The organism is Streptomyces sp. NBC_00212 (assembly GCF_045206365.1).
GTDB lineage: Bacteria > Actinomycetota > Actinomycetes > Streptomycetales > Streptomycetaceae > Streptomyces.
Window position 1 is genome coordinate 5679040 of sequence record NZ_CP108115.1, and the last position, 922746, is coordinate 6601785.

Sequence of the window (922746 nt, forward strand, 5' to 3'; positions counted from 1 at the left end):
ACTCCAGGCCGTAGCTCAGCGTCCAGGAGCCCGGCGTGTCGGACGCGTAGATCTGCGGTCCGAAGTAGTCGTTCCAGGCGTAGAAGAACTGGAAGAGCGCTACGGCGGCGATGCCGGGGCGCGCCATCGGAAGGACCACCTTGATGAGGGTGCGCAGCTCCCCGCACCCGTCGACCTTCGCGGCGTCCAGGTACTCGTTGGGGATGGTCATCAGGAACTGGCGCAACAGGAAGATGGTGAACGCGTCGCCGAAGGCCAGCGGGATGATCAGCGGCCACAGCGTGCCGGACAGGTCCAGCTGCTTCGCCCAGAACAGGTACATCGGAATGATGATCACCTGTGGCGGCAGCATCATCATCGAGATGACCAGCATCAGCGACAGATTGCGGCCGCGGAAGCGGAACTTGGCGAGCGCGTATGCCACCGGTACGGACGACACCACGCTGAGCACGGTGCCGAGTCCGGCGTAGAGCAGCGTGTTCTTCCACCAGGTCAGAAAGCCCGGGGTGTCGAACACCTTGCGGTAGTTGGACCACGCCCAGTGGTGCGGGATCAGGTCCCGGGTGAGCGTCTGCTGACTGTCCATCAGCGAGGTCAGCAGCAGGAAGACGAAGGGCAGCACGAAGAACAGCGCGGCCGCGACGCCGAGCGAGTGCACGGCGATCCACTGGAGCAGCGCCTTGCGGCGGGCCACCTTGGCCGCCGGGGTGGCGGCTTTGGCCTCGGTTGCGTCGAGGGCGTACGTCATGTCACTCACCTGCCTGGATGAGTCCGCCGCGGCGCTTCATGAGGAGCGCCGTGAAGACCATGGAGAGGGCGAACAGGACGAGGGCGACCACGCAGGCGGAGCCGTAGTCGAAGCGCTGGAAGCCCAGGTTGTAGACGAGCTGAGGCAGCGTCAGCGTCGACTTGTCGGGGTAGCCGGGCTCGAACTGCTGGCCCGAGTTGCCCATGTGCCCGGAGGCGACCTTGCCCGCCACCAGCGGCTGGGTGTAGCTCTGCATCGCCTGGATGACGCCGGTGACCACGGCGAACATCACGATGGGCGAGATGTTCGGCAGGGTGACGTAGCGGAACTGCTGCCAGGCCGAGGCTCCGTCCAGCTCGGCGGCCTCGTACTGCTCCTTCGGCACGTCGAGCAGCGCGGCCATGAAGATCACCATGAGGTCGCCGACGCCCCACACCGCGAGCAGGGTGAGCGCGGGCTTGGACCAGGACGGGTCGGTGAACCAGTCCGGGGCGGGGATGCCCAGGTCGCCGAGGAGCGAATTGACCGGCCCGGTACCGGGGTTGAGCAGGAAGACGAAGCCGAGCGTGGCCGCGACCGGCGGGGCGAGGTAGGGCAGGTAGAACAGGGTGCGGAAGACGCCCACCCCCGTCTTGATCTTGGTGATGAGCATGCCCACGCCGAGCCCGAACACGACCCGGCAGGCGACCATCACGACCACCAGCCACAGGGTGTTGCGCAGCGCCGGCCAGAACAGCGGGTAGTCGTTGAGGACGTACGACCAGTTCTGGAGGCCGTCGAAGGTGGCCGCGCCGAATCCGTCGTAGTGGGTGAAGGAGAAGTAGACCGTGGAGATCAGCGGGTAGGCGAAGAAGACGCTGAAGCCGATCAGCCAGGGCGACAGGAACGCCAGGGTCCGCAGCATCGAGCGGCGGTGCTTGGAGCGCAGTGTGTACGTCGTGCTCATGGCGGGGCTACTTCGCCTGCGCGATCGCGGCGTCGATCTCCTGGGCGGTCTTGGCGAGCCCCGCCTTGATGTCGCCCTGCTTGCCGCTCTCGACGTCGTAGCCGAGGTTCTGCAGCGACACCAGGTACTGGCCGCCGTTGACGGAGGCCGGGGTGGTGGTGGAGTTCGGGTTCTGCGCGATGTCCAGGAAGGTCTTGAAGCGCGGGTCGGCCTGGAGCTTGGGTGACTTGAGGGCGTCGAAGGTGGACGGCACGTTGTGGATGGCGTTGGCGAAGTTGACCACCGCGTCGGTGTTGGTGGTCATGAACTTGACCAGTTCCCAGGCCGCGTTCTGCTTCTTCGAGGTCGCCGCGATGCCCGCGATGGTGCCGGTCAGATAGCCCTTGCCCCACGTGCCGACCTGGTCGTCGGGTACGGGCAGCGGGGCGACGCCGATCTCGAACTTGGGCTTGCTGTCCATCGCCATGCCGAGCCGCCACTCGCCGTCCATCGACATCGCGAGCCGGCCGGTGTTGAACGGGTTCGTGTCGCCGTACTCGTCACCGAACGACGAGCGGTACTTCTCCAGCTTGGTGAAGCCGCCCAGGTCGTCGACGAGCTGCTTCTGGAAGGCGAGGCCCTTCTCGAAGGCCGGGTCCTTGGCGATGTTCGACTTGCCGCTCGTGTCGAAGTACGTCGGCGACCACTGCGCGAGGTAGTGCTCGGTCGTCGTCTCGTAGGCGTGGTAGTTCGGCATGAAGCCGAGCTGCTCGTACGAGTCGCCCTTGGTCTTGGTCAGCGTCTTGGCGTCCGCCGCGAACTGGGACCACGTCTTGGGCGGGTCCGTGATCCCGGCCGCCTTGAAGGCGTCCTTGTTGTAGTAGAGCGCGTACGAATCGCCGAGTAGCGGCAGGGCGCACCGCTTGCCCTGGAACTGGGTGTACTCGTTCATGGTCTTGGGGAACGTCTTCGCCGGATCGATGCCGTCCTTCTTCAGGAACGGGGCGAGGTCGACGAAGGCGTTGGACGAGCAGAACTTGCCGACGTTGTTCGTGGTGAACGACGACACCACGTCGGGGGCGCTGGAGCCGCCCGCGCGCAGCCCCTGGTTGATCTTGTCGTCGTTGATGTCGCCGACGACCTTGACGTGGATGTTGGGGTGCGCCTTCTGGAAGGCGTCCACATTGGCCTGGATGGCCTTGACCTCGTTGGGGGCGTTCCAGCCGTGCCAGAAGGTGATCGTCGTGTCCTTGGACGCGTCGTCGCTCGCGCTGGTGCTGCTCTGGCCCGTGCAGGCGGAGGCGAGCAGGGCTATGGACGCGGTCGCGGCCAGGGCGGCGGCCGACTTCCGGCGGATTCTGGGCATGGCGGTGTCTCCCGGAGAGGGGGCGGAGGGGTGAGGGGGAAGGGCGGTTCAGCGTGTGGTGTCGAAGACCTCGTCGCGCGTGGTGGCGAGGGCGGCCTCCAACGCGCCGCGCAGTACGGGGAGTCGGTCCACCTCGCCGATGACGAGGCGGGGCCGGGAGGCGGCCAGCTCGCCGAGTTCGGTCTGGACGAGCTCGCGCAGCGGCTCGCCCCCGGCGGCGATCAGGGCGCCGGACAGGACGACGAGCTCCGGGTCGAGCACGGCGACCAGGGAGGCGAGGCCGGTCGCGAGCCCGGTGGCGAACGCGTTCAGAAGCTCTTTCTCGGGGCCTTGCCCGGCCGCGGCGCCCCGCGTGATCAGGGCGGCGGCCACTTCGTTGGGCGTCCCGGTGGGGATGCCGTCGACGCCGAGCTCCCGGGCGAGCCGGGGCAGCGCCTGCCCGCCGGCCAGCTCCTGGAAGCCGCCCGAGTTCGCCTTGGTGACATGCCGTACGAGGGGAGCGCCCGGCACCGGCAGGAAGCCGACCTCGCCCGCGCCGCCGGTGAACCCGCGGTGCAGCCGCCCGCCGATGACGAGCGCGGCACCGAGCCCGCCCTCGTTCCACAGCAGGACGAAGTCGTCGTGGCCGCGGGCCGCGCCCAGGCGCTGCTCGGCGATGGCGGCGAGGTTGACGTCGTTCTCGTACTCGACGGGCATCGGCAGGGCGGCGGCCAGCTCGTCGAGCAGCGTGGGGGAGTGCCAGCCCGGCAGGTGGGAGGCGTAGCGCAGCCGCCCGGTGCCGGGGTCGAAGGCGCCCGGGGTGCCGATGACGACCCGGTGCACATCGGCCCGCGCGAGCCCGGCGGCCTTGACCGCCCCGTCCAGGGCGTCGGTCACCTGCCGCACCACGGACTCGGCGCGCCGCCCGGGGGTCGCGACCTCGAACTCCCCGACGACATGGCCCGCCACGTCGGCGACGGCGGCGCGGATGCGCTCGGGCGTGACGTCAAGTCCCGCTACGTAGGCGGCAGTTGCGTTGACGGCGTACAACTGGGCGTTGGGTCCGGGCCGCCCGGCCGTGGTGCCGGTGGCGACGACCAGACCCGCCGCCTCAAGCCGCGCGAGCAACTGCGAGGCGGTCGGCTTGGAGAGCCCGGTGAGCTTGCCGATCCGGGTCCGCGAGAGCGGCCCGTGCTCCAGGAGCAGATCGAGAGCGGCCCGATCGTTCATGGCGCGGAGTACGCGCGGAGTCCCTGGGGTAGTGCTACCAGCCACGACAGATCCCCCTGCCCCCTCTGCCCTTCGGGCGCTTGCTTCTCCACGCCACTGTTAGGAAAGTTTCCTATTCGATGAGGGGAAACGTAGGGCGCGGGTCGGCGGCACGTCAATGGGCGGGGGCGTGGCGGCTACCAAAGCGTTACCTGCGCGACGCCCGAGGGGCACCCCGCGGAACGGTTTCCTGCGGGGCGCCCCTCGGGGTTCGCGCGTTTACTTCGCCAGATTCGGGTTCGGGATCGGGTTGGTGGCCAGCGACTGCGGGGAGGTCGGGTTGGCCAGGGCGGACGGGGCGGCAACGGCTGCCGACGGGTCCGTGGCTGCCGCTTCCTCCGTCAGGGGGAGGCCGCCCACGATGCGGATGCCCGCCGCGTCCAGGGCCACCTTGATCCGCCAGCGCAGTTCCCGCTCCACGCTCAGCGCCTTGCCCGGCATGGTCTTCGCCGAGACGCGGACCACCATGGAGTCGATCAGTACCTCGTCGAGGCCCAGGATCTCCACCGGACCCCACAGGCGCTCGTTCCACGGCTCGTCCTTCGCCATGGACTCGGTCGCCTCGTTGATCACCGTACGCAGCCGCTCCAGGTCCTCGGACGCACGGACGCGGACGTCCACCCCGGCCGTCGCCCAGCCCTGGGACAGGTTGCCGATGCGCTTGATCTCGCCGTTGCGGACGTACCAGATCTCGCCGTCCGCGCCCCGCAGCTTCGTCACGCGCAGGCCGACCTCGATCACCTCGCCCGAGGCGACGCCCGCGTCGATGGAGTCGCCGACGCCGTACTGGTCCTCCAGGATCATGAACACGCCGGACAGGAAGTCCGTGACCAGGTTGCGGGCGCCGAAGCCGATCGCCACGCCCGCCACACCCGCCGAGGCGAGCAGCGGGGCCAGGTCGATGTTCAGGACGCCGAGCACCATCAGGGCGGCCGTGCCCATGATCAGGAACGATGCCACCGAGCGCAGCACCGAGCCGATGGCCTCCGAGCGCTGGCGGCGCCGCTCCGCGTTCACGAGCAGTCCGCCGAGTGCGGTGCCCTCCACCGCCTGGGCGCTGCGGTTCATCCGCTCTATGAGCTTGGTCAGGGCCCGCCGGACCAGGACTCTCAGGACCGAGGCGATGACGATGATCAGGAGGATGCGGAATCCGACGTACAGCCACGTCGACCAGTTCTGCTCCACCCAGCCCGCGGCCTCGGTGGCCGACTTCTGGGCGTCTTGGAGCGTCGCGGGTGTGGGCGGCGGCGATCCGTCGGCCAGGACGGCGGACCAGTTCACGGCAGGAACCTCCAGCGTTGCGGTGCCGGCCGAAGCGGCGGCAGACCCACCACACTAACGGGGCAAGAGCTGTGCTCCGTTGACGTGTTCGAGGGAGAGGGGCGCCGCGCCTGGGAAAGTAGGGGGTGTGGTCGAAAACACTTCGGGCCCGTTACCTGGACGTGGTGGCGCTTCGACCAGCCATGAGGAGAGACTGGAGAGCAGATCGTCCCGGCGCGAGCCACGCGCCGCCGGCGTAATAGGAGGCACCCGTGCCGCATGTCCTGGTCCTCAATGCGTCGTACGAGCCCCTCGGCGTCGTACCGCTCCGTCGCGCGCTCGTCCTCGTCCTCGAAAACAAGGCCGTCAGCCTTGAGGAGTCCGGCGCCTTCATGCATAGCGCGACCCGTGCCGTCGCGGCGCCCAGCGTCGTGCGGCTCAAGAGATTCGTACGGGTCCCCTACCGGGGGCCCGTTCCGCTGACCCGCCGTGCCCTGTTCGCCCGGGACGGCGGCCGCTGCATGTACTGCGGTGGCGTCGCAACCAGCGTCGACCACGTCATCCCGCGCAGCCGCGGCGGCCAGCACGCCTGGGAGAACGTGGTCGCCGCCTGCCGGCGCTGCAACCACGTCAAGGCGGACCGCCACCTCATGGAGCTCGGCTGGCGCCTTCGCCACCAGCCCGCCCCGCCCACCGGCCTCGCCTGGCGGATCATCGGCACGGGGCACCGCGACCCGCGCTGGCTGCCCTACCTCCAACCCTTCGGCGCGGACGACGCCCTGGCCCGGATCGACGGCATCTCCGCCTGACGCGATCCGGGCCCTGTCGTCCACCCGGCTATGAACCGTCCCTGACGGCGTACGCCTCGACCGACCACAGCGCATAGCCGGACTCCGACGCCCGCCGCATCCCCTGGACCCGGATGAAGCGGGCGTCCTTCGCGTCCAGGTGGACGACCTCACGCCCGCCCTTCCCCTCGCCTACGGCCGCTGCCGTACGCCAGCTACGCCCGTCCGACGACACCTGCACCTCGTACCGCGCGGCACCGGCGCCCTGCCACTGGAGCACCACCAGGCCGACCCGGGCGGGCCCGGCGAGCTCGGCCTGCCACCAGGCGGCGTCGTCGGGGAGCGAGGCCCAGCGGGTCGCCGGGTCGCCGTCGGCCGCCGCGCGGGCCGGGAAGGACGGGTCCGCGTCGCCGGAAGAGGTCGCCTTGGCGCCCGCGATCAGGTCGGGGCCGCCGGTACGCGGATAGGCCCGCACGGTCAGCGTGGTCTGACGGCCCGCGAAGGACAGCGGCACCTCGTACGCGCCCGCGGGCGTGCCCTTCGCGACGCTCACCTCGACCGGCACGTCGGCGCTCGTGCCGCGGGCCACCGTCGTGTCCCGGGGGAGCCGCACCGTGATGCCCCGCGGGGGCTTCGCGGTCAGCGCGCCGCTCACGTCATCGGGCCCCATCGCCGCCACCGAGGCCGTGACGCGCCGCGCGGCTCCGCCGATCTCGGCGTCCGTCGAGGCCGGGTCCAGGGCCAGGTGGGCCCGCGGCTGGTCCGCGTACCAGGGCACCAGGCGATCCACCCCCGACGAGCCGCCGGACACCCGCACCGCATCGGCCCGCACGCCGTTCGCCGCGATCTGGGTCCACCCGGACGCGTCGAGCGGGCCCAGGGTGCGCCACTCGTCGCCCGGGATGTGCGCCTGGACCTCGCCGGTGGTGCCCGGCTTCGCCAGCACGGTCAGCGCCTGGACCGGGCGGCCGCCGCCGAGCCCGACCGTGTAGGCGTCCGGCGCCTCGGTGACGTTGGCCGCCGGATGGTCCGCGCCCGTCCAGGCGTCGGCCTCCCGCACCGCCCGGTCCAGGAACGCGCCCAGGACGCCCTCGCCGACGGTGACCGGGGCCCGAGCGGCCGCCTCGCGCACCGGAGCCAGGGCCAGCGAGGCCCGCCAGGCCGCCTCGCCGTCCCCGGCCGACTGGGCCTGGAGCAGATCGACGGCGAGCTCACCGGCCTGCCCGTAACGCGCCAACTGGTCGAGCCAGGGCCCCAGTTCACCGCCCACCGCCGAGTCCGCGAGGCGCTGCGGGGCCTGCCGCATCACCGTGAACGCGGCGCGCAGCTCCTTGGCCGCCCGGTCGCGCGCCACCGCGTCCGGGCCCGTGCGCGCGGTCCAGAACGCGTCCATGAGCGGGCGCAGGTACGCCGACTCGGGGCCGCCGAGCACGGAGGAGGCGTCGTTGCCGGCGAGCGCCGTCAGCGCCTCGCGGACCGACGGATCGCCGCCCGCCAGGTCGTCGACGGCGGCCCGCCAGGACTCCTGCGGCTGGTAGCCCTGCGGGTTCCACGCGAAGTCGGCGGCCGTGAACAGCGGGATGCGGGACGCGGCGGGCTGCTCCATCGCGTTGGCGAGCAGCGCCGCCGAGCCCGTCGCGACACCCGGCTCGCGGCCGGTGTAGGGGCCGAGGAAGATCCGGCCCGGCGCGTAGTCGTTGACCGGGTAGTTGTCCATCGTGACGAGCCGATGGCCCAACGCAGTGCGGGCGCCCGCGAGTTGGGAGCCGCTGATGGTGCGCGGCACGACCCCGACCCCGGTCCAGGCGACCTGCACCCCCGGAGCGAGCGCGGCCGACAGGGCACCGCGGTACTTGGTGGCGCCGTCCTGGTAGTACTCCGTCGGCATCAGCGACAGCGGCTGCGAACCCGGGTGGGCCGAAGCGAGATGGGCGGCGACCGCGTTGGCCACCCGGGAATGCGCCCTGGCCGCGGCCTCGGGCCCCGAGCCGAACGTTTCCGCGTCCGCGCCGCAGTGCCACTCGCTGTACGAGACGTCCTGGAACTGCAACTGGAACGCCCGCACCCCGAGCGCCCACATCGCGTCGAACTTGCGGTTCAGCCTGGCGACATCGGCGTCCGAGGACAGGCACAGCTCCTGGCCGGGCGCCACCGCCCAGGCCAGCGTCACGTGGTTGCGGGCCGCCCGGTCCGCGAGCGCCCGGAAGGCGTCCCGCTGCTCGGCGGGGTACGGGTCGCGCCACTGGGCCTGGCGGTACGGGTCGTCGCCCGGCGCGTACAGGTAACGGTTCTGCTTGGTGCGGCCCATGAAGTCCAGCTGGTCCAGGCGCTGTTCGAGGGTCCAGGACTGGCCGTAGAAGCCCTCGGTGGTGCCGCGCACGGCCGTGCCCGGCCAGTCGCGCACCGCGAGGCCCGGGATCCGCCCGTCGCCGTGCCTGTCCTTGCCGAGCAACTGGCGCAGCGTCTGCGCGGCGTGGAAGAGGCCGTCGTCGCCCACCCCGTCCAGCGCCACCGTGTCCCGCCCGGCGACCCGGCCGACCCCGATCCGGTAGCCGCCGGCCGGCAGATCGCCCCGCGCGGGCACCCGCAGCGCCCGCAGCGCGTCATCGGCGCCGGGCCCGCCGATCCTGAACACCGGCCCGCTGCCCGGCAGTTGGCGGTGCAGGGTGCGCACCCCGGCCGCCTTCAGGAGATCCGCCACGGCCTGCACGGCGTACGGATCGGCGCCGGGGTCCGCGAGCAGCACCGCCTCGCCGCCGAAAGCGACCGGCGACCCGGCGGGCGTCAGGGACTGTGGCCGAGGCCACACCTCGGGCAGCGGGCCCGCGTCCAGGGCCGGATCGGAGGCGGTGAGGGAGGGGCCGGAGGGGGCGGCGAGGGCGCCGGGTGCGGCGCCGATCAGGCCGCCGATCACGGCGATCGCAAGCGCTGTCGCCCTCTTCCCGCGACCGAGCTGCACGGGCCACTCCTCACCTGACACGGCGTGAGTCACGAGCCCACCACCCGTCTGCCGAGGGTGTCAATGCGAGTGGCCGATCTGTCTGATATGCCTGGTGCGATGCGTGCGGTACGAGCTTGTGAGCGGCGGTACGTCTGGCGGGCCGCCCGCTGGGTAGGGCACCTCTGTCCCTGCCGTCCACCGAACCTGGAGGCCCCCGTGGTCGCCCCCGCCCCCGAGCAGCCGCTGACCAGCGAGCCCCCGATGGCCGACGCCGAGCCCCTGATCAGCGAACCCCCCATGGCCGAGACGGCCCCCCTGACCAGCGAGCCCACGCCGGTGGCCGCCGCCGCCGCGGGGTTCTGAGGCCATGGCCCTGGCCCGGCTCGCCGCCCGGCACGGCGTGGCCACGTCGTACTCCCCGTCGGCGGGCGTCACCGTCGAGGTGCCGGACGCCACGGTGGTCGCCGTCCTCGCCGCACTCGGCGTGGACGCGTCGACCCCGGCCGCGCTGCGCCGGGCCCTGGCCGCCGCCGAAGCCGCCGAGGCGGAGCGTCTGCTGCCCCCGACGCTGGTGCGCTGGGGCGACGGGCCGGTCCCGGGCCTCTGCGACGAGCTGACGGTCATCGGCACGCCGGCCGATCAACTCCCGCTGGGTGTACACCAGTTGGAGGTCCGCCACCGAGACGGGCGCACGGCGACCGCGACGCTGATCGTCGCGCCGCACGGCGTGCCGCAGCCCCCGTCCCGGACCCACGGCTTCCTCGTCCAGCTCTACTCGCTGCTCTCCACCCGCTCCTGGGGCATGGGAGACCTCGGCGACCTCGCGGAGCTCGCGAGCTGGTCGGGCCGCACGCTCGGCTCCGGGTTCGTGCAGGTCAACCCGCTGCACGCGGCCGTACCCGGCGCCCCGACCGACCCGTCCCCCTACCGCCCCTCCTCGCGCCGCTTCCCCGATCCCGTACACCTGCGCATCGAGGACATCCCCGAGTACGCGTACGCCACCGAGCGGGCCGGACTCGACGGGCTGACCGTGCGCGCTGCCGCCCTGCGTCAACGGGTCCTGGTCAAGGGGGAGTTGATCGACCGGGACGCCGTGTGGGAGCTCAAGCGCGAGGCCCTGGACATCCTGCACCGGGTGCCGCTCGCGCCCGGCCGCCGGGCCGCCTACTGCGACTTCCTCGCCGGGCAGGGCCAGGCCCTGGAGGACCACGCCACCTGGTGCGCGCTCGCCGAGCGGTACGGGCCGCACTGGCGGCGCTGGCCCGAGGGGCTGCGCGACCCGAGATCCGGCGCGACCGCCCGCGCCCGCCGCGAGCTCATCGACCGCGTCGACTTCCACACCTGGCTCGCCTGGCTCACCGACACCCAGCTCGCCGCGGCCCAGCGCGCCGCCCGCGAGGCGGGCATGCCGGTCGGCCTCGTCCACGACCTCGCGGTCGGCGCGCACCCCGAGGGCGCCGACGCCTGGGCCCAGCAGGACGCGTACGCGCCCGGCATGTCGATCGGTGCGCCCCCGGACGCCTTCAACGCGCGCGGCCAGGACTGGGGCCTGCCGCCCTGGCGCCCCGACGTCCTCGCCGCCGGCGGCTACGCCCCGTACCGCGGACTGCTCCAGGGCCTCCTGCGCCACGCGGGCGCCCTGCGCATCGACCACGTGATGGGTCTGTTCCGCCTCTGGTGGGTGCCGGAGGGGCACCCGCCGACCGACGGCACGTACGTCCACTACGACGCGGAGGCGATGCTCGCCGTCCTCGCCCTGGAGGCGCACCGCGCGGGCGCGGTCGTCATAGGGGAGGACCTGGGCACGGTCGAACCGGGCGTGCGCGAGGCCCTGGCCGAGCGGGGTGTGCTTGGCACGTCGGTCCTCTGGTTCGAGCGCGACTGGACGGGTACGGGGCGTCCCCTGCCCCCCGAATCCTGGCGGTCGGGCTGCGTGGCCACCGCCACCACCCACGACCTGCCGTCCACGGCGGCCCGCCTCACCGGCGAACACGTCCAGCTCCGCCACCGCCTCGGCCTCCTCGCGACCCCGCTCGCCCAGGAGCAGCACGCGGCCCGCGCGGAGGTGGCCGAGTGGCTCGGCTACCTGGAACGCCTGGGCCTCCTCCCCGACGCCCCCGGCGACGAGGAGGCGGAGATCCGCGCGATCTACGGCTTCCTGCTGCGCACCCCGGCCCGGATGGTGGGCGTGTGGCTGCCGGACGCGGTGGGCGACCGCAGACCGCAGAACCTGCCGGGCACGTGGGACGAGTACCCCAACTGGCGCCTGCCGGTGGCGGGGCCGGACGGGCAGCCGCTGACGCTGGAGGCGATCGTGGGCTCGCCTCGGCTGCACGCGCTGATGCGGGTGTTCAGCGCTGTCGGTCCCCGTACGGCACCCCCGGGCGCGCGGCCCTCTTAGGCGTTCGCTACGTTTGCACCGTGGACAAGAAGAACGCCCTGCGCGCCGGCGCCGTAGCAGCCGGAACGACGCTGATGATGCTGCTCATGTCGTCCCCCGCGCTCGCGCTCACGCGCGACGACGGTGACGACCCGGGGCCCGGCCTGAGCGTGATCGACACGATCGGTCTGTTCGTGGTCGCGCCCATCGCGCTGTTCGCGATTATCGCCGGACTGGTCATGGTCCTCGACAAGTCCCGGAAGGCGCCGAAGAAGGCGTAGCCGGGTTGTCGGCCTGATCTTCCCGCCCGGCTCGCTCCGCCCCCTTTGAGGGCCGGGCGAGCCGGGCGGGTGTTTGCCGTCCGCCCGCCCCCTGCGGATGGCCCCGCGCCTCAGTGCGCCGCCAGCAACTTCCGCAGCAGCGCGGACAGTTGAGCCGCCTCCTCCGCATCCAGCGCGGAAGTGAGAAGCTCGGTCTGGGCGGCCAGCCCGGCCGTCACCGACTCCTCCACCAGGGCCAGCCCCTTCTCCGTGAGGGTCACCCGCAGACCCCTGCGATCCGTCGGATCGGGGCTGCGACGCAACAGCCCCGCCTTCTCCAGCTTGTCGAGCCGCCCCGTCATCCCCCCCGTCGTCAGCATCAGCGTCGCCGAAAGCTGCCGCGGCGACAGCGTGTACGGCTCGCCCGAGCGGCGCAGCGTGGCGATGACGTCGAACTCCCCGCGCCCGATGCCGAACTTCGCGTACTCCTTGTCCATCCGCTCGCCCATCGCGCGCGCGATCCGGTAGATCCGGCCGTACACCGCCATCGGGACCGTTTCGAGGTCCGGGCGGACCGCCGCCCACTGGTCGGTGATCGCGTCCACCGCGTCCGAGGGGGCGTCGGGCAGCGGCTCGGCGGGCGTCGGGGGAGCCGGGTGAGTCGTCTTCGCGGCAGTCATGAGACCCAGTATCCGAGGCCATTGAGTCGGACGCAAGAAAGTTGCTTGACGGAAAGTAGCTTACGAGTAAGCTACTTTCCATCGAGCTATCAGGCCGAACCATCCATCACCGCGAACCCCGAGCACCCCGGAGTCCCCATGCGTGCGTTCCGCAGCCGTACCCGCATCCCCCGCATAGCCGGGGAACGCCGGATGCTCGTCGCCATGGCCGTCGACGCGACCGGCTCCGGGATGTACGTGCCGTTCAGCCTGGTGTTCTTCCACCACGTCACCGGGCTCCCGTTCGCCACCGTCGGACTCGTGCTCACCGTCGTGGGGCTGCTCGGGCTGGGCGCGCTGCCGCTCGCCGGGGCCGCCGTCGACCGGTACGGGGCGAGACGCGTGCAGCTCCTGCTGTACGGAGTGCGGGGCACGGGCTTCCTCCTGTACCCCTTCGCCCACTCCCTCCCCGCGTTCGCCGCCGTCGCGCTCGCCACCGCCTTCGGTGACCGGGCCTTCCCCGCCGTACAGCAGTCGCTGCTCGGCGAGGTCGCCCAGGGCGCCGACCGGGACCGGCTCCAGGCCTCCTCGCGCGCCCTGCGCAACGGCGGACTCGGCGCCGGCTCGCTGCTCGCCTCGCTCGTCGTCGGGTTCGCCGGGGACGCCGGGTTCACCGCGGCGGCCTGGCTCAACGCGGCCAGCTTCGCGCTCGCGGCCCTGCTCATGCGGGGCGTACGGGCCGAGCGACGGGCACCCGTCGAGGGCGCGGCCCGGCCGTCCGCCGGCTACCGGCAGGTCTTCGCCGACCGGCCCTTCCTCGGGCTCACCGCCGCCAACTTCCTCAACGCGCTGGGGTATTCGGCCCTCTCCGTCCTCTTCCCGCTCTACATCACCACCTGGCTGCACGGGCCCCAGGCCATCACCGGCACCGCGTTCACGCTCAACACGGTGATGTGCGCGGCGGGCGGGGTCGTGGTCGCGGCGCGGGTCCGTTCCCGCGGCGCCCGGCGCACCCGCTCCTCGGCCCTCGGCTCGCTCCTCTTCGCCGCCGCGTTCGCCGCGCAGATCGTGCTCGGTACGTTCCGGCCCGGCTCGGGGGTCGTGCTCGGCGGGGCGCTGCTGCTCATCGTCGCGCTGTACACGATGGGCGAGCTCGTCCACAGCCCGTCCGCCGGGGCGCTGTCGGTGGCGGCCGCGCCGGAGGCGCTTCGGGGACGGTACTTGGCGGCGTACCAGCTGTCCTGGTCGCTCTCCGCGGCGCTCGCGCCGTCGCTCTTCACCGCGCTGATGTCGGTCGACGGGCGGCTGCCGTGGGCCGTGCTGGTCGGTACGTCGCTGGTGGCGGCGGGGGTGGTGGTGCGGCTTGAGCGGGTGCTGCCGGGCGGGGCGGTACGGGTCGCTCTCGCCGGGCGGGTTGCGTGCCCCACCCCGCCCCTTCCCCAAACCCTCCGGGGGTGAATGGGCTCCTGGGGCTCCGCCCCAGACCCCGTTCGCGCCTTAAGGGCGCTCGTCCTCAAACGCCGGACGGGCTGAAATGCCCGGTGCGGGCCCGCAGTCGACAGCGATCCGCACCTGCACGGACAGCACGTCCCACGAACCAGAACCGACAGGGAAGTCAGAAGTCACATGAACCAGAACCGGCTCGTCACCGTGGGCCTCACCGCCCTCGCCTCCGTCTCCTGGGGCTCCACCTACTTCGTCACCACTCAATTCCTGCCCGCGGACCGCCCGTTGTTCACCGGCATGATGCGGGCCCTGCCCGCCGGGCTCGCGCTCATAGCGCTCACCAGACGGCTGCCCAGAGGTGACTGGTGGTGGAAGGCGGTCGTGCTCGGGGCGCTCAACATCGGGGCGTTCTTCCCGCTGCTCTTCCTCTCCGCGTACCGGCTGCCCGGCGGCATGGCGGCCGTGGTCGGGTCGGTCGGGCCGCTGTGGGTCGCGGGGCTCGCCGCCCTGTTCCTCGGCGAGAAGCCCACCCTGCGGAGCCTGCTCACCGGCATCGCCGCAGCCCTCGGGGTCAGCCTCGTGGTCCTCAAGGCGGCCGGTGCCTTCGACGCGATCGGGGTGATCGCCGCGCTCGGCTCCTCGGCGTCGATGTCCGCCGGGACCGTGTTCACCAAGCGCTGGGGGCGGCCGGAGGGCGTCGGACCGCTGGTTCTGACCGGGTGGCAGCTCGCCGCGGGCGGGCTCCTCATCGCGCCGGTCGCCTTCTTCGTCGAGGGCGCCCCGCCCGCGCTCGACGGGCGCAACCTCGCCGGATACGTCTACCTCGCCCTGGTGAACACCGCCGTCGCGTACTGGCTCTGGTTCCGCGGCATCGGCCGCATGACCGCGACCTCCGTCACCTTCCTCGGCCCGCTCTCCCCGCTCACCGCCGCCGTCATCGGCTGGGCGGCACTCGGCCAGGCCCTCGCCCCCGTGCAGCTCCTCGGGATGGCCATCGCCTTCGGTGCCACCCTGGCCGGCCAGGCCGCCCCCAAGAAGCCCGCCGAGGCAGCGGACACGTCCGCTCGATCTTTCAGCTCTGCTGAAGATAAATCACTGAAACTTTCGATGGACGTGACAAGTCGCTCGGTGCGACGGTAAGGGCACATCAAGCGCCACACCAGGCGCCGGCAAACCCCACGCACCGAAACGGAGTCATCGTGACCGTCCTGGACCGAGTCCGCAGCACGCCGCGCGCCACCGCGGCCACGAGGGGGGGCGGGGCCTCCGGGCTCGGGCTCGTCTTCGCGGCCGTGGCGACGGTCGTCTGGTCCGGGAGCTTCGTCGCCTCCCGGGCCCTGCACGACTCGGTGCCACCCATCCAGGCCGCGTTCTGGCGCTGGCTGATCGCGATCGTGGCGGTCGCCCCCTTCGCCGTCCGGGAGGCCTGGCGCCAACGGGACCTGATCCGGCGCCACTTGGGATACCTGACGGTCGCCTCGCTGCTCGGCATCACCGTGTACAACACCCTCGTCAACCAGGCCGGAACCTCCACCTCGGCCGGCAACATGGGCATGATCATGGCTGCCTCGCCGGTCCTGATGGCCGTCCACGAGCGCCTCACCGGCGGCCGGCTCGGTGCCCGGCGCACCATCGGGCTGCTCGTCGCCGTGGCCGGAGTGCTGCTCCTGGTCAGCAAGGGCTCGCTCGATCTCGACCTCGCGCCCGGCGACCTGTGGATGGTCGCGGCCGCCCTCAGCTTCGCCTCGTACAGCGTGCTCCTCAAGCGCCGCCCGGCCGAACTCGGTCCGCTCGCCTTCCTGTTCACCACCTTCGTGCTCGGCGCGCTCATGCTGGCCCCGGTGTACGGGGCCAGCCTCGCGGTCCAGGGCGGCTTCGCCGCGACGCCCGGCACGGTCGGCCCGCTCCTCTACGTCGGCGTGCTCTCCTCCGCCGTCGCCTTCTTCGCCTGGAACAAGGCGATCGCGCTGATCGGCGCCGCCCGCGCCGGAGTCGTCTACTACCTCCAGCCGGTCTGCGTGGCCCTGCTCTCCTACCCGCTGCTCGGCGAGGCGATGGGCCCGGCGCAGCTGGTCTGCATGGCGCTCATCCTCGGCGGGGTCGTCCTCGGATCCCGCAGGTGAACCGCCCGGGGGAGGCGCCGGTATGTTGCGTCCCATGAGCGAGTGGGACATCAAGAAGCTGCACATCCTGCGGACCCTGCGCGAGCAGGGCACCGTGACCGCGACCGCCGAGGTGCTCATGATGACGCCCTCGGCGGTCTCGCAGCAGCTGTCCAACCTCGCCAAACAGCTTGGTGTGACGCTGCTCGAAGCGCACGGCCGCCGGGTCCGCCTCAGCGACGCCGCCCATCTCGTGCTGCGCCACGCCGAGGCCGTATTCGCCCAACTGGAGCGCGCGGACGCCGAGTTGACGGGCTACCTCCAGGGTGAGGCGGGCGAGGTGCGGATCGGGGCGTTCTCGACCGCCGTGCCCGCCCTCGTCGTACCGGCCGTGCAGCAGCTGCGCCGCAGCCATCCGGCCCTTGAGGTACGGGTGCGGGAGGCCGAGGCGGCCGAGGCGTACGAGCTGCTCTCGGCCGGGACCGTGGACCTCGCCCTCTCCCTCGCCGCCCATGCGCCGAGCGCCCGCGACCCGAAGTTCGCGCTGCTTCCGCTGCTCACCGACCCCCTCGACGTGGCGCTGCCCGCCGGGCACCCGCTCGCCGCCGAACCGGGCCTCAGGCTCGCCGACCTGGCACACGAGCCGTGGATCTTCGGCGGCAGCGGCCCCTGGTCGGAGATCACCACGGCGGCCTGCGAGGCGGCCGGATTCGTCCCCGAGCAGGCGCACAGCGCGGCCGGCTGGACCGCGATCCTGGCCATGGTGGAGGCCGGGATGGGCGTCGCCCTGGTGCCCCGGATGGCCGCGGCCGACCGGCGCGCGGGCGTCGTCATGCGGATACTCAGCGCGGACCAGCCTCGGCGTCACGTCGTGGCCGCCGTGCGGCGCGGCGCGGAGGAGGGCCCCGCCCTGGCCCGGGTGCTGGCCGCGCTGCGGGACGTCGCGAACGCACGCCCCGCCGGTTAAGCGGTTTTCGCGGGCGCGTCCAGGCGGGCGAGCTCGGCGTCGGTCAGGCGCAGGCCGCCCGCCGCCACGTTGTCGACGAGGTGGGCCGGGTCGCCGGTGCCGGGGATGGCCAGGACGTGAGGGCCGCGGTGCAGCGTCCACGCGAGCCGGACCCGCGCCGCGCTCACCCCGCGCTCGCGCGCGACGGCCAGCACCGCCTCGCTCTCCGCGCCACCCGCGCCCGTCTCGCGCCCGGCCCCCGCGATCGCGTAGAACGGCACGAACGCGATCCCCCGCTCGCCGCACAGCCGGAGCATCTCCTCCTGCGCCGCGGGCGCGCCGATGCCGTACGGGTTCTGCACGCACACGACGGGTGCGATCGCCAGCGCCTCGTCGAGGTGCGCGGGGCCCACGTTGGACAGGCCCAGGTGGCGGATGAGCCCCGCCTCGCGCAGCTCGGCCAGCGCGCCGAAGCGCTCGGCGATCGAATCGGTGCCGGTGATGCGCAGGTTCACCACGTCCAGGTGGTCGCGGCCGAGCTGGCGCAGGTTCTCCTCGACCTGCCCGCGCAGCGCCTCGGGCGTCCTGGCGTGCTCGCCCCACTCGCCCGACGGGACCCGGGTGGGCCCGACCTTGGTGGTGACGACGAGATCGTCCGCGTACGGGGCGAGGGCCCGGCCGATCAGCTCGTTCGCGGAACGCAGCGGCGAGAAGTAGAACGCGGCGGTGTCGATGTGATTGACGCCGAGCTCAACTGCCTTGCGCAGTACGGCGATTGACCGTTCCCGGTCGCTCGATGCGGCATCGGCGCGCAGGGCCGCGCCCTGCTGCGGCAGGCGCATCGCGCCGAAGCCGATCCGGTTGACGGTCAGGTCGCCGAGCCGCCAGGTGCCCGCGGCGGCCGCGGTGATGATTTCTGAGGTCGTGGTCATGGCGGGAGTCTGGCAGGGGCGGGGCGGCCCGCCGGAAGCTGGCAACAAGCTGCCAGGACCGTCCAGTCCGTTCAGTATCACTGAACAGACTGTGCGAAAACTTTCGATGGACGTGGAGGGTGGGGGCGGGCGAGAGTCGGGTCATGACTTCCGCCACCGAGAACATCGCCGACCACGCCTCCACCGAGGACCCGCACGCCAACGACGCCGCCCCCTATGGAGGTGGCGACCCGTACGCCGACTACCGCTCCGGTGACTTCGCGTTCACCGAGCTCGTCGACCTCGCGGACCGCCGGCTCGGCGCCGGAGTCATCGCCGCCAACGACGAGTTCTTCGCCGAGCGCGAGAACCTGCTCGTCCGCGAGCGGGCCGTGTTCGACCCGGAGCACTTCGGGCACAAGGGCAAGATCATGGACGGCTGGGAGACCCGCCGCCGTCGCGGCGCGGACGCCGACCACGTCTTCCCCGCGCCCGAGGATCACGACTGGGCGCTCGTACGGCTCGGCGCGCCCGGCGTGATCAAGGGGATCGTCGTCGACACGGCGCACTTCCGCGGCAACTACCCGCAGCGAATCTCCGTACAGGCCACGGCGGTCGAGGGCTCGCCCAGCCCCGAGCAACTGCTCGCCGACGACGTGAAGTGGGACGAGATCGTCCCGCCGACGCCGGTGCGCGGCCACGCCGAGAACGGTTTTGACATCACTACGGGCCGCCGTTACACCCACGTCCGGCTCTGCCAGCACCCCGACGGCGGCGTGGCCCGCCTGCGCGTGTACGGCGAGGTCGTCCCCGACCCGGAGTGGCTCGACACGCTGGGCACGATCGACCTCGTGGCGGTCGCCAACGGCGGTTCGTACGAGGACGCGTCGGACAAGTTCTACTCCTCGCCGACGCAGATCATCCTGCCGGGGACGTCGCAGAAGATGGACGACGGCTGGGAGAACCGGCGTCGCCGCGTCCGCGACACCAACGACTGGGTGCGCTTCCGGCTGGTCGCACAGGGGGCGATCAGGGCGGTCGAGATCGACACGGCGTACCTGAAGGGGAACTCGGCGGGGTGGGTCGCGCTGAGCGGGCGCAACGGCGAGACGGGGGAGTGGTTCGAGATCATCCCGCGTACGCGGCTTGAGCCCGACACGCTGCACCGGTTCCGCCTTCCGGCGCAGGCGGTGGCGACGCACGTCCGCCTCGACGCGTTCCCGGACGGCGGGGTGGCCCGGATGCGGCTGCACGGTGTGCTGACGGCGGCGGGAGCGGCCGAACTCCGCAGCCGCTACGCGGAGTTGACCGCCTGACCTCCGGTCCCTCCATCTCTACCTACCTCCTCTTCCGCCCGGCGGACGGCTGCGCATGCGACGCCCGTTCGCCGGGCGGGTCTCATTTCCCCCACCCCGCCCCTTCCCGAAAGCCTCCGGCGGCGAGAGGCGGGTTCTTGGGGCCGGTCCGTCGCGTGGGCGCGGCCAGCCACGCATGGTCTGCGGTCGAAGGCGGCTTTAGGGGCGCGGGGAACTGCGCGAGCAACCACCCACGGCCTGCAGGTACACCCCCACCCCAGCCCCTCCGGCGTTTGAGGAGCGGGGTGCAGGGGCGTAGCCCCGCCGGGGGTCTGGGGGCGGAGCCCCCACGGGGAAGTGCCACTCCTGTTACGGCCTCCCCCGGAGGGTTTCGGGAAGCGGCGGGGTGGGGGGCAGCCCCGCAGGGAACCGCCCCCCTCACCCCGCCCCCCGCTACGCGGCTTCCGCGTCGGCCACTCGGGCCCGCAGCGCCCGCTCCACGCCCGAGCGGGACTCCGAGATCAGGCGGCGCAGGGACGCGTTCGGGGCGGCCGAGGACAGCCAGGCGTCCGTCGCGTCCAGGGTTTCCTGGGAGACCAGGAGGGACGGGTACAGGCCCACCGCGATCTGCTGGGCGATCTCGTGCGAGCGGGACTCCCATACGGACTTCACCGCGGAGAAGAACTTCGCCGAGTACGGGGCCAGCAGTTCGCGCTGGTCCGTCTGGACGAAGCCGCCGATCACCGCTTCCTGGACGGCGTTCGGGAGCGTGTCGCCCTCCACCACCGACGCCCACGCCTCGGCCTTCGCCTCCGGCGTCGGGCGCGCGGCCCGGGCGGTCGCCGCGTGGCGCTCGCCCGCGGCCGTCTTGTCGCGGTCCAGCTCCGCCGCGATCTCCGGCTCGTCGAAGACGCCCGTCGCCGCGAGCCGCTCCACGAACGCCCAGCGCAGCTCGGTGTCCACGGCGAGGCCCTCGATGGTCTCCGCACCCGTCAACAGGCCCTGGAGCAGGTCGAGTTGCTGCGGCGTGCGGGCCGTCGCCGCGAAGGCGCGGGCCCACGCCAGCTGGTGGTCGCTGCCCGGCTCGGCGGTGCGCAGGTGCGCCAGCGTCGCGTCCGTCCACTGGGTCAGGCCCGCGTCGCGCCACTCGGGTGCCGCGTACAGGTCGATGGCCAGCTTCACCTGGCGGTGCAGGGACTGCACCACACCGATGTCGGACTCCTTGGCGATGCCCGACAGGACCAGCGCCAGGTAGTCGCGCGTCGCGAGCTCGCCGTCGCGGGTCATGTCCCAGGCCGAGGCCCAGCACAGGGCGCGCGGCAGGGACTCGGCGAAGTCGCCCAGGTGCTCGGTGACGACCCGCAGCGACTCCTCGTCGAGGCGGACCTTCGCGTACGACAGGTCGTCGTCGTTCAGGAGGACGACCGCCGGGCGGGACGTACCCGCGGGCAGCTCGACCTCGGTGCGGGCGGCGGCCTCGATGTCCAGCTCGAACCGGTTCGTACGGACCAGCTTGCCCGCCCCGTCCAGGTCGTAGAAGCCGATCGCGATGCGGTGCGGGCGCAGCGTCGGCTCGCCCTTCGCGCCGGCCGGCAGCGCGGGAGCCTCCTGCAGGACCGTGAACGACGTGATGGCGCCGGATGCGTCCGTCGTGATCTCGGGGCGCAGCACGTTGATGCCCGCCGTCTCCAGCCACGCCTTCGACCAGGTCTTCAGGTCGCGCCCGCTCGTCTTCTCCAGCGCGCCGAGCAGGTCGGACAGGCGGGTGTTGCCGAACGCGTGCGCCTTGAAGTACGCCTGCACGCCCTGGAAGAACTCGTCCATGCCGACGTACGCCACGAGCTGCTTCAGGACCGAGGCGCCCTTGGCGTACGTGATGCCGTCGAAGTTGACCAGGACGTCGTCCAGGTCGCGGATGTCCGCCATGATCGGGTGCGTCGAGGGAAGCTGGTCCTGGCGGTAGGCCCAGGTCTTCATCGAGTTGGCGAACGTGGTCCAGGAGTGCGGCCACTTGGAGCCGGGCGCGTACGCCTGGCAGGCGATCGAGGTGTAGGTGGCGAACGACTCGTTCAGCCACAGGTCGTTCCACCACTCCATCGTCACCAGGTCGCCGAACCACATGTGGGCGAGCTCGTGCAGGATGGTCTCGGCCCGCACCTCGTACGCGGCGTCCGTCACCTTCGAGCGGAACACGTACTGGTCGCGGATGGTGACCGCGCCCGCGTTCTCCATCGCGCCCGCGTTGAACTCCGGCACGAAGAGCTGGTCGTACTTGGCGAACGGGTAGGCGTAGTCGAACTTCTCCTGGAACCAGTCGAAGCCCTGCCGGGTCACCGCGAAGATCTCGTCCGCGTCGAGGAACTCGGCGAGCGAGGGGCGGCAGTAGATGCCCAGCGGCACCGACTGCCCGGCCGGGCCCTCGTACGAGGAGTGCACCGAGTGGTACGGGCCCACGATCAGCGCGGTGATGTACGAGGAAATGCGCGGGGTGGGCTCGAAGGCCCACACGTTCCCATCGGGTCCCTTGGGCTCCGGCGTCGGTGAGTTGGAGATCACCGTCCAGCCCGTCGGCGCCTTCACGGTGAACCGGAAGGTCGCCTTCAGGTCCGGCTGCTCGAACGAGGCGAACACGCGGCGTGCGTCCGGAACCTCGAACTGTGTGTACAGATAGGCCTGTTGGTCCACCGGGTCCACGAAGCGGTGCAGGCCCTCGCCGGTGTTGGTGTACGCGCAGTCCGCGACCACCCTCAGCTCGTTCGGGCCCGCTTCGAGCCCGGCCAGCGCGATCCGGCTGTCCTGGAACACGGCGGCCGCGTCCAGCGCGGTCCCGTTCAGGACGACCTCGTGCACGGTCGGCGCGACCAGGTCGATGAAGGTCTCCGCCCCGGCCTCGGCGGAGTCGAAGCGCACGGTGGTCGCGGACCGGTAGGTGCCGCCCTCCTGCGCGCCGCTCAGGTCGAGCTCGATCTCGTACGAGTCAACGGTGAGCAGGGCCGCCCGCCGCTGCGCCTCTTCACGGGTCAGATTCGTGCCAGGCACCCGGTCATCTCCTTCAGATGCTTCAGTTCCATCAGATCGTGACGTTCCGGCCATCCTTGCACGCAGGGTCCGCACAGCGCGATGTCCGTTTTCCGCCGGTGAACAGGGCCTCGCGCGACCACGCTGGTGCCATGACGATCTACACCGCACGTCCCATCGAGCCCGCCGTCCTCAAGCAGCTCCGCGACACGGACGACGCCGGGCGCCCTTGCGTTCCCTACGTCGACGAGGAGGGCGGCGATCCCCTGCGGTGCTGCCTGCGCCCCATCGCGCCCGGCGAGAAGGTCGCCCTGGTCTCCTACGCCCCGCTGCGGCGCTGGGCCGCGGACACGTCGGCGGCGCCGGGGGCGTATGACGAGCAGGGTCCCGTCTTCATCCACGCCGAGGAGTGCGACGGGCCGGCGGGTGCCGACCTGTACCCCTTCACACGGCCGGGAGCGATCCGGGTCCTGCGGCGCTACAGCGGCGACGGGCACATTCTCGGCGGGCGGCTCCTCGAATTCCCCGAGGACGCGGCCGCCGCCTTCGACACCGCCCTCGACGAGGCCTTCTCCGACCCGGAGGTCGCCCTGGTGCACGTCCGTGCCGTCGAATACGGCTGCTTCCAGTTCGAGGTGCGCCGCTAAGAGCGTTTGCTTGCTGTTCGGCTGCGGACCGTGGGCGCGACCAGCCCCCACCGGTCCGCAGCCGAAAGCAACGCGCCGGCAGGGTGCTCAGCCCTTGAGCTCGGCCGCCACCAGCTCGGCGATCTGGACCGCGTTCAGCGCAGCGCCCTTGCGGAGGTTGTCGTTCGAGAGGAACAGCGCGAGGCCGTTCTCGACGGTCTCGTCGTTGCGGATGCGGCCCACGTACGACGCGTCCTTGCCCGCCGCCTGGAGAGGGGTCGGGATCTCGGAGAGCTCGACGCCCGGGGCGTCCTTGAGGAGCTCGTACGCGCGCTCCACGCTGAGCGGGCGCTCGAAGCGGGCGTTCACCTGGAGCGAGTGGCCCGAGAAGACCGGCACGCGGACGCAGGTGCCGGAGACCTTGAGCCCGGGGATGTCCAGGATCTTGCGGGACTCGTTGCGGAGCTTCTGCTCCTCGTCGGTCTCGAAGGAGCCGTCATCGACGATGCTGCCCGCGAGGGGGAGCACGTTGAAGGCGATGGGGCGCTTGTAGACGCCGGGCTCGGGGAACTCGACCGCGTCGCCGTCGAAGGTCAGCTGGTCGGCCGCCTCGGCGACCTTGCAGGCCTGGGTGTGCAGCTCGGCCACGCCCGCGAGGCCAGAGCCGGAGACGGCCTGGTAGGTGGTGGCGACCATCGCGGTGAGCCCGGCCTCGTCGTGCAGGGGGCGCAGGACCGGCATCGCGGCCATCGTCGTGCAGTTCGGGTTGGCGATGATGCCCTTGGGGCGGTTCGTGATCGCGTCCGGGTTGACCTCGGAGACCACGAGCGGGACGTCGGGGTCGCCGCGCCAGGCGGAGGAGTTGTCGATCACGACGGCGCCCTGGGAGGCGACCTTCTCGGCCAGCGCGCGCGAGGTGGCGCCGCCCGCCGAGAACAGCACGATGTCCAGGCCCGTGTAGTCGGCGGTGGACGCGTCCTCGACCGTCACGCCGTCCAGGACGGTGCCAGCGGAGCGCGCTGAGGCGAACAGGCGCAGCTCGTCAGCCGGGAAGGCCCGCTCGACGAGGATCTTGCGCATGACCGATCCGACCTGCCCGGTGGCTCCGACGATTCCGACCCTCACGGTGACTCCCTTGCTGCTCACGTGCTTCACGTGCTCCTGTACGGCTCCGGCCCATCCATGATGCGTCGGATCCCGGCGGACTTGTCCAATCCATTGTCCGGGGTGTGGGACGCCTGCCCACTTGTGACAAGTCCATGGCATCCGTGTTGCATCCGCCCCGAAATGCCCCGCGGAGCCGTTTTTGCTGGCTACGGTCCTGGCAAGCCGGTCGATCATCGGCGACACCGCACCGTATTCCGGAGGATTTCCCGTGCCCGTATCCCGCCGCACCCGGGCCATAGCCGCCCTCGCCGCCGCCCCGGTGATCCTGTCCCTGGCGACGCCCGCCGTCGCCCGCGGGGGACACGACCAGCACCTCGCGAAGAAGCTGGTCAAGGAGGCGTCGGGGGAGAGCGCCTACCGCCATCTGGAGGCCTTCCAGAAGATCGCCGACGCCAACGGCGGCAACCGGGCGGCCGGCACCCCCGGCTACGACGCCTCGGCCGCCTATGTGTACGGGCAGCTGGAGCAGGCCGGGTACGACGTCTCGTACCAGGACTTCACCTTCTACGAGTCGAAGACGCTGCGGCAGAAGCTGACGGTGGGCGGGCGTCAACTGGCCTCCGCCGCCTACCTGTTCAGCAAGTCGACCCCGGCCGGCGGGCTCACCGCCGAGGTGAAGGCGGCCCGCGTCGACGACACCCCGGGCTGCTCGCTCGACGACTACGCCTCCGGCACCTTCACCGGGAAGATCGCGCTGGTGAAGCGCGGCAGCTGCACCTTCCAGGAGAAGGAGGCCGTCGCCGCCAAGGCGGGCGCGGCCGGCGTCATCGTCTACAACCACTCCGGGACCGACGCCGTGCACGGCACGGTCGGGGAGCCACAGAACGCGCACATCCCGGCCGCCGGGATCTCCCTCGCCGACGGCGAGGCGCTCGCCGGGCAGCTCGCCAAGGGCCCGGTCGAGGTCACCCTGGACGTGGCCACCGAGGCCGTCGCCAAGAAGACCCGCAACGTGATCGCCGAGACCCGCACCGGCAACCCGGACAGCGTGGTCGCGCTCGGCAGCCACCTCGACTCGGTCCCCGAGGGCCCCGGCATCAACGACAACGGCTCCGGCTCGGCGGGCCTGCTCGAAGTGGCCCTCAAGCTCGCCAAGGAGACCAAGCAGACCCGCAAGCACCCCAAGCAGCTCCCCAACAAGGTGCGGTTCGCCTGGTGGTCCGGCGAGGAGCTCGGCCTGCTCGGCTCGGAGCACTACGTCAAGAACCTCACCGAGCAGCAGCAGAAGCAGATCAAGCTCTATCTGAACTTCGACATGATCGCCTCGCCCAACGCCGCCCAGCTCGTCTACGACGGCGACGACTCCGACAAGAAGGGCGCGGGCCCGGGCCCCGCGGGATCGGCGCAGATCGAGGGCCTGATCAACAACTACCTCGACAAGCGGCACGTCCAGCACGAGGGCTACGACTTCGACGGCCGCTCCGACTACGGCCCCTTCATCGAGGTCGGCATCCCGGCCGGCGGCACCTACACCGGCGCCGAGGAGATCAAGACGCCCGAGCAGGCCAAGAAGTGGGGCGGCACGGCGGGCCAGGCTTTCGACCCCAACTACCACGCCAAGGGCGACACGTTGAAGAACATCGACAAGAAGTACTTCGACCTCAACATCGACGTCATCGCGCAGGCCGTCGGCACCTACGCCGTCGATCTCAGCTCGCTCAAGGGCTGAGCGCACACAGCACGAAGCGGGGCGGGGTGCTCTTTCCGAGCGCCCCGCCCCGCCGTGTGCGTACCAGCCGTTACTGCGTGACCTTCCCGATGATCACGCTGCCGGTGCCCGCCGCGGTGCCGCGCTCGTTCACCAGCTGGACCGTCCCGAAGAACTGGCGTCCCTCGGGAGCCGCGCCCGCCGCGACGACGTCCGCCGTCACCTGCGCCGAAGCGCCGCCCGCGAGCTTGACGGTCTTGCTCTCGTCGACCTTGACGGTGCCGAGCGAGGGAGCGAAGTACACGTCCTTGTAGGTGTACGTCGTCGAACCGGCCGGGACCGCGTAGCCCGCGACCTGGATCGTGTACGTGCCCGCGGCCGGCTTGACCAGGCTGACCGACTCGTCCGCGCTGCTCGTCGTCGACTGGGCGACCGTCCTGCCGTTCTGGTCCAGGACGTACAGGTCGAGGTCGGCGCCCGCGTCCGAGGTGCCGCCGATCGACACGTCCAGGTGCTCGACGCCCGCGCCGATGGTGACCGTGCTGGTCTGCGTCTCACCGGTCTTGATGGTGGGGGTCGCGACCTTCGCCGAGCCGAGCGAGCCGCCCTTCAGCTTGCCGTCGAGGGCGGCGAAGCCGTTGGTGACCTTCCACTGCACGGGGGCCGGGGTGCCGACCTTCGCCTCCGGCACCGACTGGGTGGCCGGGTCGAAGCTCACGCCGAGCACCGAGACGTCCAGCTTGTAGGAGTTGTCCAGGTACGGCGACGTACGGCGTGCCTCGACCTCGATCTCCCACACGCCGGGCTGCGGGTTCGCGTACGAACGCAGGTCCGGGCGGCAGGTGTTGGCCGGGTTGTCGTAGTTCGGGTAGCAGTTCGGCGTCGCCGTCGTGTCCAGGGCCACGCCGTAGGGGTGGATCGAGATGAAGCGGGTCTGGCTGCCCGAACGCAGCGCGCCCATGCGAACTTCCAGGTTCTTCGCGCCCGCCGGGACGTTCAGGAAGTACGACTTGGTGGAGTTGCGCTGCACCGTGGACGACGCCGAGAAGGTGTAGCCGGGGCCGGCGACCGGGGTCGCGACGATGACCGTGGCCATGACCTGCTGGTCGACGCCGACCGTCTTCGGGTCGTCGACCTGGAGGATCGCGCTGTGGACGCCGCCCGACTTCGGCTGCGCCTGCACCTTGACGGTGACGGGCTTGCCGAGCGGCAGGCTCACCTCGTCGTCGCCGAGCACCTTGAACGTGCCGTCGTCGTTCTTGAGCGACACCTTGTGCTTGACGTTCTTGTCGGGGCCCGTGGTGCGGGTGACCGTGACGTCGTACGTCTTCTTCTGCCCGGCCTTCAGGCCGCTCTCGCGGTCGTAGATGCCGGTGCCGACGTTCGGGGTCTTCAGGGCGAAGGCGAGCGCACTGGAGACCGGCGCGGTGACCGTGTACTCGTGGGCCGGGGCGTGCTTCTTCGCGGTCTGCTTGATCGCGTCCCAGGCGCCCACGATGTTGATGAGCCCGGCACCCTCGGAGTAGGCCTGAACTCCCTTGATGTGCTTGGCCGTTGAGGTCAGCGCGGTGCGCAGGTCGGCCGGCGGCAGGTCGATGCCCTGCTGCTTGGCGGCCGAGATCAGGAGCGCCGAGGCGCCGGCGGCCTGCGGGGAGGCCATCGAGGTGCCCTGGAGCATCGAGTAGCCGGCCGGCAGGGTGTAGCCCGACTCCTTGACCGGGCTGCCGGGCAGCCAGGTCTGGGTGGAGTTGATGGCCGCGCCCGGGGCGGTCAGCGTCGGCGTGAAGCCGCCGTCCTCACGCGGGCCGCGCGAGGAGAACGGCATCATCTGGTAGTCCGTGGAAACGCCGGAGCCGTAGTTGGCGGCCCAGGTCTCCTTGGAGATGCTCGCGCCGACGGATATGACGTGGTCGGCGAGGCCGGGGTCGCCGATGGTGTTGACGCCCGGGCCGTCGTTGCCGGCCGAGATGACCAGCTGGACGCCGTAGCTGTCGATGAGACGCTTGTAGAGCTCGGCGCGCGCGTTGTTGCCGTCGTTCAGCGCCGGCAGGCCGCCGATCGACATGTTCACGATGTCGACGTGACGGTTGGTGACGAGGTCGATCATGCCCTCGGTCAGCGCGATGTTGGTGCAGCCGCCGTCCCAGTTGCAGGCCCGTGAGGAGACGATCTTCGCGCCCGGCGCGGCACCGCTCATCTTGCCGCCGAACAGGCCGTTCGCGGAGGTGATGCCCGCGACGTGGGTGCCGTGCTCGGACTCGATGACGCCGATGTTGACGTAGTCCGAGGTGTGCCCGGCCGCGTCGTAGACGACGTTCTTGCGGATCTCGACGGTGAACGGGACGCGCTCGGCGACATCGGTCGCCGGGTTGTCCGTGCCGAAGTAGCCGACCTGGTAGCCGTCCTTGTACGGCTTCATCGGAGCGTCGTCCGAGAAGTCGTTGTTGTTGTTCAGGTCCACGCGGACCGTGCCGGCGACCGGGTCGTAGAGCACGCCCCAGCTGTCGGTGGTGTCGCCGTCCCGGTTCAGGTCGCCCTTCGCGTCGCCGCCCGCGGTGGCCTTCTCGGCGAAGGTGGAGAAGTCGTAGGACCCTGCCGGTGCCTTCCAGGTCTTGCCACCCGCCGTGAACGTGGGCCCGGAGACGGCGGTGTTGGCGCGCAGCCAGGTGCCGTCGTTGTCCTGCACCGGGTCGGTCGCGGTGACCCAGTCGACGATCTTGCGCTCGCCGGTGGTGGTCTTCTGGAGCGCAGGGTGGCCGAGGTCGACGCCCGAGTCCAGGATGCCGATGGTGACCCCGCGGCCGTCCGCCTCGGGGTGCTGCTTCACGAAGTCGACCGCACCCGTCTCGAAGTTCGGGTTGTACGGGTTCTTCACGGGCGTGTCCTTGCCCGGCGCCGGATAACTGCCCGAAGTACGCAGCTGCTTCGCGGACTTGGTGGTGTCCGCGGAGGGCGTCGGGTCGTCCAGCTGGATGTCCTGCTTGAGGTCGATGCCGTGCACCGAGGGCAGTTTCGCGGCCGCCTTCAGGGCCGCCTCGGCCCGCGCCGTCGGCAGCGTCGCGCGGACGTAGCCCAGCTTGTCGTCCAGCTTGCCCACGGTCGCTCCCGCGACCGCGTGCAACTGCTGGGTGACGGCGGAGGTGGCGCCCGGGGCGGTCGCCACCATCACGGTGACGCTCTTCTCGCCCTTGGCCTGCGCATCGGCGAGCCGCTGCTCGTCGGCCTTGCCGAGCTTGTCCTCGGCGGTCTTGGCCGGAGCGGTCTTGACCGGCGGCGCGGTCCACGGGTCGTCGCCGCCCGTCGCGGCGAAGGCGGGTGCGGCGCCCGCCGCGACGAGCGCGGCCACCAGGCCGGCCGCCGCCGCGATACGGGCGGTGCGTCTCGCCCCGGGTATGGAGCGCGGGGATTCAGTGGTCATTCAGCATCCCTATGAGGTGGGTAAGGGCCCGGCCGCAGAAAACGGTTCGACTTTCGGTGCCGGATGACCGCTGAGCATTGCGTATATGACTGTTGTTTGTGGAGAGTTGACCGTTACGTGATGTGAACATGGCGCTTTCCCGCCAAGGTCCGGGATCCGCCAGGTCGACCCGGCTCGGTCGTCGCGCCGGAGAGCGGCACCCCCGCGCACGCCGACCCGTAACCTCACCGGATGAACACGGAGTTGCGGGTGGCGGCCTACGCCGTATGCGTACGGGAAACCAGTGGTGTCCAGGAGGTCCTGCTCGCCCGCTGGGTGGCCGGGGACGGCACCAAGCGGTGGACGCTGCCGGGCGGCGGCATGGACCACGGCGAGGACCCCCTCGACACCGTGGTGCGCGAGCTCGACGAGGAGACCGGGTACGCCGTCGAACCGGTCCGGCTGCTCGGCATCGACTCGATCAACCGGCGCTACCCCCGAAAACTCGGCCGGTTCGCCGACTTCCAGGGCCTGCGCATCGTGTACGAGGCCCGCATCACCGGCGGCGAGCTGCGCCACGAGACCAACGGCTCCACAGACCTGGCCGCCTGGCACCCACTGGCCGAGGTGGCCGCGCTCGACCGGGTCGAACTCGTCGACGTGGGCCTGGAGTTGTGGCGCACCCGGCCGCCCACGGGCAAGGCCTCCCTGCCCGCGGGCTGAGAGCCTGTGTCACCCATTCCGAACGCGGGCGACGGGCCGTTCCCCTCCGAAGGCCCGCCGCCCGCGACCGGAGTCAGCGGGGGAGCACCACCACATAGGCGGCGGGCTCCCGGTCGGTGGACGCCATCAGCGCGGTCCGCACCACGGTCGCCTGCTGTTCGAGGGACTCGCGGAGCTTCCTCGGCGTGATGTGCACGACGGTGATCCCGAGCCGTTCGAGCGCCTCGCGCTTGCGCGTGTACTCCGACCACAGGGCATCGTCGTCCTGACGAGGGGCCCGGGTGTCCAGCTCCACCGCCACCGCCTGCTCGGGCCAGTACGCGTCCAGGCCGCCCAGGTGCGGGCCGCCCGGCAGGCGCAGGTCCACGTTCCACACCGGGTCGGGCAGGCCGAACCCGCGCACCATCGCGTACAGCCGCTCCTCGGCGATCGCGCGCCCCTCGGCGAGCAGCGCGTCCACCGCGTCCACGACATGGGCCCGGGTCAGCAGCCGGGCCTGGGTCAACTCCCGTACGATCGCGGCCGGTTCGGTGTGGCCGCGGCGCACCGCCTCGGTGAGCAGGCGGCGTACGGCCTGGGCGTCACCGACGACCGCGACCGCGTCCGCGAGGGCCCGCGGCACCGGCGCCACCGGCACCCCCGTGATCATCTCCGCGTACGGCATCGCGTGCGCCCGCACCAGCTGGACGCAGCCCGTCGAGCGCAGCCGCCGGGTGCGCGGCACCAGGATGTCGATCCGGTCGAGCGAGAGCAGCGGGGGAGCGGAGGAGAACCCGTGCAGCGCGAGCGCCGCGAGCCCCGTGACGATCGCCTGCGGCGCCTCGGCGGGAGCCTGGCCCTGCGCAGGGATGGCCTTGGCGCGCCCGGCGGCCGGCCACCCCGCGTACATCAGCGCGGCGTGCAGCCGCTCCTCGCTGGTGGCGGGGCCCGGGTGCAGCACGTACACGCCCGGAAGGAGCTGCTGCCACGGCCCGCCGGGCTGGCACTGGGCGGCGGTCCGCGCGGCCGAAACCCCGTGCGCGCGCAGCTGGTTGGCGGACAGGACGCGCCGCTGCACGTCGGTGAGGTGGCTCAGGGGGCGGGGGGAGAGCGGGGTGTTGTGGTTCATGCTGCGGGGTTTTCCGCAGCCGAACCGCCCACTAACCGCTGTTACATGCCCGTCGACAAATCCGGACAACCCCGTCCTAAAGTACGGGCGTTCGAGTGCCGATCAGGGGGCCCGTCCGCGGGCCCCCCGAACGGGCGTCAGCGCGCGGACGCTGCCGCGTCGCAGGTCTGGCCGCGCAGGGTGCGGGCCAGGTCGTCGCGGGCTTCGAGGACCAGGCGGCGCAGGGCCGGAGCCGCGTCCTCGTGCGCGGTGAGCCACTCGTCCGTGGCCGACAGCGTCGCCTCGTCGTCCTGGAGGCCGGGGAACAGACCCTTGACGATGTCCATGCCGATCTGGATCGAACGCTCGGCCCACACCCGCTCGATCGCCTCGAAGTACTTCGGGGCGTACGGGGCGGTCAGCGCGCGCTGCGAGGGCTGGTTGAAGCCCGAAATCGTGGCCTCCGCCAGCGCGTTGGACAGCGCGTCCGACTCCACGACCTGTGCCCAGGCCTGCGCCTTGACGGCCTCGGAGGGGCGCGCGGCCAGGCAGCGCACGTGGTGGCGCTTGCCGGACGCGGTGTCGTCGCGGGCCAGTTCCGCGTCGATCGCCGACTCGTCCACGACGCCGTGCGCGGCCAGCGGTTCGAGCAGCGCCCAGCGCAGCTCCTGGTCCACGTCGAGGCCGTCGATCTTCGCCGAGCCCGCGAGCAGCCCCTCAAGGAGCTGGAAGTCGGCGCCGGTGGCGGCCGTCGCGGCGAAGAAGCGGGCCCAGGTCAGCTGGTGCTGGCTGCCCGGCTCGGCGAGCCGCAGCTCGTGCAGGGCGCCCTCGGCGAGCAGCCGGCCGCCCTCCTCGCGCCAGCCCGGCGTCGCGTAGTGGACGACCGCCGACCGGGCCTGGGAGTGCAGCATCTGGAGCACGCCGATGTCCGACTCGCGGCCCGCGTGCGCGAGGACGAGGGCGACGAAGTCACGGGCGGGCATGAGCGCGTCCCGCGTCAGGTTCCACAGCGCGGACCAGCACAGGGCGCGCGCGAGGGGGTCGCTGATGTCGCCGAGGTGGGTGCGCAGGGTGGCGAGCGAGCCCTCGTCGAAGCGGATCTTGCAGTAGGTCAGGTCGTCGTCGTTGACCAGGATCAGGTCGGGCCGCTCGGCCCCGGCGAGCTCGGCGACGACCGTGCGCGGACCCTCGACGTCGACCTCGGCGCGGGCGTAGCGCACCAGGGCGCCCGCCTCGCTGCGGTACAGGCCCACGGCGACCCGGTGCGGGCGCAGCTCCGGGTGCGAGGCGGCGGCCTCCTGGACGATGGCCAGCTCGGTGAGGCGGTCGCCCGCGTCGTAAGTGGCCACCGGCGTAAGGGAGTTGACGCCCGCCGTCTGGAGCCAGGAGCGCGACCAGGTCGCCATGTCGCGCCCGGAGACCTCTTCGAGGACCGAGAGCAGGTCGCCCAGGCGGGTGTTGCCGTAGGCGTGCCGCTTGAAGTAGCGCCGGGCCCCTTCGAGGAAGTCGTCCCGGCCGACGTACGCGACCAGCTGCTTGAGCACGGACGCGCCCTTGGCGTACGTGATCCCGTCGAAGTTGAGCTTGGCGTCCTCCAGGTCACGGATGTCGGCCGTGACCGGATGCGTGGACGGCAGTTGGTCGGCCCGGTAGGCCCACGCCTTGCGGTTGTTGGCGAAGGTGACCCAGCTGTTGGTGAAGCGCGTCGCCTCGGCCTGCGAGAACGAGCCCATGAAGTCGGCGAAGGACTCCTTGAGCCACAGGTCGTCCCACCAGACCATGGTGACCAGGTCGCCGAACCACATGTGCGCCATCTCGTGCAGGATGACGTTGGCCCGGCGCTCGTAGGCGGCCTGCGTCACCTTGCCGCGGTAGATGTACTCCTCGCGGAAGGTCACCAGGCCCGGGTTCTCCATCGCGCCCAGGTTGTACTCCGGCACGAACGCCTGGTCGTACTTCCCGAACGGGTACGGGAAGTCGAAGTTCTCGTGGAAGAAGTCCAGGCCCTGCTTGGTGACCAGGAAGACGTCATCGGCGTCGAAGTGCCTGGCGAGCCCCTTGCGGCACATCGCGCCGAGCGGGATCTCCAGCTTGTGGCCGTCGTCGAAGGTGCGCGTGTAGGAGTCGGTCACGTAGTGGTACGGGCCCGCCACCACGCACGTGATGTACGTCGAGATCGGCTCGGTAGCGGCGAACCGCCACACCTTGTCCGCCTCTTGCCCGCCCGCGCCGTTCGACCACACCGTCCAGCCCTCGGGGGCCTGTGCCTCGAAGACGAAGCGGGCCTTGAGGTCGGGCTGCTCGAAGTTGGCGAAGACGCGGCGCGAGTCGGCCGGCTCGTACTGCGTGTAGAGATAGACCTCGCCGTCCTCCGGGTCGACGAAGCGGTGCATGCCCTCGCCGGTCCTGCTGTACGCGCACTGGGCGTCGACCACCAGGACGTTGTCCTCGGCGAGGGAGTCGAGGGCGATCCGGTTGCCGTCGAAGACCTGGGCGGGGTCGAGCGCGTGGCCGTTCAGCGTCACCGACGTCACCGACGGGGCGATCAGATCGGCGAACGTCGAGGCGCCGGGGCGCGCCGAGCGGAAGCGGATCGTGGTCAGGGACCGGAACGTGCGGGGCCCGTCCGGGGCGTCCCCGACCGCGGACCGCAGGTCGAGAGAGACTTCGTAGCCCTCGACGGACAGCAGCTCGGCCCGCTCGCGGGCCTCGTCGCGGGACAGATTCTCACCGGGCACGGGCACTCCTTCGTGTCTCGTTCGAACGGCCTCGATCCTCCCATGCCGCCCCGGCGGCGGCCGAGCGGGAATGAGATCGGCCGAATCGGACGGTGGGCGGAATGCTTTCGGCTGATGCCGGTGTTCGACCGTAGAGATGCTTGCCTGACTGACCTGCTTGCCTGACTGACCTTGCCCGATGTTGCCCGAGGAGAGACATGTCCGAGTCCGCCAAGACCCCCGTCGACTTCTGGTTCGACCCCCTCTGCCCCTGGGCCTGGATGACCTCGCGCTGGATGGTGGAGGTCGAGAAGGTCCGCGACGTCGAGGTCCGCTGGCACGTGATGAGCCTCGCGGTGCTGAACGAGGACCGCCTGGACGAGCTGCCCGAGGAGTACGCCGCGAACATGCGGCCCGGCGGCAAGTCCTGGGGCCCGGTGCGCGTCGTGACAGCGGCACAGCAGCTGCACGGTGACGAGGTCGTCGGCAAGCTGTACACCGCGCTCGGCACCCGCATCCACAACGAGGGCCTCGGCGTGACCCCCGAGTCCATCGCCGCCGCGCTGAAGGACGTGGGCCTGCCCGCCGACCTCATCGACTACGTCGACCAGGACACCTACGACGTCCAGCTCCGCGCCTCCCACAAGGAGGGCATCGAGAAGGTCGGCCAGGACGTCGGCACCCCCGTCATCGCGGTGCCGGGCGCCGACGGCGAGCAGATCGCCTTCTTCGGCCCGGTCGTCACCCCCGCCCCGCAGGGCGAGGCCGCGGCCAAGCTGTGGGACGGCACCCTGCTGGTCGCCGCCACCCCCGGCTTCTACGAGATCAAGCGCAGCCGCACCGTGGGCCCCGACTTCAGCAACCTCTGACCGGCGCCGGGCGCCCGTGCCCGTCCGCACGGGCGCCCACCGCTCACTCCGCGTGCAGCGCCGCTATCCGCGGCAGCCTGCGGGCCATCTCCGCGGCGTCGTCGAAGTCGAAGTCCCAGCCTGGGTCGAGATCCGGGTAGTCGATGGTGAAGCAGTCGCCGGGCAGCTCCTCGCCGGTCGCCTTGAGATGGGCGTCCCAGGCGATCGCGAGGACCGGCTCGCACTCCAGCTCCTCCCAGGTGACGGCCGCCTCCCGCACCGCGGCGAGCCCGGCCAGGCTGTCGGGATCGGCCACCGCGGCCTCGTACGCCTCGCGGCCCTGCGCTATGAGCCAGCCCCTGAAATAGTCGAACCCGTCGTCCGAGCAGCCGCCGTTGACCGTGTACGCGGCCGCCCACAGCGGGGCGGTGTACGAGCGGGCCATCAGGTCCCACAGGACCTGCTGGGCCGCGCGGATCCCACCGGCCGGCCGCTCCGCGAGCAGCGCCGAGGCCCGCGCGGCGACCGCCTCCGCGTCACCGCCGTGCGGCACTTGCGCGCGGGCGTCGTCGATCAACTGCCAGAGCTCTGCTGTGTCCATACGTCGAGCATGGCACCCACCACTGACAACGCCCCGGCCGCTCGGGGCAGTTGCCGGTACGCACGCGACCGGCCCCCGCGAGTCACGTCCTCGCGGGGGCCGGCCGTTTATTCCGCCTGCAAGTGAAGGTTGAGAAGACGATCACGAGCAGGACGTCAGGTGTCGTAAGGGCGTGCCTTACGGGGCCAGGATCAGGTTGTTGCCGGCCTGCTTGGCGGCGAGGTAACGCTTCGCCACGTCCTGCCAGTTGACGACCCGCCACATGGCCTCGATGAAGTCGACCTTCTGGTTCTTGTACTGGAGGTAGAAGGCGTGCTCCCAGGCGTCGAAGACCAGGATCGGGGTCGAGCCCTGGCCGACGTTGCCCTGGTGGTCGTAGATCTGCTCGACCACGAGGCGGCCGCTGATCGGCTCGTAGGCGAGGACGCCCCAGCCCGAACCCTGCGTCGTCGCCGAGGCCTTGGTCAGCTGGGCCTTGAACTTGGCGAAGGAGCCGAAGGACTCGGCGATGGCGTCGGCCAGCTCGCCGGTGCCGTCCTTCTCCAGCGGCTCGCCGCCGCCGTCGCCCGTCATGTTGTGCCAGTAGATCGAGTGCAGGATGTGGCCGGAGAGGTGGAACGCGAGGTTCTTCTCCAGGCCGTTGATCGAGCCCCAGGCGTCCTTGTCGCGGGCCTCCGCGAGCTGCTCCAGGGTGTCGTTCGCGCCCTTCACGTACGCCGCGTGGTGCTTGTCGTGGTGCAGCTCGATGATCTCCGGGCTGATGACGGGTTCGAGCGCCGCGTAGTCGTACGGAAGTTCAGGAAGCGTGTAAATGGCCATGTCCGAGCCCTCCGACTGCTCACTGCAAATGCTTATTGCAATTGATGTGCAAGTGCACGCTATCAGCAGCAATGCGGCTGTGCAGCTAAGGGTGACCTCAGCAAAAAGTCCTGCGTCCCGAGGCCTAGGGCCAAGGGACGCAGGACAGTTGAGAGGGGAGCGGGGCCGTTCGGTCAGGCGTCGATCGGGGTCTGGGTCGACGTGCGCTGACGGACGTAGCCGATGATCGCGAGGACCAGGGTGAGGCCGCCCGTGTAGTAGAGCTGCACCCGCGTGCCGTCCTCGCGGGCCATCAGCACGAAGATCACGGCCATGCCGAACAGCGCGATCCAGGTGAGCCACGGGTAGAGCCACATCTTCACGACGAGCTTCTCCGGCGACTCCCGCTCGATGCGGCGGCGCAGCAGCAACTGCGAGGCGGCGATGAAGAACCAGACGACCAGGATGATCGCGCCGATGGTGTTCAGGAGCCACTGGAAGATGTCGTCCGGACGCCAGTAGCTGAGCAGCACGCACACGAAGCCGAAGGCCGAGGAGACGAGCACCGCGACCCGCGGCACCCCGCCGGAGATCTTCCCGAGCACCTTGGGGCCCTGGCCGCGCGAGACGAGCGAGCCGGCCATGCGGGAGGCGCCGTAGATGTTCGCGTTCATCGCCGAGAGCAGGGCGACCAGGATCACGACGTTCATGATGTGGCTCGCGGCCGGGATGCCGAGGTAGTCCAGGGTCGCCACGTAGGGGCCCTTGGTGGCGATGTCCTTCGCGGTCCAGGGAAGGAGCGTCACGACGACCGCCATCGAGCCGATGTAGAAGATCGCGATCCGCCACATCGCGGTGCGCACGGCCTTCGCGACGCCCTGGACGGGGTGTTCGGACTCGGCCGCGGCGATGGTGACCGTCTCCAGGCCGCCGTACGCGAAGACGGAGGCGAGCAGTCCGACGATGAGGCCCTCGCTGCCGTTGGGCATGAAGCCGCCCTGGCCCGTGAGGTTGGTCAGGCCCGGGGCGCTCGTGTCCGGCAGTACGCCGATGATCGCGAGGACGCCGATGACCAGGAACAGGACGATCGCGCCGATCTTCAGCGCGGCGAACCAGAACTCGAACTCGCCGAAGTTCTTCACGGCCGCCAGGTTGGTGCCGCAGAACAGCAGCATGAACACGGCGACGAGCGCCCACTCCGGGACGCCCGGCAGCCAGCCGTGCACGATGCCCGCGGCGCCGATGCCCTCCAGGCCGACGGCCACGCAGAGCAGGAACCAGAAGGCCCAGCCCGCGGTGAACCCGGCCCACGGCCCGATCGCCCGCTCGGCGTGCACCGAGAACGAGCCGGACGCGGGATTGGCGGCCGACATCTCGCCCAGCATGCGCATGACGAGCATGACGAGCGCGCCCGATATCGCATAGGCGAGGATGATCGAGGGTCCGGCCGCGGCGATCGCGGTGCCGGATCCGACGAAGAGCCCGGCGCCGATGACGCCGCCGAGGGCGATCATCGAAAGATGGCGCTGCTTGAGACCATGGGTGAGCGGTGAGTCGGTCTGCGGCCGGCTGTCGTTCGGCGCGGGCGCGGTTGTCCGAGACATGGGCATGCCCTGTTCAGTAGCTGATCCACCGGGTCGGCGGCACGGAGCCCACAGTCTTAGGGCGGCCCCGCTCAGAGGGAACACCCGACCGCTATGCGGACACCCGACTCACACAGTGTGAAGGGCCGGGTGCGTTTTGTTTACGTAAACTTCACACGCGGCGCGTGCGCAACTCCCGTACCCCTGCCACCAGAAGCACCACCGTCGTCGCTCCGGCCGACCACAGCACCTGGGGCCGGGCCGAGTCGTCGAACAGCATCAGGACCAGCACCGCGGCCATCGCGGCGAGCGCGGCCCACGTGAGATAGGGGAACGCCCACATCTTCAGCGACAGGGTCTCGGGCGCCTCGCGCTCGATCCGGCGGCGCAGCCGCAGCTGCGAGAGGGCGATCAGCGCCCACACGAACAGGAGCACCGCGCCGACCGCGTTGAGCATGTAGAGGAACACCGAGTCCGGCCACTTGAGGTTCAGCAGGACGGAGACGAACCCGAAGGCCACCGACGCGAGCACGGCTCGGCGCGGCACCCCGCCGCCGGACACCTTCAGCAGGCCCTTCGGTGCCTCGCTCCGCTCGGCGAGCGAGAAGATCATGCGCGAGGACCCGTACAGATTGGCGTTCAGGGCGGAGAGCAGCGCCACGAACACCACGATGTTCATGATCTGGCCGGCCGCCGGGATGCCGATCGAGTCGAGGACCGCGACGTACGGGCCCTGGCCCGGCTTCATCGACGTCCACGGAAGGAGCGTCACGATGACCAGCATCGAGCCCACGTAGAAGAAGAGGATCCGCCACACCGCGCTGCGCACCGCGCGCCCGACCGCGCGGGCCGGGTCGTCGGACTCGGCGGCGGCGATCGTGACGACCTCAAGACCGCCGAACGCGAAGATCACGGCGAGCACCCCGGAGACCACCCCGCTCCACCCGGCGGGCAGGAAGCCGCCCTGGCCGGTCAGGTTGGACAGGCCCACCGCTGAAGTGTCCGGCAGCACGCCGAAGATCGCGAGCAGCCCGAGCGCCAGGAACGTGACGATCGCGAAGATCTTCAGGGCGGCGAACCAGAACTCGAACTCGCCGAAGTTCTTGACCGCGGCCAGGTTGGCGCCGGTGAACACCACCATGAAGACCAGCACCCAGGCCCACTGCGGCACCCCGGGCGCCCACCCGTTCGCGATCTTCGCGGCGCCGGTCGCCTCCACGGCGAGGACCACGACGAGCAGGAACCAGTAGAGCCAGCCGACGCTGAACCCGGCCCAGCGCCCGAGCGCCCGCTCAGCGTGCACCGAGAACGAGCCCGACGCGGGCATCGCCGACGACATCTCGCCGAGCATCCGCATCACCAGCATCGCGATCGCGCCCGCGATCAGATACGAGACGACGATGCCCGGGCCCGCCACCGCGATCCCGGCGCCCGACCCCACGAAGAGGCCCGCGCCGATCACCCCGCCGAGGCCGAGCATGGTCAGATGGCGCTGCTTCAGCCCGTGTGAGAGGGGCTCCGCGGGCAAGGAGTCGTGCATGGCCCTCGAACTTTCGGTTTATGGGGAACCTACAGTCTCGCGGAGTCCCGGCCTCCGGCGCAAAAGGGATACTCGACACCATCACCGCAGTGACGAGGGTCACGCCGGGCCACGCATGAATCCCGCCGTTTGTACGGACCCCACCAAGGCTTCAACGCCCGCTTTGTGGGCGGCTGCTGGTGATCCAGCGAGATTCAGTGGGCTAACGTCACCGTGTCCCCAGCACGTCCCGCTGCCCCAACACCTGCCGGAGTTCCGATGAGCACTGCGTCCGCCGCCGCCCCCCGCACCGGATCGGTACTCGCCGACCTGCTGCCTTCCTCCCGCACGAAGGACATCGCGCTCGTCGTCGGCGGCGCGGCGCTGACCGGACTCGCCGCCCAGATCGCCGTGCCGATCCCCGGCTCGCCCGTGCCGGTCACCGGCCAGACCTTCGCGGCGCTGCTCGTCGGCGCGGGCCTCGGCGCGGGCCGCGGCTTCCTCTCGCTCGCCCTGTACGCGCTGGTCGGCATGGCCGGGATGCCGTGGTTCGCGGACGGCACCTCGGGCGCGGGCGGCGCCTCCTTCGGCTACGTCCTCGGCATGCTGCTCGCCTCCACCGTCGTCGGCGCCCTGGCCCGCCGCGGCGCCGACCGCTCCGTGCCGCGCACGGCGGGCACGATGGTGCTCGGTTCGGCGATCATCTACGCGGTGGGCGTCCCCTACCTCGCCGCCTCGACCGGCATGTCCCTGACCGCGGCGGTCGCCGCCGGCCTCACCCCGTTCCTCCTGGGCGACGCCCTGAAGGCGGCCCTGGCCATGGGCCTGCTCCCGGCCGCCTGGAAGCTGGTCGGCCGCAGGGGCTGACCTCCGCACCACTGACCACGCGAAAGGGCCCGGCATCTGCCGGGCCCTTTGTGCTGCGGGTGGTTCCAGTGCGGTCGTCAGTGCCTAGTCATCCACCGCCGCCCCCGGGTCGTCCACCACAGGCCCGTGCCCCCGGCGATCAGGAACAGTGCGCCCGCCGCGGCCAGCGGCAGTACTCCGTCGTTGACGCCCGTCTTGGGGAGCTGGGGCGGTACGGAGGGCGAAGAGGGTGAGGACGGGGTCGGGGCCGTCGGGGTCGGCGTCGGCGAGGCCGTGCCCGACGGCGGGGCGGCGGGGACGTTGTCCGTGCCGAGCAGCAGCGGGGTGTCCGGCGCGTTCGGCGTCGGCCTGGTCGTGCCGAACGGCACCGGGCCCTGCTGCCACAGCACCTTGTCGCTGCTCCCCGCCATCACCGGCAGACAGACCTTGCCGGTCTTCGACAGGTCGTACGTCGCCGAGACGGTGTACGTCTTCGACCGGCCGGGCGTCAGGTCCGAAATCGCGCAGCCGAACCCGCTGTTGGTGCCTGCCGGCAGCTTGTTCTTCGCGACCGGCGCACAGCCCTTGACGCCGGTGATCTTCATGCCGTCCAGGCCGAGCACGGTCAGGGTGACCGGCCCGGTGGCCTTGCTGCCGTGGTTGGCGACCGTCGCCGTGAACGTGGTCCGGTGCGTCGAGTTGTTCACCTTGATCGTCGATGGCAGCTCGGTGGAGATCTTCAGGTCCGGCGGGGCGCTCGGCCCGGGTGTGCCGCCCTGGCTGCTGCCCGGTGTCGGATCGGCCGCGAACGCCGCCCCCGCTCCGAACGGCAAAATCAGCAGGGCGGCGAATACAGAGGCAAAAAGAGATCCTTTGTTTTTTCGAACGTGCATTTCCCATCCCCCTCACCCGCGGTGGGTGCATCTGTGCACAGAAGGGTCCCACAAGATTTCCAGGAATTATGCTGTGATGGTGTCACCGTCGTGAATCAGACCTGGTCACATGAGGTGCTGAGGGGGTGCGTGGTCATGCCGGGAACGCGGGGGCTATTGATCGCCGGGCGCTACCGCCTGGGCGAAACAATTGGCCAGGGGGGAATGGGGCGGGTGTGGCGGGCGGCGGACGAGATACTCGACCGGCAGGTCGCCGTAAAGGAAATGCGCATCAATGAACTCGATGCAGAGGACAGCCGAATTCGCCGCGAGCGCACCTTGCGCGAGGCTCGGGCCACCGCCCGGATCGACCACCCCAATGTGGTGCGGGTCTACGACGTGGTGGCCGAGGAGAGCGACCGGCTCTGGATCGTGATGGAGCTCGTCGAGTCCCGCTCGCTTGAGAAACTCCTGCTTGAGGACGGGCCCGTCGCCCCGCGCGAAGCCGCCCGCATCGGCGTCGGCCTCGCCGCGGCCCTCGTCGAGGTGCACGCGGTGGGCGTCCTGCACCGCGACATCAAACCCGGCAACGTCCTGCTCGGCCCCGGCGGCCGCGTCGTCCTCACCGACTTCGGCATCGCCGCCATCCAGGACGCGGCCGCCCTCACGGTGGTCGGCATGCTGGTCGGCTCGCCGGACTACATGGCGCCCGAGCGGGTTTCGGGCAAGCCGCAGGGCCCCGCGTCCGACGTGTGGTCGCTCGGCGCCACTCTGTGCGCTGCGGTCGCCGGCTGCTCCCCGTTCGCCCGCCCCTCCACCCTCGCCACCCTGCACGCCGTGCTCTACGAGGAGCCCGAACTCCCGGACACGGCAGGCCCGTTGGCCCCGCTCCTCGCGCAGCTCCTGGTCAAGGACCCCGAGCTGCGGCCGGGCCTGGACGAGATCGCCGCCCGCCTGATGCCGATCGCCGCGCCCCCCACCGTCCTCGCCGCGGGACCGGCGCCCGCGCCGCATCCCCCCACCCTCCAGGTGTTCGGCGACCCGCCGCCCTGGCCCGGCAGCCAGTCCGTACGGGAGGAACCGCCGCCCCCGCCAAGGGAGTTGCCCCCGGCTCCTCAGCCCGTACCGGAGGAGCCGAAGCCGCCGCCCCGGCGCCCGTGGGCACGTAGGCGGATCCTGCTCACGGCCGTCGTCGTGGTGGCGGCCGCCGTGGCCGCCGTCCTGATCTCCACGACCGCCAGCCAGCACGGCGGGAGCGGCGCAGCCGGCGGCTCCAGCAGTGCCGCGCCGCCCACCGTGGACGGCACCTCGCGCCCGCCCTCCGCGACCCCGCCGCCCGGCTCGATCGACGAGACCGGCTTCGCCTGGATCCCGCCCAAGGGCTGGACCCGTACCGCCAAGAGCCCGTCCAACATCCACTACCACGCGCCGGGCGGAAAACAGGAGATCGCCGCCTCGTACGCACTCGTACGCGGCGGCGATCTCATGACCCAGTGGCAGGAGGCCGAGGCGGGATCGCACGACGTGCCCGGCTACCAGAAGATCCGGCTCGACCGGACGACCTTCCACGACCAGCCCGCCATCATCTGGGACTACGACTTCACCCAGAACGGCATCCCGTGGAAGGCCCGCCAGATCGGCTTCAACGAGGGCGGCAAGTCCTACCAGATCAACACCTGGTACGAGGCCGACACGGAGTCCGCCGCCCTCGGCACCTATGACGCGGTGACGTCCTCGTTCACCCCGCTGTAGGCGGTGGCGCGGCCCGCGAGGACCTTCTCCTTGACCACCGCGATCACGATCACGATCGCCGCGACGAGCAGCGACAGGAGCACCTGCTCGCGCCCGGACTTGTCGAACAGCATGTAGACGAGGACGAAGGAGATCATCCCGATCGTCAGCCAGGTGAGATAGGGGAAGCCCCACATCTTCACGGTCAGCTTCTCCGGCTGCTCGCGCAGGATGATCCCGCGCATCCGCAGCTGCGTGAAGCAGATGACCAGCCACACGAACAGGGCGACCGCGCCCGAGGAGTTCAGGAGGAACGCGAAGACGGTGTCCGGCCACTTGTAGTTGAAGAAGACCGCGACGAAGCCGAAGACGACCGAGGACAGGATCGCGACCTGCGGGACGCCCCGCTTGTTCGTCCGGGCGAAGGACTTCGGCGCGTCGCCGCGCTCACCGAGCGAGAACGCCATCCGGGAGGCCGTGTACAGGCCGGAGTTGAGGCAGGACAGCACCGCCGTCAGGACGATCACGTTCATGATCTGGTCGGCGTGCGGGATGCCGATCGTCTTCAGGGCGGCGACGTACGAGCCGTCCGCGACGATCGAGGGGTCGCTCCACTTCAGGAGGGTGAGCACGATGAAGATCGAACCGAGGTAGAAGACCGCGATCCGCCAGATCACGCTGTTGGTGGCCTTGGTCACGGCGCGCCGCGGGTCCTCGGACTCGCCGGCGGCCAGGGTGACGATCTCGGAGCCCATGAAGGAGAAGACGACCATCAGCACACCGGTGAGGATCGCGCCGTAGCCCTTGGGGAAGAACCCGCCCGCGTCCGTGAGGTGCGCGAAGCCCGCGCCCGGGTTGTGGGAGCCGGGCAGCACGCCGAACACCGCGAGCAGACCGATGATCACGAAGCCGCCGATCGCGACGACCTTGATCCCGGCGAACCAGAACTCGAACTCGCCGTACGAGGACACCGAGGCCAGGTTGGTGGCGGTCAGGACCACCATCACGATGAGCGCCCAGCCCCACTGCGGAACCCCCGGCACCCACTCGTGCAGGATCTTCGCGCCGGCCGTTCCCTCGACCGCGAGCACCACGACCCAGAAGAACCAGTAGAGCCAGCCGATCGAGAACCCGGCCCAGCGGCCGAGCGCACGGTCCGCGTACGCCGAGAACGAGCCCGACGACGGGCGGGCCGCGGCCATCTCGCCCAGCATCCGCATGACGAAGACGACCATCACGCCGACGAGCGCGTACGAGAGCAGAATGGCGGGGCCCGCCGCGGCGATGCCGGAGCCGGAACCCACGAACAGGCCGGCGCCGATCACGCCACCGATGGCGATCATGGACAGATGGCGGTTCTTGAGACCGGCCTTGAGGCCGCTGTCGGGCACCTGCGAATCACCGGGTATACCGGGCAGGCTGTCTTCCTTCGCAAGGGACGGCTGCGAGGTCATGGACGCTTCCTTACCTTTTCGGAGCACTCGGGTTACGAGCCCGTGCATTCAAGCCTGGTCGGCTTCGGGACGGAAGACCTGAATCCGGATCGTTGTACTAGGACGAAAGTCCCAGGAGCCCGGGTCGAAAGGCTCCACCCCGCTCAGCCCTGCCCAGCCCCGCGCATGCCACACTCGGGGCATGCGCGTGTACCTCGGCTCCGACCATGCCGGCTTCGAACTCAAGAACCACCTCGTCGAGTGGCTCACGGCCCACGGCCACGAGCCCGTGGACTGCGGTCCGCACATCTACGACGCCCAGGACGACTACCCGCCGTTCTGTCTGCGCGCCGCCGAGAAGACGGCCGCGGACCCGGACTCGCTCGGCATCGTGATCGGCGGCTCCGGCAACGGCGAGCAGATCGCCGCGAACAAGGTCAAGGGCGTCCGCGCCGCACTGGCCTGGAGCGAGCAGACCGCCGCCCTCGGGCGTGAGCACAACGACGCCAACGTGATCTCCATCGGCGGCCGGATGCACACCGAGGCGGAGGCGACCAAGTTCGTCGAGATCTTCCTCGCCACCCCGTACTCGGGTGAGGCCCGTCACACCCGCCGCATCGAGATGCTCACCGAGTACGAGACCAGCGGCAAGCTCCCCGAGATCCCGGCCCACCACCCGCAGCAGGGCTGAGCGTCACTCATGCCTGAAGGGCACACGATCCACCGGCTGGCCGCCGACCACGACCTCATGTTCGGCGGCCGGCCGCTGCGCGTCTCCAGCCCCCAGGGCAAGTTCTCGGACGGCGCGGCCCTGGTCGACGGCCAGGTCCTGGAAGGCGCCGAGGCCCACGGCAAGCACCTGTTCCTCGGCTTCGGCCCCTCGGGCTGGGTCCACGTCCACCTGGGCCTGTTCGGAAAGTACGGCTTCGGCGACGCCCCGGCCCCGCCGGCCACCGACACCGTACGGCTGCGCCTCCTCAACGACACCGCGTACGCGGACCTGCGCGGACCGACGACGTGCGCGCTGATCACCGACGGCGAGAAGCAAGCGATACACGACCGGCTCGGGCCCGACCCGCTGCGGGCCGCCGACACCGGCGAGAAGGCCTGGCAGCGGATCTCGAAGAGCCGCACCACGATCGCCGCCCTGCTCATGGACCAGAAGGTCATCGCGGGCGTGGGCAACGTGTACCGCGCCGAGGTCCTCTTCCGGCACGGCATCGACCCCTACCGGCTCGGCAAGGACCTGACCCGCGCCGAGTGGGACGCCGTCTGGGCCGACCTGGTGGGGCTGATGCGCGAAGGCGTCCGGCTCAACCGGATCGACACCGTCCGTCCCGAGCACACCCCCGAGGCGATGGGCCGCCCGCCGCGCGTGGACGACCACGGCGGCGAGGTGTACGTCTACCGCCGCGCCCACCAGCCCTGCCACATCTGTGGCGGCGAGATCCGCACCGCCGATCTCGCCGCCCGCAATCTGTTCTGGTGCCCCGGCTGTCAGAAGCCGTGAGGCAGCCACGGCGCGAGCTCGCTGCCGAACGCCGTCGAGGCCTCCGTCAGCGCGCCGGGGCGCAGCTCGCGCACCCGGCCCGCGCCCGCCAGTGAGGCGAGCGTGACCCCGCCGAGGTAGGCGGCGCCCAACTCCCTTACGGACAGGGCCAGTTCGGCCGGGTCCTCGGTGCGCACGCACGACGCGCCCTTCGCATCACCGGTCAGCCGCCAGGTACCTGCGTTCCACGGACAGAACGCGTCCTCGACCTCCAGGACCACGTCGACGGGCGCCGCGTACGTACGCGCCTCAAGGGCCGCGCCCACCTCGACGAGGCGTACGTGCAGCGAGTCCCGAAGCCGGATCCCGCAGCGCCGCACATCGGACACCAGATGCTGGAAGGGGTCGTCGATCGGGCGGCTCTTCACCTTCAGCGTGGTGGTCAGGTCGATGCCGAACAGATAGCGCCACAGCGCCGCGGACACCGCCGGGTCCACGGCCTCCAGATCGTGCACCGTCACCGTGCCGTCCACGCCCGTCGGTCCCGACTTCGAGGCGACCCGGTAGCGGGCGTATCCGACGAGCTCCCCGTCGCGCTCGGCCAGCACGCACTGCAACGCCGAGGCGCCGTCCCGGTAGGCCTCCGGGTCGCACGTGGTGAACCGGTCCCAGCCGGGCTGCCTGGCCAGCATGCCGGGGCGCCCCGGCACGAGGCGCGCGTACAGCGCCTCGCACGCGGCCAGCGAATCCTTCACCTTCACGTACCGCAGCCGCACCTCGTCGGTGCCGGGCGGCACGTCGAGCCGGACCCGGGCCGTGTCGATCTCCGCGGACAGCGCCATCGTGGCGATGCCGTACCCGAACCGCCCGTAGATGGCCGGCTCGGACGCTGTCAGGACGGCCAGCGCCTCGCCGCGCTCCCGCAGGTCGTCGAGCTGGCGCCGCATCATCGACGTGAGGATGCCGCGACGGCGGTGGGTGCCCATGACGCCGACCCCGGTCACGCCCGCGGCCGGCACCACGGCGCCGCCCGGCACGCTCAGGCGGAACGGGAAGGTGCTGGTGCCGGCCACGCACTGCGAGCCGTCCCACACGGCGATCGTCCGCGCGGGATCGATCAGCTCGCGCCACAGCTCGACTTCCTCGGGGGCATCCTGATTCCCCCCGAAGGCCACCACCAGGGCCCCGTACCACGCGTCCCACTCGGCCGGGTCCAGAACCCGCAACTCCATCGTCATGGGCCATGACTAGCAGGCAGGACGCGGCTGGAGCGAACGGATTTCCGGCACGGCCCGCCCCGGGGGGCCACCGGGCCGCGGGCTGTGCCCCGGCGGGCCGTACGAGGCCCCGGGGGAACGGACTTTCCTCACACCCCCGCCGGGGGCACCCGCGCGGGGCGCGAGCGGCCCAGGCGCCGTGTCCGGCGGGCCGTACGCCTCCCTGGCTAACCGGTTTTCCACCGGACCGCCCCCTCCGGGCGCCGGGGGCCACCTGCACGGGGAGCCACCGGCTGGATAGGGTCCTCGGCAATGGCACGTGCGATGAGAGCGGACTCGTTCACCGCCCGGTGGCGCAAGGCGCTGCACCGGGTCCGCAACGCGGTGCGCAGATCCGGCGTCGACTACTTCCGCGGCGACGGCTCCGACTGGATCGCCCTGGCCGGCCTGCTCCTCACCGTCCCGGCCATCACCTGGGCCACCCTCGTCGCCCCCGTCTGGTGCGCCCCCTCCGCCCTGGTCCTGCCGATCGTGGCGGGCGGGCTCCTGCTGCGGCCCGCCAACCTCCTCGGCCTGTACGCGGCCGCCGCGACCGCGCTGATCGTGGAGTCGGTACGGCTCGGCCCCTACACGGCGGGGCCGTCGCGGGTCACCCCCGGCACGGTGCTCGTGGTGGCCGCCTGCGGGCTCTTCGGGCTGCTCATCGCGCAGTTCCGGGCCCGCGTCGGGGTGCCGTGGCGGCGCGGCGGCACCATGCTCTTCGACCTGCGCGAACGCATCCGGGTCCAGAGCGCGCTGCCCCGCCTGCCCAAGGGCTGGCACCGCGAGATGGCGCTGCGTCCGGCGGGCGGCCAGTCGTTCTCCGGCGACTTCGTCGTCGCGGCCCGCACCGGCGGCGGCCGCACCCTGGAGATCGTCCTCACCGACGTCTCCGGCAAGGGCATGGACGCGGGCTCCCGCGCCCTGCTGCTGTCCGGCGCGTTCGGCGGCCTCCTCGGCTCGCTGCCCCCGCACGCCTTCCTGCCCGCGGCCAACGGCTACCTGCTGCGGCAGGACTGGGACGAGGGCTTCGCCACCGCCATCCACCTGGTCCTGGACCTCGACTCCGGCGACTACGAACTCCTCTCGGCGGGCCACCCCCCGGCCCTCCAGCTCCACGCGGGCTCGGGCCGCTGGCACGAACAGGCCGCTGAAGGCCCCCTGCTCGGCGTGTACGACGGCGCCGAGTTCCACCCCGCGAAGGGCTCGCTGGCCCCCGGCGACGTCCTGATGCTCTTCACGGACGGCCTCGTCGAGACCTCGGAACGCGACATCGGCGAAGGCATGGACCGCCTGACGGGCGAGGCCGACCGCTACGTGTCGACGGGCTTCGACGGGGCGGCCTGGCACCTGATCGAGGCGGTGGCGAAGGATGTCAACGACGACAGGGCCTTGCTGCTGATCAGGCGCGAGGCATGATCGCCGGTCGTCCCCCCGCCCCGTGGTGGGGTCAGCCCCACCCTTGATCCACCGGCGACCGCCATGGTTCGTATCCGCCCCGATCCGTAGGTTCGAAGGGTCGGCGTGAGCGCGCCGGGCGGAACGAGCGGAAGGCAGGGGCCATGGCACTGCGACGGGCCAAGAACACACGGCGGACGACCGCGGACGCGGCGCCCGCCCACGACTGGGCCGTCGAACTGCGCGGGGTCCGGCGGCAGTACGGCCGCGGTGCCTCCGCCGTGCACGCCCTGCGCGGCATCGACCTCACCCTGCCCCGGGGCAGCTTCACCGCGGTGATGGGACCGTCCGGCTCCGGCAAGTCGACGTTCCTGCAGTGCGCGGCGGGCCTCGACCGGCCCACCGACGGCTCGGTCCGGCTGGGCGGCACCGAGATCACCGGCATGAGCGAGAACAAGCTCACCGAACTGCGCCGCTCCCGCCTCGGCTTCGTCTTCCAGGCCTTCAACCTGCTGCCCTCGCTCACGGTCGAGCAGAACGTCGTGCTGCCGATGCGGCTCGCCGGGGACCGCCCCGACCGGCGCCGCGCGGCCGAACTCCTGGCCCAGGTGGGCCTCGCAGGCAAGGGCGACCGGCGTCCCGGCGAGCTCTCCGGCGGCCAGCAGCAGCGCGTGGCGATAGCCCGCGCGCTGGTCACAAGCCCCGACGTGATCTTCGCGGACGAGCCGACCGGTGCCCTGGACACCACCACCGCGGCCGAGGTCCTCGCCCTCCTGCGCAACGCGGTGGACTCCCTGCACGCGACGGTGGTGATGGTCACCCACGACCCGGCGGCCGCCGCCTACGCCGACCAGGTCCTGTTCCTGGCCGACGGCTCGATCGTGGACGCCCTCGCGAGCGCGACCCGGGCCCAGATCGCGGAGAGGATGACAACCCTGACGGCGAGGCGCCCGTTCGCGGGGGTGGCAGCCTGAGCGCTCCGCGGGAACGGAGCGCTTCATCCTCGGCCCGGTGAGGGCCGCCCGCGCAGTTCCCCGCGCCCCTCGCGGGCCGCGTACACCGCCGCCCACACAGCCAAGCCCGCCTTGGCCCGGCCCCACCCCGCCAGCCGGCCACCAGCGAACTGGCACCACCCGCTGGTCCTCACCTTCCCAACCGAGCCGAACGGGCAGGTGGGTGACGCCCTCCGGCCAAAGGCCGGGCCCCATTGACCGGCCGGCGGCAGCCGACGCACCCGAACCACCCACTGGTCCCTAGCCCTCTAGAGCGGGCAGAACGGGCGGGCGGGTGGGAAACGCCTTCCGGCCGAAGGCCGGGCCCACCCACCGGCCGGCGGCAGCCGACGCACCCGAACCACTCCCTGGTCCTCAGCCCTCTCAAGCGAGCAGAACGGGCGGGCGGGTGGGAAACCTCACCGACCGAAGGCCGGGCTCACCCACCGGCCCGCAGCCGCCAACGCACCCGCACCACCCACAGGTCCCTCACCCTTCCGAGGGAGCAGAACGGGCGGGCGGGTGGGAGAACCCGGCACCACACCCCCCAGCACTCCGCAGGAGCCCCGCATGCACCGCCCCAACCGCCTGGCCCGCGCAGCACTCCGGTTCAAACCGTCCGCCTTCGCCGGCACCTTCGTCGCCCTCCTCATGGCCGCGATGATCGTCTCCGCGTGCGGCCTCCTGCTCGCGACCGGAATCACCGCCTCCGTCCCGGCCCAGCGCTACGCCGCCGCCCCCGTCGTGGCCGCCGCCGACCAGAGCTTCCACTACACCACCGGCTCCGGCGAGGACCGCGACACCCAGTCCGTCGCCTACCCGGACCGGGCCCGCCTGGACAACTCCCTGGTGGCGAAGGCCGCTTCGGCCCCCGGCGCGGCCGAAGCCGTCGCCGACCTCGCCCTCCCCGTACGTACGGTGGGTACGGACAACAACACCCCCGCCACCGCCCACAACTGGGCCTCCACCGCCTTCACCGGCACGAAGCCGGCCACCGGCACAGCCCCCCGCCCCGGCGAGGCGGTCACCACGGCCGGCGCCGTGGGGGAGCGGATCACCCTCGACACCCCCGGCGGCAAGCGGGAGTTCAGGATCTCCGGCACCGCGGGCGCCCCCGGCACCAACCAGGTCTGGCTCAACGACGCCGACGCCCGCGCCCTGTCCGGCCACCCCGGCAAGATCGACGCGATCGCCGTACTCCCCAAGCCCGGCACCCCCACCGCCACCCTCGCCGCGCAGGTCGAGCAGGCCCTCGGCGGCCAGGCCCAGGTGCTTACCGGCGACGACCGGGCCACCGTCGAGGACAGCGGCCTCGCCAAGGCGAAGGAGATGCTCACCGGGCTCGGCGGCTCCTTCGGCGGCGTCGCCGCGATGGTCGCCGTGTTCACCGCCGCCGGCACCGTCGCCCTCTCCGTCGGCCAGCGCCGCCGCGAGTACGCCCTGCTGCGCGCGATCGGCGCCACCCCGCGCCAGATCCGCCGCACCATCGCCACCGAAGCGCTCCTGGTCGCCCCGCTCGCCGGAGTGCTCGGCTGCCTGCCCGGCGTCGCGCTCGCCACCTGGTGGTTCGGCCAGCTCCGCGACAAGGGCGCGATCCCGGACACCGTCGACCTCGCCATCACCCCGCTCCCGCTGCTCATCGCCGTCGCCGCCACCGTGCTGACCGCCCTGTGCGCCGGAGCCGCCGCCGCCCGCCGGCCCTCGAAGATCAAGCCCGGCCAGGCCCTCGCCGAGTCCGCCGCCGAACGCCTGCGCCCCGGCTGGATCCGTACGCCGCTCGGCGTCGCCTCCCTCGTCGGCGGCTGCGTGTTCGCCGGGGTCGCGGCCTCGGAGACCGGCGAGAACGCCGCCAACGCCGCCCTCGGCGTCGTCATGCTCTTCATGCTCGCCGTCGGCCTGCTCGGCCCGCTGCTCGCCCGCGCCTGCGCCGCCGTCCTCGGCGTCCCGCTGCGCGCCGCGGGCGCCCCCGGCGCGCTGGCCGCCGCCAACTCCCGTACGAACGCACGCAGGTTGGCCTCCGCGATCACCCCCATCGTCCTCGCGATGGCCTTCTCGTCCGTCCTGGTCTTCATGCACACCAGCGAGGAGAAGGCGACCGAGGACCAGCAGCGCGCGGGCATCACCGCGAACCAGGTGGTCACCGCCCCCGCGGGCCTGCCCTCCGACGCGGTCGCCCGAGCCGCCGCCACCCCCGGCGTCGACACCGCCGTCGGCCTCACCCGCACCGCCGTCCTGATCCCGAACGCCGGCGCCGGCTCCACCCCGCGCGACGCCTCCGCGCAGGGCGTCACCGGCACCGGCACCGACCTCGCCAAGGTCCAGGACCTGGGCATACGCACCGGATCGCTGGCCTCCCTCGCCCCCGGCACCGCCGCGATCGACGCCTCCCTGGCCGACACCGCGGGCGTACGCACCGGAGACCGCCTCCCGCTGCTGCTCCCCGACGGCACCAAGGCCGCCCCGAAGATCGTCGCCACGTACGACCGAGGCCTCGGCCTGGCCCAACTCACCTTCCCCCAAGCCGACTTGAGGACCCACCTGACCTCACCGACCCCCACCACCCTGCTCACCAGGGCCACCCCCGCCGCGGCCACCCCCCTCGCCGCCCTCGGCCACGTCACCGACGCCGCCGGGTACGCCACCGCGCAGAGCACAGATCGCGAGGTCAACGCCTGGGCCAACGCCGTCATGGCCGCGGTCCTCGGCGGATTCGCGGCCGTCGCCGCCGTCAACACCCTGGTGATGACGGTCTTCGACCGCCGCCGCGAACTCGGCACCCTGCGCCTGATCGGCACCACCCGCCGCCAGGTCCTCAAGATGATCCGCTGGGAGGCCCTCCTGGTTGTCGCGGCGGGCGTCGTCATCGGCAGCGCGATCGCCCTGGCCACCCTCGTCCCGATGATGAACGGCCTGACCGGCCGCGCCCCCTACGTACCGCCGCTCCTGTACGCCTCGTTCGCGGGCGGCATCCTGGTCCTCGGCCTCGCGGCAACGGCCCTCCCGGCGCGGGCGGCGCTGAAGTGACCCGCACCCGGGCCCGTACAGTCGAAGCCATGCCGATGATGACCCTCAGTGAGGTCGAGACCGTCGCCCGAGCCGCCCACGAGGGCCAGACCGACAAGGCGGGCCGCCCCTACGCCGAACACCTGGCCGCCGTCGCCGAGGGCGTACGGGCCCGGGGCGGCACCGAGGACCAGATCAAGGCGGCCTGGCTGCACGACGCGATCGAAGACGACGCGCTGTCGATTCAGTGGCTGGAATCCGCCCAACTCCCGCGATCCGTCAAGGAGTTGGTGCTCGCCATGACCAAACGCCCGGGCGAGGCACTGGAGTCCTACACGCGGCGCGTCCTGGCCACCGAGGGCGCGCTCCTGATCAAGGAGTCCGACCTCGCACACAACGCCGACCCGGCGCGCCTCGCGGTCCTGGACGAGCCGACCCGCACGCGCCTGACGGCCAAGTACACCGAGGTACGCCGCCTGCTCGGCCTCTCGTAACCCCTTGAGCCCGGCTCGCGGTTGGCCGGATCCTTACCTTGGCGATCCGTCACCCGGGAACAACCACAGGGGTGTTGGTGGCACGATAGTCATTGTGGGGGTGTGCGCGGCATGTCCCCGGGCCGGCAAGGCGGACCGACCAAGGGTGTGTGATCAGTTGTGGCCATTTCACTGTCAGTGGTGCTGCTGTTGGCGGTCGTCCTCGTGGTGCTCATCCGCGGCGGCTCCATCAAGGCCGGGCCGGCCATCGTCGCGATACTTTTCGGCTTCTTCCTGGCCTCGACGGGCATGGCCCCCTCGATCCAGCGATTCCTGAACTCGATAGCGGACACGATCAACCAGATCAAGTTCTGACCACGCCGAAGGGCCCGGCAGCTCGGCTGCCGGGCCCTTCGGGATCACAAGAGCGGGCGACGGGAATCGAACCCGCGTAGCTAGTTTGGAAGACTAGGGCTCTACCATTGAGCTACGCCCGCAAGCACCGCGCCGCAGGTCATCGCGACCGCGGCACGTAGAGCATCGTAGCGGGTCACACCCCGGCCGTGCACACCGCGTTCTCCCGGCGCCCGCTCGCGAAACGATTCTGGCCACGCCCGCGCATTCCCGGTGACCCGTGCCCGCGCGATCCCGCCAGGCCGCGCCCCCCCCGAACGATCCGCACCGCACCGGCTGAACAAAGCGGCCGACGCGGTCCCCGCGGCCATGTACCCTACGTGTCGCACCGACGGGGTGTGGCGCAGCTTGGTAGCGCGTCCGCTTTGGGAGCGGAAGGCCGTGGGTTCAAATCCCGCCACCCCGACCAGCGTCACCGACGTCCGATCTCCGCGTACAAGATCACATTGTGGGTGGCATCCCGCTTGCGGTTACTATGCAAGCTGCGTGCCCGTGTGTCTGATGAATGATGTACCGGGCCCCATCCGCCAGGGACCGTCGGTCTTAGGCAGAACCCCCAAAGAAGTCAGCCACAAGGAGACCGAACCGTGAAGAGCGCCGTGGAGACCCTGAACCCGACTCGGGTTCGGCTCACTGTCGAGGTGCCCTTCGAGGAGCTCAAGGACAGCCTCGACGCGGCGTACAAGAAGATCAACCAGCAGGTCACGGTCAAGGGCTTCCGCAAGGGCAAGATCCCGGCCCGAGTGATCGACCAGCGGTTCGGTCGTGGCGCCGTGCTCGAAGAGGCCGTCAATGACGCCCTTCCGAAGTTCTACACCGAGGCGATCAACGAGGCGGAGCTGAACCCGCTGGGTCAGCCCGAGGTCGACATCACCGAGCTGAAGGACGGCGAGACGCTGAACTTCACCGCCGAGGTCGACATCCGCCCGACCATCGAGATCCCGGACTACTCCGGCATCGAGGTCACCGTTGACGCCGTCGAGGTCAGCGACGAGGACGTCGAGAAGTCCGTGGAGCAGCTCCGCGAGCGCTTCGCCTCGACCTCCCCCGTCGAGCGTGCCGCCGAGGACGGCGACGTCCTGACGATCGACCTGCAGGCCAAGGTCGACGGCGAGGTCCTGGAGGACGGCGTCGCCGAGGGTGTCTCGTACACCATCGGTTCCGGCGAGCTCCTCGAAGGCATCGACGACGCCGTCAAGGGCCTGGAGGCCGGTGGCGAGGCCACCTTCACCTCCGAGCTGAAGGGCGGCTCGGCCGAGGGCAAGGAGGCCGAGGTCACCGTCAAGGTCACCCAGGTCGCCGCCCGTGAACTGCCCGCCCTGGACGACGACTTCGCGCAGCTCGCGTCGGAGTTCGACACCCTGGACGAGCTCAAGGCCGACAGCCGCAAGCGCCTTGAGAACATGAAGCAGTACGACCAGGCCACCCAGGCCCAGGAGCGCGTCCTGGACGAGCTCCTGAAGCTGGCCGAGGTCCCGATCCCCGAGAAGCTCCTCGCGGACGAGATCCAGACCCGCAAGCACAACCTTGAGCACCACCAGCTCGGCCAGATGGGCATCGACCTCGCCAAGTACCTGGAGATCCAGGGCAAGACCGAGGAAGAGTTCACCGCCGAGACCGAGGAGCAGGCGGTCAAGGGCATCAAGACGCAGTTCATCCTGGACGAGCTCGTCAACAAGGAGAAGCTGAACGTCAACCAGGAGGAGCTCACCGAGCACCTCATGCGGCGTGCCGCCTCCTCCGGCATGAGCCCGGACCAGTTCGCCCAGGCCGTCGTCGAGGGTGGCCAGGTGCCGATGCTCGTCGGCGAGGTCGCCCGCGGCAAGGCGCTGGCCGTGGTCGTCGAGGCCGCCAAGGTCACCGACACCAACGGTGAGGTCGTCGACCTGGAGGACGACGAGGACGAGGTCGCCGAGGCCGTCGTCGCCGCCGCCGAGGGCGAGCCGGCCGAGGTCGTCGCCGAGGAGAAGACCGAGGCCTGAGCCTCGGCCTGACCCGTCGAGAAGGGCCCGTGCGCAGCCGCGTACGGGCCCTTCTTCGTACGTAATTCCGGTTCAACCACCTTGCGCTCCGAGCGAACAGTTCGGGAACCGGGATGGCGTTGTCCCACCTGCGCGTTAGGGTCCATGAATACGAGGGTGGTGGAGTCTGGCGAGCCGGAGCCCGCGCCCCCGGAACGAAGACGCTGAGACGGCCGAAGCCGTCAGAGACGAGCAGGTGGATACGTGACGAATCTGATGCCTTACGCCGCCGGTGAGCCGTCCCTCGGTGGTGGCCTCGGCGACCAGGTCTACAGCCGACTGCTCAACGACCGCATCATCTTCCTCGGCCAGCAGGTCGACGACGAGATCGCCAACAAGATCACCGCCCAGATGCTCCTCCTGGCCGCTGCCGACCAGGACAAGGACATCTACCTCTACATCAACAGCCCCGGTGGCTCGGTGACGGCCGGCATGGCGGTCTACGACACCATGCAGTACATCCAGAACGACGTCGTCACCATCGGCATGGGCATGGCCGCCTCGATGGGCCAGTTCCTGCTGACCGGCGGCACCGCGGGCAAGCGCTTCGCGCTCCCCAACACCGACATCCTGATGCACCAGGGCTCCGCCGGCATCGGTGGCACCGCCTCCGACATCAAGATCCAGGCCGAGTACCTGATCCGTACGAAGAGGCGCATGGCGGAGATCACTGCCGCGCACTCCGGCCAGTCCGTCGAGACGATCATCCGCGACGGCGACCGCGACCGCTGGTACACGGCGGAGGAGGCCAAGGAGTACGGCCTCATCGACGAGATCATCTCCGCTGCCTCGGGCGTTCCGGGCGGCGGCGGCACCGGGGCCTGAGCCCCGCCCGCACCGCCTCGACCCGCCCACTGAACGCCACCAGGATGGTGAACACCCCAATGAGCAACTTCTCCGGCCTCTCGGCCAACGCGAGCGGCCTCTACACCGGCCCCCAGGTCGACAACCGCTACATCGTGCCGCGCTTCGTCGAGCGCACCTCGCAGGGCGTGCGCGAGTACGACCCGTACGCGAAGCTCTTCGAGGAGCGCGTGATCTTCCTCGGCGTGCAGATCGACGACGCGTCCGCCAACGACGTCATGGCGCAGCTCCTGTGCCTGGAGTCGATGGACCCGGACCGCGACATCTCGATCTACATCAACAGCCCGGGCGGTTCCTTCACCGCCCTCACGGCGATCTACGACACCATGCAGTTCGTGAAGCCCGACATCCAGACGGTCTGCATGGGCCAGGCGGCCTCCGCCGCCGCCGTCCTGCTCGCCGCCGGCACGCCGGGCAAGCGCATGGCGCTGCCGAACGCCCGCGTCCTGATCCACCAGCCCTCGGGCGGCACCGGCCGTGAGCAGCTCTCCGACCTGGAGATCGCGGCCAACGAAATCCTCCGGATGCGTTCGCAGCTGGAGGAGATGCTGGCCAAGCACTCGACGACGCCGATCGAGAAGATCCGCGACGACATCGAGCGCGACAAGATCCTCACGGCCGAGGACGCGCTGGCCTACGGCCTGGTCGACCAGATCGTTTCGACCCGCAAGACGACGACCTCCGCGGCGGCCTGAGCTGCTTCGGCGACCTTGGCGCGGTCCACGTCAAAGTGAACCGCGCCAAGGGGGGCCCGAACGAGGGGCTCGGCAAGGTACCGTCGGTAGGGGGTCTGGGGGTGTCCCCCCGGAAAACGCAGTAGGCACCAGGAGGCGGCGCACATGGCGTCTCCCAGGCGAAGGGGAAGCACCTCGTGGCACGCATCGGTGACGGCGGCGACCTGCTCAAGTGCTCGTTCTGCGGAAAGAGCCAGAAGCAGGTGAAGAAGCTCATCGCAGGCCCCGGGGTGTACATCTGCGACGAGTGCATCGACCTCTGCAACGAGATCATCGAGGAGGAGCTCGCCGAGTCCTCCGAGGTGCGGTGGGAGGAACTCCCCAAGCCGCGCGAGATCTACGAGTTCCTTGAGGGCTACGTCGTCGGGCAGGAGCCCGCCAAGAAGGCCCTCTCGGTGGCGGTCTACAACCACTACAAGCGCGTCCAGGCCGGCGAGAACGGCGGCGCGCAGGGCCGCGACGACGCGATCGAGCTCGCCAAGTCCAACATCCTGCTGCTCGGCCCGACGGGCTCCGGCAAGACGCTCCTGGCCCAGACCCTCGCCCGGATGCTCAACGTGCCGTTCGCGATCGCGGACGCGACCGCCCTCACGGAGGCCGGCTACGTCGGCGAGGACGTCGAGAACATCCTCCTCAAGCTGATCCAGGCCGCTGACTACGACGTCAAGAAGGCCGAGACCGGCATCATCTACATCGACGAGATCGACAAGGTCGCCCGCAAGAGCGAGAACCCGTCGATCACCCGCGATGTGAGCGGCGAGGGCGTCCAGCAGGCCCTGCTGAAGATCCTGGAAGGCACCACCGCCTCCGTCCCGCCCCAGGGCGGCCGCAAGCACCCCCACCAGGAATTCATCCAGATCGACACGACGAACGTCCTGTTCATCGTGGGCGGCGCCTTCGCGGGCCTGGAGAAGATCATCGAGTCCCGGGCCGGCGCCAAGGGCATCGGCTTCGGCGCGACGATCCGCTCCAAGCGCGAGATCGAGGCCAGCGACCAGTTCCAGGAGGTCATGCCGGAGGACCTGGTGAAGTTCGGGATGATCCCCGAGTTCATCGGCCGCCTGCCCGTCCTGACCTCGGTCCACAACCTGGACCGCGAAGCCCTCCTCCAGATCCTGGTCGAGCCGCGCAACGCGCTGGTCAAGCAGTACCAGCGCCTCTTCGAACTCGACGGCGTGGAGCTGGACTTCGACCGCCCGGCCCTGGAGGCCATCGCCGACCAGGCCATCCTGCGCGGCACCGGCGCGCGCGGCCTGCGCGCCATCATGGAGGAGGTCCTCCAGTCGGTGATGTACGAGGTCCCGTCCCGCAAGGACGTTGCCCGAGTCGTCATCACCGCGGACGTGGTCCGCAACAACGTCAACCCGACGCTGGTCCCGCGCGAGCCGCGGATCGTGAAGAACGACGGGCGACACGAGAAGAGCGCGTAGCGCTGCGCTTGCCTATGCACGGCCAAGGGGCGCCCGGTCAACTTCCTTGACCGGGCGCCCCTTTGCTGTGTTCAGAGGGTGACTAGGCCTTCTGGCGGGCCGTGTTGTAGAGCGAGGCCGTCAGCTTGGCGACCTCGTCCTGGCTCGGGCCGCCACCGAGGGCAGCCTTGGCCATGTCCACCTCGTCCACGACGCCGTACGTGCTGTAGTCGGCCCAGACGCAGATCGGGATCAGGAACTCCTTGGGCCCCTTCGCTGCCGCCGCGTCACTGCCGGAGCTGGTGAGCTTCATGTTCTGGCACTTCATCAGCGCACCCGAGAACCCGGCCGGCTTGACCGCCTTGGCCTCGCCGACGAGCTCGGCCTTGACGCTCGGGTCCTTGCTGACGTTGTCCTTGGTGTTCTGGAACGACGCGTTGATCACCTTGGCGGGGTCGGTGATGTCGCCCCAGAAACCCTGGAAGGTGAGCGCCTTGCCGGCCAGCGGGTTCGCGCTGTCGCCAGACTGGTACTGCGCGCCGATCTGCTGTGGGTTCTTGACGCCGAGGGCCTCGGCCTTCGACTTCTGCTCGGCGGTCATCGGCGACGTCTTGTCGCCCGCAGCGGTCTTCTTGAAGTCCTCGACCGTGGCGGGCGGGGCGATCTTGTAGCCCTTCGTGCTCGCCGACACATCGCTGTTGCTCGCGCCGCCCTTCGTCAGGAACCACACGCCGCCGCCGATGACCGCGACCGCTACGACGACCGCCGTGATGATGACGCCCGTCTTCTTCTTCGGCGGGGCCGGGGGCGCGGGCTGCATCGGGGCGCCGTAGGGAGGCTGCTGGCCGTACTGCGGCTGCTGCTGCGGGTACCCGTAGGGCTGCTGCGGAGGCTGCTGCCCGTACGGTCCCGGCTGCTGCTGCGGCACGCCCTGCGGGGCCTGCTGCGGGTAGCCGTAACCGGGCTGCGGCTGACCGGGCTGCCCGTACGGCTGCTGCGGAGGCTGTTGGCCGTACGGACCGGGCTGCTGGGGCTGGCCACCGTACGGGCCCGGCTGGTTGTAGCTCATTGCTGGGTTCCCCCTAGGAATGCTTATCCGATCCGAACATCCTGACTGAAAGGGGGGTGGTCCGCAGTACCCGGGGTCGGTTGATGTCTAGCTGTTGACGACTTGTTCCTGTTCCTGCATGTACTCGTCGATCCAGCCGGAGGGATCGGCTCCAACGGAGGCCACGAAGTACGAAGGGGCCCAGACCTGCGACACACCGCTCTGCCGCAGGGTGCGTTCAGAGGCGGTTCTGAGCTTCCTGGCCAGGTCGGAGGCGGAGAGGCCAGCTGGATAGCGGACCATGGCACGAATGTGGTCAGGCGCTCCTGCGAAGCCCTCGACCTCAGCACCGGCCGCCCGTGCAGCCTCCCTCAGGGAGCGCTCCGCCAGGCGCAGCATCTCGGCGGTCAGCAGTGCCCGACGGTGCAGGGTGACGAAAGCGATGTGCGCCGCCAGGTCGTGGAACGCGGTGCCCGAACGGGGTCGTGTGGCCTCGATGCGCCGCTGTGGGCGCTGCCGCGGCCTCTTCGCGGGATGTTTCGCCCGCCAGGCGTCAAGCTCGGAGGGGAGCCAGGTCGGTGTCCGCCCGATGCGTTCGGGTTCGGGGAAGCCGTTCTGCGGCCGTGAGTTGAGTACGTAGACGGCCTGGACCGAAATGCCCAGGTGATCGGCGGCCTGCGCAGGGGTGAGCCGTGCTACTGACATGGTTCTCACCATATGACAGACAAGCTGAGATTATCTATGTAACGTGATTTGCGTCCGTTGATGGCTGAGCGGGAGGTGGGGCTGTGGGGCGCAGATCTGTCAGTCCGGCGGATGCTGGGCGCAAGTACCGTCTGTACCCGACTTCGGCACAGGCCGAGCGCCTGCAGCGCTGGGGCCACACCTGTCGTGCCGTGTGGAACCTCGCCCTTGAGCAGAGGATCTATGCGTATCGACAGCGGGGCCGGTGTCTGCGGGCCGATGAGCAATGCCGGTACCTGACCCAGGCGCGGCGGGACCTCGACTGGATCGGGGAACTGCCCTCTCAGACGCCGCAGCAGATCCTTCGGCATCTCGACCGGGCCTACGGCAATTTCTGGAATGTGAATCATCCCGCCAGATTCCCCCGGTTCAAGAACCGATCCGCGCGGCTCTCCATCCCCTTTCCCGGCCAGGCGGTTCGCGTAAGGCAGGCCAACCGGAAGTGGGCTTTCGTGCGGATTCCGAAGCTCGGCGAGGTCAAGTTCCGCCTGTCCCGCGCCCTCGGAGGCGAAGTCCAGAACGCGACGGTTCGCGCGGATGCCTCCGGGCGCTGGTACATCAGCTTCGCCGTATGCACGCGCAATCCGCCAGCCCCCGCCAACGAACTGCCGCCGGTCGGTGTCGACTTCGGGGTCAAACAGTCTGCCTATCTCTCCGACGAATCCCTGCCGCGACTAATGTCGCCGTCTCTCACCAACGGGGAGCGACGGCGGCTGGAGGGTCTGGAGCGGCGGAAGGCGCGTCAGGTGCGTCATGCGCGCAGACATCGAGGCGGCAGGTACGGCACCCGTCTGCGACGGACCCTGCGGGAGATCGCCAGTATCAAGGCCCGGCAGGCCCGTCGGCGGCTGGACTTCACGCACAAGCTCACCACCGACCTGGCCAAGAAGCACGGCCTGGTCGCGATCGAGGATTTGCGGGTGAAGTCCACGACGAAGAGCGCCAAGGGGGGTGCCGGGACCCCCGGATGCCGGGTCTCGTCGAAGGCGGGACTCAATCGCGGCATCCTCGACAACCTCCCGGGGGAGCGGAGACGTCAGCTCGCCTACAAGTGCCCGATGTACGGGGCGGCGCTGGTCGCCGTGGGGGCCGCCGGCACCTCGCAGACGTGCCCGGTCTGCCACCACCGCGACCCGGCGTCCCGGAACAGCCGGGATACCTTCCGCTGCACCAACTGCGGACACGTGGACGACGCCGACCACAATGCTGCCGCTGTGACGCTCCATCGCGCCCTCCGCACACCGGCGGGCGCAGTCTTTGCCGCAGGGCACTGCGGTGAACAGCACGCACCGGACGGCCGCACCCGGCCGCTCATGCCCGGGGCCAGAGTCGGGCGTACGCGTGAACCCCTCGCGTTTCCGTTCGTCGGGAGCGAGGAATCCTCGCAGGCCACTGCGGGGAGGATGCCAACAAACATTCCCGTTTCATCACAGGCTGCCGCCGCCTCTAAACTGACCCCGTGACCGAGAATCCTCAGCAGCAGAATCCAGCGCCCACCACCGAACTGCCGACCCAGTACGCGCCGGCCGAGGTAGAGGGGAAGCTGTACGAGCGCTGGGTAGAGCGCGGTTACTTCACCGCTGATGCCGGGTCCGAGAAGGACCCGTACACCATCGTCATTCCGCCGCCGAACGTCACGGGCGCGCTGCACCTCGGGCACGCCTTCCAGGTCACGCTCATGGACGCCCTCACCCGCCGCAAGCGGATGCAGGGGTACGAGACGCTGTGGCTGCCCGGCATGGACCACGCGGGCATCGCCACCCAGAACAAGGTCGAGCAGCAGCTCGCCGAGGAGGGCAAGTCCCGGCAGGACCTCGGGCGGGAGGCGTTCACCGAGCGGGTCTGGCAGTGGAAGGGCGAGTACGGCGGCCGCATCCTGGGGCAGCTCAAGCGCCTGGGCGCCGGGCTCGACTGGTCGCGTGAGCGGTTCACCATGGACGAGGGGCTTTCCAAGGCCGTCCAGACCATCTTCAAGAACCTGTACGACGACGAGCTGATCTACCGGGCCGAGCGCATCATCAACTGGTGCCCGCGCTGTCTGACCGCCATCTCGGACATCGAGGTGGAGTACCAGGACGACCCGGGCGAGCTCGTCTCGCTCAAGTACGGCGAAGGGGACGACACCCTCGTCGTCGCCACCACCCGCGCCGAGACGATGCTGGGTGACACCGCGATCGCCGTCCACCCGGACGACGAGCGCTACCAGCACCTCATCGGCAGGCTCATCAAGCTGCCGCTCACCAACCGCTCCATCCCGGTCGTCGCGGACACTCACGTCGACCCCGAGTTCGGCACCGGCTGCGTCAAGGTGACCCCGGCGCACGACCCGAACGACTTCGCCATCGGGCAGCGGCACAACCTCGACTCCATCACCGTCATGGACGAGCGCGGCATCATCACGGTCCCGGGTCCCTTCCAGGGGCTCGACCGCTACGAGGCCCGTTCGGCGATCGTCGGCGCGCTCAAGGAGCAGGGCCGCATCGTCGCCGAGAAGCGCCCGTACATGCACTCCGTCGGGCACTGCTCGCGCTGCAAGACGACCGTCGAGCCGCGCCTGTCGATGCAGTGGTGGGTCAAGGTCGGCCCGCTCGCGCAGGCCGCCGGTGACGCGGTCCGCGACGGCCGGGTCAAGATCCACCCCGAGGACATGTCGAAGCGGTACTTCGACTGGGTCGACAACATGCACGACTGGTGCATCTCGCGCCAGCTGTGGTGGGGCCACCGCATCCCGATCTGGTACGGCCCGGAGGGTCAGGTCGTGTGCGTCGGGCCCGACGAGGAGCCGCCCAGCGGTGAGGGCTGGCGTCAGGACCCCGACGTCCTGGACACGTGGTTCTCGTCCGGCCTGTGGCCGTTCTCCACGCTGGGCTGGCCGGAGAAGACCCCGGACCTGGAGAAGTTCTACTCGACCGACGTCCTGCTCACCGGCCACGACATCATCTTCTTCTGGGTCGCCCGGATGATGATGTTCGGCCTGTACGCGATGGACGGCGAAGTCCCGTTCAAGACAGTCGCGTTGACCGGTCTCGTCCGCGACGAGTTCGGCAAGAAGATGTCGAAGTCCAACCCGAACGCGGTCGACCCGATCGACTGGATGGACGCGTACGGCTCGGACGCCGTCCGGTTCACCCTCGCCAAGGGCGCCAACCCCGGCGCGGACGTGCCGATCGGCGAGGACTGGGTCCAGGCGTCCCGCAACTTCGCCAACAAGATCTGGAACGCGACCCGGTTCGCGCTCATGAACGGCGCCACGGTCGAGGGTGAACTCCCGCCCGTGGAGCAGCTGTCGGCGACCGACCGCTGGATCCTGTCGCGCCTGAACAAGACCGTGGCCGAGGTCGACGCGTACTACGAGGACTACCAGTTCGCGAAGCTCAGCGAGTCGCTCTACCACTTCGCGTGGGACGAGGTCTTCGACTGGTACGTCGAGCTGTCGAAGACGACGTTCTTCGCGGGCGGCGAGCAGGCCAAGGTCTCCGGCCGGGTCCTGGGTGAGGTCCTCGACGTGATGCTGCGGGTGCTGCACCCGATCGTCCCGTTCGTCACCGACACCCTGTGGACGACGCTGACCGGGGGCGAGTCCCTCGTGGTCGCCGACTGGCCGAAGGACAGTGGTTTCCGCGACGAGGCCGCCGAGCGCGAGATCGAGCTCGTCCAGCAGGTCGTCACCGAGGTCCGCCGGTTCCGTTCCGACCAGGGTCTCCAGCCCGGCCAGAAGGTTCCGGCCGAGCTCACCCTGACCGGCACCGCGCTGGCCCCGCACGAGGCGGCCATCCGTCAGCTGCTTCGTCTCCAGCCGGCCGGCGAGGGCTTCCACGCCACCGCCTCGCTGCCGGTCGCCGGCGCCACGGTCGCCCTCGACCTGTCGGGCACCATCGACGTCGAGGCCGAGCGCAAGCGCCTGACCAAGGACCTCGGGGCGGCCGAGAAGGAGAAGGCGGACGCGAACAAGAAGCTCGGCAACGAGGCCTTCCTCGCGAAGGCCCCGGACAACGTGGTCGACAAGATCCGTGGGCGGCTCGCCAAGGCCGAGGCCGACATCGAGCGCATCACCAACCAGATCGCCGCCCTGCCCAAGGGCTGATCCGGACGAACACACGGATAGCAGGAAGGCCCCCGGGATTCGATCCCGGGGGCCTTCCCCATGCGTACGGAAGAACAGGCGGTCAGAACAGCCGGTCGCCGAACTCCGCCCACACCAGCGCCGCCACCACCGCGTACATCGCGAGCGGCACCAGCCAGTGCGGGGTCACCCGGCGGACGAAGGAGCGGGGGCCGGCCACGTGCCGGGTCACGTACCAGAACAGCGGGATCATCACCGCCCACACCAGCAGGCACCACGGGCAAAGCGCCCCGATGACGTACAGGCACTGGCTGATCAGCCACACCGTGAAGGCGAAGCCCGCCGCGACGCCGGCCCAGATGCCGAGCCACAGCCGACGGGAGAACTCCGCGCCCCCGAGCAGGGCCAGGCCAAGCGCCGCGAGGGCCGCGAACGCGCCGACACCGAGCAGCATGTTGGGGAAGCCGAGCAGGTTGCCCTGCCAGGTGTCCATCACGTCGCCGCAGCTCAGGACCGCGTTGATGTTGCAGCCGGGGGAGAAGGCCGGGTTCTCCAGGGTGTGGATGCGGTCGGCGGTCAGGACGGCCGATGCGAGGGTGCCGAGCAGCCCGCCGATCAGCAGGAGCAGGGCGGTGCCGCGCGCCGGACGGCGGGAGGAGAGGGCAGGCATGGGAACAACGCTAGGGATCCACATGGCCACCGGGGCAGGGCCGAACGGCCAGGAGCCGCGTGCGACATATCACTAAATTTGGGCCGTTCGGCTTAGGCGTTCGGGTCCAAAGACCTTGGATGATGGAGGGCATGCACACGCCGCCCTCCCGCTCCGCGCCCCAGCGCGCGCTGGCGGCGGCGCGTGCCGCGAGCGCGCGCTGGGTGGGCGAGGAGCGCGCTCTGGACGTGCTGATCGCGCTGAGCTGCTTCGGCCTGATGATCCTGGACGTGCCGGGCCTGGCCAAGGCCGACAACTCCCTCAACAGCTACACCGCGCCGCCCGTCCTCGCCCTCGGCGCGGCCACCCTGCTCTTCCGCCGCCGCTGGCCGTGGCTGCCGTATCTGGTCTCGCTGCTCTATCTGGGCTGGCTGCACCAGCTGAACCTGGTGCAGTTTGCGCTGTACTCGCTCGGCCGCTTCCGGGGCCGGCGCGCGGGCATCCTCGCCACGTGCGGGTACATCGCGGTGGCGTACGCCCTGTTCAACCTGCCGGGCTGGCCCGACACCCGGGGCGAGACGCTGAGTTCGTTCCTGGCGATCGTGGTGCCGGTGGGGGTGCTCGCCTCGGGCGTCGGCATCTCGGCCTACCGCCACGACCTCGTACGCGAGCTGGAGACCCAGCGGGCCGAGCACGCGGCCGTGCAGGCCGTGCAGGTCGAGCGGGTCTCGGTGGCCCGGGACGTGCACGACATGGTGGGCCGGGAGCTGACGATGCTCGCGGTGCGCTCCGAGGTGCTCGCGATGCGGGCCAGGAACGAGCCGCACCACAAGGACTTCGAGGAGCTCGCCGACACCGCGCGCCGGGCCCACCTCATGCTGAACGAGATCATCGTGCGGCGTGCCGACGAGCGTACGGCCACGCCCGGCATCGACGGCCTGCACGCGCTCGCCGAGGAGAGCCGCGGGGCGGGCACTCCGGTCGGCCTGGACATCGAGCCGGCCGCCCACCGGGTGTCCCCGCTGCGCCAGGCGGCGGTCTACCGGGTGGTCCAGGAGTGCCTGACCAACTCGGTCAAGCACGCCCAGGGCGAGCCGGTCGCGGTGACGATCCGGCTCGCCGAGGGGGACCTGGTCGTGACGGTGCAGAACCCGCTGCCCCGCTCGGTGCCGGTGAAGGCCCCGGTCTCCACGGGGACCGGGACCTTCTCGATGCGGGAGCGGGTGGAGAGCATGGGCGGCTCGCTCGCCACGACCCGTACGGACACCACGTACGAGGTGCGGGCGACGCTTCCGGCCGGGGCGGTCGGCTGATCGGGCGGCCGGCCCGCCCTGGGGGCCGTCCTACGCGCTGGCCAGCAGTTTCTGCAGCTGGTCGAAGTCCTCCACGCACTTGCCCGAGCCGAGCGCCACACAGTCCAGCGGGTTGTCCGCCACGAACACCGGGATGCCGGTGGCCGATGCGAGGCGCAGGTCCAGGCCCGGCAGCAGCGCGCCGCCGCCGGTCAGCACGATGCCGTGCTCCATCACGTCGCCGGACAGCTCCGGCGGGCACTCCTCCAGGGTCACCCGCACCGCCGCGATGATCGACTCGATCGGCTCGTCGAGCGCGGCGCGCACCTCGCGCGCGGTGAGCTGGAGCGTCTTGGGCAGGCCGCCCACCTTCTCGCGGCCCCGGATCGTGAAGGTCCGCTCCTCCAGGTCGTCGTCACCCGGCACCGGCCAGGCCGACCCGATCGCGCACTTGACGTCCTCGGCGGTGCGCTCGCCTATGAGCAGCGCGTGCTCCTTGCGTACGTAGTCGGTGATCGCGGTGTCCAGGCGGTCGCCGCCCACCCGCAGGGACTGCGCGGTCACGATGCCACCGAGCGAGATCACGGCGACCTCCGTGGTGCCGCCGCCGATGTCCACCACCATCGAGCCGCGCGGCTCGGCCACCGGGAGCCCGGCCCCGATCGCCGCCGCCATCGGCTCCTCGATGAGGTGCACGGCCTTCGCGCCGGACCGCTGCGCGGCGTGCACGATCGCGCGCCGCTCCACCGGGGTCACCCCGCTCGGCACGCACACCACCATGCGGGTGCGCGGGCGGCGTCCGGGCACCGCCTTCTTCACGAAGTGGCGGATCATTTCCTCCGCAGCCTCGTAGTCGCTGATCACGCCGTCCCGCAGCGGACGGATCGCGGTGATCGAACCGGGCGTGCGGCCGATGGTCTCCTTGGCCTCCGTGCCGACGGCCAGTGCCGTGCGGCCGCCCTCCTTCATCGCCACTACGGACGGCTCGTTGAGCACGATGCCCTGCCCCCTGGCGTACAGCAGGGTGTTGGCGGTCCCGAGGTCGATCCCTATGTCCATGATCGCCAAGTTTGCCCGGGGAGTCTGTGGGACCCGGGGGCCGAACGTCCCGAAAGGGGCGGGTCCAAGGTCCTGTCGGTGCCCCTCCGTAGACTGGTCCCGTGACCGAGCAGCCCGACCGCAGTGAAGCCGATGACTTCGACGGAATCGTCGAAGCCGAAACCCATCGAGACCCCGACCTGGCGGTGATCGAGGCCGGCAGCCGCACCCTGCGCACCCACGGCGGCGTGCCCCAGGGCGACGCGGCCCCCGGCCGCCCCGCCGACCCCGAGGTGGACGCGGCGCTGCGCGCGGTCGAGACCGAGCTCGCGGGCCGCTGGGGCGAGACCAAGCTGGAGCCGTCCGTACGCCGCATCGCCGCCCTGATGGACGTCCTCGGCGAGCCGCAGCGCGCCTACCCGACGATCCACATCACCGGCACCAACGGCAAGACCTCCACCGCCCGCATGATCGAGGCCCTGCTCGGCGCCTTCGAGCTGCGCACCGGCCGCTACACCTCGCCGCACGTCCAGTCGATCACCGAGCGGATCAGCCTGGACGGCCTGCCGATCCCCGCCGAGCGCTTCATCGAGACGTACGAGGACATCAAGCCGTACGTCGAGATGGTGGACGCCAAGGAGGAGTTCCGGCTCTCCTTCTTCGAGGTCCTCACCGGCATGGCGTACGCGGCCTTCGCGGACGCCCCGGTGGACGTGGCCGTCGTCGAGGTCGGCATGGGCGGCAGCTGGGACGCGACGAACGTCATCGACGCCGGCGTCGCCGTCGTCACCCCCATCGACCTCGACCACACCGACCGGCTCGGCAACACGCCCGCCGAGATCGCCGTCGAGAAGTCCGGGATCATCAAGCAGGGCGCGACCGTGATCCTCGCCCAGCAGCCGGTCGACGCGGCGCAGGTCATGCTGAAGAAGGCCGTCGAGACGGATGCCACCGTGGCCCGCGAGGGCATGGAGTTCGGCATCGTCGGCCGCGAAGTCGCCGTCGGCGGCCAGCTCCTGACGCTGCGCGGCCTGGGCGGCGAGTACGAGGAGGTCTTCCTCCCGCTGTACGGAGCCCACCAGGCGCACAACGCGGCGGTGGCGCTCGCCGCGGTCGAGGCGTTCTTCGGCGTCGGCTCGCAGCAGGCGGGCCCGCTCGACATCGACACCGTCCGCAAGGCGTTCGCCTCCGTCGTCTCGCCGGGCCGCCTGGAGGTCGTGCGCCGCTCGCCGACCGTCGTCCTGGACGCCGCGCACAACCCGGCCGGCGCCCGCGCCACGGCGGACGGCCTGACCGAGGCGTTCGGCTTCTCGCGTCTGATCGGCGTGGTCGCGGCCAGCGCCGACAAGGACGTGAAGGGCCTGCTCGAAGCGTTCGAGCCGGTCTTCGCCGAGGTCGTCGTCACCGCCAACACCTCCAGTCGCTCCATGGACGTGGACGAGCTGGCGGCGCTCGCCGTCGAGGTGTTCGGCGACGAGCGGGTCGTGGTCGAGCCCCGCCTGGACGACGCCATCGAGGCCGCCATCACCCTGGCCGAGGAGGAGGACGAGTACGCGGGCGCGGGCGTCCTCGTCACCGGCTCCGTGTTCACGGTCGGCGACGCCCGGCTGCTGCTGAAGAGGGGCTGAGCCGATGCGTACGCTCTGCGCGTCCACCCTGATCGGTGAATTCTTCGTCATCGCCTTCGCGGGCCTGGTCGCCATGAAGGACCCGGACCTCGCCACCACCACCGTGTGGACGGTGTGCGGCATCGGCATGCTGCTCTCGGTGCTGCTGTGCGGGATGCTCGGCCGGCGCGGCGGGGTCGAGCTCGGCTGGGCGCTCCAGATCGCGCTGATCGCGAGCGGTTTCGCCGTCCCGCTGATGTTCTTCATGGGCGCCCTCTTCGCGGCCCTGTGGTGGGCCTCGGTCCACTACGGCCGCAAGATCGACGAGGCGAAGGCCAGATTCGCCGCCCAGGCGGAGGCCCAGCCGCAGGCGTAAGGGGCGGTGAAGGGACCGGGTGACAGCAGCTCAGCTACACCCGGTAATCTCGGCGGACCGCACACGTTTGCCAAGGAGCCGCACACCATGACGCAGCGCACCCTCGTCCTCCTCAAGCCGGACGCCGTCCGCCGCTCGCTGGTCGGCGAGATCATCGGCCGCATCGAGCGCAAGGCCGGCTGGCAGATCACCGCGCTGGAGCTGCGCACCCTGGATCAGGACACCCTTGAGCAGCACTACGGCGAGCACAAGGGCAAGCCTTTCTACGAGCCGCTCGTGGAGTTCATGTCCTCGGGTCCGGTCGTCGCCCTGGTGGTCGAGGGTGAGCGCGTCATCGAGGGCGTGCGCCAGTTGGCGGGTCCCACCGACCCGATCGCGGCGGCCCCCGGCTCGATCCGTGGCGACTTCGGGACCATCGTCCGGGAGAACCTCATCCACGCCTCGGACTCCGAGGAGTCCGCGGAGCGAGAACTGAAGATCTTCTTCCCGGGCCGCGGCTGAGCATTTCCTGACGCAATGTCAGCCATATAGCGCTCATGACCTGGGGCGACCGAAGGAATTTCGGTCGCCCCCTGGCATATGCGGGCCCACTTCGGGAACGCATCGCCCCGACAAGACGTCACCAATACTGAGGTGGACCAACGCGCCGTGTCCGTGCAGGCCGGACTACGATGGGGCCTCGCGCTCAACGCACCCACCTCGCCGACCTGAGAAGCCGTCAACGCTCGATTAGGGAAGGCCGGACGCATCCTCATGGGGAGCAACAAAATGTCGTTCATCGGCCGTGACATGGCTGTCGACCTCGGGACCGCCAACACGCTGGTGTACGTCAGGGGCCGCGGAATCGTCCTGAACGAGCCGTCCGTCGTCGCCATCAACACCAACACCGGCGGCATCCTCGCGGTCGGCGCCGAGGCCAAGAAGATGATCGGGCGTACGCCGGGCAACATCGTTGCCGTGCGGCCGCTGAAGGACGGCGTGATCGCCGACTTCGAGATCACCGAGCGGATGCTCCGCTACTTCATCCTGAAGATCCACAAGCGCCGGTACCTGGCCCGCCCGCGCGTCGTGGTCTGCGTGCCCTCGGGCATCACGGGAGTCGAGCGCCGCGCCGTCATCGAGGCCTCCACCCAGGCCGGTGCCCGCCAGGTGCACATCATCGAGGAGCCCATGGCCGCGGCCATCGGCTCGGGCCTGCCCGTCCACGAGGCGACCGGCAACATGGTCGTCGACATCGGAGGCGGCACCACCGAGGTCGCCGTGATCTCGCTCGGCGGCATCGTCACCGCGCAGTCCATCCGGGTCGCGGGCGACGAGCTCGACAACGCGATCATCCAGCACATCAAGAAGGAGTACTCCCTCCTGCTCGGCGAGCGGACCGCGGAACAGATCAAGATCACCATCGGTTCGGCGTACGACCTCGACAAGGACGAGCACACCGAGATCCGCGGCCGCGACCTCGTCTCCGGCCTGCCGAAGACCGTCGTGATCTCCGCCGCCGAGGTGCGCAAGGCGATCGAGGAGCCCGTCAACGCGATCGTCGACGCCGTGAAGACGACCCTCGACAAGTGCCCGCCGGAGCTGTCCGGCGACATCATGGACCGCGGCATCGTCCTCACCGGCGGCGGCGCCCTGCTGCGCGGCCTGGACGAGCGGCTGCGCCGCGAGACGGGCATGCCGATCCACATCGCCGAAGACCCGCTCGACTCGGTCGCCCTGGGCTCCGGCAAGTGCGTCGAGGAGTTCGAGGCGCTCCAGCAGGTGCTCGACGCCCAGCCCCGCAGATAGCCCTCGGGGCCTGCTGTCCGCCGTACGGGTCACTGCCAACTCGTACGGCGGATCGTTGATATACAGATCGAAGAGATCTTGTAGATCACCCACATTCCTACGAGGAAGGCACGGCCGCCGCACGTGAGGGACACACGAGAGAGCCGGCTGCTCCTGGTGCTGCTGATCGCCGTAGCGTTCGCGCTGATCACGGTCGATATCAGAGGCGGGGCGAATTCACCGGTGGACGGCGCCCGGCAGGCCGCCGCCGCAGTCTTCGGACCGGTGGAGAACGGGGTCGCGGCCGCCGTGGACCCGGTCGGCAACGCGATCGGCGCGGTACGCGACTCGGGCAAGCGCCACGACAAGATTTCCACCCTGCAGGCCGAGAACGAGGCGCTCAAGCAGAAACTCGGCAGCGACGCCCGCAACCGCAGCCGACTGAACCAGCTCGACGCGATGCTGAAGACCGCCGGCGAGGGCCAGTACGGCATCAAGGCCGCCCAGGTCGTCGCCATAGGAGCGGCCCAGGGCTTCTCCTGGACGGTCACCATCGACGCCGGGTCCAACGACGGCATCAAGCGCGACATGACGGTGCTCAACGGCGACGGCCTGGTCGGCCGGGTCACCACCGTCGGCCCCTCCACCGCGACCGTGCTGCTCGCCAACGACCCCGACTTCACCGTCGGCACCCGGATGGAGAGCAGCGACGAGCTGGGCTTCGCCACCGGCCACGGCGACCGGCCGCTGTCGGTGCAGCTGCTCAACGGCAAGGCCAAGGTCAACCCCGGCGACCGCCTGGTGACCTTCGGCTCGCAGGCCGACAAGCCGTTCGTGCCGGGCGTCCCGGTCGGCGAGGTCGTCAAGGTCGACCCCTCGGGCGGCGACCTCACGCGCACCATCTACGTACGCCCCTTCGTCGGCTTCACCAAGCTCGACATCGTCGGCGTCGTCGTCCAGGCCCCGCGCACCGACCCGCGCGACGAGGTGCTGCCCGCCAAGCCCAAGCCGACGCCGACCCCGACGGTCACCGTCACGGCCACCCCGTCCCCGACCCCCAACGGCCAGGGCAACACCAACATCGCCGACCAGAACGCGAACCCCGACGGCAACCCGGACCCGAACGGGAACCCGAACCCGCCGGCGGGCAACGCCAACCCCCCGGCCGCGAACGCCAATCCGAATCCGAATCCGCCCAATCCCAATGCGAACGGTGATCCCAACGGCAACGCCAACGCCGACGGCGACCAGTAGGAGCTGATCCAGATGCGTGTCAACAGGGTCATCCTCTCCGCCGCCCTGATCGTCGTCGCCCTCGTCATCCAGGTGAGCGTCCTCGCCCGCCTCCAACTCCCGGGCGCCGTACCGGACCTGGTGCTCCTGACCGTCCTCGGTCTGGCCCTGGTCTACGGCCACCTCGGCGGCGCCTTCGTCGGATTCGGCGCCGGGCTGCTCGCCGACCTCGCGCCGCCCGCCGACCACGCGGCCGGGCGCTACGCCCTCGTGCTGTGCGTGATCGGCTACCTCGCGGGCCTGGCCAAGCCCGACCACGGGCGGCTGCGCACGGCGGCCGGGCCGATGCTGGTGGTGGTCGGCGCCGCCATCGGCTCGACGCTGCTCTACGCGCTGGTCGGCGCGCTCGTCGGGGACACCGCGGCCCGCCATGTCGGCCTGCCCAGCCTGCTGTTCACGGCCGCCGTGTACGACCTGCTGCTCGCGCCCTTCGTCGTGCCGCTGATCATGGCGATCGCCCGGCGCGCGGAGAACGACCCGCTCGCCGAGACCACCGGCAACGGCAGTCCCAGGAGCGACATCACCTCCGGCTGGCTCTCCGGAGGCACCGGTCTGCGCATCGGCGGCCAGCGCGGCGGCCTGCGGGTCAAGGTGGCGAAGAACAGAGCGGCCCGCGCAGGCCGCATCAAGGGCGTCAAGCGACTGTGAACCAGGGGGTCGTCACGGCATGAGCAACATCCCTGAGACCGGCCGCACCCCCCGGGTGCAGATCCGGCTCATCATCATCCAGGTCCTGGTCTTCTCGCTCCTGCTGACGCTGGGCGGACGCCTGTGGTACCTGCAGATCCGCAACGGCCAGGAGTACGAGGACGAGGCCAAGAACAACCACGTCCAGCAGGTCGTCCAGCCCGCCGTGCGCGGCTCGATCCTCGATGCCCGCGGCGTCCCGCTCGCCGACAACGAGACCCGCCTCGTGGTCTCCGCCTCGCGCACCGACCTCTCGAAGATGCCCGACCGGGGCAAGGCCGTCCTGACCCGGCTCGCCGCCGTGCTCGGCATGAAGCCGCAGGACGTCATGGACAAGGTCAGGCTCTGCGACGCCAAGACCCCCAAGCCCTGCTGGAACGGCTCGCCCTACCAGCCGATCCCGGTCACCGACAAGGCCACCACCCAGCAGGCCCTCCAGATCCGTGAACGCTCCGAGGACTTCCCCGGCATCACCGCCGACCCCACCGCCGTACGCCGCTACCCCGCGCCCGGCAAGTCCAACACCGCCCAGGTCCTCGGCTACCTCTCGCCCGTCACCGACGACGAGATCACCAAGGCGAAGGACACCGACTCGCCCTACCTGCGCTCCGACCAGGTCGGCCGCTCCGGCCTTGAGCGCACCTACGACAAGCAGCTGCGCGGCAAGGCCGGCATCACCCGGTACGAGGTGGACAACCTCGGGCGGGTCATCGGGCAGGCGCAGAGCGACAAGGCGCAGCCCGGTGCCAACGTCGTCACGTCGATAGACGCACGCGTGCAGGCGGTCGCCGAGTTCGAGCTGAACAACGCGATGGTCGAGGCCCGCAAGCAGTTCGACAAGATCACCAACGAGAACTACAAGGCCGACTCCGGCGCCGTCGTCGTCATGGAGGCCAAGACCGGCCGGATCGTCGCCATGGCCTCGGCGCCGACGTACGACCCGAACGTCTGGGTCGGCGGCATCTCCGGCAAGGACTACCAGCAGCTCACCGGCAAGGACAGCGACTACCCGCTGCTGAACCGGGCCATACAGGGTCAGGCCGCACCCGGCTCGACGTTCAAGGTGGTCTCCACGGCCGCCGCGGTCGAGGCCGGCTACAAGTGGGACGGCGGCTACCCGTGCACCAGCTCCTACTCCGTGGGCGGGCAGGTCTTCAAGAACTTCGAGGGCGAGAGCTTCGGCCCCATCTCGCTCGGCCGGGCCCTTGAGGTCTCCTGCGACACCGTCTTCTACGGGCTCGCCGACAACGAGTGGAAGAAGGACGGGGGCATCAACCCGAAGAAGGGCCAGCCCAAGGACTTCTTCTACAAGGCGGCCCACCAGTTCGGCCTCGGCAAGGCCACCGGCGTGGACCTGCCCAACGAGGTCACCGGCCGCGTCCCGGACCGCCAGTGGAAGGAGAACCTCTTCACGGCCATGAAGGACAGCTGGTGCAAGTCCGGCAAGAAGAACGGCACTTACGTCGAGAAGATCGCGTACGAGAACTGCCTCGAAGGCAACAAGATGCGCGAGGGCGACGCGATCAACTACTCCATCGGCCAGGGCGACACCCTCGTCACGCCGATCCAGGAGGCCATGATCTACGGGGCGATCGCCAACGGCGGCACCATGCACGCGCCGACCATCGGCAAGGCGATCGTCAGCGCCGACGGCAAGACGGTCCAGGAGATCAAGCCGAAGGTCAACGGAAAGCTGCCGGTCAGCCAGGCCACCCTTGAGGGCTACAACAAGGCCCTCGCCGGCGTCGTCACCAGCGGTACCGCCGCCTGGAAGTTCCAGGGCTGGCCGCAGGACAAGATCGAACTGCACGCCAAGACCGGCACCGCCGAGGTCTACGGCAAGCAGACCACGTCCTGGCTGGCCACGTACTCCAAGGACTACACGGTCGTCATGACCATCTCCCAGGCCGGTACGGGTTCCGGTGCCTCCGGTGAGGCCGTGCGCAAGATCTACGAGGCGATGTACGGCGTCGACGACGCCGGAAACCAGGACCTCAAGCGCGCCATGCTGCCGCAGCCCGTGGAGTCCCTGCCCAAGATCCAGGCCGACGGCTCCATCGACGCCCCGACCGTCACCGCGTACGACCCGAACGCCGGCAAGGTCAAGGACAAGAAGGGCCCCGACGGCCAGCCGCTGCCCAGCGGACAGCCGCAGCCCAGCAACACCCCGGCCACCGACGTCGACAACCGCAACCCACGGAGGGACTAGCGCCATGGCAGGTTTCTCCGTCCAGCGCTACGCCCCCGAGCGCAGCGCGTTCGCCAAGCTGACCGCCCGCGACTCGGTCCTTCGCAGGCTCGACTGGCCGCTGCTCCTGGCGGCCCTCGCGCTCTGCCTCATCGGCTCGCTCCTGGTGTGGTCCGCCACCCGCAACCGCACCAACATCAACCAGGGCGACCCGTACTTCTTCCTGATCCGGCACATCATGAACGCCGGCATCGGGCTCTGCCTGATGGTCGGCACCATCTGGCTCGGCCACCGCACCCTGCGCGGCGCGGTGCCCATCCTGTACGGGCTCTCGATCCTGATGCTGCTCGCGGTGCTCTCGCCGCTCGGCGCCACCGTCAACGGCGCGCACTCCTGGATCGTGCTCGGCGGCGGATTCTCCCTCCAGCCCTCCGAGTTCGCGAAGATCGCGATCATCCTGTGCATGGCGATGCTGCTCGCGGCCCGGGTCGACGCGGGCGACCAACTGCATCCCGACCACCGCACGGTGGTGAAATCCCTCGGGATCGCGATGATCCCGATCGGCTGCATCATGCTGATGCCCGACCTCGGCTCGACCATGGTCATCCTGGTGATCATCCTCGGCGTGCTCCTTGCCTCGGGAGCCTCCAACCGCTGGATCTTCGGCCTGCTCGGCGCCGGTGTCGTCGGAGCGGTCCTGGTCGCCGCGCTCGGAATACTGGACAAGTACCAGATCAACCGCTTCGCCGCGTTCGCCAACCCCAAGCTCGACCCGGCCGGCGTCGGCTACAACACCGGCCAGGCCAGGATCGCGATCGGCTCCGGCGGCCTGACCGGCACCGGGCTCTTCAAGGGCTCCCAGACCACCGGCCAGTTCGTCCCCGAACAGCAGACGGACTTCGTCTTCACCGTCGCCGGCGAGGAACTCGGCTTCGTCGGCGCGGGCCTGATCATCGTGCTGATCGGCGTCATCCTGTGGCGGGCCTGCCGCATCGCCCGCGAGACGACCGAGTTGTACGGCACCATCGTCGCGGCCGGCATCATCGCCTGGTTCGCCTTCCAGTCCTTCGAGAACATCGGCATGACGCTCGGCATCATGCCGGTGGCGGGCATCCCCCTGCCGTTCGTCTCCTACGGAGGCTCCTCCATGTTCGCGGTGTGGGTCGCCATAGGGCTGCTCCAGTCGATCCGGGTGCAGCGGCCGATAACGGCCTAGCGCACAGGGCCCGGACCGGCCCGGGAGATGGCCGGTCCGGGGCCCTGCCGCCGAGACCCGATCGCGTCTAGATTCTGGTCATGGCGGACACGAAGCGCGAGATCGAGCGGAAATTCGAGTTCACCCCGTCCGACGGGGACCGGGACCGGCTCCCCGACCTGACCCGGGTCCCCGGCGTCGCCAGCGTCGTCGACAAGGGCGTCGTCGACCTCGACGCCGTCTACTACGACACCCAGGACCTGCGCCTGGACGCCGACTCCCTCACCCTGCGCCGCAGAACGGGCGGCTCCGACGCCGGCTGGCACCTCAAGTTCCCGGTCACCGCGGGCATCCGCGACGAGATCCGCGCCCCGCTCTCCGACCGCCTCCCGCCCGTCCTTGCCGCCCTGCTGCGCTCCCGCGTCCGCGACGGTGAACTGCGGCCCGTCGTCAGGCTGCTGTCCTCCCGCGACGTACGCCACCTGCTCGCCGCCGACCACACGCTGCTCGCCGAGCTCAGCATCGACACGGTCCGCGCCGAAGGGCTGCGCGAAGGGTCCTCGGCCACCATCTGGACCGAGATCGAGGTCGAGCTCGCCGACGGCGTGGCGGACGAGAGCATCCTGGACGGTGTGGAGAAACGGCTGCGCAAGGCGGGCATCCGGCCCTCGACGAGCTCCTCCAAGGTCGCCCGGGCCCTGCGGGAGACGGCCCCGAAGCCGCGCAAGGCGGCCAAGGCCGCGAAGAACGCCGGGCCCGCCGCAGGCACCGCGGGCGCCCACGTCCTCGGCTACCTGCGCGTCCAGCGCGACGCGATCGTCGCCCTCGACCCCGCCGTCCGACGCGAACTGCCCGACTCCGTCCACCAGATGAGGGTCGCGACCCGCCGCCTGCGCAGCGCGTTCAAGTCGTACGCCAAGGTCGTCGACCGGGCCGTCACCGACCCCGTCGGCGAGGAGCTCAAATGGCTCGCCGCCGAGCTCGGCGTCGACCGGGACCAGGAAGTCCTCACCGAACGCCTGCGGACCCGCATCGCCGCGCTGCCCCGCACCCTGCTCCTCGGCCCGGTCCGCGGCCGGCTGCGCATCTGGACCGCGGCCCGCCGCACCGGCTCCCGCCGCAGGACCCTCGCCGTACTCGACGGCAAGCGCTACCTCGCCCTCCTCACCACCCTCGACACGCTGCTCGCGGCCCCGCCGCTGCTCCCCGCGGCCGAGCGGCCCGTCGCCGACGTCCTGCCCAGGGCCGTGCTCAAGGACTACGACCGGCTTGCGGGCCGCGTCCACACCGCGCTCGGCCTCGCGCCCGGCCACGAACGGGACCTCGCCATGCACGAGGCCCGCAAGGCCGCCAAACGCGCCCGGTACGCCGCCGAAGCCGCGGTCCCCGCGCTCGGCAGGGCCGCCGAGAAGTTCGCCAAGCGCATGAAGGCCGTACAGAACGTGCTCGGCGACCACCAGGACAGCGTGGTCGCCCGCGACGCCCTGCGCACGCTCGCCGCCCAGGCCCACGCGGCCGGCGAGTCCGCGTTCACCTGGGGACTCCTGTACGGCCAGGAGGAGGCGACGGCCGACCGGCGGGAGCGCGAACTGCCCGAGGTCTGGGCCCGCGCCAGCGCCCCGAAGCTCCGGGAACGCCTCACCGCCCCATGATCGTCGTGCGAGGGGGCTACCCGGCTCGCGTTACGCTAGAGAGTCGCCCCCCTGCCAGCCCACGAAGGTCGAGATGTCTGCCGAGTCCGTCTTCCCACAGCTCGAAGCGCTGCTCCCGCATGTGCAGAAGCCGATCCAGTACGTCGGCGGTGAGCTCAACTCCACCGTCAAGGCCTGGGACGAGTGTGACGTCCGCTGGGCGCTCATGTACCCGGACGCGTACGAGGTCGGGCTGCCCAACCAGGGCGTCATGATCCTCTACGAGGTACTGAACGAGCGCGAGGGCGTCCTCGCCGAGCGCACGTACAGCGTGTGGCCGGACATGGAAGAGCTCATGCGCGAGCACGAGGTCCCGCAGTTCACGGTGGACTCGCACCGCCCGCTGCGCGCCTTCGACGTGTTCGGGCTCAGCTTCTCCACCGAGCTCGGCTACACCAACATGCTCACGGCCCTGGACCTCGCGGGCATCCCGCTGGAGTCCAAGGACCGCACCATCGACGACCCGATCGTGCTCGCGGGCGGCCACGCGGCCTTCAACCCCGAGCCGATCGCGGACTTCATCGACTGCGTGGTCATCGGCGACGGCGAGCAGGCCGTCCTCGACATGACCGAGATCATCCGCGGGTGGAAGGCCGAGGGCTGCCCCGGCGGCCGCGAAGAGGTCCTCTTCCGCCTCGCGAAGACGGGCAGCGTCTACGTTCCCGGCTTCTACGACGTCGAGTACCTGCCGGACGGCCGCATCGCCCGCGTCGTACCGAACAAGTCGGGCGTGCCGTGGCGGGTGTCCAAGCACACCGTCATGGACCTCGACGAGTGGCCCTACCCCAAGCAGCCGCTGGTCCCGCTCGCCGAGACCGTCCACGAGCGCATGTCCGTGGAGATCTTCCGCGGCTGCACCCGCGGCTGCCGCTTCTGCCAGGCCGGCATGATCACGCGCCCCGTGCGGGAGCGAAGCATCACCGGCATCGGCGAAATGGTGGAGAAGGGCCTCAAGGCGACCGGCTTCGAAGAGGTGGGGCTCCTTTCCCTCTCCTCCGCGGACCACACCGAGATCGGCGACATCGCCAAGGGCCTCGCGGACCGCTACACGGACGACAAGATCGGCCTGTCCCTGCCCTCCACCCGCGTGGACGCGTTCAACGTCGACCTTGCCAACGAGCTGACCAGGAACGGCCGTCGCTCGGGTCTGACGTTCGCCCCCGAGGGCGGCTCCGAGCGCATGCGCAAGGTCATCAACAAGATGGTCTCGGAAGAGGACCTCATCCGTACCGTCGCGACCGCGTACGGCAACGGCTGGCGCCAGGTGAAGCTGTACTTCATGTGCGGCCTGCCCACCGAGACCGACGAGGACGTCCTCCAGATCGGCGACATGGCGGTCAACGTGATCGCCAAGGGCCGCGAGGTGTCGGGCCAGAACGACATCCGCTGCACCGTCTCCATCGGCGGGTTCGTACCCAAGCCCCACACCCCGTTCCAGTGGGCGCCGCAGCTGAGCGCCGAGGAGACGGACGCGCGCCTCACCAAGCTGCGCGACAAGATCCGCGGCGACAAGAAGTACGGCCGCTCCATCGGCTTCCGCTACCACGACGGCAAGCCCGGCATCGTCGAGGGCCTGCTCTCGCGCGGCGACCGCCGCGTGGGCGCCGTCATCCGCGCCGTCTACGAGGACGGCGGCCGCTTCGACGGCTGGCGCGAGCACTTCAGCTACGACCGCTGGATGGCCTGCGCCGAGAAGACACTGCCCTCCTTCGGCGTGGACGTCGACTGGTACACCACCCGCGAGCGCACCTACGAGGAGGTCCTGCCCTGGGACCACCTGGACTCCGGCCTCGACAAGGACTGGCTCTGGGAGGACTGGCAGGACTCGCTCGACGAGACCGAGGTCGAGGACTGCCGGTGGACGCCCTGCTTCGACTGCGGCGTGTGTCCCCAGATGGACACGAGCATCCAGATCGGGCCCACGGGCAAGAAGCTGCTGCCGCTCACGGTGAAGAGCTGAGCCCGCGCCCCTCAACAGCGCTGGACGCATAACCGCCTGATCACGAAGGGCCCCCGCCGCAACGGCAGGGGCCCTTCGCGCGTCCTTGATCGTATGGAGAACCGACCGGCCCCGCAGGGGCCCGAAGGGTGTCTGACCGTCGCGATCCGCATACCGGTGCGGATCGTGGTGTTCGTCCTGGTCGTCCCCGTGCGGATGGTCTGGGACCTCCTCGCGGCCGGCGCGAAGGCGTTGCGCCGGGCGGTCCTCGCACCCCTGTGGCGCGCCCTGATCGTCACCCCGTCCAGGTGGTTGTACGCCCGCGTGCTGACCCCGCTCGGGCACGCAACTGCCTGGCTGGGAAGGGCAGTTGGGGCTGGAATCGGGTGGCTCGGGCGCGGCGTGGCGTGGGTCGCGGTGACACTGGTGGCCGTTCCCACGGCGTGGGTGTACCGCACGGTGCTGACCCCGCTCGGCCGGGGCGCCGCCCGGGTCGCCGGGGCGATCGCCCTCGGACTGTGCCGGCTGCTGTGGGCGCTGTTCGTGTGGCCGCCGGTCACGCTGTGGCGCTGGGTCCTCGCGCCGCTGCTGCGCTACGGCCTCCTCGCGCCGGGGGCCTGGCTGTACCGGTACGCACTCACCCCGGCCGGCCACGCGATCGCCCTCCTCGCCGGGCTGGCGGCGGCCGCTCTCGCCGCGGTGGCGCGGGGGCTCGCCGCGCTGGCCGTCCTGTTGCTCGTGGTCCCGGCGGTGTGGGTGTACAGGACGCTGCTCACCCCGCTCGGGCACGCGGTGGTGGTCGTCGCGCGGGAGATCGGTGACGCGCTCGGGCACGCCTGGCGGGCCGCCGGGTTCGTGTCGCGGGCGGTGGGGCGGGCCCTCAAGTGGCTCGCCCGGAATCTTGTCGGGCGGCCGGCGCGCTGGGCGTACGTCGTGCTCCTGACGCCGGTCGGGCACTGGGTGCAGGACGCCGTCCTGCGGCCGGCCAAGAAGGCGGCACTCGCGGCGGGGCGCAGCGCGCGGGAGGCGCTGGCGTCGGCGCGCGAGACCGTGCGGACCGCCCGGCGCGACGCCTGGCGGGCGCTGGTCGGCGGCCCGCCCCGGGAACAGGGCGGGCACCGGGCGCGTACTCTGGGTAGTACAACTACTGCCTCCGGCGCGGTGCCCGCCCCCGAGATCTCCCTCAGCAAGACGGAGGGATGAGCCGGGTGGCGCACCGGCCGTGACCGGAGGGGCCCCCACAGGACGGTGGGCGGCGCCCACCGCGCCCGCCCCGCACCGAGGAGAAGAACCACTGGGCAAGCGACAGCCCGAAGGCCCGCCGCCCGCACCTGCGGTGCAGCGCATCCGACTGCGCTACACCAAGCGCGGCCGCCTCCGGTTCACCAGCCACCGTGACTTCCAGCGCGCCTTCGAGCGGGCCCTGCGCCGCGCCGAGGTGCCCATGGCGTACTCGGCCGGGTTCACCCCGCACCCCAAGGTGTCGTACGCGAACGCCGCACCCACCGGCGTCGGCTCCGAGGCCGAGTACCTGGAGATCGCCCTCACCGCACAGCGCGACCCCGAGAAACTGCGCGCCCTGCTCGACGAGTCGCTGCCCGCCGGGCTCGACATCATCGACGCGGTCGAGGTCCGCACCTCGGGCCTCGCCGACCGGCTCACCGCCTCCGTCTGGGAGCTGCGCCTGGAGGGCGTCACCGTGGCGGCGGCCGAGAAGGCCGTCGCGACGTTCCTGGCCGCCGAGACCGTCGAGGTCCAGCGCAAGACCAAGAACGGCATGCGCACCTTCGACACCCGGGGCGCCGTCGCCGAGCTCCTGGCGCTCGCTCCGCAGGCTGATAGGCCTCTCGACGACGCCTGTGCGATACTGCGGCTGGTAGTACGGCACCTGACACCTGCCGTACGACCCGACGACGTCCTGTCCGGTCTCCAAGCTGTGGCCGACCTGGCGCCGCCGGTCCCCGCAGCGGTGACCAGGCTGGCGCAGGGGCTCTTCGACGAGGAGTCCGGCACGGTGACCGACCCGCTCGCGCCCGACCGCGAGGCAGCCCCGGCCGCTCCACAAACAGCCGCCGGGACCGTCTCTGCGACGGCGCCGGAAGGTCCCGCCGCGTAAGGGCAGTCGTTGTAGCGCAGCCCTGGCACTCGGGAGCCACCTGGGTCGGGCCGCGCACTGACCTGAAGACTTTCGCCAGGCCGTACGTACAACGCGTACGGAACCGGCGAGCCAGATATCAGCTCCCGTGCGGCGCCCGCGCCCCGGACGGCGGCACCCGCGCACATCACGCGGGCCGTGCCGCCGGACCGGAACAGGCGCGGCGCCCGGGAGCGTGACGGGAGCTACGCCCGCATGCTTGAGCAGAACGAACCCGGCACCACCGGGGACAACACCAACGACAACAACAGCCCCAGCGACACGCTGCCGCCGCGCCGCAGGCGCCGCGCGGCGTCGCGGCCCGCGGGGCCGCCGGTGGGCGCACAGAACGCGGAGCCCGCCGGGCAGACCGCGGAGCCGGTGGCACCGGCCGCCGAGCCGGCCGCACCGGCCGCCGCCGAGGCCGACGCCGCTCCGGCGCCGCGCACCCGTCGCCGTGCCACCCGCACGGCGACCGCTCCGGCCGCCGAGGCCCCGGTCGCAGCCGAGCCCGAGGCCGTCGAGGCCGACGCTGAGGCGCCCGCGCCTCGTACCCGCCGTCGTGCGACCCGTAAGGCGACGGCTCCGGCCGGTGCGCCGCGGGCCGCCGAAGTGGTAGAGGCCGTCGAGGCCCCGGTCGCGGCCGAGCCCGAGGCCGTCGAGGCCGACGCCGCTCCGGCGCCTCGCACGCGCCGTCGTGCCACCCGCAAGGCCACGGCTCCGGTCGGTGCGCCCGCGGCCGCCGAGGAGATCGTCGAGGTCGTCGAGACCCCCGTCGCCGCCGAGCCCGAGGCCGTCGAGGAGGCCGCCGAGGCGCCCGCGCCGCAGACCCGTCGCCGTGCGACCCGTAAGGCCACCGCGCCGCAGACCACCGTCTCGGCCCCGGTCGAGGTCGTCGAAGAAGAAGAGCTCGACGAGGACGAGGAGGCGGAGGGGACCGAAGAGGTCGCCGCCGTCGAGGCCCCGGTCGTCGAGGACGAGGCGCCGCGCGGCCGTACCCGCCGCCGTGCCACCCGGCAGGCCACCGCGCCCGCCGCCGCTGCCCCGCCCGCCGTCGAGGAGCCGGTCGAGGCCGCCGCCCCGGCCGCCGAGGACGAGGCACCCCGTGGGGGGCGTACTCGCCGCCGTGCCGCCCGGCCCGCGTCCACCCCGCAGTTCACCCCGGTCGAGCCGGAGGCGCAGCCCGCGGCCCAGGCGGAGGAGCCCGCCACCGGCCGTCGCCGCCGCGCCACCCGGCCCGCCGTGGCCGTGTTCCAGGCGCCGGTCTTCACCGAGCCGATGTTCCAGACCCCGGAGACGGCCGCGGCCGCCGCTGCCGCCGCCCGCGTCGAGGAGCCCGAGGCCGAGGCCGAGGAGACCCCGGTGGTCGAGGCCGCCGAGTCCACCGCCGAGCCGCAGGGCCGCTCGCGCCGTCGCCGCCGCCGTGGCGAGCCGACCGAGCCGGTCCAGGAGAAGCCCGCCGAGGAACCCCTCGACGAGCACGTCGAGGAGGCCGCCGAGGCCGAGGCCGAAGCGGAGTCCGACGAGTCCGACGACGACCGCCCCTCGCGCCGCCGTCGCCGTGGCGGCCGTCGCCGTCGCCGCGGCGAGCCCGCCGAGGCCGAGGACGCCGCGGAGGAGCAGACGTACGAGCAGGCCGAGGGCTCCGAGCCCGAGGAAGAGGACGACGAGGACGAGGACGCGGACGGCACCCCCTCCGCCGCCGGGACCAGCAGCAGCCGTCGCCGGCGCCGCCGCCGTCGCCGCTCCGGCGACGCGGGCCCCGAGGGCGAGCCGGGCTCCGACGACCCGGAGCGCACCGTCGTCAAGGTCCGCGAGCCGCGCCCGGCCCGCGAGCGCGCCGAGTCCGCCTCCACCTCCTCCGACGAGGTCCAGTCCATCAAGGGCTCGACGCGTCTGGAGGCCAAGAAGCAGCGCCGCCGCGAGGGCCGCGAGCAGGGCCGCCGCCGCGTCCCGATCATCACCGAGGCCGAGTTCCTGGCCCGCCGCGAGGCCGTCGAGCGCGTCATGGTCGTCCGCCAGAGCGGCGAGCGCACCCAGATCGGCGTCCTCGAAGACAACGTGCTCGTCGAGCACTACGTCAACAAGGAGCAGGCCACCTCCTACGTGGGCAACGTCTACCTGGGCAAGGTCCAGAACGTGCTGCCCTCCATGGAGGCCGCGTTCGTCGACATCGGCAAGGGCCGCAACGCCGTCCTGTACGCCGGCGAGGTCAACTTCGAGTCGCTCGGCATGGGCAACGGTCCGCGCCGCATCGAGGCCGCCCTCAAGTCCGGCCAGTCGGTGCTCGTCCAGGTCACCAAGGACCCGATCGGCCACAAGGGCGCCCGCCTGACCAGCCAGGTCTCGCTGCCCGGCCGCTACCTGGTGTACGTGCCCGAGGGCTCGATGACCGGCATCAGCCGCAAGCTGCCCGACACCGAGCGCGCGCGCCTGAAGACCATCCTCAAGAAGATCGTCCCCGAGGACGCGGGCGTCATCGTGCGCACCGCCGCCGAGGGCGCCAGCGAGGACGAGCTGCGCCGCGACGTCGAGCGCCTCCAGGCGCAGTGGACCGACATCCAGAAGAAGGCCAACCAGATCTCGACGTCCTCGCCGTCGCTGCTCTACGGCGAGCCGGACATGACCGTCCGGGTCGTCCGCGACATCTTCAACGAGGACTTCTCGAAGGTCATCGTCAGCGGTGACGAGGCCTGGGAGACCATCCACGGGTACGTCGCGCACGTCGCGCCGGACCTGACCGAGCGGCTTTCGCGCTGGACCAGCGAGGTCGACGTCTTCGCGACGTACCGGATCGACGAGCAGCTGGCCAAGGCCCTGGACCGCAAGGTCTGGCTGCCGTCCGGCGGCTCGCTGGTGATCGACAAGACCGAGGCGATGATCGTCGTCGACGTCAACACCGGCAAGTTCACCGGCCAGGGCGGCAACCTCGAAGAGACCGTGACGAGGAACAACCTCGAAGCGGCCGAGGAGATCGTGCGCCAGCTGCGGCTGCGCGACCTGGGCGGCATCGTCGTCATCGACTTCATCGACATGGTCCTGGAGTCCAACCGCGACCTGGTCCTGCGCAGGCTGCTCGAATGCCTGGGCCGCGACCGCACCAAGCACCAGGTGGCCGAGGTCACCTCGCTCGGCCTGGTCCAGATGACCCGCAAGCGGGTCGGCCAGGGCCTGTTGGAGTCGTTCTCCGAGACCTGCGTCCACTGCAACGGGCGCGGCGTGATCGTGCACATGGAGCAGCCGACCACGGTCGGCGGCGGTGCGGGCAAGCGCGCGAAGAAGCGCGGCCGCGGTGGCGCCGAGCACGACCAGCACACCCACGAGCACGAGGTCCTCGACAGCGAGGCCGTCGAGGCCGTCGAGTCCGAGGCCGAGGTCGCCGCCGAGATCGCCGCTCCCGTGGCGCTCGCCGAGCCCGAGTTCGTGCCCGACGAGGAGCTGTACAGCAGCGCCGCCGAGGCGGAGGCCGCGGCCCGTGGCGGCAGGTCGCGCCGTCGCGCCACCCGCAAGGCCTCGGCTCCGGCCGGTGCGCCCCGTACGGCCGCCGTCGAGACCCCGGCCGCGGTGGCCGAGGAGCCGGAGGCCGTGCAGGCTCCGGCGGCGGTGACCGTCGCCTCGTTCATCGAGGACGACGCGCCGCGCGGCGGCCGCACCCGTCGCCGCGCCACCCGCAAGGCGACCGCCCCGGCGGGCGCGCCGACCGCGGCCGTCGCCGAGCCGGTGGTGGTCGTCACGGAGCCCGAGCCGAAGGCCGAGGAGCCCAAGGCACAGGAGCCGGTCGCCGAGCCCGTCGCCGAGCCCGCTGTCGAGGAGGCGCCCGTCGCCGCCCCGCCGCGGGCCCGCCGCCGGGCGACCCGCAAGGCCACGGCCCCGGCCGGTTCGCCCTCGGGCGCCGAGGACGCCGCGGTCGTCGTGGTCGTGGCCGCCCCGGCCGCCGAGCCGGCCGAGGAGGCCGCACCGGCCAAGAAGGCGGCCCGCAAGACGGCGAAGAAGGCCACCGCGAAGAAGGCCGCCACCAAGAAGACGGCGGCCAAGAAGACCGCGGCGAAGAAGACGACCGCCAAGAAGGCCACCGCCAAGAAGACGGCGGCGGCCGAGCAGCAGCAGACGTCGGTCTCGGCGTCGACCGACAGCTGACGGACAGCCTGCGCTCAGACGACGTACACCAAGCGGTAGTTGGCTGCTGTACGGCCCCAGGAGCCCGCCCCCGGATCACCGGGGGCGGGCTCCGTCGTACGAAGGAGAGTCCGCCCCCGCATGAGTCCCCGCATGAGTGCGATCAGCAAAGCCGTCATCCCCGCCGCCGGGCTCGGCACGCGTTTCCTGCCGGCCACCAAGGCCACCCCCAAGGAGATGCTGCCGGTGGTCGACAAACCGGCGATCCAGTACGTGGTGGAGGAGGCGGTCGCGGCGGGGCTCTCGGACGTCCTGATGGTCACCGGGCGCAACAAGCGCGCACTGGAGGACCACTTCGACCGCAACCACGAGCTGGAGTCGGCGCTGACCCGCAAGGGCGACGCGGACCGGCTCGCGAAGGTGCGGGAGTCCAGCGACCTGGCGACCGTCCACTACGTACGCCAGGGCGATCCCAAGGGCCTCGGCCACGCGGTCCTGTGCGCCGCCCCGCACGTCGGCGACGAGCCCTTCGCCGTGCTGCTCGGCGACGACCTCATAGACGCCCGGGACCCGCTCCTGCGCCGCATGGTCGAGGTCCAGGCGCGCGAGGGCGGCAGCGTGATCGCGCTCATGGAGGTCGATCCCGAACAGATCCACCTCTACGGCTGTGCGGCCGTCGAAACCACCGCCGAGAGTGACGTCGTGCGCGTCACCGGGCTCGTCGAGAAGCCCGAGGCGGCCGAGGCGCCCTCCAACCTCGCCGTCATCGGCCGCTACGTCCTGGACCCGGCCGTCTTCGACGCGCTGCGCACCACCGGGCCCGGCAGGGGCGGCGAGATCCAGCTCACCGACGCGCTCAACCGGCTCGACACCGTGCACGGCGTCGTCTTCAAGGGGCGCAGGTACGACACAGGGGACCGGGCGGACTACCTGCGGGCCATCGTCCGCCTCGCCAGTGAGCGGGCCGATCTGGGCCCGGACTTCCGGGCCTGGCTGCGTGGTTTCGTCGCCGAGGAGTGCGGGTAACGACCCTGGTTTGACCCGCCACGCCCGGCCCCGTAGCCTTGACCCTCGGCGTGTTTATATACGCGCCTGCCCCTGAGCACCTCACCTCCCGGTCCGCCGGGGGAGGCCCCCTGCATTTCTGCGGGATGGCTGGCTTCAAGGGTTCCGTATCGAGCGAGAGAGAGATCCGCGTGTACGCCATCGTGCGCAGCGGTGGTCGCCAGCACAAGGTTGCTGTCGGCGACATCGTTGAGGTTGACAAGATTTCCACTGCCAAGGTTGGCGACACGGTCGAGCTCTCGACCCTGCTCGTTGTCGACGGCGACGCTGTGACCAGCGACCCGTGGGTGCTGGCCGGCATCAAGGTCACCGCCGAGGTCGTGGACCACCACAAGGGTGTCAAGATCGACATCCTTCGGTACAAGAACAAGACCGGTTACCGCCGTCGCCAGGGCCACCGCCAGCAGTACACGGCGATCAAGGTCACCGGCATCCCCGCGGCTGCGAAGTAAGGGACTGAGGAGACATGGCACACAAGAAGGGCGCATCGTCCACCCGGAACGGTCGCGACTCCAACGCTCAGCGGCTCGGTGTGAAGCGCTTCGGCGGTCAGACCGTGCTCGCCGGTGAGATCCTGGTCCGCCAGCGCGGCACCCACTTCCACCCGGGTGCGGGCGTCGGTCGCGGTGGCGACGACACCCTGTTCGCGCTGCAGGCCGGTGCGGTGCAGTTCGGCACCCACCGTGGCCGCAAGGTCGTGAACATCGTTCCGGCTGCCTGATCACTTAGGCACTCGTAGAGCGGTTTCAGCGGAGGCGGACCTCACTTCCCCCACGGGAAGCGGGTCCGCCTTTCGCGTGTTACTAGATAGACAATCCGTACTTTCCCTCAGCCTCCGGCCGGGGGCCCTCAGGAGGCACATCCCATGACCACCTTCGTGGACCGCGTCGAGCTGCACGTCGCCGCGGGTAACGGGGGCCACGGCTGCGCCTCCGTCCACCGTGAGAAGTTCAAGCCGCTCGGCGGGCCGGACGGCGGCAACGGCGGCCGTGGCGGCGACGTCACCCTGGTCGTCGACCAGTCCGTGACGACGCTTCTCGACTACCACCACTCGCCGCACCGCAAGGCCACCAACGGCCAGCCCGGCGCCGGTGACAACCGCTCCGGCAAGGACGGCCAGGACCTGATCCTGCCCGTGCCCGACGGCACCGTCGTCCTCGACAAGCAGGGCAACGTGCTCGCCGACCTGGTCGGCGAGGGCACCACCTACATCGCGGGCCAGGGCGGCCGCGGCGGCCTCGGCAACGCGGCGCTCGCCTCCGCCCGCCGCAAGGCCCCCGGCTTCGCGCTGCTCGGCGTGCCGGGCGAGGCCGCCGACATCGTCCTGGAGCTCAAGACCGTCGCCGACGTGGCCCTGGTGGGCTACCCGAGCGCCGGAAAGTCCTCGCTGATCTCGGTCCTCTCGGCGGCCAAGCCGAAGATCGCGGACTACCCGTTCACGACCCTGGTCCCGAACCTCGGCGTGGTCACGGCCGGCTCGACCGTCTACACCATCGCGGACGTCCCCGGTCTGATCCCCGGCGCCAGCCAGGGCAAGGGCCTGGGCCTTGAGTTCCTGCGGCACGTCGAGCGCTGCTCGGTCCTCGTGCACGTCCTGGACACCGCGACCCTTGAGTCCGACCGCGACCCGGTCTCCGACCTCGACATCATCGAGGAGGAGCTCAAGCAGTACGGCGGGCTCGACGACCGGCCCCGCATCGTCGTCCTCAACAAGATCGACATCCCGGACGGCCAGGACCTCGCGGACATGATCCGCCCGGAGCTTGAAGAGCGCGGCTACCAGGTCTTCGAGGCCTCGGCCGTCGCCCGTACGGGTCTGAAGGAGCTGTCCTTCGCGCTCGCCGGGATCGTCGCCGAGGCGCGTGCCGCGAAGCCCAAGGAGGAGGCGACCCGCATCGTCATCCGCCCGAAGGCCGTCGACGACACGGGCTTCACCGTCACCTTCGACGAGGCCAACGAGGTCTACCGGGTCCGTGGCGAGAAGCCGGAGCGCTGGATCCGCCAGACCGACTTCAACAACGACGAGGCCGTCGGCTACCTCGCGGACCGCCTCAACCGCCTCGGCGTCGAGGACGCCCTGATGAAGGCCGGCGCCCGCTCCGGCGACGGCGTGGCCATCGGGCCCGAGGAGAACGCGGTCGTCTTCGACTGGGAGCCGACGATGATGGCCGGTGCGGAGATGCTGGGCCGTCGTGGCGAGGACCACCGCCTTGAGGCGCCCCGTCCCGCTGCGCAGCGGCGTCGGGACCGGGATGTCGAGCGCGACGAGGCCGAGCAGGAGTTCAAGGAGTTCGGGCCCTTCTAGGGGGCGACGCTGCGACGCTGTGGCGGGGGTGCGGGATTCGACTGCGGGCCGTCGGGGGCTGTTTGCGCAGTTCCCCGCGCCCCTAACGCCGTCTTTCGTCCTCGGACCGTGCGTGGTTGCTCGCGCAGTTCCCCGCGCCCCTGCAGGCAGCCAGCATGTCCCGGTCGCGCCCACGCGGCGGGAGCCGCGCGATGCCTCAGTCCCGCGCCCCTAAAGGGCACCTGGTCCCTGGCCAGCACCGGAGCCCCCAGCCCTCTCCCGTAGGATTCGCCGGGTGAGCCAGAGTTCTGCCACCCCCCACGGGCCTACCGGCGTCAGCGTCGTCGTCATCGCCTTCAACGACGCCGAGCTGGTCGGTGACGCCGTCCGGTCGGCGCTCGCGCAGGGCTCGGCCGTCGCCGAGGTCGTGGCCGTCGACGACTGCTCCAGCGACGGCACGGCCGCCGTCCTGGACCAGCTGGCCACCACCGAGCCCCGGCTGCGCGTGGTGCGGCGGACAGAGAACAGTGGCGGGTGCGGAACGCCCCGCAACGACGGGATCGCCGCCGCCACCGCCCCGTACGTCATGTTCCTCGACAGCGACGACGTGCTGCCGCCCGGCGCCGTCGCCGCCCTGCTGGACGCGGCCGAGGAGCACGGCACCGAGGTCACCGTGGGCCGCGCCGTACGCCGCGAGCTGCCCGGCGGCCGCGACGTGCGCTGGCAGCCCGGCCTCTACAACGAGGCGGCCGTGCACGAGTCGCCCGAGGCCGCGCCCGAGCTCCTTCACGACACGCTCTGCGTCAACAAGCTCTACCGCCGCGACTTCCTGACGAACCGACAGCTGCGGTTCCCCGACGGCAGGTTCGTGTACGAGGACTTCGTCTTCACGGCCCGCGTGTACGCCGCGGCCCCCCGCATCGCCGTCGTGCCCGAACTCGTCTACATCTGGCACGTGCGCCGCGCCGCCGCCCAGGTCTCCATTTCGCTCGCCCGCAAGGACGTCGGCAACTGGCAGGCGCGCATCGCCGCCCACACCAAGGCCGTCGAGGCGTTCCGGGCCGCCGACCGCAAGGGACTCGCGGCCGCCTGCCGCACCAAGTTCGTCGACTACGACCTGTGCCTGTACCTGCGCGAGCTGCGCGTGCGCGACGCCGGGTACCGGGCCGACTGGTGGCGGCTGACCCGCGACCACCTCGCCACCTTCGAGGCCGCCGAAGTGGCCGCGGCCGCCGCCCCGGCCCGCTGGGCCGCCAAGGTGGTGCTCGCCGCCGACGAGCCCCGCGACCTCGACCGGCTCTCCCAGCTCGCCGCCGACCCGGCCCGCCTGATCCCGCCGTACGCCACCGCCGCAGCCGGCCCGGTCTGGGCCGACGACCTGGACGTGGTGCTGGACGGCCTGGACGCGCTGCCCGCCGACCGGCTGCCCGTCGCCGTCGACGCGACGCTGCTCGCCGGCCGGCGCGGCATCCTCAAACTGCGTGTGCACGAGCTGTACGGACGGCTCGCCGCGAGTGGCGCCCCGGCCGCCGCCGACATCGAGTTCGTGCCCAGGGACGGCGGCGAGAGCGCCCTGACCGTCACCGCGCCGCTGCGGGCCGCCGAGGGCGGCTGGAGCGGGCAGGTCCCCGTATCTCTGGCCCGGCTGGCGGCGGCGGGTGGCCGCGGCACCCAGATCTGGGACCTGAGGGTCCGCCTGAACACCGGCCCCGGCCGGGGCCCGCACACCACGCTGCGGGCCAAGGCGGCCGGGCTGCGGCGCACGGCCGTCCCCGGCAGCCGGTACGGTGTTCTGCTGGTGCAGCCGTACCGGACGTCGAGCGGATCGCTCGCGGTGCGGCTCGCGCCCGGAGTGCAGGGGGCCTTCGGGGTGGTCGGCGGGAAGCTGCGCAGACTGGCCCGGACGGTTCGATCAAGGCGACGATGAGGACGTGGACGCGCATATGACTTTTCTGATCACTGGCGGCGCCGGATACATCGGTTCCCATGTCGTGCGGGCCATGACGTCGGCGGGGGAGCGCGTGGTCGTCCTCGACGACCTCTCCAGCGGTGACGCGGCCCGTCTGCCACAGGGTGTGCCTCTGGTGGTCGGCTCCGTCCTGGACCGCGAGCTCGTGGACCGCACCCTGGCCGAGCACGCCGTCACCGGGGTCGTGCACCTCGCGGGCAAGAAGCAGGTCGGCGAGTCCGTCGACATCCCGCTGCACTACTACCGGGAGAACGTGTTCGGCCTGACCGTGCTCCTGGAAGCGGTCGCCGCGGCGGGCGTGCGCACCTTCCTGTTCTCCTCCTCCGCCTCCGTGTACGGCATGCCGGACGTCGACCTCGTCACCGAGGACACCCCGTGCCTGCCGATGAGCCCGTACGGCGAGACCAAGCTCGCCGGTGAGTGGCTGGTCCGCGCGGCCGGAAAGGCGCACGGCATCGCCACCGGCTGCCTGCGCTACTTCAACGTGGCCGGCACCGCCACCCCCGAGCTCGCCGACACCGGCATCTTCAACCTCGTACCGATGGTGTTCGAGAAGCTGGAGGACGGGGACCCGCCGCGCATCTTCGGCGACGACTACGAGACCCCCGACGGCACCTGCGTGCGCGACTACATCCACGTCGAGGACCTCGCCGACGCCCACCTGGCGGCCGCCCGCAAGCTCGCCGAGTCCGCGAAGGCCGGCGAGTACGGCGACCTGACGGTCAACATCGGCCGCGGTGAAGGCGTTTCGGTGCGCGAGATGGTCGACCTGATCAACGAGATCAGCGGCCGCGGCATCGCCCCCGAGGTGCACCCGCGGCGCGCGGGCGACCCGGCGCGCGTCGTCGCCTCCGCCGACCGCATCGCCGAGGAGCTCGGCTGGAAGGCCCACCACGACGTGCGCTCGATGATCTCCTCGGCGTGGCAGGGCTGGCGCCACCACCGCGACGCCGTCTGAGACCCGGACGGGCAAGGCTTGGATACGTAAAAGGAGGGGCGCCCCGGATTTCACCCGGGGCGCCCCTCCTTCGTCGTGGCTATGTCACGGCTTGTGGATGCGGTCCACGCCGTAGAACTTCGAGGTGCACTGGGCGACCCAGTCACGCTGGTAGTTCTTGGTGAAGAACGGCTCGGCGAGCGAACCGATGTACATCGGCTTGTACGCCACGTCCGTCTCGCCCTTGGCGATCTCCGAGCGGATCTTCGCGTTCTGCTTGTCCCAGGCGATGCTGCGGTACACCGTCGAGACGGCGAGCTTCTGCACCGACGGAACCAGCGCCGCCGTCGCCGACAGGGCGAACGCGCCGACCAGGACCGTCGCCACGATCGGCACCAGGCGCGGCGAGCGGCGCTCGGCGATGCGGCGCCCGGCCCAGTGGCCGAGCAGCACGCCGTACCCGCACAGCGCGATCACCAGCGGGATCATGAAGTTCATCCAGGTGCGCGCGTACGTCCAGCCCGTCGGGCCGTAGCCGCTGCGCAGCGCGTACGCCACGAGCAGCGTGCACAGCGCCATCAGCGGCACCGGAAGTACGAAGATCACGCGCAGCATCGCGGCCGGCGGGCGCGCGGCGGCGGACTGCTCGCGGCGCGGCGCGAGCAGGGCCACGGCGAGGCCGAGGAGCAGACCGGCGGCGATGGCACCCAGGTAGATCCACTGGTGCAGGATCGTGTCCCAGATGTGGAAGTAGTCCTTGAACACGTCGCCGACGCTCATCTTCGTCGGCGGCGTCTGCGCCCGGCGCCAGCGGGCGCCCGGCGAGGTGTACAGGAAGGTGAGGCCGATCACGGCCGCCGCGCAGTACACCGCGGACCAGGTGAACGGGTACCAGCTCCTGGCGACCTTCAGGCGCGGCAGGCACACCAGCGCGGCCGTGCCGACCAGCACGCAGCTGACCACCGTGAACGGCTCGCTCAGCGTGCCGATCGCGAAGCCCACCACGGCGGTCAGGACCAGCGCGCTGTTGCGCAGCGCCTTGCGGCCGGTGCGGAACGCCCAGATGCCGAACAGGAGCGCCCACAGGGCGATGATGAACGGCATCGTGTGCGAGATCGTCGCCGGGGTCCACAGGAGCACCTGGTAGGAGCGGGTGCCCGCGAAGAACAGCAGCGTCTCCAGGACCATCGCCACGGCGACCAGCAGCAGCAGCGGGGCCCGGGTGCCGAACGCCCGCAGGATCTCGCGGCCGATCAGCACCAGGCCGATGCCCATGGTGACCACCAGGATCACCGGAAGGATCTTGACCCCGGCCAGGCCGTCCGAGTAGATGATCCCGCTCAGGAAGGCGTTGGTGACCCGCCCGTTCTGGGTGTTGTAGAAGTCGGAGGTGATGCCGAAGACGCCCATGTCCCGGGACTTCCAGGCGGCGCACCAGTCGTCGGAGGTGGGCCGCACGTACAGGCCCAGGAACGAGCCGACGGCCAGGAGTATGCCGGTGGCGGCGGTGATGGTCCCCGCGGTCCACAGCAGGGCTCTGCGCGCCCCCGACCGCTCGGGGCGGTCCGCGGCGGCGCTCCGCGCCTCAGCGGCGCTGTCGTCGGCGGCCACAGTGGTCGATGAGTTCATGATTCCAGGGGGTCTCGGGGGCGGTCAGCGCTGGAGCAGATCGAAGAGCGACTCCCAGCGCCGGACGATCTCCTCGGTCCGGTAGCGCTGGATGTTCTCGCGGGCCGCCTCGCCGAGACGGTCGCGCAGCTCCTGGTCGGCCAGGAGGCTGCTGAGGCGGCGCGCGAAGACGTGCGTGTTGCCGGGCGGTGCGAGCAGGCCGTCCTCGCCGTCCCGGATGATCTCGTGGATGCCGGGGGCGACGTCGAAGGCGACGCACGGCACGGCCGTCGCCATCGACTCCATCAGCGACAGCGGGAAGCCCTCGCCGCGCGAGGCGAGCGTGAAGACCGAGCCGTCGCGCAGCGCGCCCGCCGGGTCGTCGGTGCGGCCCATCCACTCCACCGAGCCGTCCAGGCCCAGCTCGGTGCACTGGCGGCGCAGCGCCTCCTCGTCGGAGCCGGAGCCGTAGATCCGCAGCGTCCAATCAGGGTGCACCGTAGCCACCTCGGACCAGGCGTCCAGGAGCAGGTCGGTGCCCTTCTCCTCGTGCAGCCGGCCGATGCTGACCACGTGCTTCTCGGTGCGCGGCGAGGGCACCTCGGGGAAGAACGGCAGCGGGTTGGGCATGAAGCCCACGTTGTCCAGGCGCTGCAGCGCCCACAGGTCGGCGTCCTCGCGGGTCAGCGCGAGCATCCGGTCGACGTCCTTGTAGAACCGCTTGACCCGGTTGAAGCGCGAGGACTTGCGGCAGGTCTCGTACGACTCGTGGGTCATGCCGATGACGGTCACGTTCGAGGTGTCGGCGAGCGCCACCCACTCCATCGCCCACACCTGCGTGACGATGACGATCGCGCCGGGCCGGGCCTGCCGGAACAGCCGGGTCAGCTTCGCGGCCTGCGCGTGCATGCCGGCCGCGCGGGCGGCCCGGCGGCGGTGCTCGACGACGTTCAGCTTGCCCTTGATGCCGCGCGCGCTGCCCACCGACGGCGGATGCGCGTCGTACAGCGTGGTCGTCGCGTACGGCAGGTCGTCGTCCAGCTCGTGCGGGACCGACGGCGGGGTGATGCCGATGACGTGGACCTTGTTGCCGCGCTCCACGAAAAGCCGGGCCATCTGGTGCGACCAGGTGGTCACGCCGCCCAGCTCGTTGACGGCGTTGGAGACGAGGAAGATGTCACGGCCGCCGTCCGTGGCGGTCACTTCAGTCACTTACCGCTCCCGGGAGTGAAGAACTTGGCAACGATCTGCTGGGCCGCGGTGCCCTTGTCGTACTCGCCGAACTCGGTGGCGAACCGCTCGCGGGCCCCCGCGTAGTCGGCGTCCGCCGCCTTGAGGCCGTCCACCGTCGCGAACAGCTCGCTCTCGGTGGCGACGACCGGCCCGGGCGCCTTGTCGCGCAGATCGAAATAGGTGCCACGGGTTTCGTCCGCGTACTCCTCGTAGTCGTACGCGAAGAAGATCATGGGACGGTCGAGCAGAGCATAGTCGAACATCAGGGACGAATAGTCGGTGATCAGACCGTCCGCCAGGGCGAGCAGCGGCGTGATGTCGTGGCCCTGCGAGACGTCGATGACCTTGCCGCGCACCGAGGGCGGAAGGACCACCTGGTTCAGGTAGTGCGAGCGGATCAGGAGGGTGTAGCGGTCGCCGAAGCGGTCCGCGAACTCCTCGACGTCAAAGGGCAGTTCGAACTTCTTGACCGCTCCCGACTCCGAGGCGCGGAACGTCGGCGCGTAGAGCAGCACCTTCTTGTCCGCGGCGATGCCGAGCTGCTCGGCGATCGGGCCGCGGACCCGCTCGCCGCTCCCGGCCTCCTGCTCGCGCGCCGCGACGAGCGCGTCGTTGCGCGGGTAGCCGGTGCGAAGGAGCACCTCGTCGCGCAGCCGGAAGCCGCTCGCCAGGGTGCGCACATCGTGCTCGGAGCGGATCAGGAAGTGGTCGAAGCGGTCCAGGACCTTCTGGTGAGTGGCCTGCCCTGCCCGGTTGAGCAGCTTCATCTGCGGCACGTCGAAGCCCATCCGCTTGAGCGCGCTGCCGTGCCACGTCTGGATGTAGGTGGTGCCGGGCCGCTTGGTCAGCTTCATCGGGAAGCCCTGGTTGTCGATCCAGAACTCGGCCTGCGCCAGCGCCCGCAGATACGGGTAGCTCCACCGCTTGACCAGCGTGGCGTCCTTGGGGAAGCCGGCCGGCTTGGCGCCGTCGTAGGACCACACCGCGTCGAACTGCACGCCCTGGCGGCGCATCTCGTCGTAGATCGCCTTCGGGCTGTCGCTGAACTGCTTGCCCATGTGGCTCTCGAAGACCACCAGACCCTTGCGGATCGGCAGCTTGGAGAACGCCTCGTGGTAGACGCGGATCTTGGTGTCGCCCGAGTTGAGGTCCTTCTTGGCCTTGCGGGCCTTGCGCAGGCCCTTCTTGGCCAGCGAGGCGGCCTTGCTCTGCAGGGCCTCGCCGATCAGCTCCTGGGTGCGGACGGTGGCCTGGCCCTCGGCGGTCAGCAGGTACGACAGGTTGCCCTTCGCGGAGATCTCCGGCACAAGCCGGTCGGCGACCAGGCGGGTCAGGCGCGGCCGGATGCGCAGCGGGCGCGCCGACTCCAGCTCGATGCGGCCCGCGCCCAGGCGGGTCGGCACCTTCTCGCCGTCGACGTCCAGGTTGACCCACACGTCCCAGACCACGTCGATGATGCCGAGCGGCCGCAGCTTGCGGGCCAGATCGGCCTCGGCCGTCCAGTCGAGCGTCTGGCCCGCGTGCTTCAGCGAGGCCAGCGGGAACCTGAAGGACTGCAGGCTGGTGCGCCGGGCCCGGAACTCCAGGGTGCCGCTCAGCTTGGCCCCGGGACGGATCCGGCCCAGCGGATTGACGACCGAGCCGCCGAGCCGCACCTTGCCGCGCCCGTCGTCGGCGTACGAGGTCAGCCGATTGCCGAGCGCCAGCTGGGTCAGCGGGCGGGTGTGGTAGCCGAGCCCGGTCACGTCCAGGAACTTGGCGCCGTCGGCGGTGTCCAGGTGCTCGCCGCACCAGTAGATCCGGCCGTCCCGCTCGATCAGCGGCGACGTCACCGTGTTGCGGCGGATCAGCGCGTCCACGGCGGGCAGCAGATTGTCCCAGTCGCCCTGCTGGAGCAGGTAGGAGCAGATCGCCTGGATCGGCAGGACGCTGTCGTACGCCTCGGGAGAGAGGTCCGCCAGGTACTCGCGGGACAGCGCGGCGAACTCCGCCCGGTACTCCTCGTCACGGTGCGGCAGGTCACGCAGGTGCAGGACCAGGTCGTGCTTGAGGAACTTGACGTCCTTGGCGAGCCGCAGCCCGTGCAGGTCGTTGTGCTCCAGGAGCGCCTCGATCCGGCGGTGGATCTCCAGACGGTGCTCGTAGTTGGTCATCTCGTGGCGCCGGTTGGTGACCGACTTCACGGTCGCCTTCTCGTGCACGTTCCAGAAATAGACCTGGTTGGGGATGAGGGTGATGCGGTTCGCGGCGAGGTAGGCCTCGGCGATGAACATCAGGTCCTCGTAGAACATGCCCTTGGGGAAGCGCAGGTCGTTGTCGACGAGGAACTCGCGGCGGTAGCACTTGTTCGTGGAGAGGGTGTCCCACACGAACAGGTCGGGGAGCTCGGTGATCGACTCCAGGGTGCGCGTGGTCCGGTACAGCCACGGGTACCACTCGGTGCGCTTCGTGGTGCGGGTGCCCTGCGTGAGGCGTACGCAGAGGCCGGAAACGATGTCTGCCCGCGTCTGTTCCGCGGCCTCCAGAAGGTTCCGGCAGGCGTTGTGCTCCAGCACGTCGTCGCTGTCCAGGAACATGATGTAGCGGCCCGTGGCATGGCCGATGCCCACGTTGCGGGGCTCGCCGCCGGCGCCGCTGTTCTCGGGCAACTGGAAAGCGCGGATGCGGCCCGGGTGAGAAGCCTCCAGTGCCTGGGCGAGCTCGAAGGAACCGTCGGTGCTGCAGTCGTCGACGATCAGGACCTCGACGCTGTTCAACGTCTGGTCCAAGACCGATTGGACAGCCGTCGGCAGGCGATCTGCGTCGTTGTAAACGATGACGATCACGGAGACGTCAGGCACTGGCACCTCAATCCACTTGTTCTACTCGCAGGCGCTTCAACGCTACCTGGTATTCCTACCGTGCTCTGCAGCCGCCCGGTCCCGCCCGGCCGCCCGGCAAAAGGGACATCGTCAGGCCCGCCGGGGTTTGTCACCCGAATGTGTGGCGCGAAGGCAACCGTCGCGAGCCCACACCCCTCTATAGGGAGAAGCGGTGGACAACCGAGCCGAGCGCACGAGGGAGCCAGGGTGCCGAAGATCTCGCCCCGCTCCCCCCACCCCGGTCCTGCTGACGCCGAGTGCCGGCCCGGTCACCGTCGCGCTCCCGTGACGTTCCGCTCCGCCGACGCCGAGGACATCGCCCGCACGCCCCCGGACCGCTTCGCTCGTGGGACACTCGACAGGGCGGCCGACGCCGCGCGGGCCACCGGCCCGGCCCGGGGCACGGCCGCCGGCCACTCGATCCGGGCCGCCTCCCGCCCCGGCACCACCGGCACCCTCGGCGGGCCGATCGCCGTCAGGGCGGCCGGGAGCGGCTCCCGCGTCACCTGCTCGTACCATACTCCCGGGCTGACGTCCGGACCGGTGGTGAGCGGTCCGGCACTCGCCACCCTGCTCGCTGTCGCCATCGGTGGGGCGCTCCGCACCCGCACCTGCCGCTCCTCTACTGGAAAGCACTGATGATGAAGCTGTCGGTCGTCGTCCCCTGTTACAACGAAGAAGCGGTCATCGACCAATTCGACGCCAAGACCCGCAGCGTGCTCGACACCCTCGCGATCGAGTACGAGATCTGTTACGTGGACGACGGCAGCCGCGACAAGACGCTCGTGCACCTGCGGGCGCTGGCCGACAAGTACCCGGACGCCACCCGCTACGTCTCCTTCAGCCGCAACTTCGGCAAGGAGGCCGGCATGCTGGCCGGGCTCCGCGAGGCCACCGGCGACGCCGTGGTCATCATGGACGCCGACCTCCAGCACCCGCCGGAGCTCATCGAGCGGATGCTCGACCTCCACCAGCTGGGCCACGACCAGATCATCGCCCGGCGCACCCGCGAAGGCGACAAGAAGGTCCGCTCAGCCCTGAGCCGCCTCTACTACCGCGCGGTCAACAAGTGGGTCGACGTCGAGCTCACCGACGGCGTCGGAGACTTCCGCATGCTGTCGCGGCCCGCCGTGGACGCACTGCTCTCGCTCGGCGAGTACAACCGCTTCTCCAAGGGCCTGTTCTCCTGGATCGGCTTCGACACCATCACGTTCGACTACCAGAACGCGCAGCGCGAGGCCGGCGAGACCAAGTGGAAGTTCGGCTCGCTCCTGAACTACGGCATGGACGGCCTGATCTCCTTCAACAACCGTCCGCTGCGCCTCGCGATCTGGCTCGGCGTGATCCTCGCCGGCATCGGCGCGGCCTACGCCCTGTGGATCACCGTCGCCGCCATCGCGTACGGCGTGAGCACCCCCGGTTACGTCACCCTCGTCGCGATCATCGTCGGCCTCGGCGGCGTGCAGATGGTGATGCTGGGCCTGATCGGCGAGTACATCGGCCGCATCTACTACGAGACCAAGCGCCGCCCGCACTTCCTGGTCAAGGAGTCGCACGGCTTCCCCGGCAAGCCCGAGGGCGTCGAGCGGCGCGAGCTGTACCGCAACGACCAGCAGCACAAGGTGGTCTGATGCCCAGTCAGCTCGGGCAGGTCATCCGCTTCGGCTTCGTCGGCGGCGTCAACACCTGCACCTTCTACGCCTTCTACTGGCCGCTGCTGCACCTCGCGCACCTGCCGTACTTCGTGGCGTACACCATCGCCTTCCTGCTCAGCATGGTCGGCTCGTTCTTCCTGAACACCTACTTCACCTACCGCACCAAGCCGACCTGGAAGAAGTTCCTGCTCTTCCCGCTCACCAACGTCACCAACTTCGTGGTGCAGAGCGCCGGCCTGTTCGCCCTCGTGCACTGGGTCGGGATGAACAAGACCATCGCCCCGCTGGTCGCCGCCGTGGTGGCCATCCCGTTCACCTATGTGCTGTCCCGCAAGATCCTGGTGTCCGGGCACCAGGACCCCACGGGCGAGCCCGAGGCGGCCGCACCGAAGATCCCGGTGAAGTAGCGGCGCCGCGAGAACAACGAAAGGGGGCGGACACCACACGGTGTCCGCCCCCTTGGCCATCTCCTAGACGCGGCTGCCCGCGCTCTCCTTCGCCGCAGGCGCCCACTCACCGAACCGGGCCCCCGGCCTGGTCTGGCGGGACGCGTACAACTGGCCGTCCGTGCCCAGCACCGCGAGCACGGCCCGGCCCGAGGAATCCTGCGCCGCGCCCGGTATGCCCACGAACTGCACGCCCGGGCTCTCCCAGGCCGGCTGCGCCGACTCGTCCGAGGACGGCACGACCCGGCCCCCGTCGTCCCGGACCGCCAGGACCAGCGTGCCGCCGTTCCCGCCGAGCCGGTACGCGGCGACCCGCCCGTAGCCGCCCGCCGGGGTCCGCCGCGCCACCTTCCACGCGGCCCCCGGACCGCCCGGCGAGGCGACGGCCACCTGGGCGGTGCCCGCCTGGCGGTAGACGGCCGAAGCGCCGCCCCTGCCGTCCGCGACCAGGCTCACCGCGCTGCCCGCCGGCGTCACACCCGTCGGCGGCGACAGCTTCGGCAGCTCGCCGGGCGCCGGGGACACCCAGTGCAGCACCGTCTTGGCGACCGGTGCCGCCACATGGATCCGGCCCGACGGGTCGACCAGCGCGTCGATCCCCTCCACCACCAGCGGATGCGGAGGCTGCTTGCCCGGCGGATGGTCCAGGAGCTGCCAGGGCCCCCAGTCCTTGCCGCCCCGGCCGCTGCGCATCGCGACATCACCCGCCCAGTTCCGCGCCAGGACGTGCACCGTGCCGTCCGGGGCGAGCGCGGTCGCCGGATAGCCCGTCTCCAGGGACTTGTCGGGATTCGCGTCCGGCGTGCCGAGCGAGCTCCACGCGCCGAACTTGGGCACCCCGTCGGCGCCCACACCGCTCTGCAGGACGCACACCAGCTCCTTGTGGTGCTTGTTGCCCTTGAACGGCAGGACCGTACGCGTCGCGAACAGCTGAAGCGTCCCGTCGGCGTGGCGCACGACCTCCACCTGCGGGTCGAGCGGCGAGCCCGCGCTGCCCACCACATCGAACGGCCCCACCCACGGGTCCTGGCCGGCCGCCCGCTCCACCCAGCAGCGCACCGCGCCGTTCAGCACCGCGAACGCCGCGAGCCGGCCGTCCTTCAACGGCGCCAGCCAGCGCGACGTGCCCGGGGCGCGGGTGCGGGTGCCGCGCGCCCAGCCGGCGCCGCCCGCCTTCAGGCCGTTCGGGCCCACCTTGAGATCGCCGCAGCCCGACGGATCACCGCAGTCGCGGTGATCGACCCAGCCGTACGCGTTCAGGAGCTGGGCGGTGCGCCGGGTGGTCGCCGCGTCCAGGGACGGCGGCGTGTAGTTCGTCGGATAGCCGAAATAGTTGGACACCGACGCGGCACGGCCCTTGCCCGCACCCCAGTAACGCTCCATCGCGGCCTGCATGAAACGGGCCGACGCGGTGTGGTCCTGATGGTCCAGATAGCTGAGCCCGCGCAGTATCGTCGGCGCGCTCATCATCGCCACCGTCTCGCGCGGGGCGTGCAGAGGAGTGGGATCCAGGGTCCGTATCACCGTCGGATTCACCCGCGCGATCGCCGCCGCCAGCGCGTCGGTGAGCTGGTCGCGCGTGTAGGCGCGGGGCATCCGCACCGAACTCCCCGTGCCCGGCAGCGTCGGCAACTGCTCGATCGCGCCCAGCCACAGACCCCGCATGCTCACCGGACGCGGCACGCTCACATAGCGCGCCTCGCACAGCCCCATGTAGATCAACTGGACGTGCGGAGCGGCCTGCAGATAGTGCAGCTCGGAACGGAACCCCGGCAGCAGCTCCACCGGCTCCACCGACCACGGGCTGTTGTCGTCACCCGTCGCCATCAGCGCGTGGGCGGCGCGCAGCCCGTTTATCCGAGCCCGCGCGAAACCCGGCCGGTCCGTGGGCAACGACTTGAACTGCGGGGTCTTGGGCGCCGCGTTGCGGCCGTCCGACTCGCCGCTCGTCATGCACACCGTCACCGAGAGCGCGCCGCTGCGGATCGACTGCTCCAGGTCCGGGTTCATGAAGTAGATGCCGTCGTCCGCGTGCGCGATCACGTGCAGATACGACTGCTCCGACGCGGCCGACGCGGGCTTCCCCGTCGTCGTCCCGGCGGACGAGCCCTGCGTGCCCGAACCGCCCTGCGGCGCCAGCCACTGCCATCCCCCGTAGGCAAGAGGCGCCGCCACAAGCCCGCCACCGGCGACTTGCAACAGACGTCTACGAGACGGCGACGACGGCATCCGGCACGCTCCTAGTTGCATCCATGTGAGCCGAGTCCCGCCCTGCGCCCACCGTGGAGTTTGTTCGACTGGTCATCAGAAGGGAGGGCGAAGCGGCTGCGGAGGTTTCACTTCAGACGCTAAATTTGCCCCGCCGGTATGAAACAGCAAGGTACGGACGTGTGCGCTTCAGCACCCCATCGGGCCATGACTTCCCCAGTTTTCGTACTTTGTCGAACTTAAAGGTTCTCCGTGCGGTCACGTTGAGACTGTCCGCAGATTGGAACCTCCAAGCGCCGAGCGCCCGTCCTGACATAGATTTCACCGTGTGACAGTGGCAAGGCAGCAGGTGGCACAGGCCCGCAGAATCGTAGTCAAGATCGGATCCTCCTCACTCACCACCGCCTCCGGCGGCCTCGACGCGGACCGGGTCGACGCGCTGGTCGACGTGCTCGCCAAGGCACGCAGCGGCGGCGAGAAGGAGATCGTCCTCGTCTCCTCCGGCGCCATCGCCGCCGGCCTCGCCCCACTCGGACTGCGCCGCCGCCCCAAGGACCTCGCCCGCCAACAGGCCGCCGCCAGCGTCGGCCAGGGCCTCCTCGTCGCCCGCTACACCGCCTCCTTCGCCCGCTACGGCGTACGCGTCGGACAGGTCCTGCTCACCACCGACGACACCAGCCGCCGCGCCCACTACCGCAATGCCTACCGCACCCTCGACCAACTCCTCGCCATGGGCGCGCTCCCCGTCGTCAACGAGAACGACACCGTCGCCACCGACGAGATCCGCTTCGGCGACAACGACCGCCTCGCCGCGCTCGTCGCCCACCTGGTCCGCGCCGACCTCCTCGTCCTGCTCTCCGACGTCGACGGCCTCTACGACGGCGACCCGTCGAAACCCGGCACCTCCCGCATAGACGAAGTCCGCAGCCAGGCCGACATCGCGCACGTCCAGATCGGCAGCGCCGGCAAGGCCGGCGTCGGCACCGGCGGCATGGTCACCAAGGTCGAGGCCGCCCGCATCGCCGCCGCCGCCGGCATCCCCGTCGTCCTCACCTCCGCCAGCCAGGCCGCCGACGCGCTCGCCGGACGCGCCACCGGCACCCACTTCCACCGCACCGGGCGCCGCTCCGCCGACCGCCTCCTGTGGCTCGCCCACGCCTCCACCCCGCAGGGCGCCCTCGTCCTCGACGACGGAGCCGTACGCGCCATCGTCGAAGGCCACAAATCCCTGCTGCCCGCCGGAATCGCCGCCGTCGAGGGCGAGTTCGCCGCCGGCGACCCCGTCGAACTGCGCGACCCCCAGGGCCGGGCGATCGCCCGCGGCCTCGTCAACTTCGACGCCAAGGAAATCCCCCAGCTCCTCGGCCGCTCCACCCACGACCTCGCCAAGGAACTCGGCCCCGGCTACGAGCGCGAAGTCGTACACAGGGACGATCTGGTCGTCCTGCACCCCTGAAACGGCTGAAAGTCCAGCCATAAGACAGACACCTTCAGGAAAACCGCCCCGCGCCCGGCCTCGGGCTGGTCAACTTTGAAGCGGGGGTACACGCGGACCGGCAACCCGCGCAGTACCGCACCGCATCGCACACAGCAGCACAGGAGGCCGCCGGTGAGACGAGCGCGCCCCGGGGCGGCGCCCCGAGGGACGACGGCTGAGCGGACCCTGACCAGTGTGGGGACGGGGGCCGACGTCGAACGGAGAGAGGTACCCGAACAGCCGGGGGACACCCCCAGGCTGTGGCACATCACGCTCAGCGTCTCGGGAGCCGAGACCCCGCTGAAAGAGGTCCGCCGCGGCCTCGAACAGCTCGCCCACGACCACCCGTTCCTGCTGACCAGCCGCTACGCCAACGACCACGCCGAGATCCGCTACTGGGAAGAGGCCCGCGACCTGCACGACGCGGCCGCCGTGGCCCTGCGCCTGTGGGGCGAACACCGCTCCACGGCCAAACTGCCGCCCTGGGAGATCGTCGGCCTCGAAGTCATCGACCGCGGCACCTACCACCAGCGACTCGCCGAGGGATACGGCCCGCCACCGGCCGCACCCGTAGGCGTCCACCCTTTCTGACCCCGCTCCCCGGCACCGTCTCGGGGAGTGGAATACGGTCAGAACGACCTCCCGGCGCGCATTAGTCTGCGGACATGGCTTCGCACACCACGCCCTCCCCGGCCGCTCCCTCCGACGACATCTCCCCGGTCACCCGGACCGCCCAGCGGGCCCGCGCCGCGGCCGCCGAGATCGCGCCACTTCCGCGCGCCGTCAAGGACGAGGCACTGCTCGCCATCGCGGACGCCCTGGAAGCGCGCAGCGCCGAGATCGTCGAGGCCAACGCCGTCGACGTCGCCAAGGCCCGCGAGGCCGGCACCAGCGAGACCGTCATCGACCGGCTCACCCTGAACCCCGAGCGGATCCGCGCCATCGCCTCCGACGTGCGCGACGTGGCGGCCCTGCCCGACCCCGTCGGCGAAGTCGTCCGCGGCTCCACCCTGCCCAACGGCATCGACCTGCGGCAGATCCGCGTCCCGCTCGGCGTCGTCGGCATCATCTACGAAGCCCGGCCCAACGTGACCGTGGACGCGGCCGCCCTCTGCCTCAAGTCCGGCAACGCGGTCCTGCTGCGCGGCTCGTCCTCCGCGTACGCCTCCAACACCGCGCTCGTGGGCGTCCTGCGCGACGCCGTGCAAGGCGCGGGCCTGCCCGCCGACGCCGTCCAGCTCGTACCCGGCCAAACCCGCGAATCCGTACGGGAGTTGATGCGAGCCCGGGGCCTCGTGGACGTCCTCATCCCGCGCGGCGGCGCCTCCCTGATCCGCACCGTCGTCGAGGAATCCACCGTCCCCGTCATCGAAACCGGCACCGGCAACTGCCACGTCTACGTCGACGCCCAGGCCGACCTCGACATGGCCGTCGACATCCTGATCAACTCCAAGGCGCAGCGCCCCTCGGTCTGCAACTCCGCCGAGACCCTCCTCGTCCACCAGGACATCGCGGCCGCCTTCCTGCCGCGCGCCCTGGACGCGCTCGCCGACGCCGGAGTCACCGTGCACGCCGACGAGCGGGTGCGGGCCCACGCCGGCGCCTCCAAGGCCACCGTCGTCGCGGCCACCGAGGAGGACTGGGAGACCGAGTACCTCTCGTACGACATCGCCGCCGCCGTCGTCGACTCCCTGGACGCCGCCGTCGCCCACATCCGGCGGTGGACCTCCGGCCACACCGAGGCCATCGTCACCACCTCCCAGGCCGCGGCCCGCCGCTTCACCCAGCTCGTCGACTCCACGACCGTCGCCGTCAACGCCTCCACCCGGTTCACCGACGGCGGCCAGTTCGGCTTCGGCGCGGAAATCGGCATCTCCACCCAGAAGCTGCACGCCCGCGGCCCCATGGGACTGCCCGAGCTGACCTCGACGAAGTACATCGTGACCGGCGACGGTCACATCCGGTAAGCGACCGTAACTCCCGCTCCGGGACGGTGAGTTCGGCCACTCACTGCCCAAAACGACCGCCCGGGGCTACCCTGAACGGGTGCCGGACGACGTAGGGGGCGGGCCGTTTCCGGACGGCCGGGAGCCCGACGACGACCGCGGGGGCGCGGACGATGACTTCGCCTCCGTGGTGTTCGACGAGGACTTCGTACGCGCCGCCGAGATCCACGAACCCAGTGCCGTAGAGCGACTGCTCGCCGCCGCCCAGGCCCGCGCCGAGGCGGAGGCGGCCCGCGCCCGCGCGGGCGCCGGAGCCCCCGACGACGAGCCCTACGACGACGGCTACGACCCCTACCGCCCCGGCCGCGACCCGGACGACCTCGGCGGCCCCGGCCTGTCCGGCGGCGCCGAAGCGGGCCCCTACGGCCGCCACGGCGGCGTCCTGCGCCCCTACCGGGGCCGAGCCCGCTGGCACCGCCCCATCGCCTGGCTCCTCGCCGTGATCATGGGCATAGGCATGGTCGCCCTGGCCTTCTCCGCCGTCTACCGGGGCGCCACCTCCGACCACGAGGACAAGGCCCCACCCCCCGCCACCAGCAACGTCGACAACCCGACGAACGCGGCGGAGCAGGTGATGGGCCCGGCCCCCGGCGCCGCCGCTGCCTCCTCCAACGCCGGAGGCCTGGGACGGGGCGTGGGCGCGGGACCCGGCACAGACGCCCTACCCGTCCCCGCGGTCTCCGCCTCGGCCTCGGCCGACTTCGACGCCCCGGCCGTTTCGGCTGCACCTCGGGTGCCTTAGGGGGGCGGGGGGCGGTTTCTGCGGGGCATCCGGGGGTGGGGCCCCTCCCCCCCCCCGCCCACCCTCCCCTTCCCCTGCCCACTCCCCTGAGCAGCACCAGAAGCCCCCCGCAGGAACTCGTCAGAAGTTGACGTGTACCAGCGCGTTTACCTTTCCCTCACCAGACCTACCCTGAAGGTATGGCAGGGCGTGGAGAGCCACCCGAGGGGACACCGGAGGGCCTCCCCGGCGGTGGTGACGACGAGTACCGGTCCGTCGTCTTCGACGAATCGTTCGTCCGTGCTGCCCGCCTTCAGGAGTTTTCCGCCCAGGAGCGCATGCGCGAGCACGCGCGGGCCGTACGGTCCCGTCCGAGCTGGTCCTTCAGGGCTTCCTCCAAACCCGCCGTCGCGTTGGTCCTGCTGCTCCTCATCGCGTTCAGTACCGCCATCTACATGGGCATCCGGCACCCGTACCAGCCGCCCCCGACCAGCCACCCCGAGCCGCTGCGGATGGCCGTGGTGCCGCTGGCCCCGCAGGGCCCGGTGCCGGGCGGCGATGCGGAGCAGCTCTTCGCGCACAGCCCGGCCGCCCAGTTCCGGATCGGCGGGTCCGGGATCAACCTGCCCTCGGCCACCAAGACCGCGCACTTCTCCGAGGCGCAGGTGATGAACGCCCTGTCCATCGCCAAGGACTACCTGGTCAAGTCGTCCCTGGACCCCGATGTCCTGGCCGGCGGCCCGGTCCATGAGATCCGGGTGCTGCTCGACCCCGATCTGATGGCCCAGTTCGACCAGAGCGTGGCCACCCCGGTCGACGACGGCCGGCACTCCGCCACCGGCTGGCTGGTGCGCTTCGATCCGGCCAAGGTGGTCCTGGCCGACCCGCAGATCCGGGTCCAGGGCTCGATGAGCTACTCGGAGTCCGGATCGGACGCGCTCGACGTCGCCACCGACTACGTGTTCGTGTACGCCCTGCACCCGGTCGGGAACGGCCCGCACACCACTGACGCCTCGCTGTTCACCGTCCGCCGCGAGCTGCACTTCCGGCTCGACCGCGAGGATCTGCGGTTGAACCGTACGGAGCTGCAGGCCAGCACCGTCGAGGCCGGTCCGCAGGCCTGCTCGGCCGATGTCGCGGCCCAGCTGAGGCCGCTCCTCGCGGGGGAGCGGGCGAGCGCGCAGGGCCCGGCCGGCACCGACCCGTACGCGATCGGTCCCGCCCCCGAGGCCGTTTGCGGCACCCTGGCCTCCGGCGTCCAGCCGCCCCCCGCAGCCGGCTGATCCGGCTCAGCCCTGCTCGGCCTTCCTCCTCAGCCCTCCCTGTTCAGCCCTCCCCGTTGCCGTTCTGCTCCGGCTTGCCGTCGGTCGGCTCCGCGTCCGGTGCCGCCGCTTTGTCCGAGGGGCGCGTGCCCGTGCCCGTGAACTTGTCGCGCAGCTTGCCGCCCAGGTCCGCCGTGCCGCCCGCGATGTCGCCGACCAGTTTCATCAGCGGGTCCTTGCTGCTCTTGACCGCGTCGGCGTAGGAGGCCGCGGACTCCCGGAAGGAGTCGGTCACCGAGGTGTCCTTGTCCTCGTCGCGGCGCGGGTAGTGACCGTCCATGATCCGCTGGTAGTCGCGGGTCTCCGACCACTTCTTCAGCTCGGCGGCACGCACCGTGGTGAACGGGTGCGAGCGGGGCAGCACGTTGAGGATCTTCAGCACGGAGTCGCGCAGGTCGCCCCCGGTCTCGTACTCCGCGGCCTGCTCCAGGAACGCGTCCACGTTCATCTCGTGCAGGTGGTTGCCGCCCGCTATCTTCATCAGCCCCCGCATCGAGGCGTGCAAGTCCTGGCCGACCAGCAGCCCGGCCCGGTCCGCGGACAGCTCCGACTTGCGGAACCATTCGCGCAGCGCCGTGACGATCGCCATGATCGCGACGTTGCCCAGCGGGATCCAGGCGACCTTCAGGGCGAGGTTGGTGAGGAAGAGCAGGATCGTGCGGTAGACGGAGTGGCCGGAGAGGGCGTGGCCCACCTCGTGTCCGACGACCGCGCGCATCTCCTCCTCGTCGAGCAGCTCCACCAGGCCCGTCGTCACCACGATGATCGGCTCGTCGAGACCGATGCACATCGCGTTGGGCTGCGGGTTCTGCGTGACGTACATCGGGGGGACCTTCTCCAGGTCCAGGATGTAACAGGCGTCCCGCAGCATGGCGTTGAGGTGCGCGAACTGGGCGTCGCTCACCCGCACGGAGTCCGACAGGAAGAGCAGTCTGAGGCTGCGCTCGGGCAGCAGCCCGCTCAGCGCCTTGAAGACGGTGTCGAAGCCGGTGAGCTTGCGCAGCGCGACCAGCGCCGAACGGTCCGCGGGGTGTTCGTAGGCCCGGGAGGAGATCCCGGGGAACCTGCGCCGCTGCCTGCTCGGCACGTTGTCGTTGATGTCCTCGGTCATGGGTGCCCCCTGTCGTTCGAGTCGTCGGCCCGTCCCCCTGACGACATCCACATTAGGCGGTGGGGATACCGTGGCCCGGGGGCCTGTGGATAACTTCGAGGAGACCTGCCATGCCGGACGTCGTCACTGCTCTCGCTGCCGCTTCCGGCCAGGGGCCGGGCGCGCTGCTGCGGATCCTGCTGCTCGGCTCCATGGTCGGAGCGGGCCTGCTGGCCTGGTTCCTGCTGCGCGGATACCGCTCGAACGGTGGCGACGACAACAAGAACGACTGAGTCGGCGTGAGCGTGCCCGGACCGCCCGCATACGATGTGGGCGAAGTCTCCGCCCCGACTCCCGGATAGGTCCTGCCGAAGATGAGCCTCCACAGCACCGCCGCCAACCTGGTCACGCTCGCCGAAGGCGCCGAGCACGGTGGCAACCACGAAAGCCTGCAGCCCTGGATGACGGGCGGCGGCGCGCTGTTCGCCCTGCTCCTCCTGCTCTGGATCACCACCCGCTTCAACCGCGACCGCTGAGTCGGGGCCGAAAGCCGGGCCAGTAGGCTCTGCACGCATGGGAGAGCAGGAAGTGCCTACCGGTCCGGTGAAGCGACGCATCGGCGTGATGGGCGGAACGTTTGACCCGATCCATCACGGACACCTCGTGGCCGCCAGCGAGGTGGCCTCGCAGTTCCATCTGGACGAGGTCGTCTTCGTACCGACTGGGCAGCCGTGGCAGAAGAGCCACAAGCTGGTCTCCCCGGCCGAGGACCGCTATCTGATGACGGTCATCGCCACCGCGTCCAACCCGCAGTTCTCGGTCAGCCGCATCGACATCGACCGCGGCGGGGCGACGTACACCATCGACACCCTGCGGGATCTGCGCGACCGCAACAGCGACGCGGACCTCTTCTTCATCACCGGCGCCGACGCGCTCGGTCAGATCCTCACCTGGCGGGACGCCGAGGAGCTGTTCTCGCTGGCCCACTTCATCGGCGTGACCCGGCCCGGCCACGTGCTGACGGACGACGGGCTGCCCGAGGGCGGGGTCTCCCTGGTGGAGGTGCCCGCGCTGGCGATCTCCTCGACCGATTGCCGGGCGAGAGTCGCGCAGGGCGACCCCGTCTGGTATCTGGTTCCCGACGGTGTGGTCCGCTACATCGACAAGCGCCAGCTGTATCGCGGCGAGTGAGTCCAGCTGTACCGCCTGTACGTCGGCGAGTGAGAGAAGGCCACCGGTGAACGACCGCCAGTACGACCCGTACGCACCCCAGGTGCAATTGGTCGGGTACGACGAGTACGGCCGGCCGGTGTACCAGCAGGTCCAGCCGCAGCAGCAGGCGTACGACCCCTATGCGCAGCCCCAGGAACCCCAGCAGCAACAGCAGCAGGGGTATGGCTACGACCAGGCGTACGTTCCGCAGCAGTCGACGTACGACCCGTACGCGCAGCAACAGCCGCAGCAGACCCAGCAGTTCCCCCAGCAGCAGCCCGCGCAGTTTCCGCAGCAGAACTACGGGCGCGACTACGGCACCGCGCAGCAGCCGCCCGTCCAGGCGCCTCCCGCGCAGGAGCCGGCACGGGAGGCACAGGGCGCGCCCGTGCTGCCCCAGCAGCGGCGGGACGAGCACGGCGACGGCGCCGAACGCGACTACCGCACCGAGCAGTTCTCGTTCATCGAGGAGCCCGACGAGGACTCCGAAGACGTCATCGACTGGCTGAAGTTCACCGAAAGCCGCAGCGAACGCCGCGAGGAGGCCAAGCGGCGCGGCCGCAACCGCGTCGTGGCGCTCGTCGTGGTGCTGGCTCTGGTGGCGGTGGGCGGTGTCGGCTACCTGTGGTTCACCGGCAAACTGCCCGGGCTCTCGTCGTCCTCGGACAAGAAGAACGGCGGCGCCACCACGGCCGGGCCGCAGAAGCGCGACGTGATCGTGGTGCATCTGCACAACACCAAGGCGGGCGGCACCTCCACGGCGCTCCTCGTCAACAACGTGACCACCAAACAGGGCACTACGGTGCTGCTGCCCAACTCGCTCGCCGTCTCCAATGACGACGGCAGCCGCACCACCCTGGGCAAGTCGGTGGACGCGGACGGCTCGCAGGGCACCCGGGATTCGCTCTCCACCCTCCTCGGCACCAAGATCACCGGCACCTGGCGCCTGGACACCCCGTACCTGGAAAACCTCGTCGACCTCGTCGGGAACATCGACATCACTACGGATGCGGACGTTCCCGGAGCCAAGCAGGGCGGCGACCCGCTGGTGAAGAAGGGCGACGACCAGACGCTCACCGGCCAGATGGCCGTCGCCTACGCCACCTACCGCGGCCCCGGCGAGGCCGAGACCAAGCAGCTCCAGCGGTTCGGCGCGGTGATGTACGGGGTGCTGCGCAAGATCTCCGACGACCCCAAGGCCGCCACCGTCACCGTCCAGACGCTCGCGCAGATCCTCGACCCCTCGCTGCCCGAGAGCGACCTCGGCGCCTCCCTCGCCAAGCTCGCCGAGCACGCCAAGATCGGCGCGTACAAGACGGCGGTGCTGCCCGTGCAGCCCGACGGCACGCTCAGCCAGCAGGCCAGCGACAGCGTGGTCAAGGACGTCCTGGGCGGTCAGCTCGGCGGCGGGTCCGACCAGGGCTCCGCGGTGCGGGTCGGCGTCAAGAACGCCAGCGGAAACTCCAAGGCGGCCGAGGCCGCACGGGTCGCCCTGATCAACGGCGGCTATGCGTTCGTCGACGCCGGAAGCTCCGGCACCGAGGCCACTTCGCAGGTCCTGTACGCGGACGGGGCGCAGAAGGCGAAGGCCGTCGAGGTCGCCAAGACCCTCGGGCTGCTGGACAGCGCGGTCAAACAGGGCAAGGCGGCCGCCAACGCCGACGTGTCGGTCGTCATCGGAAAGGACTACAAGGCGCCACAGTGAGGTGCCCGGAGTAATCCTTTCGGGGCTGTCGGCGGTCCGTGAGATCCTGGAAATCGATCCGATTGGATCTGACCGCCGACGAAAGCCTGCTTGTGACCGCCACGGACCGTTCCATCGAGCTCATCACCGCCGCCGCTCAGGCGGCCGCCGACCGGCTCGCGCACGACATCATCGCGTACGACGTCAGCGATGTGCTGTCGATCACCGACGCCTTCCTGCTCGCCTCCGCGCCCAACGACCGCCAGGTCAAGTCGATCGTCGACGAGATCGAGGAGCGGCTCAACAAGGAGCTCGGCGCCAAGCCGGTGCGCCGCGAGGGCGACCGCGACGCCCGCTGGATCCTGCTCGACTACGTCGACATCGTCGTGCACGTCCAGCACAGCGAGGAGCGCGTCTTCTACGCCCTGGAGCGGCTGTGGAAGGACTGCCCCGAGCTGCCGCTGCCGGACGACGCCATGAAGACGCGTGGCAAGGCCGCCGAGCACGCCGCGCTGACCGGCGCCGACGAAGCGGACGGTGAGCTGAGCTGAACGGCACCACCAAGGGCGGCCGGGGCCGCCGGATAGTCCTGTGGCGGCACGGCCAGACGGCCTGGAACCTGGAGCGCCGCTTCCAGGGCTCCACGGACATCGAGCTGACCGAGACCGGCATCGGCCAGGCACACCGGGCCGCGCGCCTGCTGGCCGCCCTGAAGCCGGACGCGATCGTCGCCTCCGACCTTCAGCGGGCCGCCGCCACCGCCGCCGAGCTGGCGGCCGTGACCGGCCTGCCGGTCGAGCACGACTCGGCCCTGCGCGAGACGTACGCGGGCGCCTGGCAGGGGCTCACGCACGAGGAGATCGTCGGCCAGTACGGCGAGCAGTACGCGGCGTGGAAGCGCGGCGAGCCGGTGCGCCGGGGCGGCGGCGAGCTGGAGACCGAGGTCGCCGACCGGGCGGCCCCGGTCGTGCTGCGCCATGCCGACAAGCTGCCCGACGGCGGCACCCTCGTCGTCGTCAGCCACGGCGGCACCATCCGCACCACCATCGGCCGGCTCCTCGGTCTGGAGGCGCACCACTGGGAGGGCCTTGGCGGCCTCACCAACTGCTGCTGGTCCGTCCTCGGCGAGGGCGCGCGCGGCTGGCGCCTGCTTGAGCACAACGCCGGAACGCTGCCCGAGCCGGTCCTCGGCGACGACGACTAACCGCTGCTCAGGGGCGGTGACGGCCGGATTTCACTTTCCGGCAGGTCACAGGCTAGAGTTCTTCTTGTTCGCAGCGCGGGACCGCCGAAGAAGCGGAAACAAGGCGAACAGCGGGGCTATAGCTCAGTTGGTAGAGCGCCTGCATGGCATGCAGGAGGTCAGGAGTTCAATTCTCCTTAGCTCCACAATCGGATCCCGTCCCCTCGTGGGGGCGGGATCTTCTTGTTGTCCACCCCCGGTGGCCGGTCTCGTACGGCGACAGCACTGCCCCCCTTGCGAGGACATGGCAGAATCGGGACGGCCGGAGGGGGACGACGGACCGAACGGGAGGGAGTGCGCGATGCCCGCGAGTCGCGAAGAATTCCCGGAACCGCCCGGCGGGCCCGAAGCCGCGTCACCCGGCGCCCGCCTGAGCTGTCCCTCCTGTGGCTCCTCCCACGTCGCGCAGATGCTCGGCGACAACGGCGGGGTGTCCTACGTGTGCACGGCCTGCGGCCACAGCTGGAGCTGAACATGGGTGCACACAGGCGGAAATGCGACTGGTGCGGCAGCGGTACGCCCATCGTCAGGGACATGGATCCGGTCAACACCGACTATCAGTACTGGTGCGAGGAATGCGCCCGGGCGCTGATCATAAAGGGCGACCCGATCGAGACGTATCGGGAACTCGAAGGGGAGCCGATCTACGGCCGCCTCCTTGAGGCGCACTGCACGCTCAAGCGGTTCTACTCCTTCGCCACGGCCTGAGCGCCGCCAGGACAAGGAAGCACGTTCCGGCCAGCGGATAGAGCGCCGAGAGCGCCACCCGGCCGCCGCTCTGGGCGAGTTCGGGCCGGCCTGTGCCGCCGCTCCTCATCCGTACGACGGCGGTGATCAGCAGGAACAGTGCGAACAGGGCGGGTGTGAGCTTCAGCGCGGCGGCGAGGCCGATGCCGGCGCCCGCCCAGCGGTGGCCCTGTTCGCGGGTGAGGTCCTAGAGCACTGCCACGGCGAGCAGCAGATTGACCTGGCCGTAGCGCAGCGTGGTCCACACCGGCTCGCACCAGGCGGCGAGCGCGGCGATCCACAGTGCGGCTCCCGGCCGCGGCCTGCCCGCGAGCCGGAGCGACAGATGGGCAAGAGCGAGCAGCAGTACCAGGTTGGCGGCGGTTGCCAGGGCCCGCGGCGCCGGGACGCCCAGCAGGGTGAGCGGGGTGAACGCCAGCGCCGCGAACGGCGGGTAGGTGGTGGGCAGCTGGGCCTCGGTCGCGCGCATCGCATAGAGGTCGGCTCCGGCCCGTACGGTCTGGCCCTCCGCCCGGTAGGCCATCAGGTCAATCATCGAGACCCCGGCGGCCCGCTGAGCAGCCCAGAACACCGCGAAGGAGACCAGACAGACGGCTGCGGTGAGCGGCACGGGACGGCGGGCGGAGGGGAAGCGGGCAGCGGTGTGCGCGAGTACCTTCACGGTCACGAAGACGGACGTTACCGCCCTTCTTCGTACAGAACGGAAACCGATTTGGTGAAGCACCGGGGGGACCGTGTAATGTTCTCGATGTCGCCGCGGGAAACCGGGCGGCGGGAAAACAAGGGGCTATAGCTCAGTTGGTAGAGCGCCTGCATGGCATGCAGGAGGTCAGGAGTTCAATTCTCCTTAGCTCCACAGTGAAGGGCCGTTCTTGAGATCTCTCAGGTTCGGTTCCCGGGATCCCGTCTGATCGAGTCGATTGGGCGGGATCTTCTGGTTTTCGGGGGCGACTTGGGCGCCGGCCGGGGCTGAGTGGCGGTTCCGGGGGCGTGTGGGTCGGCTTCCGGGGGTGGCCGATGCCCGGATGCACGTGGTGGTGTGGCTGCGGGACCGGGGACGTCTCGTGGCGGCGGTTGGTGTGGCTGTTCACTTCCGGATCATCACGGTGCCCGGGGCGGGGGCCGTGCGTCGGGCCGCGGGCCGGACTCGTCGGGATCGGTCACAGGGGCGCCGTCGTCGTAGGCGTCGATGGGCAGGTGCTCGCCGCGGGTGGTCTGGCAGAAGACGTCCAGGATGTGCAGGTTCGCGACGGTGACCATGAGGGCGACCAGCAGGGTCTGGGCGACGCGGCCGTGCGCGAGCCGGTTCTTCGGCTCGGAAATATCGATCTTGTGGCCCTTGAGGATCCCGTTGATCCCTTCGTTCTGGGCTCTAACGACCTTGAAGGTGTCCCTCCAGGAGTCGGTGAGGTAGGGCAGGTCCTGCCGGAACTTCTCGATCGTGCCCAGGTCACCGGGGCGGATGGTGATCGTCTGCTGGCGGCAGACATCGGGCAAGGGGTCGGGCGGAGCCGGAGTGATCACGGTGGGGCGGGCCGCCGGATGGGCCTGCCGCTGCCGTGGATCGGTCAGATCAACGGTCCAGGAGGGGGTGCGGCGGGCTGGGCGGCGGGGGCAGTTGACGGTGGGCGAGGTGCCGGCGGCGGGGCAGGCGAGCCGGATCGCCCCGGCCGGGTCGGGGCCCTGCTTGAGGTGGAGGAAGTACGGCTTCCGGTTGTCGACGCGGGTCTGGGTGATCTCGTCCGGCCGGCGGGCGGCGGCGTCGTCGAGGTGGTGGGTGGCGTTCGCGAGGACGAGCGGGATGAGAGGGCAGGTCAGGGTGCCGTCGATGAGGACGGCGCCGCGGTGGACGCCCTGGGCGCCGCGCTGGTCCTGCTTGTAGTCCAGAGCGAGCCGGTAGCCGAGAGCGCGGGCGGGCAGGGCGAACGTTTCGGGGCGGGCGTCGGTGTAGAGGCGGTCGACGGCCAACGTGCCGATGGGAAGCTGGAGTTCGCCCAGCGGCTTGAGCAGGGCGATCGCGTTGGCTCCGGTGCGCATGCCGGGGTAGTCGACGACCAGGCCGAGCACGATCTGCGCCACCCGTCCCGGGCGCGGGTGGGCGGCGGCTGCGAGGGCGAGATGCCCGCTGTGCCCGAACGTCGGCTCACTCGCCCCGCCGCTGTAGTGCCAGCCTGCCGTGGGATCGAGAGAGGCCAGGTTCCGGCGGGTGCTGGGCGGCTTGTGCCAGGAGGCCAGTGCGGTGGCGTCGATGCCGACATCGCCGTGCCAGTGTTTGAGCGCCCCGCAACGGCGGGCGATCTTGACCGTGGCGGTGATCAGAGCGGTGCAGACAAGATGCAGCACGGTCTTCTTGCGGACGTGTTCGGGATCGGTGTCCTCCCAGGCCGCGGCGAACACGGCGGCCTGATCGAGTCCAAGGCGGCGCCGGCGGTCGCAGCGGGCCGGGTCGAGTGCCGTGGTGACGCGGTCGAAGGCACGGTAGAGGCGTCGGGAGAACGCCCACGCGCCCTGTGTCGCGATGTGGATGCCGAGCTTTGCCTGGGCCGTGGGCGACAGGCTGAAGGCGAGGATCCGCCAGGCTTCGGCCACGGCGGCCTTCCCGGTGTAGTGGACCGCCAGCAACAGGCCGGTCAGCACGGTCCGCGGCTCCAGCCCGGCAGGTCCCGGACGTCCTGTCAGTTCGGCGTCGATCAGGTCGAGGGCGCCGGAGCGGTCCAGCAACGCGGCCAGCTGGAACACCTTGGAGTCCGGGATGCGCGCCGGGGCGTCCGTCGTGGGCCTGGGGCGGCTCATGCGCGAGGCCGGATGACCGGGCGGTGGCGCTCTCATCGGCTGCCCCGCAGCAGCCGGGCCGTCTCGCTGTCGCTGAGCGGGGGCACCAAGTGCTGATAGCGGGCGAGCGAGGCAGCCGAGGCGAGCCCGGCCGCCGCCGCGATCACACCGTGATCGATCCGGCGACGCATCAGGGAGACGATCCAACTGGCCCGCAGGCGCCGGGCGCTCAAGCCCGGCAGTGGCGCCTCGGGGCGATGCTGCCAGGCCCAGGAGGCGATCAGGTTGTCCGGCGGCGGCTCACTATGGCCGGGACGGAACAGGAAGTCGCCCCCGGCTCCTTCGGCCAGATGCGCGAGATCGTCCTCCCATTCGGCGCGGGCCACCAGCAGACGCCCGAGCACCCGCGCGTCCAGCACGCAGGCTCCCGACCGGGTGCGGCGGACGTCCGTGCCGCGCAGCCGGGCGACCTCCCCGGGAGCCAGCCCCATGCCGTCGGCCAGCGCCATCAGCGCCAACGCGTCCGCCCTTGCCCTGGGCCGCAACTGACCGGCCCAGGTGCGCAAGGAGGCGATCTCCCGCTCTTCATAGGGTGGTGCGGGCGCCGGCGGAGCCGACAGGTGCAGCCCTTCGCTCTCACCGGCGTTGTCCCAGACGAGCACTTCGCGCACCCGCCGCAGCCATGTGCGGTAGGTGCGCAGCGTGCCGGGCTTGAGGCCCGCGCAGCCGGTCAGCACGAACGCGTCGATCGTCTCGTTGGTCAGCCAGGCCGCCGGTTCGCGGACCACCCCCCGGCCCTCCGCCCAGATGGCCAGGCGGGCCACCACGTGCAGCAGGTCCTCCACCGCGTAGGGGACGCGCTCGACGGTCGCGGCCACCACCGTCTTCACCAGCGGTCCGACCTCATCCCAGGCAGCCGCCGGCTCGCGCGGGGCGTACGCGTCGATGACCGAAGACGTTGCCGGATCGAGGGCCATGGACCACGAATAGCGGCAGGACAAGCTGCCACCCAAGTCGCGTACGACCTCAACGGACAGGAGCGTGGAAGCATGGTCGGAGGAAGCGCGCGCTCCCGCGCGCCGCGGGAATGTGCCCGTGATCCGCAAGCCTGGCCCGACGCAGTCGTCGACGACGTCGCCGCAGCAGTCGTCCAGGCCATCGCCCGCCGCCTCGCCGACGCCCTGCGTGAGCGCCACCTCAGCCGCCGCCAGGCCGCTGACCTGCTGGGCGTCAACCGGCAGACGATCGGCGACGTGCTCGACGGCCGGACCTGGCCCGACGTCGCCACCATCGCCCGCCTCGAAGCGAGCCTGAACACCCCGCTGTGGCCGCCGCTTGCGCGCCGGTAACGGTGCAGGCATCGTGCGCCCAGCCTTCCCGGCTCCAGCTCACGGTCTGCAATAACCGCAGGCCAGGGCCCAGTTACGGCCCGGCGAACCCAATACGCTGCAACAGCACTATCGTCGAGGACGCGCGAGCCTCTTCGTCACGATTCAAGGTCGCTCACGCAACCTGGGCGCCGTCGGGACTGATCCTCCCGGCGGCGCCGCCTCACACGTCCTCGATCACGGCGCCGTCCACCACCGCAGTGGGCTCGGCCAGCTCGCCGACCCCGGGCGCGATCGCGAACAGCCCCACCTCGTCCTCGGTCAGCCAGCCCTGCTTGACCAACCGCTTCAGCTTCACCCGCATCCTCTCCACCGGCCGGTGATCCGTATCCCAGCCGACCGCTTCACAGACCGGCTTGGCCCGCAGCGGCCGCCCCGCCGAGGCCAAAGCGAGGACCACGTCCTCGTTCGCCTCGGCCAGCACCTTGCCGTCCGCCCGCATCACCGGCGCCGACACGACCAGCCGCTGGGCCGCGGCAGCAGCCACCGGGGCCGGGCCCCGGCTGCCCGCATCCGCCGACGGTCCCCTCCCGGCAACCTCGTCCTCGCCCTCGGCCAGAACCTCCGCCACCGCCGCTTCGGCCGTCGACCACCGCTCCAGCTGTTTCTCCTCGTCAGCGAGCTCCTTCTCCAACGCTGCGATCTGGCTACGCAGGTCCTCCACCCGCGCCCGTGACACCGACGCCCTCGCCCGCAACCTGTCCAGCACCAAAGCCATCACCCGCCCCGAGACGGAACCCGTCAACTCACCACGCCTGACACCGAGTTGGCGGACACTTCATCCCACACTGTACGAGGTGATCATGAATTGGAGCAGAAGGATCCCCCGTACCCCCACGGCACCGGGCAACGATCAAGCCCACGCCGGGCAATGATCTCCGCACCCCTTCTCTCACCGCTGATCAGCGGCACTCAAGAACAGCCCACAGTGAAGAAGGCGGGCCATCCGATTCGGATGGCCCGCCTTCTTGTTGTGCTCCCTCTCTGATCGTTACAGTGCCCCCTCTAAGGGCGCTGTAACGATCAGAAACGGTCAACTCCGGCCGCTGCCCAGGGCTTTGCGGGGGATCTGGGGGAGCGCGGCCGGGGCCTGCTCGATCCGGAGCGCGAGCGCCGGGCAGCGGCGCACGGCCCGCTGGGCGCGCCCCCGCAGATGCATCGGCACAGTGGCGTCGGCGACGAGCGGGTAGCCGTCGGGGCCGAGCCTGATCAGCTCCGGCACGATGTCCGCGCAGAGCCCGTGGCCCTCGCACAGCGTCCAGTCGACCAGCACCTTCTCACCGCTCGGCACGCCCTCCTCCTGGTAGCCGGGCGAGGGCAGCGGCAGCACGCCCACGGTCGGCCGGCCGCAGCCCCCGGCCAGCACATGGGCCGCGAGGTCGTCCGTGAACGCCGCCAGCGTCGAGGCCAGGAAGCGGGCCGAGCCGTCCGGATGCTTGCAGGCACCGCGGCCCTTCACCGCCCCCGTCACCTCGCGCAGCGCCTCCAGGGCGGCCGGGCCGCCGCCGTTCAGGACATCGGCGAGCCCTCCCGCGGCGGCCGGCAGGCCCAGCCTGCACGGGCCGCACTGGCCGGCCGTCTCGGCCGCCAGCCAATTGGCGACCCGCAGTGCCTCGCCGAGCGCGCAGGTCTCCGCGCCGATCGGCAGGATCGCACCCGCCCCCAGGGCGCCGCCGAGCGCCGAGAGCGATGCCCGCGAGACGGCCGCGTCATGGGCGGCCACCGAGTTCAGCCAGCTGCCGTGATAGCCGCCGGTCAGCACGCCCTGGGGCGCCGAGGGCGCCCCGGCCAGCTGGAGTACGTAGCGCAGCGGCACCCCGGTGGGGACCTCGACGACCATCGGGCGGGCGACCGCCCCGGACAGCGTGAGCAGCACGGTGCCGGGCTCGGTCGGCTCCCCGGTGTTGCAGAAGCGGCGCGGGCCGAGCCGCGCGGCCACCGCGAGCTGGGCGTACGTCTCCGCGTTGGACAGCAGCGTCGGGGCGCCGCCCACGCCCGATTCGGCGGCCCGCTCGCGGCGGCCCGGCGGCAGGGCGGGGCCGCCGTCCACGGCCCGGATCACCGCGGAGGCCTCGCCGGACACCATGCGCTCGGGGGTGCGGACCACGCGGGCGCGCAGGGGGGAGCTGCGCTTGTCGGCGAGGCCCCGCTCGGCGAGGGCGGCGCGCACGGAGGCCTCCGTGGAGTCGCGCGTCACGGCGACGACCAGGGTGCGGGCACCGAGCGCCTCGGCGGCCAGCAGAGCGCCGTCCAGGACGAGATGGGGGGCCCGGCACACCAGGACGGTGTCCTTGCGGCAGGCGGGCTCGCCCTCGCTCGCGTTGACGACGACGACCGGGCGTATCCCGCGCCGGATCGCGGCGGAGGCGACCGCGCGCAGCTTGCGGCCGAAGGGGAAACCCGCGCCGCCGCGGCCGTTGAGGGCGATGTCGTCGGCGAGTTGGGCCAGGCGTTCGCCGTCGACCGGCTTCAGCGGGCCGTGCACCTTGCGGTGCATCGGCAGGGCGAGGCGCTCGACGAGATCGAAGCCCGCGGTCAGATGGGGCAGGCCGACGACGCGGACCTCGGGAACATCGGGGAGGGGGGTGTTCATGGTCGTACTCCTGCTGTTGCGGGCACCGTCACGGGCGTTCTCCTGAGGCGGAGCCCGGCTGGGAGTGCCAGGGCTCGCCGGCGGCCGGCGGCTGATAGGGTGAGGACGGCGCGGGGGAGGGCAGCGGCCCGGGAGGGCGCGGCGAGGGCGCCGGCCAGCGGGCGGCCGGGGGAGCCGACGGAGCCAGGGAGACCGCGCGGTAGGCCGCCGAGATGCCCGTGCCCGCATCGCCGCGGACCTCCTGACCGGCGGCCGGACGATAGCGGGGCAGCGCCTCGTGCGGGGGCTCGTACAGGGCGTGCGCCTCCTGGAACCGCGGCGCCTCTTCGAGGGCTTCGTACGTCGGCTGCGCACCACGTAGTGGTTGCGTCGGCCGCGCCTCATAAGAGGTCTCGTGAGAAGGCTCGTAGGGCGGCGTCTCGTAAGCCTCGTAAGAGGGCGGCGCGGAGGGCCGAGGCGGGATGGCGGGCTCTGCGGGCTCGCTCTCCGGGCGCGGCCGGAAGGGGGCGAGCCGGTCGGCGATCCGGCGCTTCACCGGCCGCGGCAGCGCGCGTACGGCCAGCGCGCTCGCCACTCCCGCCAGGGACAGGCCGTACATCGCGACCACCCAGGCGGCCGGCGGGCGCCCCGCGTACAGGCCGTGCACCAGGGCGAAGCACCAGGCCGGATAGGCCAGCATGTGCACCGCGCGCCAGCGTGCCGCGATGCGGCCCGGGGTGGCGAAGGCGCTGCGCATCGCCCCCGTGACGGCCGTGAGGACCATCAGGACCCCGGCGAGTGATCCGAAGCCGATCAGGCCGGAGGCGCCGGTGATGCCGAGCCCGAACGGGACCACCGCGCCGAGCAGCCCGACATGGCCGAGCGCGATCTTGACGGTGACGTGCAGCAGGAGGAAGCCGATCGAGGCGACGGCGGTCGCCCGGTGGACGGCCTGCGCCATGAGGCGGTGACGTGGAGTGAGGAGCAGCCGGTCGGTGGCGAGCAGGCCCCAGGCGACGGAGGCGGTCAGCGAGACCAGGGACAGGACGCCGGCGGTGAAGTCCAGGGCGGCGCGCAGCCCGTCCGAAGAGAGCAGTGCCAACGGCGGTATGAGCAGGGCGACGACGCCCAGTGCGGCCGCGGAAAGCCCGCCCCTGCGGGCCGGACGGCCCCGTGCCGGATTCTGGCGCGGGCGGTGCGGGTTGAGCGGATTGCGAGGTTTCATGGTGGGGCGACTCCGAATGGTTCGGCAAAGCGGTCCCGTGGCGGCATGCTAGGTCGCCCCATACCAGCCGGTACGGGGTTTGAGCGGTTGCCCCAGAAGAGGGGGGTACGCGGAGTAACCTCGCCCTCGGCACCCCCAGGGGGTAGCCCGGGGCGCCCCCATGTGCGCTCCGTGCGGGCCTTGCGGGGCCTGCGGTACCCTGACGCCATGCGTGCCGTACGCCTTCTGCTTAGCGAGCCGCGCTGAACACTCCCGACCGATGAAGAGATCCGGTCGGACTCGGCGCGGCGCCCCCTCCTGTGCGAGGGGTTTTTTCGTTTGGCGATTCGATGGCGGATCGACGGACGAACGCTCGTACCCGCTGGCAGAGACGATCGATGGAGCTTTGAGGACATGAGCGAGACGAACACCGCTGCCGCCGCAGAGACGGCCGCGCCGCACCGCTACACGGCAGCCATGGCCGCCGACATCGAGGCACGCTGGCAGGACTTCTGGGACGCCGAGGGCACCTACGCGGCGCCGAACCCGACCGGTGACCTGGCCGGGGATCCGGCGGTCGTCGCCCGGCCCAAGAAGTTCATCATGGACATGTTCCCGTACCCCTCGGGCACGGGCCTGCACGTCGGCCACCCGCTGGGCTACATCGCCACCGACGTCTACGCCCGCCACCAGCGGATGACCGGCCACAACGTGCTGCACACGCTGGGCTTCGACGCGTTCGGCCTGCCCGCCGAGCAGCACGCGGTCGCCACCGGCACGCACCCGCGGGTCTCCACCGAGGCCGCCATGGACAACATGAAGCGGCAGCTGCGCCGGCTGGGCCTGGGCCACGACAAGCGCCGGTCGATCGCGACGATCGACCCGGAGTACTACAAGTGGACCCAGTGGATCTTCCTGCAGATCTTCAACTCCTGGTACGACGCCGACGCGCAGCAGGCCCGCCCGATCGCCGAGCTGGTCGCCGCGTTCGAGAGCGGCACCCGCGAGGTCCCCGGCGGGCGTGACTGGGCCGCGCTGAGCGCCGCCGAGCGCTCCGACGTGCTGGGCGAGTACCGCCTGGCGTACGCCTCCGACGCGCCCGTCAACTGGTGCCCCGGCCTGGGCACCGTCCTGGCCAACGAGGAAGTCACCGCCGACGGCCGTTCCGAGCGCGGCAACTTCCCCGTCTTCAAGTCCAAGCTGCGCCAGTGGAACATGCGCATCACCGCCTACGCGGACCGCCTGATCGACGACCTGGACGCGCTGGACTGGCCCGACGCCATCAAGCTGCAGCAGCGCAACTGGATCGGCCGCTCCGAGGGCGCCCGCGTCGACTTCAAGGTCGGCGACTCGGACGCCATCACCGTCTTCACGACCCGCCAGGACACCCTGTTCGGCGCCACCTACATGGTGCTGGCGCCCGAGCACGAGCTGGTCGACACCATCGTCCCGGCCGCCTGGCCCGAGGACACCCACGACGTGTGGACCGGCGGGCACGCGAGCCCGGCCGAGGCCGTCGCCAAGTACCGCGCGTTCGCCGCCTCCAAGTCGGACGTGGAGCGCCAGGCCGACGCCAAGGAGAAGACCGGCGTCTTCACCGGCGCGTTCGCCATCAATCCCGTCAGCGGCGAAAAAGTTCCCGTCTTCATCGCCGACTACGTGCTGATGGGCTACGGCACCGGCGCGATCATGGCCGTACCGGCGCACGACACCCGTGACTTCGCCTTCGCGCGCGCCTTCGAGCTGCCCATGCGCTGCGTCGTGCAGCCCTCCGACGACCGCGGCACCGACGCCTCGACGTGGGACGACGCGTTCGCCTCCTACGAGGCCAAGCTGGTCAACTCCGCCAACGACGAGATCTCGGTGGACGGCCTGGGCGTCGTCGAGGCCAAGGCGAAGATGACCGACTGGCTGACCGAACGCGGCATCGGCGAGGGCACCGTCAACTTCCGGCTGCGCGACTGGCTGTTCAGCCGCCAGCGCTACTGGGGCGAGCCCTTCCCGATCGTCTACGACGAGGACGGCGTCGCCCACCCGCTGCCCGAGTCGATGCTGCCCCTGGAGCTGCCGGAGGTCGACGACTACTCGCCGCGCACCTTCGACGCGGACGACGCCGACACCTCGCCGGAGACCCCGCTGTCCCGCAACGAGGACTGGGTCAACGTCGAGCTGGACCTGGGCGACGGCGTGAAGAAGTACCGCCGCGAGACCAACACCATGCCCAACTGGGCCGGTTCCTGCTGGTACGAGCTGCGCTACCTGGACCCGCACAACAGCGAGAAGCTGGTCGACCCGGCCATCGAGCAGTACTGGATGGGCCCGCGCGAGGGCCAGCCGACCGGAGGCGTCGACCTGTACGTCGGCGGCGCCGAGCACGCGGTGCTGCACCTGCTGTACGCGCGCTTCTGGTCCAAGGTGCTGTTCGACCTGGGCCACATCTCGTCGGCCGAGCCGTTCCACAAGCTGTACAACCAGGGCATGATCCAGGCCTACGTCTACCGGGACAGCCGCGGCTTCCCCGTCCCGGCCGCCGAGGTCGAGGAGCGCGACGGCAAGTTCTTCTTCGAGGGCGAGCTCGTCAAGCGCGAGCTGGGCAAGATGGGCAAGTCCCTGAAGAACGCGGTCACTCCGGACGAGATCTGCACCGAGTACGGCGCCGACACCCTGCGCCTGTACGAGATGGCGATGGGTCCGCTGGACGTCTCGCGGCCCTGGGACACCCGCGCGGTGGTCGGCCAGTACCGGCTGCTGCAGCGCCTGTGGCGCAACATCGTCGACGAGACGACCGGCGAGGTCACCGTCACCGTCACCGACGCCGAGCCCGACGAGGCGACGCTGCGCGCCCTGCACAAGGCGATCGACGGCGCCGGCGGCGACCTGGCGGGGCTGCGCTTCAACACCGCCATCGCCAAGATCACCGAGCTGAACAACCACCTGACGAAGGCGGGCGGCCTGCTGCCGCGGCCGGTCGCCGAGCAGCTGGTGCTGCTGATCGCCCCGCTGGCCCCGCACATCGCCGAGGAGCTGTGGCGCAAGCTGGGCCACACCGACTCCGTGGTGCACCGCGACTTCCCGGTCGCCGACCCGGCGTACGTCGTGGACGAGGCCGTGACCTGCGTCGTCCAGATCAAGGGCAAGGTCAAGGCGCGCCTGGAGGTGCCGCCGACGATCTCCGACGACGAGCTGGAGAAGCTGGCCCTGGCGGACGAGGCCGTCGTCGCGGCGCTGGCCGGCGCGGGCATCCGCAAGGTCATCGTGCGCGCGCCGAAGCTGGTGAACATCGTCCCCGCGTAAGGGCCGAAACGGTACTGGGGGCTTTCCCCTACGGGCAGGTTGGGGGTTCCGCGGGAACCCACGGCCTGCCCGTTCCGTTTACGGTGGAGGGGACGATGCCGACCGACCGAGGGGACGTTCATGGAAGCCGCGATCCTGATCCTGGCGCTGCTGTTCGTCGCCTTCGTGGTGCTCGGCGTGTACGTGACGGTCAAGGTGGTCGGCGCCGCCAAGCGCGGAGTGGAGCGTACGGTCACGCAGGCCCGCAGGGCCGTCGAGGACACCACGCTGCGGGCGAAGAGCGTGGGCCAGCCGGGCGTCGCGGGCCAGCTCGCCCAGCTGCGGCTTTCACTGCGTACGTCGATGCGGGCCACGCAGGACGCGCTGCACGCCCGCCTCGCCGAGGACGAGTCCCTCAAGGAGTCCCTCGCTCTGTTCGAGCGGCTCAGCGGGCACGGCCGCGAACTGGACGACGAGCTCAGGCGCCTGGAGCGGGAGCCGGACAAGCGCAACACAGCGGCCCGGATGCCCGAGCTCCGCGAGCGCACCGAGCGGATCACGCACTCCGCGGACTCGCTGCGCTGGGCCGCGCGGGACCGGGCCCGGCAGTTCGCCGACGACGACCTGGCCTCGCTCAGCGAGCAGATCGAGATGGAGTCGGGGGCGCTGCGGGACTGGTCGACCAAGGGGCCGATCAACGGCGAGTCCGTTTCCTGGGGCGACCTTTCGGACAACCCCGCGCCTGCGCAGAGCAAGCCGACGTCCTCGCCGACGCCCGGGCGGGGTGCGGGGACGCGGCCCGAGCCGCCGGCCCAGGCGTCTCAGGCGATAGGCGCCGCCGAGCCGCCGGTGACGTACCCCTGGCAGAAGGCGCCGCACCCCAAAACCACGAGCTGAGCCGGCGAACACCAGGTCAAGGCGCTGGAACAGGGCGCCCGGCGCTGACCCGAACTGATCATTCCACCAGGGCCGGACTGCCGTCCGGCGGTCTTGGCGGGTAACCTCCCGCTCATGTCCCGCCATGTCGCGATCGTCACCGATTCAACGGCCTATCTGCCGCCGCAGACGATGGAGCGGCACAGCATCACCGCAGTGCCGCTGACCGTCGTCCTGGGGGACCAGGCGCTGGAGGAGGGCACCGAGATCTCGGCCCGCTCGCTGGCGCTCGCCCTGCAGAAACGACGCCCCGTCACCACTTCCCGGCCCAGCCCCGAGGTATTCGCGGCCACCTACCGCAAGGTCGCCGAAGCGGGGGCGACCGGGATCGTCTCGCTGCATCTGTCGGCCGAGTTCTCCGGCACCTACGACGCCGCGGTGCTCGCCGCCAAGGACGCCCCGGTGCCGGTTCGGGTGGTCGACACCGGGATGGTCGCGATGGCGCTCGGCTTCTGCGCGCTGGCCGCGGCCCAGGTCGCGGACGCTGGCGGCACCCTGGACGAGGCGGTGGCGGCCGCCGAGAAGCGTGCCGGTGAGACCTCCGCCTTCTTCTACGTCGACACCCTGGACTATCTGCGCCGCGGCGGCCGCATCGGGGCCGCCCAGGCGCTGCTCGGCTCGGCCCTGGCGGTCAAGCCACTGCTTCAGCTCGACGGCGGCCGGATCGACATGCTGGAGAAGGTACGCACCGCCTCGAAGGCCATCGCCCGGCTGGAGGAGATCGTGGTCGACCGGGCCGGAAGCAGCCCGGTCGACATCGCGGTGCACCATCTCGCGGCACCGGAACGCGCCGCCGCACTCGCCGACCGGCTGCGGGCTCGGGTGCCGGGCCTGGTCGACCTGTACACGAGCGAGGTCGGAGCGGTGATCGGCGCGCACACGGGGCCGGGGCTGCTGGGGGCGATCGTTTCGCCGCGCTGAGGCGGGGTGGCGGCCGGCGGCTCGGGCCCGGCCGGCCGGGGAAAGCCCGCAACAGGACCGTTTCGGCGGGTCCCGGTGCGGGGCCGCGCTGAGGGGCGTTCGCGTGCTGTGGCCCGCCCCGCTGGGCGCCTGGACCCGGCCGCACTCACTCGTACGGGTGGCCGGGTTATCCACAACTCGCCTGCTGTCCACCGGAATTGGGCCTGCTCAGCGGGCTCGCGCTCGGGTGCCTAACGTCTCGTGACATGGCACTCCGATCACCACGCACCGCTACGAGCGGACCGGGCCGGGCACCCGGCTCCGACGGTCGGGCCCGCCCGGGCCGCGGCCGCCGAAGCCGCACCGCCCAGGCCGACGTCTCCGCCCTGACCGCACGCACGCGCGCGGACGCGCTGTTCCTCCCACCGCCGCCGGGTACGGCGGCCCCGCCGCACGATCCTGCTGCCCCGACCGCGCGCATCCTCGGGGAGTCGACGCTGGTGCCTCCGCCCGTACCCGAGCGGGCGGTCCGGAGGCGGGCGGCCCGGCGGGAGGGAGGTCTTGCCACATCACGCTCTCGCGTCGCATCGGCGGCTCCCGCCGCACCGGCTGTCCCGGCCGCGCGCGGCATTCCTGCAGCACCGATCGACCCTGCTGTGCTGGTCGCTCCCGCAGCGCCGATCGACCTTCCAGCACCGATTGATCCGGTTCCGTGGGTCGATCCGGCTCCGCAGGCCGGCCGCGCTGGTCCCGGTGCATGGGAGCGGGGCCGGGTGGCGGTGCGGGAACGGCTGCCGGTGTGGGCCCAGTTGAGGTTCGGTCTCGCGCCGCGCAGCCTGGCCGCGCTGTGTGTGGTCCTGGTGGTCGCGGCGGGGTTCGCCGTGCACCACTTCTGGGCCGGACGCCCGCAGTCCGTACGCGCCCCCGACCTGGTCGACGGGCCGGCGCCGACGCTGCCCGCGGCGAAGGGCGGCGGACCGGGACGTGGCGCGAGCGCCGAGGCGACGCCCCGGCCGGTGGCCAACGCGGTGCCGTCGTCGGCCGGAGTGCTCGTGGTGGACGTCGGCGGGAAGGTGCGGCGGCCGGGGATCTACCGGCTGCCCACCGGATCGCGGGTTGCCGATGCCCTGACCGCGGCGGGCGGGGTGCGCGAAGGTGCCGATCTGACCGGCCTCAACCGGGCGCGGCTCCTCGCGGACGGTGAGCAGGTGCTGGCCGGAGTGCCGGGCGGAACGGGCGCCGGTACTGGCACCGGCACCGGTGGTGGCACCGGCGGCGGATCGAGCGGGCCGGTCAGTCTCAACTCCGCTTCGGCGGAGCAGTTGGACGGGCTGCCCGGCGTCGGTCCGGTGCTCGCGCAGCACATCGTGGACTATCGCGCCCAGCACGGTGGCTTCCGCTCGGTCGATGAACTGCGAGAGGTCAATGGGATCGGCGAGCGCAGGTTCAACGATCTGCAACCCCTGGTGCGGCTGTGAACCGCCTGGAGATCCACGCCGAGTCGGGCCACCGGCTGGGGGCGGCCAACCCGCACCGGGAAGGACCGGCGGACCTCCGCCTGATCGGCCCGGCGCTGGGGGCGTGGGGCGGCGCGGCCGTGGCAGTCAACTCACCATCAGATAGGGCGAGTTGGGGTGTGGTGGTGTGTCTGGCCGTGGCCGGGATGCTGGTGGCGCCGGTCGTTTGGCGGGCTCTGCCGGGATGGATCTCGGGCGCGGGGTTACGTGGACATCGCGAGCGGGACCGCGAGGAGGGCGGCCGTCATGTCGGTGTCGAGGGGGAGCGCAATGAGGCAGTAGGGGGTGGTGGGGTCTGGAGGTATCGGGGTGCCGTCGCGGGGGTGTTGGTCTGTGCGGCGGCCGGGATCGTGGCCGGGGGGCTGCACGCCGCCGAGGTGCGGAGGGGGCCGCTGCCGGGGCTTGCGCGGGAGTTCGGGCAGGCCGCCGTAGAGTTGGTGGTCCGCACCGACCCGCGTCCGACCAGGTCCGCGGGGTGGGGCGGTGCCTCGGTCGCGGTGGACGCCGAGGTGGAGCGGGTTTTCGGGCCGGGCGGCAGAGCCGAGCGGGTCCATACACCGGTCCTTGTGATCGCACCCGCGAGCTGGCAGGGGCTGCTGCCGTCCACCCGGGTGCGGGTGACCGCGCGGCTCGCGCCCGGTGACGGGAAAATCGCCGCCCTGCTCAAGGCTCCCCATGGGCCGCCCCGCATCACCGGGCCGCCAACTGTGCTGCAGCGCCTGGCCGGTGGGCTGCGGGACGGGCTCCGTGAGGCGGCCGAAGGGCTCGCGCCGGATGCGCGGGCGCTGCTGCCCGGCCTGGTTGTCGGCGACACGTCCCGGGTCACGCCCGAGCTGCGCGCCGCCTTCGAGTCGACCGATCTCATGCATGTCATGGCGGTATCCGGAAGCAACTTCGCGATCCTGCTCGCCCTGTTGATCGGATCGCCGGGTAAAGCCCTGCTGGCCGAGCGGGGCGGCCTCGCGCCACGGCTCGGGATCTCCCTGCGGGCGACCGCGCTGCTGGGCGGGGCGCTCACGCTGGCCTTCGTCGTGGTGTGTCGGCCGGAGCCGAGCGTGCTGCGGGCCGCCGCCTGCGGCCTGGTCACGCTGCTGGCGATCGGGACGGGCCGACGCAGATCGCTGATCCCCGCACTGGCAGCCGCCGTCCTGCTCCTGGTGCTGTACGCGCCGGAACTGGCCCGGAGTTACGGGTTTCTGCTGTCGGTGCTCGCGACCGGGGCGCTGCTCACCATCGCGCCGGGATGGGGCGCGGCACTGAGGCGGCGCGGGGTGCCGCCGCGGCTCGCCGAGGTGCTGGCGGCGGCGGGAGCGGCCCAGGCGGTGTGCGCTCCGGTGGTGGCCGTGTTCGCGGCGCGGGTCAGCCTGGTCGCGGTGCCCTGCAATCTGCTGGCCGAGCCGGCGGTGGCGCTGGCGACGGTCGCGGGCTTCGCCGCACTGGCCGTCGCGCCGATCGCGATGCCGGTCGCCAAGTTCCTTGCCTGGTGCGCGGGTTGGCCTACCGGCTGGATCGCGTCGGTGGCCCGCAACGGAGCGGCCCTGCCCGGGGCGGAGTCGGGGTGGCCGGGCGGCTGGCGCGGGGGAGCGCTGCTCGCCATCGCCACCGCGGTGGCGGTGCTCGTGGCTCGGCGGCTGCCCCGATACCCCTGGGCTGCCGCGGTGATCGCGCTCGTGCTGCTGCTCGCCGTGGTGCGGCCCGCCCCGCTGACCAGGATCGTCACCGGCTGGCCGCCGCCGGACTGGTCGTACGCCATGTGCGATGTGGGGCAGGGCGATGCCACGGTGCTGGCTGCCGGGGCGGGGACGGCGGTGGTGATCGACACCGGGCCCGAGGCGCTGCCGGTCGACCGCTGTCTGCACGAGCTCGGGGTGAGCCGTATTCCGCTGCTCCTGCTCACCCACTTTCACGCCGATCATGTGGGCGGCCTGGCAGGGGTGTTGCGGGGCCGGTCCGTCGGGCTGATCGAGACCACGGGGTTCGCGGAGCCGCCCGACCAGGCGGCGTTCGTGCGGCGCACCGCCGCCGCGGACGGGGTGCCGGTGGTGCCGGCCGCGTACGGGGAACGACGGGCACTGGGCGGCCTTTCGTGGGAGGTGCTGTGGCCACCGCCCGCGCCCGGGCCGGTGCCGGACGGGCCGAACGACGCCAGTGTCACCCTGCTCGTCCGCACCGCCGCCGGGCTGACTCTGCTGCTGCCCGGGGATCTCGAACCACCTTCACAGCGCGGGCTGTTGAGGCGGAACCCAGGGCTGGCGCGGGTGGACGTCCTCAAGGTCGCCCACCACGGCTCGGCACACCAGGACCCCGCGCTGCTCGCAGCCGTACGCCCGAGGCTGGCGCTGATCTCGGTCGGCCGGGGCAACCGGTACGGCCACCCCGCGCCCGGCACGATCGCCGTACTGCGCGCATGGGGCGCGGCTGTGCTGCGCACGGACACGGACGGGGCGATCGCGGTCACGGGTGTGGGGGACGGGCTGCGGGCCGTTCCTCGGGGCCGGGACCCGTGACGCGGCTCGTGAGGGGGTGCGACTCCGGGCGACCTGCGGTCTCGCGGTGTCAGACGAGCCAGGCTCCCTCGTGCATCAGGTCGCGGTCGGGGATTTCGTTGACCTCGCGCCAAGCCTGGATGCGTCGGGGGACGACACGGAAGTAGGTGTACGGGGGGCCGCTGGTGCGGGGGTCCCAGATGATTTTGGCCGCGAAGGCGTCGCCCGAGGCCGTGGGGAGTTCGGTGGTGGGGATCACGATGGCGGTGCCGGTGATGTGCACGACGTCCCGGGTATGGCCGAGCGTGACCTGGACCGGGCGGTCGCCGGACCGGAGGTTGCGCAGCGTGGGGTTGGTCATGCGGGTGCACATCAGCAGGGTCCCGTCCTCCCAGACGAAGGAGAGAGGCATGAGGTGGGGTTCACCGGAGGCGGAAGCGGTCGCGACCCAGGCGTCCTCGTCCTTTTCGAGGCGGGTCAGGACGTCCTGCTTACGCTGTTCGAGGCTGCGCGCCGGCTCGCGTGTCGTCATGTCCCGTTACGCTAGCGGGGGTTGGGGGCCGAGCACCTCGGGCGCCGGACCTAGGTCCGGCGGGGGAGAGCGGGGTGCGGAGGGGGCGGAACGCGGCCCGCTCGGCCCGGTGAACCGGAATGGCCAATTCGGGCCTCTGGTGACAGGTGCCTCAACAGTGCCCAGGCGCCGCGTTTGCCTCGAACGGCACAACAGTGATCGAATGCGTCTTCGTCAAGGGGCCGCAGTCCTGCTGTGGCGAGGACGGACGAGGATGTCTGCCCCCTGCGCGGCCCGGCAGATACTTCTTCGCACGGGGGTGCGTGCACAGTGTTCAGCCGCTGGTTCGGCAAGAGCTCGACCAGTTCTCCGCTTCGTACCGGGCCGCTGGCCGGCCTGTCCGTCCCGTCGACCGCGGGCGTGCTCAGTTGTCGGGTCCTCGACCCGGTCAGTGAGCCGGTGCAGCGGGCCGAGTTCGTGGTCAGCGACGCGTCGGGCCGCCGGGTCGTGGGCGGGGAGACCGACCCGTTCGGGACGGTGGTCACGACGGTTCCGGCGGGTGAGTACCGGCTGGCCGTCACGGCCGAGGGATATACGCCCTTCCACGGCAACGCGACCGTCGCCGCCGGCGGGCTCGCCGCGCTCGGCGACGTCACGCTCCAGGTCGCGGCCCCTCCTTCGCTGCCCGACCCGGGCGAGTGGGAGCTCGACCCGACGCACTCTCAGATCGGCTTCACCGCGAGCCATATCGGCCTGGCCCGGATCCACGGCCGGTTCAACACCTTCGCCGGGGCCATCCGGATCGGGGAGCGCATGGAAGGGTCCGCCATGCACGTCATCATCGACACCGCCTCCATAGACACGGGCGTCCAGATGCGTGACGACCACCTGCGGTCGGGCGACTTCCTGGACGTCGGGAGCTATCCGACGATGGAGTTCTACAGCGACCGGTTCGTGCACCGGGGCGGCGGCCGGTGGGCGATCATCGGCGGGCTCACGCTGCACGGCGTGAGCCGTACGGTGACGCTCGATACGCAGTACCTGGGGCTCGGCACCGGACTCGGCGGCGAGACCCGGGGCGCCTGCCGGGCCAGCACCGAACTGCACCGCGAGGACTTCACGCTCACCTGGCAGACCATGCTGGCGCGGGGCATCGCGGCGATCGGGTCCTCGATCTCGATCGACCTCGACATTCAGGTCGTGCCGAAGACGGGCTGACCGCGTACGGGTCGGCCGCGTACTGACTGATCGCGTACCGGTCGGCCACGGATAGTTGGCCCCGTACTGGAGGGCACGGGGCTCAATCGCCGTACGGGTCAGGGGGATTCGAGCCAGCCGTCGTGTTCGGCGGCCAGGGTGTCAAGGGCCTTGGGGTCCAGGCGGGCGCTGGGGTCCTCCACGACGACGAGCCACTGGGCGTCCTCGGCGTCGTCCTCGCCGGCCAGGGCGTCGCGGACGAGCTGGGGTTCCTCGGGGAGGCCGAAGAGGTCGGTCAGCTCGGTGGCAACGTCCTCGGCGGCGTCGCGGTCCGGGAGCACCAGTACGTGTCGGGTCACATCGTTCACCTGGCCATTCTCCGATATGGGGGCGGCGGGGAAGGGGGCGGGCCGGGGAGCGGGCCGGGACTGTCAGTGGCCCGTGGGATGCTGGAAGGCGATGGCCACCAGGAAGAATTCCACCGACGATCCGCTCGCCCCCGTCACGCTCGCCGTGGGCCAGGAGGACCTGCTGCTCGACCGCGCCGTGCAGCAGGTGGTGGCGGCCGCCCGGGCCGCCGACTCCGACACCGATGTGCGTGACCTGACCTCCGACCAGTTGCAGCCCGGCACCCTGGCCGAGCTGACCAGCCCGTCGCTCTTCGCCGAGCGGAAGGTCGTGGTCGTGCGCAACGCGCAGGACCTGTCGGCGGACACCGTCAAGGACGTGAAGGCGTACCTCGACGCGCCCGCCGAAGAGATCACCCTGGTGCTCCTTCACGCGGGCGGCGCCAAGGGCAAGGGGCTGCTGGATGCGGCCCGTAAGGCGGGGGCGCGGGAGGTCGCGTGCCCCAAGACCACGAAGCCGGCCGAGCGGCTGACGTTCGTGCGGCAGGAATTCCGGGCGCTGGGGCGTTCGGCCACGCCCGAGGCCTGCCAGGCGCTGGTCGACTCCATCGGCAGCGATCTGCGCGAGCTGGCCTCCGCGGTGTCGCAGCTCTGCGCGGACGTGGAGGGGACGATCGACGAGGCGGTCGTCGGCCGGTACTACACCGGGCGGGCCGAGGCCTCCAGCTTCACCGTCGCCGACCGGGCGGTGGAGGGGCGGGCCGCGGAGGCGCTCGAAGCGCTGCGGTGGTCGCTGTCCACCGGGGTCGCTCCTGTCATGATCACCAGTGCGCTCGCGCAGGGGGTGCGGGCGATCGGGAAGCTGTCCTCCGCGCGGGGGGGCCGGCCGGCGGATCTCGCGCGCGAGTTGGGCATGCCGCCGTGGAAGATCGACCGGGTGCGGCAGCAGATGCGGGGGTGGACGCCGGAGGGGGTCTCTTTGGCCCTGCGGGCCGTGGCTGAGGCGGATGCGGGGGTCAAGGGTGGGGGGGATGACCCTGAGTACGCCCTTGAGAAGGCCGTCGTCACCATTGCCCGGGCGGCGCGGTCCGGGCGGTAGCGCGGGCTGAGCTGCGCCCTGGGCCAGCTGTGGGGTTTCCCGGGGTTTCGCCCCGGGCCCCCTTGAACGGGGCTTCGTCCCAGACCCGGCTTTTTCGTCGGGTGCGGGCCGTGCGTGGCTGGTCGCGCCCGCGCGGCGGAGCCGCATGATGTCACAGTGCCGCGCCCCTGGAGGGCCTGGGCTGCGCCCGGCCCCGGCCCTCCTGGCCGTTGGCTGCGGGCCGTGCGTGGCTGGTCGCGCCCGCGCGGCGGAGCCGCATGATGTCACAGTCCCGCGCCCCTGAAGGGCCTGGGCTGCGCTCGGCCCCTAACCCCTGACAGGCCCGAGGCGAGGGGGGTGCTCCCGCAGTCGAAGGAAGGGCCGCCGAGCCAAGGGCCCCGCCTCAAGCAGTCGCCCGAGGGGGCCCACACTCGGCCGCCCCCCCCGCCCGCTACGCCGCCCTCCGCCAGCTCACCGGGGGCTCGTACGGCTGGCGGCGCCACGCGGCCAGGGGGATTATCGGGGCCAGATCCGTGGGGGGCTCCCCGGTCAGGGAGAGGAGGACCACTGCCAGCGCGGCCAGTTCCGCCTCCGTCGGGGTGCCTTTCAGTACCCGGAACAGGGGGTCAGTCGAATCGTTCGACACGCTCGCTCCTCACTGCGGGGGGTTGCCATGTTTGCGGGACGGCAGGTCTGCGTGCTTTGTGCGGAGCATCGCCAGGGCGGCGGCCAGGACCTTCCTCGTCTCGGCCGGGTCGATCACGTCGTCCACCAGGCCCCGCTCGGCCGCGTAGTACGGGTGCATCAGTTCTGACTTGTACGCCGCGATCTTCGAGGCGCGGACCGCCTCGGGATCGTCCGAACTCGCAATCTCCCGGCGGAAGATGACGTTCGCCGCACCCTCCGCGCCCATCACCGCGATCTCGTTCGTCGGCCAGGCGTAGGTCAGGTCGGCGCCGATGGACTGGGAGTCCATGACGATGTACGCGCCGCCGTACGCCTTGCGCAGGATCAGGGAGATCCGGGGCACCGTCGCGTTGCAGTACGCGTACAGGAGCTTCGCGCCGTGGCGGATGATGCCGCCGTGCTCCTGCGAGACGCCCGGCAGGAAGCCCGGCACGTCGACCATGGTCAGCAGCGGGATGTTGAAAGCATCGCAGAGCTGGACGAAGCGGGCCGCCTTCTCGCTCGCCTCGATGTCGAGCACGCCCGCCAGGAACTGCGGCTGGTTCGCCAGGATGCCCACCACGCGGCCGTCGATCCGGGCCAGCGCGCAGATGATGTTGCGGGCCCAGTGCTCGTGGACCTCCAGGAGGTCGCCGTGGTCGACGATCTCCTCCAGGACCTTGCGCATGTCGTACGGGCGGTTGCCGTCCGAGGGCACCAGGTCGAGGAGCACGTCGTTGCGGCGGTCCGCCGGGTCGTCGCCCGGGGGCAGCGGCGGGGGCATCTCCCTGTTGTTCGACGGAAGCATCGAGATCAGGTAGCGGACCTCCGCCAGGCACGTCTCCTCGTCGTCGTGGACGAAGTGGGCCACGCCCGAGACCCCGGCGTGCACGTCGGCGCCGCCGAGTCCGTTCTGGGTGATCTCCTCGCCCGTCACCGCCTGCACCACGTCCGGGCCGGTGATGAACATCTGCGAGGTTTCTCGCACCATGAACACGAAGTCCGTCAACGCCGGACTGTAGGCGGCGCCGCCCGCGCACGGGCCCAGCATCACGCTGATCTGCGGGATCACCCCCGACGCCTTCGTGTTGCGCTGGAAGATGCCGCCATAGCCCGCCAGTGCGCTGACGCCCTCCTGGATACGGGCGCCCGCGCCGTCATTGAGCGACACCAGCGGAGCACCCGCCGCGATCGCCATGTCCATGATCTTGTGGATCTTCGTGGCGTGGGCCTCGCCCAGGGCGCCGCCGAAGATGCGGAAGTCATGGGCGTACACGAACACCGTGCGGCCCTCGACCGTGCCCCAGCCGGTGACCACTCCGTCCGTGTACGGCTTCTTCGCCTCCAGGCCGAAGCCCGTCGCGCGGTGCCGGCGCAGCTGCTCGACCTCCTGGAAGGTGCCCGGGTCCAGGAGCAGGTCGATGCGCTCGCGCGCGGTCAGCTTGCCCTTGGCGCGCTGGGCCTCGGTCGCCTTCTCGCTGGGGCCGAGCTTGGCCTGCTCGCGCAGGACGTGCAGTTCGGCGACGCGCACCGCCGCGGTCTGCGGCGGCGGCTGCTCAGTCACGGTCACGGTCGGTCCCTTCCTGTCGCGAAGTCGAAGTAGTAGAAGTAGAAGAAGTAGAAGTAGAAGAAACAGGCGAAGTGGGCGACGTAGGGCGAAGGGAAGACGTCGCCCTCGCGCGCACCGCGTCCAGCAGGGTCGCCTGCTCCAGGCACTCCCCGGCGTCCGGCGACTCGACGGCCCCCGAACGCACCGCGCGCACGAACGCCTGGACGGTGGCGGCCACTTGGTCGTGCGGGGCCAGCGTCAGCTCGCGCGGGCCGTGCGCGTCCGTGATCCACACCGCCGGCTTGTGGTCGGCGGGCGGGGTGAACGCCGGTTCCACGCGGATCCGGCCCTCGCTGCCCCACAGCTCGTACGCGGAGCGGTACGCGTGCTCCATGCCGAACGCCAGCTGGCCGAGGACGCCGGCGGGGGAGCGCACCAGGACCGCGCCGGAGGTCTCCACCGCCGAGCCGCCCGTGCTCTCAAGGGCGGCGCCGACGATCTCCAGGCCCGCGCCGAGGAAGTACAGCGCGGCCCGCACCGGGTAGTAGCCGACGTCGAGGAGGGCGCCGCCGCCGAGTTCGGGGCGGTGCCTGATGTTCCCGGCGGGCAGCGCCGGGATCGCGAACGCGGCGCTGAACGCCCGGAGTTGACCGATCGCGCCGCTCGCCACCAGCTCCCGTACGACCGAGTGCTGGGGGTGGTGGACGAACATGACGTTCTCCATCAGCACCAGGCCCGAGGCGCGCGCGAGGTCGAGCAGCGCCTCGGTGGTCGGCCGGTCGGCGGTGAGCGGCTTCTCGGCCAGGACGTGCTTGCCCGCGCGCAGCGCCCGGCCCGCCCATTCGGCGTGCAGGGAGATGGGCAGCGGGACATAGACGGCGTCCACGTCGGCCCGTTCCAGGACCGCGTCGTACGACTCGACCGGCGCGCAGCCGAACTGGGCCGCGACCTCCTTGGCGCGCCCGCCGTCCCGGCTCGCCACCGCGGTCAGCTCGACGTCCGGGTCCGCCGCCATGGCGGGCAGCACCCGGCGGCGGGCGATGTCGGCGGTGCCGAGGACGGCGATGCGCAGGGGTCGTTCAGTCATCCGTCAGATGTCCCATGGCGTTGAGGCAGGCGAGGAGGGTCCTGGCCTGCACATTGACGTAGTGTCCGTGTTTGATCAGCGCCGTCAGCTGACTGATCGTTACCCACTGATAGCCGGTCGGTGGCTCGATGGGGGCTTCCTGCTCGTCGGCCTCGATGACCAGGTAGCGGTTCTCCGCGTACAGGAACCGGCCGCCCTCCTCCGAGTGGATGGCGTCGTAGCGGATGCGGTCGGGGGCCGCCTCCAGGACGAGATCCAGGAAGGGCGGGCGGACCTGGAGGCCCTCGAAGTTGTCCGGCGAGCACTGCACGGTGGGGGCCAGCTCGACCGTGTCGAGGAAGCCGCCCTCGACCTTGGCGTTGGCCAGGACGTGCAGCACGCCGTCGAACGAACGGGCCAGGAAGGCCGCGATGCCGCGGCTGCACGGCTCGATCAGGGGCTGTGTCCAGCTCGTCACCTCGCGGTTGCCGGCCTGTACCTCGACCGCGACCACGTTGAACCAGCGGCCGTCGTCCTTGCCGATGCGCGCCTCGTCCCGGGTCCAGCCCGGCACGTCGTCCAGCGGGATCCGCTCGGCCTGCACGTCGTAGCGCGAGCGCTCCGAGGTGAACCAGGACAGCAGGTCGACGTCCGTGAGCAGCGCGCCCGCCTCGGGGTCGCGCGAGCGGGCCAGGGACTGGCTGAAAACGTCCCCCCGCGCGGCGCCCGCACGATAGGCGGGCAGGCAGGCGAGGACCGTGCGCGAGTCCATGTTCACCAGGTTGTCCTGGTGCAGGAGTTCGGAGATCTGACCCAGCGTCAGCCAGCAGAAGTCCTCGTCGAGCGGGACGTCGCCGTCCACCTCGACGATCATGTTGCGGTTGCTCTTGTGGTAGAACCACGAGCCGTGCTCGGACTGGAGCACGTCGGCGAGGATGCGGCCCCGCCCGCTGCCCGTGAAGTACTCGATGTACTTCACGTCCGTGCCCTGGTGGACCTTGGTGTAGTTGCTGCGGGTGGCCTGCACGGTGGGGGAGAGCTGGAGCAGGTTGCGGTTGCCCGGCTCCATCTTGGCCTGCATCAGGAAGTGCAGTACGCCGTCGAACTCCTTCACCAGGATGCCGAGGATGCCGACCTCGGGCTGCTTGATGATGGGCTGGTACCACTCCTTGTGCGGGCCGTCGTCGGTCGTGACGTGCAGCCCTTCCACGCTGAAGAAACGGCCGCTGGAGTGCACCAGGTTCCCGGTGTCCGGCTCGAAGGACCAGCCGCGCAGCTTCGAGAACGGGATGCGCTCGATGTGGAAGCGGCCCGCCTTCCTGCGCTCGGTGAACCAGTGGTGGAACTCCCCGGTGGTCAGGAGCCCGCCGGCGGAGGCCGCGGACGCCGCGATCCGGTCGGCGACCGACACCGGCTCACGGGGCTGGACCACCGGCTGAAGCTCAGTCAGCTCCGCAAGTGTCGACGACATGTACGCTCTCTCCTCGTCAAGGGTGCTGTGGTGGAGGGGTGTCGGGGGCCGTCACCAGCCGGCGACGAAGTCCCGGATCGAGGACGTCATGAAGTCGGTGTGCTCGTCGGTGAGCCCCGGATAGACGCCGATCCAGAAGGTCTGCTCGGTGATGATGTCGGAGTTGGTGAGGTCGCCCACGATCCGGTGCGGGGCGTCCACGTAGGCGGGCTGGCGGGTCAGGTTGCCGGCGAACAGGTTGCGGGTGCCGATCTTCCGCTCTTCCAGGAAGTTCACCAACTCCTTCCGCTTGAACGGCGCGTCGGGGTCGACGGTGATGACGAAACCGAACCAGCTGGGCTCACTGCCGAGCGTCGCCTCGGGCAGGATCAGGTGCGGCACACCCTCCAGGCCCTCCCGCAGCCGCTGCCAGTTGCGGCGGCGGGCGGCGGTGAAGTCGTCGACCTTGTCGAGCTGGGTCAGCCCGAGCGCGGCCTGCAGGTCGGTGGCCTTCAGGTTGTAGCCGATGTGCGAGTAGATGTACTTGTGGTCGTACCCGGCCGGCAGGGTGCCCAGCTGGTACTCGAAGCGCTTGAAGCAGCGGTCGCTCTCGCCCGGCTCGCACCAGCAGTCCCGGCCCCAGTCGCGCAGCGACTCCACGATGCGGGCGAGCGCCAGGTTCGAGGTCAGCACGCAGCCGCCCTCGCCCATCGTCAGGTGGTGCGCCGGGTAGAAGCTGACCGTCGTCAAGTCACCGAACGTACCGGTGAGTTGACCGTTGTAGAGGGAGCCGACCGCGTCGCAGTTGTCCTCGATGAGGAAGAGGTCGTTCTCCTCGGCGATCTGCGCGACCTCGGCGACCTCGAACGGGTTGCCAAGGGCGTGCGCGACCATGATGGCCCGCGTCTTGGGGCCGACAGCGGCCTTGATGCGCTCGGCCGTCGTGTTGTACGTCTTCAGCTCGACGTCCACGAAGACGGGGATGAGGCCGTTCTGCAGGATCGGGTTGACGGTGGTGGGAAAGCCCGCGGCCACCGTGATGACCTCGTCGCCGGGCTTCAGGCGGCGGTCCTCCAGGTGCGGCGAGGTGAGCGCCGACATGGCGAGCAGGTTGGCCGAGGAACCGGAGTTCACCAGATGGGCCTTGCGCCGCTTCATGTAACGGGCGAACCGGGACTCGAACTTGCGGGAGCTGGTGCCGGCGGCTATCCGCATGTCAAGGGCCGCCTCCACCAGCGCCACTCTGTCCGCCGGCTCCAGGACCGCACCGGACGGCCAGATCTCGCTGACTCCCGGCACGAACTCGCGGGACGGCTCCTTCTCCAGGTGGTACTCCCGCACAGAATCGAGAATCCGTGCCTTGGTGTCACTCATTTTGGCTGCCTCCATGGTCGTCAGTTCGGCACGAAGCCCTCAGCGGTGATCCGACAGCGCCATCGTCGTGGGGGCGACTTGAAGGGCACTGGACAACGACTCGCGATGGGCCCCGGCACGGGCGTGGGCCAGCAGGTCGCGCAGCGAATCGTCCAGGCTGCGCCGTGGTGACCAGCCCAGAAGCCGCTTCGCACGCCCGATGTCCATGCGCTGCCACTCGGCCTCGGGCGGCCGCCCGCCCGCACTCGGCGCCTCGACGATCTCGGCCGCCGCACCCGCGAGTTCGGTCAGCCGCAGCACCAGGCTGCGCACCGAAGTCGCCTGCCCGCCACCGATGTTGAGGACCTGCCCGCTCGCCTCGGAGCACGCCGCGGCGAGCGCCGCATCGGCGACGTCCCGTACGTCCACGAAGTCGCGGTGGGCGAGCAGCGGGGCGAGCCGCAGCGGTTCGGGGGCGGACGTGGCGAGATGGTGCGCCACCATGCCGAGCAGGCTCGCCCGGTGAGTGCCGGGCCCCGACACGTTCGAGACGCGCAGGACCAGGCCCGCCGCCTCGCCCGACGCGGTCGCGTCGAGCAGCGCGCGGGCACCCGCCAGCTTCGAGCGGCCGTACGGGGTGACCGGCGCGGTCGGGGTGTCCTCCGTGATCCCGGTGCGCGGCACCGGGCCGTACTCGTGCACCGAGCCCAGCTGGATCAGCCGGGGCCGCGCGTCGAGCCGGGCGGTCGCGGCCACCAGGTGCTCCACGAGCTCGGCGTTGGCGCGGGTCATGTCGTCCTCGGTGGCCTGCCACACCGCGCCCGCCGCGTTCACCACCGCCCCCGCGCCGCGCTCGGCGAGCAGCCGGGCGATGTGCCCCGGCTCCGCGCTCACCACGTCAAGTGGGATGATTTCGTAAGGAGTTGACGGGTCCTGGGCGCCGCGGGCGATACCCGTCACCGTCCAGCCCGCCGCGCCGAACACCTCGCAGATGTGCCGGCCCACGAACCCCGTGGCGCCGAGCACCACCACCGACCCGGCTTCGCCGCCGCCCCTGCCGCCTGCTCTTCGGTCGCTCACCGACACCGTTGCTACCTCCTGTATGCGCGGTTTGAGCGGCACTGTGGCGCGTCTCGCTCGGGGACCGCTGGACAGGTGGTCATGCGGCGCTACCGGAACTTGAGTCGGGGCGCCTACCGTCCGGGAGCATGAGGATCGAAGAGACCGCCGTACCGGACGCGTACCGCATCATGCCGAAGCTGCTGACGGACCCCCGCGGCAGTTTCCACGAGTCATACCGCTACGACCTGCTGGCCGCCGAGACCGGGCACGAGTTCGTGCCGCGCCAGGTCAACTACTCGGCCTCCTCCCGCAACACGGTGCGCGGGCTGCACGGCGTGGCCATTCCGCCGGGCCAGGCCAAGCTGGTGAGCTGCGTGCGCGGGGCGCTGCTCGACGTGGTCGTCGACGTGCGCGTGGGATCTCCCACGTTCGGCGAGCACGTGACCACGGTCCTGGACGCGCGGGACGGGCGGGCGATGTTCGTGGCGGAGGGGCTCGCGCACGGGTTCGTGGCGCTGACCGACGACACGTGCATCAGCTATCTCTGCTCCACGGAGTACGTGCCGGGCACGCAGCTCGATCTGCGGGCGTTCGACCCGGAGCTGGGTCTGCCGTGGGCACGCTGGCTCACGGGGGACCCGGTGCTGTCCGAGAAGGATGCGGCGGCTCCTGCCGTCGCGGAGGCCTTGGAGCTCGGGTTGCTTCCTACGTATGCGCAGTGCCTTTCCCTTTACGGGAGGGGTTCTGAGCGCTCGCAGCACGCTGCCTAGGCGCTCCGCTGGTATCGCGTTCGGCTGCGGGTCGGCGGGGGCTGGTCGCGCAGTTCCCCGCGCCCCTGTAGGTGGACCGGAGCTCCTCGGTCGCGCCCATCGCGGCGGAGCCGCACGATGTCACAGCCCCGCGCCCCTTCGGGCGCTTCGCGCACACCAATTGGGCCCGCCACCGGACATTGTCCGAGGCGGGCCCAATTGGCGTTCTCAGTACGTCAGTTGACGGGATTCTGCCGGATGGATTCCCAGCGAGGTCAGTGCGGTCGACGGGGACTCCTTTGCTGTGCCTCTCGCGGCCAGGTAGCCGTCCGGGCGGATCAGGAGCCAGGTGCCCTCCGGGGCGCCCAGGGCCGTGGACAGGTGGCCGGCCGGGTCGGACAGGGTGTCCGGGCCGGGGGTGTTCACCGTGCGGATGCGTACCGAGGGGCCGTAGCGGTCCTCGGGGGCCTCGCCGAAGGTGAGCAACAGCCATTCAGAGCGCTGGAGTTCGGCGATCACCTCCTGCCAGCCGGGGCTGGTGGCCAGCACTGGTGCGGTGACACGTGCGACTCGCTCGCCGGGGCGTACGCCTTCCGAAGGGGCCGACGGGTGGGCCAGCGGGCCCGCCGCGTAGCCGAGGCCGAGCGCCGACATGCCGCCCATGATCTTGCGCTGGATGCGGCCCTTGACCGGGGGCAGCGAGCGCAGGACCGTGAACGCGGCGCGCAGGGCGGCCGCCGCCCTGCGGCTCTTGAGCTGGACCAGCATCGTCGCCATCTTGGTGGTGCGCAGCAACTCGGCGCCCACCGGGACCCGTTCGTCGCTGTAGCTGTCCAGGAGCGAGTCCGGGGCCTCGCCGCGCAGGACCGTGGCGAGCTTCCAGGAGAGGTTGACCGCGTCCTGGACGCCGGTGTTCATGCCCTGCCCGGAGGCCGGGCTGTGGACGTGGGCCGCGTCGCCCGCGAGCAGCACCCGGCCGTTGCGCATCTGGCCGATCATGCGCTGCTGGATGGTGAACACCGAGACCCAGGACGGCGATTCGACCACGGCGGGCCTGCCCGTGCCCGTGCTGATCTTCGCCGAGAAGCGCCGGGCCACCATCGCGTCGTCGCCCCCGTAGGACGTCTCCGCGGTGTCGAGCAGGCGCCACTTGCCGGGCTCCGGGAACGGCACCATCATCACGGTGCCGGTGGGCGTGCGCATCCAGTGGATGCTGTCCTTCGGCAGGTCGCAGTGGACGGTGGCGTCCGCGATCAGCCAGGTCTCGCTCGACTCCCCCTCCAGTTTCAGGCCGAGCTGTTTGCGGATGGTGCTGTGGCCGCCGTCGGTGCCGACCAGCCAGTCGGACGTGACGGTCTCGGTCGTGCCGTCGGCGTGGACGAGGTGGGCCCGTACGCCTTCGGAGCCCAGGTCCTCGAACTCCGTGAGGCGCACCCCCCATTCGACCTCCACGCCCCGGCGGGCCGTCGCGGTGCGCAGCACCTCCTCGGTGATGACCTGGTCGACCATCAGCGTGAACGGGAAGCGGGTGGGCAGCCGGCTGTAGTCCGTGTCGAAGCGGATCAGGCGGCGGCCGTTCTGGTGGAGCGTGAAGTGCTCCACCCGCTGCCCGCGCGGCAGGAGCTCGTCCAGGATGCCCATCTGGTCGTACGTCTCCAGCGTGCGGGCGTGCGTGGCGAGCGCCCGGCTGGTGGTGGCCGGGCCGGCCGCCGCGTCCACGAGCCGGACCCGCACACCGTGCCGGGCCAGCTCGTGGGCGGCGCTCAGCCCGACCGGCCCGGCGCCCACCACCAGCACCTGCGGTGCGGGCGCCGTCTCGTTGAGCAGTGTCACTTCTGGCCCTCCTGCGGCGCGTGCTTGACCGCCTTCCACCAGCCCGGGTTGTCGCGGTACCAGGCGGCGGTCTCGGCGAGGCCGTCCTCGAAGGAGATGCGCGGCGCGTAGCCGAGCTCCTCGGCGATCTTGGCCTCGCTGAGCGAGTAGCGCAGGTCGTGACCCTTGCGGTCGGCGACCCGGACCACCTTCGACCAGTCGTTGCCGGTCAGTTCGAGGAGGCGCTCGGTGATCTGACGGTTCGTCTGCTCGTTGCCGCCGCCCACGTTGTAGATCTCGCCCGCGCGGCCCTTGGTGAGGACGAGCTGGATCGCGCGGCAGTGGTCGTCGACGTGCAGCCACTCGCGGATGTTGGCGCCCTCGCCGTACAGCGGGACCGTCTCGCCTTCGAGCAGATTGGTGACGAAGCGCGGGATCAGCTTCTCGGGGTGCTGGTAGGGCCCGTAGTTGTTGGAGCAGCGGGTGATGGACACATTCAGGCCGTGGGTGCGCCAGTAGGCGCGGGTGATCAGGTCCGAGCCGGCCTTGGAGGCGGCGTACGGGGAGTTGGGCAGCAGCGGCCACTCCTCGGTCCAGGAGCCCTCGTCGATGGAGCCGTACACCTCGTCGGTGGAGACGTGCACGACGCGCTGGACGCCGGCGCGCAGCGCGGCCTCCATGACGTTCTGGGTGCCGCCGACGTTGGTGGCGATGAACTCGGCGGCCGACTCAAGCGAGCGGTCCACATGGGACTCGGCCGCGAAGTGGACGACCGCGTCGTGGCCGGGGAACAGCTCCAGGAGCAGCGGCAGGTCGCAGATGTCGCCCTCGACGAAGGTCAGGCGGGGGTGCGAGGCGGGCAGGTTCTCGCGGTTGCCCGCGTAGGTGAGCTTGTCGAGGACGGTGACCTCGGCGTTCTCGTACCCCTCGTAGCCGCCCTCCAGGAGGGTGCGTACGTAGTGCGAGCCGATGAAGCCCGCGCCGCCGGTGACCAGGATCTTGTTCATGCCGCTCTGCTCCGCGCTCCGGGTGTCGGTGTTCGTCATGCCGCGACCTCCACGCGGGTGTGGTCGCCGACCACCAGGCGGTGGTGGCGGCTCGCCAGGTCGATGCCCGTGACCGCGGCGGACCTGCCGAGCAGGGAGCCGTGCAGGCCCCGCACCGCGGAGATCGTCGCGCCGTCCAGGGCGATCGAGTAGTCGAGATGGGTGCCGGACAGGACGCAGTCCCGGCCGATGGACGTGTGCGGTCCGACGTGGCTGTCCTCAAGGACGGTGCCCGCGCCGATCACGACGGGGCCCTCCACGAAGGAGCGGGTGATCTTCGCGCCGGGCTCGACGACGACCGCGCCGATCAGCACGCTCTGGTCGTCGACCTCGCCCTCCACGCGGCGCTCGATGCCGTCGAGGAGCATCTGGTTGCATTCGAGGACGTCCTCGACGCGGCCGGTGTCCTTCCAGTACCCGCGGTACTCCTGGGCCCGGACGGTCGAGCCGTTGGTCACCAGCCACTGGATGGCGTCGGTGATCTCCAGCTCGCCGCGCGCGCTCGGCACGATCGAGTCGACGGCCTCGTGGATGGCCGGGGTGAAGAAGTAGACGCCGATGAGCGCCAGGTTGGAGCGCGGCACCGGGGGCTTCTCGACGAGCCGCTCCACGACACCGGTCGCGTCCACCTCGGCCACACCGAAGGCGCGCGGGTCCTCGACCTGGGCGACGAGCACCTGGGCGGCCGGGCGCAGCGCGTGGAACTCGGCGGACGCCTCGGCGATGCCCTCGGGGAGCATGTTGTCGCCGAGGTACATCACGAAGTCGTCGTCCCCGAGGAAGCCCCGGGCGAGCTGCACGCACTGGGCGAGGCCCTGCGGGCTCTCCTGCGGGATGTACGTGATCTCGACGCCGAGCCGGGACCCGTCGCCGAGCGCCTCGGCTATCTCCTCGACGTGGTTGCCGACGATGATCCCGATCTCGGTGACACCGAGGTCACGGATGTTGTCGAGCACCCGCTCAAGTACGGGCTTGTTGGCGATCGGGATGAGCTGCTTGGGCATGGAGTAGCTGAACGGGCGCAGTCGGCTTCCCGTACCGCCGCTCAGAACCAGAGCCTTCATGGGGTCCTCTTCTGTCGTGGTTACGTCGTGTTCGACACATCAACAGGCACATGAATGGGGGATGTTGCACAGCGGTTCGTCACACGTGACGCGTGCGCGGCGATCCGTGCACGGCGATTCCGGGTCAGGCGGCGGGCACCAGCCGGACGGTCGGGGTGGCGGCCTCGGTGAGGCTCTCCACCAGGTCGGCGAACTTGTCGGTGGCCTCACGCAGCAGGGCATCCGTGTCGGGCTCAAGGCCGGCGAAGCCGCCCGGTCCCCTGCGGATGCCGCCCGCGTGCACGAAGAAGCTCTCCGACACCGCCCGCGGCTTCATCGACATCAGCACCGGGCGCAGCCCGTAGTCGAGGGCCAGCACATGGGCGAGCGAGCCGCCGGTGGCCAGCGGCAGCACCACCTTGCCTTCGAGGGCGAACTGCGGCAGTACGTCGAGGAAGGACTTGAGCAGTCCCGAGTAGCCCGCCTTGTAGACCGGCGTGGCCAGGACGATGGCGTCCGCACTCGCGAACTGCTCGGCGGCGTGGGCCAGTTGGGGATGGTTCAGGTCGGCCCGCAGGAGCTCGGCCGCGGGCAGGGTGCGCACGGCGAGCGTCTCGACCCGGTGCCCGCGGTCGGCAAGGCGGTCCGCCGCGAGGGTGAGTACCTGGTGGGTGCTGGAGACCGGCGACGGACTGCCGGAGACGGCGAGGATCGTCGGCATGGACAACCTCCTGATAACGGATCCTGGTCAAGGATGAGGAGAGGCTCTTGCGTGGGGTCGGGGGCGGGTGCGCCGCCCATGGGTCAGGCGGCTGGGGTCAGGCGGCCAGCACCGGCTCGGCAGGGGCGGCGGCCTCGCGGCGGACCGCGGCGACGCGCTCCAGGGAGGCGAGCACCAGCTCCGGGTCGGCGACGAAGTCCACCAGGCAGGCGATCTCGTCGACGCCGGCCGCGCGCACCCGGCGGGCGGTTTCGGTGCACTCCTCGACCGAGCCGATCAGCGAGTTCCCGGACAGGTAGCGGTTGACGCCGAGCTCGGCGAGCTTGCGCTGGGCCTTCACCGCGGAGAGCACCTCGCGGCCCTGCTTGTTGCCGCTCATCCGGCCGCCGGCCTCGACCGCGAGGGCCTCCAGGTCGATGGCGGAGAGCAGGTAGTCGCGCAGGGCGCCGCCGCCCACCGCGCGGGCTTCGGCCGCGTCGTCGGCGACGTACGTGTGCATCATGACGGTGACCTTGCCCGAGCCGTCCCAACCTGCCTCGGCGCGGGCCGTCCGGTACAGGGCGATCTTGTCGGAGAGCGACTCGACGTCCTGGTTCTCCAGGTGGGTCAGGATGTTGCAGCCGAGCCGCCCCGCCTCGCGGAAGGTGCCCTCGCTGCGGGACGCGGTCACCCACACCGACAGGTCGTCCTGCACCGGGCGCGGGAAGACGGGCAGCGTGGTCTCGGCGCCCAGCGGGTTGGGGCCGGTCCAGTGACCGGTGCGCCAGGCGGTCCGGATGTCCGTGACATCCTTGATCATCTGCTCGCGCCGGGTCTCGTACTTCTCCGGCGCGATCACGAAGTCGTTGACGTTCCAGCCGGAGCCCACCGAGATGGCGACCCGGCCGTTCGAGATGCCGTCCACCATCGCGAAGTCCTCGACGATGCGGGCGGCCGGGTGCAGCGGCGTCACGACGCTGCCGGCCCGGATCTGGATGCGGCTCGTCACCGCGGCGATGGCCGCCGAGGTCACGGCCGGGTTCGGGAAGGCACCGCCGAAGCGGTGGAAGTGCCGCTCGGGCGTCGATACGAAACCGAAGCCGAGCTCGTCGGCGCGGCGGGCCGCGTCCAGCATCAGCCGGTAGGTCTCCTGTGCCCGGTCGCCGACCGCGGCGAAGAAGAAGACACCGAAGTCCAGCGGCCGCTCACCTGCCGAGCCGTCCGCACCCTGGCTGCCGGTCTGCCGGGAATCCGCGTTCATTTAGCGCTGCCTCCTTCCCCGTCGGACGTCGTCGCGGCGGGGTCGTCACCATGGGGGCTTGCTGCCCGGCGACACCATGGGGCGGCCTCCTCGCAGCGGACTTGAGTCCCGGGCAGGTCAAGAGCGCTCCAGCGCGGCTCAAGTCCCGTACGAGGAACGGGGGATGTGATGGATCCACCGGAATACGAGGGAGGCTCGAACTCGGGAGCGCGATCACTGCAACCCCCAGGGGCGCGGGGCTGCAACATTGTGCGGCTCCGCCGCGTGGGCGCGACCAGCCACGGACGGCCCGCAGTCGAAAACCGCACAACCCGAGGGGTGCTGGGTTCCGGGCTCGCAGGGCCAGCGTCCACCGACGCTCGATCCGGGGTCGAGGCAACCCCCTCACGCTCAGGGTGACCAACTTCCGTTCCGATGACCACGAGGTTGCTGGATGACGACTCAGACGCTGGTTGCCGCGGACACCGGCACCGATACCGTCCACGGACTGCTCGCGGCGGCCGTGGCCGCCCGGCCCGACGCCCCCGCGGTGCGCGACGCCTCGGGCGTGTGGACCTATGCGGAACTGGACGCCTGGTCACGGGCGTACGCCGACTGGCTCACCGCCCAGGGTGTGGGACACGCGGACCGGATCCTGGTCCGCGTGGGCAACACCCGCGAATTCACCGCCCTGATGTTCGGCGCGCTGCGCCGCGGCATCGCCTTCGTGCCGGTCAACCCGGCGATGAAGCGCTTCCACCTCAACACCGTCGTACCGGACTGCGACCCGGTCCTCGTGATCGGACAGGACGCCCAAGACACCGCGATTCTGCGGGAGTTGATGGACCGTCCGGTCTTCGAACTCGACGAGGTGCGGCGCGGCGCCGAGGCGCTGTACGACGCCGCGCCCGCCGGCGCCGAGACGCCCGTCGCCCCGGACGACCTGGGTCTGCTCATCTACACCTCGGGCTCCACCTCGGCGCCCAAGGCCGTGGTGAGCACGCACGCCCCGATCGTCTTCGCCGCCCGCGCCATCCAGGCCCGCCTGAACTACCACGAGGACGACGTCGTCCTGGTCGCGGTGCCGGTCTCCTTCGACTACGGGCTCTACCAGATCCTCCTCTCCGTGATCGCGGGCGCCCAGGTGGTGCTCACCTCGCCGGACCGCCACGTACGGCTGCTCGGCACGCTGCACGAGCACCAGGTCACCGTCGTTCCGCTGGTGCCCTCGCTCGGCGAGATGCTGCTCACGCTGTCCAAGCGGGACCGCCGCGCGGCGCCTCCGGTACGGCTCTTCACCAACACCGGCGCGGCCCTGACCGGGCCCGTCATCGCGCAGCTGCGGGCCGCGTTCCCGGCGGCCCAGGTGTCGCCGATGTTCGGCACCACCGAGTGCAAGCGCATCACCGTGCTCGAACCGGACGGCGACATCGCCCGCCCCGGCTCGGTCGGCCGCGCCCTGGACGGCACCGAGGTGCTGATCCTGGACGACGACGGCCGGCTCCTGCCGTCCAGCACGGTCGGCGAGATCTGTGTGCGCGGACCGCACATCATGACCGGCTACTGGCAGGCCCCGGAGCAGACCGCCCTGCGGTTCCGCCCCGACCCGGTCACCGGCGAGGTCACCCTGCACACCGGCGACTACGGCCACCTCGACACGGACGGCCACCTCTACTTCGAGGGCCGCCGCGACGACCTGTTCAAGCGCAAGGGCGTCCGCATGGGCACCCTGGAGATCGAGACGGCCGCGCTCGACATCAAGGGCGTGACGGCCGCCGCCGCCCTGGCCCCGGCCGAGGGCCACGACCTCACGCTGTACGCCGTCACCGAGCTGACGGCCGACGAGGTGCTCGCGCAGCTCACCGAGCGCCTGGAGGCCGCCAAGGTCCCGGCCGCCTGCCACCTGCTCGACGAGCTCCCGCTCACCCCGAACGGCAAGACCGACAAGCAGCGGCTGCGCCGCGAACAGAAGTGACCGAAGTGACCGACTCCCCGAGTCAGTAACCCCGTAATCCCGCATCCCGTAAGGAGATTGAGCCATGACCACCACTGACGTCTCGTGGGACGCCGGCTTCGAGCAGCTGCTGACCTCGGTCCTGCCGCGTGTCACGGGCCCGCTGGACCCCGCGCTCGACCTCAAGGCCGTCGGCCTCGACTCGATGGCCACCATCGAGCTCCTGGTCCGCCTTGAGGACCAGTACGACGTGGAGATCCCCGAGGACAAGCTCACGGCCGCGACCTTCGCGACCCCGGGCGCGCTGTGGGCGGTCCTCGCCGCGCAGCGCACCGCCGCCCACGCCTGACCGGCACCACAAGTTTCCGCCGCACCATCCAACCCCCCACCCACAACCGTCCTTTGGAGGACATCGTGAGCCACCTCATCATCGGTCTCGCCGTCACCGTCGTCGTCTGCCTCGTCGTCAAGTTCGGCGGCGACGCCCTCAAGAAGCGCCGCGGCTAGTCCGTACGAATGCCGACCCCGAAGGGGCCCGCCGACCACCCCGGTCGGCGGGCCCCTTCCGCGTGCGCGGGGCTGGCTGGCCCCAGGCCCTGGGGGCTCCGCCCCCAGGCCCCCGTTCGCGCCTTAAGGGCACTCGTCCTCAATCGCCGGACGGGCTGAAGATGCCGATGCGGGCCCGCACCGATCCCGCTAAGGGGCGCGGGGAACTGCGCGAACGCCACGCACGGCCCGCGGACGGAAGGGGGATCCGCAGGGCAGGCGCAAGGGGAAGGGCCCCTGCCGATGCGGCAAGGGCCCTTCTGTGTAAGGGAGTTGAGGCTCAGGCGGCGGCCAGTCGCTCCAGGTCTTCCACCACCCGGGCCGGGCTCGGCATGGCGGTCATGTCGGCGCGCAGCTCCTGGGCGCACTTGAGGTGGCGCGGGTCGTCCAGGACGTCCCGGATCGCCTCGCGGACCCGGCCGGGGTCGTTCTGCGGAGCCGCCTCGCCGAGCACCCGGGCCGCGCCGGCCGCGGCGAGCAGCTCGGCCGAGGCGAACTGGTCGACGATCTGGGGGAGGACCACCTGCGGGAGGCCGAACGCGCACGAGGTGAGCGTGGTGTTCGCGCCCCCGTGGTGGATCACGGCGTCGCAGTCCCGCAGGAACAGGTTCAGCGGGACGGGCTCAACCACCTTGACGTTGGAGGGGAGTTCACCGAAGCCCTCGTGGAAGGCGGCGTCCGCCGTCACCACCGCCTCGACGTCCTCCAGGCCCTCGAACGCCGCAATGATCGAGCGGTACAGGCCGGTGCCGTTGAGCACCAGCGTCTGGCGGCCCAGGCACACCACGACGCGGCGCACCCCGTCGGCGGCCGGCCGGTGCAGCCAGTCGGGCACGGTGCCGGTGCCGTTGAACGGCACGTAGCCGATCGGCGCGCCCGGCGCAGCGCTCGGGTGGTGCAGCGCGGGCGGGCACGGGTCGAGCAGCAGGTCGGGGTCGGGCAGGCCGTCCAGGCCGAGGCGCTCGGCGGTCCCGTACAGGAAGTTGCGGGCCGAGGCGCGCGAGGGGCCGCTCAGCGGGTCGACGCCCCAGCGGTGCTGCACGCTCGGGATGCCGAGCGCGCCCGCGACGAGCTGGCCCGCCAGTTCCATCTGCTCCGACACGATCAGGTCGGGCCCCCACTCCCGGGCGAACTCCAAGTAGGAGCTCACCAGATAGCGGGCGTGGGTCTCCCACAGCTTGGTCGTGCCCGCCATCTTCTCCGGCGGGGTCGGGCCCATCAGCTCCAACGGGCGTACCCCGTCCGGGAGATGGCGCTGGAGGACGTCGAGGCCGTGGAAGCGGTCGCCGATGTCGACGGCCGAGATCCCGGCGGCGCGGGCCGCGTCGGTGACGTCAGGCTGCGCGGCGACCAGCACCTCGTGGCCCGCTCCCATCAGCGCCCAGGCCAGCGGCACCATGGGGGTGAAGTGGGTGGGGAAGGGGGTGCTCAGCATCAGTACGCGCATCTTCGTCGTCCTCCTCGGACTGTGGGGCGGCCTCTTCGGCGGGTTCTTGGGTGGCGGCGGGCTCCTGCGAGGTCTCGTCGGACTCGCCGTCCGCCGCGGTGTTCACGTCGACGTCCTTCATGACCAGGGCCGTCACCAGCGCGAGCAGCAGGAGCCCCGCGGCCACCAGGAGCAGCGTGGACGTGGCGTGCGCGAAGGCGTCCGTCACCAGGTGGCGCCGTTCCGCGTCGAGCCCGGCGAGCTGGGCTGCCGCGGCGTCCGGGTCCTTGATGCCCGAGGCGCCGGCGGCCGAGGCGAAGCGCGCGCTGAGGACCGCGCCGAGCACGGTGCCGCCGATGGTGGTGCCCAGCATCGTCGCGAACCGCGAGGTGGTGGTGACCACGCCCAACTGGTCGGGCGCGGCGGCGGATTGGGTCATGAACAGCGCGATCTGGGTCACGCCTCCCAGGCCCACACCGAGCAGCAGGAGCAGCAGGTCGAGCTCCCAGACGGGCGCGTCGGCCACGGTGAACCCGAGCCCGGCGACGGCGGCGGTCGCCGTCGCCGTGGTGACCACCAGGACCGCCTTGCACTTCCCGGTACGGGTGATGATCTTGCCCCAGCCGAGGAAGACCAGGACCACGCCGACGGCGAGCGGGATCAGATGGAGCCCGACCGCGTCCAGCGAGACGCCCCGCACGATGTTCAGGTAGTTGATGAGGAACACCGGCAGCGAGAGCAGCGCGAAGCCGCCCACGAACTGGAGGATCGCCGCGGGCCGGAACACCTTGTCCTTGAACAGGGTGAGCGGCATCAGGGGATCGGCCGCCTTCAGCTGCCGCGCGACGAATGCTCCGGCCATCAGGAAGCCGCCGTAGAAGTAGGGCAGCACCGGACCGGAGAACGAGTTGTGCTCGCCGTACGCCTTCACGCCGAGCAGCAGCGCGCAGGTGGCGGCCGCGATGAGGACCGAGCCGAGGATGTCGACCTTCTGCTGGGTGCCCTTCACCGGGAGCCGCAGCGCCCAGGCCACACCGGCGAGCGCGAGGCCCGCGAGCGGCACGTTGAGCAGGAAGATCCAGCGCCAGGACAGGTTCTCGCTGAGCGGGCCGCCGATCATGGGCCCGGCGATGATGCCGGCCGCGATGAGCGCGCCGCCCGCGTTGGAGCGCCCGGCGCGGGACTTGGGCGGGTACAGGGTGGCGATCACGATCAGCGTCATGCTCATCAGGCCGCCGCCGCCGAGCCCCTGGACCGCGCGGAAGGCGATCAGCTGGGTGAGCGAGTGCGCGGTGGCGCACAGCGCGGAGCCCGCGAGGAACGTGCCGAGCGCGGCCAGGTAGATCCGGCGCGGCCCGTAGCTGTCGCTGAGCCTGCCGTACAGCGGCTGCGCGGCCGTCGCGGCAAGGAGGTACGCGGTGATCAGCCAGGGGAAGCGGTCGATGCCGTGGGCCGGGTCGAGGTCGCGCACGATCGGCAGGACGGCCGAGGAGATGATCGAGCCGTCGAGCAGGGCCAGCGTCATGGTGGCCATCGCGCACACGATGAACACCAGGACCTGGATGTCGCTCATCCCGTTCGGATTGGGCTTCTTCTCCTTGGTCACCTTTTCGTCGGCCTTGGTGTCCGTCTCGCTGGTGGTGGTTTCGGCGGTCACGTTTGTGCTCACGCCAGTACCTCCTGACGTGTCGTCAATTCTTCGAGCAGGGTGACGGTTTCGGCCGGGGCCGGCATGTCCTGGATCTCGGCGCGCAGCCGCCGGGCGCCCGACTGGTATGCGGGTTCGGTGAGCAACTGGCGGACGCTGTCGGCCAGTTCGGCGGCGCTGTTCTGCCGCTCTGCCGTGTCCAGGGTGATCCCGGCGCCCGCGGCGGCCACCTTGTCGCCGGCGAGGAACGTCTCGTCGAGCTGGGCGAGCACGAGCTGGGGGATGCCCAGCGCGGCCGCGGCCAGGGTGGAGCCGGGCCCGCCGTGGTGGACCACGAGGTCGGCGCCGGGGAAGAGCAGACCGGGGGCCGTCTCCTCGGAGTACGCCATGCCCGCGGGCAGGGTGCCGATCGCGGCCCGGTGCTCGGGGGCCGCGGAGACGACCGCCTCCACCCCGCCCGCCGAGGCCAGCGCGTCGACGATCCGGCGCACCAGCGGGGCGCCGTCGAGGTCGAGGGTGTAGCCGCCGAGCGCCACCGCGACCCGGCGCCCGGGCGGGGCGGCGTACGTCCAGGGCGTGCCGTCGCCGGTGTGCGGCACGGGGCGGATCGGCCGGGCGGCCGGGGCCTCCGTGCTCGCCAGGGTGGGCGGCGCCGGGTCGAGGATCAGGTCCGGCTCGGGGACGGAGCCGAGGCCGAGCCGCTCGCACAGCGGGCCGAGCCACATCCGGGTCTGGCCGAGCATGAACGTGGTGGTGGGGGCCACCCCCCAGCGGTGCCACACGCTGGGGATGCCGAGCACCTTCGCGACGACCGGGCCCGCGAACTCCATGTGGTCCGAGATCACCAGGTCGGCCCGCCACTCGCGGGCCAGCTCCAGGTAGTCGTACAGGAAGTACGGGGCGTGGTTGCGCCACATCTGGGCGGCGCCGTCGATCTGCTGGGCCGGCGGGCGGCCCACCACCTCGATGGGGCGCAGGCCCTCGGGCCGCCGGCCCCGGCGCAGGTCCATGTAGTGGAAGGCCTCGCCGAACGTGGCGGTGGCGAGGCCCGCCGCCTCGGCCGGCCCGGTGACGTCGGGCTGCCCCGCCACGAGCACCTCGTGGCCCTTTTCCGTGAGCGCCCGGATCAGCGGCAGCATGGGCAGGAAGTGCGTGTCGACGGGGGTGCTGGTGATCAGTACGCGCATCGGAGGTTCTCCAGGTCACGGACGACGGCGGCGGGGCTGGGCATGGCGGCCATGGTCTCGGCGAGGACGGTCGAGCCCTTGGTGATCCGCTCCGAGGCGAGCAGGGTGCGCACGGCCTCGGCCACCTGGGCCGGGTCGTTCTGCGCCTCGGCCGTGCGCAGGGTGAGACCGGCGTCGGCGGCGGCGAGCAGGTCGCCGCCCTCGAACTGGTCGACCAGCTGCGGCATGATCAGCTGCGGGACGCCGAAACTGGCCACGGCGAGCAGGGTGTTGGCGCCGCCGTGGGTGACCACCGCGTCCGTCTTGTCGAGGAAGCCGTTGAGCGGCGTCGGCGGGATGATGGTGACGTTCGACGGGATGGTGCCGAGCTCGTCGACGAACTCCTCCTGCACGGTCATCACCGCGTCGGTCTCCGGCAGGTCGCCGAAGGCCTGGACGATGCCGCGGAACATCGGGAGCCCGCCGAGCGAGATGGTCTGGCGGCCCATGGTCACGCAGACCCGGGGCTTGTCGCCCCGCCGGCGCAGCCAACTCGGCACGTGGCCGGTGCCGTTGAACGGAATGTGCCGGATCGGCGCGCCGGCCGGTGCGCCCGCCACGAGGAGCTGCGGCGGGGCCGGGTCGAGCAGCAGGTCGGGCTTCGGGAGGCCGCCCTCGATGCCGAGGCGCTCGCAGGTGCCCTGGAGCAGGTCCTCGGCGGTGGCCCGCATCAGGTGGCTCATCGGGTCGACGCCCCAGCGGTGCGAGACCACCGGGATCCTGTGGACGCCGCCGATCAGACAGGCGACCCAGTCGAAGATCTCCGAGATCACCAGGTCCGGCTTGAACCGCTCGGCGACCTCCAGGTACTTGGGCGCCATGTAGCGGGTGTGCAGGACCCACACCCGGGAGCCGATCATGGTCATCTTCGGGGTGAGCGGCCCGACGATCTCGATGGGCCGCTTGTTCGGCGGCAGCGGCGGGCTGAGCAGGTCCTTGCCGAAGAACTGCCGTCCCACGGTGACCGTGTTGAGGCCCGCCGAACGGGCCATCGGGATGATGTCGGGCTGGCCTGCGACCAGGACCTCGTGCCCGGCGCCGCGCAGCGCCCAGGCCAGCGGCACCATGCAGGTGAAGTGGGTGGACTCGGGGCTGCTCAGGATCAGTACACGCATGAGGTGTCCTCGGGTGTGATGGGAGCGGCGGGGCCGCGGCGCAGGCCCTCGGTGTACGCGATCACCACCCGGTCCGCGATCTCGGCCGGGATGCGGTCGGTGCGTACCGAGGCGGTGATCAGGGCGCCGTCCGCGGTGGTGCGGACGTCCAGCTCCAGCTCGGTGAACATGGTGGGCGCGCCGATGCGGGACAACTGGGCGGTGCAGTGGGCGAGTTCGAGCCTCGGGTCCGGGTCGTCCTGCATCAGGAAGCTCGGCATCGGGCGCAGGGACTCGCCGCCGCCGGTGAGCACCACGGTGCGGGCCAGCTGGGCGCCGCCGGTCTCCTGGGCGGCGAGGGCCTCGTCGACATGGGTCACCGCCTGCTCCAGGAGCCCGGAGCCGTCGTCCTTGTGCGGCGGCCAGAAGCGCAGGAAGAGCAGGTCGACCCGGCAGCTGACGGCGGAGGCGAGCACCTCGCTGCCCCGCCGGGCCACCGGAACCTTGACGGCGATGTCGCTCTGCCCGGTCAAGTCCCGCAGTACGAGGCCGAATTGGGCCGCGAGCATGGCGAAGCGGGTGGTGCCGAGCGCGCGGGCCCGCTCGTCCCAGCGGGCGAGCTCGGCGTTGGTCACGGTGCGCGCGGGGGAGTAGCCGGGCCCGGCGTTGCGGTCGTTGTCGGCGCGGCCCGGCAGTTCCAGGGGCTCCTGGAGCTCCAGGTGGTCCTCCCAGTACTCGGCCTGCGCCGCCAGGTCGACCCGGGCGATCACCCTGCGGTGGTCGGCGGACACCTCGGCGAGGGTCGCGGCCGGTGCGGGGAACTCGGGGGCGCGGCCCGAGAGCCGGGCGGCGTAGGCCAGCGACAGGTCGGCCGCGAGCACCGTCTCGGAGGCCCCGTCGAACGCGACGTGGTGGGCGACCAGGCCGAACAGGGTGCGCGCGGTGTCCTCGGCGCGCACGACCGCGCACCGCCACACCTCGGCGTCCCGGACGGCCAGCGGCGTGAGCGCGGCCGTCAGCCACGCGGTGGCCGCGGCCTCCTCGTCGGCGGCGTCGGGCAGCCGGATCACCTCGGCGTCGGCCGGGGCCGGCGGCACCACCGCGTACCCGAGCTCGTTGTCGCGGATCAAGTAGCGGGCGTGCAGGGCCTGGTGGCGCAGGTGGACGTCGCCGACCGCGGCCGTGAGGGCGTCGACGTCGACCGGTCCCTCGATCCACCAGGTCATCCGGCACAGACCGCCGAGGCCGTCCTTGTCGTGGGCGGCGGCGAACAGGAAGCCGGCCTGTTCGGGCGGCAGCAGGATCTCGCCGGGCTCAAGTCCCGGCACCGGGGCGTCGGCGGCCTCGGCCGAGCGCGCGGTGGCGTCCAGCCACGCGGCGAGCCGGCGCACGGTCGGGGTGCGGAAGATCTGCGAGGGCTGGACGGCCGCGCCGAGCACCGCGTCCAGGTGCTGGCACAGCTGGGCCGCCTCCAGGGAGCTGCCGCCGAGCTCGAAGAACGAGACGTCGCCCGGCACCCGCTCGGCGTCGAGGGCCGCCCGGAACCCCGCGGCGACCAGCGCCGCGGTGCCCTCGAACGACTCGGCGGGCTCCTCGGCGCGCTCCGGCTCCGGGCGGACCCGCGCGGCCAGCTCCCGCCGGTCGATCTTGCCGTTCGCCAACTGCGGGAACTGGTCGAGGAGTTGGACGCGGCGCGGCACCAGGTACTCGGGCAGCAGCTCGGCGAGCCGCTCGCGCAGCTCCTCCGGCCCGGCCCCGCCCTCGCCGCGCGTGTAGAACAGCGCGAGCCCGTGGTAGGAGCCGTCGGGCTTGGGCACCGGCACGACCGCGGCGCCGGTGACCGTGGCCACCCGCTCCACGGTGCGCTCGACCTCGGCGGGCTCGATCCGGTGGCCCCGGATCTTGATCTGGCGGTCGCCGCGGCCGGTGTAGTGGAACACGCCCTCGGCCGACCGGTTGCCCAAGTCGCCCGTACGGTAAAGGCGTTGGAGCCTGCCGTCGATCTCGGCCTCGACGAAGACCTCCTCGGTCAGCGCGGGGTTGCCGAGGTAGCCGCGGGCGAGGCCCGGGCCGCCCAGGCACAGCTCGCCGGTCTCGCCGGGCGCGCACACCCGGGTGCCGTCCAGGACGTACACATCCGTGTGCGCCAGCGCGTGGCCGAGCGGGATGCCGGCCGGGTCGTCGCAGTCCTCGGGCCGCACCTGGTGGGCGGTGACGACGGCGCCGCACTCGACGGGCCCGTACACGTTCACCAGACGGATGCCGGGGTGGGCGGCGAGGAAGGCGCGCACCCGGGTCGGGGCGGCCCGCTCACCGCCGATGGAGAGCCACTTCATCCCGGCGAAGGCCCCCACATCGGTGGTGACCAGCATGTTGAACAGCTGCGTCGTCATGAACGCGCCGTTCACGCCCTCCTCGGCGATCAGCGCGCGCAAGGTGCGCGGCACCAGGACCGTCTCGTCGAGCAGGACGGTCCGTCCACCGGTCAGGAGCATGCTCCAGCAGTCCAGGGTGAAGCCGTCCCACGTGGGGGGAGCGGTCTGCGGCATCACGGTGCCGGGGCCGAGCTCGGCGTAGAAGGCGCCGTCGAACAGGCGCACCGCGTTCTCGTGGCTGGACACCACGCCCTTGGGGGTGCCGGTGGAGCCGGAGGTGAAGAACACCGAGCAGGCGTCGGCGCCGGTCACCGCGACCGGCGCGGGGGTCAGGCCGCGCGCCGCGGTGAGGGTCAGGTCCTCGGCCGGCGGCGTCCAGGCGGGAACGGACCAGTCGCCGTCCACGGTGGTCACCAGGAGCGGCGCGCCCAGCTGGCCGATCACTCCTTCGAGCCGGTCGACGGGCCACCGGGCGTCCAGGAACGAATAGGCGGCCCCGCACTTGAACAGCGCGAGCAGGACCGCGATCAGCGGGGTGCCGCGCTCCATGAGCACCGGCACCAGCTGCCCGCGGCGCACGCCGTGGGCCTGCAGCAGCGCCGCGTACCCGTCGGAGGCGGCGTCGAGGTCGCGGTAGGAAACGCCGGCTCCCCGGTGGGAGACGGCGGTTGCCTCGGGGAAGCGGCGGGCCGCGTCCTGGAACAGGCCGTGCATCGTCTCGCCCCGCACGAAGCGGTTCGTGCCCGTCGTGGGCTCAAGGAGTACGGTCATCGTCTTCCTGTCTCCTCAGGTGTGGGAACGTCCGTGTGACCGGCTCTCACGCACTCCTCCAGGAAGCCCACGAGCTGGTCGGGGGTGGGCATCCGGTCGGTCTCGGCCCGCAGCGCCTTCGACCGCTCCCGGTAGGAGGGGCGGGTCAGCAGGTCCTGGACGGCCGCGCCGACCGCGCCCTCCTCGGCGTCGGCGGGCAGCGCGGTGCCCGCGCCGGACGCGCGCACCAGATGGGACCAGTGCTCCTGGAAGGCGTTGCGCGGCAGCAGGAGCTGGGGAAGGCCGTGGGTGACGGCGATGAGCCCGCTGCCCACGCCGCCGTGGTGGACGAGCGCGTCGCAGTGCGCGAGCAGCACGTCGAGCGGGAACGACTCCACCATCCGTACGCCGTCCGGGAGTTGGCCGGTGTTGGCCGCCTGCTCGGGGGTGACCGCGAGGACCACGTCGGTGTCCAGGCCGAGCAGGGAGCGGACCACGTGGTCGCGCACCTCGTCCAGGGCGGAGGTGGTGACCCCGCCGGTCACGCAGACCAGCGGCCGGCCCGAGGGGCGCTCGGCGCGCAGCCAGTCGGGCAGCGCGGCCGGGCCGGCGAACGGGATGTAGCGCATGTTGGCGCGGCGCACCCCGTGCGGCGGGCGAAGGCCCGGCGGGCACGGGTCGATCCACACCGAGGGGCCGACCACCGGGTCGGCGCCGAAGCGCTCGAAGAGCTTCGCGTAGGAGGGGCGCAGCTCCGCCTCGCTCTCGCAGTGCACGCCGAGCGAGACGCCCCAGGTGTGGCCGACCGCCGGAACCTTGATCGCGGCGGCGGCCACCAGGCCCGCGGCGGCCGCGGTGTCGTGCACCACGATGTCCGGGCGCCAGAAGCGGGCGAAGTCGACGAGGTCGTCGGTGAGGGTGTCGGCGACGGCGATCATCTTCTCGATGAGCGCCTCGCTCAGATCGGCGTCGAGGACGGCCACGGACTCGGCGGCCGCCTTCAACCGCCCGGGGCCCAGGCCCAGTTGACGGGCCGCGACCTCCGCGGTGGCGGCCTCGTCGCCGACGGGCACGGCCACCAGACCGGCCCGGGTGACGGGGGCCACGCACTGGGGCCGCACCGCTACCCGCACCTCGTGGCCCGCAAGGCGGCAGGCCCAGGCGAGCGGGATGATCCAGGGGACATGGGCCGGGCCGTGCCCCACGAACAACACGCGCATTCAGTTGCCTCACTCCATCGCGTACGGTCAGTGGCAGGGCAAGGGTGGGGGCACCCGCTCGAATGCGACTCGCGTCCGGTACGAACACGAAAGTGCCCGCAGGGGGAGTCCCTGCGGGCACTTCGGACGCGGTACGGATCAGGCGCGACGGCCGCCCCTGCGGTAGGCGAAGGCGGCGAAGGCCGCGAGCAGCGCCGTCCACAGGGCGAGCACGCCGAGCCCGGTGCCGCTCGGCGCGGAGTTGGCCGCCGCGTCCCAGGAGAGCTGGGCGTAGCGGTAGACCGGGGTCTCCTTCGACAGCGGCTGCAGCCACTGCGGAAGGCTGTCGGTCGGCATCATCAGGCCGCCGAGCAGCGTCAGGGTCAGGTACGAGACGGTGCCGGCGATCTGCGCGAGCTGTGCCTTGAAGAGGTAGCCGATGCCGATGCCGAGCATCGCGAGCGGGGCGATGCCGACCCAGAGCAGCAGGAAGATCTCCAGCCAGGTGCCGGGCGAGAGGTCGACGCCCCGGTAGAACTTGCCGATCAGGCCGATGACCACGATCGGCAGGATGCCGAGGCAGGTGGCGACCGCGCCGCGGGCGATGACCACCTGGACCGGCGAGAGCGGGGTGAGCCGCAGCTGGCGCAGCCAGCCGAGCGCCCGGTCCTCGGCGATGCCGGTGCCGTTGGTGATGACCACGCCGAGCGCGCCGAACGCGGCCGCGCCGACCATGGCCCGCACCAGGGACTCCTGGTCGGGGCCGCCGCCCGCGAGGGTGACGTACAGGCCGACCGGCATGATGAGGCTCATCATGAGGTAGCCGCCGTTGCGGACGAGCCGCAGGATTTCGAGGCGGATGTAACCGAGCATCAGTTGGTCCGTCCTTCCGGAGCGGCGGCCGCGTGGCGGGACTGGTGGGTGAGCGCGATGAAGGCCTCCTCCAGGCCCACGCCCGAGACCTCCAGGTCGGTGAAGGCGTCGGCGCGCGACAGTGCGTGCACCGTCGAGTCGGAGTCGCTGGTGCGCAGGTGGACGCGGCCGCCGCGGAACTCCACGGAGCTGACGCCCGGCAGCAGGTCGAAGCCGTTCTGGGCGCCGCGCGGCACGAAGCTGACCGTGCGGCCCTCGATCATGGACTTGATCTGCGAGGTCGTGCCGTCGGCGACGACCCGGCCCGAGGCGATGACGACGACGCGGTCGGCGCTGTCGTCGGCCTCTTCGAGGTAGTGCGTCGAGAAGAGGACGGTGTTGCCGCGCTCGGCGTACCGCTGCATCGCGGCCCACAGCTCGCGCCGCGACTCGACGTCGAGGGCGGCGGTCGGCTCGTCGAGGACCACCAGGTCCGGGTCGCCGGCCAGGGCGAGCGCGAACCGCACGCGCTGGGCCTGGCCGCCGGAGAGCCGGTCCACGTTACGGGTGGCGATCTTGGTGAGCTCGGCGAGCTCCAGGACCTCCTGGAGCGGCAGCGGCTTGCGGTAGGTCTGGCGCACGAAGTCGACCAGCTCGCGCACCGAGACCCGGGGAATCATCTTCCCCTCCTGGAGCATGGCCCCCAAGTGCCCTGCGCGCATGGCGAGTTCGGGCTTCTTGCCGAAGACCTCGATGGTGCCCTGGTCCGGCGGGAACAGTCCGAGGAGCATGTTGATGGTGGTGGACTTGCCGGCGCCGTTGGGGCCGAGGAGGGCGACCGTCTCACCGCGGCCGATCGTCAGATCGATCCCGTCGACGGCGCGGACGCTGCCGTACTCCTTGACGACACCCTTGAAGACGACCGCGGGCGGGCCGTGCTGTTCTGCCATGGGGGGTGGCACCTGTTCCCTTTCCTGTGTGAGTGAGCGCATGTCAGATCAGCCCTTCCAAGGTGTGGACCAGCTCCGTGGGGCCTGGCAGGCATTCGATCTCCGCGCGTACGTCGTGCGCGGCCTTGCGGTGACGCTCGTCCTCAAGAAGGCCGAGGAGAGCCTCCCGGACGAGTTGCGGGTCGTGCTGCTCGGCCTCGGTGGCGAGGCTGAGCCCGGATCCGGACTCCTGGACGAGCCGGCCGGTGGTCTGGAGGAACGGCTTGTCGCCGGGCAGCACCAGCTGCGGGACGGCCGAGGCGAACGAGGTCATGCTGGTGCCGCTGCCGCCGTGGTGGACGGCGAGGGCCGTGTGGCGCATCACCGGTCCGATCGGGAAGCGGTCGACGACCTTGACGGAGGACGGGATCCCGGCGAGCGCCGAGTGGTACTGGGCGTCGATCGGGAACAGCACGTCCAGGCCCTGCTCGGTGCACGCGTCCAGGACGTTCCGGAAGCCCAGCGGCAGTTCGCCCGTCTCGGCGAGCACCCGGCCGTGCCACATGCCCAGGCACAGCAGGGCCCTGGGCCGCTCGGGCCGTACGACCGCCCAGTCGGGCAGTTCGGCGGTGCCGCAGTACGGGACGTACCGCGAGAGCAGGCCCGGGGTGTTGTCGCCCTCGGGGAGCAGCGAGGCCGGGCTCGGGTCGATGATGAGGGCCGGGTCGGGGAAGCCGTCGGCCCCGAACTCGGCGCACAGGTCGTGCAGTTGGACCTTGGCCTGGCGAAGCAGCGGGCTGGTGAAGTCGTCGGGGCCCCAGCGATGGATGATGCCGGGCACGCCGAGGGCACCGGCGACGACGAGTCCGCCGAACTCCACCGGGTCGGTCACCACCAGGTCGGGCTCCCAGGCCCGGCCGAGGTTCACCAGGTCGTCGATGTAGCCGCCGAGCCGGGTGCGCCAGCGCTCGCCGACCGCGTCCCACTCGGAGTCCGCGCGGCGGTCCATGCCGGCCCGGTCGGGCATCGCCACGGCGCCGGGCCGGGTGAGCCGCTGGCGGGTCTCGCCGCCGCCGACGAGGCGGGTGTCGAGGCCGGCCGCGGCCGCGAACTTCACGAGCTCGGCGTCGCCGGCCACCAGCACCTGGTGTCCGGCCGCCCGCAGCGCCCAGGTCAGCGGCACCATCGGCACGATGTGGCTGGGGACCAGAGCGGTCACTAGGACGCGCATGTCTCCTCCTGGACCGCGTGCGCGGCGACGAGTTCTTCGAGGTCGGTGACCAGCTGTTCCACCGGCGGGCAGGCGAGGACCGAGCGCCGCACGGCGGAGGCCCTGCGCTGGAAGGAAGGCTCGGTGAGCAGCCGGCCGAGGGCTTCGGTGACGGTCTCGCCGGTGACCCAGTAGGCGGGCAGGTTGATGCCGCTGCCGACCTCGGCGACGTGCTCGGCCGAGTTGGGCTGGTCGTCGTACATCGGCGTGACGAGCATCGGCGTACCGCTGCGCAGGCCCTCGCGGATGCTGCTGTGGCCGCCGTGCGTGACGAACACGTCGGCCGCCTCCAGGAGCACGTCCTGCGGGACCCACTCGGTGAGCAGCCGCACGTGCGGGGGGACTTCGCCGAACTCCTCGGGGTCGCGGCCCACGCCGATCGAGACCAGCGCGGTGCAGTCGAGCCCCGAGACCGCCTCGATCACCGCGTGCAGCACCTCGTCGGACTTCCATGGCATCGACGGCGCCATCGTGCCGATGGAGGCGTACACCACCGGCTTGTCGTCGGGCAGCTCGGCGAGCCAGGGCAGGGCCTTGTCGTCGCTGCGGTACGGGGTGGTCTGGCGGTAGTGGCGCAGGGTGCGCGGGTCCAGGTCGTCGCCGGTGCACTCGGCCGGGAGCCAGCTGATGAGGCCGTGCCCGTAGGCGGAGTTGTCGTCGGGGTCGGCGGGCAGGCCGAGTTCGGCCCGCAGCTTGTTCAGCGGCTCGTGCGTCACGGCGGGAAGCAGCAGATGGGTCGAGCCGCCGGCCACCGCGATGTGCGGGATGCCGAGCGACTCGGCGGCGAGCAGGCCGCCCATCTCCTCGCCCTCGCGGACGATCAGGTCGGGCTTCCAGTCGGCGGCGATCTTCAGGATGTCGCGGGCCGCGGCCAGGGCGGGCGGCCCGAGCACACACTCCACGAGCCCCTCCTCGTACGCCTCCTGGTCGGCCCGGAACAGCGGAAGCGCGATCGCCTCGATGCAGAAGGGGTCCTTGGCCCAGTCGAACCCGGCCGGGAAGAACTCCAGGCCGTAGCTCACGCTCTCCTCGCGCATGGACTCGTCGTCGGCCACGGCGACGGTGTGCCCGGCCCGGACGGCGGCCTGGGCCAGGGGGATCAGCAGGCGCAGATGCGACTTGCCCGCATGGGCGGTGAACAGGATGCGCACGGCGGGTCTCCGATTGGGGGGTGGGGGCGGCCCTCACGGGCCGCCCGTCGGTATGGCCAAGAGCGTGACCCGCCCCACTCGAACTCCACTTGAGCCGCCATGGGCCGGGCTTTCCCCGCCCGCACTCAAGTCCTATTCGAGAGGCGGTGGCGACCTTGGGCGCATGCCGTATGCCCGAAGGAACCGACCGAACCGCCGAACAGGGGAGTAGCTGGATGCGTTGGAACGAGATCTATGTCGCCTCGCTCGGCAGCTGGCTGCCCGAGCCCGTCCCGGTGGCCGAGGCCGTCGCGGCCGGGGAGTGCGGCCAGGAGTGGATCGACGACTTCGGGTACGAGTCCGTGCGGATCGCCCGCGAGAGCGAGGAGGAGGGCTGGACGGCGCCGCCGGACATGGCCGTCGCCGCCGGCCGCACCGCACACGAGCGCTCCGGCCTGAACAAGTCCGCGTACTCCCTGCTCCTGCACGGCAGCACCTGGTTCCAGGGCCTCGACATCTGGCCGGCCGCGTCCTACATCGCCAAGCGGACCGTCGGCGCCACCGTGCCCGGCCTCGATGTGCAGCAGCGCTGCAACATCGGCATCAGCGGGCTCGACCTGGCCGCCGCCCACCTCAAGGCCGGCTACGGCAAGGGCAGCGCGGTCATGCTCACCACCGCCGACCGCTTCGGCGGCCCCGGCGCCAACCGCTGGCAGCTGCGGCACGGCAACGCCTACGCCGACGGCGCCACCGCCACCATCCTGTCCACAGAAGGCGGCTTCGCCCGCCTCAAAGCCACGGCGACCGTCGCGGACAACTCCCTTGAGCCGATGGCCCGCGGTGACGAGGAGTTCGGCCCGGTCTCGCGCGCCGCCGAGCGGCAGATCGACCTCACCGCACGCGGCGACGCCCAGAAGGCCGTCAGCGACGAGACGATGACCAACATCCGCTTCGGCAAGGTGATGCAGGAGGCCAAGCAGGCCGTCCTCGACGACGCCGGGCTTGAGATGGACGACATCGCGTACGTCATCATCCCCTCCACCGGCCGGATCAAGGGCCCCTTCCAGATCCACCACCTGCTCGGCGTGGACGAGTCCGAGACCACCTGGGAGTTCGCCCGCCGCAGCGGCCACATCGGGGCCGGGGACTGGGCCGCGGGCCTCGAAGACCTGCTGCTCACCGGCCAGTTGAAGCCCGGCGACCACGTGATGCTCTACGGCGGCGGCGCGGGCTACACCATCACCACCGCCGTGCTGGAAATCCTGGAGATCCCGGCCTGGGCCGAGCCCGCCGCAGCCTGAACAAGCCGCCCACCACAAGGAGTTGGCACACCCCATGGAGATAGTCGGCAGGGGCTTCCTGGCCGGACACCTGGCAGGCATCGCCGGACACCACCCCGACGTGGTGGCGCTGGCCGCCGGGGTCTCGGCCGCCGGTGACATTCCGCCGGAGCAGTACACCCGGGAGTCCAAGCGCCTGTACGAGGTGCTGCGGCACTGCGAGAAGACCGGCAAACGCCTGGTGTTCTTCTCCACGGCGTCCGCCGGGATGTACTCGGTGCCCGACGCCTCGCCCGGCCGCGAGGACGGCCCCGTCTACCCGGCGACCCCGTACGGCCGCCACAAGCTCTCCCTCGAAGCGGTCGTCAAGTCCTCGGACGTCGAGTACCTGATCCTGCGCCTGTCGCACGTCGTCGGCTTCAACCAGCCCGCCCACCAGCTACTGCCCGCCCTGGTACGGCAGTTGGTGAGCGGCGAGATCCGGGTCTACCGCGGCGCGCAGCGCGACCTGATCGACGTCGAGGACGTCATCAAGATCGTGCACACGCTGCTCGTCGACGGCCGCACCCGTGACGTCGTCAACGTCGCCTCGGGCCACGCCCCGCACATCGAGGACGTCGTCACGCACATGGAGCACCTGCTCGGCACCCGCGCCGAGAAGTCCTACGTGGAGGCCTCCGGCGCCCAGCCCGTCTCCATCGACAAGCTCTGCCGTCTCGTGCCGCCGGTGTACGGGCTCGGCTTCGGGCCCGACTACTACCGCACGGTCCTCGACAAGTACGTGCACGCCTATGCGCACCAGCCGGTCACCGCGTAACCACACACCCACTCAGATTCGGAGTCACACCCCATGAGCGAGAACAGCCCCGTCGTCGCGGTCGCCCACTTCGTCCTCAAGGAGAAGCACAAGGCGAAGGGCGCCGAGTTCGAGAAGGCCTACCTCAAGTACAAGGAGGCCGTCGCCGCCAAGGACGGTCTGCTGCGCACCGCGCTGCTCCGCGGCATCAAGGAGCCCGACAACTTCGTCATCCTGACCTGGTGGCGGGACGCGGACGCGCACCGCACGGTCGTCGGCGACTGGCAGTTCTTCACCGCCGTCAGCAGCCGCTTCGTCTACCTCGCCGCCATCACCAGCGTGCACGGCCCGGTCCTGGCCGGCCAGAACGCGGCCGACGGCCTCGGCGAGCTCGCGGTGCCGTCCGCGGACGGCCTCGGCGAGCTCGCGGTGCCGTCCGCGGACGCGGCCGTCGCGCTCACCACGTTCACCCTGCGCGAGGGCGCCGACCAGCAGGCCTTCGAGGGCTCCTTCCTCGGCCACCTGTCCTTCGTCAAGGGCCACGAGGGCTTCCTCGGCCACCAGCTGGTGCACTCCAACCGCGAGACCGGCGCCTACGTCAACATCGGCTGGTGGAGCGGCCCCCAGGCCTACCTGCCGGTCCTGCAGAGCCCCGAGATGGCCGCCGACGCCAAGACCATGGCCGTGCACGCCGAGGTCAAGGGCGGCCTGTACAAGGCGGTCGTCGACTCGGCCCGCACCGAGGTCGCCACCGTCTGAGCACCGCGAACCACCGCACACCGAAAGGCGGGCCGGGTCTTCGAGACCCGGCCCGCCTTTCGCGTCGCGTACTTTTCAACGGGTGGTGAACAGCCCCTCGGCCACCTCGATCGACGGGTTGCCGAACGCGATGGTGCGCAGCACCTTGCGGTAGACCGGGGTGTGCTTGACGACGGCCGCGAGCTTCGGGCGCACCCGCGTCGCGAACGTGCCGGTCGACAGCATCGCCTTGGACTGCATGCCCTGGAGCCGCATCATCGTCGCGATGTCGGGCGCCCGGCGCTCCTCGAAGCGGGCCAGGAACGCCGCGCTCGCATCCCCCCGGCCCACCGACTCGACAAGCAGCGGGTGCAGCACGACCGCGTCCTGCACCGACAGGTTGATGCCCTGCGCGCCGATCGGGCTGTGCGTGTGCGCCGCGTCGCCCATCAGGACCAGGCCGTCGGTGGCCCAGCGCTCGGCGCGCCCGGAGAACACGTCGAGCAGGCTGAGGTCGCGCAGCGAGGTGATCTGCTCCTCGATCAGGTCCGCGTACGCCGGCACCGCCTTCGACAGCTGCGCCTTGACGTGGCCGAGGCCCTCGGCGACCACGTTCTTGTAGCCGCCGTGCGGCAGCGTCCAGCCGACCTGGATCCGGTTGGGCCAGGACCCGTACGCCAGCACGGGGCTGGTGCCCGCGCTCCTGAACACCCGTACGTCGTGGCTGACTTCGGGCTCGTCCTTGGTCAGCTTGAACCACAGCACGTCCTGGTCGAAGGCCTCGCTGCGGCCCGCCTCGATGCCGGCGAGCCGGCGCACCTTGGAGAACCGCCCGTCGGCGCCGACCACGATCTTGCTGTGGAAGACGTGCCCGTCGGCGGCGGCCCCGGTGACCCGGCCCCGCTCGTCGCGCAGCAGCGCGTTGACGCGGCAGCCGTCCACGTACTCGAAGTCGGGGAACTCGGCGCAGCGCAGCAGGAGTTCGGTCAACAGGTGGGACTGCGGGATGGACAGCAGGTGGTCGTACGGGGCCGGCAGCGCCCGGTAGTCGATGTCCAGCAGGACCCGGTCCTGCTCCACCAGGCGGAAGCGGTCGTGCTCGTGGCAGCCGCGCTCGCGGGCCCCGGCGAGCACGCCGAGCCGGTCCAGGACCGTCATCGCGCCCGGCTGGAGGATCTCGCCGCGGAACTCCCGCTGGTGCGAGCGCGAACGCTCCACCACGCTCACCCGCACCCCGGACTTGAGCAGCAGCAGAGCGAGGGTCAGACCGGCGGGGCCCGCCCCGACGACGCACACGTCACTGCGGTGCTCCTCGTCGGTGCGGGCCCCCGCGCGGACCTCCTCGGCGGCCGCGGTCATCGCTGCCCGGCCAGCGCGAGCGCGGAGCGCACGTCGGTGGTGGCCATCTCAAGGACCCGGTCGCGGCCGGTCGGGGCGACGGCGAGCACGTCCGCCGTCACCAGGACCCCGCCGGGCGCCTCCACCAGACGCCAGCGGCGCCGGTAGAGCTCGGCCGGCGCGGGCGGCGTGAGCAGTTTCTGTACGAGGGTGTGGCCGCCGTGCTCGATCTGCACGGTCGGCGCGTCGTCCTGGGTGCCGAACCAGGCGCTCTCCTCGCCGTCGCGCCACGGCAGCGCGTCCAGGAGCCGGGCGTGCACCGAGGCGACCGAGCCGGACAGGACCGCGCTGTCCTCGACCCGGATCACGTCGGAGGTGAGCGAACCGGGCTGCTCCGTCTTGGACTTGAGGGTGCGCATCTGGAGCCCGCCGTGCCGGTCGAGCTCGCCCGCCGTCTCCGCGGGGTCCGCGTCCGTGGTGAACCAGTGCCCGGACACCACCCGGCAGCCGCCGTCGGGGCGGGGCAGGAAGTCCCAGGTGCCGCCGAGTTCCTTGATCGGGCCCACCGAGCCCTGCTGCGCGAAGTCCATGCGCAGCGCCACCGGGTCCAGGGTGCGCCGGGACGTCCAGATGCGCAGGCCGCCCTCGGGGCCCGGGCGCACCGCCCAGAACTTCACCTCGTCGTCCTGGCCCTGTTGGCTCAGGGTCTCGGTGTGCGCGATCCAGGGGTAGAGCAGCGGCCAGTCGGCCACATCGGTCAGCGCCCGGTAGACGGTGTCCGCCGAGGCGTCGATCTCGATGCCGGCACGCGTCCGGTGGATCTCCCTGTCGGTCGTGGAAGTGCTCATCGCAGTACCTCTCAGAGGATGGCGGGGGAGGGGGTGGCGGCGGCCTTCGCCCGGAGCATGCGGCTCAGGGTCAGCCCGGGGTCGGTGACCACGACGGGGCCGAGCGCCGCGTCGATGCGGGCGAGCAGCTCCGGGTCGAGCACGGCCTCGGCGGCCGCGAGGTTGCGGCCGATCTGCTCGGGCGCGGAGGCTCCGATGACGGCCGTGGCGACCTGGGTGTTCTGCAGCACCCAGGCCAGGGCGAGTTGAGGCATCGTCAGATCGGTCTCCGAGGCCAGCTCGGCGACGCGGCCGACGGCGGCCAGGACCTCGTCCGACAGGAAGCGGTAGCGCTGGATCGAGACGTCTCCGCCCTTGGCGGCCACCGCCCGGGAGCCCGCGGGCGCCTGCTGCCCCGGCTTGTACTTTCCGGTCAGTACGCCGCCGGCCAGCGGCGACCAGACCATCTGCCCGATGCCGAGCGGCGCGCACGCCGGGACGACCTCGGCCTCGATGACCCGCCACAGCATCGAGTACTGCGGCTGGTTCGAGACCAGCTCGATGCCGAGGTCGCGGGCGAGTTCCGCGGCCCGCTCGATCTCGTCGGCGGCCCACTCCGAGACACCGACGTAACGGACCTTGCCCGCGGCCACGGCGTCCGCGAAGGCGCTCATCGTCTCTTCGAGCGGCGTCGAATCGTCGTACAGGTGCGCCTGGTACAGGTCGATGTGCCCGGTGCCGAGGCGGCGCAGCGAGGCGTCCAGGCTCTCGGCGATACGGGTCCGCGACAGCGCGCCCGGGCCGGGCCCGCTGCCCCTGCCGACCTTGGTGCAGATCACGACGGCGTCCCGGTCGACGCCCGCGAGGGCCCGGCCGAGGTGCTCCTCGGCCCGGCCCTCGGCGTACGCGTCGGCGGTGTCGAACGTGGTGATGCCCGCGTCGAGGGCGGCCCGCACGCAGGCGGAGGCGGCCCGGTCGTCCAGCTGGTTGCCCGCGGTCAGCGAGTTCCCGAACGCGACCCGGCTGACCACCGGTCCCGAGGCACCGAGACGGCGGTACTCCATGGTGAATCCCTTCTGTTCTGGGCGGGGCCCGCCTCCCGAGCCGTCAGGCGCCGGCCGGGGCGAGCTCGGCGCGGTTGCCCGCGACGTGGGCGGCGGGCACGGTGCGCACCTCGGCGAGCGCGGCGAGGGCCGCGTACTCGGGCAGGGCGGTCGCCGCGAGCGCGGCTTCCGCGTCGCGCCAGCGGGTGAGCGCGGTGAACCCGCCGGGGCGGGCGAACAGCGACTTGGCGAGGTCGGAGGCGACGAAGCCGTCGACGGCGGCGGCCGCCTGCGCATGGGCGCGGTGGGCCCCGACAAAGACGTCCGCGTTGTCGGCCTCGACGGTGAAGAAGTCCACGAAGAGCACGTCGCCGGGCTCGCCCGCGACGCCGTCGAAGCGCGCGAGCCCCATCGAGGGGTCGGCCTCCACGGAGACGATCTTGTGGAATTCCTCGGCGTGCTCCTGGAACGTGGCGCTCGCGAGGACCTTCTGGAAGTCCTCGGGCCGCTCCCACCAGCCGAGGTTGACGTACACCTCGGGCCGGTCGGCCGAGCGGACCGCCTGGTGGGCGAGGAAGCCCGGCTGGGCGCGCATCCACTCCACGTGGGCCAGGAAGCGGGCCTCGAACTCCTCGGCGCCCGCCGGGTCGAGCAGCGTGAACGTGTTGATGACGGTGAAGGACATGCGGTGCCTCTCCGGCTCAGCTTGCGACGGGCTGACGATGTGTCAACTGCTCGGCAAGGACCCGTCGTTGGATCTTTCCGTTGCCCGAGCGCGGGATCGCGTCGAGCGTCATGGCGTCGCGTACGTGCTGGTAGTACGGCAGGGCGTCATTGGCCTGCGCGATGACATCGGCGAGGTCGTCCGGGTGGGCGCCGGCGAGCACCACGAGGGCGCCCGCGACCGCGCCGTGCTCGACATCGGCCAGCTCGACCACGACGACGTCGGCGACCCGCGGGTCGCGGCGCAGCACGCGCTCCACGTCCGAGGGCGCCACCAGGAAGTTGTCGCACTTGAAGACGTCCTTGAGCCGGTCCACCAGGAACAGCCGGCCGTCCTCGTCGATCCGGCCGACATCGCCGGTGCTCAGCCAGCCGTCCGGCTCAAGGCCGGTGCCGTCGGGCCCGCCCGCGTACCCCTGCATCACCTGCGGGCCGCGCAGCTGCACCTCGCCGACGCCGCCCGCCGCGAGCACCGCGCGCGAGTCGATGTCGACGACCCGGCACTCGGTCCCGGCGACCGGGGTGCCGACCGAGCCGTGCACCGGGTGGTCCGGGTCGTCGCTGTGGGTCAGCGGGGAGGTCTCGGCGAGCCCGTACCCCTGGAAGACCGGCACGCCGAACCGCTTGGACAGGCGGCGCGCGGCCGGCACCGGAAGGCCGGAGCCGCCGGAAGCGATCCGCCGCACCGACGTCATCGAGACGGAGTCCAGATCCGGGTCGGCCGCGAGCCGGGCGAGCCGCACCGGCAGGCTGTACAGGATCGTCGCCCGATGCCGGTTGGCGGTCATCAGAGCGGCGTACGGCTCCGGCGAGGCGCACAGGACCTGCGTGGCGCCCGCGGCGATCGCCGAGTTGAGGTGCATCGGATGGTAGGTCGGCAGGTGGTTCAGGCTGACCGTGTCGCCGTCGAGCCGGTGCGCCTGGGCGATCTGCGCCGCGTTGACGGTCACGTTGCGGTGGCTGAGCCGAACGGCCTTGGGGCGCCCGGTGGTTCCGCTGGTGAACTGGAGGGCGGCGGTGTCCTCGGGCCCCTTGCCGTGGGCGGCGAGGGGCTGCTCGGAGGCGAGCGCGTCGAGACCATCGGTACCGGCGCCGATCAGGACGACCTCGCGCAGCTCGGGGAGCCGGTCGCGGACCTGCTCCAGGCGCGCGTTCAGACCGGTGTCGAGCAGCGCCACGCGGGCTCCGCCGAGACCGAGCACGTGCAGCAGGTCGTCCTCGCGCAGCAGCGGGTTGACCACGGCCACGGTGTGCCCGGCCCGCACGGCCGCGTAGTACGCGACGGCGACGTCCGGGTGAAGGACGGTGCCCACCGCCACGACCGTGGGCTCGGGCGCGAGCGCCTGGAGCCCGGCGGCGACGGCGGTGACCCGGGCGTCGAAGGTGGCGTAGTCCATATCGAAGTCGTCGGTGACGACGGCGCGCCGCGCGGGGTGCGCGGCGGCGGCCCGGGAAAGCAGCTGGTCGAGCCGGTCGGGCACCTCGGGCAGGGTGTCAGCCACGGAGCGCCTCCGCGTAAGTGCGGGCCAGCTTAAGGGTGTTGGTGGAGTTGGTGGACAGGGCGCGGTGCACATAGGCACGCGCGTCGGCGACGGTCTTGCCCTCACCGAGGTACTTCTCGATGGTGTCGGTCCGCAGCGTGACGGTGTGCCGGGAGGTCACATCGACGCCGCCCTCGACCTCGACGATGGTCCAGCGACCGGTGTGGGCGGTCATGAGGCCGGGCACGGTGGTCTGCTTGTAGACGATGCGGTCCGGGGCGAAGACGACGCGGATCGACTCGGTGGTGTGCACCGAACCGTCGGCGGTGCTGGTGTCCATCGCCATGACCTGCACGCCCGGCTCGTCCTCGGTCAGGTCGAGACGCGCGACGTGCGGCAGGCGCTCGGGCCACAGGTCGGCCCGGTTCAGGAAGTCGAATACATCAGCAGCGTCGGCGTCCATGCGGACGGTGTCGTCGAAGGTGAAGACCAGGTCGTCCAACTGGGCGTGCTGCTCGGCGAGTTCCTTGATGTTGTTCAGCTCGGCCGCGCTGTTGCGGTCCACCGCCGAGTTGATCCAGTCCACGGAGTCCGGGGCGTCGTCGACGGCCTCGAAGTCGTGGTGGAGTTCGAGCAGCGAGGTCTCGGCGTCCACGGGGGAGACCACCCAGGCGCCGCCCATGCCCGCCACCGGCGGCGTCGAGACCTCCTGGCGGAAGTCGACCCGCAGGCGCTGCGGGTCGAAGGTGCGGCGCGAGATCCAGTTCTTGACGGCGCCGTTGGCGGTCGCCCAGATGTGGATGCGCTCGGCGCGGTCGTCCCGCTCCAGGTGCTCGACGTGCACGTTGGGGCCGAAGTACTGCGGCCACTTGGTGACATCGGCGACGATCCCGTACACGACCTCGGCGGGGGCGGCGACGGCGACGCTGTGGAGGGTGTGGTGCTTCGTTCCGGTCACGGACACGGGGTAACTTCCTTAAGCGATAGGGGAGTTGAGGGAGCCGTCGGGCTCGTCGTCGGGGTCGGTCGTCGACCCCTCGGGGTCAGAAGTTGCCGAGGCCGCCGCAGACGTTGAGGGCCTGCGCGGTGATCGAGGCGGCGGTGTCGGTGGCCAGGTAGCCGACCAGACCGGCGACCTCCTCCGGAGTGGAGTAGCGGCCCAGCGGGATCTTCGAGGTGAACTTGGCGAGGATCGCGTCCTCGGAGGTGTCGTACGCCTCGGCGTAGCCCTGCCGCACGCGCTGCGCCATCGGCGTCTCGACGTAGCCGGGGCAGACGGCGTTCACGGTGATGCCGGTCGGGGCGAGCTCGTTGCCGAGCGCCTTGGTGAAGCCGACCACGCCGTGCTTGGACGCGGAGTAGGGGGCGCCGAGCACCACGCCCTGCTTGCCGGCGGTGGAGGCGATGTTGATGATCCGGCCCCAGCCGCGCTCGCGCATGCCGCCGGCGTTGAGCGCCTCGCGGGTCACCCGGAACACGCTGTTCAGGTTGGTGTCGATGACGTCTTCCCACAGCTCGTCCGACACGTCGGCGGTCACGCCGCCACCGCTGCGGCCGGCGTTGTTGACCACGACGTCGACGCGGCCGTACGCGGTGACGGCGGCGGCCACGAGCTCCTTGACGGACTCGGGGCTGCGGACGTCGGCGGTCGCGCCGGACACCTCCAGGCCCTCCTCACGGAGCTCCTTCACGGTGAGCTCCACGGACTCGGCGCTGCGCGCGCAGATGAACACCGCGAGCCCGGCCGCGCCGAGCGCCCGCGCCGACGCCAGACCGATCCCGCTGGTCGCCCCGGTGATGAGCGCGACCCGGCGCTCGCTGGTGACCTTGGGCTGAGTCATACGAATCTCCTCGGGTGGGTTGGTGTACGGGGGCCAACGTGCGCCGGTGCACTCGAACGGGTATCGAGCGGGGCTGGACCCCTTCGCGGGGCTCCGGCCCCCCACCGGCGCACCAGCGCGGGTCGAGCGGGGGCCGTGATGCTCAGGGAGCAGGAAGATCCAGGAGGAGAGGACCCCCATGAGCGTCACCGAGCTGCCGCAGGCCGCCACCACCGCCGGGCTGTACACGGAGATCCAGCAGTTCTACGCGCAGCAGATGCATCTGCTCGACGACGGCAAGGTCGAGGAGTGGGCCCACACCTTCACCACCGACGGTGTGTTCGCCGCCAACGCGCAGCCGGTCCCGGCGGTGGGCCGTGAGGCCATCACCGCGGCCGCGGCCGCCGCCACCGAGGCGTACGCCAAGGCCGGCGTCCAGCGTCGGCACTGGCTGGGCATGGTCTCGGTCGAGGGCGTCACCGACGGCGCGGTGAACGCGCGTTGCTACGCCCTGGTCATCGAGACGCCGCGGGGCGGACGTCCCGAGATCAAGGCCAGCACGCTGTGCGAGGACCGCATCGTGCGGGTGGACGGTGCCTGGCAGATCGAGGACCGCCAGATCACCCGGGACGACCTGATCTGACCCACCCCAGAACCAGTGCCCGCACGCAATCCCCCGGCGTGCGGGCACTTCTGCGTGCGGCGGGCTTTTTCCCCACCCCGCCCCTTCCCTAGACCCTCCGGGGGTGTGGTGGTTCGGGTGCGGGCCGTGGGTGGTTGCTCGCGCAGTTCCCCGCGCCCCTAGCAGGGTTGATGCTGGCGGGGTCGGCACCTCCAGCCCGTCCGGCGATTGAGGACGAGCGCCCTTAAGGCGCGAACGGGGGTGCAGGGGGCGGAGCCCCCTGCGGGGGTTCGAGGGGCGCAGCCCCTCAGGGGGTCTGGGGCGCAGCCCCAGGGCTCAACCTCTCCAACCCCCTGCACGGGCGGGTGGGTGGGTGAACTCCCCGGGGTCTGGGGCGGAGCCCCAGGGGGTTGCCTCGCGGGCGCACCCCGGGCAACGCAAACGGCCGCCGCACCCCGTAAGGGATGGGCAGCCGTCGCAAGGGGCACCCCGCAGGGCTAGGCCGCCGCCGCCGTAGACGACAGGCACTCGTTGATGAACTCCAGCAGCAGCCGAGGCGTGGACGCCTCCGCAACCGTGTCGTCGGACAGCTGTATCTGGTAGTCCCGCTCGATGACCCCCGTCACCTGAAGGATCGCCAGCGAGTCGTACCCCAGGTCGTCGAACGGCACGTCCAGGACGTCACCGTCCAGGTCGATCCCCTCGCCGACACCGGCGCACTCGCGCAGCAGCGTGGTCAGTTCCTTGAGATTCATGAAGCTCGCCTCTCTCAATGCCAACAAATGGGAGTTCAGTTCGCCGCGGTCACGACGGCCGCGGCGTTGAAGCCGCCGGTCCCGCGGGCCAGGACGAGTGCGGTACGGACCGGGCCGCGCCGGGCCTCGGTGACCAGGTCGAGCGCGTCGGCCGCGACCGGGGACGTGACGTTCACGGTCGGCGGGATCACCGCGTCCCGGATGGAGAGCAGCGCCGCCGCCAGGTCCAGCGAGGCGCCGCCGGCCGACAGCCGGCCCGTCATGGTCTTGGGGGCCGTCACCGGCACGCCGCGGGGGCCGAACAGCGCGGTCAGCGCCGCCTCCTCCTGGCGGTCCAGCTCCGGCACCCCGGACGCGTCGGCGAAGACGACGTCCACATCACCGGCACTCAACCCAGCTTCCGCCAGGGCGAGTTCGGCCGCTCGGCGCAGGCCCGGCTCGCCGCCTCGGCCCGGTGCCGGGTCGAAGGTGGCGGCGTAACCCGAGAGCTGTCCGTAGATCCGGGCGCCGCGCTCGCGGGCCGCCTCGGCGTCCTCCAGGACGAGGATGGCGCCGCCCTCTCCGGCGACGTAACCGCTGGCCTCGCTGTCGAACGGCAGGAACGCGCGCGCCGGGTCGGCGACCGGGCTCATCCGGCCGCCGGCGAGCTGCGCCGTCCAGCCCCAGGGGCAGACCGCGCCGTCGACGCCGCCGGTGACGATGAGCTTGCTGCCCTTGCGCAGCTGGCGCCGGGCCTGGGCGACCGCGTCGAGGCCGCCCGCCTGCTCGGTGACCAGTACGCCGCTGGGTCCGCGGAGACCGTGCCGGATGGAGATCTGGCCGGTGTTGACGGCGTAGAACCAGGCGTACGACTGGTACGCGGAGACGTACTGGCCGCCCTTGCTCCACAGCGCCTGGAGCTCGCGCTGGCCGAACTCGAAGCCGCCCGCGGAGGCCGCGGTGACCGCGCCCGCCGAGTACTGCGGCATCTCGGCCGGGTCGGCGCCCGAGTCCTCCAGGGCCTCCTTGGCCGCGGTCAGCGCGAGCCGCGTCATGTGGTCGGTCTGCGGAAGGAGCCGGCTCGGGATGTGCGCCTCGGCGTCGAAGCCGGGCACCTCGCCCGCCAGCGTGGAGGGGTAGCCGGAGGCGTCGAAGCGGGAGACCGGACGGATGCCGCTCTCGCCCGCCACCGTCGCCCGCCACCAGGCGTCCGTACCGAGGCCGTTGGGGGCGGTGACGCCGATCCCGGTGAACACCGCGGTGGCGGAGCGCACCGCTGTACGTTCGAGCAGCTCGCTCGTCATGCCGTCTTCCTCCGCTCGGGCTTGGTGAGCACGATCGCGCTCTGGAATCCGCCGAAGCCGCTGCCCACGCTGAGCACCGTGTTGATGTCCCGCTCGCGGGCGTGGATCGGCGTGTAGTCGAGGTCGCACTTGGGGTCGGCCTCGTGCAGATTCGCGGTGGGCGGCACCATGCCGTGCTCGATGGCAAGCGCGGACGCGGCGATCTCCAGGGAGCCGATGGCGCCGAGCGAGTGCCCGATCATCGACTTGATGGAGGAGACGGGCGTCGCGTACGCGTGGTCGCCGAGGCTCTTCTTGAACGCGGCCGTCTCGTGCCGGTCGTTCTGCAGGGTGCCCGAGCCGTGCGCGTTGATGTAGTCGATGTCGGTGCCGGGGATCCCGGCCTCCTCCAGCGCCGCGCCGATGGCCTCGGCCATCTCCGCGCCGTCGGCCCGCAGGCCCGTCATGTTGTACGCGTTGGAGCGCGAGGCGAACCCGGCGATCTCGGCGTAGATGTGCGCGCCGCGCGACACGGCCTGCTCGTACTCCTCAAGCACGAACACGGCGCTGCCCTCGCCGAGCACGAAGCCGTTGCGGGACTTGTCGAAGGGCCGCGAGGCGGTCTCCGGCTCGTCGTTGCGGTTCGAGGTGGCCTTGATGGCGTCGAAGCAGGCGACCGAGATCGGCGAGATCGGCGCCTCGGTGGCCCCGGCGATCATGACGTCGGCGCTGCCCTCACGGATCAGCTCGACGGCGTGGCCGACCGAGTCCAGGCCCGAGGTGCAGCCGGTGGAGACCACGGCCGTGGGACCCTGCGCGCCGAACTCCCAGGCCACCTCGGCCGCGAACGAGCTCGGCACGAAGTAGTCGTACAGGTGCGGCACGGCCCGCTCGTGGTCGACGAGCCACTCGGCGCCGTTGTTGCTGACCGCCGCGTACTCGTAGTCGAGCCCGGTGGTCGCGCCGACCGCGCTGCCGATGGTGACGCCGGTGCGGAACGGGTCGATGCCGGCCATGTCCAGACCGCTGTCCGAGACAGCCTCACGGGCGCCGACCAGCGCGAACTGGGCGGCCCTGTCGAGGCGTCCGGCCTGCTCCTCGGTAAGACCCTGGGCGACCGGGTCGAAGTCCACCTCGGCGGCGATCCTCGACCGGAAGGCCGAAGCGTCGAAGAGCGAGACGGCCCTGGTCGCGGTGCGGCCCGCGGTCAGCAGGGACCAGTACTCCTTGGTGCCAACGCCCCCGGGGGCGACCACACCGATTCCGGTGATGACTACGCGTCGGCTCACCTGTCCCCCTCGTTGGGCTGGGCCTGGGGGTGCGCCCCGGGAATGTGCAGCACGGCTGCGTCACCTCTCTGATAGGTCCGCTGTGAGATCCGCTGTTGGAAGGAGTCTCGTCCCGCCCTCTTGACGCCCGCTCGACTCGCCGTCGTACTTCCCCTTGAGCGACTCCCGCAGCTCAAGGGCCACTTCGCGCAGCAGCTCGGGCACCACGCGCTCGCGTACGAAGAAGTGGCCGCCGGGCAGCGTCTGGAGCCGGAAGCGGGTCACCGAGTAGTCGGCCCACTCGGCCACCTCCCACAGCGGCGCGATCGGGTCGTCGCGCCCGGCAAGCGCCATCAGCGGCGTACCGACCGCCATGTCGGCGTTGACCTGGCAGAGCGCCTCGCCCAGGCGCAGATCGTCGCGGAGCGCCGGGATCACCTGGCGCTGCCACAGCGAACGGTCCCGCCCGGCGGCCTCGGGAGGCGCCGCCTCCAAGTCGACCAGGAGGTCGATGAGTTCGTGGTCGGGCAGGCGCGCCCCGCGCAGCAGCGTGTTGCGCAGATGCGGCGGCGGTACGGCGCCGATCACCAGGCGGGCCGGCGGCAGCAGCCCGTCGTCCTCCAGGGTCCGGGTCAGCGCGTGCGCGACCAGACCGCCGAGGCTGTGCCCGTACAGAAGGTAGGGCCGGTCGAGGAGCGGAGTGATCAACTCCCGCAGCTCGTTCATGAGTTCCGTGGCGTCGGTGATCCGCGCCTCCTTGGCGCGCGGCCCGCGGCCCGGAAGGAGCACCGGCACCACCTCGGCCGTGTCGCCGAGGATCTTCTGCCACTTGGCGAAGGAAGAGATCCCGGCGCCCGCGTGGTGGAAGCAGAACAGCCAGGGCGTCACGGTGTCTTCCCGTGCGGCGCTCTCGGTTCTCATTCGTCGATCAGGGCGACGGCCCGGGTCCAGCCCGCCCCCGCTCCGGCGATCTTCACGGGGAAGCAGGACACCCGGAAGCCGTGCGTGGGCAGCGTGTCGAGCTGGGCGAGCCGCTCGACCTGGCAGTACTCACGGCGCCGGCCCGCGAAGTGAGCCGGCCACAGGACCGACTTGTCGCCGGTCTCCTGGAAGGTACGGATCATGTGCCCGAAGGGCGCGTCCAGGCTCCAGGCGTCGGTGCCGATGACGCGTACGCCGAGGTCGAGCAGGTAGTCGGTGGCGGCGCCGTCGAGCCCCGCGAAGTCGGTGAAGTACCGCGGCGTACCGGAGTGTTGTGAGGCCCCCGTGTGCAGCATGACGATGTCGAGCGGCTGCGGGGTGTACCCGATCTCGGCGATCTGCTTCTCGATGCGCTCCACGCCGATGGCGCCGATGCCGACATCGCTCACGTCGAGCACGACGGCCGGACGCAGGAACCAGTCCAGCGGCATCTCGTCGATGTGCCGGGGCCGCCCGTAGTCGCCGACCGAGCCGTAGTGCGAGGGCGCGTCCACGTGCGTACCGGTGTGGCTGGTCAGGGTGAGGGTGTCCAGGGACAGGAGTTCGCCCCCGGGCAGGTCGGCCGGATCGAAGTCGAGCCCGAAGTGCTCCTTCATCTCCGCCGCCATGTGCGCGGCGCCCTCGGCGGGCGTCATGATCTCGTGGACGATCGGGTCCGGCTCCCAGCCGGCCGCGTCCACGGGCGACGACAGATCGATGACTCGCAAGGTAACCCCCAGTGTCGTTGGCGACGTTCGGGGGCACTGTGCGTCGATCGCCTAGAGGCCGGATCGAGCCACGCACGCGTCGGACCCCGCCCTGTGGGGGGAGAGGGCGGGGTCCGGACGCGTTGCTGCCGGGCGGTCGGGCCGCCCGCGCGCCGCTCAGGCGGCGAAGAGGTCGAGCACCGGGCGACGCCCGGCCAGGTGCGAGTCGAGCGCCGGGTCACCGGCGAGCACCGCGCGGTGCAGCTGCTGGAGCCGCGCCGAGGGGTCGAGCCCCAGCTCGTCGGCGAGCCCGCGCCGCAGGTTCTGGAACACGTCCAGCGCCTGCCACTGCCGGCCCGAGCGGTACAGCGCCACCATGCACTGGGCGTGCAGGCTCTCGTGCAACGGGTGACGGGCCGTCAGAGACGTGAGCTCGGCGAGCAGTTGCATGTGCCGCCCGAGCCGCAGGTCGGAGTCGATGCGCTGTTCAAGCACCCCGAGCCGGCTCTCCTCCAGGCGCACCAGCTCGATTTCGAGCAGCGGGCCGAGGCGGACGTCCACCAGGGCCGGGCCGCGCCACATGCCGAGCGCCTCGCGGTAGAGCGCGGCGGCGCTCTCGTCGTCACCACGCTCGGCGGCACCGCGCCCGGTGGCCACCAGACGGTCGTACTCGTGCACGTCCACCGCACCCGGCGTCACTTCGAGGAGGTAGCCGCCGTGCCGGGTGGCGAGCACCTCACGTGCGGTGTAGGGGCTGTCCGGGCCGAGCGCTCCCGCGATCAGCCGGCGCAGCTGAAGGATGTACGTCTGCAAGGTGGTCAGCGCGCTGCGGGGCATGTCGGCCCCCCAGATCTCCTCCATCAGCGTCGGCACCGGCATGACCTGGTTGGCGTACACCGAGAGCAGCGCCAGTATCTGCCGGGGCTTGCCGGCGCTCGGGACGACCGACGTGCCGCCCGACTCGGCCATGAGCGGACCGAGAACCTTGATCTCCATGGGATTCCTCCGGGGTCGGATCTGCCGGATGACCCGATGGTTTTCGGACCCGGCTCCAAGCACCCTCAAAAGCTGTCACCCAGCCCCGACTTACGGCAGTGCCGGGCTCCTGAACCCGGCATGTGAGTGTCCTGGGGCCGGGTATGAAAGTTTCATGTGCATCCCGTGACCGCGGCACTGGGGCGGATTCGGCCGACCCGGCAGAGTTCTGGACGTCGCCTCGACCAGAACTCAAGGGGCGACGGCCAGGGGGTCAGGTCCCCCTCGCCTTCAACAGCTGTCTGCCTGGGGGAAGACCTATGAACGCGAACATCGGCCTCGCAGTGTCCGTCAGTGATGATCTTGTGATCGAGGAGTTCGGGCGGTACGCCGTTTTGAGCCAGCCCGCATATGCCAGCTGGGGCTCCGGCGTCACTCAGGTACCGGTGTCGGCCACCGCCGAGACCGCCCGGCGCACCGCCTGATGGGGGCCGTCCAGACCGCCGCCCCGCTCCTGGGGTTCAAGCCGCACCTGCGGGTCGAGCAGGTGCCCGGTGAAGCGGTGTACCTGATCTCCGACCAGCGCGTCACCGCGCTGCACGGCGAGCAGATCGCCCGGCTCGCCCCCTTCCTCGACGGCACCCGCCCCCTGGAGCGCATCGCCCAGGACACCGCGGACGCGCTCCCCTCCGGGCAGGCCGCCCGGCTGGTGTCGCGGCTGACCGGCGCCGGGCTGCTGTGCGGCCGCGAGCGCCAGGTGACCGCGCAGGAGGCCGCCGAGCAGGCGTACTGGGAAGCAGCAGGACTGGACGGAACAAGGGCGGCGACCGCCCTGGCCCACGGCGCTGTACGCGTCACCTCGGTCGGCAGCGCGGACGCGGACGAACTCTCCGCGAGCCTCGCCGTCGCAGGACTCACCATCGCGACCGACCATGACCCCGCCGACCTCACGGTTGTCCTTTGCGACGACTATCTCGACCCCGAACTCGCCGTAATCGACGCGGAGTTCCGGGCCGCGGGCCGACGCTGGCTGCCGGTGAAGACCGAGGGCACCGAGATGTGGATCGGCCCCTTCTTCGGCGACCCCGACGGGCCCTGCTGGTCCTGCCTGGCCGAACGCCTGTGGCGGACCCGCCCGGTGGAGGCCCACGTCCAGCGCATGCTGGGCCGCTCGGGCCCGGTGCCCCGGCCCTCCTGCACGCTGCCCGCTGCCCGGCTCGCCGCCCTTCAGCTGGCCGGCCTCGAAGCCGCCAAGTGGCTTGCCGGATACCGCGATGCGAGCCAGCAGGCGCTGCGTACCCTCGACGGGCTCACCCTCGCCGGGGAACTCCACCCCGTCGTACGCCGCCCGCAGTGCCCGACCTGCGGCGAGCCTGCGATGACCACCGCCCAGGTGCAGGCCCCGGTCGTGCTGCGCTCGCGGATCAAGCGGGACACCAACGGAAACGGCCATCGCAGTCTCACGCCTCAGCAACTTCTGGACCGCTTCGGTCACTTGGTCGATCCGGTGACTGGGCTGGTGCGCGACATAGTGCGCAACGAATGCGGCCGGGGATTCTTCAACTCCTTCTCCGCGGGCCTCAACCCGGCTGCGGGGAACCAGGGTCTCGGCGCGATACGCGGCGGACTGCGTGCCTCCTGCGGCGGCAAGGGCGCCACCGAGATCCAGGCCAGGGTCAGCGCCCTCGCCGAGGCCCTCGAACGCCACTCCGGCCACTTCGAGGGCGGCGAGTCCACGGTCCGCGGCAGCTACCGAGAACTGGCCGCCGATGCCATCCACCCCGACTCCGTCCAGCTCTACGACGAGCGGCAGTTCACCGGCCGCGATGCGTGGAACGAGGCGCACGGCCCCTTCCAGTACGTGGCCGACCCCTTCGAGGCGGACACAGCCACCGACTGGACACCGCTGTGGTCGGTGACCGAGCAGCGGCACAAGCTGCTCCCGACCGCGCTGCTCTACTACGGGGTACCCCAGCCTCCCGGCGGCTTCTCCTGCCTGGCCACCTCGAACGGCACCGCAGCCGGGGGAACGGTGGAGGACGCCGTACTCCAGGGCTTCCTCGAACTCGTCGAGCGCGACGCGCTGGCCCTGTGGTGGTACAACCGCACCCGTCACCCCGCCGTGGACCTCGACGCCTTCGACGACCCGTGGATCAGTGAACTCAAGCGTGTGCACGCCTCGTTGGACCGCGAGGTGTGGGTCCTCGACCTGACCGCCGACCTCGGCATCCCGGTCATGGCCGCACTGTCGAGGATTGTCGGCGCCGAACCCGGGCAGCGGCAGGACATCATGTTCGGCTTCGGTGCCCACTTCGACCCCGCGATCGCGCTGCGCCGCGCCCTGACCGAGCTGAACCAGATGATGCCGCACGTGGTGGCACCCGACGGCAGCGTCTCCCGCGCGGCCGCCGAGGACCCCGACGTACGCGAATGGCTGCGTACGGCGACCGTGGAAGATCACCCGTATCTCCTCCCCGCGGACTGCGCCCCGACGGGCCCGGACACGCACCCCTACACTCCGAACGGCGACCTGTACGAGGACATCGAGGCGGTCGTAGGGCTGCTGCGTGGCAAGGGGATGGAACTCCTCGTACTCGACCAGACGCGGCCCGACGTCGGCCTGCCGGTGGTCAAGGTCGTGGTGCCCGGACTCAGACCCCACTGGGCCCGCTACGCCCCCGGACGCCTCTTCGACGTCCCGGTGCAGCTCGGCAGACTGGCCGCGCCGACCCCGTACGAGGACCTCAATCCGGTCCCGCTCTTCCTCTGAACCCGCTGAACCCGCTGAACCCGCACGCGAACCACACCCTGCCGGTGGAAGGACCCCCTCTCATGCGTATCGACCGCCTCGCGGCCCGTGAACTCGGTGAGTTCTGGTCGCTGCGCGAGGACGTCACGGTGCTGTTCGGCCAGAGCACCGTGCTGCGCACGCCGTGGGGGGAACTGCGTCTGGAACGTCCGGGGTCGCTGCTGTGCGAGGCCCTGCGCCGGATGCAGCTGGGGCCCGTGTCGCTCGCCAATGTGGTGCCCGGCTTTCCCGGCTACGACGTGCCCGAGGACGAGTGGAACGAGGCCTCGCGGGAACTGCTCGACGCCCTGGCCCCGCTCCAGCACGTGATCGTGCGCCACCTCGCGATCGGCGCCTCGCCGCTCCTGAGCGTGATCCCGCTCTCACCGCGGGCGTCGTTCCACCCGCCGCCGGTCGCCCCCGGAGGTGAACTCCGCGTGCCGAAGGAAGCGGTGCTGCGCAGGCCCGGACACGATCCCGTGCTCTCGTACGAGGGCTGCGACCACCGCATCGAGCTGCACGGCCCCGACGCTCCGCGGCTGCTGCTCCACCTGCAGGGAGGGAAGGGCGATTTTCGGTCACCGCTGGACGTTCCGCTTCCGGGGACCGTCGTCCAGGCCGCCCGCGCCTACGCGGTCGCCGCCGGAATGCTCTCCGCGGTGGATCTCAACGGTGCCGCCCGGCTGTGAGAACCGGTCGAGCACTACAGATTCGGCCTCCGGATTACCTATGATCCGGACCGGAGAGGTGCTTCTGACCGGGTGCCACGAACCATGGGGGACAGTTGAAAGCAGAAGTAGTCGACCGTACGGAAGGAATATCCGCGGACGTCGGCAGCGTGGTGCTTCCACCGCGTAAGGCAATAGCCGTGACCGCGGCCGCACTCCTCGGTTTTTTCGTGATCGACGCCGTCTTCATCTGGGCCGAGAATCCGCCATGGTGGGAACGCATCGTGGCCCTGCTCGGCTTCGTCGCGATCCTGGGTCTGCAACTCACCCACTCCTTTCCGCAGCTACTTCCCAGCGTCTACCGCTATCGGTACGCGACCTGGAGCCTCCAGGCGGTCCTGGCCTACGCCCCCCTTGCCCTGTTCGGTTTCGCGTGGGGCGGGATGACGGAGTTCCTGACCGCCTCCTCGGTCCTGATCTTCCCGGCGGTGATCGGCTGGCCGCTCTTCGGCGCCGGAGTGCTTACCTGCTGGGGTCTGTACAGCGGGCGCGATACCAACACCGTGCTCTACAACGTCGTCGAAGGCGCGCTGATCCCGCTGATCGTCATCGGGCTGTCGCGGATGTCCGACATGATCGTGAAGTTGCACCGTTCCCGCGAGGAGTTGTCGCGACTCGCGGTCGCGGGTGAACGACTGCGCTTCGCCCGCGACTTGCATGACGTCCTCGGCTTTAGCTTGTCGGCGATCTCCCTCAAGTGTGAGCTTGCCTACCGGCTGCTCGCGGACGCGCCGGCCAAGGCGAACGAGGAACTCGGTGAAGTGCTGCGCACCTCCCGCAAGGCGCTCGCCGATGTGCGTTCGGTCAGCCGGGGCTATCGGGAGATGTCGCTGTCCGGCGAGGCCGAAGCGGCAGTGTCGATGCTGTCCGCGGCGGGCATCCGCACGACGCTGAAGTTCGAGGTCGGCCAACTGCCCGCAGCGGTGGACACCGTCCTCGCGACCGCGCTGCGTGAGGGTCTGACCAACATGCTGCGGCACAGCAAGGCCGAGAAGTGCGAGATCCGGGCCGAGCGCGTGGGCGCCGGCGCCGTCCTGACGCTGGCCAACGACGGCATCGGCCGTGCAAGGCTCCCCAAGGGCGGTACGGACGGAGGCCTCGCCGCGCTCGACTGTCGCATCAAGAAGCTCGGCGGCACCCTCGGCCACGGCTCCGACGACCAGGGCTGGTTCCGCCTCGAAGCCGTCGTGCCGCTGCCAGACCGAGCCGGAGGGGATCGGGGCTCGGACCTCGTGACCGTCTCCGACACGGATGACGCCGAACAATCGCCGGTGCAACCCCACGGCCACCGGGATCTGGTGCCCCGGGCCGCCGCAGCGATCACACTCGCGGTCCTGGTGGGTTATTTCTTCGCGTATTCCCTGATCGCCATGTCCTACCAGCCGCCGTTCGCCAAGGCCGTGGTGACAGAACTCCTCATATTCGCAACTTTCGTGATCCAGCTCGCTGTCTCCTTCCAATGGCGATTCGCCTGGTCGACCCGCCACCCACGCCTGCTGAGCCACGGCGCCCTCGCTGGAATGCTGCTGCTTCAATGCGTGCCCTGGTTCTTCCTCGGCCCGACCTGGCTGGGAATGCCCGGCTTCGTCGCCGGCTCGGCGCTCCTCATGCTGCCGACGGCTGCAGGCTGGGGGCTGGTCACTGCTCTGACGGTGCTCACCGACATCGTCTTCCGCCAGGTTGACGGGACTCTCACGGATCTCATCTACGAAACGGCGTACACCGCCATCTGCGCCCTGGTCGTTTTCGGCCTGTCCCGCATGGCGCAGCTGGCCTCCGAACTGCACCGTTCCCGCGCGGAGATCGCCCGTCTGGCGGTGACGACGGAGCGTCTCCGCTTCGCTCGTGATCTGCATGATCTGCTCGGGTTCAGTCTGTCGGCGATCACGCTGAAGTGTGAGTTGGTGCGTCGCCTTGCGCAGAGTCGGCCGGTGCAGGCGCAGGCGGAGTTGACTGAGGTGCTGCAGATTGCGCGCCAGGCATTGGCCGATGTGCGGACGGTGGCCGATGGGCGCCAGCGCATGAGTTTGACCGCGGAGGCGGAGAACGCCACTGCGATGCTGGCCGGGGTGGGTATCAGGGCGACCGTGGATACGGACTGCGGTGAGCTGCCCGGCGACGTGGAGACGGTGCTCGCGACGATGCTGCGGGAGGGGCTGACCAACATGCTGCGGCACAGCAAGGCCGCCCACTGCGAGATCACGGCGGAGCGCACCGCAGGCGGCGTGCGGCTCACGCTCGTCAACGACGGGGTGGACGGGTGTGCCGCCCCGGGTCTTGACTCGAAGGTCGACGGCGGTAGCGGGATCGGCAATCTGACCACGCGGGTCAACGCGGTGAACGGCCGCCTGGAGGCGGGGGCCCGGCCCGACGGCTGGTTCGAGCTGAAGGCCGAAGTCGAACTCGTCACTGCGGCCGCCTGAACGACGGCACGGCACGCACGCACCATCAACAGACGCATCACACGGCACGAACCACGAACCACGAACAGCCAACAGCCAACAACCAAAGAAGCAAGCTCACGGGGGACACTTGAGGACCGATGCAGTCGGCCGAGCGGGCCGGAAACCGGTGGACCGGAATCCGGCGGACCGGAATCTGGCGGCCCGAGAACCGGTGGCCCGGAACCCGGCGGGCCGCGCCGCCGGGCGGGCGTTGCCGCGGCGTACCGCGATCGCCATCACCGCAGGGGTGCTGCTCGGCTTCTTCGTGATCGACGGCAGTCACGTCTGGGGTGAACACCCGCCGGTGTGGCACGCCGTGGCCGCCGTGATCGGGTTCGCCGCGATCATGGGGCTCCAACTGGTCCATTCCTTCCCGGGGTTCATCCTGCGGCTCGGCCGCTACCGGTATGCGACCTGGGTACTCCAAGGCCTGCTCGCCTATCTGCCGATCATCGCGTTCGGGGCCGCGTGGGGCGGGATGACGGAGTTCTTCGCGGCTTCCGCGGTGCTCGTCCTTCCGGCGGCGCTCGGCTGGCCGCTGTTCGCCTGCGCGGTCGCCGGGGAGCTCGCGCTGTTCGGCCACTTCGGCTTCGACGCCGGGGACTTCGTGTACGGGGCCATCGAGGCGGTGCTGATTCCGCTGGTCGTCATCGGGCTCTCGCGGATGTCCGACATGATCGACCGGCTGCACGCGTCGCGCGAGGAACTGTCCCGCCTTGCGGTGGCGGGGGAGCGGTTACGGTTCGCCCGCGATCTGCACGAGGTGCTCGGGCTCAGCCTCTCCGCGATCTCCCTCAAGTGCGAACTCGCGTACCGGCTGCTCGCGGACGCGCCCGAGAAGGCGTACGACGAGGTCGGCGAAGTGCTGCGCACCTCGCGCAAGGCGCTCGCCGATGTGCGTTCGGTGAGCCGCGGCTACCGCCAGATGTCCCTGTCGGACGAGGCGAACGCCGCCGTCTCGATGCTGTCGGCGGCGGGCATCGACACCACCGTGCGCCACCGCTGCGGCGAGCTGCCCGCCCCCGTGGACACCGTCCTCGCCACCGCGCTCGGCGAGGGCCTGACGAACATGCTGCGGCACAGCAAGGCCGAGCGCTGCGTGATCACCACCGAGTGCGGCGGTGGCGTCGCCGTCCTGGTGCTCGGCAACGACGGTGCCGGCCGCGGCCGCACGGCCAAGCCGGACCCGGGCAGTGGCCTCGCCGCGCTCGACTCCCGGCTGCGTGAACTAGGCGGCACCCTCACCCACGGCGCCGACGGGCGCGGCTGGTTCCGGTTGCGCGCGGTCGTCCCGCTCCGGCAGGACGCGCAGGCGCCGAGGCCGCGGCGGCGTACCTCGGCCACCGGCGACCGGAGCAGGGCGGCGCGCCCGGGCCACACCGACATGATGCCCCGGGCAGCGGGCGCGATCACCCTCGCCGTCCTTGTCGGCTACTTCCTGTCGTACTCGGCCGAGGGCTGGTCGTACGCGCCGTACGCGCACGGGCTGCCCGCCGTCGAGCTCTGCCTGCTCGGCTGCCTCGCGCTCCAGCTCGCCGAGTCCTTCCACCGGCGTTTCGCCTGGGGGCCGAGCTGGAAGGGCCGCCTGCGGTACGGGGCGCTGGGGGCGCAGGCGCTGCTCCAGTTCGTGCCGTTCCTGGTGTTCGGCAAGGCCTGGGCCGGGATCCCCGGCTTCCTTGCCGGATCGGTGCTGCTCGCCCTGCCCGCGGTGGCCGCCTGGCCGGTACTGGTCCTGGTCACCGTGGCGAGCGATGCCGCGCAGTACGCGGTGGGCGTCTCGACGCAGGACGTGATCTTCGAGACCGCGTACACGCCGATCTGCGCCGTCGTCGTGTTCGGCCTGACCAGGATGGCCCAGCTCGCCTCCGAACTCCACCGCTCCCGCGCCGAGATCGCCCGCCTCGCGGTGACGACGGAACGCCTCCGGTTCGCCCGTGACCTGCACGATCTGCTCGGCTTCAGCCTGTCCGCGATCACGCTGAAGTGCGAGCTGGTACGGCGGCTCGCGCCGACCCGGCCGGTGCAGGCGCGGCGCGAGCTGACCGAGGTGCTCGGCATCGTCCACGAGGCGCTCGCCGATGTGCGCACCGTGGCGGGCGGAAGCCGGCGGATGTGTCTGAGCGCCGAGGCCGAGCACGCCATGGCCATGCTCGCCGGGGCCGGCATCCACGCCACCGTCCGGCTCGACTGCGGTGAACTGCCCGGCGACGTGGAGACCGTGCTCGCCACACTCGTGCGCGAGGGCCTGACCAACATGCTGCGGCACAGCAGACCGGAGTGCTGCGAGATCACCGCCGAGCGGACGGCCGGCGCGGTGCGGCTGAGCCTCGTCAACGACGGGGCGGACCGGAGCGGCGATCCCTCGCTCGCCTCACGCCTTGGCGGCGGCAGCGGGATCGGGAATCTGACGACGCGCGTCGAGGCGGTCAACGGCCGGCTCACGGCCGGGCCGAGGCCCGACGGCCGGTTCGAGCTCAGGGCCGACGTCGAACTCCTCGCCGCCTGAGACCAGGGGCGGCAGGAACGTTTCGGCCGGGGCTGATGCGGCAGCTCCGGCCCGGTGCTCAGACCGAGTGCAGCCAGCCCGCCTCGCGGGCGATACGGATGGCATCGACCCGGTTACGCGCGTTGAGCTTGCTGACGGCCGAGGTCAGATAGTTGCGAACGGTGCCGGAGGAGAGGTGGAGGCGGGACGCGATCTGGCCGGCCTCCATGCCCTCCGAGGCGAGCTGGAGCACTTCCCGCTCGCGGTCGGTGAGCGGCGAGGGGCCGGAGTCGAGCGTGGCGAGCGCCAACTGCGGGTCGATGACCCGCTCGCCCGCCGCCACCTGGCGGATCGCGGCGCAGAGACTGTCGGGATCGGAGTCCTTGGGAAGGAAACCGGAGACGTGGGCGGCCAGCGCCCGTCTGAGGTTCCCAGGTCTGCCGAGGCTGGTCAGGATGAGCGTGCGGCACTCCGGTACCGCGGTGTGCAGCCCGGCGGCGGCGGTGATCCCGTCGGTGCCGGGCAGGTCGATGTCGAGAACGGCGACATCCGGCCGCATGGCCATCGCGGTCGGCACGATGTCCGTACCGGACGACAACTCGGCGACCACTTCCAGGTCGGACTCCAGTTCAATGAGTGACACCAATGCCTTGCGCAGCATATGCATGTCTTCGGCAATCAGAACTCGCACCATGGTGCCCCCCGTTGTGCTGGATCATGGGTCGGTTGCTAAGGATTATGCAATAGGCCGGGGCCAAGACCCGGGGCTGAGACTAATCCGGCACATGCCGTTTCAGGACCGGTACGAGCGGTTCCGCACCCGCGCCTTTCAGCCAGAACCCGACCACGGCTCAAGTGGTCGCTCCCATCCTCCCTCCACCCAGGCGCCGTCCGGCGGCCAGGGGGAAGGGAGAGGTGACGTGAACATGAACGGACACCCCAGCTCGGAAGGTGTTCACTGACATGGCCCGCCGGAAGAACCAGGACGTTCCGGACGGACGGGACGGCTCCGCCCGCCGCCGTCCCAAGGGCACATGGCGCCGCTTCATCGGCCGCTGCCTGCGACCCGTGGGCGAAGCCCTCATGGTGCATGGCGGTGTTGACATGTATCTGACCGCCGCCGACGGGAACAGGGCCCGGCTGCGCTCGCTCGACAGCGGGTTCCGCCTGATGCTGCGCACCGACGACGACGGCCCGCCACCGGGCCACCCCGAGCGGCTGCGCCCCGACGTCCCGCTCACCCGCCAGGAACTCCTGCTCCTGCAGGACCTGCTGAACGAGGTGCCCGGACGCAGGGGATGAGCGGCCCGGCCGCCCCCACACAGTTGATCTTCAAGTACCCGTCGAGGGCCGAGGCACAGAGTAGGAGGACGAAGCATCCGTCCGAGCACCAGGGAGCAGAGGATGACCCCAGCCAAGAGCTTCACGCGGGCACTGGCGGCGCGGTTCGCCGACCGGGCCGCACGGACCGCTCTGCTCTGCCTGGACGGTGAGGGCAACGCCGACCACCGCACCTACCGGGAACTCGACGTACGGGCCAGGTCCGTCGCGGCCGCGCTGCTGCGCCGCCGCGCGGCCGGCGCGCCCGTCCTGATCTCGATGGACGGCGGCCCGCACACCGTCGCCGCCCTCGTCGGCTGCCTGTACGCGGGCGCCGTCGCCGTGCCCGTGCCGCCGCCGGACAGCTCGCGGGCCGCCGCCGAACGTACCGCCGCGATCGCCGCCGAGACCGACGCCGCCGTCATGCTCACCGAGTCCGCGCACGCCCCCGAACTCTCCCGGCGCCTCGCGGAGGCCGGGCGTTCCGCGGTGGTGTGCCTGGCCGTCGACTGCCTGCCCGACGACGGTGCCGACTGGCAGCCGCCCGCCCCGACCGGCACCGATGTCGCACTCCTGCAGTACACCTCCGGGTCCACCGCCGCCCCGCGCGGCGTCCAGGTCACCCACGCCAACCTGCTCGCCACCATGGAGAGCCTGCGCGCCGCGCTCGGCACCGACGAGGACGCCCGCATCGGCGGCTGGCTCCCGCTCCACCACGACCTCGGCCTGATCGGCCAGTTGCTGCACCCGCTCTGGCTGGGCGCCACCGCCGTCCTGATGCCCCAGCGCCTGTTCGCCGCCTCCCCGCTGAGCTGGCTGCGCGAGGTGGCCCGGCACCGCGTCACCGTCACCGCAGCCCCCGACTCCGCGTACGCCCGCTGCCTCGCCGAAGCCGGCGACGACGACCTCGCGGACCTGGACCTGAGCGCGCTGACCACCGCCGTCAACGCCTCCGAGCCGGTCTCCGCCGTCACCCTCAGCGCCTTCGCCCACCGCTTCGCGGCCTCGGGCCTGCGCCCCGGCGCGCTCGCGGCCGGATACGGGCTCGCCGAGGCCACCCTCCTGGTCAGCCTCGCCGACGGGCTGCCGCCCGCCCCGGCCACCGTGTCCGCCGAAGGCCTGGAACACGGCGAGCTGAGACCGCCGGTGCCGGGCCACCCGGTGCGCACCCTGGCCGGCTGCGGACCCGCGCGCGGCGTCACCGTACGCATCGTCGACCCGGACAGCTCGGCCGTCCTTCCCGAGGGAGCCGTCGGCGAGATCTGGGTGCGCGGCGAGGCCGTCGCCGACGGCTACTGGCGCCGCCCCCTGGAGACCGCCGCCGTCTTCGGCCACGCCACCTCCTCGGGCGAGTACGGCTTCCTGCGCACCGGCGACCTCGGCGCGCTGCGCGACGGCGAGCTCTACCTCACCGGCCGCATCAAGGACGCCCTCCTCGTCGACGGCCGCACCCTGCACCCGCAGGAGGCCGAGCGCCAACTCGCCCAGTCCGGCGCCCCGTTCGGCTCCGCCGTGGTGCTCTCCGCGCCCGCCGAGCGCGAGGAGATCGTCGCCATCCAGGAGATCCGCGGCGCCGGCTGGAGCCGCGGCCAGCTCGCCGACCTCGCCGAGCGCGTCCGCGGCTGCCTGCACCAGGAGTTCGGCGCGTCCCTCGGCGGCGTCGTCCTGGTCCGCCCCGGCACCGTCCGTCGCACCACCAGCGGCAAGGTCCGCCGCTCGCTGATGCGCGAGCTCTACCTGCGCGGCGAACTGCGCCCGCTGTACGCGTCGGCGCCCCCGTACGCCGCAGAAGGAGGCTGAGTCCATGCCCATCGCCGCCGTCCGGGCCGCCGCCGACCCGGACGTACGCCACCGGGCCGAGCGGCTCGAATTCCGCTTCGGTGACCCCTGCGACCCGGCCAACCCGCTGGGCTTCAGGGCCCTGCTCGCAGCCGACGGAGACAGCGAACTCCTGGGCGCTGCCGAGGAGTTGCTCGACCAGGAGGGCTTCGGCGCCGAGCTGGTGCCCCTCGCGCTCGGCGGCCGGCTGTGCGACGCCGACCAGCTGATGCGAATGCTCCGGCCGGTCTTCCGCCGCGACGTCGCGCTCGCCTTCGGCTACGGCATCACCTCGCTGTTCGCGGCGGCCCCGGTGTTCGCCGCCGGGTCGCCGCGGCAGCGCGAGAGCGTGGCCCGGCTGCTCGTGGCGGGCGGCCGGGCGGCCATCGTGCACCGCTCGCTCGCCCACGGCACCGCCATGCTGCGCGGCGAACTCACCGCCATGGAGTACTCCGGCGGCTTCGTCCTGGACGGCCGCAAGGACGTCGTCATCAACGCCGAACGCGCGGGCGCCGTCGTCGCCTACGTCCGCACCGACCCCGCGCCGGGACCCGCCTCGCACTCGGTGTTCCTGCTCGACCCGGCCCAACTCCCGCCGGACGGCGTCCAGTTGCTCAAGCGACAGCCGACCACGGGCATGCGCGGCTGCCGCTTCGCCGGGTACGAGTTCGACGCGTGCGAGGTGCCGGGCGACGCACTGGTCGGCGAACTGGGCGCGGGCGTACGCCTTTCCCTGCGTACGTTCCAGCTCAACCGCACCCTCATCACCGGCGCCGTCATCGCCTCCGTCGACACGGTGCTGCGCGCCGCGGTGCGAGCCGCGCTCACCGGGGAAACCCTCGGCAGGCGCCAACGCGGCGTCCTGGCCGGGGTGTTCGCCGATCTGCTCGCGGGCGACGCCATGGCCACCGCCGTGCTGCGCGCCCTGTCCCTGCTGCCCGGGGCGGCCCATCTGGCCGCCGCCGAACTCAAGTACCTCGTACCGGACCTGCTCAGGGACGACCTGGAGGAGCTCGCCACCGTGCTCGGGGCCGGCGGCTACAGCCGCGACACCGATCAGGGCATGCTCACCAAGCTCCTGCGCGACCTGCCCGCCGCGGGGCTCGGCCACGCCGGGACCGCCTCCTGCCAGGCCGTGGTCATCCCCCAACTCCCCATCCTCGCGCGGCACTTCTGGGGCCAGGAGGCCGAACCGCCCGCCGCCCTGTTCCGCGGCACCGAACCCGTACCGCACCTCGACATCGGCGGCCTGGAAGTCGCGGGCGGCGGGGACTTCCTGGCCGCCTCCCTCACCGCGTCCGCCGCCCGCCTCGCCGGATCGGCGGCCACCGGACCGTACGGCGAAGTGCTCCGGACGATGGCCGCCGCCTTCCACGCCGACCTGCTCGCCGTGCGCGAGGCCTGCCTCCTGATCGAGCCCGGCGACCGGGCCGCGCTCGCGAGCCCCGCCACCGCCGCCCTCGCCGACCGGCACTCCGTCCTTGTCGCGGCCGGCGCCGCCCTCGCCGTGTGGGAGCGCCACCGGCACACCACCGGCTTCCTCGCCGACCCCGCCTGGCTGGTGCTCGCCCTGCACCGCTATGGGCGCAGGCTCGGCCTCACCCTTCCTCCGCTGCCGCCGGACTGCGTCGACCGGGTCGCGGAGGAGCTGCTGGCGCGCTTTCGGGCCGGCCGCAGTTTCGATCTTCACGACGCGCCTCTGGCGGAAGCAGGTACCCCATGAGCCCCCTCACAAGGACGGGCATCGCCGAACCCCTTCTGATGCCGGGACCGGACAGCCCATGGAGCCGGGTGCGGCAGTCCATGGCCTGGCACGGCCATGTCGTCGTCCACGCGAACTGGCGGGACTGGCTGCCCGCGGCCATCGCCGACCCCCAGCTGCGCCCCCTGCTCGGCGCCCGCGACTGGCAGCGCCTCAACAACCTCGCCGACCCCGAGGCCCGCGACCGCTTCGCCGCCTCCCGACTCCTGGTGAAGTACACCGCCGGCGCCGCCCTGCAGACCCCGCCCGAGACCGTCGAGCTCGCCTCCAAGGCGGGCGGGCGCCCCTATCTGCGCGGCTGCGACCAGATCGAGGTCAGCCTCAGCCACACCCGGGACCTCCTGGTGGTGGGCCTGAACCGGCGCGGCCGGGTCGGCGTCGACACCGAGCTCGCCGACCGCCGCATCCAGTACTCCGCGGTCCAGCGCCACCTGTGCACCCCCGCCGAGCGCCGCTGGCTCGGCGCCCTCGACGAGACCGAACGGCAGCGCCGCCTGGTGCGCACCTGGACGCTGAAGGAGGCGTACACCAAGGCGCTCGGGCAGGGCATGCGGATGGGCTTCACCCAGTTCGGCTTCGACGCCGAGGCCACCACGCTGCTCACCCCGCAGGGCGAGCCCGCCTCGCACGGCGAGTGGGCGTTCGACACCTTCGAGCTCGACGGCGGCTATCTGGTCGGGGTGGCCTGCCATGACGCGGGACTGCGCGACGAGGGCGACACCGCCGTCTCCACCATGCTCGACGAGGGCTTCCTCGGCGAGGTCGTCGACCTGGTCGGCCGCGTCCACCACTGATCCCGGGCAGCACGAAGGCCCCGTTTCCTCCTGGGGAAGGAGGGAACGGGGCCTTCGGGTTACTTATGGCTAGCGCCGCGCCCGCGTGGCGAACGCGTCCGCGCGCGGCACTGGGGTGCCGTCGGGGAGCGGTAGAGGGGCCGCTTGGTCCCGTCGGGCGGGTCGATCAGATGAAGCGGGGTGTTCAGCCCTGGAGGCCGGCCACCTTGTGCGCCAGCGCCGACTTCTTGTTGGCGGCGGCGTTCTTGTGGATGACACCCTTCGAGACAGCCTTGTCGAGCTGACGCGAAGCGGCGCGGGTCGCGGCCGTGGCCTTCTCGACGTCGCCGGCGGCGACAGCCTCGTTGGCCTTGCGGATGAAGGTGCGCAGGGAGGACTTGACGGACTTGTTGCGCAGGCGCGCCTTCTCGTTCGTCTTGTTCCGCTTGATCTGGGACTTGATGTTCGCCACGAAAGAGCCTTTGCAGGTTCGATGATTCGATCTTAGGTCGGCCCCGCCGCCACAAGGGTGACGAGACACAGCTGTCCACGTTACCAGCCGCCCCCCGACCAGCCCAAACCGAGCACAGGCCCGCAGGCGTGGGACCATAGAGGCGCTACTTACGTATCGAACCGTCGTCGACCCGAGACGAGGCGCCGCGATTTGACCGCGGGCCTCAAGAATCAGGACCCTGCGTGCCCGCGACTCCTCCCAACGTGCCCGAGCCGAGCCGTACCGACCCGGCGCTGATCCGCAACTTCTGCATCATCGCGCACATCGACCACGGCAAGTCGACCCTTGCCGACCGGATGCTCCAGCTGACCGGCGTGGTCGACCAGCGGCAGATGCGCTCCCAGTACCTCGACCGCATGGACATCGAGCGCGAGCGCGGCATCACGATCAAGAGCCAGGCGGTCCGGCTGCCGTGGGCCCCCACCGAAGGCCCCGACCAGGGCCGGGCCCACATCCTGAACATGATCGACACCCCGGGCCACGTGGACTTCACGTACGAGGTGTCGCGCTCGCTGGCCGCCTGCGAGGGCACCGTCCTGCTTGTCGACGCTGCCCAGGGCATCGAGGCGCAGACGCTGGCCAACCTGTACCTGGCCATGGAGAACGAGCTCACCATCGTTCCCGTCCTCAACAAGATCGACCTGCCGGCCGCCCAGCCGGAGAAGTTCTCCGAGGAGCTCGCCAACCTCATCGGCTGCCAGCCGGAGGACGTGCTGAAGGTCTCGGCGAAGACCGGCGTCGGCGTGGACGCGCTCCTGAACCGCGTGGTCCGCGACGTGCCCGCCCCGGTCGGCGTCGCCGACGCGCCCGCCCGCGCCATGATCTTCGACTCGGTGTACGACTCCTACCGAGGCGTCGTCACCTACGTCCGTGTGGTGGACGGCCAGCTCAACAAGCGCGAGCGCATCCGCATGATGTCGACCGGCGCCACCCACGAGCTCCTTGAGATCGGCGTCTCGTCCCCCGAGATGACCCCGGCCGACGGCATCGGCGTCGGCGAGGTGGGCTACATCATCACCGGCGTGAAGGACGTCCGTCAGTCCAAGGTCGGTGACACCATCACCAGCCTGCACAACGGCGCCACCGAAGCGCTCGGCGGCTACAAGGACCCGAAGCCGATGGTCTTCTCCGGTCTGTATCCGCTGGACGGCTCGGACTACCCGGACCTGCGCGAGGCCCTCGACAAGCTCCAGCTCAACGACGCCGCCCTGGTGTACGAGCCGGAGACCTCCGCGGCGCTCGGCTTCGGCTTCCGCGTCGGCTTCCTCGGCCTGCTGCACCTGGACGTGATCCGCGAGCGCCTGGAGCGCGAGTTCAACCTCGACCTGATCGCGACCGCGCCGAACGTGGTCTACCGGGTCGTCCTTGAGGACGGCAAGGAGGTCACGGTCACCAACCCGAGCGAGTTCCCCGAGGGCAAGATCTCGGACGTGTACGAGCCGGTCGTGCGGGCCACGATCCTCGCCCCGTCGGAGTTCATCGGCTCGATCATGGAGCTGTGCCAGACCCGCCGCGGCACCCTGCTCGGCATGGACTACCTCTCCGAGGACCGGGTCGAGATCCGCTACACCCTGCCGCTCGCGGAGATCGTCTTCGACTTCTTCGACCAGCTGAAGTCCAAGACGCGCGGCTACGCCTCGCTCGACTACGAGCCCACCGGCGAGCAGGCCGCCAGCCTGGTCAAGGTCGACATCCTGCTGCACGGCGACAAGGTCGACGCCTTCTCCGCCGTCTGCCACAAGGACGCGGCGTACGCCTACGGCGTGCGGCTCGTCGGCAAGCTGCGCGAGCTCATCCCGCGCCAGGCCTTCGAGGTGCCCATCCAGGCAGCCATCGGCTCCCGGGTCATCGCCCGCGAGACGATCCGCGCCATCCGCAAGGACGTCCTCGCCAAGTGCTACGGCGGCGACATCTCCCGTAAGCGGAAGCTGCTCGAAAAGCAGAAGGAGGGCAAGAAGCGGATGAAGATGGTGGGCTCCGTGGAGGTCCCCCAGGAGGCCTTCATCGCGGTGCTCTCCAGCGACGAGTCGGGCGGCAAGAAGAAGTAGTACGCCCTCGATCACCGGCTCTTCGCACCACCGCCACAACGGACCCCCGCGCCTTCGCGCGGGGGTCCGTTCGTTATGAAACCACTCTCCGTTGCCTCTTACGCGCCGGGCGACGGCGCTCTACTCTGATCACGGCCCGATGGTTACTCGCCAGTTAAACAAGCGTCGGACAGCCAGAGCACCCGGAGAACCAACCAGTCGCGCAGCCTTGCCGCAGGCCAGCCCGGAGGACGTCGTGAGCGACACACAGACCTTGATCGAGAATCGGCCGCCGTCCGTGGCGACCCTCTTCGTCCAGCGCGTGGACGCCACGCCCGACGCGGAGGCCTACCGCTACCCCGTACCGGGTGCGGGGCAGGCCCCCGACGAGTGGAAGTCGCTCAGCTGGGCCCAGGCCGCCGAGCGGGTCTACGCGATCGCCGCGGGCCTGGCCGACCTCGGGGTGCGCGGCGAGGAGCGGGTCGCGCTCGCCTCCGCCACCCGCGTCGAGTGGATCCTGGCCGACCTCGGGGTGATGTGCGCGGGCGCCGCCACGACCACGATCTACCCCTCCACCAACGCCGAGGAGTCGGCGTTCATCCTGGCCGACTCCGAGAGCCGGGTCCTGATCGCCGAGGACGCGGCCCAGCTGGCCAAGGCCCGCGAGCGCCGCGCCGAGCTGCCGAACCTGCGGCACGTCGTGGTCATCGACCCGGCCGGCGCGGAGGCGGCCGAGGGCGACCCGGAGGGCTGGGTGCTCAGCCTCGCCGAGCTTGAGGCGCGCGGCGCCGCCCTCCTGGAGAAGAGCCCCGAGGCGGTCAGGGAGCGGATCGCGGCCATCACCGCCGACCAGCTCGCCACCCTCATCTACACCTCCGGCACCACCGGCAAGCCCAAGGGCGTACGGCTGCCGCACGACAACTGGTCGTACATGGCCAAGGCGATCGCCGCGACCGGCCTCGTGACCGGCGAGGACGTGCAGTACCTGTGGCTGCCGCTCGCGCACGTCTTCGGCAAGGTGCTCACCTCGGGCCAGATCGAGGTCGGGCACGTGACCGCCGTCGACGGCCGCATCGACAAGATCATCGAGAATCTGCCGGTCGTCCAGCCGACCTACATGGCCGCGGTGCCCCGCATCTTCGAGAAGGTCTACAACGGCGTCGCGGGCAAGGCCCGCGAGGGCGGCGGGGCCAAGTACAAGATCTTCCAGTGGGCGGCCGGGGTGGCCCGCGAGTACGCGAAGGCCAGCCAGGACACCTTCCGCCGCACCGGCCGGCCCGGCGCGCCCTTCGCACTCTCGGCCAAGCACAAGGTCGCCGACGCGCTCGTCTACAGCAAGATCCGCGAGGCGTTCGGCGGCCGGCTGCGGGCCTGTGTCTCCGGCTCGGCCGCGCTCGCGCCCGAGATCGGCTTCTTCTTCGCCGGCGCCGGCATCCACATCCTGGAGGGCTACGGCCTCACCGAGTCCTCGGCCGCCTCCTTCGTCAACCCGGGCGAGGCCTACCGCACCGGCACCGTGGGCAAGCCGCTGCCCGGCACCGAGGTGCGGATCGCGGACGACGGCGAGATCCTGCTGCGCGGCCCCGGCATCATGCAGGGCTACCACGGGCTGCCCGAGAAGACCGCCGAGGTCCTGGAGTCCGACGGCTGGTTCCACACCGGCGACATCGGCGAGCTGTCCGCCGACGGCTACCTGCGCATCACCGACCGCAAGAAGGACCTGATCAAGACGTCGGGCGGCAAGTACATCGCGCCCGCCGAGGTCGAGGGCCAGTTCAAGGCGGTCTGCCCGTTCGTCTCCAACATCCTGGTGCACGGCGCCGACCGGAACTTCTGCACCGCGCTGATCTCCCTCGACGAGCCCACCATCCTCGGCTGGGCCAAGGAGCAGGGCATCCAGGGCACGTACGCAGAGATCGTGGCGGACCCGAGGACGGTGGAGCTGGTCGACGGCTACGTCAAGCGCCTCAACGAGGGCCTCCAGCGCTGGCAGACGATCAAGAAGTTCCGGCTGCTCCCGCGCGATCTCGATGTGGAGCACGGCGAGCTGACGCCCAGCCTCAAGCTGAAGCGGCCGGTCGTCGAGCGCCAGTACCGAGCCCTGATCGACGAGATGTACGCGGGCTCCCGCGAGGCCTGACCGTTCGGTTCACGTAATGCTGCGGGCCCGTCTGAGGGCCCGCAGGGCGTCCTCCAGGCGAGCCATCTGGTGGCCCAGCTCCGGCACTTCGGCGAGCCCGCCCCGAGCCAGCTCGTCCTCGATCGCGCCGAGCCGCTCGGCGATCAGGTCGAGCTGCTTCTGCTCGTCCGCCAGCATCCGCTCCAACTGCCGGTTCTTGCGGTGCAGTTCGAGGAAAACGTTTACCTTGGCGCGCAGCACCCAGGGGTCGAAGGGCTTGGTCAGGAAGTCCGCCGCGCCCGTGGCGTACCCGCGGAACGCGTAGCCGTTGTCGCCGTCCGTGCCGGTCAGGAAGATGATCGGCACGTCCTTCGTCTGGTCGAGCCGCTTGATGTTGGACGCCGTCTCGAAGCCGTCCATGCCGGGCATCCGCACGTCGAGCAGCACCACCGCGAACTTCCGCCGCAGCAAAGCCTTCATCGCCTCCTCACCCGAACGCGCCCTGACCAGCGGCTCGTTGAGGGAGCCGAGAACGGCCTCCAGGGCGATCAGGTTGTCCTCCATGTCGTCGACGAGGAGGATGCTCGCCCTCTCTCCGGGTGGTGTCTCTGTGCTCATGCCAGATCGCCTTACGCGCTCGGTGGTGCGGCCGCGGACTCCCCGGAGTCGCTCGGCTGCTCCAGGAAGGACGGGATGATGCCGTCAGCCTCCTCCCGCTGGCCCTCCGGGTCCAGCAGGGCGCAGACGACACCGAGGAGCAGGTCCACGTCCACGGGCTTGGGTACGTACTCGTTGGCGCCCTGGGCGATCGACTTCTCCCGGTCGCCGGGCATCGCCTTCGCGGTGAGCGCGACGATCGGCAGATCGGTCCACAGCGGGCTGCGCCGGATCGCCTCGATCGTCTCGTAGCCGTCCATCTCGGGCATCATGATGTCCATCAGGATGAGCTCGATGTCGGGGTTGCGCTCCAGGGTCTCGATGCCCTCCCGCCCGTTCTCCGCGTACAGGACCGGCATGCCGACCCGGCCGAGCACATGGGTGAGCGCGAACACGTTGCGGATGTCGTCGTCGACGATCAACACCCGTCGCCCGGGCAGGACTTGACCGGGCCGGCCCCGCTTCCACTCCTCCAGCTTGTTGGCGGTGGGCCAGCCGTCGTCCTGGTCGGGCAGCAGCAGGTGCTCGTCGGAGAGCCGGTCGGAGGTGTCGAGGGTGAGCTCGGGGCCCTGCTGCTCGGCCTCGCTGGGCACGTGACCCGGGTAGAGGACGGGGACGTACAGGGTGAAGGTGGAGCCGCGGCCCGGCTCGCTCTCGGCGATGATGCGCCCGCCGAGCAGCCCGGCGATCTCGCGGCTGATGGACAGGCCGAGGCCGGTGCCGCCGTACTTGCGGTTGGTGGTGCCGTCGGCCTGCTGGAACGCCTCGAAGATCACCGGGAGCTTCTCCGGCGCGATGCCGATGCCGGTGTCCCGTACGGCGAAGGCGATCAGGTCGTCTGCGCCGTGCAGCACCCCGTTCTCCGGGTCCTTGATGCGGCTGACGCGCAGTTCGACGCGGCCCGAGGAGGTGAACTTGATCGCGTTGGACAGCAGGTTGCGCAGGATCTGCTGGAGGCGCTGCTCGTCGGAGTACATCTCGCGCGGCACGTCCTCGCCCACCGCCACGTCGAAGGCGAGGCCGCGGTCGAGCGTGATGGGGCGGAAGGTGGCGTGGACGTAGTCGAGGACCTTGATGAGGGGGAGCTTCTTGGGGCGTACGTCCATGCGGCCCGCCTCGATCTTCGACAGGTCCAGGATGTCGTTGATCAGCTGGAGGAGGTCGGAGCCCGAGCGGTGGATCGTCGTGGCGAACTGCACTTCCTGGTCGGACAGATGGGCGTCCGGGTTGTCGGAGAGCAGCCGGGCGAGGATGAGCAGAGAGTTGAGCGGGGTGCGCAGCTCGTGCGACATGTTCGCCAGGAACTCCGACTTGTACTGGGAGCTGGTCGCCAACAGGGCGGCCTTTTCCTCCAGTTCGGCGTTGGATCGCTGCAACTCGGCCTGCTGGCGCTGGAGTTCGTCCGAGCGCTCCTGGAGCTGGACGGCGAGCCGCTGGGACTCGCTCAGGAGCGACTCGGTGCGGGAGTTGGCGATGATGGTGTTGATCGCGACGCCGATGGTGTTCACGAACTGGTCGAAGAAGGCCAGGTGGACATCGGAGAAGCGGGAGAAGGAGGCCAGCTCGATCACGCCGAGCAGCTTGTCCTCGAAGAGGATCGGGATGATGACGACGCTGGCGGGCGAGGCCTCGCCGAGCCCCGAGTTGATCTTGATGTAGTCCGGCGGGGCCTCTTCGAGCAGGATCCGCTTCTTCTCCAGGGCCGCCTGCCGGACCAGGCCGTGGCCCGGCATGCCGGTCGTGTCCACGGTCGCGCCCTGCGCGGAGCCGTACCCGGCGATGAAGGCGAGCCCCTTGGAGGTGCTGGTGGTACGGGACGGGGTGCCGTCGCCGTCCGGGTCCGCCAGGAAGAACGCGCCGTACTGGGCGTTCACCAGCGGGGTCAGCTCGCGCAGGATCAGGTCGGCGACCTCCATCAGGTCGCGGTGGCCCTGCATGAGCCCGGCCAGGCGCGCCAGGTTGGACTCCAGCCAGTCCTTGGCCCGGGTCGTCTCGCGCAGGTTGGACACCATCAGGTTGATGTTGTCCTTCAGCTCGGAGACCTCGCCCCGGGTCTCCACGGTGATCGAGCGGGACATGTCGCCCTGGGCGACGGCCGAGGCGACCTCGGCGATCGCGCGGACCTGGGTGGTGAGGTTCAGGGCGAGCTCGTTGACGTTGGTCGTCAGGCGCTTCCACGTCCCGTACACGCCCTCGACCCGCGCCTGGCCGCCGAGCTGGCCCTCGGAGCCCACCTCGCGGGCCACCCGGGTGACCTCGGAGGAGAACGAGGACAGCGTGTCCACCATGGTGTTGATGGTGGTCTTCAGCTCCAGGATCTCGCCGCGCGCGTCCACGTCGATCTTCTTCGACAGGTCGCCCTGGGCCACCGCCGTGGCGACCTGGGCGATGTTGCGTACCTGGGACGTCAGGTTGTCCGCCATGTAGTTGACGTTGTCGGTGAGGTCCTTCCACACGCCGGACACGCCGAGCACCTGGGCGCGCCCGCCGAGCCGGCCGTCCGTGCCGACCTCGCGGGCCACGCGGGTGACCTCGTCGGCGAAGGCGCGCAGCTGCTCCACCATCGTGTTGACGGTGTCCTTCAGCTCCAGGATCTCGCCCCGGGCATCGACGGTGATCTTCTTCGACAGGTCGCCGTTGGCGACGGCGGTGGTGACCTGGGCGATGTTGCGTACCTGGGACGTCAGGTTGGACGCCATGAAGTTGACGTTGTCGGTGAGGTCCTTCCAGACCCCGGACACGCCCCGCACCTGCGCCTGACCGCCGAGGTTGCCTTCCGTGCCGACCTCGCGGGCGACGCGGGTGACTTCGTCGGCGAAGGCGGAGAGCTGGTCGACCATGGTGTTGATGGTCGACTTGAGCTCCAGGATCTCGCCCTTCGCCTCCACCGTGATCTTCTTGCCGAGGTCGCCCTGGGCGACGGCGGTCGACACGAGGGCGATGTTGCGTACCTGCGAGGTCAGGTTGTCCGCCATGAAGTTGACGTTCTCGGTGAGGTCCTTCCAGACCCCGGACACCCCGCGCACCTGGGCGCGCCCGCCGAGGTTGCCTTCCGTGCCGACCTCGCGGGCGACGCGGGTGACTTCGTCGGCGAAGGCGGACAGCTGGTCCACCATGGTGTTGATGGTCGACTTGAGCTCCAGGATCTCGCCCTGCGCGTCGACGGTGATCTTCTGGGACAGGTCGCCGTTGGCGACGGCGGTGGTGACCTGGGCGATGTTGCGCACTTGGGACGTCAGGTTGGACGCCATGAAGTTGACGTTGTCGGTGAGGTCCTTCCAGACCCCGGACACGCCCCGCACCTGTGCCCGGCCGCCCAGCTGACCCTCGGTGCCGACCTCGCGGGCCACGCGCGTGACCTCATCGGCGAAGGCGGACAGCTGGTCCACCATCGTGTTGACGGTCAGCTTCAGTTCGAGCAGCTCGCCGGTCGCCTCGACCGTGACCGTACGGGTCAGATCGCCGCGGGCCACCGCCGTGGTCACCGCCGCGATGTCGCGGACCTGCGCGGTCAGGCGCGAAGCCATGGTGTTCACGGCCTCGGTGACATCGCGCCAACTCCCGCTCAGGCCCTGCACCTTGGCGCGCCCGCCGAGCCGCCCCTCGGTGCCCACCTCGCGCGCGACCCGGGTCACCTCGCCGGTGAACAGCGACAGCTGGTCGACCATCTTGTTGACCGCCCGGCCGAGCCGGCGCAGATCGCCGCGCAGCTGCCGGTTGCCGTCGTGCAGATCGACGCGCTGGGTCAGATCGCCGCCCGCCACCGCGTCGAGGACCCGCGTCGCGTTCGCCGCCGGCACCACCAGGGCGTCGAGCAGGGTGTTCGCATGGCCGATGCCGGCGGTCCAGGTGCCCTGCCCGGGGCTGGCCGCGAGCCGCTCGTCGAGCCGCCCGTGCCGGACCACCTCGCGGCGCACCCGCATCAGCTCGTCGGTGAAGTGCTGATTGCGCACGGCCACTTGGTTGAAGAGCGCGGCCAGCTCGGCCGGCACCCCCTCGTGGACCTCCTGGAGCCGCACCCGGAAGTCGCCGTCGCGCAGGGCCGTCATCGCCGCGATGAGGGGACGGAGCTCCGAGGCGCGGACCCAGCCGCCCTCGTCCGGTGGCATAGCACTGTCTTTGTTCATGCAGGCCCACTTCGGTGACTCGGAGCTAATGGGCCCGCTCAGTCTGTCACTCTGTCGGTGTCGTGAGCGGCGCATTCGCGAGAACGGTCAGGAGCCGCACCGTGGGACCCTTTCCAGCGCAGCGGGGGAGCATGAACCGCCCGTATTCCCCGACCTCCTACGACCCGGCCGAGGCGGCACAGGTACGGTCCGCCGCGGCGAAACCCGGCGCCTGCCCGACCGCCCGCACCAGCCTGCCCGGCAACCCGCTCGCCCCCTGCGCCGCCCGGCGATTCATACGGGCCGCGCTCGCCGACTGGGCCGGGCTCGGCCCTCCGGTGTCAGGTCAACTACCGGAATTCTCCGACCAGTTCACGTACGACGCGACGATCCTCGTCAACGAGCTGGTCACCAACGCGGTCGTCCACGCGGGCACCACCGTCGACGTGCTGTGCCGTCTGGAGAGCGGCGACGGCCAGGAACCGGCGGCCCTCGTCATCGAAGTCTCCGACCACCATCCCTCCCGTGCGGTACGCAGCGAGCCGCACCGGGCCCGGGACGAGCACGCGGCGTACGAGTACGGGCGCGGCCTGCACGTCGTCGCCGCCCTCGCCGAATGCTGGGGTATCACCTACCGCAGCGGGCTCAAGACCGTCTGGGCCCGTCTCACCGTGGACGCCGACGAGCCGCCCGAGCCGCCCGGCGGCCTCCGGGACGAGCTCCTCCAACGCGGCCTGCGCGCCGCCGAGATCCTCGCCCCGGCCCCGCACCGCACCCCGCGCCGGCACGACCGCGACTGGGTCAACCGGGGCGCCCTCTCCTTCCTCGCCGAGGCCTCCGACCTCCTGGCCGGTCAGTTCGACGAGGACATGATCGCGGCCCTGGCCGGCCAGCTCCTGGTGCCCCGGCTCGCCGACTGGTGCGCGATCTGGCTCGACGAGGACGCGGGCGGCCCGCTCGCCGCGCCCCGCCTGGCCCGGGTCTGGCACGCGAAGGAAGCCGCCATGGAGCCGCTGCGGGCCGCCGTGGAGAAGGAGCCGCCCCGGCTGCCCGCCTCCGCCCGCGGCGGCCCGGTGCCGATGCCCTGGCCCCGCACGCCCGAGCTCGGCGCGGACGGCGCGGCGCTCGCCTACCGCCTGGTCGCGGGCGGCAGCGAAGTGGGCGTGCTGCTGCTCGGCCGGGCCGGCCTGTCGCGCATCCCCGACGAGGTCACCGGCCTGATCGAGGACTTCCTGCGCCGGGTGGCCCTCGCGATCGGCGCGGCCCGCCAGTACACCCGGCAGGCGACCATCAGCAGGGTGCTCCAGCGCGGCCTGCTGCCCACCCGGGTCGCCGAGATCCCCGGCATCGACAGTGCCTTCGTCTACGAGCCGAGCAACGAGGCGCTGGCGGGCGGCGACTTCTACGACGTCTTCCCCGGCGCCGACGGACGCTGGTGCTTCGCGCTCGGCGACGTCCAGGGCAGCGGCCCCGAGGCCGCCGTGGTGACCGGCCTCGCCCGGCCCTGGCTGCGGCTGCTCGCCCGCGAGGGGTACGCGGTGCACGAGGTGCTCGACCGGCTCAACCAGCTGCTCGTCGACGACGCCACCGAGGCGGCCGAGGCGGCGGTCCGCCTCGCGACCGCCGAGCCCGTGGGGGAGGCCGAAGGCCCGCAGGCCCGCTTCCTCTCCCTCCTGTACGGAGAGCTCGTGCCGGACGCCCGGGGAGTGCGCTGCACCCTGGCCAGCGCCGGACACCCGCTGCCCCTGCTCCTTCGGCCCGACGGCTCGGTCCGGGCGGCCGCCGTCCCGCAGGTCCTGCTCGGCGTGGTCGAGGGCGCCCGCTACGAGAGCGAGAGCCTGCGCCTGACCTCGGGCGACACCCTGCTGTGCGTGACCGACGGGGTGACCGAGCGGCGCTCGGGCCCGCGCATGTTCGACGACGCCGACGGGCTCGCCACGGAACTGTCCGGCTGCGTCGGCCTGACCGCCTCCGGGGTGGCCGGCCGGATCAAGCAGGCGGTGTACGACTTCGGCGAGGCCCCGCCCGCGGACGATCTCGCGCTCCTCGTCCTCCGGGCGAACTGACCCGGCCCGCCCGCCGGCGCCGGGCGGGCCGGACCCATCTCTCTCTTGCTCTCAGGCGCTGGCGGCGGCGGTGCAGGAGGCGTCGCCGCCGCAGTAGGTGATGTCCCAGTGGGTGCCCTCGTTGGCGTAGACGTTGCCGGCCGAGGAGCGCCAGCGGGTGGCGCCGTCGCTACGGGTGGCGATGTGCGTGAAGCTGTTGGTGACGTAGGAGTCGATGCAGCTGTTGCGCGAGATGTCGGCCTTGTAGCCGTTGTAGTGGCTGTACGTGCCGGCCGCGTGACCCACCTCGGTGCCGCCGGTGACGTTGATCGCGCACTTGCTCGCGGACTTGAGCGTCCTGAGCCCGTCGACGGTGGCCTGGTTGATCTGCTCGTACGAGGTGCAGGTGGAGTTGGAACGGGTGGTGCAGCCGCCGCTGGAGGAGTGGGTCACGCCCGCCGCCGACAGCTGGGAGGCGGCCGCGGACTGGCTGAGCTTGACGACGGCGGCGCTCGCCGTCCCGGACAGGGCGAGCACGGAGGCGGCGGCGAGGCTGCCGGAGACGAGAAGAGTTCGCTGACGGATCATCATGTGCGGTTGCCCTTCGGGTGGTTGGGGCCGGATGCCCTTCGATGGGTTGAGGGTGTGGCTGTTCCGCGGGACACGATGGCGTACGGGCGGGGCCGGGAGGGAGAGGGGGGACGTGAACAGTGCGGCGTTCTTTGGGGGCCGGTGGGGTGCGGCTCTGCTGGGGTGGGGTCGTCATTGGGGTGTGGACCGTGGGTGGCTGGTCGCGCAGTTCCCCGCGCCCCTGACAGGGCTGTTCTTGGCGGGGTGCCCGTGCGGGCATCTCCAGGCCGTCCGCGATGGAGAACGATCTCAGGGTCGGGGTGGGTCAAGGCAATGGCGGGGGTGGCGGACAATGGGGGCATGCCTTCCGTACTGCCCGATGGTGAGCCCATGCCCGAGGACGGGTCGCTGCCCCGCGCTGCCCTGGAAGGCGCCGGGGAGCGGCCGCTCGGCTTCTACCTGCACGTTCCGTACTGCGCGACGCGCTGCGGCTACTGCGATTTCAACACGTACACGGCGAGCGAGCTGGTGGGCAAGGGCGGCGTCCTCGCCTCCCGCGACAACTACGCGGACATGGTCGTCGAGGAGGTCCGCCTGGCCCGGAAGGTCCTCGGCGAGGACCCCCGCCCGGTGCGGACGGTGTTCGTGGGCGGCGGCACGCCCACACTGCTCGCGGCGGCCGACCTGGTGCGCATGCTGGCGGCGGTGCGGGACGAGTTCGGCCTGGCCGAGGACGCGGAGATCACGACCGAGGCGAACCCGGAGTCGGTGAACCCCGAGTACCTCGCGGAGCTGCGGGCCGGCGGCTTCAACCGGGTCTCCTTCGGCATGCAGAGCGCCCGGCAGCACGTCCTGAAGGTCCTCGACCGTACGCACACGCCGGGCCGGCCGGAGGCGTGCGTCGCGGAGGCCCGCGCGGCGGGCTTCGACCACGTCAACCTGGACCTGATCTACGGGACGCCGGGCGAGAGCGACGAGGACTGGCGGGCCTCGCTCGACGCGGCCGTCGGCGCGGGCCCCGACCACATCAGCGCGTACGCCCTGATCGTCGAGGAGGGCACGCAGCTCGCCCGCCGCATCCGGCGCGGCGAGGTGCCGATGACGGACGACGACGAGCACGCGGACCGGTACCTGATCGCGGACGAGGTCCTGGGCGCTGCGGGCTACTCCTGGTACGAGGTCTCGAACTGGGCCACGGCGCCCGCCGGCCGCTGCCTGCACAACGAGCTGTACTGGCGCGGGGCGGACTGGTGGGGGGCGGGTCCCGGCGCGCACAGCCACGTGGGCGGGGTGCGGTGGTGGAACGTGAAGCACCCGGGCGCGTACGCGGCGGCCCTGGCGTCCGGCCGCTCCCCCGGCGCGGGGCGGGAGGTGCTGTCTCCGGAGGACCGCAGGGTGGAACGCATCCTCCTGGAACTCCGCCTGCGCGAGGGCTGCCCGCTGACCCTGCTGCACCCGACGGGCCTGACGGCGGCCCGCCGCGCGGCGGAGGAGGGCCTCTTGGATGCGACATCCTTCACGGAGGGCCGGGCCGTGCTGACCCTGCGGGGTCGGCTGCTGGCGGATGCGGTGGTTCGGGACCTGGTGGACTGAGCGGCGCTGGGGGCTGCGGGTCTGATTGCGCAGTTCCCCGCGCCCCTAGCAGCGTCCATGCTGGCCAGCCCCGGAGCATTTCAGCCCGTCCGGCGTTTGAGGACGAGCGCCCTTCAGGCGCGAACGGGGTCTGGGGCAGAGCCCCAGGGTCCTTCACCCCCGGAGGGTCTCGGGAAGGGGCGGGGTGGGGAAAGCCTACGGGGCCGTCACGAAGTCGATCAGGTGCTCCACCGACCCCAGCAGCGACGGATCCAGGTCCTTGTACGACCGCACCCCCGACAGGATCCGCTGCCAAGCCGCCCCCGTGTTCTCGAGCCACCCCAGCGCCCGGCAGACCCCCGTCTTCCAGTCCTGCCCCCGCGGCACGACCGGCCACCCCGCAATCCCCACGGACGACGGCTTCACCGCCTCCCACACGTCGATGTACGGGTGCCCGACGACCAGTACGTCCGGATGCGTCACGGACGCCGCGATGCGGGACTCCTTCGAGCCCGGGACCAGGTGGTCGACCAGAACCCCCAGCCGCGCGTCCGGCCCGGGGGCGAACTCGGCGACGATCGCCGGAAGGTCGTCGATGCCCTCCAGGTACTCGACGACCACGCCCTCGATCCGGAGGTCGTCCCCCCACACCCGCTCCACGAGCTCCGCGTCGTGGCGCCCCTCGACATAGATCCGCCCCGCCCGCGCGACCCGGGCCCGCGCCCCCGGCACGGCCAGCGATCCCGAGGCCGTACGGGCGGCCCCCGCGGGGGCCGAAGCGGAGGGGCGTACGAGCGTGACGACCTTGCCCTCCAGGAGGAAGCCGCGGGGTGCGAGCGGGAAGACGCGGTGCTTGCCGAAGCGGTCCTCCAGGGTGACCGTCGGCCCCTCGGCCGTCTTCTCGCAGCGGATCACGGCTCCGCAGAATCCCGTGGAGACCTCCTCGACGACGAGGTCGACCTCGGCAGGCACCTCAGGAACGGGCGCCTGCTTCTTCTTCCAGGGCGGGGTGAGGTCAGGGCTGTAATTGCGCATGGGCTCATTATTCGGGTCGGCCGAGGGGGAAGGGGGTTGGCCCCCGAGGATGCGGCGCGGCCGGGGCCGGACCAGGACTCGGCCTACAACACCCCGAACCGCACCGCGAGTTGATCCCGCTGGGCCCGTACGAAGGCCGCGTCCACCACCGCCCCGTGCCCCGGCACGTACACCGCGTCCTCGCCGCCCAGCGAAAGGAGGCGGTCCAGGGCGGCCGGCCAGCGCGAGGTCACCGCGTCGGAGCCCGCCTGGGGCTCGCCCGACTCCTCGACCAGGTCGCCGCAGAAGACGATCTCGGGCGAGTCGCCGGTCGCGGGGACCAGGACCGCGAGGTCGTGGCCGCTGTGACCGGGCCCGACATTCGCAAGCAGTACCTGGCGGCCGCCCAGGTCCAGCGTCCACTCGCCGCACACCGCGTGGTGCGGCACGACAAGCAGGTCGGCCGCCTCGGCCGCGTCCTGGGCGGACACCCCCTGGCGGGCCGCGTCGTCGCGCAGCTCGTCGCGTCCCAGCGCCCGCTCGATGCCGACGGCCCCGTACACCTCGGCGCCGGAGAAGGCGGCCGTGCCCAGGACGTGGTCGAAGTGGGGGTGGCTGAGCGCGATATGGGTCACACGGCGGCCGAAGAGGGCCTCGGCCTGCGTCCGGAGTTCGGCGCCCTCGCGGAGCGTCGCGCCGGTGTCGTACAAGAGGAGCGAGCTCTCTCCGGCGACCAGCGCGGCCGTGGCGTCCCAGACCGGCAGGCGCCTGCGCCCGACCCCGTCGCCGAGGCGCTCCCAGCCGAACTCTTCCCAACTGACGTCCATGACGCGACGCTATCCGCAATCGAGGAGCGACGCCGCACGGTAGCGTGGTCGGCCGCCCTTGCTAGGGGCGTACCGGTCGGCCGTACACTGGCCGGGGGATTGCTGGCACTCGAACACAGTGAGTGCCAAACGGACGGCAACTGGAGGTGTGCGCGATGCTCAGTGAACGCAGGCTGGAGGTGCTGCGCGCCATCGTCCAGGACTATGTCGGCACCGAGGAGCCGGTCGGGTCCAAGGCCCTGACCGAGCGGCACGCCCTTGGCGTGTCCCCGGCGACCGTGCGCAACGACATGGCGGTTCTGGAGGAGGAGGGCTTCATCGCCCAGCCCCACACCAGCGCCGGCCGGATCCCGACCGACAAGGGCTACCGGCTCTTCGTCGACCGGCTCGCGGGCGTCAAGCCCCTGTCGTCGCCGGAGCGCCGGGCGATCCAGAACTTCCTGGACAGTGCGGTGGACCTGGACGACGTCGTGGCCCGTACGGTGCGGCTGCTCGCGCAGCTGACCCGGCAGGTGGCGGTCGTCCAGTACCCGTCGCTGACCCGGTCCACGGTGCGGCATGTGGAGCTTCTCTCACTCGCGGCGGCCCGGCTGATGCTGGTGCTGATCACGGACACCGGGCGGGTCGAGCAGCGCATGGTCGACTGCCCGGCGCCGTTCGGCGAGGCTTCGCTCGCGGACCTGCGGGCCCGGCTCAACGCACGGGTGGTGGGACGCCGCTTCGCGGACGTGCCGCAGCTGGTGCAGGACCTGCCGGAGTCCTTTGAACCGGAGGACCGAGGAACCGTTTCGACGGTCCTCGCCACCCTCCTCGAAACCCTGGTCGAAGAGACCGAGGAGCGGCTGATGATCGGCGGCACCGCCAATCTCACCCGCTTCGGACACGACTTCCCGCTGACCATCAGGCCGGTGCTGGAGGCGCTTGAGGAGCAGGTCGTGCTCCTCAAGCTGCTCGGCGAGGCCAAGGAATCGGGCATGACCGTACGCATCGGGCACGAGAACAACGCCCACGAAGGACTGAACTCCACGTCCGTCGTATCGGTCGGCTACGGTTCCGGCGGCGAGGCGGTCGCCAAACTCGGCGTGGTCGGACCGACCCGCATGGATTACCCCGGAACGATGGGAGCGGTACGCGCAGTGGCACGTTACGTCGGACAGATCCTGGCGGAGTCGTAAGTGGCCACGGACTACTACGCCGTACTCGGCGTGCGCCGCGACGCATCACAGGACGAGATCAAGAAGGCGTTCCGGCGCCTCGCACGCGAACTCCACCCGGATGTGAATCCGGACCCGAAGACGCAGGAGCGCTTCAAGGAGATCAACGCCGCGTACGAGGTCCTGTCGGACCCGCAGAAGAAGCAGGTCTACGACCTCGGTGGCGACCCGCTGTCGTCGTCGGGGGGCGGCGGCGGTGCCGGTGGCTTCGGCGCGGGCGGCTTCGGCAACTTCTCGGACATCATGGACGCCTTCTTCGGCACGGCATCCCAGCGCGGCCCGCGCTCGCGGACCCGCCGAGGCCAGGACGCCATGATCCGCCTGGAGATCGACCTCAACGAGGCGGCCTTCGGCACCACCAAGGAGATCCAGGTCGACACCGCCGTGGTGTGTACGACCTGTTCGGGCGAGGGGGCCGCCCCCGGCACCTCCGCGCAGACCTGTGACATGTGCCGCGGCCGCGGCGAGGTGTCCCAGGTCACCCGGTCCTTCCTGGGCCAGGTCATGACGTCGCGGCCCTGCCCCCAGTGCCAGGGCTTCGGCACCGTGGTCCCGACCCCGTGTCCGGAGTGCGCGGGCGACGGCCGCATCCGCTCGCGGCGCACCCTCACCGTGAAGATCCCGGCCGGTGTCGACAACGGCACCCGGATCCAGCTCGCGGGCGAGGGCGAGGTCGGCCCCGGCGGCGGCCCCGCCGGCGACCTGTACGTGGAGATCCACGAGCTGGCGCACGACGTGTTCCAGCGCCGCGGCGACGACCTGCACTGCACGGTCACCATCCCCATGACGGCGGCGTCGCTCGGCACGAAGGTGCCGCTCCAGACGCTCGACGGCATGGATGAGGTGGACATCCGCCCGGGCACCCAGTCCGGCCAGTCCATCCCGCTGCACGGGCGCGGCATCACGCACCTGCGCGGCGGCGGCCGAGGTGACCTCATCGTGCACGTCGAGGTCATGACCCCGAGCAAGCTGGACCCCGCGCAGGAGGACCTCCTGCGCCAGCTGGCCAAGCTCCGCGGCGAGGAACGCCCCACGGGCCAGTTCCAGCCGGGGCAGCAGGGCCTGTTCTCCCGCCTGAAGGACGCGTTCAACGGGCGTTGAGCCGTGAGGGGGGGGCTCCGGGGGTGACCCCCGGAGCCCCTTTTTCTTTTGGAGCTGCGCCCCAAACCCCCGAGGCCTTCGGTCCGCGGGTTGAAAAGTGGACCTCAGCCAAAATTCCAGCCCCTTGGGGGTCCCCCCTGGACGAAGTCCTTGGGGGGAGTTTGAGGAGCGGGGGTTCGGGGGGGGGCGGAGCCCCTGAGCAGGGGGCCAGCCTCACCCACCCTGGGAGGAACAGGCGATTCGGTGCGAGAGCAACAGCGTGGCACGATGCGGGCATGGCTTTGACCGATCTCTGCCGGTATCCGATCGTGCAGGCGCCCATGGCGGGCGGCGCCTCCGGTCCGGCGCTGGCCGCGGCCGTCTCGGAGGCCGGGGGGCTCGGGTTCCTGGCCGCCGGGTACAAGACCGCCGACGGCATGTACCAGGAGATCAAGCAGATGCGGGGGCTGACGAACCAGCCCTTCGGAGTCAACCTGTTCATGCCCCAGGACCCGCACACCGACCCCGCCGCCATCGAGGTCTACCGCCACCAGCTGGCCGGCGAGGTCACCTGGTACGAGACCCCGCTGGGCGAGGCCGACGGCGGGGGCGACGACAACTACGAGGCCAAGCTGGCGATCCTGCGCGAGGATCCGGTGCCGGTGGTCTCGTTCACCTTCGGCTGCCCCGAGCGCCCGGTGTTCGACGCGTTCGCGAAGGTCGGTACGTACACGATCGTCACCGTGACCACCCCCCAGGAGGCGCAGGCCGCGCAGTGGGCGGGGGCGGACGCGGTGTGTGTGCAGGGCGTCGAGGCGGGCGGCCATCAGGGCACGTACCGGGACGATCCGCAGGTCGGCGGGGCCGGCATCGGGCTGCTCACGCTGATCGGGCTCGTCCGGGAGACGGTCCAGCTGCCGATCGTCGCGGCGGGCGGCCTGATGCGGGGCGCGCAGATCGCGGCGGTCCTCGCGGCGGGCGCGGACGCGGCGCAGCTCGGCACGGCGTTCCTGGCGTGCCCGGAGTCGGGCGCGAACGTGCTGCACAAGCAGGCGCTGACCAACCCCCTTTTCGTGCGTACGGAGTTGACGCGGGCGTTCTCCGGGCGGCCCGCGCGGGGCCTGGTGAACCGTTTCATGCGGGAGCACGGGCCGTACGCCCCCGCCGCGTATCCGCAGGTGCACCAGCTCACGGCGGGCCTGCGCAAGGCCGCGGCCGAGGCCGGAGACCCTCAGGGCATGGCGCTGTGGGCGGGCCAGGGCCACCGCCTCGCCAGGGAGCTCCCGGCGGGCAGGCTCGTCGAAGTCCTGGCCGCCGAACTCGACGACGCGGCAGCGGAGTTGACCCAGACACTGCAGAACCTGAAGAACATGAGGAGTGCGTCATGACCGCCCCGGTCTTCGTTGTCGACAAGGTGCCGGGCGGCGGCGAGTTCGTCCTGGACGGCGCGGAGGGCCGGCACGCCGTCTCCGTCAAACGGCTGCACGCGGACGAGGAAGTGACCCTCACCGACGGCGCCGGGAACTGGGCGGACGCGGTGGTCGTCGCGGCCGAGGGCAAGGACCGCCTGGTCGTACGGGTCACGGCCCGCGCCACCGAGGAGGAGCCCGCGGTACGGATCACCGTGGTGCAGGCGCTGCCCAAGGGCGACCGGGGCGAGGTCGCCGTGGAGACGATGACCGAGACCGGCGTCGACGCGATCGTCCCCTGGCAGGCCGGGCGCTGCATCACCCAGTGGAAGGGCGAGCGCGGCCTCAAGTCCCTTGCGAAATGGCGCAGTACGGCCCGGGAGGCGGGCAAGCAGTCCCGCCGGGTGCGCTTCCCGGACGTACGGGAAGCGATGACGACGAAGCAGGTCGCGGCGCTCCTCGCGCGGGCGGACCTGGCGGTGGTCCTGCACGAGGACAGGGCTTCCGGCTCGGCCGCCCTGTCCGCGGCGGACCTGCCCGCCCGGGGCGAGATCGTCCTGGTGGTCGGCCCGGAGGGCGGCGTCTCCCCGGAAGAACTGGCCACGTTCGCCGAGGCGGGCGCGAAGCCGTACCGCCTGGGGAGCAGCGTGCTGCGCACGTCGACGGCGGGGACGGTGGGGGCGGCGGTACTGATGGCGAGGACCGGGCGCTGGTCCTGACCCTCCAGCGCGGCAGCCGGGCCGCGACCGGGCCACCCCGAGACGCGACGGGATGGCCGCAAGGGGTCTACCGCACCCGGTGCCGCGGTGGCACCCTGGCGCTCATGGGGGCCAAGAGGTCGCACCGCCCAGCACGACACACCGCCCGCCGCAGGGCGTACCGAACCCTGCCGGCCGTGGCCACGGCCGCGCTGGCGATCGGCGGGGCCGCCGCCTGCGACCCGGTCGGCGGGCTCAACTCCGCCGCGGTCGCGGTCACCACGGACCAGACGGCGACCGCCGCGCTGCAGCACCAGCACGTCGCGATCAAGTGGCTGACCTGCACCGCCAACCTGAAGGGCGGCCCCAGTGCGACCCCTTCGGCCGCCAGCACCACCCAGCAGGTCGCCGACGTGGACTGCCAGGGCGAGACCAAGGACGGCAAGCCGATCACGGTCAAGGGAACGGTCACGCAGGAGGTCGAGGGCCGCTGCGTGAAGGGCGACCTGACGGCCAAGGTCGCCGGCAAGACCGTGTTCCACGCCAGTGTGCTCGGCAACTGCAACGCCCCCGCCCCGACTACGGGCCCCGCCACCCCCGCCCCCGGCGGCACCCCACGGTCACGGTGACCGTCACCGTCACGGAGTCCTTCCGCGGCAAGTAGCGCGCAGCGCACGAGCCGAGCCGCCCCGCCCCCACCATGAGCCGGAACGCCAGAACGCGTTGAGTAGCATGCGGTTACCTGATCAACGCGACCAAGGAGGACCGGACCGTGGCCGGAGAGCCGCAGGCCGACTGCCTGTTCTGCAAAATCGTCTCGGGCGATGTCCCGGCGACCGTCGTGCGGGAGACCGAGACGACCGTGGCCTTCCGCGACATCAACCCCCAGGCGCCCACTCACATCCTGGTCATCCCCAAGGTCCACCACCCCGACGCCGCGGCCCTCGCCGCCGCCGAACCGGCGATCCTCGCGGACGTGGTGCGCGAGGCCGGGGAGGTCGCCCGCGAGGAGAAGGTCGACGGCACCGGCTACCGGATCGTCTTCAACACCGGCAGCGGCGCCGGCCAGACCGTCTTCCACGCGCACGCACACGTCCTGGGCGGCCGCGGCCTCCAGTGGCCGCCCGGATAAGAGCCTGTTCGGACACCTGCTCCAACCACCCCGCACAGCCCGCACAGCAAGGCAACTCACCGTGTCCGTACGTGAATTGGTGGTGCTCGGCACCGCCAGCCAGGTCCCCACCCGGCACCGCAACCACAACGGCTATCTGCTGCGCTGGGACGGCGAGGGCATCCTCTTCGACCCCGGCGAGGGCACCCAGCGGCAGATGCTGCGGGCCGGGGTCGCCGCCCACGACATCAACCGGATCTGCGTCACGCACTTCCACGGTGACCACTCGCTGGGCCTGGCCGGGGTGATCCAGCGGATCAACCTCGACCGGGTCCCGCACCCGGTCACCGCGCACTACCCGCTCAGCGGCGAGCACTTCTTCGAGCGGCTGCGGTACGCCACGGCCTACCGCGAATCCGTGCGGCTGGGCCAGGAGCCGGTCGGGGGCGAGGGCGCGGTGCTGGCCACGACGGCCTCGTACACGCTGGAGGCGCGCAGGCTGTCGCACCCGGTCGAGTCGTACGGCTACCGGATCGTCGAGCCGGACGGGCGGCGGATACTGCCCGAACTGCTCGCCGAGCGCGGCATCAAGGGCCCCGACGTGGGGCGCCTGCAGCGCGAGGGCGAGCTGAACGGCGTCACCCTCGACGACGTCAGCGAGGTCCGGCGAGGGCAGCGGTTCGCGTTCGTCATGGACACCCGCCTGTGCGAGGGCGTGAGCACCCTCGCGGACGGCTGCGACATGCTGGTCATCGAGTCGACGTTCCTGGACGGCGACCACCAACTGGCCGTGGACCACGGCCACTTGACGGCTGGTCAGGCCGCTGCGGTGGCCCGTGACGCGGGCGTGCGCCACCTCGTGCTCACGCACTTCTCGCAGCGTTACTCCGACCCCGAGGAATTCGAGCGGCAGGCACGGGCCGCCGGGTACGAGGGCGAACTGACCGTGGCCGCCGACCTGGTCAGGGTCCCGGTCCCCAAACGCACGCCCTGAGGCGCCACCGTCGCAAGCCCCCTTTTGAAGCGTCACCGCCTGAAGCACCCCGCTGAAGCCCCCTGAAGCACGACCCCTGGAAAGTCCCCCCATGCCCCTCCCCATCCCCAAGGCCGAACTCCACCTCCACATCGAAGGCACCCTCGAACCCGAGCTGGCCTTCGAACTCGCCGCGCGCAACGGCATCGAGCTGCCGTACGCCGACACCGAGGAACTGCGCAAGGCGTACCTCTTCGACGACCTGCAGTCCTTCCTGAACCTGTACTACTCGCTGATGACGGTGCTGCGGACGGAGGAGGACTTCGCCTCGCTGGCCGACGCGTACCTGACCCGGGCCGCCACCCAGGGCGTGCGCCATGCCGAGATCTTCTTCGACCCGCAGGCGCACATCGCACGGGGCGTGTCCATCGGCACGGTGGTGGAGGGCCTGTGGCGCGCCCTGTCGGTGAGCGAGGAGCGGCACGGCATCTCCACTCGCCTCATCCTCTGCTTCCTGCGGGACGAGCCGGCCGAGTCGGCGCTGCTCACGCTGGAGGCGGCGCGGCCGTACCTGGACCGGATCACTGGCGTCGGGCTCGACTCGGCGGAGGTCGGCCACCCGCCGGCCAAGTTCCGCGAGGTGTACGAGCTGGCCGCGTCGCTCGGGCTGCGCCGGGTCGCGCACGCGGGGGAGGAGGGGCCGCCCGAGTACATCACCGAGGCGCTCGACGTGCTGGGCGTGGAGCGCATCGACCACGGCCTGCGCGCGCTGGAATCCCCGGAACTGGTGGCCCGACTGGCCCGCGACCGCATCCCCCTCACCCTGTGCCCCCTCTCGAACGTACGCCTGCGCGCGATCGACACCCTGGAGCAGCACCCGCTGCCCGCGATGATGGACGCGGGGCTGCTGTGCACGGTCAACTCCGATGACCCGGCTTACTTCGGGGGGTACGTGGACGACACGTTCCACGCGGTACGGGAGGCGCTCGGGGTGTCCCGCGAGCGCCTGAGGGAGCTGGCGCGGAACTCGTTCGAGGCGGCGTTCCTGGAGGGGGAGGAGGGGCGGAGGGAGCGGTACCTGGCGGAGGTGGAGGCGTACGACTTCGACGCGGAGTAGTTGGCTGGGGGCCACCCTGCACGCGGCCCAGCGCCGAGTGGCTGCGCCCCAGGCCCCGGCGGGTTTTCCCACCCACCCGCCCGTGCCCCGGCGTCGAGAGGCTGAACCCCTGGGGCTCTGCCCCAGACCCCGCGGGTTTGCCCACCCGCCCGCCCGTGACGGAGGTGGAGAACCCGAGCCCCTGGGGCTGCGCCCCAGACCCCCGGCGGGTCTCCCACCCACCCGCCCGTACAACGGGTCGAAAGGCCGCCCCCCGGGGCTCCGCCCCGGACCCCTGGGGGCTCCGCCCCCTTCACCCCTCGGGGGCTCCGCCCGCGGACCCCGGGCGGCTGGCCCACCCGGCCGCCCATGCCGGGGGTCGTAAGGGTTGTGCCCTGGTGGCTCCGCTCCAGCTTCCGCCCCTCAATCACCGGAGGGGGTGGATCCATGGACGGATTTCGGCTGCCGACCGTGGGTGGTTGCTCGCGCAGTTCCCCGCGCCCCTGGCAGCATGCGGTACTGGCATCTTCAGCCTGTCCGGCGTTTGAGGACGAGCGCCCTTAAGGCGCGATACGGGGTCTGGGGCGGAGCCCCAGGAAACCCCGCCCCTTCCAACCCCCGGAGGCCACGCGGCGGAGCCGCAGAGTGTCACAGCGGGAAGGGGCGGGGTGGGGAAAGCTCAGGACGCCAAGACCTTGCGGCGTCGCCTCGCCCGCGAGCTGATCGGGATCTCCGCGACCTCCTGCTCCGGCACCCCGATCTGCGGAAGCAGCGCGGACGAGGCCCCGGCCCGGCCCGCTGCCACGGCCGCCGCCGCACCACCCCGGCGCCGGATGGAGCCCGGCACCAGCGGCCGCCCGGCCGTGTGCAGTGCGACCGCCGTCAGCGGTACGGCGATCAGGAGCAGCAGGGTGCACAGCACCAACCCCATCCCCCGATACCCCGCGTACTCCGACAGCAGGCTGCCCGTGAGCGGCCCGCAGGCCACCCCGAGGGAGGAGGCCGAACCCGCGAGCACCGCCCAGCGCCCGCGCGGGTCGAGCGAGGCGGACAGGCCGATCAGGTAGGAGAGGACCACCGGGTAGAAGACGTTCCAGAGGATCTCGCCGGACGCGAAGGACACCAGGTCCCGCGCCGAGGAACTCGCCACGATGCAGCACCCGATGATCGCCGTGCCCGCCCCGATCGGCACCGCCCGCCCGAGCCGCGCGCCGAGCGCACCCGCGCCAAGCACGCCGAGCAGTCCCGCGCCGAGCCCGGCCGCGAAGACCATGCCGACGGTGACCTCGGTCAGCCCGGCCTGGGTGAGGCCGATCCGCCCGCTCACGCCCCACAGCGCGTTCTGCGCGAGGGACCAGCAGAGCATGGTGGCGGCCAGGACCGTACCGGAGCGGCGGTGGGGGAGCCGTACTCCCGTGGTCTCGACGGTTTCCACCGGGCGGCCCGAGTCGTACGCGTCCGGAAGCCGCCGCGTGGCGGGCCACACGAGCGCCGCCACGAGCGCGATCGCGGCGAGCGGGGTGGCGTGCCCGCCGCCGAGGTGAGGGATCGTCAGATAGAGCGCGCCCGCCGTCGCGGACACCGAGAGCAGGCCCAGCGTGGAGGCCCGGTGGGGGTCGCGCTGGGCTGCGATACCGGCCGCGGCCACCGCCGTGGCCGTACCGGAGCCGAGGCCGCCGACCACCGCGCCCGCCACGACGAGCGGGACCAGGGTGGTCAGGGCGGCGCCGCCGTACCCCGTGATCGCGAGGAGCAGACCGAGTCTGGCGAGGCGGCGCGGGCCGTGCCGCTCCACTCGGGAGGCGAGGGTGAAACCGGCCGTCGCCGAGCTCAACAGCAGGGTGGAGCCGACCAGTCCGGCTTGCGTGGGCGAGAGCCCGAGCCCTGCCGAGAGGCGGCCGACGACGGTGGGAAGGAGGTACGCGGCGAGGTAGCCGGCGGTGAAGACGGCGACCAGGGGCCAGGCGGCACGAGAGCGTGCGGACATGGGCGTTCCAAGGAACAGTGCCCGTGGGGCAGGGAGGTCAAAGAAGGGGGAGGCGTCCGGTGTCGTACGGGATCGCGGGCCCAATTTGTATCAAGCGTCCCGAGTGCGCGAAAAGCCGAGAGTCAGTGATCTGGGTCACATATTGTTTGGCCTGGGGTCGGTCGGGTAAACGAGCGAATTTCATTCGGGGGGAGGGGAGTTGGGGGTGGTCGCCGGAAGGCGGTTCCCTTGACGTCGGGTTGTTCACATATCTAGTCTCGATTTTTGTTGATGGACAAGATCGGATTACTTGTTGATGGACGAGATCGCATAGGGGAGATGTCGCCGTGCGCGGACAGCAGATCGCCGAGGTGCGGCTCACGCCGGTCCTCATCTCCGACCCCCCGCTCCTCAACGTCCAGGGTGTGCACCAGCCCTACGCGCCCCGCCTGGTCGTCGAGGTCGTCACGGCCGACGGCACCACCGGAATCGGCGAGACGTACGGCGACGGAAAGTACCTCGAACTGGCCCGCCCGTACGCCGGGGCCGTGCTCGGGCACGACGTCGCCGACCTCAATGGGCTGTTCACGTTGGTGAACAAGATCGGGGTGGCGGACTCCCGGGTCGACGACTCGGTCGACGTCGGCGGACTGCGCGGCGTCCAGACCGCCGACAAGCTGCGCCTGTCCGTCGTCTCCGCGTTCGAGGTGGCCTGCCTGGACGCGCTCGGCAAGGCCCGGGGCGTGCCCGTGCACACCCTGCTCGGCGGCAAGGTCCGCGACAGCGTGGAGTACAGCGCGTACCTCTTCTACCGCTGGGCCGAACATCCCGGCGGCGCGGGTGAGAAGGACGGCTGGGGCGCGGCTCTCGACCCCGCCGGGATCGTCGAGCAGGCCCGCCGCTTCGTGCGCGAGCACGGCTTCGCCTCCTTCAAGCTCAAGGGCGGCGTCTTCCCGCCCGAGCAGGAGGTCGCCGCGGTCCGCGCCCTGGCCGACGCCTTCCCCGGCCACCCGCTCCGGCTCGACCCCAACGGCGGCTGGACGCCGGGGACCTCGCTGCGGGTCGCCGCCGAACTCGCGGACGTACTCGAATACCTGGAGGACCCGGCGCCGGGCACCGCCGCGATGGCCGAGGTGTCGCGGGGCACGGGCGTGCCGCTCGCCACCAACATGTGCGTGACGACGTTCCCCGAGATCAGGCAGGCGTTCCTGACCGACGCCGTCCAGGTGGTCCTGTCCGACCACCACTACTGGGGCGGGCTGCGCAACACGCGTGAACTCGCCGCGATCTGCCGGGTGTTCGGGGTCGGCATGTCCATGCACTCCAACACCCACATGGGCATCAGCCTCGCCGCGATGACCCACGTCGCGGCGACCGTCCCCAACCTCGACTACGCCTGCGACAGCCACTACCCGTGGCAGACGGAGGACGTGATCACCGTCCGGCACGAGTTCCGCGAGGGCCGCCTGATGGTGTCCGACGCCCCGGGCCTCGGCGTCGAGCTCGACCGCACCGAACTCGCCCGCCTCCACCGGCGCTGGCTCGACGACGACGGCACCCTGCGCGACCGCGACGACGCGGCCGCGATGCGCCGGGCGCCGGAGCACGCGGACTGGACGGTTCCGGAGCTGCCGCGCTGGTAGCGGCCCCCGGCGGGCGTGCATCGGGCAGACTTGCCAGATCTGTACGCGAACGGAGAGCCCGCCGTGACGACACGACCCAGCAGAGAGCAGCCGCCCCACGAGCCCCAGCGGCCCGGCCCGGATTCCCCGTCCGACCCCGCCGGGCCCGGCCACGCACCGGCCGACTGGCGTCGCCCCGGCGGCTCCGACTCCTTGACCGAGCGCCGTCACGCCTCGGGCGCCGAGCCGCGCCGGCCCTCCCGGCTCGACCCGCTCGACGGACTGCGGGACCCGCGCGACCCGCCCTGCGACGTCTTCCTCACCGGCACGGTCTTCCTCGACATCATCTTCACCGGGCTCGACTCCGCCCCCGTCCGCGGCACCGAGTCCTGGGCTCGCGGCATGGGTTCGAGCCCCGGCGGCGTCGCCAACATGGCCACCGCGCTCGCCCGCCTGGGCCTGCGCACCTCGCTGGCCGCGGCCTTCGGCGACGACCACTACGGCGAGTACTGCTGGGACGCGCTCGAACAGGGCGAGGGCATCGACCTGTCGCTGTCGCGCACCGTGCCGGGCTGGCACTCCCCGGTCACCGTCTCCATGGCGTACGAGGGCGAACGCACCATGGTCACCCACGGCCACGAGGCGCCCCACGAAGTGTCCGCGCCCACCTGCCCGCCGCGTGCCAGAGCCGCCGTCGCCTCCCTGGTGCCGGGGCGCGGCGAGGGCTGGATCGCGGACGCGGCACGCTCCGGCGCGCGCGTCTTCGCGGACGTCGGCTGGGACGACACCGGCCGTTGGGACCTGGCCGGGCTCCCCGACCTCGAACACTGCGAGGCGTTCCTGCCCAACGCGGCCGAGGCGATGGCCTACACCCGCACCGACTGCCCGCGCGCGGCGGCCCGCGCCCTGGCCGAGAAGGTGCCGCTGGCGGTGGTGACGCTGGGGCCGGAGGGCGCGTACGCGGTGGACGGGGCGACGGGCGAGACGGCGGACGTCCCGGCCATCGAGGTGGAGGCCCTGGACCCGACAGGGGCGGGCGACGTCTTCGTGGCGGGCTTCGTCACCGGCACCCTGGCCGGCTGGCCGCTCGCGGACCGGCTCGCCTTCGCGGGGCTCACGGCGGCGCTGTCGGTCCAGGAGTTCGGGGGCTCGCTGTCGGCGCCGGGGTGGGCGGAGATCGCGGGCTGGTGGCAGAAGGTCCGCACCCTGGCCCACCAGGACCCGTCGGCCCTGCGCCGCTACACCTTCCTGACCGACCTCCTCCCGGGCGCCGCCCGCACCTGGCCCCTGCGCAGAGCAGTCCCCACCCTGGGCTTCCGCCACCCGGTCTGACCTCGCGACCCTGGGCCGCGATCCAGCCCAGCCCGGCAAAATCCAGCCCCTCCGGCGTTTGAGGAGCGGGGGCGCGGGGGCTGAGCCCCCGGACGCGGTCCGCAGACGAAGGACAACGGGGGCGGGGGCTCAGCCCTCAGCGGGGTCGGCGGGGGCGCCCCGGCCGGGAGCAGGGTGGAAAACCCCTCGGACGCCCGCGCAGCAAGTCGTACGCTTGGTATCCCAGAGGTTCCCGAGCAGCGAGAACCCTGCAACGGGAGGTATGTGCAGGCCACAGAGCCGGCCCATGACTCAGACACCCACACACCCGCAGGCGCACGCCCAGATCACCATCCCGGCCAAGCACCCCATGGTGACGATCCTGGGCTCCAGCGACTCCCTGCTGCGCGTGATCGAGAAGGCCTTCCCGTCGGCCGACATACACGTACGGGGCAATGTGATCAGCGCCGTGGGGGACGCGACGGAAGTCGCCCTCATTCAGCGGCTGTTCGACGAGATGATGCTGGTGCTCCGCACCGGACAGTCGATGACGGAGGACGCAGTGGAACGCTCGATCGCCATGCTCCGGGCAAATGGCAGCGCGAACGGCAACACGGCCAACGGGGACGGCAACCGCGAGACACCCGCCGAGGTGCTCACGCAGAACATCCTCTCCAGCCGCGGCCGCACCATCCGCCCCAAGACCCTCAACCAGAAGCGGTACGTCGACGCGATCGACAAGCACACGATCGTCTTCGGCATCGGCCCCGCCGGTACCGGCAAGACCTATCTCGCCATGGCCAAGGCGGTCCAGGCCCTGCAGTCCAAGCAGGTCACCCGGATCATCCTGACCCGACCGGCCGTGGAGGCCGGCGAGCGCCTGGGCTTCCTGCCCGGCACGCTCTACGAGAAGATCGACCCGTACCTGCGCCCGCTGTACGACGCCCTGCACGACATGCTCGACCCGGACTCGATCCCGCGCCTGATGGCGGCCGGAACGATCGAGGTGGCGCCGCTTGCGTACATGCGAGGCAGGACGCTCAACGACGCGTTCATCATCCTCGACGAGGCGCAGAACACCAGCGCCGAGCAGATGAAGATGTTCCTGACCAGGCTCGGCTTCGACTCGAAGATCGTCATCACGGGTGACGTCACGCAGGTCGACCTGCCGAACGGCACGAAGAGCGGTCTGCGGCAGGTCCAGGACATCCTGGACGGCGTCGAGGACGTGCACTTCTCCCGGCTCACCTCGCAGGATGTCGTACGGCACAAGCTCGTCGGCCGTATCGTCGATGCGTACGAGCAGTACGACAGCCGCCAGGGCCAGGACGGTCGGGGCGGCCGAAACGGGAAGTAGAGCAGAGCGCACCATGTCGATCGACGTCAACAACGAGTCCGGAACCGAGGTCGACGAGCAGGCGATCCTCGACATCGCCCGCTACGCCCTCACGCGGATGCGGATCCACCCGCTCTCCGAGCTCTCGGTGATCGTCGTGGACGGCGAGGCCATGGAGCAGCTGCACATCCAGTGGATGGACCTGCCGGGTCCGACCGATGTCATGTCCTTCCCGATGGACGAGCTGCGTCCGCCGTCGAAGGACGACGAGGAGCCCCCGCAGGGGCTCCTCGGTGACATCGTGCTGTGCCCCGAGGTCGCCAAGAAGCAGGGCGAGGACGCCGAGACGCAGCACTCCATGGACGAGGAGCTCCAGCTCCTCACCGTCCACGGCGTGCTGCACCTGCTCGGCTACGACCACGAGGAGCCGGACGAGAAGGCCGAGATGTTCGGCCTCCAGGCGGCGATCGTGGACGGCTGGCGCGCGGAGAAGGGCCTGACCGGTCCCTCCCCGGCGCCGACCGTCTCATGACCGGCCAACTGATCGCGGGCGCCGTCGCGCTGGTCGTCGTCGCCTGGCTCGCGGCCTGCGCCGAGACCGGCATCGCCCGTACGTCCTCCTTCCGCGCGGAGGAGGCGGTCCGCACCGGGCGGCGCGGCAGCGCCAAGCTCGCCCAGATCGCCTCCGACCCGACGCGCTATCTCAACGTGGCCCTGCTGGTGCGGGTCGCCTGCGAGATGGCGGCGGGGGTCCTCGTCACGTACGTGTGCCTCAACGAGTTCGGCGAGACCTGGGCCGCGCTGCTCGTCGCCATCGGCGTGATGGTGCTCGTCTCGTACGTCGCGGTCGGCGTCTCGCCCCGCACCATCGGCCGCCAGCACCCCCTGAACACCGCGACGGTGGCCGCGTACGTGCTGCTGCCGCTGGCCAGGATCATGGGGCCGATCCCGCAGCTCCTGATCCTGCTCGGCAACGCGCTCACCCCCGGAAAGGGCTTCCGCAAGGGGCCGTTCGCGTCCGAGGCCGAGCTGCGGGCGATGGTCGACCTCGCCGAGCAGGAGTCGCTGATCGAGGACGACGAGCGCCGGATGGTGCACTCGGTGTTCGAGCTGGGCGACACCCTGGTCCGCGAGGTCATGGTGCCGCGCACCGACCTCGTCTGCATCGAGCGGTACAAGACGATCCGCCAGGCCCTCACCCTCGCCCTGCGCTCCGGTTTCTCGCGGATCCCGGTGACCGGCGAGAACGAGGACGACATCGTCGGGATCGTCTATCTGAAGGACCTGGTGCGCAAGACGCACATCAACCGGGACTCCGAGGCCGATCTCGTCTCCACCGCCATGCGGCCCGCCGCCTTCGTGCCCGACACCAAGAACGCCGGTGACCTGCTGCGCGAGATGCAGCAGCAGCGCAGCCACGTCGCGGTCGTCATCGACGAGTACGGCGGCACCGCGGGCATCGTCACCATCGAGGACATCCTGGAGGAGATCGTCGGTGAGATCACCGACGAGTACGACCGCGAACTGCCGCCGGTCACCGAGCTCGCCGACGGCTGCTTCCGGGTGACCGCCCGGCTCGACATCGGCGACCTGGGCGAGCTGTTCGGCTTCGACGCGTTCGACGACGAGGACGTGGAGACGGTGGGCGGGCTGCTCGCCAAGTCGCTCGGCCGGGTGCCGATCGCGGGCGCCTCCGCCGTGGTGGAGCTGCCCGACGCGCGCCGGCTGCGGCTCACCGCCGAGTCCCCGGCCGGCCGCCGCAACAAGATCGTCACCGTACTGGTGGAGCCGACCAAGGACGACGAGGAGAAGGGGAGCGCGGAGTGAAACCCGAGCAACTGAGGGCGTTCTGCCTGGAGTTCAACGCGGCGACGGAGGAGTTCCCGTTCAACCCGGAGACCTCCGTCTTCAAGGTGCTCGGGAAGGTGTTCGCGCTCACCGCGCTCGACGGGAAGCCGCTCACCGTCAACCTCAAGTGCGACCCGGACGACGCGGTCCGGCTGCGCGAGGAGCACGCCGCGATCGTGCCGGGCTGGCACATGAACAAGCGGCACTGGAACACCGTGAATGTGGCCGGGCTCCCGGACCGGCTGGTCCGGGAGCTCATCGAGGACTCGTACGACCTGGTGGTCGCCGGTCTGCCGAAGGCCGAGCGGCTCCGGCTCGACCGGGCCTGACTCCTCAAGCCCGCTTGCGCAGGCCGAGGCCGACCAGGGTGGCCGCCGCGATCACGATCACCGCGTCGATCGCGAGCACCGTGCGCACCCCGTCGAACAGCGAGGCCTGCGTGGTGGCGAGCACGCCGAGCAGCGGGATGCCGACGGTCAGGCCGACCTGCTGGGTGGTGGTGACGAGGCCGGTCGCCAGGCCCTGCTCCTCGTTCGGCACGCCGCTGGTCACGGTCACGCCGTACGAGATGATCGCGCCGAGGTGGCACATGCTGGCCAGCGAGACGGCGACGGTCGCGAGCAGGGCGCCCGATCCGGTGCCGAGGCCGAGCAGGGCGGCGATGAAGACGCCCTGGCCGAGCAGCGAGCCGGCCAGGACCCGCCGGGCGCCGAAGCGGCCGATGAACCTGGCGGCGTACGCGCCGGCGACGGCCGAGGCGACGCCCTGGATGCCGAAGATCAGGCCGGTCTCGAAGGACGAGAGGCCCAGGGTCTCCTGGAGGTAGAGGGTCAGTACGAAGACGACCGTCGACATCATCGAGAAGGTGACCAGGCCGCCCAGGTTGCCCCAGGCCACCGTGCGGCGCTTCAGCATCGGCAGCGAGACCAGCGGCGCCGAGGCCTTCGACTCGACGACCACGAACGCGGCGAGCAGGGCGAGGCCCGCGAGCAGGGTGCCCCACACGTCCACGCCGCCGAAGCCGCGCTGGGCCGCCGTCGACAGGGCGTAGATCACCGCGAGCAGACCGCCGGTGACGGTGACGGCGCCGGGCACGTCCAGGCGCGGCCGCTCGGGGGTGCGGGACTCGGGCAGCAGGCCGGGGGCGAGGACGAGCACGATCGCCGCGAAGGCCACCAGCAGGCCCATCGTGGAGCGCCAGCCCAGGGTGTCGGTCATGATGCCGCCGAGGACCATGCCGATGGTGAAGCCCAGCGACAGCAGGGTGCCGGAGATGCCCAGCGCCTTGTCGCGCAGCGGGCCCTCGGGGAACGTCGTGGTCAGCAGGGACATGCCGGTCGGCACGATGACGGCCGCGCCCAGGCCCTGCAGCGCGCGCCCGGTCAGGAAGGACGCCGGGTCCCAGGCGAGGGTGGCGAGCAGCGAGGCCGCGCCGAACAGCGCGAGGCCGGTCAGGAACAGCTTCTTGCGGCCGAAGAGGTCGGCGATGCGGCCGAACAGGAGCAGGAAGCCGCCCGACGGCAGGGCGAACGCGGTGACCGCCCACTGGAGCGCGGACTGGCTCAGGCCCAGGTCCTTGCCGAGCGCGGGCAGCGCCACGTTCAGTACGGAGAAGTCGAGCGCCACCATGAACTGGGCGGCGCAGAGCACGAAGAGGACCAGCTTGGCCCGGCCGGTCAGCCGGTCCGTCTGGGGAGCCGCCGTGTGCGGCCCGGTGATTGTCGTCTGTGTATCGATCGCCATGGCCACTACCTTCGCGGCCCGGGAATGCCCGTGGAGAGTGGGAACTTATCCTGTTGGTGGCACCACCAGGCAGCCGACAGGGGGAGTTCGTGGCTACACCGATCGACAAGCACCGCCGCAGTGAACTGCGCGAGTTCCTGATGAGCAGGCGGGCCAGGATCACCCCCACGCAGGCCGGGCTGCCCGACGGCGGGGCCCGCCGCCGCACCCCGGGGCTGCGCCGCGAGGAGGTCGCCGTGCTCGCCGGGGTCGGGGTGTCCTGGTACCAGTGGCTGGAGCAGGGCCGCGACATCACGGTGTCGCCGCAGGTACTGGACTCGGTGGGCCGGGTCCTCCAGCTGACCAGCGCCGAGCGCCGCCACCTGTACGTGCTCGCCGGGCTGAACCCGCCGGCGCCGGAGGTCGACCCGGGGAACGTCGACATGTGCCACGGGCTTCAGCGCCTGATCGACGCCTGGATGCCGTTCCCCGCGCACATCATGGACGCGTACTGGAACACGGTGATGTACAACGACGCGGCCGCGCTCGTCCTCGGGATGCGCCCGGAGATCGTGCAGAACTGCCTGCTCGCGTTCTTCAGCGACCCCATCTACCGCGCCCGCGCCAAGCGTTGGGACGAGATCGCCTGCACCGTCGTCGCCCAGTTCCGGGCGGCCTGTTCGGAGCGGCCCGACGACGAGGGGTTCCAGGCGGTCGTCGAACAGGCCAAGGAACTCAGCCCGGAGTTCGTGGAGCTGTGGGAGCGGCGCGACGTCCAGCCCGGCGGGCTGCTCCGCAAGGAGATGGAGCACCCGGTCGTCGGCGCGCTGCACGTCGAGTCGACCCAGCTGCGCGTCCCGGCCCGCCCGGACCTGGTGATCGTGCTGCACACCCCGCTGCCGAACACGGACACCGCCGAGAAGCTGGAGTGGCTGACGTCGCCGGAGGGCCGACGGGGGTCGATGTATCCGATCGCGGGCTGAGAGCCTGAGCCCTCGCGGCCTCGGGGCCAGGCACTCCTTATGCTCGGGGCATGACTCAGAGCACCGAACTCGACCCCGAGGACCGCAAGATCATCACGCTGGCGCGCAGCGCCCGGGCCCGCAACGGCGTGGCCGAGGGCGCTGCCGTGCGCGACGAGACCGGCCGCACGTACGTCGCCGGAACGGTCGAGCTCGCCTCCCTGAAGCTGTCCGCTCTCCAGACCGCCGTCGCGATGGCCGTGGCCAGCGGCGCGAAGTCCCTGGAGGCGGCGGCCGTGGTGACAGAGGCACCCGGCCCCGCGGAAGCGGACCTCTCGGCGGTACGGGACCTGGGCGGCCCCGGCACCCCGGTCCTGCTCGCGGGCCCGGACGGGGAAGTACGGGCCAGGGCCTGAGCAAAGGGGGCGACGGACGCCCCGCCCCCCTTTCCTCCCCTGTCCCTTAAGAATCAAGGCGATGGCCCTTGCAATCCCGAGCCGCCCGCGCATCAATGGACGACAGTCGATCCGACGGTCCGTCAGATTCGCGGGCGGTCGGCACGGGGTGCAGAGCCGCAGCCCCGCGCCGGAGTCGGATGCGCTCCCTCCGCGCAGTTACCGCAGCCCCTGCAGAGCCATGCCCGCACGCCCGCGCACCCGTGCACGTGGGCCAACCGGGGGCCGCTGCGCGGTCGTGTGCCGATGACGCGGCAGGCGATCAACTCCCTGTAACGGGAAGGGGAATCATGCGTAGGAGCACCAGAAGGCCGGTCGCGCGGGCCGCACTCGCGGTGGGGGCGGTGGCCGTGGCGGGCCTCGCGTTCGCGCCGAGCGCGGCCGCCGTCTCGCCGGGCTCGGCGACCGCCACGTACGACTGCGGGACCTGGGGCGGTGGCGGTGCCACGCTCACCGCGACCCAGAGCGGTACGGCCGCGACCATCACGCTGACCTCGGCCGTCACCACGCCGGTCGCCGTCGGCGCCAACCAGATCAGCGCGAACCTGACCCTCGCCAAGGGCGCGGGCGGCACCACGGTGTTCAGCGGCCAGGCCAACCCCGCGCTCAGCGCGGGCGACCCGGTCACGATCGGCCCGCTGAACGGGACCGTCGCCTCCGGTGACAGCCTCGACTCGTACTTCGCCGGTACCGCCCTGTCGATGACGATCTTCGGGGTCTCGGTGAACTGCGACGCGACGACCTCGCAGGCGCCGGGCCCGTTCGTCTTCGACTGATCCGCGCGGAGGCGACAGCACGCACCACGCAGAACGAGCCGGTGCCGTCCCGGGCGGCGCCGGCTTTCGTGTGGCCGCAGCATGCCCAAGTGGCCTGAAATGCCAGGATCTTGACAGTATCTGATGGGTCATCAGTTGATGCGGCGGGAGGGCATTGACTTCTTTTCGCCCCGAGCCGTCAATGGCTCCCTGTCGGCGCAGCCGAGCCGCGCTGTGCCACTTCAGGAAGGGGGGCAAGCCCATGTCGGAACGTCGAAGACGGCGTCTGGCCGCCGTATTGGGGGCGGTCGCGTTCGCCGCGGGAACCGGCGCGCTCGCCGCACCCGCGAGCGCACTGGCCGCGACGCCGGTCGACTTCGCCACGCACTGCATCCCGCCGGCCATCGCTGGCATCCCGCCGATCGACGGCACCACGAACGCGACCATCACCGTCGACAACGCCGCACCCAAGGTCGGCGACAAGGTCACCGTCACCTACACGGTGAACAAGCCCGCCGCCGGCAACCCCGTCGACATCGCCCTGCCCGCCGACATCATGACCCCGACCGGAAAGGTCGTCCTCGCGGGCGCCCAGACCGGCACCGTGGACGTGGCGGGCCCGAAGAAGAACGACCCGGTGCCCGGCAAGGGCGCGTTCCCGGCGTTCTCCATGAGCGGCAGCTTCACCGCCACCAAGGCCGGCGCGATCACCCTGTCGCCCGGCGACTACAACATCCACACCAGCTACATCATGGAGCTGGACACCCCCTGCACCGTCACCAACCCGCCCGCCCCCGTCTCCGGGACGGTCAACGCCACGGACGGCGGCGGACAGGTCAACCAGCGCGCGATCACGGCCTCCCCGGCCGCGGGCAACGCCGGTGACCGCACGACGGTCACCGGGTCCAAGTTCACCCCCAACGCGGACGTCACCGTCGCGGGCTGGAACGGCACCGCCACCACCGCCGACAAGATCACCTTCAAGTCGGACGCCAACGGCGGCTTCACCGCCCGGCCGGCGATCACCGACCCGGCGACCACCGGGATCGTGGCCTACGAAGGGGCGGCCTGGGACCCGGCGAACGGTGCGGGCCCGGTGGCGTACAAGGTCAACAGCGGACCGCCGCCGACCGGACCGAGCCAGAAGCTCAACGCGGCCGTGACCGCGGGCACCCTCGCGATGTCCCAGGCCGGTGACAGCGTCGACCTGGGCGCGGTCGACTTCGGCAAGGGCGGCGCCTCCGCCGGCGATCTGAAGACCGTGACGGTCCAGGACTTCCGCGGCGGCCCCGCGGGCTGGTCCCTGACCGGCAAGGTCACCAACTTCACCGGCCCCGGCGGCTCCATCGACGCGGGCAAGCTCAGCTGGACCCCGGCCTGCGCCACCAAGCCCGGCTCCCCGTCCGTGTGTGCCGCGGGCTCGGCCGGCAGCGTGGGCAGCGCGGGCGCGACCCTCGCCTCCACCCCGAACGCGGCGCTCACCGGCGGCGAGTTCACCGTGGACGCGAAGCTCTCGCTGGACGTGCCGGCGTTCACCGCGCCCGGCGCCTACAGCGGCGTACTGACCCTCACCCTGACCTAACGTCCGCTCGTGGGCCGGGCGCGCACCCGGCCGGCCCACCCGTCCCCGGGGGTCCCGCACCGTGCGCAAGCTGTCCGCACTCCTCCTGGCCGCCGTGCTCGCCGTGCTCGCCGCGCCCGCGGCCCGCGCCGCCGACAACGGCAACTGGTCCGTCTTCCCCGCCTCCACGGGCAGCGCCCAGCGCCCGTACTTCTACCTCTCCGCCGACCCCGGCACCACCCTCGCCGACAAGGTGACCGTCACCAACAAGACGTCGGCGCCGCTGACCTTCCGGCTGTACGGGGCGGACGCGTACAACACCGAGCGCGACGGCGGGTTCGCCGTGCGCTCGGAGCAGGAGCACCAGAGCGGTGTGGGGGCCTGGGCCAAGCCCGCCCAGGGCGTGATCACCGTCCCGGCCCGTTCCTCGGTCACCGTGCCCTTCACGCTCGCCGTGCCGCCGGACGCCGAGCCCGGCGACCACGTCGGCGCCCTGGTCGCGCTCGACGACCGCGTCGCGCCGGGAGCGGCCGCCGACGGCAAGGTCGCCGTCGGCATCCAGCAGGCCGTGGGCGCCCGGATCTATCTGCGCGTCGGCGGCCCCACCGTCCCCGCCCTCGCCGTCGAGCACGTCTCGCTCGCCCAGCACCGGCCGCTGGTCCCCGGCACCGGGGAGAGCCGCACCGACATCACGTACACCCTGCACAACCGGGGCAACGTCACGCTCAACCCCAAGGTCGACCTGAGCGCGACCGGACTTTTCGGCCGCACGCTGCTCAGCCGCAACCTGACCAAAGTCCCCTCCGAGCTGCTGCCCGGGCAGCAGGTCACGCTCACCGAGGCGTGGCACGGGGCTCCCCAACTCGACTGGGGCGACGTCAAGTTGACCGCCAGCGCCAAGGACGCGCGGGGCTCGGCGGCAGCCTCCTTCCTGGCCCTGCCCTGGCTGGCCGGGGGAGTCCTCCTCGCCGCCGCCCTCGCCTTGGTAGCCCAGCGGATCGTGCGCCGTCGTATCGTGGCCCGGTCATGACACGTACGGCAGGTGAGGGGCAACCGTCATGTGGACGGGGCGCAGGGAAAAGCTGACGGGGTGCGCGGCGGTGCTGGCGGCGCTGGTCACGGTCGCGGGGTGCGGCGGCCCGGACGACGGGGCGTCGGAGAAACCCGCGTCGACCGCCCAGGGCGCCGCGAAGCCCGCCGTCGGGGGCAAGCCGTTCACCCAGGCGCAGACCGACGCGGCGCTGCTCACCGCGCAGGAAGTCGGCGCGGGCTGGGCCGAGGACCAGGACCCGGCGGACAGCCCCTCCGAGGACGTCAGCGGCGGCGACAACTCGGACGTCGGCGCCGAGGGCGGTACCGAGAGCACCAACAGCGCGCAGTGCGACACGTACATGGAGACGTGGAACGGGCCCAAGGAGGGCCAGGACGCGGCGAGTTCGACCCGCGACTACGCCAAGGACTCCGACACCGAGCACCTCACGTTCCGGGTCGTGGCGTATCCCTCCGCCGAGGAGGCGGCCAAGGCGGTCGCGGCCTCCCGCGCGCTGCCCGCCGCCTGCGACGGGGGCTCGCTCGACTTCAACTGGGGCGGGCCCGAGAAGAGCGAGGTCAAGCCGGAGAGCGTGGCGAAGCTGGGCGACGAGTCGGTGGGCATGCGGGTCACGGCGCCACTGGCCTCGGTGCCGGGCACCGAGCTCCACCTGCAGGTCCTCACCGTCCGCGAGGGCGCGAACGTCTCGACGGTGACCTTCGCCGCCCAGACCCCGGCGGACCCGGCCCTGCTCCCCGCGCTCCTGGCGAAGGCGGCCGCCCGCCTCCACACGGTGGCCCAGGGCGCTACACCCTAGGGGGTGTCCGGTGGGTCATGGCCGGGGCCGCGACGTCTGGCACGGCACCTCGCCGCGTTGCCGAAACGCCCCCATAGCTCCGCTATGAAGACGCTCCGGCGCCTTGCGATGCACCGCACCAGACGCCACGACCTATCCGACCCTGACCCACCGGACACCCCCAGCCGTAGGGGTACCGGGACGTGGGGCCGGGCCCCGCGCGGGGCCCGTTTCCGGCGGGCTGGGCGGCGGGGCCCCCGGGATCGGGGAGAATGGGCGGCATGAGCGCTCGTACCCCTGCCGCTGACACCGCCGCCGAACCCACCCACCGGGCCGGCTTCGCCTGCTTCGTCGGCCGCCCCAACGCGGGCAAGTCCACCCTCACGAACGCTCTGGTCGGGCAGAAGGTGGCCATCACCTCCAACCGCCCGCAGACCACCCGGCACACCGTGCGCGGCATCGTGCACCGGCCGGACGCCCAGCTGATCCTGGTGGACACCCCCGGCCTCCACAAGCCGCGCACCCTGCTCGGCGAGCGCCTCAACGACGTGGTCCGCACCACGTGGGCCGAGGTCGACGTGATCGGCTTCTGCCTGCCCGCCGACCAGAAGCTCGGCCCCGGCGACAAGTTCATCGTCAAGGAACTCGCCGGGATCAAGAAGACCCCCAAGATCGCGATCATCACCAAGACCGACCTGGTCGACTCCAAGACGCTCGCCGAGCAGCTCATCGCCGTGGACCAGCTCTCCAAGGAGCTCGGCTTCGAGTGGGCGCAGATCGTGCCGGTGTCGGCGGTCGGCGACCAGCAGGTCCAGCTCGTCGCGGACCTGATCATCCCGCTGCTGCCCGACAGCCCGCCGCTCTACCCCGAGGGCGACCTCACCGACGAGCCCGAGCAGGTCATGGTCGCCGAGCTGATCCGCGAGGCCGCCCTCGAAGGCGTACGGGACGAGCTGCCGCACTCCATCGCCGTCGTCGTGGAGGAAATGATTCCGCGCGAGGACCGGCCCGCCGACAAGCCGCTCCTGGACATCCACGCCAACGTCTACATCGAGCGCCCCAGCCAGAAGGGCATCATCATCGGCCCCAAGGGCAAGCGCCTGAAGGAGGTCGGCATGAAGTCCCGCAAGCACATCGAGGCACTCCTCGGCACGCCGGTCTTCCTCGACCTGCACGTCAAGGTCGCCAAGGACTGGCAGCGCGACCCCAAGCAGCTCCGCAAGCTCGGGTTCTGAGCACACCGACGCAGGCGAAGACCCCCGCCGAGGCCCTGCCCGGCGGGGGTCTTCGCGTCGCGGCGAGGGCTACGCCACCTTCGGCGCGCACCTCATGCCGATATAGCAGCAGGCCGTGCCGTCCTGGAGGGTGGAGAAGACGACCGGCATCCAGTCCGCGCTGTACGCGCCGGAGCCCGCGCCCGCGAACACCTTGTCCGTGACCGCGACGAGGTCCATCTCCAGCGGCGGCGAGAAGTCCTTCATGCCGCCGACGAACTCGTACACCAGGTGCGGCTTGCCGTCCTCCCGCCCGGAGACGGTGATGAGGACGCCCTCGCGCTCGTACGTGCCGGTGAGTGGCGCGAAGTCCACCTCGACCGGCTCGGCGGGCGGCCCGAACGGCGCGGGCATCCGGACGTCGGCCAGCTCGCCGAGGAGGTCGGCGAAGAGCTCCTCGTAGAGGCGGCGCGCGTCGCCGCCGTTGGTCAGGAGCACCACCGCGACACCGGCGCTCGGCACCACGCGCAGGAAGCCGTACTGGCCGATCGAGGCGCCGTCGTGGCCGAAGCCCGTGATGCCGTTCCAGTCGTACAGGGTCCAGCCCAGGCCCCAGCCGTCCGCGTGGACGGTCCACTTGTCGGGGGAGTCGACCTCGCGGGTCTGCATCGCGGTGACGCTGCCCGGGGCCAGCACCCGCGTCCCGTCGGGGGCGGTGCCGCCGGCGAGGTGCAGCTGCGCGAGCCGGGCCACGTCACCGGCGGTGGCGATGACGCGTCCGTACGGGCCCGCCGAGCGCGGCATCATGTCCCAGGCCGGTGCCGGGGCGGGGTCCTCGCCGTACTCGCCGAGGTGGCCCATCGCGGCCCGGAAGCTGAGCGCCTCCTCGGGCAGCGTCATCGTGTGGGTCACGCCGAGCGGGGCGAGCAGCAGGTCCTTGAGCGCCTGGTCCCAGGTGGTGCCGGTGATCACCTCGATCATGCGGCCGAGCACGTTGAAGCCGAGGCTGCTGTAGGAGCAGGCGCTGCCGGACGGGCAGTCGAGGGCAACCCCCTTGGCGGCGTCGACGTACAGTTCGAGGCAGTCGTCACCGCGCCCGGAGTCGAAGGTGAAGTCGCAGGTCAGGCCGCTGGTGTGGGAGAGCAGTTGGCGCGGCGTGATGGTCCTGCTCGCCTCTTCGTCGGCGACGGTGAAGTCCGCGAGCACCTCGCGGACCGGCGCGTCCAGGTCCAGCTTGCCCGCGTCGACGAGCTGCATGACCAGGGTCGCTGTGTACGTCTTGGCGAGGGAGCCGAGCTGGAAGACCGAATCGGTGGTGGCCGCCACGCCGGTGCCGGTGTGCAGTATCCCGCTCGCCAGCTCGTGGATCCTGCCGCCGGTGAGCACGGCGAGGGTGGCACCGGGCACGTGGTGGGTCCCGCGCAGCCGGTCGAGCTTCGCCTGCCACTGGTCGAGGTGGACGCGCTCACCGCCGGAGTCGTCGGCGCCCCACTCGCCCTCGGCCCGCCAGTTGCTCCGCTCGTCCCAGCTCACGTTCTTCGACATGCCGCTTCCCCTCCAGTGATGCGTACCCCGTGCTCCCGATGCGCACACTGTACGCATTGGGGTGCGGCGTGCGCAAGGGGAGTCGATCTACGTGCCGGGGGCCGCCCGCGCGGCCGGGCCGAAGCGCCGTTCGCGCGGCCCGGCTGAAGCGGGGCTCTCAACGGCCGTCAGGCGTCGGCCGGTTCGGCGATCAGGGCCGTGCCTGCCGGGCGGAACCCCAAGGTCGCGTACATCCGGGCCACGTCCGCGTCGCCCGCCGACAGGAACACCGTCGCCGCCCCCCGGGCCCGCGCGTCGGCGACAAGCGCCGCGGTGACCGCACGCCCAAGGCCCCGGCGCCGCGCGGCGGGCAGCGTGCCGACCCCGACGATCTCGGTGACCGGGCCCACCGGGTTGTGCATCCCGGAGCAGAGCGGAAGGCCGTCCTCGATCGCCGCCGCCAGCGCCGTGCGGCCCGCCCGGATCCGCTCGGCGACCTGGCTGGACCGGCCGTCGCCGGCGCGGGCGGCGATCTCGGCGGCCAGCTCGGCCGGGCCCGCCGGGCCAACTCCCGTACCGGGCGCGGAGAATGCGAGATGGGGCACGACCAGGGCCGCGTGCAGCAGCGGATCGGCCGGGCCGAGAACACGTACCCAGGGGTGGGGCTCGGCGGCCGGAGCCTGCGGGTCCAGCACCATCAGCGGGTGCTCGTGCACCGCGAGGCCCGACTCCTCGACCGCCGCGCGCAGCCCTGGGCTCACCTCGGCGACCCACTCGAAGGCCTCGGGCGCGCCCAGCTCGCGCTGGCGGGCCCGCACCCGGTCGACGTCGGCGGCCGTCACCGGCCCGGCGTGGCCGAGGGCGGGCCGTGCGTAGAAGGGCCAGCCCGCGCCCTCGCGGACGAAGAGGGTCAGCGGACCGAAGTCCTCGGCGCGGGCCGAACTCCTGGGCGCCGCATCGTAGTAGCGCTCAAGGTCGTCCAACCGGGTGCGGGCAGGCAGGCTCATGGTGCGCATCAAAGCAGCCGTCCGGCCGGCCCGCACCCGGGTTTCGGCGCCGGCTACGCGCCTTCCTTCAACACCCTGGTGATCAGGGCGCGTTGGGCCTCGGTCAGGCGCGGATCGGCGCAGTGCACCGTCCGGCCGTCCACGGTGATCTCGTAGTGGAAGCCGTCCGGCACGCCGATCGACGGCTCGGCGTGGCCCTCGTCGAGCGCCGCCTTCGCCAGGGCGTGCCATTCGGCGGCATCGGGCCGGCCCGAGGTGTCGACCTCGGCCCGGCGCTCGATGCCGGCGAATCCTCCTGTGCGGGAAACCTGGATACGCATGGCCTCTGTCTAGCAGCCCCTGTCCACTACGTCAGCGGGTACGCGTCAGGAGGTCGGGACCCCCACCTGCGACCAGGCCTTCTGCACCGACTGGTACTCCGCGCCGTCGCCGTAGCGCGCCTTGGCCGCGGCCACCGTGAGCTTCGCGAAGTCCTTGAACATCGCCTGCGTGCCGAGGTGCCCGCCGGTGAGCACGTCGTACCAGATCTGCCCGGCCCGCTCCCAGGCCTTGCCGCCGAGCGCGTCGGCGAGCAGGTAGAAGGCGTGGTTGGGGATGCCCGAGTTGATGTGCACGCCGCCGTTGTCGCGGCCCGTGGTCACGTAGTGGTCCATCGTGGCGGGCTGCGGGTCCTTGCCGAGCACGACGTCGTCGTACGCCGTTCCCGGGGCCTTCATCGAGCGGAGCGCGTCGCCGTGGACGCCGGTCGCGAGCAGCCCCGCGCCGATGAGCCAGTCGGCCTGGTGGGCGTCCTGGTCGAGGGAGTACTGCTTGACGAGCGAGCCGAAGACGTCCGACATGGACTCGTTCAGGGCGCCCGGCTGGCCGAAGTAGGTGAGGTTCGCGGTGTGCTGGGTGACGCCGTGGGTGAGCTCGTGGCCGATGACGTCCACGGGCAGCGTGAAGTCCAGGAAGATCTGGCCGTCACCGTCGCCGAACACCATCTGGGTGCCGTTCCAGAAGGCGTTGTTGTAGCTGTGGTCGAAGTGGACCGTCGCGTTCAGGGGCATCCCGTTGCCGTCGATCGAATGCCGCTGGTACGCCTTGAGGTACAGCTCGAAGGTCGCGCCGAGCCCCGCGTACGCGCGGTTCACGGTCGCGTCCTGGACGGGCTGCTCACCCTCGCCGCGGACCTTGTGGCCGGGCAGGGTGGTGGTGTGCTGGGCGTCGTAGACGGTGCGCTGCGGCTGGTCGGCGGCCCCGCCCGCGGGCGGGGGGACCGGCTCGGCGCCGAGGACGGTGGTCAGCCGGCGTTCGGTGCGCTGGGCGGCGTCCGCGATGAAGGTCCTGCGGGCGATGCGCGCGAGCGCGGGGTCCTCGGCCTCGATGAGCCGGTCGAAGACGTGAGGCGGAATGATGGTGCAGAAAACCGGGTTGGTGGTGGCGTCCATGCCGGGCAATGTGGCACTGGGTCATGGTGCTGTCACTAGTCGCCACCATGATTGTGAAGCGTGCTTTCTCTACGACTGTTCCCGGCCATTCGTGCCCACGGGATGCCGGTGGCGAGGCATACGTCACCTTTTGTCCGAATCGATTTCGGTGTCCCGCATACTGATACGGGACCGGCGCTCGCGCCGTCCCTCGGCTAGGCTGCGGCATCATGCGTATCGGGCTGCTTCTCCTTAGCTGCCGCGGCGAGGGCCTGTAGTCGTAGGCCGACCCCCTCCCCGCGGGATCTTGGTGTTGCGCTCGACAGTCGGCCGTCCCTCTCGCCAAGCATCGAGGAGCCGCACGCCATGTCTCAGCCCGTTGGTCGCCCGACCCCCGTCACCAACGCCACCCAGACGCAGAAGCCGTCCGGGATGCCGATCCACAAGTACGGTCAGTACGACGCCGTGGACATCCCCGACCGCACCTGGCCGAACGGCCGGATCACCAAGGCCCCGCGCTGGCTGTCGACCGACCTGCGAGACGGCAACCAGGCTCTGATCGACCCGATGAGCCCGGCACGCAAGCGCGAGATGTTCGACCTGCTGGTGCGCATGGGCTACAAGGAGATCGAGGTCGGCTTCCCCTCCTCCGGCGAGACCGACTTCAACTTCGTACGCTCCATCATCGAAGAGGGCGCGATCCCCGAGGACGTGACGATCTCCGTCCTGACCCAGGCCCGCGAAGAGCTGATCGAGCGCACGGTGGAGTCCCTGCGCGGCGCCCACCGCGCGACCGTGCACCTGTACAACGCGACCGCGCCCACCTTCCGCCGGGTCGTCTTCCGCGGCACCAAGGACCAGGTCAAGCAGATCGCGGTGGACGGCACCCGGCTGGTCATGGAGTACGCGGACAAGATCCTGGGCGACGAGACGATCTTCGGCTACCAGTACTCGCCGGAGATCTTCACGGACACCGAGCTGGACTTCGCGCTGGAGGTCTGCGAGGCGGTGTGCGACGTCTGGCAGCCCGAGGAGGGCCGCGAGATCATCCTCAACCTGCCCGCCACGGTGGAGCGTTCGACCCCCTCGACGCACGCGGACCGCTTCGAGTGGATGAGCCGCAACCTGTCGCGCCGCCAGTACGTGTGCCTGTCCGTGCACCCCCACAACGACCGCGGTACGGCGGTGGCGGCCGCCGAGCTGGCGATCATGGCCGGCGCGGACCGCATCGAGGGCTGCCTGTTCGGCCAGGGCGAGCGCACCGGCAACGTCGACCTGGTGACCCTGGGCATGAACCTGTTCAGCCAGGGCGTGGACCCGCAGATCGACTTCTCCCAGATCGACGAAATTCGTCGGACGAGTGAGTACTGCAACCAGATGGAGGTCCACCCGCGCCACCCCTACGCGGGCGACCTGGTCTACACCGCCTTCTCCGGCTCCCACCAGGACGCCATCAAGAAGGGCTTCGACGCGATGCAGGCGGACGCGGCCGCCGCGGGCAAGACGGTGGACGAGATCGAATGGGCGGTCCCGTACCTGCCCATCGACCCCAAGGACGTCGGCCGCTCGTACGAGGCCGTCATCCGGGTCAACTCGCAGTCGGGCAAGGGCGGAATCGCCTACGTCCTGAAGAACGACCACAAGCTGGACCTGCCGCGCCGGATGCAGATCGAGTTCTCGAAGATCATCCAGCAGAAGACGGACTCCGAGGGCGGCGAGGTCACCCCGGCCGCGATCTGGTCGGTCTTCCAGGACGAGTACCTGCCCAACCCGCAGAACGCCGCCGCTCGTTGGGGTCGCATCCAGCTGCGCTCGGGCCAGACGACGACGGACAAGGACGGCCGCGACACCCTGACCGTCGAGGCGGTCGTCGACGGCCAGGACACGGTCCTGACCGGCACCGGCAACGGCCCGATCTCGGCCTTCTTCGAGGCGCTGGCCGCGATCGGGGTCGACGCGCGGCTGCTGGACTACCAGGAGCACACGATGAGCGAGGGCGCGTCCGCGCAGGCCGCGTCGTACATCGAGTGCGCCATCGACGGGGTCGTGCTGTGGGGTATCGGCATCGATGCCAACACGACGCGGGCGTCGCTGAAGGCGGTCATCTCGGCGGTCAACCGCGCATCCCACTGACCCTGGCCCGGCCGGTGCGCTGGGGCTCCGCCCCAGACCCCGGTTGGGCCCCTCCCCGCCCCTTCCCTAGACCCTCCGGGGGTGGGGTGGGGCGGGATATGTGTGGTCGTTCGGGTGCGGACCGTGCGTGGTTGCTCGCGCAGTTCCCCGCGCCCCTAGCAGGGTTGATCCTGGCGGGGTCGGCATCTTCAGCCTGTCCGGCGTTTGAGGACGAGCGCCCTTCAGGCGCGAACGGGGGTGCAGGGGGCGGAGCCCCGGGGGTGGGTCTTTTCCACCCCGCCCCCCGAGGGTTTCGGGGAGGGGCGGGGTGGGGGGAACGCCGCCCGCAGGGCCGCCCTGAGCTGAGGGTTTGGGCGGGCCCACCCCACCCACCCCCGCGACAACAACGGCACGTTTTCGCCATCCGCCGACCTCTCCTCCTTCCGGGGTGCTGACGCCACATCATGGATGTGGCTAACATCACGTCAACGCGGCAACGTTGCCGGAGCGTTACGGAGGTGCGCGGTGCGGCCAGCACGGGGACAGAACGGCACGAACCCGACCGGGACGCCCGGTTCCCGCCTCCGGCCCCGCCTCTGGTCCGTCCGCACCCTGTGGCACACCGTCGGCGACGGCGAGTTCTTCTGCCCCGACTGCGGCGGCGACCGGAACTACCAGCGCCGCACCGGCCGCAGACGCCTCACGGTGCTCGGCATCCCGCTCGTCACCCGCGGCACCGCGGGCCCGGTGGTCGAATGCGCCGCCTGCCAGGGCCACTTCGGGACGGAAACCCTGGACCACCCCACCACGACCCGCTTCTCCGCGATGCTGCGCGACGCCGTGCACACCGTCGCCCTCGCCGTCCTCGCGGCGGGCGGCACCTCGTCCCGTACGGTCACCACGACCGCCGTCGCCACCGTCCGGGCGGCCGGGTTCGACGACTGCACCGAGGACCAGCTCGTCGCCCTCATCGAGGCCCTGGCGGCGGACACCGGCCGGTTCCTCGCCGACCCGGTCGGCGACACCGACCCCTGCGGTGCGGCCCTCGCGATCGAGCTCCACGAGGCCCTCGAACCGCTGGCCCCGCACCTCGCCCCCGCCGGCCGCGAGTCCATCCTGCTCCAGGGGGCCCGGATCGCGCTCGCGGACGGCCCGTACAGCCCGGCCGAACGCGAGGTGCTCAGCACGGTCGGCGGCGCGCTCTCGCTCTGCGCGGACGACACCGCCCGGCTGCTCGCGGCCGCCCGCACGCCCTCCTGAGGCCCGGCTAGTTCTTGAGCTTGTACTCGCAGAGCTTGTCCGACGCGCCGTTCTGGTTGTCCGCGACCTGCTTGCCGTCGACCTTGATGGTGCAGGGGGCGGCCTGAAGCATCCCGTCCGCGCGCTTGACGGAGCCCGGCACCACCGACACCGTGACGCCGACGTCCAGCTCGGCGTCCTCCAGCGTCACCGACTCGGTCTTCGTCCAGGGCAGCGTCACCTGCTCGAAGTGGTTGGTGTTGCCGACCCACATCACCTGCGACTTGCCCGTGCCGCCCACCTCGAAGACGACCTGGTGCGGCACGCCCTCGCGGTCCGGCGCCGAGCCCTTCGCGTCGCCGCCCGCCGAGGCGCTGGGTTTGGCACCGCCCGCCTTGGCCGCTCCGTCGTCCTTCTTCTCGCTTCCGCACCCGGTGAGCAGCGCGGCCGCCGCGAGCAGGGTGATGGCGAGGGTGGCTGTCTTGCTCATGTGCGTACGTCCCCGTTGCTGTGCTGATCGGTACTGGTCCCGCAGGAGACCGTAGATCATGCCATCGGGCGCCCGGACACCGCCCGCGGAGGCACGCGGCAGCGCGTTGATCCCCGTACCTCAATGCATTGTTGGGCATCCGGAACGCCTTGAACATTCGCTCGAAGAAACCTCTCTTTACGAGCCGTGCGGTCGATCCGGAGCGGAAACATCCAACTGCCGCTTGCGAATTGGCTGTTCGAAAGCGCGGGTGCGGCCACCCGATATATGGAGAGTGGGACGGGTGCCCGTCCGCCGCCCCTTCCTGGCTCCGGCCTGCTCCAACCCCTTGCGCCGCACCTTCGTAGGAGCAGAAATCGCGGCTGCGGAATCGGTCGCGGGTGAATTGCAGGATGCGCGCGCCCGGTCCTGAATTACGCGGCCATTGCTCCTGCTCGATCCAATGTGGTACCCGAACGAAAAACTGGGATCATGGAGCGGCCGGCGCCGCCCGGCACCCGATACTGCCCGTGGACCCAGTTCCGTAATGCCGGAGGGAAACCCATGACCGCAGTCCCGCCCGTGGGTTCGTACGTCGTCGACACCGGGAGCGGAAGACTGGGCCAGGTGATGGGGCGGGAGGGGCCCTACCTCCAACTGCGGCCGTTCGGCGGCGGGCGCGAGTGGGACTGCCTGCCGGAGGCCGTGCGGGCCGCGACCACCGCGGAGCGGCTCAGGGCGGCGACGGCGTACGCGAACGCGCGCAGCCGGGGCGAAGTGCCGTGAGCCGCACTCCCCGGGCGGGCGGCGCGCTACTCCCGGGGGAGTAACGCGGCCGGACGGGACGCCCGGGGAAGTACGGATGATCTCGGTCGCGGGCGGGACGAAAGGGGCCGCCGCGAGCCCGACGCTGGAAACAGCCGGGCAGGCCGCGAGGGCCTTCCGGAGTCCAGCCGGAGGGGGACCCGCCATGGGGTCGACGAGGTCAGCACCAATGAGGTCAGCGCCAGTGGGGTCACCGCCGGCGACGGGATCAACTGCCCTGAGGCGGCGGGCAGTTCCCTGGGGCGTGCTCGCGCTGTGGGTGATCGTGCTCGCCGTCGCCGGATCGTTCGCGGGGAAGCTCGGGGACGTACAGCGCGACCAGACCGCCGACTACCTGCCGGCCGGCGCCGACTCGACACAGGTGGCCAAGCTCCAGGACAAGCTGCCCGGCGGCGAGATCACCGGCCTGGTGCTCGTCTACCACCGCGACGGCGGTCTCACGGCCGCCGACCGGAACACCGCCGCGGGGCAGCTCGCCGTGATCACCGTCCCGCCGGGCACCGCGGCCGACAAGTCGCCCGCCGAGCTCGCCGCGGCCGACGACCCCAAGGACTTCGCGGCCACCCAGCACGGCCCCGGCGTGACGTCCAAGGACGGCGCCACCCTCATGTACGCGATCTCCACGGCCGCACCCGCCAAGAGCGACGATGCGAAGAAGGCCTTCGTCGACGACGTACGGGCCCGGGCCGCCGACGCGGACGGCATGACCGTCCGGGTCGGCGGCGACGGCGCCCTCGCGGTCGACGCACGCGGCGTGTTCGGCTCCCTCGACGGGACACTGATGCTGGCCACCGGCCTGGTCGTCGCGCTGCTCCTCATCCTCACCTACCGCAGCCCCGTGCTGTGGCTGGTGCCGCTGGTCGTCGTCGGAGCGGGCGCGGTCTGCGCACGGGCCGCCGTGTACGGCCTCGCCACCTGGTCCGGGATCACGGTGACCAGCCAGAGCGCCGGCATCATGACCGTCCTCGTCTTCGGCGCGGGCACCGACTACGCGCTCCTCCTCGTCGCCCGCTACCGCGACGAACTGCGCCGGAACCCCCTCCCGTACGACGCGATGCGCGCCGCCCTGCGCGGCTGCGGGCCCGCCCTGCTCGCCTCGTCCGGCACGGTCGTGGCCGGTCTCGTCTGCCTGCTCGCCGCCGACCTCAACAACATCAGGGGGCTCGGCCCGGTCGGCGCGATCGGCGTACTGTGCGCGCTCGCCGCGATGCTCACCCTGCTGCCCGCGATCCTGGTCCTGCTGGGCCGGCGGGTGTTCTGGCCGCTGATCCCGGCGTACGGCAGCGAACCGAAGCGGCGCCGACGCGACCTGTTCGCCGCGATGGGCAGCTCGGCGGGAAAGCGGCCAACTGCCGTGCTGCTCACGGGAGTTGTGCTCCTGGGAGCCCTCGCGCTCGGCGCGTTCAACCTGCCCGGCGCGCTCAAGCAGGAGGACAGCTACACCACCAAGCCCGAGTCGACCCTCGCCATGAGCACGCTCGCCGCCGCCTTCCCGGACCGCGGTAGCCTGCCCATCGAGGTCATGACCCCGACCGGCCGGGCGGACCGCACGCTATCCGCCGCCCGGTCCGTCGAAGGCGTCGCCGGCGCCGAACGGGGCCGCAGCGGCGGCGGCTGGACCGAGATCGCCGTCACCGCGAAGGCCGCACCCGAATCGGCGGACGAGAGCGGCACCATCGGACGGCTGCGGGCCGACCTCACCGGCGCACACGTCGGCGGAACCAGCGCCCAGGCCCTCGACCTCGCCGACACCAACTCCCACGACCGGCTGATCGTCATCCCCCTCGTCCTCGCCTCGGTCCTGCTCGTCCTCGCCCTGCTGCTGCGCAGCCTCGTCGCCCCGCTGCTGCTCGTCGCCGCCGTCGTCGCGGTGTGGGGAGCGGCCATGGGCATCGGCGGCCTGGTCTTCGGCCCGGTCCTCGGCTTCTCCGGCCTCGACCCCGGTCTGCCCCTGCTGACCTTCGTGTTCCTGGTCGCCCTCGGCGTCGACTACGGCATCTTCCTGATGCACCGCACCCGTGAGGAGACCCTGCGCGGGGCCGGGCCGCGCGAGGCCGCGCTGACCGCCCTGCGCACCACCGGCGGCGTGATCGCCTCGGCGGGCACGGTGCTCGCCGCGACGTTCGCGGTGCTCGCCTCGCTGCCGCTCGTGATGTTCGTCGAACTCGGCACGATCATCGCGGTCGGGGTGCTCCTGGACACCTTCCTCGTCCGCACCTACCTGGTGACCAGCGCCAACCTCCTGCTCGGCCGCCGGGTCTGGTGGCCGGGCCGCCTCTCCCGCACCCCGGCACCCGCCGCCGGAGAGCCCTCGGCACTGGTCGGCAGCCCGCGTTGAGGGCGAGGATGGCAGGGTGGCAGACGTGAACGTACCGACGGGCCCGCGCCTGGGGGAGCGGGTGACGGCGCTGCTGCACCGCGACCCCGGCGACAGCGCGCACCCGCTGCGCGCCGACGCGGCGCTCGCCGCCGGGGCCGGGCTGCTCGGCGCGGCCATCGCCTACGCCGACACCGCGCTGCGGCCGGACGCCCTCGGCTGGGCGCTGCTCGCCGGGGCGGCCCTCGCCCTGGCCGGGCGGCGCAGCCACCCGATGGCGGCCCTCGCCGTGATCGTGGCCTGCATCGTCCCGTACCAACTGCTCGACAACGCCCACATGGGGCCCATGCCGATCGCGATGACCGCGCTGTACACGGTCGCCGTGACCGGCACGCTCCGCCGGGCCGTGACCGTCGGCGCCTGCGTCGTGGGCCTCGCCATCACCGGCATGTCGTTCAACGGGGTCCACCGGGCCTTCGACGTGCTCCGGACCTCCGGCTGGCTGGTGGCCGCGGTCGTCTTCGGCGTCGCCCTGCGCAACTCCCGCGTCTACGTGGCCGAACAGCGGGCCGTCGCCGCCCGCGAGACCGAGCGCAAACTCACCGAGGAACGCCTGCGCATCGCCCGCGACCTGCACGACCTCCTCGCCCACAGCATCACCCTGATCGGGGTGCGCACCTCGGTCGCCGCCCACGTCCTGACCGCGTCCCCCGAGCGGCTCGACCGGGCGGCGGTCGCGGCCGCCCTCGACTCCATCGCCGACACCTGCCGCGAGGCCCGAGCCGAACTGCGCACCACCCTGACCGTGCTCCGCGCCGACGAGCACGGGCCGCTGCCCGACCTCAAGGGGCTGCCCGACCTGGCCCGCAGCGCCAAGGCCGAGCTGACCGTGGACACCGACGGCGTGCACGTCCCGCCGGCCGTGGGCGCGGCCGCCTACCGCATCGTCCAGGAGTCGCTGACCAACGCGGTACGGCACGCGGGCCCCGACGTCACCGCCCGGGTCCGCGTAGAAGCGGCGGGCGAGGCGCTCCGGGTCACCGTCACCGACGACGGCCTGGGCGGTGCGGCCGAGGGTTCCGGCTTCGGCATCGTGGGAATGCGCGAGCGGGCCCGCAGCGTGGGCGGCACTCTGGAGGCGGGGCCGCGCGCGGGCGGCGGCTTCCGGGTGACGGCGAACCTTCCGCTGGTACCGCGCCCTCTGGAGGACCGCCCCTTGGAGGCGACCGCATGAGCTCGCGGAACACAGCGACTCTCCCGCTCGTACCGCGTCCTTCGGGGGACCGTCCCCCGGTGGATCGTCCCTTGGAGGCGACCGCATGACAGCCGCTGTGCCGAACGGCCACATCCGGGTCGTCCTCGCCGACGACCAGACCCTGGTCCGGTCGGCCTTCGCGATGCTCGTGGAGTCGGCGCCCGACATGGCCGTCGTCGGCCAGGCGGGCACCGGCGCGGAAGCCGTGGAGCTCGCCCACTCGGCGCGGGCCGACGTGGTCGTCATGGACCTGCGGATGCCGGGCACCGACGGCATCGGGGCGACCCGGTTGATCGCCGCCGCCGAGGACCTCGCCGGGGTGAAGGTGCTGGTCCTGACGACGTACGACACCGACGAGAACGTCCTGGAGGCGCTGCGGGCCGGCGCCTCCGGCTTCCTGGTGAAGGACACCCGCCCCGCCGAACTCCTGGACGCCATCCGCACGGTGGCGGCGGGCGACGCGCTGCTCTCACCGGGCCCGACGGCGAGCCTGATAGCCCGAGTGCTGAGAGCCCCCCAGCCGGCGACAGGCAACGGCCCCGCCACCCTGACCTCCCTCTCCTCCCGGGAACGCGAAGTCCTCACGCTGGTCGCCCGCGGCCTCAACAACACGGAGATCGCGGACGCGCTGGCCCTGAGCCCGCTGACCGCGAAGACCCATGTGAGCCGGATCATGGGCAAGTCGGGGGTACGGGACCGGGCCCAGCTGGTGATCCTGGCGTACGAGTCGGGGCTGGTGGTGCCGGGCGCGTGAGCTCTGCGCGGGTTCAGCCCTGCCCGGGCCCGTCGGTGCCGTCGGCCGGCTTGATCAGGGAGTCCTCGGAGGGCCGGGTCTTGGTGGCGCCCTTGGCGGGATCCGAGGCGGCCGGGAGCGGGGCGAGCTCGGTGCCGTTCCAGCGCAGGGTGGTGTCGGACTCGCGGTTGCGGCCGCCCGCGGGCTCCGTGACGACGAGATCGGTGCCCAGCGTCGCGGCGCTCGTGCCGGGCCGCCCGGCGTACTCCAGAACGGCGTGGGCCTGCTCGCCGACCGCGGTGTAGACCCAGAGGATCGTGCGCCCCAAGTCGTCGTAGGCGAGCACGAGTTCACGCTTTCCGTCACCGGTGAGATCGGCGTACGCGGGCGGCCGCAGCCGGCACGAGGAGCCGTCCGGGCACCCCTTGAGGCCGCTCTGCACCGCGCGGTCGGTCGCCGGATCGGCGGCCAGGAGGCGCACCCCGTCGACCCGCGCGAGATCCCCGTCCGGCACGGTGACCCCCGGCACGGGCCCGCGCGCGTGGAAACCCTGGCCCGGCTTGGCGGGCACGACGGTGGCGGTGTGGTCGGGCCACAGCGGGGAGGCGGTCACCGAACCGGAGGGCGAGGGAGCCGGCCCGTCGTCCCGCACCCCCTCACCCGCCGAACACCCCGCAAGCGCCAGCACGGCGAACGCGCAGACCGCCGTGCGGGCACGGCGACCGGTGGTGGGCAGCGGCATTCCGGTCCGTCCAGGTGAGGCGAAGGGTTCAGTCACAGGAGAAGAGGGCCCTGCTGGCGCAATGGTGCCGCATCCCCCTATGTAAACGCCGTGAACCGGACCATACGCGGGCGCCCGGCGCGCCCGGACCGCTTGAGGGGCAAGGGGAGAGCCCCCCGGGGTGATCCGTGCCACGTCGCCCGGACGGGGGCGGCGCTTCCGGCGCAGACGGCCCGGCCCGTTCGGCGGCGCCCCCGACACCCTTTCACTTGCGGACCCGTGCGTGGCCGGTCGCGCGGTTCCTCGCGTCCCTTGCAGGATCGGTGCGGGCTCCCCTGGTGCGACCCGGCCGCCCCTTCGCCTCTTCGCCTGCGGACCGTGCGTGGTTGCTCGCGCAGTTCCCCGCGCCCCTGGCAGGGTCGGTGCTGGCCCGCACCGGGCATTTCAGCCCGTCCGGCGATTGAGGACGAGCGCCCTTCAGGCGCGAACGGGGTCTGGGGCAGAGCCCCAGGAGCGCCGGCCTGCAGCCGAACGAACTCCCCGGAGGGCCTCGGGAAGGGGCGGGGTGGGGAATCCGCCCAGATCCAGGGCCTCGCGCCGCACCGCTCGCTCCGTGCAGGACAATGGCCGCATGAGTCTGTTCCGTGATGACGGCATCGTGCTGCGCACCCAGAAGCTCGGGGAGGCCGACCGCATCATCACGCTGCTCACCCGCAACCACGGCCGGGTGCGGGCCGTGGCCCGCGGGGTGCGGCGGACCAAGTCCAAGTTCGGGGCGCGGCTCGAACCGTTCAGCCACGTCGACGTGCAGTTCTTCGCGCGCGGCAGCGAACTCGTCGGCCGCGGGCTCCCGCTGTGCACCCAGAGCGAGACCATCGCTCCGTACGGTGGCGGCATCGTCACCGACTACGCCCGGTACACCGCGGGCACCGCCATGCTGGAGACGGCGGAACGGTTCACCGACAACGAGGGCGAGCCGGCCGTGCAGCAGTACCTGCTCCTGGTCGGCGGGCTGCGCACGCTCGCCCGCGGCGAGCACGCCCCGCACCTCATCCTGGACGCCTTCCTGCTGCGCTCGCTCGCCGTCAACGGATACGCCCCGAGTTTCGAGGATTGCGCGAAATGCGGCATCCACGGCCCCAACCGGTTCTTCTCCGTCGCGAGCGGCGGCGTCATATGCGGTGACTGCCGCGTACCCGGCAGCGTCGTACCCTCTGCGGAGGCCATCGGACTGCTCAGCGCGCTGCTCACGGGGGACTGGGAGACGGCGGACGCTAGTGAGCCGAGGCATGTGCGGGAGGGCAGCGGGCTCGTATCGGCCTATCTGCACTGGCACTTGGAGCGCGGCCTGCGCTCCCTGCGGTACGTAGAGAAGAACTGAGCATCTAGGGAGAGAGCTCCACATGGCAGTACGCGGAATCCTGGGCGGGCGGTCGCGGCGCGACTACAAGACCCCCGAGCCGCACCCCTCGGGCGCGGTGCCGCCGAAGATCCCGGCCGAGCTGGTGCCCAGCCACGTCGCCTGCGTCATGGACGGCAACGGCCGCTGGGCCAAGGAGCGCGGCCTGCCCCGCACCGAGGGCCACAAGGTCGGCGAGGGAGTCGTCCTCGACGTGCTCAAGGGCTGCCTGGAGATGGGCGTCAAGAACCTCTCCCTGTACGCCTTCTCGACCGAGAACTGGAAGCGCTCGCCCGAAGAGGTCCGCTTCCTGATGAACTTCAACCGCGACGTCATCCGGCGCCGCCGCGACGAGATGAACGAGCTCGGCATCCGCATCCGCTGGGTCGGCCGCATGCCCAAGATGTGGAAGTCCGTCGTCCAGGAGCTCCAGGTCGCCCAAGAGCAGACCGTCGACAACGACGCCATGACGCTGTACTTCTGCGTCAATTACGGCGGGCGGGCGGAGGTCGCCGATGCCGCGCAGGCCATCGCGCGCGACGTCGCCGCCGGGAAGCTCGACCCGTCGAAGGTGAACGAGAAGACCTTCGCCAAGTACCTGTACTACCCCGACATGCCGGACGTCGACCTGTTCCTGCGGCCCAGCGGCGAGCAGCGCACCTCCAACTACCTGATCTGGCAGTCCAGTTACGCCGAGATGGTGTTCCAGGACGTGCTGTGGCCCGACTTCGACCGGCGCGACCTGTGGCGGGCCTGCCTGGAGTTCGCCTCCCGCGACCGCCGCTTCGGCGGCGCCATCCCCAACGAGGCGCTGGCCGCGCTCGACAAGAGCGGCGACCTGCCCCGGCAGTGACGGTGAACCGTACGGAACGGCTGTACGCCCTGGTCGAAGAGCTCCGCGCGATCGCGCCCCGGCCGCGCACGGTCGGCTGGCTCGCGACGCGCTTCGAGGTGTCGGGCCGCACCGTGCAGCGCGACCTCCAGGCGCTGATGGAGTCGGGGGTGCCGGTGCGCTGCGAGGCGGGACGGCGCGGCGGCTGGTTCATCGACCCCGGGATGACCCTGCCGCCGGTCAACCTCACCAGCGAGGAGGCCCTCGCGGTGGCCGCGGCGCTGGCCGGGGCGGAGTCCTCGACGCCGTTCTCCTCGGGCGCGCGGGGCGCCATGCGCAAGCTGGCGGCGGCGCTGTCCGCGGACGCGGCGTCCTCGGTACGCGATCTGGCCTCGCGCATCCACGTGCTGCCGGGCCGGACCTCGGCGGGGGTGCTGCGGACGGTCGAACTCGCCGTTCTGGAGCGGAAGTTGCTGCGGATTCGCTACGCGGATGCGGCGGGGTGCGAGTCGTCCCGGCTGGTCGAGCCGGGCGGGCTGTTGTGCGCGGAAGGGGGTTGGTACCTGGTGGCCTGGTGCCGTCTTCGGGGGGCCGGCCGCGGGTTCCGTCTCGACCGGATCCGGGCGGCGGAGCCTCTCGATGAGAGGTGCGAGCCTCGGCCGTTGTCCATGCTGGACGAGGGGCTCGCGGGGCGGGTGGGAAGCCCGGTGTCGCTGAGCTCGCTGGCGGCGGAGGGCTAACGGCTGTGGCTTTCCCCACCCCGCCCCTTCCCGCTGTGACACTCTGCGGCTCCGCCGCGTGGCCTCCGGGGGTGAAGGCCCCTGGGGCTCCGCCCCAGACCCCGTTCGCGCCTTAAGGGCGCTCGTCCTCAATCGCCGGACGGGCTAAAGATGCCGATGCTGGCCAGGACCAACCCAGCCAGGGGCGCGGGGAACTGCGCGAACAGGCGCCCGCGGCCCGCAGTCGAACGGCCAGCGCCCAGGGGGCTCGGGGCGGAGCCCCCTGGAGGACCGCCCCGAGGGGGTGGAGGGGGAGGCCGCCTACGAGTTCCCCGGGTTGGCGCACGGTGCGCACGTGCCGAAGATTTCCACCGTGTGGGCCACGTTCACATAGCCGTGCGCCGACGCGATCGACTCCGCCCACTTCTCGACCGCGGGCCCCTCCACCTCCACGGCCTTGCCGCACACCCGGCACACCAGGTGATGGTGGTGGTCCCCGGAGGAGCAGCGCCGGTACACCGACTCCCCGTCGCTGGTGCGCAGCACGTCCACCTCGCCCGCGTCCGCGAGGGACTGCAGCGTGCGGTAGACGGTGGTCAGGCCCACCGAGTCACCCCGGTGTTTGAGCATGTCGTGCAATTCCTGCGCGCTGCGGAACTCGTCCACCTCGTCAAGGGCAGCCGCCACCGCGGCACGCTGCCGGGTCGACCGGCCTCGTACGGGGGCGGTATTCGACCCGCCGAGTGGCGCTGTCGTCACAGGTGCCTCCAAGCCTTGACCCGTACAAACTCTCCTTGGGCCATTGTGCCAGCTCCCGCTCAGGCCGTGACCTCGCCGGCCTGAGGCTTTGCCGGGGCGGGCACGTCCAGCCCGCACTCGCCCTCGGCCGGCACGGCCGCCGCGGCCCGGGCCCGCCGCTTGGCGAGTGGCGTCGCGAGACCCGTCAGGACGATGAAGATCGCGATCGTGAACAGGACGATCACCGCGCCCGGCGGTACGTCCTCGTAGTACGTGACCACCGTTCCGCTCAGCGTCACCGTCACCCCGATCGCCACCGCGATCGCGAAGGTCAGGGCGAAGCTGCGGGACAGCTGTTGCGCGGCCGCGACCGGCACCACCATCAGGGCGGAGACCAGGAGCAGGCCCACCACGCGCATGGCCACGGTCACCGTGACCGCCGCCGTCACCGCCGTCAGGAGGTTCAGGGCGCGCACCGGCAGACCCGTCACACGTGCGAACTCCTCGTCCTGGCTGACCGCGAAGAGCTGGCGGCGCAGGCCGACCGTCACCGCGAGGACGAACGCTGCCAGGAGGCCGATCGCCCACACGTCCGACTGCGAGACCGTCGACAGCGAGCCGAAGAGGTAGGAGTTCAGGTTGGCCGTCGAGCCGCCCGGCGCGAGGTTGATGAAGAGCACGCCGCCCGCCATGCCGCCGTAGAACAGCATCGCGAGCGCGATGTCGCCGCGCGTCTTGCCGTACCAGCGGATCAGTTCCATCGTGACCGCGCCGAGGACCGAGACGAGCGTCGCCATCCACACCGGCGAGGTGGAGAGGAGGAAGCCGAGGCCGACGCCGGTCATCGCGACGTGGCCGATGCCGTCGCCCATCAGCGCCTGGCGGCGCTGGACCAGGTAGATCCCGACGGCGGGCGCGGTGATCCCGACGAGTGCCGCGGCGATCAACGCCCGTTGCATGAACGGGGAGTTCAGGAGTTCCATCATGGTCAGCTCAGCAGTCCCGTGCGTACCGGCTCGGCGGCCGTGTGCGGATGTACGTGGTCGTGGCCGGGCAGCGCGTGCTGGCCGACGGCCCTCGGCGGCGGGCCGTCGTGCACGACGCACCCGTCGCGCAGCACCACCGCCCGGTCGATCAACGGCTCAAGGGGCCCGAGCTCGTGCAGGACGAGGAGGACCGAGGCGCCGGCGGCCACCTGTTCGCGCAGGGTCGCTGCCAGGATCTCCTGGCTCTCCATGTCGACGCCCGCCATCGGCTCGTCCATGATCAGGAGTTCCGGGTCGGCCGCCAGGGCCCGGGCTATGAGCACGCGCTGGTGCTGGCCGCCGGAGAGGGCGTCCACGGAGTCCTTCGCCCGGTCGGCGAGGCCCACCGCCGCGATCGCCCGGTCGACGGCCTCGCGGTCGGCCCTGCGCAGGATCCCGAAGCGGGTGCGGGACAGCCGGCCCGAGGAGACGACCTCGCGGATCGTGGCGGGCACCCCGCCCGCGGCGGTCGTGCGCTGCGGCACGTAACCGACCCGCCCCCAGGCGCGGAAGCGCCGGCGGGGGGTGCCGAAGATCTCGACCGAGCCGCCGCTGAGCGGCACCTGCCCGATGATCGTCCGGATCGCGGTGGACTTGCCCGAGCCGTTCGCGCCGAGCAGCGCGACGACCTCGCCGCGGTGCACGGCCAGGTCGATGCCGCGCAGGACGGGGCGCGAGCCCAGCTCGGCCGTCACCTTGGTGAGCGATATGACGGGCTCCATGGCAGGTGCCTCCAAAGCGGGTGGACGGATGGTCACTTGGTGCCGAGCGCCGTCGTCAGGGCGGTCAGGTTGGACCGCATCACCGAGAAGTAGTCGGTGCCCTTCGACTTGTCGGTGATGCCCTCAAGAGGGGCGAGTACATCAGTCTTGAGCGAGGCGTCCGACGCCAGGGTCTTGGCGGTCTTGTCGCTGACCAGCGTCTCGTAGAAGACGGTCGTGACCCCGTCGGCCTTCGCCATCTTCTGGAGGTCCTTGATCCGGGCCGGGCTCGGCTCGGAGTCCGGGTCGAGGCCGTTGATGGCCTCCTCGGTCAGCCCGTAGCGCTCCGCGAGGTAGCCGAAGGCGGCATGGGTGGTGATGAAGACCTTCGCCTTGGTGTTCTTCAGCGCGGCCGCGTACTCCTTGTCGAGGCCGCCGAGCTTCGTCACCAGGGTGTCGGTGTTCTTCCGGTAGTCGGCCGCGTGGGCCGGGTCGGCCTTCGCCAGGGCCGCGCCGACGCCCTTGGCGACCTCGGCGTACTTCACCGGGTCCAGCCAGATGTGCGGGTCGTCGCCGCTCTCGGAGTGGCTGTGGCCGTGGTCGGCGTGGTCCTCCTCGCCGGCCGCGTGGTCGTGCGCGGCGGCGTGCCCGCCCACCTCGTTGCCGTGCTTCTCCATCGAGGTGAGCGTCGAGGCGTCGACCTTGGTCTTGACCTCGGCCTGCTTGACGGCCGCGTCCACGGCGGGCTGGAGGCCCTTGAGATAGACGACCGCGTCGGCGTCGTTGAGCTTCGCGGTCTGCTTGGCGCTGATCTCCAGGTCGTGCGGCTCCACGCCCGGCTTCGTCAGGCTGGAGACCGAGACGTGGTCGCCGCCTATCTGCTCGGTCAGGAACTGCAACGGGTAGAACGACGCCACCACGTCCAGCTTGCCGTCCTTCCGGTCCACCGCGGCCGAGCCCGATCCGCAGGCGGCGAGGGCCGTGAGACCGAGGAGGGCGGCGCAGGACAGGGCGGCCGTGGGTATGAGGCGTCGTACGTTCATGACATCCATTTTCAACAAAGATGGAAACGGTTGTCAATAATCGGGACCGTCAGCTCTCCGCGAGGGGCCGTGTGCGGGCCCCGCGCGGTAACCGATTTGATAGAGGGGGTGCGGCCGCCGCTAATCTGGGGCATTCGCTGTTCCCCCGTTCGTCGTCGTCGTTAATGAAGAGAGCACCGTGGCCGCCGACAAGATCGACACCATCGTCAACCTGAGCAAGCGCCGTGGCTTCGTCTACCCGTGCAGCGAGATCTACGGAGGCCAGAAGGCCGCCTGGGACTACGGGCCGCTGGGTGTCGAGCTGAAGGAGAACCTGAAGCGCCAGTGGTGGCGCTACATGGTCACCTCGCGCGAGGACGTCGTCGGCATCGACTCGTCGGTGATCCTGGCCTCCGAGGTCTGGGAGGCCTCCGGTCACGTCGCGACCTTCACCGACCCGCTCACCGAGTGCACCTCCTGCCACAAGCGCTTCCGCGCGGACCACCTCGAAGAGGCCTACGAGGAGAAGCACGGCGAGGCCCCCGCGAACGGCCTCGCCGACCTCAACTGCCCCAACTGCGGCAACAAGGGCACCTTCACCGAGCCCAAGAGCTTCTCGGGCCTGCTCTCCACCCACCTCGGCCCGACCCAGGACACCGGCTCGGTCGCCTACCTGCGCCCCGAGACCGCCCAGGGCATCTTCACCAACTTCGGCCAGGTCCAGCAGACTTCCCGCAAGAAGCCGCCGTTCGGCATCGCGCAGATGGGCAAGTCCTTCCGCAACGAGATCACGCCGGGCAACTTCATCTTCCGCACCCGCGAGTTCGAGCAGATGGAGATGGAGTTCTTCGTCAAGCCCGGCGAGGACGAGCAGTGGCAGGAATACTGGATGGAGCAGCGCTGGAACTGGTACACCGGCCTCGGCATGCGTGAAGAGAACATGCGCTGGTTCGAGCACCCCGCCGAGAAGCTCTCGCACTACTCCAAGCGCACCGCGGACATCGAGTACCGCTTCAGCTTCGGCGGCAGCGAGTGGGGCGAGCTGGAGGGTGTCGCCAACCGCACCGACTACGACCTCACCGCGCACTCCAAGGCCTCCGGCCACGACCTCTCCTACTTCGACCAGGAGGCCGGCGAGCGCTGGACGCCGTACGTCATCGAGCCCGCGGCCGGCGTCGGCCGCGCGATGCTGGCGTTCCTGCTCGACGCGTACAGCGAGGACGAGGCGCCCAACGCCAAGGGCGTCATGGAGAAGCGCGCCGTGATGCGCCTCGACCCGCGCCTGGCGCCCGTCAAGGTCGCCGTCCTGCCGCTGTCCCGCAACCCGCAGCTCTCCCCGAAGGCCAAGGGCCTCGCGGCGGACCTGCGGCAGAACTGGAACATCGAGTTCGACGACGCGGGCGCCATCGGCCGCCGCTACCGTCGCCAGGACGAGATCGGCACCCCGTTCTGCGTGACCGTCGACTTCGACACCCTCGACGACAACGCGGTGACCGTGCGCGAGCGGGACACCATGGCCCAGGAGCGGGTCTCCCTGGACCAGATCCAGCAGTACCTCGGCAGCAGGCTGCTGGGCTGCTAAACGGGGATCACCTCTGGGGGCGCTGCCCCCAGACCCCCGTTTTTGTTCGTCCGCGGGTGCGCTGTGGCTGGTCGCGCAGTTCCCCGCGCCCCTATAGGGCGCTGTGAAGCCCCGGGTTCCTTGGCTAGGAATCCGGGGCTTTCGCCTTGCCCAGTACGGGAGTTACGGCTTGCGCAGCGCCACCACCCCGCACGCCACCGCCATCGGCAGTTCCGCCGCCAGCGCCAGGGTCAGGGCGGTCGGCAGGTCGCCCGCGGCCGCCGTCGTCACGTCGAACCACGCGTCCATCACCAGGAGCGCCGCCGTCGCCGCGGCGAGCTGGCACGCTCGGGGGTCCTGTCGCTTCAGCAGGACTCCCGTGCCGGTCAGGCCCGCCGCCAGCAGGGCGTCCAGGCCGATCCACGCCGTCGACCAGTTGGAGACCTCCGTGGTCTGCGGCAGCGTCTTGGCGAGCACCACCATCCACGGCACCAGCGCTATCCCGGCCCCGGTCAGGACGGTCGCCAGGCGCGGCCGGCGGCGCAGGACTCCCGAAGTGCCCACGACGGTACGGGGCTTACGGCTCGTACGGATCTGGGGGGCGACGAGGGTCATGGCGGCGGGCTCCTTCCGGCCCGGCGGTCCCTCCGCCCGAGCACAGCAACAAGACTCGCGTCCGGGGCCGCTCCGGTCAGTAACGCGGCTGTCCGAACCGGGGGTGGTGCTGGCTACACCCCCGACCGGGCAGCAGCGTGATGGCAGGCCCGTGACCAGCCCAACTACGCTGTGTCCATGGCAACTCCCGGCCCGCTGCGGCGCGCGTACGACTGGACAGCCGCGCACGCGCCGTGGTCGGCGTGGGCCTGGCGCAACACCGCCCTCGTGGTCGCGTCCGTACCGGTCGCGGTGCCCGCGGCGCTCGCCCTCGCGTACACGTTCTCCAACCCCGGGCACATCCTCAAAACGCTGGGGTTCGTGCTGCTGCTCTGCCCGCTGCTCACCCGGCTCCAGCGCAGCCGCTTCTGGTCACTGACCGGCCTCGACATCCCGAAGATCCAGTGGGCCCGCCCCTGGTACCGCTGGGGCGGACTCATCCCGCGGCTGCGCGCCGAATCGACCTGGCGGCAGTACGGCTACCACCTGCTCGTCTCCCCGCTCGCCGGGATCGGCGGCGTCCTGGTCGTGCTCGGCTGGGCCGCGGGGGCCGCCTGCACCTTCGTCTACGCCTGGGTGTGGGCGCTGCCCGTCGACGACCGGCCCGCGGGCTGGACCGAGGCCTATGTCGCCTTCACCGTCCTCGGCGTCCTGCTGCTCATCGCCATGCCCTGGTTCGCGGCCCTCGTCGCCGCGCTCGACAGCCGCGCGGCGACCGTCCTGCTCGGCCCCAACCGGGCCAAGGAACTGGAACGCCGCGTCGAGGACCTCGCCGAGAGCCGGGCCGGCATCCTGGACGCCGCCGACCTGGAGCGCCGCCGCATCGAACGCGACCTGCACGACGGCGCCCAGCAGCGCCTCGTCTCCCTCGCCATGAACCTCGGCATCGCCCGCGCCACCCTCACCGACCTGCCGCCCGAAGCCCGGGCCGTCATCGACGAGGCCCACCGCGAGGCGAAGGAAGCCATCGAGGAACTCAGCAATCTCGTACGGGGCCTGCACCCGGCCGTCCTCGAAGACCGCGGCCTGGACGCCGCGATCTCCGGCATCGCCGCCCGCGCCCCCTTCCCCGTCGAACTCACCGTGGACCTCGCCGAACGCCCCTCGCCCACGGTCGAGGCCGTCGCCTACTTCGTCGTCTCCGAAACCCTCGCCAACGTCGCCAAGCACGCCCGGGCGACCCGCTGTTCCGTCCAGGTCCGCCGCCGCGCCCAGCGCCTGACGATCACCGTCAGCGACAACGGCGTGGGCGGCGCCGACCCGGCGGGCGGCACCGGCCTCCTCGGCCTGCGCAAGCGCGTAGGGTCGGTCGACGGAACCATCAGGATCAACAGCCCCCACGGGGGCCCGACCGTCATCACTGTGGAGCTGCCGTGCGGGCTGTGATCGCCGAGGATTCGGTGCTGTTGCGGATAGGACTCGTCAAGGTCCTGGAAATGGCCGGATTCGAGGTCGCCGCCGAGGCCGGAGACGCCGAGGGCCTGCTGCGGGCCGTCGAGGAACACCGGCCGAAACTGGCACTCGTCGACGTCCGGATGCCACCCGGCTTCACCGACGAGGGCGTACGGGCCGCCCTGATGATCCGGCAACAGTGGCCGGACACCGCCGTGTTGCTGCTCTCGCAGTACGTCGAGGAGCGGTACGCCGCCGACCTCCTCGCCACCCAGACCGGCGGCATCGGCTACCTCCTCAAGCAGCGGGTCGCCGACGTCGAGGAGTTCGTCGACGCCCTCAAGCGCGTCGCGGCCGGCGGCACCGCGCTCGACCCGCAGGTCGTCGCCCAGCTCCTGCTGCGCCGCGGCGGCGGGCCCGACCCGCTGGAACGGCTCACCCCGCGCGAACGCGACGTCCTCGCGCTCATGGCGGAAGGCCGCTCCAACGCGGGCATCGCCGCCGAACTCGTCGTCAGCGAAAGCGCGGTGGCCAAGCACATCAACAACATCTTCGCCAAGCTCGACCTGCCCGTCGCCGACGGCGACCACCGCCGGGTCCTCGCGGTCCTGCGGTTCCTGGACGGCGGACCGGCGTGAGCGCCACCGAGCAGCGCGAGGCACCGAAGGCGGCGGAGGCCGCGGGGGAGCGCCCCCGCCACCGCACCGCGTGGATCATCGTCGCGATCATCGGCGCCCTGGGCATCGTGGCCCCGTTCACCTTCTCGCTCGTGGCCGACGCCATCAGTAAGACCGATGCGTACGCGAGCCCCGACAACGGCCGCCCCCATGCCGTCTCGGCCGTCGAAGTGGACTCCGGGGCGGCCCAGATCTCCGTCTCGACCGGCGCCGCCGGGCAGGTGACGATGAGCGGCAAGCTCACCTGGTCGATGAAACGGCCCGTCATCGAGCGGACCTGGGACGGCGACACCCTCAAGGTGCACACCCGCTGTGACGGCTTCGTGGACGAGTTCGTCCAGAACTGCCAGGTCGACCTCAAGCTGACCGTCCCCGCAGGTGTCCGCCTCAAGGTGAAGAGCGGCTCCGGCCCGATCAAGGTCAGCAATCTGACGGGCCCCGTCGACCTCCAGGGCGGCTCCGGCAGCATGAAGCTGTACGGGCTCAAGGGCGCGGTCCGGGCCAAGGTCGGCTCCGGTGAGATCCAGGCGTCCCAACTCTCCTCGTCCGAGGCCGACTTGGACTCCGGCTCCGGGAGCGTGGACGCCGAATTCGTCGCCGCGCCGCAGCGGGTCAAGGCCACCACCGGATCGGGCAGCGTCTCGGTCACCGTGCCGGAGGGTGCCGGCTACCTGGTCAAGGGAAAGTCGGGATCGGGCGGCCGTAGCATCCAGCAGGAGCTGATCGACAACAACTCCGACCGGGTCCTCGATGTCTCCAGCGGCTCCGGATCGGCCACAGTCGGCTACCCGGGCTCCTGATCTTGGGGGCCTCGCGCAGCCTCCAATTCACCGTGGGAATCCTGCTGTTGATGTTGCCGGTGGGGCACACTGGGCCCGCCGCCACACACCGCGAAGCGAAGGCCAGGGAGCCACGGATGCCGTCCACGACGACCAGCACGGTCAGCAGATGGGACCAGCACGGCAGACGCCACGTCGTACGGGTCGAGCGGGCCGGCGTGCAACGCTCGCTGACCTGTGAGACCTGCGGCTGGCGCAAGGGCGCCCAGTTCCTGCCCTGGCTCAAGGCGGAGGAACACCTGACCGCGGCCCACCAGGCAACCGTCGACCCAACGGCGTCGACGGGCTGAGCCGCTCGCGGAGCGCTCAGCGTTTCTTCAGCCCCTGCAACAGCAGATCCACCACGGCCCCGAAATCGTCCACGATGGACCGGCGCGACCACTCCGCCGCGTACACCGGGTCGTGGAAGCGGCCCGTCGCGTCGAAGACGGCCCGTGCCGAGACGGCCGGCGACTCGTACGGAATCGTGAACTCGCCCCGCTCCAGGCCGAATTGGATGATCGTGGTGAGCTGGCCCACCAGCTCCGCGATGTGCTCCTCCACGACGCTGCTGTTCTCCCGGAGCAGCACCTCGTACGTCTGGAACAGCTCCGGGTCGTCGCCCGCCTTGTGCATCTTGGCCTGGAACAGCTCGCTCAGCCAGAGCCGGAGCACGACGCCCGACTCCAGGTCCTGGCGGGCCGCGATCTCCCGCAACAGGTCCGTCGAACGGTTCAGCCACCGCTCGGTGACCGCCTCGCGCAACGCGGCCTTCGTACGGAAATGGCGGTACACACTGCCGTGGCTCACCCCGAGCTGGCGCGCCACGTCGACGACCGTCGCCTTCGCCGGGCCGTACCGGCGCAGCACCTCCTCGGTCGCGACGAGGATGCGCTCGGCGGTCAGTGGTTCCGTACTCATGGCCATGACGTTACCTGCCGCTCGGAACGGCCCGGCCGGCCTGTGGACAACCCTGGTCACGGACTTGTCCACAGGCCACGGGCACGGGCAGGGGGCGTGGCGCGGGCTCAGTGCTCGCTGTCCAGGTGGGCCATCTGAGCCTGGGGGTAGCGGTCGCCCGCGGCCGCGTCGACCGGGATCGCCGCCTCGATCGCGGCGAGGTCGGCCGCGGTCAGGTCCACGTCCAGCGCGCCGAGCGCCTCGGCCAGCCGGTCCCGGCGGCGGGCGCCGACCAGCGGCACGATGTCCACGTCGTGCCGCGGGCCCTGCGCGAGGACCCAGGCGATGGCGGTCTGCGCGACCGAGACGCCCTTCTGCTCGGCGATCTTCCGCAGCGCCTCGACGAGGTCCAGGTTGTGCTGGAGGTTCTCGCCCTGGAAGCGCGGGCTCATGCCGCGGAAGTCGCCCGCCGACAGCTGCCGGTCGCGCGAGAAGTGCCCGCTGATCAGGCCGCGCGAGAGCACCCCGTACGCGGTGACGCCGATGCCCAGCTCGCTTGCGGTCGGCAGGATCTCGTCCTCGATGCCGCGCGAGATCAGCGAGTACTCGATCTGGAGGTCGGAGATCGGGGCCACGGCGGCGGCCCGGCGCAGGGTGGCCGCGCCGACCTCGGAAAGCCCGATGTGCCGTACATGCCCGGCCTGCACCAGCTCGGCGATGGCGCCGACGGTCTCCTCGATCGGCACGTTCTCGTCGACCCGGGCGATCCGGTAGATGTCGATGTGGTCGACGCCGAGGCGCTGCAGCGAGTAGGCGGCGAAGGTCTTGACCGCGGCGGGCCGCCCGTCGTACCCGAACCAGGCGCCGTCCGGGTCGCGGAGCGCGCCGAACTTCACGCTGGTCAGGGCCTGCTCGCGGGCCGCGGCGGGGGCGGAACGCAGCGCCTCGCCGATCAGCATCTCGTTGTGGCCCATGGCGTAGAAGTCGCCGGTGTCGAGAAGCGTGACGCCGGCGTCGAGCGCGGCATGGATGGTGGCGATCGACTCGCCCCGGTCGGCTTCGCCGTACAGCGCCGACATGCCCATGCAGCCGAGGCCGAGCGCGGAGGTGCGGGGGCCGCTGGTGCCGAGGGTGCGGGTTCGCATGAGGGGACTCCTTGGTGGTGGGGGTGTGCGTCCACGATGACATGACAGCTGACAGATTTCAATATCTGTCAGCTGTCATGTGTTGGTCGTCATCTGTGATCCGGTCCCCGGCGCCCCGGCCCTCCACGCCAATAACTGGTACGGCTCACCCTCAGGACCCGGGTACCGTCGCCCTCATGGCTAAGAGTCGTAACAACCTGCTCGGTGTCGGTGGACAGCGGAAGAAGGTGTCCCGCAACGGAGACCAGGGCTCCGTCCAAGGGAGCGCGGCCGACCGGAAGGCGGCCGTGGACAAGAAGGAGGAGCTGCTGCGCAAGATGCGCGAGCGCGCCAACCCCGCGACGACGGAGTCGAGCGAGAGCTGATCCGAGGAGTCCGGGGCATCCGGAACATCGGTACGGCGAAGGGCCCGGAACGTGTGACACGTTCCGGGCCCTTCGCCGTCGCGGCTCACCCGCTCACCGCATGGTGCGCGGCAGCCGCAGGCTCAGCAGGGTCGTCACCACGATCAGGCCGAGCTGGACGAGGAGCGTGACGACGAGCGCGTCGCGCATGCCCATCGACGGCGCGAGGGTGAGGAAGAGGGTGCCCAGGACGGCGACGCCGAGGGCGATCGCGGACTGCTGGGTGGTGACCATCACGCCGCTGCCCACCCCGGCCCGGTCGGCCGGTATGTCGGAGAGCATCAGGCGGATGAGGACCGGGAGTTGCAGGCCCTGGCCGAGGCCGGCGACGGCGACGCCCGGGGCGAGTTCGACGACGCTCAGGCCCGACCAGCCGTTCCGCACGGTCAGTACGAGCACGGCGATGCCCACCGCCTGGATCACTCCGCCCGCGGTCACCACGCGGGTGCCGAAGCGGCCGATGAGCCGGGGCCCGGCGAGCGAGGCGGCGAAGAAGGCGAGCGCCATCGGCACCAGGGCGAGACCGGCCGCGACCGGGCCCATCCGCAGTCCCTGCTGGAGCACCACGGCGACCACGAACATGAAGCCGCTGAAGCCGATCGAGAACGGCACCACCATCGCAAGGCCGCGCCGCAGCGAGGTCGTTTCGAGCAGGCTCGGCGGCACCAGCGGCGTCCGGCCGAGCCGGTCCGCGCGCCGCTCCACGAGGAAGAACGCGACGGCGGCGAAGGGGAAGACGCCGAGCGAGACCCACGTCCACAGCGGCCAGCCCGCGGCCCGGCCCTCGGTCAGCGGGAGCAGCAGCGAGATCAGGGACAGCGCGAGGAGCAGCGTGCCCGGCACGTCGATCGTGGCCGGCCGGTCCGAGCGGGTCTCCGGCACCGAACGGGCCGTGAGGAGGATGCCGAGGACGGCGACCGGCACGTTCACCAGGAACACCGAGCGCCAGCCGGACCCGGCGATGTCGGCCGCGACCAGGACGCCGCCGAGGATCTGCCCGGCCACCATGGAGAGGCCGGCGGTCGCGCCGTACAGGCTCATCGCCTTGGCGCGGCGTGGGCCCTGGGTGGTGGCCTGGATGGTGGCGAGGACCTGCGGCATCATCAACGCGGCCGCGGCACCCTGTGCCACCCGGGCGCCGACCAGCGTCCAGGCGCTCGGCGCGAGGCCGCAGGCCAGCGAGGTGAGGCCGAAGGCGGCCATGCCGATCAGGAAGAGCCGGCGCCGGCCGGCCATGTCGCCGAGGCGGCCGCCGAGCACGAGCAGGACGGCGTAGGCGACGCCGTATCCGGCGACGACGAGTTCCAGCAGGGCCGGACCCGCGGCGAGTTCGCTGTCCATGGACGGCAGGGCGACGTTGACGATGAAGAAGTCGATCAGGGGGAGCGCCGCGCCGAGCAGTACCGTGAACAGCCCGAGCGGCCCGATGACTGCCCCGTGCTGGGTGACCGGGACAGTAAGGGAAGAGGTGGAAGGGTTGGAGGTCGTCCGTACCGTTGTTTCACTCACGGGGAAGACGATCCTCTTCCGCTGAGCCTGGTACCAGAGGCTCCTTATCCTGGTACAAGCACTACCTGGCAACCGGCTGACAAGCATCGGCGGGTGCGGCACCCTGAAGCCATGAGCACTGTGGCCCCGGCAAGCGATGTCCGCCGTCATGAGCTGGCCGAATTCCTGCGCAGCCGCCGCGAGCGCATCACCCCCGAGCAGGTGGGGCTGCCGCCCGGCCGGCGCCGCCGCACCCCGGGGCTGCGCCGCGAGGAGGTCGCACAGCTCTCCGCTGTCGGTGTCACCTGGTACACCTGGCTGGAGCAGGCCCGCGACATCCAGGTCTCCCCGCAGGTCCTGGACGCTCTCGCGCGCGCCCTGCTGCTCGACCCCAGCGAGCGCAGCCACCTGTTCTCGCTGGCCGGCGCCCTCGACCCGGCGCCGAACGCGGCGTGCCCGAACGTGACCCCCGCGCTGCGCGCGATGCTCGACCAGCTGGGGCCGATCCCGGCCTGCATCCAGAACAGCCGGTACGACATCCTCGCGTACAACAGCACGTACGGGCGGCTGCTCTGCGATCTCGACGCGCTGCCGCCCGAGGAGCGCAACTGCCTGTGGCTGGCCTTCACCAACCCCGACTGGCGGGCCTCGGTGGTCGATGTGGCCGAGATGAACCGGGTGATGGCGGCCAAGTTCCGCGCCTCGATGGCCGAGCACCTGGCCGAGCCGGCCTGGAAGGCGCTGCTGGCCCGGCTCACGGGTGCCTCTCAGGAGTTCCGCGAGGTGTGGGCCCGGCACGAGGTGGTCAACCAGGGCGGCAAGACCAAGTACCTCCGCAACGCCCACGTCGGCCTGCTGTCCGTCGAGCACACCAATCTGTGGCTCGGGCCCTCGGCGGGCCCGCGCGTGGTGATGTACGTGCCGACGGACGACGAAACCCGCGGGCGTCTGGAGCGACTCCAGGAGTTGGCGGACGCCGATCAGGCGTTGGCGTCCGCCGGGGCCTGAACGGCCCGAGCCTCCAGGCACCGCGCGGTCCGCCGCGCCGACTCGCGCGCCTAGCGCCCGCTGGTCGCGAGCCCCACGCACAGCACGCTCAGACCGCAGCCCGTGATGATCCACCAGGCGGGCCGGGCGGCCCCGGGGAAGCTGTCGGCGTACGCACCGGAGGTGACGCCCGCCATGCCGCCCGCGAGCACCGCGCCGATCACGGCCACGCCCAGGGTCTGGCCGATCTGGCGGCTGGTGGAGGCGACCGCGGCGGCCACGCCCGCCTGGGAGCGGGGCATTCCGGAGACCGCGGTGTTGGTGATGGGCGCGTTCACCATGCCGAAGCCGAGGCCGAACAGGACGTACCCGGTGAAAAGGAGCGTCGTGGTCCGCTCGGCGTCGAAGAGCGCGAAGAGCAGCCCGCTCGCGGCCATCGCGACGCCGGCGACCAGCAGGGACAGGCGCGGCCCGCGGCTGCCGACGAGGCGGCCCGACAGGGGCGCGCAGACGAAGGTGAGCGCGGCCATGGGCAGCATGTAGAGCCCGGCGTTCAGTGCGCTCAGACCACGCGCGTTCTGCAGGTACAGGGTGTTGAGGAAGAGGAACCCGCCGAGCGCGGCGAAGGCCGAGATCGCGATGACGGTGGCGCCGCTGAACGGGGCGCTGCGGAAGAACCGCAGGTCGATGAGGGGTTCCGCGCGCCGGGGCTCGTACATCAGGAGGGCCGCGAGCGCGGCCACGGCTATGGCGGCGAAGGCCAGGATCTCCGGTGAGTCCCACCCGGCGCTGGGCACCTCGATGATCGCGTACGTCAGGGAGCCGAGCAGCGCGATGACCAGGAGCTGGCCGATGGGGTCCGGGCGGCGCGGCTTGGGGGCGCGGGACTCGGGGACGTAGCGCCAGGTCAGGAAGAGGGCGAGCAGCCCGATGGGCAGGTTGAGCCAGAAGATCGAGCGCCAGCCGACCGACTCGACGAGCACACCGCCGATGATCGGGCCCGCGGCCATCGAGATGCCCACGACACCGCCCCACACGCCTATGGCGCGGGCGCGTTCGCGCGGGTCGGTGAAGGTGTTGGTGATGATCGACATCGCAACTGGGTTGAGCATCGAGCCGCCGACCGCCTGCACCATCCGGAAGGCCACCAGGGAATCCAGGTTGGGGGCCAGCGAGCAGAGCACCGAGCCGATGGTGAACAGGACCAGGCCCGCCTTGAAGACCTTGCGGCGGCCGATGCGGTCGGCGGTGGAGCCCGCCAGCATCAGGAGCGAGGCGAGGACGAGGGTGTACGCGTCGATCGTCCACTGCAGGCCGGAGACGCCGGAGTGGAAGTCCTTCTGCAGGGAGGGGAGGGCGACGTTGAGGACGGTGTTGTCGAGGCTGACGATCAGCAGGCTCATGCAGCAGATCGCCAGGATGAGCATCCGTCGGCGGTGGTTCGGCTCGGACATGGCATCGATAGTACGCCTAACTAATGAACCGGATGGACGGGTCCCAGGTGGCGGCGGTCCTGGTACCAGTGGCACCGGTCTGCGCGCACCCGTTGTCCACAGCCCCGAAGGGGCACGGCCGGGATGCGCGACAATAAGCAGATGACCACGCTCTCCATCGGCCCGCACGCCGTGCAGCCGCCCGTGGTGCTCGCACCCATGGCCGGCATCACCAACGCTCCGTTCCGCACCCTGTGCCGCGAGTTCAGCGGCGGCAAGGGCCTGTTCGTCAGCGAGATGATCACGACGCGGGCGCTGGTCGAGCGCAACGAGAAGACCATGCAGCTCATCCACTTCGACGAGACCGAGACCCCGCGCTCGATCCAGCTCTACGGAGTGGACCCGGTCACGGTCGGCAAGGCCGTCCGCATGATCGTGGACGAGAACCTCGCCGACCACATCGACCTCAACTTCGGCTGCCCGGTCCCCAAGGTGACCCGCAAGGGCGGCGGCTCGGCCCTGCCCTACAAGCGGCCGCTGCTGCGCGCGATCCTGCACGAGGCCGTCTCCAACGCCGGGGACCTGCCGGTCACCATGAAGATGCGCAAGGGCATCGACGACGACCACATCACCTTCCTCGACGCCGGCCGGATCGCCGTCGAGGAGGGCGTCACCGCGATCGCCCTGCACGGCCGCACCGCCGCCCAGCACTACGGCGGCACCGCCGACTGGGACGCCATCGCCCGCCTCAAGGAGCACGTCCCCGAGATCCCGGTGCTCGGCAACGGCGACATCTGGTCGGCCGAGGACGCCCTGCGCATGGTCAAGGAGACCGGCTGCGATGGCGTCGTGGTCGGCCGGGGGTGCCTGGGGCGGCCCTGGCTCTTCGGCGACCTGGTGGCGGCGTTCGAGGGCACGGACTCCTTCGCGCGCCCCACGCTGCGCACGGTCTCCGAGGTGATGCTGCGGCACGCGACGCTGCTCGGCGAGTGGATCGGCGACGAGACCCGCGGTGTGATCGACTTCCGCAAGCACGTCGCCTGGTACCTCAAGGGGTTCGCGGTCGGTTCGGAGATGCGCAAGAGCCTGGCCGTCACCTCGTCCCTGGACGAGCTGGGCGCTCAGTTGAGCGAGCTGGACCTGGACCAGCCGTGGCCGGTCGGCGCCGACGGCCCGCGCGGCAGAACGTCCGGAAACAACCGGGTCGTCCTGCCGGACGGCTGGCTGAAGGACCCGTACGACTGCTCCGGCATCAGCATGGAGGCCGAGCTGGACACCTCCGGCGGCTGATCCGGGCCGGTTCGGATCGGCGCGGAACGGTCCAAAGAGTGGTCCGAGGGCTGGAATCCCGCTCGACTGAGCGCGTGATTCTCGCCACCCCTGATAGGGGTTGCGCTCAGATGAGCGATTTTCGGGTGGCTGCATCTCTGAAAGGGGTGGCACTCAGTGCCACCCCTTCTGTGTTCAAGTAGTGGACTCACTTGACGCCCGAGCCGCTCAGGTGAGCGGATGTTGGGTGATTCTTGACCCGTTCCCTTCAAGTGTTGAACGTAAGCCTCAGGTGTTCGTTACGCGCCAGTCACTTTCGATCTGGTGGCGGACGAGTGGTTACGCCCCCGTGACGCGCAAGTGGACGTACCCAGACGCCTTCGATCTGGGTATGTTCCTCGCCGTCAGGGCAGCCACCGCGGATTCGAGGAGTCGAGACCCGTGTCGGAAGACAAAGACCTCCAGCACACCCAGAAGTTCGTCTACGACTTCACCGAGGGGAACAGGGACCTCAAGGACCTCCTCGGAGGCAAGGGCGCGAACCTCGCCGAGATGACCAATCTCGGTCTCCCGGTCCCTCCCGGGTTCACCATCACCACTGAGGCGTGCAAGGTCTACCTCGACAGCGGTGACGAGCCGGCCGAGCTGCGCGACGAGGTCAGCGCGCACCTCGACGCCCTCCAGCGGACGATGGGCAAGAAGCTCGGCCAGGCCGACGACCCGCTGCTCGTCTCCGTCCGCTCGGGCGCCAAGTTCTCCATGCCCGGCATGATGGACACCGTCCTCAACATCGGGCTCTCCGACGAGTCGGTGGCCGGCCTCGCCAAGCAGTCCGGCGACGAGCGCTTCGCGTGGGACTCCTACCGCCGCCTGATCCAGATGTTCGGCAAGACCGTGCTCGGCGTGGACGGCGAGCTCTTCGAGGAGGCCCTCGACGACGCCAAGGCCGCCAAGAAGGTCACCGTCGACACCGACCTCGACGCGGGCGACCTGAAGAAGCTGGTCAAGCACTTCAAGAAGATCGTCAAGGCCGAGGCCGGACGCGACTTCCCGCAGGACCCGCGCGAGCAGATGGACCTCGCGATCCGCTCGGTCTTCGAATCCTGGAACACCGACCGCGCCAAGCTCTACCGCCGCCAGGAGCGCATCCCGGGCGACCTGGGCACCGCGGTCAACATCTGCTCCATGGTCTTCGGCAACCTCGGCCCCGACTCGGGCACCGGCGTCGCCTTCACCCGCGACCCGGCCTCCGGCCACCAGGGCGTGTACGGCGACTACCTGCAGAACGCCCAGGGCGAGGACGTCGTCGCGGGCATCCGCAACACCGTGCCGCTCGCCGATCTGGAGTCGATCGACAAGGCGTCGTACGACCAGCTCATGCAGATCATGGAGACCCTGGAGACCCACTACAAGGATCTCTGCGACATCGAGTTCACCATCGAGCGCGGCCAGCTCTGGATGCTCCAGACCCGGGTCGGCAAGCGCACCGCCGGTGCCGCCTTCCGCATCGCCACGCAGCTCGTGGACCAGGGCCTCATCGACGAGGCCGAGGCGCTCCAGCGCGTCAACGGCGCCCAGCTCGCCCAGCTGATGTTCCCCCGCTTCGACGACGGAGCCAAGAGCGACCTCATCGGCCGGGGCATCGCCGCCTCGCCCGGCGCCGCGGTCGGCAAGGCCGTCTTCGACTCCTACACCGCCGTCAAGTGGTCCCGCTCGGGCGAGAAGGTCATCCTGATCCGCCGCGAGACCAACCCCGACGACCTCGACGGCATGATCGCCTCCGAGGGCATCCTCACCTCGCGCGGCGGCAAGACCTCGCACGCCGCCGTCGTCGCCCGCGGCATGGGCAAGACCTGTGTCTGCGGTGCCGAGGAGCTGGAGGTCGACACCAAGCGCCGCCGCATGACGACGCAGGCCGGCACCGTCATCGAAGAGGGCGACCTCGTCTCCATCGACGGCTCCACCGGCAAGGTCTACCTCGGTGAGGTCCCGGTCGTGCCGTCCCCGGTCGTCGAGTACTTCGAGGGCCGCATGCACGCGGGCGCCGACGACGCCGACGAGCTCGTCCAGGCCGTGCACCGGATCATGGCGTACGCGGACCGGGTACGCCGGCTGCGCGTACGGGCCAACGCCGACAACGCCGAGGACGCCCTGCGGGCCCGCCGCTTCGGCGCCCAGGGCATCGGCCTGTGCCGCACCGAGCACATGTTCCTCGGCGAGCGGCGCGAGATGGTCGAGCGGCTCATCCTCGCCGACACCGACGACGAGCGCGAGACGGCACTCAGTGCCCTGCTGCCGCTCCAGAAGAAGGACTTCGTCGAGCTGTTCGAGGCGATGGACGGACTCCCCGTCACCGTGCGCCTGTTGGACCCGCCGCTGCACGAATTCCTGCCCGACATCACCGAGCTGTCGGTCCGCGTCGCGCTCGCCGAGTCCCGCAAGGACGCCAACGAGAACGACCTGCGCCTGCTCCAGGCCGTGCACAAGCTGCACGAGCAGAACCCGATGCTGGGTCTGCGCGGCGTACGCCTGGGCCTGGTCATCCCCGGTCTGTTCGCCATGCAGGTCCGGGCGATCGCCGAGGCGGCCGCCGAGCGCAAGAACGCCAAGGGCGACCCCCGCGCCGAGATCATGATCCCGCTGGTCGGCACCGTCCAGGAGCTGGAGATCGTCCGCGAGGAGGCCGACGCCGTCATCGCCGAGGTCGAGGCCGCCACCGGCACCGACCTCAAGCTGACCATCGGCACCATGATCGAGCTGCCCCGCGCCGCCCTGACGGCCGGTCAGATCGCCGAGGCCGCCCAGTTCTTCAGCTTCGGTACCAACGACCTCACCCAGACGGTCTGGGGCTTCTCCCGCGACGACGTCGAGGCCAGCTTCTTCACCGCGTACCTGGAGAAGGGCATCTTCGGGGTCTCGCCGTTCGAGACCATCGACAAGGACGGCGTCGGCTCGCTCGTGCGCTCCGCCGTCGAAGCCGGCCGCGCCACCCGCCCGGACCTGAAGCTCGGCGTCTGCGGCGAGCACGGCGGCGACCCCGAGTCGGTGCACTTCTTCCACGAGGTGGGCCTGGACTACGTGTCCTGCTCGCCGTTCCGCATCCCCGTGGCGCGCCTCGAAGCGGGCCGCGCCGCAGCCGAGTCCAAGGGCAGCGACTCGCGATAAGCCCCGGAGCCGCCGCCGGGTCCCCGACCCTCAACACCGATCCGGCGGCGGCTCCGGAACACCAAGAAGGGGCAGCAACCCTGTGCGGGGGTGCTGCCCCTTTTGCGTTGGCTCTTCCCGCCCGCCCCGGTAAGCGTTCGCCGGGCGCGTTCGCGGTACACGTCCCAGGTGTGCGGGCGCTTAATTCCTGTTGAATGGCGGACATTTAACGGGGTGGTGGCCGGAAATGCAGAGTGCGGTTCACGGATCCCCACCCGTGAACCGCACTCTGTCAACCGCGCCGAGCACGGAGCCGCCACCTACGCCCACCGCCGCCAGAACCTGTGAAGCCCCCCACGGTCTTCGCAGAATCTTTCCGGTTGGCCCGGTGTCGTGCCCGACGAGGTACAGCTTTTCGTCCCCGGGGCCCCTTGCGCGAGGCCTTTCAACTGTGGCTGAAAGGCCCGTGGTCACGGGCAGTGACGGGAGGCATACTCAGTCGAGTCGGTCGGGGGATCAATTGCGGATGCAACACAAGGCAACAGGTTGCAACACAGTGGACAGGTGGGGTTTCGGTGCTGCGCATTCATTTCACCGGCGAGGATCTGGCTCGGCTCCGTATGGCGCCGGGTCCTGACACGCTGTGGGAAACGATTCTCAGCTTTCACCGCTTAAGGGACCGGCGGGGTGCCTCCGTATTCGGTGAATGGCGACAGGAAACTCGCGGCCGGTTGAGCGGAGAGACGCGATTGCTCTCCGCAGTCGTTCCGTGTCGGGGATATTTCCCCGACTTTCTCACGCCGCCCAAGGGCCCGCATTCCCTGGAGACCGGACTGGAGCGAATTCGCGAGACGCGGCCCGAGCGGCTGCACGCCGAACTCTCCCGGCTCCCCGCGGGCCGCCCGACGACCGGCTGGGCGGCGTCGCTCGCGGACGGCTGCACCACCCAACTCGGCCGCCTCGCGGACGCGTTGGCCGCCTACCACCAGGCGGCCGTCTCCCCGTACTGGTCGCACATACAGACCCGGGTCGACGCCGACCGGGCGGCCCGCGGCCGGGCGCTCCTGGACGGCGGCGCCGACGAGCTCCTCGCCTCGCTGCCGCCGATGCTGCGCTGGCGCGCACCCGTCCTGGAGGCCGACTACCCGGTCGACCGCGAACTCCATCTGGGCGGGCGGGGGTTGCTGCTCCAGCCCTCCTTCTTCTGCCGCCGCACCCCGGTCGCCCTCCAGGACCCGAAGCTGCCGCCCGTGCTCGTCTACCCCGTGACGCACACTCAGGCGCCGTACGAATCCCCGCCGGGCCCCGAGCGCGGCACCTCGCTCGGCCGGCTCGTCGGCCACACCCGCTCCAGCGTGCTCCAGGCCATCGGCAACGGCTGCACCACCAGCGAACTGGCCCGCAGGGCAGGCGTCTCGCTCGCCTCCGCCAGCCAGCACGCGGGCGTCCTGCGCGACGCCGGGCTCCTGGTCACGCTGCGGCACGGCAACTCCGTATTGCATACGCTGACCCCGCTCGGCTCCGCGCTGCTCTGCGGCGGGACCCCGCGCGTGCCGAGGCCGCGTCAGTCGTCGATCCCCGAGCGCTCCACGCCGGCCACGATGTAGCGCTGGAGCAGCAGGAAGACCAGGACCAGCGGGACGATCGAGACGGCCGCCGCGACGAACAGCTCGTGCAGGTTGACCACCTGGGCGGTGGTGAAGGTGGAGAGCGCCACCTGCACCGTCCAGGCGTCCCGGTCCTGGCCGATGACCAGCGGCCACAGAAAGGAATTCCAGGCGCCGATGAACACAATGGTGCCGACGGCCGCGAAGACCGGGCGCGCATTGGGCACGACGATCCTCCAGTACGTACACCAATATCCAAGTCCGTCGACGCGGGCCGCATCCTCCAACTCACGTGGAAATCCCGTGAAGAACTGGCGAAAGACGAAGCACGCGAACCCGGAGAACAAGGTCGGGATGATCAGGCCGCGCAAGCTCGACACCCAGCCGAGGGACGAAACAAGAACGAAACTTGGTACGAACGTGACCGCCGCGGGAACCATCAGCGTGCCGAGCACCGCGTAGAAGACCTGGTTGGCGAACCGGTACGGGATGCGCGCGAGGCCGTACCCCGCGAGCGAGGCGAACAGCAGGGTGCCCAGCGTCGTCGCGACGGCGATCAGCGCCGAGTTGAGCAGCGAGCGGGCCATCGGGACCGCAGGGTCGTCGAAGAGTTCGCGCACGTTCGACCAGTGCAGGGTGGACGGGAAGAACGTCCAGTCGGGCGAGGTGATGTCCTGCTCGGCGGCCAGGCCGTTGCGGACCAGGAGGTAGAAGGGGACCAGGAAGAGCAGCGCGAGCGCGGCCAGGACCGCCCAGCGCAGGGCGCGGCCGACCCGTACGAGCGCCTCGTCGGGGCGGTTGTTCCTTCGGGCGCCGGGTCGGCGGGGCGCGGTCATCAGTCGGCCTCCTTCCTGCCCAGGCCGAACCAGCGGGCCTGGAACACCGTCACCACCGCGATGATCAGCGCGAGGATCACCGCGCCCGCGCTGCCCGCCCCCAGGTTCTGCCCCTGGCCGAGGGCGGTGTAGTAGAGGTAGACCAGCGGCGGGCGGGCGTAGGGCGGGTATCCGCGGGCGTCGGACAGCAGGTTGTAGAACTCGTCGAACGCCTGGAACGCGTTGATCACCAGGAGCAGCACCACCGCGATCGACGTGGTGCGCAGCTGGGGGAAGGTGATGTGCCGGAACACCTGCCAGCCGGGCCGGGCGCCGTCGACCGCGGCCGCCTCGTACAGCCGCGGGCTGATCCGCTGGAGCCCGGCCAGGAAGAGGATCATGTAGAACCCGGCCTGGAGCCAGAGCCGCACCGTCACGATGACCAGCCAGTACCAGGGCGGATGCGTCGTCGAGAGCCAGGCCGTCTGGTCGGCGCCGAACCAGCCGAGCACGGTGTTGGCGAGCCCGAACCGCACCCCGTTGAAGATCGACATCTTCCAGATCAGCGCGGCGACCACGTACGAGCAGGCCGCCGGCAGGAAGAACACCGAGCGGAAGAACGCCTGGAAGCGGCGGATCCGGTTCACCATCAGCGCGAGGCCGAGCGCGAGCGCGTACGTCGCCGGGACGATGAACAGCGAGAACACCGCGAACGTCCCCAGGCTGGACGTGAACGCGCCGTCGCGCAGCATCGCCGTGTAGTTGTCGAACCCCACGAAGTCGGTCGGCGAGACCGTGTTGTGGGCGTCGAAGAAGCTCAGATAGACGCTCCACAGCAGCGGGACGTACGTGAAGAGCGCGAGCCCCGCCGCGAACGGGCCGACGAAGATCCAGAACCAGAGGGTGTTGTCCGAAAAACGCCGTCGCATGACTGTCAGCTCTTCTTCACCCGCTGAAGTTCGTCATGGGTCTTCCGGACGACAGCCTTCAACTCGCTGTCAGGACTCGCCCCGTCCTTGATGATCCGGTTCAGCGCGTCCTGATACGCCGTCTGCAGCGTCGGCGTCCACAGCAGGGGCTGGGCGTAGCCGTGCTCCGTCGCGTACGTCACCGCGTCGGCCGCCGCGCCCTGCCGCAGCTTGGCCGCCTTCTTCGCGAGCGAGAGCCGGGCCGGGATGTGGAAGCCGTAGGACAGCGCGAAGTCCTCCTGGAAATCGGTGCGTTCCACCCACAGCCACTTCACGTACGCCTTCGCCTCGGCCTGGTGCTTCGAGCGGGTGGACACCGCGGCCGCGTACGCCCCGACCGGCACCGAGGGCTTCCCGTTCGGGCCGTCCTTGGGGAAGGGCAGCACCCCGAAGTCGTCGCCCAGCGCCTTCTGCACGGCGGGCAGCGCCCACAGCCCCGACCACTGCATCGCGGTCAGGCCCTGGAGGAACGCGGAGGGGTCCGACCAGTCGGAGGGCGCCCCGAGCAGCAGCGACTTGTCGGCGTACAGCTGATGCAGCTTGCCGAGCGTGCGGGCGGCGGCCGGGTCGTCGAAGCCCGCCCTGCCGTCGGCGGTGACCAGGCTCAGCCCGGTCGCGTACAGCGGCGTACCGCCGAGAACACCCGCTCCGCCGTCGTTGCCGAGGAAGAGCCCCTTGACCCTGTTGCGCGTCAACGCCTTGGCCGCGTCCACGAGTTCGTCCAGGGTGGCCGGCGGCTGGACGCCCGCGTCCTTGAGGAGGCTCTTGCGGTAGTAGAGGAACTGCGTGTCGACGACCTGCGGGATGCCCCAGACCTTCCCGTCGTACGTCTTGGGCGCGAGCACCGCCGGATTGAAGTCGTCCTTCACCCCGTCGAGCAGCGCGGTGAGATCGGCGACCTGGCCGCCCCGGATCTGGTCCAGGGTCGGCCCGTTGACCTCGAAGACGTCCGGGCCCGACGCCGTGAGCAGCGCGGCGGCGGTCTGCTGGTCGTAATTGCCGGGCCGCCACTGCACGGCGACCTTCGCCTTGTCGTACGCGGCCGCGTAACGGCGCACGGCGGCCTCGGTGCCGGCCTCGCCGTACTGGTGGTACCAGTGGTCGAGCGTGACCTTCCCGCCCGGTGAACTCCCTTTGTCCCGGCCGGTATTGGAGCCGCACGCGGTGAGCAGACCGAGTGCGGCCCCGGTACCGAGCAGTGTCCGGCGGCTGATCGTCATGGCGTACGCCCCCTGTTCGTCATTCCGCTGTACGCCTCAACGATCAACCATGCAGGGGGATTACGACAGCGATATTGCGGCGATGTGTCGGCCCGGACGGATGTGCCCGCCCGGTCAGGCCTCGACGCGGGCCGCGGTCGGGCCGAGCCGGAAGCGCAGCCGGCAGATCACCGCGTCGGTGTCCTTGCGGACGGCGTGGGCGAGGACGGCGCCGCGCTGGTTCTGCAGCATCCGCTGCCAGATGTGCGCGGGCTCCACCTCCGGTATCAGCACCGTGACCCGGGTGTGCGGGTGGTAGGTGTGGACGCGGCTCACGTAGTCGGCGACCGGACGGCCCAGGCTGCGGTGCTGCGAGGTCAGCTCGACCAGCTCCACGCCCGGGTTCCACAGCTCCCAGTCGCGGCGCAGCGCCTCCATGTCGCGCCGGTCCTCCTCGTCGGGGTGGCTCACCGTCACGGCCCGCACCTCGTCGCCCAGGGACACGGCGGCGTTCAGGGCCTCGCAGGTCAGCCGGGACAAGTGGGAAACCGGCACGATCACCAACGACCGGTCGCGGCGCGGCGGTTCGGGCACCCGGCCGAGGCCCAGGCGGTCCGCGATGCGTCCGTACGCCCGGTGAATGGCCTCGAAGACGAGCACCAGGAGCGGCAGCGCGATGACGATCAGCCAGGCGCCCTCGGTGAACTTGGTGGCGGTCACCACGACCGCCGAGATGCCGGTCAGGACTGCGCCGAAGCCGTTGAGGAGGGCCTTCCACCGCCAGCCGGGGGAACGCTCCAGGCGCCAGTGGATCACCATGCCGGTCTGGCAGATGGTGAAGCCGACGAAGACACCGATCGCGAAGAGCGGGACCAGCGTGTTGGTGTCGCCGCCCGAGAAGACCAGGAGCGCCGCGGACACGGCGGCAAGGGCGAGCACGCCGTGCCGGTGCACCTGCCGGTCGGCCTTGAGGCCGAAGACGTGCGGCAGGTAGTTGTCGCGGGCCAGCAGCGACATGAGGACGGGCAGCCCTCCGAAGGAGGTGTTCGCGGCGAGCGCCAGAAGGATGACGGTGGCGAACTGCACGACGTAGAAGGCCCAGTTGTGGCCGAGGGACGCGTCCGCGAGCTGGGCGAGGACGGTGACGCCCTCGACCGGCTGGAGGTGGAAGCGGCCGATCAGCACCGAGAGGCCGATCAGCATGACCCCGAGCAGCGCGCCGAGCGCCACCTCGGTGCGCTGGGCGCGCTTGGCGGCCGGGGCACGGAAGGACGGCACGGCGTTAGCGACGGCCTCGACACCGGTCAGCGCGGAACACCCGGACGCGAAGGCCTTGAGCAGCAGCAGGGCGCCGACGCTGGTCGCGTTGCCCGCCAGGACGGAGGCGTGCCCGTCGGCGGTGTACGTGGACGCGGGCGCCGAGCGGAAGAGGCCGACGACGACGATCGCGAGGATGGAGGTGATGAACACCGCGGTCGGGACGATGAACGCCTTCGCCGAGTCGACGATGCCGCGCAGGTTGATGGCGGTGACCAGGACGAGCACGCCGAGGCAGATGACGAGCCGGTCACCGTAGAGACCGGGGAAGGCCGAGGTCAGCGCGGCCACGCCCGCTGTGACGGACACGGCCACGTTCAGGACGTAGTCGAGGATCAGCGAGGCGGCGGCCACCAGGCCGGTGCGGGCGCCCAGGTGGCGGCGGGCCACCGCGTAGGAGCCGCCGCCGTTCGGGAAGGCCGCGATGACCTGTCGGTAGGAGGCGACGAGCACCGCGAGCAGCCCGGCGATGGCGAGCGTCACGGGAAGCGTGAAGCCGAGCCCGTACGCACCGGCCCCGGCGAGGACCAGGACGATCGCCTCCGGGCCGTACGCCACGGAGGCCATCGCGTCCAGGGAGAGAGCGGCCAGCCCCTGCGTGGCGGTGAGCCGGTGCCGGTCGACCGCTCCGGGAGGTTCTTCGGGGGCCGCGTCGCTGACGACGGCCTTCGACGTGGTGAGCATTGGCCCAGCGTGCGACCAGCCCCGCCCTTTGCCACGCGCCCTTGGCGCCCCCTTGTCGGAGGGCGGCCGCATCCATACGCGGTCTTGACGCGCGGCCCCGGCCATGACCCATAGGACACCTCCTGGGGCGCTTCGAGACGGCGGGCGCCACAGAGGAGAGGGCGCTCTGTCGCCGCCCGAAAAACAAACGCGGCACGGCGATGAGTTTTCGCGCGGGCCGCCGTCTACCCCTCGTAAGCAACGCCACCACCCACGAGGGAGCACGACATGCCCACCATGATCTTCGTCAATCTGCCGGTGAAGGACCTGGACCGCTCGAAGGACTTCTTCGGCAAGCTGGGCTACTCGTTCAACCCCCAGTTCACCGACGAGAACGCGGGCTGTCTGGTCATCAGCGACACGATCTACGCGATGCTGCTCACCGAGCCGTTCTTCAAGGGCTTCACGAAGCGGCAGATCGCCGACACCGCGACGACCGTCGAGTCGATCGTCTGCCTGAGCGCCGACAGCCGCGAGGAGGTCGACCGCCTCGTCGACACCGCGCTGGCCTCCGGCGGCTCGCCCGCCCAGGAGACCATGGAGCAGGGGCCCATGTACGGCCGCTCCTTCCTGGACCCGGACGGGCACCACTGGGAGGTCATGTACATGGACCCGGCCGCGATCAACGCCTGAGCCGGCCCCGCCGAAGGGGCGTCACAGCGTTTCGTACGTCACGCCGGTGAGCTGCTCGGAAGCCGCCCAGAGACGTTCACCGGCGACGTCGTCCAGTGTCCACTTGGCCCGCCAGGACTTGGCGGGCGCGCCGCGCCACATCATCAGGGACGGGCCCGTGAACGAGTCGGGCCGCACCCCGGGCGCGGTCGCCGCGTACAGCGTGGGCAGCGCGCCGGCCTCGGCGGGCTGGGCCATGACGCGGTTGCCCAGCTCGACGATTCGCTCGGCGACCGTGCGGCCCTCCATGCGTACGCCCCGCGTCTGGAGGCCGGTCGCGGCGTAGCCGGGGTGCGCGGCCGCCGCGACGATGTCCGAGCCCGCCGCCCGCAGGCGTCGCGCGAGCTCATGGATGAAGAGCAGGTTCGCCGACTTGGAGCGCCCGTAGGCGATCCAACGCCGGTAGTGGTGCTCGCTGTTGAGATCACCGAGGTCGATATTGGCCAGCGCGTGCATCCCACTGGACACGCTCACCACCCGCGCCGCCGCGGCCGCCCGCAGCCGGGGCAGCAGCAGTCCGGTGAGCGCGAAGTGCCCCAGGTGGTTGACGCCGAACTGCGTCTCGAACCCGTCGGCCGTCCTCCCGTAGGGGAGCGCCATCACGCCCGCGTTGTTGACGAGCAGATCGAGCTGTCCGTACGGGAACGTCGCGGCGAACTCCCGCACCGAGGCGAGGTCGGCCAGGTCGAGCCGCCTGAACTCGGCCTCCGCACCCGGGACTTCGGTCCTGATGAGCTCCTCGGCCTCCCGGCCGCGCGGCTCGCTGCGGCAGGCGAGCACCACCCGTGCGCCACGGCGGGCCAGCTCCCGCGCCGTGACGAGACCGATGCCACTGTTCGCCCCGGTGACGACGGCCGTGCGGCCGCTCTGATCGGGGATGTCCTGAACACTCCAGCCCTGAGCCATGCGCTCACCGTACCGGTGGGTATGCCTGGTGAGCGGGGTGGGGACGTGGTGGCGTACGGGTCAGGCGGAGGCGCCGCCGTCGATGACGAGGTCCGCGCCGACGACCGAGGCGGCGTCGTCGGAGGCCAGGTACAGCACGGCCGCCGCGGCCTCGGCCGTCGTCGAGACCCGGCCGAGCGGCTGGACCTCCTTCATCCGGGTCGCCCGCTCGGCCTCGCTCTCGCCCGGCCGCAGCGACATGGTGGTGTCGATGGGACCCGGGCTCACCGCGTTGATCCGCACCCCGTCCTGAATGTGGTCGAGGGCGGCGCCCCTGGTCAGCGCGCTGACGGCGGCCTTGGACGTGGCGTACGCGGTCACGCCGGGGCGGCGGCTGTGGGCGCCCAGGTTGGAGGCGATGTTGACGATGGCGCCGCCCGACTCCTGGGTGCGCATGTGGGCGATCTCGGCCTGGAGCGCGTAGAGAACGCCGGTGACGTTGACAGATATCAGCGTCTGCCAGTCACTCTCCGACAGCTCGACGACGGGGGCGCCGCCGCGGAAGACTCCGGCGTTGTTGACCGCCACGTCGAGGGAGCCGAACCGTTCGACCACGTCGGCCACCAAGCCGCGCACGGCCGCGGATTCGGACACGTCGGCGGTGAACGCGGCCGCCGTGCCGCCCGCCTGTGCGATCAGGGCGACCGTCTCGTCGAGGGTCGCGGCCGTACGCCCGGCGACGGCGACCCGGGCCCCCTCGGCGGCGAAGGCGAGCGCGACGGCCCGGCCGAGCCCGGAACCGGCGCCGGTGACGAGAACGGTCTTGTGCGCGAAACGAGCAGACATATTCTTGACCAATCGTTCTGTTATTGAAGTATGGGTGAGTCAGGTCGGGGGCGGGGGCGATCGCGCACCGGTCAGTCGAGCACCGTCAGGATCTGTTCGGCCGCATCCCGCACCCGGCCCGGCTCGCCGGACGCCTTGCCGACGATCCGTACTCCCTGGAGGAAGACGAGCAGCATCCGGGCGAGCCCGCGCGGATCGCGGTCCGCGGCCAGTTCGCCCTGTGCCTGGGCCCGTACGAGCGCGGAGCGCAGCAGGGTCTCGATGTGCTCCCAGCTGAGCTCGACCCGGCGGGCCGCGGCGTCGTCGTGCGGGGCGAGTTCCGCGGCGGTGTTGGTGACGAAACAGCCGGTCAGGCGGGATGTGCGGGTTGTCGACTCGGCGGCGAAGCGCCGCACCACACCGCGTACGGCGGGCAGTGCGGGGCCGGGCCCGGACAGCTCGGCGAGCAGTTCGGGGTCGCGGTGCTCGGCGTACCGGTCAAGGGCCTTGAGGTACAGCTCGTGCTTGTTGCCGAACGTCGCGTAGATGCTGGCGCGGCCGATGCCGAGGTGCTCGACGAGGTCCGCCATCGACGTCGCCTCGTAGCCGCGCCGCCAGAACAGCTCAAGGGCTGACTGGAGCGCGGCGTCGGGGTTGAATTCCTTGGTCCTGGCCACATGGCGACAGTAGAACTAATTGGAACGATCGGTCAAGTAAGTCCGGACGGTCTGCGCCTCGTCGTCCAGGCAGGTCCCGGTCTCCAGGTCGAAGCGGTGTTTCAGGAGCGGGGACGCGACATAGGGGCGGCCCTCCGGAGTGGAGCCGAGCAGTCCGCGGGAGAGGACGTAGGCGCCGGTGAACGGGTCGCGGTTGTCGATCGCGTACGTACGGCCGCGGCGGTCGCTGAAGACGGCGGCCTGGCGGCCGTCGGGGAGCAGCGCCGCCACCCCGCGCCCGGGGGTCAGGCGGGCGGCCTCGCAGACCTCGAACCAGCCTTCGTCCAGCTTGAGTTGGACCATCGTCATCGGGTCGCTCCCAGGGTGAGGAGGGGCAGTTCGGGCTTGATCTGGTCGCGCTCGGGGACGAACCTGACCGACGGGTCGGGTGCGCCGGGCGCGTTCACGAAGGACACGAAGCGGGCGAGCCGCTCGGGGTCGTCGAGGGTCTCGGCCCACTCGTCGCGGTAGCCGGCCACGTGCGCGGCCATCAGGGCTTCCAGCTCGGCGCAGATGCCGAGCGAGTCGTTCACCACCACGTCCTTGACGTGGCTCAGGCCGCCCTCGATCCGCTCCAGCCAGACCGAGGTGCGCTCCAGGCGGTCGGCGGTGCGGATGTAGAACATCAGGAATCTGTCGATCAGACGGACAAGTTCGTCATCGTTGAGATCCTGCGCCAGCAGATCGGCGTGGCGGGGGCTGGCGCCGCCGTTGCCGCCGACGTACAGGTTCCAGCCGTTGGCCGTGGCGATCACGCCGAAGTCCTTCGACTGGGCCTCGGCGCACTCGCGCGCGCAGCCGGACACCGCCGACTTCAGCTTGTGCGGCGAGCGCAGGCCCCGGTAGCGCAGCTCCAGGTCGATCGCCATCCGCACCGAGTCCTGCACGCCGTAACGGCACCAGGTCTGCCCCACACACGACTTGACCGTGCGCAGCGACTTCCCGTACGCGTGCCCCGACTCGAAGCCCGCATCCACCAACCGGGTCCAGATGGAAGGGAGTTGGTCGACGCGCGCGCCGAACAGGTCGATGCGCTGACCGCCGGTGATCTTCGTGTAGAGGCCGAAGTCCCGTGCCACCTCGCCGATCACGATGAGCTTGTCCGGGGTGATCTCGCCGCCCGGGATGCGTGGCACGATCGAATACGAGCCGTTGCGCTGCAAGTTGGCCAGGAAATGATCGTTGGTGTCCTGAAGTGCGGCCTGCTCGCCGTCCAGGATGTGTCCGTTTCCGAGCCCGGCCAGGATCGAGGCGATCGCCGGCTTGCAGATCTCGCAGCCCTCACCGCCGCGCGCCCGTGCGCGCCCGTGCCCGTCGAGGAGCTCGGTGAACGAGCCGATGCGCAGCGCCAGCGCGATCTCGTACAGCTCCTGGCGGGTCTGTGCGAAGCAGCCGCACAGGCCGCCGTCGCCGGACTTCGGGAGCAGCATGCCGATGGTCTTGACGCAACTGCCGCAGCCCGTACCGGCCTTGGTGCACCTCTTGACCTCGGGCAGCGAGGAGCACGCGGCGATCGCGCCCTTGGTCACGTTGTGGCAGGAGCAGATGACCGCGTCGTCCGGCAGCGCCTCCGGGCCGAGCGCGGCCGGCGCGCCGAGCCCGGCCGGCAGGACCAACTGCTCGGGGGAGACCGGCGGCACGTGCCCGGTGAGCGGCCGCAGCATGCCGTACGCGTCGGCGTCGCCGACCAGGACGCCGCCGAGCAGCACGCCCTCGGACGACACGACCAGCTTCTTGTAGATCCCGGAACGCGAGTCCGAGTAGACGACGTCGAGGCAGCCGTCGGCCGTGCCGTGGGCGTCGCCGAACGACGCCACGTCGACGCCGAGCAGCTTCAGCTTCGTCGACAAGTCGGCACCGGTGAAGGTGCGTCCGGAGGTGGCGGCGATCGCGTCGGCGGCCGTCTGGGCCATGTCGTATCCGGGCGCGACCAGGCCGTACACGCGGCCGTCCGAGGCGAGCGCGCACTCGCCGATCGCGAACACCGAGGGGTCGCTGGTGCGGCACCGCTCGTCGACGACGATGCCGCCGCGCTCGCCCACCGCGAGGCCGCAGTCGCGGGCCAGCTGGTCGCGGGGGCGGACACCGGCGGAGAAGACCACCAGGTCGGTCGACAGATGAGAGCTGTCAGAAAGTGTCATTCCATTGACGCGGCCCTCGTTGCCGGCCGTGATCTCCTGCGTGCCGACACCCGTGTGCACGGTGAGGCCCATGTTCTCGATGGTGCGAAGGAGTGCGGCGCCGCCGCCCTCGTCGACCTGCACCGGCATCAGCCGGGGCGCGAACTCCACGATGTGCGTGGCCAGTCCGAGCCCGCGCAGCGCGCCGGCCGCCTCCAGGCCGAGCAGCCCGCCGCCCACCACCGCGCCGGTCGTCGCGGTCTTCGCGTACTCCTCGATGGCGAGCAGGTCCTCGATCGTCCGGTAGACGAAGCAGCCGGGGGTGTCCTTGCCGGGGACCGGCGGCACGAACGGGTACGAGCCGGTGGCCAGGACGAGCGTGTCGTACGCGAAGGTCCGCCCCGAGCGCGCGGTGACCGTGCGCGCGGCCCGGTCGACCGACTCGGCGGGATCGTCCACGTACAGCTCTATCCCGTGCTGCCGCATGAAGTCGTCGGGCACGAGGCTGAGTTCGTCGGGTGTCCTCCCCTCGAAGTACGAGGTGAGGTGGACGCGGTCGTAGGCGGGGCGGGGCTCCTCGCACAGCACGACCACCCGGGTCCGCCCGGTCGCGCCGCGCTCGGCGAGCGCCTCCAGGAAGCGCTGGCCGACCATGCCGTGGCCGACGACCACGATCGTGGAAAGGTGTTCGGTGGACACGTCAGGAACCTCCGTCGTGGGTGAGCAGGTGGAGCAGGGGCGCGTCCGGTACGGGCTCGTCGCCCTCCCAGGTCCGGGCGAGCGCCCCGACCGCCCCGAGATCGCCGAGGAGCACGCCTCCGACCAGGCGGTCGCCACGCACGACGACCTTGCGGTAGGCGCCCCGGGTCGCGTCCGCGAGATGGGCCACGTCGTCGCCCGGGCGGGCCGTGGGCTCGCCGAACGCGGCGAGGTCCAGGGGACGCGGACCACCGAGCGTGAGCCGGGTCAGACCGCGCGTCCCGGAGTAGGAGCCGCGCCCGGTGGCCAGCAACGCGCCCAGCGCGTCGGCCTGTTCGAGCGCCGGTCCCGCGAGCCCGTACACCGTGCCGCGATGCTCGGCGCAGTCGCCGACGGCATGGATGTAGGGGTCCGAGGTGCGCAGCTCGTCGTCGACGACCACGCCTTGGCGCACGTCGAGCCCGGCGGCCAGAGCGAGGCCGGTCCGGGGGCGGACCCCGGTGGCGAGAACGACGAGTTCGGCGCCGAGGACGAATCCGTCGGCGAGCTCGACGTCGGTGCCGGCAGGACCGGTGAGACCGCGCACCCGGCACTCGGTGTGCACTTCCACACCGAGGAGTTCGAGATGGGTGCGGACCAAAGCCGATGCGGCGACGTCCAGTTGACGCTCCATCAGGCGCTCGCCCTGCTGGGCGAGGACGACCTGGGCACCGCACTCGGCGAGCGCCCGCGCGGCCATCACGCCGAGCAGCCCGCCCCCGATGACCACCGCCCGGGCCCCCTCGCGGGCCTTCTCGCGCAGGGCGAGCGCGTCGTCGAGGGTGCGGAAGGGGTGGACGCCGTCAGGGAGCCGGCCCTCGCGCAGGCCCCTGAGCGGCGGCAGCACCGGGTTCGACCCGGTCGCGAGCACGAGGCGCCCGTACGGGACGGCCCCGCCGTCGTCGCAGTGCACCACGCGGGCCGCGCGGTCGATCCGCACCGCCCGCACGCCGCGCCGCACCGGGATGGGGGGCAGCGATATCACCTCGGGCCCGTACCGCCCGGCGAGCACCTCCGCGAGGAGCACCCGGTTGTACGGTGCGTGGGTCTCCTCGCCGATGACGGTCACCGGGACATGCCGGGCCAGGCGGGCACCCGCTGTGCCGCCGCCGATCACCACGATGTCCGTACTCATGTGCCCAGCGTGCGCGGCGGCTGTTACCCGTCCGCATCCCGCCGATTTCCACGGGGGAACCTTGAGCTCAGCGGGGCGGGGGGTGGGGTGTGAGGGGAGCTGGTGCTTCAGCCCCTCAGGCTCGGGGGGTGGGGTAAACCGAACCATGAAGTTCCGTGCTGGCACGATCGAATCGGGAGACCGGGGGCGGGAGTCTTGACGCATGGACCTCGCGCAGCGACATTCCGCACCCGCACCTACACCCACACCCGCACCCACACCCGCACCGACCCGCCCCGTCGCGGGCCCGGCCGTCACCGACCAGCACGCCACGCACCGTGCGGCTCACCGCCCCGGCTGGAAGGGCATCCTGCGGGAGCCGTTCCGGGCCGGGATGTGGCTGCGGCTCGCCTATCTCCTGCTCGCCCTGCCCGTCGGCATCCTGTGCGTCCCGACAGCCCTGGTGGGCGGCCCGGCGGGCCGGATCCAGCGCGGGCTCGCCCGCAGGCTCCTGGGCGTGGAGGTGCCCGACCCCGGGCGCACGGGGCCGCTCGCCCTGGCCCACGCCGTGATCAGCCTGCCGCTCAACCTGATAGCGCTCACCGTGTCGGGCTACTTCTGGACGGTCGTCGTCATGAACCTGGCCTACCCGCTGCGGCCCGGCGGCGACCCGAGCGACGCGTGGGGCGGCCCCACCATGGCCGGCGCGTGGGCGGTGCACGGCATAGGCGGCGGATTGCCCTTCCTGCTCATCACGCCCTGGGTGATGAAGGGCTTCACCGCGCTCCAGGCCCGCCTGGTCAAGGGCTTCCTCGGCGCCGACCGCACCGGGCTGCTCAGGACCACTGGGATCGCCCTCGCCGTCGCCGCGATCTGCGCCATCCTGTCCATACCGGTGATCCACCAGCTCTGATCAGCGGCTCTAGGGTTGTTCCCCATGCACCGCCTGCGCTTTCCGGGCTCCCTGGAGTTCCCCTACCGGCGAGACCGGCTCGGCCCGATCGGCCGCTCCGCGCTCTACTCGCTCATCGCGCTGCCGCTCGCCCTGACCGGACTGGCCCTGGTCGCCGCGGTCCTGCTGATCGGCGCGGTGCTGTCGTGGACGGCGCTGGGGCTCTGGCTCATCGCCGCCGCCATCCGCGCGGCCCTGGCCCTCGGAGACTTCCAACGGGCCCTGGCCAAACGGCTGTTGGGGCTTGAGATCGACCCACCGGTACGGGCGGAGACGAGCGGCGTCTTCGACTGGCGGCGCGCTGTGCTCGGCGGCCGACCCGGATGGCGGGCGGTGGGCTGCGCCCTGGCGGCCCCGCTCACGGCCCTGCTGGCCCTGGGCTCCGTATACATCGGCTTTGTGCACGGGGTGCTCTTGACCCTGTACCCGGTGCTCAAGCGCTGGAACTACTTCACGATCCGGGAACCCGACGGTTCCGTACGGCACGTGGGAATGGCGGTGGGCGGAGTGGAGCTCGACAGCTGGCCCCGGTGGCTGCTGCCCTTCGCCGTCGGCCTGCTGCTCCTGTACTCGGCACCCTGGCTGGTCCGCCATGCCCTCACCCCGCACCGGCTGCTGCTCACCGCGCTGCTCGGGCCGGACCGGGCGGACCAGCGCATCCGCACCCTGGAGGAGACCCGCGCCCAGGCCGTCGACGACGCGGCCGCCACCCTGCGCAGGATCGAGCGCGACCTCCACGACGGCACCCAGGCCCGCCTGGTGGGCCTGGGCATGCACCTCACGATGATCCGCGAACTGGTGGCGGGCGGCGCCGGGCAGGACCGCATCCTGAAAGTCGTCGAGACCGCGCAGGGCAACGCCAAGCAGGCCGTCGCCGACCTGCGCCACCTGGTCAAGGGCATCCACCCGCCCGTGCTCGACCAAGGACTCGACACCGCCCTTGCCACCCTCGCCGCGGACAGCGCCCTGCCCGTCCGAGTGAGCTGCGGAATCGAGGGCAGACCGAGCCCGGCCGTCGAATCCATCGCCTACTTCTGCACGGCGGAACTGCTGGCCAACGCGGCCAAGCACAGCGGGGCTTCGGAGGTGACGGTCACCGTGCACGGCGCGGCGAAGATCCTGCTGCTCACCGTCGAGGACAACGGGCGCGGGGGAGCGGTGGTCGGCGCGGGCAGCGGACTGGCCGGCCTGCGGGCCCGGGTCCGTACCGTCGACGGCTCCCTGACCTGCGACAGCCCACCCGGAGGGCCTACGGTGGTGAGTGTGGTGCTGCCCTTCAGATGAGCAGCGGTCTCTGCCGAGTGCGGGCCTTTGAACACCGAGAACTCTGAACACCGAGAACAGGGCGGGTCATTCATGCGGGTCGTCATCGCCGAGGATTCCGCGATTCTGCGCGACGGGCTCGTCCAGCTCCTGGAGTTGCGTGGCGTGGAGGTGGCGGCCGCCGTGGGGGACGCGGAGGCGCTGCTTGCCGCGGTCGCCGAACACCGGCCGGACGCGGCGGTGGTGGACATCCGGCTGCCGCCGACACAGACCGACGAGGGGCTGCGGGCGGCCGTACAGATCCGCCGGACGGCGCCGGGCACCGGGGTGCTGATCTTCTCGCAGTACGTGGAGACCAAGTACGCGGCGCAGCTCATCGGGGACGGCGGGGCGGGGGTGGGCTATCTGCTCAAGGAACGGGTCGTGGACATCGGGGAGTTCGTGAACGCCCTGGAGCGGGTGGCGGCGGGAGGCACCGCACTCGACCCGGAGGTGGTGGCCCAGCTGTTCGGGGCCAGCCGACGGGCCGCCGCGCTCGACGCGCTCACCCCGCGCGAGCGGGAAGTGCTCGGGCTGATGGCAGAGGGCCGCACCAACCAGGCCATCGCCGGGTCGTTCGGGGTGTCGGAGCGGGCGGTGGAGAAACACATCGCGAACATCTTCGCCAAGCTGGACCTGCCGCCCTCCGAGTCGGGCCACCGCCGGGTGCTCGCCGTACTGCGTTACCTGGACCGGCAAGGCAGCTGAAGGCGGTCGGCGCCCGGGGCGGGGCAGGGCCGGCTTAATCGGCGGTCAGCCCATCCTCAAGGGCGCCTTAAGGATCCCGGATCCGCCTCTGACCAGGGCCTTTCGTGAGCCGCTCCGACCTAGGCTGCCGGGCGTGACGATCGAGGCCACCGACCCGCAGCTTGCCGCGTACCCAGCCCTGTCCGCCTATCTCACCCACCAGTCTCATCAGTCGTATCAGTCCCAACAGCAGCCTCAAGTAGGCGAGTTGGGCCCCAAGCGGCCGGGTCTGGACGCTGCCGGCCCGGCTACTGCCGAGGAGCGGGCCGCGGCGCCCGTACCCGTCGACGTGCGGGCGCTGCGCATCCGGCCAAAGGTCATGCGGCGGGGGATCGTCGGTGGGGCCGGGGGCGTGGGTCTGCTGTGGGGTGCGCAGGCGGCACCGTCCGCGCGCCTGGACGCGCTGTTCGGGAGCGGGGCCCACCTGTCGGGGCTGCTCGCGGGCTACGGAATCCTGGTGATGCTGCTGCTCATGGCCCGGGTCCCCGCCGTCGAGCACGGCGTGGGCGCCGACCGGCTCGCCCGCTGGCACGCGCTGGGCGGGCGTTACGTACTGAGCCTCGTCGGCGCGCACATCGTGCTCGCGCTGTGCGGATATGCCGCCCACACCGGCACCGATCTGCTGACTTCGGCCGCCCAACTGCTCGGCTACGGCGGGATCCTGGCCGCCGCGCTGGGGACGTTCGCGCTGGTGGTGGCCGGGGTCAGCTCGGTGCGGGCCGCTCGGGCGCGGATGTCGCAGGAGACCTGGCGTGCCCTGCACTTCCTCACCTACCTCGCAGCCGCGCTCGCCTTCGCCCACCAACTGGTCGGCCCCGACGTGTCCGGCAGCCCGCTCACCGTGTGGGTCTGGGCGATGCTGCACGCCACCGTCGCCGTGCTGATCGTCTGGTACCGGGGCGTCGTCCCCGTACGGCAGGCGCTGCGGCACGCACTCCATGTCGTCGAGGTGCGGGACGAGAGCCCGGACGTCGTCTCCGTCGTGATGCGCGGCACCGGGCTCGACGCGCTGCGCGCCGAACCCGGGCAGTTCTTGCGCTGGCGGTTCGTGCAACGCAGGCTGTGGCACACCTCGCTGCCGTTCTCGCTGTCCGCGCCGGTCAGGGACGACACCGTACGCATCACCGTCAAGGCGCTCGGTGTCCACAGCCGGCGGATCCGGCGGCTGCGGCCGGGCACCCGGGTCCTGGCCACCGGACCGTTCGGCGCGATGACCGCACACCGCCGCACCCGCCGCAAAGTGCTGCTCCTGGCCGGCGGGGTCGGGATCACGCCGATGCGGGTCCTCTTCGAGACGCTGCCCGCCGCACCCGGCGACCTCACCCTGCTGTACCGGGCGAGCAACGCCGCCCAGCTGGTGCTGCGCGACGAGCTGGAGGCCATCGCCGCCCAGCGAGGGGCCGCGCTGCACTACCTCCTCGGCCCGTCCGACGCGTCGTTCGACCCGCTCGCGCCGCAGGCCCTGCGCAACCTCGTCCCCGGCCTCGCCGAGCACGACGTCTACCTGTGCGGCCCCGGCCCGATGGCGGAGGCGGCGACCGCCTCGCTCATCAGGGCGGGAGTGCCCGAACAGCACATCCACACCGAGCAGTTCAGCTTCTGAACCCCGCTTCTGAACCCCGCCGGCCGACGCCCCCGCAACCACGCCCTCCGGCCGAACCGGCCGGCCGAACACCGCCGAACCGAGGAATCGCAGAGCCATGGCCCGTCACCGCAAGTGCGCCGCCCCCGTCCCCCTCGACCGCGCCCGGCGCCGGCTCGCGGCCGGGCTCACCGCCACCAGCGCCCTCGCCGCCACCTTCCTGGCCGTAGCGGTCACCCCGGCCGCGCCGCCCGCCCCCGACCGGACCCCGGCGGCCACAAGCTCAGATCTGGCTCAGGCATCCGGAAAGTAATAGACGAACCAGCCGATCGCTCCTTAAGGTCGCGATCATGCCCGACATATCGCTGACCATGCTCATCGTGCTGTGCCTCGCCGCGGGCGCGGCCGGCTGGATCGACGCGGTGGTCGGCGGCGGCGGACTGCTCATGCTGCCCGCCCTGCTCCTCGGCCTGCCGCACGTCCCCGCCGCGCACATCCTCGGCACCAACAAGGCCGTCGCCCTCGTCGGTACCTCGGGTGCCGCCGTGACGTATGTGCGCAAGGCGCCGGTGAACGTGAAGACGGCGGTACGGATCGGGCTCGCCGCGCTCGCGGGCTCCATGACCGGCGCGTTCTTCGCGGCCGGCATCAGCAGCGCGGTGCTGCGCCCGGTCATCCTGGTCGTGCTGCTCGGCGTCGCCGCGTTCGTCATGTTCAAGCCCGCGTTCGGCACCGGGACCAGCGGGCAGCCCGTCACCCGGGCCCGTACCGTCACCGCGATCGTGCTCGTCGGCGGCGGCATCGGTCTCTACGACGGCCTCTTCGGCCCCGGCACCGGCACGTTCCTCGTCCTCGCCCTCACCGCCGTGCTCCACCTCGACCTGGTGACCGCGAGCGCCACCGCCAAGATCGTGAACGTCTGCACCAACGTCGGGGCGCTCGCGATGTTCGCCTACCAGGGCAACGTCATGTGGCAACTGGCCGCGATCATGGCCGTGTTCAACCTGGCGGGCGGTCTGATCGGCGCGCGCATGGCGCTGAGCAAGGGCAGCGAGTTCGTGCGCGGAGTGCTGCTCGTGGTCGTCTTCTCGCTGGTCGCCAAGCTGGCGTTCGACCAGTGGAACGCGTAAGCGCTCCGCTTTGGGGGGAGTGGTCGTCGTTCTGGTGCGGGCCGGCGGTGGCTGGTCGCGCCCACGCGGCGGAGCCGCACGATGTCACAGCCCCGCGCCCCTAACCCCGCTTTCGGCCTCGGGCCGTGCGTGAGCCCGCTCAGGGAGCGCTGACCCGTGTCGCCCCGGCCACCCCCGTCAGGTGGGCGAAGGCGACCACGTTGCCCCGGTAGCCGGTCTGCTGCGAGAAGCCTCCGCCGCAGGTGATCAGGCGTAGTTCCGGGCGTGCGGCGGGGCCGTACACCTTCGTGTCCGGGAACGCGTCATTCTCGTAGACCTCGACCGCGTCGACCTCGAACACCGCGGTCCGCCCGTCCTCGCGGGTCACCTCGACCCGGCTGCCCTTCTTCAGCGCGCCGAGTGAGTAGAAGACGGCCGGGCCGCGGGAGTCGTCGACGTGGCCCGCCATCACGGCCGTGCCCCGGGCGCCCGGCGCCGTGCCGTCCTTGTACCAGCCGGCCATGTTCGTGTTCCCCGGCGGCGGCACGTCCAGGCTGTGGTCGGGGCCGAGCCCGAGCCGCATCACGGGCGCGTCGACCCGGATCGAGGGGATCTGGATCCGTACGGGTTCGGAGGGCGGCAGGCCCTCGGCGGGCGGGAGCTCGGTCACGGCCCGCGCGGCGGACCCGGATCGGGAGTCGCCCGTGATTCCGCTCCGTTGCGACGTCGGCCCCGCCGCGAACCTCTCGGCCACAGAGGGCTGCGGAGGCTCCACGGTCTCGAAGCCCCGCTCGATCAGCCACAGGCCGACGAACGCGGCGACCACCATCAGCCAGCCCGCGTTGCGTCGTGCGATCCGGTCCGACAAGGGCGGTCAGCCCCGGCCCTGCGCGCCGCTCGCCCGGCGACGCAGTAGCCAGGTGCCGCCCACGGCGGCCGCGGCCAGTACCGCCGCGCCCACCGCGATCTCGGTGGTGTCGGGGCCGATGCTGCCGCCGACCCCGGTCTTCACATGACCCCGCGGGTCGTTGGTGTCCCAGGACTTGTCGTGACCCCGCTGGTCGTTCCAGGCCGACGACTTGTCCTTGCCGCGCGGGTCGTTCCCGTCCCAGGACTTGTCCTTCTCCCGCTGGTCGCCCCAGTCCCACGACTTGTCCTTGCCGCCCTGCGGGTCGCCCGCGTTCCAGGACTTGTCCCTGCCCTTCTGGTCCCGGTCGCTGCCGCCGGTGACGGTCAGCTGGGCATCGGCCACCTTGCCGTTCTCGCAGCTCACCCTGATGCGGAACGAGCCCGGCTTGGCCTGCGGGGCCACCTGGAACTGCCCGGCGAGCACTTCCTTGTGCGTGGAGACCGACATCGGGAAGTCGCCCGAGCCCACCGCGTTCGCATCGCCCGTGGCCCGCCCCGCCGGCCCGCAGACGGTGGTGTTCGCGGTCACCGTGGTGCCGGGCGCGGCGCTCGTCGGCCACAGCTCCAGCGAACCGCCCGGCTCGCTGTTGGCGTACGCGAGCGAAGCCCCCGGACCCAGCACGGCGGCGGACGCCAGCAGGGCACTGGTCAGGAGTCGGGCTGTACGCATGGATCCTCCGGGGACGAGGCAGGGCTTCTGCCTTCGACCTAAGAGGCGCACGGGCCGCTCCGCCCGTCGGCGGGGGGCGAAAGAGTGACCCGGTGCGGGCCGTACGGGTGAACCGTCACCCCGGGGCGATCACATCCCAGGGCGCCTCCTCGTACGCTCGCCACACCACCTTCATCAGCTCCGCGTCGACCGCGAACGCACGCTCGTCGATCCGGCCCACCGGGGCGATGCCGCGCGAGTTCATGACGAAGGCCGCGCTGTACGCGTCGAGCCCGCCCAGGGTCACCTCGCGGCGGGCCGACTTCAGGCCGTACGCCGCGAGCCGGGGTTCGAGCACGGCCATCGTGATGCCGATCAGCGCGGGACGGTTCGGCCAGACCACCGAACTGCCGTCCCAGAACGCGATGTTGGTGATCGCGCCCTCGGCGACGGCCCCGCCGGGGCCGGTCAGCAGGGCCTCGGTGAAGCCCTGGCGTTCGGCGAGGCGGACGTAGTAGCCCTGGGCGAAGTGGCCGAGGTGTTTGAGGTGGGCGACCGGGCGCTCGTACGGCACGGAGAGCAGCGACTGCGCGGTGGACGGCATGTCGGCCGGCTCGTTCACGACGACCATCGGGGTCGGCGCGTCGGCCGGCCCGTACACGTAGACCCGTACCGCCGCGTCCGACCGGCCCGAGGCGCCGAGTGCCTGCCCTATCAGGGAGCGGATCCGTTCGCCGTCGAGGCCGGGGCCGAACAGCTCGCGGGTGGCCCGGTCCAGGCGGGTCAGGTGGTGGGCCAGGCCGCGGACGCGTCCGTCGCGCACCTGCAGGGCGGTGAAGTGGCCGTAGCCGCCGGTCAGCGCGGGAATGAGCAGGTTCTCGGCATCGGCGGGGCGGCCGTCGATCTCGACGTACGGAAGTGTCATGGGCTTCAAGATAGTTCGCCGCCGGTCCGCGCTTGACCTCAAGCGGACTTGAGGTTGAATCCTTCTCGGCATGGACATCACCACGGCCGAACCGGCCGCCTTCCCCGCTCTGAAGCTCACCGTTGTTGTCGCCTCCAACCGCGAGGGCCGGTTCGCGCCGGTCGTCGCCGACTGGTTCCTCGCCCGGGCCCGCGACCACCACGGCCTCGACATCGAGGTGCTCGACCTGGCCGAGGCCGAACTCCCGACCACCATCTCCCACCATCCCTCGCCCGCCGTAGCGGCCCAACTCGCGGTCATCTCACCGAAGTTGGCGGACGCCGACGCCTTTGTCGTGATCACTCCCGAGTACAACCACTCCTTCCCCGCCTCGCTGAAGAACCTGATCGACTGGCACTACGTGCAGTGGCAGGCCAAGCCCATCGGCTTCGTCTCGTACGGCGGCATCTCGGGCGGTCTGCGGGCGGTCGAGCAACTGCGGCAGGTCTTCGCCGAGATGCATGCCGTCACCGTGCGGGACACGGTCAGCTTCCACCAGGCGCACGGACTCTTCGACGAGGACGGCGAACACCGCGAGCCCTCGCAGGCCGACGCGGCGGTGAAGAAGATGCTCGACCAGGTGGCGTGGTGGGCGCGGGCGCTGCGCGAGGCGAAGGAGGTGCGTCCGTACGCGGGCTGAGGGGGAGCAGTATTGGGCGGTCGGAATCTGTCAGTCGACCATCGCCAGCTGATAGCTGATAGCTGATAGCTGATAGCTGATAGCGGTCAGCCGACCGCCCATCCCCCGACCGCCCATCTCTCAACCTTCACCCTGCCGGCAGCGACACCACCGCCGCCGCGCCCCCGCCCTCCGCGTTGCTCAGCGCCACCTCCGCGCCGATGACGTGGGCCTGGCCCAGGGCGATGGTGAGGCCGAGGCCCGTGCCCTGGCCGCGTTCCTTGGCGCCGGTCACGAAGCGCTGGGGGCCGTCCTTCAGGAGGCGTTCGGGGAAGCCGGGCCCGTGGTCGCGCACGCTGACCGACGTGCCGTCCACCGTCACCTCGACCGGCTCCGCGCCGTGCCGTCGCGCGTTGGCGATCAGGTTGGCGATGATCCGCTCCAGGCGGCGCGCGTCGGTGCGTACGAGGGTGTCCGCGCCGCCGGGGTCGTCCGCGGCCTGCTCGGGGCGCGCCAACTCGACGGACAGGCCGCACCGTTGGAGGATGCCCTCCACGGTGCGGTCGAGCGGGAGCACCTCCAGGTGGGGCTCCTCCGCGTTCGCGTCGAGCCGGGCGACCTCCAGGAGGTCCTCGGTCAGGGTGCACAGGGCCGAGACCCGGTCCCGCACCAGCTCGGTCGGGCGGCTCGGAGGCAGCAGTTCGGCGGCCGTGTGCAGCCCGGTCAGCGGGGTGCGCAGCTCGTGCGCCACGTCCGCGGTGAAGCGCTGCTCGGCCTCCAGGCGGCGCTGCAACGACGCGGCCATCGTGTCGACCGCGCAGGCCAGTTCCGCCACCTCGTCCTGGCGGCCGGCCGGGGCCGACTGGCCGATCCGGGCGTCGAGTTCACCCCGGCTGATCCGGCGGGCGGTGGCCGCGGCCGTACGCAGCTCACGGCTCAGCCTGCTGGCGAGCCCGGCGCCGCCGAGCGCCGCGAGCCCGACCACGACCGCGCCCCAGGCCACCAACTGGCCGTCCAGCTCCTGGAGTTCGTCCACCGCGGCGTCCAGCGGCTGCCGCACCGAGAGCACCCGGTCGCCCACCGGCCGCGCGGCCCACACCGCCGGATGCGGTCCTTCCAGGTCCAGGAAGGTGCTCCGCTTTCCGTCGTGGGCGGACTTCCGCAGCGGCGCGGGCAGGTCCGGGTGGTCGAGCGCGGCCTCGGTGTCGCCGTGGTCGACCTGGCCGGTCAGCTCGTACAGCTGACGTACGCGAATGAGCTGCGCGGTCGCGGACTCGCGGGCGGTCGCGGCGACCTGCGCGGCGCGCGACTGGTGGATGAGCAGGCCGATGGTGACCGCCACCAGGGCGCAGCCCGCCGCGAGCAGTGCGGCGATCTTCCAGCGCAGACTCAGGCCCTGGGTCAGCCCGCGGGCGCGGGCGAGCAGGGCGCGGCACCGGCGCCGCGCGGCGCGCATCACGAGGCACCCTTCCCGGTGTCCGAGCCGCTCGTCCACGTCTTCGCCGCTCCGCCCGTCTTCGCCCCGCCCGTCTTCGCGGCTCCGCCCGACTTCGCAGGCCCCGGCGTCTTGCGCGGCCCGGGGGTCTCGGGCTCGTCCGTGGTGTCCTTCGTGTCCGGGCCCTTCGGGGCGATGCCCTTGTACGTCTTGATGTCGCTCACGGGGGAGAGGCGGGCCCCGTCCCAGCGGTAGCGGACCGCCTGCTCGGCGCCGTCGTCCGCGGCGCCCCGCGTCACCAGATCGGTGCCGACGGCCTCCACCGCGAGGCGGGTGCCGACGGTGTAGAGGATGGGAACGATCCGGCCGTCGCGGACCGTGTAGACGATGACGACCGTGCGCCGGGTCTCCAGATCCGCCGCGACGATCAGTTCGGGCGAGCCGTCGTGGCCGGTCAGGTCGTGGAGGACCGGCGGGCGGATGCCGGGCCGCCCCGGGTGGTCGATCACGGGCAGCCGGACGAGGGTCTTGGCGCGCGGGTCGGCCTTCAGGATCGCCATCGGGTCCATGCCGCGCAGCCCCTCCTTCGGCACCTTCAGCGATTCGGGGAGCGGGACGGGAGCCTCTCCCCGGCCGGACGCCGTCGCGCCGTCGCGCCGCGCCTCGCTCTCGTACCAGGCGGGCCACAGCTCCTGGGGACTGGGCTGGAGGGCGACCGTGGAGGCCCGGGCGCCCTCCACGAGACCGGAGCGCGAACCGCAGCCGGAAATGGCGAGCACCACCGCGGCGATGCCGAAGGCGGCGATGCCCGCGATGGCGGCGGCGCGGAGAATCCGGAAGGTCTGGATCATGGTGGGATGCCGGGGGTAGGGAAGGCGGCCGGAACACCGGCCCGCCCGTCGACACTAGGAGCGGATCATCACGGAAACCGGGACAACATGTAACAGCCGTGCGTACGCTCCGCACCGGCCGGCGGGTTCGGGACGTAGGACCCTGCCGGACGACTCTTGCCATCCCGGCCGGACCCGGCCGAACCACCGAGGGAGGACGCCGTGACATCGGCCGATCGGCTGACCGCGCAGGCCACGACCGCGCAGGCCACGACCGCGCAGGCCACGACCGTGCAGACCACGACCGACAGCGCCGACAAGGCGGCGGCGCTCGCCCGCGGCGCGGTGGAGGCCCGCCTCGCGGCCTGCGCGCAGATCGTGGGCCCCGTCACCTCCGTCTACCACTGGGCGGGCGGCATCGAGACGACGCAGGAATGGCAGGTCCTCTTCAAGACCACGGCCGCCCGCTACCCCGAGCTCGAACGCCACCTCCTGGCGGCCCACGACTACGACACCCCCGAGATCATCGCGACCCCGGTGGTGGCAGGCAGCCCGGCCTACCTGTCCTGGATCACGGCCGAAACGGTCGCCCGATGACCGCCGCCGAGCCGCCGCTCCCCTTCTTCGTGTACGGCACGCTCCGCCCCGGCGAGCGCTACTACCGGAGCTTCCTGCAAGGCCGTACGGTCTCCGAGCGCCCGGCGCTGCTGGGCGGCGCCCTCCTGTACGACGGCCCCGGCTACCCCTACGCCATAGCCGGGGACGGCACCATCACCGGCACCCTCATCGAGGTCGACCCCGCCACCTGCCCCGAACTCCTCGCCGCGCTCGACGAGTTGGAGGAGTACGTCGGACCCGGCCACCCCCGCAACCTCTACGACCGCCTGGTGCGCGAGGCCCTGGTGGACGGCCGGCCCGTACGGTCGTGGACCTACCTCGCCGCGCCCCGCCTGGCCCGCGAGCTGATCGCCGGCGGCACCCCGATCCCCGGCGGCGACTGGCTCACCTGGCAGGACCGGCCCGCTCCACCCGTACCGCGCACGCCTTGAACTCGGGCATCTTCGAGACCGGGTCGAGCGCCGGGTTCGTCAGGTTGTTGGCCCGGCCCTCGCCCGCCCAGTGGAACGGCATGAACACCGTGTCCGAGCGAATGGCACCGGTCACCCGGGCCGGCGCGGTGGCCCGCCCGCGCCGCGAGGTCACCGTCACCGCGTCGCCGTCACCCACCCCGATCCGGCCGGCGAGCAGCGGATGCATCTCGACGTACGGGCCGGGCGCGGCGGCGTTGAGCTCCGGCACCCGGCGGGTCTGCGCGCCCGACTGGTACTGGGCGAGCACGCGGCCCGTCGTGAGCACCACCGGATAGTCGGCGTCGGTCTCCTCGTCCGGCTCCCGGTGGGTGACCTCCACGAAGCGGGCCCGCCCGTCCTTAGTCGCGAACCGGTCGAGGAACAGCCGGGGCGTGCCCGGATGCCCCTCCTCGGGACACGGCCAGAACACCCCGTCCTCCGCCTCGATCCGGGCATAGCTGATGCCCGAATAGTCCGCCGCCCCGCCCGCCGACGCGAGCCGCAGCTCCTCGAACACCTCCTCGGGATCGACCGGAAACCCCTTGGCGGCCGACTCCGAACCAAGCATCCGCGCAAGGGAGTTGAGGACTTCGAGATCGCTGCGTACGTGCTCCGGGGGCGTGATCGCCGCCCGCCTCAGCAGCACCCGGCCCTCCAGATTGGTCATCGTGCCGGTCTCCTCCGCCCACTGCGTCACCGGAAGCACCACGTCCGCGAGCTCGGCGGTCTCCGAGAGCACCACGTCCGCGACGGCGAGGAAGTCCAGCGCGCGCAGCCTGCCCTCGATGTGGGCCGCGCGCGGCGCCGACACCACCGGGTTCGACCCCATGACCAGCAGCGCCTTCACCTCACCGCCCAGCGCGTCGAGAAGCTCGTACGCGCTGCGCCCCGGCCCCGGAAGCGAGTCCGCCTCGACGCCCCACACCCCGGCGACGTGGGCGCGCGCGGCAGGGTCGGCGAGCTTGCGGTAGCCGGGCAACTGGTCCGCCTTCTGGCCGTGTTCGCGGCCGCCCTGGCCGTTGCCCTGGCCGGTGAGGCAGCCGTACCCGGACAGCGGGCGGCCCGCCCGGCCGGTCGCGAGACAGAAGTTGATCCACGCACCGACCGTGTCGGTGCCCTTGGCGTGCTGCTCGGCGCCGCGCGCGGTGAGCACCATGCCGTCCGGGGCATCGCAGAACATGGCCACCGCGGCGCGGAGTTGGGGCACGGGAACGCCGGTGATCTTCTCCACGAGCTCGGGCCAGTGCGCCATCACCGCCGCCCGCGCCGCCTCCCACCCCGACGTCCGCTCCCGTATGAACTCCTCGTCGGCGCGCCCCTGGGCCACCACCAGGTGCAGCAGGCCGAGCGCGAGGGCGAGGTCGGTGCCGGGGCGGGGCGCCAGATGCAGGTCGGCCAGCTCGGCGGTCTTCGTGCGGCGCGGGTCGATGACGATCAACTTGCCGCCGTTCTCCCGCAGTTCGCGCAGGTAGCGCACCGCGGGCGGCATGGTCTCGGCCAGGTTCGACCCCGCCAGGATCACGCATCCGGTCCGTGCCACGTCCGCCAGTGGAAACGGCAGCCCCCGGTCGACGCCGAACGCCCGCTGATGCGCGGCCGCCGCCGACGACATGCAGAACCGCCCGTTGTAGTCGATCTGGGAGGTGCCGAGCACGACCCGCGCGAACTTGCCCAGCGCGTACGCCTTCTCGTTCGTCAGCCCGCCGCCGCCGAACACCCCGACCGCGTCGGCCCCGTACCCCTGGCGTACGGAGCCGAGCCGCTCGGCCACGAGCTCCAGGGCCTCCCCCCAGGTGGCCGGTTCGAGCAGGCCGGTGGCGGCGCGCCGCACGAGCGGTTCGGTCAGCCGCAGGCCCCGGGAGAGCAGCGCGGGCGCGGAACTCCCCTTGCCGCACAGCGCACCCCCGTTCACCGGAAAGTCCCGCGCGACGACCTCCAGCCCGCCGTCCGACCCGCCCGCGGCCCGCAGCCCCATGCCGCACTGGAGCGAGCAGTACGGGCAGTGGGTGGGGGTCACAGGGGCGGACGCGGAGGCATCTATGAGCATGCCCTCCAGGCTGCGACCGGCGTGTTACGCCCGCGTCCGCCCCCGGGTTACGCGGGCGGGGCGGGGGGCTCATTCTGGTCATTGGGGAGCGGTGAGGGGGGAGCAGTGAGGAGGGGCAGCCGTCAGCCGCCCGCCAGCGCCCTCGCAACCCCTGGCTCCTTGGGCCCCAGGAACGTCGGGTCGGGCCGGAACACCACGTCAAGGAGGGCCTTGCCCGCGGCGAAGACCTCGCGGGTGCCGCCGTAGTACCAGGTCGCATCGTGGACGGCGTCGACGCCGACCCCGTAGGACCGGACCCCCGCGGCCTCGCACAGCGCCACCGCGCGCCGGATGTGGAAGCCCTGGCTGACCAGGACGGCCCGGTCAACGCCGAAGATCTTCTTGGCCCGTACGCACGAATCCCAGGTGTCGAACCCCGCGAAGTCGCTGACCACGCTCTTGTCCGGCACCCCGTGCTGGACGAGATAGCCGCGCATCGCGTCGGGCTCGTCGTAGGTGGGCCGGCCGTTGTCGCCGGTGACCAGGACCGCCTTCACCTTGCCGGCCCGGTACAACTCCACGGCCGCGTCGAGGCGGTGGGCGAGGTAGGGCGAGGGCTTGCCGTCCCACAGGCCGGCCCCGAACACCACGGCCACCCCGGACGCCGGGGCGTCGGCCACCGTGCCGACGCGGCCGCTCGTGCTCGCGTACATCCAGGTGGCGGGCGCGAGCCCGAGCACGCACGCGGCGGCGACGCCCTGTACGAGGCGGCGCCGGCCCGCGCGGGTGCGCGGCAGACGCGGTCGCTTCAGTCGGATGCGCGGCACGTGGTCCCCCTGGTGAGCTGCGTACTGGTGATCTTCGTCGGCGTACGAGGGGATGGACGTCGCGGGCGGAGAACCGGTTCGCCGCCGGGCACGCTCCGTACATCTCTGTGACATGAAAAGACCTGTGACATGACCCTGCCTCTCGCGGGTGTTCCGCCGACGGCCCGGAGCCGATGCACCCCGCCGCACCCCGTCCCCGCCGCCTCCGTGAGGCCATGGAAAACACCCGTCACCGCCGCGCAACGACCCGGCAACGTGCGCCCGGCAGGATCGGTTCATGACGGAGCCGGAGACGAGCCACCTCTTTCCGCACGACCACCTCTTTCCGCAGAGCCAGCTCCCGCGGGACCAGCCGTTCTCGCAGAGCCGGCCCTTCCCGCAGAGCCGGCCGCCCCTTCCGCTCGACAGCACCGCGCAGCTCCTCACCCGCATCACGGCCCAACTGGGCAGCCAGCTCAGCCACGTACGACTGAACGGAACCCCCACCTCCATGCCGCCCCCCGCCCGCCCCGCCCTCGTCGCCGTCGCGCACGGCAGCCGCGACCCCGGCGCGCTGCGGACGGTCACCGCCCTCCTGGAACGGGTCCGCGAACTGCGGCCGGGCCTCGACGTCCGGCTCGGCCACATCGAGTTGGACCGCCCGCTGCTGCCCGACACCCTGGCCGGCCTTGAGGGGGAGGCCGTCGTAGTGCCGCTGCTGCTCGGCCGCGGCCACCACGTCAAGCACGACATCCCGCACGCCCTCGCCACGGCGGGCCGGCACCTGAGCGCCCGTGTCGCGGCCCCGCTCGGCCCCCATCCGCTGCTCGTGGAGGCGCTGTACGGGCGGCTCGTCGAAGCGGGCTGGGACCTCGACGCCCGTACCGTGCGCGGCAGCGGGGTCGTGCTCGCCGCGGCCGGATCGCGCGACCCCGACTCGGCCGCCGACACCCGCCGCACCGCCATGCTGCTGAGCGAGCGCCTCGGCGGGGTGCCCGTGCTGCCCGCGTACGCCTCTGCCGCTTCTCCCACCGTGCCCGAGGCGCTGCGCGCCCTCGCCGCGCGCGGCAGGCACCGGGTCGCGGTCGCCTCGTACTTCACCGCTCCGGGACGTTTCGCGGCCGAAAGCGCGGCAAAGGCGCCGTGGATCGCGGCCGCCCCCATGGGCGCGCATCCGGCCATGGCCAGGCTCGTACTGCACCGCTACGAAGAGGCGTTGACGCGCACGCCGACGACGGCGCGTGACGCCGAACTCGCCCCCCTCCTCGCCCCCGCACTCACATCCGCCCTCGCCTCCGCCTGAGGCGAGCCCCCGCGCCGAACCGGTCTCCACCCGTGTCCGCACATGGCGAGCTTCGACGCCCCCTTGAGCCCACTTGTCAGTGACTCCGTTTACTGTCGGTGCATGGAGTTCTATGCCGAGGCCGACACCGAACGCTGGGCCGCCGAGCCCGACAAGCGGCCCGGCCGCACCGCCTTCCAGCGCGATCGCGCGCGCGTGCTGCACTCGGGGGCGCTGCGCCGCCTGTCCGGCAAGACGCAGGTCGTCACGCCGGGCTCGCGGAGCCAGGCCTGGGACGCCAGCCCGCGCACGCGGCTCACGCACTCGCTGGAATGCGCCCAGGTGGGCCGCGAGCTGGGCGCGGCGCTCGGCTGCGACCCGGACCTCGTCGAAGCCGCCTGCCTCGCCCACGACATGGGCCACCCGCCGTTCGGACACAACGGCGAGCAGGCGCTGAACGACTTCGCGAAGGACATCGGCGGCTTCGAGGGCAACGCCCAGTCGCTGCGCCTGCTGACCCGGCTCGAACCGAAGCGCTTCGTCCGCTCGTCGGTGACGGGGGAGCCGGTGAGTGTGGGCCTCAACCTCACCCGGGCCGCCCTGGACGCGGCCACCAAGTACCCCTGGGCGCGCGGCGGCCACCCCACCGACCCGGCCTCGGTGAAGTTCGGGGTGTACGAGGACGACCTGCCGGTGTTCGCCTGGGTCAGGGAGGGCGCGACGCCCTACCTCAAGTGCTTCGAGGCCCAGGTCATGGACTGGGCGGACGACGTGGCGTACTCGGTGCACGACTTCGAGGACGGGCTGCACGCCGGCCACGTCGACCCCCTCGCGCTCGTCTCCGAGGCCGAGCGGGCCGACATCTGGCGCGTCGCGATCGGCCGGTACGTGCCGGCCGACACCGATCCGCAGGAGCTGACCGAGGCCCTGGAGCGGCTCATCGAGCAGGACTGGTGGCCGCACGGCTACGACGGCACGGCGGTCTCCCAGGCCCGCCTCAAGGACGCCACCAGCCAGCTCATCGGCCGGTTCTGCCTGGCCGCAGAGGGCGCGACGCGCGCGGCGTTCGGCACCGGGCACCTCACCCGGTACGGCGCGGAGCTGGTCGTGCCGCGCGAGGCCCGCAACGAATGCGCCGTGCTGAAGGCGGTGGCCGACCGCTATGTCATGCAGCGCGACGAGCAGGAGCGGCTCCGCGCCGACCAGCGCGTCGTGCTGGCCGAACTCGCCGACGCGCTGACGTCCCGGGCCCCCTCCGAGGGGCTCGACCCGCAGTTCCGGGCGCTGTACGACGAGGCGGGCGACGACCGCACGAAGAAGCGGGTGATCGTCGACCAGATCGCCTCGCTCACCGACGCGGCAGCCCGCTCGCTTCACTCCAGACTCACCGTGCACCACCGGTAATCCCAGCCGCCGCCGCGTCCCAACGGAGCAAGCCCTCTTCCCCCATCACGCTCCGTGCGGGACGCTCGCAGGTGGCGGCGCCGCGCAGCAAGCACCGAGGAGGCATCAAGTGGTCGACGCAGATCGGACATTCGTCATTGTCGGAGGCGGTCTCGCGGGGGCGAAAGCCGCCGAGACCCTCCGGTCCGAGGGTTTCAACGGGCGGGTGATCCTCATCGGCGACGAGCGCGAGCACCCCTATGAACGGCCGCCCCTGTCCAAGGGGTTCCTGGCCGGCAAGGAGGAGCGCGACAGCGTCTTCGTGCACGAGCCCGCCTGGTACGCGCAGAACGACATCGAGCTGCACCTCGGCCAGATCGTCACCACCATCGACCGCGGCGCGAAGACGGTCCGGCTCGGCGACGGCACCGTCATCCAGTACGACCGGCTGCTGCTCGCCACCGGCGCCGAGCCACGCCGTCTGGACATCCCCGGCACCGACCTGGCGGGCGTCCACCACCTGCGCCGCCTCGCCCACGCCGAGCGCCTGAAGCACGTCCTCAAGGCGCTCGGCCGCGACAACGGCCACCTCGTCATCTCGGGCGCCGGCTGGATCGGCCTGGAGGTCGCGGCCGCCGCCAGGGGGTACGGCGCGGAGGTCACCGTCGTCGAGCCCGAGGCAACGCCGCTGCACAACGTGATCGGCCCCGAGCTCGGCCAGCTCTTCGCCGACCTGCACGCCGAGCACGGCGTCCGCTTCCACTTCGGCGTCCGCCTCACCGAGATCATCGGCCAGGACGGCATGGTGCTCGCCGCCCGCACCGACGACGGCGAGGAGCACCCGGCGCACGACGTGCTGGCCGCGATCGGCGCCGCCCCGCGCACCTCGCTCGCCGAGAACGCGGGCCTGGCCATGGCCGACCGCGCACACGGCGGCGGCATCGCGGTGGACGCCTCGCTGCGCACCTCGGACCCCGACATCTTCGCGGCGGGCGACGTGGCCGCCGTCCACCACCCGCTGCTCGGCACCCGGCTGCGCGTGGAGCACTGGGCGAACGCCCTCAACGGCGGCCCGGCCGCCGCCCGCGCGATGCTGGACCAGGAAGTCAGCTACGACCGCGTCCCGTACTTCTTCTCCGACCAGTACGACCTCGGGCTCGAATACTCGGGGTGGGCGCCGCCGGGCTCGTACGACCAGGTGGTGATCCGGGGGGACACGGGCAAGCGCGAGTTCATCGCGTTCTGGCTCAAGGAGCGCCGGGTCCTCGCCGGGATGAACGTGAACGTGTGGGATGTCACAGAGCCGATCCAGGCCCTGATCCGGGGCGGGGCCCAGGTGGACACCGAGGCGCTGGCCGATCCGGCCGTCGCCCTCGGCTCCCTCGCACCCTGAGTGTCGTAGCGTCCCCGTAGACTTCATGCGTGGCAGGCAGGATCAACGATGACGACGTGAAGGCGGTACGGGACGCGGTCCCGATCGACGCCGTCGTGTCCGAGTACCTCCAGCTGCGCAACGCCGGGGGAGGCAACCTCAAGGGCCTCTGCCCCTTCCACGACGAGAAGTCCCCGTCCTTCCAGGTCAGCCCGAGCAAGGGTCTCTTCCACTGCTTCGGCTGCCAGGAAGGCGGCGACACGATCGCCTTCATCCGGAAGATCGACCACCTGTCGTTCTCCGAGGCGGTCGAGCGGCTCGCCGCCAAGGCCGGGATCACGCTGCGCTACGAAGAGGGCGGCTACAACCCCTCGCACCAGCGCGGCGAGCGCATCCGCCTGGTCGAGGCGCACCAGGCGGCCGCCCAGTTCTACATCGAGCAGCTCGGCAGCCCCGAGGCCGAGATCGGCCGCAAGTTCCTCGCCGAGCGCGGCTTCGACCAGGCCGCGGCCGCCCACTTCGGCGTGGGCTACAGCCCGGCGGGCTGGGACCATCTGACGCGTTTCCTGCGCGGCAAGGGCTTCAGCGACAAGGAGCTCCTGACGTCGGGCCTCGCCCAGGAGAGCCGCCGCAACCCCATCGACCGCTTCCGCGGCCGCCTGATGTGGCCGATCCGCGACGTCTCCGGAGAGGTGGTCGGCTTCGGCGCCCGCAAGCTGCGCGACGACGACAACGGCCCGAAGTACCTGAACACCCCCGAGACGCCGATCTACAAGAAGTCGCAGGTCCTGTACGGCATCGACCTGGCGAAGAAGGACATCGCCAAGTCCAGCCGCGCGGTGGTCGTCGAGGGCTACACCGACGTCATGGCCTGCCACCTCGCCGGCGTCACCACCGCCATCGCGACCTGCGGCACGGCCTTCGGCGGCGACCACATCAAGATCCTGCGCCGCCTCCTGATGGACAACGGCTCGGCCCGCGTGATCTTCACCTTCGACGGCGACGCGGCCGGCCAGAAGGCGGCCCTGCGCGCCTTCGAGGACGACCAGAAGTTCGCCGCCGAGACGTACATCGCGATCGCCCCCGACAACATGGACCCCTGCGACCTGCGGCTCGCCAAGGGCGACGAGGCGGTCGCGGACCTCGTCCAACCCCGCACCCCGCTCTTCGAGTTCGCGATCCGCCAGATCGTGGGGCGCTACGACCTGGAGACCCCGGCGGGCCGGGCCGCGGCCCTCGACGAGGCGGCCCCCATCGTCGCCCGCATCAAGAACGTCGCCTCCCAGCACGAGGTCGCCGTCCAACTCGCCGGAATCCTCGGCATTCTGGACACCCAGTTCGTGGTGAAGCGCGTCGCCCAGCTCGCCCGCTGGGCCCGCGACCGCGGCGGCAAGGGCCCCGCGCCCGCCCAGAACCGCCGCCAGCAGTACGAGAGCGCCGCCCCCCGGGCCGCCGCCCCCGGCCCCGCCCTGAACCTGCGCAGCCCGGCCCACCGCACCGAACGCGAGCTCCTCAAGCTGGCGTTGCAGCACCCGCACCTGGTCTCCCCGGCGTTCGACGCGTACGGCATCGACGAGTTCACCGCCCCGCCCTACGCGGCGGTCCGCCAGTGCATCCAGGAGGCGGGCGGCGCCACCGACGCGCCCTCCGACTACCTCCCGGCCGTCATGGACTCCGCGCCCAACGACGTGGTGCGCGCCCTGGTCACCGAGCTCGCCGTGGAGGCCATCCACGCCCGCACGGTCGACGAGGCGTACGCGGGCGAGCAGCTGGTGGCGGTCCGCCGCCGGGCCGTCGACCGCCGCCTCCTGGACATCCAGGGCACCCTGGCACGCCTGGGCCAGCACGGCGACCCGGCCCAACTGGCCGCAGTCCAGAACGAGTTGTGGGTCCTCCAGCAGTACGGCCAGGCCCTGCGCAACAAGGGCGCGGCGGCACTTTAGCGCCTGTGTCTTAACCCCGCCCGACCTTAACCCCGGCCGTCCTGGGTAGGCGTCCAGGAGAAGGCCTTCGTCCCAACTACCGGCATCCGGTTGGGCGTTCGCGGTCCGAGAGGCGCGTGAGCGCGTCCGCGGCGGCATATCCATCCGGGTAACCACCCGGTCACACACCGGCTTCAAAAAGTCCCCGCACGCCCGTCGCGGCGACCATGTGTCGTGCCCCACACTGGGTTGCGGTGCCTGAGTCCTCGGAGCGCGGCCGGCCCACCCTCGGGGGTGGGCACCTCACCCCCGCGGATCCGCTCATCGTGTACGGGACGGAATGCGGCCCGGCCGCCCCCGTCCCGCTGCCGCAATCCCCCGATCCGGCAGCGATCACCCTGGAGGTCGCCCCCGTGCAGACCCAGACCCTGACCGACAACGACGTCGTCACGGCCGTACCGCCGCAGTCTCGGGCCGTACACCACCCGGAGGCGGAGCCGGTCGGCCCGGACGCCGGGCCGCAGGCCGGCCCCGTGCCCGAACAGGCCGCCGAGGAAGAAGCCCCCGAACCACCCGACCCGCAGCCGGGCAGGGTGGATACCGGCGGCCCGTCCTCCGACCTCTTCCGCCAGTACCTGCGCGAGATCGGCCGCATCCCGCTGCTTACCGCAGCCGAGGAGGTCGAGCTCGCCCGGCGCGTGGAAGCCGGCCTGTTCGCCGAGGAGAAGCTGGCCAACACCCCCGACCCGGATTCCCAACTCGCCGTGGATCTCGACAAGTTGGTCGTCATGGGCCGGATGGCGAAACGCCGGCTCATCGAGGCGAACCTGCGCCTGGTGGTCTCCGTCGCCAAGCGGTACGTCGGCCGCGGGCTCACCATGCTCGACCTCGTCCAGGAGGGAAACCTCGGACTGATCAGGGCGGTCGAGAAGTTCGACTACGCGCGCGGCTACAAGTTCTCGACGTACGCGACCTGGTGGATCCGCCAGGCCATGTCGCGGGCGCTCGCCGACCAGGCCCGCACCATCCGCGTCCCGGTCCACGTCGTCGAGCTCATCAACCGCGTGGTCCGCGTCCAGCGCCGGATGCTCCAGGAACGCGGCTACGAGCCGACCCCGGACGAGGTCGCCGCCCACCTCGACCTGACCCCGGAGCGGGTCGGCGAAGTGCTGCGCCTCGCCCAGGAACCGGTCTCGCTGCACGCGCCGGTGGGGGAGGAGGACGACGTCGCGCTCGGCGACCTCATCGAGGACGGCGACGCCGCGTCCCCCGTCGAATCCGCGGCGTTCCTGCTGCTCCGCGAGCATCTGGAGGCCGTGCTCTCCACGCTCGGCGAGCGCGAACGCAAGGTCGTCCAGCTGCGCTACGGGCTCGCCGACGGGCGGCCGCGCACGCTGGAGGAGATAGGGCGGATCTTCGGCGTGACCCGTGAACGGATCCGCCAGATCGAGTCGAAGACGCTGAACAAACTCCGCGATCACGCGTTCGCGGACCAGCTGCGGGGGTACCTGGACTGAGCGCCCGCCGCCCCCCGCTGTGGGCAATCGTCCCGCAGGGCGGGACGGGTGGGCACAGCGGGACCCGGCGCCGGGCAGGCGTACCAACGCCGCCCCGCGCCGGGCAACCGCTAGTCCACCTCCGCCACCGCCTGGGCGAACTGGGCCGCGTACAGCCGCGCGTACGCGCCCTCCGCCGCCAACAGCTCGTCGTGCGTGCCCTGTTCGACGATCGAGCCGTTCTCCATCACCAGGATCACGTCCGCGTCCCGGATCGTGGAGAGCCGGTGCGCGATGACGAACGACGTGCGCCCGTGGGCGAGCCGCGCCATCGCCTTCTGGATCAGCACCTCGGTACGGGTGTCGACCGAACTCGTCGCCTCGTCGAGGACCAGGATCACCGGGTCGGACAGGAACGCCCGCGCGATGGTGATGAGCTGCTTCTCGCCCGCGCTGACCCCGGTGCCCTCGTCGTCGATGACGGTGTCGTAGCCCTCGGGGAGCGTACGGATGAAGCGGTCCGCGTGCGCGGCCTTCGCCGCCTCCTCGATCTCCTCGCGGGTCACGTCCTTCGCCGCGCCGTACGCGATGTTGTCGGCGATGGAGCCGCCGAACAGCCAGGTGTCCTGGAGCACCATGCCGATCCCGGAGCGCAGTTCCTCGCGGGTCATCCTGGCCGCGTCGACCCCGTCCAGGGTGATCCGGCCGCCGGTGACCTCGTAGAACCGCATGAGCAGGTTCACCAGGGTCGTCTTGCCGGCGCCCGTCGGGCCGACGATCGCGACCGTGTGCCCGGGCTCGACCGTCAGTGAGAGGTCCTCGATGAGCGGCTTCTCCGGCTCGTACCGGAAGGACACGTTCTCCAGGGCGACCGCGCCGCGCAGCACCTCCGGGCGCTCCGGCGACGCCGTGTCGGGGGCCTGCTCCTCGGCGTCGAGCAGCTCGAAGATCCGCTCGGCGGAGGCGACCCCGGACTGCACCAGGTTCGCCATGGAGGCGACCTGGGTCAGCGGCATCGAGAACTGCCGCGAGTACTGGATGAACGCCTGCACGTCACCGATGGACAGCGAGCCGGTCGCGACCCGCAGCCCGCCGACGACCGCCACCAGGACGTAGTTCAGGTTCGACACGAACATCATCACCGGCTGCATGACGCCGCTGTTGAACTGCGCCTTGAACGAGGCCTCGTACAGCGCGTCGTTCTGCTCGGCGAAGGCGTTCGCCGACTCCTGCTGGCGGCCGAACACCTTCACCAGGGCGTGCCCGGTGTACATCTCCTCGATGTGCGCGTTCAGCTTGCCGGTCGACTTCCACTGCTGGACGAACTGGGGCTGCGACCGCTTGCCGACCTTGGTGGCCACGACCACCGACAAAGGCACCGTGACCAGCGCCACCAGCGCGAGCAGCGGCGAGATCCAGAACATCATGACCAGCACGCCGACGATGGTGAGCAGCGAGTTGATGAGCTGGCCCATCGTCTGCTGCATCGTCTGCGAGATGTTGTCGATGTCGTTGGTCGCGCGGCTGAGCACCTCACCGCGCTTGGCCTTGTCGAAGTACGACAGCGGAAGCCGCGACAGCTTCGTCTGGATGTCCTCGCGCAGCCGGAACACGGTCTTGTTGATGGCCCGGTTGGCGAGCCGGGTCGCCACCAGCATCATGAGCCCGGCGCCCACGTACACCGCGAGGGCGGTGAGCAGGACGGTGCCGACCGCGCCGAAGTCGATGCTGCCGCCCGGGGTGAAGTCCACGCCCGAGAGCATGTCCGCCAGGCCGCCCTGGCCCTTGTGCCGCAGGGCCTCCAGGGCCTGCGCCTTGCTCATGCCGTCCGGGAACCGCGGACCGATCACACCGGCGAAGACCAGGTCGGTGGCCTTGCCGAGGATCTTCGGCCCGACCACCGAGAGGCCGACGCTGACCACGACCGCGAGCAGCATCACGCTCAGGATGGCCTTCTCCGGCGCCAGCCGTTTGACCAGCCGTTTTCCGGATTCCTTGAAGTTCATCGACCGCTGATCCGGGCCGCCGCCCATCATCATGCGTCCACCGGGCCCGCTCATGCCGCCTCAGCCTCCGTCAGCTGGGAGAGCACGATCTCCCGGTACGTCTCGTTGTCGGCCATCAGCTCGTGATGGCGGCCGGTCCCGACGACCCGTCCCTCGTCGAGGACGATGATCCGGTCGGCGTCCCGGATGGTGGAGACCCGCTGGGCGACGATCACGACCGTGGCCTCGGCGGTCTCGCGGCCGAGCGCGGAGCGCAGCGCCGCGTCGGTGGCGTAGTCGAGCGCCGAGAAGGAGTCGTCGAAGAGGTAGATCTCCGGGCGCTGCACCAGGGTGCGCGCGATGGCGAGCCGTTGGCGCTGACCGCCGGACACGTTCGTGCCGCCCTGCGCGATCGGTGCGTCCAGGCCGCCCTCCAGCTGGGAGACGAACTCCTTGGCCTGCGCCACTTCGAGCGCGTGCCAGAGCTCCTCGTCGCTCGCGTCGGGGTTGCCGTAGCGCAGGTTGGTGGCCACGGTCCCCGAGAACAGATACGGCTTCTGCGGCACCAGCGACACGGTCTTGGCGAGCAGGACCGGGTCGAGCGTGCGGACGTCCTCGCCGTCGACGAGCACCTGGCCGTCGGTGGTGTCGATCAGCCGGGGCACCAGGCTGAGCAGCGTCGACTTGCCGCTGCCGGTCGAGCCGATGATCGCGGTGGTCTCGCCGGGCCGGGCCGTCAGCTCGACGCCCCGCAGTACGGAGGCCTCCGCGCCCGGGTACTTGAAGTCGGCGCCCCGCACTTCGAGATGGCCGTGCCGGCGCAGTTCGAGCACCGGGCTCTTGGGCGGCACCACGCTGGTGTCGGTCCCGAGGACCTCCTCGATGCGCTCGGCACAGACCTCGGCGCGCGGCACCATCATGAACATGAAGGTGGCCATCATGACGGCCATCACGATCTGCATGAGGTACGCGAGGAACGCGGTGAGCTGGCCGATCTGCATGTCGCCGCTGTCGATGCGGTGCGCACCGAACCAGACCACGGCCACCGACGAGACGTTCACGACGGTCATGACGGTCGGGAACATCAGCGCCATGAGGCGGCCGGTGGCCAGGGAGACGTCGGTGAGCTCGGTGTTGGCGCCCCGGAAGCGGCCCTGCTCGTACTCGTCGCGTACGAAGGCGCGGATCACGCGGTTGCCGGTGATCTGCTCGCGCAGCACCCGGTTCACGGTGTCGAGGCGGGTCTGCATGGTGCGGAACAGCGGCCGCATCCTGCGCACGATCAGCGAGACCGCGATGCCGAGGACGGGAACGACGGCGAGGAGGACCGCGGACAGCGGAACGTCCTGGCCGAGCGCCATGATGATGCCGCCGACGCACATGATCGGCGCGGACACCATCAGCGTGAACGCCATGAGCACCAGCATCTGGACCTGCTGGACGTCATTGGTGGTGCGGGTGATCAGGGACGGCGCCCCGAAGTGCCCGACCTCGCGGGCCGAGAAGGACTGCACCCGCGCGAAGACGGCGGCCCGGACGTCGCGTCCGAGGGCCGCCGCGGTCCGGGCACCGTAGAAGACGGCACCGATGTTGCAGAACACCTGGACGAGGCTGACGGCGATCATGATGCCGCCGTGTCCCAGGATGTAACCCGTGTCCCCGTTCACGACACCGTTGTCAATGATGTTCGCGTTGAGGGTGGGCAGATAAAGGGTGGCGCTGGTCTGCAGCAGTTGCAGCAGGACCAGCAGGGCTATCGGTTTCTTGTACGGCCCTAGATGGGACCGCAGGAGTCGTATGAGCACGCGCAGGCTCTCCGGGTCGGCAAGATCGGGGGTTCGACCCCCCATCTTGCGACACTCCACCCCTGGAAGCTCAAGCGATTATCGGGGTGAAGTCAAAAGGAATAGCAAAGAGCGTATGTCGGTCCGAGTCAAGAACCCTGGCCGAAGGCACCCGGGTGGATCTCGTCACGCGTCGCGATGTACTGCTGACGCACCGCCTGCCCCACGGCGAGCTCCTCGCCGGGCTCGAAGATCTGCGCCGCGGCGCCCTGCCAGGCCGGCGGGGTGTGCGGGGCGAGCGTGCCCTGCGAGACGCCGAGCGCCCAGGCCGCCTGCCGCGCCGCGCCGAGCGCCGCGTACTCGGCGGGCTGCGGCACCACGACCTGCGTGCCGAAAATGGCCGGCGCGGCCGCCTGCACGGCGGGCAGTTCGGCAGCGGCGCCGAGCAGGAACACCCGCCGGACGTCGACCCCGCGCATCCGCAGCACGTCCAGGGCGTCGGCCAGCGAGCAGAGCATCCCCTCGAAGGCGGCCCGCGCCAGGTGCTCGGGCTTCATCGACTCGCGCCGAAGCCCGGACAGCGTCCCGGCGGCATGCGGAAGCCGGGGCGTGCGCTCGCCTTCGAGATACGGCAGCAGGACGAGACCGCAGGCGCCGGGGGTGGACTTGAGGGCCAGCGTGCTGAGTTCGGCGAGGTCCTCGACGCCGAGCATCTCCGCCGTGCCGCGCAGGGTCCGCACGGCATTGCTCGTATGGACGACCGGCAGATGCATTCCGGTGGCGTCGGCGAAGGACGTAATCATCCCGCTCGGGTCGGCCAGCGCCTCGTGATGCACGGCCATGACCGAGCCCGACGCGCCGAGCGAGACCACCGCGTCGCCCACGCCGACGCCGAGCCCGAACGCGGCCGCCATCGTCTCGCCCGTACCGGCGGAGATCAGCAGCCCCTCGGGGGTGGTGCCGGCCGCGTCCGAGGGCCCGAGCACCTCGGGCAGCGCGACCTGGTGGCCGAGCGCGAGCTCGATCAGATCGGGGCGGTAGAAGCCGGTGGCGGCTGACCAGTAGCCGGTGCCGGAGGCGGCGCCGCGGTCGGTGGTGCGCCGGGCGGGCCGGCCGAGCAGCTGCCACACCAGCCAGTCGTGCGCCTGGAGAACGCCGGCCGTGCGCTGGGCGGCGTCCGGCTCGTTGCGCGCGAGCCACCGCAGCTTGGCCACGGCCTGAGCGGCCTGCGGCACACACCCGACGGCCTGCGCCCAGGCCTCCCGGCTGCCGAGCCCGTCGATGAGATCGGCGGCGGCGACCTGCGCCCGCTTGTCGTTCCCGGTCAGCGCGGCGCGTACGAGATTGCCCTGGCCGTCCAGCGGTACGAGCCCGTGCTGCTGGGCCGCGACGCCGATGGCCTGGACCCCTTCGAGCAGCCCGCCGGTCGCGGCCTCGCCGAGCGAGAGCAGCCAGGCCTGTGGATCGACCTCGGTCGCCTTCGGTTCGACCGGGTGCGGGGCGTACCCCTGCCGCAGCACGGCACCCGTGTCCGTGTCGCAGACGACGATGCGAGTGAAGGCGGAAGAGCTGTCCAGCCCGGCGACTATCCCCATGGTTGAAGATTCTGCCGCACGCGAGGGACTCCTGGGACGGCGGTGGCCGGGACAACGCTGTCGGGAGGCCCCTGGATACGTGCTCGCCGGTGTTCGCGGGGGCTCGCGGGTGCTCGTGGGTCAGGTGTTGCTGGTGCCCCAGTCGTCCTCGGCGCCCTGGCCGCGTTCGCGCAGGGAGCGCATCCGGTCGGCGACGGAGGCGGGCACCCTGTCCCCGACCTTGTCGCTCACCGCGTGGAAGGCCTTGCCCGCGACCTGGCGCGAGGTCTGCGCGGCCGACTCGGCGGTGTTCCGCACCGCGGGGTTCTGCGCCACCTGACGTGCGGACTTCTTCAACTGCTCGTAACGCTCGCGCCCTGCCCGGGTTCCGAGCACGTATCCGAGAGCCAGTCCGGCGGCGAACGTGAGCCGGTATCGCATGGCGGTCACCCTTCCCTAGCGTGTGTGCCGCGCCTACCCGCGCAGCCCCGTGATCACCCGGGGCGGAACCGATTGGCGGAGCACCCCCCTGCTTGCGCTAATGTATGTGTCGCAGCGAACGCACGCCGCCCGGGTCACCCGAGGTGGGTACGTTCGAAGCAACGAGGCATTCCCCTGTAGCTCAATTGGCAGAGCAGCCGACTGTTAATCGGCAGGTTACTGGTTCGAGTCCAGTCGGGGGAGCTCGATCTCCTGTAGCTCAATTGGCAGAGCAGCCGGCTGTTAACCGGCAGGTTACTGGTTCGAGTCCAGTCGGGAGAGCAGCGGAATCGGACCCTTCGGGGTCCTTTTTCGTATCCCGTGGAACCGCTGGGATCCCCCGCGAAGTCCTCATGGGCGTGCGAAGCCGACCATCCGAGGCAGGAGATCGTATGAGCGGCTATGCTGCGGCAGACGGCGCGCACAAATGTGCGCGACGCGCCGTTAGGGGCGGTAGCTCAGCCGGTTAGAGCAGCGGACTCATAATCCGTCGGCCGTGGGTTCGAGTCCCACCCGCCCCACTACGAGGCGCAGGTGCAGAAACGATCTGGCCTGCGCCTTTGGCGTTTCTGGTGAGCGGTGCGGCTTCCGCCGGGGAGGGCGCGACGGTCTCGCCGGGAACGGCTGGGGCACCTCGTTCGAGCGATCACCCGCACGGCCCCCTTCGCCCTGAGGACGCGTGTCGCACCGCCGCCGGGCGGCGCCTCACGACCCCGCCCGGCGCCCCTCTCCAGGGCTACGGCTCAGCCGTCATCCGCACATCGGTGCACCCGCGTTGCTTCGCCTCGTTGTCCACGAATGCCTTCAGGGCGGTGTTCGCGAAGTCGGGGGAGTAGTGGGGCACGGGGTAAGTGACGCCGTTCCCGTTCACCTCCGTGAGTCGGGTGATGAGGAAGTCGGCGGGCTCGGTGGACTGGGGGCACTTCGCGGTGGCCCAGGCGTAGTCCCTCGGCTCGTCCGGCGTCTTGAGGGAGGAGGGCACGCCGCCTGCCCGGACTGCCTTCGCGCTCGCGCCGTAGAAGGCGAACAGGCCGTATCCGGGCTTCTGGGACGACGTGGCGAGGTAGCAGTTCACCTGAGGTGCCTGTGCGTCCGCCGGGAACTCCATGGCCTGCTGGACGCCGTTCTGCGTCGCCGTCGGAGCGAGGCCGCGCAGGGCGGCGCAGGAGCCCTGTGACTGGTCCAGCGGCTTGGTCGGGTCGGGCTTGGGGCCGTAAGGCGGCAGCGTCACGTCCGTCAGCCTTTCGCCGCCGCTCGCCTGACAGCCGTACTTCGCGGCGGCCTTCTGGGCGGTCTCGGCGGTTACCCGGCCCAGCCCGGCCAGATCGGCAGCGCTTCCTGACGGGGCGCCGCCCGGAGGCGCGAAAGACCCGTACGCGACGAGAGCCTTGTTCCTGTCGTTGTGGCAGTCGAGTGCGATCTGGACACCGGGGAATTCGCCATTCCGTACGATGCCCGGCCATCCCTTGCCGAGCGGCGCGGCCTGCCCCCTGACCCCGTTGGTGATGTCGAAGGAGCGGGGGAAGGTCTCCAAGGCGGAGGGCTTGGTGCTGCTCCAGCGCAGGGACATCTCCAGAGAACCGTTCCTTCCGGAGTCGGCCCGAAGCACCAGGCAATGGGCCAGGTAGCCATCATCGAGCTCAAGGGATTTGGCGCGGAGTTCCGAGGACTCCAGAGCCGTATCGAGTTCGCCCTGGGCCAACATCCCGCCGCATGCCCGGTCCACCGATCGGCTGTCGCGCCAGGAGTCGTATATCCCTGTGCTGTAAAGGACTTGGGCCACTATGGCCAGAACCACGACGAAACTCCCGGCATACCAGCCTGGGTGGATTCGTCGGAGTCTGGAGATTTTCTGCATGGTGCTCATTCTGTCGAGAGCCGTTTCCCGGGACGTCAGCGGTCGGCTCGGAGGTAGCGGAGCGAGTCGTTGCGGCTGAGGTCGTACTGGTCCTGGCCGGCGTGCAGGAAGTACTTGGTGTAGTCGCTGTCGATGTCGTGGCCACGGCTCTGGCCCCACATTCTGACCATGTGGTCCACGTCGCGCTGGCCGGCGTCATAGCTCTTGGCGTTCGCATCGGTCGCCGCGAGATTCGCCTCGGCCGTGTGTTCCTTGTTGGACTCGTACGCCCACACGTCGACGGTCTTCGTGGCCAGGTCTCCGACGGGGCTGAGGTCGGACACAGGGTTGAACATCAGCGCGGTGCTGAGCGAGGTGCCGAGTCCGTGGTTGAAGTCGGCGGCCCACTGCGTTTTCTTGAAGCGTTCGTCGAAGATGATGTCCGCCCGCACACCGTCATAGGAGCCCATGGCGCGAGAGGATTCGACGATGCGATCGTGGACCGTCTTCTCCCCCGCGTCTTGAGGGAGAGCGGCCAGGACGTCGTGCGAGTACTTCTGCTCCGCCCCGTAAAGATGCCCGAAAGCCTCCGGGTCGTCGGCGATTCCCCGCATGATCTTGGTCAAGTGGTCGGGCGCCAGGGCGAGATGCGCCCCGTCCTTGCCCTCCCAGACAGTTCCGTTGCTGTTGTAGGGAATGTCGTAATGCGAATCCGACTTCGCGAACGTCTGGTGCGTGTCCGGCGTGTATGACGTCATGATGTGCGCCAAAGGCTCGGTCAGGTTCTTCGGCAGCTGCTGGGCGTGGTTGTCCGCGTTCAGCGTGTCGATGGTCTGCTGCAGAATGCTCGCCTGGGCCGCTGTGTGGTGTCCGACGGGGTGATACGCACCCGGTGCGTTCCCGGTCGTCGCGGCCTCCAGGGCGGCGCCGAAGCCCTTGCGGACGTCGCCGTCCTCCACGGTGACCGGCATGCCCTGGGTGGTGCCGCCGGGCGGCGTCGCGAAATGGTCCACCACGGTGTCCCAGTCCCGGCCGTGGAGCAGGTAGTTGAGATTGTCGCCGTGGGCCGGGTCCAGGTACGCGGTGCTGGTCGCCGGGTCGTGGGACATGATGCCGAGAACGCCGTCGAGCGGGTCGTTGGCGAACCAGCCGCGGTCGCCGCCGCTGAATTTGTCCCGCAGGGCCCAGACGGAATCGAGCTTCCCCTTGGCCGTGTACGACACCTCCGCGTGCCGGATGTCGTCCGCGGTGTCCTTGAGGAACTGGCCTGAATAGCCGTCCCCGTGCTGCATCAGGGTGACCAGGCTCTGGTAGCCGCGGACCCGCTCGTTCGGGATCTTGCTGAGGCCGTCCAGTTTGAATTCTTCAGTGCCGGCCTTCTGCATCTCAGTGCGGAAGTGCTTGTAGAAGGCGGAGTTGGGGTCCTTGGTTGCCGTGGACAGTGTCGTGGCGAGGCCCTTCTGGAGGTCCAGGTACTGGCCGCTCTGCTTCTGGTCCTTGTAATAGGCGAGACTGTCGAGGGAGTTGGAGAGCTTCAGGGTCCCGTCGGCGCCCAGGTTGTCCAGCAGGGTCTGGCTGAACACCTTGTCACCGGAATTGTCGCGGAAGAGGCGCTGCAACTCCTGGTAATCGTGAGCGGTCGCATCGCCCGAATCGACGCGCAGCGCGATGTCCTTGCCCTCGTCCGCCTCGTACTGCTCGATGTCGCCCTTGGCCTGCCCGTTGAACCCGTTGTTGGTGCCGTCGGTGATGACGGAGTCCTTGACGACCTGGGTGAGGGCCACCTCGAACCCCTCGTCGGCGTCGCACACGCTCCGTACGGCATTGTCGATACGGGTCTGCCAACTGCCCGCCTTTTCCTGCGCGGACCGCTGGTAGTCGGGGTCGTGGTGGTAGGCGCTCAGCTCTGACTGGTCGAGTTTGCTGGTGTCGAACGTGACGTATCCCGTGGATGAGACGGTCATGCCGTCCTTGACAGCGGCATCCCGTTCGGACTCCACCTTCTTTCGAAGGTCCACGAACTGGGTGTGGGCGTCTCTCAGAAGCGAGGCCATCGCCTTGGCCTCGGTCTGGGCGTTCTTGTACTCGTTGAGTGTGATGCCGAACATGGCGTTCGCGGCCTGTGAACTCTCACCCACCCAACTCGTGGGGAGCGTGATGGTGTGCACCTTGTCGTGGTACAGCGTCTCGTGTTCCTTGAACTTCCCCGCCATTTCATCCCACTTCGTCGCCGCCGTGGTCAATGTGGACAGGTCGGTTGCCAATATCTCTTGGTACGTGGGCATGTGTGGGGTCCTGTATGTCGGTGAAATGCGAGGGGGATCAGAAGAGGTCCAGAGGGGAACCGGGGCGCGCGATGCCGTGCTTGATCCCGAAGTCGGTGTTGTGCAAAAGCGTTTTGGCGCCGACCAGCGCGGACTTCTCGTAACCCAGGCGGTTCATCAGGGCCTGCACCTGTTCGCCCCAGGTGTGGTGGGCCTTCTTCAGGGCGCCGGACGTCACCCAGCCGTGGCCGTCGTGGGGCCCAAATGCCTTGACGATGTTGGCTGTTGACTCGTCGGCGTGGGTGCCGGAATCCTTCGTGCCATGTTCGAGGTGGTCGATGGTGTCGGCGGCGGACTTCTTCGCCTCGGGGGTCGAGACGAGGTCCGACTGGCCTGTTCCGGTGAAGAGCGGGGGCGGCGGAGGCTGGTGGTCCAGACTCATGCGGGACGGGCCGCCGTGCTCACCGGTTGTATCCATGGACATGCGAGATCTCCTGAGTCCGTTGGCGGCGGCCGACCGGCGTGCCGTTTCGGGCCGAGGCCGCCTCATGACTGACAGGTTCTTGATCCTATGGAGGGCGGGGAGCAGCAGGCAGGGGTCGACGGTGCGGGCGCGGCATGTGGGGGATTCGTGTGGGTGGCACGGTTAAGGCCCCCGGTGGGTCGCACGGGGCGTGCGGTTGCCGGGGGCCTCTGGGCTGGGGCCGTGGGTTACGAATCTTTCACAGGGCGGACTGGAAGGCCGACGCGCTCGGCGCGTTGCCGGCGGTCGTGGTGATGCGGTCGAGGGCGGCGGGAACGTGGCCGGCGTGCTGTGCTGCAGCCCGTGCGGTGAGCGGCACGCGGTGGGCGGTCCCCGGGGTGGTGGTGCGGCGGGCGGCGGCGGAGATCAGGGTGTTCATGGTTGGCCTTCCGGCGAGATGCGTCGCCGCCCCCGCCTGATGAAGGCGGGGGCGGCGACGACGCTGACTGATCGGGGGAAGCCTAGCGGCGCCCAAGGGCTTCGGCTCGCGCCTGTCGGCGTGGCATAAGGATGGTCCCGGCAACCGGATCGGGCCGCCGCGCCCCCGACCTGAGGCGATGTGCGACCGGGGGCATGTCCACTGCCCAGGTGCGGTCCCGGATACCGGGCTCCGGCACATTGACCCGCTCGGGGTACGACGCTCGCGGCGGGGTGCTCGCCGGGGCGCGCCGCCGTCGCGGCCATGGCCGGCGGAGTCGGCGGAGTGCGGGGCACCGGACGGCCCCGCTGTGAGGTCGCCCCTACCTGGGCGCTTGCCGTCGGAGTTAGCATCCCGCGTGACCGAACAAGCCGAGCAGCCCACCGAGACCTCAGCACCGACCGGATCCGATACCGGAGCGAACCGGACGAACGCCCCCGGCGCGGGAGGGACACGGGCGGGCGGATCCGCGGCCGGGGAGCTACGGGCGAAGGGATCCGGCGGCGGGGAGATGCGCGCGGCGCGGCGCCGGATATTCGCCGACCTCACGCCGTTCCGCATATCGGCGGACTACCGCAGGCTCTGGTTCGGCAACATGGTGTCGTGGGTCGGCAGCGGCATGACCGCGCTCGCGATCTCCCTCCAGGTCTACGACCTCACCGGCTCCAGCTTCTACGTCGGCCTGGTCGGCATCTTCACCCTCGTACCGCTGGTCGCGTTCGGTCTGTACGGCGGCGCCATCGCCGACACCGTCGACCGGCGCAAGCTCGGCCTGCACAGCGCGCTCGGATCCGCCGCGCTCTCGGCGGCGCTCGCGGCCGGGACCTTTGCCGGGGTCGCGAACGTCTGGTTCCTGTACGCCGTCATCGCGCTCCAGTCGGTGTGCCAGGCACTGAACGCCCCGGCCCGTTCGGCGATGATCCCGAAGCTGTTGCCGCCCGAGCAGCTGCCCGCCGCCAACGCGCTCAACTCCATGATCATGACGACCGGCACGCTCGTCGGGCCGATGCTGGGCGGGCTCGTCGTCGGCTTCGCCGGGTACAAGACGGCGTACCTCATCGACGCGATCACCTTCGCCGCCTCCCTGTACGCGATGTGGCGGCTGCCCGCGATGTTGCCCGAGCGGACCGGGGCCAAGCGCGCCTCGATCCTGGACGGGCTGCGGTTCCTGGCGACCCGGCCCAATCTGCGGATGACGTTCTTCAGCGACTTCTGCGCGATGATCCTGGCCCACCCCCGCGCCCTGTTCCCGGCCGTCGCCGTGCTCTGGTACGGCGGCGATGCCCGCACCACCGGCCTGCTCGTCGCCGCCCCCGCCGTCGGCGCGCTGCTCGGCGGGGTGTTCTCCGGCTGGCAGGGGCGCATCCACCGGCACGGGCTCGCGGTGCTGATCTCGGTCGGCGGGTGGGGCGCTGCCATCGCCGTGTTCGGGCTGACCCGGCAGCTGTGGCTCGGCCTGTTCATGCTCGCCGTCGCCGGGTTCTCGGACACCGTGTCCATGGTGTTCCGCAACACGATGATGCAGGTCGCGGCCCCGGACGACATGCGCGGCCGGCTCCAGGGCGTGTTCATCGTGGTGGTCGCGGGCGGGCCGAGGCTCGGCGACTTCCTCGCCGGTACGGTCGCCGACCTCACCTCGCCCGCCGTGATGGTGGTGGGCGGCGGCATCGCGTGCGTCCTCGCGGTGACGGTGCTCGGCCTCAGCCGCCGGGGCTTCGCGCGCTACGACGCCCGCAACCCCGTCCCGTAACGGGGGGCCACTCCCGCGCCCTGATAGGCGCCGATGTTCGGCGGGGAGGCGATGGGATTGCCGAAGCAGTCCTGTACGACCCCGTCGGCGATGGGGGTGCCGGACCTCAACGCCGGTGAGTTTGGGCGCAGTTGTATGTCGTACGGGCCTGCCGGGGCCGGGGCGGTGAACGCGGGGTCGGCGGTCACGGGGGAGTGGTCGGAGGCGGGCGCCGCGCCCACGCCCCGGTACAGATTGTGGTCGTAGGTGTTGCGGGGGTCCGAGAAGGGGGCGCCCCCGGCCGCGTTGGACACGAAGACGTTGTTGCGGAAGGTGACGTTCCCGGGCCCGTTGTCGCTGACCATGGCCGTGCCGGACTGGTTGGTCACGATGGTGTTGTCGTACACCTGGGTGCGCGTCGAGGGCCCGCACACCACCGACACGATGCCGTAGGGCGCGCTGCGGTTGCGGTCGTTGACGCTGATGTTGTGGCGCACGGCGTTGTCGGCGGAGGTCATGCCGGCACCGTTGCAGACGAGCAGGAAACCGCCCTCGTTGTCGTGGCTGTAGTTGTACTGGTAGACGTTGCCGTTGTTGCCGCCGTCAATGTCGAACGCCATCGAGTCCCGGGTGCCGTGGCCGTGCGCGACCTCGTTGTACTGGTAGCGGACGTGGTCCGAATTCCACGCCCACAGACCGGCGTTGTAGCCGGCGGAGCGCATGTTGAATCCGTCGACGGTGTTGTGCTCGGCGAGCGCGCCGTCCGCGTTCTGGACGACGATGCCGTCGCCGCCGGCGTCGGTGACGCGGTTGTTCTCGATGCGGAGTGCGGTGATCGGTACGAAGCCGGTGCCGGGGCCGTCGGGGTACTCGGGGCGGCGGCCCCAGGTCGACGAGGTTCCGATGCCGGTGCGGTCGACGTGGGTCACGGTCGACCCGGTGACGGCGACGTCGTCGAAGCCGGTGGGGGTGGCCGCGCCCTGCACCGCGAAGAGAATCCCGCCGGACGGGTCCGGGTCCTTGAAGTCGGCCCCGTTGACGTCGTGCACGTCCACGTCGCGTACGGCGTAGTGGTGGCCGGTGCCGAAGTCGGTGAGCCGGACCAGGATGCCCGCGCGGCGGGCGGTGGTCGTGGCGGGGCCGGTGTCGGACACGTCCAGGTCGTGCAGTTCCCACTGCTGGACGTTGTCGAGGAGCACGGCGGCTCGGCTGCCGTTGCCTTCTATGTGCGGCTTGCTGCTGGTGCCGGTGCCGGTGCCGCTGCCGTACGCTCCGGCCGATATGGGGCTGCCGGGGGCGCCCGAGCCCCTCGGGGCGAACGTGCCCGTGCAGGTCGTGCCGCGTTTGAAGAGGATCTGGTCGCCCGGGCGGTACGTTCTGGCGCTCGCCTTCGCGAGGGTGCGCAGCGGTTTGGTGGGGGTGGTGCCGGGGTTGGTGTCGTTGCCGGCGCGGCAGTCCACGTAGTACGTGGTGGGGGTTTGGGGGGTGGCCGCGGCTTGGGCGGGGGTGGTCAGCAGGGGGAGGGCGGTGAGGGCCCCCAGGGCCAGGAGCGGGGGTGTGTGTCGTCGCGTCATGCGGGTGAGGATCCCCTCGGGGGGCGGTTCCGCAACCGGGCGCTCGCGAAAGTCCAAGGGGTCGGTTGGTTTGTCCGGGGGGCTCTGCGAAGGCGGGGCGGGGCGGGGGTGGGTGCGGTGACCCGGGGTGGGATGGCTGGCCTCCCGGGGCTCCGCCCCGGACCCCGGGGGGTTTGCCCACCCGCCCGCCCGTGGCGGGGGTCGGATGAGCTGAGCCCTGGGGTTGCGCCCCAGACCCCTTGAGGGGCTCCGCCCCTCGGGCCCCCGCGGGGACTTCGTCCCCCGCACCCCTTTCGGGGGCTCCGCCCCTCGGACCCCCGGGGAGTACGCCCACCCACCCGTGCAGGGGGTTCGATGAGCTGAGCCCTGGGGCTCCGCCCCAGACCCCGGTGTGCCCCACCCCACCCCTTCCCGAAACCCGCCGGGGGTGGGTGGGCCGGGTGCGGCCCGGTGGTTGCGCCTGGGGCTCTGCCCCAGACCATGGTCGCGCCTGAAGGGCGCTCGTCCTCAAACTCCCCCAAGGCCTTAAGGGCCAGGGGGGACCCCCATGACGGGCTGGGGATGGCCGAATGGGCAGCGCGCAGGCTGACGGTCGGGCTGACGGGGCACCCTGCCAAGGGCGACCCAGCCAGGGGCGCGGGGAACTGCGCGACCAGCCCCGTACGGTCCGAGGTCGAAGGAGGGTTCGGGGTGTGGAACTGCGCCACTAGCCGCCCACAGCCCGGGGCCGGATCGCAGGGTTGGGGGCGCCGGGAACTGCGTGAGCAATCCCGTACGGTCCGAGGTCGAAGGCGGGTTGGGGGCGCGGGGGACTTCGTGGGCAGTCGTCCGCCGTCCGAGGCTGGGCGGCGTGGTCAGGGGCGCCGGGGACCGCGAGTTGCGGGCGCTCGCACCTCGCGGTCCCCGGCGGCCAGCCCCTCCGGCGTTTGAGGAGCGGGGGCTGGGGAGGGCGGAGCCCCCGGCATCGGGTGCCGGGCCGCAGGTGACCCCACGCCCCCGGAGCCACGCGGCGGAGCCGCAGAGTGTCACAGCAGGGAAGGGGCCGGAGGAAGGGCTACTCGCCCAGTACCCCCCTCGCCACCCCAAGCTCCACCAAATCCTGTGGGCGCAACCGGAGTTGGGAGGCGGTGCTGCGTACCTCCGATTCGGGCCGCTTCAAAATCGCCGCCGCCAGTTCCGGGGCGATCACGGAGAAGTAGCTGTCCGCCGTCACCCACGTGCGGTCCGGGGACGTCAGGGCCAGGGCTCCGCCCGAGCCGCCCTCGCCGATGACCAGGGTGGTCACCGGCACCCTCGCGGAGGCCAGGGCCGCGAAGGCGTTGGCGATCGCGGCGCCCTGGCCCGCGCGTTCCGCCGCCGCGTCGTTCGCCGCGCCCGGGGTGTCCACCAGGGTCAGGACCGGGATGCCCAGGCGGTCGGCCAGGCGGATGAGGCGGGCCGCCGTGCGGTAGCCCGCCGGGGTGGTCGCGGTGCCGGTCTGGGCCGCGTACGCGTAAGGGATCCCCGCGTGCAGGCCGAACCCGCACAGCATTCCCGGGTCCACGCCACCGCACCTGTCGCCCGACAGGGCCTGTCGGTGCGGGAAGTACGCGTCCAGGTAGGACTCGGCCCTCGGCCGGCCCGTCGCGCGGGCGCGGGTCACCGCCTCCCAGCCGTCCGCCGGGAGGCCCGACTTCCCGAAGGGGGCCGGCACCGGGGCCGGTTCGGACCGGCCCGCCCCGCCCAGCAGGGTCAGCCAGCCGGCCAGCACGCCCCGCAGCTCCTCCTTCCGTACGATCGCGTCGATCTGGCCCGCCGCCAGTTGGCCCTCTGCTCCGTACGCCGCCGGGTCCGCGTCCGCCGGGCGCACCCGGGAGCCCGCGAAGCCGATCTGGGCGCCCGGCAGGGCCAGGATCACATCCGCGCCCGCGCCCAGCGTGGCCCAGCCGCCGCCCGTCGTCGGGTCGCGCAACACCGCGATCTGAGGCAGCCCCGCCTCCCTCAGCAGCGCCGACTGCCTTGCCACGCGCTGGAGTTGGGTCAGTGCCAGCATGCCCTCCTGCATGCGGCTGCCGCCCGTGGCGATCAGCGAGACCAGCGGAAGCCGCCGCTCCCGCGCCGTCTCGTACGCCGCCTCCAGACGGTCACCCGTCCGCTGCCCCAGCGACCCGCCCAGGAAGCCGAACTCGAAGGAGAGCAACACGCATGGCCGTCCCCCGACGTTCGCCACGCCGCAGAGCACCGATTCCGTCTCGCCCGTACGTTCCGTCGCACGCGCCCGTGAAGCCCCGTAACCCGACCATGCGAGGGGGCCGTCCTCCGGGAAGTCCCGGTCGGGGACCCCCAGTTCCACGAATGGTTCCTCTAGTTCCTCGAAATCGCTCGCCACCGTCGCGATCGCCTGCCTCGCCGTCATTCGCTCAGACATCCGCTCAGGCATCGGCTCAGGCATGCAGGGCTCGCTTCATGATCTTCCCCATGTCGTTGCGGGGGAGCTCGGGGAGGTAGTGCACCACGCGGGGGCGCTTGTGGGGGGCCAGTTGCGTCGCCACGTGGTTCGCCAACTCGGCCTCGTTCGGCGGGGATTGGGGGTCCGTCGGGACCACCCATGCCACGATGCGCTCGCCCAGGTCCGGGTCCGGCTCGCCCGTCACCGCGGCCTCGCGGACGCCCGGGTGGTCCAGCAGCGCGTTCTCGATCTCGCCCGCGCCGATCTTGTAGCCGCCGCTCTTGATGAGGTCGGTGGCCTTGCGGCCGACGATCCGCACCTGGCCGTCCGCGTCCAGGCTCGCCATGTCGCCGGTGCGGAACCAGCCGTCCTCGGTGAACGCGGCGGCCGTCGCGTCCGGGCGGTTCAGGTAGCCGCTGAACAGGTTCGGGCCGCGCACCTGGATCTCGCCGATGCCGTCGGCCTCGTCCGCGAGGCGCAGGTCGACGCCGGGCAGCGGCACGCCGACCGTGCCGGGGCGGGCCCCGCCGTCCGCCCGCGCGGCGCACAGCATGAGGGTCTCGGTCATCCCGTACCGCTCGATCACCGCCCGGCCCGTCGCCTCGGCGATGCGGCGATGGTCGGGTGCGGGGAGCGCCGCGGAGCCGGACACCAGTAGGCGGGCGCCCGCCAGCGCCTTCGCCAACTCCCGGTCCTGGCTCACTACTTCGGCGATCCGGTGGTACATCGTCGGCACCCCGAACAGCATCGTCGCGCCCGCCGCCAGCTCCCGCGTCACGCCCTCCACCGAGAACCGGCCGAGGTGGCGCACCGAGCCGCCGCGGCGCAGCGGGCCGAGGATGCCCAGGATCAACCCGTGGACGTGGAACAGCGGCAGCCCGTGCACCAGCACGTCGTCGGCCGTCCAGCCCCAGGCGCCCTGCAGCGCGTCCAGCGTCGCCGCGAGCGCGCGCCTCGGCAGCACCGCGCCCTTCGGCGGGCCGGTCGTCCCGGAGGTGTACACGATCAGCGCGGCCGATTCGTCGGCGGGTTCGGCGGGCAGATCCAGGTCTGTGCCGGTCAGTGGTACGTCGATCCTCGTCAACTCGGCCAGCGTCGGCGGGAGTTGATCGTCCTGCGAGGCCAGTACCACCGTCGGCTCGCTGTCGCCCACGATGTGGGCCAGCTCGCGTTCGCCCGTCTTCGGGTTCAGCGGCACCACGGGGACGCCCGCGACGAGCGCCGCCACCACGCCGACCACCGTCTGCGGGGTCGGCGTCGCCCAGACCGCGACCCGTCCGGCGTCCGCGAGCCGGCGGGCCAGGGAGCCTGCCGCGCCGGCCAGTTCGGCGTGGGTCAGCGACAGCTCGCCGAAGCGGATCGCCTCCCGGGGCTCGGCGGCGTACAGGGAGGGGAAGAGAGGGGACACGTACGGGACTCCTCGATCTCGACGGCGCGGGCGGGGCCCGAACCGTGCCGGGTCCCAGGTCGTCGACCCTACGCGGCGCCGTCCGGACGCATGATCCGCATCCTGCCGTACGGGTCCCCGCGTTCCGCTGGAGCGGGTCGTCGCCCGAGGGGGCTCAGGGCAGTGGGAGCGCGACCTTCACCGCGTACAGCACGACCAGTCCGTACCCGGCGCGGAACGTCCAGGCTCGGGCGGCCGGGGAGATCCGGGCCCCGGCGAACCCGCTCGCCGCCACCAGGAACTGCTGCCAGAGCAGCGAGGCCACGAAGACCCCGGTGACGAATGCCGTGCCCGCGGCGCCGCCGCTGAGGGAGGCGCCGCGGGCGGTGGTCAGGGCGGCGAAGCAGAGGGCGGTGGTGGGGTTGATGAGGGTGAGCGCGGCGAAACGGGCGAAGGCGCGGGCCGGGCCGTCCTTGCTCGCCGAGTTCGCATGTCCTTCTGCTCCGGCGTGCCTTTCCGCCCCGGCATGTCCTCCCGCCCCGACATGCCCTTCCGTCCTGGCATGCCCTCTCGCCGCCGGGCCCGCCGGCTCGGCCGGTCCCGCACGCACCGCCGAGTCCGCAGTAGCCCGCTCGTGCCTCGCCCCCCGAGCCCCCCACAGCCCCCGCGCCGCGATCCCGGCAAGGACCAGCGCCGACACAAGGCGCACCCACGCCTCCACGCCGGACAGTGCCTCGGCGACCAGGGAGCCGAGCGCGGTGGCCAGCGCCGCGTAGGCGAGGTCGACCGTGGCTACGGCCGCCGCCGCGGCCATCGCGCCCCGGCGCTCGCGCATCCCCTCCTGGATCAGCAGCACGCCGACCGCGCCCACCGGCACGGCCACCCCGAGGCCCGCCGCCGCGCCCGCCATCGCTGTCGTCCAGAGATTGGTCATGGCAGTCACTGTGGGGTGCCGTGCGCGCCGTACGCAGCCGATTTTCCGCGCGCGGGCCCGGCGGACACCCCCTAGTGCAGCGGGGCCTGCCAGGTCAGGGTCGTGCCGCGGATTCCGTCGTCGCGCATGCCGTTGTCGATGACGGTCAGGCGCACCCCGGGCCGCCCGTCGGGGAGTTCGGCGCCCGCGTCCACGACGACGCGTACCGACGACACCCCGGCCCGGCGGTGCGCCGCCGCCAGCGCGCCGCGCAGGGCCGCGATCAGCTGGGTGTCCACCGGCTCGGCGACCAGTGTGTCGACCGCGCCCTCGAAGCGCACCGAGGGCCGGAAGCCGAGCAGCGCGCCCGCGCCGGCCGTCTCGCGCAGGACCCGGCCGCGCAGGGTCGTCGGGGCGTCGGCGGGCGGCTGCTGGAGGGCGAAGATCGCGGTGCGGACCTCCTGGATCGTCGAGTCGAGCTCGTCGACGGCCCGGGTCAGCATCTCGTCGGTGTCGTCGGCCGCGGCCTTCTCGGCCCGGCGCCGCGTCGACTCCAGCATCATCTCGGTCGCGAACAGGCGCTGTACGACGAGGTCGTGGAGGTCGCGGGCGATCCGGTCGCGGTCCTCGTACACCGCGAGCTGCTCGCGGTTGTGCTGGGCGTCGGCCAGGACGAGCGCGAGGGCCGCCTGCGAGGCGAACTGGGCGGCGAGCAGCCGGTCGACCGCCGTGTAGGGGCGGTCGCCGCGCCGTCGGGGCAGCGCGAGCGTGCCGATCAGCTTGCCGCCGCTCTGCAGCGGCAGCATCATGCTCGGCCCGAACCGGGTGCGTACGTGCGTGGTCATCCGCGGGTCGGTCGCCGAGTCCTCCAGGAACACCGGCTCCCCGCCCAGGAGTTGGACCAGGACCGGCGAGCCGGGCTCGATCGTCGTGCCGACGATGTCGTCGGGGTCGTCCGGCGCGGAGGCGGCGACGATCTCCATGCCGCCGGCCGCGGTGGGCTGGAGCACCACCCCGGCCGCCGCGTCCGCGAGCAGCCTGGCCCGCTCGGCCACCGTCATCAGCGCGTTGGCCGCGGTCTCGCCGGTGAGCAGGGAGGTGGTGACGGCGGCGGCGCCCTCGATCCAGCGCTCCCGCAGCCGTACGGTCTCGTAAAGGCGTGTGTTGCCGATGGCGATGCCCGCCTGTGCGGCGAGGACCCGAAGGAGCGCCAGGTCCTCCTCGGTGAAGGGGCCGCCGCGCTTCTCGGTGAGGTAGAGGTTGCCGAAGACCTGGTTGTGCACCCGCAGGGGTACGCCGAGGAACGAGGTCATCGGCGGGTGGCCCGGTGGCAGACCGGCCGAGCGGGGGTCGGTGTGCCGGTCGGCGAGGCGCAGGGGCTGCGGGTCCTGGATGAGGGCGCCGAGCAGCCCGGTGCAGCCGTCGGGCAGCGCGCCGATGCGTTCGCGTTCGGCGTCGGTGAGCCCGGTGGTGTACAGCTCGGTGAGCAGGCCGCGCTCGGGGTCGACCACTCCGAGCGCCCCGTACCGGGCGTCGGTCAGCTCGGTCGCCGTGTCCACGATGTGCTGGAGCGTGGTGCGCAGTTCGAGGTCGGTTCCGACGCCGAGCACCGCCTCCAGGAGCATCGGCAGCCGGGGCGCGGTGCTGTCCGGACTCTCCGCTTCACTCATCCTTCGAGGATCTCTCACGGCGGCCGCCCGGCCCGGCAGGGGCGACTGTCGCGCCGCTCACTCGGCCAGCGGGTCGAGGACCATGGGGTGGATCTGGCCCTCCAGCATCGCGCCGACGCCGAGGATCGCGCACACGTCGGGCCGTTCCGCGATGCGCACCGGCATGCCCGTGGAGTCGCGCAGCATCTCGTCGAGGCCGGGCAGCAGCGCGCTGCCGCCGACCATCATGATGCCCCGCTCGGCGAGGTCGGCGACCAGGTCGGGCGGGCAGTCCCTCAGCACCTTGCCGATGCCGTCGAGCACGGCGGTCAGCGGGGTGTGGATGGCGTTGCGCACGGCGGCCGTGTCGACCAGGACCGAGCGGGCGAGGCCGGTGGCGACGTCGCGGCCGTGGATCTCGGTGGACGAGGGGCCCTGGGGGGTGAGGCCGTTGTCGCTCAGGGCCAGTTGGAGCGGGCGCACGGACTGGCTCGGCACCATCAGTTCGTGCTGGTGGCGCAGGTGCTGGATGACGGCGTGGTCGATGGCCTCGCCGCCGACCGGGAGGCGGACGGCCGTGACGATGGCGCCGAGCGAGAGCACGGCGATCTGGGTCGTGGCGGCCCCGCACACGACGATCATGGTGGCGGTGGGCTGCTCCACCGGGAGCCCGCAGCCCACGGCGGCCGCGATCAGGGTGTCGACGAGCTCGACCCGGCGGGCGCCGATCCCCATCAGGGTTTCCTTCGCGGCCCGCTGGGCGAGCGGGTCGCTGTCGTGCGGGGTGCAGGCCGCGGCGCGCAGCCCCGGCTTGCGGCGCAGCTGGCGGCGCAGCTTCTCGCCGAGGAGGTGACGCAGCATGCGCTGGGCCATTTCGACGTCGACGACCGTGCCGCCGGTGACCGGGCGGGCCACCCGGATGTAGTCCGGGGTGCGGCCCGTCATCTGTTCGGCGAAGGTGCCGACGGCGATGAGCGCGCCGGTACGGGTGTTGACGGCGGCCACGCTCGGCTCGTCCACGACGAGCCCGGCTCCCTTGATGAAGACACGGGTTCTGGCTGCCCCGAGGTCGACGGCTACATGGCAACGGCGCAACTGCTCAAGACTGACGGTCACGGCAGATCCTCCCGAGAGCGGTACTTAGTTCGCATTTTGCGACCGCCCGGTGACCGGCGCGCGTTGGGATGCGCCGGTCGGGGAGCCGGGAACTGACGCCCAGCCAGAAGGCCCCCGCCCTGCAGGTCAACCCTCCTCTCTTCGAGCTTGGCCGGTGCCTGGCCGGTGCCTGGCCGGGGGCAGGTCGCCGAGGCGTCGGCCGGCGCCTGTCGTCCGGCCGGGGCGGGTGGTGCCGCCGGCCCGTCGGCCGAGCGGGTTGCCCTCGCGGCGGCCCGCGAACCTCACGGCAGGAGCCGTTGCAGCAGCCCCCAGGTGAACTCCGCGACGCGTGTCCCGCCGCCGGGCAGGGTGACGGCCAGCTGCCAGCGCGTCGGCGCCGAGCCCTCCATCGGGCGGGCCGGGGCGAAGGCCCGCGCCACCTCGTCCACCGTGCACGACCAGGGCCGCAGATCGTCCTCCCCGCGCAGCTCGGGACCCGGTATGCCGGGGGCTCTGACCAGCCATTCGTTCCACACCGCACCGCCGGGCCCGGCCAGCACCTCGAACCATAGCCCCGGCCAGAGCGGCACCGGCCACAGCTGGGCCTCGCAGTCCAGGTCCCCGATCCTGCGCGGCACGACCGACTCCGGCGCCCCGAGCACCGAGCGGTAGCGGGACAGCGCGCCGCGGGAGCGGGCCGAGCGGGCCATCGCCTGCCAGCGTTTGTTGGCCTCGCGCATGTCCGCGATCGAGGCGCCCAGCTCGTGGCGGGCATCCTCGACGAGCCCCGGCTGATGGTCGGCCATCCGCCGCAGCAGCACGAGTTGGAAGTCCAGCGGGCCGAACGGCCGCGGCGCGTTTTCCGTCATGACGTCCATCCTGCCCGGCCCCACTGACAACGCCCCGGTCCATGGCGATTCGTCACGCCGCCACGCCCCGGAGGCGGCCCTTCCGCACAAGATCCACACATCTCCGGCCCCTTTTGTTGCCCGGCTGCCGCATAGCCTCCCTGGGCCATGGATTACTGCCACTCCTGCCGACGGCACCTCAACGGCGCACTGGCCTGTGCCGGATGCGGAACCCCCGTGGAGGCGCTGGCGCCCGCGCCCGAGGACGAGCTCCTGGTGTACGCCGGGGCCCCGTCCCGCCGCGCGGAGGTGCTCGCTCCTTCCGGCCATCGCCGTGCCCGCAAGGGGCGGCGGGCCCGGCGCAAGCGGGGCAAGGTGATCCTCTTCGGCTCGGCCGGGCTCGTCCTCGTGGCCGGGGCGGTGGGGTTCGTGCAGATGGCGATGGAGCCGCCGCCGGGGAACGACCGGGCCTCCGCCGTGCGGGAGGACCAGACGATCTCCGATCCTCAGCCGCTGCCGTCCGGCTCGGCGGCGGGGGTGCCGTCCAGGCCCACGGCCAAGCCGGTTTCCTCCCGGGGGCGGGGTTCCGGCAGGGCTTCCGGGAAGCCGGGCCCGGGGGAGGCGGGCCCCGGGGAACCCGGTCCCGTGGAGTCCGGGCCTCGCCAGAGTGCCCCTGCTCGACCCTCGAGCCCGGCCGCGCCCGATCCCGGGCCCTCGGGGGACGTACCCTCTGCTCCCTCATCGCCCGGTGGGCCCGGGACCCCTGCGCCCTCCGCACCTCCTTCGAAGCCCCCGGCCCCTGCCCCTGCTCCGCCGAAGCCCTGCAAGCCGTTCCTGTTCTGGTGCATCTGACCTGCTGCGCAGGGCATACCGGTGCCTGTGTTTCGGCTGCGGGCCGTCCGTGGCTGGTCGCGCCCACACGGCGGAGCCGCACAATGTCACAGCCCCGCGCCCCTTCAGGGCGCACCAGGATTGGCTAAGCGCCCAGCATCCGCCGAAGCAGATCCCGCAGCACGGTCCGCTCCTCGGCCGAAAGCTCCGCCAACGGCTCCCTCGCGAAGTTCAGGGAGTCGCGCAGGTGGGTCGCGGTGGTGAGGCCGTCGGCCGTCGGGGCGGCCAGTTTGACGCGGCGGTCCGCCGGGTCCGGGCGGCGCTCCACCAGGCCGCGCGCTTCGAGGCGGTCGACGATGCCCGTGATGTTCGACGGCTCGCACTTCAGCTTCTGGGCGATCCGCCGCATCGGCATCGGTTCGAGGGCGAGCAGCCCGAGGACCCGGGCCTGCGCGCCGGTGAGGGAGTGCTCGGCGGCGGCCCGCTCGTACTCCTCGTAGTAGCGGCCGACGACCGTGCCGATCAGCTCGACGACTTCGAGGCTCAGGGGATCCATTCGGGGGGCCATACCCCTCAGCCTACCGAGTTACTTGACAATCTCAAATATCTGGGCGCATTGTTCTTTCAGTACCTGAAGTATTCGGGGCGCTCGACCTACTGCGCCCCCGTATCGGCGTACTCGACGTATTGATCAGCATGTGATTCGCAGGAGGACGCACCCCATGGCCACCTCGCCCGCACTCCCCGCCACCAGCCGTGAATGGCACCTCGTCGCCCGCCCGAACGGCTGGCCCGTGCCGTCCGACTTCGCGCTGCGCGAGACCCCCGTCGCCGCGCCCGCGCCGGGCCGGATCCTGGTCCGGAACCTCTTCATGTCGGTCGACCCGTACATGCGCGGCCGCATGAACGACACGAAGTCCTACGTCCCGCCGTTCCAGCTGGAGCGGCCGATGGACGGCGGCGCGGTCGGCGAGGTCGTCGCCTCCAACGACGAGCGGTTCGCGGTCGGCGACCACGTGCTGCACGGGCTCGGCTGGCGCGAGTACGCCGACCTCGACGCCAAGCACGCCACCAAGGTCGACGGCGGGCTCGCTCCGCTCTCCGCCTACCTCGGCGTCCTCGGCATGCCGGGCCTCACCGCGTACGCGGGTCTCCTGGAGGTCGCCTCCTTCAAGGAGGGCGACGCCGTGTTCGTCTCCGGCGCCGCCGGTGCCGTCGGCAGCCAGGTCGGCCAGATCGCCCGCCTCAAGGGCGCCTCGCGCGTCATCGGCTCGGCCGGCTCCGACGAGAAGGTCAAGTGGCTGGTGGAGGAGCTCGGCTTCGACGCCGCCTTCAACTACAAGAAGGGCCCGGTCCTGGAGCAGCTGCGCGCGGCCGCCCCGGACGGCATCGACGTCTACTTCGACAACGTCGGCGGCGAGCACCTCGAAGCGGCCATCTCCACGCTCAACGTGCACGGCCGCGCCGCCATCTGCGGCGCGATCTCGGCCTACAACGACACCGAGCCCACCCCCGGCCCGCGCAACATGGTCATGATCATCGGCAAGCGGCTGCAGCTCAAGGGCGTCCTGGTCGGCGACCACTACGGCATGCAGCAGCAGTTCGTCGGCGAGGTCGCCGGCTGGCTGGCCTCGGGCGAGCTCAAGCACAACGAGACCTTCGTCGACGGCATCGAGAACGGCGTCGACGCCTTCCTCGGCATGCTGCGCGGCGAGAACACCGGAAAGATGGTCGTCTCCCTCGGCAAGTAAGGGCTCGGGCGGGCAGCTCCTCGGCAGGCTGGGTACGCGGCCCGGAGTGACCCAGCGCACACTCCGCCTCACGGTTTCCGCGATCCGATAAGGTTTTTCCACATCCCGGCGGCCGTGAGGCGCGAGCGGCCGCGAACCCAGGAGGAGCACCCCAGCATGTCCATACAGAAGTCCGAGGTCCTCTACACCGCCGTCGCCACCGCCGAGAACGGCCGCGACGGCCGCGTCTCCACCGACGACGGCCAGCTGGACGTCGTCGTGAACCCGCCGAAGGAGATGGGCGGCAGCGGCGCGGGCACCAACCCCGAGCAGCTCTTCGCGGCCGGCTACAGCGCCTGCTTCCAGGGCGCCCTCGGCGTCGTCGCGCGCAACGAGAAGGCCGACATCTCCGGCTCGACCGTCACCGCGCACGTCGGCATCGGAAAGAACGACGACGGCTTCGGCATCTACGTGGAGATCACCGCGACCATCCCGAACGTGGACCGCGCCACCGCCGAGGACCTCATCGAGAAGGCCCACCAGGTCTGCCCGTACTCCAAGGCGACCCGCGGCAACATCACGGTGAACCTCGCCGTCGCGTAACCAGCGCTCCGCGAAACGAAGGACCGCGCCCCGACAGGCGCGGTCCTTTCGCGTGCCCGGCCTTCCCGCCCGCTTCCCGCCGGGTGCGGTCCTTCGTCATGCGGCCCGCGCGACCTTCCGGCCGGGCGGGCCCCTTTGCCATGCTGGCCCGCATGACCTTTCCCGAGACGGCCCCGTACGACCACGGCACGCTCGACACCGGTGACGGCAACCTCGTCCACTGGGAAGTCTGCGGAAACCCGGACGGAAAGCCCGCCGTCGTGGTGCACGGCGGGCCCGGTTCCGGCGCGGGGCCGTTCTGGCGCCGCTACTTCGACCCGGCCCGCTACCGCGTCGTCCTCTTCGACCAGCGCGGCTGCGGCTGCTCGACGCCGCCCGTCAGCGACGCGGCGACCGGCCTCGAAACCAACACCACTCACCACCTGATCGCGGACATGGAGCAGCTCCGCGAGCACCTCGGCATCGCCAAGTGGCTTGTGTTCGGCGGCTCCTGGGGCTCCACGCTCGGCCTGGCGTACGCGCAGACGCACCCGGAGCGGGTCAGTGAGATCGTCCTCTTCTCGGTCGTGACGACCAGCCGCGCCGAAGTGGACTGGATCACCGAGGGCGTCCGCGTCCACTTCCCCGAGGCCTGGGCGGCCTTCCGCGACGCCGCCCGGCCCCGCGAGGGCGAGCGCGTGGTCGACGCGTACGCCCGGCTGCTCGCCGACCCCGACCCGGCCGTGTGCGCGGAGGCCGCCCGGAACTGGTGCCGCTGGGAGGACACCCACGTACAGCCGGCGGGCGCGCAACTCGTCGACGACTTCGGCGATTCGCGCTACGCCGACCCGGCCGTCCGGATGACCATCGCCCGCCTGGTCACCCACTATTGGCGCCACGCGGCTTGGCTGGATGACGATCAACTCGTCGAAGGCATACGCAAGTTGACAGGAATCCCGGCCGTCCTCATCACCGGCGGGCAGGATCTGAGCTCGCCGCCCGACCCGGCGCGGGCACTTGCCGCGGCCTGGCCGGGCTGCGAACTCCTTGTGATCGACGAGGCCGGACACGGCCTGGGCCACTCCGGCATGAGCGGGGCGGCCCAGGCGGCGCTCGACAGGTTCGCCCGTCACTGAGCGATCCCGTACTGAGTGATCCGGATTCGCCCTCTACTGGGCGATCGCCGCGTCGTAGACCGCGCGCGACAGCTCCACGTTCTCCGGGGCGCCGCCGCCCGGGAAGGCGAACCGGCGCCGCGTGTAGCCGTAGGCGAGGCCCGAGCGAGGGTCGCCGAAGGCGAGGGAGCCCGCGGCGCCGCTGTGCCCGAACGTCTCCGCGCCCAGCGCCGGGTAGGAGACGCCGAGTGCCTCGAAGCCGAGCCCGAAGGCGGACGTCACGCCCAGGACCAGGTCGGCGCCGTGCGAGTGGATGCGGGCGAACTCGCTGACCGTGTCCGGCTTCAGGAGGGGACCCTGGCCGTTGAACTCGCCGAGGACGGCCGCGTACATCCCGGCGATGCCACGCGCGTTGCCCGAACCGCCCACGGAGGTGGGGCCCTTGGCGAGCGAGGCGGGCGAGTTGACGAAGCCCACCAGGTCGAACGACGGGTCGGCGCTCGTATTGAACGCGATCGGCAGGCGGTTGTAGCGGCCGTACGGGCTCGCCGCCAGGACGGCCTGCTGCTCGGGCGTCGGGAGCATCGGCAGCACGTCGCGGTAGCGGGACCGCTCGGCCTCGGGCAGGCCGAGGAAGAAGTCCAGGCCGTACGGGGCGCGGACGCGCTCCTCGTAGATCTCCTGGATGGAGCGGCCGGTCGCCCGCCGCACCACCTCGCCGGTGAGCGCGCCGATCGCGAGCGCGTGGTAGCCGTGGCCCGCGCCCGGCTGCCAGAACGGCCGCTGGCCCGCGAGCCGTTCGGCGATCACGCGGTCGTCAGCCAGCTCCTCGGGGCTGAAGCCGCCGTCCGAGCCGATGACGCCTGAGCGGTGCGAGATGAGCTGCCGCAGGGTCACCGATCCCTTGCCCTCGGCCGCGAACTCGGGCCAGTAGTACGCGACTTCGCGGTCGAGGTCGAGTACGCCGTCCTGGACGAGCAGCGCCACCACGAGGTGGGCCGCGCCCTTGGTGGTGGAGAAGACGCCGGTCAGCGAGTCCCCGGCGACGCCCCCGGACCACAGGTCCACGACGAGACGGCCGTTCTTGTACGCGGCGAGCTGGGCCGCCGGGTCGTGCGCCTCGCCGGCCACGAACGCCGCGAACTCCTCGCGCACGGCCTCGTAACCCTCGGCGACGGTGCCCTGCACGGTGGCGGCGGTCGTAGTGCTGATGTCGGTGCTGCTGATGGTCGACATTGAAGTCCCCCCGGGATCGTTGCTGTTGACGGGCACAACCCATTGGTTAGCGCCATGCATTCCCGCAGCGCTGAGAAATTTTTGAGGCGGCTGGATCTGGCTCCGCGGCGGCCGGATAAGGTCGGTGTCATGCGTGATCTAGGGGCGGGCTTCGGATATCTGGTCAAGGGGCAGCGATGGGCCGCCGGCCACGGCAGATCGCTGGGCGTGGGGCTGCTGCCCGGCCTCATCACCCTGGTGATGTACGTCGGCGCACTGGTCGGACTCGCTTACGGTGCCGACGACTTCGTCGACTGGGCGACGCCCTTCGCCGACGGCTGGTCCTCGCCCTGGCTCGGCCTCTTCCGCGGCTTCCTCGCCGCGCTCGTCTTCGCGCTCGGCCTGTTCCTCGCCGTGATCTCCTTCACGGCGGTGACCCTGCTCGTCGGCCAGCCCTTCTACGAGAAGCTGTCCGGGGACGTCGACCGGGCCGAGAGCGGCGGCGAGGCCCCCGAGTCGGGCCTGCCGCTCTGGCGCGAACTGTGGATCTCCGCCCGCGACTCCCTGCGCATCCTGGTCAGGGTCGCCCTCTACGGCATCCTGCTCTTCGGCCTCGGCTTCGTTCCGGTGATCGGCCAGAGCGTGATCCCGGCGATCGGCTTCTGCGTCACCGGCTTCTTCCTCGCCGAGGAGCTGACCGCGGTCGCCCTCCAGCGCCGCGGCATGGAACTGCGGCCCCGCCTGGCCCTGTTGCGCTCGCGCCGCCTGATGGTCCTGGGCTTCGGCGTGCCGCTCGCCCTCGCCTTCGTGGTCCCGCTGGTCGCGGTCTTCCTGATGCCGGGCGCGGTCGCGGGCGCGACGCTGATGGTGCGGGACCTGCTCGGCGAGTCGGCCGATTCCGATGCCGATTCCGGTGGTGACGGCGACGGCGTTGGCGAAGCGAACGGGTCCGGAAGGGGCGTCGGCGCCGGTCAAGGATCGGTCCGCATCCCGGAAAGCCCTTGATCCCGGGGGCGGTCGCGGTCAGCATCGCGGCATGACCGAATGCGCCGGCGTGGCCGGATGAAGCCCCTCAGGCTCCTCAAGCCGCTCAACCTGCTGCTGATCTTCCTCCTCGAAGTGGCGGTCCTCGGGGCGGCCGGCTACTGGGGTTTTGCCCGCGACGCGGGCTGGCCGCTGCGGATCCTGCTCGGCATCGGCGCCCCGGCCGTACTCGCCGTCCTGTGGGCGCTGTTCGGGGCGCCCGACGCGAAACGCAAGGCGCACGGCACGGTACGAGTCCTCTTCGAGCTCGCCTGGTTCGGCAGCGGCGCGGCCGCGCTGGCCGCCGCGGGGCGTACCGGTGCGGCGCTGGTGTTCGCGGCGGTCGCCGTGGTGAGCAAGACGCTGGCCGTCATCTGGCGGCAGTAGCGGCCGTCACCTGCCGCGCGGGCCGTTGGCCGTCAACTCCGTTGCTGTTTCCCTCAGTTGGGCCAGGAAAGCGGCCGTCGCGGGGGATTGGCCCAGGCCGCGCGGGGTCGCCGCGTAGATCGCCCGGTGGGGTACGTCGTCGGGGTGGATGGTGACCAGAGTGATGTCGGCACGTACCGAATCCGCTGCCAGCGCGGGCAGCAGCGTCACGCCGAGACCGGCCGCGACGAAGCCCTGCTTGGCGATCCAGTCCTGCACGACGTACGCGGTGCGCGGCCGGAAGCCCGACTCGGCGGCGGGTCGCATCAGGGTGTCCTCCGGCCGCGTCGACCCGGCCACCCACTCCTCGTCCGCCAAGTCGGCGAGTCTCAACTCCCTTCTGCCCGCGAGCAGATGGCCCTCGGGCAGGGCGACGTACATGGGCTCGTCGAGCAGGTGGTGCAGGGTGCAGCCCGCCAGGTTCCGGCCCGCCGTGTCGCTGACCACGGCCACATCGAGGTCCCCGGCGGCGAGCAGGCGCAGATGCTTGCCCGAGGAGCCTTCCGTGCGGGCCACGCTGACGCGTGGATGCAGTGTGCGGAACGCGGCCAGGGTGCGGGGAACGAGCGCCGCGTCCGCGGTCGGGAACGCGCCGACCCTGAGGAGCCCGCCGTCCAGGGTGCGCAGCGCGTCGAGCTCCGCGCGGGCCGCCGCGAGCCGGTCCCGTACGGCCTCGGCGTGCGGAAGCAGCACCCGCCCGGCCTCGGTGAGCCGGACGCCGCGGGGCAGTCGGTCGAACAGAGCCACCCCCAACTCGGCCTCCAGGGACTGGACTTGGCGCGAGACGGCCGACTGCGTGTAGCCGAGCGCGGTGGCGGCCGAGGTGAGGGACCGGTCGGCGGCGACCCGCAGGAACACCTCATACAGGCTATGCGTAGGGAGCATGACAGTCATGATAGACATTCGCTTGTTTCATGTCAGGGCGCCTCGTAGCGTCGAAGCCATGACACCGAAGATCGCTTTTCTCGGGCTCGGCGGCATGGGTACGCCGATGGCCACCCGGCTGCTCGCCGCGGGCCACCCGCTGACCGTCTGGAACCGTACGCCCGCCAAGGCCCAGGTTTTGGCGGCCTTGGGGGCGGTTGCCGCGGCCACCCCCGGTGACGCCGTCCGGGAGGCCGATGTCGTCATCAGCATGCTCGCCGACCCGGCGGCCGTGACGGCCGTCGCGGACAGCGCGGCGCCCCAACTCAGGCCGGGTGCCCACTGGTTGGAGATGTCGACGATCGGCCCGGACGCCGTGCGCGACCTCGCCGACCGCCTGCCCGACGGCGTGACGTTGCTCGACGCGCCCGTGATGGGCAGCGTCGGCAAGGCGGCCGCGGGCGAGCTCGGCATTTTGGTGGGCGGCGACGTCGACGGGGTCGAGAAGCTGCTCGGCGACCTCGGCACGGTCACCCGGTGCGGGGCGCTCGGCTCGGCCGCCGCGCTCAAGCTCGTCCTCAACACGGCGGTCATCGGCGGGGTGGTCGTCGTCGCCGAGGCGCTGGCCCTCGCGGACTCGCTTGGCATCCCGGCGGCGACCGCCGAACACGCCCTGCTGGGCAGCGCGTTGGGTGGCGCGGCGCGGCGGGCGTTCGCGACGGACGCGGCCTTCGCCACCGGCCTCGCCGCCAAGAACGTCGGCCTCGCGACGTCGGCGGCCCGGCTTCCGGTGCTCGCGGCGGTGCGCGATCGGCTCACGGCCCACCCTGATCTCGCGCCGCAGGACCTCGCTCTTGCGGCCGAGCGCATCCGCGGCGGGGGCGGAGCCGGTAGTTCCCCCACCCCGCCCCTTCCCGAGACCCTCCGGGGGTGAGATGTCCGGGTGCGGCCCGGTGGCTGCTGGGGCTCCGCCCCAGACCCCGTATCGCGCCTAAAGGGCGCTCGTCCTCAAACTCCCCCAAGGACTTCGTCCAGGGGGGACCCCCACGGGCTGAAGATGCCCGCCCGGGCCAGTACCGATCCCGCTAGGGGAAGAGCTGAAGATGCCAACCCCGCCGGCACCAGTGCTGCTAGGGGCGCGGGGAACTGCGCGAGCAGCTACGTATGGTCCGCGGTCGCAGGCGGGTTTAGGGGCGCGGGGAACTGCGCGAGCGGCCACGTACGGTCCGCGGGCGAAGGGAGAGCGGGGGTCGGGGCGCAGCCTCGGGGGTGCCCGCGCCGCGGCCTGGTGCCGGGCCAGGCACCCCCATCGCCACGCCCGCCTGCGCAAATGGCATGATCTGGCCGTCATGACGAATGCCCGGTCGCCGCTGCGCACCCTGCGGGCCGCGATGTTCGCGGCGTTGTGCGTCGCTTTGGCTGCGGTGGGGCATTCGTCCATGTCTGGGCATGACATTCCGCTGCCCGTGCTACTCGCCGCCTTCGTCGCCACGGGAGCGGTCGCCTGGTGCGCGGCCGGGCGGCAGCGCGGGGTCGCCGCCATCGCGGGCGGCCAGGTCGCGGCCCAGGGTGCCCTGCACGTCCTCTTCGCCAAGACCCAGCCGATGGCCGGGATGCCGGGGACGGCGCACGGGTCGGATTCGACGGCCGCGCCCATGCCCATGCCGACGATGACGTGCGGCGCCCGGTACGTCCACCTCGTGCCGGACCCGCCCGACAGCCACGCGATGCAGGACATGCCCGGTATGGCGGGCATGGCAGGCATGGACTCCATGGCCGGGGCCGCCGGCCAGGCGCACGACATGGCCATGGACGCCGCCGCGCACACCATGTCCGGCGGCATGCTCGCCGCGCACCTCCTGGCCGCCCTGATCTGCGGCATCTGGCTGTGGCGCGGCGAGGCCGCCGCGTTCCGGCTGGCCAGGGCCGTCGGCGCGCTCGGTGTCCTGGGCGCGCGGCCACTGCGCCGCGCCCTCGCTCTCGTACGCACCTGCGTGCCCGCGCCGTCGCGGCCCGTACGCAGGCCGCGCCCGCACCACCGCCCGCGCCCGAGGCTGCGCGGCGCGGTGCACAGTCACGCCTTCATCCGGCGGGGTCCGCCGGCCCGGGGAGTCACCCGAGCCACGGCCCCCGGCCGGCTCGCCCTCGCCTGATCCGGCGCGGGGCGTGGCCAGGGGTCCCTTCACCCATGCCCACGCCGATCGTCAGGATTCAGGATCCTCATGTCCGTCGACACCCCATCGCGGGAAACCGCGCCATCCAGCACCCCACAGCCTTCCGTCTGGGGCGCACTTCGCCCCCTCGTCCTGCGGCTGCACTTCTACGCGGGCGTCCTGATCGCCCCGCTCCTCTTCCTGGCCGCCGTCACGGGCCTGCTCTACGCGCTGTCCTTCCAGGCCGAGAACGTCCTGTACCGGCACGAACTGCGGGTCCCTGTGGGCGAGGCCACCCAGCCGCTCACCGCCCAGGTCGCCGCCGCGAAGGCCGCCCACCCCGAGGGCTATGTGACCGCGGTCTGGCCCTCGCCCGAGGAAGGCGCCACCACCCGCGTCCTGATGAAGACCCCGGGCCTCGCCGAGGACGAGTCCCTCGCCGTCTTCGTCAACCCGTACACCAATGACGTACGCGGCGCCCTCACCAGCACCGGAAGCTCGGGCGCGCTCCCGCTGCGCAGCTGGCTCTCCTCCTTCCACGCCGACCTCAAGCTCGGCGAGTTCGGCCGCAACTACAGTGAATTGGCGGCCAGTTGGCTCTGGGTCGTCGCCTTCGGCGGACTCGCGCTGTGGGTCGGGCGGCGCAGGCGGGCGAGGCTCCTTCGCCCCGAGCGCGGGCTCACCGGCCGTCGCCGCACCCTGTCCTGGCACGGCTCGGTCGGCCTGTGGGCGGTGGTCGGCCTGGTGCTGCTCTCCGCGACCGGCCTCACCTGGTCGCGGTACGCGGGCGAGAACATCGCCGACCTCAAGGACCGGCTCGGCGGCGCCACCCCCACCGTCGCGGCGGCCACCGCCGGAGGCATGAGCGGGGGCCACGAGCACCACGAGGGCATGGTCATGCCGCCCGCCGCGCCCTCCACGCTCACCCTGGACCAGGTCGCCGAGACCGCCCGTGACCAGGGCGTACGGGCGAGCATCCAGATCAGCCTGCCCAGTGCGGGCAAGGGCTTCGTGGTGCGCGAGCGCGACACCGAGTTCCCCGTGCACCTCGACGCGGTCGCCATCGACCCCGCCGACGGCAAGGTCATGGACGTGCTGCGCTTCTCCGACTATCCGGTCCTCGCCCAGCTGACCCGGTTCGGCATCGACGCGCACATGGGCGTCTTCCTGGGCCTGCCCAACCAGCTCGCCCTGGCCGTCCTCGCCGTGGCGCTGATGGCGCTCATCGTCTGGGGCTACCGCATGTGGTGGCAGCGCAGGCCCACCAAGGGGCGGGCGCTCGGCGTCGGGCGCCCGCAGCCGCGCGGCGCCTGGCGCAAGGTGCCGCCGCCGGTGCTGCTCCCGCTCGCGGTGGTGACCGCGGTGGTCGGCTGGTTCGTGCCGCTCCTCGGGATCAGCCTGCTGGCCTTCCTGGCCGTCGACGCGCTGCTCGGCCTGCGCGGCAGGATCGTGAAGCAGTACTGAACTCCCTTGGGCCCGCCCGGAGTTGATCCGTGCGGGCCCTTCGGGGGGGGGGCTATTCCGCCGCCACTCGTACGATCGCCCGCAGCTGCGCCACGATGTCCAGCCGGTTGCGTACGAACTGGGGATCCGTCACCGTGCCTGTCGCCGGATCGGTGTTGCCCGGCCCGAACTGCAGGACCGGGGTGTGCACATGGCCGCCCGGGATGCTCAGGCCCAGGCGGTCGCGGAGCAGGGTGGCGCGGTAGGCGATCTCGTTCGAGAGGTAGTCGCCGCCGCCCCCGGCCCGCGCGGTGGAGCCCGGGGTCGGCCCGTCGGGGCGGTCCACCGGGGCCGTCGCGCCGGCCGGGATCTCGGTGACGTCGGTGTGGTCGTACACCGGGAAGCGGCCGGTGTTCGCGGCCACGATGTCCTGGTACGGCAGGGTCGTCCGGGTCCACTGCGGCTGGGTCGCCGGGTCGCTCACCGGGACCTGCCCGGTGCTCGACGCGTTGTCGTTGTCCGGGAAGCCGCCCCGCCAGGCCCCGTTGAACCGCTCGACGTCGATGCGGCCGACCCGGCCCTGGCTCACCGTCGTGAAGGCGTCCACCTTCGGCAGCACCGGCGCGAGTGCCTTCTCGACCACACCGTCCGCGAAGTCCTGCCAGCGCACCGGGAAGGTGACGGTCTCGATGCGCGCGAGCTGCCCGTCGGCGGTGCGGATCCAGGTGCCGTCCAGGGCGAGCGCGGTCGCCCCCGACGGATTGCTGATCCGGATGTCGCTGTCCAGCGTGAACGGGTCGAAGCCGGTCAGCAGGATCTTCTTGAAGCCCTTGCCGTCGGGATAGTCGACGCTGCTCTGCCCGCGCGAGGTCTGCTCCAGGCGGTCCATGAGCTTGCCGCGGTCGGCCTCCGAGAGGCCGAACTCCGGTTCCCAGAGCCGGAGTTCACGGGTGAGGCCGAGCCGGGCCCAGTACAGCGGGCGGTCGTCGTCGCGGCTCAGGTCGCCGCCCGCCGGGCCGCGCCCCTGCACCCGGTCCACCGCCCGCTTCCACAGCCGCGTCCCCTCGCGCTCGACGAGCCGCTGGGCCGCACCGTAGGACCGGGCGGCCGCCAGCTTCCGCGTGAACTCCGGTGCCACGTCGGCGAATCCGCTGCGGGCCAGGATCTCCTTCGGCACCGCCTCGTCGAGGCGCTGCTCCTCGACGGTGGCCTGCCGGGGCGCGGTCGCGGCCTGCGCGGGGGCCGGGCCGAGCACCGTACAGAACGTCATCGCCGTGCCCACAAAGGCGAGCCCCGCCACCCGTACACGTCGTCGCACCACAGATCCTTCCGTCGAAGTCCGGTCGCCGCCCAGTATTCGCACGGAAGTCCGGTGTGGATAGAGGGACTTATGAGCCGTCAGTGCCGTCCGGGATCCCGAGCAGTGCCACGAAGTCGTGGAAGGCGGCCGCCATGTCGACCGATTCCGGGTCGAGCAGCCACTGGTACTGGAGGCCGTCCATCACCGCGACGAGCAGCGGGGCCGCCCGCTCCGGGGTGAGCCCGCCGGGCAGCCGGTCGCCGAACTCGGCGCGCAGCACGCCCGCCATCTCCTCGCGGACCTGCGCGTAGCGGCGGGTGAAGAAGGGGCGGGCCGGATGCTCGTCCGTCACCGATTCGCCGAGCAGCGCCGAGAACGTCTGGACGACGCCGGGCCGCATCGCGTTGTACTCGACCAGGGAGGCGAGCAGTTCCAGGCGCCAGCCGTCGGTGGACGTCCGCCGCCCGCCGGTGTCCCACTGGTCCCGCTCCTCCAGTACGGCGACGAGCAGGGCCTCCTTCGTGGGGAAGTAGTGGAGCAGGCCCTGCTGGGTGAGGCCCACGCGCTCGGCGACCGCGCCGAGGGAGGCGCCCCGGTAGCCGCGTTCCGCGATGACCTCCAGGGCGGCGCGGAGAATGTCTGCGCGCCGCTCCTCGCTTCTGGCGCTCCTGGTCCTCGCCATGTCTGCCCCCGCTCCGTGCCGGTCCGTCGGTGTTCCGAGAGGACCGTACGGCATTCGATTATCACGGACAGGTAACTAACCCTACCGCTCTACAGGTAGACCGGTCACCATGGTCCCACCAGCGGACTTCTACGAGGAGGTACGGCCGTGGCAGGCGCACCCGTTTCCACCCCCGACTACAGCGAGGCCGTCGAGACGGCCCTCGGCAAGCTCGATCTGGAGGCCAAGGCCCGGCTGCTCGCAGGCCAGGACATGTGGTCGCTGCCCGCACTGCCCCAGATCGGGCTCGGCTCCCTTGTGATGTCCGACGGCCCGATCGGGGTGCGCGGGGTCCGCTGGACCGCCGACGATCCCTCGATCGCCCTGCCGTCCCCGACCGCGCTCGCCGCCACCTGGGACCCGGCCCTTGCCCGCCGGGCCGGCACGCTGCTCGCCCAGGAGGCCCGCCGCAAGGGCGTCCACGTGCTGCTCGCGCCGACCGTGAACCTGCACCGCTCACCGCTCGGCGGCCGGCACTTCGAGTGCTACTCCGAGGACCCCTACCTCACCGGCGAGATCGCCTCCGGCTACGTGGGCGGCGTCCAGGGCGGCGGTGTCGGCACCACCGTCAAGCACTTCGTCGCCAACGACGCCGAGACCGACCGCTTCACCGTCGACAACGTCATCGCCCCGCGCCCGCTGCGCGAGCTCTACCTCGCCCCCTTCGAGGCCATCGTCGAAAACGCCCACCCCTGGGGCATCATGGCCGCGTACAACCAGGTCAACGGCGTGACGATGACCGAGCACCGCTACCTCCAGAACGAGGTCCTGCGCGGCGAGTGGGGCTTCGACGGGTTCATCGTCTCCGACTGGATGGCCGCCCGCTCGACCGTCGGCGACATCCTCGGCGGGCTCGACGTCGCGATGCCGGGCCCGAAGACCGTGTACGGCGAGGCGCTGGCCGCCGCCGTCCGCAAGGGCGACGTGGACGAGGCGGTCGTCGACGACGCGGTGCGCAACGTGCTGCGGCTCGCCGCGCGCGTCGGCATCCTCGACGGCGTCGACGCCGCCGTCACCGAACTCCCCGCCGCCGTCGACGGCCAGGCGCTGGCCCGCGAGGTCGCCCGCCGCGCCTTCGTCCTCGTACGCAACGAACGCGACACCCTGCCCGTCGACCCGGCCCGCGTCCGCAAGGTGGCGCTGATCGGCGCCGCCGCCCGCGACGCCCGCGTCCTCGGCGGCGGCTCGGCGACCGTCTTCCCCGAGCGCGTGGTCTCCCCGCTCATCGGCCTCACCGCGGCCCTGCCCGAGGGCGCGCTGACGTACACGGTCGGCGCCGACCCGAGCGACGAACTCGCCCCCGCGGACCAGGGGTTCGAGCTCCACGCCGTCTGCCGCGACGCCGACGGGAACGTCCTCGGCACGGGGTCCCTGCCGGGCGGCCAGGTGCAGTGGATCGGCGACGACCTGCCCGCCGGGGTGACCCGCGACGCGCTGCACTCCGTCGAGGTCACCGGCACCTTCGCCCCGCGCGAGAGCGGCGAGCACACCTTCGGCACCCGGGGCATCGGCGCCTACACACTCACCGTCGGCGGCCGCCTCCTGTGGGACGGCACGCAGACGATGAGCGACGCAGCCGACCCGTTCGAGGCGTTCTTCGGCGCCCCCGCCGAACGCGGCCGCGCCCACCTCACCGAGGGCGTACCCGTCGAGGTGTCCCTGCGGCACACCGTGCACAAGGCCGCCGGCGCGCCGCTCACCGCCGTGATGTTCTCGCTCACCCACCTCGGGCCGCAGCGCGACGCCGACGAGCTGATCGCCGAGGCCGTCGAGGCCGCGCGGGCCGCCGAGCTCGCCGTGGTGGTGGTCGCCACCACCGACCGCGTCGAGTCCGAGGGCTTCGACCGCCGCGACCTGCGGTTGCCCGGCCGCCAGGACGACCTGGTGCGCGCTGTTGCCGCCGCCAACCCGAACACCGTGGTGGTCGTCAACTCCGGCTCCCCGGTGGAACTCCCGTGGCGGGGCGACGTCGCGGCGGTGCTCCTGAGCTGGTTCCCCGGCCAGGAGGGCGGCGCCGCCCTCGCCGACGTCCTGCTCGGCCACGCGGAGCCCGGCGGCCGCCTCCCCACCACCTGGCCGGCCCGCCTCACCGACGCCCCGGTCACCGAGGTCCGCCCGACGGAGGGCCAACTCCCTTACGAGGAAGGCCTGTTCATCGGCTACCGCGCCTACGACCGGGCCGAGGTGGCGCCCGCCTACCCCTTCGGGCACGGGCTCGGCTACACGAGCTGGGAGTACGAGTCCCTGGAGGCGACCCCCGCCCACGCCAAGGTCCGGGTCCGCAACACGGGTGCGCGTGCCGGGCGCGAGACCATCCAGATCTACCTGGCGCCGGTCGCCGACGCGGTGCCGCGACCGCGCCGCTGGTTGGCGGGGTTCGCCTCGGTGGAGGCCGCGCCCGGAGACGCCGTCGAGGTCGAAATCCCCCTGCGGGGGCGGGCGTTCGAGATCTGGGACGAGCTCGCGGGGGCGTGGAGCTTCGTCCCGGGCCAGTACGAGGTGCGGGCCTGCCACTCCCTGGGGGATGCCCGACTCAGCGCGACGCTGGAGGTCTGAGCGGAGCCCTGCGGGGTGCGGTCCAGTTATGGGTGCGGGCCCGCTGCGGCTGGTCGCGCAGTTCCCCGCGCCCCTAACCCCGTTTTCGGCCGCGGGCCGTGCGTGGTGCTCGCGCAGTTCCCCGCGCCCCTGGCGGGATCGACCCTGGCCCGCACCGGAGCATTTCAGCCCGTCCGGCGTTTGAGGACGAGCGCCCTTCAGGCGCGAACGGGGTCTGGGGCGGAGCCCCAGGAAACCGGCTTCCCACCTCTTCCTCACCCCCGGCGGGTTTCGGGAAGGGGCGGGGTGGGGCAGCCTCCGGGGTCTGGGGCGGGAGCCCCAGGGTTCTTCGACCCCGCTGGTCAGCCCGCCGCCGTCACCTTTCCGTACGCGATCTCCGCCAAGCGGCCCTGCCCGTTCTTGCTCGGGTGGAACCAGTCCCAGGGGCTCAGCTGGTCGCCGCCGAAGTCGTAGTCGAAGACCGCGCCGCCGTCGTAACGGCAGGCGCGGTCCTTCGCGCACACGTCCTTGAGGACCTTGTTGTACGACACCACCCGGTCGTACACCTCGGTGCGCCGCTCGGTCGCGGCCGCGCCCAGGTCGTCGGCGTCGGCCAGCATCGACTGGCAGATGCCCAGCTTCCAGATCTGCTTGCCCAGCGGGCTGCCGCGCCCGGTCGACCAGAGCCGTTTCAGGTCGGGCACGCTCGACACGTACACCTGGGACTTCGGCGACACCGCGCGCAACCGCCGCAGGGACGTCTCGAACTCCGTGCGGAACGTGTTCACCGGTGTCATGTCCGACACATCCCCGCGGCAGGCGTCGTTGGCTCCCGCCATCACCGTGACCAGACCCGGGTGCTGGGCCGCGGCCCGGTCCATCTGGGCCGGCAGATCGGCCATTCTGGCGCCGGTTTTGGCGTAGTTCCAGCTGTTGGCGGGGGCCGCCGCGCCCAGGAGGCGGACCGCGAGGGAGTCGACCTGGGCGTCGCTGCCGGTCGCCCAGGAGACCTCCGGGCAGTCGGCGAGGACCGTGCAGGCGTCGAAGCCGCGGGTGATCGAGTCGCCCACCGCGGCCACCGACTTCGGGCTGCGGTCCCAGGCGGGGGAGGGGCTCGGCGAGGGCTTCTTCGAGGCGGCCGGGCTCGCGGAGGAGTGGCCGCCGCCGGACTGGCAGCCGGCGGTCAGGGCGAGGGCGGCCGCCGCGAGGAGGGCGGCCGTGGTGCGGGCAGGACGGCTCCGGCGGCTGTCCGGCATCCCGGGTCCCCCTCCGTGCGGCGGTCGTTCGGCTTTCGCGGCGTCCTCGCGAGTGAAAGCTTGGTGTTCGAAGGCGCTCCGACCGACATTACGACACCCTTGGCACAGCTCCGCGCGGTAGCTTTGGCCCGTCCAGCCAGAGGAACCACGCCAGACGTCTCCGGTAAATTACATCACGTCACATACTGTCCCATTTCAGGAGATTAGCTCCCGATGCTGTTTACTGTTGAACCCAGGGGCAGAATGTCAGGTGCTGTCCTGACCGGGAACGGCAGGGGCGCGAGGCCGCTGGGGAAGGCGAACCTCGAACCGCACTGGAGGTCCCGGTGACGACACGTGGAGTTCTCTACGTCCACTCCGCCCCGCGCGCGCTCTGCCCGCACGTCGAATGGGCTGTGGCCGGCGTCCTGGGGGTGCGCGTCCAGCTCGACTGGATCCGCCAGCCCGCATCGCCCGGCACGTGGAGAGCCGAATTCTCCTGGCGGGGCGAACCCGGCACCGCCTCCAAACTCGCCTCCGCGCTGCGCGGCTGGCACCTCTTGCGCTTCGAGGTCACGGCCGAGCCCTGCGCGACGGCCGAGGGCGAGCGCTACAGCGCCACGCCCGACCTCGGCATCTTCCACGCCGTCATCGGCATCCACGGCGACATCATGATCCCGGAGGACCGGCTGCGCGCCGCTCTCGCCCGTTCCGTCCAGGGCGAGACCGACCTGGAGGCCGAGATCGCCAAGCTCCTCGGCAAGCCATGGGACGACGAGTTGGAGCCCTTCCGCTACGCGGGAGAGGGCGCCCCGGTCCGCTGGCTGCACCAGGTCGTCTGAACCGCGCCCTCTGAACCGCGTACGCGAAAGGGCCCCACCGGCCACGGTGGGGCCCTCCGACGTGCGTACGGAGCGCGCTCAGACCGAACGGAAGGCGAGCACCACGTTGTGGCCGCCGAACCCGAACGAGTTGTTGATCGCGGAGATCGAACCCTCGGGGAGCTTGCGGGGCTCGCCGCTCACCAGGCCCGGGTCGACCTCTTCGTCGAGCTCGTCGATGTTGATGGTCGGCGGGGCCGTGCGGTGGTACAGGGCGAGGACCGTGGCGACGGTCTCGATGCCGCCCGCGCCGCCGAGGAGGTGGCCGGTCATCGACTTCGTCGCGGAGATCGCCACATGGTCCAGGTCGTCGCCGAGGACCTTGCGCAGCGCCTTGATCTCGGCGATGTCGCCCTGCGGCGTCGAGGTGGCGTGCGCGTTGAGGTGGACCACCTCGGACGGCTTCAGGTCCGTCGAGTCGAGCAGGTTCTGCACCGCGGCGGCGACGCCACGGCCGGTCGGCTCGGGCTGCGCGATGTGGTGGCTGTCGGCCGAGAGGCCCTGGCCGAGCACCTCGCAGTAGACGCGGGCGCCGCGATGCTTGGCGTGCTCGGCGGACTCCAGGATCACCACGCCGGCGCCCTCGCCCAGGACGAAGCCGTCGCGGGCCTTGTCGTAGGGGCGCGAGGCCTGCTCGGGGTGGTCGTTGTTTTTGGACATCGCCATCATGTTGGCGAACGCCGCGATGGGCAGCGGGTGGATGGCCGCCTCGGTGCCGCCGGCGACCACGACATCGGCGCGGCCGGTGCGGATCATCTCGACGGCGTACCCGATGGCCTCGGCACCCGAGGCACACGCGGAGACGGGGGTGTGGACGCCGGCGCGGGCGTTCACCTCAAGGCCGACGTTGGCCGACGGGCCGTTCGGCATGAGCATGGGCACGGTGTGCGGGGAGACGCGGCGTACGCCCTTCTCCTTCAGCACGTCGTACTGGTCGAGCAGGGTGGTGACACCGCCGATGCCCGACGCGATGACCGTGCCGAGCCGCTCCGGAGTGACGCCGGACTCGTCGCCCGCAGGGGCGGAGAAACCCGCGTCCGCCCAGGCCTCCTTGGCCGCGATCAGCGCGAACTGCGCCGAGCGGTCCAGCTTGCGGGCCAGCGGGCGGGGCAGCACCTCGCTCGGGTCGACCGCGGCCGGGGCCGCGATCCGGACCGGCAGTTCGGCGAAGCGCTCACCCTCCAGGGGGCGGACACCGGAGCGTCCCGCCAGCAGACCTTCCCAGGTCGAGGCGGTGTCGCCACCCAGCGGTGTGGTTGCGCCGATACCGGTGACGACCACGGTGCGATTGGTCGAGCTCACAGGAAGTTTCTCCACGTGTGTAAGGGACGTGAATCAGCGGCGCCACCGCTGGGTGGCAGCCCGAATTCAGGTCCTGAATCAGGCCTGGTGCTTCAGGATGTAGCTGGCGGCGTCGCCAACGGTCTTGAGGTTCTTGACGTCCTCGTCCGGGATCTTGACGTCGAAGCGCTCTTCGGCGGCGACGACGACCTCGACCATGGACAGCGAGTCGACGTCCAGGTCGTCGGTGAAGGACTTGTCCAGCTGGACGTCCTCGACCGGGATACCAGCGATCTCGTTGACGATCTCGGCGAGACCCTCGACGATCTCTTCCTGCGTGGCGGCCATGTTGGCGCTCCTTCGGTGTTAATGCTTCGAATTACGGGCTTCCGGAAGATCCGGAGTGCCTAGGGGAGGGTAACGACCGTCGCGGCGTACACGAGACCCGCCCCGAAGCCGATGACGAGCGCGGTGTCGCCGCTCTTCGCCTGTCCGGTCGCCAGGAGCCGCTCCATTGCGAGCGGGATCGAGGCGGCCGAGGTGTTGCCGGTGGTCTCCACGTCACGGGCGACCGTGACGTGGTCCGGCAGTTTGAGAGTCTTCACCATCGAGTCGATGATCCGCATGTTGGCCTGGTGCGGAATGAAGACGTCCAGGTCGTCCGGGCTGATCCCGGCCGCGTCCAGCGCCTGCTGGGCGACCTTCGCCATCTCGAACACGGCCCAGCGGAAGACCGCCTGGCCCTCCTGCGTGATCGCGGGGAACTTGCCCGAGCTGTCGTACTCGGTCCACGGCACGGTCTGCTTGATGGTCTCCGACTTGTCGCCCTCGGAACCCCACACCGTGGGGCCGATGGCCGGCTCGTCCGAGGGGCCCACGACGACCGCGCCCGCGCCGTCGCCGAACAGGAACGCGGTGGCGCGGTCCTGGAGGTCGGTCAGGTCGCTGAGCCGCTCCACGCCGATGACGAGCACGTACTCGGCGGAACCCTCGACGATCATGCCCTTGGCCAGGGTCAGGCCGTAGCCGAAGCCCGCGCAGCCGGCCGAGATGTCGAACGCGGCCGCCTTGCCGGTGCCCAGCTTGTCGGCGATCTCGGTGGCCACGGCCGGGGTCTGCTTGAAGTGCGAGACGGTGGAGACGATCACGCCGCCGATCTGCTCGGCGGAGATGCCGGCATCCGCGATCGCCTTGCCCGAGGCCTCGATCGACATCGCGGCCACGGTCTCCTCCGGGGAGGCCCAGTGGCGGGTGGCGATGCCGGAGCGGGAGCGGATCCACTCGTCGGAGGAGTCGATCGTCTCCAGGATCACCTCGTTGGGCACCACGCGCACCGGACGGTAGCCGCCCACGCCCATGATGCGCGCGTACGGGGCGCCCTTGCTGGGCCGGATCTTCGACATGGCTCTCGGCTCCTTAGGCGGATGCATGCTCGGCGATGAGCGCACGAGCCGCGTCGAGGTCGGCGGGGGTCTTCAGGGCGACGGTCTTCACGCCCGGCATCGCGCGCTTGGCGAGCCCGGTCAGGGTGCCGCCCGGGCACAGCTCGACCAGCGCCGTCGCGCCCAGGTCCTTGAAGGTCTCCATGCACAGGTCCCAGCGGACCGGATTGGAGACCTGGTTGACCAGGCGGGCCACGATCTCCTGGCCACTCGCCACGGTCTTGCCGTCCGCGTTCGAGACGTACGTGACCTTCGGGTCGGCGATGGCGAGCGACTTGGCCGCCTCGTCGAGGGCCGCCACGGCCGGAGCCATGTGGTGCGTGTGGAAGGCGCCGGCGACCTTGAGGGCCACCACGCGGCGCACGCCCTCGGGCTTGTCGGCCTCCAGGGCCGCGAGCTGCTCGGCGGTGCCGGCGGCCACGATCTGGCCCGCGCCGTTCACGTTCGCCGGCGTCAGGCCCAGCTTCTCCAGGTGCGGCAGCACGTTCTCGGGCTCGCCGCCGAGCAGGGCGGCCATGCCGGTCGGCGTGACGGCGGCGGCCTCGGCCATGCCCAGGCCCCGCTTGCGTACGAAGCCGAGCGCGGCTTCCTCGGAGAGGACGCCCGCGAAAGCGGTGGCGGTGATCTCGCCCACGCTGTGCCCCGCGACGGCCCCGGGGGTGATGTCACCCAGTGCCGCGGCGGACAGCAGACCCGCGGCGACCAGCAGGGGCTGGGCCACGGCGGTGTCGCGGATCGCGTCGGCATCCGCCTGCGTGCCGTAGTGGACGAGGTCAAGACCGATGGCGTCCGACCACGCGGCGAGCCGGTCGGCAGCGCCGGGGAGGTCGAGCCAGGGGGTCAGGAAGCCGGGCGTCTGAGCGCCTTGGCCGGGAGCGACGAGTACGAGCACTCTCACACTCTCTCTTGTGGACGGCTCCGCGCGCCCGTGGGGACAGGGACGAAGAACCGTCGGGGGAATTGTGGGTGTCCGACAAAAGTCTAGGACTGCGAATCTCCGTCGGCCAGGCGCCCCAGGATCAGCGCGATCCTCAGCGTGAACGCCGAGCGCACATCGGAGGGTGACCACCCGGTGACGTCCGTCACACGTCGGAGCCGGTAGCGAACGGTATTGGGGTGGACGAACAGCATCCGGGCCGCGCCCTCCAGACTGCTCGCCTGCTCCAGATAAACGCTCAAGGTTTCCAGGAGCGCCGAGCCCGCCTCCTCCAGCGGTCTGTAGATCTCCTCCACCAGCTGCTCGCGCGCGGCAGGATCCGACGCGATCGCCCGCTCCGGCAGCAGATCGTCCGCCAGAACCGGCCGGGGCGCGTCCTGCCAGGCCGAGCACGCCTTGAGCCCTGCCGCCGCGGCCTGCGCGGACCGGGTCGCGGCCAGCAGGTCCGGGACGATGGGGCCCGCGACGACCGGACCCGCGGCATACGGCCCGATCAGGCTCTTCGCCACCGCCAGCGGGTTGTCGCTGCCGCCCGCGATGACGACCAGGCGGTCGCCGAGCACCCCGGTGAGCACCTGGAGCTTGGCGTGCCGGGCGGCCCGCCGGATCGCCTCCACGGTGAGCTCGCTGTCGCCGTCCGGCGCCGTGCCGAGGACGACACACACGTGCTCCGGCGAGTTCCAGCCGAGCGCCGCGGCCCGGGACACGGCGCCCTCGTCGGCCTCGCCGGACAGCACCGCGTTGACGACCAGGGATTCGAGCCGGGCGTCCCACGCGCCGCGCGCCTCGGCGGCCTGGGCGTACACCTGGGCCGTCGCGAAGGCGATCTCGCGGGCGTACACGAGCAGCGCCTCGCGCAGGATCGACTCGTCGCCGGGGGCCGCGACCTCCTCGATCGCGGTCTCCATGACCTCGATGGTGGTGCGCACCATCTCGACGGTCTGCCGCAGCGTGATGGCCCGCGTCAGTTCGCGCGGGGCCGTGCCGAAGACGTCGGTCGAGATCGCCTGCGGCGTCTCGGGATGCCGGAACCACTCGGTGAACGCGGCGATACCGGCCTGGGCGACCAGACCGATCCACGACCGGTTCTCCGGCGGCATCGCCCGGTACCACGGCAGCGTCGCGTCCATGCGGGCGATCGCGTTCGCGGCGAGCCGCCCCGAGGACTGCTCAAGACGCTTCAGGGTCGCGGCATGCGGATGGGCATTCTTCGCGGGGTGTACGGGATCGGGTGCTGGCACGGGGACAAGACTGCCTTATCGGGAACCCTCGCCGCCGGGCCGGGGTGAGACCTAGCGACAAATGGGGGGCGGCGTCGCGGGGCTGGGGCACGCACCTCGCCGCGTTGTCGTCGGTCGCCGATGCTCCGCGTCGACTCCCTCCTCCGCCTTGCGATGCACGCACCCCAGCCCCGCTCCTTCTTCCACCCCCCATCTGCCGCTAGGTCTACCGTGGTAGCCGTGATTTCTGTCAGGCGCGGCGACGAGCGCTACCCGGGCGGCGACCCGGACGCCGGTATCGAGTCCCTGCACGCCTTCTCCTTCGGCCGGTTCTACGAGCCGGACAACCTCCGCTTCGGCCCGGTCCTCGCCTGCAACGAGGAGCGGCTCGCGCCCGGTGCGGGGTTCGACGAGCATCCGCACAGCCACACCGAGATCCTCACCTGGGTCATCGCGGGCGAGCTCACCCACCGCGACTCGGCGGGCCACACCACGCTGGTGCGCCCCGGCGACGTGCAGTGCCTGAGCTCCGCGGGCGGCGTGCGGCACGAGGAGCGCAACGAAGGCGATGCCCCGCTGGTCTTCCTCCAGATGTGGCTCGCCCCGAAGAAGCCCGGCGGTGAGCCCGCGTACGACATCGTGCGCGGCATCGCGGACTCCACGCCCTACGCGGTGCTGCCGGCGGGCGCCATGCTGTACGTCCGCCGCCTCGCCCCCGGCGAGCGCACCGCCGTGCCGGACGCGCCCGGCGTGTACGTCCATGTCGTGCGCGGCCGGGTGCGCCTGGCCAAGGAGGAGCTCGGGCCGGGCGACTCGGCGCGGATCACCGGGGCGCTCGGCCTGGAGCTGACGGCGGCCGAGGGCGCCGAGGTGCTGTTCTGGGAGCTCAGCTCCGTGTGAATTCGGCCAGGACCGTGTCGGTGAACACCGGCCACACCTCAGCCGCCCAGGGGCCGAACTGACGGTCCGTCAGGGCGACGCAGGCGAGGCCCGCGTCCGGGTCGATCCACAGGAACGTACCGGCCTGGCCGAAGTGGCCGAACGTGCGCGGGGAGGACGAACTGCCCGTCCAGTGGGGGGACTTGGAGCCGCGGATCTCGAAGCCGAGGCCCCAGTCGTTGGGGTTCTGGTGGCCGTAGCCGGGCAGTACGCCCTTGAGGCCCGGGTACTGGACGTGCATGGCCTCGGCGACCGTGGCCGGGTGCAGGAGCTGCGGCGCCTGCACCTCCGCGGCGAACTTCGCGAGGTCCTCGACGGTCGAGACGCCGTCCTTGGCGGGCGAGCCCTCCAGCGTGCTGGACGTCATGCCGAGCGGTTCGAGGACGGCCTGGCGTACGTAGTCGGCGAAGGGGATGCCCGACTGCTTGGCGATGTGGTCGCCGAGCGCCTCGAACCCGGCGTTGGAGTAGAGCCTGCGTTCGCCGGGCGGCGCCATCACCCTGTGCTCGTCGAAGGCGAGCCCCGAGGTGTGCGCGAGCAGGTGGCGGACGGTGGCGCCGGCGGGCCCGGCCGGCTCGTCGAGCTCGATCGCCCCCTCCTCGTACGCGACGAGGGCCGCGTAAGCGGCGAGCGGCTTGGTGACGGAGGCCAGCGGGAACCGGTGGGACACCGGCCCGTGCGTGCCGGCAAGCGTTCCGTCGGCCCGCACCACGGCCGCCGCCGCGGTCGGTACGGGCCAGGTCTCGATGATCCGCAGGCGCTCCATGCGTACGAGCCTATGCGCTCCGCCGGGTCGGGGGTGCGAGAGCTGCGGGGCGGAACCAGGCTGGGAACAGGACACGAAACAAGACACGGAACACGACACCCGGAATACGACACGGAATACGCAGGCGAATTCGCTTGCTTGGAGTGCACTCCAAGGTCCTAGCGTGGAGGTCATGACGGTGATCGAGAGCACAGCGGTGACGGTGGAGCGGGTCCGGCAGGGCCTCTGCGCGACGCAGCCGCTCCACCCGCGCCCCGACGGTCAGGACCGCTACACGATCAGCGAGGTCGTGGCGTGCACCGGACTCACCGCGCACACCCTTCGCTGGTACGAGCGGATCGGCCTCATGCCGCACGTGGACCGCTCGCACACCGGCCAGCGGCGGTTCAGCAACAAGGACCTGGACTGGCTGTCCTTCGTCGGCAAGCTCCGGCTCACCGGCATGCCGGTCGCCGGCATGGTCCGTTACGCCGAACTCGTCCGCGAGGGGGCACACACCTTCGAGGCGCGCCAAGAGCTCCTGGAGCAGACCCGGCGCGATGTCATCACGCGCATGGCGGAGCTCCAGGACACGCTCGCCGTACTCGACTACAAGATCGACTATTACGCCGACGCCCGCAGGGTGTCGGAAGCGGACGTCCGCAGGGCGTCGGAAAGGGCCTGAACACCCATGAGCAACAGCCCGATTGAGAAGATCAGCACCGTCCGGCTCGGCACCGAGGGCCCCCAGATCGGCGTCCAGGGCTTCGGCGCCATGGGCATCAGCGAGTTCTACGGCGACACCGACGAGGCCGCTGCCCGCGACACCCTGGAAGCCACCGTCGAGGCGGGCGTCACCCTCATCGACACCGCGGACGTGTACGGCTCCGGGGCCAACGAGGAGTTCCTCGCCCCGTTCCTCGCCGCCCACCGCGACGAGGTGACCCTGGCCACCAAGTTCGCCATCGAGCGCCGCGCGGACGACCCGCACTACCGGGCCATCAACAACAGCCCCGCGTACATCAAGAAGGCCGTCGAGGCGAGCCTGCGCCGCCTTGGCATCGAGACCATCGACCTCTACTACATGCACCGCCGCGACCCGCGGACGCCGCTCGCCGAGTCCGTCGGCGCGATGGCCGAGCTGGTCCAGGAGGGCAAGATCAAGTACCTGGGCCTGAGCGAGGTCACCGGCGCCGAGCTGCGCGAGGCGTACGCCGTGCACCCGATCGCCGCCCTCCAGTCGGAGTGGTCGGTCTTCAGCCGCGACGTCGAGCGCAGCGCCGTGCCGGCCGCCGCCGAACTCGGCGTGACCTTCGTGCCGTACTCGCCGCTCGGCCGCGGCTTTTTGACCGGGGCGTTCGCCGACGCGAGCAAGGACCTCTCCGGCGGGGACTTCCGCCAGTTCCAGCCCCGCTTCACCGGGGACAACGCCAAGACCAACGCGGCCCTGCTCGAACCGCTCCACAAGATCGCGGCCGCGCACGGCGCGACGACCGCGCAGATCGCGCTGGCCTGGGTGCAGCAGCGGGCCCAGGTGCACGGCCTGACCGTCGTCCCGATCCCGGGCACCCGCAAGCGCACCCGCCTCCTGGAGAACACCGGGGCGACCCGCATCACGCTGAGCGCCGAGGAGCTGGCGCTCCTGGAGCCCGTCGCCGGGCAGGTCGCGGGCGACCGCTACCCCGACATGTCGTCCACCTCGGCGGCCCGCGAGCAGTAGGCCGCGCGAACAGCGGGGGCTCACGCCAGCCCCAGGGCGAACACCGCGAAGCCCGCCGCGAGCAGCCCCGCCGCTGCCCGGCGGGCCTTCGTCGCCTTCGTCCAGGGCGCCTCGAAGCCCCGCGCGTAGCGGGCGATCAGCACGAGAAGCACCGCGAACACCGGCATCCAGGCGAGCCGTTCAGCGATCCAGGCGAGTGTGTCGGGCGCTGTGGTGAGCCCCGGCACCCGCCCGGCGAACGAGGCAGGGACGGCCGCGGCGAGCATGGCCGTCTGGTGCCAGCACAGGATGGTCATCGCGGACAGGTTGACGACCACGACCGGAGCCCAAAGGGCAGGCTGCTTGAGCCAGTTGGCGATGCGGTCGCGCAACAGGATCGCGGCGCCGGACTGGGCCGCGGCGAGCGCGAGCACGAGCAGCGACGGCGGATGCGAGTTGGTACGTGCCTCACCGGGGACGCCGACCATGGACGCCGGGTAGTGGAAGAGGACGAGCAGCGCGGCGAAGAGCAGTGCCCCGCCCGCGAACAGCGCCCACCCGCCCCTGCGCCCGATCCTCTTCTCCCCCCAGGAGACGCCGAGTTGGTACGCGAACATCCAGCCGGGCAGGATGTTGACGATCGACAGCCAGGACGGCATGGAGTCGGCGTACGGCCCGTACCGCAGGAAGTCGACGACGGCGACGACGCCGAGCAGCGGAGCCGCGGCCCAGCCTCCCATCCTCCGGGCGGCGCGTACGCAATAGGGCGTGAGCGCGGTGACGCCGACGTACACCCCCACGAACCACAGGGGCTGGATCACGAGCGTGGATCCGGTACGCAGGGTGTCGCGGGACACGCCGAGCGCGTAGAGCACCGGGATCATCGCGGCCCAGACGGCGGTGACGCCGAGCACGGGCCGCCCGAGCCGGGCCACGCGGCCCCTGAGCCACTCGCCCGTGGATCCCTTCCGGCGATGGAAGGACAGGACGGACGCGTAGCCGCCGACCAGGAAGAAGATGCCGAGCATCTGCAGGATCCAGCTGGCCGGGGCGAAGCCGCCGAAGGTGGAGAGCGGGCTGGCGTTGTGCAGCGCGCCGCCGCTGTCGCGGGTGAACCCGCCGAGCAGCCAGTGCCCGGTCGGCACGGCCAGCAGCGCGAGGGCGCGCAGCCCGTCGATCGCGCGGTCGCGGTGGGCGGGGGTCGCGCGCTCGATGTCCGCGACGGCCCTGGTCAAGGCACTCATCGAACATCTCCCGTGGCGATGGCGGCGAAGGCGGCGAGGGACTCGGTGCCGGGGGCGAAGTAGCCGGTGTGCCCCTTGGCGTCGGCGGCGGGCACGCGGCGGGCGCCGAAGGACGGGTCGGTGGGGTCGGCGCCGTGGCCGAGCCCCGCGAACTCGACGTGCGGTACGTCGTCGATCCAGTCCGTGGGGTCCTTGGCGGCCCACACCCGGGCGTCGGTGCCCAGGTCGTCGACGGTGTCGGCGCGCATGCCGGGGGAGCCGAGCGCGACGATGTCCGAGGCGTCGGTGTCCTTGGCGGCGAGCCCGCAGACCACGGAGCCGTAGCTGTGGCAGAACAGCACCGGGTCGGGCGCGCCGACCGCGTCGAGCCCCTCGGTGAACCGGCTCAGCCGCTTGGCCCCCGCCTCGGCGAGCCCCCCGGTCGCGGCGTCGAGCCCGACCCCGACGGGGGTGGTGTACCCGGCCCAGGCGATCACGGCGGTCGCGTCGTGCGTGGCGTCCCGCAGCGAGGCGGCCATCCCGGCGGGGGTGCCGTAGGGATCGTTCGTCCGGTCGAAGGTGGCGGCGTCGATGTCGGAGCCGGGGACGATGACGGAGACATGGGCGGCGTCGTCCAACTCCCCGTAGACCTCGGCGACTTGACCCCGCCCCCGGGGGTCGAACGCGAGGATCTGCCGGGACGGCTCGGCGAGCCGCGCGAACCGGGGGTCGTGGGACTCCGCTATGGCCCGCCGGTTCGCTTCGTACCGCAGGTGTACGGGGGCGCCGTCGAGGTTCCCGACGGTCTCGGGGTGCCGCCGGACGAGCGTCTGCTGCTCTGCCTCGCTCAACCCGGCGAAGAACAGGGCGACTTCGCGGGGCGTCGCGCTCGCGGGGTCGGGCAGGGGCCGCCCGATCACGGTGTCGGCCCGCCAGGCGGCGGCGCCGGGGGGCGGCCCGGTGACCGCCTGCTGCGCATCGGCCGTGGCCCACCCCGCCGTGCCCGCGATGGCGGTGACCACCAACGCGGAGGCAACCATCGCCCTTCGCAACCGATGCATGCCGCGGCTTCCTCTCCTCGGGTCTGTCCCTTGACGGGGAGGAAGGTAGGAAGGGGGTGGGGCGCGGGGCGTCACACTGGGGGGCCAGGTGTGGGGTGGTACCTGGGTAGGGGGCGGGTGGGACTTTCCCCCACCCCGCCCCTTCCCGAGACCCTCCGGGGGTGAAGGACCCTGGGGCTCCGCCCCAGACCCCGTTCGCGCCTGAAGGGCGCTCGTCCTCAAACGCCGGACGGGCTGAAATTGCCGGTCCTGGCCAGCACCGACGCTGTTAGGGGCGCGGGGAACTGCGCGACCAGCCGTCCACGGTCCGCAGCCGAAAACCGTCCGCGCAGCGGGGGTCCGGGGGCAGTGCCCCAGCGGACCTGCCCCGGTGCAACCCGCCCCGGAGCCACGCGGCGGAGCCGCAGAGTGTCACAGCCGGGAAGGGGTGGGGTGGGGCCGTTCGGGGTCTGGGGCGAGCCCCGGGGTCGGCCCGCGTGGCCCCTGAGGGGGTCGGGGCTAGCCCGGGTCGCCAGGTCGGACCACGCCCGCCTCGTAGGCGAAGATCACCGCCTGGGCCCGGTCCCGGAGGTCCAGCTTCGCCAGGACCCGGCCGATATGCGTCTTCACGGTCTGCTCGGCCAGCACCAGCCGCCCCGCGATCTCCTGGTTCGAGAGGCCCCGGGCGATCAGTTCCAGCACTTCCGTCTCCCTGGGCGTCAGCCCGTTGAGACGCAACGCCGCCGTCCCCTTGCGCGGCGCCGGCCGCTGCGCCGCGAAGTCCGCGATGAGCCGCCGCGTCACGGAGGGGGCGAGGAGGGCTTCTCCCGCCGCCACGACCCGTACCGCCCCGATCAGGTCGGCGGGCGGCGCGTCCTTCAGGAGGAACCCGGATGCCCCCGCGCGCAGCGCCTCGTACACGTAGTCGTCGACGTCGAAGGTGGTCAGCATCAGCACCTTGGGCCGGTGGACGACTCCCACCGGCGGGTCCAGGATCTCGCGGGCCGCGGCGAGCCCGTCCATCTCGGGCATGCGGACGTCCATCAGGACCACGTCCGGGTGGGTGGAGCGGGCCACCTCGACCCCCTGGCGGCCGTCGGGCGCCTCGCCCACCACGTCGATGTCGGCCTGCGCCGAGAGCAGCGCGGCGAACCCCGCCCGCACCATGGCCTGGTCGTCGACGATGATCACGCGGATGGTCAACTAACTTCCTTATGAGGGGAGTTCGGGTGCCGAAGCACAGTCCAGTGGCAGGCGCGCCGCGACCCGGAAGCCGCCGTCCGGCAACGGCCCCGTATCCAGCGACCCGCCGGTCAACCGTACGCGTTCACGCATGCCGACAAGCCCGTGCCCCGTACCGGAGGCCTCCAGCGGTGAAGTGCGGCCCGCTGCCGGGCCGTTGACGACGATCACCGTCAGATGCCGGTCGTCGCACGTGACGGAGATGCGGGTCGTGGCGCCCGGCGCGTGCCGTACGACATTGGCGAGCGCCTCCTGCACGATCCGGTACGCCGACAGGTCGACCGCGGGCGGCAGCGCCGGCAGGTCCGCGGCCAGCGAGAGGCGGGCGGGCAGTCCGGCCCGTACCGTCGCCTCGACGAGCTGCTGGAGGCGGTCCACGCCGGGCTGGGGAGCCCGCTCACCGCCCTCCTCGCCGCTGCCGTCGCTCCGCAGCACCGCGAGCAGGCGCCGCATCTCGCTCAGCGACTCCCGGGCGCTGGACGCGATGGACTCGAACTCCCCGCGGGCCGCCTCGTCGAGCCCGGTCAGCCGGTACGGCGCCGAATCGGCCTGCACGGTGATCACCGACATGTGGTGGGCCACCACGTCGTGCAGCTCGCGCGCGATCCGGGCGCGTTCCTCCAGGAGGGTGCGCCGGGCGCGCTCGCCCTCGCTGATCGTCTCCTGCTCGGCGAGCGCCCGCTCGGCCTCCTTCCGGCTGCGTACCGCGCCCGTGAAGGCCAGCATCACGCCGGTGAGCACGAAGAGCAGGACGTACGTGCTGGTGGAGCCGCTCGGCGGGAAGATGCCGAGGGCGAGGCTGGCCGCGCCCGTCGTCAGCCACACCGCGACGAGCGTGCGGGTCGTCTCGCGCAGCCCGAGGCAGGCCATGAGGGCCAGGTAGCCGACGATCACCGTGGGCGTCCAGGGCCAGGCGCGGCCCACCGTATCGGCGTCGAGCAGCAGGAGCGCGCCCAGCACGTCGAAGGCCAGGACGATCACCCAGGCCAGCATCGGCCGGGTCACGGCGAGCAGCAGCGGCACCGTCTGGGCCACCCCCAGCGCCCCGGCCCAGCCGCCGCCGAGCCGGTAGTCGCCGGCGAGCACGGTGATGGTGATCGGCAGCAGCGCCACCACGAAGCAGCCGACGACGACGTACGGGCTCCAGCGCTGCCAGCGCTTGGGCGCCTGCGAGAACAGCGGCCGGGTGGCTTCGGGCGGTGGCCGCAGCAGGGCGAGCGCGCGGTGGGGGATGGGTGCGATCTTCATGACCGGGCCAGCGTAGGCAGGACCGGGGCTCCCGCGCGTCATACCGGGGTGCCACCCGCACCCCGGACCCGGGTATCAGTGCGGCGCTCTACAGCTCCGCGAGCAGCTCCGTCTTCTTCGCGGTGAACTCGTCGTCCGTGACCAGGCCCGCCCGGTGCAGGTCACCCAGGTGGCGGATCCTTTCCGCGATGTCCGCGGGGTCGCGCCTGCCCGCCGCGACCGGGACCGGCTGGTGCGGGATGGCGGGGCCGCCTCCGCCCCGTACGGCCGCGAGGACCGCCGCCGCGAAGGGCAGGGACTCGTGCACCGGGCCGTAGCCGAGGCCGAAGACCACGGACGCCGGGTCCCGGTCGGCCTGGGCGGCGGATCCGTCGGCCTCGCGGCGCAGCAGGCGCAGGTGGCCGTCGAAGACCTCGGGGGAGCGCCACTCGACGCCGCTGAGCGCCGCGACCGGGAAGGTCTGGTCGCCGGCCTTCCACTTCTCGGAGGACGCGCCCGTCCAGAACCAGCGGAAGGTGACCTGCCGGCCGTCGAAGGCGGCCCTGCCGTCGTACGCCTTGAAGCTCAGCGGGGCCTCGGGCGCCGCCACCAGATGGCATTCGGCGGGTCCGGAGGCGTCCGGCGGCAAGGCGTCCCGCAGCTCGTCCGCGTAGTACTCGGCGAGCGTCTCGCGCTCGGCCGGAAGGACCAGGCGGTAGGGGTCGCAGGACTCCTTCAACTGGCCCGCGGCGGCATCCATCAGCGGGTCGGCGCCCGGTCTCGGCACCGCGTGCAGCACCACCGTGCCGCGTTTGCCCGGGGCGAGCGTCACCGACTCCAACGCCTCGTGGGGGATACGTCGTTCGCGCAGCGCCTGGAACAGCTTCGGCGCACGGATCCCCCGTTCGAAGCGGATGAGCACGGAGTCGGACTCGAACTCCCAGGTGGCATGAATTCCGGCCAGCACATCACCCATGCGCCTCATCGTAGGCGGCGCACGCCCGCGCGTCCCCCCTCGGAGAAAACCCCGCCATCGCGCGACCGCTCCGGCGATCACGCGGTGTCTACGCGTGTCAGCCCGTCACAGTGCCCGTCAAGCCGCCGGCCGGTCGGAAATCCCGCTGCCACAGCCGGCCCCGCCGTCGGCGCAGCCGACCGTCTGATACGCGCCAACTCCGATGGCGGCGAAGTTGGCGAGGCTCTTGGTGCCCGGCTCGAAATAGCCGGTGTGGCCGATGGCTCCGGCCGCCGACAGGACCCGCGCCCCGAAGGCAGCCGAGACCGGGTCGGCGCCGTGGCCGAGGCCCGCGACGTCCAGGTACGGCACGTCCTGGATCCAGTCGTCCTTGTCCCGCATCGCCCAGACCCGCGCCGAGGTGTCCAGCTGGGCGGCGTTGCGCACCCGCATGCCGGGGCTGCCGGCCACCGCGATGTCGCTGACCCGGGGCGGCAGCTGACGCGACGAGACGCCGCACACGACCGAGCCGTAGCTGTGGCAGAACAGCTCGACCGAGGACTTCCCGGGCAGCGCGCGCACCATCGCCGACAGCCGTACGGCACCGTCCTCGGCCAGTTTGCCGATGGCCGCATCCATGCCGAGACCGGCCGGTGCGGTGTAGTCGGCCCAGGCGATGACGGCGGTCCGGGTGTCCGGCGCGGCCGCCTGCTCGGCCGCGTACAGCGACTGGGCCATGCCGACCGGGGCGGTGTTCTTCTTGCTGGTCTTCTCGAAGGTCAGGACGTCGGTGTCGACTCCGGGGACGATCACCGAGACCCGCTCCGCGTGGTCCAGGTCGCCGAAGACCTCCGCGACCCGGCCGGTGTCGGAGGGATCGAAGGCGAGGATCTGGCGGCCGTCGTCGAGCAGCGAGTCGAACCTGTGCATCCGGCGGCCCGCGTCCTGGCGGCCGTCGGCCGAGAGCCTGGTGTCGACCATGCGTTTTTCCTCGACCGCGCGTGCCTCGGTGAGCGCGACACGGTTGGCCCGGTAGCGCAGCGGTACGGGGGCACCGTTCAGGTTGCCCACGACCAGCGGGTACTGGTGGGCGAGCGTGCCCTGCTCGGCGGGGGTGAGCGAGCCGAAGAACTGTGCCAGCTGCTGGGCGGTGGCGTCCGCCTTGGGCAGCTTGTGGCCGTCTATCGTGCCCCGCGCCCAGGCGGCGAGCGCCTTCGCACGCGGTTCGGAGTCGCCTGCGTGGCCGCGGATCGCCGTCCAGCCGGAGGTCGCGAGCATGACGAACACGACGGCGAGCGCGAGCAGCGCGCGCCAGGCGTTCAGTGTGGGGGAGGAGTCGAAGGAAGTCACTGCTGACCACAGTAGGAGACCCTGGAGGTCCACCGGGCTGACAGTGACTCAGATCACGTTTGACCGGGGGGTGGTCTCACCAAGAGCGCGCGCGGGCGCACGCTCCGTACGTCCGGGGTGCGGTCCTGGCGTGTCGGCCGTCACCCTCGCGGCGTGAGTCAGGCGCGCCAGTCGTCGGCCAAGGCAGGGCCGAGATGGTCCAGGTAGCTCGCGGTCAGCTCGCGGATCGCGGCCACGCTGGGGTCCTCGCCCTGGCCCCAGAGCCCGCCCGCCACCCGCATCACGCCGGTGAAGGCGGCCACGGCCACCCGAGGGCGCGGGTCGGTGTCGATGTCGAGGCCCTCGCGCTCGGCGATGAGCCGCGCGACCTGCTCCTCCACCTCCGCCGAGCGGCGCAGATGGACCGCGAGCAGCGCCGGGGTCGACTCGATCACCTGGTACGTCCGCATGTACAGGGTGACCGGCACGACGGGGGACAGGAGCTCCTCGATGGTGTCCCAGGCCGAGAGCGCCGCACGCCGCATGGCGGTGAACGGGCCCTCTGCGGGCGGCCGTTGGCGCAGCGCGTCGACGAAGTGCGACTCGATGGCGTCCTGGGCCGCGAAGACCACGGCTTCCTTGTTGGCGAAGTAGCGGAAGAAGGTGCGCTGCGAGACGTCGACCGCGTCCGCGATCTCGTCGACGGTCGTCTGCTCGTACCCCTTGGTGGTGAAGAGTTCCAGGGCCACCCGCAGCAGTGCGTCCCGGGTGCGCTGCTTCTTCAGCTCGCGCAGGCCGCCGCTCGGCGCCATGGGCCGCTGCTCCACCGTCACTTCGTGGTCCTCTTTCAGTCAATTCGGCGTGTTCAGTTTAGCTGTGAGCCACGTGACAGCTACCGACTTGTGAAATGGTTTGTCAACTGTCAGCGGCTGACATTAGCCTGGATCGCATGACTAGTCAGACCACCGTCGAAAAGGCGCCACAGGACGAGATACCGGCGCCGGCCAAGGGGCTGCGCGGCCACCCCTGGCTGACGCTCTTCGCCGTGGCCATCGGCGTGATGATGGTCGCGCTCGACGGCACCATCGTGGCGATCGCCAACCCGGCCATCCAGCACGACCTCAATGCCTCGCTGCAGGACGTCCAGTGGATCACCAACGGCTACATGCTGGCCCTGGCCGTCTCGCTGATCACCGCCGGCAAGCTCGGTGACCGGTTCGGCCACCGCCAGACCTTCCTCATCGGCGTCGTCGGCTTCGGCGCCGCCTCCGGGGCCATCGGCCTCTCCCACAGCGTCACCTTCGTCATCGCCTTCCGTGTCCTGCAGGGACTGTTCGGCGCGCTCCTGATGCCGGCCGCGCTCGGCCTGCTGCGCGCCACCTTCCCGGCCGAGAAGCTGAACATGGCGATCGGCATCTGGGGCATGGTCATCGGCGCCTCCACCGCGGGCGGCCCGATCCTCGGCGGCGTACTCGTCGAGCACGTCAGCTGGCAGTCCGTCTTCTTCATCAACGTGCCGGTCGGCGCGATCGCCCTGGTCCTCGGCCTGCTGATCCTGCTCGACCACCGCGCGGAGAACGCGCCGAGGTCGTTCGACATCCTCGGCATCGTGCTTCTGTCGGTCGCGATGTTCTGCATGATCTGGGCGCTCATCAAGGGCTCGGAGTACGGCTGGGGCAGCGGCAGGACGCTCGCGTTCATCGCGGCCGCTGTGATCTGCTTCGTCCTCTTCGCCCTGTGGGAGACCAAGGTCAGGGAGCCGCTCATCCCGCTCGGCCTGTTCCGGTCCGTACCGCTGTCGGCGGGCACGGTCCTGATGATCCTGATGGCGTTCGCCTTCATGGGCGGCCTCTTCTTCGTCACCTTCTACCTGCAGAACGTGCACGGCATGTCGGCCGTCGACAGCGGGCTCCATCTGCTGCCGCTCACCGGCATGATGATCGTCGCCTCGCCCATCGCGGGCGCCCTGATCACCAAGCTCGGCCCGCGCGTCCCGCTGGTCGGCGGCATGGTCTGCACCGCCGTCGCGATGTTCGGCATGTCCCGGCTGACCGTCGACACGGGCACCGTCACCATGTCGATCTGGTTCGCGCTGCTCGGCCTCGGCCTCGCCCCGGTCATGGTCGGCGCCACCGAGGTCATCGTCGGCAACGCCCCCATCGAGCTGTCCGGCGTCGCGGGCGGTCTCCAGCAGGCAGGCATGCAGGTCGGCGGCTCGCTCGGCACCGCGGTGCTCGGCGCCGTGATGTCCTCGCAGATCAGCTCCAAGCTGCCGGAGAACTGGTCGGCGGCCGGGCTCGGCAAGCTGGAGGGCGAGCCGCTGTCCCAGGCGTCCTCGGCCGTGTCGGTCGGCGCCGCCCCGGTCGCGCCGGGCACTCGGCCGGAGGTCGCCGCCAAGATCGCGGGCGTCGCGCACGACACGTTCGTGTCAGGCATGAGCAGCGCGTTCACGGTCGCCGGGATCGTCGCGGTCGTGGCCGCCGCGGTCGCCATGTTCACCAAGCGCGGCGAGAACGCGGAGGCGGCCGCGGGCGCGGGCCACATCTGATCCCGTCAACTCCCGTACGTGAAAGCCCCGTCGGCCCGGTCCGGCGGGGCTTTCACCTATCCGGATGATCTCGCCCCACGTCCCCGGGAACCCGGAACCGCCCCCGCCGGCCCCGCGTTCCCATGATCCAACGGATCGAATCGACACGGGAGTTGACCTCATATGCGTACGACGACGACCACGGTGGCCCTGCTCGCCGCGACCGCCTTCCTGCTGCCCACCTCCGCCCACGCCGCCTCGGGCCCGCGCCTCGGGGACTGCGCGGCGGGCGAGCTCTGCCTCTGGAGCAAGGCGGGCTTCAAAGGAGCACGGCAGGTGTACGACCTGACGCACATCGACATGGAGAGCTGCACCACGCTGCCGCCGGGCACCGACGCCCAGTCCCTCGCCGACCGCATGGGGCGCCCGGTCACGACCTACCAGTCCGCCGAGTGCGCGGAGACGGCCGAGTTCGACACGCATCCGGGCGCCGGGACCTGGATGCCCCAAGTCCCTTATCGCGTACGGGCGTTCAAGGTGTGGGAGAGCTGAGGAGTAGTACCCGCCCGCATCGACACCCTGCCGGCCATCAGCTGGCTGGCGGGCGCGGCGAGCGTGGGCAACGGAGTCTTCTGACGTAGCCGTGAACAGGTGGAGGGGGCGGCTTCCCACAAGGGAACCCGCCCCCTCCACCTGTCTGTGCGGGGCCAGCTAAAGGTCTGTGCGGGGTCACCTGCCAGGGGCGCGGGGCTCTGACATTTTGCGGCTCCGCCGCGTGGGCGCGACCAGCCACGGACAACCCGCACCAAACACACAACAGGCGGAAGCGATGGGGCCCGGGGAAAACCCCCGCAGCACCCACCGCACCCCGCACTACTACGCGTCGCCGCCAGCCGCACCGGGGTCAGCCGCAGCCACATCCAGCAACCGGTACCGATCAACCGCCTGCTTGAGCGCCGACCGGTCGACCTTCCCCTCGCGCGCCAGCTCCGTGAGGACGGCCAGCACGATCGACTGGGCGTCGATGTGGAAGAAGCGGCGGGCAGCCCCCCGCGTGTCCGCGAAGCCGAAGCCGTCCGCGCCGAGCGACTGGTAGGTGCCCGGCACCCAGCGCGCGATCTGGTCCGGAACGGCCCGCATCCAGTCGGAAACGGCCACGAACGGACCCTGCGCGCCCTGGAGCTTCCGCGTGACATAGGGGACGCGCTGCTCCTCCTCGGGGTGCAGGAGGTTGTGCTCCTCCACCTCGACGGCTTCGCGGCGCAGCTCGTTCCAGGAGGTCGCCGACCAGACGTCCGCCCGTACGTTCCACTCCTCGGCGAGGATCCGCTGCGCGTCGAGCGCCCACGGCACGGCCACGCCGGACGCCATGATCTGGGCCGGAATGGCGCCCGAAGTGCCTGCGCTGTAGCGGTGGATGCCCTTGAGGATGCCGTCCACGTCGACGTCCGCCGGCTCGGCCGGGTGCTGGATCGGCTCGTTGTAGACGGTGAGGTAGTAGAAGACGTCCTCGCTGTCCGGGCCGTACATCCGGCGCAGACCGTCCTTGACGATGTGCGCGATCTCGTAGCCGAACGCCGGGTCGTAGGCGACGCAGCCCGGGTTCGTCGAGGCGAGCAACTGCGAGTGGCCGTCCGCGTGTTGCAGACCCTCGCCCGTCAGAGTCGTACGTCCCGCGGTCGCGCCGAGCACGAATCCGCGCGCCAACTGGTCGGCCATCTGCCAGAACTGGTCGCCGGTGCGCTGGAAACCGAACATCGAGTAGAAGACGTACACCGGGATCAGCGGCTCGCCGTGCGTGGCGTACGCCGAACCCGCGGCGATCAGCGAGGCGGTGCAGCCGGCCTCGGAGATGCCGTCGTGCAGCATCTGCCCGGTCGGCGACTCCTTGTAGGCGAGCAGCAGTTCGCGGTCGACCGCCTCGTACTGCTGGCCCAGCGGGTTGTAGATCTTGGCGCTCGGGAAGAACGCGTCCATGCCGAAGGTGCGGTACTCGTCGGGCGCGATGAGGACGAACCGCCTGCCGATCTCCTTGTCCCGCATCAGGTCCTTCAGGATGCGGACGAACGCCATCGTGGTGGCGATCGACTGGTTGCCCGAGCCCTTCTTGGCGACCGCGTACGTCTTGTCCTCGGGGAGGGCCAGCGGCTTCGAACGCACCACGCGGGTCGGCACGTAGCCGCCGAGCCCGAGTCGGCGGTCGTGCATGTACTGGATCTCCTCGGAGCCCCGTCCGGGGTGGTAGTACGGCGGCGCGCCGGACTCCAGCTCGGCGTCCGTGATCGGGATGTGCAGCCGGTCCCGGAAGCCCTTGAGGTCGTCGACCGTCAGCTTCTTCATCTGGTGGGTCGCGTTGCGGCCCTCGAAGTTCGGGCCCAGCGTCCAGCCCTTGACGGTGTGCGCCAGGATCACGGTCGGCTGGCCCTTGTGCGCCTTGGCCGCCGAGAACGCCGCGAAGATCTTCCTGTGGTCGTGGCCGCCACGCCCGAGGTGCAGGATCTGCTGGTCGGTCATGTTCTCGACCATGGCGCGCAGCCGCTGGTCGTCGCCGAAGAAGTGATCCCGGATGTACCCGCCGGTCTCGGTGGCGTACGTCTGGAACTGGCCGTCCGGCGTGGTGTTCATCTTGTTGACCAGGATGCCGTCGCGGTCCTGCGCGAGCAGCGGGTCCCAACTGCGGTCCCAGATCAGCTTGATGACGTTCCATCCGGCACCGCGGAACTGCGACTCCAGCTCCTGGATGATCTTGCCGTTGCCGCGCACCGGGCCGTCCAGGCGCTGGAGGTTGCAGTTGACGACGAAGGTCAGGTTGTCCAGGTTCTCGCGGGCCGCGATGGACAGCTGGCCGAGCGACTCGGGCTCGTCCATCTCGCCGTCGCCGAGGAACGCCCACACGTGCGACTTGGAGGTGTCGGCGATGCCGCGCGCCTGCATGTAGCGGTTCATCCGCGCCTGGTAGATCGCGCCGAGCGGGCCGAGACCCATCGAGACGGTCGGGAACTCCCAGAAGTCCGGCATGAGGCGCGGGTGCGGGTAGGAGGAAAGCCCGTACGGGGCCTTCGACTTCTCCTGGCGGAACGCGTCGAGCTGCTGCTCGCTGAGGCGGTCGAGCAGGAAGGCGCGGGCGTAGATGCCGGGCGACGCGTGGCCCTGGAAGAAGATCTGGTCGCCGCCGTCGCCCTCGTCCTTGCCCCGGAAGAAGTGGTTGAAGCCCACGTCGTACAGGGAGGCGGAGGAGGCGAACGTGGCGATGTGGCCGCCGACGCCGATGCCCGGGCGCTGCGCCCTGGACACCATCACGGCCGCGTTCCAGCGCGTGGCGTTGAGGACCTTGCGCTCGATCTCCTCGTTGCCGGGGAAGAACGGCTCGTCCCTGGTGGCGATCGTGTTGACGTAGTCCGAGCTGCGCATCTCGGGCACGGCCACGCGCTTCTCGCGCGCCCGCTCGATCAGCCGGAGCATCAGATAGCGGGCCCGTTCGCGGCCGCGCTCGTCGACGGCGGCGTCCAGGGAGTCGAGCCACTCCTGGGTCTCTTCGGGATCGAAGTCCGGGACCTGGCTCGGCAGGCCGCCAATGATGATCGGGTTGCGATCGGATCCGGAAGCCACGCTGTTCCTTCACTGTCGGGGGATGCGGAAGACAGCCAATTCTGCGCCGCATCCCATCGTGTACCGCTGGGGCGCAAACGTCATCTCTACTGAGAGGTAACCGAGAGGTAACCGTCACCCGAGCAGGAAGTAGGCTCAGGGCCTGGACGGGTCGGGCCAAATCGCAACCTTACGCTCAACCCGGCCAACCGTTCCCGAAGGGTGTTCGGGCCCGATTGGAGTACCCAAAGGAACAGAACGGCGCAAACAGTCACCAATGGTGTGGGATGAATCACCGACGGGGATGCGGATGTCCCTGAACACCGCCACACTGACCCCCAAAGGGCGGGTTCGGAGGCCGGGTACTTGCGAGATTCGTCCCGCCCGTGTGGACTACGCCCAATGCCACGCGTATGCGCGCGGCTGCAGAACTTACCGAATCAAGATCAGGAGGCAAGCCGTGAGCGCGACCGCGGACCACGCGGAGGAGCGGACCAACCCGGCCATGAGGCTGGGGTTCGAGCCCGGACAGGTGGTCCAGGAGATCGGTTACGACGACGACGTCGACCAGGATCTCCGCGAGGGCATCGAGTCCCTGATTGGCCAGGATCTCGTCGATGAGGACTATGACGACGTCGCCGACGTCGTGCTGCTGTGGTTCCGCGACGAGGACGGCGACCTTACGGACGCCCTGGTGGACGCCATCGGTCTCCTTGAGGACGGCGGCGCGGTCCTGCTGCTGACCCCGAAGACGGGCCGGGACGGATACGTGGAGCCCAGCGACGTCAACGACGCCGCGCAGACCGCCGGACTGTCGGCGGCCAAGAGCGTCAGCGTCGGGAAGGACTGGTCGGGCACCCGCCTGAAGTCCCCCAAGCGCTGATCCACCCTCACGCCCCACAGGGCCCCCTCAGGCACAGCCTGAGGGGGCCCTGTGCATAGGGGGGTGCGTAGGGTGGGGTTCACCAGATCGGCCCATTGAAGGGAAGGCGTTTCCATGGCTATCGAGGTCGGCACCAAGGCCCCGGAGTTCGAGCTCAAGGACAACCACGGCCGGACCGTGAAGCTCAGCGACTTCCGCGGCGAGAAGAACGTGGTGCTGCTCTTCTACCCGTTCGCCTTCACCGGCGTGTGCACGGGCGAGCTGTGCGAACTGCGCGACAACCTGCCGAAGTTCGTCAACGACGACACCCAGCTGCTCGCCGTCTCCAACGACTCCATCCACACCCTGCGCGTCTTCGCCGAGCAGGAGGGCCTGGAGTACCCGCTGGTCTCCGACTTCTGGCCGCACGGCGAGGTAAGCCGCGCCTACGGCGTCTTCGACGAGGACAAGGGGTGCGCGGTGCGCGGCACCTTCATCATCGACAAGGAGGGCGTGGTCCGCTGGACCGTCGTCAACGCCCTGCCGGACGCCCGCGACCTGAACGAGTACCTCAAGGCGCTCGACACCATCTGACCGCGGCACCGTGCCCGGTCCCGCCCGGCCGACACCCGATGATCGTTCGGCCGAATCGTCTGTTTGACCCGGGAACCGGTTACTAGGATCCATTCGTTGATCCGATGCCAACGCACGACGGGGACGCTGTCCAAGCCGGCCCCTCACACCATTGGGAGGACTCGTGGGAGTCAGCCTCAGCAAGGGCGGCAACGTCTCGCTGACCAAGGCCGCCCCCAACCTGACCGCGGTCATCGTCGGTCTGGGCTGGGACGCACGCACCACCACCGGGGGTGACTTCGACCTGGACGCCAGCGCCCTGCTGACCAACGACCAGGGCAAGGTCACCAACGACGCGAACTTCGTGTTCTTCAACAACCTCAAGAGCCCCGACGGCTCCGTCGAGCACCAGGGTGACAACCTCACCGGTGAGGGCGAGGGCGACGACGAGGTCATCAAGGTGAACCTGGCCGGGGTCCCGGCCGACGTCAACAAGATCGTCTTCCCGGTCTCGATCTACGAGGCCGAGAGCCGCCAGCAGTCCTTCGGCCAGGTGCGCAACGCCTACATCCGCGTCGTGAACCAGGCGGACAACAGCGAGCTCGCCCGGTACGACCTGAGCGAGGACGCCTCGACGGAGACCGCGATGGTCTTCGGCGAGCTGTACCGCAACGGCGCGGAGTGGAAGTTCCGCGCCATCGGCCAGGGCTACGCCTCGGGCCTGCGCGGCATCGCGCAGGACTTCGGCGTCAACGTCTGAGCCGACCGCTCGTGTGTCCGGCGCCGCACCTCTTGTGGTGCGGCGCCGGACGCGCTCACCACCTGTTCCACTTCTCGGGGAGGACACGAACATGGGCGTCACGCTCGCCAAGGGAGGCAATGTCTCCCTCTCCAAGGCCGCACCGAACCTCACCCAGGTGCTCGTCGGTCTCGGCTGGGACGCGCGCTCCACCACCGGAGCCGACTTCGACCTCGACGCCAGCGCCCTGCTGTGCGCGAGCGGGCGGGTGCTCGGCGACGAGTACTTCGTCTTCTACAACAACCTCAAGAGCCCCGAGGGCTCGGTCGAGCACACCGGCGACAACCTGACCGGTGAGGGCGAGGGCGACGACGAGTCGCTCATCGTCGACCTGACGAAGGTGCCCGCCGCCTGCGACAAGATCGTCTTCCCGGTCTCGATCCACGACGCGGACAACCGCGGCCAGACCTTCGGGCAGGTCGCCAACGCCTTCATCCGCGTCGTCAACCAGGCCGACGGCCAGGAACTCGCCCGGTACGACCTGAGCGAGGACGCCTCGACGGAGACCGCGATGATCTTCGGTGAGCTGTACCGGTATGGCGGCGAGTGGAAGTTCCGTGCAGTTGGTCAGGGGTACGCATCGGGTCTGCGGGGCATCGCTCTAGACTTCGGGGTCAACGTCTCCTAAAGAGATCACCCGGTTGCCTTCAAGTCGAGCGCCGTCCGGGGCGGTCCCTGCCAGGGGCCCCGGGGGCCGCCCCCGGGAGACAGCAGCGTAAAGCCGTGCGCGGTGCGGGGGGAGACCCGCTCTTCGTCGGGTCGGCCCGCTCTACACGATGGGGAAGTCAGTGCTTCTGAAAACCTTCGGCTGGTCGTTCGCGATCACCGCGATCGGCCTGGCCCTGGCCGTGCTCTACGACGGGTGGACCGCCTTCGGGGTCGTGGCCATCCTGGCGGTCCTGGAGATCTCGCTGTCCTTCGACAACGCGGTGGTCAACGCCGGAATCCTGAAGAAGATGAACGCCTTCTGGCAGAAGATCTTCCTCACGGTCGGCGTCCTCATCGCCGTCTTCGGCATGCGCCTGCTCTTCCCCGTCGTCATCGTCGCGATCAGCGCCAAGATCGGCCCGGTCGACGCGGTCGACCTGGCGCTGAACGACGCCGACCGCTACCAGCAGCTGGTGACCGACGCGCACCCGTCGATCGCCGCGTTCGGTGGCATGTTCCTGCTGATGATCTTCCTCGACTTCATTTTCGAGGACCGCGACATCAAGTGGCTCGCCTGGCTGGAGCGCCCGCTCGCCAAGCTCGGCAAGATCGACATGCTGTCGGTCTGCATCGCCATGATCGTCCTGCTCGTCGCCTCCATGACGTTCGCCACCCACGCCCACCAGCACGGCGGCGCGCACGTCGACAAGGCGCAGACCGTGCTGGTCTCCGGCATCGCCGGCCTCATCACGTACCTCGTGGTCGGCGGCCTCTCCGGCTACTTCGAGAACCGTCTCGAAGAGGACGAGGAGCGTGAGCACGAGGCGGAGGAAGAGGCCGAGCGCACCGGCAGCAAGGTTTCTGCGGTCGTCATGGCCGGCAAGGCCGCGTTCTTCATGTTCCTCTACCTGGAGGTCCTGGACGCGTCGTTCTCCTTCGACGGCGTCATCGGCGCCTTCGCCATCACCAACGACATCGTCCTGATGGCGCTCGGCCTCGGCATCGGCGCGATGTACGTGCGGTCGCTGACCGTCTACCTGGTCCGCCAGGGCACCCTCGACGACTACGTCTACCTGGAGCACGGCGCGCACTACGCGATCGGTGCGCTCGCCGTGATCCTCCTGGTCACCATCCAGTACGAGATCAACGAGGTCATCACCGGCCTCGTCGGCGTGATCCTGATCGCCTGGTCCTTCTGGTCCTCCGTGCGCCGCAACCGGCGCCTCGCGGCGGACGGCGGCGAGGATTCCACCGAACCGGCCGAAGTCGGCTCCGGGGTGTGACCCCGGTGCTTCCGGAGCGCACGCCCTCGGGCGTGTGATCCGCCTTGGATTGAGGAACGCTCTCTGCGGGGCGGTCACGAGGCCTCGGCCTCGCCGGCCGCCCCGCAGGGCTTTGTGTGCGGGGACAGTTCACGGACCTATGGGGTGGGGGCAATGGCGTTCTGGGACGGCGTGTGGCGGGGCAGGGCCTCACAGTTCGACTCGGGCAGCGCGGCGACCAACACGATCGAGCTGACCCGACGGCACAACACGGTCTCGCTCGGGAAGCAGGGCGCCAACACCGGCAGCCTGCGGGTCAACCTGTCCTGGCGGATGCGCACCTCGGACTTCGGGGGCAAGCCCGACCAGAGCGGGCGGCTGCTGCGTCACCCGCTGAAGTTCTTCAAGCCGGAGATGGTCCAGGGCCACACCCAGTCCATGGTCAACGTCGACCTCGACCTGGGCTGCCTGTACGAGCTCCAGGACGGCACCAAGGGCGTCGTCCAGCCGCTGGGCAACTTCTTCGGCGCCACCAACAAGGCGCCCTACGTGGAGTGCAGCGGCGACGACCGGTTCGGCTCGGCGTCCGGCGAGACGATCTTCGTCAACCTGGACCACCGCGACGAGATAAAGCGGCTCCTCGTCTTCGTCTACATCTACGACCAGACCCCGGCCTTCGACCGCACCCACGCCAAGGTGACGCTCTACCCGAGCAACGGCCCGCGCATCGAGATCGAGCTCGACGAGCGCGCCCCCGAGGCCCGCTCCTGCGCCGTGGTCTCCATCGAGAACATCAAGGGCGACATGGTGGTGCGGCGCGAGGTGAAGTTCGTGTACGGCTTCCAGGCCGAGCTGGACCGCCTGTACGGCTGGGGCCTGCAATGGGGCCGCGGCTACAAGACCAAGGCCTGAGCCGCCGCCGTCCGTGTTCCGCCGGGCGGTCTACTGGCGGATGAACTGCGGCCCCATGGGCGGCAGTACGAACGTGGGGTCGGGCGCGGGCGCCGCGGGCTGGGGGTAGCCGTAGGCGGGCTGCGGCGAGGCCGGCTGCGGATAACCGTAGGACGGCAGCGCGGGGGGCGGCTGGGCGGGAGGTGCGGGATGCGGATAGCCGTACGAGGGCGCGGCCGCGTGCTGCGGCAGCGGCTGGGGCACGGACGGCGCACTGGGCGCACTCCGCGCGCTGTCGGTGCCCTCGCCGTCGTCCACGGAGATGCCGTACTCGGTGGCGAGGCCGACCAGGCCGGTCGGGTAACCCTGGCCCACCGCGCGGAACTTCCAGCCGTCGCCGCGGCGGTACAGCTCGCCGCAGATGATCGCCGTCTCCTCGCCGGTCTCCGGCTTCACGTCGAACTGGGCGACCGGTTCGGCCCCCGAGACCGCCGCGTCGAACAGCAGGATCCGCAGATCGCGTACGGCACGGAAGGTCGCGCCGTCCGACGAGGCAGTGATCAGCACCCGGTCCACGGAGCGGTCGAGGGCGGCCAGATCGGCCTCGACGGTGTCGGTGAGGCCTTCCGCGACACGCTTCTTGGGGAGCCGGCGCACCAGGCCCGAAGGGTGGCGCGGCTGGTTGTAGAAGACGAAGTCCTCATCCGAGCGCACCCGGCCGTCGGCGGCGAGCAGCAGCGCCGAGGCGTCCACGTCCGGGACGTCGGCGCCGGGCGACCAGCGGAGCACGGCCCGTACGGCCGGGGCTTCCAGCGGGACGTTCGATCCCTTCAGCATCGCGTGCGTCATGCCCGTCATCCTGCCTTCCCGCAGGGCCCGCGGACAACGCGGGGCCCGGCCGGGTACGTCCCGCGACGTACTCGCGGAGTGTGCACGGGCCGAATGATGCAGACGAGTTACCTGGATTTCACGCACTTGGGGAACTCTTGACACGTGTTCCTACGTACTATTACCGGCCACCCAAATTCTCGGCCGTCCGGCAGTACGGGGGATGTATATGCGGCATTTCGGGCACGTCCCGCCGGCTGCGCGGAAGAACCTCTTCCATCGGGAGCCCTGCGAGTTCACCGCGGGCTCGTCCGCGCGCGTGCTGTCGGCCGCCCTCGGCGCGACCCTGTACAGCCCGGCGACCCGGCCCGCCCTCGCCGACGACGTCCTGAAACAGGCCGGCCGCGGTGTCGTGTCCATGGTGCTGTGCCTGGAGGACTCGATCGACGACGCCGAGGTGGTGGCCGCCGAGGCCAATCTGGTCCGCCAGTTCGCCGATCTCGACGCCCGGGGCGAGGAGGTCCCGCTGCTCTTCGTGCGGGTCCGCGAGCCCCTCCAGATTCCCGACCTGGTGCACCGCCTCGGCGACTCCGCGCGCCTGCTCTGCGGCTTCGTCCTGCCGAAGTTCACCGAGGAGCGCGGCATCGACTTCCTGGAGGCGCTCACCGCCGCCGAGTCCGCGAGCGGCCGCCGCCTCTTCGCCATGCCCGTCCTCGAATCGCCCCAACTGCTCCACCTGGAGACGCGGGCCGAGACCCTGGCCGGAATCGCGCGCACGGTGGAGAAGTACCGCGAGCGCGTCCTCGCCCTGCGCCTCGGCGTCACCGACTTCTGCTCCACCTACGGACTGCGCCGCTCGCCCGACATGACGGCGTACGACGTGCAGATCGTGGCCGGAGTCATCGGGGACGTGGTGAACGTGCTCGGCCGGGCCGACGGCAGCGGCTTCACCATCACCGGCCCGGTGTGGGAGTACTTCCGGGTTCAGGAGCGGATGTTCAAGCCCCAGCTGCGCCGCAGCCCCTTCCTGGAAGGCCGCGCCGAGGAACTGCGCACCGCGCTGATCGAGCACGACCTGGACGGGCTGCTCCGCGAGATCGAGCTCGACCGGGCCAACGGCCTGCTCGGCAAGACCTGCATCCACCCCTCGCACGTGGTGCCCGTGCACGCCCTGTCGGTGGTCAGCCACGAGGAGTTCAGCGACGCCCAGGACATCCTGCGGCCCGAGCGGGGCGGCGGCGGGGTGCTGCGCTCGTCGTACACGAACAAGATGAACGAGGTGAAGCCGCACCGGGCCTGGGCCGAGCGCACGTTGCTGCGGGCCGAGGTGTTCGGCGTCGCCGCCGAGGACGTCGGCTTCGTGGACCTGCTCACGGCCGGCCTGGCCGGCTGACGCACGAACCACCGGCACGAACGACGACTGCGAACGACGACTGCGAACGACGAGTGCGAACGACGAGTACGGACGATCAGTGCGAACGAACAGAGGGACACAGCAACGTGGTTGAGTGGTCGGGAACGTGGGTCGCCAAGCGGCTGGGAGTCGAGCTCGTCGGGGACGAGGACCTGAGCGGCCTGCTCGGGCTCGCCCTGCGCCGCAACCCGAAGCGCGCCCATCTCCTCGTCTCGAACGTGCTGGGCAAGCATGTGCCGCAGAGCCCCTCGGTCGTGTGGCGCGCCGGATACGAACTCGGCCTGCGCGTACGGGAGTTGCTCGGTGCGCGGGCGGCCGCGCGCGCCGTGGTGCTCGGGTACGCCGAGACCGCGACGGGCCTCGGCCACTCGGTCGCCGACGGCCTCGCGCTCGCCCCGTGCCTGCACTCCACCCGCCGCCCGGTCGACGGCGTGGCGGCGGCGGGCGGCTTCGAGGAGTCCCACTCCCACGCCACCTCCCACCTGCTGCTGCCCGAGAACCCCCAACTCCTGGCAGGGCAGGGCCCCTTGGCTCTGGTCGACGACGAGTTCTCGACCGGCAACACGGTCCTCAACACCATCCGCGACCTGCATACGCGTTATCCCCGCGACCACTACGTGATCGTGGCGCTCGTCGACATGCGTTCCCCGCAGGACCGCGACCGCCTCACCGCTTTCGCGACGGAGATCGGCGCCCGCGTCGACCTGATCGCCTCGGCATCGGGCACGGTACGGCTGCCGGAGGGGGTCCTTGAGAAGGGGCGGGCGCTGGTTGAGCAGTACGAGGCGACAGACCGGGGGCAGCTGCTTCGTGAGAGCAGCGCTCCACCCCTGAGCCACGCACACCGCGTCGACCTCCCATGGCCCGCGGGCCTTCCTGACGGCGGGCGGCACGGGTTCACCCCGGCCCACCGGGCCGAGCTGGAAGCGGCCCTGCCGGAGATGGCGGCCCGGCTGGCCGACGCGGTGGGCGCCATCGCCCCCGACGAGCCCCGCGTACTCGTCCTCGGCTTCGAGGAGTTGATGTACGCGCCGCTCCGCCTCGCCGTCGCCCTCGAAGAGCTCGGCGGCGCCGAGGTGCGCTACTCGACCACCACCCGCTCGCCCGTGCTCGCCGTGGACGACCCCGGGTACGCGATCCGCACCCGCCTCGCCTTCCCCGCGCACGACGACCCGGCCGACGGGCCCGGCGAGCGGTACGCGTACAACGTCGCCGGCAACGGCTTCGACGCGGTCATAGCCGTCGTGGACTCGGCCGCCGACACCCCCCAACTGCACGCCCCCGACGGCCTGTTGGCCCAGCTCGCCGCCCACATACCGCACGTCGTGCTCGCCGTGCTGCCCTCGTACGTACCCGAAGGTGCCCCCATGCCCGAGCCGCTGCCCGAACCCCTCAGGGGGCCCGCCTTCTCCTCCTACGCGCCCGACGAGGTGGGCTGGCTGCTCAAGGACCTCTCCGGCGTCGAGCTCGAAGCTCCCACCGAGGAGCGCGAGGAGGCCATCCAGGGCGGCGGCGCGCACTACGCGGAGTCGCTGCCGGTCGAGTACCAGCCGAGCCCGCAGTACCAGGAGCTGTTCCGCGCCGCGCTCGACACCTCGGCCGCTCGGATCGCGCAGGCCGTCGGCGTGGTCACGGAGACCGTCCTCGCCGAGCGGTCGCCCCGCCCGGTGCTGGTCTCGCTGGCCAGGGCCGGCACCCCCGTCGGCGTGCTGATGCGCCGCTGGGCCCAGTACCGCCACGGCCTCGACCTGCCGCACTACGCGGTGTCCATCGTGCGCGGCCGGGGCATCGACCCGAACGCGCTGCGCTGGCTCGCCGCCCACCACGACCCCGCCGACGTCGTGTTCGTCGACGGCTGGACGGGCAAGGGCGCCATCACCCGTGAACTGGCCGCAGCCATCCGGGAGTTCCCCGAGTTCGCGGGCTTCGACCCGGAGATCGCGGTGCTCGCCGACCCCGGGTCCTGCGTGCGGACGTACGGCACCCGCGAGGACTTCCTGATCCCGTCGGCCTGCCTCAACTCGACCGTGTCCGGGCTGATTTCGCGCACCGTGCTGCGCCAGGACCTCATCGGCCCGGGCGACTTCCACGGCGCCAAGTTCTACCGCGACCTGGCCGGAGCCGACGTCTCGGGCGACTTCCTCGACGCTGTCGCCGCCCGCTTCGACGAGGTCGCATCCGACGTGGACCGCGAGGCCAAGGCCCTGCGGGACGCGGACCGCACGCCGGGCTGGGAGGGCTGGGCGGCCGTCGAGCGGATCAGCGAGGAGTACGGCATCCACGACGTCAACCTGGTCAAGCCCGGTGTCGGCGAGACCACCCGGGTGCTGCTCCGCCGGGTCCCGTGGAAGATCCTCGCCGGGCGGGGCGCCGGGGCCGACCTCGACCATGTCAGGCTGCTCGCCGAACAGCGCGGGGTGCCGGTCGAGGAGGTGGACGGCCTGCCGTACAGCTGCGTCGGCCTGATCCACCCGCAGTACACCCGGGGCGCGACCGGCGCCGACGGCAAGGCGGTGGCGGCCAAGTGAGCACCACCCTGGTCGCCAGCGACCTCGACCGCACGCTGATCTACTCGGCCGCGGCCCTCGCCCTCACCATGCCCGACCACCGGGCCCCCCGGCTGCTGTGCGTCGAGGTGCACGAGCACAAGCCCCTCTCGTACATCACCGAACACGCGGCCCTGCTGCTCGCCGAGCTGAAGTCGGCCGCCGTGTTCGTGCCCACCACGACCCGTACGCGCAAGCAGTACCAGCGCATCCAACTCCCGGGCCCGGCCTCGGAGTTCGCGATCTGCGCCAACGGCGGACACCTGCTCGTGAACGGCGTGTCCGACCCGGACTGGGCGCGCGAGGTGACCGGCCGCATCGCCGCCGAGTGCGTCCCCCTCGACGAGGTACGGGCCCACCTGAGGGCCGTCGCCGACCCGCGGTGGCTCCGCAAGGAGCGGATCGCCGAGGACCTCTTCGCGTACCTTGTCGTCGAGCGGGAGCTGTTGCCCGAGGAGTGGGTCAAGGAGCTCACCGCCTGGGCCGAGCCGCGCGGCTGGACGGTCTCGCTCCAGGGCCGCAAGATCTACGCCGTGCCGAAGCCGCTCACCAAGAGCGCGGCGGTCCGGGAGGTCGCCCGCCGCACCGGGGCCGAACTCACCCTGGCCGCCGGGGACTCGCTCCTCGACGCCGACCTCCTGCTCGCCGCTGACCGGGGCTGGCGCCCGGGCCACGGCGAACTCGCCGAGGCCGGCTGGCAGGGCCCGCGCACCGAGGCCCTGGCCGAGTGCGGCGTCCTTGCGGGCGAGGAGATCCTGCGCCGCTTCCTCGGTGCCCGGGATTGGGTACGGTCGCCGCATGAGCAAGGGAAACAGCACCAAAATCACTGACGAGTTGTACGCGTACATGCTGGCCCACAACCCGCCGCTCGACGCGGTGCAACAGGGCTTGGTGAAGACGACGTACGAGCGCCTCCCGGACTTCGCGGGCATGCAGTCGGCCGAGGAGCAGGGGCCGCTTCTCGCGTTCCTGGTACGTCTGGTGAACGCCCGCCATGTCGTCGAGGTGGGCACCTTCACCGGGTTCTCGGCGCTGGCCATGGCGCAGGCGCTGCCGGCCGACGGAAAGCTGATCGCCTGCGACGTCTCCGATGAGTGGACGGCGTACGGCAAGGAGGCCTGGGCGAAGGCGGGCGTCGCCGACCGCATCGACCTGCGGATCGCGCCCGCCCTCGACACCCTGCGAGCGATGCCGGCCGAGCCGCACATCGACTTCGCGTATCTGGACGCGGACAAGGGCAACTATGTCGCGTACTGGGAGGAGTTGGTGCCGCGGCTCCGGCCCGGCGGGGTCATCGCCACGGACAACGTGCTGTTCCACGGGCGGGTGCTGGACCCGGAGGCGACGGGGGCGGCCGCCGCGATCCGGGCGTTCAACGAGCATGTCGCGGCGGACGAGCGGATGGACAGCGTGATGCTGACCGTCGCGGACGGTCTGACGCTGTCCCGCAAGATCTAGCCGGGCTCAGCCGCAGCAGCCGCCTCCGCAGCACCCGCCGCCACCGGCGGACGGGGCCGGGGCCGACTTGGCGGAGCCTCCCACGGCCACCGTGGAGAGCAGCTTCACCGTGTCGGCGTGGCCTGCCGGGCAGGTTGCCGGGGCGGAGGACTCGGCCATCGGGCGGCTGAGCTCGAACGTGTCGTCGCAGGGGCGGCAGCGGTATTCATAGCGAGGCATGGCCCCAGCGTATGCGGTACCCGGGGCCGGAGGTCCGTCCACCTCCGGCCCCAGGGGCAGGCCTCCGGGCCGGGCCACCGCCGCGGCCCGACCCGGAGGGGTCCCAAAGGCGCCTCAGCGCATCCCCGCGCCGAGCAGGGCCAGTTCCGCCCGGGTCGGGGCGCCCTCCCAGTGCCCGGGCGAGGTGGCCGCGAAGGCCCAGGTCGCCGTCGCGCGCTCCAGGCGGGCCGCGGTGGCGGCGCCGTCCAGCAGCGCCGACAGATACCCCGCCGCGAAGGCGTCCCCCGCGCCGGCCGCGTCCACGGCCCGCACCGCGCGGGCGGGACGGTGGAGCCGGCCCTGCGCCGAGTGGGCCGTGGCCCCGGCCGCGCCCAGCTTCACCACGACCTCGCCGACGCCCAGCGCGAGCAGCTCCTTCGCCCTCAGCTCGGTGTCGTCCGGGCCCTCGGGCAGGCAGAGCGCGAGCTCGTCGTCCGAGGCGATGAGGACGTCCGCCTTCGGCGCCCACTCCCGCATCACCTCGGCCGCCTCCTGTGAACTCCACAGCTGGGAGCGGTAGTTGACGTCCAGACAGGCCATCGTCGATTGTTCGGCGGCCAGTTGGAGCGCGAGGCACGCGGCCGAGCGGGCGGTGCGGCTGAGCGCCGGGGTGATCGCGGTCAGGTGCAGCACCTTGGGCCGGGCGGCTGAGAAGGCCTCGGCGACCGCGCACGCGGTGATGCGGGAGCCTGCCGAGCCGGCCCGGTAGTCGTGCACCCGGGTCGGCTCGGGCAGCCTGGGTTCGAAGAGGGCCAGGCCGGTCGCCGCTCCGCAGTCGCGGGAGGCGGCCGAGACGTCGACGCCCTCGGCCCGCAGCGTACGCAGCACGAGTTCGCCCGCCTCGTCGTAGCCGACCGCGCCCGCCCAGCTCACCTCGTGCCCGAGCCGGGCCAGGCCGATGGCCACATTGGACTCGGCACCGGCGATCGAGACGCCCATGGAGCCGCCGAGCCGGAGCGGCCCGCTGCCGCGCAGCGCGATCGCCGTCTCGCCGAAGGTGAAGACGCTCATGCGCGGCTCGCCTCGCAGTTCATGGGGTTCCTCTCGGGCTCGTGGAGATCGGGCTCGTGGAGATCGGGCTCGTGGAGATCAGGGTCGTGGGGATCAGGGTTGGTTGCGCAGGGACAGGTCGAGGAGTTCGAGCACGGCCATGTACGCGCCGTCCACATCGACCTCCCGTACGGAGCGGACGACCACGGCGTGCGCCGGTACCGGGTCCTCGTGCCCGTCGGCGCGCCCGTGCCGGCCCCGCGCCACGAGCGCGGGCACGATCACCCGGCGCAGCTGGACGAAGAACCGGTTGTGCGAGGCGCTCAGGAGCGCGGTGTGGAACGAGGTGTCGGCCCGCACGGCGAGCACCGGATCGCTCCCGGCCGCCCGCATGGCGTCGAGCGCGCCGGCCAGGGCCGCCAGATCCTCTTCCGTACGGTGCTCGGCGGCGAGGGAGGCGGCGGCCGGCTCGATGGCGCGGCGCAGCTCCAGGACGTCGGCGAAGAAATCGTGCGGCGCCCCGGCGGCCAGCTTCCAGCGCAGGACGTCGCTGTCGAGCAGGTTCCAGTCGGCGTGCGGCCGCACGAACGTGCGGGCCAGGCTTTCGACGGCGGTCCGATGGACCCCGCGCCCGATGTAGGCGGCCTCGCTCACGTGGTGCACTCCGGGCGTCTCGGACAACCCGGGCGGGCTGTGCGCCCCGTAAACGGACCAGCGTCAGCGAGAGTGATCGGCGTCGATGCGACCGATGCGAATCGATGTGAGCCGATCAGGACTGTTCGTCGGCGTGCTCGTGGCGCGCTTTCCAGTACGGGTTGTCGTGCGGCAGGAAGCCGGTGACCCGTCCGTACATCCCGAACACCATCAGGAGCAGCCCGACCACGAAGCTGAACAGCACGTTCTGCATCTTGAAGGCCAGGAAGTTGCGCGAGGTGTCGAGCAGCGCGAGGTTCACGAACCCGCTGATCAGGAACAGGACGCCGAGCACGATGTTGAGCGTCGAGGCGAAGTTGCCGCCCTTGACCATCCCGTACAGGAGCAGCAGACCGACGACGATGGAGATCACGCTCAGCGCGCCGTTGGTGTTGAGCCCGACGACCCGGTCGCCGCCGGTGTCGAAGAACCCGATCTGATGGACAAGTCCGAGGATGCCGAAGACCAGCAGTACGACCCCCATGGCGCCGGCGCCGAAGCGGTAGACGCGGTTGAGGCGGTGGTCGACCGGCAGATGCTCGTTGAGCGAGACCCGGCTGTGATTGAGGCGCTGCGAGATCGTGTGGGTGGCCATGGGGCCCTCCTCATCCCTATCGCTGGGCACGCAGGGCGTACGTACTCCAGCATCCGCCGGGTTATGGCCCGCATCAACTCAGCGGCCGGCCACTACCGGCCCGCACCCCAATACCCGCCCCCGCCGTCGGAGCGCTCACGCTCCGTGGCCGAGCTCCTCGCGGATGCGGGAGACCACATCCGCCACGGTCCGGCGCACCGCCTCGGTCTCCGTCAGGAAGTGCCAGTAGTCGGGGTGCCTGCCCTCCAGCGAGGCGATCGCCCGGTCCAGGCGGGCCACCGAATCGTCCAGGGGCCTGGCGTGCCGGGGGTCGGGGGTGTTGCGGCCGGACATCGCCAGGCGCTGGGCGTCGCGGATCGCGAACCGGGTGCGCTGGATCTCCTGCTGCGGGTCCTTCGCGACGGCGTTGAGCCGCTGGAGCCGGTCGCCGGCGGCGGAGACGGCCTCGTCCGTGGAGTTGAGCAGCGCCCGCACCGTACTGAGGCGGGATGTCGCGTCCGCCCAGCGCTGCTCATCGCGCGCCTTGGCCGCCTCCTTGAGCTTCTCCTCCGCCTGCCGCACGGAGACGGCGGCCTGCTCGGGCACCTGCTGGAGGTCCTGCCAGCAGGCGGCGGCGAAGCGGCGGCGCAGCTCGCTGAGCACCGGGTCGACCCCGCCGGCCCGGGTGGTGAGGGCCTGCGCACGGGTCCGCAGCGAAACGAGCCTGCGGTCGATCTCGGCGGCCTTCGCGGGCAGCTGCTCGGCCTCGGCCCGTACGGCCTCGGCGTCGCGCAGCACCCGGTCGGCGCGCTGGAGCGTCTCGGGCACGCCGTGCTGACCGGCACCCTGGTTGAGCTTGGTGAGCTCCGGCCCGAGCGAGGCGAGCCGCGCCGCGAGCTCGTCGGCGCGCAGGCCGGAGGCCCGTACGGCATCCAGCGCGGTACTGGCGCCCAGCAGCGCGTGCCGGGCGCGCTCGACGGCGGGGGCGAGCCGGGCGAGCTGCGTCTCGGCGGTGTCGAGGAGCGGCCGCAGACTCTGCTCGAAGCGGTCGAGTTCGCCCTTCACGCGGACGAGTACGTCCTTGGCGGCGGTCAGCTCGGCCCGCGCCCGCGAGGCGACGGAGGCGTCGAGGTCGTCCCGGTCCAGGTCGTGGGCGTCGACGGCGTTGATGTACTGGTTGGAGACCTCGTCGATGCGGCGCCCGAGGGCCGCGAAGTCGTCGACGGCTCGGCGCGCACCGGGCGAACTGTCCACGGCCGTGATCGTCTCGATGGAGATCCGCAGGTCGCGCTGGGCGGTGTCGAGTTCGTAGAAGGCGGCCGCCGCGGCGTCCTTGGCCGCCTGGGCATCGGCGCGCAGGCTCTCGCCGCGCCCGCCGAACCAACGGCGCGTCCCGCCTCCGGCGAAGGCGCCGGGCAGCACCGCGGCGCCGAGCACCACGGGGAACGCGATGAGCACCAGCACGTCCCGGACGGTGGCACCCGCTCTGCTGTACGGCCGCGCGTGTGTCGCCGTCACATCCCTCTCCCGTGCTGTGTCGCCCTGCTGGTCCATTCTCCCACCAGGTAAGGACGAACACACGGCCCGGTTAGTTCATGCTTCTCCCTCGGTTCTCACGGTTCTCACGCCGTCGGGCTCGTCCGGCTGCTGTGAACGCCGACCAGGCGGGTGCCGCGCGGACGGTCGGCGCCTCGCGGCGGAGGTTCTCGTTCAGGAGTCGTGGACGCCGACCCGGCCGTTGTCGCTGCGCGCGGTGATCACGTGCGTACTGGAATCGGAGCGGCCCACGCTGACATCGACGCGGCCGTCGTCGGCGCGGGCGGCGACCTTGTACGTGTTCTTGGGTACGCCCAGATCGACCCGGCCGTCGTTGCTGGTGGCCAGCACGCTGTCCGGCACGACCGCGAAGGTGAGCGCCACCCGCCCGTTGTCCGAACTGGCCCGCACGCTCTTGGCCCGGATCCCCTGCCCGTCGATGCGTCCGTCCCGGGAGGTGAGGTCCAGCGGCCCGGAGGAGTCCTTGACGCTGATCCGCCCGTTGTCGGAGGCGATGACCAGCGGGGTGTCGAACCCGCTCGCCTCGACGCGCCCGTCGTCGTTGTGCACGGTGACCGCGACCCCGCGCGGGACCTTCACCTCGTGCCGGGCACCGCAGTTCTTGATCATCCCGCTGCACTTCACGCCGAGACTCAGCGTGCTGTTGCTGAGCTCCCAGCTGGCGTCGGGCCCGTTGCCGAAGGCGACCCACCCGTTGACCTGCCGCGAGACCTGGACGTCCTTCACGTCGGCGGGCGTAACGACGAGGGTGGAGTTCCCGGCGTCGATGGTCAGCGCCTTCCCGCCGAAGGCGAAGTCCTTGTGCTCGACGGGCGCGTCCCCCGGATCCGAACTCCCACACCCCGAGAGCGCGAAGCAGAGGACCCCGGCCCCGGCGGCAGCGAACAGCGCGGTGCGACAGCGAAATGCCATGGTGATCTTCCCCCGGTTATGTGGCGATGGCCGTGCCGCCACGGTACGAACCGGCACGGCTCGCGCGCGCTGGAGCCTGCTACCGAAACGGTGGTGGTGCTAACCCCACCCCGGATCGGGTTTGCGGCGGCACCCCATGGGCCATGTACGCTGTTCCCTCATCCACGGGTGTGTAGCTCAGGGGTAGAGCGCTGCTCTTACAAAGCAGATGTCGGCGGTTCGAAACCGTCCACGCCCACCAGAAGTTTTGCGAAGGCCCCTCGCCGATCATGGCGGGGGGCCTTTGACATCCCGGTCTAACATCAACGTTCATGGTCATCCGTGCTCGGGACGCCCCCTGAGCAGCTGGTCCATGTGGCTGACAGCTTCGCGCTGCGTGTCCTGGACACCGGATGACCCGGAGCCCGGCGTCCTTGGCGACACGGGTGAACGAGCGGTGGAGGTTCCGGGGCTCGATCGGCTGCCCGGTCCGAGTCGTGAACACGTACCCGGTCTCCTGCCACTTGCCCCCCAGCGCGCTCGGGCAGGGGACCTGCATAGTCGCTGCCAGCGCAGGGGAGCGACGCAGATCATGGGCAGGGACACGGAAGCCGAGCGCGATCGCGTTGATTCGCCAGCTCAACGACCGAGGGCTCGCATCGAAGCGCGCGCGTACCCATCGCATAGCATCCCGCCCATGATCGCAACGGTCGTCACCATCGCTTTGGCATTCGTCGGCTACCTCGCTACCTACCTCAACAACCTGCGACTGTCGCAGCGGCAAGAACGACTCTCACGCGTGAACCGACAACTCAGCGACTTCTACGGGCCCATGCTCGCTCTCTCGGAGACCGGCACGCAAATATTCAACGCATTCATGGAGCGTGCTGCGACCCGTCCTGACGGTCGATCACCCTTCGCTGTCGGCGGGGAGCCCCCAACGAGTGAGGAGTTGGCGGAGTGGCGACTGTGGGTGACTACGGTGTTCCTGCCGAGCATCCAAGCCATGCGTGACATTGTGGTCACCAAAGCGGACCTCCTTGCTGAGCGGCAGGTACCGCTGGTGTTGCTTGAGCTGAGTGCGCACGTCTCCGGGTATGAAATCACTGCAGCCAAATGGGCAAACGGCGACTACACGCAGCACCTCTCCGTCGCACCGTTTCCTGGCGAGGAGCTCACACGCTACGTGCGAGCCAGCTTCACCCGGCTCAAGGAGGAGCAAGTCAGTCTTCTGGGCCGCCGTCGGAGATGGTCACGCAGCCCGGTATCTGGCAGCGACCCGGTTCCACGGGCTGGTTGGCATCGCCTCGATTCGGCACCAATGACATCACTAGGTGACATCAACAGCCGCCGATAGCAGCGAGACTGAACGTACGGGGTGGCCACACCTAAGCAGTGCAGGGGTACAACAGCCCAACTGGGGGGCCTGGCGGCACTCGGGGTCACCTACGTACTCGGGGTTCGTACCGTGGTCACGACTCGCTCCCACTCATCAGCCCGTCCGATCCAGCTGCGAGCATTCCGTCCACCCGGATCGGGTCGCACAGGTCGCCGGGCCGGAGCATGGGCGCTGCCCAGTAGCTCGACAGGAACTTGCTGGGCTCCGTGTTCTCGACGCGGGGGACGCCGACGAAGTGGCCGAGGCCGAGGTAGGTCGCGTACGGGCCGAGGCTGCCGCTCGATGGCGAGGGGGGCACCAGGGCGTAGGAGCGCTGCCCGCGCGGGTCGTGGATCACGGGCCCGCGCAGGACGTCGCGCAGGACGCGGGCCACGGTGGCGGGGACCGTGCTCGCGATGACGGCGTACACCAGGTCTTCCGTGACGCGTACAGCGGAGAGGCGGCGACCCAGGGCGAGGATCGCGATGCCGTTGGCCGTCCATTCCTGGCGGGCGTTGGCCGGCCTGTTGAGGCTGCCCGCCAGCCAGCGGGAGGTGGTTTCCCTCTCCGACTGGGTGAGGGAAGTGGGCCGGGATGTGTCAGGGATGTTCATGGTGCCTCCGCCATCGGCTGCCTGTGAGCTGGACGGTAGGGAAAGCCGTTCAGGCGCCGCTTGCGGATTGCGCCGGATTGCGTGTGTCCATGAGGCAGTTGGCGCAGATTGCTCACGCGGGGTGCGTCTGGGCTCTGGCGCGTGCGATCAGCCTGTGTGCGTGCTGGCCGTACGCGGCCGCCTCGTTGAGCCCGTCCCATACGCGGCCGTACAGGGAGACGTCGTCGGCGGACTCGAATTGCAACTCCGTGTTGATCGTCTCGACGACGACACGCTCCTCATCGAAGATCCAGAACCCATGCTTCGGGGTGAGCCTCAGCAGGGCGCCGAACGGCACGATCCCCAGTTCCACCGTGCTCATCCCGATCAGCCCGACGAGCCGGTCCAGTTGGCCGGCCATCACCTCGCGCGGACAGATCAGGGCGTGCAGGGCGCCCTCCATCCGCGCTGGTTGAGAGACCAGGATGCGACGGACCACCCCCGCCCCGCTCGGCGATTGCGGCAGATTGCGCAGGGGAGGTCCCGGGGGCCGGTTGTGCGCAATCTAGGGGCGGCGGGGGCGGCCATGGCGAGCCGCTCCATCCAGCGACAAAATGGGGGGCGCGCCGCGTTCAGCGGGAAGCCCCGTCGGGGTGCGGACGGGGCTTCTCGGCCGGGGCCACAGCGCGCTCGGGGATGCGCTCGGCGCCGGAGTTCCGGCGGGTCAGGAGCGGGGAGGACTCCGCCGGATGGCTGAGATTACGCCTGTGGTTGGCTGAAACGTAACCCCTGTGCAGGATGGGGTCCCGGCGGATTCATGGGGCCCCGGGGGCTTGGTGGTTCGGGTGCGGTGCCGTGTGGTTTCGGGATGGAATGTGGTGCGGGGTGAGCACATGGTCGGCGTGAAGCGGAGTCTGCGAGGGGCCTACCGCCGTGCCCTCGCCACGGAGCCCAGTTACGCCGAGGTCGGCGCGACGGAAGGCCTCGTGCTGCCCGGCGGATATCGGACCTTCCGGCGGCGGATCAGCGTCGGGTACGGGCAGGACACCTTCGAGCGGGCCGGGGCGCACGTGCTGGCCTGGGGCGCGCAGCGCGGCGCCGGGTTCGGGGTGCGGCCCGCCGCTCCCGCCGTGCCCGGCGCGACCGCGCTCGTTGCCCTGCGGCTGCCGGGGCTGCCCTTCCCGCGCCTCGTCATCCCGTGCCGCGTCGTGTGGACCGTACGCGCCGCCGAACGCATCGGATTCGCCTACGGCACCCTGCCCGGGCACCCCGAGTGCGGCGAGGAGTCGTTCGTCGTGGGGCGCGAGCCCGATGGGCTTGTCTGGTTCGAAGTCGCCGCTTTCTCGCGGCCCGCTCGCTGGTACTCCCGCCTCGGCGGGCCCCTCACGCGGCTGCTCCAGGACCTGGCCACCCGGCGCTATCTCGTGGCGGTGGCGGCCGCCGTCCGCCGGGGAACGTAGGCGGGGCCCGCCTCGTCTCCCAAGGAGGGCGCCTGCCAGGTGGGCCCCTCCTGGCCGGGGCGTCTCCCGGCCAAGGCGCCTCCCGATGAGGTGCGTACAGGAGACGGTGGCACACTGGCCGCTCGTTCGGTGACGGGGAAGGGAAGCTGGTCGTGGCGATGATGCGGAATCTGCGGAGGGCGGTGCGCCGCGCCTACCGGCGGACCGTCGACCTCAGCCATCCGGCGCGCTCGCCCCTGGGGAGCGCCGTCGTCAACTGTGCGGTGTACGTCGACGGAGTGCGGCAGAAGGACGACTGCCCCGTCGACGAGGCGCTGCGCCGGGTGCGCAAACTGGGCGACGGGGCCTTCGTCTGGATCGGGCTGCACGAGCCGACCCAGGAGGAGTTCGCCGGGCTCGCCGAGCTGTTCGCGCTGCACCCGCTGGCCGTCGAGGACGCGGTGACCGCGCACCAGCGCCCCAAGGTCGTGCCGTACGACGACATCCTGTTCTCCGTCTTCAAGACGTGCCGGTACGTCGAGCACGAGGAGCTCACCGCCAGCAGCGAGGTGGTGGACACCGGCGAGCTGATGGTGTTCACCGGATCCGACTTCGCCATCACCGTGCGGCACGGCATGCACGGTTCGCTCGGCCCGCTGCGGGAGGAGCTGGAGCAGGAGCGCGAGCGGCTCGCCAAGGGGCCCTCGGCGGTGCTGCACGCCATCGCCGACCACGTCGTCGACGAGTACCTCGCCGTCGTCGACGCCATGCAGAGCGACATGGACGCGGTCGAGACGGCCGTGTTCGCCGAGAACGCCGGACGCGGCGACGCGGGCCGGATCTACCAGCTCAAGCGCGAACTGCTCGAACTGAAGCGGGCGGTGGCCCCGCTGGACCGGCCGCTGCAGAAGCTCGCCGGTGAAGCGGTGCCCTCGGTCGCCCCGGAGGTCAGGCCGTACTTCCGTGACGTCGCCGACCATCTGCTCCGCACCACCGAACAGATCTGCGCTTTCGACGGGCTGCTCGACTCCATCCTCCAGGCCCACCTCGCCCAGGTCACGGTGGCCCAGAACGAGGACATGCGGAAGATCACCGCGTGGGCGGCCATCGTCGCCGTGCCGACCATGGTGTGCGGCATCTACGGCATGAACTTCGAGAACATGCCCGAACTGCACTGGCGGTACGGCTACTTCATGGCACTCGGGCTCATGGCGGCGGCCTGTTTCGTCATCCATCGCGGGTTTCGGCGCAACGGCTGGCTGTAGTCGGCCGGCCGTTGCGCGCGCTCGGTCAGTTGCGGTGGCGGGAGAACAGGCCCTGGCGTTCGCGTCGGTAGCGGCGCTCCCAGCGGTCCATCCGGTCCCGGCGGGCACGGTAGGCGCGGTAGTCGGCGTCCATGCGGCCGGCCCCGCCGCCTCCGCCTCCGCCGCCCGACCCGGAGGCCGGGCCGCCGCCGGGGCGGCGTCGCAGGACGGTGAGCAGTACGGCCACGACGGCCACCCAGAAGATGATGCTGCCGAGGCTGAGGCCGAATCCGTACAGGATCAGAGCGAGAAGGATCATCCAGAGGATCATGGTGGGTCCTTGAGGGACGGATCGGGGGCTTCCCCTGGCCCCCGGTTCAAGCCACCAAGCTACTCCGCAACAGGGGAAGTTGGCCCCTGAGTTAATCGGCGCGGAACTCCGGCCGGCGCCCTCAGCCCGCCGTGCGGCGGCTCTCCGCGAGGCCGCGCAGGCGCTCCATCTCGCGCCGGTCGCGCTTGGTCGGCCGGCCGAGACCCCGGTCCCGAACGCCGGCCGCGAGCACGTCCGCGCGGGCGGGCGGCGGCGGGCTGTTGTCGATGTACGCCTCGACCGCGACCGGGGCGCCGACGCGCTTGCGGAGCAGCGTGACGACCTTGACGATGCGCTCCCGGCCGTCCATGCGCAGCCGCACCTCGTCGCCCACCCTGACCTGGTGGGCGGCCTTCACGCGCTCGCCGTTGACCTGGACGTGACCGGCCCGGCAGGCCGTGCCCGCCTGGGAGCGCGTCTTGGTGAGCCGGACCGACCAGATCCAGCTGTCGACGCGTACGGGGCCGGTGCCTGTGCCGTTCGCCTGTTCCGCCATGCCTTCGACTTTAGACGGATGCCCTGGCGGAACCTCGCGTATTTCGGACGCGGACCCACGGGGGAGCGGACGGCTCCCAGGCGCCCGGGGCCGTTGTCAGTGGCGTCGGTCACACTGGGGGCATGTGCAGAAGTATCAAGACGCTCAGGCCGCCGGCCATGCCGGAGGAGGCCACCGACGACGACATCAGGGCCGCCGCCCTCCAGTACGTACGCAAGGTGTCCGGCTTCCGGGCGCCCGCCGCGCACAACCGGGAAGTGTTCGAGCGTGCGGTCGACGAGATAGCCGAGGCGACGCGTGAGCTCCTTGCCGGCCTTGAGGTGCGGGGAGCCGCCGCGAGGAAGCCCGCGTAGCCCGCGCGATCCGGGCGCCATGCGTGCCGGGGCGTGCGCCCTCGTCAGGACGCCGAGGCCGTCGCCGGGGCCGGGCGCTTCATGACGTACGCCGCGAGGCCGCCCGCCGCGAACAGGGCGAGCACCGACACCGCCGTGCCCAGCCAGGTGGCGCCCAGCCACCGCCCGCCGAAGTAGCCGAGCCCCACGCTGTACGTCGCCCAGGCCACGCCCGCCAGCGCAGACCAGGGCAGGAACTCGCGGACCTTGCGGTGCGCCGCGCCCGCGCTCAGCGAGACGACCGATCGCCCGGCGGGGGCGAAGCGCGCGATGACGACGAGGCCGCCGCCGCCCCGGCTGAGTGCGATGCCGAGTCGTTCCTGCGCCCGGGTCAGGCGGCGGGAGCGGGCGATGGCGCGCTCCAGGCGGGCGCCGCCGCGCCGCGCGAGACGGTATGCGATCAGGTCGCCGAGGACGGAGGCGGTCGCGGCGCACGCGGCGAGGGCGAACAGATCGGCGTGCCCGGTCTGCGTGGCGGCGCCGGCCCCGGCGGACCCGGCCGCCGTGGTCGCCGCCGTGATCACGAGCACGCCGCTGGGCAGCACGGGAAGGAACACGTCGAGCAGCACGGAGAGCGTGACCACGGCGTAGATCCAGGGGCTGGACGTCAGCGCCCCCACACTCTCCAGCACGTTCGCTCCTCTGCGGCTTCGTCGGTTCCCCGGGACCCGGAATACCGCGGTGTCGCGGGGAAGCGGCAGGGGCAGCGGTACAGCCGTACAGCGTACGCCCGGGCCCATGTGCGTTTCTTTCAGGGGTGGGTGGTGGCACAGCACAGGGGGAGTCGAGCGGGTCGTGATCGCCAGGAGCGGCGACCGGGAAGCCGACGGGTGACGGCATGCCGCTGCCCGGAGTTCGGCGGCTGAACTCCGGGCAGCGGAGCGGGCGTTGGGGGCATGAGCCTCAGGGTGCCCGCTCGGGCGGTGATCGTCGGTCCGCTCAGGCGGTGACGGTCTCGCGCTGGGTGTCGGCGGCCGGGCGGGCGGTGCGGCGGGCGCCCAGGAGCTGGTCGAGCGCGAGCGCGCCGGGACCGGTGAAGACGAGCAGCAGGAACGCCCAGCAGTACATCGCGGAGGCCTCGCCGCCGTTCTGCAGCGGGAGCAGCGCGTTGGACTGGTGGACGCTGAAGTAGGCGTACGCCATCGAGCCGGACGAGACCAGGGCCGCCGGGCGGGTGAACAGGCCGGTCAGGACCAGGACGCCGCCGACGAGCTGGATCACCGCGGCGTACCAGCCGGGCCAGGTGCCCGCGGGGATCGAGCCGCCGCCCATCGCACCGCCGAAGACGCCGAACAGGGACGCGGCGCCGTGGCAGGCGAAGAGGAGGCCGATGACGATGCGGAACAGGGCGAGCGCGTAGGGACGCGCGCGCTCGGCATCGAGCGTGGGGGAAGCCATGGGGGGCTCCTTCGGTTGGGGACGTGACCGATGGGGTCCACAGGTTAGGCAGCCCTCAGTAGTGCTTGCAAGTTCAACATTCTAAATGTCTTGTTTCAGTCGGGTGAATTGAGCCAGCTGTGGCGTCGGGGGTCAGTGGCCGGTCCGAGATGGTTTTCAGTTGGACTGGACCAATCCGCAGGCCTCTCGGGCGACGCGCCCGGTCGAGCCGCAGGCGTGCCGAGCGGCCGTGCAGCGTAAGGGTCATGAGCTGATTGCCGAACCATGGTCCACCGGTCCTGCGCCAGTCGAGCGGCGGCCGAACCACCCGCCCGTGCCGGGCCAGGGCGCGCCCGAGCCGGCGGCCGAAACGGCTCCAGCCGAAGCGGAATCCGGCCCGCACGGGGGCCGGAACGGAGTTGTGGACCGGCGAACAGGTCAACTGGGCGATACGCGCGGTGAGTTGGGGCACGGAATTTGGCCAGAAGGGCTCCGCCACGTATGCGTGGTGCACATCACCCGACAGGACGCTGATGGTGGCGGGCGCGCCGGGATCCGAGCCCGCGCGGACGATCAGCTCGGTGAGGAACTCGAACGAGGCGGGGAACGCGGCCCAGTGCTCCAGATCGGCCCGGCGCCGCAGCTTCTCGCCGATCCGCGCCCAGCGCGGGCCGCGCGAGCCGGCGCACAGCGCCGCGTCCCAGCCCTCCGCGTCGTGGATGAGCGGCGGGAGCAGCCACGGCAGCGAGGTCCCGATCAGGAGGTGGTCGCAGCCGCCCGGCGCCGGCAGCTGCACCCGGAGCCACCGCGCCTCGCCCTCGTCGAGCATCGCCCGCCGCCCCTCGTCCAGGACGCGGGCCGCCCGGGTGTCCACCATCAGCAGCCGGGTGCGGCCGAAGTCGCGCCGGTAGCTCCAGCGCACGGCCGCCGGGTCCGCGTCGGCCAGCGCGGCGAACGCGCGGAGCGCCTCCGTGCCGTCCGGCGTGCCCCGCACCGCCGCGTACAGCGGGTCGGCGGCGAGCTCGGCGGGGGAGAGGTTGCCCAGGTGCTGGTGGACCCAGTACGACATGAGGCCGCTGATCACCCGCTCCTGCCACCAGGGCGTGGCGCGCATCTCGGCGAGCCAGGCGGCGCTGGTGTTCCAGTCGTCGATCACGTCGTGGTCGTCGAAGATGTGGCAGCTCGGGACGGTGGAGAGGAGCCAGCGCACCTCGGGGTCGAGCCAGGACTCGTAGTACAGCCGGGTGTACTCCTCGTAGTCCGCGACCTGGGCGCCCGGCGCGTCCCGCAGGTCGCGGCGCGCGCCGAGCCAGCGGCGGGTCCGCGCCGAGACGCTGTCCGCGTACACCTGGTCGCCGAGGAGCAGCAGCACGTCCGGCCGCTCGGCCTCCGGGTCGGCCGCCAGGCCCGCCGCGAGCGCGTCCAGCGCGTCCGTGCCCCCGGGCTCGGGCGCGCGCCGGCACGAGCCGAAGGTCACGCGGAGCCGCGCGGAGCCCGGGACCGGGATCGTGCTGGCCGGGAAGCGGGAATCCGGCGGTGGCCAGACCGGCCGCCCGTCGAGCAGCACCTCGTACGCGGTGGCCGTGCCCGGCGTCAGGCCGGCCAGCGGGACCAGGGCGTAGTGGTGCCCGGCGATCTGGAACGTACGCGAGGAGCCCGCGGTGCCGTCCGCGCAGCGCACCCGGGCCGTGCAGGGCCGGTCGGCCTCGACCCAGACCGTGGCGGCCCCTCGCTGATCCACGTACCGCAGCAGCGGCCCCAGGCGAAGCCCGGCCATGTGGTGCCCCCTCCGTCGCCGGTCGTTCGTACGGTACGGAACGACGGAGGGGTGCGACAGGTTTCAACAGCCGCCCAATTCAAGGCAGTTGGGGTCAGGCTGTCAGCAGCCGTTGAGGATGCCCTGCAGCGCGGACTTCTCGGCGGAGTCGACCGTGAGGTTGTAGTAGTGCTTCACGTCGACCCACATCCGGGCGTACGTGCAGCGGTAGGAGGTCACCGAGGGCAGCCACTTGGCCGGGTCCTTGTCGCCCTTGGCCTGGTTGACGTTGTCGGTGACCGCGATCAGCTGGGGGCGGGTCAGGTCGTTGGCGAAGCCCTGGCGCTGGGGGGTGGTCCAGTTGTTGGCGCCCGAGCGCCAGGCCTCGGCGAGCGGCACGAGGTGGTCGATGTCCACGTCGGAGGCGGCGGTCCAGGTGGCGCCGTCGTACTCGGAGTACCAACTGCCGCTGGTGGCCGCGCAGCTGGAGTCGGTCGTGACGTTCACGCCGTCCCGCTTGAGGACGACCTCGCGGGTGTTGCAGGTGCCGGACTGGGTGATCCAGTGCGGGAACTTGTCGCGGCTGTAGCCGGTCAGCGAGCCCTCCGCCTGCACGGTCAGCTGGCCGAGGTAGGTGCGGGCGGTGGCGGCGTCGACCGGGGTGGGCGGCGAGGCCACGGCGGCCGGGGCGGTGATGAGGGCGGCGCCCGCGGCGAGCGCGGCAGCGGCGGCGAGGACGGCCGTGCGACGCGCGTAGATGCGGGGCGTACGGGTTCCTATGGCGGCTGACATGCGAACTCCCTTGAGGTGGGGGGAACTTGACCGGCCATGGGATGGGCGGCCCGGCCAGCGTGACGGCGCCAGGTTTCCTTCGGGTGGGCGCCAGGTAACAGCGTGGCGACATGGGCACGTCAGATCAAGAGTCCGGACGGCACTGGAAAGGAGGGGAACTGACGGCCCGTTCGCGCGACGACGTCCTGCCGGGCCGCACCGCCCCCGCGAGGGGTGACGCCCCGGCGAGGCGCCCGTCGTACGGTTGGCGCGTGCTGCTGCCGGTGAATGTCACGCTCGGAGTCGTCCTCGTCGCCCTGCTCCTCGTCGCCGCGGGCGTCGCCGCGGCCGCGCACCTGGGGCGGCACCGCGAGATCCTGATCGCCGGGGTCCGGGCGGCCGTTCAGCTCGCCGTGGTCGCCCTCGCGATCCACTGGGTGGTCGGCTCGGTGCCGCTGCTGCTCGGATTCCTGGCGCTGATGTACGCCGTCGCCGTCCGCACCGCGGGGCGCCGCATGACCGCCAACACCACCTGGTGGTGGGCGGCCGCGCCCATCGCGGCCGGCGTCGTCCCGGTGGTCGCGGCGCTGCTGCTGACCGGGCTCGTCCCCGTCAAGGGCATCGCGCTGATCCCGGTCACCGGCATCCTCATCGGCGGCGCGCTCACCGCGACCGTGCTCGGCGGCCGCCGAGCGCTCGACGAGCTGACCGCGCGGCGCGGCGAGGTGGAGGCGGGCATGGCGCTCGGCCTCCTCGACCGGGACGCCCGCCTGGAGATCGCCCGGCCCGCCGCCTCCGACGCGCTGCTGCCCGGCCTCGACCAGACCAGGACGGTGGGCCTGGTCACCCTCCCCGGCGCGTTCGTCGGCATGCTGCTGGGCGGCGCATCCCCCGTGCAGGCGGGCGCGGTCCAGCTCTTCGTCCTGGTCGCGCTCATGGCCGTACAGGCGGTCGCGGTGTCGGTCGTGCTCGAACTGGTCGCGCGCGGCAAGGTGCACCGGGACGTACGGGACCAAAGTCCCTGATGGGGTGCGTACGGCATGCCGTACCCTTGAGGGCGCAGAAGGGGAGTAGCTCTTCGCCGGAACGTCGACATACTGCCGAGTCCCTCAGGGGTTCTTGGCCGGCGCCCGGAGGCGAGTGCCCGCGAGGGACCCGCCAGCGAGACCTTCGGCCGCAGTGACGTGACCATTCATGGCGCTGCCGTGCCGAAGCGACCCCGGATTCTGTCCGAACTGCTCTCGGTGCGGCCGTGCCCGACCGATTGAGGAACTCCTTCCGTGCTCAGCTTCACGATCATGGCGATCACCTTCGGTGTGATCTTCCTCGCCGAACTCCCCGACAAGACCGCGCTCGCGGGCCTGATGCTCGGCACCCGCTACAAGGCCTCGTACGTCTTCGTCGGCGTCGCGGCCGCCTTCGCCGTCCACGTCGTCCTCGCCATCGCGGCGGGCAGCGTCCTCACGCTGCTGCCGCACCGGCTGCTCCAGGCGATCGTCGGCGTGCTCTTCCTCGCGGGCGCGGCGATGCTGCTCTTCAAGAAGGGCGAGGACGACGAGGAAGTGAAGGCGCCCGCCGACCAGTCGTTCTGGAAGGTGTCGGGGGCGGGCTTCATGCTCATCCTGGTCGCCGAGTTCGGCGATCTGACCCAGATCATGACGGCCAACCTGGCCGCGCGCTACGACAACCCGCTCTCCGTCGGCCTCGGCGCGGTGCTCGGCCTGTGGGCCGTCGCCGGGCTCGGCATCGTGGGCGGCAAGGCCCTGATGAAGCGCGTGCCGCTGCGCCTGATCACCAAGGTGGCAGCCTGCCTGATGCTGGCGCTCGCGGGCTTCAGCCTGTTCGAGGCGATCGCGGGCTGAGGTCCCTCTCGTAGGCAGACGGATGTGAAAACGGCCCCCGTGGTAGGACGGGGGCCGTTTGTTCTTGGGGCTGTACCGGGCGGGTGGGTCAGCCGTTGATCTCCAGGCGGAGGGTGCCGTCCGCCTGGGCGGTGACCGTGAGGTGCGTGAGGTCGGGGACGTACGCGGTGGGCTCGTGGGCGTTGGCACGCGGGCCGACACCCACGACGCGCATCCCCGCGGCCTTGCCCGCCGCGATGCCGGCCTCCGAGTCCTCGAAGACGATGCAGTCCGCCGGGGCGAAGCCCAGCTCGGCCGCGCCCTTGAGGAAGCCCTCCGGATCCGGCTTGCTCGCGCCCACACTCTCGGCGGTGACCCGCACCTCGGGCATCGGCAGGTCCGCGGCCGTCATCCGGGCCCGGGCCAGCGCGGCGTCGGCCGAGGTCACCAGGGCGTGCGGCCGTCCGGCGAGGGCGGCCATGAAGGCGGGCGCCCCGGCGACCGGCACGACACCGTCGGTGTCCGCGGTCTCCTCGGCCAGCATCACCTTGTTGTCGGCGTGGTTCTGCTCGACCGGCCGGTCCGGGAGCAGCACGGCCATCGTGGCGTAGCCCTGGCGGCCGTGGACGACCTTGAGCGCCGCCTCCGGGTCGAGGCCGTTGCGCTCGGCCCAGCGGCGCCAGCAGCGCTCGACGACGGCGTCGGAGTTCACGATCGTGCCGTCCATGTCCAGCAGGAAGGCGCGGGCGGTCAGGACGGTGGTGGTCGTGCTGCTGGCCGACATCGGCGGACTCCAGGGCGCGGGAGCGGGGGCACAGAAACACAAAGGTGATCCCCGCCCGCCGGTCAGGGAGTACAGGCAGGGATCACTTTGTTCCACCACGATACAAAACGCGGAGGGGGTTGTGCCACCCGGCCCCCTTTTGTTGCTCGGGAAGGGGTTGGCCGGGGGCCGGCACGAGGCGTTTCGGGGGCGCCTTCCGCCCGGCCGGAGGCGGAAGCCGCCTACGGCCGGTCCGTCATCGACTCCAGGGCGCGGCGGGTCGCCGGGCCGTAGACGCCGGCAGGGTCGCCGTCGACGCCCGTGTACGACTGGAAGTCGCGCACCGCACGCTCCGTCCGGGACCCGAAGCTGCCGTCCGGGGTAGCGGTGTAGAGCCCCAACTGGCCGAGCCGCTCCTGGAGTTCGAGCACCGCGGGCCCGCTGTCTCCGCGCCGCAGCGTCGTGCTCGGCGGCGGCGCGAGCGGATGGCCGTCGGGGGAGTTCGAGGGCGGCCCGGACGCGGGGGCGGATGGTGTGGGCGCGGACTTCGACGGGGCCGGCGACGCCGGCTTGGACGCGGACGGCGTCGGCGAGGGCCGTGCGGAGGGGGAGCGGCTCGGGGCCGCCTTCCTCGTACGGGAAGGAACGGCCGAGGGGGCGTCGGCGGAGGCGCTGTCGGTGCCGCTGTACGGGACGCCGGTGTCCGCGACGTCCGGCAGCGCCTGCTTCGGCGTGGCGTCCCCCGCGAACAGGGTGCTCGCGAACGCCGCCGTACCGACGACGACCGCGGCGGCGGCACCGATGGTCAGCGCGGCCAGGCGGCGCCGTTTGCGAGGCGCCACTGCGGGGCTCGGGTGCCCCGGATCCGCGGCCGGGGCTTCCTCCGCGGGGACCGCCCCGAGCCGCATGGTCTGCTCGGAGACGGCCTCGGGGGCGTGGGGCGGTCCCTCCGGGGAGTTCGGCAGCATCACGTACGGCCGGATCCGCAGCGGGTCGAAGTCCTCCGCCGCGGCGGCCTCGGCGGCGCGTTCCGCGTGCAGGGTCTCGGCGGCGCGCTCGGCGCAGGCGCAGCCGGGTCTGCCGTCCACCCCGCGTTCCGCACCGCATTCAGGACAGCCGTGTCCGGTCATCGTCGGGTCCCCTCCCCATGGACTGCGAGCGATTATGCCCGGCGGCCCGCGGGCACCCAGGGTGCGCGGGCGACTCCGGCAGGCCATTTCCGTACATTCCGATCAAGATGGTGGGAGCGAGTCGGAGCACACACACGGATGGGACGTGGCCATGGCTCAGGGAATCGCTCCCGCCACCGTCGCCCCCGGCGCGGGGCAGGATCGGCGGACCGTACGGGTCGCCATCGGCGCGCTGCTGCTCGGCATGCTGATCGCCGCGCTCGACCAGACCATCGTCTCGACCGCGCTGCCGACCATCGTCAGCGACCTGGGCGGAATGGAGCACCTGTCGTGGGTCGTCACGGCCTACATGCTGGCCGCGACCGCCGCGACACCGCTCTGGGGCAAGCTCGGCGACCAGTACGGCCGCAAGAAGCTGTTCCAGGGCGCGATCGTCATCTTCCTCATCGGCTCGGCGCTGTGCGGCCTGGCGCAGAACATGGGGGAGTTGATCGGCTTCCGCGCGCTCCAGGGGCTCGGTGGCGGCGGCCTGATGGTGCTGTCCATGGCGATCGTCGGCGACATCGTCTCGCCGCGCGAACGCGGCAAGTACCAGGGCCTGTTCGGCGCGGTCTTCGGCGCGACCAGCGTGCTCGGCCCGCTGCTCGGCGGGTTCTTCACCGAACAGCTCAGCTGGCGCTGGGTGTTCTACATCAACCTGCCCATCGGGGCGATCGCCCTCCTCGTCATCGCCGCCGTGCTGCACATCCCGGCGCGCGGGACCCGGCACACCATCGACTACCTGGGCACCTTCCTCATCGCCTCCGTCGCCACCTGCCTGGTCCTGGTCGCGTCCCTCGGCGGCACGACCTGGGCCTGGGGATCGGCGCAGATCATCGGGCTCGCGGTGCTCGGCGTGGTGCTGCTCGCGGCCTTCATAGCCGTCGAGCGCAAGGCGGTCGAGCCGGTGCTTCCGCTGAAGCTGTTCCGGATCCGTACGTTCACGCTCGTCGCGGTCATCAGCTTCATCGTGGGCTTCGCGATGTTCGGCGCGATGACGTACCTGCCGACGTTCCTCCAGGTCGTGCGGGGCATCTCGCCGACGATGTCCGGCGTGCACATGCTGCCGATGGTCCTCGGCATGCTGCTGACCTCGACGGCGTCCGGCCAGATCGTGTCGCGCACGGGCCGCTGGAAGGTGTTCCCCATCGCGGGTACGGGGGTCACGACGATCGGCCTGCTGCTCCTGCACCGGCTCACCGAGACGAGCCCCACCTGGGAGATGAGCGTCTACTTCTTCGTCTTCGGCGCGGGCCTCGGCCTGGTCATGCAGGTCCTCGTCCTGGTCGTCCAGAACGCGGTCGACTACGCGGACCTGGGCGTCGCGACCTCCGGCGCCACCTTCTTCCGCTCCATCGGAGCCTCGTTCGGCGTCGCCATCTTCGGCACGATCTTCACCAACCGGCTCACCGGCAAGCTCGCCGACGCGCTGGCCGGACAGCAGCTGCCGGCCGGCGTCGGCCCCGGCACCATCGCCGCCGACCCGCGCGCGATCGGCCAACTCCCGCCCGCGGCACGGCAGCCCGTGCTGCACGCGTACGCGTCCTCCATCACCGACGTCTTCCTGTACGCGGCGCCGGTCGTGCTCATCGCCTTCGTGACGGCGTGGTTCCTGAAGGAGGACAAGCTGCGGGGTGCGGTCACCGCGCCCGACACCAGCGAGACCCTCGCCTCGAACCCCGTCCAGCGGTCCTCGTACGACGAGTGCGCGCGGGCCCTCTCGGTCATGGGTACCCGCGAGGGCCGCCGCAAGATCTACGAGACGATCACGGCCAAAGCGGACCTGGACCTCCTCCCGGCCGCGAGCTGGCTGCTCCTGCGCATCAAGAAGTACGGGTCCGCCGACCCCGGGGTGCTCGCCGAGCGTGTCACCGTTCCGCTGCACGTGATCACCGAGGCGGCCCGCCAGGTCGAGGAGCGCGGGCTCGCCCGGCGGGACGGCATGCCGCTGGTCCTCACGGACCAGGGCCACGAGGTCGCGGTCCGCCTGGCGACGGCGCGGGAGGAGTCCTTCGCCGAGCTGCTCGGCGACTGGTGGGGCCCGAACCGCCCCAGGGACCTGGAGAAGCTGGTGGCGGAACTGTCGTCGGAGCTGTCGGGCTCGGACGGGGAACAGCCCACGGGGCCCCCGGCTCCGAGGGACCACGCGGCGTGAGCCCGCCGGGGCGCTGGTGCGCTCACAGCTCCTTGGCGAACCACCGCTCGCTGTACGGGCCCTCGCTGTACGCGGCCACCTCGCGATAGCCGTGCTTGGCGTAGAGCCCGCGGGCCTCGACGAGGTCGTGCCGGGTGTCGAGGGCGAGCCGCCGGGCGCCGAGGCGGCGGGCCGCGTCCTCAAGGGCCGAGAGCAGCGCCGCGCCGCCGCCGGTGCCGCGCGCGAAGGGGCGGACGAACACGCGGGTGAGCTCGGCCGTGGCCGGGGCGGTCCCGTCGATGACGGGCGCCTCGCCACAGAGCAGCACACCTCCGCACGCCGCGGGCCGCCCCTCGTACCGCCCGACCACGAAGTCCCCGGTGGGCGGCCGCAGTTGATCGGCCCCGTCATCGGTGAGCCCCTGCTCGATCTCCTCGACGGTGGCGGGCCGGCCGTACCACCGGCTCGCCACCTCGTCGTAGTAGTCGCGCCGCAGCAGGCTCGCGTCGGGGGTGTCGGGCCGCTCGGTAGCCATGATCCAACTCATGGCCACTACCTATCCCGGGTGCGGTGGTCCTGGCCACCGAATTAAGCGGGCCGCCGGGCTTCAGGCCTTGGGCGCGGCCTGCTGCACGACCTCGAAGGACCACAGCTCGGACCCGGAGGCGGCGGGCTTGGGCCGCTCGCCGCCCTCGCCCTGGGCGCCGCCGTGCGCGCCCCGCATGGAGGTGGCCATCCAGTTCTGGAAGTCCTCCTCGCTGCGCCAGCGGGTGTAGACGAGGTACTGGTCGGTGCCCTCGGCCGGCCGAAGCAGCTCGAACCACTCGAACCCGTCCGAGTCCTCCACCGACCCGGCCCGAGAGGCGAACCGCTTCTCCAGCACCTCCCGCTGCTCTTCGGGCACGGTCAGTACGTTGATCTTTACGACGCTGGGCACAGGGCACCTCTCAGGAACACGGGCCGGGCACTGCGCCCGGCCTTGACCATCTGCGTGCAGTCTCCTACATCCGTCGGTCAAAGCGCCGTGAGGACGATTCCTGCAAGAGGCGTCAGCCGAGATAGGGCGCGGGGCGCCGCTCAAGGAAGTGCTGGAGCCGTAGCCGCTGGGTGTGGTGCATGGGCAGCGCGTCGAGTCCGGCCGGCTCCACGAAACGGAGTTCGGTGCTCTCGTCCGAGAGGGACAGGGTGCCACCGACTACTCGCGCGGTGAAGCACACGTTGAACTGCCGGCGCACCTCCCCGTCGCTGTACGCGATGATGTGACGGGGGTCGGTGTACGTGCCGACAAGACCCGTGATCTCGACATCGAGTCCGGTCTCTTCCTTCACCTCGCGGACAGCCGTGCCGGGCAGCGAATCGCCCATGTCCATGCCGCCGCCGGGCAGCGCCCACAGGTCGTTGTCCCGGCGCCGTTGGAGCAGGATGCGACCGTGGTCGTCGGTGACGACGGCGGAGGCTGCCACGACCAGGCTGTTGGGCTTCGGTGCGTTCGGGTCGTCGTAGTACTCGGTCCGTGCCATCGGCTCACCCTTCCACGGGTCGGGCTGTGTCCCACGCGGCGTTGAAGCTCTCCGCGTATGTGTCGAAGATGCCCCCGCCGCCACTGCGCCGAAGGTGCCACACGGGTGCGGCGTAGGCATTGACGCCCCAGACATGGGCGTTGACCAGCACCTGGTCATCCGCGCGGTACAGACTGTTGTAGAGCGTCGTCCCGTGCGTCCGCAGATCGATGCCGGGAACGCCGGCCAGGGGCCGGTAGTGCATGAGCGCGAGACGGCAGCGCGACTCGATACCGTGGCCGAACCGCTCTTCCTGACCCCGCTGTTGGACACGGACGCCGTCCGCGTCCCCCACGGCGATTCGGACCGCGCACCCCTTTGCGGCCCGTTCGCGCAGTAGGTCGTTGAGGCGTGGGAAGGCCTCGTGCAGGAAGACGGCCGCGTACACGAGCACGTCGATCTGCTGGCGGGCCTCGCCGAGGAGTTCCACGAAGACCGACACCGGGAGATCGGCTCGCTGGTCGTACAGCGCGACGAGTTCGGGGCTGACGGCCCGCGCCGCTTGTGCCTGCCGGAGTTGCGGCCACAGTGCGTGCACGTCTTCCCCCAACGTCTGGGCGGCCTTGAGCGCCGTCGCGCGTCGGGGTGTCCGTCCCAGGTTGACCCACCGTTCAACGGACTTGGGATCGATGTCCACCGCGCGGGCCAGGTCCGTGTGCGTCCACCCTCCGGCCGCCATGACGGCCCGTAAACGCTCGTTCGGCATGTCAGTGTCTCCCTGCGGTCCCGGACGTTGCCAGGGACGTTCTACCCGTTGTGGGACGTCCCGAAGTGGGGAAACGTACGAGGTTCCTGCGTCCTGGCGACCGGCGAGACGATCGCCTGACAGGACGAGGGAACGGCGGTACGTGATGGCGGGCGAGACCGAAGCAGCCGCAGGGGCGTGGGAGTACGTGACGTACGCGCCCGCTGGTAGTCGCTGTTCCGCGTGCGTGGAGCCGATCAAACCTTTTGAGCCGGTACGCCGGGGCTCCATGGCGCCCGTATCGGGCCCGCCCGTGGTGATCTACCGGCACGCTGCCAAGTGCCCTGGGGCGACGCGGTGACCGTGAGGAAAGTCGCCGAGCGTCCGTTGATGACGATCCGGATCTCTCGGGACGGCGGAAGGACGTACGGCCCGCAGCGAGCCGTACGCAGCTCAGACGATCTTCCCCCGCTGGTGTCCGCCGCATGGCCCCCGTGCCGGTGCGATCGGTGTGCAAGCAGTCTGCTGGACGGCCAGGTCAAAGCGGTGTGAGGGGACTGGGGTGGGCGCTGGCCCGGCGTCTGCGGTGGGCCCACAGGGCGAGGCCACCCCCCACCCCCAGCGCCGCCAGCACACCCCCCACCGTCAAGAGCCAGGCCGGCACCCCGCCCACCGTCATCAACTCATCGGTGTACCAGGCCCGTTGGAAGGGAGTGTCGTCCGGTGCTGCCTTCAGCTCGTGGTCGCCGGTGATTTCGGGCGGGTGCTGGAAGTACTGGGTCAGCGTCGTCAGGTAGACCGGGTCGGTGCGGCCCGCCAGGTCGGCCAGGGAGCCCGAGGGGTGCTCGATGCGGCCGGCGAACAGGGTCTCCGGGGTGGCGCCGCCGATCGGCGACGCCGTTTCCATGCGGTGGGCCGCCAGTACGTACAGGTTCAGGGTCTGCGGGGTCTTCGCCAGGCGGGACAGGCGCATCGGGTAGACCAGGTGGTCGCTGGTGAAGGTGAGGCTCAGGGGGTCCAGGGGGCCGCCCAGGGTCTGGCCCGGCTGTTCGGGAGCCAGGCGGATCGCTACGTACTCCCACTTCTGCTCGACGTACGGGCGCAACTCGGTGGCCAGCGCGGGCGGGAGCTGGAAGCCGTTGCGGGTCAGCCAGTCGCGCAGGGCCGTCGGGTCGGTGGCGGTGAGGCGGGCCACGTCGAACGGGCCGAGGCGCTCCCTGCCGACCACTTCGACGGGAGGCTTCGCCGCCGCGTTCGGGGCGCCGTCGCCCACACTGCGGCTCTTGGCGAACGGCCAGTCGCCGTCCCTGGGCCAGAAGTACGAGCGGGTGCGGTGCACCGGCTCGGACAGTTCAACCAACTCGTCGAAGAGGTGGCGGTCACCGAGCTTCACCGTCGCCCGGCTCGGCACCGGCATGATCCACGCCGCCTTCGGCGCGTTCCCGTCGACGGTGAGCCGCATGACGATCTGTTCGGTGTGCCCGTCCCAGCGCACCGCCGACGTCTCCTGCTTCACGCTCAACTGCCGCCCGCTCTGCGGCACCATCGCCCCGCAGCCACAGGCGTACGCGGGCGCCACCAGCGAGCCCAGTTGCAGCGCCACCAGCGCCAATGCCACCAGCAGCGCCCGCCGCCAGTGTCTCTGACCGTCCCGCATGTCCGCGTACCCCCGTGTTGATCGATCGACGGGAGCTACGACGGCGTTGCGGGGTCTTCGGTTCCGGTACGTTGCCCGTTCCGGCCACATCCGCGTGACAGTCAGGCGAAGAGGCGGTTGACGGAGTCTTCATTCCCGGGCGGTGCCAAGGTGGGGAAACAACCCAACGGTTCGGTGGGAGGTTCGGCGGGGCGTGGCGAATGCGGAGCACGGCGGCGGACGTGACAGCGCGGTGGACACCGGCACGGTGGACCCGGGAATCCGAACGGCCCGCGTGGTCCTGTGGCTCCTCGCGGGTGTGCTCGCGGCAAGACAGATCGCCGCCGTACTGAGCCTGTCACCCGGCGAACGGCTGACCGACCTGGAGACCTGGACCCGCGCGGGCGGCGCCCTCCAGGCGAAGGGCTCCCTCTACGGAGCCGGCACCGATCACTTCACCGGCACGCCCTTCGCCGGACTCGTGCTCAAGCCGCTCGCGCACGCCGCCGAGCAGGCACTCGGCGTCGGCTGGACGTTCGGCACGCTGCTGCTCGTCGTCGTCCTCGGCCTGGTCGTGGCCCGCGCCCTGCCCGGCCCGGTCCCGCGCCGCAGCTCGCTGCTCGCCGCGCCCGTCACGATCAGCCTGCTCATGGTGTCGCTGCCGGTGCGCAACGCCTTCCACCTCGGCCAGACCGGCATCATCCCGGTCCTGCTCGTGCTGCTCGGCCTGTTCGTCGTGCGCGGCGAACGCTTCTGCGGAGTGCTCGTCGGCCTTGCCGCCGCCCTCCAGCCCACCATGCTGCTCTTCGTCCCGCTGCTCTGGCTGACCGGCCGCAGGCGCGCGGGCGCCGCCACCCTCGCCACCTTCGCCGCCGCCACCGCGCTCGCCTGGGCCGCCCTCGCGCACGACTCGTGGACGTACTGGGTGCACCACGTGGCCGGGGCCGGGCTCGGCGGCCCGGCCGACAGCCTCGCCAACCAGTCGCTGCACGGGGCGCTCCTGCGCCTCGGCGTGCACGGCCCGCTGGAGATCGCCCTCTTCCTCGCCCTTGCCGCGGCCGTGATCACGCTCGGCCTGCGCCGCGCGGTCCGCTACGCGCGCGACGGCCAGCTCCTGCTCGCCGTCGCCCTCACCGGCTGCGTCGCCGTCGCCGTCTCGCCGACCGCCTGGCAGCACCAGCTCCTCTGGGTGCTGCTCGCCGCCGTCGGCCGCGCCGGGCGCCGGGCCGCCGACCGCAAGGTCTGGCCCGCCCTGGTGATCCTCACCCTGACGCTGCCCGCCGACGTGACCCTGCCGTACATGACAGTCCTCCAGCCGCTGCGCGACAACCTGCTGCTCATCGTCGCGCTCGCCGCGGCCTGCGCCGTGCCGTTCGTGCCGCGCGCCGACGAGCGCTTCCGCACCCCGGTCCCCGCGACGTACGTCAAGCCCGTCCCGGCCCGCTGGGCACGGCTCCCGCTGCTGCCGTTCTGGCACCGCGCGCTGACCCGCCCCAACCTGATCCTCGAACTCGTGGTGATCCGGGTCGGCTACTCCGGCTACTCGTCCATCAGGTCCGCCGTCGACGGCAGCCGCGCGACCGCAGAGGCGCACGGCCACACGGTCGTACGCCTGGAACGGGCCCTGGGCATCAACATCGAGCACTGGGCCAACTCAGGCTTACAGCACGTGAGTTGGCTGAAGAACTTCTTCGACTTCTACTACGAGTCGTTCCACTTCGTGATCCCGCTGGCCATCCTCGCGGTGCTGTACGTGCGCCGCCCCGCCGACTACCGCTGGGCCCGCGCCGCGCTCGGCTTCGCCACACTGCTCGGCCTGGTCGGCTTCTGGTTCTTCCCGCTCGCCCCGCCGCGCCTGATGCCGGGCCTCGGCTTCGTCGACACGGTGCACGGCCCGCAGGACTTCGGCAAGCCCGACTACGGCGTGATGACGGACGTGACGAACCAGTACGCGGCGATGCCCTCGCTGCACTTCGGCTGGGCGCTGTGGTGCGGCGTCGTCATCGTGCTGTGCGCGCCCAAGCCGTGGATGAAGCTGCTCGGCGTGCTGCACCCGCTGTTCACGGTCTGCGCGATCCTCGCCACCGCCAACCACTGGGTGCTCGACGCGGTCGGCGGCGCGGCGGTCGTCGCGGCCGGCTTCGGGCTCGTGTACGTCCTCGCCGGCCCGCGCCGCGTTCAGCTCCCCGGGCTGCCGTCGCCCAGAGCCGCGACGTGGTCGGGCACGGCGATGCCGGCGGGCAGCGCGGGGTCGGCCTCGGGCGCCCCGAAGTAGCTCCGCAGCGGCACCACCCCGGCCCACAGGCCGAGTTCCGCGTCGGGCCCGTCCCCGTCGTCGGGCGGGCCCGCGGCCACCTTCACGGACGCCTCCTCCAGGGAAAGGGCGAGCAGTGAAGTGGCCGCCAGTTCACGGGAGTTGGGCTGCCGCGCGTAGTCCCACTGGCCCGGCGCGCAGTGCTCGGTGACGACCCTGAGCCCGTGCAGGAGCTCGTCCCCGCCGGTGATGAGCCGGGGCACGGCGTAGACCATCGCGCTGCGGTAGTTGACGCCGTGCTCGAAGACCGAGCGGGCGAGCACGAGCCCGTCGACGTGTGTGACGCTCACGCAGACCGTCGCCGTCGGCGCCTGAACGATGCTGCGGCTGGCGACCGAGCCGTGCACGAACAGCGTCCGGCTCTCGAAGTCCACGCCGTACACGGTCGGCACCACCATCGGCGTGCCGTCGACGACGACCCCGAGGTGACACACGAACCCGGCCCTCAGGATCGCGTCGAGATCCGCGACCCGGGTACTGCCCTGGTCACGCAGCCGCCGGTGCCGGGTCCGCTCGGTGACAGCCAGTTCCACCGGTGTCGGCTGATTGTGTTGATCCGGTCGCTCTACGTCCATTTTCCTGCCGATTCAGTTGCGGGGGTGCTCCAGATCAACTGTTTCAGCAGGAAGGGCGGTCTTCAAGAGGCGACGGCCTCCCGTGTACAGAGGTCGAGCACGGCCTGGAGATACGCCTCCAGGCGCTCCTTGACGAGGTCCGGGGTGAGGTCCGTGCGGCCGAGGGCGCGCCACGGGTCGGCGACCTTCTCGGCGTCCGGGGCGAAGGCGAGGGCGTCGAGGAGGCGCCAGTACAGGCGGTCGTGCGGGTCGGGTGCGAGCTGTCCGCCCGCCGCGACGTACTGCTCGGCGAAGGCCAGCCCGGCCGGGGCACCGTGGAGCAGCGCGAGGTTGGTCGAGCAGTGCGCCACGTCGAGGTCGGCCGGACCCCAGGACGTCTCGACCCAGTCGACCACGCCGCTGACGCGCAGCTCGGGGCCGGCACCGGTGAACAGGACATTGCCGGGATGGAAGTCGCGGTGCAGGAACACCGGTTGATAGGGGGGTGGTTGGCGCCGGATGGCGTCGACGGCGCGCCGCCAGACGTCGGGCCGACGGGTGCCCGAGGGCACCCGGACGCGGTCGGCCGCCGTCCAGGCCTCGTAGTCGCGGGGCCGCTCGGACGCGCCGACCTCGACGCGGTGGATGTCGAGGAGCTGGCGGGCGAGCAGCGGAGCGCGCTCGTCGGCCCCGGACGCGTCGAGGCGTACCTCGCCCGGGAGCAGCGACATGAGCAGCGACGGGTGGTCGCAGTGCGTGCCGTCCGGGTCGCCGGCGATGAGCTCGGCGGCCGGTACGCCGGTGCGGGCGAGCAGGGTCAGGACGGCGGCCTCGCGCGTGAGCAGCCCGGGGGCGTGCCGTACGTAGAACTCCTTGACGAAGGAGCGGAGCACGGCCGAGCGGGGCCGCTCCCCGCCGATGTACAGGCGCCGCATCTCGGAGGTCCACCCGCCGCGCAGCGCGACCGCCCGCTCGATGCGCGCGCCCAGGCTCTTCTCCGCCCACAGCCGGGTCGCGCCCCAGCCCTGATCTGTGTCGTCCACCCCGTTGATCATGGGGCGAGCGTAACGGGGCACCCGGGAGGAGACAGGGGCGGGGCGTAGGGGGGATGGCCCCTGCCTCCCGGTTCCGGGTGGGTCAACTCCGGGTTACCTGAAGGCCCTTGATGCCGTTCAGCCAGGCCGAGCGGAGCCGGCGGGGGTCGCCGGCCAGGCGCAGGTCGGGCAGGACGTCGGCCACCGCGTTGAAGATCAGGTTGATTTCGAGGACCGCCAGGGACTTGCCGAGGCAGAAGTGCGGGCCCCCGCCGCCGAAGCCGAGGTGGGGGTTGGGGTCCCGGGTGATGTCGAAGCGCTCGGGGTCCTCGAAGACCTCGGGGTCGTTGTTGGCGGAGGAGTAGAAGATGCCGACGCGGTCGCCCGCCTTGATCTTCTGGCCGCCGAGTTCGGTGTCCTGGGTCGCCGTCCGCTGGAAGGAGACGACCGGGGTCGCCCAGCGCACGATCTCCTCGGCCGCGGTGTCGGGGCGCTCGCGTTTGTAGAGTTCCCACTGATCGGGGTGGGTCAGGAACGCGTGCATGCCGTGGCTGATGGCGTTGCGGGTCGTCTCGTTGCCCGCCACCGCGAGCAGGATGACGAAGAAGCCGAACTCGTCCGAGAGCAGGTTGCCCTCGCCCTCGGCCGCGACCAGGGTCGAGACGATGTCCTTCGCCGGGCACTCCTTGCGCGCCGCCGCCAGGTTCATCGCGTACGAGACCAGCTCCATCGCGGCCTCGGCGCCGATCTCCTCGGTGATCGCGTACTCGGGATCGTCGTACGCCGCCATCTTGTTGGACCAGTCGAAGATCTTGGTCCGGTCCTCCTGGGGGACGCCGATCAGTTCGGCGATGGCTTGGAGGGGGAGCTCGACGGCGATGTTGGTGACGAAGTCGAAGGTGCCGTTGTTCTTGTTGGCTTGTGACAGTGCCGCGTCCACGATGCTGCGGGCGCGGTCGCGCAGGGCGCCCTCCAGGGAGCGGATCGCGCGCGGGGTGAAGCCGCGCTGGACGATCTGGCGGACCCGGGTGTGCTCGGGCGGGTCCATGTTCAGCATGATCAGCTTCTGGACGTCGATCTGCTCGCGGCTGATCGACTCGTTGAAGCGGATGACCGCGGTGTTGGTGTTGGAGGAGAACAACTCCGGGTGCGTGGAGACGTACTTGACGTCGGCGTGCCGCGTCACCGCCCAGTAGCCGTCGTCCTGGAAGCCGGCGATGCCGGCCGGCTGGGCGCACCACCACACCGGGGCTGTCTTCCGCAGCTCGGCGAACTCCGGGTGCGGCACGCGGGATTGGAGCAGGTCGGGGTCGGTGAAGTCGAACCCGTCGGGCAGGTGGGGGCAACGCATTGGCCACTCCATGTCTGACGGTCCATCAGAAGTTGTCCGAAAGGTAGTAACGGGTTCTAGAAGAGGCAAGGGTCGCGGCAGCATCTGTTGCGCACTGAACTCCCTACGCGGGACGTGCACAACCCTTGCGTACCCGGGGTAGCTCTCATAAGACTGCACTCAGAACTAGAACGCGTATCAGTTCGTGGCCGTGCGGTGCCGGGACACCCAGCGGCTGTGTCAGGAGAGGACGAGCTCATGGCCGCGGAACCCGTCATCGTCGAAGCCGTACGCACGCCCATCGGCAAGCGCGGAGGCGCGCTCGCCAATCTGCACCCCGCCTACCTGCTGGGCGAGACGTACCGCGAACTCCTCGGCCGCACCGGCATCCACGCCGACTGCGTCGAGCAGATCGTCGGCGGTACGGTCACGCACGCCGGCGAACAGTCCATGAACCCGGCGCGCAACGCCTGGCTCGCGGTGGGGCTGCCGTACGAGACCGCCGCGACCACCGTGGACTGCCAGTGCGGATCCTCGCAGCAGGCCAGCCACATGGTCGCCAACATGATCGCGGCGGGCGTCATCGACGTCGGGATCAGCTGCGGGGTCGAGGCGATGTCACGGGTGCCGCTCGGGTCAGGATCCAAGCACGGCCCGGGCAAGCCCTGGCCGGACGAGTGGAACGTGGACCTGCCGAACCAGTTCGAGGCGGCGGAGCGGATCGCCCGCAACCGGGGCCTGACGCGCGAACGCGTCGACGCGCTGGGCCTGTTGTCGCAGGAGCGGGCGGCGGTCGCCTGGGGTGAGGAACGCTTCAAGCGGGAGACGTTCGCGGTTCAGGTGCCCACGACGGAGGAGGAGCAGGCGGCCGGGCAGGGCATGTGGCGGCTCGTCGACCGGGACGAGGGGCTGCGCGATACGTCCCTGGAGGCGCTCGGCCGGCTCAAGCCGGTCATGCCGACCGCGGTGCACACGGCAGGCAACTCCTCGCAGATCTCGGACGGTTCGGCGGCCATCATGTGGGCCTCCAAGCGGATGGCCCGCGCCCTGAAGCTCAAGCCCCGGGCGCGGATCGTCGCCCAGGCGCTGGTGGGGGCCGACCCGCACTTCCACCTCGACGGGCCGATCGACGCGACGCGGGCGGTGCTCGGCAAGGCGGGCATGTCGCTGCGGGACATCGACCTCGTCGAGATCAACGAGGCGTTCGCGTCCGTGGTGTTGAGCTGGGCGCAGGTCTTCGAGCAGGACCTGGAGAAGGTGAACGTGAACGGGGGCGCGATCGCTCTGGGGCACCCTGTGGGGGCGACCGGGGCTCGGCTGATCGCAACGGCGTTGCATGAGCTTGAGCGGCGGGACAAGGAGTTTGCGCTGGTGACTATGTGTGCGGGTGGGGCGTTGGCTACGGGGACGATCATTCAGCGGCTGTAGGTGGCCCTGCGGGGCTTTCCCCACCCCGCCCCTTCCCGAGACCCTCCGGGGGTGAGGGTGGGCTGAGGTCGGTTTCCGGGGGCGCTGCCCCCGGGCCCCGCTCCTCAAACGCCGGAGGGGCTGAGTGTGGTCCGCTTTCGACTGCGGGCCGTCTGTGGCTGGTCGCGCAGTTCCCCGCGCCCCTGGCCGGGTTGTGGCAGAAGCCCCGCCGCTCCTAATGGAGTTGGAGTGGCGGGGCTCGGAGGGTCAGCTCTGGGTCTGAGCGAAGCCTGCGAAGCCGGACCACTGGCCGTCCAATGGGTTGAACTCGCCTCCCTGCATGCCGAGTTGGGACACCCGTGGGATCGCCGGCTGGCTCGGTAGGGGGTCGGGGCGGGGGAAGGGGCCTCCCCATGGTGGGCCTAGGCACCCTTCGGGTTCGGGGGCTGGTCGGATGGTCCCGGGCGGGTGGGACCGGCCAGGGTTTACGTATGACGAAGTCAATCGCTCGGGTCGCCGTTGCAACTGCCTTGCTGGTCGGCACAGTTGGGGCTGTCGCGCCGCTCGCCCAGGCCCGCACCCAGGAACACCGCGGCGACCTCCTGTCCCTCACGCCCGTCTCCGACCTCACCCCCGCCCAGGTCTCCGGCTTCCTCAAGGACGCCGGTGTCGACAGCGCCACGGTCCGCTACGGCGTGCGGGGGTACCGGGTCACGTACCGGACCATCACCCCGCAGGGGCGCCCCACCACCGCCACCGGCCTGCTCGTGCTGCCCGTCGACGGCCGGCACGGGCGGCTCGATCTCGTCGCGGACACCCACGGCACCATGGTCGACCGGGACTACGCGCCCTCCGTCGGCGAGGACGACGGCCGGCTCTCGCCGTATCTGCACGCCTCCGACGGGCGAGCCGTCGCCGCGCCCGACTACCTGGGGCTCGGGAAGGGGCCCGGCCGGCACCCGTACATGGACACCGCCTCGTCCGTGTCCGCCTCGCTCGACATGCTGCGGGCCACCCGCACCGCCGCCCGCGAGCTGGGCCGGCCGCTGACCGGGGACGTGTACGGCACCGGATTCTCACAGGGCGGGCAGGTCGCCATGGCGCTCGGCAAGGCGCTCAGCCAGGGGGCCGACGCACACTTCCGGCTGAAGGCGCTGGCGCCGGTCTCCGGACCGTACGACCTCGCGGGGCAAGAGGTGCCTGCCCTCTTCGACGGCCGGGTCAATGACACCAGTGGGGTGCTTTACATGTCCTACTGGCTCACTGCTCAGAATCGGCTCCACCCCCTTTACAAGCAGCCCGGGGAAGCCTTCCGCGCGCCCTACGCCCGGGTCGTCGACGGGCTCCTCGACGGGAACCACACCGAGGAGGAGATCCTGGGCGCGCTGCCGGGCAATGTGAAGGACCTGCTCACGCCCGCTTTCTACGCGCGGCTCCAGCATCCGCGCGGTGCCCTGCTCGACGCCATGCGGGACAACGATCACACCTGTGACTGGAAACCCGCCGTGCCCGTGCGGCTCTACACCGCCACCGGGGACACCGACGTGCCGATCGCCAACACGCTCAGCTGTGCCCGGCAGCTGGCCGCACACGGAAAGAAGGCCCCGGTCGTCGACCAGGGAGCGGTCGACCACAACGGGGCCTTCAAGAAGTCGGGGCCGCAGATCGTGCGGCTCTTCGACTCCATTGCCGGTACGGCTTAGTACCAGCTGTTCTGCTGCCAGAAGTTCCAGGCGCCACACGGGCTGCCGTAACGCTCGTTCATGTAGCCCAGGCCCCACTTGATCTGGGTGGCCGGGTTGGTCTGCCAGTCGGCGCCGGCCGAGGCCATCTTGTTGCCGGGCAGGGCCTGGACCAGGCCGTACGCGCCGGAGGAGGCGTTCTTGGCGGACGGGTTCCAGCCGGACTCGTGGTTCACGATCTTGCTGAAGCACTGGAACTGCGCGTCCGGCATCATCTGCTTCGCAATCGCCTGGGCGCTCGTCGGTGCGGCCTGAGCCGGGACGGCGGCCATGGCGACACCGGCAGCGGCGAGCAGCGTGGCGCCGGCGGCGGCAATGGACTTCTTGCGAGCGGTGAAACGGGCGGCGAAAGACAAGGCGATACCTAACTTCGGGGACATTGGCCGTCGCGCTCCGCCGGAGGTTCGAAGACCTCCACGGCGAGGGAACCCGTAATGAATCAGCCCGGCGAGCGGACCGGGCGGTTCCGGCGACTCGAACAGTTGTAACTGGCTCGATGGGTGGCCGCAATGACCCCATTTACTAGTGGGAGTCGCACGACAGGTGAAACGTCCCTGGGGGTGTAAGGGACGGATAAATGCAGGTCAGTGCGGGCGCGAGGGGCCCTGTGGATCATGTTCTGGGGCCACTATCCCGCCTCGTAGGGGACCAAGGTCCTGTGGGCGGCCTCACCCCGGCAGGACCCTTTTCAGGCCTCGAATGTGACCTGGGCCTCGAAGGCGGCGCGCCTCGTCGCACGCCTCAACGCCTTGAGCAGAGTGGCGCCGAGGGTGAGGGTCAGTACGACCGTGAGCGCCGCCCGCCCCAGGTCCCAGCCGAGCGAAGTGGCCGCGCAGTACGCGAAGAAGCGGATCAGGTTGTCGTGGAGTGCGTCGCCGGGGTGGAAGGAGATGCCCGAGGACATGCCGCCGATGAAGGTCCAGCCCTGGAGGTTCATGACCGTGCCGTACGCGAGTGAGGCCAGCGCCCCGTACAGCGCGAGCAGGGCGAGCTCGGCCCGGCCGCGCAGGCGGTGCGGGCCCGGCAGCAGGCCCGCGCCCATCGTGAACCAGCCCATCGCGAGCATCTGGAACGGCATCCACGGGCCGACCCCGCCGGTCAGCAGGGCCGAGGCGAACATCGTCACCGAGCCGAGTACGAAGCCGAAGCCCGGGCCGAGCACCCGGCCGCTCAGCACCATCAGGAAGAACATCGGCTCCAGGCCGGCCGTGCCCGCGCCCAGCGGGCGCAGCGCGGCGCCCACCGCGGCGAGCACGCCGAGCATCGCGACGGCCTTGGCGTCCATGCCGTCGTCGGCGATCGTGGCGATCACCACACCCACGAGGAGGGGGAGCAGGGCGGCGAAGAGCCAGGGGGCGTCCTGGGCGTGCGCGAGGCCGGAGTCTGCGTCGGCGAGCAGCGGCCAGCCGAAGGCCGCGATGCCGATCAGGGTGATGAGGGAGAGGGAGATCACCGCGCGGGGGCCGAGGCGGACGGGTCTTGCGCTCCCCTTCATGACGGGGGCCATGACAGGGTTCATGACAGGGCCTCGCGTACCTGCGGGACGGTGAGCCAGTGCTGCGGGGCGAGGATCTTGGCGACCTGCGGGGCGAAGGCGGGGGAGGAGACGACGACCTCGGCGGTCGGGCCGTCCGCCACGACCTCACCGCCCGCGAGGATCACGACACGGTGCGCGAGCTCGGCGGCCAGCTCCACGTCATGGGTCGCGAGCACGATGGCATGGCCCTCGGCGGCGAGCGCCCGCAACACCTCGACCAGGCGGGCCTTCGCCGCGTAGTCCAGGCCGCGGGTCGGCTCGTCCAGGAGGAGCAGGGGAGGGCGGCCGGTCAGGACGATCGCCAGCGCGAGGGCCAGACGCTGGCCCTCGGAGAGGTCGCGGGGGTGCGTGTCGTTCCGTACGCCCGGGAGCAGCGCGGTCACCAGGTCGCGGCAGCTCCCCGGGGTCGCCCCGGCGTCCTCGTCCGCGGCGGTGCACTCCGCGGCGACGGTGTTCGCGTACAGCAGGTCCCTTGGTTCCTGCGGTACGAGGCCGACCTCGCGGATCAGTTCCCTCGGCGGGGTGCGGTGGGGGGTGCGGCCGCCCACGGTGACGCTGCCCTGGGTCGGCTCGATCATCCCCACGAGGGTGCCCAGCAGGGTCGACTTTCCGGCGCCGTTGCGGCCCATCAGGGCGATGGTCTCGCCCGGGGTGACCTTGAGGTCCACGCGGCGCAGCGCCTCCACACGGCCGCGGCGTACGCCCAAGGCGGTGGCGGTCGCTGTGGCGGGGGCGGTGGGGGTGCCCGGGGGGCGGCGGAACAGGTTGGCCAGGGTGCGCTTTGCGGCTGCGGGCCGGTGGGAGTGCGCCCGGCCTGCGGCCGGGCTGTCTTTCCCACCCGCACCACCCGTGCTTGTGGGTGGATACGTGCGGGTCTCCTCGTGGGGCGTTCCCGCCGTCGGCGGCTGCGGGTCGTGGGTGGAGGGCGCGCCGGTCGTGCTGGCGGGTGGGGTGGTGCGGGTCTCGCCGTGGGGAGTACTCGCCGTCGGCGTCCGACTGCCGTCGGTGGGGGCCGCCTGCGGCGGGTGGCCGTACGTGGCGGGAGCTGCCTGCGGCTGGCGGCCGTGGGTGGTGGAGCCCGCCTGAGGCTGGCGGCCGCGGTGGGAAGGCGGCTGCGGCGGATGGCCGTGGGTGGTGGAGTCCGCCTGCGGCTGGTGGCCGTGGTGGGGAGGCGGCTGCGGGGGGTCACCGTCGGTTTGGGGTGTCTGCGGGGGCCGCGGGGTGTGGGTGGCCAGTTGGTTGCGCAGGGTGGTGGCCCTTCGGCGGGCGTCTCGTACCGACAGGGGGAGCGGATCCCAGCCGGCCAGGTGGCCCAGGGCCACCACCGGGGGGTGGACGGGGGAGATCTTCATGATGTCCGCCGGGGTTCCCATCACCGGGGGCGCGCCGGGGGCGGGGAGGAGGATGACCTGGTCCGCGTACTGGACCACCCTTTCCAGGCGGTGTTCCGCCAGCAGGACCGTCGTGCCCAGATCGTGCACCAGGCGCTGGAGGACGGAGAGGACGTCCTCCGCGGCGGCCGGGTCGAGGGCCGAGGTCGGCTCGTCCAGGACCAGGACCTTCGGGTGCGGGGTGAGGACCGAGCCGATCGCGACGCGCTGCTGCTGGCCGCCGGAGAGGGTGGCGATCGGGCGGTCGCGCAGCTCTGCCAGGCCGAGCAGGTCCAGGGTCTCCTCGACGCGGCGGCGCATCACCGCCGGAGCCAGGCCCAACGACTCCATTCCGTAGGCGAGTTCGTCCTCGACGGTGTCGGTGACGAAGTGGGCGAGGGGGTCCTGGCCCACCGTGCCGACCAGGTCGGCGAGTTCGCGCGGCTTGTGGGTGCGGGTGTCGCGGCCGTCCACGGTGACCCGGCCGCGCAGGGTGCCGCCGGTGAAGTGCGGGACGAGCCCGGAGACCGTACCGAGCAGCGTCGACTTGCCCACCCCGGACGGGCCGACCAGAAGGACCAACTCCCCCTCGGGGATGGTGAGTTCGACGCCCCGTACGGTCGGCTCCTCGGCGGAGTCGTACGTGACCGACACGTTCTCGAACCGGATCACGGGGACTCCTTCGGTGGAACGGGTGCGACGAAAGCCGGGAGCAGACCGGCGAGCAGCGACAGCGCGGGCCACAGCGGCAGGCCCGGCGCGGTCAGCGGGACGACCCCGAGGGTGAGGGCCTCCGGAGCGTACGTACCCGCCCAGACCATCAGCGCCGCGACCGCCGCGCCCGAGCCGGCCACCAGCCAGGACCGGGGGCCCCAGCGGTCGGGCCGGTAGCGGGTACGGATCTGGCGGCGGCCGCCGAGGCGGAGCCCGGCGAGCGAGGCGAGCAGGCCCGCGGCGAGGACGGGAAGGCCGTACCCGGCGCCCTCGGAGGCGAGCAGTCCGTACGTTCCCGCGCAGACTCCCAGGAGTCCGCCGAGGGTGAGGACAGTGGTGGTGAGGCGTACGGGGGCGGGGACCTGGGCGGTGCGGCCGTAGCCGCGCGCGTCCATCGAGGCGGCCACGGCGACCGAGCGCTCCAGGGCGCCTTCGAGCACCGGCAGGCCGATCTGGGCGATCGCCCTGATGCCGCCGGTGGGGCGGCCGCGCAGCCTCCGCGCGGTACGCAGCCGTACGACGTCGGCGACCATGTTCGGCGCGAAGGTCATCGCGACGACGACCGCGACCCCGGCCTCGTACAGGGCGCCGGGCAGGGACTTGAGGAGCCGGGCCGGGTTGGCGAGGGCGTTCGCCGCGCCCACGCAGATCAGCAGCGTGGCGAGGCGCGCCCCGTCGTACAGGGCGAAGAGCATGCCCTCCGCGGTGACCCGGCCGCCGACGCGGATGCCCTTCGCCCAGTCGGGGAGCGGGAGTTCGGGGAGCGTGAGCAGCGTGTGGCTGCCGGGGATCGGGGAGCCGAGGACCAGGTTGAAGGCGAGGCGCAGGCCGACGACGAACAGGCCGATCTTGATGAACGCGGTGTACGAGCGGGCCCAGGGGGCGTCCGTCTTGCGGGCCGCCACGACGTATCCGGCGACGCCGACGAGGAGGCCGAGCAGGAGGGGGTTGTTCGTTCTCGACGCGGCTGTGGCGAGGCCCAGCGCCCAGAGCCACCAGGCGCCGGGGTGCACGGCGTTGCTCCGGCTCGCCTCGGGGGCGGTCAGCCTCCGGCTCGGGGTGTTTCGAGAGCGGGGGGTGCGAGTTTCGGCTGCGGGCCGGTGGGCGGGCGCCCGGCCTGCGGCCGGGCCGTCTTTCCCACCCGCACCACCCGTACTACTGAGTGGGTACGTGCAGGCCTCCCCGTGGGAGGTTCCCGCCGTCGGCGGCTGCCGATCGTGGGGGCTGGCCAGGGGGCTCGGGGCCGCGCCGGGTGCCGCGTTCGCCGGGGTCGGGCTCGGCGGAAGGGGCTTCTCGTCGGGCATCCCGGGTCAGTTCTTACGGCGGCGGGATTGCCAGATCGCTGCCGCGCCCAGGGCCACGACCGCTGCCACTCCTGCCAGGAGGCCCACCGAAGGGCCGCTGTCGTGCTCGGTCTTCGCGGGCTCGGCGGGCTTGGCCGCCGACGGGTTGGCCACCTGTTCGCCGCAGCCCGTGCGCGGGTAGTCGGCGATCGCGCACAGCAGGGCCGCGCTGTTGTAGCGGAGCGGCTTGGCCACGGCGGCCAGGGCGTCGGCGCTGGTGGCGTCGGGGGACACCTGGGCGCAGGCGGTGCGCGGGGCGGGCGGGGTCTCGCCCTGGTTGGCGTCCTGGGGCGTACCGAAGTCGATGACCAGCGCGACCCGCTTCGTGCCGTCCTTGGTCGGCGTCGCAGCGCACACCGCCTCGAAGGACGGCGTCGTACGCGGCTGGGACGCGTCCTTGGAGTCCGCGCTCACCGCGAAGCGGAAGCCCTGGACCGAGCCGTCGCCGGGGTGCGCGGACGCCGGGCCCTGGGTGGCGTACGTCCAGTTGTCACCGGCCAGGTCCCAGAAGGACCAGTACCGGTACCCGGCCGCCTGCGCCGAGCCCGTACCGGCGGCAAGGGCCACCAGCGTGAGGAGCAGGGCCGCGAACGAAGCGAGTCGCGTCCGCATCACAGCTGCTGGTTCTTCTTGCGGCCGCTGATCAGGAAGCCGACGCCGATACCGGCGACCAGGCCGACGCCGACGATCCACCAGACGGAGATTCCGTCGTTCTTCTTTTCCTTGGACTCCGCGGCGGGGGCCGATGACGGGGCCGCTTGGGGGGCCGGGCCCGTGGCGTTCAGGGACTGGATCAGGTTCGTGCCGCCGAAGTTCTTCGGGTCCGCGCCGGTGGCGTCGGCGGCGAAGACGAGCTGGGCGTAGGCGGCGGGGCCGTTCTCCTTGGCCCAGGCGGCGGCGTTCTTCGACAGCCAGTCGGCGGAGGCCTTGGCCTGCTGGGCCATGCCGTCGGCGGCCAGGGCGACGACCGCGTCCGCGGTGTTGCCGAAGTCGGGCTGGTCGGCGGCGCCCGGCATCGTGGACTTCAGGAACCCGGTCGGGGCCAGCGTCTTGGCGAGGTAGGCGGCGCCGTTGTGCGCGGCCTGCTCGGGGGTGGTGGCCTTCTCGCAGGCCGCGCCCTTGCCGTCGGCCTGGCCCGCGGTGGCGGTGAGGCCCTTGCCGAGCGAGCCGGTCACGGCGGCGGCGGTCGCATCGGCGTTGGCGTACAGCTTCTGCGTCTTGGGGTCCGGCTGGAAGGCGAAGGCGCCGGCGCCGGTGGGGTCCTCGCAGGGCAGCGCGAAGGTGAGCAGCGCGTCGAAGGGGGACTTGCCGCCCTTCGCGGACTTCACGGCGGCGGGCTTCTCGCCGGCGGCGGCGAGCGCGCCGATCACGATGCCGGTGGAGTTGGCGTCGCTGCCGCCCATGCCCGGCGTGTACGGCCAGCCGCCGTCGTCCTGCTGCACCGACTTCAGCCAGGTGATGCCCTTCTTGACGGCATCGGTGTGACCGCCGACCGCGACGAGGGCCTGCACGGCGGCGGAGGTGGCGTTGGTGTCCAGCTTCGTCGCGTCGCAGGCCTTGGCGGTGTCCGCGCGGAACGACATGAAGGAGCCGTCGGCGCACTGCTGGCCGGCGAGCCAGGCCACGGCCTGCTCGGCGGGCTTGACGTTCGCCTTCTCCTGGGCGAGGAAGGCGAGGGACTGCCGGAAGACACCGTCGTACTGGGGGTCCTTCGTGCCGTACAGGCCGGGCGGGACCGCCGCGGGGGACGGCGTGCCGTCGGCGAATGCCGCCGGGGCGGCACCGCCAAGGACGGCGGTGGCGGCGGCGAGCGCTGCGGCGCAGCGGCGTACGGTCATGGCGGGCGGTGCCTCTCCTGCGGGGGAGCGCGGGCACGGGCGCGCTGGCACCCGGCTCCGGCTCCGTATGCCTCGACGGTGCCGGTCACCTGCGGTGTGCGGGTGACGTGTGAGCCGGTCATGCGGTGACGGGGCATTCCGGCTCACCGCGCTTCTGCGGTTTACGGATTGGGGTCTCCCCTGCTCAAGCGGAGCCGAGAGCTTGGGGAAGGGTCAGCGCCGGAATTGCACCGGCTTCCCCCCGTACGGGCATGACGACGACGCGACCACCCTACCGGGCGGGGGCCGGGCGCCCTGCGGGGCCTTCCCCGCCCCGGGCGGTGATGCGGCCCGGCGGGATGCACTGGGGCTCCGCCCCAGACCCCGTTGGGACAGGTTTCGGCTGCGGGCCGTGCGTGGCTGGTCGCGCAGTTCCCCGCGCCCCTAGCAGCGTGGACCCTGGCCAGCACTGGCATCTTCAGCCCGTCCGGCGTTTGAGGACGAGCGCCCTTCAGGCGCGAACGGGGTCCGGGGCGGAGCCCCAGGGTGACGACGGGCCGCAGCCGATCGACATCCCCCGGAGGGTCTCGGGAAGGGGCGGGGTGGGGAAAAGCCACCCTAAACCGCCCGGTACCGCACCACCCCGCCCCCCACCACCCGCTCCGCCCGCCCCAGCTTCTCCAGGCGCCGCACATGCGCCTCCGCCTCCGACACCGCGATCGTGCGCGACCCGTACGGGATCTGGGACCACGGCCGGTTCCACTCCATGCGTTCCGCGAGTTGCCAGGGGGTGAGGGGGGTGGAGAGGAGGGCCAGCAGGCCGGTCAGGCGGTCCTCGTGGTGGGTCAGGAGCTCCCTCACCCGCGAGGCCGGCTCGGTGAAGGCGTGCTGGTGGGCCGGGAGCGCCTCGGCGACTCCGAGGCGGCCGATGCGTTCGAGGGAGTCGAGATAGTCGCCGAGGGGGTCGGCCGCGCCGCCCTCGTCAGGGTCCTCGTACAGGCCGATGTGCGGGGTGATGCCGGGCAGCAGGTGGTCGCCGCTGAACAGGCGGCCGTTTCCCGGGAGTTGGGAGGGGTGGGCCTCTTCCAGGTGGAGGCAGACGTGGCCCGGCGTGTGCCCCGGCGTCCAGATCGCGCGGAGCCGGCGCCCGGCGAGCGGCAGCAGGTCGCCGGGCACGATCTCGCGGTCGGGCAGTGCGGCGCGCAGCCCCGGCAGGGTCCGCATCCGGCCCGAGGCGCGGGCCTCGCGCAGCGGGGCGATGTGTTCCTCGGGCGCGCCGACCCCGGCCAGCTTGGCGCACAAGTAGTCCAGCCAGACGCCCGGTTCGGCCTCGCGGGTGCGGCGTACGACGGCGGTGTCGGCGGCGTGCATCGCGATCCACGCGCCGGAGGCCTCGCGGACCTGGCCGGAGAGCCCGTGGTGGTCGGGGTGGTGGTGGGTGATGACCACGCCGTGGACGGCCGAGACGTCCGTGCCGAGCGCGCGAAGGCCGGCGGCCAGAGTGTCCCAGGAGGCCGGGTCGTCCCATCCGGTGTCGACGAGCACCGGGCCCCGGTCGGTGTCGACGAGGTGGACCAGGGTGTGGCCCAGCGGATTGTCCGGGATCGGCACCTTGATGGAGTGGACGCCGCCACCGTGGTCGGTCACCTGAGGCGCGGCTGGCTCCTGCGGCATGGAGTCCTCGTCTCTCCGGGAGTCCCGCTGGGCGCACGGAATCCCTCTGGGTGCACGCCCGGCGGCACGCTTCCCCCTCACTATAACTAGAACTGGTTTCAGTGGTTGGTTGGGTCAACCAGTTTTCGGCAAGCGGACACGGCCCAACCGGTGATACCGCCGCGTTGCTCAGTCCGTGGACTCCTGCAACTAGAACTGGTATCAGTTCTGAAACGAAGTCAGGCAAACGAAGTCAGGCAAACAGAGTCAGGCGAACAGAGTCAGGCGAACGAAGTCAGGCAGCCGTCAGGAAAAGCCCCGCAGGAGGCACCAGGCATGACCGAGCTCGTGGAACACGGACAGCTTTTCATCGGCGGGGAGTTGACCGACCCCCTCGGCTCCGACGTCATCGAGGTGATCTCGCCCCACACCGAGCAGGTCATCGGCCGCGTCCCGCACGCGTCCCGGGCGGACGTGGACCGGGCCGTGGCCGCCGCGCGCAAGTCCTTCGACGAAGGGCCCTGGGCGCGGGCCGCGCCCGAGGAGCGCATCGAGGTCGTGACGCGGATCAAGGACGCGATCCTGGTCCGGCACGAGGAGATCGCCAGATCGATCAGCTCGCAGAACGGCTCCCCGTACTCCTGGAGCGTGCTCGCGCAGGCGCTCGGCGCGATGATGGTGTGGGACTCCGCCATCACCGTCGCCCGTCAATTCCCTTACGAGGAAAGGCGATCCGGGGCGCTCGGCCCGATCCTCGTGCGGCGCGAACCGGTCGGCGTGGTGGCGGCCGTCGTGCCGTGGAACGTCCCGCAGTTCGTGGCCGCGGCCAAGCTCGGGCCCGCGCTGCTCACCGGCTGCTCGGTGATCCTCAAGCCGTCCCCCGAGTCGCCCCTGGACTCGTACATCCTCGGCGAGATAGCGGCCGAGGCCGGGCTTCCGGAGGGCGTCCTCTCGATCCTGCCGGCGGACCGCGAGGTCAGCGAGTACCTCGTCGGGCATCCCGGCATCGACAAGGTGTCCTTCACCGGGTCCGTCGCGGCCGGCAAGCGCGTGATGGAGGTCGCCGCGCGCAACCTCACCCGCGTCACCCTGGAACTCGGCGGCAAGTCGGCCGCGGTGATCCTGCCCGACGCGGACCTGGCGGCGACCGTCGCGGGCGTCGTCCCGGCAGCCTGGATGAACAACGGCCAGGCGTGCGTGGCCCAGACCCGCATCCTGGCGCCGCGGAGCCGTTACGACGAGATCGCCGAGGCGTTCGCGGCAGCGGCCGGCGCGCTCGTCGTCGGGGATCCGCTGGACGCCGCCACCCAGGTCGGGCCGCTGGTCGCCAAGCGGCAGCAGCAGCGCTCGCTCGACTACATCCGGATCGGACAGGAGGAAGGCGCCAAGATCCTCACCGGCGGCGGCCGTCCGGCCGGGCTCGACCGGGGCTGGTACGTCGAGCCGACCCTCTTCGGCGGGGTCGACAATGCGATGCGCATCGCCCGCGAGGAAATCTTCGGCCCGGTCATCTGCCTGCTGCCGTACGGGGACGAGGCCGAGGCGCTCAGGATCGCCAACGACTCCGAGTACGGGCTCAGCGGCAGCGTGTGGACCGGGGACGTCGAGCACGGGATTGATTTCGGTCGCAAGGTTCGTACCGGGACCTTCAACGTCAACACCTTCAGCCTCGACATGCTCGGGCCGTTCGGCGGCTACAAGTCATCCGGCCTGGGGCGGGAGTTCGGGCCCGAAGGCTTCAGTGAGTACCTGGAGCACAAGATGATCCACCTGCCCGCCGGGCACGGAGGCGAGTGATGGGCGACCGCTGGCACGTCGAGGTCGACCGGAGCGTGTGCATCGGCTCCGGCATGTGCGTCAACCACGCCCCGGCCGGCTTCGAACTCGACACCGCACGTCAGTCCCACCCCCGCACCCCCGACACCGACGCCAACGAACAGATCCTGGCCGCCGCCGAGGGCTGCCCCGTCGAGGCCATCTTGATCACCCTGCACGACTCACGCGAAACGGTGTTCCCGCCCGAGGAATAGCCCCGGAACAGTCCTGTTTGCCCCCTCCCGTTCGATCCCCTGCGAACACAGGTTGATCCATGCGTAGCGCACGGCGACCTCATGACAGGCGTGACTGTCCGGGCCCGTCGGCGGCGTGGAAAAGTCGTCCACGCCGTCGAGGGGGGAGCGCCAACTCGATGTCATGACGTCGAGGGGGAGGCACCATGGACAAGCGGTACGAGGTCTTCTGTCTGGCGGACAGGTATTTCTACGAGACCCCGGACCGCTTGTCCTCCTCGCGCACCGACGACAGCACCGGCGACGGCACCGGCGACGGCGCCAGCAGCGGCCGGGTGCCGCTCTTCGAGGCCGCGCAGCGCACCGTCCCCGAGGGCTGGACGGCGCAACTCGCCGGAGACTGGCTGCACTTCAGCCCCGACGGCATACCGGGACGCAGAGTGCGGCCCCAGCAGGGCTGGAAGATCCACGTCTCGGCCTGTCTGGACAACGCCGAGAAGACGGCGTCGTACGTGTGGGACTACTGCGTGGCGCGCGCCATACCGTTCAAGTTCGTGCCCGGACGCCGGCCCCTGCACCTGCGCAACTCCAAGTACGCGGGCCGCGGCTCCAGCGGCAAGTTCGCCACGATCTACCCGGCGGACGAGGCCGAATTCCGGCTGATACTGGAGGAGTTGGGCGCCCTGCTCGCGGGGGAGCCGGGGCCGTACATCCTCAGCGATCTGCGCTGGGGCCAGGGTCCGCTCTACGTCCGCTACGGCGGCTTCACCAAGCGGCACTGCGTCGATGCCAACGGCACCCTGGTGACCGCGATCGAGAACGGCGACGGGGTGCTCGTGCCCGACCGCCGCGACCCCGTCTTCCATTTGCCCGACTGGGTCGCCCTGCCCGAGTTCCTGGCGCCGCACCTCGCCGCCCGCAACGCGACCACCACCGGCGACCTGCCCTACCGCATCGAGCGCGCCCTGCACTTCTCCAACGGCGGCGGCGTCTACGCCGGGACCGACACCCGCACCGGCGAGAAGGTCGTCCTCAAGGAGGCCAGGCCCCACGCCGGGCTCGCCGCGGACGGCGCCGACGCGGTGACCCGCCTGGAGCGCGAGAAGGCCGCCCTGGAACAGGTCGACGGGCTCGGCGTCGCACCCGCCGTACGCGACTGGTTCACCCTCGGCGAGCACCGCTTCCTCGTCATGGACTTCCTCGAAGGACGCACCCTCAACTCCTTCTTCGCGCACCGCCACCCGCTCATCGGCGCCGAGCCGGACCCGGACGCGGTCGCCGAGTACACCCAGTGGGCGCTGCGCGTCCTCGGGGCCGTCGAGGACGCGGTGGCCGCCGTGCACGAGCGGGGCATCGTCTTCAACGACCTGCACATGTTCAACATCATGGTCGACCCCGACGAACAGGGCGTACGGCTCCTCGACTTCGAGGCCGCGCTGCCCGTCGACGACCACCGCGGCCAGTCCATGGCGCACCCCGGCTTCATCGCGCCCCTGGACCGCAAGGGCTTCGACGTGGACCGCTACGCGCTGGCCTGTCTGCGGCTCGCGCTGTTCGTGCCGATGACGAGCCTCCTGGTGATCGACCGGTCCAAGGCCGCCCACCTCGCCGAGATCGCCGCATCCCAGTTCCCCGGCCTGCCCGCCGGCTACCTCGACGAGGCGGTCCGGGTCATCGAGGGGGAGAGCGCGCCGATGGGCGGATGCGTGCCCGTCGAGCCGGGCGACTGGCCCGCCAGCCGCGACTCCATGGCCCGCGCGATCCTCGCCTCCGCGACCCCCGAGCGCGACGACCGGCTCTTCCCCGGCGACGTCGCCCAGTTCGCCGACGGCGGCGGGCTCGGCCTCGCGCACGGCGCCGCCGGAGTCCTCTACGCGCTCGCCGAGACCGGCGCCGCCCGCTACCCCGAGGGCGAGGAGTGGCTGCTCGCGCACACCGCGCCGCCGCCGTCCGGCACCCCGCTCGGCCTGTACGACGGGCTCGCGGGAGTCGCCTTCGTCCTCGACCGGCTCGGCCACACCGAACGGGCCCACGAGCTCATCGAGTCCGTACTGTCCGAAAATTGGCAGCGTCTCGCACCCGAACTCCACGGCGGAATAGCCGGATTGGGCCTCGTACTCGATCAACTCGGCTTCAAGGAACAGGCGTTGGAGGCGGCCGAGCTGCTCGCCGCCCGCACCGACGGCGGCCGCCGGGCCGGCCTCCTGCACGGCGCGACCGGCCCCGCCCTGTTCCTGCTCCGCCTGTACGAGTCCACCGGCGACCCCGCGCTGCTCGACCGGGCGGCCGAGGAGCTGCGCCGCGACCTCGACCGCTGCGTCACCAACCCGGCCGGCACTCTCGTCGTCAACGACAGCACGCGCACCCTGCCCTACCTCGGCGGAGGCAGCGTCGGCATCGCCGCCGTGCTCGACGACTTCCTCGCGCACCGCCCCGACGAGGCGTTCCGCGAGGCGCGGGACAAGATCCTGCCCGCCGCGCGCTCCCGGTACTACGGCCAGTCCGGCCTGTTCAACGGGCGTGCCGGGATGGTCCTCCACCTGGCCAGGACCGGGGCGCCGCCCGCCTGGCTCGCCGAGCAGATCGACGGCCTCGCCTGGTACGCGCTGCCCTATCAAGGCCGACTCGCCTTCCCCGGCGACCAGATGATGCGGCTCTCCATGGACCTCGCGACCGGCACGGCGGGCTGCCTCCTGGCGCTCGGCGCGGCCCTCGCCGACCGGCCCGTCGGACTGCCCTTCCTGGCCCCCACCCCTGCCGCCCCACCGGGCGGCCCCACAGACGGCCCCACCCGGGGCTGAAACCCCGTCCCCCACGGACGGCATCGCACATCGCCGACAAAGGAGAATGCAATGTCCCTTCTCGACCTGCAGAACCTCGACGTTGAGCTCGACATCGACGAGGGCGACGGCGGCGGTCACGGCGGTCACGGCGGCGGAAGCTCGCTCAGCCTGCTGCTCTGTGACAGCGTCGCCAGCCTGACGCTCTGCCTGTAATTCACCGCGTGATCAGGTGATGCAGTGAACGACGCGGCCCCGCCCGGCACCGCTCGCCGGCCGGGGCCGCCGCATGCGGGAGGCCGCCTTGCTGTTGCGTGAGACCGTCCGGCAGAGCGCCGGCCCCGGCACCCTGATCCTGCTCCTCAGCTGCGCGTCGGCCGGCGCCGGGCTCGCCCTGCCCGCGGCACTCGGCCGCGCCCTCGACCTGGTCCTGGTCGGACGGCAGGCCGAAGCAGGACCCTCGATCACCCTGTGCGTCGTCCTCACCGTGCTCGCGGTCCTGATCGGCGCCTACGAATCCGCGGTCACCGCGACCGCCACCGCCCGCAGCGCCGCCTGGATCCGGCGCCGGGTGCTCGGCCACGTACTGGACGCGGGCGCCCAACAGGCGTGTTCCGAGGGCGAGTTGGTGGCTCGCCTCACCGGCAACGCCGTCCAGGCCGCGACCGTACCGGTGTCGATCGCGGGCACCCTCGCGGCCGTCGTCACCCCGGTCGGCGGCCTGATCGCGCTCGCCCTGACCGACTGGTGGACCGCCCTGGTGGTGCTCGCGGGGATGCCCCTGTTCGCCCTGCTCCTGAAGGTGTTCGTACGCGGCTCCGGCGCCAGCAGCGCCGGGTATCTGGGCACCCAGGGCGAGATCGCGGGCCGCCTCCTCGAAGCGGTGCGCGGCGCCCGTACGATCGCCGCCGCCGGACACCCCGAGCGCGATGCCGCCCGCATCCTGGCCCCGCTGCCCGAACTCTCCCGCCAGGGCCACCGCATGTGGGAGGTCCTCGGCCGCTCCACCGCCCAGGCCGCGATCCTCCTGCCGCTGCTCCAGCTCGCCGTCCTCGCGGTCGCCGGACTGCGCGTCGCGCACGGCGACCTGAGCGTCGGCGGCCTCCTCGCCGCCTGGCGGTACGCGGCCCTCGCCACCGGCACCGGCGCCCTGGTCGGCATGGTCAACACCCTGACCCGCGGCCGCACCGCCGCCGCCCGGCTCCAGGACGTCCTGGGCGCCGGGACGACAGCGTACGGAAGCAATGAACTCCCCAGCGGTCATGGCGAGTTGACGCTCCGAGGCGTTGTGCACGGACCCCTGCGCGGGGTCGATCTGACGGTGCCGGGCGGGGTCGTGGTCGCCGTCGTCGGGCGCTCGGGCAGTGGCAAATCGGCGCTCGCCGCTGTCGCGGGCCGCCTCGCCGACCCGGAGTCGGGAGCCGTCGCCCTCGACGGCGTGCCGCTGCCGTCCCTCACGCGGGCCGAGCTGCGCCGCGCCGTCGGCTACGCCTTCGCCCGGCCGGTCCTGCTCGGCGGCACGGTGGGCGGCACCATCGCGTACGGGGCCGAAGAGCCCGGCGAGGCCGGGGTGCACGCCGCCGCCCGCGCCGCCTGCGCCGACGACTTCATCCGTACGATGCCCGACGGCTACGCCACGCCCTGCGCGAGCGCCCCGCTGTCCGGCGGAGAGGCCCAACGCCTGGGTCTGGCAAGGGCGTTCGCGCACCCCGGCCGACTGCTGATCCTGGACGACGCCACCTCCAGCCTCGACTCCGCCACCGAGCTCAAGGTCTCCCAGGCGCTGCTGCACGGCGCCGGCACCCACCTGATCATCGCCCTGCGGGCCTCGACGGCGGCTCGCGCGGACCTCGTCGTATGGCTGGAGGACGGGCGGCTGCGCGCAGTCGCGCCCCATCACGATCTCTATCAACTCTCCGACTACCGCGCTGTGTTCGGGGAGGCCGACGCGTCGTGCTGATGAGTCTGCTGCGGCGGCGCAAGCGGGTGCTGCTGCGCCTCGCCGGATGGTCGCTGCTCGAATCCGCCCAGACCTTCCTCCTCGGCTTCGCCCTCGCCCGCGCCCTGGACGACGGCTTCCTCGCCGGCCGCGCTCCCACGGGGATCGGCTGGCTCGCGGCGGCCGCCGTCGCCGTGTTCGCCGGGGCCTGGGGGACGCGCCGGGTGTACGGGGCGGTCGCCGCGTTCGTCGAGCCCGTACGGGACGAACTCGTGCGGGCGGTGGTGACGCGCGGGCTGCGGGAGGCGGACGACGCCGCCCTGTCCCGCCTCACCCAGCAGGTGGAGCTGGCCAGGGACACCCTCGCCGGGCTCGTGCTCGTCGCCCGCACCTTCGTCTTCACCGCCGCCGGGGCCCTCTTCGGCCTCTTCGCCCTCGCGCCCGTCCTGCTCCCGGTGGTCGGCGGCCCGCTGCTCGTGGGGCTCGCGCTCTTCGCCCTGACGCTCGGCCCGCTCGCCCGCCGCCAGGAGGAGTTCCTGGCCGCCGACGAACGCCTGGCCGCCGAACTCGGCCTGATCACAAGCGGGTTGAGGGACATCGAGGCATCGGGCGCCCACGAGCGCGCGGCCAAGAGCGCCGGGGAACGCATCGACGACGAGTACCGCGCCGCGCGCTCGCTCGCCCATTGGGGCGTGGCCCGCACCTTCGCCGTGGGCATCGGCGGGCGGCTGCCCCTGGTGCTGCTCCTCGCCACCGCGCCCTGGCTGCTGCGGCACGGGGTCACCGCGGGCGGCCTCGCGGGCGCGCTCGCCTACCTCACCCAGTCGCTGCTGCCCGCCCTCCAGGCCCTGGTGCAGGGCCTCGGCACCTCGGGCGCCCGCCTCACGGTCGTGCTGCGCAGGCTGACCGCGGGGGAGGAGGAGCCTCCGGCTCGGGTGCGGTACGAGAGTGAGTCCTGGCCGGTGCGGCTGCGCGAGCTCGTCTTCGCGTACGGGCCCGGCGCGGCCCCGGTCATCGACCGGCTCGACCTGGCCGTACCGGCCGGCGAGCGGCTCGCCGTGGCCGGGCCCAGCGGCATCGGCAAGTCCACCCTGCTCGGGCTGATCGCCGGGGTGCTCCGGCCGGACGCCGGAGAGGTCGCGACGGGCTGCGACCGCGTGCTCGTACCGCAGGAGGCGTACGTCTTCACCGCCACCCTCCGCGAGAACCTCGGCTACTTCTGCCCCCAACTGCCATCGGAGCAGGCCCTGTTGGCGTCGGCCGAGGCGGTCGGGGCGGGGCCGCTCCTGGCGCGGCTCGGCGGGCTCGACGCCGTGCTCGACCCCGCCGCGCTCTCCGCCGCCGAGCGCCAGCTCATCGCGCTGGCGCGGGCGCACGTCTCGCCCGCGCCCCTGGTGCTGCTCGACGAGGCGACCTGCCATCTGGACCCGGCCGCCGAGGCGCGCGCGGAGCGGGCGTTCACCGGACGCACCCTCGTGGTCGTGGCCCACCGCACCGGATCGGCCCGGCGCGCGGACCGCGTACTGCTCATGGACGGGGCCCGCGCCGAACTCGGCACCCACGAGGAACTCCTGGCCCGCTCCGCGTTCTACCGCGACCTCACCGGGGCCGGCCCCTCACACCCACCCCTCCCCCTGGGAAATCCGTATCGCGTCGACCCGGTTGCGCGCGCCGGTCTTGCGGGTGATGGCGGCCATGTAGTTGCGCACGGTGCCGTTGGAAAGGTGGAGCCGGTGCGCGATGTCGGAGACCGAAGCTCCTTCCGCGGCGAGTGAGAGAACGCTCAACTCCCGCCTGGTGAGCGGCATTTCGGCCGCCCTGAGGAAACTGAAGCCGAGCGAGTCGTCGACGAACCGTTTCCCCTCGGCCACCTGTCTGATGGCGAAGACCAGGTGCTCGGGTGTGCCCCCCTTGTCCACATAGCCGCGTGCGTTGGCATCGGCGGCTCGTTTCAGTGGCCCCGGACGGTGAGCGTCGGCCAGCACCAGGAGTCGGCATTTGCCGGTGCCGGGACGGCAGCCGGTGAGTTCGCCGAGCGGTGCGATTCCATAGGACTCCGAACAGTCCAGGTCGGCCGCGCAGACGTCCGGGCTCCATAATCGCGCCAGCGCCGGGGCGCCGCGCCAAGCCGAATGCTGAACCTCCAGGTCGGGTTCGCGTGCGAGTCGTTCGGCCAGGGCCGACCTCAAGAGGCACGCGTCGTGCACGAGAAGTACCCGGATCACGTTTCCCAGCTCCTTCCAGACTTACCGCTACCGGCGCCTTCGTTGGGCACGCATCGATTCTGGGCGGCGGTTACCCCTGTCATGGTCCGGGCGAACAGATCGGTGGGGAGCACTGGGGGCGCGCACCCGCGCACGCAGGGCGCGCTGCGCGCTGGTGGGGCGCATGTCCTGGGGGGTGAATCTGCCCCCAAATCCCCCTTCTGGCCAGGGAGTTGAGCCTACCTGGGCTCGCGCGACGGGGGAGCGCGTGCCCTCTGCGAGGCGGGCTGCTGTTCATCTGCGGGCCCGGTGGGGGCTGAGCGCGCCCACGCGGCGGAGCCGCAGAATGTCACAGCCCCACGCCCCTTAAGGTGCTGGGCCTGGGCGGGACTGTCAGGCGGGCCGCGCTGCCTGTGGGGTCTGGTGCGGCTCAGCGCCCTATTGGGGCGCGGGGAACTGCGCGACCAGCCACGCACGGTCCGCAGTCGAATAGCCACGCACCCGGGGGTGTCGCGCCACCTCGCCGAGGCACAACACCCTAGGGGCGCGGGGCTGTGACATTGTGCGGCTCTGCCGCGGGGCGCGACCAGCCCCCACCGGCCCGCAGCGAAAGGCTTCCGCGGGGTGCTACCCCTTCGGGGGTGCGGTGAGGTCGATCAGCTTGCAGACCGTTTCGATGTCGATCTTGACCTGGGCGATGGACGCACGGCCCGAGAGCCAGGTGATCAGGGCCGAGTGCCAGGTGTGCTCGATGACCCGGACCGCCGAGAGCTGCTCCGGGGTCGGATGGTCGAGGCCCATCGCGTCCAGGATGATCGCCGTGGTCTGCCGAGAGACCGTGTCCACCTCGGGGCTCACCGAGCGGTCCGCGAAGGTGAGGGCCCGCACCATCGCGTCCGCCAGGTGCGGCTCGCGCTGGAGCGCGCGGAAGGCCCGCATGAGGGTTTCGGCCACCCGCTCCGCGGAGCCCTCGCCGGACGGCGGATGCTTGCGCAGGGTGGAGTGCAGGTGCTGGAGCTGGTCCTGCATCGTGGCGACCAGGAGATGGATCTTGGAAGGGAAGTAGCGGTACAGGGTGCCGAGCGCGACGCCCGCGGCCTCGGCCACCTCGCGCATCTGGACCGCGTCGAAGCCGCCCCGGCTGGCCAGCTGGGCGCTCGCGTGCAGGATGCGGCGGCGCCTGGCCTCCTGGCGTTCGGTCAGGGGAGGGGTGGCCGCGGTGGCCGCCTTGACTTCCGCTGTCATGTGTCCCGTTCTGTTTGTCCGGTTCTCTGCCACGGTGTTCGGCGGCCCAGCATGGCAGGGGCCCCGTCGTGGCGCGAATCACCTGATCCGGCTCTTACAGTCGCGCTACCTGCCGGTAGATTCGAAGCTCCTTGAGTGATCAAAGAACGCTCAAGAAGGATCAAGTCTGGAACTTGTTCTAGATTAGCGCGAGCGGTTACGCTCCGGCGAAACGCAGTGATGAAGGGGGCCGCGAGTGACCGCTGAGGCCATAGAGGCAAGCCCCCGCACCGGGGACGCCGGCCGTGAGGGCGAGCGCCCGCTGCGGATCGCGCTCCTCACCTACAAGGGGAACCCGTTCTGCGGCGGCCAGGGCGTCTACGTCCGCCACCTCTCGCGCGAGCTCGCCCGGCTCGGGCACAGCGTCGAGGTCATCGGCGCCCAGCCCTACCCCGTGCTCGACGAGGGCGTCCCGCTCACCGAGCTCGCCAGCATGGACCTCTACCGCTCGCCCGATCCGTTCCGCACGCCGTCCAAGGACGAGTACCGGGACTGGATCGACCGCCTGGAGGTCGCCACCATGCGCACCGGCGGCTTCCCCGAGCCGCTGACCTTCTCGCTGCGCGCCCGGCGCCACCTGGCCGCCCGGCGGGGCGAGTTCGACGTCGTCCACGACAACCAGACCCTCGGGTACGGGCTGCTCGGCGACGTCGGCGCACCCCTGGTCACCACGATCCACCACCCCATCACGGTCGATCGACAGCTCGAACTGGACGCGGCCCCCGACTGGAAGCGCCGCGCCTCCGTGCGCCGCTGGTACGGCTTCACGCGGATGCAGAAGCGGGTCGCCCGCCGGCTGCCCTCCGTACTCACCGTCTCCGGCACCTCCAAGGGCGAGATCGTCGACCACCTCGGGGTGCGCGAGGACCGCATCCGGGTCGTGCACATCGGCGCCGACACCGGCCTCTGGTCGCCGGACCCGGCCGTCGCCGAGGTGCCAGGACGCATCGTGACCACCTCCAGCGCCGACGTGCCGCTCAAGGGCCTGGTCTTCCTCGTCGAAGCCCTCGCCAAGCTGCGCACCGAGCACCCGGCCGCCCACCTCGTCGTCGTCGGCAAGCGCGCCGAGGACGGCCCGGTCGCCCAGGCCATCGAGAAGTACGGGCTCGGCGACGCCGTCGAGTTCGTCAAGGGCATCACCGACGCCGAGCTCGTCGACCTCGTACGGTCCGCGCAGATCTCTTGCGTCCCTTCGCTGTACGAGGGCTTCTCGCTGCCCGCCGCCGAGGCCATGGCCACCGGCACCCCGCTGCTCGCCACGACCGGCGGCGCCATCCCGGAGGTCGCCGGCACCGACGGCGAGACCTGCCTCGCGGTGCCGCCCGGCGACGCGGGAGCGCTGGCCGCGGGCCTCGCCAGGCTGCTCGGCGACGCGGCGCTGCGCCGCCGGCTCGGCGCGGCAGGCCGCGAACGGGTCCTGGAAAAGTTCACCTGGGCCCGCGCCGCCCAGGGCACCGCCGAGCTCTACCGCGAGGCGATCGAGGCCCAGGGCCGTGTCCCGGCCCGGAAGCCCGCCAGGTGACCGGGCGCCCCGCGCCCACGACTACCGGCCGCTCCGCGGCCACAGGTGATCTCCATTGGAAAGGGCAGACCCCGTGCTGACCGTCGACTTCTCCCGCTTCCCGCTCGCCCCGGGCGACCGCGTGCTCGACCTGGGCTGCGGCGCGGGCCGGCACGCCTTCGAGTGCTACCGGCGCGGCGCCCAGGTCGTGGCCCTCGACCAGAACGGCGAGGAGATCCGTGAGGTCGCCAAGTGGTTCGCCGCGATGAAGGAGGCCGGTGAGGCGCCCGAGGGGGCGACCGCCACCGCCATGGAGGGCGACGCGCTCAACCTGCCCTTCCCCGACGAGTCGTTCGACGTCGTGATCATCTCCGAGGTCATGGAGCACATCCCCGACGACAAGGGCGTGCTCGCCGAGATGGTCCGGGTCCTCAGGCCCGGCGGCCGCATCGCGGTCACCGTGCCGCGCTACGGGCCCGAGAAGGTGTGCTGGGCGCTCTCGGACGCGTACCACGAGGTCGAGGGCGGCCACATCCGGATCTACAAGGCGGACGAGCTCATCCGCAAGATGAAGCAGGCCGGCCTCAAGCCGTACGGCACCCACCACGCGCACGCGCTGCACTCGCCGTACTGGTGGCTCAAGTGCGCCTTCGGCGTCGACAACGACAAGGCGCTGCCGGTCAAGGCGTACCACCAGCTCCTGGTCTGGGACATCATGAAGACGCCCGGCATCAGCACCGTCACGCGGCTCGCCGAGCGGGCGCTCAACCCGGTCGTCGGCAAGAGCTTCGTGGCGTACGCGACCAAGCCGCACCTTCCCGCGCTCGCGGAAAAGAGCGCCGCCAAGTGACCTCTCCGGAGCGCACCGAACACCTCGTCCTGCCCGGGGTGCTCACCGCCGGGCAGGCCGGGCAGACGGTCGCCACCCTGCTCGGCGCCCAGCGCGCCGACGGCGCCATCCCCTGGTTCCGCGGGCACCACCTCGACCCCTGGGACCACACCGAGGCCGCGATGGCCCTTGACGCGGCGGGCGAACACGCCGCCGCCGAGCGCGCCTACGACTGGCTCGCCCGGCACCAGAACGAGGACGGCTCCTGGTACGCCGCCTACCACGACGGCGAACACGACCGGGTCACCGACCGCGGCCGCGAGTCCAACTTCGTCGCCTACATAGCGGTCGGCGTCTGGCACCACTACCTCGCCACCGGCGACGACACCTTCCTCGACCGCATGTGGCCCGCGGTCTACGCGGCCGTGGAATGGGTCCTCGCCCTCCAGCAGAGCGGCGGGCAGATCGGCTGGAAGCGCGAGGAGGACGGCAGCGCCGTCGCCGACGCGCTGCTCACCGGCAGCTCCTCCGTCCACCACGCGCTGCGCTGCGCGCTCGCCATCGCCGAAGAGCGCGAAGAGCCGCAGCCCGACTGGGAGTTGGCGACCGGCGCGCTCGCCCACGCCGTCCAGCACCACCCCGAGCGCTTCCTCGACAAGTCCCGCTACTCCATGGACTGGTACTACCCGGTCCTCGGCGGCGCGGTCACCGGAGCCGGCGCCAAGGCCCGCATCGAATCGATGTGGGACGACTTCGTGGTGCCGGGCCTCGGGGTGCGCTGCGTGCTGCCCAACCCGTGGGTCACCGGCGGCGAGAGCTGCGAACTGGCCCTGGCGCTCTGGGCGATGGGCGAGTCCGACCGGGCCCTGGAGATCCTCCAGTCCATCCAGCACCTGCGCGACCCGGCGACCGGCCTGTACTGGACGGGCTACGTCTTCGAGGGCAACCGCGCGGTGTGGCCGGAGGAGCTCACCACGTGGACGGCGGGCTCCCTGCTGCTCGCGGTGGCGGCGCTGGGCGGGGACGAGGCGACGACGGCGGTCTTCGGCGGCGACCGGCTCCCCAGGGGCCTCGCGCCCTACTGCTGCGGCTAGGACGACACTGCTGCGGCTGGGACGACCCGTACGGAGTCGCCCGAGTGGCGCAGTGCGGCGGGCCGGGTGAGGCTGCCGGGGAGGCCGAAACATCCCCCGGAGGTCATCGTGCCCAGTACGTTCCCCATCCGCCGCATAGTCGTGGCGGTCGTCCTTTCCTGCACCGTCCTGGTGTCGACGACCGCCTGCGGAGGAGAGACCAGAACCACCCAGAGCACCAGCCAGAACGCCGCTGAGAAGGCCGCCGCCCCGGTCGCGGCCCAGAGCAGCGCGTCGCCGACCGCGTCGGCCGAGCGGCAGAGGCTCGCCAAGACGCGCTTCGTCGCCAACGCGGGGCTCGCGGCGGGTGCCGCCTACCAGTGGATCGTGAAGCCCTTCAAGGCCGGCAAGTTCAAGAAGGGCGCCAAGGGCCGTACGTTCGCCCTCGTCAAGGCGGGCCTGGCCGGCGCGTTCACGTACAACCGCCTGAAGGCCGCCACCGAGAACGCCAAGGGCGACCCCTTGCTCTCCAAGGCCCTCGCGCCCCTGTCCTCCGGCATCGACTCCCTCAAGGACCTCGGCGGCAAGCTCCGCAAGGGCGACGCGAGTGACGCCGATGTCGGCAAGTTCGAGAACGTGATCGGCGGCGTCAAGGACGCGGGCCAGAAAGCGGGCGCGCCGGTCACGGACCAGGTGCCCTCCGCCGGTCAGCTCAGCGGCGGCTAGGAGTTCAGGTCCGCGAGGACGCGCAGCGTGTTCGGGTCCGGTGAGGTGACCAGCAGGTCCGTCACCGGGCCCTTGCGCCACAACTCCAGGCGTTCCGCGATGCGTTGGCGGGGGCCCACCAGGGAGATCTCGTCGGCGAAGGCGTCCGGCACGGCCAGGACCGCCTCGTCGCGGCGGCCCGCCAGGAACAGGTCCTGGATGTGGCGGGCCTCGTCCTCGTACCCCATGCGGGCCATCAGGTCGGCATGGAAGTTGCGGGCGGCGTGGCCCATGCCGCCGATGTAGAAGCCCAGCATCGCCTTCACCGGGAGCAGCCCCTCGGTGACGTCGTCGCACACGTGGGCCCGCACCATGGGGGCGACCAGGAAGTCGTCGCGCAGCCCCGTCAGAGCGGCGGCGTACGCGTCCGTGCGGGTCGGCGACCAGTACAGCGGGAGCCAGCCGTCCGCGATGCGGGTCGTCTGGGCGATGTTCTTGGGGCCCTCGGCGCCCAGCAGCACGGGGATGTCCGGGCGCAGGGGATGGGTGATGGCCTTGAGGGGCTTGCCCAGGCCCGTACCGTCCGCGCCGCCGTACGGATGCGCGTGGAAGCGGCCGTCGAGCTCGACCGGGGCCTCGCGGCGCAGCACTTGGCGGATGACGTCGACGTACTCCCGGGTCGCGGTGAGCGGGCTGGAGGGGAACGGGCGGCCGTACCATCCCTCGACGACCTGCGGCCCCGAGAGCCCGAGGCCCAGCATCATCCGGCCGCCCGAGAGGTGGTCCAGGGTGAGGGCGTGCATGGCGGTGGCGGTGGGGGTGCGCGCGGCCATCTGCGCGACCGCGGTGCCGAGCCTGATGCGGGAGGTGTGCGCCGCGATCCAGGTCAGCGGGGTGAAGGCGTCCGAGCCCCAGGCCTCCGCCGTCCACACCGAGTCGTAGCCGAACTCCTCGGCCGCGCGGGCGAGTTCGAGGTGGCCGGGGTTCGGGCCGCGCCCCCAGTAGCCGAGTGCCAGTCCCAGGCGCATGTGCCGTCCCCTCCCAGTGATCTGACGATCCGTCAGGGGACTGTAGGGCAACGGCCCCCCCGCCCGGAAGGGGCGGGGGGCCGTTGAAGTGCCGGGCGGATCAGCCGCGCTGGATACCCGTCGTGTCCTGGAGGACGCCGCGGCGGCCGTCCTGCGTCTGGGCGACCAGGCCGGGACCGCGCTGGTCGACGGCCAGGTACCAGGTGCCGGGGGCGAGTTCGGCGATCGGGGTGGGCGAGCCGTCCTCCGCGTACAGCGGGCGGGCGACGGGGACCGCGAACCAGAACGGGGCGAAGTCGCCGGCCGGGGCGGCCGCGGCGGGCTGCGCCTGGCTGTCCGTGTTCAGGTCCGCGGCCGGAGCCGGAGCCGGGGCCTGCGCGCCGAACGGCTGGGCCTGGGCCTGCGGCTGGCCGCCGAGGCTCGGGTCACCGGGCTGCGCGCCGTACGGCTGCTGGGCGCCGGGGTAGCCGTAGCCACCGGCCGGCTGGGCCGCGCCCGGGTAGCCGTAGGGCTGCGGGGCGGCCGGGCTCGGGGCGCCCATCAGCGGCGCCTTGAGCGCGGCGACCAGCGGCGAGGCCACGGCGGCCGCGGCGAGCGCCAGCGTGGCGATCAGGCCGAGGATCATGCCGGCGCCGGAGCCGTGCGCGTCGATGATCGTCCAGAACGCGGTCCACGCGGCGAAGACCGTGAACGCCACGCCGAACTGAGTGAGGTCCAGACCCGCGACCTTCTTCGGCTGCGGCAGCGAGCGGCCGACGACCACAAGCACCGCACCGATGATGCCTGCCAGGTACATGCTCATCAGGAGCGAGAGCGAGTCCCAGGCGTTCGGCGCGTCCACGCTCGGGCAGAACTGGCCGGAGCAGCTCGGAGCGGACGTGAGATTCAGGAACGAGGCGATGAACAGCACCACCGCTGCACCGATCACCACGCCGTCGCCTCGTGTGAGGGAGCGGATGTTCACGTAAAAGTCCTCTTTTATGTCGTCTCGTCGGGGCGGTCATCGCTGCCGCCGGTGTACGTGCACACGGCGTGAAGCTCTAGGTGGTTCCCCCTGTGCGGAAGAATCTATCGTCTGGCTCTGTGGGCCGTACGGCGGGTCGGGAGCCTACCCGTTCAGGAACGCCATAATGCCGTCGGCGATCCCCTGGGCCGCCTTCTGGTGCCAGTCCGCACTCTTGAGAAGTGCCGAATCCCGGGAATCGCGCATGTTGCCGCACTCGATGAACACCTTCGGGACGGTCGACAGGTTGAGGCCGCCGAGGTCGCTGCGGACGTCCAGGGCGGTGCCGTCGCCCACGTAATTGGACGCGTTCATGCCCGTGTCCTGGGCGAACTTCCCCGCGATCCGCACACCGAGTTCACGCGAAGGCCCCACGATCGGGGCGGTGTCGGCGGCCCCGCCCTTCACCTTCGCGGGCAGGATCACATGGAAGCCGCGCTGGCCCTCGTCCGCGCCGTCCGCGTGCACCGACACGACGGCGTCCGCCTTCGCCTGATTCCCGATCCGGGCCCGCTCGTCCACACAGGGCCCGAATGTCCGGTTGCCGTCCTGGGTGAACACGACCTTCGCGCCCTGCTTTTCCAGGATCGCCCTGATTCGGTGCGACACATCGAGCGTGAACTCGGCTTCCGTATAACCGTCGTTGGTCTCGGTGCCGGTGGTGTCGCATTCCTTCTTGTTCGTTCCGATGTCCACCGGCTCATTGATCTCTTCTGTATGCCGGAAATTATTCGGATTGTGACCCGGGTCGATGACGACGGTCTTTCCGGCCAACGGTCCGACGCCGGAGCCGCTCTTGGACGCGGCGGGCGCCGAGGGGGTGCCGGGGCCGCCGCTCGGCGGGGAGGAGGCCGTCACGGTCACCGTCGCGGTGCCGGCCCCCGGCAGCGCGGACGGTGCCGAGTGGCTCGGCAGGGGGAGCACCTTCGGCGGCTTGTTGTCCTGGCCGCCGGGGCTGCTCATCGCCTGCCAGACGAGCCAGCCCGCGAGGGCGGTCGGCGCGAGGGCGGCGAGGGCGACGAGGGCCCGGCCGCGCACACGGCGCGACCGGCTGTCCGGATTCGATGACTCGCTGTCGTACGACACGGGAGCGATGCTAGCGGCGGGGACCTGTCAAGCCCGGGCACTCGGCGTCCCGAAGTGTCACAGCGCGGCGGTCGTGCGGCGCAGCACCCGCAGCGAGTCGGTCGCCGAGACCTCGGTGAACGCGCCGGACTCAAGGGCCCGCAGGTAGATGCGGTACGGGGCCTGGCCGGTGAACTCGTCCACCGGGTCGGGGAAGACGTCGTGGATGACCAGCGTGCCGCCCTCGGCGAGCTTCGGCGCCCAGCCCTCGTAGTCGGCCGTGGCGTGCTCGTCGGTGTGCCCGCCGTCGATGAACACGAAGCCGAGCCGCCCGCCCCACACCCGCGCCACCTGCGGCGAGCGCCCGACCACCGCGATCACGTGGTCCTCCAGACCCGCCGCGTGCAGGGTCCGCCGGAAGGTGGGCAGCGTGTCCATCCGCCCCACCTCCGGGTCGACGACGGTCGGGTCGTGGTACTCCCAGCCCGCCTGCTGCTCCTCGCTGCCGCGGTGGTGGTCGACGGTGACCGCGACCGTGCCGCTCTCGCGGGCGGCCTCGGCGAGCAGGATCGTGGAGCGCCCGCAGTAGGTGCCGACCTCCAGGAGCGGCAGTCCGAGCGCGCCGGCCGCGGCCGCCGCCTCGTACAGCGCCAGGCCTTCCCGTACGGGCATGAAGCCCTTGGCCGCCTCGAAGGCGGCCAGGATCTGAGGCTTGGGAGTGGCCACGGCCCGGCTCCTTTGGGTCGTAGGTGTGTGGGCGGTCCATGGTGCCGTACGCCGCCGGAGCCGCCCCCGGCGGGCGGGGTCCCGAAGGTCACGTCGATCTGACCTTCCGTCAGATTGAAACGTGTTCTACTCTTGCGCCGTTCCGGGACCGGCGACGGGTGAGGGCGTCCATGGGCATCGCGATCACGCAAGAACAACGGGAGCTCGCGGAGGCGGTACGCGGCTGGCTGGCGCGGGCCGTGCCCGTCGAGGAGGTACGCAAACTCCTGGACGCGCCCGAGGCGGCCGGGGCCCGCCCGCCGTTCTGGGACGGGCTCGCCGAACAGGGGCTGCTCGGCATCCACCTCGGCGAGAAGTTCGGCGGGGGCGGCCTTCCCGAGCTGGCCGTCGTCCTGGAGGAGGCCGGGCGCGGGCTGCTGCCGGGGCCCTACCTGCCCGGGGCGCTCGCCGCCGAGCTGCTGCGCCGCGCCGGGCGGCACGAGGCCCTGGTCGCGGACATCGCCGAGGGCCGCAGGACGGCGGCCGTGGCGCTCGGCGCGGGCACGCTCACCGCCGTCGACTGCGAGGGCGGCTGGCTGCTCGACGGGACCGCGCCGCCCGTACTGGCCGCCGGGCAGGCCGAGTTGGTGGTTCTCGCGGCCAAGGCGCACCACCGGACGGTGTGGCTCGCGGTGGACGCCGAGGACCTGCGCATCCGCACCCACGCGAGCACCGACCCGACCCGCCCCACCGCAGAGGTGCGGGCCGAGGCCGTCGTGGTCGACGCGAGCCGGGTCCTGGACGTGGACTCCGCGCTGGTCCGCGACCTCGCGGCTGTCCTCTTCTCTGCCGAGTCCTGCGGCACGGCGGCCCGCGCCCTGGACATCGCGGCCGAACACGCCAAGGTCAGGGAGCAGTTCGGCCGCCCCATCGGCCGGTTCCAGGCGATCAAGCACCTGTGCGCGGACATGCTCGTACGCCTCGAACAGGCCCGCGCCCTGGTGTGGGACGCGGCCCGCGCCATGGACGAGCCCGCCGAAGTGCGGGGCCTGGCCGCCTCCCTCGCCGCCACGGCGGTGGAGACCGCCTGCACCTGCGCCAAGGACTGCGTCCAGATCCTCGGCGGCATCGGCTTCACCTGGGAGCACGACGCCCACCTGTATCTGCGCCGGGCCCTGGTCGCCCGCCAGCTCCTCGGCGCCGGGGACGCCCACCGGCTGCGGGCGGTCCGCCTCGCGAGCGGCGGCGCCCGCCGGGAGCTGCGGATGGAGCTGCCGCCGGAGGCCGAGAACTTCCGCGGCCCCGCCCGCGCGGTGATCGAGGGCGTACGGGACCTGGACCCGGGCGCGGTGAGGCGAGCTCTCGCACCCACCGGATACGCGGCCCCGCACCTGCCGGCCCCGTACGGTCTGGGTGCGGGACCGGTCCAACAACTCGTCATCCAGGAGGAGTTGAAGCGATCCGGGGTCAAGGTGAGCGACCTGGGGATAGCCACCTGGGTGGTCCCCTCTCTCCTCGCGTACGGGACTGGCCCCCAGCAGGACCGCTTCCTCGGCCCCACCCTGCGCGGCGAACTGCTGTGGTGCCAGCTGTTCTCCGAACCCGGCGCGGGCTCCGACCTCGCCTCGCTGCGCACCAGGGCCGAGCGCACCACCGACGGCGGCTGGCGCATCACCGGCCAGAAGGTGTGGACGAGCGGCGCGCAGTGGGCGGACTACGGCATCCTGCTGGCCCGCACCGACCCCGACGCCCCCAAACACAAGGGCCTCACGTACTTCCTCGTCGACATGAAGCGGACGAACGGGATCGACATCCGCCCCCTGAAGGAGATCACCGGGGACTCCCTCTTCAACGAGGTGTACTTCGACGGGGCGCTGCTGCCCGCCGACGCCGTCGTGGGCGAGGTGAACGGAGGCTGGCGGGTCGCCCGCAACACCCTGGGCAACGAACGCGTCCACATGGCCGACCAGTTGACCTTCGACACCGGCCTCGAAGCGCTGATCGCCCGCGCCGGGGAGCTCGACGGGGCGTACCGGGCGCGGATCGGCGCCCTGGCCGCCGAGGCGCACGCGCTGGCCTGCATCGGCCTTCGCACGACCATGCAGCAGACCTTGGGCCTGGAGCCGGGCGCGGGGGCCAGCGTCCGCAAGCTCGTCCAGACCCCGCACCAGCAGAAGATCGCCGAGCTCGCCCTGGAGCTCCTCGGCCCCGACGGCGCGGTCGCCGAGGGCCCCGGAGAGCGGGCCGTGCATGGCTTCCTCATGTCGCGCTGCCTGACCATCGCGGGCGGCACCACCCAGGTCCAGCTCAACGTCGTCGCCGAGCGCATCCTCGGCCTGCCCCGAGACTGAAGGGTCCCCCTTGACATGAAGAGCTACATCGTCGGTGTGGGCATGACCAAGTTCGAGAAGCCGGAGTCCCGGGACTGGCAGTACTGGGACATGGTGAAGGAGGCGGGAAGCGCGGCGCTGGCGGACGCGGGCATCGACTACGGCTCGGTGGAACAGGTCCCGGTCGGCTACTGCTTCCAGGCGTCGACCGCGGGCCAACGGGCGGTGTACGAACTGGGGTTGACGGGCGTGCCGGTCTACAACGTCAACAACAACTGCGCGACGGGGTCCAGCGCGCTGATGCTGGCGCGGCAGTTCGTGGAGGGCGGCATCTCGGACTGCGTACTGGCACTGGGCTTCGAGAAGATGAAGCGGGGCGCGCTGGGCGGCGGCTCGGACGGCGGCGACTTCAAGACGTCCCCGGTCGCCCGCCACTACGGCATCATGGCGGCCCGCCACGGCTTCGAGATGACGCCGCCCACCGCGCAGATCTTCGGCAACGCGGCGCGCGAGCACATGGAGCGGTACGGGACGACCGCGGCGCAGCTCGCCGCGGTGGGCGCCAAGAACCACCGGCACTCGGTGAACAACCCCAACGCGCAGTTCCAGGACGCGTACTCGGTGGAGGAGATCCTCGCCGCGAAGGAGATCCACCGCCCGCTGACGAAGCTGCAGTGCTCGCCGACGTCGGACGGGTCGGCGGCGGCGGTCGTGGTCTCGGAGCGATTCGTGGACCGAAATGGCTTGAGGGGCAAGGCAGTTGAGATTGCGGGCCAGTCGATGGCGACGGACACGGAGGAGTCGTTCGCCTCGGGGAGCTGTATCGACGCGGTGGGGGCGCCGATGTCGCGATCGGCGGGGCGGCAGGCGTTCGCCGCGGCGGGCCTGGGCATCGAGGACGTCGACGTGATCGAGCTGCACGACTGCTTCTCGGTCAACGAGCTTCTGACGTATGAGGCGTTGGGGATGTGCGGGGCGGGAGAGTCCGGGAAGCTGATCGAATCCGGGGCGACGACGTACGGCGGGCGCTGGGTCGTGAACCCGTCCGGAGGCCTGATCTCGAAGGGCCATCCGCTGGGAGCGACGGGGCTCGCACAGGCGGCGGAGCTGGTGTGGCAGTTGCGGGGGGAGGCGGGGGCGCGGCAGGTGCCGGGGGCACGGGTGGGGCTCGCGCACAACATCGGGCTGGGCGGGGCGGCGGTGGTGACGCTGCTACGCCGGTAGCCTTCCCCACCCCGCCCCTTCCCGAGACCCGCCGGGGGTGAGTGTGCTGGGGCTCTGCCCCAGACCCCGTTCGCGTCTTAAGGGCGCTCGTCCTCAAACTCCCCCAAGGCCTTAAGGGCCAGGGGGGACCCCCATGACGGGCTGAAGATGCCGGTGCCGGCCAGGATCGATGCTGTTAGGGGCGCGGGGCTGTGACATGTGCGGCTCCGTCGCGTGGGCGCGACCAGCCATCCACGGTCCGCAGCCGAACGACACTCGTACTCAGCCCCCCACCCCCGGAGGCCACGCGGCGGAGCCGCGGAGTGTCACAGCGGGAAGGGGCGGGGTGGGGGAAAAGCGTGTAACAGGCACCCGGCCCATGCGACCATGACCCGCATGTCCCAAGCCCCCGCTGACACCCACATATCCGCCCCCACCCGAACCCCCCGCACCTGGCCAATCGTTCTCGCCGCCTGCGCGGGCCAATTCCTCGTCGTGCTCGACGTGTCCGTCGTCAACGTGGCTCTCCCCTCCATGCGCACCGGCCTCGGCATGAGCGCCGGGGGGCTGCAGTGGGTGGTCAACGCGTACGCCATCGCCTTCGCCGGGTTCATGCTGCTGGGCGGTCGCGCGGGCGACCTGTACGGGCGCAAGCGGATGTTCCTCGTGGGGCTCGGGCTCTTCACCGCGGCCAGTCTCGGCGGGGGGCTCGCGCAGGAGGGCTGGCAGTTGTTGGTGGCCCGGGCCGCGCAGGGGCTCGGGGCGGCCGTGCTCGCGCCCGCCACCCTCACCATCCTGACCGCCGCCGTCCCCGAGGGTGCTGCCCGCACCCGGGCCATAGGGACCTGGGCCGCCGTCGGCGCGGGCGGCGGTGCGGCGGGCGGGCTCGTCGGGGGCGTGCTCACCGACGCCCTGTCGTGGCGCTGGGTGCTCCTCATCAACGTGCCCGTCGGCGCCCTCGTGCTGCTCGGCGCCGCACTCTGGATCACCGAGTCCCGGGCCGGGCAGCGTCACCGGCTCGACCTGCCCGGCGCCGTCCTCGTCACGGCGGGCCTCGCCACTCTCTCGTACGGCATCGTCCAGACGGAACAGTCGGGGTGGGGTGCCGTCGAGACCCTCGCCCCGCTCCTCGGCGGCGTGACCCTGCTGCTCGTCTTCCTCCTCGTCGAAGCCCGCACCGCCGCGCCCCTCATGCCGCTGCGGCTCTTCCGGCTGCGGGCCGTCTCCGCCGCCAACGCCGTGATGTTCGTGTGCGGCTCCGCGATGTTCTGCACCTGGTTCTTCATGACGCTGTACGCCCAGAACGTGCTCGGCTACACCCCGCTGGGCGCCGGGCTCGCGCTCATTCCCAGTTCGCTCAGCGTCGTCGTCGGCTCGAAGCTGGCGCCGCGCATCATGCCCCTGACCGGCGCGCGGAACCTGACCGTGCTGGGTGTCCTGGTGACCGCGGCCGGGTTCGGGTGGCAGTCCATGATGCGGGCGGACGATCCGTACTGGATGTCCATCCTCGTGCCCGGCATCCTCATGATGACCGGCGCCGGGCTCGCCACGACTCCCCTTGCCGCGCTGGCCACTTCGGGCGCTGCTCCCAGCGAGGCCGGGCTCGTGTCGGGGCTCATCAACACGTCCCGGACGATGGGCGGGGCGCTGGGCCTTGCCGTGCTGTCCACCGTCGCCGCGTCCCGGACGGGCCTCGTGCAGAGCCCCGAATCCCTCACCGCCGGGTACGCGCTCGCCTTCCGCGTCGGCGGATTCGTACTGCTCGGCAGCGTCGTACTCGCCCTGGTGTGGCTGCCCCGGGCCGCGAGCCCCGTCAAGCGCTGAGGCCTACAGCCAGCCCTGCTGGCGGGCCGACCGCACCGCCTCCATGCGGTTGCGGGTGCCCGTCTTGCCGATCGCGGACGACAGGTAGTTGCGCACCGTCGACTCCGACAGGTGCAGCTTGCCCGCGATGTCGGAGACCGTCGCGCCGTCCACCGAGGCGTTCAGGACGTCGCGTTCGCGGGCGGTCAGCGGGCTCGGGCCCGCGCTGAGGGCGGCGGCCGCGAGCGCCGGGTCGATGACCGTCTCGCCGCGCAGCACCCGGCGGATCGCCTCCGCGAGGTCCTCGACCGGGCCGTCCTTCACGAGGAACCCGGCCGCGCCGGCCTCCATCGCACGGCGCAGATAGCCGGGGCGGCCGAACGTGGTGAGGATCAGGACCCGGCAGTCCGGGACCTCCTCGCGCAGGGCGGCGGCCGCGTCCAGGCCGCTCATGCCCGGCAGTTCGATGTCGAGCAGGGCCACGTCGGGGCGCGAGACCAGCGCCTCGGGGACGATCTTGTCGCCCGCCGAGACCTGGGCGACGACCTCCATGTCCTCTTCGAGGCCGAGCAGCAGGGCGAGCGCGCCGCGCATCATTCCCTGGTCCTCGGCGAGCAGCACTCGTACGGATTTGGCAGGTCGGTGATCCTGGGGCATCTCGTCCACGGGGAAAGGGTATGCGCGGCCGGGCGTCAGCGGTGGCCGGGGGCGCTGGTCAGTTCGTCGTCCAGGGCCGCGTCCGCGGGGTCCACCGGGAGTTCGGCGCTCACCTGGAAGCCGGCGCGGGGCGCGGGGCCCGCGGTCAGCGAGCCGCCCGCCGCGGCGAGGCGCTCGGTCAGGCCCTTCAGGCCCGTGCCGCCGATCCGGGGCGTGGGAGCCGGCGCGGCGGGCGCGCCCTTGCCGTTGTCGGTGACCGTCAGGGTCACCCGCTCCGGCGTGCCCTCGACCACGATCTCGCAGCGCGACGCGGCACTGTGGCGTACGACGTTGGTGACCGCCTCGCGGACCACCCAGCCGAGCAGCGCCTCGGCCTGCGCGGGCAGCGGCGGGCCCGACTGGCGTACCACCGGCTCCACTTCGGCCGCGCTCAGCGCCGAGCGGGCCCGGTCGAGCTCGGTGGCGAGGCTGCCCTCGCGGTATCCGGTGACGGCCTCGCGGATCTCGGTGAGGGCCTGGCGGCCGACCGACTCGATGTCGGCGACCTGGCCGAGCGCCGCGTCCAGGTCGCGCCGGGCGATCCGGCGGGCGGCCTCCGACTTCACCACGATCACGGACAGCGTGTGGCCGAGCAGGTCGTGCAGGTCGCGCGAGAAGCGCAGGCGCTCCTTCTCGACCGCGGTACGGGCCAACTCCTGCCGGGTGTCGCGCAGTTCACGCACCGTCTCGGAGAGGGAGAGCAGGGCCGAGATCACCAGGCCCGACAGGAACGTGCCGTACGCGATGGTCATGTTGTCCCAGGGGTCGCCCGTCTTGATCCCCGAGATCACCCCCACCGAACCCGCGAGCGTGATGATCACGAAGCCGAGCCGCCGGTCCCGCAGCGCCGCGCCCGAGGCCAGCGAGGCCAGCGGGAAGAACAGCAGCCAGACGCCGCCGTAGCCGATCCCCATGGCGTAGGTGACGGCGGCGAGCGCGCCGAGCAGGACCAGCGTCGCCCGCTCCTCGCGCCGCCGCTTGTCGAGCGCGCGGAAGGCGACCAGCGCGTACAGGACGGCGAAGGCGACGATGGCGAGGCCGCCGAGCGCGGGGTGGGCCACCTTGCCCTTGGCCACCTCGACGACGGCGCCGGTGCCCATGAGCAGCCACGGCAGGAAGGTGTAGCCGTTGGCGGGCGGGCCGGGGAACTCGTCGGCCTTCTCGCCCCGCGGCGGCAGCTTCGGCAGCAGTGATGGCATCGCGTTCTCCCCGTACTGATGGTTCATGAGCTCACCCGGTCCCGGTGTCCGGCGCTCACGCGGTCCGCGCGGACCGACGGTAGGAAACCACGGCGTACGAACCGAAGACCACCAGCCAGGCTGCCATCAGCGCGATGGTGGCCGCACCCGGGGCGTGGCCCTGCGAGGTGGCCCAGCCGAGGTCGGCGAAGCGGTGGGTCGGAGTGTACTCGGCGATGTGGCGCAGCCAGCCGGGGAAGGCCGAGACCGGGAACCACAGGCCGCCGAGGATCGCGAGCCCCATGAGGCAGGCCACGTTGACCACGCCGGTGGCCTGGGCCGAGAGCCGGTAGCCGTTGCCGAGGCCGAGCATCGTGAAGGGCAGCGCCCCGATCCACAGGAGCAGCGTGAGGACGCCCCACTGCCAGGCGTCCAGGCGCACGCCGTTGATCAGCGCCCCGGACAGGAACACGGCGAGGATGCCGGGCAGTACGGTCACCGAGCCGCTGATCGCCCGCCCGGTCACCACCCGGGTCGGCGCGAGCGGGGCGATCCGCATCTGCCGCAGCCAGCCGATCGACTTGTCCGAGGCGACCCCGGTCCCGACGCCGAGGGCCGAGCCGAGCGCTCCGTAGGCCGCCATGCCGATCATCGACTGGACCTTCCAGTCGTCGCCGTTGCCGGCCCCGCCGATGTTGGTGAAGAGCAGATACATCAGCACCGGCATCCCGATACCGAAGATCACGAAGGAGGCGTCACGGAGCGTGCGCCGCATCTCCAGCTTGATGTACTCGAACATCAGACGGTCTCGCTTTCGCGTGCGGTGAGGGAGAGGAAGGCGTCTTCGAGGCTGGCGGGGGCCACTTCGAGGCGGCGGACGGCGCCCATGGAGGCCAGGGCGACGACGGTGGCGTCCGAGTCGTCGGTGCGCAGCCGGGCCCGGTCGCCGTGGATCTCGACGGAGGCCACGCCGGGCAGCAGCGACAGGCCCTCGGTCGGCATGCCCGCGAGGTCGAAGGAGACGAGGCTGCCGCCGGCCGCCCGCTTGACGGTCTCGCCGGGCCCGTCGGCGACGATGCGGCCCTGGTCGATGACGACGATCCGGTCCGCGTTGTCGTCGGCCTCTTCGAGGTAGTGGGTGGAGAACATGACCGTGTTGCCGCGGTCGGCGTACGTGCGCATCGACTCCCAGAACGCGCGGCGCGCCTCGACGTCGAGGGCAGCCGTCGGCTCGTCGAGCAGCAGCAGTTCGGGGTTTCCGGCAAGCGCCATGGCGAACCGGACCCGCTGGGTCTGGCCGCCGGAGAGCTTGTCGACCCGGCGGTCACCGAATTCGGTGAGCCCCGCGAGGGCGAGCGCCTCGGCGACCGGCATCGGCTTCGGATACATGCTGCCGATGAAGAACACCAGCTCGCGCACGGTCACCCGGGGGATCGGGCTGCCCTCCTGGAGCATCGCCCCGACCAGGCCGGCCCGTACCGCCCGCTCCGGGGGCCGCCCGAAGATCCGCACCTCGCCCGCGTCGGGCTCGTTCAGGCCGAGCAGCAGGCTGATGGTGGTGGACTTGCCGGCCCCGTTGCGGCCGAGCAGCGCCACGGTCTCGCCGCGCCCGATGCTCAGCTCGGCCCCGTTCACGGCCCGGACCGCCCCGTAGGACTTGACCACCCCGCTGAAGCGGACCGCGGTCGCGTCGCTGTGTGTCGTCGTCTGCGTCATGCCAGAGACGCTACGGAGCGGGAGGGCCCCCGCCCCAGATGCGCTTGTACGGACCTGGGCAGGACAAATGTCATGGGGTACCCCCGCCGAAAGTGGCACGGGGCGGCCTCGCCAGCAGATCTGACGCAACGTCAGGAGCCTTCACAACTGCCGGGGCGTGCGCTATACCTAGGGGCCATCGGCCTAGAACGCGTTCTAGAACGACGAACGGGTCCTCGGTCCGGTCCAGTACGACCTCGGTGCGGCCGACGGTGCGGACGGCCGCACCGAGGTCTTTTCCCGTGCCCGCACAACGCTCAAGGAGCAGCATCCACATGCCCATTGATGCCGCGAAGGCGGTCGCCGCCGAGCCCCGGTCCACCGAGATCACCTGGGACCACAAGGACGTACAGCTCTACCACCTGGGGCTGGGCGCCGGCGTCCCGGCCACCGACCCCGACGAGCTGCGCTACACCCTGGAGTCCCGGCTGCACGTGCTGCCGTCCTTCGCGACCGTCGCGGGCGCCGGCATGGGCGTGGTCGGCGGGCTCTCCGCGCCCGGCATCGACGTGGACCTCGCGGCGGTCCTGCACGGCGGGCAGACCATCACCCTGCACCGGCCGATCCCCGTACGGGGCAAGGCCACCTCGACCTCCAAGGTCGCCGCCGTCTACGACAAGGGCAAGGCCGCCATCCTGGTCCTGCGCACCGAGGCCGCCGACGCGGACGGCCCGCTGTGGACCAGCGACGCGCAGATCTTCGTGCGCGGCGAGGGCGGCTTCGGCGGGGACCGGGGCCCCTCCGCCCGCCCCCAGCAGCCCGACCGGGCGCCGGACCACACCGTCGAGCGCCCGGTCCGCGAGGAACAGGCGCTCCTCTACCGGCTTTCGGGGGACTGGAACCCGCTGCACGCCGACCCCGACTTCGCCAAGCTCGCCGGCTTCGACCGGCCGATCCTGCACGGGCTCTGCACGTACGGCATGACGCTCAAGGCCGTCGTGGACACGCTGCTCGGCGGCGATGTGACCCGGGTGCGCTCGTACGCCACCCGTTTCACCGGGGTCGTCTTCCCGGGCGAGACCCTGCGCATCCGGATGTGGTCGGGGCCCGGCCGCGTCCAGGTGTCGGTGACGGCCGTCGAGCGGGACGACGCGCCGGTCCTGGCCGACACGGTCGTCGAGCACAACTGAGCTTTATTTTCCGGTACTTGAGGGGACTTCGAGGGGAGCCGCACCATGCGCGCAGCCGTACTGCACGAGATAGGCCAGGACAAGCTCGACGTGCTCGACGACGTGGAGGCGACCGGCTTCGGCCCGGGGAAGGTCAAGCTCCGCGTCCGCGCCACCGGGCTCTGCCACTCCGACCTCTCGGCGATGAGCGGCGTGCTGCCGCAGCCCGCGCCGTTCGTGCCAGGCCACGAGGGGGCCGGGGAGGTCATCGACGTCGGCGACGGGGTGACCGGCCTCAAGCAGGGCGACCGGGTCCTGATGTGCTGGCTGCCCGCGTGCGGGGAGTGCCCGTCCTGCAAGCGGGGCCAGACCCAGCTGTGCCTGGCCGGCTTCATGAACGCCGGGACCCCCAACTTCAAGCGGCCCGGCGGCGACGTGTTCGGCTTCGCCGGCACCGGCACCTTCGCCGAGGAGGTCGTCGTCGCGGCCGGCTGCGCGGTCCCGATCCCCGACGACGTGCCGTACGAGATCGCGGCCCTGATCGGCTGCGGCGTGACCACCGGCCTTGGCGCGGCGATCAACACCGCGAAGGTGGAGGCCGCGTCGTCCGTCGCCGTCATCGGCTGCGGCGGGGTCGGCATCTCCACCATCCAGGGCGCCCGGGTGCAGGGCGCGGCCCAGATCGTCGCCGTCGACCCGGTCGCGTCCCGGCGCGAGGCGGCGCTCAGGTTCGGCGCCACGGAGGCGGTCTCGCCCGAGGAGTTCGCCGACGCCAAGCAGCGCGTCACCGCGGGCGAGGGCTTCGACTACGTCTTCGAGGTGGTCGGCCGCTCGGCGACCGCCCGCACCGCGTACGAGAACACCCGGCGCGGCGGCACCCTGTGCGTGGTCGGCGCGGGGGCCATGGACGACTTCTTCCAGGTCAACATGTTCGAGCTGTTCTTCGACGAGAAGCGCATCCTGCCGTCCATGTACGGCGGCGGCGACGTGCTCCGGTCCTACGAGCGGGCCATCGCGCTGTGGCGGGCCGGCCGGATCGACCTGGAGGGCCTGATCACCCACCGGGTGCAGCTCGCCGGGATCAACGACGCGCTCGACCAGATGCGCAGCGGAGAAGCCCTCCGTACGTGCATCGAGATCTGACCCACCCGCCGATCCACGGTCTGATCCACCCCACCTGATCCATCCCACAGCGAGAGGATCCAACCGGCATGGCAGCACTGCCACTTGAAGGCCTGTCCGCGATCGTCACCGGGGCCGGGCGCGGGCTCGGCCGGGCCGAGGCGCTCGAACTCGCCCGGCTCGGCGCGGCCGTCGTCGTCAACGACTTCGGGCAGCCCGGGCGGGACGGCTCGGGCCAGGCGTCGAAGGGCCCGGCCGAGGAGGTCGCCGCCGAGATCCGGGCCGCGGGCGGGCGGGCGATCGCCCACACCGGGGACGTGGCCGACCACCAACAGGCCCGTGAACTGGTCCAGTTGGCGATCGGCACGTACGGCAAGCTCGACATCCTGGTCAACAACGCGGGCATCCTGCGGGACCGGATGATCTTCTCGATGAGCGAGGCCGAGTGGGACTCGGTGATCCACGTGCACCTCAAGGGGCACTTCAACACCACCCACTTCGCGGCCGCGCACTGGCGCGAGCGGTCCAAGGCGGCGGGCGCCCCGGTCTACGGCCGTATCGTCAACACTTCCTCCGAGGCCTTCCTCGCCGGTTCCGCGGGCCAGCCCAACTACGCGGCGGCCAAGGGCGGCATCGTCGGCCTCACCACCTCGACCGCGCTCGCGCTCGGCAAGTACGGGGTCACGGCGAACGCGATCTGCCCGCGGGCCCGTACGCGCATGACGGAGGACGTGTTCGCCGGGTTCGCCGAGCCGGGGGAGGGGCAGCTCGACCCGCTGGCGCCCGAGCACGTCTCGCCGCTCGTCGGCTATCTGGCGTCGCCCGCCGCCGCCAAGGTCAACGGGCAGCTCCTGGTGGTGCACGGCGGCATGGTCGCCATCGTCGAACGGCCCAGGGTGGCCGCCAAGTTCGACACCGCGAAGGAGGCCTTCTCGTACGAGGAGCTCGACGAGCTGATCTCCCCCTACTACGAGGACAGGCCCCCGAACGAGACCTTCGCGGCGGCCGAGGTGCTCGGGCTCAAGCGCGGCTGACGCGCGGCTGACATGAACGGGAAAAGGCGAGGCCTCCGGGGTTGAACCACCCCGGGGGCCTCGCCCGTTCGCCCGCTCAGGCGTTGCTGCCCGCGGTCTCCTCGCGCCGGTGGCGTCCGTGGGCCGGCGTCATCGAGTCCTCGGTGGAGGCCGCCCCGCCCCGGTGCCTGCCGTTGCTGTCGGTCCCGCTCCCCGTCTCCTGCGGACGGGTGTCGGTCTGGTTGGACATGAGCTGTGGTCACCCCGTAGTCGTCTTCACTGTGCCTCGTACAGGGCGCCGATTCTAACGATCTCCCGACAGCGGCCGACGCCCGGTCAGCGGTGCCTGCCCGAGCGGTACGGGCTTGGCCGCGGCGGGCTTGGCGGGGGCCGGTGGCGGGGCGGGCGGGGCGGGTGCCGGGTCCGGTGGCGCGGGCAGGTCGAGCAGTGCGCACGGGGTCGCGTCCGTGACGTACGGAAGCCGCAGGACCCCCTCCGGCGTCCATAGCCCGGCTCCCGCCAACCACCCTTGTGGCGCTGCCAGTTGATGAAGGCGGCGGCCCGCCGGGCGCCAGATGCCGACCCAGGTGCCGCCCGCCGCGTCGATGCGCAGGGCCACCGCGCAGGACTCCGGGGTGAGGACCTGGCCCGGCTGTATGGCGAACGGTGTGACCGCCGCGTCCGCCAGGCGCAGGCATTCGGGAAAGCGGACCGGGAGGGCGGAGCCGAGCACGCCCCAGCCGAGCCGGTCGTGGCCCGGGGCGTCCGAGCGGATCAGGAGGAGCCCGCTGTCGGCGTCGGCGAGCAGCAGCCGGTCGTTGCTGTCCTCGGTGATCTGGAGCAGCTCGGTGACCTCGCCGCCGCGCTCCAGGTCGACGGCGACGGCCTTGGTGCGGCCGTCCAGTTCGCGGTCCAGGGAGAGCATCCGGCCTGTCCGGTCCAGCCACGCCCCGCCCGAGCAGCGCCCCTTGATCCGCGCGACCAGCTCGGGGCCGAACGCGCCGCCCGCCACCAGCCACAGCGCCGTGCCGTCCGGGCCCGCCGCGAGCGCGTAGGCGCAACTGCCGTCCGGGGACGGCGGGAGCAGCGTGAGCTCGCCCGCCCCGGCGTGGACCGCGCCCAGCGGCAGCTCGCCGGTCGCGGGCCCGGTGGGGTAGAGCAGTGCGAAGGCGTGCCGGTCGGCGATCCTGCGGTGGATGAGCACCCGGCCGTCCGCCATGGGCAGCACCCCGGCGTCGGGCTCCTCCGGCTGGTTGCCGGGCAGCGGCACCGCGTACGGCTCGGGGCCGTCGAGCGTCCAGCGCTCGGGGAACCAGGCCGCCCCCGCCCCCTCGTCGCGCACCAGCCTCGCGGCGTACGAACCGTTCGCGGTGATCGCGAATCCCGTACTCCTGACCGCGCCGCCCTCGGCAGCGGTCTCGATGGCCAAAGCCGTCATCAGATGGCTCACCTCCGGCCCCCGAAGCTAGTTTTCGCACTTCCTGCCGAACAACGCGAGACCACTCGCTTCACACCAAAGGGTGGCTGTCGGGCGATTCGCCTGTGGAGGGGGAGACGGATGTGCAGGAACGGTTTATGTAAGGTTAGGCGAACCTAAGCCACGCTGGCCGGATGCTTTCGGTCGGCGATCCCCCGCCGTACAGGAGCCTGTGATGTCCCTACGCCGCCGCGGCACCGCCGCCGTAGCCCTCGCCGTGGCCGCCGGACTCTCCCTCGCGGCCTGCTCGGGCGGCGACGGCGGCGACGGCGGCGACGGCGGGGACAAAGCCTCCGCGTCGGCCTCGGGCAAGGCGGACGCGGGCGGCAAGAAGTCCGTCGCGCAGGGCGGCAAGGACTTCGCGGCGGCCGCCGACAAGACGGCCAGGATGGGCACGGACGCGGCGCCCGGCCACTTCCCGCGCACCGTCAACCACGCCATGGGCGCCACCGAGATCAAGGCCCGGCCCCAGCGCGTCGTCGTCCTGGACGTCGGCGAGTTCGACAACGTTGTTTCGCTCGGCGTCCAGCCGGTCGGCTACGCCCCCACCGAGGGCGACGAGGGCATCCCCAGCTACCTGAAGAAGGGCGCGGGCGACCCGAAGAACGTCGGCACGATCAACAGCCTCAACCTGGAGGCGATCGCCGCCCTGAAGCCGGACCTCATCCTGGGCAGCCAGCTGCGCGCCGCCGACAAGTACAAGGAACTCTCCAAGATCGCCCCGACGGTCTTCTCGATCCGCCCCGGCTTCCCGTGGAAGCAGAACTACCTGCTCAACGCCGCCGCGCTGGACAAGACCGCCGAGGCCAAGGCGAAGCTCGCCGCGTACGAGACGAAGGCCGAGCGGCTCGGGGCCGACCTCGGCGCCAGCAAGCCGACCGTCACGATGCTCCGCTACATGCCGGGCAAGGTGCGCCTGTACGCGAAGGCCTCCTTCATCGGCACGATCCTGGACGACGCGGGCATCCCCCGCCCCAAGAACCAGCAGGCCGTAGACCTGGCGACCGAGGTCGGCCCGGAGACCGTCGACCAGGCCGACGCCGACTGGATCTTCACGGGCGTCTACGGCGACCCGAAGAAGTCCAAGCGGGACAGCGCCGAGTCGAACCCGCTGTGGAAGAACCTGAAGGCCGTCAAGGCCGGGCAGGCCAAGGACGTCAGGGACGAGACCTGGTACCTCGGCCTCGGCGTCACCGCCGCCGACTCCGTCCTGGACGACCTGCGCGGCTTCCTCGTCAAGAAGTAGCCCCCGGCGGCCGACCGGCGAGAACTCAGGGGGTGCGCCCGCGGCCGACCTGCGGGGTGCGGAGCGCAGGTAACCTGTCTCCGTGCCCCGTCTGTCTGAAGTCATCGCCGCGCTCGACGCCCTCTGGCCGCCCGAGCGGGCCGAGGGGTGGGACGCCGTCGGCACCGTCTGCGGCGACCCGGACGCCGAGGTCAGCCGGGTCCTGTTCGCCGTCGACCCCGTCCAGGACGTCGTCGACGAGGCCCTCAAGCTGGGCGCCGACCTGGTCGTCACCCACCACCCGCTCTATCTGCGCGGCACCACCACGGTCGCCGCCGGTCACTTCAAGGGCCGCGTGGTGCACACCCTGATCAAGCACGACATCGCCCTGCACGTCGCGCACACCAACGCCGACACCGCCGACCCGGGCGTGAGCGACGCCCTCGCGGGCGCGCTCGACCTGCGGGTCGTACGGCCCCTCGTGCCCGACGCGAGCGACCCGTCGGGCCGCCGCGGCCTCGGCCGCATCTGCGAGCTCGACCCCCCGATGACGCTCGGCGAGTTCGCCGCCCGCGCCGCCGCCCGGCTGCCCGCCACCTCGCAGGGCATCCGCGTCGCGGGCGACCTCGAAGCGACGGTGCGTACGGTCGCCGTCAGCGGCGGCTCCGGCGACAGCCTCTTCGACGCCGTACGCGCCTCGGGGGCCGACGCCTTCCTCACCGCGGACCTGCGCCACCACCCGGTCTCCGAGGCCACCCAGCACTCACCGCTGGGCCTGGTCGACGCCGCGCACTGGGCCACCGAGTGGCCCTGGTGCGAGCAGGCCGCCGCCCAGCTCGGCGAGATTTCCGACCGCCACGGCTGGGACCTGAGGGTCCACGTCTCGAAGACGGTCACCGACCCGTGGTCCGCCCACCACACCTCCCCTTCTATTGATGGAGCCCCCAACTGAACGCCGCGCCCGCCGACCAGATCCGCCTCCTCGACGTACAGGCGCTGGATGTCCGCCTGTCGCAGCTCGCCCACAAGCGGAAGTCGCTGCCCGAGCACGCCGAGATCGAATCGCTGAACAAGGACCTCACGCAGCTGCGTGACCTCCTCGTCGCCTCGCAGACCGAGGAGAGCGACACCGCCCGCGAGCAGACCAAGGCCGAGCAGGACGTGGACCAGGTGCGCCAGCGCGCCGCCCGCGACCAGCAGCGCCTCGACTCGGGCGCCGTCTCCTCGCCGAAGGACCTGGAGAGCCTCCAGCGCGAGATCACCTCGCTCGCCAAGCGCCAGGGCGACCTGGAGGACGTCGTCCTCGAAGTCATGGAGCGCCGCGAGTCCGCCCAGGAGCGCGCCGCCGAGCTGACCGGGCGGGTCTCCTCCGTGCAGGCCAAGACCGACGACGCGACCGCCCGTCGCGATGCCGCGCTCGCCGAGCTCGACGCCGAGGCCGCCTCGGTGACCAAGGAGCGCGAGATCGTCGCCGGTTCCGTACCGGCCGACCTGCTCAAGCTGTACGACAAGCTCCGCGAGCAGCAGGGCGGTGTCGGCGCTGCCCGCCTCTACCAGCGCCGCTGCGAGGGCTGCCGCCTGGAGCTCAACATCACCGAGGTCAACGAGGTCAAGGCGGCCGCCCCCGACACGGTCCTGCGCTGCGAGAACTGCCGCCGCATCCTGGTGCGCACCTCGGAATCGGGTCTGTAAGTGCCTGACGCGGTACGGCAGTTCGTCGTCGAGGCCGACGGCGGCTCCCGGGGCAACCCGGGTCCCGCCGGCTACGGCGCGGTCGTCCTTGACCCGGCGACCGGCGAGACGCTCGCGGAGGCCGCCGAGTTCATCGGCGTCGCCACGAACAACGTCGCCGAGTACAAGGGGCTCATCGCGGGGCTGCGCGCCGCACGGGAGCTCGACCCGGCGGCGCGGGTGCGGGTCCGCATGGACTCCAAGCTCGTCGTCGAGCAGATGTCGGGCCGCTGGAAGATCAAGCACCCGGACATGAAGCCGCTCGCGGCCGAGGCCGGCCGCATCCTGCCGTCCTCGCAGGTGTCGTACGAGTGGATCCCGCGCGAGCGGAACAAGCACGCCGACCGGCTCGCCAACGAGGCGATGGACGCGGGCAAGCGGGGCAAGCAGTGGTCGCCGTCGGCGTCCACGGCCGACCTCTCCGCCTCCGCCGACGCGAGCGCGGCCCGGGTGGTCGGCGACGCGGCGGCGGGCGCGGCCAGGGCGCGGGCGGCGCTCGCGGGTGCGTCGGCTTCGGCGGGGGTTCCCGCCACCGCCGGGGTCTCTCCCTCAACTTCCGTACCGGACAAGCCCGTTGAGACGGCGCCGACCGTCGGCTGGGGGGCGTCCGCCGATCTGGGCGCTCCCGCCACGTTCGTACTGCTCCGGCACGGTGAGACGGCGCTGACGCCCTCGAAGCGGTTCTCCGGGAGCGGCGGATCCGACCCCGAGCTGTCGGCCGTCGGGCGCGGCCAGGCCGAGCGGGTCGCCGCCGCGCTCGCCGAGCGCGGCACCATCCAGGCGATCGTGTCGTCCCCGCTGCGGCGGTGCCGCGAGACCGCGGCGGCCGTGGCGGCCCGGCTCGGACTCGACGTCCACATCGAAGAGGGCCTGCGCGAAACGGACTTCGGGGCGTGGGAGGGGCTGACCTTCGGGGAGGTCCGCGAGCGGTACCCGGACGACCTCGATGCCTGGCTCGGCTCCGCGAAGGCGGCCCCGACGGGCGGCGGCGAGAGCTTCGCCACGGTGTCGCGACGCGTCTCGGCGGCCCGGGACCGGCTGATCGCCGCGTACCCCCGGCGCACGGTGCTCGCGGTGACCCATGTGACCCCGATCAAGACCCTGGTGAGGCTGGCCCTGGGGGCGCCGCCGGAGTCCCTGTTCCGGATGGAACTCTCGGCGGCCTCGCTGTCGGCGGTGGCGTACTACGCGGACGGCAATGCGTCGGTGCGGCTGCTGAACGACACGGGGCACCTGCGGTAGCGCTCCGCTGGGGGTGCGGGTTGTTTGGGTGCGGGCCCGCTGGGGCTTTTTGCGCCCGCGCGGCGGAGCCGCACAATGTCACTGCCTCGCGCCCCTGACCTCGTTTTTGGCTGCGGGCCGTCGTGGCTGGTCGCGCAGTTCCCCGCGCCCCTAGCAGGGTCGGTGCTGGTCTGCACGGGCATCCTCAGCCCGTCCGGCGTTTGAGGACGAGCGCCCTTAAGGCGCGAACGGGGTCTGGGGCGGAGCCCCAGGAAACCGGCCACCCCCGGAGACGTCAGCGGACTCGCAGTGCTGCCGCCTCGCGGGCCAGGGTCTCGACCCGGGGCCAGTCGCGGGCCGTCATCGCGTCCGGCGGAAGCATCCACGTGCCGCCGACGCAGCCCACGTTCGGCAGGGCCAGGTAGTCGGGGGCCGAGGCCAGGGAGATGCCGCCGGTCGGGCAGAAGCGGGCGCGGGGGAGCGGGGCCGCGAGGGACTTGAGGTAGGCCGTGCCGCCCGCCGCCTCGGCCGGGAAGAACTTCATCTCCGTCACGCCCTGTTCGAGCAGCGCCACGACCTCCGACGCCGTCGCGACCCCGGGCAGGAACGGCAGGCCGGACGTCTTCATCGCGTCCAGGAGGTCCTGGGTCCAGCCCGGGCTCACCAGGAAGCGGGCCCCGGCGTCCACCGCGTCGCGGACGCCGCCCGGCGATATCACGGTGCCCGCCCCGACCACCGCGTCCGGCACCTCGGCCGAGATCGCCCGGATCGCGTCCAGGGCGGCCGGCGTGCGCAGGGTCACCTCGATCGCCGGGAGCCCGCCCGCCACCAGCGCCCGCGCGAGCGGCACCGCGTCGCCGGCGTCGTCGATCACCACGACGGGGACGACGGGGGCGAGATCCAGGACGGAGGCAGTGGCGGGGAAGGGCATGGCGGAGGACGTCATGCGCCCCATCCTGCCGGGGGCGTGTGGACAGTGCAACGCCCGTTGCGCATGCTGCAACTGGACGCGGCTGCGGGCTAGTGAATCTGCGTCACGACCACGTCCAGGGCCCAGGCGCGGCCCGCCTTGGCGGGGGACCCACCCTCGACCACGTAACCGAGGTCGCGCAGTGCCGTCACGAGCTCGGCGGGGTCGGCGGGGGCGGCCCCGGCGGTGAGGAGGTCGCGGACGAGCCGGCCCTTCGTCGCCTTGTTGAAGTGGCTGACGACCGAGCGCTTCTCCACGCCGTCGACCAGCTGGGAGTGCAGCACCCGCACGGTGGCCGTGCGGCCCGCGACGGCGCCCTTCGGCTTCCAGGCGGCGGCGTACGCGGAGGAGCGCAGGTCCAGGACCAGGCCCTCGCCCGCGGCCTCGGTCATGACCGGGTCCATCACGGTCCGCCAGTACGCCCCGAGCGCGCCCAGACCCGGCAGCTTCACGCCCATCGAGCAGCGGTAGGAGGGAATCCGGTCACCGGTGTGGACCGCGCCCCACAGCCCCGAGAAGACGAGCAGCGCCTTCCCCGCGCGGCGCTTGGCGGCGGCGTCGAGGGTGGCGAGGCCGAGGGCGTCGTACAGGACGCCGGTGTAGATCTCCCCGGCCGGGCGGGTGCCCGCGGTGCGCAGCTCGACGTTCTTGGCGACCTCGCCGCGCAGGCCCTCGCTGAGCCCGAGCACCTCGCGGGCCTTGCCCTCGTCACCGACGCACAGCTCGACCAGCTCGTCGAGGACCGTCGCGCGGGCCCGGGCCAGCCCCGGCAGGGACAGCGACTCCGCCTTCAGGGGCACCCCGCGCCCCGAAGCGGCCTTTCCTTCGGAGGGCGGCAACAGCACCAGCACGGCGATTCTCCTTCTTGTACGTACGGGGAGGGGGTGCGGCCCCTCGCGCCAGGGTACGGGGTGGCCGGGTACCGCCCGGCCCGGCTGTTTCGTGCCCGGAGCGGCCCGGCAGGGCAAAACGTGCCTCACCCCCCGCCCGCCCCTACGCTCAAGACATGCCCCGCCGCCGCCTCCACGTGACCGGCGCAGCAGAGGCCCCGCTGCGTGCCGCGCTCACCGCACTGCGTACGACGCTCGACGTCCCCGCGGACTTTCCCGCCGACGTCGTCGCCGAGGCGGAGCGCGCCGCACGAGACCCGCGCCTGCCCGCCCACGACGCGACAGGCATCGAGTTCTTCACCATCGACCCGCCCACCTCCACCGACCTCGACCAGGCCATGCACCTGGAGCGCAGGCCGGGCGGCGGGTACCGGGTGCACTACGCGATCGCCGACGTCGCCGCGTTCGTCACCCCGGGTGGCGCCCTGGACGCCGAGGCGCACCGCCGCGTGACCACCCTCTACTTCCCGGACGAGAAGACCCCGCTGCACCCCGTCCTCCTCTCCGAGGGCGCCGCGAGCCTGCTCCCCGACCAGACCCGCCCGGCTCTGCTCTGGCGGATCGACCTGGACGCGGACGGCGCGACCACCGCCACCGACGTACGCCGCGCGCTGGTCCGCAGCCGCGCCAAACTCGACTACGAGGGCGTCCAGAAGCAGATCGACACCGGCACCGCCCCCGCCTCCCTCGCCCTGCTCCGCGACATCGGCACCCTGCGTGAGCAGCAGGAAGTCGCCCGCGGCGGCATCTCGCTCAACGTCCCCGAGCAGGAGATCGTCGAGCACGACCACCGCTACGACCTCACCTACCGCGCCCCGCTGCCCGCCGACGGCTGGAACGCCCAGATCTCCCTGCTCACCGGCATCGCGGGCGCCCAGCTCATGCTGGCGTACGGCACCGGAATCCTGCGCACCCTGCCCAGCGCCCCGGACGGCGCGGTCGCGCGGCTGCGCCGCTCGGCGACGGCGCTGCACATCGACTGGCCGCACCACGTCCCGTACGCCGCCGTCGTCCGCTCCCTCGACCCGCGCCAGCCGAACCACGCCGCCTTCCTCCAGGAGTGCACGACGCTGCTGCGCGGCGCCGGGTACACGGCGTTCACCGGCCACGCCGCGCCCGAGCTCGCCGTCCACGCCGCGGTGGCCGCCCCGTACACCCACTGCACGGCCCCGCTGCGCCGCCTCGTCGACCGGTACGCCGGTGAGCTCTGCCTCGCCGCGGTGGCGGGCCAGGACCCGCCCGACTGGGTGACCGCCGCGCTCGAAGAGCTCCCCAAGGAGATGGCGCAGGGCACCAGCCGGGCCAACACCGTGGAACGCGAGTGCGTGGACATCGTCGAGGCGGCCCTGCTCAAGGACCGGGTGGGCGAGGTGTTCGACGCGACGGTCGTCGACGTGAAGGAACAGCAACCGGCCGTCGGCACCGTCCACTTGACCGACCCGGCGGTGGTGGCCCGCATCGAGGGCGGCGACAAGCCGCTCCCGCTGGGCGAGCGCCTGAGGGTCCGCCTGACCCAGGCCGACCCCGGCAGCGCCAAGGTCCTGTTCGCCCCCGCGTGAGGGCCGACAGTTCCTAAGCGACCGCTGCCGTCAGCGCTTTCGCCAGTTCCCCCGACTCGTCCGCGTGGAACCGTACGACCGTCACCTCGCGGCGCCTTCCCAGGAGTTGTACGTGGGTGATCGGCTCGGTCAGCTCCACCGTCAGAGAGGTCTGCGAGCCGACGGACAGTTCCAGGACGTCGTCGGGCACCGTCCCGCCCGCGCCCTGGAACTTCAACTCCCTGCGGATACAGGCTATTTGGGACAGTGGGATGACCAGGTCCACCCGGGCTCCCGCGCGCATGCGCAGGGCGTCCGGGGTCAGGACGTGCGGCCGGGTCACGGCCGCGACCTGTATGCCGAGGACCTGGACGACCGTGTACACGTCCAGGAACAGAAGGACCGCGTGCACGGCCGGCCAGTCGCGGACCATGAACGACACCGCGATCGTTTCGACGACGCACACGAAGGCCAGCCCGTACACCGTCGCCGCCTGCGGGCTCGCGTATCCGAACGCCCGGTCACCCGGCCCCACTTGATGCCGTCGCCGGACGATCCACAGGACGAAGCTCCTCAGGACCCGCGCCTCGTGCGCGGCAAGTCGGCGGACCGAGCCCGGGAGGAAATCGCGCGTCATTCCGCCGCCCCGCTCTTCTCCACCTTCTTCGCCTTCTCCGCTTTCTTCGATACCTTCGATTTCTTCGAAACCAGCAGCATCGCTCGGCGCACCGCCTCCGCCTGGGCGGGGGCGAAGTCGGCGAGGAAGGCCTTGAGGAAGGTCTGGTCGGCCGGGGCCGTGGTCGCCGCGATCTGCGCCGTCAGCTCGGGCGGGAGCAGGTCGGCGAGTGCCCGCGCCGCCGCGTCCACCCGGGGGTCCGCGAGGTCCGCGTCCGCCAGCGCGTCGAGCAGCGCGTACACCTCGTGTGCCCGCTCGGCGGCGCCCGGCGCGGCGGCCGTGGACCGTACGGCGGCCATCAGCCGGTCCCGCTCCTCGGGGTCCGCGGCGGTCTCCATGAGGGCGAGCAGCTCGCGGTCCTTGGCGGCCATCGGCGAAGTGGTCTCCCGGGTGCCCAACTCCGCGAAGAAATCGGCCAGTTCGGGGGAGAGCTCGTCCTCGGTCGTCAGGCGGCCCTCCCTGGCGCGGGCGAGCAGCGTGGCGAGGCGGGCCCGACGGCCCCGGATCTCCGCCTCCTGGCGGGCCAGGTCGGCGTCCAACTCGCCCAGTACGTCGACCAGTTCGTGCCCCGCGTCGTCGGCGATCACGTCCCGCACCTCGTCGAGGCCGAGGCCGAGCTCGGTCAGCCGCCGGATGCGGGCGAGCGCGACGGCGTCCCGCACCGAGTACTGCCGGTAGCCGTTGGCAAGCCGGGCCGGTTCCGGCAGCAGGCCGAGGTGGTGGTAATGCCTGACCGCCCGCGTGGTCACCCCTACCAGCGCGGCGATCTCCGAGATCCGCATGGCTCCAGTAGAAACGTTGACGCTGCGGCAGGGTCAAGCCCGGTCGTCCTCGATCACTTGGCGCGGGGGCGGCGGCCGCTCCGTCGCTCCGCGCCGGGTAGCATGGTCGGCACGGCAGACGAGCCGGGCGGGCGGCCGCGTGGAGATCTTCTGGATCTTCCCGAGGAACGTCCGGGCTCCACAAGGCAGGGTGGTGGCTAACGGCCACCCGGGGTGACCCGCGGGACAGTGCCACAGAGAACAGACCGCCGGGGATTTCGGTCCCAGGTAAGGGTGAAACGGTGGTGTAAGAGACCACCAGCGCCTGAGGTGACTCAGGCGGCTAGGTAAACCCCACCCGGAGCAAGGTCAAGAGGGGCCGCCGTAAAACGCGGCTCTGCGCGGACGATCGAGGGCAGCCTGCCCGAGTCCGCGGGTAGACCGCACGAGGCCGGCGGCAACGCCGGTCCTAGATGGATGGCCGTCGCCCCGACGACCGCGAGGTCCCGGGGTACAGAACCCGGCGTACATGCCCGACTCGTCTGCCCCACCTCTCCCACCGGGTTTGGATCGGCGGCATCTCCCGCCCGCCGTGACTCGCGCCTTGCGCCTCTCCCACCGGGCCTGGAATGGCGGCATCCCCTGCCCACCGGTGACTCGCGCCTTCCGCTTGCCGGTGGCCCGGCGTGTCTTCCGCTGCCGCCGGGGCGCAGGCCTTCCGCCCGGAAACCGCACGGCGTCGCACCCGTCCCACCTGCCCCCATCACCCCACGTAATCCCTCGCTCATCCTCCGTGTGGCGGAACGCGTATCGCCGTCGTAGCGTGATCTGCGGTACCGACCGGAAGCCCGCGCGCCGTTCGAAGCGGCGGGGGTGCCGCACAGTTCGACTCGGGGACACGAGGAGAAACGCCGTGCCTTCCTTCCACTTTCCCGTGATGCTGGCGCTCGCGGCGAGCGCCTTCTTCCTCTGCCGCAAAGGCGGCACCAAGATCTCCCACGCGCTCATCTGCGCCGGGTTCGGGTTCTATCTCGCCGATACGGCGGTCGCCCCCTCGCTGCACAACGCGCTCAACTCCGTCACCGGCATGCTCGGGCAGCTTGGCTGAGCGCGCCGGCCCCGACCACCGCCCCGCGCGGTGGCTCCTCCTGGCCGGCTGCCTCGTCGCCGTACTGACGGGCTGCGCGGACATGGAGGGGCTGCACCGCGACGGGGCGGCGGCGAGCGTGGCTCCGCCGGAACCGCTGTGGCCGCAGGCCCGGCCCTCCCCGCCCGGCCCCGAACAGCAGCGCGGCCGGCCCTTCGCCGTGCCCGGCGTGCCGAAGGTGACCTCCGGCGACATGCGGGACGCCGACCCGCTCGCCGTCGTCAAGGCCGACCTCACCGCCACCGAACGCGAGGACCAGGGCACCGGCCGACTCGTGGACCGCCGGGCCGCCGAGCGCGTCGCGGGCTGCGTCCGGGCAGCCGACTGCGGGGTGCGCGAGCCGGTGCTGCGGGACCTGACCGGCGACGGGCGGGCAGAGCTGATCACCGCCGTCGACATCGACGGGCGGGCGAGCGAGATGCGGGTCTACCACGTGGTGGACGGCGCCGTCACCCGCGTCTTCTCACGGCGCGCGGTCCTCGAAGGCGTCGAGCTCGCCGCCGGGCACCTCGCCATCCGCGAACCCACCTCCAACGACCGGTTCGTGTACGTCTCGCACTACGGCTGGGACGGCCGGATGATGGCCCTCATCGAGCTCAAGCTCGACACCTGCCGCGCCCTCAAGCAGACGTCCGGCCTCCCCTGCGTCACGCCCTCGCCCACACCCGGCGGCCCCTCGTGACGGCCTGGCAGGAGCGGCTGCGGCCGGGCTGGACGTACGGCCTGCGCTGGAAGATCGTGCTCACCGTGGCCGGGGTGGCCTGCGCGGTCGCCGCGATCCTAGGCGTGCTCGTGCACAACGTGCTGACCCGGCAGCGGGTGGACGAGGTCCGCAAGGAGGCGCGGCAGGCCCTGGACGCCGCGCTCAAGGAGTACGCGTACGGCACCGAGACCACCGACGGGCACGGCGCCATCCTCGACCCGGTCGAACTCCCGGGCGCGCTACGGAAGTTGGCGATAGGCGGCGGACGCGGGCTGATGGTCGGCGAGCAGGACGGCAAGGCGGTCATGTGGGCGGCGGCTCCGGCCGGCGGGCACGTCCTCGCGGTGTCCATCCCGTACGCGAGCACCCGTGACCACCTGCGCCAGATGGACACCGCGATCCTCGGCTCCGCGCTGCTCGCGGCGGGCAGCGTCACGCTGGCCGGGACCTATTTCGCCGGGCGGATCAGCCGGCGGCTGCGTCACACGGCCACCGTCGCGCGCCGGATCACCGAGGGCGACCTCGATGTGCGCACCGGCATCCCGCCCGGGGGCAAGGCCGCCGAACGCGACGCGGTGACGGCGGTCGCCGTCGCCCTGGACTCGATGGCCGCGTCGTTGCAGCGCCGCCTGGAGTCGGAGAAGCGCTTCACCGCCGACGTCGCCCACGAGCTGCGCACCCCGCTCACCGGGATGCTGGCCGCCGCCGGGCTGCTGCCCGAGGGCCGCCCCAAAGAGATGATCAACGACCGGCTCAAGGCGCTGCACACCCTCACCGAGGACCTCCTGGAGATCTCCCGGCTCGACGCGGGTGCCGAGCAACCCGAGCTGGCCGAGCACGAGTTGGGCCCGCTGGTGGAACGCGCGGCCCGCGCCACGGCGCTGGACTGCGACGTCCACGTCGTACGCGATGCGACCGTACGCACCGACCGGCGCCGGCTCGACCGGATCATCGCCAACCTCGTCGTCAACGCCCACCGGCACGGGGCGCCGCCGGTGACCCTCACGGTGAACGGCCCGGTCGTCGAGATCCGCGACCACGGCCCCGGCTACCCCGCGGAGCTGATCGACCGAGGCCCCCAGCGCTTCCGCACCGGCGACCCCGGCCGAGGAAGGGGCCACGGCCTGGGCCTCACCATCGCGGCCGGCCAGGCGGAGGTCCTCGACATCGACCTGCGTTTCACCAACGCCGCGACGGGCGGGGCGGTGACCACCCTGCGCCTGCCGGCGGCGTAGGCGCGCTGGGGTCCCCTACAGACTGGGTGCCCTACAGGGGCGCGGGGCTGTGACATGGTGCGGCTCCGCCGCGTGGCCGCGACCGGCGGTGCTGGGTCCCCTACAGGGGCGCGGGGAACTGCGCGACCGGCCCCCACCGGCCCGCAGATGAACACCCGCCCACCGTGCCATCCGGCGGCGTACCGATGGCGCACCGGGGCGAGGTGGGGTGTCCTGGGGGGTGAATCGTTCCGTACCGACCGGGAGAGAAGACCGTGACCATCGCCCTCGACAAGCTGACCGAACCGGCCGTCCGTGCCTTCGTCGGCGCGCTCAACTCCGGTGACCGCCAGGCCTTCGCCGCTGCCCTGACGCCCGGGGCCACCATGTCCGACGACGGTGCGGACCGCGACATCGCCGACTGGACCGAGCGCGAGGTCTTCTCCTCCGGCGGTCACATGGACATCGAGAACCAGACGCACGACGGGCTCGGCCTGGCCGCCAACTACCGCAACGACACCTGGGGCGAGATGCGCACCGCCTGGCGCTTCACCGTCGACGGCGGCAAGGTCAGCCGCTTCGAGACCGGGCAGGCCTGAGCCCGCCCGGCCGCCGCGTCACGCCGGGATGCGGGCGCCCGCGCCGCTCACCCGCACCCGGGCGTCGCCCGCGCGCAGCGTCACGGTGAGCACGCCGGGGCGCCCGAGGTCCTCGCCCTGATGGAGCGTCAGCTCCGACTCCTCGGCGACCAGGCCGAGTTCACGCGCGTACGCCCCGAACGCGGCCGCCGCCGCGCCCGTCGCCGGGTCCTCGACGACCCCGCCGACCGGGAACGGGTCGCGGACGTGGAAGACCGACTCCGATGCGCGCCAGACCAGTTGGACGGTGGTGAGGTCGAGGCGGTGCATCAGCGCGGTCAGCCGGTCGAAGTCGTAGGAGAGGTCCGCGAGGCGCTCGCGGGTGGCCGCGCCCAGGACGAGGTGGCGGGCTCCGGCGAAGGCGATCCGGGGCACGATCGCGGCGTCGAGGTCCTCGGCCGGCCAGTCGAGGGCGGCCAGCGCCTCGGCGAGATCCTTCTCGTCGACGGCCTCGGAGTGCGGCTCGACGCTGGTCAGGGTGGCGCGCAGGCCGCCGGTCGCCGCGTCCTCGGCGACGGTCACCGGAACCGTACCGGCGGGGGTCGCGAACACCAGCTCCCCGGTGCCGATCCGCTCGCCGAGCGCGATCGCCGTCGCCACGGTGGCGTGCCCGCAGAACGGCACCTCGGCCTTCGGGCTGAAGAACCGCAGCGTGAACGCCCGCCCCGGCTCCCCGAGCCCCTCCGGCGGCGCCGTCAGGAACGCCGACTCGCTGTAGCCGAGCTCGGCGGCGATCGCCAGCATCCCGGCGTCGTCGAGCCCCGAGGCGTCCAGGACGACCCCGGCCGGATTGCCCCCGGCGGGGTCGGCGCAGAAGGCGGTGTAGCGGAGGATCTCGGGCTGAGCGTAGGACTGCGCATCGTTCGTCATGATCGCCTCAACTGCCGTACCGGACCGCCTATTCCGGCCACCCGGGAACGGCTCGGCCCCGGCCGATGTGGGCGAGGTCGGTTCAGCCCGGCCGATGTGGGCGCGGCGGGCTCAGCCCCGGCCGATGTACGGCATCGCCGTGGCCAGCACCGTGGCGAACTGCATGTTCGCCTCCAGCGGCAGCTCCGCCATGTGCAGGACCGTCTGCGCCACGTCCCGCGCGTCCATCACCGGCTCCACCGCCAACTCCCCGTTGGCCTGCGGGATCCCGGTCCGCATGCGCTGCGTCATCTCGGTCGCCGCGTTGCCGATGTCGATCTGCCCCACCGCGATCCGGTACCGGCGCCCGTCCAGGGACAGCGACTTGGTGAGCCCCGTCATCGCGTGCTTCGTCGCCGTGTACGCCACCGAGTCCGGCCGCGGGGCGTGCGCCGAGATCGAGCCGTTGTTGATGATCCGCCCGCCCTGCGGATCCTGCTCCTTCATCGCCCGGTACGCCGCCTGCGCGCACAGGAACGCGCCGTTCAGGTTCACGTCGACCACCGAGCGCCACGCCTCGTACGACAGGTCCTCGACCGGCACGCCGCCGGGCCCGAACGTGCCCGCGTTGTTGAACAGCAGGTCCACCCGCCCGTACGCGGCCCCGGTCGCGGCGAACAGCGCGCCGACCTCGTCCGGCGAGGTCACATCCGTACGGACGCAGAGCACGTCGGCGCCCTGGCCGGCCAGGGCCGCGGTCTCCTCCAGGGCCTCGGTACGGCGCCCGGCCAGGGCCACCGACCAGCCCGCGCCGGCCAGCGCGAGGGCCACGGAACGGCCGATGCCGGACCCGGCACCGGTCACGACGGCAGACTTCCGGGGCTTTTGCGAGGTGATGTCCATGAGCCCGGAGCGTACGGGAGCGGCCCGTGCGTGAGACGGCTCGTCCGCGATGTGGGAGGTGCCTGCCACTCATGAGGGAGCCGTGTGACCCGTTCCTCCTTTCCCGTGCCTCCCGGGTGGTCCCGTCATCCGGGTCCGGCTGAGAACATGGTTATTCGATTCAACTTTCAGGAGAGAAACCGATGCCGGAGAGCGGCGGCCAGGACACCCAGGGCCACATATCGACCACGGCCGACGCGAAGGCACCCGGTGCCGTCGCGAGCGCGGCCGTCCGCCGCACGAGTCTCCTGGTCACGCTGGTGCTCGGCGGGCTCACCGCGCTCCCGCCGCTCTCCATGGACATGTACCTGCCGGCCCTGCCGGAGGTCACCGACGCGCTGCGCTCACCCGCCGCCACCGTCCAGCTCACCCTCACCGCGTGCCTGGCCGGCATGGCGCTCGGCCAGCTCGTCGTCGGCCCGATGAGCGACAAGTGGGGACGCCGCCGGCCGCTCCTCATCGGCATGGTCGTGTACGTCCTGGCCACCGCGGTCTGCGCCTTCGCGCCCGACGTCGAACTCCTCATCGGCTTCCGGCTGTTGCAGGGCCTGGCCGGCGCCGCGGGCATCGTGATCGCCCGCGCCGTGGTGCGCGACCTCTACGACGGTGTCGAGATGGCCCGCTTCTTCTCCACCCTGATGCTGATCTCCGGCGTGGCCCCCGTGGTGGCCCCGCTGATCGGCGGACAGGTGCTGCGGCTCACCGACTGGCGCGGCGTCTTCGCCGTACTGACCGTGATCGGCGTGCTGCTCACCGCCGTCGTGTGGAAGTGGCTGCACGAGACGCTGCCCGCGGAGCGGCGCCACTCCGGCGGCGTCGGAGAGGCCCTGCGCACCATGGGCGGCCTGCTGAAGGACCGGGTCTTCACCGGCTACATGCTCGCGGGCGGCCTCGCCTTCGCCGCCCTGTTCGCCTACATCTCCGCCTCCCCCTTCGTGGTGCAGGAGATCTACGACGCCTCCCCGCAGACCTTCTCCCTGCTGTTCGGCCTGAACTCGGTCGGCCTGGTCGTCGTCGGCCAGATCAACGGCAAGCTGCTCATCGGCCGGGTCAGCCTGGACAAGGCGCTCGGCTTCGGGCTCGCCGTCATCACCCTGGCGGCGACGGCGCTGCTCCTCATGACCTCCGGCGTGTTCGGCGAGGTGGGCCTCGCGCCGATCGCGGCCGGTCTGTTCGTGCTCATGTCGGCGATGGGTCTCGTCCTGCCGAACACCAACGCCCAGGCCCTGATGCGCACCCCCAACGCGGCCGGTTCCGCCTCCGCGCTGCTCGGCACGTCCTCGTTCCTGGTCGGCGCGGTGGCATCGCCGCTGGTCGGCATCGCGGGCGAGGCGACGGCCGTGCCCATGGCGGTCGTCCAGCTCGCCTCGGCCGTCGCCGCGCTGCTCTGCTTCCTGCTCCTGTGCCGGCCCTGGCAGCGCAAGAACGAGTCCCTCACCGCGGCGTCCGGAGACCCGGCGCGGCAAAAGTAGACTCCCCCGGTGAACCACTCCCTCCCCGTCCCGGACGCCCTGCGCTCGGCGCTCGCCGGACTGCTCGACGGCCTCCCTCCCTCGCAGACCGCGGGCGCCGTCGACCGGCTGATCAGCCACTACCGCGGCGTCGTCCCCACCCACGCCCCGGTGCTGCGCGACCGCTCCGACGTCGCCGCCTACGCCGCGTACCGGATGCCCGCCACCTTCGAGGCGGTGCGCTCCGCGCTCGACGCGTTCCGGGACGCGACCGGACCCTGGACCCCCGCCACGCACACCGACATCGGCGGCGGCACCGGCGCCGCGAGCTGGGCGGTCGCCGAGGCCTGGGAGGACGCGGACACCCCCGTCGCCACCACCGTCCTGGACTGGGCGGAACCCGCGCTGGCCATCGGCCGCGAACTCGCCGAGGCCTCCGGGCTGCCCGGCCTGCGCACCGCCCGCTGGGAACGCGCCCGCATCGGCTCGGCCCTCACCCTGGGCAACTGTGACCTCGTCACCGTCTCGTACGTCCTGAACGAGCTCACCCCCGACGACCGCCGCACCCTGGTCGACGCGGCAGCCGCGGCGGCGACCGGCGCCGTCGTCATCGTCGAGCCCGGCACCCCCGACGGCTACGCCCGCATCATCGAGGCGCGGGACCGCCTCATCGCGGCGGGCCTGCGCGTCGCCGCGCCCTGCCCGCACAGCGCCGCCTGCCCCATCGAGCCCGGCACCGACTGGTGCCACTTCTCGGCCCGGGTCAGCCGCTCCTCGCTGCACCGCCAGGTCAAGGGCGGCTCACTGGCGTACGAGGACGAGAAGTTCAGCTACGTCGCCGCCACGCTCCCCCAAGCTTTCAAGGAGCAGGGAGGGACCCCCATCACCCCGGAACCCGCCCCGGCCCGGGTCATCCGGCGGCCGCAGATCCGCAAGGGGCAGGTGCTGCTCGACCTGTGCACGGCCGAGGAGCAGCTGCGCCGCGAGACGGTCAGCAAGCGGCACGGGGCGCTGTACCGGGCGGCCCGGGATGCCGAGTGGGGCGACCCCTGGCCGCCCCACTCCACTCAGTCGCCCTCCTAGTCAGGAACGCAGTTCCTGGGTGCAGCACTTCACGCTGCCGCCGCCCTTGAGCAGCTCGCCCAGGTCCATGCCGATCGGCTCGTACCCGCGGGCGCGCAGCGGGTCGAAGAGGCCGATGGCACCGTGGGGGAGCAGGACGTGGTGTCCGTCGCTCACCGCGTTGAGCCCGAGCGCTGCCGCGTCCGGCTCCTCGGCGATCAGCGCGTGCGGGAACAGCCGGGACAGCACCGCCCGGCTGCCGGGCGAGAAGGCCGGCGGGTAGTACATGATCTCGTCGGCCGAGTCGTCCAGGACGCACAGGGCCGTGTCCAGGTGGTAGTAGCGCGGGTCGACGAGATCCAGCCCGATGACCGGGCGCCCGAAGAACTCCTGGGCCTCGTCGTGCGAGAGCGGGCTGGACCGGAAGCCGCGCCCGGCCAGCAGGTACGAGTCGGTGACGGCGAAGTCGCCCTCGCCCTCGTTGATGTGCGAGGGCTCGTGGACGGCGGTGAAGCCGTGCGCCCGGAACCAGTCGAGGTGGACCTCGGCCTCCGCCGCGCGCTCGGGATGCGCGAAGCGGGCGCCGAGCACCCGGTTGTCGATCACGGTGGCCCCGTTGGCGGCGAAGACCATGTCGGGCAGCTCGGGACGGGGGTCGAGCAGCTCGACGGTGTGGCCGAGCGAGCGGTAGCGGTCGCGCAGGTCCTCCCACTGGGCCAGGGCCAGCGGCAGATCGACCGGCTTCTCGGGGTCCATCCAGGGGTTGATGGAGTACGTGACCTTGAAGTGTGCCGGTGGGCACATCAGATAGCGCCGGGGTCGGGCGGTTCTCGGGGTGCTGAGGTCACGGGCTTCACGAGGCAATGAGGGCTCCTCACGGGCGACTTGGGCCGCACGGGTGCGCGGCCGCGTGCAGCCCATGGTCCGCCGTGACGGGCGTCCGCGCAGTGAACCGTCCGGGTATTTTTCCCCTGGCCCACCTCCTGGCCCACCCCCTGGACGGCCTCCTGGGGCTCCGCCCCGGACCCGCCGCGGAATCGACCCGCGCCGCTCACGCGGAGGTCGTCCGATGGTCACGGGCGGGTCATGTCACACACCCCGGATGTCCGGTGCGGTCACCCGGGGAGCAGGATGGTGGGACGATGTTCCTCGTGGACAAGAGTCCCTAGTGGATGAAAGTCCCTCGGGGTCGACGGTGAGGTGAGGGGATAGATGGGCGCTGAGTTCGGCCGTTCCCGCGGCGAGGAGAGCAAACTGTCCCGCTGGCTGCGCAGGCGGCCCAAGGACGCTCCGGGCGCGGACCAGGGCCGGCTCGGCCTGCTGCTGGCCGTGGCCGCCGCCGACCTGCCCCTGGCGCCCGCCGCGTACCCCGTCGGCTACTCGTGTTCCTGCGAGCGGATGGGGTGTCCCACGCCCGCCCGCCACCCCGTCTCCTTCGCCTGGCAGACGCAGTCCACCACCGACCGCGCGCAGATCGAGCGCTGGGCGCTCGGGCAGCCCGAGGCCAACTTCATCACCGCGACCGGCATGGTCCACGACGTGCTCGACGTACCGCTCGAAGCGGGGCGCGAGGCGCTCGCCCGGCTCCTGTCCGAGGGGATCGACGTCGGGCCCGTCGCCGAGGCCGCCGGAGACGGCGACCACGGGCGGATGCTCTTCTTCACCGCGACCCGGGGTACGCCCGAGGACGAGGACGAGTGGTGGCCCTGCGAGCTCGACTGCCACCCCGAGACGATGGACGAGCATCCGGGGCTGCGGTGGCACTGCCGGGGGAGCTACGTCCTCGTGCCGCCCGCGCGGCTGCCGGGGGAGCTTGAAGTGGGGTGGGTCCGGGGGCCGGAGCACGCGCTGGTGGATCCGCTCACGTTGCTTGAGGCGCTGACGGACGCGTGTGCGCGGTACGCGGGGGATGCGGGCCCCCACGCGGCAGCTTGGCCCCTGGGCCGGTAGGCCCCGCCCCGCCCCTTCCCTAAACCCGCCGGGGGTGGGTGAGTAAGGGAAGCTCCGTCTCCTGGGGCTCCGCCCCAGACCCCGTATCACGCCTGAAGGGCGCTCGTCCTCAAACACCGGACGGGCTGGGTATGGCCGTAAGGCATGCTGTTAGGGGCGCGGGGAACTGCGCGACCAGCCACGCACGGTCCGCAGCTGAAGGACCTCAGGGGTCTGGGGCTGAAGCCCCGGGAAGCCCGCTAGCACACCCTGCCAGGGGCGCGGGGAACTGCGCGAGCAAGTACGCACGGTCCGCAGTGGACATCGGGTTTAGGGGCGCGGGGAACTGCGCAATACGCCCCTCGCGGAGTGCTACTCCCCCTTCATCGCCACAACCCCCTGCACCCGGTTCGCCACCAGGACCTTGCCCTGGGGCGGGACCAGGGCCAGTTCGTTGGAGATCCACTCCCTGGTCAGGGAGGATGTGACCTGGCCGGTCAGCAGGGCCTTCTCGTCGGGGGAGATGTCCAGGCGGACGCCCTTCGCGGCGGTCTGGCGCTCGAAGTGGCGGGCCGCGAAGAAGACCAGGGCGCGGTTGTCCGTGGTGCGCAGGCCCAGCGGGGCGAAGTCGCCCTCGGTCAGGGGCTGGTCGAGGAACTGGCTGATCCGGCCGGACCGTACCGCGTTCTTCTGGCGGGCGTCGCGCCAGCCGCTGGTGTGCTCGCCGTCCGCGAACACGGGCGGTTTGCCGTCCTGGAGGTAGGAGGCGTAGTCCGCGCTCAGGTCCTTGGGGGCGACCGCGAGCGAGGGGTCGTCGGGGCTCACCGGCTCGGCCCAGCCGTCCTTGTCCGTCTTGAAGGCGGGGACGTCCTTGACGCCCAGGATGGAGAGGTAGGCGAGCTTCCACACCTGCTCGGGGCCGCTGCGTATGAAGAGCAGCAGCCAGCGGGTGTCGTTCGGGCCCTTGTCGTCCTGGTCGCGGTTGGAGTCGGTGTCGGCGACGAACCAGCGCGGCCAGCCGGCCTGTTTGGGGATGGTGTACTTGGCGTCCGTCAGGGTCAGCGTCGAGTGCCGGGCGTTGCCGCCCGGGTTCGTCGCATGTGCGGCCGTGAAGCCCGCCTGCGTGGTGGCGCCGAACGCGCCGGTGACCCGGCCCGCGTCCAGGGCCGGGTCGTACGCCTTGTCCGCCTTGTTGTAGGCGTCGGTGAACGCGGTGAGCGCCTCGGCGGCCTCAGCCTTCGTCGCCGACGGTACGACTTCCCGCTCCCCGTGCACCGTCACGCAGCCGCTCGCGGTCACCGTCAGTACGGTCGCCGTCACGAGCCCCGCCGTCAGCCGACTCACCCTGCTCATGAACCGCCTTCTGCCCCTCGACCCTCGTCGTCCCCTCGGACTTCCGGAACCCTACCGGGGCGAAGAACAACACGAGCGTGGGGATCAGGTACAGCGCCCAGACCACGACCTGGACGACGGTCGGATCGGGCTGGAAGTTGAAGACGCCCTTGAGCAGGGTGCCGTACCAGCTGTCCGGCTCGATCGTCGAACTGATGTCGAAGGCAAGGGAGTTGATGCCCGGCAGGAAGTCCGCCTCCTGGAGGTCGTGCACTCCGTACGCGAGGACGCCCGCCGCGACGACCACCAGCATGCCGCCGGTCCACGTGAAGAACTTCGCCAAGTTGATCTTCAAGGCGCCGCGGTAGAACAGCCAGCCCAGGAACACCGCGGTGGCCAGGCCGAGCAGGGCGCCGATCATGGGCTCGGAGGTGCCGTTCTCGGAACCGGCGGCGTGCACCGAGGTCCACACGAACAGCGCGGTCTCCAGGCCCTCCCGGCCGACCGCGAGGAACGCGGTCGCGACCAGCGCGCCGGTGCCCATGCGCAGCGCCGAGTCGAGCTTGCCGTGGAGCTCGGTCTTCAGGTGCCGCGCGGTGCGCCGCATCCAGAACACCATCCAGGTGACCAGGCCGACGGCGACGATCGACAGCGAACCGCCGAGCGCCTCCTGGGCCTTGAACGTCATCTCCTGGGAGCCGAATTCGAGCCCGGCGCCGAACGCGAACGCCACGACGACGGCCACGCCCACACCGATCCACACCGGCTTCAGGGCGTCCCGGCGGTCGGTCTTCACCAGGTACGCGACCAGGATGCACACGACCAGGCTCGCTTCGAGACCCTCGCGCAGGCCGATCAGATAGTTGGCGAACATGTCTCCCTCTCAGCCGAAGAGTCCCCGGCCCCACCAGTCGCCCTTGTCGCGGACGCCCGGCGGGACCGCGAAAATCGCCGAACCCACGTGCTGGATGTATTCGTTGAGCGCGTCGTGGCGGGCCAGAGCGCGCTGGATCGGCAGGAACCCTTTGCGCACGTCGCGCTGGTAGGCCAGGAAGAACAGGCCCGCGTCCAGGCGGCCGAGGCCGTCCGTGCCGTCCGTGAAGGAGTAGCCGCGGCGCAGGATCCGGGCGCCGTCGTTGGAGTCGGGGTGCGCGAGGCGGACGTGCGCGGTCGGCTTCATCGCCTTCAGGAACGGCTCGTCGCGCTCCTTGGCCTTGCCGACCGGGGCGCCCTCGCCCTTGTCGCGGCCGAACACGTCCTCCTGCTCCTGGAGCGAGGTGCGGTCCCAGGTCTCGATGTGCATCCGGATGCGGCGGGCCACCAGGTAGGAGCCGCCGGTCATCCAGTCGCCGCCGTCCTTGGCGCCGACCCAGACGTGGTCGTCGAGGGCCTTGGCGTCGGTGCCCGAGACGTTCCGGGTGCCGTCCTTGAAGCCCATCATGTTGCGCGGGGTCTGCGCGTCCGGCGTCGTCGAGGACGTCTTGCCGAAGCCGAGCTGCGACCAGCGGATGGCGACCTTGCCCATGCCGATGCGGGCCAGGTTGCGGATCGCGTGCACCGCGACCTGCGGGTCGTCCGCGCAGGCCTGGACGCACAGGTCGCCGCCGCTGCGCGCCGCGTCCAGGTTGTCGCCGGGGAACTGCTCGATGTCGACCAGCGCCTCGGGCCGCTTGCCTTCGAGGCCGAAGCGGTCCTTGGCGAAGAGGGAGGGGCCGACACCGAAGGTCAGGGTCAGCCGGGACGGCTTGAGGCCGAGCGCCTCGCCGGTGTCGTCCGGCGGCGCCTCGGCGAGCCCGCCGTAGGCGCCCTCGCCGACCGGCTTGCCCTCGGTCATCGCGGCGGCCGCCGCCGTCCAGTCCTTGAGGAGCTGGACGAGTTCGGCGCGTTCCTTCGTCGTCACGTCGAAGGCGGCGAAGTGCAGCCGGTCCTGGACGGCGGTGGCTATGCCGGCCTGGTGGTCGCCGTGGAAGGGCACCGCGGCGCCCGTGTCCGCGGCGGGCACCGCGTCGCTGCCACCGCCCTTGACGAGGGCGACAGTGCCGCCGGCCGCAGCCGCGCCGAGCGCGAGCCCCGCGCCGCCCCAGCCGAGCAGCGCCCGGCGCGAGGGGGCCCTGCCGGGGCCGGTGACCTCGGTCGTTTCGCTCATGACGGATCTCCTCCTGGCTCCGGGCGTTACTTCGTGACGGCGGCGGCGAGCTTCGACAGCGGCTCGGCGAGCGCGTTCACCGTGTCGGAGAGCTGCTTGCGGTCACCCTCGCCGACCTTGTCGTACGAGGTGAAGTCGTAGGAGGTCTTGTCCGTGCGGTACTTGTCGAGCAGCGTGTTCAGGGCCGCGAACTGCTTGTCCAGCTCGGTGGTGAGCGCCGCGTCGTTCTTCGAGGCGACCGGCTTGAGCAGCTCGTACGCCTTCTGCGCGCCCTCGACGTTGCCCTTGAAGTCGGACAGGTCGGTGTGGCTGTAGCGGTCCTCCTCACCGGTGATCTTCCCGGTGGCGACCTCGTCGAGGAGCTCCTTGGCGCCGTTGGCCATCGAGGTCGGGGTGATCTCGGCGGTGCCGACCCGCTTCTGCCAGTCCGCCAGGTCCTTGTCGAGCTGGGTGGCGAGGCCCTTCTCGTCCGGGCCGATCTTGTTGTCGGCCCAGAGGGACTTTTCCAGACGGTGCCAGCCGGTCCACTTCTGGCCCTTCTCCAGGCCGTCCTCGCGGGTGTCGGTCAACGGGTCGATGTCACCGAAGGACTCGGCGACCGGCTCGGTGCGCTCCCAGCCCAGGCGCGAGGGGGCGAACGCCTTCTTGGCGGCCTCCAGGTCGCCGGCCCGCACCGCGTCGGTGAAGACCTTGACCTTGGGCAGCGTCTCGTCGGCCTGCTCCTGGGCGTACTTGCGGTACTCGGCGACGGCCGTGTCCAGCTGCGGGTTGCGCTTGACGGCGGCGCCGCCGGTGACGTTGACCTTCTGGCGGATGCCGTCGCCCTTCATGCCGGGCTTGCAGGCGACCTCGTAGGAGCCGGCCTTGACCTCGGCGGTGAGCTGCTGCTTGAGGCCCGGGCCTATGTTCTCGCGCTCGGCGACGATGCGGTCGTCGGGGAAGAGCAGGTAGACCTCGGTGACCTTGGAGCCCTTGTTCTCGATGTCGAACTTGACGTGACCGGCCGGGAAGTCCGTCTTCGAGAGCTTGCAGGAGCTGTCGGTGGCGGTCACCTGGATCGCGTCACCGGCGCCGCCCGACTTGGCGTCGCTCTTGTCGGCGCAGCCCGTGACGGCGGTCAGGGCCGCGACGGCAGCGGCGGCGGTGACTACGGAGGTACGGACGGGTCGCATGCGGGCTCCACGCTGAGTTCAGGGTCGAACAGGTCGACTGAGGCGGACCTAACTTAACCGAGCCTTACCTCACCGATACCCACTGGGTGCGTGATTCAGCTCTCACCGGTCACGGCCTGGTCACGGGTCGCGCCGGGGCACGACCAGCGGCGTGCCCGTGCGGGGATGCGCGAGCACCTCCACGGGCTGCCGGTAGACCCGGCCGATCAGCTCCGCGTCCAGCACCGCGCGGGGCGGCCCCTCGGCCGCGAGCCGCCCGTCGTGCAGCACGACGACCCGGTCCGCGTACGCCGCCGCCAGACCCAGGTCGTGCAGGACGACCACGACGGCGTCCCCGGCGTGGGCCCGCTCGCGGCAGTTCCGCAGCACCAGCTCCTGGTGGCGCAGGTCGAGCGCGGCCGTCGGCTCGTCGAGCAGCAGCACCGGGGCCCGCTGGGCGAGCACCCGGGTCAGCGCCACCCGGGCCCGCTCGCCGCCGGACAGCGCGTCGAAGGGCCGCCCGGCGAACCCGGTCACCTCGGTGGCCGCCATCGCGTCCGCCATCACCGCGTCGTCCTCGTCCTCGCGTACGGTCCCGGCCCACGGCGCCCGGCCCATCCGGACGACCTCCTCGACCGCGAAGGGGAAGGAGAGCGAGGCCTGCTGTGGCAGTACGGCCCGGCGCAGCGCGAGTTCGGGCGCTGGCCAGTCCGCGAGCGGCCGCCCGTCGATCCGTACGCCCCCCGAGTTTGCGGGCACATCGCCCGCGAGGGCGGCGAGCAGCGTCGACTTGCCCGCCCCGTTGGGCCCGACGAGCGCCACGACCTCGCCGGCCCGGACCTGGAGGCCGACCCCGTCGAGCACCGGACGCCCGCCGAGCTCCACCCTCAACTCACTTGCCTCCAGGGCTACTTGACCAGGTTCGGGCGGAACGGGAAGGGCCCGCGGGCCGCGTACGGAGAAGAGGGATTTCAGGGCGCTCATGCCCAACCGCCTTGCTTGCGCCGGGTCCTGCGCAGGAGCCAGAAGAAGAACGGGCTGCCGAACAGGGCGGTCAGGACGCCAAGGGGCAGTTCGGCGGGCGCGGCCACCGTGCGGGCCGCGAGGTCGCCCGCCATCAGTACGACGGCGCCGCCGAGCGCGCTGCCAGGCACCAGGAAGCGGTGCCCGGGGCCGGCCGCCATGCGCAGCAGATGCGGCACGAGCAGTCCGACGAACGTGATGATCCCGGCCACCGCGACGGCGGCCGCGGTGAGCAGCGCGACGACGAGGACGAGCACGATCCGCAGCCGCTCGACATCGACACCGAGATGACGGGCGGGGCGTTCGCCGAGCGCAAGGAGGTCGAGCTCGCGCGCGTGCAGCGGGGCGATGGCCAGCCCCGCCAGGGCGCACGGCAGTACGGCGAGGACCTTGGGCCAGGTGGCCTGGGCCAGGGACCCCAGCTGCCAGAAGGTGATCTGTGAAATCTGCGCGTTGTCCGCGAAGAAGATGAACAGGCCGATCAGAGCGCCCGCGAAGAAGATGAACAGGCCGATCAGAGCGCCCGCGAAGGCGTTCACGGCGATGCCGGTCAGGATGAGCGTGACGACCTCGGTGCGGCCGCCCGACCGGGACAAGACGTACACGAGCAGGACGGTGACCAGGCCCGCCGTGAACGCGCAGAACGTGATGGTCCGGTTGCCGAAGAAGCTCAGGCCGAGCGCGATCGAGCCGACCGCGCCGGCCGCGGCACCCGCCGAGATCCCGATCACGCCGGGCTCGGCGAGCGGGTTGCCGAACACGCCCTGCATGAGCGCGCCCGCACAGCCGAGCGAGGCGCCGACGAGCAGCGCGAGCACGACGCGGGGGAGCCGCACGTTCCACAGCACGCTCTCGCCGACCCGGCCGAGCGGCTGCCCGCCGAGCCCGGCCCGGTGCCGCACCGAGCCGAGCACGTCGCCGAGCGGGATGTGGTACGCCCCGAGCCCGGCGGAAAGCAGCGCGAGCACAAGGAGGGCGGCAAGCAGAACTGCCGTGAGGAGGAAGGGAGTTGAGCACTTCGCCGTCCGCTGCGGTGGCGCGGGATCGGCCGTGACGTCGGGAGCCTCGGTCGTCGCCGTCACTTCTTCGGCTCCGCGTACAGCTGGTCCACGAGGGACCCCAGGACCTGGTCGGTGCGCGGGCCGTAGTTGAGCAGCACGCCGTCGTCGATGGAGACGACCCGGCGGTCGAGGCCCGCCGGAGTCTCGGCGACACCCGGCACCTTCAGGAGGCCGTCGATGCCGCCGACGGATGCGAGTCCCTTGCTCATCACGAGGATGGCGTCCGGGGCAGCTTTCGCGAGAGCCTCGCTGGTGATCGCGGTGAAGTCCTTGGCCAGGCCGGACTCCTTGCCCGCGTCGACGCCACCCGCGGCCTCGATGAGAGAGGCGGCACCGGAGTCCGCCCCGCCGAGCAGATAGACGGAGGCCGAACCGCGCAGATAGAGAAAGGCGACCCGGGGCTTCGCCCGGCCCTTGGGCGCGGCGGCCCGTACCGCCGAAATCATCTGATCCGTACGGGACTTGAGCTCGGCTCCGGCACCGGGCACGCCCAGGGCTGCGGCCACCGCCCCGATCCTGCGGTCCACGTCGGCGAGGCTTTTGGCGGGCTCGACCACGACCAGCGGTATCCCGGCGGCCCGGATCTGATCGACCGCCTCGGCCGGTCCCGTCGTGGTGTCGGCGAGCACCAGCGTCGGCCTCAGGGACAGGACGCTCTCGGCCGAGACGTCGTGCGCCCGCGTCACCACCGGCAGCTTCGCGGCCTGTTCGAAGGTGGCCGTGATGTCCCTGGCCACCACGTGTTCGCCGAGCCCGAGCGTGAACACGAGCTCGCTGAGGGAGCCGGTGAGCGGCACGATCCGGTCGGCGGACCTCACCTCGACCTGCTTGCCGTCCGCGGACTTCACGGTGACGGGCAGCCGGGGCGCGGGAGTTGTGGCCAGCGGCTCGACCCGGTCCGCGGCGGCCTTAGCCCCGGCGGCCGGGGCGGCCGTCCCCGTACTCGAACCGCCGCCGCAGCCGGTGAGGGTGAGGGCGAGCGCACAGAGCAGCGCACCCGCGAGAAGTCCTGGTCTGCGCACCGGGTGCACCGTCCTTCGCTCGGTCGTGGTGGGCGGTGCACGGGACTTCCGGCACGGCCTGACATAGCTTAGGTTAGCCTTACCTAAGCCGCCAAGTCTTGTGGCCTGCCCTTTCCCGGAGGGATCCCTCATGCCTTCGTCCAGACCCGCCCGGGTGCTCGTCCTCGCGCTGCTCGCGGCCGTGCTCGGGGCGCTGCTTCCGGCCGCCGCCGCGCATGCCGCGGAGCGCACGGTGCGGGGCGGCCGGCTCGACTGGGGGATCAAGTCGTCCTTCCAGAGCTATGTCACCGGGCCGGTGGCGCACGGCAGTTGGAGCCTGACGGGCGGCGCCGCCACGGTCGGCGACAGCCGGTTCCGCTTCCATTCCGCGACCGGCGCCTACGACCCGGACAGCGGGGACTTCCGGTCCGCCTTCTCCGGCGGCGTCCACTTCACCGGCCACCCGAAACCCGACGGCACCCATGAGCTCGACCTCACCGTCGCCCGGCCGTCGGTCCGGATCGAGAGCGGCAAGGGAACCCTCTATGCCGACATGACCAGCAAGGCGAAGGGCGGCGGGCAGGCCACCACCCGGCCCCAAGTGCCGCTCGCCTCGCTGGCGCTCGCCGGGATCAACCTCAAGGGCGGTTCCACCCCCATCGCCCTCGACAACATCCCGGCGACGCTGACATCCCAGGGCGCCGCCGCGTTCGCGGGCTACTACCCGGCGGGCACGGCACTCGACCCGGTGAGCCTGTCCGTGGACACGGAGGGCGCACCCGAGGCCTCCAACTCGGCCGCGGGAGTCGCTTTCGTGCTGGTGCGCAGGCGCGGGGCGGCCGCCGCTGATGAGCCCGGCCGCTGATGAGCCCGCTGACAACTGACGGCTGACAACTGACGGTCGACAGATGGCAGATGCCAATCGACAACTGACAGATTTCCGCGCCCCCTTTCCCACCTCCCACCTCCCTCCCTCACTCCCTTCCCCGAAGAGCACTCTCAAGGAGACCCGGATCATGCCCGTCACCCCTCGTCGACGACGCTCCGTGGCCCTCGCGGCCGCCGTCGCCACCGCAGCCTCGCTGGGCAGCACCGTCCCCGCCTTCGCGGCGCCGGTGGCCGAAGGCGCCCCGCCGAAGCTGGAGTTGAAGGACGGCACCCTCGACTGGGGCTTCCGCGAGAGCTTCCGCAAGTACGTCGGAGCGGCCGGGCGGATCACGGTCGCGGACGGCGCGAAGCAGGCCGCCGCCAACGGCGTGTTCACCTTCACCGGCGGTACGGGCACGTACGACACGACCACCCACAACACCAGCAACACCTTCAAGGGCGGCGTCCGCTTCGAGGCGCACGGCGGGGTTCTCGACATCAAGCTGTCCGACCTGAAGGTCGCCACCACCAGCACCAAGGGGGCGGTCACCGCCGACATCACCACCAAGGACCCGGCGGGCAAGGACCGGGTCCAGGACGACGTGGCGCTCGCCGACCTCGACCTGTCGAAGGTGCGGCCCGGCGGTGGCGCGGGCGGCGCGATGGTCTTCAAGGAGATCCCGGCCGCGCTGACCAAGGCGGGGGCCGCGGCCTTCAACGGCCAGTACAAGGAGGGCGATCCGCTCGACCCGGCGACCCTGACGGTGACCCCCGTGGCGACGCCGAGCAAGCCGGATCCGGGGAAGCCCGGCCCGGGTAAGCCGAAGCCGTCCAAGGAGCCCGAGCCCGCGCCCGCGCCCGGCGCCGCCGCCCAGGGCAAGGCCGTCGACGGCCGGCTCACCTGGGGCCTGAAGGAGTCGTTCCGCCGCTACGTCAACAGTGGTGGCGCCACCTCGGCGGCCGACGGGGCGAGCAAGAAACGCGAGCTCTTCGACTTCTCCTTCGGCAAGGCCGACCTCGACACCAAGGCCCGCACGCTCGACGCGGCCTTCAAGGGCAGCGTCAACTTCCGCTATCCGGCACACCAGTTGGAGATGAAGTTCAGCGACCTCAAGGTCAAGGCCACCGGAGACAAGGGGACCCTGGTGCTCGACGTCACCACCCCGAAGGGCAAGAAGGACGACATCGCCTTCGCGACGCTCGACCTCGCCAAGGCCGACTACACCGCGAAGAACGGCGTGGTGCGCCTGGCCGCGGTCCCGGCCGCCTTCACGGCCGAGGGCGCGGCCGCGTTCGCCAACGACACGACGGGTTCGATGTACAAGGCGGGCGAGGCGATCGACCCGCTCGACCTCGCCTTCACGGTGCGGGACGGCGCGACCCTGCCCGCGGGCTCCGGCACGGGGTCCGGCTCCGGTACGGGAACGGCGTCCACCACCCCGTCCGGCACGGTCGGCGCCTCGGTCGGCGGGAGTGCCGCCCTTGCCGCGACCGGCGCCGACATCCCGACCGGCGCCCTGCTGGGAGCGGCCGGTGCGGTGGCCGCCGTCGGCGGCGCGATGCTGTTCGCCGCGAGGCGCCGCCGGGCCTGACCCTCTCGACGGGCAGGGCCGCACCCCCGACCGGAGGGTGCGGCCCTGCCTGCTGCTTCAATGCGTCCGTGAGTGAACGAGACGTACTGATCGACGTGCTCAGGGTCTTCTGCGGCCCCGACGGCCGGCACGGCAACGCCCTCGCAGTGGTGCGCGAAGGCGCGGACGTGCCCGGCGAGGCGGCCCGGCAGGAGCTGGCGCGTCAACTCGGCTTCAGCGAGACCGTGTTCGTGGACGACCCCGAGCGCGGCACCGTCGACATCTACACCCCGGGACTGCGCCTTCCGTTCGCCGGGCATCCGGTGGTGGGCGCCGCGTGGCTCCTCGACCTGGACGTCCTCGAACTCCCCGTGGGTGACGTCTTCGCCCGCCAGGACGGCGAGTTCACCTGGATCACGGCCCGAGCCGGCTGGGCCCCACCGCGCACCCTGCGCCAGTACGCCTCGGCTGCCGAGGTGGACGCGCTGGCGGTCCCCGAGCCGGGGGAGTGGATATACGCCTGGTCCTGGCAGGACGAGGCGGCAGGCCGGGTGAGGGCGAGGGCCTTCCCGGGCCGGGGCGACGGAATCGACGAGGACGAGGCGACAGGAGCGGCCGCCCTCCTGCTGACCCACCAGTTGGGCCGAGCCCTGAACATCACCCAGGGCCGGGGCTCCCAACTCCTGACAGCCCCGGGCCCGGACGACACGATCGAGCTAGGCGGCCGGGTACTACTGGAACGCGCCATGCCCCGCCCCCCGTCCTGACATCGCCCGGCTCAGCCAACGGGTACTGGGCGCCCTGCAGGGGCGCGAGGAACCGCGCGAGCAACCACGCACGGCCCGCAGGTGACATGGGGTTTTAGGGGCGCGGGGAACTGCGCGAGCACCACGCACGGCCCGAGGTCGAAAGAGGGGTTAGGGGCGCGGGGAACTGCGCAAAAGCCCCCAACCGCCCCGCACCCAAAACTCGCCCCCCTCGCGGAGCGCTACGCGCTGAGCGGGAACTCCTCCCCCAGCTCCCTGAACACAGCCGTGTTCAAAGCAAAAGCCCGCTTGCACTCCTCGACAACCCGCCGCTTCTCCAGCTCATCCGCGCGCAGAGCGTCGAGCAGTACGCGATAACCCCGCTTGAACGCCGCCGGGTTGGCGATCCCCTCGAAGACGTAGAACCGTACGCCGTCGCCCTTGCGGGCGAACCCCCACGTCCGCTCCGCCTTGTCGCGAATGATCTGCCCGCCCGACAGGTCGCCGAGATAGCGCGTGTAGTGGTGCGCCACATATCCGGCGGGCCAGGTCCGCGCGCATTCGGCGACGCGCGCCGCGTACGCGGCCGTCGCGGGCAGCGGGGTCGCGCCGCGCTGCCAGTCGGTGCCGCGCAGGTGGGCCAGGTCCCGCTCAAGGGAGGCCGTGCGCATCAGCTCGGGCCGTATGAACGGCCCCGCCACCGGGTCGGCGGCGAGTGCGGAGGCGCCCTCCTCCAGGGCCCGGTACACGAACCAGAGCTGCTCGGTGTAGCGGGCGTACGCGTCGACCCCGAGCCGGCCGCCGAGCAGATCGCCCATGAACGTCGACGTCTCCGCCTCCGTGTGCTGCTCGTGCGAGGCAGTACGGATGAGGGTGGAGAAGGGCGTGGTCGCGGTGGTGGTCAAGGCGGGCCTCCGGGGACCGAGGGGTGCGGGAACCAGTTGGATCGTCTCAAGTTAGGGTTACCTAAGTCAACTGGTTCCCGACGTCCTGTCGGTAAAAACGTACCCCGTGGGGCCGGGGCGCAACACCCCATCAAAAAATCCCGCCCGGCCCGGGTCCGGCGGCACGGGACTACGGCAGCGTGAGGATCTCCGCGCCCGTCTCCGTGACCACCAGCGTGTGCTCGAACTGGGCCGTGCGCCTGCGGTCCTTGGTGACGACCGTCCAGCCGTCCTCCCACATGTCGTACTCGTGGGTGCCGAGCGTCAGCATCGGCTCGATGGTGAAGGTCATGCCGGGCTTGATCACGGTGGTCGCGTGCGGGGCGTCGTAGTGCGGCACGATCAGGCCGGAGTGGAAGGCCGTGCTGATGCCGTGGCCCGTGAAGTCCCGCACGACGCCGTAGTCGAAGCGCTTGGCGTACGACTCGATGACCCGGCCGATGATGTTGATCTGGCGGCCCGGCCGGACCGCCTTGATCGCGCGGTTGAGGGACTCCCGGGTCCGCTCGACGAGCAGCTTCGACTCCTCGTCTACGTCGCCGCAGAAGTAGGTGGCGTTGTTGTCGCCGTGCACGCCGCCGATGTACGCGGTGACGTCCAGGTTCACGATGTCGCCGTCCTTGAGGACGGTCGAGTCGGGGATGCCGTGGCAGATGACCTCGTTGACCGAGGAGCACAGCGACTTGGGGAAGCCGCGGTAGCCGAGCGTGGAGGGGTAGGCGCCGTGGTCGCACATGAACTCGTGCGCGACCCGGTCGAGCTCGTCCGTCGTCACCCCCGGCGCGATGTGCTTGGCCGCCTCCTCCATGGCCCGCGCCGCGATCCGGCCGGCGATCCGCATCAGCTCGATCGTTTCGGCGGTCTGCACTTCGGGGCCGGTGTACGGCGTGGGCATGGGCTTCCCGACGTACTCGGGACGCCGGATACGACCCGGGACGGAACGGGCCGGAGAGATCTCCCCGGGCACGAGCAGGGACTGCGACTTCGGCTGGCCAGACATGCCGGCGAGTCTATCGAGCGGGTGTGGGGCAGCATGGCCTTGAGGCACCCGGCCACCGTCCCAGGGAAGAGGCACCCATGGCTCTGTTCAAGAAGCGCACGGTCGGCAAACCCGGCGAGTGGTTCTACTGCCTGGTCCACCACAAGGTCGAGGAGGGCCCCGAGTGCCCGGCCAAGGACCGCTTCGGGCCGTACGCGACGCGCGAGGAGGCCGAGCACGCCATGCAGAGCGCGCAGGAGCGGAACCTGGAGTGGGAGAACGACCCCAAGTGGCACGACAAGTCGGCGCCGCAGGACGGCGAAGAGTGAGCCGCCGCTGACCCGCTGACGGTTACCAGCGGGCCGGTGGCGGCGCCGTCAGGTGGTCGGCGAGCTGGCTCAGGCGGTCGCGGAAGCGGCGCGGGCCGCGCTGCGGGGGCAGGGTGTTCTCGCCCGCGGCGGCGCTGACCAGGTGCTGCACGGTGTCCAGGTCGAGTTCCGCGTCCGGCGTCACCGTCAGGGACTCGTGGACCAGCCCCTGCACCTCGCGGTCGCCGCCGTCCAGGGCGAGCACGGTCGCGCCCGCCCGGCGCGCGTCGTGGACGCGTTCGAGCAGGCCTTCGGCGGGCCGCTCGGGCGCCACCACGAGCAGCGTCTCGCCGCGCCGGGCCGCCTCCAGGCGGCCGAGCCCGACGGACAGATGGGGCGGCCCGCCCGGCTCGACGCGGTGGCGCACCAGCGTCGGGCTCAGCTCCAAAAGGCCCGACCAGGCCGCCTCGTCGGTGAGGTGGGCGGCCAGGTGCCAGGGCTCGTAGCGCTCGGTGCCGACCAGGAGCAGCCCGCCGCCGTGCGGTAAGACGGACGAACGAAGGACGCCCCCGAAGCGGCGGGTGGCCCGCAGCCACTCCGTCCCGGCGAGCACTTCCCGCAGCAGTGCGACCCGTACGGCATCCATGGCCGGCAGCCTGCCGCATCCGGCGCGGCCGCGGGCCGGAACCGGGCTTCGTCATCCGAATGAAGGGCCCCGCTACGGCCGAGTAGGGTCGCCCTCATGACTTCCACTGACAACGCCGGTACCGCATCGAAGCCCGCCGTGAAGGACCCCTGGGAGCTTCCGGACGTCTCCGGCCTCGTCGTCGGCGTGCTGGGCGGCACCGGCGACCAGGGCCGGGGCCTGGCCTACCGGCTGGCCCGGGCCGGCCAGAAGGTGATCATCGGCTCGCGGGCCGCCGAGCGGGCGCGGGCCGCCGCCGACGAGCTCGGCCTCGGCATCGAGGGCGCCGACAACGCCGAGTGCGCGCGGCGCAGCGACATCGTGATCGTGGCCGTGCCGTGGGACGGCCACGCCAAGACGCTGGAGTCGCTGCGCGAGGAGCTGACCGGCAAGCTCGTCGTCGACTGCGTGAACCCGCTCGGCTTCGACAAGCAGGGCGCGTACGCCCTCAAGCCCGAGGAGGGCAGTGCGGCCCAGCAGGCCGCCGCCCTGCTGCCGGACTCCCGGGTGACGGCGGCCTTCCACCACCTCTCCGCGGTGCTGCTCCAGGACGAGTCCGTCGAGGAGATCGACACGGACGTGATGGTGCTCGGCGAGGTGCGCGCCGACACCGACCTCGTGCAGGCGCTGGCCGGCCGGATCCCCGGCATGCGCGGGGTCTTCGCCGGGCGGCTGCGAAACGCCCACCAGGTGGAGTCGCTCGTCGCCAACCTGATCTCGGTGAACCGCCGCTACAAGGCCCACGCGGGGCTGCGGGTCACCGACGTCTGAGGACGCCCGGGCATGGTGGACACTGGACGGGTGGGTGCCGAGGGCACCTGCCCGTCCCTTTCGTTTCGCTCGACCGCAGTGCCGAAAAGCAGCCGTACCCGACAGGAGCCGACCTCCATGCCCCGCCTCGCTCTGTACGCCCTCGTCGTCTGTGTCCTCGCCGTCGCCGCGGCCGTGGTCTCCTTCGCCCAGGGCAGCTGGCTCGGAATCATCTGGGTGCTGCTGGTCGGACTCTCGTCCAACATGTGCTGGTACTACCTGCGCCGGGGGCGCTCGGCTAGCGCTGCGGAGTGAGCGAGAGGTCCGGCCAGAACTGGTAGAGGCTGCGGCCCGTCGCCGCGTCCACGTCGGACACCCCGAGCGCGTCCAGGATCGCGTAGACCAGCCGGAAGAACTCCTGGTTGATCTGGGGGATCCAGAGCATCGCGAACACCGCGAGCAGCCCGAACTGCGCGAACGGCTCGACCTGGCGCCGGGCCGCGTGCGAAAGCCACGGCTCGACGATCCCGTACCCGTCCAGGCCCGGCACCGGCAGGAAGTTAAGGAGCGCCGCCGTCACCTGGAGCAGTGCCAGGAAGGCCAGCGCGCTGCGGAAGTCGGCGGGCACCCCGTCGAGCGCGTGCAGCCAGAACGGGGCCGTGCACACGATCGCGAACAGGACGTTGGTGAGCGGGCCCGCCGCCGAGATCAGGCTGTGCTTCCAGCGGCCCCGGATGCGGCCCCGCTCGATGAACACGGCGCCGCCGGGCAGGCCGATGCCGCCCATGATCACGAAGATCACCGGCAGCACGATCGACAGCAGCGCGTGCGTGTACTTCAGCGGGTTGAGCGTGAGGTAGCCCTTGGCGCCGACCGTGATGTCCCCGCCGTGCAGTGCGGTGCGGGCGTGCGCGTACTCGTGCAGGCACAGCGAGACGACCCAGGCGGACGTCACGAACAGGAACACGGCCAGGCCGCGGGAAGCGGCGTAACTCGTCCACACCGCCCACCCGGAGACCGCCATGACGGCGACGATCCCGAGGAAGACCGGGCTGATCCGCCGGTCGTGGTGGCGGGAGGTTGCGGTGGCCATGCGGTGGGCTCCAGTGGCTGGTGGGACGGTCGAGCGGGACGCGCCCGACCGTACAGGGGCTGAGAGCCCGTGTCTGGATCGCGTCCGGATCGGGCTCGGGCTCCGCGCGTCAAACGTCTCGGGAGCGGGCGGGAGTTCCACCCCCAAGCCCCGGGCCTTGCCGCGTCGATGAGAATGGGGGCGTGCGCTACCGGATTCTCGGCAACACCCAGGTCCACCACCTCGACGGCAGCCCCGTCGCCCTCGGCGGTGCGCGGCTGCGCGCGCTCCTGACGGTGCTCGCGCTGCGGCCGGGCCGGGCCGCCCCGGTGGGCGTCCTCGTCGGCGAGGTGTGGGGCGACGAACCGCCCGCCGACGCCCCGGCCGCGCTGCAGGCGCTGGTCGGCCGGCTGCGCCGGGCACTGGGCCACGACGCGGTCTTCTCCGCGGACAGCGGCGGATACGGGCTCGCGGCCCAGCCCGACGACATCGACCTCCACCGCTTCGAGCGGCTCACCGCCGACGGCGCCCGCGCCCTGGAGGAGGGCGACCCGGCGAAGGCCGTGACCCTGCTCGACGACGCGCTCGCGCTGTGGACGGGCCCCGCGCTCGCCGACCTGCCCGACCCCGGCACCCTCGCCTCGCGCGCCGAGGCCCGCAGGCTCGACGCCCGGCGGCTGAGGCTCGCCGCCGCCCTCGCGCTCGGCCGGGCCGGCGAGACGCTGGCCGAGCTCGCCGCGCTCTGCGGGAGCCACCCGCTCGACGAGCCGCTGCACGCCCTGCGCATCCGCGCGCTGCGGGCGGCGGGCCGCCCCGCCGAGGCGCTCGCCGCGTACGAGAGCGTGCGCACCACGCTCGCCGAGGAGCTCGGCGCCGACCCCGGGCCCGAACTGCGCGCCATCCACGCCGAGTTGCTGAACCCGGCCGCTGTCCCCGCACCCGCCGCCCCGGTGCACGGCAATCTGCGGGCCCGGCTCACCTCCTTCGTCGGGCGCGAGGCCGACCTCGCGGACATCCGCGGCGACCTCGAATCCGCACGCCTCGTCACCCTGCTCGGGCCCGGCGGAGCCGGCAAGACCCGGCTCTCGCAGGAGGCCGCCGACGGCGCCGCGGAGTGCTGGCCGGACGGGGTGTGGCTGGCCGAACTCGCGCCCGTCGACGACCCGGCCGGGGTGCCCGCCGCCGTGCTCACCGCCGTCGGCGCCCGCAAGACGGTGCTGCACTCGGCCGGCGCCGAGGAGCTCAGGGCCGCCGACCGGCACGCCGACGACCCCGTGGTCCGGCTCGCCGAGCACTGCGGGCCGCGCCGCATGCTGCTGCTCCTGGACAACTGCGAGCACGTGATCGGCGCCGCCGCCGAACTCGCCGAGTACCTGCTGGCCCGCTGCCCGCACCTGGTCGTCCTCGCCACCAGCCGCGAACCGCTGGGCGTGCCGGGGGAGTTGGTGCGGCCCGTCGAGCCGCTGCCCGCGCCGTACGCGCTGCGGCTGCTCGCCGAGCGCGGCGCCGCGGCCCGGCCCGGCTTCCGCGTCGAGGACGATCCGGACGCCGCCGCCGAGATCTGCCGCCGCCTTGACGGGCTCCCGCTCGCCATCGAGCTGGCCGCCGCCCGCCTGCGCATGCTGACGCCTCGTCAGATCGCGGACCGCCTGGACGACCGGTTCCGCCTGCTCACCAGCGGCAGCCGCACGGTGCTGCCCCGGCAGCAGACCCTGCGGGCCGTCGTCGACTGGTCCTGGGACCTCCTGGAGGCGCCCGAACGCGCGGTGCTCGGCCGCCTCGCCGTCTTCGCGGGCGGCTGCGACCTGGCGGCGGCCGAGGCGGTGTGCGCCGAGGACGGCGGCCTGGACGCCCCGGACGTGCCCGCCGTGCTCGGCTCCCTCGTCGACAAGTCGCTCGTCGTGGCCGCGCCCGACGACACCGGCGAGATGCGCTACCGGCTGCTCGAAACCGTCGCCGAGTACGCGACGGAGCGGCTCGACGGCGCAGGCGACCGCGCCGCCGCCGAGCGCCGCCACCTCACGCACTACCGCGAATTCGCCCGCCGCACCGACGCCGGGCTGCGCGGCCCCGGGCAGCGGGCCGCGATCGACGCCTTCGAGCGCGAGTACGAGAACCTGCGCACCGCGCTGCGCCGCTGCGTCGCGCTGCGCGACGAGGAGGAGGCGCTCTGCCTGGTGCACGCCCTGCTCTGGTACTGGCAGATGCGCGACCTGCGCGCCGAGTCGCGCCACTGGGCCAAGGAGACGGCGGCGCTCGGGCCCGACCCGTTCGCGCCGCCCGTGACGCCCGCGCCGCCGGTCTACGTCCAGTGCACGGACGCCCCGCCGCCGCTCGACCCCGAGGTGCTCCAGGAAGCGCGGCGCGGCGTGCGGCTCGTCCAACTGGCCGCCATGGACCACGAGATGGACCAGTGGACGACCCCACAGGCCGCCGAACGGCTCCGCGCGATCGTCTCCGCCTACCGCCCCGGCCTGCCGCAGACCTGCCGCATGCCGGGCTCGCTCTGGTTCTTCCCCGTGGTGCTCACCGGCGACCAGGCCCGGCTGAAGGAGGTCCTCGACGCGACCGTCGAGGCCAGTGAGGAGCTCGGCTACGAGTGGGAGCTGGCCGCCGCCCTCCAGATGCGGGCCAACGTCTTGGCCAACCGGACCGAGTGGGCCGGTGACGCGACCGCCGACGCCGACGCCAGCCTCCTCATCTTCCGGCGTCTCGGGGATGCCTGGGGCTCGGCCGAGGCACTGGGTGCCAGGGGCGAGGCGCGCGAGAAGCGGGGCGAATTCGGCCCGGCCGCCGAGGACTACACCGAGGCCCTGCGCTACGCCGAGCAGCTCGGCGCCCAGGCCCAGGTCACCCTCCTCAAGGCGCGGCTCGCCTCCGTCCTCCTGGAGATGGGGGAGGGCGAGCGCGGCGAGGCCATGCTGCGCGAGATCCTCGCCGACGGGAACCGGGCGGGCGTCGAGGCGCGGCCCGCGGCCCGGCTCTTCCTCACCATGTGGCTGGGCCGCACCGGCCGGATCGACGAGGCGCGCGAGCATGCCGAGGTGATGCTGAGGGAGTTCAGCTCCGCCAGCCTCGTCCTGTTCGAGGGGTTCGTCGTGGGTGTACGGGCCTGGCTGGACAACGTGCAGGGCCGGTACGCCGACGGGCTCGCGGGCGCCCTGGTCGCGCTCGACCGAGCCCAGGGGCCGCTCTCGCGGATGGTCGCGCCCGAGATGATCGCCGTCCACATGCTCACCGCGGCCTGCGCGATCGCCGGACTCGGCGGCCACGGCGACGGCGAGGACGCGGCCCGGCTTGTCGGCGCGCACGACGTGCTGCTCCCGGTCGGCCACTTCGTGCCGCCCGTGCAGGTGGAACAGCGGGCCGAGGCCGAGCGGGCCGCTCGCGCCCTGCTCGACGACGGGGCGTACGAGACCGCGTACGCCGAGGGCGGCGGCCTCTCCGTGGAGGAGGCCACCGCCCTCGTGCGACGCGATCGCAAGAACTGACGTACCGTCAGGCTCAGGTGCGCTTGCGGAACTTGGCGACCGCCAGCGGAGCCATCACCAGCGTGATGCCCACCGACCAGGCAAGGGTCATCAGCGCGGAGTGGGCGACGGGGCCGCCGGTCATCAGGCCGCGGGCCGCGTCCGCGAGGTTGGACAGCGGGTTGTAGTCGGTGAAGGACTGCAGCCAGCCCGGCATCGTGGTCGGCTTGGCGAAGATGGACGAACCGAACTGCAGCGGCATCAGCACGAGCATGGCCACTCCCTGGATGGCCTGGACCGTCTTCATGGTGAGTCCGAGCAGGATGAAGATCCACATGAGGGACGCGCCGAACGCCAGCGACAGGCCGACCGCCGCGAGCAGGCCCCACACCGAGGTGCTGATGCTGAGGCCCAGGATGAAGCCCATGATCAGCAGGATCGTGGTGGCCACCAGCATGCGGCCGACCTCGACGACCATCTTGGCGATGAGGACGGACGACCGGGCGATGGGCATCGTCCGGAAGCGGTCCATCACCCCCTTCTTGAAGTCGTCGTTGACGCCGGTGCCGACCGCCATCGCGATGTTGAGGCCCATCATCGCCATCAGACCGGGCACCAGGTAGTTGACGTACGCCTCCTGGTTGCCGCTGCCGAACATCGCGCCGCCGAAGACGTACACGAACAGCAGGATGAAGATGATCGGCATCAGCACGGCGTCGAACATCGACTCCGGGTCGGCCTTGATCTGGAGCATGTTGCGGCGCGCCAGGGCGCCGATGTGGCGCAGGTTCGCGCGCATCCCGATCCGTACGTCGTCGGACCCGGTGGCCCGCCGCGGACGCGAAGGGGTCTGCTGGGCAGGCGCTTCGACAGTGGTGGTGGTGCTCATGCCGCGACCTCCTCGGTCTCACGGTGGATGTCCTGGGCGTCGCCGGTCTTCTGGCCGGTGATGGCCAGGAACACCTCGTCCAGGCTGGGCAGGTGGGTGCCTATGTGGGCGATGCCGTAGCCGCGCGCCCCCAACAGGCCGACCACGGCGGTCAGTTGCTCGTCGCTGAGGATCGGCACGTTGAGCACCCCCTCGTCGGGGATGACCTGGGTGCCCGAGACGCCGTCCAGGCCCGCCTCGGTGACGGCCCGCGCCATCGCGCCCAGCTGCTCGGGGTCGGCGGGCCGGATCTGCAGGGTGCGGCCGCCGACCTTCGCCTTCAGCTCGTTGACCCCGCCGTTGGCGATGACCTTGCCGTGGTCGATGACCGTCAGCTCGCTCGCCAGCTGCTCGGCCTCCTCCATGTACTGCGTGGTGAGCAGCACGGTGGCGCCCTCGGCGACCATGCGCCGCACCTCGTCCCACACCTCGTTGCGGGTGCGCGGGTCCAGGCCCGTGGTCGGCTCGTCCAGGTAGAGGATGGCCGGGTGGCCGATCATGGAGGCGGCCAGGTCGAGCCGGCGGCGCATGCCGCCCGAGTAGGTCATCGCGGGCCGCTTGGCGGCGTCCGTGAGCGAGAAGCGCTCCAGGAGCTCGTCCGCGCGGGTCCGCGAGTCCTTGCGGGACAGGTCGAGCAGCCGGCCGATCATGTACAGGTTCTCGCGGCCGGACAGCTTCTCGTCGACCGAGGCGTACTGCCCGGTCAGGCCGATGGTGCGGCGCAGCTGGCGGGGCTGCTTCACCACGTCGAAGCCGGCGACGGTGGCGCTGCCGGAGTCCGGCACGAGCAGGGTGGACAGGCAGCGTACGAGGGTGGTCTTGCCGGCGCCGTTCGGTCCGAGGACACCGAGCACGGTGCCCTCGCGGACGTCCAGGTCGACGCCGTCCAGCGCCTTGGTGTCGCCGAAGTGCTTCACCAGCCCCCGTACGGAGACGGCGGTGCCGGCGGCGACGCCGGTCCCGCTGTCGATGGGGTTCTTGTCGATTCGCGTCATGTCCATCAAGGTGCCAGCCGCCACCGACAATCCACCGACAGGGCACCGACAGCATGGGGACAACCGGCCTACAGGCGCCTACGGCCCTGTGGACAACCGGGCCCACAGACGACGGACAGCCCGCCGATGGGGGAAGTCGGCGGACTGTCGTCGTGACCGCAGTGGCTAGTGGAAGGTGTGCTCCTCGGCCGGGAACGCCCCGCCGACGACCTCGCCCGCGAAGGCCTTCGCGGCGTCCCCGAGCGACTCGCGCAGGTTCATGTACTGCTTGCTGAAGCGGGGGGTCTTTCCGCTGGTCAGGCCCACCATGTCGGTGTAGACGAGCACCTGCGCGTCGCACTCGACACCCGCGCCGATGCCGACGGTCGGGATGTGCAGGATGCGCGTGACCTCGGCGGCGAGCTCGGCCGGGACCAGCTCCAGGACGATCGCGAAGGCGCCCGCGTCCTGCACCGCCTTGGCGTCGCGCAGCAGCTGGTGCGCCGCCTCGTCGCCCCGGCCCTGCACCCGGTAGCCCAGCGTGTTCACGGACTGCGGGGTGAGGCCGATGTGGCCCATGACCGGGATGCCCGAGTCGACGAGCAGCCGGATCTGCTCGTGGCTGCGCTCGCCGCCCTCCAGCTTGACCGCGCCGACCCCCGCGTCCTTGACCAGGCGCATGGCGCTGCGCAGCGCCTGCACCGGACCCTCCTGGTACGAGCCGAAGGGCAGGTCGGCGACCACGAGGGAGCGCGAGGTGCCCCGTACGACGGCCGCGGAGAGCAGGGTGATCTCGTCCATGGTGACCGGGACGGTCGTCTCGTAACCGAGGTGGCAGTTGCCCATCGAGTCGCCGACCAGGAGGACCGGGATCCCGGCCTCGTCGAAGACGGACGCGGTCATCGCGTCGTAGGCGGTGAGCATGGGCCACTTCTCGCCGCGCGCCTTGGCGGCGGCGATGTCGTGCACGGTGATGCGCCGGGTGCCCTTGCCTCCGTACAGCGCCTTGGGATTGCTGCTGTCGGGTGCCTTGGGGGCAGCCTGAAGTTGTTGCGTCATCGCAACGGCTCCTGTTCGTCATCTCGAAGCGCCCTTACGGCGTCTCCGGACCACATCCATGGTGGCATCCCGTGCCCTGTGCCGGGAAGGGTGTCCCAGGAAGCCGTATCGGCCACGAACACGAACCGGTGTCCGAAAAGCAAAGACCTTGCTATACGAGACGGTCTCGTATCGAAATCGCTCTAGGCTGGACGGCATGTCAACCACGCCTGCCGCGTCCGGCGCCCCGGCCGCACCTCGGATACCCGAAGCCGTCCACCGCCGACGCTGGGCGATCCTCGCCGTCCTGATGCTCAGCCTGCTGATCGTCGTCCTCGACAACTCGATCCTGAACGTCGCCGTCAAGACGATCGCCAGCCCCGCCCCCACCGGCCTCGGCGCCACCCAGAGCGAGCTGGAATGGGCGATCAACGCCTACACGCTGGTCTTCGCCGGGCTGCTCTTCACCTCAGGCCTGCTCGGCGACCGGCTCGGCCGCAAGAAGATCCTGCTCTTCGGCATCACGGTCTTCGGTCTCGGCTCGGTGCTCGCCGCCTTCTCGAACTCGCCGGACCAGCTCATCGCGTTCCGCGCCCTGATGGGCCTCGGCGGCGCCTTCGTGATGCCCGCCACCCTCGCCGTCCTCATGAACGTCTTCGAGCGCGAGGAGCAGCCCAAGGCCATCGGCATCTGGGCCGGCGGCGTCGGCCTCGCCATCGCGATCGGCCCGATCACCGGCGGCGTCCTGCTCCAGCACTTCTGGTGGGGCTCGGTCTTCCTGGTCAACGTGCCGGTCGTGATCATCGCTCTGATCGCGATGGTCGTCCTCGTGCCGGACTCCAGGGACCCCAACCCCGGCAGGCTCGACCCGGTGGGCGTGCTGCTCTCCGTGGTGGGCCTCGTCCTGCTGGTGTACGGCATCATCCACGGCGGCCAGCTGGCGGACTTCACCGATACGACGGTGCTCGCCACGATCCTCGGCGGGGTCGCGGTCCTGGTCGGCTTCGTCCTGTACGAGAAGCGCGTCGACCACCCGGCCATCGACATCGACTACTTCAAGAAGCCGGCGTTCTCGGCCGCCGTCGTCGCCATCGCGCTGACCTTCTTCGCGCTGATGGGCGTGACATTCTTCTCCGTCTTCTACATGCAGAGCGTGCGCGGCTACAGCGCGCTCCAGTCCGGCCTGCTCATCCTGCCGCTCGCCGCCGCTCAGATGATCTTCGCGCCGCGGGCCCGGCTCGTCGTCGACCGGTTCGGCGCCCGGGCCGTCTGCACCGCCGGACTGATCCTGGTGGCGATCGGCCTCGCGGCCTTCGGCCTGTTCGACGCGAACACGCCGATCTGGGTCATGGAGGTCGTGTTCTTCATCCAGGGCGCCGGAATGGCACACATCATGCCGCCCGTCACCGTGTCGATCATGCAGGCGCTGCCGCGCGAGAAGGCAGGTTCGGGCTCGGCCGTCAACAACACCTTCCGCCAGGTCGGCGGCGCACTCGGCGTCGCCGTGCTCGGCTCGCTGCTCTCCACGGTCTACCGCGGTGACATCCAGGGCCACCTCGGCGCGGTCCCCGCAGGGGCGCGCAAGGCGGCCGGCGAATCCATCGAGGCGACCCTCGGCATCGCCGAGAAGATGGGCCCCGCGGGCAAGGCCCTGATCGCCCCGGCCAACGACGCCTTCATCCACGCCATGCACGTCACGGCCCTCGCCTCGTCCGGCGTGGCCCTGCTCGGCGCGGTCGTCGTCGCCCTGTTCCTGCCGCCGAAGCCGCCCGCGGCCCCGGCGCCCAAGGCCGAGGAACGGCCCACCGAGGCCGCGCGCAGCTAGGAGGCCGGGCCTCCGGGACAATCGGCGGGACGGCGAGAAGAAGCGGAGCGGGCGTGACCCTGATGGACAAGCAGCACAAGGCCGGCGAACCACGGCGCGGGCGGCCCCGCTCCGAGGCCGCGGAACGCCAGATCCTGGAAGCCGTGATCAAGCTGCTTGAGGAAGGCGTCTCGCTCGCCGACCTCTCCATCGAACGCATCGCCCGCACCGCGGGCGTCGGCAAGGCCACCATCTACCGGCGCTGGGCCGGCAAGGAGGAGCTGTACGTCGAGGTCGTCCAGTCCATGGAGTCGCCGGCCCCGCCGCTGCCCGGCCACTCCCTGCGCGACGACCTCGTGTGCATGGTGGAGAACGTGCGCCGGCGCAGCGTCGCCAAACAGTCCTCCGCCCTGCTGCACAACGTCTTCGCCCAGATGCAGAGCTATCCCAAGCTCTGGTCGAAGTACCACAGCACCGTCATCGACCCCCGCCGCGAGCTCCTCGACGAGGTGCTGCGGCGGGGCGTCGAGAACGGCGAGCTGCGCGCCGGGCTCGACCTCGACATGGCCGCCGACCTCTTCGTCGCCCCGATGCTGGTGCGCACCATGATGCGGCCCGGCAACGAACTGCCCGGCCCCGAGCTCGCCGCGCGCATCGTGGACGCCGTCCTCGAAGGGCTGCGCCCGCCCCGCTGAATATGCGCGTTGTGTCACAGGGGCCCTGGCTGGGGCCCCGCCCCGGAACCCGCCGCCCCGCCCGGTCGTCCTGCGGGGCGTACGGATGTCGTACGGGCAGTACGGCAGCAGGGAATCCCACCCGTTTTCGCCTAGGGTCGAACGGCGGGGACGATGTGCGGAAACAGCAGTGAGGACAGCGGAATGGCGCGGGCGTACATGACGGAGACGGGCGACGGCAGCGCGGAGGGCGAGCGCACCGGGTCCCGGTTCCGGCGCCTGGTCGGCAACTGGCGGGGCGATCCCGGCATCTGGCGCCGCGGCCTGATCCTCGCGGGGCTCGCCGTGCTGATCGCCCTGGTGATGCTCCTGCACGCCCGGATCCCCAACTCGGTGGGCAACCTCGGCTCGCTCTCAGAAACCTTCCTGCCGTGGCTCGGTGTGTTCCTGCCGGTCCTCCTCGGGCTCGCGCTGTGGCGCCGCTCGGCGACCGCGCTGATCGCGCTGCTGCTTCCGGTGATCGTCTGGCTCAACGTGTTCGGCGGCCTCCTCACCGACAAGCAGGGCTCCGGCGGCAACCTGGTCGTGGCCACCCACAACGTGAACGCCGAGAACGCCGACCCGGCCGGCACCGCCCGCCAGGTCGCCGCCTCCGGCGCGCAGGTCCTGGCCCTGGAGGAGATCCCGGGCGACAAGGTCGAGACGTACAAGAAGGCGCTGGCCGACCTCTACCCGTACCACTCGGTGCAGGGCACGGTGGGCCTCTGGTCCAAGTACGAGCTCAGCGACAGCAGGCCCGTCGACATCAAGATGGGCTGGACGCGCGCGATGCGCTCGACGGTGAAGACCCCGACCGGCGACGTCGCGGTGTACGTCGCCCACATGCCCTCGGTACGGGTCAAGCTGAACGCCGGGTTCACCGCCAACCAGCGCGACAACAGCGCCTACACGCTGGGTGAGGCGATCTCCGCCGAGCCGATCAAGAAGGTGGTCCTGCTCGGCGACCTCAACGGCACGATGAACGACCGCTCCCTGAACAACATCACCGCCCAGATGCGCTCCACCCAGGGCGCCGCGGGCGACGGCTTCGGCTTCACGTGGCCGGCCGCGTTCCCGATGGCCCGCATCGACCAGATCATGGTCAAGGGCATCGAGCCGAAGTCGTCGTGGACCCTTCCGGAGACGCAGAGCGACCATCTGCCGATCGCGGCGCGGCTTCAGGTGTAGCCGCCCGGGCCCCCGGCCTCCGGCAGCTCACCCCAACTCGCGCCAGCGGTTGGTGATGGGCAGCCGGCGGTCCTTGCCGAACCCCTTCGCCGAGATCTTCGTACCCGGCGGATACTGCCGCCGCTTGTACTCCGCCGTGTCCACCATCCGCAGCGTCTTGCCCACCAGCTCCGGGTCGTACCCGGCCGCCACGATCGCGTCCGCGCCCTGGTCCCGGTCGACGTACATCGCCAGGATCGCGTCCAGGACCGGGTAGTCGGGCAGCGAGTCCGTGTCGACCTGGCCCGGGCGGAGCTCGGCGCTGGGGGGCTTGGTGAGGGAGTTCTCCGGGATCGGCGGGGTCTGGCCGCGCTCGGCCGCCGCGCGGTTGCGCCACTCGGCGAGCCGGAACACCGAGGTCTTGTAGACGTCCTTGATCGGCCCGTACGCGCCTGCCGAGTCGCCGTACAGCGTCGAATAGCCCACCGCCAGCTCGGACTTGTTGCCCGGGGCGAGCACGATGTGGCCCTCCTGGTTGGAGAGCGCCATCAGCATCGTGCCGCGCAGCCGCGACTGGAGGTTCTCCTCGGCGAGCCCGGTCAGGCCGAGCGAGCCCATGTAGGCGTCGAACATCGGCTCAATGGGGACGGTGCGGAAGTTCAGCCCGGTGCGCCGCGCCAGCTCGGCCGCGTCGCCCCGGGAGTGGTCCGAGGAGTACTTCGACGGCATGGACACGCCGTATACGTTCGCCGCGCCCAGCGCGTCGCAGGCGATCGCGGCGACCAGCGCCGAGTCGATGCCGCCGGACAGGCCGATCAGGACGGACCGGAAGCCGTTCTTCGCGGCGTACGCGCGCAGGCCCACGACCAGCGCCGAGTAGACCTCCTCCTCGTCGTCGAGCCGCTCGGCGTAACCGCCGGTCAGCTCCGGCTCGTACGCCGGGACCGGCTCGTCGGAGACCACCACGTGGTCGATGCGAAGACCGTCGTCGACCACGCCGGACGGGGCCGGGCCCGCGGCCGGGAGCTCCAGGTCGAGGACGACCGAGCCCTCGCTGAACTGCGGTGCCCGCGCCACGACTTCGCCGCTCGCGTCGACGACGATCGAGTCGCCGTCGAAGACCAGCTCGTCCTGGCCGCCGATGGTCGCCACGTACGCGAGCGTGCAGCCGGCCTCCTGGGCGCGCTTGCGGACCAGGTCGAGCCGGGAGTCGTCCTTGTTCTGCTCGTACGGCGAGGCGTTGATGGAGATCAGGAGCCCCGCGCCCGCCGAGCGGGTGGCCGGGACGCGGCCGCCGTCCTGCCACAGGTCCTCGCAGATGGCGAGGGCCACGTCGATGCCGCGCACCCGCACCACGGGCATGGTGTCGCCCGGCACGAAGTAGCGGAACTCGTCGAACACGCCGTAGTTGGGCAGGTGGTGCTTGGCGAAGGCCAGCACGACCCGGCCGCCGTGCAGCACCGCCGCCGCGTTCTGCGGAGCGCCCGCCGGCTGGCCGAGCCGGGGGCTCGCGACGGGGGAGCGGTCCAGGTACCCGACGACCACGGGGATCTCCCCGAAGCCCTCCGCCGCCAGGCGCGCCGCGAGCGCGGTGAGCGCCTGCCGGGACGCCTCGACGAAGGACGATCTGAGGGCCAGATCCTCGACGGGGTAGCCGGTCAGCATCATCTCGGGGAACGCGACGAGGTGCGCCCCCTGCTCGGCGGAGTGCCGTGTCCAGTGCACGATCGCCTCGGTGTTGCCGGAGATGTCCCCGACGGTCGAGTCGATCTGATTCAGGGCGAGACGTAGTTGAGGCACGCGGCCCAGTGTAATCGTCAATGCGACGCGATGGGGTGGGGAGCGGCGATACGGGGCGCCGTTCGGGGGCGCCCCATGGGCCGGGCGGAGGCTCGGTCAGTGCCCCTCCCACGGCAGGGTCAGTCGGTGACCGGGCTCGGGTCGGTGTCGGTGCCGCTTCCGGTACCTGGGCTGCTTCCCGCGGCGACCGGCCCGCTCCACACCGTCTCGTCGTACTTCAGCGTCTGCGGCCCGATCTGGAAGTCCACGGTCTTGGACCCGGGCGGCATCGAGAAGGCGAACTCGCCCCTGGCGCGGCCGCCCGGCTCCAGGGCGCCCGCGAACATGCTCGTCGCGTGCTCGTCGTCGTATATGGCCTCGACCTCGATGCCGTCCGAGCCGCGCGCGGTCGGCACCGCCGACGTGACGTCGATCGACGCGTCGCTGTCGTTCACGATGGTGACGGTGAAGCGGATCGCCCGGTTGCCCTTGCGATGGCCCGACGCGGACGCGTCCGGCGCGTAAGGGGCCGGCCGGGAGACGGTGACCTGCACGCCGTCCGGGTAGGTGTGCGTCGCCCCGAACGGCTGCGGCTTCTGGGCGGGCGGGGCGCTAGGCGACGGCTTCGGACCGGGCGCCGAGGGCGAGGCGGCGCGCGGCGGCGCCGCGGATATGCCGCCGCCCGCACCCTTGGCGGCGTCCTTCACGAACACCACGGTGACCAGAAGCCCGAAGATCCCGAGCACGGTCGCGACGCCACCGAGCACGCTCCCGGCCAGCGGCACGCCCTTGTTGGTGGCCCGTCTCTCGCGCGCCCGCCGGTGCCCCACGAGCCCGAGGACCACGGCGAGGACTCCGAGCGTGCCCGACAGCCAGAACAGGAAGGGCACGAGCCCGAAGGCCACCCCGAGGACGCCGAGGACCAGGGACGCGGCGCCGAGACCGTTACGGGCCTGCTGCGCGGGGGCCTGCGGCGGACCCGGGCGGCCGGATGACGGCGGCCCCCACTGCGGCTGGCCGGGGGAGTTGACGGGCACGGTCATGGGGAGTCCTTCGGTGATCCATTTTTTCGGATCACCCTACGGCCCGACGTGCGGGACCCCGCCGCCGAGCCGAGGATGGGCGCATGACGACCACGGATGCCTCCGATGAAGAACTCGTCGCGGACGGAGGGACAAAACGGCAGTTCGTCTCGTGGGTGACGCTGGGCCTGATGACGACGGCATCCGTCGCGAGCCTGCGCCCCTCCCCGTCCATGGCCATCTACGGCCTCGCCGCGATCTTCCTCTACCTCCTGCCGGCCCTCGTCTTCCTGCTCCCGACGGCGCTGGTCGGCGCCGAACTCGCCTCGGGCTGGACCGGCGGCATCTACCGCTGGGTGAGCGAGGCGCTGGGCAAACCGCTCGGGTTCCTCGCGGTCTGGTGCCAGTTCGCCATGACGATCGCGTACTACCCGAGCCTGCTCGCGTACGTCGCCTCGACCTTCGCGTACGTCATCAACCCGAAGCTGGCCGAGAACGGGCCGTACGTCGCGATCGTCATCGTCGTCATCTACTGGACCGGCGTGTGGATCTCCTCGCGCGGCACGAAGACGGTCGCGGGGCTGAGCTCTCTGGGGCTCGTCATCGGCACGCTCATCCCGGGCGTGGTCCTGGTCGTCCTCGGCTTCGTCTTCCTCGGCCAGGGCAACCCGTCGGCGGCGCCGATGAGCGCCTCGCACTGGCTGCCGCCGTGGACCGGGCTCGCCAGCCTGGTCCTGATCGTCAACAACTTCCTGTCGTACGCGGGCATGGAGATGAACGGCGTCCATGTGTCCTCGCTGCGCGACCCCAAGCGCGAGTACCCGAAATCGATGTTCCTGGCGACCGGCCTGGTGCTGCTGATCTTCATCCTTCCGGCCCTGGTGATCTCCTGGGTGATGCCGTCGTCGGAGCTGAGCCTGACGGCCGGTCTGATGCAGGCCTTCCAGGCCTTCTTCGGCCACTTCCACATCGGCTGGATGACCAGGGTCGTCGGCGTGATGCTGGTGGCGGCCGCGCTCGGCGGCATGCTGACCTGGCTCGCGGGACCCGCCAAGGGACTGGTGCTGCTTTCGCGCCAGGAGGGCTATCTGCCGCCGGTGTTCCAGCGGTTGAACAAGTACGGCACCCCGCAGAACATCATGGTCGCGCAGGGCGTCATCACCACCCTGATCGGCATCCTGTACGCGTTCAGCGGCGACGTGTCGAGCGCGTACTGGATGTTCTCCGTCATCACCGTCCAGATCTATCTCATCGCCTACCTGCTGATGTTCGTGGCGGTGGTCAGGCTGCGCAGGACCCGGCCCGAGGTGGAGCGGGGGTTCCGGGTGCCCGCGGTCGCGTGGGTCGCGGGCATCGGGTTCGTGGCGTCGGTGGCCGCGCTGTGCATCGGGTTCGTACCGCCGGACCAGTTCGGCAACCAGCCGCTGTGGCGGTACCTGCTGATCGTCGGCGGCGGCCTCCTGGCGCTCGGCATCCTCGCGCCGCTGGCCTTCCTGAAGTTCCGCAAGCCGAGCTGGGTGCATCCGGACCACCAGTAACCGCAGCCGCCCCCGTAACATTGGCCCCACTATGTCCCGCAGTGGTGTGCGAACCCGGCCCGTGGCGGTCCTGCTCGCGCTCGGCGCCCTGGCGTACACGGCCTGGGTCCTTGAGCTCGTCTTCCAGACCGGCCTCGACCCGATCCAGGCGTACGTGAGTGAACTCGCCGCGGCCGACCAGCCGCTGGGCGGCCTCTTCCGCGCCACCGACCTGACGGCGGGACTCCTGGTCCTGGCCGCCGCGGTGTGCGCGCTCTGGCGCTGCGACCGGCGGCGCTGGTCGCTGGCGGGCTGGTCGGGCCTCGCGCTGTTCGGCGCGGCCACGGCGGTCGACTCCCGCCTCCCGCTGAGCTGCGCCCCGACCGCCGACCCGGTGTGCGCGGCCCGCGAAACGGCGGGCCTGGTCCCGGCGACGCACACCGCGCACGCGGTGAGCAGCAGCCTGGCGATGCTGGGAGCGCTGGCCGGCGTGGTGGCCCTCACCGTCGCGGCCCGCCGCTACGGCTGGTGGCCCTGGCTCGCGGCGCGCCTCGGCCCGGCGCTGGTGGCCCTCGAACTGGCCGCCACGGCTTGGACGCTGGCATCGGTGGCGGCCTTCCAGGCGGGCCGCGGCACCTGGGCCCTGGGCGCGGGCCAGCGGCTTCAGGTGCTGGTGGTGGCGGTCTGGCTGGGGGTGCTGGCGGTTTGCGTGGCGCGGGACGGGCGGGCATGGCGTTCCTGAAGGTCGGCGGGGTGCCGCACCACGTCGTGGTCGAGGGGGCCGGGCCGATGGTGGTGCTCAGCGCCGGGCTCGGCATGAGCTGGTTCGACTGGGATCCGGTGGTGCCGCTGCTCACCCCGGACCACACGGTCGTACGCTTCGACCGGCCCGGGCACGGGCTCTCCGGGCCGGCCGTGGTGCCGCCGACCGCCGCGGGGGAGGCGCACCGGATCGCGGGGCTGCTCGACGCGCTGGGTGCGGCCGGTCCGGTGACGGTGGTCGGCCACTCCATCGCGGGGTTCCATGCGGAGGCCTTCGCGCGGCTGTACCCGGCCCGTACGGCGGGCCTCGTCCTGGTCGACTCCAGCATCGAGGAGGTGGCGCGCCCTCCGGCCGCCCCGGGTTTGCGGCTCGCCTTCGCGCGGGCGGTGGGGGCGGCGCTGTGCGGCACGGGAGTGCCCGCCGCGCTCGGCCCCGCGGTCCGCCGGGCCACGGTCCGCGCCTCCCGCACGGGCGGGGGCGATCCGGCCCCGCGCGCCTTGGTACGGAGCTGCTACGGCACGTCGCGGGTGCTGCGCGGAATGATCCTGGAGAACGCGCGGTACGGGGCGGTGGCGGCGGAACTCCTGTCCCTGCGGCGCCGGTTGAGCCTCCCGGCGGCACCGGTCACCGTGCTGGCGGGCGGCGCCGGTGGCGAGGCCTGGATCCACCGCCAGCGCGGCCTGGCGGCGACGCTGGGTGCGCGCTTCCAACTCGCGTCGGCTGCGGGCCACTTGGTGATGCTGGACGACCCGGGGGCGGTGGCGCGAGCGGTACGCCCTGGGTAACCGGCGCCCTGGGGCTCCGCCCCAGACCCCGAAGGCCCCCACCCCGCCCCTTCCCGAGACCCTCCGGGGGTGTAGGTGGGTGACGGTGGCTTCTGGGGCTCCGCCCCAGACCCCGTTCGCGCCTGAACGGCGCTCGTCCTCAAACGCCGGACGGGCTGAGAATGTCCATGCGGACCAGCATCAATACTGGTGAGGGGCGCGGGGAACTGCGCGAGCAACCACGCACGGTCCGCAGCCGACCCACCCCCGGAGGGGCTCGGGAAGGGGCGGGGTGGGGAAACGCAGAACCCCGCCCCCGGCCAGCGCGTGGCCGAGGGCGGGGTGGGACCCCGGTGAAGGGGTCAGCGGCGGAACGGGAAGCCGTACGACGCCACGTAACCCGGCGCGGGCGAACCCACACCCGTCACGTCGTCGTACCCCTTCGTCGCGGACAGCGAGCTGTCCTTGCCGAGCGATCGGACCGACGTCAGCAGGCCGCCCGACGCGTCCACGCTGTTCGCGAAGTCGACACGCGCGACCGCGAGGTCACGCTTCGCACCCAGCGGGTGGTCCGTCACGTCGTGGAAGAGCGGCGAGCCGAAGCGCGCGTAGATCGACGGGTTCGCGAACCCGATCGGGAAGTGCTGGGCCTGCTGGGCCAGCGCCTGGATGCCCGCGGTGACCGGGGCGGCGAGCGAGGTGCCGCCGATGCGGTACTCGTCGTACTTCACCGACTTGTCGGGCCAGGTCTGCGTCTGGCCCACCAGGAAGCCGGTGTTGGGGTCGGCCACGGCCGCGATGTCCGGAACCGTGCGCATCCGGGTCGCGCCGTTCGCCTTCGCCAGCGAGTCCGGCACGATGCCGTGCTGGTAGAACGGCTGCTTCACGGTGGAGCTGGTGCCGCCGCCCGCGCCGCCGGTGTAGGCGCCGGGGAAGTTCGTCCAGCTCTTGCCGTCCGCGGCGAGGGCGGCCTTCTCGGTGCCCCAGCCGGTCTCGAACTGGTACTTGTCGTTCTTGCCGACCGCCAGCGAGGTGCCGCCGACCGCCGTCACCCAAGCCGAGTTGGCCGGGGTGTCGACCTGCTTCTTGCCGGTGTTGGCGACCTCGTCGCCGTTGTCGCCGGAGGAGAAGTAGAAGCCGATGCCCTCGATCGCGCCGAGCTTGAACGTCTGGTCGTACGCCGCCGCGATGTCCGGGGTCTCGTTGGCCTCGATGTCGCCCCACGAGTTGGAGACGATGTCGGCGAGCCGCTTGTCGACGACCTTGTTGAGGGCGTCGAGCAGATCCGGGTCGTTGCAGGACGCGCCGCCCACGTACACGATGTTCGCGTCGGGCGCGACCGCGTGCACGGCCTCGACGTCCAGGGACTCCTCGCCGTACCAGCCGGACGCCTTGCAGTCGTCCACGCTGTTGTAGGCCGCCGGAAGGACCTCGGTGTACTGGCCCTTCTTGTAGGCCTTGTCACCATTGCGCTTGGCGTACTGGGCCGCGTCCGACGCCATGGTCGGCGAGGCGTACGCGTCGGTGATCGCGACGGTCACGCCCTTGCCGGTGTACTTGCCCGCGCCGTACGCGGCCCGCAGCTGCTGGCCGGTGTAGCCGTGCACGGCGTACGGAACCTTCGTGCCGTACGCGTCCGGCAGCGTCTTGGCGACGTTCTGGCCGTAGTAGCTGGAGGACGGACCCGCGTTGCGGAAGCCGGCGCCCGGCCCCGGCAGGGTGTCCTCGTGCGTCGACTGGTGCGGCGCGTTGTCCAGGCCGGTCACCGTCAGAACGGCGCCCGCGAGCGCGTTCGGCGCGGACGCGGCCTTGGACGGGGCGTGGTAAGTCCGGCCGCTCTTGCGGTAGTTGTGCAGCTGCGTGGCGAACGCCTTCTGCGCCGCCGCAACGTCACCGGACACCGATATGTAGTGCTGGGTGGAGCCCGTGATGGTCAGTCCGGACGACTTCAGCCACTTGGTGACCGCGTCGATCTGCTCCTGGGTGGCGCCGAAGCGCTGCTGCGCCTGGTCGGCGCCGAGGTACTTGCCGTACGACGCCGACTGCGGGTCGGACACGGCCGCGGCGTACGCGTCGAGGCCCTTCGCGTCCCGCCCGGCGAGGTACACCCGGGCGTTGACCTTGGTTGCTGCGGCGGTGGCACCCTGGTCGGCGGAGCCGGTGGCCCAGACGGGCTGGGTGCCCGCGAGGGCCGCCCGTCCGCTCGGGACCGGATCGGCCGCCTGGGCGGACGGTATGCCGAGGGCGAGCGCGCCGGCGAGCAAAGGCAGTGTCGCTGCCATGCTCACACCGGCGCGCCGCCTGGCGCGGCTGGTTCTCATGTAACCCCCTGCGTGAGGTCTTCGCATGCTGTACGTGCGCTGTCTGATGCGCGCACGTAATGCGTCACTCTTGTCAGGAACAGTTCATGCGGGGGGCATGTGATCGCCAAGAAACGCCAAAGAGCGTTTACTGACGGCCAGTTGGGTCGTCAGTCGGTACGTGCCGTAGCGCCCCTCTTCTTCAGCATTTGTGCCATCAAGTCGATTTCCGACTGCTGCGCGTCGACCATGCCCTGCGCCAACCGCTTCTCCGGTCCCACCGTGCAGCGCTCGACACAGCCCTGAGCCATGTGGATGCCGCCCTTGTGGTGCTCGGTCATCAGCTGGAGGTAGAGCACCTCGGCGTCCCTGCCGCTGAGCTTGCGCAGCTTGTCCAGATCGGTGTTGGTGGCCATGCCGGGCATCAGCGCGCCGTCGGCGCCCGGCTCCATGCCCGTGCCCATCCACGCCATCGGCAGCTGGGACGCCTCGTTCTTCGGCAGCCCCCACAGGTCCAGCCAGCCGAGCATCATGCCCCGCTGGTTGGCCTGAGTGTTGGCGATGTCGTACGCGAGGCGCCGTACCTCCTCGTCCGAGGTGCGGTCGCGCACGACGAAGGACATCTCCACCGCCTGCTGGTGGTGCGTCGACATGTCGCGCGCGAACCCCGCGTCCGCCGAAGTGGCCGTCGGCGTACGGGACTTGGCCTCGGCGGTGGCCCGGCTGCCGCCGGAGGAGACGAGCACGGCGGCCGCCGCGAACACCATCGCGAGGGCGAGCGCGGCCGCGAGCCCCCAGTAGCGGCGGATCACTGCTCGCCCAGCCCGCCCGTGCACGGGGCACCTGGCTCGGGCGTCTGCGGACCCTGCACGTACTTGGTGAAGAACTCGCTCACCCGGGGATCGTCCGCGCCGTTCACGGTGACCTGCTTGCCCCAGGCGCTCAGCATGATCGCCCCGGCCTGGTCCTTGTACGGGCTCATCAGCGAGTACGGCGTCTTCGACACCTTGTCGGCGAGCTTCTTCACATCGGCGGCCGACGCCTTGTCGGTGTACGTCACCCACACCGCGCCATGTTCCAGGGAGTGCACGGCGTTCATGTCGGGGACCTGCTTGGAGTAGACGTCGCCCCCGCAGTTCATCCACACCTGGTCGTGGTCGCCGCCCACCGGCGGCTTCATCGGGTAATTCACCTTGGTGGTCACGTGGTTGCGGGTCAGCTTCTTGGGATCCCAGTCCTTCTCGCCCGCGATCTGAGCCTTGGCGTCGGTGCCGCCCTGAGCCTGAGCTTCCGTCTGCGTCTTGTCGGCGGCCTTGCTGCCGCTGTCGCCCGACTTGCCGAACTCGTACACGCCGAATCCGACCAGGCCCGCGACCGCGACGACGGCGGCGGTGACCGAGGAGATCACCACGATCCTGCCGCGCCGCTGCCGGGCCTGCTCGACGCGGCGCAGCTCCTCTATACGCGCTCTGCGGGAGGTGTTGGGGTCGTCCTGAATGGCCATGTGTCCGTAACGTCCTTCTGGGGATGGGGAGTTGAGGGCAGGAGCAGCCGAGCGTGGCTGCGGTGCCCCCTAGGTCCGCAGCACCTGAAGGACGTGCAGGTCCGGCGCGCGCGGCCGGGCCCCGAACCGTACGGGGGCGGCGCCCGCGCGGGGCGTCACCGGGCGTACGTCATGAACCGCGGCCGGGGCCGGCGCGTCCGTCGGGGGTGTGGTGAGCACGGCCGGGCCGGTGTGCGGGAAGAGCCCGCAGTCGCCCTGTTCGTACGGGCAGACGTACCGCGCGGACCCGTCGGCCGTCGGGCCGATGGGGGTCCCCCCTGCTCGAACGAAGTTGAGAGCTTGGGGGAGGCGGGCCGGGCTCTCGCCGCCGCCCGCCGCGAGGCAGATGAAGAGCGCGGCGAGCAGCGTCGCCATGGCACTCAGCAGCGCCACGGGACGCGTGATGCGCGTGAGCCGCACTCCCCCCATGGGCGCAGATGGTAGGGGAGGGAGTGCGGCTCACGGCAGGCCGGGTGCCTCACCGGCCGAAAACAGCGGGCACGAAAGGGGACGCTCAGCCCACGTGGACCCGGGGACGGCGGCGCAGGTCCGGCTCGGCCCGGCGCAGCACCTCGCGGGTGACCGGGGCGACCTCGCCGTCGCCGAACACCAGGAAGCGCAGCAGATGGCTGAGCGGGTGGCCCTCGGTCCAGTTGAAGTAGGCGTGCGGCACCTCGCCGGTGCGGTCGCGCAGCTCCATCATCACGGCGGCGATGGTGTTGGGCACGACCGCGCCCTCGACGCGCAGGCGGCGCACCCCGTGCTTCTCGTCGCCGTGGACGGTGAGCTCGGTGGTGAAGTCGGAGGAGTTCTGGATGAACACCTCCAGGAACAGCACGGGCCGGCCGTCCGGGATGTGCGTCTCCTCGCGCTGGCTGTACTCCTTGGCGCGGTACTCCCGCGTCGAGTGCTCCTGCGGCTCGTTGGCGATGATCCGCAGCGGCCCGCTCTGCGCCGCCTCGTCCACGAACCGGGCGGCGCACTCGTCGAAGGTGACCGCCGTCGCCCGCAGTTCGAAGGCGCGGTGCACCCGCGAGGCGAACGACGACACCACGATGCCCACGATGAACAGCAGCGCGATCTTGATGCCGTCCGGCCGCTCGATCACGTTCGTGACCAGCGTGTACGCGAAGACCGCGGTGACCACCCCGAAGCCGAGGGCCGCGGCCCGCTTGCCGCGCCGGTGCACGGCGACCGTCGAGGCGAACGAGGCCGAGAGCATCAGGACCAGCACACCGGTGGCGTACGCGCCGCTCTGCGCGTCGACGTCGGCGTCGAACCACCACGTGATGAAGAAGGCGATCGCCGTGAAGATCAGGACCAGCGGCCGCACCGCACGCGTCCACTCGGGTGCCATGCCGTACCGCGGCAGATAGCGCGGTACGAGGTTGAGCAGGCCCGCGGTCGCCGAGGCCCCGGCGAACCAGAGGATGGCGATGGTCGAGATGTCGTACACCGTCCCGAAGCCCTCGCCGAGGTGCTGGTGGGCGAGGAAGGCCAGCGCGCGGCCGTTGGCGCCGCCCCCGGCCTTGAACTCGGACTCCGGGATCAGGATGGTCGTCGCCAGGCTGGAGACGAGCAGGAAGCCGCTCATGATGAGCGCCGCCGTGGTCAGCAGCTTGCGGGTGTCACGGACCCGGCCGGCCGGGTTGGCGTACGTGTCCGAGTCGTCGCCCTGGATCTGCGGCATGACCGCCACGCCCGTCTCGAACCCGGACATGCCGAGCGCGAGCTTCGGGAAGACGAGCAGCGAGACGCCGATCATCGCGAGCGGCGAGGAGTGCTCGGCGGTCATCGCGTCCCACCAGTTGCCGATCACGACCGGCTCGGTGGCGATCTTCCAGACGGCGGTCGAGAGGACCACGAGGTTCAGCGCCAGATAGACGCCGACGAGCGCCACCGCGATGCCGATGGCCTCCTTGAACCCCTTGAGGAAGACCGCGCCGAGGGCCGCGACGAGCGCGAGCGTGATCCAGAGGTTGGAGCCGTGCAGGAAGCTCGGGGCGAAAGGATTCTCCACGACGTGCGCGGAGGCGTCCGCGGCCGAAAGCGTGATCGTGATCATGAAGTCGGTGGCGGCGAAGCCGAGCAGCACCAGGACGAAGATCTTCCCCGCCCACCAGGGCAGCAGCCGCTCCAGCATGGCGATCGAGCCCTCGCCGTTCGGCGACTCCTTCGCGACCCGCCGGTACACCGGCAGAGCCCCGCCCAGCGTCAGCGCGATAAGCACCAGTGTCGCGAGCGGCGAGAGCAGCCCGGCGGCGAGCGCCGCGATGCCGGGCTGGTAGCCGAGCGTGGAGAAGTAGTCGACACCGGTCAGGCACATGACCCGCCACCAGCGGTGGCCCTTGTGCTCGGCCGGCGGGGTGCCGTGCGGGCCGGGGTGGCGGGCGGAGCGCTCGCTCAGCCCGTCGAGCAGCCAGCCGCGCCAGCGGCGCCGGTCGGGGGTTGCGACGGCGGTATCCGGAGGATCCACCTGGGTGCCGGTCATGCGAGGTTCTCCTAAGCCGTTCTGCCGAGCCGTGGTGCCGGACTGTTGTGCCGGGCCGTTGTGCTGGGGCCGTTCTGCGGGCAACGAGGAGCGAGTATCCACCACATCGTCACGTACGAAGCCCGCAGGGGCACCCACGGGGAGGGGACGTGCTGTAGGTCATACCGGGTGCGTAATGTGGAGGTAATCCCGCGCCTCGATACTGAGGATCCGCCCGTCGTCCCCGTTCTTGATGGGGTCATGGTGCACAGGCCGTCTGAACTGCAAGGATGTGGCTATGGACAAGCAGCAGGAGTTCGTGCTCCGGACTCTCGAGGAGCGCGACATCCGGTTCGTGCGCCTGTGGTTCACCGATGTGCTGGGCTTCCTCAAGTCGGTGGCGGTCGCCCCGGCCGAGCTGGAGCAGGCCTTCGACGAGGGAATCGGCTTCGACGGCTCGGCCATCGAGGGCTTCGCCCGCGTCTACGAGTCCGACATGATCGCCCGGCCCGACCCGTCCACCTTCCAGATCCTGCCGTGGCGCGCGGAGGCCCCCGGCACGGCCCGGATGTTCTGCGACATCCGGATGCCCGACGGCTCCCCGTCCTTCGCGGACCCGCGCTTCGTCCTCAAGCGCATCCTGGCCAAGACCTCCGACCTCGGGTTCACCTTCTACACGCACCCCGAGATCGAGTTCTTCCTCCTGAAGGACAAGCCGCTCGACGGCACCCGCCCGGTCCCGGCCGACAACTCGGGCTACTTCGACCACACTCCGCAGAACGTCGGCATGGACTTCCGCCGCCAGGCGATCACCATGCTCGAATCGATGGGCATCTCGGTCGAGTTCAGCCACCACGAGGGTGCGCCGGGCCAGCAGGAGATCGACCTCCGCTACGCGGACGCGCTCTCCACGGCCGACAACATCATGACGTTCCGCCTGGTCATGAAGCAGGTCGCCCTCGAACAGGGTGTCCAGGCCACCTTCATGCCCAAGCCGTTCTCGGAGTACCCGGGCTCGGGCATGCACACCCACCTCTCCCTCTTCGAGGGCGACCGGAACGCGTTCTACGAGTCGGGCGCCGAGTACCAGCTCTCGAAGGTCGGCCGCTCCTTCATCGCGGGCCTCCTGAAGCACGCCGCCGAGATCGCCGCGGTCACCAACCAGTGGGTCAACTCCTACAAGCGCATCTGGGGCGGCTCGGAGCGCACGGCGGGCGCCGGCGGCGAGGCTCCCTCGTACATCTGCTGGGGCCACAACAACCGCTCGGCCCTCATCCGCGTCCCGATGTACAAGCCCGGCAAGACCGGTTCCGCCCGCGTCGAGGTCCGCTCCCTGGACTCGGGCTGCAACCCGTACCTCGCCTACGCCCTCCTCCTGGCAGCGGGCCTGAAGGGCATCGAAGAGGGCTACGAACTCCCGGCAGGCGCCGACGACGACGTGTGGGCCCTCACCGACGCCGAACGCCGAGCGATGGGCATCGAACCCCTCCCGCAGAACCTGGGCGAGGCGATCACCCTGATGGAACGCAGCGAGCTGGTGGCGGAGACGCTGGGGGAGCACGTCTTCGACTTCTTCCTGCGCAACAAGAAGCAGGAGTGGGAGGAGTACCGGTCCGAGGTGACCGCCTTCGAGCTGCGGAAGAACTTGCCTGTGCTGTAAGGGAGTTGGCAGGGGGTGAGGGGCTCGCAGGGCCCCCTTGTTGATCGCCGGGGTCGGTCAGGCGAAGTACCTCTGCGCCGCCCGCACCCCCTCCGCCAGGGCCGTCACCTCCTCCGGGGTGTTGTAGACGTAGAAGCTCGCCCTCGTCGTCGCTGCCAGGCCGTAGCGGCGGGTCAGGGGGCGGGCGCAGTGGTGGCCCGTGCGGACGGCCACTCCTCGGTCGTCCAGGATCTGGCCCACGTCGTGGGGGTGGATGTCCTCGACCACGAAGGACACCGCCGAGCCTCGGTCGGTCAGGTCCGCGGGGCCGATGATCCGGACCCCAGGGATCTCGCCCAGGAGGTTCAGGGCCAGGGCGGTCAGCGTGGCCTCGTGGGCCGCTACCTCCCGCATTCCCAGGGCCTCCAGGTAGTCCACCGCCGCGGCCAGGCCCACTGCCTGGGCGGTCATCGGGACGCCCGCCTCGAAGCGCTGCGGGGGCGGCAGGAACGTCGAGCGCTCCATCTCGACCACCTCGATCATCGAGCCGCCCGTCAGGAACGGGGGCAGTTCGTTCAGCAGGTCGGCGCGGCCCCACAGGACGCCCACGCCGCTCGGGCCCAGCATCTTGTGGCCGGAGAAGGCCAGGAAGTCCGCGCCCAACTCCCTTACGTCCACCGGTCGGTGGGGGACCGACTGGGCGCCGTCCACCACCACCAGCGCGCCCACCGCATGCGCCCGGTCCGCGATCGTACGGACAGGGTTCAGCGTGCCCAGGACGTTCGACTGGTGGGTCAGGGCGACCACCTTCGTCGACTCGTCCACCAGGTCGTCGAGGCCGTCCAGGTCGAGCCGGCCGTCGTCGTTCAGGCCGAACCACGCGAGCCGCGCCCCGGTCCGCTCGGCGAGCTGCTGCCAGGGCACCAGATTCGCGTGGTGCTCCATCTCCGTCACCACGATTCTGTCGCCCGGCCCGAGCCGGCCCGCGTTCCCCAGCGCGTACGCCACCAGGTTGATGCCCTCGGTGGTGTTCTTGGTGAAGACGATCTCGTCGTCCGCCGCGCCGACGAACGCGGCGATCCTGCGGCGCGCGCCCTCGTACGCGTCGGTCGCCTCGACCGAGAGCTGATGGGCGCCGCGGTGCACGGCCGCGTTGTGGTTGAGGTAGAAGTCCCGTTCCGCGTCCAGGACCTGGAGCGGCTTCTGGGTGGTGGCCCCCGAGTCCAGGTAGATCAGCGGCGCCCCGCTGTCGAGCGTGCGGCCGAGGATCGGGAAGTCCTCGCGGACCCTGTCCACGTCGAACTCCGTCACGGTGGTCACGTCGGTCGCGTCGGTGTACGTCATCTTTCGGCGCCCCCTGCTTCTCACGCTGTATCTATTGTTTTGCCGTGAGAGGAACGTAGACCTTCTCACGGATAACGGCAAGCGTTAGCATGAGAGGCGTGGATCATGACGCGCCGCACTACCTCCATCAGCTGCCGGTTCCCGGCGAGGAACGCTTCCTCTCCCTCGCCCTGGTGAACACCCGGTTCGCGCTCAGCCACGGCCAGGTGGACCTCCTGGAGGACGCCGGCGCCGCGCGGCTCTGGCTCGTGCGTCATGAACTCCTCGCGGACCAGATAGTTCTGAGTGGCCGTCAGGCGGGGCGGCTGCGCGCGCTCCGCGAGGCGCTGCGGGAGCTCTTCGGGGCGCGGGCCGAGGGGATGCCGCCGCCCGCGCCGAGCCTGGACGCGCTCAACGCCGCGCTGGCCGCCGCGCCCCCCACGCCCCGCCTCGTCTGGACCGGCCGCGCGCCGCACCGCGCCGACGAACCCGACACCGCGAACCCGGTCGGCGCCGCCCTCTGCTCGCTCGCCGAGGACGGCGCCGACCTGCTCACCGGGGCGGACGCCGGCCAGCTCGCGCCCTGTGGGGCCCAGGGCTGCACCCGCTGGTTCCTGCGCTCCCACGCGGCCCGCCGCTGGTGCACCACCAAGTGCGGCAACCGCGTACGGGCAGCCCGCCACTACGCCGCCCGCAAGGCCGCCGACTGAACACCTCGACCCGTCAACTCACCTGCCACAGCAAGGGAATCGGTCATGCCATTCGTCACCGTCGAGTACTCCGAGCGGCTCGCCGCCACCTTCGACCGGGAGGCCTTCGCCCGTGAGGTGCACGAGGTCGCGCCCGCGTCGATCAACGCCTCCACCGAGGCCTTCAAGACCCGGTTCCGGCGCATCGAGGAGTCGTACTTCGGCGCCGCCGAGGACGACATCGACGCCGTCTTCATCCAGGTCGCGATCCTCTCCGGGCGCACCCCGAAAGCCATCGAGGAGCTGAGCGAGACCGTCCTGGAGATCGCCCGCAAGCATGTGACCGGCATCGCGGGGCGGCGGCTGCACGTCATGGTCGAGACCCGGGAGATGGAGCGGGATTTCTACCGCGCCCACAAGGAGTAGCCCGTGAAAGGGGCGTGCGTCAGCCCAGGTACGCCGGGGCAAGCCCCGCCGTCAGCAGGCGGCGGGGCTTGCCCGTGCCGTCGGCCGGGACCGTGTACAGGTCGCTGCCGTAGTCGCCGGCCAGGGAGTAGGCGACCGTGTGGTCGTCCTGCCAGACCGCCTGGTCGTCCACGCTCCTCGGCTCCGCGAGCGCGGTCTCGCGCATCGTCGCCAGGTCCAGCGCGTACAGGTGCCAGGGCGCGTCGGCGGGCCGGCCCGGCACCCGCTTCTTGTAGATGATCCGGGTGCCGTCGGGGGAGAGGGAGGGGCACTCGACGTTCGCGTGCAGAGAGGTCACCGTGCGCGCCGCGAGGTCGCCCCGTACGAGATAGGTGTGGCCGCCCGTCGCCATCGTCGCGTAGAAGTGCTGGTCGTCGGCGGCGAAGGTGACGCCCCAGAAGTTGGTGTCGGCGGCGTGGTGCTCCTTGCCGTCCAGGTAGGCCTTGAAGTCTTCGAGGGACGAGGTGAGTCGGCCCGTCCTGGTGTCGAGGACGGCGGTGCGGGTGGAGAAGTTCGTGCCCGCGTACGAGTCGCCGCCCACGAACACCGTCCAGGCCACCCAGTGTCCGCTGGGCGAGACCCGGGCGCGGGTCGGGATGCCGGGGAGGCTGTAGTGCGCGCGTTCCTTCAGCTGGGCGTCGAGGACGACCGCGCGGTACGAGTCCTGCATAGCGCCGCGCTCGGCCTGGAGGCAGATGCCCGTGCCCGCCGCCGCGTAGAAGCGCAGGCACTTCACGCCGGAGGCCGTGCGCGAGCCCGCCGGGTCGGCGGCCGGGACCGTGGCCAGCTCGTCGCGGTGCGGGCCCCATGCCATGTTGCGGAACACGATCTTCCGAGTGGCATCGGGCGTCAACGACACCTTTCCGGCGGACACCGGGGGGCCGCCGGCCTGCGTCTGGTTCTTCCGGTCCTCGCGGCCCGCCGCGTGCAGCACGGACGCGGTCGCGACTCCCGCGAGGACGGCGAGCGCCGCCACGAGGACCAGGATCTTGTTGCGCAGGGTCAAGGCCGGTCTTCTTTCGGGGAGTTCGAGGGGCGGAGCAGGAACGCGCCCACCGCGCACGCGGTCAGGACCGCCGCCGCGGTGCCAAGGGCCGTCCTGTCGCCCCACGCCGTCCAGGCCGCGCCGAACGCGATCGAGCAGACGAAGCGGGCCGTGGCCTGGCCGGTCTGGATCAGCGCGAGCCCGGAGGAGCGGAGTCCGGCCGGGACGGAACCTGCGGCCGCCGCCATCAGGACGCCGTCGGTCGCCGCGTAGAACCCGCCGTGCAGGGCCAGCGTGAGGAAGGGGAGCGCCGGGCTCTGCCAGCCGGTCAGGAGCAGGACGTACGCGAGGAGCAGGGCCGCGTGGCCGCCGAGGAACACCTGCCAGCGGCCCACCTTGTCGGCGAGACGGCCCAGCGGTACGGCGAGGAGCAGGAAGGCGGCCGCCGTGCCGAGGGGGAGCAGCGCGAACCAGCGGTCGGGCACGCCGAGCCGGTGCTGGAGCAGGAGGTAGACGAAGGAGTCGCTCACCGTCGCCAGGCCCAACAGCAAGGCTGCCAGGGTGAGTTGACGTACCGTCCGGACACGGAGAAGCGCCAGGGCCGCTTTCAGGGAGGCGCGCGGGGCGCCCTCCGGGAGGGCGGCGACGGGGGTGCGGGAGGGGACGAAGAGGAGCAGGACCAGGACGCCGACGGCCGCCACGCAGAAGCTGACCGTGAACACCGCGTCGTAGCCGTCCGCCGCCTGACGCAGGATCAGGAAAGCGGTCAGCGGGCCGAGCATGGCTCCCGCCGTGTCCATGGCCCGGTGCACCCCGAAGGCCCGGCCGCGCGATTCCGGCGCGGACGCGAGGGAGATCAGGGCGTCGCGCGGCGCGGTGCGCAGCCCCTTGCCGGTGCGGTCGGCGGCGAGCACCGCGCCGATCAGCGGCAGCGAACTCGCCACCAGGAGAAGGGGTTTGCACAGCGCGGAGAGGCCGTAGCCGAGCACCGCGACCGTCTTGTGCCGGCCGCCCCGGTCGGCGAGGTGGCCGCCGACGAGCCGGACAAGCGCGCTGAAGCCGTTGTACACGCCGTCGAGCAGGCCGAAGCCGAGCGGGGACAGGCCGAGGCCCGTCACCAGGTACAGGGGGAGCACGGCGGTGACCATCTCCGAGGAGACGTCCGTGATGAGACTGACCGTGCCGAGCGCGAACACGGTGGGGGCGATCGCCGAACGCCGCCCGGAAGTGACCCGGGCGGCGTCGGCAGCGGCAGCAGGAGTGCCGCGACTGTCCGCTACGTACACGTCAGCTTGCCCAAATCCCCGTGATGTCGGTGGAGTTGGCGGCCTGGCCGGCGTGCGAGGTGCCGTACATGTCCTCGATCGTGCGCAGCACGTTGTAGTGGTTGTACGTCGTCGAGGACGAGGAACCCGGCGTCACCGGCTGGCCGTAGAAGACCGTCGGGATCTTGTTGCCGGAGAGCTTGTTGTCCTCGTCGAAGGTGACGACGAGCAGGCTGTTGTGCGTCTTGGCCCAGGTCGCGTACGCGCCCAGGTTGTTCTTCAGCCAGGTGTCACCCGTGGAGACCGAGCAGTCGTGCATGTCGCTGCACAGGTTCGGGGTGACGTACGAGACCTGGGGGAGCGTCGAGTAGTCGGTGGGGAACTGGGCGAAGGTGTACGCCGAGGAGGTCGGCACGTTCGAGAAGCCGAACCACGGGTTGTGCTTCTGCGCGTACTTGCCGCTGGAGCAGGTCGTGGAGCCCTGGCTGGGCAGCGACTCGTTGTAGCTGGCCCACGTCTTGCCCGCCGCGATCAGCTCGGAGGCGAGGTTCGGCGCGGAGGAGAAGCCGGGGGTCACGCAGCTGTCGTCGGTGACGCCCTGCGTGGAGCCGGAGAACATGGCGTAGTAGTTCGGCTGGCTCGGGTGGGTCTCGGCGTACGAGGCCGACAGGTTCGCGCCGCCGGACTTCAGCGAGTTGATGTACGGGGCGCTGGAGCTGCCGATGACCTGGTTGTAGGCGTGGTTCTCCATGACCACGACCACCACGTGGTCGGGGGTGGGGACGCTCGCCGCGGAGGCCGCGGAGGACGTGCCGCCGAGGCCGGCCCACAGGCCGGCGGATGCGGCCACGAGGCCCACGGCGGAGAAGAGGGCGGTGCGGGTGCGGCGCGGTTTGGTCTCGCCGGACACGGCTACCTCCGGATTGAGGGGGATTGGCTGCACCCGGAGGCCGGGTGCACCCGGGGGGCGGGTTGCGGTGCACCCCGGAGGTTAGGGGTGTGCATGTCAACCCGGAAGGTGAAAGTGGGTGAAGACCCGGGGAACGTCCCGTGCCCAAAGCTGTGGCAACCCCAATAGCGACCCCTGTCCCCCTACCTTGGGGTGGATGACCAGTTCCACCCCCCACCACGGTCCTCCCGCTCCATCCGCCCCCGACCGCAGGCCCTTCTTCGACAACGCAAAGTTCCTGCTCATCGCGCTGGTCGCGCTCGGCCACAGCTGGGAGCAGGTGTTCTCGCCCCACACGCACGGACTCAGAGCCGTGCACAACCTGGTCTACGGCTTTCACATGCCGGCCTTCATCCTGCTCTCCGGCTACTTCTCGCGCAGCTTCACCGGCCGTCCCGACCAGATCCGCCGACTGCTCACCGGGGTCCTCGCGCCCTACCTGATCTTCGAGACCCTCTACAGCCTCGTCTACCACTGGCTGCGCGGCTCGGAGTTCGCGATCACGCCGACCTCGCCGACGTATCTGCTGTGGTTCCTCATCGCGCTGTTCGTCTGGCGGCTGTCCACCCCGATCTGGAACGCCGTGCGCCACCCGGTCGCCATCGCGGTCGTCGTCTCGCTCGCCGCGGGCACCACCGTGATCGGCGAGGACCTGGCGCTGCCCCGGGTCCTGATGTTCCTGCCCTGGTTCGTCCTCGGGCTCAGGCTGCGCCCCGAACACTTCGCCCGGCTGCGCACCCGCACGGCCCGCCGCATCGCGGTGCCGGTCTTCGTCGGCGCTCTCGCGCTCGCCTATCGCCTGTCACCGGCCCCGAGCGACGACTGGCTGTCGATGGACGTCGGCAACGGCGCGCTGCACGTCTCGCCCGTCCGGTATCTGCTGCTCAGGCTGGCCCTGTTCGCGGTGAGCGCGCTGCTCGTGGGGTCGTTCCTGGCGCTGGTGCCGGGGCGCCGGATGTGGATCACGGCACTGGGCGCGGTCACCCTCTACCCGTATCTGCTGCACGGGATCCTGATCCGGGTCGCCCAGCACTACGGGTACTTCCGCGTCGTACGGGAGTCGGGGCTCGCGGGCCAGCTGGTGCTCAGCGGGCTCGCGGTGGGGGTGGTCGTCCTGCTGTCGACGCCGCCGGTGCGGGCGCTGGCCCGGCCCCTGGTGGAGCCGCGCCTTCCGGGGTGGCTGGTGCCCAGGACCCAGGCGCCCGTGCCCGCTCCCGTCCCGAAGACGGCCGCCGAGCGCGAGAAGACGCTGGCGCGCTGAGTGGTTGCCGACGGCCTTGCCGAACAGTCCGCCGCGGTCAGTTCGCGGCGGGCTTCCAGGGGGAGGCCGGGCCTTCGGCGCCCGCGGTCTGCGTCCAGTACAGCCGGCCGTCCAGGCCGATCGCGGCCGCCGCGGTGTCCTCGCCGTCGGCGACGGACGAGGGCGAGCCGGTGAACAGGATGCTGCCGTCGGACTTCCACTGCGGGTCCTCCGCGCCCGGCTCCAGGGTGGCGAGCGCGCCGGACGCGGTACGGCCGGTGAGCAGTGGGCCCGCCACGCCGACCGTGCCGTAGCCGGACGTGTCGCCGAGGTCGGTGGCCGCGGACGGGGTCACGCCGGTGAACAGCACGCTCTGGACGTTGCCCGAGTCCACCTTGCGGAAGTACACCCGCACCCCGTCGCCCTCCGGGCGGGCGGACAGGCCCGTCGTGTTCGGCGGCAGCTTCGTTTCGGTGGCGCGCGCCGGCACCGGCTCGCCCGCCTTCGGCTGCGCCCAGGTCAGCACCGTCTTCGGGGTGCTGGAGAAGACGTGGACGCGGCCCGCGCCGTCGGTGGTGGCGACCGGGTCGCCCGCCATGTTGACACCGCCGTGGACGGCCCACGGGGTCCAGGCGCCGTCCTCGGCCAGGTTCGCCGAGTACAGCTGGCGGTCGCCGCCGCGCAGGAACACCGAGAGCTTGCCGGTGCCGTCCACCGCCGCGGTCGGGGTGGACATGTCGAACACGCCGTTGGTGCCGCTGTGGTCGGGCGAGCCGAGCGAACGCCACGGGCCGAAGTCCCCGCCCGGCGTCGTCTGGACCGCGGCCACGACCTCGCGGCGGTAGTCGGTCAGCTCGGCGCCGAACAGGGTGCGGGTGCCGAACACCGCGAGCCGGCCGTCCGGCAGGCGCGTCGCGCTCACACCGGAGTCCATGCCGTCGCCGGGCAGCATCCTGGGCTCGCCCCAGGATGCTGCGCCCGGCGCCTTGTGCCACACCGCGAGGCGCTGGTCGAGCACGCCGAACGCCCACAGGCTCCCGTCCTTGCCGGACTGCAGCCAGGAGGTGGAATTGGTGCGGGAGTAACGGACCGACTGGGCCCAGCCGTTGCCGTACGGGCGGACCGACACCTTGCGGTCGCCGCAGCCGGCGGCGCTGTCGCAGTAGTTGTCGTTCGGGTTCATCCAGGCGTACGTCTTGACTATGTCGGCCTTGGCGTCGGCGGCCGGCTTGGCGAAGGTGTGCGGCAGGTAGCTGGTGTTGTAGCCGAAGTACGTCTGCACGCTGAAGTTCGGGTGGTTCACGGACTTCGCGTACAGCTGGAGCGCGGCCTGCGCGAAGCGGGCGCTGTAGATGTGGTCCTGGTGGTCCACGATCTTGTGCAGCTTGCCCTCCTTGCCCGGGGTCGGGTCGAGGGTGCGCACGTGGGTGGGGCGGAAGCGCTCCATCAGACCGGCGAGGGTCTTGACGACCTGCTCCTTCGTGTACGTGAAGGGCTTGGCCGGGCTGCCGGAGGCTATCTGCGAGGTGAGCGTGTCGACCTGGCCGTTCCACAGGCCGCGCAGGCTGTGCGGCTGGTTGCCGTTGATGCTGCCGGCCTCGCGCAGCTGCACCCACACCAGGTGGATGTCGGGGCGGGCGTTCAGGGTGTCGACCTCGGCGGTGCCGCCGCCTGCGGTGGCTATGGAGGTGCGGGTCCACGAGCTGCCCCGGTCGCCGGTGGCCATCTGCGCGTACGCCCCGCGTATGCCGTTCTGGCGGGCCTCGGAGTACTTCGCCTTGTCGACCAGGGGCTTGGGGCCGCCCGGCTTCTTCGGCGGAGGCGCGTTCACGCCGTCCGCCTCGCCGGCCGTGACGTACACCGACGTCATGGGGCGGCCCGAGCGCAGCGACTGGCCGGTGTCCGGGTTCATGAAGAACAGGTCGTCGTCCGGGTGGGCGATGACCTGCATCACCGAGCCGGTCGCGGGCCGCACCGGTCCCGACGCGGCCGCCGCGGGCGTGCCCGAGGCGTGGCTGCCGGGGGTGTCCGAACCCTCGGTGTCGGACATCGCGAATTCAGCGAAGACGCCGCCCGTGATGAGCACGGCGGCGAGCGCGGAGCCGGCGACGGCGCCACGGCGGGACAGCAGCGCGGAGCGCAGCGGCAGCCTGGACTTCATGGGTACGGTCTTTCGGTGCGGGCGGCCTGGGCGGCCGAGGTCGGTGCGTGAGCACTGCCTCGCCGAAAGCCCGGTCGTGAGTGCTCGATCAGAGCTGGTCAGAACCTGATCGGCAAGGAAGACGAAAGGTCCAAGAATCGGGTTCATTTGGACTCGATGGCAAATCGTGTGGCCTCGATCACCCCGAATTACCCCTATATCGCCTCAAATCCGACACATGCCCTCGTGAACTGGGCGTGAGGAGGGGGCGGTTCGCCTGCGAAATGTCCGGAACGTTGCCCTATGTGGATGGGGCGTCACCTGTGGTGAGGGACGTTGGGGGTGGCCGTCAGGGCCGAAGGTCCTGTGCCGCCCGGCCCTCGCTCCGGTGCCGGACGCCCCTTCCGGGGCCGGGAGGACGACCCCGCGAGCCGCCCCGACGAACGGCCCCGGTCCGGCCACCCGGGACCACCTCGCCGGGGCTCGGCGGCCCCACTGGGGCTAGGGTCTGTCCGGTGGATCCGGCCGCCCTCGGTCCTGAGCATGGTTGTGGTTCTGGTGTGCGGGGGTCTGGTGCGTGCAGCTGCAAGGCGGAGGAGGGCGGCGACGCGGAGCGTCGGCAACCGACGACAACGCCGCAGATGGGCGTGCCAGGGCCACGCGTCCCAGGCGGGATCCACCGGACAGGCCCTAGGCTCGGAATCCGGGTCTTGATCGGGTGGGCCGGTTCCGGGAACCCCCGGCCGGGCGTGCGGGCGTACGTACACGTGGGAGGCGGCCAGATGACGGTGCCGGGGCGCAGGAGCAGTACCTTCACGCGGCTGCTGCGGCATGGCTTCACCGACCCCTCGGCCTCCGAGCGGCTCCTGGAGACCCCCGAGCTCGCCCCCGTACGGTCCGACCCGGTGCTCCTGGACGCGCTCGGCGCCACCGCCGACCCCGATCTGGCCCTGCTCGGGCTCGTCCGCGTCGTGGAGGCGCAGGACGCCGACGAGCGGCGCGCCCTGCTGGACACCCTGGTCACCGCGAAGCCGCTGCGCGACCGGCTGCTCGGGGTGCTCGGCGCCTCCGAGGCGCTCGGCGACCACCTGGCCCGCCACCCCCGCGACTGGCACGCCCTGGTCACCTACGAGGCGGCGGACCTGCACCCCGGGGTCGCCGAGTTCGAGCGGGGCCTGGCCGAGGCCACCGACCCCGTGACGCTGCGCGTCGCCTACCGGCGGTGCCTGCTCGCCATAGCGGCCCGCGACGTGTGCGGGACCACCGACATGGCCGAGACCGCCGCCGAGCTCGCCGACCTCGCCACCGCAACGCTGCGCGCCGCGCTCGCCATCGCCCGCACCGCGGCCCCCGCCGACGCCGCCCAGTGCCGGCTCGCGGTGATCGCGATGGGTAAGTGCGGAGGGCACGAGCTCAACTACGTCTCCGACGTCGACGTGATCTTCGTGGCCGAACCGGCCAACGGCGGCGACGAGGGCAAGGCGATGCAGGCCGCCTCCCGCCTGGCCGCCCACCTCATGCGGATCTGCTCCGAGACCACCGTCGAGGGCGTCATCTGGCCCGTCGATGCCAACCTGCGCCCCGAGGGCCGCAACGGCCCGCTGGTGCGCACGCTCTCCAGCCACCTCGCCTACTACCAGCGCTGGGCCAAGACCTGGGAGTTCCAGGCGCTGCTCAAGGCCCGGCCGGTCGCGGGCGACCCCGAGCTCGGCCAGGACTACGTCGAGGCCGTCTCACCGCTGGTGTGGCAGGCGGCCGAGCGGGACAACTTCGTCGCTGACGTGCAGAAGATGCGGCGCCGGGTCGTCGACAACATCCCCGCCGCCCAGGTCGAGCGCGAGATCAAGCTCGGCCCCGGCGGGCTTCGCGACGTCGAATTCGCCGTCCAGCTCCTCCAGTTGGTGCACGGCCGCAGCGACGCCACCCTGCACAGCGGCACCACCCTGGACGCGCTCGCGGCGCTCGCCGCCGGCGGCTATGTGGGCCGGGCGGACGCCGCGCAGATGGACGAGGCGTACCGCTTCCTGCGCGCCATGGAGCACCGCATACAGCTCTACCGGCTGCGCCGCACCCACCTCGTGCCCGAGGACGAGGCCGATCTGCGCCGGCTCGGCCGCTCGCTCGGCCTGCGCACCGAGCCGGTCGTCAGCCTCAACAAGGAGTGGAAGCGGCACGCGTCCGTCGTGCGCCGCCTGCACGAGAAGCTCTTTTACCGGCCGCTCCTGGACGCCGTCGCCCAGCTCGCGCCCGGAGAGACCCGGCTCAGCGCCCGCGCGGCCGCCCACCGCCTCGAAGCGCTCGGCTACGCCGACCCGGCGGCCGCCCTGCGCCACCTGGAGGCGCTGTCCTCCGGGGTGAGCCGCAAGGCCGCCATCCAACGCACCCTGCTGCCCGTCCTGTTGGGCTGGTTCGCGGACTCCGCCGACCCGGACGCCGGACTGCTCGGCTTCCGCAAGGTCTCCGACGCGCTCGGCAAGACCCCCTGGTACCTGCGGCTCCTGCGCGACGAGGGCGCCGCCGCCGAGAACCTGGCCCGCGTCCTGTCGGCCGGCCGGCTTGCCCCCGACCTGCTGCTCCGCGCCCCCGAGGCGGTCGCCATCCTGGGCGACCCGGACGGGCTCGTACCGCGCGGCCGGGACCACCTGGAGCAGGAGGTCCTCGCCGCGGTCGGCCGCGCCGAGACCGCCGAGGGCGCGGTCGCCGCCGCCCGCGGGGTGCGCCGCCGCGAACTGTTCCGCACCACCGCGGGCGACCTCATCGGCTCGTACGGGACCGAGGACAGCCCCGCCGAGGAGGACCCGGGCGCGCTCGTCGACCGGGTCGGCAACGCGGTCACCGACCTGAACGCGGCCACCCTCGCGGGCGCCCTGCGCGCCGCCGTGCGGGCCGAGTGGGGCGACACCCTGCCCACCCGGTTCGCGGTCATCGGCATGGGCCGCTTCGGCGGCCACGAGCTGAGCTACGGCTCGGACGCGGACGTCCTGTTCGTGCACGAGCCCCGCGAGGGCGTCGACGAGCAGGAGGCCGCGAAGGCAGCCAACCGCGTCGTCGCCGAGATGCGCCGGCTCCTCCAACTCCCCACCGCAGACCCGCCGTTGCTGATCGACGCCGACCTGCGGCCGGAGGGCAAGTCCGGGCCGCTGGTCCGCTCGCTCAAGTCGTACGAGGCGTACTACCGGCGCTGGTCGCTGGTCTGGGAGAGTCAGGCGCTGCTGCGCGCCGAGGTGATGGCGGGCGACGCCGACCTCGGGGCGCGCTTCATCGACCTGATCGACCCGCTGCGGTACCCGGTGGAGGGCCTCGGTGACGACGCGGTGCGCGAGATCCGCCGCCTCAAGGCCCGCATGGAGTCCGAGCGGATGCCGCGCGGCGCCGACCCCACCCTGCACACCAAGCTCGGCCGCGGCGGCCTGTCCGACGTCGAGTGGACGGTCCAGCTCCTCCAGATGCGGCACGGCTGGGACGAGCCCGGCCTGCGGACGACCCGTACCCGACAGGCCCTGGCCGCCGCGCACGCGGCCGGGCTCATCGGCACCGAGGACGCCTCGATACTGGACGAGGCGTGGGTGCTGGCCACGCGGGTGCGCAACGGCGTCATGCTGGTGCGGGGCCGGGCCGGGGACACGTTCCCCTCCGACGGGCGGGAGCTGGCGGCGGTCGGCCGTTACCTGGGGTACGAGCCGGGGCACGTCGGGGACATGCTGGAGGACTATCGGCGGCTCACGCGCAGGGCGCGGGCGGTGGTGGAAGAGCTGTTCTACGGGGCGCACCTCTAGCGTGCGGCGGGGTTGCTGGGGGCTCTGCCTCCAGCAACCCTCAGACGCGGGACGCGCTCGGTTTCGGTTCCCGGCGCCGAGGAACGGAGCCCCCTCGCTTCGGCTCCACCAGCCTCGGCAGCTGGTGCGGCAGGGCGCCGTACCAGGTGCGCGAGACCAGGACGCCGAAGGTCAGGCAGAGCAGGCCGCCCACCGCGTCCAGCCAGAAGTGGTTCGCCGTGGAGACGATCACCACAAGCGTGGCCGTCGGGTACAGCAGGCCCAGGATCTTCGCCCAGGGCGCGGACGCAAGGGCGAAGATCGTCAGGCCGCACCAGGTCGACCACCCGATGTGCATGGACGGCATCGCCGCGTACTGGTTCGACATGTTCTTCAGGTCGCCCGAGGCCATCGAGCCCCAGGTGTGGTGCACCAGGACCGTGTCGACGAAGCCCCCGCCGTTCATCAGGCGGGGCGGCGCAAGCGGGAAGAAGTAGTAGCCGACCAGGGCGACGCCCGTCGTCGCGAAGAGTACGAGCCGTGACGCCGCGTAGCGGCCCGGGTGGCTACGGAACAGCCACACCAGAACACCGATGGTGATGATGAAGTGCAGTGTCGCGTAGTAGTAGTTCATGCCGATGATGAGCCATGTCGCCGAATTCACGGCGTGGTTGACCGACTGCTCCACCGCGATGCCGAGGTGGTGCTCGACGCTCCAGATCCAGTCGGCGTTCTTGAGCGCCTGCGCCTTCTGTTCCGGCACCGCGTTGCGGATCAGCGAGTACACCCAGTAACTCACCGCGATCAGAAGCACTTCGAACCAGATGCGAGGGTTGCGCGGCGAGCGCACACCTCTCAACCGGGCGGAAAATCCGGTTCGTCCTGGTTCGGGGCTGTTGGGTGAGGCCGACGGCTCGTTCGTTGGAGCGGCCGTCCGGCCTTCCAGAGTCTTCACGGTCATTTCACCCATGGGAAGAGAGTCTGCCAGATGCACATACCCTCCGCCGATCATCCTCCGGTCGGGTTCGCTCCGCACCTGCTACTCCCTGAGGACGACGTTTCCCGGCGTACGTCAGGGTCGGCTTCGGGGTCTGGCTCCGGAGGTTGAACCGCGTACGACCAGCTCGGGCATGAACACGAACTCGCTGTGCGGGGCGGGCGTGCCCCCGACCTCTTCGAGGAGGGCGCGGACGGCTGCCTGACCCATCGCGGTCACCGGCTTGCGGATGGTGGTCAGCGGCGGGTCGGTGAACGCTATCAGCGGAGAGTCGTCGAAGCCCACCACGGAGACATCACGGGGCACATCCAGGCCGGCCTGACGCGCGGCCCTGATCGCGCCGAGCGCCATCATGTCGCTGGCGCACACCACCGCGGTGCAGCCCTGCGCGATGAGCGCGGCGGCGGCAGCCTGGCCGCCCTCCAGGGTGTAGAGCGAGTGCTGGATCAGGGATTCCGCCTCGGCGACGGTGAGCCCGAGCCGGTCCTGCATGCCGGCCGTGAAGCCCTCGATCTTGCGCAGGACGGGAACGAACCGCTTGGGGCCGACCGCCAGGCCGATCCGGGTGTGGCCGAGCGCCGCGAGGTGGGTGACCGCCAGGCGCATCGCGGCCCGGTCGTCGGGGGAGATGAACGGCGCCTGCACCTTCGGCGAGAAGCCGTCCACCAGGACGTACGGGACGCCCTGGGCGCGCAGCTGCTCGTAGCGCTCCATGTCGGCGGTGGTGTCCGCGTGCAGCCCGGAGACGAAGATGATCCCGGAGACGCCCCGGTCCACCAGCATCTCGGTGAGCTCGTCCTCGGTGGATCCGCCGGGCGTCTGGGTGGCGAGCACCGGCGTGTATCCCTGCCGGGTCAGCGACTGGCCGATGACCTGGGCGAGGGCGGGAAAGATCGGGTTTTCCAGTTCCGGCGTTATCAGGCCGACGAGCCCCGCGCTGCGCCGGCGCAGTCGTACGGGCCGCTCGTAGCCCAGCACGTCGAGTGCGGCGAGAACGGATTCGCGGGTGCCCGCGGCCACACCGGGCTTGCCGTTGAGCACGCGGCTGACTGTGGCTTCGCTGACCCCCGCCTGGGCTGCGATGTCGGCGAGCCGTGCGGTCACGGGATTGGACTGTACCGGTCGCACGTCAGATTGCCCACCAGACCGCGGATTCGGCCGGCAGCAGGGCGTTCGCGCCGTCGAACTCGACGGCGCCGCTGGTGAGCAGCGGCTGCCCGGGGAGCGGGAGTTGGACCTCGTGGCCCAGGGTGTTGAGGGTGCAGACGAAGCCCGGCCGGGCGAAGGCGAGCACGCCCTGCGGCGCCGCGATCCAGTCCATCGTGCCGTCGCCGAGGCCCGGCAGCTCGCGGCGCAGGGCGAGCGCCGCGCGGTAGAGCTCCAGGGTCGAGTGCGGGTCTCCCGACTGGGAGGCGACGCTGAGCCCGCGCCACGCGTCGGGCTGCGGCAGCCAGGGCGCGGTCTCGCCGAACCCGTAGCTGGGGCCTTCCGCGGTCCACGGGATCGGGACGCGGCAGCCGTCGCGGAAGCCGTCCTGGCCGGCCGCGCGGTGGAAGGCGGGGTCCTGGCGCAGCTCGTCGGGCAGGTCGGTGACCTCGGGCAGGCCGAGCTCCTCCCCTTGATAGAGGTAGGCGGAGCCCGGCAGGGCCAGGGTGAACAGGGCCGCGGCGCGGGCCCGGCGCAGGCCCTGCTCGCCGCCGCCGTAGCGGGTCACATGGCGTACGACGTCGTGGTTGGAGAGCACCCACGTCGTGGGGGCGCCGACCGCGCCGGTCGCGGCGAGCGAGGCGTCGACCGTCTCGCGCATCTGACCCGCGTCCCAACTGCACGTCAGGAACTGGAAGTTGAATGCCTGGTGCAGTTCGTCGGGGCGTACGTACAGGGCGAGGCGCTCGGGGGAGGGGGCCCAGGCCTCGGCGACCGCGATGCGCTCGCCTTCGTAGCTGTCGAGCAGCTCGCGCCAGGCGCGGTGGATCTCGTGGACGCCGTCCTGGTCGAAGAAGGGGAGCACCTGGCTGCCGATGAGCTTGGCCTGCTCGCTCGCGCCGATGTCGGGCAGGCCCGCCGCCTTGACCATGCCGTGGGCGACGTCGATGCGGAAGCCGTCGACGCCGAGGTCCAGCCAGAAGCGGAGCACCGAGTCGAATTCGGCGCGCACCTCGGGGTGGTCCCAGTCGAGGTCGGGCTGCTCGGGCGCGAACAGGTGCAGGTACCAGTCGCCGTCGGGGGCCCGCGTCCAGGCGGGCCCGCCGAACACCGACTCCCAGTCGTTGGGCGGGAGTTGACCGTCCGCGCCCTTGCCGGGGCGGAAGTGGTAGCGCGCGCGCTCGGGGCCGCCGGCCAGCGCCGCGCGGAACCAGGGGTGCTGGTCGGAGGTGTGGTTGGGGACGACGTCGACGATGACGCGCAGGCCGAGCCGGTGGGCCTCGCGCACCAGGTCGTCCGCGTCGGACAGCGAGCCGAAGAGCGGGTCCACCGTCCGGTAGTCGGCCACGTCGTAGCCGCCGTCCGCCTGCGGCGAGAGATAGAAGGGGGTGAGCCAGACCGCGTCCGCGCCCAGGTCCTTCACGTGGGGAAGGCGGGCGGTGATGCCGGGCAGGTCGCCGATTCCGTCGCCGTCGCCGTCCGCGAAGGAGCGGACGTACACCTGGTAGATCACGGCGTCGCGCCACCAGCCGGCCCGGGGGGCGGGGTGCTCCTGGGCGACGGCGGCCGTCGTCAGCTCCTGCGTCATGTGTGGTCCCTCTCGAAAACCCTGCATCTACGGGATCAACGCCGATGGCCCTCGAAAAGTAACAGCCTTGCAAGGTCTTGCGGAACCCTTGCAGCGTCTCCGCAGACGCACATGGACCAGGCGCACCGGCTTTGACAAGGCGCACAACGGCAACCGTGCGGACACGCTGACGTAACGATCACCCGGCCTTGCAGAAATTCTTCGCAAGGTCTTTCGGACTCCTTTCATCCTTGTTACGTTCCTGGCGATCCGGCGCCGTGATGGAGCGGCACCCAGTGAAGGAGTTCTCATGCGACGTGGCATAGCGGCCACCGCGCTCGCGGCGACCCTCGCGCTCGCGGCGACGGCCTGCGGTGGCAGCGACAGTGACGGCGGCAAGGCGGACGGCCCCGTCACCATCACCTGGTGGGACACCTCGAACGCCACGAACGAGGCGCCGACCTACCAGGCGCTGGTCACGGAGTTCGAGAAGGCGAACCCGACGATCAAGGTGAAGTACGTCAACGTCGCCTTCGACCAGGCGCAGAACAAGTTCGACACCGCCGCCGGCGCCAAGGGCGCCCCGGACGTGCTGCGCGCCGAGGTCGGCTGGACGCCCGCGTTCGCGAAGAAGGGCTACTTCCTGCCGCTGGACGGCACCGAGGCCCTCACCGACCAGGCCAAGTTCCGGCCGAACCTGATCAAGCAGGCCCAGTTCGACGGCAAGACCTACGGTGTCCCGCTGGTCACCGACACCCTGGCCCTCGTCTACAACAAGGCGCTCTTCGCCCAGGCCGGCATCACCAAGGCTCCCGCCACCTGGGACGAGCTGAAGGCGGACGCCGCCCTCGTCAAGCAGAAGGCCGGCGTCGACGGCTACTGGGGCTCCACCGCCGGGTACTACGCGCAGCCGTTCCTGTACGGCGAGGGCACCGACACGGTCGACACCGCCGCCAAGAAGGTCACCATCGCAAGTGCGCCCGCGGTCAAGGGACTTGAGACCTGGAAGGGCCTGTTCGACGGCCCCGGCCTGCACAAGGCGGACGTCACCGCCGACGCGTACGCCCACATCCAGGACGCCTTCGTGAACGGCAAGGTCGCCGCCATCGTCCAGGGCCCGTGGGAGATCACCAACTTCTACAAGGGCTCCGCGTTCAAGGACAAGGCCAACCTCGGCATCGCCACCGTCCCGGCCGGCTCGGCCGGCAAGGCGGGCGCCCCGACCGGCGGCCACAACCTGTCCGTGTACGCGGGCTCCGACAAGGCGCACGCGGCCGCCGCGATGAAGTTCGTGGGCTTCATGACCTCGGCCAAGAGCCAGGAGACCATCGCGCTGAAGAACTCCACGCTGCCCACCCGCGAGGACGCCTACACCGCGCAGGTCAAGGCCGACCCGGGCATCGCCGGCTTCCAGGGCGTCCTGGCCGCCGCCCAGCCGCGCCCCGAGCTGCCCGAGTACAGCTCGCTGTGGACCCCGATGGACACCACGCTGCCGAAGGTCGCCGACGGCAAGGAGTCCGTGGCCGACGCCACCAAGAGCCTCCAGCAGGACATGGCCAAGCTGGTCCCCGACTTCACCAAGTGAGCCCCGCCGCCGGGCCGTTCCCCCCCCCAGGGAACGGCCCGGCGGCACGCACGTCCGCCGAACTTCCCGGAAAAGGTGTCGAGATGACCGTTGCCGTCGATGGCGCGGCCCCCAAGAGCGCGGCCAAGGCGCGCCGGGGGCCGCTGGAGCGCCTCAGGCAGTCCTGGCAGAAGCACTGGTACGCGTACGCGATGGTCGCGCCGATCGTCGTCGTGCTCGGCGTGCTCGTGCTCTATCCGCTCGTCCAGGGCTTCTACTACACGCTCACCGACGCCAACAGCCTCAACTCGGCGCGCACCATCGGCGCCAACCACATCGCCGCCACCTACGAGTTCGTCGGGCTGCACAACTACGCGGACGTCCTGTGGGGGCCTACCGCCTGGGACCGGTTCTGGTCGCACTTCATCTGGACGATCGTGTGGACGGTCGCCTGTGTGACCCTGCACTACGTCATCGGGCTCTCGCTCGCGCTGCTGCTCAACCAGAAGCTGCGCGGCCGCACCTTCTACCGGATGGTGCTGATCCTGCCCTGGGCGGTCCCCACCTTCGTGACCGTCTTCTCCTGGCGCCTGATGCTCAGCGACTCGGGCATCGTGAACTCCGTACTCGGCACGCTCCACCTGCCGCAGCCCCAGTGGCTGGAGGAGCCGCACTTCCAGCAGCTCGCCGCGATCCTCGTCAACACCTGGGTCGGCGTGCCCTTCATGATGATCTCGCTGCTCGGCGGCCTCCAGACGATCCCCGCGGAGCTGTACGAGGCCGCCGAGATGGACGGCGCGAGCGCCTGGCAGCGCTTCCGCCACGTGACCCTGCCGGGTCTTCGCCCGGTCAGCGCCACGGTCGTACTGCTCGGCATCATCTGGACGTTCAACCAGTTCGTGATCATCTTCCTGCTTTTCGGCAACGGCGGCGCCCCGGACGCCCAGATCCTGGTCACCTGGGCCTACCGGCTCGGCTTCGGACAGCAGCCCCGCGACTTCGCGCAGTCCGCCACCTACGGCGTGCTGCTGCTCTCCATCCTGATCGTCTTCACCTCCTTCTACCGGCGCTGGCTGGCCCGCAATGAACAGGTCTGATGCCCCCATGGCTACCAAGGTCGTTTCCCGGGACCACGCCCGACGCCGCACCGCCGTCCTGTCACACCTGGCGCTGAGCGTCGCCGGCCTCGTCGCCCTCTTCCCGATCGTCTGGCTGCTCTTCATCTCGCTCGGCCCGGACAAGGACGACTACCTGCACCCCGACCGGATCTGGTCGAAGCTCTCCTTCTCCAACTACGCGTTCGTCACCGAGCACACCAGGTTCTTCACCTGGCTCGGCAACACCGCCCTGATCGCGGGCCTGACCTGCGTCATCGGCGTGATGTTCGCGGCCACCACCGGCTACGCGGTGTCCCGGATGCGCTTCCCCGGCTACAAGAAGCTGATGTGGGTGCTGCTCGTCACCCAGATGTTCCCGATCGCCGTACTGATCGTGCCGATGTACCAGATCCTCGGCGACCTCGGCCTCATCGACACCTACGGCGGCCTGATCCTGGTGTACTGCTCCACCGCGGTGCCGTACTGCGCGTGGATGCTCAAGGGGTACTTCGACTCGATCCCCATCGAGATCGACGAGGCGGGCCGGGTCGACGGCCTCACCCCGTTCGGCACCTTCTTCCGGCTCATCCTGCCGCTGGCACGCCCGGGCCTGGCGGTCGCCGCCTTCTACACCTGCCTCACCGCGTGGGGCGAGGTGGCGTTCGCCTCCACGTTCATGCTCGACGACGGCAAGTACACGCTCGCCGTGGGCCTGTTCAGCTTCGTCAGCCAGCACGACGCCCAGTGGAACTACATGGCCGCCACCGCCGTACTCATCGCCATCCCCGTCTCCGCCGTGTTCTACCTCGTGCAGAAGCACCTGGTCACCGGCATGACCGCGGGTGCGACCAAGGGCTGAGCCGGGTCCGCCCCGGCCGCCCATCCCACCGGTTTCCGGGGGTTGACCACCCCCGGACCCCCCTTCTAAGGACGACATGACCCAGCACTTCACCGCCCCCGACCGCCTCACCGGGAAGACCGGCACGCAGTGGTGGCGGGACGCCGTGATCTACCAGGTCTATCCACGCAGCTTCGCCGACGGCAACGGCGACGGCATGGGCGACCTCGAAGGCGTGCGCGGCCGGCTGCCGTACCTGCGCGACCTCGGCGTCGACGCCGTCTGGCTCTCCCCGTTCTACGCGTCCCCGCAGGCCGACGCCGGCTACGACGTCGCCGACTACCGGGCCATCGACCCGATGTTCGGCACCCTCCTCGACGCGGACGCGCTGATCCGCGACGCCCACGAGCTGGGCCTGCGCATCATCGTCGACCTCGTACCGAACCACTCCTCCGACCAGCACGAGTGGTTCAAGCGCGCCCTCAAGGACGGCCCGGGCTCGCCGCTGCGGGCCCGCTACCACTTCCGCCCCGGCAAGGGCGCGGACGGCGAACTCCCGCCCAACGACTGGGAGTCCATCTTCGGCGGGCCCGCCTGGACCCGCACCGAGGCGCCGTCAGGCGATGGGGGCACCTCCCAGCCGGAGGCTGGGGGAGAGTGGTACCTGCACCTCTTCGCCCCCGAGCAGCCCGACCTGAACTGGGACCACCCGGCCGTCGCCGACGAGTTCCGCTCCATCCTGCGCTTCTGGCTCGACATGGGCGTCGACGGCTTCCGCATCGACGTCGCGCACGGCCTCGTCAAGGCGCCAGGCCTGCCCGACATCGGCGGCCACGACCAGCTCAAGCTGCTCGGCAACGACGTCATGCCGTTCTTCGACCAGGAGGGCGTCCACGAGATCTACCGCTCGTGGCGGACCATCCTCGACGAGTACGACGGCGAGCGCATCGCGGTCGCCGAGGCGTGGACGCCCACGGTCGAGCGGACCGCGAACTACGTGCGCCCCGACGAACTCCACCAGGCCTTCAACTTCCAGTACCTGGGCGCCCCTTGGGACGCGGCGGCACTGCGCGAGGTCATCGACGTCTCCCTCGCCGCGATGCGCCCGGTCGGCGCCCCCGCCACCTGGGTCCTGTCCAACCACGACGTCACCCGGCACGCCACCCGCTTCGCCAACCCGCAGGGCCTCGGCACCCAGCTGCGCACCCCGGGCGACCGCGAGCTCGGCCTGCGCCGGGCCCGCGCGGCCACCCTCCTGATGCTGGCCCTGCCCGGCTCGGCGTACGTCTACCAGGGCGAGGAGCTCGGCCTTCCCGACGTCACCGACCTGCCCGACGAGGTGCGCCAGGACCCGTCGTTCTTCCGCGCCGCCGGCCAGGACGGCTTCCGCGACGGCTGCCGCGTCCCGATCCCGTGGACCGTCGAGGGCAGCTCGTACGGGTTCGGCAGCGGCGGCAGCTGGCTCCCGCAGCCCGACTCGTGGGGCGGGCTCAGCGTCGAGGCGCAGACCGGCGACGCGGACTCCACGCTTGAGCTCTACCGCAGGGCCATCGCGGCCCGCCGCGCCCACCCGGGCCTCGGCGCCGGGGACGACGTGGGGTGGCTGGACGCCCCTGACGGCGTGCTCGCCTTCGCCCGCGAGGGCTTCGTGTGCACGGTGAACCTGACGGGAGAGCCGGTGTCGCTGCCGACGCCCGGCCGTGTCGTCCTGGCCAGCGCCCAACTGGCCGTAGCAGACGGGCAGTTCGAGCTCCCTGCCGACACGACGGTGTGGTGGACGGTGTGAGTCATGCCGCGCAGCAGGCCGGGCCGCGCCTCGCGGACATAGCGGCCCAGGCCGCCGTCAGCGAGGCCACCGTCAGCCGCGTGCTCAACGGCAGGCCCGGGGTCGCCGACGCCACCCGGCAGCGCGTCCTCGCAGCCCTGGACGTGCTCGGCTGGGAGCGCCCGGCCCGGCTGCGCCGGCGCAGCGAGGGGCTGATCGGCCTGGTCACCCCGGAGCTGACCAACCCGATCTTCCCCGCCTTCGCGCAGGCGGTGGAACAGGTCCTCGCGGGTCACGGCTACACGCCCGTGCTGTGCACCCAACTGCCGGGCGGGGCAACGGAGGACGAGCTCGTCGAGCAGCTGGAGGAGCGCGGTGTCAACGGCATCGTGTTCCTGTCCGGCCTGCACGCGGACACCTCCGCCGACCCGGCCCGCTATCTGGCCCTGGCCGAGCGGGGCGTGCCGTACGTGCTGGTCAACGGGTACAACGAGGCGATCCGCGGCCCCTTCGTCTCCCTCGACGACCACGCGGCGATCCGGATGGCGGTGGGGCACCTGGCCGACCTCGGGCACACCCGGATCGGGCTCGCGGTCGGACCGCTGCGGTACTCGCCGTCGCGCCGCAAGACCGAGGGGTTCGCGGCGGCCCTCGGCGAGCGCCTCGGGCTGCGCGAGGAGGAGGCGGCGGCCTACATCAAACCGACCCTGTACAGCGTGGAGGGCGGCCAGGTCGCCGCGGGCGCGCTGCTCGACCAGGGCTGCACGGGCATCGTCTGCGGCAGCGACATGATGGCCCTCGGCGTGGTGCGCGCGGCCCGCGAACGCGGCCTCGACGTGCCGGGCGACGTCTCGGTGGTGGGCTTCGACGACTCCCAGCTCATCGCCTTCACCGACCCGCCGCTGACCACGGTGCGCCAGCCGGTACAGGCGATGGCGGCGGCCGCGGTGTCGGCCCTCCTGGAGGAAATCACCGGAACCCCCGTCCAGCGAACGGAGTTCGTCTTCCAGCCGGAGCTGGTGGTACGGGGGTCCACGGCGGGGGTGCGGGGGTGACCCTGCGGCCACCCCGGGCCGGGTCAGAACGGCTTGGTCGGCAGGTACTTGCCGTCCAGGGTGATCACGGCCCGCTCGCCGCCCTCCGGGTCGGCGACCTTCTTCACGTCCAGCTTGAAGTTGATCGCGCTGATGATGCCGTCCCCGAACTGCTCGTGCACCAGGGCCTTCAGCGTCGTGCCGTACACCTGGAGCATCTCGTAGAAGCGGTAGATCGTCGGGTCGGTGGGGATGCCGCCCGGGATCGAGCCGCGGCTCGGGATGGTGGTCAGGAGCAGCGCCGCGTCGTCGTCGAGGTCGAGCAGGGCGGCGACGGCCCGCGCGGACTCGGTGGGCAGCGGGTGCTGGCCGAGCACGGCCGCGGTGACGAAGGCGACCGAGAGGCCGGCCGCGTCGGCGATCTGCTGCCACGACAGGTCCTTGCGGACCTTCGCCTCGACGGCGGCGGTGGCGATGGCCTGACGGGCGGTGGTGTCGAACGTGGCGTGGGTCATGGGGGTAACTCCTTTGAGGGTGAGGTCACTTGAGGCGGGGGGCTGGTCAGGCTTCGAGTCGCTCGACCGTGCCGGTCGGGATGTCGTAGACCCAGCCGTGCAGGGTGAGCCGGCGTTCGGTCAGGGCGCGGGCCACCGAGGGGTGCGTCGCGAGGTTCGCGAGCTGGGCCCGTACGTTGCCGCGCACCAGGGCGGCAAGGTCCGCGGCGTCCGCGCGGGCCGGGGCCGCGTCCGCGTGCCGCAGCCAGTCGGCGATGGCCGGCATGCCGGAGAGGTCGTGGTGCTCGGCGAGCGCGGTCATCGCACCGCAGGCGGAGTGGCCGCAGACCACGACGTCGCTGACGCCGAGGACGGCGACGGCGTACTCGATGCTGGCCGCGACACCGTCCGGGCCCGGGGTGTGGGCGGGCACCAGGTTCCCGGCCGTGCGGATCACGAACAGCTCGCCCGGCTCGCTCTGGGTGATCAGTTCGGGGACCACCCGGGCGTCCGAGCAGCTGATGAACAGCGTCCTTGGACGGTGGGTGGCGGCGAGGTGGGCGAAGAGGTCCGCCTTGGCGGGGAAGACGCCGCGCTGGAACTGCGCGACGCCCTCGGCGAGGTCTTGCATGGTCACTCCCTTCGGTGGTGGCCGGCCCCGAGGGGCTGACGAGATCCACCATGCATGACCAGCGGCTATAGCGTCCAAGACGCAATTTCGATGTCTGCTATCGACTGCATCTATAGTTGAGTCCATGGCCCCGGAACTGCGTCATCTGCGCTATCTGCTCGCCGTCGCCGAGCAGGGCAACTTCACCCGCGCCGCCGAAGAGCTGCGGATCTCCCAGCCCACCCTGTCCCAGCAGATCAAGCAGCTGGAGCGCACGGTCGGCGTCCAGCTCCTCGACCGCACCGGCCGCTCGGTCCGGCTCACCGACGCGGGGGAGACCTACGCCCACTATGCGCGGCGCGCCCTGCGGGACCTGGCCGCCGCCGAGCGTGCCGTCCTGGACATCGCCGACCTCTCGCGCGGCAGCCTGCGCCTCGCGGTGACCCCGACCTTCACCGCGTACCTCGTCGGCCCCCTCGTCGCGGAACTGCACACCCGCCACCCCAACATCACCCTGGACGTACGGGAGTTGGCACAGGACCGCATCGAGGCCGGGCTGCTCGCCGACGAACTCGACCTCGGCGTCGCCTTCGACGGCCCGCACCTGCCCGGTATCGAAGCGACGGCCCTGTTCACCGAGACCCTCGGTCTGGTCGTCGGAGCCCCGGGCCCGGAGGGAGCGCTCACCGTGCACGAGCTGGCTGGCCGTCAACTCGCCCTGCTGAGCGGAGACTTCGCGACCCGGGGTCACATCGACGCCTATCTCGGCCACCATCGCGTCACCCCGAGCATCGCCGTCGAGGCCAACTCCATCCAGGCGCTGACCGAGATCGTGCGCCGCACCCCGCTCGCCACCGTCCTGCCCGACGCCGTCACGCACGACCACCCGTACCTGGCGCCCGTCGCGCTCGATCCGCCCCTGCCCGCCCGCACGGTCGCCCTGCTGCGCCGCGAGAGTGCGTACCGCAGCGCCGCCGCCCGGGAGTTCACCCGGCTCACCGAGGACCTCGTCCGCGCCCGGGGCTACGCCCCCGCCTGAAGCGCGCTCGCGCCGCGCTCACGTGCGGCGCAACTCCTTGCAGACGAGCAATCTCACGCTCCGGATTCTGCCCAAACCATTGACCTGATCCTTACGCCCTCCTACGGTCACCTGCTCAGAAGCGCTTTCAGTCTTGCAGCAAGAACATTCAAGCCACGCTGAATCGCCTCCCTCAGAGCCGCAGGAGGACCCGCCCCCCATGAAGCCCCCCAACCGGATATCGAGAACCGCAGCAACTCTCGCCTTCGTCACGGCCGTCTCGGCGGCCTTCCTGGCCGCGCCCGGCGTCCCCACCGCCGTCGCCTCGGCCCCCGGTGACCGGGACGTCACCGCCGAGCTCTTCGAGTGGAAGTACGACTCGGTCGCCAAGGAGTGCAAGGACACCCTGGGCCCGGCCGGTTACGGCTACGTCGAGGTGTCGCCCGCCACCGAGCACGTCCAGGGCAGCCAGTGGTGGACCTCGTACCAGCCGGTCAGCTACAAGATCGCCGGCCGGCTCGGCGACCGCACGTCCTTCAAGAACATGGTCGACGCCTGCCATGCGGCCGGAGTGAAGGTCGTCGCGGATGCGGTCATCAACCACATGGCCGCCGGCTCCGGCACCGGCACCGGCGGGTCCTCGTACACCAAGTACAACTACCCCGGGATCTACCAGTCCCAGGACATGGACGACTGCACCAGCCAGGTCAGCAACTACAGCGACCGCTGGAACGTGCAGCACTGCGAGCTGGTCGGGCTCGCCGACCTCGACACCAACGAGCCGTACGTCCGCACCCGCATCGCCCAATACCTCAACGACCTGCTCTCGCTCGGCGTCGACGGACTGCGCATCGACGCCGCCAAGCACATCGCCACCGAGGACATCGCCGCCATCAAGGCCCAACTGACCAACCCGTCGGCCTACTTGAAGCAGGAAGTCATCTACGGCGCGGGCGAGGCGGTCCAGCCCACCGAGTACCTGCCGAACGGCGACGTCCAGGAGTTCCGGTACGGGCGCGACCTCAAGCGGGTCTTCACCTCCGAGAAGCTCGCCTACCTGAAGAACCTCGGCGAGGCCTGGGGCTATCTGCCCAGCAGCCAGGCCGGGGTGTTCGTCGACAACTGGGACACCGAGCGCAACGGCTCCACCCTCACCTACAAGGACGGCGCGAACTACACCCTCGCCAACGTCTTCATGCTGGCCTGGCCCTACGGCTCGCCCGACGTCCACTCCGGCTACGAGTTCACCGACAACGACGCGGGCCCGCCGAACGGCGGCACCGTCCAAGCGTGCTGGACGGACGGCTGGAAGTGCCAGCACAAGTGGCCCGAGATCCAGAGCATGGTCGCCTTCCGCAACACCGCGCGCGGCCAGTCGGTCACCAACTGGTGGGACAACGGCAACAACCAGATCGCCTTCGGTCGCGGCGCCAAGGCGTACGTCGCCATCAACCACGAGCCGTCCGCGCTGACCCGCACCTTCCAGACCTCGCTGCCGGCCGGCGCGTACTGCGACGTGCAGAGCGGAAAGGGCGTGACGGTCGACTCCACCGGACAGTTCACCGCCACGCTCGGCGCCAACACGGCCCTCGCCCTTCAGGTCAACTCCCGTACGTGCGGCGGTAGTTAACCTCATTAGTTAGCTCCATCCCCGAGAACCGGGCCGCCCGGCGCCCCCTTCCGTCCCGCCGGGTGCCGGGCGGCCCCGCCGTTCCACCCCGAATGCCGAGAACCCCGTACGACTGAGGAGCACCCGGTGATCCCCCTGCGAAGAACGGCCGTCGCGCTCGCGGCCGCCCTGTGTGCGGCGCTCGTGCCCGCGCTGCCCGCCACGGCCGCGCCGAAGCCGCCCGCGCCGCCCAGTGACGCGCGGCTCGCCGCCGAGCCGGCCCGGCACGACGCGACGCGCGAGCAGTTCTACTTCGTGCTGCCGGACCGGTTCGCCAACGGGGACACCTCCAACGACCGGGGCGGCCTCACCGGCTCGCGCCTCGACACGGGCTACGACCCCACCGACAAGGGCTTCTACCAGGGCGGCGACCTCAAGGGGCTCACCCAGAAGCTCGACTACATCAAGGGGCTCGGGACCACCGCCATCTGGCTCGCCCCGATCTTCAAGAACAAGCCCGTGCAGGGCACCGGCAAGGACGCCTCGGCCGGGTACCACGGGTACTGGATCACCGACTTCACCCAGGTCGACCCGCACTTCGGCACCAACGCCGACCTCGCCGGGCTCATCGCGGGCGCCCACGCCAAGGGCATGAAGGTCTTCTTCGACGTCATCACCAACCACACCGCCGACACCGTCGACTACGCCGAGAAGCAGTACGGCTACCGGCCCAAGGGCGCCTACCCCTACCTCGACACCAGCGGCCGCCCCTTCGACGACCGTACGGGCATGAAGAAGGTCGACGCCAACTCCTTCCCCTACACGCCCGTCGCGAAGGAGAAGAAGGTCCCGGCCTGGCTCAACGACCCGACGATGTACCACAACCGGGGCGACTCGACCTTCGCCGGCGAGAGCGCCGAGTACGGCGACTTCTCCGGGCTCGACGACCTGTGGACCGAGCGGCCCGAGGTCGTCTCCGGCATGGAGCAGATCTATGAGAAGTGGGTCCACGACTTCGCCGTGGACGGCTTCCGCATCGACACCGTCAAGAACGTCGACCTGGGCTTCTGGACCCAGTGGGCGACCGCCCTCGACGCGTACGCGAAGAAGCGGGGGCGCCCGGACTTCTTCATGTTCGGCGAGACCTACTCCGCCGACCCCGCCGTCACCTCCCCGTACGTCACCCGGGGCCGCCTGGACGCGACCCTCGACTTCCCCTTCCAGGACGCGGCCCGCCAGTACGCCTCCCAGGGCGCCCCGGCCACCAAGCTCGCCTCCCTGTTCGCCGACGACTACCGCTACACCACCGACAAGGCGAACGCCTACGAGCAGGTCACCTTCCTCGGCAACCACGACATGGGCCGCATCGGCACCTTCCTCAAGCAGGACCACCCGGGGGCCGGTGACGCAGAGCTGCTCCAGCGCGACCGGCTTGCCAATGAGCTGATGTTCTTCAGCCGGGGCAACCCGGTCGTCTACTACGGCGACGAACAGGGCTTCACCGGCGCGGGCGGCGACAAGGACGCCCGCCAGCCCCTGTTCGCCTCGAAGGTCCCCGACTACCTGGACGACGACGAGCTGGGCACCGACCGCACCCACGCCTCGGACGCCTACGACCCCACGCACCCGCTCTACCGCACCATCGCCGACCTCTCCCGCCTCACCAAGGCCAACCCGGCGCTGCGCGACGGCGTCCAGACCGAGCGCTACGCCAAGGACTCCGTCTACGCCTTCTCGCGTACGGACGCGGGGACCCGCACCGAGTACGTCGTGGCCGTGAACAACGCCACCGAGCCGAAGACGGTCTCCGTGCCGACCGGCTCCGCCGACGCCGACTTCGGTGTGCTGTACGGGGGTTCGGGCACGGTCCGCAGCGGCTCGGACGCCACCGTCGAGGTGACCGTGCCCGCGCTGTCCTCGCTGGTCCTGAAGGCGGCGGCCCCGCCGCCCGCGCCCGCCGCCAAGCCGTCGATCACCCTGAAGGCCCCCGCTCCCGGCGCCACCGGCACGGTGGAACTCTCCGCCGACGTGCGGGGCGGGCAGCTCGACCGGGTCGTCTTCGCCGCGCAGAGCGGCAACGGAAGGTGGCAGACGCTCGGCTCCGCCGACCACGCCCCCTACAAAGTCACCCAGTACCTGGACCTGGCAGCCGGAACTCCCGTGCGCTACAAGGCTGTTGTGGTCGACAGCGCAGGACGCACCGCGAGCGCACTCGCCTCCACGACGGCGGGGCAGAATCCTCCGCCGGCCAAGCCGACGGCCGTCGAGCGCGACTACGCCGTCGTGCACTACCGCCGCCCGGCCGGCGACTACGACGGCCGGCAGCTGAAGGCCGACGGCCAGAGCGCCGCCTTCACCGGGCGGGACGCCTACGGCGCCTTCGCCTGGATCAAGCTCCCGCAGGGTGCCTCCTCGCTCGCGTACACCGTCGCCAAGGGCGACAGCGCCGACGGGCCGCAGCGCACCATCGACCTCGGCCGCACCGGCGAGGTGTGGGTGGAGCAGGGCAAGGACGGCCAGTTGGAGCAGGCCCCGCCCGGCGCCCACCCGCCGCAGGACACCTCCAAGGTGGTCCTGCACTACTCCCGGCCCGACGGCGACTACGACGGCTGGGGGCTGCACACCTGGACCGGCGCCGCCTCGCCCACCGACTGGTCCAAGCCGCTGATGCCGACCGGCCGCGACGCGTACGGAGTGACCTTCGAGGTGCCGCTCACCAAGGGCGCGACCTCGCTGAGCTACATCCTGCACAAGGGCGACCGGAAGGACCTGCCCGACGACCAGTCCCTCGACCTCGCCACCTACGGCAACGAGGCGTGGCTGCTCGCCGGAGAGTCCAAGTACCTGCTGCCGCAGGCGAATTCGGGCGTCTCGCTCGACCTCGGCAAGTCCGAGGCGCAGTGGATCGACCGGAGCACCGTCGTGTGGAAGGTGAAGGCGACCGACGCGACCAGCGAGCAGCTCGTGTACGCGCCGGGCGGCGGCATCACCGTCAAGGACGGCGCGCTGTCCGACGAGGGCCAGTGGCTGCGGCTCGCGCCCGCCGCGCTGAGCGACGCGCAGAAGGCCAGGTTCCCGCAGCTCAAGGACTATCCGGCGTTCACCGTGGACGCCCGTGACCGGTCCCGTGTCCGCGAGTCCCTCAAGGGGCAGCTCATCGCGACCCAGCGGGCCGCCAACGGGGCGCTGCTCGCGGCGACCGGCGTCCAGACCCAGGGCGTCCTCGACGACCTGTACAGCGGCGCCGCCGCCAAGGCCTCGCTCGGCCCGGTCTTCGACCACGGCCGCCCCACCCTCTCCGTGTGGGCGCCGACCGCACAGCAGGTGTCCCTCGAACTCGACGGGCACACGGTCGCGATGCGGCGGGACGACACCTCCGGCGTCTGGTCGGTGACCGGGCCCGCGTCCTGGTCGGGCAAGCCGTACCGGTACGCCGTGAAGGTGTGGGCGCCGAGCGTGCAGAAGGTCGTGACCAACCTGGTCACCGACCCGTACTCGACCGCCCTCACCGCCGACTCGGCGCGCGGCCTGGTCGTCGACCTCGCCGACCCGAAGCTCGCCCCCAAGGGCTGGGCCACGCTCAAGAAGCCGCCCGCCGTGCCGCTGCGCGACGCCCGGATCCAGGAGCTGCACATCCGCGACTTCTCCATCACGGACCCCACCTCGCACCACCCCGGCCAGTACCTGGCCTTCACCGACGCCGGCTCCGACGGCATGAAGCACCTCGCGCAGCTCGCCAGGTCCGGCACGTCCTACGTCCATCTGCTGCCCGCCTTCGACATCGCGGGCATTCCCGAGAAGAAGGCCGAACAGGCCACGCCCGCCTGCGACTTGAAGGTGTACGCGCCCGACTCGGAGGAGCAGCAGGCCTGCGTCGCCAAGTCGGCCGCGAAGGACGCGTACAACTGGGGCTACGACCCGCTGCACTACACCGTCCCCGAGGGCTCCTACGCCAGCGACCCCGACGGGACCCGCCGCACGGTCGAGTTCCGGCAGATGGTGCAGGGTCTTGGCAACGCCGGCCTTCGGACCGTCATGGACGTCGTCTACAACCACACCGCCGCGAGCGGGCAGGCCGACGACTCGGTCCTCGACAAGATCGTGCCGGGCTACTACCAGCGGCTGATGCCCGACGGCAGCGTCGCCAACTCCACCTGCTGCGCCAACACCGCGCCCGAGAACGCCATGATGGGCAAGCTCGTCGTCGACTCGGTGGTGACCTGGGCCAAGCAGTACAAGGTCGACGGGTTCCGCTTCGACCTCATGGGCCACCACCCGAAGGCCAACATCCTGGCCGTGCGGAAGGCGCTGGACGCGCTGACCCTGGCGAAGGACGGCGTCGACGGCAAGAAGATCATCATGTACGGCGAGGGCTGGAACTTCGGCGAGGTCGCCGACGACGCCCGCTTCGTGCAGGCCACCCAGAAGAACATGGCGGGCACCGGCATCGCCACGTTCTCCGACCGGGCCCGCGACGCGGTGCGCGGCGGGAGCCCCTTCGACGCCGACCCGGGCGTCCAGGGCTTCGCCTCCGGCCTCTACACCGACCCCAACTCCTCGACGGCGAACGGCACTTCGGCCGAGCAGAAGGCCCGCCTCCTGCACTACCAGGACCTCCTCAAGGTGGGCCTGACCGGCAACCTCGCCGCGTACACCTTCACCGACAGCTCCGGCCGCGGCGTCAAGGGCTCCGAGGTCGACTACAACGGGGCCCCGGCGGGCTACGCGGCCGCCCCGGGCGACGCGCTGGCCTACGCGGACGCCCACGACAACGAGTCGCTGTACGACGCGCTCGCCTACAAGCTGCCCGCGGGCACCTCGGCCGCCGACCGGTCCCGCATGCAGGTCCTGGCGCTCGCGACCGCGGCCCTCTCGCAGGGCCCGGCCCTGTCCCAGGCGGGCAGCGACCTGCTTCGCTCGAAGTCCCTCGACCGCAACTCGTTCAACAGCGGCGACTGGTTCAACGCGCTGCACTGGGACTGCCGGGCGGGCAACGGGTTCGGGCGCGGGCTGCCGATGGCCGCCGACAATCAGTCCAAGTGGCCTTATGCCAAGCCCCTGTTGGTGAATCCTTCGCTGACCCCGGGCTGCGCCCAGATCAACGCGACCTCGGCCGCCTACCAGGACCTGCTCGCGATCCGGGGCGGAGAGAGCGCCTTCGGGCTCGCCACGGCGGACCAGGTCCAGTCGGCGCTCTCGTTCCCGCTCTCCGGCACGAGCGAGACCCCGGGTGTGATCACCATGCGGCTCGGCCCGCTGGTCGTCGTTTTCAACGCGACCCCGCAGGCTCAGACGCAGCGGGTGGCCGCCCTCGCGGGCACCCCGTACGCGCTGCACCCGCGCCAGGCGGGCGGGGCCGACCCGGTGGTGAAGACGGCCACATACGATCAGAGTTCGGGGAGCTTCACAGTCCCGGCCCGTACCGTTGCGGTCTTCAAGCAACACTGAACCGATCATTCCGGGTCGTTCGGTGACCTAAATCGGTTGTTCCCCGCCGCGGGTTGAGGCAAGGGCCGCACTGTGGTCCAGACTGTGCCCGTGGTGGGGAATCTTCCTGCGGAGAGCACGAGTTTCATCGGTCGGTCGGTCGAACTGGCCACCCTGGACGGCCTCCTGGAGCGGCACAGACTCGTGACCGTCACAGGGCCCGGCGGGGTCGGAAAATCCCGGCTCGCCCTGCGGACCGTCCGGCGCGTCGAACGCCGCTACCCCGACGGGGTCTGGTGGGTGGAGCTGTCGCCGCTGCGGGACCGGAACTTACTCGCCGCCACCGTCGCCGACGCCTTCGACGTCTTCGACCAGAGCCTGCGCACCGCCTGCGAGGCACTCTGCTCCTGGCTCGCCGACAAACGCCCGCTCCTGGTGCTCGACACCTGCGAACACCTGATCAGCGCCTGCGGCCACCTGATCGGCGAACTCCTGCAGACCTCGCCGGGGCTCACCGTCCTCGCCACCAGTCGGCAACCGCTGGGCCGGCCGCAGGAACGTGTCTTCCCCCTGGAGCCGCTGCCCGTCGCGGTGGAGGCGCTGGCGCTGTTCAAGGAACGCGCCACCGAGGCCGTGCCCCACCTCAGCTTCGAGGACCCGGCCCGCGCGGCGGCCGCCGCCGACGTCTGCCGCCGCCTCGACGGCATCCCGCTCGCCCTCGAACTCGCGGGCGCCCGGCTGCGGTTGTGGTCGGTCGAGCAGCTCGCCACCCGGCTCGGCTCCCGCTTCGAGGTGCTCGCCGACACCCGGGTCGCGGCGCTGCCCCGCCACCAGACCATGCGCACCGCGATCGGCTGGAGCCACGAGCTGTGCGAACCGCTCGAACGGCTCCTGTGGGCCCGGCTCTCCGTGTTCGCGGGCGAGTTCGACCTCGCCGCGGCCCAGGACATCGGCGCGGGCGGCCCGCTGCCCGCGTGCGCCGTCGAACAGGCCCTGGCCGGCCTCATCGACAAGTCGGTCGTCCGCACCCGGCTCGAACCCTCCGGCCGGTTCGGCCACCGCATGCTGGACACCATCCGCGAGTACGGCCTGCGCTGGCTCGACGAACTCGGCGAGACCCCCGAGGTCGCCGACCGGCACGCCGGCCGCTTCCGCCGGATCGCCCACGAGGCCGACGCGGCCTGGATGGGCCCCGGTCAACTCGACTGGTACGTACGCCTGGAGGCCGAGCACGCCGATCTGCGCACCGCGCTCGAACACCTCCTGGCGACCGACCCCGAGGCCGCCCTCGACATGGCGGGCTCGCTCTGGTTCGTCTGGTTCTGCTGCGGCCGCCTGCGCGAGGGCCGCGGCTATCTGCAACGCGCCCTGGACGGCTGCCCGGGCCCCGGGCCGTACCGGGCCACCGCCGTGTGGGCGCTCGGCATGTGCGCCTTCCTGCAGGGCGACTTCGTCATGGCGCACCGGCTCGGCGAGGAGTGCGCCCGGACCGCCACCGACCCCGAACTCCGCCGGCGCGCCGCTTACTTGTACGGCGGCAGCGTCCTCATGCCGGGCGACCCCCAGCGGGCCCTCGCGATCGTCGATCCCGCCCTCGCCCAGGACACCGGCTTCTCGGCGGGCCGCGTGCTGTGCGCACTCGCCCGGATCTATGCCCTCGCCAACCTGGCCCGCCACACCGAGGCGTCCGCCGAAGCCGTGCTCCTTCGCGACGAGTGCGCGGCCCGGGGCGAGCGCTGGATGCGGGCGTACGCCGACTACATGCTGGCGGTCAGCGCGCTCGCCCTCGACCGGCCGGCCGAGGCCGCCGCCCACGCCCGCGCCATGCTGGCCGGCAAACGCCTCCTGCACGACAGCTTCGGCATCGCGATCGGCCTCGACCTGCTGGCCTGCGCGGTGACCGCGCAGGGCGACGGCGAGGACGGCGCGCTGTTCCTCGGCGTCGGCCAGGAGTGCTGGCGCACCGTCGGCAAGGCGCAGATGGGCGCGCCGGAACTGACCGCCGTGCGCGAGCAGTGCGAGCGCCGGGCGCGCGCCGCGCTCGGCGACGGGGCCTTCGACTCGGCCTTCGACCGGGGCGTGGCCACCGGCCTCGACGACGGCCTCGCGCTGGCTCTCAAGGGTGACTCGCCGGACGGGAGTTGACGAAAGCCGCATGTGGCCGCCCCTGTCCACGCTGCGGCGCTACGGTGGGTGGCGGCCGGTGCCACAGAGCGACACCCCTTGACCGGCGGGCCTTCGGAGACGATCGGCGGTGAGTACGACGATGCCCACGACCCGCGACACGACCGTCCTGGTGGTCGACGACGTCGACGCCAACCGCTGTGCGATGGGCGCCGTCCTCAGCCGCGCGGGCCACCGCGTCGTATCGCTCGGCACCGCCTCGGCCGCGCTCGTCGAACTCGACGCGCGGCTGCGCGCGGGAGCGCTGCCCGACGCCGCCCTCGTGGACGTGGGCCTGCCCGACATGGACGGCTTCGAACTGTGCCGCCGCCTCAAGTCGCACCCCGGCATCGCGCCCATGCCCGTCGTGCACTTCTCGGCGGCCTCCATCACCCCGCACGACCGCAGCCGGGGCCTGGACGCGGGCGCCGAGGCCTACCTCACCGTGCCCGTCGAGCCCGAGGAGATCCAGGCCGTCATCCGGGCCGCGCTGCGCGGCGCCCGGCTGCGCCACGAATCGGCCGCCCGGGCCGGCCGGCTGAACCACCTCGCCGAGGCGACCGCCGCCCTGCACCGGGCGCGCTGCCCCCAGGAACTCGCGGACGCGGCCGCCGCGGCGGTCATGCCGCTCACCTCGGGCCCGGTCACCGCCTTCGTGTTCGGAACCGACGCCTTCCTCCACGCGGGCGGCGCCGCACGCCCGGCCCGCACCACCGAGATCCCCGCGCTCGCCGTGCTGCTCCGCCGCGCCATGGCGGGCTGCACCGGCGTACGATCCGTGCTCGCCCCGGCCCCGCTGTGGCCACCGGAACTCTTCGGCAGCGAAGGGGCCCGGCTCGTGCTCGCCCGCGGCCAGGCCGACCAGCCGCCCGTCTGCCTCGCCGTCCCGGCCCGCCTGCCGTACGGCCAGGAGACCGAGGCGCTGCTCTCCCGGCTCGCCCAGTCCCTCGCCGTCGCCGCCGAATCCCTGCGCACCTACGCGGAAGAACGCCACATCGCGCTCACCCTGCAACGCAGCTTCCTGCCGCAGCGCGCACCCCGGCTGCCCGGCGCCGACATCGCCCTGCGCTACGTCCCGGCCTCCAGCCGCGCCGAGATCGGCGGCGACTTCTACACCGCGCTCACCACGCCCGCGGGCCTCCTGGTCGGCGTCGGCGACGTCGTCGGGCACTCCCTGGACGCGGCCACCGTGATGGTCGAACTCCGCCATGCTCTGCGCGCGTACGCCACCGACCACCACGAACCGGCCGCCCTGGTCCGGCGCCTGGACCGGATGCTCCAGCTCTACCACCCCGAGGCGACCGCGACCCTGTGCCTGGCCCTCATCGACCCGGACACGGGCGAGGCCCGCATCGCCAACGCCGGGCACCTGCCGCCGCTGCTCCTGCCCCACCGGGGCGAGGCCTCGTTCATCGAGACGCGGGGCCCGCTGCTCGGCCTCGGCCTGCGTCACCCGCCCTCGACACGGCTCCAACTCGGGCCCCGCGACGGCCTGTTGATGGTCACGGACGGCCTCATCGAGCGCCGCGGCACCGACCTCGCGGACTCGCTGGAACACCTCAGGCACACCGCGGCCGCCGCCGGGCCCGACACCGAGGCACTCTGCGACACCCTGCTCGACCGGTTCGGCGACGACCTGGAGGACGACGTGGCGCTGCTCGCCCTGCGCCTCAACGCGGGCCGAGGCCCTTCTCCATCAGCGTGACCGCGTAGGGGCTGCCCCCGCCGTCGGTCTTCGCCGCGAGCTCGCCGACCACGACGTACCCCGCGCCCCGGTAATAACGCAGCAGGCCCGGGTTGTCGGAGCGGCAGTCCAGGCGGCACAGCGGCCGGCCGCTCTCGGCGATCCGCCGCTCGGCGTGCGCGAGCAGGGCCTTTCCGGTGCCGGGCGGCGCGGCCGCGCGGTCCACCATCAGGCGGTGCACATACCCGGCCACCGGCGGCTGCGGGCCCCAGGCCGGCTCGTCGTCCCACCACAACTCGTAGGCCCCGACGGCCTCGCCACCGGCGGTGCGGGCGAGCCACACCTCGCCCTCCTTCATGCGCAGCCGGAAGTGCTCGGCGTCCTTGCCGCCGGGCTGCCACTGGTCGATGCCGTTGTCGAGCATCCAGCGCGCGGCGCCGTCGTACAGCGAGGTCAGGACGGGCACATCGGAGTCGGCGGCGAGATCGAGGACGAGTTCGGACGTCATGCCGTCGATCATGCCGCAGGGCTCAGCCCACGCGCGGCGCGGGCACCAGCGGGAGCAGGGCGCCTAGCCGGTCCACCAGCTCGCCGAACGGCCCGTCGGCGGGCTCGTCCGCCAGCATGGGCAGCACGATCGCGGCCATCTCCGGGTCGTAGGCGGCGCTCACCGCGGCGAGCGCCGCGAAGTCGTGCACCAGCTGCAACTCCAGCTCGCCGCGCGGAATCCGCCGCCCGTCCAGCCAGATCAGCGCCGTCGACTCGGCGAGCGAGACCCAGGACCGTACGACCAACTCCAGCCTGGCGGGCGGGTGTTGGACCCCGAGGTGCGCCAGGATCTGGAGGTGGGCGGCGTTGCGCACCTCGTCGATCATGGCGTTCGCGGTGCTTGAGCCGACCGCCGGGCCGCCCCGCATCAGCGCGGAGAAGCCGGGCCCGTGCTCGTCGACGAAGTCGAAGAACCGCCCCATCACCCGCAGCAGCCGGGCGCCGAGCGGGCCCTCGTGCGGCTCCATGAAACGGCCCGCGAGCTCGTCCGCGGCCCGGCGCAGCGCGGCCTCGTACAGGCTCTGCTTGCCGGGGAAGTAGTGATACACCAGCGGCCGCGATATCCCCGCGGCCGCCGCTATCTCGTCGATGGACACATCGTCGGGCGAGCGGTGGCTGAACAGCTCCAGGGCGACCCCGATCAACTGCTGCCTGCGCTCGTCGACGCCCATCCTGCGCCGTACCCCGGTCGTCATGCGAACAGAGTACCCAGAGGGTGGCCGGGCACCCCCTACAGGTCGAGCACCAGCTTCTTGCCCAGGCACCTCGATACACAGACCAGCATCGAGTCGTCGCGCTCCGCATCCGTGAGCAGCTCGTCGCGGTGGTCGATCTCGCCCTCCAGGACCCGCTGTTGGCAGGTCCCGCAGAAGCCCTGCTCACAGGAGTACGAGACGCCCGGCAGCTCCTCGCGCAGGGTGGCGAGCAGCGACTTGTCCGCCGGGACGGCCAGCGTGCGCCCCGAGCGCCGCAGCTCGACCTCGAACGCGGCGCCCGCCACGGCCGCGCCGGGCGCGAACCGCTCCAGGTGCGGGGTGCGCCCGGGGCCGAGCGCGGCGGTGACCGCGTCCATCAGCGGATCGGGCCCACAGCAGTAAACGGCCGCGTCAGCAGGGGAGTTGGCGAGGAAGGAGGCGAGATCCGGCAGTCCGGACTCGTCCTCCGGGACGACCGTGACCCGCCCGCCCAGCTTCTCGATCTCGTCGAGGAAGGGCATGGTGACCCGCGAACGGCCGCCGTACAGCAGCCGCCAGTCGGCGCCCGAGGCTCCAACTGACTTGAGCATGGGGAGAATTGGCGTGATCCCGATGCCGCCCGCGACGAACACGTACGAGGTGCTCGCCGCCAGCGGGAAGCGGTTGCGCGGCCCGCGCACCGACACCTCGACCGCCTCCTGGAGCTGCTCGTGCACCTCGCGCGAACCGCCCCGGCCGTCCTCGATGAGGCGGGTGGCGACGGTGTACGAGGTGCGGTCGGCCGGGTCGCCGCAGAGCGAGTACTGCCGTACGAGACCGGACGGCAGCACCAGATCGAGGTGCGCGCCGGGCTCCCAGGCGGGCAGCTCGGCCCCGTCCACGGCATCGAGGCGCAGCCGTACGACGCCTTCGGCGGGCTCGGTCCGCTCGGTGACGGTCAGCTTCAGGGTGATGGTGGAACGCCGGGTGCCGCGCCCCGAGACGGGCTCTTCCAGGGCGGGCATCGGCCACAGCGGCGAGGCGGCGATGCGGCGGCGCAGCGCCCGCCGGGTGAGCAGCGCGGCCCCGGCGGCCAGGGCGAACGTGGTGGCACGGCGCATGTCAGCGGCCTCCGTTGGCGCCCGGCGATGCGGCGAGATAGGCCACGGCCTGGGCCGTGCTGCCCTCCTGCGAGGGGTGATAGGTGCGGCTCAGATAGCGCGGGATGGACTTGAGCATGGCGGGGGTGGAGGGCAGCATGCCCTTCTTGCCGGCCCGGTAGAACTCCCCGAAGCTCGCCCTGCCCTGCGCCAGAGTCGGATCGTTCGCCATGAAGAAACGGGCCCCGCGCTGCCAGAGGAAGGCGAGCGCGGTGAACGCGGTCGCCCAGGTGCGCACCCGGCGCCGGTACCCGCCGTCGACGTGCATGAACAGCTCGAAGGCCACAGACCGGTGCTCGACCTCCTCGGCGCCGTGCCAGCGCAGGAGGTCCAGCATCATCGGGTCGGCGCCGCGCCGGTCCAGGGTTTCGGCGTTGAGGATCCAGTTGCCGAGGAACGCGGTGTAGTGCTCGATCGCCGCGATGGTGGCGACCCGCTCCATCAGCCACCACTCGCGCGCCCTGCCCGGCGGCAGCGTACGGTCCCCGAGCAGCTTCTCGAAGAGCCAGTCGACCTGCGCGGTGTACGGCGTCGGGTCGAGGCCGAGCTTCTTCAGATGGGGGAGCACGTCGTCGTGCGCGGCGGAGTGCATCGCCTCCTGCCCGATGAAGCCGATGACGTCCTCGCGCAGCCGGTCGTCCGTGATGTGCGGAAGGACCTGCTTGTACACGTGCACGAACCAGCGCTCACCGGCCGGCAGCAACAGGTGCAGCACATTGATGGTGTGGCCGGTGAACGGGTCGCCGGGTATCCAGTGGAGCGGCGTCTTCTCCCACTCGAACGAGACGTTCCGGGCCTTGAGCTCGATGCGCTCCTCCGCGACCGGAGCGGGCTGCGGCGTATTAGACATGGCGTCAATGTACTGACGGGTACGCCGCAGCGACAGGGGTGCGTACCGGATTGTTGGGCGGATCGGTCAGCCGCGGGCTCTCAGCGCAGGGTGCTGATCGGAGTCCCGTCCGTGAGCCGTCCGTCGAGCTCGGCGCGCGCCCCCTCCTTGGCCCGTACGGCAAGCAGGTTGCCCCGCCCGCTGCCGGTCATCCCGCCGGACAGGGTCACCGACGCCACCTGCTCGCTGCCCGCCGCGAGCACGAACCAGTTTCCGCCGCGCGACTTCCACAGCACCCCGGCGAGGACCCGCGCCTCGCGGAGCCCGCAGGCCGCGGAGTTCTCGGCGCGGGCCGCGATCGCACCCGGCGCGAGTTTGGCGGAGGGCGCCTGGAACTGGGCGAACACCCGGCTGCCCGCGCCCCGCCAGGTCTCGGCCCGGGTGCAGATCCAGTCGGCAGTGCCGTTGTTCTCGGGCAGCGCCTGCTGGGCGAACTGCCAGTCGTTGACGGAGCGCACCCCGTGCGAGCGGACGGTGGGCAGCAGGCACGCGGTCCGCGCCCAGCCCTGGCGCGCGGAGCGGTCGTCGACGTCGCGGGCGTCGTGGGGCGGCCCCCACGTCAGCCGCGCGGGAGCCAACTCGCCGAGGTCGGTGACGAGCCGCACCCCGCTGTCGTCGTGGAATTCGAGCGCCTCCCAGGACGTGCACTGCTGGGCCTGGGCGGGCGAGACGACCGGGTCGGTCACCCCGTCCTTGTCCCGGTGCAGCGGCCGCGCGGAGGCGTCCGGAGTCAGCAGATCGCGTACGGAGGCCTGGCGCACCCAGGGCGCGGTCAGATAGCGCACGTTGCCATCGGTCCGGCCCACCACGAGCGCGCTCGCGGACGTGGTGTCGGCGGCATCCACGCGCGCGAAGTCGAGCGCGGCCCCGGCCGTGCCGTCGCGCGGCTCGGCATAGCGGGCGACCCGCAGCCCGTCGTAGAGCAGCACGACCCTGGCCCGGTCCACCTCGCCCGCGAACAGGAGTTGGGGTGCGCCCATCGGCGGACCCGACGGGGTGCCCGGCGTCGCCGAGACCTGCACGGACTCGCCCGGCCGCGCCCATACCGCGAGCGCCCGCCGCAGCAGCGCCGAGTCGCCGAGCAGATCGCCCCGGGCCGGCCACACCGAGAAGTCCGTACGGGTCGCGGTCGTCCACGCCGTGGGCTCGACCCGCAGCAGATGGCCGGGGTCGAGCGCGGCCTGGGCCGCCGGGTTCTGCGCGTAGGGCGGCGCGGCCGCGCCGTCGGGCCCCCAGTCGTCGCCCGGCAGGCCGATGAGCGCCCCGCACACCACGAGCGCGGCCACGGCGGCGAGCGCGGCACGGCCGTGCTGGCGGCGCCGCATCAGATCGGTGGGCCGGGCCTGGAGCGAGCAGGGGTCGAACTCGGCGGATTCCAGCAGCCCGGCCTGCGGCTCGGTGGTGTCGGCCTCGGCGAGCGCCCGGCGGGCCTCGGTGACCCCCGCCGCGTTCAGCTCCGCGCACACCTCGTCGTCGCCGAGCCGCTCAAGACCGCGCAGCACATAGGCCGCCCGGGCGGGCCCGGAGAGGGCGGAAAGGCGCTGGTCCAGGGCGAGTTCATCGGCGCCGCCCGAACGCGGGAACAGCCTCAGGCCCCAGACCTGCGGCAGCAGCGGCGGGAACTGCGCCCGCTTGGGCCAGGCCTTGCGGCGCAGCGGAAGCCCCGCTTCGAGCGCCTGGCGCACCACGCGCCGCCGCACGTACACATACCCCGGGTCGCCGCCGGCCTCGGCCCGCCGCGCCCCGGGGATCAGCCCGTCGTCGGGGCCGTCGCCGGAGCCGCTCCGGCCGCGCGGCAGCGAGCGCTGCACGATCGCGTGCGCGGTCACCACGCGGCGGTTGCGCCCGAGCGATGGCGGAAGTACGAGATAGGCGAGCCGCACCAGTCGCGGATAGTGCTCGACGAGCGCGGCCTCGGCCTGCTCGACGCCGACGGAGGGGGCGGGTGGGTTGAGGATGTCCTGCTCTGGGGCCACGTTCAGCAAAACGAGCGAATGTGGAGATGGTCACCCCGTACCCAACCGGCTGACCCATCAGGCGAGTTGACGCCGATGCGAGTCGATCACGCGATGAGCCGTTCGCGCAGCCGGGCCACCGCGTCGTCCGGCACCCCGAGCCCCTCGCGGGCGTACTTCTCCACCGAGCCGTACTTCGCGGCGACCTCGTCGAGGGCCGCCGCCAGGTACTCCGGTACGACGCCGATGATGGCCTGCGCGATCTCCGGGTCGCCGCCCTGCGCGGTGAACCCCTCGACGAGCGGGGCGAAGGCCTGGCGCACGGCCGGGTTGACGGACAGGTACTCGCGCTCGACGGTCGCCTCGTCGGCGCCGAGCAGCGTCAGGATCACCGTCGCCGCCCAGCCGGTGCGGTCCTTGCCCGCCGTGCAGTGGAAGAGCAGCGGGCCCGCGTCGTCGGCGGCGAGCTCCGTCAGGAGCGCGCGGTAGGCGGAGCGGGCCGACTGGGACGAGACCAGCGAGCGGTAGGTGTCGGCGAACAGGGCCTGCGCCTTGCCGCCGCCGAGGTGCTCCTCGGCCACGACCGGGTCGGCCAGGATGTGCTTGAGCTGGGCGGCGGCGGGTGCGCCGGTCGCCGAGATCTTGTCGGCCAGCGCGTCGGCGACGACGAGCCGGGCCCCGGCCGGCACCCGGTCGGGGTGGTCGGCGCGCTCGGCGTCGGTGCGGAAGTCGAGGATCGTACGCAGCCCAAGCGCGGCCACCGCCGGATCGGCCGCCGGGTCCATGCGGTCGAGCTGACCGGCGCGGAAGACCAGGCCGGAGCGGACCGTGCGGCCGCCGGACAGCGGGGTGTCGCCGAGGTCGCGCAGGTTGGCGACGGTGGTGGCGGGGATCGTGATCATGTGCGGGCGGCTCCTGGCGGGTGAAATCTACCGGTTTCGATCCGAACGGTAGTCCACGGCCGCCGCCACTCCGAGACCGAGCCCCAGTGCCGCGAAATGTCCCGCGTCCGTGAAGCCGCGACCCTGCCGCCTCTTCGCGTTGTAAAAATCGCCAAGTCGCCTTGTTTATAAGGGAGTTGGAGGCAAGATGGGGTGATGCGAAACAATGCACGAGTGGCCCTTGGGGTGGTTGTGGCCGTCGCGGTGGTGACCGGCTGCGGTACGTCGTCCCACGCGCCCACGACCGCGAGCGGAACCCTGGAGCAGCTGGCCGCCCGGGCCGACTGCACGCCCGTCGTCTCGACGAATTCGGCCGAGCTGCGGCAGGCCAACTGCACGACCAAGGACGGCCGTTACGTGCTCGCCACCTTCGCCACCGACCGCGGCCAGCGGGAGTGGATCAACGAGGCGCGGGACTACGGCGGCGTCTATCTGGTCGGGCGCAAGTGGGTGGCGGTCGGCGAACAGCCGGTGGTCACGGCACTGCACGGCCGGCTCGGTGGCAGTGTCGAGACCGGGACCATGCATTCCGGACACTGACCGAGGCGGCCGCGCAGCGGCAGTTGCCTCCTCGCGCGCTCGCGCGCAGGGGGTCAGGCGCAGGAGCGCCCGGTGTTGATGCAGTTCACCGCCTTTCCCATCAGCTGGTCGCTGAAGACGTCGATGAAGTCACCGTGATCGGTGACGGGCTTGTGGAGCTGCTCGGGGAACGAGTCCACGGCGAAGGCGCCGGCCTTGGCCGGGACGTCGTAGACGATGCGCTGCACGAGCTGGGGAATCGCCTTGAATCCGGCGGGGCAGGCACCCCTTTTGTCCACGAAGGCGACATGGGTGCGGTGATTGGCGCTGTCGGTGTTCTTTCCGTCCCAGCAGCTCTGGAATTTAAAGGTACGGACCACCTGGCTGCCCTGCGGGCACAGCGGATATTTGTCCTTGAGCTGGCGGTTCTCGAATCCGGTGCAGCTCCAGGAGGCATTGGCATTCGCATTGCCGTTGGTGAACGCCTTGGCGTCACCCGTGATGATCCGCAGGAACCGGGGCATCGCGGTGACCTTGCTCACCGGACTTCCGACCAATTGGATCGTGGCCTGCGCCGGGGTCTGAATCTTTCCGACGTTCTTGTCCTTGCCGCCGCCGTCCGCGTTGGCGTCGATGTCGTTGCCCTGGTTCAGGATCCGTACGACCGGCCAGTAATAGGTAGACTTGTCGCCCTGATTGCGGCAGCTGGTGTTGCCCCGGGCGAGATCGGCATCGCTGGAGAAGGCATCCGTCGCCTGGTTTCCGATGTAATCGTGCATATGGTGGGCGCCATTGCTCACGCCCGGCGCGACGATGACGTTGTCGGGGTTGCGTTTTCCGTTCTGGTTGCGGCCGCAGTCGCTGGTGAAGGTGCCGGTGGAGGCGCCGCGCCCGGGCTGCGGGGTCGCGACGTTCGGCCGTACGGACCGGATGTCGACGAAGTCGCTGCGTGCGGGGCCGGAGGCGGTGACGTTGTCGGCGGCGTTCTGGCCGTCGGCCTGGTTGCCGTTCTGATCATTGGACGCCGGGGCGTCCGCGGCCCGCATCGTGCAGGCGGCGAGGCCCTTGTCGTTCAGGTCCGGCTGACCGGTGGCGTCCGCGATCTGGCCGATGGAATCGGTGCGTTGCCGTTTCAGCGGGTTGAGCACCATCGTGTCCGCGAGGCGGGGATCGCGCTGGATGCGGTCCTTGTTGTCGGCGAACTTCGTATAGGCGTCGGTGATCTGCGTATCGAGGTCGGCGAGTCGGCGGTCTACGCGCGATTTCGCGGAATCGGGCACGGTGGACAGGGAATTGCCCACATCCGGGCAGTCGATGGTCGACAACATCCGCATCTGAGCCATGTCCTGCCCGGACGACCCTTGGCCGCCCGCATCGCCTTCACTGGCGGAGGCGTAGAAATTGACCGCGACGAGCCCGCCTCCGCCCAGGATGAGTGCGGCCGCGGCCATCATCATCCGGCGGGGGAGAGCCTGCCGTTTTCGTGGTGAGCGTGAGATGCGTCCCATGGAACTCCTTCGCTTGAAGCGCGCAGTTCCATACGGATGGGAAGGGTGGGGTGTTCAACGCCTCAGGAGATTCACGGGAGTTGAGACTCCCTCAGGATTTACCGCGCCCGCTTCACCGCGCGCAGCACCACGAACTTCGGGTCGGACGCCATGAGTTCGCAGTTGCCGAACATGCGGCGGAGCTTCTCGTGGTAGCCGAGGTGCCGGTTGCCGACCACCCACAGCTCGCCGCCCTCGCGCAGCGCCGTGCGGGCGTCCGCGAACATGCGCGAGGAGGTGCGGTCCGTCGTCGCCTGGTGGGTGTGGAACGGCGGGTTGTTCAGGACCAGGTCGGCCGTGCCGGGCTCGAAGTCCGCCAGACCGTCGCCCAGCCGGAACTCGGCCTCGCGCGCGGGCCCCGCGCACATCCGGAAGGTGGCCTCGGCCGAGGCCATCGCCGGGTGCGACTCGTCTACGAAGGTGATCCGCGCCTCGGGGTTGGCGAGCGCCGCCGCCGTACCCACGATGCCGTTGCCGCAGCCCAGGTCCACCACGTGGTCCGGGCCGGTGCGCTCGGGCAGGTGCTGGAGCAGGAAGCGGGTGCCGATGTCGAGGCGGTCGGCGCAGAACACCCCGGCGTAATTGGTCACGGCGAGCCCGGAGGCGGGGCCGATGCCCAGCTCCAGGGAGTACGTCAGCGGCCACGGGTTCTTGGGCCTGGCCGGCGCCGGGTCCGGGGTGGTGAAGATGAGGCGGGCCTTCTTCTCGGCCAGCGAGGTCTTCGTCGGGCCGAGGATCCGCTCGAACAGGTTCAGCGTCGAGGTGTGGATCTCCTTGACCATGCCGGTGCCGACGACGACCGTGCCCGCGTGCACCGAGGGCGCGATCCGGTGCAGCTGGTCCTCCAGGAGCCCCAGGCTCTTGGGTACCCGCACGAGCAGCACGTCGACCCGCTCGGGCACCTCGTCCCGCGTCGACAGAAGGCGTACGGAATCCGGCGCGGAGCCCGCCCGCGCCAGATTGGCCCGGGTCGCCTCCTGGGCCAGGAACGAGTCGCTGATCTGGACGGGGCCGTGCTCGGCAAGCGCCGTGGTGAGCGCGCCCCAGCGGTCGCCGGTGACGACGACGGTCCCCGAGAGGTCCAGGTCCGTGATCCCGGCCAGGTGCCGCAGCAGATAGTCGTCGGCGGCGTCCCAGGCCCGCAGCGGGTCGCGGGGGTCTTCGGGGAATCGGGTCAGGTCGTGCTCGCCCCAGGGCGTGATCATGCGGTTCATTGTTTTGCCAGGCTAACCCGAAATCGCCGCGGAACCCCGCAGTCGCCGCCCAGGCCCCCGCCCGCCTCAGCCGCGGTCGAGGTAGGCGAGCACTGCGAGCACCCGGCGGTTGTCGTCGTCGGAGACCGGCAGGCCCAGCTTCGCGAAGATGTTGGACGTGTGCTTGGCGATGGCCCGCTCGGTCACGACGAGACGCTCGGCTATCGCCACGTTCGAGCGGCCCTGCGCCATCAGCTCCATCACCTCCAGCTCGCGCGGGGTGAGCCCGCCCATCGGCTCGTCCTGCGCGCGGCGCGACAGGAGCTGCTGGATGACCTGCGGGTCCATCGCGGTGCCGCCGCCCGCGACCCGGCGTACCGCGTCGACGAACTGCGCCGCGTCGAACACCCGGTCCTTGAGGAGGTAGCCGACCCCGCCGTTGCCGTCCGCGAGGAGCTCGCGCGCGTACAGCTGCTCCACGTGCTGGGACAGGATCAGGACCGGCAGGCCGGGCCGGGCGCGGCGGGCGGCGAGCGCGCACTGGAGGCCTTCGTCGGTGTGCGACGGCGGAAGCCGGACGTCGACGATCGCGACGTCCGGCTCCAGTTCCGCCAGCGCCCGGGTCAGCTCGGGGCCGCTCTCCACGGCGGCGAGGATCTCGAAGTCGAACGCCTCCAGCATTCTGACCAGGCCGTCGCGGAGCAGGAACAGGTCCTCGGCTAGGACAACTCGCAAGGGATCTCCATGGTCACCAGGGTGGGACCGCCCGCGGGGCTGCTGACGGCCAGGACGCCGTCGAATGTACCGAGCCGGCGCTCGACCCCGGTCAGGCCGGTGCCCGCCCCGGTCCTCGCGCCGCCCTTGCCGTTGTCGCCGACCGACACGCGCAGCGCGCCCGACTCGTACGACAGGTCGACCCAGATGCTGTCCGCGTCCGCGTGCTTGACCGCGTTGGTGAGCGCCTCGCTGACCGCGAAGTACGCGGCCGACTCGACCGGCGCCTCGGCGCGGGCCCGCGGCGGCAGGTCCACCGACACGTCGGTCGGCACCGGCAGCCGCAGCGCCAACGCCCGTACGGCGTCCGCGAGTCCGCGCTCGGCCAGGACCGGCGGGTGGATGCCGCGCACCAGGTCGCGCAGCTCGGCCAGCGCCTCGGCGGAGGACGCGCGGGCCATCGCGAGGAGCTGCTTGGCCTTCGCCGGGTCCGTCTCGACGAGCGCCTCGATGGTGCCCAGGTTCATGCCCATGGCGACCAGGCGGGCCTGCGCCCCGTCGTGCAAGTCCCGCTCGATGCGGCGCAGTTCGGCCGCCGAGGTGTCCACCGCGTCGTGCCGGGTCTCGGTGAGCCGGTCGACGCGCCGCGCCAGCTCGGCCTCGCGGGACGGTGCGAGCAGCGCCCGGGCCAGCTTGAAGTGGCCGCGCAGTAGGGCCGGGTTGACGAACATGGCGAGCACGAACATCGCGGTGCCGAGCGCCGCCGCGGCGTTCGCGCTCTGCTGGCTGACGACGTGGACGAACAGGAACCAGTCGCCGCCCGCGTCCGCGATCGGCCGCCACACGCCGAGCGCGAGGACCCAGCCGTACGCCATGTACAGGATCAGCGTCGGCGGCAGCAGCGCGGTGACGAACCCGGCCGTCATGTCGGCGAGCATCCAGCGCAGGTCGTGCCAGGTCGCCGGGTCGCGCAGCATGACCGTGCACCGCCCGACCCAGCCGGTCGGACCCCGTCGGTGCGGCAACGGCCGGTACGCCGACGGGATCCGCACCCCGCTCCAGCGGGCGGCCAGCTCGCGCCGGAAGTTCGCGTGGGCCCGCACCCGCCCGATGACCAGCGGGGTGGTCAGCACGCCGATGCCGATGGGTATGAGGGCGATGGAGACGACGCTGAGCGTGAACAGCAGGATCGACCCGACGATCGAAACGAGGCTCAACGCGAAGCCCCGAACCCCCGCGAGCAGCGCGTCCCGTGCTTTGGCGGCGTTCATGTGCGTCCCCGTCTCCCTAGTACCCGGCCTCCAGTGTCGCCGGGCCGACCGCCGCCGGTCACTGGGCTCCGCCCCCGCTTCCGGGGTGTTGCCGGCAACACCCCCGACCTCGCGCTTCGCCCGACCGGCGAGGCACCGTACGAAGGGAGACGGGGACGCCGGACACAAAAGGGCGGGGCGCCGGTCGACGCCCCGCCCTCCAACTCCCTTGTCAGGGCGCGTACTTGTACCCCACGCGCCGCACCGTCTGGATCGCCCCGCGATGCTCCGCGCCCAGCTTGCGGCGCAGCCGGGCGACATGGACGTCGACCGTGCGGCCGTCGCCGACGTGGCCGTAGCCCCAGACCGTGGTGACGAGCTGGTCGCGGGTGTGCACCCGGTGCGGGTGCGCCACCAGGTGGGCCAGCAGCTCGAATTCGAGGTAGGTGAGGTCGAGCATGGCCCCGTCCACCTCGGCGGTGCGCCGCACGGTGTCGATCCGCACGAGCGCGTCCCCGCCGAAGGAGGCGGACCCGACCGGGACCGGCGTCAGGGGCTCGGGCGCCGCGGCGAGCAGCGCGGGCTGCTGGTCGGCCGGGACGAGCACCAGATAGCCGACCATCGGCGGCTGGCCCGGCAGCGCGGGCAGGGTGTGCTGGGGGGCTGGCAGCCAAGTGGCGCCCGGCGGAAGGAAGTCGATGACCTGGGACGGGGCAGGACGGGCCACCTCGTCGCGGTCCACGGCCCGCAGTCGGTGCCGGCCGAGCGGCAGGGGGGTGTGGGCGTCGGCGGAGGGGAGGGTACGGGTGTTCGCCATGAGGGGTCAGCTCTTTCGCGCGGAGAGTCGTCGGCAGGAGACGTACGTCGTTGCGCGCGGGCCGAAGGCCTGGAGTGGATCGAGGCGTTAGAGGGCCGGCGCGTTCGTCGCGCGGCAACACACCCGGTCGAAGTCGTGGTCCTGACGGGACGGCCAGAACGGCTCAAGGTCGCTGCGACCTGTCACGGGGTTCTGGATGCTGGCCATGTCCCCATTCAACCAGACGATCCGCCCGGTGCAGCAGCCCCTCCCACGGACTGATACGGATCCTTGGCGGAGCGTGACCGGAATCCACCCCTCCACGGCGGAACCCCGAAGGGCGCCCGCCGCACCAGCGGCAGACGCCCTTCAGAACCGGGGTGGACGGCTCAGACCTGGCCGGCCTTCTCCAGGCCGGTGCAGCAGGTGTCGACGATGAGGCGGGTCACCACGTACGGGTCGACGTTGGCGTTGGGGCGGCGGTCCTCGATGTAGCCCTTCTGGTCCACCTCGACCTGCCACGGGATGCGCACCGAGGCGCCGCGGTCGGAGACGCCGTACTTGTACTGGTCCCACGGGGCGGTCTCGTGCAGGCCGGTCAGGCGGTCGTCGATGCCGGCGCCGTAGTTCTTGACGTGGTCCATGGGCTTGGAGCCCTCGCCGAGCGCCTCGCACGCGGTGATGATCGCGTCGTAGCCCTCGCGCATGGCCTTCGTCGAGAAGTTGGTGTGCGCGCCCGCGCCGTTCCAGTCGCCCTTGACCGGCTTGGGGTCGAGGGTGGCGGAGACGTTGAAGTCCTCGGCGGTGCGGTAGAGCAGCCAGCGGGCGATCCACAGCTGGTCGGAGACCTCCAGCGGGGCGAGCGGGCCGACCTGGAACTCCCACTGTCCTGGCATCACTTCGGCGTTGATGCCGGAGATGCCGAGGCCCGCGGCGAGGCAGTGGTCGAGGTGCTTCTCGACGATTTCGCGGCCGAAGATCTCGTCCGCGCCGACGCCGCAGTAGTAGCCGCCCTGCGCGGCCGGGAAGCCGCCGACGGGGAAGCCGAGCGGGCGGTCGCCGTCGAAGAAGGTGTACTCCTGCTCGATGCCGAAGATCGGCTCCTGCCCCGCGAACCGCTCGGCGAGCGGACGCAGCAGGGCACGCGTGTTGGACTCGTGCGGGGTGCCGTCGATGTTCAGGACCTCGCACAGCACGAGGACGTTCTCGCCGCCGCGGATCGGGTCCGGGCAGGAGAAGACCGGCTTCAGGACGCGGTCCGAGGCGTGGCCCTCGGCCTGGTTGGTGCTGGACCCGTCGAAGCCCCAGATGGGCAGCTCGGCGACGGCGACGGGCGAACCGGCCATGATCTTCGTCTTGGAACGGAGCTTGGCGGTCGGCTCGGTGCCGTCGATCCAGATGTACTCGGCCTTGTACGTCACGGAAGCCATCCTTTGCGGGAGCTGCGGGGTGCCTGCGCGCTGCCACGCTGCGGCGTTGCTGTCTGCCCGGCAGCCTCACACCCCGGCATTTCCCGTCCGTTGCCCGTTTGTGAACCCGGTGTTACCTGGGGTGCCGCAGCAGTGCCGCGAAGCCCGCATTGCGGATCCGCCTCGTCAGTTCCTCCGGTACGGTGCCCAGCGCCTCGGCGGTTCGTACCGGGTCCCAGTCGTGGGCGGCCAGGCTCTGGAGCAGATGACCGCGCCGCACCTGGTTCTCGGAGAGCCGGAACGTCTTCAGATACGCCACCCTGCCCTTGCGGTCGGTGATCGCCTCGCCGATGTGCTGGGCGGCGCCGCCCCGGTGGAACGGCGGCAGGAAGCGCCACAGGTCGAAGCCGCCCATCCGGTACACCCGGCTGAAGGCGTACGAGGTGTCGTACAGCTCGGCGGCCATGACCGTGTCGTGCGCCTCGCGCCAGGCCCGCTCCTGAGCGCGGGCCGCCGCGCGCAGGTCCGCGAGGGTGCGCACGTGCCGTTCGTCGACGCGGGCGGTGAACTCGGCGACCGGGCGCCCGTACTGCGCGTACTGGTGGATCAGCTCGCCGAACAGGTCCTGGAGCAGGGTGGCGTGCAGCGCCCGGTAGTCGTCCGGGTGCGGCACCGCGAAGGCGGCACCGAGCGCGTCCGCCGCGTACACGAGGACACCGCACTGGCCCGGGTGGATCTCGAACACCCGCAGTGCGTCGGCGAGCTGGGGCACGTCCGCGCCGAGGTAGGCGCTCTCCACGCGCGGCGAGAGCCCGCCGCGCAGCGCCTGGCGCGACCAGGTGTCCCACTGCACGCAGGGGCCGCCGAAGTGCAGCGCCAGATAGCCCTCAAGGGCCAGGTGCAGCGGCAGGAAGCGCAGCCGGTCGCCGGGCCGCCGCTTCGCCATCCGGTGCAGCGGCAGCCGGCTCGCCGGCGCGTCGCCCAGCGCCGTGCCGTACGCGGCCGAAGGGCCCTCGCCCGACCAGTCGGCCACGAAGCCGTGCGGGATGTAGGAGGTGTAGCGGGTGGTGTCGTTCAGGCGCACGTCCGCGCCCACCGGGTCCCGGTACACCTCCCGGCTCAGCCGCAGCCCCGCCACCGGCTCCGCGCGCAGCAACGGCACGAGCCGGATGCCGCCCCACACCTGGGCGGGCCCGGCGCTGAGCCCGGTCAGATCGAGCGAGGTCATCGGCTGCCCCCGGTGAAGTCGGCCGTGCGGCGGTCCAGATACGTGTACAGCTCGGCCAGGCCTGTGCGTCCCTCGGCGAACTCGGCGATCTCCACCAGGGCGGGCAGGTCCTCGGCGTCGCGGATGCCGGCCGTGGGCACCGAGGGGGCGAGGCGGCGCACGTCGAAGCCGTCCGCGTCGTATACGGGGTTCACGTGGACGACACGGGTGCGGCGGTCCGGGGCGAGCCGGGTGCGCCACACCCGCAGCACCTCGCCCGCCAGGCCCGGCGGCGCGTTGTCCCAGCCGTCGGAGACGATCACGAGCCGCTCGGGGGAGTCGTCGAGCGCGTCCAGGACGCACGAGCCGAGCGGGGTCGCGCCGGACGGCCGGACCAGCAGCGGATCCGTGCCGCCCGAGGTCCACCGGCCGCGGTACGCCCCCGCACCGGCCAGCGCGGCCAGGAGGAAGTGGCAGGCCAGGGCCACCGCGAGCGGGCGGCGCCGCTTCTCGCCGGAGCCGCCGGAGGAGTAGCTGTCGTCGAGCACCGCCGAGACGCGGCCCCAGCTGCCCGCGTGCGGCCCGGCCGCGCGCAGCGCCGAGGCCCGCAGCGCGCCCGTCAGCTCGGCCCGGCGCCGCGCCCGCTCGTCGAGGCCGAGCGAGAGGACGTACAGCGCGAGCCGGGTCAGCGGCATGGTGGCCAGGTCGGCGGGCGCGGCCCCGGCCCGCGACTGGATGCGCAGCCGCTCCAGGCGGGTGGTGCGGGGCGCGATCCGCTCCAGGAACACCTCGCGCGGCACCCCGTGCCGGGCCGCGAACCCCTCGGCCACGGTGAACGGCAGCTCGTACAGGGCGGCCTGCTCGTAGTGCGCGCGGCGGTGGGCGTCGAGCAGGGGGTGCTCGTAGCGGGGCCGGCGGCCGGGCCGGAACAGGAAATCCCCCAACTCCCCACCACCGTAAGGGAGATGGGCGTGCCGGGCCGCGGACTTCAGGCCGCCGCGGTACTTCACCGCGTCGAACGCCGGGTCAGGGCGGGCCGCGAGCCAGTCGCGGAAGATGGCGCGGGTGCGCCGGTTGTTGACCTTCGCCGCCCGCAGCGCGCGCAGCAGCCGGTACACCCGCTGCGGCGGGAGCACCGCGAGCCGGGCCGCGATCAGCTGCCCCTCGGTGCGCTTCTCCTCGGCGCTCGCCTCGCCCGCGCTCTCCAGGAGGTGGCGCACGATCAGCGCCGCGTTGTGGTCGTTGATGTCCAGGGCGAGCACCGCGGCGTACACCCTGCGGTAGTTGACCCGCACGTACGCGTGGAGGAAGTCGAGCGAGAGCCGCTGCTCGGCCGCGCCCGAGCGGAATTCGCGCTGCCCGGTGGCGGTGACGGCGGCATTGACGAAGAGCAGTACGTCCTCGGCCGCCACGAGGTCGGCGTAGCTCTCCTGAGCCATGGAGGTCCCCCGTGCGTGAAGTGGAAGCCGGCCGGGGAATGGGGGCGCGAGCAGCGAAATGTTTGCTGTAGAGGCAAGTCCCGGAAGTCGCGCCGGAGTCCCGCGGCCGGCCCCGGAAACGTAACATTCCACCCCCCTCGCCCCGCCACCGGAATTCGTGCCCGGCAGACTGACCCCCATGAACCAGACCGCCGGCACCACCCGCATCGGCCTCCTCGGCACCGGCCCCTGGGCCGTCGCCACGCACGCCCCGGCGCTCGCCGCGCACCCCGGCGTCGACTTCGTAGGTGTGTGGGGGCGGCGGCCCGAGGCAGCGGCCGCGCTCGCGGAGCAGCACGGGGTCGCGGTGTACGAGGACGCCGACGCGCTGTTCGCGGACTGCGACGCCGTCGCCTTCGCGCTGCCGCCGGACGTCCAGGCGCCGCTGGCGATGCGGGCCGCCGGGGCGGGCTGCCACCTGCTCCTGGACAAGCCGGTCGCGACGAGCGTGGCGGGCGCCCGCGAGCTGGCCGACGCGGCCGAGCGAGCCCGGGTCGCCTCCGTCGTCTTCTTCACGCTGCGGTTCGCGAAGGAGACCGCCGCGTGGCTGGCCCAACAGGCCGCCGTGGACGGCTGGTTCAGCGGCCGCGCCCAGTGGTACGGGTCGCTGTTCACTCCGGGCGCCGAGCGCGGCCCGTACGCCGCCTCGCCCTGGCGGGGTGAGAAGGGCGCGCTCTGGGACGTCGGCCCGCACGCGCTCGCCGTGCTGACCCGGGTGCTCGGCGAGGTGACCGCGCTGACGGCCGCACCCGGCCCCGGCGACACCGCCCACCTGATCCTGCGTCACGCCTCGGGCGCCTCCAGCACCGCCGACCTGAGCTTCACGGCGCCCCCGGCGGCCGCGGGCGTCGAGGTCTCGGTGCTGGGTGAGGCGGGCCGGGCGGTCATGCCGGGGTGGGGCGGCGCGCTTGACGCGTTCGGCGCGGCGCTTGACGCGCTCCTCGAAGCGGCCCGCACTGGGGTGCCACACCCTTGCGACGTACGGTTCGGGGCGCGGGTGACCGAGCTCCTGGCGGACGCCGAGGCCCAGCTGGACCGGGGTTAGCCCGACCCGCGTTACCGCGACAGAGCGTCGCGCACGGCCTCGTCGGTCCGGGCCACCAGCGCCGTCCCGTCGTCCGCCGTGATGATCGGCCGCTGGATCAGCTTGGGGTGCTCGGCGAGCGCGGAAACCCAGCGCTCGCGGGAGTCCGCGTCACGCGGCCAGTCCTTGACGCCGAGCTCCTTCGCGGCGGCCTCCTGCGTGCGCGTGATGTCCCACGGTTCGAGGCCGAGCCGGTCGAGCACGGCCCGGATCTCGTCGGGCGAGGGCACGTCTTCGAGGTAGCGGCGCACCGTGTACTCGGCGCCCTCCGCGTCCAGCAGGTCCACCGCGCTGCGGCACTTCGAACAGGCCGGGTTGATCCAGATCTCCATGGCCGCCAGGCTACCCGCGATCCGCCCCCCAAAGCCCGGCTGGCCAGGGCCGATTGTCAGTGCCTCCCAGTAAAATTGAGTCAGTAAGTGAGGGTTCCCGACTGCCCAGGAGGATGCCCATGACCGCTGCCGTACTCACCTCGCACGCCCCGAAACAGTTGTCCCTCAAGCCTCTTCACAAGGTGCCGCTGCCCGCCGGGCGTCCGCGCGTGTGGTACGAGTCCCACAACCGGCGTCTGAAGGCCATGCGCCTGGCCATCGCCCTGCTCGACACGGGGGTGTACCGGCCGGAGCAGGCGCCCGACCGCAAGATACGCACCGTGGCCGCGCTCATCGGAGTGCGCCCGCCGTCGGAGACGACCTGCCGGATGGTGCGCGCGCTGATCTACGACGGGCGCTGAGCCCCGCACCACGGCCCGGGTCATGCCCCCGCGATGCCGGGAGACGTGACCCGGGTCCGCCCCGGGGCGTCCGGTGGGCCGAGCCCCCGTGCCCCGTGTGATCTTCGATACCCGCACGGGGGTGCGGTTGGGCAGGCAACTCCCCAGCGTCTAGGGTGACGGCGCCGTGGTGTTCGGGAATTCCGGTGCGAAACCGGAGCGGCCCTCGCCACTGTGATCGGGTTCCCCGGGTTCCGGGGAGCCGCCGTCCCCTCGCGACGCCACTGGCCAGGATCCACCTGCCCGGGAAGGCCGGGACCAAGGCACCCGCCCGTCAGCCAGGAGACCGGCCGCGGCATCTCACGAAGTGATCCACGAGGTGCTGGAGCGTGACCCGCATGACCCTGCCCGTTCGCACGTCCCCCGAGACGGGCGCCCCCGCCGCGCCGTCCTTCCACTGGCGGCGCGAGGACACCGTCCGCACCGCCGTCCTGCTCGCGGTGATAGCCGCCCTCCATGTCGTCGCCTTCGGCGTCCTGTTCCTGCTCGTGGCCCCCGAGCACTACGCGGTCGGCACCAAGACGTACGGCATAGGCCTCGGCATCACCGCGTACACCCTCGGCATGCGGCACGCCTTCGACGCCGACCACATCGCGGCCATCGACAACACCACCCGCAAGCTGATGGCCGACGGCAAGCGGCCGGTGTCCGTGGGCTTCTGGTTCGCGCTCGGCCACTCCAGCGTGGTCGTGGTCCTCACGGCGCTGGTGGCGGGCGGTGCCCAGCTCGCGGGCACGCTGATGAACGAGGACTCCACCACCCACCAGGTGATGGGCGTGGTAGGAACGACGGCCTCCGGTTCCTTCCTCTATCTCATTGCGGCGCTCAACCTGGTCGCCCTGTTCGGCATCCTGAAGGTGTTCCGGGCAATGCGCGCGGGTGCGTACGACGAGAAGGAGCTCGAAGCGCACCTGGACTCGCGGGGCTTCATGAACCGCATCCTGGGCCGCTTCACCAAGTCCATCTCGCGGCCCGGCCAGATGTTCCCGCTCGGCTTCCTCTTCGGCCTCGGCTTCGACACCGCGACCGAGGTCACCCTGATGGTGATGGCCGGCACGGGCGCCGCCGCCGGACTGCCCTGGTACGCGATCCTGTGCCTGCCGCTGCTGTTCGCCGCCGGGATGAGCCTGTTCGACACCCTCGACGGCACGTTCATGAACTTCGCCTATCAGTGGGCCTTCTCGAACCCGGTCCGCAAGGTCTACTACAACCTCACCATCACCGGCCTGTCGATCGCGGTGGCCTTCTTCATCGGCACCATCGAGCTGGTCGGCGTCCTGCACGAGAAGCTCGACCTCACCGACCCGGTCAGCGGCTGGATCGCCGGCCTCGACCTGGACAACGTCGGCTTCGTCATCGTCGGCCTGTTCGTGGTGGTGTGGGCGGCCGCGCTGGCGTACTGGCGGCTGGGCAAGGTCGAGCAGAAATGGGCGGCGGGCTCGGGCGCGTGAGGGGCTGCCCTTGTGCGCACCCCCGTGCGGCCCCCGCCCGAGAGGGCCCGTTCACGCACCCTCCCGCGGCCCCGGCACTCCTGCCCGGTCGTTCTGCAGCGTCCACAACTCCCTGAACAGGCCTTCTGCGGCGACGAGTTGGTCGAAGGTGCCCTCCTGGATGACCCGGCCCCGGTCGAGGACGACGATGCGGTCCGCGACCGCGACGTTCGCGAGGCGGTGGGTCACCAGGACCACCGCCCGGTCGCGGGCGACCGTCCGCAGGCCGGTGAAGATGCGGTGCTCGGCGCGCTCGTCGAGCGCGCTCGTCGGCTCGTCCATCACCAGCAGTCCGGCCGGACGGTGGAAGGCCCGCGCGATCGCGATCCGCTGCCACTGCCCGCCGGACAGCTCCACACCCCCGAACCACTCCCGCGCGAGCAGCGTGTCGAGCCCGCTGCGCAGCCCGTCGACGACCTCCGCCGCGCCGGAGTGGGCGGCCGCGCGGCGTACCGACGCGTCGCCCCCGTGCGGCTGCCCCAGCGTGATGTTGTCGCGCGCGGACATCGGCCAGTGCGCGAAGTCCTGCGGCACGACCGCGGTCTGCCGCCACAGGGCCGGCGGATCGCACCGCTCCACCGCGACCCCGTCCCACGTCACCGCCCCTTCGCTGGGCAGATAGAGCCCGGTGAGCAGCTTGCTGAGGGTGGTCTTGCCGGACCCGTTCTCGCCGACGAGCGCGAGCACCTCGCCCTTGCGCACCTCGACCGTCACCTTCTCCAGGGCGGGCCGCTCGCTGCCGGGATAGCGGTACGTCAACGACTCGGCCCGCACGACCTCCGGCGCGGGCGGCGCCACTTTGCCGCGCGCCATCCGGTGCCCGCCGGCCTCCTCGATGAACTCGGCCCAGTCGTCGAGGTAGAGCCCGGTCCTGAAGAGCCGCGTCCCGTACCCGACGACACCGCGCAGCGACGAGGCCACCGTGCGCAGCGCGAACACCGCGGTGCCCGCGGACGCCACCGACATCCGCCCCGACCCGAGCAGCCAGGCGAGGGCGCCCCACACCACCCCGGCCGCGACCCCGCCCACCAGCGAGCCGAGCACGGAGTAGCGGGCGCCCTGGTGCACGGCCTTGTCGGTCGCCGCGTCCACCCGCCGCCCGATCGCCCGGTACCGGTCGAGCAGGAAGTCCGCCATCGTGCAGGACCGCAGCTGATCGGCGGTGTCCTTGTCGATCACGAACCACCGCAGCAGACTCAGCGTGCGCCGCTCGGCGCTCATCGCCCGCGACGCCTCGTAGTGCACCCGCGCGGCCTTCACCCCGGCGATGCCCTGCGGCAGCGCGGCGAGCAGGAGCAGGGGGAGCAGCGCGGGATGCAGCACGGTCACGACCCCGGCCGCCGCGACCAGCGAGGCCACGCACGCCATGAGGTCCTGCGAATCGGTGAGGAGCTGCTGGGCGACCTCGGCGCCCCGGTCGGCCGCCTCGCGCTTGTCGTTGAACCCGGGCTGGTCGTACGCCGACAACTCGGCCTGTACGGCGGCCCCGAGCATCTGCATCTCGGCCTCGCGGGAGATCCGCGGCGAGAGCCGGCCGGAGATGTTCACCACCACGATCCCGAGCAGCGCCCGCAGCCCGGCCGCCCCGGCGAGCACCGCGATCGACGGCAGCGCGTCGCGCATCCGGTGCGCGATGTCGCCGCTCGCGATCAGCGCGGTGATCGTACGCGTCGTGGCGAGCAGCCCGAACGCCTCGAAGAACCCCGAGAGCGCCTGACAGCACAGCAGCACGAGCACGGCCCGCCGATCCACCCGCCAGGCCAGCGCCAGCGCCTTCCGCACGAGCTGAGGCAACCGCCGCGCCATGGTCCGGGAGGTCACCGGCCGCCGCCGCGCCGCCTCCAACGAGCTTGACCGGTACCGCAGTTGCTCATCAACGGGCTGCTCGCCCAACACCTCCGCCATGCCGCCCCCTAGCTACTTGCCCCTGAAGAAGTCGCGGCCTCCGGTGGGGTGACTTGGGCGGAGAGCTGGTGCGGGCTGCCCGTGGCCGTCACAGTGGGGTTGGGTCGGGCCGGCTGGGGGTGGTGGCGGTGCTGCGTGTCGCGGGCGTGCAGGACGCGTGGTGGGAGGTGCTGCCGGAGCAGGCGCGGCAGCTGCCCGTCGAACTTGCCAGGGTTGACGCTTTCTTGGATGACGAGCGGTTCATCGCTCCGTGGCGGGCGGTGTTTGCCGAGCGGCTGGGTCGGCCGTCGGTGCCGGTCGAGACGTTGCTGCGGCTGCTGTACCTCAAGCATCGTTACCAGCTCGGCTACGAGACGCTCTGCCGTGAGGTGGCCGACTCACTGAGCTGGCGGCGGTTCTGCCGAATCCCGCTGATGTCGCCGGTGCCGCATCCGACCACTTTGATCAAGCTTGTCCGGCGCAGTGGCGGTCAGGTCGTCGAACAACTCAACGCCGCACTGCTGGGCAAGCTCGTCGAGGAAAAGCTGCTGCGGTGCCGCAAGTTGCGGATCGATACCACGGTGATCGAGGCCGACATCGACCACCCCACGGACGCCGACCTGCTGGCGCACGGGGTACGCAGGCTGGGCCGGCTGGTAGGCCGGATCAAGGCCGCCGGCGCGGCCCGGCGTACCCGATTCCGCGATCGCAGCCGGTCGGCGGGCCGTCGTCTGAAGGAGATCTCGCGCACCCTGCGGCGGCGTACCGGAAAGGCTCTGGGCGAGATCGACCGGCTCACCGGTGAGGTCGCCGCCATCGCCCGCGCGGCGCTGCGGGACATGGTCGCCGTGGAACGCAACGCTCGCCGCGCGCTGGGCAACCGGCCGTCGGGACGGCTCAGGGGCCTGGTCGGCGAGCTGGCCGAGACCGTGGCTGGCACCCGGGTCTGCTGGAGCAGACCAAACTGCGGCTGGCCGGCATCCGCACGATTCCCGACCGGCTGGTCTCGTTGGCCGACCCCGATGCCCGGCCGATCCGCAAGGGCAAGCCCCAGCACCCCACCCAGTTCGGCTATACCGCGCTGGTGGCCGAGGACGAACATGGCTTCGTCGTCGACCACCAGGTCCAGCGCGGGAACCCCGCCGACGCGCCGCAGTTGGTACCCGCGGTCGAGCGGGTGACCGCGCGGACAGGCCGGGTGCCGGCAACCGTGGTTGCCGACCGCGGCTTCGGCACCGCGGCCAACGACCGGGCCCTGGCCGAACTCGGCGTCCGGCGGATCGGCCTCCAGCGCAAGGGCACGTTGGGAAGAGCTCGCCGTGAGTACGAAAGCAGCCGCCCCTTCCGGCGCATGCGTAACTGGCGGGTTGGCATCGAAGCCCGGATCAGCCATCTCAAGCGCAGCTTCGGCTTCCGCCGCACCCGCCTGCGCCGCCTGACCGGCGCCCAGACCTGGGCCGGACTCGGGATCTTCGCCTACAACCTCCAGCGGATGGCCGTCGTCAGCCACTGACGCGAAGCCACCCGCAGGCGACATCACCACGACCCGCCCCCGGCACCGCCCCTCAGCTGGACGAACCCTTTTTCAGGGGCAAGTAGCTAGGAATCCGCCCACTTTCCCGCAAAAATCCCCCAACTGCCCGGCCGTGTACGGCGATCCACCCGATGGAGGGGAACGCAGCGAGCCCCGCCGCCCGGGAGGGGCAGCGGGGCTCGGGGTGTCGCGGAGCCGCGGGGGCTTAGGGGTCGAAGTACAGCACGGAAGCCATTCTGACCTGCGAGTATGTGACCTTGATGACGGGCCTGGTGCACAACGGGTGCACACTGTGCACCCGCCGGGGCTGCGGACCGGAGGGGCACCATCCGAGCGGTAGTCCACCTACCGGGAGTCCCCCGGGCGCCCATGCGCACTTGCGTGCGCCCGCTCTCCCCTCCATACCGTGACACTCCATGTCAGTACCTGCGGAAAGCACCCTCGCACTACTGCGTCACCAGATCCCCGTACGCGTCAATTCGACAGCCTCGCTGGTGATGGACACCGACAAGGCAGCCACAGCCATCGCCCGCAAACGTGCACGTGAGCGAGGCGAGGAGGAACGAGTTCCTCGTAAGCCCGGGCTGGAACCGCTACAGACGGCCGAACGGAACGATCTCGCCACCACGCCTTGGGAGTTGCTCGGCGTCTTCGCGCGAGCGGCCACTCTGGCTCGTCATGGGCGCGGAAGAGGCTTGGCCGAGCACTGGCAGGCCCTGAAGTACTGCCAGGCCCTGGGAGCCGGTGCCAGTGGCTACCTGGCTCTCACCGAGGAGGGGCAGAACCCAGAACTCTCCTACAGGGGGATGCAGGCCCGGGAGTTGGGACGGGCACTGGGGTTGGCAATCGCAGAGCGCACGGTGCGGGCCCGCTTCCCGGATTATCTGGTCTCGACTGTCGATGCCGAGTCGGTGCTGCTGGCTGGATTCGCGCGCTCCGGCCCGCGGCCTTCCCTGGGCGCTCGACCACGGCCTGACTTCTTCATCGAGGCATGGAAGCCCGGCGAACCGTCCCGGCTCTTCGTGGTGACGGTCAACGGAAATCACCAGAAGACGACCAAGAGCACGGGGAAGACTGACCGCTCAGCCTTCAAGCAACTGGCCAGGGCCAGTGAGCGCGCTGAACATTTTCACCTCGCCGAATGGAACACCACGCCCTGCCTCTTGATGTCCACCGAACTGCTAGCCAAGGAGGGCATCACAGTCCACGCTCTGCAGGCACCGGGCCAGGGGCTGTTACCTGAGCGATCGATTACGGGACGCGACAGTGCGGACGTCGTGCCGTCGAAGCGGAACCCTCCGTATGTCAACGCTGTGAGGGTGCCTGCCCGCGCTGGCGAGGAAGGCTTCCATGACGGCTTCCTCATTCCACGAAAAGATCGCGCATGGTTTGGTCAGGTACTTGCCCGAACCGGTGCCGCGGGCCAACTGGCATTCGCCGGCGCTGGTATGGAGATCGCGCAGTACTTGACCAGCGATCAGGGTCGCAAGTACTACGAACAGCGAACATTCGCAGGATCATCCAGTGTCCGGGACGCAGAGCATGGCTTCGGCGCGACACGCTTCTTCGGTACTGACCAGGTCTTCAGGTTGAACAGGACCCGCGTCGAGGCGTTCTCAGGGATGGCAGAGGACCTGTATCAGCTTCTGGTTGAAGGGAGGGTCGAGGCGTACCGGCGCCGTGCATACGAGCTCCGCTCCACGCTGCCGAATGGTGCGACCGCTCCGAAGTGGGGCGCGGTCTCCTTCGGCGAGGATGGCACTGTCATGGCTTTGCGTATTCTCCCGGAAGGAGACAAATGATGTGCTCCGTGAACCAGACCCGGTATGTCCGCGCACTGGTGACATCGCCGGAGACTGACTCAAAGCCCTGTCAGAGGTCGCCCGTAAGCTCTGGAGCATGGGGAGCACTGGAATCACTGAAGCCGATGTCGACATGGCGATGGCCGTCGTCGAAAGCAGCAGGCAGTCACTTCGGCGGGATGATCCCGCCGTCCAAGCACTCGCCGCAGCGGTATCCGTGCGGCGCCGCTTACAGGGAGAAGAGGCGGTCACGGACGACGAGCTGCTTGCGGCGCATGATCAGTTGTACGCAAAGGTGCCTCACAGGAACGGCGGCAGCCTGGAGGCACTTGCCGACACGCTACTGGGCCGCGGGATGGTGCCCTCGCCCGGCGACTACGACGGCGACTGGTGGCTGTGGTGGCCCAAGAAGGGCTATGGGCCGTGTCGTGACTGCCGAGAGAGTCGCTCACTGACGCGCTACTCCGCCAAGTGGGGTAAGCCGTACAGATACTTGTGCGCACGCTGCCGCAAGCAGGAACTGGCAGACGATACGGCGTATCTCAACAGCGTCACCGGTGTCACCCCGGAGGAAGGTGAGTCGGCCGAATCGCTCTTCAGCAGACGTACGGCAGCTCTCATCGGCCAGTTGGGCAGCCAGGCAGCAGCACCCGAGAGGCAAGTGGGTCGCCCGGACACCGAACAGTGGGGCGAGTACGTAGACCGGCTCATGGAAGTGCTCGGCCCGCTCGACTGGGCTGGCTGGGAGGTCCCGGACGAATACGATTCGGACTGGGATGCCGAAACTGGCCCGATGCTCTTCGCCACGCTGTGGCGTACCAGCGCCGCGCTGGACATTGAGTACTACCCGCGTGAAAGCCGGCTCCGATTTCTTCCCTATGAAGACGTGTGCGGCGATTTCCCGGAGTCTTTTTCCGCACTCGATGAAGAGGTCGAACTCACGGTCACCCTCCAGGGCGACGAGGCGGTCACGGTGGTCCAACATCGAGCCGGCGCGTTGGGATTGCTCGATGCAACTCGCGTCCGTGTGGTGGAGGGGGCTGATCCAGAAGCCGCGGAGGCGTTCGAAGCAGAATCGCTACTGTCCCTCTTCGGCCCGGCAGCCTCCTACCGGAAGATCCCGGTTGCAGACATCGTCAAGGAAGCTGTACAGCACCCCGATCTCAGCACCTATCTGCGCTGGGTTGTCGGTATGGCGGGCCGCAACGTGCACCCGGATCCGGTGCCCGATGCGGCGGCTCTGGGTATTGCGGCCTGGTGCTGGCGCAATGAAACGGCTGTGGAGGCTCACCATCTTCCCTCGGACGTGCTGATGGCTCGAGTGAACATGGCGGTGACTCGCGCGGTGCTGCCTCATGTCTGCCCGTACGAAGGTATCGACTGGGACGGGATCGAGCAGTCACTGACTGATACAGACTGGGAACTCCCCAACGGTCGGACTGTCTCCTCCTTGTTCCGCGACGGATGGCCGGAGGTGCAGTCGACGGTGCGTGAGCAGATCCGTAAATGGCAACGCCTCGACAGCGAACTTCTTGGTCCGGATACGACTTTGAGGCTGATGACGATCGGGGGCTCGACAAGCTATACGTGTCATTGGTGGGGCCAGGGACGGTGGCGTGCGATCTGCGAAGAGATTGTCCGCGATGCTGTCGAAGCTGGTTTCACGCTGCCACAGCCGTACGACTCCCGTGGTCCTGATGCCTTGATCGACGGCTTGGAACACCCGGACATGCAGTCCGATGCCGTGCTGGACTGGCTTATCGACATGCCCGAAGCCCCCGTTTCAGGGCCTCACGGTTTGCGCCACCATCCAGCTACCCAGCCGCTCGTGCGCGAATACGATCCGTGGTGGGTAACGCCGGAGGGAGACTGACTCTGCAGCCGTCGGCAGCCCAGTGCCCCTACGAGCAGATCGAGCGTCTGCCTCCAGCAGGTCCTGCTGGAGGCAGACGCTCGGGGGAGTCCTTCGGCCAACTACCCGCCGAGTTCGAGCTTTACTTTCTAGATGTCGAAGTACAGCTCGAACTCGTGCGGGTGCGGGCGGAGCTGGATCGGGGCGATCTCGTGGGTGCGCTTGTAGTCGATCCAGGTCTCGATCAGGTCGGAGGTGAAGACGCCGCCGGCCTGCAGGTACTCGTTGTCGGCCTCCAGGGCCTCCAGGACGGCCGGCAGCGAGGTCGGGACCTGCTGGACGTTGGCGTGCTCCTCGGGAGCCAGCTCGTAGAGGTCCTTGTCGATCGGCTCGGCCGGCTCGATCTTGTTCTTGATGCCGTCCAGGCCCGCGAGGAGCAGCGCGGAGAACGCGAGGTACGGGTTCGACGACGGGTCCGGGGCGCGGAACTCGACGCGCTTGGCCTTCGGGTTGGAGCCCGTGATCGGGATGCGCATGGCCGCCGAGCGGTTGCGCTGCGAGTACACCATGTTGACCGGCGCCTCGAAGCCCGGGACCAGGCGGTGGTACGAGTTGACGGTGGGGTTCGTGAACGCCAGCAGCGACGGGGCGTGCTTGAGGATGCCGCCGATGTAGTAGCGGGCGGTGTCCGAGAGGCCCGCGTAGCCCTGCTCGTCGTAGAACAGCGGGTCGCCGCCGGCCCACAGGGACTGGTGGACGTGCATGCCCGAGCCGTTGTCGCCGAAGATCGGCTTCGGCATGAAGGTCGCGGTCTTGCCGTTGCGCCAGGCGACGTTCTTCACGATGTACTTGAAGAGCATCAGGTCGTCGGCTGCGGCGAGCAGCGTGTTGAACTTGTAGTTGATCTCGGCCTGGCCGGCCGTGCCGACCTCGTGGTGCTGGCGCTCGACCTGGAGGCCGGACTTCTCCAGCTCCAGGGAGATCTCGGCACGCAGGTCGGCGAAGTGGTCGACCGGCGGGGCCGGGAAGTAGCCGCCCTTGTAACGGACCTTGTAGCCGCGGTTGTCCTCGACCGCACCGGTGTTCCAGGCGGCGGCCTCGGAGTCGATGTGGTAGAAGCCCTGGTTCGCGGAGGTCTCGAAACGTACCGAGTCGAAGACGTAGAACTCGGCCTCGGGGCCGAAGTACGCGGTGTCCGCGATGCCGGTGGAGGCGAGGTAGGCCTCGGCCTTCTTGGCGATGTTGCGCGGGTCGCGGCTGTACTGCTCGCCCGTGATCGGGTCGTGGATGAAGAAGTTGATGTTCAGCGTCTTGTCACGGCGGAACGGGTCGAGGCGGGCCGTCGACAGGTCCGGACGCAGCGCCATGTCGGACTCGTGGATGGCCTGGAAGCCGCGGATCGACGAGCCGTCGAAGGCGAGCTCCTCCGTCGCGTCGAACGCCTTCGCGGGAATCGTGAAGTGCTGCATCACGCCCGGCAGGTCGCAGAACCGGACGTCGACGAACTTCACGTCGTTGTCCGCGATGAACTTCTTCGCGTCGTCGCCGTTCTGGAACATCCAACTCCTCCTACTCCCACCCGGGGAGGGGCGGGGTTGCAGCTTGGTCGTGCGGCCAGTGCGGTGGCACACGCTGGAGCCGACCATAGGCAGGCGGGATTTCTCAAGCGTGACCCGTTTGTTTCGCCCAAGTTAACCGGGCTGGTGACGAAGCTGCCAAGACTGACCCGGGCCGAAGTGATCGAAAACGGGCGCAGTACCGTTGGATCCGTGGACAACAGGCAAGCAATGGGATCGTGGCTCTCGGGGCCCCGCGCGGCCGCCGAGGAGATGGGCGTCGACTTCGGCTACCGGGGCGAGCGGCTCGGTCTGCCCAAGGACGGGCCCGGCTCGGTGGCGCCCCTTGGCCGGCGCTTCGGCGCCATCTTCATCGACTGGGGCCTGTGCGCCCTGATCGCGTACCAGTTGATCGCCCGCGGCAACACGCACAGCGCGAGCAACTGGGCGCTGCTCGTGTTCCTAGTGCTCGGCGTGCTGACGATCGGGACCGTCGGGTTCACGCCCGGCAAGCGGCTGCTCGGCCTGCGCGTGGTCGCCGAGGAGGGCGGCCGGCTCGGCATCGTCCGGGTCACCGTCCGCACCGTACTGCTGTGCCTGGCGATCCCCGCGCTGATCTGGGACCGCGACGGCCGGGGCCTGCACGACCGCCTGGCCCGCGCGGTGCAGGTCAGGATCTGACCGGGGCCCCACGAACGTCAGAAGGCGGCCCGGACCATGTCGGTCCGGGCCGCCTTCGTTCGTCCACGAGGTGAGGGTCAGCGCATCTTTCCGCCGCGCGGCATCCGCATGCCCTTGGGCATCGGACCCTTCGGCAGCGGCATGTTGCTCATCAGGTCGCCCATGGCGCGCAGCCGGTCGTTGGCCGCGGTCACCTGCGGGCCGGACAGCACGCGGGGGAACTTGAGGAGCGTGGTGCGCACCTTCTTCAGCGGCACCTGGCCCTCGCCGTCACCGACGATCACGTCGTGGACCGGTACGTCCACCACGATGCGGGCCATCTTCTTCTTCTCGGCGGCCAGCAGGGACTTCACCCGGTTCGGGTTGCCCTCGGCCACAAGGACGACGCCGGCCCGACCGACGGCCCGGTGGACGACGTCCTGGCTGCGGTTCATCGCCACGGCCGGCGTGGTGGTCCAGCCGCGCCCGATGTTCTGCAGCACGGCGGCCGCCGCACCCGGCTGGCCCTCCATCTGACCGAACGCCGCCCGCTCGGCACGCCGTCCGAAGACGATGGCCATCGCCAGCACGGCCACCAGGAGGCCCAGAATGCCCAGATAGACCGGGTGCCCCAGCAGGAAACCGATCGCGAGGAAGACGCCGAGGACGACGATTCCCACGCCGGCGATGACAAGTCCGATCTTGGAATCGGCCTTGCGGGTCATCTTGTAGGTCAGGGCGATCTGCTTCAGTCGCCCCGCATTCGCATCGTTCGCAGCGCTCTCTGCGGTTGCCTTCCTCGCCATACCAGGAAGTTTACGTGGCCTAGGAGCGGCGGGTGGCCACGGCCTCCAGTACGTGCTGGGCCTCGACGCGGTCCTTGGCCCGGCGCCGGTCCTCCAGCACCGCGGTCCAGGCGTTGCGGCGGGCGGTGCGCTGGCCGGAGCCCATGATCAGCGACTCCATGGCGCGCAGCGCGCCGGTGACGGACGGAAGCGTGGTGGCTCGCACGGTCTGCGGAGCGGTAGCGGCCTGCATCGTCGAGGTCCCCCCTCGGGACGGGAAGTCAGAAACGGGCGATGGGTGTGGGGGCATGCGCGGTGCGTAAAGCCAGGGTCACTGATTGGTGTTACCAGGGCGTGTCCGAGCGGTCAAACGCCAATGAAACATTGATGCGGACCGGCAAAACACTGACGCGGCCCGTACGCATGCCCCGACCTGCGGGGGAGGTACGAGCCGCGTCGAATCGGCCATTACTGATCAGTAGCCGCTTGTGAGCGGGTTCACGCAGTCCGTTCGGTACGCGACCGGGCTCACGCGGTGGTGGCGGCGCTCCGGGCTTCCATCGCCTGCTGGTAGAGGCGGCCCGCACGGTAGGAGGAGCGGACCAGCGGACCCGACATCACACCGGAGAAGCCGATCTCGTCGGCCTCCTCCTTCAGCTCCACGAACTCCTGCGGCTTCACCCAGCGCTCGACGGGGTGGTGGCGCACGGAGGGGCGCAGGTACTGGGTGATCGTGATGAGTTCGCAACCCGCGTCGTGCAGGTGCTGCAGCGCCTCGCTGACCTCCTCGCGGGTCTCGCCCATGCCGAGGATCAGGTTCGACTTGGTGATCAGGCCGTAGTCGCGGGCCTTGGTGATCACGTCGAGGGAGCGCTCGTAACGGAAGCCGGGGCGGATCCGCTTGAAGATCCGCGGCACCGTCTCGACATTGTGCGCGAAGACCTCGGGGCGGGAGGAGAAGACCTCTTCCAGCTGCTCGGGGACCGCGTTGAAGTCGGGGGCCAGGAGCTCGACCTTGGTGCGGCCCTCGGCGCGTTCCGCGGTCTGCGCGTGGATCTGGCGCACCGTTTCCGCGTACAGCCAGGCACCGCCGTCCGCCAGGTCGTCGCGGGCGACGCCGGTGATGGTGGCGTAGTTCAGGTCCATCGTGACGACCGACTCGCCGACGCGGCGGGGCTCGTCACGGTCGAGCGCCTCGGGCTTGCCCGTGTCGATCTGGCAGAAGTCGCAGCGCCGGGTGCACTGGTCGCCGCCGATGAGGAAGGTCGCCTCGCGGTCCTCCCAGCACTCGAAGATGTTCGGACAGCCCGCCTCCTGGCAGACCGTGTGCAGCCCCTCGCTCTTCACCAGTTTCTGCAGCTGGTTGTACTCGGGGCCCATCTTCGCCCGGGTCTTGATCCACTCGGGCTTGCGCTCGATGGGGGTCTGGCTGTTCCGGACCTCCAGGCGCAGCATCTTGCGTCCGTCGGGTGCGACTGCGGACACGTCCGGCTCCCTGTGACTTCGATTCTTCGGCGAACCTAGGGTACGCCCGTTGTTTGCTTGGGTGGAGTGCGGCTCCCGCCGGGGGTAACCCCTGCGGGGTGCTCTGGCATTCCCTTGGCGAGGGGACCCTGGGGGCTCTGCCCCCAGACCCCCGTCGCGCCTTGAGGGCGCTCGTCCTCAAACGCCGGACGGGCTGGATGTGCCCGCACAGGCAACTCTGAGGGCTGAGCGCTCCTACGCGGAGGCCCGCTCGATCTCTCGCGGAGCGAGTTCCGCGTTTTCCAGGATGTCGCGCAGGTGCTTTTCGGCCACCGGGAGGACCTCCGCGATGGTCACCTCGCGGCCCAGCTCGTACGAGAGCGATGTCACACCCGCGTCGCGGATCCCGCACGGCACGATCCGGTCGAACCAGGTGTTGTCGGGGTTCACGTTGAACGAGAAGCCGTGCATCGTGACGCCCTTGGCGACGCGGATGCCGATGGCTGCCAGTTTGCGGTCCTCGCGGCGCTGGCCGGCGTTGGAGGGCGCGTACTCGGGGCCGTTGAGCCGGGCGTCGAACTCGTCGTCGTTCAGGCGCGGGTCGAAGTCGAGGGAGAGGCCGCCGAGCTTCGGGCGCTGCTCCACCGGGTCGCCGAGCACCCAGACCCCGCTGCGGCCCTCGACCCGGGTGGTCGCCAGGCCGAAGTCGGCGGCGGTACGGATCAGGGCCTCTTCGAGGCGGCGTACGTGCGCGACGACGTCCACCGGGCGGGGCAGCTTCTGGATCGGGTAGCCGACGAGCTGGCCCGGCCCGTGCCAGGTGATCTTGCCGCCGCGGTCGACGTCGATGACCGGCGTTCCGTCGAGAGGGCGCTCGCTGTCCTCGGTGCGCCGGCCCGCCGTGTAGACCGGCGGGTGCTCCAGAAGCAGGCAGGTGTCCGGAATCTCGTCGGCGAACCGGGCCGCGTGCACCCGGCGCTGCTCGTCCCAGGCCTCCTGGTACTCGACCGAGTCCTCGCCGAATCCCAGCCGGACAAATCGCAGCTCGTTCACGCCAGCTCCCCTGTCGAACTTCTCGGATGCAATGCGGTGCACGCCCGCATTCACTGTACGACCGTGTTCGAGGGCCTCCGCACGGCCCCCAGACCCGGGCAGAAACGGCACGTCACCACACGATCGGATGAATGCGGGGCGAAGGTGGCGGCACCGGCCGTATTGACCGCTAAATTCTCGCCGTTCCATGAGGGCTGCAAGATTGGCCCGGAAGGCAGGAGAACGCAGAGCTGATGACGGAACGACCCTCGCAGCGCACCCCCAACCGCCAGCTCGCCGCACTGATCGCAGAAGCCGGGTTCTCCAATGCCGGGCTCGCCCGCCGCGTTGACCAGCTCGGTCTGGAGCACGGCCTGGATCTGCGCTACGACAAGACCTCGGTGACGCGGTGGCTGCGCGGCCAGCAACCGCGCGGCACCACGCCCGCGCTGATCGCCGAGGTGTTCACCCGGCGGCTAGGCCGCAGACTCTCCGCACAGGACCTCGGCCTCGACGCGTGCGCTCCCGTGTACGCGGGCCTGGAGTTCGCGGCGACGCCCGAGGAGGCCGTCGACATCGTCAGCGGGCTCTGGCGCAAGGACTCGGGCAGCCACGCCGAACTCCGCAAGATCGCGTTCACCCCGGCGGGTCTGGTGGTCCCCAGCAGAGACTGGCTGATCGGACGGGCCGACGACCGGGTGAGCCGCGGCGAGCCGAACCCGCAGGGCAACGTGACCCGCATCCCGGTCCAGGGCCGCCCCTCCGTGCCCCGCCAGCGGACCACCGACCGCGGCCCCGGCCAGCGGGTGACCAGCGGCGACATCGCGGCGCTCCGCTCGGTCGGCGAACTGTTCCGCACCCTCGACCACGCCTACGGCGGCGGGCACGCCCGTCAGGCGCTGGTGCGCTACCTGGAGCACGAGGCCGAGCCGATGCTGCGCGGCACCTACGGCGAGAACGTGGGGCGCCGGCTCTTCGCGGCGGCCGCTGACCTGACCAGACTGGCCGGCTGGACCTCGTACGACATCGCCGCGCACGGGCTCGCCCAGCGGTACTTCGTGCAGGCGCTGCGGCTGTCCCAGGCGGCGGGGGACCGGGCGTACGGCTCGTACGTGCTTGTCACCATGAGCCGGCAGGCCGTCTACCTGGGGCACGGCCGCGAGGCCGTGCAACTGGCCCGGGTCGCCCAGCAGGGCGTCGGGTCGGCGGCGCCGCCCGTCGTGCAGTCGCTCCTGAACGCGGTGGAGGCGCGCGGGCACGGGGTGCTCGGCGAGGTGCGGGCGTGCACGGCCTCGCTCGTACGGGCCGAACGGGCCCTGGAGAGCGCGCGGCCGGGCGACGACGTGCCGCACTGGGCGCGCTTCTTCGACGAGGCGCAGCTCGCCGACGAGTTCGGCCACTGCCACCGCGACCTCCAGCAGTACCGCGCGGCCGCCCAGCACGCCGAGCGCTCGCTGCAACTGCGCGCGCCCGGCTACGCCCGGTCCCGGCTGTTCTGCCGGGTCGTGCTCGCCACGGCCCGGCTCGGCCTCGGCGAGCTCGACCAGGCGTGCGCGCTGGGCGCGGAGGCGGCCCAACAGGCCAGCGAGATGCGCTCGGCGCGCGCGGTCGAGTACGTACGCGACTTCGAGCGCCGCCTGGAGCCCTACCGGGACGCGGCCGCCGTGCGCAACTACCGGGACCGGGTGGCCGCGTTGGGGTGAGGCAGGCGGGGGTCAGGCCGCCTTGCGGATCACCTCCGGGGCCGCGTGCCAGGACTGGACGCCCAGGTCGGCGAGGATCGCCTGGGCGGCGCGGCGGCCCGAGTACAGGGCGCCCTGGACGGTGCTGGTGTCGCGGTGGTCGCCGCACACGTACAGGCCGGCGAGCAGCCGGACCGGGCGGCGCAGATCGTGCGGGGCCGGCATCGACGGCACGGCCTGCGGGGTGTGGTGCACGGCGAGCAGCTCCCAGCCGTCCGTGGACGTGGCGTAAAGGCGCGCCAGTTGGCGGCGTACGGCACTCTCCAGGTCGGCGGGCGGGGTGCCGAGCACGGTCGAGGTGATCAGCGCCCGGCCGCGCGGCGCCCGGCTCGGGTCGACCTCGCTCATCACCGAGCTGTACGCCACCGGACCGCTGCGGTCCGCGTCCAGGAGCAGCGCGGGGTCGGCGAGCGGGGAGCGCGGTGCGGCGTGGTGCACCACGGTGAGCGGGTGGAACGCGGGGACCCGCAGGCCGGGCAGCAGCTCGGCGGCGGCCGGGGCGTCGGTGGCCAGGAGCAGCGAGCGGCAGCCGAGTACGCCGTGGTCGGCGGTGGTGACAGAGGTCGTGGCGACGGCCGTCACCTTCACGTCGGTACGCACCGTGCCGGGCGGCAGGGCGGCGGCGAGCAGCTCCGGCAGGGTCGCCGCGCCGCCCGCCGGAACGCACAGCCGGCCGCGTGCGAAGCCGCGCAGCGCGAGGTCGGCGCAGCGGCTCGACGTGGTCAGGTCCGGGTCGCAGAGCAGCGCGGAGAGCAGCGGGCGTACGAAGCCGTCCAGGGTGCGGGCGGGCAGGCCCCGGCCCAACAGGGCCTGGCGGATGGGGAGTTCGGGCCGGGCGACGATCCGCTCGACCGAGGTCGCGGCGAGCTTGGCGAGTGCCTTGCCGAGCCGGGCCTGGTCGAGTGCGCCCCCGAGCGGGGTGACCGTGCCACGAGGGGCGCTCGCGCGGGCGCGTGCGGCGGCCAGTGCGCCCCTCGCGCTCCCTGTCGCGCCCGCCCGGTAGTGACGGCCCCCGCTGTGCACGAGGACGCCGGGCGAGAACGGGCGCAGCGGCAGGTCCTCCAGGCCCGGGGTGCGGGTCAGTTCCGGGTACGAGGTCGAGAGCAGCTGCCCGATCCGGTCGAGGCGGAAGCCGTCGACCGTGCTGGTCGACATGCGGCCGCCCACGCAGGGGGCTGCCTCCAGGACGCTGACCGTGACTCCCGCGCCGGTCAGCTGATGAGCCGCTGACAGGCCCGCGAGCCCGGCCCCCACGATGAGTACGTCCGCATGGTGTGCGGTGCTGAGCACGTGGCCCTCCCCGAGGTAGGCGCGGTAGGTGGAAGCCTCATGCCCCCAACTGGCCCACGAAATGCGGCAGTTCGAGGAGAGAGTAGGTACGTTCTGGGCGGGCGGGCCCATGCGCGCGGGGGTGGGCGTCGAAGCATGGCGGGCGCACGGGTGCCCTCCGGGGGTGGGCGGGGGAGGGGGTTTCCCTCGCGGGACCGGCCCTCCTGGGGCTTCCGCCCCAGCCCCCCGGGGGTTCGCCCACCCACCCGCCCGTTGCTCGGCGTCGGATGAGCCGACCCCCTGGGGCTGCGCCCCAGACCCGCCGGGGGCCTGGGCCTGCATATACCCGCGGGCCGTATGTGGGTCGCGCCCGCGCGGCGGAGCCGCAGATGTCACAGCCCCGCGCCCCTGGCGGGGTTGATCCTGGCAGGGTGGGAGAACCCCCTACCTCGCCGCCGCCCCGATCGCCCCCTCCACGCTGGGGAACGCGAACTTGAAGCCCGCCGACAACAGGCGTGTCGGGAGGACGCGTTGGCTAGACAGGGCGTCTCCGGCCGCCTCGCCCACCGCGAGCCGCATCGCCGCCGCCGGGACGGGCAGGACGGCCGGGCGGTGCAGGGCCCGGGACATCGCCGCCGTCACCTCCCGGTTCGTCACCGGGGACGGTGCCGTCAGGTTCACCGGGCCGGACAGCTCGTCCGTGTCGACCAGGAACCGCAGCGCCGCCACCTCGTCGTGCAGGGCGATGAACGACCAGTACTGGCGCCCGCTCCCGAGCCGGCCCCCCAACCCCGCCCGGAACAGCGGGAACAGCTTCGCCCAGGCCCCGCCGTCGCGGGCCACCACCAGACCCGTACGCGCGAACACGGTCCGGATGCCCGCCTCCTCGGCCGGGGCCGCCGCCTCCTCCCACTCCACGCACACCGAGGCGAGGAAGCCGTCGCCCGGCGGCGCCGACTCGTCCACCGGACGGCCGCCCGTGTCGCCGTAGTAGCCGATCGCCGACCCGCTGACCAGCACCTTCGGCGGGGTGTCGAGCGAGGCCAGGGCCTCTGCGACCGCGGCCGTGCCGAGCACCCTGCTGTCCCGGATCTCCTTCTTGTACGCGGCCGTCCAGCGGCGGTCGGCCACCCCCGCCCCGGCCAGATGCACCACCGCCTCGCATCCCGCAAGGCCCGCCGCGTCCACGTACTGGCGCGCCGGATCCCACTCGACCTCGTCCGGCGTCTCGGCCTCGCGCCGTACGAGACGTAGCACCTCGTGCCCGTCCGCCCGCAGCGAGCGCACCAGCTCCGCACCGATCAGTCCTGTCGAACCCGTCACCGCGATCTTCATGGATCCCATCCTCGCGCCCCACCGCCCGCATGGCACAGTGGCCGCATGCCCGAGTCGTACACCCAGCCCAGTACTTCTCCGCCTGTGCTCATACGCCCGGCCCAGCGCTCCGACGGCGAGCCGCTGGGCGCGCTCACCCGGGACGCCTGGTCCCCGCTGCACTCCGTACAGCCGCGGCCGACAGCGCCGTACGAGCCCTTCTTCGACGAGCGGCACGAGCCCTCGCACTACCTGGTCGCGGAGACGGGCGGCCACATCGTCGGGTTCATCCGGCTGGTTCCGGCCACCGCGCTCGCCTGCAACCGGCACGTCCGGCAGATCCAGGGGCTCGAAGTCGCCGAAGCCGCGCGCGGCCGGGGCGTCGCGCGCGCCCTGCTGAGAGCCGCCTGCGACGCCTCCCGCCGCCAGGGCGCCACCCGCATCACCCTGCGCGTCCTCGGCCACAACGCCCCGGCCCGCGCCCTGTACGAGGCGGAGGGCTTCGCCGTCGAAGGCGTACTGCCCGGCGAGTTCCTCCTCGACGGCGCGTACGTGGACGACGTCCTCATGGGCCGTTCCCTGATCGACAGCTGACGACCGACGACCGAACCTCCGAAAGCAGGGTCCCGTGTCTCACTCCAGCCCCTTGACCAATGCTGCCAAGGCCGCCGCGGACGCTGCCGGCATCGCCCTGCGCGGGCTCGACGCCATCCGCGCCGACCTCGCCGCCCTCTACCGCGATCTGCACGCGCACCCCGAGCTGTCCTTCGCCGAGCACCGCACCGCCGCAGAAGTCGCCGACAGGGCAAGGGAGTTCGGCTGCGAGGTGACCACCGGGGTCGGGCGCACCGGGGTCGTCGCCGTCCTGAAGAACGGGCCCGGGCCCACCGTGCTGCTCCGGGCCGACTTCGACGCGCTGCCGGTCAGGGAGCGGACCGGGCTCGACTACGCCTCCACCGTCGACGGGGTCATGCACGCCTGCGGGCACGACATGCACGTGACCTGCCTGCTCGGCGCGCTCAAGCTGCTCGCCGACTCCCGCTCGCTGTGGAGCGGCACCGTCCTCGGCGTCTTCCAGCCCGCCGAGGAGATCGCGCAGGGGGCGCGGGCCATGCTCGACGACGGGCTCTACGAGCGGTTCGGGACGCCCGACGTCGTGCTCGGCCAGCACGTGGGCCCGTTCCCGGCCGGTCTGGTCGGCGCGCACGCGGGCCCCGCCTTCGCCGCCACCGACGGGCTCAAGGTCGTCATGTACGGCAAGGGGGCGCACGGTTCGCGCCCCGAGACGTCCGTCGACCCGGTGGTGATGGCGGCCTCGACCGTGCTGCGGCTCCAGACGATCGTCTCGCGCGAGATCCCCGGCGGCGAGACGGCCGTCGTGACCGTCGGCGCGCTGAACGCCGGGACCAAGGACAACATCATCCCGGACGAGGCCGAGCTGAAGATCAATATCCGGACGTACAAGGAGGACGTGCGGGCCAGGGTGCTTGCCGCCGTCGAGCGGATCGTGCGGGGCGAGGCCGCCGTCGCCGGGGCCGAGCGCGAGCCCGACATCACCGGGATCGACTCCTTCCCGGTGGTCGTCAACGACGCCGACGCGGTGGCGCGGACGATGGCCGCCGTCGGCGCGGTCATCGGCGAGGACAAGGTGCTCGACCCGGGTCCGGTGACGGGCAGCGAGGACGTCGGCCTGTTCGGTACGGAGGCCGGGGTCCCGGTCTGCTACTGGCTGTTCGGGGGCGCGGATGCCGAGGCGTTCGGCGCCGCGTTCGCCGCCGGCACCCTCGACCAGGACATCCCCTCCAACCACTCGCCCTTCTTCGCCCCGCTGGTCGAACCCACTCTGACCACCGGCGTCACGGCCCTGACGACCGCGGCGCTGGCCTGGCTCGGCGAGGGCTGAGCGGGCTCAGTGGCCCAACAGCCGCATCCCGCCCGTGAGTTCGCGCAGGCAGCGCACGGCGAGCTCGGCGGGGGAGCCCGGGCCCGTGGCCGGGGCGTCGGTGGCGGACCACGCCTCTAGCGCCACCCGGATCGCGTCGGTGGCCGCGGCCGCCGCAAGGCGTACCTCCAGGGCGTCGGCCCCCGGCCCCGCGAGGCGGGCGAGCGCGGGCAGCAGGCGCTCCTCGGAGTCCTGGTTCACTCGGTACCAGACCGCGCGCAGCGCCGCGTCGTGCTCGGCCGCGCGCAGCAGCCCCCGGGTCCACCTGAACTGCTCGGCCGCGTGCGCGTCGGGCACCGCGAGGGCCTCCCGGACGGCGACCTCCAGGGTCTTCGCCAGGGGGCCGGGCTCGGCCGCTTCGAGCAGCGCCCGCCAGCGTTCGGCGCCGCCCGAGAGCAGCGGGCCGACCGCGTCCTGCTTGGAGCGGAAGTAGCGGTAGAAGGTGCGCAGCGCGACCCCGGCGTGCCGGGCGATGGCCTCGGCGGTGGTGCCGTCGGGCCCGTGCTCGGCGAAGAGCGCGGCCGCGGCGCGGGCGATGTCGAGCTGGGTCGCCGCCTTGCGGCGCTCGGTGAGCGAGGTCTTGGGCGGGGGGACGGGCTGCGGTACGGGCTGGGTCACTTCGCAAGCGTACGCCCGGAGCCGGTTCGTCTGCATGGATTGACTTCATGGCAAATCGTGCCACTAAGGCGTACGGTGGAAACATCCACACGGAGCCCCTCACCGGCTCCCCCCGCGTCGAGAAAGCTGGACCGCGATGAGCGTGAACACCGTCACCGACCGCTACGAAGGACGCCGCGCGCTGGTCACCGGCGGTGGCTCCGGCATCGGGCAGGCCACCGTGCTGCGCCTGCTCGCCGAGGGCGGCCACGTCGTCGCCGCGGACGTCAGCGAGGCCGGCCTGAAGGACACCGCCGAGAAGTCGGGCGCCACCATCGGCCGGCTCACCACCCTCGGCGTCGACATAGCCGACGAGGACTCGGTGCGCGAGGGCGTCGCCGCCGCGGTCTCCGCGCTCGGCGGCCTGGACGTGCTGGTCAACGCGGCCGGCATCCTGCGCTCCTCGCACACCCACCGGACGAGCCTGGCCGACTTCAACAAGGTCGTCGCGGTCAACCTGACCGGCACCTTCCTGATGATCCGCGAGGCGATCCCGGCGCTGCTCGAAGGCGACGGCGCGGCCGTCGTCAACTTCAGCTCGACCTCGGCGGTGTTCGCCCACCCCTACATGGCGGCGTACGCGGCCAGCAAGGGCGGCATCCAGTCGATGACGCACGCGCTCGCCGCCGAGTACGGCAAGCGGGGCATCCGGTTCACCGCCGTGCAGCCTGGCTCGATCTCCTCCGGCATGACCGACGGAACAGGCGCCTCCAAGGCGAGCGTGGGCCCCGGCCTGCCCGCCGACGCCGACATGTCGCTCTTCATGAAGCTCGCCCCGGCCATCGGCGAGGGCTTCGCGGGCCCGGAGACGGTGGCATCCGTGGTCGCGATGCTGGCCAGCGACGACGGCCGCTTCATCACCGGCACCGAGATCCGCATCGACGGCGGAACGCACTACTGAGCCGATGGAGCCCGGGTGACCCGCTGACCCGCCCGCTCAGCCCGCCCCGAATCGCTCCCACAGGCGGGGGAAGCGGGCCGCCAGCGCCGCCTCGTCCTCGAAGTCCAGCGCGGTTCCCTGCGGCTCCTCGGACTGGCCCGGGATGCCCAGGTCCGGCGCCACGACGCCGGTGAGCTGCTCGTACGCCTCGTCCGCCGCGTAGCCGAGCTCCTCGCCGTCGCCGTCGACCTCCTCGTCGAACTCGCCGAGGAGGTCGGCGAGCGCGTCCGGGTCGTGCAGCGCGCCCTCGAAGACCTCGCGGCCCTGGCCGATCAGCCAGCAGCGGAAGTAGTCGAAGGCGTCGTCGCTGGCTCCGTCGAGCAGCACGGCCGCGGCGCCCCACAGGTCCCAGCGGTAGGCGCGGTTGTAGCGCGCCTCGAAGTGCCGGGCGAAGTCGAGCACGGAGTCGGGGTCGTACTGCAGCAGCCGCTCCACGAGCAGGTCGGCCTGTTCCTCGGGGTCGCCGTCGGCGGCCTCGCGGGTACGGTCGACGATCTCCCAGAACTCCGTCTCGTCCATCACGGAACCAGCATCGTGGGTAGGGGGAGGCGGCGCACGCGGAGCGGCGCTTTTCGTCCGGTTGCCGCTCCCGGCTCACCCCTGGCACACCTGTAGCCATTCGCTCGCCGCGCGTTCGCCATCCGTTCGTCACTCGTCTCGTCACTCGTCGAGGGGCAGCGCGGTCGCGACCATCTCCCAGCGCGAGTCGAACCACGTTTGCACCTGCTGGAACTCCGCGCGCTCCAGGGACCGCGCCCCGTTCCCTTCGAGCGTGGCCGGGAACAGGGTGTCGCTGTGCAGTTCGAGCACCTCTATGGCCTCGGCGTCGACGAGGATGCGGGTCCTGCGCAGGAAGTAGTAGCCGGTCAGCATCTGGCTGCCGTTGATGAGGTAGCGCTTCTCGCCGGGCACCGTCGGCAGGCTCCGGATCTCCACGGACACCGAGCCGACCGTGCCCTCCTCGGCCAGCTGGGTGAGCGAGTGGTGCAGCGCCTCCGTGTACATCCGGATGACCCGGCGAAGGCGTCGCAGCGGGCGCAGGTCCGACGGGTCGTCGAGGTGGCGCGGGTAGGGGTGGTGGGTGTCCAGATCCGGCACCAGGACCCGTACCCGGACCGACCGCGGGGCCGGCCGGTCGCCGAGCCGGATGAGTTCGGCCTGCTGCTGCACGGCGCGGGAGAGCTCCTCGGTGTGCAGCGACCAGACGTCAAGGGAGACATGGGGTGCCTCGAACGCGCGGGAAATGTAATAGACCAATGGCCGTCCGATGGCAGCCTGGCGGGCCACCACGGCGCCCCGGCCCCGCACCCCTTCCTCCAGGAGCCCCTCGTCGCGCAGCAGCTGGAGCGCCTTCTGTACGGTGCCGCGCCCGACGTCGAAACGGCGCATGAGCTGCTCCTGTTTGGGCAGCGCCTCGCCGGGCGCCCGGACACCGTTCTGGATGTCCTGGCGCAGCGCGTCGGCGACCGATCGGTAGCGGGGGGTCTCCCCGGCGTCGTCCCGGTCGGCCCCTGATATGTGGGTCGTCACCCAGTGAGGCTACAACTGGCGGTCAGCACAGGACAGATGGCTGCGCCAACCGGTCAACTCCACTTGTTGACCGGTTGGTTGAGGCAGTTGGCCGTCCAATTCCCCATTGGTATAGCTGTGTTGCCCAATATGCAGCGCGCTGACCATAGATGGCCACCATTCAGGCCGGGTAGGAGGAGGGAACACAATCGCCTGCCAATGAAGGTACCGAGCTCAGTACTTGCGGTCCGCGGCGGCGACAACCGGAGGAGGTGTTCCATGGGACTGGAGACGCGCGTGCAAATCGTCCTCGAACTGCTGTCGAACGTGGGTGTGGTGTCCCTGCTCGGCCCGTCGGGTCTGCTGGTGCTCGCCCTGGGCGTGCTGCTCGCGAAGGGCGGCGGTGGTGGTGGCGGCGCGGTCCGCCGGGAGCCGGGGCCGGTTCCGGCCGGGCCGCGCACGAACCTGGTGTGCGTGGCGGCCGTGCTCCTGGTGTTCCTGCTGATCGCGGCACTCTGAACGCGGCAGCCCGATCGCCCGCGCCCTGAACGCGCAGTTCGACCGCCGGCCTCCGTGCGAGGTCGGCCGAAGGCGGCCCGCTCCGGATCCGGCTCAATTCGGGTCCATGGGGCGGGCGATGGTGTTCCACAGCGAGTCGAACCACTGCTGGGTCTGCTCGACATAGCTGCGGGTGACCTGGTCGTCGTCCACCACGGTGTGCCGGAAGAGCATGCCTTCCACGCCGAGCATGTCGTAGATCTCGATCGGGTTCCGGTCGAGATCCACCGTGCGCTCGGTCACCTGATAGTGGCCGGCGAGCACCTCGCGGCCGTTGAGGATGTAGACCTTCTGCGTCGGGGTGATCGACACCTTGCGGGCCTCGACCGTCACGTCCGGCACCAGGTCGCGGACCTTGAGCATGCGCAGCGAGTGCCGCAGCGATCCGTAGATGTGGTTGCTGGTGATCCGCAGCCGCTCCCGCGGCCGGCCGTTCTGCAGGTCGCCGATCACCTGGGGCAGGGCGAGCGGGGCCTCGGCGTCGGGCAGCAGGATGCGCACCGCCACCCGGCGCGGGCCCGAGCCCTCGGCCTGCACGGTGACCAGCGGGCCCGCGAGCGCGGAGGCCAGCGTCTCGCCATTGAGGCAGTACGCGTCGATGGTCACCTCCTCCTGGCGGAAGCACTGCGCCACCCGCTCGCCCAGGAAGATCCCCGCGGGCCGCGGCGAATGGCGGCGCGCGCCGGGCACCTCGCGCCGGTTGTTCGCGGGCGCCTGGATGGTCGCGGGGCGGGCCACGGTCGGCGGGGTGCCCTGTTGGGCCCGCCTGATGAGGCCTTCCCGCTCCAGGAGTTCGACGGCGCCGCGGACCGCGCCGCGCGGCACGGCGAACCGCTCGCTGAGCTGGGCCTGCGTCGGGATGTGCTCACCGACCCGAAGCTCACCGCCGGTGATGAGCGCACGCAAGCCGTCCGCGACCACATCCCGCGGACGACGCTGTCCATCGGTCGAAGCGCTGCTACCAGGCACGCCGCCAGCCTACAACTTCCTGCCAATGACGGCGAGTTGTCCGCCGGAAACCGTCAGTATCTGCCAATGCGGCTGGTTCACTCGTAGAGTTGGCGCATGGCGCGGGCCGCGTCGGCGACACGGTCGCGCAGCTCGACGGGCTCCATGACTTCCAACTCCGGCCCCAGTCCGAGCAGTTGGCCGCACGCGATGTCCTGCGACTCGACCGGCAGCGTGAGCGTCAGCCAGCCGTCCTCGTCCGGGCCCTCCCCCTTCTCCAGGGCCTCGCGCACCGCACCGTGGTCACCGGTGGCGTACGGCAGCCGGGCGGCCCCGGCGGGCGAGACCCGTACGACCACCGTCTCGCGGAGCACCGAGCGCGCGAACTCCTCGGCCCGGGCCTCCCAGAAGCGCGGCAGGTCGAAGTCCTCCTCGCGCACGAAGCGGTCCTCGCCGACCGCGACCGCGGTGAACCGGTCGAGCCGGTACACCCGGAAGCCGCCCTCGTCGGCCGCCCGGGCGCACAGGTACCAGACGCCCGCCTTCAGGACCAGGCCGTACGGCTCCAGCTCGCGCTCCACCTCCGAGCGGTCCGGGCGCCGGTAGCCGATCCGGATCCCCCGGTCGTCCCAGACCGCCTCGGCGACGGCGGGCAGCAGTTCGGGGGTCTCGGGCTCCTGCCACCAGCCGGGGGCGTCCAGGTGGAAGCGCTGGGCAGCGGCGGACGGGGCGTCCTTGAGGGAGGGCAGCAGGGCCGCCGACACCTTCAGGCGGGCGGCCGAGGCGGCGTCCTCAAGGCCCATCTCCCGCAGCGCGCCCGGCACTCCGGACAGGAACAGCACCTCGGCCTCGGAGCGGGCGAGGCCGGTCAGGCGGGTCCGGTACCCGCCGATCAGGCGGTACCCGCCGGCCCGGCCCCGGTCCGCGTACACCGGCACCCCGGCCTCCGCCAGCGCCTGCGCGTCCCGGGTCACGGTCCGCTCCGAAACCTCCAGCTCCCGGGCCAGCTCGGCGGCGGTCATGGCGGGCCGGGCCTGCAGCAGAAGCACCATCTTGATGAGCCGGGCAGCACGCATGTGTTCATGATGCAGGGTGGCTGGCGGAGTGCCCCGAAGGGGCGCGGGGCTGTGAGGTGCTGGGTGCTCTACAGGGGCGCGGGGAACTGCGCGACCAGCCCCCACCGGGCCCGCGCCCGAAAGCGAAACCGAATGCGCTGCGCGCAGGTGCCAGTTCGTCGGCTGCGGACCGGCTGTGGCTGATCGCGCAGTTCCCCGCGCCCCTAAACCCTCTTTCGGCCGCGGGCCGTGCGTGGTGCTCGCGCCCGCGCGGCGGAGCCGCAGATGTCACAGCCCCGCGCCCCTGTAGGGCACCCAGTGCCCGCGCTTACCGATGCGTCTCGTCCAGCGCGATGACCGAGAACACCCCGCCCTGCGGGTCCCGCAGGAGCGAGAACCGGCCCGGCGGGATGGTCGTGGGCGGCACGTGGACCTCGCCCCCCAGCTCCCGCGCCTTCGCCGCGGTGGCGTCGCAGTCCTCGACCTCGACGTACACCATCCAGTGCGGCGGCACCTCCGGCGGGAAGTCCTCGTTCATCCGCATCATGCCGCCGAAGCTCTCGCCTTCGAGCGTCCACTCCGTGTACTCGGAGCCGCCGTACGGCTCGGTGTCGCCGTCCCAGCCGAAGACGGTTCGGTAGAAGGTCTTGGCCTGGTCCGAGTTCCGGGTCAGGAGCTCGAACCAGCACATGCTGTACGGCTTGTCGGCCACCCCGAAACCCTTGTGCTCCTTGGGCTGCCAGACGCCGAAGACGGCGCCCTCGGGGTCGGTGAACACCGCGAGCCGGCCCGACTCGAAGACGTCCATGGGACCGGCCACGATCGAGCCGCCGTTGGCCGTCACCGCCGCGGCCGTCGCATCGGCCGAGTCGACCTGGTAGTACGCCAGCCAGGCCACCGGCTGCCCCGGCGCCATGCAGGGCCCGTACCCGCCGACGTACTGGTCGCCGAGCAGGAACATCCCGTAGCCGCCCGCCTCCTCCATCGGCACGTCCGCGCCCTGCCAGCCGAAGAGCCCGCCGTAGAAAGCCTTGGCGGCGGCCACGTCGGTCGTCGACAGGTCGGCCCAGGCGGGCGCGGACGGGCGGTTGTAGATCTTCATGCAGTGCTCCCGGAACGGTGGCGCCCCCGGTCGACCATTCACGCACGCGTGCCCCGCCCCGGCAATCGGGACGGGGCACGCGTGCCTGCCGGATGAGGCCTACAGGCCGTAGCGCTCGCGCGCTTCCTTCACGGCCGTGACCGGGACCTCGCCGCGCTTGGCGAGCTGGGCCAGGGCCGCGACGACGATCGACTGGGCGTCGACGCCGAAGTGGCGGCGGGCCGCCTCGCGGGTGTCGGAGAGGCCGAAGCCGTCCGCGCCGAGCGAGGAGTAGTCCTGCTCGATCCACTGCGCGATCTGGTCCGGGACCTGGCGCATGTAGTCGGACACCGCGAGGACGGGGGAGTCCACGCCCTCAAGTGCCTTGCGGATAAAGGGAGTTCGCTCCTCGCCGCGCAGCAGGGCGGCGTCCGCCTCAAGGGCGTCACGGCGCAGCTCGGTCCAGGAGGTGGCGGACCACACGTCGGCGGCCACACCCCACTCCTCGGCGAGCAGCTTCTGCGCTTCGAGCGTCCAGTGGATCGCCGTGCCGGAGCCGAGCAGCTGGATGCGGGAGGCGTTGACCGGGACGGTGAGGCCCGCGGTCTCCGCCGTGTTGAAGCGGTACAGGCCCTTGACGATGCCCTCGTCGATGCCCGCGGGCTTCGCCGGCTGCGGCATCGGCTCGTTGTAGACCGTCAGGTAGTAGAAGACGTCTCGGTCCTCGCCGGGGGCTGCCTCGCCGTACATGCGGCGCAGACCGTCCTTGACGATGGCCGCGACCTCGTAGGCGAAGGCCGGGTCGTACGACATCGCCGCCGGGTTGGTGGCCGCGATCACCGGGGAGTGGCCGTCCGCGTGCTGGAGGCCCTCACCGGTCAGCGTGGTGCGGCCGGCGGTGGCGCCCACCAGGAAGCCGCGGCCGAGCTGGTCGCCGAGCTGCCACATCTGGTCGGCCGTGCGCTGCCAGCCGAACATCGAGTAGAAGATGTAGAACGGGATCATCGCTTCGCCGTGCGTGGCGTACGCGGACGACGCGGCGATGAAGTCGGCCATCGAGCCGGCCTCGGTGATGCCCTCGTTGAGGATCTGGCCGTCCTTGGCCTCGCGGTAGTACATCAGCTGGTCGCGGTCGACCGGCTCGTACGTCTGGCCCTTGGGCGAGTAGATGCCGAGCGAGGGGAACAGCGACTCCATGCCGAAGGTGCGGGCCTCGTCCGGGACGATCGGGACCCAGCGCTTGCCGGTCTCCTTGTCGCGGATCAGGTCCTTCATCAGCCGGACGAACGCCATGGTGGTGGCCATGGACTGGTGGCCGGAGCCCTTGTCGAAGGCCGTGAACGACTTGTCGGCCGGGGCCGGCAGCGGGGCGATCGCGTGGCTGCGGCGGGCCGGGGCCGGGCCGCCGAGCGCCGCGCGGCGCTCCTGGAGGTAGCGGACCTCGGGGGAGTCGGCGCCCGGGTGGCCGTAGGGAACGACACCGTCGACGAACTGGGCGTCGGAGATGGGGAGTTCAAGAAGGTCACGCATGTTCTTGAACTCGTCGTTCGTGAGCTTCTTCATCTGGTGGTTCGCGTTCTTGGACGCGAAGCCGTCACCGAGGGTGAAGCCCTTGACGGTCTGCGCCAGGATCACGGTCGGCGCGCCCTTGTGGGACAGGGCGGCCTTGTAGGCGGCGTACACCTTGCGCGGCTCGTGGCCACCGCGCGAGAGGTGGAAGCACTCCAGGATCTTGTCGTCCGAGAGCAGCTTCGCCATCTCGACGAGCGCCGGGTCCTTGCCGAAGAAGTCCTCGCGGATGTAGGCCGCGTCACGCGTCTGGTACGTCTGCACCTGGGCATCGGGAACCTCGCGCAGGCGGCGGACCAGGGCGCCGGTGGTGTCGAGCTGGAAGAGCTCGTCCCAGGCGCCGCCCCACAGCGACTTCACGACGTTCCAGCCGGCGCCGCGGAACTGGGCCTCCAGCTCCTGAACGATCTTGAAGTTGGCGCGGACCGGGCCGTCGAGGCGCTGCAGGTTGCAGTTGATGACGAAGGTCAGGTTGTCCAGACCCTCGCGGGCGGCGAGCGCGAGGGCCGCCGTCGACTCGGGCTCGTCCATCTCGCCGTCGCCGAGGAACGCCCACACGTGGGAGTTAGAGACGTCCTTGATGTTCCGGTTGGTGAGGTACCGGTTGAAGCGCGCCTGGTAGATGGCGGAGAGCGGGCCGAGTCCCATGGAGACGGTCGGGAACTCCCACAGCCAGGGCAGCCGGCGCGGGTGCGGGTAGGAGGGCAGGCCGTCGCCCGCGGACTCCTGGCGGAACTTGTCGAGGTGCGCCTCGGTGAGGCGGCCGTCGAGGAAGGCGCGGGCGTAGATGCCGGGCGAGGCGTGGCCCTGGATGTAGAGCTGGTCGCCCGAGCCGTCGCCCTCCTTGCCGCGGAAGAAGTGGTTGAAGCCGGTCTCGTACAGCCAGGCCGCGGACGCGAAGGTCGCGATGTGGCCGCCGACGCCGTACTTCGAGCCGCGGGTCACCATGGCGGCCGCGTTCCAGCGGTTCCACGCGGTGATCCGGCGCTCCATCTCCTCGTCGCCGTCGATGACGGGCTCGGAGGAGGAGGGGATGGTGTTGACGTAGTCCGTCTCCAGCAGCTTGGGCAGGGCCAGGCCCGCCCCTTCGGCGTGCTGCAGCGTGCGGCGCATCAGATACGCGGCCCGGTGCGGGCCGGCGGCCTTGGCGACGGCATCGAGGGAGGCCGCCCATTCGGCGGTCTCCTCGGTGTCACGGTCCGGGAGCTGGTCGAGCTCGCTCGGAAACTTGGCTACGGGGTCGATCATGATCGCCGCCTTCCGGACAGGAGGGGGGTGGAGAAAAGGGGGCCTTTGTCTGGCAGGACGGGGCCTTGGACCGGTGAGTCCGCCGTCGACTGTAAGCCGCCGATCGATGATCGATCAAAGTGCGGAGCCAAAAACTTCTTCGAATTACGAAAGTCGGCACAGGGTGCCGCGAAAATGGGCACCGGGTGCCTTGCTTTTGAAGGGGTCCCGGTGCTCTGCCGCGCAGGTCAGGCGCTACGTGGCGCGCACCCCAGGACATGGGCCTTCACCAGCGCCCCGATGGCCGGATCCCGCCGCCGGAACGCGGCGACCAGGTCCTCGTGCTCCTCCGCGTAGGACTTCTGGACGGTGCCGAGCCAGCGGATGGACAGCGCCGTGAACACCTCGATGCCGAGGCCTTCCCATGTGTGCAACAGCACACTGTTGTCGGCCGCCCGCACCAGCTCCCGGTGGAATCCGACGGTGTGCCGCACCTGCGCGGTGCCGTCGGCCGCCCGGTCCGCCTCGTACAGCGCGGCCACGTGCGGCTCAAGCGTCGAGCAGTCCTCGGCGAGCCGCTCGGCCGCCAGCTCGGCCGCGATCTGCTCCAGACCGGCCCGCACCGGGTAGCTCTCCTCCAGGTCGGCCGCGGTCAGGTTCCGCACCCGTACGCCCTTGTTGGGCGCCGACTCGATGAGGCGCAGGCTCTCCAGCTCCCGCAGCGCCTCGCGCACCGGCGTCTGGCTGACCTGCAGCTCCACCGCGATGCGCCGCTCCACGATCCGCTCACCTGGCTTCCAGCGCCCGCTGACGATCCCCTCCACGATGTGCTCGCGGATCTGCTCGCGCAGCGAGTGGACGACGGGCACGGTCATGAGGGCTCCTCCAAGGGGGCGGTGACCCCCAAACAATACGGCCGCGCCCCCGTCCGGAAGAGTCCGAACGGGGGCGCGGCCGCTGGTGAGACGAGTCTTACAACCGCCCCACGGTGCCTCTGGGAGCCTTACAGGCCGAGCTCGACCTCGAACTCGCCGGCCTCCAGGATCGCCTTGACGGCCGTCAGGTAGCGGGCCGCGTCGGCGCCGTCCACCAGACGGTGGTCGTAGGAGAGCGACAGGTACGTCATGTCGCGGACGCCGATGACGGTGCCCTCGGCGGTCTCGATGACCGCCGGACGCTTGACGGTGGCGCCGATGCCCAGGATGGCGACCTGGTTCGGCGGCACGATGACCGTGTCGAACAGCGCACCGCGCGAGCCGGTGTTGCTGATGGTGAAGGTCGCGCCGGACAGCTCGTCCGGGGTGATCTTGTTGGCGCGGACCTTGCCGGCCAGGTCGGCCGTGGCCTTGGAGATGCCGGCGATGTTCAGGTCGCCCGCACCCTTGATGACGGGGGTCATCAGACCCTTCTCGGAGTCGACGGCGATGCCGATGTTCTCCGAGTCGAAGTACGTGATGGTGCCCTCGTCCTCGTTGATCCGGGCGTTGATGACCGGGTGGGCCTTCAGCGCCTGGGCCGCCGCCTTCACGAAGAACGGCATCGGGGACAGCTTGACGCCCTCACGGGCGGCGAAGGAGTCCTTCGCCTGGCCGCGCAGCTTCATCAGCTTGGTGATGTCGACCTCGACGACCGAGGTCAGCTGGGCCTGCGAGTGCAGGGCCTTCATCATGTTGTCGCCGATGACCTTGCGCATGCGGGTCATCTTGACCGTCTGGCCGCGCAGCGGGGACGCCTCGACGGACGGGGCGGCCTTCTTCGCGGCGGGAGCGGCGGCCGGGGCGGGAGCCTTGGCGGCCTCCGCGGCGGCGATGACGTCCTGCTTGCGGATGCGGCCGCCGACGCCGGTGCCCTTGACCGCGCCCAGGTCCACACCGGACTCGGAGGCGAGCTTGCGGACCAGCGGCGTGACGTACGCACCGTCGTCACCGGAGGTGGCGGCGGGAGCCGGAGCCGGGGTGACCGGAGCCGGAGCCGGAGCCGGAGCGGCCACCGGAGCCGGAGCGGCGGGCGCGACCGGAGCAGGGGCGGCCGGAGCAGCCACAGGCGCCGGGGCCGGGGCAGGGGCCGCAGCCGGGGCGGGCGCCGGAGCGGCGGCCGGGGCCGGAGCCGCCGGGGCCGGGGCGGCGGCCGGAGCAGCGCCCGGGGCACCGATGACGGCGAGCTTGGCGCCGACCTCGGCGGTCTCGTCCTCGGCGACCACGATCTCCAGGAGCACACCGGCGACCGGGGCGGGGATCTCGGTGTCGACCTTGTCGGTGGAGACCTCAAGCAGCGGCTCGTCCTCGGCCACCTCCTCGCCGACCTCCTTGAGCCAGCGCGTGACGGTGCCCTCGGTCACGCTCTCGCCGAGCGCGGGGAGGACGACGTCGGTGCCGGAGGCACCACCGGCGGCCGGGGCGGCCGGAGCAGCGGCGGCCGGAGCCGGAGCGGCGGGGGCCTCGGCGACCGGAGCGGCCGGGGCGGGGGCGGCGGCAGGGGCCTCGGCCTGGGCCGGAGCCGGGGCGGCAGCGGGCGCGCCCGTGCCGTCGTCGATGATGGCGAGCTCGGCGCCGACCTCGACGGTCTCGTCCTCGGCCACCTTGATGGAGGCCAGGATGCCGGAGGCGGGGGCGGGGATCTCGGTGTCGACCTTGTCGGTCGAGACTTCGAGCAGCGGCTCGTCGGCCTCGACGCGCTCGCCCTCGGCCTTCAGCCAGCGGGTGACGGTGCCCTCGGTGACGCTCTCGCCGAGCGCCGGAAGGGTTACGGAAACCGACATGGTTTCGGTTGCTCCTTACGAATTGCGGAAGTGGTCGTCGCGCCCGAGGGGCTACTAGTCGTGGGAGTGCAGCGGCTTGCCGGCCAGCGCCAGGTGGGCCTCGCCGAGCGCCTCGTTCTGCGTCGGGTGCGCGTGGATGAGCTGCGCGACCTCGGCCGGCAGGGCCTCCCAGTTGTAGATCAGCTGGGCTTCGCCGACCTGCTCGCCCATACGGTCACCGACCATGTGGACGCCGACCACGGCGCCGTCCTTGACCTGGACGAGCTTGATCTCGCCCGCGGTCTTGAGGATCTTGCTCTTGCCGTTGCCCGCGAGGTTGTACTTCAGAGCGACGACCTTGTCCGCACCGTAGATCTCCTTGGCCTTGGCCTCGGTGATGCCCACGGAGGCGACCTCGGGGTGGCAGTACGTCACCCGGGGCACGCCGTCGTAGTCGATCGGGACGGTCTTGAGACCGGCCAGACGCTCCGCCACCAGGATGCCCTCGGCGAAGCCGACGTGCGCGAGCTGGAGCGTCGGGACGAGGTCGCCGACGGCGGAGATGGTGGGCACGTTGGTGCGCATGTACTCGTCGACCAGGACGTAGCCGCGGTCCATCGCGACGCCCTGCTCCTCGTAGCCGAGGCCCTGGGAGACCGGGCCGCGGCCGATGGCGACGAGGAGGACCTCGGCCTCGAACTCCTTGCCGTCGGCCAGCGTGACCTTCACACCGTTGGCGGTGTACTCGGCCTTCTGGAAGAAGGTGCCCAGGTTGAACTTGATGCCGCGCTTGCGGAACGCGCGCTCCAGGATCTTCGAGCTGTTCTCGTCCTCGACCGGCACGAGGTGCTTGAGGCCCTCGATGACCGTGACGTCGGTGCCGAAGGACTTCCACGCCGAGGCGAACTCGACGCCGATGACGCCGCCGCCCAGGATGATCGCGGACTGCGGGACGCGGTCCAGGGTCAGCGCGTGGTCGGAGGAGATGATGCGGTTGCCGTCGATCTCCAGGCCCGGCAGCGACTTCGGCACGGAGCCGGTCGCGAGCAGGACGTGGCGGCCCTGGATGCGCTGGCCGTTGACGTCCACGGAGGTCGGGGAGGACAGGCGGCCCTCGCCCTCGATGTAGGTCACCTTGCGGGAGGCGACCAGGCCCTGCAGACCCTTGTACAGGCCCGAGATGACCTCGTCCTTGTACGCGTGGACCGCGTTGATGTCGATGCCCTCGAAGGTCGCCTTGACGCCGAACTGGCCGGCTTCGCGCGCCTGGTCGGCGATCTCGCCGGCGTGCAGCAGGGCCTTCGTGGGGATGCAGCCGTTGTGCAGGCAGGTGCCGCCGAGCTTGTTCTTCTCGATCAGTGCGACGTCCAGGCCCAGCTGCGCTCCGCGCAGGGCCGCGGCGTAGCCGCCACTGCCACCGCCGAGGATCACTAGGTCGAAAACGGTGCTGGCGTCGTTCGCCACGTCACGTCCTCCATGCATGTGCGCCGGGCGCGGTCGTCGATGACCGGCGGCGGCTGGTGTTCGGCCGCTTGTCTTCGGCCCTGTGGTGGGGGCCCTGTCCTGCCGAGAACCCATCTTCGCACTTGTTGACGGAAGGCGGGACGCGGGGCCGGGGTCTGAGACGCCCGATCGTCGGACTCGGCGCTTCTCAGGGGTGACTCCACCGCATCGCGGCGGCGTACGGATTTCATCGACAGCGAAATCCGGCCGAAGCGTGACGGTACGGAGCGTGAACACGGGCGGCCCCGGGATCCATACCCGGGGCCGCGCCGTGTGTCGGCTGTGCGGGGGCTGTCAGCCGAGGTCGCCCGAGGCGGTGCGCTCGGCGAGCCGGAGCAGGGTGCGCACCGAGGAGCCGGTGCCGCCCTTGGGGGTGTAGCCGTGCGGGGCGCCGTCGTTGTAGGCCGGGCCCGCGATGTCCAGGTGGGCCCAGGTGATGCCCTCGCCGACGAACTCCTTCAGGAACAGTCCTGCCACCAGGCCGCCGCCCATCCGCACGCCCATGTTGGCGAGGTCGGCGGTGGGGGAGTCCATGGTCTTGCGCAGGTTGGCGGGCAGCGGCATCGGCCAGGACTGCTCGCCGGACTCCTCCGCGATCTCGTGGATCGCGGTGCGGAAGGCGTCGTCGTTGGCCATGATCCCGAAGGTGTGGTCGCCGAGCGCGAGGACCATGGCGCCGGTCAGCGTCGCCACGTCGACGATCGCGTCGGGCTTCTCCTCGGAGGCCTTCCACAGCGCGTCGGCGAGGACCAGGCGGCCCTCGGCGTCGGTGTTCAGGACCTCGACGGTCTTGCCGCTGTACATGCGGAGCACGTCACCCGGGCGGGTGGCGGAGCCCGACGGCATGTTCTCGGCGAGCGCCAGCCAGCCGGTGACGTTCACTTCGACGCCCAGGCGCGCGGCCGCGACGACGGCGGCGAACACGGCGGCGGCGCCGGACATGTCGCACTTCATCGTCTCGTTGTGGCCGGCCGGCTTGAGCGAGATGCCGCCCGAGTCGTAGGTGATGCCCTTGCCGACGAACGCGAGGTGCTTGGCGTTCTTGGCGTGCGTGTACGAGATCTTCACCAGGCACGGCGGGTTCTCCGAGCCGACGCCGACGCCGAGGATGCCGCCGAAGCCGCCCTTCTCCAGCGCCTTCTCGTCCAGGACCTGGACCTTGAGGCCGTGCTCCTTGCCGGCCGCCGAGACGACCGCCGCGAAGGCCTCGGGGGTGAGGTCGTTCGGCGGGGTGTTGATCAGGTCTCGGGCGCGGTTCATCTCCTCGGCCAGCGCGAGCGAGCGCTCGGCGGCGGCCTTGTGGGCCTTGTCGCGCGGCTTGGCGCCGAGCAGCGCCACCTCGGCGAGCGGGCCCTTGGCGTCGGCGCCGCGATCCTGGTAGGCGGTGAAGGCGTACGCACCCAGGAGGGCGCCCTCGCCGATCGCCTCGATGTCCTCGGCGGCCTCGATCGGCAGCGCGAATGCGGCCTTCTTGATGCCGTGCAGGGCGCGCGCGGCGTTGCCGGCGGCGATGCGCAGCACCTCGGAGGCGTACGCCTCGTCGTCGGCGGGGGCGGAGCCGAGGCCCACCGCGAGGACGAACGGGGCCTTGAGACCCGAGGGGGAGACGGCCTTGGTCACCTCACCCTCGGCACCACTGGCGCCGAGGGTCGCCAGGACAGCGGCGAGCTTCCCGTCGAACGCCTTGTCCACGGCCTCGGCGCCGGGCGCGACGACCAGCCCACCCTTGGGGCCGGCGGCCTTGGCGACGCCGACGACGAGGGCGTCGGCGCGCAGCGTCGCCGCACCGGCAGTGCTGAGAGTCAGAGCAGTCACGGTGGTGAGATCTCTCTTCCTTGAGAATCCTGTGGAGTGTTCGACCGTCGGATGGTCCGGCCGGGACCGGGGACATCGTATTTCGGACGGGTCGACCACCAGTCACCGAGCCTACGCGCGGTGACGGCGTTCGATCGCGGTGGCCGTAATTCACTCATCCGTGGTGTCTCTTTCACGTTTGGCCCGCACGCTTCGTGAGAGCTCCGTCACACTCGCCTCGATCGGGCACAGGGGGCACCGTGCTCGTTTGCATCATCACCACAGGTTCTCCATGCGCAGTCCGCGCGCGGAGGCTCTCTTTGGGGGGACAAATGAAGGCTAAGGCCTTGAAAATGGGAAGAACCAGGCTTGCGCTCACGGCGCTGATGGCTGCCGGACTGCTCACCACGGCCATCCCGGCCGCCAACGCGGCGGCCACCGTCGCGCCGCGCATCGATCTGAAGGTGCTGGTCCTCGACGACGGCGGAAGCGCGGTCGGAGCGCTCGTCGCCGAGCTGAAGAACACCGGAGTCCCGTACCAGACGGTCGAGTTGGGCGCCGCCGGCCGGCCGACCGTCAACGCCGCCTTCCTCAGCGACACCGTCAGCGGGCGGCCGCGCGCCAAGTTCCAGGGCGTCGTCGCGCCCAACGAGATCCCGTTCGGCTCCGCGGCCGCCCCCGAGCAGGCCGCTCTCGCCACGTACGAGACGACCTTCGGGATCCGGCAGATCGACGCGTACACCTGGGCGCACCCCGAGGTCGGGATCGACTACACCGACCAGAACGGCGGCTGGTCCGGCGTCCTGGACGGCGCCAAGTCCCAGGTCACCACGGCCGGCAAGGCCGGGCCCTTCGGCTACCTCGACGGGCCGCTCACCTTCGAGGACAACGACCCGACGGTGCCGGAGAGCTACGGCTACGCGGGCCACCCCAGGGACGGCTTCACCAGCTACCTCGACGCGCCGACCGGCGGCACCCTGCTCGGCCAGTACGCCCACGACGGCCGCAGCGAACTGGTCGTCACCTTCGCCTACAACCAGTACCAGGAGCAGTTCCAGGCGCTGGCCAAGGGCATGGTGGAGTGGGTGACCCAGGGCGTGCACCTCGGCCAGAGCCGCAACTACTTCACGGTGCACGTGGACGACGTGTTCGCGCCCGACTCGCGCTGGGACAGCGTCCACAACTGCACCCCGGGCGACTTCGACTGCCCCGCCGGCGGCACCACCAACCCGGACATCCGCATGACCGCGGCCGACGCCCAGTACGCGGCCCAGTGGGAGCAGGCCAACGGGTTCACGCTCGACATGGTCTACAACGCGGGCGCGGGCGAGGAGTGGAAGGCCGAGAACGGCGGCACCGACGCGCTGGCCACCCAACTCCTCGCCGACAAGGCCAAGTACCGCTGGGTGAACCACACCTACACGCACGAGTTCCTCGGCTGCGTCCAGGACAACACCGTCGTGCCGTGGCAGTGCAAGAAGAACGCCGACGGCTCCACCCAGTGGATGAGCCGGGCCGACATCTCCGCGCAGATCTCGCAGAACAACACCTGGGCCGCCCAGAAGGGCCTCCCGGTCGACAAGAGCGAGCTCGTCACCGGTGAGCACTCCGGCATGAGGGTCCTGCCGCAGCAGCCCGACGACAACCCGAACCTGGCGGGCGCGCTCGCCGACAACGGCGTCAAGTGGACCGGCAGCGACGCCTCGCGCGAGCCCGACCAGCGCGCCGTCGGCGCCGCCCAGACCGTCCCCCGGCACCCGATGAACGTGTACTACAACGTCGGCAAGGCCGCCGAGATGACCGACGAGTACAACTGGCTGTACACCTCCAAGGCCGACGGCGGCAGCGGCGTCTGCGAGAACAACCCGGCCTCCACCTGCATGACCGCCCCGCTCGACACCGCCACCGGCTACCAGTCGTACATCGTGCCCAGGGAGGCCAGGACCGCCCTTTCGCACGTGCTGTGGAACGACCCGCGGCCGCACTACGTCCACCAGTCCAACCTGGCCGAGGAGCGGATCCTCTACCCGGTCCTGGACAAGGTCCTCGGCGGCTACAAGGCCCTCTACGCCGACAGCGCGCCGATCGTGAACCTGCGTGAGAAGGACGGGGGAACCGAACTCAGCCGCAGGGCGTCCTGGGACAAGGCGCTGGCGTCCGGTTCGGTGACCGCCTACCGGATCGGCGACACTGTCACCGTGCAGGCTCCGAAGGGGGTGGCCGCACCGATCACGGCACCGGAGGGCACCCGCAAGCAACTGCTCCTCGGTACCACCGCGTTCGGGACGCCGTACGCGGGTCAGCGCTCCGACTGGTCCTCGCCCGAGCTGCTCCAGTCGGCCATCACGCTGAAGCTGCCGGCCTGACCAGCCGCCTGATCGCTCGTCACGCACGACCGCTTGTCCTGGGGGGACATCCATGCCGAGCAGTGGCCGTCATGTCACCATGCTCACGGAAGGCACATATCCGCATATACACGGGGGCGTCAGCACCTGGTGCGATCAGCTCGTACGCGGCATGCCGGAGGTCGACTTCAACGTCGTCGCCCTCACCGGCAGCGGCCGCGAGCCGGTCGCCTGGGAACTGCCGGCCAACGTCTACCGGCACACGGCGTTCCCCCTGTGGGGGCCGCAGCCCGGCAGGCGGCGACCGCTCCTCGGCAAGGAAAGGCGCCGGTTCACCGACACCTACGAGCGCTTCCTGCTCGCCATGCTCGACCCGGAGTCCGGCTGCGACTTCGCCTCGGCCCTGTACGGCCTGGCGGAGCTCGCCCGGGCCGGGCGGCTCTCGGCGGCGCTCCGCTCGGAGGCGGCACTGAAGTCGCTGATGTGGATCTGGACCATGCCGCACCTGGCACTGTCCAGGGCGAAGCCCACCGTGCACGACGCCCTGACCGCGACCGACCTCCTGGAACACGCACTGCGCCCGCTGTCCGCCCGCATTCCGGCGGACAGCGTGGCGCACGCGGTCAGCAGCGGCCTCGCCACGCTGCCCGCGCTCGCCGCCCAGCACTTCGACGGCGTGCCGTTCCTGCTCACCGAACACGGCATCTACCTGCGCGAGCGCTACCTCGGCTACCGCACCGGCGAGCAGAGCTGGCCGGTGAAGGCGGTGCTGCTCGGCTTCTACCGCGAGCTCAACACCATGGGCTACCGCCAGGCCGACCTCATCACCCCGTGCAACCAGTACAACCGACGCTGGGAGGAGCGCGGCGGCGCCCCCACCGAGCGGATCCGCACCGTCTACAACGGCGTCGACCCCGACCTCTTCCCGCACGCCGGACCCGACCCGGCGGTCCCCACCCTGAGCTGGTGCGGACGCATCGACCCGATCAAGGACCTGGAGACCCTGATCCGCTCGTACGCCATCGTCCGCGCCGAACTCCCCGAGACCCGGCTCAGGTTGTACGGAGGAGTGCCGGCCGGCGGCGAGGACTACAAGACCCGCCTGGAGAAGCTGGCCGCCGAACTCGGCGTCACCGACGGCATCTCCTACGAGGGCCGGGTCAGCGACGTGGCGAGCGCGTACGCCTCGGGCAGCGTGGTCATGCTGTCCAGCATCAGCGAGGGCTTCCCGTTCTCGCTGATCGAGGCGATGTCGTGCGGGCGCGCCACCGTGTCCACGGACGTCGGAGGCGTACGGGAGGCGGCCGGCGAGGCCGGTCTCGTGGTGCCGCCGCGCGAGCCCGCGGTGATGGCCGAGGCGACCATCGGGCTGCTCCGCGACCACGAGCGGCGGGCCGAACTCGGCGCCGCCGCCCGCCAGCGCGTGGTCGACAAGTTCACCCTGCACCGCTCGGTGGACGGCTTCCGGCGCATCTATCTGGAACTCGCCGGATGCCCCGAACCCGACCCCGCCCTGGCCGGGTTCACGCCCGAGGACGACTGGACGCTGCAGCTCACGGACCCCTGGTACCGCGAGCTGTCCGACGACCCGCAGCCCAGCACCCTCGGCGGGGCGCCCCGGTGAGCGGTTCCCTGTGGGTCGGCGGGGACGAAGGGCAGGACACCCTGCCCTTCATCCCGCGCCAGCGCCTGCCCAGGCCGCCCGAGGACGACCCCCTTACCGAACTCGCCCTGCGTCTGGAGGACTTGATAGCGGCTGCCGTCCATCCGGATGAAATAGCCGCCATTATCGAGTCCGACGGCATGTCGGACGCTCAGATAAGAGCTGTGTACGGGCACCCCGACTCCTTCTCGCTCGCCGAGGAGCTCTACGGCCGCGTCGAGCGCCGCTACCCCGAGCCCCCGGCGCCACCCGCCGAACCCTGGCACACCCACCTCGGCTCGTGCCTGCTGCGCGGGCTCGTCTTCGCGCTGCCCGGGCTCGCCTACGTCCTGGGCGCGCCCCTCCTGGCCGGCCCCCGCACCGCGCTCGGCCTGCCTGCCGGAACCATTCCGCTGCTCGCCGGGGCCGTCACCGGCTGGGTGTGGAACCAGTCGCTCTCGCACCGCGCCCACTCCTGGCTCAGCCTCGCCGACCGCCCGGCCGCCGTCCGCGCGCTGCGCCTGGGAGCCCCGCTCGGCGCCGCGCTCAGCTCGCTCACCGCACTCGCCGCGACCGGCCCGGGCGAGCTGCCCGCCGCCGCGTTCGCCGCCGGGCAGTGCTGCTATCTCGCGGCGGCCACCGCGCTGCTCGTGCTCGGCCGTGAACGCCCGCTGTTCTGGGCCCTGTTGCCGCTGACCCTCGGCGTCGTACCGGGGCTGCCGTCCTTCGTCGGGCCGGTGCTGCTGCTCGTCTCGCTGATCGCGGCCGTCACACTGGCCGTGCTCACGCTGCGCGGCGAGGCGGCCGGGCCCGGGCCGCGCGGCGCCGTCTCGCCCCGGGTCGCCGCCTCCGTGCCGTACGGCCTGTTCGGGCTCGGCGCGGGCGTCCTCGTGCTGTACGCCGCCCTCGGCGACATCTTCCGGCACGGCTCGGCGGGCACGGTCGCAGGTCCCTCCGCCGTCGCCCTCACCCTCAGCATGGGCCCCGCCGAATGGCTTCTGCACCGCTTCCGCGCCGAGAGCCTGGCGGGGCTTCGGACCACGTCCAGCGCGCGGGGGTTCCGCGGTTCGGTCGCCGCCACCGTGACCGTCTGCCTCGGCGCGTACCTGCTGATCCTGGCCGGGCTCGCCGAGGCCGGCACCCGGCTGTGGCCGGACGCCCCGGCGGTGAGCGGCCTGAGGCTGGCGACGCTGCTCCTGATCGGCGCGGTGCTGTGGACCGGGCTGCTGCTCCAGTCGTTCGGGGCGGCGCCGGGCGCGGCCCTGGTGTGCTGCGCGGCGGCCGTCGCCCAGACCCTGGCGCTGCTCCTGGGCGCGCCGCCGCCGACCGGTCTCGTCGTGTCGGGGACGGCGGCCGCGCTGCTTGCCATGCTGGTCTGCGTCCTGGTGGGAAGGGCGACCGCCCACCGGCCATGATCAGACCGAGGACCCCCGAGTACCCCGAACGCGCTGCGAGGAAGCACATGAGCAAACTCCTTGTGCCCTACTACGAGCACCCGGCCGAACAGCCGGAGGCCTGGGACGCGCTGATCGCCGCCGCGCCCTCGCTGTACGGGGTCGTCCTCAACCCGGCCAACGGATCGGGGAGTTCACCCGACGCGTCCTTCGCCGAGGTGGCCGACCGGCTGCGCTCGGCGGGCGTGCGGGTGCTCGGCTACGTGGACACCGCCTACGGCGCGCGCCCGCCGCAGGACGTGGTGCGCGAGGCGGCCCGCCACCGCGCCTGGTACGGGGTGCACGGCCTCTTCCTCGACCAGGCGGCCACCTCCGCCCTCCAACTGCCGTACTACGCCGACCTGCGGGCCGCCTTTGCCGCCTCGTACGACACGTACGTCACGCTCGTCCTGAACCACGGGGCCGTCCCGCACCCCGGCTACGCCCGGATCGCCGATCTCCTGGTCACCTTCGAGGGGCCCTGGTCCGCCTACCGGCCGGCCGGGCCGACCGGGCCCGACACCTGCCATCTGGTGTACGGGGCCCCGCCCGACGCCGTCGCCCAGGCCCCCGTCCACTGCCTCGTACCCGGTCAACTGCCGCACCCCTGGGGCACGTTGCCGCACCGCTTGGAGCCCGCCCGGTGAAACGCTCCCTCTGGCTGCTGCTTCCGCTGCTCCTGCTCGCGGCGTGCACCAGCTCCCCGGACGGCCCCGATGACGGGGACGGGGGCGGCGGCGACACCGTGCCGCCCGCCCCCTCCGGCCCGCACTGGCAGCCCAAGCCGGGCCTGACCTGGCAGTGGCAGCTCAAGGGCACGCTCGACCCGGCCGTCGACGTCCAGGTGTACGACATCGACGCCGTCGACCAGGACGCGGCGGCCGTCGCCGATCTGCACCGCCGGGGCCGCAAGGTCATCTGCTACGTCTCGACGGGCGCCTGGGAGAACTGGCGGCCCGACGCCAAGCAGTTCCCCAAGGAGGTGCTCGGCAAGGGCAACGGCTGGGACGGGGAGCGCTGGCTCGACATCCGCCGTACCGACATCCTCGAACCGCTGATCGCCAAGCGCTTCGACCTGTGCAGGGCGAAGGGCTTCGACGCGGTCGAGCCGGACAACATGGACGGCTACGACAACGACACCGGCTTCCCGCTCAAGGCCGGCGACCAGCTCACATACAACGAACTCATCGCCCGGCTGGCCCATGACCGGGGCCTGGCCGTCGGCCTGAAGAACGACCTCGACCAGATCCCGCAGCTGCTCGCCCACTTCGACTTCGCCGTCAACGAACAGTGCGCCCAGTACGGCGAGTGCGACAAGCTCACGCCGTTCGTGCGGGCGGGCAAGGCCGTCTTCCACGTCGAGTACGAACTCCCGCCGGCCAAGTTCTGCGCCGAGTCCAAGAAGCTGGGGCTCAGCTCGATGGGGAAGAAGTACGACCTGCTGGCGTGGCGCGAGCCCTGCTGAGGCTCAGCCGAGGGTGAGCGCGACCAGCGTCACCGTCGCGGAGGTCTCCGCGACCGCCCCGAACACGTCGCCCGTCACCCCGCCGAACCTCCCCACGCAGCGCCGCAGCAGCACCTGCGCGACGGCGAGCCCGGCCGGCACGGCGAGCGCGAAGTGCAGCGCGGACCAGGGCCCGAACAGCCACCCCGCCGCAGCCGAGGCCCCGGTCACCAGGGCGGCGACCGCCGCGGCGCGCCGACCCGGCACCGTGCCCGCCACCACCGCGCCGAGCCCGTCGGGACGGGCCGCCGGGACGCCGCGCCGGGAGGCCAGCGTGAGGGCGGTGCGGGCGGCGACGGCCGAGACGACAGTCGCCACGGCACCCCGGGCCCAGCCGTCCTCGTACAGCCGGGACAGGGCGGCGATCTGGGCGAGCAGCAGGAAGAGCAGGGCGACCACGCCGAACGGGCCGATGTCGCTGCGCTTCATGATGCGCAGCGCCTCCTCGGCGGGCTTGGCGCTGCCGAGCCCGTCGGCGACATCGGCGAGCCCGTCCAGATGCAGCCCCCGGGTCAGCAGGGCGGGCGCGGCCACGCTCACCACCGCCACGAGCAGCGACCCGGCCCCGAGCCCCCAGAACCCCGCGCCCGCGGCCGCCGCGCACAGGCCGACGGCGAGCCCGGCCAGCGGCGCGAGCGTCATCCCCGCGCGGGCGGCGGCGCGGTCCCACCGGGTGATGCGGGCGGGGAAGACGGTGAGGGTGCCGAAGGCGAAACGTACGCCGTGCAGGGCCTTGCTGGGGTTCACCCGGCGCAGGATATCCCGAGCACTCCACCCCTCGGCGGCGGTAAATTGCGCATACCAGCGCAAACAAGGGCGGGTGGGATGGGTCACTGGTTCTACCGGAACATCACGGAGCCGGGCAAGCTCCCCATGCTGCTCGCGCTGGCCGCGTTCGTCGTGACGTTCCTGGTCACGCGCTCCATCACGCGCCTGATCCGGGCCGGGCGCGGCCCGTTCCGGAACATCAAGCCCGGCGGGCTGCACATCCACCACGTGGTGCCCGGGGTCATCCTCACCATCGTCGGCGGCTTCGGGGCGGTCGGCAGCGGCCGGCACGGGATCGCGGCGGCCACCTTCGCCGTCCTGTTCGGGATGGGCGCGGGCCTGGTCCTCGACGAGTTCGCGCTGATCCTGCACCTCGACGACGTGTACTGGAGCGAGAGCGGGCGCAAGAGCGTCGAGATCGTGGTGATGGCGGCCGCCCTCATGACGCTGGTGCTCGCGGGGTTCTCACCGCTCGGCGTCAACGACGTGTCCCCCGGGGAGCGGGAGAGCCGGGGCTCGTTCATCACCACGATCGCGATCAACTTCTGCTTCGTGCTGATCTCGCTGTTCAAGGGCAAGGTGCGGCTTTCGATGATCGGCACGTTCGTGCCGTTCGTGGCGCTGTTCGGCGCGATCCGGCTCGCCCGGCCGGGCTCCCCGTGGGCCCAGCGCTTCTACCGCAACCGGCCGCGGGCCAGGGCGAAGGCCGGGCTCAGGGCCTACCGCCACGACCGGCGCTGGTCACGGCCGCGGCGCCGCCTTCAGGACTGGATCGGCGGCGCGCCCGACAGGCTCCCGGTGCGCCGCCCCTGATCATGGCGGTCGCGTCGGCGCCTTCGCCGTTCATGGGTGATCCAGCAGATCACGGCGACCACGACGAGCGCCGCGATGTGCTCCTTGCCCGCGAGGTTGTTCTTGAGCACCACCTCGACGACCATCGCGAGCGCCACGGTCCCGGCCGTCCAGTACGCCCGGTAGCGCCAGCACACGTACACCGCGAGGGCGACCACCGCCGCCGAGGGGCCGGTGTCGACCATCTTGGCGGCGGAGGCGGGCAGTCCGAAGACGCTGTCCGGGCCGATGTGGATGCCGACCCGCGCGTACAGGGTGCCGGCCAGCGTCGCCGCGTAGGCGATGAGCAGCATCCGGCCCCGCCCGACGCAGATCTCCGCGATGCCGAACACCACGAGGACCTGGCCGAGCGCGCCCCACACCGGCAGGTCGAGGGCCGGCACGAAGAGCGAGAACGGGGTGCGCAGGAGCGAGATCCACAGCGGGTACTCGGCCTTCACGGAACCGATGATCTGGATCGGCCGGAAGCCCCAGGACTGGTTCTGGATGACCTGGAAGACCGAGGTGAGCAGGACCGCCGAGATCGTCAGGGGGATGGCCCGCCAGCGCTGGGTGCGCAGCGCGTACTTCACGGTCTTGTACAGCGGCCCCCACTCGCGCTCGGTGAACCGGCCCACGACGCTCCTGCGCGGGCTGTTCATCTCTGTGATTCCAGGTGCCTGCGGTGCAGCCACTTGGGCAGTCCGGGGGCCTCCAGGAACCCTTCGGCGCGCGCGGACGCGATGGCGATCCGCGGCAGATCAGCACTCTTCTCGAACAACGTGAACCGTGGCTCCCAGATCGGCCGGTACTTGGCGTTGGACCGGTACAGCGACTCGATCTGCCACCAGCGGGAGAAGAAGCTGAGGAGCGAGCGCCACAGCCTCAACACGGGTCCTGCCCCGAGCTTCGAGCCGCGCTCGAAGACGGAACGGAACATCGCGAAGTTCAGTGAGACCTGAGTGATCTTGATCTCCTTGGCGCGCTGCAGGAGTTCGATCACCATGAACTCGATCAGGCCGTTCTCGGAGTCCCGGTCACGGCGCATCAGGTCGAGCGAGACACCGTTCGGGCCCCAGGGCACGAAGCTGAGCAGCGCCCTCAACTCGCCCTCGCCGTCGAAGCATTCGAGCATCATGCACTGGCCGTCGGCGGGGTCGCCGAGCCGGCCGAGCGCCATCGAGAAGCCGCGTTCGGTGGCGCCGTCGCGCCAGTCGTCGGCCTTGCGCAGGAGTTCGTTCATCTCCTCGGCAGGGATGTCCGCATGGCGGCGGATCCGCACCTCGTACCCGGCCCTCTTCACCCGGTTGTACGCCTGGCGCACGGTCCGCATCGCGCGGCCCTCCAGGGTGAACTCGGCGGTCTCCACGATCGCCTCGTCGCCCATCTCCAGGGCGTCCAGGCCGTGCCGGGCGTAGATCTGCCCGGCCTCCTCGCTGGCGCCGGTGACGGCCGGGATCCAGCCGTGCTCGCGGGCTTCGGCCAGCCACGGCTCGATCGCGCCCGGCCAGGCCTCGGGGTCGCCGATCGGGTCGCCCGAGGCAAGGGAGACGCTGTTGATCACGCGGTAGGTGACGGCGGCCTTGCCGGTCGGCGACCAGATGACGGCCTTCTCGCGGCGCAGCGCGAAGTAGCCGAGGGAGTCGCGCTCGCCCTGCTTGTCCAGGAGCGCGCGCAGCTTCTCCTCGTCCTCGACGGTGAGCGGGTCGACGGCCCTGCGGTTGCGGAAGGCGGCGTAGATGACGGCGATCAGGAGCAGCGTGGCAAGCACGTTGATGGTGACGTTGACCCAGCCCGGGGTGGTGATGCCCTGGGTGTGCCGGTCGTCGGGGACCAGGAACACCAGGCGCATCACGCCGTAGCGCCAGCGCTGCAGGAACGTCGAGTGGTCGGTGCCGTCGTAGGTGTTGGTGGCGCTGACCAGGACCGCCGCGATCAGCGAGGTGACCAGCAGGCCGCCGATGGCGGTCGCGACCGCGGCCAGCGGGTTGGAGCGGTCGCCCTTGGCGTAGAACTCGCGGCGGCCGATCAGCAGCGCCAGCACGAAGGCCGCGGTCAGCGCGAGCGAGACCCAGTTCTGCGCGTAGCGGTTGATGTCCGGGAAGGCCATGGCCAGCGCGAACAGCGCCAGGAACAGCCCGCCGAGCACTATGTTGAGGATCCAGGCGGCCCGCTTGCGCCGGCGCATGGTGACGGCGAGGAACAGCGTGACGACGCCCGAGGTGAAGCCGGCTTCGAGCAGGTACGGAGTGAAGTAGTCGTCCGTGTTGTGCCGCCGAAGCCCCTGGCCGAGGGTGACCCAAACGGCGCTGAGGAAATTGATGAACGTCACGATGCGCAGGTACCAGACGGCGAATGCCGCCCCGCGCCGCGACCGGGGCGTGCTCCGGTTCGTTCCTTCGGTGGTGCTCAAGCGGACTTCTCCCATGAAACGCGATGATATGGCGGCATAGCGTTCCACAGTGGTCGCGGGCGGAGCCGAGGGGGGAGCCCCCTCCGGCTCCGGCGCGGCTCACGCGTCGCTGCTCTCCTCAGGGCTCTCCGCGCGCTGGTCGGTGCGCTCGGGCAGCTCCGCGGCCAGTGCGGCCGCGGCTTGTACGAGGGGAAGAGCGAGCAATGCCCCGGTTCCTTCGCCCACTGTGACGCCATGATCGAGCAGAGGGTTGAGCGCCATCCGGTCCAGCGCCTTCGACTGGCCCGGCTCGCCGCTCAGCTGGCCCGCGAGCCACCAGTCCGGAGCCCGGAAGGCCGCCCGCTGAGCCACCAGCGCACAGGCCGACGAGACGACCCCGTCCAGGATCACCGGCAGTCTGCGCACCGCACACTGCAGCAGGAAACCGGTGGTCGCGGCAAGGTCCGCGCCGCCCACGGCGGCCAGAAGTTCGAGCTGATCGCCGAGAACCGGCCGCGCCCGGCGCAGCGCGTCCCGGATCGCCGCGCACTTGCGCATCCACGCCAGGTCGTCGATCCCGGCGCCACCGCGGCCGGTGACCACCGAGGCGTCCGTGCCGCACAGCGCCGCGATCAGCACTGCCGCCGGGGTGGTGCCGCCCACGCTGAGGTCGCCGAGCACCACCAGGTCGGTGCCGGAGTCGGCCTCCTCGTCGGCGATCCTCATGCCGAGCCGTACGGCCGCCTCCGCCTCGTCCACGGTGAGCGCGTCCTCGACGTCGATCCGGCCGCTGCCGCGCCGCACCCGGTGGCGTACGACGTCCTCGGGCAGCAGGGCCGGGTCGCAGTCCAGGCCCGCGTCGACGACGCGGACCGAGGCGCCCTGACGGCGGGCGAGCACCGCGACCGGGCTCTCGCCTTCGAGGACGGCGCGTACGAGCGTGTGCGCGGAGGCCGCCGGGCGGGCCGAGACGCCGAGCCCCGCCACGCCGTGGTCGCCCGCGAAGAGGATCACGCGGGGCCGCTCCACGGCCCGGACCGGGTTGGCGCCCTGCGCCGCGGACAGCCAGGTGGCCAGCTCGTCGAGCCGGCCGAGGGCGCCGGGCGGCACGGTGAGCCGCTCCCGGCGTTCCTCGGCGTCCCGCCGCACACCGTTGTCGGGGCGTTCGATCAGATCGGAGAAGTCGTCCAGGTTCAGCCTGCTCATTTGCCGAACAGTACCGCCAGCTTGTCCGCGTCAGCCGCGCAGCGTGAGCGCCTGCCCCGCGACGACGAGCAGGACCTGCTCGCACTCGGCCGCGAACAGCGCGTTCAGGCGCCCCAGTTCATCCCGGAACCGCCGCCCCGACGAGGTGGCCGGCACCACTCCGGACCCCACCTCGTTGCTCACCGCCACCAGCGTCCGCGAGGTGCCCCGCACCGCCGCGACGAGCTCGGCCGTGCGTTCCCGCAGCGCCCGCTCGCCGCCCGCCGCCCACTTCTCGTCGTCCCAGGCGCCGACCCGGTCCATCGCGTCGGTCAGCCACAGCGCCAGGCAGTCGATCAGGAGCGGCGGCCCCGACTCGTCGAGCAGCGGCGCGAGTTCGCAGGTCTCCTCGGTGCGCCAGGAGGAGGGCCGGCGCTCGCGGTGCAGGCCGACGCGGGCGGCCCACTCCGCGTCGCCGTTCCGGGCGCCGCCCGTCGCCACGTACACGACCTGCGGGAAGCCCGCGAGGCGCCGCTCGGCCTCCACCGACTTGCCGGAGCGCGCGCCGCCCAGGACGAGCGTGCGGCGCGGCAGGTCGGGCACCGCGTGGTACTCGCCGACGATCAGCGTCGTGCCGTCCGGCACCGCCCGCGCGCCGAGCGCCGCGAGCCGGCGCTCCAACTCCCGCCCGGGCGGCACGTCGTGGTCGAGGTGGACGGCGATCACATCGGTCGCGGGACCGATGCCGCCCGCGGCCCGCAGCCGCGCGAGCGCGTCGGGCCGTCCGGCGACATCGGCCACCACCATGTCGTACGGCTGCACCTCGGCGGGCCCGGCGGGCGCGCCGCCCGGCGGCAGGTAAAGGAGCCGCTCGCCCTCCGGCGAGGTCACCTCGTACCCGGTCCCCGGCGAGTCCAGCGGCACCGCGAGCACCCGGTGGCCGCTGATCAGCGTCAGCCGGCGGCCGTCCGGCACCCGCCCGGCCGCCGGGAGCCCGGCGGGCAGCTCCACGGCGGGCCCGTCGTGCGGATGGGTGAGCAGCACCTGGCGCACGCCCGCGAGGGTGTGTCCGGCGCGGGCGGCGGCGAGCGCCGCGCCCGGGGTGAGGTCGAGCAGCAGCGCGCCGTCGACGAGCAGGGCGGTCGCGGCCCGCACGCCCGCGCCGCGGGCGACGGCGCACGCGGCGCAGGGACAGTCGGGGCGCGGCAGGCCGGTGGGGGCCCCGGTGCCGAGGAGAGTCAGTTCCACAGGGACGATCCTCCCGCGTCACCGGCCCTCTTGCGCGCCCGGTTACGCTGCGGGCAGCAACGTGACCCAGGAGGCGGACATGGCGTGGACGTGGCGTTTCGAGAAGTCGGACGGTACGGAGGTCGAGCCGGCGGTGGCGCCGGAGGAGTTCACGACCCAGGGCGATGCGGAGTCCTGGATCGGTGAGGTGTGGAAGGACCTGCTCGAAGGCGGGGCCGACCAGGTCTTCCTGTCCGAGGACGGCACACGGATCTACGGCCCGATGAGCCTGCACGCCGACCAGGCCTGACGGCCCGGCCGGGGGCGCACGGCGCGCCCCCGGCCCGGCTCAGATCTCGCCGAGGGCGACCTCGGCCGTCCTGTTCGCACCGTCCCGCGTATACGTGACCTGCACGTTCTGGCCGGGCTTGTCCGCGGCCAGCGCCTCGGTGAGCGAGGTGATGGTCGAGATGCCGGTGTCGCCGAGCTTGACGATGATGTCGCCCGGCTTCAGGCCCGCCTTCGCCGCGGCGCCGTTCGCCGCGACCTGCACGACCGCGACGCCGGCCGGCTGGTAATTCGTGTCGACCACGGTGCGGCCGGTGATGCCGAGCGCCGCCCGGCCGGAGTCGGTGACCTTGCCGCTCTTGATGATCTGGTCGGCGACCGTCTTCACCATCGACACCGGGATCGCGAAGCCGATGCCGGGAGCCGCGCTGCCGCCCATGTCCGGGTCGGTCGCGGCGAGCGTCGGGATGCCGATGACCTCGCTGTCCAGGTTGACCAGCGCGCCGCCGCTGTTGCCGGGGTTGATCGCGGCCGAGGTCTGGACCATGTTGGCGATGGTGGCGCCGGTCCCGCCGCCGCCCTGGCCCTCGGAGACGGTGCGGCCGGTCGCGGACACGATGCCCTGGGTGACGCTGGAGGACAGCCCCAGCGGGGAGCCCATCGCCAGCACGATCTGGCCCATCTCGACCTTGGCCGAGTCACCGAACCTGGCCGCCTTCAGACCGCTCGGCACCGAGTCCAGCTTGATCACCGCGAGGTCCTGCTCCGGATAGGCCGCCACCAGCCGGGCGGTCACCGCCGAGCTGCTGCCCGACGTCGTCACCTTGAAGCTCTTCTCGTCACCCACCACATGGGCGTTGGTGACGATGTGCCCCTGGCCGTCGTAGACGATCCCCGACCCGAGGCTGTTGGACGCCTCGATCTGCACGACCGACGGCAGCACGTTCTTGATCACGCGCTGGTAGTCGCTCTGCAGGCTGTCGGTCCCGTCGGAGCCGCCCCGCCGGGCCGTCGAAGAACTCGCCGACGTAGCTGCGGACGTACTGGGTGATGCCTTGACCGCCGCGGCGCCCGTGTCCGAACAGCCGCCGAGGAGAAGGGCGGTGGCGACGACGGCGGTCAGGGGCAGGGCAGCACGGCGCACCCGGCCGGGGCGAAGAGACGCATCCATGGCAGGATTATCCCTTTGGTCCGATTTGACGGCCTGTCGGTGCACCCGATCAGGTACCGGGGTCCCGGGCCCGATCGGCGGATACCCCTGGCTCAGTCCCGTACGCCGAAGAGGTGCAGCAGCGCCGCGACCTGGCGGTAGGGGTCGGTGCGGCCGGCCCGGTCCTCGGCGGCGAGCAGCCGGTCCAGCTCGTCGGCGGGCGGCAGCGGCGTCTCGTTCGGCACGTTGTCGGTGAACACCCGCACCCCGTACCAGGCGTGCAGCGGCGCCGCGATCCCGTCCAGCGTGCGGGTCAGCGCGGCGAGCCTGTCGGCCCGGACCGGAAGGCCGAGCCGGTTGGTGTACGAGTCGGTGTCGAAGGCCGACAGGGCGCCCGGCCAGTCACCGGCGAGCCCGGGCCGCACGGCCAGCGCGTCGGCGTTCCGTACGAGCAGCGAGAGCAGGCCGCCGGGGGCGAGCATCCGGGCCAGGCCCGCGAGCATCGCGTCGGGCTCCTGGACGTACATCAGGACGCCGTGGCAGAGCACCACGTCGAAGGAGCCCGGCAGGAAGTGGACCCCGGTCTCGCGGCCGTCGCCCTCGATCAGGCGGACCCGCTCGCGGATGCCCTCGGGCTCGGTGGCCAGCGACTCGCGGGCCACCTTCAGCATCCCGGGATCGGATTCGAGCCCGGTCACCGAGTGCCCGGCGCGGGCCAGGCGCAGGGCCTGGGTGCCCTGGCCCATGCCGACGTCCAGCACGCGCAGGCGCTGGCCCACCGGGAAGCGCGCGGCTATCTGCTCGTCGAGCTGACGGGCCACGAGCTCCTGGCGGACGACGTTGCGCAGCCCGGCGAGGCCCTTGAGCCAGGCGCCGCCGGCGCCGGTGAAGCCGGACGGCCGGCCGCTCAGGGCCGCTCTCCGCGCTTGACCTGCGGCTTGGGCAGCCGCAGCCGGCGCATCTGGAGCGTGCGCATCAAGCCGTAGGCGACGGCGCCCTTCTTCGGCTCGTCCGGGAAGCGGGCGGCCAGCGCCTTCTTCAGACGGAAGGCGAGCCCGATCGAGTCGAGCACGATCAGCACGATCACGACGAGCCACAGCAGCAGCGAAAGGCTCTGCAGGCTGCCGATCCGGATCATCGAGAGGACCAGGATGATCACCGCGAGGGGCAGGAACATCTCGGCGACCGAGAACCGGGAGTCGACGAAGTCGCGGACGAACCCTCGCACCGGGCCCTTGTCACGGGCCGGCAGATAGCGCTGGTCGCCATTGGCGAGCGCCTCGCGCTGCTTGGCCATGTCGACCCGGCGGGCCTCGCGCTGGCGCTTGGCGGCCTCCTTGCGGTCGGTCGGCACGGTCGAGGCACGGCGGCGCTGGGTCTGGGCCTCACTCCGCTTGGGAGTGGGGCGCCCCTTGGGGGCCTCGGGGTCGCGGGGCGCTTTGGAGAGGTCCGCCGTCACCTTGTCGGTGGGGGCCTTCTCTGCGTTGGAACGGCTACGGAACACAATCCCCAAGGGTACGGGGTAACGGGAATGGACCCCAGGCCGGTGGGGAACGATCCCACAACGCCTTGCGTCTCTAGAGGCAGCAGATGCACGGTTCCCCGAGGTTCACCTACTCCCTGCGCCGGATCAACGCGGGACGCAGTCGTCCTTGGGGATGAGCGCATCGTTGCCCGAACAGTGCGGTAATGGATGCAGGGCCCGTACTGTGGGTCCTGTTGCAGCAGCTGGAGCTGGAGTCCGTCAGAAGGGGGCGCGCGAAGCCCATGAGCGGTGTCATGAAGCGTATGGGGATGATCTTCCGCGCGAAGGCGAACAAGGCCCTTGACCGGGCCGAGGACCCTCGCGAGACCCTCGATTACTCGTACCAGAAGCAGCTTGAGCTGCTCCAGAAGGTGCGCCGGGGCGTCGCGGACGTCGCGACCTCCCGCAAGCGTCTGGAGCTGCAGCTCAATCAGCTCCAGAGCCAGTCCTCCAAGCTGGAGGACCAGGGCCGCAAGGCCCTCTCGCTCGGCCGTGAGGACCTGGCCCGCGAGGCCCTGTCCCGCCGGGCCTCGCTGCAGCAGCAGGTCACCGACCTGGAGACGCAGCACCAGACGTTGCAGGGCGAGGAGGAGAAGCTCACCCTCGCGGCCCAGCGCCTCCAGGCCAAGGTCGACGCCTTCCGCACCAAGAAGGAAACGATCAAGGCGACCTACACGGCGGCCCAGGCCCAGACCCGCATCGCCGAGTCCTTCTCGGGCATCTCCGAGGAGATGAGCGACGTCGGCATGGCCATCCAGCGGGCCGAGGACAAGACCGCGCAGCTCCAGGCGCGGGCCGGCGCGATCGACGAACTGCTCGCCTCCGGCGCCCTCGACGACCAGTCGGGCCTCGCCAAGGACGACATCCAGACCGAGCTGGACCGGCTGTCCGGTGGTACGGATGTAGAGCTGGAACTGCAGCGGATGAAGGCCGAGCTGATGGGTGGCCCGGCCAACGGGAAGCAGGCCATCGAAGGCGGCACCGCCGCTCCCGAGGACAAGGCCCCGCAGCAGAGCCCGCGCTTCGACAAGCAGTGACGAGCGGCAGGAGACGTTCATGATCGTCCGGATCATGGGGGAGGGGCAGGTGAAGCTGGCGGACAGCCACTTCACCGAGCTCAACAAGCTCGACGACGAACTCCTCGCCCAGATGGAGGACGGTGACGAGGAGGGCTTCCGCCGCACCTTGAACGCGCTCCTCGACGCGGTGCGCCGGTTGGGCGAGCCGCTGCCCGACGACTCCCTGGAGCCGTCCGAGCTGATCCTTCCGAGCCCGGACGCGAGCCTGGACGAGGTCAAGGAGATGCTCAGCGACGACGGGCTCATCCCGGGCTGACCGGGGGCCGGGGTCCCGGCCCCTTTACGGTAGGTGACCGTGACCCCCATCGACCGTGCCCGCCCGTGGCTCAGGGCGCATCCGCTGGCCCTGGACGCCGTCCTCGCCTTCGGCGTACTGCTCTGCATGGTCGTCGGCTCCTTCGCCGACCCGCACGGGCCGAACGGGCCCACCTTCGGCACCCGCACGCCGGGCCTGCGTTCCCTCGTCCTGATGACACTGGGCGCGGCCGTCCTCGTCCTGCGGCGGCGCAGGCCCATGGCCGTGCTCGGCTGCGCCAGTGCGCTCACCATGGTCGAGCTGAGCCTCGGCGCGCCGCCCGCGCCCGTCGCGATGAGCGCCGTCGTCGCGCTGTACACGGTCGCCGCCCACACCGACCGGCCCACCACCTACCGGGTCGGCGTGCTCACCATCGTCGTGCTCACCGGTACGGCGATGCTCCTCGGCACCCCGCCCTGGTACTCCCAGGAGCACCTCGGGATCTTCGCCTGGACCGGCATGGCCGCGGCCGCCGGAGACGCCGTGCGCAGCCGGCGCGCCTTCATCGACGCGATCAGGGAGCGTGCCGAGCGGGCCGAGCACGGCCGCGAGGAGGAGGCCCGGCGCCGGGTCGCCGAGGAACGGCTGCGGATCGCCCGCGACCTCCACGACGTGGTGGCCCACCACATCGCGCTGGTCAACGTCCAGGCCGGGGTCGCGGCCCACGTCATGGACAAGCGGCCCGACCAGGCCAAGGAGGCCCTCGCCCATGTGCGCGAGGCCAGCCGGTCGGCGCTGGACGAACTCCGGTCCACCGTCGGCCTGTTGCGCCAGTCCGGCGACCCGGCCGCCCCCACCGAGCCCGCCCCCGGACTCGCCGTCCTCGACGACCTGCTCGGCGGCTTCCGGCGCGCGGGGCTGCCCGTCGAGCTCGCGCGCGTCGACGACTCCCCGCTGCCCGCCTCCGTCGACCTCGCCGCGTACCGGGTCATCCAGGAGGCGCTCACCAATGTGCAGAAGCACGCGGGACCCGGCGCCAAGGCCGAGGTGAGCGTCGTACGGGTCGGCCCGAACACCGAGATCACCGTCATCGACAACGGCACCGCCGCGGGCGACGGGACCGGCGGCGGTGACGGCGGCGGGCACGGCCTGCTCGGCATGCGCGAGCGCGTCACCGCGCTCGGCGGCAGCTGCACCGCCGGGCCCCGCTACGGCGGCGGCTTCCGCGTACAGGCGATACTGCCGGTCAAGGCCGCGGAGACCGGGGCCACGGGGGAAGGCGCGTCATGACGATCAAGGTGGTACTCGCCGACGACCAGGCGCTGCTGCGCTCGGCGTTCCGCGTACTGGTCGACTCCGAGCCGGACATGGAGGTCGTCGGCGAGGCCGCCGACGGCGCCGAGGTCGTCGACGTGGTCCACCGGACCCTGCCGGACGTGGTCCTGATGGACATCCGGATGCCCGGCACCGACGGCCTCGCCGCCACCCGCGCGATCACCGCCGACCCGGCGCTGGCCACCGTCCACGTGGTGATGCTGACGACCTTCGAGGTCGACGAGTACGTGGTGCAGTCGCTGCGGGCCGGCGCCTCGGGCTTCCTCGGCAAGGGCGCCGAGCCCGAGGAACTGCTCGGCGCGATCCGGATCGCGGCGGCCGGTGAGGCGCTGCTCTCGCCGGCCGCGACCAAGGGCCTGATCACCACCTTCCTCGCGCAGGGCGGCAGTTGGGACGGCCGCGGTGAGGACCCGGGGCGGCACGGCGAGCGCCTCGCCGCCCTCACGGTCCGCGAGCGCGAGGTCCTGGTGCAGGTCGCGGGCGGCCACTCCAACGACGAGATCGCCGAGCGCCTCGCGGTCAGCCCGCTCACCGTGAAGACCCACGTCAACCGCGCGATGGCCAAATTGAGCGCCCGCGACCGGGCCCAATTGGTGGTAATCGCCTACGAATCCGGCCTTGTCCGCCCGCGGGTGGACTGAAGGGTGGAGTGCGGCGTACTGCGGCTGCGGTATGCGCGGGATAAGGAAAGGGACCTGGGAGCGAGGAATTGCACCCGCCCCATGGCCGAGGGTTATAGGCGGGGGCCGGGTCTTCCCGGGTGATGCGCCGCGTGATCACGGGCCGGTCCCGCCTGCCCCCTGCCGGGTACCGCCGCTCGCACGCCACAGAAGAGAGACCCCACCCATGTCCTGGCTGTCCAGATTCAGCCTCGCACAAAGGGCCCTGATAGGCCTGATGTCGATCGTCGCGATCGTCTTCGGGGCGATCGCCATTCCGCAGCTCAAGCAGCAACTGCTGCCCACCATCGAACTGCCGATGGTGTCGGTGCTCGCCCCCTATCAGGGCGCGTCCCCCGACGTGGTCGAGAAGCAGGTCGTCGAGCCGCTCGAAAAGAACATCAAGGCCGTCAGCGGAGTCAAGGGCATCACGTCCACGGCGTCCGAGGGCAACGCCGTGATCATGGCGACCTTCGATTACGGCACGGGTACGAAGCAGCTCGTCGCCGACATCCAGCAGGCCGTCAACCGGTCCCGCACCCAGATCCCCTCGGAAGTCGACCCGCAGGTCGTGGCCGGCTCCACCGACGACATGCCGACCGTCGTCCTCGCCGTGACCTCCGACAAGGACCAGCAGGCGCTCGCCGACCAGCTGGACCGCACGGTCGTCCCGGCCCTTGAGGACATCAAGGGCGTCGGCCGCGTCAGCGTCGACGGCGTCCAGGACCTCCAGGTCAACGTCACGCCCGACCCGAAGAAGCTGGCCGCGGCCGGCCTCAACACGATGACGCTCGGCGACGCCCTGAAGGCGGGCGGCGCCACCATCCCCGGCGGCTCGTTCTCCGAGGACGGCAAGAGCCGCACGGTCCAGGTCGGCGCCCCGTACACCTCGCTGAAGCAGATCGAGGACCTGCGGATCAAGCCGCAGCAGGGTGCCACGGTCCGCCTCGGCGACATCGCCACCGTCAAGCAGCAGCCCTCCCAGCGGGTCTCCATCACCCGCACCAACGGCAAGCCGAGCCTCGCTGTGATGGCCACCATGGACCACGACGGCAGCGCCGTCGCGATCTCCAAGGACGTCAAGGACAAGCTGCCCGACCTGAAGAAGGACCTCGGCTCGGGCGCCGAGCTCACCGTCGTCTCGGACCAGGGCCCGCAGGTCTCCAAGGCCATCTCCGGCCTGACCACCGAGGGCGCGCTCGGCCTGCTCTTCGCGGTGCTCGTGATCCTGCTCTTCCTGGCGTCCATCCGCTCGACGCTGGTGACCGCGGTCTCCATCCCGCTGTCCGTGGTCCTCGCGCTGATCGTGCTGTGGACGCAGGACCTCTCCCTCAACATGCTGACCCTGGGCGCGCTGACGATCGCGATCGGCCGGGTCGTCGACGACTCGATCGTGGTCCTGGAGAACATCAAGCGCCACCTCGGCTACGGCGAGGAGCGCCAGTACGCGATCCTCACCGCGGTCAAGGAGGTCGCCGGCGCGGTCACGTCCTCGACGCTGACCACCGTGGCGGTCTTCCTGCCGATCGGCCTGGTCGGCGGCATGGTGGGCGAGCTGTTCGGCTCGTTCAGCCTCACCGTCACGGCGGCCCTGCTCGCCTCGCTGCTCGTCTCGCTCACCGTCGTCCCGGTCCTGTCGTACTGGTTCCTGCGCGCGCCCAAGGCGATCGCGGGCATCGACCCGGACGAGGCGCGCCGCAGGGCCGAGGAGAAGGAGAACAAGGCCCGCCTCCAGCGGATGTACGTTCCGGTCCTCCGCTTCGCGACCCGGCGCCGCCTCACCAGCGTGCTGATCGCGGTCGTGATCCTGATCGGCACCTTCGGCATGGCCGGCCTCCTGAAGACCAACTTCTTCGACCAGGGCGAGCAGGACACCCTCTCGATCAAGCAGGAGCTGGCCCCGGGCACCAGCCTGGACGCGGCGGACGCGGCCTCCAAGAAGGTCGAGCAGATCCTCGCCGCCGACCCGGCGGTCAAGAGCTACCAGGTCACCGTCGGCTCCTCCGGCTTCATGGCCGCCTTCGGCGGCGGCACCGGCGCCAACCAGGCCTCGTACACCGTGACGCTGAAGAGCGCGGGCGACTACGACAAGGCGCACGACCGGCTTGAGGCGGCCCTCAAGGGCCAGCCGGGCAACCCGGCCATCTCGACCGGCGGCGGCTTCGGCAGCCAGGACCTGAGCGTGGTCGTCAAGGCGGCCGACGGCGACGTCCTGAAGAAGGCCTCGGAGCAGGTCCGCCAGGCGGTCGCGAGCCTCAAGGACGTCAGCGACGTCCAGAGCGACCTGGCGCAGAGCGTGCCCCGGGTCTCGGTGCAGCCCAACGACAAGGCGGCCGACGCGGGCTTCAACCAGACCACCCTCGGCATGGCCGTCGCCCAGCAGGTGCGGGGCACCCAGGTCACCAAGGCGATCATGGGCGATTCCGAGCGTGATGTGTACATCACCGCGGCCGACCCGGCCACCACGGTGGACCAGCTCAAGAACCTCGTCCTCGGCCCGGTCAAGCTCGGTGACATCGCCGACGTGAAGCTCGTGCCAGGACCGGTCTCGATGACCCGGATCGACGGCGCCCGCTCCGCGACCATCACCGCCAAGCCGGTCGGCGACAACACCGGCAAGGTCAGCACCGACCTCCAGGCCAAGATCAAGGACCTGAAGCTGCCCTCCGGCGCCACCGCCTCCATCGGCGGCGTCTCCTCGGACCAGTCGGACGCGTTCAAGAACCTGGGCCTGGCGATGCTGGCGGCGATCGCGATCGTCTTCATGCTCCTGGTCGCGACGTTCAAGTCGCTGATCCAGCCGCTGATCCTGCTCGTCGCGATCCCGTTCGCGGCCACCGGCGCGATCGGCCTACTGATCGCGACCGGCACCCCGATGGGCGTCCCGGCGATGATCGGCATGCTCATGCTGATCGGCATCGTGGTCACCAACGCGATCGTCCTGATCGACCTGATCAACCAGTACCGCAAGCAGGGTCTCGGCGTCGTCGAGGCGGTCGTCGAGGGCGGTCGCCACCGCCTGCGCCCGATCCTCATGACGGCACTGGCGACGATCTTCGCACTGCTCCCGATGGCGCTCGGGGTCACGGGCGAGGGCGGCTTCATAGCCCAGCCGCTCGCGGTCGTGGTGATCGGCGGTCTGGTGACGTCGACGCTCCTGACGCTGCTCCTGGTGCCGACGCTCTACGCGATGGTCGAGCTCCGCAAGGAGCGCAAGGCCAAGAAGAAGGCGGCCAAGCGCGCCAGGAAGGCGGGGCTCCCGGCCCCGTCGGACGACTCCGACCAGCTGGAGCCGGTCAACGCCTGACCCGGGCCAGCGACAACGCCCGGCCAGGTCCCGCAACGACGAAGGCCGCCCCTCCGACCGGGGGGCGGCCTTCCGTCGTGTTCCGGGCGGCTACGGCAGCGCCAGCATCCGCTCAAGGGCCAGCTTCGCGAAGCTCTCGGTCTCCTTGTCGACCTGGATCTGGTTGATCAGCTTGCCCTCGGCGAGCGATTCCAGGGTCCACACCAGGTGGGGGAGGTCGATGCGGTTCATGGTCGAGCAGAAGCAGACCGTCTTGTCGAGGAAGACGATCTCCTTGTCCTCGGCGGCGAACCGGTTGGCGAGGCGCCGCACCAGGTTCAGCTCGGTGCCGATCGCCCACTTCGAGCCGCGCGGGGCGGCCTCCAGGGCCTTGATGATGTACTCGGTCGAGCCGACGTAGTCCGCCGCGGCCACGACCTCGTGCTTGCACTCGGGGTGCACCAGGACGTTCACGCCCGGGATCCGCTCGCGCACGTCGTTCACCGAGTCCAGCGAGAAGCGGCCGTGCACCGAGCAGTGCCCGCGCCACAGGATCATCTTGGCGCCCCGCAGCTCCTCGACGGTGAGCCCGCCGTTCGGCTTGTGCGGGTTGTAGAGCACGCAGTCGTCGAGGGACATGCCGAGCTCGCGCACCGCGGTGTTGCGGCCCAGGTGCTGGTCGGGCAGGAACAGAACCTTCTCTCCCTGCTCGAAGGCCCAGTTCAGGGCGCGCTCGGCGTTGGAGGAGGTGCAGATGGTGCCGCCGTGCTTGCCGGTGAACGCCTTGATGTCGGCCGAGGAGTTCATGTACGAGACCGGCACGACCTGCTCGGCTATGCCGGCCTCGGTCAGCACGTCCCAGCACTCGGCGACCTGCTCGGCGGTGGCCATGTCGGCCATCGAGCAGCCCGCGGCGAGGTCCGGCAGGACGACCTTCTGGTCGTCACCGGTCAGGATGTCCGCGGACTCGGCCATGAAGTGCACACCGCAGAACACGATGTACTCGGCCTCGGGCTTCGCGGCGGCGTCCTTGGCCAGCTTGAACGAGTCGCCCGTCACATCGGCGAACTCGATGACCTCGTCGCGCTGGTAGTGGTGCCCGAGGATGAAGACCTTGTCCCCGAGCTTCGCCTTGGCCGCGCGGGCGCGTGCCACCAGGTCCGGGTCGGAGGGCGAAGGAAGGTCGCCGGGACATTCCACGCCCCGCTCGCTCTTGGGGTCGGCCTCGCGGCCGAGCAGGAGCAGCGCGAGCGGCGTCGGCTGGACGTCGAGCTCGACGCGGCCGGCGGTGTCCTGGCGGGGCTGGGCGGTGGTCACGTCACGCACCCTTTCTGTTTCCTGAGCAGTGCGGCGGAGCCGCTCCAGTGGCCCCGGTGTTTCCACCGAGGGGTTTTCGTCTAAATGACGCTATCTATCATAACTGCTTCACGTCACTTTGACGATGGCCATAGCGTCGATGTGACGCACCCGGCCCGCGCCCGCTCCCGTGAGGAGTTGTCCACAGGCCTTTCCTCGCCCGCCGCCTCGTGTGCGAGCATGAAAGGGAAGAACCCGGAATGAATCCGGGGCTCCGCCGGTTGCAACCGTCGGCAAGCAGTCTCCGTACAACCCGGGAGAGAAGCAGATGTCCGTATCGGACGAGACCACCACCGTGAGCGACGGCATCCTCCTGTCCGACGCCGCCGCGGCCAAGGTCAAGGGCCTCCTTGAGCAGGAAGGCCGGGACGACTTGGCGCTGCGCGTCGCCGTTCAGCCGGGCGGCTGCTCCGGCCTGCGCTACCAGCTGTTCTTCGACGAGCGCTCGCTCGACGGCGATGTCGTCAAGGACTTCGACGGCGTCAAGGTCGTCACCGACCGCATGAGCGCCCCGTACCTGGGCGGCGCCTCGATCGACTTCGTCGACACGATCGAGAAGCAGGGCTTCACGATCGACAACCCGAACGCGACGGGCTCCTGCGCCTGCGGCGACTCCTTCAGCTAAGCCGCGCGGCAGCCGAAAGGCGGGTGTCCCCGGTCGCCGGGGGCACCCGCCTTCGCCATGTCCGAAAGCGTCGGCGCTACTTCTTCGGCAGCTCCTTGCCGGTGTCCGCGTCGAGCACCTTGCGGGCCCCGAGCGACTCGTGCAGCTGCACCGAGACCGTCTGCTGCTTGGCCAGCATGATGCACATCTTCTTCGGGTCCTTGACCTGTCCGGTCACCTTGACCCGCACGCCGTCGCCGCTCTCGTCGGCGGTCGCCGTGTACGTGCTGCACACCCCGCCCCAGAACGTCACGTTCAGGGTCCGCCCGTCCGGCGCGACGGCGTACGACTCAAGCGCCTGGCCGTGCGTGCCCGGCGCGGTGGCCGACCCCGAAGGCGGCGGCACGGGAGCGCCGGTCGGCGGCTTGGCGATGTACTGAGGTGCCACCGCCGGAGCCGTGATCGTGAACGGCTGGCCGGCGTCCGGCTTCACCTGGAACAGCCACGACGGTACGAGGCTCGGCGTGCCGTCCACGAACTGCGCGGCGAGCCCGAAAGTGGCACCGTCGATCGTCACGGTCGAGGGCGTGGGCTGCTTGCACGGCTGGATGTTGCCCTGCGGATCGCTCGGCAGCCGCCCCTTGGTCGGCTGGCCCTCCACCGGCACCGGCCCCGTGCAGTCCTTGGTCTTCGGCCGCTCGGTGACGTGGCTGTTGAGCTGCGCCAGCGTCTGGTCCGCGCTGATCACCGGATACGTGACGCCCTTGTCCGGCGTCTTCAACTGGCCGCTGCCGCCCACCACTTGACCGTCCGGGCCGACCTGAATGCCGGTCGTCCAGCCGTAGGTGGGAAGCCCGTCGACGACCGGGTCGGCGTTCACCACCCGGGCCGAGGCCAGGATCTCCTTGGCGTCCAGCTTGGCGTCGTCCTGGCCGAGCGCCTTGAGGACCGGCGCCGCGGCGGCCTTCGCCGCCTGCTCACTCACCGGGCTGCCGGAGCCCGTGTCGCCGCCGTTGCCCGCACCGCCTCCGGTGTCGGCGCCCGTCGTGTGCATCGGACACATCTTGCCCTTGGGGCAGTTGTCCGAGCCACCGGCTCCGTACCGCGCGAACGTCCAGGTGCCCGGCGCCTTCTGACTGACCATCAGGACCGGGCCCGAGCCGTCCTTCGTCACGCCCGCCTTCCAGCTGTCGCCTTCGAGGCGTACCGCCCCGTCGACCCCCAGCGCCCGGGCGAGCCGGGTCACATCGGCCTCGCTCACCGTGCCCCGCGGCTGGTGGACGGACGCCTTGCCGGGGCCGTCGGGCAGCTTGACCGACGCCCGGTAGACCACCCCGTTGGGGTCCGGCTCACCGGGTGCGATCCCGTTGCCGCCGCCACTGCCGCCGGTGCCCCCGCCCGGGGTGCTGTCGAGTGCGAGCGGCGGAGGCGCTCCGTTCCCGCCGGGCGTACCACCACCGCCCGAGGACGCCGTCGAGGCCCAGTACGCCCCACCGCCACCCGCGGCCAGTACGGCCACGGCGGCCGCGGCGAGGATCAAGGGAGATCGTCGCGAACGCCGCTGCTCGGGCTCGTCCTGCGTGTGCTCGCTGCTCACCAGATCGCTCCTGTCCAGTCGTATCCCGCATCCTCTTTACGAGGGACGGCGGTTGGACGGAGCGGGGGAGCGCACGGTTCCATCCCGTGCGCCGCACCCGTGCGATCAGGCCGTTTCAGTCCCCGTATTCGGACATGTCCGCGATCAGCCGTACCGAAGACGGCGGGATCGTCACACCGTGGATCCGGGACGGCGGCACCGGCGCGGGAGCGTTCCGCGCGGGCACCACCCAGTGCGGAGCCATCCGCGCACAGTCCCCGCGCAGCTCCTCCAGACCAGGAAGATCGGCCGCCACCCCGTGCCCGCTGCTCAACTTGGTTTCCATGCTTCGCACCGTACGCATCGGGAAGCGTGCGCAGAAAGACCTACTATTGGGTAGTTTCCGCCGGTCGGCCCAGTGGGGCCGACCCGGTAGCGTGAACCGTCAACGCCCGCCCCTCCGCATTCTCATCAGGAGCGCCCCCGCCGTGCGTATCGCAGTCACCGGCTCCATCGCCACCGACCACCTCATGACCTTCCCCGGCCGATTCGCCGACCAGCTGGTCGCCGACCAGCTGCACACGGTCTCCCTCTCCTTTCTGGTCGACAACCTCGACGTACGCCGTGGCGGTGTCGGTCCGAACATCTGCTTCGGCATGGGCCAGCTCGGCGGCCGGCCGATCCTGGTCGGGGCGGCAGGATCCGACTTCGACGAGTACCGCGCCTGGCTCGACCGGCACGGCGTCGACACCGGCTCGGTGCGGATCTCCGAGGTCCTGCACACCGCCCGCTTCGTGTGCACCACCGACGCCGACCACAACCAGATCGGCTCCTTCTACACGGGCGCGATGAGCGAGGCCCGCCAGATCGAGCTGAAGGCCGTCGCCGACCGCGTGGGCGGCCTCGACCTCGTGCTGATCGGCGCGGACGACCCCGAGGCGATGCTGCGCCACACCGAGGAGTGCAAGGCGCGGGGCATCCCCTTCGCCGCCGACTTCTCGCAGCAGATCGCCCGCATGTCCGGCGACGACATCCGCACCCTGCTCGAAGGCGCCACGTACCTCTTCTCCAACGAGTACGAGAAGGGGCTCATCGAGAACAAGACCGGCTGGAGCGACGAGGAGATCCTCGCCAAGGTCGGCTACCGGGTCACCACGCTCGGCTCGCGCGGCGTGCGCATCGACAAGGTCGGCGCCGAGCCGATCGTCGTCGGCGTCCCGGAGGAGGAGGCCAAGGTCGACCCGACGGGCGTGGGCGACGCCTTCCGCGCCGGGTTCCTGACCGGCCTGTCCTGGGGCGTCGGGCACGAGCGGGCCGCCCAGCTCGGCTGCATGCTGGCCACCCTGGTCATCGAGACGCTCGGCACCCAGGAGTACACCCTGCGCCGGGCCCACTTCATGGACCGCTTCACCAAGGCGTACGGCGACGAGGCCGCCGCCGAGGTGCGGGCCCACCTCCAGTAGGACTCAGCTGACGCGGCGCACCCGGTAGGCGGTTCCGCCCTCTGCCGGGTGCTCGCCCAGGTACTCCTGGCCCCGCATCTCGCACCACGCCGGGATGTCGAGGCGGGCCGCCTCGTCGTCGGCGAGCACCGTCACGACACCGCCCACGGGCACGTTCCCGATCGCCTTCGCGAGTTCGATGACCGGGATCGGGCAGAGCCGGCCGAGCGAGTCCACCACGAACTCCTCGGCGTCGGCGGGCCCGGCCGCCGCGACCGGCGCCCCGAGCTTCGTCCGCACCGACGCGACCACCCCCGGCAGCACGTCGAGGAACCGCTCGACCTCCTCCGCCGCAGTGCCGAGCGGCAGCGACACCCGGACGTTTCCCTCACTCAGCACCCCCATGGCGCGCAGCACATGGCTGGGCGTCAGAGTGCTGCTCGTGCAGGACGAACCGGAAGAAACGGAGAATTCCGCCCGGTCGAGCTCGTGCAGCAGGGTCTCTCCGTCGACATAGAGACAGGAGAAGGTGACCAGATGCGGCAGCCGCCGCACCGGATCGCCGACCACCTCGACATCCGGCACCAGCTCCACGACCCGGGTGCGGATCCGCTCCACCAGGCCCCGCAGCCGCGCCGATTCGGCCTCGGCCTCCGCCCGTACGGCCCGCAACGAAGCGGCCGCCGCCACGATCGCCGGGATGTTCTCGAAGCCGGCCGCGCGCCCCGACTCCCGCTCGTCGGCGGGCCCTTGAGGCGCGAACCGGACGCCCTTGCGCACCGCGAGCAGCCCGACTCCTGCCGGACCGCCCCATTTGTGGGCACTCGCCGCGAGGATCGACCAGGCACCCTCGACCGGCCCCCAGGCCAGCGACTGGGCCGCGTCCACGAGCAGCGGCACGCCCGCCGCCCGGCACGCCTCGGCCACCTCGGCCACCGGCTGGAGGGTGCCCACCTCGTGGTTGGCGGACTGGAGGCAGGCGAGCGCGGTGTCGGGCCGCAGGGCCGCGGCGTACGCGTCGGGGGAGACCCGGCCCGTACGGTCCACCGCGACCTCCGTCACCGCACCGCCGCCCGCCTCGTGGGAGGCGGCCGAATGGAGGACGGAGGAGTGCTCGACCGCGGACACCGCCAGATGCCGCCCGACACGCCGACGCCCGGACAAGGATCCGTAAATTCCGGAGTGCACCGCACGCGTCCCCGAACTGGTGAAGCTGAGCTCGTCCGGGCGGCAGCCGACGGCCTCCGCGGCGGCCTCCCGCGCCGCGTCCAGGAGCAGCCGGGCGCGCCTGCCCTCCCGGTAGAGCCGGGCCGGATCGGCCCACCCCTCGTCCAAGGAGGCTTGCAGGGCCTGGCGGGCGACGGGGTGCAGGGGGGCCGAGGAGGCCGCGTCGAAGTAGGGCACCCGGCCACGCTAACCCCGGCCCGGCGTGCGGGCCGCGGGGGACGGGGCGAGGGGTCGTCAGATGGCGCCCGGAGGCCGGGATTCCACCGCGGCTCCACCCCTTCGGGGACTCGGACGGCGCGTTGGGCACCCTCCCCGCGCGACCCCAAATAGCGTCCAGTAGGGTTTGGTCCGCATAAACATCCAAACCCCTGCCCGTGTGCCAGGGCGGCGACCGACCAGCGAGACGGCCGTAGCCGACCACCGCGGGCGAGACTCTCGGGAAGGCGCTACGTGAGTCCCAACGGCTCCGACCGCTCGTCGCGGCGCCCGATGCGGCGGAAGCTGCCGCAGGTGCTGACTGCGGGCCTGGTCCTGGCGACAGCATCCGGTTGCTCGTACAACTGGAAAGACTTCCCTCGACTTGGTATGCCCACTCCGGTGACGGACGAGGCTCCCAGGATCCTGTCCCTCTGGCAGGGCTCGTGGGCGGCTGCGCTCGCCACGGGCGTGCTGGTCTGGGGCCTGATCCTGTGGAGCGTCATCTTCCACCGGCGCAGCCGCACCAAGGTCGAGGTACCCCCGCAGACCCGGTACAACATGCCCATCGAGGCGCTGTACACCGTGGTTCCGCTGATCATCGTCTCCGTGCTCTTCTACTTCACGGCACGCGACGAGACGAAGCTCCTGACTCTGTCCCCGAAGCCCGCCCACACGGTCAACGTGGTCGGCTATCAGTGGAGCTGGGGCTTCAACTACGTCGAGGACGTGCCCGGTGTTAAGGGCGACGCCAAGACGGACAAGAACCTGGCAGCGATCCCGGACCGGTTCAAGAAGGACTTCCCCGCGAACGCGGGCGGTGTCTACGACGTCGGCATTCCCGGCACCCGTAACCCGCAGACCGGAAACCCGGGCCCGACCCTGTGGCTGCCGAAGGGCGAGAAGGTCCGCTTCGTGCTGACTTCGCGCGACGTCATCCACTCCTTCTGGATCGTGCCGTTCCTGATGAAGCAGGACGTCATCCCGGGGCACACCAACTCGTTCGAGGTCACGCCGAACCAGGAAGGCACCTTCCTGGGCAAGTGCGCCGAACTCTGCGGCGTCGACCACTCGCGCATGCTCTTCAACGTGAAGGTCGTCTCCCCGGAGCGCTACCAGCAGCACCTCAAGGAGCTGGCGGCGAAGGGCCAGTCCGGCTACGTGCCGGCGGGCATCGCCCAGACCGACCCCGCCAAGAACGCGGAGACGAACAAACTGTGAGCATCCTCAACGAATCTCAGGGTGCCGCGGCAGCAGACGACTCGTACGAGAACGAGCTGCCGGTCCGGCGCAAGCAGCCGGGAAACGTCGTCATCAAGTGGTTGACCACCACTGATCACAAGACGATCGGCACGATGTACCTGGTCACGTCGTTCGCGTTCTTCTGCATCGGCGGGATCATGGCGCTCTTCATGCGCGCCGAACTCGCCCGCCCCGGCACGCAGATCATGTCGAACGAGCAGTTCAACCAGGCGTTCACGATGCACGGCACGATCATGCTGCTGATGTTCGCGACGCCGCTGTTCGCCGGATTCGCGAACTGGATCATGCCGCTGCAGATCGGCGCGCCCGACGTGGCGTTCCCGCGGCTGAACATGTTCGCCTACTGGCTCTACCTGTTCGGCTCGACCATCGCGGTCGGTGGCTTCCTCACCCCGCAGGGCGCGGCCGACTTCGGCTGGTTCGCCTACTCCCCGCTGTCGGACGCGGTCCGCTCGCCGGGCGTCGGCGCCGACATGTGGATCATGGGTCTGGCCTTCTCCGGCTTCGGCACGATCCTCGGCTCGGTCAACTTCATCACCACGATCATCTGCATGCGCGCTCCCGGCATGACGATGTTCCGTATGCCGATCTTCGTGTGGAACGTCCTGCTGACCGGTGTGCTGGTCCTGCTGGCCTTCCCGGTCCTCGCGGCCGCGCTGTTCGCCCTGGAGGCGGACCGCAAGTTCGGTGCGCATGTCTTCGACGCCAGTAATGGCGGCGCGATTCTCTGGCAACACCTCTTCTGGTTCTTCGGCCATCCAGAGGTGTACATCATCGCGTTGCCATTCTTCGGAATCATTTCCGAAGTGATCCCAGTGTTCAGTCGAAAGCCGATGTTCGGCTACAGCGGACTGATCGGCGCCACCATCGCGATCGCGGGTCTGTCCGTGACCGTGTGGGCGCACCACATGTACGTCACTGGTGGCGTGCTCCTGCCGTTCTTCTCCTTCATGACGTTCCTCATCGCCGTGCCGACGGGCGTGAAGTTCTTCAACTGGATCGGCACGATGTGGAAGGGCTCACTGTCCTTCGAGACACCCATGCTGTGGGCGATCGGCTTCCTGATCACCTTCACCTTCGGTGGTCTGACCGGCGTCATCCTGGCCTCGCCGCCGATGGACTTCCACGTCTCCGACTCGTACTTCGTCGTCGCGCACTTCCACTACGTCATCTTCGGCACCGTGGTCTTCGCGATGTTCTCCGGATTCCACTTCTGGTGGCCGAAGTTCACCGGAAAGATGCTGGACGAGCGGCTCGGCAAGATCACCTTCTGGACGCTGTTCGTGGGCTTCCACGGCACGTTCCTCGTCCAGCACTGGCTGGGTGTCGAGGGCATGCCGCGTCGTTACGCCGACTACCTGGCGGCCGACGGCTTCACCACCCTGAACACGATCTCGACGATCTCCTCGTTCCTGCTCGGTCTGTCGATCCTGCCGTTCTTCTACAACGTCTGGAAGACCGCCAAGTACGGCAAGAAGATCGAGGTCGACGACCCGTGGGGCTACGGCCGTTCGCTGGAGTGGGCGACCTCCTGCCCGCCGCCGCGGCACAACTTCCTCACGATGCCGCGCATTCGCTCCGAATCGCCGGCGTTCGACCTCCACCACCCCGAGATCGCGGCTCTCGACCAGCTTGAGAACCACGGCGACGTCCACGGTGACCACATGCTCACCGGTGGCAAGGAGGCCGGGAAGTGAAGATCCAGGGCAAGATGTTCCTGTGGCTGGCCGTCTTCATCCTGATCATGGCCGTCGTGTACGGCGTGTGGTCGAAGGAAGCGGCCGGAACCACCGCGCTCGTCATGGCCTTCGGCCTGAGCGTCATGATCGGCTTCTACCTGGCCTTCACGGCCCGGCGGGTCGACGTGGGCGCCCAGGACGACATGGAGGCCGATGTCGCGGACGACGCCGGTGAGGTCGGCTTCTTCGCGCCGCACTCCTGGCAGCCGCTCTCGCTCGGCATCGGCGGCGCCCTGGCCTTCCTCGCGATCGCCATGGGCTGGTGGCTGCTGTACTTCTCGGCTCCGCTGATCCTGGTCGGTCTCTACGGCTGGGTGTTCGAGTACTACCGCGGCGAGAACCAGAACCAGTAGTTCCGCGCCCGCCGCACCGCGCCATGAGGGGCCCTCCATCTCGCTGAGAGATGGAGGGCCCCTCGTTTGCAGTCACCCGGCGCGCCGGAACTGACGAACCTTCATACCGTGTGCTCATGAGCCACGCACCGCGCATCCGCACCGTAGTGAGCTGCACCCTCCTTGTCCTGTCCCTCGGTGTGGGGGCCACGGGGTGCGGCGGGTCAGACGCCAACCCGCTTTCGGCCAAGCCGTACGACGCGGCCGGGCAGGTCCTCTACAACGGCCCGGCGGGCAGTCAGAAAGCCGATCCCAACAAGCCCCTTGAGATCACCGCCAAGGGCAAGGAAGCCCGCCTCACGGACGTAGCGGCCGTCGACGGCAACGGCCGCTACCTGGCGGGCGAACTGGCCGCCGACGGCAGCCGCTGGCACTCCACCGCCCCGTTGGTGGCCGGCGCGCACTACACCGTCAAGGTCTCCACGGAGAACGAGGACGGCTCCCCGGGGCTGCGCACGCTGACGTTCGACACGGCGGCGGTCACGGATGCCGTGGAGGTCGAATTCGGCCCGGACGCGGGCAAGTACGGCGTCGGACAGCCCATCACCGCGGAACTCAGCAAGCCGATCAAGGACAAGAAGGCCCGGGCGATCGTCGAACACGCCCTGATCGTCGAATCGACGCCCAAGGTGGAGGGCAACTGGTACTGGGTGGGCGACAAGGTCCTGCACTACCGCCCCAAGGAGTACTGGCCCACCCACGCCACCATCAACGTCCACTCCAACCTGGAGGGCGTGAAGATCGCCGACAAGCTGTACGGCGGCCCCGGCAAGCCCCTGAAGATCACCACGGGCGACCGCGTCGAGGCCATCACCGACGCCGCCGGGCACTACATGACGGTCAAGCGCAACGGAGAAGTGATCAATACCATTCCGATCACCACCGGAAAGCCCGGCTTCTCCACCCGCAACGGCGTCAAGGTCGTCCTGGGCAAGCAGTACTTTGTACGCATGCGCGGGGAGACCGTCGGCATCTCCTCCAGCAGCTCGGACGGCTACGACCTGCCCGTCTACTACGCCACGAGGGTCACCTGGAGCGGCGAATACGTGCACGCCGCGCCCTGGTCCGTGGGCTCGCAGGGCTACGAGAACGTCAGCCACGGCTGTACGGGCATGAGCACCGGCAACGCGGCCTGGTTCTACGAGAACATCAACGAGGGCGACATCGTCAAGGTCGTCAACAGCATCGGCGAGGACATGACGCCCTTCGACAACGGGTTCGGCGACTGGAACGTGTCGTGGGACGAATGGCGCCAGGGCAGCGTCCTGCAGGACGACCTCAAGGCCGGGCAGAAGCGAGTGAACTCCGCCCGGCTGCGGCCGGGAGTGTGAGGTCAGGCACCCACGGCAAGCCGCTTGCGCAGCAGGGCGGCCAGGGAGTCCGCGAACTCGACCGGCTCGACCGGGAGGGTCACCGCGGCGTCCGCCCGGCTCCAGGTGGCCAGCCAGGCGTCCTGCGGGCGGCCGATGAGGAGCAGCACCGGCGGGCACTGGAAGACCTCGTCCTTGATCTGGCGGCAGACTCCCATGCCGCCCGCCGGAACCGCCTCGCCGTCCAGGACGCAGGCGTCGATGCCGCCGCGGTCCAGCTCCTTGAGGACCGCCGGCAGCGTCGCGCACTCCAGGAACTCGACCGGGGGCACGTCGGAGGCGGGCCTGCGGCCGGCCGCGAGCCGCACCTGCGCGCGGGTGTTCGCGTCGTCGCTGTAGACCAGAACGGTGGCGCTCGACTGCATGGATCCTCCGAAGGTCCGGCGGATTCGCCGGCGTTGGCTCATGAACCGATGCGCGGATGCTACTCCGTCCGACTGCCCGTCAACACCGGTTCGGACAGCCCTTCGATGGGCCGTTCGGGCCCTGCATACGCCGCTGACACACCGAACGGCACCCCCCGGAGTGAGGGCGGGATAAGCGACCGACATAATGTCGGTCGTGGCGACAGCAACGACAGTAGAAACCGGGCACGCGCACCCGTCGGTCAATCGGCCGAACCTCACCAGCGTCGGAACCATCATCTGGTTGAGTTCCGAGCTGATGTTCTTCGCGGCCCTCTTCGCGATGTACTTCACTCTGCGATCGGTAACGGGTGCCGCGCACTGGTCCGAAATGGCCTCGTCCCTGAACCTTCCGTTCTCGGCGACCAACACCACGATCCTGGTGCTCTCTTCCCTCACCTGCCAGCTCGGCGTCTTCGCCGCGGAACGCGGCGATGTGAAGAAGCTCCGCACCTGGTTCATGATCACGTTCGTGATGGGTGCGATCTTCATCGGCGGCCAGGTCTTCGAGTACACCGAGCTGGTGAAGAAGGACGGCCTCTCGCTGTCCTCGGATCCTTACGGCTCGGTGTTCTACCTGACCACGGGCTTCCACGGACTGCATGTGACGGGCGGCCTGATCGCCTTCCTGCTGGTTCTGGGCAGGACGTACGCGGCCAAGAGGTTCACCCACGAGCAGGCGACCGCGGCCATCGTCGTGTCCTATTACTGGCACTTCGTCGATGTCGTGTGGATCGGCCTCTTCGCCACGATCTACCTGATCCAGTAACCGGGCCCGTAGGTCCGCACCACATCCAGCATCGACGCAGAAGATCCTGACACCGGGGTAATCCGTGAAAAAGCTCTCCGCACGACGACGCCATCCGCTGGCGGCGGTCGTCGTCCTACTCCTCGCGCTGGCGGCCACCGGGGGGCTGTACGCCGCGTTCGCGCCCGCGGGCAAGGCTCAGGCTGACGAAACCGCCCAGTCCCTCGCCATCGACGAGGGCAAGAAGCTCTACTCCGTCGGCTGCGCCAGCTGCCACGGAACCGGCGGTCAGGGCACCTCTGACGGCCCCTCCCTGGTCGGCGTGGGCGCCGCCGCGGTGGACTTCCAGGTCGGCACCGGCCGCATGCCGGCGCAGCAGCCCGGCGCGCAGGTGCCGAAGAAGAAGGTCATCTACTCGCAGGCCGAAATCGACCAGCTCGCCGCTTACGTGGCTTCGCTGGGCGCCGGTCCGAGCGTGCCGACCGACTCGCAGTACAACCCGAGCGGTGCGGACATCGCCAAGGGTGGCGAGCTGTTCCGCACCAACTGCGCCCAGTGCCACAACTTCACGGGTGAGGGCGGTGCCCTGACGAACGGCAAGTTCGCCCCCAGCCTGGAGGACGTGGACCCCAAGCACATCTACGAGGCCATGCAGACCGGCCCGCAGAACATGCCGTCCTTCCCGGACACGACGATGCCGCAGAAGCAGAAGCAGGACATCATCGCGTACCTGCACGCTGTCAACAGCGACAAGTCCGCGAGCCCCGGTGGCCTCAAGCTCGGCGGGCTCGGCCCGGTCAGCGAGGGTCTGTTCGGCTGGATCTTCGGTCTGGGTGCCCTCATCGCAGTAGCCATCTGGGTCGCGGCCCACACCGCTAAGGCCAAGAAGTCATGAGTAGCCAAGAGAATTCCGAGAGCCTGTCTGAAGCGCAGGCCACCGCGCACGGCGCGGTAGAGCACGCGGGCGACCCCTTCGCCGACCCGGGACTGCCGGCCCACAAGCCGCGCATCCAGGACATCGACGAGCGGGCGGCCAAGCGCTCCGAGCGCGCGGTCGCGTTCCTGTTCTTCCTGTCCATGGTCGCGACGGTCGGCTTCATCGCCTCGTACGTGATCTTCCCGGTCGACAAGATCGTCTTCATCTTCCCGTTCGGGCACGTCAGCGTCCTCAACTTCGCTCTGGGTCTGACCCTGGGCGTGGCGCTGTTCTGCATCGGCGCGGGCGCGGTCCACTGGGCCCGCACCCTGATGTCGGACGTCGAGATGCCGGCCGAGCGGCACGAGATCGCGGCCCCGCCGGAGGTCAAGGCGCAGGTCCTGGCCGACTTCAAGCAGGGCGCGGCCGAGTCCGGCTTCGGACGCCGCAAGCTGATCCGCAACACCATGTTCGGCGCGCTCGCCATGGTGCCGCTCTCCGGTGTGATGCTGCTGCGCGACCTGGGCACGCTGCCCGAGGACAAGCTGCGGCACACCATGTGGTCCAAGGGCAAGGCCCTGATCAACATGAACACCAACGAGCCGCTGCGTCCCGAGGACCTGACGGTCGGTTCGCTCACCTTCGCCAAGCCCGAGGGCCTGGAGGAGACTGCGGAGGACTTCCAGACGCAGATCGCCAAGGCCGCCCTGATGCTCGTCCGGATCAAGCCGGAGGACATCAAGGACAAGCGCGAGCTCGAATGGTCGCACCAGGGCATCGTCGCGTACTCGAAGATCTGCACCCACGTGGGCTGCCCGATCTCCCTGTACGAGCAGCAGACGCACCACGTGCTCTGCCCGTGCCACCAGTCCACCTTCGACCTCTCCGACGGCGCCCGCGTCATCTTCGGCCCGGCCGGTCACGCCCTTCCGCAGCTGCGGATCGGCGTGAATGACGAGGGTTACCTCGAAGCGCTCGGCGACTTCGAAGAGCCCGTCGGTCCTGCCTTCTGGGAGCGCGGATGAGCACCACGACAGACGCACGGCGCGAAGCGCCCGCCGGTGAGCGGATCGCGGACTGGGCGGACGGCCGGCTCGGGATCTACTCCCTGGCCAAGGCCAACATGCGCAAGATCTTCCCGGACCACTGGTCCTTCATGCTCGGCGAGATCTGCATGTACAGCTTCATCATCATCATCCTCACGGGTGTGTATCTGACGCTGTTCTTCCACCCGAGCATGAACGAGGTCGTCTACGACGGCTCGTACGTGCCGCTGCAGGGCATGCACATGTCCGAGGCGTTCAACTCGACCATGCACATCAGCTTCGATGTGCGCGGTGGTCTGCTGATCCGGCAGATCCACCACTGGGCGGCGCTGATCTTCCTCGCCGGCATGTTCGTGCACATGATGCGCGTGTTCTTCACGGGCGCCTTCCGCAAGCCGCGTGAGGTCAACTGGCTGTTCGGCTTCCTGCTGTTCGTCCTGGGCATGTTCACCGGCTTCACCGGTTACTCGCTCCCGGACGACCTGCTGTCGGGCACCGGTGTCCGCTTCATGGAGGGCGCGATCCTGTCCGTGCCGATCGTCGGCACGTACATGTCGTTCTTCCTCTTCGGTGGCGAGTTCCCCGGCGGGGACTTCGTGGCCCGGTTCTACTCGATCCACATCCTGCTGCTGCCGGGCATCATGCTCGGCCTGATGGTGGCTCACCTGATCCTGGTCTTCTACCACAAGCACACCCAGTTCGCGGGTCCGGGACGTACGAACAAGAACGTCGTCGGCATGCCGCTGCTCCCGGTGTACATGGCGAAGGCGGGCGGCTTCTTCTTCCTGGTCTTCGGTGTCATCGCGGTGGTCGCGGCGATCGCCTCGATCAACCCGATCTGGGCGATCGGCCCCTACCGGCCGGACCAGGTGTCCACCGGCGCCCAGCCCGACTGGTACATGGGCTTCTCCGAAGGCCTCATCCGTGTGATGCCGGGCTGGGAGATCAACCTGTGGGGCCACACGCTCGTCCTGGGCGTGTTCATCCCGCTGGTGATCTTCCCGACGGTCCTGGCGGCCATCGCGGTGTACCCGTTCATCGAGTCCTGGGTCACCGGGGACAAGCGCGAGCACCACATCGCGGACCGGCCGCGCAACGCGCCGACGCGTACCGCGTTCGGTGTCGCGTGGATCACCTGGTACATGGTGCTGCTCATCGGTGGTGGAAACGACCTCTGGGCGACCCACTTCCACCTCTCGATCAACGTCATCACCTGGTTCGTGCGGATCTCGTTCTTCGTGGCCCCGGTCCTCGCGTTCATCGCCACCAAGCGGATCTGCCTGGGTCTGCAGCGGCGCGACGCCGAGAAGGTGCTGCACGGACGCGAGTCCGGCATCATCAAGCGGCTGCCGCACGGCGAGTTCGTCGAGATCCACGAGCCGCTGGACGCCAACGCGCGCTACAAGCTCACCGCGCACGAGCAGTACAAGCCGGTCGAGATCGGCCCGACGGTCGACGAGAACGGTGTCGCCCGCAAGGTCTCGCGGACGCAGAAGCTGCGCGCCAAGCTCAGCAAGGGCTACTTCGGCGAGGGGAACCAGATCCCCAAGCCGACGGCCGAGGAGTACGAGGAGATCACGAGCGGCCACGGCCACCACTGATCTCCGCTTGATCTGACGGTCGCCACAACCGAGGCTCCGGCCCGGCCCCTTCGCGGGGGCCGGGCCGGAGTCTTTTGCGTACGCGTTTCTCTACGGCGTCCGCAGTGCGGGCACGGGCGCGGGGTGCCCCGTCGCTGTCGATAGGCTGGCGGGCGGTATCCAGTCCCTTGACCACCAGGAGCGAGCATGAGCGCTGTTACCCCCACCGGAGGCGACACCGTGGCGGCCCACTCCTGGCCGGGCGTCCTGGACGCGCTCCTGAGCGGCACCGACCAGAGCGCGGACGTGACCGCGTGGGCGATGGACAGGATCATGCGCGGGGAGGCCACCGACGCCCAGATCGCCGCCTTCGCGGTGGCCCTGCGGGCCAAGGGCGAGACGGTCGCCGAGATCACCGGCCTGGTGCGCACCATGTACGAGCACGCCAACCTCATCGAGGTACCGGGCCCCAGCGTCGACATCGTCGGCACCGGCGGCGACAACGCCAAGACCGTCAACATCTCCACCATGTCGGCGATCGTGGTGGCCGGCACCGGCGCCAAGGTCGTCAAACATGGCAACCGGGCCGCCTCCTCGGCCAGCGGAGCGTCCGACGTACTGGAGAAGCTCGGCGTCAACCTCGACCTCAGCCCGCAGCGGGTCGTCGAGGTCGCGGAGGAGGCCGGCATCACCTTCTGCTTCGCGGTCAAGTTCCACCCGGCGCTGCGCTACGTCGCCGCGGCCCGCCGCGAGATGGGGATCCGCACCACCTTCAACTTCCTCGGCCCGCTGACCAATCCGGCGCGGGTACGGGCCCAGGCGACCGGCGTCGCGGACGCGCGGATGGCGCCCATCGTGGCGGGCGTGCTCGCCGAACGCGGCTCCTCCGCGCTGGTCTTCCGCGGTGACGACGGCCTCGACGAACTGACCACCACCGGGACGTCCCGGGTGTGGGTGGTGCGCGACGGCCGGGTCCGCGAGGAGAGCTTCGACCCGCGGGATGTGGGCATCGAGATCGTGCCCATCGAGGCGCTGCGCGGCGCGGACTCCTCGTACAACGCCGATGTCGCCCGGCGCCTGCTTGCGGGGGAGCGCGGGCCGGTGCGGGACGCGGTGCTGCTCAACTCGGCCGCTGCCCTCGTCGCCCTCGAACCGGGACAGGGCCCGCTCGCCGGGCAGCTCGGCGCCGCCATGGCCCGGGCTGCCGAGGCCATCGACTCCGGGGCGGCCCAGCGCGCCCTGGAGCGCTGGGTCGCGGCCAGCAACGCGTAGCCCGTACCTGATGTGACGCAAGGCGCAGTCCAGATCGCGGACTGTGCCTTGCGCACGCCGGGACGTGTGGCAGGATGCTGTTCAAGGTCATGAGTGACAGCGATTTAGGCCCCGGCTCGCTGTCCGGCAACCCTCCGTCCGTGGCGGGGTGCCCCGGGTGAAGACCAGGTCGTAGGCAGCAAGGCCTACGGCAAGCGCGGACCCCTGGACATCGTTGGATGTCACAGCCCTGGGGTCCTGGTCCTCAAGGGAGCAGTCTCGTGAGCAAGCGAATGCGATAGGGCGTACCGCCCCTTCTTCACAACCCTCCGCGCACCCGTCTCGGGCTGCGTGTTCGAGGTCAACACCCGTACACGGCAAGGCAGTTGAGCCCTCTCGATCGCAGCAGGGTCGCGCCGCCGTACCCGGGGTCCGAAGTCAACTCGCCTTTTCCTGCCAGGAGATACCGCCATGTCCGCACGCCCTGCCGCCACCACCACTGCTACCGCCGTCGAGTCCGCCGACCCCTGCTGTGCGGCGCCGCTGCCGGTGCTCGGCCGCGATGTCACCGTGCCGCTGGTCACCGGCGGCGAGGTGACCTACGCCGCCCTCGACTACGCGGCGAGCGCACCCGCCCTCCAGCGGGTCTGGGACGACGTCGCCGCGTACGCCCCCTACTACGGCAGCGTGCACCGCGGGGCCGGCTACCTCTCGCAGCTCTCCACCGACCTGTTCGAGAACAGCCGCGAGACGGTGGCCGAGTTCCTCGACTGCCGCCCCGGCGACCAGATCGTCTTCACCCGCTCCACCACGGACTCGCTGAACCTGCTCGCCCAGGTGATCCCGGCTAACTGCGAGGTCTTCGTCTTCGAGACCGAGCACCACGCCTCGCTGCTGCCGTGGCGCGACGCCCGCGTGACGTACCTGAACGCGCCGCGCACCCCGCAGCAGGCCGTCGAGACGCTGGAGCGCGCGCTCGCCGACCGCGACCCCTACGGCCCCGCCCTCGTCTGTGTCACCGGCGCGTCCAACGTCACCGGCGAGCTGTGGCCGGTACGGGAACTCGCCGCCGCCGCGCACGCCCACGGCGCCCGCATCGTCCTCGACGCCGCCCAGCTCGCGCCCCATCACCCCGTATCCGTACGGGAGTTGGACGTCGACTGGATCGCCTTCTCCGGGCACAAGCTGTACGCGCCCTTCGGCTCGGGCGTGCTCGCCGGGCGCGCGGACTGGCTCCAGGAGTCCGAGCCCTACCTGGCCGGCGGCGGCGCCTCCAAGAAGGTCGCGCGGCGCGCCGACGGCGGCGTGGACGTGGAGTGGCACACCACGGCCGCCCGCCACGAGGCCGGATCGCCCAACGTCATCGGCGTCTACTCCATCGCCTCCGCCTGCAAGGCGCTGACCGAGGCGGGCTTCGACTCGCTGGTCGAGCGGGAGCGGCACCTGATCGCGAAGGTGCGGGCCGGCCTGGCGGAGGTGCCCGAGGTCCGGGTCCTGTCGCTCTTCGGCGACGACGCGCCCCGGGTCGGCGTCATCTCGTTCGTCGTCGACGGCTGGAACAGCTCGCACTTCGCGGCGGCGCTCTCGGCGGAGTACGGCATCGGCGTGCGCGACGGCCTGTTCTGCGCCCACCCGCTGGTGCGCACCCTGCTCGGCAGCGACCCGCAGGACCCGGGCGAGTGCGGGGCCCCCGAGGCCGAGCCGGGCGAGCGCTCCCTGAACGCGATCCGGGTCAGCTTCGGGGCGGGGACGCCGGACGAGCACGTGGACCGCTTCGTGCGGGCGGTGCGGGAGCTGGTCACGCAGGGTGCGAAGTGGCAGTACCGCACGGAGTCGGGCCGCTGCGTCCCGGCGGTGTAACCCCGCCGGGCCACGCCTCCCTGGGGCTCCGCCCCAGACCCCGGGGAGTCTGCCCACCCGCCCGCCCGTCGCGCGGGGTTGGTTGGTTCCGCCCCTGGGGCTGCGCCCCAGACCCCATGCGGGGGCTTCGCCCCCTGCACCCCCTGTCGCGCCTCAAGGGCGCTCGTCCTCAATCGCCGGACGGGCTGAAATGCCCGGTGCTGGCCAGCACCGATCCTGCTAAGGGCGCGGGGCTGTGACATTGTGCGGCTCCGCCGCGTGGGCGCGACCAGCCAAGCACGGTCCGCGGTCGAACGACGTCGGAAGTGGGGGTTCGGGGGCGGCGCCCCCGAGCAGGGTGGGTCAGGAGTCCAGGCCGATGGCGAAGGCCGCTTCCAGGTCGTGCTGGGAGTACGTCCGGAACGCCACATGCGTATCCGTGCCCTCGACACCCGGGATCTTGCTGATGCTGCCCGGGATGATGTCCGCCAGATCGTCGTGGCGGGCCACCCTGACCAGCGCGATCAAGTCGTACGTACCGGTCACCGAGTACACCTCGCTGACGCTGTCGAGCGCCGCGATGGACTCCGCGATCTCGGGAATCCGGTCCACGCTGGTCTTGATGAGCACGATCGCGGTGATCACGGCTGGCTTTCTCCCTCGGTGGCGGCCGGACCCGCGGGCTTCACGGGCTTTCGGCGTTTCACTCTATCCGCCCCGCGGAAACGGGCCCACGCGTAGAGGAAGCCGAGGCCGAAGCCGATGAGATGGGCGAGGTAGGCCACCCCGGGCCCGGCCGGCGCGCTCCGGATCGCCAGCCACTGCAGGGCGAACCAGAAGACCAGCACCATCCAGGCGGGGAACCGCAGCGGCAGGAACAGCAGGAACGGGAAAATGCTGGTCACCCTGGCCCTGGGGAAGAGGCAGAGGAAGGCGCCGAGCACCGCCGAGATGGCCCCGGACGCCCCCACCAGGGTCTGGTCCGAATCCGCGTGCGCCGCCGCGTACCCGAGCAGCGCCAGATAGCCCGCCACCAGGTAGAACAGGACGAACTCCGCCCGGCCCATGCGCTCCTCGGCCATCGCGCCGAAGACGTACAGGAACAGCGTGTTGCCGAGCAGGTGCAGCCAGCTGCCGTGCACGAACAGGGCGGTGAGCGGGGTGAGCAGGGTGGGTGGCCGCCCCGTCATCAGCTCTTCGGGGATGACGCCCCAGCGGGCGAAATAGTCGCTCTGGGCGCTCAGGACCGCGTCGCCGGTCCCGTAACCCGGGTCGAGGCCGGAGACCGGGCTGAGGACGAAGAGCAGGCAGCAGGCGGTGATCAGGCCGTACGTCATGGTCGGGCCGTGCACCACGCCTTTGAGGATCGCCGCTCCCCGCCACTTGATCATGGGGAGAGAATGGCCCAAAGGGAGCTTTCGGTACAGACCGCCTCGCCGTGCCGGTGGCGGACGGGTAGGCCGTAGGGTTGCGGGCAGTACTCCCGCAGTTCGACGGCGCACCGCGAGATCCTGGACCATGGAAGTGGAAAGAGGACGGCACCACATGACCACCGTTCCCCAGCCGACCGCCGACACCCGGTGGCGCTGCACGCTCTGCGGAAACCTCACCCGTTTCGATGTCACCCGCTCGTCGAAAGTGATCGAGTACGTGCATCTGGACCTCGCCGGAGAGCCCAAGGTGGAGGAACGCGAGGTGGTCAGTGAGACCATCGAGTCGGTCCGCTGCCGCTGGTGCAACGCGGTGGACCAGATCGAGCTAGTGGACCGGCCGGGTACCGACGCCGCGACCGCCTCCTGAGGGCGGCCGCCCGAGCGGTACGGATGACAGTTGGGGTGACGGATTGTGGAGCATGCAAGCGGTGCTGAACCGGCCGCTTCGGCCGGCGACGGCCCCGCCGAGGTGCTCGACCGCCCGCTGCCCGAAGGGGTGCGGCGCCGGGTCGTCGCCTTCGTCTCGGAGGCGTTCGGCGGCCTGACCGTCGCCGAACTGCCCGGACAGCTGCGGCAGTACGCCCGTTTCACCCCGACCCGGCGCGCCAAGTTCGCGGGCAACGCGATGGCCGCCGCGCTGGAGAGCGACCCCGTGTTCCGCCAGCGGATCGGCGAGCGGCTCAAGGAGTCGCAGCCCGAGCTCGCCGGCGCCGTCGAGGCCGGCTCGCCGCCCGCGGCCGCCGATCCCGTGGACGTGGCGGCCGCCGCCTATGTGCTGCGCCCCACCGGATGGGTGAAGCTGGTCGCCGCGGCCGGCGAGGAGGCCCAGCGGGCGTTCGCCGAGCGGGCGGACGAGGAGGGCCGGCGCGAACTGGAGCGGCTGCGCGAGGAGCTCGCCGAGGCGCGCGCCCTGGTCAAGTCAGAGAACGAGGCGCTGCGTACGGAGCTGCTCGCAGCCCGCAAGGAAGCCGAAACGCTCCAGCGCAAGCTGCGCAGCGCCCAGAGCGATGTGAAGCGCGGCGAGGCCGCGCTGCGCCGGACCACCTCCGAGATCGACGGCATCAAGTCCGAGGCGGCCGCCCAGGTGGCCGCCGCCGAGAGCGAGACCCGTCGGCTCAAGACGCGGCTCGGCGAGGCCGAGGCGGGCCTGGAGGCGAGCCGGCGCGCGGTCCGCGAGGGGCGTTCCGTCGAGGACATGCGGCTGCGGCTGCTGCTCGACACCGTCCTGGAGAGCGCCCAGGGCCTGCGCCGCGAACTGGCCCTGCCGCCCGCCTCCGTACGCCCCGCCGACACCGTGGACGCGGTCGCGCCGGGCAACATGACGCCCAAGGACATCGCGGCCCGGGCCCTGTCGGAGACCGATCCGGCGCTGCTCGACCAGCTGCTCGGGCTGCCCCAGGTGCACCTGGTCGTGGACGGCTACAACGTCACCAAGACCGGCTATCCGACAATGCCGTTGGAGAAGCAGCGCCTGCGGCTGCTCGGTGGCCTGTCCGTGCTCGCCGCCCAGACGGGCGCCGAGGTCACCTGCGTCTTCGACGGTGCGGAACTGGCGGCTCCGGTGCTCCTCGCGCCGCCCAGGGGCGTACGGGTGCTGTTCTCGAAGCCCGGGGTGACCGCGGACGAGCTGATCCGTCAGCTGGTGCGGGCCGAGCCGTCCGGGCGGCCCGTGGTGGTCGTCTCGACGGACAAGGAAGTCGCGGACGGCGTCGCGAAGGCGGGCGCCCGCCCGGTCGCCTCGCTGCTGCTCCTGAAGCGGCTTTCACGCGTCTGACGCATTCAGGGTGTTTGGCAACTCCTGTGTTCAATGCCCGAATTCGGGTGATCGCTGACCAGCGCTCCGTCAAGTGTCAACTACTGCGCGTGGGATGACAGTAAAGAAACGCCTCGGTCGCGGAAGTTTTTCCTATCAGGATTTGAACTGATCACAGGAAGGTCACTAGGGTCGGGCCTCGTACCTTCACGCGTTGATCACTCGCCCCGGGGTGGCCGTGAAGGTCCCGCCGAGTGTGCTCTGTTCGGCGGCTGAGGAAGAAGGAGCTCGCCTTCGTGGGGTCCCACCGTCGTCCCAAGCCCGCGAGCCGCACCCGCGTGACCGTGCTCAGCGCGACCGCCGCCGCTGTCGTCGCCCTCACCTCGCAGGCCGCCCAGGCCGACCCGAAGCCCACCAAGGACGAGGTCAAGAGCAAGGTCGACAAGCTCTACGACGAGGCCGAGCAGGCGACCGAGGCGTCCAACGGCGCCAAGGAGAAGCAGGCCACCCTGGAGAAGGAGATCGGGCAGATCCAGGACAAGGTCGCCCGTGGCCAGGAGGAGCTCAACACCCTGCGCAGCGGCCTCGGTTCGATGGCCTCGGCGCAGTACCGCTCGGGCGGCATCGACCCCTCGCTCGCGCTCTTCCTCTCCTCCAACCCGGACGACTTCCTGGACAAGGCGTCCGCCCTCGACCAGCTGAGCGCCAATCAGGCCGAGGCGCTGCAGAAGATCCAGGGCAAGCAGCGCACCCTCGCGCAGGAGCGCAAGGAAGCCCAGGACAAGCTGAAGGACCTCGCCGACACCCGCAAGGTGCTCGACGACAAGAAGAAGGAAGTCCAGGGCAAGCTCAGCGACGCCCAGACGCTGCTCAACTCGCTGACCGCGCAGGAGAAGGCCGCGCTCGCCGCCGACGACGCGCGCGCCAACCGCTCCGACGCGCGGCCGGACCTCGGCAACGTGCCCGCCTCGGGGGTCGGCGGCGCCGCCCTCGCCGCGGCCCAGACGATGATCGGCCGGCCGTACCAGTGGGCCGCCACCGGCACCGCGTCCTTCGACTGCTCGGGTCTGACGGGCTGGGCCTACCGCCAGGCCGGCGCCAACCTGCCGCGTACCTCGCAGGAGCAGGCCAACGCGGGCACCCGGGTCAGCCGCAGCGAACTCAAGCCCGGCGACCTGGTGCTCTTCTTCGGCGACCTGCACCACATCGGCCTGTACGCCGGCAACAACATGGTGCTGCACGCGCCGAGGACCGGCACGGTCGTGCGCTACGAGTCGATGGACAACATGCCGTTCCAGTTCGGTGTGCGCATCGGCTGACGCGCCTTTCGCTCCGTCAGCCGCCGACACCGCCCAAACGGGCGAATTCCGGCAACTCGCGCTGACGCCACGCCCCGCCGGTGACCTGTGCTCTCCGGTGGGGCGTCACTTTGCGTAGGCGGCCGGGTCGTTGGCCGCCCGGTGTGCGCCCGGTTACTGTCCGGCGTGCGGTTCCCCCGGTGACTCGCCGCCCGCCCGGGCGGCAGGGGCCGCACGCAGTGCAAGGGAGTGCGGCATACGTGGCGTCCCATCGCCGGCCTTCGCAGTCGGGCCTGACCCAGAGCGCCCGCGTCACCGTCCTTTCGGCCGCGGCGGCAACGGCCGCGGCAGCCCTCGCGGCCCCCGCGGCGAGCGCCGACCCGCGCGAGCCGGCTCCCTCGGGGCAGGCCAAGGTCGACCGCCTCTTCGAGGAGGCCGAGCAGGCCACTGAGCAGTACGACAAGGCCGACGCGCACGCGCGTGAGCTGCGCGAGCAGGTCAAGCAGGCGCAGGACGGCGTCGCGCGCGGCCAGGACAGGATCAACCGCATGCGGGGCGCGCTCGGCGCGATCGCCGGGGCGCAGTACCGCTCGGGCGGCATCGACCCCGCGCTCGCGCTGCTCCTGTCCTCCAACCCGGACACCTATCTCGACCGGGCCGCCGCCCTCGACCGGCTGAGCGAGCGTCAGACCGGCGCGCTCCAGGACCTCCAGCGCGAGCAGCGGCGCCTGTCGCAGCAGCGCGCCGAGGCGAGGCGCAAGCTCGCCGAGCTGGAGCGCAGCCGCACCGAGGTGGCCCGGCACAAGCGGACCGTGGAGTCGAAGCTCGCCGAGGCGCGCCGGACGCTGAACGCGCTGCCCACCGCCGACCGCGCCGCCTTCGACCGCGCCTCCCGCTCGGGCCGCACCGAACTGCCCGGGCTCCCCGACTCGGCGCCCGCCTCCGCGCGGGCCGCGGCGGCCGTGATGGCGGCTCGCGCGGCGATCGGCAAGCCGTACATCTGGGGGTCCAGCGGGCCCGCCGGGTTCGACTGTTCGGGCCTGATGCAGTGGTCGTACGCCCAGGCGGGCCTGGGTCTGCCGCGCACCTCGCAGGAGCAGCGGTACGCCGGCCACCAGGTGCCGCTCTCCGAGGCGAAGCCGGGCGACCTGATCACGTACCGGCACGACGCCAGCCACATCGCCATGTACATGGGGAACGGCCAGGTGGTGCACGCGCCGTATCCCGGGGCGCCGGTGCGCTACGACCCCGTGGGGATGATGCCCATTTCCTCGGTGACGCGCGTCTGACCGTACGATCGGCGGCGTGGCAGGTCATGGACGTGGTCGACGGGTGTGGCGCGGGCGGGCGGCGGGATGCGCGCTCGCCGCGCTGCTGCTCGCGGCCGGCTGCTCGGCGCCCGGTTCGGCCCCCGACGCCACGGCGAGCCAGGTCCAGCAGGTCCTCGACCGGCGCGCGGCCGCGGTCCTCAAGCACGACGAGGTCGGCTATCTGGCCGCCGTCGACCCGGCCGCCACGGGCCTGCGGGTGGCTCAGCGCACCGAGTTCGGCAACCTCGCGCAGGTGCCGCTGAGCTCCTGGACGTACCGGGTCACCGGCGTGGACCGGCACGGCGCGACGGCGACCGCCAAGGTGGAACTGCACTACCGCATCGAGGGCTACGACACCGCGCCCGTCACGGCCGCCCGCACTCTTACCCTCGACCGGCGCGGCGGGAACTGGTACGTCACCGACGACCGGCCAGCCCAGGGCGACGCGCAGCTGCTGTGGCAGCAGGGCCCGGTCACGGCCGTACGCGGCATCCACAGCCTGATCCTCGGGGTCGGCCAGGACTTGGCGAAGCTGCACGGGATCGCGGTCGCGGAGGACGCGGCGGTACCGGCGGTGTCGGCCGCGTGGCCGGGCACATGGGCAGGCCGAGTCGTGGTGCTCGTCCCGCCCTCCCTCGACGGCATGGCCGCGTTGCTCGGCGCGCCCGCCGCCTCCTACCGGGGCATCGCGGCGGTGACCACCGGCGAGGCGGGTGGCGCGGCGGCGGCCCCGGCGGACCGGGTGATCGTCAACCCGGACGCGTACGCGGTCCTCGGCGACCTGGGTCGCAAGGTCGTCCTCACCCACGAGACCACCCACGTGGCCACCCGCGCCCACACCTCGCCCGCCACCCCGATGTGGCTCTCGGAGGGCTACGCGGACTGGGTCGGCTACCGCGACACCGGCCGCACCGCCCCCCAGGCCGCCCCCGAACTCCAGAAAGCCGTCCGCGCGGGCGACCTCCCCGCCGACCTCCCCTCGGACGCCGACTTCGGCTTCGACGGCGGCGCTGACCGCCTGGCGAAAGCGTACGAAGGCGGCTGGCTGGCCTGCCGCCTGATCGCCACCCACTGGGGCGAGGCGACGCTGGCCCGCTTCTACACGAAGGTGGGCGACCAGCCCCACCGCGAGGGCGCGGTGGAAAAGGCGATGAAGGAGGAACTCGGCCTGTCCCCAAGGGAGTTCACGGCGCGGTGGCGGGAGTATGTGCGGGGGCAGCTGGCTTGATCAGGGCTTGTCCAGCTCCTTGATCGCCTCGGCCAGCCACTTCTTCTCCGCCGTGCCGGTGGCGCGCGCGATCCGCAGCATGCCCTGGCGGAACAGGTCCGGCGCCTGCTCGGCCGTGACGGGCTCGCCCTCCCGGTAGAAGAAGCTCGCCGGTGTTTCGAGGAAGGCCTGCCGCCGCCGGAGGACGGCCGCCTGCTCGGCGGGGTCGGGCAGGTGCCGCAGGAAGGCGAGCAGGGTGAAGAACCGCTGCCCGTCGGTGATTTCGACGTCCTTGGGGTGCCGCAGCCGCTCCAGGAGCCCGGCGCGGCCCGCATCCGTGAGGGAGAGGATGCGCCGGGGCGCGGCCCCGCTGCCCGGCTCGGTGCGCTGCTCAAGAGCGCCCGCCTTCACCAGGCGGGTGATCGCCGGATACAGCGCCCCGTCGCTGACCGGCCGGATGTGTCCGCTGAGTCCCTTGATGCGCTCCTTGAGCTCGTAGCCGTGGAGGGGTTCCTCGTAGAGGAATCCCAGGATCGACAGCTCCAGCATGGGCGCCCCTCGTCTTGTCCGGTTGCCGCGTCTCATGGTACCTCTTATCGAGTTACCTCGAATCGAGGTATTGCATAGCGGGGGAGAGGGCAATGGGTCCGAAGGCTCATCGCAGGGCGCTGGTGTCGCTCGCGTATCCGGTCTACTTCGAGCTCCTGGCCGGGGTCACGGCCGGAATCATCAACACGGTCTGGGTGGCCCGGCTCGGCGGCGACTGCGTGGCCGCGGTCGCCGTGGCCACCAACGTGGAGAACGTGCTGCTCGGGGTCGTCCTGATGGCCGGGTCGGGCACGACCGTGCTGCTCGCCCGGGCCAGGGGCGCCGGAGATCCGGGCGGGGTGCGGGCGGCCGTGCGGGGCGGCTGGGCGCTGTGGGCGTTGCTCACCCCGGTCGTCGCGGTGGGCGGATTCCTGTGCCGGGAGCCGCTGGCCCGCCTGGTGCTGGGCGCGGACGCGGGCGCGGCCCTGAATCTGGCCACCGGCTACTTCTCCGTCGCACTGCCCGGCACGGCGGTCTTCTTCGCCACCAACGTCGTGGACGGCATCCTCAAGGGCACGGGCGACACCCGCACCCCGATGCGTCTCGCGCTGCTCTCCAACGGGCTGATCCTGGTCCTGGACCCGCTGCTCATCCTGGGCTGCGGCCTCGGCGTGCGGGGTGCGGCCATCGCCACCGTGGCCGGGCGTGGGGCCGCCCTGGCGTGGGGCCTTGTGATGCTGCGGCGGAGCGCCGTGCTGCGCGCGGCCGGGCCCTCGCCGCGCGCCCTGTCCGCCGATCTGCGCCGCACGGTGCGCACCGGACTCCCCATCTCCGCGGACTTCGTCGTGCGCATGGGTGGAGCACTCGCCCTTGTCGGCGTCGTCGCCCGGATCGGTGTCGCCGAGGTCGCCGCGTACGGCATCGCGACCAAGGCGATGTACGTGGCGACCATGGCCTTCTACTCCGTACGCCAGGCCGCCGCGATCCAGACCGCGCGCCTGCTCGGGGCGGGGCGGGACGAGCGGCGGGCCGTTGGGCGGGCGGCGCTGCGCGTCTCGGGGGCGGTGGGGATCGCAGCGCTCCTCGTGCTGCTCGCCGCCGCGCCCTGGATCATGGCGGCGTTCGGCGCGCACGGGGAGGTGGCCGCGGCCGGGGCGCTGTATCTGCGCTGTCTCGGGCCCTACCTGGTGCTGCTCGCCTGCTTCATCGCGGTGGGCGGGGTGTTCGAGGGCAGCGGCGGCAGCCCGCTCCTGGCGCGGATCACCGGATGCGGAGTGGTTCTCCAACTTGGGCTCGCCCACGGCCTGTTGGGGCTGGGCCTGCCCGGCATCTGCCTGGCGGCGGCGCTGGCCACGGCCGCCCAGTGCGCGGCCCTTGCATGGCTCTGCCGACGTACGTCGAAGCGTCAGCAGGTGGTGGACGGCTCGGTCCTGCGGGTGGGCTGAAGGGGCACCGGCGGGAGGTTGCGGGTCGGGGAGGTCGAGTGCCACAGGCGGTGGCAGGCCAGGAGTGAGGCGGTCAGGAGGAGGCCGTTGCGTACGACCAGGAGGAGTACGCCCAGCCAGTCGCTCGCCACCACGTGGGAGAACCAGATCGGGAACTCCAGGAGGGTCACGCCCGTCGCGGCCAGGACCAACTGGGCCGGGCGGGTCATCGGGGTGCGGCGGAAGGCCAGGCACACCGCCGCCAGGCCCACCAGCCACAGGAGGTACTGGGGGCTGATCACCCGGCTGGTGGTCGTGAAGAGCAGTACGGCGGTGAAGGCCGTGTCCGCCAGGGTGCTCGGGTGCAGCGGGCCGCGGGATCTGAGGCGCCACAGCAGCAGCCAGCCGAAGGCGAGCGCGGTCAGGGCCATCGCGAGGGCGGACACCAGCGGAACGTACGGGCCCAGGAACTCCACCGAGCCGTAGTTCAGCTCCACCCGGCCGTGCCAGCCGAAATGCCGGGCCGCATGGAAGACGAGCCCGCCGAGCGACTCGACCTCCGTGCCCCGCTCCCGCTGGAAGGTGAGGAAGGCGAGCGCGCCCGGCGCCGCCGCGACGCACGCCACCAGGATCGCGGCGGCGCTCACCACGGCGGTCGTCCAGGACCGGCGCGGGGCGCGGATCAGCAGGAGCACCGGCCACACCTTCAACAGCGCCCCGAACGCGGCGAGCGCGCCCAGGATCCGCGGGTGGCGGGCGCCCGCGAGCAGCGCCGCGACCGCGACCGCGGTCACCATCACGTCGTAGCGGGCGTACGCGGTGGGGCCGAGCAACGGGACGCCGACGGCCCACATCCAGCCGCCGTTCAGGGACTTGCCCGGGCGGCCCGCCGCGTACATCAGGAGGCCGAAGACCGCCGTGTCCGCCAGGAAGGCGAGCAGGAAGAACGCCGTCGCGTAGTCGAGGAAGGGCAGCGCCGCGGGGGAGAGGATCGCGAGGGCCGCGGCCGGCGGGTACTGCCAGGTCACGTCGTCCAGCGGATACGTGCCGGTCGCGAGCACCTGCGACCAGCCCTGGTAGATGACGTGGACGTCGCTGGTGACGTCCGGGCCCGGCAGGGCCAGCACCCTGAAGACGCCGAACAGCAGCAGATAACGCGTCGCGGCCCAGGTGGCCGCCACCGCGAAAGGGCGCCGGAAGATGCTCATGGTGTCCGTCTCGTCCTGATTTAGGGGGCCGGAGCCATGATGCCGGGTACCTGGGCGCCTCGGCCGTCAGGCGGGGCCCTTTCGGTTCCGTGGCGCCGCCCCGCGGCCTCCCTTCGGCCGCGCGCCCCGGGTTCGGTACTGTCGGCGGCGATGCACAAGACCTTGATCGTGACCAATGACTTCCCGCCGCGCCCCGGCGGGATCCAGGCGTTCCTGCACAACATGGCGCTGCGGCTCGATCCCGAGCAGCTCGTCGTCTACGCCTCGACGTGGAAGCGGAGCCGGGAGGGCATCGAGGCGACCGCCGCGTTCGACGCCGAGCAGCCGTTCACCGTCGTGCGCGACCGCACCACGATGCTGCTTCCGACGCCCCGGGTCACCCGGCGGGCCGTCTCCCTGCTGCGCGAACACGGCTGTTCCTCGGTGTGGTTCGGGGCGGCGGCGCCGCTCGGCCTCATGGGGCCCGCGCTGCGCAGGGCCGGCGCGGAGCGCCTGGTGGCGACCACGCACGGGCACGAGGCCGGATGGGCCCAACTGCCCGCCGCGCGCCAGCTGTTGAGGCGGATCGGCGAGGGCACGGACACGATCACCTACCTCGGCGAGTACACCCGCTCCCGGATCGCCGGCGCGCTCACCCAGCGGGCCGCGGCCCGCATGGTCCAACTCCCGCCCGGCGTCGACGAGAAGACCTTCCACCCCGGCTCCGGCGGCGACGCCGTACGCGAACGGCTCGGGCTCGCCGACCGGCCCGTCGTGGTCTGCGTCTCGCGGCTCGTGCCGCGCAAGGGCCAGGACACGCTGATCCTCGCCATGCCGGCGATCCTCGCGCAGGTGCCGGAGGCGGTACTGCTCATCGTGGGCGGCGGGCCGTACGAGGCCGACCTGCGCAAACTCGCCCTGGACACCGGGGTTTCGGCCTCCGTCCGCTTCACCGGGGCGGTGCCCTGGGCGGAACTTCCCGCGCACTACGGGGCGGGCGACGTCTTCGCGATGCCGTGCCGCACCCGGCGCGGCGGCCTGGACGTCGAGGGCCTCGGCATCGTCTACCTGGAGGCCTCGGCGACCGGCCTGCCCGTGGTCGCGGGCGACTCGGGCGGCGCGCCCGACGCGGTGCTCGACGGCGAGACGGGCTGGGTGGTGCGGGGCGGCTCCCCCGAGGACTCGGCGGACCGCATCGTGACCCTGCTCCAGGACGCGGAGCTGCGGCGCCGGATGGGGGAGCGGGGGCGGGAGTGGGTCGAGGAGAGGTGGCGCTGGGATCTCCTGGCGGAGAAGCTGCGGGGTCTGCTTTAGCGCGCACGGCTTCGCTCGGCGGGGGTGCGGCTATTCGACTCTGGGGGCCGTCGGGGGCCGTTTGCGCAGTTCCCCGCGCCCCTGAACCCGCTTTCGGCCTCGGGCCGTGGGTGGTGCTCGCGCGGTTCCTCGCGCCCCTTAAAGGCCGGATGTCGTCCGCGGGCCGTGCGTGGCTGGTCGCTCCCCCACGTTCTCGGCTTCGCTCGAACAGGGGGTACCCCCACCGCGGCGGAGCCGCACTATGTCACGGCCCCGCGCTCCTAAAACCCGTCTTCGTCCGCGGGCTGTGGGTGGTGCTCGTGCAGTTCCCCGCGCCCCTAGCGGGGTGCACCCTGCCAGGATGCATCCCCCAGCCCGTCCGGCGATTGAGGACGAGCGCCCTTCAGGCGCGAACGGGGTCCGGGGCGGAGCCCCGGGCCACCGGCCTGCGGGGGACGAAAATTGAGCCCCTCCGGCGATTGAGGAGCGGGGTTCGGGGCGGAGCCCCGAGTGCGGCGGGCGGGCCGGAGGGAGGGGGTCGGGGGCGTAGCCCCCGAAAGCCCGGGCCGCTGCGGGCTCAGCGGGTGTAGATCGCCTCGATCTCGTCCGCGAAGTCCTTCGCCACAACGTTCCGCTTCAGCTTCAGCGAAGGCGTGATGTGGCCCGCCTCCTCGGTGAACTGCGCGCCGAGAACGCGGAACTTGCGTACCGACTCCGCCTTGGAGACCGCCGCGTTGCCGTCGTCCACGGCCCGCTGCACCTCCGCCAGGAGATCCGCGTCGTCGCGCAGGGCGGCCACCGTCGCCACGGACTTGCCGTGCTCCTCGGCCCAGCGGCCCAGGAACTCCTCGTCCAGGGTGACGAGCGCGCCCACGAACGGCCGCCCGTCGCCGACCACCATGCACTCCGCCACCAGCGCGTGCGCGCGGATGCGGTCCTCGATGACCGCGGGGGCGACGTTCTTGCCGCCCGCCGTCACGATGATCTCCTTCTTGCGGCCGGTGATCGCGAGGTAGCCGTCCTCGTCGAGGGTGCCGATGTCACCGGTGTGGAACCAGCCGTCGGCGAGCGCCTCGGCGGTGGCGGCCTCGTTGTTCCAGTAGCCCTGGAACAGGTGCTCGCCGTGCAGCAGCACCTCGCCGTCGTCCGCGATCCGTACGACCGAACCCGGCAGCGGCTGCCCGACCGTGCCGATCTTCGGCCGGTCCCAGGGGTTGAACGCGGTCGCGGCGCAGGACTCGGTCAGGCCGTAGCCCTCAAGGACCGTGAAGCCGATGCCGCGGAAGAAGTGGCCGAGCCGCTCGCCGAGCGGCGCGCCGCCGGAGATCGCGTACTCGCCGCGCCCGCCGAGCACCGCCCGCAGCTTGCTGAAGACGAGCTTGTCGAAGACCTTGTGCTTGATCTTCAGGCCGACCGAGGGCCCGGCGTCCGTGCTGAGCGCCGTGCTGTAGGCGATCGCGGTGTGCGCGGCCTTGTCGAAGATCTTGCCCTTGCCGTCGGCCTGCGCCTTGGCCCGCGCCGAGTTGTAGACCTTCTCGAAGACGCGCGGCACGCCGAGGATCAACGTCGGCCGGAACGAGGCGAGTTCATCGGTCAGGTTCTTGATGTCCGGTACGCAGCCGAGCTTGATCGGCGCCATCACCGAGGCCACCTCGACGAGCCGCCCGAAGACGTGGGCCGCGGGCAGGAAGAGCAGCACCGAGCACTCGCCCGTACGGAAGAGGGGCTTGAGCCGCTCGACCACGTTGCCGCACTCCGCGAAGAAGGCGCGGTGGGTCAGCACGCAGCCCTTGGGGCGGCCGGTGGTGCCGGAGGTGTAGACGATGGTCGCCGGGTCGTCGGCGTGCGCCGAGGACATCCGCGCGTCGAGCAGCTCGTCGGAGACGTCCGCGCCGGTCGCGGTGAGCCGGCCCACCGCGTCGGTGTCGAGCTGCCAGATGCCCTTGAGGGCGGGCAGGCCGGCCTGGACCGAGGTCACGGAAGCCTCGTGGGCCGCGGACTCGACGATGGCGAGCGTCGCGCCGGAGTCGCCGAGGATCCACTGGATCTGCTCGGGCGAGCTGGTCTCGTACACCGGGACGGTGACGGCGCCCGCGCTCCAGATCGCGAAGTCGAGCAGCACCCACTCGTACCGGGTCCGGGAGAGCAGGGCCACCCGGTCGCCGGCCTCGACGCCCGAGGCGATCAGGCCTTTGGCGACGGCGCGCACTTCGGCGAGGAACTGGCGGGCGGTGACATCGGCCCAGGCACCGGCGATCTTGCGGCCCATGACCGCGACATCGGGATGCTGAGCGGCATTGCGGCGGATCAGATCCGTCAGGTTGCCGTCCGAAGGGACCTCGTACAGGGCCGGAAGGCTGAACTCGCGCAAGACTGCTGCTCCTCATCGGGCGCCGGTGCCACGGCTCTGTGTGATGCACCGGCTGCGGTCCAAGATCGGGCAGGTGCCCGGAGGCTTCCGTGGGGGGCGGAACTCCGAGCACGACTGGACTGCCCGGACGTTACCCATGGGTAGTGGGTTCCCGATAGGGGGTTCTGGCCAGATGTTCGGTGCGTCACACATGTTTGACACTGCTTCGCGCACAGTAGTCCACACCTTCGGGCACCCGGAAGTAACCGCAGGTCCGACGGCCTAAGGTGACCCTCATGCGAGTTCATGTGGTCAGTGACGTGCACGGGAACACCGAGGGCCTGGCCAAGGCGGGCCACGGGGCGGACGCCCTCGTCTGCCTCGGTGACCTGGTGCTCTTCCTCGACTACGCCGACCACTCGCGCGGCATCTTCCCCGACCTCTTCGGCGTCGAGAACGCCGACCGGATCGTCGCCCTGCGCACCGCCCGGCGCTTCGAGGAGGCCCGCGAGCTGGGGCGATCGCTCTGGGCCGGACTCGACCGGGAGGCTGCGATCGAGGCCGCCGTCCGCCGCCAGTACGCCGAGATGTTCGCCGCCTTCCCCACCCCGACGTACGCCACGTACGGCAACGTCGACATGCCGGACCTCTGGCCGCAGTACGCGGGACCGGGCACCACCGTCCTGGACGGCCAGCGCGTCGAGATAGCCGGGCGCGTCTTCGGCTTCGTCGGTGGCGGGCTGCGGACCGCGATGCGAACGCCCTATGAAATCTCCGACGAGGAGTACGCCGCCAAGGTCGAGGCGCTCGGCGAGGTCGACGTGCTCTGCTCGCACATCCCGCCCGAGGTCCCCGAGCTCGTGTACGACACCGTCGCCCGCCGCTTCGAGCGCGGCTCGCGCGCCCTGCTCGCCGCGATCCACAAGATCCGGCCCCGCTACTCGCTGTTCGGCCACGTCCACCAGCCGCTGGCCCGCCGGATGCGGATCGGCCGCACCGAGTGCGTGAACGTCGGCCACTTCGCGGCCACCTCCCGGCCCTTCGCCCTGGAGTGGTGATCCGGCCACTGGATTGGCGGGCGGCCCGTACGCGATAGCCTGCACGCACACCTCCCCACCGCCGTCGCCCTCGTGCGGGCGGGGGAGAGAACAGACCCGGACCGCGCACTGGAGGAGCCACGACGATGGCGGAACACACCAGCTCGTCTATCACCATCGAGGCGGCCCCGGCCGACGTCATGGACGTGATCGCGGACTTCGCCCGCTACCCGGAGTGGACCGGCGAGGTGAAGGAGGCCGAGGTGCTCGCCACCGACGCCGCCGGCCACGCCGAGAAGGTGCGGCTGCTGCTCGACGCGGGCGCCATCAAGGACGACCACACCCTCGCCTACACCTGGAACGGCAACCAGGTCAGCTGGACGCTGGTCAAGTCCCAGATGCTGCGCACCCTCGACGGCTCGTACACCCTGGCCGACGCCCCGGGCGGACAGACCGAGGTCACCTACCGGCTGACCGTCGACGTCAAGATCCCCATGCTCGGCATGATCAAGCGCAAGGCGGAGAAGGTCATCATCGACCGCGCGCTGGCCGGCCTGAAGAAGCGCGTCGAGAGCGGCCCGGGCGACGCCGAGGCCGGTTCCGCCGACGGGGCCGAGAAGCTCTAGACGTGCGTACGGTCCTCGTCACCGGCCCCGGCGGCGCGGGCCGCACCACCGTCGCGGCGGCGACCGCACTCGCCGCCGCCCGCAGCGGCACCCGGGTCACCCTGCTGACCTCGGACCGGCTCCCCGGTGAACTCGCCGGAGTCACCGTCCGGCGAATCGATTCGGCCGCCCATTTCCGCGCCGAATTCCTCGCCTTCCAGGACCGCGCGGGCGTCGCCCTCGACCTGCTCGGCGCCTCCCGCCTGGACGCCGAGGAACTCACCGAACTCCCCGGCGCCGAACAGCTCGCCCTGCTCAGCGCCCTGCGCGAGGCCGCCGCCGACGAACCCGGCCTGCTCGTCGTCGACCTCCCGCCGGCCGACCGGGCCCTCGCCGCCCTCGCCCTGCCCGAGCAGCTGCGCCGCTATCTGCGCCGCCTCCTGCCGCCCGAGCGCCAGGCGGCCCGCTCGCTGCGCCCGGTCCTCGCCCAGCTCGCCGGGGTCCCCATGCCCGCGCAGTGGCTGTACGAGACCGCGGCCCGCTGGGACCTCGAACTGGCCGCCGTCCAGGCCGTGATCGAGGACCCGGGCACGACCGTACGGCTCGTCGCGGAACCCGGACCGGCCGCGGCCGAGGCCCTGCGCACCGCCCGGCTCGGCATCGCCGTGCAGCGGCTCGCCCTCGACGCGGTGGTCGCCAACAGGCTGCTGCCCGTCGAGACCCCCGACCCCTGGCTCGCCGGCCTCGTCGCCCAGCAGCGCAAGCACCTCGACGAACTGGCCGGGGAGTTCCCCGTCGTGCGCGAGGTGGCGCACCTCGGGCGCGATCCGCGGGGCGACGACGATCTGGAGCGGCTCGGCATCGCAGCCGGGCCGGACGAAAGCCCGGTCCCGCAGTGGACCATCGAGGACCGGCTCGCCGAGGACGACGTCCTGGTGTGGCGCCTGCCGCTGCCCGGCGCCGTCAAGGACGGGCTCGCGCTGGTGCGGCGCGGCGACGAACTCCTGCTCACCGTCGGCCCGTTCCGGCGCATCGCGGCGCTGCCGTCGGCGCTGCGCCGCTGCACCGTCACCGGGGCCCGCCTGCACGACGGCGTACTGGAGATCCGGTTCGCCCCCGATCCCGAGCTGTGGCCCCGCGGTCGCTGAACGCGCTACCCCCGTTCGGGTAACGTCGAAGGAAACAGCCCGTAGGAAAACCAGCCGCTGGAGTCCGCCATGAGCGAAGCCACCGAGCGCCCCGCCCCCGACGCGGATGCCTGGGCCGAGGCCTGCGCCGAGGACCTGGCCGCCGAGAAGGCGCGCCGCCGCGCCGAGTACGGCCCCCCGCCGGGATCCGCCGCCGAGGAACTGCGCAAGCTGCTCGACGCGGTCACCGACAAGGTCGCCGGCATCTTCGACGGCCCCTCCTCGCTGTCCGGCCTGGCGACCCAGGGCGCCGTGCAGCAGCTGATCAGCCAGGCGAAGTCCGCCGTCGAGCCCGTCATCGAGCGCAACCCCGAGGTCTTCGACCACCTCGCCGCGGCGGGCAACGAGCTGCTCGCCGCCTACCGCTCCGCCGTCGAGGGCCACGAGCGCCGCTGGACGTCGGCCGACGACAGGAAGCGGGACGGGGACACGGGCCCCACCGAGCACATCGACCTCGACTGAGACCCATACCGGGACCAGGTGTCAGCAAGGCACCGGACCCGGCCTCACACCCGGCGCCAACACGGGCTCGGCACGCTGAGCGCCGCCCCGGCTCGGGTACGGTTGGCCGTAGCGGGGCTCGACCGAACTGAGGGATTCATGGGACTCACCATCGGTGTCGATATCGGCGGCACGAAGATCGCGGCGGGCGTGGTCGACGAGGACGGAAACATCCTCTCGACCCACAAGGTGCCGACCCCCGGCACGCCCGATGCCATCGTGGACGCGATCGCCTCGGCCGTCGACGGCGCACGCGCCGGACACGAGATCGTGGGCGTGGGGATCGGGGCCGCCGGTTACGTCAATCGCCAGCGGTCCACCGTCTACTTCGCGCCCAACATCGACTGGCGCCAGGAACCGCTGAAGGAGAAGGTCGAGCAGCGCACCGGCCTCCCGGTCGTCGTCGAGAACGACGCCAACGCGGCCGCTTGGGGCGAGTACCGCTTCGGAGCCGGCAAGGGCCACCGGAACGTCATCTGCATCACGCTCGGCACGGGCCTGGGCGGCGGCATCATCATCGGCAACAAGCTGCGCCGCGGCCACTTCGGCGTGGCCGCCGAGTTCGGCCACATCCGGATGGTGCCGGACGGCCTGCTGTGCGGCTGCGGCAGCCAGGGCTGCTGGGAGCAGTACGCCTCCGGCCGTGCCCTGGTCCGCTACGCCAAGCAGCGCGCCAACGCCACCCCCGAGAACGCCGAGTTCCTGCTCGGCCTCGGTGACGGCACCCCCGAGGGCATCGAGGGCAAGCACATCTCGATGGCCGCCCGGCAGGGCGACCCGGTCGCGGTCGACTCGTACCGCGAACTGGCCCGCTGGGCGGGTGCGGGCCTGGCCGATCTGGCCTCGCTCTTCGACCCGTCGGCCTTCATCGTCGGCGGCGGGCTCTCGGACGAGGGCGAGCTGGTGCTCGACCCGATCCGCAAGTCCTACAAGCGCTGGCTGGTCGGCGGGAACTGGCGCCCGGTCGCCGACGTCATCGCGGCCCAGCTCGGCAACAAGGCCGGCCTGGTCGGCGCGGCCGACCTCGCGCGGCAGCCCGACCCGATCATGTAGGTCCCGTACCACCGACGGCGCCCGCCGAGTCCGCCCCGGACCGGCGGGCGCTGTCATACGTTGTGGACCATGACGACCCCTGCCGGCCAACTGCCCGCGTCCGCCACGGAGAACGGCTCGGCCGTGATCCGCGTCCTCAGCTACAACATCCGCTCGATGCGCGACGACAACGCGGCCCTTGCCCGGGTGATCCGCGCCTGCGAGCCCGATCTCGTCCTCGTCCAGGAGGCGCCCAGATTCTTCCGCTGGCGCAAGGCGGCGGCGCGGCTGGCGGCGGCGACCGACCTGGTCATCCTGAGCGGCGGCGCCACGGCCGCGGGCCCGATGCTGCTCTGCTCGCTGCGGGCCACCGCGGAACGCACCGAGGACGTGCTCCTTCCGCTCACCCCCGGCCTTCACCGGCGCGGTTTCGCGACCGCGGTGGTACGGATCGGCGGGGCCAGGATCGGCGTCCTGAGCGCCCACCTCAGCCTCCAGGCGGCCGAGCGGTACGAGCAGGCGGGGGCGCTGCTCGACCGGCTCGCCGCGATGGGCGTGGAGCACGCGATCGCGGGCGGCGACCTGAACGAGCGGCCCGGCGGGCGCAGCTTCGGCCGCCTCGCCGGGGCGCTCCAGGACTGCTGGGACGCGGCGCCGTGGGGCGGGGAGTCGACCTTCACGCCGAAGGACCCGCAGCGGCGGATCGACGCGATCTTCGCGACCCGGGGCGTCGAAGTCCTGGGCTGCGGCGTGCCGTTGGGGCTGGCGGACCCGGAGGACCTGACCGCGGCCACCGATCATCTGCCGGTGCTCGCGGCCCTGCGAGTGCGGGCGGGGTAGGGGCTCGGGGGCGCTGCATACCAGCGCCCCACGCCCCGCTCCGCGCAGGAGCTCAGACGACGGCGCCGCGGCCCGGGTCGTCGTCGTCCTCGTCGTGCTGCATGCGGGCGAAGAGCGTACCGATGCCGCCCAGGAAGCCGCCCACGCCGAGCGTGGTGAGCCACCACGTCATGTCCCAGCCGAAGATCGCCGCGAGGATCAGCAGCAGCGGACCGCCGACCACGCCCAGCCACGCGAACTTCGCCGTGACGTCGGCCTCCGGGAGCGGGGGCGGCTCCGGCGGCACGAAGTGGCCCTCGTCCGAGGCGTCCAGGTCGTCGTCGGACGGCTCGGCGGGCGCGAAGTCGCGCGGGCCGCCCACACCGGGCGCGAACACCACCGAGCTGCCGAGCGCCGGCTTGTCGGCCCCCTTGCCGGCGCTCTTGTCCAGGCCCTTGTCGGGGCCCTTGTCGGCTTCGGGCGCCTTGCCGGTCTCATCGCTCTCGTCGGGCTCGTCCTCGATCAGGGCGAGGTCCTCCACCGATCGATACGGTCTGCTGCCCGGCGGGTCGGCCGGCTCCTCGCCGTACCCCGCCACGATCGCCGCCCAGGCCGCCTCTTCGTCGATCGGCTGCGGTTCGCGGTCCGCGTCGTGCTCAGCCACCGGTCGTGCTCCCCTTCTTCCCGACGCTAGGAGCGAGGCGGCCGATGAACGAGTAGCTCTCCTCGAAGATCCGCTCCGCATCGTGGTCCAACGTCGCCACGTGGTAGCTCTGTTCCAGCAGGATTTCCTCGACGTCCGTGGAGGACACCCGGCTGAGGATCCGCGCCGAGTCGACCGGCGGCACCACATGGTCCTGCGGGCTGTGCAGGACCACCAACGGCTGGGTGACCTGCGGCAGTTCACCGTCCACGATCTTGAAGAAGTTGCGCAGCGAGTTGGCCGCGTGCAGCGGCACCCGGTCGTAGCCGACCTCCTCGGAGCCCTCCTTGGCGATGTCGCTGGCGATGCCCTTCGTGGACCGTACGAAGTGGCGGACCAACGGCAGCGCCTGGGCGGCCGCGCCGTGCACCTTGTTGCCCGGGTTGACGAGCACCAGGCCGGTGACCGCGTCGCCGTGCTTCGCGGCGAGGCGCAGCGACAGGGCGCCGCCCATGGACAGCCCGAAGACGAAGACCCGGGTGCAGCGCTCGGTGAGCTCGCGCAGGGCGCGGTCCACCTCCGCGTACCAGTCCTGCCAGCCCGTGAGCTGCATGTCCTGCCAGCGGGTGCCGTGCCCCGGGAGGAGCGGCAGCGAGACCGTGAGGCCGCGCTCGGCGAGGTAGTCGGCCCAGGGGCGCAGCGACTGCGGGGAACCGGTGAAACCGTGACAGAGGAGGACGCCGACCTCTCCGCCCTCGTGGCGGAACGGCTCGGCTCCAGGGAGGACCGGCACCAGGGGTCTCCTGTTCATGAGCAGGGGCGGGGTTGTGCGGGGGAGTCGTACTTCACGGTACGCGACCGGACCGACACCGACCAGGGCCGTCGCGCGGGAGGCCGGGCCCGGCACGGGTTAAGGTCTGTTCGACAAGCACAGGAAGGCATCCGAGTTGATCTACGGCGCAATGAAGTTCTCCATCGGCGGGTCGCTGAAGCTCGCCTTCAGGCCGTGGGTGGAGGGCCTGGAGAACATTCCCGCCGAGGGTCCGGCGATCCTCGCGAGCAACCACCTCTCCTTCTCGGACTCCTTCTTCCTGCCGGCCGTCCTGGACCGCAAGGTCACCTTCATCGCCAAGTCCGAGTACTTCACCTCCCCCGGGGTCAAGGGCAAGCTGACGGCCGCCTTCTTCAAGGGCGTCGGCCAGCTCCCGGTGGACCGCTCGGGCGCCCGCGGGGCCGGCGAGGCCGCGATCAACGCGGGCATCGACGTCATCAAGAGCGGCGGCCTCTTCGGCATCTACCCGGAGGGCACGCGCTCGCCCGACGGCCGCCTCTACCGCGGCAAGCCGGGCGGTCTGGCCCGGGTCGCGCTTGCCACCGGCGCCCCCGTGATCCCGGTCGCGATGATCGACACCGAGAAGATCCAGCCGCCGGGCAAGGTCGTCCCCAAGCTGATGCGCCCCGGCATCAGGATCGGCAAGCCGCTCGACTTCAGCCGCTACCAGGGCATGGAGGGCGACCGCTTCATCCTGCGCTCGGTGACCGACGAGGTCATGTACGAGATCATGAAGCTCTCCGGCCAGGAGTACGTCGACATCTACGCGACGGCCGCCAAGCGGCAGATCGCGGACGAGGCCAAGCGGATCGCCGACGAGCAGAAGGCCGCCGAGAAGGCGGAGCGGGCCCGCGAGGCCGAGCAGGCCAAGCGGGCGGAACGGCCCGGCGACTAGCCGCGTCCGTCCAGGGCCGGGCCAGGGGTGGGGAACATGGCGAAACGCGAGCGAGTCGTACGGATGTCGGTGGAACTGCCCCTGTGGCGGGCCCTGACCGGCTACCGGGTGCTCACGACGCTCTACGCGTTGGCGATCTTCGCCAACGGCTACCACAAGTTCGAACGGCCCTGGGTCGGCGTCGGGTACCTCTCGGTGCTCACCGTGTGGAACTTCGCGACCCTGCCGAGGGTGGCGAACGCGGCCGCGTGCACCAAGCGCTTCCTCGCCGTCGACCTCACCGTGGTGCTCACCGGCATCCTGCTCACGCCGCTGGCCGACGTGGACGCCCAGTACGTCGACGGCCCGACGCTGCCGACGATAGCGGCGGCCGGGGCGGTGCTCGCCTTCGCGATCAAGGGCGGCTGGCGCTGGGCCGGGTTCGCCTCCTCGCTGGTGGCCGTCGCCAACATCGTGGAGCGCGGCCACCCCACCCGGGACACCTTCCACAACGTGATCCTGGTGTGGATCGCCTCCATCGCGATCGGCTACATCGTCGAGGTGGCCCGGGCCAGTGAGGCGACGCTCGCCCGCGCCCTGGAGATCGAGGCGGCCACCCGCGAGCGCGAACGCCTGGCCCGCGACATCCACGACAGCGTGCTCCAGGTGCTCGCCATGGTGCAGCGCCGCGGCAGCGCGCTGGGCGGCGAGGCCGCCGAGCTCGGCCGGCTGGCCGGCGAGCAGGAGGTCGCCCTGCGCACCCTGGTCACCAGCGGCCTGGTGCCGCCGACCCGGGCCTCCGAGGACTTCGCGAACGGCGCCGTCGTACGGGCGGTCGAGGTGGACGACGAGCCCGGCGAGAGCGGCGAGATCGACCTGCGCTCGCTGCTCGCCCGGCATGCCGGATCGAAGGTCTCCTTCGCGGAGCCGGGCGCTCCGGTGCTGCTCGCACCCCCCGCCGCCAGGGAGCTCGCGGCCGCTGTCAGTGCCGCACTGGACAATGTCCGTATGCACGCGGGGGAGTCCGCCCGGGCCTGGATCCTGGTGGAGGACTGGGGGGACGAGGTGATCGTGACGGTGCGGGACGACGGGCCCGGAATCCCGGCGGGCCGGCTCGACCAGGCCGAGGGGGAGGGACGCATGGGCGTCGCCCTCTCGATCCGGGGCCGGCTGCGCGACCTGGGCGGCACGGCGGAGCTGATCTCCGTGCCGGGCCAGGGCACAGAAGTTGAACTGAAGGTCCCACGGGGGAAGGCAGGACGGCACGGATGACGCAGCAGCAGACGGCGCGGGCGGATGCGACGGTGAAGGTGATGGTGGTCGACGACCACCCGATGTGGCGCGACGCGGTCGCCCGCGACCTGGCCGCCGCCGGCTTCGACGTGGTCGCCACCGCCGGCGACGGACCGCAGGCGGTGCGCCGGGCCCAGGCCGCGGCGCCCGACGTCCTGGTCCTCGACCTCAACCTGCCGGGCATGCCCGGCGCCCAGGTCTGCAAGGAACTGGTCGCCGCCAATCCGGCGTTGCGGGTCCTGGTCCTGTCCGCCTCGGGCGAGCACGCGGACGTGCTGGAAGCGGTGAAGTCCGGCGCGCTCGGCTACCTCCTCAAGTCGGCCAGCACCGAGGAGCTGACCGACGCGGTGCGCCGCACGGCCGTGGGCGACCCGGTGTTCACGCCGGGCCTGGCCGGCCTCGTCCTCGGCGAGTACCGAAGGCTCGCCAAGGACCCGGCGCCCGCCACCTCCGACGAGCCCAAGGCCCCGCAGCTCACCGACCGCGAGACCGAGGTGCTGCGCCTGGTCGCCAAGGGCCTGAGCTACAAGCAGATAGCCGAGCGCCTGGTCATCTCGCACCGCACGGTGCAGAACCACGTCCAGAACACCCTGGGCAAGCTCCAGCTGCACAACAGGGTGGAGCTCGTGCGGTACGCGATCGAGCGCGGCCTCGACGACGCCTGACCGAGCCATCCCCCGTACGGGTGAACGACGAGTCGTCAACTCCCTTACGGATCAAGTGAATTGACCCTTCGCCCCATCCCGGAGTGACATGCGTCACCACTAGCGTGGACCGCGTACGTCACTCCCAGGTGAAGGGACCATTCCATGCGGGTCGGAGTACTGACCGGAGGCGGTGACTGCCCCGGACTCAACGCCGTCATCCGGGGCATCGTCCGCAAGGGTGTGCAGGAGTACGGATACGAGTTCACCGGGTTCAAGGACGGCTGGCGCGGTCCCCTGGAGGGCGACACCGTCAAGCTGGACATCCCGGCGGTGCGCGGCATCCTGCCGCGCGGCGGCACCATCCTCGGCTCCTCGCGCACCAACCCCCTCAAGGCCGAGAACGGGGTTCGCCGCATCAAGGAGAACCTCGCCAAGTACGAGATCGACGCCGTGATCGCGATCGGCGGCGAGGACACCCTGGGTGTCGCGGCCCGGCTCAGCGACGAATACGGCATCAACTGCGTCGGCGTCCCCAAGACGATCGACAACGACCTGTCCGCCACCGACTACACCTTCGGCTTCAACACGGCCGTCGGCATCGCGACCGAGGCCATCGACCGGCTGCACACCACGGCCGAGTCCCACATGCGGGTCCTGGTCGTCGAGGTCATGGGCCGGCACGCGGGCTGGATCGCGCTGCACTCGGGCCTGGCCGGCGGCGCCAACGTCATCCTCATCCCCGAGCAGCGCTTCGACGTCGACCAGGTCTGCGGCTGGATCACCTCCCGCTTCAAGGCCTCGTACGCCCCGATCGTCTGTATCGCCGAGGGTGCCATGCCGAAGGACGGCGAAATGGTGCTCAAGGACGGCACGCTCGACTCCTTCGGGCACGTGCGGCTCTCCGGCGTCGGCGAGTGGCTGGCGAAGGAGATCGAGAAGCGCACCGGCAAGGAGGCCCGCACCACCGTGCTCGGCCACGTCCAGCGCGGCGGCACCCCGAGCGCCTTCGACCGGTGGCTCGCGACCCGCTTCGGCCTGCACGCCATCGAGGCGGTGCGCGACGGCGACTTCGGCAAGATGGTCGCGCTGCGCGGCACCGACATCGTGCGGGTGCCGATCGCGGAGGCCACCTCGAAGCTGAAGACCGTGGACCCCGCGCTCTACGCCGAGGTGGGCGTCTTCTTCGGCTGACCGCTGCTGACCCCGGCCGACCAGACCGGGCGGGTCCGGGCTGTGGGCCGTATATTCGCGATATCCGGCCCATAGCCCTCATGACTGGCCTGAGAGCCTGTGTCTAAACCCCGCCCGGGCCCGCGACGCCTGGCACGCACGCTCGCCGCGTTGCCGAAACGCCCTAGTAGCTCCGCTACGAGGACCTTCCGGCGCCTTGCGATCGCACGCGCCAGACGCCGCGGCCTGATCCGGACGGGGTCTAGACACAGGCTCTGATGGCCAGGAAGCGCCCATAAGGGGAAAGTCGTGGAAATCCTGGCATTCGGCGTGCAGACCGACGAGAAGCCGCTGATCGAGAAGGCCTTCGCGGGACTGCACGACATCCGCTGTCTGGACGTCTTCCTCACCGAGGACACCGCGCCGATCGCCGCCGGGCACGAAGTGGTCTCCACCAGCGTCAACGCCAACCTCAACGCCCACGTGCTGCAGAGCCTGGCCGCCGGCGGGACGCGGATGATCGCCCAGCGTTCCACCGGCTTCAACAACATCGACCTGGACGTGGCCGCCCGCCTCGGCCTCACCATCGCCCGGGTCTCCTACTACTCGCCGTACTCCGTCGCCGAATTCGCCTGGACCCTGGCGATGGCCGTGAACCGCCGCATCGTGCGGGCCTCCAACCGCACCCGCGACTTCGACTTCCGCCTGGACGGGCTGCTCGGCCGCGACATGCGCGGCCGCACCGTCGGGGTGCTGGGCACCGGCAAGATCGGCGAGGCGTTCACCCGGATCGCCCATGGCTTCGGCATGAACCTGCTCGGCTGGGACGCGGCGCAGAACCCGGCCTGCGTCGAGCTCGGCATGAAGTACGTCGACAAGGAGGAGCTCCTCGCGAACGCGGACGTGATCAGCCTGCACGTGCCGCTGCTGCCCTCGACCCAGCACCTCATCGGGCGCCGGGAACTCGCGGCGATGAAGGACGACGCGATCCTGGTCAACTCCAGCCGGGGCGGGCTCATCGACACGGACGCGCTGGTGGGCGAGCTGCGCAAGGGCCGCTTCGCCGGCGTCGGCCTCGACGTGTACGAGGCCGAGGCGGGGCTCTTCTTCCTCGACAAATCCCTGGAGGCCGTCCAGGACGACACCCTGGCCCGGCTCGTGACCTTCCCGAACGTGGTGGTCACCTCGCACCAGGCGTACTACACCCAGGACGCGGTGGGCCAGATCATCGCGGCGACGGTGGACAACGTGGCGGCCTACAAGGCAGGCCGCCACACCGAGAACGTCCTGGTCCCGGCTGCGCCGTAAGCGCCTCAGCGCACCGCGGCCACCCCCGCGAGCAGGTCCCTGACCACCTCCGGGCCGCGCAGGGTGAGCACCGACTCCGGGTGGAACTGGATGCCCGCGTACCCGGGGCCGCGCAGCGCGTGCACCTCGTGGGTCACCGGGTCGCGCGCGATCTCCACGCCCGGCAGCTCCCCTTCGCAGCGCGCCGCGAAGCTGTTGTAGAAGCCCACCGTCTCCTCGCGGCCGAACAGGTCGATCCGCACCTGCGCGCCCTGGTGGGGCTCCCGCTTGCGCACGATCTCCAGGCCGAGCTCCGCCGCGATCAGCTCGTGGCCCAGGCACACGCCGAGCAGCCCGTGCCGGTGGGAGCGCAGGAGCTCCGCGGCCAGCGGGCGAAGCAGCGCCATCTTCGGGTCGGCCGCGTCCGCGGGGTCGCCCGGACCCGGGCCGAGGATCACCGGGCCCTCGTGGCCGAGCACCCGCGCGTGCAGCCCGGGGACGTCGTAGCGGAGCACCGAGACCGCGAGGCCCGCCGAGCGCAGCACATGCGCGAGCATCGCCGTGAACGTGTCCTCCCCGTCCACCACGAGCGCCGACCCGCTCGGCTCGGCCGGCCGGTCCTGCATCCGCAGCCAGAACGGCGCGAGGTCGGCCCGCCGGGCGTCGAGCGCGGCCCGCACCCGGGGGTCGTCGGCGAGCCGGGGGCGTACCGCCCCGGTGGCCGGACGGCCGGGCCGCACCCCGAGCGCCGCCAGGACACCGGCGGCCTTGGCGTGCGTCTCGGCGACCTCGCTCGCCGGGTCCGAGTGGCGTACGAGGGTGGCGCCGACCGGGACCCTGAGGCGGCCGTCCGGCGAGATGTCCGCGGTGCGGATCAGGATGGGCGAGTCGAGGGTCTGGGAGCCGCCCGCGTCCCGGCCGAGCAGCGCGAGCGCGCCCGCGTAGTAGCCGCGCCCGCCGGCCTCGTACCGCTCGATGACCCGGCACGCGTTCTGCACCGGCGACCCGGTGACCGTCGCCGCGAACATGGTCTCCCTCAGGACCTCGCGGACGTCGAGCGAGGAGCGGCCCCTCAACTCGTATTCGGTGTGCGCGAGATGGGCCATCTCCTTGAGGCGGGGGCCGATCACCACGCCGCCCATGTCGCCGACCGTGCACATCATCTTGAGCTCCTCGTCGACGACCATCGACAGCTCGTCGGTCTCCTTGCGGTCGGCGAGGAAGGTCAGCAGGTCCTCGGGGGTGGGGCCGCCCGCCGGGTAGCGGTAGGTCCCGCTGATCGGGTTCATGACGACCGTGCCGCCGGACATCCGGACATGGACCTCGGGGCTCGCGCCGACCAGAGTGCGGTCGCCCGTGTGCACCACATACGTCCAGTACGCGCCCTGCTCACCCACGAGGAGGCGGCGGAACAGCGCCAGCGCGTCGGCCCGTCCGAAGCCGGGGATCTCGCCGGTGAAGGTGCGCCGGATGACGAAGTTGGCGCCCTCGCCGCGGCCGATCTCGTCGTCGATCACCCGTCGCACGATTCCCGCGTACTCCTCGTCGCCGACGTCGAAGCCGCCGCCCTCGACCCGCACCTCGTGCGCGGGCAGCTCGCCGAGCACGTCCGCGAGAGGGAGCTCGTACGTCTCGTCCGCGACCAGGACCGAGAGCGGCGTCCCGTCGTCGCGGACGTCGAAGCCGCGCTCCCTGATCTGCCGGAACGGCACCAGGGCGAGCGCGGGCCGGTCGCCGACGGGCAGGTCGGCGAGGTGTTCGGCCTCGTGGACATCGCCGATCAACAGCTCGACGACGTCGTGATCATGACCAGGGGTGCGCCTGCGCAGCAGCGCGAACGGCGGGCAGTTCTCGTCCAACAGCCTCTGGATGAGCATGAGTTGAGTGGTTCCTTCCGGTGGTGAGCGGGAGGAACAGCCCGGGAAACACTGAAGGCCGCCCCTCGGGGCGGCCTTCGCGAGTCTGTGTACGCGCAGAAATCAGCGGGCCGCCGGATGAGCGGTCCACCACCAGTTCTGGGTCGAGTGCGCGAACATGCCGGGCACTCTACCCGATGGCACCGCGAGGTCGCGGTGCCATCGGACAGCCGGCTCGATCAGAGCAGCGCGTTGTAGATGTTCCAGCCGGTGCCGATCTGGCGGCGGTCGCCGAACGGCTGCACCGAGCCGCCGTTGCCCGGGTAGAACCACAGCTTGCCGTCGGCGTCGCGGCCGGTCAGGTCCGGCTTGCCGTCCCCGTCCAGGTCGCCCGAGCTGACGATCGCGTTGTAGATGTTCCAGCCGGTGCCGACCTGGTGGCGGTCGCCGAAGGGCTGCACCGCGCTGCCCGTGCCCGGGTAGAACCACAGCTTCCCGGACGGCTCGCGCGCCACGAAGTCGCCCTTGCCGTCGCCGTCGAGGTCGCCGGTGCTCAGGATCTGGTCGTAGATCTGCCAGCTGCTGCCGATCTGCGTGCGGTTGCCGAAGGCGGGGCCACCGGTGCCCGGGTAGAGCCAGAGCTTGCCGGCGCCGTCGCGGGCGATCAGGTCGGCCCGGCCGTCACCGGTCAGGTCGCCGGCGCCCACCAGGGAGGTGAAGGCGCCCCAGCCCGCGCCGAGCTTGACCCGGTCGCCGAACGGGGCCGCCGGGTCGCCGCTGCCCTTGTAGTACCAGGCCACCCCGGAGGTGTCCCGGGCGATCAGGTCGCCCTGGCCGTCGGCGCGGAAGTCCGACAGGTCCGTCATGGCGTTGTAGATGCCCCAGCCGCTGCCGATCTTGAACCGGGTCAGGAAGGGCTGCGCGATGTCGCCCGAGCCCTGGTACTGCCAGAACCCGCCGTTCGCGTCCCGCGCGAGCAGGTCGTAGCGGTTGTCGGCGCGCACGGGACCGGCCGGGGTGACCTGCTCGACGTCGGCCGTCTTCACCCAGGCGATCCGGTGGTTGTACCGGATCGGGTAGAAGGTCTGGGTGCCCTTGACCAGGGTGCCGAGCGTGGTGCCGCCGTAGTAGTAGTCGCCCGCGACCGGGGCGCCCGCGGCGACGTAGGCCTGGCCCGCCGGGATGCTGTACTTCGTCAGCGAGGCGGAGTTGCTGCCCTGCACCGGCACTCCGGTGCCCGCGTACGCCGCGTCCTCGGGGTAGGAGCGCCCGTAGACCTGGACCGGGTCGGTGCCCTTGGCCTTCAGGACGACCGGGGCCGAGGGGGACACGACGGCGGTGTACTGGCCGCCCGGGTTGTAGAACCAGGCCTTCTGGCCGCCGTACCAGATCGCCGTCCAGTCGCCCTGCCAGTCCGCGACGACGTACTGACCGCCCGCGACGACCTTGTTGGCCCAGTTCGGGCCCTCGGTCGCGACCTGCGTGCCCAGGTACGGGTCGGCCAGCGGGTCGCCGCCGGTCGACGGGGTCGCGTACAGGTAGCCGAAGTTGACCGGCTGGTCGAACGTGGTGCGGACCTTGGTGTCGGGGTCGTAGTACGTCGTCGTCTGGGCGCTGAACGGCGGGACGACCTTGACGACCTGCCCGGCCGTGAGCGGCTGGCCCGCGCCACCGACGCCGGTCGGGGCGCCGAGCAGGGACATGTAGTGGTTCCAGTCCCAGAACGGACCCGGGTCCCAGTGCTGCCCGGCGACGTACGAGTCCAGCGGACCGGGCACCTCGTCGTGGCCGATGATGTGCTCGCGGTCCAGCGGAATGCCGAACCTGTCCGCCAGGTACTTGACCAGCGTCGCCGACGAGTCGTAGAGCGGCTCGCCGTACCAGCTGCCCGCCTTCATGGCGAAGCCCACGTGCTCGATGCCGAGCGCGTGCATGTTCACGGTCTTGTTGCCCGCGTGGTACGACTCGTCCTTCGTCGCCACCAGCTGGGTGACGAGACTGCCGTCGTCCTTGACGATGTAGTGCGCGCTGGCGCTGCTCTGCGGGTCCTTGAAGTGGTCGACGGCGGCCTGGTAAGGGGACTCCGTGTCGTGGATCACGATCTGCCGGATGTCGAAACCGTTGTCCGGCCGGTTCGCCACGTTGTAGTTGTTCGCGTTGGCCGGAATGAAGTCGCAGTTGAGGCCGGACGGGCACTCGGGCGTCGTGGCGTCCGCCGCGGCCGCACCCGGCGTGGCCGCCGCCAGCGGCATCTTCGACGGCTTGACGGGCTTCACCGCGGGGTCGGCGGGCAGCGCGAGGCGCTGGCCGTCCGTGGTGAGGCGGCTCTGGCCGGAGCGCACCGAGTCGAAGACGCGGTCGGCGAAGGCGCCGGCGCCCTTGGCGTCGGAGGCCTGGCTGTAGCGGGCCACCGCGGGGTACCAGGCGCCCGGGGCGGCCGGCAGCGAGCCGGTGGCCGCGCGCTGGTACTGCGCGAGCAGCGCCGCGCCCGCCCGGATGCTCTGGGCGGCATCGGTGCGCACCGCGTCCACCGGCTCGCCGATGAGCTTCGCGGCCGCGTCCAGCGTGTGCAGCGCCGGGTCGTCGGTGTCGACGGAAGGCTCGGAAGTCGGCGCCTTCTTGGCGTCGAACTTCTTCATGACCGCCGGGTCGCCGCTCATGTTGAGGTGCGCCAGCTGCTCCTGGGCGCTGGGCCGCGCCACGTCACCGGGCATGACCCGGGTCAGGCCCATGACGTTGTACGCGCCCGACGTGCTGGGCTTGCCGTTGTGGTCCTCCCAGAGCGTCTGGCGGTAGGAAACCGCCATAAGAACGCTCTGGGGAACCTTGAACTCCTTGGCCGCTTCGGCGAATTGGGCCTGCAGCGCCGAGCCCGGCTGCCCCCCGCCGTCCTGCGCCGCCCCCACGGTCCGCGGCGCCGCCACGGCCACCGAGCCGAATGCGGTGACGGCCACGGCCCCGGCCACCCCATAGGCGAGGAACTTCCTGGTCACACGTCTCTGCTGCCTACTGCTCACGCTTCGGCTCACACCCACCCCTGGTCACTTTGCCCTGTATTCAGTAAGTGGCGTGAGATTAACAGGGGGTGACGTGCGGGGGGAGAGGTGGGAGGGACTTCAGCCTTCGGCTCTTGAGCCACCTCGTCGTGGCCGGTGTCTCATTTGGTGGTCGCGGGGGTGGACGGCTTGGCGGACCCCGTAATGTGGGTGCGGTGACCGTGAACGAAAACACCTGGCGTGACCTTCCCGCGGCGCAGCAGCCCGAGTACCCCGATGCCGAGGCTCTGCGCGATGTGATCGCGGACCTCGAATCGTATCCGCCGCTCGTCTTCGCGGGCGAGTGCGACCAGCTGCGCGCCCGTCTGGGAGCCGTCGCCCAGGGCGAGGCGTTCCTGCTCCAGGGCGGCGACTGCGCGGAGGCCTTCGACGCCGTCTCGGCCGATCACATCCGGGCCAAGCTGAAGACCCTCCTCCAGATGAGCGCCGTCCTCACCTACGCGGCCTCCGTGCCCGTGGTGAAGGTCGGCCGCATCGCCGGCCAGTACTCCAAGCCCCGCTCCAAGGGCACCGAGACCCGCGACGGCGTGACCCTGCCGACCTACCGGGGCGACTCCGTGAACGGCTTCGCCTTCACGGAGAAGGACCGCGTGCCGGACCCCGAGCGCCTGAAGCGGATGTACAACGCGTCCGCCTCCACGCTCAACCTGGTCCGCGCCTTCACCACCGGCGGCTACGCCGACCTGCGCCAGGTGCACGCCTGGAACCAGGACTTCGTGAAGTCGTCCCCCTCCGGCCAGCGCTACGAGCAGCTCGCCCGCGAGATCGACAACGCGCTGAACTTCATGAAGGCCTGCGGCACCGACCCCGCCGAGTTCAAGGCCGTCGAGTTCTACGCCTCGCACGAGGCGCTGCTGCTCGACTACGAGTCGGCGCTGACCCGCACCGACTCGCGCACCGGCCACCTGTACGACACCTCCGGCCACATGGTCTGGATCGGTGAGCGCACCCGGCAGCTGGACGGCGCGCACATCGAGTTCGCCTCCCGGATCCGCAACCCGATCGGCATCAAGCTCGGCCCGACGACCACCGTCGACGAGGCGCTCACCTACGTGGACCGCCTCGACCCGGACCGTGAGCCGGGCCGGCTGACCTTCGTCGTCCGCATGGGCGCCGACAAGGTCCGCGACAAGCTCCCCGAGCTGGTCGAGAAGGTCACCGCGTCCGGTGCGGTCGTCGCCTGGGTCACCGACCCGATGCACGGCAACACCTTCGAGGCGGCCTCCGGCCACAAGACGCGCCGCTTCGACGACGTCCTGGACGAGGTCAAGGGCTTCTTCGAGGTCCACAAGGGCCTCGGCACGCACCCGGGCGGCATCCACGTCGAGCTCACCGGTGACGACGTCACCGAGTGCGTGGGCGGCGGCGACGAGATCTTCGTCGACGACCTGCACCAGCGCTACGAGACGGCCTGCGACCCGCGCCTGAACCGCAGCCAGTCCCTGGACCTGGCGTTCCTGGTCGCCGAGATGTACCGCGACCAGTAGTCCCGTGCGCACCACAGTGGGGCGCGGATCCATGTGATCCGCGCCCCACTGGCGTATCCGGGGCTTTTCCGCACCCGGGGTGCCGGGTAAGGTTAGGTTAGCCTCACCGAGGATCGGGAACCGGTCGATCGGGACGGGCCTTACCCATCGACCTCGCTCGATCGTTCTGGGAGGTGAACCGCGTGTACGTATGCAACTGCTTCGGTGTCACCGAGGAGCAGGTCAAGAAGCACGCGGACGGCGGTGCCTGCACCCCCCGCCAGATAGCTTCCGCCTGCAAGGCCGGCACCGACTGCGGTTCCTGCGTACGCCGCATCCAGGCGCTGCTCGGACGCGGCGCCTGCCCCCGACGGGAGCTGGTGGAGCAGGGCCGGCCCGCGCTGACCGCCGTCGCCCCGGAGCTGGACCCGGTCCTCGACGAGGCCGCGTAGCCCTCCGGCCGTCTCAGCTCTCCGGCTGCTCGATGAGCTGCGCGATGTAGAGCGCCTCGCCGAGCTTTTCGACCAGCTCCAGCTGGGTGTCGAGGTAGTCGATGTGGTGCTCCTCGTCGGCCAGGATCGACTCGAAGATGTTCGCGGACGTGATGTCGCCCTTCGCCCGCATGACCTCGATGCCCCGCTTGAGGCGGTCGATCGCCTCGACCTCGATCTGCCGGTCCGCCTGGAACATCTCGGTGACCGTCTGCCCGATGCGCACATGGAAGAGGCGCTGGAAGTTCGGCAGGCCGTCCAGGAACAGGATCCGGTCGGTCAGCACCTCCGCGTGCTTCATCTCGTCGATCGACTCGTGACGCGTGTACTTGGCCAGCTTCGTCCAGCCGAAGTTGGCCTGCATCGCGCTGTGCAGCCAGTACTGGTTGATCGCCGTCAGCTCGGCACTCAGCTGCTCATTCAGGAATTCGATGACCTCGGGGTCGCCCTGCATCGCAGAGGCTCCTTCCAAGCGGTAACTGGGCAGGTTTCGCGCATCCTTGCACCGTGATCACAGGCCGTCCAGTAAGTGCATGCTTAGTACGAGTTGCCCGAATCGGGACGTCCCTGGTCATCACCACCCCTCGGGGTCTGTCACCATGGAGTCATGGGTCAGCCGGAGAGCCGGGAGCGGCGGGGAGCAGCGCAGACGGAGCTTCCGCCGGGGCAGCGGCTCCAGCGCGGCTGGCCGGTCACCCACTACGGCCCGGTCCCCAAGTTCAAGCCGGAGCGCTGGGAGTTCCGGGTCTTCGGAGCCACCGCCGACGGCGACAAGCACTGCTGGAACCACGAGGAGTTCTCGGCGCTGCCGTTCGAGACCGTGGTCGCCGACCTGCACTGCGTCACCAAGTTCTCGATGGTCGGGGCCGAATGGGGCGGGGTGAGCACCCGCACGATCGCCGAACTCGCGCCGCCCGCACCCGAGGTCACCCATGTGATGGTCTGGGCCGAGTACGGCTTCAGCTCCAACCTGCGCCTGGCCGACTTCCTCGCTGACCGTACGCTCTTCGCCACCCACAACGGCGGCGAGCTGCTCACCGCCGAACACGGCTTCCCGCTGCGCCTGGTCGTCCCGCACCTGTACGCCTGGAAGGGCCCCAAGTGGGTCCGCGGCATCGAGTACATGACGGCGGACCGCCGGGGCTTCTGGGAGGAGCGGGGCTACCACAACATCGGCGACCCCTGGCGCGAGCAGCGCTACTCCTACCAGGAGGAGCCCGGGGACGGCCCCGAGCTCTGAGCCTGCCGCTGGGGGCTAGACCCGCAGTGACTTCAGCAGGGCCACGTCCGCCGCGTGCCCCTCCTTGCCGCCCGGGGTCTCGATGACCAGCGGTACGCCCTCGGTCGCCGGGTGCGCGAGCAGCTCGCGGAACGGCTCCTCGCCGATGTGCCCGGAGCCGATGTTCTCGTGGCGGTCCTTGTGCGCGCCCGCCACGTCCTTGGAGTCATTGGCGTGGATCAGCTTGAGCCGCCCCTCGCCGACGGTCTCCACCAGCAGATCCAGGGTCTGCCGCATGCCGTCCGGCCCGGCCAGGTCGTGCCCGGCCGCGTAGATGTGGCAGGTGTCGAGGCAGACGCCCAGCTTGGGGTGGGCGTCCAGGGCCTCGAAGTACGGGCCGAAGTCCCAGGTGCGCGAGCACAGTGAGGCGCCCTGCCCGGCCGTCGACTCCAGGAGCAGGAACGGGTCGTCGTCGTGGGTCAGTTCGTCGAGCAGCGGCAGCAGATGCGTACGGACCTGCGCCAGAGCCTGTGCGCGCGGGCGTCCGCCGGTCGCCGAGCCGGTGTGCACGACCACGCCGAGCGCGCCGATCTCACGGCCCCGGCGCAGCGAGTGCCGCAGCGACTCCGCCGACTTCTCCACCGTCGCCTCGGTGCTCGAACCGAAGTTGATCAGGTACGGGGCATGGACGTACGCCGGGATCGAGGCCTCGGCGCACTCGGCCCGGAACTTCTCGTCCTGGGCCGGGTTCCCGGTGGGAGTGGCCCAGCCGCGCGGGTTGGCGGCGAAGACCTGCACGGTCTCGGCGCCGATCTCGCGCGCGTAGGAGAGCCCGGTCGTGGCGAGGCCGCCGGCCACGGGGACGTGGCCGCCGATGGGGTTGCGCATGGGGTGACTACCTACAGTCCCTTGGTGGTGATGGTGATGGTGGAGCCCTCCGGCGCCTGGACCCCGGCGGCGACGGACTGGCCCGACACCTCGTCGCTGAGGAACGGGAAGCCGCGGTCGACCTTCACCTTGAAGCCGGCGGCTTCCAGGCTCTTCTGGGCGTCGGCGGCCTTCTGGCCGGTCACCTGGGGCACGGGGATCATCCGGGGGCCCTTGGACACGGTCAGCGTGACGCTGTCGCCCTTGGCGAGCTGGGCGTGCTCGGCGGCCGACTGGGCCGCGACCTTGCCCGCGTCCTGCACCGAGTTGACCTGGTCGGGCGCGACGGTGACCTGGAGCCCGGCGTTCTGGAGGGCGGCGGTGGCATCGGCCACCGAGTCGCCGACCACGCCGGGCACGTCGACGGGTGCGCCCTTGCTGATGACCATCGAGACGCCGGTGTCCGTGTGGCGCTTGACGCCCGCGGCCGGGTCGGTACGGATCACCGAGCCCTGCGGGACGCTCTCGTTGAACTCGCTGGAGGTGTCACCGGGTGCGAAGCCCGCCTTCTGCAGCTCGCTCTTCGCCTGGTCGAGCGGCATCCCGTCCAGCTTGGGCACCTGTGCCGTCTCGGGGCCGCGCGAGACGACCAGGGTCACCGAGCCGTTGCCGCGGATGCGGGCGCCGGTGGCCGGGTCGGTCGAGATGACCTGGCCCCGCTCGACGGTGTCGCTGAACTGCCGGTCGATCTTCTTGACGCCGAGTCCGGCACCCGACAGCTTCTTCTTCGCCGCGTCCTCGCTCTGCCCGATGAGGGCCGGAACCCGGGTGAACTGGCCGGAGTTGATGTACCAGACGCCCGCGCCGACCCCGAGGATCAGCAGCAGCGCGGCCACGACGGCGATCAGGCCGCGCCGGTTGTTGATCCGGCCGCGCTGCCTGCGGGGCGCGGGCTCCGGCTCGTCCTCGATGCGCTGCGGCATGATCAGCCGGCTGGTGCGGTTGACGGGCTCGTCGCGGACGGACTCCGCAGGCATCGGCCCGGCCGCCGGGGTGACCGGCGTCGTCAGGGCCCGCGGGATCACGCTCGTACGGTCGTCGGCGCCGCTCTGCCCGGCCGAGGAGCGCGCGCCCGGCGGGACCGCGTCCAGCTGCTCTTCGCCGAGGGCCGCGCGGGCGGTACGGGTCTGCGCGAGCAGGGCCACCGCGTCGTGCGGGCGGACGTCGGGGTTGCGGGCGGTCGCCGAGGCGACCAGCTCGTCCAGCTCCAGGGCGAGGCCGGGCACGGCCGCGGACGGCGCGGGCACGCCCTCGTGGAGGTGGGCGTACAGGATCTGGGCGGGGGTGTCCCCGTGGTGCGGCTTGGCGCCGGTGAGCATCTCGTACAGGACGACACCGCACGCGTACACGTCGGCGCGGGTGTCCGCGGTGCCGTGCTCGATCTGCTCGGGGGCCAGGTAGGAGACGGTGCCGAGGACCGAGCCGGTGGTGCTGGTCACCGAGTCCACGGCCCTGACCAGGCCGAAGTCGGCGACCTTGACCCGGCCGTCGTCCCCGATCAGGACGTTCTCGGGCTTCATGTCCCGGTGGACGAAACCGGCCCGGTGGGCGGCGCCGAGGGCCGCGAGCACCGGCTCCAGGATGTCGAGGGCCGCGCGCGGCTGGAGCGCGCCGCGCTCGCGCAGCACGTCGCGCAGGGTGCAGCCCGCGACGTACTCCATCGCGAGGTAGACGTACTGGTCCTGCGCGCCCTGGTCGAAGACGCCGACCACATTGGGGTGCGCGAGCCGGGCCACCGACTTGGCCTCGCGGATGAAGCGCTCCACGAAGGAGGCGTCCGCGGCGAGGCTCGGGTGCATCACCTTGAGGGCGAGCACGCGGTCGAGGCGGGTGTCGACGGCCCGGTAGACCGTGGCCATACCGCCGACGGCGATGCGCGCGTCGACGCGGTAGCGGCCGTCGAGCACCTGCCCGACGAGGGGGTCATGAAGGGTCGTATCCACGGGGGAGAGTTTACGAGCGCCGTCCGGCCCCCTTCACGCCGCGTGCGTTGCGGGGGCCGGACTGAAGCCGAGCTGTGACGCGGACCCGACCGGAAAGGGCCGGGAAAGGCCAGGTGGGGCTAGAACGCGGGGCGCTCCGGGTCGAGCGCGGCCCGGCCCGCCATCGTCGAGGACGCCTCGGCGAAGTGGCGGCGGGGGATGCGGCCCGCGCGGTGGGCCAGGCGGCCCGCCTCCACCGCGTGCCGCATCGCCTCCGCCATCAGGACCGGCTCCTGGGCCCGCGTCACCGCCGAGGCCAGCAGCACCGCCGAGCAGCCGAGCTCCATCGCGAGCGCCGCGTCGGAGGCGGTGCCCGCGCCCGCGTCGAGGATCACCGGGACGCTCGCCCGGTCCACGATCAGCTCGAAGTTGTGCGGGTTGCGGATGCCGAGCCCGGAGCCGATGGGGGAGCCGAGCGGCATGATCGCCGCGCACCCGACGTCCTCCAGCTTGTGCGCGAGGACCGGGTCGTCGTTGGTGTAAGGCAGCACGGTGAACCCGTCGTCGACCAACACCTCGGCGGCGTCGAGCAGTTCGATCGGGTCGGGCAGCAGGGTGCGCTCGTCGGCGACCACCTCCAGCTTCACCCAGTGCGTGCCGAGCGCCTCGCGGGCGAGCCGCGCGGTAAGGACGGCCTCGCCCGCGGTGAAGCAGCCCGCGGTGTTGGGCAGCACCCGGATGCCGAGCCGGTCCAGGACGGACAGGACCGAGCCCTGCACGGTCGGGTCGAGGCGGCGCATCGCGACGGTGGTGAGCTCGGTGCCGGAGACGGCGAGCGCCCGCTCCAGCGTGTCGAGGCTGGGCGCCCCGCCGGTGCCCATGATCAGGCGGGAGTCGAAGGTGGTGTCGGCGATGGTCAGCAGGTCGTCGGCCATGGGTCAGCCCCCCTGCACGGCGGTGAGGACCTCGACGCGGTCGCCGTCGCCGAGCGTGGTGGTGGGCCAGGCGCTGCGCGGCACGACCGCCTCGTTGACGGCGGCGGCGACCCCGGAGCGGGACGGGGTGAGGGTGGCGACGAGGACGTCGAGGGTGGTCCCGGAGGCGAGCGCGCGGGGCTCGCCGTTGACGGAGATGGTCATGCGGTCGTCAGCTCCCAAGGTGCGGAGGCGAAGCGTCGGGGGGTGAACGGGCGTGCCTCGTCGGGCAGTTCACCGGTGGTCAGGACGTGCGCCATGACATCGCCGGTGACCGCGGTGAGCAGCACGCCGTTGCGGTAGTGGCCGGTCGCGAGCAGCAGCCCGGGCAGCGCGGTCGGGCCGAGCAGGGGCGCGTTGTCGGGGGAGGCGGGGCGTAGCCCGGCCCGGGTCTCGGTGAGCGGCAGCTCGGTGATCCCGGGCACCAACTCGTGGGCGTCCCGCAGCAGTTCGTAGACCCCGCCCGCGGTGACCGTGGTGTCCCAGCCGAGCTCCTCGCTGGTGGCGCCGACGACGAGCTCGCCGTTCTCGCGCGGTACGAGATAGACCTCGCTGCCCCGCACCACCGCCCGCACGGTCCGCGACAGGAAGGGCGCGTAGGCGGGCGGCACGGTCAGCCGCAGGACCTGGCCCTTCACGGGACGTACGGGAGGCAGGAGCTCTTCCGGAACGCCCGCGAGGCGGCCGCTGAGGCTGCCCGCGGCGAGTACGACCTGGTCGGCGGCGAGCTCGGTGCCGTCCGCCAGGACGACGCCGACGGCCCGCTCCCGTACGACGGAAAGCCGCTCGACCCAGCCGTGCGCGAACCGCACCCCGGCCTGTGCGCACGCGCTGACCAGCGCCTTGGCCAGGCGGCGCGGGTCGATCTGATGGTCGCCGTCGACCCGAAGGCCGCCGCGCACGCCGGGCGCCAGCATGGGCTCAAGGCGGCGGCAGTCGCGCCCGGACAGCCACTCCGACTCCAGGCCGCAGCGGACCTGGAGCGCGTGCAGGTCACGCAGGTGGGCGCGGTCGTCGGAGTCGAGCGCCACGGCCAGGGTGCCGCAGGCGCGGTAGCCGGTGTCGAGGCCGGTGACCTCCGCCAGCTCGGCCGCGAAGGCCGGGTAGCGGCGGGCGGACTCGACGTTGAGGGCGAGCAGGGTCTGCTCGCCGTAGTGGAGTTCGGTGACGGCGGCGAGCATCCCGGCCGCGACCTGGGCGGCGCCGCCGCCCGGCTCGGGGTCGGCGAGCACGACACCGAGGCCGCGCTGGGCGGCCCGCCAGGCGGTGACGAGCCCGATGATGCCGCCCCCGACCACGAGGACGTCGGACCCGTTCCCGGACCCGTTGTGTGAAGAACGCATGGGCGTCCAGCCCCTCCCTTCGCCGGCATGACCCGGATCAGGTTCGTACGGTCGGAGGCCGCCAGCCTCCCTCTCAGCCCGGTGCGTCCGGGCTCCCGCGAGTGCTTTACGCCTGCCACCATAGCCCGAGCCCCCGGCCCCGAGTAAGGGAGCATCCGGGCGACCCGGGGGCGGCCGCGTTGACCGGACCCCTTACCTGACGAATAGTCAGCTGCTTATGGTGATCGGGTGAGCGAACAGCAGACGCATTCCGAAGCGCGGCACGTGGTCGTCGTCGGCGCGGGCATGGCCGGCGTGCAGACCGCGGTGGCCCTGCGCGAACAGGGCTTCGCCGGAGCCATCACCCTCATCGGCGCCGAACCCCACCAGCCCTACGACCGGCCCCCGCTGTCCAAGGCGGTCCTGCTCGGCAAGGCCGAGGGCTCGGCCTTCGAGGTGGACTTCGAAGCACTCGGCGTCGACCTGTGCCTGGGCCTCGAAGTCACCGGGGTGCGGCCCGCCGAGCACGTGGTGGTCACCGAGGCGGGCGAGGTCGGCTACGACACCCTGGTCATCGCCACCGGCGCCGAACCGCTCACCCTGCCCGGCAGCGGGGGAGTGCCCGGCGTCCACCTGCTGCGCACCCTCGACGATGCGCGGCGCCTTCGCCCGGTCCTCGACCAGCGGCACCGGATCGTGGTGGTGGGCGCCGGGTGGATCGGCGCGGAGTTCGCCACCGCCGCGCGCGACGCGGGCTGCGAGGTCACCGTCGTGGAGGCCGCCGACCGCCCGCTGGCCGGGGTGCTCCCCGCCGAGGTCGCCGCCCCGATGGCCGGCTGGTACGCCGAATCCGGCGCCGAACTCCTCACCGGCGCCCGGGTCCAGGCGGTCGTGCCGGGCGAGGTGCTGCTCGCCGACGGCCGCCGGCTGCCCGCCGACGCCGTGGTCATCGGCATCGGCGCCCGCCCCGCGACCGGCTGGCTGACCGGCTCGGACATCGCGCTCGGCCCCGAGGGCGCGATCACCGCGGACGCCCGCCTGCGCACGTCGCTCCCCGACGTGTACGCGGTCGGCGACTGCGCCTCGTTCCCCTCGGCCCGCTTCGGCGAACGCCTGCTGGTCCACCACTGGGACAACGCGCTCCAGGGCCCGCGCACGGTGGCCGCCGACATCGTGGGCGAGGCCGCCGCCGACTACGACCCGGTCCCGTACTTCTGGTCCGAACAGTTCGGCCGCTTCGTCCAGTACGCGGGCCACCACACGGACGCCGACGACGTGGTCTGGCGCGGCGACCCGTCCTCGGCCCCGTGGTCGGTCTGCTGGCTGAGGGACGGGGCGTTGGTGGCGGTCCTGGCAGTGGGCCGCCCAAGGGACCTGGCCCAGGGCCGCAAACTCATCGAATCGGCGAAACCACTGGACGGGGCGAAGGTGGCTGACCCGTCGGTCCCGCTGAAAGCGGCGACCCAGGGGTAGCCGGGGCGGCGCGGTCCTGTTCGGCAAGCATGCCCTTTGGGGGCGCGGGGAACTGCGCGACCAGCCACGAACGAGCCGCAGTCGAACTCAAGTCAAGCCTCTCCGGCGTTTGAGGAGCGGGGGTCCGGGGGCAGCGCCCCCAACGGGGGGCTGGGGGCGCAGCCCCCAGGAAGGGGCCCGGGGGCACAGCCCCCGAGGGACCACCCCGGTACCGAGTGTCAGTGCGAGATGGCACGCTTGTGACCGTGACCGAGATTGACGCAAAGATTGATGCTCTCGTCCCCGCCTGGCTCTACCTCCCCGACATCGCGGAGATGCTGGACGTGGAGGTGACGCGCGTACGGCAGCTGGTCAAGGAGGGCCAGCTCATCGCCGTACGCCGCGGTGAGAACAGGGCGCTCCAGGTGCCGGCCGCCTTCATCGACACCGACAAGGTGGTCAAGGGGCTGGTCGGGACGCTGACGCTGCTGAGGGACGACGGCTTCTCCGACGAAGAGATGCTGGAGTGGCTCTTCACCCCCGACCCGAGCCTGCCCGGCACCCCCGCGCAGGCCCTCAGTGAGAATCGCGGCACGGAGGTGAAGCGCCGCGCCCAGGCGCTCGCCCTCTGAGCCGAGAGCCCACCCGACAGCGCCGACAAGCCCGCGGTGTACGGTCCGGTCCACCCGGCCCGTACACCGCGCGGCCCGGCCGAAGACGAACACAACGGGGGACCTTCCATGCCCACGGCCCGTGAGCAGCTCGCCGACGCCCGCCTCTACCTGTGCACCGACGCCCGTAAGCGCCAGGGTGATCTGCCCGAGTTCCTGGACGCCGTCCTTGCGTCGGGCGTGGACATCGTGCAGCTGCGGGACAAGGGCATGGAGGCCGCCGAAGAGCTGGAGCACCTGGCCGTCTTCGCGGACGCCTGCCGCCGGCACGGCAAGCTGCTCGCGGTCAACGACCGGGCCGACGTGGCGCACGCCATCGGCGCCGACGTGCTGCACCTGGGCCAGGGCGACCTGCCGGTGCCCGCCGCCCGGGCGATCCTGGGCGAGACGGTGCTGATCGGCCGCTCCACGCACGCGAACGAGGAGGCCGCCGCGGCCGCCGCCGAGCCGGGCGTGGACTACTTCTGCACGGGGCCCTGCTGGCCCACCCCCACCAAGCCGGGCCGGTACGCGCCGGGTCTCGACCTGGTGCGGTACACCACCTCGCTCGGCACCGACCGGCCGTGGTTCGCGATCGGCGGGATCGACGCGGGCAACCTGGACGAGGTCCTGGACGCGGGCGCGGACCGTGTCGTCGTCGTGCGGGCGATCACCGAGGCCGCCGACCCGGCCGCGGCCGCCGCCGACCTCGCCAAGCGGGTCCGGGAGCGGCTCGCGTAGCTCGGGGCCGGTCAACGGCGCTGGTCACCGGGGGTGTCAACCGTGATCAAAAACCCCGGGCGAGGAGTCCGCTGTCCGAGGGGTGGACAGAAGTCCGGCAATCGAGACATTTAACCCCCGTTTGGTTGGGGGTCAAGGCACCCGTGGCTAACCTGCGAGTATGGCCCTTGGCACAGCTTCCACCAGGACTGATCGAGCACGCACCGTGCGCGACATGCTCGCGACCGGCGAGACCACGTACTCCTTCGAGTTCTACGCGCCCAAAACCGAGAAGGGCGAGCGGAACCTCTGGAACGCGCTGCGCCGGGTCGAAGCGGTCGCCCCCGACTTCGTCTCCGTGACGTACGGGGCCGGCGGCACCACCCGTACCGGAACCGTCGAGGCCACCCAGCAGATCACCGAGGACACCACCCTCACTCCGGTCGCCCACCTCACCGCCGTCGGCCACTCGGTCGCCGAGCTGCGCCACACGGTGGGCCAGTACGCCGACGCCGGGATCCGCAACATCCTCGCGGTGCGCGGCGACCCGAAGGGCGACCCCATGGGCGAGTGGGTCAAGCACTCCCAGGGTGTGACCTACGCGGCCGAACTCGTCGCGCTCATCCGGGAGTCGGGCGACTTCTGCGTCGGCGTCGCGGCCTTCCCGGAGATGCACCCCCGCTCCGTGGACTGGGATTCCGACATCCGGCACTTCGTGGACAAGTGCCGCGCGGGCGCCGACTATGCCATCACCCAGATGTTCTTCGAGCCCGAGAACTATTCGCGGCTGCGCGACCGGGTCTCGGCGGCCGGCTGCGAGACCCCGATCATCCCCGAGGTCATGCCCGTGACCAGCGTGAAGCAGCTGGAACGACTGCCCCAACTCAGCACCGCGGCCTTCCCGGAGGACCTGCGGGACCGGATGCTTGCCGTCAAGGACGATCCGGCCGCTGTACGCTCCATTGGCATCGAGTTCGCCACGGAGTTCTGCTCACGGCTGCTCGCCGATGGCGTACCCGGGTTGCACTTCATTACCCTCAACAACTCCACGGCGACGCTCGAAATCTACGAGAATCTCGGCCTGCACCAGCAGGCGTAGCCGAAAACCGGCCCGGGTCAGGGGACAGCTGCACCCGGGACAGGAGAATGAGGGGCGTACATGGGCTGGACGGTCCTCTACATCGCGTTCGGAATCGTCGCACTGTGGCTGCTCGGCGAGGTGCTGCTGCAGTACAAGGCGCGGCTGCGCTGGCGGTTGCTCGCCTTCACCGGATTCGTGGGCGTGGTCCTCGGCGTCCTCATCCCGTCCGTCTTCGTGATCATCCTGGGCGCGATCGCCTTCGCGGTCGGGCAGGTGTACGTCACGCTCTCCTTCCGGCGCGGCTTCTCCACCGGCTGGGCGCTCGGCGGCAGGCCGGGCGCGAGCCGCCGCCGCAGGGCGAGCCGAGGCAAGAGCGCCCCCGCCGCGGAACCCGTACTCGAAGTCTCCGACCTCCAGTACGAGGACGCGGCCGCCGCCGGCTCCCTGGACGCGAACGGCGAGCCGCTGCACGCAGATTCGGCCCACGCCGACTCGGTCTACGAGCCGCAGCCGATGCCCGACGAGACCGGCCAGTACGGCATCTACACCCCCGCCCAGCAGCCCGAGGCACAGCCCCAGTACGGCGCGTACGACCCGCAGCAGCCCTACGCCGACCCCTACGCCCCGCAGTACGACGACGCGGGCGCCGGGCAGCAGCAGTACGCCGCCTACTCGGACCCGTACATCGGCAACGGCGGCCAGGCATACGGCACGTACAGCGGCTACGACAGCTTCGGCGGCCAGCAGTCCTACCCCGACCCGCTCACCGCGCAGTACGCGACGGACACCCCGCCCGGCGGTGTCTGGGTGCCGCAGCAGCGCGACGGCGAGTACATCCCGTACGAGCAGCAGCAGGTCCAGCAGCCGCAGCAGCCGTACGACCCGAACCACCCGGACCAGCCGCACCACCCCGAGCAGCAGCCCTACCGCTACTGACCGATCCCCGGGCCGGGTGCCCGGCCGGGGCTCACTGCGAGCCCCGGAAGTCGTCCCCCTCCACGATCAGCCCGGCCACCAGCGCGCCCGACATCCCGGCGTGCGCGAGCCCGCCGCCGGGATGCGCCCAGCCGCCCGCCAGATAGAGGCCCGGCAGAGCGGTGGTGTTGGACGGGTGCAGGAGCGCGGCCTCGGCCCCGGCCAGTGAGGGCGCGGGCACCGAACCGCCCCGGGCGCCGGTTGCCTCCGCTATGTGCACAGGGGTGCGGGACTCGTGCCACAGCAGCCGCTCCCGCAGCTCGGGCACGGCCCGCGCGGCGGCCGTGATCAGCTCGTCGGCGTACCGCTGGACCAGCGCCTCGTCCGTCCAGTCGACCGGGCCGTCGGGCGCGACCGTCGCCGTCAGCGTCATCGCCTCGTGGTCGTCGTCGGGCCGCACCGCCGGATCGTCGGGACGCAGCACCGTGACCGTCGGCGGTGCGTCGTGCGTTCCCGCGAAGGCCGCGCGCGCCTCGGCCGTGGCACTGGGGGAGTGCACCACCGTGCGGTGCGCGGCGTCCGAGGGGCGGGCGCCGCGCAGTGCGAGCAGCACCGTGAAGCGGCTCGGCCGGGCCGTGGCGGCGGGCCGGACCGTGCCGGGCGCCCACAACTCCCGGCCGGGCAGCATCCGTTCGAGACCGCGCGGGTCCGCGCCGCACGCCACGTGGTCCGCCTCCACGGCCGTGCCGTCGGCCAGCTCGACGCCGGCCGCCCTGCCGTCCTTCTCGCGGACCCGCGTCACCTCGGCGTCGAAGACGAACTCGACCTTCCTCGCAAGACAGCGCTCGTACACCGCGCGCGCCAGCTCCCGCATGCCACCGCGGACGTACCAACTGCCGAAGGTCTGCTCCATGTACGGCAGCACCGCCGCGGAGGCGGGGGCCGTGCTCGGGTCCAGGCCGTACTCCAGGGCGTAGCTCTCCAGGAGCGCGCCCAGGTGCCCGCCGCCCAGCTCCCACTCGGCGACCTCGCACAGGGTGGCCGCCTGCCGGGGCGCGCGGAGCAGCCGGCGCTGCTTCGGCGCGGGGTACGGCTCGCGGGCGAGGACCTGCCAGTTGGGCCACAGGGGCTCCTCCAGGAGCGGCCGGCGCGTGCGGTCCCAGGCCTCCCTGGCTCGGATCAGAAACGCGCCCCAGCGCTCGCCCGCGCCCGCCCCCGGAGCCGCGTCGAGGGCCGACATCACGCCCGCGCGCGAGGCGTTGGGCAGCGACACTTCCGTACCGTCGGCGAAGAGATGGCGCGAGGCAGGGTCGACCGGGGCGAGCTCCACGAGGCTCTCCAGGGGCTCCTTGCCGGTCTTCACGAACAGGTCGCGGTAGACGGCGGGCAGCCGCAGCAGACCGGGGCCGGTGTCGAAGACGAACCCGTCCCGCTCGAACCGCCCCAGTGCGCCGCCGTACGTCGACGAGCGCTCGTACACCGTCACCCGGTGGCCTGCCACGGCCAGCCGGGCAGCAGCCGCCATGGCGCCCACACCAGCGCCGATCACCGCAATCCGTGCCATGTCTGCGACTGTATCCGCCGCCACTGACAACTCAGTCCGGCGGCTCGTGGACCCCCGCCGCGGCCAGCCGCTTCTCCTCCCGGCGCTGCGCCCTGCGCCGCCGGAAACGGCGGATCCTGCGCCACAGCACGACCAGTATCACGATGCCGAGCACCAGCAGCGTGCCCGCGATCACGGCCGCCGCGAGAGGGTGGAAGATCGCGAAACTTATGATCCCGGCGACGCCCAGGTCCTCCGCCGTGCTCAGCGCGATGTTGCTGAACGGCTCGGGCGAGGTGTTCACCGCCATCCGCGTCCCGGCCTTGACCAGATGGCTCATCAGCGCCGTCGAACCGCCCACCGCGCCCGCCGCGAGATCCGGCAGCGAACCGTTCTGCCCGGCGAGCAGCGCCCCGACGACCGCGCCCGCGATCGGCCGGATCACCGTGTGCACGGAGTCCCAGACCGAGTCGACGTACGGGATCTTGTCCGCGACCGCCTCGCAGAGGAACAGGACGCCGGCGGCGATCAGGACGTCGGGGCGCTGGAGCGCGTCGGGCACGTCGTCGGTGAGGCCGGTGGCGCCGAAGATGCCGAGCAGCAGGACCACCGCGTACGCGTTGACCCCGCTCGCCCAGCCGCTGGTGAACACGAGGGGGAGTACGGACACGGTCGCGATGTTAACCAGATCCGGCCGTTCACGACTGGGGTTGAGCACGGACGTCTGAGTATCCGTACCTAGGAGGTGAGATGAGTACCTGCACGGATGGGCTCCCACCTGCGCGGACGGGAAGGTGGAGACCACGGAAGGGGCGCGGCGCCGGCACCGCCGACACGGGGCGGCGGAACCGGCGCGGCTCCCTGGACGTAACGGGGTACGGGGGATACCCGGGGGGACGTTCGGGGGAAACGCCGGGCCGGTGCGGTTCATGGGGGATTGAACCGCACCGGCCCGGCGTATTTCCGTCTCCGGGGTCAGGGCCTAACGGCCGCTGACTCTGCCGTGCAACAGCCTTGACAGCGCCGCGTGGACGTCGTCCAGGGAGCGCTCGCTCTGGAAGGCCTGCCAGTCCAGCGCGGCCACGAGCACCATGCCGACCAGGGCCGCCGCCGTGAGCGGGATGTCGATCTCCTCGCTCAGCTCGCCCGCCGCCACCGCGTCCCGAAGCACCGTCTCGACGACTGCCACCGCCTCCCGGCGCACCACCAGGAGCGTCGACTGCCAGGCGCGGTTGGTGCGCCACAGCTCGGCGACGTACAGCTGGGTGAAGGCCGGGTAGCGGTGGATGAAGTCCAGGCCGGCCCGGATCATCGCGTCAAGCGCCTCGACCTTGGTTCCACCTCGCTCGGCGGTTTCGTCCGCGGCCGCCTGCAAAGACGCGGTCAGCAGGCCCACGCCGTGCCGCAGCAGCTCCTCGAACAGCTCGGTCTTGCTCTTGAAGTTGTAGTAGACCGTGCCCTTGGCGACGCCGGCCCGCTCGGCGATCTCGTCGACCGTGGTGGCCGAGAACCCCTGTTCGGCGATGAGCGTCACGGCGGCCTCGTAGAGCTTCTGCCGGGTCGCCTGCCGTCTGGTGCTGCTGCTGTCCATGGCGTCGATTCTCACAGGCTCAGCTCGGGGTGCAGCCGGTCGAGCGACCACACCTGCTTCTGCCGGGCGGACAGTGCCGTCAGCGCGAGGGCGCCCACGGTGAAGGCCGCCAGGACCGCACACCCCTGCCACACCACGCCCAGGTCGCCGCCGGTGATCAGCCTGCGCAGCCCGTCCACGACGTAGCTCATGGGCAGGTAGGGGTGGATGGCGTTGAAGAACGCCGGGCTCGTCTGGACGGGGTAGGTGCCGCCCGCCGAGGTCAGCTGGAGCATCAGGACGGCGAGCACCAGGATGCGCCCGGCCGCCCCGAACTTGGCGTTGAGCCACTGCACGATCGCGGCGAAGCAGCAGGAGGTCAGCGCCAGATAGCCCAGCGTGCCGGCCGTGCGCTGCATTTCGAGCCCGAGCCCGAAGTGCAGCACCGACATCAGCGCGGCGATCTGGAGCACCCCGACGGTCGCCACCGGCAGCCAGCCCGCGAACGCGATCCGCCAGGCCGAGGCCCCGGCGGCCAGGGCGCGCCGGTTGAGCGGCTGGATCAGCATGTACGCGACCATCGCGCCCACCCACAGGGAGAGCGGGATGAAGTACGGGGCGAACCCGGTGCCGTAGTTGGGCGCCTTGTGCATCGCCTGCGAGGCCAGCTTGACCGGGTCGGCCATCACGTCGGTGCGCTGGTCGCGCTGCTGCTTGTCGTAGTCGGGGATCTTGCCGACGCCGTCGTGCAGGCCGGTCGCCAACTGCACGGAGCCGTCGGAGAGCTTGACGATCCCGCCGTCCAGGGCGCTCGCGCCCTCCTTCAGCTTGCCGACGCCCGTGTCGAGGTCGGTGGAACCCGTCTTGGCGCTGCCCAGACCGGCGTGGATGCCGGCCGCGCCCTTGGCGACGTCGTGCGCGCCCTTGTTGAGCTTGTTGATGTCGGCGACCTTCGTCTCCAGGTCGGTGGAGAGCTGCGGCGCCTTCGCGGCCAGGTCCTTGGCCTTGGTCTGGAGGTCTTCGAGGCTCTTGTCGAGCTTCTTGAAGTCACCGCCCTGGTCCTTGACGAGGTCGTTGACGTCCGCGGTAAGGGTCGCGCCGGTGGCCATCGCCTTCTTGGCCCTGTCCAGCGTCGGGCACACCTGTCCCTCGGTGGACTTGTCCACGCAGAGCTGCTGGTAGAGCGTGTTGACGTCCTGGGAGGCCTTGCGGGTGCCGGTTGCCGCCTCGGGGGCGAGGGCGATGATCTTCTTGAGGTTGTCGCGCACCGGCGGGATCGAGTCGGCGAGGAGCTTGGCGGAGTCCCCGACGGTCTTGCCGTTGTCCTTGAGGTACGGCCGCGCCTTGCCGGCCGCCCCGTTGGCCTCGTCCGCGATCCGCTGGGTGCCGTCGGCGACCTGCTGGGCGCCGCCCGCCAGGGTGCCCGCGGCCGTGTCGAGCTTGGTGATGCCGCCGGCCAGCTTGCCGCTGCCGTCCTTGGCGTTGTCGAGCCCGTCGGCCAGATCCTTGGAGCCGTCCTTGGCCTTGCCGAGCCCGTCCTTGAGGTCGCCCGCGCCCTTGGCGGCCTTCTCGGTGGCGTCGTGGAGATCGCCGAACGAGATGAAGATCTTGTCGAGGAAGGACCGCGAGGCCTTGCTGGAGGCGGCGGCGCGCACCTCGGAGAACACCGTCTTGGAGATCGACCCCACGATGTAGTTGTTCGCGTCGTTGGTCCGCACCTGGAGCGCGCCCGTCTCGGGGGTGTCCCCGGAGCTGGACGCGATCCTCTTACTGAAGTCGGCGGGCATCGTCAGCGACAGGTAATAGGTGCCCTTCTCCAGGCCCTTGCGCGCCTCCGCGCCGCTGACCTCGTGCCACTCGAAGGTCTTGCTGTCGAGCAGCTTCTTGCTGAGGTCGTCGCCCACATGGAGCTTCTGCCCGGCGGCGTCGGCCCCCTTGTCGTCGTTGACGAGCGCCACCGGAATCCGGTCGAGGCGGCTGTAGGGGTCCCAGAACGAGCACAGGTAGAGCGCGCCGTAGAGCAGCGGCAGCAGGAGCAGCGCGACCAGCGCGGCCCGCGGCAGCTTCCCCCTGCCGAACCGCTTCAGCTCAAGCGCTGCCAGTCGTGGCGAACGCATCCGCCGCCCCCTCCTTGCTCGTGGCCCCGTCCTCGGCGCCGGCTTCGGTCGTCACTACGGTGATGTCGGCCCCGGCGGGCGCCTCGCTGCACACCGCGAGCACGGTGGTGCCGGCGTCCGCGACCGAGCGCAGCAGCGCCCAGGCGGCGGCCCGTTCGGCGTCCGACAGCTTCAGGTCGGTGTCGTCGACCGCGAGCAGCAGGGGCCGCTGGATCAGCGCGAGCGCGACCGTGAGCCGCAGCGCCTCCAGCCGTTCGAGATCGCGTACGGAGGTGTGGTCGCGCTTGGGCAGCGAGGCGAGGTCGAGGCCCGCGGCGGCCAGCGCCTCGTCGATCCGGGCGCGGGACTCGGCCCGGCGCTGGGCGGGGGAGCGCAGCAGCGCCCGCACCGAACCGTCGTAGCGGCGCTGCAGCATCACGCGCTCGCGCAGGTGCTCGGCGACGGTGAACGCCGGGTCGAGCTCGCTGACCCCGGGCACATGGCCGAGCGCGCTGATCCGCCGCACCGCGGCCATCTTGCGCGGCAGCTGATGGCCGGCCACCCGCGCCCAGCCCTCGGCCGGCTTCATCCGGCCGGTGAGGGCGAGCAGCAGGCAGGTCCGGCCGGAACCGGAGGGCCCCGCGACCGCGACGAGCGAGCCGGGGGCCGCGTCGATGGCGACCCCCCTGAAGGCCCAGCCGCGCGGTCCCTTGAGCCCGAAGCCCTCGGCGCGGATCGCCGCGCCGGTCACTTCCGAGTGCGGGCTGTCCACATTCCCCCCTGCTCTGCGCGTCCCCCGGGCCGGAACTCCGGTCGCATTCTTTTGAACTGACTGGTCAGTACAAAAGATAGCCCGAACCCGTATGCGAGGCAAAGTGGCAGGTCAGGGGGTGATTCGGGTCGATTGTCAGTGGTGGGCCCCACGATGGACACATACGGCCACTGTGCCGTCACACGACGACAGGAGGTTCGTCATGGCCAGCTCACCCGCAGCAGCCGCACCCCGGCGCCGCGCCAGCAGCCCTGCCCCCTCACTGAACGGCGCCCCGAACGACGTCCACCCCGTACTGCGCCGGGCCGGCGCGCCACCCGCCGCGCTCGACCTGCTCGCCCAGGCCCGCGGCGGGCTGGACGAGGCGGCCGTCCTCGACGCCCCCAACGAGCGGTACGCGACGGCCCATCTGGCCGCCCTGCGCACCGCGGCCGCCGTCCTCGCCGCGCGCGGCCGGCCCGAGACCAACCCGCGCCGGCGCCGGCGGATCCGCAGCGCCTGGGAAGTGCTGCCGGAAATAGCGCCCGAACTGACCGAGTGGAGCGCCCTGTTCGCCTCGGGGGCGGACCGGCGGGCTCGCGCCGAGGCCGGCATCCAGGGCGCCGCCACCACCCGGGACGCCGACGACCTGCTCCGCGACGCGGCGATGTTCCTGCGCCTGGTCGAGCGCCTCCTCGTCCTCCAGCCCGTGCTGCCCCAGCCCAGGACCCGCGAGCCGGAGGCGGAGCCGGAACGGGGGGCCGGCTGACGGCGCCCGGCCCGCCCCGGCCACGGTCGGCCCGCGGCCGACCCCGGGCGGCCCGGGGACGCAACGAGGGATGACGGGTCGCCGCTTCACCTCCCATTAGGGTGGACGCGTCGCAACCCCTTCCCACGCCGCGTCCGCGGCGGCACCGCGCCGAGGAGTCAACTGCCGTGTCGGACCCCATGCGCCCCCGCGCCTCCCTCCGTACCGCCGTGGTCTGGGAGGTCCTCAAGGAAGCGCTCGACCGCCGGGTCAAGGCGACCGGTCGCGAGGCCCTGGACGTGCTCGACACCGGTGGCGGCTCCGGCAACTTCGCGGTGCCGCTGGCCGCCCTCGGGCACCGGGTCACCGTGGTCGACCCCAGCCCCAACGCGCTCTTCGCACTGGAGCGCAGGGCCGCCGAGGCCGGGGTGGCCGAGCGGGTCCAGGGCGTCCAGGGCGACGTGCTCGGCCTCTTCGACGTGGTCGAGCGCGGCGGCTACGACGCGGTGCTGTGCCACGGGGTCCTGGAGTACGTCGAGGACCCGGCGGAAGGCGTGCGCAACGCGGTGGACGCGCTGCGTCCCGAAGGCGCGCTGAGCCTGCTCGCCGCGGGCGTCGGCGGCGCCGTGCTCTCCCGCGCGCTCGCCGGGCACTTCACCGAGGCCCGCCACGCGCTCTCCGACCCGGCGGGCCGCTGGGGCGCGGGCGACCCGGTCCCGCACCGGTTCACCGCCGAGCAGCTCACCGAGCTCGTCGGCGGCGCCGGGGCCACGGCCGGGTCGGTGCACGGCGTGCGGGTCTTCGCCGACCTCGTCCCCGGCGTCCTGGTGGACACCGAGCCGGGCGCCCTGGACGCGCTCCTCAAGCTGGAGGCCGCGGCCGCCGAACTGCCCGCCTTCCACGCCGTCGCCACCCAGCTGCACGTACTGGGCGAGAAGCACGGCTGACCCCGCTCCCGCCGTCCCCGGCGGGCTGATCAGCGACGCTGTGCCGCATGGAGTACGCCACAGGCCCCCCGATCGGCGGCTTCGCCCCGTATGATCGGTGGACACCGTCCGGCATGACGGATCGGCTCTTGGGGAATTGAATCTCCACAGCCGAGCCGCCGTGGCGGCCCGGCTGGCGAATTGGCGTAGAGGGCGGGTTTCACGGGGGCGATTCCCTGCCTATCCTGAAGGGGCCGCATCCGGTCGCCCCCCGCGACCGACGAGTAGGAGGACTCCGTGCCGCTCTCGGAGCACGAGCAGCGCATGCTCGAGCAGATGGAGCGAGCGCTGTACGCCGAAGATCCCAAGTTCGCGACAGCGCTTGAGGGAAGCGGGCTGCGTACGTACACCCGGCGACGGGTCTACCAGGCGGTCGCCGGCTTCCTGGTGGGTATCGCGCTCCTCATGGCAGGAATGGTCGCGCAGCAGATCTGGATCAGTGTGGTGGGATTCCTCGTCATGCTCGGATGTGCGGTGCTCGCGGTCACCGGCTGGCGCAAGGCGCCGCGTCCCGGTGAACAGGCGCGTGCGGGCGGTTCCGCCGCGCCGCGGCAGGCCCGGCAGCGGCGCTCGATGATGGACCGGATCGAGCAGCGCTGGCAGCGGCGCCGCGATGAGGGGCGCTAGCCCCGCCCCGTTCTGACCTGACCTGAGGGGCGGTCACCTATACCGGGTGCCCGCCCCTTCGACATACCCCGGCTCTCCGAGGCTCCGCCCCGGACCCCGTTTGCGTCGTCTGCGGACCGTGCCGGGCTGATCGCGCAGTTCCCCGCGCCCCTATAGGGCACCCGGCACCGCCCACTCGCGCCCCCTGCGGCGAAGAGCCGCGCAATGTCACAGTCCCGCCCCCCTGCCGGTGGTGGCCGGCATAGGTTCCGCCAGGGGCGCGGGGAACTGCGCGATCAGCCACGCACGGTCCGCGCACGAAACGGGGTCTGGGGCGGAGCCCCAGGGTTTGGTCAGGGGGTGGATGTCGGTTCCGGCGGGGGCTGCTGGCGGCCGGGTCGCAGGCGTTCGGTCAGGCCTCGCGTGCGTACCGCCACCCCCGCCCTCGCCCGCTCCCAGCGCCGCGAAAGCGACCAGATCACCCGGACAGATGAGCGCGGGGCGAGAATCGCTCGCAGGGACGGCCAGCGGCCCGCCGCCGCTTGCAGGCCGGCCGCCACCCGGGTCACGTCGTCCGCGAGACCCGGCGTGGGCCGGGGCTCGGGCGCGTACAGGACTTGTTCCACCGCGCCCGCCGCGCGGTGGACGGACTCGGCCGCCGGGCCGTCCAAGCGGCCGAGGCGGACCACCCGGGCCGCCGCCTTGCGGGGCGTCTGCGAGTCGTCGGGCGGGATGCCGTAGTCCCAGGCCGTGTCGGTGATCTCCTGCCAGGCCGCGAGCGTACGGGCCACCGCGTCGGCCGGGGTGCGCCCGCCGGAGCCGAGCCGCCGGGCCCGGACCCGCCTGCGCCACAGCAGGGGCAGCAGCGGAAGCACCAGCAGCGCGGCCACTCCCAGGGCCGTACCGACCAGGGCCGAGGCCGAGGGGCCGCTGTCCGTCGGGCCCGCGACGCCCGCCGCGGCCGAGGGGCCGCAGTCGCCCAGGCGCCGTGCGCTGGGCGGGCAGGAGTCCGGGGCGGACGGCGCCGCCGAGGGCTGGGCCGAGGCGTTCTTGGACGGCGCGGCCGGGCTGCTCGGGCCGCCCGCCGGGGCCTGCTGCCGCGTGTATTCGGGGACGGAGCCCCGCGTAGGCGTCGGTTCGAAGCGGGTCCAGCCCACGCCCTCGAAGTACAGCTCGGGCCAGGCGTGCGCGTCGCGCAGGCCCACCGACATGGTGCCGTCCGGGCGCGCCGCGCCGGGTGTGAAGCCCACCGCGACCCGGGCCGGGATGCCCAGCGTGCGGGCCATCGCGGCCATCGAGAAGGAGAAGTGGACGCAGAAGCCCTCTTTTTCCTTGAGGAAGTTGGCGATCGCCTCGGTGCCGCTGCCCGACTGGACATGGGTGTTGTACGTGAAGCCGCCGCTGGTGGAGAACCAGTCCTGGAGCTTGACGGCCTTCTCGTAGTTGTTCGCGGCGCCACTGGTGACCTGCCGCGCGGTCGCGCTCACCACGGAAGGCAGCGAGTCGGGGACCCGGGTGTACTCCTTCAGGAGGTCCGCGGACGGGCGCGGGGCATCCGCCAACTGGGCCGCCGTCGGCCGCACCAGGAGGCTGGAGACCGTGTACTGCGCGCCGCGGGTCGTCTGCTTGCGGTCGCCGACCAGGGTCCGCCCGACCGGCTCGAACCGCCAGTCGCCCTTGATGTTCACCCGGGTCGCGGGGAACGGCATCGGCAGCCAGCTCTGCGCGTACCAGCCGGCCGCCGAAATGCTGGTCTGCACCTCGGTGGTCGCGACCGCCGGGCTCAGCCCGTCCGGCCTCGGCAGCGGATCCGGTACGTCCTTGATGTGGCGCTCCGAGGACTTCCAGGAGGCCCCGTCGAACTCGTCGAGCGCGACGATCCGCAGGTACATCTCCTTGGTGTCCTGGGCGTTGGTGTTGTACCGCATCACCTCGCGGTCCTCGGGCTGGTTCAGGCTGTTCTGCAGCGACACCAGCGGGTTGACCGCGGAAATGGTCCCTCCGGTTCCGTCCCCGCCCCCACCGCCGCCGGCGCCGCCGAGCAGCCCGCTGTCCAGCGCGGGCAGCATCGCCGGGATCACCAGCGCGATCCCGAGCGCGAGCACCCCGATGCGCCGCCCGGTACGGACCGGGGCCAGCGGCGCGTTGTTCTCGAACACGCTCTGCTGGGGCCGGCCGGGCGCCCGCGCGGCGCCGCCGAAGACCCGCCCCCACTGCGAGAGCCGGTCGCGGCCCTCGGCGAGCAGGAGCAGCAGATAGCCGGCGGCCGCGAGCACGAACCAGAGCCAGCTCGCGCCGCCCCCGGAGAGCCCCGCGGCCACCGAGTACAGCGCGAGCAGCGGCAGGCCCGCCGGGGCCGCGCTGCGGAACGTCACCGCGAGCGCGTCCACCGCGAGGCCGATGATCAGCACCCCGCCGACCATCATCAGCCGGATCCCTGGGGTGGCCGGCGCCGGGATCGCGTACTGCCCGACGTCCGAAGCGCCTTGCTGCAGAAGGGAGTTGAGCCGCTCGAACGCCTCGGGGCCGGGCAGCACCCCGCCGATCGCCTGCTGACGCGCGAACACCAGGGTCAGCACCAACAGGGCCACCACGGCCTGGGCGAGCACGGTCAGCGGCCGGGCCAGCGGCACCCGCCGGGCCAGCGCGCCGACCCCGCTCAGGATCGCGAGCAGGAACGCGGCCTGGAGGATCCAGCTCGCCGGGTCGACCAGCGGCAGCATCGAGCACGCCGCCATCACCGTGGCCGCGTAGGCGCACAGCGCCAGCCGTCCGCGCCCGCTCATGACCATCCCCCTGCCGTGCCGGCCGCGCCGCCGGGCGCCGTTCCCGCGTTCGTACGTTCCTGGCCCGCCAGGCGCCACAGCTCGGGCAGGGCCGCGCCAGGCCGCACCGCGAGCGCCGTCCAGCCCGCCTCGCGCAGCAGCCGCAGCCGCTCCTCGACGGGGCCGCACTCCTCGGAGCCGTGCATCCAAAGACCGCTGTCGAGCACGAAGGCGACCGCCGCCCCGCTGCGCCGGCGCATCTTCGCCGCGACCGCCGCCTGCTCCTCGTCGAGGTCGCCGAAGAACCCGATGAGCAGCCCTTCGTTGCCGCCGCGCAGCACGTCGTACGCGCGCGAGAGGCCGCCGCCGTCGGAGTGGTCGACGACCGCCAGGGTGTCCATCATCAGCCCGGCCGAGTCCGAGGAGTCCTGGGTCGAGCCCGCGAACCCGCCCGCGCCCTCGCCGGGCACCGAACTGCCGGTGTCGGTCAGAAGCCGTACGGAGAAGCCCCGTTCCAGCATGTGCACCAGGGCGGAGGCCGCGCCCGCGACCGCCCACTCGAAGGCCGAGTCGGGGCCCGCGCCCGCGTACGCGATGTCCCGGGTGTCGAGCAGCACCGTGCAGCGGGCCCGCTGCGGCTGCTCCTCGCGGCGCACCATCAGCTCGCCGTAGCGCGCGGTGGAGCGCCAGTGCACCCGGCGCAGGTCGTCGCCGTGGCGGTATTCGCGCGGAATGACGTCGTCCTCACCGGCGAGCGCGAGCGAGCGGTGCCGCCCGTCGCCGTATCCGGCGGCCTCGCCGGACAGCCGCACCGGTGGCAGCGGCTCGGTCCTGGGGATGACGGTCAGCGTGTCGTACGCGCTGAAGGCGCGGGTCAGCTCGCACATCCCGAAGGGGTCGGTGAGCCGCAGCTGCAACGGCCCGAGGGGATAGCGCCCACGCAGGTCGGAGCGCACCCGGTAGGACACCTCGCGCTTGCCGCCCGCCTCGACCCGGTCCAGTACGAAGCGGGGGCGCGGGCCGAGCACGTACGGCACCCGGTCCTGGAGCATGAGCAGGCCGGTGGGCAGCCGCGAGACGTTGTCGATCCGCAGCTGGACCCGGGCCTCGCCCCCGGCCGGGACCCGGCCGGGGGCGAGCCCCCGGCTGCCCGCGACGCGGTAGCGGGTGCGGTAGAGCACGACCGTGCAGACCAGCGGCAGCACGGCGAGCAGCAGCCCGACCCGCAGCAGGTCCTCCTGGCCGAGTACGAAGGCGCAGATCGCGGCGGCGATGCCGGCCGCGAGGAAGGAGCGGCCGCGGGTGGTGAGGCCGGACAGGGCGGCCCACAGCCCGCCCTTGGCCCCTTCCTCGGCGGGCTCGGCGGGGAGCCCCCCGGCCGCCATCACAGCCGCCGGGCGCCGGGCGGCTGCTGGCCGTACAGCGGATTCCCGGCCTGCGGAACGGGCGTGTGCTGGAGGATCTCCAGGACGACCTGCTCGGCGGTGCGCCGGTTGAGCTGGGCCTGTGCGGTGGGCAGCAGCCGGTGTGCGAGGACGGCGACGGCCAGGGCCTGCACGTCGTCGGGGAGCGCGTACTCCCGGCCGCTGAGGGCGGCGGACGCCTTCGCTGCGCGCAGCAGATGGAGCGTGGCGCGCGGCGAGGCGCCGAGTCTGAGATCCGGGTGGTTGCGGGTCGCGCCGACCAGCTGCACCGCGTACCGCCGCACCGAGTCCGCCACGTGCACCTTGCGGACCGCGTCGATCAGCTTGGCGATGTCGTGGGCGTGCGCCACCGGCTGGAGGTCGTCGAGCGGGGAGACCGCGCCGTGCACGTCGAGCATCTGGAGCTCGGCCTCGGGCGTCGGGTACCCCATCGAGACGCGGGCCATGAACCGGTCGCGCTGGGCCTCGGGCAGCGGGTAGGTGCCCTCCATCTCGACCGGGTTCTGGGTGGCCACGACCATGAAGGGGCTGGGCAGTTCGTAGGTCTGCCCGTCGATGGTGACCTGCCGCTCCTCCATGGACTCCAGGAGCGCGGACTGGGTCTTGGGCGAGGCGCGGTTGATCTCGTCGCCGATCACGATCTGGGCGAAGATCGCGCCGGGCTTGAACTCGAAGTCCCGCCGCTGCTGGTCGTAGATCGACACACCGGTGATGTCCGAGGGCAGCAGGTCCGGCGTGAACTGAATGCGCCGGACCGAGCAGTCGATGGACCTGGCCAGTGTCTTGGCCAGCATGGTCTTGCCCACGCCGGGCACGTCCTCGATCAGGAGGTGCCCCTCCGCGAGCAGTACGGTCAGCGAAAGCCGTACGACCTCGGGCTTGCCCTCGATCACACTCTCCACCGACCTGCGGACTCGCTCCGCTGTGGCGGTCAGATCTGTGAGGCTCGCTCGATCGTCATAGGTCGTCACCCGGCCCTCCTCGGCCCTTTCATACGGGCCGATGCACTGCGAACGGCCCGGCCCACCCCGGAATACGGACAGCGCGGCCGAACGGTTCGGACCGGTGTCACTTCCGCATTCTTGTTGCCGTTACCGCGTCGTGTCACTCGCCTGTGGACAACTGCGGGGGATTGATTGTGAGTTGTCCCCCTATTTCCGTTCCTGTGATTCTCAGCCGGCCGGATCGATTTCCCGCAGCAGGCCCGTCGTCACATCGAAGACGAATCCGCGGACGTCGTCGATGTGCGGCAGGAACGGAGAGGTCCGCACCCGCTGCATGGACTGGCGTACGTCCTGGTCGACGTCGCGGAACGACTCGACCGCCCAGGCCGGCCGCTGCCCGACCTCGTCCTCCAGCTCGTGCCGGAAGTCCTCGGTGAGCGCTTCGAGACCGCAGCCGGTGTGGTGCACGAGCATGACGCTCGTCGTGCCGAGGGCCCGCTGGCTGATGGTGAGGGAGCGGATCACGTCATCGGTGACCACACCGCCAGCGTTGCGGATGGTGTGGCAGTCGCCGAGTTCGAGACCGAGCGCCGCGTGCAGGTCGAGCCGGGCATCCATGCAGGCCACGACGGCGACGTGGAGGACGGGGCGGGCATCCATGCCGGGGTCGTCGAACGCGGCGGCGTACCGGCGGTTCGCCTCGACGAGCCGGTCGGTCACCGTCCCTCCGCTCTGGACGGTCAGGTGCGGACGGCGGGCAGGAGGCTCTGCGGGTATGTGCGCAGGAGTCGACATGTATACGACGGTAGCCGCCACTGATCGTCCAGTCGCGTCATGGGGGCGGAAAAAGACTGTCAACTCGGACGTCTGTGAGGTAACCCACAGGCCCTGCCAGGCGTCACCCGAACGAGTGAAAAAAGTGCTCGGCGGCGCGCTGGAGGGTTGATTGACCCGAAGGACCAGTGGACTAAAGTGGCGCGAAGTGGGAGGCGTGACACACGGTCTCCCCCTTTACGGAATCCCAAGCTTCCGGGAACCACTGTCTCCCGGACCTACGTTTACCCGCGTGCGCGGCGCACGTACGGCTCGGCCTCCTCCCGCTCTCCGGTCGGCTGACGCCCCTTCCCCGGCGCCAGCCGTTCGTCCCCCCACCCCGGGGGAGCGGGGATCCGGCACGTATGCGCGACGCTGCGCCGGATCCTTGAGAGGGCGGCTTTGAGCCAGCGACACGTCCCGGTGATGCTCCAGCGATGCTTGGACATGTTGGCCCCGGCCCTGGCCCAGCCGGGTGCGGTCGTCGTCGACTGCACCCTCGGCCTCGGCGGCCACAGCGAGGCACTCCTGACCCAGTTCCCCGAGGTGCGCCTGATCGCCCTCGACCGGGACAAGGAGGCGCTGCGTCTGTCCGGCGAGCGCCTGGCCCCCTTCGGGGAGCGCGCCACCTTGGTGCACGCCGTCTACGACGAGCTGCCCGAGGTGCTCGAACGTCTCGGCACCCCCCGCGTCCAGGGCGTCCTGTTCGACCTCGGCGTCTCCTCCATGCAGCTCGACGAGGCCGACCGGGGCTTCGCCTACGCCCAGGACGCGCCCCTGGACATGCGCATGGACCAGTCGACCGGGATGAGCGCCGCCGAGGTGCTCAACACCTACCCGGCCGGTGAACTCGTGCGGATCCTGCGGGCGTACGGCGAGGAGAAGCAGGCCAAGCGGATCGTCTCGGCGGTCGTCCGCGAGCGCGAGAAGGAGCCCTTCAGCAACAGCGCCCGGCTCGTCGAGCTGATCCGCGACTCGCTGCCGCAGGCCGCCAAGCGCACCGGCGGCAACCCCTCCAAGCGCACCTTCCAGGCGCTGCGCATCGAGGTCAACGGCGAACTCGCCAGCGTCGAGCGGGCGATCCCCGCCGCCGTCGAGGCCATCGCGGTCGGCGGCCGGGTCGCGGTGCTCTCCTATCAGTCCCTCGAAGACCGCATCGTCAAGCAGGTCTTCGCAGCCGGCGCAGCCAACACCGCGCCGCCCGGGCTTCCGGTGGTGCCCGAGCGTTACCAGCCGCGGCTCAAGCTCCTCACCCGCGGTGCCGAACTCCCCACGGAGGAGGAGGTCGCCGAGAACCGGCGCGCGGCCCCCGCCCGGCTCCGGGGGGTCCAGCGGATCAGGGAGGACGTGTGAGCAAACCGGCCAGGCAGCTGCGCGGCACGGCCGCGCGGCTCGGCAGGCTGATGCCTTCGCAGGGGGCCAACAGCGCCGCCCGCACCCCGTTCGCCCTCCTCGTCGTCGCCCTCCTCGGCGGCGGGCTCATCGCACTCCTGGTGCTGAACTCGGCGCTGAACGCGGGCTCGTTCAAGCTCAGCGAGTACCACAGACAGACCACCGAACGCACCGACGAACAGCAGGCGCTGCAACGGGACGTGGACGACCTGTCCGCCCCCGACGCGCTGTCCCGCCGGGCCGCCGACCTCGGCATGGTCCCCGGCGGCACCCCCGTCTTCCTCGGCCCGGACGGCACCGTCAAGGGCGTCCTCGCCTCGGCCGGCGACGCCTCCCCGGCCGAGGCCGCCGAGCCCACGCCGCTGCCCCTGGCGCAGAGCCCGGCCTCCGCACGCCCCAAGCACCACACCCCGGCCTCCCAGCCCCGGCAGCCCGCGAAGACCTCCCCGACCCCGGCCCCCGGCAGGTGACGCAGTGAGCCCCAAGGAACCCCCGCGCCGCCGGGTCCCCCCGCCCGCGCGCTCCCGGCCGGCGGCCCGCCGCCCCGCGCCCGCCAAGAAGCTCAAGCTCGGCAGCCCCCGGCCCCGGCTGCGCCTGGTCAGCCTCGGGCTCACCCTGGTCATGCTGGCCTTCGTCGTACGGCTGCTCCAGGTGCAGGCCGTCGATGCCAGCGCGTACGCCGCCAAGGCCGACAAGAACCGGTACGCCAGCTACGCGCTGCCCGCCGAGCGCGGCCGGATCACCGACCGGGCCGGCATCGCCCTCGCCACCAGCGTCGACGCCTACGACATCACCGCCGACCCCACCCTCTTCACCCCCGAGGCCACCAAGATCCCCGACGCCGCCGCGCAGGCGGCCGCGCTGCTCGCGCCGCTGATCGGCAAGGGCCAGGCGGACCTCACCAAGAAGCTCAAGACGCCCAAGACCCGCTACGTGGTGCTCGCCCGCCGGCAGACCCCGCAGGTCTGGAACCAGATCAAGGACCTGAAGAAGGTGCTCGGCGAGAAGGCGTCCGCCGACCGCGCCAAGGGCGGCCCCGGGGCCAATGTGCTGGCCGGCGTCCTCAACGAGTCCAGCACCAAGCGCGTGTACCCCAACGGCGACCTCGCCGCCGGGATACTGGGGTACGTCAACGCCGAGGGCAAGGGCGGCGGCGGCCTGGAGTCGTCCCTGAACAAGGAGCTGGCCGGCACCGACGGCAAGATCTCCTACGCCCAGTCCGGGGGCCGCCGGGTGCCCACCGCCGGTACCCACGAGACCCCGGCCGTGCCCGGCTCCGACGTCGAGCTGACCATCGACCGGGACATCCAGTGGATGGCGCAGAAGGCGATCTCGGACCAGGTCGCCACGTCCGGCGCCGACCGGGGCTACGTCATAGTGCAACGGTCCGACACCGGCGAGGTCCTGGCCATGGCGAACGCGCCCGGCTTCGACCCGAACAACATCGCCCAGGCCAACTCGGCCGCCATGGGCAACGCCGCGCTCCAGGACGCCTTCGAACCCGGATCCACCGCCAAGGTCATGTCCATGGCGGCGGTCCTGGAGCAGGGCGTCGCCACGCCCGGGACCCATGTGGTGGTGCCCAACCGGCTCCAGCGCGGCGACCGCCTCTTCAAGGACGACATCGACCACCCCACCTGGAACCTGACGCTCAACGGCGTGCTCGCCAAGTCCAGCAACATCGGCACCATCCTCGCCGTCGAACAGCTGGGCAAGACCGACGCCGAGGCCGACAACGTCCTGTACTCCTACCTGCGCAAGTTCGGCATCGGCTCGCCCAGCGGGCTCAACTTCCCCGGCGAGACCCCGGGCATCCTGGCCCCCGCGAGCAAGTGGTCGACCTCGCAGCAGTACACGGTCCGGTTCGGCCAGGGCCTCTCGCTCAACGCGATGCAGGCCGCCTCGGTGTACTCGACCATCGCCAACGGCGGCGTACGGGTGGAGCCGACCCTGGTGCGCGGCACCAAGGGCCCGGACGGGCGGTTCACCCCCGCTCCCGCGCCCAAGCAGTCCCGGGTGGTCAGCGAGAAGACCGCCAAGACGCTGGCCCAGATGCTCGAATCGGTCGTCGGCGACGCCGAGGGCACCGGAACCAAGGCCGCCATCCCCGGCTACCGGGTCGCGGGCAAGACCGGCACCGCCAACCGCATCGACCCCAAGACCGGCACCTACCGGGGCTACACCGCGTCCTTCGCGGGCTTCGCCCCCGCCGACAACCCCAAGATCACCGTCTACTGCGCCATCCAGAACCCCACCAGGGGCAGCTACTTCGGCGGCCAGATCTGCGGACCCATCTACAAGCAGGTCATGGAGTTCGCCCTCAAGACCCTCCAGATCCCGCCGACCGGAGCCCAGCCTCCCAACCTGCCCGTCACCTTCGGCGGCAACGACTGAATCCGGAAGCCTCAGTGACAACCATCACCCAGGGCCCTGGGAACCAGGACGGGACCCAGGACGCCGTGCCCCCCTCTTTTGGCGACCCGGCGGGTGCGCCCGGTACGCTCACCGCCGTGCCACACGCTGATCAGTACCGAACCGCCCAGCAGGACGCCCCCGCGAAACAGCCGGGAGCGCCCCGACCGGAACAGGCCCGTCCGACCTCGCTCGGCGCGCTGGCCGAGCGACTGGGGACGAGCAACCCCGGATCGGGAGAGGTCACCGGCATCACGCACGACTCCCGGGCGGTACGCCCCGGAGACCTGTACGCCGCTCTGCCGGGCGCCAACGCGCACGGCGCCGACTTCGCCGCCCAGGCCGCCAGCCTCGGGGCCGTCGCGATCCTCACCGACCCGGCGGGCCGCGACCGCGCCGCCGCGACCGGCCTGCCGGTCCTGGTCGCGGGCGACCCGCGCGGCCGGATGGGCGAGCTCGCCGCCGAGATCTACGGACACCCCGGGCGCGAGCTCCTCCAGCTCGGCATCACCGGAACCTCCGGCAAGACCACGACCGCCTACCTCGTCGAAGGCGGCCTGCGCGGCGCCGGACACGCCACCGGCCTGATCGGCACGGTCGAGATGCGGATCGGCGACGAGCGCATCAAGTCGGAGCGCACCACCCCCGAGGCCACCGACCTCCAGGCGCTGTTCGCGGTCATGCGCGAGCGCGGCGTCGACTCGGTCGCCATGGAGGTCTCCAGCCACGCCCTCGTGCTCGGCCGGGTCGACGGCTGCGTCTTCGACGTCGCCGTCTTCAACAACCTCAGCCCGGAACACATGGAGTTCCACTCCGGCATGGAGGACTACTTCCGGGCCAAGGCGCAGCTGTTCACCCCCGAGCGGGCCAAGCGCGGCGTCGTCAACTTCGACGACGAGTACGGCCGCCGCCTCGTGACGGAGGCGGGGATCGAGATCACCACGTTCTCCGCCGAGGGCCACCCCGACGCCGACTGGCGCGCCGAGGACGTCCAGATCCGCCAGGACAGCAGCACCTTCACCGTCGTCGGCCCCAAGGGCGAGCGGATCTCGGCCACCGCCCCGCTGCCGGGCCCGTTCAACGTGGCGAACACCCTCGCCGCCATCGTCACGCTGGCCGTCGCCGGCCTCGACCCGCAGACCGCCGCCGACGGAGTGGCCGCCGTACCCGGCGTGCCCGGCCGCCTGGAGCGCGTGGACGCAGGCCAGCCCTACCTCGCCGTCGTCGACTACGCCCACAAGACGGACGCCGTCGAGTCGGTCCTTCGCTCGCTGCGCAAGGTCACCGAGGGCAAGCTGCACATCGTGCTCGGCTGCGGCGGCGACCGCGACCAGACCAAGCGGGCCCCGATGGGGGCCGCCGCCGCCCGGCTCGCCGACACCGCCGTACTGACCTCCGACAACCCCCGCTCCGAGGACCCCCTCGCGATCCTCGCCGCGATGCTGGCGGGCGCCGCCGAGGTGCCCGCGCACGAGCGCGGCGAGGTCCAGGTCTTCGAGGACCGTGCCGCCGCCATCGCGTCGGCCGTCGCCCGCGCCGAACCCGGCGACACCGTGCTGGTCGCGGGCAAGGGCCATGAACAGGGCCAGGACATCCACGGAGTGGTCCGCCCCTTCGACGACCGACTGGTGCTCCGCGCCGCCATCCAGAAAAGTCAGGGATGAAGTAGTGATCGCCCTCTCCCTCGCCGAGATCGCCGAAATCGTCGGCGGGCAGCCGCACGACATACCGGATCCGTCCGTCACGGTCACCGGCCCCGTCGTCATCGACTCCCGCCAGGTGGCGGCCGGTTCGCTCTTCGTGGCCTTCGCCGGCGAACACGTCGACGGCCACGACTACGCGCGGCGCGCCTTCGAGGCGGGCTGCGCGGCGGTCCTGGCGGCCCGCCCGGTCGGCGTGCCCGCGATCGTCGTCGACGACGTACAGGCCGCCCTCGGCGCCCTCGCCCGCGACGTCGTACGCCGCCTCGGCACCGAAGTCGTCGCCCTCACCGGCTCGTCCGGCAAGACCTCCACCAAGGACCTGATCGCGCAGGTGCTCCAGCGCCACGCGCCGACCGTGTTCACGCCGGGCTCCCTCAACAATGAGATCGGTCTGCCGCTGACCGCGCTCACCGCCTCCGCGGAAACCAGACACCTGGTCCTGGAGATGGGCGCGCGCGGCGTCGGTCACATCCGCTACCTCACCGGCCTGACCCCGCCCAGGATCGGTCTCGTCCTCAACGTCGGGACCGCCCACATCGGCGAGTTCGGCGGCCGGGACCAGATCGCCCTGGCCAAGGGCGAGTTGGTGGAGGGCCTGCCCGAAGACGGCTGCGCCGTCCTGAACGCGGACGACCCCCTGGTGCGGGCCATGGCGTCCCGCACCAAGGCGCGCGTGCTGCTCTTCGGCGAGGCCAAGGACGCGGACGTACGGGCCGAGAATGTCCGGCTCACGGCGTCCGGACAGCCCTCCTTCAGCCTTCACACACCCTCCGGGTGCAGCGATGTGACGTTGCGCCTGTACGGTGAGCACCACGTGTCGAACGCGCTCGCCGCGGCCGCCGTCGCCCATGAGCTGGGCATGTCCGCAGACGAGATCGCCCGCGCGCTCTCCGAGGCGGGCACCCTCTCCCGCTGGCGTATGGAGGTCACCGAGCGTCCGGACGGTGTGACGGTCGTCAACGACGCCTACAACGCGAACCCCGAATCCATGCGAGCCGCTCTTCGCGCGCTCGCGGCCATGGGTACCGGGCGCCGCACGTGGGCGGTGCTCGGTCCGATGGCCGAGCTCGGCGACGACTCGCTCGCCGAGCACGACGCGGTCGGACGGCTCGCCGTCCGGCTCAACGTCAGCAAGCTCGTGGCAGTCGGGGGCCGGGAAGCGTCCTGGCTGCAACTGGGCGCATATAACGAGGGTTCGTGGGGTGAGGAGTCGGTGCACGTGTCCGACGCACAGGCGGCCGTCGACCTGCTGCGCAGTGAACTGCGGCCGGGAGACGTCGTGCTGGTGAAGGCATCCAGGTCGATCGGCCTGGAGCGGGTGGCACTGGCGCTGCTCGAAGGCGCCGTCGAGGGTGAGGTCGCCGCCCGATGAGGCAGATCCTCTTCGCGGGAGCCATCGGCCTGTTCCTGACCCTGGTCGGGACCCCGCTGCTCATCAAGCTGCTCGCCCGCAAGGGCTACGGCCAGTTCATCCGGGACGACGGCCCGCGCGGCCACGCCGGGAAGAAGGGCACACCCACCATGGGTGGCATCGCCTTCATCCTGGCCACGCTGATCGCGTACGCGCTGACCAAGGTGATCACCAGCGAGGACCCGACCTTCTCGGGCCTGCTCGTGCTCTTCCTGACCGCCGGCATGGGCATGGTCGGCTTCCTCGACGACTACATCAAGATCGTCAAGCAGCGTTCGCTCGGCCTGCGGGCCAAGGCCAAGATGGCCGGACAGCTGATCGTGGGCATCGCCTTCGCGGTGCTCGCCCTCCAGTTCGCGGACGCCCGGGGCAACACCCCTGCCTCCACCAGGCTGTCGTTCATCAACGACTTCGGCTGGTCCGTCGGCCCGGTGATCTTCGTGGTCTGGGCGCTGTTCATGATCCTCGCGATGTCGAACGGCGTGAACCTGACGGACGGTCTGGACGGCCTGGCCACCGGCGCCTCCGTGATGGTCTTCGGCGCGTACACCTTCATCGGGCTCTGGCAGTTCCAGGAGTCCTGCGCCAACGCGCAGACCCTGACCAACCCCAACGCCTGCTTCGAGGTGCGAGATCCGCTCGACCTCGCGGTCGTCGCCTCGGCCCTGATGGGCTCCTGCTTCGGCTTCCTGTGGTGGAACACCTCGCCCGCCAAGATCTTCATGGGCGACACCGGTTCCCTCGCGCTCGGCGGCGCGCTCGCCGGCCTCGCGATCTGCTCCCGTACGGAGTTCCTGATCGCCCTGCTCGGCGGCCTGTTCGTACTGATCACGATGTCCGTGGTCATCCAGGTCGGTTCGTTCAAGATGACCGGCAAGCGGGTCTTCCGGATGGCGCCGCTCCAGCACCACTTCGAACTCAAGGGGTGGTCCGAAGTCCTTGTCGTGGTCCGGTTCTGGATCATCCAGGGCATGTGCGTGATCGTGGGTCTCGGACTCTTCTACGCGGGATGGGCAGCCGACAAGTGAGCACCACCTGGCAGGGCAAGCGCGTGACGGTGGCCGGTCTCGGTGTCTCCGGGATGCCGGTGGCCCGGGTCCTGAACGGGCTCGGCGCCGCCGTCACGGTCGTCAACGAGGGCGCCGACGAGCGCTCCCGCACGCAGGCCGCGGAGTTGGAGGCGCAGGGCATCACCGTGCGCCTCGGCGACGGGGCCACCCTGCCCGAGGGCACCGAGCTCATCGTCACCACGCCCGGCTGGCGGCCCGACAAGCCGCTGTTCGCGGCCGCCGCCGAGGCGGGCGTGCCGGTCTGGGGCGACGTGGAACTGGCCTGGCGGCTGCGCGACCTGGACGGCCGTGAGCCGGCCCCCTGGCTCGCGATCACCGGCACCAACGGCAAGACCACCACCACCCAGATGCTCGCCTCCATCCTGCGCGCGGCGGGCCTGCGTACCGCCGCCGTCGGCAACATCGGCGTCTCGCTGCTCGACGTGGTCCTCGGCGAGGAGCGGTACGACGTCCTGGCCGTCGAGCTCTCCAGCTACCAGCTGCACTGGGCGCCCTCGCTGCGCGCCCACTCGGCCGCCGTCCTCAACCTGGCGCCGGACCACCTCGACTGGCACGGCTCCATGGAGGCGTACGCCGCCGACAAGGGCCGCATCTACGAGGGCAACACCATCGCCTGCGTCTACAACGCGCAGGACAGGGCGACCGAGGACCTGGTGTGCGAGGCCGACGTGGAGGAGGGCTGCCGGGCGATCGGCTTCACCCTGGCCACACCGGGCCCCTCGCAGCTCGGCGTGGTCGACGGCATCCTCGTCGACCGGGCCTTCGTGCAGAACCGGCAGAAGAACGCCCAGGAGCTCGCCGAGGTCGCCGACGTCTTCCCGCCGGCCCCGCACAACATCGCCAACGCCCTCGCGGCGGCCGCCCTGGCGCGCGCCTTCGGCGTCGAGCCCAAGGCCGTACGCGAGGGACTGAAGGCCTTCCGCCCCGACGCGCACCGCATCGAGCACGTCGCGGACGTCGCGGACGTCGCGTACATCGACGACTCCAAGGCCACCAACACCCATGCCGCCGAGGCCTCCTTGGCAGCGTACGACCCGATCGTCTGGATCGCCGGGGGGCTGGCCAAGGGCGCGTCCTTCGACGAGCTCGTCCAGCGGTCGGCGAAGCGGCTGCGCGGGGTCGTCCTGATCGGCGCCGAGCGCCACCTGATCGCCGAAGCCCTGGCGCGACACGCGCCCGAGGTCCCGGTGGTCGACCTCGACCGGACCGACACTGGGGCGATGCCGGCGGCGGTCCGCGAGGCGGCGGGGCTCGCCCGGCCGGGAGACACCGTCCTGTTGGCCCCGGCCTGCGCCTCGATGGACATGTACGCGAACTACAACAAGCGCGGCGAGGCCTTCGCGGAAGCGGTCCGCGAACTCGCCGCAGGGCGCGCCTAGCCGGACCACCCGTTCCACGGACCGGCGGCGCCGGGCACGACTGGAGGGGTCAGCACACATGGCGGCCGATGTTCTTGGCGGCTCCGGGGACGCCCCGCGCGGCGTCCCCGCACTCGCCGGTCTTCTCCTGCGCAGCCGCACCGCCGGACCCGTGCGCGGCCCGTCGGCCCGCGGCGGCCCCGCGGGCGCTCCCCGGCGGCCCGGACCGCGCGGCCCCGGGCGCCTCATCGACCAGTTCAGGAGGGCCTGGGACCGCCCCCTGACGGCGTACTACCTGATCCTCGGCAGCGCCCTGCTCATCACCGTGCTCGGCCTGGTGATGGTCTACTCCGCCTCGATGATCAAGGCCCTCGAACTGTCGCTGCCGGGCTCGTACTTCTTCCGCAAGCAGTTCCTCGCGGCCCTCATCGGCGGCGGCCTCATGATCGCCGCGGCCCGGATGCCCGCCAAGCTGCACCGGGCGCTCGCCTACCCGATACTGGCCGGCACGGTCTTCCTGCTGATCCTCGTGCAGATCCCCGGGATAGGGAAGTCGGTCAACGGCAACCAGAACTGGATCTACCTCGGCGGCCCCTTCCAGCTCCAGCCCAGCGAGTTCGCCAAGCTGGCGCTGCTCCTGTGGGGTGCCGACCTGCTCTCCCGCAAGCAGGACAAGCGGCTGCTGACCGAGTGGAAGCACATGCTGGTGCCGCTCGTGCCGGTGGCCCTCCTGCTGCTCGGGCTCATCATGCTCGGCGGCGACATGGGCACCACGATCATCCTGACGGCGATCCTGTTCGGCCTGCTCTGGCTGGCCGGCGCCCCCACCCGGCTCTTCGCGGGCGTGCTCGGCGTCGCGGCCATGCTGGCCGCCCTCTTCATCAAGATCAGCCCGCACCGGATGGGCCGGCTCAACTGCATCGGCGCCACCGACCCGGGCCCGCAGGACCAGTGCTGGCAGGCGGTGCACGGAATCTACGCGCTCGCCTCCGGCGGATGGTTCGGATCCGGCCTGGGCGCAAGTGTGGAGAAATGGGGTCAACTCCCCGAGCCCCACACCGACTTCATCTTCGCCGTCACGGGCGAGGAACTGGGTCTGGCAGGGACGCTGTCGGTCGTCGCCCTCTTCGCGGCTCTAGGCTATGCGGGTATCCGCGTGGCCGGACGCACGGAGGACCCCTTCGTGAGGTACGCCGCGGGAGGTGTGACCACCTGGATCGTGGCGCAGGCCGTGATCAACATCGGTGCGGTGCTCGGCCTGCTGCCGATCGCCGGTGTCCCGCTCCCGCTGTTCTCCTACGGAGGGTCTGCGCTGCTGCCGACCATGTTCGCCGTGGGGCTGCTGATCGCGTTCGCGCGGGACGACCCCGCTGCGCGGGCGGCCCTTGCCATGCGGCAGCCTCGGGTGAGTTGGAAGTCGATGAGACGGCGCGTCAAGAAGCGTCCGTCCGGAGAGCGGTGAATTTCGGTGCATGTCGTACTCGCCGGTGGGGGGACCGCCGGCCACATCGAGCCCGCGCTCGCCCTCGCGGACGCCCTGCGCAGGCAGGACCCCACCGTGGGGATCACGGCACTCGGTACGGAGAAGGGCCTGGAGACCCGGCTCGTGCCCGAGCGCGGCTACGAGCTCGCGCTCATCCCGGCCGTCCCGCTGCCCCGCAGGCCCACCCCTGAGCTGATCACCGTCCCCGGGCGGCTGCGCGGCACCATCAAGGCCGCCGAGCAGATCCTGGAGCGCACCAAGGCCGACTGCGTCGTCGGCTTCGGCGGCTACGTGGCGCTGCCCGGCTACCTCGCGGCCAAGCGGCTCGGGGTGCCGATCGTGGTCCACGAGGCCAACGCCCGGCCCGGCCTCGCCAACAAGATCGGCTCGCGGTACGCGGCCTCGGTGGCCGTCGCCACCCCGGACAGCAAGCTGCGCAACTCCCGCTACATCGGCATCCCGCTGCGCTACTCGATCGCGACCCTCGACCGGGCCCGGGTCCGCCCCGAGGCGCGCGCCGCGTTCGGGCTCGACCCCGGCCTTCCGACGCTGCTCGTCTCCGGCGGCTCGCAGGGCGCCCGGCGCCTGAACGAGGTCATCCAGCAGATCGCCCCGGTGCTCCAGCGCTCCGGCATCCAGATCCTGCACGCGGTCGGCCCGAAGAACGAACTGCCGCGTGTCGACAACATGCCCGGGATGCCGCCGTATGTCCCGGTACCGTACGTGGACCGGATGGATCTCGCGTACGCCGCGGCCGACATGATGCTCTGCCGCGCGGGCGCGATGACCGTCGCCGAACTCTCCGCCGTCGGGCTGCCCGCCGCCTACGTCCCGTTGCCGATCGGCAACGGCGAACAGCGGCTGAACGCCCAGCCGGTGGTCAAGGCCGGCGGCGGCCTCCTCGTCGACGACGCCGAACTCACCCCGGAGTGGGTGCAGGGCAACGTCCTCCCGGTACTCGCCGACCCGCACCGGCTGTACGAGATGTCGCGCTCCGCCGCCGAGTTCGGGCGGCGCGACGCCGACCAACTCCTCGTGCAGATGGTGTACGAGGCCATCGCAGGACGCTGATCAACTGACGGAAGGCAGGGACCGTGGCCGGACAGGCGACCGCTCAGCGCGGTGGCGGACAGACCAAGAAGTCCGTGAAGTCCGGCCGGTCCGGCCCCCGTCCCCAGCGCGGCCGCCGCTTCCGGCTGCCCCGTCGGCGCGGTCTGATCGTCCTCGGCATCGCCGCCGCGCTGCTCGGTGCGGGCGCCATCTGGGTGCTTTACGCCTCCACCTGGCTGCGCGTCGAGCACGTGAAGACCATCGGGACACAGATTCTGACGCCCGATGAGGTGGAGGCGGTGGCCGCGGTGCCGATCGGTTCGCCGCTGATTTCCGTCGATACAGGCGCGATTGAGGCGCGATTGCGCCAGAAGCTGCGGCGTATCGACTCCGTCGAGGTGGTCCGTTCGTGGCCGCACGGGATCGGTCTGAAAGTGACCGAACGCAAGCCCGCGCTGGTCATGAAGAACGGTGCGAAGTTCGACGAAGTGGACGCGAAGGGTGTGCGTTTCGCCACCATCCAACAGCCCCTGGGTGGCCTCCCGCTGCTCGAATTGACCCCCTCGAAGTCCCCGAGCCAGCGGCGCTTCGGCACCGACCGGCTGGTCCTCGAAGCGGTACGCATCACGGGCGAACTCCCGCCCGCCGTCGCCAAGGAGACGCGTTCCGTCAAGATTTCCACGTACGACTCCGTCACGCTGGAGTTGACCGGCGGCCGCACCGTCCTGTGGGGAAGCGACGAGGAGGGTGAGCTGAAGGGACGTACCCTCAGTGCACTGATGAAAGCGCGGCCGAAGTCGGCCCGCTTCGATGTGAGCGCCCCCACCGCCCCTGCGGTATCGGGTAGTTGACGGACATACGCGCTGGCCAGCACCCTGGTTGGTCAGCGACACGGGTGATCACATAGGGTGAAAAGAAAAACGGGAGGTTCGGCGTGTTCGTTGAACGCGCGCCACTTGTCGACTTAGTGTCCTGTTCGGAAGAGTCCAGCGAACAGACACACTGGTAACCCTAAACTTCAACGTTAGGGTTCGGGCCGGCGATACGGACCGTCCCAATCGGCATTCGTCGTCACCTTGCGGCAACCGCGAAGTGACGACCCGTAACTCGAGGCGAGAGGCCTTCGACGTGGCAGCACCGCAGAACTACCTCGCAGTCATCAAGGTCATCGGTGTCGGCGGCGGTGGTGTCAATGCCATCAACCGAATGATCGAGGTCGGCCTCAAGGGCGTCGAGTTCATCGCGATCAACACTGACGCACAAGCACTGTTGATGAGCGACGCCGACGTCAAGCTCGACGTCGGCCGTGAACTCACCCGCGGTCTCGGGGCCGGAGCCAACCCGGCAGTCGGCCGCAAGGCGGCAGAGGACCACCGTGAGGAGATCGAGGAGGTCCTCAAGGGGGCCGACATGGTCTTCGTCACCGCCGGCGAAGGCGGCGGCACCGGCACCGGCGGCGCCCCCGTCGTCGCCAACATCGCGCGCTCGCTCGGCGCCCTGACGATCGGTGTGGTCACCCGCCCGTTCACCTTCGAGGGCCGGCGCCGGGCGAACCAGGCGGAGGACGGCATCGCCGAGCTCCGCGAAGAGGTCGACACCCTCATCGTCATCCCGAACGACCGGCTGCTCTCCATCTCCGACCGCCAGGTCAGCGTCCTGGACGCATTCAAGTCCGCGGACCAGGTGCTGCTCAGCGGTGTCCAGGGCATCACGGACCTGATCACCACGCCGGGCCTCATCAACCTCGACTTCGCCGACGTCAAGTCGGTCATGTCGGAAGCCGGTTCGGCGCTCATGGGCATCGGCTCGGCCCGCGGCGACGACCGCGCGGTGGCCGCGGCCGAGATGGCGATCTCCTCGCCGCTCCTGGAAGCCTCCATCGACGGCGCCCGCGGCGTGCTCCTGTCCATCTCCGGCGGCTCGGACCTCGGTCTCTTCGAGATCAACGAGGCGGCCCAGTTGGTCAGCGAGGCCGCCCACCCCGAGGCCAACATCATCTTCGGCGCGGTCATCGACGACGCCCTGGGCGACGAGGTGCGCGTCACGGTCATCGCGGCCGGCTTCGACGGCGGACAGCCGCCGGCCCGCCGGGAGAACGTGCTCAGCGCCTCCGCCGGCAAGCGCGACGAGCCCGCGCCTTCGCGCCCGTCCGAGGTGTCCCGCCCGCTCGGCGGACTCGGCACGGTCCGCGAGGAGCCGCCGGCCCCGGTCGAGCCCGCCCCGGTCAACGAGGCCCCGGCCCCCTCGGCCATCCCGACGGCCCGTCCCTACCCGGACAGCCAGGCCGAAGAGCTGGACGTCCCGGACTTCCTCAAGTGACTGAAGTGACGTTTCGAAGCGATCTCTTGAAGTGATACGAGAGCAGGGCACTGTGAGCGGCGCGCACTTCGCCTTCACCGACCGGTGGGGCGGGGTGAGCGCCGTTCCGTACGAGGAGCTCAACCTCGGCGGCGCGGTCGGCGACGACCCCGCCTCGGTCCGCGCCAACCGCGAGCTCGCCGCCGGGTCGCTCGGTCTTGACCCGGCCCGGGTGGTCTGGATGAACCAGGTGCACGGCCGCGAGGTCGCCGTCGTCGACGGCCCCTTCGGCCCGGGTGACGCGACCGCGGTGGACGCGGTGGTGACGGGCCGTCGCGACACCGCGCTCGCCGTACTCACCGCGGACTGCACCCCGGTCCTCCTCGCCGACCCGGTGGCGGGGGTCGCGGGCGCGGCCCACGCGGGCCGGCCGGGAATGGTGGCGGGCGTGGTGCCCGCCGCCGTCGAGGCGATGGTCTCGCTCGGCGCCGACCCGGCCCGGATCGTCGCCCGCACCGGCCCCGCCGTCTGCGGACGCTGTTACGAAGTGCCCGAGCGGATGCGGGCCGAGGTCGCCGAGGCCGAGCCCGCCGCCTGGTCCGAGACCAGCTGGGGCACGCCCGCCGTGGACGTCACCGCGGGGGTGCACGTACAACTGGCGGCCCTCGGCGTCACCGACGTCGAGGCCTCACCGGTCTGCACGCTCGAATCGCTCGACCACTTCTCGTACCGCCGCGACCGCACCACTGGGCGGCTCGCCGGATATGTCTGGCTGGACTGACGACTCATGACGGATCGCAAGACGGAACTCGCCGCGAACCTGGCACGGGTGGAGGAACGTATCGCCTCAGCCTGCGCCGCGGCCGGGCGCAAGCGGGCGGACGTGACCCTCATCGTGGTCACCAAGACCTACCCGGCGAGCGACGTGCGCCTGCTGCACGAGCTGGGCGTACGCCATGTCGCGGAGAACCGCGACCAGGACGCGGCCCCCAAGGCGGCGGCCTGTGCGGACCTCGACCTGACCTGGCACTTCGTGGGCCAGTTGCAGACCAACAAGGTTCGTTCTGTTGCTGGTTATGCCGATATGGTGCAGTCGATCGACCGGGCCAAGCTGATCGGCTCGCTCTCGACCGCGGCCGTCCGGGCCGGGCGGGAGCTGGGCTGTCTGATCCAGGTCGCCCTGGACGCCGAGTCCGGCGCGCGGGGCGAGCGCGGAGGCGTCGCCCCCGACGGAATCGAAGAGTTGGCCGCGCTGGTCGACCGGGCGCCCGGGCTCCGGCTCGACGGTCTGATGACGGTGGCGCCGCTGGCCGGTGAGTACGCCGGCCGGCAACGGGCCGCCTTCGAGCGGCTGCTGGAATTCTCATCCCGCCTGCGCGCGGACCATCCGGCTGCGAACATGGTGTCAGCAGGGATGAGTGCGGACCTCGAAGAGGCCGTTGCGGCCGGAGCGACACATGTACGCGTCGGAACGGCGGTACTCGGAGTCCGACCCCGGCTCGGGTAACGTCGCGAAGCAAGTCGGACCACAGCAGAAAATATGGTCATTCCCACTCTTCGGTGGGCAGACCGCGTGGATCGTGGGCCCTTGGTGACGCTGCCACTTGGCGACAGGAGCGATCCACCACAGAGCGGAGGAATCTGAGCATGGCCGGCGCGATGCGCAAGATGGCGGTCTACCTCGGCCTCGTGGAGGACGATGGGTACGACGGCCGGGGATTCGACCCCGACGACGATTTCGAGCCCGAGCCCGAACCGGAGCGCGACCGTCGGCGGCACCAGCCCCCGCACCAGTCCCCGCTCCAGGACGAACGGGACGAACCGGTACGAGCAACTCAGCCTCCGGCGCCGAGGGAACCGGTTCAGCTATCGGTAGAAAGCGGGCGTCCGGCGCGAATTGCACCCGTGGCGTCCATCACACCTGAACGTCCGAGCCTGGAGAAGAACGCACCGGTGATCATGCCCAAGGTCGTGTCCGAGCGGGAGCCGTACCGCATCACCACGCTGCACCCGCGGACCTACAACGAGGCCCGTACCATCGGGGAACACTTCCGCGAGGGCACCCCGGTGATCATGAATCTCACGGAGATGGACGACACCGACGCGAAGCGACTTGTCGACTTTGCCGCCGGACTCGTCTTCGGCCTGCACGGCAGCATTGAACGGGTGACGCAGAAGGTGTTCCTGCTGTCTCCTGCTAACGTCGATGTCACGGCGGAGGACAAGGCCCGCATCGCAGAGGGCGGATTCTTCAACCAGAGCTGAGACACGACACCGGGAACGAACCGGCCGGGAACGGGCCGGGGCTTGTGAAGCAAGGGGAGAGGGAAGCGCGAGATGGGCGTCGCACTACAGGTGGTCTACATCGCGCTGATGTGCTTCCTCATCGTGCTGATCTTCCGGCTCGTCATGGACTACGTCTTCCAGTTCGCCCGTTCATGGCAACCCGGCAAGGCGATGGTGGTCATTCTTGAGGCCACCTACACTGTCACCGATCCACCGCTCAAGCTTCTGCGGCGGTTCATTCCGCCGCTGCGTCTCGGGGGCGTGGCACTCGACCTGTCCTTCTTCGTTCTGATGATCATCGTCTACATCCTGATCAGCATCGTGGTCAGGTTGTGAACGATACGGTCCTGCCGACTGCCGACGACTACGTAGAGGTGAAGAAGAGATGCCGCTGACCCCCGAGGACGTGCGGAACAAGCAGTTCACGACGGTCCGCCTCCGAGAAGGCTATGACGAGGACGAGGTTGATGCCTTCCTCGACGAGGTCGAGTCGGAGCTGACGCGACTGCTGCGCGAGAACGAGGATCTGCGCGCCAAGCTGGCCGCCGCCACCCGCGCCGCCGCGCAGAACCAGCAGCAGGGCATGCGCAAGCAGGAGCCGCAGGACGGCCGAGGCCCGGGTGCCCCCGTGCCCGCCGCCATATCCGGTCCGCCGCAGGTCCAGCAGCAGCCGCAGATGGGTCCGCCCCAGCTGCCCAGCGGTGCGCCGCAGCTGCCCGCAGGACCTGGCGGCCACGGCCCGCAGGGCCAGCACGGCCCGGGCCAGATGGGCCAGGGCCCCATGGGTCAGGGTCCGATGGGCCAGAACCAGCTGGGTCAGGGCCCCATGGGCCAGAACCAGCTCGGTCAGGGCCCCATGGGCCAGATGGGTGGCCCCATGGGCGGCCATGGTCCGCAGATGGGACAGCCGGCCCCGGCTCCCGGTGGCGACAGCGCCGCCCGGGTGCTCTCGCTCGCGCAGCAGACCGCCGACCAGGCGATCGCGGAGGCCCGTTCCGAGGCCAACAAGATCGTCGGCGAGGCCCGGTCCCGTGCCGAGGGTCTGGAGCGCGACGCCCGTGCCAAGGCGGACGCCCTGGAGCGGGACGCGCAGGAAAAGCACCGCGTCGCGATGGGCTCCCTGGAGTCCGCCCGCGCCACGCTGGAGCGCAAGGTCGAGGACCTGCGCGGCTTCGAGCGCGAGTACCGCACGCGGCTGAAGTCCTACCTGGAGTCCCAGCTGCGTCAGCTGGAGACCCAGGCCGACGACTCGCTCGCGCCGCCGCGTACCCCGGCGACCGCGTCGCTGCCGCCGGCCCCGCAGATGAGCGGGTCCATGGCGTCGGCCGGTGCCGGTGCGATGGGGCACCCGATGGGTGGCCAGCCGTCCATGGGCGGCCAGCAGTCCATGCCGAGTGCGCCGTCCTACGGTGGCCAGCAGCAGATGTCGCCGGCGATGACGCAGCCGATGGCGCCGGTGCGGCCGCAGGGGCCTTCGCCCATGCAGCAGGCTCCTTCGCCGATGCGCGGCTTTCTGATCGACGAGGACGACAACTGACGGGGTCTGCGCGCGTGACCCGCGCGTAGCCGTCGGCAGGCTGCGAGGGCCGGTACCGGGGTTTCCCCCTGGTACCGGCCCTTTGCCGTGCCCCTGGACGGGGGCGGTCGGCCGGCTGCGGGTGGTGGACGCCTGCGGCGGGCTTTGCCCCCACCCCGCCCCTTCCCGCTGTGACACTCTGCGGCTCCGCCGCGTGGCTCCGGGGGCGGGTTTGCGTCCGGGCGGGATGCGCCGGGCTCCGCCCCGGACCCTGTTGGCCCCTCCCCGCCCCTTCCCTAAACCCTCCGGGGGTGGGGATGGGCTGAGGTCCGTTGCCGGGGCGTTGCCCCCGGGTCCCCGCGGTCCGACTTCGGCTGCGGGCCGTTCGTGGCTGGTCGCGCAGTTCCCCGCGCCCCTAGCAGGTTGATCCTGGCCAGCACCGGCATCTTCAGCCTGTCCGGCGGTTGAGGACGAGCGCCCTTCAGGCGCGAACGGGGTCCGGGGCGGGGCCCCGGAGCGGGGGCGCGGGGCGGCAGCCCCCGTCAGGAGGTCTGGGGGCGCAGCCCCCAGGAAACGACCCTCCCCACCCCCACCCCCGGAGGGTCTCGGGAAGGGGCGGGGTGGGGGAGACAAACGCGACGGCCCGCCCCCGGGATTCCAGGGGCGGGCCGTCGGTGCGAGGGGGCCGTTACGCCTTGCGGAGGCGGAAGGTCAGGGAGAGCGGCTCGTCCTTGAACTCCTCGCCGTACGTGGCGTCGGCAGAGCCCGCTGCGTAATCCGTCGCCAGAACCTCGTCCGCGATCAGCGACGCGTGGGCCGTCAGGGCCGAGGTGACCTCCGGGTCGGTGGACTCCCAGCGCACCGCGATCCGGTCCGCCACGTCCAGGCCGCTGTTCTTGCGCGCCTCCTGGATCAGCCGGATCGCGTCACGGGCCAGGCCCGCCAGGCGCAGCTCCGGGGTGATCTCCAGGTCGAGGGCGACGGTCGCGCCGGAGTCCGAGGCCACCGACCAGCCCTCGCGGGGGGTCTCGGTGATGATGACCTCGTCGGGCGCCAGCGATACGGGCTCGCCGTTGACCTCGACCGATGCCGTGCCCGTGTCGCGCAGCGAGGCGGACAGGGCCGCCGCGTCGGCCGCCGCCACCGCCTTCGCCACGTCCTGCACGCCCTTGCCGAACCGCTTGCCCAGGGCTCGGAAGTTGGCCTTCGCCGTGGTGTCGACCAGCGAGCCGCCGACCTCGGAGAGGGAGGCCAGGGAGGAGACGTTCAGCTCCTCCGTGATCTGTGCGTGCAGTTCGGTCGAGAGGGTCTCGAAGCCCGTCACCGCGACCAGGGCGCGCGAGAGGGGCTGGCGGGTCTTGACGCCCGACTCCGCGCGGGTGGCCCGGCCCAGCTCCACCAGGCGGCGTACCAGCGCCATCTGCGAGGAGAGCGCCGGGTCGATCGCCGCTGTGTCCGCCTTCGGCCAGGACGTGAGGTGGACGGACTCCGGGGCGTCCGGGGTCACCGGCACCACCATGTCCTGCCAGACGCGCTCGGTGATGAACGGCGTCAGCGGGGCCATCAGACGGGTCACCGTCTCGACCACGTCGTGCAGGGTGCGAAGGGCCGCCTTGTCGCCCTGCCAGAAGCGGCGGCGCGAGCGGCGTACGTACCAGTTGGAGAGGTCGTCGACGAAGGAGGAGAGCAGCTTGCCCGCCTTCTGGGTGTCGTACGACTCCAGGGCCGAAGTGACGCCCTCCACAAGGGAGTTGAGCTCGGAGAGCAGCCAGCGGTCCAGGACCGTGCGGTCGGCCGGGGCCGGGTCCGCCGCGCTGGGCGCCCAGTTGGACGTACGGGCGTACAGGGCCTGGAAGGCGATCGTGTTCCAGTAGGTCAGGAGCGTCTTGCGCACGACCTCCTGGATCGTGCCGTGGCCCACCCGGCGCGCGGCCCACGGGGAGCCGCCGGCCGCCATGAACCAGCGCACCGCGTCGGCGCCGTGCTGGTCCATCAGCGGGATCGGCTGCAGGGTGTTGCCGAGGTGCTTGGACATCTTGCGGCCGTCCTCGGCCAGGATGTGGCCCAGGCACACGACGTTCTCGTAACTGGACTTGTCGAAGACCAGGGTGCCCACGGCCATCAGCGTGTAGAACCAGCCGCGGGTCTGGTCGATGGCCTCGCTGATGAACTGCGCCGGGTAGCGGGACTCGAAGAGCTCCTTGTTCCGGTGCGGGTAGCCGTACTGCGCGAACGGCATCGAACCCGAGTCGTACCAGGCGTCGATGACCTCCGGCACGCGCACCGCGGTCAGGGCGCAGCCCTCGTCGGTGCAGGTGAACGTCACGTCGTCGATGTACGGGCGGTGCGGGTCCAGGGCCGACTGGTCCGTGCCCGTCAGCTCGGTCAGCTCCGCGCGCGAGCCGACGCAGGTCAGGTGGCCCTCCTCGCAGCGCCAGATGGGCAGCGGGGTGCCCCAGTAGCGGTTGCGGGACAGCGCCCAGTCGATGTTGTTCTTCAGCCAGTCGCCGAAGCGGCCTTCCTTGACCGAGTCGGGGAACCAGTTGGTCTTCTCGTTCTCCCGCAGCATCGCGTCCTTGACGGCGGTGGTGCGGATGTACCAGGACGGCTGCGCGTAGTAGAGCAGCGCGGTGTGGCAGCGCCAGCAGTGCGGGTAGCTGTGCTCGTACGGGACGTGGCGGAAGAGCAGGCCGCGCTCCTTGAGGTCCTCCGTCAGCTTTTCGTCCGCCTTCTTGAAGAAGACGCCGCCGACCAGCGGGACGTCCTCCTCGAAGGTGCCGTCGGGGCGGACCGGGTTCACGACCGGCAGTCCGTACGCCTTGCAGACCAGGAGGTCGTCGGCGCCGAAGGCGGGGGACTGGTGGACCAGACCCGTACCGTCCTCGGTCGTCACGTAGTCGGCGTTCACCACGTAGTGGGCGGGCGCCGGGAACTCGACCAGCTCGAAGGGGCGCTGGTAGGTCCAGCGCTCCATCTCGGCGCCGGTGAAGCTCTGGCCGGTCACCGACCAGCCCTCGCCGAGCGCCTTCTCCAGGAGCGGCTCGGCCACGACCAGCTTCTCTTCGCCGTTCGTCGCGACGACGTACGTCACCTCGGGGTGGGCCGCGACCGCCGTGTTGGACACCAGGGTCCACGGGGTCGTCGTCCACACCAGGAGGGCCGCCTCGCCCGCGAGCGGGCCGCCGGTGAGCGGGAAGCGGACGAAGACCGAGGGGTCGACGACCGTCTCGTAGCCCTGCGCCAGCTCGTGGTCCGAGAGGCCCGTGCCGCAGCGCGGGCACCAGGGGGCGACGCGGTGGTCCTGGGTGAGCAGGCCCTTGTTGAAGATCTCCTTCAGGGACCACCACACGGACTCGACGTACTGCGGGTCCATGGTGCGGTAGGCGTCGTCCAGGTCGACCCAGTAGCCCATCCGGGTCGTGAGGTCGGCGAAGGCGTCGGTGTGGCGGGTCACGGACTCGCGGCACTTGGCGTTGAACTCGGCGATGCCGTACGCCTCGATGTCCTTCTTGCCGTTGAAGCCGAGCTCCTTCTCGACCGCCAGCTCGACGGGCAGGCCGTGGCAGTCCCAGCCGGCCTTGCGGGCCACGTGGTAGCCCTGCATCGTGCGGAAGCGGGGGAAGACGTCCTTGAAGACGCGGGCCTCGATGTGGTGCGCGCCCGGCATGCCGTTGGCGGTGGGCGGGCCCTCGTAGAAGACCCACTCGGGGCGGCCCTCGGACTGTTCGAGGCTCTTGGCGAAGACCTTGGACCGCTCCCAGAAGTCGAGCACGGCGTGCTCAAGGGCGGGCAGGTCTACCTGGGCGGGCACCTGGCGGTACTGCGACATCCGTTCATCCTCCGGCGGATCGTCGTGCGGTTCCGTCGGAGGGACGAGAGGCGGCCCTCGTGGGGCGCTTCCCGCGGTACCACCCTCCTTGGCGGTGTGCGGAACACCGCCCCCTCATTGGGGTCGCGAAGCCGGTTCTACCGGACTCCCCGGTGGGGAGCCTTTCTTCCGGCGGCTCGGGGGTGATCTTCACCGCGCGCTCGCCTCCGGGCTCACACCGTCCCCGGATCGCTCTTGGCTGCGTACGCCGCTACTCGTCCCGTCCACGCCTCTCGCTTCGGCCAGTGTACGGGGCCCGGCGAAGGGCGGCAGACCGGTTTTCGCCGGGCCGTGGCAGAGGGCGCGTACATGACCCGAATGGCCATACGGCCCCCGGCGGAGTCCGGCTCCGCCCGTCCGGCGGATTACCGGGCCGGGAGCTGGGCACAACGGATGCAGGTTCGTCTTGCCGCCGGTCCGGGGCGGGGCGAACCGGCGGCGTGCCCCGTTGCCGCGGGCCTGGGGTCGATTTATCGTCCCAGCACGATTCGCGTGCAAGATCACAATATGTGAAGGGGCCGCGGCCATGGTGGCGAAGAAGACCGCCGTAGAGACCACAACGGCGTCCAGGAGAGCCGGTGCCACACGTGCTGCCGCAGGTGCCACCACGGGCTCGGCGGCCAAGGACACGAACGGGAAGAAGAGCACCGCAGCCAAGAAGACGGCGGCGAAGAAGACCGCTGGTGCCAAGACCGCAAAGGCCACCAGGACTGCCGAGACCGCTTCGGCGGAGGCGGCCGAGGCCGAGGAGACGACGGCTGAGGAGTCAGCCGCCGAGGAGACGGCCGAGGCGGCGCCCGTCAAGAAGACGGCCAGGAAGACGGCCAAGAAGGCCGCGAAAAAGGCCGTCGCCAAGAAGGCTGCGGCCGGCAAGGCAACCGGGACGGCGCGGGCCGCGTCCGACAAGGCGACCGACAAGACGGCGCCGGCGAAGTCGGCCGGGGCGGGCGCCAGGAAGGCCGCGACCGCGGCCCAGGGGGCGGCTGCGGCCGCGGAAGAGACGGGAGCCAAAAAGGTGGTTGCGAAGAAGACTGCGGGAGGGGCAACGGCGGCCAGGGCCGCCGCGGCGTCGGCGGTGCCGGCGGCCCGTGCCGTCGCCACGACCGCCCCGGGGGAGCTTCCGGTCCGGCCCGGCGAGGACCCGTGGACCCCGGAGGAGGTCGCCGAGGCCCGCAACGAGCTGACCAGCGAGGTGCTGCGGCTGCGCAGCGAGATCGCGGCCTCGGAGACGGCACTGAGCGGCCTGATGCGTGACTCGGGCGACGGTGCGGGCGACGACGACGCCGACACCGGGACCAAGAACATCACCCGCGAGCACGAGATGGCGCTCGCCGCCAACGCCCGCGAGACCCTGGAGCAGACCGAGCACGCCCTGGAGCGCCTGGACGCCGGGACGTACGGCTACTGCGAGGTCTGCGGGAAGCCGATCGGCAAGGCCCGGATGCAGGCGTTCCCGCGCGCCACCCTGTGCGTCGAGGACAAGCAGAAGCAGGAACGGCGGGGCTGACTCCGTACAGGTGTGCCGTACCCTCGTGCTCAGTCAGGCACCTAGTCGGTTGAGGGACTCACGTGGCAGAGGCGGAGCGCATCATCGGTACGCCGGATGTGGAAGGGGCCGACGAGCAGGCGGCCCCTGCCGAGCAGCCGAAGGGCAAGCGGAAGATCGCCGTGCTGTTCGCGGTGGCACTCTGCGCCTACCTTCTCGACCTCGGCAGCAAGATGCTCGTGGTGGCCAGGCTGGAGCACCACGAGCCGATCAAGGTCATCGGTGATCTGCTCCAGCTGAACGCGATCAGGAACGCGGGCGCCGCCTTCGGGATCGGCGAGGCGTTCACGGTGATCTTCACGATCATCGCGGCGACCGTGATCGTGGTGATCGCGCGGCTCGCGCGCAAGCTCTACAGCCTGCCGTGGGCGATCGCGCTCGGCCTGCTGCTCGGCGGTGCGCTCGGCAACCTCACCGACCGGATCTTCCGTTCGCCCGGCATCTTCGAGGGCGCGGTCGTCGACTTCATCGCCCCCAAGGGCTTCGCGGTCTTCAACCTCGCCGACTCGGCGATCGTGTGCGGCGGCATCCTGATCGTGATCCTCTCCTTCCGCGGCCTCGACCCGGACGGCACCGTCCACAAGGACTGAGCACCTCGCCCGGGGCCCCGGCGCCGGACGCGCGGCGGGGGATGTCGGCGGGGCAAGGCATACTCGACGGGTGAGCACGATTCCCGAGATCCGCACCCTGCCCGTTCCCGACGGCCTCGAAGGCGAGCGCGTCGACGCCGCCATCTCCCGCATGTTCGGGTTTTCCCGTACCAAGGCGGCCGAGCTTGCCGCGGCGGGGAAGGTCCAGGTCGACGGCGCCGTGGTCGGCAAGTCCGAGCGGGTGCACGGCGGGGCCTGGCTTGAGGTCGAGATGCCGCAGGCGGCGGCCCCCGTCCAGATCGTCGCCGAGCCCGTCGAGGGCATGGAGATCGTCCACGACGACGACGACATCGTCGTGATCATGAAGCCGGTGGGCGTCGCCGCCCACCCGAGCCCGGGCTGGACGGGCACCACGGTCATCGGCGGCCTCGCCGCGGCCGGTTACCGCATCTCCACCTCCGGCGCCGCCGAGCGCCAGGGCATCGTGCACCGCCTCGACGTCGGCACCTCCGGCCTGATGGTCGTCGCCAAGTCCGAGCGGGCCTACACCTCGCTCAAGGCGCAGTTCCGCGAGCGGGTCGTCGACAAGCGCTACCACGCGCTCGTGCAGGGCCACCCGGACCCGATGAGCGGCACCATCGACGCCCCGATCGGGCGCCACCCCAACCACGACTACAAGTGGGCCGTGACCGCCGAGGGCAAGCCGTCGGTCACGCACTACGACCTGATCGAGGCCTTCCGCGCCGCCTCGCTGCTCGACATCAAGCTGGAGACGGGCCGCACGCACCAGATCCGCGTGCACATGTCGGCCCACCGCCACCCCTGCGTCGGCGACCTCACCTACGGCGCCGACCCCACCATCGCCAAGCGCCTCAAGCTCACGCGCCAGTGGCTGCACGCGGTGCGGCTCGGCTTCGAGCACCCCTCCGACGGCCAGTGGGTCGAGTTCGAGAGCCAGTACCCGGAGGACCTCCAGTACGCCCTCGACACGATCCGGGCCGAGAGCGAGTGACCACTTACCGGGTCCGCATCGCCGAGGACGCCGCCGACCGGGAGGCCTGCTTCGCCGTGCGCAAGCAGGTGTTCGTGGTCGAGCAGCAGGTCCCCGAGGACGTGGAGTACGACGCGTACGACGCGCGTGCCCTGCACGTCCTCGCCGAGGGCGACCAGGGACCCCTCGGCACCGGGCGGCTCCTGTACGGGCCCGACGTGCTGCACAAGACGGGAGACGCGGGCGTCGGCTCGCTCGGCCGGCTCGCGGTCACCGCGGCGGCCCGCGGGCTCGGCGTGGGCGCGGCCCTGGTGCGCGCCATCGAGGACGCCGCCCGTGAGCGCGGCCTCACCGCGGTCGACCTGCACGCGCAGACGCAGGCGCTGGGCTTCTACGAGCGGCTCGGGTACGAGGCGTACGGCCCGGAGTTCCAGGACGCGGGGATCGAGCACCGCGCGATGCGGCGGGCGCTCCCGTAGCGCCGCTCTCCGAGCGCTTTGCCCCTCGGTGGGCGGTTCGGGCAGGTTGCGTGGCACGCTGGAGGCCTTGATCGTCCAGGCCGCCCAGGCCCGCACCGCCCCGGAGGGCATCCGTGGATCAGCTGGCCCTGCTGCTCGTGCTCCTTCTCGGCGCGGTGGTCACGGTCCCGTTGGGGGACCGCCTCGGGCTGCCCGCGCCGGTGCTCATGACGATCGGCGGGATCGTGATGGCGCTGCTGCCGTTCGTGCCGAACGTGGACGTCCCGCCGGAGTTCATCCTTCCGCTGGTGCTTCCGCCGCTGCTCTACGCCTCCGTGCAGCGCACTTCCTGGCGCCAGTTCACCGCCAACGTCCGGCCGATCTTCCTGCTCGCGGTGGCGCTGGTCTTCGTGACCACGGCCGCCGTCGCGGCCGTCGCCAGCTCCATCGTGCCGGGGCTGCCGATCGCCGCGGCCGTCGCGCTCGGCGCGCTCGTCGCACCGCCCGACCCGGTCGCAGCGACCGCGGTCGCGGGCTCGCTCGGGCTGCCGCGCCGCCTGGTGTCGATCCTGGAGGGCGAGGGCCTGTTCAACGACGTCACCGCGATCGTGCTCTACCACGTGGCGATCGCGGCGGCCGTGAGCGGGAGCTTCTCCTGGGCGTCGGCGGCCGGTGAACTGGTGCTGTCCGCCGTGGTCGCGGTCGTCGTCGGCCTCGCCCTCGGCTGGGCCGCCAACAAGCTGATGGGCCTGCTCGGCGACCCCACCCTCCAGATCGGGCTCACCCTCCTGGTCCCGTTCGTCGGCTACGTACTGGCCGAGGAGTTCGGCGGCTCCGGCGTGCTCGCCGTGCTGACCGTGGCGCTGTTCCTCGCCGAGCACACGATGGACGCCGACGACGTACAGGGCCGGCTCGCCGGGGCCACGTTCTGGCAGATCGTCGACACCCTGGTCACCGGCGTCGCGTTCGGCCTCATCGGGCTCGAACTCCACAACGTGTTCGGCACCGCGACCGGCCGCGAACTGCACATGTTCGGCTGGGCGGCGGCCGTGGTCGGCGTCGTCGTGGGCGTACGGCTGCTGTGGCTGCTCCCGGCGACCTGGCTCGCCAAGCGGCTGCACACCAAGCGCGACTACGACGAGGAGATCCCCACGTCCTGGCGGGAGACCATCGTCATGTGGTGGGCCGGGATGCGGGGCGTGGCCTCGGTGGCCCTCGCGCTCGCCATCCCGCTGAAGACGGACGACGGCTCGCCCTTCCCCGGCCGCGACGAGATCGTCTTCATCGCCTTCGCCGTGATCATGACCACCCTGGTCTTCCAGGGGCTCACCCTGCCCTGGCTGGTCAAGACGCTGGGCGTACGGGCCGACACGGACGCCGAGCGCGGCCTGGAGCGGGACCTGGCGATCCGGGCCGCGAAGGCCGCGAAGCGGCGCCTGAAGGAGATCGAGGACGTCGAGGAGCTGCCCGAGGACGTCATGGAGCAGTTGCAGCGGCGGGCGTACGACGTGGGGGCGCGGATCAGTCCCGACATGATCGATGAAGAGCGGCGGGAGTCGTACGCCAAGCGGGTGGAGCGGCTCCGGGCCGTTCAGCGCATCCAGCGCGAGATGATGTCCGCGGCTCGGCACGAGGTGCTGTCCGCGCGCAGCGAGCCGGGGGCCGACCCGGAGATCGTGGACAGGGTGCTGCGGCAGCTGGACGTGCGCAGCCTGCGGTGACCCCGGGGGCGTGTCAGCCCGGCGGAGGGGACGGGGGCCGGTCCTGGGTCGTGATCCTCGGCAGCGCGTACGGATGCTCCGCGTACAGCCACGCCACCATCTGCTCCCGGACCGTCACCCGCACCTTCCAGATGTCGTCCGCGTCCTTGGCCGTCACCGTCGCCCGCACCTGGATCGTGGACGGGGTCGTGTCCGTCACCGCGAGGGAGGAGTCGCGGCCGTCCCAGGCCGGGCACTCCTTCAGGATCAGGGCGAGGCGTTCGCGCATCAGGGGGAGCGGGGCCGAGTGGTCCAGGTGGAAGAAGACCGTGCCGGTCATCTGGGCGCCGCCGCGGGACCAGTTCTGGAAGGGCTTGCTGGTGAAGTACGAGACCGGCATGGTCAGGCGGCGCTCGTCCCAGGTGCGTACCGCGAGGAAGGTCAGGGTGATCTCCTCGACGACGCCCCACTCGCCGTCCACCACCACCGTGTCGCCGATCCGCACCATGTCGCCGAAGGCGATCTGGAGCCCCGCGAAGAGGTTGCCGAGGGTGGACTGCGCGGCCACACCGGCGACGATGCCCAGGATGCCCGCCGAGGCCAGCAGGGAGGTGCCCGCCGTGCGCATCGCGGGGAAGGTGAGCAGCATCGACGCGACGGCGACCACGGCGACGATCGCGCTGACCACCCGCTGGATCAGCGTGACCTGCGTGCGGACCCGGCGGACCCGGGCCGGATCGCGCGTCGAGGCCGCGTAACGGGTGTACGAGGACTCCACGACGGCCGTCGCGATCCGCACCACCAGCCAGGCGCTCGCGCCGATGAGGACCAGCGTCAGGGCCTGGCCGAGGCCCGCCTCGTGGTCCTGCACCGGCCGCCACTTGATCGCGTCGTACGAGCCGCGCAATATCGCGGTGAGCAGGACGAGGCGCAGCGGTATGCGGCAGCGCCGCAGCAGGCCCCACAGCGGGGTCTCGCGGTGCCGGGCGTCGGCTCTGCGCAGCAGCCGGTCGGCCAGCCACCCCACCACCAGCGTGAGCACGACCGAGCCGCCGATGACGATCAACGGACGCAGCACGTTCTCCATGCCTTCGACCGTAACTGGCACGATGGCCCCATGAACATCATGCTTTTCCATTCGGTCTACGGTCTGCGTCCCGCCGTACAGGAGGCGGCCGAGCGGCTGCGGGCCGCCGGCCACCAGGTGCACGTCCCCGACCTGTACGAAGGCCGCACCGTGGAGACCGTCGAGGAGGGCAGGGAGGTCAAGGACGAGATCGGCAAGGACGAGCTCCTGAAACGAGCCATTCTCGCCGCCGCCCCTTACTCCGAGCGCGGTCTCGTCTACGCCGGGTTCTCGCTCGGCGGGTCCATCGCGCAGACCCTGGCGCTCGGCGACGAGAGGGCCCGCGGCCTGCTGCTGCTCCACGGCACCTCGGACATGGCGGAGAACACGGCCGTGGACGAGCTGCCGGTCCAGCTGCACGTCGCGGACCCGGACCCGTTCGAGTCGGCGGACTGGCTCAACTCCTGGTACCTCCAGATGCAGCGGGCCGGCGCGGACGTGGAGATCTACCGCTACCCGGGCGCCGGTCACCTCTACACCGACCCGCAGCTCCCCGACTACGACGAGGCGTCAGCCGAGCTGACCTGGCGCACCGCCCTTGGGTTCCTCGACGGCCTGGCCGGCGAGTAGACGCGCGGAAACGCCGAACGGGCAGCGCGGACCCGGAGGTTCGCACTGCCCGTTCAACGGCTGTCGGGGGATCAGCCCTTGAGTGCCTTGTCGATCGCGGCCGTGAAGGAGGCCGGGTCCGACGGCGCGTTGTCCGAGCCGTCCGCGGTGATCTTCTTGCCGTCCATCTTCAGCGTGGGCGTGCCCTGGACGCCGCTCTTGTTGAACTTGTCCGACATGACCAGCGCCCACTTGTCGTAGGTGCCGTCCTTGACCGCCTTGTCGAAGGCCGCGTTGCCCTTGAGCGCCGGAACGGTGTCCGCGATCGTGATCAGGTAATCGCGGTCCTTGAACTTGTCGGTGGTCTCCTCGGGGTGGAACTTGGCCGAGTAGAGCGCCGACTTGTACTCCAGGAACGCCTCGGGGCTGACGTTCAGCGCGGCGCCGAGCGCGCTCAGCGCGGTCTTGGAGCCGGTGCCCGGGCTGCCGTTGTCGATGAACGTGGCACCGATGAACTGGATCTTGTACTTGCCCGCGTCGACGTCCTTCTTGATCGTCGGGCCGACGGCCTGCTCGAACTGCGAGCAGATCGGGCAGCGCGGGTCCTCGTACATCTCCAGGGTCTTCTTCGCGTCGGCCTTGCCGATGACGACGGTCGTGCCGTCGCTGCCCGAGTTGGCGGGCTTCACCAGCGTCTTGTCCTTGGCGGCCTCCCACGCGGTGGGCTTCATGGCCTGCATGATCGCGTAGCTGGCACCGCCCACGACGGCGAGGACGCCCACGGCGGACACGGCCACGATGATCTGCCGGCGGGTCTTGGCCTTCTTCGCCTCGCGCTCGCGCTCCGCTCGCAGCCGCTCGCGGGCGGCAGCCTTGTTGGCCTGGCTGTTGCGGGAACTCATGATCTTTTTCTCCGGATGGCAGGTGGGAAAGGTGACGGGGGACTGCTGTGCTCGGATCCCGGACCTCAGACGAGGCCGGGCGACGGGCAGGGCGGTCCCCTTCGTGCCACGGAGTGCACCAGGAGGCGGGTGTGCGACGGGCCGGGCCTGCCGTGTGCCGGGCGCGCGAGCGGGCGCTCGGCGCCGACGGCGGCGCGCACCACGGCGGCCGCGACGAGCAGCGGCCGGAACGCGAACGCGGCGACCGCGCGCAGCAGCCGGGCCAGCGCCGCCTCGCCCCGGCGCAGCCACAGGGCGGCGAGCAGCCCGACCGTCAGGTGGGCCGCGAGCAGCAGCCAGGGCACGGCCGGGCCCGGGTGGGTCAGCAGGGTGGCCGCGTTCGCCGGGGCGCGCACCGCGCCCAGCGTGCCGCCGCCGCACAGCACGTCGAAGCCGACCGCGCGCAGGGCGCCCGCGACGGGCCCGCCGGCCGGGCCGTAACAGACGTGCTGGCCGGTGGTGAACAGGGTGTCGGCGGCCAGCTCCAGCGGGACGAGCGCCCCCGCGATCGCCCAGTAGCCGCGCTCGCGGCCGGCCAGCGCGTACGCGATGACGAACACCGCGCCGGCCGCCGCGGCCACCAGCGTGAGAGGCAGCGGGACCTGCGAGAGCAGCACGTGGGACGCGGCGGAGAGCGTCACGACGAGCGCCGTGAAAAGCGCCGCGCGTGCCGCTCTGAGCTGCGTCCCGGATATGTCCATCGCGGGTGAGTGTGCCATGTCCGGCCGTCTGCTGTGCCTAAGAGTTCGGTGAGACCGGGGACTGCTCGGCGGATCTCGCCCCGGGCGCGGGCACCCCGACGGCGACCGGACCCGCCGGGCAGGCCCTAAAGACCCGGAATCCGACCGTTGCGGAACAGGTCGACGAAGATCTGGTGGTCGGCCCGGGCCCGCGCCCCGTAGGAGTGCGCGAAGTCGACGAGCAGGCCCGCGAAGCCCTCCTCGTCGGCGGCGATCGCCGCGTCGATGGCGCGCTCGGTGGAGAACGGCACCAGCTCGGAGTGGCCGCTCTCGTCGTCCGCCGCCGCGTGCATCGTGGCCGTGGCCCGGCCGAGGTCGGCGACGACCGCCGCGATCTCGTCGGGGTCGTCGATGTCCGACCAGTCCAGGTCCACCGCGTACGGCGAGACCTCGGCGACCAACTGGCCCGCCCCGTCCAGCTCGGTCCAGCCCAGCCACGGGTCGGCGGCGGCCTGCAGCGCCCGCTGCGAGATCACCGTGCGGTGCCCCTCGTGCTCGAAGTAGCCGCGCACCGCCGGGTCCGTGATGTGCCGGGACACGGCCGGGGTCTGCGCCTGCTTGATGTAGATCACGACATCGTTCTCCAGGGCGTCGCTGTGCCCCTCCAGAAGGATGTTGTACGAGGGCAGCCCGGCCGAGCCGATCCCGATCCCGCGGCGCCCGACGACGTCCTTCACGCGGTAGGAGTCGGGGCGGACCAGGCTCTCCTCGGGCAGCGTCTCCAGGTAGCCGTCGAAGGCTGCGAGGACCTTGTAGCGGGTCGCCGCGTCCAGCTCGATCGAGCCGTCTCCCTCGGTGAACCGGCGTTCGTACTCCCGGATCTCGGTCATCGAGTCGAGCAGCGCGAACCGGGTCCTGGCGCGGGCGTCGCGCAGCGCGCCGAGCAGCGGGCCCTCGGCGGTGTCCAGGGTGAAGGGCGGCACCTCGTCGTCCTTGGCGCCCGAGGCGAGGGCGTGGATGCGCTCGCGGTAGGCGGCGGCGTAGGTGCGCACCAGGGAGGTGATCTGCTCGTCGCTGAACGCCTTGGTGTAGCCGATCAGGGCGAGCGAGGCGGCGAGCCGCTTGAGGTCCCAGGTGAAGGGGCCCACGTACGCCTCGTCGAAGTCGTTGACGTTGAAGATCAGGCGGCCGTTGGCGTCCATGTACGTGCCGAAGTTCTCGGCGTGCAGGTCGCCGTGGATCCAGACCCGGCCGGTGCGCTCGTCCAGGTAGGGGCCGCCGTGCTGTTCGCGCTCCAGGTCGGCGTAGAACAGGCAGGCCGTGCCCCGGTAGAAGGCGAACGCCGAGGCCGCCATCTTGCGGAACTTGACCCGGAAAGCGGCCGGGTCGGCGGCCAGGAGCTCGCCGAACGCGGTCTCGAAAACGGCGAGTATCTCTTCGCCGCGCGTCTCCGCGCTGGGCTGCGGGACCGACATCGCTGGGTGCCTCCTGGTGCGTACTGCCTGCGTCACGATCGGGACGGGGTGTGCCCCTTCCAACGCGCGACCGTACCTCGGAGTGCCCGCCCGCCGCCCGGCCGCCGCCCCTCGTCGGGGCGCTTCGCGCCGCGGTTCCCCCCTCGGCTGTCAGCGGGGCGACGTAGACTCCAAGGCTGTCCCCCCTGCTCCGCGAACCCCCTCTTGCCGTTGGAGGCCCCACCCGTGACTGGCACGTCCAAGACACCGTTCACGCACCTTCACGTCCACACCCAGTACTCGCTGCTGGACGGTGCCGCGCGGCTCAAGGACATGTTCGACGCCTGCAATGAGATGGGCATGTCGCACATCGCCATGTCCGACCACGGCAACCTGCACGGTGCCTACGACTTCTTCCATTCGGCGAAGAAGGCGGGCGTCACGCCGATCATCGGCATCGAGGCGTACGTGGCCCCCGAGTCGCGGCGCAACAAGCGCAAGATCCAGTGGGGCCAGCCGCACCAGAAGCGCGACGACGTGTCCGGTTCGGGTGGTTATACGCACAAGACGATCTGGGCGCACAACAAGACGGGCCTGCACAACCTGTTCCGCCTTTCCTCGGACGCGTACGCCGAGGGCTGGCTGCAGAAGTGGCCGCGGATGGACAAGGAGACGATCTCGCAGTGGTCGGAGGGGCTGATCGCCTCCACCGGCTGCCCCTCCGGCGAGGTCCAGACGCGGCTGCGGCTCGGCCAGTTCGACGAGGCGGTGCAGGCGGCCTCCGACTACAAGGACATCTTCGGCGAGGGCAAGTACTTCCTGGAGCTGATGGACCACGGCATCGAGATCGAGCGCCGGGTCCGCGACGGGCTCCTGGAGATCGGCAAGAAGCTGGGCATCCCGCCGCTCGTCACCAACGACTCGCACTACACCTACGCCCACGAGGCGACCGCGCACGACGCCCTGCTCTGCATCCAGACCGGCAAGAACCTCTCGGACCCGGACCGCTTCCGCTTCGACGGCACGGGCTACTACCTCAAGTCCACCGAGGAGATGTACGCGGTGGACTCCTCGGACGCCTGGCAGGAAGGGTGCGCCAACACCCTCCTCGTCGCGCAGCAGATCGACACCGAGGGGATGTTCGCCGAGAAGAACCTGATGCCGAAGTTCGACATCCCCGACGGATACACCGAGGTCACCTGGTTCCGCGAGGAGATCGCGCGCGGAATGAAGCGGCGCTACCCGGCAGGCGTCCCCGAGGACCGCCAGCGGCAGGTCGAGTACGAGATCGGGATCATCCTGGAGATGGGCTTCCCCGGGTACTTCCTCGTGGTCGCCGACTTCATCATGTGGGCCAAGAACAACGGCATCGCGGTCGGCCCCGGCCGAGGCTCCGCCGCCGGTTCGATCGTCGCGTACGCCATGGGCATCACCGACCTCGACCCGATCACGCACGGCCTGATCTTCGAGCGGTTCCTCAACCCCGAGCGCGTCTCCATGCCCGATGTCGACATCGACTTCGACGAGCGCAGGCGCGTCGAAGTGATCAGGTACGTGACGGAGAAGTACGGCTCCGACAAGGTCGCCATGATCGGCACCTACGGAAAGATCAAGGCGAAGAACGCCATCAAGGACTCCGCGCGGGTGCTCGGCTACCCGTACGCGATGGGCGACCGCCTCACCAAGGCGATGCCCGCCGACGTCCTCGGCAAGGGCATCGACCTCTCCGGCATCACCGACCCCAAGCACCCGCGCTACAGCGAGGCGGGCGAGATCCGGGCGATGTACGAGAACGAGCCGGACGTGAAGAAGGTCATCGACACCGCCAAGGGCGTCGAGGGCCTGGTCCGGCAGATGGGTGTGCACGCGGCCGGCGTGATCATGTCCAGCGAGCCGATCGTCGACCACGCCCCGATCTGGGTGCGGCACACCGACGGCGTCACCATCACGCAGTGGGACTACCCCCAGTGCGAGTCGCTCGGCCTGATCAAGATGGACTTCCTGGGCCTGCGCAACCTGACGATCATGGACGACGCCGTCAAGATGGTGAAGTCCAACAAGGGCGTCGACCTGGAGCTCCTGGAGCTGCCGCTGGACGACCCGAAGACGTACCAGCTGCTCTGCCGCGGTGACACGCTGGGCGTGTTCCAGTTCGACGGCGGCCCGATGCGCTCGCTGCTCCGCCAGATGCAGCCCGACAACTTCGAGGACATTTCCGCCGTTTCGGCCCTGTACCGGCCGGGCCCGATGGGCATGAACTCGCATACGAACTATGCCGAGCGCAAGAACGGCCGCCAGGAGATCACGCCGATCCACCCGGAGCTCGAAGAGCCCCTGAAGGAGACGCTCGGTCTGACCTACGGCCTCATCGTGTACCAGGAGCAGGTGCAGAAGGCCGCCCAGATCATCGCCGGGTACTCGCTCGGCGAGGCCGACATCCTGCGCCGCGTGATGGGCAAGAAGAAGCCCGAGGAACTGGCGAAGAACTTCACGATCTTCCAGGCGGGTGCCAAGAAGAACGGCTTCTCGGACCAGGCGATCCAGGCCCTGTGGGACGTCCTGGTGCCGTTCGCCGGCTACGCGTTCAACAAGGCGCACTCCTCGGCGTACGGCCTGGTCACCTACTGGACCGCGTACCTGAAGGCCAACTACCCGGCCGAGTACATGGCGGCGCTGCTCACCTCGGTGAAGGACGACAAGGACAAGTCGGCCGTCTACCTCAACGAGTGCCGGCGCATGGGCATCAAGGTGCTGCCGCCGAACGTGAACGAGTCGGTGCACAACTTCGCCGCCCAGGGCGACGACGTGATCCTGTTCGGCCTGGAGGCCGTCCGCAACGTCGGTACGAACGTGGTCGACTCGATCATCCGCTCCCGCAAGGCGAAGGGGAAGTTCGCCTCCTTCCCCGACTACCTGGACAAGGTCGAGGCCGCCGCCTGCAACAAGCGCACCACGGAATCGCTCATCAAGGCGGGCGCCTTCGACACGATGGGCCACACCCGCAAGGGCCTGACCGCCCAGTTCGAGCCCATGATCGACAACGTGGTGCAGGTCAAGCGCAAGGAGGCCGAGGGCCAGTTCGACCTCTTCGGCGGCATGGACGAGGACAGCAGCGAGCCGGGCTTCGGCCTCGACGTCGAGTTCGGCGACGTGGAGTGGGAGAAGTCCTACCTGCTCGCCCAGGAGCGCGAGATGCTCGGCCTGTACGTCTCCGACCACCCGCTCTTCGGCCTGGAGCACGTCCTGTCCGACAAGGCGGACGCGGGCATCGGCCAGCTCACCGGCGGGGACTACGCGGACGGCTCGATCGTCACCATCGGCGGCATCATCTCGGGCCTCCAGCGCAAGATGACCAAGCAGGGCAACGCCTGGGCGATCGCCACCGTCGAAGACCTGGCCGGCTCCATCGAGTGCATGTTCTTCCCGGCCACCTACCAGCTGGTCTCGACCCAGCTCGTCGAGGACGCCGTGGTGTTCGTCAAGGGACGCCTCGACAAGCGCGAGGACATCCCGCGCCTGGTCGCGATGGAGCTGATGGTCCCCGACCTGTCGTCGGCGGGCACCAACGCGCCGGTCGTCCTGACCATCCCCACGGTGAAGGTCACCCCGCCGATGGTCAGCAGGCTCGGCGAGATCCTGGGGCACCACAAGGGCAACACCGAGGTGCGGATCAAGCTCCAGGGGCCGCGCTCGACGACCGTGCTGCGGCTCGACCGGCACCGGGTCCAGCCGGATCCGGCCCTTTTTGGTGACCTGAAGGTGCTGCTCGGCCCGTCCTGCCTGGCCGGCTGACCTCCGAAGACGTTTCCGGTACGAGAAAGGGGCGCACCCATCGGGTGCGCCCCTTCTTCACGCAATGACGGCTAGTTATGACCGAAGCGACGCTGGTGCTTACGGGCAACATCTGCCGGGCTGCCCTGGGCCTGCGACTGCGGCACGGCCTGGGACTCGAAGGCGGCGGACTTCGACTGCTCCTGTCCGCGCTCGGCGTCCTGGGAGCGGTCCTGCTGACTGCCCGACTTGCGGTTCTTGTTCTTGGCCATGGTGCTGCCTCCTGTGGGGGAACTCGGGGCCAGGGCCGCTGTCAGACTCACACAGATGAACAAAGGGCGCATTTCGGATCATTACCGTGTGTGACGGAGAAGTGACCCGCCAATCCGCCACGCCGATGATCGAGTTCCGGTGCTCAACCCTTGCGCGGTCGGGCAGACTCGAAGGAAACCCGAAGTTCATTGGGTGATCTCCCGTACCCCCGCTCCTGTTATTTCTTTTTCTTCGGCTTTTCCGTTCCCGAAAGAGGGTGGAACGCATGGACCGCTGCGTCGTCCTGGTGGATGCCGGTTACCTGCTCGGTGCCGCCGCGAGTCTGCTCGCCGGGGAACCGGCCCGTTCCCGCATCACCGTCGACCATGCCGCCCTGATCCAGGGGCTCCGCGAGCGCGCTGAGGCCGACACCCAGCAGCCCTTGCTCCGCATCTACTGGTTCGACGGCGCCCCCGACCGGGTCCCGCAGCCCGAGCACCGCCGGCTGCGCGTGATGCCCAGGGTGACGGTCCGGCTCGGCGCGCTGACCCGCAGCGACGGCCGCTGGGCGCAGAAGGGTGTGGACGCCGCGATGCACGCCGAGCTGACCGAACTCGCCCGCAACCGCGCCTGCTCGGACGTGGTCCTGGTGACCGGCGACGGCGACCTGCTGCCCGGTCTGATGTCCGCGAAGGAACACGGCGTCGCCGTCCACCTGTGGGCCGTGCAGGCCGCCGACGGCGACTACAACCAGTCCGAGGACCTGGTCGCCGAGGCCGACGAGCGCCGGGTGCTCGACCGCGCCTGGATCACCCAGGCCGTCCGCGCCAGGGACCTCACCGGCATCTGCTCCCCAGCCCCCGCGCCCCGCCCCGAAATCGCCGCGATCCTCTCCGCGCCGCTGCCCGAATCCGCCCTCGCCGCCTCCGCCGAGCGGGCCGCCGAAGCCCAGGCCGCCTCCGTGCGCAACGGCACCGCGCCCCCCGAGGCCCCCGGCGAGAACGGCGCGGCGGTGCCCGCCCCGAGCGGCGTCAAGGGCGTACCGACACCGAAGGACCTGGCCTCGCTGCGCGGGCCCGGCAGCGCCCCGGCCGCCCCCGCGCCCGCCTCGGCCGCCACCCTGCGCTGGTCCTCCGACAAAGGGTGGGTCGAGCGCCCCGGCGCGGCCCTCGGCGAGTCCCCCGAGACCGCCTCCCTGCCGACCCTGGCCCAGCTGACCAGCGCCGAGCAGCGCTGGGCCGACCGCGAGGAGGACATCACCACCGTCGGCGGCGACCCCTACGAAGTCGGCCAGGTCTTCGCCCGGCGCTGGATGGAACGCCTCCCCGAGCCCTCGCACGTACAGAAGCTCTCCACCATGTACCCGCGCATCCCGCACCGCATCGACGGTGAACTCCTGCGCTACGCCGCCCGGTTCGGCCTCCTCGCGCACAAGGACGACCAGATCGACGAGCACGACCGGTACGCGATCCGGGCCGGCTTCTGGCGCGAGATCGACGTCCGGGCCGCCGCCGAACGCCAGCCGGCCGGCGAGTAGCCCACGACAAGGGGGCGGCTTATGACCGCCCCCGGGGCCGGGTGGGTCCTTCGACCCCTTAGGCTCGTTCCCCGTGAGTACCGGCACAGCAGCGGCGCGGGCCGGCACCGTTTGCGCGGTGCGGGGCCTGGTCAAGACGTACCCCGCGACCAGGGGCCGCCGAGGTGCGCCCGGTACGCCCGAGGTCCGGGCCACCGACGGAATCAGCCTCGACGTGCGGCGCGGCGAGATCTTCGGACTGCTCGGGCCCAACGGCGCCGGCAAGTCCACCCTCGTACGCCAGCTGACCGGGCTCCTGCGGCCCGACTCCGGCTCCGTCGAGGTGCTCGGCCACGACCTGGTGCGCCACCCCGAACGGGCCGCCCGCCTCATCGCCCACCTCGGCCAGGAATCCACCGCGCTCGACGAGCTGACCGTCGCGCTCGCCGCCGAGACCACCGGCCGGCTGCGCGGACTCACCCTGCGCGACGCCCGCGCCGAACGCGACGCGGTACTGGCCGAACTCGGTCTTGACGAGATCGCCGGGCGGCCGCTCAAGAAGCTCTCCGGCGGCCAGCGGCGCCTCGCGTGCTTGGCCGCCGCCCTCGTCGGCGAGCGCCCCGTCCTCGTCCTCGACGAGCCCACCACCGGCATGGACCCGGTCGCCCGGCGCGCCGTGTGGGCCGCCGTCGACCGGCGGCGGGCCGAGCACGGCACGACCGTCCTGCTCGTCACCCACAACGTCATCGAGGCCGAGACCGTGCTCGACCGGGTCGCCGTGATCGAACGCGGCAAGGTCATCGCCTGCGACACCCCCGCCGGGCTCAAGGCCCGGGTCGCCGACGAGGTGCGGGTCGAGCTCGTGTGGCGCGACCGCGCCCCCGTCGAGGTCCCCGAGGTCGCCGCGCTGCGCGCCGAGGCCCAGGAGGCCGGCCGGCGCTGGACGCTGCGGCTCAGCCCCGAGCGGGCCCGCGCCGCCGTGGCCACCGTCACCGGCGGCCCCGCCTTCGCCGCCCTCGACGACTTCACCCTGGCCACGCCGAGCCTTGAAGACGTCTACCTCGCGCTCGGCGGCCGCACGGAAGGCCTGGTGAAGGCGTGAGCGCCATTCCTCTGGAGAGCAGCGTGGAGGCCGTGGCCGGCCGGGCTCCGGTCGGCGGCGCCGCCCAGCGCCCCGGCGCCGCGGACGCCGCCCCGCTCGCTCCCCGCGCCCGGCTGCTGCCCGCGCTCGCCGCCGTCTACCGCGCCCAGCTCTCGCGGGCCCGCGTCGCGCGGATCCCGCTGCTCTTCGTCGCGACCTTCCAGTCGGTCGGCATCATGATCCTGATGCGTGGGGTGGTGGACGGCGGGAGCGAGGCCCGCGCGGTGGTCGCCGGATCGAGCGTGCTCGTCGTCGCCTTCGTCGCGCTCAACCTGCTCGCCCAGTACTTCGGCCAGCTGCGGGCCGGCGGCGGCCTCGACCACTACGCGACGCTGCCCGTGCCGCCCGCGTCCGTGGTGCTCGGCACGGCCGCCGCGTACGCCTCCTTCACGGTGCCCGGCGTCGCCGTCACGGCCGTGTTCGGCTGTGTCCTGTTCGGGCTTCCGATGGCGCACCTGTGGATCCTCGCCGCGGTGATCCCGCTCGCCGGAGCCGCGCTCGCCGGACTCGGCGCGGCCCTCGGGCTGCTCGCGCCGCGGCAGGAACTCGCCACGCTGTTCGGCCAGTTGGGGATGTCGGCGGCGCTGCTCCTCGGCGTGCTCCCGGCCGGCCGGATGCCGGGACCCATCGCGTACGCCCGTGATCTGCTGCCCTCCACGTACGGCGTCGAGGCGTTCGCGCACAGCTTCGACGCGCACCCCGACTGGTCTCTCGTGGGGCTCGACCTCGGGGTGTGCGCGGCCGTCGGCGTCGTCTCGCTGGCCGTGGCCGCGTGGGCCTACCGCCGGGCGGCGGTCCGGTGAGGCAACGCACAGACACGCCTGGCACGATGTCAGGGTGACCGCACCTCTGACACCGCCCCATCAGCAGCCCCCGGGCAACGACCCGTGGCAGACGAACACCGGGGGATCGCACCCCGGGCCCGTCGAGGAGGCGCCCGCGATGAAGAAGGACCTGCGGGACGCGGTGCTCGTCGCCCTCGCCGTGACACTGGCAGGGGTGGCGCTCGGGCTGCTGTGGCTGTGGCTGGCGCCGAAGGTGCCGCTGATCGCCGACGACAAGGCCGTCTTCCTCAAGGACACCGAGGGGGAGGAGGCGATCGGCGGTGACGGAACGTTCATCTTGCTCGCGCTCGGACTCGGCGCGCTCAGCGCGGCCGCGGTCTTCCTGTTCCGCAAGAAGGGCGGCATCGCCCTGGTCGTCGGCCTCGCGGTCGGCGCGCTGCTCGGCTCGGTGCTTGCCTGGCGCCTCGGCATCTGGCTCGGCCCGAACCAGGACGTGGTGGCCGCGGCGAAGGCGGCCGGCAAGGGCGTCACGTTCGACGCCCCGCTGAAGCTCGACGCGAAGGGCGCGCTGCTCGCCTGGCCGATCGCCGCCATGGCCGTCCACCTGGGCCTCACGGCGCTGTTCGGGCCCCGGGACCCGGATCCGGCGTGGCAGGTGCCGCCGCTGGAGGACCCGGGACCGGGAAGGCCGGACTCGGCCGGCCCCTGACGGTGCGTCAGGCCGGGCGCCTCCCGTGGTTGGCCCGGCCCTTCTTGATGCGCCACTTCCGCTTGCGGGTCCGCTTCGACATGGGCGTACCTCCCGCCCACGGGTTCTAGTCGAGGACCGGAGGTACGTCGAGACCCCAGGGCCCGCCCGGCGGAGCTTGTCCGGAACGCGGGGGTATCTAGACACGCCCGATCGGGGCGAGCAGGGCCCCCGTGAGAGCCGCCAGGTCGGTGGGGGACAGCTCGACCTCCAGGCCGCGGCGGCCCGCCGAGACGCAGATCGTGGCGTGCCCGGACGCCGAGTCGTCCAGGACCGTCCGCAGCCTCTTGCGCTGGCCGAGCGGCGAGATGCCGCCGCGCACATAGCCGGTGGTGCGCTCGGCGGCCGCAGGGTCCGCCATCGCGGCCCGCTTGCCGCCGACCGCCGAGGCCAGCGCCTTCAGGTCGAGCGATCCGGCCACCGGGACCACCGCGACGGTCAGCTCGCCGTCCACGTCGGCGACCAGCGTCTTGAACACCCGGTCCGGAGTCACTCCCAGAGCCTGCGCCGCCTCCTCGCCGTACGAGGCGGAGGACGGGTCGTGCTCGTAGGCGTGCACGGTGAACGCGGTGCCCGCCTTAGTCAGGGCCACCGTCGCCGGAGTCCCCCCGCTCTGCTGCTTCTTCTTGGCCAACTCGGCTCTCCGGTACGTCAGTTGGGGCTGGTCGGGGCGCGCGTCAGGTCCACCGCCGGGAGCGAGGGCAGGTGGCGGATGACCGCGGTCTCCGCGCGAAGCAGCTGGAGCTCCTCGCGCAGCCGGGTCGCCGTGTCGGGCGCCTGGAGCAGGCGCTGCTTGGCCGGCACGTCCAGGACCGCGGCCGCGGCGACCAGATAGGACACCACCGACGGCTCGTCGGGCAGGTCCGCGGTGCCGGCCAGGGAGCGTTCCCGGGCTCCCGCGAGCCGCTTCTGGTACGAGCGGAAGGCGCGCAGGACGCCCTCGGCGAGCGCGCCCGCCTCCTCGCCCGGCTCCTCGGGGATCTCCTCGAACTCGGCCGTCAGATACGGCCCGCTCGCGTCCACCGACAGGATGCGGATCCGGGTCGTGCCGGTGGCGAGCACCTCGAAGCTGCCGTCCGGGCGCTCCCGGATGGTGGCCGCGTCCGCGACGCAGCCGACCCGGTGGAAGGCCTGGATCGGGTCGGACCCGAAGCCCGCCGCCGGGCCCTTCTCGGGCTGCGCGGTCTGGTCGGGCAGCCCGGGGGCGGTCGGCGCGACCTCCCGGCCGTCGCGGATCGCCACGACGGCGAAGCGGCGCGGCTCGTCGCCGGCCTCGTCGCCGGAGTCGGAGGGGCCGGAAGCGTCGGTGCCGGTCTTCAGCAGATCGCGCATCATGGCGCGATAACGCTCCTCGAAGATGTTCAGCGGCAGGACGAGCCCGGGGAACAGGACCGAGTTGAGCGGGAAGAGCGGAAGGCGTGCGGTGGTCACAACGCTCAAGCGTAATGGCCGTCGGACCGGGCTCGTCCGGGCTTCTGGCGGTCCCGTCCCCACGGCATGCCCGCGGCGACCTCGGTTCCCACGAACTCGCGCAGTTCGAGGAACTGCCCCAGCGGGTCGGCGGCGAGATGCAGCCACGGGAAAGACGTGGCATACGGCCCGATACGCCGGAATTCCTCCAGTGTCTCCGGCCAGCGTCTGCGCACGACCAGCACATAGGCGAGCAGATTGCGGACCTCGGCCGGCCACGGGTCGCCCGGCTCGTAGGCGGCGGACAGCTCGATGCCGAGGTCGGCCGCCGCGTCGATCCGCTCGTACGGGATGGCCCGGCCCGCGCCGCCCACGAGGTAGGCGAAGGCCGCGCGGGCCGGGAGCGCGCGGATCAGGGAGCCCGGCAGGGAGTCCTCGGCGGCCCGCTCGGCGAAGTCGAAGCACTCGCGGTGCGAGCCGTACCACTGGGCGGAGAGGTACTGGAGTGCCGCCACATGACAGCCGTAGTGGTGCGAGGAACGGCGTATGGCCTCGCCCCACAGTTCCTCGAAAACGGTGTGCGGCGCATGGGTGCCGCGGGCGTGGTCGAGCGCGATCCGCCAGGGCACCGGGTCCGCCGGGTCGCCCTCGGCCGCCGAGTGGATCAGCGGCGCCACCTCGCGCAGCCGCTCGGCCCGGGCCGGCGAGCCCCAGGCCCGGACGATCGCGAGCTCCGCCTTGACGAGCAGCGCGTCCGGGTCGCGGGGCGCGACGGCCAGCCAGTTGGCGAGCCAGTCCGGTCTGCCGACCGCGAAGGCCGCGAGCCGGACCGTGTAGCGGTCCCGGTTCTCCCACTCGGCCAGCTCGCGGGTGGTGGCGAGGAGTTCGGCCGCCGCCTCGTACTCGCCGAGCGCGGCCGAGACCAGCGCGGGAGCGAGCCGGGCGTCGGGGGCGTCGAGCAGCACTTCCCGGCCATCGGGCAGGCCCGTGGCGAGAACAGGCGTATGCCTGGCCCGCCGTGCGGTGCGGATCAGCGCGGATACGAAAGTCATGGTGTGGACCATTGAAATCCGCAGGTGGGGGCGGCGCCAGGGGGGCCACTGTGAAGCTTCTGTATCGGTGGTGAGGGTTGTACGGCCCGGGGTCAAGGCCCGGCAAATTCAGTCAGCGCGGGCTCGCGCGGAGCGCGTGAAGACCCTGCGCGGAGCCCGCGAAAACCCTGCGGCCCGCGTACGGGAACCTTCGGCTCGGACCGCCCGGGAACTCACCCCCTCCGCAGCAGCCGGGAGGCGCCCGCCGCCACCGTCGTCGCCAGGATCCAGCCCAGCATGATCAGCAGGGCCGCCCACCACTGCCAGGCGCCGGTGAGTTTCCAGTAGCCGTCCTGGCCCAGGTTGACCACCGGGATGAGGAGGTCGAGCGCGTACAGCGACGCGTTCCACTGGGGGTGTTCGTCGGCCTTGATCGGCTGGGGGTCGTAGTGCGAGAAGGCGAGGGTGCCGGCCGCCCACAGGACGGCCATCCACAGCGCGGCCCGGCCCGGCCGGTAGCCGTACGCCACCGTCAGGTCCTGGAGCACGCCCCATGCCTTGGCGGCCAGCGGCAGCGTCTCGCGGCGCCTGCGCTGCTTGGCGAGCAGCACCTCGCGGGCGTCCGCGTCCTCGCCGCTGCCCCGCAGCACGGCCGCGAGCCGCTCGTACGGTTCGGGCGCGTACTCGGGGGTCGCCGCCGTCACCCAGTCCAGGCGCTCGGCCAGCGTGAAGGTGCCGATCGGGATGAGGTTCTCGTAGGCGAAACCGTTCATCGTCAGGTGGCCGGGACCGGGCCAGCTGTCCGCCATGTCGACCAGGTTGCCGACCCGGGCCCCGGAGAGCACCACCTTGCCGCGCTCGGGACGCTGCCCGGTGAAGCGCAGCTCCGGCGTCTGGATGCGGCGCAGCGACAGCTCCTGCGCGTCGGTCATGACGACCCGGGACTGCGCCAGGTCCACCGCGTCCCCGAACCGCCCGTCGTCGAGCCGCAGCCCGCCCCGGCATTCGAACGGCTGGATCAGGGTGCCCCGCACGGGCGTGTTGGTGTAGTTCGTCCCGTACGGAGGAGTGGTGCCCGCCTGGTTGCCGCTCGGGTAGACGGCCGCCGAGGTCAGGTACAGGGTGCGCTCGACGATCAGCTGCGGGGCGTTCAGCGCCCGCTGGCCGTCCGGGTTGATCAGCCTGCTGCCGCGCAGGCTCAGCGTCACGCCGACCTTCGCGGCGCGCAGGCTCAGCTCTCCGTACGACTCGATCAGATCGGCCTGGAGGTCCTGCGCGACCGAGAGCCCGTCGGCGGCGATCGAGCGGCCGTTGCGGTCGCTGTGCACCACGGCCTGGCTGATCAGGAGGTCGGTGCCGATGTGCGCGTCGGTCAGCCGGATGCCGCCCGCGACCCGGCAGCGCGGCAGGTGCAGATCGCCCTCGGTGGTCAGCCGGGCCGCCTCGATCCGCGGAATCGAGCAGCTCACCATGCGTACGGTCGTGAAGTGGGCCTCGGGGAGCAGGAGTTCGTTCTCGAAGCGGCAGTTGTTCAGCTCGACGTACGGGGTGATCGTGCCGCCCGACAGGTTGAGCGTGCCGGTGATCTGCACCCCGTTCAGCTTCAGCGCCGCGACCCGCCCGGGCAGCGCGGGCGGGCCGCTGAGCAGGAGCAGCGCCACCACCCGGGCCCGCACGCTGCGCTCGGGCCCCCAGGGGCGCGCCGCGAACGGATCGTCGCGTACCGGATTGCGGGTGCGCAGATCGTAGGTACTGCCGTTGCGGAAGGCCTGCCACATGCCCAGCTCCGCCGGGCTGAGCCAGTCCGGAGCCTCACCAAGATCGGGCGCCTCGGTCAATGCCGTCCCCCTCGCCGTCCACCCTGACAGGAGGAACGCTAGTGGCCACGGGTGACAGCGGGTGACCCCTGGGTTGCGTATCAGCCACTGATACAGGCGTCCAGTGCTCCGGAGCCGTCTGAGAGAATTGGATACGTGATCTCCCGAATCGATCTGCGCGGCAACACCCTCCCTGAGGGTGGCGCCCTGCGCGACCTGCTGCCCCGTGCCGAGTTCGACGTGGAAGCCGCCCTGGAGAAGGTGCGGCCCATCTGCGAGGACGTGCATCATCGCGGCACGGCGGCGCTGATCGAGTACGCGGAGAAGTTCGACGGCGTGAGGCTTGACCGGGTCCGCGTGCCCGCCGAGGCGCTCAAGGAAGCCCTGGCGGAGCTCGACCCGCAGGTCAGGGCCGCCCTAGAGGAGTCCATCCGGCGGGCCCGCATCGTCCACCGCGAGCAGCGCCGCGACCCGCACACCACCCAGGTCGTATCCGGCGGCACCGTCACCGAGAAGTGGGTGCCGGTCGAGCGCGTGGGCCTGTACGCACCCGGCGGCCGCTCGGTCTACCCCTCCTCCGTGATCATGAACGTGGTCCCGGCGCAGGAGGCGGGCGTCACCTCCATCGCGCTCGCGTCGCCGCCGCAGGCGGACTTCGGCGGCCTGCCGCACCCGACGATCCTGGCGGCGTGCGCGCTGCTCGGCGTCGACGAGGTGTACGCGGCGGGCGGCGCCCAGGCCGTCGCGATGTTCGCGTACGGGACCTCGGGTGCCGACGGATGTGCACCCGCGAACATGGTGACCGGGCCCGGCAACATCTGGGTCGCCGCCGCCAAGCGCTACTTCACCGGCCGCATCGGCATCGACACCGAGGCCGGACCGACCGAGATCGCCGTCCTCGCCGACGACACCGCCGACCCGGTGCACGTCGCCGCCGACCTGATCAGCCAGGCCGAGCACGACCCGCTCGCGGCCGCCGTCCTGGTCACCGACTCCCTCGCGCTCGCCGAAGCGGTCGAGAAGGAGCTTGAGCCGCAGGTCGCGGCCACCAAGCACATCGAGGACCGGATCAAGCCGGCGCTCGCCGGGCGCCAGTCCGCGATCGTCCTGGTCGACTCGCTCGAAGACGGCCTCAAGGTCGTCGACGCCTACGGCGCCGAGCACCTGGAGATCCAGACCGCCGACGCCGCGGCCGTGGCCGACCGGGTCCGCAACGCGGGCGCGATCTTCGTCGGCCCCTGGGCCCCGGTCTCGCTCGGCGACTACTGCGCCGGCTCCAACCACGTGCTGCCCACCGGCGGCTGCGCCTGCCACTCCTCGGGCCTGTCCGTCCAGTCCTTCCTGCGCGGCATCCACATCGTCGACTACACGCGCGACGCGCTCGCCGAGGTCACCCACCACGTGGTGACCCTGGCCGAAGCAGAGGACCTGCCCGCCCACGGGGCTGCTCTGAAGGCGCGTTTCGGCGGAGCCGAACCAAACGGGCACAGTGGTTGGAAGGTGCCGACGGAATGACTGGCATTGACGACCTCCCCGTACGGGACGAGCTACGCGGCAAGTCCCCTTACGGCGCGCCCCAGTTGGACACCCCCGTCCAGCTGAACACCAACGAGAACCCGTACCCGCTGCCGGAGCCGCTGGTGGAGCGGATCGCCGAGCGGGTCGCAGAGGCGGCTCGGAACCTGAACCGCTACCCCGACCGCGACGCGGTCGAGCTGCGCACCGAGCTCGCCAAGTACCTCACCCGGACGGGCAAGCACCCGGTCGCGGTCGAGAACGTGTGGGCGGCCAACGGATCCAACGAGGTCATCCAGCAACTCCTCCAGACCTTCGGCGGCCCCGGCCGCACCGCGATCGGCTTCGAGCCCTCGTACTCGATGCACGCTCTGATCGCCCGTGGCACCGGCACCGGCTGGATCTCCGGGCCCCGCAACGACGACTTCACCATCGACCTCGCCGCCGCCGAGCAGGCCATCGCCGAGCACGCGCCGGACGTCGTCTTCATCACCTCGCCCAACAACCCCACGGGCACCGCGGTCGCCGCCGAGACGGTCCTCGCGCTGTACGAGGCCGCCCAGGCCGCCAAGCCGTCGATCGTGATCGTGGACGAGGCGTACGTCGAGTTCAGCCACCGCGACTCGCTGCTCCCGCTCATCGAGGGCCGCCCGAACCTGGTGGTCTCGCGGACCATGTCGAAGGCCTTCGGCGCGGCCGGGCTGCGCCTGGGCTACCTCGCCGCGCACCCCGCGGTGGTCGACGCCGTCCAGCTCGTCCGCCTGCCCTACCACCTGTCCGCCGTCACCCAGGCGACCGCGCTCGCGGCCCTGGAGCACACGGACACCCTGCTCGGCTACGTCGAGCAGCTCAAGCGGGAGCGGGACCGGCTGGTCGGCGAGCTGCGCGCGATCGGCTACGAAGTGACCGAATCGGACGCCAACTTCGTCCAGTTCGGCCGCTTCGACGACAGCCACACCGTCTGGCAGCAGATCCTCGACCGGGGCGTCCTGGTCCGGGACAACGGGGTACCGGGATGGCTGCGGGTCACCGCGGGCACCCCGGCCGAGAACGACGCGTTCCTCGACGCGGTCCGTCAACTCAAGAAGGAGCAGAGCGCATGAGCCGCGTTGGCAGAGTGGAACGCACCACCAAGGAGACGTCCGTCCTCGTCGAGATCGACCTCGACGGCACCGGAAAGGTCGATGTGTCGACAGGCGTCGGCTTCTACGACCACATGCTCGACCAGCTCGGCCGGCACGGCCTGTTCGACCTCACGGTCAAGACCGACGGCGACCTGCACATCGACACCCACCACACCATCGAGGACACCGCGCTCGCGCTCGGCGCCGCCTTCAAGCAGGCGCTCGGCGACAAGGTCGGCATCTACCGCTTCGGCAACTGCACCGTCCCGCTCGACGAGTCGCTCGCCCAGGTGACCGTCGACCTGTCGGGCCGCCCCTACCTCGTGCACACCGAGCCCGAGAACATGGCGCCGATGATCGGCGAGTACGACACGACGATGACCCGGCACATCTTCGAGTCCTTCGTCGCCCAGGCCCAGGTCGCGCTGCACATCCACGTACCGTACGGGCGCAACGCGCACCACATCGTGGAGTGCCAGTTCAAGGCGCTCGCCCGGGCGCTGCGCTATGCCTCCGAGCGTGACCCGCGCGCTGCCGGAATCCTTCCTTCCACCAAGGGTGCCCTGTAAGCATGAACGGTCTCAACACCATCCTGATCGTGGTCGGCCTCTTCCTGATCGGCGGAATCATCTCCTTCGTCAAGCAGGGGATGCCGAAGAGCCTGATCGTGCTCCTGTCCATCGGCGCCGTGATGTGCCTGGCCGCGGGCATCCTGCGACTGGACGTCTGGTCATGAGCGCGGCAGCCAAGAAGGTCGTCGTCTTCGACTACGGCTTCGGCAACGTACGGTCCGCCGAGCGGGCCCTGGCCCGCGTCGGCGCCGACGTCGAGATCACCCGGGACTACGACCGGGCCATGAACGCCGACGGGCTCCTCGTCCCCGGCGTCGGCGCCTTCTCCGCCTGCATGCAGGGCCTTCGCGACGCACGCGGCGACTGGATCGTGGGGCGCCGGCTCTCCGGCGGCCGCCCGGTCATGGGCATCTGCGTCGGCATGCAGATCCTCTTCGAGCGCGGCATCGAGCACGGCGTCGAGACGGAGGGCCTGGACGAGTGGCCCGGCGTCGTCGAGCCGCTCAACGCCCCGGTCGTGCCGCACATGGGCTGGAACACGGTGAAGGCCCCCGAGGGCAGCGAGCTGTTCGCGGGCCTGGACGCCGAGGCCCGCTTCTACTTCGTGCACTCCTACGCCGTGCGCGACTGGAGCCTCGAAGTCACCAACCCCAAGATCCGTGCCCCCAGGGTCACTTGGGCCACCCATGGCGAGCCGTTCGTCGCCGCGGTGGAGAACGGTGCGCTGTGGGCCACCCAGTTCCACCCCGAGAAGTCCGGCGACGCCGGAGCCCAGCTGCTCACCAACTGGATCGGAACCCTGTGATGGCCCCCAAGCTCGAACTCCTCCCCGCCGTCGACGTCCGCGACGGCCAGGCCGTACGCCTGGTCCACGGCGAGTCCGGCTCCGAGACGTCGTACGGCTCGCCCCTGGAGGCGGCCCTCGCCTGGCAGCGCTCCGGCGCCGAGTGGCTGCACCTGGTGGACCTGGACGCCGCGTTCGGCACCGGCGACAACCGCGCGCTGATCGCCGAGGTCGCGGGCGCCATGGACATCAAGGTCGAGCTGTCCGGCGGCATCCGCGACGACGCCTCCCTGGCCGCCGCCCTCGCCACCGGCTGCACCCGCGTCAACCTCGGCACGGCGGCGCTTGAGACCCCGGAGTGGGTCGCCAAGGTCATCGCCGAGTTCGGCGACCGGATCGCGGTCGGCCTGGACGTGCGCGGCACCACGCTGCGCGGCCGTGGCTGGACCCGCGACGGCGGCGACCTGTACGAGACGCTGGCCCGCCTGGACTCCGAGGGCTGCGCGCGCTACGTCGTCACCGACATCGCCAAGGACGGCACGCTCCAGGGCCCGAACCTGGAGCTGCTGCGCAACGTCTGCGCGGCCACGGACAAGCCGGTGGTGGCCTCCGGCGGCGTCTCCTCCCTGGACGACCTGCGGGCCATCTCCGAGCTGGTCCCGCTCGGAGTCGAGGGCGCGATCGTGGGCAAGGCCCTGTACGCGAAGGCCTTCACGCTGGAAGAGGCGCTCAAGGCGGTTGCCGCATGAGCGACGAGGTCCGCAAGATCTCCTCCGGCGCCCCCTGGGAGGAGCGCTTCGGCTACTCCCGCGCCGTGGAACTCCCCAACGGCCTTGTCCTGGTGGCCGGTTGCACGTCGGTGACCAACGGCCGCATCGACGAGGGCGGCCCGTACCAGCAGGCGGTGAACGCGTTCGGCGTCGCCATCAAGGCGCTGGAGTCCATCGGCCTCGACCGCGCCGATGTGGTCCGCACCCGTATGTACATCACCCATGCCCGGGACGTGGAGGATGTGGGCCGAGCCCACAAGGAACTGTTCGACGACGTGCGCCCCGCGTCCTCGATGCTGATCGTGTCGGGCTTCGTGGACCCGAGCCTGGTGGTAGAGGTCGAGGTAGAGGCGTACAGGGGAACGGTGGCGTCATGACCTTGGCCGTACGAGTGATCCCCTGCCTGGACGTGGACAACGGCCGGGTCGTCAAGGGCGTGAACTTCCAGAACCTGCGTGATGCCGGCGACCCCGTCGAGATGGCCAAGCTGTACGACGCCGAGGGCGCGGACGAGCTGACGTTCCTCGACATCACGGCGTCCTCCGGCAACCGCGAGACCACGTACGACGTGGTGCGCCGCACGGCGGAGCAGGTCTTCATCCCGCTGACGGTGGGCGGCGGCGTCCGAAGCACCGACGACGTGGACAAGCTCCTGCGGGCGGGCGCGGACAAGGTGGGCGTGAACACGGCCGCCATCGCCCGCCCCGACCTGATCCGCGAAATCGCGGAACGCTTCGGCCGCCAGGTCCTGGTCCTCTCGGTGGACGCCCGCCGGACCGCGTCGGGCACCTTCGAAGTGACGACCCACGGCGGCCGCAGGGGCACGGGCATCGACGCGGTCGAATGGGCGCACCGGGCGGCCGAGTTGGGGGCGGGGGAGATCCTGCTCAACTCGATGGACGCGGACGGCACGAAGGACGGCTACGACACGGAGATGATCGCGGCGGTCCGCCGCCACGTGACCGTCCCGGTCATCGCCTCGGGCGGCGCGGGCCGCCTGTCCGACTTCCCCCCGGCCATCGAGGCGGGCGCGGACGCGGTCCTGGCGGCGTCGGTCTTCCACTTCGGCGACCTGCGCATCGCAGAGGTGAAGGAAACCCTGCGGAAAGCGGGCCACCCGATCCGCTGAACCCTGTCCCCACCCCACCCCTTCCCGAAACCCGCCGGGGGTGGGATGCCCGGCTGCGACCCGGTGGCTGCTGGGGCTCCGCCCCAGACCCCGTATCGCGCCTGAAGGGCGCTCGTCCTCAAACGCCGGACGGGCTGAAGATGCCCGTACTGGCCAGCATCAGTCCTATTAGGGGCGCGGGGCTGTGACATTTGCGGCTCCGCCGCGTGGGCGCGACCAGCCACGCACGGTCCGCACCTGAATCACCCCCGGAGGGTTTCGGGAAGGGGTGGGGTGGGGGCTCAACGGGGTCTGGGGCGGAGCCCCAGCGGTGCCGGCCCACCCACGACACCCCTGCCAGATACGCAGCACTTCTTGCGCAAATTTTATTGCGCAACATTCCTTTCCTATCTACGCTCGATGCCATGGCACCCAAGGGCAACCGCAGGATCACCGACGTCGACACCCTCAAGGCATTCGGCCACCCCCTGCGCATGAAGCTCTACCGCGCGCTCTACAACGCCCGCTCCGCCACCGCCTCCCAGCTCGCCGACCAGGTCGACGAGGCCGTCTCCCTCGTCAGCTACCACCTGCGCAAGCTCGCCGACCACGGGCTCATCGAGGAGGCCGAGCCCAAGGGCAAGGACGGGCGCGAGCGCTGGTGGCAGCCCGCTTCGGACGGGATCAGCTACCGCCACGAGGACTTCAAGGACGCCCCCGAGAAGGTCGCCGTGCACACCTCGGTGACCCGGCTCCTCCTTGAGCAGCGGGTCGAGCTGTACCGCGCCTTCCTCGACGCCATGTCCGCCTGGCGCGAGGACTGGGTGACCGCCTCGTTCAGCAGCGAGTACACGGCCCACCTGACCCCGGCCGAACTCACGGCGCTTGACGAGGAGTTGGACGCCGTGCTCGGCAAGTACAAGCAGCGCGGCGAAGCCGCCGTCGCGGCGGGCGACACCGAGGGGCGCGAGAACGTCGCGGTCCACCTGTACGGCTTCCCCTTGCGCGCCTGAGAGGACTTCCGTGTCGATGAGAACCCCGGCCCGGCCGGAAGCCGCCACCCTCATACCGGCCGCCCCCGCCCGCCCCGCCCACCGCGACGGCAACGTGCTGCGGTGGCTCGCCGCGTACACCTCGTCGCTCGTCGGCGACAGCGTGTACTACATGGCGCTGGCCTGGGCCGCGGCGCGTTCCGGGAGCCCCGGGCAGGCCGGGCTCGTACTCGCGGTGGGCGCCGTGCCCAGGGCGCTGCTCATGCTCGGCGGCGGCGTGGTCGCCGACCGGTTCGGACCGCGCCGGGTCGTGATCGGCAGCGACGCCGCCCGCAGCCTGATCATCCTGGGCATGGCCGCGACCCTGCTGGTCACGGGCCCCGAACTGTGGCTCCTGATCGTGCTCGCGCTGGTCTTCGGGGCCGTGGACGCGGTGCTGCTGCCCGCGCTCGGCGCGCTGCCGCCCAGGCTCACCGGCCCCGGCGAACTCGCCCGGGTGCAGGGGCTCAAGGGGATCGGTGCGCGGGTCGCCAACATCGCCGGGGCCCCGCTCGGCGGGCTCGCCGTGGCGCTCGGCGGGACCGCGGCCACCTTCGCCGTGGCGGGAGCCCTGTTCGCTGTCTCGACCGCCCTGCTGGTGCGCGTACGCATCGCCCGGCTGCCCTGTGACGACGAGAAGGCCGAGGAGCCCGCGCTGCGGGAGCTCACCGACGGGCTGCGCTACATCCGCCGCCACGCCCTGCTCGCCCCGCTGATGCTGCTCATAGCCGTCGGCGAGCTGGGTTTCGCCGCCCCGCTCAACATCGGGCTCACCCTGCTCGCGAAGGAGCGGGGTTGGGGCGCGGCCGGCATGGGATGGATCGTCGCCGCGTTCGGGGCGGGCGCGGGGGCCGCCTCGCTGCTGCTCTCGGTACGCGGCCGGATCCCCCGCGCCGGGTTCGTCCTGCCGGTGTCCCTGCTCGGCGGCGCGACCGCCATAGGCGCCCTGGCGTACGCCCCCTCGGTGGCGCTCGCCGCAGCCGCCGGGGTCCTCATCGGACTGCTCGCCGGGCTGAGCGGCGCCCTGTGCGGGGCGCTGGTGCAGACCGCGACGGAGCCCGCCTACCTCGGCCGGGTCACCGCCGTGTCGTCCCTTTTCACGATGGGCATCGCGCCGCTCGGCTATCCGCTGGCGGGCGCCGCCATCGGCGCCTGGGGCACCACGCCCGTGTTCCTGGCCAGCGCGGCGGTGTGCGCGACGGGCGCGGTGACCGGACTTGCCTCCGGCCACCTGCGCCGTACCGAGCTGCCCAAGACCGCGGTCTAGATCCCGAGCTTCGCCTCCAGCGCCCGCGTGGACGCCTCCTTGTCGCCCTCCAGCTCGACCTGCGCCGCCTCCTGGCGGCCGTGCGCGAACAGCGTCAGCTCGCCCGGCTCGCCGGTGACCGTCACCACCGGGGTGCCCTTGTGCGCCACCGCCGTCTGGCCGTCCGGGCGGCGCAGCACGATGCCCACCGGCGACTTGCGGCCCATCAGCCGGGCCGCCTTCTCCAGGCGGGACCACAGCGCGTCCGAGAACACCGGGTCGAGCTCGCGGGGCGTCCAGTCCGGCTGCGCCCGGCGGACGTCCTCGGCGTGCACGTAGAACTCCACCGCGTTGGCGCCCTCGTCGACCTGCTTGAGGTTGTACGGGGAGTACTTCGGCGGGCCGGTGCGGATGAGCTGGATCAGTTCCTCGTACGGCTTGGCGGCGAATTCCGCCTGGACCCGGTCGAGGCGGTTCTTCAGGGCCGGGATCACGATCCCGCCCGCCGCGTCGAGGCGCCGCTCGCGCACCACGACATGGGCCGCGAGTTCGCGGGCCGTCCAGCCCTCGCAGAGGGTCGGTGCCTCGGGGCCCGCCGCCTCCAACAGGTCGGCGAGCAGAAGCCGTTCACGCTTGGCATGGGTCGACATGTCCGCCAGCGTACGGCCGCGGCCGTCGTCCGGACAGTGGACGCACCGCCCGAGGGCCCCGTCGGCCACGGCAGAATGGGGGCATGACCAGCAATCTCGACCCCGCCATCGCCGCCCGCCTCAAGCGCAGCGCCGACGGTCTGGTCCCGGCCATCGCCCAGCAGTACGACACCGGTGAGGTGCTCATGCTCGGCTGGATGGACGACGAGGCCCTGCACCGCACCCTGACCACCGGCCGCTGCACGTACTGGTCGCGCAGCCGTCAGGAGTACTGGGTCAAGGGGGACACCTCCGGGCACGTCCAGCATGTGAAGTCGGTCGCCCTGGACTGCGACGCGGACACCGTCCTGGTCAAGGTCGACCAGGAGGGCGCGGCCTGCCACACCGGGGACCGCACCTGCTTCGACGCCGACGTGCTCGACCTCGGGAAGTAGTCATGGACCTCGACACCTTCCGCAAGCTCGCCGTCGACCGCCGCGTCATCCCCGTCCACCGCCGCCTGCTCGCCGACGGCGACACCCCCGTGGGCCTCTACCGCAAGCTCGCCGCCGAGCGCCCCGGCACGTTCCTGCTGGAATCCGCCGAGAACGGCCGGTCCTGGTCGCGGTACTCCTTCGTCGGCGTGCGCTCCGACGCGACGCTCACCGTGCGCGACGGCGAGGCCCACTGGATCGGCACGCCGCCGGTCGGCGTCCCCACTTCGGGTGATCCTCTGACGGCCCTCAAAGCCACCGTCGAGGCCCTGCACACCCCGCGCGACCTGGTCGCCGGAATGCCGCCCTTCACCGGCGGCATGGTCGGCTACCTCGGCTACGACATCGTGCGCAGGCTCGAAAAGATCGCCGAGCACGGGGGCGACGACCTCCGGCTGCCCGAGCTGACCATGCTGCTCACCTCGGACCTCGCCGTGCTCGACCACTGGGACGGCTCGGTCCTGCTGATCGCCAACGCGATCAACCACAACGACCTCGACACCGGCGTCGACGAGGCGTACGAGCACGCCGTGGCCCGGCTCGACGCGATGGAGGCCGACCTCGCGAAGCCCGCCGAGTACGCGCCGGTCGCACTGCCCGCCTCCGAGCTGCCCGAGTACGCCGCGCTGTGGGGCGGCAAGGCCTACCAGGACGCCGTCGAGGACATCAAGGAGCGCATCCGGGCCGGCGAGGCCTTCCAGGTGGTGCCCTCCCAGCGCTTCGAAACCCCGTGCGCGGCAAGCGCGTTGGACGTCTACCGGGTGCTGCGCGCGACCAACCCGTCGCCGTACATGTACCTGTTCCGCTTCGACGGCTTCGACGTCGTGGGATCGAGCCCCGAGGCGCTCGTCAAGGTCGAGGACGGGCGCGCCATGCTCCACCCGATCGCCGGGACCCGGCCGCGCGGCGCCACCCCGCAGCGCGACCAGGCGCTCGCCGACGAGCTGCTCGCCGACCCCAAGGAGCGCGCCGAGCACCTCATGCTCGTCGACCTCGGCCGCAACGACCTGGGCCGGGTCTGCGAACCGGGCTCGGTGGAGGTCGTGGACTTCATGTCGATCGAGCGGTACTCCCATGTGATGCACATCGTGTCGACCGTGACCGGCCGGGTCGCCGAGGGACGCACCGCGTTCGACGTCCTGACGGCCTGCTTCCCGGCCGGCACGCTCTCGGGCGCCCCCAAGCCCCGCGCCATGCAGATCATCGAGGAGCTCGAACCCAGCCGCCGCGGGCTCTACGGAGGCTGTGTCGGCTATCTCGACTTCGCCGGGGACTCCGACACCGCCATCGCGATCCGCACCGCACTGCTGCGGGACGGCACCGCGTATGTGCAGGCCGGAGCCGGCGTGGTCGCCGACTCCGACCCGGTCGCGGAGGACGACGAGTGCCGCAACAAGGCGGCTGCCGTCCTGCGCGCGGTGAACACGGCCAATCTGCTCAGCCAGTGAACGCGGCGGTCCCGTTCGGGGTGCCGAGCCCCGTCGGGCCGTCGTAGCCGCTGCCGCCCCTGCACAGGTAGGCCGGCGAGCAGCTGCCGTTGGAGCCGCTCGTCACATCGTTGAGCGAACCGGTGTGGGCGTACGGGAATGAGGCAGGCGTGGAGCCCGAGGACGGGGTGCCCGCCAGCGCGTACACCGCGGCGATCAGCGGCGCGGAGGCGCTGGTGCCGCCGAACACCTCCCAGCCCGGGTCGCCGCCGTAGGTGTCGTACACCGCGACACCCGTGGCCGGGTCGGCGACCGCCGAGACGTCCGCGACGGTCCGCTTCGCGCAGCCGGTGTCCTTCTGCCAGCTCGGCTTCGCGTCGTAGGCGGAGCAGCCGGAACCGGCGTCGCTCCAGGCGCTCTCGGTCCAACCGCGGCTGTTGGACGAGGAGTTGAGCGAGGTGCCGCCGACCGCGGTGACATAGCGGGAGGCCGCGGGGTACTCGGTGCCGTAGCCGCCGTCACCGGAGCTCACCGTGATGGCGACGCCGGGGTGGTTGAAGTACTTGGTGTCGTACGAGGTGTCGGAGGAGGACTCGCCGCCGCCGTAGCTGTTGGAGACGTACTTCGCGCCGAGCGACACCGCCGTGTTGACGGCCGTGCCCAGGTTGGCCATCGACGACGACTTCGCCTCGACCAGCAGGATCTTGCAGTTGGGGCAGGCCGCGCTGACCATGTCGAGGTCGAGGGATATCTCCTCGGCCCAGCCGGCGTCGGCGCTCGGCAGGGTCGAGGTGCCGGTCTGGCCGACCTTCTGGAAGCAGCCGTTGGCGGTCGTGCAGGCCGGAAGCCCGTACTGGGAACGGTACTTGGCGAGGTCGGCTGCCGCGTTGGGGTCGTCGTACGCGTCGACGATCGCCACGGTCCGGCCCGAACCGGCCGTCGAGGACGGCAGCTTGTACGCGGACTGGATCGAGGCGGGGCCGTAGCCGGAGGGCGCGGCTGCGGCGGTCAGCGCGCGCTCGGCATTGGCGGACTTCACCGTGCCGCCGGTCACCTTCAGCGCCTTGCAGGCCATGACGTCCAGTCGCGTCGGGGCCGCGCAGGAGCGGACGGTGGTGACGTGCGCCGCGGTCGAAGGGGTGGCCGCCTGGGCGAGGGGAGTTGCCAGGGCGAGCGCTGCCGCGGCCAGGGTGGCGGCCAGGGCGGTGGGGGAGAGGGATCTGCGCAACTTACTTCCTCCGTGAGGTGGGTTGACCAGGAGACGTGCGGGTGCGCTGTGCAGGCCGTGCCGCGTGGTGCGCGACTCGGACCGGCGGTGAACCTAGGGGTGACCCGGCCATGCCAACAAGGAGCGGAGGGGAATCTCTATCGCCGCTTTGCCTTCGAGGGCCGTTCGGGGACAGTTACCGGGCGGTTCGGGGGCAGCCGATGGTCGATCGATGGCGGAGCGCTTGCCCGCCCTTGGTTCCCCGTGGGCCGCTCCGGGTGGGAAGGACGCGGGCCCCGGGTGCGGCGCCGGGCCGCGCGCAGGCGATAGTGGAGTACGTGAGTGCCGCATCCGTACCCCAGCCCCGTGCCGAAGCAGCCGCGCCGTCCGCCCGCGGCGGCGGCCGCCGCAGCCTGGCCGCCGCACTGCTCGCCGGCGCCGTCGGCGCCGCCGTCGTCCTCATGGCCTCCGGGCAGACCTGGGCCCACGGCCAGGCCGCCGTCGGCGGTGGCGCGCTGCCGCTGAAGGCCTCCGGCGGCGACATCACCGGCGTGCCCTCCGCCCTCGCGATCGTCGGCCTCGCCGCCCTGGTGGCCGTCTTCGCGGTACGCGGCCCGGGCCGCGTCCTGGTCGCCGTGCTGCTCACGCTCAGCGGCGCCGGGGCCGCCGTGACCGCCTGGCTCGGCGTCGGCGACAGCGCCGCTCTGGACGAGAAGGCGGCCAAGGCCAGCGGCGACGCCGCGGCCACGATCAACGCGCTCACCCACACGAGCTGGCCCTACGTCGCCGTCGCGGGCGGCGCCCTGCTGCTGCTCGCCGGGCTGCTCGCCCTCCGCTTCGGCGCGTCCTGGCCCGCGATGGGCGGCCGCTACGAGCGCGACGGCACCCCCCGCCCGCGCAAGGCCCGCACCGCGCCCGACCCGGAGCGCCCCGAGGAACTCTGGAAGGCGCTGGACCGCGGCGAGGACCCGACGCGCGAGAGCTGACCCCCGCACCCGGGCATCCGTTCCGGTGCGGGACAATGGCGTGGAGCGTCGGGCTCGACGACAGCGGTGGCAGCGGAAAAGACGCCGACAGCAGCGCCGACAACGACAACAACACGGAAACACCTACGAGGAGCAACCCCCATGGCGAAGAGCGGCCACGGCCACACCCCGGCAGCCTGGACCGGTGTCATCATTGCCTTCATCGGATTCTGCGTGACCTGCGTCTTCATAGTGGCCGCCAACCCGGTGGGCTTCTGGGCCGGCATCGCACTCCTCGGCATCTCCGCCGTCGTCGGCGGCGTCATGAAGATGGCCGGCCTCGGCACCCCCAAGGACACGCCCGAGATGCAGCGCATGCGCGAGGACGCCGCCGCCAAGGTGCGCGCCCGTCTTGAGGCCCAGGCAGGCTGAACCGCCGGCCACCCTGTTGGGCGCAGCCCCCGCACGGGCTGCGCCTTTTCATGTGATCGGGGGACAATCACCCAGTGGACGCAGCCCAGCCGAACCCCGCCCCGGCGCATCCGGCCGCCACGCCCGCCACCCCGGCCAAGAGGCTCCTGGTGCCGCTCGGCACGCTCGGCGCGGTGGCCTCCGCGTTCGCGTACGTGGGCCTCGTCGACCCGAACCATCCGGGGCACTATCCGGTCTGCCCGCTGTACCGGTTCACCGGCGTCTACTGCCCCGGCTGCGGCGGGCTGCGCAGCGCGCACGACTTCATCACCGGGCACTTCGCGGCGGCCGTCCACTCCAACGCCCTCGCCGTCGCCGGCTATCTGCTCTTCGCCGCGGGCTGGGTCCTGTGGGCCGTCCGCTCGGCCCGGGGGCTGCCCGTGCGATTCACCCCGAGCGATCGCCAGTGGTGGTTGATCGGATCGGTCGTGTTGATCTTCTCGGTGGTCCGGAACCTGCCGTTCGGCTCAGTACTCGCGCCGTGACGGAATCAGTAAATCCGCAGGTGACGTCCCAATTATTGGGACGCCGGTCAACCGGATGCGACCCCTTCGCTCCGGTGCGGATACCATCGTCATGGCTGATCGTGACCGTTTGCGCGGTCACCCTCGTCCTGACCGACATCACCGTCCCGGAAGGGGGCCGCTCGCGTGAGTGTGCTCGACGAGATCATCGAAGGCGTCCGCGCCGACCTCGCAGAGCGGCAGGCGCGTGTCAGCCTCGACGAGCTGAAGGAGCGCGCCGAGAAGGCGCCCCAGGCCCGGGACGGGGTCGCGGCCCTGCGCGGCGACGGCGTGAAGGTCATCTGCGAGGTCAAGCGCTCCAGCCCCTCCAAGGGCGCGCTCGCCGCCATCGCGGACCCCGCGGCCCTCGCCGCCGACTACGAGGCGGGCGGCGCGTCCGTCATCTCCGTACTGACCGAGCAGCGCCGCTTCGGCGGCTCGCTCGCCGACCTGGAGGCCGTCCGCGCCAAGGTCGACATCCCGGTTCTGCGCAAGGACTTCATCGTCACGGCCTACCAGCTGTGGGAGGCCCGCGCGTACGGCGCCGACCTCGCGCTGCTCATCGTGGCCGCCCTGGACCAGCCGGCCCTGGTGTCGCTGATCGAGCGCGCCGAGTCGATCGGTCTCACCCCGCTGGTCGAGGTGCACGACGAGGACGAGGTCGACCGGGCCGTGGACGCGGGCGCCAAGATCATCGGCGTCAACGCGCGCAACCTGCAGGACCTCAAGGTCGACCGCACCACGTTCGAGCGGGTCGCCCCGGAGATCCCGAACCACATCGTGAAGATCGCCGAGTCCGGCGTCCGCGGCCCGCACGACCTCATCGCGTACGCCAACGCGGGCGCCGACGCCGTCCTGGTCGGCGAGTCCCTGGTCACCGGCAAGGACCCGCGCGCGGCCGTCGCCGACCTCGTCGCCGCGGGCGCCCACCCGGCCCTGCGCCACGGGCGGGGCTGACCGACCCCATGTCCATCGCCGTCCGCCTCGCACCCGGCTGTCGCCCCCGCGGCTGCCGCGCTCCGGCGCGCCGGGTGCACGGACGGCGCGTGCGGTACGTGATCGGCTCGGAGCCGGGTCAGGTCAACGGCATGCGATGGCGCGGTGCCCTGAGCGCCGCCTGAGTGACGTACCGCGCGACCGGCCCTTCGCGGCCCGTGGTCGCGCGCCTCGCTCATCACCTGCGGCGCCTGGGCGCATCCGTGCCAACACGCCAACCCAGGACCGGGGCTGCGACGCCCCTGCGAGGTATCCGCATGTCCAACGAGAACGAGTTCTTCGTACCCGACCCCGAGGGTCAAGTCCCGAGCCCCCAGGGCTACTTCGGCGCCTTCGGAGGCAAGTTCATCCCCGAGGCGCTGGTCGCCGCGGTGGACGAGGTGGCCGTCGAGTACGAGAAGGCCAAGCACGACCCGGCCTTCGCGGCCGAGCTCAACGACCTCATGGTCAACTACACCGGCCGGCCCAGCGCCCTGACCGAGGTGCCCCGGTTCGCCGAGCACGCGGGCGGCGCCCGGGTCTTCCTCAAGCGCGAGGACCTGAACCACACCGGCTCGCACAAGATCAACAACGTGCTCGGCCAGGCGCTGCTCACCAAGCGCATGGGCAAGACCCGCGTCATCGCCGAGACCGGGGCGGGCCAGCACGGCGTCGCCACCGCCACCGCCTGCGCCCTGTTCGGCCTCGAATGCACCATCTACATGGGCGAGATCGACACCCAGCGCCAGGCGCTGAACGTCGCCCGGATGCGGATGCTCGGCGCCGAGGTCATCCCGGTCACCTCCGGCAGCCGCACCCTCAAGGACGCCATCAACGAGGCGTTCCGCGACTGGGTCGCCAACGTGGACCGCACGCACTACCTGTTCGGCACGGTCGCCGGCCCGCACCCCTTCCCCGCGATGGTGCGCGACTTCCACCGCGTGATCGGCGTCGAGGCCCGCCGCCAGATCCTGGAGCGCGCCGGACGCCTGCCCGACGCGGCCGTCGCCTGCGTGGGCGGCGGCTCGAACGCGATCGGCCTCTTCCACGCCTTCATCCCGGACGCCTCCGTACGCCTCATCGGCTGCGAGCCCGCGGGCCACGGCGTCGAGACCGGCGAGCACGCGGCGACCCTGACCGCGGGCGAGCCCGGCATCCTGCACGGTTCACGGTCGTACGTCCTCCAGGACGAGGAGGGCCAGATCACCGAGCCCTACTCGATCTCGGCGGGCCTGGACTACCCCGGCATCGGCCCGGAGCACTCCTACCTCAAGGACATCGGCCGCGGGGAGTACCGCGCGGTCACCGACGACGCGGCGATGCAGGCCCTGCGGCTCCTTTCGCGCACCGAGGGCATCATCCCGGCGATCGAGTCGGCGCACGCGCTCGCGGGCGCGCTCGACGTGGGCAAGGAGCTCGGCAAGGACGGGTTGATCGTGATCAACCTGTCCGGCCGCGGCGACAAGGACATGGACACGGCCGCACGCTACTTCGGCCTGTACGACGGTGGACACGAGGGGGACGCGAAGTGAGCGGGAACGTAGAGCTGCTGAACGACACCCTCGCCAAGGCGAAGGCCGAGAACCGGGCCGCGCTCATCGCCTACCTGCCGGCCGGCTTCCCGACCGTCGACGGCGGCATCGAGGCGATCAAGGCCGTGTTCGACGGCGGCGCCGACGTCGTCGAGGTCGGCCTGCCGCACAGCGACCCGGTCCTGGACGGCCCGGTCATCCAGACCGCCGACGACATCGCCCTCAAGGGCGGCGTGAAGATCGCCGACGTGCTGCGCACGGTCCGCGAGGCCCACGCGGCCACCGGCAAGCCGGTCCTGGTCATGACGTACTGGAACCCCATCGACCGCTACGGCGTCGAGCGCTTCACCGCCGAGCTCGCCGAGGCGGGCGGCGCGGGCTGCATCCTGCCCGACCTGCCGGTCGAGGAGTCCGGCGTGTGGCGCGAGCACGCCGAGAAGCACGGCCTCGGCACGGTCTTCGTGGTCGCCCCGAGCAGCAAGGACGCCCGCCTCGCCACGATCACCGCGGCCGGTTCGGGCTTTGTGTACGCGGCCTCGCTGATGGGCGTCACGGGCACCCGGGAGTCGGTCGGCGCCTCGGCCGAGGACCTGGTGCGCCGGACCCGGGCGACCACGGAACTCCCGGTCTGCGTGGGCCTCGGCGTCTCGAACGCGGTCCAGGCCAAGGAGGTCGCGGTCTTCGCCGACGGCGTGATCGTCGGCTCGGCCTTCGTCAAGCGCATGCTGGACGCGCCGGACGAGGCCGCGGGCCTGGTGGCCGTACGGGAACTGGCGGCCGAGCTCGCCGAGGGCGTTCGCCGGGCGTCGTAGCGCGTTCATCGCACGGATAATCCGTACGAGTGGAAGTGGGACCGGGGAGGCACGAGCGTGCCTCCCCGGTTCGTTGCTGCGGGTGTGAGTGACAACCGTGATGCGAAGCGGGCCGCGCGAGACCGGCTCATCCAACAACGCGAGCAGCAGAAGGCGGGCGAGCGCCGCCGACGGCAGCTGATCGTGGCCGGAGCCGTGGTGGGCGTGCTCGGCCTGGCCGCCGTGATCGGCGTGATCGCCGCGAACGCGGGTGGCAGCGAGAGCGCCAAGAGCGCGAGCACGGCGGGCCCCGCCGTGCCCCCTGCCGGAGCCGACGACAAGGGGAAGCTGGCCATCCCGGTCGGCGCCGCCGACGCACCCTCCACGCTCACGGTGTGGGAGGACTTCCGCTGCCCGGCCTGCGCCGCGTTCGAGAAGGGCCTGAGGGCCACCATTCACGAACTGGAGAACAGCGGCCAGGTGCGCGTCCAGTACCACCTGGTCACCCTCATCGACGACAAGACCCGGGGCGGCGGCTCGCTGCACGCGGCCAACGCGGCGGGCTGCGCGCAGGACGCGGGGAAGTTCTCCGCGTACCACGACGTCCTCTACACCAACCAGCCCGACGAGATGGACGACGCGTTCGCGGACAACGCCAAGCTGCTCGATCTGGCCAAGAAGGTGCCGGGCCTGGACACGCCCGCCTTCCGCGCCTGCGTCCAGAACGGCACGCACAACAGCTGGGTCGTGAAGTCCAACGAGGCGTTCCAGGCCGGCAAGTTCAGCGGCACGCCGACCGTGCAGCTCAACGGTGAATCGATCTTCCCGGCGAAAGGCAACGAGCCGATCACCCCGGCCAACCTGAAGAAGTGGGTGACCCAGGCCAACAAGGGCAAGCGGGCCGGAGAGGCGAGCCCGGCCTCCTGAGCCACGGGGCCCTCGTTACTCATAAGTTGCCGGGCGGGTTGCCGCTGCGCCCGCCCGGCACGGTAGCGTCGACCCTGCCATGGAACTTGCCTTCATCCCCAGCCCGTCGACCGGTGTGATCCACCTCGGACCGATCCCGCTGCGCGGCTACGCCTTCTGCATCATCATCGGTGTCTTCGTTGCCGTCTGGTACGGCAACAAGCGGTGGGTCGCCCGCGGCGGCCGCTCCGGCACCGTCGCCGACATCGCCGTCTGGGCGGTGCCCTTCGGGCTCGTCGGCGGCCGGCTCTACCACGTCATCACCGACTACCAGCTGTACTTCAGCGACGGTGAGGACTGGGTCAACGCCTTCAAGATCTGGGAGGGCGGCCTCGGCATCTGGGGCGCGGTCGCGCTCGGCGCGGTCGGCGCCTGGATCGGCTGCCGCCGCCGCGGCATCCCGCTCCCCGCCTGGGCCGACGCGCTGGCCCCCGGCCTCGCCTTCGCCCAGGCCATCGGCCGCTGGGGCAACTGGTTCAACCAGGAGCTGTACGGCCGCCCCACCGACGTGCCCTGGGCTCTGAAGATCAGCGAGGGTCCGAACCGGATCGCGGGCACCTACCACCCGACGTTCCTGTACGAGTCCCTGTGGTGCGTCGGCGCCGGCTTCCTGGTCATCTGGGCCGACCGCCGCTTCAAGCTGGGCCACGGCCGGGCGTTCGCGCTGTACGTCGCCACGTACTGCGTGGGCCGCTTCTGGATCGAGTACATGCGGGTCGACGAGGCCCACCACATCCTGGGCCTGCGCCTGAACGACTGGACCGCGGGCGGCGTCTTCGTGCTGGCGGTCGCCTACATCGTGATCTCGACGAAGCTGCGGCCCGGCCGCGAGGAGATCGTCGAGCCGGGTGCGCAGGACGACGCGGCCGAGGAGAAGGACGGCGAGTCCGTGTCCCTGGACAAGGGCGACCCCGCCGAACCCACGGACGAGCTCCCCGACGAGCCCAAGGCGGAGTCGGTGGCATCGGAGCCGGAGCCGAAGAAGGCCTGACGCCCTCCCCGTACATGGCTGAGCCCCCGCTGGTGCCGGAACCCCGGCCACCGGCGGGGGCTCGCTCGTGAAAGCCCCGTACGACCCCTTACGCGTCGATCTCCGTCCTGTACGGCATCGACGTGGCCGCCCCCGGCCGCTGCACCGACAGCGCGGCGGCGCTGGACGCCCAGGCCAGCGCGTCCAGCATCGGGCGGCCCTCGGCCAGGGCCACCGCGAGGGCGCCCACGAAGGTGTCGCCCGCGCCTGTCGTGTCCACGGCGGTGACCGGCGGGGCAAGCACGGCCACCGGCTCCGGCTGCGCCCGGGACGCGTACAGACAGCCCCGCGCGCCCAGCGTGATCACGACCTCGGGCACGTGCGCGAGGAGCGCGACCGCGGCCCGCTCGGGGTCGCCCGAGATGCCGGTCAGCGTCGCGGCCTCGTGCTCGTTGGGCACCAACAGGTCGGTGACGGCGAGGAGTTCGGGGGGCAGCGGCCGGGCGGGCGCGGGGGTCAGGATCGTACGGACCCCGTTGCGCCGGGCCGCTTCCGCGCCGGCCAGGACCGCGCTCATCGGCAGTTCCAGCTGGATCAGCAGGGACCGCGCCTCGGCGATCATCGCGCGGTCCGCGTGGCTGAGCGAGGTGACCGAGCCGTTGGCGCCCGGGATGACGACGATCGCGTTGGCGCCGTCGCCGTCGACCACGATGTGGGCGGTGCCGGAGGGGCCCTCGGTGGTGCGCAGCAGGTCGATGTCGACGCCCGAGTGTTCGAGCGTGGCACGCAGCCGGTCGCCGAACTCGTCCGTACCGACCGCGCCGATCATCGCCACCTCCGCCCCGGCCCGGGCGGCGGCGACGGCCTGGTTGGCGCCCTTGCCGCCGGGGACGGTGCGGAACTCGTGGCCGGTGACGGTCTCGCCGCTGCGCGGCGCGGTGGTGACGTACGCGACGAGGTCCATGTTGGTGCTGCCGAGCACGGTGATCCGGGTCATGCCGGGATTGTCCACCCTGGGCGGCCGGTTCCGTGGGTGCGGGGTGCCCGGCGCGTTCGACGGGGCTGGCCGAAAGGGTGTCCGGCACGTCCTTTTCGCTCCGTCAGGAAGGCCTTACTTACTGAGCCCAACCTCACTAAGTAAGGCCTTACTTGCTGGCGCGGCCCTTACATCGGGCGTAGTTTCAACGGTGTTGAGGGGGCGCGGGACGTGAAGTGCCCGCTGCCGGAAGCAAGGGGATAGCTGTGTCCATCATCGATACCGAAGCGACGCTGCACGAGGCGCACCGCGACAACCACACCCACCGCGATGTCAACGGTGGCTGGCTGCGCCCGGCCGTGTTCGGCGCGATGGACGGCCTGGTCTCCAACCTCGCCCTGATGACGGGCGTCGCCGGCGGCGCGGTCTCGCACCAGACCATCGTCATCACCGGCCTCGCCGGCCTCGCGGCCGGCGCCTTCTCGATGGCGGCCGGCGAGTACACCTCGGTCGCCTCGCAGCGCGAGCTCGTCGAGGCCGAACTCGACATCGAGCGGCGGGAGTTGCACAAGCACCCGGCCGACGAGGAGCGCGAGCTCGCCGAGCTCTACATGTCGCGCGGCGTCGAGCCGAAGCTCGCCCGCGAGGTCGCCCGCCAGCTCTCGCAGGACCCCGAGCAGGCGCTGGAGATCCACGCCCGCGAGGAGCTCGGCATCGACCCGTCCGACCTGCCCTCGCCCACCGTGGCCGCGGTCTCCTCCTTCGCCTCCTTCGCCCTCGGCGCGCTGCTGCCCCTGCTGCCGTACCTGCTGGGTGCGACCGCGCTGTGGCCCGCGGTGCTGCTCGCGCTGATCGGCCTCTTCGGCTGCGGTGCGGTGGTCGCCAAGGTGACGGCCCGCTCGTGGTGGTTCAGCGGTGTGCGCCAGCTGGCCCTCGGCGGCGCCGCGGCCGCCCTCACCTTCGGCATCGGCTCCTTCTTCGGTACCGCCATCGGCTGACGAACGCCGAGGTCGTGACACGGGGCGGTGCCATTCGGCGCCGCCCCGTGTGACGTACGTCCTGCGCGCTTCGCCGCCCCGGGCCGTAGGATGGCGGAGTATGCATGAGGCCACATAAGTAATCGTTACTCGGCGGTTTCGGATCTTTTACCGCCGGGCATAGGCCGTACACACCCAAACCGCACGCCCGCGTGCGCCCCCGTGGGCAATGAAGCCCGCACCCAGGGTGTCCGCATGCTGGAATGCGCTATCCGGTTCCCGAGATACGTTCCATCATGTAACCTGCACGAAATTTCGCAGAGGGCCAACGTCGCCCCTCGGCTACGACTCCCCAAGCTCTCTCCCCCAAGCCCTCGACCTCGTTCGAGCAGGGGGACCCCCAGATCGAGCAGGGAGCCCCCAATGCCACTAACGACGACGGGAGAGCCGATGCGTTCCGACGCCTGGTCGCCCATGGACGGTCGCCCCGCCCAGCAGGGGATGTACGACCCCCGTAACGAGCACGACGCCTGTGGCGTCGGGTTCGTGGCCACCCTCACCGGTGTTGCCAGCCATGAGCTGGTCGAGCAGGCCCTGACCGTACTGCGCAACCTGGAACACCGCGGCGCCACCGGCTCCGAGCCGGACTCCGGTGACGGCGCCGGCATCCTGCTCCAGGTTCCGGACGCGTTCCTGCGCGAGGTCAGTGACTTCGAGCTGCCCGAGGCGGGCTCGTACGCCGTCGGTATCGCCTTCCTGCCCCTGGAGGAGACCAGCGAGGCCGTCTCACGGATCGAGACGATCGCCGGTGAAGAGGGGCTCACCGTACTGGGCTGGCGTGAGGTCCCCGTCACCCCCGCACTGCTCGGCAACGGCGCCCGCGCCACCATGCCCGCCTTCCGCCAGCTCTTCGTGAGCGACGGCAGCTCGTCCGGCATCGCGCTCGACCGCAAGGCCTTCGTGCTGCGCAAGCGCGCCGAGCGGGAGGCCGGTGTCTACTTCCCGTCGCTCTCCGCCCGGACCATCGTCTACAAGGGCATGCTGACCACCGGCCAGCTGGAGCCGTTCTTCCCGGACCTCTCCGACCGCCGCTGCGCCACCACCGTCGCCCTCGTGCACTCGCGGTTCTCCACCAACACCTTCCCGTCCTGGCCGCTGGCCCACCCGTACCGCTTCGTCGCGCACAACGGCGAGATCAACACGGTCAAGGGCAACCGCAACTGGATGGTGGCCCGCGAGTCCCAGCTCGTCTCCAACCTGTTCAACTCGGGCGCCGGCAAGCTCGACCGGATCTTCCCCGTGTGTACGCCGGACGCCTCCGACTCCGCGTCCTTCGACGAGGTGCTCGAACTCCTGCACCTCGGCGGACGCTCGCTGCCGCACTCCGTCCTGATGATGGTCCCCGAGGCGTGGGAGAACCACGAGTCGATGGACCCGGCACGCCGTGCCTTCTACCAGTTCCACGCCACGATGATGGAGCCCTGGGACGGCCCGGCCTGCATCACCTTCACCGACGGCGTCCAGGTCGGCGCGGTCCTCGACCGCAACGGCCTGCGCCCGGGCCGGTACTGGGTGACCGACGACGGCCTCGTGGTCCTGTCCTCCGAGGTCGGCGTGCTCGACATCGACCCGGCGAAGGTCGTCCGCAAGGGCCGCCTGCAGCCCGGCAAGATGTTCCTCGTCGACACCGCCGAGCACCGCATCATCGAGGACGACGAGATCAAGGCGTCCCTCGCCGCCGAGAACCCGTACAAGGAGTGGCTGGAAGCCGGCGAGATCGAGCTGGAGGACCTGCCCGAGCGTGAGCACATCGTGCACACCCACGCCTCGGTCACCCGCCGCCAGCAGACCTTCGGCTACACCGAGGAAGAGCTCCGCGTCATCCTCGCGTCGATGGCCCGCACCGCCGGCGAGCCGCTCGGCTCCATGGGCACGGACTCGCCGATCGCCGCGCTCTCCGAGCGTCCCCGGCTGCTTTTCGACTACTTCACCCAGCTGTTCGCGCAGGTCACCAACCCGCCGCTCGACGCGATCCGCGAAGAGCTCGTGACCAGCCTGCGCTCCACGCTCGGCCCGCAGGGCAACCTCCTTGAGCCGACCGCCGCCTCGTGCCGCAGCGTCACGCTGCCCTTCCCGGTCATCGACAACGACGAGCTGGCGAAGCTGATACACATCAATGCCGACGGCGACATGCCGGGCATGAAGGCCGCCACGCTCTCCGGCCTGTACCGGGTCTCCGGCGGCGGCGACGCGCTGGCCGCCCGCATCGAGGCCATCTGCAAGGAGACCGACGCCGCGATCGAGGACGGCACCCGCCTGATCGTCCTGTCCGACCGGCACTCCGACGCCGAGCACGCGCCGATCCCCTCGCTGCTGCTCACCGCCGCCGTCCACCACCACCTCATCCGTACGAAGCAGCGCACCCAGGTGGGCCTGCTCGTCGAGGCCGGTGACGTCCGCGAGGTGCACCACGTCGCGCTGCTCATCGGTTACGGTGCCGCCGCGGTCAACCCGTACCTCGCCATGGAGTCCGTCGAGGACCTGGTCCGGGCCGGCACCTTCATCGAGGGCCTGGAGCCCGAGCAGGCCATCCGCAACCTGATCTACGCGCTCGGCAAGGGCGTCCTGAAGGTCATGTCGAAGATGGGCATCTCGACCGTCGCCTCCTACCGCGGAGCCCAGGTCTTCGAGGCCGTCGGTCTCGACGAGGCCTTCGTCCAGAAGTACTTCATCGGCACCGCGACGAAGATCGGCGGTGCGGGCCTGGACGTGGTCGCGCGCGAGGTCGCCGCCCGGCACGCCAAGGCATACCCCGCCTCCGGCGTCCCCTCGGCGCACCGCGCCCTGGAGATCGGCGGCGAGTACCAGTGGCGCCGCGAGGGCGAGCCGCACCTGTTCGACCCGGAGACGGTCTTCCGCCTCCAGCACGCGACGCGCAACAAGCGCTACGACATCTTCAAGCAGTACACGGACCGCGTGAACGAGCAGTCCGAACGCCTCATGACGCTGCGCGGCCTCTTCGGCTTCACCAGTGAGCGCGAGCCGATCTCCATCGACGAGGTCGAGCCGGTCTCCGAGATCGTCAAGCGCTTCTCGACCGGCGCCATGTCGTACGGCTCCATCTCGCGCGAGGCCCACGAGACGCTCGCCATCGCCATGAACCAGCTGGGCGGCAAGTCCAACACCGGCGAGGGCGGCGAGGACGCGGACCGCCTGTACGACCCGGCGCGCCGCTCCTCCATCAAGCAGGTCGCCTCCGGCCGCTTCGGGGTGACCAGCGAGTACCTGGTCAACGCGGACGACATCCAGATCAAGATGGCGCAGGGCGCCAAGCCCGGCGAGGGCGGCCAGCTGCCCGGCCACAAGGTCTACCCGTGGGTCGCCAAGACCCGGCACTCCACCCCGGGCGTCGGCCTCATCTCGCCGCCGCCGCACCACGACATCTACTCCATCGAGGACCTGGCTCAGCTGATCCACGACCTCAAGAACGCCAACCCGGCCGCGCGCATCCACGTGAAGCTCGTGTCCGAGGTCGGCGTCGGGACGGTCGCCGCGGGTGTCTCCAAGGCGCACGCGGACGTCGTCCTCATCTCCGGCCACGACGGCGGTACGGGCGCATCGCCGCTGACGTCGCTCAAGCACGCCGGTGGACCGTGGGAGTTGGGCCTCGCCGAGACCCAGCAGACCCTCCTCCTCAACGGCCTGCGCGACCGCATCGTCGTGCAGACCGACGGCCAGCTCAAGACCGGCCGCGACGTCATCATCGCCGCGCTGCTCGGCGCCGAGGAGTTCGGTTTCGCGACCGCGCCGCTCGTCGTCTCCGGCTGCGTCATGATGCGCGTCTGCCACCTGGACACCTGCCCGGTCGGCATCGCCACCCAGAACCCGGTCCTGCGCGACCGCTTCTCGGGCAAGCCCGAATTCGTCGTGAACTTCTTCGAGTTCATCGCCGAAGAGGTCCGCGAGATCCTGGCCGAGCTCGGCTTCCGCACGATCGAGGAGGCCGTCGGCCACGCCGAACTCCTCGACACCGACCGGGCCGTGACCCACTGGAAGGCCCAGGGCCTCGACCTGGAGCCGCTGTTCTACGTGCCCGAGCTGCCCGAGGGCGCCGTGCGCCACGCGGCGATCGAGCAGGACCACGGCCTGGCGAAGGCGCTGGACAACGAGCTGATCAAGCTCGCCGCCGACGCCCTTGAGGCCGAGTCCGCCGAGGCCGCCCAGCCGGTCCGCGCGCAGATCGCGATCCGCAACATCAACCGGACCGTGGGCACCATGCTCGGCCACCAGGTGACGAAGAAGTTCGGCGGTGCGGGCCTGCCCGACGACACCATCGACATCACCTTCACCGGCTCGGCCGGCCAGTCCTTCGGCGCCTTCCTGCCGAGCGGAGTGACCCTGCGCCTGGAGGGCGACGCCAACGACTACGTCGGCAAGGGCCTCTCCGGCGGCCGCGTCATCGTCCGCCCGGACCGGGGCGCCGACCATCTCGCCGAGTACTCGACGATCGCCGGCAACACGATCGCGTACGGCGCGACCGGCGGCGAGCTGTTCCTGCGGGGCCGCACCGGCGAGCGCTTCTGCGTCCGCAACTCGGGTGCCACCGTCGTCTCGGAGGGCGTGGGCGACCACGGCTGCGAGTACATGACCGGCGGCCACGCGGTCGTCCTCGGCGAGACCGGGCGCAACTTCGCGGCCGGCATGTCCGGCGGCATCGCCTACGTCGTCGACCTGGACCGGGACAACGTCAACTCCGGGAACCTGAACGCCATCGAGACACCGGGCGACACCGACAGGCAGTGGCTGCACGACGTCGTGCGCCGCCACTTCGAGGAGACCGGCTCGACGGTCGCCGAGAAGCTGCTCGCCGACTGGTCCGTGAACGTGGACCGCTTCAGCAAGATCATCCCGACCACGTACAAGGCCGTGCTCGCCGCCAAGGACGCCGCTGAGCTCGCCGGTCTCTCCGAGCAGGAGACCACCGAGAAGATGATGGAGGCGGCGACCAATGGCTGACCCCAAGGGCTTCCTGACCACCGGGCGCGAGGTCGCCAAGACCCGCCCGGTGGGCGAGCGCCTCAAGGACTGGAACGAGGTCTACGTTCCCGGTTCGCTGCTGCCGATCATCAGCAAGCAGGCCGGGCGCTGCATGGACTGCGGCATCCCGTTCTGCCACAACGGCTGTCCGCTGGGGAACCTGATCCCCGAGTGGAACGACTACGCCTACCGCGAGGACTGGCAGGCAGCCTCCGAGCGCCTGCACGCCACGAACAACTTCCCGGAGTTCACCGGGCGGCTGTGCCCGGCTCCCTGCGAGTCGGCGTGTGTGCTCGGCATCAACCAGCCCGCCGTCACCATCAAGAACGTCGAAGTCTCGATCATCGACAAGGCGTGGGACACCGGCGACGTCAGGCCGCAGGCGCCCGAGCGCCTCTCCGGCAAGACCGTCGCGGTCATCGGCTCGGGCCCGGCGGGCCTGGCCGCCGCCCAGCAGCTGACCCGGGCGGGACACACGGTCGCCGTGTACGAGCGCGCCGACCGCATCGGCGGCCTGCTGCGCTACGGCATCCCCGAGTTCAAGATGGAGAAGGTGCACATCAACCGCCGCATCGAGCAGATGCGCGCGGAGGGCACCAAGTTCCGTACCGAGGTCGAGATCGGCCGCGACATCGACGCAGCGAAGCTGCGCAAGCGCTACGACGCCGTCGTCATCGCGGCCGGCGCCACGGTCTCCCGCGATCTCCCCGTCCCTGGACGGGAGTTGAACGGCATCCACTTCGCGATGGAGTACCTGCCGCTCTCGAACAAGGTGCAGGAGGGCGACTTCGTCACCCCGCCGATCACCGCAGAGGGCAAGCACGTCGTGGTGATCGGCGGCGGCGACACCGGCGCGGACTGCGTGGGCACCGCCCACCGCCAGGGCGCGGCCTCCGTCACCCAGCTGGAGATCATGCCGAAGCCGGGCGACGAGCGGAACCCGGGCCAGCCCTGGCCGACGTTCCCCATGCTCTACAAGGTGACCTCCGCGCACGAGGAGGGCGGCGAGCGCGTCTACTCGGTCTCGACCACCCACTTCGAGGGCGACGAGGACGGCAACGTCCAGTTCCTGCACCTCGTCGAGGTCGAGTTCGTCGGCGGCAAGCTGACCCAGAAGCCGGGCACGGAGCGCAGGATCCCCGCCCAGTTGGTCACCCTCGCCATGGGCTTCACCGGCACCGACCAGGCCAACGGCCTGGTGGCGCAGTTCGGCCTGGAGCTCGACGAGCGCGGCAACGTCGCGCGTGACGCGGACTTCGCGACCAACGTCGACGGCGTGTTCGTCGCCGGTGACGCGGGCCGCGGCCAGTCCCTGATCGTCTGGGCGATCGCCGAGGGCCGCTCCGCGGCGCGCGGCGTCGACCGCTACCTGACCGGCGCGAGCGACCTGCCCGCCCCGATCCGCCCCACGGACCGCGCGCTCACGGTTTAGCGCCCCAGGGTCCAGGACCCCTCATACGTCCCGTACAACGACGTGCGGAACTGACCGGCGCCCGCCCCACTGTCCCCGACCGGACGACTGGGCGGGCGCCGCGGCGTGTTCGGGCCACGGCCGGCGCCACGTATTGACTATTAGTCAATTGCGCTCCACCCTCGGGACGAGCCGCCGTCCGTCACCGGGAGGTCCCGTGAGCAACGAAGCGTTGTCGCAGTTGAGTACGGAGCTTGGGGCCGCGCCCCCGGACTCCCTGGCCGAGCTGACGACCGATCAACTCTCTTTCCTGGCAGGCGCGTTGCGCAAGGAGCGCGAGAGCCGGGCGGCCGGTCTCGGCGAGGCCGCCGAAGAGGCCCTGAAGCTCGTGCCCGCCCTCGCCCGCGGCCCCGTCCGCCGCATCCTCTTCAAGTGAGGCCGGTCATGGACACCCGCGACAAGCTCCGCAACCGTGCCGAGACCGAGAAGATCGCGGCCCTGCTCGGCGAGCGCCCCGAGCGCCTCGCCTTCCTCGAAACCCTGCCCGCCGAGGACCTGAAGAAGCTCCGCGAACAGGCGGTGGCCGCCCTGTTCGACGGCATGCCGGACATGCTCGACCGCATCGCGCGGGCCACCAAACTCGTCCCTGCCGGGGTCGCCGCCGCCATCTCGCAAAAAGCCCTCGGCCCGCGCCTCGCCGCCGCCGTAGCGGGCCGGCTCGAACCGGCCCGGGCCGCCGACATCATCGAAAAACTCCCCGTGGCGTTCACCGCGGCGTCCTGCGCCCACCTGGACCCGCGCCGCATCGCGGGCATCGTCGACCGCCTCGACGAGAACCTGCTCGTACGGATCTCGGTCACCCTCGCCGAACGCGGCGACCACCTCACGATGGGCCGCTTCGTCGGCCACCTGCGCGACTCGGCGCTGACCCGCATCCTGCCGCAGGTCGACGACGCGGTGGTCCTGAGGACGGGGTTCGCGGTGGACCAGCCCCAACGCCTCGGCAGGATCGTCGAGTTGATGGGCGACGAGCGCCTGGCCCAGGTCATCGCGTCGGCGGCCGACGGCCTGTGGCCCGAGGCCCTGGCGGTCGCGGGCATGGTGACGGGGGACCAGCGCGCCCGCATCGCGACGCTGGCCGCGCGCCAGCCCCAGGACCGACTGGACACGCTGGTACGGACGGTGGCCGACCAGGACCTGTGGGAGTCGCTGCTCCCGCTGGTGGCCCTGCTTGGCGAGGAGGACCGCCGGGCAGTGGCCGTACTGCCCTCCCTGAGGGACCCGTCGGTCCTGGCCGGCATGGTCCCGGCGGTGGTGGCGACCGCGTTGTGGGCGGAGTTCCTGCCGCTGGTGGAGCTGCTGCCCGAGGAGTCCCGCAAGGTGGTGGCGGACGCGGCAGGCGCCCTGACGGACGAGGACCTGGACGCCCTGACGAGAGAGGTGGACAAACAGAACCTGTGGGAACTGGTGCTGCCGCTGGTGGAGTTGATGGCGGACGCGGCGAAGGAGCGAATCTTCGCGCTGCCGGCTTTCCAGGACCAGGCCCCGTAGCACTCGGCGCGGGCGACCAAACCCCGTAAAGGGCGCGGGGCTGTGACATGGTGCGGCTCCGCCGCGTGGCGCGCCCAGCCACGGATGGCCCGCAGACGAACACCTGCACCGCCAGTGGAGCGACCCCGCATCGCGGTACCCTCGGCACTCCCGACCCCGTCGGAACGGAGACGAGGCGCATGCCCGCACTGTCCCTCCGAAACGTGGAGGAGACCGCGCCCGCGCTCGTCTCCCTCTACAAGAGCGCCGCCGTGTCCCTGGAGAAGCACGGGCTCGACGACGAGACCGCTGCTGTCTACCTCGTCGTCGACTACTCCGGCTCGATGCGCCCGTACTTCAAGAACGGCAGCGTGCAGGCGCTCGCCGACCGAGTGTTGGGCCTCTCCGCCCATCTCGACGACGACGGCCGGGTGCCGGTGGTCTTCTTCTCCACCGGCATCGACGCCGAGACGGAGATCGCCCTGGAGAACCACCACGGGCGCATCGAGCGCATCGTGGCCAACCTCGGCCACATGGGCCGGACCAATTATCACGTGGCCATGGACGCGGTCATCGACCACTATCTGGAGAGCGGCGCGAGCGCCCCCGCGCTCGTCGTCTTCCAGACGGACGGCGGCCCCAGCAGCCGCCTCGCGGCCGAGCGGTACGTCTGCAAGGCGGCCACGCTGTCGATGTTCTGGCAGTTCATCGGCTTCGGCGACCCCCGCGGCCACCAGTTCGACTTCCTGCGCAGGCTCGACGAACTGGCCGTCCCCCGATACCGCTGCGTCGACAACGCCGGGTTCTTCGCCGCCGGGACCGACCCGCGCAGGGTGAGCGACGCCCAGCTGTACGACCGGCTGCTCGGCGAGTTCCCGCACTGGCTGCGCGCCGCCCGGGCGGAAGGGATCGTACGGTGAGGACGCTGCGGGCCGCCGAACGCAGGGCCGTGCCGTGGAAGAACGGTGGCGGGGTGACCCGGAGTGTCGCCGCCCACCCCGAAGGGTCGGGGACGGCGGAGTTCGAGTGGCGGGTCAGCCTCGCGGACGTCGGCGCGGACGGCCCGTTCTCCGGGTTTCCGGGCGTGGACCGGATCCTCACCGTCGTCGAGGGCGCCGGAATGGACCTCACCGTGAACGGTCAACGCCGCCTGGTGGACGAGCGGTTCGTGCCCCAGCACTTCCCCGGCGACGCCCCCACCGACTGCCGGCTCCTGGCCGGTCCCGTCGTCAACTTCAACGTGATGTTCCGCCGGGGCCGCCCCGCCCCGGCGGTCGCCGTGGTGCGGGGCGGCCTGACGATCACCGGGCCCGCCCTGGTCGTCGCTCTCGACGCGCCCGCCCGCGTCGACGGCGTACGCCTGGGTCCGTACGACGCGGTGCTCACCGAGGAGGGCGGTGCGGTGGTGCGGGCCGAGGGGCACGCGGCCGTCGTCACCCTCCCGGCGCGGCAATCCGGACAGGAGATGTCGGGTATCTGAGGTTTCCTGGAGCCATGGCAACCAAGGAGACAAGAACCACGGCGGTCGGCTGGAGCGAGTTCCGGCGGGCCGAGGCGCAGTTCGCCGAGCGCGTCGAGGCGCGGTTCACGATGTACAAGCACCATGTCCTGGCGACGCTGCGCAAGGACGGCTCGCCCCGGGTGACCGGCCTGGAGGTGGAGTTCCAGGGCGGCGAGCTCTGGCTCGGCATGATGCCGAACTCGATGAAGGCCCTCGACCTGCGCCGCGACCCGCGCTTCGCCGTGCAGGCCAACCCCGGCCCGGACGCAGAGATGGCGGACGGCGACGTGCGGGTCAGCGGCCGCGCGGTGGAGGTCACGGACCCCGAGGTGATGGCCGCCTTCGCCTCGCAGGTCGAGCCGCCCGAGCCGTTCCACCTCTTCCGCGCCGAGCTGACCGAGGTCGTCTGGACGGGCCTCGACAACGACGAACTGGTCGTCCGGGCCTGGCGGCCCGGTGCCGCGCTGCGCACGCTGCGGCGCGGCAATGACGACGGAGTCCGCGAGGACGCCTGAGGCGCCAGGAGTTACAGTCGCCCTGGGCATGCGACGGATTCGAAGATCCAGGGGAATTCATGAGCAGCGAGCACAACAACGGCCCGGTCACCCTCGTCACCGGCGGGGCGAGCGGGATCGGCGCCGCTACCGTCCGGCGGCTCCTGGACGGCGGCCACCGGGTCGCCGTCACCGGCCGCGACCAGGCGAGGCTGGACGCCTTCGCGGCCGAACTCGGCGCGGGGGAGCGGGTGTTGGCGGTCGCCGCCGACACCACCGACCTCGCCTCGATCGGCGCCGCGGTCGAGGCGACCGTCAAGGACTTCGGGCGGCTCGACCACGTCGTCGCCAACGCCGGGTTCTCCACCCACGACAACCTCGCCGACGGCGACCCCGAGCACTGGCGCGAAATGCTCATGGTCAATGTGCTGGGCCCGGCCGTCCTGGTGAAGGCCGCGCTGCCCGCGCTCACCGAGAGCGGCGGCCGCATCGTGATGGTGGGCAGCACGGCGGGGATCAAGAACACGCCCGGCAACATGTACTCGGTGACCAAGGGCGCGCTGACCTCGCTCGCCGAGAACACCCGGGTCCTGGTCACCGGCTCGGGCGTCGGCGTGACGCTGGTCGCGCCGGGCCGGGTGGACAGCCCGTTCTGGTCGAGCCACCCGACGGGCGTCGTCCCGGACGGCCCCGCGATGACCCCGGAGGACGTGGCCGAGGCCATCGTCTGGGCGCTGGCCCAGCCGGCCGGGGTCGAGGTGAACCAGGTGGTGGTCCGCCCCACGGGGCAGGTCCACTGAGCCGCTCGGATCAACCCTGCGGGGCGCATTGCCCCGTTCGGATCGGCGCTGGAGAAACAAGCCCCTCCGGCGATTGAGGAGCGGGGGTCCGGGGGCGGAACCCCCGGTACCCGAGCGTGAACCCCGCTCAGCCGTCCAGTACTGTCGCGCGGCACGCCGATGGCGAACCCCACGCATCCCTCAGCGGACGCGCCTTCCGCAGCCACAGCGACAGGTCGAGCTCCTGGGTGTAGCCCACCGCACCGTGCAGTTGCAGCGCGGTGCGGGCGGCGGCGTACGCGGCCTCGCCCGCCGTCACCTTCGCCGCGGCCACATCCCCCGGCGCGAGCGACAGCGCCGCCCCGTACAGCAGCGGCCGCGCGAACTCCACCGCGACCAGCGTGTCCGCGAGGCGGTGCTTGACCGCCTGGAACGACCCGATGGGCGCCCCGAACTGGGTGCGCTGCTTGACGTACGCCACGGTGCGGGCAAGCAGCGCCTCCGCGATCCCGAGGCACTGGCCTGCCGCGGCGAGCCGTGCCCGGACCGTGGCGTACGCGACGGCCTCTGCCAACTGGGGCCCGGTGGCGAGGAGTTCACCGCCGGGCAGCGGGCGGGAGAGGCGCCGGGCCGGGTCGGCCGAGGGCTGGACGGGGCCGTGGCCCGGCGCGAGCCGCACCTCCTGGCCCGTGACGGCGAGCACCACGTCCGCCGCGTCCGCGTCGAGCGCGTACGGGCTCGCGCCCGGGAACAGCACGCTCGCCGCGCACGCACCCGACGCGATCGAGGGCAGCAGCCGCTTGGCCGGGCCCTCCTCGCCGAGCTCCGCGAGCCGGCCGAGCAGGGCGGCCGCGGCGACCGTCTCCACGAGCGGGCCCGGTACCGCGTGCCGCCCCAACTCCATGCAGGAGAGGGCCAGTTCGACGGGCAGCGGCCCGACCCCCTCGTACGCCTCGGGCGTGGCGAGCGCGAACACCCCGGCCTCGGCGATGCGGGACCACAGGGCGCGGCCCGGCCCCGCGTCCCCCGCGCCCCAGGCCCGCACCGCCGAGGGCGTGTCGGCGGCGGTCAGCATCGCGTCGAGGGAGCGGGCGAAGGCGAGCTGTTCCGGGGTGAGCAGGAACCTCATCGGCGGCCCTTCGGCAGGCCGAGCAGGCGCTCGGCGATGATGTCGCGCTGGATCTCGTTCGTCCCGGCGTAGATCGGACCGGCCAGCGAGAAGACGTGGTTCTCGGCCCAACTCCCGTATTCGAGAGCCTCGTTGGCATCGTCGGACAGTTCGCCGTACGGGCCGAGCAGGTCGAGGGCGGTCTCGTGCAGGGCGATGTCGTACTCCGACCAGAACACCTTGTTGAGGCTCGACTCGGCGCCGATCGTCTCGCCCGCGGCGAAGCGGGCGGCGCCCGCGCAGGTGAACAGCTGATAGGCGCGCGCCCCGATCACCGCGTCCGCGACCCGGTCGCGCAGCGCGGTGTCCGCCGGGTCTCCCTGCGCGCGCCACAGCTCCACGAGCCGCGCGGCCGAGGCGAGGAAGCGGCCGGGGGAGCGCAGCATCAGGCCGCGCTCGTTGCCGGTCGTGGACATGGCGATCCGCCAGCCCGCGCCCACCTCGCCGATGACGTCCTCGTCGGGTACGAAGACGCCGTCGAGGAACAGCTCGGCGAAGGCCGGCTTGCCGTCGAGGCGCCCGATGGGCCGGACCGTCACACCGGGCGCCCGCAGGTCGAACATCAGGTAGGTGAGGCCCTGGTGGGGCCTCGCCGCGTCCGGATCCGTACGGAAGATGCCGAAGGCGCGGTCGGCGAACGCGGCCCGCGACGACCAGGTCTTCTGCCCCGAGAGCAGCCAACCACCCTGCGTGCGCACGGCTTTGGACCGCAGGGACGCGAGGTCGGAGCCGGCCTCCGGCTCGGACCAGGCCTGCGCCCAGATCGTGGCGCCGCTCGCCATGTCCGGCAGGATCCGCGCGCGCTGCTCGGGCGTGGCGTGGTCGAACAGGGTGGGCGCGAGGAGGTTGATGCCGTTCTGGGAGACGCGCCCCGGGCCGCCTGCCGCGAAGTACTCCTCCTCGAAGACCAGCCACTTGAAGATGTCGACGCCCCGGCCCCCGTACTCCTCGGGCCACGACACCACCGACCAGCGGTCCGCGGAAAGGCGCGCCTCCCACTCCCGGTGCGCGGCGAAACCCGCCTCGGTCTCCAGCGAGGGGAGTGGCGTGGCAGGGACGTGCGCCGCGAGCCAGTCGCGCGCCTCGGCCCGGAAGGCCTCCTGATCGGGCGTGGGGTCCAGGTCCATGGGTACGGCACACCATCCTTCCCTAACAAGTGTTTGGTAGGTTAACGTGGCGCCGTGACGGACAACAAGGCTCAGTACGTGCCGGGCCACGGCCTCCTCGACGGCCGCACCGCCGTCGTCACGGCGGCGGCCGGCGCCGGGATCGGCGGCGCCACCGCCCGCAGGCTCCTCGAAGAGGGCGCCCGCATCGTCATCGGCGACGCCCACGCCCGCCGCTTGGGGGAGACCGAGCGGGCGCTCGCCGCCGAGTTCGGTGCGCACAACGTCGCCTCCCTCCCCTGTGACGTGACCGACGAACAGCAAGTCACCGCGCTTTTCGAGCTCGCCGCGCGCGAACACGGCGGACTTGACATCGTCGTCAACAACGCGGGCCTCGGCGGCACTTGCTCCCTCGTCGACATGAGCGACGAAGCCTGGTCCAAGGTCCTCGACGTCACCCTGAACGGCACCTTCCGCTGCATGAGGGCGGCCCTGCGCGCCTTCGAGGAGTCCGGCCGGGGCGGCGTCATCGTCAACAACGCGTCCGTCGTCGGCTGGCGCGCCCAGGCGGGCCAGGCCCACTACGCCGCGGCCAAGGCGGGCGTCATGGCGCTCACCCGGTGCGCGGCGGTCGAGGCCGCCGCGCTCGGAGTGCGGGTCAACGCGGTCGCGCCCAGCCTCGCCATGCACCCGCACCTGGTGAAGGTCACCTCCGCCGAACTCCTCGAAGAGCTCACCGCCCGCGAGGCGTTCGGCCGGTACGCGGAGCCCTGGGAGGTCGCCAACGTCATCGTGTTCCTGGCCAGCGGCTACTCCTCGTACCTGACCGGCGAGGTCGTCTCCGTCAGCAGCCAGCACGCCTAGGGGGCAGCACAATGGGCGGGTGCCGACGAACAAGAAGAAGACGCAGGTGACCGCCTCGCCCGAGCGGCGGCGCGAACTCCTGGCCACCGCGGCCGAGGTGTTCGCCGCCCACGGGTACAACGCCACCACCGTCCGGAAGATCGCCGACGAGGCGGGCCTGCTCGCGGGCAGCCTCTACTACCACTTCGACTCCAAGGAGTCGATGCTCGACGAAATCCTCTCGACCTTCCTGGGCGAGCTCTGGGAGGGCTACGACGCCGTGCTCGCCGCCGGGCTCGGCCCGCGGGAGACCATCGAGGCCCTCGTCACCGAGTCCTTCCGCGAGATCGACCGGCACCGCGCCGCCGTCGCGATCTACCAGAAGGAGTCCAAGCACCTGGCCGCCCTGCCCCGCTTCCACTACCTGACCGACTCGCAGCAGAAGTTCGAGAAGGCATGGCTGGGAACCCTTGAGCGCGGGGTCGCCTCGCACGCCTTCCGCGCCGACCTGGACATCCGCCTCACCTACCGCTTCGTGCGCGACACGGTGTGGGTGGCCGCGTCCTGGTACCGCCCCGGCGGCCGGCACAGCCCGGAGGAGATCGCCCGCCAGTACCTCTCGATGGTCCTGGACGGAATCGCCGTACGTACGTAACTCGCTTACCTGATTGGGGAGTTGGCATGTCCGAGGCCTACATCGTCGAAGCGGTGCGCACCCCGGTGGGCCGGCGCGGGGGAGGGCTCTCGGGGGTCCACCCCGCGGACCTCGGCGCCCACGTCCTCAGGGCGCTCGTCGAGCGCGTCGGCGTCGACCCGGCCGCCGTCGAGGACGTCGTCTTCGGCTGCCTGGACACCGTGGGCCCGCAGGCCGGCGACATCGCCCGTACGTCCTGGCTGGCGGCGGGCCTGCCCGAAGAGGTCCCCGGCGTCACCATCGACCGCCAGTGCGGCTCGTCGCAGCAGGCGATCCACTTCGCGGCGCAGGGCGTGCTCTCGGGCACCCAGGACCTGGTGGTCGCGGGCGGCACCCAGAACATGTCGATGATCCCGATCGCCTTCGCCTCCCGCCAGGCCGCCGAACCGCTCGGCCTGACCGACGGCCCCTACCTCGGCAGCGAGGGCTGGCGCGCCCGCTACGGCGAGGCGCCGGTGAACCAGTTCCACGGCGCACAGCTGATCGCCGAGAAATGGGGGATCTCGCGCCTCGACATGGAGGAGTTCGCGCTGCGCTCGCACCGGCGGGCGGTCCGCGCCATCGACGAGGGCCGCTTCGGGCGGGAGACCGTCGCGTACGGAGCCGTCACCACGGACGAGGGGCCGCGCCGGGACACCACCCTGGAGAAGATGGCGGGCCTCAAGCCCGTCATGGACGGCGGCACGATCACCGCGGCCTGCTCCTCCCAGGTCTCCGACGGTGCGGCCGCCCTCCTCATCGCCTCCGAGCGCGCCGTCGCCGAGCACGGACTGACCCCGCGCGCCCGCATCCACCACCTCTCGGTACGCGGCGAAGACCCCATCCGCATGCTGTCCGCCCCGATCCCGGCCACCGCCTACGCCCTGAAGAAGACCGGCATGAACATCGACGACTTCGACCTGGTCGAGATCAACGAGGCGTTCGCGCCGGTGGTGCTCGCCTGGCTGAAGGAGACCGGCGCGGACCCGGCCCGGGTCAACGTCAACGGCGGCGCGATCGCGCTCGGCCACCCGCTCGGCGCGAGTGGCGTCAAGCTGATGACGACGCTGCTGCACGAGCTGGAGCGCACCGGCGGCCGCTACGGCCTCCAGACGATGTGCGAGGGCGGCGGCCAGGCCAACGTGACGATCATCGAGCGGCTGTAGGCGCGGGGGACGCAGCCGCGACAAGGGGACGCCGCCGGCTGCGTCCCCCCGGCGACGAGTACGTGACGAGCCACACGGACGTGCCGCACGGCGGCGTGCTATCGTGGTGGCTGTTGCAGTTTTGGTACCCATATACTTTATGTGCGCCTGACGGGAATGATCCTCAGGCGCATTATTTGTTTCCGGGGTTTCTCCGGATGGGCTCAATGCGGCGACGAGGAATCCGTAAATCCGCGGATTTCCGGAACTGCCCCTGTCTTAGGAGAAATGACATGGCTACTGGCACCGTGAAGTGGTTCAACTCGGAAAAGGGCTTCGGCTTCATCGAGCAGGACGGCGGCGGCCCCGACGTCTTCGCCCACTACTCCAACATCGCCTCCTCCGGCTTCCGTGAGCTCCTTGAGGGCCAGAAGGTCTCCTTCGAGGTCACCCAGGGCCAGAAGGGCCTGCAGGCGGAGAACATTCTCCCCGCCTAATCGCCGACGAGGCGTATTTTGCAGCCGCGGATTTAGCGGCTCGCGAATTTCGCAGCCGGGGCCCGCACCCTCAGGTGCGGGTCCCGGCTTGTGCTGTCTTGTCCCAGGAAGGCAAATCCGTATGACGCGCATGACCAGCAAGCGCTCCGGTGCCGGTTCCGGTGCCGGTACCGGCTCCCGTTCCGGTTCCGGTTCCAGTTCCGGTGCCCGCAGGGGTTCCGGCCGGCCCGCCGCCAAGTCCACGAAGCCCGCCAAGGGCCGGACCATGGCGCCGCAGGGCGAATTCAAACTGCCCGAGACCCTCACCCCCGCGCTGCCCGCCGTCGAGGCCTTCGCCGACCTGGACATGCCCGCGGCGCTCCTCAAGACGCTCGACGCGCAGGGCGTGACCGAGCCGTTCCCGATCCAGGGCGCCACCCTGCCGAACTCGCTCGCGGGCCGCGACATCCTCGGCCGCGGCCGCACCGGCTCCGGCAAGACCCTCGCCTTCGGCCTCGCCCTGCTCGCCCGCATCGCGGGCCGGCGCGCCGAGCCCAAGGCGCCGCTCGCCCTCGTCCTCGTACCGACGCGTGAGCTCGCGCAGCAGGTCACCGACGCGCTCACGCCGTACGCGACGGCCGTCAACCTGCGCCTCACCACGGTCGTGGGCGGCCTCTCCATCACCAAGCAGTCCAATGCACTGCGCCGCGGCGCCGAGGTCATGGTCGCCACCCCGGGCCGGCTCAAGGACCTCATAGAGCGGGGTGACTGCTCACTGGAGAACGTGGGCATCACCGTCCTCGACGAGGCCGACCAGATGGCCGACATGGGCTTCATGCCGCAGGTCACCGCGCTGCTCAAGCAGGTCGAGCCGGACGGCCAGCGGATGCTGTTCTCGGCGACCCTGGACGCCAACATCGACCGCCTGGTCCGGATGTTCCTCACCGACCCGGTGGTGCACTCCGTCGACCCGTCGGCCGGCGCGGTCACCACGATGGAACACCACGTCCTGTACGTGATGGACGAGACCGACAAGAAGGCCGTCACCACGCGCATCGCGGCCCGCGACGGGCGCGTGATCATGTTCCTGGACACCAAGCGGTCCGTGGACCGGCTGGTCAAGCGGCTGCTCTCCAGCGGTGTCCGCGCGGCGGGCCTGCACGGCGGGCGCTCGCAGCCGCAGCGCAACCGCACGCTGGACCAGTTCAAGAACGGCCAGGTCACGGCACTGGTCGCGACGAACGTCGCCGCGCGCGGCATCCACGTCGACGACCTGGACCTGGTCGTCAACGTCGACCCCCCGACGGACCACAAGGACTACCTCCACCGCGGTGGGCGTACCGCTCGCGCGGGCGAGTCGGGCAGTGTCGTCACGCTCGTGCTGCCCGAGGAGAAGCGCGAGATGACCAAGCTCATGTCCTTCGCGGGCATCCGTCCTCGGACGGCGGAGATCAAGTCGAGCTCCGAGGAGCTCGTACGGGTCACGGGGGCGCGGGAGCCGTCCGGCGTGCCGGTGGTCATAGAGGTGCCGGCTCAGCCGGAGCCGAAGCGGGCTGCGTCCGGGCGTAGTCGGGGTCGCCGCGGCGGGCAGGGTTCCCGCGGGGGCGCGGGCCAGCCCTCCGCGTCCCGCTCGCAGGGTTCGGGTCAGCCTTCCGGGGCTCGTACGCAGGGTTCGGGTCAGCCTTCCGGGGCTCGCTCGCAGGGTTCCGCTGCTGGCAGGCAGGGTGCGGCTTCCCGTTCGCAGGGTTCTGGCTCTGCTCGGCAGGGTGCGGCTTCCCGCGCGCAGGGTGGGCGCGGGCGCCGGTCCGGGGCCTGATTCCTTCCCCACCCCGCCCCTTCCCTAGAGCCTCCGGCGGTTGGAGGGAGAAAGGGGGTTTCCTGGGGCTGTGCCCCAGACCCCCTGCGGGGACTTCGTCCCCTGCACCCCTGTCGGGGGCTCCGGCCCCGGACCCCCGTTCGCGCCTGAAGGGCGCTCGTCCTCAATCGCCGGACGGGCTGAGGATGCCTCTGCGAGCCAGCACCGCCCGTGCCCCGGTCCCGCTAAGGGGCGCGGGGAACTGCGCGACCAGCCATGTACGGTCCGCGGTCGAAGGCGGGGTTCAAGGGGCGCGGGGAACTGCGCAACCAAGGGGCCCGCACCCCGCAGGCGGACCCCGCACCCAACCCCTCCCGCGAAGCGGAGCCGCGGGGTCTGGGGCTCGGCCCCGAGAGGCATCGGGGTGCCAAACCTCAACCCGCCGCCCGCAGAGGGCACCCCGTGCCGGCCCGTGCCTCAAGCTCGGCGCGCAGGGCCGCGAGTTCGCTCATGCGGGTGTCGATGACCCTGATCTTCTCCTCGAACAGCGCGGACAGCGCCCCCGCACTGTCCGGCGCGTCCCGCAACTCCTCGCCGGTCCGGGCGATCTCGGCCAGCGAGAACCCCAACGCCTGGGCGGTGCGCACGTACTGGAGCCACGGCACCGTCTCCGGCGGGAAGTCGCGGTAGCCGTTCGGCAGCCGTCGGCCCGTGACGAGGCCGACCTTCTCGTAGAAGCGGATGGCGTCCCTGCTCAGCCCCGCCTGCGCGGCCAGCTCCCCGATGCGCACGGCTCTCCTCCGGATTGCGAACTGCGAAACGCGAAACGCGAACTGCGTAATTCCTACTGCGGACTTGACCTTGGACAGTACTCCACTGTTTAGCGTCGAGGCGTTCATGCAGGAGACCGCCAGCAGGAGACCCGCCGTGATCCGTTCCACGACCCGTTCTGTGCCCCGTTCCGTGCCTCCCTTCCGTCCCAGCTATCTGCGCGCCGTACGCGCCAGCGCCTGGTACGACCTCGTCGTCACCGCAGGATTCGCCACCCCCTGGACCTACACGCTGGTGCACGACGCGCTGTCGAAGCTCGGGGGCGGGCTCGGGCTCGGCACCCTGCCCGCCCTGGCTCCGATGGAGATGCTCTACGCGAACCTCATGGGGTCGGTGGTCGTCGTCTGGGCGCTGCTGCGGATCGTCAGGCCGTTGGCCGTGCACGGGCTGTTCGACGGGGTCGCGCGTACGCTCTTCGCCTCGTGGCAGGCGTACGCGCTCGCCCACGGCGCCCCGCGCTGGCTGTGGCTGTTCTTCGTGGTCGAGGTCTCGTTCGGTGTCGTCGAGCTCGCACCCTGGGGGCGGGCCCGGCGCGCCGACCGCGTGCGTGCCTCCGCCTGAATCAGCTCACCAGCCTGGACCGCAGCGCCGCCAAGTCGCCGAGGCTCAGGCCCAGCCCCTGCGTCAGGTACCCGTACAAGTCACCGTACTGGGACGACAGTTGAGCGAGTGCCGCGTTCAGGTAGTCGAGGCGCACTTCCTGCAGCGGGATCAGCAGGTCAGGGTTCTGCATCATGCCCGACTGCTTCAGGCCCGCCCGCAGTGCCGCGTCCGCCGCCGCCCGGAAGCCGTTGGACGCCAGGTAGTCCTGCTGGGCCGTCGCGTCCGGCACCCCGAGAGCGCGCAGGAGCACGTAACTCTCCCAGCCCGTACGGTCCTTGCCCGAGGTGCAGTGGAAGAGCAGCGGCCCCCGCCCCGCCGCCAGATCCTTCAGTGTCGCTCCGAACTGCGCGCGGCTCGCCGGGTCCGAGACGAAGTCCTGGTACACCGTCCGCATGAGGGCCTCCGCCTTGCCGTGGCCCAGCATCGCGTCCTGCTTCGCCGGGTCCTTGGACCCGATCGCCGCCAGCATCTGCGCGTACAGGCCGCTGTCGGAGACCGGGCGCGCGGTCGGGGCGAGCCCGGCGGGGAGGCGGTCGGGGCCGTCGTACTGGAGCTCCAGCGGCACCCGGAAGTCGACCACCTCGCGCAGGCCGAGCCGCGAGAGCGTCGTGATGTCCGCGTCTGTTGTCTTGTTCAGGGCGTCCGCCCGATAGACGAGCCCGTACCGGACCCGCTTGCCGTCGTACGTCCCATAGCCGCCCAGATCACGGGCGTTGACCGCGCCCTGCAGGACGACCTGGTGGATCGGCGACGCCGCCTGCCGGTGCGCGCCGCCGACAGCCACGGCCGGCGCCGCCGTCGGCATGCCCACCGCCAGGATCGCGGCGACCACGGCGGCCGCCACCCTGGCACGTGTCACCTTGCGGATGGAGTGGTGATGGTTCATGGGGGATCGATCAACTCCCTTGCGTCTAAGGGGGATTCGTCCAAATGGGATTGAAGGGATTTACTCTGCCGTCGGCAGGGTGGCCAGCACGTGCGCGGCCTCCATCAGCACGCGGGTGATCAGTTCCTCGCAGCTCGGGAGGTCCTCGATCAGCCCGGCGACCTGGCCCGAGGCCATTACGCCGAGATCGGTGCGGCCCTCGACCATCGACGCCCGCAGCAGCATCGGAGTGTTCGCGGCCAGGAGCGTCTGGCTCCAGGTCAGGTTCTTGCCGCGCTTCATCGCTATGCCGTCCCTGACCAGTTGGGGCCAGCTCAGGCCGGAGATCTTCCGGAAGCCGGATGCCCGGCGCACCGCCTGCGCCAGCGCCCTGACGCGGCCGGCCCCTTCCAGCGACGCGACGAGTTCCGTACGGAGCATGCGATGCGGCAGCCCGTCCACGGCCGTCGTCACGGTGACGTCCTTGACCGTCGCTTCCAGGTACTTCGCCTTGACCGCGTCCGGGACCGTGGAGTCCGAGGTAAGGAGGAAGCGGGTGCCCATCGCCACGCCCGCCGCGCCGAAGGCGAGCGCCGCCACCAGGCCCCGGCCGTCGTGGAAGCCGCCCGCCGCGATCACCGGGATGTCGACCGCGTCCACAACCTGCGGCAGCAGAACGGTAGTTGCCACCTCACCGGTGTGGCCGCCGCCCTCGCCGCCCTGCACGATCACCGCGTCCGCGCCCCACGCCGCGACCTTCTCGGCATGCCGCCGCGCGCCGATGGAGGGGATCACGACGACGCCCGCGTCCTTCAGCTCGGCGATGAGTTCGCGGGAGGGGGCGAGCGCGAAGGACGCCACGCGCACGCCCTCGTCGATGATGATCCGGACCCGCTCGCGGGCATCGGCGGCATCGGCCCGCAGATTGACCCCGAACGGCTCCTCCGTACGGGACTTGACCTCCCGCACCGCCAGACCCAACTGCTCGGTCGTCATCGTGGCGGAGGCGAGGATGCCCAGGGCGCCCGCGTTCGCGGTGGCCGAGACCAGGCGGGGGCCCGCGACCCAGCCCATGCCGGTCTGCACGATCGGATGCCGGACGCCGACCAGCTTCGTCAGCGCCGTCTCCAGGCGGGGCGTCGTCACGGCTTGACCTCGCGGTCGCGCAGGTCGTCCGGGTCGATGACCTCTCGGATGAGGCGGAGTTCCTCGGGGGTGGGTGCGCGGGTGTACGCAGGCTCGTCGAGGCCGGACAGGTCGAACGCCGTCGCCTCCCGCACCTGGTCGACCGTCACTCCCGGATGCAGCGACACCACCCGCATCGAGTGGTCCGGCGTCGCGAAGTCGAAGACGCCCAGGTCGCTCACGACACGCGGGATGCGGTGGTAGCGCGTCGCGGACGGGCCCGCGGCCGCCGCGCTGTCGTAGCCCACCCCGCTGATCAGGTCGACCTTCGGCACGAAGACCCGGGTCGAGTGCTTCGGGACCCAGTAACTCACGGGATTATTAAGGGTGTTGACCGGTGCGCCGCGTACGCCGAGGAGCTGGCGGGCGGGCTGCTTCCAGTCGCCGATGCAGGAGATGTTCTGGTTGCCGAACCGGTCGATCTGGCTCGCGCCCATCATGACGTGCCGCCGGCCGCCGGTGACCATCGCGAGGTGCTGGCGGTACGGCAGCCAGCCCTCGGGCTCCCCGTCGAGGCCGACCAGCATCGCCTCGCCGTCGGTGAGCAGCAGGTCGGGCGAGAAGGTGCGCCGGGCGAGCCGCGCGCCGACCGACGGGATCAGACCCATGGGGCTCGCCAGGACCTCCCCGTTGTCGCGCCAGGCCTCGGCGCAGGCGATCACGCAGTACTCGGCGCGGCTGACACGCACGGTGCTGGTCGTCATTTTTGCTCCTCGTGCCAGCTCTGCACGGCCGACTGGTAGGACTTCTCGTCGGGCCCGGACAGGAAGCGCTCGGCGAACTCGGGCCAGGGCGTGCTCGCGTACAGCTTCTGGAACGGCTCGTCGCGGCCGTAGTCGGGGACGCAGGACGTGAAGTGCGCGCCGTTCGGACTCTCCACGACTCCGGTCACCGCATACCGCTTGACCAGCAGGGACTGCGGCACGGCGGCCCCGAAGCCGTCCACGATCCGCTCGCAGGAGACGTACGCGCTGTCGGCGGCCTCGCAGAACAGGTCGTCGAAGTACGGGTCGGGTCCGAGGTACTGGCCGTTGCCGAGCCGGTCCGCGCGGTTGAGGTGGACGAGCGCCGCGTCCATGCGCAGGGCCGGCATCGCGACGAACGTCTCGCCGTCCTCGTACGGTGAAGTGACCGTACGCAGCGCCGGGTTGACCCGCATCACGTCGGAGCCGATGCCCGCGCGGACCGGCAGGAACGGCAGCCGGTTGGCGGCCGCGTGCAGCCCCCACATGAACATCGCCTCGTCGACCTCCATCAGCTCGAACGCGCCCGCCTGGCGGGCCGCGCGGAAGTGCGGCTCCAGGGGGATCGAGTCGAGCGTGGCGAAGGGCGCGACCAGTTTGCGGATCCTCCCGGTGGCGGCGAGCAGGCCGACGTCGGGGCCGCCGTACGAGATCACCGTGAGGTCGGTGACAGGGGAGCGGAGCAGGGCGCGCACCAGCGCCATCGGTTTGCGACGCGAGCCCCAGCCGCCGATGCCGATGGTCATGCCGCTGCGCAGCCGCGCGACGACGTCCTCGGGCGTCATGGTCTTGTCCGTCACGGGGAGGCCTCCTCGGTGGCCGGTGCGCGGGAGGTGTCGGGTGCTCCGAAGGTGTCGCGGACGCGGTCGGCGACGCCGCTGAGGTTGGCTTCGAAGGTGAAGCCCTGCTCGAAGCGGTAGCTGCGGCGTATGTCGACCGGGTCGATGCCGTTGATGGCGGCCTTGGCGAGCCGGATCAGCGTGCCGTCCTTGCGGGCGATCTCCCGGGCCAACTCCAGTGCTGCATGCGGGAGTTCATCGCGGGGGACCACCTTCCACACCGAGCCGTGGGCGTGCAGCTCCTGGGCCGTCGCCGTGCGCGAGGTGTAGTACAGCGCGCGCATGAGGTGCTGCGGGACCAGGCGGGCGAGGTGGGTGGCGGCGCCGAGTGCGCCGCGGTCCAGTTCGGGCAGGCCGAAGACGGCGTCGTCGCTCGCCACGATCGCGTCCGCGTTGCCGGCCAGGCCGATGCCGCCGCCGAGGCAGAACCCGCCGACCGCCGCGACGACCGGCACCTCGCACTCGTACACGGCGGCGAAGGCCTCGTAACAGCCCCGGTTCGCGCCGATGAGGGCGGTGTGGCCGGGGTCGCGCTGCATCTCCTTGATGTCGACCCCGGCGTTGAAGCCGCGGCCCTCGGCGGCGAGCACCACGCAATGGTTCTCGGGGTCGCGCCCGGCCGCGCGGACCGCGTCGGCGAGGTCGTACCAGCCCTGCACGGGGAGGGCGTTGACGGGCGGGAAGTCGACCGTGACGTGGCAAATCCCCTTCTCGGGGCTTGAGGTGGAGACACCCATGGGCGGATCAGCTACCTTTCCACCAAACATTTGTTAGGTCAGGTGTTAGCTCAGGAAGGTAGCAGCGGATGGAGCTGGCCGGGAAGGCAGTCGTCGTCACCGGTGGCACCCGGGGCGTGGGCGCGGGGATCGCGAAGGCGTTCCTCGGAGCGGGCGCGGACGTGGTCGTGTGCGCCCGCCGACCGCCCGACGAGCCCGTCGAACTCGGCGGCCGGAAAACCGAGTTCCGCCCGCTCGACCTGCGGGAACCCGACGCCGTACGAGCCTTCTTCGCCGAGGTCGCCGCCGACTACGGGCGCCTCGACGCGCTGGTCAACAACGCGGGCGGCACCCCGTACCGGCTGCTCGACGAGGGCGAGGCCGAACGCCACGCGCGGGTCGTCGAGCTGAATCTGACGGCCCCGCTCACCGCGTCGCTCGCCGCCCGGCCGTATCTGCGGGCGGCCCGCGGCTCGGTCGTGATGATCGGCAGCGTGAGCGGGGGGCGGCCCTCGCCGGGGTCGGCCGCGTACGGGGCCGCGAAGGCGGGCCTGGAGAGCCTCGCCCGCTCGATGGCGGTGGAGTGGGCGCCCGAGGTCCGGGTCAACACCCTGGTGCTCGGGATGGTCCGCACGGAACTGAGCGAGCTGCACTACGGCGACGCGGAGGGCGTCGCGCGGGTGGGCGCGACCGTGCCGCTCGGCCGGCTCGCCGAGCCCGAGGAGGTCGGGGCGGCCGCGGTCTTCCTCGCCTCGGCGAAGGCGTCCTACATCAGCGGCGCGTCGCTCCTTGTCCACGGCGGCGGGGAGCGCCCGGCGTTCCTGGCGGCGGCCACGGTCAATCAGCGTGATCAACTCACTTGAAGGGAACGGAAGATGAGCGGTTTGTGCGAGGGCCGGATCGTGATCGTGACCGGCGCGGGGCGGGGGCTCGGGCGCGCCCACGCGCTGGCGTTCGCCGGGCAGGGGGCGCGGGTCGTGGTCAACGACCTCGGGGTCGGCGTCGACGGGCAGGGCGGCTCGGCCGGCCCCGCCCAGTCGGTGGTGGACGAGATCCAGGCGGCGGGCGGCGAGGCGGTGGCGCACGGCGGCGACATCGCGACGACCCGGGGCGCGGCCTCGCTGATCGCGACGGCGCTGGACGCGTTCGGCGCGCTGCACACCCTGGTCAACAACGCGGGGTTCCTGCGCGACCGGATGCTGGTCAACCTGGAGGAGGACGACTGGGACGCGGTCATGCGGGTCCACCTCAAGGGCCACTTCCTGCCGCTGAAGCACGCCGCCGCGTACTGGCGCGCCGAGGCGAAGGCGGGCCGCGAGGTCGCGGCCCGGGTGATCAACACCAGCTCCGGAGCGGGCCTTCTGGGATCAGTGGGCCAGGGCAACTACAGCGCGGCGAAGGCCGGGATCGTGGGGCTCACCCTGGTCGCGGCGGCCGAGATGGGCCGGTACGGAGTCCAGGTCAACGCGATCGCCCCGGCGGCCCGCACCCGGATGACGGAGGGGACCTTCGCGGAGGCGATGGCGGCGCCGGGGAAGCCGGGGGCCTTCGACGCGATGGCCCCCGACAACGTCTCGCCGCTCGTGGTGTGGCTGGGCTCGGCCGCGAGCGAGGGCGTCACCGGCCGGGTCTTCGAGGCGGAGGCGGGCCGCATCACCGTGATGGAGGGCTGGCGCCCGGGACCGACGAGCGACAAGGGCGCCCGCTGGACCCCGCGCGAGGCAGGCGAGGCGGCCCTGAAACTCCTTGCGGAGGCGGAGACTCCGGGGGTGGTGTACGGATCGCGGTAGGGCAGCGGATGATCTTGGGTTGCGTCCGGCTTAACCTCCCGTGACGTTTTCATTACGCAGCTGACCGCTTGGGTTAACAGGTAGAAAAATCAACGGTGTTGGCGTTGACGGCCTCCGCTCTACGCGCGTCATCATGGTGCACATGACAATCCCCCCACGTTTCGCAGCCCTCGGCGGCGCCTTCGCCGTAGCCGCCGCTCTCCTCGCGGGGCCGGTCGCCGGCACCGCGTCGGCCGCCCCCACGGCCACCGCCGCCTCCGCCTCCGTGTCCGTGAAGTCGGTCGGCAACGTCTGTTACTCCGCGCTGCCGTCCCAGGCGCACGACACGATCAGCCTCATCGACCAGGGCGGCCCGTTCCCGTACCCCCGGGACGGCATCGTCTTCGACAACCGCGAGCACGCGCTGCCGAGCCAGAGCACCGGCTACTACCACGAGTACACCGTGATCACCCCGGGCGCGCCGACGCGCGGCACCCGCCGCATCATCACGGGCGAGCAGACCCACGAGGACTACTACACCGCCGACCACTACGCCACGTTCAGTCTGGTCGACTTCGGCTGCTGAGCCGGGAGTTGACCGGTAGTTGACCGGGAGCCGCCATACGACGAGGCCCGCCTCGCCCCTTCCGGGGGTGGGGCGGGCCTCGTCGTATGGCGCCGCCGCGGCTGGGCGGGGGTGGCTCGGATGGGCCTCGGCCGCGTGCCGCCCCCTCATTGGGACGCTTCTTACTGGGACGCCTCCGCCCTCGCGCCGGTCTGCTTCTGCGCGGTGCGCCGGAGGTGGCGGTTGACCGCGTCGATCGCGACGCACGAGCCCTCGCCGTCCTTGACGCGCTGCCGGTAGTCGGACCAATCCGCGTCGGTCCAGCGGTCGAGGCTGGCAGGGAACGACGTGTCCTCGCCGGTCACTGGCCCTCTGGCGGGTCCATGCCCGGGGTGACCGGCTCCGGGTCGGCGAGGCAGTACAGGCTTGTCGTCCACTCCCGGCCACCGCCCACTGGCCGCAACCATGCGACCGGCTGCGCCGCCAAGTCCGGTGCGATGGCGCGGAGTTCGCCGTGCCGCTCGGTCGCGGTGTCCGTGACGATCTGGCCGAGCCAGAGGTGGCTCTCGTGCAGTAGGCCCAGATCCGCGCTCACTGCCGGCCGCCGTGGATCGGGCACCCGCAGGGCGGCCACTCCCCGATCTTCTTCGCCGCCGTGCGCTGCGCGTACTCCATCGCCTGCTCCGTGCGCTCCACCGATTCGGTGGTCGTCGCCTGTTGCTCCTGGTGTTCCTGTGTGGGCATGGGGGCCTCACCTGATCGGGGACGGAACGGAGTGGCACGTACCCCGCCACACGCTGGGGTGTGGAGTGAGATACGCAGCCAACTGACCTGGAGAAGCGCCTAGTTGGGGTAACTCACAGTCAACGATCACTGACCGCTGTGAGACCATCACGCATGCGGCACCCGCATACGGATATGCGCTCGGCGGGTACGGGAAGGCGCTCCAAGCCGCGTCGGCTCTTAGCGTGGGGGGTATGCCGTGGACTTCCAGACGGGGTCGGTTCGGGATGCTTCCCGGGCCGGGGACTACGGGCGAGTGATCGAACTCGTCCGGCAGGACCGGCGGATGACGCAGACCGCCTTGGGCCAGGCCCTCGGCATGAGCCAGTCCGCCGTCTCCCGTCTGGAGAAGAAGGGCCGCGGCGCTTACAGCACGGACGTCCTAGCGGCGGTTGCGGCGCATCTGGAGATTCCGCCGGCATGGGTGGGGTTGGCCGGTAGCCGTCCGTCGGGGCCACAGAACGATGGTGACGACGTGAATCGACGCGAGTTCCTCGGTGGGGCAGTGGCCGCTGCCGCAGTCCCCGTCCTGGCGATCCACCCGGATTCGGCCGAAGCGGCCGGAGGGCGGGCGGCCGCGCTCCGGCTGTCCACCACGGCGTATCGCAAACTCGACGGTGCCACGCCCAGCCGTGACCTGTCGGAGGCCGTACGCGCGCACATGCGCCTGATCCAGACCATCACGAGCACCACGACCGGTGACGCGGAGCGGGGCCGTCTGGCGGCGGTCGGCAGCGAGGCGGCCAGCTTCGCAGGGTGGCTCGCGTGGGACATGGGTGACAACGGGTCGGCCCGCTCCTGGTACGGATCGGCGGTCAAGGCGGCACGGTCGGCCGGCAACCCGCTGCTGACCGCCTACCAGGCCGGAAGCCTCGCCCAGTTCGAGGCGCACGCCGGGAACGGTGTCGAGGCCCTGAACAACACGCGCCGGGCCCGGCGCGTGCTCGGGGAGGGCCGTCCGGCCGTCGCCGAGGCGTGGCTGTCGTCGGTCGAGGCACTCGCGCATGCCGTTGCCGGTGACCGGCGCGCCGCAGACAAGGCGCTGACGGCGGCCCGCGCGGGCGCCGAGAACCTGCCCGAGGAAGCCCCCCCGTGGCCGTGGGTATTCACGTTCACCCCGACCAAGGTTGCTGCCGCCCGCGTCGCCTGCGGGGCCCGGCTCGGCCTCGCCGACTGGGTCCTGTCCGAGGACGCCGACGCCCTCGCGACCGGCCACGACAAACAGCGTGCCCTGCTGGTCCTCGACATTGCGGCCGGCCACCTCGCCGCCGGACGCGTCGACGCCGCGTTCGCTCTCGCCACCCGGGCCGTGGAAACGGGACTCCGCTACCGTTCCGGTCGGATCGTGGAAAGGGCGCGCTTCGTGCGCCGGTTGCTGACCACCGGTTCACCGTCCAAGGTGGTGCGCGAGTTCGATGACCGGTTGCACGGTGTCTATCTGTAGGAGGACAGGCATGCGGGTGGGGATCACTGGTCACCGCGGACTGAGTACGGACGTCGAGGTGCAGGTGCGCGCGCTCCTGGCCGAGGCGGTGAGCGGGTACGACGCGGGGGAACTGGTGGCTGTCTCGTGCATCGCGGACGGCCCCGACGCCTGGTTCGCCGAAGCCGCGCTGTCCGCCGGCGGACACCTGGAGGTCGTCGTCCCGGCCGCCGAGTACCGGGCGAAGCTGCCGGAGTGGCACCACGCCACGTACGACGCGCTGATGTCCCGCGCGAGCGACGTGCACGAGACCGGCATGACCGACTCCGACGCCGACGCGCACATGGCCGGCTCGGAAGTCCTCGTCGGCCTCGCTGACGAGCTGGTCGCCGTGTGGGACGGGAAACCGGCGTGGGGATACGGCGGCACAGCGGATGTCGTCGCCTACGCCGAGCGCAACGGCGTTCCCGTGCGCGTGCTGTGGCCGGAGGGCGCCACCAGGTGATGGGGGACCGCGACATGAACACGGTAGCTGTCGAACTCCGCGCGCTCATGGGGCTCAACACCGCCTGAGGCGACCTCATCGACGTCTGCTCCGAGGTGCGCCCGCAATGAGTTCCGGCTTGGTCGCGGGCCACCCATTGACCAACGCCCCTCCCGGGGCGGGGGGCGGACCCCGCCGAAAACCCCCGCCTCACTCCTCCCCGAGCTGCCGCCCCAGCGCGCTCGTCGCCGTCGAGTTGTGGACCGTGAACGCCACCGTCCCCGGCAGATAGCGGTCCTCCGACCACTCCACCGGGGTGCCCGCCGGGTCGGTCGAGCGGCGGCGCTCGCGCAGCAGGGCGTGGCCCGCGCGGCAGTCGAGCAGCTGCGCGTCGTCCGCGTCCGCGAGCACCACGTCGATGGTGTGGTGCGCGTCCGTGAACAGGACGCCGTGCAGCTCCAGTTGGTGGGAGTGCGACACCTCGTCGACGGCCATCGCGGCCACCAGCTCGCCGATCCGCTCCGGGTACGTCGAGCGCTCCACCATCACCGGCGCGCCCGACAGGGTGCGGACCCGGCGGACTCTGAACACCCTTGTACCGGAAGGGAGTTGGAGGTGGTGGGCCTCCTCCTCCGTCGCCTCGGCCGGGTCGACGGCCACCGTCCTGCCGCCCGGCTCCTCGCCGAGCGAGCGGGCCCAGCGGGCGAACGAGCGCAGCTCCCCGAAGCTCTGCAACCGGGCCGCCCCGCCGAGCACCACCCGGCGGGCGCCGCGGCGCGAGGTCACCAGGCCGTCCGCGCGCAGCGACGCCAGGGCCTGGCGGACCGTACCTCTCGACACGCCGTAGCGGCGGGCGAGTTCGTCCTCGGCGGGCAGCCGTGCGCCCGAACCGTACTCGCCCGCCGCGATGGCGGTCCGCAGATCACCGGCCACTTTCCGGTAGAGCGGCGACTTGCTGGACACCCCGGGCCCCCTCAACTGCCTATCAGTGAGCGGAGCAAGGTGAGGTCCGCCTCCTCCAGACTAGTCAGCACCGTGCGGCCGGCGGCGGGCGCTATCGGCTCCACCGACGGCACCGCGAGCACCGCACACCCCGCGGCCTCCGCCGACGCGACGCCCGTCGCGGTGTCCTCGACCGCCACGCAGCGCGCCGGGTCCGCGCCGAGCGCCGCGGCCGCCGCCAGGTACGGGTCGGGCGCGGGCTTGGTGCGCTCGGTGTCCTCGGCCCCGTACACCGCGTCGAAGCGGTGGCCGTCGAGTGACGTCGCGACTCTGCGTACGATCGCGCTCGGCGATGCCGACACCAGTGCCGTCAGGACCCCCGACTCCCGCAATGCGCGCAGGAGTTGGAGTGCGCCCGGTCGCGGCTCGGCGCCGTCCGCCAGGCGCGCCGTGAAGTCCGACCCCAGTTCGGCGGCCAGCTCCTCGCGCCGGGCGCCCAGCGACACGTACAGGAGCTCAGCCGTGTCCTCCACCGAGCGGCCGTACACCGAGCGGCGCTCCTCGCCCACCAGCGCGTGCCCGTAGCGGGCCGCGACCTTCTCCACGACCTCGACCCAGGCCTCCTCGGTGTCGACGAGGGTGCCGTCCATGTCGAACAGGACCGCCCGCAGCCCGCTCACGCCGCCTCACCGGCCGCGAGCACGGGACGCTGCTGCGGCCGTACGGTGACGCTCGCGCCCGCGCCGAAGGAGCCGGCGGCGTGCGAGGGCAGGTCGGCCTTGACCACGGTGGCGTCCGCGAGCCGCACGGTCAGGCGGGTGCTCGCGCCGTGGAAGGAGCAGCCCGTCACCGTGTCGGGGCCGCCCTCCGTCACCTCCAGGGCTTCGGGGCGCAGCAGGAACACCGAGCCCGTCGCCGGTCCGTCCACCGGCAGGCGTACGCCCAGCACCTCGGCGAGGCCGTCGGAGGTGAGCCTGCCCGGGATGCGGTTCATCGTCCCGACGAACGCCGCCACGAACGCGGTCGCCGGACGGTCGTACAACTCGGCCGGGGCCGCGCACTGTTCGAGCCGCCCGCCGCGCATCACCGCGACCTTGTCGGCCATGGAGAGGGCCTCCTCCTGGTCGTGGGTGACGAACACGGTGGTGATGCCGAGCTCCAGCTGGAGGCGCCGGATCTCCTCGCGCAGCTGGACGCGGACCTTGGCGTCCAGGGCCGAGAGCGGCTCGTCCAGGAGCAGCAGCCTTGGCTGGAGGGCGAGCGCGCGGGCGAGCGCCACGCGCTGCTGCTGCCCGCCGGAGAGCTGGTGCGGGAAGCGGTCGCCGTGCTCGGGCAGGCCGACCAGTTCCATCAACTCGGCCGCGCGGGCCCGGCGTTGGGGCGCCGGGACCTTGCGCATCTTCATGCCGAAGGCCACGTTGTCGGCCGCGCTCAGATGCGGGAAGAGGCTGTACGACTGGAAGACCATGCCGGTGTCGCGCCGGTTGGCCGGCACCGGCACGATGTCCTCGCCGTCGAGCAGCACCTCGCCCGCGTCGGGCCGCTCGAAGCCCGCGAGGACCCGGAGCGCGGTGGTCTTGCCGCAGCCCGAGGGGCCGAGCAGTGCCAGGAGTTCACCCGGCGCGACATCGAGGTCGAGCCCGTCGAGGGCCACGGCGGACCCGAAGGTGCGGCGAAGGCCCCGGATCGTGAGGGCGGTGCCGGTGCCGGTGCCGGTGCCGGTGCCGGTGCGCGGCGGTGCGGTGGTCATCAGACGGCTTCCTTCTTACGAGACTTGCGGGTGCCGCGGGTGCGGGCGAGGCCGGTCACGACCAGGAGCAGCCCCCATGTGAGCAGCAGGCTGAGCAGCGAGACCGCCACCGACAGCTGGGCGTTGTCGCCCGAGGCCTGCACGATCCACACCGCGAACGGCTGGAACCCGAGCAGCGAGGCCACGGTGAACTCGCCGAGCACCAGGGCCAGTGCCAGGAACGAGGCGTTCAGGATCGCGGTGCGCAGATTGGGCAGCACGACCGCGAACAGCGCCCGCGGCCAGGACGCGCCCAGATCGCGGGCGGCCTCCACCAGGGTGCGCACATCGACGGCCCGCAGCCCCGCGTCCAGCGAGCGGTACACGAACGGCAGCGCCATCACGACGTACGCGAACACCAGGACCAGCGGGAACGACGGGTTCTGGACCGCGACGAACGTCTGGTACAGCGGGGTCGTGGCGAGATGGTCCGGGCCCCATTTGAGGACCGTGCCCAGGCCCGCGACCAGCGCCACCGGCGGCACCACAAGGGGCAGCGTGCACACCACTTCGAGCACCGCCCGCAGCCGCCCCGAACCGGACAGGCGCACCGCGAGCGTGGCCGGCAGCGTCAGGAGGAGAGCGAGCGCGACCGTGCACAGGGCGAGCCCGACCGACCTGAGCAGGGCCGCGGTGAACCCGTCGGCGCCGAAGATCTGCGTGTACGAGGAGAGGGTGAGGCCCTGCCCGGGCACGTCCACGGTGAACACGAGGGAGGCGAGCAGCGGCACCAGGAAGTAGGTGCCCGCGACCAGCAGGACCGCGCCGCGCCACGGGCGCAGGGGATACGTCAGGCGAGCCATCGGGCGCTCCTTCGCTGAAGCGGCAGGTGCACGGCCATCACAAGCAGGGCGACGATCACCATGTCGAGGCTGAGCGCGAGCGCCACGTTCTCCTGGCCGACCAGCACGTTGCCCGACAGGGCGTCCGCGATCTGCATCGTGACCAGCGGCACCGAACTGCCCACCATCGAGGCGGCCGTGGCGTACGCGGCGAACGCGCTGCCGAACAGCAGGACGAAGCCGCCGAGCAGGGTGGGAAGCAGCACCGGGACACCGACATGGCGCCAGTACTGCCAGGCGTTCGCGCCGCTGCTCTGAGCCGCCTCGCGCCACTGCGGGCGAAGGCCGTCCAGGGCCGGTGCCACGGTGAGCACCATCAGAGGGACGAGGAAGTACAGGTAGGTCAGGGCCAGGCCCCAGAAGCTGTAGAGGCTCCAGCCGTGCTCGGCCAGGCCCAGCTTGGTGGTGAGGACGCCCGCGTTGCCGAGGGTGGCGACGAAGGCGAAGGCGAGCGGCACGCCGCCGAAGTTGGCGAGCACCCCGGACGCGGTGAGCACGGCCTCGCGCAGCGCCTTGCCGCGCGAGGTGACGACGGCCTGCGCGAGCAGCAGGCCGAGCACGGCGGCGATGGCGGCGGTGGTGGCCGCGAGCTTCACGCTGCCGAGCAGGGCCGTCCAGTACGCGCCGTGCACGGACTGGCTCATGTTGCCGAGCCCGTACGAGCCGTTGACGGACAGCGCGCCGTTCAGCATGGCGAGGGCCGGGACGCCGAAGGCGAACGCGACGAAGGCGAGCAGCGGAACCGCGGCGAGCCAGGCGCCGGGGCGCCTGCGGCCCCGGCGCTGCGTCGGTCGCTCAACTGCCGTGACAGCGGCCGGAGTTGAGGTGGTAGTGGTGAGGGTCATGGAGTGATCAGCCCGAGATCGCCTTGGCCCAGCCATTGGCGAGGACCGTCTTCGCCTGGGTGTTCTGCGCCTCGGTGGGGAAGGTGGGGGTGCCGGCGACCTGCGGGAGCTTGGCGGCCGCGGCCTTGTCGAGCGTGCCGTCCTTGTCCATGGCGGGCATGAGCGCCGGGCGGGCGTACCCCTTCAGCCACAGGTTCTGGCCCTCGGTGGAGTACAGGTACTCCTGCCACAGGCGGGCGGCCGCCGGGTGCGGGGCGTCCTTGTTGACGGCCTGCGAGTAGTACTGGGCGTAGACGCCGTCGGTGGGGACCGCGGTCTTCCAGTCGAGGCCCTTGCCCTTGAACTGGTCGGCGTAGCCGGCGTTCAGGTAGTCCCAGTCGATGGAGATGGGCGTCTCGCCCTTCTCGACGGTGGCCGGGGTCGACTCCACCGGGTTGTAGTTGCCGGCCTTCTTCAGCTTGGCGAAGAAGTCCAGGCCGGGCTGGATGTTGTCGAGCGAACCGCCGTTGGCCAGCGACGCCGCGTACACCCCGGCGAACGCCGAACCGGACTTGGTGGGGTTGCCGTTGAGCGCGACCTGCCCCTTGTACTCGGGCTTCAGCAGGTCCGCGAACGTGGTCGGGCACACCTTGACGCGCTTGGCGTCGCAGCCGATCGAGACGTAGCCGCCGTAGTCGTTGAACCAGCGGCCCTGCGCGTCCTTCTGCGCCGCGGGGATCTTGTCGAAGCCCTCGACCTTGTACGGGGCGGTCAGGCCCTGGTCGCCCGCGGACTGGGCGAAGGAGGCGCCGAGGTCGAGGACGTCGGGGGCGCGGTCCTGGCCCTTGCGGGTCTTGACCGCGTTGATCTCGTCCGCGCTGGTGCCGTCCGGGTTCTCGACGGACACCTTGATGCCGTACTTCTTCGTGAAGCCGTCGATGAGCGCGCCGTAGTTCGCCCAGTCGCGCGGGATGGCGATCGCGTTGAGCGTGCCCTCCTTCTTCGCGGCGGCGATCAGCGCGTCCATGCCGCCCGCGTCCTTCGCGGAGGTGGCGGCCGCGGGGCTCTTGCCGCCCTTGCCGCCGTCGGCCGCGCTGGTCGAGGCGTCGGACTTGGCGCCGCAGGCGGCGAGGGCGAACGCGGAGGCGGCCAGGGTCACGGCGAGGCCTGCGGTGCGTATGCGGGGGGCGATCACGGGAGCTCCAAGTTGTACGGACAACTGTTGTACAGACAACTCCATTACGCGGGTGGCGGGTGTCCCTGCGGTGAACGCGGGGCGAAGTGCGCGATGCGGTTGGCGGGCGGATCCGGTCACCACCTTTCAGCCACCCTGGGGCTCCGCCCCAGACCCCGGGAGCCCCAGCCCACCCCTTCCCGAAACCCTCCGGGGGTGAAGGTGCTTCTGGGGCTCCGCCCCAGACCCCGTTCGCGCCTGAAGGGCGCTCGTCCTCAAACGCCGGACGGGCTGAACATGCTCGACCTGCCAGGATCGACGCTGCTAGGGGCGCGGGGCTGTGACATTTGCGGCTCCGCCGCGTGGGCGCGAAGCCCTTCGACGGGCCCGCACTCGAATACCCCCACCCCCGCGGAGCGCTACGTGTCGCACTCCAGCGCCGCCCCGCACAACCCGCACCGCGCCCGGACCCGCCCCCGTACCGGCACCCGGATCCGCTGGCAGCACGTCGGGCAGGCGAAGCGCACCCGCAGGCCGTCCGGGGCGGGCTCGAAGGAGTAGGGGGAGCCGGGCTCCGCCCAGGCACCCCCGTGCTCAGAGGCGTACCGCCGGTCCTTCGCGTAGCGCCGCCGCCCCGTCCAGCCCGCCGCGACGAGCGGAGGCTGCTGCCCGTCCCGGCGTGCCTGCGCCGCGCCCGCCGTGTACGCGGGGTACGCCTGCGGGCTGGTGAACCAGGGCGAGGGGTCCTCGCCGAACAGTTCGGCCCGCTTGGCGAGGACGTACCCGAACTCCTCCGGGGTCAGATAGCCCAGCTTCTGGCTGGACACCCCGTCCTCGCGGAACGCGTCGAGCAGCAGCCAGCCCGCACCCAGGTACGTGGTCGCGGTGTCGGTGAGGATCTCGTTGTCGCGGGTGCCCGGGAACGTCAGGTCCAGGCGGTGGAGCAGCACGTGGGTGATCTCGTGGGCGAGCGCCGCCCCGATGTCCCGGCGGTGGCTGCGGAACCGGTCGTTCAGCTCGATGAAGTACTCGGGCCCCGCGGCCAGTTCGACGCTCGCCGCGTGCTGCATCTCGCGGAAGCCCACGATCATCCGGGCGTCGGGAAGGTGCAGGTGCTGGACGAGAGCGCGGGCCACCCGCTGGGCGCCCAGGTGCAGGTCGTCGTGGTCGGCGAAGGCCGCATCGGCGGGGAGCACGCTGGTCGCGTACCCCTGGAGCCCGTGCCGGGACAGCCGCTTGTGCAGCGCCGTGATGGCCGCGCGCACCGTGGCGAGGTGCGGATAGCCGTGGACGACCGGGCTCGACGTGCCCACGCTGCCACCCCCGTTCCGAACCGCGGACCGGATTCCACTGTAAGGGCGCCGGGCGGTGGCGGCCCCGTCCGGGCGCTGGCCGGAAAGTGGCCCTTGTGAGCGGCGCGGAGGCTTCCGCATAATCCCCGCAACGCATTGACGCGCCCATGACAGAACGGGGTGCCCGTTCGTGCGTATGACAGCCAACCCCCCACGAGAGGCAGTCAGTTGAAGAAGATGATGCGAGTCCTGCGCAGATGTCTGGCCGTGACGGCCGTCCTCGCCGCCGCGTTCAGCCTGCCCGCCACCGACGCCTTCGCCTCGCCCGCCTCGCCCGCCTCGCCCCGGCCCGTCGTCGGCGGGACGCAGGCCGCCCAGGGCGAGTTCCCGTTCATGGTCCGGCTCTCCATGGGCTGCGGCGGCGCCCTGTACACCCAGCAGGTCGTCCTCACCGCCGCCCACTGCGTCGACGGCAGCGGCGCCAACACCTCCATCACCGCCACCGGCGGCGTCGTCGACCTGCAGAGCTCAAGCGCGATCAAGGTGAAGTCCACCAAGGTCCTGCAGGCCCCCGGCTACAACGGCAAGGGCAAGGACTGGGCGCTGATCAAGCTGGCCAAGCCCATCAACCAGCCCACCCTCAAGATCGCCACCAGCACCGCGTACAACAGCGGCACCTTCACCATCGCCGGCTGGGGAGCGACCAGCGAAGGCGGCGGACAGCAGCGCTACCTCCGCAAGGCGACCGTCCCCTTCGTCTCCGACGCCGACTGCACGAAGGCCTACGGCAGCGACCTCACACCCGGCGACGAGATCTGCGCCGGCTACGTCGCCAAGGGCGGCGTCGACACCTGCCAGGGCGACTCCGGCGGCCCCATGTTCCGCAAGGACGACGCGGGCGCCTGGATCCAGGTCGGCATAGTCAGCTGGGGCAACGGCTGCGCCGAGCCCGGCTACCCCGGCGTCTACTCCGAGGTCTCGACCTTCGCCACCGCGATCGCCCAGGCCGCCTCGACGCTGTAGCGCGCAGAGCCCCTGACCCCGGCCCGGCCGGGCGCCCCGAATTTGCGGGCGTCCGGCCGAACCTGCTCATATAGGGGCATGTCGATCACAGTGGTCATCGCGGACGACCAGGAAATGGTCCGTACCGGCTTCCGCATGATCCTGGAGAGCAGGGACGACATCGAGGTCCTCGCCGACGTCGTCGACGGGCACGCCGCCCTCGAAGCCGTCGAGCGCCTCCAGCCGGACGTGCTGCTCCTCGACATCCGGATGCCCGGCCTCGACGGCCTCGAAGTCACCCGCCGCCTCTCCGGCCGAGACCGCCCCCGCATCGTCATCTGCACCACCTTCGACCTCGACGAATACGTCCACGCGGCCCTGCACGGCGGCGCCTCCGGCTTCCTCCTCAAGGACGCCAGCCCCGAAATGCTCGTCGAAGCGGTGCGCGCCGCGGCCGCCGGGGACTCGCTCGTCTCACCCGCGATCACCGTGCGGCTGTTGAAGGAACTCGCCTCGGCCCGCCCCGCCGAAGGCGTACGCAAACCGTCCGAGCCGCTCACCGAACGCGAACGCGACGTCGTGCGCTGCCTCGCCCGCGGCGCCACCAACGCCGAGATCGCGCGCGAGCTGTACGTCTCCCTGTCCACCGTGAAGACCCACCTCGCCAACGTCCAGGGCAAACTCGGCGCCCGCAACCGCGTGGAGATCGCCGCCTGGGCCTGGGAGAGCGGACTCGCCACGAGCGCCGCGTGACGCGCCCGTGAGCCCCGTACGCCGCTGGCTCGGCCACCATCCGCGCGTCGCGGCCACCGCCCGGCCCCTGCTCGCCGCCGTCCTCGTCGCCCTCGTCACCTACGAAGGCGTGGCCCTGGCCCGCCAGCCCACCCGGCCGCACGCCATCGTGTGGAGCGCCGGGATCGTGGTGTGCGTCTGCGCGGTGCCCTGGACGAGGATCCCGCTCGTCCCGCGCGCCTGGACCGCGGCCGTCGTCAGCTGGACCGCGACCGCCCTGCTCTTCACCGGCCGCCCCGAGATCGTCTGGGGCATGGGCGAGGCCATCGCCCTCCTGGTACTGCTCTCCTCGGTGCTCCTGTACGCGCCCGCCCGCACCGCCGCCGTCCTCGGCCCGGTGCTCGGCCTCGGCTGCGTGGCGGCGCCGGTACGCGACGCACAACCCGGCCGGTTCACCCTCCTGTTCACCGTCCTCGCCGTCGTCGTCAGCGCCTACTCGCTGCTCCTGCGCGCCCAGTCGGGCCAGCGCGTCCGCGACCTGGAGGCGGTACGCACCGCCGAGCGCATCGAACTCGCCCGCGAACTCCACGACTTGGTCGCCCACCACGTCACCGGCATCGTCGTCCAGGCCCAGGCCGCCCGCTTCACCGCCGTCTCCGGTGAACGCGCCGCCGAGTCCTTCGCCCGCATCGAGGAGGCGGGCGGCGAGGCGCTCGGCGCGATGCGGCGCCTGGTGCGGGTGCTGCGCGAGGGCGACGCGGAGACCGAGCCGGTGGCCGGCCTCGCCCAGGTCCGCGAGCTCGCCGCCCGCTTCTCCCGCGCCGGACCCCCGGCCGTCCTGTACATCGAGACCGGCCTGGAGGAACACCTGCCCGGCGACGCCGCCGCCCTCGCCCACCGGGTGGTGCGCGAATCCCTGACCAACGTACGCAAACACGCGGCCGACGCCACGGCCGTACGCATCGGCATCCGCACCACCCGCGGCCGCCTCGAAGTGCGCGTCAGTGACGACGGGTCCAGCGCGGCCACCCTCGCCGAACAGGCCCGCGGCGGCGGCTTCGGACTTGCGGGCCTGACCGAACGGGTCACCGCGATGGGCGGCGACCTCGCCGCGGGCCCCACCCCCGAAGGCGGCTGGCAGGTCACCGCGGTCCTGCCCCTCGAAGAGGAGTAGGGCGCGCCCGCCGGATCCCGTCCGCCGGACGCGCCCCGGCCCCGGCCACCGATGCGGAGGCGGCCGGGGCGGCTCAGGACCCGCTGGTCACACCGCGAGGACCCGGATCGAGGGGTGCTCCACGGTGTTCAGGTACAACTTCTCCTTCTTGCCGTCCTGCTCCAGCTCCACCACCAGGCGATAGCGGTACACGCCCGGCCGCGTGGTGCTCAGGATCGTGCCCGCCCAGTAGTAGTAGACCGGCGTGAACGGGTCGCGCATCCGGTCCGGCATCCCGTAGATCTTCAGCTCCGTACAGATCTTCCGCTCGATGACGTCCTCCTCGTCCCCCCGCTCGGTGTCGAGGAAGACCAGGCTGCTGATCTTCGGCATCGGCGGCCAGGTGCCGTCGGGGCGCTTCTCCATGTCGACCGGCCGGATGATCCAGTTCAGGACCTGGCCCTGCTTGCAGACCGTCTCAAGGCGGTGGGTGCCCTGCCCGGTGCCGCCCACGCTGTTGTCCATCATGTACATGGAGTCCTTCAGCGAACCCGTCGCCGCCGCCCGCCCCATGTTCACGAGCGTCACGACATTGAGCTGCACGGAGTTCAGCTGACCCGGGTTCTGCTTCTCCACCTCGCTGGTGCGCGTACTCGTACTCAACGCTCCTCCTTCGGGCACGCCGGTCAGCCGAACAGGGCCGGCGACAGAGTGGTCGTGATGGGATCGGTGCTCGTGCCCACCCTGAACCTGATCTGGTACGGCACGGACTGGACGTCGTCCTTCTTCACCGTCCCGATCCAGTACGCGACATCGGTACCCGGATAGATCTTCCGCTCCGGCTCGATCACGTCCTTGTCGATCACGATGTCGTCGATGCTGACGAACGCCTCGCACTCCAGCGCGAGCACGTTCCACAGCAGCTGGTCGCCGCGCTTGACCTTCGTCCGCAGCTCCTCGGTGCCGAACCCGGTCGAGCCGCCCGCCTTGTTGGTGTCGTACAGATACAGGTGGCCGTGCACGCTGTGGGAGGCGAGCGCCCCCACGCAGTCCACCACCGCGGTGATCGAGATCGGCCGCTTGGCGCCGGTCCCGGTCTCCCGCAGCCTCGGTTTCGTGGTCATCTGCTCCTCCTCGTTCTGGCTGGGTCAGGGGTCCTGCGAGCAGGCGCCGCTACGAGAACGGGCGCGGCGGGACGGGCAGCAGACCGAGCCCCGCCTTGGTGAAGGCGTTCCGCTTGGGCTCGGTGACGATCCTGATCCGCGACTCGCACGTCAGGTTCACCGGCTCCCACAGCGACTCGCCGCCCTGCTGCACGAGCCGGTGCAACTGGATCCGCATCGTGTACGCGTAGGTGCCCGGCCGGGACGTGTCGACCGTCGCCGACCAGTACCAGCCGTCGGTCACCAGGTCGGGCGAGCCGTACTCGGCGGGATAGATGACCTTCTCGTCGACGGCCTGGCCGTAGATGTCGGTGATCACGGGCGCGGGGTAACTGTGCGCCCCCGTAGAGCCGTTGGACACCACCTTGCCCGTGACGTCCAGGACCTTCTGGCCCGAAAGGCGGCCCCGGGTGCGCCGCGTCGTCTTCACCCGCCGGCCCGCGGTCTGCCGGATCCGGATCAGCTCGGCCGCCGCGTCCACCCCGGCCGCACTCGACTTCACCGCCAGGTCGTCCAGCTCGGCCAGCGCCTGCTCGTCGGTCTGCCGCGCCCGCTCGGCCTCGTAGCCCCGCGGCACCGTCGGCGGGATCGAACCCAGGCTGTAGGGCAGCCAGTTGAGGACCTGCTCGCTGGCCTGCGAACCGTCGCTCCAGTACGAGCCGTTGATCGCGGTCACCAGGTCGCCGGTGCCCTGGTTCTCCGAGCCCTGCAACTTCATGTTGTCGAACAGGTACGTGTTGCCGTCCAGGGTCTGGGACTCCAGCGCGTTGCCGACGTCCACGAGCACGATGACCGCTAGCTGCTGGGGCATGAGCCCACCTTCCTCGTCTCTCGTTTCCCGTTGGGGGGTTCCGCTCGTCGGCTGCCGGCTACAGACACATCAGCGCGGGCGACTCGATGTGCAGCGTGCTGAACTCGCCCTCGTACATCTGCACTTCGAGCCGGTACTGGTGGGCCACGCCCGGCGCCAGGTAGGGCACCACGCCGCTCCACGCATCCAGCTCGGGGTTGTGCCGCTCCTCGGTGTGCCCGTTGTGGCCGTGCTCTACGGGGGCCCGGTGCTCGGGGGCCCGCGCGGCGGGGGGCGCCTGCCCGTCCTCGTGCCCGCCGTCGGCGTCCGGGCCGAGGAAGGTGATGCTCTTGATCTCGACCGGGGTCTGGAGGTCGACGGCCAGCGCGGACCAGGTGACGACCTGGCCGGGCTTGACGACCGTGACCAGCTCGGGGGTTCCCTGGCCGGTGCTCTGCAACGAACCGTCGTCGATCATGCAGAGGTTCCCGTTGCGCAGGGTGCCGTCCGAGAGCGCTCCGATGACGTCCACGACCACGACGATGTTGACCTTCGGGTTCATCCTCACTCCTGTTCTCGTGTCCTGCCGATGCGCGTGCGTGTCGTCAACCCCGGTCCCGCACCAGCGGCACCTTGCCCACGGCCGTCCGCTCGATCTCCGGCGACGCGTGGGGGACGAACTTGAGGTGGAACCGGTAGCCGGTCTTCTCGACCGACAGCGGGTTCGCCTCGCCCTGGTTGAACAGCGAAAGCGCGCGCGGCACCGCGTTGACGAACACGCTCTGCAGCCCGTACGGGCCGAGCGTGGTGTCCATCCGGTAGGTCAGGCCCGGTACGTCGTCCACCGAGGCGACCAGCGTGATCGTCCGCCCCTCGCGGTGGTTGACGAACTGCACCTCGTGCGCCACCTCGTCCAGGTCCACCGCGGTCGCCGTCCGCAGCTCCTCGCGCAGCGCGTCGTAGGCGCGGGCCGCCGAGTACTGGCTGTCGGCCAGGTGCAGGACGTCACCGGTGCGCCCGGCGAACTCGAACTGCTGGGTCTTCAGGCCGGGCCCGTCCAGGCGGGGCCGCCGGATCATCCGGTCGCCCAGCTTGAGGCGGAGCAGCGGCGCCTCGTGGGCGTGCAGCCGGGTGACGACCAGCTCGCCCTCCTCGCCCTCGCCGACCCAGCGCCCCCGCTCGTCCACGATCTCGACCAGGTGCAGGCCCGGCACGGACGCCAAGTACGGTGATTCGGCACGCAGTTGGAGCCCGATGGTCTCGGCCTGGGTCGCCGCGAAGTAGCTGAGGATCACCAGGTTCGGGTAGACCGCCTGGAGCTCGGCCCGCTTGCGCTGGGCCAGCACCCCGCTGCCGTACAGGGCGACCCGGAAGCTGTCCCGGGCCTCACGGCTCATGCCCGCGCCCAGCTCGCTGAGGATCGCGATGCCCGCGGTGATGCCCATCAGCGCCTTGGGCCCCGGGTAGGAGAACATGTGCTCAAGGACCCCGGCGGTGACCGGACCCGCCCCGATGTAGTTGACGCCCGGCACGTTCTGCAGGACACCGCCCACCATGGTGCCGCTGCTCCACATCTGGTAGTCGGCCAGCGTGGTGTACAGCCACTTGGGGTCGGCGCCCCGCAGGTATTCGCCGAGCTGATAGGTGCCCATGAAATGGCCGGCGATCTCGTACGTGTCCCGCAACTCGCGCAGGGAATACACGATTTCGAGCGGGCGTCCGCCGCTGGTGCCGCCGCTCGCCACTATTTCGAATCCGCCGTGGCCGAGCGGGACGACCATGCCGGGCCGGTCGCCCATGAAGAAGTCGCGCTGGGTGTCCTTGTCGGACAGCGGAATGCGCTGCCATTCCTCGAACGTCGCCGGAGCGCCGGTGACCCCGGCTTCGGTGAGCCGGTCCCGCCACAGCGGATTCAGCAGCGTCGTGTTGACCATTTGCTGAAGCCGGCGCAGCGTCAACGCGTCCTGGACGTCGTGCGCCATCTCGCTGTACGGGCTCTGGCAGACCCGTTCGCATTCGCGGATCTTGCTCGCGAACGAGGCGAGATGCGGCACGGCCGCCACGGAATCCGGTTTCACCTCCCAGTCCGGGATGAGCCAGCCCGCCAGCTCTCCGGCATCCCCGGGCGCCACCCGGGCCTGCGGCTCGTGCACTGAACTCATGGACGACCCCTTTTCGTCGGTGGTCCTTACCGGCTTTGCTGTGCCTGGCGGAGCAGGTCCTGGCCGACCCGCCGGATTTCGCCGAGCAGCATGCGGAAGTGCTCGGAGGTGACCTGATGGTTCATCATGACCACGCGCAGGGCGGCGACTTCACCCACGTTCACCTTGGAGATGAAGAAGTTGCCCTCGAATTTGATCCGGTTCCTGATCTCCACCTGGAAGTCGTGCACATCGGCCTCATGGAGCCCCGCGGGGCGATAGCGGAAGCACAGGATGTTGGCTTCGGGACGGTGCAGGGTCTCGAAGTCCGGCTCGCCTTCGAGTATCCGGTGGACGTCTCCCGTCAGGCGGCACAGATACTCGATCTTCTGGGCGAACAGGGCCCTTCCGTGGATGGCCCACAACGTCCAGAGCGGCATGATCATCGGGCGCTTGGTGCATTCGAAGTTCTTCTCGCCGCTGTCGAGCGCGGTATAGATGTCCGGCTCCTCGTCGAACACGTAACTCGCCTGCTGGCGGAACGCGCCGAGGCTGTTCTCCTTTTTCCGGTAGAACAGCAGCGTGCACGGCGCGGGCGTGAACATCATTTTGTGCGCGTCCCAGGTCAGGGAATCCACCTGCTCGACGCCCCGCAGCTTGTGCCGCAGTTCGTCCGACACCAGCAGGCTCGCGCCGTGCGCGCCGTCGACGTGCAGCCACAGGTCCCGCTCGCGGGCCAGACCCGCGAGTTCGTCCAGCGGGTCGAAGGCGCCGACCGGCGTGGTGCCCGCCGAGGCGACCAGGCAGAACACCTTCAGGCCGCGCCGCTCGGCCGCGTCCAAGACCGGGCGGGCCCGCTCCACACAGATCTGGTGCTGCTCGTTCAGCGGGAGCCGCACGATCTGGGCGTCGCCGATGCCCATCACCCCGGCCGCCCGCGCCACGCTGTAGTGGACGTCGTCGCCGACCGCGATGGCGGGCCTGAGCTGCCCCGGAAGACCCGACCCGCCCTGCGACCAGTATCCGGGGAAGGCCTTGTTGCGGGCCGAGAGCAGCGCGGTGAGGTTGGCGAGCGAGCCCCCGGAGGTGGTCACCATCGCGAAGCTGTCCGGGGCCCAGCCGATGAAGGCGTTCAGCTCCTCGGCCATGATCCGCTCGGCCACGTTGGGGAGTTGGGCGGCCTCGTAGAACGAGGACGGCTGGTTGACGACCGAGCTCACGAAGTCGATGACCCCGGACAGCGGCACGACACCCGAGAACTGGCGCCCCATGTATCCGGGCGAATGCACCTGGATCCCGGTCTTGATGTACAGGTCGACGATCGCGGCCAGCTTGTTCTCGTCGAACGCCGCGATCTGTTCGCTTTCCGTGGTCATCAGGGCCCTGGCCGCGTCGATGAGGATCGCGGGGTCGGTCAGGTCGAGCCCCCTGATCGAGAGGTCGGCCAGGTGTTTCTCCAGCTTGGCGACGACCGTCTCGGACTGTTCACGGAAAAGCTGGGCGTCGAACGCCTCCAGTAATAAGCCACTTTCGAGCGTTCCTGTCGCTTGAGGCGGCGAGGCAGCGGCCCCCGCCTGGGCGGAGAACGGCTCCGTGCCGTCGTGCCGCACACCGAAAGGGTTCTCCGACCGGTATTCCGTCAACGGGATCTCCTCTGAAGAATGTGGCGCGTCCGGGCATGGCGGTGTCCAGAGGCTGCCGAGGCAATCGGGAAAGGTCCGGGGAAAGGGCCCGGCACACCTGGTCGAGGCGCGATGGTGGCCCTGGGCGCGGAACGGCCAGCAGGGTTGACGCGGGCCCGCGTCCGCCATGGCACGCAGGGAGGGAAGAAAAGATCGGCGCAACCGCGGGAAGGAATTAATCCGGGCCGCTCCCGCACGGGGCGGCACGTGTCAACGAAATGGCCGCCGACATCCCGGCGAATTTCTCATGAACGCTTACGGAGCCGGAAGTTCACTCACTCGTCATGCTCGCAGGCCAGGGCCGCCCTCGTCAGGGTTCCGTGGAATGTGGCCCCGCCCGCATCTGTTCGTCGTGAGCGGGCTCGTAGTGAAGAGACGCGCAGCGAAGAGACGCGTGGTGAAGAGGCCGGCACGGCCCGATGTCCCCGTTCTGTGATACCTGTCAGTACGGCGGTCATGAACTCCGCGCCACAGTCCGGCGCACCGTGCGACGCCCGCATCCATACCGTTCCGTTTCACCCGCACCATCGGCGTTCCGCCCCCTCTTGCTCCCCGAAGGCGAAGAACTCCACGGCCATGGTGCCGAGCCCCCATTCGGCCAAGCACGCGGCGGCCCGCCGCGCGCTTGCTTTCGATCATGGCCAGCGCTTCGCAGGAACAACAGTAGGGGCTCACATTCGGTAGCCGAACCGTTCCGGAGAGTCTGTCCGAAAAGAAACAAGAGGCCCCCTGCCGACCGGCACCCTTTTCGGACAGCGCGCTTTCCACAATGCGCGGGCGGGCGCCACGGGCAACAGGCGATTCATCCGCTGGCATAGACCAGGGGCAGATCCTTTCTGCCATGGAGCACGGCCGCCGACCCGCCACCGCTGCGGCCGGTAAGCGCCAACCGGGCCGTGCGGGCCCCACTCCCACCCGCCACCGGAACCCGTTAGTCCAACACGTCCCACTCCTTTGTCCATGGGCGCACCCGCCCCGCGCGGCACATCGTGACCCGCACCGGAAGCCGCCACGACAAGGAGCGAGCGTGAACGCCGAACAGCACGGGCCGAAGCGGAGGACAGTGGTCGCGGCCACCGCCCTGGCAGGCGCCGGAGCCGCCCTGGGCATCCCCTCGACGGCGCTCGCCGCAGCGCACCCGGCGGGGGAGACCGTACTGCGCTCCGCCGCACTCGACGTCCGCGTCGACACCGCGTTCCCGCGCGTCGTGACGTACACCGACCGCGCCACCGGCGCCGTGCTGCACGGCCAGGAGGACCCCGTCACCGACGTCCTCATCGACGGCGCCCCGCACACCCCCCAGGTGACCGCGCACCCCGGCCGGGACCGCATCGCCTACACGCTCGCCTTCGACGGCGGCACCGAGATCGCCGTGGAGATCCGGGTCACCGACCACCGCGTCGACTGGCGGGTCACCCGCATCGACGACACCGCCGCCCTGCGCGTCGGCACCCTCCAGATCCCCGGCCTCGCCCTGCTCTCCGTACGCAGCGACCAGCCGGGCGCCCAACTCCTCGCCGCCCAGCTCCAGTTGGACAAGGCCAAGAGCGGCGACACCCTCGTCACACCCACCGCCACCACCGCCCCGGACGCGCGCCCCACCGGCTGCGCCTACGCGGTCCTCGCCCACCACGCGCTCGGCGGCGCCATCGAGACCAACACCGTCTACGACAATCCCGCCACCACCCCCGGAGCCACCTGGGAGAACGGACGGCTGTGGCGCCAGACCGTCAAGAAGGACGGCTACGTCAAGGCCCAGCTCGTGCCGGGCCAGTGGACCCACCGCGCCGCGACCGCGCCGACCGGCGCCACCGAGCCCCTCCCGTACGCCACCGTCGTCGTCACCGGCGACCGGGGCGGCGACGGCGTCGTCGACTGGCAGGACGCCGCCATCGCGTTCCGCGACATCATGGTCACCCCGCTCGGCGCCGACGACCAGCACCTCCGCGTCGTCGCGCACATCCCCTTCAACTTCGCATCGCAGGCCACCAACCCGTTCCTGGCCACCCTCGACAACGTCAAACGGATCTCGCTCGCCACCGACGGACTGCGCCAGTACACCCTGCTCAAGGGCTACCAGTCGGAGGGCCACGACTCCGCCCACCCCGACTACGCGGGCAACTACAACCAGCGCGCGGGCGGCCTCACCGACCTCAACTCCCTGGTCCGGGAGGGCAAGAAGTGGAACAGCGACTTCGCCGTCCACGTCAACGCCACCGAGTCCTACCCCGTCGCCAACGCCTTCTCCGAGACCCTCGTCGACAAGAACAACCGGCAATGGGACTGGCTCGACCAGTCCTACCGCATCGACCAGCGCCGCGACCTCGTCTCCGGCGACGTCATCAAGCGCTTCGCAGACCTGCGCCGCGACACCGACCACGGACTCGACGCGATCTACCTCGACGTGTTCCGCGAATCCGGCTGGACCTCCGACCGCCTCCAGCGCGCCCTGCGCGACCAGGGCTGGCTCGTCGCCTCCGAATGGGGCCACGGCCTGGAACGCTCCTCCCTGTGGTCGCACTGGGCGAACGAGACGGACTACGGACCCGACACCTCGCGCGGCATCAACTCCCAGCTCATCCGCTTCGTCCGGCACCACCAGAAGGACGTCTTCGCCAACAAGTGGCCCACCCTGCTCGGCCACGCCCACATGGGCAACTTCGAGGGCTGGACCGGCAAGACCGACTGGACGACGTTCTACGACCTGATCTGGACGGAGTCCCTGCCCGCCAAATACCTCCAGGCCCACCCCATCGAGCGCTGGACCGACCACGAGGTCACCTTCGCCGGCCCCACCCGCACCTCGGTCTGTGACGCGACGGGCGCGCGCCGCATCACCACCGACGGCCGCCTCGTGTACGACGCCGGCACCTACCTCCTGCCGTGGGAACCCCGCAACGCCACCGACCCCGCGAAGCTGTACCACTACAACCCGCGCGGCGGGACGAGCAGTTGGCGCCTGCCGCGCGGCTGGACGGGCCTGCGCAAGGCGTTCCTGTACCGGCTGACCGACCAGGGCCGGGCGTACGTCGGGGACCTCCCGGTCTGGGCGGGCCAGGTCACCATCGCGGACGCGGTCGCGGGGCAGCCGTACGTGGTGTACCGGGAACGGGCGCGAGCCCAAGGGGACCCGTCCTGGGGCCAGTTCACCCCCGTCCACGACCCCGGGTTCAACTCCGGCACTCTTGAGGGCTGGCAGGTGACCGGCACGGCGAAGGTGGCCCGCAGCCCGCTCGGCGACTACGAACTCGTCCTGCCCGCAGGAGGCGCGGCCACGGCCGGCCAGCGCCTGGCCCGCCTCGCACCCGGCACCTACTCCGCGTCCGTCCAGGTCGAGGTCGGCGAGCAGCCGGGGCAGCGGCGCCGGGCCGCCCTCGACATCCGCACCGCCGACGGCGTCACCGCCACCAACTGGACCGACGCCTCCACCGCGGGCAACTACGTGGCCGCCGACCGCAAGCACGACACCCGCTTCCAGCGCATGTCCGTCCCCTTCACGGTCCCGGCAGGCGGCGGCCCGGTCACCCTGACGCTCCGCGCCGACGAGGGGCCGGCACGGATCCGCTTCGACAACGTACGAGTGGTACGGGTCGAGGTGACGGTACGGCCGGGCACACTCGCCCACGAGGACTTCGAGAACGTCCCGTCCGGCTGGGGCGTCTTCGTGAAGGGCGACGCGGGCGGCTCCACCGACCCGCGCACCCACATCGCCCAACGCCACGCCCCGTTCACCCGGCGCGGCTGGAACGGCAAATCGATCGACGACGTGGTCGACGGCACCCAGTCCCTGAAATCGCGGGGCGAGAACGAGGGGCTGGTCTACCGCACGGTGGACCACACGGTCCGCTTCCTGCCGGGGCGCCGGTACCGGGTGTCCTTCCGGTACGAGAACGAGAAGGCGGGGCAGTACGCGTGGGTCACGGGGGTGGACGATCCGGCGCCGCGCGAGCTGACCAGGGTCGCGCTTCCGGCGGCCCCGGAACCCGCCCTGTTCACCTACGAGTTCACCGCGCCGGCGGTGGGGGTGGCCTGGGTGGGCCTGCGGAAGGTGGGGGACGACGGGGTGGCGGAGGTGGCACTGGACACGTTCGAGACGAGGGAGCTCTAGCCCTACCCCGCCCCTTCCCGCTGTGACGGTGGTCGCTGCTGGGGCTCCGCCCCAGACCCCGTTCTCGCCTGAAGGGCGCTCGTCCTCAATCTCCCCCAAGGCCTTAAGGGCCAGGGGGGACCCCCATGACGGGCTGAAGATGGCGGTGCTGGTCAGGGGCGATGCTGTTAGGGGTGCGGGGCTGTGACATTGTGCGGCTCCGCCGCGCGGGCGCGACTGGTGGTGCTGGGTGCCCTACAGGGGCGCGGGGAACTGCGCGACCAGCCACGCATGGTCCGCAGTCGAAGGTGCCAGGGTCTGCCGCCCGGTCGGGCCGGGTGTGCCCGCATCACATGCGGCTAGGGGCGCGGGGAACTGCGCGACCAGCCACGCATGGTCCGCAGACTGAAGGGCGTCGGGGTTCGGGGCGCAGGCCCGAGGGGGGCCCGCACCGCACCCGGCCAGGGGTGCGGCGGGCTGCGCGAGCAGGCACCCACGGCCCGCGGCCGGCAGCGTGCCGGGCCCCGCCGCCCAAGCCGCGCGCACCCTGCAAGTGATCAGGCATTCGCGGGAGCATGGCCGCATGAGCGACAACCACAGCACCGAGACGCACCCCCACAGCCACCAGGAGAGCTTCTCTCCCTGGCCGCCCAGTGGGGCCGATCTCCCGGACTACCCCGTGACGCGGCGCCCCGCCCACACACCGTCGTGGGCCCACCCCGACTCGGCCGTCCCACCCCCGGAGGGTCTAGGGAAGGGGCGGGGTGGGGGATGAACCCAGCGTGACCGCCTCACCCGCGCTGTCCAGCTCAAGCACCCACACCTCGTTCGACCCCGCCCGCAGCACCGGCCCCGGCACGTACAGGCCCCGCTGCGGCCCCACCCCCCAGTACCGCCCCAGGCAGAACCCGTTCACCCACGCGAACCCCCGCCCCCAGTAAGGGAGTTGAAGCCAGGCGCAGGACGCGGCCGTCCCCGGCGGCAGGTCGAGGCCGCCCCGGTACAGGCCCGGAGCACCGGACGCCGCCGGCGTACGGAAGGGCACCTTCCGCACCCCCTCCGGCGAGGCGAACGCGTCCAGGCGGAGCCCCCGCGCCCGCACCCCGTGCAGATACTGCCGCTCATGCAGCACCCCACCGGTGATCCCCTTCGGTTCCCCGCTGCGCGGCCCGTAGTTGACCCGGCCGAGCGACTCCACCCACAGCTCGACCTCCGCGCCCCCCGGGACCGGATCCGGCAGCGTCGCGTCCTCGGTGTCCAGGACCCCGGCCCGCACCCCGTCGACGTACACCGTCGCCACATCGCGCAGCCCGAGCACGCCGAGCGGATACGGCTGCCGAGGCCCGGGCACGTCGAGGCGGTAGCGGACGAGACCCCGGTCCACGTCCAGCTCCTCGAACGTCGGCGGGACCGAGGACTCGCTCTCCTCCCCGCCCAGCACGTCCAGGACGTCCGACAGGGGCGCCCACTCGCCGACATCAGCCGTGAAAGCCCCCGTCAACTCGACCGGTTCCGGCGGGAGTTCGGGCAGCGGGCCGTCCTGGTACCCCGCAAGGACCTCACGGAAGCGCCAGAACTTTTCCGTCGGCCGGCCCGCCTCGTCGATCGGCGCGTCGTAGTCGTACGACGTCGCCGTCGGCTCCAGCGCGCCCACGTGCAGGTCACCCGCCCGGTTCGCGCCAGACCAGCCCGCGAAGTTGGTGCCGCCGTGCGCCATGTAGATGTTGACCGACGCCCCGCACTCCAGGATCTCCCGCAGGGTCGCCGCCGCGTCCACCGCGTCCCGCACCACATGGTCCGCGCCCCAGTGGTCGAACCAGCCGCACCAGAACTCCATGCACATCAACGGCCCCAAGGGCTGGTGGCGGCGCAGGACCGCGAAACCCTCGCGGGCGTCGCTGCCGAAGTTCGCCGTGGCCAGGACGCCCGGCAGGGAGCCGCCGGTCAGCATGTGGTCCTCCGGGCCGTCCGAGGTGAACAGCGGCACGGTGATGCCGCACTCGTGCAGCAGGTCGGCGAGGTGACGCAGATAGCCCCGGTCGCTGCCGTAACTGCCGTACTCGTTCTCCACCTGCACCATGAGCACCGGCCCGCCCCGGTCGAGCCGGCGCTCGGCGACCTGGGGGAGCAGCCTGCGGAACCAGCGGTTCACATGGACCAGGTACTCCGCGTCGTCCGTCCGCACCCGGCGTCCGAGCCGGCCCGTCAGCCAGTGCGGAAGCCCCCCGTTCTCCCACTCGGCACAGATGTAGGGCCCGGGACGGACGATCGCCCACAGGCCGGCCTCGTGCGCCGCGTCCAGGAAGCGGCCCAGCGCCCCCACATCCTCGTACCGGCCCAGGAACGGCTCGTGCAGGTTCCACGGCACGTACGTCTCGACGCAGTTCAGACCCATCGCCCGCAGCATCGCGAGCCGGTGCCCCCACTGCGCCTCGTGCACCCGGAAATAGTGCAGCGCACCCGACAGGAGCCGCACCGGCCGCCCGTCGAGCAGAAAGTCCTCGTCCCCCACGGTGAAGTCGCCCACCGGCCCGCCCATCTCTCTCGATCACTGTGCCGGGCCACTCTCGCCCCTGGCGCGGCGGGGGTCCATGGACAAAGATCGGCGCTGATTGGACGCAAGGGGGACCCGGGAGGAAGCGGAAACCGGTATGTATCACACCTGGATGCGGTATTTCACCCCGAGTCCGGCCCACCACCGGCTCGGCCTGGTCTGCCTCGGGGTGGGACTCCAGCACGGCACGCTGCCCACCGTCGGGCCCCGCACCCTCGACCACCACGTCGCCGTCGTCATCGGCGCGGGCGGCGGCTGGTTCCGCGGCCCCGACGGCCGCAGGATCCCCGTCACCGCGCCCGCCCTGATCTGGCTCACCCCCGGCGTGCCCCACCACTACGGGCCCGACCCCGCCACCGGCTGGGACGAATCCTTCGTCGACTTCACCGGGCCCGCCGCCGCCACCTACACCGAACTCGGCTACATCGAACCCGACCGGCCCGTCGTACCGCTCAGCGACACCGTGGGCGCCCGCGCCGCCGTCGCCCGCATCGCCAGGGCCGCCCGCCGCGGCAACCCGCTCCTGGAGGTCGAGACCGCGGCCGCCGTCCACGAACTGCTCGTCGCGCTGCGCCGCGCCCGCGCCGACGTCGCCCCCGACGGCGACCCCGTCCTCGACGCCCTGGCCCGCGACGCCTTCCAGCCCCTGTCGGTGGCCGAACACGCCTCCCGGCACGGCATGACCCCCGCCGAACTGCGCACCGCCGTACGCCGGGCCGCCGGCTGCAGCCCCAAGGACTACCTCCTCGGCATCCGCCTCGGCCGCGCCAAAGAACTCCTCGCCGCAACAGAACTGCCGGTCGCGGCCGTCGCCCGCCGCGTCGGCTACGACGACCCCGCCTACTTCTCCCGCCTGTTCACCCGCCGCGTCGGCATCGCACCCGTACGCTTCCGCGAACAGCAGAGCCGGTCCGTGCCCGGCGGCTGGAGCCGGCAGATCCCGGATCCTGAACACCCGCCCACGATCGCGGGCCACGCCACGTAAGCTCGATGACCATGACCACGATCGACGCCTCCGTGCAGGCAGAGCTGTCCCGGCTCCGCGACAGCATCGACAACATCGACGCGGCTGTCGTGCACATGCTGGCCGAGCGCTTCAAATGCACCCAGCAGGTGGGCCACCTCAAGGCCGAACACAAGCTCCCCCCGGCCGACCCCTCGCGCGAAGCCGAACAGATCGCCCGGCTGCGCAGCCTCGCCGAGAACGCCAAACTCGACCCGGCCTTCGCCGAGAAGCTCCTGGGCTTCATCATCGCCGAGGTCATCAGGCACCACGAGACCATCGCCAAGTCGGCCTGACCGCCGCGGCCCGGCTCGCCACCCGCACCACGCCAGAGCCCGCGCCCGAACCCCGCGGACCGGACGCCGGCTCCGGCACCGCGCGAGCCCCGCCGCCCCTGTGCTCACCCGTCCCCTTCGGGCAGCATGGGCCCCATGTCCGTACTGACGCGCGACGAAGCGCAGACCCGAGCCCAGTTCCTCGACGTACAGCGCTACCGCATCGAACTCGACCTGACCACCGGCGGCGAGGACACCTTCACGTCCCGCACCGTCATCCACTTCACCGCACGCACCGCCGGGGACACCTTCGTCGAGGTCAAGCCCGCCGTGCTGCGCTCGGTCACCCTCGACGGGCAGCCCCTGGACCCCGAGGCCCTCGCCGGGAACCGCCTCGCCCTGACCCACCTCACCGCGGGCCCCCACGAACTGCACGTCGACGCCGTCATGAACTACTCGCACACCGGCGAAGGACTGCACCGCTTCACCGACCCCGCCGACGGCGAGACCTACACCTACACCCAGCTGTTCATGGAAGACGTCCAGCGCGTCTTCGCCGCCTTCGACCAGCCCGACCTCAAAGCCGCCTTCGACCTCACCGTCAAGGCCCCCGACGGCTGGAAAGTCCTCGCCAACAGCATCACCGAACAGCAGGACGACGGCCGCTGGAAAGCCGCCACCACCCCCCTCATCTCCACCTACCTCGTCGCCCTCGCCGCCGGCCCCTGGCACTCGGTGACCACCGAACACGCAGGGCTCCCCTTCGGCCTGCACTGCCGCCGCTCCCTCGCCCCCCACCTCGACGCCGACGCCGACGAACTCTTCGAGATCACCCGGCAGTGCTACGACCGCTACCACGAGAAGTTCGACGAGCCCTACCCCTTCGACTCCTACGACCAGGCCTTCGTCCCCGAATTCAACGCGGGCGCCATGGAGAACCCCGGACTCGTCACCTTCCGCGACGAGTTCGTCTACCGCTCCGCCGTCACCGACACCGAACGCCAGACCCGCGCCATGGTCGTCGCCCACGAAATGGCCCACATGTGGTTCGGCGACCTCGTCACCCTCCAATGGTGGGACGACATCTGGCTGAACGAGTCCTTCGCCGAATACATGGGCTACCAGACCCTCAACGAAGTGACCCACGGGGGGTCTGGGGGGTGTCCCCCCAGGTGGAGGGGCACGGACACGTGGGTCGACTTCGGCATCGTCCGCAAGGCCTGGGGCTACGACGCCGACCAACGGCCCACCACCCACCCCGTCGCCCCCGCACCCGAAGCCGTCCCCGACACCGCCTCCGCGATGCTCAACTTCGACGGCATCTCCTACGCCAAGGGCGCCTCGGCGCTGCGCCAACTCGTCGCCTGGCTCGGCGAGAAGGACTTCCTCGCCGGCATCAACACCCACTTCAACCGGCACAAGTTCGCCAACGCCACCCTCGCCGACTTCATCGACTCCCTCGCCTCCGCCACCGACCGCGACGTCCACGCCTGGGCCCGGCAATGGCTCGGCACCACCGGAGTCGACACCCTCACCCCCACCGTCACCGAAGCCGACGGCAACTGGCACCTCACCGTCACCCAGCACGGCGAGCGCCCCCACCGCCTCACCGTCGGCGCCTACGACCGCGACCTGAACGACGGCCGCCACCTCGTCCTGCGCGAACGCTTCGACATCGACGTACCCCAAGGCGAAGCCACCACCGCACGCCCCGGCCGGCGCCCCGCCCTCCTCGTCCTCAACGACCAGGACCTCACCTACGCCAAGGTCCGCCTCGACGAAACGTCCACCGAAACCGCACTGCGCTCCCTGTCCGGCGTACCCGACGCACTCACCCGCGCCGTCCTGTGGAACACCCTGCGCGACATGGTCCGCGACGGCGAACTCGAACCCGCCGCCTACCTGGAGACCGCCCGCGCCCACCTCGCCGACGAAGCCGACCTCGCCGTCGTCCAGGGCGTCCTCACCTTCGCCTCCCACATCACCGACCGCTACCTGCCCGCCGGCGAACGCCCCACCGCCCTCGCCCTCCTCACCGACCTCACCCGCGCCCTCATGCGCCGCACCGAGGACGGCAGCAACCCCGGCCTGCGCCTCACCGCCGTACGCCACTTCATCGACGCCGCAGCCCAACCCGACACCATCCGCGGCTGGCTCGACGAAGGCAGCGTCCCCGGCGGCCCCGAACTCGACCCCGAACTGTGCTGGCGCATCCTCACCCGCCTCGCCGTCCTCGGCGCCACCGACGAGCAGGAAATCGCGGCCGCCCTCACCGCCGACCCCAGCGCCACCGGCGAAGAAGGCGCCGCCCGCTGCCGCGCCGCCCTGCCCACCCCCGCCGCCAAAGAAGCCGCCTGGACCGCCATGTTCCAGAGCGACACCCTGTCCAACTACCTGTTCACCGCCACCGCCCAAGGCTTCTGGCAACCCGAACAGGCCGACATCCTCCAGCCGTACGTCGCCCGCTACTACCAGGACGCCGTCCCCCTCGCCAACCGCCGAGGCCCCGCCATCGCCGAAGCCGCCGGCCGCTACGCCTTCCCCATGCCCGTCGTCGACGCGGACGCCGTCCACCTCGGCGAAACCTGCCTCGACCAGGCCGACCTCCTGCCCGCCCTGCGCCGCAAACTCGCCGACCAGGTCGACGACCTGCGCCGCGCCCTGACCGTACGCGGCTGAACCACCGGGGCGAGCCGGGGACGCGGGCCATAGCAGCAATCGCCCGCCCCAACTCGCGCCCACCGTAAGGCAATACCACTTTCGGGTAGAGATCGTCGTGAACAGCGGCTTCACCAGCAGACACGGGACCACGCTGGTGCAGCCGCTGCCCACACACCCGAAGGAACCCCATGCACAGCCCGCCCCTCGCCGGAGGCACCGCAGGGCCCGCGGCCCTGCGCCCCCTCCTCGACGTCGTACTCGACGCCCTCCATCAAGGGGCGAAAACCCGGGGCGGCCCGCTGCCCCGAGGCGGCCCCCACACCGTCGCCCGCCGCGTCCACGACGCCGCCCACGACATCCTCCCCACCCACGGCACCGGCGCCGAAGAAGCCCTCAACACCGTCGTACGCACCCTCGCCGAAGGCGCCGCGGACCCCGCCGAACCGAACTGCGCCGCCCACCTCCACACCCCGCCCCTCGCCCTCGCGGCCGCCGCCGACCTCGCCGCATCAGCCCTCAACCCCTCCATGGACTCGTGGGACCAGGCCCCCGCCGCCTCCGCACTCGAAACACTCGTCACCCGCACCCTCGGCCAGGAAATCTGGCCCCACGGCGACGCCCTCATCACCACCGGCGGCACCGAGTCCAACCAACTCGCCCTCCTCCTCGCCCGCGAACACCACGGCCCCGTCCAAGTCGTGTGCGGCGCCCACACCCACCACTCCATCCACCGCGCCGCCTGGCTCCTCGGCCTGCCCGAACCCGTCGTCGTACCCGCCCCCACCGGCACCACCGACCTTGCCGCCCTCGACGACGCCCTCACCCACCTCCACCACCCCCTCCTCGTCGTCGCCACCGCCGGCACCACCGACACCGGCGCCATCGACCCCCTGCCCGCCATCGCCGACCTCTGCGCCACCCACCACGCCCCCCTCCACGTGGACGCCGCCTACGGCGGACCCCTCCTGTTCAGCGACCAGCACCGACACAAACTCGCAGGCATCGAGCACGCCCACACCGTCACCCTCGACCTGCACAAACTCGGCTGGCAACCCGTCGCCGCCGGCCTCCTCGCCGTCGCCGACCCCCACCACCTCACCCCCCTCGGCCACACCGCCGACTACCTCAACGCCGACGACGACACCGACGCCGGCCTCCCCGACCTCCTCGGCCGCTCCCCGCGCACCACCCGCCGCCCCGACGTCCTCAAAATCGCCGTCACCCTCCGAGCCCTCGGCCGCGACGGCCTCGCCCACCTCGTCGACCGCGTCTGCGCCGCCGCCCGCGAACTGGCCCAACTCATCGACGAACACCCCCAGTTGGAGCTCTACGAACACCCCGCCATCTCCACCGTCCTCTTCCGCCCCCAAGGCGCCACCGACGACGCCGTCGCCCACATCCGCCGCACCCTGCTCACCGACGGCACCGCCGTCCTCGGCCGCGCCCGCGCCGACGGCCGCCTCTGGCTCAAAGCCACCCTCCTCAACCCCCACCTCACCCCCCACGACCTGCACACCCTCCTCGAAACCACCCTCAGCGCCACCACGGAAGGCACCCCCCGATGACCCCCCAACCCCCCACCCCCGAAGAACGCCCCCACGACGTCGTCGGCATCGGCATCGGCCCCTTCAACCTCTCCCTCGCCGCCCTCGCCCACGGCCTACCCGGCGGACTCGACACCGCCTTCTACGAACAACACCGCGCCTTCCACTGGCACCCCGGCCTCCTCATCGAAGGCGCCACCCTCCAAGTCCCCTTCCTCGCCGACCTCGTGACCCTTATCGACCCCGCCAGCCCCTGGTCCTTCCTCAACTACCTCAAGCACCGCGAACGGCTCTTCCCGTTCTACTTCGCCGAAAAATTCCACATCCAGCGCACCGAATACGACGCCTACTGCCGCTGGGTCAGCGAAAACCTCACCTGCCTCCACTTCTCCCACCAGGTCGACGCCGTCCGCTGGAACCCCGAACACGCCCTCTTCGAAATCGACTTCACCCAACTCGACGCCCACGGCGAAGCCGAAGCACTCGGCCGCTCCTACGCCCGCAACCTGGTCGTCGGCGTCGGCACCGAACCCCACGTCCCCGAACCCCTCAAACCCCTCGCCGACGCCCCCGCCGTCCCCGTCATCCACTCCGCCGACTACCTCGACCACCGCGAACGACTCCTCACCGCCGACCACATCACCGTCATCGGCTCCGGCCAGTCGGGCGCCGAAGTCTTCCTCGACCTGCTCCGGGCCCGCCCCGCCGGCGCCGAAAAAATCACCTGGCTCGCCCGCACCGAAGCCTTCGCACCCATGGAGTACTCCAAGCTCGGCCTCGAACACTTCACCCCCGACTACACCCGCTACTTCCACGCCCTGCCCGAAGCCGTACGCGACCAGCTCCTGCCCCGCCAATGGCAGCTCCACAAAGGCATCGACGCCGACACCATGGCCGCCATCCACGACGAGCTCTACCGCCGCACCCAGCACGGCGGCTGGCCCGACGTCACCATGACCCCCGGCGTCTGCGTACGCACCGCAGGACGCGTCGCCACCACCAAGGTCGAACTCCACCTCGAACACACCCAGCAAGGCGTACGCGACCGCCTCACCACCGACGCCGTCGTCCTCGCCACCGGCTACCGCGAACGCCCCCTCGGCCACCTGCTCGCCGGACTCGACCCCTACATGCGCTACGACAGTTCCGAACGCCCCTGCATCGACGAAGAGTTCAAACTCCTCCTCGACAACTCCGTCACCGGAAACGTCTACATCCAGAACGCCGAAAAACACACCCACGGCGTCGGCGCCCCCGACCTCGGCCTCGCCGCCTGGCGCAGCGCCACCATCCTCAACTCCCTCACCGGCAAAGAGCCCTACCCCCTGCCCACCCGCACCTCATTCACCACCTTCGGCCTCGGAAAAAAGAACCAGGCCCGCCCGGCACAACAGCCAGGGGGCCTGGTACCGCTCGTCGAACAGCGGTGACACACAACGAGCCGACGGCTCAGAACACGGCAACACCGTTCTGCGTCAGCTTCCAGTCCACCGAAGCGAACTCCGCCTGATCGATGACACCCTTCGCCCTCACCCACGCGATCATCGTGTTACGGATCTCGTCGGAGTTCGCCCACAACTGCTTGGCGGTGGCCACCCCCGGGAAATTACCGCCACCATTGGCCCGGTAATTGTTCACTGCCAGCACGAACTGCGCCTTGTCGTCCAACGGCTTGCCGTCGAACATCACCTTCGAAACCCGCGAACCGGCCGGCTTCGCGATGTCCACCTCGTACGACACACCACGCACCACGTCGTAGTTGTAATCCGGCGTGTTGTCCGCGTTCGTGATCTTCGCAGGATCCACCGCGCCCGTCGTCTGCACGTAGTAGTTCGCCGAGAACTCCAGATACGCCCGCACCTGAGCACCCGTCAGAAGCCGCGCCTCCAACGTGTTCTCGTACACATACAGACCCGCCACATCCTTGATCGTCACCTGGCCCGCCGGAATCACCGCCGACCGGGAGAAACAGGCGGCCTGCGACAGCACGGGCAGCGACTTGTACTCGGTCGACGCCAGCGCCGCCTTCACCGTCTCCGCCTGAATGTGATTGATCAGATCGATGATCGGCACATCCTTGTACGGAGCCTCCGCCGACCGCATCTGGGCACCATTGGTGCCCACCACCTGGTTCACATACGCCACGACCTTGTCGTGCTCCGCCTTCACCAGCCTCGACACCACCGGGTCCTCGGCCACCGCATTGGCGTTCCGCACATCCGCCGTCACCGACGTCACATGCCAACGCCCCCGCGAAAACTCAAGCGCGAAATCGAAGACACTCAGCCGCATACCCCACATGTACGGCTCGGAAAGCACCACCGACTTACCGGTCTCCTTGTTCACCACCGTCCGCGACGCCACCTCCTTGTGCGTGTGACCCACCAGAATCGCGTCAATACCCGGCACCTGCTCCGCCACCAACGACGACGCGTTCTCCGGATACGGCAACGCGTCCCCGTACGACGTACTGCCGTCAAGACCCGAATGATCCGTACAGATCACCACGTCACAACCCAGCGCCCGCAACTTCGGCACATAGATCTTCGCCTGCTCCACAAGACCCGGGAACGTCATCTTCCCCTGCACATTGGCCTTGTCCCAGATCGCGATCCCCGGATTCGTCAGACCCAGGATCCCCACCTTCACATCCGGCCCGTGCGGCACCTTCAGACGGCACACCGTGTACGGAGGAAACGCCGGCTTCAACGTCTTCGCATCCAGCGCATTCGCGCCAAGCAGAGGGAAGTTCAACTGCTCCTGGAACGCCCGCAGCGTCGGAATGCCGTAATTGAACTCGTGATTGCCGAGCGCGGCCGCGTCGTAGCGCATGTGGTTCATCGCCAGCGCCATCGGATGCTCCGGGCCCCGCTTGCCGCCCGAACCCGTGATCGGCTCCACCCGCGCGTAGTAGTACGACAGTTGCGTGCCCTGGATGATGTCACCCGCATCGATCAACAGCGTGTTGTGACGGCCCTTCTCCTTACGGACCTGATCCACCAACGTCGAGATCTTCGCCAGACCCACGTCGTTGTGCCCCGCGTCGTCGTACTCCTTGTCCGTGAAGTAGTCCCAGTTGAAGACATGGCCGTGCAGATCCGTCGTGCCCATCACAGAGAACGCGTACCGCTTCGGCGGACGTCCGTGCCCATGGGCCGCCACATCCTGGCCACGAGCCTCGGCCTCGGCGGGCAACGCCGTACCCCCCACAACGGCCACCCCGGCCCCTGCGGCGGCCGTAGTGCCCAGGAACGTCCTGCGGTTCAGCGGCATGGTCTTCTCCCTGAAGTCGTGTGACGCGCGTAGAAGTTGCACCCAGCGGCGACGCGCGTAGACCCACGGATTCTGACGCAACAGCAACCACCCGCAACACCCCCCGCAGGTTTCGATTCGATGACCGGCACCTGACAGAACGGGATGTCACAGTGAAGCCATGACCAACCCCCAGCCCTACGGCACACCCGACCAGCCACGCCTCGCCGTCCACGGCGAAGCCCACCTCGAAGTCGACCCCGAAATCGCCCGCATCAGCATCGCCATCACCACCCGCGGCCCCGACCGCCGCGCCACCCTCGACGACCTCACCCGCCGCAACACCCACGTCATCAACCTCATCAAAAGCTACGGCGACGCCATCGAAAAACTCGAAACCGGAGCCTTCTCCCTCACCCCCGAACTCACCCGCCACGGCCGCGGCGAACGCGTCCGCACCTACCACGGCACCGTCTACATCACCGCCGAACTCACCGACTTCACCGCACTCGGCGAACTCACCACCCGCCTCGCCGACCTCGAACTCACCCGCGTCGACGGCCCCTGGTGGGCACTGCGCCACGACTCACCCGAATACGGCAAAGTACGCCGCCAAGCCGTCCAACAAGCCGTCGTACGCGCCCGCGAATACGCCGATGCCCTCGGCGCCACCCTCGCCGCCCTCGTCGAACTCTCCGACCCCGGCGCCGAAACCCCCACCACCGGCTACGGCCGCCCCACCGGCGGCATGGCCTTCCGCGCCGCAGCCCCCGGCGCCGCCGAACCCGCCCCCGCCCTCGACCTCGAACCCCAACGCCAATCCATCCACGCCCGCGTCAACGCCCGCTTCATCATGACCCCGCCAAAACTCTGACACCCGAACACACCCCGTAGCGCGGACACACGCCGGGCGCCCCGAAATGCTCATCGGAGCGCCCCCGCGCACAATTCAACACTTGTCAACCACCCTTCACGCAAAGGTTGTTGAGCAGTAACCCCAGCCCAAATCCCTACCCACCGGTAAGCCCTAGGCTCAAACCATGCGCCGAGCCAAAATCGTCTGCACCCTAGGGCCCGCCACCAACACATACGACCAGATCAAAGCCCTGGTCGAAGCCGGAATGGACGTAGCCCGCTTCAACCTCAGCCACGGCACCTACGCCGACCACGAAGAGCGCTACCAACACGTCCGCAAAGCCTCCGACGAAACCGGCCACAACGTCGGCATCCTCGCCGATCTTCAAGGCCCGAAGATCCGCCTCGGACACTTCACCGAAGGCCCCGTACTCCTTGAACGCGGCGACCAGTTCACCATCACCACCGAACCCGACACCCAAGGCGACCGCCACCTCTGCGGCACCACCTACCCCGGCCTCGCCGCCGACGTCACCACCGGCGAACGCATCCTCGTCGACGACGGCAAAGTCGCCCTCCAAGTCACCGGCATCGACGGACCCCAAGTCCACACCCTCGTCACCGAAGGCGGCATGGTCTCCGACCACAAAGGCCTCAACCTCCCCGGAGTCGCCGTCTCCGTACCCGCCCTCTCCGAAAAAGACCAGGACGACCTCCGCTGGGCCCTGCGCACCGGAGCCGACATCATCGCCCTCTCCTTCGTCCGCAGCGGCCGCGACATCGAAGACGTCCACCGCATCATGGACGAAGAAGGCCGACGCCTCCCCGTCATCGCCAAAATCGAAAAACCCCAGGCCGTCGACAACATCGACGACATCGTCGCCGCCTTCGACGGCATCATGGTCGCCCGCGGCGACCTCGGCGTCGAAATGCCCCTGGAACTCGTCCCGATCGTCCAAAAGCGAGCCATCAAGCTGGCGAAACGCAACGCCAAGCCCGTCATCGTCGCCACCCAAATGCTCGACTCAATGATCGACAACTCCCGCCCCACCAGGGCCGAAGCGAGCGACGTCGCCAACGCCGTCATCGACGGCACCGACGCGGTGATGCTCTCCGGCGAGACCAGCGTCGGCAAGTACCCCGTCGAAACGGTGCGCACGATGGGCCGCATCGTAGAAGCGGCGGAAGAAGACGTCCTGGCCAAGGGCCTGCCCCCGCTCACCGAACGCAACAAGCCCCGCACCCAGGGCGGCGCGGTGGCCCGAGCGGCCGCCGAAATGGGCGACTTCCTCGGCGCGAAATTCCTCGTCGCCTTCACCCAGTCCGGAGACACAGTCAAGCGCCTCTCCCGCTACCGCTCCCCGATCCCGCTCCTCGCCTTCACCCCGGTGCCGGCCACCCGCTCCCAGCTCAACCTCACGTGGGGCGTGGAGACGTTCCTCGGCCCGCACGTCGAATCCACCGACGAGATGGTGGCCCAGGTCGACGAGATGCTCCTGAAGGTGGGCCGCTGCAAGAAGGGCGACGTGGTCGTCATCACGGCGGGCTCCCCGCCGGGGGTTCCGGGCTCGACGAACCTGGTCCGCGTCCACCACATCGGCGAGGACGACAGCCCCAAGTAACCCTGGGCCACGGCCCCTTGCCCCACCCTTTGCAGGGGGCCCTCGTTAGTATTTGGGACCTATGTGCTGGTCCATGAGCTCTACTGAGTGCCGCTTCGCGACGGATATGTTGTACGGCTGCCCCTGACGAGTGCAGTGCCGCCACTCGATGCCCAGTCGATCGAGGGTGTCGGTATAGAGCTGCCGGATGTCGTCCGACATGTTGGTGAACCAGTAGCGCGGGTACTCGTAGCGCTTCTTCTCGCCGCCGACTATGCGGGTGGTCCAGTTGGTGGCGCGGCAGCCGTCGGAGTGGATGAGGCCTCGGACGAATTCCCAGGGATGGGCGTCGACGATGTCCTGCTGCCAGGGTTGGAGCGCGATGCGCCGCTCGTGCTTCTTGCCGGGGCCGTGCTGAGGAAACATGCAAGTCCAGTGCCGCGTAAAGGACTTGACCTCGACACACCCCTGCCTCTGTCTCCTCTTGACGCTGGACAGGGGCATGACCGACCGCATTGCCTGTTCGGCAGCATCGATCAGGCCGGTCTGGGCGGCGTTGCAGAAGATGGACAGGTGGTGCTGCTTGGGCTTCGAGATGATGTGCCCGTCGCCCAGGTAGAGGCCCAGCAAGTAGGCGTACGCCACGCGATCGAAATCCCGCCCCGTGCATTGCGGGCAGTCAGTGGGGGGCTTGTACGTTTCGCCGCGGCGTCGGCGGTCCTCGTGGCGCCACCACCCGACCGTGCCCCGGGGCACACTCAGATGTTCGGCCACGGCTCTGTTGGCCATGCCCTGCCGCAGCAGAGTGACGGCTTCGTTACGTATCGAAGAGGTGTGCTGCTCCATGGCTGCGACATTTGCCGCATGCACCGCTTACGGCAGCGATTCGACCACGTGTTCACTAGGTCGAGTGAAGATCCCCAAGTATCTGGTGAACCTGGAAATCGAAGGAGAAGTGCCCCGAGTCGGATTCGAACCGACGCTGTATGGGTTTTGAATCCATGGCCTCTACCGCTGGGCTACCGGGGCCCCTTCGAAACGAAGGATACCGGAGACCCCTCGTGTCTCAAACATACAGGAGCTAGGTAGGCTCATGCAGCAGCACCTGCCTTAAATAAGGAGCCCCCGTGACCGCCCCCGAGTCGCCCCAGCCCATCGCAGACGACGACGATGCGACGCACGTCCCCCCGCTGACGACCCGCGTCGTCATCGCCGAGGACGAGGCCCTCATCCGGCTCGACCTCAAAGAGATGCTCGAAGAAGAGGGCTACGCGGTCGTGGGCGAGGCCGGTGACGGGCAGCGGGCCGTCGAGCTGGCCCGGGAGCACCGGCCGGATCTGGTGATCCTGGATGTGAAGATGCCCGTCCTGGACGGGATCTCCGCCGCCGAGCTGATCGCGAAGGAGTCGATCGCCCCGGTGCTCATGCTGACGGCGTTCAGTCAGCGGGACCTGGTCGAGCGGGCGCGGGACGCCGGTGCGATGGCGTACCTCGTGAAGCCGTTCTCCAAGAGCGATGTCGTGCCGGCGATCGAGATGGCGGTGTCGCGGTTCACGGAGTTGAAGGCGTTGGAGCAGGAGGTCGCGGACCTCTCGCAGCGTTTGGAGACGCGGAAGTTGGTGGATCGGGCGAAGTCGGTGCTGCAGACGCAGTACGGGTTGTCGGAGCCGGCAGCGTTCCGGTGGATTCAGAAGACGTCGATGGATCGGCGTATGTCGATGCAGCAGGTGGCCGAGGCGGTTATTGAGGACGCCGAGGAGAAGAAGGCGGCGAAGGGCCAGTAAGCCCCGAGTACTGAAAAGAGTGGCCCGTATCCGGCACCCCGGATGCGGGCCACTCTCGTGCGTACCCGGAATTCAGTCTTCGCCGAGGTAGGCCTTGCGGACGGATTCGTCGTGGAGGAGGTCCTGGCCGGTTCCGGAGAGGACGATTTTGCCGATTTCCATGACGTGTCCGTGGTCGGCGAGGGAGAGTGCGGCTTGGGCGTTCTGTTCGACGAGCAGGATGGTGGTGCCTTGTGCTTTGAGCTCGGTGATGGTCGCCATGATCTTTTGCATCATGATCGGGGAGAGGCCCATCGACGGTTCGTCGAGCATCAGGAGCTTCGGCTGGGACATGAGTGCGCGGCCCATGGCGAGCATTTGTTGTTCGCCGCCGGAGAGGGTGCCTGCGGCTTGCTTTCGGCGTTCTCCGAGGATGGGGAAGAGGTCGTAGGCGCGCTGGATGTCTTTTTCGATGCCTGCTTTGTCGTCGCGGAGGTAGGCGCCGAGGCGGAGGTTGTCCTCGATGGTCATGCGGGGGAAGATGTGGCGGCCTTCGGGGGAGTGGGCCATTCCGAGGGCGACGATTTTGTGTGCGGGGACGTTCTTGAGTGGTTTGCCGTCGAATTTGATGTGTCCGGCGAGGGGTTCGAGGAGGCCGGAGAGGGTGCGCAGGGTGGTGGTTTTGCCGGCGCCGTTGGTGCCGATGAGGGTGACGACCTGGCCTGCTTCGACGCTGAAGGAGATGCCTTTTACGGCTTCGATTTTGCCGTAGGCGACCCGGAGGTCCTCGACTTCGAGGAGTGCGGTCACGGGGTGTCTCCTTCGGTGCTGGTGGTGCTCTGCGCCGTTTCTGCTGCTTCTACTTCGGCGAGTTCCTCGTCTCCGGGTGCGCCTTCGAAGGGGGTGCCGAGGTAGGCGGCGATGACGCGTTCGTCGGCTTGGACGATGTCGGGGGTGCCTTCGACGAGTTTTTCGCCTTGGACGAGGACGGAGACGCGGTCGCAGAGGTTCATGATGAAGCGCATGTCGTGCTCGATGACGAGGACGGCGATGCCTTGGTCGCGGATGGCGAAGATGAGTTCTTCGGCGGCGCGGGTTTCTTGGGGGTTCATGCCGGCGGTGGGCTCGTCGAGGAGGAGGAGTCCGGGTTCGCTGGCGAGGGCGCGGGCGATTTCGAGCTTGCGTTGTTCGCCGTAGGGGAGGTTGCGGGAGAGGTGGTCTGCTTTTGCGGCGAGGCCGGTGAACTCCAGGAGTTCCATGGCTCGTTCGCGTGAGGCGTTCTCCGCTTTTTTGAATCCGGGGAGCCTGAGGAGTGCGGACCAGAGGCCTTCTTTGGTGCGGGTGTGGCGGCCGACGAGGACGTTTTCCAGGACGGTCATGTTGGGGAACAGGCGGATGTTCTGGAAGGTGCGGGCGACGCCGGCTTTGGTGACGAGGTGGGGCTTTGGGGGGAGGACGGTGTCCTTGTACGTCACCTTTCCTTCGGTGGGGACGTACAGGCCGGTGAGGCAGTTGAAGAAGGTGGTTTTGCCTGCGCCGTTGGGTCCGATGAGGCCGATGATTTCGCCGCTGTTGACGGTGAGGTCGACGTTTCGTACGGCGGTGAGTCCGCCGAAGCGCATGGTGACGCCGCTGGCGTGGAGGACGGTGTTGGTCGTGGTGGTCATGCTGGTCACGCCCCCGCCTTGGTGACGCCGACGGGTGTGTCGGTGAGGCCCTCGTCGGGTACGTCGAGTTGGCCGGTTTCGTGGAATTCGAGCTTTTTCCTGCGGTCGGCGACGATGCCTTCGGGGCGCAGGCGCATGAGGACGATGAGGGCGACTCCGAAGAGGAGGAGCTGGTAGTCCTGCATGAATTGGAGTTTGGCCGGGATGAGGTAGAGCAGTGAGGCGCCGATGAGGGGTCCGCTCATGGTTCCCATGCCGCCGAGGATGACGGCGGCGAGGAGGAAGGCGGAGTTGGGGGGTACGGATCCGGCGAATTGGTACTGCTCGGGGGTGACGGTGCTGGTGAGGTGGCCTTGTACGGTGCCGGCGAGTCCGGCGAGGGTGGCGCCGAGTGCGAAGGCGATGAGTTTGACGCGGAAGCCGTTGATGCCCATGGCGGTGGCGGCGGTTTCGTCTTCGCGGATGGCGACCCAGGCGCGGCCGATGCGGCTGTCGGCGCTGCGGCGGAAGACGGTGACGACTACGAGGGTGATGACGAGCATCAGGAGGTAGTAGTTGCCGGGTTTGCCGAGGGTGAAGCCGGCGACGTCGTGGGGGACGCCGAGGTCGTATCCGAAGATGGTGATGTCGGGGATGGCGGGGATGCCTCGGGAGCCGTTGGTGACGTTGGGTCCGCTGTTCCCGTTGAGGTTGTTCATGGTGATGCGGAAGATCTCACCGAAGCCGAGGGTGACGATGGCGAGGTAGTCGCCGCGTAGCCGCAGGGTGGGGGCGCCGATGAGGACGCCGAAGATGAGGGATGCGCCGGCGCCGACGAGGATGGCTGCCCAGAACGGGAAGTGGACGCCGAGGCTGGATTGGCTGGCGCCGGAGACGAGGGCTGCGGCGTAGGCGCCGACGCCGAGGAAGGCGACGTAGCCGAGGTCGAGGAGTCCGGCGAGGCCGACGACGACGTTGAGGCCGAGGGCGACGGTGGCGAAGATGAGGATGTTGGCGCCGATGAGGGCGTATTCGTCGCTGTTCTGGGTGAAGGGGAAGCAGATGGCGGCGACGAAGGCGGCGCTGAGGGTGACGGTGCGGTGTTGTGCGGTGAGTGCGGAGAGGCGGGCGATGAGGCCTGCCTGGGTGAGGGCGGCGAACGTGAACGCGGCGGTGATGAGGAAGCCGATGAACAGTTCGGTGTATTCGGTGTCGATGCCGTAGGCGAAGACGTAGAGGCCGATGGCGAAGGCGGCGACGATGATGAGGATGCCGGCCCAGTCGGGGATGGTTTTGGCGGGGCGGGGGCTGGGGGCGGCGAGGGTGTGGCGGATGCGTTGCCAGGCGTTGTCGCCGGTGGTGTCGGTGCCGGGTGTGTCGCCGGGGAGGGCGAAGGCGCCGAGGGCGGCGATGAGGGCGCCGATGCCGGAGACGTAGGCGCCGGGTTCGAGGTTGACGATGCCGCCGAGTTCGCTGGAGATGGCGCCGAGGGTGTAGCCGGTGGTGCCGAGGGTGGCGAGGGCGAGCAGGCGCAGGGGTGCGTTGGTGGCGGCGGGGGTGAGCCAGCGCAGTCCTTGGACGCCGTATCCGGAGAGGGCGAAGAGGATGGTGAGGGCTGCGGTGGTGAGGGTGAGGAGTTGGAGGCCGCCGGGGTAGCCGGTGACGGTGAGGTCGCCGGGGAAGTCGCTGGTCCAGGTCCAGGCGAGGAAGGTGCCGATGAGGGCGATGGCGGCGCCTGCGGTGACGGCGTGCCGGGCGAGGGTGGTGGGCAGCAGCGGGATGAGCGGGGTGCCGCTGTCGTTGGCGTGGGTGGTGTTGGTGGTCATGGTGATCACGCCCTGTCCGCGACGCGTTCGCCGAGCAGGCCTTGGGGTCGTACGAGGAGGACGACGATGAGGAGGACGAAGGCCCATACGTCCTTCCAGGCGCCGCCGCCGAAGAGTTCCATGCTGGGGATGTTGCCGATGTAGCCGACGGCGAGGGATTCGGCGAGGCCGAGGACGATGCCGCCGAGCATGGCTCCGTAGATGTTGCCGATGCCGCCGAGGACTGCTGCGGTGAAGGCTTTGAGGCCCATGATGAAGCCCATGCGGAAGCCGACTTGGCCGTTGTGGAGGCCGTAGCCGACGGCTGCGATGGCGGCGAACGCGGCGCCGATGGCGAAGGCCATGACGATGATGCGGTCGGTGTTGATGCCCATGAGCTTGGCGGTGTCGGGGTCCTGGGCGGTTGCTTGCATGCCGCGGCCGGTGCGGGTCTTGGTGACGTAGAACCCGAGGGCGATCATGCAGACGGGGGCGGCGATGAGGATGAAGAGGTCGCCGCGCTGGATGTTGGCGCCGAGGACGTGGAAGGGGCTGCCGTCGAATTGAGGGAAGGAGCGGTCCTTCTTGGCGTCGGGGTACCACTTCCATACGGCCTGCTGGAGGGCGAGGGAGAGGCCGATCGCGGTGATGAGCGGGGCGAGCCGTGGTGCGTTGCGCAGGGGCCGGTAGGCGAAGCGTTCGGCTGCGGTGGCGACGAGGACGGAGACGATGACTCCGCCGATGATCATGAGGGGGATGGCGGCGAGGAGTGAGAAGCCTGCCGGGAGTGCGAGGAAGACGGTGAGAGCCCCGAAGCCCCCGACCATGAATATCTCGCCGTGGGCGAAGTTGATGAGCTGGACAATGCCGTAGACCATCGTGTAGCCGATCGCGATCAGTCCGTACATCGCGCCGAGGATGAGTCCATTGGCCAGCTGTTGCGGCAGTTCGTGCACCGCGGGGCCTCCGTGAAGTGATCGGATATGGCACCGCGCGGGAGCGCTGGTGGCGCTCCCGCGCGGTCCTTGTCAAGTGCTGGGGCGGGATGTCGCCGGGTTACGGCTTGTAGGCCTCGCTGAGCTCGGGCTTCCAGGCGCCGTCGGTGACCTTGTAGGCGGTCATCATGGTGTTGGTGGTGTCGCCGTACTGGTCGAAGGAGACGGGGCCGGTGACTCCGTCGAACTTGACCTTGCCGACGGCGTCGAGGACCTTGGCGCGCAGGTCGCCGCTGGGGAGCTTGCCGTTGTTGGCGGTGGCGACGTCCTTGACGGCCTGGATGATGGCCCAGGTGGCGTCGTAGGTGCCGCCCCCGTAGGCCTCGTAGGCGTCCTTGTAGTTGGCTGCCTTGTAGTTGGCGATGAAGCTCTTGGCGGAGTCGAGCTGCTCGACGGGCTTGCCGACGGAGGTGGCGAGGTCGCCGGCGGCCTTCTTGTTGAGCTTGATGAAGTCGGCGCTGTAGATGCCGTCGCCGCCCATGAGCGGGATGTTGGTGCCGCTGTCCTTGAGCTGCTGGCTCAGGGGGCCGGCGGCGGGGTATTCGCCGCCGTAGTAGAGGGCCTTGGCTCCGGTGTTCTTGACCTTGGCGACGATGGCGTTGAAGTCGCGGTCGTCGGGGTTGATGTGGTCGGAGCCGACGATCTTGCCGCCGAGCTTGGTGAAGGTGTCCTTGAAGGACGCGGCGAGGCCGGCGCCGTAGGTCTTCTGGTCGTCGATGAGGTAGACCGAGTCGATCTTGGCGTTGTTGAACAGGTACTTGGCGGCGAAGGCGCCCTGGACCTGGTCGGTGGTGGCGGTGCGGAAGAAGGTCTTGTAGGGGCGGACCTTGTTTCCGGTCTTCCAGCCGTCGCCCTGGGTCAGTTCGGTGCCCGTGTTGGCGGGGGATATCTGGGTCAGGCCCGCGTCGTTCAGCGGCTTCTGCATGGACTGCGAGACGCTGGAGTTGAGGGGGCCGACGACGCCGACGACGGTCTTGTCGCCGATGAACTTGGTGGCGTTCTGCTGGCCGACGGAGGGCTGGGCCTGGTCGTCGAGCGGCTGGGTCTTGAACTCGACGCCGGGGACGAGGTTCTGCTTGTTCGCCGTCTGTGCGGCGAGGTCGGCGGAGTTCTTGATGCCGAGGCCGAGGGCGGACAGGTCACCCGTGAGGGGTGCGTCGACGCCTATGACGACGGTCTGCTTCTTGCCGCTGCTGTCGTCGCCGCTTTTGTCGCGCGAACCGCAGGCGGTGAGTGTGAGTGCGCCTGTGGTGAGCACTGTGGTGAGGATGAGCAAGGAACGGTGTCGCACGATGGGTCCTTTCCCTGGCGCGGCCTCCTCGTATGCGAGGTGCCGTGTCGGTCGCCGGGCCGTACTGGGTGGTAAGGGCCGTGCAGCAGTCGCACCCGGCGGCGCGGTGACTGGCCGTGACTCTAAGCGCAGCCGACGGGGGTGGGGAGCGGCCGGGACAGGATGTGACTTTCTTGTTATGCCAAGGCCAAACCTTGATGGTGCAGGGCGGACAATTTGTACATTCTGGGGCACTGGGATTTCTCGCATGATGAGAACGCCCAGTTCCGCTAAGGGGCTTGAGGGGATCATGGTGCTGACAGGCCGTGGTGTGTCCGGATGCCGGTCGGTGGCCGACAAGGCCCTGTCCGGTGGCCGGATCCCGACTCCCGACATCCGGCGCGATTGTCACTCTGCGTTACGACGATCCGGAGGGGGTCGGCTGCTTCGTCTGGGCCCAAGGGTCCGTCGTCGGGGTGCCGTTGCGGTAGCGCTCGGCACAACCCTGCTGCGCCTGCTGCTCGATGAGCCGGTCGCCGGCGGCCGCGCCGTGCGCCGCGCGCTCCTTGCGGGCCGCGGCCAGGGTGGCCAGGAGGATCTCGTTCTGCCCGTCGGACAGGCCCTTCTCCTGGTAGTCGAGCCCGGAGCCCTGCCCTGCGTCCAGCTCCTGCTTCGCCCAGTACGTGATCAGGTGCGTGCAGAGCTCGGCGGGCGAAGTGGTGTGCGGGGAGGGGGAGTTGAGGGTTGAAGGGGACTGGCTCGGGGTGCTGGCGGGCGTGGAGCCGTGCCCGGCCGAGCAGCCCGCGAGCGCGGCCGACAGGGCGAGCGCGCCCGCCGCCGCGAGCCGTATCCGTACTCGGGGCCGCGCTCGGGTCCTCATGACACGACGTTAGGACCCGGTCCGCGACATGACAATGGCCGGTGAGTCATCGACTCACCGGCCACCGGATACTCAACTCGCCTGCGGCGAACTGGACTTGAAGCGTCCGCGGCTGTGCCGCCGTGGGCCGCCCCGCACGAGCCGGTCGTGCTGCCGGAGCTCAGCCCTTGAGGCCCTCCGCGTCGCGCAGCAGGCACGTCAGGCGGGCCGTGCAGACCCGCTTGTCCTGCTCGTCGGTGATGACGATCTCGTACGTCGCCGTCGAGCGCCCGCGGTGCACCGGGGTGGCGACGCCGGTGACCAGGCCGCTGCGCACCCCGCGGTGGTGGGTGCAGTTCAGGTCGACACCCACCGCGATCTTGGTGATGCCGCCGTGCAGCATCGAGCCCACCGAGCCGAGTGTCTCGGCGAGCACCGCGGAGGCGCCGCCGTGCAGCAGCCCGTACGGCTGGGTGTTGCCCTCGACGGGCATGGTGCCCACGACGCGTTCCGCCGAGGCCTCGATGATCTGCACTCCCATGCGGGTGCCCAGGTGTCCGGCGGAGAACATGGCGGGCAGATCGACGCCGAGGGCCGCGTACTCGTCGACGACTTCCTGCGGGAACTTCACGCTGCTCTGCTCGCCCATGGGCTCCGGCTCCGTTCATCTGCGGTCACTGTGCTGGTGTCCGCACCGTCATACCAGATGCCTGAGCAAACGCTTAGGACCCAGCTCTCATTCCCCGCCCCCGCCCTCCCGCCCGGCGCTCTCGAAACGTACGATCACCGACTTGCTGGCCGGGGTGTTGCTGACGTCGGCCGTCGCACCCAGAGGCACCAGGACGTTGGTCTCGGGGTAGTACGCGGCGGCGCAGCCCCGGGCCGTGGGGTAGTGGACGACGCGGAAGCCGGGCGCACGCCGCTCCACGCCGTCCTTCCACTCGCTGACCAGATCCGTGTACGAGCCGTCGGCCAGACCCAGTTCACGGGCGTCCTCGGGGTTGACCAGGACGACGCGGCGGCCGCCCTTGATGCCGCGATAGCGGTCGTCCAGGCCGTAGATGGTGGTGTTGTACTGGTCGTGCGAACGCAGGGTCTGGAGCAGCAGCCGGCCCTCGGGAAGCTCCGGGGCCTCGACGGGGGCGGCCGTGAAATTGGCCTTCCCGGTCGCGGTGGGGAAGCGGCGCTCGTCGCGCGGCGCGTGCGCCAACTGGAAGCCGCCGGGGTGGGCGACCTTGGCGTTGAAGTCCTCGAAGCCGGGCACGACGCGCGCGATGCGGTCGCGGACGGTGGCGTAGTCCTTCTCGAACTCGGCCCAGCCGACCGCGGACTTGGCGCCCAGCGTCGCCTGCGCCATGCGCACGACGATCGCCGGCTCCGACAAAAGGTGGGGGCTCGCGGGCGTGAGGTTGCCGCGGGAGGCGTGCACCATGCCCATGGAGTCCTCGACGGTCACGAACTGCCGCCCGCTCCTCTGCACGTCCTTGTCGGTGCGCCCCAGGGTCGGCAGGATCAGGGCCCGCCGGCCGGTCACCGCGTGCGAACGGTTCAGCTTGGTCGACACGTGCACCGTCAGCGAGGCCCGGCGCATGGCGGCCTCGGTGACCTCCGTGTCCGGAGTGGCGCCCACGAAGTTGCCGCCCATCGCGAAGAACACCTTGGCCCTGCCGTCGCGCAGCGCCTCGATGGACCGTACGACGTCGTAGCCGTGGTGGCGCGGCGGGGCGAAGCCGAACTCCTTCTCCAGGGCGTCCAGGAAGGCGGGCGCGGGGCGTTCGAAGATGCCCATGGTGCGGTCGCCCTGCACGTTGGAGTGGCCGCGCACCGGGCAGACCCCGGCGCCCGGGCGGCCGATGTTGCCGCGCAGCAGAAGGAAGTTGACGACCTCACGGATCGTCGGCACAGCATGCTTGTGCTGGGTCAGGCCCATCGCCCAGCACACGATGGTGCGCCTGGAGGCGAGCACCATGGCGAGGGCCTGCTCGATCTCGGTGCGGGTCAGGCCGGTCGCGGCGAGCGTCCGGTCCCAGTCCGCCTCCCGGGCCGCGGCCTTGAACTCCTCGTATCCATGGGTGTGTTCGCGCACGAACAGCTCGTCGACGGCGCCCTCGGTCTCCACGATCAGCTTGTTCAGGAGGCGGAACAGGGCCTGGTCGCCGCCGATACGGATCTGCAGGAACAGGTCGGTCAGCGCCGCGCCCTTGATCATGCCCTGCGGTGTCTGCGGGTTCTTGAACTTCTCAAGTCCCGCCTCCGGCAGCGGATTCACCGAAATGATCTTCGCTCCGGCGGACTTCGCCTTCTCCAGGGCGGACAGCATCCGAGGGTGATTGGTGCCCGGATTCTGCCCGGCCACCACGATCAGATCGGCCTGGTGGAGATCCTCCAAAGAGACGCTGCCCTTGCCGACGCCGATGGTCTCCGTCAGCGCCGAACCGGACGACTCATGACACATGTTGGAGCAGTCCGGCAGATTGTTCGTGCCGAACTCGCGGGCGAAGAGCTGAAGCAGGAACGCGGCCTCGTTGCTGGTGCGCCCCGACGTGTAGAAGAGAGCCTCGTCGGGAGAGTCGAGCGCCGTCAGCTCCTCGGCGATGACCTCGAAAGCCCGCTCCCAGGTGACCGCCTCGTACCGCTCGGCGCCCTCAGGCAGATACATCGGCTGCGTGATACGGCCCTGCTGACCCAGCCAGTACCCACTGCGCGTCGCCAGGTCGGCCACCGGATGCGCGGCGAAGAAGTCGGGCGTGACCCGGCGCAGCGTCGCCTCCTCGGCCACGGCCTTCGCCCCGTTCTCGCAGAACTCCGCCGTATGCCGCTTGTCGCCCTCCGGCCACGCGCAGCCAGGACAGTCGAAACCGTCCTTCTGGTTGACCTTCAACAACGTCTGCGCCGTGCGCCGCAGACCCATCTGCTGCTGGGCCATGAGCAGCGTGTGACCGATCGCGGGGAGCCCGGCGGCAGCGTGCTTGGGCGCCTCGACCTGCGGCGCGTCCTGGACCGGATCACCTGTGGGCGGCTTGCTGGCCATGGCGCTGCTCCCCTTCGAGCGAACACGTCGTGCGGGTACGAGGTGTGTATGTACTCGATCCTGCCACGCGGCACCGACAGCCGCGCCGGGCAGGTCGGACCCGTCCGGGCCGGGCGGCCGGGGCCGGCACTGGCCAGGATTGTCAGTGGGGCGTGGCAGGATCGGGGGCATGGCTGAGACAGCATCGAAGAAGACCCCGGACAACCGACCGCGCCTGCTCCTCATGGACGGGCACTCCCTGGCGTACCGGGCGTTCTTCGCGCTGCCCGCGGAGAACTTCACCACCGCGACGGGCCAGCCGACCAACGCGGTCTACGGCTTCATGTCCATGCTCGCGAACACACTGCGTGACGAGGCGCCCACACACTTCGCGGTGGCGTTCGACGTGTCCCGCAAGACGTGGCGCTCCACCGAGTTCCCCGACTACAAGGCGAACCGGTCGAAGACCCCGGACGAATTCAAGGGCCAGGTCGAGCTGATCGGCGAGCTCCTCGACGCGATGCACGTGGACCGGTTCGCCACCGACGGCTTCGAGGCCGACGACATCATCGCCACCCTCGCCACCCAGGCCGAGGCGGCCGGCTTCGAAGTCCTGATCGTCACCGGCGACCGCGACTCCTTCCAGCTGGTCTCCGACCACGTCACCGTCCTCTACCCCACCAAGGGCGTCTCCGAGCTGACCCGGTTCACCCCGGAAAAGGTCGAGGAGAAGTACGGCCTGACCCCGCAGCAGTACCCGGACTTCGCGGCGCTGCGCGGCGACCCGTCGGACAACCTGCCGGGCATCCCGGGCGTCGGCGAGAAGACCGCCGCCAAGTGGATCAACCAGTTCGGTTCGTTCGCGGAGCTCGTCGAGCGCGCCGAAGAGGTCAAGGGCAAGGCCGGACAGAACTTCCGCGACCACCTGGACGCGGTGAAGCTGAACCGCCGCCTGACCGAGATGGTCAAGGACGTCGAGCTCCCCAAGGGCCCCGCCGAGCTGGCGCGCGCCCCCTACGACCGCACCGCGGTGACCGGCGTCCTGGACGTCCTGGAGATCCGCAACCCGTCGCTGCGCGAGCGCCTCCTCGCCGTCGACCCCGGCGCCGGCGAGCAGGAGGCCCCGGCGCCCGCCGCCGGCCTGGAGCTCGACGGCACGGTCCTCGGCGCGGGCGAGCTCGCCCCCTGGCTGGCCGAGCACGGCGGGCAGCCGCTGGGCGTGGCCACCGTCGACACCTGGGCGCTCGGCACCGGCAGCGTGACCGAGATCGCGCTGGCCGCGGCCGACGGCGCCGCCGGCTGGTTCGACCCCGCGCAGGTCGACGAGGCCGACGAGCAGGCCTTCGCCGCCTGGATCGCGGACGCCGACCAGCCCAAGGTCATGCACAACGCCAAAGCCGCCATGCGGGTCTTCCCCGAACACGGCTGGTCCATCGCCGGCGTCACCATGGACACCGCGCTCGCCGCCTACCTCGTCAAGCCGGGCCGCCGCTCCTTCGCCCTCGACGCCCTGTCCATCGAATACCTCGGCCGCGAACTCGCCCCCGCCGGAGCCGCCGACGGCCAGCTCGCCTTCGGCGCCGACGACGAGGCCGAGGCCGACGCCCTGATGACCCAGGCCCGCGCCGTCCTCGACCTCGGCGGCGCCTTCACCGAACGCCTCAAGGAAGTCGGCGCCGCAGACCTCCTGCACGACGTCGAACTCCCCACCTCCCTCCTCCTCGCCCGCATGGAGCGCCACGGCATCGCCGCCGACCGCGCCCACCTGGAAGCCATGGAGCAGCAGTTCGCGGGCGCCGTCCAGCAGGCCGTCAAGGAAGCACACGCCTCGGTGGGCCACGAGTTCAACCTCGGCTCGCCCAAGCAGCTCCAGGAAGTCCTCTTCGGCGAACTCGCCCTGCCCAAGACGAAGAAGACCAAGACCGGCTACACCACGGACGCCGACGCACTGGCCTGGCTCGCCGCCCAGACCGAGCACGAGCTGCCCGTCATCATGCTGCGCCACCGCGAGCAGGCGAAGCTGCGGGTCACCGTCGAGGGCCTGATCAAGACGATCGCGGCCGACGGCCGCATCCACACCACGTTCAACCAGACCGTCGCCGCGACCGGCCGCCTCTCCTCGACCGACCCCAACCTGCAGAACATCCCGGTCCGCACCGACGAGGGCCGCGCCATCCGCCGGGGCTTCGTCGTCGGCGAGGGCTACGAGTCGCTGCTCACCGCGGACTACAGCCAGATCGAACTGCGCGTGATGGCCCACCTGTCCGAGGACGAGGGCCTCATCGAGGCGTTCACCTCCGGCGAGGACCTCCACACCACCGTCGCCTCCCAGGTCTTCGGCGTCGCCAAGTCCAAGGTCGACCCCGAGATGCGGCGCAAGATCAAGGCCATGTCGTACGGCCTCGCCTACGGCCTGTCCGCCTTCGGCCTCTCCCAGCAGCTGAACATCGAGGCGGGCGAGGCACGCGGCCTGATGGACACGTTCTTCGAGCGCTTCGGCGGCGTACGGGACTACCTCCAGCGCGTCGTCGAGGAAGCCCGCGCCACGGGCTACACGGAGACCATGCTCGGCCGGCGCCGCTACCTGCCCGACCTCAACAGCGACAACCGCCAGCGCCGCGAAATGGCCGAGCGGATGGCGCTCAACGCCCCCATCCAGGGCACCGCGGCGGACATCGTGAAGGTCGCGATGCTGAACGTGGACCGCGCCCTCACCGAAGCGGGTCTCACCTCCCGCCTGCTGCTCCAGGTCCACGACGAAATCGTCCTGGAAATCGCCCCGGGGGAGCGCAAGAAGGTCGAGGCGCTGGTCCGCCACGAGATGGCCGGAGCGGTGGAGCTCCGCGCCCCGCTGGACGTCTCGGTGGGCGCGGGCGACGACTGGGAGTCGGCGGCGCACTAGGGTCTGTCCGGCGGTCAGGCCCTAACGCGTGCCTCCGCCCCGCTGGGCCCGGGTGACTTTTCGCCCGGGCCCAGCGGGGTCGGGAGCCGCGGGGTTCGCGGTTCGGCCGAGGCGGCCCGACCTCCACACCGCCGCATAGGCCAGCAGGCCGAGGGTCAGCCCCGTACCGCCGCCGAAGCAGGCGCTCGGGATGAGGCCCAGGACGGACGCGTCGCCGTAGAAGGCGTACCAGCGCAGACACCGGTACACCGCGACGGCTGCCGCGCACAGCGCCAACAGGCCCAGAACGACCGGGAGTTGGCGCGGGGTGAGGCCGGGTGGGACCGCTGCCGCGTTCGTGGGGGCGGGGTTGGCCCGGCGCAGTGCCGTCGCCGTGAACCAGCCGATTCCGGTCAGCGCCAGCGCCGACCCGCCGTACTGGGCATACCAGTACAAAGGGAACCCTGCGAGCTTCTCGCCGAGCACGGGCAGCGCCCGCATCCCCCAGCGGTCGAAGTGGGTGAACGCATCCCACACCACATGCGTGGCGGAACCGATCGCCGCCGACAGCGCGAACCAGCCGGCCGGCGCCCAGGGCCCGGGCCGCCGCCACACCTCGCCGCGCACGACCGCGTACACCCGCGAACGCCAGGACGCCCTCGGCAGCAGCGCGAGCAGCGGTTCGCGCAGCAGCACCCACAACGTGACCAGCACGCATGTCGTCGCGACATCCACGGTGACGACCCCGAGCGCGGAGTGCGTGACCCGGCCGAACGGCATCGCGGCCGGCACGACCGTCGCCACGTAGTACGTCACATCCGGCGCGAACGACCCCGCGACGAGAGCGGATGCGACCAGCCGGCCGCGGCCGGTGCCGTCCCTTCGGATGCCCGGCAGTACGGCCGCGGCGTGGCTCAGCGTGAACGGCATGCACGTCCCCTCGATTGATTGGGCTGTCTGTCCGCAGTTGTCATGGTTCGTCAGCTGCCGGTTGTCGGCCGATACCCGTTAGCCGTCCGTTAGCCGTTGACGGTTAGATGTCGGTCGGCACCTGGAAATCTGATGGCCCATGACCACAGGCCGACGGCAGACGACAGATGACCAATCGCCAATGACAGATTTCAACCTTCAGCTGACAAACACCATTTACCCGTCAGTGATCATCAACGTTCGGTATTCGGCACCCGTTCCCCCACCACCAACCGGCAACGCGCAAGTGGCGAATCAATGAAAACCGGTCAACCCGCGGTGTCCTGGCGCCGGCGGTTGCCGTAGTGTCACGTGAGTCTCGCGCTGGGGAGTGCGGACAGCCGAGTACGGGGAGGGACTTGACGTATGGCACCGCACATGGGCCGACGACTGCGCAAGGGAGCGGGCACCACGGCGGTGGCTGCGCTGGCGGTGGCGGCGCTTTCCGCCTCGCAGGCGCCGGGAGTCGTGCACGCGAGCACCCCGACGGACCAGGCGGCTTCCGATGTGACGCCGCCCCCCGCCCCCGACGCCCCGGCCTCCGGCAACTCCCCGTACTACACGGACCTTCCGCCGCTAGCGTCGCCGACGCCGCCGCCGAACGCGTCGACCGGCACGCTTCCGATCGGCGACCAGCAGGGCATACCGGCCACCGTGCTCGACGCGTACAAGAAGGCGGAGGCGGCGCTCGCCACGGACCGGCCCAACTGCCACCTCCCGTGGCAGCTGCTCGGTGGCATCGGCAAGGTCGAGTCGGGCCATGCGAACGGCGGCCGGGTCGACGCCAACGGCACCACCCTCACCCCGATCCTCGGCCCCGTGCTCAACGGCGCCGGGTTCGCCAACATCACCGACACCGACGGCGGCGCGTACGACGGTGACAAGGTGCACGACCGGGCGGTCGGGCCGATGCAGTTCATCCCGTCGACCTGGGCGACCTCGGGCCGCGACGGCAACGGTGACGGGGTCAAGGACCCGAACAACGTCTACGACGCGGCGCTCGCCGCCGGGTTCTACCTCTGCGGCAACGGCCGCGACGTCGCGGTGAAGGCCGACCTCGACAAGGCGATCCTGAGCTACAACCAGTCGCAGGAGTACCTGACCACGGTCACCACGTGGTTCGACTTCTACCGGCGCGGCACCCACGAGGTCCCCGACGGCACGGGCTCGCTGCCCAGCCGCCGCAGCGACCAGACCTCCCCCAAGCAGCCGCCGGTCACCCCGAAGGCGCCGCCGAGCCAGAAGCCGTCGCCGAAGCCGACGCCGACCCCGCCCGCTCCGCCGGTGAAGCCGACGGTGCCGCCCACCAAGCCCGACGGCGGCGGCACTCCGACGCCGACCGTGCCGCGGGCGACGACGTTCGAGGGCGTGGGCGCCAAGGAGCTGACGGCGTTCGCCGGCGGCGCGTTCGGCGGGCAGCCGACGGCGCGGGTGAAGGACGCGTCCGGCAAGGCGATGGCCAAGGTGTCGGTGACGTTCGAGATCATCGGCGACACCGACACCCGCTTCACCGGCGGCGCCACCACCGTGACCGTGGCCACCGCGGCCGACGGCACGGCCGCCGCCCCCGCGCTGAAGGCGGGCGAGAAGACCGGCACGTTCACCGTGCGGGCCACCGTCACCGAGGCCGGCCTGTCCGCCGTCGAGTGGAAGGCGACCGTCGTCGCCCGGCAGGCCGACGCCCTGGTCCGCAGCGACACCAAGGAGCTGACGGCCGCGCCCAGCGGCGAGTTCGCGAACCCGGTGTCGGTCAAGGCGACCTACAAGGGCGCCGTCGCCTCCGGTGTGGCGGCATCCGCGACCATGATCGTGACCCCGGCCGCCGGCGCCGACCCGAAGGCCGAGCCCAAGGTCAACGACAAGGGCCCGTACTTCAAGGACGCCAAGGGCAACCCGGTCCGCGAGCTCACGGACCTGAAGACCGACGCGAACGGTGTCCTGGTCCTGCCGAAGATGTACGCGGACGCCCAGACCGGCACGTTCCTGCTCCGCCTCACCACCGAGGGTGGCGCCACGCTCACCCTCGAACTCAAGGTGGCCGCCGCCTCCTGAGGAGCGCCCCGGTCCCGTTGTCCCCAGCAGCCCCTCTGCCGCCCGACGGCCGAGGGGCTGTTCCACGTGTTCTCATCTCGGCCGCGCGTTGCTACGGTGCCCACTCCTGACGACCCATCAGCTCTACGGAGGCCGAGCATGCGTGCCCTCATAGCCGCCGCGATCGGTCTTGCCGCCGCCCTCGCCCTCGTCCTGACCGTCTCGGCCATCGGCGCACCCGAGGGCAAGACCTCACCGAAGCCGCTGCTCACCACCGTCCCCAGCGCCCCGGGAAAGATCACCCAGACCAGGTAGAGCCAGCCAGGAGAGCCGGGCCGAGCAAGACCAAGCAGTGCCCAAGCAGCACCCCAAGTAGAGGGAGAGCAGGTCCATGCGACGCAAAGCCAGTCTCGTCCTGCTCGCCCTTGCCGTGTTCTTCGGCGCCCTGTCGCCCCTGTTGCGCTGGTACGCCTTCCCCCGGCTGGCGAAGATCCCGCCCAGCCAGTACCAGGAGGCGGTCCTCGAAGCGAAGAACGCCACCCTCATCGACTACGGCACCATGCAGTCCAAGACGGTCCCCAAGGTGACGGTCGTCCAGACGCTGAAGGGCAACGTCGAGGCGGCCAAGGAGATCGAGAAGAGCGCCGGCAGGGACGTCGTGGTGTGGGACACCCTCTCCTATGTCCAGGGACCCGACGGCAAGATGGTTTCCCAGATACCCGAGCGCTACATCTTCGACGCGCACAGCCAGGCGCCCGTCCACGCCACCGGCGAGATGGTCGACGGCGACCCCGTGCAGCGCAAGGGCATCGAGTTCAAGTGGCCGTTCCTGACCGAGAAGCGGGACTACGAGTACTTCGACTTCCAGGCCCGCACCTCCGCGCCCATCCACTACAAGGGCACCCAGAAGTTCCACGGCCTCGACGTGTACTACTTCGAGCAGACCATCCCGTGGACCAAGGTGCCCTACCCGAAGAAGATGCCGCTGCCCGGCATCGACTCCAGCACCCTGGAGAAGACCACCGGCACCTCCCTCTGGTACACCACCACCCGCAAGTTCTGGATCGACCCCGTCACCGGCGCCCCGGTCAACGGCGAGGAGCTCAACCAGGAGGAGATGCGCGGCGGCACCCTCCTCGGAGGCCGCGACAAGGTCACCGTGTTCGCCGGAGACGTCAAGATGCGCGACGACTACGTCAACTACACCGTCGACCTGGTCAAGAAGAACCGCGTCCTGGTCCTGCTGCTCACCTCCTATCTCCCCTGGGGATTCCTCGGCCTCGGGCTCGCGCTGCTCGCGCTCTCCCTCTGGCTGGAGGCGCGCAGCCGCCGCCCCGGAAATCCGCCTCCCGCCGTCACCGAGCAGCTCGCCCCCGTCATCGCCTGAGCCGCTCCCTATGAGCCGCTCCCTACTGTTTGAGCCGCGCCTTCGTGAACCGGGTCGGCTCCGCCACCGTCGGATCCTCGGGCCACGGGTGCTTGGGGTAGCGGCCGCGCAGCTCGGCGCGGACCGCCCGGTACCCGTCGCGCCAGAAGTTCGCGAGGTCCGCGGTGACGGCGGCGGGCCGTCCCGCGGGGGAGAGCAGATGGACCAGCACAGGCACCCCGGCCACCTCCGGTGTGCCGTCCAGGCCGAACATCTCCTGCAACTTGACGGCGAGGACGGGCTGTTCACCCCCGTACTCCACCCGTATCCGTGAGCCGCTCGGGACCTGGATGCGTTCGGGGGCCAGCTCGTCGAGGCGGGCCGCCTCCCCGGTCGCCCACGGCAGCAGCCGGCCCAGTGCCGCGCCCGCCTCGATCCGCCCGAGGTCGGCCCGGCGCCGGGCCCGCGAGAGCTCGGGCTCCAGCCACGCGTCGGCCCGGGCGAGCAGCGCCGCGTCGGACACGTCCGGCCAGGGCTCCGCGAGCACCCGGTGCAAGAACGCGAGCCGCTCGCGCAGGCCCTGCGCGTCACGGGTCCAGCGCAGCAGGCCCAGCCCGTCTCGCGCCAGGCCGTCGAGCAGCGCGTCGCGCACCAGCGCCGGGTCCGGGTTCTTGAGCGGGCGTACGGACAGCTCGACCGAGCCCAGCCGGGCCACCCGGCGGGCCACCACATCACCGTCCTCCCAGTGCACCTCCTCGCCTTCCGCCAGCAGATGCCCCGCGGCGAGCCGGGCGGTCGCCTCGTCGATGACGGCGGCCAGGCGGACCCGGGCGGAGGCCGCCTGCACGGGCCGGTCGGCGACGGCCACCGCCAGCCAGCCCGCCGTGGCGAGGCCGGAGCCCTGGGCCACCTCGGCGCCGGTGCCCGACGCCATGAGGAACGAGCCGCCACCACGGGCCCGCGCCACCCGCTCCGGGAACGCCAGCGCCGCGACGAGCCCGGCGGCGGCCTCGGCGGAGCCCTTCTCGGGATGGCTCCCGGCGGACGAGGCCAGGCGCCGCACCTCCTGGAGCCAGCGGCCCGCGTACCCGTCCCCGCCCCGGCGCGCCGTGCGCCAGGCCGCCGCCAGGTCGTCCCCGTACTCCCGCGGAGGCTCCTCGCTCAGCAGGGCCACCACTTCGGCGGCCCGCCGGCCGCCCACCTCCGAAGCGCCGTCGAGGAGCGCCCGGGCGAGCCGGGGATGCAGCCCGAGCCGGGCCATGCGGGCGCCGCGGTCGGTGGCGCGGCCCTGGTCGTCGACGGCGCCGATCGCCGTCAGTACGGCACGAGCCGCGGCCATCGCGCCCGCCGGTGGCGCGTCGAGCAGGGCGAGGCCCTCGGCCGACGGGTCGCCCCAGCAGGCGGCCTGCAGGGCGAAGGCAGCCAGGTCGGCGACCTTGATCTCGGGGGCCGGGAAGCGGGGCAGGCGGACGTTCTCCGCCTCGGTCCAGCAGCGGTAGACCGCGCCGGGGGCCTCGCGCCCGGCGCGGCCCGCGCGCTGGCGGGCCGCCGCCTGCGAGGCCCGTACCGTCGTCAGCGCCCCGAGCCCCCTGGCGTGGTCCACCCTCGGCTCGCGGGCCAGGCCGCAGTCCACGACCACCCGCACCCCGGGCACGGTCAGCGAGGACTCGGCGACCGCGGTGGCGAGGACCACCCGTCGGCCGTCGGATCCGGCGAGCACCGCGTCCTGCACGGAGGCCGGGGCCCGGCCGTGCACCTGGAGCACCTCGATCCCGGGCAGATCGCCCAACTGCCGTGCCACGCGGGCGATTTCACCCACGCCGGGCAGGAAGCAGAGCACGTCGCCGTCCCGCTCGGCCAGCGCCCGGCGCACCGTGGCGGCCACGTGCGAGAGCAGGGCCGGGTCCACGCGCATGCCGTGCGGCGGCCGGACCGGCTGCGCGGGCGGCGCCCACACCACCCCGACCGGGTGCGCGACGCCGGCCGCCTCGACGACCGGTGCGTCCCCGAGCAGCTGGGCCCAGCCCTCGGCGTCCGTCGTCGCGGAAGCCGCCACCAGGCGGAGCTCGGGCCGCAGTGCGGCCCGTACGTCGAGGAGGAAGGCGGCGACGGTGTCCGCGTCGAGATGGCGCTCGTGGCATTCGTCGAGGACGACGACGTCGACCCCGGTCAACTCCTGGTCGCGCTGCAGGCGTTGGAGGAGCACACCGGTGGTGACGACCTCGACGACGGTGTCCGGGCCGACGGACCGCTCGCCCCGCACGGTGAAGCCGACCTTCGCGCCCGTCCGCTCGCCGAGCAGCCAGGCCATCCGGCGGGCGGCCGCCCGGGCCGCGATCCGGCGCGGCTCGGCGACTATGACCCGCCGCGCCGGGCCGTCCCCGACCAGGCCCGCGAGGACCAGCGGTACGAGGGTGGTCTTGCCGGTGCCGGGCGGGGCGCACAGCACCGCCGTCCCGTGCTCGTCGAGCGCGGCCAGCAGCTCGGGCACGGCCTCACGGACCGGGAGAGCGTCGAGTGCGTCGGTTCGGATCATGCGCTCAGTGTCGTACGTCCCGCCGGACCGTGTGACGCTCTGTCCACAGGGACGGTGGGCTCGTATGACTAATCCCGGGAGGCGCCTGCCCGGGCCAGGTCGGGCCCGAGGTGCGCTCAGCCTCGTACGGGCGTCAGGCCGGCACGCGCCTCAGTCCCGCACCGGCCTCAGTCCCGTACGCACACGAAAATCGCGGTCCCCGGGATCAGATTGCCCCGCAGCGGGGACCAGCCGCCCCACTCCTGGGCGTTCCAGGACGGCCATTCCGGCTCGACCAGGTCCGCCAGGCGGAAGCCGCCCGCGACCACGTCCCGCACCCGGTCGCCCAGCGTGCGGTGGTGCTCCACGTAGATGGCACGGCCGCTCTCGTCCTGCTCCACGTACGGCGTGCGGTCGAAGTAGGAGGCCGCGACGGACAGGCCCTCGGGGCCCGGCTCGTCGGGGAAGGCCCAGCGGATGGGGTGGGTGACCGAGAAGACCCAGCGGCCGCCGGGGCGCAGCACCCGGCGCACCTCGCGGAAGACCTTCACCGGGTCCGCCACGAAGGGGACCGCGCCGTAGGCCGAGCACGCCAGGTCGAAGGAGCCGTCCGCGAAGGGCAGGGCGCCGGCGTCCGCCTCGACGAGCGGGAAGGTGCCGCCGTCGATGCGCAGCGCGTGCTGGAGCTGGCGGTGCGAGAGGTCCAGGGCCACCGGGCGGGCGCCCTGGGCGGCCAGCCAGCGCGAGCACTGGGCCGCGCCGGCGCCGATCTCCAGGATGTCGAGCCCCTTCAGGGACTCCGTCGGGCCGAGGAGTCGGGCGTCCGCCTCGTCCAGGCCCTCGGGGCCCCACACGAACCGGTCGTCCCCGAGGAACGCTCCGTGATCGGTCTGGTACTCGTCGGCGTTCCGGTCCCACCAGCCGCGGCTGGCCCGGCTGCTCTCCGTGTCGTCGGCGGTACGCCTGGTCGCCTCGGGCTCGGAATCGGACCCGTTCTCGGACTCGTACGCTTGGATCTCTTGGCTCATCGTGTCCGTCGTTGTAGTTTGCGCGGAACGCGACCTCGTGTTCCGAAGGTTCTCGAAAGAGGTCCGCGGGCCCCATCGTGGCCTCGGGGAACCTTAGTTGTGCCGGGAATGCGGGGATCCGCCCCGGGTGTGCGCCTTCGCGCATTGACCGTGTCCGGCTGCCCCCGTATGCTACAAGTTGCGCTGCGAGCCTGCGCACCTCAGACGTAGCAGGCGCGCTTCCATCTGTTGTATGTCCCCTCGGTTCTCGAGGCGCCATCCGGACCGACCCGGATCGGCGCTTCCCAGGCTGTCCGGCTTCTGCAGAGGCGATACGGGCTCTCGGCGTGGCAGTACCTACGACTTTCTGTCCGTAACCGGAGCCCTTACCCACATGACGAGCAGCACCGAGACCACCGCCACCACCCCGCAGGTTGCGGTCAACGACATCGGTGACGAGGAAGCATTCCTCGCCGCGATCGACGAGACGATCAAGTACTTCAACGACGGCGACATCGTCGACGGCGTCATCGTGAAGGTCGACCGGGACGAGGTCCTGCTCGACATCGGTTACAAGACCGAAGGCGTGATCCCGAGCCGTGAGCTCTCGATCAAGCACGATGTCGACCCGAACGAGGTCGTCAAGGTCGGCGACGAGATCGAGGCCCTGGTTCTCCAGAAGGAGGACAAGGAAGGCCGTCTGATCCTGTCCAAGAAGCGCGCTCAGTACGAGCGTGCCTGGGGCACGATCGAGAAGATCAAGGAAGAAGACGGCATCGTCACCGGTACCGTCATCGAGGTCGTCAAGGGTGGTCTCATCCTCGACATCGGCCTCCGTGGCTTCCTGCCGGCCTCTCTCGTCGAGATGCGTCGTGTCCGCGACCTCCAGCCCTACGTGGGCAAGGAGCTCGAGGCGAAGATCATCGAGCTGGACAAGAACCGCAACAACGTGGTCCTGTCCCGCCGTGCCTGGCTTGAGCAGACCCAGTCCGAGGTTCGCCAGACGTTCCTCACCACCCTGCAGAAGGGTCAGGTCCGCTCCGGCGTCGTCTCCTCGATCGTCAACTTCGGTGCCTTCGTGGACCTGGGTGGCGTCGACGGTCTCGTCCACGTCTCCGAGCTGTCCTGGAAGCACATCGACCACCCGTCCGAGGTTGTCGAGGTCGGCCAGGAAGTCACCGTCGAGGTCCTCGACGTCGACATGGACCGCGAGCGTGTCTCCCTGTCGCTGAAGGCGACGCAGGAAGACCCGTGGCAGCAGTTCGCCCGTACGCACCAGATCGGGCAGGTCGTCCCCGGTAAGGTCACCAAGCTCGTTCCGTTCGGTGCGTTCGTGCGCGTCGACGAGGGCATCGAGGGCCTGGTCCACATCTCCGAGCTGGCCGAGCGCCACGTGGAGATCCCGGAGCAGGTCGTCCAGGTCAACGACGAGATCTTCGTCAAGGTCATCGACATCGACCTTGAGCGTCGCCGGATCTCGCTGTCCCTGAAGCAGGCCAACGAGTCCTTCGGTGCCGACCCGGCGTCGGTCGAGTTCGACCCGACCCTGTACGGCATGGCCGCGTCCTACGACGACCAGGGCAACTACATCTACCCCGAGGGCTTCGACCCCGAGACCAACGACTGGCTCGAGGGCTACGAGACCCAGCGCGAGGCCTGGGAGGGTCAGTACGCCGAGGCGCAGTCGCGCTTCGAGCAGCACCAGGCCCAGGTCATCAAGTCCCGCGAGGCCGACGAGGCCGCCGCTGCCGAGGGTGCTGCCGCCCCGGCCGGTGCCCCGGCGGGCGTCTCCGGCGGTTCGTACTCCTCGGAGTCGGACGACAACTCCGGCGCCCTGGCGTCGGACGAGGCGCTGGCTGCCCTGCGCGAGAAGCTGGCGGGCGGCCAGAGCTGACGCTCTGACCCCAGCTGGTAGATAGCTGAAAGTAAGGCCCGCTCCCTATTGGGAGCGGGCCTTACTTCATTCCCGGCCGCCATCCTCGCTTCGTGAACTCGGCTCCTGTGTCGCCGAGTTGACCGATGTCGCGGCCAGAGCCGGGTTCCGCCCGGCAGACTGGAAGTCCGTCCCCGCGAAGTCTGCCCGGCCCGGCAAGGCTTTCCGTGAAAGCGGCGGCGACGGGAATGCCCGCGTCCTGGCGGTCGTTCTTCCTGATGAACACGAGGAGGAGCGGTAATCGTGCTTGATCCGCAGGGTTTGTACGAATGGGAGCCGAAGGGCCTGGCCGTCGTCGACATGGCGCTCGCGCAGGAGTCGGCCGGCCTGGTCATGCTGTACCACTTCGACGGCTACATCGACGCGGGTGAGACCGGCGAGCAGATCGTCGAGAAGCTCCTTGACACGCTGCCCCACCAGGTGGTGGCCCGCTTCGACCACGACCGGCTCGTGGACTACCGCGCCCGCCGCCCGCTGCTGACGTTCCGGCGCGACCGCTGGACCGACTTCGAGGTGCCCGCGCTGGAGGTCCGCCTGGTGCAGGACGCCACGGGCGCGCCGTTCCTGCTGATGTCGGGCCCCGAGCCGGACGTCGAATGGGAGCGCTTCGCGCTCGCCGTGCGCCAGATCGTCGAGCGCCTCGGCGTGCGCCTCTCGGTCAACTTCCACGGCATCCCCATGGGCGTGCCGCACACCCGCCCCGTCGGCCTCACACCGCACGGCAACCGCACGGACCTGATGCCCGGCCACCGTTCGCCGTTCGACGAGGCACAGGTGCCCGGCAGCGCCGAGTCGCTGATCGAGTACCGCCTGATGGAGTCCGGCCACGACGTCCTGGGAGTCGCCGCGCACGTCCCGCACTACGTGGCGCGCTCGGCCTACCCCGACGCGGCGCTGACCGCCCTGGAGGCCGTCACGGCAGCAACGGGCCTGGTCCTGCCGAGCGTTGCGCACGGCCTCCGTACGGAGGCGCAGCGCACCCAGACCGAGATCGAGCGGCAGATCGGCGAGGGCGACGAGGAACTGGTCAGCCTGGTCCAGGGCCTTGAGCACCAGTACGACGCGGTGGCGGGCGCCGAAACCCGCGGCAACCTGGTCGCCGAACCGGCGGACCTCCCTTCGGCGGAGGAACTGGGCCGCGAGTTCGAACGCTTTCTCGCCGAGCGGGAGGGCGACGCATAGGGCGGGCAGCCTAAGCTTCCGCTCATGCTGAAGGTGGGCCTGACCGGCGGTATCGGCGCCGGCAAGAGCGAAGTGTCACGGCTGCTCGTCTCCTACGGAGCCGTACTGATCGATGCGGACAGGATCGCGCGGGAAGTCGTCGAGCCCGGAACTCCGGGCCTGGCGGCGGTCGTCGAGGCGTTCAGCCCCGGCATCCTGTCCGCGGACGGCACGCTCGACCGCCCCAAACTGGGTGGCATCGTCTTCTCCGACCCCGAGAAGCTCGCGACCCTGAACAAGATCGTGCACCCGCTGGTCGGAGCGCGCTCCGCCGAACTGGAGTCGGCGGCGGGCCCCGACTCGGTGGTCATCCACGACGTACCCCTCCTGACGGAGAACGGCCTCGCGGCGCTGTACGACCTGGTGGTCGTCATCGACGCGACGCCCGAGACCCAGCTCGACCGGCTGGTGCGCCTGCGCGGCATGACCCCCGATGAGGCCCGCGCCCGCATGGCCGCCCAGGCCGACCGCGCCCAGCGCCTCGCCGTCGCCGACCTCGTCATCGACAACGACGGCCCGCTGGAGGCGCTGGAGCCGCAGGTGCGAAAAGTGTGGGAGGAACTGGTGGAGCGGGCCGCTGCCTGAAGGGCGCACGGGGCTGTCTGAGGGCGGCGGCGGTGTGCGGCCGTCAAGAGCGCCTCGTGGACCGCGACCCGCGACCCGCGACCCGCGCCCCGGGCTCACCGGGGGCGCGAACCCGGTGTGCCGATGAACCGGCGCGTATCCGAACCGTACGGATTCCCTCATCATGCTGGGTTTCCACGGCTTGGCCCGCGGCATATGGCCCGGGCGGATTACGATCCGACTGTGCTCTTCGTACTGGCGGGATTCACAGTGCTCGGCGGCCTGGTGGCGCTGCTCGCCGGGGCGTACGGGCTGCGGGAGACCCGGCGCGTGGAGCGGGCGGGCGCGTTCGCGTGGGCGCTGGTGAAGCCCGCGCCGCAGGGCTCGGCGCGGCCCCTCCTGCAGTTCGAGACGGCCGACGGTCACGTCCTCGAACTCCCTTCGCCGGTTCCCCCGAGCCGCCGCGAGCCGCTCCCGCCGGGCGCCAGCGTCCGGGTGTCCTACGACCCGGAGGACCCGCGCACCATCGTCCTGCTCGGCCGCCAACGCACCGCCCTGGACCGGGCATTCATGGCGGCGGGCGCGGCGATCGTGCTCCTCGGGCTGACCCTGGCGGCGGCCTCGCTCTGAGCATGCGGCTCCGGGCGCGGGCGTGTCCGGATGCGTACGGAATACCGGAGCTGGGCATGGCGTTGACAACGCGCAGCGAGGGAAAGGACAGGCACGTGGCCCAAAGCAACCCCGAGACGCACGTGATCGACTTCCGCGCGGCCGAGCACCTCCTGGCCGCCCGGGACCCGCGCGGTGCCGTCAAACTTCTCGACTCGGTCGTCGCCGCCCACCCCGAGAACACCGCGGCCCGGCTGCTGCGGGCCCGCGCCTTCTTCGCCTCGGCCCAACTCCGGGCCGCGGAGCTGGAGTTCCAGCTGGTCCTGGAGCGCGAGCCGGACAACGCCTTCGCGCACTTCGCCCTGGCCCGCACCTACGAACGCCAGGCCCGCCCCGACCAGGCCAAGCGCCACTTCCGGCTGGCCGCGGCCCTGGACCCGAAGCCGGAGTACCTGGCGTCGGCGCGGTTCGAGGACGAGGCCGAGTAGCGCACGAGATCACCGCCGGCGGCTCACGGCCGGCGGGTGCGCGGCGGCTCGTACGGCGGGATGTCGCGGCCCGGCTGATAGTGCGGGCCCTGCCGGATATGGCGGATGATCATGAACAGGTCGACGATGATCACCGCGGCCAGGGCCGCGCAGGCAGCCATCCAGCCCGGCCGCCCCTCCAGGGCGAAGCCCACCGTGCCGCCGACGGCCCAGATCAGGCCCCAGATGCTCAGCCACAGCCGCATCCGCAGGGGGCTGCGGGCGGTGATCGGTTCGTTACCGGTGCGCAGCATGATGATCGCCTCTATAAGGGGGTGTACCCGCTGGGGCGCAGGTGAAAGCCACAGGGTGCGGCGAATCCGTACGCCGCGCCACGGGTGCGTCCGCGAGAACGCGGTGCGCGCCGCGTCCCCAAATGCGGCGGCGCAGGAGGAACGGGGTGGCTAAGGTGACGCGCATGCTGCTCCTCGACGACCTTCCCGAGACGCTGCTCGACCTCGCCGTACCGCACGAGGACATCAACGAACTGACCTCATTGGCCGCCCGGTTCACCGCCGAACCCGAGCTCGGCGAGCTCCTGGCGGAGTCGGTGCGGGTCCTCGTGCAGGACATCGGAGCCGTCGGCATCCATCCCGAACTGCCCGCCCTGCCCGAGAGGTTGGGGGACATCGAGCGCTGGTTCCCCGTGTACGTCGCCGTCGCCGCGCTGCCGCACATCAGGGCGTACCACCGGGAGCGAGGCATCCCCGAGGACATCGCCCGCCGTACGCTCGCCGACCTGGGGCGGCACATCGCGCTGCACCACAGGCGGCGCGGAAACGGCGGTCTTTCCGTGCCCGGCTGGCTGCGGCTGCACTTCCGGGGGGAGATCTACCAGCTGGGCCGGCTCCAGTTCCAGCGCTCACGGCTCGGGGAGCGTACGGGCCGGGCCGTCCGCGAGGCGGGCATCGACGCGGAGCCCGGCGACCTCTGCCTGGACCTCCATATCCCCGACTACCGGGGCCCGTTGACGCCCGAGGCGTGCGCCGACTCCATCGCCCGGGCCAGGGAGTTCTTCGCACGCCACTTCCCCGAGGAGCGCTACCGGGTCGGCGTCTGCCACTCCTGGCTGCTCGACGAGCAGCTGCGCGACTACCTTCCCGAGAATTCCAACATTGTGCGCTTCCAAGGTTTGTTCCGTACCGCCTACAAAGACGACGAGCCGTCCGACCGCGAACCCGTCGGCTTCGTCTTCGGCGACCGGGAACTGTCCGTGGCGGACCTCCCGCAGCACACCGCCGTGCAGCGCGCCGTCACCCGGCACCTCCTGGGCGGCGGCCACTGGTACCTGGGCCACGGCTGGTTCGAGCTGTAGGAGCGGCCGGCTCAGTGCACGAAGCTGTAGCTGCGCCAGGGCGCGGCCTTCGGGGCCACGTTGTTGGCGAGCCTGCTGCCGATGTACGTCGTGTCCTTGCCGGTGCAGTCGGGCGTCCGGTACATGACCATGTCGACCAGCGTGTTGTTGTAGAGGCCGGTCGTCCCGGACGGCGGGAGCTTGTGGCAGCCCCGCACTTTCGGGCTGGTCAGCATGATGGACGTCTGGGGGCCGATCGAGTAGGTGATGGTGCCGATCGACGTCCGCCCGAGGCTGGAGCAGGCCGTGGTGGCGAGGGCGAGCAGCACCGCCCCGGCGGCGAGCCGCGTCCGGCGACGGCGGCGCGGCGTGCGGGCGGGGGACTGGGACGCGGGCACGGACATGAGCGGTCCTCGTCTGTACGGCAGGGCAGCGGCGGTCAGTGCCGCCAGCCTGCCCCTTGCCCGCTGTTCCGGCATCCGGTGTGCGCCGTGGATAGCCCGCCCGGGCGAAGGGACCCCGACCCACCACATTTCCCCATCGCCTTGTGTGGTGCGCACACATCACCCCGGTGGGCGCGCGCTGCCTAGCGTCTACGCGGACAGAGACAGCCTGTCCGCGGTGATGTGTTGCCTTGGCGAGGCTGGGGGGATCGGATCGTGCGCTACAGACGACGTACCGGGTGGGGAGTGATCGCCGCCGTCACGGCGGTACCGGCGGGGCTGCTGGGCGGGGGCGCCGCCGCGTACCCCTCCTGACCACCTGCTACGTCAAGCCTCCGGTGCGCCCCGCCCGCGAGGACGAGTTGGTCGCATCGATGCTGACGACCCGTGTGGGCGACGACCACTATCCGGGCGACAGCCGTGTGTGCGACACCTGGCCGGGCGTCGCGCCCGGCACCCGCGGAGTCCTCAACTGTCTTGCCCCGACCCACTTCCGCATCGACGACCTGCACACACTGCCCGTGCTGCCGCCGGTCACCTGGATCCGGGGCGAGGACGACGTCATCGTCTGCGACACCTCGCTGTTCGACCTCGCCCACCTCGGCGCGCTCGGCGCCGTGCCCGGCTGGGACGGCACCCCGGCCCAGCCGATGCTCGACCAGACCCGCCACGCGCTGGGCCTGTACGCCCGGGCCGGTGGCAGGGTACGAGAGATTGCGGTGCCCGGAGCCGGGCATGCGGTCCATGTCGAACGTCCCGAGGAATTCGGCGCGGCACTGCTCGAAACCCTGTCGGAAGGCGCACGAACCTGATGGAACCCATTCGTACGACCCACCAGGGTGCGGTGCGAGGCCGGCTCGTCGCCGACGACGTAGCCGCCTTCCTCGGCATCCCGTTCGCCGCGCCCCCCTTCGGGGAGGCACGCTTTCGCGCGCCGGGACCGGCCGCCCCCTGGGACGGCGTGCGCGAAGCGCTCTCCTATGGAGCGAGCGTGCCCAGAGCCCCCTACGCGCCGCCCTTCGACGCCCTCATCCCGGACGACGGCCCCCAGGGGGAGGACTGCCTCAACCTGAACATCTGGACCCCGCACCCGGCCTCCGGTGGCCTGCCGGTGATGGTGTGGATGCACGGCGGGGCCTTCGCCAATGGCTCCGGCGCCACGTCCGCGTACGACGGAAGCACCTTCGCCCGCGACGGTGTGGTGTACGTGAGCATCAACTACCGGCTCGGCGCCGACGGCTTCCTGAAGCTGCCCGACCGGCCGGACAACCGCGGGCTGCTCGACCAGATCGCCGCCCTGGAGTGGGTCCGCGACAACATCGAGGCCTTCGGCGGCGACCCCGGTCAGGTGACCGTCTTCGGCGAGTCGGCGGGCGCCATGAGCATCGGCGCGCTGCTCTCGATGCCCCGCGCGCGCGGCCTGTTCCGCCGCGCGATCCTGCAGAGCGGCGCCGCCCACCACTTCCTGCGGCCCGCCTCGGCCGACCTGATCACGGCCAGGCTCGCCGAAAAACTCGGCATCAAGGCGACCGCGGAGGAGTTCGCCGCCGTCCCCCTCGACGCGCTGCTGCCCGCTCAGGCCGGGCTGCGGGGCGAGATCGGTGCCCGCCCGGACCCCGCGCTGTGGGGCGAGGCGGCGCTCAACATGATGCCGTTCGAGCCCGTCCTCGACGAGTTGCCGCTGCCCGCCGCGGACTGCGGCGTGGAGCTCCTGACCGGCAGCAACCGCGAGGAGTACCGCCTTTTCCTGGTGCCGACCGAACGCCTCCACGTCCTGCCGCGGACCAAGCTGCGGACCGTGACGGCGGCGTACGGCCTCGATCCGGACACAGCGCTGCCCGTGTACGCGGCGCGTCGCCCGGACGCCGTGCCCGGCGAGCTGTTCGACGCGGTCACCACCGACTGGTTCTACCGGATCCCGGCGCTGCGCGTCGCCGAGGCGGTGCCCGGCAGCCACGTGTACGAGTTCGCCCGGCGCTCCCCGGCCCTTGGCGGCCGGCTCGGCGCCAGCCACGCCTCCGAGCTCGGCTACGTCTTCGACCGGCTCGACGACCCGGCCTACGCCCCGATCCTCGGCGAGAAGCCCCCGCAGTCCCTCGCGGACGCGATGCACGGTGCCTGGGTGGCCTTCGCGAAGACGGGCGACCCGGGCTGGCCGCCGTACGACCGCGAGACCCGGACGACCATGGTCTTCGACACCGTGCCGAGCGTCGAGTCCGATCTTCGCGGCGAGGAACGTGCCTTGTGGGAGGGGGTGCGCTGAGGGCGTGGGACCCATTGTCAGACCTCGCCCGTAAGGTCGTAGATCAGTCGCGGACCACGCGACGCGTCATGACCGTGCGGACGAAGGGAGGTGACCGGCGATGGACCGGCCGACACCGATGCGACGCCCCGAGCGGGAGCCGGTGGCCTCGTGGATGCCCGCGTCCGCCTGGCGTGAGCATCGCGAGCACGCCCACCCGCCGGCGGAGCCGGCGCGGCCGCACGAGGCCGCGAGCGCAGCGGCGCCCGCGCCGTCCACGGGCCCCGCGCTGTCGGCGGCCGCCGTGTTCCTGCCCGCCGGGCTGCCGCGCGACGGAAAGGTCGCCTTCTGGGACCCGGACCAGGGGCCGGTGCCCCAGGGGCCGCCCGGGGCGGAGGTGACCGAGCTGACCGTGGTGCGCCGCCACGGCGGGGGAGCCCGCAGCCGCAAGGTCGCCGCCCTCCTCGTGCCCGTCGCCGAAGCCCTTCCGGCGCTGGTCAAGGCCCGCCGGCACCCCGCCGCACACCCGGCGGCGGCCTGCTGGGGCGCCGCCGCGCTGCACGCCCTGCACCTCGTCGCGCGCGGCAGACTGCTGCCCGGGCTCACCTCCACCCACCACGACGCGTGGCGGGCCGGGCCGCTGGACGCCGACGACATCGCCCAGCTCCGTGCCATCGCCGCCGCCATGCCGTACGAGGCGTACGCCGTCCCCGTCCCCGGCCGGGGCGCCCTCCGGCTCCCAGAGCCGGAGGCCCTGGTACGCGCCTTCCTGGACGCGGTCGCGGACACCCTGCCGCGCACCCCGGCCGCCGCCCACGCGGCGGGCGCGCCCTTCGCCGCGGCCGCCGCCCAGCACCTACCCGCCGCCCGCGCCTGGGCCGCTGAGGCGGCCGCCGGCATGGACGCCGGCGTACGGGTCTCGCTGCGCCTGGACCTGTCCGGGTACGAGCTGTTCGACACGGCGTCCGAAGAGGAGGGCGAGGCCCGGCGCGCGGGCTCGGCGATCGTCCAGGTGCACAGCCTCGCCGACCCGACTCTGGTCGTCGACGCGGCCCACCTCTGGTCGGACGACGAGGGCGAGAGCGGGGGCCGGGCGTCAACGGGCAGCGGGCGAAGTGGAGTTGACGCCTTCGGGCCGCGTGCCCGGATCGACGCGCTGCTCGCGCTGCGCCGGGCCGCCCGCGTCTGGCCGCCGCTCGGACTGCTCCTGGAGCGCAGCGTTCCGGACGTCCTGCCGCTCACCGAGACCGAGCTGTACGAGCTGCTCGGCGAGGCGTCGGCGCGCCTCGCCGCGGCGGGCGTCGCCGTGCACTGGCCGCGCGAACTGGCCCGTACGCTCAGCGCCACCGCCGTCGTAAGGCCGGCGCCCGGCTCGGCGACCGACGGCACGTCCTTCTTCGACGCCGAGGAACTCCTCGCCTTCAACTGGCAGTTGGCGCTCGGCGGCGAACCGCTCAGCAACGCGGAGATGGATGTCCTCGCCGAGTCCCACCGCCCGATCGTGCGGCTGCGCGACCAGTGGGTGGTGGCCGACCCCGAACTCGTCCGCAAGGCCAGAAAGCGCGACCTGGGCCTGCTCGACCCGGTGGACGCGCTGTCCGTCGCGCTCACCGGCACCGCCGAGGTCGACGGCGAGACGGTCCAGGCAGTCCCGGCCGGAGCGCTCGCCGTGCTCCGCGACCGGCTCCTTCAGGGGCCCGCCACGGCCGAACAGCCACCGGGCCTCGATGCCACCCTGCGCGACTACCAACTGCGGGGCCTGGCCTGGCTGGAGCTGATGACCTCCATGGGCCTCGGCGGCTGCCTCGCCGACGACATGGGCCTCGGCAAGACCATCACCGTGATCGCCCTGCACCTGCGCCGGAGCCGCACCGAACCCACGCTGGTCGTCTGCCCGGCCTCGCTGCTCGGCAACTGGCAGCGCGAGATCGCCCGGTTCGCGCCGGGCGTCCCCGTGCGCCGCTTCCACGGCAGCAGCCGCAGCCTGGAAGGCAGCGGGGGAGGCTTCGTCCTCACCACGTACGGCACCATGCGCGGCAGCGCGCCCCAACTGGCCGCCCACTCCTGGAACATGGTGGTCGCCGACGAGGCGCAGCACGTCAAGAACCCGTTCTCGGCGACCGCCAAGGCGCTGCGCACCATCCCGGCCCCGGCCAGGATCGCGCTCACCGGCACCCCCGTGGAGAACAACCTCTCCGAGCTGTGGGCCCTGCTCGACTGGACGACGCCTGGGCTGCTCGGCCCCCTCAAGGCGTTCCGGGCCCGGCACGCCCGGCTGGTGGAGAACAGCGAGGACGAGGACGCGGCGGCCCGCCTCTCCCGCCTGATCCGCCCCTTCCTCCTCCGGAGGAAGAAGTCCGACCCGGGCATCGTGCCCGAACTGCCTCCGAAGACGGAGACCGACCATCCCGTGCCGCTGACCCGCGAACAGGCCGCCCTCTACGAGGCGGTGGTCCGCGAGGCGATGGCGGCCGTCGAGGCCTCCGAGGGCATCGCCCGCCGCGCCCAGATCATGAAGCTGCTCACCTCCCTGAAGCAGATCTGCAACCACCCCGCCCAGTACCTGAAGGAGGATGCCCCGCGCCTGCCGTCCCGCTCGGGGAAGCTGGCGCTGCTCGACGAGCTGGTGGACACCATCCTCAGCGAGGACGGATCGGTCCTCGTCTTCACCCAGTACGTCGCGATGGCCCGCCTGCTCTCCAGCCATCTGACCGCCCGCGGCGTGCCTTCCCAACTGCTGCACGGAGGAACGCCGGTGGCCGAGCGGGACCGGCTGGTCGACGCCTTCCAGAGCGGCGAGGTGCCCGTGTTCATCCTCTCCCTCAAGGCGGCCGGCACCGGCCTCAACCTGACCCGCGCCGGCCATGTCATCCACTACGACCGCTGGTGGAACCCGGCGGTCGAGGAACAGGCCACCGACCGTGCCTACCGCATCGGCCAGAACCAGCCCGTCCAGGTCCACCGCCTGATCGCGGAGGGCACCGTGGAGGACCGCATCGCCGACATGCTGGAACAGAAGCGCCGGCTGGCCGAGGCCGTCCTCGGCTCCGGCGAGAGCGCCCTGACCGAACTCACCGACCGCGAACTGGCCGACCTGATCTCCCTGCGGAGGGCCCCATGACCCCCCGCCCGTCCATCGGCACCCCGCGCCACGACGACCGCCGTCGCACCTACCCCGCGCTCGGCGCCCGCTCCGAGCGGACCGGCACCTGGTGGGGCGACGCCTGGGTGGCAGCGCTTGAGGAACTCGCCCTGGACTCCGCCCGGTTGGCGCGTGGCCGCGCCTACGCCGAAGCCGGAAACGTCGACGCGATCACCGTCACGCCGGGCCGCATCACCGCCTACGTACACGGTTCCCGCCCCCGCCCCTACCGTACGGAGCTGCGGCTGCGCACCCTGCCCGACCAGGTGTGGGAGGACTTCCTCGACACCGCGGCCCAGGAGCCCGCCCACATCGCCGCGCTGCTCGACAAGGACCTGCCGCACGCGCTGGCCGACGAGGCGGCACTGCTGCCCGCGTCGGGCGACCTGATCCCCGACTGCTCCTGCCCCGACGACGGCTATCCCTGCAAGCACGCGGCGGCGCTCTGCTACCAGACCGCCCGTCTCCTGGACGAGGACCCGTTCGTGCTGCTCCTGATGCGGGGGCGCGGCGAACAGGAGGTGCTCGCCGCGCTCACCCGGCGCAACGCCACCCGCATGGCCGTGGAGCGGGCGGCGCCCCTCCCTCAACTCCCCACCGTCCAGGCCCGTGTGGCGGTCCAGCCGTGTACCCTCCCGCCCCTGCCGCCGCCGTTCCCCACGCCGCCGCGGCCGGGCCACCCGCCCGCCTTCCCCGAGGTGCCCGGCGGGCCCGACCCGCTGTCCCTCGACCTCCTCGCCACCGAGGCAGCCATCCGCGCCCACACGGTCCTGGCCACCGGAGAGGATCCGATCGCTCCCCTCTCGCCCTGGCAGGACGCGGTCCGCCTCGCCGCCGCGCACCCCGGCTCCGGCCTCACCTCGGCCACCCGCGCCCTCTACACCTCCCTGACCCGGGCCACCGACCGCACCCCCACCGATCTGGCGCGCGCGGTGGCCGCCTGGCGGCAGGGCGGCATCGAGGCGCTCGCCGTCCTCGAACTGCCCTGGGACCCGCCGGCGGGCCCCTTCGACCGGGCCCGCCCGGCGCTGAGCGCCGCCGGATTCCCGGACTTCCGCCCCAGCCGCAACCGCCTCTCCACCCCCACCACCCAGCTCCGCTACGGCCGCGACGGGCTCTGGTACGGCTACGAATCGGACCCGGGAAGGGAGGACTGGTGGCCGCGCGGCACCCCGGACGCGGATCCGGTGGGGGCGCTCACGGCCCGGCTCGGCGGCTGACACCAGGAGGGGGCGACCCCGAGAGCCGGCGGACGACCCCGGGCCGGTCAGGGGCGCGGCCCGAGGAGCAGTCGGCGGACGGACCGGCCCCGAGGAGGCCCAACGGGGCCTCAGCCGCAGGCCGGGACCGCCTTGGCGCGCTGTGCCGGGCGCGGCTGTTCCAACTGCCTGACCACGTAGGCGTGGAACAGGTCGACGGCCGCGTCGACACCGCGGATGAACCCGGTCTCGGCGTTGCCGCGCGTACTGCCCACGCCCCTGGAGAGCGACAGCCGGAACCCGGTGATCCGCTCGGACCCGCGTGGCAGCAGGTCCCCGGGCTCGGGGCGCAGCCTCTCCAAGGTGCCGCGCGGGCCGACCGCGTCCCCGTCGAGGAGGGCCTGCACATGAAGGTCGGCCGGCGCCTCGCCGAGCTGCTTCAACAGCTTCTTCACCCAGGTGAGCGGATAGCCCTGTTCGGGCGCGGGGACTTCGATGGAGGTCCTGAGCCGCCCCATCCGCAGATCGGCGACGATGGCGAGGTTGCCGGGTGCGCCCTCGACCCGGATCTCCGCGTGCAACTGGCCGTCCACGCAGAGCCGGCCCGCCAATTGCGCCCGCCGCGACTGCGGGTCGGTGCCGCGCTTGGCGCGCTGCACGGGCACCACCTTCGTGCCGAGCTCACCGCCGAGCCGCAGACAGACCTGGCGGATCAGCCGCTCCCAGCTCTCGACGACCTGCACGGTGCGCGGATCGCCCGGCGACAGGGTCTCCTCGTCGATCCCGTGGCGGACCGGGACCCACGCCGGGCCCATGTTCTGGAAGCCGTGGCAGCCGGAGTTCTCGTGCTGGAGGTAGTGCAGGAGCTCCTGGAGGAGCCAGGCGTGCGCCTCGTTGCGTACGCCCTCGTGCCGGATGAGGAGCTGCGCCTGGTGCGTGACCTCGGCCCAGGACAGATGCCACAGGGCGACCTTGTGCTTGAGCCGCCCGTCGGTCTTCACCTCGACCGGGGAACTTCCTTCCAGGGCAACGTCGTTGGACAGGGTGATGACCGCTTCGTAGCCCCGGCGGGCGGCGATGTCCATGTAGTCCTGGATCTGCTCGCTTTTGAGGGCGTTGCCGTTGGTCTTGGTCTCGACGAGCGCCGTCCACAACTTCCCCGCGCGCTCCACGCGGATGACCCCGTCGGGCCGCTTGGAAGTGTCGCCGTTGGGGAGCGAGACCTCGGTGAAGGTCTCCATCCGCCCGGCGGGCGAGCCGAAGGCGGCGGTCAGCCGACGGCCGAACTCGGGAACCTGCGTCATCACGGACAGCAGCACGGACGTCGCCCGCATCTCGCGCTCCCGGTCGCTCTTCAGCGAGGACGCGGGGAACAGCCGGGCGGCGCGCCACGCCTCGTTCTCCGCGAGCGAGACCTTGGGCGCCTTCGGCAGCGTGACCTTCTTCTTGGCCGTACGGAGCCGGCGCGCGGGCGCGGCGGCGGGCGCCTCGGCCGCGACCGGGTCGGCGCCGCGCTGAACGGGCACACCGGCAAGAGGCGACGCGAGTGCCACAACGGCGGCCTGGGGCAAGGGAGTTGCCATTACCGTCTCGACGGCGAGGCCCCCGCCGTTCTCGACCGCGGAGGCAGCGGAGGCAGCGGGTTCGGCGGCGGCACCGGCTTCGCCGTCCTGGTCGCTGTCGTCGTCCTCGTCGATCTCGATGCCGTAGTCGGTGGCGAGTCCGGCCAGACCGGAGTCGTACCCCTGGCCGACGGCCCGGAACTTCCAGGCCTCCTCGCGCCGGTAGATCTCGCCGAAGACGAACGCGCTCTCCGTATGGGCGTCCGCAATGGAGAAGCCGAGAAGGCTCTCGCCCGAGCCGTCCGTCAGGGCGAGCCTAATGTTCTCCAACTCGCTGAATTGGGCCCGCTGATGGCGACTGGCCGCGATGATGATCCGGTCGACTTCACCGGGAATTGCAGTCAGATCAAGCTGAATTCTGTCCTCGCTGCCGTTCTCCGTCGGAGCCGGGCCGAGGAGTTGCACCGTGCCGTCCGCCGCGGCCGGGTTGTTGTAGAAGTAGAAGTCCCCGTTGCCCCGCACCTTGCCGTTCGCGCCGAGCAGCAGTATGGAGACATCGGCGTCACCTTCACCGCTCGGGCTGCTCCAGCTCAGGCTGACGATGACGGAGCCAGTGGTCTCGCTCAAAGACGCCAGGCCCACGTTGGCGCCTTTGATCATTTCGTGCATACGAAATTCCCCCTCCCCACGGGATGGAGGGCTGCACGGGCATGACCGAACTGCCCTCTGTCCACGGAAAGTTAATGCTTTCCCCGGAAACGCGAAATTCAGCCTACTCGTCGATGGGCTTGCCGCTAGGGGAAGGGGCAAAGGCGTAGAAGAAACGGACGCCCTGGCAGGAGTGTGGGGTTCACGTGGTGGCTGCCCACTGGGTCAGTTTCCTGAAGTCCCTCTCCCGCAGCCCCCGTCGTGGATGCACGCGCACCATCAGCGCGGGCGAATCATGGTTGTCGCGCACATAGGTCTCGTCCAGATCGGTGATCATGTCGTCGACCCAGGCGAACGGGCGGCCCGCGGCCCATTTCAGCAGCGGTCTGGTCTTCCAGTACAGGCCGTCCGGGTCGGTGGCGAAGAGTTCGGGCCAGGCGATGAACGGGAGGTCCGGCGGGAGGCCGATGGCGGGGGCGATCATTTCGTTCGCCTCGTTCATCCACGTGGTGGCCCAGGCCAGTTCGTACGGCAGGGAACGCAGCCGGGGGCCGTGGGCCGGGTTGAGGTAGACGCGCAGGCCGCGCCGGTGCCGTCGGGAACCCGGGGTCTGGCGCGAGAGCCAGCACGACGGGTGGAGCCGGTGGGTGCGATAGCCGCGCAACTGGGGGAGGCGGGCCCCGTACGGGTTGAGGGGGCCGTCCACGTCGAGGAGCAGCAGGGGGCGGTCCGGCGCAGTCGTCATGGGGGATGGATACCCATGCCGGTGGCCCAAGTGGCCGGCTGCGCCGGGCAGTTGTGGAGGTCAGGCGTCCGCTGGCGATACCGACGAGGCCCGCTCCGTGCCCTCGGCCGCCCGAGTTCGTCACCGACTCCCGCCTCCCTGGGGGCTCGGCCGCCCCCGTCCGTCGCCGACTCCCCCCCTTCCCGGGGGCTCAGCCGCCCGAAGTCGTCACCGACTCGCGCGTCTCCGGGGCCCACGCCAGCGACACCAGCATGCCGACGAGGAGGACCGCCGCCAGCCAGTACATCGAGCCGCTCAGGCCGAGGTGCTCCAGGCTCACCGGCAGGATGAACGTGCCGATGGCCGAGGCGATGCGGCTCGTTCCGTTGAGGAAGCCGACGCCGGTGGCGCGCAAATGCGTCGGGTAGAGCTCGGCGGGATACACCTGGGTGAGGTTTGAAGCGCCGGCCATCACAAAGGTGTAGACGAGGAACGGCACCATGAGCGCGATCGTCGACGCATGGGCGAAGGCGCCCATCAGGGTCAACGCCGCCGTCATGATGCCGAATGTGACGATCGTCAAGGGGCGGCGGCCGGTTTTCTGGAGGAACCAGAGACCCATGACGCCGCCGCCGAGCAGGAAGAGGTTGAGCAGCAGGTTCTGCAGGTCGGGGTCCGGGACGTGCAGCGCGGCCAGGATCGTCGGCATGAAGGTGTAGATCGCGAAGTACGGGAGCACCTGCGCGCTGTAGAAGACCGTGCCGAACCAGGTGCGCCTGGCCTGGCCGGGCGAGAAGAGCTCCCGGTACGCCCCGGTCGTGCCGGTACCCCGCTCGGCCGGCGCGGCCTCGGCCGGGCCCAGCTCCGCCTTCAGGTACTTCCTGGCGATGTCCCGCGCCTCGGCCACCCGGCCCTGGCTGATCAGCCAGCTCGGCGACTCGGGAGTTCCGATGCGGAGCAGCAGGACCAGGAGCGCGGGCACCGCGCCGGACGCGAGCAGCAGGTAGGCGGCGCCCTCCGACTTGCCGAGGTAGGTGCCGAGGATGCCCGCGATGACGTAACCGACGGTCCACATCACGGTGAGGGAGCCGAGGAGTACGCCTCGGAGCCTGCGGGGTGCGAACTCCGACAGCATCGTCGGGCCCACCGCGTAGTCCGCGCCGAGCCCGAAACCGATCAGTAGGCGCAGGGTGAACAGCAGCGCCGGATCCCTGGCCCAGAGCTGGAGCGCGGAGGCGATGGTGATCAGGACGAAGTTGTAGATGTACAGCTTCTGGCGGCCGATGATGTCGCCGACCCGGCCGAGCACGATGCTGCCGAAGAAGAGGCCGATCAGCGCCGATGCGCCGAGCAGGCCCTGCCAGACGCCGGAGAGGTGCCGGGCGTCGGTGAGGGTGGCGAGGACCGCGCCGATCATGCCGAGCGCGTAGCCGTCGGAGAAGTTCGCCCCGAACGTCGTCGCCGTCACCCGCAGGTGGAACGGGCGCAGCGGGGCCTCGTCGAGCGACGGGGCGAGCTGCTCGGATGTGGTGGGTGCCACGGTGGCCGGCTTCGGCATCGGCTGCTACCTCGCCTTGTGCGTGGGCCCGCCCGGGGTGGCGGGGGATGGACGGCTTGGGTCGAGCGCAGCCATCCTGCCCTGCCGGAACGCCGCGGGGGAATCGTTCTATGCGAAAGAACTGTGAGTGAATGGAATTATTACGTAAGAGGAGGCTGGTCTTCCGCGACCCTGGAGGCTACCTCGTCGCAGCCGTCCGCCGCCCACGAGGCCAGTACGGCGTCGATCGCGGCGGCGACCCGGGCCCGCGCCCGGTTGTGCGGCACCCGCGCCATGAGCAGCGCGTCGTACTCGGTGTCCAGATGGCGGACGGAGGCGCGCACGGCGGCCGTCACCGCGAACTCGTCCAGCGCCCGGCCCGCCGCCGACCGGCCCACCCGGCCGCTGCCGCGCACCGAGCTGTGCTCGGCGATGTCGCGGGCCCGCTCGGCAGGGCAGCACGGAAACAGGCGCAGGATCTCGGCGGTCAGCGCCGCGGTGAACCGCACGTCCTCGGCGGCCCGGCGTCCGGCGTCCCGGGCCCGCCGCCGGGCCCGGGCCTCCGCGTCGGCCAGGCACGCGGCCTCCGCCGCGGCGAGGGCTGCCTCCTCGACGAAGACGCCCTGGCGCTCGTAGCGCCGGCGGCGCCGATTGAAGCGGACCACGACCGCGGAGAGTGAACTGCCCGCGCGGGCCCGGCGGGTGAGCGCGGTGTCGCCGCGCGGCAGGAAGACCAGATGGCCCAGATCCGCGCAGTCCAGGCAGAGCGGGACGCCGGACTCCAGCACGATGTGTCTGAGCGGGGCGCGATCGCAGTCGGCGCAGCCATGGTGGCGCCGGGGTTGTATGACGAGAATGTGGCAGCCCTCCGTGCCGTAGTCCCGGGGTGTGTCCTTCCCTTCTCTGATTCCCCGCTCAATAACCCGTGGAACAAGGCGGATTGGGCTTGCTACGTTTCCACACGTGGCGAAACTCAATCAGATCATCGCAGTCGAAAAGGGAATCAAGTCGAAGTCCCACCAGGACCTGACGGCTGCTCAGCACGGGCTGCAGAAGCCCGCGTTGCTGGCCGGAATCTCCCGTACCTATCAGCCCAAGGACGAGGAGGGCGAGCAGCTGCCGCCCGAGTCCACCCGGGTGCAGGTCAGGTCCGAGGACGTGCTGCGCGAGACGGCCGCCACGCTGACCCGGCTGTTCGACGTGACCGCCACCAAGGACTGGGCGAACTGCGAGGCGCGGGCCGACGTCACCGTGGACGGGCGGGTCCTCGTGGCCGCCGTACCGGTCTCGTACCTGCTCTTCCTCGAAAAGCAGCTGACCGACATCAACGCCTTCGTGCGCCGGCTTCCCGTGCTGGACGCCGCCGAGTCGTGGGTGCAGGACCCTTCCACCGATTCCTGGAAGACCGAGCCGGTACGGACGCTGCGCACGAAGAAGGTGCCGCGCAACCACGTCAAGGCGGAGGCCACCGACAAGCATCCGGCGCAGGTCGAGGTGTACTACGAGGACGTGCCCGTCGGCTACTGGACGACCGTGAAGTTCTCCGGCGCGCTGCCCGCACGGCGCATCAACGAACTCATAGGACGCGTCGAGAAGTTGCAGCAGGCCGTGAAGTTCGCGCGCGAGGAGGCCAACGGCATCGACGTCACCGACCAGCGGGTGGGCGACGCCGTATTCGGCTACCTTTTCGGGTGAGCGCGCATTACCCATTGAACTCCCGGCCGTGCTCAGCGCGGCCGGGTGCGCGAGGAGCGCAAAGCTGAAGCTGAAGCTTGTCGTGACGGTGCGGCCGCACCTCAGCGTGCCGCCATCAATCTCAGACTCTCGCTCCAGACTCAGCATGCGCCACCGATCGCCGGAACCAACCGGGCCCAGGCCCATGTGCGTCGAATTGCCGGTTCGAGTCCGGCCCGCGGAGCTCCAGTCGAGTTCCATCCCGATCCGCGGTGGTCCAAAGGCAGGACGCGACGGCTTAAGACTGACCTGGGTTCTCAAGCGGACCGGCGTGTGCAGTCGCGGTGGCATCACTCAGGGCCCGGGGGCCGGCTACGCCTCCGGGCCCGCTCCCGTTCACGGACCCGCTCCGGCCGGGACGTTCGTGCTCCGCGCATGATGGGGGCGTGCGATTCGAAGCGATCACCTGGGAACGGCTGACCGACGCCCTCGCCGAACGGGCCATGGACCTGAAGGCCGCCGACGGCAGCCCCTGGCTGCGCATCGGCATCGACGGCGCCCCGGCGGCCCGCCCCGAAGAGCTGGGCCGACGCATCGCGGAAACGCTCCGGCTGCGCGGCAGGTCCGTCCTCGCCGTCTCCACCGAGGGCTTCCTGCGGCCCGCCTCGCTGCGCTACGAATTCGGCCGCGAGGACCCGGACACGTACTACGACGGCTGGTTCGACACGGGCGCGCTGTGGCGCGAGGTGTTCGGGCCGCTGGAGCCGGGCGGCACCGGCCGCGTGCTGCCCGACCTGTGGGACCCGGCGACCGACCGGGCTACCCGGAGCCCCTACCAACTGCTCCCGGAGGGAGGCGTGTTGGTGCTGTACGGCCCCATGCTCCTGGGCCGGTGGTTCCCCTTCGACCTCACCGCGCACCTGCGTCTGTCGGCGCCCGCCCTGCGCCGCCGAACCGAAGCGAGCGCCCGCTGGACGCTCCCCGCGTTCGAGCGGTACGAGACGGAGGTGGGGCCGGGCGAGGCGGCTGACGTCGTGGTGCGGGTCGACGATTTTCGGCATCCGGCGTGGGGAGTGGCGGACAGAGGCTGACGGATTTCAACTGGCGGATGATGTCCGGCGCTTGAGCCGCCTTGAGCCACCCTGAGCCCTTGGGCTCATGAGCCCAAGCGCCGTGACAGATGACGGCCATCGGCTGACAGGCTCTGATGTCTGACATCTGTCCGTCAATCGTCACCGCCTCTATTCCACCGCGGGCCGCCCTCCCACCACCCCCACCGCCAGCGCCCCCGCCCGGCACCCCGCCTCCGCGGCCTGCGCAGGGGACGCGCCCCTCAGGCGGGCGGCGAGGAAGGCGCCGGTGAAGGCGTCGCCCGCGCCCGTGGAGTCCAGGGCCGTCACCTCCGGCGCCGCCACCCTCGCGACGACCTCCCCGTCCGTGGCCACCAGTGCCCCGGCCGCGCCCAGCGTGACCGCGACCAAGGGGAACTGCCGGCTCAACTTGGCCGCCGCGTCCGCCGGCTCGGGCAGGCCGGTCAGGAAGGCCGCCTCGTCCGCGTTGGGGAGCAGCACGTCCACCCCCTCGGTCATCGTCAGGAACCGTTCGACGCCCAGGTCCGCGATGAAGCCGGTGGAGGCCGGGTCCAGGCTCACGGTGACACCGGCCCGCCGGGCCGACTCCCGTGCTGCGACGGCCAGTTGGCGGCACTGGTCGGCGAACAGCAGGTAGCCCGAGAGGTGGAGGTGGGCGACGCCGTCGAGCAGGGCGGGCGACCAGTCGGCGGGGCTCATGCGGTGGACGGCGCCGCTGTCGGTCAGGAAGGTGCGCTCCGCCGTCGCCGTGTCGACCAGCGCGATCACGGTCGCGGTGGGCGCGTCGGCATCCGGGATCAGCAGGGGACGTACGCCGCAGCGGCGCAGCCGGAGGTCGTGCCAGGCGGCCGCGTCCCGGCCGACCCGGGCGAGCAGGCGCACGTCCGGGCAGCCCGAATGGGCCGCCCAGCAGGCCGCGTTGGCGCCGGCCCCGCCCGGCACCGTACGGATGTCGGCCGCGGTGTCCGTGGCGGGTGCGAGCGGGCCGCGGTGGCGGGCGACCACGTCGGTGACCACGTCCCCGACGACGAGGAGCCCGCCGCCCGCGCGGCCGCCCCCGGCACCGCTCACAGCGCCGCCGCGATGTCCGCCGCCAGCCGGACGTTTCCGCGGACCGCCGCCACGTTGGCCTCCAGGGACGCGCCGCCCGTGTGCTGGACCACGTAGTCCAGGAGGAAGGGCGTGACCGCCTGGCCCGTGATGCCCGCGGCGCGGCAGGCGGCGAGCCCCGAGGAGAGCACCTCGTCGTGCACCCGGGGATCGAGCTGCTCGGCCTCGGGCACCGGATTCGCCACGATCACCGCCGAGTCGAGCGCGAGCGAGCGATGGGCCCGCAGCACGTCCGCGGCCTCCTGCGGTGTCCGTACCGTCCAGTCGACCGGCTCGCCGGAACTGGACAGGTAGAACCCGGGGAAGTGGTTCGTGCCGTAGCCGACCACCGAGATCCCCATCGTCTCCAGGCGCTGGAGCGTGGCCGGTACGTCGAGGATCGACTTCACGCCCGCGCACACCACCGCGATCGGCGTCCTGGCGAGGAGCCGCAGGTCCGCCGACTCGTCCTGTGTCTCGGTCCACTCGCGGTGTACGCCGCCGAGCCCGCCGGTCGCGAAGACGCGCAGGCCCGCCCGCGCGGCCAGGAACGCGGTGCCCGACACGGTCGTCGCCCCGCTCGCCCCGGTCGCCAGGGCCATCGGCAGATCGCGGTGCCCGAGCTTGCGCAGCTCCTCGTTGGCCACCCGCTCCAACTGCGCCTTGTCGAGGCCCACCCGGGGCTGCCCGTCGAGTACGGCGATCGTCGCGGGAACGGCGCCCCGGGCCCGTACCAGCTGCTCCAGTTCGGTGGCGACCCGCAGATTGCGCGGCCGGGGGAGGCCGTGCGAGATGATCGTCGACTCCAGGGCGACGACCGGCCGCCCCTCGTCAAGAGCCGTCCGTACTTCTTCCGACACCTTGGTCTGATCAGGTACGTCGTCAAAGGGCATGTCCCATCCCTGGCACGCCCGGAAGCCGAGTAAACGTTCTGCCGGACGGACCGGCCCAGGCGGTGCGCGCAGCCGGGACGTGCGCCGCGACGGCTCAACTCGGCTTCGGCGCGGCCGGTTTGAACGGCGGGGTACGAGGTGAGGGGACGCGCTGGACAGACTGTCGCGGGAAGGCGCCCAGACTTGGCCGGACTGTCGGTCAAGAGCCGCTGCCCGGCGCGGCTAGATTGACCGGCCATGAGCACCATGGATCAAGCCTCCGCCACCCCCACCGGCCCCGCCCCGCTCGGCCCGGGCCCCCTCGCGCCCGCCTCCTTCGCCGTGCGCGTCCTTGACGCCGAACTGGAGCCGGAGCCGCTCGATCCGGAACAGATCGTGTCCGGCGCCCCCGAGGTGACCGGGAAGGTGCTGTGGGAGTCGGCGGACGGGAAGCAGATCCGGGGCATCTGGCAGATCACGCCGGGCGTGGTGACCGACACCGAGGCCGACGAGCTGTTCGTCGTGGTCAGCGGGCGCGCCACCGTCGAGGTGGCGGGCGGCGACACGCTGGAGATCGGTCCTGGCGACGCCTGTGTGCTGCGCGAGGGCGACCGCACCACCTGGACCGTCCACGAGACGCTGCGCAAGGCCTACCACATCAGCTCGTAGGCGCGGCCGGGCCCGCTTTCTCCGTCCTGTGCCGACGGGACGTGAACAGGGCGAGGCCTGCCATCGGCAGCAGCAGCGAGGCGCCCGCCGCGTTCAGCCAGCCGTAGCCCGCGCGGGCCACGATCAGGCCGGCCGTGAGGCCGCCGAGGCCCGCCGCCATGTTCATCGTCAGGTCGCACAGGCCCTGCACGGCGGCGCGGGCGGGGCCCGGCACCGAGTCGGTCAGCAGGGCCGAACCGGACACGAGCCCCGCCGACCAGCCGAGGCCGAGCAGGAAGAGCCCGGCCATGGTCTGCCCGTGGCTCGCGCCCGCCGTGCCCGCCAGCAGGGCCGCGCAGCACAGCAGTCCGGCCGCAAGGCCGATCACGGAGAGCCGCCCGAGCCGGTCCGCGAGCCAGCCCATCAGCGGTGAGAACGCGTACATCCCCGCGATGTGGATGCTGATGACCAGGCCGATCAGCTCGATGTCCGCGCCGTGACGGGTGAGCGCGACCGGCGTCATCGACATGATCGACACCATGGCGGTGTGCGACACGGCGACGGTGACGAGCGCCAGGCGGGCCCGCGGGGACTCCCTGACCGCCCTGACCCCGGCCCGCAGCGAGCGGGCCGCCGCGGACTGCGCCGCGCCGCCGTCCAGCGCGCGGGCGGTCAGCAGCGGATCCGGCCGGAGCAGTACGCCGACGAGCACGGCGGACAGCAGGAACACCCCGGCCGCCCACACGAACGGGCCCGCGGCCGCCGGTATGCCGAAGCGGGTCACGCTGTGGCCGGCGGGCGCGGCTATGTTCGGCCCCAGCACGGCGCCGATCGTCGTCGCCCAGACCACGGTGGAGATGGCCCGGGCCCGCCGTTCCGGCTCGGCGAGGTCGGCGGCGGCGTACCGGGCCTGGAGGTTGCCCAGCGAGCCGGCGCCGAAGACGGCCATGCCGAACAGCAGCAGCGGGAAGCTGGCGAGCACGGCGCCGGTGACCACGACCGCGGCGCCGACCACCCCGAGGAGATAGGCGAGCACCAGGCCGGGGCGGCGGCCGCGCCGGGTCATCAGCGCGGCCAGCGGCATCGCGAGGAGCGCGGGCCCGACCACCATCGACGCGGAGGCGAGCCCCGACAGGGCCTGGCTGCCGCTGACCTCGGCGGCAAGCACCGCGGCCAGCGCGATCCCCGTGGCGTTCGCGAGCCCGCCGAGTATCTGGCTCGCGATCAGCACGGCGGTGATGCGGCGGCGCAGCGCGGGCAGGGCCGCCGGATCGGGCACCGCACGGCCGGTGTCGAAGGCGTCGGGGAGCGTAGTCACCGGCGCAGTGTGCCAGCCCTTGTCCGCGTGCGAAACGGGTGGGTCGGGGCAACGGCGCTGCTCAGAACAGCGGCTGGGGCAGCACCCCTTCGAGCGCGAGCAGCTGCCGCTTGGTCTCCAGGCCGCCGCCGAATCCGCCGAGGCCGCCGTCGCTCTCCACCACGCGATGGCACGGCACCACCACCGGCAGCGGGTTCGACCCCATGGCCGCGCCCACCGCCTGGGCCGCCCCGGGCTGGCCGACGCGGCGGGCCAGATCGCCGTAGCCCACCACCGTCCCGTACGGCACTCCAGCCGACAGCTCGCGCAGCACCTGCCGGTTGAACCCGGACGACAGCGACCAGTCGAGCGGCAGCGTGAACTCCCGCAGCCCGCCCGCGAAATAGGCCTTGATCTGGCGTATGGGTTCCTCCAGGGGGCCCGCCCGGCCGGGCACCGCCGGGGCCGGCTCGGTGGCGAACCGGGTGGCGAGCGCCCGCACGGCCCGGTCGCGGACCGCTTCATCGGCGTGGAACACCACGTTCACCAGACCCTGCCCGGTCGCGGCCAGGAGCAGCGGGCCGATGTCGCTCTCGACGACGGCCCACTCGACGAACTGCGCATTGCTGTCCATGGCGACCACCGTACGACCGCCCACTGACAACGCGGCCCGCCCGCCGGGCCCGCCGGGCGGGGAAACCGGCCCCGCCAGGGCAGTGAAACGGCGGCACCAAAGCGCACGAATCAACCCACAAGGGATCGCCCCGCCTGCCGGGAGTCGATAAATTGCCCGGAAAATGTTTGCCTGTCGCGCAGCGAGCCCTAATGTCGCCCCGAACCAGGGCCGCAATCAGGAGTAGGGCCTCTTCAGTCGGTACGGGGTGAAGGGCACAGGGGTATGCACGGGACGGTCGACGGATTCAGCTACGGCCTTGTGACGCCGGTGGCGGCGTTCATCATGGCCTGCCTCGGTGGAGCGCTGGGCCTGCGCTGCACCGCCCGGTCCGTGCGGACCGAGCGCTCCTTCAAGGCCGCCTGGCTGGCCCTCGGCGCCACCTCCATAGGCTCGGGCATCTGGACCATGCACTTCATCGCGATGATGGGCTTCGCGGTCCACGAGGTGCCGCTCGGCTACGACCGGGGCATCACCTTCGCCAGCCTCGCCGTCGCGATCGTGATGGTGGGGATCGGCATCTTCATCGTCGGCTACCGGGGTGCCACCCCCATGGCGCTGGTCACCGGGGGCACCATCACGGGTCTCGGCGTGGCCACCATGCACTACCTGGGCATGGCCGGGATCAGGATGAACGGGGAGTTCGAGTACAACACCGTCGTCGTCAGCGTCTCCGTGGTGATCGCCGTGGTGGCCGCCACCGCCGCGCTGTGGGCCGCCGTCTCCGTGCACGGCTTCCTGGCCAGCCTGGGCGCCAGCCTCGTCATGGGCGTCGCGGTCAGCGGCATGCACTACACGGGGATGGCCGCGCTCAGCGTCCGGCTGCACGGCGGCGCCGCCACTGCCGCCACCACCGCGGCCGGCGGGGAGTCGCCCGCCTCCCTGCTCGGGCCCATGCTGATCGGGCCCGTCGCCTTCCTGATCCTGGCGGGGGTGGTCGTGATGTTCGACCCGCTGGTGGTCATGGGCAAGCCGGACTGGGAGAAGCGTCCGCCGCGCGCGATCCCCGCGCCCCGGCACCGCCCGTCCTTCCCGGAACGCACCAGCTGGGCGGCGTCCGAGCCGCCGCGCGAGGGCTCCGCATCGCCGCACGACTGGTGACCGGAGCGCGATCGGACCCCGGTTGTCAGTGGCGGGTCGTACGGTGGTTGCATGCGGCCCGTTTCCAAGATCGAACGTACGGTGGCGCCCTTCGAGGTCGTCAGTCCCTACCAGCCCAGCGGTGACCAGCCGGCGGCCATCGCCGAGCTGGAGAAGCGCATCCGCGCAGGTGAGAAGGATGTCGTCCTCCTCGGCGCGACCGGCACCGGAAAGTCGGCGACGACTGCCTGGATGATCGAGAAGCTCCAGCGCCCCACGCTCGTCATGGCGCCGAACAAGACCCTGGCCGCCCAGCTGGCCAACGAGTTCCGCGAGCTGATGCCCAACAACGCCGTCGAGTACTTCGTGTCGTACTACGACTACTACCAGCCCGAGGCGTACGTCCCGCAGTCGGACACCTACATCGAGAAGGACTCCTCGATCAACGAGGAGGTCGAGCGGCTGCGCCACTCGGCGACCAACTCGCTGCTCACCCGCCGCGACGTGATCGTGGTCGCGTCCGTGTCCTGCATCTACGGTCTGGGCACGCCGCAGGAGTACGTCGACCGGATGGTGCCGCTCAAGGTCGGCGACGAGATCGACCGCGACCAGCTGCTGCGCCGCTTCGTCGACATCCAGTACACCCGCAACGACGTGGCGTTCGCCCGGGGCACCTTCCGGGTGCGCGGTGACACCATCGAGATCTTCCCGGTCTACGAGGAACTGGCCGTCCGCATCGAGATGTTCGGGGACGAGATCGAGGCGCTCTCGACCCTCCACCCGATCACCGGCGAGATCATCAGCGAGGACCAGTCGCTCTACGTCTTCCCCGCCAGCCACTACGTGGCGGGCCCGGAGCGCATGGAGAAGGCCGTCAACGGGATCGAGAAGGAGCTGGAGCAGCGCCTGGCGGAGCTGGAGAAGCAGGGCAAGCTCCTGGAGGCCCAGCGGCTGCGCATGCGCACCACGTACGACCTGGAGATGCTCCGCCAGATCGGCAGCTGCTCGGGCGTGGAGAACTACTCGATGCACTTCGACGGCCGCGAGCCCGGCACCGCGCCCAACACCCTGATCGACTACTTCCCCGAGGACTTCCTGCTGGTCCTCGACGAGTCGCATGTGACCGTGCCGCAGATCGGCGCGATGTACGAGGGCGACGCCTCCCGCAAGAGGACGCTCGTCGACCACGGCTTCCGGCTGCCCTCCGCGCTGGACAACCGGCCGCTGAAGTGGGAGGAGTTCCTCGGCCGCATCGGCCAGACCGTCTACCTGTCGGCCACCCCCGGCAAGTACGAACTCTCCCGCGGCGACGGCTTCGTGGAGCAGATCATCCGCCCGACCGGCCTGGTCGACCCGGAGGTCGTGGTCAAGCCGACCGAGGGCCAGATCGACGACCTGGTGCACGAGATCCGGCAGCGCACCGAGAAGGACGAGCGCGTCCTGGTCACCACGCTGACCAAGAAGATGGCCGAGGACCTCACCGACTACTTCCTCGAACTAGGCATCCAGGTGCGGTACTTGCACAGTGACGTCGACACGCTGCGCCGTATCGAGCTCCTGCGCGAACTGCGGGCCGGCGAGTACGACGTGCTGGTCGGCATCAACCTGCTGCGCGAGGGCCTCGACCTGCCCGAGGTCTCCCTGGTGGCGATCCTCGATGCCGACAAGGAGGGCTTCCTGCGCTCGGGCACCTCCCTGATCCAGACCATCGGCCGTGCGGCACGAAACGTCTCCGGCCAGGTCCACATGTACGCCGACCGCGTCACCCCGGCGATGGAGAAGGCCATCGAGGAGACCAACCGGCGCCGCGAGAAGCAGATCGCGTACAACAAGGAGAAGGGGATCGACCCGCAGCCGCTGCGGAAGAAGATCAACGACATCGTCGCGACCATCGCGCGCGAGGAGATCGACACCGAGGAACTGCTCGGCAGCGGATACCGCAAGGGCAAGGACGGCAAGGCGGCCAAGGCGCCGGTGCCCTCGCTCGGCGGCAAGGCGGCGAAGGCCGGCAAGGGAGCCAAGAAGGAGCTCACCGACCGGCCCGCGGCCGAACTGGCCGGAATCATCGAGGAGATGACCGACCGGATGCGGGCGGCGGCCGCGGACCTGCAGTTCGAGGTGGCGGCCCGGCTGCGCGACGAGGTCGGCGAGCTGAAGAAGGAGCTCCGCCAGATGAAGGAGGCGGGCCTCGCCTGACCGGCCGGCCGCGGGGGCCGATTCCGTGCGTGGGCGGTGTGTTGCAAGACCGCCACAAAAAGCCCCCGCGTGGTGGCGGGGCCCCCGCCACTGCGTAGGGTCGGGCGCGAGAACGTACAACAACGCAAAGCATGTCAAGAACGACACATGGGGAGAGGGGACAGCGCGTGACGGTCAATCTGTCCAAGGGTCAGGCCATCAGCCTGGAGAAGCAGGGTGGCGGCACCCTGACCGCGGTGCGGATGGGGCTCGGCTGGCAGGCGGCACCGCGCCGGGGCCTGTTCGGCAAGCGGACGCAGGAGATCGACCTGGACGCGTCGGCGGTGCTCTTCGCCGACAAGCAGCCCGTCGACGTGGTCTTCTTCCGCCACCTCGTCAGCGACGACGGCTCGGTCCGGCACACCGGTGACAACCTCGTGGGCGGCGCGGGCCAGGGCGGTGACGACGAGTCGATCCTGGTCGACCTCTCGCGCGTGCCGGTCCACATCGACCAGATCGTCTTCACGGTGAACTCGTTCACCGGCCAGACGTTCCAGGAGGTGCAGAACGCGTTCTGCCGCCTGGTCGACGAGACCAACGGCCAGGAGCTGGCCCGCTACACGCTGGACGGCGGCGGCCAGTACACCGCGCAGATCATGGCCAAGGTGCACCGCGCGGGCGCCGGCTGGCAGATGACCGCCATCGGCAACGCGGCCAACGGCCGCACCTTCCAGGACCTGATGCCGGCGATCCTGCCGCAGCTCTGACCGCGCCGCGGTACAGAACACCGCAGTACTGAACAACGCAGTACCGAACACCGCAGCTCCCGGAGGCACGAGGCCGCCGGGAGCCGCACCGCAACCGCATACGCAGCACACGCACCACCATCAACTCGACGAGGGGACAGAGGCGATGACGGCCGAGCTGGTACGGGGACAGAACCATCCCCTGCCCCAGACCCGACTGGAGATCCGGGTGTCGGCCGGCACCCCGATCGTGGCCGGCGCCACGCTCGGCGACGAGCAGGGCAGGGTGCGCGGGGCGGAGCGGGTCGCCCACCCCGGCGCGCCGAGCCTGCCCGGCCTGGAGGTCTCCCGGCAGGCCGCGGCCGACCATCGCCTGGCCGTGGACCTGGAGGCCCTGGGCGAGGGCGTGCACCGGGTGAACGTGCTCCTCGCGCTGCCGCTCGGGACGCCGGGGCCCAGCCGGTTCGCGGGGGTCGCCGCCCCCTTCGTCGCCGTCACCGGCCTCGACGGTACCGAGATCGCCAGCTACACCATCACCGGGCTCGGCGCCGAGTCCGCGGTCGTGGCCCTGGAGCTCTACCGCCGCCAGGGCGCCTGGAAGATCCGCGCCATCGGCCAGGGGTACGCGGGCGGCCTCGCCGACATGCTGGCCGACCAGGGTCTGGCCGAGGCGGGGCAGCTGGCCGCCGTCATCCAGGACGCGATCGCGCTCGGCGTCTCCCGTTCGGTGGCCGCGCCCCCGCCCCGTACGAGTGACGACGCCCGGGTGCGCGCCGCCGGGCCGGGAGCGTCCGGCGGGGCCGCACCGGCCGATGCCGAGGCGCCCGTCACCCCGCCCCAGCAGGCGGTCGGCGACGGCGGCCCCATCAACTACGCGCACCCCCGGCGCCAGACCAGCACGCCCCCGCCGCCGGCTCCGGTCGCACCGCCCGCCGCCCCCGGCGAGCCCGCGCAGCCCGTCGCGGGCGATGCCAGCGGCTGGTCCATGGACGAGCGGCTCTACAACCAGGTGTGGGGCATGTTCGAGGACCTGGCCCGCGCCGTCGCCGCCTACCGCAGCGCCGTCGACTTCGCGGATTCGCGCATGGAGCAGGAGCTCGACCGCGCCCTGTCCGACCCGCGCGGCCGCATGGGCTCCGCCGGCGACCAGGCGCGCGAGCAGGCCCGCGCCAAGCGGGAGGAACTGGTCGACAGGGCCAGGGCGGCCCTCGACCGCGACCTCACCCAGCTGATCGCCGAGTCCGAGGTCGTCGAGCCCGCCCTGCCGCCCGCGTACGCCCGCTGGGACAACCCGGTGTGGCACGCCTACCGGGTCCCGATGGAGCTCCCCATGGCCCTGCGCATCGGCGATCTGCAACTGCCCGAGCAGCCGGAGCTGCGCATTCCGATGCTGGTCCGGCTGCCCCTGGAGCGCGGCCTGTGGATCGACGCGGGCCGCGGCGGCTCCGAGGCAGCCGCGTTCATGGACTCCGGCCAGGTCAAGGGCCTGGCGGTGGACACCGCGGTGGCGGTCGCGGCCCGGCTGCTCGCGGTCTACCCGGCCCATGAGTTCGCCGTCCACGTCATCGACCCGGCGGGCTCGGCCGCGGCCCGGCTCGCCCCGCTCGTGCGGGCCGGAGTGCTCGCCGCGCCCCCGGCGGCGGGCGCGGCCGGGGTGGCCGAGGTGCTGACCCGGCTCACCGAGCGCGTGGACCTCGTACAGATGGCGGTACGGGCAGGGGCGGGCGCCGACGCGCTGCCGCCCGGCATGGACACCGCCGAGCAACTCCTGATCGTCAACGACTTCCCGCACGGCTTCGACGACCGCGCCCTGAACCAGCTGCGCTACCTCGCCGACGAGGGGCCCTCGGTCGGCGTGCACCTCCTGATGGTCGCCGACCGCGAGGAGGCCAGTGAGTACGGACCGGTCCTCCAGCCGCTGTGGCGCTCGCTCCTTCGGCTGACCCCGGTGCCCGACGATCACCTGGCCGATCCCTGGGTGGGCCACGCCTGGACGTACGAGCCGCCGCTCGCGCCGCCCGGCAGCCGCGTCCTGGAGCAGGTCCTCGGCCAGGTCGGCGAGGCCCGCGCCGCCTGGCCCCGTTAGCGCCCCCGCCCGGTCCGGAACGGCGCGGGCGGCTCGGCCATAAGGACCAGACCAAACGCCCATGACCTGGTCTTTTGGTCGACCTTTACCAATCCCTTTACCTTCTCTTGGTTATTCGGGTAGGCTGCCTCCAGCGGAGGGGAGTACTCCCGACTGCGGCGTTCCCGTCAATACGGACCCACGGGACGGGTCCCGGGGCGCCGGCCCGCGGCGCGAGGGAAGGCGCCCGGGTGGAAGAGACCTCCGGCAGCGACGACGCTGATCAGTAGCCGTACGACGCCGGAGGCGCAGTGGACGTTTCAATGACCCTGTGGGTACTGACCATTCTTGGTCTGTGTGCCCTGATCGCGGCCGACTTCTTCATCGGGCGCAAGCCCCATGACGTGTCGGTCAAGGAAGCCGGCATCTGGACCGTGGTCTGGATCGTGCTGGCCGCGCTCTTCGGCCTCGGCCTGCTGTTCTTCGGCAACAGCCAGGCGTCGGGCGAGTTCTTCGCGGGCTTCATCACCGAGAAGTCGCTCTCCGTCGACAACCTCTTCGTCTTCATCCTGATCATGGCGAAGTTCTCGGTGCCCTCGCACCTCCAGCAACGGGTGCTGCTGTTCGGCGTGTTGATCGCCCTCGTACTGCGCGCGATCTTCATCGCGGCCGGCGCAGCGGTGATCGCCAACTTCTCCTGGGTCTTCTACATCTTCGGCGCGTTCCTGATCTACACCGCCTGGAAGCTCATCCAGGAGGCGCGCTCCGGCGAGGAGGAAGAGGAGTTCGAGGAGAACCGCCTCCTGAAGTCCGTCGAGAAGAAGTTCGGCGTCGCCGACAAGTACCACGGCACCAAGCTGTTCGTGGAGAAGAACGGCAAGAAGATCCTGACGCCGCTCATGGTCGTCATGCTCGCCATCGGTACCACCGACGTGCTCTTCGCGATGGACTCGATCCCCGCGATCTTCGGCCTCACCCAGGACCCGTACATCGTGTTCACCGCCAACGCCTTCGCGCTGATGGGGCTGCGCCAGCTGTACTTCCTGATCGGCGGGCTGCTCAAGAAGCTGGTCCACCTCAGCTACGGCCTGTCGGTGATCCTCGGCTTCATCGGCGTGAAGCTGGTGCTGCACGCCCTGCACGAGAACGGGGTGAACGTTCCCGAGATCTCCATCCCCGTCTCGCTCGGCGTGATCTGCGGCGTGCTGGTCATCACCACGATCACCAGCCTCATCGCCGCCAAGAAGCAGACGGCGGCCGAGGAGCCCCAGAAGGACAGCATCGGCGCCTGACCGGCGCGGAGGAGGCCCCTTACACCGGGGCCGCCTCCGGCTCCGCCCCGGGACCCGGCTGCGCCACCGGCGCGGGCCGGGTCTCGGGGAGCAGCACGAAACAGCCCAGGCTCAGCAGCCCGATCCCGGTCAGATACGCGGCGACACCCCAGGGCGGTCCGTCGCCGCGGGCCAGCGCCGTCGCCACGATCGGGGTCAGCGCGCCGCCGAGCACCCCGCCCAGGTTGTAGCCGACCGCGGCGCCCGTGCAGCGCACCCTCGGCTCGTACAGCTCCGACAGATACGCCGCGATCACCGCGAACATCGAGATGAACGCCAGCATCGTGCCGAGGAACCCGGCGAACATCCACAGTGGCTCGGCGGTCGAGAGCAGCGCCACCATCGGGAACATCCACACCACCGTCGCCGCACAGCCCACCAGGCACAGCGGCCGCCGTCCGTAGCGGTCGCCGAGCAGCGCCGCGAACGGCGTCAGCGCACCCATGATCGCGACGACCGCCATGATGACGACGAGCATCACCGTGCGGTGCACCCCGAGCCGTTCCGTCGCGTACGCGAGCGACCAGGTGGACACCGTGTAGAAGACGGCGTACCCGATCGAGAGGGCGCCCGCGGTCAGGAGCACCAACCGCCAATGGCCGCGCGCCACTTCGAGCAGCGGCAGCCTGGCCGGCTCGCCCATCTCGCGGAACTGCGGCGTCTCGGCGAGCGAGGTCCGCAGCAGCAGCCCGCCAAGGGCGAGCAGCCCGGCGCCCCAGAACGGCACCCGCCATCCCCAGTCGCGGAACCGGGCGTCGCTCAGCCCGGCGGACAGGGCGAGGACGATCCCGTTGGCCAGCAGGAAGCCGATGGAGGGCCCGATCTGCGGAAAGCTCGTCCACAGCCCGCGCCGGTGGGCGGGCGCGTGCTCGGCGGTGAGCAGCACCGCGCCGCCCCATTCGCCGCCGAGCCCGAGCCCCTGGAGGAAACGCAGCGCCAGGAGCAGCGAGGGAGCCGCGATGCCGATCGAGGCGTACGAGGGCACACAGCCGACGGCCACCGTCGCGAGCCCGGTCAGTGTGAGCGAGGCGAACATGACGGGGCGACGCCCGTAGCGGTCGCCGATGTGCCCGAAGAGGACCGAGCCGAGCGGGCGGGCCAGGAAGCCGATACCAAAGGTGCCGAAGGCGGCCAGAGTTCCCGCGAGCGCGGAGAACGTCGGGAAGAACAGCGGGCCGAGGACCAGGGCGGCCGCCGTCCCGTACACGAAGAAGTCGTAGAACTCGATGGCGGTGCCCGCGAGCGAGGCGGCCGCGAGACGGATCATCGAGGGGGGAGCGGGAGGGACCGGGGGAGTTGTGGTGCTCATGTCGCGCCAACTACCCGCGGTGATCATCCGTTACGGGGGCGCGCGGAAGCTCACCGGACGGCGGGCGGGCGCACGCGCGGACCCTCGATTGTCAGTGCCGGGTGCCACGATCGAGGCATGGACTTCCACGGCGCACCGAACGGACCGGCTCCTCCGACGGGACCGGCGGCCCGGCGCGCCGCCGGGTGGCGGCTACCAGCCCCGTGCGTGCCACTCCGGCAGGTGCGGGCGCTCGTCGCCCAGGGTGGTGTCGTTGCCGTGGCCGGGATAGACCCAGGTCTCGTCCGGCAGGGTGTCGAAGAGCTTGGTCTCGACGTCGCGGATGAGGCTGGCGAACGCCTCGGGGTCCTTCCAGGTGTTGCCCACGCCGCCCGGGAACAGGCAGTCGCCGGTGAACAGGTGGGGGTGGCCGTGCGGGTCGTCGTAGACCAGGGCGATCGAGCCCGGGGTGTGCCCGACGAGGTGGCGCGCGGTGAGCTCGACGCGGCCGACCTTGATCGTGTCACCGTCCTCGACGGGGACGTCGGTCGGGACCGGGATGCCCTCGGCGTCGTAGCGGCCCGCGTAGGTGCGGGCGCCCGTCGCGGCGACGACCTCGGCGAGCGCCTGCCAGTGGTCGCCGTGCCGGTGGGTGGTGACGACGGACGCGATGCCGTCGTCACCGATCAGCGTGAGCAGCGTCGCGGGGTCGGCCGCCGCGTCGATGAGCAGCTGCTCGCCGGTGGTCCGGCAGCGCAGCAGATACGCGTTGTTGCTCATCGGCCCGACCTCGACCTTGGAGATCATCAGGTCCGTCAGCTCGTGCACATCGGCCGGACCGCCGGCCTTCACCGCTCCGCTGTACGTCATGGGCTCAGCCTATCGCCGGGATCACAGCGGAGGCAGGGCGGGCAGCGCGCCGCCGGTCGTCTTCAGGGCGGCGCCGTCGCGCCGGCCCGCGAGCCAGCCGACGAGGTCCGCGGCGGGGCCGCTCACGCCGAGGGGCTCGCCTTCGGCGCCGCCGCCGGTGGTCCAGGTCCGGCCGGCGTCGTCGGTGAGGCCGATCGAGGGGAGGTTCTTGTGCCCGGCGAAGCGCTCGGCGAGGAAGTCGATCTCGCGGCGGACGAAGTCGTCCGAGAGATCCTCCAGCTCATAGCCGATCCCGAGGTCCACGTGGTGCAGCTCGACCTCGACGAGGCGGCGGAAGGGCACCCGGGCGGCGGCGTCGGTGACGCCGTTGCGCAGTTCGACCGTGCGCGACCAGTCGGCGGGCAGCTCGCCCTGCGCCTGGAAGCCGGCCGCGCTCTCGCGCACGTCCGTGAGCTGGGCGTCCAGCGGGCGGGGCGCGTCGCGGTCGATGTCCGCGTCCCGGGTCTCGGCGCTCGGATACATGGGCCGCCCGGCCAGCACGTTGACGAGCGCATCCGCGTTCCGTGCGATATGGGCCAGTACGTGGCCGCGGCTCCAGCCGGGCAGCCGTGACGGCTCGGCGACGGAGGCGTTGTCCAGTGCGGAGGCTGCGGTGAGCAGCCGCTCGGTGGCTTCGCGTACAGAGACCAGGTCGCGCGCGTGATCAATCATGGCGCCGACGATAGCTCCGCCACTCGTCCGGGTGAAGGTGGCTGGACGAGTCCGTAAATCGAATGCGCGTGCTATACGCTCGTAGTCGGTTCCCTTCTCCGGATCCGGTTCGGAACGTGTCCGGATTCATCCAAGAATCAACAACATCACCGAGGCGTCCCCCATACCCTGGGACGGGGGCTCCTGGAGCTCCCTCGCTCTCTCTAGAAAGGTGCGGACCGGCGTGGCCGACCGTCTCATCGTCCGTGGCGCGCGCGAGCACAATCTCAAGAACGTCTCGCTCGACCTGCCGCGCGACTCCCTCATCGTCTTCACCGGGCTCTCGGGGTCGGGCAAGTCCTCCCTCGCGTTCGACACGATCTTCGCCGAGGGGCAGCGCCGCTACGTCGAGTCGCTCTCCTCGTACGCCCGCCAGTTCCTCGGCCAGATGGACAAGCCGGACGTCGACTTCATCGAAGGTCTCTCGCCCGCGGTCTCCATCGACCAGAAGTCGACCTCGCGCAACCCGCGCTCGACGGTCGGCACCATCACCGAGGTCTACGACTACCTGCGCCTGCTCTTCGCGCGCATCGGCAAGCCGCACTGCCCCGAGTGCGGCCGGCCGATCTCCCGCCAGTCGCCGCAGGCCATCGTCGACAAGGTCCTCGAACTGCCCGAGGGCAGCCGCTTCCAGGTGCTCTCGCCGTTGGTGCGCGAGCGCAAGGGCGAGTTCGTCGACCTGTTCGCCGACCTCCAGACCAAGGGCTACAGCCGAGCCAGGGTCGACGGCGAGACCATCCAGTTCGCCGAGCCGCCCAAGCTGAAGAAGCAGGAGAAGCACACCATCGAGGTGGTCATCGACCGCCTCACGGTGAAGGACAGCGCCAAGCGCCGGCTCACGGACTCCGTGGAGACCGCGCTCGGCCTGTCCGGCGGCATGGTCGTGCTCGACTTCGTCGACCTGGCGGCCGACGATCCCGAGCGCGAGCGGATGTACTCGGAGCACCTGTACTGCCCGTACGACGACCTGTCCTTCGAGGAGCTGGAGCCACGCTCCTTCTCCTTCAACTCGCCGTTCGGCGCCTGCCCCGACTGCACCGGCATCGGCACTCGCATGGAGGTCGACCCCGAGCTGATCATCCCGGACGAGGACAAGTCCCTCGACGAGGGCGCGGTCTCGCCGTGGTCGCTCGGCCACACCAAGGACTACTTCGCCCGCCTGGTGGGCGCGCTCGCCGACGAGCTGGGCTTCCGCACCGACATCCCCTGGGCCGGGCTTCCGCAGCGCGCCAAGAAGGCGCTGCTGTACGGCCACAAGACCCAGATCGAGGTCCGCTACCGCAACCGGTACGGCCGCGAGCGGGCGTACACCACCTCCTTCGAGGGCGCCGTGCCGTTCGTCAAGCGGCGTCACTCCGAGGCGGAGAGCGACGGCGCCCGCGAGCGCTTCGAGGGCTACATGCGCGAGGTGCCCTGCCCCACCTGTGAGGGCACGCGCCTGAAGCCCCTGGTCCTCGCGGTCACCGTGATGGAGCGGTCCATCGCCGAGGTCTCCGCGATGTCGATCAGCGACTGTGCGGACTTCCTGGCCGAGCTGAAGCTCAACAGCCGCGACAAGAAGATCGCCGAGCGGGTTCTGAAGGAGGTCAACGAGCGGCTGAAGTTCCTGGTCGACGTCGGCCTGGACTACCTCTCGCTCAACCGCGCGGCCGGCACGCTCTCCGGCGGCGAGGCCCAGCGCATCCGGCTCGCCACCCAGATCGGCTCGGGCCTGGTCGGCGTGCTCTACGTCCTGGACGAGCCGTCGATCGGGCTGCACCAGCGCGACAACCACCGCCTCATCGAGACGCTCGTACGCCTTCGCGACATGGGCAACACCCTGATCGTCGTCGAGCACGACGAGGACACCATCAAGGTGGCCGACTGGGTCGTCGACATCGGCCCCGGCGCCGGTGAGCACGGCGGAAAGGTCGTCCACAGCGGCCCGTTGAAGCAACTGCTCAGCAACAAGGAGTCGATGACCGGCCAGTACCTGGCGGGCAAGAGGTCGATCCCGCTGCCCGACATCCGGCGGCCCATGGACCCCACGCGCCGGCTCACCGTGCACGGCGCGAAGGAGAACAACCTCCAGGACATCGACGTCTCGTTCCCGCTCGGCGTGCTGACCGCCGTCACCGGCGTCTCCGGCTCGGGCAAGTCGACGCTGGTCAACGACATCCTCTACACGCACCTGGCCCGCGAGCTGAACGGGGCGCGCAGCGTGCCCGGGCGGCACACCCGGGTCGACGGCGACGACCTGGTCGACAAGGTCGTGCACGTCGACCAGTCGCCCATCGGCCGCACCCCGCGGTCCAACCCGGCGACGTACACGGGCGTCTTCGACCATGTGCGCAAGCTCTTCGCGGAGACCATGGAGGCCAAGGTCCGGGGCTACCTCCCCGGGCGGTTCTCCTTCAACGTGAAGGGCGGCCGCTGCGAGAACTGCTCGGGCGACGGCACCATCAAGATCGAGATGAACTTCCTGCCGGACGTGTACGTCCCGTGCGAGGTCTGCCACGGGGCGCGCTACAACCGGGAGACGCTGGAGGTCCACTACAAGGGCAAGTCCATCGCCGAGGTCCTCGACATGCCGATCGAGGAGGGTCTGGAGTTCTTCGAGGCCGTCCCGACGATCGCCCGTCATCTGAGGACGCTGAACGAGGTCGGGCTCGGGTACGTCCGGCTCGGGCAGTCCGCGCCGACCCTGTCGGGTGGTGAGGCCCAGCGCGTGAAGCTCGCCTCCGAGCTCCAGAAGCGGTCCACGGGGCGGACGGTGTACGTGCTCGACGAGCCCACCACCGGGCTGCACTTCGAGGACATCTCGAAGCTGATCAAGGTGCTTTCGGGCCTGGTCGACAAGGGGAACTCGGTGATCGTCATCGAGCACAACCTGGACGTCATCAAGACGGCGGACTGGGTCGTCGACATGGGGCCCGAGGGCGGCAACGGGGGTGGCCTCGTCATCGCCGAGGGCACACCCGAGCAGGTCGCCTCGGTGCCGGCCAGCCACACGGGCAAGTTCCTGCGGGACATTCTGGGGGCGGACCGGATCAGTGACGCGTCCGTTCCGGTGCGCAAGCCGGTGAAGAAGGCGGCGGCCAAGAAGGCGGTTTCCGCGGCGAAGGCCGCGCCCGCGAAGAAGACGGCCTCTGCTCGGACGGCCTCCGCGGCGAAGAAGGCGGCCCCGGCGAAGAAGGCGACCCGGGCTCGCAAGGCCTGAGTTCCCCACCCCGCCCCTTCCCGAGACCCTCCGGGGTCGGGAAGGGGCGGGGGAGGTTCGCCTCCTGGGGCTTTGCCCCCAGACCCTTCTGGGGGCTTCGCCCCCTAGACCCCCACGGGGACCTCCGCCCCTCGAACCCTGCGAGGGCTCTGCCGGCTGCACCCTCTCTTCGAGGGCTGCCCCAGGCCTCTCCTGCCGGGCCGAGCGCCTTCACGGCGGCTGGACTCGCTGCCGGGGTGGCTGGCAGTCGCTCCCCGGAATCCCCGGAAGGGGGTGGGCTCCGGCGCGATGCTCAGGCCCTTTCCAGCTCCTCCGCGGTGGGCGGCTGCGCGCCCTCTCTCGTGCAGGTCAGGCCCGCTGCCCTCGCCGCGTGGCGGAGCACCTCCGGCCAGTCCGCCGAAGCGAGCGCGTCCAGGTCCGCAAGCCGGTGCAGCAGCGCGGCGTTGACCGTGTCGCCCGCGCCGATCGTGTCCGCCACCGCCACCCGCTCGGCGGGGACCGAGTGCTCGGCGCCCTGCGACGTGAAGGCCGTCAGGCCTGCCGCGCCCCGCGTGACCACCACCGCTTGTGGGCCCGCCGCCAGCCATTCCGCCACCTCGCCGCCCAGCCACGCCGCGTCCTCCTCCGAGAGCTTCAGGAGGGACACGTACGGCAGCCAGCTTCTGAAGCGCGACCGGTAGGCGTCCGGGTCCGGGATCAGGCCGGGGCGGACGTTCGGGTCGAGGAGGGTGAGGACGCCCCGGGCGGATTCCCTGCGGAGCAGCGCCTCGTACGCGGTCGCGCCCGGTTCGAGTACCAGGGAGCACGTGCCAAGGGCCAACGCGCTTGCCTCGGGCGGGAGTTGAGGGGGCAGTTCGAAGAGGCGGTCGGCGGTGCCGTCCGCGTAGAAGCCGTAGCGCGCGGAACCGTCCGGCGCGAGGCTCGCCACGGCCAGCGTCGTCGGTTCCGGGCCGCGCTGCACCAGGGACGTGTCCACCCCGGCCGCGTGCAGGCCGCCCAGGAGGGCCTCGCCGAAGCCGTCCGTGGACACCCGGGAGCAGAAGGCGGCCCCCGCTCCGAGCCGGCCCAGGGCGACCGCGGTGTTGTACGGGCCGCCACCGGGCCGTGGCGCCAGCGGCCCCAGCGGATCCTCGGGGTGCTGCGGCACCAGGTCGATGAGGGACTCTCCGGCGACGACGATCACGGCCCAGAACGTAACCCATCCCACCACCGCTCCGGCAGCCCCGGCGGAGGGCGGGCGATCTGCGCCGGTATCGTCGATGGCGCAACCCGGGTCGGTTGCGCGCGACGACAGCGTCGGCCGCGCAGGCGACCGGCCAGACCAGTGATCAGTGGAGTACCCATGACCGGCCAGCCCGCCGCCCGTCGCACCGTGCTGAAAGGCGCCGCCCTCGCCGGGGCCGCGGGGGTCGGCGTAGCGGCCTGCTCCACCGAGTCCAAGCTCGGCCACGCCGAGACGCCGACCCCGACCGCGCCCGAACCGCTCGGCTCGCCCGACGCGGTCCCGGTCGGCGGCGCCAAGCTCTACCGCGAGCAGCGGGTCATGGTGTCCTGCCCGGCCAAGGGCGAGTACCAGGCGTTCAGCGCCCAGTGCACGCACGCCGGCTGCCTCCTGGAGAAGATCGAGGACGGCCACGCGAACTGTCCCTGCCACGGCAGCCGCTTCAACGTGATGACCGGCAAGCCCGTCCAGGGCCCGGCCACCGTGCCGCTGCCCAAGGTGCCGGTGAAGGTCAAGGACGGCCAGCTGGTCGCCGGGCCGGACGCGTAAGACGCCCGGCCCCCTCAAGCGCTCACTCCCAGTCCCAGTCGATCCCCAGGATCCCCGGCCGCACCCCCTGCTCCACCAGGTGCACCGAGCGGTGCCGCCCGCTGAGGGTGAGGTCGCTGCGGCCGGAGCGGGTGGCGCCCGTGGAGGTCTGGGCGAAGCGGCGGCAGCGGGCCGGCAGGGCCCGCTCGTCGAACCGCACCTGAAGCACGTACTGGCCGCCCGCGAAACTGAAGCCGCGCACGTACTCCCGGCTCGGACCGCCCGTGCCGTCCTCGAAGCCGTATCCGAACAGGTACGTCTCGCCGGCCCGCAGCCGGGTGTCGAAGAGCAGCTCGGCGACCAGGACCCCGGTGGCGTCGTCCCAGCGGACGCGGCCGGTGCGGCAGTTCTCGCCCGCGCGCACCTCGACCCGGGCCGGATCGCAGCCGGCGTCCCCGCGGTGGATGGCCAGATAGCGGTCGACGCCGTCGCGGTGGGCCCGTACGACGTGCTGCGAGTCGCGGCCGAGCAGTTCCCGGGCCGCGCCGATGCGGATCCGCTCGTGGTGGCCGACGGTGTGCAGCCCGCCGTCCACCGGGGACTCCAGCTCGCCGATGAGCTGCTCCACCACCCCCGATGCCTCGACGAGGGAGCGGTAGGAGCGTCCGGCGGGGCGCTCGACCTCGGCTGCGGAGGTGTCGTCGAGGAGGCGCAGCAGGGAGTTCGCGGGCAGGCCGAGCACCTCTTCCAGGCCCCGCACGGCGCGCAGCGACTCGGGCCGCTGGGGCCGGCGCGCCCCCTGCTGCCAGTAACTCAGGCTGGTCACGCCGACCTTGATGCCGCGCCCGGCGAGATGGTGCTGGACCCGCTGGAGCGGCAGGCCCCGGACGGACAGCGCAGCGCGCAGTGCCAGGTGGAACGGGCCGGTGTGCAGCACCTGCGTCAGATCGGCCTCGGTGTGGAGCATGGGGGACTCCTCAGTGAACGTTCACGGTGGGGGGTGGGCGCGAGGCGGCGTCAGGTCGGGGAAAACCTGGTGGCGGCAGGGGAGTTGTTCACACTCCGGCCACTTCGTTCACACCCGCGTCCCACCCCGCATTGAAGCGCGTTGACCTGTTCTCGACAACGTCCGATGCTCAACCACAAGCGTCCGGACGCGATCCTCCACCATCCCCAACCCCCCACCCCGCCATGGGAGGAACGCGATGCGCAGCAAGAAGAGACGGCTGTCCGCCCTCACCCTCGTGGTGGCGGCCCTGTTTGCCGCCCCCACGGCAACGGCCACCGCCGCCCCGCACAGCGACAAGCCGGTGCCCGCCGCAGCCGCCGCGGCGAGCTCCAAGAGGCTCAACATCACGATGCAGTCGCAGCAGAAGGACAACTGGTGCTGGGCCGGCAGCGGCAACACCATCGCCACCTGGTTCGGCCGCAACTACACCCAGAACCAGTTCTGCAACGCGGCCTTCGGCCGGGCGCAGGGCTACGACTGCCCCAACTGGCAGGCCGACCTGGGCAATGTGCAGAACGCCCTGGACTGGGCCGGCATCAACTCGGGCTCGTACGTGACCGGTTGGCTGCGCTACTCGACCGTACAGACCGAGATCAACAACAACCGTCCGATCGAGACCCGCATCCAGTGGTCCAGCGGCGGCGGCCACATGCACGTCGTGTACGGCTACGACGACGCCAGCAGCTGGGTGTACTGGGGCGACCCATGGCCATCGAGCACCCGCTACAACTGGGCGTCGCACGACTGGTACGTCAACAACAACTCCTTCTCCTGGACCCACTCGCTGTACCGGATCGGGGCGTGACGACGATGAAGTTGACCCGCCTCGCTCCCGCGGCCGTCGCCGCCGCGCTGATCGCTCTCGCCGCCCCGCACGCCTTCGCCGACCAGGCGCCGCTCGCCTCCGCCGAGTCGAAGGCCGCGGCCCGCCAGGCCGCGTCCGCCCCCGCCACCCTCGACACGCTCTCCCGCTTCTTCGCACGGGACGGCAAGGTGGCGCTGAAGGCCGCCGCCCCGCACATCGAGGGCGACGCGGTGCCCGTCTACGCGCTCTCCCCGCAGTTCGTGGCGGGGAAGGCGGGCGCACCCGTCGCACAGCTGGAATACCTGGCCTCGACGGCCGTCTCCTCGGACGGCCAGAAGGCCTCGCTGTGGACGGTTCAGCAGGGCGCCTCCTGGAAGGTGGTGAACATAGCCACCGGCGACGACGAGTCCCGTTACGCCGCGGCCGGGGCCGCGAAGCTCCCCGGCGGCACCGTGTTCCAGGAGCCGCAGATCAACGCCTGGTACGTCGAGAAGGGCAGCGAGGTGCTGCCGCTCGACGAGGACGCCGTCAAGGCGATCGGCGCGAGGGGCACCACGCTCGCCGCCTACCAGAAGCGCGTCGCCAAGGCGTACGGCGACAAGCTGCCGGGCTCGGCCTACGACAGGTCGGGCAAGGCCGGCGGCTACGGCGAGACGGCCGCGGAGACCAAGGCCCAGGCCGCCCAGGCCGCGGCCGTCGCGTCCGGGCACCACGACGGCTCGTTGCCGGTGGTCTCCACCGTGGCCGGCGCGGGCGCGCTCCTCGCGCTCGGCCTCACCGGCACGGCGGCGCTGCGCAGGCGCCGCCGCCCGGCCGGGCAGGCGTAGCACCCGGACCGGTGCGGGGGGCTGCGACGGCGCGCCTCCCGCACCGGTCCGTTCACCGCCCGACCCCATGGGAGAGGCCGCGTTGTCAGCCCCCGCCAGTAGGGTGGTGGACATGGCAGACCCCTCCAGCTACCGCCCCAAGCCGGGACAGATCCCCGACTCGCCGGGGGTCTACAAATTCCGCGACGAGCACCGCCGGGTGATCTACGTCGGGAAGGCGAAGTCCCTGCGCCAGCGCCTCGCCAACTACTTCCAGCCGTTGACGAGTCTGCACCCGCGCACGGCCACGATGGTCACCACGGCCGCCTCCGTGGAGTGGACCGTCGTCGCCACGGAAGTGGAGGCGCTCCAGCTCGAATACTCCTGGATCAAGGAGTTCGACCCGCGCTTCAACGTCAAGTACCGCGACGACAAGAGCTATCCGTACCTCGCGGTGACGATGAACGAGGAATTCCCGCGCGTCCAGGTCATGCGCGGCGCCAAGAAGAAGGGCGTGCGCTACTTCGGTCCGTACGGGCACGCCTGGGCGATCCGCGAGACCGTCGACCTGATGCTCCGCGTCTTCCCGGTACGCACCTGCTCGGCGGGCGTGTTCAAGCGCTCGGCGCAGATCGGCCGGCCCTGTCTGCTCGGCTACATCGGCAAGTGCGCGGCTCCCTGCGTCGGCCGCGTCACCCCCGAGGAACACCGCGAACTGGCCGAGGGCTTCTGCGACTTCATGGCCGGCCGCACGGGGGCGTACCTGCGCCGTATCGAGCAGCAGATGATGGCCGCGGCCGAGGACATGGAGTACGAGCGGGCGGCCCGCCTCCGCGACGACATAGAGGCGCTCAAGAAGGCCCTGGAGAAGAACGCGATCGTCTTCAACGACGCCACCGACGCCGACCTGATCGCGGTCGCCGAGGACGAGCTGGAGGCGGCCGTCCAGATCTTCCACGTGCGCGGCGGCCGGGTCCGTGGCCAGCGCGGCTGGGTCACCGACAAGGTCGAGGCGGTCGACACCGCGGGCCTGGTCGAGCACGCGCTCCAGCAGCTGTACGGCGAGGAGACCGGCGACTCCGTGCCGAAGGAGGTCCTCGTCCCGGCGCTCCCCGAGGACGCGGAGGCGGTGAGCGGCTGGCTGGCGAGCCGGCGCGGCTCGGGCGTCTCGCTGCGCATCCCGCAGCGCGGCGACAAGAAGGACCTGATGGTGACGGTCGCGCGCAACGCCCAGCAGGCCCTCGCGCTGCACAAGACCAAGCGCGCCTCCGACCTGACGACCCGCTCGCGCGCCCTGGAGGAGATCGCCGCGGCCCTGGAGCTCGACAGCGCGCCGCTGCGCATCGAGTGCTTCGACATCTCCCACCTCCAGGGCGACGACGTCGTGGCGTCCATGGTGGTCTTCGAGGACGGCCTGGCACGCAAGAGCGAGTACCGGCGCTTCCAGATCAAGGGTCGTGTCGGAGACACGCAAATCTGGCACGGCGAGGGCCAGGACGACGTCCGGTCCATACACGAGGTGATCAGCCGCCGCTTCAGGCGCTACCTGGCCGAGAAGGCGCGCACGGGGGAGTGGGTCGAGGACGAGGGCCAGGACGGCGGCGAGGCACCCGGCCAGGAGGCCGGCGCGGTGTCCGGCGAGGTGTCCGCGCTCCAGGAGGAGGACGGCCGCCCCAAGCGGTTCGCCTACCCGCCGCAGCTCCTGGTCGTCGACGGCGGGCAGCCGCAGGTCGCCGCCGCCAAGCGGGCCCTGGACGAGCTGGGCATCGACGACATCGCGGTGTGCGGGCTCGCCAAGCGGCTCGAAGAGGTCTGGGTGCCCGAGGAGGACGACCCGGTGGTCCTGCCGCGCTCCAGCGAGGGGCTCTACCTCCTCCAGCGGGTGCGTGACGAGGCTCACCGGTTCGCCATCACCTATCAGAGGGCCAAACGGACGAAGCGCTTCAAGGCGGGGCCGCTGGATGCCGTGCCCGGCCTCGGCGACACCCGCAAGCATGCTCTGATCAAGCATTTCGGCTCGGTGAAGAAGCTCCGGTCGGCGACAATCGACGAGATCTGCGAGGTCCCCGGCATAGGCCGCAAGACGGCCGAGACCCTGGCCGCGGCCCTCGCCGAAGCGGCCCCGGCCGCGCCCGCCGTGAACACGGCGACAGGAGAGATCATTGAAGAGGACGACGGGGGCACGCCATGACTGAGCAGCACGAAGAAGACCGAGAAGCGGGAGTACACGTGAGTACGGGCACGACGATCGAGGCCGGCGGGGCCGATGCGCCCATCCCCGAGCTGGTGATCATCTCCGGTATGTCGGGCGCCGGGCGCAGCACCGCCGCCAAGTGCCTGGAGGACCTCGGCTGGTTCGTCGTCGACAACCTGCCGCCCGCGCTGATCCCCACCATGGTGGAGCTCGGCGCCCGCTCCCAGGGCAACGTGGCGCGCATCGCCGTCGTCGTCGACGTGCGCGGCCGGAGGTTCTTCGACAACCTCCGCGAGTCGCTCGCCGACCTCGACGCCAAGGAAGTCACCCGGCGGATCGTTTTCCTGGAGTCCTCCGACGACGCCCTGGTGCGCCGCTTCGAGTCGGTGCGCCGCCCGCACCCGCTGCAGGGCGACGGCCGGATCGTCGACGGCATCGCCGCCGAGCGCGACCTGCTGCGCGAGCTGCGCGGCGACGCCGACCTGGTGATCGACACCTCCAGCCTCAACGTCCACGAGCTGCGCGCCAAGATGGACGCCCAGTTCGCCGGCGACGAGGAGCCGGAGCTGCGCGCCACCGTCATGTCGTTCGGCTACAAGTACGGCCTGCCGGTCGACGCCGACCTGGTGGTCGACTGCCGCTTCCTGCCCAACCCGCACTGGGTGCCGGAGCTGCGTCCGTTCACCGGCCTCAACGAGGAGGTGTCGGGCTACGTCTTCAACCAGCCCGGCGCCAAGGAGTTCCTCGACCAGTACAGCGAGCTGCTCCAGCTGATCGCGACGGGCTACCGCCGCGAGGGCAAGCGGTACGTGACGATCGCGGTGGGCTGCACCGGCGGCAAGCACCGCTCGGTCGCCATGTCCGAGAAGCTCGCCGCCCGTCTCGCCTCCGAGGGGATCGAGACCGTCGTCGTCCACCGGGACATGGGGCGCGAGTGAAGGTGTACCGCCGGCGCACCGCCGGACCGGTGCTGCGCACCGGCCGCAAGCGGGGCGCCCAGCCCAAGGTCGTCGCGCTCGGCGGCGGCATGGGCCTGTCCGCCTCGCTCGCCGCGCTGCGCCGGATCACCGGCGACCTGACCGCCGTCGTCACCGTGGCCGACGACGGCGGCTCCAGCGGCCGCCTCCGCGACGAGCTGGGCGTGCTGCCGCCGGGCGACCTGCGCAAGGCGCTCGCGGCGCTGTGCGGCGACGACGACTGGGGCCAGACCTGGTCCCGCGTCATCCAGCACCGCTTCCAGTCCAAGGGCGACCTGCACGAGCACGCGGTGGGCAACCTGCTGATCGTCGCCCTGTGGGAGCAGCTCGGCGACCATGTGCAGGCGCTCGACCTGGTCGGCAAGCTGCTCGGCGCCCAGGGCCGGGTCCTTCCGATGTCGGCGGTCCCGCTGGAGCTGGAGGCCCTCGTACGGGGTCACGATCCGGAGCGTCCCGACGACGTGGACACCGTGCGCGGCCAGGCCACGGTGGCGCTCACGCCCGGCGAGGTGCTCTCCGTGCAGCTGGTCCCGCACGACCCGCCGGCCGTCCCCGAAGCGGTCGCCGCGGTGCTCGACGCGGACTGGGTGGTGCTCGGTCCGGGCTCCTGGTTCTCCTCCGTCATCCCGCATCTGATGGTGCCCGAACTGCTCGACGCGCTCACCGAGACCAAGGCCCGCAAGGTCCTCTCGCTGAACCTCGCGCCACAACCGGGTGAAACCGATGGCTTCTCTCCGCAGCGTCATTTGGAGGTTTTGGGACGACACGCCCCTAAACTCGCCTTCGACGTGGTGCTGGCCGACGAGGCCGCCGTGCCCGACCGGGGGAGCCTGACCGATGCCGCGAAACGGCTCGGAGCCGAGGTCGAGCTGGCGCCGGTGGCCAGGCCCGATGGTTCTCCGAAGCATGATCCGGAGCTGTTGGCCGCCGCGTACGACCGTATTTTCCGGATGCATGGAAGGATCGGCCCATGGCGATGACGCCGGCGGTGAAGGACGAAATTTCCCGGCTGCCCGTCACCCGGACCTGCTGCAGGAAGGCGGAGGTCTCGGCGATTCTTCGGTTCGCGGGCGGGCTGCACCTGGTGAGCGGCCGCATTGTGATCGAGGCGGAGCTGGACACCGCGATGGCGGCACGCCGGCTGAAGCGGGACATTCTGGAGATCTTCGGGCACAGCTCCGAGCTGATCGTGATGGCTCCGGGCGGCCTGCGCAGAGGCTCTCGCTTCGTCGTGCGGGTCGTGGCGGGCGGCGACCAGCTGGCCCGCCAGACCGGGCTCGTCGACGGCCGGGGCCGGCCCATCCGCGGCCTGCCGCCCCAGGTGGTCTCGGGGGCCACCTGTGACGCCGAGGCCGCCTGGCGCGGCGCGTTCCTGGCGCACGGCTCGCTGACCGAGCCGGGCCGCTCCTCGTCCCTGGAGGTGACCTGCCCGGGCCCGGAGGCGGCCCTCGCCCTGGTCGGTGCCGCCCGTCGGCTCCAGATCGCGGCGAAGGCCCGCGAGGTGCGCGGTGTGGACCGGGTGGTCGTCCGCGACGGCGACGCGATCGGCGCGCTGCTCACCCGCCTCGGCGCGCACGAGTCGGTGCTGGCCTGGGAGGAGCGGCGGATGCGCCGCGAGGTCCGCGCCACCGCCAACCGCCTGGCCAACTTCGACGACGCCAACCTGCGCCGCTCGGCCCGCGCGGCGGTGGCCGCCGGGGCCCGCGTCCAGCGCGCCCTGGAGATCCTCGGCGAGGAGGTCCCCGAGCACCTGGCGGCGGCCGGCCGGCTGCGCATGGAGCACAAGCAGGCCTCCCTGGAGGAGCTGGGCGCGCTCGCCGACCCGCCGCTGACCAAGGACGCGGTCGCGGGCCGGATCCGCCGTCTGCTCGCGATGGCCGACAAGCGGGCCCAGGATCTGGGGATCCCCGGGACCGAGTCCAACCTGAGCGAGGAGATGGCGGACGGCCTGGTCGGCTGATCCCGCCCGCTCCTCAACTCGGCTCGCCCGGCGCCCACTTGGTGGGCGCCGGTTCCGTTTTCGGCCCGGACCGGCGCGGAGCTCCGCGGTATTGACATGATCATGAAGTGTCATGAGCCTGGCGTCTGTCCACTTTCGTGGCAGACAACTGCAAGGGGGGCTCATGAGACGCAGAGCGAGAGCGATCCTCGCCGCCGCATCACTGCTGACGGCCGGACTGGTGGCGGCACCCGTCGCCCAGGCCAGTCAGAGCGGAGCGGACGGCGAGGGCATCGTCGTCTGGAACGCCCAGGTCAGCCGGGCACAGCTGCCGCTGCTCCTGGAGGCCGGTGCCGACGCCCAGGAGCTGGGCGCCCAGCTGCCCGCCAAGGGCTCGGCCGGAGTCGAGCTGTACCTCACCAAGACCCAGGCCGCGGCGCTGAGCGGCAAGGGCGTGAAGCTCACCGAGCACAAGGTCTCCGCCCAGGCCCAGAGCCGCCTCAAGGCCGCGGGCGACGGCGTGTTCCGCCCGTACAGCGGCCCGAACGGGCTGAAGCAGGAGATCCTCGACACCGGCAGGGCCAACCCGTCCCTCACCAAGGTCGAGTCGATCGGCAAGACCGTCAACGGCCAGGACATCCTCGCCGTGAAGCTCACCAAGGGCGCCAACAAGTCCAAGGACGGCTCCAAGCCCGCCACGCTCTACATGTCCAACCAGCACGCCCGCGAGTGGATCACCCCCGAGATGACCCGGCGGCTGATGCACTACTACCTCGACAACTACGGCAAGGACCCGCGGATCACCAAGATCGTGGACTCCACCGAGCTGTGGTTCGTGATCTCCGCCAACCCGGACGGCTACGACTTCACGTTCACGCCCGGCAACCGGCTGTGGCGCAAGAATCTCCGCGACAACAACGGCGACGGCAAGATCACGGCCGGCGACGGCGTCGACCCCAACCGCAACTTCCCCTACAAGTGGGGCTACGACAACGAGGGTTCGTCCCCCGATCCGGCGAACGAGACCTACCGCGGCCCGAGCGCGGGCAGCGAGCCCGAGACCAAGGCGCTCGACTCCTTCGAGAAGCGGGTCCACTTCAACTACGCCATCAACTACCACTCCGCGGCCGAACTGCTGCTGTACGGAGTGGGCTGGCAGGTCGCCACACCGACCCCCGACGACGTCATCTACAAGTCGCTCGCGGGCACCCCCGACAAGCCGGCCATCCCCGGCTACCTCTCCGAGGTCTCCTCCGCGCTGTACACCACCAACGGCGAGGCCGACGGCCACGCGGCGAACGTCAACGGCACGATGATGTTCACCCCCGAGATGTCGACCTGCACCACCGCCTCGAACGTGGACCCCAATGACGAGTGGAACGCGGCGGACTGCCCCTCGGACTTCAACTTCCCCGACAGCGAGAAGCTGATCCAGGGCGAGTTCGAGAAGAACATCCCCTTCGCGCTCTCGGTCGCCGAGACCACCGCCCACCCCGACCAGCCCTCCTCCTCGGTCGGCATCGACGCCCCCGACTTCACGCCGGACACCTTCGCCACCTCGTACACCCGCGACGACGACCAGGAAGTCGCCGTCACCGTACGCAAGTCGGTGCGCGACAAGACCCTCAACTACCGCATCAACGGCGGCCGTACGCAGACCGAGGACCTGGAGCCCTGGAAGGGCGGCGAGGTCTACGGCGGGCACGACAACCTGCGCTTCGACCAGTACCGCGCCAAGGTCGAGGACGCCGACGCCGGCGACAAGGTCGAGGTGTGGTTCACCGGGCGGACCGCCGCGGGCAAGAAGACGGCCAGCACGCCGTTCACGTACACCGTGGCCGACCGGCCGAAGGCCGACACCCTGGTGCTCGCCGACGAGGGCGGCACCGCCCCGGCCAAGAACGCCGCGCTCTACACCAAGGCGCTCGCCGACAACGGCAAGAAGGCCGCGGTCTGGGACGTCGCCACCCAGGGCACCCCGAGCGCGCTCGGCGTCCTCAGCCATTTCAAGAACGTCGTCTGGTACACCGGAAGCGCCCAGCCCGCCGCCGCCACGATGTTCGCCGTACGCGACTTCGTCAACGAGGGCGGCAAGCTGGTCAACGCGGGTGAACAGGCAGGCGGCAGCGTCGACTTGGGCGGCGGCGCCCTGTCCGACGACTTCTCGCAGTACTACCTCGGCGCCTACAACAAGGCCGGCCTCAAGTCCCCGCCCGCCTTCGCCGGCACCGGACAGCTCGCCGGCGCCAAGGCCTCACTGGCCGCCGCCCCCGGCAGCCCGCTGACCGCGGCCGGTGCGTACACCGTCACCTCCGACACCCTCAAGCCGCAGCAGTTCCCGCAGTTCAAGAGCGCGGCGGCCGGTGACTACCCCGGGGTCCGCTCCCCGTTCGAGCCCGCCGAGGGGTCCTGGTTCGCCGCGGCCAAGCACCAGGACAACGCCTACATGCGGCTCGCCCGCACCGTCGACCTGACGGGCACGGCCGCCACCGCGAAGCCGAGCCTGGACTTCCAGCTCAGCTACGACACCGAGCCCGGCTACGACCAGGTGATCGTCGAGGCCCACACCGTCGGCCAGGACGACTGGACGACCCTGCCGGACGCCAACGGGGGCAGCACCACCAGCGTGCCCAGCCAGTGCGAACAGGGCTTCCTGCTCCAGGAGCACCCCTTCCTCGCGCACTACCTCACACTCGGCTCGCCCGCCTGCACGGCGACCGGAAGCAGCGGGAGCTGGAACCGCTTCACCGGCTCCTCCAACGGCTGGCAGCAGGTCGCCGTCGACCTCAGCAAGTACGCGGGCAAGCAGGTCGAGGTCGCCGTCTCCTACGTCTCCGACCCGGGCACCGGAGGCCTCGGCGCGTTCGTCGACGACACCCGCCTCGTCATCGGCGGCACCGCGCAGGGGGCCGAGGGCTTCGAGACCTCGCTCGGCCCCTGGAGCGTGCCGGGACCGCCGGCCGGCAGCCCCGGAACCAGCGGCGACTGGGCCCGCTCCCAGGCGCTCTTCCACTCCTCGGCCGCCGTCACCACCCGCAACACCGTCCTCCTCGGCTTCGGCCTGGAGAACGTTCCCGCGGCCGCCGACCGCAAGCAGGTCATGGGCAAGGCGCTCAGCGCACTGCACCGCTGACGCCGCGTAGTGGGGCCGAAAGTCCCTGGTGGCCCGTACCGGCAGGTAGGTACGGGCCTCCGGGCTCGCCCGGGCGGCATTTCGGAACCATCCGGACGCGCTCGATGTCACCCGGGCGTCCCCGGGGAGGTAGGGTCGTAACCGGTCGGGGACATCCCATACAACTCGCCGGCGTCGAGAAACCCGGCGTACCTAACGAGGAGATCGGTTCGTGACGATCCGCGTAGGCATCAACGGCTTTGGCCGCATCGGGCGCAACTACTTCCGCGCGCTCCTTGAGCAGGGTGCTGACATCGAGATCGTGGCTGTCAACGACCTCGGTGACACCGCGACCACTGCGCACCTGCTGAAGTACGACACCATTCTGGGTCGTCTGAAGGCCGAGGTCACCCACACCGCCGACACCATCACGGTCGACGGCCACACCATCAAGGTCCTCTCCGAGCGCAACCCGGCCGACATCCCCTGGGGTCAGCTGGGCGTCGACATCGTCATCGAGTCGACCGGCATCTTCACCAAGAAGGCCGACGCCGAGAAGCACATCGCGGGCGGCGCCAAGAAGGTCCTCATCTCGGCTCCGGCCAAGGACGAGGACATCACCATCGTGATGGGCGTCAACCAGGACAAGTACGAGCCGGCGAACCACCACGTCATCTCCAACGCCTCCTGCACCACCAACTGCGTGGCGCCGATGGCCAAGGTTCTCGACGAGAACTTCGGCATCGTCAAGGGCCTGATGACGACGGTCCACGCGTACACCAACGACCAGCGCATCCTGGACTTCCCGCACTCGGACCTGCGCCGCGCCCGCGCCGCCGCCGAGAACATCATCCCGACCACGACCGGTGCCGCGAAGGCCACCGCTCTGGTCCTCCCGCAGCTCAAGGGCAAGCTCGACGGCATCGCGATGCGCGTGCCGGTCCCGACCGGTTCGGCCACCGACCTCGTCGTGGAGCTGCAGCGCGAGGTCACCAAGGACGAGGTCAACGCCGCGTTCAAGAAGGCCGCCGACGACGGCGACCTCAAGGGCATCCTTTACTACACCGAGGACCCGATCGTGTCCTCGGACATCGTGAGCGACCCGGCCTCCTGCACCTTCGACTCCTCCCTGACCATGGTCCAGGAGGGCAAGTCGGTGAAGATCCTGGGCTGGTACGACAACGAGTGGGGCTACTCCAACCGCCTCGTCGACCTGACCGTCTTCGTCGGCGGCCAGCTCTGACCTCGGTCCGGTAGGCACCTGATGTGAGCTACAGGGCTCGGGCAGCGCAATGACGCGCTGTACGGGCCCTGTTGCCTGTCCAGACCGTCCGTCACGTACCTCCCAAGGAGTCACCCTTTATGAAGACGATCGACGAACTTCTCGCCGAAGGGGTCGCCGGCAAGCGGGTATTCGTCCGCGCCGACCTCAACGTGCCGCTGGCAGAAGGCCTCATCACCGACGACGGCCGCATCCGCGCCGTGCTGCCGACCGTCAAGGCGCTCGTCGCCGCCGACGCCAAGGTCGTCGTGGCCTCGCACCTGGGCCGCCCCAAGGGCGCCCCGGACCCGCAGTTCTCGCTCCTTCCCGCAGCCGAGCGGCTCGCCGAACTCCTGGGCGCCCCGGTCGCGTTCGCCCAGGACACCGTGGGCCCCGCCGCGCACGACGCGGTCAACGGGCTGCAGCCCGGCCAGGTCGCGGTCATCGAGAACCTGCGTTTCAACGCCGGTGAGACGGCCAAGGACGACACCGAGCGCGGCGAGTTCGCCGACCAGCTCGCGGCCCTGGCGGACGTGTACGTCGGCGACGGCTTCGGAGCCGTGCACCGTAAGCACGCCTCCGTCTTCGACCTGCCGGCCCGCCTGCCGCACTACGCCGGCTACCTCATCGCCACCGAGGTCGGCGTCCTCAAGAAGCTCACCGAGGACGTCAAGCGCCCCTACACCGTCGTCCTCGGCGGTGCCAAGGTCTCCGACAAGCTCGCCGTCATCGACGAGCTCCTCGGCAAGGCCGACCGCCTCCTCATCGGCGGCGGCATGGCGTACACCTTCCTGAAGGCCAAGGGGTACGAGGTCGGCATCTCCCTCCTTCAGGAGGACCAGATCCCGGTCGTCCTGGAGTACATGGAGCGCGCCGAGAAGAACGGCGTCGAGCTCGTGCTGCCCGTCGACATCCTGGTCTCCAAGGACTTCCCCGACCTGAAGACCAAGGCCCCGGCCGACTTCGAGACCGTCGACGCGGACAAGATCCCCGCGGACAAGGAGGGCCTGGACATCGGCCCCAAGTCCCGTGAGCTGTTCGCCTCGAAGATCACCGACGCCGAGACCGTCTTCTGGAACGGCCCGGTCGGCGTCGCCGAGCACCCCGACTACGCCGGCGGCACCACCGCCGTCGCGCAGGCCCTGCTCGACAGCAAGGGCTTCACCGTGGTCGGCGGCGGCGACTCCGCCGCCGCCGTCCGCAACCTGGGCTTCGACGAGTCGAAGTTCGGCCACATCTCGACCGGTGGCGGCGCGAGCCTCGAATACCTCGAAGGCAAGACGCTTCCCGGCCTCGCCGCACTGGAGGACTGAACACCCGTGAGCACCCGTACCCCGCTGATGGCGGGCAACTGGAAGATGAACCTCAACCACCTTGAGGCCATCGCGCACGTCCAGAAGCTCGCCTTCGCGCTCGCCGACAAGGACTACGAGGCCGTCGAGGTCGCGGTCCTGCCGCCCTTCGTCGACCTGCGCTCCGTGCAGACCCTCGTCGACGGAGACAAGCTCAAGATCAAGTACGGCGCCCAGGACATCTCGGCGCACGACTCCGGTGCCTACACCGGCGAGATCTCGGGCCCGATGCTGTCCAAGCTGAAGTGCACCTACGTCGCCGTGGGCCACTCCGAGCGCCGGCAGTACCACGCCGAGAGCGACGAGATCTGCAACGCCAAGGTGAAGGCCGCCTACAAGCACGGCCTGACCCCGATCCTCTGCATCGGCGAGGGCCTGGACATCCGCAAGGCCGGCCAGCAGGTCCAGTACACGCTGGCCCAGCTCGACGGCGGCCTCAAGGACATCCCGGCCGAGCAGGCCGAGTCCATCGTGATCGCGTACGAGCCCGTGTGGGCGATCGGCACCGGCGAGGTCGCCACTCCCGAGGACGCCCAGGAAGTGTGCGGAGCGATCCGCGGTCGCCTGGCCGAGCTGTATTCGCAGGAGCTCGCCGACAAGGTGCGCATCCAGTACGGCGGCTCGGTGAAGTCCGGGAACGTCGCCGCGATCATGGCCCAGCCCGACGTGGACGGCGCCCTGGTCGGCGGTGCCGCACTGGACGCCGACGAGTTCGTCAAGATCGTCCGCTTCCGCGACCAGTAAGTATGCGGTAGCGCGGATCCGTCGTACCCTTGCGGGGGCCGGGACAGGGATTGTGGAATGTCCCCCCGGCCCCCGTCGCCATATCAGTCCTAGGAAGTTGGTCCAGCCGTGATTGTCGGGTTCTCGATTGCCCTGATCGTCTTCAGCCTGCTGCTGATGCTGCTGGTGCTGATGCACAAGGGAAAGGGTGGCGGCCTCTCCGACATGTTCGGCGGTGGCATGCAGTCCTCCGTCGGCGGCTCCTCGGTCGCCGAGCGCAACCTCGACCGCATCACCGTCGCGATCGGTCTGTGCTGGTTCGCGTGCATTGTCGTACTTGGTCTGCTGATGAAGCTCAAGTAAGCCGTCGTCGTTCGGCGTTTCGGGGGTGGGGTGTAACTCCAATCACTGGACGCGCGTTGGGCCTTACGTAGACTGGGGCATCTTCGAGCACCATCACGCAGGGAGTTACGACCGTGGCAAGTGGCAACGCGATCCGGGGAAGCCGGGTCGGAGCGGGGCCGATGGGGGAGGCGGAGCGCGGCGAGTCCGCGCCACGCCTCCGCATCTCCTTCTGGTGCTCGAACGGGCACGAGACGCAGCCGAGCTTCGCCAGTGACGCACAGGTTCCGGAGACGTGGGACTGCCCGCGCTGCGGATTCCCCGCAGGACAGGACCGGGACAACCCGCCGGACCCGCCGCGCACCGAGCCGTACAAGACGCACCTCGCGTACGTGCGCGAACGGCGCAGCGACGCGGACGGCGAGGCGATCCTCGCCGAGGCGCTCGCCAAGCTCCGGGGCGAGATCTGACAGTTGAAGGGCCCACAGGGTGAACTCGGTTCATCCGGAGGGCCCTTCGGTGTATCCGGGCTCGCACCGCGTCCGCTCCAATGGGTGAAACCGCAGGTCAGCCCCGATTGTCAGTGGCGCCCTCTACCTTGTGAAGCAGCCGATCACGAGGGGGAGTTGTGGCAGCAGTGGGGGTCGTGGAGGGCGCTCCGCCGACGAAACCGGCCTGGCGCGGGGGATTCGGCAGGCTGTGGACGGCGGCCGTCGTCAGCCGTTTCGGTGATTCGCTGCGCACCGCCGCGCTGCCCCTGCTCGCCACCACCCTCACCACCGATCCGTTCCTCATCGCGCTCGTCACGGCCTGCGGCTATCTGCCGTGGCTGCTGTTCGGCCTCCTCGGCGGGGCGATCGCCGACCGGGTGGACCAACGCCGCGCCATGTGGGCCGTCGACCTGGTCCGGGGCGCCCTCGTCGCCGCCTTCGCGGTGGCCGTCGGCGCGGGCCACGCCTCCATGCCCCTGCTGATGGCGCTCGCCTTCGCGCTCACCACCCTGGGGACCCTCTTCGACAACGCGGCCACCGCCCTGCTGCCCTCGCTCGTGCCCAGCGGCGCGCTGGGCAGCGCGAACGCCCGGGTGATGACCGGGCAGCAGATAGCGGGCGGCTTCCTGGCGGCCCCGCTGGTGCCGGTGCTGCTCGCGGTCTCCGTGGCGGCGCCGTACGGGGCGGACGCGGCCAGTTACGTACTCGCCGCGGCCCTCGTCGCCTCGCTGCGGCCGGCCGCCCCGCGGCGGGCGGCCAGGAAGCCCGGGTCCACGCTGCGCGCGGAGACGGCCGAGGGGCTGCGGACGCTCTGGGCCGACCGGGCGCTGCGCGGCCTGTGCGCGGCCACCACCGTGTGCAACATCGGCATGGGCGCCCTCATCGCGACCCTGGTCCTGCACATCACCGGCTGGCTGGGCGCCGGACACAGCAGCTATGCCGCGACCATCACGGCCTACGGGGCCGGGAGCGTGGCCGGCGGGCTGCTCGCGCAGCTGCTCGCACGACGGCTCGGGCGAATACGGAGCGTGCTGGTCGCCGGGGCCGTCCAGACCGGCTGTCTGGCGGCCATGGGCACGGTCCGCGCGCTGTGGGTGACGCTCGCAGCCATGGCGCTGTTCGGGCTGATGGGCATGGTGTGGAACGTGAACCTGACGACGCTGATGCAGGAGCGCGCGCCGGAGGCGATGCTGGGACGGGTGAGCGCGGCGTTCCGCACGCTGGCCGTGGCGGGCGCCCCGCTGGGCGCGCTCGTGGGAGGCGCCGCGGCGGCGTCCTGGGGCCTCAACACCCCGGCCCTGCTGGCGTCCGGCTTGTTCGCGGCCGCCGTCGCCGCGCTGATTCCTGCCCGCACCGCCTGATCAATTAGGTTGGAGGGGCAGCGGGGCAGGTACGCAAGTACGAGAAGAAGTGGGCTGATGTCGGAGATGAACGCAGGAAGCCGTACCAGGCTCAACCAGATGCCCGAGTGGATCGCGCTGGGCAAGCACCGGGAGCAGTTGGGCGACACCCATCTGCGTCAGCTGTTCGCCGCCGAGCCCGGCCGCGGCACCGCATACACCCTGCAGGTCGGCGATCTCTATCTCGACTACTCCAAGCACCTGGTGACCGACGAGACCCTCGCGCTCCTTCGCGAGCTGGCCGCGGCCGCCGACGTCGCCGGACTGCGGGACGCCATGTTCCGCGGCGACAAGATCAACACGACCGAGGACCGCGCCGTGCTGCACACCGCGCTGCGGGCCCCGCGCGACGCGGTGATCGAGGTCGACGGCGAGAACGTGGTGCCGGACGTGCACGACGTGCTCGACAAGATGGCCGCGTTCTCCGGGAAGATCCGCTCGGGCGAGTGGACCGGCCACACCGGCAAGCGCATCAAGAACGTCGTCAACATCGGCATCGGCGGATCCGACCTCGGTCCGGCGATGGCGTACGAGGTCCTGCGGTCGTTCACCGACCGGGAGTTGACGGTCCGTTTCGTGTCCAACGTGGACGGCGCCGACCTCCACGAGGCCGTGCGCGACCTGGACGCCGCCGAGACGCTGTTCATCATCGCGTCCAAGACGTTCACCACCATCGAGACCATCACCAACGCCACCTCGGCGCGCGACTGGCTGCTCACCGAGCTGAAGGCCGGTCAGGACGCCGTCGCCAAGCACTTCGTGGCGCTGTCCACCAATGCCGACAAGGTCGCCGAGTTCGGCATCGACACGGCCAACATGTTCGGCTTCTGGGACTGGGTCGGCGGCCGTTACTCCTTCGACTCGGCCATCGGCCTCTCCCTGATGATCGCCGTGGGGGCGGACCGGTTCCGCGAGATGCTGGACGGCTTCCACCTGGTCGACGAGCACTTCCGCACCGCCCCCGCCGAGTCCAACGTGCCTTTGTTGATGGGCCTGTTGGGCGTGTGGTACGGGGCGTTCTTCGACGCCCAGTCGCATGCGGTGCTGCCGTACTCGCACTACCTGTCCAAGTTCACCGCGTACCTCCAGCAGCTGGACATGGAGTCCAACGGCAAGTCCGTGGACCGCGACGGCAACCCGGTCGAGTGGCAGACCGGGCCGGTCGTGTGGGGCACCCCGGGCACCAACGGGCAGCACGCGTACTACCAGTTGATCCACCAGGGCACGAAGGTCATCCCGGCCGACTTCATCGGTTTCGCCGAGCCGGTCGCCGACCTGCTGCCGGGCCTGGTCGCCCAGCACGACCTCCTGATGGCCAACTTCTTCGCCCAGACGCAGGCGCTGGCCTTCGGCAAGACGCCGGACGAGGTGCGCGCCGAGGGCGTGGCCGAGGAGCTCGTGCCGCACAAGACGTTCCAGGGCAACCACCCCACCACCACGATCCTCGCCAAGGAGCTGACCCCCTCGGTCCTCGGCCAGCTGATCGCCCTTTACGAGCACAAGGTGTTCGTGCAGGGCGCCATCTGGAACATCGACTCCTTCGACCAGTGGGGCGTCGAGCTCGGCAAGGTGCTCGCCAAGCGCGTCGAGCCCGCCCTGACCGAGGGCGCGGACGTGCCGGGCCTCGACGGGTCGAGCAAGGCGCTGGTCGCCAAGTACCGCTCGCTGCGCGGCCGTTGAGACCCTGAGGGCGCTCGGAACGCCCGGTGAACACTCCGGCCCGGTCCACCCCGAAAGGGGCGGGCCGGGCCGGATGCGTCAGGCGTCAGGCGGACGCCGGGGGGTACAGCGACCGCGGCAGCTGGGACGCGGCGGCCGCGTCCAGAAGCCACAGGGTGCGGGCCCGGCCGTAGGCGCCGGCCGCCGGGGCCTGCACCTCGCCCGCGCCCGACAGGGCTATCGCCGCGGCGTGCGCCTTGTCCTCGCCGGCCGCGAGCAGCCAGACCTCGCGCGCCGCCCGGATCGCCGGGAGGGTGAGCGAGATCCGGGTGGGCGGCGGCTTCGGCGCGCCGTGCACCCCGACGACCGTCCGCTCGGTCTCCCGCACCGCGGGCAACTCCGGGAAGAGGGACGCCACATGGGTGTCCGGGCCGACGCCCAGCATCAGCACGTCGAACGTCGGCACCGGACCGTGGTCCTCGGGACCGGCGGCGGCCGCGAGCTCCGCCGCGTAGGCGGCTGCCGCGGCGTCCGCGTCCTTGCCGTACGCCCCGCCCGATGCGGGCATCGCGTGCACCCGCTTCGGGTCGAGCGGCACCGCGTCGAGCAGCGCCGCCCGCGCCTGCGTGTAGTTCCGCTCCGGGTCGTCCTCGGGCACGAAGCGCTCGTCGCCCCACCACAGGTCCAGGCGCGACCAGTCGATCGCGTCCCGGGCCGGCGACGAGGCAAGGGCCGCCAGCAGCCCGTTGCCGTTGCGGCCGCCCGTGAGGACCACGGACGCCGAGCCGCGGGCGGCCTGGGCGTCCACGACCTTCGTGATCAGCCGGGCCGCGGCGGCCTGCGCCATCAGCTCCTTGTCGCGATGGACGACGAGCTGAGGCGTGCTCACTTGGCCGCTGCCTTCTTGGCCGGAGCCGCCTTCTTCGCGGGAGCCGGCTTGGCGGCCGAACCCTCCGCGTCCTCCTTGGCGGCCGGTACGACCGTGGCCTCGACGCCCTCGCCGAGCCGGTCCACGCCGAACTTCAGCGCCGAGGCGTAGGTGTCGTCCGGGTCGAGGCGGCGCAGTTCCTCCGCGATGAGCTCGGAGGTCTCGCGGCGCTTCAGCGCCACCGCGCGGTCCGGCTGGCCCTGCACGGAGAGCGTGGCGAGCGAGCCGTCGGCGCGGTCCAGGACGATCGGGCCGCCGGACGTCTCCATGCGTACGGCGGTGAGGCCGGGGCCCGAGGACAGGGAGCGCTTGACCGGCACGTCCAGCCGGTCGGCGAGCCACATGCCGAGCAGTTCACAGCTCGGGTTGAACTCCTCGCCCTCCACCTCGACGCCGGTCACCTTGCAGGCGATCTGGTCGAGGGCCGCGGCCAGCATCGAGCGCCACGGCGTGATGCGGGTCCACGACAGGTCGGTGTCGCCGGGGGTGTACGCCTCGGCGCGGGCGGTCAGCTCCTGGATGGGGTGTTCGGCCGCGTAGGTGTCGGTGACACGGCGCTGGGCGAGCGCGCCCAGCGGGTCCTGCGCCGGGTCGACCGGCGCGTTCACCGGCCACCAGACGACGACCGGCGCGTCCGGCAGGAGCAGCGGCAGGACCACCGACTGGGCGTGGTTGAGCACCTCGCCGTACAGCCGGAGGACCACCGTCTCGCCGGTGCCCGCGTCCGCGCCGACCCGTACCTCGGCGTCCAGGCGCGAGGTCGTGCGGTCGCGGGGCGAGCGCGAGACCCGCTTGATGACGACGAGGGTGCGCGAGGGGTGCTCGCGCGAGGCGTCGCTGGCGGCGCGCAGGGCGTCGTAGGCGTTCTCCTCGTCGGTGACGATGACGAGGGTGAGCACCATGCCGACGGCGGGCGTGCCGATGGCCCGGCGGCCCTGGACCAGCGCCTTGTTGATCTTGCTGGCCGTGGTGTCCGTAAGGTCGATCTTCATGGCCGCCGCCAGCTCCGTCCGTCTCGTGCGAGCATTTCGTCCGCCTCGTGAGGACCCCAGGTCCCCGAGGGGTACTGGGCGGGCTTGCCGTGGCTGTCCCAGTACTGCTCGATCGGGTCGAGGATCTTCCAGGACAGCTCGACCTCCTCCACGCGCGGGAAGAGGTTGGAGTCGCCGAGCAGGACGTCCAGGATGAGGCGTTCGTAGGCCTCGGGGCTCGACTCCGTGAAGGACTCGCCGTACGCGAAGTCCATGGAGACGTCCCGGACCTCCATCGAGGTGCCGGGCACCTTGGAGCCGAAGCGCACGGTCACGCCCTCGTCCGGCTGCACCCGGATGACCAGGGCGTTCTGGCCCAGCTCCTCCGTGGCGGTGTGGTCGAAGGGGGAGTGCGGGGCGCGCTGGAAGACCACCGCGATCTCCGTGACGCGCCGGCCGAGCCGCTTGCCGGTGCGCAGGTAGAACGGGACGCCCGCCCAGCGGCGGTTGTCGATCCCCAGCTTGATCGCGGCATAGGTGTCGGTCTTCGACTTGGGGTCGATGCCGTCTTCCTGGAGGTAGCCGACGGCCTTCTCGCCGCCCTGCCACCCGGCCGCGTACTGCGCGCGCACCGTGTCCTTGCCGAGGTCCTTGGGCAGCCGCACGGCGCCGAGGACCTTGGTCTTCTCGGCCGCGAGCGCGTCCGCGTCGAAGGAGGCGGGCTCCTCCATCGCGGTCAGCGCGAGCAGCTGGAGCAGGTGGTTCTGGATGACGTCGCGGGCCGCGCCGATGCCGTCGTAGTAGCCGGCCCGGCCGCCGATCCCGATGTCCTCGGCCATCGTGATCTGCACGTGGTCGACGTAGGAGCGGTTCCACAGCGGCTCGAACATGGTGTTCGCGAACCGCAGGGCCAGGATGTTCTGAACGGTCTCCTTGCCCAGGTAGTGGTCGATCCGGAAGACCTCGTTGGGCGGGAAGACCTCGTGCACGACCTGGTTGAGCTCCTTGGCGGAGACCAGGTCGTGGCCGAACGGCTTCTCGATGACCGCGCGGCGCCAGGAGCCGTCCTTCTGGTCGGCGAGCCCGTGCTTCTTGAGCTGCTGGACGACCTTGGGGAAGAACTTCGGCGGCACCGAGAGGTAGAAGGCGAAGTTGCCGCCCGTGCCCTGCGCCTTGTCGAGCTCCTGGATCGTCGACTTCAGCGTCTCGAACGCGTCGTCGTCGTCGAAGTCGCCCTGGACGAAGCGCATCCCCTGGATGAGCTGCTGCCAGACCTCCTCGCGGAACGGCGTACGGGCGTGCGCCTTGACCGCGTCGTGGACCTCCTGCGTGAAGTCCTCGTCCTGCCACTCGCGGCGGGCGAAGCCGATCAGCGAAAAGCCCGGCGGAAGCAGACCCCGGTTGGCGAGGTCGTAGATGGCGGGCATCAACTTTTTACGGGACAAATCGCCCGTGACGCCGAAGATCACCAGGCCCGACGGCCCCGCGATGCGCGGGAGCCGTCGGTCTGCGGCGTCACGCAGCGGATTGCTGCTTGACAAGATTTACGCCTCCGAGGGTGCGAGGCGCTTGAGCTCCGCCTCGGTGGACTTGAGCAGGTCGTTCCAGGCGGCCTCGAACTTCTCGACGCCCTCGTCCTCAAGGAGCTGCACGACCTCGTCGTAGGAGATCCCCAGCTTCTCGACGGCGGCGAGCTCGGCGCGGGACTGCTCGTAGGTGCCGGTCACCGTGTCGCCGGTGATCTGCCCGTGGTCGGCGGTCGCATCCAGCGTGGCCTCCGGCATGGTGTTCACCGTGTTGGGCGCGACCAGGTCGTCCACGTACAGGGTGTCCTTGTACGCCTTGTCCTTGACGCCCGTCGAGGCCCACAGCGGGCGCTGCTTGTTGCCGTGCGCCTTGTCGAGCGCGGCCCAGCGGTCCGAGGAGAAGACCTCCTCGTACGCCTCGTAGGCGAGCCGCGCGTTGGCCAGACCGGCCTTGCCGCGGGCGGCCTTGGCCTCGTCCGTGCCGAGCGCGTCGATCCGCTTGTCGATCTCGGTGTCCACGCGGGACACGAAGAAGGACGCCACGGAGTGGATCTTCGAGAGGTCCAGGCCGCGCTCCTTGGCCTTCTCCAGGCCGGTCAGGTAGGCGTCCATGACCTCGCGGTAGCGCTCAAGCGAGAAGATCAGCGTGACGTTGACGCTGATGCCGAGGCCGATGGTCTCGGCGATCGCCGGCAGACCCGCCTTGGTGGCCGGGATCTTGATGAGCGTGTTCGGGCGGTCCACCAGCCAGGCCAGTTGCTTGGCCTCGGCCACCGTCGCCCTGGTGTTGTGCGCCAGGCGCGGGTCGACCTCGATGGAGACCCGGCCGTCCTGGCCCTCGGTCGCGTCGAAGACCGGGCGCAGGATGTCGGCGGCGTCCCTCACGTCAGCCGTCGTGATCATGCGGATGGCTTCTTCGACGGTGACCTTGCGGGCGGCGAGGTCGGTGAGCTGCTGCTCGTAACCGTCACCGCTGCTGATCGCCTTCTGGAAGATCGACGGGTTGGTCGTGACGCCCACCACGTGCGACTGGTCGATCAGCTCGGCCAGGTTGCCGGACGTGATCCGCTTGCGCGACAGGTCGTCGAGCCAGATCGCGACGCCTTCGTCGGAGAGGCGCTTGAGTGCGTCTGTCATGAGAATTGCATCTCCTACTAGTTCGTATACCGGCGTCAGCGCGCTGCGGCGGCGAGAGATTCCCGGGCCGCGGCGGCCACGTGCTCGGCGGTGAAGCCGAACTCCTGGAAGAGGACCTTGCCGTCGGCCGAAGCGCCGAAGTGCTCCAGCGAGACGATGCGGCCCGCGTCACCGACGTAGCGGTGCCAGGTCAGACCGATACCGGCCTCGACCGCGACCCGCGCCTTGACCGAGGGCAGCAGGACGCTGTCCTTGTACGCCTGGTCCTGCTCCTCGAACCACTCGACGCACGGCATCGAGACCACGCGGGTCGGGATGCCGGCCGCCTGCAGCTGCTCGCGCGCGCCGACGGCGAGCTGGACCTCGGAGCCGGTGCCGATGAGCACGACCTGAGCGTCACCGCCTTCGGCGTCGAAGAGCACGTAACCGCCCTTGGCGGCATCCTCGTTGACCTCGTACGTCGGCACACCCTGGCGGGTCAGCACGAGGCCGTGCGGGGCCCCCTTGCCGAACACCTTGGTGTAGCGCTTGAGGACCTCGCGCCAGGCGATGGCCGTCTCGTTGGCGTCCGCGGGGCGGACCACGTTGAGGCCCGGGATCGCGCGCAGCGAGGCCAGGTGCTCGACCGGCTGGTGGGTCGGGCCGTCCTCGCCGAGGCCGACCGAGTCGTGCGTCCACACGTACGTCACCGGCAGGTGCATCAGCGCGGACAGGCGCACGGCGTTGCGCATGTAGTCGGAGAACACCAGGAAGGTGCCGCCGTAGATGCGGGTGTGGCCGTGCAGCGCGATGCCGTTCATCTCCGCGGCCATGGAGTGCTCGCGGATGCCGAAGTGCACGGTGCGGCCGTACGGGTCGGCCTCCGGCAGCGGGTTGCCGGCGGGCAGGAACGACGACGTCTTGTCGATGGTCGTGTTGTTCGAGCCCGCGAGGTCGGCGGAGCCGCCCCACAGCTCGGGCATGACCGCGCCGAGCGCCTGGAGGACCTTGCCCGAGGCGGCACGGGTGGCGACACCCTTGCCGGTCTCGAAGACCGGGAGGTGCGACTCCCAGCCCTCGGGCAGCTCGCCCGCGTTGATGCGGTCGAACTCGGCGGCGCGCTCCGGGTTGGCGGTGCGCCACGCGGCGAACGACTTCTCCCACTCGGCCTTGGCCTCACGGCCGCGGTCGAGCGCCTCGCGCGTGTGCGCCAGGACCTCGTCGGCGACCTCGAAGGTCTTCTCCGGGTCGAAGCCGAGGACGCGCTTGGTGGCGGCCACCTCGTCGTCGCCGAGCGCCGAGCCGTGCGCGGCCTCGGTGTTCTGGGCGTGCGGCGCGGGCCAGGCGATGATCGAGCGCATCGCGATGAACGACGGCTTGTCGGTCACCGCCTTCGCGGCCTCGATCGCGTTGTACAGCGCCTCGGGGTCCAGGTCGCCGTCCGGCTTGGGCGCCACGCGCTGGACGTGCCAGCCGTACGCCTCGTACCGCTTGAGGGTGTCCTCGGAGACGGCCGTCTCGGTGTCACCCTCGATCGAGATGTGGTTGTCGTCCCACAAAAGGACCAGGTTGCCGAGCTTCTGGTGACCGGCCAGCGAGGACGCCTCGGAGGAGATGCCCTCCTGGAGGCAGCCGTCACCGGCGATCGCGAACACGAAGTGGTCGAACGGGGAGGTGCCGGGGGCGGCCTCCGGGTCGAACAGGCCGCGCTCGTAGCGGGCGGCCATCGCCATGCCCACCGCGTTGGCGACACCCTGGCCCAGCGGGCCGGTGGTCGTCTCGACGCCGGTGGTGTGGCCGTACTCCGGGTGGCCGGGGGTCTTGGAACCCCAGGTACGGAACGCCTTGAGGTCGTCCAGCTCCAGGCCGAAACCGGCCAGGTACAGCTGGACGTAGAGGGTCAAGGACGAGTGGCCGGCGGACAGGACGAACCGGTCGCGGCCGACCCAGTCGGCGTCCGCCGGGTCGTGCCGCATCACCTTCTGGAAGAGGGTGTACGCGGCCGGGGACAGGCTCATCGCCGTACCTGGATGGCCGTTGCCGACCTTCTGTACAGCATCCGCGGCCAGTACGCGGCCGGTGTCTACGGCCCGCTGGTCCAGCTCGGTCCACTCGAGGTCTGTGGTGGTCGGCTTGGTGCTCACCCTGAGTCAGGGCTCCTCTCCACATGTCGAATCCCGGTGACTGAGGGCGCACCGGGCGCTGTCGAGCCTACCCCCGCCGGAACGCTCATTTTTTCGACTGACTGCACGTTGAGACAGACACCTCCAGGGTGCCGGGGAGGGGTGAAATCCGCCTCCCGGCGAACCACCCCCAACACGACCCCACCCCCGGGGATGGCGGCGTATGGGCAACGTCTAGAGTGGCGTGGTACGCGCAAGTCTTTACCGGGCCTTCACGTCCGGGAACGTCCCGGATCCCCGGGGACTTGCTGGGAATTTCTCTGTCAGGGGTGTGCGTGACGGCCGTCGAGTCCCGACCCGCAGGGGTCATCTTGACTCCCAGCCCGGGGGGCCATCGGCCATTCGGGGCCCGCGTCAAGGCCTTTGTGATGCTGACCAAGCCGCGGATCATCGAACTGCTCCTCATCACCACCATTCCGGTGATGTTCCTGGCGGAGCAGGGCGTTCCTCCGCTGTGGCTGGTGTTCACCACCACCCTTGGCGGTTACCTCTCCGCGGGCGGCGCAAACGCGCTGAACATGTACATCGACCGCGACATCGACGCGCTGATGGACCGCACCTCCCAGCGTCCGCTGGTGACCGGCATGGTCTCGCCGCGCGAGTGCCTGGTCTTCGGCCTCTCGCTGGCCGTCGTCTCGACCCTGTGGTTCGGCCTGCTGGTCAACTGGCTCTCGGCGGCCCTGTCGCTCGGCGCGCTGCTCTTCTACGTCGTCGTGTACACGATGATCCTCAAGCGTCGGACCTCGCAGAACATCGTGTGGGGTGGCATCGCGGGCTGTCTGCCGGTGCTGATCGGCTGGTCCTCGGTCACGAACTCCATGTCGTGGGCGCCGATCATCCTCTTCCTCGTCATGTTCTTCTGGACGCCGCCGCACTACTACCCGCTGTCCATGAAGGTCAAGGAGGACTACGCGCGGGTCGGCGTGCCGATGCTGCCGGTGGTCGCCTCCAACAAGGTCGTGGCCCGCCACATCGTCCTCTACAGCTGGGTGATGGTCGCCGTCTCGCTGCTGCTCACCCCGCTCGGCTACACCGGCTGGTTCTACACGGCCGTGGCGCTGGCCTCCGGCGGCTGGTGGCTGTGGGAGGCGCACGCGCTGCAGAACCGCGCCAAGTCCGAGGCGACCGGCACCAAGCTGAAGGAGATGCGGCTGTTCCACTGGTCGATCACCTATGTGTCGCTGCTGTTCGTGGCCGTCGCGGTGGACCCGTTCCTGCGCTGACCACACCGTTGACGCGACAAGAGGGGCCAGTGGCGCAAGCCACTGGCCCCTCTTGTCGCTCCCGGGGCTACCCGCTAGTAGCATCGCGGCATGGCAGACACCCAGGTTGACGAGAAGCAGGCCGCCAAGGCCGAACGGCGGGCGGACAAGCTGGCCCGGCAGATCGGCTCCTTCGCCAAGGAGCACGGCGGCGCCGAGGGGCAGATCGCGTACATCGGCCAGCGCGGCGCCCGCATCGTGCTCGTCGGCGAGGACGGCGGCTGGGGCGACCTCGTGGCCCCGAGTCACGCCGTCGCCAAGAGCGCGGTCGAGAAGTCCGGGATCACCGTCCACGAGGACTTCGACGGGGAGTTCGCGGCCAAGGTCAAGACCGGCCCGTACGAGTGGACCCGCATGGCCGGCATTCAGCTCGGCGGCCCGAAGAACGGCTGAGCGGCCCGCCGAGCAACACCGATCCGGGGCTCACCCGTTAGGAGTGGTGGAATCGCGTCCACCGCTGGGAGCCCCGGATGATCGACACCCCGACCCTGGTGGACCAGTACTGCCACGGGGTCCTGCGCACCGAGCTGGGCCTGGGCACCTTCGAGACGGCGCTCGGCCGCACCGGAACCCTGCCCGCGACCGGCACCACGTTCTTCGACACCCAGACGGGCTTCGCCGTACGCCGCTGGTGTCCCCCGCTCCTCGGCCTCGAACCGCACTGCCCCCCGGCCCGCTATCTGGCCCGCCGCCGTGAACTCGGCGTACTCGAATCGGGCAGGCGCCTGCTGCGGGGCTCCGGGGTCTCCACCTATCTGGTGGACACCGGGCAGCCCGGGGACCTCACCGCCCCGCACGAGATCGCCGCGGCCGGCGCGGCCGACGCCCACGAGATCGTCCGCCTCGAACTCCTCGCCGAGCAGGTCGCCGACACCTCCGGCACCGTCGAGTCCTTCCTCGCCAACCTCGCCGAGGCCGTGCACACCTCGGCCGCCTCCGCCGTCGCCTTCGCCTCGGTGGCGGGCGTGCGCGAAGGACTCGACCCGGAGCCGCCGGGGCCGGGGGAGGTGCGCGGGGCCGCCGGGCGGTGGCTGGCGGGCAGACGCAAACACGGGCGCCTTGAGGACCCGGTGCTCCTGCGCCATCTGCTGTGGAGCGCGGTCGCGGCCGGGCGCCCGCTCCAGCTCCAGGTGGGCATGGCCGACCCGATGCTGCTCGCCGGATTCGCGTCCGCGACGGCCGGGCTCGGCACCGATCTGGTGCTCCTGCACGGCTATCCGTACCACCGCCAGACCGCCCATCTGGCGAGCGTCCACCCGCATGTGTACGCGGATGTCGGGCCCGCCCTGGTGCGGACGGGGGCGAGGGCGGCCGCCGTGCTCGCGGAGATCCTGGAGCTGGCCCCGTTCGGGAAGCTGCTCTACTCCAGCGGGGCGCGCGGGCTGCCCGAACTGCACGTGGTGGGCGCGCGGCTGTTCTCGGAGGCGCTCAGCCGGGTGCTTGGCGGCTGGGTCGGCGACGGCGCGTGGTCACGCACGGACGCGCAGCGGGTCGCCGGGATGATCGCGGCGGGCAATGCCCGCCGCGTCTACGGACTGTCAGGCGTGGCTGAGCGCTGAGTCGGACCGCGCCGGGACCTCGGCCGAGACCTCCGGGCGCTCGCGCAGCGAGAGCAGGACGCGCAGCACCGCGATCCACACCAGGCACGAGCCGAACATGTGCAGGCCGACCAGGATCTCGGGCGTCTTCAAGAAGTACTGGACGTAACCGATCACACCCTGGCCCATGAGCACCAGGAACAGATCGCGGGCCCGGGCGCGCGGCCCGGCCGGGGCGTCGACGGCCTTCAGGACGAACCAGAGCGCGACGGCCAGCGCCACGACGACCCACGCGAGGTCCGCGTGCAGCTGCGTGATCATCGTCCAGTCGAGCGGGATGCGCGGCACGTCCTTGGAGTCGCCGGGGTGCCGCCCGGTGCCGGTCACGACCGTGCCCACCGCGATCAGCGTGGCCGAGGCGGCCACCAGGAGCCAGGTCAGCTGCACAACTGCCTTGCCCACCAAGGGCCTTGGCGCGCCGTCGCCCTCCTGGGTGCGCTGCCAGGTGACCACCGCGACCGCGATGAGCGCGCTGGAGAGCAGGAAGTGGGCGGCCACCGTGTACGGGTTGAGGCCGACCAGGACGACGATGCCGCCCAGGACCGCGTTGCCCATGACCACCCAGAACTGCACCCAGCCGAGCCGGGTCAGCGGGCGTCGCCAGGGCTTCGCCGAGCGGGCGGCGATGATCGCCCAGCCGACCGCGGCGCACAGCACGTACGTCAGCATCCGGTTGGTGAACTCGATGGCGCCGCGGAAGCCCATCTCGCTGGTGGCGGTCAGGCTGTCGCTGGTGCACTTGGGCCAGGTGGGGCAGCCGAGCCCGGAGCCGGTGAGCCGGACCGCGCCGCCGGTCACCACGATGGCGACGGACATGACGAGGGCGGCAAGGGCCGCGCGCCGCACGATCGTTGGGGAGGCGGTCCACCGCTCCGCGATGTAGAGGAGCGGATTGCGGGCCGCCGCTGTCACATCGGCACGGGTCACTTTCGGCATGCGCCCTATCGTAGGCGCCCGTTTGTGCATGTTTTCACGAGGGGGGTCCGCCCGGCCGGGCCGAGCCCCCGGCCTACTCCCAGCGGAAGAACTTCGCGGCCGCGCCCAGGCCGAGGACCGCCCACACGGCGAGGATCCCGAGGTCCCCCCACGGCATCGACGCGCCGTCCCGGAGAACGTCGCGCAGCCCGTCGGAGAGGGCCGAGATGGGGAGCAGGTTCAGCGCGGACTGCACGCCGCCGGGGAACTTGTCCATCGGCACGATCACCCCGCCGGCCACGAGCAGCAGCAGGAACACCAGGTTGGCGGCGGCCAGCGTCGCCTCGGCCTTCAGCGTGCCGGCCATGAGCAGCCCGAGCCCCGAGAACGCGGCGGTGCCCAGCACCAGCAGGAGCAGCACCGCGAGCGGGTTGCCGTGCGGGGACCAGCCGAGCGCGAAGGCGATCACGGTGAGCAGGACGACCTGGAGCACCTCGGTGACGAGGACGGCCAGTGTCTTCGACGTCATCAGCGCCCAGCGCGGCAGCGGCGAGGCGCCGAGCCGCTTGAGCACCCCGTACCGCCGCTCGAAGCCGGTCGCGATGGCCTGGCCCGTGAACGCGGTCGACATCACGGCGAGCGCGAGAACGCCCGGCGCGAGGAAGTCGACGGACCTGCCCTTCCCGGTGTCGATGATGTCGACGGTCGAGAACAGCACGAGCAGCAGACTCGGGATGATCACGGTGAGCAGCAGCTGCTCACCGTTGCGCAGCAGCATCCGCGTCTCCAGGGCGGTCTGCGCCCCGATCATCCGCCCCAGCGGAGCCGCCCCCGGCTTCGGCGCGTACGTACCGGCGCTCATGCGCGCAGCTCCTTACCGGTCAGTTCCAAGAAGACGTCCTCAAGCGTGTGGCGCTCGACCGAGATGCCGTCCGGCATCACGCCGTGCTGGGCGCACCAGGAGGTGACGGTGGCGAGCAGCTGGGGGTCGATCGTGCCGGTGATGCGGTACGCGCCCGGGGTCAGCTCGGCGGCGGCCGAGCCGTCCGGCAGGGCCTTGAGGAGCGAGCCGAGGTCGAGGCCGGGGCGGCCGGTGAAGCGCAGCGTGTTCTCGGCGCCGCCCTTGCAGAGCTGCTCGGGGGAGCCCTGGGCGACGACCTTGCCCGCGTCGACGATGGCCACGTCGTCCGCGAGGGCCTCGGCCTCGTCCATGAAGTGCGTGGTCAGGACCACCGAGACGCCGTCGGCGCGCAGCTCGCGCACGAGGTCCCAGGTGGCGCGGCGGGCCTGTGGGTCGAGGCCCGCGGTCGGCTCGTCGAGGAAGGCGAGTTCGGGGCGGCCGACGACGGCCATCGCGAGCGCGAGGCGCTGCTGCTGCCCGCCGGAGAGCCGGCGGTAGGTCGTACGGCCGCAACCGCCGAGGCCCAGGCGCTCGATGAGGGCGTCCACGTCCAGCGGGTGCGCGTGCAGCCTGGCCATGTGGCGGAGCATCTCGTCGGCGCGGGCGCCGGAGTAGACGCCGCCGGACTGGAGCATCACGCCGATGCGCGGCTTAAGCCGCTCGGTGTCGGTGACCGGGTCGAGGCCGAGGACGCGGACGGTGCCCGCGTCCGGTCTGCGGTAGCCCTCGCAGGTCTCGATGGTGGTGGTCTTGCCGGCGCCGTTGGGGCCGAGGACGGCGGTCACGGCGCCCGCGCCGACCGTGAGGTCGAGGCCGTCCACCGCGGTCTTGGGGCCGTACCGCTTGACCAGGCCGCTCACCTGGACGACGGGCTCGCTCTTCATGACCGGCAAGTCTAGGCGGGGCCCAAGGTCCCTCCGGCGCGGGGGCCCGGGTCCCCGCACTGGTGACCTTTTCGGACGGTCGCGGTCGTTTGCGGGCCGTAGCGTCGAAGGGTGATAACCCTCGCGGAGAACGTCGAAGAGACCATGGGACAGGCCGCCCACAAGGCGCACGACCTGGGGAATCCGCCGCGCTACTTCGTCTCCGCGATGCTGGCGGGCGCCTACATCGGGATCGGCGAGGTGCTGCTGCTCGTCGCGATCTCGCCGTTCGTCGCCGCGCACTCGGCGGCGACCAGGCTGCTCGAAGGGGCGGTCTTCCCGATCGCCCTGACGATCGTGATGTTCGCCGGGGCGCAGCTCTTCACCTCCAACGTGATGGTGATGCTGATGGGCGCCCTGTCGGGGCGTACGGGGCCGAAGGACCTGGTGGCGAGCTGGGGGCTCTCGCTTGCCGGGAACCTTGTCGGGGCGCTGGCCTTCGGCGCGATGGTGCATGCCTCGGGGGTCACCTCGGCCGGCTCGGCCCGCGCGATGCTCGCCGAGATGCTGGCCGCGAAGAACGCGCTGGACGGCGGGCAGCTGTTCTGGCGGGCGGTGCTCTGCAACATGCTGGTCTGCCTGGGCATCTGGATGTTCTCGCGGGCCAAGGGGGACGGCGCCAAGGTCTTCGTGCTGTGGCTGCCGGTCCTTGTGTTCGTGGCCGTGGGCTTCGAGCACTGCGTGGCCAACATGGCGCTGTTCGGCCTCGGCGTCTTCGAGGGGAGCGCGAGCTTCGGGGAGCTGCTGCGGAACCTGGCGTTCACCGTGCCGGGCAACATCGTCGGCGGCGGGGCCCTGGTGGCGGGGACGTACTGGTTCACCAGCGGGTCGCGCCGGGCCTGACCGTCCCACTCACTCCTCGCGGGGGCGGTGGATCGCCAGCCACCGCTCGGCGTAGGCGACCGCGTCCCGGACCGGGAACAGGCGAGCGGCGGCGGCGCCCACCGTGCCCCGCACCACCTCCTTGTCCCGCTCGAAGTCCGCGCCCAGCTCGTCGAAGCGCTCGCTCGTGATGGACGTGTCCCGGATGGTCAGCCACTTCCGGCCCTCGGGAGTCATCGCCGCGAAGGAGACCTCCGCCGGCGGCCCCGGTATCCGGTATTCCGCCAGGTGGAAGGACGTACACGAGTCGTATCCCGCGCCGAGCAGCAGCACTCGGGCGCCCGCGTCCTCCAGGCGGGCCAGTGGGCTGCGCTCGCCGAGGAGGCAGTCGAGGGCGTGGCCCTCGGTGATCCGCGCCGCGCCCGGGCCGACCGCCGCGAAGGAGGTCTGCGGATGGGCGCTGCGCAGGGCGCCGGGCCAGGTGCGGACGGCCTCCGGGATCACCCCGATGCCCCGGCTCGGAGTGGTCAGCGGGTCGTAGGCCGGCGTCGTGGCCCGGATCTCCTCCCACCACTCCTCGGGCACCGGAGGGCGCCCCCAGTGCGCGGGGTCGGAATTGTCGCCGGAGTGCGTGGGGACCACGAGCGTGCCCGTTTCGCCCAGTGTGTCGAAAAATGCCTGAACGACCGCGACGGCGCCTCCGCAGACCCAGCCGAGCGACTTCAGGGAGGAGTGCACGAGGAGGGTCTCGCCGGGTCGCACACCCAGCTCGCGCAGGTCCTCGGCGAGCGAGCCGCGCGTACACAAAGGGCCGGTCACAGGGGGTGT

796 protein-coding genes, 9 tRNA genes, 1 other RNA gene, 7 pseudogenes and 3 riboswitches (2 of these 816 cut by a window edge) are annotated in these 922746 nt (G+C 71.3%); of the genes and pseudogenes, 434 read left to right on the top strand and 379 right to left on the bottom strand.

The window, feature by feature from the left end; all coding sequences use genetic code 11:
• The 5 genes from OHA17_RS25990 to OHA17_RS26010 all read right to left on the bottom strand — a co-directional run.
• Positions 1–748, bottom strand: the 5' portion of a protein-coding gene (locus OHA17_RS25990) for a carbohydrate ABC transporter permease (protein ID WP_406508592.1). 140 nt of this gene lie to the left of the window's left edge; 748 of the gene's 888 nt are visible here — the first part of the coding sequence; its start codon is at positions 746–748; the stop codon falls past the left edge of the window.
• Between the two features lies 1 nt (position 749).
• Complete coding sequence (locus OHA17_RS25995) at positions 750–1694, bottom strand: carbohydrate ABC transporter permease (RefSeq protein WP_406508593.1); 945 nt, start codon at positions 1692–1694, stop codon at positions 750–752.
• A gap of 7 nt (positions 1695–1701) precedes the next feature.
• Positions 1702–3039 (bottom strand): ABC transporter substrate-binding protein, encoded by a 1338-nt coding sequence (locus OHA17_RS26000; RefSeq protein ID WP_406508594.1) that lies wholly within the window; start codon positions 3037–3039, stop codon positions 1702–1704.
• Positions 3040–3087: 48 nt separating this feature from the next.
• On the bottom strand, positions 3088–4293 hold the full coding sequence (locus OHA17_RS26005) for an ROK family protein (RefSeq protein WP_406508595.1): 1206 nt from the start codon (positions 4291–4293) through the stop codon (positions 3088–3090).
• A gap of 213 nt (positions 4294–4506) precedes the next feature.
• Entirely contained in the window at positions 4507–5568 is a 1062-nt protein-coding gene (locus tag OHA17_RS26010) for a mechanosensitive ion channel family protein (RefSeq protein WP_406508596.1), read from the bottom strand.
• Between the two features lie 251 nt (positions 5569–5819).
• Between OHA17_RS26010 and OHA17_RS26015 the strand changes: the two genes are divergently transcribed.
• Positions 5820–6356 (top strand): HNH endonuclease, encoded by a 537-nt coding sequence (locus tag OHA17_RS26015; protein ID WP_053727372.1) that lies wholly within the window; start codon positions 5820–5822, stop codon positions 6354–6356.
• A 28-nt stretch (positions 6357–6384) separates the two neighbouring features.
• Here the strand turns inward: OHA17_RS26015 and OHA17_RS26020 are convergent, their stop codons facing one another.
• The gene (locus OHA17_RS26020) at positions 6385–9294 is read right to left on the bottom strand and encodes a beta-N-acetylglucosaminidase domain-containing protein (protein ID WP_406508597.1); all 2910 of its coding nucleotides are present in this window, start codon (positions 9292–9294) and stop codon (positions 6385–6387) included.
• 198 nt (positions 9295–9492) lie between these two features.
• Between OHA17_RS26020 and OHA17_RS26025 the strand changes: the two genes are divergently transcribed.
• Genes OHA17_RS26025 through OHA17_RS26035 form a run of 3 tightly spaced genes read left to right on the top strand, consistent with a single transcriptional unit; the run spans position 9493 to position 11937 of the window.
• A complete protein-coding gene (locus tag OHA17_RS26025; RefSeq protein WP_406508598.1) occupies positions 9493–9639 on the top strand; it encodes a hypothetical protein in 147 nt (48 codons plus the stop codon).
• Positions 9640–9643: 4 nt separating this feature from the next.
• Positions 9644–11677: a 4-alpha-glucanotransferase gene (gene malQ, locus OHA17_RS26030; protein ID WP_406508599.1), complete on the top strand. Its 2034-nt coding sequence runs from the start codon at positions 9644–9646 to the stop codon at positions 11675–11677.
• 20 nt (positions 11678–11697) lie between these two features.
• Complete coding sequence (locus OHA17_RS26035) at positions 11698–11937, top strand: hypothetical protein (protein ID WP_078966529.1); 240 nt, start codon at positions 11698–11700, stop codon at positions 11935–11937.
• Between the two features lie 110 nt (positions 11938–12047).
• Here the strand turns inward: OHA17_RS26035 and OHA17_RS26040 are convergent, their stop codons facing one another.
• Positions 12048–12596: a MarR family winged helix-turn-helix transcriptional regulator gene (locus OHA17_RS26040; protein WP_406508600.1), complete on the bottom strand. Its 549-nt coding sequence runs from the start codon at positions 12594–12596 to the stop codon at positions 12048–12050.
• A gap of 138 nt (positions 12597–12734) precedes the next feature.
• On the opposite strand from OHA17_RS26040, the gene OHA17_RS26045 reads away from it, so the two are divergent.
• The 4 genes from OHA17_RS26045 to OHA17_RS26060 all read left to right on the top strand — a co-directional run bounded on the left by OHA17_RS26045 (position 12735) and on the right by OHA17_RS26060 (position 17090).
• The gene (locus OHA17_RS26045) at positions 12735–14033 is read left to right on the top strand and encodes an MFS transporter (protein WP_406508601.1); all 1299 of its coding nucleotides are present in this window, start codon (positions 12735–12737) and stop codon (positions 14031–14033) included.
• A 168-nt stretch (positions 14034–14201) separates the two neighbouring features.
• Entirely contained in the window at positions 14202–15161 is a 960-nt protein-coding gene (locus OHA17_RS26050; RefSeq protein WP_406508602.1) for an EamA family transporter, read from the top strand.
• Between the two features lie 59 nt (positions 15162–15220).
• A complete protein-coding gene (locus OHA17_RS26055; RefSeq protein ID WP_406508603.1) occupies positions 15221–16144 on the top strand; it encodes a DMT family transporter in 924 nt (307 codons plus the stop codon).
• 34 nt (positions 16145–16178) lie between these two features.
• The gene (locus OHA17_RS26060; protein ID WP_406508604.1) at positions 16179–17090 is read left to right on the top strand and encodes a LysR substrate-binding domain-containing protein; all 912 of its coding nucleotides are present in this window, start codon (positions 16179–16181) and stop codon (positions 17088–17090) included.
• Here OHA17_RS26060 and OHA17_RS26065 read toward each other — a convergent pair.
• The gene (locus OHA17_RS26065; protein WP_406508605.1) at positions 17087–18001 is read right to left on the bottom strand and encodes an aldo/keto reductase; all 915 of its coding nucleotides are present in this window, start codon (positions 17999–18001) and stop codon (positions 17087–17089) included. The genes OHA17_RS26060 and OHA17_RS26065 overlap by 4 nt on opposite strands.
• A gap of 143 nt (positions 18002–18144) precedes the next feature.
• Here OHA17_RS26065 and alc point away from each other — a divergent pair, with 143 nt between their 5' ends.
• Positions 18145–19296 (top strand): allantoicase, encoded by a 1152-nt coding sequence (gene alc / locus OHA17_RS26070; protein WP_406508606.1) that lies wholly within the window; start codon positions 18145–18147, stop codon positions 19294–19296.
• A gap of 432 nt (positions 19297–19728) precedes the next feature.
• Here alc and pepN (OHA17_RS26075) read toward each other — a convergent pair whose 3' ends face one another.
• Positions 19729–22314, bottom strand: a complete 2586-nt coding sequence (gene pepN / locus OHA17_RS26075; protein ID WP_406508607.1) for an aminopeptidase N — start codon at positions 22312–22314, stop codon at positions 19729–19731.
• 131 nt (positions 22315–22445) lie between these two features.
• Between pepN (OHA17_RS26075) and OHA17_RS26080 the strand changes: the two genes are divergently transcribed.
• Positions 22446–22940, top strand: a complete 495-nt coding sequence (locus OHA17_RS26080) for a DUF1203 domain-containing protein (RefSeq protein WP_406508608.1) — start codon at positions 22446–22448, stop codon at positions 22938–22940.
• A gap of 87 nt (positions 22941–23027) precedes the next feature.
• Here OHA17_RS26080 and OHA17_RS26085 read toward each other — a convergent pair whose 3' ends face one another.
• Entirely contained in the window at positions 23028–24044 is a 1017-nt protein-coding gene (locus OHA17_RS26085; RefSeq protein ID WP_406510819.1) for an aspartate-semialdehyde dehydrogenase, read from the bottom strand.
• Between the two features lie 250 nt (positions 24045–24294).
• Between OHA17_RS26085 and OHA17_RS26090 the strand changes: the two genes are divergently transcribed.
• Entirely contained in the window at positions 24295–25755 is a 1461-nt protein-coding gene (locus tag OHA17_RS26090; protein WP_406508609.1) for a M28 family metallopeptidase, read from the top strand.
• Positions 25756–25825: 70 nt separating this feature from the next.
• On the opposite strand, the gene OHA17_RS26095 is transcribed toward OHA17_RS26090, so the two are convergent.
• Complete coding sequence (locus tag OHA17_RS26095; RefSeq protein WP_406508610.1) at positions 25826–29152, bottom strand: S8 family serine peptidase; 3327 nt, start codon at positions 29150–29152, stop codon at positions 25826–25828.
• Between the two features lie 231 nt (positions 29153–29383).
• Here OHA17_RS26095 and OHA17_RS26100 point away from each other — a divergent pair, with 231 nt between their 5' ends.
• Positions 29384–29854, top strand: coding sequence for an NUDIX hydrolase (locus tag OHA17_RS26100; RefSeq protein ID WP_406508611.1), 471 nt, complete (start codon positions 29384–29386; stop codon positions 29852–29854).
• A gap of 73 nt (positions 29855–29927) precedes the next feature.
• On the opposite strand, the gene OHA17_RS26105 is transcribed toward OHA17_RS26100, so the two are convergent.
• Together OHA17_RS26105 and pepN (OHA17_RS26110) are read right to left on the bottom strand one after the other, a co-directional pair.
• The gene (locus OHA17_RS26105) at positions 29928–30962 is read right to left on the bottom strand and encodes a hypothetical protein (protein WP_398871925.1); all 1035 of its coding nucleotides are present in this window, start codon (positions 30960–30962) and stop codon (positions 29928–29930) included.
• Between the two features lie 137 nt (positions 30963–31099).
• The gene (gene pepN, locus OHA17_RS26110) at positions 31100–33679 is read right to left on the bottom strand and encodes an aminopeptidase N (RefSeq protein ID WP_406508612.1); all 2580 of its coding nucleotides are present in this window, start codon (positions 33677–33679) and stop codon (positions 31100–31102) included.
• A 197-nt stretch (positions 33680–33876) separates the two neighbouring features.
• On the opposite strand from pepN (OHA17_RS26110), the gene OHA17_RS26115 reads away from it, so the two are divergent.
• Positions 33877–34527 carry a DsbA family protein gene (locus tag OHA17_RS26115; protein WP_398871921.1) on the top strand — a complete coding sequence of 217 codons (651 nt, stop codon included), beginning with the start codon at positions 33877–33879 and terminating at the stop codon, positions 34525–34527.
• Between the two features lie 43 nt (positions 34528–34570).
• Here the strand turns inward: OHA17_RS26115 and OHA17_RS26120 are convergent, their stop codons facing one another.
• The 4 genes from OHA17_RS26120 to OHA17_RS26135 all read right to left on the bottom strand — a co-directional run bounded on the left by OHA17_RS26120 (position 34571) and on the right by OHA17_RS26135 (position 39028).
• A complete protein-coding gene (locus OHA17_RS26120; protein ID WP_406508613.1) occupies positions 34571–35107 on the bottom strand; it encodes a DUF4240 domain-containing protein in 537 nt (178 codons plus the stop codon).
• A 177-nt stretch (positions 35108–35284) separates the two neighbouring features.
• Entirely contained in the window at positions 35285–35926 is a 642-nt protein-coding gene (locus OHA17_RS26125; protein WP_406508614.1) for a superoxide dismutase, read from the bottom strand.
• Positions 35927–36099: 173 nt separating this feature from the next.
• Positions 36100–37509: an amino acid permease gene (locus tag OHA17_RS26130; RefSeq protein WP_406508615.1), complete on the bottom strand. Its 1410-nt coding sequence runs from the start codon at positions 37507–37509 to the stop codon at positions 36100–36102.
• Positions 37510–37660: 151 nt separating this feature from the next.
• On the bottom strand, positions 37661–39028 hold the full coding sequence (locus OHA17_RS26135; RefSeq protein WP_406508616.1) for an amino acid permease: 1368 nt from the start codon (positions 39026–39028) through the stop codon (positions 37661–37663).
• Between the two features lie 258 nt (positions 39029–39286).
• On the opposite strand from OHA17_RS26135, the gene OHA17_RS26140 reads away from it, so the two are divergent.
• Positions 39287–39874 (top strand): biotin transporter BioY, encoded by a 588-nt coding sequence (locus OHA17_RS26140; protein ID WP_406508617.1) that lies wholly within the window; start codon positions 39287–39289, stop codon positions 39872–39874.
• 77 nt (positions 39875–39951) lie between these two features.
• Here the strand turns inward: OHA17_RS26140 and OHA17_RS26145 are convergent, their stop codons facing one another.
• Complete coding sequence (locus OHA17_RS26145) at positions 39952–40686, bottom strand: LPXTG cell wall anchor domain-containing protein (protein ID WP_406508618.1); 735 nt, start codon at positions 40684–40686, stop codon at positions 39952–39954.
• 195 nt (positions 40687–40881) lie between these two features.
• On the opposite strand from OHA17_RS26145, the gene OHA17_RS26150 reads away from it, so the two are divergent.
• Positions 40882–42477, top strand: coding sequence for a serine/threonine-protein kinase (locus OHA17_RS26150; RefSeq protein ID WP_406508619.1), 1596 nt, complete (start codon positions 40882–40884; stop codon positions 42475–42477).
• Here the strand turns inward: OHA17_RS26150 and OHA17_RS26155 are convergent.
• A complete protein-coding gene (locus OHA17_RS26155; protein ID WP_398871905.1) occupies positions 42441–43910 on the bottom strand; it encodes an amino acid permease in 1470 nt (489 codons plus the stop codon). The genes OHA17_RS26150 and OHA17_RS26155 overlap by 37 nt on opposite strands.
• A 181-nt stretch (positions 43911–44091) precedes the next feature.
• Here OHA17_RS26155 and OHA17_RS26160 point away from each other — a divergent pair, with 181 nt between their 5' ends.
• Together OHA17_RS26160 and OHA17_RS26165 are read left to right on the top strand one after the other, a co-directional pair.
• A complete protein-coding gene (locus tag OHA17_RS26160) occupies positions 44092–44580 on the top strand; it encodes a ribose-5-phosphate isomerase (RefSeq protein WP_398871903.1) in 489 nt (162 codons plus the stop codon).
• Positions 44581–44589: 9 nt separating this feature from the next.
• A complete protein-coding gene (locus OHA17_RS26165; RefSeq protein WP_406508620.1) occupies positions 44590–45399 on the top strand; it encodes an Fpg/Nei family DNA glycosylase in 810 nt (269 codons plus the stop codon).
• Here the strand turns inward: OHA17_RS26165 and OHA17_RS26170 are convergent.
• The gene (locus tag OHA17_RS26170; RefSeq protein WP_406508621.1) at positions 45387–46616 is read right to left on the bottom strand and encodes a GNAT family N-acetyltransferase; all 1230 of its coding nucleotides are present in this window, start codon (positions 46614–46616) and stop codon (positions 45387–45389) included. The genes OHA17_RS26165 and OHA17_RS26170 overlap by 13 nt on opposite strands.
• Positions 46617–46907: 291 nt before the next feature.
• Between OHA17_RS26170 and OHA17_RS26175 the strand changes: the two genes are divergently transcribed.
• The 5 genes from OHA17_RS26175 to OHA17_RS26195 all read left to right on the top strand — a co-directional run bounded on the left by OHA17_RS26175 (position 46908) and on the right by OHA17_RS26195 (position 52875).
• Positions 46908–48053: a PP2C family protein-serine/threonine phosphatase gene (locus OHA17_RS26175; protein WP_053727398.1), complete on the top strand. Its 1146-nt coding sequence runs from the start codon at positions 46908–46910 to the stop codon at positions 48051–48053.
• A gap of 143 nt (positions 48054–48196) precedes the next feature.
• Positions 48197–49006 carry an ABC transporter ATP-binding protein gene (locus OHA17_RS26180; protein WP_406508622.1) on the top strand — a complete coding sequence of 270 codons (810 nt, stop codon included), beginning with the start codon at positions 48197–48199 and terminating at the stop codon, positions 49004–49006.
• Between the two features lie 588 nt (positions 49007–49594).
• Positions 49595–52048, top strand: coding sequence for an FtsX-like permease family protein (locus tag OHA17_RS26185; protein ID WP_406508623.1), 2454 nt, complete (start codon positions 49595–49597; stop codon positions 52046–52048).
• Positions 52049–52077: 29 nt separating this feature from the next.
• Positions 52078–52521 (top strand): HD domain-containing protein, encoded by a 444-nt coding sequence (locus OHA17_RS26190; protein WP_406508624.1) that lies wholly within the window; start codon positions 52078–52080, stop codon positions 52519–52521.
• Between the two features lie 159 nt (positions 52522–52680).
• Positions 52681–52875, top strand: coding sequence for a hypothetical protein (locus tag OHA17_RS26195; RefSeq protein WP_053727400.1), 195 nt, complete (start codon positions 52681–52683; stop codon positions 52873–52875).
• Between the two features lie 51 nt (positions 52876–52926).
• Here OHA17_RS26195 and OHA17_RS26200 read toward each other — a convergent pair.
• Positions 52927–52997 (bottom strand) — tRNA-Gly (locus tag OHA17_RS26200).
• A gap of 249 nt (positions 52998–53246) precedes the next feature.
• On the opposite strand from OHA17_RS26200, the gene OHA17_RS26205 reads away from it, so the two are divergent.
• From OHA17_RS26205 to clpX, 5 genes are all read left to right on the top strand, one after another.
• Positions 53247–53323 (top strand) — tRNA-Pro (locus OHA17_RS26205).
• Between the two features lie 178 nt (positions 53324–53501).
• On the top strand, positions 53502–54896 hold the full coding sequence (gene tig, locus OHA17_RS26210) for a trigger factor (protein WP_398871891.1): 1395 nt from the start codon (positions 53502–53504) through the stop codon (positions 54894–54896).
• Between the two features lie 255 nt (positions 54897–55151).
• Complete coding sequence (locus tag OHA17_RS26215; protein WP_398872478.1) at positions 55152–55760, top strand: ATP-dependent Clp protease proteolytic subunit; 609 nt, start codon at positions 55152–55154, stop codon at positions 55758–55760.
• 44 nt (positions 55761–55804) lie between these two features.
• On the top strand, positions 55805–56494 hold the full coding sequence (locus OHA17_RS26220) for an ATP-dependent Clp protease proteolytic subunit (RefSeq protein ID WP_398871889.1): 690 nt from the start codon (positions 55805–55807) through the stop codon (positions 56492–56494).
• A gap of 176 nt (positions 56495–56670) precedes the next feature.
• Positions 56671–57963, top strand: a complete 1293-nt coding sequence (gene clpX, locus OHA17_RS26225; protein WP_053727404.1) for an ATP-dependent Clp protease ATP-binding subunit ClpX — start codon at positions 56671–56673, stop codon at positions 57961–57963.
• A gap of 82 nt (positions 57964–58045) precedes the next feature.
• On the opposite strand, the gene OHA17_RS26230 is transcribed toward clpX, so the two are convergent.
• Together OHA17_RS26230 and tnpA are read right to left on the bottom strand one after the other, a co-directional pair.
• Positions 58046–59011, bottom strand: coding sequence for a hypothetical protein (locus tag OHA17_RS26230; RefSeq protein WP_406508625.1), 966 nt, complete (start codon positions 59009–59011; stop codon positions 58046–58048).
• Positions 59012–59098: 87 nt separating this feature from the next.
• Positions 59099–59695 (bottom strand): IS200/IS605 family transposase, encoded by a 597-nt coding sequence (gene tnpA, locus OHA17_RS26235; RefSeq protein WP_406508626.1) that lies wholly within the window; start codon positions 59693–59695, stop codon positions 59099–59101.
• An 83-nt stretch (positions 59696–59778) separates the two neighbouring features.
• Between tnpA and OHA17_RS26240 the strand changes: the two genes are divergently transcribed.
• Together OHA17_RS26240 and OHA17_RS26245 are read left to right on the top strand one after the other, a co-directional pair.
• Positions 59779–61197 (top strand): RNA-guided endonuclease InsQ/TnpB family protein, encoded by a 1419-nt coding sequence (locus OHA17_RS26240; protein WP_406508627.1) that lies wholly within the window; start codon positions 59779–59781, stop codon positions 61195–61197.
• Complete coding sequence (locus OHA17_RS26245) at positions 61194–63818, top strand: valine--tRNA ligase (RefSeq protein ID WP_406508628.1); 2625 nt, start codon at positions 61194–61196, stop codon at positions 63816–63818. Before OHA17_RS26240 ends, OHA17_RS26245 begins: the two co-directional genes overlap by 4 nt.
• 82 nt (positions 63819–63900) lie before the next feature.
• On the opposite strand, the gene OHA17_RS26250 is transcribed toward OHA17_RS26245, so the two are convergent.
• A complete protein-coding gene (locus tag OHA17_RS26250) occupies positions 63901–64467 on the bottom strand; it encodes a vitamin K epoxide reductase family protein (RefSeq protein ID WP_406508629.1) in 567 nt (188 codons plus the stop codon).
• A gap of 131 nt (positions 64468–64598) precedes the next feature.
• On the opposite strand from OHA17_RS26250, the gene OHA17_RS26255 reads away from it, so the two are divergent.
• Positions 64599–65759, top strand: a complete 1161-nt coding sequence (locus OHA17_RS26255) for a sensor histidine kinase (RefSeq protein WP_053727439.1) — start codon at positions 64599–64601, stop codon at positions 65757–65759.
• Positions 65760–65789: 30 nt separating this feature from the next.
• Here OHA17_RS26255 and OHA17_RS26260 read toward each other — a convergent pair whose 3' ends face one another.
• Positions 65790–66797, bottom strand: a complete 1008-nt coding sequence (locus OHA17_RS26260) for a rod shape-determining protein (protein WP_406508630.1) — start codon at positions 66795–66797, stop codon at positions 65790–65792.
• 101 nt (positions 66798–66898) lie between these two features.
• On the opposite strand from OHA17_RS26260, the gene OHA17_RS26265 reads away from it, so the two are divergent.
• The 19 genes from OHA17_RS26265 (at position 66899) to galE (ending at position 92045) form a co-directional block, all read left to right on the top strand.
• Entirely contained in the window at positions 66899–68404 is a 1506-nt protein-coding gene (locus OHA17_RS26265; protein ID WP_053727409.1) for a folylpolyglutamate synthase/dihydrofolate synthase family protein, read from the top strand.
• A 4-nt stretch (positions 68405–68408) separates the two neighbouring features.
• Positions 68409–68759 (top strand): DUF4233 domain-containing protein, encoded by a 351-nt coding sequence (locus OHA17_RS26270; RefSeq protein ID WP_053727410.1) that lies wholly within the window; start codon positions 68409–68411, stop codon positions 68757–68759.
• Positions 68760–68846: 87 nt separating this feature from the next.
• Positions 68847–69260, top strand: coding sequence for a nucleoside-diphosphate kinase (gene ndk / locus OHA17_RS26275; protein ID WP_386040487.1), 414 nt, complete (start codon positions 68847–68849; stop codon positions 69258–69260).
• Between the two features lie 267 nt (positions 69261–69527).
• Positions 69528–70547: a rod shape-determining protein gene (locus OHA17_RS26280; protein ID WP_053727412.1), complete on the top strand. Its 1020-nt coding sequence runs from the start codon at positions 69528–69530 to the stop codon at positions 70545–70547.
• 123 nt (positions 70548–70670) lie between these two features.
• Complete coding sequence (gene mreC, locus OHA17_RS26285) at positions 70671–71780, top strand: rod shape-determining protein MreC (protein WP_406508631.1); 1110 nt, start codon at positions 70671–70673, stop codon at positions 71778–71780.
• 12 nt (positions 71781–71792) lie between these two features.
• Positions 71793–72467, top strand: a complete 675-nt coding sequence (gene mreD, locus OHA17_RS26290) for a rod shape-determining protein MreD (protein WP_053727413.1) — start codon at positions 71793–71795, stop codon at positions 72465–72467.
• 19 nt (positions 72468–72486) lie between these two features.
• Positions 72487–74715 (top strand): penicillin-binding protein 2, encoded by a 2229-nt coding sequence (mrdA, locus tag OHA17_RS26295; protein WP_406508632.1) that lies wholly within the window; start codon positions 72487–72489, stop codon positions 74713–74715.
• 4 nt (positions 74716–74719) lie between these two features.
• A complete protein-coding gene (gene rodA, locus OHA17_RS26300) occupies positions 74720–75910 on the top strand; it encodes a rod shape-determining protein RodA (RefSeq protein WP_406508633.1) in 1191 nt (396 codons plus the stop codon).
• Positions 75911–75990: 80 nt separating this feature from the next.
• Positions 75991–77541, top strand: a complete 1551-nt coding sequence (locus tag OHA17_RS26305) for a CHAD domain-containing protein (protein WP_406508634.1) — start codon at positions 75991–75993, stop codon at positions 77539–77541.
• Between the two features lie 73 nt (positions 77542–77614).
• A complete protein-coding gene (locus tag OHA17_RS26310) occupies positions 77615–79540 on the top strand; it encodes a TIGR03960 family B12-binding radical SAM protein (protein ID WP_406508635.1) in 1926 nt (641 codons plus the stop codon).
• A 93-nt stretch (positions 79541–79633) separates the two neighbouring features.
• Positions 79634–80722 (top strand): hypothetical protein, encoded by a 1089-nt coding sequence (locus OHA17_RS26315; protein WP_406508636.1) that lies wholly within the window; start codon positions 79634–79636, stop codon positions 80720–80722.
• A gap of 133 nt (positions 80723–80855) precedes the next feature.
• Positions 80856–81635 (top strand): TIGR03936 family radical SAM-associated protein, encoded by a 780-nt coding sequence (locus OHA17_RS26320; protein ID WP_406508637.1) that lies wholly within the window; start codon positions 80856–80858, stop codon positions 81633–81635.
• Between the two features lie 234 nt (positions 81636–81869).
• Positions 81870–85790, top strand: a complete 3921-nt coding sequence (locus tag OHA17_RS26325) for a ribonuclease E/G (RefSeq protein ID WP_406508638.1) — start codon at positions 81870–81872, stop codon at positions 85788–85790.
• 132 nt (positions 85791–85922) lie between these two features.
• Positions 85923–86795: a UTP--glucose-1-phosphate uridylyltransferase GalU gene (galU, locus tag OHA17_RS26330; RefSeq protein ID WP_406508639.1), complete on the top strand. Its 873-nt coding sequence runs from the start codon at positions 85923–85925 to the stop codon at positions 86793–86795.
• A 170-nt stretch (positions 86796–86965) separates the two neighbouring features.
• Positions 86966–87286 carry a 50S ribosomal protein L21 gene (gene rplU / locus OHA17_RS26335; RefSeq protein ID WP_030217574.1) on the top strand — a complete coding sequence of 107 codons (321 nt, stop codon included), beginning with the start codon at positions 86966–86968 and terminating at the stop codon, positions 87284–87286.
• 14 nt (positions 87287–87300) lie between these two features.
• The gene (gene rpmA / locus OHA17_RS26340) at positions 87301–87555 is read left to right on the top strand and encodes a 50S ribosomal protein L27 (protein ID WP_053727440.1); all 255 of its coding nucleotides are present in this window, start codon (positions 87301–87303) and stop codon (positions 87553–87555) included.
• A 144-nt stretch (positions 87556–87699) separates the two neighbouring features.
• Positions 87700–89139, top strand: a complete 1440-nt coding sequence (gene obgE / locus OHA17_RS26345) for a GTPase ObgE (protein WP_406508640.1) — start codon at positions 87700–87702, stop codon at positions 89137–89139.
• 274 nt (positions 89140–89413) lie between these two features.
• The gene (locus tag OHA17_RS26350; protein WP_406508641.1) at positions 89414–91045 is read left to right on the top strand and encodes a glycosyltransferase family 2 protein; all 1632 of its coding nucleotides are present in this window, start codon (positions 89414–89416) and stop codon (positions 91043–91045) included.
• A 16-nt stretch (positions 91046–91061) separates the two neighbouring features.
• On the top strand, positions 91062–92045 hold the full coding sequence (gene galE, locus OHA17_RS26355; RefSeq protein WP_406508642.1) for a UDP-glucose 4-epimerase GalE: 984 nt from the start codon (positions 91062–91064) through the stop codon (positions 92043–92045).
• 84 nt (positions 92046–92129) lie between these two features.
• Here the strand turns inward: galE and OHA17_RS26360 are convergent, their stop codons facing one another.
• Genes OHA17_RS26360 through OHA17_RS26370 form a run of 3 tightly spaced genes read right to left on the bottom strand, consistent with a single transcriptional unit; the run spans position 92130 to position 97711 of the window.
• Positions 92130–93653 (bottom strand): DUF6056 family protein, encoded by a 1524-nt coding sequence (locus OHA17_RS26360; RefSeq protein WP_406508643.1) that lies wholly within the window; start codon positions 93651–93653, stop codon positions 92130–92132.
• A 24-nt stretch (positions 93654–93677) separates the two neighbouring features.
• Positions 93678–94844 (bottom strand): glycosyltransferase, encoded by a 1167-nt coding sequence (locus OHA17_RS26365; RefSeq protein ID WP_406508644.1) that lies wholly within the window; start codon positions 94842–94844, stop codon positions 93678–93680.
• Complete coding sequence (locus OHA17_RS26370; RefSeq protein WP_406508645.1) at positions 94841–97711, bottom strand: CDP-glycerol glycerophosphotransferase family protein; 2871 nt, start codon at positions 97709–97711, stop codon at positions 94841–94843. Before OHA17_RS26370 ends, OHA17_RS26365 begins: the two co-directional genes overlap by 4 nt.
• Before the next feature lie 300 nt (positions 97712–98011).
• On the opposite strand from OHA17_RS26370, the gene OHA17_RS26375 reads away from it, so the two are divergent.
• From OHA17_RS26375 to OHA17_RS26385, 3 genes are read left to right on the top strand one after another with little or no spacing between them, the layout of a single operon-like run.
• Positions 98012–98365: a hypothetical protein gene (locus OHA17_RS26375; protein WP_406508646.1), complete on the top strand. Its 354-nt coding sequence runs from the start codon at positions 98012–98014 to the stop codon at positions 98363–98365.
• A gap of 2 nt (positions 98366–98367) precedes the next feature.
• Positions 98368–99357: a glycosyltransferase family 2 protein gene (locus OHA17_RS26380; RefSeq protein ID WP_398872476.1), complete on the top strand. Its 990-nt coding sequence runs from the start codon at positions 98368–98370 to the stop codon at positions 99355–99357.
• A complete protein-coding gene (locus tag OHA17_RS26385; protein WP_398871844.1) occupies positions 99357–99788 on the top strand; it encodes a GtrA family protein in 432 nt (143 codons plus the stop codon). The genes OHA17_RS26380 and OHA17_RS26385 overlap by 1 nt, the downstream gene beginning before the upstream one ends.
• Before the next feature lie 63 nt (positions 99789–99851).
• Here the strand turns inward: OHA17_RS26385 and OHA17_RS26390 are convergent, their stop codons facing one another.
• On the bottom strand, positions 99852–102002 hold the full coding sequence (locus tag OHA17_RS26390) for a PIG-L family deacetylase (protein WP_406508647.1): 2151 nt from the start codon (positions 102000–102002) through the stop codon (positions 99852–99854).
• A gap of 361 nt (positions 102003–102363) precedes the next feature.
• Here OHA17_RS26390 and proB point away from each other — a divergent pair, with 361 nt between their 5' ends.
• The 5 genes from proB to OHA17_RS26415 all read left to right on the top strand — a co-directional run bounded on the left by proB (position 102364) and on the right by OHA17_RS26415 (position 107522).
• A complete protein-coding gene (proB, locus tag OHA17_RS26395) occupies positions 102364–103491 on the top strand; it encodes a glutamate 5-kinase (RefSeq protein ID WP_053727450.1) in 1128 nt (375 codons plus the stop codon).
• A gap of 153 nt (positions 103492–103644) precedes the next feature.
• A complete protein-coding gene (locus tag OHA17_RS26400; RefSeq protein ID WP_053727451.1) occupies positions 103645–104103 on the top strand; it encodes a hypothetical protein in 459 nt (152 codons plus the stop codon).
• 74 nt (positions 104104–104177) lie between these two features.
• Entirely contained in the window at positions 104178–105479 is a 1302-nt protein-coding gene (locus OHA17_RS26405; protein WP_398871838.1) for a glutamate-5-semialdehyde dehydrogenase, read from the top strand.
• 79 nt (positions 105480–105558) lie between these two features.
• Complete coding sequence (locus OHA17_RS26410) at positions 105559–106260, top strand: hypothetical protein (protein ID WP_406508648.1); 702 nt, start codon at positions 105559–105561, stop codon at positions 106258–106260.
• Between the two features lie 179 nt (positions 106261–106439).
• Positions 106440–107522, top strand: a complete 1083-nt coding sequence (locus OHA17_RS26415) for a hypothetical protein (RefSeq protein WP_406508649.1) — start codon at positions 106440–106442, stop codon at positions 107520–107522.
• A 43-nt stretch (positions 107523–107565) separates the two neighbouring features.
• Here the strand turns inward: OHA17_RS26415 and OHA17_RS26420 are convergent, their stop codons facing one another.
• Positions 107566–108672: a M48 family metallopeptidase gene (locus OHA17_RS26420; RefSeq protein WP_406508650.1), complete on the bottom strand. Its 1107-nt coding sequence runs from the start codon at positions 108670–108672 to the stop codon at positions 107566–107568.
• A gap of 110 nt (positions 108673–108782) precedes the next feature.
• Between OHA17_RS26420 and OHA17_RS26425 the strand changes: the two genes are divergently transcribed.
• From OHA17_RS26425 to OHA17_RS26465, 9 genes are all read left to right on the top strand, one after another.
• Positions 108783–108944 (top strand): hypothetical protein, encoded by a 162-nt coding sequence (locus OHA17_RS26425; protein WP_189964314.1) that lies wholly within the window; start codon positions 108783–108785, stop codon positions 108942–108944.
• A gap of 81 nt (positions 108945–109025) precedes the next feature.
• The gene (locus OHA17_RS26430) at positions 109026–109187 is read left to right on the top strand and encodes a hypothetical protein (RefSeq protein WP_199826970.1); all 162 of its coding nucleotides are present in this window, start codon (positions 109026–109028) and stop codon (positions 109185–109187) included.
• 37 nt (positions 109188–109224) lie between these two features.
• A complete protein-coding gene (nadD, locus tag OHA17_RS26435) occupies positions 109225–109842 on the top strand; it encodes a nicotinate-nucleotide adenylyltransferase (RefSeq protein WP_053726166.1) in 618 nt (205 codons plus the stop codon).
• A gap of 46 nt (positions 109843–109888) precedes the next feature.
• Entirely contained in the window at positions 109889–111568 is a 1680-nt protein-coding gene (locus tag OHA17_RS26440; protein WP_406508651.1) for an LCP family protein, read from the top strand.
• A 92-nt stretch (positions 111569–111660) separates the two neighbouring features.
• Positions 111661–112098, top strand: a complete 438-nt coding sequence (gene rsfS, locus OHA17_RS26445; protein WP_053726174.1) for a ribosome silencing factor — start codon at positions 111661–111663, stop codon at positions 112096–112098.
• Positions 112095–112751 carry a histidine phosphatase family protein gene (locus tag OHA17_RS26450; RefSeq protein ID WP_053726164.1) on the top strand — a complete coding sequence of 219 codons (657 nt, stop codon included), beginning with the start codon at positions 112095–112097 and terminating at the stop codon, positions 112749–112751. The genes rsfS and OHA17_RS26450 overlap by 4 nt, the downstream gene beginning before the upstream one ends.
• A gap of 112 nt (positions 112752–112863) precedes the next feature.
• A tRNA-Ala gene (locus OHA17_RS26455) sits at positions 112864–112936 on the top strand.
• A gap of 155 nt (positions 112937–113091) precedes the next feature.
• Positions 113092–113262, top strand: a complete 171-nt coding sequence (locus OHA17_RS26460) for a hypothetical protein (protein ID WP_199826969.1) — start codon at positions 113092–113094, stop codon at positions 113260–113262.
• 2 nt (positions 113263–113264) lie between these two features.
• Positions 113265–113498 carry a hypothetical protein gene (locus OHA17_RS26465; protein ID WP_053726163.1) on the top strand — a complete coding sequence of 78 codons (234 nt, stop codon included), beginning with the start codon at positions 113265–113267 and terminating at the stop codon, positions 113496–113498.
• 73 nt (positions 113499–113571) lie between these two features.
• Here the strand turns inward: OHA17_RS26465 and OHA17_RS26470 are convergent.
• A pseudogene (locus tag OHA17_RS26470) lies at positions 113572–114204 on the bottom strand (glycosyltransferase 87 family protein); the annotation flags it as partial.
• 116 nt (positions 114205–114320) lie between these two features.
• Here OHA17_RS26470 and OHA17_RS26475 point away from each other — a divergent pair.
• A tRNA-Ala gene (locus OHA17_RS26475) sits at positions 114321–114393 on the top strand.
• A gap of 245 nt (positions 114394–114638) precedes the next feature.
• On the opposite strand, the gene OHA17_RS26480 is transcribed toward OHA17_RS26475, so the two are convergent.
• Positions 114639–116330: a hypothetical protein gene (locus OHA17_RS26480; protein ID WP_406510945.1), complete on the bottom strand. Its 1692-nt coding sequence runs from the start codon at positions 116328–116330 to the stop codon at positions 114639–114641.
• A 32-nt stretch (positions 116331–116362) separates the two neighbouring features.
• Positions 116363–117286: a hypothetical protein gene (locus tag OHA17_RS26485; RefSeq protein ID WP_406505388.1), complete on the bottom strand. Its 924-nt coding sequence runs from the start codon at positions 117284–117286 to the stop codon at positions 116363–116365.
• A gap of 72 nt (positions 117287–117358) precedes the next feature.
• On the opposite strand from OHA17_RS26485, the gene OHA17_RS26490 reads away from it, so the two are divergent.
• A complete protein-coding gene (locus OHA17_RS26490) occupies positions 117359–117658 on the top strand; it encodes a helix-turn-helix transcriptional regulator (protein WP_406505390.1) in 300 nt (99 codons plus the stop codon).
• 202 nt (positions 117659–117860) lie between these two features.
• Here the strand turns inward: OHA17_RS26490 and OHA17_RS26495 are convergent, their stop codons facing one another.
• The 3 genes from OHA17_RS26495 to OHA17_RS26505 form a co-directional block, all read right to left on the bottom strand.
• Entirely contained in the window at positions 117861–118361 is a 501-nt protein-coding gene (locus OHA17_RS26495) for a hypothetical protein (RefSeq protein ID WP_406505392.1), read from the bottom strand.
• 369 nt (positions 118362–118730) lie between these two features.
• Positions 118731–120290, bottom strand: a complete 1560-nt coding sequence (locus tag OHA17_RS26500) for a ferredoxin (protein ID WP_406508652.1) — start codon at positions 120288–120290, stop codon at positions 118731–118733.
• A gap of 28 nt (positions 120291–120318) precedes the next feature.
• Entirely contained in the window at positions 120319–121494 is a 1176-nt protein-coding gene (locus OHA17_RS26505) for a hypothetical protein (protein ID WP_406508653.1), read from the bottom strand.
• 393 nt (positions 121495–121887) lie between these two features.
• On the opposite strand from OHA17_RS26505, the gene leuS reads away from it, so the two are divergent.
• From leuS to OHA17_RS26530, 5 genes are all read left to right on the top strand, one after another.
• Positions 121888–124767 carry a leucine--tRNA ligase gene (gene leuS / locus OHA17_RS26510; RefSeq protein WP_406508654.1) on the top strand — a complete coding sequence of 960 codons (2880 nt, stop codon included), beginning with the start codon at positions 121888–121890 and terminating at the stop codon, positions 124765–124767.
• A gap of 120 nt (positions 124768–124887) precedes the next feature.
• A complete protein-coding gene (locus OHA17_RS26515; protein WP_406508655.1) occupies positions 124888–125643 on the top strand; it encodes a hypothetical protein in 756 nt (251 codons plus the stop codon).
• Between the two features lie 114 nt (positions 125644–125757).
• Positions 125758–126603: a DegV family protein gene (locus OHA17_RS26520; RefSeq protein ID WP_398871820.1), complete on the top strand. Its 846-nt coding sequence runs from the start codon at positions 125758–125760 to the stop codon at positions 126601–126603.
• A gap of 752 nt (positions 126604–127355) precedes the next feature.
• Positions 127356–128060: a helix-hairpin-helix domain-containing protein gene (locus OHA17_RS26525; RefSeq protein WP_406508656.1), complete on the top strand. Its 705-nt coding sequence runs from the start codon at positions 127356–127358 to the stop codon at positions 128058–128060.
• The gene (locus OHA17_RS26530; RefSeq protein WP_406508657.1) at positions 128057–130606 is read left to right on the top strand and encodes a ComEC/Rec2 family competence protein; all 2550 of its coding nucleotides are present in this window, start codon (positions 128057–128059) and stop codon (positions 130604–130606) included. Before OHA17_RS26525 ends, OHA17_RS26530 begins: the two co-directional genes overlap by 4 nt.
• A 49-nt stretch (positions 130607–130655) precedes the next feature.
• Here OHA17_RS26530 and OHA17_RS26535 read toward each other — a convergent pair whose 3' ends face one another.
• The gene (locus OHA17_RS26535; RefSeq protein WP_406508658.1) at positions 130656–131117 is read right to left on the bottom strand and encodes a pyridoxamine 5'-phosphate oxidase family protein; all 462 of its coding nucleotides are present in this window, start codon (positions 131115–131117) and stop codon (positions 130656–130658) included.
• Between the two features lie 309 nt (positions 131118–131426).
• Between OHA17_RS26535 and OHA17_RS26540 the strand changes: the two genes are divergently transcribed.
• Positions 131427–132314, top strand: coding sequence for a YceI family protein (locus tag OHA17_RS26540; protein WP_398871814.1), 888 nt, complete (start codon positions 131427–131429; stop codon positions 132312–132314).
• A gap of 98 nt (positions 132315–132412) precedes the next feature.
• Here OHA17_RS26540 and OHA17_RS26545 read toward each other — a convergent pair whose 3' ends face one another.
• Positions 132413–132661, bottom strand: coding sequence for a hypothetical protein (locus OHA17_RS26545; RefSeq protein WP_053726153.1), 249 nt, complete (start codon positions 132659–132661; stop codon positions 132413–132415).
• Between the two features lie 91 nt (positions 132662–132752).
• On the opposite strand from OHA17_RS26545, the gene holA reads away from it, so the two are divergent.
• Positions 132753–133739: a DNA polymerase III subunit delta gene (holA, locus tag OHA17_RS26550; RefSeq protein WP_053726152.1), complete on the top strand. Its 987-nt coding sequence runs from the start codon at positions 132753–132755 to the stop codon at positions 133737–133739.
• Positions 133740–134169: 430 nt separating this feature from the next.
• On the opposite strand, the gene OHA17_RS26555 is transcribed toward holA, so the two are convergent.
• From OHA17_RS26555 to OHA17_RS26580, 6 genes are read right to left on the bottom strand one after another with little or no spacing between them, the layout of a single operon-like run.
• Positions 134170–134364 carry an acyl-CoA carboxylase subunit epsilon gene (locus OHA17_RS26555; protein ID WP_398871808.1) on the bottom strand — a complete coding sequence of 65 codons (195 nt, stop codon included), beginning with the start codon at positions 134362–134364 and terminating at the stop codon, positions 134170–134172.
• Positions 134365–134373: 9 nt separating this feature from the next.
• Positions 134374–135948, bottom strand: coding sequence for an acyl-CoA carboxylase subunit beta (locus OHA17_RS26560; protein ID WP_406510820.1), 1575 nt, complete (start codon positions 135946–135948; stop codon positions 134374–134376).
• Entirely contained in the window at positions 135941–137020 is a 1080-nt protein-coding gene (locus OHA17_RS26565) for a Gfo/Idh/MocA family protein (RefSeq protein ID WP_406508659.1), read from the bottom strand. The genes OHA17_RS26560 and OHA17_RS26565 overlap by 8 nt, the downstream gene beginning before the upstream one ends.
• On the bottom strand, positions 137013–138470 hold the full coding sequence (locus OHA17_RS26570) for an NDP-hexose 2,3-dehydratase family protein (protein ID WP_406508660.1): 1458 nt from the start codon (positions 138468–138470) through the stop codon (positions 137013–137015). Before OHA17_RS26570 ends, OHA17_RS26565 begins: the two co-directional genes overlap by 8 nt.
• Positions 138471–138521: 51 nt before the next feature.
• On the bottom strand, positions 138522–139823 hold the full coding sequence (rfbH, locus tag OHA17_RS26575; RefSeq protein ID WP_398871802.1) for a lipopolysaccharide biosynthesis protein RfbH: 1302 nt from the start codon (positions 139821–139823) through the stop codon (positions 138522–138524).
• A gap of 39 nt (positions 139824–139862) precedes the next feature.
• Positions 139863–140882 (bottom strand): NAD-dependent epimerase/dehydratase family protein, encoded by a 1020-nt coding sequence (locus tag OHA17_RS26580; RefSeq protein WP_406508661.1) that lies wholly within the window; start codon positions 140880–140882, stop codon positions 139863–139865.
• Positions 140883–141010: 128 nt separating this feature from the next.
• On the opposite strand from OHA17_RS26580, the gene OHA17_RS26585 reads away from it, so the two are divergent.
• A complete protein-coding gene (locus OHA17_RS26585; protein WP_406508662.1) occupies positions 141011–141634 on the top strand; it encodes a dTDP-4-dehydrorhamnose 3,5-epimerase family protein in 624 nt (207 codons plus the stop codon).
• A 207-nt stretch (positions 141635–141841) separates the two neighbouring features.
• On the opposite strand, the gene OHA17_RS26590 is transcribed toward OHA17_RS26585, so the two are convergent.
• The 5 genes from OHA17_RS26590 to OHA17_RS26610 form a co-directional block, all read right to left on the bottom strand.
• Entirely contained in the window at positions 141842–143446 is a 1605-nt protein-coding gene (locus OHA17_RS26590; RefSeq protein ID WP_406508663.1) for an FAD-dependent oxidoreductase, read from the bottom strand.
• Complete coding sequence (gene rfbB / locus OHA17_RS26595; protein WP_406508664.1) at positions 143443–144471, bottom strand: dTDP-glucose 4,6-dehydratase; 1029 nt, start codon at positions 144469–144471, stop codon at positions 143443–143445. The genes OHA17_RS26590 and rfbB overlap by 4 nt, the downstream gene beginning before the upstream one ends.
• Positions 144468–145535: a glucose-1-phosphate thymidylyltransferase gene (locus OHA17_RS26600; RefSeq protein WP_053726146.1), complete on the bottom strand. Its 1068-nt coding sequence runs from the start codon at positions 145533–145535 to the stop codon at positions 144468–144470. The genes rfbB and OHA17_RS26600 overlap by 4 nt, the downstream gene beginning before the upstream one ends.
• A gap of 124 nt (positions 145536–145659) precedes the next feature.
• On the bottom strand, positions 145660–146235 hold the full coding sequence (gene ssuE, locus OHA17_RS26605; RefSeq protein WP_406508665.1) for an NADPH-dependent FMN reductase: 576 nt from the start codon (positions 146233–146235) through the stop codon (positions 145660–145662).
• A 97-nt stretch (positions 146236–146332) separates the two neighbouring features.
• On the bottom strand, positions 146333–147475 hold the full coding sequence (locus OHA17_RS26610; protein WP_406508666.1) for a MupA/Atu3671 family FMN-dependent luciferase-like monooxygenase: 1143 nt from the start codon (positions 147473–147475) through the stop codon (positions 146333–146335).
• Between the two features lie 433 nt (positions 147476–147908).
• Here OHA17_RS26610 and OHA17_RS26615 point away from each other — a divergent pair, with 433 nt between their 5' ends.
• Both OHA17_RS26615 and OHA17_RS26620 read left to right on the top strand, forming a co-directional pair.
• The gene (locus OHA17_RS26615; protein WP_406508667.1) at positions 147909–149429 is read left to right on the top strand and encodes a class I adenylate-forming enzyme family protein; all 1521 of its coding nucleotides are present in this window, start codon (positions 147909–147911) and stop codon (positions 149427–149429) included.
• A 64-nt stretch (positions 149430–149493) separates the two neighbouring features.
• On the top strand, positions 149494–149757 hold the full coding sequence (locus tag OHA17_RS26620) for a phosphopantetheine-binding protein (RefSeq protein WP_398871785.1): 264 nt from the start codon (positions 149494–149496) through the stop codon (positions 149755–149757).
• A 477-nt stretch (positions 149758–150234) separates the two neighbouring features.
• On the opposite strand, the gene OHA17_RS26625 is transcribed toward OHA17_RS26620, so the two are convergent.
• The 10 genes from OHA17_RS26625 to OHA17_RS26670 all read right to left on the bottom strand — a co-directional run bounded on the left by OHA17_RS26625 (position 150235) and on the right by OHA17_RS26670 (position 163874).
• Positions 150235–151401, bottom strand: coding sequence for a nucleotide disphospho-sugar-binding domain-containing protein (locus OHA17_RS26625; protein WP_406508668.1), 1167 nt, complete (start codon positions 151399–151401; stop codon positions 150235–150237).
• Complete coding sequence (locus OHA17_RS26630; RefSeq protein ID WP_406508669.1) at positions 151289–153049, bottom strand: MFS transporter; 1761 nt, start codon at positions 153047–153049, stop codon at positions 151289–151291. The genes OHA17_RS26625 and OHA17_RS26630 overlap by 113 nt, the downstream gene beginning before the upstream one ends.
• Positions 153046–154215, bottom strand: a complete 1170-nt coding sequence (locus tag OHA17_RS26635; RefSeq protein ID WP_406508670.1) for a nucleotide disphospho-sugar-binding domain-containing protein — start codon at positions 154213–154215, stop codon at positions 153046–153048. The genes OHA17_RS26630 and OHA17_RS26635 overlap by 4 nt, the downstream gene beginning before the upstream one ends.
• Complete coding sequence (locus tag OHA17_RS26640; protein WP_406508671.1) at positions 154203–155369, bottom strand: nucleotide disphospho-sugar-binding domain-containing protein; 1167 nt, start codon at positions 155367–155369, stop codon at positions 154203–154205. The genes OHA17_RS26635 and OHA17_RS26640 overlap by 13 nt, the downstream gene beginning before the upstream one ends.
• The gene (locus OHA17_RS26645) at positions 155357–158494 is read right to left on the bottom strand and encodes an amino acid adenylation domain-containing protein (protein ID WP_406508672.1); all 3138 of its coding nucleotides are present in this window, start codon (positions 158492–158494) and stop codon (positions 155357–155359) included. The genes OHA17_RS26640 and OHA17_RS26645 overlap by 13 nt, the downstream gene beginning before the upstream one ends.
• Complete coding sequence (locus OHA17_RS26650; protein WP_406508673.1) at positions 158491–159693, bottom strand: nucleotide disphospho-sugar-binding domain-containing protein; 1203 nt, start codon at positions 159691–159693, stop codon at positions 158491–158493. Before OHA17_RS26650 ends, OHA17_RS26645 begins: the two co-directional genes overlap by 4 nt.
• A 138-nt stretch (positions 159694–159831) precedes the next feature.
• Complete coding sequence (locus OHA17_RS26655) at positions 159832–160545, bottom strand: ABC transporter permease (protein ID WP_053726133.1); 714 nt, start codon at positions 160543–160545, stop codon at positions 159832–159834.
• Complete coding sequence (locus OHA17_RS26660; RefSeq protein ID WP_053726132.1) at positions 160545–161474, bottom strand: ABC transporter ATP-binding protein; 930 nt, start codon at positions 161472–161474, stop codon at positions 160545–160547. The genes OHA17_RS26655 and OHA17_RS26660 overlap by 1 nt, the downstream gene beginning before the upstream one ends.
• Before the next feature lie 43 nt (positions 161475–161517).
• A complete protein-coding gene (locus OHA17_RS26665; RefSeq protein WP_406508674.1) occupies positions 161518–162684 on the bottom strand; it encodes a nucleotide disphospho-sugar-binding domain-containing protein in 1167 nt (388 codons plus the stop codon).
• Positions 162672–163874, bottom strand: coding sequence for a glycosyltransferase (locus OHA17_RS26670; RefSeq protein ID WP_406508675.1), 1203 nt, complete (start codon positions 163872–163874; stop codon positions 162672–162674). Before OHA17_RS26670 ends, OHA17_RS26665 begins: the two co-directional genes overlap by 13 nt.
• 215 nt (positions 163875–164089) lie before the next feature.
• Here OHA17_RS26670 and OHA17_RS26675 point away from each other — a divergent pair, with 215 nt between their 5' ends.
• From OHA17_RS26675 to OHA17_RS26685, 3 genes are read left to right on the top strand one after another with little or no spacing between them, the layout of a single operon-like run.
• Positions 164090–165154, top strand: coding sequence for a ketoacyl-ACP synthase III family protein (locus OHA17_RS26675; protein ID WP_406508676.1), 1065 nt, complete (start codon positions 164090–164092; stop codon positions 165152–165154).
• Between the two features lie 34 nt (positions 165155–165188).
• Positions 165189–165950, top strand: a complete 762-nt coding sequence (locus OHA17_RS26680) for an NAD-dependent epimerase/dehydratase family protein (RefSeq protein ID WP_398871764.1) — start codon at positions 165189–165191, stop codon at positions 165948–165950.
• A 33-nt stretch (positions 165951–165983) separates the two neighbouring features.
• On the top strand, positions 165984–166688 hold the full coding sequence (locus tag OHA17_RS26685) for an antibiotic biosynthesis monooxygenase (protein WP_406508677.1): 705 nt from the start codon (positions 165984–165986) through the stop codon (positions 166686–166688).
• 75 nt (positions 166689–166763) lie between these two features.
• Here the strand turns inward: OHA17_RS26685 and OHA17_RS26690 are convergent, their stop codons facing one another.
• The 7 genes from OHA17_RS26690 to fabG all read right to left on the bottom strand — a co-directional run bounded on the left by OHA17_RS26690 (position 166764) and on the right by fabG (position 173920).
• Positions 166764–168026, bottom strand: coding sequence for an FAD-dependent monooxygenase (locus tag OHA17_RS26690; protein WP_406508678.1), 1263 nt, complete (start codon positions 168024–168026; stop codon positions 166764–166766).
• Positions 168023–168853: an SRPBCC family protein gene (locus OHA17_RS26695; protein ID WP_406508679.1), complete on the bottom strand. Its 831-nt coding sequence runs from the start codon at positions 168851–168853 to the stop codon at positions 168023–168025. The genes OHA17_RS26690 and OHA17_RS26695 overlap by 4 nt, the downstream gene beginning before the upstream one ends.
• A gap of 11 nt (positions 168854–168864) precedes the next feature.
• The gene (locus tag OHA17_RS26700; protein ID WP_406508680.1) at positions 168865–169896 is read right to left on the bottom strand and encodes an aldo/keto reductase; all 1032 of its coding nucleotides are present in this window, start codon (positions 169894–169896) and stop codon (positions 168865–168867) included.
• Between the two features lie 43 nt (positions 169897–169939).
• On the bottom strand, positions 169940–170560 hold the full coding sequence (locus OHA17_RS26705) for an antibiotic biosynthesis monooxygenase family protein (protein WP_406508681.1): 621 nt from the start codon (positions 170558–170560) through the stop codon (positions 169940–169942).
• A gap of 16 nt (positions 170561–170576) precedes the next feature.
• Entirely contained in the window at positions 170577–172100 is a 1524-nt protein-coding gene (locus OHA17_RS26710; RefSeq protein WP_406508682.1) for an AMP-binding protein, read from the bottom strand.
• Positions 172093–173043 (bottom strand): aromatase/cyclase, encoded by a 951-nt coding sequence (locus OHA17_RS26715; RefSeq protein WP_406508683.1) that lies wholly within the window; start codon positions 173041–173043, stop codon positions 172093–172095. Before OHA17_RS26715 ends, OHA17_RS26710 begins: the two co-directional genes overlap by 8 nt.
• 79 nt (positions 173044–173122) lie before the next feature.
• The gene (gene fabG, locus OHA17_RS26720; protein WP_053726120.1) at positions 173123–173920 is read right to left on the bottom strand and encodes a 3-oxoacyl-ACP reductase FabG; all 798 of its coding nucleotides are present in this window, start codon (positions 173918–173920) and stop codon (positions 173123–173125) included.
• Positions 173921–174098: 178 nt separating this feature from the next.
• Between fabG and OHA17_RS26725 the strand changes: the two genes are divergently transcribed.
• The gene (locus OHA17_RS26725) at positions 174099–174542 is read left to right on the top strand and encodes a nuclear transport factor 2 family protein (protein ID WP_406508684.1); all 444 of its coding nucleotides are present in this window, start codon (positions 174099–174101) and stop codon (positions 174540–174542) included.
• 476 nt (positions 174543–175018) lie between these two features.
• Here the strand turns inward: OHA17_RS26725 and OHA17_RS26730 are convergent, their stop codons facing one another.
• The 6 genes from OHA17_RS26730 to OHA17_RS26755 all read right to left on the bottom strand — a co-directional run bounded on the left by OHA17_RS26730 (position 175019) and on the right by OHA17_RS26755 (position 180469).
• Positions 175019–175276 carry an acyl carrier protein gene (locus tag OHA17_RS26730; RefSeq protein WP_406508685.1) on the bottom strand — a complete coding sequence of 86 codons (258 nt, stop codon included), beginning with the start codon at positions 175274–175276 and terminating at the stop codon, positions 175019–175021.
• A gap of 35 nt (positions 175277–175311) precedes the next feature.
• Positions 175312–176559, bottom strand: coding sequence for a ketosynthase chain-length factor (locus OHA17_RS26735; RefSeq protein ID WP_406508686.1), 1248 nt, complete (start codon positions 176557–176559; stop codon positions 175312–175314).
• The gene (locus OHA17_RS26740) at positions 176556–177827 is read right to left on the bottom strand and encodes a beta-ketoacyl-[acyl-carrier-protein] synthase family protein (protein ID WP_406508687.1); all 1272 of its coding nucleotides are present in this window, start codon (positions 177825–177827) and stop codon (positions 176556–176558) included. Before OHA17_RS26740 ends, OHA17_RS26735 begins: the two co-directional genes overlap by 4 nt.
• Before the next feature lie 60 nt (positions 177828–177887).
• The gene (locus OHA17_RS26745; RefSeq protein ID WP_053726115.1) at positions 177888–178727 is read right to left on the bottom strand and encodes an alpha/beta fold hydrolase; all 840 of its coding nucleotides are present in this window, start codon (positions 178725–178727) and stop codon (positions 177888–177890) included.
• Positions 178724–179494: a cyclase family protein gene (locus tag OHA17_RS26750; protein WP_053726114.1), complete on the bottom strand. Its 771-nt coding sequence runs from the start codon at positions 179492–179494 to the stop codon at positions 178724–178726. Before OHA17_RS26750 ends, OHA17_RS26745 begins: the two co-directional genes overlap by 4 nt.
• A gap of 156 nt (positions 179495–179650) precedes the next feature.
• Entirely contained in the window at positions 179651–180469 is an 819-nt protein-coding gene (locus tag OHA17_RS26755) for a BTAD domain-containing putative transcriptional regulator (protein ID WP_406508688.1), read from the bottom strand.
• Between the two features lie 299 nt (positions 180470–180768).
• On the opposite strand from OHA17_RS26755, the gene OHA17_RS26760 reads away from it, so the two are divergent.
• The 5 genes from OHA17_RS26760 to OHA17_RS26780 all read left to right on the top strand — a co-directional run bounded on the left by OHA17_RS26760 (position 180769) and on the right by OHA17_RS26780 (position 188914).
• Positions 180769–180933 (top strand): hypothetical protein, encoded by a 165-nt coding sequence (locus tag OHA17_RS26760; RefSeq protein WP_406508689.1) that lies wholly within the window; start codon positions 180769–180771, stop codon positions 180931–180933.
• The gene (locus OHA17_RS26765; protein WP_406508690.1) at positions 180933–183218 is read left to right on the top strand and encodes a TOMM precursor leader peptide-binding protein; all 2286 of its coding nucleotides are present in this window, start codon (positions 180933–180935) and stop codon (positions 183216–183218) included. The genes OHA17_RS26760 and OHA17_RS26765 overlap by 1 nt, the downstream gene beginning before the upstream one ends.
• Positions 183219–183280: 62 nt before the next feature.
• Positions 183281–183925, top strand: a complete 645-nt coding sequence (locus OHA17_RS26770) for a hypothetical protein (RefSeq protein ID WP_406508691.1) — start codon at positions 183281–183283, stop codon at positions 183923–183925.
• A gap of 179 nt (positions 183926–184104) precedes the next feature.
• Positions 184105–186387, top strand: a complete 2283-nt coding sequence (locus OHA17_RS26775) for a sensor histidine kinase (RefSeq protein WP_406508692.1) — start codon at positions 184105–184107, stop codon at positions 186385–186387.
• Between the two features lie 193 nt (positions 186388–186580).
• Positions 186581–188914, top strand: coding sequence for a sensor histidine kinase (locus OHA17_RS26780; protein WP_406508693.1), 2334 nt, complete (start codon positions 186581–186583; stop codon positions 188912–188914).
• 58 nt (positions 188915–188972) lie between these two features.
• Here OHA17_RS26780 and OHA17_RS26785 read toward each other — a convergent pair whose 3' ends face one another.
• A complete protein-coding gene (locus OHA17_RS26785) occupies positions 188973–189587 on the bottom strand; it encodes a DNA-binding response regulator (protein ID WP_406508694.1) in 615 nt (204 codons plus the stop codon).
• Between the two features lie 269 nt (positions 189588–189856).
• Between OHA17_RS26785 and OHA17_RS26790 the strand changes: the two genes are divergently transcribed.
• The 4 genes from OHA17_RS26790 to OHA17_RS26805 all read left to right on the top strand — a co-directional run bounded on the left by OHA17_RS26790 (position 189857) and on the right by OHA17_RS26805 (position 194587).
• On the top strand, positions 189857–190195 hold the full coding sequence (locus OHA17_RS26790; RefSeq protein WP_053726108.1) for a DUF6059 family protein: 339 nt from the start codon (positions 189857–189859) through the stop codon (positions 190193–190195).
• A 102-nt stretch (positions 190196–190297) separates the two neighbouring features.
• Positions 190298–192013: an AMP-binding protein gene (locus tag OHA17_RS26795; protein ID WP_406508695.1), complete on the top strand. Its 1716-nt coding sequence runs from the start codon at positions 190298–190300 to the stop codon at positions 192011–192013.
• A 4-nt stretch (positions 192014–192017) separates the two neighbouring features.
• The gene (locus OHA17_RS26800) at positions 192018–193754 is read left to right on the top strand and encodes an acyl-CoA dehydrogenase (protein WP_406508696.1); all 1737 of its coding nucleotides are present in this window, start codon (positions 192018–192020) and stop codon (positions 193752–193754) included.
• Complete coding sequence (locus tag OHA17_RS26805) at positions 193751–194587, top strand: 4'-phosphopantetheinyl transferase family protein (RefSeq protein ID WP_398871717.1); 837 nt, start codon at positions 193751–193753, stop codon at positions 194585–194587. The genes OHA17_RS26800 and OHA17_RS26805 overlap by 4 nt, the downstream gene beginning before the upstream one ends.
• A gap of 184 nt (positions 194588–194771) precedes the next feature.
• Here OHA17_RS26805 and rpsT read toward each other — a convergent pair whose 3' ends face one another.
• A complete protein-coding gene (gene rpsT / locus OHA17_RS26810; protein ID WP_053726104.1) occupies positions 194772–195038 on the bottom strand; it encodes a 30S ribosomal protein S20 in 267 nt (88 codons plus the stop codon).
• A 224-nt stretch (positions 195039–195262) separates the two neighbouring features.
• Between rpsT and lepA the strand changes: the two genes are divergently transcribed.
• Together lepA and OHA17_RS26820 are read left to right on the top strand one after the other, a co-directional pair.
• The gene (gene lepA / locus OHA17_RS26815) at positions 195263–197128 is read left to right on the top strand and encodes a translation elongation factor 4 (protein WP_406508697.1); all 1866 of its coding nucleotides are present in this window, start codon (positions 195263–195265) and stop codon (positions 197126–197128) included.
• Positions 197129–197363: 235 nt separating this feature from the next.
• Positions 197364–199247 (top strand): AMP-dependent synthetase/ligase, encoded by a 1884-nt coding sequence (locus OHA17_RS26820; RefSeq protein ID WP_406508698.1) that lies wholly within the window; start codon positions 197364–197366, stop codon positions 199245–199247.
• A 9-nt stretch (positions 199248–199256) separates the two neighbouring features.
• Here the strand turns inward: OHA17_RS26820 and OHA17_RS26825 are convergent, their stop codons facing one another.
• Together OHA17_RS26825 and OHA17_RS26830 are read right to left on the bottom strand one after the other, a co-directional pair.
• Positions 199257–199844, bottom strand: coding sequence for a two-component system response regulator (locus tag OHA17_RS26825; protein WP_406508699.1), 588 nt, complete (start codon positions 199842–199844; stop codon positions 199257–199259).
• A gap of 11 nt (positions 199845–199855) precedes the next feature.
• A complete protein-coding gene (locus OHA17_RS26830) occupies positions 199856–203932 on the bottom strand; it encodes a HAMP domain-containing protein (RefSeq protein ID WP_406510821.1) in 4077 nt (1358 codons plus the stop codon).
• 209 nt (positions 203933–204141) lie between these two features.
• On the opposite strand from OHA17_RS26830, the gene OHA17_RS26835 reads away from it, so the two are divergent.
• Positions 204142–206055, top strand: coding sequence for a SpoIIE family protein phosphatase (locus OHA17_RS26835; protein ID WP_406508700.1), 1914 nt, complete (start codon positions 204142–204144; stop codon positions 206053–206055).
• A 51-nt stretch (positions 206056–206106) separates the two neighbouring features.
• On the opposite strand, the gene OHA17_RS26840 is transcribed toward OHA17_RS26835, so the two are convergent.
• Positions 206107–206625: a hypothetical protein gene (locus OHA17_RS26840; protein WP_406508701.1), complete on the bottom strand. Its 519-nt coding sequence runs from the start codon at positions 206623–206625 to the stop codon at positions 206107–206109.
• Positions 206626–206964: 339 nt separating this feature from the next.
• Here OHA17_RS26840 and hemW point away from each other — a divergent pair, with 339 nt between their 5' ends.
• Complete coding sequence (hemW, locus tag OHA17_RS26845; RefSeq protein WP_406508702.1) at positions 206965–208197, top strand: radical SAM family heme chaperone HemW; 1233 nt, start codon at positions 206965–206967, stop codon at positions 208195–208197.
• A gap of 195 nt (positions 208198–208392) precedes the next feature.
• Here hemW and OHA17_RS26850 read toward each other — a convergent pair whose 3' ends face one another.
• Positions 208393–209211, bottom strand: a complete 819-nt coding sequence (locus OHA17_RS26850; protein WP_406508703.1) for a DUF3097 domain-containing protein — start codon at positions 209209–209211, stop codon at positions 208393–208395.
• A gap of 83 nt (positions 209212–209294) precedes the next feature.
• Positions 209295–210017, bottom strand: a complete 723-nt coding sequence (locus OHA17_RS26855) for an MBL fold metallo-hydrolase (RefSeq protein WP_053726097.1) — start codon at positions 210015–210017, stop codon at positions 209295–209297.
• 155 nt (positions 210018–210172) lie between these two features.
• Here OHA17_RS26855 and hrcA point away from each other — a divergent pair, with 155 nt between their 5' ends.
• The 8 genes from hrcA to OHA17_RS26895 all read left to right on the top strand — a co-directional run bounded on the left by hrcA (position 210173) and on the right by OHA17_RS26895 (position 217619).
• Positions 210173–211192, top strand: coding sequence for a heat-inducible transcriptional repressor HrcA (hrcA, locus tag OHA17_RS26860; protein ID WP_053726096.1), 1020 nt, complete (start codon positions 210173–210175; stop codon positions 211190–211192).
• Positions 211193–212332 (top strand): molecular chaperone DnaJ, encoded by a 1140-nt coding sequence (gene dnaJ, locus OHA17_RS26865; RefSeq protein ID WP_406508704.1) that lies wholly within the window; start codon positions 211193–211195, stop codon positions 212330–212332.
• Between the two features lie 275 nt (positions 212333–212607).
• The gene (locus OHA17_RS26870) at positions 212608–213699 is read left to right on the top strand and encodes a nitronate monooxygenase (RefSeq protein WP_053726094.1); all 1092 of its coding nucleotides are present in this window, start codon (positions 212608–212610) and stop codon (positions 213697–213699) included.
• Entirely contained in the window at positions 213696–214439 is a 744-nt protein-coding gene (locus OHA17_RS26875; protein WP_406508705.1) for a 16S rRNA (uracil(1498)-N(3))-methyltransferase, read from the top strand. The genes OHA17_RS26870 and OHA17_RS26875 overlap by 4 nt, the downstream gene beginning before the upstream one ends.
• Before the next feature lie 104 nt (positions 214440–214543).
• Entirely contained in the window at positions 214544–215047 is a 504-nt protein-coding gene (locus OHA17_RS26880) for a hypothetical protein (protein WP_406508706.1), read from the top strand.
• A gap of 143 nt (positions 215048–215190) precedes the next feature.
• A complete protein-coding gene (locus OHA17_RS26885; protein WP_189964137.1) occupies positions 215191–215550 on the top strand; it encodes a histidine triad nucleotide-binding protein in 360 nt (119 codons plus the stop codon).
• A 61-nt stretch (positions 215551–215611) separates the two neighbouring features.
• Positions 215612–216523, top strand: a complete 912-nt coding sequence (locus OHA17_RS26890; protein WP_406508707.1) for a ribonuclease Z — start codon at positions 215612–215614, stop codon at positions 216521–216523.
• Positions 216524–216614: 91 nt separating this feature from the next.
• On the top strand, positions 216615–217619 hold the full coding sequence (locus OHA17_RS26895) for an adenosine deaminase (protein WP_398871691.1): 1005 nt from the start codon (positions 216615–216617) through the stop codon (positions 217617–217619).
• Positions 217620–218277: 658 nt separating this feature from the next.
• Here OHA17_RS26895 and OHA17_RS26900 read toward each other — a convergent pair.
• Positions 218278–219585, bottom strand: coding sequence for an MFS transporter (locus tag OHA17_RS26900; protein ID WP_406508708.1), 1308 nt, complete (start codon positions 219583–219585; stop codon positions 218278–218280).
• A 326-nt stretch (positions 219586–219911) separates the two neighbouring features.
• Here OHA17_RS26900 and OHA17_RS26905 point away from each other — a divergent pair, with 326 nt between their 5' ends.
• The 6 genes from OHA17_RS26905 (at position 219912) to OHA17_RS26930 (ending at position 226010) form a co-directional block, all read left to right on the top strand.
• Positions 219912–221207 carry a glucarate dehydratase family protein gene (locus OHA17_RS26905; protein WP_406508709.1) on the top strand — a complete coding sequence of 432 codons (1296 nt, stop codon included), beginning with the start codon at positions 219912–219914 and terminating at the stop codon, positions 221205–221207.
• 192 nt (positions 221208–221399) lie between these two features.
• Entirely contained in the window at positions 221400–222518 is a 1119-nt protein-coding gene (locus OHA17_RS26910) for a carbohydrate kinase family protein (protein ID WP_398872466.1), read from the top strand.
• A 286-nt stretch (positions 222519–222804) separates the two neighbouring features.
• Positions 222805–223854 carry a PhoH family protein gene (locus OHA17_RS26915; protein WP_053723717.1) on the top strand — a complete coding sequence of 350 codons (1050 nt, stop codon included), beginning with the start codon at positions 222805–222807 and terminating at the stop codon, positions 223852–223854.
• Between the two features lie 13 nt (positions 223855–223867).
• Complete coding sequence (gene ybeY, locus OHA17_RS26920; protein ID WP_053723718.1) at positions 223868–224365, top strand: rRNA maturation RNase YbeY; 498 nt, start codon at positions 223868–223870, stop codon at positions 224363–224365.
• Positions 224362–225660 (top strand): hemolysin family protein, encoded by a 1299-nt coding sequence (locus OHA17_RS26925; protein WP_406508710.1) that lies wholly within the window; start codon positions 224362–224364, stop codon positions 225658–225660. The genes ybeY and OHA17_RS26925 overlap by 4 nt, the downstream gene beginning before the upstream one ends.
• Complete coding sequence (locus OHA17_RS26930; RefSeq protein WP_398871681.1) at positions 225657–226010, top strand: MmcQ/YjbR family DNA-binding protein; 354 nt, start codon at positions 225657–225659, stop codon at positions 226008–226010. Before OHA17_RS26925 ends, OHA17_RS26930 begins: the two co-directional genes overlap by 4 nt.
• 4 nt (positions 226011–226014) lie before the next feature.
• On the opposite strand, the gene OHA17_RS26935 is transcribed toward OHA17_RS26930, so the two are convergent.
• Complete coding sequence (locus OHA17_RS26935; protein WP_406508711.1) at positions 226015–227424, bottom strand: MFS transporter; 1410 nt, start codon at positions 227422–227424, stop codon at positions 226015–226017.
• A gap of 140 nt (positions 227425–227564) precedes the next feature.
• On the opposite strand from OHA17_RS26935, the gene OHA17_RS26940 reads away from it, so the two are divergent.
• From OHA17_RS26940 to era, 7 genes are all read left to right on the top strand, one after another.
• On the top strand, positions 227565–228386 hold the full coding sequence (locus OHA17_RS26940; protein WP_398872464.1) for a helix-turn-helix transcriptional regulator: 822 nt from the start codon (positions 227565–227567) through the stop codon (positions 228384–228386).
• Between the two features lie 50 nt (positions 228387–228436).
• Positions 228437–228781, top strand: a complete 345-nt coding sequence (locus OHA17_RS26945; RefSeq protein WP_398871677.1) for a cytidine deaminase — start codon at positions 228437–228439, stop codon at positions 228779–228781.
• 329 nt (positions 228782–229110) lie between these two features.
• Positions 229111–229596 (top strand): hypothetical protein, encoded by a 486-nt coding sequence (locus OHA17_RS26950; RefSeq protein WP_406508712.1) that lies wholly within the window; start codon positions 229111–229113, stop codon positions 229594–229596.
• Between the two features lie 241 nt (positions 229597–229837).
• A complete protein-coding gene (locus OHA17_RS26955) occupies positions 229838–231157 on the top strand; it encodes a beta-xylosidase (RefSeq protein WP_406508713.1) in 1320 nt (439 codons plus the stop codon).
• A 61-nt stretch (positions 231158–231218) separates the two neighbouring features.
• Positions 231219–232166: a WxL protein peptidoglycan domain-containing protein gene (locus OHA17_RS26960; protein ID WP_406508714.1), complete on the top strand. Its 948-nt coding sequence runs from the start codon at positions 231219–231221 to the stop codon at positions 232164–232166.
• Between the two features lie 28 nt (positions 232167–232194).
• The gene (locus tag OHA17_RS26965) at positions 232195–232983 is read left to right on the top strand and encodes a hypothetical protein (RefSeq protein WP_406508715.1); all 789 of its coding nucleotides are present in this window, start codon (positions 232195–232197) and stop codon (positions 232981–232983) included.
• A gap of 260 nt (positions 232984–233243) precedes the next feature.
• Positions 233244–234197, top strand: coding sequence for a GTPase Era (era, locus tag OHA17_RS26970; RefSeq protein WP_406508716.1), 954 nt, complete (start codon positions 233244–233246; stop codon positions 234195–234197).
• 69 nt (positions 234198–234266) lie between these two features.
• Here era and OHA17_RS26975 read toward each other — a convergent pair whose 3' ends face one another.
• The 4 genes from OHA17_RS26975 to OHA17_RS26990 form a co-directional block, all read right to left on the bottom strand.
• Positions 234267–235721, bottom strand: coding sequence for a serine hydrolase domain-containing protein (locus tag OHA17_RS26975; protein ID WP_406508717.1), 1455 nt, complete (start codon positions 235719–235721; stop codon positions 234267–234269).
• A 167-nt stretch (positions 235722–235888) separates the two neighbouring features.
• Positions 235889–236707 (bottom strand): GNAT family N-acetyltransferase, encoded by an 819-nt coding sequence (locus OHA17_RS26980; protein WP_406508718.1) that lies wholly within the window; start codon positions 236705–236707, stop codon positions 235889–235891.
• A 53-nt stretch (positions 236708–236760) separates the two neighbouring features.
• On the bottom strand, positions 236761–237027 hold the full coding sequence (locus OHA17_RS26985; protein ID WP_398871663.1) for a protealysin inhibitor emfourin: 267 nt from the start codon (positions 237025–237027) through the stop codon (positions 236761–236763).
• A 45-nt stretch (positions 237028–237072) separates the two neighbouring features.
• Positions 237073–238137: a M4 family metallopeptidase gene (locus tag OHA17_RS26990; RefSeq protein WP_406508719.1), complete on the bottom strand. Its 1065-nt coding sequence runs from the start codon at positions 238135–238137 to the stop codon at positions 237073–237075.
• A gap of 345 nt (positions 238138–238482) precedes the next feature.
• On the opposite strand from OHA17_RS26990, the gene leuA reads away from it, so the two are divergent.
• Positions 238483–240249: a 2-isopropylmalate synthase gene (gene leuA, locus OHA17_RS26995; protein ID WP_406508720.1), complete on the top strand. Its 1767-nt coding sequence runs from the start codon at positions 238483–238485 to the stop codon at positions 240247–240249.
• Between the two features lie 504 nt (positions 240250–240753).
• Complete coding sequence (locus OHA17_RS27000; protein WP_053727531.1) at positions 240754–241488, top strand: TerB family tellurite resistance protein; 735 nt, start codon at positions 240754–240756, stop codon at positions 241486–241488.
• Positions 241489–241495: 7 nt separating this feature from the next.
• Here OHA17_RS27000 and OHA17_RS27005 read toward each other — a convergent pair whose 3' ends face one another.
• Positions 241496–241957: a hypothetical protein gene (locus OHA17_RS27005; RefSeq protein ID WP_406508721.1), complete on the bottom strand. Its 462-nt coding sequence runs from the start codon at positions 241955–241957 to the stop codon at positions 241496–241498.
• 543 nt (positions 241958–242500) lie between these two features.
• Between OHA17_RS27005 and OHA17_RS27010 the strand changes: the two genes are divergently transcribed.
• From OHA17_RS27010 to OHA17_RS27025, 4 genes are all read left to right on the top strand, one after another.
• A complete protein-coding gene (locus OHA17_RS27010; RefSeq protein WP_406508722.1) occupies positions 242501–242722 on the top strand; it encodes a hypothetical protein in 222 nt (73 codons plus the stop codon).
• A gap of 208 nt (positions 242723–242930) precedes the next feature.
• Positions 242931–245099 (top strand): MMPL family transporter, encoded by a 2169-nt coding sequence (locus OHA17_RS27015; protein WP_406508723.1) that lies wholly within the window; start codon positions 242931–242933, stop codon positions 245097–245099.
• Positions 245100–245124: 25 nt separating this feature from the next.
• Positions 245125–246312 carry a sensor histidine kinase gene (locus tag OHA17_RS27020; protein ID WP_406508724.1) on the top strand — a complete coding sequence of 396 codons (1188 nt, stop codon included), beginning with the start codon at positions 245125–245127 and terminating at the stop codon, positions 246310–246312.
• 85 nt (positions 246313–246397) lie between these two features.
• Positions 246398–247087: a response regulator gene (locus OHA17_RS27025; RefSeq protein ID WP_406508725.1), complete on the top strand. Its 690-nt coding sequence runs from the start codon at positions 246398–246400 to the stop codon at positions 247085–247087.
• A 13-nt stretch (positions 247088–247100) separates the two neighbouring features.
• Here OHA17_RS27025 and OHA17_RS27030 read toward each other — a convergent pair whose 3' ends face one another.
• Positions 247101–247808 (bottom strand): hypothetical protein, encoded by a 708-nt coding sequence (locus OHA17_RS27030; RefSeq protein ID WP_406508726.1) that lies wholly within the window; start codon positions 247806–247808, stop codon positions 247101–247103.
• A 610-nt stretch (positions 247809–248418) separates the two neighbouring features.
• Here OHA17_RS27030 and recO point away from each other — a divergent pair.
• From recO to OHA17_RS27045, 3 genes are read left to right on the top strand one after another with little or no spacing between them, the layout of a single operon-like run.
• Entirely contained in the window at positions 248419–249168 is a 750-nt protein-coding gene (gene recO / locus OHA17_RS27035; RefSeq protein ID WP_406508727.1) for a DNA repair protein RecO, read from the top strand.
• Positions 249169–249190: 22 nt separating this feature from the next.
• Positions 249191–250039, top strand: a complete 849-nt coding sequence (locus OHA17_RS27040; RefSeq protein WP_406508728.1) for an isoprenyl transferase — start codon at positions 249191–249193, stop codon at positions 250037–250039.
• 2 nt (positions 250040–250041) lie between these two features.
• On the top strand, positions 250042–250758 hold the full coding sequence (locus OHA17_RS27045; RefSeq protein ID WP_406508729.1) for a helix-turn-helix transcriptional regulator: 717 nt from the start codon (positions 250042–250044) through the stop codon (positions 250756–250758).
• A 300-nt stretch (positions 250759–251058) separates the two neighbouring features.
• Here the strand turns inward: OHA17_RS27045 and OHA17_RS27050 are convergent, their stop codons facing one another.
• The 4 genes from OHA17_RS27050 to OHA17_RS27065 are packed head-to-tail and all read right to left on the bottom strand — an operon-like array spanning position 251059 to position 254244.
• Positions 251059–251496 (bottom strand): Fur family transcriptional regulator, encoded by a 438-nt coding sequence (locus tag OHA17_RS27050; RefSeq protein WP_398871645.1) that lies wholly within the window; start codon positions 251494–251496, stop codon positions 251059–251061.
• A 59-nt stretch (positions 251497–251555) separates the two neighbouring features.
• Positions 251556–252458 (bottom strand): metal ABC transporter permease, encoded by a 903-nt coding sequence (locus OHA17_RS27055; RefSeq protein ID WP_406510822.1) that lies wholly within the window; start codon positions 252456–252458, stop codon positions 251556–251558.
• 5 nt (positions 252459–252463) lie between these two features.
• Positions 252464–253222 carry a metal ABC transporter ATP-binding protein gene (locus OHA17_RS27060; RefSeq protein ID WP_398871643.1) on the bottom strand — a complete coding sequence of 253 codons (759 nt, stop codon included), beginning with the start codon at positions 253220–253222 and terminating at the stop codon, positions 252464–252466.
• Between the two features lie 32 nt (positions 253223–253254).
• On the bottom strand, positions 253255–254244 hold the full coding sequence (locus OHA17_RS27065; protein ID WP_406508730.1) for a metal ABC transporter substrate-binding protein: 990 nt from the start codon (positions 254242–254244) through the stop codon (positions 253255–253257).
• Positions 254245–254422: 178 nt separating this feature from the next.
• On the opposite strand from OHA17_RS27065, the gene OHA17_RS27070 reads away from it, so the two are divergent.
• A complete protein-coding gene (locus OHA17_RS27070; RefSeq protein ID WP_406508731.1) occupies positions 254423–255805 on the top strand; it encodes a glycine--tRNA ligase in 1383 nt (460 codons plus the stop codon).
• 162 nt (positions 255806–255967) lie between these two features.
• Here the strand turns inward: OHA17_RS27070 and OHA17_RS27075 are convergent, their stop codons facing one another.
• On the bottom strand, positions 255968–256399 hold the full coding sequence (locus OHA17_RS27075; RefSeq protein WP_406508732.1) for a hypothetical protein: 432 nt from the start codon (positions 256397–256399) through the stop codon (positions 255968–255970).
• Positions 256400–256576: 177 nt separating this feature from the next.
• On the opposite strand from OHA17_RS27075, the gene OHA17_RS27080 reads away from it, so the two are divergent.
• From OHA17_RS27080 to OHA17_RS27095, 4 genes are all read left to right on the top strand, one after another.
• On the top strand, positions 256577–257824 hold the full coding sequence (locus tag OHA17_RS27080; protein WP_406508733.1) for a histidine kinase: 1248 nt from the start codon (positions 256577–256579) through the stop codon (positions 257822–257824).
• Positions 257812–258468: a response regulator gene (locus OHA17_RS27085; protein WP_398871637.1), complete on the top strand. Its 657-nt coding sequence runs from the start codon at positions 257812–257814 to the stop codon at positions 258466–258468. Before OHA17_RS27080 ends, OHA17_RS27085 begins: the two co-directional genes overlap by 13 nt.
• Complete coding sequence (locus tag OHA17_RS27090; RefSeq protein ID WP_406508734.1) at positions 258465–259307, top strand: DUF4097 family beta strand repeat-containing protein; 843 nt, start codon at positions 258465–258467, stop codon at positions 259305–259307. The genes OHA17_RS27085 and OHA17_RS27090 overlap by 4 nt, the downstream gene beginning before the upstream one ends.
• A 116-nt stretch (positions 259308–259423) precedes the next feature.
• Positions 259424–259636, top strand: a complete 213-nt coding sequence (locus OHA17_RS27095; RefSeq protein ID WP_406508735.1) for a hypothetical protein — start codon at positions 259424–259426, stop codon at positions 259634–259636.
• A 16-nt stretch (positions 259637–259652) separates the two neighbouring features.
• Here the strand turns inward: OHA17_RS27095 and OHA17_RS27100 are convergent, their stop codons facing one another.
• Together OHA17_RS27100 and OHA17_RS27105 are read right to left on the bottom strand one after the other, a co-directional pair.
• Positions 259653–260252, bottom strand: a complete 600-nt coding sequence (locus tag OHA17_RS27100; RefSeq protein WP_398871631.1) for a TetR/AcrR family transcriptional regulator — start codon at positions 260250–260252, stop codon at positions 259653–259655.
• A 101-nt stretch (positions 260253–260353) separates the two neighbouring features.
• On the bottom strand, positions 260354–261370 hold the full coding sequence (locus OHA17_RS27105) for an aldo/keto reductase (RefSeq protein ID WP_406508736.1): 1017 nt from the start codon (positions 261368–261370) through the stop codon (positions 260354–260356).
• Between the two features lie 176 nt (positions 261371–261546).
• Between OHA17_RS27105 and OHA17_RS27110 the strand changes: the two genes are divergently transcribed.
• Complete coding sequence (locus OHA17_RS27110; protein WP_053727546.1) at positions 261547–261735, top strand: DUF6243 family protein; 189 nt, start codon at positions 261547–261549, stop codon at positions 261733–261735.
• A gap of 93 nt (positions 261736–261828) precedes the next feature.
• Here the strand turns inward: OHA17_RS27110 and OHA17_RS27115 are convergent, their stop codons facing one another.
• Positions 261829–263283: an MFS transporter gene (locus OHA17_RS27115; RefSeq protein WP_406508738.1), complete on the bottom strand. Its 1455-nt coding sequence runs from the start codon at positions 263281–263283 to the stop codon at positions 261829–261831.
• Between the two features lie 111 nt (positions 263284–263394).
• Between OHA17_RS27115 and OHA17_RS27120 the strand changes: the two genes are divergently transcribed.
• Positions 263395–264270 (top strand): helix-turn-helix domain-containing protein, encoded by an 876-nt coding sequence (locus tag OHA17_RS27120; protein WP_398871625.1) that lies wholly within the window; start codon positions 263395–263397, stop codon positions 264268–264270.
• Here OHA17_RS27120 and OHA17_RS27125 read toward each other — a convergent pair.
• A pseudogene (locus tag OHA17_RS27125) lies at positions 264243–265703 on the bottom strand (MFS transporter). The gene OHA17_RS27120 and the pseudogene OHA17_RS27125 overlap by 28 nt on opposite strands.
• Before the next feature lie 141 nt (positions 265704–265844).
• On the opposite strand from OHA17_RS27125, the gene dusB reads away from it, so the two are divergent.
• From dusB to OHA17_RS27140, 3 genes are all read left to right on the top strand, one after another.
• Positions 265845–266972 carry a tRNA dihydrouridine synthase DusB gene (dusB, locus tag OHA17_RS27130; RefSeq protein ID WP_406508739.1) on the top strand — a complete coding sequence of 376 codons (1128 nt, stop codon included), beginning with the start codon at positions 265845–265847 and terminating at the stop codon, positions 266970–266972.
• 420 nt (positions 266973–267392) lie between these two features.
• Positions 267393–270116 carry a pyruvate, phosphate dikinase gene (gene ppdK / locus OHA17_RS27135; protein WP_406508740.1) on the top strand — a complete coding sequence of 908 codons (2724 nt, stop codon included), beginning with the start codon at positions 267393–267395 and terminating at the stop codon, positions 270114–270116.
• A 554-nt stretch (positions 270117–270670) separates the two neighbouring features.
• Positions 270671–271702 (top strand): helix-turn-helix transcriptional regulator, encoded by a 1032-nt coding sequence (locus OHA17_RS27140; RefSeq protein WP_078966555.1) that lies wholly within the window; start codon positions 270671–270673, stop codon positions 271700–271702.
• On the opposite strand, the gene OHA17_RS27145 is transcribed toward OHA17_RS27140, so the two are convergent.
• The 4 genes from OHA17_RS27145 to OHA17_RS27160 all read right to left on the bottom strand — a co-directional run bounded on the left by OHA17_RS27145 (position 271660) and on the right by OHA17_RS27160 (position 276685).
• Positions 271660–272538, bottom strand: a complete 879-nt coding sequence (locus tag OHA17_RS27145; RefSeq protein WP_406508741.1) for a carbohydrate ABC transporter permease — start codon at positions 272536–272538, stop codon at positions 271660–271662. The two genes, OHA17_RS27140 and OHA17_RS27145, sit on opposite strands and share 43 nt — an antisense overlap.
• On the bottom strand, positions 272538–273446 hold the full coding sequence (locus tag OHA17_RS27150) for a carbohydrate ABC transporter permease (protein ID WP_053727552.1): 909 nt from the start codon (positions 273444–273446) through the stop codon (positions 272538–272540). The genes OHA17_RS27145 and OHA17_RS27150 overlap by 1 nt, the downstream gene beginning before the upstream one ends.
• A 5-nt stretch (positions 273447–273451) precedes the next feature.
• Positions 273452–274705, bottom strand: coding sequence for an ABC transporter substrate-binding protein (locus OHA17_RS27155; protein ID WP_406508742.1), 1254 nt, complete (start codon positions 274703–274705; stop codon positions 273452–273454).
• Between the two features lie 114 nt (positions 274706–274819).
• A complete protein-coding gene (locus OHA17_RS27160; protein WP_406508743.1) occupies positions 274820–276685 on the bottom strand; it encodes an APC family permease in 1866 nt (621 codons plus the stop codon).
• 267 nt (positions 276686–276952) lie between these two features.
• Between OHA17_RS27160 and OHA17_RS27165 the strand changes: the two genes are divergently transcribed.
• Positions 276953–277357 (top strand): VOC family protein, encoded by a 405-nt coding sequence (locus tag OHA17_RS27165; RefSeq protein ID WP_053727554.1) that lies wholly within the window; start codon positions 276953–276955, stop codon positions 277355–277357.
• Between the two features lie 21 nt (positions 277358–277378).
• On the opposite strand, the gene OHA17_RS27170 is transcribed toward OHA17_RS27165, so the two are convergent.
• From OHA17_RS27170 to OHA17_RS27195, 6 genes are all read right to left on the bottom strand, one after another.
• A complete protein-coding gene (locus OHA17_RS27170) occupies positions 277379–278302 on the bottom strand; it encodes an oxidoreductase (RefSeq protein WP_406508744.1) in 924 nt (307 codons plus the stop codon).
• A gap of 60 nt (positions 278303–278362) precedes the next feature.
• A complete protein-coding gene (locus tag OHA17_RS27175; protein WP_406508745.1) occupies positions 278363–279127 on the bottom strand; it encodes an SDR family NAD(P)-dependent oxidoreductase in 765 nt (254 codons plus the stop codon).
• Positions 279128–279198: 71 nt separating this feature from the next.
• The gene (locus tag OHA17_RS27180; protein WP_406508746.1) at positions 279199–279783 is read right to left on the bottom strand and encodes a TetR/AcrR family transcriptional regulator; all 585 of its coding nucleotides are present in this window, start codon (positions 279781–279783) and stop codon (positions 279199–279201) included.
• 15 nt (positions 279784–279798) lie between these two features.
• Positions 279799–280131, bottom strand: coding sequence for a nitrite reductase small subunit NirD (nirD, locus tag OHA17_RS27185; protein ID WP_406508747.1), 333 nt, complete (start codon positions 280129–280131; stop codon positions 279799–279801).
• On the bottom strand, positions 280128–282596 hold the full coding sequence (gene nirB / locus OHA17_RS27190; protein ID WP_406510823.1) for a nitrite reductase large subunit NirB: 2469 nt from the start codon (positions 282594–282596) through the stop codon (positions 280128–280130). The genes nirD and nirB overlap by 4 nt, the downstream gene beginning before the upstream one ends.
• A 46-nt stretch (positions 282597–282642) precedes the next feature.
• The gene (locus OHA17_RS27195) at positions 282643–283815 is read right to left on the bottom strand and encodes an NAD(P)/FAD-dependent oxidoreductase (protein ID WP_406508748.1); all 1173 of its coding nucleotides are present in this window, start codon (positions 283813–283815) and stop codon (positions 282643–282645) included.
• Between the two features lie 202 nt (positions 283816–284017).
• Here OHA17_RS27195 and OHA17_RS27200 point away from each other — a divergent pair, with 202 nt between their 5' ends.
• From OHA17_RS27200 to OHA17_RS27225, 6 genes are all read left to right on the top strand, one after another.
• The gene (locus OHA17_RS27200; protein ID WP_406508749.1) at positions 284018–284707 is read left to right on the top strand and encodes a hypothetical protein; all 690 of its coding nucleotides are present in this window, start codon (positions 284018–284020) and stop codon (positions 284705–284707) included.
• A 24-nt stretch (positions 284708–284731) separates the two neighbouring features.
• Complete coding sequence (locus tag OHA17_RS27205) at positions 284732–286030, top strand: sensor domain-containing protein (RefSeq protein ID WP_406508750.1); 1299 nt, start codon at positions 284732–284734, stop codon at positions 286028–286030.
• Between the two features lie 72 nt (positions 286031–286102).
• Positions 286103–286756 (top strand): response regulator, encoded by a 654-nt coding sequence (locus OHA17_RS27210; RefSeq protein WP_398871592.1) that lies wholly within the window; start codon positions 286103–286105, stop codon positions 286754–286756.
• 133 nt (positions 286757–286889) lie between these two features.
• Positions 286890–288398: a ferric reductase-like transmembrane domain-containing protein gene (locus OHA17_RS27215; RefSeq protein ID WP_406508751.1), complete on the top strand. Its 1509-nt coding sequence runs from the start codon at positions 286890–286892 to the stop codon at positions 288396–288398.
• 97 nt (positions 288399–288495) lie between these two features.
• Positions 288496–288690: a hypothetical protein gene (locus OHA17_RS27220; RefSeq protein WP_053727562.1), complete on the top strand. Its 195-nt coding sequence runs from the start codon at positions 288496–288498 to the stop codon at positions 288688–288690.
• 37 nt (positions 288691–288727) lie between these two features.
• Positions 288728–289507 (top strand): sulfite exporter TauE/SafE family protein, encoded by a 780-nt coding sequence (locus OHA17_RS27225; protein WP_406508752.1) that lies wholly within the window; start codon positions 288728–288730, stop codon positions 289505–289507.
• A 139-nt stretch (positions 289508–289646) separates the two neighbouring features.
• Here the strand turns inward: OHA17_RS27225 and OHA17_RS27230 are convergent, their stop codons facing one another.
• From OHA17_RS27230 to OHA17_RS27240, 3 genes are all read right to left on the bottom strand, one after another.
• Positions 289647–290315 carry a class F sortase gene (locus OHA17_RS27230; RefSeq protein WP_406510824.1) on the bottom strand — a complete coding sequence of 223 codons (669 nt, stop codon included), beginning with the start codon at positions 290313–290315 and terminating at the stop codon, positions 289647–289649.
• 45 nt (positions 290316–290360) lie between these two features.
• Positions 290361–291065, bottom strand: coding sequence for a hypothetical protein (locus OHA17_RS27235; protein ID WP_406508753.1), 705 nt, complete (start codon positions 291063–291065; stop codon positions 290361–290363).
• Positions 291066–291180: 115 nt separating this feature from the next.
• Positions 291181–291969 (bottom strand): aminotransferase class IV, encoded by a 789-nt coding sequence (locus OHA17_RS27240; RefSeq protein WP_406508754.1) that lies wholly within the window; start codon positions 291967–291969, stop codon positions 291181–291183.
• A 70-nt stretch (positions 291970–292039) separates the two neighbouring features.
• On the opposite strand from OHA17_RS27240, the gene OHA17_RS27245 reads away from it, so the two are divergent.
• Positions 292040–292648 (top strand): NADPH-dependent FMN reductase, encoded by a 609-nt coding sequence (locus tag OHA17_RS27245; protein ID WP_406508755.1) that lies wholly within the window; start codon positions 292040–292042, stop codon positions 292646–292648.
• Between the two features lie 127 nt (positions 292649–292775).
• Here the strand turns inward: OHA17_RS27245 and OHA17_RS27250 are convergent, their stop codons facing one another.
• Both OHA17_RS27250 and OHA17_RS27255 read right to left on the bottom strand, forming a co-directional pair.
• On the bottom strand, positions 292776–294083 hold the full coding sequence (locus tag OHA17_RS27250) for an ATP-binding protein (protein WP_406508756.1): 1308 nt from the start codon (positions 294081–294083) through the stop codon (positions 292776–292778).
• Positions 294083–294913 (bottom strand): hypothetical protein, encoded by an 831-nt coding sequence (locus OHA17_RS27255; RefSeq protein ID WP_406508757.1) that lies wholly within the window; start codon positions 294911–294913, stop codon positions 294083–294085. Before OHA17_RS27255 ends, OHA17_RS27250 begins: the two co-directional genes overlap by 1 nt.
• 219 nt (positions 294914–295132) lie before the next feature.
• Here OHA17_RS27255 and cutA point away from each other — a divergent pair, with 219 nt between their 5' ends.
• Both cutA and OHA17_RS27265 read left to right on the top strand, forming a co-directional pair.
• On the top strand, positions 295133–295489 hold the full coding sequence (gene cutA / locus OHA17_RS27260; protein WP_406510825.1) for a divalent-cation tolerance protein CutA: 357 nt from the start codon (positions 295133–295135) through the stop codon (positions 295487–295489).
• Positions 295486–295941 carry a gamma-glutamylcyclotransferase family protein gene (locus OHA17_RS27265; protein ID WP_406508758.1) on the top strand — a complete coding sequence of 152 codons (456 nt, stop codon included), beginning with the start codon at positions 295486–295488 and terminating at the stop codon, positions 295939–295941. Before cutA ends, OHA17_RS27265 begins: the two co-directional genes overlap by 4 nt.
• On the opposite strand, the gene OHA17_RS27270 is transcribed toward OHA17_RS27265, so the two are convergent.
• Positions 295895–298009: a molybdopterin oxidoreductase family protein gene (locus OHA17_RS27270; RefSeq protein WP_406508759.1), complete on the bottom strand. Its 2115-nt coding sequence runs from the start codon at positions 298007–298009 to the stop codon at positions 295895–295897. The genes OHA17_RS27265 and OHA17_RS27270 overlap by 47 nt on opposite strands.
• Before the next feature lie 122 nt (positions 298010–298131).
• Entirely contained in the window at positions 298132–298815 is a 684-nt protein-coding gene (locus tag OHA17_RS27275) for a vancomycin high temperature exclusion protein (RefSeq protein ID WP_406508760.1), read from the bottom strand.
• 277 nt (positions 298816–299092) lie between these two features.
• Here OHA17_RS27275 and OHA17_RS27280 point away from each other — a divergent pair, with 277 nt between their 5' ends.
• The 5 genes from OHA17_RS27280 (at position 299093) to OHA17_RS27300 (ending at position 306270) form a co-directional block, all read left to right on the top strand.
• The gene (locus OHA17_RS27280) at positions 299093–300097 is read left to right on the top strand and encodes a sirohydrochlorin chelatase (RefSeq protein WP_406508761.1); all 1005 of its coding nucleotides are present in this window, start codon (positions 299093–299095) and stop codon (positions 300095–300097) included.
• Between the two features lie 102 nt (positions 300098–300199).
• Positions 300200–301480: a deoxyguanosinetriphosphate triphosphohydrolase gene (locus OHA17_RS27285; RefSeq protein WP_406508762.1), complete on the top strand. Its 1281-nt coding sequence runs from the start codon at positions 300200–300202 to the stop codon at positions 301478–301480.
• Positions 301481–301589: 109 nt separating this feature from the next.
• Positions 301590–302852, top strand: coding sequence for an NAD(P)/FAD-dependent oxidoreductase (locus tag OHA17_RS27290; protein ID WP_406508763.1), 1263 nt, complete (start codon positions 301590–301592; stop codon positions 302850–302852).
• A gap of 29 nt (positions 302853–302881) precedes the next feature.
• Positions 302882–304774: a DNA primase gene (gene dnaG / locus OHA17_RS27295; RefSeq protein WP_053727573.1), complete on the top strand. Its 1893-nt coding sequence runs from the start codon at positions 302882–302884 to the stop codon at positions 304772–304774.
• Between the two features lie 233 nt (positions 304775–305007).
• Positions 305008–306270 (top strand): RNA polymerase sigma factor, encoded by a 1263-nt coding sequence (locus OHA17_RS27300; protein ID WP_406508764.1) that lies wholly within the window; start codon positions 305008–305010, stop codon positions 306268–306270.
• A 110-nt stretch (positions 306271–306380) separates the two neighbouring features.
• On the opposite strand, the gene OHA17_RS27305 is transcribed toward OHA17_RS27300, so the two are convergent.
• The 4 genes from OHA17_RS27305 to OHA17_RS27320 all read right to left on the bottom strand — a co-directional run bounded on the left by OHA17_RS27305 (position 306381) and on the right by OHA17_RS27320 (position 312033).
• Positions 306381–308309: an ABC transporter ATP-binding protein gene (locus OHA17_RS27305; protein WP_406508765.1), complete on the bottom strand. Its 1929-nt coding sequence runs from the start codon at positions 308307–308309 to the stop codon at positions 306381–306383.
• The gene (locus OHA17_RS27310; protein ID WP_406508766.1) at positions 308306–310039 is read right to left on the bottom strand and encodes an ABC transporter ATP-binding protein; all 1734 of its coding nucleotides are present in this window, start codon (positions 310037–310039) and stop codon (positions 308306–308308) included. Before OHA17_RS27310 ends, OHA17_RS27305 begins: the two co-directional genes overlap by 4 nt.
• A 128-nt stretch (positions 310040–310167) precedes the next feature.
• Positions 310168–311613, bottom strand: a complete 1446-nt coding sequence (locus tag OHA17_RS27315) for an FGGY family carbohydrate kinase (RefSeq protein ID WP_406508767.1) — start codon at positions 311611–311613, stop codon at positions 310168–310170.
• Between the two features lie 120 nt (positions 311614–311733).
• On the bottom strand, positions 311734–312033 hold the full coding sequence (locus OHA17_RS27320) for a YtxH domain-containing protein (protein WP_398872459.1): 300 nt from the start codon (positions 312031–312033) through the stop codon (positions 311734–311736).
• Between the two features lie 170 nt (positions 312034–312203).
• Between OHA17_RS27320 and OHA17_RS27325 the strand changes: the two genes are divergently transcribed.
• The 3 genes from OHA17_RS27325 to OHA17_RS27335 all read left to right on the top strand — a co-directional run bounded on the left by OHA17_RS27325 (position 312204) and on the right by OHA17_RS27335 (position 312593).
• Positions 312204–312276: transfer RNA gene (locus tag OHA17_RS27325), tRNA-Asn, on the top strand.
• A gap of 5 nt (positions 312277–312281) precedes the next feature.
• Positions 312282–312354: transfer RNA gene (locus OHA17_RS27330), tRNA-Asn, on the top strand.
• Between the two features lie 165 nt (positions 312355–312519).
• Positions 312520–312593 (top strand) — tRNA-Ile (locus OHA17_RS27335).
• 215 nt (positions 312594–312808) lie between these two features.
• Here OHA17_RS27335 and OHA17_RS27340 read toward each other — a convergent pair.
• From OHA17_RS27340 to OHA17_RS27355, 4 genes are all read right to left on the bottom strand, one after another.
• Positions 312809–313870 (bottom strand): hypothetical protein, encoded by a 1062-nt coding sequence (locus tag OHA17_RS27340; RefSeq protein ID WP_406508768.1) that lies wholly within the window; start codon positions 313868–313870, stop codon positions 312809–312811.
• A gap of 95 nt (positions 313871–313965) precedes the next feature.
• Positions 313966–316194 carry a hypothetical protein gene (locus tag OHA17_RS27345; RefSeq protein WP_406508769.1) on the bottom strand — a complete coding sequence of 743 codons (2229 nt, stop codon included), beginning with the start codon at positions 316192–316194 and terminating at the stop codon, positions 313966–313968.
• Between the two features lie 37 nt (positions 316195–316231).
• Entirely contained in the window at positions 316232–316657 is a 426-nt protein-coding gene (locus tag OHA17_RS27350) for a hypothetical protein (RefSeq protein WP_406508770.1), read from the bottom strand.
• A gap of 238 nt (positions 316658–316895) precedes the next feature.
• Positions 316896–317075 carry a hypothetical protein gene (locus tag OHA17_RS27355; protein ID WP_406508771.1) on the bottom strand — a complete coding sequence of 60 codons (180 nt, stop codon included), beginning with the start codon at positions 317073–317075 and terminating at the stop codon, positions 316896–316898.
• A gap of 550 nt (positions 317076–317625) precedes the next feature.
• Here OHA17_RS27355 and OHA17_RS27360 point away from each other — a divergent pair.
• Positions 317626–318864, top strand: a complete 1239-nt coding sequence (locus OHA17_RS27360) for an MFS transporter (RefSeq protein ID WP_406510826.1) — start codon at positions 317626–317628, stop codon at positions 318862–318864.
• On the opposite strand, the gene OHA17_RS27365 is transcribed toward OHA17_RS27360, so the two are convergent.
• The 8 genes from OHA17_RS27365 to OHA17_RS27400 form a co-directional block, all read right to left on the bottom strand.
• Complete coding sequence (locus OHA17_RS27365) at positions 318837–320417, bottom strand: right-handed parallel beta-helix repeat-containing protein (RefSeq protein WP_406508772.1); 1581 nt, start codon at positions 320415–320417, stop codon at positions 318837–318839. The genes OHA17_RS27360 and OHA17_RS27365 overlap by 28 nt on opposite strands.
• A gap of 1054 nt (positions 320418–321471) precedes the next feature.
• Entirely contained in the window at positions 321472–322824 is a 1353-nt protein-coding gene (locus OHA17_RS27370) for a carboxyl transferase domain-containing protein (RefSeq protein WP_406508773.1), read from the bottom strand.
• Between the two features lie 16 nt (positions 322825–322840).
• On the bottom strand, positions 322841–324253 hold the full coding sequence (locus tag OHA17_RS27375; RefSeq protein WP_406508774.1) for an acyl-CoA synthetase: 1413 nt from the start codon (positions 324251–324253) through the stop codon (positions 322841–322843).
• Positions 324254–324407: 154 nt separating this feature from the next.
• Positions 324408–325166, bottom strand: a complete 759-nt coding sequence (locus OHA17_RS27380) for a LysE family transporter (protein WP_406508775.1) — start codon at positions 325164–325166, stop codon at positions 324408–324410.
• A 71-nt stretch (positions 325167–325237) separates the two neighbouring features.
• The gene (locus OHA17_RS27385) at positions 325238–326815 is read right to left on the bottom strand and encodes a GAF domain-containing protein (protein WP_406508776.1); all 1578 of its coding nucleotides are present in this window, start codon (positions 326813–326815) and stop codon (positions 325238–325240) included.
• Positions 326816–326872: 57 nt separating this feature from the next.
• A complete protein-coding gene (locus OHA17_RS27390) occupies positions 326873–327910 on the bottom strand; it encodes a rod shape-determining protein (protein WP_053730610.1) in 1038 nt (345 codons plus the stop codon).
• Positions 327911–328191: 281 nt separating this feature from the next.
• Positions 328192–328758: a hypothetical protein gene (locus OHA17_RS27395; protein ID WP_406508777.1), complete on the bottom strand. Its 567-nt coding sequence runs from the start codon at positions 328756–328758 to the stop codon at positions 328192–328194.
• Positions 328759–329713: 955 nt separating this feature from the next.
• Positions 329714–330136, bottom strand: coding sequence for a MarR family winged helix-turn-helix transcriptional regulator (locus OHA17_RS27400; RefSeq protein WP_398871468.1), 423 nt, complete (start codon positions 330134–330136; stop codon positions 329714–329716).
• Positions 330137–330290: 154 nt separating this feature from the next.
• On the opposite strand from OHA17_RS27400, the gene OHA17_RS27405 reads away from it, so the two are divergent.
• From OHA17_RS27405 to pip, 3 genes are all read left to right on the top strand, one after another.
• The gene (locus OHA17_RS27405) at positions 330291–331319 is read left to right on the top strand and encodes an NADP-dependent oxidoreductase (protein WP_406508778.1); all 1029 of its coding nucleotides are present in this window, start codon (positions 330291–330293) and stop codon (positions 331317–331319) included.
• Between the two features lie 156 nt (positions 331320–331475).
• Complete coding sequence (locus tag OHA17_RS27410; RefSeq protein WP_053730605.1) at positions 331476–331901, top strand: organic hydroperoxide resistance protein; 426 nt, start codon at positions 331476–331478, stop codon at positions 331899–331901.
• 152 nt (positions 331902–332053) lie between these two features.
• Complete coding sequence (gene pip / locus OHA17_RS27415; protein WP_406508779.1) at positions 332054–333016, top strand: prolyl aminopeptidase; 963 nt, start codon at positions 332054–332056, stop codon at positions 333014–333016.
• 33 nt (positions 333017–333049) lie between these two features.
• On the opposite strand, the gene OHA17_RS27420 is transcribed toward pip, so the two are convergent.
• Entirely contained in the window at positions 333050–334231 is a 1182-nt protein-coding gene (locus OHA17_RS27420; RefSeq protein WP_406508780.1) for a serine hydrolase domain-containing protein, read from the bottom strand.
• Positions 334232–334360: 129 nt separating this feature from the next.
• Here OHA17_RS27420 and OHA17_RS27425 point away from each other — a divergent pair, with 129 nt between their 5' ends.
• Together OHA17_RS27425 and OHA17_RS27430 are read left to right on the top strand one after the other, a co-directional pair.
• Positions 334361–335215 carry an EI24 domain-containing protein gene (locus OHA17_RS27425; protein ID WP_406508781.1) on the top strand — a complete coding sequence of 285 codons (855 nt, stop codon included), beginning with the start codon at positions 334361–334363 and terminating at the stop codon, positions 335213–335215.
• Positions 335216–335272: 57 nt separating this feature from the next.
• Positions 335273–335620 (top strand): YrdB family protein, encoded by a 348-nt coding sequence (locus OHA17_RS27430; RefSeq protein ID WP_406508782.1) that lies wholly within the window; start codon positions 335273–335275, stop codon positions 335618–335620.
• 6 nt (positions 335621–335626) lie between these two features.
• Here OHA17_RS27430 and OHA17_RS27435 read toward each other — a convergent pair whose 3' ends face one another.
• Positions 335627–336544, bottom strand: a complete 918-nt coding sequence (locus OHA17_RS27435; protein ID WP_406508783.1) for a LysR family transcriptional regulator — start codon at positions 336542–336544, stop codon at positions 335627–335629.
• A gap of 58 nt (positions 336545–336602) precedes the next feature.
• Here OHA17_RS27435 and OHA17_RS27440 point away from each other — a divergent pair, with 58 nt between their 5' ends.
• The 3 genes from OHA17_RS27440 (at position 336603) to OHA17_RS27450 (ending at position 340140) form a co-directional block, all read left to right on the top strand.
• Positions 336603–337457 (top strand): NAD(P)-dependent oxidoreductase, encoded by an 855-nt coding sequence (locus OHA17_RS27440; RefSeq protein WP_406508784.1) that lies wholly within the window; start codon positions 336603–336605, stop codon positions 337455–337457.
• A 415-nt stretch (positions 337458–337872) separates the two neighbouring features.
• Entirely contained in the window at positions 337873–338676 is an 804-nt protein-coding gene (locus tag OHA17_RS27445) for a hypothetical protein (protein ID WP_406508785.1), read from the top strand.
• 69 nt (positions 338677–338745) lie between these two features.
• Positions 338746–340140: a PepSY-associated TM helix domain-containing protein gene (locus OHA17_RS27450; protein ID WP_406508786.1), complete on the top strand. Its 1395-nt coding sequence runs from the start codon at positions 338746–338748 to the stop codon at positions 340138–340140.
• A 52-nt stretch (positions 340141–340192) separates the two neighbouring features.
• Here OHA17_RS27450 and OHA17_RS27455 read toward each other — a convergent pair whose 3' ends face one another.
• A complete protein-coding gene (locus OHA17_RS27455) occupies positions 340193–341389 on the bottom strand; it encodes a pyroglutamyl peptidase (RefSeq protein WP_406510827.1) in 1197 nt (398 codons plus the stop codon).
• A gap of 118 nt (positions 341390–341507) precedes the next feature.
• A complete protein-coding gene (locus OHA17_RS27460; protein ID WP_406508787.1) occupies positions 341508–342101 on the bottom strand; it encodes a TetR/AcrR family transcriptional regulator in 594 nt (197 codons plus the stop codon).
• Between the two features lie 147 nt (positions 342102–342248).
• On the opposite strand from OHA17_RS27460, the gene OHA17_RS27465 reads away from it, so the two are divergent.
• Positions 342249–344696, top strand: a complete 2448-nt coding sequence (locus tag OHA17_RS27465; RefSeq protein ID WP_406508788.1) for a glycoside hydrolase family 3 protein — start codon at positions 342249–342251, stop codon at positions 344694–344696.
• 341 nt (positions 344697–345037) lie between these two features.
• Here the strand turns inward: OHA17_RS27465 and OHA17_RS27470 are convergent, their stop codons facing one another.
• Positions 345038–345931: an SGNH/GDSL hydrolase family protein gene (locus OHA17_RS27470; protein WP_406508789.1), complete on the bottom strand. Its 894-nt coding sequence runs from the start codon at positions 345929–345931 to the stop codon at positions 345038–345040.
• A 326-nt stretch (positions 345932–346257) separates the two neighbouring features.
• Between OHA17_RS27470 and OHA17_RS27475 the strand changes: the two genes are divergently transcribed.
• On the top strand, positions 346258–346752 hold the full coding sequence (locus OHA17_RS27475; RefSeq protein WP_053730596.1) for a DUF3145 domain-containing protein: 495 nt from the start codon (positions 346258–346260) through the stop codon (positions 346750–346752).
• 78 nt (positions 346753–346830) lie between these two features.
• On the opposite strand, the gene fabF is transcribed toward OHA17_RS27475, so the two are convergent.
• From fabF to OHA17_RS27500, 5 genes are all read right to left on the bottom strand, one after another.
• Positions 346831–348093: a beta-ketoacyl-ACP synthase II gene (gene fabF / locus OHA17_RS27480; RefSeq protein ID WP_406508790.1), complete on the bottom strand. Its 1263-nt coding sequence runs from the start codon at positions 348091–348093 to the stop codon at positions 346831–346833.
• A 78-nt stretch (positions 348094–348171) separates the two neighbouring features.
• On the bottom strand, positions 348172–348420 hold the full coding sequence (locus OHA17_RS27485; protein WP_053730594.1) for an acyl carrier protein: 249 nt from the start codon (positions 348418–348420) through the stop codon (positions 348172–348174).
• 59 nt (positions 348421–348479) lie between these two features.
• Complete coding sequence (locus OHA17_RS27490; protein ID WP_344377473.1) at positions 348480–349475, bottom strand: ketoacyl-ACP synthase III; 996 nt, start codon at positions 349473–349475, stop codon at positions 348480–348482.
• Positions 349476–349488: 13 nt separating this feature from the next.
• The gene (locus OHA17_RS27495; protein WP_406508791.1) at positions 349489–350406 is read right to left on the bottom strand and encodes an ACP S-malonyltransferase; all 918 of its coding nucleotides are present in this window, start codon (positions 350404–350406) and stop codon (positions 349489–349491) included.
• An 89-nt stretch (positions 350407–350495) separates the two neighbouring features.
• Positions 350496–351692 carry a CdaR family transcriptional regulator gene (locus OHA17_RS27500; RefSeq protein ID WP_053730591.1) on the bottom strand — a complete coding sequence of 399 codons (1197 nt, stop codon included), beginning with the start codon at positions 351690–351692 and terminating at the stop codon, positions 350496–350498.
• A 219-nt stretch (positions 351693–351911) separates the two neighbouring features.
• Between OHA17_RS27500 and OHA17_RS27505 the strand changes: the two genes are divergently transcribed.
• Entirely contained in the window at positions 351912–352571 is a 660-nt protein-coding gene (locus OHA17_RS27505; protein WP_406508792.1) for a pirin family protein, read from the top strand.
• Here OHA17_RS27505 and OHA17_RS27510 read toward each other — a convergent pair.
• Positions 352558–353376, bottom strand: a complete 819-nt coding sequence (locus tag OHA17_RS27510) for a serine hydrolase domain-containing protein (RefSeq protein ID WP_406508793.1) — start codon at positions 353374–353376, stop codon at positions 352558–352560. The two genes, OHA17_RS27505 and OHA17_RS27510, sit on opposite strands and share 14 nt — an antisense overlap.
• A gap of 172 nt (positions 353377–353548) precedes the next feature.
• Between OHA17_RS27510 and OHA17_RS27515 the strand changes: the two genes are divergently transcribed.
• Both OHA17_RS27515 and OHA17_RS27520 read left to right on the top strand, forming a co-directional pair.
• Positions 353549–354040, top strand: a complete 492-nt coding sequence (locus OHA17_RS27515; RefSeq protein WP_406508794.1) for a MerR family transcriptional regulator — start codon at positions 353549–353551, stop codon at positions 354038–354040.
• Between the two features lie 6 nt (positions 354041–354046).
• Positions 354047–355075: an aldo/keto reductase gene (locus OHA17_RS27520; protein ID WP_406508795.1), complete on the top strand. Its 1029-nt coding sequence runs from the start codon at positions 354047–354049 to the stop codon at positions 355073–355075.
• Positions 355076–355095: 20 nt separating this feature from the next.
• Here the strand turns inward: OHA17_RS27520 and OHA17_RS27525 are convergent, their stop codons facing one another.
• The 7 genes from OHA17_RS27525 to OHA17_RS27555 all read right to left on the bottom strand — a co-directional run bounded on the left by OHA17_RS27525 (position 355096) and on the right by OHA17_RS27555 (position 362882).
• The gene (locus tag OHA17_RS27525) at positions 355096–356298 is read right to left on the bottom strand and encodes an acyltransferase (RefSeq protein ID WP_406508796.1); all 1203 of its coding nucleotides are present in this window, start codon (positions 356296–356298) and stop codon (positions 355096–355098) included.
• Positions 356295–357338, bottom strand: a complete 1044-nt coding sequence (locus OHA17_RS27530) for an alpha/beta hydrolase (protein WP_406508797.1) — start codon at positions 357336–357338, stop codon at positions 356295–356297. The genes OHA17_RS27525 and OHA17_RS27530 overlap by 4 nt, the downstream gene beginning before the upstream one ends.
• 498 nt (positions 357339–357836) lie before the next feature.
• The gene (locus OHA17_RS27535) at positions 357837–358520 is read right to left on the bottom strand and encodes a response regulator transcription factor (RefSeq protein WP_053727186.1); all 684 of its coding nucleotides are present in this window, start codon (positions 358518–358520) and stop codon (positions 357837–357839) included.
• A 9-nt stretch (positions 358521–358529) separates the two neighbouring features.
• A complete protein-coding gene (locus OHA17_RS27540) occupies positions 358530–359807 on the bottom strand; it encodes a sensor histidine kinase (RefSeq protein ID WP_406508798.1) in 1278 nt (425 codons plus the stop codon).
• 88 nt (positions 359808–359895) lie between these two features.
• Positions 359896–360762 (bottom strand): DUF4429 domain-containing protein, encoded by an 867-nt coding sequence (locus OHA17_RS27545; RefSeq protein ID WP_406508799.1) that lies wholly within the window; start codon positions 360760–360762, stop codon positions 359896–359898.
• A 117-nt stretch (positions 360763–360879) separates the two neighbouring features.
• Positions 360880–362091: an alpha/beta hydrolase gene (locus tag OHA17_RS27550; RefSeq protein WP_053727183.1), complete on the bottom strand. Its 1212-nt coding sequence runs from the start codon at positions 362089–362091 to the stop codon at positions 360880–360882.
• A 158-nt stretch (positions 362092–362249) separates the two neighbouring features.
• Positions 362250–362882: a TetR family transcriptional regulator gene (locus OHA17_RS27555; RefSeq protein WP_053727196.1), complete on the bottom strand. Its 633-nt coding sequence runs from the start codon at positions 362880–362882 to the stop codon at positions 362250–362252.
• Between the two features lie 137 nt (positions 362883–363019).
• Here OHA17_RS27555 and OHA17_RS27560 point away from each other — a divergent pair, with 137 nt between their 5' ends.
• The gene (locus tag OHA17_RS27560) at positions 363020–364618 is read left to right on the top strand and encodes an MFS transporter (protein WP_406508800.1); all 1599 of its coding nucleotides are present in this window, start codon (positions 363020–363022) and stop codon (positions 364616–364618) included.
• 162 nt (positions 364619–364780) lie between these two features.
• On the top strand, positions 364781–365149 hold the full coding sequence (locus OHA17_RS27565; RefSeq protein WP_406508801.1) for a peptidase inhibitor family I36 protein: 369 nt from the start codon (positions 364781–364783) through the stop codon (positions 365147–365149).
• Between the two features lie 324 nt (positions 365150–365473).
• On the opposite strand, the gene aceE (OHA17_RS27570) is transcribed toward OHA17_RS27565, so the two are convergent.
• Positions 365474–368206 (bottom strand): pyruvate dehydrogenase (acetyl-transferring), homodimeric type, encoded by a 2733-nt coding sequence (gene aceE / locus OHA17_RS27570; RefSeq protein WP_406508802.1) that lies wholly within the window; start codon positions 368204–368206, stop codon positions 365474–365476.
• A 439-nt stretch (positions 368207–368645) separates the two neighbouring features.
• On the opposite strand from aceE (OHA17_RS27570), the gene OHA17_RS27575 reads away from it, so the two are divergent.
• From OHA17_RS27575 to OHA17_RS27600, 6 genes are all read left to right on the top strand, one after another.
• Positions 368646–369068 (top strand): DUF3052 domain-containing protein, encoded by a 423-nt coding sequence (locus OHA17_RS27575; protein ID WP_053727179.1) that lies wholly within the window; start codon positions 368646–368648, stop codon positions 369066–369068.
• 114 nt (positions 369069–369182) lie between these two features.
• Positions 369183–369641 carry a peroxiredoxin gene (locus tag OHA17_RS27580; protein WP_114035478.1) on the top strand — a complete coding sequence of 153 codons (459 nt, stop codon included), beginning with the start codon at positions 369183–369185 and terminating at the stop codon, positions 369639–369641.
• A gap of 163 nt (positions 369642–369804) precedes the next feature.
• Positions 369805–370380: a TerD family protein gene (locus OHA17_RS27585; protein WP_189960861.1), complete on the top strand. Its 576-nt coding sequence runs from the start codon at positions 369805–369807 to the stop codon at positions 370378–370380.
• A gap of 91 nt (positions 370381–370471) precedes the next feature.
• Entirely contained in the window at positions 370472–371047 is a 576-nt protein-coding gene (locus OHA17_RS27590; protein WP_189960862.1) for a TerD family protein, read from the top strand.
• 160 nt (positions 371048–371207) lie between these two features.
• Positions 371208–372350: a DUF475 domain-containing protein gene (locus OHA17_RS27595; RefSeq protein WP_053727175.1), complete on the top strand. Its 1143-nt coding sequence runs from the start codon at positions 371208–371210 to the stop codon at positions 372348–372350.
• Between the two features lie 153 nt (positions 372351–372503).
• Positions 372504–373241, top strand: a complete 738-nt coding sequence (locus tag OHA17_RS27600; protein WP_398871411.1) for a Tellurium resistance — start codon at positions 372504–372506, stop codon at positions 373239–373241.
• Positions 373242–373271: 30 nt separating this feature from the next.
• Here OHA17_RS27600 and OHA17_RS27605 read toward each other — a convergent pair whose 3' ends face one another.
• Positions 373272–374078: a TerD family protein gene (locus tag OHA17_RS27605; RefSeq protein ID WP_406508803.1), complete on the bottom strand. Its 807-nt coding sequence runs from the start codon at positions 374076–374078 to the stop codon at positions 373272–373274.
• Positions 374079–374277: 199 nt separating this feature from the next.
• Between OHA17_RS27605 and OHA17_RS27610 the strand changes: the two genes are divergently transcribed.
• The 4 genes from OHA17_RS27610 (at position 374278) to OHA17_RS27625 (ending at position 379466) form a co-directional block, all read left to right on the top strand.
• Positions 374278–375441, top strand: a complete 1164-nt coding sequence (locus OHA17_RS27610; protein WP_406508804.1) for an HpcH/HpaI aldolase/citrate lyase family protein — start codon at positions 374278–374280, stop codon at positions 375439–375441.
• A gap of 107 nt (positions 375442–375548) precedes the next feature.
• Positions 375549–377990 (top strand): phosphoribosyltransferase, encoded by a 2442-nt coding sequence (locus OHA17_RS27615; RefSeq protein ID WP_406508805.1) that lies wholly within the window; start codon positions 375549–375551, stop codon positions 377988–377990.
• Positions 377987–378838, top strand: coding sequence for an HAD family hydrolase (locus OHA17_RS27620; protein WP_406508806.1), 852 nt, complete (start codon positions 377987–377989; stop codon positions 378836–378838). The genes OHA17_RS27615 and OHA17_RS27620 overlap by 4 nt, the downstream gene beginning before the upstream one ends.
• Entirely contained in the window at positions 378807–379466 is a 660-nt protein-coding gene (locus OHA17_RS27625) for an O-methyltransferase (RefSeq protein WP_406508807.1), read from the top strand. Before OHA17_RS27620 ends, OHA17_RS27625 begins: the two co-directional genes overlap by 32 nt.
• A 6-nt stretch (positions 379467–379472) precedes the next feature.
• On the opposite strand, the gene OHA17_RS27630 is transcribed toward OHA17_RS27625, so the two are convergent.
• The 6 genes from OHA17_RS27630 to OHA17_RS27655 all read right to left on the bottom strand — a co-directional run bounded on the left by OHA17_RS27630 (position 379473) and on the right by OHA17_RS27655 (position 384450).
• Positions 379473–379685 (bottom strand): zinc ribbon domain-containing protein, encoded by a 213-nt coding sequence (locus tag OHA17_RS27630; protein ID WP_398871399.1) that lies wholly within the window; start codon positions 379683–379685, stop codon positions 379473–379475.
• Positions 379686–379799: 114 nt separating this feature from the next.
• On the bottom strand, positions 379800–380735 hold the full coding sequence (locus OHA17_RS27635) for a sugar kinase (RefSeq protein WP_406508808.1): 936 nt from the start codon (positions 380733–380735) through the stop codon (positions 379800–379802).
• Positions 380736–380828: 93 nt separating this feature from the next.
• Positions 380829–381368 carry a FadR/GntR family transcriptional regulator gene (locus tag OHA17_RS27640; protein WP_406508809.1) on the bottom strand — a complete coding sequence of 180 codons (540 nt, stop codon included), beginning with the start codon at positions 381366–381368 and terminating at the stop codon, positions 380829–380831.
• A gap of 115 nt (positions 381369–381483) precedes the next feature.
• Positions 381484–382002 (bottom strand): DUF4383 domain-containing protein, encoded by a 519-nt coding sequence (locus OHA17_RS27645; RefSeq protein ID WP_406508810.1) that lies wholly within the window; start codon positions 382000–382002, stop codon positions 381484–381486.
• 135 nt (positions 382003–382137) lie between these two features.
• Positions 382138–383499 carry a hypothetical protein gene (locus OHA17_RS27650; protein ID WP_406508811.1) on the bottom strand — a complete coding sequence of 454 codons (1362 nt, stop codon included), beginning with the start codon at positions 383497–383499 and terminating at the stop codon, positions 382138–382140.
• A 192-nt stretch (positions 383500–383691) separates the two neighbouring features.
• Positions 383692–384450 (bottom strand): DUF4097 family beta strand repeat-containing protein, encoded by a 759-nt coding sequence (locus OHA17_RS27655; RefSeq protein ID WP_406508812.1) that lies wholly within the window; start codon positions 384448–384450, stop codon positions 383692–383694.
• Between the two features lie 166 nt (positions 384451–384616).
• Between OHA17_RS27655 and OHA17_RS27660 the strand changes: the two genes are divergently transcribed.
• Positions 384617–384691 (top strand) — tRNA-Val (locus OHA17_RS27660).
• Between the two features lie 74 nt (positions 384692–384765).
• On the opposite strand, the pseudogene OHA17_RS27665 reads toward OHA17_RS27660, so the two are convergent.
• Positions 384766–385047: pseudogene (locus OHA17_RS27665) on the bottom strand (site-specific integrase); the annotation flags it as partial.
• Positions 385048–385126: 79 nt separating this feature from the next.
• On the opposite strand from OHA17_RS27665, the gene OHA17_RS27670 reads away from it, so the two are divergent.
• Positions 385127–385786, top strand: coding sequence for a hypothetical protein (locus tag OHA17_RS27670; protein ID WP_406508813.1), 660 nt, complete (start codon positions 385127–385129; stop codon positions 385784–385786).
• Between the two features lie 115 nt (positions 385787–385901).
• Here OHA17_RS27670 and OHA17_RS27675 read toward each other — a convergent pair whose 3' ends face one another.
• Both OHA17_RS27675 and OHA17_RS27680 read right to left on the bottom strand, forming a co-directional pair.
• The gene (locus OHA17_RS27675; protein ID WP_406508814.1) at positions 385902–386420 is read right to left on the bottom strand and encodes a hypothetical protein; all 519 of its coding nucleotides are present in this window, start codon (positions 386418–386420) and stop codon (positions 385902–385904) included.
• Between the two features lie 112 nt (positions 386421–386532).
• Positions 386533–386862: pseudogene (locus OHA17_RS27680) on the bottom strand (Scr1 family TA system antitoxin-like transcriptional regulator); the annotation flags it as partial.
• 430 nt (positions 386863–387292) lie between these two features.
• Here OHA17_RS27680 and OHA17_RS27685 point away from each other — a divergent pair.
• Positions 387293–387859 (top strand): DUF1990 family protein, encoded by a 567-nt coding sequence (locus tag OHA17_RS27685; protein WP_406508815.1) that lies wholly within the window; start codon positions 387293–387295, stop codon positions 387857–387859.
• A gap of 158 nt (positions 387860–388017) precedes the next feature.
• The gene (locus OHA17_RS27690) at positions 388018–389103 is read left to right on the top strand and encodes a magnesium and cobalt transport protein CorA (protein ID WP_398872444.1); all 1086 of its coding nucleotides are present in this window, start codon (positions 388018–388020) and stop codon (positions 389101–389103) included.
• Positions 389104–389128: 25 nt separating this feature from the next.
• Here the strand turns inward: OHA17_RS27690 and OHA17_RS27695 are convergent, their stop codons facing one another.
• Positions 389129–389401, bottom strand: a complete 273-nt coding sequence (locus OHA17_RS27695; RefSeq protein WP_406508816.1) for a hypothetical protein — start codon at positions 389399–389401, stop codon at positions 389129–389131.
• 133 nt (positions 389402–389534) lie between these two features.
• Positions 389535–389948 (bottom strand): RNA-binding S4 domain-containing protein, encoded by a 414-nt coding sequence (locus tag OHA17_RS27700; protein ID WP_406508817.1) that lies wholly within the window; start codon positions 389946–389948, stop codon positions 389535–389537.
• Positions 389949–390070: 122 nt separating this feature from the next.
• Between OHA17_RS27700 and OHA17_RS27705 the strand changes: the two genes are divergently transcribed.
• Positions 390071–390301, top strand: a complete 231-nt coding sequence (locus tag OHA17_RS27705) for a DUF2277 domain-containing protein (RefSeq protein ID WP_344377528.1) — start codon at positions 390071–390073, stop codon at positions 390299–390301.
• Between the two features lie 44 nt (positions 390302–390345).
• On the opposite strand, the gene OHA17_RS27710 is transcribed toward OHA17_RS27705, so the two are convergent.
• The 4 genes from OHA17_RS27710 to OHA17_RS27725 all read right to left on the bottom strand — a co-directional run bounded on the left by OHA17_RS27710 (position 390346) and on the right by OHA17_RS27725 (position 394265).
• The gene (locus OHA17_RS27710; RefSeq protein ID WP_406508818.1) at positions 390346–390972 is read right to left on the bottom strand and encodes a DedA family protein; all 627 of its coding nucleotides are present in this window, start codon (positions 390970–390972) and stop codon (positions 390346–390348) included.
• Positions 390973–391279: 307 nt separating this feature from the next.
• Positions 391280–391738 carry a DoxX family protein gene (locus tag OHA17_RS27715; protein WP_406508819.1) on the bottom strand — a complete coding sequence of 153 codons (459 nt, stop codon included), beginning with the start codon at positions 391736–391738 and terminating at the stop codon, positions 391280–391282.
• A 73-nt stretch (positions 391739–391811) separates the two neighbouring features.
• A complete protein-coding gene (locus tag OHA17_RS27720; protein ID WP_406508820.1) occupies positions 391812–393494 on the bottom strand; it encodes an alkaline phosphatase D family protein in 1683 nt (560 codons plus the stop codon).
• 102 nt (positions 393495–393596) lie between these two features.
• On the bottom strand, positions 393597–394265 hold the full coding sequence (locus tag OHA17_RS27725) for an HNH endonuclease family protein (protein ID WP_406508821.1): 669 nt from the start codon (positions 394263–394265) through the stop codon (positions 393597–393599).
• Between the two features lie 251 nt (positions 394266–394516).
• Between OHA17_RS27725 and OHA17_RS27730 the strand changes: the two genes are divergently transcribed.
• Both OHA17_RS27730 and OHA17_RS27735 read left to right on the top strand, forming a co-directional pair.
• Complete coding sequence (locus tag OHA17_RS27730; protein ID WP_053727153.1) at positions 394517–395269, top strand: ABC transporter permease; 753 nt, start codon at positions 394517–394519, stop codon at positions 395267–395269.
• A 255-nt stretch (positions 395270–395524) separates the two neighbouring features.
• Positions 395525–396106 carry a TMEM165/GDT1 family protein gene (locus tag OHA17_RS27735; RefSeq protein ID WP_053727152.1) on the top strand — a complete coding sequence of 194 codons (582 nt, stop codon included), beginning with the start codon at positions 395525–395527 and terminating at the stop codon, positions 396104–396106.
• Positions 396107–396194: 88 nt separating this feature from the next.
• Here OHA17_RS27735 and OHA17_RS27740 read toward each other — a convergent pair whose 3' ends face one another.
• Together OHA17_RS27740 and OHA17_RS27745 are read right to left on the bottom strand one after the other, a co-directional pair.
• The gene (locus OHA17_RS27740; protein WP_406508822.1) at positions 396195–396869 is read right to left on the bottom strand and encodes an HAD-IA family hydrolase; all 675 of its coding nucleotides are present in this window, start codon (positions 396867–396869) and stop codon (positions 396195–396197) included.
• Positions 396870–397090: 221 nt separating this feature from the next.
• Complete coding sequence (locus OHA17_RS27745; protein ID WP_406508823.1) at positions 397091–397936, bottom strand: peptidoglycan-binding protein; 846 nt, start codon at positions 397934–397936, stop codon at positions 397091–397093.
• A gap of 193 nt (positions 397937–398129) precedes the next feature.
• Between OHA17_RS27745 and OHA17_RS27750 the strand changes: the two genes are divergently transcribed.
• A complete protein-coding gene (locus OHA17_RS27750; RefSeq protein WP_406508824.1) occupies positions 398130–400172 on the top strand; it encodes a DHA2 family efflux MFS transporter permease subunit in 2043 nt (680 codons plus the stop codon).
• A 22-nt stretch (positions 400173–400194) separates the two neighbouring features.
• Here OHA17_RS27750 and OHA17_RS27755 read toward each other — a convergent pair whose 3' ends face one another.
• The 5 genes from OHA17_RS27755 to OHA17_RS27775 all read right to left on the bottom strand — a co-directional run bounded on the left by OHA17_RS27755 (position 400195) and on the right by OHA17_RS27775 (position 404052).
• Complete coding sequence (locus tag OHA17_RS27755; RefSeq protein ID WP_053727148.1) at positions 400195–400698, bottom strand: GNAT family N-acetyltransferase; 504 nt, start codon at positions 400696–400698, stop codon at positions 400195–400197.
• Between the two features lie 60 nt (positions 400699–400758).
• Positions 400759–401088, bottom strand: a complete 330-nt coding sequence (locus OHA17_RS27760) for an antibiotic biosynthesis monooxygenase family protein (RefSeq protein ID WP_406508825.1) — start codon at positions 401086–401088, stop codon at positions 400759–400761.
• Between the two features lie 112 nt (positions 401089–401200).
• Positions 401201–401671, bottom strand: coding sequence for an NUDIX domain-containing protein (locus OHA17_RS27765; protein ID WP_406508826.1), 471 nt, complete (start codon positions 401669–401671; stop codon positions 401201–401203).
• A 4-nt stretch (positions 401672–401675) separates the two neighbouring features.
• Positions 401676–402416 carry a helix-turn-helix domain-containing protein gene (locus OHA17_RS27770; RefSeq protein WP_406508827.1) on the bottom strand — a complete coding sequence of 247 codons (741 nt, stop codon included), beginning with the start codon at positions 402414–402416 and terminating at the stop codon, positions 401676–401678.
• A 517-nt stretch (positions 402417–402933) separates the two neighbouring features.
• Entirely contained in the window at positions 402934–404052 is a 1119-nt protein-coding gene (locus OHA17_RS27775) for a DUF2330 domain-containing protein (RefSeq protein ID WP_406508828.1), read from the bottom strand.
• A gap of 193 nt (positions 404053–404245) precedes the next feature.
• Between OHA17_RS27775 and OHA17_RS27780 the strand changes: the two genes are divergently transcribed.
• Positions 404246–406306, top strand: a complete 2061-nt coding sequence (locus tag OHA17_RS27780; protein WP_406508829.1) for a bifunctional glycosyltransferase 87/phosphatase PAP2 family protein — start codon at positions 404246–404248, stop codon at positions 406304–406306.
• Here OHA17_RS27780 and OHA17_RS27785 read toward each other — a convergent pair.
• The 3 genes from OHA17_RS27785 to OHA17_RS27795 form a co-directional block, all read right to left on the bottom strand.
• A complete protein-coding gene (locus tag OHA17_RS27785) occupies positions 406210–406920 on the bottom strand; it encodes a pyridoxamine 5'-phosphate oxidase family protein (RefSeq protein WP_406508830.1) in 711 nt (236 codons plus the stop codon). The genes OHA17_RS27780 and OHA17_RS27785 overlap by 97 nt on opposite strands.
• 62 nt (positions 406921–406982) lie before the next feature.
• Entirely contained in the window at positions 406983–407954 is a 972-nt protein-coding gene (locus tag OHA17_RS27790; protein ID WP_406508831.1) for a phosphotransferase family protein, read from the bottom strand.
• An 82-nt stretch (positions 407955–408036) separates the two neighbouring features.
• Positions 408037–409284 (bottom strand): cytochrome P450, encoded by a 1248-nt coding sequence (locus tag OHA17_RS27795; protein ID WP_398871350.1) that lies wholly within the window; start codon positions 409282–409284, stop codon positions 408037–408039.
• A 237-nt stretch (positions 409285–409521) separates the two neighbouring features.
• On the opposite strand from OHA17_RS27795, the gene OHA17_RS27800 reads away from it, so the two are divergent.
• Positions 409522–410691 (top strand): steroid 3-ketoacyl-CoA thiolase, encoded by a 1170-nt coding sequence (locus OHA17_RS27800; RefSeq protein ID WP_053727142.1) that lies wholly within the window; start codon positions 409522–409524, stop codon positions 410689–410691.
• A gap of 470 nt (positions 410692–411161) precedes the next feature.
• Positions 411162–412373 carry an alpha/beta hydrolase gene (locus OHA17_RS27805; protein WP_406508832.1) on the top strand — a complete coding sequence of 404 codons (1212 nt, stop codon included), beginning with the start codon at positions 411162–411164 and terminating at the stop codon, positions 412371–412373.
• Here OHA17_RS27805 and OHA17_RS27810 read toward each other — a convergent pair.
• From OHA17_RS27810 to OHA17_RS27840, 7 genes are all read right to left on the bottom strand, one after another.
• Positions 412370–412792 carry a transglycosylase SLT domain-containing protein gene (locus OHA17_RS27810; protein WP_406508833.1) on the bottom strand — a complete coding sequence of 141 codons (423 nt, stop codon included), beginning with the start codon at positions 412790–412792 and terminating at the stop codon, positions 412370–412372. The two genes, OHA17_RS27805 and OHA17_RS27810, sit on opposite strands and share 4 nt — an antisense overlap.
• A 308-nt stretch (positions 412793–413100) precedes the next feature.
• Positions 413101–413919: an ECF transporter S component gene (locus tag OHA17_RS27815; RefSeq protein WP_406508834.1), complete on the bottom strand. Its 819-nt coding sequence runs from the start codon at positions 413917–413919 to the stop codon at positions 413101–413103.
• Between the two features lie 8 nt (positions 413920–413927).
• Complete coding sequence (locus tag OHA17_RS27820; protein ID WP_406508835.1) at positions 413928–415991, bottom strand: ATP-binding cassette domain-containing protein; 2064 nt, start codon at positions 415989–415991, stop codon at positions 413928–413930.
• A complete protein-coding gene (locus OHA17_RS27825; RefSeq protein WP_406510828.1) occupies positions 415988–417079 on the bottom strand; it encodes an energy-coupling factor transporter transmembrane component T in 1092 nt (363 codons plus the stop codon). Before OHA17_RS27825 ends, OHA17_RS27820 begins: the two co-directional genes overlap by 4 nt.
• A 264-nt stretch (positions 417080–417343) precedes the next feature.
• On the bottom strand, positions 417344–417988 hold the full coding sequence (locus OHA17_RS27830; RefSeq protein ID WP_406508836.1) for an SCO2322 family protein: 645 nt from the start codon (positions 417986–417988) through the stop codon (positions 417344–417346).
• A complete protein-coding gene (locus tag OHA17_RS27835) occupies positions 417988–419214 on the bottom strand; it encodes a prenyltransferase/squalene oxidase repeat-containing protein (RefSeq protein WP_406508837.1) in 1227 nt (408 codons plus the stop codon). The genes OHA17_RS27830 and OHA17_RS27835 overlap by 1 nt, the downstream gene beginning before the upstream one ends.
• Positions 419215–419811: 597 nt before the next feature.
• A complete protein-coding gene (locus tag OHA17_RS27840) occupies positions 419812–420867 on the bottom strand; it encodes an MBL fold metallo-hydrolase (protein ID WP_406508838.1) in 1056 nt (351 codons plus the stop codon).
• Between the two features lie 315 nt (positions 420868–421182).
• Between OHA17_RS27840 and OHA17_RS27845 the strand changes: the two genes are divergently transcribed.
• The 6 genes and pseudogenes from OHA17_RS27845 to OHA17_RS27870 form a co-directional block, all read left to right on the top strand.
• The gene (locus OHA17_RS27845; protein ID WP_406508839.1) at positions 421183–422643 is read left to right on the top strand and encodes an aldehyde dehydrogenase; all 1461 of its coding nucleotides are present in this window, start codon (positions 421183–421185) and stop codon (positions 422641–422643) included.
• Complete coding sequence (locus OHA17_RS27850) at positions 422643–422876, top strand: ferredoxin (RefSeq protein WP_053727135.1); 234 nt, start codon at positions 422643–422645, stop codon at positions 422874–422876. Before OHA17_RS27845 ends, OHA17_RS27850 begins: the two co-directional genes overlap by 1 nt.
• 185 nt (positions 422877–423061) lie before the next feature.
• Positions 423062–425656, top strand: a complete 2595-nt coding sequence (lanKC, locus tag OHA17_RS27855) for a class III lanthionine synthetase LanKC (RefSeq protein ID WP_406508840.1) — start codon at positions 423062–423064, stop codon at positions 425654–425656.
• Positions 425657–425707: 51 nt separating this feature from the next.
• Complete coding sequence (locus tag OHA17_RS27860) at positions 425708–425851, top strand: SapB/AmfS family lanthipeptide (RefSeq protein ID WP_189960903.1); 144 nt, start codon at positions 425708–425710, stop codon at positions 425849–425851.
• A gap of 88 nt (positions 425852–425939) precedes the next feature.
• Positions 425940–427595 (top strand): ATP-binding cassette domain-containing protein, encoded by a 1656-nt coding sequence (locus OHA17_RS27865; RefSeq protein ID WP_406508841.1) that lies wholly within the window; start codon positions 425940–425942, stop codon positions 427593–427595.
• Positions 427595–428977 (top strand): annotated as a pseudogene (locus tag OHA17_RS27870) (ATP-binding cassette domain-containing protein); the annotation flags it as partial. The gene OHA17_RS27865 and the pseudogene OHA17_RS27870, both read left to right, overlap by 1 nt.
• Before the next feature lie 213 nt (positions 428978–429190).
• On the opposite strand, the gene OHA17_RS27875 reads toward OHA17_RS27870, so the two are convergent.
• Together OHA17_RS27875 and OHA17_RS27880 are read right to left on the bottom strand one after the other, a co-directional pair.
• Positions 429191–429799 (bottom strand): response regulator transcription factor, encoded by a 609-nt coding sequence (locus OHA17_RS27875; RefSeq protein ID WP_406508842.1) that lies wholly within the window; start codon positions 429797–429799, stop codon positions 429191–429193.
• Between the two features lie 606 nt (positions 429800–430405).
• A complete protein-coding gene (locus tag OHA17_RS27880; protein WP_398871326.1) occupies positions 430406–431023 on the bottom strand; it encodes a TetR family transcriptional regulator in 618 nt (205 codons plus the stop codon).
• A 235-nt stretch (positions 431024–431258) separates the two neighbouring features.
• Between OHA17_RS27880 and OHA17_RS27885 the strand changes: the two genes are divergently transcribed.
• The 4 genes from OHA17_RS27885 to OHA17_RS27900 all read left to right on the top strand — a co-directional run bounded on the left by OHA17_RS27885 (position 431259) and on the right by OHA17_RS27900 (position 435191).
• Entirely contained in the window at positions 431259–432584 is a 1326-nt protein-coding gene (locus tag OHA17_RS27885; RefSeq protein ID WP_406508843.1) for a glycosyltransferase family 4 protein, read from the top strand.
• Positions 432585–432657: 73 nt separating this feature from the next.
• Complete coding sequence (locus tag OHA17_RS27890) at positions 432658–433413, top strand: methyltransferase domain-containing protein (protein ID WP_406510829.1); 756 nt, start codon at positions 432658–432660, stop codon at positions 433411–433413.
• Positions 433410–434486 carry a prenyltransferase gene (locus OHA17_RS27895; RefSeq protein WP_406508844.1) on the top strand — a complete coding sequence of 359 codons (1077 nt, stop codon included), beginning with the start codon at positions 433410–433412 and terminating at the stop codon, positions 434484–434486. The genes OHA17_RS27890 and OHA17_RS27895 overlap by 4 nt, the downstream gene beginning before the upstream one ends.
• A 108-nt stretch (positions 434487–434594) precedes the next feature.
• Positions 434595–435191, top strand: coding sequence for a hypothetical protein (locus OHA17_RS27900; RefSeq protein ID WP_406508845.1), 597 nt, complete (start codon positions 434595–434597; stop codon positions 435189–435191).
• On the opposite strand, the gene OHA17_RS27905 is transcribed toward OHA17_RS27900, so the two are convergent.
• The 4 genes from OHA17_RS27905 to OHA17_RS27920 form a co-directional block, all read right to left on the bottom strand.
• On the bottom strand, positions 435188–436198 hold the full coding sequence (locus OHA17_RS27905; RefSeq protein ID WP_406508846.1) for an LLM class F420-dependent oxidoreductase: 1011 nt from the start codon (positions 436196–436198) through the stop codon (positions 435188–435190). The two genes, OHA17_RS27900 and OHA17_RS27905, sit on opposite strands and share 4 nt — an antisense overlap.
• Positions 436199–436298: 100 nt before the next feature.
• Entirely contained in the window at positions 436299–437162 is an 864-nt protein-coding gene (locus tag OHA17_RS27910) for a hypothetical protein (RefSeq protein ID WP_406508847.1), read from the bottom strand.
• Positions 437163–437306: 144 nt separating this feature from the next.
• On the bottom strand, positions 437307–438287 hold the full coding sequence (locus OHA17_RS27915) for an N-acetylmuramoyl-L-alanine amidase (RefSeq protein ID WP_406508848.1): 981 nt from the start codon (positions 438285–438287) through the stop codon (positions 437307–437309).
• Positions 438288–438344: 57 nt separating this feature from the next.
• Positions 438345–438938 carry a class I SAM-dependent methyltransferase gene (locus OHA17_RS27920; RefSeq protein ID WP_398872440.1) on the bottom strand — a complete coding sequence of 198 codons (594 nt, stop codon included), beginning with the start codon at positions 438936–438938 and terminating at the stop codon, positions 438345–438347.
• A 224-nt stretch (positions 438939–439162) separates the two neighbouring features.
• Between OHA17_RS27920 and OHA17_RS27925 the strand changes: the two genes are divergently transcribed.
• The 3 genes from OHA17_RS27925 (at position 439163) to OHA17_RS27935 (ending at position 444328) form a co-directional block, all read left to right on the top strand.
• A complete protein-coding gene (locus tag OHA17_RS27925) occupies positions 439163–441322 on the top strand; it encodes an acyl-CoA dehydrogenase (RefSeq protein WP_406508849.1) in 2160 nt (719 codons plus the stop codon).
• Between the two features lie 15 nt (positions 441323–441337).
• Positions 441338–442525, top strand: coding sequence for a lipid-transfer protein (locus OHA17_RS27930; RefSeq protein ID WP_406508850.1), 1188 nt, complete (start codon positions 441338–441340; stop codon positions 442523–442525).
• 366 nt (positions 442526–442891) lie between these two features.
• Positions 442892–444328 carry an MFS transporter gene (locus OHA17_RS27935; protein ID WP_406508851.1) on the top strand — a complete coding sequence of 479 codons (1437 nt, stop codon included), beginning with the start codon at positions 442892–442894 and terminating at the stop codon, positions 444326–444328.
• A gap of 3 nt (positions 444329–444331) precedes the next feature.
• Here OHA17_RS27935 and OHA17_RS27940 read toward each other — a convergent pair whose 3' ends face one another.
• Genes OHA17_RS27940 through OHA17_RS27955 form a run of 4 tightly spaced genes read right to left on the bottom strand, consistent with a single transcriptional unit; the run spans position 444332 to position 447897 of the window.
• Positions 444332–444964: a response regulator transcription factor gene (locus OHA17_RS27940; RefSeq protein WP_053723989.1), complete on the bottom strand. Its 633-nt coding sequence runs from the start codon at positions 444962–444964 to the stop codon at positions 444332–444334.
• Between the two features lie 35 nt (positions 444965–444999).
• Positions 445000–446202, bottom strand: coding sequence for a histidine kinase (locus tag OHA17_RS27945; protein ID WP_398871305.1), 1203 nt, complete (start codon positions 446200–446202; stop codon positions 445000–445002).
• A gap of 55 nt (positions 446203–446257) precedes the next feature.
• On the bottom strand, positions 446258–446980 hold the full coding sequence (locus tag OHA17_RS27950) for an ABC transporter permease (RefSeq protein WP_406508852.1): 723 nt from the start codon (positions 446978–446980) through the stop codon (positions 446258–446260).
• Entirely contained in the window at positions 446980–447897 is a 918-nt protein-coding gene (locus tag OHA17_RS27955; protein WP_406508853.1) for an ATP-binding cassette domain-containing protein, read from the bottom strand. Before OHA17_RS27955 ends, OHA17_RS27950 begins: the two co-directional genes overlap by 1 nt.
• A gap of 314 nt (positions 447898–448211) precedes the next feature.
• On the opposite strand from OHA17_RS27955, the gene OHA17_RS27960 reads away from it, so the two are divergent.
• From OHA17_RS27960 to OHA17_RS27970, 3 genes are all read left to right on the top strand, one after another.
• Positions 448212–449066 carry a MaoC/PaaZ C-terminal domain-containing protein gene (locus OHA17_RS27960; RefSeq protein WP_406508854.1) on the top strand — a complete coding sequence of 285 codons (855 nt, stop codon included), beginning with the start codon at positions 448212–448214 and terminating at the stop codon, positions 449064–449066.
• A gap of 45 nt (positions 449067–449111) precedes the next feature.
• Entirely contained in the window at positions 449112–450188 is a 1077-nt protein-coding gene (locus OHA17_RS27965; RefSeq protein WP_398871295.1) for a Zn-dependent alcohol dehydrogenase, read from the top strand.
• 68 nt (positions 450189–450256) lie between these two features.
• Positions 450257–451201, top strand: a complete 945-nt coding sequence (locus tag OHA17_RS27970; RefSeq protein ID WP_406508855.1) for a 3-oxoacyl-ACP reductase — start codon at positions 450257–450259, stop codon at positions 451199–451201.
• A 76-nt stretch (positions 451202–451277) separates the two neighbouring features.
• Here OHA17_RS27970 and OHA17_RS27975 read toward each other — a convergent pair whose 3' ends face one another.
• Both OHA17_RS27975 and OHA17_RS27980 read right to left on the bottom strand, forming a co-directional pair.
• Positions 451278–451430, bottom strand: a complete 153-nt coding sequence (locus OHA17_RS27975) for a hypothetical protein (protein ID WP_199826849.1) — start codon at positions 451428–451430, stop codon at positions 451278–451280.
• A 54-nt stretch (positions 451431–451484) separates the two neighbouring features.
• Complete coding sequence (locus OHA17_RS27980; protein ID WP_406508856.1) at positions 451485–452618, bottom strand: hypothetical protein; 1134 nt, start codon at positions 452616–452618, stop codon at positions 451485–451487.
• Positions 452619–452832: 214 nt separating this feature from the next.
• Between OHA17_RS27980 and OHA17_RS27985 the strand changes: the two genes are divergently transcribed.
• The 4 genes from OHA17_RS27985 to OHA17_RS28000 all read left to right on the top strand — a co-directional run bounded on the left by OHA17_RS27985 (position 452833) and on the right by OHA17_RS28000 (position 456855).
• Positions 452833–453903, top strand: coding sequence for an ABC transporter substrate-binding protein (locus OHA17_RS27985; RefSeq protein WP_406508857.1), 1071 nt, complete (start codon positions 452833–452835; stop codon positions 453901–453903).
• Between the two features lie 82 nt (positions 453904–453985).
• Entirely contained in the window at positions 453986–454834 is an 849-nt protein-coding gene (locus tag OHA17_RS27990) for a Nif3-like dinuclear metal center hexameric protein (protein ID WP_406508858.1), read from the top strand.
• Positions 454831–455574, top strand: a complete 744-nt coding sequence (locus tag OHA17_RS27995; protein ID WP_406510830.1) for a zinc ribbon domain-containing protein — start codon at positions 454831–454833, stop codon at positions 455572–455574. The genes OHA17_RS27990 and OHA17_RS27995 overlap by 4 nt, the downstream gene beginning before the upstream one ends.
• The gene (locus OHA17_RS28000; RefSeq protein WP_406508859.1) at positions 455575–456855 is read left to right on the top strand and encodes a bifunctional RNase H/acid phosphatase; all 1281 of its coding nucleotides are present in this window, start codon (positions 455575–455577) and stop codon (positions 456853–456855) included.
• Positions 456856–457129: 274 nt separating this feature from the next.
• Here the strand turns inward: OHA17_RS28000 and eda are convergent, their stop codons facing one another.
• Together eda and yaaA are read right to left on the bottom strand one after the other, a co-directional pair.
• The gene (gene eda / locus OHA17_RS28005; RefSeq protein WP_406508860.1) at positions 457130–457780 is read right to left on the bottom strand and encodes a bifunctional 4-hydroxy-2-oxoglutarate aldolase/2-dehydro-3-deoxy-phosphogluconate aldolase; all 651 of its coding nucleotides are present in this window, start codon (positions 457778–457780) and stop codon (positions 457130–457132) included.
• A 74-nt stretch (positions 457781–457854) separates the two neighbouring features.
• A complete protein-coding gene (gene yaaA / locus OHA17_RS28010) occupies positions 457855–458655 on the bottom strand; it encodes a peroxide stress protein YaaA (RefSeq protein ID WP_406508861.1) in 801 nt (266 codons plus the stop codon).
• A gap of 155 nt (positions 458656–458810) precedes the next feature.
• Here yaaA and OHA17_RS28015 point away from each other — a divergent pair, with 155 nt between their 5' ends.
• Positions 458811–460253: an RNB domain-containing ribonuclease gene (locus OHA17_RS28015; RefSeq protein WP_406508862.1), complete on the top strand. Its 1443-nt coding sequence runs from the start codon at positions 458811–458813 to the stop codon at positions 460251–460253.
• A gap of 13 nt (positions 460254–460266) precedes the next feature.
• Here the strand turns inward: OHA17_RS28015 and OHA17_RS28020 are convergent, their stop codons facing one another.
• A complete protein-coding gene (locus OHA17_RS28020) occupies positions 460267–460869 on the bottom strand; it encodes a hypothetical protein (protein WP_406508863.1) in 603 nt (200 codons plus the stop codon).
• Entirely contained in the window at positions 460866–461690 is an 825-nt protein-coding gene (locus tag OHA17_RS28025) for a MerR family transcriptional regulator (RefSeq protein ID WP_406508864.1), read from the bottom strand. The genes OHA17_RS28020 and OHA17_RS28025 overlap by 4 nt, the downstream gene beginning before the upstream one ends.
• A 119-nt stretch (positions 461691–461809) precedes the next feature.
• Between OHA17_RS28025 and rnpB the strand changes: the two genes are divergently transcribed.
• From rnpB to OHA17_RS28050, 5 genes are all read left to right on the top strand, one after another.
• Positions 461810–462214: RNase P RNA component class A (rnpB, locus tag OHA17_RS28030), an RNA gene on the top strand.
• A 368-nt stretch (positions 462215–462582) separates the two neighbouring features.
• Positions 462583–462777 (top strand): hypothetical protein, encoded by a 195-nt coding sequence (locus OHA17_RS28035; RefSeq protein ID WP_406508865.1) that lies wholly within the window; start codon positions 462583–462585, stop codon positions 462775–462777.
• Positions 462770–463498, top strand: a complete 729-nt coding sequence (locus OHA17_RS28040; RefSeq protein ID WP_406508866.1) for a hypothetical protein — start codon at positions 462770–462772, stop codon at positions 463496–463498. Before OHA17_RS28035 ends, OHA17_RS28040 begins: the two co-directional genes overlap by 8 nt.
• Positions 463495–464754, top strand: a complete 1260-nt coding sequence (locus OHA17_RS28045; RefSeq protein ID WP_406508867.1) for a sensor histidine kinase — start codon at positions 463495–463497, stop codon at positions 464752–464754. Before OHA17_RS28040 ends, OHA17_RS28045 begins: the two co-directional genes overlap by 4 nt.
• 254 nt (positions 464755–465008) lie before the next feature.
• On the top strand, positions 465009–465332 hold the full coding sequence (locus OHA17_RS28050; RefSeq protein ID WP_406508868.1) for a nuclear transport factor 2 family protein: 324 nt from the start codon (positions 465009–465011) through the stop codon (positions 465330–465332).
• A gap of 18 nt (positions 465333–465350) precedes the next feature.
• Here OHA17_RS28050 and OHA17_RS28055 read toward each other — a convergent pair whose 3' ends face one another.
• Both OHA17_RS28055 and OHA17_RS28060 read right to left on the bottom strand, forming a co-directional pair.
• Entirely contained in the window at positions 465351–466241 is an 891-nt protein-coding gene (locus OHA17_RS28055) for a PhzF family phenazine biosynthesis protein (protein ID WP_406508869.1), read from the bottom strand.
• A 111-nt stretch (positions 466242–466352) separates the two neighbouring features.
• A complete protein-coding gene (locus tag OHA17_RS28060) occupies positions 466353–467123 on the bottom strand; it encodes an SDR family oxidoreductase (RefSeq protein ID WP_406508870.1) in 771 nt (256 codons plus the stop codon).
• Between the two features lie 182 nt (positions 467124–467305).
• On the opposite strand from OHA17_RS28060, the gene OHA17_RS28065 reads away from it, so the two are divergent.
• Together OHA17_RS28065 and OHA17_RS28070 are read left to right on the top strand one after the other, a co-directional pair.
• Positions 467306–468634 carry a Bcr/CflA family multidrug efflux MFS transporter gene (locus OHA17_RS28065; protein WP_406508871.1) on the top strand — a complete coding sequence of 443 codons (1329 nt, stop codon included), beginning with the start codon at positions 467306–467308 and terminating at the stop codon, positions 468632–468634.
• Between the two features lie 9 nt (positions 468635–468643).
• Entirely contained in the window at positions 468644–469696 is a 1053-nt protein-coding gene (locus tag OHA17_RS28070; RefSeq protein WP_406508872.1) for a small ribosomal subunit Rsm22 family protein, read from the top strand.
• Here OHA17_RS28070 and ddaH read toward each other — a convergent pair whose 3' ends face one another.
• Positions 469697–470539 carry a dimethylargininase gene (gene ddaH / locus OHA17_RS28075; protein ID WP_406508873.1) on the bottom strand — a complete coding sequence of 281 codons (843 nt, stop codon included), beginning with the start codon at positions 470537–470539 and terminating at the stop codon, positions 469697–469699.
• A gap of 348 nt (positions 470540–470887) precedes the next feature.
• On the opposite strand from ddaH, the gene OHA17_RS28080 reads away from it, so the two are divergent.
• Positions 470888–471625, top strand: coding sequence for a bifunctional DNA primase/polymerase (locus tag OHA17_RS28080; RefSeq protein WP_053723912.1), 738 nt, complete (start codon positions 470888–470890; stop codon positions 471623–471625).
• A 351-nt stretch (positions 471626–471976) separates the two neighbouring features.
• On the opposite strand, the gene OHA17_RS28085 is transcribed toward OHA17_RS28080, so the two are convergent.
• From OHA17_RS28085 to OHA17_RS28115, 7 genes are all read right to left on the bottom strand, one after another.
• Positions 471977–472948: a hypothetical protein gene (locus OHA17_RS28085; protein ID WP_406510831.1), complete on the bottom strand. Its 972-nt coding sequence runs from the start codon at positions 472946–472948 to the stop codon at positions 471977–471979.
• On the bottom strand, positions 472836–473810 hold the full coding sequence (gene efeU / locus OHA17_RS28090; RefSeq protein ID WP_398871256.1) for an iron uptake transporter permease EfeU: 975 nt from the start codon (positions 473808–473810) through the stop codon (positions 472836–472838). Before efeU ends, OHA17_RS28085 begins: the two co-directional genes overlap by 113 nt.
• A gap of 9 nt (positions 473811–473819) precedes the next feature.
• Positions 473820–475082 (bottom strand): iron uptake transporter deferrochelatase/peroxidase subunit, encoded by a 1263-nt coding sequence (efeB, locus tag OHA17_RS28095; RefSeq protein ID WP_406508874.1) that lies wholly within the window; start codon positions 475080–475082, stop codon positions 473820–473822.
• 26 nt (positions 475083–475108) lie between these two features.
• A complete protein-coding gene (gene efeO / locus OHA17_RS28100) occupies positions 475109–476254 on the bottom strand; it encodes an iron uptake system protein EfeO (protein WP_406508875.1) in 1146 nt (381 codons plus the stop codon).
• A 120-nt stretch (positions 476255–476374) separates the two neighbouring features.
• Entirely contained in the window at positions 476375–477217 is an 843-nt protein-coding gene (locus OHA17_RS28105; protein WP_406508876.1) for a heme ABC transporter ATP-binding protein, read from the bottom strand.
• Entirely contained in the window at positions 477214–478338 is a 1125-nt protein-coding gene (locus OHA17_RS28110) for a FecCD family ABC transporter permease (RefSeq protein WP_406508877.1), read from the bottom strand. The genes OHA17_RS28105 and OHA17_RS28110 overlap by 4 nt, the downstream gene beginning before the upstream one ends.
• The gene (locus tag OHA17_RS28115) at positions 478335–479348 is read right to left on the bottom strand and encodes a hemin ABC transporter substrate-binding protein (RefSeq protein ID WP_406508878.1); all 1014 of its coding nucleotides are present in this window, start codon (positions 479346–479348) and stop codon (positions 478335–478337) included. The genes OHA17_RS28110 and OHA17_RS28115 overlap by 4 nt, the downstream gene beginning before the upstream one ends.
• 121 nt (positions 479349–479469) lie before the next feature.
• Here OHA17_RS28115 and OHA17_RS28120 point away from each other — a divergent pair.
• From OHA17_RS28120 to OHA17_RS28130, 3 genes and pseudogenes are all read left to right on the top strand, one after another.
• Positions 479470–480114: pseudogene (locus OHA17_RS28120) on the top strand (HtaA domain-containing protein); the annotation flags it as partial.
• Between the two features lie 220 nt (positions 480115–480334).
• Positions 480335–481777 (top strand): HtaA domain-containing protein, encoded by a 1443-nt coding sequence (locus OHA17_RS28125; protein WP_406508879.1) that lies wholly within the window; start codon positions 480335–480337, stop codon positions 481775–481777.
• 68 nt (positions 481778–481845) lie between these two features.
• On the top strand, positions 481846–482523 hold the full coding sequence (locus OHA17_RS28130) for a PhzF family phenazine biosynthesis protein (protein ID WP_406508880.1): 678 nt from the start codon (positions 481846–481848) through the stop codon (positions 482521–482523).
• A gap of 221 nt (positions 482524–482744) precedes the next feature.
• On the opposite strand, the gene OHA17_RS28135 is transcribed toward OHA17_RS28130, so the two are convergent.
• Together OHA17_RS28135 and map are read right to left on the bottom strand one after the other, a co-directional pair.
• The gene (locus OHA17_RS28135; RefSeq protein WP_406508881.1) at positions 482745–483407 is read right to left on the bottom strand and encodes a heme oxygenase (biliverdin-producing); all 663 of its coding nucleotides are present in this window, start codon (positions 483405–483407) and stop codon (positions 482745–482747) included.
• 169 nt (positions 483408–483576) lie between these two features.
• Positions 483577–484446: a type I methionyl aminopeptidase gene (gene map / locus OHA17_RS28140; protein WP_398871233.1), complete on the bottom strand. Its 870-nt coding sequence runs from the start codon at positions 484444–484446 to the stop codon at positions 483577–483579.
• Between the two features lie 77 nt (positions 484447–484523).
• Between map and OHA17_RS28145 the strand changes: the two genes are divergently transcribed.
• Positions 484524–484754 (top strand): hypothetical protein, encoded by a 231-nt coding sequence (locus OHA17_RS28145; RefSeq protein WP_053723921.1) that lies wholly within the window; start codon positions 484524–484526, stop codon positions 484752–484754.
• Positions 484755–484776: 22 nt separating this feature from the next.
• Here OHA17_RS28145 and OHA17_RS28150 read toward each other — a convergent pair whose 3' ends face one another.
• A complete protein-coding gene (locus OHA17_RS28150) occupies positions 484777–485379 on the bottom strand; it encodes a hypothetical protein (protein WP_406508882.1) in 603 nt (200 codons plus the stop codon).
• A gap of 96 nt (positions 485380–485475) precedes the next feature.
• Here OHA17_RS28150 and npdG point away from each other — a divergent pair, with 96 nt between their 5' ends.
• Together npdG and OHA17_RS28160 are read left to right on the top strand one after the other, a co-directional pair.
• Positions 485476–486189, top strand: a complete 714-nt coding sequence (npdG, locus tag OHA17_RS28155) for an NADPH-dependent F420 reductase (RefSeq protein WP_406508883.1) — start codon at positions 485476–485478, stop codon at positions 486187–486189.
• Between the two features lie 117 nt (positions 486190–486306).
• A complete protein-coding gene (locus OHA17_RS28160) occupies positions 486307–486483 on the top strand; it encodes a hypothetical protein (RefSeq protein ID WP_199826850.1) in 177 nt (58 codons plus the stop codon).
• Here OHA17_RS28160 and OHA17_RS28165 read toward each other — a convergent pair.
• Positions 486467–487261 carry a site-2 protease family protein gene (locus OHA17_RS28165; protein ID WP_406508884.1) on the bottom strand — a complete coding sequence of 265 codons (795 nt, stop codon included), beginning with the start codon at positions 487259–487261 and terminating at the stop codon, positions 486467–486469. The two genes, OHA17_RS28160 and OHA17_RS28165, sit on opposite strands and share 17 nt — an antisense overlap.
• 182 nt (positions 487262–487443) lie before the next feature.
• Here OHA17_RS28165 and OHA17_RS28170 point away from each other — a divergent pair, with 182 nt between their 5' ends.
• A complete protein-coding gene (locus OHA17_RS28170; protein WP_406508885.1) occupies positions 487444–490731 on the top strand; it encodes a BTAD domain-containing putative transcriptional regulator in 3288 nt (1095 codons plus the stop codon).
• Between the two features lie 13 nt (positions 490732–490744).
• Here OHA17_RS28170 and OHA17_RS28175 read toward each other — a convergent pair whose 3' ends face one another.
• From OHA17_RS28175 to panB, 3 genes are all read right to left on the bottom strand, one after another.
• Positions 490745–491599, bottom strand: coding sequence for an ABC transporter permease (locus OHA17_RS28175; RefSeq protein WP_406508886.1), 855 nt, complete (start codon positions 491597–491599; stop codon positions 490745–490747).
• Positions 491596–492633, bottom strand: a complete 1038-nt coding sequence (locus OHA17_RS28180; RefSeq protein WP_406508887.1) for an ATP-binding cassette domain-containing protein — start codon at positions 492631–492633, stop codon at positions 491596–491598. The genes OHA17_RS28175 and OHA17_RS28180 overlap by 4 nt, the downstream gene beginning before the upstream one ends.
• Before the next feature lie 165 nt (positions 492634–492798).
• On the bottom strand, positions 492799–493671 hold the full coding sequence (gene panB, locus OHA17_RS28185) for a 3-methyl-2-oxobutanoate hydroxymethyltransferase (RefSeq protein ID WP_406508888.1): 873 nt from the start codon (positions 493669–493671) through the stop codon (positions 492799–492801).
• Positions 493672–493867: 196 nt separating this feature from the next.
• Between panB and OHA17_RS28190 the strand changes: the two genes are divergently transcribed.
• From OHA17_RS28190 to OHA17_RS28200, 3 genes are all read left to right on the top strand, one after another.
• The gene (locus tag OHA17_RS28190) at positions 493868–495475 is read left to right on the top strand and encodes an MFS transporter (RefSeq protein ID WP_406508889.1); all 1608 of its coding nucleotides are present in this window, start codon (positions 493868–493870) and stop codon (positions 495473–495475) included.
• Positions 495476–495537: 62 nt separating this feature from the next.
• On the top strand, positions 495538–496149 hold the full coding sequence (locus OHA17_RS28195) for a TetR/AcrR family transcriptional regulator (protein WP_406510832.1): 612 nt from the start codon (positions 495538–495540) through the stop codon (positions 496147–496149).
• Between the two features lie 183 nt (positions 496150–496332).
• Positions 496333–497355 carry an endonuclease/exonuclease/phosphatase family protein gene (locus tag OHA17_RS28200; RefSeq protein ID WP_406508890.1) on the top strand — a complete coding sequence of 341 codons (1023 nt, stop codon included), beginning with the start codon at positions 496333–496335 and terminating at the stop codon, positions 497353–497355.
• A gap of 27 nt (positions 497356–497382) precedes the next feature.
• Here the strand turns inward: OHA17_RS28200 and OHA17_RS28205 are convergent, their stop codons facing one another.
• Together OHA17_RS28205 and OHA17_RS28210 are read right to left on the bottom strand one after the other, a co-directional pair.
• Entirely contained in the window at positions 497383–499134 is a 1752-nt protein-coding gene (locus OHA17_RS28205) for an NAD+ synthase (RefSeq protein WP_406508891.1), read from the bottom strand.
• A 119-nt stretch (positions 499135–499253) separates the two neighbouring features.
• Positions 499254–500156, bottom strand: coding sequence for a DUF4190 domain-containing protein (locus tag OHA17_RS28210; protein WP_406508892.1), 903 nt, complete (start codon positions 500154–500156; stop codon positions 499254–499256).
• A gap of 83 nt (positions 500157–500239) precedes the next feature.
• On the opposite strand from OHA17_RS28210, the gene OHA17_RS28215 reads away from it, so the two are divergent.
• The 3 genes from OHA17_RS28215 to OHA17_RS28225 are packed head-to-tail and all read left to right on the top strand — an operon-like array spanning position 500240 to position 503200.
• A complete protein-coding gene (locus tag OHA17_RS28215; RefSeq protein ID WP_406508893.1) occupies positions 500240–501673 on the top strand; it encodes an APC family permease in 1434 nt (477 codons plus the stop codon).
• A gap of 31 nt (positions 501674–501704) precedes the next feature.
• Positions 501705–502394, top strand: a complete 690-nt coding sequence (locus tag OHA17_RS28220; RefSeq protein WP_406508894.1) for a DUF998 domain-containing protein — start codon at positions 501705–501707, stop codon at positions 502392–502394.
• Positions 502382–503200: an alpha/beta fold hydrolase gene (locus tag OHA17_RS28225; protein ID WP_406508895.1), complete on the top strand. Its 819-nt coding sequence runs from the start codon at positions 502382–502384 to the stop codon at positions 503198–503200. The genes OHA17_RS28220 and OHA17_RS28225 overlap by 13 nt, the downstream gene beginning before the upstream one ends.
• A 341-nt stretch (positions 503201–503541) precedes the next feature.
• Here OHA17_RS28225 and OHA17_RS28230 read toward each other — a convergent pair whose 3' ends face one another.
• The 5 genes from OHA17_RS28230 to OHA17_RS28250 form a co-directional block, all read right to left on the bottom strand.
• Positions 503542–505461 (bottom strand): protease pro-enzyme activation domain-containing protein, encoded by a 1920-nt coding sequence (locus tag OHA17_RS28230; RefSeq protein WP_406508896.1) that lies wholly within the window; start codon positions 505459–505461, stop codon positions 503542–503544.
• A gap of 188 nt (positions 505462–505649) precedes the next feature.
• Positions 505650–506291, bottom strand: a complete 642-nt coding sequence (locus tag OHA17_RS28235) for a DUF305 domain-containing protein (RefSeq protein WP_406508897.1) — start codon at positions 506289–506291, stop codon at positions 505650–505652.
• On the bottom strand, positions 506288–506983 hold the full coding sequence (locus tag OHA17_RS28240; RefSeq protein ID WP_406508898.1) for a DUF3105 domain-containing protein: 696 nt from the start codon (positions 506981–506983) through the stop codon (positions 506288–506290). The genes OHA17_RS28235 and OHA17_RS28240 overlap by 4 nt, the downstream gene beginning before the upstream one ends.
• A gap of 69 nt (positions 506984–507052) precedes the next feature.
• Positions 507053–507451 (bottom strand): hypothetical protein, encoded by a 399-nt coding sequence (locus tag OHA17_RS28245; RefSeq protein ID WP_406508899.1) that lies wholly within the window; start codon positions 507449–507451, stop codon positions 507053–507055.
• Positions 507452–507536: 85 nt separating this feature from the next.
• Positions 507537–509513 (bottom strand): amino acid transporter, encoded by a 1977-nt coding sequence (locus tag OHA17_RS28250; protein WP_406508900.1) that lies wholly within the window; start codon positions 509511–509513, stop codon positions 507537–507539.
• Positions 509514–509790: 277 nt separating this feature from the next.
• Here OHA17_RS28250 and OHA17_RS28255 point away from each other — a divergent pair, with 277 nt between their 5' ends.
• Entirely contained in the window at positions 509791–511152 is a 1362-nt protein-coding gene (locus OHA17_RS28255) for a glutamine synthetase family protein (protein ID WP_406508901.1), read from the top strand.
• Between the two features lie 57 nt (positions 511153–511209).
• Here the strand turns inward: OHA17_RS28255 and OHA17_RS28260 are convergent, their stop codons facing one another.
• A complete protein-coding gene (locus OHA17_RS28260) occupies positions 511210–512475 on the bottom strand; it encodes a cysteine desulfurase (RefSeq protein WP_406508902.1) in 1266 nt (421 codons plus the stop codon).
• Between the two features lie 89 nt (positions 512476–512564).
• On the opposite strand from OHA17_RS28260, the gene OHA17_RS28265 reads away from it, so the two are divergent.
• Together OHA17_RS28265 and OHA17_RS28270 are read left to right on the top strand one after the other, a co-directional pair.
• Positions 512565–513164 (top strand): CGNR zinc finger domain-containing protein, encoded by a 600-nt coding sequence (locus OHA17_RS28265; protein WP_406508903.1) that lies wholly within the window; start codon positions 512565–512567, stop codon positions 513162–513164.
• A 45-nt stretch (positions 513165–513209) separates the two neighbouring features.
• Entirely contained in the window at positions 513210–513569 is a 360-nt protein-coding gene (locus OHA17_RS28270; RefSeq protein ID WP_406508904.1) for a 5-carboxymethyl-2-hydroxymuconate Delta-isomerase, read from the top strand.
• A 19-nt stretch (positions 513570–513588) separates the two neighbouring features.
• Here the strand turns inward: OHA17_RS28270 and OHA17_RS28275 are convergent, their stop codons facing one another.
• The 3 genes from OHA17_RS28275 to OHA17_RS28285 are packed head-to-tail and all read right to left on the bottom strand — an operon-like array spanning position 513589 to position 516768.
• Positions 513589–514614: a TolB family protein gene (locus OHA17_RS28275; protein WP_406508905.1), complete on the bottom strand. Its 1026-nt coding sequence runs from the start codon at positions 514612–514614 to the stop codon at positions 513589–513591.
• Entirely contained in the window at positions 514611–515879 is a 1269-nt protein-coding gene (locus tag OHA17_RS28280) for an MFS transporter (RefSeq protein ID WP_406508906.1), read from the bottom strand. The genes OHA17_RS28275 and OHA17_RS28280 overlap by 4 nt, the downstream gene beginning before the upstream one ends.
• A 1-nt stretch (position 515880) precedes the next feature.
• Positions 515881–516768, bottom strand: a complete 888-nt coding sequence (locus OHA17_RS28285) for an alkaline phosphatase family protein (protein ID WP_406508907.1) — start codon at positions 516766–516768, stop codon at positions 515881–515883.
• 196 nt (positions 516769–516964) lie between these two features.
• On the opposite strand from OHA17_RS28285, the gene OHA17_RS28290 reads away from it, so the two are divergent.
• Entirely contained in the window at positions 516965–518068 is a 1104-nt protein-coding gene (locus tag OHA17_RS28290; protein ID WP_406508908.1) for an acyltransferase family protein, read from the top strand.
• A gap of 37 nt (positions 518069–518105) precedes the next feature.
• Here the strand turns inward: OHA17_RS28290 and OHA17_RS28295 are convergent, their stop codons facing one another.
• Positions 518106–520208, bottom strand: coding sequence for a PIG-L family deacetylase (locus OHA17_RS28295; protein WP_406508909.1), 2103 nt, complete (start codon positions 520206–520208; stop codon positions 518106–518108).
• A gap of 761 nt (positions 520209–520969) precedes the next feature.
• On the opposite strand from OHA17_RS28295, the gene OHA17_RS28300 reads away from it, so the two are divergent.
• The gene (locus OHA17_RS28300) at positions 520970–523963 is read left to right on the top strand and encodes a bifunctional [glutamine synthetase] adenylyltransferase/[glutamine synthetase]-adenylyl-L-tyrosine phosphorylase (RefSeq protein ID WP_406508910.1); all 2994 of its coding nucleotides are present in this window, start codon (positions 520970–520972) and stop codon (positions 523961–523963) included.
• A gap of 40 nt (positions 523964–524003) precedes the next feature.
• Here the strand turns inward: OHA17_RS28300 and OHA17_RS28305 are convergent, their stop codons facing one another.
• The 3 genes from OHA17_RS28305 to OHA17_RS28315 all read right to left on the bottom strand — a co-directional run bounded on the left by OHA17_RS28305 (position 524004) and on the right by OHA17_RS28315 (position 527673).
• Positions 524004–524912 carry a phosphatase PAP2 family protein gene (locus OHA17_RS28305; RefSeq protein WP_406508911.1) on the bottom strand — a complete coding sequence of 303 codons (909 nt, stop codon included), beginning with the start codon at positions 524910–524912 and terminating at the stop codon, positions 524004–524006.
• A 102-nt stretch (positions 524913–525014) separates the two neighbouring features.
• The gene (locus OHA17_RS28310) at positions 525015–526043 is read right to left on the bottom strand and encodes a LacI family DNA-binding transcriptional regulator (RefSeq protein ID WP_406508912.1); all 1029 of its coding nucleotides are present in this window, start codon (positions 526041–526043) and stop codon (positions 525015–525017) included.
• Positions 526044–526068: 25 nt separating this feature from the next.
• Positions 526069–527673 (bottom strand): glycoside hydrolase family 13 protein, encoded by a 1605-nt coding sequence (locus tag OHA17_RS28315; protein ID WP_406508913.1) that lies wholly within the window; start codon positions 527671–527673, stop codon positions 526069–526071.
• 289 nt (positions 527674–527962) lie between these two features.
• Here OHA17_RS28315 and OHA17_RS28320 point away from each other — a divergent pair, with 289 nt between their 5' ends.
• From OHA17_RS28320 to OHA17_RS28340, 5 genes are all read left to right on the top strand, one after another.
• Positions 527963–529237 (top strand): extracellular solute-binding protein, encoded by a 1275-nt coding sequence (locus tag OHA17_RS28320; RefSeq protein ID WP_406508914.1) that lies wholly within the window; start codon positions 527963–527965, stop codon positions 529235–529237.
• A gap of 83 nt (positions 529238–529320) precedes the next feature.
• A complete protein-coding gene (locus tag OHA17_RS28325) occupies positions 529321–530313 on the top strand; it encodes a carbohydrate ABC transporter permease (protein WP_053723950.1) in 993 nt (330 codons plus the stop codon).
• A gap of 7 nt (positions 530314–530320) precedes the next feature.
• The gene (locus OHA17_RS28330) at positions 530321–531172 is read left to right on the top strand and encodes a sugar ABC transporter permease (RefSeq protein ID WP_398871159.1); all 852 of its coding nucleotides are present in this window, start codon (positions 530321–530323) and stop codon (positions 531170–531172) included.
• 76 nt (positions 531173–531248) lie between these two features.
• Positions 531249–532937 carry a glycoside hydrolase family 13 protein gene (locus tag OHA17_RS28335; RefSeq protein WP_406508915.1) on the top strand — a complete coding sequence of 563 codons (1689 nt, stop codon included), beginning with the start codon at positions 531249–531251 and terminating at the stop codon, positions 532935–532937.
• Positions 532922–533971 carry a LacI family DNA-binding transcriptional regulator gene (locus OHA17_RS28340; RefSeq protein ID WP_406508916.1) on the top strand — a complete coding sequence of 350 codons (1050 nt, stop codon included), beginning with the start codon at positions 532922–532924 and terminating at the stop codon, positions 533969–533971. Before OHA17_RS28335 ends, OHA17_RS28340 begins: the two co-directional genes overlap by 16 nt.
• A gap of 23 nt (positions 533972–533994) precedes the next feature.
• Here the strand turns inward: OHA17_RS28340 and cynS are convergent, their stop codons facing one another.
• Together cynS and OHA17_RS28350 are read right to left on the bottom strand one after the other, a co-directional pair.
• Positions 533995–534465: a cyanase gene (gene cynS, locus OHA17_RS28345; protein ID WP_398871153.1), complete on the bottom strand. Its 471-nt coding sequence runs from the start codon at positions 534463–534465 to the stop codon at positions 533995–533997.
• 46 nt (positions 534466–534511) lie between these two features.
• Positions 534512–535075 carry a carbonic anhydrase gene (locus tag OHA17_RS28350; RefSeq protein WP_406508917.1) on the bottom strand — a complete coding sequence of 188 codons (564 nt, stop codon included), beginning with the start codon at positions 535073–535075 and terminating at the stop codon, positions 534512–534514.
• A gap of 124 nt (positions 535076–535199) precedes the next feature.
• Here OHA17_RS28350 and cynR point away from each other — a divergent pair, with 124 nt between their 5' ends.
• The 5 genes from cynR (at position 535200) to OHA17_RS28375 (ending at position 546976) form a co-directional block, all read left to right on the top strand.
• Positions 535200–536093 (top strand): transcriptional regulator CynR, encoded by an 894-nt coding sequence (gene cynR, locus OHA17_RS28355; RefSeq protein WP_406508918.1) that lies wholly within the window; start codon positions 535200–535202, stop codon positions 536091–536093.
• Positions 536094–536292: 199 nt separating this feature from the next.
• Positions 536293–537702 (top strand): alpha-amylase family protein, encoded by a 1410-nt coding sequence (locus OHA17_RS28360; protein WP_406508919.1) that lies wholly within the window; start codon positions 536293–536295, stop codon positions 537700–537702.
• Positions 537703–537828: 126 nt separating this feature from the next.
• A complete protein-coding gene (pulA, locus tag OHA17_RS28365) occupies positions 537829–543129 on the top strand; it encodes a pullulanase-type alpha-1,6-glucosidase (RefSeq protein ID WP_406508920.1) in 5301 nt (1766 codons plus the stop codon).
• Positions 543130–543219: 90 nt separating this feature from the next.
• Positions 543220–545253, top strand: coding sequence for an ATP-binding protein (locus tag OHA17_RS28370; protein WP_406508921.1), 2034 nt, complete (start codon positions 543220–543222; stop codon positions 545251–545253).
• A 109-nt stretch (positions 545254–545362) separates the two neighbouring features.
• Entirely contained in the window at positions 545363–546976 is a 1614-nt protein-coding gene (locus OHA17_RS28375; RefSeq protein ID WP_406508922.1) for a SpoIIE family protein phosphatase, read from the top strand.
• Here the strand turns inward: OHA17_RS28375 and OHA17_RS28380 are convergent.
• From OHA17_RS28380 to OHA17_RS28405, 6 genes are all read right to left on the bottom strand, one after another.
• Positions 546942–547463 (bottom strand): GNAT family N-acetyltransferase, encoded by a 522-nt coding sequence (locus tag OHA17_RS28380; protein ID WP_406508923.1) that lies wholly within the window; start codon positions 547461–547463, stop codon positions 546942–546944. The genes OHA17_RS28375 and OHA17_RS28380 overlap by 35 nt on opposite strands.
• Before the next feature lie 22 nt (positions 547464–547485).
• Positions 547486–548199 (bottom strand): TetR/AcrR family transcriptional regulator, encoded by a 714-nt coding sequence (locus tag OHA17_RS28385; protein WP_406508924.1) that lies wholly within the window; start codon positions 548197–548199, stop codon positions 547486–547488.
• A gap of 35 nt (positions 548200–548234) precedes the next feature.
• Entirely contained in the window at positions 548235–549299 is a 1065-nt protein-coding gene (locus OHA17_RS28390) for a PDR/VanB family oxidoreductase (protein WP_406508925.1), read from the bottom strand.
• A gap of 1 nt (position 549300) precedes the next feature.
• Positions 549301–550188: a metal-dependent hydrolase gene (locus OHA17_RS28395; RefSeq protein ID WP_406508926.1), complete on the bottom strand. Its 888-nt coding sequence runs from the start codon at positions 550186–550188 to the stop codon at positions 549301–549303.
• 80 nt (positions 550189–550268) lie between these two features.
• The gene (locus OHA17_RS28400; RefSeq protein WP_406508927.1) at positions 550269–552212 is read right to left on the bottom strand and encodes a hypothetical protein; all 1944 of its coding nucleotides are present in this window, start codon (positions 552210–552212) and stop codon (positions 550269–550271) included.
• Between the two features lie 77 nt (positions 552213–552289).
• On the bottom strand, positions 552290–553084 hold the full coding sequence (locus tag OHA17_RS28405; protein WP_406508928.1) for a tyrosine-protein phosphatase: 795 nt from the start codon (positions 553082–553084) through the stop codon (positions 552290–552292).
• A 195-nt stretch (positions 553085–553279) separates the two neighbouring features.
• Between OHA17_RS28405 and OHA17_RS28410 the strand changes: the two genes are divergently transcribed.
• On the top strand, positions 553280–553663 hold the full coding sequence (locus OHA17_RS28410; RefSeq protein WP_406508929.1) for a hypothetical protein: 384 nt from the start codon (positions 553280–553282) through the stop codon (positions 553661–553663).
• A gap of 53 nt (positions 553664–553716) precedes the next feature.
• On the opposite strand, the gene OHA17_RS28415 is transcribed toward OHA17_RS28410, so the two are convergent.
• From OHA17_RS28415 to OHA17_RS28450, 8 genes are all read right to left on the bottom strand, one after another.
• Complete coding sequence (locus OHA17_RS28415; protein WP_406508930.1) at positions 553717–555099, bottom strand: DUF1996 domain-containing protein; 1383 nt, start codon at positions 555097–555099, stop codon at positions 553717–553719.
• A gap of 149 nt (positions 555100–555248) precedes the next feature.
• Positions 555249–556394, bottom strand: coding sequence for a methyltransferase (locus OHA17_RS28420; protein ID WP_406508931.1), 1146 nt, complete (start codon positions 556392–556394; stop codon positions 555249–555251).
• A gap of 75 nt (positions 556395–556469) precedes the next feature.
• Complete coding sequence (locus OHA17_RS28425; RefSeq protein WP_406508932.1) at positions 556470–557117, bottom strand: LuxR C-terminal-related transcriptional regulator; 648 nt, start codon at positions 557115–557117, stop codon at positions 556470–556472.
• Complete coding sequence (locus tag OHA17_RS28430; protein WP_406508933.1) at positions 557102–558367, bottom strand: sensor histidine kinase; 1266 nt, start codon at positions 558365–558367, stop codon at positions 557102–557104. The genes OHA17_RS28425 and OHA17_RS28430 overlap by 16 nt, the downstream gene beginning before the upstream one ends.
• Before the next feature lie 211 nt (positions 558368–558578).
• Entirely contained in the window at positions 558579–559163 is a 585-nt protein-coding gene (locus tag OHA17_RS28435) for a winged helix-turn-helix domain-containing protein (RefSeq protein ID WP_406508934.1), read from the bottom strand.
• Between the two features lie 368 nt (positions 559164–559531).
• Positions 559532–560563, bottom strand: a complete 1032-nt coding sequence (gene glnII, locus OHA17_RS28440) for a glutamine synthetase (RefSeq protein WP_406508935.1) — start codon at positions 560561–560563, stop codon at positions 559532–559534.
• Between the two features lie 121 nt (positions 560564–560684).
• A complete protein-coding gene (locus OHA17_RS28445; RefSeq protein WP_406508936.1) occupies positions 560685–561779 on the bottom strand; it encodes an ARPP-2 domain-containing protein in 1095 nt (364 codons plus the stop codon).
• Positions 561776–563197, bottom strand: a complete 1422-nt coding sequence (locus OHA17_RS28450) for a hypothetical protein (protein WP_406508937.1) — start codon at positions 563195–563197, stop codon at positions 561776–561778. The genes OHA17_RS28445 and OHA17_RS28450 overlap by 4 nt, the downstream gene beginning before the upstream one ends.
• A gap of 178 nt (positions 563198–563375) precedes the next feature.
• On the opposite strand from OHA17_RS28450, the gene OHA17_RS28455 reads away from it, so the two are divergent.
• The gene (locus OHA17_RS28455) at positions 563376–564281 is read left to right on the top strand and encodes a Gfo/Idh/MocA family protein (protein WP_406508938.1); all 906 of its coding nucleotides are present in this window, start codon (positions 563376–563378) and stop codon (positions 564279–564281) included.
• A gap of 11 nt (positions 564282–564292) precedes the next feature.
• On the opposite strand, the gene OHA17_RS28460 is transcribed toward OHA17_RS28455, so the two are convergent.
• Entirely contained in the window at positions 564293–564652 is a 360-nt protein-coding gene (locus OHA17_RS28460; protein ID WP_053723976.1) for an arsenate reductase family protein, read from the bottom strand.
• 119 nt (positions 564653–564771) lie between these two features.
• On the opposite strand from OHA17_RS28460, the gene OHA17_RS28465 reads away from it, so the two are divergent.
• Both OHA17_RS28465 and OHA17_RS28470 read left to right on the top strand, forming a co-directional pair.
• Positions 564772–565053 carry a hypothetical protein gene (locus OHA17_RS28465; protein ID WP_406508939.1) on the top strand — a complete coding sequence of 94 codons (282 nt, stop codon included), beginning with the start codon at positions 564772–564774 and terminating at the stop codon, positions 565051–565053.
• 150 nt (positions 565054–565203) lie between these two features.
• Positions 565204–565402, top strand: a riboswitch (cobalamin riboswitch).
• Positions 565403–565430: 28 nt separating this feature from the next.
• Entirely contained in the window at positions 565431–566543 is a 1113-nt protein-coding gene (locus tag OHA17_RS28470) for a HoxN/HupN/NixA family nickel/cobalt transporter (protein ID WP_406510833.1), read from the top strand.
• Positions 566544–566594: 51 nt separating this feature from the next.
• Here OHA17_RS28470 and OHA17_RS28475 read toward each other — a convergent pair whose 3' ends face one another.
• Positions 566595–568487, bottom strand: a complete 1893-nt coding sequence (locus OHA17_RS28475; protein WP_406508940.1) for an ABC transporter ATP-binding protein — start codon at positions 568485–568487, stop codon at positions 566595–566597.
• A 128-nt stretch (positions 568488–568615) separates the two neighbouring features.
• On the opposite strand from OHA17_RS28475, the pseudogene OHA17_RS28480 reads away from it, so the two are divergent.
• From OHA17_RS28480 to OHA17_RS28490, 3 genes and pseudogenes are all read left to right on the top strand, one after another.
• A pseudogene (locus OHA17_RS28480) lies at positions 568616–569979 on the top strand (ISNCY family transposase).
• Positions 569980–570497: 518 nt separating this feature from the next.
• On the top strand, positions 570498–571802 hold the full coding sequence (locus OHA17_RS28485) for a hypothetical protein (protein WP_406508941.1): 1305 nt from the start codon (positions 570498–570500) through the stop codon (positions 571800–571802).
• Between the two features lie 97 nt (positions 571803–571899).
• On the top strand, positions 571900–573675 hold the full coding sequence (locus OHA17_RS28490) for a hypothetical protein (RefSeq protein ID WP_406508942.1): 1776 nt from the start codon (positions 571900–571902) through the stop codon (positions 573673–573675).
• Positions 573676–573803: 128 nt separating this feature from the next.
• Here OHA17_RS28490 and glnA read toward each other — a convergent pair whose 3' ends face one another.
• Positions 573804–575213, bottom strand: a complete 1410-nt coding sequence (gene glnA, locus OHA17_RS28495) for a type I glutamate--ammonia ligase (protein WP_053723981.1) — start codon at positions 575211–575213, stop codon at positions 573804–573806.
• A gap of 210 nt (positions 575214–575423) precedes the next feature.
• On the opposite strand from glnA, the gene OHA17_RS28500 reads away from it, so the two are divergent.
• Positions 575424–575891, top strand: coding sequence for an RDD family protein (locus OHA17_RS28500; RefSeq protein WP_398871049.1), 468 nt, complete (start codon positions 575424–575426; stop codon positions 575889–575891).
• A 77-nt stretch (positions 575892–575968) separates the two neighbouring features.
• Here OHA17_RS28500 and OHA17_RS28505 read toward each other — a convergent pair whose 3' ends face one another.
• The 4 genes from OHA17_RS28505 to lipB all read right to left on the bottom strand — a co-directional run bounded on the left by OHA17_RS28505 (position 575969) and on the right by lipB (position 579172).
• Complete coding sequence (locus tag OHA17_RS28505) at positions 575969–576676, bottom strand: DUF4191 domain-containing protein (protein WP_053723983.1); 708 nt, start codon at positions 576674–576676, stop codon at positions 575969–575971.
• 19 nt (positions 576677–576695) lie between these two features.
• Positions 576696–576908, bottom strand: coding sequence for a hypothetical protein (locus OHA17_RS28510; protein WP_053723984.1), 213 nt, complete (start codon positions 576906–576908; stop codon positions 576696–576698).
• A gap of 275 nt (positions 576909–577183) precedes the next feature.
• Positions 577184–578140 (bottom strand): lipoyl synthase, encoded by a 957-nt coding sequence (gene lipA, locus OHA17_RS28515; protein ID WP_398871047.1) that lies wholly within the window; start codon positions 578138–578140, stop codon positions 577184–577186.
• Between the two features lie 234 nt (positions 578141–578374).
• On the bottom strand, positions 578375–579172 hold the full coding sequence (gene lipB / locus OHA17_RS28520) for a lipoyl(octanoyl) transferase LipB (RefSeq protein WP_406508943.1): 798 nt from the start codon (positions 579170–579172) through the stop codon (positions 578375–578377).
• Between the two features lie 233 nt (positions 579173–579405).
• On the opposite strand from lipB, the gene OHA17_RS28525 reads away from it, so the two are divergent.
• Positions 579406–580854 carry a hypothetical protein gene (locus OHA17_RS28525; protein ID WP_053723987.1) on the top strand — a complete coding sequence of 483 codons (1449 nt, stop codon included), beginning with the start codon at positions 579406–579408 and terminating at the stop codon, positions 580852–580854.
• 12 nt (positions 580855–580866) lie between these two features.
• Here the strand turns inward: OHA17_RS28525 and OHA17_RS28530 are convergent, their stop codons facing one another.
• Entirely contained in the window at positions 580867–582183 is a 1317-nt protein-coding gene (locus tag OHA17_RS28530; protein ID WP_406508944.1) for an NAD(P)/FAD-dependent oxidoreductase, read from the bottom strand.
• Positions 582184–582606: 423 nt separating this feature from the next.
• A complete protein-coding gene (locus tag OHA17_RS28535; protein WP_406508945.1) occupies positions 582607–583506 on the bottom strand; it encodes a TIGR01777 family oxidoreductase in 900 nt (299 codons plus the stop codon).
• 36 nt (positions 583507–583542) lie between these two features.
• Here OHA17_RS28535 and OHA17_RS28540 point away from each other — a divergent pair, with 36 nt between their 5' ends.
• Complete coding sequence (locus OHA17_RS28540) at positions 583543–584070, top strand: GNAT family N-acetyltransferase (RefSeq protein WP_406508946.1); 528 nt, start codon at positions 583543–583545, stop codon at positions 584068–584070.
• 52 nt (positions 584071–584122) lie between these two features.
• Entirely contained in the window at positions 584123–585379 is a 1257-nt protein-coding gene (locus OHA17_RS28545) for an amidohydrolase (protein ID WP_406508947.1), read from the top strand.
• A gap of 6 nt (positions 585380–585385) precedes the next feature.
• On the opposite strand, the gene OHA17_RS28550 is transcribed toward OHA17_RS28545, so the two are convergent.
• Positions 585386–586072: a TetR/AcrR family transcriptional regulator gene (locus OHA17_RS28550; RefSeq protein ID WP_398871034.1), complete on the bottom strand. Its 687-nt coding sequence runs from the start codon at positions 586070–586072 to the stop codon at positions 585386–585388.
• 100 nt (positions 586073–586172) lie between these two features.
• On the opposite strand from OHA17_RS28550, the gene OHA17_RS28555 reads away from it, so the two are divergent.
• Positions 586173–586976 carry an SDR family NAD(P)-dependent oxidoreductase gene (locus OHA17_RS28555; RefSeq protein ID WP_406508948.1) on the top strand — a complete coding sequence of 268 codons (804 nt, stop codon included), beginning with the start codon at positions 586173–586175 and terminating at the stop codon, positions 586974–586976.
• A gap of 36 nt (positions 586977–587012) precedes the next feature.
• On the opposite strand, the gene OHA17_RS28560 is transcribed toward OHA17_RS28555, so the two are convergent.
• Both OHA17_RS28560 and OHA17_RS28565 read right to left on the bottom strand, forming a co-directional pair.
• Positions 587013–587534 (bottom strand): DUF4240 domain-containing protein, encoded by a 522-nt coding sequence (locus OHA17_RS28560; protein ID WP_406510834.1) that lies wholly within the window; start codon positions 587532–587534, stop codon positions 587013–587015.
• Positions 587535–587675: 141 nt separating this feature from the next.
• On the bottom strand, positions 587676–588545 hold the full coding sequence (locus OHA17_RS28565; protein ID WP_406508949.1) for a GntR family transcriptional regulator: 870 nt from the start codon (positions 588543–588545) through the stop codon (positions 587676–587678).
• 258 nt (positions 588546–588803) lie between these two features.
• Here OHA17_RS28565 and OHA17_RS28570 point away from each other — a divergent pair, with 258 nt between their 5' ends.
• Entirely contained in the window at positions 588804–589043 is a 240-nt protein-coding gene (locus OHA17_RS28570; protein WP_406508950.1) for a hypothetical protein, read from the top strand.
• A gap of 93 nt (positions 589044–589136) precedes the next feature.
• On the opposite strand, the gene OHA17_RS28575 is transcribed toward OHA17_RS28570, so the two are convergent.
• From OHA17_RS28575 to OHA17_RS28610, 8 genes are all read right to left on the bottom strand, one after another.
• Entirely contained in the window at positions 589137–590051 is a 915-nt protein-coding gene (locus tag OHA17_RS28575; RefSeq protein WP_063802042.1) for a GntR family transcriptional regulator, read from the bottom strand.
• Between the two features lie 77 nt (positions 590052–590128).
• On the bottom strand, positions 590129–591106 hold the full coding sequence (locus OHA17_RS28580) for a helix-turn-helix transcriptional regulator (protein WP_406508951.1): 978 nt from the start codon (positions 591104–591106) through the stop codon (positions 590129–590131).
• Between the two features lie 307 nt (positions 591107–591413).
• On the bottom strand, positions 591414–592187 hold the full coding sequence (locus OHA17_RS28585; RefSeq protein WP_406508952.1) for a VOC family protein: 774 nt from the start codon (positions 592185–592187) through the stop codon (positions 591414–591416).
• Between the two features lie 99 nt (positions 592188–592286).
• Complete coding sequence (aceE, locus tag OHA17_RS28590; protein ID WP_406508953.1) at positions 592287–594983, bottom strand: pyruvate dehydrogenase (acetyl-transferring), homodimeric type; 2697 nt, start codon at positions 594981–594983, stop codon at positions 592287–592289.
• A 227-nt stretch (positions 594984–595210) separates the two neighbouring features.
• On the bottom strand, positions 595211–595837 hold the full coding sequence (locus OHA17_RS28595; protein WP_053727681.1) for a GntR family transcriptional regulator: 627 nt from the start codon (positions 595835–595837) through the stop codon (positions 595211–595213).
• Positions 595838–595965: 128 nt separating this feature from the next.
• Positions 595966–597720 carry a 2-oxoglutarate dehydrogenase, E2 component, dihydrolipoamide succinyltransferase gene (sucB, locus tag OHA17_RS28600; protein ID WP_406508954.1) on the bottom strand — a complete coding sequence of 585 codons (1755 nt, stop codon included), beginning with the start codon at positions 597718–597720 and terminating at the stop codon, positions 595966–595968.
• Between the two features lie 54 nt (positions 597721–597774).
• Positions 597775–599163 carry a dihydrolipoyl dehydrogenase gene (gene lpdA, locus OHA17_RS28605; protein WP_053727683.1) on the bottom strand — a complete coding sequence of 463 codons (1389 nt, stop codon included), beginning with the start codon at positions 599161–599163 and terminating at the stop codon, positions 597775–597777.
• 333 nt (positions 599164–599496) lie between these two features.
• Entirely contained in the window at positions 599497–601017 is a 1521-nt protein-coding gene (locus tag OHA17_RS28610; protein WP_406508955.1) for a leucyl aminopeptidase, read from the bottom strand.
• Between the two features lie 332 nt (positions 601018–601349).
• Between OHA17_RS28610 and OHA17_RS28615 the strand changes: the two genes are divergently transcribed.
• From OHA17_RS28615 to OHA17_RS28635, 5 genes are read left to right on the top strand one after another with little or no spacing between them, the layout of a single operon-like run.
• Positions 601350–603362, top strand: coding sequence for a hypothetical protein (locus OHA17_RS28615; protein WP_406508956.1), 2013 nt, complete (start codon positions 601350–601352; stop codon positions 603360–603362).
• Positions 603363–603414: 52 nt separating this feature from the next.
• Positions 603415–604965, top strand: a complete 1551-nt coding sequence (pelF, locus tag OHA17_RS28620) for a GT4 family glycosyltransferase PelF (protein WP_406508957.1) — start codon at positions 603415–603417, stop codon at positions 604963–604965.
• Entirely contained in the window at positions 604962–606398 is a 1437-nt protein-coding gene (locus OHA17_RS28625; protein ID WP_406508958.1) for a hypothetical protein, read from the top strand. Before pelF ends, OHA17_RS28625 begins: the two co-directional genes overlap by 4 nt.
• Before the next feature lie 47 nt (positions 606399–606445).
• Entirely contained in the window at positions 606446–607063 is a 618-nt protein-coding gene (locus OHA17_RS28630; protein WP_053727688.1) for a spherulation-specific family 4 protein, read from the top strand.
• Positions 607060–607881, top strand: a complete 822-nt coding sequence (locus tag OHA17_RS28635; RefSeq protein ID WP_406508959.1) for an endo alpha-1,4 polygalactosaminidase — start codon at positions 607060–607062, stop codon at positions 607879–607881. Before OHA17_RS28630 ends, OHA17_RS28635 begins: the two co-directional genes overlap by 4 nt.
• A 3-nt stretch (positions 607882–607884) precedes the next feature.
• On the opposite strand, the gene OHA17_RS28640 is transcribed toward OHA17_RS28635, so the two are convergent.
• Complete coding sequence (locus OHA17_RS28640) at positions 607885–608676, bottom strand: adenosylcobinamide-GDP ribazoletransferase (RefSeq protein WP_406510835.1); 792 nt, start codon at positions 608674–608676, stop codon at positions 607885–607887.
• 69 nt (positions 608677–608745) lie between these two features.
• Here OHA17_RS28640 and OHA17_RS28645 point away from each other — a divergent pair, with 69 nt between their 5' ends.
• Positions 608746–609501, top strand: a complete 756-nt coding sequence (locus OHA17_RS28645) for a hypothetical protein (RefSeq protein WP_406508960.1) — start codon at positions 608746–608748, stop codon at positions 609499–609501.
• Here the strand turns inward: OHA17_RS28645 and OHA17_RS28650 are convergent.
• The 4 genes from OHA17_RS28650 to OHA17_RS28665 form a co-directional block, all read right to left on the bottom strand.
• A complete protein-coding gene (locus OHA17_RS28650; RefSeq protein WP_406508961.1) occupies positions 609450–610181 on the bottom strand; it encodes a hypothetical protein in 732 nt (243 codons plus the stop codon). The two genes, OHA17_RS28645 and OHA17_RS28650, sit on opposite strands and share 52 nt — an antisense overlap.
• On the bottom strand, positions 610178–611947 hold the full coding sequence (locus OHA17_RS28655; protein ID WP_406508962.1) for a phosphatidylglycerol lysyltransferase domain-containing protein: 1770 nt from the start codon (positions 611945–611947) through the stop codon (positions 610178–610180). Before OHA17_RS28655 ends, OHA17_RS28650 begins: the two co-directional genes overlap by 4 nt.
• Before the next feature lie 84 nt (positions 611948–612031).
• Positions 612032–613117 (bottom strand): nicotinate-nucleotide--dimethylbenzimidazole phosphoribosyltransferase, encoded by a 1086-nt coding sequence (cobT, locus tag OHA17_RS28660; protein ID WP_398870998.1) that lies wholly within the window; start codon positions 613115–613117, stop codon positions 612032–612034.
• Positions 613118–613147: 30 nt separating this feature from the next.
• Positions 613148–614344 carry a bifunctional adenosylcobinamide kinase/adenosylcobinamide-phosphate guanylyltransferase gene (locus tag OHA17_RS28665; RefSeq protein ID WP_406508963.1) on the bottom strand — a complete coding sequence of 399 codons (1197 nt, stop codon included), beginning with the start codon at positions 614342–614344 and terminating at the stop codon, positions 613148–613150.
• 79 nt (positions 614345–614423) lie between these two features.
• Between OHA17_RS28665 and OHA17_RS28670 the strand changes: the two genes are divergently transcribed.
• A complete protein-coding gene (locus OHA17_RS28670) occupies positions 614424–614633 on the top strand; it encodes a hypothetical protein (protein ID WP_053727695.1) in 210 nt (69 codons plus the stop codon).
• A gap of 39 nt (positions 614634–614672) precedes the next feature.
• Here the strand turns inward: OHA17_RS28670 and OHA17_RS28675 are convergent, their stop codons facing one another.
• From OHA17_RS28675 to OHA17_RS28685, 3 genes are all read right to left on the bottom strand, one after another.
• A complete protein-coding gene (locus OHA17_RS28675) occupies positions 614673–615782 on the bottom strand; it encodes a S1C family serine protease (protein WP_406508964.1) in 1110 nt (369 codons plus the stop codon).
• 92 nt (positions 615783–615874) lie between these two features.
• Positions 615875–616582, bottom strand: a complete 708-nt coding sequence (locus OHA17_RS28680; protein ID WP_398870992.1) for a class I SAM-dependent methyltransferase — start codon at positions 616580–616582, stop codon at positions 615875–615877.
• An 86-nt stretch (positions 616583–616668) separates the two neighbouring features.
• Positions 616669–617265, bottom strand: a complete 597-nt coding sequence (locus OHA17_RS28685) for a DUF3043 domain-containing protein (RefSeq protein ID WP_386109686.1) — start codon at positions 617263–617265, stop codon at positions 616669–616671.
• A 263-nt stretch (positions 617266–617528) separates the two neighbouring features.
• Between OHA17_RS28685 and OHA17_RS28690 the strand changes: the two genes are divergently transcribed.
• The 5 genes from OHA17_RS28690 (at position 617529) to OHA17_RS28710 (ending at position 623901) form a co-directional block, all read left to right on the top strand.
• Entirely contained in the window at positions 617529–618323 is a 795-nt protein-coding gene (locus OHA17_RS28690; RefSeq protein WP_078966581.1) for a PspA/IM30 family protein, read from the top strand.
• Between the two features lie 19 nt (positions 618324–618342).
• A complete protein-coding gene (locus tag OHA17_RS28695) occupies positions 618343–618621 on the top strand; it encodes a PspA-associated protein PspAA (RefSeq protein WP_053727700.1) in 279 nt (92 codons plus the stop codon).
• Between the two features lie 39 nt (positions 618622–618660).
• Positions 618661–619890 (top strand): sensor histidine kinase, encoded by a 1230-nt coding sequence (locus tag OHA17_RS28700; protein ID WP_398870990.1) that lies wholly within the window; start codon positions 618661–618663, stop codon positions 619888–619890.
• Positions 619887–620576, top strand: coding sequence for a response regulator (locus tag OHA17_RS28705; RefSeq protein WP_406508965.1), 690 nt, complete (start codon positions 619887–619889; stop codon positions 620574–620576). Before OHA17_RS28700 ends, OHA17_RS28705 begins: the two co-directional genes overlap by 4 nt.
• Positions 620577–620781: 205 nt before the next feature.
• Positions 620782–623901 (top strand): efflux RND transporter permease subunit, encoded by a 3120-nt coding sequence (locus tag OHA17_RS28710; protein WP_406508966.1) that lies wholly within the window; start codon positions 620782–620784, stop codon positions 623899–623901.
• 90 nt (positions 623902–623991) lie between these two features.
• Here OHA17_RS28710 and nadA read toward each other — a convergent pair whose 3' ends face one another.
• A complete protein-coding gene (nadA, locus tag OHA17_RS28715; RefSeq protein ID WP_398870984.1) occupies positions 623992–625206 on the bottom strand; it encodes a quinolinate synthase NadA in 1215 nt (404 codons plus the stop codon).
• 298 nt (positions 625207–625504) lie between these two features.
• Between nadA and OHA17_RS28720 the strand changes: the two genes are divergently transcribed.
• Entirely contained in the window at positions 625505–625861 is a 357-nt protein-coding gene (locus OHA17_RS28720; protein WP_030933606.1) for an iron-sulfur cluster assembly accessory protein, read from the top strand.
• Positions 625862–625937: 76 nt separating this feature from the next.
• On the opposite strand, the gene OHA17_RS28725 is transcribed toward OHA17_RS28720, so the two are convergent.
• Together OHA17_RS28725 and OHA17_RS28730 are read right to left on the bottom strand one after the other, a co-directional pair.
• Entirely contained in the window at positions 625938–627437 is a 1500-nt protein-coding gene (locus OHA17_RS28725) for a hypothetical protein (RefSeq protein ID WP_406508967.1), read from the bottom strand.
• A 115-nt stretch (positions 627438–627552) separates the two neighbouring features.
• Positions 627553–627762, bottom strand: coding sequence for a hypothetical protein (locus OHA17_RS28730; protein WP_053727706.1), 210 nt, complete (start codon positions 627760–627762; stop codon positions 627553–627555).
• 142 nt (positions 627763–627904) lie between these two features.
• Between OHA17_RS28730 and OHA17_RS28735 the strand changes: the two genes are divergently transcribed.
• Positions 627905–628879: a carbohydrate kinase family protein gene (locus OHA17_RS28735; protein ID WP_053727707.1), complete on the top strand. Its 975-nt coding sequence runs from the start codon at positions 627905–627907 to the stop codon at positions 628877–628879.
• Between the two features lie 3 nt (positions 628880–628882).
• Here the strand turns inward: OHA17_RS28735 and OHA17_RS28740 are convergent, their stop codons facing one another.
• Positions 628883–630262, bottom strand: coding sequence for a cysteine desulfurase/sulfurtransferase TusA family protein (locus OHA17_RS28740; RefSeq protein ID WP_406508968.1), 1380 nt, complete (start codon positions 630260–630262; stop codon positions 628883–628885).
• Positions 630263–630535: 273 nt separating this feature from the next.
• On the opposite strand from OHA17_RS28740, the gene coxB reads away from it, so the two are divergent.
• The 4 genes from coxB to OHA17_RS28760 all read left to right on the top strand — a co-directional run bounded on the left by coxB (position 630536) and on the right by OHA17_RS28760 (position 635005).
• On the top strand, positions 630536–631501 hold the full coding sequence (coxB, locus tag OHA17_RS28745) for a cytochrome c oxidase subunit II (RefSeq protein WP_053727709.1): 966 nt from the start codon (positions 630536–630538) through the stop codon (positions 631499–631501).
• On the top strand, positions 631498–633240 hold the full coding sequence (ctaD, locus tag OHA17_RS28750) for a cytochrome c oxidase subunit I (RefSeq protein WP_053727710.1): 1743 nt from the start codon (positions 631498–631500) through the stop codon (positions 633238–633240). The genes coxB and ctaD overlap by 4 nt, the downstream gene beginning before the upstream one ends.
• The gene (locus tag OHA17_RS28755; RefSeq protein ID WP_406508969.1) at positions 633237–633635 is read left to right on the top strand and encodes a cytochrome c oxidase subunit 4; all 399 of its coding nucleotides are present in this window, start codon (positions 633237–633239) and stop codon (positions 633633–633635) included. The genes ctaD and OHA17_RS28755 overlap by 4 nt, the downstream gene beginning before the upstream one ends.
• Positions 633636–633751: 116 nt before the next feature.
• Positions 633752–635005: an Ig-like domain-containing protein gene (locus OHA17_RS28760; RefSeq protein WP_406508970.1), complete on the top strand. Its 1254-nt coding sequence runs from the start codon at positions 633752–633754 to the stop codon at positions 635003–635005.
• A gap of 2 nt (positions 635006–635007) precedes the next feature.
• Here OHA17_RS28760 and OHA17_RS28765 read toward each other — a convergent pair whose 3' ends face one another.
• Complete coding sequence (locus OHA17_RS28765; RefSeq protein WP_406508971.1) at positions 635008–635409, bottom strand: hypothetical protein; 402 nt, start codon at positions 635407–635409, stop codon at positions 635008–635010.
• Between the two features lie 187 nt (positions 635410–635596).
• On the opposite strand from OHA17_RS28765, the gene OHA17_RS28770 reads away from it, so the two are divergent.
• From OHA17_RS28770 to OHA17_RS28795, 6 genes are all read left to right on the top strand, one after another.
• A complete protein-coding gene (locus OHA17_RS28770) occupies positions 635597–636217 on the top strand; it encodes a heme-copper oxidase subunit III (RefSeq protein ID WP_406508972.1) in 621 nt (206 codons plus the stop codon).
• Positions 636218–636281: 64 nt separating this feature from the next.
• Positions 636282–637091, top strand: coding sequence for a c-type cytochrome (locus OHA17_RS28775; RefSeq protein WP_053727714.1), 810 nt, complete (start codon positions 636282–636284; stop codon positions 637089–637091).
• Positions 637088–638137, top strand: a complete 1050-nt coding sequence (locus OHA17_RS28780; RefSeq protein ID WP_406508973.1) for a Rieske 2Fe-2S domain-containing protein — start codon at positions 637088–637090, stop codon at positions 638135–638137. Before OHA17_RS28775 ends, OHA17_RS28780 begins: the two co-directional genes overlap by 4 nt.
• Positions 638134–639759 carry a cytochrome bc complex cytochrome b subunit gene (locus OHA17_RS28785; protein WP_398870972.1) on the top strand — a complete coding sequence of 542 codons (1626 nt, stop codon included), beginning with the start codon at positions 638134–638136 and terminating at the stop codon, positions 639757–639759. The genes OHA17_RS28780 and OHA17_RS28785 overlap by 4 nt, the downstream gene beginning before the upstream one ends.
• A gap of 186 nt (positions 639760–639945) precedes the next feature.
• Positions 639946–641010 (top strand): anthranilate phosphoribosyltransferase, encoded by a 1065-nt coding sequence (gene trpD, locus OHA17_RS28790; protein WP_398870970.1) that lies wholly within the window; start codon positions 639946–639948, stop codon positions 641008–641010.
• A gap of 85 nt (positions 641011–641095) precedes the next feature.
• Positions 641096–641213, top strand: a riboswitch (SAM riboswitch).
• A 247-nt stretch (positions 641214–641460) separates the two neighbouring features.
• Positions 641461–642849 carry an aminotransferase class V-fold PLP-dependent enzyme gene (locus OHA17_RS28795; RefSeq protein ID WP_398870968.1) on the top strand — a complete coding sequence of 463 codons (1389 nt, stop codon included), beginning with the start codon at positions 641461–641463 and terminating at the stop codon, positions 642847–642849.
• A 342-nt stretch (positions 642850–643191) separates the two neighbouring features.
• On the opposite strand, the gene OHA17_RS28800 is transcribed toward OHA17_RS28795, so the two are convergent.
• On the bottom strand, positions 643192–643473 hold the full coding sequence (locus OHA17_RS28800; protein ID WP_053727718.1) for an Lrp/AsnC family transcriptional regulator: 282 nt from the start codon (positions 643471–643473) through the stop codon (positions 643192–643194).
• Positions 643470–644219, bottom strand: a complete 750-nt coding sequence (locus OHA17_RS28805) for a rhomboid family intramembrane serine protease (RefSeq protein WP_406508974.1) — start codon at positions 644217–644219, stop codon at positions 643470–643472. Before OHA17_RS28805 ends, OHA17_RS28800 begins: the two co-directional genes overlap by 4 nt.
• A 154-nt stretch (positions 644220–644373) precedes the next feature.
• Here OHA17_RS28805 and OHA17_RS28810 point away from each other — a divergent pair, with 154 nt between their 5' ends.
• The 5 genes from OHA17_RS28810 (at position 644374) to OHA17_RS28830 (ending at position 649850) form a co-directional block, all read left to right on the top strand.
• On the top strand, positions 644374–644628 hold the full coding sequence (locus OHA17_RS28810) for a hypothetical protein (RefSeq protein WP_398870964.1): 255 nt from the start codon (positions 644374–644376) through the stop codon (positions 644626–644628).
• 45 nt (positions 644629–644673) lie between these two features.
• Entirely contained in the window at positions 644674–646035 is a 1362-nt protein-coding gene (locus OHA17_RS28815; RefSeq protein WP_398870962.1) for an NYN domain-containing protein, read from the top strand.
• A gap of 275 nt (positions 646036–646310) precedes the next feature.
• On the top strand, positions 646311–647333 hold the full coding sequence (locus OHA17_RS28820) for an NlpC/P60 family protein (RefSeq protein WP_406508975.1): 1023 nt from the start codon (positions 646311–646313) through the stop codon (positions 647331–647333).
• Between the two features lie 239 nt (positions 647334–647572).
• A complete protein-coding gene (locus tag OHA17_RS28825) occupies positions 647573–648601 on the top strand; it encodes an NlpC/P60 family protein (protein ID WP_398870958.1) in 1029 nt (342 codons plus the stop codon).
• Positions 648602–648617: 16 nt separating this feature from the next.
• On the top strand, positions 648618–649850 hold the full coding sequence (locus OHA17_RS28830) for a hypothetical protein (protein ID WP_406508976.1): 1233 nt from the start codon (positions 648618–648620) through the stop codon (positions 649848–649850).
• On the opposite strand, the gene OHA17_RS28835 is transcribed toward OHA17_RS28830, so the two are convergent.
• Positions 649851–650378: a PadR family transcriptional regulator gene (locus OHA17_RS28835; protein ID WP_406508977.1), complete on the bottom strand. Its 528-nt coding sequence runs from the start codon at positions 650376–650378 to the stop codon at positions 649851–649853. It lies immediately after the preceding gene.
• A 92-nt stretch (positions 650379–650470) separates the two neighbouring features.
• On the opposite strand from OHA17_RS28835, the gene OHA17_RS28840 reads away from it, so the two are divergent.
• Positions 650471–651802 carry an MATE family efflux transporter gene (locus OHA17_RS28840; RefSeq protein ID WP_406508978.1) on the top strand — a complete coding sequence of 444 codons (1332 nt, stop codon included), beginning with the start codon at positions 650471–650473 and terminating at the stop codon, positions 651800–651802.
• On the opposite strand, the gene OHA17_RS28845 is transcribed toward OHA17_RS28840, so the two are convergent.
• On the bottom strand, positions 651763–652989 hold the full coding sequence (locus tag OHA17_RS28845) for a glycosyltransferase 87 family protein (RefSeq protein ID WP_406508979.1): 1227 nt from the start codon (positions 652987–652989) through the stop codon (positions 651763–651765). The two genes, OHA17_RS28840 and OHA17_RS28845, sit on opposite strands and share 40 nt — an antisense overlap.
• 150 nt (positions 652990–653139) lie before the next feature.
• Here OHA17_RS28845 and OHA17_RS28850 point away from each other — a divergent pair, with 150 nt between their 5' ends.
• Positions 653140–654282: a glycosyltransferase family 4 protein gene (locus OHA17_RS28850; protein ID WP_406508980.1), complete on the top strand. Its 1143-nt coding sequence runs from the start codon at positions 653140–653142 to the stop codon at positions 654280–654282.
• Between the two features lie 556 nt (positions 654283–654838).
• Here OHA17_RS28850 and OHA17_RS28855 read toward each other — a convergent pair.
• Complete coding sequence (locus tag OHA17_RS28855) at positions 654839–656632, bottom strand: AMP-dependent synthetase/ligase (protein ID WP_406508981.1); 1794 nt, start codon at positions 656630–656632, stop codon at positions 654839–654841.
• Positions 656633–656907: 275 nt separating this feature from the next.
• Between OHA17_RS28855 and OHA17_RS28860 the strand changes: the two genes are divergently transcribed.
• The 6 genes from OHA17_RS28860 (at position 656908) to OHA17_RS28885 (ending at position 661813) form a co-directional block, all read left to right on the top strand.
• The gene (locus OHA17_RS28860) at positions 656908–657669 is read left to right on the top strand and encodes a metallophosphoesterase (protein WP_406508982.1); all 762 of its coding nucleotides are present in this window, start codon (positions 656908–656910) and stop codon (positions 657667–657669) included.
• Between the two features lie 125 nt (positions 657670–657794).
• Positions 657795–658274, top strand: coding sequence for an SRPBCC family protein (locus OHA17_RS28865; protein WP_406508983.1), 480 nt, complete (start codon positions 657795–657797; stop codon positions 658272–658274).
• Positions 658275–658276: 2 nt separating this feature from the next.
• Entirely contained in the window at positions 658277–659401 is a 1125-nt protein-coding gene (locus tag OHA17_RS28870) for an ArsA-related P-loop ATPase (RefSeq protein WP_406508984.1), read from the top strand.
• 69 nt (positions 659402–659470) lie between these two features.
• On the top strand, positions 659471–659902 hold the full coding sequence (locus OHA17_RS28875; RefSeq protein ID WP_053727733.1) for a DUF5304 domain-containing protein: 432 nt from the start codon (positions 659471–659473) through the stop codon (positions 659900–659902).
• Positions 659903–660040: 138 nt separating this feature from the next.
• A complete protein-coding gene (locus OHA17_RS28880) occupies positions 660041–660994 on the top strand; it encodes an ROK family glucokinase (RefSeq protein WP_053727734.1) in 954 nt (317 codons plus the stop codon).
• 69 nt (positions 660995–661063) lie between these two features.
• Complete coding sequence (locus OHA17_RS28885) at positions 661064–661813, top strand: endonuclease/exonuclease/phosphatase family protein (RefSeq protein ID WP_406508985.1); 750 nt, start codon at positions 661064–661066, stop codon at positions 661811–661813.
• Positions 661814–661865: 52 nt separating this feature from the next.
• Here OHA17_RS28885 and OHA17_RS28890 read toward each other — a convergent pair whose 3' ends face one another.
• Entirely contained in the window at positions 661866–662456 is a 591-nt protein-coding gene (locus tag OHA17_RS28890) for a hypothetical protein (protein WP_053727736.1), read from the bottom strand.
• A complete protein-coding gene (locus OHA17_RS28895; RefSeq protein WP_406508986.1) occupies positions 662449–663228 on the bottom strand; it encodes an alpha/beta hydrolase in 780 nt (259 codons plus the stop codon). The genes OHA17_RS28890 and OHA17_RS28895 overlap by 8 nt, the downstream gene beginning before the upstream one ends.
• Positions 663229–663382: 154 nt before the next feature.
• Between OHA17_RS28895 and OHA17_RS28900 the strand changes: the two genes are divergently transcribed.
• The 5 genes from OHA17_RS28900 to OHA17_RS28920 all read left to right on the top strand — a co-directional run bounded on the left by OHA17_RS28900 (position 663383) and on the right by OHA17_RS28920 (position 668559).
• Positions 663383–664162, top strand: a complete 780-nt coding sequence (locus tag OHA17_RS28900) for a 1-acyl-sn-glycerol-3-phosphate acyltransferase (protein WP_398870938.1) — start codon at positions 663383–663385, stop codon at positions 664160–664162.
• A gap of 36 nt (positions 664163–664198) precedes the next feature.
• Positions 664199–665413 (top strand): MacS family sensor histidine kinase, encoded by a 1215-nt coding sequence (gene macS, locus OHA17_RS28905; RefSeq protein WP_406508987.1) that lies wholly within the window; start codon positions 664199–664201, stop codon positions 665411–665413.
• Positions 665410–666099, top strand: a complete 690-nt coding sequence (locus tag OHA17_RS28910; protein WP_406508988.1) for a response regulator — start codon at positions 665410–665412, stop codon at positions 666097–666099. The genes macS and OHA17_RS28910 overlap by 4 nt, the downstream gene beginning before the upstream one ends.
• A 144-nt stretch (positions 666100–666243) precedes the next feature.
• Complete coding sequence (locus OHA17_RS28915) at positions 666244–667272, top strand: 6-phosphofructokinase (protein ID WP_406508989.1); 1029 nt, start codon at positions 666244–666246, stop codon at positions 667270–667272.
• Between the two features lie 288 nt (positions 667273–667560).
• Entirely contained in the window at positions 667561–668559 is a 999-nt protein-coding gene (locus OHA17_RS28920) for a 2-hydroxyacid dehydrogenase (RefSeq protein ID WP_406508990.1), read from the top strand.
• A 5-nt stretch (positions 668560–668564) separates the two neighbouring features.
• Here OHA17_RS28920 and OHA17_RS28925 read toward each other — a convergent pair whose 3' ends face one another.
• The 3 genes from OHA17_RS28925 to OHA17_RS28935 form a co-directional block, all read right to left on the bottom strand.
• Positions 668565–670415, bottom strand: coding sequence for an anthranilate synthase family protein (locus OHA17_RS28925; protein WP_406508991.1), 1851 nt, complete (start codon positions 670413–670415; stop codon positions 668565–668567).
• 102 nt (positions 670416–670517) lie between these two features.
• On the bottom strand, positions 670518–670574 hold the full coding sequence (locus tag OHA17_RS28930; protein ID WP_078516689.1) for a trp operon leader peptide: 57 nt from the start codon (positions 670572–670574) through the stop codon (positions 670518–670520).
• 59 nt (positions 670575–670633) lie between these two features.
• Complete coding sequence (locus tag OHA17_RS28935) at positions 670634–673387, bottom strand: N-acetylmuramoyl-L-alanine amidase (RefSeq protein WP_406508992.1); 2754 nt, start codon at positions 673385–673387, stop codon at positions 670634–670636.
• Positions 673388–673596: 209 nt separating this feature from the next.
• On the opposite strand from OHA17_RS28935, the gene OHA17_RS28940 reads away from it, so the two are divergent.
• Together OHA17_RS28940 and OHA17_RS28945 are read left to right on the top strand one after the other, a co-directional pair.
• The gene (locus OHA17_RS28940; protein WP_053727745.1) at positions 673597–674937 is read left to right on the top strand and encodes a class II 3-deoxy-7-phosphoheptulonate synthase; all 1341 of its coding nucleotides are present in this window, start codon (positions 673597–673599) and stop codon (positions 674935–674937) included.
• Between the two features lie 173 nt (positions 674938–675110).
• A complete protein-coding gene (locus OHA17_RS28945; protein WP_053727746.1) occupies positions 675111–675368 on the top strand; it encodes a bacterioferritin-associated ferredoxin in 258 nt (85 codons plus the stop codon).
• Between the two features lie 13 nt (positions 675369–675381).
• Here OHA17_RS28945 and bfr read toward each other — a convergent pair whose 3' ends face one another.
• Entirely contained in the window at positions 675382–675861 is a 480-nt protein-coding gene (gene bfr, locus OHA17_RS28950) for a bacterioferritin (protein WP_161258098.1), read from the bottom strand.
• Positions 675862–676014: 153 nt separating this feature from the next.
• On the opposite strand from bfr, the gene OHA17_RS28955 reads away from it, so the two are divergent.
• Positions 676015–676647: a sulfite oxidase-like oxidoreductase gene (locus tag OHA17_RS28955; RefSeq protein WP_406508993.1), complete on the top strand. Its 633-nt coding sequence runs from the start codon at positions 676015–676017 to the stop codon at positions 676645–676647.
• A gap of 15 nt (positions 676648–676662) precedes the next feature.
• Here the strand turns inward: OHA17_RS28955 and OHA17_RS28960 are convergent, their stop codons facing one another.
• The 5 genes from OHA17_RS28960 to thiO form a co-directional block, all read right to left on the bottom strand.
• Complete coding sequence (locus OHA17_RS28960; protein WP_398876838.1) at positions 676663–677514, bottom strand: deoxyribonuclease IV; 852 nt, start codon at positions 677512–677514, stop codon at positions 676663–676665.
• A gap of 11 nt (positions 677515–677525) precedes the next feature.
• The gene (pknB, locus tag OHA17_RS28965) at positions 677526–679496 is read right to left on the bottom strand and encodes a Stk1 family PASTA domain-containing Ser/Thr kinase (protein ID WP_406508994.1); all 1971 of its coding nucleotides are present in this window, start codon (positions 679494–679496) and stop codon (positions 677526–677528) included.
• Between the two features lie 119 nt (positions 679497–679615).
• On the bottom strand, positions 679616–680410 hold the full coding sequence (locus OHA17_RS28970; protein ID WP_398876836.1) for a thiazole synthase: 795 nt from the start codon (positions 680408–680410) through the stop codon (positions 679616–679618).
• Between the two features lie 3 nt (positions 680411–680413).
• Positions 680414–680614: a sulfur carrier protein ThiS gene (thiS, locus tag OHA17_RS28975; protein WP_406508995.1), complete on the bottom strand. Its 201-nt coding sequence runs from the start codon at positions 680612–680614 to the stop codon at positions 680414–680416.
• Positions 680611–681792: a glycine oxidase ThiO gene (thiO, locus tag OHA17_RS28980; protein ID WP_406508996.1), complete on the bottom strand. Its 1182-nt coding sequence runs from the start codon at positions 681790–681792 to the stop codon at positions 680611–680613. The genes thiS and thiO overlap by 4 nt, the downstream gene beginning before the upstream one ends.
• A riboswitch (TPP riboswitch) is annotated at positions 681790–681901 on the bottom strand. (Overlaps the previous gene by 3 nt.)
• 119 nt (positions 681902–682020) lie before the next feature.
• Between thiO and OHA17_RS28985 the strand changes: the two genes are divergently transcribed.
• The 5 genes from OHA17_RS28985 to OHA17_RS29005 all read left to right on the top strand — a co-directional run bounded on the left by OHA17_RS28985 (position 682021) and on the right by OHA17_RS29005 (position 686610).
• A complete protein-coding gene (locus OHA17_RS28985) occupies positions 682021–683244 on the top strand; it encodes an NAD(P)/FAD-dependent oxidoreductase (RefSeq protein ID WP_406508997.1) in 1224 nt (407 codons plus the stop codon).
• A 245-nt stretch (positions 683245–683489) separates the two neighbouring features.
• Positions 683490–683855, top strand: coding sequence for an Rv2175c family DNA-binding protein (locus OHA17_RS28990; RefSeq protein WP_053727812.1), 366 nt, complete (start codon positions 683490–683492; stop codon positions 683853–683855).
• Between the two features lie 108 nt (positions 683856–683963).
• Positions 683964–684614: a thiamine phosphate synthase gene (thiE, locus tag OHA17_RS28995; RefSeq protein WP_406508998.1), complete on the top strand. Its 651-nt coding sequence runs from the start codon at positions 683964–683966 to the stop codon at positions 684612–684614.
• Between the two features lie 160 nt (positions 684615–684774).
• The gene (gene metF / locus OHA17_RS29000; RefSeq protein WP_406508999.1) at positions 684775–685692 is read left to right on the top strand and encodes a methylenetetrahydrofolate reductase [NAD(P)H]; all 918 of its coding nucleotides are present in this window, start codon (positions 684775–684777) and stop codon (positions 685690–685692) included.
• Between the two features lie 60 nt (positions 685693–685752).
• Complete coding sequence (locus OHA17_RS29005) at positions 685753–686610, top strand: hypothetical protein (protein ID WP_406509000.1); 858 nt, start codon at positions 685753–685755, stop codon at positions 686608–686610.
• A gap of 31 nt (positions 686611–686641) precedes the next feature.
• Here OHA17_RS29005 and OHA17_RS29010 read toward each other — a convergent pair whose 3' ends face one another.
• The 5 genes from OHA17_RS29010 to OHA17_RS29030 all read right to left on the bottom strand — a co-directional run bounded on the left by OHA17_RS29010 (position 686642) and on the right by OHA17_RS29030 (position 692570).
• Entirely contained in the window at positions 686642–688153 is a 1512-nt protein-coding gene (locus tag OHA17_RS29010; protein WP_406509001.1) for a phytoene desaturase family protein, read from the bottom strand.
• A 31-nt stretch (positions 688154–688184) separates the two neighbouring features.
• The gene (locus OHA17_RS29015) at positions 688185–688802 is read right to left on the bottom strand and encodes a DUF4126 domain-containing protein (RefSeq protein WP_398876829.1); all 618 of its coding nucleotides are present in this window, start codon (positions 688800–688802) and stop codon (positions 688185–688187) included.
• A 312-nt stretch (positions 688803–689114) separates the two neighbouring features.
• Positions 689115–689723, bottom strand: coding sequence for a TetR/AcrR family transcriptional regulator (locus OHA17_RS29020; protein ID WP_398876827.1), 609 nt, complete (start codon positions 689721–689723; stop codon positions 689115–689117).
• Between the two features lie 11 nt (positions 689724–689734).
• Positions 689735–691819, bottom strand: coding sequence for a YhgE/Pip family protein (locus OHA17_RS29025; protein ID WP_406509002.1), 2085 nt, complete (start codon positions 691817–691819; stop codon positions 689735–689737).
• Positions 691791–692570, bottom strand: coding sequence for an ATP-binding cassette domain-containing protein (locus OHA17_RS29030; protein ID WP_406509003.1), 780 nt, complete (start codon positions 692568–692570; stop codon positions 691791–691793). The genes OHA17_RS29025 and OHA17_RS29030 overlap by 29 nt, the downstream gene beginning before the upstream one ends.
• Positions 692571–692772: 202 nt before the next feature.
• Here OHA17_RS29030 and OHA17_RS29035 point away from each other — a divergent pair, with 202 nt between their 5' ends.
• The 3 genes from OHA17_RS29035 to OHA17_RS29045 all read left to right on the top strand — a co-directional run bounded on the left by OHA17_RS29035 (position 692773) and on the right by OHA17_RS29045 (position 694910).
• Positions 692773–693318 carry an SAV_6107 family HEPN domain-containing protein gene (locus OHA17_RS29035; protein ID WP_406509004.1) on the top strand — a complete coding sequence of 182 codons (546 nt, stop codon included), beginning with the start codon at positions 692773–692775 and terminating at the stop codon, positions 693316–693318.
• A gap of 167 nt (positions 693319–693485) precedes the next feature.
• The gene (locus OHA17_RS29040) at positions 693486–694244 is read left to right on the top strand and encodes a class I SAM-dependent methyltransferase (protein ID WP_406509005.1); all 759 of its coding nucleotides are present in this window, start codon (positions 693486–693488) and stop codon (positions 694242–694244) included.
• Between the two features lie 276 nt (positions 694245–694520).
• The gene (locus OHA17_RS29045; RefSeq protein WP_053727764.1) at positions 694521–694910 is read left to right on the top strand and encodes a DUF3040 domain-containing protein; all 390 of its coding nucleotides are present in this window, start codon (positions 694521–694523) and stop codon (positions 694908–694910) included.
• Between the two features lie 332 nt (positions 694911–695242).
• On the opposite strand, the gene OHA17_RS29050 is transcribed toward OHA17_RS29045, so the two are convergent.
• From OHA17_RS29050 to OHA17_RS29065, 4 genes are all read right to left on the bottom strand, one after another.
• The gene (locus OHA17_RS29050) at positions 695243–697675 is read right to left on the bottom strand and encodes a transglutaminaseTgpA domain-containing protein (protein WP_406509006.1); all 2433 of its coding nucleotides are present in this window, start codon (positions 697673–697675) and stop codon (positions 695243–695245) included.
• Positions 697672–699039 (bottom strand): DUF58 domain-containing protein, encoded by a 1368-nt coding sequence (locus OHA17_RS29055; protein ID WP_406509007.1) that lies wholly within the window; start codon positions 699037–699039, stop codon positions 697672–697674. Before OHA17_RS29055 ends, OHA17_RS29050 begins: the two co-directional genes overlap by 4 nt.
• Complete coding sequence (locus tag OHA17_RS29060) at positions 699039–700049, bottom strand: MoxR family ATPase (protein ID WP_053727767.1); 1011 nt, start codon at positions 700047–700049, stop codon at positions 699039–699041. Before OHA17_RS29060 ends, OHA17_RS29055 begins: the two co-directional genes overlap by 1 nt.
• Positions 700050–700250: 201 nt before the next feature.
• Positions 700251–700817 (bottom strand): beta-class carbonic anhydrase, encoded by a 567-nt coding sequence (locus tag OHA17_RS29065; protein WP_398876820.1) that lies wholly within the window; start codon positions 700815–700817, stop codon positions 700251–700253.
• 420 nt (positions 700818–701237) lie between these two features.
• Here OHA17_RS29065 and rsmH point away from each other — a divergent pair, with 420 nt between their 5' ends.
• The 16 genes from rsmH to OHA17_RS29145 all read left to right on the top strand — a co-directional run bounded on the left by rsmH (position 701238) and on the right by OHA17_RS29145 (position 718835).
• On the top strand, positions 701238–702188 hold the full coding sequence (gene rsmH, locus OHA17_RS29070; protein ID WP_398876819.1) for a 16S rRNA (cytosine(1402)-N(4))-methyltransferase RsmH: 951 nt from the start codon (positions 701238–701240) through the stop codon (positions 702186–702188).
• The gene (locus OHA17_RS29075) at positions 702185–702697 is read left to right on the top strand and encodes a hypothetical protein (RefSeq protein ID WP_406509008.1); all 513 of its coding nucleotides are present in this window, start codon (positions 702185–702187) and stop codon (positions 702695–702697) included. The genes rsmH and OHA17_RS29075 overlap by 4 nt, the downstream gene beginning before the upstream one ends.
• Positions 702698–702701: 4 nt before the next feature.
• Positions 702702–704621: a peptidoglycan D,D-transpeptidase FtsI family protein gene (locus tag OHA17_RS29080; RefSeq protein WP_406509009.1), complete on the top strand. Its 1920-nt coding sequence runs from the start codon at positions 702702–702704 to the stop codon at positions 704619–704621.
• 14 nt (positions 704622–704635) lie between these two features.
• Positions 704636–706303, top strand: a complete 1668-nt coding sequence (locus OHA17_RS29085) for a UDP-N-acetylmuramoyl-L-alanyl-D-glutamate--2,6-diaminopimelate ligase (protein ID WP_406509010.1) — start codon at positions 704636–704638, stop codon at positions 706301–706303.
• A 4-nt stretch (positions 706304–706307) separates the two neighbouring features.
• Positions 706308–707714, top strand: coding sequence for a UDP-N-acetylmuramoyl-tripeptide--D-alanyl-D-alanine ligase (gene murF / locus OHA17_RS29090; RefSeq protein ID WP_406509011.1), 1407 nt, complete (start codon positions 706308–706310; stop codon positions 707712–707714).
• Positions 707711–708781, top strand: a complete 1071-nt coding sequence (mraY, locus tag OHA17_RS29095; protein ID WP_161254141.1) for a phospho-N-acetylmuramoyl-pentapeptide-transferase — start codon at positions 707711–707713, stop codon at positions 708779–708781. The genes murF and mraY overlap by 4 nt, the downstream gene beginning before the upstream one ends.
• Positions 708763–710202 carry a UDP-N-acetylmuramoyl-L-alanine--D-glutamate ligase gene (gene murD / locus OHA17_RS29100; protein WP_406509012.1) on the top strand — a complete coding sequence of 480 codons (1440 nt, stop codon included), beginning with the start codon at positions 708763–708765 and terminating at the stop codon, positions 710200–710202. Before mraY ends, murD begins: the two co-directional genes overlap by 19 nt.
• A 58-nt stretch (positions 710203–710260) precedes the next feature.
• Positions 710261–711643: a putative lipid II flippase FtsW gene (gene ftsW, locus OHA17_RS29105; RefSeq protein WP_398876813.1), complete on the top strand. Its 1383-nt coding sequence runs from the start codon at positions 710261–710263 to the stop codon at positions 711641–711643.
• Positions 711644–711649: 6 nt separating this feature from the next.
• Positions 711650–712735, top strand: coding sequence for an undecaprenyldiphospho-muramoylpentapeptide beta-N-acetylglucosaminyltransferase (gene murG / locus OHA17_RS29110; RefSeq protein WP_053727775.1), 1086 nt, complete (start codon positions 711650–711652; stop codon positions 712733–712735).
• Positions 712736–712758: 23 nt separating this feature from the next.
• Complete coding sequence (locus OHA17_RS29115) at positions 712759–713565, top strand: cell division protein FtsQ/DivIB (RefSeq protein WP_406509013.1); 807 nt, start codon at positions 712759–712761, stop codon at positions 713563–713565.
• Positions 713566–713842: 277 nt separating this feature from the next.
• Positions 713843–715033, top strand: a complete 1191-nt coding sequence (gene ftsZ, locus OHA17_RS29120) for a cell division protein FtsZ (protein WP_406509014.1) — start codon at positions 713843–713845, stop codon at positions 715031–715033.
• A gap of 52 nt (positions 715034–715085) precedes the next feature.
• On the top strand, positions 715086–715793 hold the full coding sequence (gene pgeF, locus OHA17_RS29125) for a peptidoglycan editing factor PgeF (RefSeq protein WP_406509015.1): 708 nt from the start codon (positions 715086–715088) through the stop codon (positions 715791–715793).
• Between the two features lie 6 nt (positions 715794–715799).
• The gene (locus OHA17_RS29130; protein WP_406509016.1) at positions 715800–716519 is read left to right on the top strand and encodes a YggS family pyridoxal phosphate-dependent enzyme; all 720 of its coding nucleotides are present in this window, start codon (positions 715800–715802) and stop codon (positions 716517–716519) included.
• A gap of 140 nt (positions 716520–716659) precedes the next feature.
• Complete coding sequence (locus OHA17_RS29135; RefSeq protein WP_053727780.1) at positions 716660–717277, top strand: cell division protein SepF; 618 nt, start codon at positions 716660–716662, stop codon at positions 717275–717277.
• Positions 717278–717349: 72 nt separating this feature from the next.
• Positions 717350–717634: a YggT family protein gene (locus OHA17_RS29140; RefSeq protein ID WP_053727781.1), complete on the top strand. Its 285-nt coding sequence runs from the start codon at positions 717350–717352 to the stop codon at positions 717632–717634.
• 49 nt (positions 717635–717683) lie between these two features.
• Positions 717684–718835, top strand: a complete 1152-nt coding sequence (locus tag OHA17_RS29145; protein ID WP_406509017.1) for a DivIVA domain-containing protein — start codon at positions 717684–717686, stop codon at positions 718833–718835.
• A gap of 667 nt (positions 718836–719502) precedes the next feature.
• On the opposite strand, the gene ileS is transcribed toward OHA17_RS29145, so the two are convergent.
• The gene (ileS, locus tag OHA17_RS29150) at positions 719503–722643 is read right to left on the bottom strand and encodes an isoleucine--tRNA ligase (protein WP_406509018.1); all 3141 of its coding nucleotides are present in this window, start codon (positions 722641–722643) and stop codon (positions 719503–719505) included.
• A gap of 565 nt (positions 722644–723208) precedes the next feature.
• Between ileS and OHA17_RS29155 the strand changes: the two genes are divergently transcribed.
• The 5 genes from OHA17_RS29155 to OHA17_RS29175 all read left to right on the top strand — a co-directional run bounded on the left by OHA17_RS29155 (position 723209) and on the right by OHA17_RS29175 (position 727988).
• Positions 723209–724189, top strand: coding sequence for a TraR/DksA family transcriptional regulator (locus OHA17_RS29155; RefSeq protein WP_406509019.1), 981 nt, complete (start codon positions 723209–723211; stop codon positions 724187–724189).
• Positions 724190–724251: 62 nt separating this feature from the next.
• On the top strand, positions 724252–724818 hold the full coding sequence (lspA, locus tag OHA17_RS29160; RefSeq protein WP_406509020.1) for a signal peptidase II: 567 nt from the start codon (positions 724252–724254) through the stop codon (positions 724816–724818).
• A gap of 70 nt (positions 724819–724888) precedes the next feature.
• Positions 724889–725830, top strand: coding sequence for an RluA family pseudouridine synthase (locus OHA17_RS29165; protein WP_406509021.1), 942 nt, complete (start codon positions 724889–724891; stop codon positions 725828–725830).
• On the top strand, positions 725827–726288 hold the full coding sequence (locus OHA17_RS29170; protein WP_398876806.1) for a GNAT family N-acetyltransferase: 462 nt from the start codon (positions 725827–725829) through the stop codon (positions 726286–726288). The genes OHA17_RS29165 and OHA17_RS29170 overlap by 4 nt, the downstream gene beginning before the upstream one ends.
• 113 nt (positions 726289–726401) lie before the next feature.
• Positions 726402–727988 (top strand): Na+/H+ antiporter, encoded by a 1587-nt coding sequence (locus tag OHA17_RS29175; protein ID WP_406509022.1) that lies wholly within the window; start codon positions 726402–726404, stop codon positions 727986–727988.
• Positions 727989–728001: 13 nt separating this feature from the next.
• Here the strand turns inward: OHA17_RS29175 and OHA17_RS29180 are convergent, their stop codons facing one another.
• Positions 728002–729054 (bottom strand): mechanosensitive ion channel family protein, encoded by a 1053-nt coding sequence (locus tag OHA17_RS29180; protein ID WP_398876804.1) that lies wholly within the window; start codon positions 729052–729054, stop codon positions 728002–728004.
• A gap of 30 nt (positions 729055–729084) precedes the next feature.
• Here OHA17_RS29180 and OHA17_RS29185 point away from each other — a divergent pair, with 30 nt between their 5' ends.
• On the top strand, positions 729085–729663 hold the full coding sequence (locus OHA17_RS29185) for a dienelactone hydrolase family protein (protein ID WP_398876803.1): 579 nt from the start codon (positions 729085–729087) through the stop codon (positions 729661–729663).
• A 71-nt stretch (positions 729664–729734) separates the two neighbouring features.
• Here the strand turns inward: OHA17_RS29185 and OHA17_RS29190 are convergent, their stop codons facing one another.
• From OHA17_RS29190 to OHA17_RS29200, 3 genes are all read right to left on the bottom strand, one after another.
• Positions 729735–730544, bottom strand: coding sequence for a thioredoxin domain-containing protein (locus OHA17_RS29190; protein WP_398876802.1), 810 nt, complete (start codon positions 730542–730544; stop codon positions 729735–729737).
• 65 nt (positions 730545–730609) lie between these two features.
• The gene (locus tag OHA17_RS29195; protein WP_406510836.1) at positions 730610–731284 is read right to left on the bottom strand and encodes a hypothetical protein; all 675 of its coding nucleotides are present in this window, start codon (positions 731282–731284) and stop codon (positions 730610–730612) included.
• A gap of 125 nt (positions 731285–731409) precedes the next feature.
• Positions 731410–732738, bottom strand: a complete 1329-nt coding sequence (locus tag OHA17_RS29200) for a DUF2252 domain-containing protein (RefSeq protein ID WP_406509023.1) — start codon at positions 732736–732738, stop codon at positions 731410–731412.
• Between the two features lie 225 nt (positions 732739–732963).
• Between OHA17_RS29200 and dnaE the strand changes: the two genes are divergently transcribed.
• Positions 732964–736509, top strand: coding sequence for a DNA polymerase III subunit alpha (gene dnaE / locus OHA17_RS29205; RefSeq protein ID WP_406509024.1), 3546 nt, complete (start codon positions 732964–732966; stop codon positions 736507–736509).
• 71 nt (positions 736510–736580) lie between these two features.
• On the opposite strand, the gene OHA17_RS29210 is transcribed toward dnaE, so the two are convergent.
• The gene (locus OHA17_RS29210; protein WP_406509025.1) at positions 736581–736760 is read right to left on the bottom strand and encodes a hypothetical protein; all 180 of its coding nucleotides are present in this window, start codon (positions 736758–736760) and stop codon (positions 736581–736583) included.
• 266 nt (positions 736761–737026) lie between these two features.
• Between OHA17_RS29210 and OHA17_RS29215 the strand changes: the two genes are divergently transcribed.
• The 4 genes from OHA17_RS29215 to OHA17_RS29230 all read left to right on the top strand — a co-directional run bounded on the left by OHA17_RS29215 (position 737027) and on the right by OHA17_RS29230 (position 740891).
• A complete protein-coding gene (locus OHA17_RS29215) occupies positions 737027–738277 on the top strand; it encodes an NYN domain-containing protein (protein WP_406509026.1) in 1251 nt (416 codons plus the stop codon).
• Positions 738278–738350: 73 nt separating this feature from the next.
• Entirely contained in the window at positions 738351–739358 is a 1008-nt protein-coding gene (locus OHA17_RS29220) for an ABC transporter ATP-binding protein (protein WP_406509027.1), read from the top strand.
• A 32-nt stretch (positions 739359–739390) separates the two neighbouring features.
• Positions 739391–740200 carry an ABC transporter permease gene (locus tag OHA17_RS29225; protein WP_406510837.1) on the top strand — a complete coding sequence of 270 codons (810 nt, stop codon included), beginning with the start codon at positions 739391–739393 and terminating at the stop codon, positions 740198–740200.
• Between the two features lie 34 nt (positions 740201–740234).
• Positions 740235–740891, top strand: coding sequence for an ABC transporter permease (locus OHA17_RS29230; RefSeq protein WP_406509028.1), 657 nt, complete (start codon positions 740235–740237; stop codon positions 740889–740891).
• A 178-nt stretch (positions 740892–741069) separates the two neighbouring features.
• Here OHA17_RS29230 and ybaK read toward each other — a convergent pair whose 3' ends face one another.
• The 4 genes from ybaK to OHA17_RS29250 form a co-directional block, all read right to left on the bottom strand.
• Complete coding sequence (gene ybaK, locus OHA17_RS29235; protein ID WP_406509029.1) at positions 741070–741564, bottom strand: Cys-tRNA(Pro) deacylase; 495 nt, start codon at positions 741562–741564, stop codon at positions 741070–741072.
• 17 nt (positions 741565–741581) lie between these two features.
• On the bottom strand, positions 741582–742361 hold the full coding sequence (locus OHA17_RS29240) for an LON peptidase substrate-binding domain-containing protein (RefSeq protein ID WP_406509030.1): 780 nt from the start codon (positions 742359–742361) through the stop codon (positions 741582–741584).
• A gap of 5 nt (positions 742362–742366) precedes the next feature.
• Positions 742367–743404, bottom strand: a complete 1038-nt coding sequence (locus OHA17_RS29245; protein ID WP_406509031.1) for a hypothetical protein — start codon at positions 743402–743404, stop codon at positions 742367–742369.
• A 200-nt stretch (positions 743405–743604) separates the two neighbouring features.
• Complete coding sequence (locus OHA17_RS29250; RefSeq protein ID WP_398876792.1) at positions 743605–745209, bottom strand: oxidoreductase; 1605 nt, start codon at positions 745207–745209, stop codon at positions 743605–743607.
• A 135-nt stretch (positions 745210–745344) separates the two neighbouring features.
• Between OHA17_RS29250 and hisD the strand changes: the two genes are divergently transcribed.
• The 10 genes from hisD to OHA17_RS29300 all read left to right on the top strand — a co-directional run bounded on the left by hisD (position 745345) and on the right by OHA17_RS29300 (position 753359).
• Positions 745345–746703, top strand: a complete 1359-nt coding sequence (gene hisD / locus OHA17_RS29255) for a histidinol dehydrogenase (RefSeq protein WP_406509032.1) — start codon at positions 745345–745347, stop codon at positions 746701–746703.
• Positions 746700–747806: a histidinol-phosphate transaminase gene (locus OHA17_RS29260; RefSeq protein ID WP_406509033.1), complete on the top strand. Its 1107-nt coding sequence runs from the start codon at positions 746700–746702 to the stop codon at positions 747804–747806. Before hisD ends, OHA17_RS29260 begins: the two co-directional genes overlap by 4 nt.
• Positions 747803–748396, top strand: a complete 594-nt coding sequence (gene hisB / locus OHA17_RS29265; RefSeq protein WP_329465676.1) for an imidazoleglycerol-phosphate dehydratase HisB — start codon at positions 747803–747805, stop codon at positions 748394–748396. The genes OHA17_RS29260 and hisB overlap by 4 nt, the downstream gene beginning before the upstream one ends.
• A 2-nt stretch (positions 748397–748398) precedes the next feature.
• Positions 748399–748563, top strand: a complete 165-nt coding sequence (locus OHA17_RS29270) for a hypothetical protein (protein ID WP_053727806.1) — start codon at positions 748399–748401, stop codon at positions 748561–748563.
• On the top strand, positions 748560–749204 hold the full coding sequence (gene hisH, locus OHA17_RS29275) for an imidazole glycerol phosphate synthase subunit HisH (RefSeq protein WP_406509034.1): 645 nt from the start codon (positions 748560–748562) through the stop codon (positions 749202–749204). Before OHA17_RS29270 ends, hisH begins: the two co-directional genes overlap by 4 nt.
• Positions 749204–749932 (top strand): bifunctional 1-(5-phosphoribosyl)-5-((5-phosphoribosylamino)methylideneamino)imidazole-4-carboxamide isomerase/phosphoribosylanthranilate isomerase PriA, encoded by a 729-nt coding sequence (gene priA / locus OHA17_RS29280; RefSeq protein WP_053727817.1) that lies wholly within the window; start codon positions 749204–749206, stop codon positions 749930–749932. The genes hisH and priA overlap by 1 nt, the downstream gene beginning before the upstream one ends.
• The gene (locus OHA17_RS29285; RefSeq protein WP_406509035.1) at positions 749929–750330 is read left to right on the top strand and encodes a RidA family protein; all 402 of its coding nucleotides are present in this window, start codon (positions 749929–749931) and stop codon (positions 750328–750330) included. Before priA ends, OHA17_RS29285 begins: the two co-directional genes overlap by 4 nt.
• Entirely contained in the window at positions 750327–751082 is a 756-nt protein-coding gene (hisF, locus tag OHA17_RS29290; protein ID WP_053727819.1) for an imidazole glycerol phosphate synthase subunit HisF, read from the top strand. Before OHA17_RS29285 ends, hisF begins: the two co-directional genes overlap by 4 nt.
• A 404-nt stretch (positions 751083–751486) precedes the next feature.
• A complete protein-coding gene (locus OHA17_RS29295; protein WP_406509036.1) occupies positions 751487–752074 on the top strand; it encodes an ArsR/SmtB family transcription factor in 588 nt (195 codons plus the stop codon).
• Positions 752075–752090: 16 nt separating this feature from the next.
• Positions 752091–753359, top strand: coding sequence for an MFS transporter (locus OHA17_RS29300; RefSeq protein WP_406509037.1), 1269 nt, complete (start codon positions 752091–752093; stop codon positions 753357–753359).
• Here the strand turns inward: OHA17_RS29300 and OHA17_RS29305 are convergent.
• Positions 753356–753988 carry a TIGR03085 family metal-binding protein gene (locus tag OHA17_RS29305; RefSeq protein WP_398876785.1) on the bottom strand — a complete coding sequence of 211 codons (633 nt, stop codon included), beginning with the start codon at positions 753986–753988 and terminating at the stop codon, positions 753356–753358. The two genes, OHA17_RS29300 and OHA17_RS29305, sit on opposite strands and share 4 nt — an antisense overlap.
• A gap of 83 nt (positions 753989–754071) precedes the next feature.
• On the opposite strand from OHA17_RS29305, the gene hisI reads away from it, so the two are divergent.
• The gene (gene hisI / locus OHA17_RS29310) at positions 754072–754422 is read left to right on the top strand and encodes a phosphoribosyl-AMP cyclohydrolase (protein ID WP_053727823.1); all 351 of its coding nucleotides are present in this window, start codon (positions 754072–754074) and stop codon (positions 754420–754422) included.
• Positions 754423–754424: 2 nt separating this feature from the next.
• Complete coding sequence (locus OHA17_RS29315; RefSeq protein ID WP_406509038.1) at positions 754425–755909, top strand: anthranilate synthase component I; 1485 nt, start codon at positions 754425–754427, stop codon at positions 755907–755909.
• On the opposite strand, the gene OHA17_RS29320 is transcribed toward OHA17_RS29315, so the two are convergent.
• Positions 755899–757116 (bottom strand): peptidase S8, encoded by a 1218-nt coding sequence (locus OHA17_RS29320; RefSeq protein ID WP_406509039.1) that lies wholly within the window; start codon positions 757114–757116, stop codon positions 755899–755901. The genes OHA17_RS29315 and OHA17_RS29320 overlap by 11 nt on opposite strands.
• A gap of 308 nt (positions 757117–757424) precedes the next feature.
• On the opposite strand from OHA17_RS29320, the gene OHA17_RS29325 reads away from it, so the two are divergent.
• From OHA17_RS29325 to lgt, 8 genes are all read left to right on the top strand, one after another.
• The gene (locus OHA17_RS29325; RefSeq protein ID WP_053727826.1) at positions 757425–758081 is read left to right on the top strand and encodes a TIGR02234 family membrane protein; all 657 of its coding nucleotides are present in this window, start codon (positions 757425–757427) and stop codon (positions 758079–758081) included.
• A 141-nt stretch (positions 758082–758222) separates the two neighbouring features.
• Positions 758223–758492: an HGxxPAAW family protein gene (locus OHA17_RS29330; RefSeq protein WP_053727827.1), complete on the top strand. Its 270-nt coding sequence runs from the start codon at positions 758223–758225 to the stop codon at positions 758490–758492.
• Positions 758493–758566: 74 nt separating this feature from the next.
• A complete protein-coding gene (locus OHA17_RS29335) occupies positions 758567–759016 on the top strand; it encodes a DUF2752 domain-containing protein (RefSeq protein ID WP_406509040.1) in 450 nt (149 codons plus the stop codon).
• Positions 759017–759181: 165 nt separating this feature from the next.
• The gene (gene trpC, locus OHA17_RS29340; RefSeq protein ID WP_406509041.1) at positions 759182–759991 is read left to right on the top strand and encodes an indole-3-glycerol phosphate synthase TrpC; all 810 of its coding nucleotides are present in this window, start codon (positions 759182–759184) and stop codon (positions 759989–759991) included.
• Positions 759992–760287: 296 nt separating this feature from the next.
• Positions 760288–761541 carry a tryptophan synthase subunit beta gene (gene trpB, locus OHA17_RS29345; RefSeq protein ID WP_053727830.1) on the top strand — a complete coding sequence of 418 codons (1254 nt, stop codon included), beginning with the start codon at positions 760288–760290 and terminating at the stop codon, positions 761539–761541.
• A complete protein-coding gene (gene trpA / locus OHA17_RS29350; RefSeq protein ID WP_398876781.1) occupies positions 761538–762353 on the top strand; it encodes a tryptophan synthase subunit alpha in 816 nt (271 codons plus the stop codon). The genes trpB and trpA overlap by 4 nt, the downstream gene beginning before the upstream one ends.
• Before the next feature lie 84 nt (positions 762354–762437).
• Positions 762438–763259: a DsbA family protein gene (locus OHA17_RS29355; RefSeq protein WP_406509042.1), complete on the top strand. Its 822-nt coding sequence runs from the start codon at positions 762438–762440 to the stop codon at positions 763257–763259.
• A gap of 79 nt (positions 763260–763338) precedes the next feature.
• Positions 763339–764289, top strand: a complete 951-nt coding sequence (lgt, locus tag OHA17_RS29360; RefSeq protein ID WP_406509043.1) for a prolipoprotein diacylglyceryl transferase — start codon at positions 763339–763341, stop codon at positions 764287–764289.
• An 88-nt stretch (positions 764290–764377) separates the two neighbouring features.
• On the opposite strand, the gene rbsK is transcribed toward lgt, so the two are convergent.
• Positions 764378–765265 (bottom strand): ribokinase, encoded by an 888-nt coding sequence (gene rbsK, locus OHA17_RS29365; protein WP_398876778.1) that lies wholly within the window; start codon positions 765263–765265, stop codon positions 764378–764380.
• Between the two features lie 245 nt (positions 765266–765510).
• Between rbsK and OHA17_RS29370 the strand changes: the two genes are divergently transcribed.
• The 9 genes from OHA17_RS29370 (at position 765511) to OHA17_RS29410 (ending at position 776994) form a co-directional block, all read left to right on the top strand.
• Positions 765511–766242, top strand: a complete 732-nt coding sequence (locus tag OHA17_RS29370) for a VIT1/CCC1 transporter family protein (RefSeq protein WP_398876777.1) — start codon at positions 765511–765513, stop codon at positions 766240–766242.
• Between the two features lie 429 nt (positions 766243–766671).
• On the top strand, positions 766672–771237 hold the full coding sequence (gltB, locus tag OHA17_RS29375) for a glutamate synthase large subunit (RefSeq protein WP_406509044.1): 4566 nt from the start codon (positions 766672–766674) through the stop codon (positions 771235–771237).
• Complete coding sequence (locus tag OHA17_RS29380) at positions 771230–772690, top strand: glutamate synthase subunit beta (RefSeq protein WP_398876775.1); 1461 nt, start codon at positions 771230–771232, stop codon at positions 772688–772690. The genes gltB and OHA17_RS29380 overlap by 8 nt, the downstream gene beginning before the upstream one ends.
• A 196-nt stretch (positions 772691–772886) precedes the next feature.
• On the top strand, positions 772887–773105 hold the full coding sequence (locus tag OHA17_RS29385) for a hypothetical protein (protein WP_406509045.1): 219 nt from the start codon (positions 772887–772889) through the stop codon (positions 773103–773105).
• 8 nt (positions 773106–773113) lie between these two features.
• Positions 773114–774220 carry a hypothetical protein gene (locus tag OHA17_RS29390; protein ID WP_406509046.1) on the top strand — a complete coding sequence of 369 codons (1107 nt, stop codon included), beginning with the start codon at positions 773114–773116 and terminating at the stop codon, positions 774218–774220.
• A gap of 179 nt (positions 774221–774399) precedes the next feature.
• Positions 774400–775119 (top strand): vWA domain-containing protein, encoded by a 720-nt coding sequence (locus OHA17_RS29395; protein WP_406509047.1) that lies wholly within the window; start codon positions 774400–774402, stop codon positions 775117–775119.
• The gene (locus OHA17_RS29400) at positions 775116–775679 is read left to right on the top strand and encodes a HutD family protein (RefSeq protein WP_406509048.1); all 564 of its coding nucleotides are present in this window, start codon (positions 775116–775118) and stop codon (positions 775677–775679) included. Before OHA17_RS29395 ends, OHA17_RS29400 begins: the two co-directional genes overlap by 4 nt.
• A 14-nt stretch (positions 775680–775693) precedes the next feature.
• A complete protein-coding gene (locus OHA17_RS29405; protein ID WP_406509049.1) occupies positions 775694–776215 on the top strand; it encodes a pyridoxamine 5'-phosphate oxidase family protein in 522 nt (173 codons plus the stop codon).
• 59 nt (positions 776216–776274) lie between these two features.
• On the top strand, positions 776275–776994 hold the full coding sequence (locus OHA17_RS29410; protein ID WP_406509050.1) for an SDR family oxidoreductase: 720 nt from the start codon (positions 776275–776277) through the stop codon (positions 776992–776994).
• 127 nt (positions 776995–777121) lie between these two features.
• Here OHA17_RS29410 and OHA17_RS29415 read toward each other — a convergent pair whose 3' ends face one another.
• Together OHA17_RS29415 and OHA17_RS29420 are read right to left on the bottom strand one after the other, a co-directional pair.
• Positions 777122–778102, bottom strand: a complete 981-nt coding sequence (locus OHA17_RS29415) for an acyl-CoA dehydrogenase family protein (protein ID WP_406509051.1) — start codon at positions 778100–778102, stop codon at positions 777122–777124.
• Positions 778099–779268 carry an acyl-CoA dehydrogenase family protein gene (locus tag OHA17_RS29420; RefSeq protein WP_406509052.1) on the bottom strand — a complete coding sequence of 390 codons (1170 nt, stop codon included), beginning with the start codon at positions 779266–779268 and terminating at the stop codon, positions 778099–778101. Before OHA17_RS29420 ends, OHA17_RS29415 begins: the two co-directional genes overlap by 4 nt.
• A 54-nt stretch (positions 779269–779322) precedes the next feature.
• On the opposite strand from OHA17_RS29420, the gene OHA17_RS29425 reads away from it, so the two are divergent.
• From OHA17_RS29425 to OHA17_RS29445, 5 genes are all read left to right on the top strand, one after another.
• Positions 779323–780111 carry an SDR family oxidoreductase gene (locus tag OHA17_RS29425; protein ID WP_406509053.1) on the top strand — a complete coding sequence of 263 codons (789 nt, stop codon included), beginning with the start codon at positions 779323–779325 and terminating at the stop codon, positions 780109–780111.
• A gap of 19 nt (positions 780112–780130) precedes the next feature.
• On the top strand, positions 780131–780745 hold the full coding sequence (locus tag OHA17_RS29430) for a TetR/AcrR family transcriptional regulator (RefSeq protein WP_406509054.1): 615 nt from the start codon (positions 780131–780133) through the stop codon (positions 780743–780745).
• A gap of 26 nt (positions 780746–780771) precedes the next feature.
• Positions 780772–781929: an acetyl-CoA C-acetyltransferase gene (locus tag OHA17_RS29435; protein ID WP_406509055.1), complete on the top strand. Its 1158-nt coding sequence runs from the start codon at positions 780772–780774 to the stop codon at positions 781927–781929.
• 272 nt (positions 781930–782201) lie between these two features.
• Complete coding sequence (locus OHA17_RS29440) at positions 782202–782405, top strand: cold-shock protein (protein WP_053727847.1); 204 nt, start codon at positions 782202–782204, stop codon at positions 782403–782405.
• Positions 782406–782526: 121 nt separating this feature from the next.
• Entirely contained in the window at positions 782527–784200 is a 1674-nt protein-coding gene (locus OHA17_RS29445) for a DEAD/DEAH box helicase (protein ID WP_406509056.1), read from the top strand.
• Between the two features lie 413 nt (positions 784201–784613).
• On the opposite strand, the gene OHA17_RS29450 is transcribed toward OHA17_RS29445, so the two are convergent.
• On the bottom strand, positions 784614–784970 hold the full coding sequence (locus tag OHA17_RS29450; protein WP_406509057.1) for a MerR family transcriptional regulator: 357 nt from the start codon (positions 784968–784970) through the stop codon (positions 784614–784616).
• A gap of 160 nt (positions 784971–785130) precedes the next feature.
• Between OHA17_RS29450 and OHA17_RS29455 the strand changes: the two genes are divergently transcribed.
• Positions 785131–785571: a hypothetical protein gene (locus tag OHA17_RS29455; RefSeq protein ID WP_406510838.1), complete on the top strand. Its 441-nt coding sequence runs from the start codon at positions 785131–785133 to the stop codon at positions 785569–785571.
• Between the two features lies 1 nt (position 785572).
• On the opposite strand, the gene OHA17_RS29460 is transcribed toward OHA17_RS29455, so the two are convergent.
• The 5 genes from OHA17_RS29460 to OHA17_RS29480 are packed head-to-tail and all read right to left on the bottom strand — an operon-like array spanning position 785573 to position 789982.
• Complete coding sequence (locus OHA17_RS29460; RefSeq protein WP_406509058.1) at positions 785573–786499, bottom strand: tyrosine-protein phosphatase; 927 nt, start codon at positions 786497–786499, stop codon at positions 785573–785575.
• 60 nt (positions 786500–786559) lie between these two features.
• A complete protein-coding gene (locus OHA17_RS29465) occupies positions 786560–787609 on the bottom strand; it encodes an NAD(P)H-dependent flavin oxidoreductase (RefSeq protein ID WP_406510839.1) in 1050 nt (349 codons plus the stop codon).
• Positions 787610–787620: 11 nt separating this feature from the next.
• Positions 787621–788367, bottom strand: a complete 747-nt coding sequence (locus OHA17_RS29470) for a CoA-transferase subunit beta (protein ID WP_398876760.1) — start codon at positions 788365–788367, stop codon at positions 787621–787623.
• Positions 788364–789206, bottom strand: coding sequence for a CoA transferase subunit A (locus tag OHA17_RS29475; RefSeq protein WP_406509059.1), 843 nt, complete (start codon positions 789204–789206; stop codon positions 788364–788366). The genes OHA17_RS29470 and OHA17_RS29475 overlap by 4 nt, the downstream gene beginning before the upstream one ends.
• Complete coding sequence (locus OHA17_RS29480) at positions 789203–789982, bottom strand: enoyl-CoA hydratase family protein (protein ID WP_406509060.1); 780 nt, start codon at positions 789980–789982, stop codon at positions 789203–789205. The genes OHA17_RS29475 and OHA17_RS29480 overlap by 4 nt, the downstream gene beginning before the upstream one ends.
• Before the next feature lie 68 nt (positions 789983–790050).
• Here OHA17_RS29480 and OHA17_RS29485 point away from each other — a divergent pair, with 68 nt between their 5' ends.
• From OHA17_RS29485 to OHA17_RS29495, 3 genes are all read left to right on the top strand, one after another.
• Positions 790051–790824, top strand: coding sequence for an SDR family oxidoreductase (locus tag OHA17_RS29485; RefSeq protein ID WP_406509061.1), 774 nt, complete (start codon positions 790051–790053; stop codon positions 790822–790824).
• Between the two features lie 12 nt (positions 790825–790836).
• On the top strand, positions 790837–791751 hold the full coding sequence (locus OHA17_RS29490; protein WP_406509062.1) for an SDR family oxidoreductase: 915 nt from the start codon (positions 790837–790839) through the stop codon (positions 791749–791751).
• A gap of 142 nt (positions 791752–791893) precedes the next feature.
• Positions 791894–792316 (top strand): ribonuclease domain-containing protein, encoded by a 423-nt coding sequence (locus OHA17_RS29495; RefSeq protein ID WP_406509063.1) that lies wholly within the window; start codon positions 791894–791896, stop codon positions 792314–792316.
• Positions 792317–792477: 161 nt separating this feature from the next.
• On the opposite strand, the gene OHA17_RS29500 is transcribed toward OHA17_RS29495, so the two are convergent.
• From OHA17_RS29500 to OHA17_RS29510, 3 genes are read right to left on the bottom strand one after another with little or no spacing between them, the layout of a single operon-like run.
• Positions 792478–792660, bottom strand: a complete 183-nt coding sequence (locus OHA17_RS29500; RefSeq protein WP_406509064.1) for a hypothetical protein — start codon at positions 792658–792660, stop codon at positions 792478–792480.
• A complete protein-coding gene (locus tag OHA17_RS29505) occupies positions 792657–792890 on the bottom strand; it encodes a hypothetical protein (protein WP_406509065.1) in 234 nt (77 codons plus the stop codon). The genes OHA17_RS29500 and OHA17_RS29505 overlap by 4 nt, the downstream gene beginning before the upstream one ends.
• Entirely contained in the window at positions 792887–793039 is a 153-nt protein-coding gene (locus OHA17_RS29510) for a hypothetical protein (RefSeq protein ID WP_406509066.1), read from the bottom strand. The genes OHA17_RS29505 and OHA17_RS29510 overlap by 4 nt, the downstream gene beginning before the upstream one ends.
• Positions 793040–793364: 325 nt before the next feature.
• On the opposite strand from OHA17_RS29510, the gene OHA17_RS29515 reads away from it, so the two are divergent.
• Complete coding sequence (locus OHA17_RS29515; protein ID WP_406509067.1) at positions 793365–794522, top strand: helix-turn-helix domain-containing protein; 1158 nt, start codon at positions 793365–793367, stop codon at positions 794520–794522.
• 10 nt (positions 794523–794532) lie between these two features.
• The gene (locus OHA17_RS29520) at positions 794533–795006 is read left to right on the top strand and encodes a hypothetical protein (protein ID WP_406509068.1); all 474 of its coding nucleotides are present in this window, start codon (positions 794533–794535) and stop codon (positions 795004–795006) included.
• A gap of 189 nt (positions 795007–795195) precedes the next feature.
• Here OHA17_RS29520 and OHA17_RS29525 read toward each other — a convergent pair whose 3' ends face one another.
• The 7 genes from OHA17_RS29525 to OHA17_RS29555 form a co-directional block, all read right to left on the bottom strand.
• Complete coding sequence (locus tag OHA17_RS29525; protein WP_406509069.1) at positions 795196–795948, bottom strand: GntR family transcriptional regulator; 753 nt, start codon at positions 795946–795948, stop codon at positions 795196–795198.
• An 11-nt stretch (positions 795949–795959) separates the two neighbouring features.
• The gene (locus OHA17_RS29530; protein ID WP_063802044.1) at positions 795960–796607 is read right to left on the bottom strand and encodes an HAD family phosphatase; all 648 of its coding nucleotides are present in this window, start codon (positions 796605–796607) and stop codon (positions 795960–795962) included.
• Positions 796604–797677: an ABC transporter ATP-binding protein gene (locus tag OHA17_RS29535; protein WP_406509070.1), complete on the bottom strand. Its 1074-nt coding sequence runs from the start codon at positions 797675–797677 to the stop codon at positions 796604–796606. Before OHA17_RS29535 ends, OHA17_RS29530 begins: the two co-directional genes overlap by 4 nt.
• Entirely contained in the window at positions 797677–798519 is an 843-nt protein-coding gene (locus tag OHA17_RS29540; RefSeq protein WP_406509071.1) for an ABC transporter permease, read from the bottom strand. Before OHA17_RS29540 ends, OHA17_RS29535 begins: the two co-directional genes overlap by 1 nt.
• Positions 798507–799403 carry an ABC transporter permease gene (locus tag OHA17_RS29545; protein ID WP_406509072.1) on the bottom strand — a complete coding sequence of 299 codons (897 nt, stop codon included), beginning with the start codon at positions 799401–799403 and terminating at the stop codon, positions 798507–798509. Before OHA17_RS29545 ends, OHA17_RS29540 begins: the two co-directional genes overlap by 13 nt.
• 7 nt (positions 799404–799410) lie before the next feature.
• A complete protein-coding gene (locus OHA17_RS29550; protein ID WP_406509073.1) occupies positions 799411–800622 on the bottom strand; it encodes an ABC transporter substrate-binding protein in 1212 nt (403 codons plus the stop codon).
• Between the two features lie 353 nt (positions 800623–800975).
• Positions 800976–801869: a hypothetical protein gene (locus OHA17_RS29555; RefSeq protein WP_406509074.1), complete on the bottom strand. Its 894-nt coding sequence runs from the start codon at positions 801867–801869 to the stop codon at positions 800976–800978.
• A 216-nt stretch (positions 801870–802085) separates the two neighbouring features.
• Here OHA17_RS29555 and OHA17_RS29560 point away from each other — a divergent pair, with 216 nt between their 5' ends.
• The 3 genes from OHA17_RS29560 (at position 802086) to OHA17_RS29570 (ending at position 804756) form a co-directional block, all read left to right on the top strand.
• Positions 802086–802871, top strand: a complete 786-nt coding sequence (locus tag OHA17_RS29560) for a S1 family peptidase (protein ID WP_406510840.1) — start codon at positions 802086–802088, stop codon at positions 802869–802871.
• 78 nt (positions 802872–802949) lie between these two features.
• Entirely contained in the window at positions 802950–803603 is a 654-nt protein-coding gene (locus OHA17_RS29565) for a response regulator (protein ID WP_406509075.1), read from the top strand.
• Between the two features lie 7 nt (positions 803604–803610).
• Positions 803611–804756 carry a sensor histidine kinase gene (locus OHA17_RS29570; protein WP_406509076.1) on the top strand — a complete coding sequence of 382 codons (1146 nt, stop codon included), beginning with the start codon at positions 803611–803613 and terminating at the stop codon, positions 804754–804756.
• A gap of 87 nt (positions 804757–804843) precedes the next feature.
• On the opposite strand, the gene OHA17_RS29575 is transcribed toward OHA17_RS29570, so the two are convergent.
• The 6 genes from OHA17_RS29575 to OHA17_RS29600 are packed head-to-tail and all read right to left on the bottom strand — an operon-like array spanning position 804844 to position 810472.
• Positions 804844–805398, bottom strand: a complete 555-nt coding sequence (locus OHA17_RS29575; protein WP_159047883.1) for a hypothetical protein — start codon at positions 805396–805398, stop codon at positions 804844–804846.
• Between the two features lie 23 nt (positions 805399–805421).
• Positions 805422–805859: a hypothetical protein gene (locus tag OHA17_RS29580; RefSeq protein WP_406509077.1), complete on the bottom strand. Its 438-nt coding sequence runs from the start codon at positions 805857–805859 to the stop codon at positions 805422–805424.
• A gap of 49 nt (positions 805860–805908) precedes the next feature.
• The gene (locus OHA17_RS29585; protein ID WP_406509078.1) at positions 805909–806709 is read right to left on the bottom strand and encodes a hypothetical protein; all 801 of its coding nucleotides are present in this window, start codon (positions 806707–806709) and stop codon (positions 805909–805911) included.
• A 58-nt stretch (positions 806710–806767) separates the two neighbouring features.
• Positions 806768–807250: a hypothetical protein gene (locus OHA17_RS29590; protein WP_406509079.1), complete on the bottom strand. Its 483-nt coding sequence runs from the start codon at positions 807248–807250 to the stop codon at positions 806768–806770.
• Positions 807251–807293: 43 nt separating this feature from the next.
• Entirely contained in the window at positions 807294–808850 is a 1557-nt protein-coding gene (locus OHA17_RS29595; protein ID WP_406509080.1) for a hypothetical protein, read from the bottom strand.
• A 26-nt stretch (positions 808851–808876) separates the two neighbouring features.
• Positions 808877–810472 carry a pyridoxal phosphate-dependent decarboxylase family protein gene (locus tag OHA17_RS29600; RefSeq protein ID WP_406509081.1) on the bottom strand — a complete coding sequence of 532 codons (1596 nt, stop codon included), beginning with the start codon at positions 810470–810472 and terminating at the stop codon, positions 808877–808879.
• A gap of 1066 nt (positions 810473–811538) precedes the next feature.
• Between OHA17_RS29600 and OHA17_RS29605 the strand changes: the two genes are divergently transcribed.
• A complete protein-coding gene (locus tag OHA17_RS29605) occupies positions 811539–814619 on the top strand; it encodes an endo-alpha-N-acetylgalactosaminidase family protein (protein WP_406509082.1) in 3081 nt (1026 codons plus the stop codon).
• 727 nt (positions 814620–815346) lie between these two features.
• On the opposite strand, the gene OHA17_RS29610 is transcribed toward OHA17_RS29605, so the two are convergent.
• The gene (locus tag OHA17_RS29610) at positions 815347–817125 is read right to left on the bottom strand and encodes a glycoside hydrolase family 35 protein (RefSeq protein ID WP_406510841.1); all 1779 of its coding nucleotides are present in this window, start codon (positions 817123–817125) and stop codon (positions 815347–815349) included.
• A gap of 124 nt (positions 817126–817249) precedes the next feature.
• Between OHA17_RS29610 and OHA17_RS29615 the strand changes: the two genes are divergently transcribed.
• The 5 genes from OHA17_RS29615 (at position 817250) to OHA17_RS29635 (ending at position 824065) form a co-directional block, all read left to right on the top strand.
• Positions 817250–818137, top strand: coding sequence for a helix-turn-helix domain-containing protein (locus OHA17_RS29615; RefSeq protein WP_406509083.1), 888 nt, complete (start codon positions 817250–817252; stop codon positions 818135–818137).
• 5 nt (positions 818138–818142) lie between these two features.
• Entirely contained in the window at positions 818143–818451 is a 309-nt protein-coding gene (locus OHA17_RS29620) for a chorismate mutase (RefSeq protein WP_406509084.1), read from the top strand.
• Positions 818452–818586: 135 nt separating this feature from the next.
• Positions 818587–821109 carry an aminopeptidase N gene (pepN, locus tag OHA17_RS29625; protein ID WP_406509085.1) on the top strand — a complete coding sequence of 841 codons (2523 nt, stop codon included), beginning with the start codon at positions 818587–818589 and terminating at the stop codon, positions 821107–821109.
• A 170-nt stretch (positions 821110–821279) separates the two neighbouring features.
• The gene (locus tag OHA17_RS29630) at positions 821280–822656 is read left to right on the top strand and encodes a pyridoxal phosphate-dependent decarboxylase family protein (RefSeq protein WP_406509086.1); all 1377 of its coding nucleotides are present in this window, start codon (positions 821280–821282) and stop codon (positions 822654–822656) included.
• Positions 822653–824065 carry a lysine N(6)-hydroxylase/L-ornithine N(5)-oxygenase family protein gene (locus OHA17_RS29635; RefSeq protein ID WP_406509087.1) on the top strand — a complete coding sequence of 471 codons (1413 nt, stop codon included), beginning with the start codon at positions 822653–822655 and terminating at the stop codon, positions 824063–824065. Before OHA17_RS29630 ends, OHA17_RS29635 begins: the two co-directional genes overlap by 4 nt.
• 19 nt (positions 824066–824084) lie before the next feature.
• Here OHA17_RS29635 and OHA17_RS29640 read toward each other — a convergent pair whose 3' ends face one another.
• Entirely contained in the window at positions 824085–825908 is a 1824-nt protein-coding gene (locus tag OHA17_RS29640; protein ID WP_406509088.1) for a bifunctional metallophosphatase/5'-nucleotidase, read from the bottom strand.
• Between the two features lie 160 nt (positions 825909–826068).
• Between OHA17_RS29640 and OHA17_RS29645 the strand changes: the two genes are divergently transcribed.
• Complete coding sequence (locus OHA17_RS29645) at positions 826069–826761, top strand: SIMPL domain-containing protein (protein ID WP_406509089.1); 693 nt, start codon at positions 826069–826071, stop codon at positions 826759–826761.
• Between the two features lie 166 nt (positions 826762–826927).
• Positions 826928–828364, top strand: a complete 1437-nt coding sequence (gene pyk, locus OHA17_RS29650) for a pyruvate kinase (protein WP_406509090.1) — start codon at positions 826928–826930, stop codon at positions 828362–828364.
• Positions 828365–828409: 45 nt separating this feature from the next.
• On the opposite strand, the gene OHA17_RS29655 is transcribed toward pyk, so the two are convergent.
• Both OHA17_RS29655 and OHA17_RS29660 read right to left on the bottom strand, forming a co-directional pair.
• Positions 828410–829189 carry a helix-turn-helix domain-containing protein gene (locus tag OHA17_RS29655; protein ID WP_406509091.1) on the bottom strand — a complete coding sequence of 260 codons (780 nt, stop codon included), beginning with the start codon at positions 829187–829189 and terminating at the stop codon, positions 828410–828412.
• A gap of 110 nt (positions 829190–829299) precedes the next feature.
• Positions 829300–829372: transfer RNA gene (locus OHA17_RS29660), tRNA-Leu, on the bottom strand.
• Between the two features lie 98 nt (positions 829373–829470).
• On the opposite strand from OHA17_RS29660, the gene OHA17_RS29665 reads away from it, so the two are divergent.
• Positions 829471–830127, top strand: coding sequence for an ANTAR domain-containing response regulator (locus OHA17_RS29665; RefSeq protein WP_398876722.1), 657 nt, complete (start codon positions 829471–829473; stop codon positions 830125–830127).
• 72 nt (positions 830128–830199) lie between these two features.
• On the opposite strand, the gene OHA17_RS29670 is transcribed toward OHA17_RS29665, so the two are convergent.
• The 8 genes from OHA17_RS29670 to OHA17_RS29705 form a co-directional block, all read right to left on the bottom strand.
• Positions 830200–830916 carry an ABC transporter ATP-binding protein gene (locus tag OHA17_RS29670; RefSeq protein ID WP_398876721.1) on the bottom strand — a complete coding sequence of 239 codons (717 nt, stop codon included), beginning with the start codon at positions 830914–830916 and terminating at the stop codon, positions 830200–830202.
• Entirely contained in the window at positions 830913–831773 is an 861-nt protein-coding gene (locus tag OHA17_RS29675; RefSeq protein WP_406510842.1) for an ABC transporter ATP-binding protein, read from the bottom strand. Before OHA17_RS29675 ends, OHA17_RS29670 begins: the two co-directional genes overlap by 4 nt.
• Positions 831774–831778: 5 nt before the next feature.
• Positions 831779–833578: a branched-chain amino acid ABC transporter permease gene (locus OHA17_RS29680; RefSeq protein ID WP_406509092.1), complete on the bottom strand. Its 1800-nt coding sequence runs from the start codon at positions 833576–833578 to the stop codon at positions 831779–831781.
• 5 nt (positions 833579–833583) lie between these two features.
• Positions 833584–834513: a branched-chain amino acid ABC transporter permease gene (locus OHA17_RS29685; protein ID WP_053729286.1), complete on the bottom strand. Its 930-nt coding sequence runs from the start codon at positions 834511–834513 to the stop codon at positions 833584–833586.
• A gap of 100 nt (positions 834514–834613) precedes the next feature.
• A complete protein-coding gene (locus OHA17_RS29690) occupies positions 834614–835828 on the bottom strand; it encodes a branched-chain amino acid ABC transporter substrate-binding protein (protein ID WP_406510843.1) in 1215 nt (404 codons plus the stop codon).
• Between the two features lie 412 nt (positions 835829–836240).
• Positions 836241–836702, bottom strand: coding sequence for a hypothetical protein (locus OHA17_RS29695; protein WP_406509093.1), 462 nt, complete (start codon positions 836700–836702; stop codon positions 836241–836243).
• 160 nt (positions 836703–836862) lie between these two features.
• Positions 836863–837330 carry a PaaI family thioesterase gene (locus OHA17_RS29700; RefSeq protein WP_053729289.1) on the bottom strand — a complete coding sequence of 156 codons (468 nt, stop codon included), beginning with the start codon at positions 837328–837330 and terminating at the stop codon, positions 836863–836865.
• 87 nt (positions 837331–837417) lie between these two features.
• Positions 837418–839712, bottom strand: a complete 2295-nt coding sequence (locus OHA17_RS29705; RefSeq protein WP_406509094.1) for an FdhF/YdeP family oxidoreductase — start codon at positions 839710–839712, stop codon at positions 837418–837420.
• A gap of 169 nt (positions 839713–839881) precedes the next feature.
• Here OHA17_RS29705 and polA point away from each other — a divergent pair, with 169 nt between their 5' ends.
• A complete protein-coding gene (gene polA / locus OHA17_RS29710; protein WP_398876716.1) occupies positions 839882–842593 on the top strand; it encodes a DNA polymerase I in 2712 nt (903 codons plus the stop codon).
• A gap of 21 nt (positions 842594–842614) precedes the next feature.
• Here polA and OHA17_RS29715 read toward each other — a convergent pair whose 3' ends face one another.
• Positions 842615–843502: a DUF4184 family protein gene (locus OHA17_RS29715; RefSeq protein ID WP_406509095.1), complete on the bottom strand. Its 888-nt coding sequence runs from the start codon at positions 843500–843502 to the stop codon at positions 842615–842617.
• 405 nt (positions 843503–843907) lie between these two features.
• On the opposite strand from OHA17_RS29715, the gene OHA17_RS29720 reads away from it, so the two are divergent.
• The 3 genes from OHA17_RS29720 to OHA17_RS29730 all read left to right on the top strand — a co-directional run bounded on the left by OHA17_RS29720 (position 843908) and on the right by OHA17_RS29730 (position 846959).
• Entirely contained in the window at positions 843908–845593 is a 1686-nt protein-coding gene (locus OHA17_RS29720; protein ID WP_406509096.1) for a lytic transglycosylase domain-containing protein, read from the top strand.
• A gap of 138 nt (positions 845594–845731) precedes the next feature.
• Positions 845732–845887, top strand: coding sequence for an SPW_0924 family protein (locus tag OHA17_RS29725; RefSeq protein ID WP_406509097.1), 156 nt, complete (start codon positions 845732–845734; stop codon positions 845885–845887).
• Positions 845888–845963: 76 nt separating this feature from the next.
• Positions 845964–846959: a DUF3068 domain-containing protein gene (locus OHA17_RS29730; RefSeq protein ID WP_406509098.1), complete on the top strand. Its 996-nt coding sequence runs from the start codon at positions 845964–845966 to the stop codon at positions 846957–846959.
• A gap of 22 nt (positions 846960–846981) precedes the next feature.
• Here OHA17_RS29730 and hrpB read toward each other — a convergent pair whose 3' ends face one another.
• A complete protein-coding gene (gene hrpB / locus OHA17_RS29735) occupies positions 846982–849474 on the bottom strand; it encodes an ATP-dependent helicase HrpB (protein WP_406509099.1) in 2493 nt (830 codons plus the stop codon).
• 167 nt (positions 849475–849641) lie between these two features.
• Entirely contained in the window at positions 849642–850481 is an 840-nt protein-coding gene (locus tag OHA17_RS29740) for a class I SAM-dependent methyltransferase (RefSeq protein ID WP_406509100.1), read from the bottom strand.
• A 373-nt stretch (positions 850482–850854) separates the two neighbouring features.
• On the opposite strand from OHA17_RS29740, the gene rpsA reads away from it, so the two are divergent.
• From rpsA to OHA17_RS29765, 5 genes are all read left to right on the top strand, one after another.
• Positions 850855–852354, top strand: coding sequence for a 30S ribosomal protein S1 (gene rpsA, locus OHA17_RS29745; protein WP_406509101.1), 1500 nt, complete (start codon positions 850855–850857; stop codon positions 852352–852354).
• 282 nt (positions 852355–852636) lie between these two features.
• Positions 852637–853575: a PAC2 family protein gene (locus OHA17_RS29750; protein ID WP_406509102.1), complete on the top strand. Its 939-nt coding sequence runs from the start codon at positions 852637–852639 to the stop codon at positions 853573–853575.
• A 24-nt stretch (positions 853576–853599) separates the two neighbouring features.
• A complete protein-coding gene (coaE, locus tag OHA17_RS29755) occupies positions 853600–854199 on the top strand; it encodes a dephospho-CoA kinase (RefSeq protein WP_406509103.1) in 600 nt (199 codons plus the stop codon).
• A gap of 222 nt (positions 854200–854421) precedes the next feature.
• A complete protein-coding gene (locus OHA17_RS29760; protein WP_234392283.1) occupies positions 854422–854808 on the top strand; it encodes a DUF3592 domain-containing protein in 387 nt (128 codons plus the stop codon).
• A 95-nt stretch (positions 854809–854903) separates the two neighbouring features.
• The gene (locus tag OHA17_RS29765) at positions 854904–855275 is read left to right on the top strand and encodes a tetratricopeptide repeat protein (RefSeq protein ID WP_406509104.1); all 372 of its coding nucleotides are present in this window, start codon (positions 854904–854906) and stop codon (positions 855273–855275) included.
• Between the two features lie 23 nt (positions 855276–855298).
• Here the strand turns inward: OHA17_RS29765 and OHA17_RS29770 are convergent, their stop codons facing one another.
• Positions 855299–855568 (bottom strand): DUF6343 family protein, encoded by a 270-nt coding sequence (locus OHA17_RS29770; RefSeq protein ID WP_398876709.1) that lies wholly within the window; start codon positions 855566–855568, stop codon positions 855299–855301.
• Positions 855569–855732: 164 nt separating this feature from the next.
• Between OHA17_RS29770 and OHA17_RS29775 the strand changes: the two genes are divergently transcribed.
• The gene (locus OHA17_RS29775; RefSeq protein ID WP_406510844.1) at positions 855733–856629 is read left to right on the top strand and encodes an acyltransferase domain-containing protein; all 897 of its coding nucleotides are present in this window, start codon (positions 855733–855735) and stop codon (positions 856627–856629) included.
• Positions 856630–856640: 11 nt separating this feature from the next.
• Here OHA17_RS29775 and OHA17_RS29780 read toward each other — a convergent pair whose 3' ends face one another.
• Positions 856641–857012: a hypothetical protein gene (locus OHA17_RS29780; protein ID WP_406509105.1), complete on the bottom strand. Its 372-nt coding sequence runs from the start codon at positions 857010–857012 to the stop codon at positions 856641–856643.
• 413 nt (positions 857013–857425) lie between these two features.
• On the opposite strand from OHA17_RS29780, the gene OHA17_RS29785 reads away from it, so the two are divergent.
• The 4 genes from OHA17_RS29785 (at position 857426) to OHA17_RS29800 (ending at position 863655) form a co-directional block, all read left to right on the top strand.
• Positions 857426–857863: a hypothetical protein gene (locus OHA17_RS29785; RefSeq protein WP_406509106.1), complete on the top strand. Its 438-nt coding sequence runs from the start codon at positions 857426–857428 to the stop codon at positions 857861–857863.
• The gene (locus OHA17_RS29790) at positions 857863–859314 is read left to right on the top strand and encodes a carboxylesterase/lipase family protein (protein ID WP_406509107.1); all 1452 of its coding nucleotides are present in this window, start codon (positions 857863–857865) and stop codon (positions 859312–859314) included. The genes OHA17_RS29785 and OHA17_RS29790 overlap by 1 nt, the downstream gene beginning before the upstream one ends.
• Positions 859315–859468: 154 nt before the next feature.
• Positions 859469–862414 carry a DEAD/DEAH box helicase gene (locus OHA17_RS29795; RefSeq protein WP_406510845.1) on the top strand — a complete coding sequence of 982 codons (2946 nt, stop codon included), beginning with the start codon at positions 859469–859471 and terminating at the stop codon, positions 862412–862414.
• On the top strand, positions 862411–863655 hold the full coding sequence (locus OHA17_RS29800) for an SWIM zinc finger family protein (RefSeq protein ID WP_406509108.1): 1245 nt from the start codon (positions 862411–862413) through the stop codon (positions 863653–863655). The genes OHA17_RS29795 and OHA17_RS29800 overlap by 4 nt, the downstream gene beginning before the upstream one ends.
• Before the next feature lie 110 nt (positions 863656–863765).
• Here OHA17_RS29800 and OHA17_RS29805 read toward each other — a convergent pair whose 3' ends face one another.
• The 4 genes from OHA17_RS29805 to OHA17_RS29820 all read right to left on the bottom strand — a co-directional run bounded on the left by OHA17_RS29805 (position 863766) and on the right by OHA17_RS29820 (position 868953).
• Positions 863766–865865, bottom strand: a complete 2100-nt coding sequence (locus OHA17_RS29805) for a TerD family protein (protein WP_406509109.1) — start codon at positions 865863–865865, stop codon at positions 863766–863768.
• A 181-nt stretch (positions 865866–866046) separates the two neighbouring features.
• Positions 866047–866589, bottom strand: a complete 543-nt coding sequence (locus OHA17_RS29810) for a hypothetical protein (RefSeq protein WP_398876702.1) — start codon at positions 866587–866589, stop codon at positions 866047–866049.
• A 190-nt stretch (positions 866590–866779) separates the two neighbouring features.
• Positions 866780–868126 carry an MFS transporter gene (locus tag OHA17_RS29815; RefSeq protein WP_406509110.1) on the bottom strand — a complete coding sequence of 449 codons (1347 nt, stop codon included), beginning with the start codon at positions 868124–868126 and terminating at the stop codon, positions 866780–866782.
• 140 nt (positions 868127–868266) lie between these two features.
• A complete protein-coding gene (locus OHA17_RS29820) occupies positions 868267–868953 on the bottom strand; it encodes a DUF2293 domain-containing protein (RefSeq protein WP_406510846.1) in 687 nt (228 codons plus the stop codon).
• Positions 868954–869068: 115 nt separating this feature from the next.
• Between OHA17_RS29820 and OHA17_RS29825 the strand changes: the two genes are divergently transcribed.
• Together OHA17_RS29825 and OHA17_RS29830 are read left to right on the top strand one after the other, a co-directional pair.
• Entirely contained in the window at positions 869069–869800 is a 732-nt protein-coding gene (locus tag OHA17_RS29825; protein WP_406509111.1) for a hypothetical protein, read from the top strand.
• 425 nt (positions 869801–870225) lie between these two features.
• Complete coding sequence (locus OHA17_RS29830) at positions 870226–870870, top strand: uridine kinase (RefSeq protein ID WP_406509112.1); 645 nt, start codon at positions 870226–870228, stop codon at positions 870868–870870.
• A gap of 150 nt (positions 870871–871020) precedes the next feature.
• On the opposite strand, the gene OHA17_RS29835 is transcribed toward OHA17_RS29830, so the two are convergent.
• Together OHA17_RS29835 and OHA17_RS29840 are read right to left on the bottom strand one after the other, a co-directional pair.
• A complete protein-coding gene (locus OHA17_RS29835) occupies positions 871021–871941 on the bottom strand; it encodes a carbohydrate kinase family protein (protein ID WP_406509113.1) in 921 nt (306 codons plus the stop codon).
• A complete protein-coding gene (locus tag OHA17_RS29840; protein ID WP_406509114.1) occupies positions 871938–872852 on the bottom strand; it encodes a pseudouridine-5'-phosphate glycosidase in 915 nt (304 codons plus the stop codon). Before OHA17_RS29840 ends, OHA17_RS29835 begins: the two co-directional genes overlap by 4 nt.
• A gap of 246 nt (positions 872853–873098) precedes the next feature.
• Here OHA17_RS29840 and OHA17_RS29845 point away from each other — a divergent pair, with 246 nt between their 5' ends.
• Positions 873099–873500 (top strand): cupin domain-containing protein, encoded by a 402-nt coding sequence (locus tag OHA17_RS29845; protein WP_406510847.1) that lies wholly within the window; start codon positions 873099–873101, stop codon positions 873498–873500.
• On the opposite strand, the gene OHA17_RS29850 is transcribed toward OHA17_RS29845, so the two are convergent.
• Both OHA17_RS29850 and OHA17_RS29855 read right to left on the bottom strand, forming a co-directional pair.
• The gene (locus tag OHA17_RS29850) at positions 873490–874797 is read right to left on the bottom strand and encodes an MFS transporter (RefSeq protein ID WP_406509115.1); all 1308 of its coding nucleotides are present in this window, start codon (positions 874795–874797) and stop codon (positions 873490–873492) included. The two genes, OHA17_RS29845 and OHA17_RS29850, sit on opposite strands and share 11 nt — an antisense overlap.
• Before the next feature lie 61 nt (positions 874798–874858).
• The gene (locus OHA17_RS29855; RefSeq protein ID WP_406509116.1) at positions 874859–875410 is read right to left on the bottom strand and encodes a methylated-DNA--[protein]-cysteine S-methyltransferase; all 552 of its coding nucleotides are present in this window, start codon (positions 875408–875410) and stop codon (positions 874859–874861) included.
• A gap of 264 nt (positions 875411–875674) precedes the next feature.
• On the opposite strand from OHA17_RS29855, the gene OHA17_RS29860 reads away from it, so the two are divergent.
• The 5 genes from OHA17_RS29860 (at position 875675) to OHA17_RS29880 (ending at position 882807) form a co-directional block, all read left to right on the top strand.
• Entirely contained in the window at positions 875675–876550 is an 876-nt protein-coding gene (locus tag OHA17_RS29860) for an MHYT domain-containing protein (protein WP_406509117.1), read from the top strand.
• Positions 876551–876601: 51 nt separating this feature from the next.
• Positions 876602–878725 carry an excinuclease ABC subunit UvrB gene (uvrB, locus tag OHA17_RS29865; protein ID WP_406509118.1) on the top strand — a complete coding sequence of 708 codons (2124 nt, stop codon included), beginning with the start codon at positions 876602–876604 and terminating at the stop codon, positions 878723–878725.
• A 167-nt stretch (positions 878726–878892) separates the two neighbouring features.
• On the top strand, positions 878893–879471 hold the full coding sequence (locus OHA17_RS29870) for a TerD family protein (protein WP_053729319.1): 579 nt from the start codon (positions 878893–878895) through the stop codon (positions 879469–879471).
• 145 nt (positions 879472–879616) lie between these two features.
• The gene (locus OHA17_RS29875; protein WP_406509119.1) at positions 879617–881536 is read left to right on the top strand and encodes a TerD family protein; all 1920 of its coding nucleotides are present in this window, start codon (positions 879617–879619) and stop codon (positions 881534–881536) included.
• 290 nt (positions 881537–881826) lie between these two features.
• Positions 881827–882807 (top strand): TerC family protein, encoded by a 981-nt coding sequence (locus OHA17_RS29880; RefSeq protein WP_053729321.1) that lies wholly within the window; start codon positions 881827–881829, stop codon positions 882805–882807.
• A 19-nt stretch (positions 882808–882826) separates the two neighbouring features.
• Here the strand turns inward: OHA17_RS29880 and OHA17_RS29885 are convergent, their stop codons facing one another.
• The 3 genes from OHA17_RS29885 to OHA17_RS29895 form a co-directional block, all read right to left on the bottom strand.
• A complete protein-coding gene (locus OHA17_RS29885) occupies positions 882827–884113 on the bottom strand; it encodes an MFS transporter (RefSeq protein WP_406510848.1) in 1287 nt (428 codons plus the stop codon).
• Positions 884114–884347: 234 nt separating this feature from the next.
• On the bottom strand, positions 884348–885004 hold the full coding sequence (locus OHA17_RS29890; protein WP_406509120.1) for an MBL fold metallo-hydrolase: 657 nt from the start codon (positions 885002–885004) through the stop codon (positions 884348–884350).
• A gap of 21 nt (positions 885005–885025) precedes the next feature.
• Positions 885026–885715 carry a maleylpyruvate isomerase family mycothiol-dependent enzyme gene (locus OHA17_RS29895; RefSeq protein WP_406509121.1) on the bottom strand — a complete coding sequence of 230 codons (690 nt, stop codon included), beginning with the start codon at positions 885713–885715 and terminating at the stop codon, positions 885026–885028.
• Between the two features lie 223 nt (positions 885716–885938).
• Between OHA17_RS29895 and uvrA the strand changes: the two genes are divergently transcribed.
• Positions 885939–888953: an excinuclease ABC subunit UvrA gene (gene uvrA, locus OHA17_RS29900; protein WP_406509122.1), complete on the top strand. Its 3015-nt coding sequence runs from the start codon at positions 885939–885941 to the stop codon at positions 888951–888953.
• A gap of 292 nt (positions 888954–889245) precedes the next feature.
• On the opposite strand, the gene OHA17_RS29905 is transcribed toward uvrA, so the two are convergent.
• Positions 889246–890136: a carbohydrate kinase gene (locus OHA17_RS29905; protein ID WP_406509123.1), complete on the bottom strand. Its 891-nt coding sequence runs from the start codon at positions 890134–890136 to the stop codon at positions 889246–889248.
• A gap of 159 nt (positions 890137–890295) precedes the next feature.
• Here OHA17_RS29905 and OHA17_RS29910 point away from each other — a divergent pair, with 159 nt between their 5' ends.
• A complete protein-coding gene (locus tag OHA17_RS29910) occupies positions 890296–890724 on the top strand; it encodes a Rieske (2Fe-2S) protein (RefSeq protein WP_053729327.1) in 429 nt (142 codons plus the stop codon).
• A 22-nt stretch (positions 890725–890746) separates the two neighbouring features.
• Here OHA17_RS29910 and OHA17_RS29915 read toward each other — a convergent pair whose 3' ends face one another.
• Positions 890747–891670 (bottom strand): hypothetical protein, encoded by a 924-nt coding sequence (locus OHA17_RS29915; protein ID WP_406509124.1) that lies wholly within the window; start codon positions 891668–891670, stop codon positions 890747–890749.
• A 238-nt stretch (positions 891671–891908) separates the two neighbouring features.
• On the opposite strand from OHA17_RS29915, the gene OHA17_RS29920 reads away from it, so the two are divergent.
• The 14 genes from OHA17_RS29920 to pgi all read left to right on the top strand — a co-directional run bounded on the left by OHA17_RS29920 (position 891909) and on the right by pgi (position 908794).
• Entirely contained in the window at positions 891909–892517 is a 609-nt protein-coding gene (locus OHA17_RS29920; protein ID WP_398876684.1) for a papain-like cysteine protease family protein, read from the top strand.
• Between the two features lie 5 nt (positions 892518–892522).
• The gene (locus OHA17_RS29925) at positions 892523–893344 is read left to right on the top strand and encodes a hypothetical protein (RefSeq protein ID WP_406510849.1); all 822 of its coding nucleotides are present in this window, start codon (positions 892523–892525) and stop codon (positions 893342–893344) included.
• Positions 893345–893456: 112 nt separating this feature from the next.
• Positions 893457–895514, top strand: a complete 2058-nt coding sequence (uvrC, locus tag OHA17_RS29930) for an excinuclease ABC subunit UvrC (protein WP_406509125.1) — start codon at positions 893457–893459, stop codon at positions 895512–895514.
• Positions 895511–896455 carry an RNase adapter RapZ gene (gene rapZ / locus OHA17_RS29935; protein ID WP_053729330.1) on the top strand — a complete coding sequence of 315 codons (945 nt, stop codon included), beginning with the start codon at positions 895511–895513 and terminating at the stop codon, positions 896453–896455. Before uvrC ends, rapZ begins: the two co-directional genes overlap by 4 nt.
• Positions 896452–897474 carry a uridine diphosphate-N-acetylglucosamine-binding protein YvcK gene (yvcK, locus tag OHA17_RS29940; RefSeq protein WP_053729331.1) on the top strand — a complete coding sequence of 341 codons (1023 nt, stop codon included), beginning with the start codon at positions 896452–896454 and terminating at the stop codon, positions 897472–897474. The genes rapZ and yvcK overlap by 4 nt, the downstream gene beginning before the upstream one ends.
• Positions 897465–898454, top strand: a complete 990-nt coding sequence (gene whiA, locus OHA17_RS29945) for a DNA-binding protein WhiA (protein WP_053729332.1) — start codon at positions 897465–897467, stop codon at positions 898452–898454. The genes yvcK and whiA overlap by 10 nt, the downstream gene beginning before the upstream one ends.
• Positions 898455–898617: 163 nt before the next feature.
• The gene (locus OHA17_RS29950) at positions 898618–901566 is read left to right on the top strand and encodes a M14 family zinc carboxypeptidase (RefSeq protein ID WP_406509126.1); all 2949 of its coding nucleotides are present in this window, start codon (positions 898618–898620) and stop codon (positions 901564–901566) included.
• A 211-nt stretch (positions 901567–901777) separates the two neighbouring features.
• Complete coding sequence (gene gap, locus OHA17_RS29955) at positions 901778–902788, top strand: type I glyceraldehyde-3-phosphate dehydrogenase (RefSeq protein WP_398876681.1); 1011 nt, start codon at positions 901778–901780, stop codon at positions 902786–902788.
• A 119-nt stretch (positions 902789–902907) separates the two neighbouring features.
• Entirely contained in the window at positions 902908–904119 is a 1212-nt protein-coding gene (locus OHA17_RS29960; protein ID WP_398876680.1) for a phosphoglycerate kinase, read from the top strand.
• A gap of 6 nt (positions 904120–904125) precedes the next feature.
• Entirely contained in the window at positions 904126–904902 is a 777-nt protein-coding gene (tpiA, locus tag OHA17_RS29965) for a triose-phosphate isomerase (protein ID WP_406509127.1), read from the top strand.
• Between the two features lie 108 nt (positions 904903–905010).
• Positions 905011–905244 (top strand): preprotein translocase subunit SecG, encoded by a 234-nt coding sequence (gene secG / locus OHA17_RS29970; RefSeq protein WP_053729337.1) that lies wholly within the window; start codon positions 905011–905013, stop codon positions 905242–905244.
• A 113-nt stretch (positions 905245–905357) separates the two neighbouring features.
• Positions 905358–905693: an RNA polymerase-binding protein RbpA gene (locus tag OHA17_RS29975; protein WP_003976875.1), complete on the top strand. Its 336-nt coding sequence runs from the start codon at positions 905358–905360 to the stop codon at positions 905691–905693.
• Positions 905694–905860: 167 nt separating this feature from the next.
• Positions 905861–907075, top strand: coding sequence for an MFS transporter (locus OHA17_RS29980; protein ID WP_406510850.1), 1215 nt, complete (start codon positions 905861–905863; stop codon positions 907073–907075).
• Between the two features lie 66 nt (positions 907076–907141).
• Positions 907142–908794: a glucose-6-phosphate isomerase gene (gene pgi / locus OHA17_RS29985; protein WP_053729407.1), complete on the top strand. Its 1653-nt coding sequence runs from the start codon at positions 907142–907144 to the stop codon at positions 908792–908794.
• 85 nt (positions 908795–908879) lie between these two features.
• Here pgi and pgl read toward each other — a convergent pair whose 3' ends face one another.
• Genes pgl through tkt form a run of 5 tightly spaced genes read right to left on the bottom strand, consistent with a single transcriptional unit; the run spans position 908880 to position 915458 of the window.
• A complete protein-coding gene (gene pgl, locus OHA17_RS29990) occupies positions 908880–909662 on the bottom strand; it encodes a 6-phosphogluconolactonase (RefSeq protein ID WP_406509128.1) in 783 nt (260 codons plus the stop codon).
• The gene (gene opcA, locus OHA17_RS29995) at positions 909659–910693 is read right to left on the bottom strand and encodes a glucose-6-phosphate dehydrogenase assembly protein OpcA (RefSeq protein ID WP_406509129.1); all 1035 of its coding nucleotides are present in this window, start codon (positions 910691–910693) and stop codon (positions 909659–909661) included. Before opcA ends, pgl begins: the two co-directional genes overlap by 4 nt.
• Complete coding sequence (gene zwf, locus OHA17_RS30000; RefSeq protein ID WP_406509130.1) at positions 910690–912213, bottom strand: glucose-6-phosphate dehydrogenase; 1524 nt, start codon at positions 912211–912213, stop codon at positions 910690–910692. The genes opcA and zwf overlap by 4 nt, the downstream gene beginning before the upstream one ends.
• A 3-nt stretch (positions 912214–912216) precedes the next feature.
• Entirely contained in the window at positions 912217–913335 is a 1119-nt protein-coding gene (gene tal / locus OHA17_RS30005) for a transaldolase (protein WP_053729342.1), read from the bottom strand.
• 35 nt (positions 913336–913370) lie between these two features.
• Positions 913371–915458 carry a transketolase gene (tkt, locus tag OHA17_RS30010; protein WP_406509131.1) on the bottom strand — a complete coding sequence of 696 codons (2088 nt, stop codon included), beginning with the start codon at positions 915456–915458 and terminating at the stop codon, positions 913371–913373.
• A 308-nt stretch (positions 915459–915766) separates the two neighbouring features.
• Between tkt and OHA17_RS30015 the strand changes: the two genes are divergently transcribed.
• The 3 genes from OHA17_RS30015 (at position 915767) to OHA17_RS30025 (ending at position 918318) form a co-directional block, all read left to right on the top strand.
• Positions 915767–916720 carry a heme o synthase gene (locus OHA17_RS30015; protein WP_053729344.1) on the top strand — a complete coding sequence of 318 codons (954 nt, stop codon included), beginning with the start codon at positions 915767–915769 and terminating at the stop codon, positions 916718–916720.
• A gap of 90 nt (positions 916721–916810) precedes the next feature.
• Entirely contained in the window at positions 916811–917152 is a 342-nt protein-coding gene (locus tag OHA17_RS30020; RefSeq protein WP_398876673.1) for a hypothetical protein, read from the top strand.
• A gap of 77 nt (positions 917153–917229) precedes the next feature.
• Positions 917230–918318, top strand: a complete 1089-nt coding sequence (locus tag OHA17_RS30025; protein ID WP_406509132.1) for an amidohydrolase — start codon at positions 917230–917232, stop codon at positions 918316–918318.
• Here the strand turns inward: OHA17_RS30025 and OHA17_RS30030 are convergent.
• The 3 genes from OHA17_RS30030 to OHA17_RS30040 form a co-directional block, all read right to left on the bottom strand.
• Positions 918298–919293: a COX15/CtaA family protein gene (locus OHA17_RS30030; RefSeq protein WP_406509133.1), complete on the bottom strand. Its 996-nt coding sequence runs from the start codon at positions 919291–919293 to the stop codon at positions 918298–918300. The genes OHA17_RS30025 and OHA17_RS30030 overlap by 21 nt on opposite strands.
• A 73-nt stretch (positions 919294–919366) precedes the next feature.
• Entirely contained in the window at positions 919367–920134 is a 768-nt protein-coding gene (locus OHA17_RS30035) for an ABC transporter permease (protein ID WP_398876671.1), read from the bottom strand.
• Positions 920131–921057, bottom strand: coding sequence for an ABC transporter ATP-binding protein (locus OHA17_RS30040; RefSeq protein ID WP_406509134.1), 927 nt, complete (start codon positions 921055–921057; stop codon positions 920131–920133). The genes OHA17_RS30035 and OHA17_RS30040 overlap by 4 nt, the downstream gene beginning before the upstream one ends.
• Positions 921058–921168: 111 nt before the next feature.
• On the opposite strand from OHA17_RS30040, the gene OHA17_RS30045 reads away from it, so the two are divergent.
• Positions 921169–921939, top strand: coding sequence for a formate/nitrite transporter family protein (locus tag OHA17_RS30045; RefSeq protein ID WP_406509135.1), 771 nt, complete (start codon positions 921169–921171; stop codon positions 921937–921939).
• A gap of 9 nt (positions 921940–921948) precedes the next feature.
• On the opposite strand, the gene OHA17_RS30050 is transcribed toward OHA17_RS30045, so the two are convergent.
• Positions 921949–922746, bottom strand: the 3' portion of a protein-coding gene (locus OHA17_RS30050; RefSeq protein ID WP_406509136.1) for an aminoglycoside N(3)-acetyltransferase. Its footprint extends 6 nt past the window's final position; 798 of the gene's 804 nt are visible here — the last part of the coding sequence; its start codon lies off the right edge, out of view; the stop codon is at positions 921949–921951.

Excerpts from the sequence above, each read along its gene's own strand:
- OHA17_RS25995 (WP_406508593.1), bottom strand. The coding sequence starts at position 1,694 with ATGAGCACGACGTACACACTGCGCTCCAAGCACCGCCGCTCGATGCTG.
- OHA17_RS26000 (WP_406508594.1), bottom strand. The coding sequence starts at position 3,039 with ATGCCCAGAATCCGCCGGAAGTCGGCCGCCGCCCTGGCCGCGACCGCG.
- malQ (WP_406508599.1), top strand. The coding sequence starts at position 9,644 with ATGGCCCTGGCCCGGCTCGCCGCCCGGCACGGCGTGGCCACGTCGTAC.
- OHA17_RS26040 (WP_406508600.1), bottom strand. The coding sequence starts at position 12,596 with ATGACTGCCGCGAAGACGACTCACCCGGCTCCCCCGACGCCCGCCGAG.
- OHA17_RS26045 (WP_406508601.1), top strand. The coding sequence starts at position 12,735 with ATGCGTGCGTTCCGCAGCCGTACCCGCATCCCCCGCATAGCCGGGGAA.
- OHA17_RS26050 (WP_406508602.1), top strand. The coding sequence starts at position 14,202 with ATGAACCAGAACCGGCTCGTCACCGTGGGCCTCACCGCCCTCGCCTCC.
- OHA17_RS26060 (WP_406508604.1), top strand. The coding sequence starts at position 16,179 with ATGAGCGAGTGGGACATCAAGAAGCTGCACATCCTGCGGACCCTGCGC.
- OHA17_RS26065 (WP_406508605.1), bottom strand. The coding sequence starts at position 18,001 with ATGACCACGACCTCAGAAATCATCACCGCGGCCGCCGCGGGCACCTGG.
- alc (WP_406508606.1), top strand. The coding sequence starts at position 18,145 with ATGACTTCCGCCACCGAGAACATCGCCGACCACGCCTCCACCGAGGAC.
- OHA17_RS26080 (WP_406508608.1), top strand. The coding sequence starts at position 22,446 with ATGACGATCTACACCGCACGTCCCATCGAGCCCGCCGTCCTCAAGCAG.
- OHA17_RS26095 (WP_406508610.1), bottom strand. The coding sequence starts at position 29,152 with ATGACCACTGAATCCCCGCGCTCCATACCCGGGGCGAGACGCACCGCC.
- OHA17_RS26100 (WP_406508611.1), top strand. The coding sequence starts at position 29,384 with ATGAACACGGAGTTGCGGGTGGCGGCCTACGCCGTATGCGTACGGGAA.
- OHA17_RS26105 (WP_398871925.1), bottom strand. The coding sequence starts at position 30,962 with ATGAACCACAACACCCCGCTCTCCCCCCGCCCCCTGAGCCACCTCACC.
- OHA17_RS26115 (WP_398871921.1), top strand. The coding sequence starts at position 33,877 with ATGTCCGAGTCCGCCAAGACCCCCGTCGACTTCTGGTTCGACCCCCTC.
- OHA17_RS26120 (WP_406508613.1), bottom strand. The coding sequence starts at position 35,107 with ATGGACACAGCAGAGCTCTGGCAGTTGATCGACGACGCCCGCGCGCAA.
- OHA17_RS26125 (WP_406508614.1), bottom strand. The coding sequence starts at position 35,926 with ATGGCCATTTACACGCTTCCTGAACTTCCGTACGACTACGCGGCGCTC.
- OHA17_RS26130 (WP_406508615.1), bottom strand. The coding sequence starts at position 37,509 with ATGTCTCGGACAACCGCGCCCGCGCCGAACGACAGCCGGCCGCAGACC.
- OHA17_RS26135 (WP_406508616.1), bottom strand. The coding sequence starts at position 39,028 with ATGCACGACTCCTTGCCCGCGGAGCCCCTCTCACACGGGCTGAAGCAG.
- OHA17_RS26140 (WP_406508617.1), top strand. The coding sequence starts at position 39,287 with ATGAGCACTGCGTCCGCCGCCGCCCCCCGCACCGGATCGGTACTCGCC.
- OHA17_RS26150 (WP_406508619.1), top strand. The coding sequence starts at position 40,882 with ATGCCGGGAACGCGGGGGCTATTGATCGCCGGGCGCTACCGCCTGGGC.
- OHA17_RS26155 (WP_398871905.1), bottom strand. The coding sequence starts at position 43,910 with ATGACCTCGCAGCCGTCCCTTGCGAAGGAAGACAGCCTGCCCGGTATA.
- OHA17_RS26160 (WP_398871903.1), top strand. The coding sequence starts at position 44,092 with ATGCGCGTGTACCTCGGCTCCGACCATGCCGGCTTCGAACTCAAGAAC.
- OHA17_RS26165 (WP_406508620.1), top strand. The coding sequence starts at position 44,590 with ATGCCTGAAGGGCACACGATCCACCGGCTGGCCGCCGACCACGACCTC.
- OHA17_RS26170 (WP_406508621.1), bottom strand. The coding sequence starts at position 46,616 with ATGACGATGGAGTTGCGGGTTCTGGACCCGGCCGAGTGGGACGCGTGG.
- OHA17_RS26175 (WP_053727398.1), top strand. The coding sequence starts at position 46,908 with ATGGCACGTGCGATGAGAGCGGACTCGTTCACCGCCCGGTGGCGCAAG.
- OHA17_RS26180 (WP_406508622.1), top strand. The coding sequence starts at position 48,197 with ATGGCACTGCGACGGGCCAAGAACACACGGCGGACGACCGCGGACGCG.
- OHA17_RS26185 (WP_406508623.1), top strand. The coding sequence starts at position 49,595 with ATGCACCGCCCCAACCGCCTGGCCCGCGCAGCACTCCGGTTCAAACCG.
- OHA17_RS26190 (WP_406508624.1), top strand. The coding sequence starts at position 52,078 with ATGCCGATGATGACCCTCAGTGAGGTCGAGACCGTCGCCCGAGCCGCC.
- OHA17_RS26215 (WP_398872478.1), top strand. The coding sequence starts at position 55,152 with ATGCCTTACGCCGCCGGTGAGCCGTCCCTCGGTGGTGGCCTCGGCGAC.
- OHA17_RS26220 (WP_398871889.1), top strand. The coding sequence starts at position 55,805 with ATGGTGAACACCCCAATGAGCAACTTCTCCGGCCTCTCGGCCAACGCG.
- OHA17_RS26230 (WP_406508625.1), bottom strand. The coding sequence starts at position 59,011 with ATGAGCTACAACCAGCCGGGCCCGTACGGTGGCCAGCCCCAGCAGCCC.
- tnpA (WP_406508626.1), bottom strand. The coding sequence starts at position 59,695 with ATGTCAGTAGCACGGCTCACCCCTGCGCAGGCCGCCGATCACCTGGGC.
- OHA17_RS26250 (WP_406508629.1), bottom strand. The coding sequence starts at position 64,467 with ATGCCTGCCCTCTCCTCCCGCCGTCCGGCGCGCGGCACCGCCCTGCTC.
- OHA17_RS26255 (WP_053727439.1), top strand. The coding sequence starts at position 64,599 with ATGCACACGCCGCCCTCCCGCTCCGCGCCCCAGCGCGCGCTGGCGGCG.
- OHA17_RS26260 (WP_406508630.1), bottom strand. The coding sequence starts at position 66,797 with ATGGACATAGGGATCGACCTCGGGACCGCCAACACCCTGCTGTACGCC.
- OHA17_RS26270 (WP_053727410.1), top strand. The coding sequence starts at position 68,409 with ATGCGTACGCTCTGCGCGTCCACCCTGATCGGTGAATTCTTCGTCATC.
- ndk (WP_386040487.1), top strand. The coding sequence starts at position 68,847 with ATGACGCAGCGCACCCTCGTCCTCCTCAAGCCGGACGCCGTCCGCCGC.
- OHA17_RS26280 (WP_053727412.1), top strand. The coding sequence starts at position 69,528 with ATGTCGTTCATCGGCCGTGACATGGCTGTCGACCTCGGGACCGCCAAC.
- mreD (WP_053727413.1), top strand. The coding sequence starts at position 71,793 with ATGCGTGTCAACAGGGTCATCCTCTCCGCCGCCCTGATCGTCGTCGCC.
- mrdA (WP_406508632.1), top strand. The coding sequence starts at position 72,487 with ATGAGCAACATCCCTGAGACCGGCCGCACCCCCCGGGTGCAGATCCGG.
- rodA (WP_406508633.1), top strand. The coding sequence starts at position 74,720 with ATGGCAGGTTTCTCCGTCCAGCGCTACGCCCCCGAGCGCAGCGCGTTC.
- OHA17_RS26305 (WP_406508634.1), top strand. The coding sequence starts at position 75,991 with ATGGCGGACACGAAGCGCGAGATCGAGCGGAAATTCGAGTTCACCCCG.
- OHA17_RS26310 (WP_406508635.1), top strand. The coding sequence starts at position 77,615 with ATGTCTGCCGAGTCCGTCTTCCCACAGCTCGAAGCGCTGCTCCCGCAT.
- OHA17_RS26315 (WP_406508636.1), top strand. The coding sequence starts at position 79,634 with ATGGAGAACCGACCGGCCCCGCAGGGGCCCGAAGGGTGTCTGACCGTC.
- OHA17_RS26325 (WP_406508638.1), top strand. The coding sequence starts at position 81,870 with ATGCTTGAGCAGAACGAACCCGGCACCACCGGGGACAACACCAACGAC.
- galU (WP_406508639.1), top strand. The coding sequence starts at position 85,923 with ATGAGTGCGATCAGCAAAGCCGTCATCCCCGCCGCCGGGCTCGGCACG.
- rpmA (WP_053727440.1), top strand. The coding sequence starts at position 87,301 with ATGGCACACAAGAAGGGCGCATCGTCCACCCGGAACGGTCGCGACTCC.
- obgE (WP_406508640.1), top strand. The coding sequence starts at position 87,700 with ATGACCACCTTCGTGGACCGCGTCGAGCTGCACGTCGCCGCGGGTAAC.
- galE (WP_406508642.1), top strand. The coding sequence starts at position 91,062 with ATGACTTTTCTGATCACTGGCGGCGCCGGATACATCGGTTCCCATGTC.
- OHA17_RS26360 (WP_406508643.1), bottom strand. The coding sequence starts at position 93,653 with ATGAACTCATCGACCACTGTGGCCGCCGACGACAGCGCCGCTGAGGCG.
- OHA17_RS26380 (WP_398872476.1), top strand. The coding sequence starts at position 98,368 with ATGAAGCTGTCGGTCGTCGTCCCCTGTTACAACGAAGAAGCGGTCATC.
- OHA17_RS26385 (WP_398871844.1), top strand. The coding sequence starts at position 99,357 with ATGCCCAGTCAGCTCGGGCAGGTCATCCGCTTCGGCTTCGTCGGCGGC.
- OHA17_RS26405 (WP_398871838.1), top strand. The coding sequence starts at position 104,178 with ATGGCTTCGCACACCACGCCCTCCCCGGCCGCTCCCTCCGACGACATC.
- OHA17_RS26415 (WP_406508649.1), top strand. The coding sequence starts at position 106,440 with ATGGCAGGGCGTGGAGAGCCACCCGAGGGGACACCGGAGGGCCTCCCC.
- OHA17_RS26420 (WP_406508650.1), bottom strand. The coding sequence starts at position 108,672 with ATGACCGAGGACATCAACGACAACGTGCCGAGCAGGCAGCGGCGCAGG.
- OHA17_RS26425 (WP_189964314.1), top strand. The coding sequence starts at position 108,783 with ATGCCGGACGTCGTCACTGCTCTCGCTGCCGCTTCCGGCCAGGGGCCG.
- OHA17_RS26430 (WP_199826970.1), top strand. The coding sequence starts at position 109,026 with ATGAGCCTCCACAGCACCGCCGCCAACCTGGTCACGCTCGCCGAAGGC.
- nadD (WP_053726166.1), top strand. The coding sequence starts at position 109,225 with ATGGGAGAGCAGGAAGTGCCTACCGGTCCGGTGAAGCGACGCATCGGC.
- OHA17_RS26460 (WP_199826969.1), top strand. The coding sequence starts at position 113,092 with ATGCCCGCGAGTCGCGAAGAATTCCCGGAACCGCCCGGCGGGCCCGAA.
- OHA17_RS26465 (WP_053726163.1), top strand. The coding sequence starts at position 113,265 with ATGGGTGCACACAGGCGGAAATGCGACTGGTGCGGCAGCGGTACGCCC.
- OHA17_RS26480 (WP_406510945.1), bottom strand. The coding sequence starts at position 116,330 with ATGAGCCGCCCCAGGCCCACGACGGACGCCCCGGCGCGCATCCCGGAC.
- OHA17_RS26485 (WP_406505388.1), bottom strand. The coding sequence starts at position 117,286 with ATGGCCCTCGATCCGGCAACGTCTTCGGTCATCGACGCGTACGCCCCG.
- OHA17_RS26490 (WP_406505390.1), top strand. The coding sequence starts at position 117,359 with ATGGTCGGAGGAAGCGCGCGCTCCCGCGCGCCGCGGGAATGTGCCCGT.
- OHA17_RS26500 (WP_406508652.1), bottom strand. The coding sequence starts at position 120,290 with ATGAACACCCCCCTCCCCGATGTTCCCGAGGTCCGCGTCGTCGGCCTG.
- OHA17_RS26505 (WP_406508653.1), bottom strand. The coding sequence starts at position 121,494 with ATGAAACCTCGCAATCCGCTCAACCCGCACCGCCCGCGCCAGAATCCG.
- leuS (WP_406508654.1), top strand. The coding sequence starts at position 121,888 with ATGAGCGAGACGAACACCGCTGCCGCCGCAGAGACGGCCGCGCCGCAC.
- OHA17_RS26515 (WP_406508655.1), top strand. The coding sequence starts at position 124,888 with ATGGAAGCCGCGATCCTGATCCTGGCGCTGCTGTTCGTCGCCTTCGTG.
- OHA17_RS26520 (WP_398871820.1), top strand. The coding sequence starts at position 125,758 with ATGTCCCGCCATGTCGCGATCGTCACCGATTCAACGGCCTATCTGCCG.
- OHA17_RS26535 (WP_406508658.1), bottom strand. The coding sequence starts at position 131,117 with ATGACGACACGCGAGCCGGCGCGCAGCCTCGAACAGCGTAAGCAGGAC.
- holA (WP_053726152.1), top strand. The coding sequence starts at position 132,753 with ATGGCCACCAGGAAGAATTCCACCGACGATCCGCTCGCCCCCGTCACG.
- OHA17_RS26565 (WP_406508659.1), bottom strand. The coding sequence starts at position 137,020 with ATGACTGAACGACCCCTGCGCATCGCCGTCCTCGGCACCGCCGACATC.
- OHA17_RS26570 (WP_406508660.1), bottom strand. The coding sequence starts at position 138,470 with ATGTCGTCGACACTTGCGGAGCTGACTGAGCTTCAGCCGGTGGTCCAG.
- rfbH (WP_398871802.1), bottom strand. The coding sequence starts at position 139,823 with ATGAGTGACACCAAGGCACGGATTCTCGATTCTGTGCGGGAGTACCAC.
- OHA17_RS26585 (WP_406508662.1), top strand. The coding sequence starts at position 141,011 with ATGAGGATCGAAGAGACCGCCGTACCGGACGCGTACCGCATCATGCCG.
- rfbB (WP_406508664.1), bottom strand. The coding sequence starts at position 144,471 with ATGACGAACACCGACACCCGGAGCGCGGAGCAGAGCGGCATGAACAAG.
- OHA17_RS26600 (WP_053726146.1), bottom strand. The coding sequence starts at position 145,535 with ATGAAGGCTCTGGTTCTGAGCGGCGGTACGGGAAGCCGACTGCGCCCG.
- ssuE (WP_406508665.1), bottom strand. The coding sequence starts at position 146,235 with ATGCCGACGATCCTCGCCGTCTCCGGCAGTCCGTCGCCGGTCTCCAGC.
- OHA17_RS26610 (WP_406508666.1), bottom strand. The coding sequence starts at position 147,475 with ATGAACGCGGATTCCCGGCAGACCGGCAGCCAGGGTGCGGACGGCTCG.
- OHA17_RS26615 (WP_406508667.1), top strand. The coding sequence starts at position 147,909 with ATGACGACTCAGACGCTGGTTGCCGCGGACACCGGCACCGATACCGTC.
- OHA17_RS26620 (WP_398871785.1), top strand. The coding sequence starts at position 149,494 with ATGACCACCACTGACGTCTCGTGGGACGCCGGCTTCGAGCAGCTGCTG.
- OHA17_RS26625 (WP_406508668.1), bottom strand. The coding sequence starts at position 151,401 with ATGCGCGTACTGATGCTGAGCACCCCCTTCCCCACCCACTTCACCCCC.
- OHA17_RS26635 (WP_406508670.1), bottom strand. The coding sequence starts at position 154,215 with ATGCGCGTACTGATCACCAGCACCCCCGTCGACACGCACTTCCTGCCC.
- OHA17_RS26640 (WP_406508671.1), bottom strand. The coding sequence starts at position 155,369 with ATGCGTGTACTGATCCTGAGCAGCCCCGAGTCCACCCACTTCACCTGC.
- OHA17_RS26645 (WP_406508672.1), bottom strand. The coding sequence starts at position 158,494 with ATGACCGTACTCCTTGAGCCCACGACGGGCACGAACCGCTTCGTGCGG.
- OHA17_RS26650 (WP_406508673.1), bottom strand. The coding sequence starts at position 159,693 with ATGCGCGTGTTGTTCGTGGGGCACGGCCCGGCCCATGTCCCCTGGATC.
- OHA17_RS26655 (WP_053726133.1), bottom strand. The coding sequence starts at position 160,545 with ATGCTCGGTTACATCCGCCTCGAAATCCTGCGGCTCGTCCGCAACGGC.
- OHA17_RS26660 (WP_053726132.1), bottom strand. The coding sequence starts at position 161,474 with ATGGCAGAACAGCACGGCCCGCCCGCGGTCGTCTTCAAGGGTGTCGTC.
- OHA17_RS26665 (WP_406508674.1), bottom strand. The coding sequence starts at position 162,684 with ATGCGCGTCCTAGTGACCGCTCTGGTCCCCAGCCACATCGTGCCGATG.
- OHA17_RS26675 (WP_406508676.1), top strand. The coding sequence starts at position 164,090 with ATGCGTTGGAACGAGATCTATGTCGCCTCGCTCGGCAGCTGGCTGCCC.
- OHA17_RS26680 (WP_398871764.1), top strand. The coding sequence starts at position 165,189 with ATGGAGATAGTCGGCAGGGGCTTCCTGGCCGGACACCTGGCAGGCATC.
- OHA17_RS26685 (WP_406508677.1), top strand. The coding sequence starts at position 165,984 with ATGAGCGAGAACAGCCCCGTCGTCGCGGTCGCCCACTTCGTCCTCAAG.
- OHA17_RS26690 (WP_406508678.1), bottom strand. The coding sequence starts at position 168,026 with ATGACCGCGGCCGCCGAGGAGGTCCGCGCGGGGGCCCGCACCGACGAG.
- OHA17_RS26695 (WP_406508679.1), bottom strand. The coding sequence starts at position 168,853 with ATGAGCACTTCCACGACCGACAGGGAGATCCACCGGACGCGTGCCGGC.
- OHA17_RS26700 (WP_406508680.1), bottom strand. The coding sequence starts at position 169,896 with ATGGAGTACCGCCGTCTCGGTGCCTCGGGACCGGTGGTCAGCCGGGTC.
- OHA17_RS26705 (WP_406508681.1), bottom strand. The coding sequence starts at position 170,560 with ATGTCCTTCACCGTCATCAACACGTTCACGCTGCTCGACCCGGCGGGC.
- fabG (WP_053726120.1), bottom strand. The coding sequence starts at position 173,920 with ATGACTCAGCCCAAGGTCACCAGCGAGCGCCGGGTCGCGCTCATCACC.
- OHA17_RS26725 (WP_406508684.1), top strand. The coding sequence starts at position 174,099 with ATGAGCGTCACCGAGCTGCCGCAGGCCGCCACCACCGCCGGGCTGTAC.
- OHA17_RS26730 (WP_406508685.1), bottom strand. The coding sequence starts at position 175,276 with ATGAATCTCAAGGAACTGACCACGCTGCTGCGCGAGTGCGCCGGTGTC.
- OHA17_RS26735 (WP_406508686.1), bottom strand. The coding sequence starts at position 176,559 with ATGACGAGCGAGCTGCTCGAACGTACAGCGGTGCGCTCCGCCACCGCG.
- OHA17_RS26745 (WP_053726115.1), bottom strand. The coding sequence starts at position 178,727 with ATGAGAACCGAGAGCGCCGCACGGGAAGACACCGTGACGCCCTGGCTG.
- OHA17_RS26755 (WP_406508688.1), bottom strand. The coding sequence starts at position 180,469 with ATGGAGATCAAGGTTCTCGGTCCGCTCATGGCCGAGTCGGGCGGCACG.
- OHA17_RS26760 (WP_406508689.1), top strand. The coding sequence starts at position 180,769 with ATGAACGCGAACATCGGCCTCGCAGTGTCCGTCAGTGATGATCTTGTG.
- OHA17_RS26765 (WP_406508690.1), top strand. The coding sequence starts at position 180,933 with ATGGGGGCCGTCCAGACCGCCGCCCCGCTCCTGGGGTTCAAGCCGCAC.
- OHA17_RS26770 (WP_406508691.1), top strand. The coding sequence starts at position 183,281 with ATGCGTATCGACCGCCTCGCGGCCCGTGAACTCGGTGAGTTCTGGTCG.
- OHA17_RS26785 (WP_406508694.1), bottom strand. The coding sequence starts at position 189,587 with ATGGTGCGAGTTCTGATTGCCGAAGACATGCATATGCTGCGCAAGGCA.
- OHA17_RS26790 (WP_053726108.1), top strand. The coding sequence starts at position 189,857 with ATGGCCCGCCGGAAGAACCAGGACGTTCCGGACGGACGGGACGGCTCC.
- OHA17_RS26795 (WP_406508695.1), top strand. The coding sequence starts at position 190,298 with ATGACCCCAGCCAAGAGCTTCACGCGGGCACTGGCGGCGCGGTTCGCC.
- OHA17_RS26800 (WP_406508696.1), top strand. The coding sequence starts at position 192,018 with ATGCCCATCGCCGCCGTCCGGGCCGCCGCCGACCCGGACGTACGCCAC.
- OHA17_RS26805 (WP_398871717.1), top strand. The coding sequence starts at position 193,751 with ATGAGCCCCCTCACAAGGACGGGCATCGCCGAACCCCTTCTGATGCCG.
- OHA17_RS26825 (WP_406508699.1), bottom strand. The coding sequence starts at position 199,844 with ATGAGCACAGAGACACCACCCGGAGAGAGGGCGAGCATCCTCCTCGTC.
- OHA17_RS26830 (WP_406510821.1), bottom strand. The coding sequence starts at position 203,932 with ATGACGGCCCTGCGCGACGGCGACTTCCGGGTGCGGCTCCAGGAGGTC.
- OHA17_RS26835 (WP_406508700.1), top strand. The coding sequence starts at position 204,142 with ATGAACCGCCCGTATTCCCCGACCTCCTACGACCCGGCCGAGGCGGCA.
- OHA17_RS26840 (WP_406508701.1), bottom strand. The coding sequence starts at position 206,625 with ATGATGATCCGTCAGCGAACTCTTCTCGTCTCCGGCAGCCTCGCCGCC.
- hemW (WP_406508702.1), top strand. The coding sequence starts at position 206,965 with ATGCCTTCCGTACTGCCCGATGGTGAGCCCATGCCCGAGGACGGGTCG.
- OHA17_RS26850 (WP_406508703.1), bottom strand. The coding sequence starts at position 209,211 with ATGCGCAATTACAGCCCTGACCTCACCCCGCCCTGGAAGAAGAAGCAG.
- OHA17_RS26855 (WP_053726097.1), bottom strand. The coding sequence starts at position 210,017 with ATGGACGTCAGTTGGGAAGAGTTCGGCTGGGAGCGCCTCGGCGACGGG.
- hrcA (WP_053726096.1), top strand. The coding sequence starts at position 210,173 with ATGCTCAGTGAACGCAGGCTGGAGGTGCTGCGCGCCATCGTCCAGGAC.
- OHA17_RS26870 (WP_053726094.1), top strand. The coding sequence starts at position 212,608 with ATGGCTTTGACCGATCTCTGCCGGTATCCGATCGTGCAGGCGCCCATG.
- OHA17_RS26875 (WP_406508705.1), top strand. The coding sequence starts at position 213,696 with ATGACCGCCCCGGTCTTCGTTGTCGACAAGGTGCCGGGCGGCGGCGAG.
- OHA17_RS26880 (WP_406508706.1), top strand. The coding sequence starts at position 214,544 with ATGGGGGCCAAGAGGTCGCACCGCCCAGCACGACACACCGCCCGCCGC.
- OHA17_RS26895 (WP_398871691.1), top strand. The coding sequence starts at position 216,615 with ATGCCCCTCCCCATCCCCAAGGCCGAACTCCACCTCCACATCGAAGGC.
- OHA17_RS26900 (WP_406508708.1), bottom strand. The coding sequence starts at position 219,585 with ATGTCCGCACGCTCTCGTGCCGCCTGGCCCCTGGTCGCCGTCTTCACC.
- OHA17_RS26915 (WP_053723717.1), top strand. The coding sequence starts at position 222,805 with ATGACTCAGACACCCACACACCCGCAGGCGCACGCCCAGATCACCATC.
- ybeY (WP_053723718.1), top strand. The coding sequence starts at position 223,868 with ATGTCGATCGACGTCAACAACGAGTCCGGAACCGAGGTCGACGAGCAG.
- OHA17_RS26925 (WP_406508710.1), top strand. The coding sequence starts at position 224,362 with ATGACCGGCCAACTGATCGCGGGCGCCGTCGCGCTGGTCGTCGTCGCC.
- OHA17_RS26935 (WP_406508711.1), bottom strand. The coding sequence starts at position 227,424 with ATGGCGATCGATACACAGACGACAATCACCGGGCCGCACACGGCGGCT.
- OHA17_RS26940 (WP_398872464.1), top strand. The coding sequence starts at position 227,565 with ATGAGCAGGCGGGCCAGGATCACCCCCACGCAGGCCGGGCTGCCCGAC.
- OHA17_RS26945 (WP_398871677.1), top strand. The coding sequence starts at position 228,437 with ATGACTCAGAGCACCGAACTCGACCCCGAGGACCGCAAGATCATCACG.
- OHA17_RS26950 (WP_406508712.1), top strand. The coding sequence starts at position 229,111 with ATGCGTAGGAGCACCAGAAGGCCGGTCGCGCGGGCCGCACTCGCGGTG.
- OHA17_RS26955 (WP_406508713.1), top strand. The coding sequence starts at position 229,838 with ATGTCGGAACGTCGAAGACGGCGTCTGGCCGCCGTATTGGGGGCGGTC.
- OHA17_RS26965 (WP_406508715.1), top strand. The coding sequence starts at position 232,195 with ATGTGGACGGGGCGCAGGGAAAAGCTGACGGGGTGCGCGGCGGTGCTG.
- era (WP_406508716.1), top strand. The coding sequence starts at position 233,244 with ATGAGCGCTCGTACCCCTGCCGCTGACACCGCCGCCGAACCCACCCAC.
- OHA17_RS26975 (WP_406508717.1), bottom strand. The coding sequence starts at position 235,721 with ATGTCGAAGAACGTGAGCTGGGACGAGCGGAGCAACTGGCGGGCCGAG.
- OHA17_RS26980 (WP_406508718.1), bottom strand. The coding sequence starts at position 236,707 with ATGAGCCTGCCTGCCCGCACCCGGTTGGACGACCTTGAGCGCTACTAC.
- OHA17_RS26985 (WP_398871663.1), bottom strand. The coding sequence starts at position 237,027 with ATGCGTATCCAGGTTTCCCGCACAGGAGGATTCGCCGGCATCGAGCGC.
- OHA17_RS26990 (WP_406508719.1), bottom strand. The coding sequence starts at position 238,137 with ATGGACGCCACCACCAACCCGGTTTTCTGCACCATCATTCCGCCTCAC.
- leuA (WP_406508720.1), top strand. The coding sequence starts at position 238,483 with ATGTCTCAGCCCGTTGGTCGCCCGACCCCCGTCACCAACGCCACCCAG.
- OHA17_RS27005 (WP_406508721.1), bottom strand. The coding sequence starts at position 241,957 with ATGAGCAAGACAGCCACCCTCGCCATCACCCTGCTCGCGGCGGCCGCG.
- OHA17_RS27010 (WP_406508722.1), top strand. The coding sequence starts at position 242,501 with ATGACCGCAGTCCCGCCCGTGGGTTCGTACGTCGTCGACACCGGGAGC.
- OHA17_RS27015 (WP_406508723.1), top strand. The coding sequence starts at position 242,931 with ATGAGGTCAGCGCCAGTGGGGTCACCGCCGGCGACGGGATCAACTGCC.
- OHA17_RS27025 (WP_406508725.1), top strand. The coding sequence starts at position 246,398 with ATGACAGCCGCTGTGCCGAACGGCCACATCCGGGTCGTCCTCGCCGAC.
- OHA17_RS27030 (WP_406508726.1), bottom strand. The coding sequence starts at position 247,808 with ATGCCGCTGCCCACCACCGGTCGCCGTGCCCGCACGGCGGTCTGCGCG.
- recO (WP_406508727.1), top strand. The coding sequence starts at position 248,419 with ATGAGTCTGTTCCGTGATGACGGCATCGTGCTGCGCACCCAGAAGCTC.
- OHA17_RS27040 (WP_406508728.1), top strand. The coding sequence starts at position 249,191 with ATGGCAGTACGCGGAATCCTGGGCGGGCGGTCGCGGCGCGACTACAAG.
- OHA17_RS27055 (WP_406510822.1), bottom strand. The coding sequence starts at position 252,458 with ATGGAACTCCTGAACTCCCCGTTCATGCAACGGGCGTTGATCGCCGCG.
- OHA17_RS27060 (WP_398871643.1), bottom strand. The coding sequence starts at position 253,222 with ATGGAGCCCGTCATATCGCTCACCAAGGTGACGGCCGAGCTGGGCTCG.
- OHA17_RS27065 (WP_406508730.1), bottom strand. The coding sequence starts at position 254,244 with ATGAACGTACGACGCCTCATACCCACGGCCGCCCTGTCCTGCGCCGCC.
- OHA17_RS27075 (WP_406508732.1), bottom strand. The coding sequence starts at position 256,399 with ATGACCCTCGTCGCCCCCCAGATCCGTACGAGCCGTAAGCCCCGTACC.
- OHA17_RS27080 (WP_406508733.1), top strand. The coding sequence starts at position 256,577 with ATGGCAACTCCCGGCCCGCTGCGGCGCGCGTACGACTGGACAGCCGCG.
- OHA17_RS27095 (WP_406508735.1), top strand. The coding sequence starts at position 259,424 with ATGCCGTCCACGACGACCAGCACGGTCAGCAGATGGGACCAGCACGGC.
- OHA17_RS27100 (WP_398871631.1), bottom strand. The coding sequence starts at position 260,252 with ATGGCCATGAGTACGGAACCACTGACCGCCGAGCGCATCCTCGTCGCG.
- OHA17_RS27105 (WP_406508736.1), bottom strand. The coding sequence starts at position 261,370 with ATGCGAACCCGCACCCTCGGCACCAGCGGCCCCCGCACCTCCGCGCTC.
- OHA17_RS27110 (WP_053727546.1), top strand. The coding sequence starts at position 261,547 with ATGGCTAAGAGTCGTAACAACCTGCTCGGTGTCGGTGGACAGCGGAAG.
- OHA17_RS27120 (WP_398871625.1), top strand. The coding sequence starts at position 263,395 with ATGAGCACTGTGGCCCCGGCAAGCGATGTCCGCCGTCATGAGCTGGCC.
- dusB (WP_406508739.1), top strand. The coding sequence starts at position 265,845 with ATGACCACGCTCTCCATCGGCCCGCACGCCGTGCAGCCGCCCGTGGTG.
- OHA17_RS27145 (WP_406508741.1), bottom strand. The coding sequence starts at position 272,538 with ATGACCGCGCCCCGCCGACCCGGCGCCCGAAGGAACAACCGCCCCGAC.
- OHA17_RS27150 (WP_053727552.1), bottom strand. The coding sequence starts at position 273,446 with ATGCGACGGCGTTTTTCGGACAACACCCTCTGGTTCTGGATCTTCGTC.
- OHA17_RS27155 (WP_406508742.1), bottom strand. The coding sequence starts at position 274,705 with ATGACGATCAGCCGCCGGACACTGCTCGGTACCGGGGCCGCACTCGGT.
- OHA17_RS27160 (WP_406508743.1), bottom strand. The coding sequence starts at position 276,685 with ATGCTCACCACGTCGAAGGCCGTCGTCAGCGACGCGGCCCCCGAAGAA.
- OHA17_RS27165 (WP_053727554.1), top strand. The coding sequence starts at position 276,953 with ATGCCCACCATGATCTTCGTCAATCTGCCGGTGAAGGACCTGGACCGC.
- OHA17_RS27170 (WP_406508744.1), bottom strand. The coding sequence starts at position 278,302 with ATGGCTCAGGGCTGGAGTGTTCAGGACATCCCCGATCAGAGCGGCCGC.
- OHA17_RS27175 (WP_406508745.1), bottom strand. The coding sequence starts at position 279,127 with ATGTCTGCTCGTTTCGCGCACAAGACCGTTCTCGTCACCGGCGCCGGT.
- nirD (WP_406508747.1), bottom strand. The coding sequence starts at position 280,131 with ATGACGATGGTCCAACTCAAGCTGGACGAAGGCTGGTTCGAGGTCTGC.
- nirB (WP_406510823.1), bottom strand. The coding sequence starts at position 282,596 with ATGGTCGGCCAGCGCTTCCTGGAGGCGCTCGCCGAGCGCGGCGCGACC.
- OHA17_RS27195 (WP_406508748.1), bottom strand. The coding sequence starts at position 283,815 with ATGAGTACGGACATCGTGGTGATCGGCGGCGGCACAGCGGGTGCCCGC.
- OHA17_RS27200 (WP_406508749.1), top strand. The coding sequence starts at position 284,018 with ATGGACCTCGCGCAGCGACATTCCGCACCCGCACCTACACCCACACCC.
- OHA17_RS27205 (WP_406508750.1), top strand. The coding sequence starts at position 284,732 with ATGCACCGCCTGCGCTTTCCGGGCTCCCTGGAGTTCCCCTACCGGCGA.
- OHA17_RS27210 (WP_398871592.1), top strand. The coding sequence starts at position 286,103 with ATGCGGGTCGTCATCGCCGAGGATTCCGCGATTCTGCGCGACGGGCTC.
- OHA17_RS27220 (WP_053727562.1), top strand. The coding sequence starts at position 288,496 with ATGGCCCGTCACCGCAAGTGCGCCGCCCCCGTCCCCCTCGACCGCGCC.
- OHA17_RS27225 (WP_406508752.1), top strand. The coding sequence starts at position 288,728 with ATGCCCGACATATCGCTGACCATGCTCATCGTGCTGTGCCTCGCCGCG.
- OHA17_RS27230 (WP_406510824.1), bottom strand. The coding sequence starts at position 290,315 with ATGGTGGTCGCCGCGTTCGTCGGCCTGTGGCTGATCGAGCGGGGCTTC.
- OHA17_RS27235 (WP_406508753.1), bottom strand. The coding sequence starts at position 291,065 with ATGCGTACAGCCCGACTCCTGACCAGTGCCCTGCTGGCGTCCGCCGCC.
- OHA17_RS27240 (WP_406508754.1), bottom strand. The coding sequence starts at position 291,969 with ATGACACTTCCGTACGTCGAGATCGACGGCCGCCCCGCCGATGCCGAG.
- OHA17_RS27245 (WP_406508755.1), top strand. The coding sequence starts at position 292,040 with ATGGACATCACCACGGCCGAACCGGCCGCCTTCCCCGCTCTGAAGCTC.
- OHA17_RS27250 (WP_406508756.1), bottom strand. The coding sequence starts at position 294,083 with ATGCGCGCCGCGCGGCGCCGGTGCCGCGCCCTGCTCGCCCGCGCCCGC.
- OHA17_RS27255 (WP_406508757.1), bottom strand. The coding sequence starts at position 294,913 with ATGATCCAGACCTTCCGGATTCTCCGCGCCGCCGCCATCGCGGGCATC.
- OHA17_RS27265 (WP_406508758.1), top strand. The coding sequence starts at position 295,486 with ATGACCGCCGCCGAGCCGCCGCTCCCCTTCTTCGTGTACGGCACGCTC.
- OHA17_RS27270 (WP_406508759.1), bottom strand. The coding sequence starts at position 298,009 with ATGCTCATAGATGCCTCCGCGTCCGCCCCTGTGACCCCCACCCACTGC.
- OHA17_RS27280 (WP_406508761.1), top strand. The coding sequence starts at position 299,093 with ATGACGGAGCCGGAGACGAGCCACCTCTTTCCGCACGACCACCTCTTT.
- OHA17_RS27285 (WP_406508762.1), top strand. The coding sequence starts at position 300,200 with ATGGAGTTCTATGCCGAGGCCGACACCGAACGCTGGGCCGCCGAGCCC.
- OHA17_RS27305 (WP_406508765.1), bottom strand. The coding sequence starts at position 308,309 with ATGAGCGGGCCCGGTGGACGCATGATGATGGGCGGCGGCCCGGATCAG.
- OHA17_RS27315 (WP_406508767.1), bottom strand. The coding sequence starts at position 311,613 with ATGGGGATAGTCGCCGGGCTGGACAGCTCTTCCGCCTTCACTCGCATC.
- OHA17_RS27320 (WP_398872459.1), bottom strand. The coding sequence starts at position 312,033 with ATGCGATACCGGCTCACGTTCGCCGCCGGACTGGCTCTCGGATACGTG.
- OHA17_RS27345 (WP_406508769.1), bottom strand. The coding sequence starts at position 316,194 with ATGCCCACGTACCAAGAGATATTGGCAACCGACCTGTCCACATTGACC.
- OHA17_RS27350 (WP_406508770.1), bottom strand. The coding sequence starts at position 316,657 with ATGTCCATGGATACAACCGGTGAGCACGGCGGCCCGTCCCGCATGAGT.
- OHA17_RS27355 (WP_406508771.1), bottom strand. The coding sequence starts at position 317,075 with ATGAACACCCTGATCTCCGCCGCCGCCCGCCGCACCACCACCCCGGGG.
- OHA17_RS27360 (WP_406510826.1), top strand. The coding sequence starts at position 317,626 with ATGCGCGCGGCGCGGCGCCGGATATTCGCCGACCTCACGCCGTTCCGC.
- OHA17_RS27365 (WP_406508772.1), bottom strand. The coding sequence starts at position 320,417 with ATGACGCGACGACACACACCCCCGCTCCTGGCCCTGGGGGCCCTCACC.
- OHA17_RS27370 (WP_406508773.1), bottom strand. The coding sequence starts at position 322,824 with ATGTCTGAGCGAATGACGGCGAGGCAGGCGATCGCGACGGTGGCGAGC.
- OHA17_RS27380 (WP_406508775.1), bottom strand. The coding sequence starts at position 325,166 with ATGACCAATCTCTGGACGACAGCGATGGCGGGCGCGGCGGCGGGCCTC.
- OHA17_RS27385 (WP_406508776.1), bottom strand. The coding sequence starts at position 326,815 with ATGAGTGAAGCGGAGAGTCCGGACAGCACCGCGCCCCGGCTGCCGATG.
- OHA17_RS27395 (WP_406508777.1), bottom strand. The coding sequence starts at position 328,758 with ATGACGGAAAACGCGCCGCGGCCGTTCGGCCCGCTGGACTTCCAACTC.
- OHA17_RS27400 (WP_398871468.1), bottom strand. The coding sequence starts at position 330,136 with ATGGCCCCCCGAATGGATCCCCTGAGCCTCGAAGTCGTCGAGCTGATC.
- OHA17_RS27405 (WP_406508778.1), top strand. The coding sequence starts at position 330,291 with ATGGCCACCTCGCCCGCACTCCCCGCCACCAGCCGTGAATGGCACCTC.
- OHA17_RS27410 (WP_053730605.1), top strand. The coding sequence starts at position 331,476 with ATGTCCATACAGAAGTCCGAGGTCCTCTACACCGCCGTCGCCACCGCC.
- pip (WP_406508779.1), top strand. The coding sequence starts at position 332,054 with ATGACCTTTCCCGAGACGGCCCCGTACGACCACGGCACGCTCGACACC.
- OHA17_RS27420 (WP_406508780.1), bottom strand. The coding sequence starts at position 334,231 with ATGTCGACCATCAGCAGCACCGACATCAGCACTACGACCGCCGCCACC.
- OHA17_RS27425 (WP_406508781.1), top strand. The coding sequence starts at position 334,361 with ATGCGTGATCTAGGGGCGGGCTTCGGATATCTGGTCAAGGGGCAGCGA.
- OHA17_RS27430 (WP_406508782.1), top strand. The coding sequence starts at position 335,273 with ATGAAGCCCCTCAGGCTCCTCAAGCCGCTCAACCTGCTGCTGATCTTC.
- OHA17_RS27435 (WP_406508783.1), bottom strand. The coding sequence starts at position 336,544 with ATGCTCCCTACGCATAGCCTGTATGAGGTGTTCCTGCGGGTCGCCGCC.
- OHA17_RS27440 (WP_406508784.1), top strand. The coding sequence starts at position 336,603 with ATGACACCGAAGATCGCTTTTCTCGGGCTCGGCGGCATGGGTACGCCG.
- OHA17_RS27445 (WP_406508785.1), top strand. The coding sequence starts at position 337,873 with ATGACGAATGCCCGGTCGCCGCTGCGCACCCTGCGGGCCGCGATGTTC.
- OHA17_RS27450 (WP_406508786.1), top strand. The coding sequence starts at position 338,746 with ATGTCCGTCGACACCCCATCGCGGGAAACCGCGCCATCCAGCACCCCA.
- OHA17_RS27455 (WP_406510827.1), bottom strand. The coding sequence starts at position 341,389 with ATGACGTTCTGTACGGTGCTCGGCCCGGCCCCCGCGCAGGCCGCGACC.
- OHA17_RS27460 (WP_406508787.1), bottom strand. The coding sequence starts at position 342,101 with ATGGCGAGGACCAGGAGCGCCAGAAGCGAGGAGCGGCGCGCAGACATT.
- OHA17_RS27470 (WP_406508789.1), bottom strand. The coding sequence starts at position 345,931 with ATGCCGGACAGCCGCCGGAGCCGTCCTGCCCGCACCACGGCCGCCCTC.
- OHA17_RS27485 (WP_053730594.1), bottom strand. The coding sequence starts at position 348,420 with ATGGCCGCCACGCAGGAAGAGATCGTCGAGGGTCTCGCCGAGATCGTC.
- OHA17_RS27490 (WP_344377473.1), bottom strand. The coding sequence starts at position 349,475 with ATGTCGAAGATCCGGCCCAGCAAGGGCGCCCCGTACGCGCGCATCATG.
- OHA17_RS27510 (WP_406508793.1), bottom strand. The coding sequence starts at position 353,376 with ATGGAGCGCCTGCGGATCATCGAGACCTGGCCCGTACCGACCGCGGCG.
- OHA17_RS27515 (WP_406508794.1), top strand. The coding sequence starts at position 353,549 with ATGACGGTGATCGAGAGCACAGCGGTGACGGTGGAGCGGGTCCGGCAG.
- OHA17_RS27520 (WP_406508795.1), top strand. The coding sequence starts at position 354,047 with ATGAGCAACAGCCCGATTGAGAAGATCAGCACCGTCCGGCTCGGCACC.
- OHA17_RS27525 (WP_406508796.1), bottom strand. The coding sequence starts at position 356,298 with ATGAGTGCCTTGACCAGGGCCGTCGCGGACATCGAGCGCGCGACCCCC.
- OHA17_RS27530 (WP_406508797.1), bottom strand. The coding sequence starts at position 357,338 with ATGCATCGGTTGCGAAGGGCGATGGTTGCCTCCGCGTTGGTGGTCACC.
- OHA17_RS27540 (WP_406508798.1), bottom strand. The coding sequence starts at position 359,807 with ATGAAGATCGCACCCATCCCCCACCGCGCGCTCGCCCTGCTGCGGCCA.
- OHA17_RS27545 (WP_406508799.1), bottom strand. The coding sequence starts at position 360,762 with ATGGGTGATGTGCTGGCCGGAATTCATGCCACCTGGGAGTTCGAGTCC.
- OHA17_RS27555 (WP_053727196.1), bottom strand. The coding sequence starts at position 362,882 with ATGGCGCCGAGCGGCGGCCTGCGCGAGCTGAAGAAGCAGCGCACCCGG.
- OHA17_RS27560 (WP_406508800.1), top strand. The coding sequence starts at position 363,020 with ATGACTAGTCAGACCACCGTCGAAAAGGCGCCACAGGACGAGATACCG.
- OHA17_RS27565 (WP_406508801.1), top strand. The coding sequence starts at position 364,781 with ATGCGTACGACGACGACCACGGTGGCCCTGCTCGCCGCGACCGCCTTC.
- OHA17_RS27580 (WP_114035478.1), top strand. The coding sequence starts at position 369,183 with ATGGCTATCGAGGTCGGCACCAAGGCCCCGGAGTTCGAGCTCAAGGAC.
- OHA17_RS27590 (WP_189960862.1), top strand. The coding sequence starts at position 370,472 with ATGGGCGTCACGCTCGCCAAGGGAGGCAATGTCTCCCTCTCCAAGGCC.
- OHA17_RS27600 (WP_398871411.1), top strand. The coding sequence starts at position 372,504 with ATGGCGTTCTGGGACGGCGTGTGGCGGGGCAGGGCCTCACAGTTCGAC.
- OHA17_RS27605 (WP_406508803.1), bottom strand. The coding sequence starts at position 374,078 with ATGACGGGCATGACGCACGCGATGCTGAAGGGATCGAACGTCCCGCTG.
- OHA17_RS27610 (WP_406508804.1), top strand. The coding sequence starts at position 374,278 with ATGCGGCATTTCGGGCACGTCCCGCCGGCTGCGCGGAAGAACCTCTTC.
- OHA17_RS27625 (WP_406508807.1), top strand. The coding sequence starts at position 378,807 with ATGAGCAAGGGAAACAGCACCAAAATCACTGACGAGTTGTACGCGTAC.
- OHA17_RS27630 (WP_398871399.1), bottom strand. The coding sequence starts at position 379,685 with ATGCCTCGCTATGAATACCGCTGCCGCCCCTGCGACGACACGTTCGAG.
- OHA17_RS27635 (WP_406508808.1), bottom strand. The coding sequence starts at position 380,735 with ATGAGCGTCTTCACCTTCGGCGAGACGGCGATCGCGCTGCGCGGCAGC.
- OHA17_RS27645 (WP_406508810.1), bottom strand. The coding sequence starts at position 382,002 with ATGGCCACCCACACGATCTCGCAGCGCCTCAATCACAGCCGGGTCTCG.
- OHA17_RS27655 (WP_406508812.1), bottom strand. The coding sequence starts at position 384,450 with ATGGCATTTCGCTGTCGCACCGCGCTGTTCGCTGCCGCCGGGGCCGGG.
- OHA17_RS27670 (WP_406508813.1), top strand. The coding sequence starts at position 385,127 with ATGATCGCAACGGTCGTCACCATCGCTTTGGCATTCGTCGGCTACCTC.
- OHA17_RS27675 (WP_406508814.1), bottom strand. The coding sequence starts at position 386,420 with ATGAACATCCCTGACACATCCCGGCCCACTTCCCTCACCCAGTCGGAG.
- OHA17_RS27685 (WP_406508815.1), top strand. The coding sequence starts at position 387,293 with ATGGTCGGCGTGAAGCGGAGTCTGCGAGGGGCCTACCGCCGTGCCCTC.
- OHA17_RS27690 (WP_398872444.1), top strand. The coding sequence starts at position 388,018 with ATGATGCGGAATCTGCGGAGGGCGGTGCGCCGCGCCTACCGGCGGACC.
- OHA17_RS27695 (WP_406508816.1), bottom strand. The coding sequence starts at position 389,401 with ATGATCCTTCTCGCTCTGATCCTGTACGGATTCGGCCTCAGCCTCGGC.
- OHA17_RS27700 (WP_406508817.1), bottom strand. The coding sequence starts at position 389,948 with ATGGCGGAACAGGCGAACGGCACAGGCACCGGCCCCGTACGCGTCGAC.
- OHA17_RS27705 (WP_344377528.1), top strand. The coding sequence starts at position 390,071 with ATGTGCAGAAGTATCAAGACGCTCAGGCCGCCGGCCATGCCGGAGGAG.
- OHA17_RS27715 (WP_406508819.1), bottom strand. The coding sequence starts at position 391,738 with ATGGCTTCCCCCACGCTCGATGCCGAGCGCGCGCGTCCCTACGCGCTC.
- OHA17_RS27720 (WP_406508820.1), bottom strand. The coding sequence starts at position 393,494 with ATGGCCGGGCTTCGCCTGGGGCCGCTGCTGCGGTACGTGGATCAGCGA.
- OHA17_RS27725 (WP_406508821.1), bottom strand. The coding sequence starts at position 394,265 with ATGTCAGCCGCCATAGGAACCCGTACGCCCCGCATCTACGCGCGTCGC.
- OHA17_RS27740 (WP_406508822.1), bottom strand. The coding sequence starts at position 396,869 with ATGTCGGCCAGCAGCACGACCACCACCGTCCTGACCGCCCGCGCCTTC.
- OHA17_RS27750 (WP_406508824.1), top strand. The coding sequence starts at position 398,130 with ATGGCTCAGGGAATCGCTCCCGCCACCGTCGCCCCCGGCGCGGGGCAG.
- OHA17_RS27755 (WP_053727148.1), bottom strand. The coding sequence starts at position 400,698 with ATGAGTTGGATCATGGCTACCGAGCGGCCCGACACCCCCGACGCGAGC.
- OHA17_RS27765 (WP_406508826.1), bottom strand. The coding sequence starts at position 401,671 with ATGGCACGGACCGAGTACTACGACGACCCGAACGCACCGAAGCCCAAC.
- OHA17_RS27770 (WP_406508827.1), bottom strand. The coding sequence starts at position 402,416 with ATGCCGAACGAGCGTTTACGGGCCGTCATGGCGGCCGGAGGGTGGACG.
- OHA17_RS27775 (WP_406508828.1), bottom strand. The coding sequence starts at position 404,052 with ATGCGGGACGGTCAGAGACACTGGCGGCGGGCGCTGCTGGTGGCATTG.
- OHA17_RS27785 (WP_406508830.1), bottom strand. The coding sequence starts at position 406,920 with ATGGACGTAGAGCGACCGGATCAACACAATCAGCCGACACCGGTGGAA.
- OHA17_RS27790 (WP_406508831.1), bottom strand. The coding sequence starts at position 407,954 with ATGATCAACGGGGTGGACGACACAGATCAGGGCTGGGGCGCGACCCGG.
- OHA17_RS27795 (WP_398871350.1), bottom strand. The coding sequence starts at position 409,284 with ATGCGTTGCCCCCACCTGCCCGACGGGTTCGACTTCACCGACCCCGAC.
- OHA17_RS27800 (WP_053727142.1), top strand. The coding sequence starts at position 409,522 with ATGGCCGCGGAACCCGTCATCGTCGAAGCCGTACGCACGCCCATCGGC.
- OHA17_RS27805 (WP_406508832.1), top strand. The coding sequence starts at position 411,162 with ATGACGAAGTCAATCGCTCGGGTCGCCGTTGCAACTGCCTTGCTGGTC.
- OHA17_RS27810 (WP_406508833.1), bottom strand. The coding sequence starts at position 412,792 with ATGTCCCCGAAGTTAGGTATCGCCTTGTCTTTCGCCGCCCGTTTCACC.
- OHA17_RS27815 (WP_406508834.1), bottom strand. The coding sequence starts at position 413,919 with ATGGCCCCCGTCATGAAGGGGAGCGCAAGACCCGTCCGCCTCGGCCCC.
- OHA17_RS27830 (WP_406508836.1), bottom strand. The coding sequence starts at position 417,988 with ATGCGGACGCGACTCGCTTCGTTCGCGGCCCTGCTCCTCACGCTGGTG.
- OHA17_RS27835 (WP_406508837.1), bottom strand. The coding sequence starts at position 419,214 with ATGACCGTACGCCGCTGCGCCGCAGCGCTCGCCGCCGCCACCGCCGTC.
- OHA17_RS27840 (WP_406508838.1), bottom strand. The coding sequence starts at position 420,867 with ATGCCGCAGGAGCCAGCCGCGCCTCAGGTGACCGACCACGGTGGCGGC.
- OHA17_RS27845 (WP_406508839.1), top strand. The coding sequence starts at position 421,183 with ATGACCGAGCTCGTGGAACACGGACAGCTTTTCATCGGCGGGGAGTTG.
- OHA17_RS27850 (WP_053727135.1), top strand. The coding sequence starts at position 422,643 with ATGGGCGACCGCTGGCACGTCGAGGTCGACCGGAGCGTGTGCATCGGC.
- lanKC (WP_406508840.1), top strand. The coding sequence starts at position 423,062 with ATGGACAAGCGGTACGAGGTCTTCTGTCTGGCGGACAGGTATTTCTAC.
- OHA17_RS27860 (WP_189960903.1), top strand. The coding sequence starts at position 425,708 with ATGTCCCTTCTCGACCTGCAGAACCTCGACGTTGAGCTCGACATCGAC.
- OHA17_RS27880 (WP_398871326.1), bottom strand. The coding sequence starts at position 431,023 with ATGACAGCGGAAGTCAAGGCGGCCACCGCGGCCACCCCTCCCCTGACC.
- OHA17_RS27905 (WP_406508846.1), bottom strand. The coding sequence starts at position 436,198 with ATGCGCCTGGGACTGGCACTCGGCTACTGGGGGCGCGGCCCGAACCCC.
- OHA17_RS27920 (WP_398872440.1), bottom strand. The coding sequence starts at position 438,938 with ATGCCCGTACGGGAAGGCCTGGCGCTGTACGAGGCGGCGGCCGCGGCC.
- OHA17_RS27925 (WP_406508849.1), top strand. The coding sequence starts at position 439,163 with ATGGGCATCGCGATCACGCAAGAACAACGGGAGCTCGCGGAGGCGGTA.
- OHA17_RS27930 (WP_406508850.1), top strand. The coding sequence starts at position 441,338 with ATGAAGAGCTACATCGTCGGTGTGGGCATGACCAAGTTCGAGAAGCCG.
- OHA17_RS27935 (WP_406508851.1), top strand. The coding sequence starts at position 442,892 with ATGACCCGCATGTCCCAAGCCCCCGCTGACACCCACATATCCGCCCCC.
- OHA17_RS27940 (WP_053723989.1), bottom strand. The coding sequence starts at position 444,964 with ATGCCCCAGGATCACCGACCTGCCAAATCCGTACGAGTGCTGCTCGCC.
- OHA17_RS27945 (WP_398871305.1), bottom strand. The coding sequence starts at position 446,202 with ATGCCATCACTGCTGCCGAAGCTGCCGCCGCGGGGCGAGAAGGCCGAC.
- OHA17_RS27950 (WP_406508852.1), bottom strand. The coding sequence starts at position 446,980 with ATGTTCGAGTACATCAAGCTGGAGATGCGGCGCACGCTCCGTGACGCC.
- OHA17_RS27955 (WP_406508853.1), bottom strand. The coding sequence starts at position 447,897 with ATGACGCAGACGACGACACACAGCGACGCGACCGCGGTCCGCTTCAGC.
- OHA17_RS27960 (WP_406508854.1), top strand. The coding sequence starts at position 448,212 with ATGCCCATTGATGCCGCGAAGGCGGTCGCCGCCGAGCCCCGGTCCACC.
- OHA17_RS27965 (WP_398871295.1), top strand. The coding sequence starts at position 449,112 with ATGCGCGCAGCCGTACTGCACGAGATAGGCCAGGACAAGCTCGACGTG.
- OHA17_RS27970 (WP_406508855.1), top strand. The coding sequence starts at position 450,257 with ATGGCAGCACTGCCACTTGAAGGCCTGTCCGCGATCGTCACCGGGGCC.
- OHA17_RS27975 (WP_199826849.1), bottom strand. The coding sequence starts at position 451,430 with ATGTCCAACCAGACCGACACCCGTCCGCAGGAGACGGGGAGCGGGACC.
- OHA17_RS27980 (WP_406508856.1), bottom strand. The coding sequence starts at position 452,618 with ATGACGGCTTTGGCCATCGAGACCGCTGCCGAGGGCGGCGCGGTCAGG.
- OHA17_RS27985 (WP_406508857.1), top strand. The coding sequence starts at position 452,833 with ATGTCCCTACGCCGCCGCGGCACCGCCGCCGTAGCCCTCGCCGTGGCC.
- eda (WP_406508860.1), bottom strand. The coding sequence starts at position 457,780 with ATGACGTCCTCCGCCATGCCCTTCCCCGCCACTGCCTCCGTCCTGGAT.
- OHA17_RS28015 (WP_406508862.1), top strand. The coding sequence starts at position 458,811 with ATGCCCCGCCGCCGCCTCCACGTGACCGGCGCAGCAGAGGCCCCGCTG.
- OHA17_RS28020 (WP_406508863.1), bottom strand. The coding sequence starts at position 460,869 with ATGACGCGCGATTTCCTCCCGGGCTCGGTCCGCCGACTTGCCGCGCAC.
- OHA17_RS28025 (WP_406508864.1), bottom strand. The coding sequence starts at position 461,690 with ATGCGGATCTCGGAGATCGCCGCGCTGGTAGGGGTGACCACGCGGGCG.
- OHA17_RS28055 (WP_406508869.1), bottom strand. The coding sequence starts at position 466,241 with ATGACGAACGATGCGCAGTCCTACGCTCAGCCCGAGATCCTCCGCTAC.
- OHA17_RS28060 (WP_406508870.1), bottom strand. The coding sequence starts at position 467,123 with ATGGACATCACCTCGCAAAAGCCCCGGAAGTCTGCCGTCGTGACCGGT.
- OHA17_RS28065 (WP_406508871.1), top strand. The coding sequence starts at position 467,306 with ATGCCGGAGAGCGGCGGCCAGGACACCCAGGGCCACATATCGACCACG.
- OHA17_RS28080 (WP_053723912.1), top strand. The coding sequence starts at position 470,888 with ATGGGCGCTGAGTTCGGCCGTTCCCGCGGCGAGGAGAGCAAACTGTCC.
- efeU (WP_398871256.1), bottom strand. The coding sequence starts at position 473,810 with ATGTTCGCCAACTATCTGATCGGCCTGCGCGAGGGTCTCGAAGCGAGC.
- efeB (WP_406508874.1), bottom strand. The coding sequence starts at position 475,082 with ATGAGCGAAACGACCGAGGTCACCGGCCCCGGCAGGGCCCCCTCGCGC.
- efeO (WP_406508875.1), bottom strand. The coding sequence starts at position 476,254 with ATGCGACCCGTCCGTACCTCCGTAGTCACCGCCGCCGCTGCCGTCGCG.
- OHA17_RS28105 (WP_406508876.1), bottom strand. The coding sequence starts at position 477,217 with ATGAGCGCCCTGAAATCCCTCTTCTCCGTACGCGGCCCGCGGGCCCTT.
- OHA17_RS28125 (WP_406508879.1), top strand. The coding sequence starts at position 480,335 with ATGCCCGTCACCCCTCGTCGACGACGCTCCGTGGCCCTCGCGGCCGCC.
- map (WP_398871233.1), bottom strand. The coding sequence starts at position 484,446 with ATGTCTGGCCAGCCGAAGTCGCAGTCCCTGCTCGTGCCCGGGGAGATC.
- OHA17_RS28145 (WP_053723921.1), top strand. The coding sequence starts at position 484,524 with ATGGCTCTGTTCAAGAAGCGCACGGTCGGCAAACCCGGCGAGTGGTTC.
- OHA17_RS28150 (WP_406508882.1), bottom strand. The coding sequence starts at position 485,379 with ATGGATGCCGTACGGGTCGCACTGCTGCGGGAAGTGCTCGCCGGGACG.
- npdG (WP_406508883.1), top strand. The coding sequence starts at position 485,476 with ATGACTTCCACTGACAACGCCGGTACCGCATCGAAGCCCGCCGTGAAG.
- OHA17_RS28160 (WP_199826850.1), top strand. The coding sequence starts at position 486,307 with ATGCCCCGCCTCGCTCTGTACGCCCTCGTCGTCTGTGTCCTCGCCGTC.
- OHA17_RS28165 (WP_406508884.1), bottom strand. The coding sequence starts at position 487,261 with ATGGCCACCGCAACCTCCCGCCACCACGACCGGCGGATCAGCCCGGTC.
- OHA17_RS28175 (WP_406508886.1), bottom strand. The coding sequence starts at position 491,599 with ATGAGCACCACCACCACTGTCGAAGCGCCTGCCCAGCAGACCCCTTCG.
- OHA17_RS28180 (WP_406508887.1), bottom strand. The coding sequence starts at position 492,633 with ATGACGCGAATCGACAAGAACCCCATCGACAGCGGGACCGGCGTCGCC.
- panB (WP_406508888.1), bottom strand. The coding sequence starts at position 493,671 with ATGACGCAACAACTTCAGGCTGCCCCCAAGGCACCCGACAGCAGCAAT.
- OHA17_RS28190 (WP_406508889.1), top strand. The coding sequence starts at position 493,868 with ATGTCAACCACGCCTGCCGCGTCCGGCGCCCCGGCCGCACCTCGGATA.
- OHA17_RS28195 (WP_406510832.1), top strand. The coding sequence starts at position 495,538 with ATGGACAAGCAGCACAAGGCCGGCGAACCACGGCGCGGGCGGCCCCGC.
- OHA17_RS28200 (WP_406508890.1), top strand. The coding sequence starts at position 496,333 with ATGGCGCGGGCGTACATGACGGAGACGGGCGACGGCAGCGCGGAGGGC.
- OHA17_RS28210 (WP_406508892.1), bottom strand. The coding sequence starts at position 500,156 with ATGACCGTGCCCGTCAACTCCCCCGGCCAGCCGCAGTGGGGGCCGCCG.
- OHA17_RS28215 (WP_406508893.1), top strand. The coding sequence starts at position 500,240 with ATGACGACCACGGATGCCTCCGATGAAGAACTCGTCGCGGACGGAGGG.
- OHA17_RS28220 (WP_406508894.1), top strand. The coding sequence starts at position 501,705 with ATGTCCCGCAGTGGTGTGCGAACCCGGCCCGTGGCGGTCCTGCTCGCG.
- OHA17_RS28225 (WP_406508895.1), top strand. The coding sequence starts at position 502,382 with ATGGCGTTCCTGAAGGTCGGCGGGGTGCCGCACCACGTCGTGGTCGAG.
- OHA17_RS28230 (WP_406508896.1), bottom strand. The coding sequence starts at position 505,461 with ATGGCAGCGACACTGCCTTTGCTCGCCGGCGCGCTCGCCCTCGGCATA.
- OHA17_RS28240 (WP_406508898.1), bottom strand. The coding sequence starts at position 506,983 with ATGGCCATTCAGGACGACCCCAACACCTCCCGCAGAGCGCGTATAGAG.
- OHA17_RS28245 (WP_406508899.1), bottom strand. The coding sequence starts at position 507,451 with ATGGGGGGAGTGCGGCTCACGCGCATCACGCGTCCCGTGGCGCTGCTG.
- OHA17_RS28250 (WP_406508900.1), bottom strand. The coding sequence starts at position 509,513 with ATGACCGGCACCCAGGTGGATCCTCCGGATACCGCCGTCGCAACCCCC.
- OHA17_RS28255 (WP_406508901.1), top strand. The coding sequence starts at position 509,791 with ATGGACAAGCAGCAGGAGTTCGTGCTCCGGACTCTCGAGGAGCGCGAC.
- OHA17_RS28260 (WP_406508902.1), bottom strand. The coding sequence starts at position 512,475 with ATGACGTACACCGACGCGACCGACGTGACCACCGTGACGGAGTTCGAC.
- OHA17_RS28265 (WP_406508903.1), top strand. The coding sequence starts at position 512,565 with ATGAGAGGCGTGGATCATGACGCGCCGCACTACCTCCATCAGCTGCCG.
- OHA17_RS28270 (WP_406508904.1), top strand. The coding sequence starts at position 513,210 with ATGCCATTCGTCACCGTCGAGTACTCCGAGCGGCTCGCCGCCACCTTC.
- OHA17_RS28290 (WP_406508908.1), top strand. The coding sequence starts at position 516,965 with ATGACCAGTTCCACCCCCCACCACGGTCCTCCCGCTCCATCCGCCCCC.
- OHA17_RS28295 (WP_406508909.1), bottom strand. The coding sequence starts at position 520,208 with ATGAAGTCCAGGCTGCCGCTGCGCTCCGCGCTGCTGTCCCGCCGTGGC.
- OHA17_RS28300 (WP_406508910.1), top strand. The coding sequence starts at position 520,970 with ATGACGGTGCCGGGGCGCAGGAGCAGTACCTTCACGCGGCTGCTGCGG.
- OHA17_RS28305 (WP_406508911.1), bottom strand. The coding sequence starts at position 524,912 with ATGGGTGAAATGACCGTGAAGACTCTGGAAGGCCGGACGGCCGCTCCA.
- OHA17_RS28315 (WP_406508913.1), bottom strand. The coding sequence starts at position 527,673 with ATGACGCAGGAGCTGACGACGGCCGCCGTCGCCCAGGAGCACCCCGCC.
- OHA17_RS28320 (WP_406508914.1), top strand. The coding sequence starts at position 527,963 with ATGCGACGTGGCATAGCGGCCACCGCGCTCGCGGCGACCCTCGCGCTC.
- OHA17_RS28325 (WP_053723950.1), top strand. The coding sequence starts at position 529,321 with ATGACCGTTGCCGTCGATGGCGCGGCCCCCAAGAGCGCGGCCAAGGCG.
- OHA17_RS28330 (WP_398871159.1), top strand. The coding sequence starts at position 530,321 with ATGGCTACCAAGGTCGTTTCCCGGGACCACGCCCGACGCCGCACCGCC.
- OHA17_RS28335 (WP_406508915.1), top strand. The coding sequence starts at position 531,249 with ATGACCCAGCACTTCACCGCCCCCGACCGCCTCACCGGGAAGACCGGC.
- cynS (WP_398871153.1), bottom strand. The coding sequence starts at position 534,465 with ATGACCCACGCCACGTTCGACACCACCGCCCGTCAGGCCATCGCCACC.
- OHA17_RS28350 (WP_406508917.1), bottom strand. The coding sequence starts at position 535,075 with ATGCAAGACCTCGCCGAGGGCGTCGCGCAGTTCCAGCGCGGCGTCTTC.
- cynR (WP_406508918.1), top strand. The coding sequence starts at position 535,200 with ATGGCCCCGGAACTGCGTCATCTGCGCTATCTGCTCGCCGTCGCCGAG.
- OHA17_RS28360 (WP_406508919.1), top strand. The coding sequence starts at position 536,293 with ATGAAGCCCCCCAACCGGATATCGAGAACCGCAGCAACTCTCGCCTTC.
- OHA17_RS28380 (WP_406508923.1), bottom strand. The coding sequence starts at position 547,463 with ATGACGTCCGAACTCGTCCTCGATCTCGCCGCCGACTCCGATGTGCCC.
- OHA17_RS28385 (WP_406508924.1), bottom strand. The coding sequence starts at position 548,199 with ATGACGACCGGGGTACGGCGCAGGATGGGCGTCGACGAGCGCAGGCAG.
- OHA17_RS28390 (WP_406508925.1), bottom strand. The coding sequence starts at position 549,299 with ATGCGCCGTGCCACCACGTTCGCCCTGGCCGCCGGGGCCGCGCTGCTC.
- OHA17_RS28395 (WP_406508926.1), bottom strand. The coding sequence starts at position 550,188 with ATGTCTAATACGCCGCAGCCCGCTCCGGTCGCGGAGGAGCGCATCGAG.
- OHA17_RS28405 (WP_406508928.1), bottom strand. The coding sequence starts at position 553,084 with ATGATCACGATCCCCGCCACCACCGTCGCCAACCTGCGCGACCTCGGC.
- OHA17_RS28410 (WP_406508929.1), top strand. The coding sequence starts at position 553,280 with ATGCGAAACAATGCACGAGTGGCCCTTGGGGTGGTTGTGGCCGTCGCG.
- OHA17_RS28415 (WP_406508930.1), bottom strand. The coding sequence starts at position 555,099 with ATGATGATGGCCGCGGCCGCACTCATCCTGGGCGGAGGCGGGCTCGTC.
- OHA17_RS28420 (WP_406508931.1), bottom strand. The coding sequence starts at position 556,394 with ATGATCACGCCCTGGGGCGAGCACGACCTGACCCGATTCCCCGAAGAC.
- OHA17_RS28430 (WP_406508933.1), bottom strand. The coding sequence starts at position 558,367 with ATGAACGCCGCCAAAGCACGGGACGCGCTGCTCGCGGGGGTTCGGGGC.
- OHA17_RS28435 (WP_406508934.1), bottom strand. The coding sequence starts at position 559,163 with ATGGCGAACACCCGTACCCTCCCCTCCGCCGACGCCCACACCCCCCTG.
- OHA17_RS28445 (WP_406508936.1), bottom strand. The coding sequence starts at position 561,779 with ATGACCTCGCTCGATCTGACCGGGCTCAGCGCCGGGCCCGCCCAGGTG.
- OHA17_RS28450 (WP_406508937.1), bottom strand. The coding sequence starts at position 563,197 with ATGGCTCAGGAGAGCTACGCCGACCTCGTGGCGGCCGAGGACGTACTG.
- OHA17_RS28455 (WP_406508938.1), top strand. The coding sequence starts at position 563,376 with ATGAACCAGACCGCCGGCACCACCCGCATCGGCCTCCTCGGCACCGGC.
- OHA17_RS28460 (WP_053723976.1), bottom strand. The coding sequence starts at position 564,652 with ATGGAGATCTGGATCAACCCGGCCTGTTCGAAGTGCCGCAGCGCGGTG.
- OHA17_RS28465 (WP_406508939.1), top strand. The coding sequence starts at position 564,772 with ATGACCGCTGCCGTACTCACCTCGCACGCCCCGAAACAGTTGTCCCTC.
- OHA17_RS28470 (WP_406510833.1), top strand. The coding sequence starts at position 565,431 with ATGACCCTGCCCGTTCGCACGTCCCCCGAGACGGGCGCCCCCGCCGCG.
- OHA17_RS28475 (WP_406508940.1), bottom strand. The coding sequence starts at position 568,487 with ATGGCGGAGGTGTTGGGCGAGCAGCCCGTTGATGAGCAACTGCGGTAC.
- OHA17_RS28485 (WP_406508941.1), top strand. The coding sequence starts at position 570,498 with ATGGACACCGACAAGGCAGCCACAGCCATCGCCCGCAAACGTGCACGT.
- OHA17_RS28490 (WP_406508942.1), top strand. The coding sequence starts at position 571,900 with ATGGGGAGCACTGGAATCACTGAAGCCGATGTCGACATGGCGATGGCC.
- glnA (WP_053723981.1), bottom strand. The coding sequence starts at position 575,213 with ATGTTCCAGAACGGCGACGACGCGAAGAAGTTCATCGCGGACAACGAC.
- OHA17_RS28505 (WP_053723983.1), bottom strand. The coding sequence starts at position 576,676 with ATGGCGAGGAAGGCAACCGCAGAGAGCGCTGCGAACGATGCGAATGCG.
- OHA17_RS28510 (WP_053723984.1), bottom strand. The coding sequence starts at position 576,908 with ATGCAGGCCGCTACCGCTCCGCAGACCGTGCGAGCCACCACGCTTCCG.
- OHA17_RS28525 (WP_053723987.1), top strand. The coding sequence starts at position 579,406 with ATGACGGAACGACCCTCGCAGCGCACCCCCAACCGCCAGCTCGCCGCA.
- OHA17_RS28535 (WP_406508945.1), bottom strand. The coding sequence starts at position 583,506 with ATGGGATCCATGAAGATCGCGGTGACGGGTTCGACAGGACTGATCGGT.
- OHA17_RS28540 (WP_406508946.1), top strand. The coding sequence starts at position 583,543 with ATGCCCGAGTCGTACACCCAGCCCAGTACTTCTCCGCCTGTGCTCATA.
- OHA17_RS28550 (WP_398871034.1), bottom strand. The coding sequence starts at position 586,072 with ATGCAGACGAACCGGCTCCGGGCGTACGCTTGCGAAGTGACCCAGCCC.
- OHA17_RS28555 (WP_406508948.1), top strand. The coding sequence starts at position 586,173 with ATGAGCGTGAACACCGTCACCGACCGCTACGAAGGACGCCGCGCGCTG.
- OHA17_RS28560 (WP_406510834.1), bottom strand. The coding sequence starts at position 587,534 with ATGGACGAGACGGAGTTCTGGGAGATCGTCGACCGTACCCGCGAGGCC.
- OHA17_RS28570 (WP_406508950.1), top strand. The coding sequence starts at position 588,804 with ATGGGACTGGAGACGCGCGTGCAAATCGTCCTCGAACTGCTGTCGAAC.
- OHA17_RS28580 (WP_406508951.1), bottom strand. The coding sequence starts at position 591,106 with ATGCGTGCTGCCCGGCTCATCAAGATGGTGCTTCTGCTGCAGGCCCGG.
- OHA17_RS28585 (WP_406508952.1), bottom strand. The coding sequence starts at position 592,187 with ATGAAGATCTACAACCGCCCGTCCGCGCCCGCCTGGGCCGACCTGTCG.
- aceE (WP_406508953.1), bottom strand. The coding sequence starts at position 594,983 with ATGATCGACCCCGTAGCCAAGTTTCCGAGCGAGCTCGACCAGCTCCCG.
- OHA17_RS28595 (WP_053727681.1), bottom strand. The coding sequence starts at position 595,837 with ATGACCGTGCCCGTCGTCCACTCGCTGCGCGAGCAGATCCGCGAGCAC.
- sucB (WP_406508954.1), bottom strand. The coding sequence starts at position 597,720 with ATGTCGGTTTCCGTAACCCTTCCGGCGCTCGGCGAGAGCGTCACCGAG.
- OHA17_RS28615 (WP_406508956.1), top strand. The coding sequence starts at position 601,350 with ATGGGAAGAACCAGGCTTGCGCTCACGGCGCTGATGGCTGCCGGACTG.
- pelF (WP_406508957.1), top strand. The coding sequence starts at position 603,415 with ATGCCGAGCAGTGGCCGTCATGTCACCATGCTCACGGAAGGCACATAT.
- OHA17_RS28630 (WP_053727688.1), top strand. The coding sequence starts at position 606,446 with ATGAGCAAACTCCTTGTGCCCTACTACGAGCACCCGGCCGAACAGCCG.
- OHA17_RS28645 (WP_406508960.1), top strand. The coding sequence starts at position 608,746 with ATGGGTCACTGGTTCTACCGGAACATCACGGAGCCGGGCAAGCTCCCC.
- OHA17_RS28650 (WP_406508961.1), bottom strand. The coding sequence starts at position 610,181 with ATGAACAGCCCGCGCAGGAGCGTCGTGGGCCGGTTCACCGAGCGCGAG.
- OHA17_RS28655 (WP_406508962.1), bottom strand. The coding sequence starts at position 611,947 with ATGGGAGAAGTCCGCTTGAGCACCACCGAAGGAACGAACCGGAGCACG.
- cobT (WP_398870998.1), bottom strand. The coding sequence starts at position 613,117 with ATGAGCAGGCTGAACCTGGACGACTTCTCCGATCTGATCGAACGCCCC.
- OHA17_RS28670 (WP_053727695.1), top strand. The coding sequence starts at position 614,424 with ATGGCGTGGACGTGGCGTTTCGAGAAGTCGGACGGTACGGAGGTCGAG.
- OHA17_RS28675 (WP_406508964.1), bottom strand. The coding sequence starts at position 615,782 with ATGGATGCGTCTCTTCGCCCCGGCCGGGTGCGCCGTGCTGCCCTGCCC.
- OHA17_RS28690 (WP_078966581.1), top strand. The coding sequence starts at position 617,529 with ATGAGCGGTGTCATGAAGCGTATGGGGATGATCTTCCGCGCGAAGGCG.
- OHA17_RS28695 (WP_053727700.1), top strand. The coding sequence starts at position 618,343 with ATGATCGTCCGGATCATGGGGGAGGGGCAGGTGAAGCTGGCGGACAGC.
- OHA17_RS28705 (WP_406508965.1), top strand. The coding sequence starts at position 619,887 with ATGACGATCAAGGTGGTACTCGCCGACGACCAGGCGCTGCTGCGCTCG.
- OHA17_RS28710 (WP_406508966.1), top strand. The coding sequence starts at position 620,782 with ATGTCCTGGCTGTCCAGATTCAGCCTCGCACAAAGGGCCCTGATAGGC.
- OHA17_RS28720 (WP_030933606.1), top strand. The coding sequence starts at position 625,505 with ATGTCCGTATCGGACGAGACCACCACCGTGAGCGACGGCATCCTCCTG.
- OHA17_RS28730 (WP_053727706.1), bottom strand. The coding sequence starts at position 627,762 with ATGGAAACCAAGTTGAGCAGCGGGCACGGGGTGGCGGCCGATCTTCCT.
- OHA17_RS28760 (WP_406508970.1), top strand. The coding sequence starts at position 633,752 with ATGAGCCACGCACCGCGCATCCGCACCGTAGTGAGCTGCACCCTCCTT.
- OHA17_RS28765 (WP_406508971.1), bottom strand. The coding sequence starts at position 635,409 with ATGCAGTCGAGCGCCACCGTTCTGGTCTACAGCGACGACGCGAACACC.
- OHA17_RS28770 (WP_406508972.1), top strand. The coding sequence starts at position 635,597 with ATGTCGGTCGTGGCGACAGCAACGACAGTAGAAACCGGGCACGCGCAC.
- OHA17_RS28780 (WP_406508973.1), top strand. The coding sequence starts at position 637,088 with ATGAGTAGCCAAGAGAATTCCGAGAGCCTGTCTGAAGCGCAGGCCACC.
- OHA17_RS28785 (WP_398870972.1), top strand. The coding sequence starts at position 638,134 with ATGAGCACCACGACAGACGCACGGCGCGAAGCGCCCGCCGGTGAGCGG.
- trpD (WP_398870970.1), top strand. The coding sequence starts at position 639,946 with ATGAGCGCTGTTACCCCCACCGGAGGCGACACCGTGGCGGCCCACTCC.
- OHA17_RS28795 (WP_398870968.1), top strand. The coding sequence starts at position 641,461 with ATGTCCGCACGCCCTGCCGCCACCACCACTGCTACCGCCGTCGAGTCC.
- OHA17_RS28805 (WP_406508974.1), bottom strand. The coding sequence starts at position 644,219 with ATGATCAAGTGGCGGGGAGCGGCGATCCTCAAAGGCGTGGTGCACGGC.
- OHA17_RS28810 (WP_398870964.1), top strand. The coding sequence starts at position 644,374 with ATGACCACCGTTCCCCAGCCGACCGCCGACACCCGGTGGCGCTGCACG.
- OHA17_RS28835 (WP_406508977.1), bottom strand. The coding sequence starts at position 650,378 with ATGCTGGAGCTGTCGATCCTGGGATTCCTCTACGAGGAACCCCTCCAC.
- OHA17_RS28840 (WP_406508978.1), top strand. The coding sequence starts at position 650,471 with ATGGGTCCGAAGGCTCATCGCAGGGCGCTGGTGTCGCTCGCGTATCCG.
- OHA17_RS28845 (WP_406508979.1), bottom strand. The coding sequence starts at position 652,989 with ATGAGCATCTTCCGGCGCCCTTTCGCGGTGGCGGCCACCTGGGCCGCG.
- OHA17_RS28850 (WP_406508980.1), top strand. The coding sequence starts at position 653,140 with ATGCACAAGACCTTGATCGTGACCAATGACTTCCCGCCGCGCCCCGGC.
- OHA17_RS28860 (WP_406508982.1), top strand. The coding sequence starts at position 656,908 with ATGCGAGTTCATGTGGTCAGTGACGTGCACGGGAACACCGAGGGCCTG.
- OHA17_RS28865 (WP_406508983.1), top strand. The coding sequence starts at position 657,795 with ATGGCGGAACACACCAGCTCGTCTATCACCATCGAGGCGGCCCCGGCC.
- OHA17_RS28875 (WP_053727733.1), top strand. The coding sequence starts at position 659,471 with ATGAGCGAAGCCACCGAGCGCCCCGCCCCCGACGCGGATGCCTGGGCC.
- OHA17_RS28880 (WP_053727734.1), top strand. The coding sequence starts at position 660,041 with ATGGGACTCACCATCGGTGTCGATATCGGCGGCACGAAGATCGCGGCG.
- OHA17_RS28885 (WP_406508985.1), top strand. The coding sequence starts at position 661,064 with ATGACGACCCCTGCCGGCCAACTGCCCGCGTCCGCCACGGAGAACGGC.
- macS (WP_406508987.1), top strand. The coding sequence starts at position 664,199 with ATGGCGAAACGCGAGCGAGTCGTACGGATGTCGGTGGAACTGCCCCTG.
- OHA17_RS28910 (WP_406508988.1), top strand. The coding sequence starts at position 665,410 with ATGACGCAGCAGCAGACGGCGCGGGCGGATGCGACGGTGAAGGTGATG.
- OHA17_RS28915 (WP_406508989.1), top strand. The coding sequence starts at position 666,244 with ATGCGGGTCGGAGTACTGACCGGAGGCGGTGACTGCCCCGGACTCAAC.
- OHA17_RS28925 (WP_406508991.1), bottom strand. The coding sequence starts at position 670,415 with ATGCTCATCCAGAGGCTGTTGGACGAGAACTGCCCGCCGTTCGCGCTG.
- bfr (WP_161258098.1), bottom strand. The coding sequence starts at position 675,861 with ATGCAGGGCGACCCCGAGGTCATCGAATTCCTGAATGAGCAGCTGAGT.
- OHA17_RS28955 (WP_406508993.1), top strand. The coding sequence starts at position 676,015 with ATGGGTCAGCCGGAGAGCCGGGAGCGGCGGGGAGCAGCGCAGACGGAG.
- OHA17_RS28960 (WP_398876838.1), bottom strand. The coding sequence starts at position 677,514 with ATGCGCAACCCCATCGGCGGCCACGTCCCCGTGGCCGGCGGCCTCGCC.
- OHA17_RS28970 (WP_398876836.1), bottom strand. The coding sequence starts at position 680,410 with ATGGCCGACGACCTGCTGACCATCGCCGACACCACCTTCGACTCCCGC.
- thiS (WP_406508995.1), bottom strand. The coding sequence starts at position 680,614 with ATGACCATCTCCGTCAACGGCGAGCCCCGCGCGCTCGCCTCCGGGACC.
- thiO (WP_406508996.1), bottom strand. The coding sequence starts at position 681,792 with ATGCGTTCTTCACACAACGGGTCCGGGAACGGGTCCGACGTCCTCGTG.
- thiE (WP_406508998.1), top strand. The coding sequence starts at position 683,964 with ATGCCCACGGCCCGTGAGCAGCTCGCCGACGCCCGCCTCTACCTGTGC.
- metF (WP_406508999.1), top strand. The coding sequence starts at position 684,775 with ATGGCCCTTGGCACAGCTTCCACCAGGACTGATCGAGCACGCACCGTG.
- OHA17_RS29005 (WP_406509000.1), top strand. The coding sequence starts at position 685,753 with ATGGGCTGGACGGTCCTCTACATCGCGTTCGGAATCGTCGCACTGTGG.
- OHA17_RS29010 (WP_406509001.1), bottom strand. The coding sequence starts at position 688,153 with ATGGCACGGATTGCGGTGATCGGCGCTGGTGTGGGCGCCATGGCGGCT.
- OHA17_RS29020 (WP_398876827.1), bottom strand. The coding sequence starts at position 689,723 with ATGGACAGCAGCAGCACCAGACGGCAGGCGACCCGGCAGAAGCTCTAC.
- OHA17_RS29025 (WP_406509002.1), bottom strand. The coding sequence starts at position 691,819 with ATGCGTTCGCCACGACTGGCAGCGCTTGAGCTGAAGCGGTTCGGCAGG.
- OHA17_RS29035 (WP_406509004.1), top strand. The coding sequence starts at position 692,773 with ATGGCCAGCTCACCCGCAGCAGCCGCACCCCGGCGCCGCGCCAGCAGC.
- OHA17_RS29050 (WP_406509006.1), bottom strand. The coding sequence starts at position 697,675 with ATGAGCGGGCGCGGACGGCTGGCGCTGTGCGCCTACGCGGCCACGGTG.
- OHA17_RS29055 (WP_406509007.1), bottom strand. The coding sequence starts at position 699,039 with ATGGCGGCCGGGGGGCTCCCCGCCGAGCCCGCCGAGGAAGGGGCCAAG.
- OHA17_RS29065 (WP_398876820.1), bottom strand. The coding sequence starts at position 700,817 with ATGTCGACTCCTGCGCACATACCCGCAGAGCCTCCTGCCCGCCGTCCG.
- mraY (WP_161254141.1), top strand. The coding sequence starts at position 707,711 with ATGAGGCAGATCCTCTTCGCGGGAGCCATCGGCCTGTTCCTGACCCTG.
- murD (WP_406509012.1), top strand. The coding sequence starts at position 708,763 with ATGGGCAGCCGACAAGTGAGCACCACCTGGCAGGGCAAGCGCGTGACG.
- ftsW (WP_398876813.1), top strand. The coding sequence starts at position 710,261 with ATGGCGGCCGATGTTCTTGGCGGCTCCGGGGACGCCCCGCGCGGCGTC.
- OHA17_RS29130 (WP_406509016.1), top strand. The coding sequence starts at position 715,800 with ATGACGGATCGCAAGACGGAACTCGCCGCGAACCTGGCACGGGTGGAG.
- OHA17_RS29135 (WP_053727780.1), top strand. The coding sequence starts at position 716,660 with ATGGCCGGCGCGATGCGCAAGATGGCGGTCTACCTCGGCCTCGTGGAG.
- OHA17_RS29140 (WP_053727781.1), top strand. The coding sequence starts at position 717,350 with ATGGGCGTCGCACTACAGGTGGTCTACATCGCGCTGATGTGCTTCCTC.
- OHA17_RS29145 (WP_406509017.1), top strand. The coding sequence starts at position 717,684 with ATGCCGCTGACCCCCGAGGACGTGCGGAACAAGCAGTTCACGACGGTC.
- ileS (WP_406509018.1), bottom strand. The coding sequence starts at position 722,643 with ATGTCGCAGTACCGCCAGGTGCCCGCCCAGGTAGACCTGCCCGCCCTT.
- OHA17_RS29155 (WP_406509019.1), top strand. The coding sequence starts at position 723,209 with ATGGTGGCGAAGAAGACCGCCGTAGAGACCACAACGGCGTCCAGGAGA.
- OHA17_RS29180 (WP_398876804.1), bottom strand. The coding sequence starts at position 729,054 with ATGGAGAACGTGCTGCGTCCGTTGATCGTCATCGGCGGCTCGGTCGTG.
- OHA17_RS29185 (WP_398876803.1), top strand. The coding sequence starts at position 729,085 with ATGAACATCATGCTTTTCCATTCGGTCTACGGTCTGCGTCCCGCCGTA.
- OHA17_RS29190 (WP_398876802.1), bottom strand. The coding sequence starts at position 730,544 with ATGAGTTCCCGCAACAGCCAGGCCAACAAGGCTGCCGCCCGCGAGCGG.
- OHA17_RS29195 (WP_406510836.1), bottom strand. The coding sequence starts at position 731,284 with ATGGACATATCCGGGACGCAGCTCAGAGCGGCACGCGCGGCGCTTTTC.
- OHA17_RS29200 (WP_406509023.1), bottom strand. The coding sequence starts at position 732,738 with ATGTCGGTCCCGCAGCCCAGCGCGGAGACGCGCGGCGAAGAGATACTC.
- OHA17_RS29210 (WP_406509025.1), bottom strand. The coding sequence starts at position 736,760 with ATGGCCAAGAACAAGAACCGCAAGTCGGGCAGTCAGCAGGACCGCTCC.
- OHA17_RS29215 (WP_406509026.1), top strand. The coding sequence starts at position 737,027 with ATGGACCGCTGCGTCGTCCTGGTGGATGCCGGTTACCTGCTCGGTGCC.
- OHA17_RS29245 (WP_406509031.1), bottom strand. The coding sequence starts at position 743,404 with ATGGTCCACACCATGACTTTCGTATCCGCGCTGATCCGCACCGCACGG.
- OHA17_RS29260 (WP_406509033.1), top strand. The coding sequence starts at position 746,700 with ATGACTGGCATTGACGACCTCCCCGTACGGGACGAGCTACGCGGCAAG.
- hisB (WP_329465676.1), top strand. The coding sequence starts at position 747,803 with ATGAGCCGCGTTGGCAGAGTGGAACGCACCACCAAGGAGACGTCCGTC.
- OHA17_RS29270 (WP_053727806.1), top strand. The coding sequence starts at position 748,399 with ATGAACGGTCTCAACACCATCCTGATCGTGGTCGGCCTCTTCCTGATC.
- hisH (WP_406509034.1), top strand. The coding sequence starts at position 748,560 with ATGAGCGCGGCAGCCAAGAAGGTCGTCGTCTTCGACTACGGCTTCGGC.
- priA (WP_053727817.1), top strand. The coding sequence starts at position 749,204 with ATGGCCCCCAAGCTCGAACTCCTCCCCGCCGTCGACGTCCGCGACGGC.
- OHA17_RS29285 (WP_406509035.1), top strand. The coding sequence starts at position 749,929 with ATGAGCGACGAGGTCCGCAAGATCTCCTCCGGCGCCCCCTGGGAGGAG.
- hisF (WP_053727819.1), top strand. The coding sequence starts at position 750,327 with ATGACCTTGGCCGTACGAGTGATCCCCTGCCTGGACGTGGACAACGGC.
- OHA17_RS29295 (WP_406509036.1), top strand. The coding sequence starts at position 751,487 with ATGGCACCCAAGGGCAACCGCAGGATCACCGACGTCGACACCCTCAAG.
- OHA17_RS29300 (WP_406509037.1), top strand. The coding sequence starts at position 752,091 with ATGAGAACCCCGGCCCGGCCGGAAGCCGCCACCCTCATACCGGCCGCC.
- OHA17_RS29305 (WP_398876785.1), bottom strand. The coding sequence starts at position 753,988 with ATGTCGACCCATGCCAAGCGTGAACGGCTTCTGCTCGCCGACCTGTTG.
- hisI (WP_053727823.1), top strand. The coding sequence starts at position 754,072 with ATGACCAGCAATCTCGACCCCGCCATCGCCGCCCGCCTCAAGCGCAGC.
- OHA17_RS29315 (WP_406509038.1), top strand. The coding sequence starts at position 754,425 with ATGGACCTCGACACCTTCCGCAAGCTCGCCGTCGACCGCCGCGTCATC.
- OHA17_RS29330 (WP_053727827.1), top strand. The coding sequence starts at position 758,223 with ATGGCGAAGAGCGGCCACGGCCACACCCCGGCAGCCTGGACCGGTGTC.
- trpB (WP_053727830.1), top strand. The coding sequence starts at position 760,288 with ATGTCCAACGAGAACGAGTTCTTCGTACCCGACCCCGAGGGTCAAGTC.
- lgt (WP_406509043.1), top strand. The coding sequence starts at position 763,339 with ATGGAACTTGCCTTCATCCCCAGCCCGTCGACCGGTGTGATCCACCTC.
- rbsK (WP_398876778.1), bottom strand. The coding sequence starts at position 765,265 with ATGACCCGGATCACCGTGCTCGGCAGCACCAACATGGACCTCGTCGCG.
- gltB (WP_406509044.1), top strand. The coding sequence starts at position 766,672 with ATGCGTTCCGACGCCTGGTCGCCCATGGACGGTCGCCCCGCCCAGCAG.
- OHA17_RS29380 (WP_398876775.1), top strand. The coding sequence starts at position 771,230 with ATGGCTGACCCCAAGGGCTTCCTGACCACCGGGCGCGAGGTCGCCAAG.
- OHA17_RS29390 (WP_406509046.1), top strand. The coding sequence starts at position 773,114 with ATGGACACCCGCGACAAGCTCCGCAACCGTGCCGAGACCGAGAAGATC.
- OHA17_RS29395 (WP_406509047.1), top strand. The coding sequence starts at position 774,400 with ATGCCCGCACTGTCCCTCCGAAACGTGGAGGAGACCGCGCCCGCGCTC.
- OHA17_RS29405 (WP_406509049.1), top strand. The coding sequence starts at position 775,694 with ATGGCAACCAAGGAGACAAGAACCACGGCGGTCGGCTGGAGCGAGTTC.
- OHA17_RS29410 (WP_406509050.1), top strand. The coding sequence starts at position 776,275 with ATGAGCAGCGAGCACAACAACGGCCCGGTCACCCTCGTCACCGGCGGG.
- OHA17_RS29415 (WP_406509051.1), bottom strand. The coding sequence starts at position 778,102 with ATGAGGTTCCTGCTCACCCCGGAACAGCTCGCCTTCGCCCGCTCCCTC.
- OHA17_RS29420 (WP_406509052.1), bottom strand. The coding sequence starts at position 779,268 with ATGGACCTGGACCCCACGCCCGATCAGGAGGCCTTCCGGGCCGAGGCG.
- OHA17_RS29435 (WP_406509055.1), top strand. The coding sequence starts at position 780,772 with ATGTCCGAGGCCTACATCGTCGAAGCGGTGCGCACCCCGGTGGGCCGG.
- OHA17_RS29440 (WP_053727847.1), top strand. The coding sequence starts at position 782,202 with ATGGCTACTGGCACCGTGAAGTGGTTCAACTCGGAAAAGGGCTTCGGC.
- OHA17_RS29445 (WP_406509056.1), top strand. The coding sequence starts at position 782,527 with ATGACGCGCATGACCAGCAAGCGCTCCGGTGCCGGTTCCGGTGCCGGT.
- OHA17_RS29460 (WP_406509058.1), bottom strand. The coding sequence starts at position 786,499 with ATGAACCATCACCACTCCATCCGCAAGGTGACACGTGCCAGGGTGGCG.
- OHA17_RS29470 (WP_398876760.1), bottom strand. The coding sequence starts at position 788,367 with ATGACGACCAGCACCGTGCGTGTCAGCCGCGCCGAGTACTGCGTGATC.
- OHA17_RS29480 (WP_406509060.1), bottom strand. The coding sequence starts at position 789,982 with ATGGGTGTCTCCACCTCAAGCCCCGAGAAGGGGATTTGCCACGTCACG.
- OHA17_RS29485 (WP_406509061.1), top strand. The coding sequence starts at position 790,051 with ATGGAGCTGGCCGGGAAGGCAGTCGTCGTCACCGGTGGCACCCGGGGC.
- OHA17_RS29490 (WP_406509062.1), top strand. The coding sequence starts at position 790,837 with ATGAGCGGTTTGTGCGAGGGCCGGATCGTGATCGTGACCGGCGCGGGG.
- OHA17_RS29495 (WP_406509063.1), top strand. The coding sequence starts at position 791,894 with ATGACAATCCCCCCACGTTTCGCAGCCCTCGGCGGCGCCTTCGCCGTA.
- OHA17_RS29510 (WP_406509066.1), bottom strand. The coding sequence starts at position 793,039 with ATGCCCACACAGGAACACCAGGAGCAACAGGCGACGACCACCGAATCG.
- OHA17_RS29515 (WP_406509067.1), top strand. The coding sequence starts at position 793,365 with ATGACGCAGACCGCCTTGGGCCAGGCCCTCGGCATGAGCCAGTCCGCC.
- OHA17_RS29520 (WP_406509068.1), top strand. The coding sequence starts at position 794,533 with ATGCGGGTGGGGATCACTGGTCACCGCGGACTGAGTACGGACGTCGAG.
- OHA17_RS29535 (WP_406509070.1), bottom strand. The coding sequence starts at position 797,677 with ATGACCACCGCACCGCCGCGCACCGGCACCGGCACCGGCACCGGCACC.
- OHA17_RS29540 (WP_406509071.1), bottom strand. The coding sequence starts at position 798,519 with ATGGCTCGCCTGACGTATCCCCTGCGCCCGTGGCGCGGCGCGGTCCTG.
- OHA17_RS29545 (WP_406509072.1), bottom strand. The coding sequence starts at position 799,403 with ATGACCCTCACCACTACCACCTCAACTCCGGCCGCTGTCACGGCAGTT.
- OHA17_RS29550 (WP_406509073.1), bottom strand. The coding sequence starts at position 800,622 with ATGGAGTTGTCTGTACAACAGTTGTCCGTACAACTTGGAGCTCCCGTG.
- OHA17_RS29560 (WP_406510840.1), top strand. The coding sequence starts at position 802,086 with ATGATGCGAGTCCTGCGCAGATGTCTGGCCGTGACGGCCGTCCTCGCC.
- OHA17_RS29565 (WP_406509075.1), top strand. The coding sequence starts at position 802,950 with ATGTCGATCACAGTGGTCATCGCGGACGACCAGGAAATGGTCCGTACC.
- OHA17_RS29580 (WP_406509077.1), bottom strand. The coding sequence starts at position 805,859 with ATGACCACGAAACCGAGGCTGCGGGAGACCGGGACCGGCGCCAAGCGG.
- OHA17_RS29585 (WP_406509078.1), bottom strand. The coding sequence starts at position 806,709 with ATGCCCCAGCAGCTAGCGGTCATCGTGCTCGTGGACGTCGGCAACGCG.
- OHA17_RS29590 (WP_406509079.1), bottom strand. The coding sequence starts at position 807,250 with ATGAACCCGAAGGTCAACATCGTCGTGGTCGTGGACGTCATCGGAGCG.
- OHA17_RS29595 (WP_406509080.1), bottom strand. The coding sequence starts at position 808,850 with ATGAGTTCAGTGCACGAGCCGCAGGCCCGGGTGGCGCCCGGGGATGCC.
- OHA17_RS29615 (WP_406509083.1), top strand. The coding sequence starts at position 817,250 with ATGTATCACACCTGGATGCGGTATTTCACCCCGAGTCCGGCCCACCAC.
- OHA17_RS29620 (WP_406509084.1), top strand. The coding sequence starts at position 818,143 with ATGACCATGACCACGATCGACGCCTCCGTGCAGGCAGAGCTGTCCCGG.
- pepN (WP_406509085.1), top strand. The coding sequence starts at position 818,587 with ATGTCCGTACTGACGCGCGACGAAGCGCAGACCCGAGCCCAGTTCCTC.
- OHA17_RS29630 (WP_406509086.1), top strand. The coding sequence starts at position 821,280 with ATGCACAGCCCGCCCCTCGCCGGAGGCACCGCAGGGCCCGCGGCCCTG.
- OHA17_RS29635 (WP_406509087.1), top strand. The coding sequence starts at position 822,653 with ATGACCCCCCAACCCCCCACCCCCGAAGAACGCCCCCACGACGTCGTC.
- OHA17_RS29640 (WP_406509088.1), bottom strand. The coding sequence starts at position 825,908 with ATGCCGCTGAACCGCAGGACGTTCCTGGGCACTACGGCCGCCGCAGGG.
- OHA17_RS29645 (WP_406509089.1), top strand. The coding sequence starts at position 826,069 with ATGACCAACCCCCAGCCCTACGGCACACCCGACCAGCCACGCCTCGCC.
- pyk (WP_406509090.1), top strand. The coding sequence starts at position 826,928 with ATGCGCCGAGCCAAAATCGTCTGCACCCTAGGGCCCGCCACCAACACA.
- OHA17_RS29655 (WP_406509091.1), bottom strand. The coding sequence starts at position 829,189 with ATGGAGCAGCACACCTCTTCGATACGTAACGAAGCCGTCACTCTGCTG.
- OHA17_RS29675 (WP_406510842.1), bottom strand. The coding sequence starts at position 831,773 with ATGACCACCACGACCAACACCGTCCTCCACGCCAGCGGCGTCACCATG.
- OHA17_RS29680 (WP_406509092.1), bottom strand. The coding sequence starts at position 833,578 with ATGACCACCAACACCACCCACGCCAACGACAGCGGCACCCCGCTCATC.
- OHA17_RS29695 (WP_406509093.1), bottom strand. The coding sequence starts at position 836,702 with ATGAGGACCCGAGCGCGGCCCCGAGTACGGATACGGCTCGCGGCGGCG.
- OHA17_RS29700 (WP_053729289.1), bottom strand. The coding sequence starts at position 837,330 with ATGGGCGAGCAGAGCAGCGTGAAGTTCCCGCAGGAAGTCGTCGACGAG.
- OHA17_RS29705 (WP_406509094.1), bottom strand. The coding sequence starts at position 839,712 with ATGGCCAGCAAGCCGCCCACAGGTGATCCGGTCCAGGACGCGCCGCAG.
- polA (WP_398876716.1), top strand. The coding sequence starts at position 839,882 with ATGGCTGAGACAGCATCGAAGAAGACCCCGGACAACCGACCGCGCCTG.
- OHA17_RS29715 (WP_406509095.1), bottom strand. The coding sequence starts at position 843,502 with ATGCCGTTCACGCTGAGCCACGCCGCGGCCGTACTGCCGGGCATCCGA.
- OHA17_RS29720 (WP_406509096.1), top strand. The coding sequence starts at position 843,908 with ATGGCACCGCACATGGGCCGACGACTGCGCAAGGGAGCGGGCACCACG.
- OHA17_RS29725 (WP_406509097.1), top strand. The coding sequence starts at position 845,732 with ATGCGTGCCCTCATAGCCGCCGCGATCGGTCTTGCCGCCGCCCTCGCC.
- OHA17_RS29730 (WP_406509098.1), top strand. The coding sequence starts at position 845,964 with ATGCGACGCAAAGCCAGTCTCGTCCTGCTCGCCCTTGCCGTGTTCTTC.
- hrpB (WP_406509099.1), bottom strand. The coding sequence starts at position 849,474 with ATGATCCGAACCGACGCACTCGACGCTCTCCCGGTCCGTGAGGCCGTG.
- OHA17_RS29740 (WP_406509100.1), bottom strand. The coding sequence starts at position 850,481 with ATGAGCCAAGAGATCCAAGCGTACGAGTCCGAGAACGGGTCCGATTCC.
- rpsA (WP_406509101.1), top strand. The coding sequence starts at position 850,855 with ATGACGAGCAGCACCGAGACCACCGCCACCACCCCGCAGGTTGCGGTC.
- coaE (WP_406509103.1), top strand. The coding sequence starts at position 853,600 with ATGCTGAAGGTGGGCCTGACCGGCGGTATCGGCGCCGGCAAGAGCGAA.
- OHA17_RS29770 (WP_398876709.1), bottom strand. The coding sequence starts at position 855,568 with ATGCTGCGCACCGGTAACGAACCGATCACCGCCCGCAGCCCCCTGCGG.
- OHA17_RS29775 (WP_406510844.1), top strand. The coding sequence starts at position 855,733 with ATGCTGCTCCTCGACGACCTTCCCGAGACGCTGCTCGACCTCGCCGTA.
- OHA17_RS29780 (WP_406509105.1), bottom strand. The coding sequence starts at position 857,012 with ATGTCCGTGCCCGCGTCCCAGTCCCCCGCCCGCACGCCGCGCCGCCGT.
- OHA17_RS29785 (WP_406509106.1), top strand. The coding sequence starts at position 857,426 with ATGCTGACGACCCGTGTGGGCGACGACCACTATCCGGGCGACAGCCGT.
- OHA17_RS29790 (WP_406509107.1), top strand. The coding sequence starts at position 857,863 with ATGGAACCCATTCGTACGACCCACCAGGGTGCGGTGCGAGGCCGGCTC.
- OHA17_RS29795 (WP_406510845.1), top strand. The coding sequence starts at position 859,469 with ATGCCCGCGTCCGCCTGGCGTGAGCATCGCGAGCACGCCCACCCGCCG.
- OHA17_RS29800 (WP_406509108.1), top strand. The coding sequence starts at position 862,411 with ATGACCCCCCGCCCGTCCATCGGCACCCCGCGCCACGACGACCGCCGT.
- OHA17_RS29805 (WP_406509109.1), bottom strand. The coding sequence starts at position 865,865 with ATGCACGAAATGATCAAAGGCGCCAACGTGGGCCTGGCGTCTTTGAGC.
- OHA17_RS29810 (WP_398876702.1), bottom strand. The coding sequence starts at position 866,589 with ATGACGACTGCGCCGGACCGCCCCCTGCTGCTCCTCGACGTGGACGGC.
- OHA17_RS29815 (WP_406509110.1), bottom strand. The coding sequence starts at position 868,126 with ATGCCGAAGCCGGCCACCGTGGCACCCACCACATCCGAGCAGCTCGCC.
- OHA17_RS29840 (WP_406509114.1), bottom strand. The coding sequence starts at position 872,852 with ATGCCCTTTGACGACGTACCTGATCAGACCAAGGTGTCGGAAGAAGTA.
- OHA17_RS29845 (WP_406510847.1), top strand. The coding sequence starts at position 873,099 with ATGGATCAAGCCTCCGCCACCCCCACCGGCCCCGCCCCGCTCGGCCCG.
- OHA17_RS29855 (WP_406509116.1), bottom strand. The coding sequence starts at position 875,410 with ATGGACAGCAATGCGCAGTTCGTCGAGTGGGCCGTCGTCGAGAGCGAC.
- OHA17_RS29860 (WP_406509117.1), top strand. The coding sequence starts at position 875,675 with ATGCACGGGACGGTCGACGGATTCAGCTACGGCCTTGTGACGCCGGTG.
- uvrB (WP_406509118.1), top strand. The coding sequence starts at position 876,602 with ATGCGGCCCGTTTCCAAGATCGAACGTACGGTGGCGCCCTTCGAGGTC.
- OHA17_RS29875 (WP_406509119.1), top strand. The coding sequence starts at position 879,617 with ATGACGGCCGAGCTGGTACGGGGACAGAACCATCCCCTGCCCCAGACC.
- OHA17_RS29885 (WP_406510848.1), bottom strand. The coding sequence starts at position 884,113 with ATGATCCGTCTCGCGGCCGCCTCGCTCGCGGGCACCGCCATCGAGTTC.
- OHA17_RS29890 (WP_406509120.1), bottom strand. The coding sequence starts at position 885,004 with ATGACGTACAGCGGAGCGGTGAAGGCCGGCGGTCCGGCCGATGTGCAC.
- OHA17_RS29895 (WP_406509121.1), bottom strand. The coding sequence starts at position 885,715 with ATGATTGATCACGCGCGCGACCTGGTCTCTGTACGCGAAGCCACCGAG.
- OHA17_RS29910 (WP_053729327.1), top strand. The coding sequence starts at position 890,296 with ATGACCGGCCAGCCCGCCGCCCGTCGCACCGTGCTGAAAGGCGCCGCC.
- OHA17_RS29915 (WP_406509124.1), bottom strand. The coding sequence starts at position 891,670 with ATGCTCCACACCGAGGCCGATCTGACGCAGGTGCTGCACACCGGCCCG.
- OHA17_RS29920 (WP_398876684.1), top strand. The coding sequence starts at position 891,909 with ATGCGCAGCAAGAAGAGACGGCTGTCCGCCCTCACCCTCGTGGTGGCG.
- OHA17_RS29925 (WP_406510849.1), top strand. The coding sequence starts at position 892,523 with ATGAAGTTGACCCGCCTCGCTCCCGCGGCCGTCGCCGCCGCGCTGATC.
- uvrC (WP_406509125.1), top strand. The coding sequence starts at position 893,457 with ATGGCAGACCCCTCCAGCTACCGCCCCAAGCCGGGACAGATCCCCGAC.
- rapZ (WP_053729330.1), top strand. The coding sequence starts at position 895,511 with ATGACTGAGCAGCACGAAGAAGACCGAGAAGCGGGAGTACACGTGAGT.
- whiA (WP_053729332.1), top strand. The coding sequence starts at position 897,465 with ATGGCGATGACGCCGGCGGTGAAGGACGAAATTTCCCGGCTGCCCGTC.
- OHA17_RS29950 (WP_406509126.1), top strand. The coding sequence starts at position 898,618 with ATGAGACGCAGAGCGAGAGCGATCCTCGCCGCCGCATCACTGCTGACG.
- OHA17_RS29960 (WP_398876680.1), top strand. The coding sequence starts at position 902,908 with ATGAAGACGATCGACGAACTTCTCGCCGAAGGGGTCGCCGGCAAGCGG.
- pgi (WP_053729407.1), top strand. The coding sequence starts at position 907,142 with ATGAACGCAGGAAGCCGTACCAGGCTCAACCAGATGCCCGAGTGGATC.
- opcA (WP_406509129.1), bottom strand. The coding sequence starts at position 910,693 with ATGAAGATCGACCTTACGGACACCACGGCCAGCAAGATCAACAAGGCG.
- tal (WP_053729342.1), bottom strand. The coding sequence starts at position 913,335 with ATGACAGACGCACTCAAGCGCCTCTCCGACGAAGGCGTCGCGATCTGG.
- OHA17_RS30020 (WP_398876673.1), top strand. The coding sequence starts at position 916,811 with ATGGCAGACACCCAGGTTGACGAGAAGCAGGCCGCCAAGGCCGAACGG.
- OHA17_RS30025 (WP_406509132.1), top strand. The coding sequence starts at position 917,230 with ATGATCGACACCCCGACCCTGGTGGACCAGTACTGCCACGGGGTCCTG.
- OHA17_RS30030 (WP_406509133.1), bottom strand. The coding sequence starts at position 919,293 with ATGCCGAAAGTGACCCGTGCCGATGTGACAGCGGCGGCCCGCAATCCG.
- OHA17_RS30035 (WP_398876671.1), bottom strand. The coding sequence starts at position 920,134 with ATGAGCGCCGGTACGTACGCGCCGAAGCCGGGGGCGGCTCCGCTGGGG.
- OHA17_RS30040 (WP_406509134.1), bottom strand. The coding sequence starts at position 921,057 with ATGAAGAGCGAGCCCGTCGTCCAGGTGAGCGGCCTGGTCAAGCGGTAC.